The sequence below is a fragment of the Gordonia sp. NB41Y genome, from assembly GCF_030718915.1.
Taxonomy (GTDB): Bacteria; Actinomycetota; Actinomycetes; order Mycobacteriales; family Mycobacteriaceae; genus Gordonia; species Gordonia desulfuricans.
In genome coordinates this window covers 3,228,353-4,151,098 of record NZ_CP132196.1, presented here as the reverse complement: position 1 = coordinate 4,151,098, position 922,746 = coordinate 3,228,353, and the positions used below count along the sequence as shown (strand labels likewise).

Genomic DNA, 922,746 nt, shown 5'->3' with positions numbered 1-922,746 from the left:
GTGATCGGTTCAGGTGTCCCATTTGGGACAGGTGCCTCGATCTCACGCTCGACAGTGCCGCGACCTAGTCCCGTTGCCGCTGCGATCGCCCGGATACTCAACCCCGACTCCCGCAACGACGCCACCACCTTCGACCGCTCACCGGGAAGGCCGGCGGCTAGCGGCCCCGACCGACACCAACCGCAGACTCACCCGACACCGACCGAGCACGCCACACAAACAATCGACCAAGCTCGCCCTTAGCCGACTGGCGTTGCCGGTTGCGGTGAGCGAGGTCGGTCAGATCACCACGAGGCCGGCGGCGCCGCAAGTCCATGTGGTCCTGAAGATTCTCGGTCATCGCTCACACTTCCTGGAATCGTCGTCGTGGTGCTGTCTCGCGTGCCTGCTCGCCGGCTATCGCCTTGGCCAGCCAGCGAGCAGGGCTGTCGATACCCTTGCCCAGCGACTCAGTTTGTTTGCGGGCGAGCCAGCCGCAGCGGATCAGGTTCTTTGCTTCGGCCGCGTGGTAGTTGTCGTCGGAGACGTTCGGGAAGTCCTCGCGTTGGGGCGAGGTGCCATCTCCCACGATCCGCATGGGTTTCCCCTTGGGCGCCAGCTTGTCGGCGTAGTCGTTTCGCACGAATCGCCCGCCGGCGAGGTAGCGGTACCCGCCGGCTATGACTCGATGCTCGTCGGCCACGTTGCGGATTCCACGGGCGAGGATGTCGGACGCCGATTCGGTGTGCTCGTCGTTGGTCATCTCGTCGGTGTGCTCCTGGTCCTCGGATTCATCTCGCGCGCTAGCTGCTTTTCTTTCACTTCTTCTCTCACTGCTTTGTGCATCTGATTCGGATACGGGTGGTGCATCTGATTCGGATACGGGTGGTGCATCTGATTCGGATGCACCTGTCGACGGCTCCGGTTCCGGTGCGTCTGATTCGGATGCACCTGTCGACTCCGAGTTCAGGACAATCTCGCGCGTGAGTCGTTCCACCTCGGAGTCGGTGAACGGCTCGCCTCGCGTTAGGTGGTAATGGAATCCGAGCGCACGACCGCCGGCGTTGGCTACCACGGGCTGGCGCACCATCCATCGCGCCGCCTGAAGGTGATCGAACGCGCTCCGGACCGATCCCTGCCCTTTGCCCATCTTCTCCATGACTGAGCGTTGCGAGATTCGGTAGCCGTCGCTGTGCGACCACAGCCAGAGCGCCACGGAACGCGCGCCGTCGCTAAGGCTTGAATCTCTCGCGAGGGCCAGCGGTGCGGTCTGGTACGGCGCTTCGAGCGTCCCGTGATAGACGATCGGTTGCCGCGCCTGCCCGCTCAAAACAGTTCCCCTTGTTCGGTGTGGGACCCTTTGTCGTTCGGCCCGCCAACAAAGATGCCCGCCGCAATCTCCGCATCGGTCGCAAGCCGCATGTCGTCGGCCAATGGTCCGTAAACGGCCATGCCGGCGTTTCTCAGGAAGTGCTTGAACAGATCGGCAGGCGCCGACGAGCATCGCGTGTCGTTGTGGACCGCCCGGCCGGCCGATCCCTTATCCCACGGCTTGCCGGCCTCATGCGCGTACGCCTTCCAGCCCCACCCGAGCGGCACACCCGTTGCTCCGCAGGGGCAGTCGAACGTTATTCCGGTCTTCACTGGTCCTCCGTGTTGGTTGGGCGTGTGACGGTATGCGCGGTGTCCGACTTCGGTTTGTTGCGGGCACCCTTCGGCCGGCCTTTACCGACCCGTGACCGTGCTCGCATCAGAGCGGCGTACCGGTCGATGTCCTCGACGAGGTACAGCCGGCCGACTCTCGGTTGAGTCACGAACGGGCAACCGGCGAGCGCCCAGCGGTCGATCGTTCCCGTCTTGACGTTGTGGCGGCTAGCGGCCTGGGCCTTGGTTAGGTACATTCAGATCAGTCCTCATACGAGATTCACGATCGCGAATCTTGACGTGTGGTCTATTTCACGTTGCGCGAATGCTGATCGTGTGGTATCGCGCGGGTGGGCGCGTAAAGGTGTCTTCCCGGCGGGGGCCGGTTCACGATCCTTCATTCTGGCGGGCGTATAGCTCGTCCTCGGCGCGTTCTGCTGCCTCTGCTGCCTCACGCATGGCGCGTCGGCGTGCTGCCTTTTCGGCGTTGCGTTCGTCTCGGCGTCGTTGCGCGTCAGCCCGTGCACGGGCCAGTTCGATCTTCGATCTGCGTCCACGGTGTCCGCGTCCCGACCCGCCGACCCTGAGCTGATCGCGCTTCCGGCGGTCCGTCTCGCGTTTCGCCGCCCTCAACGATCCGGCGTGATATAGCCAATGCTTAGACCCGTCAGGGAATCGGCATTGGCGAGCGATCACGAGCCCTTGCCGGCGCCAGTCCCACAGTGTGACCCTGCTCCGGCCGATGAACTCCTGAGCGGCCATCTCGACGAGGTAGCGGTCACCGTTGATCCGTTTCTCGGCCCAGAGGTACGGGTCGCTGGTGCCTCGTTGCGGTTTGCGGTAGGTCTGCCGTGTCGGTGTCGGTGTCGGCGGCTTCGGTGCGTGCCGGTTGCGGCGTGGACGTTTCCGCTTGTTCGGCGCCGGCCTCGGCCGTGGTTTGCGTTTCGCGCCGGCCTTGCGTCGCGGGGCGCTGGCACTCATCGTCCGCCGGCCTTGACGAGGGCTGCGATCCGGTCGCGTGTCTCGGCCGTGATCGGTGGGGCGTCGTCGACGAGCTGGCGGACGCGCTCGGCCAGGTCGGTTTCGGGCATGGGGCAACCTCCCGTGAGGGCTGGTGTGGTGGGTGCTGTCAGGGTTCGTGACCGTGACAGTTAAGAGGTTGCGCCTTGGGTGTCCGGTTCCGTTTTACGGTCGTGCGTTCGTGGGTTCTATTTCTTCCATTCGATCTGCACGCGGTCCCCCACGACCACCCGCCGGCGACCCGGACCAACCGGCAACACCGTCACCGTCATCAGCGCGTCAATCACCTTCGCCCGCGTATCCGCCGACAGTTCAGCCCACCGCGCCGCCACGTCATCAGCAAGGATCAGGCTCGCCACCGGCGACGTCTCACGCACCGCCGCGAGCCTCATATCGAACGCGTCGATCTGCCGCTGAAGATCGCTGCTCGCCCTCGACAACTGAGAACCGTCGATCGCCCCGGACGCGAAAAGGCCGGCGAGCTCGTCCTTGCGTGCTTGCAACCCGTCTCGCTCGACCTGAAGTTTCCACGTGTCAGTCTCCGCCGAATCCACGGCAAACACCTCAGCAACGTCGGGGCGTGAAAGTCGTTCCACCACAAGGGCACTCACGAACTCGTCCAGTGCGGCCTTGCGGTGCGACAAGTGGGGCGTCTCCTGGCAGCGGTAGTCCCGCTCGTTTCCGTGAGCCTTGAACACCTTCATCGGGCCACCGCACTTACCGCAGCGGTAGACGCCCGCGCCCTGGTGCGCCCGTTCGTACGACGTCGAGGTTCGGCGAGCAGGATCGGTCACGATCGCCCGCACCGCGTGCCACGTGTCCACATCGAAGATCGCCGGCCACTTCGCCGGACCGATCACCTTGCCCTGCTGTTCTACGAGGCCGGCGTTACGCGCCCGCAGCAACACCTTCCTGACCGACGTCCCGGTCCACGCCGCACCTCGCGAGGTCGTGACGCCCGCAGCGTTCCACCGCTTGCGAATCGACATGATCGACCCGCCGGCCAGCACGTGTTCGGCCGCCTCGCGGACCATATTTGCTTCAGCCGACTCGATCTCCATCCCGCCGTCTTTGTAGCCGAACGGGCGCGGCCCGCCCCGGAACCGGCCGTCTAACGCCTGCTGGTCCTTCGCCGCCTTGATCCGCTCGGCGGACCGCTCGACCTCGTACCGTGCGATTCCCGCGAACATCGTCGCGCTGAGCCGGCCGCTCGGCGTGGCCAGATCGACTTCGCCGGCCCGACACGTGCGAATCTCGATGCCGTGCTCGTCGCACACTTCGACGAGCTCGGTCAGGTCAGGAATTGAGCGGTACAGCCGATCGGTGTGCCACGCGAGCACGCCGCCGACACCGCCGGCCGCGATCTTGTCGAGCATCCGCCGATACTCCGGGCGAGGTTTCTTCGAGTACGCCGACACGTCGTTGTCGATGTACGTCTCGACTACCATCCACCCCAGTTGCTCAGCCAGTCGTTCGCAATCCTGCCGTTGACGCTCGACCCCGGCCCCCTCACCCATGCGGTCCTGTGAGATTCGGCAGTAGATGACGGCGGACATTTGATCAGACACGCCGACAGTCTAACTTGCATCTTGGTCACGACGGTGTCGCGGGCTGCCCGGGTCTCGAAGCCGATGTCCTGCCCGATCCGGCCGACCATGCCGAGCGGAGCCGGTGGCGGCACATCCGGGCTCGGCGGCGACGACGCGGGTTCACGTTGCAGGTCGAACATGTCGGCGGCCATCGCCATCCCGCCGACACCGTCGGTGATGCTGTGGTGGATCTTCAGGACGAACGCGGCGGCGTCGTCGGCGAGATCGGTGAGGATCGCCACCTCCCAGAGCGGGCGGGCATGGTCGAAGTCGGCTTCGCTCATCCGCTCCGCGTATGCGAGGACCGCGTCGACAGCCGAACAGCTGTCGTCGCCCCGACGCCACCGCAGATGAAAGGTGGGGTCGAAGTTCGGGTCGGTCTCCCACCGCGGCGGTGCCGGCGACAACGGGTTGCCGACGGCCCGCTGCCGCAGCCGGGGGATGCGTCGGGTCATGTGATCGACCCGGTCGTCGATCACGGTGCGGTCCGGGCACCGATCGAGCATCGCCACCAGGATGATCACCGATCGCAGCAACGGATCACCCTCCACGCCGAACATCACGGCATCGAAGGCACCCATCCGCGGATCGAGGTGCATCGTCGAATTGTGCAGGACCCGCGATACGCGCTGTGACAGAACGTGGAGACTCGTGCCAGAGTTGCCCACATCGGTAGAAGCCGGAGCCCGTGGCATTTACCCTGCTAGCCATGGCCACGCTGGACGAACGTCGCACCGAAGAAGGCTTCCGGCGATTGATCGCCTTCACCGATGCGGTGGTCGCCATCGCCCTGACCCTGCTGGTTCTGCCGCTCGCCGACTTCGCCGGCGAGATCGAGCGCGGCTCAGACCTGGGGACCGTCTTCGCCGACCACGACGTCGAACTGATCAGCTTCGTGATCAGTTTCATCGTGATCTGGGTGCTGTGGCGGCAGCACCACCGGTCGATGGAGTACTTCAAGTCCTACGACTCGGGTCTGATGAACCTGACGTTCCTGTGGCTGTTCACCATCGTGGTGCTGCCGTTCGCGACCGCCCTGCTCGACGGCAAGGACATCGACTGGGCCAACGACCTGTACATCGGCGTGTTGTTGCTGTCGGTGATCGCGCTGACCGCGCTCGAACGCTGGGGCGTGTCACATCCGGACCTGCTCGACGACGTCGACGATCCCGGCACCCGCAAGTGGATGACGAGCCGGGGACGCTACGCCACGATGATCCTGCTCGCGGTGGCCCTGATCATCGCGATCGTCGTCCCACCGTCAGGGAGCTGGCCGCTGCTGATGCTGGTCCTGACCGGTCCGATGGAGTGGCTGCTCACCCGCGGGCAGACCGACGACGGGGAACTCGAACCCCAGGACTGACGCCGGGGGCGGACCGGCCGGTGTTCACGCGCTCGCCACGCGGCGCAGGAACTCGGCCGTGGCGGCATCGGCGGGTGAGAAGATCTCCACGGTCAGCTCCTCGACGGTGACATCCCGGGCCGAGGTCAGGGCGGCATCGACCGAGAAGAACGCCAGCTCACCGTCCGGATGGTCCAGGCGCAACGGCAGGACGACGGCATCGGTGCCGACCGTGACGGAATCATGATGCCCGGTGCCGTCGGGAAGATATCCCTCCAGTTCGGCGGCCAGCGCCACGAGCTCGGCGTCGCCGGTGTGGGCCGCCCGACGCCGCACCTGCCCCATCAGGTGTGCGCTCCATTCCGCGAAGTTCGTGACCCGTCGGGCGATCCCGTCCGGATGCAGTCCGAGCCGCAGCACGTTGACCGGCGGTTGCAGCAGGTGGGCGGCACATCCGTCGAGCAGCGGCCCGATGCACGCATTGGCCTCGACCAGATTCCAGTGCCGGTCGATGATCACCGCCGGATTCGGCGCCATCGCGGCGATCATCGCCGAGAGTTCACGCCGGACCACCGCCAGTTCGGGGGCGTCGACGGCGCGCTGCGGATAGCGGGGAGCATGGCCGGCCGCGGTCAGGATCTGGTTGCGGTGGCGGAGCGGGATGTCGAGTTCTTCGCCCAGACGATGGATCAGCTCCGGACTCGGGGTGGAGCGCCCCGTCTCGACAAAGCTGACATGCCTCGACGAGATCCCCGTCCGGTTCGACAACTCGAGTTGTGAGAGCCCACGCCGTTCCCGCCAGTCACGCAGCAGGTGACCCGCGCCGGACGGGGTGGTCATCACCGAATCGGTCATGACGTCCAAGGTAATTGCCGGGGCGTTGGTGCTGCGATCGAATGGTGGGGACCAAGGATCGGAGGCATCTGATGACCACATCCCACGAGGTCCACCCCATGCCACGGTGGCTGAAGATCGTCATGTACTGCGACCGTACCGCGTCGTCGTGGTACATCGGCACCGGAGTTCTGTTCGCACCCATCCTGCTGATCGTCGACCCCTGGCCGGCCGCACGCGTCGTCGCACTGGTCGTCATCGCCGGCGTCGGGCTGTGGCTGGGACTGCTCGGCGTGGCCATGGCCACCGGCCTGTCCATCCTGCTCCGCCGCGGAGGTCAACTCCCCGAAACGTTCTGGAAGGAGATCGTCCGGCCGTCGTGATCGCGTGGGAGTGCTCCTCACGCGGATTGCGCTCGATCAGCCACTGCTCGTTGCTGGTTGATTTGACGATGCAACCACCTCAGAGGTGGTCACCACCCAACGTCGGCTGCGGAGATTTCGATACGGTCCTACTCAATCAGCAACTGCCCGTTGATGGTTGAGCCGACGAGGAGCGCAGCGACAAGTCGAGTCGAAACCTCAGACAGCCGAACTCGCCAACGCAACCACCTCCGAAGTGGTCACCACCAGACGTCGGCTGCGGAGATTTCGACACGGGTCCTCGCGATGCTCGGTCCCGGCTCAATCACCAACGCCCAGTGGATGGTTGAGCCGACGACCCAACCACTCAGAGATGGTCACCCCAACGTCGGCCGCGGAGATTTCGACACGGTCCTACTCAATCAACAACGCCCAGTTGATGGTTGAGCCGACGAGGAGCGTAGCGACAAGTCGAGTCGAAACCTCAGACGGCCGAACTCGCCAACAGAACCACCTCCGAAGTGGTCACCACCCAACGTCGGCCGCGGAGATTTCGACACGGGTCCTCGCGATGCTCGGTCCCGGCTCAATCACCAACGCCCAGTGGATGGTTGAGCCGACGACCCAACCACTCAGAGATGGTCACCCCAACGTCGGCCGCGGAGATTTCGACACGGTCCTACTCAATCAACAACGCCCAGTTGATGGTTGAGCCGACGAGGAGCGTAGCGACAAGTCGAGTCGAAACCTCAGACGGCCGAACTCACCAACGCAACCACCTCCGAAGTGGTCACCACCCAACGTCAGCTGCGGAGATTTCGACACGGGTCCTCGCCCTTCCGGCTCGGTCCCGGCTCAATCAGCAACAAGGCTCGGTCCCGGCTCAATCATCCACTCTCCGTATATAAGTCGAGTCGAGAACCCCTGTTCGACGGTCACGCTCCCTCGAACGCGGCCGCGACCTGCTGTTCGTCGAGGCCGTAATCCGACAGCTGATACCGATGCTGGGGTTTGCGTTCCCCGGAACGGCTCTCCTCGTCGAGGGCGGTCATCGCCGCCCTCGCATCCTCCGACAGTTCGGTACCGAGCGCCGCATACACCTGCTCGACCACGCCGAACGGGTCGGTCCGCAGGTCGGTGAAGTCGACGTCGAGGAACTGACTCTGGTCGTATCGTGCCCGCGCCGCGGAGAACTCGCGCAAACCCCGCGACCACAGTTCGAGCTGGGATCGCCCGATCTGCTCGCCGACGAAGGTGGTCGACCACCCGGGTGTGGCGTGCTCGGCGAGACTGCACATCGACGCGATGATCGTCTCCGGCGCCCGATGCGTCTGGATCACCAGTGCATCCGGATAGGTCGCCATCAAGGCGTCGAGGGCGAACAGGTGGCTCGGGTTCTTGAGCACCCACCGCTTGCCGGGGTCGTTCGATCCGATCAGCTGCAGGTTGCGCCGGTGCCGTGCGTATGCGGGCGTCCAGTCCTGCCCGGCCAGCCACTGCGAGTAGCTCGGCACATGGGCCAGTGACTCGTACGAGATGGACATGACGCTCTGCCGCAGCAGTTGCCAACATTCCTCCACCTCGGCGGCATTCATGTAGTGCAGGCCCATGAACTCGGGATTGTCGACGTGGTGCTGCTCGAAGCCCGCATTGATCTGCCGGAACACCGGGTCCTCGGCCCAGGTCTCGCGGGGCGGACGGGGCTGCGGGAACTCCGACAGCCACATCTCGAGTCCCTGATGCCCCGGGTCGGCGGTGAGCAGCCGGTGCAGGGCGGTGGTGCCGGTGCGCGGCAGGCCGGTCACGAAGACCGGCCGGGTGATCTCGACGTCGGCGTACCCCGGGTTGGCCTGCCACGACGCCTCGCTGAGCAGCCGCGCGATCAATGCTCCCTTGAGGAAGAAGCGGAACATCTTGCTGCCGGCCTCGGTGAGACCGGCCTCGGTACGGTAGGAATCGAGCAGGATCTGCAGCGGCTCACGATAGGAATCGTCCCCGAAGTCGTCGAGTCCGGTTGCACGGGTGGCTGATTCGTGGAGATCGTCGACGGTTCCGACGCTGGTCCGCGCACTAGTCATGGTATTCCCCACAGTTCACGTCGAGCGTGTGTCCGGTGATCGCCCGGGCCAGCGGCGATGCCAGGAAGACCACCGCGTCGGCGATCTCGTCGGGTTCGGGTAGTCGTTTCAGGTCCGACCGTGACGCGGTCTGCTCGTACACCTGCTCGGGGGTGATGCCGTACTTCGTCGCGACCTCGCCGAAGTACCATTTGAGCTGGTCGTCCCAGATGTATCCGGGTGCCACCGAGTTGATCCGGATTCCTTTGTCGCCCAGTTCGGTCGCCAGGGTCTGCGACATCGCCAGCATCGCCGACTTGGTGATCTTGTAACTGCCATACCGCGGTTCGGAGTGCCGGATCACCATCGAGTTGATGTTGACGATGGCGCCATCGGTCTCGGCGAGCGCTTCGGTGAACGCCTTGATCACCCGCAGGGTGCCGAGCACCGTGAGGTCGAGTCCGGCGGCTATCTGGTCGAAGTCGGTGCGGGCCAACGGTTTCATCGACGGCAGGGCGAAGGCGTTGTTCACCAGGACGTCCACCCGGCCGTATTCGGCGAGGGTCGCGGCCACCAGGGCGGTGACGGCGTCGTCGTCGGTGATGTCGGTCGGCACCACCAGCGATCGCCCGCCGCCGGACTCGATCTCGGCGGCGATGTCGGTGAGCCGGGATTCGGTGCGGGCGGCCAGCACCACAGCAGCCCCCGCGGCCGCCGCCTGCAGGCATATCGACCTACCCAGCCCTGGTCCCACCCCCGACACCACCACGACCTTGCCTGCGAGCAGCTCTGAGCTCATCCCAACATCCTCGCAGCAAAACCCCTCTGCCGTAGCGCGATTCGCTCAGCCCATCCCTCGGCGTCGATCCGGTTGTGGTCGAGATACGGCAGGTGCGCGGCCACGTCCCCGATATCGACGACCTGCGCACTCGGCCCCGATTCGGGACCGATCGGGGTGTCTGTGCGTTGCCAGCGGAACTGCAGGATTCCGGTGCGCCGGCCGGTGGTCTCGATCCAGTTGACGATCCCCGGGTCTCGGTGTGACACCACCATCCGGATCATCCCGTCCGGATCGACCTGTGCCTGAGCAGAGTTCAGGCTGGTCTGGTGGTGTACGTAGTCCAGCGAGATGTACCACATGCTGCCGAGCTGGAATCCCTGGTAGGGCGCATCGGATCTCGGGACGGTGATCACCATCGCCTCGTCGTCGGCGAGGCGGAAGTGTCCCACCGACGAGAACTGGGTGGACAGCCCACCGGGTGTCGGCCGCGGCGGGGTGAAGGTGTTGACCGGCTCGTCGAGATAGAACCATTTGGGGAAGTTGAACCAGGTGTGGATTCGCGCGGTGAGCATCTTGGCGGCGGTACGGTAGCGGCGTGCCACACGCTCCAGATCGGGCTCGTCGGGGGCCGACCCCACGGTGTCGACACGTTCGATCGTGATGTCGCCCTTGCGTTCGGACCAGTCGGAGTACACCTCGCGCACCGCCAGCATCGAGGCCCCCTCCCCCAGCGGGAACGACGACGGGCCGGGCTCGATCGCCTCGGCCGGGCCGAAGGTCAGCTCGAAGCCGCCGTCGGCGGCGACCGGGACACGGCGGTCGTCGAAGGCGTCGGCACCGCCGGGTACCTCGGTCGGCGAGTAGTCGCCCCGCAGCACTTGGAAACTCAGATCCGTGGTGGTGCCCCGCCGGCCACGCACCCGGTAGGTGCCCGACGGTTCGATGTCGGCGTGATAGTAGAGGGTGTCCGGATTGTCCAGGCCCATCTTGGAATACGGGCCGGTGGAGGTGACGAACACCGGGTGGCTCAGGCTGCGCGCCCGGACCAGGTGCAGGATCGCCGAGATGGACCCGGCGAGGTAGTCGTATCCCTCGGCCAGATCCTGCTCGCCGGTGACGAACGGCGCCGATGCGATCAGCGTCTCCGCCTCGGCGATCGCCGCGGTGAACGGGGCGGTCACCCCGTCGGGTGGCGTCACAACCACGTATCCCCTCCGGTCCAGGTCAGGAAGTTCTCCAGTTCGGCCTGGGCGGGGGTGACGCGCGGATGCTCGGTGGACAGGTAGCCGCCGCGGTAGAACAGCAACGGCTTGTCCTGCAACACGTCTCCGAGCGTCTGCGCCCGGCCGATGACGATGTGGTGGTCGCCGCCGTCGGTCACGTTCTCGATGGTGCAGTCCACCCAGGTCAGCGAGTGCCGGATCACCGGCAGCCCCGACGGCGACGGGTCCCAGGCCACCCCGGCGAACTTGTCCTCACGGGGTGCACCGAAGCTGGCGCTCACATCCTGCTGCCGGTGGGCGAGCACGTTGACACAGAACGCCCCGCGCTGCTCGATCACCGCCCAGGTCCGCGAGGTCTTCTGCGGGCAGAACAGCACCAGCGGCGGGTCCAGGGACAACGCCGCGAACGACTGGCAGGCGAATCCGGCCGGCCGGCCGTCGGCGTCGAGGGTGGTGATCACGGTGACGCCGGTGCAGAACTGCCCCATCGCGGTGCGGAACTGCCGGGAATCGAAGTCCGAGGACCCGAACGGTGTGGCGGGGTGGAATCCGTCGGCCCCGGGTGTCGCAGCATTCATCGTCGCGGTGTCCACGGCTACCCGTTGCGGAATCCGACGGTGAAGTCGTGACCCCACAGACTGACCGCGGTGCTCTCCCGGGCCACCCAGTCGCCGTCGTCGACCTGCCTTCCCTCACAGCCGTATTCGACGTCGAAGCCACCGGGTGTCTTCATGTAGAAGGAGAGCATCAGGTCGTTGACGTGACGGCCCAGGGTCGCCGACATCGGCACCTTCTTGCGCAGCGCGCGGTCCAGGCAGAGACCGACGTCGTCGGAGTTCTCCACCTCCACCATCAGGTGCACGATGCCGGTGGAGTTGGGAATCGGCAGGAAGGCCAGCGAGTGGTGGCGTGGGTTGCAGCCGAGGAACCGCAGCCACGGCACCTCGTCGCCCTCCTCGCGACCGACGGCCTGTGGTGGCAGTCGCATCGAATCACGCAGGGAGAAACCGAGAACGTCGCGGTAGAACTCGAGGGCCGCATTGTCGTCGGAGCAGGTCAGCACCACGTGCCCGAGGCCCTGGTCGCCGGTGACGAACTTGTGGCCGTACGGGCTGACGATGCGCCGATGCTGCAGTGCCACACCGCAGAACGCCTCGAGGGTGTTACCCGCCGGGTCGGTGAAGATGATCATCTCATCGACGCAGCGGTCGACGAGTTCGGTGTCCTTGGCCTCCCGGTAGACCACGCCGGCCGCCGACAATCGGTCGCGGACCTCTTGCAGGGCCGCGGAGTTCGCACATTCCCAGCCCGACGACGAGAGTCGGTCGTGCTCGCCGGGGACGATCACCAGGCGGGCCGGGAAGTCGTCCATACGCAGGTACAGCGCACCCTCGGTGGTGCCCTTGCCCTCGACCATGCCGAGGACCTTGAGTCCGTACTCACGCCACGCGGCGACGTCGGTCGCCTCGATGCGCATGTAGCCGAGGGACCTGATCGGACAGTCGGTCATCTGTTGCTCCTGAAGTGGGTGGGGAATCGGCGATCCGGTGCGCGTCACACCATCGTGTCGCCGACGGGGAGCCCGAACTCCCCGTTGCCGAAGGCGACGTAGGCGCGCTCGGGGTCGTTGGCGGCGTGCACGCGGCCGGCGTGAGCGTCGCGCCAGAACCGCTGGATCGGCGAATCATTGTTCAGCGCACCGGCTCCCGAGTTCTCGAAGAGCGAGTCGATCGAGGAGATGGCGCGGGCGGTGGCGCGCACCTGGTCGCGGCGGGCGGCCAGGCGCAGTTCCATCGGGATCTCCTCGCCGGCCAGGATGAGGTCGTACTCGGTCTGCAGGTTGCCCGACAGCTGACGCCATGCGGCGTCGATGTCACTGGCGGCACCGGCGATCCGGACCTTGGCGAACGGATCCTCCTTGGACTTCTCCCCGGCGTAGGCGGCGCGCACCCGCTTGCCCTGGTGCTCGACGTGGGCGTGGTAGGCGCCGTAGGCCATGCCGACGATGGGGGTGGAGATGGTGCTGGGATGGATGGTGCCCCACGGCATCTTGTAGACCGGCGCGGTGTTGCGCTCGAGGCCCGGGCTGCGGTACTCGGCCATGGTGCGCATGCTCAGCACCCGGTGGGTCGGCACGAAGACATCCTTGACCTCGAGGGTGTTGGAGCCGGTGCCCTTGAGCCCGACCACATTCCACACGTCCTTGATGGTGTAGTCCGAGCGCGGGATCAAGAAGCTGACGAAGTCGACGGGTTTGCCGCGCTTGAACACCGGACCGCCCACGAAGGTCCAGTCGGCGATCTCGCAGCCGGAGGAGAACGCCCAGTTGCCGTTCACCTTGTAGCCGCCGTCGACCACCTCGCCCATACCCATCGGTGCATACGACGACGAGATGCGCACCGAGGTGTCGGCACCCCACACATCCTCCTGCGCCTGCTGGTCGAACAGGGCAAGATGCCAGTTGTGGATGCCGATGATGCCGGCCACCCAGCCGGTGGATCCGCATGCGGTGGCCAGGCGTCGGACCGCCTCGTAGAAGGTCACCGGATCGGCCTGCAGGCCACCCCACTGCTCGGGCTGCAGGAGCCGGAAGAAGCCCGCACCCTCCAGGCTGGACACCGTCTCGTCGGGAATCCGTCGGAGATCCTCGGTCTGCTGGGCGCGCTGCTCGATCTCCGGCAGCAGTGCGTTGATCTTTTCCAGGACCTGTTCGGCGGCCTCACTGCGCTGACGTGGCATGTCACCCATTCCTGTTCTCGTCGTGTGGTGTGCACCACCCGGTTGTTTGCGGGTACGGATCCGAGACTAGAACACGTTCTCATTTATGTCGAGTACTGGGACTTTGCACCCTTTCCTGCCCCATTCAACCCTTCGGACCCCACATCCGGTGCGTTTTTTGTAACATGTTCTAGTATCCGGAGAGGATGACAACCAACGCGCGCCGACCCCACCGCCCCCTGTGTGGTGGTCAGTGGATCTCCACCTGGACGGCGCCGGCACCGAGTACAGGAGTGATCCGATGAGCATCACGCAGCACACGTCGGGACCGGGCGGAGCAGCCGACACCGGGGTCCGCGAGATCGACACCGGCACCCCGCCGACACGGTTCGCACGTGGCTGGCACTGCCTGGGCCTCGTCGACGACTTCCGGGACGGCAAGCCCCATTCGGTGGAGATCTTCGGCACGAAGCTGGTCGTCTGGGCCGACACCCAGGGCGAGATCAAGATCCTCGACGCGTACTGCCGGCACATGGGTGGCGACCTCTCGCAGGGCAATGTGCGCGGCGACAACGTCGCCTGCCCGTTCCACGGCTGGCTGTGGAAAGGCAACGGCCGGTGCGCAGGCGTGCCCTATGCCAAGCGCAATCCCAAGCTCGCCAAGACCCGGGCGTGGCCGACCATGGTCCGCAACGGTCAGGTCTTCGTCTACAACGATCCGGAGGGCAACGCGCCGCCGGAGGAGTCGATCATCCCCGAGCTGACCGAGGTCGGCACCGATCAGTGGACCGCCTGGACCTGGAACCGCATCGTGATCGAGGGCTCCAACTGCCGCGAGATCATCGACAACGTCGTCGACATGGCGCACTTCTTCTACGTGCACTACGCCCTGCCGGACTACTTCAAGAACGTCTTCGAGGGTGAGACCGCCGCCCAGTACATGAACTCCCATGGGCGCCCGGATATCTCGCTGGGCACCGCCTACGGTGACACCCGCCTGGAGTCGATCGCCGCCTACTACGGGCCGTCCTACATGCTCAATCCGATGGTGCAGTACTACGGCGGCTACGCCGTGGAGACCATCCTGACCAACTGCCACTATCCGATCGACGCCAACTCGTTCGTGCTGATGTACGGCGTGATGGCGAAGATCCCCGAGGGCCTGACCCAGGAGCAGGGCGCCAAGATGGCGCAGAAGATCACCGCCGGAATCGAGGTGGGCTTCCTGCAGGACGTCGAGATCTGGAAACACAAGACCCGCATCGACAACCCGCTGCTCGTCGAGGAGGACGGCCCGGTCTATCAGCTGCGCCGCTGGTACGAGCAGTTCTACGTCGACAAGGCCGACGTCACCGACGAGATGACGCAGCGTTTCGAGTACGAGATCGACACCACCAAGGCCGTCGAGAGCTGGAACATCGAGGTGCAGGAGAACATCCGGCGCCGCCAGGAAGAGGAGGCCGCGGCCGCCGCGGCGGAATCGGCCGAATCCACCGAGACGCGGGTCTGAGTCCGATGACCCGGGCCATCGACGACATCGACACCCCGACGGTCTCCACCGTCGGGGGTACCGGGTGGGCCAAGGCGCCCGACTTCAGCGGCGATCCCGAGCGGGCCGACCGTGTCCACCGGGCCACCGCCCGCGACCGCGACCACTATCTGCGCGGCGGGATGACCGAGATCGAATGCCGGTCGTGCCATGCCTGTGTGATGGTCAAGAAGACCAGCCCACACCACACCAGCGTGCAGTGGAACACCGCCGCCCGCGCACGGTGCGACGAGCTCGACGAGATCCGCCGGATCGGCGGCAACCCGGCGATGATGCGGACCTGCCCGAGGCTGTCGGCGAGTATCGACCACGGTGTGGCCGAGGGCATCATCCCGGCCGAGTCCCCCGAGGTCGATCCCGACGGCTACTGGTGATCAGGACCTGCGCCGATCAGGACCTGCGCCGATCGGGGCCTGTGCTGATCAGGACTGCCGGGGATCGGGGCCGTCCGGGGCGCCGATCGCCGACCATTCGTCGTCAGGGCGCCGGCCACCGACGGCGAACACCGCGGCCGTCGCCGCACCGATCAGGGCGAGCACGCCGACGACGAGGGTCGCGATCAGTCCCCAGCCCGGCTGCAGCAGCGGATTGGGCAGGTCCATCGCGTCGATGATCGTCGAGCTGAACAGGTGGCCCGCCGGGTCGGCGAGCACCACCGCGGACCAGATGACGGTCACGATCGCCGCCAGTGCACCGATCACCGCGGCACCCACCTGCACGCCGCGCTTGCCGCGCAACGGCCGCCACCAGGCGACCACGGCGGCCACCACGATCACCAGTCCCATCGCCAGGGTGACCAGTCCCGGCCGCTGGGTGTGGTCGGCGAAGAACGCCTCGACGTCCTCACGTGCGGCCGAGCTGGCGCCCACACCGCCGAGTCCGCCGATCCGCAGGCCCACTCCCTCATTCGAATAACCCCAGGTGACCTGGGAGGTTGCGACGATGAGCAGCCCCACGACCACCATCGCCGGCCACAGGGCCACCGCGATGCGGTCACGGACAGAACGTGTCTCGGTCATCCCTCCAGCCTGCCACCCGCGGTGCGGACATCGGCGGTGTGGGCGTCGGCGGTGTGGGCGTCAGCGGTGTGGGCGTCCATCGGTGGCAGCCAGTCCGGCGAGTGTCCGACCGGCGACGACGAGCCAGGCCGCGAGCAGCGCCACCCCGGCGACCCAGGCGACCACCGCGAAGACCGCCAGGCCGGTGGCTGCGGCCAGCACGCTCGATCCGGTGACGAAGGTGCCCACCGGGAAGGTGAACGACCACCACGTCAGCGCGAACGGCATCCCCGAACGCACGGTGTGCGCGGTCACCGCGGCGGCGATCCCGATCCACGCCAGCGCCAGCGACCACACCGGGACGGCGTAGCCGACGGCGAGCTGATCGAGCAGGCGGAGGGTGGCCGGGTCGACGAGGCCGGCGGGTGCGACGGCGAGTAGACCGGCGGCGGTGACCGACTGGCCGAGCGGACCGAGCACGATCCACCAGGTCGGGACCATCGGCGCCGCCCCGACCCCGCCGGTGACCAGCCGTCGCAACACCATCGCCAGGATCGGCGCCGACACCGCGATCGAACACAGCAGACATGCGACGCCGACCGCCATCAGCGTCCACCGGGCCCAGGCCGGGGTGACGGTCGCGGCCAGCAGGGCCGCCGACGACGCCGACACCGTCGGCGGCACCACCGACATCAGCCAGCCGCCGAAGGCCTCGGTGCGGTCACCGCGCCGGCCGAGCAGATGCGGCACCCCGATGGTCACCGCGGTGATCACACCGCCGACCGTGCCGACGCCGAAGCACACCAGGTCGATGACGAGCGCGGTGTCGTGCCCGATCACCGTCGAGCCACCGACCAGGGTCGAGGTGCCGACGGTCAGTGTGGCCATCGGCACCGCGCCGTAGAAGTGGGCGGTCACCGCATGCCGCCGATGGCCGCGGGCGATGTGCGGGTGCCGCAACCACTGCACGGCGGTCGCCCCGGCCACCGGCACGAACACCACACACGCCAGCGCCCAGAAGACCACCGCGACCGGCGTCAGGAAGGCCGGATGCCCGGGCATCCCGTGGGCGGCCACGGCGATGATCCCGGTGCCCATCACCACCGCGAACCAGTTGGGCGGCAGGTGGGCGAAGCGTTCCGGGCGCACCGGCAGCGGTGTGGGCCGGATTCGCCGTGCGGCACGCAGTCGCGGTGCGGTGATGGTCATGTCTCCACCCTCGCCGTCGGGGCGCCGTCCCGGTAGAGACCAATCTTCTGCAACGGCTACAACCGATGGTTGTAACCTGTCCGGGTGTCCCTCTCCGCCCGGATGCCGGATCTGGCATCCCTCGAGACCCTGGTCGCCGTGGCCCGCAGCGGCAGTCTCAATGCTGCCGCAACCGAACTCGGCATCAGCCAGCAGGCGGTGTCGACGCGGATGCGCGCCCTCGAGACCCGACTCGGGGTGTCGTTGCTCAACCGCTCCCCCACCGGCACCACACTGACCGAGGCCGGCACCATCGTCACCGAATGGGCGGCCCGGCTGCTGGCGCTGGCCGGCGAGTTCGACACCGGTCTGGCCGCCCTGCGCCACGAGCGCCGCCGGGAGCTGCGGATCGCGGCCAGCCTCACCATCGCCGAGCACCTGCTGCCGCGCTGGCTGGTGTCCTTCGCCGCCGACACCACCGGCGGCGAACCGCCGAAGGTGTCGTTCACCGCCACCAACACCGAACGCGCCTGCGACATGGTCCGCGCCGGGGACGTCGAACTCGGCTTCGTCGAGGGCCCCGCCGTGGCGGCGGGCGTACGCAGCCGCGTCGTCGCCCAGGACTGTCTCACGCTGGTGGTGCCGCCCACCCATCCGTGGGCCCGACGACGACGCCGTCCGGTGACCGCCGTCGAACTGGCGGTCACCCCGCTGGTCACCCGTGAACTCGGTTCGGGCACACGCCTTGTCCTCGACCACGCCCTGGCCCATGCGCTCGGTGAGCACACCGTGCGGCCGCAACCGGTCCTCGAGTTGTCGACCACCGCGGCGGTGCGGTCGGCGGTGATCGCCGGTGCCGGGCCGGCCGTGCTCTCGGATCTGTCGGTCCGCGACGACGTCGGGTCACGACTGGTCGCCGTCGACGTCGTCGGCGTCGACCTGCGCCGGTCGTTGCGTGCGGTGTGGCTCGGCGGTAACCGGCCCGAGGCCGGGGCGGCCCGCGACTTCCTCACGCATGTCGCGAATTCGGGGGTTCGCGCGCGACACCGATGAGTTCCGACGACCCTGGAGGTCAATCCTGATGTCACACCCCGACTCGAGAGGACCTGCCATGTCCGAGTACTCCGCGCCGCTGGGCGCGCCGATCTGGTTCGACCTGATGAGCAGCGATCCGGCGAAGGCCGCCGACTTCTACCACGAACTCTTCGGCTGGGACGTGGACGCACCGCCGAATCCCGAGATGGGCGGCTACCAGAACTTCACCACCCACGGGAGGTATGTCGCCGGGCTCAGCCCATACATGCAGGAGGCGGGCGGACCACCCAACGTGTGGTCGGTGTATCTGCATTCCGAGGACCTCGACGCCACGGCGAAGAACACCGAGGCCGCGGGCGGAACCGTCGTCGTACCGCCCATCGAGGTGGGCCCCGCCGGGACGATGATGGTCACCCTCGACGCCGCCGGTGCCGCCATCAGCTATTGGAAGCCCAACGAGCACAAGGGGTTCACCGAGTGGGGTGTGCACGGTTCCCCGTACTGGTTCGAGTGTCACAGCAAGGACTACGACAAGACCTTGGCGTACTACGCCGAGGTGGTCGGCGCCCGCACCGACGAGGTGATCGCCAAGTCCGATCCCGATCAGCCCGGCCCGGATCGCTACTCGCAGTTGTTCTTCGGTGACACCGCCTATGCCGGGGTGATGGATGCCGCCGGGATGTACCCACCCGAGGTGCCGTCGTTCTGGCAGGTGTACATCTGCGTCGACGACGTCCGTGCCACCGTCGCCGCCGCCGAGAAACTGGGCGCCGAGATCCTGATGGCGGGTGAGGACACCCCCTACGGCACGCTCGCCGCGCTCAAGGACCCGATGGGCGCCATCTTCTGCCTCGGCCATCCGCCGGCCGGGATGTAGCCGCACCGGCCGAGGCCGGTCCTGGTCTGAAAGTGGTGGCGGATAACGGTTTCGACGTGACGTTCGGGACCGTCCCGAGTTTTCTCACCGGCCAGGTCCCACTCATGTGGTACCGGCCGCCGTGAGCGTCTCGGGTGTGAGATTTTGTGGCGGATTCGCATCCCCGACGAAAGGCTCACCATGACCGCTTCCACCGACGCAGCCGTGGCATTCGGGCAGGCGATGGCCCGTCTGACCGGCCCGGACGGCGCCTTCGAGCTGGTCACCGAACCCGTCCTGGGTCCGGCGATCCCGGTGATGAAGAACCGGTTGCGCGCCGTCGCCGACCTGCTGCCGCGGTCGCTGCGCTGGGGAGCCGCCGACTACATCGTCACCGCCGACCGCCGCATCTCCTACCTCGAGCACGCCCGGGCCGTGGCGGCGCTGGCCACCGCACTGCGTGACCGTTACGGCGTCGCCCCCGGCGACAGGGTGGGCATCCTCGCCGCCAACACCCCGGAATGGGTCACCGCGTTCTGGGCGACGCAGGCGCTGGGTGCGGTGACGGTCGGCCTCAACGCGTGGTGGACGCCCCGCGAGACGGCCTACGCCGTCGACCACAGCCGGCCCACGATCCTCGTCGTCGACGCCAAGCGTGCGAGCGCACTGCCCGAACTCCCCGACTCGGTGACCGTGCTGACGATGGAGGAGGATCTGCCCGCCCTCATCGTCGAGTTCACCGGCTCTCCGATGCCGACGGTCGAGGTGGACGAGGACGATCCGTCGGTCATCCTCTACACCTCCGGGACCAGCGGCCGCCCGAAAGGTGCCCTGCACTCGCAGCGCAACCTGCTCGCCGTCGTCGACTATCAACGCCTCAACGACGCGGTCATCGACGAGTTCTGCGGGCGCACATACGATCCCGATACCCCGAGTAGGTCCCGACACCTACTGACCTCGCCGCTGTTCCACATCGCGAGCCTGCACAACCTGGTGGTGCCGCGCCTGGCGACCGGCGGTGCGGTGATCATGAACCAGGGTGCCTTCGACGCCGAGACCGTGCTCGCCCTCATCGAGCGTGAGCGGGTCACCAACTGGGGTGCGGTACCGACGATGGCGGCACGTCTGCTCGAGGTCGCCGACACCGACCGCTTCGACCTGTCGTCGCTGACCGCGTTCGCGCTGGCGTCGGCGCCGTCGTCGATCGCCCTCAAGGGGCGGTTGCAGGAGACCTTCGCCTTTGCCCGCAATGCCCTGGTCGACAGTTACGGCCTGACCGAGTGCAGCACCGCCGTGTCGGTGGCGACCCCGCTCGACATCGCCGCCTTTCCCGGCACGCTCGGCCGGCCGATCATCACCGTCGACGTCGAGATCCGCGATCCGCTGGGAGTCCCCGTCGCCGACGGAGTCGAGGGCGAGGTGTGTGTCCGCAGCCCGTTCGTGATGCTCGGGTACTGGGAGGACGAGTCGGCGACCCGTGCGGCGATCGACTCCGAACGCTGGTTGCGCACAGGCGATCACGGCTTGATGGAGGACGGGCGTCTGCGGTTGTCGGGGCGCCGGTCGGATCTGATCCTGCGCGGCGGGGAGAACATCTATCCCACCGAGATCGAGCAGTGCCTCGACGAGCACCCGGATGTGGCCGAGTGTGCCGCCCTCGGGGTCGCCCACCCCGATCTCGGCCAGGAGGTGGCCGCGGTGGTGGTCCTGCATCCCGGGGCCGAGGTCACCCCGGAGCAGTTGGGCGAGTTCGCAGCCGAACGGCTGGCCTACTTCAAGGTTCCCACGCAGTGGCGGATCACCGACGAGGTGTTGCCCCGCAATGCAACCGGGAAGATCATGCGGCACCGAATCCAGGCGTGAGCCGGTCCGTGCACACCGTCGTTCGTCAGCCGGTGGTGTGCACCGACATCCGCACCAGCAGGAGATCGCAGGCCGACCGGATGTCGGCCTCGGCGTCGGGCACGGTGATGCGGTCGTTGAGGCATGACTGCAGGACACCGAGCCACAACTGGGTGAGCAGCCGGACGGCGGTGCTGTCGTCGTCGGTGGGTTCGCTCACCCCGGCGGCCGTCAGCAGGATCGCCCAGAACTCCTGCTCGACCTTCGCGGTGTCGGGCACCACGGTCGAGTTCGCGGTGGCGTTGGACTGGATCATCGCATTCGCGAGCAGCGGTCGCCGCAGCAGCGAGCGTGTGGCCCGCACCAGCACCGCATAGATCGCATCGGTGCCGACCACACCGTCGGGCGGCCTGCGTTCGAGCGCTTCCTGGATGTGGCGGATCTCCTCGAGCATCACCGTGACGAACAGGTGGGTCTTGGACGGGAAGTAGCGGTAGAGCGTCGCGATCGCCACGTCGGCGCGCCTGGCGAACTCCTGCATCTGCACCCGGGCGAGCTCGTGGTCGGTGGCCAGTTCCGAGGCCGCCGCGAGCATGCGGACATGGCGTGCCCGTTGGCCTTCCGAATTCGGTTCGGCCGCATCCCTGACCTCGGCGATCCTGGGCACCGGTCATCCTCCTGGTCTTCTGTGGACCCCTTCGCGAACAGTAGTCGTCTGGTGTCACAGCCATTGGCAGGGGTCGGCGAGCAGGTGGTCGAGGGTGTTCGGCGGCCACGCCGACCCCGGTTCCGCCACCGGTGGGCCCACCTGGTCACGAGCGCGGCGCCGGCCGATCGCGTCGGGGTACAGGGCGCGGGTGACGACGCGAACCGCGTGCACCACGAGCGGCGCCACCTGCCTCAGCCGCAGCGGCTGTTCATCACCGCACAGCGAGATGCCCGCCACCGGACCGTCGGGGCCGCGGACGGCCGCGGACGGCCGCACCCACGCAACCGATCCCGCGCAACGACTCACCGTACTCGAAGGCCAGGCCGTTGCGCTGTCGGATGCGGTTGAGTTCGTGGTGCAGCGCAGGAAGATCCGGGATGGTGCGCCCGGTGTAGCGGTTGAGCTGCTCTGGGTACAGCGCGTCGACCCGTTCGGGATCGGTCCAGGCCAGCACCGCTTTGCCGCAGGCGGTGGAGTAGGCGGGGACGCGGCCACCCACCCGCGAGGGCACCGATGTGGCCGCCCGCCCGCCGATCTTGTCGAGGTAGAAACTCTCGCCACCGTCGAGCACCGACAGGTGCACCACCATCCCGGTCTGGATGTGCAGGTCGTGCAGGATCGGCGCGGCGGCCTCCCGTAACGGTGTGTGACCGGCGTGGCCACCGAATCCGATGGCGCGCCGCCCCATCCGGTAGCCCGACGACACATGCTCCATCCAGTCGAGCCGAACCAGCTGGTCGAGGATGCGATGCACCGTCGACCGCGGCAGACGCGTGCGGTCGGCGACCTCCTCGAGGGTGAGCCGCTGCGTCGGACCGTCGAAGGCGTCGACGATCAGGGTCATCCGCTCCAGCATGGACGGCGGCAGGTCACGCCGTGTGCCGGTGTCGATGACGCTCATGGTGCCTCCAAGAACCAACCCGGCCGGCCCCCGCCGCCCGACCTTCAAAATTGAAATGAATTCTTGTTAGGATAGCAGCCAGAGTGACGTGGAGCACATCGAACGAGGTGGCGACAGGCCATGGCCGCGCTACGGAGATTTCGACACGGGTCCTCGCCCACTCGGCTCGGTCCCGGATCAATCACCAACGCCCCATTGATGGTTGAGCCAAGACCCCCGCCGGACAGCTCGATAATCCACTGGTTATTGGTGGTTGAGCCGACGAGGAGCGAAGCGACGAGACGTATCGAAACCTCAGACAGCCGAAGTCATCAACCCGACCACCTCAGAGCTGGGTCACCACCCAGCCCACGCTACAGAGATTTCGACACGGGTCCTCGCCCTTCCGGCTCGGTCCCGGCTCAATCAGCGAAGTTGCTCCAGCTCGATCATCCACTGGTTGTTGGTGGTTGAGCCGACGAGGAGCGAAGCGACGAGACGTGTCGAAACCTCAGACAGCCGAACTCGCCAACACAACCACCCCACCTCAGAGGTGGTCACCGACATCGTCGACTCACCAGATTTCGACACGGGTCCTCGCCCTTCGGGGCTGTTCCAAAATGGACTTCGGGTACCGCTCCATCCTCGGCCCCCGACGACCACCGGCCGGCGGCACCAGTGAGGGGTGCCCCCACGGTGCCGGTCAAGCAGCAGTAGGAACCAGACGACCTGCCCCCAAAGCCTTGAACAGGTTCTGAGTCAACGCGTGGAACGTGAATTCCGCTGTCGCACGGCGTTGTCCACGACTGGTGAATCGACGGAAACCCAAATTGTGTTTGGCATGCCCGAACGGTGTCTCAGCAATATGACTCCGTTGCCGGTACAGCGCGGAACCCTCAACCGTGGCCAACCGGTGAGCCATCTGTTCAACCGGGGTGGCATCGGAGGGAGGTGGACCAACAGTTGGCTGGTCACGGGCGGTGCGATTGAGCTCTCGTGACTTTCCCGTCGCGATCAGCCGGTCAGGACCCCCAGCAGTCAACGCTTCCTCGGACAGATACCCGGCATCGGCAAGAATGACACCAATACCGTTGGCGTCGGCCCCTTCTGGTCGTGCCGCATCGATCACCTGGGCAGCCGCAACAGCCCGTTTACTCATACCGACGAACATCGCACCATCAGACGGATTGTTGGAAACCTCGACCGCGATGATCACACCATCCGAACTCGTCACTGCCTGACAGTTGTAACCCTGAACCCACCCACCCCCACGCATCGGCATCGACCGCGACTGCGGGTCGGTCATATTACGTTGCGGCCCATCCAATTTGGCGCCAGTGTCGGATGCTGCAGCGGCGACGGCCTGCTCGGCACGTGTGATCGCCGCATCGAGTCGGGCACGGGCTTGTACGACCGTCACGGCTTCATCGATCGGTTTCGGCGGACGTCCTACCCGGCCCTGATACCAGCGGTCGATCCGTTCCTGCTGGATCGTTGCGACCCGCGCATACGAGCTCTCCCGCACGCGAACCTCGGAGCGGGCCCGTTCAATCGGATCTACTGCGGGTGTGGGCATCTGGGCGAGGGCATCAGCGATCCGTTGTGCCCGGATGCTGGGTTCGGCCAACTCGGCCGGTAGTTGGTCACCAGAACCACTGTCACCGTCTGTGGTGTCCTCGTCGGCATCGGTGTCTGCGTGTTCGGCGGCGGCGCGGGCGGCTTCGGCGGCCAGTGCTTTACGCAGGCCGGCTTCGGTGCGGTTGGCTCCCAACGAGGCGTTCGAGGCGATCTTGACACCGTCGAGGGCCACCACCCCCAACTCGACCATCCCAACCCGTGCACACAACATCAAGACCTGGGTGAACAGGTCCTCGACCACCTCGGCGCACTCGGCGCGGAACCTTGAGATCGTCACGTGGTCGGGGACGTCACCAGCACAAATGATGCGGTAGGTGATATCGCGGTGACACAACCGTTCCAGTTTCCGGGAGGATCGTTGGCCTTGGGCCCATCCCCAGATCAGCAACGTCAACAACATGTCGGGGTGATAACCGGCCCGGCCCACACCACCGACGGATCGGCGGGCATGCAATTTCTTGGTATCGAGTCCGGCGACCGCATCGATGACCAGCCACACCGGATCGTCAGCGGGTAACCATTCCCGCATACTCGGCGGCAACAGATACTGTTGATCACGGTCGACTGGTCGATATCCCCTGGCCACCAACCCATTATCGTCTACAACACCCCAAGAATGGGTGTGCGACAGGCGCCAAAACCGGGCCACCCCATTTTGCAACAGCCCCCTTCCGGCTCGGTCCCGGCTCAATCATCAACTGAGCGTTGGTGGTTGAGCCAGGACCGAGCATCGCGAGGACCTGTGTCGAAACCTCAGACAGCCGAAGTCATCAACCCGACCACCTCAGAGCTGGGTCACCACCCAGCCCACGCTACAGAGATTTCGACACGGGTCCTCGCCCTTCCGGCTCGGTCCCGGCTCAATCAGCGAAGTTGCTCCAGCTCGATCATCCACTGGTTGTTGGTGGTTGAGCCGACGAGGAGCGAAGCGACGAGACGAGTCGAAACCTCAGACAGCCGAACTCGCCAACCCGACCACCTCAGAGGTGGTCACCGACACCGTCGACTCACCAGATTTCGACACGGGTCCTCACCTTTCCGGCTCGGTCCCGGCTCAATCAGCGAAGTTGCTCCAGCTCGATCATCAACCGGCCGTGGCCGTGATCGGTGTGATGGGAACTCAGACTCCGGCGTTCGCGTCGGCCTTCTTCTTGAGCTCGAGTGCGATGTCGATGAGCTGGTCTTCCTGTCCGCCGACGAGCTTGCGGTTGCCTGCCTCGATCAGGATCTCCGCGGCGGAGACCCCGTAGCGTTCGGCATGTCCCTCGGCGTGCTTGAGGAAGCTCGAATAGCAACCGGCGTAGCCCATCATCATCGCCGAACGGTCGACGAGGCATTCGCTCGGCATGGCCGGACGGACCACATCCTGTGCGGCGTCGGCGATCTTCATGAAGTCGACGCCGGTGGTGATGCCGAGTTTGTCGCAGACACCGACGAAGGCCTCGGTGGGTGTGTTGCCCGCCCCGGCGCCGAAGCGTCGGATGGACCCGTCGATCTGCTGGGCACCGGCCCGGATCGCGTTGATCGAATTGGCCACGGCGATATCGAGATTCTCGTGCCCGTGGAAGCCGACCTGCGCGTCGTCACCGAGTTCGGCGACGACGGCCTGCACGCGCACGGTGACGTCCTCGAGCACGAGTGCTCCGGCCGAGTCGACGACGTAGACACACTGGCATCCGGCGTCGGCCATGATCCGGGCCTGCTGCGCGAGCACCTCCGGCGGCTGCGAGTGGCTCATCATCAGGAAGCCGACGGTCTCGAGTCCCAGGTCGCGGGCGAGTCCGAAGTGCTGGATCGACACGTCGGCCTCGGTGCAGTGCGTAGCGATCCGGCAGATCTGGCCGCCGTTGTCCTGGGCGGCGCGGATGTCGTCCTTGGTACCCAGACCGGGCAGCATCAGGAATGCGATCTTGGCCCGTTTGGCGGTCTCTGCTGCTGCCTTGATCAGCTGTTGCTCAGGTGTTTTGGAGAAACCGTAGTTGAACGACGACCCGCCGAGTCCGTCACCGTGGGTCACCTCGATCACCGGGACACCGGCGTCGTCGAGCGCGCCGACGATGGAGCGCACCTCCTCCTCGGTGAACTGGTGGCGCTTGTGGTGACTACCGTCGCGCAGCGACGAGTCGGTGATCCGGATGTCGAGGGTGTCGGAATACTTACGCGCGTCGGCCATCAGGTCGGTGCTCATGCGCTCGCTCCCATCTTCTGCTTGGCGATCTCCTCGCCCACCTTGGTGGCCGCGGCGGTCATGATGTCGAGGTTGCCGGCATAGGGCGGCAGGAAGTCGCCCGCCCCCTCCACCTCGACGAAGATCGACACGCGTGCGTGTCCGCCGTTGAGGACGCTCGGCGGGTCGAACTGGGGGTCCTGCAACAGCCGGTAGCCGGGTACGTACGACTGGATCTCTTTCTCCCGCTTGTGGATCGATTCGGCGATCGCATCGGTGTCGGCATCGTCGGGGATCGCGCAGAAAATGGTGTCGCGCATGATCATCGGCGGGTCGGCCGGGTTGAGGATGATGATCGCCTTGCCGCGGGTGGCACCACCGATGGTCTCGATGCCCTTCGACGTGGTGCGGGTGAACTCGTCGATGTTGGCGCGGGTACCCGGTCCGGCCGAGACCGACGCCACCGACGCCACGATCTCCGCGTAGGGCACCGGGACCACCGAGCTCACCGCGTGGACCATCGGGATGGTCGCCTGACCACCGCAGGTGATCATGTTGGTGTTGGGCGCGTCGAGGTGCTCGCGCAGATTGGCCGGCGGGACCACCGCCGGGCCGACGGCCGCCGGGGTGAGGTCGATCGCCACGATCCCGGCCGCCTCGTACTTCGGTGCGTACTCACGGTGTACGTAGGCCGAGGTGGCCTCGAAGATCAGGTCCGGACGTTCCGACGACGCGAGCAGTTCGTCGGCGCCGCCGCTCATCGTGATCAGGCCGTGGTCGGCCGCACGTTTCATGCCTTCGGAGTCGGCGTCGATCCCCACCATCCAGCGGGGTTCGATCACCTCCGAACGCTCCAACTTGTACATCAGATCGGTACCGATGTTGCCCGATCCGATAATCGCCGCAGTCAATGCCGCCACGGGCCACCTCCTAGAAATGAAAGTCCATAATCTTGTTGTCGGTCATATGAATTCGCCGTCTCTTGGTCGGCGCAGATGGTCAGATGAAGTCGAGGGAAACCGAACCCAACCCCGCGAACTCCGCCACGAAACGATCCCCCGCCACCACATCGATCGCCCGCGTCGCCGTCCCCGGCAACACCACATCACCCGCACGCAACCGCACCCCGAAACCCTCCACCTTCCGCGCCAACCACGCCACCGCCGTCAACGGATCCCCCAACACCGCCGACGAATTCCCCTCCGCCACGACCTCACCGTTACGGTGCAACACCGCATCCACATCAGCCACCGCGATCTCACCGATCGGGACCCGACCCTCCCCCAACACCCACCCACACGACGACGCATTATCCGCAATCGTGTCGCACAACGTGATCTCCCAATCCCGAATCCGCGAATCGATCAACTCGATCGCCGGCACCACCCACTCCACCGCCTCCACCACATCCGCATTCGTACACCCCGCCCCCGGCAGATCCGCCCCCAAGACAAACCCCACCTCCACCTCCACCCGCGGAAAACACAACCGCGACGAATCCACCGGCACCGACTCGAAAAACCGCATCTCATCGAGCAGATGACCATAATCCGGCTCATCCACCCCCATCATCTTCTGCATCGCCTCCGACGCCAGACCCTGAATCCCCCGGGGTTTCGTGCCGCTTCCTTTTGAGTCAGGAAGGATGAGCACATGCCGAAGAACATTGATCCCGAGGTCAAGGCTCGTGCGTTACGGATGTTGGCCGAGCATGGCGGGGAGTACTCGTCGACGACGGCAGCAGCTGCAGCGATCGCGAAGAAACTCGGAGTGAGTAAAGAGACGGTGCGCCGGTGGGCGGTGCAGGCCGAGGTCGATGGGGGCCGGAGGCCCGGGGCCAGCAGTACCGAGCTCGCCGAGCTGAAGCGTTTGAAGGCCGAGAACAAGCGGTTGCGTGAGGACGTCGAGGTGTTGAAAGCGGCGACGTCTTTCTTCGTGGGGGAACTCGACCCCCGCAATCGATGATCATCAGCTTCATTGATGAGATGCGTACCAAAGGTGTTGCGGTCGAGTCGATCTGCCGAGTCCTGTCTGAGCAGGGCTGTCAGATCGCCGCACGCACCTATCGGGCCTGGCGGTCGCGTCGGCCTGCCGGACGCACCCATTCCGATGCGGTGACGGTGGACAGGATTCGTGATATCGCTTGGCGGACCGATGATCGTGGGCGGCGTCGGCTGACGCCCGAAGGGCTGTACGGGCGTGAGAAGATGCGTGCTCTGCTGCACCGGACGTGCCTGCCGGGGGTGTCTGTCGGATCGGTTGATCGGGCGATGAAGGTGTTGGAACTCAACGGTATTCGTCGTTGTACGAAGATTCGGACGACGATCCCTGCAGCGGGTGGGAAACGGGCTGGTGACTTGTTGAACCGGGAGTTCACCGCGCCGGCCCCGAACCGGGTGTGGGTCACCGATTTCACCTATGTGCGGACCTGGCGGGGTTGGGTGTATGTCGCGTTGATCCTCGATGTGTATTCCCGCAAGATCGTGGCGTGGCATGCGTCTACGTCGAAAACGGTTGAGCTGGTGATGATTCCGCTTCGGATGGCGCTCTCGGAGCGGGAGCGGGAAGGTCGGCCGGTGGTGGCGGGCGAGTTGATCCATCACAGTGATGCGGGTTCGCAATATACGTCGTCGGCCCTGACGGGCACGCTTGATCTGGAATCGATCACCGCGTCGATCGGATCGGTGGGCGACGCCTACGACAATGCGCTGATCGAGTCGACGAACGGCCTGTACAAGACCGAGTGCATCCAGACCACGGTGTTCCACGCTGGGCCCTACAAGGACCTCTCGGACGTCGAATACGCGACCCTGGGTTACGTCGACTGGTTCAACTCGACTCGGCTGCACGGGTCGATCGGCTTGGTCCCGCCCAACGAGTACGAGGCTGCCTACTATGCTGGGGTCACTACCAGCAGGTAGCCCACCAACGAGGTGGCACGAAACCTGGGGTGCTTCACCCACCTTGTGACCGGCCACCGACGCCCCCGCACCCAACCGCCGACGAACATTGATCAACTGGATCTCATACGCATCCACCACATCCAGACCCGCATACACGTCCGACGGCCGACCGATCGCCGACGCCGACCTCTCCGCATCCCACAGATCCTGGGCGATCTGCGCCCGAACTACCTGGTCGACGGCCACATTGTCCTCGCTCTCCAAAGTGTGAACGTGTTCTAGTTTAGAACACGTTCCAGTTTTGGTCACGGGTCCCCGGCGAGGCAGCAGCGCCGCCGCCCCGGGCCGAGTCCCGGCGCCCGGCGGACACTCGGCGTACAGTTGCCAGAACGACCAGTCTGTCTACCGTGATGAGGGTATGCCCCCGTCGTACTCAGTGCGGCTAAACTTGCCGGCATGACCACCTCCAACGCGGTTACGACCCGATGCACGCTGCGGGGATTTCGACACGGGTCCTCGCCCATCCGGCTCGGTCCCGGCTCAATCATCAACCGGAGATTCTCACCCAAACAGCCACCGGCCGTTGATGGTTGAGCCGACGAGGAGCGAAGCGACGAGACGAGTCGAAACCCCAGACAGCCGAGCTCGCCAACGTGACCACCCCGATCATCAACAGTCCGTTGATGGTTGAGCCGACGAGGAGCGAAGCGACGAGACGAGTCGAAACCTCCGACGGCCGAACTCACCAACGCGACCGCCCCGATCAGCAACGCTCCGTTGATGGTTGAGCCGACGAGGAGCGAAGCGACGAGACGAGTCGAAACCTCAGACAGCCGAACCCGCCAACGTGCCCACCTCCGACGTCGTCACCACCCAGCCCACGCTGCAGAGATTTCGACACGGGTCCTCGCCCATCCGGCTCGGTCCCGACTCAATCAGCAACCGGCCGTTGACAAGACAAGCCGAAACCCTGACCGGTGTCATACCTGGCGGGACTCACGGATCACTTCGGCCGCCAGTGCATGTGCTTCCGGATTGCCGTCGAGTGCCCGGCTGGTCCGGCGTTGCGCACGCCAGCCGGTGTCGGTCCGGGCCAGCTCCCAGCGGTGGGCGGTGGCCCGGGCGACGAGGAATCGCTTGTCGTCGCGCACCACGAGCAGCGAGTATCCGACGGCGACCGCGGTGTCGCCGTCGAGCCGGATGTGCACCGGCCCGAGCACGTGTGCACATCCGGTCGCGACGATCCCCTGGTGCGCAGGGGAGTTCACCATGTCGGCGATCGCGCCCTGCCCGTCCATGAACCAGCCGTCGACGTCGTAGACACCGTCGGGTGTCCACAGGTCGGCGACGGCGGCGGCGTCGCCGTCGTCGACGAGGGGCCCGTACGAGGTGATCAGGTCACGGATGGCCCGCTCGTCCTCGAGTGACTGCAGTCGATTCTCCAGTGCCGCAAGACGTGCGACGAGATCGTCGGTCATGGTGTCATCGCCTCCAGCGCGTACATGTCGGCGAGCGCGACGAGCTGCTCGCGATAGTGGTCGACCGAATCGGCGGTGAACCCGGCGACGACCCGGGTCGCGCCGACCTCACCGAGGCGGCCGATCCGGTCGCGGACCCGATCCGGCTCACCGATCGGATCGAGCCCGCCGACGGCGAGGACGACGTCGAAGCCGGCGGGCAGATCGAACTCGCCGAGCATCGCGGCCAGTTCCCGGCCACCGAGTGCGAACGGCAGCCACCCGTCGCCCAGTTCGACGGCACGCCGGAGCGAGCGTCGCGTCCGTCCCCCCACCCAGAGCGGAATCGGATGCGCGGCACAGGGATCGACCACCATGTCGACGTAGTCGTGGGATCGGCCGTGGAACTCCACCACGTTCCGGCCGAGTGATGACCGCAGTGCGCGCATCGCGTCGTCGGCGCGGGCACCGCGGTCGTCGAAGGAGGCGCCGAGCAGGTCGAACTCCTCGCGCAGCGATCCGACCCCCACCCCGAGCGTGACGCGGCCCCCGCTGATCTCATCGAGGGTCCCGTAGCGTTTGGCGATCTCGAGCGGGTGGTGATAGCCGAGCACCAGCACCTGGGTGACCAGCCCGATCCGGCGGGTGCGGGCGGCGAGAAACCCGAAGGTCGACAACGGATCCCAGTAGGTGCCGCCGCGCTCGCGGGCCACCTCCACCGGAACCGCGACATGTTCACTGCAGGTGAGGAAGTCGTAGCCGAGCGCATCGGCGTCGGCGGCGATCGCGGCGAGTTCGGCGATCCCGGCGCCGGCCTCCCACTCGCCGTGCGCTCCCGGATAGCGGGTGACGATCGGGGATGCCACCCCCACCTTCGGCGGTGGCGAACTCATCGCGGCGCATCCGCGCGGGGGACGAGCCGACGCATCATCTCGTGTGCGCGCAGCACGATGGTGGCGCGATCGGCACCGTTGCGGGCCTCGACGTGTCCGGCGTTCTCGCCGACCACCCACACCGGGCCGTCTGCCAGATGCGCGAGCCCCTCCGCGGCGACGTCGTCGGGCTCGCTCACGATCATGCCGGGGATGTCGAAGTTCAGTCCGGCCCGCTCCATCGCCGGGGTGCGGGTCACCCCGAGAACCAGCTCCAGTACGTCGACACCGTGTTCGCGCAGCTCCAGCCACAGCGACTCGGCGAAGATCCGGCCGAACGCCTTGGACGCCGCGTACACACTCTGCCCCACCGCGCCGAGATATCCGTTCATCGACCCGACCAGCACGATCGCTCCCCGACCCGACTCCTTCATCGCCGCCCCGAAGTGATGGACCAGTGCCAGCGGGGTGGACACGTTGAGGTCGAGCACCGTCCGGAAGCCGTCGAGATCGCCGTCGACGAACTCCCCGCCGTGACTGTTGGCGCCCGCGTTGTAGATCAGCATGCCGACATCGAGGCCGGCGGTTGCCTCGACGATCTGTCCCACCGAGCCGGGTGCGGCGAGGTCGACGGCCAGGGTGCGCACCTGCACCCCCTTCGCCTGCACCTCGGCCTGCACCTGTGCCAGCGGGCCCGGCTTGCGGGCGATCAAGACCAGGTTGACCCCGGCGTCGGCGAGCCGGTGGGCGAAGCACGCCCCCACACCCTCCGACCCACCGGCGATGACCGCCCAGGCACCGTACTCACGCAGTTCTCGCATGCCGCATTCCTCTCGAGGCTCGCGCGCACTCGTCCCGGCGCGCACACCATCTAGTCGTACCCACTGGCGCACCGCTTCTGCAACGTGTTCTAATTCTGAATGAGAACACGTTCCACCAGTGGCACACGAAGGGACCATTCATGACCGAGAGCTACGACGTCATCGTCGTCGGCGCCGGTGCCGCGGGCCTGTCCGCCGCCATCACCGCCGCCGCGCAGGGGTTGCGCACGGTGATCATCGAGAAGTCCCCGTACTGGGGCGGCTCCACCTCCCGCTCCGGCGGCGGTGTCTGGATTCCCGGCAACTCCGTCCTGCAGCGCGACGGCGTCCCCGACGACCGCGAACTCGCCCGCCAGTACGTGCACGCGATCATCGGTGACCATGCCCCGGCCGAGAAGATCGACACCTACATCGACCGCGGCGCCGAGGCCCTCGACTTCCTGATGGCCCACGCCCCGCTGGAACTCGAATGGGTCAAGAACTACTCCGACTACTATCCGGAGGCACCCGGCGGACGCCTCGGCGGACGCAGCGTGGAACCCAAGCCCTTCGACGCCCGCGCCCTCGGTGCCGACCTCGACACCCTGCACCCCCAGTACACCAAGGCACCGCTGAACATGGTTGTGCTGCAGTCGGACTACCGCTGGCTCAACACCGGACTGCGGCACTGGCGCGGCCCGCTGCGGATGGCCAAGGTGGGTGGCCGGTTCTTCTGGGCGCGCTCACGCGGCAAGAAGCTCATCGCGATGGGTGCGGCGCTGGCGGCCGAACTGCTGCTCGGTGTGCGCAAGGCCGGTGTGCCGCTGAAGCTCTCGACCGGTCTGGTCGATCTGATCACCGAGAACGACCGCGTCGTGGGCGTGATCGCCGAGCACGAGGGCACCCGGATCGAGATGCGCGCCGACCGTGGCGTGATCCTCGCCTGCGGCGGATTCGAGCACAACGTCGAGATGCGCAAGAAGTACCAGCGTGCGCCGATCGGCTCGGACTGGACCACCGGCGCACCCTCGAACACCGGTGACGGCATCAATGCCGGACTCAAGATCGGCGCCACGGTGTCGTTGATGGACGACGCCTGGTGGGGTCCCACCATCCCGCTGCCCCGCGGCCCCTGGTTCGCGCTGTCCGAGCGTGCGGTCCCGGGAACCTTCATGGTCAACGAGCGCGGCGAACGGTTCATGAACGAATCGCTGCCGTATGTCGAAGCGGTACACCACATGTACGGCGGCGAGTTCGGTCAGGGCGACGGCCCCGGCGCCAACGTCCCGGCGTGGATGGTGTTCGACCAGCGCTGCCGCAACCGCTACCTGTTCGCCGGTGTCAACGCGCGCCAGCCCCTGCCCAAGAAGTGGTTCGAATCCGGCGTGGTGGTCAAGGCCGCCACCCTCGAGGCGCTGGCCGAGAAGATCGGTGTACCCGCAGATGCGTTGCGTACCACCACCGATCGTTTCAACGGCTTCGCCCGTGCCGGCGTCGACGAGGACTTCGGTCGCGGCACCAGCGGATACGACCACTACTACGGCGACATCACCAACAAGCCCAATCCGAGCCTCGGCGCGGTCGACAAGGCCCCGTTCTACGCGGTCAAGATGGTGCCCGGCGATCTCGGCACCAAGGGCGGCATCGACACCGACTCGCACGCCCGCGCGCTGCGCGCCGACGGTTCGGTGATCGACGGCCTCTACGCCGCGGGCAACACCAGCGCCCCGGTGATGGGTCACACCTACGCCGGACCCGGCGCCACCATCGGCCCGGCGATCGTCTTCGGCTATCTCGCCGCACTCGACTGCGCCTCGCCCGCCGACGCCGAAACAGCCTCGGCGACCGGCACATCCGGACCGAACAAGGAGAACTGAGCATGCCGATCGACCTGTCCGTGGCGCTCGGTGCCGAACTGCCCGAGGTGTCGTTCGCGTGGTCGGCGTCGGATGTGGCGCTCTATCACCTCGCGGTGGGCGCGGCGGCCGACCCGCTCGACTCCGCGGGCCTGGCCTACGTCGACGACGCGGACCCCAAGGTGCTGCCCACCTTCACCACCGTCGCCGAGTCCTTCCACGCCGTCGAGGCCCCCAAGGTGAGCTTCCCCGGCATCGAGATCGACCTGGCCAAGGTGGTCCACGGCAGCCAGCAGATCACCCCGCACCGCCCGATCCCCGCGTCGGGAAAGGCCACCGTGCGCACCACCATCGCCGAGATCCAGGACAAGGGATCGGCGGCGGTGATCGTGCAGGAGAAGGTCGCCACCGGCGAGGACGGCCTGCCGCTGTGGACCGCGCGCTCGTCGATCTTCGCCAAGGGCGAGGGCGGCTTCGGCGGTGAGCGCGGGTCGTCGACCAGGGTGACCTACCCCGACCGCACCCCCGACCACCGGATCTCGGTGCCGACCCTGCCGAATCAGGCTCTGCTGTACCGACTGTGCGGTGACCGCAATCCGCTGCACTCGAGCCCGGAGTTCGCCGCGAAGGCCGGCTTCGACCGGCCGATCCTGCACGGCCTGTGCACCTACGGGACGGTGTGCCGCGCCGTCGTCGACGCCGTACTCGGCGGTGACGTCACCGCGGTGGCCGACTTCTCGGCAACCTTCGCCGGCGTCGTCTTTCCCGGCGAGACACTCACCGTCGCCATCTGGGACGAGGGCGATCGGCTGCTGATCACCGCCACCGTCGCCGACCGTCAGGATGCCCCGGCGCTGGGCAATGTGGTCCTCGTCCGCGGCTGACCGGCAATCTCGGTCGGGCCGACTATCCTGCTCTGGGATCGGTCACATCAGGTGATCGCCATCCGACCGGAATCCGTCACCGACGAGGAGAACCTTGATGAGTGATTCGCTGCAGTCCTTGCTCGACACCAACCGCGCGGCCGTGGTCGACGACCTCGTGGGGGTGATCGACGGCCAGGTCTCGGCGCAGAAGGGTCTCGGTGGCGCCGCGGTCAAGGCCGCCTACGCGACGGCCCAGAAGGTCAAGCCCGACATCGTCGCCAAGGCCACCAACATGATGCTGCCGGACTTCGTCGCCGCGCTGCAGCCGTTCTGGGATGCCAAGCCCGCGGGCACCGCATTCGGTGATCATCTGGCCGCCGACTCCGACGCCGCCGCCGAGGCACTGCTCGCGGTGACCGACGCGCAGGCCGAGAACGCCAAGGCACCCCTGGCCAGGGCCTACGGCTCGCTGCGCGGCAAGGCGAAGGGCTATGTCGCCGACGCACTGCCCGCCGTCGGCGCAGCCATCGAGAAGAACGCGTGACCCACTCGCCGCGTCGTCACCGTCGGGAACACCCCGGCGGGGCGGCGCGGCGAGCCGTTTCTCAGGCTGCGGTGACGACGATCAGGACCAGCGTCAAGACCACGCCGATCAGTGCGACCAGCATCGTCAGGACGCGCCAGATGTGCAGACGCACGGTCTGGGTGTCGGTGGATTGTGAAGAGGCAACCGGTGCGGCCATGATCTCCCACTTTCGCTTGGCCGGGACCCGCGGATGACTATCGTGCATCCCGGGTTTGTGACTCCAGTGATAAATGTGTCACACGTTGCGCGTGGTGTCTCGCTCTCCGGCTCGCGTGTCGTATTTCGCCTGCACGGGCTGTGGAATGGACGCATGTGCGAACCGGGGGCAATCGAACAGTGGGGCAGAAGACAATGATCCAGCGACTCAAGGCCGTCGACCTCCGCTCGGCGTGGCTGATCCTCATCGCCTGTGCGTCGGTGAGCATGGTGGTCGCGGCGATGGCCGCACTCAACACCGCCCTCGCCGACATCGCGATCGACCTCAACGCCGACACCGGCCAGATGACCTGGATCGCCGACGGCTACACCCTCGCGCTGGCCGCGATGCTGTTGCCGGCCGGCGCGATCGGTGACCGCTTCGGCCGCCGTGAACTGCTGATCGCCGGGCTCGTCGTCTTCGCGATCGGCTCACTCGTGGCGATCTGGGCGGTCGACCCCACCCAGCTGATCATCACCCGGATCATCGCCGGCATCGGCGCCGCATTCATCATGCCGACGACGTTGTCGCTGATCACCTCCGGTGTGCCCGAAGAGAAACGCAGCCTCGGCATCAGCATCTGGGCCGCGATCGCCGGTGCGGGCGCCATCGCCGGGTTCTTCGTCTCCGGCATCCTCCTCGAGTTCTTCTCGTGGCATTCGATCTTCATCACCTTCGCGGTGTCGGCGGTGGTCAGTGCACTGCTGTGCCTGACCATCGGCACCTCGCGCGATCAGCACCCGAAACGGTTCGACTTCATCGGGTCGATCATCTCCATCCTGGCGATCGCCGGCGTGGTCTTCGGCCTGCTCGAGGCCCCGCACCGCGGCTGGGACGACGCCCTGGTGCTCGTCACCCTGATCGGCGGCCTGCTGCTCGCCGCGGTGTTCTGCGTCGTCGAACTGCGTCTCGACAACAAACTGCTCGACGTCCGGCTGTTCACCAACCGGGCCTTCGGTGCCGGGTCGCTGGCCGTCGCACTCCAGTTCTTCGCCTCCTTCGGCGCGTTCTATCTGCTGCTGCAGCGTCTGCAGCTGGTGTTCGGCTACTCCCCGCTCGGTTCGGCGTTCGCACTGATGCCGATGGTGCTCGGGGTGAGTGTGTTCGCGCTGCTGGGCAACTGGATCGCGGTGCGGTTCGACTCGCTGCGCTTCGTCCTCGGCGGCGGCATCTTCATCGCCGGTGTCGGATTGCTGCTGATCGGGCTGATCGACTACGACACCTACTGGACGCTGGCATGGATGCTCGCGGTGTGTGCGATCGGTATCGGCCTGTCGACCGCGCCGTCGACCACCGCGATCATGTCCAACACACCCCTGGACAATCAGGGCGTGGGGTCGGCGGTCAACGACACCGCCCGCGAGATCGGCGCCGCGATCGGCATCGCCCTGGCCGGCAGCCTCCTCGCCGCCGGGTACGCGCACCGGATCGGTTCCACCGCCGACGCCGCCCGCGAACAGCTCACCGCCGCCGGGGAACAACAGATCGCCGCCGGTGACACCGCGGGCGGCCAGATGATCATCGCGCAGGCCGGCGACGCCGCCGACCGGATCACCCGATCGCTGGCCGAGGCCACCGAGGTCGCCCGACGGCTGCCCGGGGCCCTCGGCGACCAGATCCTGGAAGGCGCCCGGAATGCCTTCGTCGACCCGATGAACCAGGCCTGCGTGGTGCTCGGTGCCGTGTTGCTCGTCGGCTCGGTGGCGATCACGGTGATCTCCCCGCGTCAGGTGGTCACCCTCGAGGCCTTCATCGGCGAGACCCACCCCGACCCCGGTGAGACCGACCCCGACGAGACCAACCCCGCCGCGACCGATCCCGACGACCGGCACACCGATGACCCGCAGCCCGATCCGGAACCCGAGCGGACCCCCGCGTCACAGCCGGACTGAACCGATGACCCCCCATGCTTGCTGATCCCCTGCCCGGTGTCGTTCCGAGTGGCATTGCCCTGCCCGGGGTTTGGCTGCCCGGGGTTTCGCCGTCCGGGGAACGGCGGTGCTGACCGCCGACAGCGTTCTCGGCACCGTCCTCGCGGTGTGCGCGCTGGTGGCGGTGATCGGGGTCGCGGTGTGGGCCACCCGGATTCCGGCCGCCGTCGTCGCCGTCCCGGCGGCCGTGCTGCTGGCAGTGCTCGGGGTGGTCTCGTGGGGGCAGATCGGCACCGAGCTCGAGTTCATCGGCCCCACCATCGGATTCCTCGCCGCGATGCTGGTGATCGCCGAGGTGTGTGCCCGGACCGGGGTGTTCGCCTGGATCGGCGCCGTCCTCGCCCGATCCAGCCGGGGATCGCCGACACGTCTGCTCGGACTGGTGTTCGCGGCGGCGGCCGTGACCACCGCCGTGCTGTCGATCGACACGACGATCGTCCTGCTCACCCCGGTCGCGGTGGCCACCGCCCGCCGGATCGGCGCCCGGGTCACGCCGGTCGGGGCGGCCACCGCACATCTGGCCAACAGCGCCTCGACGTTGCTCCCCGTCTCCAATCTGACCAATCTGCTGGCGTTCTCGGCCACCGGCCTCGGATTCCTGGGATTCGCCGGGCTGATGGCCGGACCGTGGGTGGCCGCGATCGTGGTGGAGTACCTGCTGTTCCGGTGGTTCTTCGCCGACCAGCTGCGCCCTCCCCGCGACGCCGACCGCCCGGCCGACACCGCCGGCACCGTCCGCCGCCCCCCGATCGGCACACTGATCGCATTGGGGCTGATCCTGATCGGGTTCGTCGTCGCCGAGCCGCTCGGCGTGCCGCTGGCGGTGGTGGCCGCGATCGGTGCGGTCGTGATGGTCGCACCGCTGATGCGTCGCACCCCGTTGTCGACGACGGTGCGCGTGGTGCGGGCGGCGAACATCGGGTTCCTCGCCTTCGTCGCCGCCCTCGGTGTGATCATCCTGCCGATCCGGCTGGGCCCCATCGGTGACGGCATCGCCACCCTGATCCCGTCCGGCACGCAGCTGTGGGCGCTGCTGGCCGTGGCCGCACTGGCCGCGGTGATCGCGAACCTGCTCAACAACCTGCCCGCGACGCTGCTGTTGCTGCCGATGGTGGCCCACGAACCGGGGCTGGCCCTGGCGATGCTGCTCGGGGTGAACATCGGCCCCAACCTCGGCTACTTCGGGTCCCTCGCCAACCTGTTGTGGCGCGACCTCATGCACCGGCACACCGCAGCCCCGACCACGCGGCGGTTCCTGTTGCTCGGGACCGTGACGGTGCCACCGACACTGGTGGCGGCCGTCGTCGCATTGTGGGCGGGGCTGCGGGTTCTGGGGTGACCTGCCGGCCGGTTCAGGCCGGTGTGGGCTGTTCGGCCGATGCCGCGGTGGACTTGGCCCAGCGGTAGTCGGCCTTGCCGGCCGGGGTGCGCTTGACCTCCTCCACGAACACGACGGTGCGCGGAACCTTGTATCCGGCAAGTGATTCCCGGCAGAACGCCTGGATGTCGTCGATCGACGGCTCGGTCATCCCGTCGGCGATCCGGGCGACCGCGGCCACCCGCTGGCCGTACCGGTCGTCGGGTACCGGAACCACGAGGGCGTCGGCGATCGCCGGGTGGGCGTGCAGGACGGCCTCGACCTCCTCGGCGTACACCTTCTCGCCACCGGTGTTGATGCACTGCGAGCCGCGGCCGAGGAAGACGATGGTGCCGTCGGCCTCCACCGTGCCCATGTCGCCGAGGATCGAGATCCGCCGGCCGTCGGGCAGGGTCGGGAAGGTGCGCGCCGACTTCTCCTCGTCCTTGTAGTAGCCGAGCGGCACGTTGCCGATGCGCGCGATGTAGCCGACGTCGCCCGATCCGGGCTCGATCGGGGTGAGCCGCTCATCGACGACCATCATGCGATCGGTCGGCGGGACGGTGAGGTTGCCGTTGTCGTCCATCATGATCTCGCCGTCGTTGCCCGACTCCGAGGCCCCGAAGTTGTCACGCAACATCAGGTCCGGTTTGAGTGCGAGGAACCGTTCCCGGTTGTGGTGCGACCAGATCGCGCCGCCGGAGGTCACCGAGAACAGCGACGACAGGTCGATCTCGTCTTTGCGGCGCTCCATCTCCTCCACCAGCGGCATCCCCATGGCGTCGCCGACGATGAGCACGATCTGCACCTGTTCGGGCCCGATGAGACCGGCGATACCGGACGGGTCGAAGTCGCGCATCAGCACCAGCCGGCCACCGAGGGTGAAGAAGGTGAACAGCGAGTACGACGCGGCGCCGTGCATCAGCGGGGCGGCCAGCAGGAATGCGATGGACGGGAAATCCTTGACCGCGGTGCCGATCTCGGCGAGATCCTTGCGCGGGTCGCCGTACGGGTTGCCACCGGAGATGGGCTTGCGGAAGAAGTCGTCGTGGCGCCACATGACCCCCTTGGGGTAGCCGGTGGTGCCGCCGGTGTAGATCAGATACAGCTCGTCGCCGGTTCGCGGCTCGAAGTCGCGTGCCTCGGACTTGCCGGCCTCCTCGGCGAACGGCACGATCGACACAATCCGTCCGTCGGGGAGATCGGCTGCGGCGGCGGACAGTTCGTCGACGATGTCACCGATGACGAACACGGTGCGCAGTTCGGGGAGTTCCCCCATCAGGGCGGCGACGCTGCGCTGATGCTCGGGCAGTTCCACGATGATGCCGCGCGAGTCGGAGTTGTCGAAGATGTACTGCAGTTCCGGATCGGTGTAGCGGTAGTTGACGTTGACCGGCACCGCTCGCATCTTGAGTACGCCGAGCAGGCTGGTGACGTGCTCGACGCTGTTCTTGAGGAACAGCGAGACGTGGTCGGCGGCACCGATGCCGTTGTCCAGCAGCAGGTGTGCGACGCGGTTGGCCAGACGGTCCAGTTCCGGGTAGCTGATCTGGCGGCCCTCGTAGCTCAGTGCGATGCGATCGGGGACGGCGTCGGCGACGGTCTCGAACACATCGGCCAGGTTGAACTTGGTCTCGGCGGCGGATTCTGGGCTCATTGGTCGAACTCCTCGGGGCCTCGAATGTCGGAGATGGGAAGTGTCTGAGGTGGAATCGGGAAGGGGCTGATGGGATCTGCGGTCGGAGGAGGGGAAGGGGTGTGGGTGTGGGCGGTTCAGGGTGCGGTCAGCACCAGACCGCTGGTGGGGACGCCGGTGCCGGCGGTCACCACCACGCGGGCGGCCTCGGGAACCTGGTTCACCGAGTCGCCACGGAGCTGGCGAACGGCCTCGGCGATGCCGTTCATACCGTGGATGTATGCCTCGCCGAGCTGTCCGCCGTGGGTGTTGAGCGGCAGGCGGCCCCCCACCTCGAGTGCGCCGGGTTCGGCGACGAAATCCTTTGCCTCACCGCGTCCGCAGAAGCCGAGCTCCTCCAGTTGCAGCAAGGTGTACGGGGTGAAGTGATCGTAGAGGATCGCGGCGTCCATGTCCTCGGGTCGCAGTCCCGACTGCTTCCACAGCTGACGACCGACCAGCCCCATCTCGGGCAGGGCCGCGAGATCGTCACGGTAGTAGCTGGTCATGATGAACTGGTCCTGGGCACTGCCGGCCGCGGCACCGGCGATCACTGCCGGGCGATGCGGGAGGTCTCTGGCCTTCTCCGCCGACACCACCACGATCGCCACACCCCCGTCGGATTCCTGGCAGCAGTCGAGCAGGTGCAGTGGTTCGGCGATGTAGCGCGAGGACTGGTGGTCGTCGAGGGTGATCGGCTTGCCGTAGAAGAAGGCATGCGGGTTGACCGCCGCATGTTTGCGGTCGACCACCGCGATCTGCCCGAAATCGGCACTGGTGGCGCCGTAGTCGTGCATGTAGCGTTGCGCGATCATCGCGACGAACGCCGCCGGCGTGGACAGGCCGTGCGGGTAGGAGAAGGCGTTGTCGGTGCCCGAGGAGTTCTCCTGGTTGGCGACCGCCGAATTGACCTGTCCGAAGCGCAATCCCGAGCGTTCGTTGAAGGCACGATAGGCGACGACGACGTCGGCGACCCCGGTCGCGACGGCCATCGCGGCCTGCTGCACGGTGGCGCAGGCCGCGCCGCCGCCGTAGTGGATGCGGGAGAAGTAGGTCATCTCCTTGATCCCCACCGCGCGGGCGACGGCGATCTCGGCGTTGGTGTCCATGGTGAAGCTGACCAGGCCGTCGACGTCGGCCGGGGTGAGACCGGCGTCGGCGATCGCGGCGTTCACCGCCTCGGCGGCGAGCCGCAGCTCGCTGCGGCCGGAATCCTTGGAGAACTCGGTGGCGCCGATCCCGGCGATCGCCGCCTTGCCCGACAGGGTGCCCATCAGTGCCCGCCTTTCTGGCCGAGGGTGAGGGTGACCGTCGAGATCACGTGCTTGCCCAGCGAATTGGTACCGGTGACCGCGACGGTCACCTGATCGCCGTCACGTGCGGTGACCTCACCGGTGAAGGTGACCGCGTCGTAGGCGTACCAGGGCACACCGAGCTTGAGTCGGATCGATCCGATCCGGGCGGACGGTCCGGCCCAGTCGGTGACGAAGCGTTGCACCAGCCCGGTGTCGGTGAGGATGTTGACGAAGATGTCCGCCGATCCCTTGGCCTGGGCCAGATCCCGGTCGTGGTGGACGTCCTGGAAGTCGCGGGTGGCCAGGGCGGTGGACACGATGAAGGTGGGGGTGGCCTCAATGGTCAGCGGGGGCAGCGTGTCACCCACGGACACCGCATCCCCGGTGACCGGCGCGGAGGTGGCCTCGATGGTCATGCCGGTCCTTCCTGGGGTTCCCACGCGTAGAGCGTCCAGGCCGCTCCACGATCGTCGGCGGGGAAGTCGAGATAGGTTGCGCGCACGGACATTCCGATCCGCACATCGTCCGGTTCGACGCCGCGGAGCTCACCGAGCATCCGCACTCCCTCGTCGAGTTCGACGAGGGCGACGACGAACGGCAGTTGCCGGCCGGGCACCTTGGGGGCGCGGTGCACGATGTAGCTGAACACGGTGCCCGTACCGGCGGCGACGACGTAGTCGGTGACCGGCACGGTGCCGTCGCCGGCCCGGGGCTTCCAGGTGGCCGGCACCGGCGGATGGCCGAGGCTGCCGTCGGCCCGCTGCTGGATGCGCAGTTCGTGTGCGGCGACACCGTCCCAGAAGAACTCGGTGTCGCGGGACACGCTGGGGCGCAACATGGTCGACGGGTCGAGATCCTCCGGCACATCGGCCACCGTGATGCCGTCGGTGTCGGAGTCGGTGTGGGTGTCGGCGGCCGGGCGGAACTTGAGGATGCGGAAGTCCATCTCGGCGACCACCTCGTCGCCGACCGACCAGGTGTTGCGGGTGGTGAAGAACCAGCCCTCGCCCAGTGCGGTGGCCTTGGGTCCGGCGACGTCGACCAGTTCGGCGCTGAGCTCCACCTCCTCGCCCACCTCGACATAGCGGTGATAGGTGGTGTCGCAGTTGGTGGCGACCACCGAGGTGTAACCGGCGGCGTCGAACAGTTCGGTGGCCCGGCCGAGCGGGTCGTCGGCGGTGCGGACCCCGTTGAGTCCGCGCATGGTCCACACCTGGGCCATCGCCGGGGGCGCGACGATGCCGGGGTGACCGGCGGCCCGCGCGGCGTCGGCATCGGCGTAGATCGGATTGGTGTCGCCCATCGCCTCGACCCAGTTGTTGATCATCGGACGATTGACCGGGTCGCGGCCGGTGACCGGCGCGCTGGGGCCGTCGGCCTTGATCTGGCCGGCGGCGGCACGGATCTGTTCCGGCGTGTGAACGGGCTGCGCTGCAACCGATGTCATCGTTTGGCCCTCGGCAATCCCAGTCCGGCGGTGGCGATCATGTCGCGCATCACCTCGTTGACGCCACCACCGAAGGTGATGACGACGTTGCGTTTCTGCTGCACATCCAACCAGTCGACCAGCGCCGCGGTGTCGGGGTCGGTGAAATCGCCGTGGCGGCCGACGATCTCGTCGATCATCCGGCACACCGACTGCAGCCGTTCGGTGGCGAAGACCTTGGTCGCGGCGGCGTCGGCCATCGAGATGGCCTCACCGGTGGCGGCGACCTGCCAGTTGAGCAGTTCGTTGATGCGGGCATAGGCGTCGATCTGGGCCAGCGCGCGCCGGACGTCGGGCTGGTCGGCGATGGGGGTGCCGTCGACGCCCGGGCGGTGCGCCCAGTCCCGTACGCGTGCGGCCAGGCCCTCGATGCGCCCGGCCGGTCCGAGCATGACGCGCTCGTGGTTGAGCTGGGTGGTGATCAGCTTCCAGCCGCCACCCTCCTCCCCGACCAGCATGTCGACCGGCACCTTGACGTCGTTGTAGTAGGTGGCGTTGACGTGATGGGCGCCGTCGGCGGTGATGATCGGGGTCCAGGAGAACCCGGGATCGGTGGTGTCGACGATGAGGATCGAGATCCCCTTGTGCTTCGGGGCGTCCTTGTCGGTGCGGACGGCGAGCCAGATGTAGTCGGCGTCGTGGCCGCCGGTGGTGAAGATCTTCTGCCCGTTGACGACGTAGTGGTCGCCCTCGCGGACGGCGGTGGTGCTCAGCGAGGCGAGGTCGGTGCCGGCGTCCGGCTCGGTGTAGCCGATCGCGAAATGTACGTCGCCGGAGAGGATTCGGGGCAGGAACCGATCCTTCTGCGCGGCGGTGCCGTGGACCTGCAGGGTGGGGCCGACGGTCTGCAGTGTGACCGCGGGCAGCGGGACGTCGGCGCGGACCGCCTCGTTGGTGAAGATCTGCTGTTCGATCTCACCGAAACCCTTGCCGCCGTACTCCTTCGGCCAGCCGACGCCGAGCCAGCCGTCGGTACCCATCTGCTTGATCACCCGGCGGTAGGTGGGCCCGTGCCGCTCGGTGAGCATGGTGCGGGCGTCGTCGGCGCCGACCAGGGAGGCGAAGTACTCGCGCAGCTGGGCCTTGAGTGCCTGCTGGTCGGGGGTCAGGTCGATGAACATCAGGCGGCTCCCGCTACGTCCGTCGTGGGGTGACCGCCTGCGGCGAGCTCGTCGAGGCGCTCCTGCCCGCCACCGGCCAGGCGGGCGAGGTCCTTGGCGATCGAGAAGTACCGGTGCAGCGGGTAGGTCAGATCCACGCCGACACCGCCGTGCAGGTGGGTCATGGTGCGCAGGGTGGCGGGGATCTCGGCGGCCAGCCAGTAGGTGCCGATTCCCAGATCCTGCTGTGCGTCAAGGCCTTCGGAGATGCGCCAGGCCGCGGCCGTGGTGGCCAGGGTCATCGACCGGCCGATCACGTAGATGTCGGCGAGTTGCTGCCCGACCGCCTGGAACAGGGCGATCGGTTTGCCGAACTGTTCGCGGGTGCAGACGTGGTCTGCGGTGAGCCGGGTGGCCCCGGCGACCAGGCCGTCGGCATAGGCGCACAGGGCGATCCGGTAGCGATCCCGCAGCACGGACAGGTCCGTGGTGAGCAGGTCGTCGGCGGCGACGGGCACGGCGTCGAAGGTGACGGTGAACTCGCCCCACCCGCTCGAGGTGGTGGTCCGGGTGAGGCTGATGCCGGGGGCGTCGGCGGCCACGGCCACCACCCCGGCGTCGGCGGCGACCAGGAAGGCGGTGGCCCCGTCGGCGTGCAGCACGCCGGTCTTGGTGCCGGTGAGCGTGCCGTCGGCGAGGGTGGTGCGCGGCGTGGCGGTGAGCGGGTCACCGACCTCGCCGAGGGCGATCGCATGCCAGGCCCCGCCGGTGAGGGTGCGGGCCCACCGGTCCCGCGGACCAGCGGGCTGCCGGTCTGCGGTGTCGGCGCCGACTGCCGCCAGGACCAGCGCCGAGGTCAGCGATCCGATGACCGGGGCCACCCCGGCCGACTCGCCCATCCGCCGCAGCAGCGGCAGGACGGCGAGCACACCGAGGTCGTCGCCGCCGAGTGCCGCGGGCAACGCGAGCGCGGTCAGTCCGGCGGCGCCGAGCGCCTGCCAGAGAACGTCGTCGAAGCCTCCGGGTACGGCCGCGGGATCGGGGTCTCTGGCCTCTCGGCCGAACTTCGACTCCCACTGCGACTGATGCCGGGAGAACACGTCCGCGGCCACGTCGCCGACGGCGACGGCCTCCGCGTCGAGCGCAAAGTCCACCTGCGCCTCCTCACTGGAAATAGAACCTGTTCTAGTTGTAGCAGACATGACGGTACCCATGTCGGTTTTAGGGGATGATCAGGGGGTTCCGGCCACAGTTGCCGGCCGGGGACCGGTCAGGAACGCGGCAGACCGAGAATGTGTTCAGCCGCGGCGGTACGCAGGATCTGGGTGGTGCCGCCGGCGATCGACAGGCACCGGTTCTGCAGGACGAGCTCGGCGACCGGACCGGCCGTCAGACCGTCCACACCGAGCAGGTCGAGGGCGAAGTCGGGAACCGACTGCCGATGGGCGACGCCGATCAGCTTGCGAACGCTCGACAGGGCGCCGGGATCGTGCCCGGCGAGGCGACGGATGACCGCCCGGGCGTCGAGGACGCGACCGACATGGGCGTCGGCGACCAGCCGCCCCACCCCGCCGAGCTCGGCGTCGGTGAGTTCCCGGCCGAGGCCGGCGACCTGGGTCAGCAGCGCGTCCATCTCCTTGCCGAGGCCGGAGCCGCCCATCGCGACCCGCTCGTTGGCGAGGGTGGTGCGGGCCAGCCGCCATCCGCCGCCGATCGGCCCCACCACGTCGGCGTCCGGCACGAAGACGTCGTCGAGGAAGACCTCGTTGAAGTTGGCCTTGCCGGTGAGTTCGCGCAGCGGCCGGATGTCGATACCCGGCGCCGACATGTCGATCAGGAAGTAGGTGATGCCCTTGTGCTTCGGGGCATCGGCGTCGGTGCGGGCCAGGCAGATCCCCCACTGCGCGTTGTGCGCCTGGGACGTCCAGATCTTCTGTCCAGACAGGGTCCAGCCGCCGTCGACACGGGTGGCGCGGGTGCGCAGCGATGCCAGGTCGGAGCCGGCCTCGGGCTCGCTGAACAGCTGGCACCACACGATGTCGCCGAGCAGCGTCGGCGCGACGAACCGTTCCCGTTGCCCGTCGGTGCCGTGTTCGAGGACGGTCGGGATGGCCCATGCCCCTATCACCAGGTCGGGGCGGGTGACGCCGACCCGATCGAGTTCGGCGTCGATCAGCAGTTGCAGGGCCGGGTCGGCGCCGAGCCCGTGCGGCGCCGGCCAGTGCGGCATGAGCAGCCCGCTCACCGCGAGCAGACCACGCCGGTCGGATTCTGCTGCCGTGGCGATCTTTTCGGCTTGGGCACGGATGTCGGCGCGGCGATCCTCCACCGCCGACAGATCGACCTCGAACTGTCGGCGACGCCCGGCGATCCCGTCGCGGGCGGTGGCGTGCCGGGCGTGCGCGCCCTGTCCGAGCAGCGACCGGGCGGCGAGGGCCGATCGCAGGTACAGGTGTGCGTCGTGCTCGAAGGTGAAGCCGATCCCGCCGAGGACCTGCACGCAGTCCTTGGTCACCGCGACCGGCAGATCGGCGACGAGGACCTCCGCAGCCGCCGCGGCGAGGGCGAGTTGCTCACCGGCAGCGGGGTTCTCGCAATCACCGGCGATCGCGTCGTCGACCGCGCGGGCGACGTCCCAGGCGACGGCCTCGACCTGTTCGGTGCGGCACAGCATGTCGGCGCAGATGTGCTTGATCGCCTGGAACGATCCGATCGGCACACCGAACTGGGTGCGCACCTTGGCGTAGTCGACGGCGGTGTCCAGCGCCCAGCGGCACACCCCGGACTGCCGGGCGGCCAGTCCCGCCGACAGCACACCGCGGATCAGGACGTCGAACCCTTCTGCACCACAATCGATCACATCGTCCTCGGCGAGACCGATCAGCCGCACCGTGGAGACCGGTCCGGCGCCGTCGACGACGGCCTCGGCGGTGACCTCGCGGACCCCGGCACCGGCCGGGACGATCCGCCAGCGGGCGTGGCCGCCGTCGAAGGCCAGTGGCACCAGGATCGCCGCGTCGTCGGCGGCGCCGGGCACCCAACCCAGGTCCACCGCGCCCTCGACCACGGCGAAGGCGCCACGACCGGCACGGATTCGCGCCGGAACCACACCGGGTACCGCGCCCTCGGCGACCGCGGCGACCAGTTCGTCCCGCCGCGGATCGGCGATCCTCGAGAGCGCCACGGCCAGGGCGACGGTCTCGACGATCGGCCCCGGGACCAGTTCCCGTCCGCATTGCTCGACCATGGCCGCGACGTCGGCGAACGACGCGCCGATCCCGCCATCGGACTCCGGTAAAATTGCCGCGAACAGTCCGAGATCGGCGATCTGCGGGAACAGGCCGCGCCATTGATCGTCGGGTTTGTCGAGGTGGGAGCGGGCAGAGTCGGCGGTGCCGGCCTTCGCCGACCAGGCCGAGATGGCCGCGCAGACGGCGGTCTGTTCGGGGGACGTGGCGAGAGTCACGGGATTCCTCTGTGTCGTTGGGGTGACCAAGAACTAGAACCTGTTCTAATATGCCATGAGGGCCGCGTGAGCGGTACCCGACCTGTCCCCCGACGATGTGAGGATGCCTGAGAGCTCATGGCAGCATCTGACAATGCCGTAACCGCCACGGACACCGCCGATTCGCGCTCCGGCGCGACCCCGGCCACCACCGAGTCCGGGTCTGCGGCACAACGTGACCGTCGTCGTCGAATCCTCGACGCGACCCTCAGCCTCGCATCCAAGGGTGGCTACGACGCGGTGCAGATGCGCACGGTCGCGGAGAAGGCCGACGTCGCCGTCGGCACCCTGTATCGCTACTTCCCGTCCAAGGTGCACCTGCTGGTGACCGCCCTCGCCCGTGAACTCGGCCGCGTGGAATCACGCGTCGACCGGTCGCAGTTGCGCGGCGACAACGCGATCGAACGACTGCGGCATGTGCTGGACATGATCACCTTCTCGATGCAGCGGGACCCGCTGCTCACCGAGGCCATGACCCGGGCGTTCATGTTCGCCGACGCCTCGGCCACCGCCGAGGTCGACCAGGTCGCCGGGATCATCGACCGGCTGTTCGCCGGCGCGATCGTCGACGACGGTGAACCCACGGCCGACGATCTCGCGATCGCCCGCGTGCTCGCCGACGTGTGGATGTCGAACCTGGTGCAGTGGCTGACCCGACGCGCCTCGGCAACCGATGTGACCAATCGTCTCGAACTGACCGTTCGGCTGCTGCTGAAAGATAGGGTCGCGTCATGAAAACCCGACTGACCTGCCCCTGTGGCGAGATGCTCCGCGGCGAGGACGAGGACCAGCTCGTCGAGAAGGTCCAGAAACACCTCGCCGACAACCACCCCGGACACGACTACTCGCGTGACGAGATCCTGTTCATGGCCTACTGAGTCAGTGCCTGCTGGTGCCTGACACCGAAACACAGAACCCCGGACCCTGATCACAGGTTCCGGGGTTCGTCCGTCTCGGCCGATGCCCGACCGGAGCCGGGTGCGGCGTCTGGTTCCGGCCTAGTTCTGGTCGCCCGTCTTCTTCAGGTCCGCGGCGATCAGCGGCCAGGTGTCGTGGAGATCCTGCTCCCAGTACGCCCACGAGTGGGTACCGGTGGGTCGCAACATCACCTTGTTCTGGACGCCGAGTTCGTTCATCCGCTGCGTCATCTGGACCGTGCACTGGTTGACCGCGGCCTCGATGATGCCGCCGAGCACGATCTGGTTGCCCAGGGTCAGCGGGTCACCGTCGATCAGCGGTGCGTTGAGCTGGTCGTTGGGGCCCGGCAGGCCGGTGCCGCTGGTCATGTAGACCTTGGTGCCCTTGAGCTTCTCGGCGTTGATGTAGGGATCGTTGGCCTTCCAGCCCGGACCGCCCGGAGTGCCCCACATGTTGGCGATGTCACCGCGGCCGCGGTCGCCGACCACCATGCGGATGTAGGCCAGGCCCAGCGGATCACTGGTGCGGGCACATCCGGAGTAGGCGGCCACCGAGCGGTACAGCCCGGGTGCCGAGATCGCCAGGTTGAGCACCGACGTCCCCGCCATCGAGATCCCGGCGATCGAATTGACGCCGGTGGTGTCGAATTCCTTGTCGATCAGCGGCGGGAGTTCCTTGGTCAGGAAGGTCGTCCACTTGTTGCGGCCGAGTACCGGATCGTCCTTCTGCCAATCGGTGTAGTACGAGTACGCACCACCGATCGGGGTCACCACGTTGACGTGCTTGTCGGCGAAGAACTGCTGGTAGGTGGTCTTGGCCGCCCATGTCGCCGAGTCCTCACCGCCGCCGGCACCGTTGAGCAGGTACAGCGTGGGTGCGGGCGTGCTGGTGTCCTTGGGACGCAGGACGGTGACCGGGATGAGCTTGTTCATCGCCGCGGAGTAGACGATCGCGGTGGTCTGCTGCGCGGAGTCGCGGACCAGCGTCTCGATCTTCGACGAGTTCATCGGCGCGGGATTGGCCGGGTTGGTCGGATCCACTGCCGCGGTGCCGGTCGTCGGAGCCTCGGGGGTCGTTGTCGGATCGGCCGCCGCGACGCCGACACCGGTCAGCGCAGATCCGACGACGACCGCAGCCGCCGCCGTCGCAACGGTCCGCTTCCATCCCGTACGCACCATTAGCCCCTTAAGTCACACGTGTAACAGCCCATCCGAGCTTATCCGAGTCGGTGGCGACCAGGAAATCCTGGCAACCGCTGTTAGCCAGTTGTGACGATTCACCCCTGACCACTCCGCGCATCATGCCCCACGACGATGTCCTCCGCCTTTCGTCGTATCGCCTCGCGGATCCAGTCCGGTGCGAGCACCTGGAAGTCACGTTCCATCAGCCCCATCCACAGGACTTTCACGGCCATCCGCCGGTCGCCGAAGCCGAGCGTCACCCGGACACGTCCGTCCTCGTCGGGCTCGCCGATGGCACCCACCTGCGCACTCGGCTCGAATCCGACGACGTCCTCGGCCGCGCAGCGCACCACCACGTCCACGGATTCGAAGCGTCCCCGGAACTCGCGGCGTCGTCGTTCCCAGATCTCGGCGAGGTCGACGTCGGGATCGCGGCGGGCCGGCTGGTCGAGGATCTCCACCACACTCATCCGCGAGATCCGGTAGAGCCGTTCCTCACCGGCGGTGTTGGCGACCAGATACCAGATGTCGCCGGCGACGATGAGTCCCACCGGGTCGAGGATTCGCTCGTGCGACGAGGCCTGGTCGGGGCGGCGATACCGGATGCGGATGCGCCGGCCGTCGAAGACCGCCTGCTGTACGGGACCGAGGGCGTCGAGGTTCTGGGGCGACCGGACGAAACCTTCGGGGCGGACCAGGACGCGCTGCGCCGAGCGAACGGCCTGCGCTCGATGCGCCTCCGGAAGTGCGGCCGCGACCTTGCGTAGCGCCGCGGCGAAGGCCGGGCTGTCCAGCCGGCCCGTTCCGGCCAGCAGCGAGGTCGCCTCGTCGGCGGTCAGACCGGTGAGGTCCGTCCGGTATCCGGGGAGCAGGGCGAAGCCACCGGCGCGGCCGCGTTCGGCATAGACCGGGATTCCCGACAACGACAAGGAGTCGATGTCCCGCAGGACGGTGCGCACCGACACCCCGAGTTCGTCGGCGATCTGGGTTGCGGTCATCCGCTCGTGCACCTTGAGCAGCATGAGCAGCGACAACAGACGTTCGGCCCGCATGGTGTCGATTGTCCGGGAAAACATGACAGAAGGTGTCATGTATGGGGCGTTGAGTGGTGTTCAGCGCGGGAGATGCCCGCGGATTCGCCTGTAAAGGACAGACCCATGACCCAGCCCGGAACCACTGCGTCCCCTACTCCTGCTCCTACTGCCTCCACCGCACCTGCCGATCCGCGTCCGGCGTATGCCGCCGCCACGTCGTGGGTGACCGATCTGTGGTCGGCGGTCCGATCCGACCAGTGGGACAACCGCACCCCATGCACCGAGTTCGACGTCCGAACACTCGCCTCGCACCTGATCGGCACCGCCCGACGGGCCGTCGCGCTGGGGTCGGGTGCCGACGTCTTCGCCGTTCACCCCGTCGCCGATGTCTTCGACGTCGACACCTACGCCGCCACCGTCGCCGAGGCCATCGAGCTGTGGGCCGACGACGCCAAACTCGCCGCTCCGGTCACCGTTCCCTGGGGAACGGTCCCGGGTGCCGGTGCGCTGTGGGGATATGTCAACGAATCCCTGGTCCACGGATGGGATCTCGCGGTCGCCACCGGACAGAACCCCGAGGCCGATCCCGAGGTCGTCGCCACGACGATCGAGATCGCCCAGAGGTTCATCCCGGCCGAGATCCGTGCCGACGACCAGGTCCCGTTCGCCGCGGTGGTCACTCCGCGCCCCCAGGCCGGCCCCACCGAGCGACTCGCCAACTGGGCCGGCCGGCCCAGCGACGGCTGGGTGTAGGCATCCCCAGTGGTTCGTGTCGAAACCTCCGCCGGCCGGGCTCGCCAACCCGACCACCTCCGACGTGCTCGCCACCCGACGTCGGCTGCGGAGATTTCGACACGGGTCCTCGCTACGCTCGGTCCCGGCTCAATCAGCAAGCAGCCGTTGATGGTTGAGCCGACGAGGAGCGCAGCGACAAGTCGAGTCGAAACCTCCGACAGCCGACGTCGCCAACGCAAGCACCTCTGAGGTGGTCACCACCCGACGTCGGCTACGGAGATTTCGACACGGGTCCTCGCGATGCTCGGTCCCGGCTCAATCATCGTAGAAGGCGCACCTCAATCAGCAAGCAGCCGTTGGTGGTTGAGCCGACGAGGAGCGCAGCGACAAGTCGAGTCGAAACCTCCGACAGCCGACGTCACCAACCCGACCACCTCTGAGGTGGTCACCACCCAACGTAGGCTGCGGAGATTTCGACACGGGTCCTCGCTACGCTCGGTCCCGGCTCAATCATCGTAGAAGGTGCGGCTCAATCAGCAAGGTAGGCGCGGCTCAATCATGTAAGAGGGCTCAGCTCAATTAGCCACGCTCCGTTGGTGGTTGAGCCGACGAGGAGCGAAGCGACGAGACGTGTCGAAACCTCCGCCGGCCGAACTCGCCAACCCAACCAACGGAGGCTCCGACACCCAACCCGAATCTCTATGAAGTTCTCAAAGAACACAAGCTTCTACAAAAAGTCAGGCAGCATTCGGCAACTCATCAGCAAACCGCCGGTTGTACGCCGGAATCGGACGACGACGCCGGTCCACCACCTCAGGTGGGATCAACCACGGATGCGCATCCGGACCCATGTAGACGTCCCATCCGTTGTGGTGAACATCGGCATGACACGACGCACACAACAAACACCCGTTGGCCAGGTCGGTGGCACCGCCATCCGACCAATGCGCAATATGATGGGCCTGAGTGCGCGATGCCGGGGCACCACACTTGATACAACACCGATCCCGCTCGAACAACGCACGCCGCTGACTGGCGGTGAACAACCGTTTCGACCGGCCCATATCCAACGGCACCCGCTCACCGTCGACGATCGTCATCACCACCACACCATCACAACTGGTTTCCAGCAGAGTGTTGTGGGTGATCGATCCACCGAACGCCAATTCCGACTTGTCGGGTGTATCCGCGGGGACCGACAGGTTGATCAACGTCGACGGTAGCGCGGTCACCGACCGTTCCCCGGCACCGGCGGCCACGTCAAGGACCATCTCCAGGGCGTCAGCGCGGCGTCGGGGTGCGTCGCGGGGATCTTTCGAACCATCCGGTTGCGGGACCGGCGCCGACAGCTTTTCGATCGCGGTCGTGAGCTTCTCCCCGACAACAACATCCAGACTCCCCGAGACGGCGACCCGCCCATCATCAGTTCGCCCGATATCCAGGGCATTCAGATTGCGGTCCTCTTTCGCCGGGCGTCCACCCTCGGCATCCGACGAGTGATGGTCCCCCAACTGGTGTGCTCGTGCCATCACCTCAGCAGGTTTCGCCCCGGACAACACCTGCGCCAACAGATCACCCTCGAACTCGGCCCAGGTCTCGGCATCCGGCGCCTCCCCGGCACGTAACCCGATCTGGTTGAGCCCACGCACGATCGCATCCACATGCTCACCCGAGATCGCGCCGTCGGCAGCATGTTTCAGCGTGCGTTCCACCACCGCCGACGTCCCGATCCGCTGCATCCGCGCAGCCACCGAAGGCGCGTACCCCATCTCGATCAACAAGGCGATCGGTTTGTGCCCGTGCCGTTGCGCCACCCCCAGCCGATCCAAGTGCCCGGCCCCGGCCGCGGACAACGCATCCACGACATTCCTGATGGTGACCAGTGTCCGCATATCCGTGAACACGACCGGCCCGGTCGGATCGTCGTCGAAACGACAATCGATGAGTGCGTCGAGAATGGTCTCCAGCTCCCCCTGCATGCGTTCCATTGTAGCGAATGCATGTGCGAGCATCAGACGAATTACCAAGCAGAACAATATTTGTGGATAAGTTGTGAAAGCTGTTCACCCCGGGGGTTCGGGTTCACCCGTGGGGTTGTCGGTTGTGGTTGCGGACATCGGTCTCGAACGTGACGGGGAGACGAGACGGACGCCCTCGCCGTGGCGAGGACGTCCGCGTCGATCAGATCGGGGCGCATCGGCCCCCGTTTCTCATCCCTGCGCCTGCGCTCCGGAGATCGCCGACTCGACGAGGTTGCTCTTGGCCAGTGCCGCACCGGAATTGACGGCGTCGAGCCACTCGCCGGTGGTGGCGACGGCGGCGAAGTTCGAGTGGTAGAGCACCATCAGCGTGTTGTGGAGGACCTCGGCCGACACCTTGCCTGCGTCGTTAGCCAGATGGATCGCGCCGGTGGCGTCGGAGAGGATCTCCGCCGACAACCCGCGCACCTCCGCCTCGGCCGCCGTCGCCAGGTCGCAGTTGTTGGTCATGTATCCGACCACCGTGATGGTGTCGACATTGTTCTGCGAAAGCCATTCGGCCACATCGGTTCCGCCGAAGACGGTACCGAACTGTTTGGTCGCCAGCTTCCACTCCGGACGCACCCGCCGTTCGATCTCCGGGTGCAGTTTCCAGCCGTGCGAGCCCTCGGCGTACACCGGGGCCTCCGCCGGAAGCGTGTGCTGCAGGGCGACGATCGGCAGGCCCTGCTCGGTCGCGGTGTCGATGGCCCGGAGGATGTTGGCCAGCGAGTCGTCGACCGGCGGGTACTGGACCTGCATGGGCGGCTGGAAGTACTCGTTCTGGACGTCGACGATCACCAGTGCTCGGCGGGGTGCGGTCATCGGAGTTCCTTTCGGCAGGGGCTCGTCTTCGGGCCCGTGTGAGCAGTCTGCGGCGGTATCGTCGTCCCCAGAAGTGGCACGAATGCCGATTTCCGATGAGATTGCGCCACGGAGGTGAACCGATGCACATCGCGATCTATGTGTTCGACGGCGTCAGCATGTTCCACGTCGCCGCACCGCAGATGGTGTTCCGCGACGCCGCCGATCTCGCCCCCGACACCGGGGACTGGCGCATCACCCTGTGGTCGACGACGCCCGACGCCGTGTCCTTTGCCGAGGGGCACGGGCTCACCGGGGTGTCGGGACCCGAGGCGATCACCGACGCCGACATCCTGATCATCCCGTCGTGGCCCGACCACTGGCCCGAACCCGACGCCGATCTCACCGCGCTGATCTGCGCGGCCCATGCGCGCGGCGCCGTCGTCGCGGGTCTGTGTTTCGGCGCGGTGGCCGTCGCCGACACCGGCATCCTGGCCGGACGGAGTGCCGTGACCCATTGGGTGGCCACCGACGTTCTGGCCAGACGGGGACGGTGCGGCAGCGTCGACGACTCGGTGCTCTACATCGATCACGGCGATGTGATCACCTCCGCCGGGACCGTCTCGTCGATCGACGCCTGCCTGCACCTGATCCGGCGTCTCCGCGGGACCGACCTCGCGAACCGCGTCGCCCGCCGGATGGTGGTGGCCCCGCATCGCGACGGCGGGCAGGCGCAGTACATCGAGCGACCGCTGCCCGAGACCCGGAACCCGACGTCGGTCAGTGCCGTGCTCGACTGGGCGCTCACCCATCTCGACGACGACCTCGGCGTCGACCGGCTGGCGGCACGAGCGCGGATGAGTCGGCGGACATTCCTCCGCCACTTCCGGGAGAGCACCGGCACCACGCCGGCCCGCTGGGTGGTGCAGCAACGTCTCGAGGCCGCGCGCTCGCTGCTCGAGACCACCGACCACGACCTCCGCCAGGTCGCCCACACCTGCGGCTTCGCCAGCGAGGTGACCTTCCGCCAGAACTTCGTCGCACGATACGGCGTCGCGCCGTCGGCGTACCGGCTCCGATTCAGTCCCTGACCTGCGGACGGTCAGACCACGGGTGACTTCCGATGCCAAACTCTATAGTCTATGTTTCATAGAGAATGGGTCGGCCAGAAGACGCCCCAGGAACAGCCAGGAGGCTCCATGCCCACACTGTCCACCGAGGAACAGGCGATCGTCGCGACCGTGCGCGAGTTCGTGGACAAGCAGGTTCGTCCGGTCGTCCGCGAGCTCGAACACGCGAACACCTATCCCGAAGCGCTCATCGAGACGATGAAGGAGATGGGCATCTACGGCCTCGCGATCCCCGAGCCGTACGGATTCGCCCAGGTGTCGACGCCCTGCTACGCCCAGGTCACCGAAGAACTCGCCCGCGGTTGGATGAGCCTGGCCGGGGCGATGGGCGGCCACACCGTCGTCGCCAAACTGATCCTGACCTTCGGTACCGAAGAGCAGAAGCAGAAGTATCTGCCCCGGATGGCCACCGGCGAACTGCGCGCCACCATGGCGCTGACCGAACCCGGCGGCGGCTCGGACCTGCAGAACATGACGACCCACGCACGCCGCGACGGTGACGGGTACGTGATCAACGGCTCCAAGACCTGGATCTCCAATGCGCGCAAGTCCGGCCTGGTCGCGCTGATGTGCAAGACCGACCCGGCCGCCGAACCCGCCCACACGGGCGTGTCGATCCTGCTGGTCGAGAAGGTCCCCGGCTTCACCGTCTCGAAGGATCTCCCCAAACTCGGCTACAAGGGCGTGGAGAGCTGCGAGCTGAACTTCGTCGACGCCCGCGTTCCCGCCGACGCGGTGCTCGGCGGCACCGAGGGCAAGGGATTCGCCCAGATGATGAAGGGGCTGGAAACCGGCCGCATCCAGGTGGCCGCCCGCGCCACCGGCGTCGCCCGCGCGGCCTTCGACGACGCGCTGCGTTACGCCCAGGAACGGGAGAGCTTCGGCCGGCCGATCTGGCAGCACCAGGCGGTCGGCAACATGCTGGCCACCATGGGCACCAAACTCGCCGCCGCCCGCAGCCTGCTCCTCGACGCCGCCGCACGCCTGGACTCCGGTGAGCGCTGCGACATGGAGGCCGGCATGGCCAAACTGTTCGCCTCGGAGACCGCCATGGAGATCGCCCTCGACGCCGTCCGGATCCATGGCGGCTACGGATACTCCACCGAATACGATGTGGAACGGTACTTCCGCGATGCCCCGCTGATGATCGTCGGCGAAGGCACCAATGAGATCCAGCAGAACGTGATCGCCAAACAGCTCGTCAAGCGCGGCGGGCTCGATCTCTGAGAGGACTGTCGTGACGAACACCCCACCGACGCTGGGCGATCACATCGCCGGCTGGAACCCCGAACCCACCGTCGAGACCGACCGGCTCGATCCGGCGCAGGCCACCCGCCTCGCGCGCACCCTCGACCTCCCCGACACCTTCGCCGACGGTGACGCGCTGCCGCTGCCGTGGCACTGGATCTACTTCTCCGAGTGGCCGGCGACCGCCGCACTCGGGGCCGACGGCCATCCCGCCGAGGGGCATTTCCTGCCACCGATCCCCGACCGCCGACGGATGTTCGCCGGGTCGCGGATGACCTCCACCGCGCCGTTGCGCCTCGGTGTCCGAACCGAGAAGCGCTCGGCGATCACGAACATCGCCGAGAAGCACGGCCGTACCGGCGACCTGCTGTTCGTCACCGTCACCACCACCTATGTCCAGGACGGCACGACGCTGCTCTCCGAGGAGCAGGATCTGGTGTACCGCAGCGACTCCGGGCACACGACGACATTCGAGCGGCCGGCCGCCGAGCTCGCCCCGGCCACCGCTGCGTGGACTGCCGAGCCCGCCCCGGCACCGCCGACCCTGTTCCGGTATTCGGCGCTGACCTCCAACTCCCACCGCATCCACTACGACCTGCCGTATGCGAGCGAGGTGGAGGGCTATCCCGATCTCGTCGTCCACGGACCGCTGCTGGCCACCTATCTGGCCGAGCTGGCTCGCGCCAACAACGGTGGGACGTCGTTGCGCACCTTCTCGCTTCGACTTCAACGTCCACTGTTCGCCGGCGATCGGTTCCGCGTCGAGGGCGCCCCGGGGGACGACGGCATCGTCACATTGCAGGTGATCACGGGCGACGGCACGGTGCACGTCTCCGGAAAGGGAGAGTTCTGATGACCACGACGGCTGCGCCCACCGCGCAGATCCTTTCCACCGCACGGACATTCCTGTTCGTTCCGGGCAACCGGCCGGAACGGTTCGACAAGGCCGCCGGCGCCGGTGCCGACGTGGTGATCATCGACCTCGAGGACGCCGTCTCCCCCGACGACAAGCCGGCCGCCCGTGAGCACATCGCCGAATGGTTCGGCGCAGGCAATTCGGCGGTGATCCGGATCAACGCCGCCGGAACCCCGTGGCATGACGACGATGTCGCTCTCGCGCAACGACTCTCGGCGCCGGTGGTGCTGGCCAAGGCCCAGTTCCCCGACGAGGTGGCCGCGGTGACCACCGCCACAGGCGCACCGGTGATCCCGCTGGTCGAGACCGCACGCGGTATCCTCACCACCCCGGCGCTGGCCGACCTCGACGGTGTGGTGCGAATCGCCTTCGGCGCCATCGACTTCGCGGTTCAGGTGGGGGCCGATCCGGAAGACCGCGAGGCCTTGCTGTTCGCGCGGTCGACGTTGGCGACGGCATCGGCGGCGGCCGGGATCGGTGCGCCGATCGACGGGGTCACCACCGCCCTCCGCGATACCGACAAGCTCGTCGACGACGTGACCTATGCCGCCCGGATCGGGCTGACCGGCAAGCTGTGCATCCATCCCGCACAGGTCGTCACCGTCCACACCTGCCTGGCCCCCTCGGAAGAGGAGATCGCCTGGGCGCGTTCGATTCTGGAAGCTGCGTCGTCGGACTCGTCGGCGGTGGCGGTCGACGGGCACATGGTGGACCCGCCGGTCGTCGCGCGTGCCGAGCGCATCATCGCCGCGATCACGCCGGCGTAGCCGGACCGATCACCGCCCAATCGTCGTGCTTGGGTTCGATCAGATCACCCGACGACCGGCCCCGCACATGCCGGATCACCCACGGCAACAGATGATCACGCCCAAAGGTGACGGCATCCCACGGCGTCGACGACGACCCCGCGGGCGGTGACGGCACCTCGGGCGTCGCGTCGACCAGCGCGGTGAGCACCTCGGCCGCGACACGACGGTGGCCCACGGGATTGAGGTGAATGCGATCCGACGACCAGAAGCCCGGGTGGCGTAACGCCATGGTGTGGAACAGATCCACGAACTCCACGTCGTGTGCGGTGGCCAGGCCGGCCAACATCGCGGTGAGTTCGGCTCCCCGGGCACCGATGGCCGATCCGAAGGGCAACCGTCCCGAGGGGTCCGGGCCACTGAGCAGTACCAACCGCACACCGGAGGCGGCACAGGCGAGGATCGCCTCCTCGGTCCGGTCGCGCAGCAGACTCACGTCACAGTGCGGGCGGAGCATGTCGTTTCCGCCGCCGTTGAGGGTGACGAGCGTCGGCGGTGGGTCGAGGGCCAGCACGGCCGCCAGCTGGTCGTCGACGATGGGTGCCAGCAGTCGCCCGCGAACCGCGACGTTGGCGTAGCCGATCGCCTCACCCCGCGCGGTGGCCAGTCCCTCCGCGACCAGGTCGGCCCACCCGCGCATCGTGCCGTTCGGCCGCGGGTCGCCGACGCCCTCGGTGAAGCTGTCGCCCACCGCCGCGAACCGAAACGACACCGTGGTCTCCGCCGGCGATGAGGTGCCCAGTCAGCGGTTCTGATCGCCCGTCCATCAGTCCTTCTCCGGAGTCCGTGGTGGCAGATGGGGTTGCGAGGTCGGGATCGAATCCCCCGCATCCCATGGTCTGGTCTCCCACGATCAGGCCGCCCCCGAGGCGACCGCGGCCTCGAACCAGTTGGCGAACTCGCACGCCAGGTGCCACCGGTGACCGCGGACCACGATGCCGGGCACGGTCAACGGGAACTCGACCAGCAGCCGGGCGTGGACACCGTCGGAGGTGTCTCGGAACTGGTGTCGGACACCGCCGATGGGTGTGCCGTCCGATCCCCGGGCGACACCGTCGAGCCGGTACGGGAACTGCACATCGATCGGTGTGGTGAGCGAGGAGACATCGTCGTAGTCGATGTCGAACAACGCCGCGACCGGACTGCCGCCGTTCGTCTCGAGCACTTGCTGCGTTCCGCTGTGCATCCGCAGCACGAAGTGGTCCGGGCAGGCCCGGAGCAGCGCCGCCTCGTCGGAGGCGACCGTGATCCCGGTGAACCACTCGGTGAAGTGCCGCGCCGAACCGCCCGGCACGAACAGATCCGTCACGCTCTTGCGCCGACGACCCGAGAGCTTCGCCATCCGCGCCATCGCGCCCGCGATGGTGGTGTCCCGCCTGAGGCGGCGCAGCAGTTCGTCGTTGCCGAGGTCCTGCTTGACTCGCAACCAGGCTTCGCGCCGGTCGGCGATCGGAGCCGGGGCCGGTGCCGGAGCGCCGATCTTCTTCGCCGCAGCGTCGATGCGCATGTCTTCCCAGGCGAGAACATCGGCGCGAGGAAACACCTCGCGGCCGATCTTGGCGACGATCGCCAACTCCGTCACTGACACAACGCCACCTAACGCTAGATAGACTGTCGTTAGCGAACGGTAGCCGGGACGACGAGACTCGTCAACGGCGAGCGCCCGACGTGAACGGTGCACTGCCCTGGGATGCTGGTGTACGTGTCGGAGCCGAATACGTCGCCGTCTGCCGAATCGGCGTCTCCCGAATCGCCGTCTCCCGGTCGGCGACGACCCGGCGGCAGGTCCGCGCGCGTGCAGGATGCCGTCGCCGCGGCCGCGCTGGAACAGTTGCTCGAGCGCGGACTCCCGGGCCTGACCATCCGCGGTGTCGCCCAGGCCGCGGGTGTCGCGGAGACGACCGTCTACCGCCGATGGCCGACCACCAATCACCTTGCGGCAGCGGCACTGGTCAAGCTCGCCGAACGAGACAACCCATTGCCCGACACCGGAACTCTCGAGACCGATCTCGAGGCGTTCCTCCGGCAGATCGTCGCATTGCTCAGCCGCCGCGGGGTACTCCGGGTGGTCCGGGGTGCGGCCGCAATGGACGACGACGACAGCTCGGTGATCGCGGCCAAGGCCGCCTTCTTCCCTCGACGATTCACCAACGCCACCCCGCTCGTCGACCGGGCGATCGCACGGGGCGAGCTCCCCGCCGGCACCGATGCCTTCCGCCTGATCGAGACGCTCGTCGCCCCCGCGTACCTGCGCGCGCTTCTCGTGGATCGCCCCCTCGACGAGGAGTTCATCGACACGTCGGTGCGGTTCGCGATCGCCGGAGCACTGGCCGACCCGAGGACGAGACACCCGCGCGACGATTGATCCACGGCAGCTCACCCTCATGTCGGACGTCGGCGTGTTCCCGACGCAGCCTCACCGAGGTTTCGACACGCGTCCTCGCGACGCTCGGTCGCGACTCAACCACCAAGCCGAAGAGTTGCGCCACACAATGATCGAGCCGACCACCAGCCCAATCACAACCTCACCGAGATTCGACACGCATCCACGCGACGCTCGATCGCGACTCAACCACCAAGCCGAAGAGTTGCGCCACACAATGATCGAGCCGACCACCAGCCCAGTCACAACCTCACCGGGATTCGACACGCGTCCACGCGACGCTCGATCGCGGCTCAACCACCAAGCCGAAGAGTTGCGCCCACACAATGATCGAGCCGACGACAAGCGCAGCGACAAGCCGGGTCGCAACCTCCGGCACCGACCACCTCGGACCGGGGTGGCGGCTATTCCCCGCGCCGATGCTCGGCGAGGAGCTGTCCGGCCTTACGGACGTGGTCGGTCATCGAGCTGCGGGCGGCATCGGGATCACGAAGACGCAGACTGTCGAGGATGGCGCGGTGGTCGTGCGCCGACGCGTCCGGCCAGCCCTGCACCGACGCGAAGAACCGGCGCGGCGCATATCCCAGCGAGGACTTGATCATCCACGACAGTTTGGGAGATCCGGCCGCACGGTAGATGGTGCGGTGGAACTCGTGGTTGAGCCGTTCCACCTCGTCGCCGTCGACCGCGGCGGCCGCGGTCTCGAGTTCCTCCTGTAGCTGTTCGAGTCGCGCCAGATCGTCGGCGGACAGTCGCGGTGTGGCACGTGCGGTGAGTTCGCCGGCGAGCAGTGCCTGCCCGGCGAAAACATCCTCGATGTCGTCGCCGCTCAGCGGGGCCACCACGAATCCGCGCCGGGGTTCCACACGCAGCAGTCCCTCACTCTGCAAGGAGAGCAGACCTTCGCGAGACGGCGTCGCCGACACCCCCAGTTCTTCGGCCACGTTCTCCGGCCGGATGAACTCACCGGGCTGCAGCTGCCCGGACACGATCAGCTCACGCACGTACTCCGACACCTCGTCGGACAGCCGCGGACGTCGTCGGACGCTGCGCGACGCCGGTGCCCCTGACCTGCGGACCATAGTCTATAGAGTAGAGCATCCCGGTGGGGTTACTGTCGCTTCATGGTCCAGGTGTTGCTCGTAGAAGACGATGCTGCCATCCGGCACGCCCTCACCCGGGGCCTCGCCGACCACGGGCACGCGGTGACCCCGGTCGCATCGGGCGTCGAGGCCATCACCGCCCTCGACGCCCGCAGACATGAAGTGGTGATCCTCGACCTCGGCCTGCCCGACATGGACGGTGCCAACATCCTCGCGGTGACTCGGCAGATCCACGACGTACCGGTGATCGTCGCGACCGCACGCGACGACGAACGCGACATCATCCGACTCCTCGACGCCGGTGCCGACGACTACCTCGTCAAACCGTTCTCGGCAGCGCAGATGGACGCGCGGATCCGGGCGGTACTCCGCAGGTCCGCACCGTCGACACCCGACAACGTCCTCGTCGTCGGGGGCCTGTGCCTCGACCCGGTCGCACACGTCGCCACCCTCGACGGCCGTCCGATCGAACTGACCCGCAAGGAATTCGACCTCTTGCAGATACTCATGCAACACCCGGGAGAGGTGATCTCCAAGAGCCGGCTGCTCGCCGAGGTCTGGCAACAGCCCTGGGGTGGTGCCGACCGCACCGTCGACGTCCACCTGTCCTGGCTGCGACGCAAGCTCGGTGAGACCGCGGCGAGTCCGCGCTATCTCGCGAGTGTGCGGGGTGTCGGTGTCAAACTCGTCGACCCCGGGAGTGGCCGGTGAGCCTTCGTGCCCGAATCCTCCTGTTGGCCATCGGCATCACCGTACTGATCATCGTGCTGGCAGGTGTACCGATAGCGGTGCTGCTGCGTGCGGACTCCTACAACCACACCGAGCAGACCACCCGGGACGCCGCGCAGAGCACCGCCGACTACCTCAGCACCGGTGGATATGCGGATGACATGGTGGTGACGCAGTACCTCGACCGCCGCAACGAGCGCTCCGACGAACGGGTCACGGTGGTGATGCCCGACGGCGATGTGCTCGGCGCGCAGTTGCCCTCGGACGCGACAGCCGCGCCCCGGGGTTCGACGGCACCGGGTTCGACGGCACCGGGTTCGGCGTCCCCGTCGACCTCGCCTCGTGATCCCGCCGAAGAACACGCGGAAGGCCACGGTGAGCACGACCGCGACCCCCGATACTCGGGACTCGACGTGGTCTCCACCGCTGCCACATCGCGCCTGCCCGACGGCGATGTGCTCGCATCCGCCACGGTCGGCGGGCCGGGCGGGCAGATCCACGTCTACGCCCTCACGCCCGCCCACATCCTCCGCGAGGAGGTCCTGCGGCGCTATCTGCTGGTCATCGGTGTCGCGGCCGGCCTGCTCCTGATCGCGGGGGCCGCAGCAGAGATCACCTCCCGACGGCTGGTCCGCCCGCTGCAGCGGACCGCCGAGACGGCCGAACGACTGAGCCGGGGCGACCTGACGGCGCGCGCCCCGGCGACCGGCCCCGCCGACGTCGCCCGTGTCGCCGTGGAACTCAATGCCCTCGCCGACCGGATCGACGAGTTGCTGCTGGCCGAACGTGAGAACGTCGCCGACCTGTCCCATCGACTCCGGAGCCCGCTGACCGCGGTCCGCCTGTCCGTCGAGGCACTGCCGCCCGGCGAGATCACCTCCGAGCTCGAAGACCACGTCGCGAATCTGGAACGCACCCTCACGCAGGTGATCCATGCCGCCCGTCGTCCCCAGCGAGAGGGGCTGCATCCCCGGTCCGATGCCGTCGCCGTGGCCGCCGACCGGGCCGGATTCTGGGCGCCCCTCGCCGAGGATCAGGGGCGTCGCCTCGACATCGATCTGCCCACCGGCGAGGTGCCGGTCCGCGCCGCGCGGGCGGATCTGGCCGCAGCGCTCGACGCATTGATCGAGAACGTCCTGGCCCACACTCCCGAGGGAACCGACCTCGCGGTCCGGGTGGCGCAGCGCGACGGCGACGTGACGATCGACGTCCTCGATCGCGGTCCGGGCATCGCCGCAGATGCCCTCGCCCGTGGCCGCAGCGACCGCGGATCGAGTGGCCTGGGCCTCGACATCGCCCGGTCGGTGGCGCAGAACACCGGCGGCGCGCTGGAGCTCATCACCGATGCGGCGTCGGGGATGCGGGGCGTGCGGATGTCGCTTTCTTGACCTGGATTTGACGGTCCGACAAGGCGTTCCTGACGTGGATGCGCACACCGTGGTGACATGCAGCTGCGCCCGCCAGATCCCACACAGCACAACCCGGCCGACGATCGACGGGACCGCATCCGGTCCCGCAACCGCATCTTCTCCTTCTCCGCCGCCGGGGTGAGTCTTGCGGCCGCGGCCGGTTTCGCCGTCGCGGCAGCCCATACCGGCAGCGGATCTGCCGGCACACCGGTCACCGGCACGTCCACGGTGACGCGGTCGCAGACCTCCGACCTGGGGTCGACCGGGCAGACGACCGATGACATCCCAGAGAACTCGGGCACGGGTGCGCTGACCCCGTATCAAGGTGGCCCGATGCACGGATCGAGTCACGCGTCATGACCGCCGCCGGGGACCTCGAACGATGGACGGCGTGGTCGTGCACGGTCGAGCTGACCGTCGACTGTCGCGAACCCGCCCGGCGCGCCGACCTCACCCGCGATGCCGGCGTCGAGGTCCGTGAACTCATGAGCCGGGTCGCGGCTGCGGTCAACCGATTCGACCCGGACTCCGAGATCAGCCGGCTGAACTCCGCATGTGGAGCGCCGACAATTCTCTCCCCCTTGGCTTTTCAACTCCTCCAGGTGGCCCTCGACGCCGCCTCGGCGACCCGCGGCGCGGTGGATCCGACGGTCGGGGGCGACCTGATCCGGGCGGGCTATGACTACGACATCGCCGTCGTCCGGCATCGCCGGGAACCCGGAGACCGCACCATCTCGCGTCCCCACGGTGGTCACCCGGGCCGCACGGACTGGCGATCGGTACGCCTGGACGGCGACCGCCGGATCGTAACGCTCCCACCGGGGGTGACGGTGGATCTGGGCGCGACGGCGAAGGCCTGGACCGCCGATGCCGCCGCACGCCGCGCGCATGCCCGCACCGGCCGCCCGGTGCTGGTGTCGATCGGAGGTGACCTCTCGACTGCCGGCGCACGACCGGCACCCTGGGGAATCGAGGTCGCCGAGCGGGAAGGCGACGATCCCACCCGTATCGGCCTGACCCACGGCGGCCTCGCGACATCGTCTGTGCTCGCGCGGTCGTGGACCGATGCCGCCGGGACCGCCCGGCATCACATCATCGACCCGTCCACCGGAACGTCCGTGGACGGCCGGTGGCGGTCGGCGTCGGTGTGGGCGCCGACCGCACTGGGCGCCAACATCGCGAGCACCTGGGTGCTGGTCGACGCGGCGAGTGCGGTGGTCGACCTGCTGACCGCAGGCAGGCCGGCGCGCCTCGTCGGGACCGACGGCCGCGTGACACGGCTGGGCGCCTGGCCGGACGACCCCGAGGTGATCGAGGCCGCCGCATGACACTCTGGTACCTGATCCGCGCACTGGGATTCGTCGCGCTCGTCGCACTCACCGGGAGCATCTGCCTGGGCGTTCTGGCGGGGGTCGTCACCCCGTCCCGGCACCGCGCGGACCCGGGGGCGGCCGAACGCCGGATCACCCGGCAGCTCCACCACCGCACGCTGGCCGTGATCGGGCTCCTCGCGCTCCTCATGCACATCGCGCTGATCCTCGTCGACTCCGCCGTCGACGTCCCACCGGCGGCGGCACTCCTCCCGTTCGGATCGGGCTACCGCCCGGTGGCCGTGGCGTTCGGGGTCATCGCACTGTACGGTTTCACCCTTGCTGCCGTATCCGGTTTCACGAGAAGGCTTTTCGCGTCGTCGGCCGGAGCGGTCCGGAGTTGGCGGACGGTTCACGCCACCGCCTACCTCGCATGGGCCGCCGCGATCTATCACGGATTCAGTGCCGGCACCGACACCTGGTGGGCCCTCTCGATCCACGGCCTGTGCACCGGTTCCATCGGTATGTCACTTCTCTTGCGGGGCATCATGATTCATCATCCTTTCCGGATCCCGACCCCGACAACGACAACGACAACGACAACGGCAACGGCAACGGCCACCACCCGACAGGAGATGCTGCGATGACGGCGACCTCGAACTCGAACTCGGTGACCGCCGCGTATCACCGGCCCATGGAATCCACGGTGCAGGTGGCACACCTGGGAGCCGACCGGCTGTTCGCCGGGACGACTGCCGGCCGGGTCGGCCATTCCCGCCACCGTGCGCTCACCGGCGCGGCACCCCATCGGGACCGCACCTGGCTGATCGACGCCGCCCACCGGGTCGGCCTGCGTGGACGCGGAGGTGCCGGGTTCCCGGTCGCCGACAAGCTCGCCGCGGTGGCACCGGGCAGGCGCACCCACGTGCTGGTCAACGGCAGCGAGAGCGACCCCACCAGCAGCAAGGACAAGGCGCTGCTGTGCCTGGCCCCCCATCACGTGGTGGACGGTGCGCTGCTCGTCGCGGCCGCCCTGCAGACGGATCGGATCACGATCGTGGTCCCCGACCCGGTCGCCGCGGACTCGCTGACCGCCGCATGCGACGAACGCGGTGATGCCGCTCGGTACCGGATCGTCACCCGCACGGGCCACAGCGTCGTGTCCGGTGAGGTGCACGCCCTGATCGAGGCCCTCGACGGACGACCGGCGGTGCCCACCGGGCGCCGCGTCTCGGCGTCGCGCCGCGGGATCGGGAAGGCACCGACGTTCGCGTCCAATGTCGAGACATTCGCCCAGCTCGGACTGCTCGCCGGCCTCGGCGTCGACCGGTTCGCCGAGTTGGGCTTCGGACCCGAACGCGGGACCATGCTGATGACCACCGGTGGCGCGGTCCCATTCCGGGCGGTCGCCGAGGTGCCGGTGGGAACACGCCTGTCCCGATTGACCGGGCCGACCCGGGAGCCGGTTCTGCTCGGCGGATATCACGGCGCGTGGACGACCGAACTCGACATACCGCTCGATCACCGTTTCCTGCACGACCGACATCTGGGGCGTGGCGTCGGCAGCGTGGTCGTGCTGCCCACCGAGACCTGCGCACTGGGCGAGATCGCCCGGGTCGTGCAGTGGTCGGCGCGCCGCTCCGCGGGCCAGTGTGGCCCCTGCGTGTTCGGCCTCGACGCCCTCGCCGCGGACATGACCGCACTCGCGCGCGGGGAACGTCGCGACCCCGACGCCATCCGACGCCGTCTGGGGGTGATGGCCGGTCGCGGGAGCTGCAACCACCCCGACGGTGTGGCCCGCTTCGCGGCATCGGCGTTGACGCGGTTCGGCCACGAGGTCGATGCGCACCTCCGTGGCGGCTGTGGTCGGCGGATCCTGGGAGTCCTGCCGATTCCCGACGACCCCGACGACCCGATCGGGGGCCCGCGATGACCCGGCGTGACCCTCGCACCACACGCCGACTCGTCGTCGACTGGACCCGCTGCGACGGCCACGGATTGTGCGCCCTGCTGGTGCCCGAACACATCCGGCTCGACGAGTGGGGATTCCCGGTCGTCGACGGTGACCCCGTTCTGCCCGCAGAGCGTCGTCACGCCCATCGCGCCGTGGCGGCGTGTCCGGCGTTGGCGTTGCGGCTGGGCGAGACCGGCCGACGCTGACTACGGTGCACGCCGGCTCGGGCCGGGTGATCGGTCCCGGACCATGCCCCGACCCGGGGACACCGAGGCATACAGTGGCAGATGATGACCACGCACCGAGTTCCCGAGGCCGAGGAGCCCGGGCGTCGGGAGCCCGTCGAGCAGCGTGGCATGTTCGCATCCTTCCGGGTCCGTAACTACCGCCTCTACTTCGCCGGTCAGACACTCTCGCTCGTCGGGACGTGGATGCAGGCGACCGCGCAGGCGTGGCTGGTCCTCACCCTCAGCGACTCCGCAGCCGTCCTCGGTCTGATCGTCGCCTTGCAGGCGCTGCCCATCCTGCTCTTCGGCCCCTACGCCGGAGTGCTCGCCGACCGCCTCGATCGTCGCCGCACGATGATCGTGCTGCAGTCGGCGATGGGGGTGCTGGCGGTGGTCCTGGCCGTCCTCGCCCTCGGCGGCTGGGTGCAGGTCTGGCATGTCGGCGTCCTCGCCGTGCTCCTCGGGCTCGGCAACGCCTTCGAGAATCCCGCCCGGCAGGCCTTTCTCCATCAGATCGTCGGCAACGATCTGATCCGCAACGCCGTCACCCTCAACTCGGTCATGGTCAACGCCGCCCGCGCGGTGGGCCCGGCCGTCGCCGGTGTGGTGCTCGCCGCGGTCGGCGCGGGCTGGTGCTTCGCGATCAACGCGGCCAGCTTCGTGGCGGTCGTCGTCTCCCTGGTGAGTCTGCGGACCGACGAGATCACCCCGGAGACACCGATCACGCGGGCCCGCGGACAGTTGCGTGAGGGCTTCGTCTACGTCGCGCGGGAACCACTGCTGTGGGTGCCGCTGGCGATGATGGGTGTGGTGGGCACCCTGGCCTACGAGTTCCAGGTGTCGCTGCCCGCCGCCGCCAAGGACGCCTTCCACGGCGGACCCCAGGCGTTCGGGTTCATGACGGCGTCGATGGGGGTCGGCGCGGTGGTCGGCGGGCTGATCGTCGCCGCGCGCGGCACCATCGGGTTGCGCACCCTGACCCTGGCCGCGGTGGGCTTCGGCATCACCATCACGATCACCGCCGTCGTCCCCGAACTGTGGATGGCGATCGTGGCCTTGTTCTTCACCGGCTGGCTCAGCGTGTCGTTCCTCTCCACCGGCAACGCCACCCTGCAACTCAACTCCGAACCTCACATGCGGGGACGGGTGATGGCACTGTGGTCGGTGGCCTTCATGGGGTCCACACCGATCGGTGGTCCGATCATCGGCTGGATCTCCGAGGCGGCCGGGGCCCGCATCGGCCTCGCGGTGGGCGCGGCCGCCTGTTTCCTGGCCGCGGTGGTGGGTCTGATCGGGTGGCGCGCCGCCGCCCGACGACGCCCCGTCGCCCGGCTGCAGGCCACCGACGACATCCGAGCGGACCGCCGATGAACGTCTCGGCGGGGCCCTGTCTGATTTCAGGGCTCACAGGAATACGGAGTAGCCTGCCTACCCGAACGCGCGCAGCAGCATATCGCGCCGGAAATCACCGGACGGAGGAAGACCGATCGTCACCGAACAGCCCTCGGCCGGTACATCGTCACCGCAGGCACCGAAAGCATCGGACACACCCGAACAGAACGTGACCGACGCCGCCGCGGCGGACACCCCGGCGCCACCGGCGAAGAAGAAAGACAAGCATCTCTACCAGATCGACCTCGTCCGGTTGGTCACCTTCGGTGGGGTCATCCTCGACCACGTGATGCTCAGCGTGACCGCGCCGACCAACGTCGCCGCGGGCGCGGTCGAGATGTTCTTGCGCTACACCCGGTACGGCTTCTTCGCGCTCACCGGCTTCGTGTTGACCTATCAGTACCGCAAGCGCGACCTGAAGGCGACGGAGTTCTGGCGGCGACGCTACAAGCTGATCGGCCTGCCGTTCGTCACCTGGAGCCTGTTCTACTGGTTCTACACGCGCTACAAGTTCGGCGGTGTCGACGCGATCACCAACGCGTGGAACAGCTTCGACGCCGTGGAACGCTCGGTGAAGAGCATCGTCTACGACCTGATCACCGGTCACGCCGCCTACCACCTGTACTTCCTGTCGGTGAGTATGCAGATCTACCTGGTGTTCCCGCTGGTGCTGTGGGTGCTCAAGCGGTCGTGCGGCTACCACCGGTACCTGCTCGCGGTCAGCCTCGTCGTCCAGATGGTCGTGATGTACATGATGGTGCGGCCGCCGGTGTCGTTCCTCACCTGGGGAATCCAGGGCGAGATCTGGAGTCACCTGGTCGTCACGATCATCCCGTACCAGTTCTTCATCTTCGCCGGCTGTGTGGCGGCCATGCACTTCGAGGCGTTCCAGGGATTCGTCAAGCGCTGGCGCCGGCAGCTGATCACCGGTGGACTGGTGGTCATGCTGGCGACCTGGGTGTACTACCTGTACGTCGTCGACCACGGCGAGGATCTGTTCCGCGCGACCAACGTGTTCATGCTTCACAACATGTGGGCGTTCATCGCGATCATCATCATCCTGTACTCCCTGGGCACCATCTGGCAGGAACGTCGCACCCCCGGGTCGATCCCGGACCGCCTGATGCGCACCGCGTCGGACCGGTCGTTCGGCATCTACCTGGCACATGCGCTCGCGTTGTACGCCCTGCTGCCGCAGATCGCCACCACATCGCTGCCCGCCGTTCCGCGCGTGATCATCGCCTACCTGGCGACGGTGGCGCTCACCGTGTTCATCGTGGAGACCCTGCGTCGCAGCCCGATCAGCCTGATCACGACCGGACGCAACCGCATCGACTGGCGCGTACAGAACGCCGGCCGGTCGACCGCCGTCGGCCTGATGGGCATCGTCATCGGCGTGATCGTGCGCCTCGGCTTCGAGATGTGGGCCGGCAACCTGATCGCCGCCACCGGCGCCTTCCTGGTGTTCTCGATGGCGCTCGTCTACTGGCGCCAGGTGCGCGAGGGCAAGGTCGCCGAAGAGACCGTGTGACCGTGGTCGGGTGCCGGGTCTGATCCGGCACCCGGCGTATCTCGCCTGGGGTCACCACTCGAACTCGGCCGGCGGAGATTTCGACACGCCTCGTCGCTACGCTCCTCGTCGGCTCAATCACCGGGGGTCACGCCACGTCGCCAAGGTTGCCCATCGGCTCGAACACCGGGGGTCACGCCACGTCGCCAAGGTTGCCCATCGGCTCAATCACCGGGGTGTCACGCCACGTCACCAGTGCTGGTCGTCGGCTCGAACATCGGGGTGTCACGCCACGTCACCAGTGCTGGTCGTCAGCTCGAACACCGGGGTGTCGGCCTGGTCCCCTACCGCAGCCGTCTCCGCTGGTGGTCACCACTCGAGGTCGGCCGGCGGAGATTTCGACACGCCTCGTCGCTACGCTCCTCGTCGGCTCAATCACCGGAGCGTCACGCCACGTCACCAGCGCTGCTCATCGGCTCGAACACCGGAGCGTCACGCCACGTCACCAGCGCTGCTCATCGGCTCGAACACCGGGGCGCCACGCCACGTCACCAGCGCTGCTCATCGGCTCGAACACCGGGGCGTCACGCCACGTCACCAGCGCTGCTCATCGGCTCGAACACCGGAGCGTCACGCCACGTCACCAGCGCTGCTCATCGGCTCGAACACCGGGGCGCCACGCCACGTCACCAGCGCTGCTCATCGGCTCGAACACCGGGGCGCCACGCCTCGTCGCTACGCTCCTCGTCGGCTCAATCACCGGAGCGTGTCGCTACGCTCCGTCTCAGCGCAGGGCGTCGATGACCAGACTCGCGACACCCGATTTGCCGGCGTCGTTCGGGTGATACGGGATGGGGAGCTCGAAGCCGTTCAGCCAGGGGTCGGCCGAGCACACGGTGTGCCCGGTGGCCGCGGGCATCGTGCGCACCAGCTGCGATCCCGAGGCCTCGGCGGCGCGCGCGGTGGCCGCGGCGAGTTCGTCGTACACGCGGACGGTGGCGGCGAGTTCCTCCGGCTTCAGCGGCAGCAACGAGCACGCACGCTCCCCGGCGAGGACGACCGGCGGATAGTCGACGAACACGACGCGCGCATGCGGGGCGCGGGCCTTGACCGCCAGCGCCGTCTCGTACATCGCCCACTCGGCCTCGGCGAAGCGCTCCGGGCCCGGTTCGGCGATCGGATGACCGAGCGCGCAGGTGCGGGCGGCGACCTCCTTGGCCACCGCCGGTGTCACGTTGCGGCAGCTCATCGCGAGCAGACGTTGCACATAGCCGACGTCGTTGCCGCCGGTGGTGATGGTGACCAGCGATGTGTCGGGGGTGACGGCGTCGATCTGCGGTCGTGCGGTGAAGCGTTGGGGTACCGACAGGATGTTGCGTGTGGTGGCACCCGAACAGGTCGCATCGATCAGCGTCATGCCCAGTGCGCCGGCCACCTGGTGCGGGTAGTTGTCGGAGGTACGCAGGCACCGATTCGACAGCGACTCCGGCCCGTCCGGACCGGCGGCATACGAACTGCCCAGTGCCACATACTTCGCCGGGGGCGGCGCCGGTGTGCTCGGCAGTTCGTCGTGCTGGGATGCGGCGACGGTGGACACCGGGCCGGCGACGGCATGCTGCACGCTCGCGCTCCCGGGGAGTACGACGACGGCCGCGACGGCCAGTGCAGCGAGGGCCGTCGCGCCACGATAGAAGAGTGCGCGCGACATAACCGTCCCAGTCTCACATATCCGGGTGCGCCGGGGACGGATCCCCGGTGTCGGGTCCACCACGTGTTGGCTCCAGCTCCACTCCGAAGATCTCGGGCAGGTCGGCCGAGACGGTGTCGGTGAACACCGGGTCGCGCTTGTCGAGGAACGCCGTCACCCCCTCGGCCACGTCGGGCATGGTGCCGCGGAAGTAGATCGCCGCCGAGTCGGCACGGTGTGCGTCCCACGGGCTCGGCGCTCCGGCCATCTGCCACAACAGTTGTCGGGTCAGCGCCACCGACACCGCAGCGGTCCCGCGGGTCATCTCACGGGCGGTCGCGATCGCCGTCGGCAGCACCTGCTCGGGCGGCACCACCTGCTGCACCAGTCCTGCCTCGAGTGCCTCCGACGCCGGGACCATCTGTCCGCCCATCGTCCAGCGCAGCGCTGTCGGCAGCCCGACCAGACGCGGCAGGAACCAGCTCGAGCAGGCCTCGGGGACCAGTCCCCGGCGGGTGAAGACGAAGCCGAATCGGGCGTTCTCGGAGGCGATCCGGGCATCGGCGGGCAGGGTCATGGTGACACCGACACCAGCCGACGGACCGTTGATCGCCATCACCACCGGTTTGAGGGATTCGAAGATGCGCAGGGTCAGGCGGCCACCCTCGTCGCGCGGCACACCACCATCGGAGTCGAGCTCGAAGGTGGACGCGCCGGCACCCAGGTCGGCACCGGCACAGAATGCTCGTCCGGCCCCGGTGAACACCACGGCGCGCACCGCGTCGTCGGCGTCGATCTCGTCGAGTGCGGTGCGGATCTCCGCACCCATCTCGGTGGTGAAGGCGTTGAGCCGATCCGGGCGGTTCAGGGTGATGATCGCGATCTCGTCGTCACGGTCGACGCTGATGACCCGTCCGGTGTCTGCCATCGATGCTCCTCTGCCACAAGCGGTTCTCGGACTCGATGGTAACCACCGTCACATCCGCCCCGATCATCGCGGCAACCCGGCAACCCGACGTCCGGCACCGACCGGGCGCGGAGATCGGCAGACCCTTTCCACACCGAGACGCCCGCCGCATCCGGGTGGATGCGGCGGGCGTCGTCGGGTCAATCAGGTTGTCCGTCAGCCCACGTCGGCGCTGCCGTCACCGGCCTTGCTGAGCTCGACCGGTGCGTCGGGCACCTCGCGCGGCTTCTCCGAGCCGACGAAGGTGAACTTGGCGCCGTCACCGTCGCCCTCGCCGTCCCAGTCCTCGACGTCGACCAGCACGATCTGACCGGGGGTCAGCTCGTTGAACAGGATCTTCTCGGAGAGCTGATCCTCGATCTCACGCTGGATGGTGCGACGCAGCGGACGGGCGCCGAGCACCGGATCGAAGCCGCGCCGCGCGAGCAGCGCCTTGGCCTTCTCGGTGAGCTCGATGTCCATGTCCTTGTTCTTCAACTGCTTCTCGACACGGGCGATCATCAGATCGACCATCTCGATGATCTCGTCCTTCGTGAGCTGGTGGAACACGATGACGTCGTCGATACGGTTGAGGAACTCGGGCCGGAAGTGCTTCTTGAGCTCGTCGTTGACCTTGAGCTTCATCCGCTCGTAGTTCGACTGCGTGTCGTCGCCCTTGCTGAAGCCCAGTCCCACGGCCTTCGAGATGTCGGAGGTACCGAGGTTCGAGGTGAAGATCAGGACGGTGTTCTTGAAGTCCACCGTGCGGCCCTGACCGTCGGTCAGGCGACCGTCCTCGAGGACCTGCAACAGGGTGTTGTAGATCTCCGAGTGGGCCTTCTCGATCTCGTCGAACAGCACCACCGAGAACGGCTTGCGGCGCACCTTCTCGGTGAGCTGGCCGCCCTCTTCGTAACCGACGTACCCGGGAGGGGCACCGAACAGACGCGACGCGGTGAAGCGGTCGTGGAACTCGCCCATGTCGATCTGGATGAGCGCGTCGTCCTCGCCGAACAGGAAGTTGGCGAGTGCCTTGGACAGCTCGGTCTTACCGACACCGGACGGGCCGGCGAAGATGAACGAGCCGGACGGGCGACGCGGGTCCTTCAGACCGGCGCGGGTGCGGCGGATGGCCTTGGAGACGGCCTTGACCGCGTCCTCCTGGCCGATGATCCGCTTGTGCAGCTCCTCCTCCATACGGAGCAGACGGGTGGTCTCCTCCTCGGTGAGCTTGAACACGGGGATACCGGTCCAGTTGCCGAGCACCTCGGCGATCTGCTCGTCGTCGACCTCGGCCACGATGTCCAGATCACCACTGCGCCACTGCTTTTCACGCTCAGCGCGCTCGGCGACGAGCTGCTTCTCCTTGTCGCGCAGCCCGGCGGCCTTCTCGAAGTCCTGCGCGTCTATCGCGGACTCCTTCTCCTTGCGGGCGTCGGCGATCCGCTCGTCGAACTCGCGCAGGTCTGGCGGCGCGGTCATCCGGCGGATGCGCATGCGCGCGCCGGCCTCGTCGATCAGGTCGATCGCCTTGTCCGGCAGGAACCGGTCGTTGATGTAACGGTCGGCGAGGGTGGCCGCCGCGACGAGTGCACCGTCGGTGATGGACACGCGGTGGTGGCTCTCGTACCGGTCGCGCAGACCCTTGAGGATCTCGATGGTGTGCTCCACCGACGGCTCGCCCACCTGCACCGGCTGGAAGCGGCGCTCGAGGGCGGCGTCCTTCTCGATGTACTTGCGGTACTCGTCGAGGGTGGTGGCACCGATGGTCTGCAGCTCGCCACGGGCCAGCTTCGGCTTGAGGATGCTCGCGGCGTCGATCGCGCCCTCGGCGGCACCTGCGCCGACGAGCGTGTGCAGCTCGTCGATGAACAGGATGATGTCGCCGCGGGTGTTGATCTCCTTGAGTACCTTCTTCAGGCGCTCCTCGAAGTCACCGCGGTAGCGGCTGCCCGCGACCAGCGAACCGAGGTCGAGGGTGTAGAGCTGCTTGTCCTTGAGCGTCTCGGGGACCTGGCCGTTGACGATGGCCTGTGCGAGGCCCTCGACGACGGCGGTCTTGCCGACGCCCGGCTCACCGATCAGCACCGGGTTGTTCTTGGTGCGTCGAGACAGCACCTGCATGACCCGTTCGATCTCTTTTTCCCGGCCGATGACCGGGTCGAGTTTGCCCTCGGCCGCGGCGGCGGTCAGATTTCTGCCGAACTGGTCGAGGACCAGCGAGGTCGACGGGGTGCCCGCCTCGGTGGAGCGGCCACCGGTGCCGGCCTCCTGCGGCTCCTTGCCCTGGTACCCCGACAGCAGCTGGATGACCTGCTGGCGGACCCGGTTGAGGTCGGCGCCGAGCTTGACCAGCACCTGTGCGGCCACGCCCTCGCCCTCGCGGATGAGGCCGAGCAGGATGTGCTCGGTGCCGATGTAGTTGTGGCCGAGCTGCAGCGCCTCGCGCAGAGACAGCTCGAGGACCTTCTTGGCCCGAGGGGTGAACGGGATGTGCCCGCTCGGTGCCTGCTGGCCCTGACCGATGATCTCCTCGACCTGGCTGCGAACACCTTCCAGGGAGATGCCGAGCGACTCGAGTGCCTTCGCGGCGACACCCTCACCCTCGTGGATCAGGCCGAGCAGGATGTGCTCGGTGCCGATGTAGTTGTGGTTGAGCATCCGCGCCTCTTCTTGGGCGAGCACGACAACCCGTCGAGCGCGGTCGGTGAACCGTTCGAACATTGTTCTCCCTCATTTCGCTGTCGCCCAGGTCGTCATGCTCTCCCGGTGCCCCGGGAACCGGACCACGATGGCGACCATCGTGGCGGTGTCGGGTACACGACGACCGTCCTGCTTCCACTCTAGTGGTCGCATGGAGTGCACCTACAGTTAACGCCCGCCCCGGTTGTGGGTGAATCGGGGGACGTTCGGGCATCGAGATGTACAACAGCCCAGCGTCCGGGCCTGTTCCGGGTTCGCTACGCCGTGAGCGAACGGGCACGTCGGGGGCCGCAGGACCCTGTTTTCGCGTCGTCCACCGGCAGGATGGGTCGATTCGTGGACTTCTGCGCGAACCGTCCGTAGCTTTCGTGACGAGCGTTCGTCAGTGACCGGGATCAGACCATCGGAGTCCACCATGGGTTCACCACTCGTCGCCCACCTTCGGACCGGGACCGTCGAGTACCGCGTCACCGGCCCCGAGTCGTCGCCGCACCCGCCGGTGCTGTTCGTGCACGGCGTGGCGGTCGACGGACGGATGTGGGAACCGGTCGCCGCCCTGCTCGCCGCCGCCGGATATCGCAGCGTGCTCCCGACCCTGCCGCTCGGCGCCCACCACATCCCGTGGGGTCCGGCGCACGACCGCTCCCCGCGCGGGGCGGCGGCACTCGTGCGCGAGCTGGTCACCGAACTCGGACTCACCGACGCCACCCTCGTCGGCTGTGACACCGGTGGCGCCATCTGCCAGTTCGCCCTCGACGCCGACCCGGACTTCGTCGGCCGGGTGGTGTTCACCAACTGCGACGCCTTCGACCAGTTCCCGCCGCAGCCGTTCCGGCTGATCTTCGCCCTGCTCCGTCGACGGCGGCTGCTCCGTCCGCTGATCGCCGGCCCCATGCAGGTGCGCGCCCTGCGCCACTCCCCGATCTGCCTGGGTCTGCTCGTGACGAACCCCGACGCCGAGTACACCCGCTCGGTGTTCGAGCCGCTGCGCACCGACCCCGCGATCCGCGACGACTTCGTCGCCTTCCTCGACGCGATCGACCGCACCGAACTGGCCGGCACCACTCCCCGGCTGTCCCGGCTGACCATCCCGGTGTCGGTGGTGTGGGGCGCCGACGACAAGGCCTTCCGGCCGGAGCTGGGCCGTCGCCTCGCCGCCGTCTTCGGCCAGGCGACGTTCACCGCGGTGCCCGGTGCACGCACCTTTGTCGCACTCGATCGGCCGCAGGCCGTCGTCGACGCCGTCGTGGCCGGTGCCTAGACCCGCCGATCCCGAACCCGGCCGGCAGCGGCGCCGAAATATTTTCTGCCCGACCCGCGTCGGGTTCCCGCGTCCGGGAACGACAATGACGGTGTGAGCGGCCCAGAATCCGAAGGCACCGAGACCCGCGGCACGGGGGACGCCCCCGTGGGCCGCGGTGCGGGGGCTCGTGGCGGACAGGCCTTGTTGGATGTCTACGACGACGCCCTGCCCGCGGTGTTCGGCTATGTGTACCGCCGCTGTCCGGATCGTCGGGTCGCCGAGGACGTGACCTCGGAGACGTTCCTCGCCGCCCTGGACACGGTGCGGCGTGATCCGACCCTCACCCCCGGTGTCGCGTGGTTGATCGGGGTGGCCCGACACAAACTCGCCGACCACTGGCGCCGGGTCCAGCGCACCCCGGAACCGGTCGACGAACTCCCCGACCCACCGCCGGACGGTGACGAGTGGGACATCCACCTCGACCGGATACTCGCCCACCACACCCTCGCGCAGCTCACGCCCGTCCACCGGGCGGTGCTGACCCTGCGCTACGTCGACGATCTGCCGGTCGCCGAGTGCGCCGCCGCACTCGACCGCGGGGTGGGGGCCACCGAGGCACTGCTCACCCGGGCCAAGCGGGCCTTCCGCGCGGCCTACCCCGATCGGTCGGTCGGGATCGGCCGGGAAGGAGGTCGCGCATGAACCCGCACGACCGGACCGGCGCCGGTACACCGTACGACCCGTTCACCGCACTGCGCGCAACCGATTCCGCCCACCATCCCATCCCGCTGGCACCCGACCCCGACTTCGCCCGCCGACTGCGCGAGCGACTCGAACGCGGCGCCCGGCTACCCGAAGGAGTCATCGTGGACACCACCGCCCTCGAACACGAACTGTCCAGCACCGCAACCGAACCCGCTGCCACCACCCCGGTGGTCGAGCGGCCCGGCGCACTGCCGTATCTGGCCGTCGCCGACGGCCGGGCGGCGATCGACTGGTATGTCACCCACCTCGGCGCGCACCTGCGTGGTGAGCCGATCCTGATGGACGACAACCGGATCGGCCATGCCGAACTCGAGATGGGCGGTGGTGTGGTCTATCTCGCGCAGGAGTTCCCGGACATGGGGCTGCGCGCTCCGGCACCGGGGCATGTGTCGGTGAGCCTGATGCTGACGGTCGACGACACCGACTCGGTCCTCGACCGCGCACGCCGCGGCGATGCCATCGTCAGCCGTGAACCCTACGAGGCGCACGGCACCCGGACCGCGGTGATCGTCGACCCGTTCGGGCACCGGTGGATGCTCACCGGACCGATGCTGTCGGCCGCACCCGATCCGGATCGAATCCATGTGGGCGACATCGGATTCGTCTCCGTCCAGACCCACGACGTCACGCGGGCGGCACGCTTCTACGGCGCGGTCCTCGGGTGGGAGTTCGACGCCGGTACGCGGCGGGTGACCAATGCGGCGCATCCGCTGGCCATCGTCCACACCGACGGCCCGCAGACGGTGTTCTGCGCCTATGCCGTCGACGATCTCGACGCCACACGCACCGCCGTCGAACGGGCCGGAGGGCGTGCCGTCGACGATCCGCACGGACTCGACGCGATCGACGATCAGGGCGTCGAATTCGCCGTCTACACGCCGGAACCCGGTGACGAGCGGCCCGAGCAGCATCCCCGTGACGTCGGCGGCCTGTCGTATCTGACGGTGCACACCCCCGACTCGGCGCGGTTGCGCGCGTTCTATCGGGCGGTGCTCGGCTGGACGTTCCGCCCGGGCCGGATCGAGGACGGCTGGGAGGTCGACGACGTGCATCCGCAGATCGGGATCGCCGGCGGCGCAGACGAATCGGTGGCGGTGCCGATGTGGAATGTCACCGACGTCGACACCGCGGTCGAGCGGGTTCGCGCCGCGGGCGGGACCGTGATCGACGAGCCGTCGCGCCAACCCTATGGGGCGATCGCACTGTGTGCCGACGACCAGGGAGCCCGGTTCTACGTGGGCCAGCTGTTCTGACGACCCGCCGCCGCCCCTAGGGACGATCCCCGCGCGCGTCGTACTCCCGGCGCGCGTGGGAGACGTCGTCGACGCGCCCCTCGACGAGTTCGATGATGGCGGTCAGCCGTCCGGCCACGTCGGCGCCGAGGTCGGTGAGCGAGTACTCCACCTTGGGCGGGATGGACTGCAACACGGTTCGGGTCACGAATCCGTCGCGTTCGAGGGTGTGCAGGGTCTGCGACAGCATGCGCTCGCTGACACCGTCGACCCGTCGCCGCAGCGCACTGAAACGCAGTTCTCCCTCGGCCAGGGCGGCCAGGGCCAGTAGGCCCCACCGGCTCGTGACGTTCTGCAGGACATCGCGGGAGGCACAGTTGCGGGCGAAGACGTCGGCCTCGAGGGTGTCGGCGAACTCCGGCGTCAGACCATCGCCGGTTTCGGACGACGCGGGTTCGGAAGACGAGGACTCGGCGGACATGCCCGGATTCTATGCCACCTCTGGACGCAGTGCTACTGATTCCGTGCGTACGGCATCGCGATGGTTGCACTATACGAATAGTAAGTGCATGATTGCCGGGTAGCCGATTGTCGGCCCCACCGTTCGAGGAGGACACCATGACCACCTACGCCGTCACCGGAGCCACCGGAGCACTCGGCGGACTCGCCGTCGACGCCCTGATCGCCCGCGGGGTCGCACCCGCCGACATCGTCGCCGTCGTCCGTAACACGGCGAAGGCACGGTCCCTGCAGAGCGCAGGCGTCACCGTCCGCGTCGCCGACTACACCGACCCGGCCGCCCTCCAGACCGCGCTGACCGGCGTCGATCGCCTCCTGCTGGTGTCGAGCTCGGAGGTCGGACAGCGTCTTCCGCAGCATCGCAACGTCATCGACGCGGCCGTCACCGCCGGTGTGGGCCTGATCGCCTACACCAGCCTGCTGCGCGCCGACTCCACCCCGCTGGCACTGCGCGAGGAGCACCTGGGCACCGAGAAGCTGCTCGCCGCGTCGGGCATACCCACCGTCCTGCTGCGCAACGGCTGGTACTGGGAGAACTTCCTGTCCGGAGCGCAGGCCGCACTCGAGAGCGGGGTGCTCTACGGTGCGGGCGGTGACGGCAAGATCGCCGGCGCCGCGCGGGCCGACTATGCCGGGGCCGCCGCAGCCGCACTGGTGACCGCGACCGGCGGCGAGGTCTACGAGCTCGCCGGGTCCGAGCACCTCGACTATGCGGCGATCGCCGCCGCGATCACCGAGGCCACCGGCACCGCCGTGGCCTACCAGAACCTCACCGAGGCCGACTACGCCGCCGCGCTGGAGAAGTCCGGCATCCCGGCACAGTTCGCCGGATTCCTGGCCGGCACCGACACCGGGATCACCCAGGGCGCCCTCGACTCCGAGTCGACCGCCCTGCAGACCCTGGTCGGCCGGCCGTCGACGCCGCTCGTCGAGGTCCTGCGCACCGCACTCGCCTGATCGTCCCGACCCCCGGCCGCCGTCGTCGGAGAGCAACCCTCTCCGACGGCGGCGGCCGTCCGTCATGGGTCGGCGGCAGGTCGCACACCCGAAACGGCCGATCCCTTTGATTGACTGATGGCCATGCCCACCCGGTCCGGCCGCGTCCGATCCAGCCTCCACAGTCTCCGCGCACGCGTGCCCGGGATCGGCACCGTGGCGCTCGTCCTCGCGGCCGCCCTGATCGCGACCGCAGGCGGGGTGCTGGCGATCGGTAGCCCCGACCGCCCGTCGTCGGGATACACCGCCGGTCAGCTCCGCTCGTATCCGTCGACCCCCGACACCGCCTGGACGCTCTCGTCGCAGGACCTTCCCGACTACAGCTCCGACGCCGGGATCGAGGTGGCCGGCACACATGGGGATCGGTGGCTGATCTCCTATCCGTCCGGGATCGGACGCGCCTACCTGCTGATCGAGCGCGGATCGGGTCATCCGATATGGAAAGCCCCGCTCAAGGTCGGCACCGGCAGTTGTGCGATCACCGCCGACGGCGTGGTCGGCTGCGCCGTCGACGTGACCGCGCTGCCCGATGCCTTCTATCTGGTCGACGACGACGGCACCCCCACCCGTCCGACCCCACTCGACGACACCCATTCGGTGGTCGGCGTCGGATCGTCGTTCCTGCGGATCAACCAGTCCGGGTACCGGGTCACGATGCGCACCGTCGACGGCGACGAGGTGTGGTCCCGCTCGTTCGCGGCCACGGCATCGGCGCAGGTCACCGACAACGGGCTCCTGCAGATCTCGACCAACGACGCCACCGAGTTCCTCGTCGACCCGGCCACCGGACGCGACCTGCTGCACTGCTCACAGTGTTCGATCACCACCTATCCGACCGGGATCGCGGTCTCCCACGACGGACTCGACACCCGGGGGGTGGACACCTACGCGGTGAGCGACGGCACGCTGTCGCCGGAGCCGACGGCACGGTCGGCGGGGCTGCGGGTGGTGCCGGGTGCGTCCACGCTGCCGGTGCTCACCGCGACCGGACAGGCACAGATGGAGGCCACCCAGGGCGAGTACGAGATCCGTGATCCCGCGCAGGGCCGCGCGCTCTGGCAGATCACCGATCCCGAGCTGTCGAAGGCCAACACCCGCCCGTGCGGCGCCTATGTCGCCTTCGCGCTCAAGGACCGGTCGCGGGCAGTGTACGCGCTCGCCGACGGCAGCCATCTCGGCAACCTGCCCGAACCCGACGTCGAGTCACCGGACACCAACATCGACCAGTTGCGTTGTGTGGGGTCCACTGGCGGCTTGCTCGTCTTCGCGAACGGCGGACAGATCACGGCCTTCGATCCCGCGCGGGGCTCGGTCGCATGGGCGCAGCCGATCCTCGGCCGTGCCCGCGTCGTCGACGGGTTCGTCGTCCTCGAGCAGGGCACCACGCTGAGCATGCTGCGGCCGCACTGATCTGACCGATTCGAGCAGTTCAGAGGTACCGCAGTACCGCCATGTGGCCGGTCTCACAGTCACCGGACCGGCATCACCGATGACCTGCGATGCCGCAGCGACCACTCAGCCGGCTCCCAGGATTCGATAACGCCGCGATAACGGAACGGCAACGTTCACGTGTACCGTCGCCTGCGGTCCGGGTGCGCACCCATGTCCGACGCGCATCCACTCCGAGTTCCAGACATTGAGGTCGTTTCGTTGGGTAAGCATTCCAAACCCCGCATCCCGCTGCTGCAGCGCTCCCACCGCCCGCTGCTGGCCACCGCACTGGTCCCGCTCGTCGGCGTCGTCGCCGCGGCCGCAGCAGCCACCACCGATGACGGTGCCGGACCGAGCGTCGCCGCTCCCGCCGCCACCTCGTCGGTCACCGCCCAGCCGGTCGCACAGTCGTCCTCGTCGACGCCGGCCCCGGCATCCCCCACGGCGGTGACCCCGTCCCCGGTCGCACAGACCCAGACATCCGCTCCGCCGGCCGCAGACCCGCTCCCGGCGAGCGTCACCGCCGGCGACGTACCGGCGATCAACTACCGCGCCTACCGGGCGGCCGCCGACACCATCGCGCGCACCCAACCGACGTGCGGGATCGACTGGAAGCTCGTCGCCGGGATCGGCCGGGTGGAGTCCCACCATGCCAACAACGGCGACATCGCCGCGAACGGCGAGCTGAAGACCCCGATCTTCGGCCCCACCCTGGACGGCTCGCTGGCCGGCAACCAGGTGATCACCGACACCGACGGTGGCGCACTCGACGGCGACTCGGTGCACGACCGCGCCGTCGGCCCGATGCAGTTCATCCCGTCCACGTGGAAGAAGTACGCCGCCGACGGCAACGGGGACGGTGTGGCCGATCCGCAGAACATCTTCGACGCCGCACTCACCACCGCGCGCTACCTGTGCGACGGCCACCTGGACCTGCGGAATGTGGCGTCCCAGACCACCGCGGTGCTGCGCTACAACAACTCCATGACCTATGTGTCCGACGTTCTCGGCTACGCTCGCGGGTACTGAGCTCGACGGCGGGCGGCATCGTGTTCGGTGATCGACAGGCACGTCGGAGCCGCTAAGGTTGCCCAGGAGTTCATTATCGTGAACTACTTGAGGCCTCAACGGATCGGAGACACATGCGACGCCTTCTGCGGATCGCGATCCCACTCATCGGGTTGGCAGCACTGCTCATCCCGACCGGCACCGCCCAGGCCGCACCGCGCCTGGCGGTCGGCGGCGGCAGTGCCATCGTGATCGACGGCAAGGGTGCCTGCACCATGACCTCCGTCGGGCACGACCGCGCCGGACGCTTCGTCGGCATCACCGCGGGACACTGCGGCAACATCGGCTCACGCATCCAGCTCGAGAACAAGACCAGTGCCGGCACCATCGGCCGGGTCGTCGCCGTCGACAAGTCCGTCGACTACGCCGTGATCGCACTCGATTCGGCAAAGGTCTACGGGGCCCGCAACTTCGGCGGTTCGACGATCGCCCGCACCGGCACCTTCCCGGGTCAGGGCGCCACCGTCTGCAAGTCGGGACGCACCACCGGCCACACCTGCGGCCCGGTGCTGAGCCAGACCCGCAACATCGGCTTCGGCTATGTCTGTGGCGCACCAGGCGATTCCGGTGCGCCCGTGGTGCAGGGCAACCGCCTCGTCGGCATGCTGACCGGCGGCCAGTACGTCCGCATCCCGCTGACCAACTCCGAGATCGCCATCGCCTGCGCGCATCCCGCCATCCCGGTCTTCACCCCGATGGTCGCCACCAAGTGGGCCACCATCGCCGCCGCCCTCGACCGCAGCGGCGGCCCTGGCGCCGGGTTCCGCCCGATCTGACCAGACCCACCAACAGCACATCAGCCGTGCGGATCTCCGTGATCCGCACGGTTTTTTGCATCGAGGGGCCCGGCCGTCGCAACCTCCATGGCCGAGCGCACCAACGCGACCACCTCGCCGCTGGTCACCGCCCAAGGTAGGCTGCGGAGATTTCGACACGGGTCCTCGCGATGCTCGGTCCCGGCTCAATCACCAACGGCCAGAAGCCGGTTGAGCAGCAAACCTCTGCCGGCCGAGCACACCACGATGGTTGAGCCGACGAGGAGCGAAGCGACGAGACGTGTCGAAACCTCAGACAGCCGACATCACCAACGCAACCACCTCGGAAGTGGTCACCACCCAAAGTAGGCTGCGGAGATTTCGACACGGGTCCTCGCGATGCTCGGTCCCGGCTCAATCACCCACGGCCAGAGGCTGGTTGAACCGCAAACCTCCGATGGCCGACATCACCAACGCAACCACCTCGGAAGTGGTCACCACCCAAAGTGGGCTGCGGAGATTTCGACACGGGTCCTCGCGATGCTCGGTCCCGGCTCAATCACCAACGGCCAGAGGATGGTTGAGCAGCAAACCTCAGACGGCCGAGCACACCACGATGGTTGAGCCGACGAGGAGCGAAGCGACGAGACGTGTCGAAACCTCAGACGGCCGACATCACCAACGCGACCACCTCGGAAGTGGTCACCACCCAAACTAGGCTACGCAAATTTCGACACGGGTCCTCGCGATGCGGGCCCCGGCTCGATCGCCAACCGTCGCAACCGCCGGCCGATCAGATCAGCTGCTCAGGAACGCCTGTAGCGCAGCCGAATACATCGGGACGTCGGCGGCGCCCATCAACTCCCGCGCGCTGTGCATGGCCAGCTGCGGCGCACCGACGTCGATGGTCGTCAGGCCGGTGCGGGTGGCGGTGATCGGACCGATCGTGGAACCGCACGGCAGATCGGCACGATGGGTGTAACGCTGCATCGGGACCCCAGCGGTGTCGCAGGCGAGCGCGAAGATCGCCTCCCCCACCGCATCCGAGGCGTAGCGCAGGTTCTGGTTGACCTTGAGTACCGGCCCGCCGCCGATCGCGATGCGGTGCGACGGCTCGTGCCGATCCGGATAGTTGGGGTGGGTGGCGTGTGCCATGTCCCCCGACAGACAGATACTGGAGGCCATCGCCTGCAGGAAGTCCGAGCGATCTCCACCGCGCGCCAACACGATTCGCTCGAGGATCGTCGGCAGGAACTCCGACGCCGCGCCGCGCTCGGACCCGCTGCCGACCTCTTCGTGGTCGAACAGCGCCAGCACCCGGGTGTGGATCGACGGGGCACCGTCGAGCAGTGCCCTCAGTCCGGCGTAGCAGGTGCCCTGGTTGTCCAGCCGTGGCGCCGACAACAGATCCTCGTCGGCACCGAGCAGCCGCGACGGGGCGACGTCATGGGTCATCAGTTCCCAGCCGAGCAGGGCGCCGGGATCGATGCCCGCATACTCGGCGACCCAGTCGAGGACGCCGGGGACGTCGTCGCCGATCCCCCACAGTCCGTCGACATGACGTTGCGGGTCCAGGGTCACGCCCTTGCGGTCGGCGGAGAGGTGGATCGCCAACTGGGGCACCCGGACCACCGGCTCGGTGACGTGCACCAGCGTGTGCGCCACGGCGCCGCCGTCACGGTAGGCCAGCCGCCCCGACAACCCGAGATCACGGTCGAGCCAGGAGTTCAGCCACGCCCCGCCGTACGGTTCGAGCGCCACCATCGACACCCCGGCCGAGGTGCGGTCGGGATGCTGCTTGAGTCGCAGATTGGGGCTGTCGGTGTGCCCGCCCACTATGCGGAAGTCGTCGGCCTCACCGAGGTCGAAGGCGATGATCGACCCACCACGGATCACATAGAAGCTCCGCGGACCGCCGTTGCGGGCGGCCGCGAAAACCTCTGTGGCCCATTCATGTTCCTCGTGAAGTCGCTGATAGCCGGCCGCTTCGAGGGCGGCGGCCACCGTGACACACACGTGGAACGGCGACGGCGAGGCGTCGACGAACTCGCCGAGACCGGTCGCGGTGGCCGACGTCGGCAGCGTGGGGGTGCTCATCGGATCCAGGACCCTCAGGCGTTCGCGAGCACCGCGTCGATCGCGGAGTAGAACAGTCCCAGTCCGTCGTCACTCGGGCCGGTGAGGGCCTCGGTGGCGTGCTCGGGATGCGGCATCAGACCGACGATTCGCCCGTCGGCACTGGAGATCCCGGCGATGTCGAGTGCCGAGCCGTTCGGGTTGTCACCGGCATAGGTGAACACGATCCGGCCCTCGCCCTCGAGTTCTTCGAGCTTGCGCTGCGGGGCCACATAGCGTCCCTCACCCGACTTGAGCGGGATGAGGATCTCCGCACCCCGCTCGAACCGGGTGGTCCAGGCGGTGGTGTTGGACTCGACGCGCAGCCACTGGTCGCGGCAGATGAAGTGCAGTCCCTCGTTTCGGGCCAGTGCGCCCGGCAGCAGGCCCGCCTCGCAGAGGACCTGGAAACCGTTGCAGATACCCAGAACCGGCATACCCTTGCCCGCCGCCTCGATGACCGACCCCATCACCGGTGCGAACTTGGCGATCGCACCGGCGCGCAGGTAGTCGCCGTAGGAGAAACCGCCGGGGACGATGACGGCGTCGACACCCTTGAGGTCGGCGTCACCGTGCCACAACTCGACGGCCTCGGCACCGGCGATCCGGGCCGCACGGGCGGCGTCGACGTCGTCGAGGGTGCCGGGGAAGGTGATGACCCCGATACGTGCTGTCATCTCGCGCGACCTACTCCGCGACCCGGGAGACGTTGAAGTTCTCGATCACCGTGTTGGTGAGCAGCTCCTCGGCGATGCGCTCGAGCGCGGCGTCGTCGACGTCGTCGTCGACCTCGAGCTCGAATCGCTTGCCCTGCCGGACGTCGGCGATCCCGGAGAATCCCAGGCGCCCCAGCGCACCGACGATGGCCTGCCCCTGCGGATCGAGGATCTCGGCCTTGGGCATCACGTCGACCACCACACGTGCCATCGGCACACGCTCCCATCTCTGTCCCCACTCCCCGGAGGTGGGGGCGGAGGTTGGCTGAACACCGAACACCGAACACCTTACCGCCTGCGATGTGCGCGGATGAGATCGCGTGCTGGGCCGCCGGCCGCCACGGAATCCGAGCGGACCGCCGGCCCACGGCGCCATCCCGCAGGGTTGTCCTGCGGCGCCGCCTACAGGGTTGTCCTGCGGCGCCGCCTACAGTGCGGACTCGATGGCCTCGATCACCTCGGGTGCGAGCGGCTCGGTGCGCGGACGGAACCGGCCCAGCACCGCACCGTCGGACCCGACCAGGAACTTCTCGAAGTTCCACTGGATGTCGCCGGCCTCACCGGTGGCGTCGGGGGTCTTGGTGAGCTCGGCGTACAGCGGGTGCCGGTCGTCGCCGTTGACGTCGGCCTTCGCCAGCAGCGGGAAGGTGACACCGTAGGTCGTCGAACAGAAGGTGGCGATCTCCTCGGGCGAACCCGGCTCCTGTCCCATGAACTGGTTGCACGGCACGCCGACGACGGTCAGGCCACGGTCGGCGTAGGTGGTGGCGATCTCCTCGAGGCCCGCGTACTGCGGGGTGAGGCCGCACTTGCTGGCGACGTTCACCACCAGCAGCGGTCCACCGAAGTCGGCGAGGTTCAGGGCGGAGCCGTCGAGGGCGGAAACCGGGATGTCCTTGATGTTGGTCATCTTCCGAGCCTATCGACGACACCCCCGCACATCCGTGTGAGCCACTTCACAACCCGGGACGCCTCGCCTCCATGTCACCAATAATTGCGTGGACGAGATAGTTGCATCGGCGTTAGTATCTTCCGGTGTCCACCCCAGAGTCCTCCGAAGAAGCGTGCGCTGTCCTGCACGGATTCCTCGACCGACTCGCCTGTGTTGCCAAGACCGACACGATGGATTCGATGGCCAGTTCCGATCTCACCTTCACCCAGTTCCGGGTGATGTGCGCGGTCGGGGCCAGCGAGGAAGCCATCTCCGTCCACGAGATCGGCGACGCCATCCGTCTGTCCTTGGCCGCAACCGGGCGCACCGTCGACAGTCTGGTCCGTCAGAACTTCCTCGACCGGCGTGAGGACAGCGCCGATCGTCGGGTCAAACGGATCACCCTCACCGAACTCGGTCAGCGATTCCTCGACGAACAGCTGGCGGTCAAGAAGGATCTGGTCACCGCGTTCCTCGCCGGCCTCCCCGATCAGTTGCGCACCGGACTCGTCCGGGCATTGCGTCCGATCGTCGACGCCGACGTCGACTTCTTCGACCTCACTCCTGCCACCTGCCGGCCGGCCCACGAGCAGAAAGTCTCTTCATGACGAAATCTTCCACCGGTGGTGAGCTCCACGAGGGGCCACCAGACACCAAACTCGACAAACACGTCTTGTCCGTCGCGGGCGTGGTCGTACTCGGTGCGATCATGTCGATCCTCGACGTCACCGTCGTGTCGGTCGCGCAGAACACCTTCCAGGAGACCTTCGACACCAACGCCGCCGGTGCCGCCTGGACGATGACCGGCTACACGCTGGCACTCGCCGCGGTGATCCCGCTGTCGAGCTGGGCCGCAGCCCGTTTCGGCACGAAGAAGGTGTACCTGACCTCGCTGGTCCTGTTCGTGATCGGTTCGGCGCTGTGTGCGCTGGCCTGGAACATCGGGTCGCTGGTCGCCTTCCGCGTGGTCCAGGGCCTCGGCGGTGGTCTACTCATGCCGATCGGCATGATGATCCTGACCAAGGCCGCCGGCCCCGAGCGGGTCGGTTCGGTCATGGCCGTGCTGGGTATCCCGATGCTGCTGGGCCCGATCGGTGGCCCGATCCTCGGCGGCCTGCTGATCGAGAAGGCCAGCTGGCACTGGGTGTTCCTGATCAACGTCCCGATCGGCATCGTCGCCATGATCTACGCGTGGATCGTGCTGCGTGACGACGGCGAGACCACCCGCCCGACCATCGACTTCGTCGGGCTGCTGCTGCTCTCCCCGGGTCTGGCGCTGTTCCTGTACGGCATCTCGTCGTCGGCGGAGGCCGGGACCTTCATCGACGCCAAGGTGTTGTCCACCGCGATCGTCGGCGCCCTGCTGATCGCCGGATTCATCTTCCACGCGCTGCGTGCGAAGAACCCGCTGCTGGATCTGCGTCTGTTCAAGAACCGGACGCTGACCATCGCGGTGATCACCATGACGCTGTTCATGATCGCCTTCTTCGGTGCATCCCTGCTCTACCCGCAGTACTTCATCGGCGTGCGCGGTGAGTCGACGCTGATGGCCGGTCTGCTGCTGGCCCCGCAGGGTCTGGGCGCCATGCTCACCATGCCGATCGCGGGTCAGCTGACCGACAAGATGGGCCCGGGCAAGTTCGTCCTCAGCGGTATCGTGCTGATCTTCCTCGGCATCGGATACTTCGTCTTCCTCGGCGCCGACACCCCGTACTGGGCGGTCTGCATCGCCCTGTTCGTCCAGGGTCTGGGCATGGGTATGACGATGATGCCGATCATGTCGGCCGCGCTGGCCACCCTGTCGAACAAACAGGTCCCCGACGGTTCGACCCTGGTCAACGTGGTCCAGCAGACCGCGTCGTCGATCGGTACCGCGGTGATCTCGGTGGTCCTGGCCACCATGTTCAACAAGCATGCCGAGTCGCTGGTGGCGATCGGTTCCAATGCGGCACCGGAGAAGTACGCCGAGGGCGTCAAGGCCGGACTGCTGCCGCCGCAACCGCCTGCGCAGTGGTTCGACTGGGCCGCCGAGGCATTCGGCACCACCTTCATCGTGGCGACCGTCCTGATCGCGCTGACGATCATCCCGGCGTTCTTCCTGCCCCGCAAGAAGATCGAGTCGCCGCTGGTCGAGGAGGACGTCGACCGCGCACCGACGTTCATGCACTGAGCTCGTCCCGGCTGTAACGCAGAACCCCCGGAATCTTCTGAGATTCCGGGGGTTCTGCGTCTGTGTGCAGGCTTTGTGCGTGCCTATTCCGCCGGTGCGGTGTACGCCCCGGTCTGCGCCAGGATCCAGGCGATCTCGAACGACGCCTCTTCCCACTGCTTGTACCGGCCGCTGACACCGCCGTGGCCCGCCGACATCTCGGTCTTGAGCAGGATCGGGTTGTCCGACGTCGACAGCTCCTGCAGCCGTGCAACCCACTTGGCGGCCTCGGTGAACAGCACCCGCGTGTCGTTGAGCGAGGTCTGCGCCAGGATCGGCGGATACGGCTGGGCGGTGACGTTCTCGTACGGCGTGTAGGACCGCATGTACTCGTAGACCACCGGGTCGTGCAGCGGGTCACCCCACTCGTCCCACTCGATCACCGTCAGCGGCAGTGACGGGTCGAGGATCGAGTTGAGCGCGTCGACGAAGGGCACCGACGCGAGGATGCCGTTGAACAGTTCCGGTGCGAGATTGGCGACCGCACCCATCAGCAGACCGCCTGCCGAACCGCCCTCGGCCACCATCTGACCCGGCGTGGTCCAGCCGCGGGCGACCAGATGCCGTGCGGAGTCGACGAAGTCGGTGAAGGTGTTCTTCTTGGTGAGCGTCTTGCCGGTCTCGTACCAGTGCCGGCCCATCTCGCCACCACCGCGGACGTGGGCGAGGACGAACACCATGCCGCGGTCGAGCATGGACAGCCGCGACACCGAGAACCCCGGGTCATAGCTGGCCTCGTAGGAGCCGTAGCCGTAGATCAGCAGCGGTGCGGGTGCGGCCCCCTCGGTCCCCGGTGCGGCGACGTCGCGGTGCCGCACGATCGACAACGGGATCTGCGTGCCGTCGGCGGCGGTCGCCCATTCGCGGGTCTGCACGTAGTCGTCCGGGTCGTACCCGCCGAGTACCGGCTGACGTTTGAGCAGGATGCGCTCGCCGGTGGTGACCTCGAGCTCGAACAGCTCCGACGGTTCGATGAAGCTGCCGTAGCCGAAACGCAGTCGTGGCGTCGTCCATTCGCGGTTGCCGGCCAGCCCCAGCGAGAACAGTTCCTGGGCGGCGGCCACCTCGATGAAGTCCTCGGCCACCGGCATCCCGTCGATCCGACGCAGGTCGGCGATCGACACCCGCGGCAGGGCGTCGGCACGGTAGCTGAGCACCAGGTAGTCGCGGAAGGCGTCGACGTCCTCCACCCGCACACCCCGACGGTGCCCGATGAACTCGGTACGGTCCGACGGATCGTCCACCGGGGCGATGTCGACGGCGAAGTCCTCGTACTTGACCCCGTCACGTTCTTCGTTGTGGACGATCAGGAAGTAGTCGCGGCCACCGATCTCGGCATGCTCGACCGTGTACTCCACACCCTCGACACGTGGTGCCACACTACGGAATTCGCCGGTCGGGTCGGTGGCGTCGAGCACATAGCACTCGGAGGTGATCTTGGAGCCGACGGCGATCATCAGGTATTTGTCGCTGCGCGTGGACCCCATGCCCACCCAGTACCGCTCGTCCGGCTCGTGGAAGACCTTGACGTCGTCGGTTCCGGCACCGATGTCGTGGCGCCACACCGTGTCCGGGCGCCACGCCTCGTCGACGGTCTGATAGAAGACGTGCGCGCCGTCGGCCGACCAGACGGCGCCGCCCGCGGTGTCGGCGATGACGTCGGGCAGCAGCTCCCCCGTGCGGAGGTCCTTGAACCGCAACGTGTATCGCTCGTCACCGACGACGTCGGTGCTGTAGGCCAGCCAGTTGCCGTCGTCGCTGACCGAGAGTGCACCGAGACTGAAGAAGTCGTGTCCCTGCGCCTCCAGGTTGGCGTCGAGCAGGACCCGTTCCCCCGACAGCGGGGTGGTCTCCGAGACCTCCGGCGGGGTCCAGTCGTCGGCGTCACCGATCGGGCAACGACAATGCGCCGCATACTGTTTGCCCTCGGTGGTGCGGCCGTAGTACCAGAATCCGCCGCGGCGCGACGGCACCGACATGTCGGTTTCCTTGGTGCGCGACTTGATCTCACCGAAGATGTCGGCGCGCAGACCGGCGAGCTGCGCGGTGTGTTCCTCGGTGTAGGCATTCTGGGCCTCGAGGTAGGCGATCACCTCGGGATCGTCCTTGTCGCGCAACCATTCGTACTCGTCGATCACGGTGTCGCCGTGGTGGGTGCGCGGGAGCGGCACCTTCTTGGCAACGGGGGCACCGTTGCGGCCGGCGGCTGGGGTGGACGGCGTCGCGTCGCTCACAGGACTCCTTTGCCCGGTTTCTGGTGGACCCGGTTGTGGTACCCGCCCGGTCAGGCCGGGCCGGGCCAATCGTCGAAGGACTTCTGCGAAATCCATTCGTAGGCTTCGATGTATCGCGCCCGAGTGCGGTCGACGACCTCGGCGGGCAACGGGGGCGGGGTGGTGTCGGAGGCCTTGTCCCAGCCGGATTCCGGTGAGGTGAGCCAGTTCCGCACGATCTGCTTGTCGAAGCTCGGCTGCACCTGCCCCGGCGTATAGGTGGCGGTCTCCCAGTAGCGCGACGAGTCCGGCGTCAGCACCTCGTCGGCCAGGACGAGGCCGCCGTCGGCATCACGACCAAACTCGAACTTGGTGTCGGCCAGGATGATCCCGCGCTCGGCGGCCAGTTGCGCACCACGCGAGTAGATGTCGAGGGTGGTGTCGCGCAGCGCGGAGGCGAGCTCCTCGCCGACCTGTGCGGCCACCGCGTCGTAGCTGATGTTCTCGTCGTGGTCGCCCTGTTCGGCCTTGGTGGCCGGGGTGAAGATCGGTTCGGGCAGCTTGTCGGACTCACCGAGACCGTCGGGCAGTGCGACGCCGCACACCGCGCCGGTGGCCTTGTAGTCGATCAGACCGGAACCGGTGAGGTAACCGCGGGCGACACATTCCACCGGCACCATCGGCAGCTTGCGTACCACCATCGAACGGCCGACGGCCTCGGCCGGGATGCGCTCGTCCTCGGGCCCGCCGGCAAGGTGGTTCGGCACGCCGAGGGCGTCGAACCAGAAGAAACTCATCGCGGTGAGGATGCGTCCCTTGTCACCGATCACCGGGCTCAGGACGTGGTCGTAGGCCGAGATCCGATCGCTGGCCACCATCAACAGGGTGTCGTCGTCGATCGCGTAGATCTCACGCACCTTGCCCGAGGCGATGTGCGTGTATGACTCAAGTGCCGGGCGCATGGTGTCGACCTTAGTGCGCGGCGTCGTGATCTGGCAGTCTGGGTGGCCATGACCGCACCGCACATCACGATCACCTACTGCACCCAATGCAACTGGCTGTTGCGGGCGAGCTGGATGGCGAGCGAACTGCTGAACACCTTCGGTGCGGATCTCGGTGCGGTGACGCTCAAGCCGGGTACCGGCGGGATCTTCGTCGTCGACGCCGACGGCACACAGATCTGGGAACGCAAGGCCGACGGCGGGTTCCCCGACGCCGCCGAACTCAAGCGCCGCGTCCGCGATGCGGTACTGCCCGACTGGGCCCTCGGCCACGCCGACAAGGCGGCCGAGTAGCACCGCGGGCCTTCGAGGGAGCAACCGACAAACCCTCCACACTTACGCAGATACCCCGGGTATTACCCCCGTGGGTCTGCGCAAGTGTGGAGGGTCTGGGTGGGCCGACGCTCAGAGCAGTCCCGCGGCCCGCATCCCCTTGCGCAGGACCGCCCGGAACCGACGCGGATCGAGCAGGTCCTCCCATGTCCACCGGATGACGACATAGCCTTCTGCCCGGAGCGCGTCCTCGCGGATCTTCTCCTTGACGACCACCTCCGACGGCGGGTCGTCGCCGAGGGTGCCGCTGTACTTGACCTTGCCGTCGAACTCGCCGACCAGGACGCCGCCGATCAGGAAGTCGACGCGACCGATCGACCGGCCCGCCGCGTCGCGGATCTCCACCTGCAGCTCCGGCGTCGGGACTTCGGGCATACCCGCCATGAGCGCACGGCTGAACGACTCGCCCACGCTCTCCGACCGCGCATCGGCGAAACCGTTGGCATACCGGAGCCGCTCGACGCCGACGTGACCGCGGAGCCGTTCGATGGTCGCGTCGATGAGCACGGGGTCGGCGCCGGCCCGCAGCCCGGCGTCGAGCATCGCCACGGCCTGCTCGAAGGTGCCGAGACGAGCGGCGTCGCACAGCGCTCGTTCACGTGTCGTGACCCAGACACCCTCGACCTGCTCGCGCTCGTCGTCGAGGAGGATTCCGTTGTGTCGCGAGACCCGGGCGGTGTGCCGGGTCGGTGCGGAGGCGATGTAGTGCACCCGGCGCAGATCGGGTCGCAGCATCGGGACCTGGTGGACGGCGAGTGCGGACACGTGACTGAGCGTGCGGTTCGGTCCGCCCTTGCGCGCGGACTCGATCGCGGTGATCCGGTATCGCTCGGTTGTGCTCAGCGCGTCGTGGTCGGGCCAGTCCATGAAGGTCCCCGGCCAGAGCCGGACGCGTTCACCGTCGCGGACGACGGCCTGCAGTACGCGATCGGTGGCGACTCGCCCGAGCACCTCGGCACGGCGGGTGATCTCGGTGGACTGATCCATGCCGAGCAGCGTCGCACGATCCGACGTCAACGCCGGATGGCCATCCACAGAACCGACAAACCCTCCACACTTACGCAGATGCCCCGGGTTCTACCCCCGTGGGTTTGCGCAAAAGTGGAGGGTCTGGGGTGACCGAACGGCCTAGAGGATCGGGGCGGGCGTGTAGGCGGCGGCCTCCGGGCTGGCGGCGAGGACCTTCTCGGCGGCGGCGATGACGTCGGCGACCTGACGGCCGGCGGCACCGACGAAGGCCTCCTTGTCCTCGAGCAGCGCATCGAGCTGCACGCGGTCGAGCGGGATGCGGTCGTCGGCGGCGAGCCGGTCGAGCAGATCGGGTTCGCGGCCCTCCTCGCGCATCGCCAGGGCGACGGCGACGGCGTTCTCCTTGATCGCCTCGTGGGCGGTCTCACGGCCGACACCGGCACGCACCGACGCCATCAGCACCTTGGTGGTGGCCAGGAACGGCAGGTAGCGGTCGAGCTCGTTGGCGATCACGGCCGGGTAGGCGCCGAACTCGGCGAGCACCGTCAGGAAGGTCTCCATCAGGCCGTCGATCGCGAAGAAGGCGTCGGGCAGTGCCACGCGGCGCACCACCGAACAGAACACGTCGCCCTCGTTCCACTGGGCCCCGGCGAGTTCGGCACCCATCGACGCGTATCCGCGCAACACCACCTGCAGGCCGTTGACCCGCTCACAGCTGCGGGTGTTCATCTTGTGCGGCATCGCCGACGACCCGACCTGGCCGGGCTGGAAACCCTCGGTGACCAGCTCGTGACCGGCCATCAGGCGGATGGTGTGGGCCAGCGACGACGGCGCGGCGGCCACCTGCACCAGCGCCGACAGCACGTCGTGGTCGAGGGACCGCGGATAGATCTGGCCGACCGAGGTCAGCGATCGCGCGAATCCGAGGTGGGTCGCCACCCGCGACTCGAGTTCGGCCAGCTTGCCGGCGTCCCCGCCGAGCAGGTCGAGCATGTCCTGGCTGGTCCCCATCGGGCCCTTGATCCCGCGCAGCGGGTAGCGGTCGATCAGCTCCGACAGCCGGGTCAGGCCGATCATCAGCTCGTCGGCGGCCGACGCGAACCGCTTGCCGAGGGTGGTGGCCTGGGCGGCGACGTTGTGGCTGCGGCCGGCCATCACCACCGTCGAGTACTGCGCGGCACGCTCGACGATGCGCGCGAGCACGGCGACACCGTGGGAGTGCACATACCGCAGCGACTGCAGGATCTGCAGCTGCTCGACGTTCTCGGTGAGATCGCGGCTGGTCATGCCCTTGTGGATCTGCTCGTGCCCGGCCAGCGCGTTGAACTCCTCGATGCGCGCCTTCACGTCGTGGCGGGTGACGCGTTCACGCTCGGCGATCGACGCGAGGTCGATCTGGTCGACGACCCGCTCGTAGTCGGCGATCGCGCCCTCCGGGACGTCGATCCCGAGGTCGCTCTGGGCCCGCAGGACGGCGATCCACAGGCGGCGTTCGGTGGCGATCTTGTTGGTCGCCGACCAGATCTCGACGAGATCGGCCGAGGCGTAGCGGCTCGCGAGGACGTTGGAGATGGCAGGTTTCGGCACGTGAACAGTCTAGTGGTGCGCCCGCGACGCCCTCACCCAGATCACCGACAGGCGCACCGGGCCCACCGGCGGACCGCCCGCGACCGGAGGTCTAGAGGGCAAAACACACTCCGCCCGAGCCGTATCCCTGGTGGACGCGGGCCACGATCGACGGCCCGCGCACCCCGTTCTGCTCGGCGTAGAGGATGCGGTCACCGATCCGGCGCGGAGTCCACCACACCGTCGCGACCAGCTGGTAGGCCTGGGCCCGCCCGATCAGGATCGGCGGGTATCCGCGACGCTGCTCGTAGAAGCTGACCAGCCCGCTCGCATTGACCGGCGAGACCAGCGAATACGTGCAGCCGGTGCCGTAGACCACCGAGGAGAACGGCACCCCGGGATCCACCGGTCCGCTCGGCGCCGCCTGCGCCGGCCCCGCCCCGATCCCGGCCAGGCCGATCCCCGCACCGACGATCACGGTGGTCAGCCACCGTCGAATCCGCCCCGTCATCTGTTCTCCCCCGTCATCTGTTCTCCCCCGTCATCTGTCCCCCATCATCTGTCTGCTGTCGTCTGTCCGCTGCCGTCTGCCCGCCGTCGCCATGTCGCGCCGATCGGTCTCCGCCCGACCGCGGATCATCGGCGGGGTGCGAGGACGTCGATCACGCCGTCGAGTGCGTCGCGCGTCGCATCGTAGGGCGAGCCCGCCCCGCAGCCGAGTGCGCCGACCACCGCACCGTCCTCGACGGCGATCAGGCGGGCGACGTCGTCGGGGCCGCAGTCCCGGCCGGACTTCTCGAGCACCTCGGTGTGCACCGACGACACGAATCCGCGCCGTTGCTCCACCACCTGCCGCAACCGCGGATACCGGGGTGCGAGCGCGATGAGTTCGTAGTGGGCGGCGAGCGCGGTGATCGGCGTCCGCGAACCGACGAAGACCTCCGACAATGCTTCCGCGGTGGCGTGCCCGCCCCGCTTGCGGCGGGTGAGCGCGGCGCTGCGGGTGGCGATGGCCTCCTGCTCGTTGTGGGTGACATAGGCGGCCGCCTCGGCCAGCAGATCCTCGAGCGAGGCGAAGTAATAGGTGGTCGAGGCCAGCGGCATCCCGGCCCGGTCGGCCACCGCACGGTGGCGGACGGCATCGAAGCCACCCTCGAGCAGAAGGGTCCCGGCGGCCTCGATCAGTTGCGACCGACGCCTCGTGCCCTTGGGGGTCGCCGCCGATGTCATGCCGACCATGCTGCCAGGGTGATCTCGGTCACCGGCCGGTTTTCGTGGGATTCTCTCCCGCCCGCGGGCGGTCGTTCGGACACCTGACACACGCCCGCGGACCGTCCAGGACGGATTAGCGTGAGCCGCATGCATCTGGACGGCTTGCGTGCCGCCGCCGACTGCGGCGCCTGGTACGCCGCATTGCGCCGCGACGCCCTGAACCGGCGCCTCGCCGGCGACCTCGGCGAGTACACGACAGTGGTGGACGGTCCGCGAATCGTGTTCTCGGCGAACGCCGATCCGACTCGGCGGATCGAGGCACATGCATGGCTGGTGGCGTCGATCGACGCGTCGGTGACCGGCCTGCGATGGGGCTGGGCGGAGCCGTCGTCGGCCGGTTCACCCGCCGACCTCCGGGGCGTCGAACTCCGCCGGGCGGGTGAACGTCTGGGGCTGCGCGAGCTGCTGGAACCGACGATCCCCCTGACGGCCGGCACCGACGTCACACGCACCCTGGAGACCATCGGCGCGGTGGCGGTCCAGATCGTCGGGACCGGTCCCTACCACTGTGTCGACCTCGACGACGGCCGTCACGGGGTGTTCCTCCTGTCCGGACCCGACGTGTCCGGCCCCGGCGCCGACACGGGCCGCCCGGAGGCGGGCGAACCCACACTCTCCGAGGTGGCGGCCTGCCTTCCGGGCCTACTGGCCGGCATCCCGGTGGGCGATCACCGAGTGGCCGTCCACGGGCTCGCGGTACGAACCGGCTGGCACATCGTGTGGCGGGCCGACGGTGCCGTCGCCGCGGGCGCATCGTCGTGCGTGATCACCGACGGTGTCTCGACGGTGGCCCTCGCCTTCGACGGCAAGGGACGGCCGGTCAGCGCTCCCCGGCCCGCCTGATCCCGGCCCGCCTGATCCCGTTCCCGGCCTGCCCCTGGTCGGACCTCGACGCATGCTTGCATCCGGTATACCCCCGGGGGTACATTCGCCTTCATTGCATACCCCCCTGGGTATATTTCGGCGTGAATCCCGAGGAGACACCGTGACCGCGACATCCGACCGCGACCTATCCGGCAGCGACAGAACCGGCAGAACCGGCACCAACGGGCCACCTGCCGCACCGTCGCCCGGAGCCACCCCCATCACCGGCGGGCCGCTCGCCCGCCTCGGCACCTGGACCGCCACGCATCGCCGGTGGGTGTTCGGGATCTGGGCGCTGCTCGTGATCGGCCTCGGCGCCGCCGCGCCGACCGTGTTCAGTTCCCTCGCCGGTGCGGGCTGGCAGGCGAACGGATCGGAGTCGGTGGCGGTTCGCGAACTGGCACAACAGCATTTCGGGGGAAACGCGTCGTCGGCGGTGCAGGTGGTGATCCACTCCGACACCGAGTCCATGGCGAGTCCGTCGGTTGCACACGTCGTCGACGAGATCACCGGGATCGCTTCCGGCGACCCACGTTTCGGGGCGGTGATCGCCCCGCAGCCCGGGATGACGATCAGCCCCGACGGCCACACCGGGATCGCGATCATCGGCGCCGCCGCCGACCCCGACGACATGGTCCGCGCCGTCGACGAGCACAAGGAGACGCTGACCGGCTTGTCCGGCAACGGGATCGAGGTCTACCCCACCGGCGCGTCGGCGCTGTGGAGCGACTTCAACGAGGCCAACCACACCGCGATGATCTCCGCGGAGATGGTGTCCTGGCCGATCACCCTGGCGATCATGATCGTCGCCTTCGGTTCGATCGTGGCCGCGGGACTTCCGCTTCTGCTGACCATCGCCGGTCTGGTCACCTCGGCGGGCGGTCTGGTCCTGCTCAACACCGTCACCCCGATCTCGGTGTGGGCCATGAACTTCGCGATGATGTTCGCCCTCGCGCTCGGGATCGACTACGCACTGTTCATCGTGTCGCGGTTCCGCGCCGCGGTCACGGCCCATGATTCGCCGCGGCATGCGGTGGCCGAGACCATGGACACCGCGGGCAAGGCGGTCCTGCTGTCGGGCCTGACGGTGCTGGTCAGCCTGTCGGCGGTGCTGCTGGTGCCCGCACCGGCGGTGCGCACCATGGCGATCGGCATCATGGTGGCCGTCGCCTTCGTCCTGGCCGCCACCCTCACCCTGCTGCCGGCGGTCCTGTCCGCGCTGGGCACCAAGGTCGACGCCGGGACCCTGCCGTGGGCCCGTGGGCAGCAGCACCGGTCACCGGTGTTCGCCCGCTGGGGCCGACTGCTGCACCGTCATCCGTGGCCGTTCGCACTCGGATCGCTGGCCGTGCTGATCGCCCTGGCCCTGCCGGCGATCGGGATCAAGGTCGCGATGCCGTCGATCGGCGTCGTCCCCGACGACGCCCCGGTCCGCCAGGGCTATGCCGTGGTGGCCGAGGCGATGGGCCCCGGCGCACCGGGTGCCCTGCAGATCGTGGTGCCGCAGGCCGACGCCGCGACGACCGCCTCGGCCGCCGCGCAGGTGCCCGGGATCGCGATGGTCACCCCGCCGCAGCAGGCCACCGACGGATCGGGACATGTGCTGCTGCAGTCGATCCCGGACGTCGACCCGTCGGATCCGCAGATGTCGACGATCCTGTCCACCCTGCGCGATGACCTTCCGGCCACCGCCCTGGTGGGTGGTGCGCCGGCGGAGAACATCGACCTGCAGCAGGCCCTCGACGACTGGTTCCCGATCATCGTCGCGGTGATCCTCACCCTGGGGTTCCTGCTGCTGCTCGTCGCCCTGCGCGCACCGCTGATCGCCCTGCTGGGCACCCTGGTCAGCCTGCTGTCGACGGCCGCGGCCTTCGGCGTGGCCCGGCTGATCTTCCAGGACGGCCACGGGGCGTCGCTGCTCGGCATCGATCCGCAGGGCTTCCTGGACGGCTGGGGGCCGGTGTTCTTCTTCGCGATGATCTTCGCGATCGCGATGGACTACACAGTGTTCCTGCTGGCCACCGCCAAGGAGCACTACGAGCACACCGGCGATCCGCACCACGCCCAGATCAACGGGCTGGCCTACTCGGGCCGGATCATCTTCGCCGCGGCGGCGGTGATGGTGGCGGTGTTCTTCACCTTCGCCCTCGCCGACCCGCTGCCGCCGAAGGAGATGGGCATCATCCTGGGTGTCGCGGTGCTGCTCGACGCGACTCTGATCCGACTGGTGTTGCTGCCGGTGCTGCTGCGGATCACCGGGCATGCCGCGTGGTGGAGTCCCCGATGGCTCGACCGTATGTTGCCCGCGATCTCGTTCGGTCACTGAACCGATCACCGTGAGCCGAACACCCTGGTCCCGACCGCCCTGGTCCCGACCGCCCTGGTCCCGATCGTGCCGCCGTCGGAAGACACCGGCCCGTCATACCCCGAGGGGTATGGTGGGTGGCAGTCGGTGGGAACCCATCACCACCCGAGCTCAGGAAGGTACCCCATGGTAGGCGACCAGGAATCGATCACCGTCGTCCTCAACCGGCTGCGCCGTGCGCACGGCCAGCTGGCCGGCGTCATCTCGATGATCGAGGACGGCCGTGACTGCAAGGACGTCGTCACCCAGCTGGCTGCGGTGTCCAAGGCGCTCGACCGCGCCGGCTTCAAGATCGTCGCCACCGGCCTGCGTGAATGCCTCGCCGGCGACGACACGAGCAAGGAACCGATGACCCAGGAAGAGCTCGAGAAGCTGTTCCTCGCGCTCGCCTGAGCGCACCCCGGCCCACCCGGGCACCCACCGAAAGGACACCGACCATGGACCTGGCGATCGCCACCACCCTGACCGAGACCACCTTCGACGATGCCGTCGCCAGAATCCGGGAGGCCCTGGCCGGGCAGGGATTCGGCGTCCTCACCGAGATCGACGTGACCGCGACGCTGAAGAAGAAGATCGACGCCGACATCGAGAACTACCTGATCCTCGGTGCCTGCAACCCGCAGCTGGCACACCGTGCCCTCGGCGTCGACCGGCAGATCGGCCTGCTGCTGCCGTGCAATGTGGTCGTCCGCGACAGCACCGAGCAGCCCGGTGCGGTGATCGTCGAGGCCATGAACCCCGACATCATGGTGCAGGTCGCCGACGCCCCCGGCCTGCCCGACGTGGCCGCCGACGCCGCGACCCGGCTGCGTGCGGCAATCGATTCGCTGTAGTCCGTTCGGCCCACAGCGCACGTACCTGCGACGCTCGGGCGACTCGATCGGCGACGCGACACCCACTACCCTGTGAACTCGATGTCCCGCCACCGATCGCTGCCGCTCCGCCGCACCGCCTCCTCGCACCCGGCTGCCGACCACCCGTCGGGACCCGCCCGGGTCTCGCGGCGCGCGGTGCTCACCTCCGGGCTCGGGCTCACCGCCCTCGGACTCGCAGGCTGTGCCGCCGACGACGACACCGTCACGGTGGAGAACCGCCGCGTGGAGTCCGCCGCCGACGACCTGCTCCCGTCGGAGACGTCGGCGGCCCCGGTCACCGACGGTCCCCCGCTGATCACCGGCAGTTTCGACTCCGCGCACATGGGCGGTCGGCCCACCCGCTGGGCCGTCGCCCGGCCGACCGGGGTGACCGGCACCCTGCCCGTGGTGGTGGTGCTCCACGCCCTCACCACCAACGAACACACCATCTTCAGCTCGCAACTGGGCATCCAGAAGGTGCTGCAGACCTATGTCGACGCCGGCAACGCGCCGTTCGCGATCGCCGCGGTCGACGGCGCGGCCAACTACTGGCATGCGCGCACCGACGGCACCGACGGTGGCGCGATGGTGCTCGACGAGTTCATCCCGATGCTCGGGTCTAATCCCGATCTCGATCTGTCGGTCGACCGGATCGGCCTGTTCGGCTGGTCGATGGGTGGCTACGGCGCACTGCGCCTCGGTGCACTGCTGGGTGCCCCGCGGGTCACCGCGATCGCGGTGAGTTCACCCGCGCTGTGGGCCGATCCGCGGAACTTCCCGGCCCGCGCCTTCGACGGGTTCGACGACTATCAGCGCAATTCGCTGTTCGGACAACAGGATGCGTTCCGCCGAATCCCGCTGATGATCTCGATCGGGTCCAGCGACCAGTTCTTCACCTATACCCGCCAGTGGGTGGCCGGGGTGCACCCGCCGCCGGTGTTCAGCACCGGCCCCGGCGGACACACCAACCGGTACTGGCGCGGCGTGCTGCCCGATCAGGTGGAGTTCCTGGGCCGCAACCTGGCCCGCTGAGCAGTCCTCCGCACACGGCCCGCAGACGACACCACCCGCCGGCCCGAGGACCGGCGGGTGGTTCACGATTCACCCTGTGTTACAGCGAGATCCGGCCTTCCAGGGCGGCCTTGCCGATGTCGGTGCGGTGGTGCGAGCCGGGCAGCTTCACCGCGGCGACCCGCTCGTAGGCCTGGGCGCGGGCGGCCTCGAGGTCGGCGCCGACGCCGATCACGCCGAGGACACGGCCACCGGCGGACACGATCTGCCCCTCCGCATTGCGCTTGGTGCCGGCGTGCAGGACACCCTCGGCGTCGGCCCCGGCGATCACGTCTCCGGTACGCGGGGTGCCCGGGTAGTTCTCGGCGGCGATCACCACAACGACGGCCGAGCCGTCGGTCCACTCCAGCGGCGGCAGGTCGCCCAGCGTACCGACCGCGGTCGCGCCGAGCGCCTGTCCCAACGGCGACTCCAGCAGCGCCAGCACCGCCTGCGTCTCGGGATCACCGAAGCGGCAATTGAATTCGACGACGGCCGGGCCGTCGGCGCCGATCGCGAGACCGGCGTAGAGCAGGCCGTTGAACGGGCAGCCGCGACGGACCATCTCGGCGGCGACCGGCTCGACCACCTCGGTGACGATGCGGCGGGTCATCTCGTCGGAGAGCCACGGCAGCGGCGTGTAGGCGCCCATGCCGCCGGTGTTGGGACCGGTGTCGCCGTCGCCGACCCGCTTGTGGTCCTGCGCCGGGATCAGCGGGACCACGGTCTCGCCGTCGACGAGGCAGAACAGGGAGACCTCGGGGCCGTCGAGGAAGCTCTCCAGCAGTACCGGGTGGCCGCTCTCGAGGCATTCGGCGGCGTGATCGCGGGCGGCGGCACGATCAGTGGTGACCACCACGCCCTTACCCGCGGCCAGCCCGTCGTCCTTGACCACCCAGGTGGGTCCGAAACGATCGAGGGCGGCGTCGAGGTTGGCCGGGTTGTCGACCACCTCGGCGTGCGCGGTACGCACCCCGGCAGCGGCCATGACGTCCTTGGCGAAGGCCTTGGACCCCTCGATCCGCGCGGCATCCTTGCCGGGACCGAAGGTGGCGAAACCGGCGTGGCGCAAGGCATCCGCCACACCGAGCACCAGCGGGACCTCGGGTCCGATCACCACCAGGTCGGCGGCCAGGGACTTCGCCAGGGCCACCACCTCGTCGGACGAGGCGACGTCGACGGCGTGGTTGGTGGCCACCGCGGCGGTGCCTGCGTTACCCGGGGCGACGTGGAGGTCGGTCACCGACGGGTCCTTGGCGAGACCAAGCAGGAGGGCATGTTCGCGGCCGCCCGAGCCGATCACGAGTACGCGCACGTCCACGACTCTAACGGTCGGGCCATGACGCCCGCGCGACTACTCCGCCCCCGACAGCCCGGCGACCGCCCGGGCGCGGCGGGGCGCACCGAGAAACTCGTCGACGACGACCAGGAACAGTGGCGCGAGCGCCACCACGACGACGGCAAACGTCAGCGACACCCCCGCCGACGCCGACCACACCGCCGCGGCGAGGATCGCGATCACGCCGGCACCGCCGAAGAGCGTCAGCCGGTCGAAGCCGACCAGATAGTCGTAGAAGGTGAGCATGCCAAAGCAGTAGACACCGAGTGGGACGGCCACACAGGCGATCACCGCACCCGCCCCGATACTCGCGTGATGCTCGCTCCACAATGCCGCCACCTCGAGTCCGGCACCGGTGGCCGCGGCGGCCATGAAGATCAGGGTGTGCCCGTACCCCCAGGGGAAGCACTTCTCCGGATGCCTGTGCAACGCGTCGCCGGTGGGCACGATGAAGTACAGCCACCACATCGCGAACGGGATGACCATGGCGGCCAGGCCGAAGATCGCGGTGTCGGTGGTCCAGCCGTCCTCCTCGACGAGCGCCTGCATCACCGCGACGACGCCGACCACACCCTCACCGAGGGTGATGATGGTCAGCAGTGAGTAGCGCTCGGCGATGTGATGCGGATGCCATGGGGTGGCCTTGACGCGGGTCTCGGCGACAACCGGGCCGAGCAGTTCCACGGCGGCACAGATCAGGATGCCGACGATGGTCGGCCACAGGGCCAGGTCGATCACCGCCACGACCACCCACAGCACCTGGGCGACGATCACGGCGATCGCATAGGTGAAGCAGGTGCGCCGGAATTCCGGGCTCTGCAGTCCGGCCCGGATCCACTGGGTCAGCAGGCCGATGCGCATCACCACGTACCCGATCACCAGGACCCTGATGTCGACGTGCTCGTGAGCGTCGATCGAGGCGAAGACATCGTTGACACCGAGCGCCAGGATCGCGACGCCGATCATCTGGACCAGCACCACACCCCGGAAGAACCAGTCGTCGGTGTCGAAGGCGGAGGCGAACCAGCTGAAGTTGATCCACGCCCAGATCGCCGCGAAGGTACACAACACGTATCCGAAGACCGCGGTGCGATAGTGCCCCTCGGCGAGATAGTGCGCGACCTGGGTGCCCGCGACCGAGAAGACCACGACGAAGACGAGATCGTAGAACAGTTCCAGACTGGTGGCGGCCCGCTCGTGCTGATGCGGGTCGCGACCGGTCATCCGGGTCAGCCGATGGCCGATGCTCGATGTCACGCGGGCACTTTAGCCCCTCATTTGGGGGATGTCAGGTCATACAACGTCACATTGTCGATCGTCAATGACGTGAAGTTCTGCTCCACCCATTCGGCGATCTGTCCCGACGTCCCACGCGAGTCGCCACCCATCATCCGGCCACCGCCGATGAAGTAGTGGATCTTGTGCTCGGACACCAGTGTCTGGAACTCCTCGAGGGTCGGCGACGGGTCGGTGCCGTTGAACCCGCCGATCGGCATCACCGAGTAGCCGGTGTCGAGCTGATAGCCCGATGCGGAGTTGGACCCGATGGCCGCGGCGATCCAGGTGTACCGATCGGCATCGGCGGTGAGTTTCTCGATCATCTCCGCACTCGGCCGGGACCCGTTGAGCAGGCCACCGGGGCCACCGCCCATCTCCATCATCGCGCCGAAGCCGCCCATACCGTCGTATTCGGTACCGCCACCCATGCCGCCGGGCCCCATACCCGGAAAGCCCTGCGGGAACTCACGGTTGCGGTCACGTCCACCGCGACCACCACCGCCGAAACCGCCGGGGCCACCGTTCTCCACGCGCGGGCCCGCGCTGATGATCGAGCCCTCCTTGGCGGTGGTGATGGTGTCGGCGGTGTAGGCCAGCGGACCGGCCAGGCCGGCCGCCACCGACAACCCGAGCGCCAGCGCCCCCAGGTACTCGCGGTGGGCCAGCAGCATCACCGCGCCGCCGACCAGGCCGACGAACAGCACGATCGGTGCCAGCCACCGCACGAAGTCCGGCGACCGCTGCAGCAGGACGTATCCCCAGATCGCGGCGAACCACACGGCCGCGGCCAGCAGGACGCGCACCCACAGGCTGTCCCGGTGATACCAGGCGACGGCCGCACCGCCGGCGAGCAGACCGGCGACGGCCGGTGCCAGGGCTGCGGTGTAGTAGCTGTGGAAGATCCCGGCCATGAAACTGAACACGCTCATGGTGAGGATCAGCCACAGTCCCCACACGCTCAGGTGTGCCATCGGACGACGCACCGCGTCACGTCCGGCCGCGCGCCACGCGAGGGCCAGCAGCACCAGCGCACCGATTCCCAGGATGAGTGCGGTCGGGATGAGCCAGGCGATCTGCCCGCCCTGCTCGGCGGTGAACATGCGCAGGATGCCGGTCTGGCCCCACATACCGCCACGCCCGCCGGGACCGCCTGGGCCAGCGGGGAACTCACCGCCACCGGGCATGCCCGGGATCTCCGTCGCCCCATAGCCGCCGCGGCCACCGCCACCGGGGACCACGCTGCCGGTCTCGTTGCCGTTGAGCCGGCCGAGTCCGTTGTAGCCGAGGGTGAGTTCGAGGATCGAATTGTTCTGGGAGCCACCGATCCACGGCCGCGACGACGCAGGCCACAGTTCGACGGCGAGAATCCACCAGCCGGCGCTGACGATCATCGCGCCGAGTGCGGCGAAGCACTGCGCCAGACGTTTCGGCCACGAGTGCGGGCCGAAGGCGAAGTAGGTGAGCGCCAGCGGCGGGACGATCAGCATCACCTGCAATTGCTTGGTGAGGAAACCGAATCCGACGAACACGCCGGTGAGCACGAGCCAGCGGGTGCGGCCGTCCTCGACCGCCTTGAGCATCGCCCACACCGCGGCCACCATCAGCAGGATCAGCAGCGCCTCGGGATTGTCGAAGCGGAACATCATGGCCGCCACCGGCGTCAGCGCGAGGACGGCCCCGGCACCGATCGCCGCCCAGTGCCCGAAGCACTTTCGCGCGATCACGTACATCAGGGCCACCGTCGCCACACCCATCAGCGCGTTGGGCACCAGGACGGACCAGGAGTTGAGGCCGAAGATCCGCACCGAGATCGCCGGAAGCCACAGCGAGGCAGGAGGTTTGTCGACGGTGATCGAGTTCGCCATGTCCGACGACCCGAAGAACCACGCCTTCCACGACTGCGAGCCGGCCTGGATCGCCGCGGTGTAGAAGGAGTTGGCCCAGCCGTTGATCGACAGATGCCACAGGTCGATCACCGCGGTGCCGATCAGGAGAACCGCCAACGACGACCACTTCCATCGCGGGGAAGGGTCGGCGGGGGGTGTGAAGACAGGGCCACGGCCCCGGGAGGAACTCTCCGGGGCCGTCGCCGATTCGGTTGTGCTCGAGGTCATCATCTCTCTCTGATGGTCGACGTGGCGGTGCTGATCAGGGGGCTGATCGGGTGGCTGATCGGGCCGGGGCCCGGTGTCCGGGCGAGGTCTCGGTCACTGGGCGGTGGCCGCCTCGGTGCGGTCCTTGTGGACGCCGAACACCCACCGTAGCCCCACGAATCGGGTGGCCGTCGCGACCAGGTTGGCCACCACCAGGACCACCAGCTCGATGTTCTTGCCGGCGTCGGGTGCGAACTGGTGCAGGGCGACCAGCGATCCGGCGGTCACGATCCAGCCGAACAGGAACACGCCCAGCCCGAAGAACTGGTGCCGCATCGCATCCTTGCGGCCGCGGACACCGAAGCTGAAGCGACGATTGGCGGCGGTGTTGAGGACCGCGGTCACCGCGAGTGCGACGAAGTTCGAGACCTGTGCTCCCAGAAAGGAATGCAGCAGCAGGTAGAGCACCGCGTAGGCGATGGTGGAGGCCACGCCGACCACACAGAACCGGGCGAGCTGTCCGACCATGCCGTGCGGAACACCGTCGATCGCGGGGCCCGGGGCACGGTCACGGCCGATGGTGGCGCGCAGGTCGGCGATCGGCAGTCGACCGCTTGCCAGCGCGTAACCCACACGGGCACAACCCTTCAGGTCCTCGACCGCGGTGGAGACGATGTCGACGGTGGAGTTCGGGTCGTCGATCCAGTCGACGGGGACCTCGGCGATCCGCAGGCCGATCCGCTCCGACAGCACCAGCAGTTCGGTGTCGAAGAACCAGCCGGTGTCCTCGACGTACGGGAGCACCTGGCGGCCGATCTCGGTGCGCATGGCCTTGAAGCCGCACTGGGCGTCGGAGAACCGGGCCCGCATCGCGGTGCGCAGGATCAGGTTGTAGGAGCGGGAGATGAACTCACGCTTGGGGCCGCGGACCACCCGCGACGAGCGGGACAGCCGTGTGCCGATCGCGATGTCGGAGTGCCCGGAGATCAGCGGGGCGATCAGCGGCATCAGCGCGTTGAGGTCGGTGGAGAGGTCGACGTCGCAGTAGGCGACGATCTCGGCGTCACTGCGCGACCACACCGCCTTGAGCGCGCGACCGCGGCCCTTCTCCTCGAGGTGTGCCACGCGGATGCCGCCGATCTCCTCGGCGACCGCGGCGGCGATCGCGACGGTGGAGTCGGTGCTCGCGTTGTCGGCGACGGTGATGCGCGCGGTGAACGGGACATGCACCCGCAGGTGGGCGTGCAGTCGTCGCAGGCAGTCTGCGATGTCGTTCTCTTCGTTGTAGACCGGGACGACGATGTCGAGGACCGGCGCGGCGGGAGAGGTGTCGGCGACCACCGCGATCGGGGCGGCGGCCTGTGGGAGCGCTTCTGTCGTCATGGGAACCAGTTTTGGCTGTTCAACTGACCTCACTCTGCACTCGACCTGCCAGTTTCCTGTGAGCGGTCGCGCGCGTGCGGCGACACTTCCCCACGTCGCTCCGGACCGGCCGGCAGATCCGCCCCGTACCTGGATCTTTGCCTGCCGCCGGACGGCCCGGGCGTATCCGGCGGAGTTGTCCACAGGCGATCGGTGCAGGTCGCGGCGATGTCGGTGAGCGGGACTAGATTGGTGCCCATGACCGGGGTGGATGTGCTCTCAGAGTCCGACGTCGCGGCCGCCGGTGCGGTGATCACCAACCTGGCCGGCCCGCAGGCGAGGCTGCGCGACGACCAGTGGGAGGCCGTCACCGGCCTCGTCGGTGTCGAGCGTGCCCGGGTGCTGGTGGTCCAGGCCACCGGCTGGGGCAAGTCGGCGGTGTACTGGTCGGCGACGGCCATCCTGCGCTCCCGCGGCGCCGGGCCGACGCTGATCGTCTCCCCGCTGCTGTCGCTGATGCGTGATCAGGTGGCCGCCGCGGGGCGTGCCGGGTTGTCGGCGGCCACGCTGAACTCGTCGAACATCGACGAGTGGGGTGAGATCGAGGCGGCGCTGCGGTCCGGCGATCTCGACGTGCTGTTGGTGTCGCCGGAGCGGCTGGCCAATCCGGGCTTCGGCCGGCGGGTGCTCGACGCGATGGCCGGCCGGCTGGGCCTGCTGGTGATCGACGAGGCACATGCCATCTCCGACTGGGGTCACGACTTCCGTCCCGACTATCGCCGGGTGGCCGACGTGCTGCGCACGCTCAACCCGTCGACCCCGGTGCTGGCGACCACCGCCACCGCCAACGAGCGGGTCACCGCCGACGTCGCCGCCCAGCTCTCCGCCGACACCGACGGCGCCGACCGGACCCTGGTGCTACGCGGACCACTGGCCCGGAAGTCGTTGCAGCTCAACATCCTCGACGGACTGTCCCCCATCCAGCGGTACGGCTGGGTGGCCCAGTACCTGCCCGCCCTGCCCGGGTCCGGGATCGTCTACGTCCTGACCGTCGCCGACGCCGACCGGCTGGTCGCGGCCATCCAGGCGGTACACGGGGATTCGCTGCCGGTGGCCGCCTACACCGGCCAGCTCGACGCCGACCGCCGGCACGCCCTCGAGGACTCGCTGCTGCGCAACGAGGTCAAGGCGCTCGTCGCCACGTCGGCCCTCGGAATGGGTTATGACAAACCGGATCTGGGTTTCGTGGTACATGTCGGGTCACCGCCGTCCCCGGTCTCCTACTACCAGCAGGTGGGTCGCGCCGGGCGCGCCCTCGACGACGCGGTGGTGATGCTGCTGGCGTCGGCCACCGACGACGCCGTGTGGGAGCATTTCGCGACGTCGACCATCCCCGACCCCAAACGGATGACCGCCCTGCTCGACGCCCTGGCCGCCGCCGACGCCCCGATGTCGGTGCCGACCCTGGAGGCCGAGACCGGGCAGCGTCGCGGACGGATCGAGTTGATGCTCAAGCAACTCGCCGTCGACGGTGCCACCGAACGCGGCCAGGACGGCTGGATCTCCACCGGCAGACCCTGGACCTTCGACGCCGCACACTACGACGGTGTGCTGGCGGTCCGACGCCGCGAGGCCGACATCATGCGGTCCTATGTCCATGGCCGGCAATGCCTGATGCAGTTGCTCACCGAATCCCTCGACGATCCCGACGCCACACCGTGCGGACGGTGTTCGGTGTGCCGCGGCCGGTTCAGCGAGGCCCTGTCCGCCGACGTCGATCCGGCGATCGTGCGGTCGGTGACGGTGAGCCTGCGCCGCTCCGCCCAGGTCCTGGAACCCCGAAAGATGTACCCCGGCGGCAGTTTCGGCAAGCGCGGCCGAATCCCGATGGAACTGATGGCATCACCGGGGCGGGTGCTGGCGCATGCCGACGCCCCGGAGTGGTCGGATCTGCTGGCAGCCGCACGCAATCATGATGAGCAGGCACTCGCCGATCTCGGCGAGGCCGCCGTGGCGACGCTGGCGGCATGGGGGCGTGAGGGCGGTCGGCGTCCCGATGTGATCTGTTCGCTACGCCTGACCGGCACCACTCTCGCCGAGGAACTCGCCGCACATCTGTGCCGGGTGGGCCGGCGTCCCGGTACCTCGATGCCGGTACAGATGGGCGATGCGCCGTCGCGGGATCTGCCGGGCGCCGCGGAGGCCACCCACTGGCAGCAGCGGCTGGGCCCGGCACCCGACGACGTCGGCGGTCAGGTGGTGTTGCTGGTCGTCGACGAGAGCCGGTCCGGCTGGGCGGTCACGCTGGCCGCCGCCGCGCTCCGCGAGGCGGGCGCAACGGCTGTCCTACCGCTGCTGATCCACCGAACGGTGTAGACGACCCGTCGGTGGTCACCCCCCGACATCGGCCGACGGAGGTTTCGACACCACCATGGATGGTCGAGCCGCCAGGCGAGAACCCGAGTCGAGACCCCGGTGACCCTTCGATGGTCGAGCCGGGACCGAGCCGCCAGGCGAGGACCCGTGTCGAGACCCGGCAACCCTTCGATGGTCGAGCCGGGACCGAGCCGCCAGGCGAGGACCCGTGTCGAGACCCGGCGAGACGCGATTGTCGGTAACCAACCTCAGAGCGGGTCACCACCCGACATCGGCCGACGGAGGTTTCGACACGCCTCGTCGCTCCGCTCCTCACCGGCTCAACCAGCAATAATCGATGGTCGAGCCGGGACCGAGCCGCCAGGCGAGGACCCGTGTCGAGACCCGGCGAGACGCGATTGTCGGTAACCAACCTCAGAGCGGGTCACCACCCGACGTCAGCCGACAGAGGTTTCGACACGCCTCGTCGCTCCGCTCCTCACCGGCTCAACCAGCAATAATCGATGGTCGAGCCGGGACCGAGCCCCCAGGGCGAGGACCCGTGTCGAGACCCGGCGAGACGCGATTGTCGGTAACCAACCTCAGAGCGGGTCACCACCCGACGTCAGCCGACAGAGGTTTCGACACGCCTCGTCGCTCCGCTCCTCACCGGCTCAACCAGCAATAATCGATGGTCGAGCCGGGACCGAGCCCCCAGGGCGAGGACCCGTGTCGAGACCCGGCGAGACGCGATTGTCGGTAACCAACCTCAGAGCGGGTCACCACCCGACGTCAGCCGACAGAGGTTTCGACACGCCTCGTCGCTCCGCTCCTCACCGGCTCAACCAGCAATAATCGATGGTCGAGCCGGGACCGAGCCCCCAGGGCGAGGACCCGTGTCGAGACCCGGCGAGACGCGATTGTCGGTAACCAACCTCAGAGCGGGTCACCACCCGACGTCGGCCGACGGAGGTTTCGACACGCCTCGTCGCTCCGCTCCTCATCGGCTCAACCAGCAATAATCGATGGTCGAGCCGGGACCGAGCCGCTAGGCGAGGACCCGTGTCGAGACCCCCGCAACCACCATGGATGGTCGAGCCGGGACCGAGCCGCCAGGCGAGGACCCGTGTCGAGACCCGGTGAGACGCGATTGTCGGCGACCACCTCAGAGGCAGTCACTCAGTCGTCGACGTATTCGCGGTATCCGGTGGCGATGAGGGCGGCGCGGATCTTCTCCGCGTCGGCGTCGAGTTCTTCGGGGGTGATGTCCTTACGGGCGTTGGTCAGGTCGAAGGTCTCCATGGTGAGGGCGGGGAAGACGTGGACGTGCACGTGCGGGACCTCGAGACCGGCGATCAGCATGCCCATGCGCGGGGCACCGAAGGCCTCCTTGACGGCGCGGCCGACCTTCTGGGCGACGTCGGTCAGGTGGGTGAAGGTCGCGGTGTCCATCTGCTCCCAGTGGTCGACCTCCTTGCGGGGCACCACCAGGATGTGGCCGGGGGTGACCGGCTCGATGGTGAGGAACGCGACGGCCTGGCCATCACGCCAGACGAATCGACCGGGCAGTTCTCCGTTGATGATCTTCGTGAATACCGACGACATGGGGACCAGTCTATGGGTCGTCGAGGGCGAGGTTCGCGGCATTCGTGCCAGGTTGCGACCAATGCCTCAGGCACACCACCGCGTGTTCACCGTGGTGTTGGGTAAATGTTGTCAGGGGTCCGTGACATCCTTTTCTGGTGAGTCGCCGAACCCCCAAGCCCACCCGCGCCCGCAGCGCCGCATCCACCGACGTCGTCGGCGCGGCGCAGTGTTTCCCCCGGTTGCGGTACATGGGCTCGAAGTATCGGCTGTTGCCGCACCTCGAGCGCACCTTCGCCGAGCTGGGCGGATCCACCGCGGTGGATGCGTTCTCCGGGTCGGGGGTGGTGTCGTATCTGCTCAAGGCGCAGGGCTTCGCGGTGGCCAGCAACGACTTCCTGAACTTCCCGCACATCATCACGCGGGCGACGGTCACGAACTCGTCGGTGCGGTTGGAGCCGGAGCTGGTCGAGGAGATCTGCGGTCCCCCCGCCGACGACCGGGACTTCATCTCGTCGACGTTCGACGGCCTGTACTTCGATGCCGAGGATCGGGCGTTCCTGGATTCGGCGTGGTCGCACATCGACCGGCTGCGCGGGTACCGGCGTGATCTGGCGATCTCGGCGCTGGTGTTGTCGGCGGCACGCAAACAGCCGCGTGGGGTGTTCACCTTCACCGATTCCAGCCGCTATGCCGACGGTCGCCGGGACCTGAAGATGTCGTTGCGGGACCATTTCCGGCTGCGTTCGGTCGCCGAGTACAACGCGACGGTGTTCTCCAACGGTCTGCGGCACCACAGCTCGTGTGGGGACGTGTTCGATCTGGACACCGAGCGGGCGCTGGGCGGCGCCCCGGATCTGGTGTACCTGGATCCGCCGTATGCCCCGCCGACCGACGACAACGACTACATCAAGCGCTACCACTTCCTGGAGGGCCTGTCGGCCTACTGGAAGGGCATGACGATCATGGAGAACACCAAGACCAAGAAACTGCCCAAGCGGTACACGCCGTTCGCGTACAAACACACCATCGAGGACGCCCTGGTGCGGACCTTCGAGCATTTCGAGGATGCCGGGGCGATCGTGCTGTCGTACTCGTCGAATGCGCTGCCCGGACCGGATCGGATCGTCGACCTGCTGGGCAAGGTGAAGCCGTCGGTGGAGGTGATCGCGATCGATCACAAGTACAGCTTCGGGACGCATGCCGCGGCCACCCGCCGCGACGTGAGCGAATTCCTGTTCATCGGACGGGACTGAGTCAGATGACCGCCGCCGACGCCGTCCCGGATTTCGACGAGTACCTGACCTCGTTGGGGCGCTTGACCGCTCACGTGGATCCCACCGAGACGACGCCGGAGACCGAACATCTCACCGCCGCGACCGCGAGCCTCGGCGACATGCTGGTGACCGATATCGCAGGTCTTTCGGCGTGGGTGCGTGACCATCCGGCCGATGTGCCGGTGCTGGGGCTGGCGATCGGGCTGTCGCAGGAGAAGCTCAAGAACGTGCTCCGCGACCGGTTCGGTACGTCGGGCTGGTACGGGCTGGCGCGCGCGAAGCCGGTGGAACTGGTGACGTGGCTCGACTCCGAGTTCGACCTGGTGCGTCTACTGGAGACGCAGATGCACCGCACCTACACCTTTGCCGACATCCTCGTGGCCCGTGCCGGTACCCGGGTGACCGCGACCCGGGCGGGCGCGTCGGGCCGGCGCATCGAGGACGAGATCGAGGACATCGCCCGCGATCTGGGCCTGTCCTATGTCACTCGGTCGCGGTTCACCGGCCGTAACGGTCGCACCGCCCCGGCCGACCTGATCGTCGGCGACGAGGCGTCGGCCGACATCGTGGTGGCCGCCAAGGGATTCGACTCCACCGGCTCCAAGCTGACCGACGCGGTGCGCGAGATCGAGGAGATGGCCGAGGTCCGGCTGCCGCGACAGGTGGTCCTCGCCGTCATCGACGGAATCGGTTGGAAGTCACGCCAATCCGATCTGCGTCGAATCCACCGGTTGTGGGAGGACCAGCAGATCGACGGCATGTACACGCTGGAGAGCCTTGACCGGTTCCGCACCGATCTGACCGAGTTCGCCCGGTTACGACGCCTGATCTGAACGGACACACCAGTCCGGGACGGAGCCCGGCCCACCGGCAGCGACAGTCCACCGGCAGCATCACTCCACCGGCAGCGTCACTCCACCGGCGGCGTCAGTCCACCAGCAGGGGCAACCGCACCCAGAACCGCGCACCCTGACCGGGCGCGGAGTCCACGCCGACCTGGCCGCCGTGGGCGCCGACCAGCGCCGACACGATCGACAGTCCGAGACCGCTCCCGCCGCCGTTCCCGCCGCGGGAGCGTGAACTGTCGCCGCGGTAGAACCGTTCGAAGACCTTGGCCTGTTCCTCGGCGGTGAGCCCCTGACCGGTGTCGGTCACGGTGACCACCACCTCGGGCCGGCGGGCGACCCCGGACGGACCGGGCGCCGGCGACTGGTCCACACCGAGGCCGATGGTGACCGACGCATCGGGCGGGGTGTGCACGACGGCATTGTTCACCAGGTTGCGGATCACCTGCACCAGGCGTGCGGCGTCGCCGAGCACCATCGGCGGGCAGTCCGACGGGCTGACCTGCAACCGGATGTCACGGTCGGGGGCGGCGGCACGGGAGGCCTGCACGGTGTCGGCGGCGAGCATCATCATGTCCACCGGCTCCGAACTCAGCGGACGCTGGGCATCCAGGCGGGCCAGCATCAGCAGGTCCTCGACCAGCAGCGTCATCCGCCCTGCCTCGTCGTCGATGCGGCGCATCGCATCCCCGGCATCGCTGACCGCACCCTGCCGGTACAGCTCGGAGAACCCCTTGATGGAGGTCAGCGGGGTGCGCAGTTCATGACTGGCGTCGGCGATGAAGCGACGCATCTTCTCCTCGGAGTGACGCGCCTGTTCCTCGGATCGCCGCGCCTGCTGTTCGGAGGCCGCGGTGGCGGCGAAGGCATGCTGGATCTGCACGAGCATGGTGTTCAACGACCCGGACAGGCTGCCCACCTCGGTGTTCGGCGGCCCCGGGTCGACCCGCATGTTGAGGTTGCCCGCCGCGATCGCGTGCGCGGTCTCCTCCACCCGGCGCAGCGGTCGCAGGCTGGAACGGACCAGCAGATAGCTGAGTATCCCGAGCAGGGCCACCACGCCGGCACCGATCCCGAACTGCAGCCACTCCAGCCGCGAGAGGGTCTTGTTCACGTCGGTCAACGGGACCGCCACGATCGACGAGCCGTCGGGGGACACACGTTTGAGGACCCGCCACTGCGGGCCGTCGCCGTCGGCGGAGTCGACGGTGATCGGTTCCGCGCTGCCGTCACCGAGCCCGCTGAGGTCGGGCTGGTCGGTGAAGTCCGAGGAGTTGGTGATGACCATCCCGTCATCGGCGGTGATCTGCACGAAGTACGACGACGGCGGGCGGCGCGGCCCGATGGGTGGGCCCGGCTGAGCCCCGCTCTCGGGGATGCGCGGCTTGGCCCAGGTGTCGACGGCGCTCACCAGCCCCTGGTCGGTGCGGTCGGTGAGGTTCTGCCGCATCGCCGAGGTCACCGCGATCCCGGAGACGAGCAGCCCGACGGCGACGAGCACCAGGGTCAACGCGACCAGCGAGATACGGAGTGGAACACCGCGGCGGATGCCGCGCACAGAGTTGGTCATGTCGATGTCGCGCTCAGCGCGGCTCTCGCATCACATAGCCGACGCCGCGCAGGGTGTGGATCAGCGGGGTGATGCCGGTGTCGAGTTTGCGACGCAGATAGGACACATACGATTCGACGACGTTGACCTCGCCGCCGAAGTCGTAGTTCCACACGTGGTCGAGGATGCGCGGCTTGGACAGGACGGTTCCCGCATTGACCATGAAGTAGCGCAGCAGGGTGAACTCGGTGGGCGACAACGAGATCAGCTGCCCGTTCTTCCACACCTCGTGGGTCTCGTCGTCGAGTTCGATGTCGGCGAAGGTGATTCGCGACGATTCCTTGGCACGCTCGTCGAATCCGCTGCGCCGCAGCAACACCTGCAGGCGGGCGACGACCTCTTCGAGGCTGAACGGCTTGGTGACGTAGTCGTCCCCGCCGATGGTCAGTCCGTTGATCTTGTCCTCCACGCTGTCGCGCGCGGACAGGAACAGCGCCGGGGCGGCGATGCCGTCGGCGCGGAGGCGGCGGAGCAGTCCGAAGCCGTCCATGCCGGGCATCATGACGTCGAGGATCAGGACGTCGGGTTTGAAGTTCCGGCAGCGATCGATGGCCTCGGGACCGCCGGCGGCGGTCTCGACCTCGTATCCCTGGAACTTCAACGACACCGACAACAACTCGCGGATGTTGACCTCGTCGTCGACGACGAGCACTTTCGCGCCTTGGCTGCTTCCCTGACCCTTGTCACTCACGAGAACCACCTCACACCCCCAATCTGCCACCGAACTGGGTTCAGGCTGGGAGCTTCCTGTGAACGATGACCAGGCCCGATACGTTCACCGGCTTCACTGTACTCAACTCCGGCTGCGCAGGGCCTGCATGAACGGTGGCGGGAAGCCGGGAGTGAACCGTACCTCCCCGAGCCACTCCCGGAGTTCGGCGACGCGGGCGTCGACGGCCCGCCGGGCAGATGCCGGCAGGTTCTCGAACAGTTGGGTCCCGATACCCGACTCCCCGCTCCCGGTATCCGTGCGATACCAGCCGCCGACGATCCGCCCGTCCCACCAGATCGTCTGGCCGCCGTTGCCGTTGCTGTCGAAGACATGTCCGGTGTGGGCACCGAGATAGAAGTCGCGGATCTTGTGGCCCATCGTGGTGGGATCGAGTTCGGGCAGCACCAGTGCCTGCGGGGCGACGTCGGCGTCGTCGGGGGTGTCGACGTCGTCGGCGAGGACCAGGCCGACGGAGCCGTCGTCGAGATCGACCTCGACGGTCTCGATCTCCGAGAGTGCTTTGCGCACTGCGGTCTTGGTGGAGCCGAGCCACCAGACCAGATCTGTCTCGGTACCCGGGCCGAAGGTGGCCAGCCAGCGCCGGATCAGGTCGACGTGGGCCACCGCCGGATCGGTCGGCGCGAGCGGCTCCCCGAGCCAGCCGGTCATCGACGACCAGCGGGGCCGGGACCGGTGCCACTCGGCGTCGTTGGTGGCGCGCACGATCTCGCCGCCGGCACTCATCAGGTTGAGGATGCGGGGCAACATCGGACTCGGTCCACCGTAGGACTTTCCGGGGCTGACGATCACGCTGCGATCGAATTCGGTGAGCTGTGAACGGATCTCGGCGGAGGTGAGGAAGTCACCGCCGTCGAGCACGCCGGCGACGGCGGTACGGGCGGCGTCGATCCACTCGTCCGGATCGCCGAATCCCTCACCGTCGCGCAGGTGCCGGCGCAGGTTGGTGCGCTCGGAGGCCACCACCCGGGAGCCTATGGCGCCCACCGCATCTCGCAGCAGTGGGCGCGGCACGACGAACAGGGTGCGGCGCATCGCGAGTTGTTTGACCAGGGTGCGGTCGGTGTAGAGGGCTGCATCGAGGTCGGCGGGGGTGAACCCGTCGGCCAGGCGCGCCCAGGCACTCAGGTACACCGTCGACGGTGTGGTGGCGTGCAGACCCACCATGTCGTCGGCGACGGTGACGACATCGGTGCCACGGTGGTCGGCGGCGAGATGGTGCCGACGCAGCAGCCGGTTACGACGCCGGCGGTCGGTGATGTGCGGGCGGGTCATCTGTGGCTCGTCTCGGCTCGGCGATGTGGGGTCTGGGCGATGGGGGGTCTGGGCGATGGGGGGGTCTGGGTTCAGCCCTGACCTATGCCACCGGCGGTGCGGCGACCGCCTCGATCTCGACCACCTGATCGTCGTAGGGCAGGACGGTCACCCCCATCATCATCGCGGGCGGCGGTACGGCGTCACCGAATCCGGCGGTGATCGCCTCCCAGGCCACGACGAGGTCGGCCTGCAGGCGTTCGGCGACGTAGACGGTGAGCTTGGCGATGTCACCGAGCGATGCCCCCTGCTCGGCGAGAACCGTCGTGAGGTTCTGCAGGCAGGCACGGGTCTGTTCGACGACGTCGCCCGGAGCGATCACGGCGCCGTCGGCGTCGAGCGGAGAGATCCCCGCGGTGAAGATCAGCGGGCCGGCCGAGACCGTGGCGCTGTAGGGGAATCCGCCGTCGTGCAGGGCGGGTGAGGAGTTCAGGCGCACGCGGGACATGTCGCGAGTCTACGTGCGCCCGAACCCGATCGGGGTCGGGTACCGCCGATCAGCTCTCGAGGCGCGCCGACATCCAGTCGATGGTCTGCATGCCGAACAGGTCGGTCCCCCAGCCGTACATGTCGGTGAGGAAATGGAGCATGCTGCAGTCGGTCGGCTGATAGTCCACCCGGGTACCCCCGCGCCGGTAGGTGCCGGCCAGTGTTCGGGCGTCGGCGGCCGGGATCAACGACATCGGCGAGTCGTCGCGGGCGCAGGAGGCGATGAGCACCGGGGCGTCGGGGCTGCGGGTGCCCAGCCGGTTGTCGCGGTAGACGTGCTGGAACTCGGGGATGTCGGCGGGATCGCGGTTACCGGTGAACAGGGTTCGCAGCGGTACGAACGGGGTACCGAAGTAGGCCGGGGTCTGGCACTGGGTGCGGAAGACGTCGGCGAGCGCCTTGCCCGCCGGGGTGAGCTTGTCGTCGATACGCATCTCCGGATAACGCGGCTCCAGCCCGAGCAGGGTGGCGAAGGCGAACCCGGAACCGAGGGAACCGTCGGCGGTGCGGATGAAGTTGCGCTGGTCGACCACCATGCCCTCGAGCACGGTGCCCTTGATGTTCAGCTCCGGGGCATAGCGGGCCGCATTCTCTGCGGCGAAGGCGGCACCCACCCCGCCACCGGCGACACCGAACAGCGAGATCGGGGTGGTGGCAGGCAGTTTCGCCGGCTCGTGGGCCAGCGCCGCGCGCAGACCGTCGAGCATCATGTTGGCGGCGGCCTTGCCGGCGAAGACGCCGTGCGGTTGGGGGTCACCGTCGTTGCCGACGTCGGAGACCATCACCGCATAGCCCTTGCCGAACATCTGGGCCAGCGGCCCGAGCGCGGACCAGACCGCGCCGTCCATCGGATCGCCGCCGGTCATCATGGTGGAGGGATGACAGTAGGCGCCCACACTGTCGTTGGCGTACTGGTAGCCGACCAGTTTGCGGTTGGTGCGGCCGTCGCGCGGGACCATCAGGATGCCGGTGGAGATGTCGGGCTCGTCGTGCAGGCCCCGGCTGACGTACATGAGTTTGTAGGCGTCGAGATCACCCGGGCGGAAGCCGGTGAACTGCACGTCGACCTTCTTGGCCTTGAGCAGGGTGCCGGGCTTCTCGCCGCCGCGCAGGGCGGGCTCGGTGTAGAAGGGATCACCGGAGACGAGCGGGGTGATGATCTCCTGCGGGCTCGCCATCCGCCCGGAGGTGAACGTGCCCACCACGTAACCGTTGAACACCTCGCCGGGCTGCGGCGTGCGATTCGGCGGCGCGGCATCGGCCGTGGGTGCGACGGCCATACCGGCCGACACCCCTCCGACCAGCACCAGTGCCACGGTCGTGGTGAGCATTGCGAGCAGGCGCCGGGCCCGCGTCGTCGAAACGAGCGCGGCCGACAACGCAGCCGACAAGGGCAGGGACATCCCTGTGATCCACCTTCGTCCTCGGTGATCCCTCCCCCGACCGAGGTCACACAGTGTGTGTAGTGACAACCATTCCTTACCGAACAGTAAGGAATGGTTGAGACGGAACAGTAACTGTGTCTCAGTTCGGATGCAAGTCGGTCGGGTCGTCGCGTCAGCGGAAGCCCAGGGCGACCTCTCCCCACGTCTGCCGCAGCGCACCGTCGAGATCGTCGACGACGCGATCGGCCGCCCCGATGACCATCGTCGCCCGCCGTTCCGGCGTGTACGCGGGCCAGCTCACCCCAGCATTGTTCGGCCCAGCACCGTTCGGCCCGGATCCGTTCGCGCCGGACCCGTTCAGAGTGGTGCCGTTCAGGGTGGTGCCGTTCAGGGTGGTGCCGTTCAGGGTGGCGCCGGTGACGTGATCTGGTGCCGCACCGCGCACGAAGGCACCCCAGCGGGCCAGCATCCGTGCCGACAACGTCTCTGCCGTCCCCCGGCCGCCGAGACGATAGGTGATGTCGCGCTTGCCGATCGAGATGTTGCCCCACGTCAGACCCAGTTCGGCGGCATGGGTGGCGCCGAGCCGCATCACCCGGAACATCGGTGGGGCCCAGTCGAATCGGTACAGGTACACCGGCGCGATGCGCGAATGCGGTTCGGCCACCCACAATGCGGGCATCCGGAAGGCGAGGTCGCGGGCCATACCGACCCCGGCCGCGGATTTCCTTCGTGGATAGAGTGATTCGATGACGTGCTCGTCCGGGATGGGGAGGTCGGGACGCTCGTCGGCAAGGCGGAGGAACATCCGGCGCAGGACGTCGAGGTCGATCGGCATCAGCGGCGACTTCATGTACTTGAACACCGTTGCCTCGTCACGGTTGCTGCCGATCAGCAGCGGCACCGGCAACGACTCGCCCGCCGCGAAGACGTCCATCGGATGTCGCGGCAGCAGGTCGCCGTCAACCGTCGGGGTGTAGGCGAGGATGCCCGGACTCGCCTGCGGCACATCGGCGAACGCCGACATCCCGGCCTCGACGAGGTGCTCGGCGCTCGCATCGCGCAGCCCCGCCGGTATCCCCCGGTGCAGCAGATCGGCGACGACGGCCATCCGTTCGGCGGTGAAGATCGTACTGGCAGGGGAACTCTGGGAGATCGCCCGCGCGAACAATCCGGTCGCGGCGGGCATCGCGAGCAGCGTGGTGACCATCCCGCCGCCGGCCGACTCCCCGGCCACCGTGACCTGTGCCGGGTCGCCGCCGAACCCGGCGATGTTGTCCTGCACCCAGCGCAGGGCGGCGAGGACGTCGCTGAGCGCCGGATTCGACTCGGCGTCGTCGACAACCGTTCGCATGTCGGCGAATCCGAACGCCCCGATCCGATAGTTGACGGTGACCACGACGATCCCCGCCGTGCGCGCCAGCACGGTCCCGTCGTAGAGCGGCTGGCTGCCCGACCCGTAGACATAGGCCCCGCCGTGCAGCCACACCATCACCGGCAGCGCCGGGCCGTCGGACCCACTCGGCGACCACACGTTCAGGAACAGGCAGTCCTCGTCCATCACCGCATCCGGGCCCAGCCCCACCACCGGGATCACCTGCTGCGGACACACCGAGCCGGGACGGTCGGCCTCGACGATCTCGGTGTGCACCGGCGCCGGTTGTGCCCGGCGCCACCGGTTCTCACCGATCGGTGGTGCCGCGAACCGCATACCCCGCCACACCGTCACCGGCCCCTCGACCACACCGCGATAGGGCCCGGACGTGGTCTCCACCACCGCTGATCTGCTGTTCACCGGTCCATCATGCGGTACCCGAGTCGGTACCGCCGCCGGATCGAGCTTGTCGCAGTCGGGGTGTCGACGAGGAGCGATCCGACGAATCGAGGCGACCATCACCGAGATGGTCACCACCGAGCCCTACCCGCGGAGATCTCGACACGGGTCCTCGCCCTTCGGGCTCGGTCCCGGCTCGATCATCGTTGAGGGGCGCCACTCAACAGACAATCCGCCGATCCCAGGTCGATCATCGACGAGGGGTGCGACACAACGGACGACCCGCTGGTCACGGCTCGATCATCGACGGGGGGTGTCGACGACGAGCGATCCGACGAATCGAGGCGACCATCACCGAGATGGTCACCACCCAGCCCCACGCACCGAGATCTCGACACGGGTCCTCGCCCTTCGGGCTCGGTCCCGGCTCGATCATCGCTGAGGGGCGCCACTCAACAGACAATCCGCCGATCCCAGGTCGATCATCGACGAGGGGTGCGACACAACGGACGACCCGCTGGTCACGGCTCGATCATCGACGGGGGGTGTCGACGACGAGCGATCCGACGAATCGAGGCGACCATCACCGAGATGGTCACCACCCAGCCCCACGCACCGAGATCTCGACACGGGTCCTCGCCCTTCGGGCTCGGTCCCGGCTCGATCATCGCCAGGGGGCCACTCAGAGATGCCCCGCCGATCCCGGCTCGATCATCGTTGAGGGGTGCCACTCAACAAATGACCCGCTCGATCATCGATGGGGGGTGGCACTCAACGGATGACCCGCTCGATCGTCGGCCGCGTGAGCTCGCGCACGTCCCGGAACAACCGGCGCGCGCCACGTCGTTGGCCCTGCGGACCCCGACCCCGAGCGCCCCACCGCGCCGCCTGTTCATGCACAGTGTGTTGGAGCCCCCTGTCGGGATTGAACCGACGACCGCTCGCTTACAAGGCGAGTGCTCTACCACTGAGCTAAGGAGGCATTGCTTGCGCGAGTATATCCGCACGGCCGTGCGGCGCCTCACCGGCACCAGCACGGCGACGATCGACACGATCGAACCCGGCACCATCCGGATCGCGCCGCGCCGACCCATCGACCGCTTCGACGTCGCGTCGATCACCGAGGTCCTCGACCTCGCCACCAAGATCGGTGCGGTCCTCCTCGATTCGGGAACCGGTGCGATCGACACCGCCGACCAGATCCGGTTCGTGGCGCGCGTCTACGGGCTCTCCGACCTCGACGTCGACGTCACCTACAACACGATCGTGGTGAGTGCCCGCCGCGGGCCGACGCTGCCGCCGATCACCGCGATGCAGACGGTGCGTTACCGGTCCCTCGACTTCACCAGGCTCGCCCAGGTGGACCGGCTCATCCGCAACATCCGCGACGTCCCGATCGCCCCGTCCACCGCGCACCGCATGATCGACAAGATCGTCGACGCCCCACACCCCTACCGCTATGTGGTGGCGACCGCGGCGTGGGGACTGATGGCGGCCGCGGTCTCGGTCCTGCTCGGCGGCGGTCCGCTGGTGGCATTGCTGGCGTTCGTCACCACCGGCGCCACCGTCACCCTCAACCGCTGGCTCAACCGGTTGGGGACACCACTGTTCTTCCAGCAGGTCGCCGGCGGTTTCATCGCCGTGGTCCCGGCCGCCCTGGTCTTCCAGATCGGTGGCGACCTCGGGGTGACCATCGCCCCCTCGCAGGTCATCGCCGCCGGGATCGTGGTGTTGCTGTCGGGGTTGTCGCTGGTCGGCTCGGTGCAGGATGCCATCACGGGCGCCCCGATCACCGGTGTGGCCAGGTTCTTCGAACTGTTGCTGATGACCGGCGGCATCATCGCCGGCGTCGGTATGGCCTTGCGGATGCTGGAGGCCTTCGGCATCTACCTGCCCACCATCACCACCTCCACCCAGTTCGCCGCGGTCGACGTCCCGATCCGGGTGGCCGCCGGCGCGGTCGCGGCGATGGCATTCGCGCTGGCCAGCTATGCCGAGCGTCGAGCACTGCCGGTGGCATTCCTGGCCGGGGCGATCGGAGTGGGCGTGGCCGCCGGGGCGACGTTCATCCCGGTCGGCGACGTGATCTCCGCCGGTGTGGCCGCGGTGTGTGTCGGCCTGCTCGGTGGCCTGCTGGCCCGCCGTGCGCTGACCCCGCCGCTGGTCGTCGCGGTGGCCGGTATCACCCCGCTGCTCCCCGGTCTCGCGGCCTACCGCGGGCTCTACGGAATCCTCAACGAACAGACCCTCGAGGGCTTCACCTGGATGGCCAGCGCCCTCGCCATCGGATGCGCCCTCGCCGCCGGCGTCACCCTCGGCGAGTTCGTCGCCCGCAGCCTGCGTACACCCAAGCTGGTGCCGCCGAACTGGGGCCGATGGCGTCGCCGGTGAACGCATCGTCGGCGAACAGGTAGAATGGGATGTCGCGCGACCCGCATCCCGGGTCGCCGCGCCTCACCGGCGGCCCCGTCCGCCGTGAGCGCGCAACGACATCCGACCGACAGCGTCCGCCCCGCACCCGGGGCACCGACCGAGGGGACATGATGGCAGCCAAGACCACCGACATCGCCGATGAAGAGCTGAAGCCGGTAGCCGACGAGACCGCCAACTCGGCACGCCGCGTCGTCGCCGCCTACGCCACCGACGCCGAGGAATGCCGGATGCTGCTGGCCATGCTGGGGATCGCACCGGGCGAGAACGCCTGAGTCGTGACCTCGGACAGCCGAGCGGTTCCCGAGTCCACCATCCCCGACGCCCCCGACACGGGCACCCCCACCGAGGACACCGTCGCACCCGTTCCGGGTAGCGGCATCCCCGAGGGCGGTGCCGAGTTCGTCGTCGTCGCCAATCGGCTGCCGGTCGACAAGGAGGTGGGCCCCGACGGCGAAGTCCACTGGCGTCGCAGTCCGGGCGGGCTGGTCACCGCCCTCGAGCCGATCCTCCGGTCGCACACCGGTGCCTGGGTCGGCTGGTCGGGCATCGCCGACTCCGACGACAACCCCGAGGTCGAGGGCATCGGTATCCAGGCGGTACCGCTCTCGTCGCAGGAGATCGCCGAGTACTACGAGGGCTTCTCCAATGCGACGCTGTGGCCGCTGTACCACGACGTCATCGTCAAACCCGAGTACCACCGCGAATGGTGGAACACCTACGTCGAGGTGAACCGCCGCTTCGCCGACGCCGCGTCCAAGGCCGCCGCCGAGGGTGCGATCGTGTGGGTGCAGGACTACCAGCTGCAGCTGGTGCCGAAGATGCTGCGGATGCTGCGCCCCGACCTGAAGATCGGGTTCTTCCTGCACATCCCGTTCCCGCCGGTCGAGCTGTTCATGCAGAACCCGTGGCGCACCGAGATCGTCGAAGGCCTGCTCGGCGCCGACCTGATCGGCTTCCACCTGCCCGGTGGCGCCCAGAACTTCCTCTACCTGGCACGTCGACTGGCCGGTCAGGCCACCAGCAAGGGCACCGTCGGCGTGCGTTCGCGCTTCGGCGTCGTGCAGGTGGGCTTCCGCACCGTGCGCGTGGGCGCATTCCCCATCTCGATCGACTCCGGTGAGCTCGACACCAAGGCCCGCTCCCGGGAGATCCGCAAGCGGGCCGCCGAGATCCGCCGCGAACTCGGCAACCCCAAGACCGTCATGCTCGGCGTCGACCGGCTCGACTACACCAAGGGCATCGACGTCCGGCTGCGTGCGCTGTCCGAGTTGCTGGCGGAGAAGCGGATCGACTCCGACGACACCGTCATGGTGCAGTTGGCCACCCCGAGCCGCGAACGGGTGGAGAGTTACATCCAGATGCGGGCCGGCATCGAGCAACTGGTCGGCAACATCAACGGCACCTATTCGCGGGTCGGCCAGCCGGTGGTGCAGTACCTGCACCGCCCGGTCCCCCGTGACGAGCTGATCGCGTTCTTCGTCGCCGCCGACGTCATGCTGGTGACCCCGCTGCGCGACGGCATGAACCTGGTGGCCAAGGAGTACGTGGCCTGCCGCAGTGATCTCGGCGGAGCCCTGGTGCTGAGTGAGTTCACCGGTGCCGCAGCCGAATTGCGGTCGGCGTACCAGGCCAACCCGTACGACCTCGACGGCGTGAAGGATGCCATCGAGGCGGCGGTCACCCAGACACCGCAGGAGGGCCGCCGCCGGATGCGGGCCCTGCGCCGCCAGGTGCTGACCCACGACGTCGCGAAATGGGCGGCGAGCTTCCTCGACACCCTCACCGAGACGGCATCCACCGAGTCGGAGGCCGATCGCGGTCTGCACCTGATGAACCCGCCGGTCGTCGACGAGCCCGGGACACCGCAGGAATGAGCCCGGACCGGTTCCCGGCGGATCGGCTCCCGGCCGATCTCGTTGCCGCCCTGGACCATGCGGCCACGGTCCCGGTGCTGCTGGTGGCATCGGACTTCGACGGCTGCCTGGCGCCCATCGTGTCCCGTCCCGAGGATGCCCGTCCGCTGCCCGAGTCGCGGGCCGCGCTGCTCGACGCCGCCGCCCTCGAGCGCACACCGGTCGCGGTGATCTCCGGCCGGGCGCTGACCGACCTGGCCCGGCTGTCCGGGCTGGGCGACTCGGCGATCACCCTGATCGGTAGCCACGGCAGCGAGTTCGACACCGGTTTCCCTCAGGAGATCACCGCCGGCCACCGTGATCTGCTGGCCCGTATCGTCGGCGAATTCCGTTCCATCGCAGCCGATCACCCGGGCGTGACGGTGGAGACCAAACCCGTCAGCACCGCACTGCACGTCCGCAATGCCACCGCCGACGACGCCGAGAGCGCGCTCACCCGCGCGCGGCGGGGTCCGGCGTCCTGGGACGGCGTGGAGGCCACCGAGGGCAAGGCGGTGATCGAACTCGCGGTGATCGAGACCAGCAAGGGTATCGCCCTCGACGTCCTGCGTGAGCGCTCCGGCGCCGACGTCGTGATCTATCTCGGTGACGACGTCACCGACGAGAAGGCCTTCGCGCATCTGCGCACCGGCATCGACCTCAGCATCAAGGTCGGCACCGGAAACACGCTGGCGCAGTACCGGATCGACGATCCGAATGCCGTCGCCGCGGTACTCGCCCACGTCGCGGCCCGCCGGGCCGAGGCCCTCGGCACTCGCTCCGTCTGACCCGACGCCCCGCCCGCTCCGCCTGACCCGGCGCCCCGCCCGGGACGTCGGGCGGGCGCCTCACACCACCAGCGGATCGGTGACCGGTACGCGCGCGGCGCTCTCGCGGATCACCCGGTGCACGAACCCGAGTTTGCGCACCACCGGACGCGGGATCTCGAACGGATAGAGCGGCCGGCGGCCCATCGCCTGGTTGACGCGGTTGAACATGGTGGACAACCACTTCCAGTCGTACAGGAGACGTTCGACGGGCTGGTCGGCATAGGACTGCAACGGGACGATGTCGCGGTCCATCGCGAACCGCACCTGATCCTTCTCCAGCATCAGACCGGATTCGCGTGCGGTGTCGATGGTTCCGGTGATGTGCAGATAGTGGGCGAAGCACTCGGCGAAGTCCTCCCACGGATGCATCGTCGCGTACTCGGAGATGAACGAGTCGTGCCAGTCCGCGGGCGGTCCCTGCCGGTAGTGCCGGTCGAGGGCCTCGGCATAGCTCGCCCGCTCGTCACCGAAGATCTGCCGGCACTTCTGCAGATAGATGTCGGCACCGTCGCCGGTCTCGACCAGCACGCGCTCGTAGTAGTGCCCCACCTCGTGCCGGAAATGGCCGAGCATGGTGCGGTACGGCTCACCGAGCTGCACCCGCAGACGTTCACGGTAGGCGTCGAGCGTCTCGGCGAGGTCCAGGGTGATCACGCCGTTCGCGTGGCCGATGATCACGCGGTCGCTCGAGGAGAGACTCGACAGCAGATCGAAGGCCAACCCGCCCTTGGTGCGCCAGTGCGGCTCCACCGGCAGCCCGAGGTCGACGAGCTGGTAGACCAGCAGCCGCAGATCCGACAGCGTCGGCGGGACCTTCTCCATCGCGATGGTGTCGGACCGGTCGGGCAGCCGCCGCACCAGGGCATCGGCGAAGCACAGCCCGCGCATCCCGGCGTCGGCGTCGGTGTACTCCGACGGCGTCATCCAGTTGCAGCCGAATCGTTCCCAGTTGGAACAGCGTTCCCACCGCCTGCCGTCGATCTCGACGCCCTCCTCGGAGGCGACGACGAGCGAACGGCTCGGGAGGTGGACGCCCACGGTGGTCTCACAGTTGGGGCAGCTCTGGTTGGTGAAGCCCGACAGGGCATTGCAGATGGGACACGTCAGTGCGCGCACCCACTCAGCCTAGGTGAGCCCACCGGTGATGGTCGTCGGCGGGCAGGATTCCGTGCACCGACGCGTCCACCCGGTAGGAGTCCAGGGAGATCGCACCGCCGTGGTTGTCGAGGAAGGCGGTGTCGGCGGCGTCGCGTCCGGTGGCGATCCGCACCATCGTCTGCCGGGGTGCGAGCCGGGTGGCGTCGACCACCACCCATTCGTCGTCGACGAGCGCCTCGGCGACGGCGTGGAAGTCCATCGGGGAACATCCCGGCGCGTACACCGCCACCAGCCGGGCGGGGATGGTGAGCGCACGCAGCAGGGCGATCACCAGATGCGCATAGTCCCGGCACACCCCGGCACCGGCGAGCAGGGTGTCGGCGGCGCCGTCGATGGGGTCGCTGGCACCGGGCACATAGCGCAGCCGCCGGGTGACGAAATCGGTGACCTGGGTGAGGAGTTCACGGGGCGGCAGACTCGCGTCGAACTGGCCGGCGGCGAAGCCGAAGAAGGTGTCCGATTCGGCATAACGGCTGGGCCGCAGGTAGATCGATCGGTCGGTGGCCCGCACCGCGACCGGCTCGGCCGGGGTGGTCACCGAGGCACGGTAGCCGATGACGAGCCGCCCCGCCTCCAGCATCACCCGGTGGATGCGGCCACCGTGGTCGTCGACGATCTCGGTCGGTGTGATCGGTGTGCCGTCGACGGAGATCTCGAGGGTCTCGGTCATGGTCAGACCGGGCAGATGTGCGACGGCGATCTGCATCTCGAGTTCGGTGGGTGCGTGCACGGTGATGTCGAGGTGCGCGCTCACCTCACGTGTGGGGGTCGACATGGCGTTCACCGTAGGCGTCGGGGGCGTGACCGGTGAACGCGGGGCGAACGTCCGGGCCGCCGGGGGCGGGCGGTCAGGCCATCGCCCCGATCGGGTCGGCGTAGATCACGCTGAGCGCCACCACGATTGCCGCACTCTCCTGCACCCCGTGCCCGAATCGGGACGGGGTCAGCTCCAGCGGCCAACCCGCGCACGACGCGGCGTCGAAGGCGGCCTGTACCGGCGCGAGCCCCTGCGGGTGGGCGGCGAAGGCATCCCCGGCCACGATCACCGTGTCGGGATTGAAGGCGTCCCGGAACCCGGCGACCACCTCACCCAGGATCGCGGCCCGCTCGTCGGCGATACACGACGCATCCGGCGACACCCCGAGCCGCTCGGCGGCCCGGGTCGCGGCGGCGACGCCGATCACCCCCTGCAGTGTCTCCGGGCCCGGACCGAGCACCGGGGCGTCGACCCGCACATGCGCGATGGTGCCCGCGCCGCGGGCCGGGACCACCACCCGACCGTTGACCGTGACGGCCATGCCGGTGGTTTCGCGCGCATAGAAGAAAAGTCCGGACTCGTCGGTACTGCGGGGCGAACCGAGCAGCAACTCGGCCGCCGCCATCGCCTGCACGTGCTCGCACACCGACACCGGGACACCGAGCGTCTGCGCCAGCCGCTCACCCAACCCCACCTTGCGCCAGCCGAGGACCGGATGGTCGACGACGCCGGTCGCGGTGTCGACCCGTCCACCGATCGCCACCCCGCCCCACAGCAGCCGGCGCCCGGAGAACCGGTCGGCCAGCGTACGCAGCTGGGCGCACAGTTCGTCCACGGCGGCATCCGGCGGACCGTCGGGGGTGCGGACGGCGTGGCTGTACAGGGTGCGTCCACCCAGGTCGGCCAGGGCGAGCAGGGTGCGGCGGGCACCGATGTGCATCCCGGCCACGCACAGACCGTCACGGTCGAGGGTGAGTGGGTTCTTGGGCCGGCCGATGCCGCCGTGATGCACCAGGTCGCGACGCTCGGTGACGAAACCGAGGTCGGCGAGGGCGACGATCTGACGATTGATGGTCGCCGGGGAGAGCCCCGTGTCCGCGGCGATCGTGTCGCGGGTGATGGGTGCACCGACCCGAATCGCCTGCAGCACCAACGCCGCCGGGGTCGAGGTGACCTGAAGCGTCGCCGGGACCACTGCCTGCATGCGACGAATGTATCAGCGAATCCGGGCATCCCGTCCCGGCCGAGGTCCGGCCGGGCGGCGCCGCTGGCCACGGGCCGTAAACTCTGAGACCATGACAGACTCCCCCGCTGCCCCGTCCGCACCGTCCTCCTCCGACTCCCGTCCGGTCGCCGTGGTGACCGGGGCCAGTTCCGGGATCGGCGCGGCCACCGCCCGTACCCTCGCCGCACAGGGCTACCACGTGGTCCTCGGTGCCCGCCGGGTCGATCGCGTGGCGGCCCTCGCCGCCGAGATCGGCGGCACCGGAAGGCAACTCGACGTCACCGACGAGGATTCGGTGACCGCCTTCGTCGCCGGCCTGGACACGGTGTCGGTGCTGGTCAACAATGCCGGCGGCGCCAAGGGCCTCGATCCGGTGGCCACCGCCGATCTCGACGACTGGCGCTGGATGTGGGAGACCAACGTGATCGGCACCCTGCGGGTGACCAAGGCCCTGCTGCCCGCGCTGGAGGCGTCCGGAGACGGCCTGATCGTCACCATCACCTCGATCGCCGCCCTCGAGGCCTACGACAACGGCGCCGGCTACACCTCGGCCAAGCATGCGCAGGGGGTGCTGCACCGGACGCTGCGATTCGAGTTGCTGGGCAAGCCGATCCGGCTCACCGAGATCGCCCCGGGCATGGTCGAGACCGATTTCTCGCTGGTGCGTTTCGACGGCGACCAGGAACGTGCCGACGCGGTCTACCAGGGCCTGACGCCGATGGTCGCCGACGATGTGGCCGAGGTGATCGGCTTCGTCGCATCCCGGCCGCCGCATGTGAACCTGGACCTGATCGTGCTCAAGCCGCGCGATCAGGCCAGCGCGCGCCGCAACGTCAAGACCGGATAGCCGTCACCGCTCGCACCCCGTCGAGGACGAGATACCTTGCGGGGTGCGGCGATCGGCCGGTGCCGCGACGCTCCGGTCAGCTCGGGCCGTGCACCGTCGACGGTGCCCCGCTGGGGGTCGCGGGCACCGACTGCGACTGCGGGGTGCCCTTGATCGCCGACATGCTCTTCCAGGTCTCCCAGTCGTAGATCCAGTCGAAGATGTCGCCGTCGGCCTCCGACAACGCGATCCGCGTGCCGGTCACCTCCACCGGGTCCCCGTATATCGCGGTGTTGAAGTACTGCTCGGCGTTGGCCAGCGACAGGTTGATACATCCGTTGGTGACGTTCGACGATCCTTGCACGCCAACGGTTTCCGGGTTGGCGTGGATGAACTCGCCGTTGTTGGAGATGCGCACCGCCCACCGTTCGCGGACGTTGAAGTACCCGGCCGCGGGGTTGGACATGTAGAAGTCCTCGTGCTTCTCGCTCACCACGTGAATACCCGAGCGGGTCACATTGCGGTCGAGGTCGCCCTCGCCGTAACTGCACGGCAGTGTCATCAGGGTCGACCCGTCGCGCACCACGACGATCTGGTGCGAAGACGCCTCGGCCTTGACGATCTGCGACCGGCCGATGACGAAGTCGCTGGTGACGTCGGCGGCACCGTAGGCGCCGTCGCCGTGGTCGAGACCGTAGAGCTTGGCACTCATGTGGATCTTGGTGCCCGGACGGTAGTACTCCTTGGGCCGCCAGTGCACACGCGAGCCGTTGTCCTCGCCGAGCCACGCCCACGCCCCCTCGGTCTCGGGGGTGGTGGTGATCGTCAGCGCCTTCTCGACGGCTTCCTTGTCGGTGACGGTGCTGTCGAACTTGAGGATCAGGGGTGCGGCGATGCCCACCTCCTGACCGTCGGCGATGTTGACCACCAGATTGACCTGGGTCTCCGGATCGAGGGTGGTGAACTTGCCCTCGACCGGCACCGACATCCGGTCCTGCCCGACGGCGGTGCCCGCCCAGGTGTAGGTGGTGCCGTAACCGAGCGGTTCGGTGATGGTGAAGGTCTTGCGGTCCTCCGACAGCGTGCCGGCGACCGACTTGCCGTTCGGGTTGAGCAGCTTGATGTCGGGATTGAGGACGCCGCCGTTGGCGGTGACCTCGACCTTGGCGGTCGGGTTGGGGGCGTCCGGGGACGCGAGATCCGGCGTGTAGGTCACCGACACCGTCGGCGTCTTGGGGCCGTCGGAACCGGAACCGGAACCGTCCGAACGCCCGCAGGCCACCGCGACGAGTCCCGCGGCGGCGAGGCCGGCAGCGGCGAGGACGGTGCGTCGGGTGGGCGTGGCGTTCGTAGTCATGGCCATACCAGCGTACCGGCGCATTGCTGTGAACTGCTGCTCCACCTCCTGTGAGGACACCGAGTGAACGACAGCGCGGCGGTCCCGACCGGCACCGGGGGCGGGCCTCAGGTCAACGACCGGGTCCCGGCGGCCGAACCCCGCAGATGCGCCCGCTGACCGTCGGCGTCGAAGATCGACAGGATCTCGGTGGGGCCGCCGTCAGGGGCCAGCGAGTGCGGCACCGTGCACCGGAACTCGGCGGCGTGACCTGCGGGAACGATGATGGTCCGCTCGCCCAGACGCAGCCGGAGCCGCCCGGACAGGACGGTGAACCACTCCTGCCCGGGGTGTACCCGCAGTTCCCGGGCGGCCTCGGCGACCTCGGGCTCGAAGCGGAACTTGGCGACCACCACACCGGCCGGTGTGCCCTCCCGTGACAATGGCCACACGGTGACGCCCGCGGTGCAGTGCGGTTCGGGCCGGATCACCACGTCGGCGTCGCCGATCGGTTCCACCAGCACGTCCAGCGAGGTGTCCAGTGCGCGCGCGATGGGCACCAGCTGATCGAGGGCGACCCGCCGGTGACCGGTCTCGATCCGGCTCAGCGTCGAGGCACTGAGACCGCACCGCGCGGCGAGCGAGTCGAGGGTCCAGCCCTTCGCGATCCGCAGGGCACGGATGCGTTGCCGCACCACCGCATCGATTTCTTGCTCCATACGCAAGATCATATGCCAGTTCGGCATGACGCGGTTAGCGTCGAATCCATGACCAGCACATCCACCACCACCCCCGACCACTCCGCGCAGCCCGCACCGGCCACCCCGGCCGACGTCGTCATCGTCGGCGGTAGCGCCGCCGGCCTCTCCGCCGCCGTCGCCCTGGGCCGATCACTGCGTTCGGTGGTCGTCGTCGACGCCGGACGACCCCGCAACGCCCCCGCCGACGGCGCCCACAACCTGCTCGGCCGCGAGGGCATCGCCCCGGCCGACCTGCTCGCCGCCGGCCGCGCCGAGGCCCTCGGCTACGGTGCGACGATCGTCGACGGCGAGGTCACCGCCGCGGTCCGGCTCGACGGAACCGATCCCGCCTTCGAGGTGGGACTGGCCGACGGCAGCCGGTACCGCGCCCGACGGCTGCTGCTCGCCACCGGCCTGGTCGACGAACTCCCCGACGTCGACGGGATCGGCGAACTCTGGGGCCGCGACGTGCTGCACTGCCCGTACTGCCACGGCTACGAGGTGCGCGGCCGGCGGATCGGGGTGCTGGGCACCGGGCCGATGGCCATGCACCAGGTTCTGCTGTTCACCCAGCTCAGCGACCAGGTGACGCTGATCGACCAATCGCTGCCGGAACTGTCGGCCGACGAGCACGCACGGCTCGACGCCCTCGGTGTGCCGCTGGTCCGCGGACCGGTCCGGCGTCTCGACACCGCCGGCGGCCGCCTGCGTGCGGCGATCCTCGCCGACGGCACCGAACTCGAACTGGACGCGCTGACCGTCACGCCGCGCTTCGTCGCCCGCACCGATCTGTTCACCGCACTCGGCGGCGAACTCTCCGACAACCCGATGGGAACCTTCATCCCCACCGAGATGGGCGGGCGCACAGCCGTTCCCGGCGTCTTCGCGGCGGGCAACGCGGCAGACCTGTCGGCGATCGTCGGGGCGTCGGCGGCGGCCGGGGTGCAGGCCGGGGCACTGATCAACGCCGATCTCGCCGACGCCGACGTGACGCGCGCGCTCGCCCGGCGGACGAGTGCGGCCGCACCCGTCTGAGCCGCCGGCCCGCACGAACCGGCGGGAACGGCCTAGTCGGGGAAGCCGTCGAGCACCGCGCGGCTCCCCGACAGCCCGAGCCGGGTGGCCCCGGCCGCGATCAGCTCGGCGGCGAACCGTGCGTCGCGGATTCCGCCGGAGGCCTTCACGCCGACCGTCGCGGGAACGGCCTCACGCATGATCTGCACGGCCCGCACGCTCGCGCCACCCGCCGGATGGAACCCGGTGGAGGTCTTCACCAGCGACGCCCCCGCCGTCGCAGCGCGCACGCACACCTCACGCAGGGTGTCCTCGCCGGCGAGCTCGAGCAGCGCCGCCGACTCGACGATCACCTTGAGCACCGCATCCGGTCCGATCGCCTCCCGGACGGTCAGGACGTCGGCGAAGACCTCGTCGAAGGCCCCCGACACCGCCGCACCCACGTCGATCACCATGTCGACCTCGTCGGCGCCCGTGTCGACCGCCAGCCGCGCCTCCGCGGCCTTGACCAGCGAATGATGCTTACCCGACGGGAATCCGGCCACCACACAGGTCTTCTGGGCGCCGGTGTCGATCGGCAGCATCGACGGCGACAGGCACACCGCGTACACGCCGAGCTCGGCGGCCTCGGCGACGGTGGCCTCGGCGTCGGCGCGGGTGGCCTCGGGTTTGAGCAGCGTGTGGTCGACGAGGGCGGCGACATCGGAACGACGGAGGTCGGTGGTGGTCACATCGTCGAGCTTGGCACACTGGACTACCGTGATCCCCTCCGACGCCCCGCACCCCACCGGCACCGCCGCCATCTCCGACCGCCGCTACGTCCTGACCCTCGGTTGTCCGGACCAGACCGGCATCGTGGCGCGCATCTCGAGCTTCCTCGCCGAGATCGGTGGATGGATCACCGAGGCCGCCTACCACTCCGACGACGACTCCGGCTGGTTCTTCACCCGCCAGGCCGTGCGCGCGGACTCCGTGGCGATGCCGCTGTCGGAGGTGCGTGAGCGGTTCGCCGAGGTGGCCGCCGACTGGGGTCCCGACACCGAGTGGAAGCTCACCGACACCGGTGAACCCAAGTCCGTGGTGCTGCTGGTCAGCAAGGAGAGCCACTGCCTGATCGACCTGCTCGGCCGGGCGCATCGCGGCGAACTGCCCGCGACGGTGTCGGCGGTGGTCGGCAACCATCCCGACCTCGAGCAGCTCACCGAACGTTTCGGCGTGCCGTTCCACCATGTGCCGTTCACCGCGCCGGAGGGGGCCGCGCGGGGCCGGACGCGGGTCAGTGCACGCGCCAAGCGGGCCGCCTTCGACCAGGTCGAGGCCATCGTCGACGGCTACTCCCCCGACGCGGTGGTGCTCGCGCGGTTCATGCAGATCCTGCCGGCGGAACTGTGCGAGGCCTGGGCCGGACGGGCGATCAACATCCACCACAGCTTCCTGCCGAGCTTCGTCGGCGCACGGCCCTACCACCAGGCCTTCGCGCGGGGCGTCAAACTGATCGGCGCCACCTGCCACTATGTGACCGCCGACCTCGACGCCGGACCGATCATCGAGCAGGACGTGACCCGCATCGACCACTCGGATGCGGTGGTGGACATGGTGCGTCAGGGCCGCGACATCGAAACCCTGGTCCTGGCACGGGGTCTGCGCTGGCACCTCGAGGATCGTGTGCTCGTCCACGGCCGGAAGACCGTGGTGTTCAACTGATCTCGGTGTTCATCTGACCTCGGGGTCGACCGATCTCGGGGGTTCGGCCGATCGGGACGGTCTGATCGGTCAGAACCCGCCGAAGTCGCCGCCACCGCCGAAGTCTCCCCCACCGAAGTCTCCACCGCCGCCGAAGTCACCGAAGCCGCCGCCACCGAAATCGTCACCGCCACCGCCGAAGTCGTCACCGCCGGTGTCACCGGCGCCGGTGTCGAGGGCATCGGTGCCGTCACCCGCGCCGCTCTCGAACCCGGCTGCGTCGTAGCCCACCCCGGACATCCCGGCGAACAGCGACGAGAACAGCAGCATCGATCCCATACCCCAGGCACCGGCGATCAGTGCGGGTTTCCACCAGGGCTCGGAGTACCAGCCTGCGGGCACCGGACGCCCGGCCACCCGACCGCCCGGGTAATAGTTCGGGGTCGACGTCGACGGGGTGGGTGACGCCTCGACCTTGCGGCCCTCGAAGTCGACGACACGGTCCTCGGTCACCTGTCCGGCACTCTTCTGTCCCTCGAGCTCGGGAACCACCGGGCCCGGGTCCATACCCATCGCGACCCGCGCGGCACGGATGTAGTACAGGCCCTCGATCGCGGTCTGTTTGGCCAGTCGCGCCTGGACCGGAGTACTCGCCTGCTCGATCTGCGAGCCGGCCGCATTCAGCCGCTCGGAGGCATCGGCGAGTGCCTGCCGGGCGGCCGGGGAGTCCCCGGTCAGCAGATAGACCTGTCCCCCCAGGCGTTCGATCGCTTGGCGCGCATCGGCTTTCGCGTCGTCGAGGTCGCGGGCACGGGATGCGCCGCTGCGTTGCTGCACCATCACCACCACCCCCACCACGAGCAGGATGACGAGCGCGATCAGCAGGAGTTGTCCCACGGTGACCTCCGGGAGCCGGGTGGAGAATCGGACATCTCCCAGCCTACCGGGATCAGAACAGTGACTACCGGGATCAGAACAGTGAGCAGCTGCTCGTCTGCTGCCCGCCGGCGGTCTGCATCTGCGACAGGTCGAGGTTCGATCCGGTCACCGAGAAGTCCACGCCCTGCTCGGTCACCTTCAGGTCCTGCACCGTGATGTCGTCGGTGAGCTCGCCGAACAAGGTGTCACCGAAGCCGTCGACGAACTGCTGGGCGTAGTCGGCCGGGATACCGAAGATGAAGGCGCTCGCCTCGACCGCGGTGAACGTGACCTTGCCCTGGTCGAGCACCGGCTTGAGGGTCAGGCTCACCGGGATCGGGATGAACCCGAGCTGTGCGGCGGCGTCGACCTTGATGGTGCCGTCGGCGGGATTGCCGACCAGCGAGGTGATCTGGGTGTTGGCCAGGAAGTTCTCGCCCCCGGTGCCGCCGGTGGTTCCCCCGGTCTGGCCGGATCCCTGCCCGCCCAGCCCGAACTGTCCGTCCTTGCTGAGGTCGACGATGCGCTGGAAGGACACGAACCCGGTGCCCTTCACCGAGTCGATCTTGACCGCATCACCGCTCTGGGTGACACCGTCGGCGCGGACGTGCAGGCGGATGGCCGAGCTGCCACCGGAATCGTCGGTGTCGATCTGGACATACGGCAGATTCTTGCTGATCACCTGCACCAGCACCGGTTTCTTGCTCAGCGAGACGCTCACCGGTTGTCCGGTGATCTCGCCGAGCTGGTCCTGGAGGCAGTTGGTGATCCGGCTGCGGAAGAACAACTCCGATCCCACCAGCGCGATGACGACGAGCAGCACCACACCGACCGCGCCGAGTGCGATGAACTTGCCCTTGCCGCCACGGCCGGGTGCGCTGGTCACCACGCCGTCGGCCGGCGGTTGGGTCGGCGGTTCCTGCGGCGGCAGGGTCTGCGTCCCGGTCGAGGTGAACGTCGCCGTTGCCGGCTTGGCCGATGCGGCGTTGCGCGGATCGGTCGGAGTGGGGCTCGTCGGCGCCTCGGACATCTGCGAGTACGCCCGCGGCTGCTCGGCGGTCGCGATGGGCTCCCACATGTCGGTGGCCGCTTTCTCGGCGGGTTCGGTGGACGGTTCACCGCCCGCCGGTTCGTCCCCGGCGGTTGCGCTGTCTGTGGTTGCGCTGTCTGTCGTTGCGCTGTCGGGTGATTCGCCGGAATTCGCCCCGGTCATCTCACGGGTCGCCGGGTCGTCGGTCGCCGGATGACCGGTGGCCGGGACGTCCTGCGATCGACCGACGCCGCCACTGTCCTCCGTGCTCGGCGCGGTGCGGGATTCGTCGTTGGGGTCCTCGGACATGCGTTCGGTCCTTCGGCATCGTCGGAAAAGGTCAGAAGTGGAATGTGCGCTGGTTGGCCAGCACGGCGAGCTGCTCGCGCGCTCGGACGACCACACCCGGATCGAGATCGTGCACGCCGATCCGGTGGTCCCCCTCGTATGACGCGACCACGCTACCGAAGGGATCTGAGATTTGGCTATGTCCGACCCCGGTGGGGGCCTTGGCTGTGCGCACCGCCTCATCGACCGGTTCCGCCTGTCCGACGGCCACCACGTAGGCGGTCGCGTCGAGCGCCCGGGCGGTCGCCAGCGTGCGCCACTGGTCGATCTTGCCGGGACCGGCCCCCCACGACGCGGGCACCACGATCACCTCGGCGCCGTGCTCGGCGAGTGCGGCGAACAAGGCCGGGAACCGGATGTCGTAACAGGTCGCCAGTCCCACCGAGACGCCGTCGACGTCGATGACGACCGCGGTGTCACCGGCGGCGACGGTCTTCGACTCCCGGAAGCCGAACGCGTCGTAGAGGTGGATCTTGTCGTATCGGGTGCGGACACCGTCGGGTGCGGCGGCCAGCAGGGTGTTGAACACCCGGCCGTCGTCGGCGGGGGTGAACATCCCGGCCACGATGGTGACGCCGTGCGCGGCGGCGATGTCGGAGACGCCCCGCGCCCACGGGCCGTCGAGCGGTTCGGCGATGGACCCGAGCGGCACACCGAACCGGCACATCGTGGCCTCCGGGAACACGACGAGACGTGCGCCGGCCGCCGCGGCCTCGGCGGTCGCCGCGGCCACCGCCGAGAGGTTCTCCGCGGGATCGACGTCGGTGCTGATCTGGGCCATGGCAATGCGCATGCGGCTCACCCTAAACCAGTGCTCACCCCTGCCGCGGGGCCACCGTCGACCATCCGACGGTGAGGACGTTGTCGACCGATCGATGTCGGGGGATCTCGACGTCGACACCTTCGGCGCGCAGCAATCGCAGCGTCTGCGCCCACCGCGCTCGGGGCCCGAATACGGTCTGGCCTGCGGCGTTGTCCCAGCATCGGTCGGCGAGGACGAGCAGGTCGTGGATGGGTTCACCGGGGACGTTGCGGTGGATGAGCGCCTTGGGCAGCCGTTCGGCCAGATCCGAGGGGCGGGCGGTGTGCCGGGGTGCCCAGCTCAGGGTGAAGGTGCGCGGACCGTCGGCGTCGAGCAGAATCCAGGCGCACCGGCGGCCGATCTCGTCACAGGTGCCCTCGACGAGCAGTCCGCCGGGGGCCAGCCGGCCACAGATCTGCGCCCACGCATCGGCCACCTCGGACTCGTCGTACTGGCGCAGCACGTTGAACGCCCGCACCACATGGGGTCGCAGCCCGGCCAGCTCGAAACCGCCGAGGGCGAAGCGCACCCCGTCGCGGGGGTCGACGATCCGGTCGGGGTCGATCTCCAGACCCACCATCTGCAGGCCGGGTGCAACGCTGCGCAGCCGGTGCGCCATCTCGACGCAGGTGTCGGGGCGGGCGCCGTATCCGAGGTCGACGACCAGCGGGGCGGGTACCGACGTCAGTGCGCCGGTGATCGCCGGCGAGTTCGCCATCCACCGGTCGATCCGGCGCAGACGGTTGATGTTCGTCGTGCCGCGAGTGATCCGGCCCGCGGGTTTCACCGCCCTGCGATCACAGGTTCTTGTCGATCCAGTCCTTGGCGTACTCGGCCTCGGCGCGGAACAGATCGACGACGTTGACCAGCATGAGCTGCTCGAGTTTGCCGTTGACGAACGGGATGAAGACCTTCACCTCGGTGGTCTTGCGGAGGGTGCAGCCGGTCTCGGTGCGCAGCAGCTCCTGCCATCCGGTGAGGCTGCCCGGCCCGGCCGGGATGGACGCGGTGTAGTCGCCCTTGGTGTTGTCGGGATCGAAGGGTCCGAACGACTCCTCACGGGTGATCACCATGTCCTTCATCAGGACGGTCTGGGCGATCGCCGGCAGCTGGTCGCGGCCGATGTGTTGCTTGAGGATCACCTTCATGCCGGTCTCGTCGGCCCGGAAATCCTCCACCTCACAGTGTGGGGAGATCATCTGGAAGCCCGCCATCATGTCATCCCAGTACTGACGGGTGCATTGAGCTTCGTAGAGCTTTTCCGGCGCATGGGTGTAGCGCGCGGAGTAGCTGAGACGTCGTGCCATAACGGTCTAGCGTACGTGACCGTCCCGTTACCTTCGCCGGGGTGGGGGCTCAGGGGTGCTCGACGTCCCAGGTCACGGTCTTCTCTCGCTCGTTGTCGAGCAGTGCCTCGAGCTCGCCGATGATGGCCTTCTCGATCTTGCCGCCGAGGAAGGGGATGCTCACCGTCGCCGAGCCGGTGTAGCCGACCGTGGCCGGGTCGCCGCTCACCGAGATCTCGCCGTCGACCTTGGCCGGAGCACCGGTGACGGTGGCCGTCATGGTGCCGGTGATGGTGTCGCCGGAACGGGTGAAGCGCACGGTGCGGGGGATCTCGAGGTCGCCGGGACGCACGGCGGTGACCGCCGACGGCAGCCGGTCCTCGGGGACGCCCTGCTTGAGTTCGATCACAACGGTGTCGCCGTCGCGATGGAACGACTCGAGCGAGCCGTGGCTGGAGTTCGTCGCCTCGAGCAGGTCATGCCAGTACTGCTCGGTGGACACGATGTCCCAGTACCGGGCGGTGGAGAACGGAAAGGACACCGAGTGCTTGAGCGAGCTCGCCATGCCGAGGAGATTACTCGACGCCTCCGGCGGACCGCGCCGCGTCCCGGCTCGGCCACGTGTGCGCCGGGCCGGGACGCCGATCGCCGAGATCTCACGAGCCCGGTGGCCGGGTTACCCTCACTGCCGTGACCGAGACATCGCTGCAGCACGGGGTGCCGCTCGCCGGCCTGACCACTCTGCGAGTCGGCGGACCGGCCCGCGCACTGATCCGCTGCGCGCAGACGCGTGACCTGGTGGAGGAGATCGCCGCCGCCGACGCCGCGGGCGAACCGGTCCTGATCATCGGCGGCGGGTCCAATCTGCTGATCTCCGACGACGGGTTCCCCGGCACCGCGATCGTGGTGGGCAGTTCCCGGATCGAGTTCGGCACCGGCCGCGAGTCGGGCCGCGCCCATGTGACCGCCGACGCCGGGGTGGTGTGGGACGACCTGGTGGCCCGCACCGTCGCCGAGGGGTACGGCGGTCTGGAATGTTTGTCGGGCATCCCCGGTTCGACCGGAGCGACCCCGGTCCAGAACGTCGGGGCGTACGGCGTGGAGGTGGCCGACATCCTGCGGTCGGTGCAGGTGCTCGACCGGCGGGCGGGCAACCTGCGCTGGGTCTCGCCCAACGAACTCGGACTCGGCTACCGCACGTCGCGGCTCAAGCACCGCGACGAGATGGTGGTGGTGGCGGTGTCGTTCTGGTTGAACGACGACCGGCTCAGCCGGCCGCTGCGCTACCGCGAGCTCTCGGAGTCGATGGGCGTCGAGCCCGGCGGGCAGGCCGACGCCGCCGAGGTGCGCGAGCATGTGCTGGCGACCCGACGACGCAAGGGGATGGTCCTCGACCCCGCCGACCACGACACCTGGAGTGCGGGCTCGTTCTTCACCAACCCGATCGTCGCCGACGCCGATGCGGCATCGGTCCTGGAGCGGATCCGCTCACAGGTGGGTCCCGATGCCGCGGTGCCGGAGTACCCGGCCGAGGGCGGCACCAAGTTGTCGGCGGGCTGGCTGATCGAGCGTGCCGGCTTCGCCAAGGGCCATCCCGGCCCCGATGCGCTCGTCCGACTGTCAACGAAACACACTCTGGCACTGACCAATCGGGGTTCGGCGTCGACGTCGGACGTACTCGCCCTGGCCCGCGAGGTACGCGACGGCGTGGCCGACGCCTTCGGTGTGGTGCTGCACCCCGAGCCCGTGCTGGTGGGGTGCTCGTTGTGATCTCCGCTCGCGCGTTCCGGTGACCGCCGATCCCGTTCCGGCCGCTGAACACACACCGACCGCCGACCCCACCCAGCTCCCCGTCCGGTCGGATCCGACCGTCCACGAAGGGTTTCCGCATCGCCCCTCGGTCCGCACCATCCTGTTCGGGGTGGACGGCGCGCGGTCACGGATCGGCGGTGCACTCCGCGCACTGATCGCGGTGGCCCTGCCGGGTCTGGTGGGGCTCGCCGTCGGCGGCGGGGTCGGCGCGGCCGTCTCCACCCTCGGTGCGTTCGCGGTGGTGTACGGCGAACGCCGCCTGCACCGGGTCCGGTGGCAGGTGGTGTGCGGCTACGGGGTGGTCCTCGTCGGCTGCGCCACCGCGGGTGCGCTGGTCGGCCACGGCATGCGCTCGTGGCCGACCGCCCTCGGCTGGATCGCCTTGTGCGCCTTGATGATCGCGATCGCCGTCGGAGCCGCGGTCTGGGTGGATCTGCTCCGCGAACCCGCGCCCGGCTCGTTTCTGCTGGTGTTGTGCGCCGAACTCGCCGGGGTGCTGGTGGCACATTCGACGGCCTCGGTCGGTGCGGTGATCGGATGGACGGCGGCCGGGGCGGGGTCGGCGCTGCTGGTGACGCTGTGCGCGGCACTCCCCGATGTGTGGCGGTCCCGGACCGGCCGGGCCGACACGGATTCGCCGGCGATCACGTCCACACCGGACCCGGAACGCACCGACACCCCGACCGTGGCCGAGCGGCTGCGCTGGGGACACCGCAGCGTCCGCACCCGCACCCTCGCGTTGCGCCTCGGGCTCGCCTGCGTGATCGCCGGTGGCGCCGCGATCGCCGTCGGCCTGCCCCGCCCCGACTGGGCGGTGATCACCGCGGCGATGATCCTGCACCAGGGACCCGACCGGCTCCTCGGCAGCTGGCGCGGGGTGCACCGCCTGGTCGGCACCGTGCTCGGAGTACTGGTGCTCGCTGCCCTCGCCGTACCCCTGCAGATCCCGGCGGTGCTGATCATCGCCGTGGCGGTGCTGATGGCGGTCACCGAGGTCTTCCTGGTGGTGAACTACTCGATCGCGATGATCGTGATCACTCCGCTGGCCATGATCCTGGGTGAGCTGGCGCCGCCGGCATCGCTGGGCCCCACCCTGTTCGCCCGCATCCTGGAGACCGTCGTGGGTGTGACGGTCGCGGTGACCGTGCTGTGGGTCGTCCTGCCCCGGGCACACCGGTCGATCCTCGCCGATGCGAATGCGCGGGTGGCCGCGTCGATCACCGATGCCGCGACCGAACCCGATTCACTGCCCCATCACCGTCGGCTCGACCACGCCCTGCGGACCGGGGCCGCCGCCCTCCGGCATGCCGCGCACTGTGAACCCGAGTGGGCCCGGCGACGGTGGCCGGCACATCACGGACTGCACACCTCCGGCCGCGAACTGCTGGCCGATCGGGAACGCGCCGCCACGGCGGCGCCGATGCCCGCACCCCCGATCCGACCGCGTCCGGGCGCCCCTCAGGATGGGTCGGAGGCGGGCCCCACCGGCTGACGCAGGATGGTGCGGAGCCGCTGCACCGCCGTCCGACGGAAGTCGCTCAGATAGATCTCGTGGTGGGTGCCGGTCATCGCGAGTCCGTGCGCGGGGATGAACCGCTGGTGCATCTCCTCGAGCACCGGTGCCTCGTCGTCGAACGACCCGACGTGCAGCGTCTGCACACAGCGTCCCTCGGTGAGCCCGGCGACCCGGATGTCGTCGATCCGGCCGGGTACCGCACGCTTGGCACGAACGGCACCGAACGCCGCCTCGACATCCTCGGCGCCGAGCCAGTCCGGGATCATCAGCAGCAAGGTCCAGTCCCAGCGGGACTTGTCGCGTGCGGTGGTGAAGGAATCCGGATCCGTGGCCCACCACAGACCCTCGAGCGGTGGGACGACGTAGTCGCGACCCAGCTCCCGCTTGCTGTGGAACTTCAGGGCGTACGCCACCGGATACAGCGCGGCGATCGCCTCGGCGAACTCCGGTGCCGAGTTCGGGTCACCGTGGCCGTCGATCATCAGATACGACCTGGCCGGGACGTCGACGATGTCGAATCGCCCGCGGCGCGCCCGGTAGTCGGCCGACGTCTTGCCGAAGTCGACCTTCTCGAACTCCCCGCCCCTGCCCGGATCGTCGGCCTGCTCGTGCGATCCACCCACCGGCACTCCTCTCCTCGGGTCCGGCCCCGGTCCAGGACGGGGTGCCTGACCTGGGACACCGCCGCACCCCGACCGCTGCACCCCGACCGCTGCGGACACCTTCAGAAACCCTTCAGTTGCGGCCCCTGTCCGATCCATACCGTATGTCCCATGAGTGATTCACGTGCACCGCAGGACAACAACGACAACATCGACGGCGACGCGGAGACCACCCCCGTCGTCCACCCCGACGATGCCCCCACCACGGCACACCCGGCCGACCCGACCACCGCCATCCCCGCGGCACCCACCGCCCCCTACTCCGGCAACGAACCGGCAGGCGCGGTTCCGGCAGGGGCTGTCCCGGCAGCGGCCGGCGCCCCGGCATCCAGCTCGCGCTGGTCGTTCGTCCGCTCCCACCGCACCGCGATCATCACCGGCGTCTCCGCGCTGATCGTCGGCGGGATCATCGGCGGCGGCATCGGCTGGGCGGCGAGCGGTGACGGCGACGGTCATCGGGGCGGACGCGGCGGCCACTCCCAGATGCAGGGTGACCGGGACGGTTCCGGCCAGGGTGACCGCGGCGGCCGTGGCGGCATGGGCGGCGGACAGATGGGCGGCGGTCAGATGGGCAGTGGTCAGATGGGTGGCGAGAACGGCCCCGGCATGCGTGGCGGACGCGGCGTGATGGGTGAGATCACCGCGATCAACGGCGACACCTGGACCGTCCGCACCGGCGACGACACCGAGATCACCGTGACCGTCGGCGGCGAGACCGGCTTCGGTACCGGCCGCGCACCGGCCGAGCGCGGCGACTTCGCCGTCGGCGACGAGGTCATGGTGGCCGGTGACCGCGACGGCGACAAGATCACCGCCACCCGCATCGCCAAGGCACCCGAACGCGGTACGCAGGGCAACTCCGGTACGCCGGGCGGCACCGACACCCCGAGCGCCCCGTCCACCGCCGGCACCCCCAGCTGAGCACCGTGCGAATCGGGTCCGGCGTCGTCCCCGCCGGGCCCGGGCACTGGCAGAATCTGAAGTCGTGAACGCGACGGTCCTGGTCATCGAGGACTCCACATCCATCCGGGTCGCCCTGACGGCGGCCCTCACCGACGCCGGGCATCGGGTGATCGCCCGCGAGGACGGCGCCCGCCTCGAGCACGATCTCCACGAGTTCGCCCCCGACGTGGTGCTGCTCGACGTCATGCTGCCCGGCTCCGACGGCTTCACCCTGCTCGACGTCGTCCGACGCCGCAGCGACGCCGGCATCATGATGGTCACCGCGCGCGACGCCGTCGCCGACCGGCTACACGGTCTGACCGAGGGTGCCGACGACTACATCACCAAACCGTTCGAGATGGCCGAGCTCGTCGCCCGCGTCGGGGCCGTGCTGCGCAGACGCGGCGCCCACACCGACCTGCTCTACGTCGACGATCTGGTGATCGACCAGGATCAGGGGGTCGCCACCCGTGCCGGCACGCCACTGGCGTTGACCCCCACCGAGTTCCGCGTCCTGTGCTTCCTGGCCCAACGACGCGACCGGGTGGTCACCAAGACCCAGATCCTCACCGGGGTGTGGGGATATGACCACTACGACCCCAACCTCGTCGAGGTCAACGTGAGCGCATTGCGCCGCAAACTCGAAGCCCACGGGCCCCGGCTGCTGCAGACCGAACGCGGCCGCGGCTACACGCTGCGGCCCGCCGCACCGGATGCCGCAGGCGCCGCCACCGCGGCGGGCCGATCGTGAGGCTGCGCCGCCGGATCACCGGCGGTTCGCTGCAGGCCCGGGTCACCCTGGCCGCGGTCGCCGTGGTCACCCTCGCCCTGGTCGCGATCATCGCGATCGGGGCGACGCTGTTCACGGTGGCGAGCAACCAGGCCGCCGAGGCCCTGCTGGCCGATCGGGAAGCCCTCGCCCAGCAGTATGCCGGCAACTCGTCGAACCCCGAGATGTTCCTGCGCCGGATCGAGAACGAGTCGGTGCGCGCACGCGTCCGGCTGGCCGACGGCACCGAGGTGGGCCGGCCCACCCGCGGCTCGGTCGCCCAGCGCGACGTCCGGCTGAAGGGGTCGGGCCGGTCGTGGAGCGACGACGCCGAGGTGACCCTGGCGATCGACGGTGACCTGCTCGGTGAGGTGCGCTCCCGGCTGCTCGTCGACATGGTCGTCACGGGCGTCGTCGCACTCGCCGTGACCGCCCTGCTGCTGTGGTTCGGGATGCGGTACGCGTTGTCGCCGCTCGACTCGATGACCTCGGTGGCGCGATCCATCGCCGCAGGCCGGCGCGGTACCCGCCTCGACCCGGCGCGCACCGACACCGAACTCGGGCGGACGGCGGCGGCCTTCGACGACATGCTCGACTCGCTCGAGGGTGCCGAGGCACGCCAGCGTGCGGCACAGGAGCAGGTGCGTCGGTTCGTCGCCGATGCCGCCCATGAACTGCGTACCCCGGTCACCGGGGTGCAGGCGATCGCCGAGACGCTGTTGCAGATGCGCCCCGACGCCGACCCGGAGGAACGCGAGGAACTGTTGCTGCTGCTCGTGCAGGAGACCCGACGCGCCGGGCGGCTGGTCGACGACATGGTCGACATGGCCCGGATCGACGCCGGTCTGACACTGCAACCGTCGTCCACCGACCTCACCGCGCTCGCCGACGAACAGTGCCGGCGCGTGGCCCTGCTGCATCCCGACCTCGACATCACCTGTTCCGGCGACGCCCCGCTGACCTGGGCAGATCCGGGGCGTGTGTCGCAGATCCTGGCGAATCTCGTCGACAACGCCTGTCAGGCCACCCCGGCCGGCGGACGGGTGGCGGTCGCCGTCTCGGCAACGCCGACCACGGTCTCGGCGACGGTCACCGACACCGGCGTCGGGGTGCCCGAGGCCGACCGGGAACGCATCTTCGACCAGATGGTGCGGCTCGATGTCTCCCGGGACCGCCGCTCCGGCGGCGCCGGACTCGGACTGGCGGTGGCGCGGGGGCTGGCCCGCTCCCACGGCGGCGAGCTGAGTCTGCTCGACACCGACGGACCGGGCGCCACGTTCCGGCTGGATATACCGCTCACCGACGCACCCGGGGACACCCCGGCAACCGAGGCCACCGCACCCGACGGCTCCGGTGCCCCCGCCGACGCGGAGGACACCGGCCGGTCCGGGGACTAGTGGTCGGCGGGCAGCGTCGAGCCGGTCTCGGTGGCCTGCTGTTCGAGGATGTCGTCGATCACGCCGGCCGCCTCGATCGGGGCCATGTGGCCGACCCCCTCCAGCACCACCAGGTCGCGCAGATCGCCCTGGTCACGCAGGACCTGTGCCATCCGTTCGGCGTGGATCACCGGGGTGAGCCGGTCCCGATCGCCGACGATCACGGTGGTCGGCACCCGCAGCGCACGTAGCCCGGCGAGCACGTCGAGCCGGCCCATCGCCGCACCCCATCCGGCCCGGACCCGTGCCGGACACTGCGAGACCATCGCGTCGACAAAGGCGACATGTGCCGCGCGGGCGTGGGGTCCGAGCGCGATGTAGTGCGAGAACCGGTCGTTGAACGCGGTGTGTGGCAACGGCACGGGTGTGGAGGTGACGAGGCGTCCGACGGTCGGCTGGAACGGCCGGCTGTAGAACGGCAGGTTCTCAGGGATCAGGCGATGGTTGCCGAGCACGTCGACCGCCGCGGTGGAGATCAACGCCACCGACGACGCGACGTCGGGCACCTTGCCGGCGAACTGCGCCGCCCACGACATGACGGTCATGCCGCCCATGCTGTGCCCGATGATCATGGCCTTGCGTCCAGCCGGGAGTACCGCGGTGAGCACCGCGTCGAGGTCCTGGCCGAGCAGGTCGATGGTGGGACGGGTGCGACTCACCTGACTGCGGCCGTGTCCGCGCTGGTCGTAGACCACCACGGTCCGCTCCGGGGTGAGCCGGTTGATCTGGGCGTTCCAGAAGCTGGTGTTGCAGGTCCATCCGTGTGCGGCGACGATCACCTCGGCATCGGATGTGGCCGGATCGGGTCCGTGGATCTCCACGTACAGGTGGGTGCCGTCGGTGGCGACGACCTCCCGGCGGATCGGCTCGGCCGCCGGGGTGGCGATCAGTTCGTCCGGGCCGTCGTCGACCGCTCGTTCGGCGGTCAGTGCCTCGCGCGCGAGTGCGGCGAAGATGCCGCCGATCCCGGCTGCGGCCCCCACCGCCACGGCACCGGCTGCCGCTCCTGCCACACCCATGAGTGCAGTGCGTGTTCGCATGGTTCTCTCCCCCTCCAAGACCCGACGATCAGGTCTTCGGTCCATCTCCGCGCGTCGCCACGCGGGCTATCCTTCGGCCGTCTTTCCGGCCGTCTCCTCCCCGTCAACGAGATCGGTGAGATCACGATTCCCGGCCTCGCCGGCGCCGGCGGAGTCGCGGTCGGCTGCGGTGTCGTGGCCGTCGGCGGTGTCGCGATCGGCTGCGGTGTCGCGGTCGTCGAGGACGGTGATGCCCGCGTCGTCGTCGGCGGTCACGTCGAAGTAGGTCGACGCCTGCCCGATCGCGCGGGTGATCTCGTCGTCGAGCGCCTTACGGAAGGTGGTCTCCACGATCTCGTGGGCCATCGGCCGGACCGTCTGGATCAGGTCTGCGACCTTGCTGATGGTGTCCTCGCCGAGGTCGGGCAGGTTCTCGTTGACGTATTTGTCGGTGATGATCGAGACGAAGCTGCGTGCGGCGTCCTCGAGATCACCCTGTACACGGACGAAGCGGTCGAGCAGGACGTCGATGTCGATCCCGCTCTTGACCAGTACCTCGGCACCCTCGAGGACCTCGGGGTTCTTGACCGCGTAGTGGGCGCCGTCCTTGACCAGCAGACCCAGTTTCTGGCTCAGTGCGATGGAGCGCTCGCTGGCGTTGAGCGACTTGCGCAGTTCGGTGAAGGTGATGGTCGCGGCCCGCTTGAAGTTGCGGAACCGGCCACCCTTGGGTGGGGTGCCGCGCAGCACGTGCTCGACCTTCATCCCGTAGTGCGCGGCGTGCAGCAGTTCGCTGATGGTGGCGAAGGTGTACCCACGCTCGAGCATCCGGGAGATCAGGTTCAACCGGACGAGATGGTCCTCGGTGTACCAGCCGGTGCGTCCCCGGATGGTGGGGGGCGGGAGCAGACCGCGGTCCTGATAGACGCGGATGTTGCGCACGCTGACCCCGGACGCCTCGGCAAGGTCGTTGATCCGATACTCAGCCACGCAGGTCAGTCTATTCCGCTTCGATCCGGCCGCATGCGGCCCGCTCCCGCGCGTCACGCGAGAAGCAGTACTCCGATCGCGATCAGCACGCCCACCTTGACCACCTCGAATGCCACATACACCAGGTGGGTGTTGCTGCGCGGGCCCTCGACGTAGGCGTCGCCGGCCGCGAGCACGGCGTCGGAGCGACGGTTGAGCACCGGGCGGACGCCGCCGACCTGGATGGCCAGCAGCACCGCGACGATGATCACGAGGATGCCCTGGGCGTCCCCGATCCAGCCGCCGGCGGCGGCGCAGACCACCAGTACGACGGCCCACACCACCTCGACGGCGTTGAGCGCCCGGAACACCAGCCGGCCAATGCCCAGGCCCAGCGGGATGGTGATCCCGGGGGCCCGGAACTTCAGCGGTGCCTCGATGAACGAGATCGCGAACACCATCCCCAGCCACAGGAAGGTGGCCGCGGTGGCGAACGCCGAGGCGGTACTCATCGGGAGCTGCCGGTGCGCAGCAGTTCCGGACCGAAGGTCTCGTAGTGGATCCGGTCCTCGGGGATGTCGCGGGCCAGCAGCTGCTCGCGCACGGCGCCCATGAAACCGGCCGGGCCACACAGCATCGCGTGCACGCCGTCGGCGAGCTCGATCCCGTCCAGCGACATCTGGCCGACGCGGACGTCGTCGGAGTTCACATGCTCCACACCCTGCTCGTACCACTGGTACAGGCGGGCGTCGTCGAGATTCTCCACCAGGGAGGCGAGCTGACCGCGGTGGGGCTGGCGGGCACGCGAACGGTCGGCGTGCAGGACGGTGACCTGACGCTGCCGGCCGTTGGCGCCCAGAGCGTTGAGCAGACCGATCACCGGGGTGCAGCCGATCCCTGCCGAGGCCAGCAGCAGCGGCGAATCATCATCGGGCAGAACGAGATCGCCGAACGGTGTGGACACATGCAGGGTGTCACCCTCGAAGACGTGCTCGTGCAGGTGCGCCGACACCTCACCGGCGAGCTTGACGCTGAACGTCCACTCGGCGCGGCGATCGGCCGGGCCGGTCAGGCTGTACTGCCGGATCTGGTGTGCGCCGTCGGCGAGCGGAACCTGCACCGAGATGTACTGTCCGGGATGGAAAGTCGGCAGCTCGGCACCGTCGGGTCGGGCCAGCACGAAGGACACGGTGTCCGGCGACGCCTGGGTCCGGCCGGTGACCAGCAGATCGCGCCACACCTGTCCGGGCTCGACACCGGCTGCGGCGTAGAGGTCGGCCTCCTCGCGGATCAGCACATCGGCCATGTCCCAATACAGTTCGTCCCACGCATTGGCGACCTCGGGTGTCACCGCGGCACCGAGGACCTCCACGATCGCACCGAACAGGTGCTCGTGGACCACCGCGTACTGATCGCGGGTGACGCCGAGCGAGGCGTGCTTGTGGGCGATCCGGTCGATGATGAACCGCTGACGACGCAGATCGGGCTCGAGCTGCAGGTGGGCGTAGGCGGCGATCGAGCCGGCGAGGGCCAGCGGCTGCTCCCCGGACTGCTGATGGCTGCGGTTGAACAGGTTGTCGAGCAACTCCGGATGCGCGGTGAACATGCGGTTGTAGAAGTTCGGGGTGATCTCGCCGAGCGCACCTTCGACAGCGGGAAGGGTGGCGGCAACGGTTTCACGAGTGGCCTGCGACAGCACGGCATTCTCCATTCGATAGGTCCCCGGGCGGGTACCGATTGGGTATCCGGGCGGGAAAGGTAGGTCGCCGAGGGCTATTCGGCGACCCGGTCCACCTCGGCGACGTTTCGCCGCGGCAGGTCGAGGGTGAGCAGCACCGCACCGGTGGGGTCGGCGACCAGGTCGCCGACGGTCTGCTCGTCGAGGCTGGCGAAGAACGCCCGGCGTGCGGCGGCAAGCGCCCCACGCAGACGACAGGCGATCCGGAGCGGGCAGGGGGTGAGGCCGTCACAGTCGACGACCTCCCCCTCCCCTTCCAGCCGCCCCGCCAGCCACCCGACCCGGGCGGTCCGCCCGAGTTCGGTGATGACGAGCCCACCGGTTCGACCGCGCCGGGAGTGGACGATCCCGAGCTCGGACAACCGACCGACGACCTTCGCCACATGTGTATATGGCACCTCGAGGTCATCGGCCAGTGCTCGTGTGGTCATCGACCCGTCCCCCTGCACCGCCAGCCGCATCACCACGCGGAGGCCGATGTCGGTGAACCGGGTCAATTGCACAACTACACTTCACCATAATTTGCATCTGAGATGCATATTATTGGGACGTGGTCCTCGTCACGTTTGCCCGGCGGCGGCCAGACCTGGGAATCAGTGGTCGAGGCGCCGGTGCCAACGGCGATCGAGACGCTTACCCACGGTGATCGAGCCGTGCGCCAGCAATGGTTGAGCCGAGCCGACGAGGCGTGAGCCAACGATGGTTGAGCCGACGAGGAGCGTAGCGACGAGGCGTGTCGAAACCTCCGCAGCCCGACCTCCCCGACGCAACCACCACCCCGGAAGTGGACAGAAAAAAGCAGCCACCCCATGCGGAGTAGCTGCTCGGAAAGCGAACGGTTCGGCCGGTCAGCCGTGTTTACGGAACCAGGACTTGCCCTGGACTGCGTCGACGCGCGGACGTACGTCGACGAGGTAGACGATGAGGGCGACGACGCCGATCAGGTACAGGATCGTCGGAGCCTGGAAGATCCAGATGAACACCGTCGCCGCAGCGAGCAGGGACACCCACAGCACCTTGCTCTGCTTGTCCACCGCGGGGAATGCGTCCTTGCGCTGGATACTGGCATGGATCAGGGCGACAACGGCGGCCACGCCGGCGACGACGGTCAGCAGCCACAACACGATGTTCTGGCCGGCCGCAAGAACTCCCACAAGACTCACAGCGACCACTCTAGACCGACATACACGGCAGACGCCCGACGCGACCGGGCCCATGGCCGGTCGGGCTGGGCCCGCCCAGGAGTGCCCATCACCGACCGTGGACCGCTACGTCGTGGATCGCGGGACCGTGGCCTTCTTTGCCGGTGCGGCCTTCTTCGCGGCGGTCGACTTTTTCGCCGCGGTTGTCTTCTTCGCTGCGGTTGCCTTCTTCGCTGCGGTCGTCTTCGTGGCCGGCGTGGTCTTCTTGGCTGCCGTGGTCTTCTTGGCTGCCGTGGTCTTCTTGGCCGGCGTGGTCTTCTTGGCTGCCGTGACCTTCTTCGCCGCGGTCGTCTTGGCCGGCGTGGTCTTCTTGGCTGCCGTGGTCTTTGCCGGCGTAGTCGTCTTCGCTGCAGTCTTGGCCGGCGCAACCCGCTTGGCTGCGGTCGTGGTCTTCTTCGCTGCAGCCGACTTCGTCGGCGCAGCCTTCTTCGCTGCAGCCGACTTCGTGGGCGCAGCCTTCTTCGCTGCAGCCGTCTTGGCCGGCGTGGTCTTCTTGGCCGGCGCAGCGTTGTCGACAGGTGCCGCCTTTGTGGCCGGTGTAGCCGTCTTCGCCGGGGTGACCGTCTGGGCAGCCGGCGTCTTCTTCGCGGGGGCCTTCGCGGGTACAGCCTTCTTCGCCGGCACAGCCTTCGTCACCGGTGCCGCCTTCGTCACCGGTGCCGACACCTTCGGGGCCTCGATCGCCGGGTCGTCGACGATCTCCGCGTCGACGACGAGCGTCTCGACGTCGGTCACGGCCCGTTCGCCGACCAGTCGGGCCGAGGACGCGATGGTGCCCAACGCCTCCTCGGTCAGCGCGAGCGCATCGGTGTACAGCTTCTCCAGCTTCGGCCGGTTCTCCAGCGCCGAGGGCTGTGCCTTCAGCCTGCCCACCACCTGCTCGCCACGCTCGGACAACGAGGTCAGCAGGGCCGCGGCGACGGCCAGATAGGCCTCGGCCACCCGCCGCAGTTCGTCCGGCGAGAACCGCGAGGCCAGCTCGTCGATCTCGGCCGGGATCTCCACCGGCAACGCCGACAGCTTCGACCGTGCGTCGTCGAACGCGGCGAGCGCCGCCGCCAGGGCCTCGTCGATGGTCGACTGGGTCTCCTCGATCCCCCCGGCGATGCGGGCCTGGACCCCGCCCACCGTGTCGGCGATCCGCGACGGCGCCTCACCGGTCGCGGCCTCGCCTCGCTCGCGAAGATCGGTCAACAGCGCGGACACCTGGCCGAGTGCGCTGGTCAACGGGTTGTCGAGCATGGTGGTCACTCCTCGGAGTCGGGACCGTCCGGGTCACTGCCCGCTGGGGCGTCTCCCGCCGGGTCGGTTACCTCTGTGCCATGTACCTCTGGGCCGGTTGCCGCTGGGCCGTTCACCTCTGCGGCGTTCTCTTTACGGAAGGATTCGTAGATCTCGAGCAGCATCTGCTTCTGCCGCTCGTTGATGGAGTCGTCGGCGACCAGGGCATCCCGGACCGGGCTGGCCGGCCGTTCTTCGAGGATTCCGGCACGGACATACAACACCTCTGCCGAGACGCGCAGACCCTTGGCGATCTGGGCGAGCACATCGGCCGACGGTTTACGCAGACCACGTTCGATCTGACTCAGATACGGATTGCTGACGCCGGCCCGTTCGGCCAGCTGCCGCAACGAGACCTCGGCACCGAGCCGTTGCGACCGGATGAACGCCCCGATGTCCTGGGCGGCGTTCGCCACGGCATCCTGCGCGACCGCGGTCACGTTCTCGACGGCGTGCCCGACCCCACCGGAATGTGTGTCATGGGCCGGACCGGGATCCGTCCCGTCTCCCGGCGCCCCGTCCCCCGACGACCCTGCCGGGTCGTCGTAGGCGGGATGAGAGGGATCAGGGGTCTTGGATGTGCCACGCATGGTGCAAGCCAGTATCGGCGCAGGTGCTAACTCATGCAAGCACTGTGCATGCACCGCGAGTCTGTGAGGCCGCCCGGCGGTGCCGCTGCCCCGCCGATCAATGGAAGATCAGCACCGAGATCGTGTAGATCACCAGCCCGGCCAGCGAACCGACGACGGTGCCGTTGATCCGGATGAACTGCAGGTCACGCCCCACCTGCAGCTCGATCTTGCGGCTGGTGTCGTCGGCGTCCCAGCCGCGCACGGTCTCGGTGATCACCGAGATGATCTCCCGCGAGTAGTTGGTCGCCACGTGATTGGCGACACGTGCCACCCAGCCGTTCATCTTCTCCTGCAGTGGGCGGTCGTCGCGGATCCGCACCCCCAGGTTGATCACTGCATCCGACAATGTGTTCCGCAGCGTCGAGTTGGGGTCGGCGAGCATCTGCTCGATCACGGCCTTGCCGGTGTTCCAGGCGGTCGACGCCGCACCGGCGACCTCGTCGCTGCCCACCAGCTCGTGCTTGATGCCCTCGAACCGGGCCACCATCTGTGGGTCGTGCTGCAGATCGTGGGCGAACTTCTCGACGAACTGGTGCATCGACTTGCGCAGGTCGTGCTGCGGATCGTTGCGCACCTTCTCGGTGAAGTCGACGAGCTCACGGTAGATCTTGTCGCCCACCAGCACGCTGACGAACTTCGGTTTCCACGACGGGCCCACATCCGCCTCGACCACCCGGTCGATCACTTCCTGGCTGCCGAGCGCCCACTCGTGGGCTCGGTCGCACAGGAGCTGGAAGACCGGTTCGAGTCGCTCCTCGGCGATCAGCTGGTCGAGGATACGGCCGATCGGCGGTGCCCACTCCGGTTCGGCCGCCCAACGCAGCGCGGCCTGGATGAACTGCTCGATGTCCTCGTCACGCAGCATCTCCGAGGCGAGCTTCAGTGCCCGCGCAGCCTCGTCGGACACGCGTGGTGCGTTGGCCGGATCGGCCAGCCACGTCGCCACCCGCCGCGGCATGTCCAGCTGTTCGGCACGCTGGACGATCACCTCCGGCGTCATGAAGTTGTCCTCGATGAAGCCACCGAGCTGGTCGCCGATCTCGTCCTTCTTCTTACGGATCAGTGCGGTGTGCGGGATCGGGAGGCCGAGCGGATGCTTGAACAATGCGGTGACGGCGAACCAGTCGGCCAGCGCACCCACCATGCCCGCCTCCGACGCCGCCCGGACGTACCCCACCCAGGCGGCCACGTCGGCGCCGTCACGGTGCTCGAGATACCTGGTGAACAGGTAGATCAGCGCGGCGACCAGCAGCATGGCGGTCGCGACGATCTTCATCTTGCGCAGGTCACGTCGCCGCTTCTCGTCGGCCACGGAGTCACCGGCGCCGAACCCTGGAGCCGATGCCGACTCCGGCTTCCGGTGACGCCCGGCGCCCGTGATGTCGGGACTCAGTGTTGACACCCCCTCAGTTGTACCCGCTTGCAGCCACTACGCTGACGTGGTGATCGCAAATCGTCCCAGCCCCGCATCCGCGGCCCGCGCCGCGGTGTCGGCCGCGGCGACGGTGACCCGGGGCATCGAGCATGCGCTGCTCGGGGGACCCGCCGAGTCCGGGCCGAAGCCCGACGGCCGTCGCGCCCGATGGGAGAAGCACAAACAGGCCCGCCGGACCGAACTCACCGACGGCACGATCGCCGCGATCCGGGAACTCGGCGCCGATGTCGGGATGGACGAGATCGCCGGGCACATCGGCATCTCCAAGACCGTGCTCTACCGGTACTTCACCGACAAGAACGACCTGGGTGTCGCGGTCACCTTCCGGTTCTTCGAGACCACACTGCTACCCCGGCTGACCGACGCGATCAGCGACGAGGTCGACGAGTACACCCTGACCCGCACGGTGATCGAGGTCTACGTCAACGCCGTCGCCGACGAGCCCGCCCTGTACCGGTTCGCCTGGTCGGCGTCGCCGACGTCGTCGGTGACCTCCGCGGAGTCGGAGAAGATCGTCGCGCAACTGCTCAACGCGACCCTCGTCAGCCGCTTCGACGAGCGGTCCGGCGATTCCTCGGGCGCCCAGGTGTGGTCGTACATGCTGGTCGGGGCCATGCAGCGCGCAGTCGACTGGTGGATGGTCGATCGGCCGATCGAGCTGCCCGAACTGATCGACTACCTGGTGATGATGGTGTGGAGTTCGATCGTCGGCGTGGCCACGTCGAACGGCTCCCGCGAACTGTTCATGGCCGACCCGCCGGCCATGCCCGACCCCGCCCCACTACCCGAACCCGGCGCGGAAACCGATCCCGATGCCGGAACCGCCACGGATTCCCCTGCCTGACCGACCCCGACCGACCCGAGGAGATCCACACCCATGGGCAAGAACGGTAAGAACGGCAACGGTACGAACGGTGGCGGTAAGAACGGCAAGAACGACCCGGCGGGCTGGCTGACCCCGGCGGTCACCGCCTTACGGGTCGGGGCGGTCGGACCGATCGCCGGCTTCGACGCCGATTCGACGCCCGGTTTCTCCGGTTCCCGGGAGCTGGGCGAGCAGTTGCTCGCCGAACGGGGCGAGGTGCTCGCGGACCTGCAGGAGTTGCTGTACGCCAACGGCCGGGCCGGCGACAACCGGTCGGTCCTGCTGGTCCTGCAGGGTATGGACACCGCGGGCAAGGGCGGCATCGTGCGCCACGTCGGCGGACTGCTCGACCCGCAGGGGCTGGCGATCAAGGGTTTCGGCAAACCCACCCCGGAGGAGCTCGAACACGACTTCCTGTGGCGGGTCCACAAGGCGTTGCCGCCGGCCGGGCGGCTCGGCATCTTCGACCGGTCGCACTACGAGGACGTCCTGCCGGTGCGCGTGCACAACCTGGTGCCGCAGTCGGAGTGGGAGAAGCGGTACGCGATCATCAACCAGTTCGAGAAGGAACTGGTCGAGTCCGGCACCACCGTCATCAAGTGCGCGCTGGTGGTGTCGAAGGCCGAGCAGAAGGCACGCCTCACCGAGCGTCTCGAACGACCCGACAAGTACTGGAAGTACAACCCCGGCGACATCGACGAGCGGGGATTCTGGGACGACTACCTGCAGGCCTACCAGGCGATCTTCGATCGTTGCGACTCCGATACCGCCCCCTGGTTCCTGATCCCGGCCAATCACAAGTGGTTCGCCCGCCTGGCGGTGTGTGAGCTGCTGATCAGTGCGCTGTCGGGACTCGATCTGGACTGGCCCCCAGCAGATTTCGACGTCGCCACCGAACTCGAGCGCATCCGGACACTCGACGACTGACCACCCCGGGTCAAGATCTTCCCAACCACTACCGGCCACAACAACCAACGGCCCGTTGATGATTGAGCCGGGACCGAGCCCAAAGGGCGAGGACCCGAGTCGAAATCTCGGTAGCGTACGTGGGGCGGTGACCAGCTCGGAGGCGGTTGCGTTGGCGAGTTCGGCCGCCTGAGGTTTCGACACGCCTCGTCGCTACGCTCCTCACCGGCTCAACCACCAAAAACACACCAACAGACCCAAAAACACGCCACCCGTTGATGATTGAGCCGGGACCGAGCCCGAAGGGCGAGGACCCGAGTCGAAATCTCGGTAGCGCGCGTGGGGCGGTGACCAGCTCAGAGTCGGTTGCGTTGGCGAGTTCGGCCGCCTGAGGTTTCGACACGCCTCGTCGCTACGCTCCTCACCGGCTCAACCACCCACTGCGGGTTGCTGATTGAGCTGATCCCTCTTCCATGAGCAAGCCGCGACTTCTTTGCTGATTGAGCCGGGACCGAGCCCAAAGGGCGAGGACCCGAGTCGAAATCTCAGTAGCGTACGTGGGGCGGTGACCAGCTCAGAAGTGGTTGCGTAGGCGAGTTCGGCCGCCTGAGGTTTCGACACGCCTCGTCGCTACGCTCCTCACCGGCTCAACCACCAAAAACACACCACCAAACCAAAAACCAACCACCCGTTGATGATTGAGCCGGGACCGAGCCCGAAGGGCGAGGACCCGTGTCGAAATCACCGCAACCCGCCCCGGATCGCAACCACTCCGAGCCGGTCACACCATCAAAGGCCCCGATGCACCCACCACCGGCCCAACCGCCGACGGCCACAACCAGATCGGGCGAGACAAACTCACTGCCGGTCGAGCAGAACTCACTCCGCCTCGGCGGACGCTCGGCTCGGCGATCCGGGTCCACCACCGAGCACCATGTGCGCGATGAGTCCGACGACGATGGCCCAGAATGCGCCGCCGATCCCCCAGAAGGTGACACCGGCGGCGGCGGTGACGAAGGTCAGCGCCGCGGCGACGCGGACTTCGGGTCGTCCGAATGCACCGAGCAGCGCGTTGGCGAAGGTCGCGAGCAGGGCCAGGCCGGCGACCGCCTCGAGCAGGCCGTGCGGGGCGAGGTCGGTGATGGTGACGAGCACCCCCGACAGTGCGGCGAGCACCAGATAGGAGATCCCCGCGCTGACCCCGGCGATCCAGCGTCGTGCCGGGTCGGCGCCGGCCTCCTCCCCCGCGGCCAGCGCGGCCGAGAGGGCGGCCAGGTTGATCGCATGACCGCCGAACGGTGCGCCGATCACCGTTCCCGTACCGGTGACGAACATCGCCGGACGCCAGGGGGTCTCGTAGCCGAAGGACTTCAGGACGGCCACCCCCGGCACGTTCTGCGACGCCATCGTGACCACGTACAGCGGGATCGCCAGACCGATGATCGACGAGGCGTCGAATTCGGGTGTGGTCCAGGCGATCTGCGGCCACCATGACGACGTTGCCGGGACGCTCACCTCGTGGACGCCGACGTAGATCCCGATCACCACCAATGCGGTGACCAGCGCCAGCGGCAATGCCCACCGGGTCAGCCAGCGGGTGGCGACCAGCCACACGAGCAGGATCGGGATGGTCAGAAGCGGCTGGACGGCAAGCGATTCCATGGGCGCCAGACACAGCACGAGCAACACCCCGGCGAGCATGGCCTGGGCGATCGGCGTGGGGATGCGGCCGATCAGATCCCCCAACGCCGGGATCAGGCCGGTGGCCAGGATCAGCACGCCGACCACCAGGAACGCACCGACCGCTGCGGGCCAGCCGCCGTGATGGTCGGCACCGGCGGCGACGAGCATGGCCGCACCCGGCGTCGACCACGCGAGCGTGATCGGAATCCGGTATCGCAGACAGAGCACGATGATGCCCACCCCGAAGGTCACGGTGAGCGCGAGGAGCCCGGAGGCGGCCTGGCCGGCATCGGCACCGACCGCACGCAGACCCGCCACCACCACGACGAACGACGAGGTGAATCCCACCAGCGCGGTGACGACACCGGCGGTGATCGGTTCGCTCAGAGAGGTCCGGGCGGGGGTGGTCACCGACCCAGCATAGCGATATCGTTCTGTTTACGGAACGCATGTTCCCGGACCGGATCTCGACCGGCCGACACCGCGAAGACCCCAGGATTTCGATGACCACAGGATTTCGATGACCACAGACACCGCACCCGGCGATCCGCGGCGCCGGATGGTCGGTGCCCGCATCGCCGACCTCCGGTCGCAGCGCGGGTTGAGTATGTCCGCTCTGGCGCGCGCCGCCGGAATCGGCAAGGGCTCACTGTCCGAACTCGAATCCGGACAACGCAATCCGACGCTCGACACCCTCTACGCCGTCGCGGGACCCCTCGGGGTGCCACTCACCGCACTGCTCGGCGGACAGTCCGGCACCGAGGGCGCCGACCCCCATCTCTCGGCACGGCTGCTGCATGTGGAGCATCACCCGGACGGCGGGGTGACCGAGGTGTTCTGGCTGCGTGTCGGGCCCGGGATGCGGGTCTCACCCGCGCACGGCGACGGCGTCGTCGAACACCTTCAGGTGGTGCGCGGACATCTCGTCGCCGGCCCGACCGGCGCGGAATCGGCGGCCGGGCCGGGCGAGAGCCTGCACTGGGTCTCCGACACCGAGCACACCTACCGCAGCGACGACAGCGCGCTGGCCGTGCTCACCATCGAGTCACCGGCGGGTACCTGAGCGACGGCCGGGCGACCGACCGCGACTACCAGGTGAGGTGTTCGCGGCAGTGTTCGCTCTCGTCGGACGGGTCGATCTGCACGGTGGCGTGGGCCAGGCCGTGCCGTTCCAGGATCTCGTGCGCCTGCGGAAGCACCTCGGCATTCGGGCAGGCGCTGGTCAGGTGCACGGTGGCCACGTCCATGCCGGTGGTCAGCGACCAGACGTGCAGGTCGTGGACATCGTCGACCTGCGGGATCTCGGCGAGTTCCCGACGCAGTGCGTCGACGTCGAGGTGCGCGGGGGCCTGCTGGTTGAGGATGCGCAGGGCGTCGAGGGCCAGTCGCAGCGCCCGCGGCACCACCCACAGGGCGATCCCGACCGCGACGACGATGTCGGCGTAGCCCCATCCGGTGGCCATGGCGACGATGCCGGCCACGAGCACCCCGACACTGCCGACGGCGTCGGCGAGCACCTCGAGGTAGGCGCCCTTGACCGCGATCGACTCACGGGAATCGGCGCGCAACAACAGCATCACGCCGAGGTTCACCGCGAGACCGATCAGCGCGACGATGATCAGGGTGAGGCCGGGGACCTCGGGGTCGGAGCCGATCCGTTCGATCGCCTCGTAGAGGACGAAGACCGCGACGCCGATCAACAACACAGCGTTGGCGACGGCGGTGAACACCTCCGCCCGATGCCATCCGAAGGTGCGGGTGTCGGTGGTCCGGCCGTGTCGGGCCAGCAGGAGCGCGGTCAGACCCATGACGAGCGCGACCACGTCGGTCAGCATGTGTCCGGCGTCGGCGATCAGCGCGAGCGAGTTGACCGCGATACCGACGGTCAGCTCCACCACGAAGTAGCCGCCGATCAGGCCGACGGCGACGGCCATCGGCCAGATGCGGCGTCGTGCGGCGTCGGCGACGTCGACCGGTGCGTGCGAGTGCGAATGTGAGTGACCCATGACATCCCCAATATATGCACGAGTTCGCATATATGACAAGGGTTAGGTCACCCTCACCGGTCCGCCAGGGGGTCAGCGCAGGGTGGCCAGGGCCGACGAGCGTCGCAGACCGGCCACCATCAGCAGGTCCACCAGCAATGATCGGAGTTCGGCGAGCAGCGCCGTCTCCGACAACCCGCGATCGGCGACGAGCTCCGGGCGTGCTTTGCGTGCCACGGTGCGCAGCACGCGGGCCGCGTCGGCGGCGTCCGGGGACTGGCCGGGGTCGGCGAGCATCATCTCGCGCAGGATCTCGAAGGCACCGGACAGGTCGGCGATGATCTCGATGAGTTCGGGCCGGACCTCTTCACCGCGCTGGGTGATGGCCAGGGCTCGTCGCGCGACCACCCGGAAGTTGCGCACGCCGTTGTCGATCGGGTCGGCGGTCGCCGAGATCTTCTGCAGGCGCATCCGCGAACCCCAGTAGAGCGGCGAGATCGTGCCGATCTCGCGCCCGCCTCGCATGTCCGAGCGCATGGTGTTGATCGCGGCCTGGGTGCCACGTCCTTTGAGCAGCGCGGCGTAGACGAGGTCCTCGTCCTGTTCGCGCAGGCCGGTGGCGAGTTCGGTGGCCGCATCACGCACGATGGCCAGCACACCGGCGGCATCGCGTCGGGCCCGGGCGGTGGGATTGGCCGGCAGCAGTGCCCCCACCAGGATGCCGATCAGGCCACCGGTCAGCGCGTCGATCGCACGATGGAAGCCACCGATCCCACCCGGTGGCAGCAGGGTGGCCACCAGCACCGCCGACGACGCCGCCTGCATCGGGATCAGCGGGCCGTCGTCGAGGAACACCGCGACCGCCATCGCCAGGGCCACCACCACCACGATCTGCCACGCGCCCGAGCCGATCTGGGTGATCAGCAGGTCGCCGACGAGGATCCCGATGGTGACGCCGCCGACGAGTTCGACGGCCCGTCGCCAGCGTCGTCCCAGGGACAGGCCGAGGGAGATGACCGCCGCGATCGGCGCGAAGAAGGGCTGCGCGTGACCGAGGATGTCGAGGGCGAACCACCAGGCCAGGCCGGCCGCCACCGAACACTGCAGGATCGGCCCCGCCGACAGCCACAGCCGCCGGATACGTACCCGCAGCACCGGGGGCAGCGCCTGGAACCGGTCCCGGACCCACGAGATCACGGCGCTCCGCTCAGGCCAGGCCGAGTTCACCCGCAGCGGTCGGGTCGCTGTCGTTCAACAGGTCGAGGCAGCGCAGGTATTCGTCTTCCTCACCGATCGACTGCGCGGCACGCGCGAGTGCGCCGACGCAGCGCAGGAACCCCTGGTTGGGCTCGTGTCGCCACGGCACCGGACCGAATCCCTTCCAGCCGTGCCGACGCAGCTGGTCAAGGCCGCGGTGGTAGCCGGTCCGGGCGTAGCCATAGGCCTCGATGACCTTGCTCTTACCCGGGTCGTCGGCCGCACCGGCCAGCGCGGCCTCGGCGAGATATGCCCACGCGATCGAGGCGGTCGGGTGGGTCGCCGCCACCGTCGCCGGGTCAGCACCGTTCAGCAGGTCCGATTCCGCGTCGTCGTCACCGGTCAGCAGAACCGGCTGAGGGCCGAGGAGGTCTCCGAAGGAAGTCACCTTGTCATTCAATCACCGATGGTCCGGTCTCCCCAGATGATGCTCGTCGGGGCAGTTCGCTAGGGTGAAGTCGCACTGGAGTCGCGTCGCGACCACATTCGCCGAGATCTCGGCGGTTCCTGATGCATTCGAGCGTGGGGGTTCGAGGAAGGTTGGGTGATCACCGATGACGCAGTCCGACGACCAGAAATCGGCCGTCACCAGGGCTTTTTCACGACTGCGTGAGATGGGTGAACGACGCGCCAAGGCCCGCTCGGGTCGTGCCGGCGCACCGCGGAATCCCACCGCCCCGCCGCCCCCGGTCCTGCGGCCGTCGACGCCCGCCCCGTCATCGGGTACCCCGTCGTCGACCACCCCCTCGGGTTCACAAGCCCCGGGCTCACTGTCATCGGCACCGACCGCACCGATCCGGATCCCGGCCGCCCGGCCGACGCCGACCCGGCCGATCACGACCCAGCCGTTGAAGGCCCAACCCGCCGGCCCGGACAAGCCGGAGCCGGACCTGCCCGACGCCGCTGCGACATCCACGTCCCCCGCCGAATCGACCGACGACGCGACCTCGACCTCAGGAGAACAGGTGACCGATCGCCCGACCCCACGCGGAGGCCGCGGAATCGACTCGGCCACCAAGGTGATCGCACGGTCGAGCCTGCCGGACACCAGCGACCTCGAGGACCTGGAGAACATCGATCCGCTGGGCGGGCCGGGCAACACCGACACGCCAGCCGATGCCCAAGAGCCGGCGACCCAAGAGCCGGTCACCCAGCAGCCGGCGACCCCCGAGCATGTGGCCGAGACCGGGACCGCCGACGCGGCCACCGAGTCCGACGAGGCGGCAGACACCGAGCCGGACGACGCGACGACCGACACCGTGGCCGCAGAGGCCGACGACGCGGCCGATGCGCCTGACGCCGACCGCACCGCCGCAGCCACGGACACCGAGGCCGACAGCGCGGCGGCAGCGGACTCCGAGTCGGAATCCGACGAGGCAGGGTCTGGCCAGGTCGAGTCCGGCCAGGTAGAGGACTCCGAGACAGACGAGACCGAGCCGGCGGACTCCGAGGGAGCCGACACCGAATCAGCCGACACCGCGACCGATGCGTCGGCCGGCACCGCTGCCGGTGCCGCCGCGGTGGTGGCCGCAGGTGACGCAGTCGCCGCGTCGAGCGCTGACCCCGAAGCTGCCGACACCGAAGCGGCCACGGACGAGACCGAGACCGACAGCAGCGAGTCGGAAGTCAGCGAGTCGGACGACGCCGGAACCGCACCCGAGTCAGAAGCGGACGAGGCGGAGAGCACCCAGGCTGACAGCACCGAAGCTGACAACACCGAGGCGGCCGAGACCGAGCCGGTCGGGACCGCCGGGGCGGACGAGACAGAAGCCGACGAGGCAGAAGCAGACGAGGCACCGGCCGATTCCGCTGCCGAGGAGGCCGAGGAGCCCGCCGACCAGGTCGAAGAGCCGGTCGCCGACACCGATGACGTCGCCGACGAGATCGATGACGTTGCCGACGAGGCCGAAGCCGCAGCCACCGAGTCCGAGCGGCCCGAGGCAGGCGCCGAGTCGGAAGACGAGCCCGACGCGCAGTCGGTCCAGGACGCAGCGGAAGACGCAGAGGCCGAGGTCGAGGCAGAAGCAGACCCCGAGGCAGACGCCGAGACCGAAGACGCCACATCGGACGACACCGAAGACCCCACAGCCGACACCACTGACGGCAACGCCGACACCGCGACCCAGGTGCTCCCGCGACCGGTGCTGAACAAGCCCGCTGCGGCAGCTGCTGCCGGAACCGCCGCCGCAGCTGCTCCTGCTGCCACCCCCGCAGGTGCTCCCGCAGCAGGCGCTTCCACCCCCGCAGGAGCTCCCACCGCGGGAGCCGCGGCCACCCAGGGGTGGTCGACCACCGCCCATCAGCCGCAGGTCATCCCGGGTTCCACCGACACCCCGTCCGGCGGCAAGAAGCGCAAGGGCGCGATCATCTCGGTGGTCGCCGCGGTCGTCGTCATCGCCGCGATCGTGATCGGCATCGTCGCCTACATGCAGACGCGACCGGTCGCGCCGGAGGATGCTGCCGCCGACGCCGCACAGACCTTCGCCACCGCCGCCTACGACGGTGACCTGGCCACCCTGCGTCAGATCACCTGTGGTGACCGTCAGGCCTACTACCAGGGCATCAGCGACGAAGAGTGGAACCGCGTCTACAACGTGCAGAAGCAGCGCAACGAGCTGGTCCGCGTCCTCAAGGTGAATGCGGTCCGGGTCGACGACAACGGCAACTCGGCCGTCGTCGAGGTGACCGCCGAACGCACCAGCGCCCCCAGCGACCCGCAGGTCGTGGCGATCAACGTGCAGAAGTCCGGCGACGACTGGAAGGTCTGCACCCCGCAGTGACCCGGGATGTGCCGGGCGGGGAGGCGACCCCGCCGGGCGCCGACGACGAGCCCGCCACGCGCCCGCTGTCGGCGCGTGGCCGTCACCAGCGGCCCGCACCTCCGCCGGATCGTCCGCCGATGCCGATGGGTACTCGTCCGGCCGGACCGCAGGGCACCGTGGCGCGCCCCGGCTCCCACCACGTGGACGATCCGCAGGCACCCGCACCCCGGCAGGTGGCCACACCGCAGCAGGCACCGGCACCCCGGCCGGCACCCATCCCCCAGCAGGCCCCGGTCCCCCAACAAGCACCAGTCCCCCAGCCGACACCGCAGGCAGGACCGGCACCGCACCCGGCGCCACAGCAGTCCGGAGTGCCTCCGCAGGCGCCCGTGGCGCCACCACCCGCCGCGGCCACCCCGCCGGGCACGTTCCACGCCTGGTCGGTCGGTCCTTCACCCGCGGCCCCGACACCCGTCGCGCCGGCGCAGTCCGCACCCCAGGCCCCGGGGCCCCACGCTCCGGGACCCCAGGCGACCCCGCACCAGGTTCCTGCGGCCGGCCGACCGGCCCGGCCGCGCACGTTCCAACCGGCCTCCACGGCAGCGGTGTCCCCGGCAGCCGCAGCGCGCCGGTCCGGCCGCGACTCCTCCGCCTGCCGGCACCGCGCCGATCCACTGGTCATCGGCGCGGCCATCGTGATGGTGCTGTTGGCACTCGGCGTCCTCGTCGGCATCCTCACCATCTGAGCCGTCCGAGCCCACCGAGCTGTACGAGCCCACCGAGCCCGCTCGAACCGATCCTCCCGACCAGCCCGGCCGGCGATCGGCCCCGACGACAAACGCGGGCGGGACCCACCACACGCGTCGCCGCGTGGGGGTTCCCGCCCGCGTTCGGGTCGGTACGACGATCAGGCCGACAGGATCAGGCGCTGATCGACTTGCCGTTCGACTTGAGGTCGTTGCAGGCCTCGACGACACGCTCGCTCATCGAGGTCTCGGCCTTCTTGCTCCAGGAGCGCGGATCGTAGGTCTTCTTGTTGCCCACGTCGCCGTCCACCTTGAGCACGCCGTCGTAGTTGGCGAACATGTGGCCGGCAACCGGACGGGTGTAGGCGTACTGGGTGTCGGTGTCGACGTTCATCTTGACGACGCCGTAGCTCAGGGCCTCCTCGATCTCGCTCTTCAGCGAGCCGGAGCCACCGTGGAAGACGAAGTCGAAGGGCTTGGAGCCGGCGGCCAGGCCGAGCTTCTTGGTGGCGACCTCCTGGCCGGTGTTCAGCACGTCGGGGCGCAGCTTGACGTTGCCCGGCTTGTAGACGCCGTGGACGTTGCCGAAGGTCGCGGCGAGCAGGTACTTGCCCTTGTCACCCACGCCGAGCGCGTCGACGGTCTTCTCGAAGTCCTCAGGGGTGGTGAACAGCTTGTCGTCGATCGCGGCCTCGACGCCGTCCTCTTCACCGCCGACGACGCCGATCTCCACCTCGAGGATGATCTTGGCGGCAGCGGCCCGGGCCAGCAGGTCCTGGGCGATCTCGAGGTTCTCGTCGATCGGCACGGCCGAGCCGTCCCACATGTGCGACTGGAACAGCGGGTTGCGGCCGGCGTCGACGCGCTCCTGGCTGATCGCGAGCAGCGGACGCACGTAGGTGTCCAGCTTGTCCTTGGGGCAATGGTCGGTGTGCAGCGCGATGGTGACGTCGTACTTGGCGGCGACCACATGCGCGAACTCGGCCAGCGCGACCGCACCGGTCACCATGTCCTTGACGCCCAGACCGGAACCGAACTCGGCGCCACCGGTCGAGAACTGGATGATCCCGTCACTTCCCGCATCCGCGAAGCCCTTGATGGCCGCATTGATCGTCGACGACGAGGTGCAGTTGATCGCGGGGAATGCGTAACCACCCGCCTTGGCCTTCTCGAACATCTCCGCGTACTGCTCTGGGGTTGCAATGGGCATATCCACGTCCTCCAACCGGGTAAGGTTTTCACGCTCTCGAGTCGATCACTCCCGATCAGTATGGCAAGGGCTGGTCGGGCTCGCGCAGTCGGTGGTGCGCCCCGTTACATGCGCTCACCTCTCGTGACCATTCGCGCACCCAGGGAACACCAAGCCTCGCCGGGTATCCTGGGGACCCGTGATCTCCACCGCTCTCGAACAGACCACGACGAACGTCGCGCTGATGCCCGGGTTCCTCGATCCGATCAACCTTCTCGGGTACTTCGGTGCCTGGGCTTTCTGGGGCCTGCTGCTGGTCATCCTGATCGAGTCCGGGGTCCTCTTCCCGGTCCTGCCGGGTGACTCGCTGCTGTTCGTCGCCGGCATGGTCGTCGCCGCCGGCGGCAAGGACGGCATCGACAAGTTCGCCTCCCTGTGGCAACTCCTCGTCTTCATCCCGATCGCAGCCGTCATCGGCGGGCAGATCGGATACTGGATCGGCCGCTACATCGGTACCGAGATGTTCAAACCCGACGCCCGGTTCCTCAAGCAGCGCTACCTCGACGAGGCCAACGAGTTCTTCGAGAAGCACGGGCCGATCACCATCTTCCTGGCACGTTTCGTGCCGATCGTGCGCACGCTGGCCCCGATCGTCGCCGGCGCCGCCAAGATGAAGTACTCGGTGTTCGCCGTCTACAACATCGTCGGTGCGATCGTCTGGGGTGCCGGCATCGTGTTGCTCGGCTACTGGCTGGGCCGGTTCGAGATCGTCCAGAAGCTGATCGAGCCGATCTTCATCCTGATCGTCGTCGTGTCGGTGGCCCCGATGTTCATCGAGTGGTACCGACGCCGGCGCGCGGCCAAGAAGGCCGCTGCCGCCACCCCGGCCGACGCAGCCACCCCCGACCGCGAGGATCAGACCGACGCCGTCTGATCCTCGGCCCGCCCGGATCAGCGGTCTCACCGATCGCCGGGCGGCCCGGATCGGCCCTCCAGATGATCGCCGGTCCGGATCGGCGCGCATCGCCGGCCGGCAGTCTCTGCCCTGACCAGACGAACTCGGCCGGGAGCCCTCTCGTGGGGCTCCCGGCCGAGTTCGTCGTATCTGGCGGTCGAGCACGCGATCACGTGACAGCACGCACGTCCCGCTGCCGGCGTGGCCGTGCGTGCGGGTCGGTCACCTCGTGGGGAACCGTCCCGCACGCACGCCGTCTGTGGCTACGGGGTCGCGGCGTAGGCGGCGGCGAGGTCGATGCGCAGCCAGCCGCCGTCGGCACCGGCCTGGTCGAGCGGGTAGCCGGCCGGGATCGCGGTCCGACGCAGGATCTCGAGACGCTGTGCGTCGCTCAGGTTCGGGAAGCGGGTCTTGAGCAGGCCTGCGGCCTCGGCCGGGATCGCGTTGCGCTGATCCGGTGCGATGCGGGCGAATCCGTAGGTCATGCGCTCACGGAACTCGCCGGTGGCCTGCGAGGTCGGCAGATGACCCGAGTCGGCGGCGATCGCGGTCGCGATCGGGCTGCCGAGGGCGGCGGTCAGCTGGGCGCGCAATTGGGTACCGGCCTCGTCGATCAGCTTCTTGAAGGCCGGGTCGGCCAGACGTTCCGCGGCGATCGCGGTGCCCATGATGCGGCCACCCATGACGTCGAGCGGGTAGTGCACGCCGAGGACCATGCGGCTCTGGCCGATCTGCGAGGCGCGGGCGAAGATCTGCGGGCCGAGTTCGGGCAGCCAGTATGCGAGCAGGGCGCCCTTCCAGTACGCCATGCTGGTGTGTCCCGACGGGTAGGAGCCGTTGGTCGCGACCTCGGCGTACAGGTGGCCGCCGGGCCGGTCGTACCGCTTGATCTGGTTGGGCGCCACGATGAACGGGCGCGGGTTGTTGTAGAAGGTCTTCTCCAGCAGCGTCGTCCCCATCGGGATGCCGGCGCGTGCGGTGTCGCCCTCGGCGAGGGCGGCCGCCTTCGGGAGCCTGCCGTCGGCGAGCAGGGCGCGGAAGGTCGATCCGACCTTGGTTCCCAACGCCTCCGATAGCGAGATCAGCCGGTCGTCGTAGTTGATCGCGATCGCGTCGGTCTGCTGCGCCTTGGTCGCCGAGTTGTTGGTGGCGATCACCGTGGCAAGGTTCTGCTTGATGATGTCGGGGCGGTGTTCCCGCAGGTAGGTGAAGCCGTCCAGCTCCGGCAGGTAGGTGCCGCCCGGCGGGATGTCGGACGGGTACGGACCGACCAGCTGGGCGGTGCTGAAGCCGGCGGGCGCGACCGCGGGGGCCGGGGCGGCCTGCGCGGTGCCCACCCCGACCAACGCCAGAAGCGTGACTACGGAGAGCAGGACAGAACGGACGCGTAAGGACATGGCCATCACTCTGGCGCAGCATCGGTCATGCGGGCAACACCAGGACCTGATCTCACGATCCAGATCGCGAGATGTGTCGCAGGATTTCATCCATCGTTCAGCCGGACGTCACCGGTCACCATGCGGTGCCGAGATCGGCGTGCTGACGAATCCAGGCGTGCATCGCGATCCCGGCGGCCACGCCGGCATTGATCGACCGGGTCGAACCGAACTGTGCGATCGACACCGTGAGATCGGCGCGTTCCTGGGCGTCGGCGCTCACGCCGGGGCCCTCCTGCCCGAACAGCAGCACACACTCCCGGGGCAGATCGGCGGTCTCCAGCGGAACCGAACCCGGGGTGTTGTCGACGGCCACCACAGCCAGGTCGTGGGCGCGGGCCCAGGAGATCAGGTCGGCGACGCTGTCGTGGTGTTCGAGATGCTGATAGCGGTCGGTGACCATGGCGCCGCGACGATTCCAGCGTCGCCGGCCGACGATGTGTACCGCGGCGGCCGCGAAGGCGTTGGCGGTGCGCACCACGGTGCCGATGTTGGCATCGTGGGCGAAGTTCTCGATCGCGACATGGAACGGGTGGCGGCGGGCGTCGATGTCGGCGACGATCGCCTCCCGGGTCCAGTACCGGTAGGCGTCGACGACGTTGCGTGTGTCACCGGCGGCGATCAGCTCCGGGTCGAACCGTGGATCGTCGGGCACCGGCGTGGGGTGTTCCTCCACCCACGGGCCCACACCGACCGGCGGCACCGAGCGCGACTGCCACTCGGTCGGCCCCGGCTCCTCGTGGCCGGGCGCGACGGGATCGGGCTCGACGGGTTCGGGCTCGCGGATTTCCTCGGTCACTGCCGCTCAGGCGAGCCCGAGGTCGCCGAGACCGAGCAGGGAGCGGTAGGGGACGCCGAGCGCCTCGATCACCTGATCGGCACCGGTCGCACGGTCCACCACGGTGGCCACGCCCACGACGATCGCCCCGGCCTCACGGGCCGCCTCGACCGCCGCCGACGGCGATGCGCCGGTGGTGGAGGTGTCCTCGACGATCAGCACGCGCTTGCCCTCCACATCGGGACCCTCGATGCGGCGCTGCATACCGTGGGCCTTGGCGGCCTTGCGGACCACGAAGGCGTCGATCGCCCGGCCGGGCGCATGCATGATCGCGGTGGCCACCGGGTCGGCGCCCAGGGTCAGACCGCCGACACCGTCGAACTCCCAGTCGGCGGTGAGCTGCCGCATCAGACGCCCGATCAGCGGTGACGCCTGGTGATGGAGGGTGGCCCGGCGCAGGTCGACGTAGTAGTCGGCCTCCTTGCCCGAGGACAGGGTGACCCGACCGTGGACGACGGCCAGTTCGGTCACCAGGGCCGCGAGCACCTCGCGGTCGGCGGCGTCGACGATCGGTGCGGATGCGGGCACGGTGAACTCACTCTCGATGGGTGTAACGGTGGGACGGGGAACAGCGGTGAAGCATGCCGAGGCGGGTCCGGGCGGACGCGCCGGTCAGGACCGGCGGTGACGATTCCGCGACTCCGGCATGTCGCTGGGACCGCGGCGGGCGGGCGGCGGCGGCATCACGGCGGCGGCGCGACGGGTGACGGTCGGTTCGGCCGGCGGTTCGTCGTCGGCGGGATCGGCCACGGCCTCGAGTCGTGCGCGACGGTTCTTGTCGCGCATGTTCTCGGTCTTCTCGTCGGCCAGTTCGGCCCGGGTCGGGCCGTGCGGATCGCGCGGGTCCGGTGCGTCCTGTGGTTCCCGGAGCGGGGGCAGCACGCGCAGCAGGTCGGCGAACCGCCGGACCACCTCGAGGCAGGTGTCGAGCTCTTCCGGGTCGTTGGTCAGCGGGAGCGAACCGAGCGCCCAGTTGCCCTCGTTCCACAGCACCTCGATGTATGCGGGCGCCTTGGAGGCCAGGGTCACCATGCGCCGGTCGCAGACGCGGCGGGCCGCGTCGAGGTTGTTGGAGAACATCACTCGCGGACCCATCGCGCCGAGCAGTTCGACGTCGTCCTCCGCGGGTGCGAGGACGTCCTCGTGCCGCAGGTCGACGACGACACTCGACGCCGCCGAGCGTCGCACGGCGATCACGGTGGCGGTCTCGGCGAGATCGAACACCACGGCCTCGGCGCCGCCGTAGTGGCCGTAGGCCACGTCCTGCACGGAGACATGCCCGGGGGCGTTCATGGTGGCGCGGCCGAAGACGGTGCGCAGCTTGGTGTCGGACTCGCGGAACTTGAAGTCGTGCTCCTCGCCCCAGATCGCACGCTGATGCCCCGTGACCGAGGTTCGGCGGCGATCGAGCCACAACAAGACCGCCGCACCCGCGAGTGCGACGGCGGCGATCACGAAGTAGACGATGGTCATCGCGCTACAGACTACTTCAGACGGGGCGCGGCCCGCGCCGCGCGAGCCCCTCGACTCACCCGTTCACCCGACGCCGGCCCTCGCCGAGCGCTCGCCCGTGTGTCCGGCAGCGTGTCCCGATCGCCACGATGACCACGGTGTACACCGCGGCATAGGCCAGCCCGACCACCATGCCGGCCGGTGTTGCCGACGCCACGTGCAGGCCGGCCAGTGTTCGATCGCCCGGGCCACCGCCGCGGCCGCGAGGACCACCCAGGCCGCAGCCGTGATCACGACCAGGGGCCACGGCAGGCCGCGCACGCCGGTCACCAGGACGATCCCCCACAGTGCCGCGGCCACGACCAGCAGCTCCAGCGGACCGGCCAGCCGATCCCCGCCGGGGAGGATCACCGCGAGTGCCGGCGGCACCACCGCCGCCCAGGCGAGCACGACACTTCCCCACAGCGTTCGCATCCCGACACCTGTCGCCCTCATTCCGACCCCCGCCACCGACACTTTGCTGTACTGAATCGACGGTACTTGATCAGACACGTTGGTTGCGAGCATGACGTCGGGCACCGACCGGCACCACATCCCGGCGACGGCGCCGCGCCGGCCGCACCCGGAGTACACAGACGCACCGACGGGCACCGTGTTGCACTCATCCTGCACCGAAGTGCGGCCGGAACCGGGCAGGAGTCGACGGGCGAACCGAGAACGGCTGCGCGACAGATCCTCTCGTCCCGATCGCGCGCCGCGGCCCCTCAGGCCGACGACTCCGGTGCGCGGTCGGCGATCATCCCGGCCAGCCCGTCGAGCATCCGAGCCATCCCGAACTCCCAGGCGCGCTGCACGTCATGGACATCGTTCATCGCCTCCCCCGCGGCGGAACCGACGCGCTGCGCCAGCGGGTGGTCGGCGCCGAGATAGGTGGCCAGTCGATCCCTGGTGTGCGCCCACACCTCGGCCATGACCGGGGCGTCCCGGGGTGCGGCCGTCTCCTCAGCGCCTACCGTGCCCTCAGCGCTTACCGTGTTCTCGGGGCCGGCCGCACCGTCGTCGGCCCGTCCGACGTGCCGCACGACGCGGGTCCGCGCCGACGCGGAGACGAAGTCCAGGACGAACGAGAGGGCCGCATCACGGTCGACGTCGTCGAATCCGAGCCCGTCGAAGGCATGCAGTTCACGGTCGTACTTGGCGATCGTCCCGGGCCCCAGCGCGGCCCTGGGGTCGTCGACGTCGAGCAGCCAGGTACGCGCGGTGAGCAGCCGGAGGTTGTCCTCGGCGAGGTACCGGAGCCGCATTCGCCAGTCCGCGGCCGTGTACGGGGTCGCCGTCATGTCGCGGTGTGCGGCATCGACCATCAGCACGAGCAGGTCCTCGCGAGAACTCACATAGGTGTAGACCGACATCGTCGACACCCCGAGCGACCGGGCCAACCGCCGGATGGTGACCGCCGACAGCCCCTCGGCGTCGGCCGTGGCCAGCGCTGCGGTCACCGCATCTTCCGTGGTCAGCCGCGCCCGGGGTCCGCGTGCACCGCCCCGCGGCGCATCCGGGTGCCCGCGCCACAGCAGATCGATCAGCTCCACTCTGTACACTGTACAATTACGGACGGCGTACAGAGTTTTCTGACTGCGGGTTCTCCCAAGCCTGCCCGGACCCGCATTCCGCCCGGTCACACACCGCACGACCGCAGACGACCAGCCCCCGGTCCCCCGAATCACCAGGTGAACCGGATGACCGACGAATCAGGAGTCCCCATGAAGATCTCGTCCCCCGCGATCTCGCTCAACGTCGCCGACGTCGACGCCTCCGCCGGCTTCGCACGCACCCATTTCGGATTCGTCGACGCCATGTCGGCCGACGGATTCGTCTCGCTCACCCACCCCGACACCGACCTGAACGTGATCTTCCTCGAGGTCGGCCTCGAGACCTTCGTCCCGCAGTCCGTCGCCGGGCCGGCCGGACAGGGCCTGCTGCTCGTCCTGGTGGTCGAGGCCCTCGACGACGAGTTCACGCGGATCGCCGCGACCGGGGCGACGGTGGTCACACCGCCCGAGACCGAGCCGTGGGGCGAGCGGTTCTGCCAGCTCGCCGACCCCAACGGGATCATCTGGCAGCTCGTGCAGTGGGTCTGACCGCGGCGCGTCGCCCCGGGATCGCGCGGGGTGGCACCGGTCGGTGACAGGATGGGGACACGACCCCCGAGGAAAGGACTGCTGCGGTGTCCATCAGCGATCCCGGCCCACTCGCCGACCGCCCACGCATCGACGCCGAGGCCGTCGCGTCGACGATCGACACCGATGAGCTCGTCGCGCTGACCGTCGCCCTCGTGGAGACGCCGAGCGAGAATCCCGGCGGCACCGAGGCTGCCACCGTCTCCGTGCTGGAGAAGGCCTGCCAGAGTGCGGGTTTCACCGTCAGTACGCAGGAGGTGACGCCGGGCCGGCCGAATCTGATCGCCACCCTCCCCGGCGGGGACGGTCCCGGGCTGATGTTCCTGGGACACTCCGATGTGGTGCCCGCGGGCCCGGACTGGACCGGCGACCCGTATCGGGCACGCATCGCCGACGGCCGGATCATCGGTCGCGGCAGCACCGACATGAAGGGCGGGATCGCCGCGATCGTGGCGGCGATGTCGGCGCTGTCCCGCTCGGGTGCCGCACTGTCCGGGCCGGTGCAGCTGGTGTGCACCGTCGACGAGGAGGAACACGGCGCCGGGGTGCGTGACCTGATCGGCCGGCCCGACGAGGTCGGCGACTTCCTCGGATGTGTGGTCGCCGAGCCCACCGATCTCACCGTCGTACGCGGTTGCCGCGGCGCCTCCTATATCGAGGTCGACATCACCGGGCGCGCCGCACATTCCGGCCGTCCCGACGACGGGCGCAGCGCGATCAACGCGGCCGCAGCGATCGTCGGCATCGTCGCCGCCGACCACGACGCGATGACCGCCGCGGCGAGCGGCCTGCTCGGCTCCGGCACGTGGAATGTCGGCACCATCTCGGGCGGCCAGGGCATCTCGGTGGTCGCACCCATGGCCTACCTCGGCATCGACCGCCGGCTGATGCCCGACGACGACGCGCACGAGATCGCCGCCTGGCTGCGCGACCGGATCTCCGCGGCCGGGATCGACACCGACGGAATCGGTGTCGATGTGCGGGTGACGATGGAGATGCCCGGCTTCGAGACGCCGGCCGACCATCGGCTGGTCACCACCGCCGTCGACGCGCTCACCGCCACGGGCACCGAGACCTCGGTCGGTGGGTGGACCGCAGCGTGTGACGGCGGCTTCGTCAGCAGCGACCTCGGCATCCCGACCATCGTCTGCGGTCCCGGCGACATCAACGCCGAGGCCCACAAGCCCGACGAGTCGGTGTCGATCGCCGATCTGTCCACGGCCGCACGGGCTTACACGCGCATGGCCCTGGAACTGCTCGGGTAGACGCCGATACCGCACCTACCCGAGCAGCCGCGCCCGCGGCCCGGGGGTCAGCGACCCTCGGCCGCGGCCACCTTGTCCGCTATCGCCGACAACTCGAGATCTTCGGTCCGCGCAGGGATCTCGGTACCGCGCAGGGACGCGCCGGCGGTCTCGGTGAGGAAGGCCAGGGCGATCATGCCGATCACGCAGGCCGCCATCAGATAGACCGCGGGGAACAGATTCCAGCCGGTGCCACCCACCACGGCGTCGTTGACCAGGGGTGCGGTACCACCGAATGCGGCGGTCGCGACGTTGTAGGAGATGGCGAATCCGGCGTAGCGCACCTGGGTCGGGAACATCGCCGGGAAGGTCGCCGAGATGGTCGCCAACTGCGGGATGTACAGCAAGCCCAGGACCACGAATCCGATGATGGCCCAGGCGAATCCCTGACCCATCAGCCAGTACAGGGGCAGCGCCAGCACGAACAGTCCGATCAGCGAACACCACCACATCGGTTTCCGTCCGGTCGTATCAGACCAGGAACCGAAGAAGGGGATCATCGCCATCATCGCGAGCTGGCCGATCAGCACGACCGTCGACCCGGAGGTCTCCGACAGTCCGATCGTGTCCTTCAGGTAGCTCGGCTGATATGCCAGCAATGTGTAGTTGGCGACGTTGAGCGCGATCACCATACCGAACATGATCAGGATCGGCCGCCAGTAGTTGGAGACCAGATCGACCAGCCGCGACCAGGGCGTTCCGGCGATCTCGTCCTCCTGCTCGAGTTCGGCGAACACCGGGGTGTCCTCCATCTGCGACCGCAGATAGAGGCCGATCAGGCCCATGGGCAGGGCCAGCAGGAACGGGATGCGCCAGCCCCAGGTCTGCATCTGCTCGTCCGACAGGCCGAGTTCGAGCAACAAGACCATCGCCGTTCCGGCGGAAAACCCTGCCAGGGTGCCGAATTCGAGGAACGAGCCGAAGCGTCCGCGCTTGGCGTCGGGTGCGTACTCGGCCATGAACGTTGCCGCACCACCGTATTCACCGCCGGTGGAGAAGCCCTGGATCACGCGCAGGGTGATCAGCAGGATCGGTGCCCACACACCCGCGACGGCATGGGTGGGCAGCACACCGATCAGGGCGGTGGCCCCGGAGATCAGCAGAATCGTGATGGCCAGTACCGACTTTCGGCCGATCCGGTCGCCGATGGGACCCCAGATCATACCGCCCAGCGGACGCAGGACAAAGGAGATCGCGAAGCCCAGCATGGTGCCGATCGAGCCGAGTTCGCCGGGAAAGAACGCGTGCGTGAGATAGGTGGCGGTTGCGGCGTAGACGCCGTAGTCGTACCACTCGGTGGCATTTCCGATCGCGGATGCGCCGATCGCTTTGCGGAGCAGCGATTTTCCCTCCGGGGTATCCGGATCGGGCGCAAGCTCGTCATACGCATTGTGCGCAGATGCCGTGGCCATGATGCCTTCCCGGTGGACAGGGAGCTGCACGCCGCGACTCGGTCACAGGGATCTCGAGCCATAGGGCATCCACCATTTACGTGTCGTCTCGGCGCCTTTCGCTCCCGAGAACCACCTCCGACCGACCGGCGCATGGGCTCGGTCGGTCTCGGGATCCATCGCGTGGCGGATGGTCCCATACAACCCCTATGTCCTTCATACCCTTTCGCAAAGCGAATGTCAGCTTTCGGTACGGCTCACCAAAGGTCACGATCATGTCACCGCATTGACCTGCACCGAAGCACTTTTCGGTCCGGCACCATTCAGTCGCGCACGAAGCGATAGCCCATTCCCGACTCCGTCAGCAGGTGGCGCGGCGATCCGGGATCGTCTTCGAGTTTGCGCCTGAGTCCCGCCAGGTACACACGCAGATAGTTGGTCTGGTCGAGATAGGTCGGCCCCCACACCGCGCCCAGGATCTCCCGTTGGGTGACGAGTTTGCCCTCGTTGCGGACCAGGAGATCGAGCACGGCCCACTCCGTGGGCGTGAGGTGCACCGGAACCCCCTGCCGCAGGACTTGTTTCGCCTCGAGGTCGACGACGAAGGTCCCCGCGTCGACAACCGGTGCGCCCCCGGTCGCCGTGGTCGTCGCTCCCCGGCGCACCGCGGCGCGCAGGCGTGCCAGGAATTCTTCCATACCAAAGGGTTTGGTGACGTAGTCATCGGCGCCGGCATCGAGTGCGGCCACCTTGTCCACCGATTCGCCGCGCGCCGACAGCACGATGATCGGCACCGTGGTCCAGCCACGCAGGCCCTGCAGTACGGTGATCCCGTCGATGTCCGGGAGTCCCAGGTCGAGAACCACCACCTGCGGGTCGACCCGCGCCGCCGCGATCAGTGCATCGGCGCCGGTCGAGACCGTCGTGACAGCGAATCCGCGCGCATTCAGGTTGATCCGCAATGCGCGCAGCAGCTGTGGTTCGTCGTCGACGACGAGGACCCGCACCGCATGTGTACTCATTATTGCTGCCCGTCGTCGTCCGAGGTGGGCAGTGAGATCACCATGGTCGTGCCGCCCCCGTCGGTGTCGGTGGCCGACACCGTCCCGCCGACTGCGGACACGAATCCCTGCGCCACCGACAGCCCGAGTCCCACACCACCTCTGGACCCGTCACGGTCGTCGCCGTGGGCGAACGGAGTGAACAGCCGGTCCCGTCGGTCCGCGGGCAGCCCGGCGCCGTGATCGATCACCCGGATCTCACAGCGCAGGGTGCCGTCGTCGGCGACCGTCCGGGACACGGCCACCTCGACGCGGCCGCCACCGTGGCGGATCGCGTTGTCGATCAGGTTGGCCAGGGCCCGCTCGAGCAGGCCGGCGTCGGTGTCGGCCCATACGTGGTCGAACGACATCGCGACCTCCGGCCCACCGCGCGGTACCACCGCGGCCACGGCCCGGTGTGCCACCTCCACCAGGTAGGTGCGCTGCAGCCGGGGACGCACCACTCCCGCGGCGAGCCGGGTGGAGTCGAGCAGGTCGGCCACCAGGGCGGTGAGCTGGTCCACCGACTCCTCGATGGTCGCGAGCAGTTCGGCGGTGTCCTCGGGTCCGAAGGTGACGTCGGTGCTGCGCAGGCTCGACACCGCCGCCTTGGCTCCGGCCAGCGGGGTCCGGAGATCGTGGCTGACCGCCGACAACAGGGCCCGGCGCAGTTCGTCGGTGTGGGCCAGGGCCCGGGCCTCGGCGGACTCCCCCTCCAGCCGGGATCGCTCCACCGCCGCGGCGGCCTGGGCGGCCACCGACGTCAGGACCCGCCGGTCGCGCTCCCCCGGTGGCGGGCCGGCCAGCAGCAGGTCGTATTCCCCGTCACCGGCCGAGCAGACGGTGTCCGCCTCGTCGGTGGTGGTCGGCGGTGTGGTCCCCACCGACACCTCCACCACGGGCGCTCCGGCGGTGCCGTGGCGGATCACCGACACCGCCCGCTGTTCGTAGGTCTCCCGCACCCGCTCGAGCAGTCCGCCGACCCCCACCCCGCCGAGTACGGCATCGCTGAACATCGCCAGCAGTTCCGCGTCGCGGGCCGCGCGCTGCGCCTGCACCCTGCGGACCGTCGCCGAATCCACCAGTACCGCAACGGCGATCGCGATCACCAGCAAGACCAGGATGGTGATCAGGTTGTCCGGCGCGGCGATGGTGAAGGTGAACCGCGGGTCGGTGAAGAAGTAGTTCAGCAGCAGCCCGGACACCACCGCAGACAACGCCGCCGGACCCACGCCACCGAGCATCGAGACCGCGAGCACCGCGACGAAGAACAATGCCGATTCCGACGCGAATCCCAGGCTGCCGTCGGCCAGCCACAGCACTCCGGTCAGGGCCAGCGGCACCGTCACGGCCGCAACCCAACTGAGCGGCCGGTGGCACCGGGTGTCGCGGATGTCGAGTCGCGACCGCCGGCGGGTCTCGTCGTGGGTCACCATGTGGACGTCGATCCGTCCGCTGTGCGAGACCACCGCCGCACCGACACCCTCGTCGAAGATCCGCCGCCATCGTGGACGTCGCGATGTCCCGAGGACCAGTTGCGTCGCGTTGACCCCGCGGGCGAAGTCGAGCAGGGTGGTCGGGACGTCGTCGCCGACGACGGTGTGGATGCGCACCCCGAACCCGGCGGCGAGATCGGGCAATCCGGCCAGATCCACCGGCACGCTCTCGGTGAGCCCGTCCCCGCGCACGACGTGCACCGCCACCAGTTCCGCACTCGATCGCGACGCGATGCGGCTCGCCCGCCGTAACAATGTCGCCGACTCGGGTCCACCGGTCAGGGCCACCACCACCCGCTCCCGCGTCTCCCACGTGTCGGTGATGGCATGGGCGGCACGGTAGTCGGCGAGACTCTCGTCCACCCGGTCGGCCAGCCACAGCAATGCGAGCTCGCGCAGCGCGGTGAGATTGCCCTGCCGGAAGTAGTTGGTCAGCGCACCGTCGATCCGACTGTGCGGGTACACCTTTCCTGCTCCGAGACGCTGCCGCAGGGCTTCCGGTGCGATGTCGACGAGTTCGATCTGGTCGGCCCCGCGCACCACCTTGTCGGGAACGGTCTCGCGCTGGGGCACCCCGGTGATCTGGGCGACGACGTCGTTGAGGCTCTCCAGATGCTGGATGTTGACGGTGGTCAGGACATCGATCCCGGCATCGCGGAGTTCGTCGATGTCCTGCCAGCGCTTGGTGTTGCGTGATCCGGGCGCGTTGGTGTGGGCCAGTTCGTCGACGATCGCGACCTGTGGGTGCCGCGCGATCACGGCGGCGAGATCCATCTCGTCGAATGTGGTGCCGCGGTATTCCATCCGACGTCGCGGGACCGTGTCGAGGCCTTCGGCCATGGCGGTGGTCGCCGCACGGCCGTGCGATTCCACGACGGCGATCGCCACGTCGACCCCTTCGTCGACCAGTCCCCTTGCCTGCGAGAGCATCTCGTAGGTCTTCCCGACCCCCGGGGCACATCCGAGGAACACCTCGAGCCGCCCGCGGCCCACTGCTGACGAGGCCATGGGGCGAGTCTATCCCGCACCGGCCGGTGCGCCGGAACTCATCGGCACACCTGGTGGCCGAGCGCGAGATTCACCTCGAGCACATCGACGCCCGGTTCACCGAGATAGCCCCACTGCCGGCCGCTCGTGTGCGCGTCGATGATCGCCTGCACCTGGGCGGGTGTGCGGCCGGTGGCCCGGGCGATCCGGGGCACCTGCAACGCGGCATACGCCGGGCTGATGTCGGGATCGAGTCCCGACCCGGAGGCGGTCACGGCGTCGGCCGGGACCTGGGCCGGGCTGACACCTTCTCGCTGCGCGATGATCATCCGACGTGCGGTGATCGCCGCCGCGAGCTCGGGACTGTTGGGCCCCAGGTTGCTCGCCGCCGACGCCGCCGGATCACCGGGGGCCATCGGATCGTCGGGGGCGCCGGCGACCCTGGCATGCAGAAACGAGTCGGGTTGTCCGGCCGGCACCTGCGGGTCGACCCCGATCAGGGACGAGCCGACGACGCAGCCGTGCGCGTCGGTGACCGGTGATCCCTCGGCCGAGGTGGTGTCGATCCGCGACACCGCCCAGACCACGGCCGGGTAGGCCCCGCCGAGGACCACGGTCAGGACGACGAGCACCGCGAGGGCCGCACCGCACTGGCGCACGAAACCGGTGACGAGCGTGAACATGGTCTACCCCATTCCCGGGATGAATCGGACCAGCAGATCGATCAGCCAGATCCCGATGAACGGCGTGATCACCCCGCCTACGCCGTAGATCAGCAGGTTGCGGCCGAGCAGGCGGGACGCCGAGCTCGGCCGATAGTGCACGCCCCGCAACGACAGCGGGATCAGCGCGACGATGATCAGGGCGTTGAACACCACCGCCGACACGATCGCCGACGACGCCGAATGCAGGTGCAGGATGTTGAGCGCGCCCAGCTGCGGCAGCACCCCGGCGAACATGGCGGGCAGGATCGCGAAGTACTTCGCGAGGTCGTTGGCCAGCGAGAAGGTGGTCAGCGCGCCGCGCGTGATCAGCAGTTGCTTGCCGATCGCCACCACATCGATCAGCTTGGTGGGGTCGGAGTCCAGATCGACCATGTTGCCGGCCTCCTTGGCCGCCGACGTCCCGCTGTTCATCGCCATGCCGACATCTGCCTGGGCAAGTGCCGGGGCGTCGTTGGTGCCGTCGCCGGTCATCGCGACGAGGCGGCCCCGTGACTGTTCGGCGCGGATCAGGGCGAGCTTGTCCTCGGGGGTGGCCTCGGCGACCACATCGTCCACACCCGCCTCGCCGGCGATGGCCTGGGCGGTGAGCGGATTGTCGCCGGTGACCATGACGGTGCGGATACCCATCGCCCGCAGTTGCGCGAACCGTTCGGCGATACCGGGTTTCACCACGTCGGACAGCACGATCACGCCCAGCACCCGCGACGTCGCAGCACCCTGTGTGCCGGGGACTCGCGCAGCACCGCCACCGCCGATGTCTCGCGCGGCACCGCCACCGCCGATGTGCCGCCCGGCGTTGCCCGGACCGGCCGTGCCGCTACTGACCGCGGTGCCACTGCTGCCCGCCGTGTCACTGCTGCCCGCGGTGCCACGGGTTCTCGTGTCCGGTCCGGCGACGCCGCCCGCACCGGTGTCGTCGTGCACGGCGACCACCAGGGGTGTGGCGCCCTCGGCGGCCACCTCGGCCACTTGGTCGGAGACCACGCCGGGCATCGATCCGCCCACCGCTGACAGCCACCGGGAGACCGCGTCCGCGGCCCCCTTGCGGTACTGAATCCGGTTGTCGTCCAGGTCGATCCCACTCATCCGGGTCTGTGCGGTGAACGGCACCACCTCGGCGGTGGGCATCGGGCCGTCGGGGTCGAGTCCACAGGTGGTGCGGCAGAGTTCGACGATGCTGCGTCCCTCGGGGGTGTCGTCGGCGAGGCTGCAGCGCAGGGCGACGTCGGCGAGTTCGGTGAGGGTGACGCCGGGAGCCGGGTGCAGCACGGTGGCCCGTCGGTTGCCGAAGGTGATGGTGCCGGTCTTGTCGAGCAGCAGGGTGTCGATGTCACCGGCGGCCTCCACCGCCCGCCCCGACATCGCGAGCACGTTGTGCTGGACCAGCCGATCCATGCCGGCGATCCCGATCGCGCTCAGCAATGCCCCGATGGTGGTGGGGATGAGGCAGACCAGCAGGGCGATCAATGTGATCGGGTCGGGACTCTGTCCGGCATAGTGCTGCATCGGGCCGATGGCGATCACCGTGAACAGGAAGATCGCGGTGAGCGTCAACAGCAGGATGTTCAGGGCGATCTCGTTGGGGGTCTTGGTGCGTTCGGCGCCTTCGACGAGCGAGATCATCCGGTCGACGAAGGTCTGCCCGGGTTCGGTGGTGATCTGGACGATGATCTTGTCGGACAGGACGACGGTCCCGCCGGTGACGGCCGATCGGTCGCCGCCGGATTCCCGGACGACCGGGGCGGATTCGCCGGTGATCGCCGATTCGTCGACGGTCGCGATCCCGTCGACGATGTCGCCGTCGCCGGCGATCGTCTCCCCCGCCTCGACGACGATCCGGTCTCCGACGTGCAGCTCGGCTCCGGCGACCGCGGTGATCGTCCCGTCGGCGTCGAGCCGTCGGGCCATGGTGTCCCGCTTGACCTTTCGCAGACTGTCCGCCTGCGCACGGCCGCGGCCCTCGGCGACCGCCTCGGCCATGCTCGCGAACAGCACCGTGAACCACAGCCAGGCGGCGATCAGCCACGCGAACCAGGACGGATGCCAGATCGCGAGCACGGTGGTCGCGAGGGACCCCAGGTACACGACGAACATCACCGGGTTGCGTACTTGTTCCCGTGGGGTGAGCTTCCGGAACGTCGGCAGCACAGGGATGCTCAGAGAACCGGTGTTGCGGGCAGGGATCTTCACAGCAGGGCCTCCGCGATCGGTCCCAGCGTCATGGCCGGGAAGAAGGTCAGTCCGGCGACGAGCAGCGTGGTGCCGAGCAGCAGCACGCCGAACAGGACGCCGTGTGTGGGGAGTGTCGAGCTGACCGCGGCCGCCCGGGGAACTTGTCGCACCATCAGTCCGGCGAGGGCGAGGACGAACACGATCGGCAGGAATCGGCCGAACAGCATGACCACTCCCAGCGATGTCTGGAACCAGGTGTCGGTGACGGTGAGCCCGCCGAAGGCACTGCCGTTGTTGTTGGCCGCCGACGCATACGCGTAGAGCACCTCGGTGAACCCGTGGATCGATCCCGGCGTGCCGGGCGGTCCGCTGTTGCCCTGGGCGTCGGTGGTGGAGCCGAGCAGCACACTGATCGCGGTGCCGGTCAGCACCAGCGCCGGCATGACCAGCACCGACAGTGCGGCCAGGGTGATCTCGTGTCTGCCGATCTTCTTGCCCAGGAATTCCGGTGTCCGGCCGACCAGCAGACCGCCGACGAACACGGTGATCACGGCGAGGATCAGCATGCCGTACAGGCCCGATCCGGCACCGCCGGGCGCCACCTCGCCGAGCAGCATGTTCCACAGCACCGCACCGCCACCCCCAGCGGTGAAACTGTCGTGCGAGGCGTTGACCGCTCCGGTGGAGGTGCCGGTGGTGGACACGGCGAACAGAACCGACCCGGGTATCCCGAATCGCTGTTCCTTGCCCTCGAGCATCGCACCGGCCGCTGTCCGCGCGGCACCGGTGGCGTGCGCCTCGAACCACCAGGTCACCGCGAGCATCGCGGTCCAGATGGTGGCCATCACGCCGAGCAACGTCAGTCCCTGCCGCCGGTCCCCGACGAGCGTTCCGTAGGTTCGGGTCAGACACACCGGGATGAGCAGCAGTGCGGCGATCTCGACAATGTTGGACAGCGGCGTCGGATTCGAGAACGGGTGTGCCGAGTTGGCGGCGAGCGTGCCTCCCCCGTTGGTGCCGATTTCCTTGATCGCTTCCTGGGATGCGAAGGGGCCGACGATGCTGCGGGCATCCCGGCCGTCGAGCATGGTGTAGTCGAAGCCGGTGTGCCACGACTGCACGGCGCCCTGGGTGAGCAGGATGATCGCGACGATCACGGCGAGTGGCAGCAGTATCCGTACCGTTCCGCGGATCAGGTCGACCCAGAAGTTCCCCAGCCCGGTGCCTGCCCGGCGGGCGACGAGACCCCGGATCAGGGCGATCGCGACGGCCATGCCGACCGCGGCGGACGCGAAGTTCTGTACCGCCAGACCGAGCATCTGGGTGAGGTTCGACATCACCAGTTCCGGAGAGTACGACTGCCAGTCGGTGTTGGTGACGAACGAGACCGCCGTGTTGAAGGCCATCGCCGGATTCACCCCCGGCTTCCCGTCTGCTCCCGGCAACACACCCTGGAGCCGCTGCAGCAGATAGAGCAGCAGTACCGAGATCAGCGAGAACGCCAGCACCGCAAGGGCATATCCCTTCCAGGTCTGCGGCCGGCGTGGGTCGATCCGCGCGATCCGGTAGACCGCACGTTCCACCGCCAGGTCTCGATCCCCGCGGTACACGCGAGCCATGTGGTCGCCGAGCGGGATGTAGGCGGCGGCCAGGATCACCAGGACCGTCGCCACCTGGCCCACTGCGGCCGCCGTGCTCATCGGTTCACCCGACGATCGACCACCACGACGAGCAGGACACAGACGGCGAAACCGATGAACACGGCACTCACGTAGAGCACGTCGGCCACGATGCACACACTCCTCTGGGCGTGGCGATCACCGGTTCGTGATCGCCCGGACCACAGCATGTGTGCGTTTCGGCCACCCGAGCAGGTTCTTAACGCTCTCCATACGCGTCACCGCGAAATCTTGACGGCACCTTGGCATCGGGCTCGCGCAACTGCAGAAGGCCGACGACGGTGGTCAGTCGGTGCGACTGATCGCCACGCCGATCGTGCCCGACTTGCCGCGTCGGAGGATGCTCATCCGGACCAGCGACCACCCGACGATGCCGTACTTGCCCGAGATGAGCTTTCGAACATGCTCGGTGCCCGCGGCGTCCATGATCTCGGCGGTCCCGTCGACCGGCTGCCCGGTCAGTTTCTTGCCGCGGGCGTCACAGGCCTGCACGATCACCCGTTGATCGCGCCGAATCCGCTTGACCTTCCACGACTCGGTCTCGGTCCACATGTACATACGGTCACCGTCGACCGCCGCCCACAACGGCGTGGACACCGGAGTGCCGTCCTTCCGGAAGGTGGTGAGCTGCACATACTTCGCATCGGTGGCTGCATCGAAGGGCCGGCTCGCATCACTGGTCATACGTCCAGGCTACCGGCCCCCACGAGCGAGAGGTCGGGTTCAACCCGATCAGCAACCGGCCATTGAAGGTCGAGCCGACGAGGAGCGAAGCAACAAGACGCGTCGAAACCTCAGCCGGCCGAGTTGCTGACGTGACCACCTCCGACGTGGCCACCACCCAACCCACGCTACGAAGATTTCGACACGGGTCCTCGCTACGCTCGGTCCCGGCCCAATCATCGTAGAAGGCCCGGATCAATCATCAACTAGCCGTTGATGGTTGAGCCGACGAGGAGCGAAGCGACGAGACGTGTCGAAACCTCAGCCGGCCGAGTTGCTGACGTAACCACTTCTGGGGTGCTCGCCACCCAACGTCGGCTACAGAGATTTCGACTCGGGTCCTCGCTACGCTCGGTCCCGGCCCAATCAGCAACCAGCCGTTGATGGTTGAGCCGACGAGGAGCGAAGCGACGAGACGTGTCGAAACCTCAGACAGCCGAGTTGCTGACGTGACCACCTCCGAGGTGCTCACCACCCAACCCACGCTACGAAGATTTCGACACGGGTCCTCGCTACGCTCGGTCCCGGCTCAATCAGCAACCAGCCGTTGATGGTTGAGCCGACGAGGAGCGAAGCGACAAGACGTGTCGAAACCTCAGACAGCCGAGTTGCTGACGTAACCACTTCTGGGGTGCTCGCCACCCAACGTAGGCTGCGGAGATTTCGACACGGGTCCTCGCGATGCTCGGTCCCGGCTCAATCAGCAACCAGCCGTTGATGGTTGAGCCGACGAGGAGCGAAGCGACAAGGCGTGTCGAAACCTCCGCCGGCCGAACTCGCCAACGCAACCAACGGAGGCTCCGACACCCACCATCATCTCTATGGAGTTCTCAAAGAACACAAGCTTCTACAAAAGGTCAGGCAGCATTCGGTAGCTCGTCAGCAAACCGCCTGTGATACGCCGGGATCGGACGACGACGCCGATCCACCACCTCAGGCGGAATCAACCACGGATGCGCATCCGGACCCATATACACATCCCACCCGTTGTGATGCACATCGGCATGACACGACGAACACAACAAACAGCCATTCGCCAGGTCGGTGGCACCACCCTCCGACCAATGCGCAATGTGATGGGCCTGCGTGCGCGATGCCGGGGCACCACACTTGATACAACACCGATCCCGCTCGAACAACGCTCGCCGCTGACCGGCGGTGAACAAGCGTTTCGAGCGTCCCATGTCCAGGGGCACGCGTTCGCCGTCGACGATGGTCATCACCACCACACCATCACAGCTGGTTTCCAACAGCGTGCTGCGAGTGATCGACCCACCAAACGCCAACGCCGACTTGCCCGGTGTATCCGCGGGGACCGACAGATTGATCAACGCCGCAGGTAGCGCGGTCACCGACCGATCCCCCGCACCAGCCGCCATATCCAACACCATCTCCAACGCATCCGCCCGACGTCGAGGAGCTTCACGCGGATCTTTCGAACCATCCGGCTGCGGGACCGGCGCCGACAGCTTCTCGATCGCCGTCGCCAACTTCTCTCCGACAACAACATCCAGACTCCCCGAGACCGCGACCCGCCCATCATCGGTCCGCCCGATATCCAGAGCATTCAGATTGCGGTCTTCCTTCGCCGGGCGTCCACCCTCGGCATCGCCAGCATGATGGTCACCAAGCTGATGCGCCCGGGCCATCACCTCAGCAGGCTTGGCCCCCGACAACACCTGCGCCAACAGATCACCCTCGAACTCAGCCCAGGTCTCAGCATTCGGAGCCTCCCCCGCACTAAGCCGATCTGGTTCAACCCGCGCACGATCGCATCCACATGCTCACCCGAGATCGCGCCGTCGGCAGCGTGTTTCAGCGTGCGTTCCACCACCGCCGACGTCCCGATCCGCTGCATCCGCGCAGCCACCGACGGCGCGTACCCCATCTCGATCAACAAGGCGATCGGTTTGTGCCCGTGCCGTTGCGCCACCCCCAGCCGATCCAAGTGCCCGGCCCCGGCCGCGGTCAACGCATCCACGACATTCCTGATGGTGACCAGTGTCCGCATATCCATGAACACGTCCGGCCCGGTCGGATCGTCGTCGAAACGACAATCGATGAGTGCGTCGAGAATGGTCTCCAGTTCCCCCTGCATGACTTCGATGGTAGCCATACACACGTTCGAGTCAAGGATGATTTCCCCAGGTCAGTGCGTGGAAATTTCCCCACAACTGCGCGGTGAACTACCATTTCCACCCACACCATTAACGCCAGTCACACGTTCGCGGCCATTTGTCCCAGTATTTGAGATAGGCGGCAGGATGCCGACTAGTGTGATTTACATCACATCTCGACTCATGGTCGGGGATGCGCCGCGATCGCGGCGGCCACCTTCTCTCGGATCGCACAGTCGAAGGAGTGGTCGTTGACCATACCGGCGGCCTGCATCAGCGCGAACATCGTCGTCGGGCCGACGAACCGCCAGCCTCGTTTCTTCAGATCCTTCGACAGCGCAACCGATTCCGGGGATGTCGTCATCGATCCGGGCTCATGGTCCGGGGCGGGCGCGTATCGCCAGAAGAATGCCTCGAGCGAGCCCTCGGAGTCGATGAGTTCCTCGGCTCGACGCGCATTGTTGATCGACGCCTCGATCTTGCCGCGGTGACGCACGATCCCGGCATCACCGAGCAGACGGGTCACGTCGGCATCGGAGAACCGCGCGACAGTGGGGATGTCGAAGCCGCTGAAGGCCTTTCGGAAGTTCTCCCGCTTGGTCAGGATGGTCCGCCAGCTCAACCCGGACTGGAATCCCTCGAGGCACACCCGCTCGAACAGCGCGGTGTCGCCCGACAGCGGGAAGCCCCACTCGGTGTCGTGGTAGGTGGTCTCGGGTTCGACTGCCGCCCACACGCATCGCGGCACACCGTCGGCGCCCACAACCACCTCGACCATGACGACACTCCCTATCCGTCTCAACGCGATCCGTACGTACACACTGCCTGTGTGAGAAGCCGCGTGGCCGAACACACCCCGCAGCCCTGCACGCTACCCATTCGGTCGCGCGCGGGACAGCCGGCAGGTCGACGGCACGCGAATGCGGCGAGGCCCCTTCCCACCGGATGTGGGAAGGGGCCTCGCCGTTTCCTGAGGGCTGCTCAGATCGTTGCGGCTCGGATCAGCCGATCACCAGCGCGTCGCCGTCGGCGCCGACGTTGACCGGCACGACGTCGCCGTCGCGGATGTCGCCGGCCAGCAGTGCCCTGGCGAGCTGGTCGCCGATGGCCTGCTGCACCAAGCGCCGCAGCGGGCGGGCGCCGTAGAGCGGGTCGAAGCCACGCTCGGCCAGCCATTCCTTGGCCTTCGGTGTGACCTGCAGTTCCAGTCGGCGCTGCGCGAGACGCTTGCCGAGCTGGTCGAGCTGGATGTCGACGATGGAGACGAGTTCTTCGGGGCTCAGCGCGTCGAAGATCACCACGTCGTCGAGACGGTTGATGAACTCCGGCTTGAACGCGTGGCGCACCGCCGCCATCACCTGGTCCTTGTCACCGCCCGAGCCCAGGTTGGACGTGAGGATGAGGATGGTGTTGCGGAAGTCCACCGTGCGGCCCTGGCCGTCGGTGAGCCGTCCCTCGTCGAGCACCTGCAGCAGGATGTCGAAGACGTCCGGGTGGGCCTTCTCGACCTCGTCGAACAGCACCACCGTGTACGGACGACGCCGCACCGCCTCGGTCAGCTGACCGCCCTGCTCGTAACCGACGTAGCCGGGAGGTGCACCGACAAGCCGTGCCACGGCGTGCTTTTCGCCGTACTCGCTCATGTCGATGCGGACCATCGCCCGCTCGTCGTCGAACAGGAACTCCGCCAGCGCCTTGGCCAGCTCGGTCTTGCCGACGCCGGTGGGACCGAGGAACAGGAACGAACCCAGCGGCCGGTTCGGGTCGGCCACACCGGCCCGGGCGCGACGCACGGCGTCGGAGACGGCGACCACCGCGGCCGACTGTCCCACCACGCGGTTGCCGAGTTCTTCTTCCATGCGCAGCAGCTTGGCGGTCTCGCCCTCCAGCATCTTGCCCGCGGGGATGCCGGTCCACGCCGACACGACCTGTGCGACGTCGTCGGGGCCGACCTCCTCCTGCAGCATCACGTCCTGGTCGGGGTCGGTGCCGGTCTTGGCGATCGCGGCCTCGAGGTTCTTCTCCAGCGCCGGGATCTTGCCGTACCGCAGCTCGGCAGCCTTGCCCAGATCGCCGTCACGCTCGGCGCGATCAGCTTCTCCGCGAAGGTTTTCCAGTTCCTCCTTGACGTCGCGGACCGCGTCGATGGCGGTCTTCTCCGACTGCCAGCGGGCCGAGAGCTCGTTGAGCTTCTCCTTCTGGTCGGCCAGTTCCTGACGCAGCTTCTCCAGCCGTTGCTTGCTCGCCTCGTCGTGCTCCTTCTCCAGCGCGACCTCCTCGACCTCGAGCCGGCGGACGATGCGCTCGACCTCGTCGATCTCGACGGGGCGCGAGTCGATCTCCATCCGCAGGCGCGACGCGGCCTCGTCGACCAGGTCGATGGCCTTGTCGGGCAGGAAGCGCGAGGTGATGTAGCGATCGGAAAGTGTTGCGGCGGTGACCAGTGCGGAGTCGGTGATGCGCACGCCGTGGTGCACCTCGTACCGTTCCTTCAGCCCGCGCAGGATGCCGATGGCGTCCTCGACGCTGGGCTCTCCGACGTACACCTGCTGGAAGCGACGCTCGAGTGCGGCGTCCTTCTCGATGTACTGCCGGTACTCCTCCAGCGTGGTGGCACCGACCAGCCGCAGCTCACCGCGGGCGAGCATCGGCTTGATCATGTTGCCGGCGTCCATCGCGGAATCGCCGGTGGCACCGGCGCCGACGATGGTGTGCAGCTCGTCGATGAAGGTGATGACCTGTCCGGCCGATCCCTTGATCTCGTCGAGGACGGCCTTCAGGCGCTCCTCGAACTCACCGCGGTACTTCGCACCGGCCACCATCGAACCGAGGTCCAGGGAGATGACGGTCTTGCCGCGCAACGATTCCGGGACGTCGCCTTCGATGATGCGCTGGGCCAGTCCCTCGACGATCGCGGTCTTGCCGACGCCGGGTTCACCGATCAGGACCGGGTTGTTCTTGGTCCGTCGGCTCAACACCTGCACCACGCGGCGGATCTCGGCGTCACGGCCGATCACCGGGTCGAGCTTGCCCTCGCGGGCGGCCTTGGTGAGGTCGGTCGAGTACTTCTCGAGTGCCTGGTAGGTCGATTCGGGGTCCTCGGAGGTCACCCGAGCACTGCCGCGCACGGCGACGAATGCCTCCCGCAGGGCCTGCGGGGTGGCTCCGACGTTGTGCAGCAGCTTGGCGACGTCGGAGTCGCCGGTGGCCAGGCCGACGACGAGGTGCTCGGTGGAGACGTACTCGTCGTTCAGTTCGGTGGCCAGTTGCTGGGCGGTCGTGACGGCCGCGATGGCCTCACGGGAGAGCTGGGGCTGGGCGCTCGAGCTGGACACCGTCGGCGCACGATCGACCATCGCCTGGGCCTGCGTGCAAACCGAGGCGGGATCGACCCCCACTGCCTTGAGGAGCGGTGCGGCGATGCCGTCGGACTGATCGAGCAGGGCGACCAGGATATGGGCGGGACGTACGTCGGGGTTGCCAGCAGCGGCCGCCGCCTGCACCGCAGCACTCAGCGCCTGCTGGGTCTTGGTGGTGGGGGTGAAGCTGTCCACTTCTGCACCTTTCTCTACGTTCTTAAGTCTCTAACGCTCAAGTATGGCGTTTCGAAGAGTCCAACGCGAACAAGGTTGAGTCTATTTCGCTCAACTTCTTTATTCTTGGTGATCTGAATCACACTAGCGTCGCCCACCGACACCGCCACTATGACCCGCTCCCCCAACGGTGATAGACCCGACAAGGAGCGCAGCGGACGAGACGCTGCCCTTCGCTGATCGAGCCGACGACCAGCGCAGCCGACGACACGCCGCCCTTCGCTGATCGAGCCGACGAGCAGCGCTTCGACGAGCCGCTCCCCAACGGTGATTGAGCCGACAAGGAGCGCAGCGACGAGTCGTGTCGAAATCTCCGCCGGCCGAGCTCACACACGCACCACCACAACCATGGGACCTCCCGGCACACCCGGGCAACCCCCAGAGTTCACCATCCGCTTCCTGGCCAACTCCCAGATTAGTGAGTATACTCATTAATGAGTATGCTCATTATCGTTTGATCGGAGTAGCGAGATGGCGAGTCCTCGCAGGGGAGAGCCCGACCCACGCGAGGCGCCGTCGGTGAGCGCTCGCCGTCCTGTCGACCCGTCGCAGCAAAGGAGCACAGATGTACTACAGCAGCGGAAACTACGAGGCCTTCGCCCGCCCACTCAAGCCCCAAGGCGTGGAGAACAAGAGCGCGTGGTTCGTCGGTGCAGGACTGACATCGATGGCGTCGGCCGTCTTCATGATCCGCGACGGCCAGCTACCCGGCAACAAGATCACCATCCTCGAACGCCTCGACCTCCCCGGCGGCGCACTCGACGGTATCCGTAAGCCCGACAAGGGATTCGTCATCCGCGGTGGCCGTGAGATGGAAGACCACATGGAGTGTCTGTGGGATCTGTTCCGCACCATCCCCTCACTCGAGGTCGACGGATCGGTGCTCGACGAGTTCTACTGGCTCAACAAGGCCGACCCCAACTACTCGCTGTGCCGCGTTACCGAGAACCAGGGCCAGGATGCCAAGACCAACAACGAGTTCGGTCTCGGTGACACCGCCCAGAAAGAGATGGTCAAGGTCTTCCTCGCCTCCCGGGAGGAGATGGAGGACAAGCGGATCGACGAGGTCTTCGGCGCAGAGTTCCTCCAGAGCAACTTCTGGTTGTACTGGCGCACCATGTTCGCCTTCGAGGAGTGGCACTCCGCGCTCGAGATGAAGCTCTACCTCCACCGGTTCGTCCATCACATCGGAGGCCTTCCGGATCTGTCGGCCCTGAAGTTCACCAAGTACAACCAGTACGAGTCGCTGGTCCTGCCGATGTACCGGTGGTTGCTCGACCAGGGCGTCACCTTCGACTTCTCCACCGAGGTCACCGACATCGACTTCGCGATCGACGGAGGCCGTAAACAGGCCACCCGCATCCACTGGATCTCCGACGGCGTCGAGGGCGGCGTCGACCTCGGACCCGACGACCTGGTGCTCACCACCATCGGTTCGCTCACCGAGAACTCCGTCGACGGCGACCACCACCACCCGGCATCCCTCGACGAAGGTCCCGCCCCCGCCTGGGATCTCTGGCGTCGCATCGCTGCCAAGGATCCGTCCTTCGGCCGCCCCGACGTCTTCGCCGGCGACATCCCGAAGACCAAGTGGGAGTCGGCAACCGTCACCACCATCGGCCCGGAGATCCCCCGCTACATCGAGAAGATCGCCCAGCGAGATCCCTTCGCGGGCAAGGTCGTCACCGGCGGCATCGTCACCGCCAAGGATTCGTCGTGGCTGTTGAGCTGGACGGTGAACCGCCAGCCCCACTTCAAGCAGCAGTCGCCGGACGAGATCGTCGTCTGGGTCTATGGCCTGTTCGTGGACACCCCCGGAGACTTCGTCAAGAAGCCGATGCAGGAGTGCACCGGCGAGGAGATCACCCAGGAATGGCTCTACCACATGGGCGTTCCCGTCGAGGACATCCCTGATCTCGCGGCGACCAAGGCCAAGACGGTGCCGGTGATGATGCCGTATGTCACCTCGTTCTTCATGCCGCGCAAGGCCGGTGACCGGCCCGACGTCGTCCCCGAGGGCGCGGTGAACTTCGCCTTCATCGGGCAGTTCGCCGAAACCACCCGCGACACCATCTTCACCACCGAGTACTCGGTCCGCACCGGCATGGAAGCCGCCTACCGACTCCTCGGCGTCGATCGCGGTGTCCCGGAGGTCTTCAACTCGACCTACGACCTGCGCTTCCTGCTCAAGGCCACCTCACGCCTGCGCGACGGCGAGGAGGTCGAACTCCCCGGGCCCAAGTTCATCGGCAACCGGATCATCTCCAAGCTCGACCACACCCAGATCGGTAAGCTCCTCACCGATTTCGGGCTGGTTCCCGAGGTCGGCGACACCGTCAGGCGCGACCGCGCCGACGACGCGATCTCCTGATCCTACCGGTCCGGCCGTCGCCGGTCATCTCTTCGGTCCGCCACCCATGAACCCGAAGAGATGTCCGGCGACCTTGCGGATCTGGATCTCCTCGGCGCCCTCGGTGATCCGGTACCGGCGGTGATGTCGGTAGATGTGCTCGAACGGCAGATGCCGGCTGTAGCCCATCCCGCCGTGGATCTGCATGGCGCGATCGGCGGCCTCGCAGACGAGCCGGTTGGCGCGATAGTTCGACATCGACACCCGGTCCGACACGGCCATGTGTTCGGCGTGGTCGAGTCGGGCCGCGGTGTCACGGATCAGCAGCCGCAGCATGGTCGCCTCGGTGTGCAGTTCCACCAGCGGCCACTGGATGGCCTGCCGGGTGGCCAGCGGCTGCCCGAAGGTGACGCGTTCGCGGGCGTATGCGGCGGACCGGTCGATACAGTGTTGCGCCGCACCGAGACTCGATGCGGCCTGCCGGACCCGGTTCTCGTGGACGAAGGTCTGCGCCACCTCCAGGCCGCGCCCTTCCTCGCCGAGGATCGCCGAATCGGGCACGCGCACATCACGAAGACTCACATCGGCGTGGTCGGTGGGCATGTTCAGGGTCCAGCGGAAGCCGTCGACGGAGAAGCCCGGTGCGGTGGCGGGCACGATGAAGGCGGTGATACCGCGCGCATGCCCCGGCTCACCCGACGTGCGGGCGAAGATCAGGTCGTGTGTGGCGATGTGCATCCCGGTGTTCCACCGTTTCTCGCCGTTGAGAATCCAGTCGTCACCGTCGCGGGTCGCGGTGGTCTCCATCCAGGTGGCATCCGACCCGTGATCGGGTTCGGTGAGGCCGAAGGCCAGGCCACGCTCGCCGGTGATCTGGTGCTCGGTGAACTCCTGCTTCTGCTCGTCGGTCCCGAACTTCCACACCAGGTGCAGGCTCGGGAAGTTGCCGACCACCGACGACTCGTCCTGCAGGTCGTTGTGCAAACCGAGCCCTCGGTGGGCGAGATACTCACGGATCACCGACATCTCGTGGCTGGTGGCGTCATGGCCACCGAGTTCGGCCGGTAGATCACGCCGCAGGAAGCCCGCACGGTCGGCACGGCGTCGCATCTCCATCAGCAGTTCATGCCACTCCTCCCGGGGCGTCCCACCCGCCTCGAAATCAGTGCGTGCCCACTCGCGGCGATGATCGAAGAACCTCTCGTTGTCGTCCTGTGCCTGTAGCGGCACGATCTCGCGTTCGATGAACGCGTCGAGATCATCGAGCAACTGGTGCAGTTCCGCCGGGATGCCGGTGTCCATCCGAATCTCCTCCATGAACGATCGTTCAGGCCACGCTAGCGTGATCGTCGACGCCGAATGTGCGAATTCCGCAAACAGGCGCACCACCGACGGTGTTAGCGTTGCCGACATGACCGACGGAATGAACGATCGATCAGGGAAGGAGGGGTGGTGGTGACGACGTCGACGAAGGCCACGTCCCGGCGCCCGGAGCAGACCCCGGAGCAGACCCCGGACCACCCGTCGCGGAGTTCGGTGATCCACGACTCCGACGACCCCATCGCCGTGGCCGTTCTCGACGCCGCCCTGGCCACCATGGCCGCCAAGGGCTATCACGGCACCTCGGTCCGCGACATCGCCACCGCCGCCGGAGTGGCATCGGGCTCCATCTACACCCACTTCGGGTCCAAACACGATCTGCTGGCGCTGATCATGAACCGCGGGATGGACGGACTGATCGCCCACACCGAGGACGCCCTCTTCCACGCCGGTACCGACCCCGCCGATCGCCTCCGCGCCATCGTCGGCGCGCATGTCCGGGTCCACGTCTCCGGCCTGCGGGAAAGCCTGCTGGGCAACTCCGAACTGCGCAGCCTCGAGCCCGCAGCCCGTGAGCTGATCGTCAGCAAGCGAGACACCCAGCGTCGCATGTTCGATCGCGTGATCGTCGACGGGGCCGAGCGTGGTGTCTTCCGCGCCGCCGATCCCATCGCCGCCTCACGGTTCATCGTCACCGCGTGCACGGCCGTGGCCACCTGGTATCACCCCGACGGCGCGATGAGTCCGGACGAGATCGTCGAATCCCACCAGCGCATCGCCCTCGACACGGTCGGCCACCACGATCCGTCGGCCACCCCCTGAACGCACCGGAGACCGCTGATGACGCACACCGCAACCGATCCCGACCTCGCCGACGTGCTGGCCGCCCGCGTCGGCACGGCACTCGGCGCCCCGTGCACCGTCACCGGGCTGCAACGGGTGACCGCCGGCGCGAGTCGCGCGACCTGGGCATTCGACGCCGCCACCGCCGACGGCCGACGGCATGCACTGATCCTGCGCCACGACCCCTCGGTCAGTGATCCGTCCGGGGACGAGCCCGACGAGATGGCCAGGGAGGCAGCAGCACTCACCGAGGCACGGCGGTCCGGGGTGACGGTGCCCGAAGTACTCACCGAGAACAGCGAGACAACCGGTCCGCTCGCCGGTTCCTACCTGATCATGGCCCGGGTCGACGGCGAAGCGCTGCCGCAACGGCTCCTGCGCGACGACGCCTATGCCCCGATCCGCACGCGGCTGCCCTATCTGATGGGCCGCGAGCTCGCGCGGATTCACCTGATGGAACCGTCGGCGTTCACCGATGCCGGTGCCGGCGTAGGTCTCTCGTTCGACGATCCGCTGGAGGAGATCTACGGTCGGTACGTCACCACCATGACGCCACGGCCGATCCTCGACGCGGCATTCCGCCGGCTGGCGGCCACCCGGCCGTCGACCGACCGGATCACCGTGGTGCACGGCGACTTCCGCAACGGCAACCTGCTGATCTCACCCGACGGCATCGAGGCCGTCCTCGACTGGGAACTGGTCCATCTCGGCGACCCGATGGAAGACCTCGGTTGGTTGTGTTGCCGCACCTGGCGATTCGGCGCCCCCGATCCGGTCGGCGGTTTCGGTTCCCGAGACGAACTCTTCCGCGGCTACACCGACGAGAGCGGGGTGACCCCGAATCCGGACACCGTCGCGTGGTGGGAGCTCTTCGCGACCGTCCGCTGGGCGGTGATCTGTCAGATGCAGGCCGATCGCGGTGACGGGCCTGGCACCGACAACAGCATGGAACTGCTCGCCATCGGACGTCGGATCGCCGAGTGCGAGCACGACCTGCTCGAACTCCTCGGATGGCAGCCGTATGTACTCCACCTCGACGACCCCACCGGATCGTTTCCCGACCTGTTCGACATCCCGACGTCGGCCGACCTGATCTCGGCGGTCCGGGACTTCCTCCGCACCACCGCATCCGACGCCGACCCGACCGTCGCCTACCGCACCAAGGTCGCCGGACACATCCTCGGCATCTGCGCGCGTGAAGCGGAGTTGGGTGACACCCTGCGGACGCAGCATCGGGAGTTGTTGCACCGTAACGGATATCGGGACGATGCCGAGCTGGCCCTACAGATCCGCGCCGATGCCGCCGATGCCGACGACCCGGCGATCCGCGAGGTGATCACCCACGCGATCGCGGCCCGGCTGGCGGTGGCGAATCCGCGCCACCACCGGTCCCCACCCCGCGCCCCCACCGATCCGGTGGGGCCGCTCGCACACGTCGTCGGTGATCGCACCCGCGAAGTCGGCCGACAGAGGTTTCGACACGCCTCGTCGCTACGCTCCTCATCGGCTCAACCACCCACTCGGCGTAGCTGATTGATCCAATCCGTCTTCCATGAGCGAGCCGCGCCTACCACGATGACTGAGCCGGGACCAAGCATCTCGAGGACCCGAGTCGAAATCCCCGCAGCCAACCTTGCGTGGCGACCACCTCAGCGGCGGTCACACCGGCGAACTCGGCCGACAGAGGTTTCGACACGCCTCGTCGCTACGCTCCTCATCGGCTCAACCACCCACTCGGCGTAGCTGATTGATCCAATCCGTCTTCCATGAGCGAGCCGCGCCTACCACGATGATTGAGCCGGGACCGAGCATCGCGAGGACCCGAGTCGAAATCCCCGCAGCCAACATCGGATGTCAACCACCTCAGCGGTGGTCACGCCGGCGAACTCGGCCGACAGAGGTTTCGACACGCCTCGTCGCTACGCTCCTCATCGGCTCAACCACCCACTCGGCGTTGCTGATTGATCCAATCCGTCTTCCATGAGCGAGCCGCGCCTACTACGATGATTGAGCCGGGACCGAGCATCGCGAGGACCCGAGTCGAAATCCCCGCAGCCAACATCGGATGTCAACCACCTCAGAAGTGACTCAACCACCGACCGCTCGTTGATGATCGATTTCGAAGACCGGGTCGAAGCCCCCGATGCGACGCGCTCCTGAAGTTCCGACGTCCACCACTTCGCCTTGGCCGCTTCACCCGATCCCGACGAGCTCCTCCGACGCCGTCCACAGTCCGTCGACGAGTTCGGGCTTGCGCGCCTGCGGGTTCTCCCGACCGTTGGCGGTGAACCGGCTGAAGTACACACCGTTGATCTCCGGGTCGGCACCGCGGTCGGCCAACGCGATCAACGGGGCCGCACCCTGTTCCGGCGTGATGGTGCCGAACCGTTTGAGCGGCGACCGATACAGGAGCCCGACGACGAACGAGTCGCGGCCGAATCCGGTGGCAGCCGGTCCGGGATGTACTGCAGCCGAGACGATCCCGTCATCGGCCCATCTCTCGGCGATACCTCGTGTGAACAGGATGTTCGCCAGCTTTCCCGTGCCGTAACACCGCAGCTCCAGCTTTCGGCGCCGGGTGAAGTCCAGATCGTCGAGACCGACGCTGCCGGCCAGGTTGCCGATACTCGAGGTGTTCAGGACGAGTGCACCCGACGCCGCGGCAAGACGGGGACGCAGCAGATTGGTGAGCAGGAAGCCGCCGAGATGGTTGATCTGGAAGTTCGGTTCGTGCCCGTCGACGGTCCGGTGTCTCGGGTCGAAGGTGCCACCGGCGTTGTTCATCAGCACATCGATCGTCTGCACGCGCTCGGATAGTCGTTCGGCGAGTGCGCGGACGTCGTCGAGTCTCGCATAGTCGGCGGTGAACGCGGTGGCACCGGTCTCCGCGGCGATCGCCTCGGTCTTGTCCACCGAGCGACCGACGACGATGAGGTCGGTCCCCTCCCCCGCGAGTTCTCGCGCCGCCACGGCGCCGATACCGTTGCTGGCGCCCGTGATCACCACTGTGCGTGTCGTCGTCATCGCGACCCATCTCCTCGTTTCGGCTCCCCCGTCCATCATCGGTACCGCGGCGCCATCGGGCACGGTGAACCGCGGTATCGGGGGCGAGGGACGATCACCGCGTTCAGGTCCCGGGTTCGGCTCGCCGCTCGTCCACGACGAACAGCACCAGGGTGACCGCCAGAAAGGCCGCCGGGATCCATGCGGCCCGGGCACCCCACTCGTGGGAGGCGAACGCACCGATCACCGCCCCGGCAGCGAAGATCCCGACCACCCCGAGATACACGCGGAAGGCGTACCGGGACACGCTGTCTCGATCGGCCAAGGTGGCATATCCGGCCTCCACCAGGCGCATCAGATTGCCGGTGGTCGCGACCGACACATAGTTGAGATCACCGATACTGCGGAACAGTTCGATCTGCATCGCCGCCAGGAATGCGATCGGGATGGTCGCAATCCAGTGTGGCGCGGAAGTGGGCACGAATCCCACGGCGCACAGGATCACGGCGAACAGCGCCACCGTCACGCGGATCGGGTAGTGCAGTATCCGGTCGAGGCGGCCGGCCTTGATGTGTACCGCCGACACCACGCCGACGACGAAGGCGATGATCGGCCACAGATGCCCGAGCGCCTGATGCCACTGCCGCCCGGCGAGATCGATCCCGAAGAAGATGACGTTGCCGGTCTGCGCATTCGCGAACACCCCGCCGCGGACCAGAAAGGTGTAGCTGTCGAGGAATCCGCTCGCACAGGTGAGCAAGAGCGCGAACCGCAATGTCGCGGAGGTCTCCATCAGGTCCTTCCCGGACGACACAGTCCTCGGGCAGCCCACGGCGCGGTCCGGCCCGAACCGCGCCCTGCGTCCCGACACCGTCGGGTACCGCGATCGTAGGTCGCCCGGGTCGTACTCGCCGGGTGCATCACCGGATTCACGACGACCACGTTGTGCGCAGCGAGGGCCGGCGCCCCGAATCCGCCGATGATGATCGCCGCCACCGTGAACAGACCGGCCTCACTGCCGTAGGTCCCGGCGATCGGCGTCCCGAGACGCAGGATGCGCCGCACCGTGGATGCCTGCGAACGATGCACTGCCACACCGAAGATCGGCGCGAGGGTACGGTCGCGCCGCACCACGATCGCGAAGATCACGAATGTCACCAGATAGACCAGCGAGGTGGAGAGTCCGATCCCGGTCAGTCCGAGGGCGGGCATCCCGAAGGTCCCGTGGATGAACATCCAGTTGAGCGCGATGTTGATCAGCAGCGACACGACGGTGATCAGCAGAAGCGCCTTGGGTCGTCGCATGCCGACGGTGAACTGTCGGATCACCTGAAACCACAGACACGGCAACAGTCCCGGGGCCAGCGCGACGAGCATCCACATCGCCGGTTCCGCGACCGTGGCGCCCACTCCGACGACACGCAGCACCATGCCGAGCGCGACCAGGACCACGCCGCCGGCGATCCCGGCGAGGGTCGCGATCAGGAAGCTCGACCGCACGATGTCGCGGATCTCGTCGGCGACATCGGTGGCGTCCGGGCCATCCGGGATCGCCCGGTCTCCGCCGGCCGCGCAAGCCCGGTCGTGGCGCCCCACCGCATGCGCGACCAGGTTGCCCACCGCGGTGATCAGGCCGACGCCCATCGTGCGGACCTGGTTGAACAGGGTGATCGCGAGGCCACCGGCGGCGAGGGCCTCGGTGCTGATCAGTCCCATCATCGCGAGGTCGGTGGTGGTCAGCGCGACCTGCGCGAGCTGGGTGAGGGCGATCGGCGCCGACAGCCCCACCAGCTCACGGCCGGTGCGCCGGTAGGTCATCGGGTCGGCGTCTGCACCCACCGGCCGCGCGGCATCCGAGCCGTCCGAGCGGCCCGAACCGTCCCCGGTCACGTCTCGACCAGCCGTCCGGCGGTCAGGGTGAGGGTGCTGTCGCAGAACCGTCGGACCAGGTCGAGGTCGTGGCTGATCACCATCACCGCGATCCGCCGCTCGTCCATCACATCGCGCAGCAGTTCCATGATCGACGCCGCGGTGGCCTCGTCGAGCGCCGATGTCACCTCATCGCAGATCAACACCTCGGGCCGATGGGCGAGGGCACGCGCCACCGAGACCCGTTGTCGCTGACCGCCCGACAGCTCATGGGGGTACCGGGTCCTGTGCTCGCCGGTCAGCCCCACCGATTCGAGCAGTTCGTCGATCACCTGTGTGCGTCGGCCCCGGTCCCCGACTCCCGACCGCTGCAGTGGACGGGCGAGGGTCTCGGCCACCGTCCTGGCCGGATTGAGCGTCGACATCGGATTCTGTGGCACGAGCTGGATGACCCGCCGCGCATCCCGGCGTCGGCGTGATCCGCGCAGGTTGATGCGGTCACCGTCGAGGTGAAGGGTTCCGGTGGCCGGGGATTCGAGTCCGGCCAGCACCCGGGCGAGGCTGGTCTTCCCCGCACCCGACGCTCCGACCACCGCCGTCGAACGACCGCGCCGCAGGGCGATGCCGGCACCGTCGAGCACGGGTTGCCCACCGCGGACGAGCCGGATTCCGGCACCGGCGAGGATCACCGAATCGCCTGTACCACCGGATATCCTGCCGCCCGATGCTCCGCGCCCGGCGGGAGTGGCCGTGCACGGGGCCGGCGTGTACGACACCGGCACGGCCGGTCCGACGACGACGTGCTCGTCGGCGAGCGCGTCCAGGGTGGCGGCCTGATGACCGGAGACCCCGATCGCCAGACCTTCCTCGTCGGCGAGTTCGCGGAGGAGCTCGACGATGCCGTCGCGGACCCGGGCGTCGAGTCCGGCGAACGGTTCGTCCACCAGCAGCACGTCCACACCCCGAACCAGCGCTCGCGCCAACGCAACCCGGCGCTGTTGCCCACCGGACAACTCTCCCGGCCGCCGGCCCGTCATCGATGCGGGCAGGCCCACCCGATCGAGCGCCCAACCGGGATCGCGGCGCGCGGTGTCGTCGGCGAGTTCACCGAGCAGGGTCCGCACCCGCATCGTCGGATTGAGTGCGGAACCCGGATCCTGCCCCACGAAGGCCAGGTGCTCGCGTCGGAGCGCACGGAGCTCATCGGGCGGCAGCCTCAGGACATCATGTCCGAGGACACGGACACTGCTCGCACCGAGTCGCGCACCGGGTGGCAGGTGACCGAGCACCGCCTGCATCAATGTGGTCTTGCCCGAGCCGGATTCACCACTGATCGCGGTGATCTTCCCGGGCCGCAGGGTCAGTTCACCGTGGGTCAGCAGTGTGTGGAGACCGTCGGATGTGGTCACGGTGTGGTCGTCGACGACGACATGCGGCCGGGTCATGTGCGCATCCGTCGGTCGTCGGGGAGTAGCGCGTCGATGGTGAGGTTGACGCTGATCGCGAGGACACCGATGGCAATGCTCGGCAGCACCACCGCCCACGGGTTCAGCAGGATGCCCGCGCCGTTCTCCCGGACCATCACCGCCCAGTTCGTTCGGCCGAGCGTGGCGGGCAGCTGCAGGAATGCGGCGGTGCTGACCAGATACATCGCCTCGACGAATCGCAGCCCGAGCTGCGTGGTCACGGTGTGCCGCAGATTGGGGAGCACCTCACGAAAGACCAGGTACCACAGTCGCTCTCCACTGGCGACGGCCACCTCGACGTAGCCGCTCACCGCGATCCCGGCCGCCGCGGCCGCGAAAACCCGTGCCGAATAGGGGGTTCCGATGACCACGGCGATCCCGACGAGGCCATAGGCCCCCGACTGCGGCCACGACAGCATCACCAGCAGGATCGCCAACACCGGCGGTACCAGCATCAACAGGTCCGTGCACCGTTCGATGGCGTCCCCCACGGCGGGTCGCACGGCCGCGATGGTCCCGATCACCGCCGCGAGGAAGGTCACCAGCAGGGCGATCACCGTGGCCAACAGCAACAGCCCCCAGCCGCCGGTGAGCAGGTGACTCCAGACGTCCTGGCCGAGGTGATCGGTTCCGGCAGGAGCCTGTGATGATGCCGGTGCGTAGGGGATTCCGACGCCCTCGTCGACGCGGTGCGGGGCGATCCACGGTCCGACGACGGCGATGCCGACGATCACCAGCGCCGGGATCACCAGGAGAACCGCCCGTACCCGCGGGGCGATCGCCGGGGTTCTCCTGGCCGGGGTTCTCATGGCCGGCATCCTCATCGTCCACGCACCGCCCAGACGCGCAGGAGGTCGGCGGCCAGCAGGATCACGGTGATCGCGGCACCGGTGAGGGCGACAACGGATGCGACCAGCACGGCGTCACGGTCGGCCACCGATCCGGCCAGGACCGATCCGATCCCCGGATAGTTGAAGATGGTCTCGACCACCAGCGCACCGCCGAGCAGCATCCCCACCGAGGTGGCCAGTGAGGTGGCGATGGTGGGCAGGGCGATCGGGAGCACATGGCGGAACAGGATGTGCCGCTGCCCGAGCCCGTCGAGTTCTGCGGCCGACACGTGGGGTGAGCCCGATGCGTCGACGAGCGCCGCACGGGCGACACGAATGTTCCACGCCGACTGTGGGATGGCCAGGGCGAGGACCGGGAGGACCAGCATCGACGGGCTCGCCGGTGCGCCTGCCGCATTCGTGATGGTCACCGCCGGAAACCAGCCGGCCCCCAGCGAGAAGACGAACACCAGCATGGTGGCGACCACGAATTCGGGTACGGCGATCATCATCGTCGTCGACGGCGACAGCACCCGCGCAGAGATCCCGCGGGGTCGCAGCGCCACACCGCACCACCGGCAACGGTGACCAGCGCGGTCACGACCAGCGCCAGCCCGCCGAGCAGCAACGTGTTGGGCATCTTGGTCGACACGACCTCGCCGATCGGGATGCCGCGGACGGTGGTTCCGAGGTCGCCGGTCAGCAGTCCGCCCAACCAGTCGACGTAGCGGACGGCGAGGGGCCGGTCCAGGCCGAGTGCATGCTCGTATGCCGCAATCTGTTCCGGAGTCGCATCGCGACCGAGTGCTGCGCGTGCCGCATTTCCGGGCAGGAAGTCCACGGCGGCGAACACGAGGGTCAGGACGGCCAGGAGCAGCAACGCCCGCTGTGCGATCACGGTGGCGATCCAGATCACGGTGGGGGCAGACCGCCTCGGCCACGACCCCGATGCTTCCACCAACGCCGCACCGGGCGTGATCAACTCGACAGCCACGCCTTCTCGAGCTGGACACGGCCGTACCCGCCGAGCGTCGGCAGGCCGGAGACCTTCGACGATGCGACGTCGACCCCGTCGACCATGCCCCAGACGATGTAGCCCCCACGCTCGTACCGGATCCGTTGGAGGGTGGTGCTCGCCGCGGTGTAGCTCGCGTCGTCGGCGGCCGAGAGCGCCGCGGTGTAGGCCGCGTCGAACTCGGGGTCGTGGAAATCGGTCTCGTTCCACTTGGTTCCGGAGTACATGGTCTTGCTCGCGAAGAAGATGACCGAGTCGTTGGTCCCCCAGTTCACGGTGTAGAACGGTGCCTGCAACCAGGTTTCGTCGTAGAAGGTGTTGGCGTCCTGAACCACCACGTCGACGGTGACGCCGATGTCGGCGACCTGGGTGGCGAAGAGTTTCGCCGAATCGACCTCCCCGACGGCTTCCTCCTTGGTGACCAGGGGGTAGGTCGCCCCGGTGTCGAAGCCGGCCTCGGCGAGGAGCTGCCGGGCGCGGGCGAGGTCGCGACGGCGCTGGGGAAGCGACTTGTCGTAGAGCGGATCACCCACGCCCAGAACGTCATTGGCCACACTGCCGTATCCGGAGGCCACCTGGGTGACCATCGCCTCGCGGTCGGTGGCCAGGCGCAGCGCCTCACGGACCCGCGGGTCGGCGAACGGACCGCCGGAGGTACGCATCACCACGGCGATCACGACGTCGTTGGGGCGTCGGACGACGGTGAGGTCCGAGCGTCCCTCGGCGGTACGTCCCGCCACCGCACCGACATTCGAGGCCAGGTCGATCTGACCGGCGAGCACTGCGTTCGCCATCGCTGTGGGGCTGTCGAATCGGGTGACCTCGATGGCGTCCAGCCGGGGCGCACCCCCGTACCAGGATTCGTTGCGCACCAGTCGCGCGTTCCCGTCGGTGTACGACTCGAGTTCGAACGGACCTGTGCCGTTCGCCGAGGTGAAGTCGGTGGTGCCCTCCTTCACGGTGAAGGTCATGAGCCGCAACAGCAACGGGAGCTCCCGGTTGGGTGCTGCGGTGGTGATCACCACCGCATCGGGACCGTCGGCGACGACGTCATCGACCGAGGCCACGCCGTTGCCGCCGCACGCGGCGAGCGCCAGTAGCGCGGATGCACCGAGCCCGGCCGCCAAGAAGTGCCGACGAGAAAGTTCCACGATGAGCCCACCCCAGGTTGGTCTGTCCGATCATTCGGTGGCCCAACGTAACCCAGGCAAGCCTTACCATTCCAGGGGTGCGCTCTCAGCGTTCTCACAGCGCACCTGTGCATCACACCGCCGACCACAACCGCCGAAACACCCCGGGATCAGCGGATATACACCGAAATCCCCCTTACGGCCCATCCCTCAGGCGGTGATCCCGTAGCTCTTGAGCTTCCGGTACAGCGTCGACCGCGACATCCCCACCTCGGTCGCCGCCGCAACCCGATTGCCACCGTTGTTCTGCAGTGCCGCGACGATCATGTCCCGCTCGGCGTTCTCCAGCGGGGTCAGCGTGCGGGCCGACACGGTGTGACAGTAGCCGGGCAGATCGGTCGCCTGGATCTCACCGGCCGGCCGGCGGTGCAGCGCATGATCGAGCGCCTCACGCAGCTGAGAGATGTTGCGCGGCCACGAGTAGTGCGTGATGATCCGCCACGCTTCCGGACTGAAGCGGACGCTGCGACCGCCGGCCAGTTCCGCCGACAACGCGGACACGATGGCATTGAGATCGTCGGTGCGGCACCGCAACGGTGGCACCGCGATCGAACCGTCGAAGTGGGACAGCAACTGCCGGAACGGGAGATGCGAGTCGAGTGCCGAATCCGAGAGCGTCGCCAGGAACCACACCGGGCCGTCGACCGCACCGATCTGGGTGAACAGCGCATCCAGCCGTTCCACACCGTCGGTGGAACACTGATCGATGTTCCGCACGATCATCAGGGTGGGCTCGTCGACCTCCTCGACCAGCGGCGGCACATCGTCCACCCGGCTGTCGGCGTCGAACCGGGCACCCTCGAACTGGGCACCGTCGAACTGGGTGCCATCGGCCTGGGTGGCGTCGATGACGACGCTGCGGGCCCCGGAGTACAACGAGTGGAACAGTTCCCCGGCCAGGGTGAACTTCCCGGTCCCGGTCTCCCCCATCACCACCACGGGCCGCCGGTGCTCGAGTGCGCTGCGCAGTTCGTCGCAGGCACGCTGCCACGCCGGTGACCGACCGGTGACCACCGATGTGTGCGTTCGGCCCAGGTCACCGGCCAATGCCGTGGTCGCCGCGGTCGCCACCCCGGCACTGGGCAGCCGTTGCACCCCGAAACCCTGTGCGGCGACGGGGCGTCGACGGCCGCGTGAGATCACCTCGGCGGTCACCACCATGCCGACCACCGCACTCCCGATCTCGATGCGGGTGCCGCGGATGTGCACCAGTCGCCCGCCCGGCATCGTCACCGTGTCGCTGGTGTGGCCGGTGCGGCTCATCAGGAAGGTCGCGTGCTCCCGGATGGAGCGTTGTTCGTCGGCGTCGAAACCGTTCTGCGCATTCGTGTTCGCCATGAACACCGCATCCCCGAAGGCGAACACCGCATGTCGGGACGAGCGCGCCGAGGCCCGCAGGTAGGTCGCGAAGATCGCCTGCTGCGCCTGACTGCGGTCCATCAGCAGGTTGTTGCCGATGTCCTTGGCGGCGCTCTTGACCAGCGCGTGCATCACCGGACTCCATGTGGTGGTCAGCGTGGAGATGTCGAGGATGCCCTCCACCCGGCCGGTGACCGGGTCGATGATCGGTGAGCCGGTACAGGCGAACGGCTGGAGTTGTTCGGTGAAGTGCTCGGGACCGATGACGCTGATCGGCCGGCCCGCCTCCAGGACGGTGCCGATGCCGTTGGTGCCCACGGTGTTCTCCGCATAGCGGAATCCCGGCGCCAGCTCCACACGATCGAGCAGCCGGCCGACGGCCGGTGAGACGTCGATACGCCGCACGATCCGCGCCCGACTGTCGGTCAGCGCCACCACCAGGGGCATCTCGACGATGTCGCTGATCAGCTGATCGAGCACCGGCTGTGCGCACCGGTGCAGCAGCGATTCGGTGTCGATGTCCTCGGTGTACTCGCTGCGCGGCGCCATCACGTCCACACCGGCCTCGTGGCTGCGTTCCCATGAGGCGACCACGGTGTCGGGGACACCGGCGGCACCCTGCACCCCGGAGTCCAGGAAGTCTGCACGGGCAGCCGCCACCCTCAACAACCGGTTCGCACTGTTGGGCATCGTCGCTCCTCACCCGGACCGCCCGCAGGGGCGGGCACTCGTTCTCGGTCCTCGACCAATCGTGGATGAGACCCAAGTCATAGTCCAGCGCGAATGTGTCCGATCTTGACACATCTCGAGTGACTGAGACCACACCAGAGTGGGAATCCGATGTGGCGCACGCCACTCGACCCTCCCCATCCACTGGCGACGAACGGACCGGTATGGACACACTCATCAACATCGACAACGGGGGCACGCTCACCGACATCTGCGTGTGGGACGGCTCCTCGATCAGCTTCACCAAAACCCTCACCACCCCGCATGACCTGTCGGAATGCCTGTTCACGGGCATCGAGAAGGCCTCGGAGAAGCTGTACGGCAGGGCCGACACCACGCGGCTGCTTCATCAGGCGCAACACATCCGCTACTCCACCACGCAGGGCACCAATGCGCTGGTCGAGCGGCGCGGCCCGATGATCGGTGTGATCACCAGCGTCGACGGTCTCGCCGAGCAGATGCAGCGCGACGACGCCCAGACCAAGCTGTTCGACGGCCTGATCGGCAACCGTGTGCACACCGTCGACGCCCACGCCGACACCCTCGACTTCGACATCGTGCAGCTGGTCAACCGGCTCACCACGCAGGGCGCCGCACGCGTCGTGGTGGTCGGTGGCGACGCCGAGGTGGAGCGCACGCTGCGCAATGTGCTGCTGCGTCGCTTCCCGCGGCATCTGCTCGGCTCGGTGCCGCTGATCTACAGCTGGGAACTGGCCGGCGACCGCGACGACGCCCGCCGCGCCTGGTCGTGCGTGATCAACTCCTTCCTGCACCCGACCATGGAGCGGTTCCTCTACGGCGCCGAACGCCGGCTCAAGGAGTACAAGGTGGCCAACCCGCTGCTGGTGTACCGCAACGACGGCGCATCCTCCCGTGTGGCCAAGTCGGTGGCGCTCAAGACGTACTCGTCGGGACCGCGTGGCGGACTCGAGGGCACCGCGGCGCTCGCCGGCGTATACGGCCTGCCGCATGCGCTGATGATGGACATCGGCGGTACCACCACCGACGTCGGCATGGTGCGCGACAGTGAGGTCGCCGTCCTCGACCGCGGCGCCATCGAGGGAGTCGACATCTCCTACGAGATGAGCGATGTGCGCTCCACCGGTGTCGGCGGATCGTCGGTGATCGCGGTGACCGACGGCACCATCACCGTCGGTCCCAAATCGGTCGGTGCCGCCCCCGGACCGGCGTGCTTCGGTTTCGGCGGCAAGCAGGCCACCATCACCGACGTCAACCTGCTGCTCGGGGTGCTCGACGCCGACACCTACCTGGACGGCACCTTCACCCTCGACGCCGAACGCTCCCGCGCGGTGATCACCGAGACCATCGCCGAGCCGCTCGGGATCGGTCTCGACGAGGCGCTGATCCGGATGGAGCAGGCGTTCTTCACCGCACTGGCACAGTCGTTCTCGTCGTGGGTCGAATCCGACACCACGCTGCTCGCCTTCGGTGGTGCGGGCCCGATGAGTGCCGCCGGTGCCGCCCGCCGGGCCGGTGTGCGTCAGGTGCTCATCCCGCGCACCGCCGCGGTCTTCTCCGCCTTCGGGATCGCGTTCTCCGATGTCGGCAAGACCTATGAGGTGGTGATCGACGAGGCCACCGCCGACGCGGCCCTGGCGACCCACAACGAGCTCCTCGCCCGCGCCGAGCGCGACATGTTCCAGGAGGGCTATGCGCTCGCCGACTGCGAGACCCGGTGGCAGCTGGTCCTCGAGAGCACCGACACCGGCGCCCGGTCGCGTGTGCCGTATGCGCCGGGCGACGACGTCGAGTACCCCGGTCACACGCTCACCCTGGAACTGACCACCACCGCGCCGCTGCCGCATCCCGAACTCGCCGAACAGGAATCGGTCGACGAGACACCGGCCCCGGCGACCGGCACCCGTCGGGTCCGGTCGGCCGCCGACACCGTCGACGAGGTACCGGTGCATGTGCTCGAGGACCTCTCCCCCGGGCACAGCGGCGACGGCCCGGCGATCATCGAGGGCCCCTTCTTCACCGCACGGGTCCTGCCCGGCTGGCACTTCCGGGTCACCTCGGCCGGCGACCTGCTGCTCACCGACGTCGGCTGATCCTCCCGAACCGACTGTCCCCCACTCCCGTACGAAAGGAGGGACTCCCATGCGAGTCCCGATGACCGAATACCTGCTGATCGACCTCGACTCCGAACGCTGGGTGTGCCGCGTCTGCGCCCAGGACATGGGTTCGGCCCATGACAACTACAAGCCGGGAACGCTGGTGTACGACCGTGATCCGCGCGAGATCCACCAGCCGATCATCGACCCGGAGCGCTACGAGTACACATTCAGCCCCGATCCCACCTACTGCCGCATCCTGGAGTACTACTGCCCCGGATGCGCCACCCAGATCGAGGTGGAGTACCTGCCCCCGGGCCATCCGCCGGCCAACGACATCCAGGTCGACGTCGCCGCGCTGCGCCGGCAGTGGGCCGAGCGCGGTCTCGACGCCGAGGAGGTCTTCAACTACGGCCCCGGCGAGGACGCCCAGGCCTATACCGCGGCATTGAAGGCCGCCGGCCAGATCCGCTGACCCGAACCACTATTCGATCTTCTTCCGGGAGAACCCATGAAACGCATCTCCGTTGACATCGGCGGAACCTTCACCGACTGCTTCTTCGTCTGGGACGACATCTACGTCGACGCCAAATCCCTGACCACACACCACAATCTGGCGATCGGATTCAACGACGCCCTCGACCTGGCCTGCAAGCGTGCGGGACTGGACCGCTCGACGGTGCTCAGCGAGGTCGACTCGGTGCGCTACGCCACCACCCTGGGCACCAACGCCCTGATCGAGCGCAACGGCCCGCAGGTCGCCGCGATCGTCACCCACGGGTTCGAGGACACCATCCCGCTCTCGCGTGGTCGCGGATACGGTGAGGGCCTCGACTATTCGATGCAGCAGAACCTGCCCGCCGCCGAGCGTCCGGAACCGCTGGTGCCGCGCGCCATGATCCGTTCGGTCAAGGAGCGCATCAACTCCGCCGGAAAGGTCGTCGCCGCACTCGATCCCGACGACGTCCGGTCGGTGGTGCGCGAACTCGTCGACGCCGGCGCCGAGGCGATCGTCGTCTCGCTGACCAATGCCACCGAGAACCCCGAGCACGAGCTGGCGATCCAGGAGATCATCCTCGACGAGTTCCCGCCGCACGAGTTGGGCGCCATCCCGGTGCTGCTCGGTCATCAGGTGTCCGGCCGCAAGGGCGAGTACGTGCGTGCCACGTCGACGATCATCGACGGCTACCTGCACGAGATCATGTTCCATGCGTTGTCCCAGCTGTCGAACAACCTGCGCGACTTCGGCTACGACAAGCCGATGCTGGTGATCCACAACTCCGGCGGTATGGCGCAGATGAACTCCACCGATGCGTTGCAGACCATCCACTCCGGCCCGATCGCCGGTGTCGGTGCGGCCGAGCATCTGTCCAACGAGACCGGGATCGGGCATGTCATCTCCACCGACATGGGCGGTACCTCCTTCGACATCGGCCTGGTCCCCGAGGGCGGCGTCAAGCACTACGACTTCCTGCCCACCATCGACCGCTGGCTGGTCAGCGTGCCGATGGTCCACCTCGACACCCTCGGTGCCGGTGGCGGTTCCATCGCGAGCTACGACCGCATCCACAACTCGGTCAAGATCGGCCCGCAGTCGGCCGGCTCGAATCCCGGACCGGCCTGCTACGACCGTGGCGGCCTCAAGCCGACGGTGACCGACGCCGACCTGGTGCTGGGCTATCTCGATCCGGACAACTACGCCAACGGGTTCATCAAGCTCAACCCGAAGCGGGCACGGTTCGCCCTGGAGGAGAACCTGTGCGACCACCTCGACATGGACGTCGTCGAGGTGGCCCGGGTGATCAAGGACGGCGTCGACGAGCAGATGGCGATCGGCATCGGCAAGGAGCTGCGCGTCCGCGGCTACCTGCCGGAGGACTTCACCATGCTCGCCTACGGCGGCAACGGTCCGCTGCACGCCTGCGGCGTCGCCCGCCACGCCGGGATCAAACGAGTTCTCGCACCCCCGTTCTCGTCGGTGTTCTCCGCATGCGGTGCCGGCAACATGCGCCAGCTGCACTTCCACGAGCGCGGCGTACACGTCACCATGTACAACGCCACCACCCGTTCGCTCTACGACGACTACGTCGAATTCAACACGGTGGTCGCCGAACTCGAGGCCAAGGGGCGTGAGGACCTGGTCCGCCAGGGCTTCTCCGCCGACGATGTGCGGCACCGGCTCGAGCTCGACATGCGCTACGGCAACCAGCTGCTCACCCAGGCGGTCACCCTGCCCGACATCAACCGGATGGACGGTGTGGGTGACGTGCTGGAGATCATCAAGATCTTCGGCGACGTGTACAGCCACCGGTTCGGTGCCTCGTCGGCGGCGCCGGAGGCCGGAATCCGCTGCAACACCGTGCGGGTGGCGTCCTATGTGGAGGGCGATGTGGTGAACTTCGACGAGCTCACCGTCGGCGGCGACCGCCGCGAACCCGCTCCGGCCGGACACCGCAAGGTGCACTTCATCGGCCATCCCAAGGCCATCGAGACCCCGGTCTACGACCAGGACGCCCTGACCGCCGAGTCGGTGATCCACGGGCCGGCGATCGTCACCACCGAGAACACCACCTTCCTCGTGGAACCGTCGTGGCGACTCGAACCCACCCCGCAGGGCGCCGTCTGGTTCCTGCAGGACTGACCCGCTTCGCGCACATCGACCAAATCTGTAAGGACACACGATGACTGCACTCAACGATCGCCCCACCACCCCCGCATTGACCGCGGAGGAGCAGGAGTGGGTCGACAAGTTCATGGACGAGACCACGCTGTTCCTGGGCCCTGATCGCGAGATCATGCGCAGCCACAGCATCTCCGAGCGCTCCGACCACGAGGAACTGGCCATCGCCGCCGGTGTGGACCGGATGCAGGTGGAGCGCATCCGCAAACGTATCGCCGGCGCCCTCGACGAGGGCTACGAGATGTGTGAGGCGCAGGGTGCCGCGCCGGGCGCCAAGTGGGGTGACCTCACCACCGCGATCTACACCGCGTCCGGCGACGTCTCCTATCTCTCCTGCCACGGCGTGATCGCGTTCAGCGCGATCCTGCACCACCCGATCCGGTATATCATGAAGTACTGGAAGGACGAGCCGACCGTCGGCATCCACGAGGGTGACGGCTTCATCCACAACGACGCCCGATACGGCAACGTGCACAACACCGACCAGTCGATGATCATGCCGATCATCCGTGACGGCGAGATCATCGCGTGGGTGGCCGCCACCATCCACGAGGGTGAGAACGGGGCATGTGAACCGGGCGGTATGCCGTCCGGTTCGGAGACCGCCTTCGACGACGGCCTGCGGATGAGTCCGTTCAAGATCGTCGAACGCGGTCATCTGCGTCGCGATCTGCTGACCTTCCTGCAGCATTCGGTGCGTGACCCCAAGCTGCAGCTGGCCGATCTCAAGGTCAAGATCACCGCGGTCAACAAGATCATGGAACGCGTGAACAAGGTGATCGACGAGGTCGGGGTGGACACCTTCGTGGGCGCCCTGCGCACCACGGTGGAGGATGTCGATGCCGAGGTGCGCCGCCGCATCGCCGAACTTCCCGACGGCACCTACCGTTTCGATCAGTTCATGGACTCCACGCTCAAGGAGAACATCCTGATCAAGTTCGCCTGCAAGATCACCATCAAGGGCGATCACATGACGGTTGACCTGCGGGGTACCGGCCCGGAGATCCTCAACCGCGCCATCAACTCGCCGCTGTGTTCGGTGAAATCGATGATGATGCAGGCGATCCTGGCGTTCTGGTGGCCGGATCTGCCACGCTGCACGGCCGCGATGAGCTGCATCGAGATCATCTCCGACGAGGGGACCTGGGCGGACGCCTCCTACGACGCGCCGATGGGCCAGTCGCTGCAGGCATCGTTCCGCGGGTTCTCGGCGATGCAGGCGCTCTACAGCCGGATGTCGTTCTCCACTCCGCACAAGTACTCGAACGTGGTGGCCAACTGGTTCAACCAGATCAACACGTTCCTGTGGGGTGGTATCACCCAGCACGGCGACATGGTGGGCAACCTGTGTGCCGACCTCAACGGGATGCCCGGTGGCGCAAAGCCGTTCCGTGACGGTGAGGATGCGGTCTCCCCGCTGTTCTGTGCGATGGCCGACACCGCCGAGCAGGAGGTGATGGAAGAGGAGGTGCCGTTCATGCAGCTGGTCGCCAAGCGGCTGGTGCGCGACAACATGGGCTTCGGGAAGTTCACCGGCGGTATGGGTTACGAGATGATCGTGGCCGCCGAGGGCACCCCGCAGTGGGGTTTCATGACGGTCACCTCGGGCGCCAAGTTCTCCTCGATCTACGGGATGTACGGCGGCTACGGGTGTGGCACCTATCCGTTGGCGATGGTCAAGGGCACCAATGTCTACGAGCATTTCCGCCGGGACAACAAGACCTTCGATCTGTCGATCGAGAAGGTGATGAACAACCAGCCGTTCCCCGACGGCCGGTACTCGACCTATCACATGGGTCTGCAGTTCGATCTCGCCAAGGACGGCGAGCTGTACATGATCAGTCAGGGTGCCGGCGGTGGCTACGGTGATCCACTGGAGCGTTCCCCGGAGTCCGTCGTCGCCGACGCCGAGCTGGGTCGGATCAGCCAGAAGGTGGCCGAGGACATCTTCGCCGTCCACTACGATCCGGCGACCTTCCGGCTCGACGTCGAAGGCACCGATGCCGCCCGTACCGCGGCCCGCAAGGCGCGGCTGCAGCGGGGCAGGCCGTTCGCCGAGTTCTGCGCCGAGTTCGTGACGCCGGAACCGCCGAAGGATCTGCACTACTACGGTTCCTGGGGTTCGGACACCGAGGATCTCACCGCCACGGTGTTCACCATCGACGGCCCGAGCCGGGTGACCGCCCCGCTCGCCGAGCTGCCGCTGATCAACATCCCCGATCGCCGCGAGGTGAAGATCGCCACGCTCGAGCAGCGGGTGGCCGAGCTGGAGGCCAAGCACGGCGAGAAGGTGCGGCGCCTGCGCTGATCTCGCCCCCGACCGGCCGGGTGCGTCCACTTACCCCTGCGGTGGACGCACCCGGCCTTCCCACCCCGATTCCCTGACATCCCAGGAGTTCCCCATGAGTCTCGCCGGTCTCACCTCGGCACCGCCCAGCGGCCGTACCCGTCCACTGCTCATCGACGACACCGCCTACGCGACGGCCGTCATCCGCCAGGGCGCACCCATCCCGTGGACCGATCTCGCCGCTCTCGTCGGCCATTTCGGTCAGACCCGTTCTCTGCTCGACCCCGATGCGGTGTGGCTGGACGTCCGCCGCTGGCAGCAGGCACAACTCGAACGCACCCCCGATCTGGTCACCGAGATGGGGCGACGTTCCCGCACCGGTTACGCACTGCGGACCCTGCTCGGCGACGACGACCTGGTCGCCGGCCTCGTCACCGCGGTCACCACCATCGGTACGTCGTCACGACGGCCGGTCGTCCTGCACGTACCGTCCCCGGCGAGTTGGCTGTCGTGGGCGCACGGGGTGGCCGGCACCGATCTGGACGAGGTGGACGAGGACGCCGCCGACAGCGCCTCGATGTACATCGCCGAATGGCTCGGACGACTCGGCGCGGTCCCGGTGTCGCTGGTCCTGCTCGATGCGGTCGGCTCGCCGGCCGATACGCGGGAATCGTTGTCGGAGTACGGTTCGGTGACCAACGTCGCCAAGCACGTCGGCTGGTCGGTGGCCTTGCGCCACGCCGATATGGTCGAGGCGGCCGACGACGTCGTGATCGCGACGGTCCCCGAGACGTTCTGGACGTCGTCGGGCGATCCCGATCCCGGGATCCTGGGTGCCGACATCCTCCTGGCGACGATCCCCGCCGCCGCATCCCCCGAGCACGTCCTCGATCGGCTGGCCACGCTACGATGACGGCCCGGTCGCCGATCCGACAACCACGTCCGAGGTGGTTGCGACCCCGGCCGACAGAGGCCACCCGTGGATGATTGAGCCGGGACCGAGCATCGCGAGGACCCGAGTCGAAATCCCCGCAACCCACGCCGGGAAGCAACCACCTCAGAGGTGGTCACGCCGACAATCCCGGCCGACAGAGGTTTCGACACGCCTCGTCAACAGCCCGTTGATGATTGAGCCGGGACCGAGCATCGCGAGGACCCGAGTCGAAATCCCCGCAACCCACGCCGGGCGGCAACCACCTCAGAGGTGGTCACGCCGACAATCCCGGCCGACAGAGGTTTCGACACGCCTCGTCAACAGCCCGTTGATGATTGAGCCGGGACCGAGCATCGCGAGGACCCGAGTCGAAATCCCCGCAACCCACGCCGGGCGGCAACCACCTCAGAGGTGGTCACGTCGACGAGCCCGGCCGACAGAGGTTTCGACACGCCTCGTCGCTACGCTCCTCATCGGCTCAACCACCAAAAACGCACGGCCCATGGATGATTGAGCCGGGACCGAGCATCGCGAGGACCCGAGTCGAAATCCCCGCAACCAACGCCGGGCGGCAACCACCTCAGAGGTGGTCACGCCGACAATCCCGGCCGACAGAGGTTTCGACACGCCTCGTCGCTACGCTCCTCATCGGCTCAACCACCAACGACGAGTTGATGATTGAGCCGGGACCGAGCATCGCGAGGACCCGAGTCGAAATCTCCGCAGCCTACGTCGGGTGGCAACCACCTCAGAAGTGGTCACGTCGACGAGCCCGCCCGTCTGAGGTTTCGACACGCCTCGTCGCTACGCTCCTCATCGGCTCAACCACCAACGACGAGTTGATGATTGAGCCGGGGCCGAGAAATCGCGAGGAACCGGTCAGCCGGCTCGAACCGACACTTCTTCCTGGGTGAACATGGTGGCGCCGCCGTCGGCGAAGTTGGCCACATCGGCTGCGGCTGCGCCCATCTCGGCCGACTGTAATCCGGCCTTCAACGCGTCGGCGTCGGCGAAGAACAGATTGGCCACCGCGTAGTACGGTGGCGCCGAACCGTCGAGGGATGCCACGGGACCCCAGGTGAATTCCTGCAGGCCGGGAATGGCGTTGGCCAGCGGGATGTGGACGCGCGCGTAGTACTCGTCGAATGCGGCGGGATCGGCGGGCTGTCCATAGCAGACCGACAGTCGGATCGTCATGCGGAGAACTCCTTCTGGTCTTTCGGGCGGTTGTCGATCAGTCGTCTGGCCTTGCCGGTCGATCGTTGCAGACGGCCGGGTTCGGCGATCTGGACGTCGACGCTCACCCCGATGCGGTTCTTGATGAGTGCACGCAGGGTGTCGGCGGCGGCACGGTCCTCGGTGCGCGGGATCTCGGGCCGGTACTCGACGCGGACGGTCAGGGTGTCCATGCGTCCCGGTCGGTCCAGGACACACTGGAACTGGGGTGCGAGGGTGGGAACGGTCAGGATCAGTTCCTCGATCTGCGTGGGGAACAGGTTCACACCGCGCAGGATGATCATGTCGTCGCTGCGTCCGGTGATCTTCTCGATCCGGCGCATCGAGCGCGCGGTCCCCGGCAACAGTCGCGTCAGATCGCGGGTGCGGTATCGGATGATGGGCATCGCCTCCTTCGTGAGCGAGGTGAAGACCAGTTCTCCTTCGGACCCGTCGGGCAGTACCTCACCGGTCATCGGATCGATGATCTCCGGGTAGAAATGATCCTCCCAGATGTGCAGCCCGTCCTTGGTTTCGACGCATTCCTGCGCGACCCCCGGGCCCATCACCTCCGACAGCCCGTAGATGTCGACGGCGTCCATGCCGAACTGCTGCTCGAGTTCGTGACGCATCTTCTCGGTCCACGGTTCGGCACCGAAGATGCCCGTGCGCAACGAGGTGGCGGCCGGGTCGAGTCCCTTGGTGAGCATGGCGTCGAGAATGGTGAGCATGTAGGACGGCGTCACCATGATCGCGTCGGGACGGAAGTCCTCGATCAGCTGGATCTGACGTTCGGTCATCCCCCCGGACATCGGGATCACGGTGCACCCGAGTCGTTCTGCGCCGTAGTGGGCACCGAGTCCCCCGGTGAACAGCCCGTAGCCGTAGGCGACGTGCACCTTGTCGCCCGGGCGCACACCGCCGGCCCGCAGACTGCGCGCCACCAGGTCCGCCCAGTTGCCGAGGTCGTTGGCGGTGTAGCCCACCACGGTGGGAAGTCCGGTGGTGCCCGACGATGCATGGATCCGCGAGACCTGATCCTGGGGGACGGCGAACATCCCGAACGGATAGTTGGCCCGCAGATCTGCCTTCCCGGTGAACGGGAACAGCGACAGATCGGAGAGTTCGGTCAGGTCGGACGGGTGTACGCCGCGGTCGTCGAAGGCCCGCCGGTAGTGCTCGACGTTGTCATAGGCGTGCTGCAAGGACCATCTCAGCCGGTGCAGCTGCAGGTCGGCGATCTGATCTCGTGAGGCGAATTCGATGTCGGCGGCGTCGGGACCGCCGGCCGGGGTGGACAAGGTGCTGGTCATCGCGAAGCTCCAGTTCGGGTGGTCAGGCGTCGAAGTCGACGGTCACGGTGTCTGAGACGGGGAATGCTTGACAGGTGAGGACGAAACCGGCGTCGACCTCGGATTCCTCGAGAGCGTAGTTGCGGTGCATGTCCACCTCGCCGCACGTCACCTTGGCGCGGCAGGTGCCGCACACTCCGCCCTTGCACGCGAACGGCATGTCGGCGCGCAGCTGTTCCCCGGCGTCGAGCAGCGTTTGGTCCTGGGGCAGGTCGCCGGTGACGGCTCGTCCGTCGAGCACGATGGTCACCGCGCTGGTGGGTCCGGTGACGCCAGGTTCGCGGTGACGGTCGACCGCCGGCGCCGCCCCCTCGACGTAGAACAGTTCGTGATGGATCCGGTCGGCGCCGATCCCGTACTCCCGCAACGTCTGTTGTGCGCCGTCGACCATCTCGAGCGGACCGCACAGCCACGCGTGATCGATGTCGTCCACGGCGACGACGCTCTCCAGGATCTCGCCGAGTCGTTCCCGGTCGAGGCGTCCGCTGAACAGTTCCACATCCCGGGGTTCGCGGGAGAGCACGTGGATGATCTCGATCCGGGATCGGTACTCGTCCTTGAGATCTGCCAGTTCCTCGGCGAACATCACCGACCGGGTACGCCGGTTGACGTAGATCAGGGTGACCGCGGCCTGCGGGTTGGCGAGCACCGACGATGCGATCGACAGCATCGGGGTGATGCCCGACCCGGCGGCGATCAGCAGGTGCCGGGCGGCGATGCCGGGATCCGCGTGGAAGGCACCCGCGGGCGGTTGTACGTCGATCCGGTCCCCCGCCCGGACCTCGCGCACCAACCACGTCGAGAACAATCCGCCGGTGACCTCGCGGACCCCCACCCGCGGTGCCTGTCCGGCGGGCGCGCAGATCGAGTACGTCCGACGGTGTTCGACACCATCGACCTCACGCCGCAAGGTCAGCGACTGTCCGGGCCGGAAGTCGAACGCGGTGCGCAGTTCGTCGGGCACATCGAATCGGACGGCGACCGCATCGTCGCACAGGGACTCGACGTCGGCGACGGTCAGCGTGTGGAACCCACGGGTACGGGTGTTCGCACGCACCGCACCGTCGAGCGGGGTGGGGGTGTCGCCTGCCGAAGCGGTGGCGGTGGGATCGGCGATGGTGGGGCTGCTCATCGTCAGATCTCCTTCACATGGTCGAAGGGTTCCCCGCAGGCGAGGCACCGGTAGTGCGCCTTGCACAGTGTCGCACCGAACTCCGAGATCAGTTCGGTTCGGTCGGAATCACATTGGGGACAGTGCACCGGCCGCGGCCGGACGGTGAGGGTCAGCGGGACGGGGCCCGGGGCACGACGTGGTGCGGCACCCGGGGCCGAGTATCCGGCCTGCCGTAGTTTGCGTCGTCCGGCCTCGGAGATCCAGTCGGTCGACCATGCCGGGTGCAGCGCGGTGTGGATCTGCACCCGCAGGTGGCCGGCTCGGTTCAGGGCCGCGGTGATGTCGTCCCGGATCGTGGCCATCGCCGGGCACCCCGAGTACGTCGGTGTGATGGTCACCTGCACTCCGGACCCGTCGACGTCGACCGCCCGGATGATCCCGAGATCGTCGAGGGTGACCATCGGCATCTCCGGGTCGAGGACCGATCCGACGATCTCTCGCGGGGCGATGGTTGTGGCGCAGTCCATCTCACCAGACCCCTTCCGGGTGGGCGCGGGCGACGGACTGCATCTCGGCGAGGATGTAGCCCATCTGTCCGGTGTGCAGCCCGGCCCGTCCTGCCCGGCCGGCCACCCGCCCGATCCGGGGTCCGGGAACGAGTTCGGTCTCGGCGGCCGACAACACCTGCGTGATCACGGCGTCGAACTCGGCGCGCAGGGTACTCGGATCGACCCCGACACCGGACCGGGCGAGGATGCGTTCTTCGGTGGTGGGGACGAACAGTTCGTCGACGTACGGCCACACCGCGGCGAGCGCGTCGGACAGGCGGCGCCGCGATTGCGCCGTCCCGCAACCGAAGGTGACCACCCAGCGCGCGGAGTAGTCGCGGTGATAGGTCAACTCCTTGACCCCCTTGCTCGCCACGGCGGCGAGGACGGGATCGGTCGATGTCCGCAGGCGGTCGAACAGGGCCAGTCGCCAGGTGGCGAAGACCAGCAGCCGGACGATGCTCTGTGCGAAGTCGCCGTTGGCGAGTTCGACGAGATGGACGTTGCGGAAGTCCGATTCGTCCCGGAAGAAGGCCAATGCGTCGTCGGCCGGGATCGGTGAGGTCGCCGAGATCACCGGTACCACCGAGTCGTCGGCCGCGGCGGCCCGCGCGAGCAGCAGTCGCGCCTGTCCGAGGAGGTCGAGGCCGATGTTGGCCAGCGCCACCTCTTCTTCGAGTTCGGGTGCGTGGGCGCACCATTGGGCCAGGCGCTGGGCACTGATCAGCGCATCGTCGCCCAGCATCAGGCAGTAGGCGCCCAGTGCGGCGGGGTCGACGTCGGCGGGCACGGTGGTGTCGACGCCGGCGAGTGGGTCGTCGAAGCCGGTTCCGAATGCCCACTGTCCATGGGCCTGCGGATCGTCGAGTCCCCCATGTGCATGGTCACCGTCGGGGTGGTCGGAGTGGAGAAGGTCATGATCGGTCATCGGGGCGCTCACATGTGGGGGACGGCGTCGGGGATGTCGTAGAAGGTGGGGTGGCGGTACACCTTGTCTCCGCTCGGGGCGAAGAACGGGTCCTTCTCGGACGGGCTGGTGGCGATGATGTCGTCGGAGCGGACCACCCAGATGCTCACCCCTTCGTTTCGCCGGGTGTAGACGTCGCGGGCATGCCGCAGCGCCATCGCGTCGTCGGCCGCGTGCAGCGATCCGACGTGGACGTGGTTGAGCCCCCGCTTACCGCGGATGAACACCTCGTACAGTGGCCATTCGGCCTTGATCCGACTCATCGGTCGTCCTCCTGCTCTCGGGCGGCGAATGCGGTGGCGGCGTCACGAACCCAGGCACCGTCCTCGTGGGCGGCGCGACGCACCGCGATGCGTTCGAGGTTCGTCGCACCGTTCCCCTTCACGACCTCCATGAACTCACTCCAGTCGGGCTCACCGAAGTCGTGGTGCCCGCGTTCGGCGTTCCACACCAGGTCGGGGTCGGGAAAGGTGACGCCGAGCGCCTCGGCCTGCGGGACACTCATGTCGACGAAGCGTTGGCGCAGTTCGTCGTTGGTGTGGCGTTTGATTCCCCACGCCATCGACTGCGCGGTGTTGGGTGAGGAGTCGTCGGGTGGGCCGAACATCATCAGCGCCGGCCACCACCACCGGTCGACCGACTCCTGGACCATCCGTCGCTGCGCGGGGGTGCCCCGCATCATCGTGGTGAGCAGTTCGTAGCCCTGGCGCTGATGGAACGACTCCTCCTTGCAGACCCGGATCATCGCGCGGGCATATGGACCGAACGAGGTGCGGCACAGGGGAACCTGATTGCAGATCGCGGCACCGTCGACCAGCCAGCCGATGGTGCCGACGTCGGCGAAGGTCGGGGTGGGATAGTTGAAGATCGAGGAGTACTTCTGGCGTCCCTCGATGAGTTTGCCGGTGAGGTCGGCCCGGTCGGCGCCCAGGGTCTCGGCGGCCGAGTACAGGTACAGCCCGTGACCGGCCTCGTCCTGGACCTTGGCCATCAGGATCGCCTTGCGGCGCAACGACGGGGCACGGGTCAGCCAGTTCCCCTCGGGTTGCATCCCGATGATCTCCGAGTGTGCGTGCTGTGCGATCTGCCGGATCAGCGTGCTGCGGTAGCCGTCGGGCATCCAGTCGCGGGGTTCGATTCGAGCACCGTCGGCGACGATCTGGTCGAACTGTGCTGCCAGATCGTCGGATGCGTTGGTGTCCAAGACATTCGAGGTGGACATCGAGCCTACTTTCAATACCGAATAATCGGTCGGTAATAGTATGCCGGAAGGTGACCCGGGACACAAGGGCGCCTGCGCCCGTCCCGGGTCAGCTCCCGATGAACTGTGGTCGGGTCTTGGACAGGAAAGCCGTGACCGCGGCCTTGTGGTCGGCGGTGGCGCCCAGCCGCGACTGCGCCTTCGCCTCCCGGTCGAGGGTCTCGGCAAGGGTGCCGTCGGCCGCCCGCATCAGGGCCTTGACCTCGACATAGGCCGCGGTCGGGCCGGCGGCCAGGGTCGCCGCGATCTCACGGGCGACATCGTGCACGTCGGCGTCGTCGACGAGCCGGTGCACCAGTCCCCATTCGGCGGCCTGCGCCGCGGACACCTTCTCGCCCAACAGCATCAGACCCGATGCCCGGCTGGGGCCCAGGGCGGCCACCAGGCCGCGGCTCAGACCCGAGTCGCTCGCCAGGGCGATACCGGTGAAGGCGGTCGCGAACGAGGTCCGGGTACCGGCCACGCGGATGTCGGCGGTCAGCGCGATACCCCAGCCCGCCCCCACGCAGGCACCCTGGATTGCCGCGACCACCGGGACCCGCAGGGAATCGAGTGCCTCGATCAGCGGATTGTAGTGCTGGGCAACGGTATCCATCGCGGTGTTGGCGTCGACCTCGAGTGCGGCGACATGCTCACCGAGATCCTGTCCGACGCAGAAGTTCTTGCCCTCGGCACGCAGCAGCACCGCCCGGATCGTGCCGTCGCCGGAGACGGCGTGCACCGCCCGCAGGAATGCGGTCTTGGTGTCCAGGTCCAGTGCGTTGTGCGCAGCGGGGCGATCGATGGTGATCGTCGCCAGGGCGCCGTCCACCTCCAGGGTCACCGTCATCGTCGATCGTCCTCCCAGTCGTAGAAGCCGCGTCCGGTCTTGCGTCCGAGCTCACCGCGGGCGACCTTGTCGCGCAGGAGGTCCGGTGCGGCGAAGCGGTCGCCCAAGGTGTCGGCGAGATGGTCGGCAATGGCCAGCCGCACATCCAGGCCGACGAGATCGGTGGAGCGTAACGGGCCCATCGGATGGCGGTAGCCCAGTTCCATGGCGCGGTCGATGTCGGCAGCCGACGCCACCCCTTCGGCCAGCATCCGGATGGCCTCGAGCCCGAGGCACACGCCGAGGCGGCTGGTCGCGAAGCCGGGCGCGTCGTTGACCACCACCGCCGACTTGCCGAGCGCCGCCACCCAGTCACGGACGCTCTCGACGGTGCCCGCGGCGGTGGCCGGTGCCCGCACGATCTCCACCAGCGCCGACGCCGGCACCGGGTTGAAGAAGTGGATCCCGATGAATCTGCTCGGATCGTTCAGCGCCGCACCGAGTTCACCGATCGACAGCGAGCTCGTGTTGGAGGCCAGGATGGTGGTGTCGTCGACCATCTTCTCGGCCGCCGACAGCACCGCGAGCTTGCACGCGGCGTCCTCGGGCACCGCCTCGACGACCAGGTCGAGACCTCCGGGGAGCGCCTCGACCGCATCGACGACGACGATCCGCTCCCCGATCAGGGCCGGGTCGGCGCCGCCGAGCTTGTCACGCTCGTGGGCCCGCGCGAGGCCCTCGTCGATACGCGCACGGGCGGCGTCACGGTCGGCGGACTCGGCGAGCGTCACCGATGCGCCCAGGCCTGCGAAGACCTGTGCGATCCCTGCACCCATCCGTCCACCTCCGATCACGCCGACGTGGGTGGGATTGCTGGTCATCGCTTCCTCTCCAGAAATGCGGTCATCCGTTCGTACTTGTCCTCGGACTCGAAGAGCACCGCCTGCGCGATGTCGTCGGCCCACGCGTGTGCGCCGGGTGCGTCGACGAGGGTCTTGGTCAGCCGCAGCGCGAGCGCCGACTGGCGCACGATGCGGTCGATCACCCCATGTGCTGCGGCGACCGGGTCGTCGACCACCTCCATCACCAGTCCGGCCGCGAGTGCGGCGGCGGCATCGAGGGTGCGTCCGGCCAGGAGTACCTGCTTGGCCACCGAGTGGCCCACCAGGCCGGGCAGCCGGTAGCCGGCACCGGCCGCGGCCATGATGCCCAGGGCAGGCTCGGGGTTGCCGAACACCGCGGTCGGCGCGGCGATCCGGATGTCGCAGGCATACGACAGCTCGGCCCCACCACCCAGCGCGTATCCGCTCACCGCCGCCACCGTGGGCGATGGCAGCACAGCGATCCGGTCGAACAGGTTGCGGTTGATGCCGGCGAGGGCCTGCTCGCGGCCACGGTCGCGGAGCTCACCGATGTCGGCGCCGCCCGCGAAGTGGTCACCGTTTCCGGTCAGCAGGACCGGCCTGGGCGTCGTCTCGATGCTCGCGCAGGCCTGATGCAGTTCGCCGATCATCTCGGCGTCGATGGCATTGCGGCGCGCCGGACGGTCGAGGGTCACCACGTACCGGTCGTCGTGGACCTCGAGGGTGATCGTGTTCATGCCGGACTCCTTGGGGTGTGAGAACAATTAATAACCGAACTTTCGGTCGGTTTCAAGACCGCGCCGCCGCCGGGGCCGAGTCCACACCCCCGCAAATGGAAGGATGGCGACATGAGCACCAGACCCGTCACGCGCCGCACCGGTAAGCCCGGACGTCCGGGATACGACCTCGACTCGCTGCTGGCGGTGGCGGTCAAGGTGTTCAACGAGAAGGGCTACGACGGGACGTCGATGGACGTCCTGGCCGACCGGCTCGGGCTCAGCAAGTCCTCGATCTATCACCACGTATCCGGCAAGCAGGAGTTGCTCGAGCTCGCACTGAACCGTGCCCTCAACGCACTGTTCGCGGCCACCACCGAGTCCGGGAGCACCGAGGGCCCCTACATCGATCGACTGAAGTACCTGGTCAGGCGCAGTGTCGAGATCCTGATCGCCGAGCTCCCCTACGTGACCCTGCTGCTGCGGGTCCGGGGCAACAGCGCCGTCGAACGCCGCGCACTCGCCCGTCGCCGCGAGTTCGACGCGTTCGTCACCGACCTCGTCGAGCAAGCCGTCCGCGAGGGCGACCTCGATCCCGACATCGATCCCGCACTCGTGGCCCGCCTGCTGTTCGGCACCGTCAACTCGCTCATCGAGTGGTATCGCCCGCGGGCCGGCGCCGACGCCGACACCATCGCCGACGCGATCGTCCGGATGAGTTTCCACGGCCTGGGCCACACCTCCGCCTGACCCGCACCCTTGACATTCCACCGGGCCCCGGCCCATCGTAATTACCGACCGAATGGACGGTGGATGGAGTCGAATGTGAGCACACTGCTCGAGAGTTACACGCAAGGCCGATGGTTCGGTGCCGCCGATCGGGGAACCCCCTTGCTCAGCGCGGTCGACGGCTCGGAGGTGGCCCGGATCTCGGCCACCGGACTCGACCGGGCCGCGATGGTGAACCATGCCCGTGAGGTCGGCGGCCCGGCACTGGCCGCCCTGACCTTTCACGAGCGCGCAGCCCTGCTCAAGCAGCTCGCGCTCACCCTCATGGCCGGCAAGGACGAGTTCTATGCGCTGTCCCGGCACACCGGTGCCACCGCTCGAGATTCGGCGATCGACATCGACGGGGGCTTCGGCACCCTGCTGAGCTATGCGAGCAAGGCACGTCGGGAACTGCCGAACGACACCGTCCACCTCGATGGTCCGGTCGAAGTGCTGGGCCGCAACGGTACGTTCGTCGCCCGGCACATCCACACCTCGCGACGCGGGGTCGCGGTGCAGATCAATGCCTTCAACTTCCCGGTGTGGGGATTCCTCGAGAAGCTCGCACCCGCCTTCATCGCGGGCGTGCCGTCGATCGTCAAGCCCGCGAGCAACACCGCCTACCTCACCGAACTCGTCTTCCGGCGGATCGTCGAATCCGGTGTTCTGCCCGAGGGTTCGGTGCAGCTGCTGTGCGGCAGCGCGGGGGATCTGCTCGATCATCTCGATGGCCAGGACTCGGTGGCCTTCACCGGGTCGGCGGGTACCGCAGCCATCCTGCGGGCCCATCCGCAGGTGGTCTCGGCCGCGGTGCACTTCACCGCCGAGGCGGACTCGCTCAACGCGTCGATCCTCGGTCCCGATGTCGAGGTCTCCGATCCCGAGTTCGATCTGTACGTCGGGCAACTCGTGAACGAGATGACCACCAAGGCCGGACAGAAGTGCACCGCCATCCGACGCGCACTGGTACCCGCCGCCCTCGTCGACGACGTCGTGGCCGCCGCATCCGAACGGCTGGCACAGGTGGTGATCGGCGATCCGGCGAACCCCGATGTGCGGATGGGTGCACTCGCCGGGCTCGAGCAGCGCGACGAGGTCCTGACCTCACTTCGGGGTCTGACCAAATCGGCCGAGATCGTCTTCGGCGATCCCGACCATGTCGACGTCGTCGGCGCCGAGCCCGCACGCGGGGCGTTCCTCTCGCCGATCCTGTTGCGTGCCAACGACAGCAACGCTCCCGAGCCCCACGACATCGAGGCCTTCGGCCCGGTGGCCACGGTCATCGGATACACCGACGCCGACGACGCGGTGACGCTCGCCGCACGCGGCAAGGGCAGCCTCGTGGCATCCCTGGTGACCAAGGACTCGGCTCTCGCCGGGCGGATCGTCCGCGGGCTGGCCGCCTATCACGGTCGTGTGCTGGTGCTGAACGCCGAGAACGCCCGGGAGTCCACCGGTCACGGCTCTCCCCTCCCGGTCCTGGTGCACGGCGGTCCCGGCCGGGCCGGCGGCGGCGAGGAGCTCGGCGGTATCCGCGGCATCCTGCATCACATGCAGCGCACCGCGATCCAGGGCACCCCGAACGTGCTGACCGCCGTCGGCCGCCAGTGGGTGACCGGTGCCGACCGGATCGAGTCCGGAATCCACCCGTTCCGCAAGGATCTGGGAGCGCTATGCCTCGGCGACACCATCGTCGGTGGCCCTCGGCAGGTCACCCGTGCCGACATCGACCACTTCGCGGAGTTCACCGGCGACACCTTCTACGCACACACCGATCCCGAGGCCGCCGCGGCCAATCCGTTGTTCGGCGGGATCGTGGCACACGGCTACCTGGTGGTGTCCCTGGCGGCCGGACTGTTCGTCGATCCGGCGCCGGGGCCGGTGCTGGCCAACTTCGGGGTGGACGGGCTGCGCTTCCTCACCCCGGTGAAGGCCGACGACACCCTCACCGTCACGCTGACCGCCAAGCAGATCACCCCGCGGCAGAGCGCCGACTACGGCGAGGTCCGGTGGGATGCCGTGGTGTCCAACCAGGACGGTGACCCGGTGGCCACCTACGATGTGCTGACCCTGGTCGCCAAGCCGGAACAGGACTGACCCATGACGGCCACCGAGTCCGCGGTCGGCACCGACCATCCGATCGCCCGCACCATGTTCGACGCCGACGTCGCATCCCGCGCCTCGGGGATCGTGCTCGACGAGCTCGGTCCCGGGCGCGCGCGAATGTCCATGCAGGTGACTGCGACCATGGTCAACGGTCACGGGATCACCCACGGGGGCTTCGTCTTCCTCCTCGCCGACACCGCGTTCGCGATGGCATGTAACAGCGGCTCGGACGCCGCGGTCGCCGCCCGGGCCGACATCCGTTTCCTCCGCCCGACCCGCCTCGGCGACACCCTCGTCGCCGAGGCGGTCGAGCGGGAACGGTTCGGCCGCAACGGTATCTACGACGTCACCGTGCGGTGTGGTGACCACGTGGTGGCCGAGTTCCGCGGCGACAGCCGCACCATTGCGCCTGCCGCCGGTTGACTTCTTCCTCCCGGATCACGTCCACACAGTCGATCAGCCGGCAGCAGTTGGCCGTTGAACCAACCCAGCAAACAGCATCTGACGGTTGAACCGACCCAACAAGCAGCATCTGATGGCTGAACCGACCCAGCAAGCAGCAGTTGAGGTTGAGCCGTCGCGGAGCGTAGCGACAAACAGTCGACCAGCAAGCAGCAGTTGATGGTTGAGCCGACGCGGAGCGTAGCGACAAGTCGAGTCGAAACCCCCGCAACCCGAGGCCGGAACGCAACCACCACCCCAGGCGGACACGCTCCACCGCACGCCGCGGAGGTTTCGGCAACCGGGTGACCTCACCCTGGCGAGGTCACGACCCCACACGGTCGTTCGCCGCACCCCCGATGGTCCGGACCACCTCCCTGGCGGCCCGGACCATCGGCGACGAGTCGCCCGACCGCGAGCACAGGCACAATGACGACGGTTCGACGTCGGACACCGGGACGAACACCACGTCCGGATGGACGTGGGCGGAGGGGACGAACTCGCCGGTGATCGAGATCCCGTTCCCGTCGGCCACCACCTCCAGCAATTCGCTCATGGTGTGCACCGACGGGCCGTACACCACCGGCCGTCCACTCGGCCGCGGATCGCATGCCCACCAGCGGACCCACACCGCGTCGGCCTCGTCGTCGGTGACGTGTACCTCTCCGTCCAGATCGGCAAGTGCCACCGAGACCCGTTGTGCCAACGGATGATCCACCGGCAGCGCCACCACTCGCCCTTCGCGACACAGCAGATCGAACCGCAGCCCTTCTGGATCGGCGACCGGCGGCCGCATCAGTGACACGTCGACGATGCCCTTCTGAACCGCGAATGCCTGTTTGTCCCAAGCGAGTTCCACGAGTTCGATCTCGCATCCGGGATGACGGTCACGCAGTTCGGCGAGCAGCCGTCGCGTCTGTGGGGTCATCGACGCGGTCATGAATCCGATCCGCAATCGTGCGGAATCCTCTTGCACGGCCTCCACCGCACGCGTCGCCGACTGCAGCAGCACACGCGCCTCGGCAAGGAGACGATCGCCGGCGCGGGTGGGTCGCAACGGGTGTGCCGAGCGATCCAGAAGCTCGGTACCGAGCCGTTTCTCGAGCTTGCGGATCTGCTGCGACAGTGCGGGAGCACTGATGTACAGCCCATCGGCCGCACGCCCCAGATGCCCCTCGTCGACCACGGTGACGAAGTAGTGGACTTGTCGCAGGTTCAGATCGATGGCCGATGCCATTTCGGATGCCACGGGCTGTGCACTCCTTCTACCTGGCAGGTTAAGCATCAGGCTAACAGATCGACTCCAGGAATGTAATGGACATCACAGCCGGGCTGCGAGAAGGTTGTGATGCGCGACCGGCAGCCCCGGCGCCGATCCGAAAACCGATGCAGTCCAATGCATCACCTCACCCGACGCGGTCCGGCAGACCAGTCCTCGCCACTGGCCGGCCGCGTCATCGACATCCATCGTCCCCTGGGAGAGCACTCAATGACGAACGTATCGACCCCTCCACAGCGCGCACTGGTCACCGGCGCCGCCTCCGGCATCGGCAAGGCCATCGCCACCGAGGTCATCGCGCAGGGTGGGCGAGTTCTGGCCTTCGACCTCGATGCCGAGGCAATGGCGCTCGGCGCCAAGGAATTCGGCGACGCCTATGTGCCGTTTTCCGGTAGTGTCACCGACCCGGAGGTCGTCGAGGAGGCCGTGGCCCATGCGGAGGTCCAACTCGAGGGTCCGCTGGACAGTCTGTTCAACGTCGCGGGCGCGCTGCGCCCGGCACCGATCGTCGACCTCACCGTCGAGGACTGGGACTTCACCATCGACGTCGTGCTGCGCGGGGTCTTCCTGTGCACCAAGTACGCCGCGAGGTCGATGATCGCGGGCGGCAAGGGAGGCGCGATCGTCAACATCGCCTCGGTCAACGCCCATATGCCGCTGTATGCGGGCAGCGCCTATGCCGCGGGCAAGGCGGGCGTGGAGATGTTCAGCAAGAACGCCGCACTCGAACTCGCACGCCACGACATCCGGGTCAACACCGTCCTTCCCGGCCTGGTCGACACCCCGATGGCCGGCTTCATCATCCAGAACGACGGGATCATGGGCGAGTTCAACGAGAACGCCGTGATCAAACGTCCGGCGAACCCCTCCGAACTGGCCAAACCCTCGGTGTTCCTGGCCAGTTCGGCCGCGAGCTACGTCACCGGAACCAGCCTCGTCGTCGACGGCGGCTACGAGATCGGCGGATACCCCGATCTGAGCCGCTACCTCTGACCACAGCCCCACTCAGCCCACTCGGCGTCGGATGTCGATCCGCCGCCGCACATCACCAGGAGAACCCATGACCGCCTTCGCCTCGACCGAACAGTCCGCCCAGCCGCAGACCCCCTACGAGCATGAGCTGGTGCACATGTTCGACGACATCGACACCCTCATCGAGCAGGAGCAGAACCCCACCCACCGGCGCATCCTGGTCAACTACCGCCGCCACGGCCTGCTGGAGGTGTCCGGCCGCTATGACGAGCTGCTCGCCGAGAACATGACCGTCCGCCACCCCCACTACCGCCTGTTCGAGGGCGGCCAGGGCGTGATCCTCGACGGGATGGATCAGGTCCACGAGTTCTACCGGACCCTCGCCGACATCGACATGCTCGTCATGTGGACCGGACGCCAGAAGATGGCCGTGGCCGACTGGGGATTCGCCGGAGAGGCCGAGTTCAACCAGTTCGTCCCCGGAAAGATGCTCGGCGACAACGTCTTCGCCTCGATCGGCGACGACGCGGCCGAGAGTTCCGAGAGCGCCTACGACCCGGATGCCTACTACCTCGTCCGGCGGACACTGGCCTTCGTGTGGCCCTACGACGAGAACGTGCGGATGATCGGTGAGCACGTCTACGAGGACAGCGCCTCCAAGCAGATCACCAAGGTGGACAAGGCCGATGTGATCACCGGCGACCGCGCCGCCGAGCTCCTGGCGCCGCTGATCGACAAGTATTCCCTGGAGGGCTGAGTCCCGAACAGAACCGACACCTCAGAGCGGGTTCGGGTGGATAGTCCATCCGAACCCGCTCTGAGGTGTCATCTTTGTCCGGCACCCTGTTCTGCACCGACACCCGCGATCGGGGTTCACCGATCCCCGCACCCACGCCCGAGATGCCCGGTACGCTGCCCCTCGACACCGCGGGGCAGGCCCGACCGCGCCACCGGAACATCGGAGGATCAGTGCGTATCCGACGGATCTCCCTTGTCATCGCGGCGACGGCCCTGCTGCTGGGTTCGACGATGGTCGCCACCACCCCACCTGCGCACGCCGCGCCGGCCGGGTCGACGGTGACCGGCACGGTGGCCACCGCAGGCCCATCCCGGGCCTGGGATGTGCAGGCGTGGATCACCGGCTCGGCCAAGGGCACCGCCCGGCCCGCCGGCACCGCGCTCACCTCGTCGGATGGGCGGTTCACCCTGCGCCCGACGGCACGTCCCGGCCCGAGCGAGGCGTTCTACGTGACCGCCACACCCGCAGGACAACCCGGTTCGTTCCTCTCGCTCGCCGCGATCAGCCCCGGGGTTCCCGGACATCTCACCGTCAACGAGATGACCACGGTGGCCGCCGGATACGGCATGGCCCAGTTCATCGGGGGTGCCGGCGGCCGGGGTATCGGCGGGCGCGCACCGGGCGTCCGGAATGCGGCGATGATGGCAGGTGATCTCGCCGATCCGGTCACCGGACGGATCGGGTCCGTACTGCGCAGTTCTCCCAACGGTCCCCAGACCTCGACGATGGCCGCGTTCACCTCGTTGTCGAATGCGGTGGCCGCCTGTACCACCGCCACCGCCGGGTGTGTGGCACTGCGACAGGCGACCACCACTGCCTCACACGGGCGCCCCGGCACCGTGATGGCCGGGATGGCGAACCTCGCGAAGAGCCCGTCGTCGAAGGTGGCCGAGGTGTTCGCGGTGTCTGTGCGCGCACCACGGAATCCGGGCGCACTCGTGGTCCCGCCGGTGGCCTGGACGCTGGCGCTGAGATTCGACGGTGGTGGCGGACTGCTCTCCGGCCCGGGCAATTTCACCATCGACAGGCAGGGCGATGTCTGGGTCAACGCGAACTACGAGTATGCGAGTGATCCACGGACCCCGGTGTGCGGCAGCAGGTATCTGTTCCGATTCTCGCCGAACGGCAGGCTGGTGGGTGGCCGGCCGATCACCGGGGGCGGGCTCAGCGGGGCCGGCTATGGCATCACCCGGGACCACTCCGACAACATCTGGGTGAGCAACTTCGGCTTCGCCGCACCCGAACCGGGTTGTCCTGCAGCCGATCAGCCGCCGCACAACTCGATGTCGAAGTTCTCCCCCGACGGCGTGGCGCTCTCTCCCGCGACCGGTTTCACGCAGGGGCAGATCGACTGGCCGCAGGGGATGACCACCGACCGCACCGGCAGGGTCTGGACCACCAACTGCGGCAACGATTCCCTCACCGTCTACCCCGACGGCGATCCGCGTCGCGCGCGCAATGTCCCCGCCGGGGTGAAGCAGCCGTTCCACATCGTCGACAACGGGCGCGCACTGTTCGTCAGCGGTCTCGCCGACAGCAAGATAGCGATTCTCGACCGGCAGGGACATCCGTTGCGCAGCCCGATCTCCGGACCGCAGGTGGACAATCCGCTGGGTCTGGCAACCGACCGGCACGGGAACGTGTGGATCGCCAACTCCGGGATCATCACGCTGCCGTGTCCCGACCGACCCACCGGAACCGGGTCCCTCGGTTCGGTCGCGGCACTGACCGCCACCGGAAAGACCCTGGCCGGTCCGCTGCACGGTGGTGGCGTCACCGTTCCGTGGGGCATCACCACCGACGGCGACGGCAACGTCTGGGTGGGCAACTTCGTCGGCAAGCGTGTCTCGAAGTTCTGTGGCGCCGACCCGTCCACCTGCCCGCCGGGAAGCCGGACCGGTGATGCGATCTCGCCGGACGGACTCGGCTACTTCTTCGACGGGCTGACCCGAAGCACCGGGATCATCGTCGACCCGTCCGGCAATGTGTGGGTCACCAACAACTGGAAAGAGGTTCCGCTGCAGACCAATCCCGGCGGACTGCAGATCGTCGCCTTTGTCGGGGCCGCGGCACCGGTGGCGGTGAACTGACCCCGCCGGGGCGCTCACCACCGGGGTTCGGGCGGATCCTCGTCGAACTGTCCGTGCCGTCCGGCACCGCCGACGAAGCGTGCCGCACCGGCTGCTCCCTCTCTGGCGACGACCGGTACGCCCGCCACCCCCTCGGCGCGCAGGGCATCGGCGACGGTCATGTCGAGACCGGCATAGGCCGATGCCCGGTCGGTGAGCAGGCATTCGAACGGAAAGGTCACCAGCTGCTCGGCGAGTTCACGTGCCGCCGAAAGTGATCGGCCGGATTCGACGACGCGGTTGGCCAGTCCGATCGCCAGTGCCTCGTCGGCGTCGACGGGCCGTCCGGTCATGATGAGGTCCAATGCCCGCCCGAGTCCGACGATCCGCGGCAGACGGACGGTTCCGCCGTCGATCAGCGGTACACCCCAGCGTCGACAGAAGACCCCGAGGACCGCATCGCGTTCCACGATGCGGAGATCGGCGAGCAGGGCGAGTTCGAGTCCACCGGCCACCGCATGACCGGCGATCGCGGCGATCACCGGTTTGGACAGTGTCATGCGGGTGGGCCCCATGGGGCCGGCACCGCCGCCCTCCGGGTCGAGATCGTTACGCCGCTCGGGATCGCCGACCGAGGTGAGATCGGCTCCGGCGCAGAATGTTCCACCGGCTCCGGTGAGGATCGCGACCTTGGCTCCGGCGTCGTCGTCGAACCGCCGGAAGGCGTTGCGCAGCGTGAGCGCGGTGGGGCCGTCGATGCTGTTGCGGACATGAGGGCGGTTGATCGTGATGGTCACGATCTCACCGGAGCTCTCGTACAGTACGGATTCGCCCATGCCCCGTTATAGCACTCGGCCGACACCGGTGATCGGGACTCGGCGGACCCCACAGGTGCACCGCACCGCGGGACGAATGGATCATCCACCCGGCCCCGCGGTGCGGTGCGGCCGCGACTAGCCGTGCTCGTTCAGTCGCGGTGGTGCCGACCGATAGGTGGCCGGGGTCGCCGACAGCCGAATCGGGTTGGCCACCTGTCGAAGTGGCTCGTCACGGTTCGGATCGTCGATCTCCACCACCGGGGACAGGCCGAGCCGCTCGGCGAGCGCGATCGCGTCGGCGATGTCGTTGAGCGGCCCGCACGGGACCCGCCGCTCGGTCAGCCGGGTGAACCAGCCGTCGGCGGTGTCGGCGGCGAGGAGTTCGTTGATGATCGCCACCAGCACCTCCCGGTGTGCGACGCGGTCGGTGTTGGTGGCGAACCGCGGATCAACGGCCAGTTCCGGGCGGCCGAGGACGTCGACGAGCGCGGTGAACTGGCGGTCGTTGCCGACCGCGAGCACCAGCGGACGATCCGACGCGGCGAACACCTCGTACGGCGCGATACTCGGATGCCGGTTGCCCATGGCATGCGGGACCACACCGGCCGAGACATATCCCGACGACTGGTTGGCCAGCGCCGACAGCAACGACGAGAGCAGATTGACCTCCACCCGCTGCCCCGTGCCGGTGCGGTCGCGATACCGCAGTGCGGACAGGATGCCCACGGCCGCATGCAATCCCGTGATCACATCGACCATCGCGACGCCCACCTTGGTGGGGGTGTCGCGATCGGGGCCGGTGATGCTCATCAGACCGCCGACGGCCTGGATCAGCAGGTCGTATCCGGGCAGCAGGTTGTTGCCGCCGAAGCCGGTGACCGAGCAGTACACGACGTCCGGGTTGAGTTGCGCCACATCGTCGTAGCCGAGGCCGAGCCGATCCAGCGTGCCGGGCAGGAAGTTCTCCACCACCACGTCGGCCCGGGCTGCGAGTTCCCGTGCAGCGGAGAGTCCTTCGGGATCGGCGAGGTCGATGGCGACCGACGACTTGTTCCGGTTGACGCCGAGGAAGTACGACGACTGGTCACCCACCCACGGCGGGCCCCAGGTGCGGGTGTCGTCCCCGGTTCCGGGACGTTCCACCTTGATCACCTCGGCGCCGAGGTCGGCGAGCAGCATCGTGGCGTACGGCCCGGCGAGCACACGACCGAAGTCGGCGATCACCAGTCCGTCGAGAGCACCGTCGGTCACCGGAATGCGCCCGACCCGGTCAGTGCCTTGCCGATGGTCAGCTGGTGCACCTCGGAGGTGCCCTCGTAGGTGAGCACGCTCTCCAGGTTGTTGGCGTGCCGGATCACCGGGTATTCCAGGGTGATCCCGTTGGCGCCCAGGATGGTTCGGCATTCACGGGCGATCGCGATGGCCTCGCGGACGTTGTTCAGCTTGCCGGTGCTGACCTGCTCGGGGCGGATCTTCCCGCTGTCCTTCAGCCGGCCCAGGTGGTAGGCCAGCAGATGACCCTTGCCCACCTCGAGTGCCATGTCGGCGATCTTGGTCTGGGTGATCTGGTAGGCGGCCAGCGGCTTGTCGAAGACCTCGCGGGACTGCGCGTACTCGACGGCGGTCTCCAGGCAGTCACGGGCGGCACCGATGGCGCCGAAGATGATGCCGAAGCGGGCCTCACCGAGGCTGGTCAGCGGTCCGCGCAGGCCTGCGGCCTTGGGCAGCATCGCCGATGCGGGCAGGCGCACGTCCTCCAGGACGAGTTCGGAGGTCACCGATGCGCGCAGGGACAGCTTCTTGGTGATCTTCGGGGCGGAGAATCCCGGGGTGTCGGTCGGGACGACGAAGCCGCGGATGCCGCGCGGGCTGTCCTCGAGGTCGGTCTGGGCCCAGACCACGGCGACGTCGGCGATGGAGCCGTTGGTGATCCACATCTTGGTGCCGTTGAGAATCCAGTCGTCACCGTCGCGCTTGGCGTTGGTACGCATCCCGGCGGGATTGGAGCCGAAGTCGGGTTCGGTCAGGCCGAAGCAGCCGATCGCGTCACCGGCGGCCATCCTCGGCAGCCACTCGTTCTTCTGCTCCTCGCTGCCCCAGTGGTGGATGGAGAACATCGCGAGGGAACCCTGCACCGAGACGAGGCTGCGGATGCCGGAGTCGACGGCCTCGAGTTCCAGGCAGGCCAGACCGTAGGCGGTGGCACTGGTGCCGGGGCAGCCGTAGCCGTCGAGGTGCATGCCGAGGGCGCCGAGCTGCCCGAGTTCCTTGGCGATCTCCCGGGCCGGGATGTCACCGGCCTCGAACCAGTCGGCGATGTGCGGACGGAGTCGCTCGGCCCCGAACCGGCGGACCGTGTCGCGGATGGCGATCTCGTCCTCGTCGAGCAGGGAATCGAGGGCGAAGAGTTCACCGAGACTCTGAGTGGACATGGGCTCCTCCTAGGTGGCGAGAACGTTTGCAAGAACGTTTGCATCACGTAGGCTAGATCCATCACCGGGGTTCGGTCAACCTTCCCCGACGACCAGGTCGGCCGAGACACCTGGCACCGAAGGAGGACGCGACTCACATGGGAACCGATCGGGCACCGACGCTCAAGGAGATCGCCGAACGCGCCGGAGTCCACGTGTCCACCGCATCGCGCGTCCTCCGACAGCCCGAGCCCGCCGACGGCTGGTCGGAGTCGGCCCTGCGCGTACGCCAGGCCGCCGAGGAACTCGGCTATCGCCGCAACGTCTGGGCCGCCAGCCTGCGCACCCGCAAGACCACCACACTCGGCGTCGTCATGCCGCGGCTGACCGACGGCGTCGTCGCCACCACCTATCAGGGGATCGAGGAGGCGGCGGCGCGCGCCGGCTACTCGGTGCTGCTGTCGAGTCCACCCGACGACGCCGATGCCCAGCGTGACGCCATCGACCTGCTGGCCGGACGTCAGGTCGACGGCCTACTGCTGAGCGGATTGCACGCACCGGCAAAGGCTTTCGTCGAATCGCTGACCGTGTCGGTGCCGATGGTGACGGTGACCCGGCACGCCGACGCCGGGCTGCCGTTCGTCGGCGCCGACGACCACCACGGCGGCTATCTCGCGGCCCGGCATCTGCTCGACCGCGGTCACACCGACCTCGCGGTGATCTGCGGGCCCGACCATGCCACGACGTCGACCGACCGGCTCGCCGGGTTCCGTTCCGCACTCGATGCCGCCGGGATACCGCTGCGACCGGATCGGGTGGTGTCGTCGGCATTCGAGGTGGACGGCGGGATCGAGGCGGGCCGTCGGCTGCTCGATCGCCCGGACCGGCCGGATGCGGTCTTCACCGTCTCCGACACCATCGCGATCGGCGTCCTGGGTGTGGCCCGCGACCTGGGTCTGCAGATCCCCGACGATCTGGCGCTGATCGGCTACAACGACATCCCGATCGTCGCGCAGCTCCCGGTACCGATGACCACCGTCCGCTCCCCCGCACGTCAGATCGGTGCGACCGCGGCACGTCGACTGCTCGATGTGGTGGCCGGACGTGACGCGGAGAGCACACGTCTGCCGGTCGAGTTGATGGTGCGCGCCACCACCTGACCTCCGATCACGACGCCGCGGCAGGTCAGGGCGGGGTGATCGGGCTGCCCGGGCAGGGCACGGGCGATCAGGGCCGGACCGGGATGGTCAGGCCGGGGTGATCAGGGCACGAGCGATCAGGGCTGGGGTGATCAGGGCTGGGCCGGGGCGACGACGTTGAACGTCACCGGCGCCGACTCCTTCTCGCCCATCTTGCCGATCGCCTGGTAGGAGCCCGCGGGCACCGGCTGACGCGGCGTCTTGCAGCCGGCGGTGCTGGTGGTCCCCGACCAGGTGATCTCGTCCTTGACCTGCTGCTGCGGCTGCAGCACCTGGTTGTCGACGGTGTTGATCGGCGAGCAGTCACGTGCCGACCACAGGGTCCGCGTGCCGTCGAGGGTGCGGACGATGACATTCTGGGCGGCCTTGCCCACATCCCGCGTGCACGCGGCGAGGCCGGCGTTGGTGGTCACGATGGTGAACACCGGCTGGCTGCCCGTGGTGTAGGTCGGCTTGTCGGTGTAGAGCACCACCGCGATGGACTGGTCGGTGCACAGCGGGACCGAACCGTCGGCCGGGGTGGCACCGGGTACGACCGGGGCCGACGACTCGACCGGGGTGCTGGACTCGGGTGCGGTGCCGGCGTCTCCACCGCCACCGCCGAGGCCGCCACCGGACGGGGCCTGCGACGGATCGACCGAGGCATTCGGGGTGGCCGTCGACGGCGTCGTGGTGGCACTCGAAGACGCGGTGGTGGCCGCGTTCTTGGCGTTGTCGTCACCACCGGTCTGGGTCCACACGATCAGACCGATCACCAGGGCCACGACGGCGACCACCACTCCACCGGCGACGATGCGTCGTCGCCAGTAGATCTCTGATGGGAGCGGGCCCTGCGGTTCGATCACGGCCCCCACGCTATCGGCCGGATCGGCGGGGTCGGGCGACCGTCATCGGCGTGTCGCCACTTCGGTAGGGCGATCGTGCGCTAACGGCCGGAGAAGACCACGACCCGGTCAGGCCGACTCGGCGTCGGACTGCCCGGCCGGGAGCGCCTCGGTGGCCGCCGCGCGCGGCGGCAGGGTGGTGCTGCCGATGTCGCCGTAGACGCCCTGCAACTGCACCGCGCCCTCGCTGAGCCGGTAGGTGAGGCCGACGATCGCGAGCTTCCCGTCGAGCACACGGTCGGCGATGATCCGGCTGCGCTGCATGATCAGCTGGCCGGTCTCGACGACGTGGCGGGCCTCGAACTCGTCGACCCGGGTCAGTCCCTCACTACGGCCGGCCAGGATGCTCGGGGTGACGCGTTCGACCACGTCACGGATGTATCCGCCGGGGATCTGCAGGTCGTCGAGGGCCTCGAGGGTCGCCTTGACCGCGCCACAGCTGTCATGGCCGAGGATCGCGATCAGCGGGACCTCGAGAACCTCGGCGGCGTACTCGAGCGAGCCGAGCACCGCGGAGTCGAGGACGTGGCCGGCGGTCCGGACGACGAACATGTCGCCGAGACCCTGATCGAAGATGATCTCCGCAGCGAGGCGGGAGTCACCGCATCCGAACAGCACGACGTGGGGATTCTGCCCCCCGACGAGCCGGTTCCGATCCTCGATACCCTGGCTGGGATGTTTCGCTTCACCGGCGACGAAACGCTTGTTGCCTTCCACGAGAACCTGCCACGCACGCTTCGGGGTCATATTCGCCATGCCATCCATTTTGCCATTCTCCGCAATCGTCGGTTGGTTCGACGTCCATGAACGGGATCTGCCCTGGCGAGAGCCGGGGTTGAGCGGGTGGCACATCCTGATCAGCGAGATCATGTTGCAGCAGACTCCGGTGGCCCGGGTCGTCGGTCCGTGGCAGGAGTGGGTGCAGCGCTGGCCGACCCCGTCGGCGATGGCCGCGTCGAGCCAGGCCGACGTGCTGCGGGCCTGGGGAAAGCTGGGCTATCCGCGCCGTGCGCTGCGGCTGCACGAGTGTGCGCGAGTCCTGGCCACCGAGCACGACGACCGGGTCCCCGAGGACGTCGCGACCATGCTGACGCTGCCCGGGGTGGGTGATTACACCGCACGCGCCGTCGCATGTTTCGCCTATGGCCAGGCGGTCCCGGTGGTCGACACCAATGTGCGCCGGGTGATCGCCCGTGCGGTGCACGGTCGGGCCGAGCCCGGCAACCCCAGCAAGCGTGATCTGGCCGAGACCGACGCGATCCTGCCGCGGACACGCCGGGGTGCGTACGCCCGCGACACGCCACGATTCTCCGCGGCGCTGATGGAACTCGGCGCGCTCGTCTGTACTGCGCGCAACCCCGACTGCGATCGATGCCCGGTCCCCGAGTGCGCCTGGGTGGCACGCGGCCGACCGGCACACACCGGGCCGCGCCGGGCCGCGCAGAAGTTCGCGGGGACCGACCGCCAGGTTCGGGGGCTGCTCCTGGATGTGTTGCGCGGCAGCGAGATCCCCGTCGAGAAGACCCTGCTCGACGAGGTGTGGACCACCGATCCGCCACAGCGCTCACGCGCGCTCGACTCGCTGCTGACCGACGGCCTGGTGGAGGTCACCGCGGACGGCAGGTTCTGTCTCGCCGGGGAATCGGGGGCCTGACCGCCTACCCGATCGGCGGGCCGTTCGCGCGCCACGTACGGCGGACGCTCTACACGGTCTTCTCCGGAGTATGTTCGGCTTGCTACCTTGACCGCCATGAGCGAGCCCCCTAATCAGAATCCCAACTTCTCCAAGGGCCCCGACGACGACCCGTCCCAGCAGCCGGGTGCCGGCGGTGCCGATCCGTACGGCCAGACCCAGTACGGGCAACCGCAATACGGGCAACCCCCCGCCGGCGGCCAGTACCAGCCGCCGCAGACCCCACCGCCTTACGGCACCCCCACAGGTGGCGAACAGCCCCCGTCCTACGGCACTCCGCCCACGTACGGCACCCCCGGCGACCAGCAGCCCCCGTCCTACGGCACTCCTCCGCCCGGAACCACCCCGCCCGGAGCCACCCCGCCGCCCTACGGCAGCACTGCCGGCTACGGCAGCAACCCGGGTTACGGCAGCACTCCCGGTTACGGGGCCACCCCCGGATACGGTGTGCCTGCGGCCGGCGCGCCCTATGGTGGGGCTCCCGGTGCACCGCAGAACGTCAACATCGGTGAGGCGCTGAGCTGGGCGTGGGCCCAGTTCAAGGCCAACCCGGGACCGATGATCGTGCCCGGACTCCTGGTGCTGGTCGTTGCGGCCGTCGCCACGGCGCTCTACTTCGTCGTCGCCGCGCTGTCGAGCACGACCACCACGCAGACCGCCGACTACGGCAACGGATACAGCTACAGCTACGAGGTCTCCTCGTTCAGCGTCGGCGGCTTCATCATCGGCATCCTGATCTACATCGTCATGGCGATCGTGCTGATCTACCTGCAGGTGTCGATGACCACCGGCGCCCTGCGCGTCGCCAACGGCGAACCGGTCACCGTGGCCACCTTCCTCAAGCCGCAGCGCATCGGTCAGGTGTTCCTCGCCGGCCTGCTGGTCGGCCTGATCGTCGGCATCGGCCTGATCCTGTGCATCATCCCCGGCCTCGTCGCGCTGTTCTTCCTGCAGTTCGCGGTGTTCTTCGTGATCGACAAGAGCAGTTCGCCGACGGCCGCGCTCGGCGAATCGGCCAATCTCGCGAAGACGTCGGTGTCGAATTCGCTGCTGACCCTCGTCGTCGCCAATGCCCTGTCCTACGTCGGCACCCTCCTGTGCTACGTCGGGCTCATCGTCACCTGGCCGATCGGGCAGCTGTTCTACGCGCACTGCTACCGGCGCATGTCCGGCGGCTACGTCGCCCCGGCCCCGCAGTAACCCCCATCTGAGACAAACCCTCCACACCTCGACAGACGCATCACCCCCAAAGGCGGTGCATCCGAAGAAGTGTGGAGGGTTTGTCGTCGGGTACGGGGTTTGTCGTCGGGTACGGGGGGTTTGTCGTCGTGGCGCGTCAGTGAGGGCTCGGCGGCAGCCCGGACAGGAATGCCTCCACCGCACCGCGATACAGATCCGGGGCGTCGTCGTGAACCAGATGCCCCGCACCGGGCACTCGCAAGTGGATCGCAGTGTCGTTGATCGAGGCCATCTTTCGCATCTGCCCGGGCGGGGTGACCCCGTGCTCGGCCTCCACCAGCAGCGTCGGGACGCCCACCTTGCGCCACTGGGTCCAGAAGTCGCGGCGGCCCCACTCCTCGGCGACCTCCGCCCACGTCGACAGTTCGCCGTGCAGCCGGCCGTCGTCGAAGGCCTCGTAGAAATAGCGTCCGGCGACCGAACCGAACATCGAGACGGCATCGGCCTCGGTGGCGAAACGTTCCGGCCACGACGCGAACCACGGCGTCCAGGTGGCGGTGGTGCGGCCACGGAAGTCGGGAGCCATGTCCTCGACGACGATCGCCGACACCATCTCCGGGTACTGCGCCGCGGTGCACCAGGCGTGCAGCCCACCCATCGAGTGCCCGATCAGTACCGCGGGGCCGAGGTCGATCCACGTGAGGATCTCGGCGAGGTCGGCGACGAATCGTTCGGTGGCGAGGTCGTCGGGGCCCTCCGGTCCCTCCGCTCTGGCGCCGGTGTGGAAAGCGGCGTCGAAGGTGAACACACGGCCGTATCGCCGCAGCCACGGCACCTGCCGCCGCCACGTTCGGCCACGTCCCATCAGCCCGTGCACCAGCACGATCGGCCCGAGGCTCCCCGCATCGTCGGGCCCGAGTCCGCCGTGGTCGAGCAGCCCCCGATCGGCCACCGGTCTCGTCACAGGATTCCCCACAGTCGACGACGTTACCTGCGCACACGCCGGGCCGGGCAGATCGAACTCGGCTGCCGACGACCCGGACTAGGGTGGGACGCATGGCAGTTGTGAAGATCAATGCAATCCACGTGCCCGAGGGCGCCGGCGCGGAACTCGAGAAGCGTTTCGCCCACCGCGCGGGGTCGGTCGACGGTTCCAAGGGATTCCTCGGATTCCAGTTGCTGCGCCCGGTCAAGGGAGACGACCGCTACTTCGTCGTCACCCAGTGGGAGACCGAGGAGGACTTCCAGGCATGGGCATCGGGCCCGGCCCGCGAGGCGCACGCCGGTGAACGGCAGAAGCCGGTCGCCAGCGGAGCCGATCTGCTCGAGTTCGAGGTCGTCCTCGACGCCAAGCCGAAGCCCTGACCGAACCGGGGCACGACGCCGCACCGTCGGTGTCGATCGCGATGTTCCCCCTGGGCAGCGCACTGCTGCCCGGGGAGCAACTACCCCTGCGCATCTTCGAACCGCGCTACCGCCAGATGCTGTCCGATGTCACCGACAACGCTGGTGAGGACCAGCAGTCCGGGTTCGGGGTGGTGCTGATCGCCCGCGGTCACGAGGTCGGCGGCGGCGAGGAACGCTACGACATCGGCACCTTCGCGACCATCGACCAGCTCGTCACCGATCCCGGGACGGGCCAGTCGACGCTCACCTGCGTCGGGCGGTGGCGCTTCGTCGTCGAGGAGTGGCTGCCCGACGACCCGTACCCGCGGGCCCGCATCCGGCGCCTGTCCGAACCCGCCGACGACCCCACACCGGTCCCCGGCCTGCTCGACGTCGGCGCACGCATCCGCGAACTCGTCGAGGAGACGTTCACCGCCCGTGGGGTCCCCATCGACGACGACGTCCCCCGCTTCGACGCCGACGACCTCGCCGCGGTCGGGGTGTACGGCTGGGCGGCGCGGCTGCCGATCGGCTCGGCGGACCGGCAGACGCTGCTCGAGGCCGACGATCCGGCCACCCGCGCCCGAGTGCTCGACGACGCGGTGGTAACCCTGATCGCCCGCATCCGATTCGGGGCCTGACACCGGGTCATCTGACCCAGAGGTATCGCCGCGGAGCCGTCGCCACCAAGTTAGAACGTGTTCTAGTATCGATTGTGGAGTAGTTCACATTTCCCGCGCAGCGCGGGGGGATCACACAATCGAGGAGCGCATTCATGACCGAGATCGTCGAGCGCGGGGTCGGGGCCGGCGTCGATCACACCCAGCTGTACATCGGTGGAACGTGGGTGGACCCGCATTCCGGCGACACCCTCGAGGTGTTCTCCCCCGCCACCGGTGAGCGCGTCGGCTCGGTCCCGAGCGCCGACGCCACCGACGTCGACACCGCGGTCCGCACCGCCCGCGCATCCTTCGAGTCTGGGGTGTGGGCCGACACCCCGCCGGCCGATCGCGCCGATGTCCTCGACCGTGTCGCCGACCTGATCGATGCCCGCGCCGAGGAGATCAGTGCGCTGGTGTCGTCGGAGATGGGCGCCCCGCCGTCGGCCGTGGACATGCTGCAGAAGCTCCCCGGCACCGGCGTGCTCCGCGGCTATGCCGCCGCCGCCCGCGCCTACCCGTGGGAGGAGTTCCGGACCGGCCTGTTCGGCACCACCAAGGTCACCCGCGATCCGGTCGGTGTGGTCGGTGCGATCACCGCATGGAACGTGCCGCTGTTCCTGGTGTGCAACAAGCTCGGCGGCGCGCTCGCGGCCGGCTGCTCGGTGGTGCTCAAGCCCGCGCCGGAGACCCCGTTGACCGCGAACCTGATCGCCCAGATCTTCACCGAGGCAGGCGTTCCCGAGGGCGTCATCTCGGTGGTGCCCGGTGACACCGAGACCGGCGAGGCCCTCGTCGCCCATCCCGACGTCGACAAGATCACCTTCACCGGTTCCACCGCGGCGGGCAAGGCCATCGGCGCGGTGTGCGCGCAGTCGCTCAAGCGGTGCTCGCTGGAGCTCGGCGGCAAGTCCGCGGCCATCGTGCTCGACGACGTCGACCTCGCCGCCAATGTCGGGATGCTGGTGTTCCTGGGCCTGTTCAACACCGGCCAGGCCTGCGTCGCACAGACACGGGTCCTGGTGCCGCGCAGCCGACATGACGAGATCGTCGCGGCGATGGTGGACGCCGCCAAGGCGATGAAGGTGGGTCTGCCCACCGACCCCGAGGTGCAGCTCGGCCCGGTGATCAGCGAACGACAGCTCCAGCGCATCGAGGGCTATCTGGAGGCCGGGGTGAAGGCCGGCGCCACCATGGCGCTCGCGGGTGGCCGCCCCGAAGGGCTCGACGGAGGACACTTCCTGACCCCGACCATCTTCACCGGCGTCACCAACGACATGACCATCGCCCAGGAGGAGATCTTCGGTCCGGTGCTGTCGGTGATCGCCTACGACGACGTCGACGAGGCCATCTCGATCGCCAACGACTCCGACTACGGCCTGGCCGGGTCGGTGTGGACCTCCGATGTGGAGCGCGGGATCGAGATCTCCGGGAAGATCCGCACCGGGACCTTCGGGATCAACTTCTACGCCATCGACCCGGGCTCCCCGTTCGGCGGCTACAAGAACTCCGGCATCGGACGCGAGTGCGGCCCCGAGGGTCTGGAGGCCTTCGTCGAGCACAAGTCGACGATGCTGCCGCTGGGCTACCAGCCCTGATCAGCTGAGACACGCAGTACGAGAAGGGCTCCCGCCGGCCGGCGGGCCCTTCTCGTTGGTCGAGTGCGTTCGGACCGGTTGCGGGCCCGGCCATCTCGGGATGTGGACCCGGCGCATTCGCCGCCATCCCATGGACCGAGTCGATGACCGAACCGGGCCGACCACGAAAGCCGTTGCGACGGAGGCTACCCCGCCGGCCGCTGGGACGGCACCGCCGACGCCGGCGCCGAACTCGGGCCGGGGAGCGGCACGGCGTTCGACGGCGGGGTGGACACCTGGGAGATGCGGCTGCGGAACGAGTCGTCGGTGATGATGTCGATGTTCTCGATCATCCACCGCCCGTCCTGCTTTGCCATGGTGAAGGTCAGCCGGCTCGGGTCGACGCGCACGAGATCCTTGCCGTTGCGGCTCACCGACTGGTTCATGAACAGCAGCACGGTGGAGGTGTCACGGGTGTTGGTCACCACCCCGGCGTCCTGGATCACCGCCCGTGACACCACCTGCTGCTTCTTGACGCCCTCGACAAAGGTGATCTGCTGCCCCTCGATCGGGGTCTGGATCAGCTTGTCGTACTGGGACTTCGCCGATCCGGTGACCACCGACTGGGAGCGCGACACATGCTCGGCGACATTGCCCGGGTCATAGCCGAACATCGTCGTCGCATACGATTTCGCGGCGGCCAGGGACTCGTCTCGGGAGTTCTCGACGGCGCGGGCGTCGAAGTACTGGTAGCCCAGGAAACCGGCGACTGCCGCCGATGCGACGAGCAGCACGGCCAGGATCGCACCGACGATGCGCGAGGTGGTGATCCGCACTAGGTCACCCACTCGAAGTTGGTCATCTTGAGCTCCCCGTTGATCCGGGTGATGTCGATCCGCCAGCGGAAGGTCTGCACGATGGTCTCCTCTTTCGGGTCCTCCGGCTTCATCTGCCAGCCGTAGACCACGATCACCGACCCGTCGGAGTCGGTCGCCTTGGTGACCGCGTCGGACAGGACCGTCGATGCGACCTCGAGATTCTGTTCCCGCACCAGCGAGACCACCTGCGACATCGACTGCGACAACCGTTGCTGCGCGGTGCCACTTGTCTTGTCCTGCATGGTCTTCAGCGCGGCGTCGACGTTCTTGGGGTTGAGACTGGTCATCGACACCGTCATCTGCTGGGCGAACTGCGAGTACTCCGCACGCAGGTCGTTGCGATGATCGATCCGGTTCAACCCGATCGCGAACACCGCCGCGGTGACGAGCAGCGCGATGATCACCACCACCGACAGCAGTCCCGCGACCAGCCAGCCGATCGGCCGGTCCGAACGTCGTTTCAGCGCAGACGATCTGGTGACCCCGCCCGGACCGGATTCCCCGGTCGTGGCCTGCCGGCGCTGGCGACGCTGCCGATAGGACAGGTTGGCCTCGACGGTGTCGGCGTCGCCGGCGGCCACATCGTCGTCGGACTCGGTCAGCGCGACCGGGGATCGTTCGCCCGGCGGTACCTCGATCGCGGCCACATCGGCGGCGGTCTCCTCCGCCCCCGTGTCGGCGACCGTCTCGCCGGCCACCGTGTGCTCGGCAACCGCGTCCTCGGCAACCGTCTCGCCGGCAACCGTGTCGTCGACGGTGGTGTCCTCGGTGACCTCGCCGCCGGTCGTCCCGGTGTCGGCGACCTTGTCGGCGGCCGGCGTGTCATCGGTGGACGGTCGGTTGGTGTCCTTGCGGCGACGCCGCAGCGGTGCCGACCGTACCGGCACCGTCACTTGGCGCTCACCGCCTGTGTGATCAGGTTCTGCCATGAAGAGTCTCGTCCTTGGTCCTGCTCGCCGGTCCCGGCGTTGTACGTCTTGCCATCGGGACCGATGAAGTCCCCCGACACCGGATCGTACGTGGTGGCGTACACGGCGGGTCCGGACTCGTGGTTCGACGGCGTCCCGGGCGTCACATATCCGGCCGGTGCCGGCAGCACTCCGGGGATGCCCTCAGGGAACGGCACCACACGGTTGCTGATCGGCGTGTAGCCCTCCGCGCATTCCTCCGGCGTCGGCGCCCGGCGGCCGGGGTATTCCACACACGGGAAGTTACGGGCGCCGCGCACCGCGATCTGCGAGTTCTGCGGCACCCGGCACAGCATGCCGGGCGGGAGCTCCCGGGCGGTCTGCGCCGACGGGAAACGCCACTCCGACTTCGGCAGGTAGCCGACGGTGCAGGGCGCGGGATCCTGCAGTCCGAGGGAGAACATCACGCTGGGGCCGTACTCCGGGCTACCCGCGTTGAGCGAGGTGAGCAGCGCATCGATCAGGCGCGGGTAGATCACCAGCACCTGCTGCAGGTTCGGCAGGTACACCGCGGTGGTCTTGGACACCACGTTGAGGTTGCTCATCAGCAGCGGGAACGACTGGTCCATCTGCTCGAACAGATGCTGCGCCGACGCCGCGGTCGACGGACCCTTCTGCAGCAGGTCGGTGATCTCCGGATTGTTGGCCCGCAACTGATCGGTCACCTTGACCGCGTCGGCGGTCCACGCCCGGATCTGGCCGGCGGTGGTGGACTGCGTGGCCATCAGCGGTCCGGCCTGCTCGACCAGTTGCACGGTGACATCGGCGTTCTTGTTGGCGTCACCGACGAACAGGATCATCGAGTCGACGAGTCGTCGCAGATCCTCGGCGGTGCCGTTGAACGCGGTGAACGCCTCGTCGATCAGCGACCGCAACTGGGTGTCGCCGACCTCGTCGAGCAGTGCCGTCGCCTGATCGAGCACGGCCGAGATCTCCACCGGCACATCGGTGGTGGGCACCACCGAACCGTTCGCGAGCATCTCGGTGCCGGTGTCGCCGGGCGGCGGGGTGAACTCGACGTACTGCTCACCGACCGCCGACACACTGCGGATCGCCGCCTGGGAGTTGGCCGGGATCTTCGCGCTGCTGCGGATCGACAGGTCGGCCTGCACGCCGCCGTCGGTCAGGCGCACCGATTGCACCTTGCCGACGTTGACGCCGCGGAAGCTGACGTTGGCGTTCTCGTAGATGCCGCCGGTGCTGGGCAGTTCGAGGGTCACGTGATAGCGGCCGATCCCGAACATCGCCGGGACCCGCACGTAGTAGACGGCCATGGCGATCATGGCGATGACGGTGATGATCGCGAAGATCGTCAGCTGCATCCGGACGAACCGGGTGATCTTCATCAGTTACCCCCTTCGCCGCTCGGGACCAGTGGTGAGGTGAACGGATTGAGTCCGCGTCCCGCCGAGCCCGCCGGCGTCCCGGAGACGCCCTCGGGACCCACCACACCCACCGACCGCAGGATGGTCTTCTGCAGGGTCGGCACCGTGAGGTCGAGCACCAGGTCGGAGTTGACGTAGTCGCCGCGCACGATCGTCGGGATCATCTCCTCCAGGAACGGGAAGGTCAGCAGGATGCGCAGCGAACCCGGCAGCGCCGGACCTGCGTCGGCCAGACCCTGGAACGCCTTGGACATGTTGTCCACGATGGTCCGGATGTCCTGCCCGTTCTGCTCGAGGATGTCGTTGGTGTTCGCCGACAACTTGCCCACCGAGTCCAGGGCGGCCACGAACTGCTGACGCTGTTCGTTGAGCAACTTCAGGATCTCCGGCCCGTCCTGCAACGCCTTCTGCACGGTGGGGGTCTGTGCATTGATCCCGGCGGTCAGCCGGTCGAGACCCTCCATCGCACGAATGATGTTGTTGCGCTGCCCGTTCAGGTCGGCGACGAGCACATTGAGCTGCGGGATCAGGGCTTTGATGGCCTTGTCGCGGCCGTCGAAGATCGCGTTGACCTCGTGCACGATGTCACCGAACTGCGACAGTCCACCGCCGTTGAGCACCACCGACAACGAGCTCAGCACCTGCTCGGTGGTCGGATAGCTGCAGCCGGGCACCTGCTGTGCGGAGGTGACGTCGGGGATCCGCTCCCCGCCGGGCTGCGGAAGGTTGGGGCTCTCCGGACATTTCGGCAACGGGATCTGATCGCCGGGCTGCATGTATGCGCCCGTCGGGTGCTCCGGCGGCACGATCGCGAGATGCGTCGAACCGAGCACGCTGGTCATACCGACCATCACGTGTGAACCGGCCGGCACCTGCACCCCGGAGTTGAGTCGCAGGTCGAGCTTGGCGTTCCAGTTGTCGACGTCGATCGAGCCCACACTGCCGACCGTCGCGTCGTCGATCATCACCGGCGCATTGTTCACCAGGCCTGCGGCATTCGGGATGACCGCGCTGATCTTGTACGCCCCCGAGCCGGTGCCCTCGGCACCCGGCACCGGCAGACTGTTGATCCCGTCGAATCCGCAACCGGTGGCCATGGCCGCGACGGCGACGGTGGCGACGGCCACCGTCAGACGTGTACGCCCCAGGCGTGTGCGTCGCATCAGCCCTCACCGCCCCACGGGACCAGCAGGTCGGCCAGTGGCCCACCGCCGTTGGCCTTGCGGGTGGCGGCATCCTGCGCCCGGATCCCGGCCTGGGCGCGGGCCTTGACGCTCGCGTTCTGGTAGGTCACCTGGTCCGGGGTGGCGTTGACGCCGGTGACCGGGTTGATCATGAACGGCGGGTAGGCCACCGACATCTGCGACAGCAGCGGTGCGAGGGTGTCGACGCAGAAGTTCACGTCGGCCTCGCTCTGGCCGGGACGGTTGTTGGCCTCCATCGTGCCGCACAGCAGGGTGATCAGGTTGTTGCCCATGCCGAGACCGAACACCCCCGACAGCGATCCGGTCAGCGGGTTGTAGATGTTGTAGAAGTTGGCGAGCTGGTTGGGCGCCGAGTGCAGCAGCCCGCGCATCTGCTCGTTCTTCTCGGCCAGGATGCCCGTGGTCTGCGCCAGCTTCGACACCGACGCGGTCAGTGCGGCCTGGTTCTTGTCGATGAAGTCCTGCACGTCGCCCATCGCCGAGTCGAGGTTGTGCAGGGCGCCGTCGAGTGCCTCGGTGTTGTCGGCGAGCACATCCGACACCGAGGCGATGCGGCCGTTGAACTGCACCAGCTGTTCGTGGCTGGTCGACAGTGCGTCGGTCAGCTTCTGCAGGTTGCGGATCGTGGCGAACAGGTCGTCGCGGCCCGAGGACAGGGTGGCCAGCACGTCGGACATCTCGGTGATCGACTGGTGGATCGCCTCACCGTTGCCGTCGAGGTTGCGGGCGCCGACGTCGATGGCCTCGGCCGCGGTGCCCTTGTCGGTTCCGTTCGGGCCGACCGCCTCGGTGATCCGCTCCAGCTGCTCTTTGACCTGGTCCCACTCCATCGGCACCGCGGTGCGTTCCATCGGGATGTCGGCGCCGTCGGCGAGTTCGGGACCGGTCGAGTACACCGGGGTGAGCTGGATGAACCGGCCCGACACCAGCGACTGGGCGACGACGACGGCCTTGGCGTCGGCGGGGATCTGCAGGTCGCGCTGCACCTCGAGGGTGACCTTCACGTCGCCTTCCCGAGGGGTCACCGACGTCACGTGTCCGACGTCGACACCGAGCACCTTCACCGGGTCCCCGTTGTAGAGCCCGGTGGTGGTCGGGAAGTACGCGGTGATGTGTTTGGTGGTCGCACGGTTGTAGCCGACGTAGGCGGCGACGGCGACCAGCGCCAGCAGCACCACCACCGCGGCGACCAGCCAGGTGCGTTTGCCGATTCCCAGGGTGCGAGAACTCATCTCAGCCTCCCGACCTGGTCGACGGCGCCGGTTCCGGCGTCGGGATGGTCGGCGACGGTACCGCCGGCCGCGTGGTGCGCGGCGTCGGTTCGGGCCCCCATGCTTGCGGCAGCAGCGGGAATCCGCTGTATCCCCATGCCTTTGCGACCTCCGGGTACTTCTGCTGCAGGATCTTCATGAACGTGGCGGTGTAGTCACCGAAGGTGCTGACGCCGACCAGCGAGTCGAAGTTCGGACCGTTGGCGACGGCCTCGCCGAGCGCATTCGCGTACGGCCCCAACCGGTCGACGGTGTCCTTCAGGTTCTGCTCGTTGTCGTTGAGGATGTCGAGTACCTGGTTGAACTTGGTCAGGACCGGGGTCAGCTGGGCGTTGTTGTCGTCGATGAAGCCGCTGATCTGGGCGGCCACGTCGCGGGTGCCCTGGATCAGCTGCGCGATCGCCGCACGCCGGAACTGCAACTCCCCCAGCAACGAGTTCGCGTCGATCAGCAGGCGATTGATCTGTTCGTTGCGGTCACCGATGATCGAGCTCACCGAGTTGGCCTTGGCCAGCAGCTCGCGCAGCGCATTGTCGCGGTCGGCGATCGCCTTGGACAGCCGTGCCACACCGTCGACGGCACCCTGCACCTGATCCGGGGTCTGGGAGAAGGTCTCCGACATCACGCCCAGGGCCCGGTTGAGTTGTGTCGTATCGGTTTTCGCGAGCGTATCGGTGGCGTCGTCGAGGGCGTCGGTCAGCGAGTACGGCGCAACGGTGTTGCGGTTTGGGATCTCCCCGCCGGGCTCGATTCGGCCGGCACCGTGCGGGATGATGGTGACATTGCGTCGGCCGAGCACGGTCTCGGTCTTGATCGCCGCCTGCGTCTCGGTGCCCATGACGACGCTGTCGGCGAGCCGGAAGGCCACCGCGGCCTTGGTGCCGTCGTCGGTCTTGGCCAGCGAGATCTTCTCCACCGTACCGACATTGATGCCGGCGACGGTCACGATGTCACCGGTGACCAGGCCGCCGGCGTCGTCGAAGTAGGCGGTGTAGGTGCTGATCGGCGAGAGGTAGGGCAGCTTGTCCATCTGCAATGCCACCAGCACCACCATCGACGTCACCACGATGCCGATCACACCGATCTGGGTGCGGGTGCGGCCGCCCCGCTTGTTCTCACGCTCGACATCGGCCGAATCCGATTCAGATCGATGACTGCGGAACAGATTTCCGAAAGGTCCGCTCATGACGGGTAACTGCACCTCCCCCCGGCCTTGGTCTTGTCACCCATCACATCGTTGGATGTGAAGAAGTACTGCTTGCCGTCGGGTCCGCTGAGCAACAACCGGATTCGACAGAAGTAGATCTGCAGCCATGCCCCGTAGCTGCCCAGGTTCGACAACATCTTGTAGTCGTTGGGCAGTCGCGGCAACAGGGACCGCAGGAACGGTTCTGCCTGCACCACGTTGTCCGAGGCCACCCCGATACTGGTCAGCGTCGACTTGAGGGCCGGGCGGGTGTCGGCCAGCAGATCGGCCAGACCCTCTGTGGTCTCGGCGGTCTCGCTGATCGCGTTGCCGATGGTGCCGCGTTGCGCCGACAGCCCGCTGATCAGCAGCTGCATCTGGTCGAGGCTGGTGTCGAGGCCCTTGCGGTCGCCGTCGAGGGTGCCGAGCAGGTCGTTGAGGTTGTCGATCACCGAACCGATCAGCTGGTCGCGGTCGGCGAGCGCGTTGGTGAACGACGACGTGTCGGCGAGCAGTTTGTTCAGCGCACCGCCCTGGCCCTGGAACACCTCCACCAGCGACGCCGACAACTCGTTGACCTCGTTCGGGTTCAGCGTGCGGAACAGCGGCTTGAACCCGCCGAGCAGCTTGTCGAGGTCGAGGGCGGGCTCGGTCTGCGTCTCCGGGATGGTGTCGCCCGCCGACAGCGTCTCGCCGGGATCGGCGGCGCCCTGGGTCAGTTCGAGGTAGCGGTCACCGGTGAGGTTCTGGTAGCGGATCAGGGCCCGCACCGAACTCGGCAAGGTGTACTTGTCGTCGACGCTGAAGCCGACGAGTGCCTGGTTGTCGCGGGTGAGCGAGACGTTCTTGACGGTGCCCACCTCGACGCCGGCGATCTTGACCTTGCTGCCCGACTTGATCTGGGAGGCACTGGTGAAGATCGCCTTGTAGCCGTCGGAGCCACCGCCGCGATAGTTGCTGAACACCACCACCAGGCCGATGAACACCAGGACCATCACGACGGCGAAGGCACCGAGTTTGATCACTGTCGCGCGGAAGGCGCGTGCGCGGTTATCCAAGTTTCGGCTCCCCGAACAGGAGTTGGAACAGCTTCGTCCGATCGAATTTCGGTGTCGTGCGCGGCTGATAGGGCGTCGGTGCGTTGTCGGTGACGTAGAAGTCCGAGTGCGCAGTGGTGGTCGGATCGCTCAGACCGCCCGCACACGTCGGCGGACCGTCGGCGTTGACCCGCGGCAGGCTCTGCGGATAGGTGTAGGGCTCCTTGCCGGGCAGCAGACCCGCGTACAGCAGCAGCGTCCCGTTGCGCCCGCCCATGTAGGGCTTGGCGATGTCGGAGGCCACCGCGGAGGTGCGCAGGAAGCAGGCGATGCCCGGGGCCTGATAGCCGAGCAGCTGCGACACCGGGTCGAACTGGGTGAGCGTGGCCATCAGGTCCTTCTTCGACGGCGCGACCACATCGTTGTCGATGGTGTCGGCCATCGAGGTCACGTTCAGCAGCAGGGACGCGAAGTTCGAGGCGTTGGCCCGCAGCGTGTTGCCGGTGTAGACCGCGTTGTCGACTGTCCGCATCAGGTCGTCCACCACGTCGCCGTAGACGTCGGTGGTGGCCGCGGTCTGCCGGATCAGCTCGTTGAGCTCGGGCAGATGCGGGTTGGTCTTGCCGAGCAGTTCGTGCAGGTCCTCCAGCGACCGGCCGAGCTGTTCGCCGCGGCCGTCGAGGGCGGTGGTGAGCGCGCCGACGGTGGCGTTGAGCTTCTCCGGCTGCAGCGTCGCGAGAACCGACACGAGTTGCTGGTAGACGGTGTTGAGTTCGACGACGACGTGGTCGGCGCCGATCACCTGTCCCGGCTGCAGGGTGCCGGACGGTTTGTTGTCGGGCACCTCGAAGTACACCGACTTCGCGCCGAACACGGTGTTGGACTTGATCTGGGCGGTCACGTTGCCGGGGATCTGCGACATCTGACCGGAGTCGATGTCGAGTTCGAGGACGGCCTGCTCACCGTTCTCGGTGATCGAGGCGACCTTGCCCACCTGGACACCACGTAGACGCACCTTGGCGTCGGGACTCATCACCAGGCCGGCGCGCGGGGCCTGCAGGGTGACCCGCTCGGTGGAGGCGAACCACCCGAGGAACTGCGCGGATGCGCCCACGACCAGGGCGACGAGCACACCCACCATGATGACCGCGGCGAGTCGTCGGACCCCGACACTGCGTTCTTGTCGTCTGCTCATCGCTCAGCCCGCCAGGTTGAATTTGCCGTCGGCGCCGTAGATGGCGAGGGAGGTGAGCAGGGTGATCACCACGACCACGACCAGCGAGGCGCGCACGGCGTTGCCGACCGCGACGCCCACGCCGACGGGACCACCGGTGGCGTTGTAGCCGTAGTAGGTGTGGATCAGCATCACCGCGATGGCCATGCAGATGGCCTGCACGAACGACCACAGGATGTCCGACGGGATCAGGAAGGTGTCGAAGTAGTGGTCGTAGACGCCCGGTGACTGGCCGTAGAGGACGACCGTCGCGAACCGGCTCGCCAGGAAGGATGCGAGCGAGGCCAGCGAGTACAGCGGGATGATCGCGATCATGCCGGCCACGATCCGGGTGCTCACGAGGTACGGGATGGACGAGATGGCCATGGTCTCGAGGGCGTCGATCTCCTCGCTGACCCGCATGGCACCCAGCTGTGCCGTCGCACCGGCGCCGATGGTGGCGGCCAGGGCGATACCGGAGATCACCGGCACCGCGATGCGCACGTTGATGAAGGCGGAGAAGAAGCCGGTCAGCGCCTCGACGCCGATGTTGGCCAGCGAACTGTAGCCCTGCACGGCGATGGTGCCGCCGGTGAACAGGGTCAGGAAGCCGACCACGACGACGGTGCCGCCGATCATGGCGAGTGCGCCGGTGCCCATGGAGATCTCGGCGATCAGGCGCAGCGTCTCCTTCTTGTAGAGACGCAGGGCGCGGGGGATGGCGACGATGCTGTCCCAGTAGAACAGTGCCTGGTCGCCGATCTGGTTCCAGTCCTCGCCGGCACGCTTGACCGCGACCCGTGCCGTACGCAGGCGGGTGGTGAACGGAAGTACCATGTCAGCCCGCCGTCGCCTTCAGACCGACCGCGGTCACCACGACGTTGACCACGAACAGTGCCATGAAGGAGTAGACCACCGTCTCGTTGACCGCGTCGCCGACGCCCTTGGCGCCGCCTTTGACGTTGAGGCCCTGGTAGCAGCCGACCATGCCGGCGAACAGTCCGAACAGGGCTGCCTTGACCATCGAGATCATCAGTTCGCCGAAGCCGGTGAGCAGCGTCAGGTTGGCGATGAAGGCGCCCGGGTTGACGTCCTGCAGGTAGACCGAGAAGACGAAGCCGCCGCCGATGCCGATGGTGCAGACCAGGCTGTTGAGCAGCAGCGCCACCCCGGTGGAGGCGATGATGCGCGGCACGACGAGCCGGTGGATCGGATTGATACCGAGCACCTTCATCGCGTCGATCTCCTCACGGATGGTTCGGGCGCCGAGGTCGGCGCAGATCGCGGTGGCACCCGCACCGGCGACGATGAGCACGGTGACGATGGGCCCGATCTGGGTGATCGTGCCCAGTGCGGCACCGGCCCCGGACAGATCCTGGGCGCCGATCTCACGCAACAGGATGTTCAACGTGAAACTCACCAGGACCGTGAACGGAATGGCGACCAGCAGGGTCGGCACCATCGACACCCGGGCGATCGCCCAGGACTGTTCGACAGTCTCGCGCCACTGAAATGGTCGCCGGAAGAGCTCTCGAGCCGAATCGACGCCGAGCGCGACGAAATCGCCCACCCCGTCGAGGGGCCCCGCCAGCCTGTTCAGCACAGCACTCCTCATCCCTCGGATGTCATGCGCAACGTAAACACTCGACCGCACCATAGTAGGTCAGTTGACCCACTCCCCCCGGCTCGGTCTGTGACTCAACCGATCAGGTCGCTCGCGGAGAAGGTCCGCCTCGGATCACGGTCGGCGAAATGACTGCTCAGGACCTTTGCGAGGTCCCCCGAATCCCACGCATCGCCGTCCGCGGTGAAGACCTCGTCGACTGTCGGTGCACGCATCACCATGACTCGGGGACCGTACACGACGAACACCTGCCCGCTGACCGATTCCGAATCCGGACCGGCCAGATAGGTCACGAGTCGCACGACGTGCTCCGGGGACAGCGGGTCGATGCCGTCGGTCGGGGCCTCGCCGAACACGCCCGCGGTCATCCCGGTCCGGGCGCGCGGACAGATCGCGTTGGCGCGCACCCCATATCGACCGAGGACCCGCGATGCCGACAGCGTCAGCGCCGTGATACCGGCCTTCGCGGCACCGTAGTTGGCCTGCCCCTCGGGGCCCAGCAGACCCGCCTCCGACGAGGTGTTGATGATCCGGCCATAGACCGGCGCGCCGGCCGCCTTGGACTCCGCCCGCCAGTACGCGGCGGCGTTGCGGGTGAGCAGGAAGTGGCCCCGCAGGTGAACCCGGATGACCAGGTCCCAGTCGTCGTCGGTGAGGTTGAACAACATCTTGTCGCGGGTGATCCCGGCGTTGTTCATCACGATGTGCAGGCCGCCGAGGTCGTCGGTCGCGGTGCGCACGATCTCGGTGGCGGTGGCGGCGTCGGAGATGTCGCCGGCCACCGGTACGGCGGTCCCACCGGCCGCCCGGATGGTGTCGACGACGTCACTGTGCTCGAGTGCGGACGCGAGGTCGTTGACGATGACCGCCGCCCCGTCGGCGGCCAGGCCGAGCGCCTCCGCCCGGCCGAGTCCCGCACCCGCCCCGGTGACCACCGCGACGCGCCCCTCCAACGATCCAGCCACTGCAAACCCCTATCCGAGAACCGGCCTGAACGAAAAACTAGAACTTGTTCTAACACGTTAGCCGGTTGCGGCGTCAAGCCGTGGCCGATTCGTCAGAAACTCACTCCTCGAGCGACAACGCCGACTTCGGGCAGCTGGCGACCACCTGGCGCAGCTCCTCGACCCGGTCGGCAGGAACTTCTTCCTGAAGAATCACCAGGTAATCGTCGTCGTCGAGATCGAAGACGTCCGGCGCCATCCCGACGCAGATCGCGTTGGACTCGCACAGGTCGAAATCAGCCTTGATTCGCATGGCAGCCACTCCCTCTCATTCCCCCCGCTGGTTGACGGGCTACGTCAAACAGGTTAGAACGTGTTTCAGATATTGGCGAGTATCGGCGCGGATCCCAGCCGGAACGGGACGCGCCCCGGCCCGCCGATCCGACATACCTCTCGGCGACGATCACGGAGCCCACGATGCGAATCGCTTACACCGATCGACAGTCCGCCCTCCAGACCGAACTGCGCAGCTACTTCGCGGGTCTGATGACCGACGAACGCCGCGCCGCCCTCTCCGGCGGCGACGGTGAACTCGGCGAGGGAGACGCCTACCGCGACGTCGTCCGCCAGATGGGTGCCGACGGCTGGCTGGCGCTGGGCTGGCCGGAGGAGTTCGGCGGCCAGAACCGCTCGATGATGGATCAGCTGATCTTCACCGACGAGGCCGCGATCGCCGGGGCGCCGGTGCCGTTCCTGACCATCAACTCGGTGGCGCCGACCATCATGGCGTACGGCACCGACGAGCAGAAGGCGTTCTTCCTGCCGAAGATCGCCGCCGGGGAGCTGCATTTCTCGATCGGATACTCCGAGCCGGGGGCCGGTACCGACCTCGCCGCGCTGCGCACCACCGCGATCCGCGACGGCGACGAGTACGTGATCAACGGGCAGAAGATGTGGACCAGCCTGGTGCCCTACGCCGACTACATCTGGCTGGCGTGCCGCACCGACCCGGCCGCACTCACCGCAGAAGGCAAGGCCGCCGGGGTCAAGAAGCACCACGGCATCTCGGTGCTGATCGTGCCGACCTCCAGCGCGGGCTTCGCCTACACCCCGGTGCACACGATGGCCGGGGTCGACACCAGCGCCACCTACTACACCGATGTCCGGGTGCCCACAACCGCGCTCGTCGGACCCGAGGGTCGCGGCTGGTCGCTGGTCACCAACCAGCTCAACAACGAGCGGGTGGCGCTGTGCAGCGCCGCGCCGATCCAGACCGCACTGCGGGAGACCGTGGCCTTCGCCCAGCAGACCAAGACCGGTGACGGCAGCGCGCTGATCGACACCGACTGGGTCCGCCACAACCTGGCACGCGTGCACGCCGAGGTGGAGTTCCTCAAGCTGATCAACTGGAAGATCGCCTCGGCGGCGGCCTCGGGCGGGGCGCCCAATCCGGCCGATGCCTCGGCGACCAAGGTGTTCGGCACCGAGTTCGCCACGGAGGCCTACCGTCTGCTGATGGAGGTGGTCGGCCCGGCCGCCACCATCCGGGCCGGCAGCGATCGTGCGCACCTGCGCGGCCGTCTCGAGCGGTTCCAGCGGACTTCACTGATCCTCACCTTCGGTGGCGGCACCAACGAGGTGCAACGCGACATCATCGCGATGCTCGCCCTCGGCCAGCCCCACCAGCGCCGCTGATCCCGACATCATCTCGAATCCGAAAGAGTCATCATGGATTTCACGCTTTCCGACGAGGCCGTAGCGCTGCGGGACCTGACCCGCGACATCGCCGAGAAGATCTGCACCGACGAGCGCACCGAGCAACTCGAGGCCGCCGACGCCCCGGTCGACGACGCCCTGTGGCGTGAACTGGCCGCGGCCGGGCTACTCGGCGTGGAGATCCCGGAGACCTCCGACGGGCTGGGCCTGGGCATGGTCGAATCGGTCACCGTCGCCGAGCAATTGGGCCGTCGGCTCGCCCGGGTTCCGTTCGGGGCCCATGCCGTGGCGGCGGCACCGGTGATCGCCGCACACGGTTCACCGGCGTTGCGTGCCTCGCTCCCGGCGGCCGCGGCATCGGGGACGCTGGTGCTGACCGTGGCACTCGAGGAGGACCTGGGCACCGATCCGCTGATCCCGCAGGCACGGCTGGTCCACACCGACCACGGCGTGCGGCTCTCCGGGGCCAAGGTCAACGTCGGATATGCCGACGTCGCCGGCGCATTCCTGGTGAACGCGGTCGACGACGCCGGGGCCCATGTCGTGTTCGTCCCCGCCGGCACCCCCGGGGTCACGGTGGTCCCCACCCTGACCACCGGCCGGACCCCGGTCTCGATCGTCGAGTTCGACGACGCGGCGGTCGGTGCCGACGACATCCTCGCCGGCGGGGCCGCCACCGTGGCCGAACTCGCCGACCGGATGACGCTGGCCGTGTGCGCCGACCAGAGCGGGACCGTCACGCGGGCACTGGAGCTGACCGCGGCCTATGCCGCCGAACGCGAACAGTTCGGCCGGGCCATCGGATCGTTTCAGGCGGTGGCCCAACGGCTTGCCGACGGCTACATCGACGCGCAGGGGTTGTCGCTGACCACCACCCAGGCCGCTTGGCGATTCGCGCTCGGCGACGGCGAGGACGGCGGTGCCCCGGATCTGCGGGTCGCTGTCCAGACCGCCAAGTTCTGGGCGTGTGAGGCCGGCCATCGGGTGGCGCACACCGCTGTTCACGTGCATGGCGGCGTCGGACTCGACACCACCCATCCGGTGCACCGATACTTCCTCCGCGCCAAGCAGAACGAGTTCACGCTGGGTTCGGGGCCGGTCACATTGGCCCACATCGGTTCCGCACTGGCCGCCACTCCCGCCTGAGGTGTCCCGATGACCACACCGGCGGTGTCCGATGCGACGATCGGTTCTCTGCTCGACGCCCTCGCCGATGTCGACGACCGCGGGGTGATGGGTGAGCACGGATTCGTCTCGTGGGCCGAGCATCTCCGGTTGTCGCGGGTGCGCGGTGCGGCGCTGCGTGATCGCCTGGACCCCACACGTCCACCACATGTCGGGGTGTTGCTCGACAACGTGGTGGAGTTCAGTGTCCTGGTCGCGGCGGCGTCGATGGGCGGCCTGGTGGTGGTCGGGCTCAACACCACCCGACGGGGCGCGGCACTCGCCGCCGACATCGCGCGGTCCGAATGCCAGCTGGTGCTGGTGGATTCCGATACCGCGGGCCTTCTCGACGGGGTCGATGTGGGGGTGCCGGTGGTCGACGTGGCCGACGCGGCACAGTGGTCCGCGGGTTCGGCGGTCGCTCCCGAGCACTCCCCCGACGCCGACGATCTCCTGATGCTGATCTTCACCTCCGGTACCACCGGCGATCCGAAGGCGGTGCGTTGTACCCAACGCACCTTCGCGGCGGCGGGAACCATGCTGGCCGAGCGGTTCTCGATCGGTGCCGACGACGTCGTCTACCTGTCGATGCCGATGTTCCACTCCAACGCGATGATCGCCGGGTGGTCGGTGGCGTTGGCCGGCGGGGCGTCGATCGCGTTGCGCCGCAGGTTCTCCGCTCGTGGCTTCGTCGCCGATGTCAAACGGTACGGCGTGACATATGCCAACTACGTCGGCAAACCGCTCAACTATGTGCTGGCCACCGACGAGCAGCCCGACGACGCCGACACTAGGCTGCGGATCGTCTACGGCAACGAGGCCCCGGCCGCCGATCGGGAACGATTCGCCCGCCGCTTCGGTTGTCGGGTGATCGACGGATTCGGTTCCACCGAGGGCGGTGTCGCGATCACCCGAACCCCGGACACCCCGGTGGACGCGCTGGGGCCGCTGCGCACACCCACGGCCATCGTCGACCCGGAGACCGGGGTTCCGGTGCCCACCGGAGAGATCGGTGAGATCGTCAATGCCGCGGGTCCGGGACTGTTCAGCGGCTACCACAACGATCCGGTGGCCACCGCCGAGCGGATGCGCGGCGGTATCTACCACACCGGTGATCTCGGTTGGGTCGACGACGCCGGCTACATTCATTTCGCCGGCCGTCTGGGCGACTGGCTGCGCGTCGACGGCGAGAACCTCGGCACCGGCCCGATCGAGCGAATCCTGCTGCGTCATCCGAAGATACGTCAGGCAGCGGTCTTCGGGGTACCGGTGGAGATCGGGGACGAGATCGAGGCGGCGCTGGTGATCGACGGGACCCTCGACCCGTCGTCGTTGACCCGATTCCTGGAGTCCCAGTCGGATCTGGGCCCCAAGCAGTGGCCACATCGGGTGCGCATCGTCGACGCGCTACCGGAGACCGCGACGTTCAAGACGGTCAAACGACATCTCCGCCAAGCCGATCAGCCGCCGACCTGGGTGCGGTCGGGACACACGTTCACTCCGCCTGCGCCCCCTGGCGATTGAACCCAGACTGCGCTCGTCGGCTCAACCACCAACGGCGAGTGGCAGATTGAGCCGAGCATCCTACGATGATTGAGCCGGGACCGAGCGGAGCGAGGACCCGAGTCGAAATCTCCGCACCCCACGCCGGGAAGCGACCACCACCGAGGTGGTCACGCCGACAACCCCGGCCGACAGAGGTTTCGACACGCCTCGTCGCCAGGCATTGGTGATTGAGCCGGGACCGAGCATCGCGAGGACCCGAGTCGAAATCTCCGCAGCATGCGCCGGGAAGTGACCACCACCGAGGTGGTCACGCCGACGACGCCGGCCGTCTGAGGTTTCGACACGCCTCGTCGCTACGCTCCTCAACGGCTCAACCAGCAAAAACGCACAACCCATGGATGATTGAGCCGGGACCGAGCGGAGCGAGGACCCGAGTCGAAATCTCCGCAGCCCACGTCGGGAGGCAACCACCCCCGGAAGTGGTCACGCCGACAACCCCGGCCGACAGAGGTTTCGACACGCCTCGTCGCTACGCTCCTCACCGGCTCGACCACCAATAACGCACGACCCATGGATGATTGAACCGGGACCGAGCGGAGCGAGGACCCGAGTCGAAATCCCCGCAACCCACGCCGGGAAGTGACCACCACCGAAGTGGTCACGCCGACAACCCCGGCCGACAGAGGTTTCGACACGCCTCGTCGCTACGCTCCTCACCGGCTCAACCACCAAAAACGCACGACCCATGGATGATTGAACCGGGACCGAGCGGAGCGAGGACCCGAGTCGAAATCCCCGCAACCCACGCCGGGAAGTGACCACCACCGAAGTGGTCACGCCGACAACCCCGGCCGACAGAGGTTTCGACACGCCTCGTCGCTACGCTCCTCACCGGCTCAACCACCAAAAACGCACAACCCATGGATGATTGAGCCGGGACCGAGCATCGCGAGGACCCGAGTCGAAATCTCCGCAGCCCACGTCGGGAGGCAACCACCACCGAGGTGGTCACGCCGACGACGCCGGCCGTCTGAGGTTTCGACACGCCTCGTCGCTACGCTCCTCAACGGCTCAACCACCAACGGCGAGTGGCAGATTGAGCCCAGCATCCTATGATGATTGAGCCGGGACCGAGCATCGCGAGGACCCGAGTCGAAATCTCCGCAGCGTGCGCTGGGAGACGACCCCCACCGAGGCGATCGCGTTCCGAGCCGGCCGGCGCGGTCACGCCTCCAGCGTCTTACCCATCCGTGCGGTGGCCTCCTCGTATTCACTGACCATGTCGGCGATCAGCTCGGCAACCGGGGTGATCGCGTTGCAGCGTCCGACGATCTGGCCGGCGGGCATGGCGACGACACCCGGATCGTCGGAGGCCGAGATCCGGGCATGTGCCTCCGACACCAGGATGTTCTGCAGCGGCATCGGCAACGGTTCGGGCGCACCGTCGGCGTCCCAGGCTTCGGTCCACCGGGTCTTGAGCAGTCGCGCGGGCTTTCCGGAGTAGATCCGACGTCGCACCGTGTCCCGGGACGACGCGGCCAGCAGTGCCTGTTGCACCGTCGACGGTCCTTCATGCCCTTCGGGCACCCCGAGCTGGTATTCGGCAGCGGTCAGCCAGTACGTCCCCATCCAGACCCCTTGGGCCCCGAGGGCGATCGCGGCTGCCATCTGCCTGCCGCTGCCCACCCCGCCGGCGGCGAGGACGGGTGCGGTGTGGCCGACGGCGTCGACCAGCTCGGGCCACAGCACCATGGAGGTGACCTCACCGGTGTGTCCACCGCCCTCGTAGCCCTGGGCGATGACGATGTCCACACCGGCCTCGACGTGGTGCAGGGCATGGTCTTTCGCACCGGCGAGGGCGGCCACCGCGACACCGTGCTCGTGCGAGGTCGCGATCACGTCGGAGGGCGGCGATCCCAGCGCGTTGGCGATCAGCTTGATCTGTCCGTACTTGTCGGCGTGGGCCATGGCGACGTCGACATGCGAGCGTGCCACCGAATGCAGCCACCCCAGCACTCCGGCGTTCACACGCTCGCCGTCGGGCAGCGCTGGCACCCCGAGATCGTCGAGAACACGCTCGACGAAGGCCTTGTGTTCCGGCGGGATCATCGCGGCGAGATCGACCTGCGTTCCCTCGGTGGGGATCTTGGCCGGCATCACCACGTCGACACCGAACGGCTTGCCGTCGGTGTTCTCGTGCATCCACTCGAGTACCTCGTCGAGCTCGTCCGGGTCGTTGAACCGCACACATCCGAGGACGCCCAGTCCCCCGGCACGGCTGATCGCGGCCGCGACGTGCTGACTGGGGGTGAATCCGAAGATCGGGTACTCGATACCGAACCGTTCGGTCAGCTCGGTGTGGATTCGCGCTGCTGCCATGGTGTTTCAGGCCCTTCCGGAGATGACTTGCTGGATTTCGTCAGCCGCGCGGGACTCGGTGACGGACTTCCCCCACCGGTAGTCCGGCTTTCCGGCCGGTGAACGTTTGATGGAGTCGACGAACCAGATGCTGCGCGGGCACTTGTATCCGGCGATCGCGGTGCGCGCCACCTCGTTGAGGCTCGCCAGGCTCGGCCGGGCACCGGCGCGACCGGCGATGACCGCCGCCACCCGCTGCCCGTATCGCTCGTCGGGAACACCGACGACCACGGTGTCGAAGACGTCGGGATGGGCCTTGAGGGCGGCCTCGACCTCCTCCGGGAACACCTTCTCACCACCGGTGTTGATCGACTGGGAACCGCGACCGAGCATGGTGATCGAACCGTCGGCCTCCACCGTCGCGAAGTCACCCGGGATGGCGTAGCGGATGCCACCGAACTCCTTGAAGGTCTTGGCGGTCTTCTCCGGATCGTTGTGATAGCGCAGCGGGATGTGGCCCGAGCGCGCCAGGATGCCGACCTCACCGCTGCCCGGCTGCACCCGGGTGCCGTCCTCGCGCAGCACCACCGCGGCCTTGTCGGCGGTCACGCGGGGTGCACCGACATGCGAGGTGCCCTTCTGCGCAGCCGACATGCCGCTGAATCCCGTCTCCGACGACCCGATGGCATCGAAGATCAGCAGGTTGGGCAGCATCTCGAGGTACTGGTCCTTGACGCTGGCGGAGAACAGTGCCGCCGACGACGCGAGTGAGAGCATGCTCGACGTGTCGTACGGGCGCCCCTCGGGGTGGCCCTGTTCGAGTGCCTCCACCATCGGCCGCGCCATCGCGTCGCCGGTGATCATGACGACGTTGACCCTGTGCTTCTCGACGATCGACCACGCCTGGTGGCCACCGAACTCCGGGTAGATGACCGCCTTGCCGCCGGCGAACAGTTCCTGGAACACCGCCCACTGCGAACCGCCGTGGATGAACGGCGGGATCGGAAAGCGCACCAGCTGGCCGTTCTTCGCCCCGTCCCGGGCCTGCTGCCACTCGTCGGCGATCCGCTCGCCGGTATAGAAGTTGATGCCACCGCCGAGGACGCGCCAGATGTCCTCCTGACGCCAGACCACTCCCTTGGGGCGGCCGGTGGTGCCACCGGTGTAGAGCATGTAGATGTCGTCGTCGGAGCGGGGCCCGAAGTCGCGGTCACCCGATCGCGTCGCCACGATGTCGTCGTAGCGCAGCGCTCCGTCGGGTACCGGTACATCGGTGCCGTCGTCGATCACGACGAGATGGGCGAGTTCCGGGCAATTCGGTAACACGTTCACGACGCGATCACCGTACTGGCGCTCATGGATCAGCACCGCCATCTGCGAGTCGGTGACGATGTGCTCGAGTTCGGCCTCGACATAGCGGTAGTTGACGTTGACCATCGCCGCGCGCGCCTTGAAGATCGCGATCATCGCGATCACGCATTCGATGGTGTTCCTGCTGTACAGACCTACCCGATCCCCCGGTTCGACGCCGAGCTCCAGGAGCTCGTGAGTGAGCGCGTTCGCCTGCCGTTCGACGTCCGCATAGGTCACCGACTGCCCCTCGGTCTCGAGCGCGATCCGGTCTGGAACCAGGTCGACGGCATGCTCGATCAGGTCGGCGATGTGAAATGCCATGACCCAAAACTAGAACGTGTTACTGTTTGGGACAAGGGTTTGTCCGAATTCGCTCAACTTCACCCACGGGGGTCCGCGAGATGACCACGACGTCCGACGCCGAATCCGCCACCGACCACGCTCCGCACTGCCTGGTCGAGAAGCGCGATCACGTCCTGATCGTCACGATGAACCGGCCACAGGCCCGCAATGCGTTGTCGTCGGAGATGATGGCGATCATGACCGAGGCCTGGGACCGGGTCGATTCCGATCCCGACATCCGGGTGGCCGTCCTGACCGGTGCCGGTGGCGCATTCTGCGCCGGCATGGACCTGAAGGCCATGTCGCGCAATGCACCCGGCGACACGGTCAAACAGGGCACCTGGGACCCGGCGTCGTTGCCCGCACTGCTCAAGGGACGCCGCCTGACCAAGCCGTTGATCGCCGCGGTCGAGGGTCCGGCGATCGCCGGCGGTACCGAGATCCTGCAGGGCACCGACATCCGGGTGGCCGGCGAGAGTGCCAAGTTCGGTGTGTCCGAGGCGAAGTGGGGACTGTTCCCGCTCGGCGGCAGTGCGGTGCGGCTGGTCCGTCAGATCCCGTACACCGTCGCCTGCGACATCCTGCTCACCGGACGGCACATCAGCGCCGCCGAGGCCAAGGAGTTCGGCCTGATCGGGCATGTGGTGCCCGACGGCTCGGCACTCGACAAAGCCCTCGAACTCGCCGACGCCATCGCGGCCAACGGACCGCTCGCGGTGCAGGCGATCCTGCGGACCATCCGCGAGACCGAGGGCATGCACGAGCTCGACGCCTTCCAGATCGAGGCACCGATCGGCATCAAGGTGTTCCAGTCGAAGGACGCCAAGGTCGGGCCGAAGTCGTTCGCGACCAAGCAGAAGCCGGTGTTCACCGGCGAGTGACCGCCGGTCGCACGCAGACCCTCCACTTTTACGCAGACCCCCCGACTTCAGGTCGGGGGGTCTGCGTAAGTGTGGAGGGTCTGGCCCGGATGTCAGACGAGCGCAGCCAGCTGCTCGATCGTGGCGACGTCGCGCGCGGTGACCATCAGCATGCCGACACCCGCGGCCTCCCACTGCTTGATCTGGGCGCGCACCTCCTCGGCCGTCCCGACCAGCATGGTCTCGCGCACCATCTCGTCGGGAACCGCGGCGATGGCCTCGGCCTTCTTCCCGGCGAGGAACAGCCGACCGATCTCGGCCACCTCGTCGCCGTATCCCATCCGCGTGTACAGCTCGGCGTGGAAGTTGGTGCCCTTGGCGCCCATCCCGCCCACGTACAGCGCCGTCGACGGCCGGTACCGGTCGACCGCCGTGGCGACGTCGTCGGTGATCACCACCTGCGCCCCCGCGGCCACCTCGAAGTCGTCGCGGCGGCGACGCGCACCCGGGCGGGCGAAGCCCTCGGCCAGCCATTGTTCGTACCGGTCGGCGAGCGAGAGGCTGTAGAACACCGCGAGCCAGCCATCGGCGATCTCGGCCGTCTGGGCGACGTTCTTGGGTCCTTCGGCGCCGAGCCAGATCGGGATGTCGGCCCGCAACGGATGGGTGATCGGCTTGAGCGACCTGCCGAGCCCGGTGGAGCCGGACGCATCGGCGGGGTACGGCAGCCGATAGTGCGGCCCGGAGCTCACCACCGGCGCCTGCCGGGCGAGCACCTGCCGCACGATGTCGACGTATTCCCGGGTCCGCGCGAGCGGTTTGGCGAAGGGTTGCCCGTACCAGCCCTCCACGACCTGCGGACCCGACACCCCGAGTCCGATGATGTGCCGACCGCCGCAGAGATGGTCGAGGGTCAGCGCATGCATGGCCAGCGCGGTCGGCGGGCGGGCGGAGATCTGGGCGACGGCGGTACCCAGCCGCACCCGCTTGGTCGCGGCCCCCCACCACGCCAGCGGGGTGTAGGCATCCGACCCCCAGGATTCCGCGGTGAACACCGCGTCGAACCCGTTCAGCTCGGCCGCAGCCACCAGAGCGGGCGCCTCCGCGATCGGATCGGCCCCCCAATAGCCCAGTTGCAGTGCGAGTTTCACAACGCCTCATCTCTCTCGCGGAATGGCCGTGACATGCGCCTTGTCATCAATACTAGAACGTGTTCTACTCAAAGAGTGAGCATCAGCACAACGAGCGCCGACAGGGGGGCGTCGAGCCCGGTCGCCACGGTGCCCGAACCCGAGACCACCGTCCTCACCGCCCCACTGACCAACACCTTCGGATACACGCGATCCCTGGGACCGGTCCTGAGCCAGTTCGCCCTGGGCCTGCGCGACGGCCGGATCGTCGGCTCCCGCGGTTCGGACGGCAGGGTCGCGGTGCCACCGGTGGAGTTCGACCCGACGACGGGTTCACTGTCCACCGAGCTGGTCGACGTCGCCGCCACCGGAACCGTCACCACCTGGTCGTGGAATCCCGAACCCGTTGCGGCACAGCCACTCGACACCGCATTCGCATGGGCGCTGATCCGCCTCGACGGCGCCGACACCGCACTGTTGCACGTGGTGTCGGTGGACGGCCCGGAGCAGATGAGCACCGGGATGCGGGTGCATGCGGTGTGGCGTGCGGCGCGGACCGGACGGATCGACGACATCGCATACTTCGCCGCCGGCGACGCCCCGGTTGCCGCCGCACCCAACGAGATCGAGCATCCCGACGACGAGCACGTCGTCATCACCACGCCGATCACCACCTCGATCGTGCACTCGGCCACCGCCGAGGAGTCCTGGTATCTCGAAGGGCTCCGCAACGGCAAGCTGTACGGGTCGCGGATCGGCACCGGCGTGGACGCCGGCCGGGTGTACTTCCCGCCGCGCCAGGTCAGTCCGTCCGACGGCGCGGTGGCGGTGGAGCGGGTGGAACTGCCCGACACCGGCATCGTCACCACCTTCTGCATCGTCAACGTGCCCTTCCAGGGCCAGCGCATCGCACCCCCGTACGTCGCGGCGTATGTGCTGCTCGACGGTTCCGACATCCCGTTCCTGCACCTGATCCTCGACTGTCCCGCCGACGAGGTCCGCATGGGTATGCGGGTGCAGGCCGTGTGGGCCCCCGAGGAGGAACGCGAACTGTCGATGGGCAGCATCAGCCACTTCCGGCCGACCGGCGAGCCCGACGCCGAGTACGAGACCTATCGCGAATTTCTCTGACCGCGAACCACTCTCACTGACCAAGGAGTACCCGTGACCCTTCCCAGGATCGCGATCGTCGGGTTCGCACACAGCCCGAACATCGCCGGGACGCACGGCACCACCAACGGTGTCGAGATGCTCATCCCGTGTTTCTCCAAGCTCTACGCCGAACTCGGCATCACCCGCACCGACATCGAGTTCTGGTGCAGCGGATCGTCGGACTATCTTGCCGGACGCGCCTTCTCGTTCATCTCGGCGATCGACTCGATCGGTGCGATGCCACCGATCAACGAGTCCCACGTCGAGATGGACGGCGCCTGGGCACTGTACGAGGCATGGGTCAAGATCGCGACCGGTGAGGTCGACCTGGCGTTGGCCTACGGCTTCGGCAAGGCCACCGCCGGCAACTCCGATCTCACCCTGACCCTACAGACCGATCCGTACACCGTGGCACCGTTGTGGCCGAGCGCCACCTCCCTCGCCGCACTGCAGGCGCGGGCCGGTATCGAGTCCGGCGCCTGGACCGAGGCCGACATGGCGGCGGTCGCCGCACGCGCCGGCGGGGGTTCGGTGGACGAGCTGCTGGCCACCGCACCGATCGCCGATCCGCTTCGGCCACACGACATCGCGCCCTACACCGACGCCGCCGCCGCGGTGATCGTCGCCAGCGAACGGCGGGCCAAGGAGCTCGTCGCCAACCCGGCCTACATCACCGGGTGGGATCATCGGATCGACTCACCGAACTTCGGTGCACGGGATCTGACGGTGTCGCCGTCGACGGTGCTCGCCGGCGACACCGCCTTCGGTGACCGGAGCCGTGCGGTCGACGTCGCCGAGATCGCCGCACCGTTCACCCATCAGGAGCTGATCGTGCGCCAGGCCCTGAACCTCCCGGACTCGGTGCGGATCAATCCGTCCGGCGGTCTCCTGGCGGGCAACTCGCTGTTCTCGGCGGGACTGCAGCGCATCGGCTATGCCGCACACGAGATCCTGCACGGCGACGCATCCACCGCCGTCGCCCATGCCACGAGCGGACCGCTCCTGCAGCAGAACATGGTGGTCACGCTGGGCGACCGAGCACATCTGGGGGACGAGAACTGATGGCACACCACAATCGTGCGGCGGTGCTGGGCACCGGCCAGACCACCTACGTCGCCAAGCGTCACGATGTCACGATGGCCGGGATGTGCCGGGAGGCCATCGACGCCGCCCTCGCCGACGCCCGGGTGGACATCGACGAGATCGACGCGATCGTGATCGGCAAGGCCCCGGATCTGTTCGAGGGCACCATGATGCCGGAGCTGGCGATGGCCGAGGCGATCGGTGCGGTGGGCAAACGGATGATCCGGGTGCACACCGCCGGATCGGTGGGCGGGTCCACCGCCAATGTCGCGGCGTCACTGGTCTTCGCCGGCGTGCACCGTCGGGTGCTGGCGGTGTCGTGGGAGAAGCAGTCGGAGTCCAATGCCATGTGGGCGCTGTCGCTTCCGGTGCCGTTCACCAAGCCGGTCGGTGCGGGTGCGGGCGGCTTCTTCGCCCCGCACGTGCGTGCCTACATCCGACGCTCCGGCGCACCCGCACACATCGGGGCGATCGTCGCCGCCAAGGACCGCCGCAACGGTGCCCTCAATCCCCTTGCGCACCTGCATCAACCGGACAAGACGGTGGAAGACGTGCTGGCCTCACAGATGCTGTGGGACCCGATCCGCTACGACGAGACCTGCCCGTCGTCGGACGGCGCGTGTGCGGTGGTGATCGGCGACGAGGCCGTCGCCGACGCGGCCCTCGCCGACGGCGAGAAGGTGGCCTGGATCCATGCGACCGCGATGCGCACCGAGCCGTTGGCCTTCGCCCATCGCAATGTGGTGAACCCGCAGGCCGGTCGCGACGCCGCGGCCGCGCTGTGGAAGGCCGGTGGCATCGACAACCCGATCGAGGAGATCGACGCCGCCGAGATCTACGTGCCGTTCTCGTGGTTCGAGCCGATGTGGCTGGAGAATCTGGGCTTCGCCCCCGAGGGTGAGGGCTGGAAGCTCACCGAGGCGGGTGAGACCGAGATCGGCGGACGTATCCCGTTCAATGCCTCCGGCGGTGTGCTCTCGTCCAATCCGATCGGCGCGTCGGGCATGATCCGCTTCGCCGAGGCCGCCATCCAGGTCATGGGCAAGGGCGGCGCACATCAGGTGCGCGATGTCCGCAAGGCCGTCGGCCACGCCTACGGCGGTGGCTCCCAGTACTTCTCGATGTGGCTGCTCGGGGTGGACAAGCCCCAGAGTTGATGTTCGGGAATCGGGCTCGGCGATCACCCCCGGTCACTCCGGCAGCGCGCACGCCGCACCGTCGGAGATCCCGGTGGGCCGCACGCCGAGTGACTGATTGAGCCGGGCACGCTGGTTCTCCCATGCCACCGTGGTCGCGAGTTCGGCGACCTGCGCCCGGCTCAGTTGTGCGAGCAACCGCTCCCGCAGTTCCGCAAGCGTCTCCGACGACGCCGGGGTACTCGTCATGGCCTCGGCGAAAGCGATGACGAGTTTCTGCAGTTCGGTGAAGGCATCGCTGTCGCGATAGACCGGCAGGTCGCGGATCTGCTGTGCGGTGACCCCGGAGTGGGTGGCGATGGCCGAGCCGATGTCGAGACAGAACTCGCAGTTGACCAGTCCGGCGGACTTCAGTTCGGCGAGGTCTTTGAGGGTCGGGTCGAGTTTGTTGCTCAGCAGGACGGCGGTCTCGTACACGCCGACCGCCGCGAGTATCTGGGGTCGGCGTCCCAACCAGGAGAACAGGTCTCCCCGGTGACGTTTGGCCGAGCCGAGGGCCTTGGCGTTGATCCGTATGCGTTCGAGCGACCTCATTGTCCACACCTTCCAGATCCGGGGCCGGACTCGCGCGGCGGACGGGGCCCCGCACCGCAATCGCCGTGTCTCCACCCTGACGCGAACCCTGCGGTGTGACAAGGCCATGGCCGCACGTCACAGTGTGCTGGTCGTCACCGTTCGGCGGACACGACAACGACGAGGGCCGAACTCACAAAGGCACCAACACCTTTGTGAGTTCAGCCCTCGTCCTGGCTGCTGCAGCGTCCTCAGGCCTTGCGGACCGAGTTGATGGTCTTCTCCACCTCCCAGAAGGCGCGAAGTGCGCTGAGCTTGCCGTCGGCGTCGGCCCGGTAGGTGAACACCCCTCGTGCCTCGGAGATGTGGCCCGCGATGTGGGTCACGATCGTTCCGATGTAGGCCACCTCGTTGCCGCAGATGATCTCCTCGTCGAAGACGAACTCGATCTTCTCCGTTGTCCCGATCGACAGATCCCAGAACTCCGAGATCCGTTGCCTACCGGTGAATCCGTTCCCTTCGGCGTCGAACATCGACGGCCCGACCGGATCCTCGACGGTGGCGTCGTCGGCGAAGTTGTCGATCCACGCCTGCTTGTCCCGGGCCTCGACCGCCTCCCGCGATCGGCGCCCGGCGAGTACCGCCGGATGGTTGTCCCGGTCGATGTTCAGATACGCCGGGGTGTCGCTGCTGGTGGTGGTCATCTCGCCCCGTAGTCCACCCGGAGTTCCTTGACCCCGTTGATCCAGCCGTGCCGCAGGCGCCGCGGCGGCTCGAGCCGGGTGATGTCCGGGACGATGTCGGCGAGCGCGTTGAACATCAGGTTGATCTCCATCCGCGCGAGGTTGGCGCCGACGCAGAAGTGCGCGCCGTTGCCACCGAATCCCACGTGCGGGTTGGGATCTCGCATGATGTCGAAGGTGTACGGATTCTCGAACACCTCCTCGTCGTAGTTGGCCGAACCGTAGAACAGACCCACGCGCTGGCCTTCGGCGATGTCGACGCCACCGACCTGGGTGTCCCGCTTGGCGGTGCGCTGGAAGGCGTTGACCGGCGTGGCCCAGCGGACGATCTCATCGACCGCGGTGGCCGGGCGCTCACGCTTGTAGAGGTCCCACGCGTCAGGATGCTCCAGGAAGGCGTTCATGCCGTGCGTGATCGCATTGCGGGTGGTCTCGTTGCCGGCCACGGTGAGCAGGATGAAGAAGAAGCCGAACTCGGTCTCGTCGAGGGCCTGGCCGTCGATGTCGGCGTTGACCAGGACCGAGACGATGTCGTCGACCGGGTTCTTCCTGCGGGCCTCGGCCATGGTGTAGCCGTAACCCAGGATCTCCGCCGAGGCCATCTGCGGATCCTCGGTGAAGTCCGGGTCGTCGTAGTTCATCATGTTGTTCGACCAGTCGAACAGCTTGACCCGGTCGGCCTCCGGCACGCCGAGCAGGTCGGCGATGGCCAGCAGCGGCAGGTCGACGGCGACGTCGTGGACGAAGTCACCGGACCCCTCGTCGAGGGCTCGCTGCACGATGGTGCGAGCCGCGGCGTCGAGCTTCTCCTCGAGTGCCTGCACGGCACGCGGGGTGAACGCCTTGGACACGAGCTTGCGCAGCCGGGTGTGCTCCGGCGGGTCGTGGTTGATCAGCAGCGCCTTGGTGACGTCGAGCTGATCCTGGGTCATCTCGTCGTCGAACCGCATGATCACACCGTTGGGCGAGGTGGCCCAGTCGGCATTGTTCTTCGAGATCTCGCGGATGTGGGCATGCTTGGAGATCACCCAGTAGCCGCCGTCGTGGAAGCCACCGCCCTTGCCGGGACGCTGTGCGTTCCACCAGACCGGGGCCGTCCGGCGCAGCTGCGCGAACTCCCGGACCGGAATCCCCTTCTCCAACAGCTCGGGGTTGGTGAAGTCCCACCCCTCCTGCTTCGTGAACTCGAGCCCCTCCTCGGCGTCGGCGGACGACACCCCCCGGGGCACGTTGACCGTACTCACCACTGATCACACCACCTGTCACTACCGTCGTTGAGATGAGAAGCGCATTCGGTCTCATCTGTGACCTACGGTACACACCGACAATGTCCATTGACGAGAACTCGTTCTAGGTTTTTCTGGACACCCGCCCCAGTTCGGGGCATATTTTCCGAGCTGGTCGACCGTCCCAGTGGGCCCCGAATCGAGTTAGAACCTGTTCTCGTTTTTCGGCGTTCGCCCTGGACTGAAACAAGAACTTGTTCTAAATTTGGCAGGAGACACTGAGGACCTCGGAGAGGAAACGGATATGGGCGAACCGGTGATCGTCGAGGCCGTGCGGACACCGATCGGCAAGCGTGCCGGGTGGCTGTCGGGGCTACACGCGGAGGAACTGCTCGGGCTGACCCAGCGCGGACTGCTCGAGCGGGCCGGGATCGACCCGAACCTCGTGGAGCAGGCGATCGGCGGGTGCGTCACCCAGGCCGGTTCACAGGCGGGCAATGTCACCCGCAAGGCCTGGCTGTCGTCGGGGCTGCCCGAACAGACCGGGGCCACCACCATCGACTGCCAGTGCGGATCGGCCCAGCAGGCCAATCACCTGATCGCCGGACTGATCGCCACCGACACCATCGACGTCGGCGTCGCCTGTGGCGTCGAGACGATGAGCACGGTGCCGCTGGGCGCCAACGTCGGCACCACCGCCGGCCCGTACCACGCCGACTCGTGGAACGTGGACCTGCCGAACCAGTTCGAGGCCGCCGAGCGGATCGCGCGCCGCCGCGGCATCACCCGCGACGACATCGAGGAACTCGGCGTGCGCAGCCAGCACCGCGCCCGGCAGGCATGGGACGAGCACCGCTTCGACCGCGAGATCCTCGCGGTCAAGGCCCCCGAACGCACCAAGGAGGGCGAGCTCACCGGCACCGTCCTCGACGTCACCCGCGATCAGGGACTGCGCGAGACCACCCGGGAGTCGCTCGCCGCACTCAAGCCGGTGATCGACGGCGGCATCCACACCGCCGGGACGTCGTCGCAGATCTCCGACGGCGCGGCCGCGGTCCTGCTGATGGACGAGGCCAGGGCCCGCGCCCTCGGACTCACCCCGCGCGCCCGCATCCGCGCGCAGGCACTGGTCGGCGCCGAACCGCAGTTCCACCTCGACGGACCGGTGCAGGCCACCGAGCGGGTCCTCGCCAAGGCGGGGATGGCGCTGTCGGACATCGACCTGGTGGAGATCAACGAGGCGTTCGCATCGGTGGTGCTCAGCTGGGCACAGGTGCACAATGCCGATATGGACAAGGTGAACGTCAACGGCGGCGCCATCGCACTCGGACATCCGGTGGGCAGCACCGGCTCCCGACTGATCACCACCGCACTGCACGAGCTCGAGCGCACCGGCGGACAGACCGCACTGATCACCATGTGTGCCGGCGGCGCGATGGCCACCGGTACCATCATCGAGCGGATCTGAGATGGCCGGGCTCCCCAAAGAGCGTCCGGGGCAGCTCGATTCGCCCGTCGTCCAGAAGCTGATGAAGCTGGGTTCGCGCCTCAACACCGGGATCTACCGCGCCAGTGGCGGGAGGATCGGCAGCACCTGGCGGGTGGGTTCGGCATCCCACAAACCCACCCCGGTGTGCCTGCTGACCACCATCGGCCGCAAGTCGGGTGAACCCCGCACCGCTCCCCTGCTCTACCTACGGCGCGGCGACGACTTCATCGTCGTCGCGTCACAGGGCGGCCTGCCCCACAATCCGGCGTGGTACCTGAATCTGCAGGCCACCCCGGAGGTGGTCATCGAGGTGGGCCGCGAGCGCCACGAACTCCTCGCACGGACCGCCGACGACGCCGAACGCGCCGAACTGTGGCCGAAACTCGTCGAGATGTACGCCGACTTCGAGAACTACGACTCCTGGACCGACCGCACCATCCCGGTGGTGATCTGCTCGCCGCGCTGACGGTCGCGACGGTCGACCCCGCTTCCACCACGGCGTGCCACCCGGACACCACGCACCAATTGCCGGTCGAGCCGGCCCCGCCTTCACCAGGACGTCCCACCCGAACAGCACGCACCAATGCCGGTCGAGCCGACCGGGGGCACGCCTCGACATGCGCCACTCCGTCACCACATTCGACCACGCACCAATTGCCGGTCGAGCCGACGAGGAGCGCAGCGACAAGTCGTGTCGAGACCTCCGCCGGCCGACCTCCGATCGCGACCACCTCGGAGACGAGCTCGGCGGTCGGGACCCGCGCCCGACCATCGGGGTCAGCGACCGACGGCCGTCCGCGCGGGTAGCGCCCGGATCGCGGCACCGAGCCAGGCGTCGAGCAGTTCCCGACGACCGGCCACCGACGACGAGCCGCCCGGATCGAGGATGAACGACTGCAGCGTGCGCAGGATGAACTCGACGACGAGCCCCAGTTCGGGCTCGCCGTAGCCGCGGGCCGCCCAGTCGACGTCCATCCGCTCGACCATCGCGCGTGCGAACACCCGCGCCCCGTCGGACGTGATGCCGCCGATCGCGGGCAGCGTCTGATGCCCGGGGCTCATCAGGATGCCGAGGTACGGGTCGTCGGTGACGGTCTCGAGAACCGCGCAGACACCTGCGATCACCGCGGCGTCGGGCTCGGCGATCCCGGCGAACCGCGCGCTGATCCCGTCCAGGTAGGTCCCGACCGCCTCGGCCGCGGTCGCCGCGAGCAGCGCCTCGGTACTGGGGAAGTAGCGATACACCGTCTGCCGGGTGACGCCGAGGACGCGGGCCACGTCGGACAGTTTGGTCGCTGCGCCGCGCTCGTCGATCACCTCACGTGTGGCGGCGAGAATCCGCGCCACCGCCTCGGCGTCGGTGGCCGGCACACGCCCGGACCAGCCATGTGTGCGCATCAGCGCCGCTCGTCTCGCCTGCCGGCCCAGTTCATGGCTGATCAGCCTACCCGCCGCGGCACGGTCACCGACGAGATCCGGCCCCGCCGATCCGACCATACGCCTCACAAATAGGTGTATGGTGTGGTGATCGCGCACACAGCCGGTGCGCCGTGGGAGGAACAAGTGACGACAACCAAGGTCTGCCCGTTCGGCCCGGGCTTCGATTTCACCGACCCGGACTTGCTGGAACAGGGGATTCCGGTCCGGGAGTTCGCCGAACTACGCCGAACCGCACCCGTGTGGTGGAACGCCCAGGAACCCGGAACGGGTGGCGGATTCCATGACGGCGGGTACTGGGCCATCTCGAAACACGCTCATATCCGCGAGATCTCGAAGAATCATCAACTCTGGTCGACCAACGCCAACGGCGCCATCATCCGCCTGCCGGAGTATGTGACCGCCGATCAGATCGAGTTCACCAAGGCCCTGCTGATCAACCACGATCCGCCGGAGCACACCCGGTTGCGCAAGATCGTCTCGCGAATCTTCACGCCGAAAGCCGTTGGTGCACTGGAGGAGAAGCTCGCCGACACCGCACGGCGCATCGTCTCCGAGGCCGCCGCCAAGGACTCCGGGAACTTCGTCGACGACGTGTCGATCCACCTGCCGTTGCAGGCGATCCTGGATCTGATCGGCGTGCCGGAACCCGATCGGCCGCGTATCCACGAACTCGTCGACGCGATCATCAACACCGACGACCCGGACCAGACGATCGACCCGACCACGGCCAACGCCGAACTACTCGGCTATGCCTACCAGATGGCCGAGGCGCGCCGGAACGATCCCACCGACGACATCGTCACCACGCTGGTCCAGGCCGACATCGACGGCGAGGCGCTCAACGAGATGGAGTTCGGGTTCTTCGTCATCCTGCTGATCACCGCGGGCAACGAGACCACCCGCAACGCCACCAGCCACGGCATGAATGCCTTCCTGGACCGTCCCGATGCCTGGGAGTTGTACCGAAAAGAGCGTCCGCGCACCGCGATCGACGAGATCCTCCGGTGGGCCACCCCGGTCAACGCCTTCCAGCGCACCGCACTCGCCGACACCGAGATCGGCGGCGTGCCGATCGCCGCGGGGCAGCGGGTCGGACTGTTCTACGGGTCCGCCAACTACGACGAGGACGTCTTCGACGACCCGTTCACGTTCGACATCACCCGCGATCCCAACCCGCACCTGGCATTCGGCGGCAACGGGGCGCACTTCTGTATCGGCGCCAATCTCGCCCGGCTGGAACTGAATCTGATCTTCGACGCCATCGCCGATGTCCTCCCCGACATCGAACGCGTCGGAGACATGCGACGTGTCCGTTCCGGTTGGCTCAACGGGGTCAAGGACCTACCGGTCCGCTACTCGGGATGTCCTGTGTCCGCTCAGTGACCGACACCGGGCCGTGTCCGATCGTCGGACACGGCCCGGAATGATTGGATGTCGACATGTTCGGCATCCTGACGCCATGTCAGCACGTCCTCGGTGACGACTTGAGCGCCCAATGGCGCGCCCACCTGTGTGGACTGTGTCTGACACTGCGCGACGGTCACGGCCAGGCCGCCCGGCTCACCACCAGCACCGATGCGGTGATGATCTCGATTCTCACAGCTGCACAGCATGATTCGCCGGCCACACGAACCGCCGGGCCCTGCCCGTTGCGCGGGATGCGCACCGCGACGGTGGTGGACGGCAGCGACCCGGGTGTGCAGCTCGCGGCGACCGCATCCCTGACACTGGCCGCGGCCAAGGCCGACGACGTGGTGGCCGAGCAGCATCTCGCCCTCGCCCCGCCGGCCCGGACACGGTCGACGGTGGCCTCGATCGTCGGCCGGCGTCTGCGACGGCGAGCCGAATCCGGTTCCGGTGCACTCGATGTCGGTTCCGTCCTGGCCGATCTGTCGGTCCAGGCCACCGTCGAACGGAGCGGCCTGGACCGCGGTGTCCCGCTGGCGGAACTGACCGCGCCCACCGCGGCCGCCACCGCCCGGGTGTTCGCCGCCACCGCCGACGCCGCGGGTGCCCCGGCAAATCGTGACGCGCTCACCGAGATCGGTGCACACTTCGGCACCATCGCCCACCTGCTCGACGCGATCGACGACATCGACGCCGATCGCGCCGACGGATCGTTCAATCCGCTCGATGCCACCGGTACGAGTCCCGCTGCGGCAGTCGAGGACTGCCGCCGGATGATGCGGGCGATCCGACGTGCCTACGGTCGCCTCGAGCTGGTCGACGACCGGCTGTTGCGCGCGGTACTTCTCGACGGGCTCACCCAGGCCGTGGACCGTCGCGTGAAGGCTCTCGGACTGTCCCGGACGCACAGCTGCCGGGCCGAATGGGAGCGGCCCACGACACCGGCCTGGCCGCAGGAACGGCCGGACGGCTTCCCCGAGCACTGGCCGTACCCGCCACCGTTCCCACCGGGGCGACCCTTCTGGCAACGGATCGCCCCGTTCGTGGGCAACTCGTGCTCGGGCCGCGCATGCTGCACCGACCACTGGAATCACTGCAGCGACGAGTGGAAACCCGAAGCGTGCGACGGCGACTGCGATTGCGGTGATTGCGGCGACTGCTGTGATTGTTGCGATTGCTGCGACTGCAACTGAGGGTCGGCGGTGCCGGGGACGGGACCGGTCCGGCCCGTCCCCGATCCCGCCTCAGCCGACGCCGCGCTCGGCTGTCTCCCAGAACCGTGCGCGCAGGGCCTTCTTGTCGGGTTTGCCGAGTGCCGTCAGCGGCAGGGCGTCGACGAACAGCACCTGTTTGGGCGACTGCACCGCACCCTTGCGGGTCTTCACCGACTCCTGGATCTCGGCGACGATCGTCGCCTTGGCCGCGTCGTCGGCGGCGGCCTCGGCGCGCAGCACCACCACCGCGGTGACGGCCTCACCCCACTTGTCGTCGGGCACCCCGATCACACCCGCCTGGGCGACCGACGGATGTTCGGCCACAACGTCTTCGACCTCGCGCGGGAACACGTTGAAGCCGCCGGTGACGATCATGTCCTTGGTGCGGTCGACGATGTACCAGAATCCGTCCTCGTCGGCGCGGGCGACGTCGCCGGTACGCAGCCAGCCGTCGCGGAACGCCTCGGCGGTCTGTTCCGGCAGGCCCCAGTAGCCGCCGGCGAGAAGCGGTCCGGCAACACAGATCTCGCCGGGCTCCCCCTGCGCGACAGGTGTGTCGTCGGGGCCGAGCAAGGCCGTGCGCAGGAAGGCCGAGGGACGCCCGCAGCTGCTGAGGCGACGCGGATCCCCGCCGGGCAGCGGGTGATCGTCCTTGCCGAGGTAGCTGATCACCATCGGCGCCTCGGACTGGCCGTAGTACTGGGCGAAGATCGGGCCGAACCGTTCGATCGCCTCGGCCAGTCGGACCGGATTGATCGGTGACGCACCGTAATACACCGTCTGCAGGGATGAGAGGTCGCGAGTGCGCGAGTCCGGGTGGTCGAGCAGCGCGTACAGCATGGACGGCACGAGCATGGTCGCGGAGATCTTCTTCTCCTCGATGACGCGCAGCACCTCGGCGGGATCGAACTTCGCCAGCACGATCATGGTGCCGCCCTTCATCAGGGTCGGCACGAAGAACGCCGCGCCCGCATGCGAGAGCGGGGTGCACATCAGGAATCTGGGGTTCTCCGGCCATTCCCACTCGGCGAGCTGGATCTGGGTCATCGTGGCCATCGCCTGCGCCGTCCCGATGACGCCCTTGGGTTTGCCGGTGGTACCGCCGGTGTAGGTGATGGACACGATGTGGTCGGGTGGCAGCGGCGTCGAGACGAGCGGAATCGGTTCGAATCCGTCGGCCTCGGCGATCACGTCACGCCCCACACCGGCCAGGGCCTCGGGCACCGGTCCCAGGGTCAGCACCTGCTCGAGGCTGCCGACCCGCTCGATCAGGGCCAGCGCCCGTTCGACGAACATCGGCACCGGGTCGATGACCAGGGTGGTGACCCCGGCGTCGGCGAGGACATAGGCATGGTCGTCGAGGGACCCGAGCGGGTGCAGCGCGGTCCGGCGCCAGCCCTGGGTCTGTCCCGCCCCGATGACCAGCAGCACCTCCGGGCGGTTCAGCGCCAGCAGCCCGACCGCCGATCCGGCGCCGGCCCCGAGGGACTCGAAGGCCTGGACGTAGCGGCTCGTCGCGTCGGCCATCTGGCGGCCGGTGAGGACCGTGCCACCGAGCTCGAGGACATTGCGATCGGCGTGGCGGCGCAGCGCGGCGACCATCAGGTCACCGAGGTGGACTCCGCTCCGCAGGGGGTCGTACTCGGACGTCGATGTCTCAACACTCATACGGCCAAGACTAGGACGTGTTCCATTTTTGGGGAAGTGTGTTGCCGACACCACATCATTGACAGGGCAATTTGGATGCCACATGGCCAACCCGAACAACTAGAACACGTTCCATGTCGTACCCGTGAGTAGCTCTCTACCATCGACGACATGACCGATCTTGATCAAACGACCACACGACGCGACATCACCGACGCACTGCTGACCGCCCTCGAACGGCGCCACGAGGTGCTCGACGTCATCGTCGACGCCGACGACCACGACGCCGCCGTCGCGGCGCTGACCACCCTCCTCGACAAGTCGCACCTCGGGGTCGAGGCGATCCTGGGCATGAAGCTCGACCAGCTGACCAAGGACCAGCGGCGCAAGAACCAGGCCGAGCTCGACGATCTCAACACCGAGCTCACCTTCACCCTCGCCGAACGGCCCGCGAGCAGCGGCGACACCATCGACCTGCGGCCCTTCTCCCCGTCCGACGACGCCGACCTGTTCACCGTGCGCACCGAGGAACTCGGCCTGGCCGGCGACGGGTCGGGCGCCCCGGCCTCCGCGGTCAGCGAGGAGATCGCCAAGGGCAGCGACCGCGTCGAGAGCGAAGAGGCCGTTTGGCTGGTGGCCACCGAGGGTGAGGCCAAGGTGGGCATCGTGTTCGGTGAGCTGAAGTCCGGGGAGGTCGACGTCCGCATCTGGATCCACCCGGAACGCCGCAAGCACGGCTACGGCACCGCCGCCCTGCGCAAGTCACGGTCGGAGATGGCCGCGTACTTCCCCGGCGTCCCGATGGTGGTGCGCACCCCCGGCGCCTAGCCGACCACGTGGTCCGACTCGGTCAGAGACGCCGACGAGGAAGGCCGAATCTCGCCACGATGGTGCGGATTCGGCCTTCGTCGTCCACCACGAACGTTTCCGAGACCGGGGCGGTGAGCCCGACGAACTTGGGCCGCACGTGAACCCAGTATCGAGTGGTGACGGTGTGGCCGGCGACCTCGGTGGTGAGGTCACCGATCGCGTGGATGACCCTGAACTGCGGTCCGCGTGCGAGGCTGCGTGCGATGTGGTCGCCGTTGCGGCCGGTCTTGATCCCGAATTCCACACGCGTACAGGCGGGATGCAGCGACACCGACGAGGGGTCGTGGGTCACCAGTGCATCGATGTAGGCCTTGGCCGCCGCACTGCGCCGGTCATCGACGGAATCGCTCATCCACCACTCTTCTTCATCTGCGGTCCCGGGTCCACGGTCCCGGAGCACACGAGATGCTCAGCGGGCCCCGTACACCGGCATCGGGACCGGCGCCTTGGCGAGGATCTCCTCGATCACCGGGCCGAGTTCGGCCGGTTCCCAGCGAGATCCCTTGTCGCGTTCGACACTACGCTGCCAGCCGTCGCTCACCGAGACCTTTCCGCCCTCGACCTCGAACACCCGGCCGGTGACGCCGGCGGCCTCCGGCGAGGCCAGCCACACCACCAGCGGCGATACGTTGGCCGGGTCCATCGCGTCGAAGGAACCGTCGGCGGGGGCGGCCATCTGCGCCGCCATCGCCTCCCCGGCACCCATGGTCATCTGGGTACGGGCGGCGGGCGCGATGGCATTGGCGGTGACGCCGTAGCCGCCCATCTCGGCGGCGGCCTGCACGGTCAGCTCCGCGATCCCGGCCTTGGCCGCCGCGTAATTACCCTGTCCGACAGAGCCGTACAGTCCGGCGCCGGATGACGTGTTGATCACGCGCGCCTGACGCGGGGCACCCACCTTGGCCTGCGCGCGCCAGTACTCGGCGGCATGCCGCAGCATCACGAAGTGCCCCTTCAGGTGCACCCGCACCACCGCATCCCACTCGTCCTCCGACATCGACACCAGCATGCGGTCGCGCACGAATCCGGCGTTGTTGACCAGGATGTCGAGGGCACCGAACTGCTCGACCGCGGTGGCCACGATCGAGGCGGCGGTGTCCCAGTCGGCGACGTCGCCGGGTGCGGCCACGGCTTGCCCTCCGGCCGAACGGATCTCGCCGGCCACGCCGTTCGCGGCGTCGGCGACGTAGTCGTTGACCACGACCCGGGCGCCGTCGGCGGCGAAGGCCAGTGCATGCGCCCGGCCGATTCCCTGACCGGCTCCGGTCACGATCACCACGCGGTCGGTGTTCAAGGCACTCTCACCCACAGTTGTTCTCCCTTTCAGATGGTCCGGAGTGATCCGGTGTCAGGCGTCGTTTCCGGCATTGGCCGCGCTGAGGAACGCGGGCTTCTCACCGCCGCCGTGAACGGTGAGGGTGCTGCCGGTGATGTAGGCGGCCAGTGGCGACAGGAAGAACGCCACGGCGGCACCGATGTCGGCCGGTCGGGCCATTCGGCCCATCGGGATGGTGGCGTCGACCGCCGCGATACCCGCGGCGTCACCGTAATGCAGGTGTGCCAGTTCGGTTTCCACCGGCCCGGCCACCACACTGTTGACCCGCACGCGCGGCGCCCACTCCACGGCGAGGGTGCCGGTGAGGTTGTCTAGGCCGGCCTTGGCCGCACCGTAGGCGCCGGTCCCGGGCGACGGTCGGTGACCGCTCACGCTGGACACGTTGACGATCGCACCGCCCCCGCCCTGGTGCACCATCACCGCATGGGCGGCCCGTGCGACGAGCAGCGGTGCGAGCAGATTGAGTTCGACGATCTTGCTCGCGAAACGGGGCGAGGCCTCGGCGGCCAGGGCGAACGGTGAACCGCCGGCATTGTTGACCACGCCGTCGAGACGACCGTGGTCGGCGACGATCGACCCCATCATCGCGGTGACCGCCTCCTCGTCGCGGACATCGCAGGCGATGAACCGCGCGCGGGACACCGTCGACAGTGCGTCACCTGCATGACGGGCGCAGGCGATCGGCACCGCACCGAATTCGGAGAGCACGCGCATGATCCCGAGACCCACGCCGCGTGCCCCGCCGGTCACGAGGACGATCTTTCCCTCGAGTCCCAGGTCCGGTCCGCGATGGTCGGGATCCGCATTCGCGGGTACCTGTGCCGATGTCTTCATGGGTGCTACCCTACCAAAGAACCAAGCAATTGCTTGGTTGGTTTCCCGGACGTTTCCGTACCCGACGTTCGGCGAGTACAGCCGAGAGGAGCACGCGTGCCGATCACCACCTCACGCACCGACACGGGGGTTGTCACGGTCACCGTCGACTTCCCGCCGGTGAACGCCCTGCCGTCGGCGGCCTGGTTCGAACTGGCCGAGGTGATCACCTCGGCCGGTGACGACCCCACCACCCACGCGGTGGTGTTGCGCGCCGAGGGCCGCGGATTCAATGCGGGCGTCGACATCAAGGAAATGCAGGCCACCGAGGGTTTCGACGCCCTGATCGCCGCGAACCACGGCTGTGCGGCCGCGTTCAGTGCGGTCTATGACTGTGCGGTCCCGGTGATCGTCGCGGTCAACGGGTTCTGCGTCGGCGGCGGTATCGGTCTGGTCGGCAATGCCGACGTGATCGTGGCGACCGAGGGTGCGGTGTTCGGCCTGCCCGAGGTCGATCGTGGAGCACTCGGTGCCGCGACGCATCTCGCACGTCTGGTGCCGCAGCACATGATGCGCACCCTTTACTACACCGCGCAGAACGTCACCGCCGAGCAACTGCTGCACTTCGGTTCGGTCTACCGGGTGGTGCCGGCCGGCGAGCTCGACGCCGCGGCCACCGAGGTCGCCGAGACGATCGCAGCCAAGGACACCCGGGTGATCCGGGCGGCGAAGTCGGCGATCAACCACATCGATCCGGTGGACGTGAAGGCCAGCTACCGCCTCGAACAGGGCTACACGTTCGAGCTCAACCTCAGCGGCGTCGCCGACGAGCACCGGGACGAGTTCGTCGCGACCGGCCGCGCACTGACCAACAGCAAGGCACTCAAGACAGGGGGACGTGGCTGACATGGGCGCCACACCGACCGACAAGACCAGCACCCTCGACGAGGTCATCGGCGAGCTGCGGGACGGCATGACCATCGGCATCGGCGGCTGGGGATCACGGCGCAAGCCGATGGCCCTGGTCCGCGCACTGGCCCGCTCCGAGGTGACCGACCTGACCGTGGTGACCTACGGCGGACCCGACCTCGGATTGCTCTGCGCGGCAGGCAAGGTCCGCCGCGCCTACTACGGCTTCGTCTCACTCGACTCCGCTCCCTTCTACGATCCGTGGTTCGCCACCGCACGCACCTCCGGCGCGATCGAGGCCCGTGAGATGGACGAGGGGATGATCAAGGCCGGCCTGCAGGCCGCCGCCGCACGTCTGCCGTTCCAGCCGATCCGCGCCGGACTGGGCTCCGACGTCCTGACGTTCTGGGAGGGTGAGCTCAAGACCGTCACCTCCCCCTACCCGGACGCCGACGGCCGCACCCAGACGCTGATCGCGATGCCGGCGCTGAAGCTCGACGCGGCATTCGTCCATCTCGATCTCGCCGACAACCGCGGCAATGCCGCCTACACCGGTGTCGACCCGTACTTCGACGATCTCTACTGCGCCGCCGCCGATCGCCGCTACCTCGAGACCGATCAGTTGGTCTCCACCGAGGTCCTGGTGAAATCGGTACCCACACAGCGCCTTCTGCTCAATCGGATGAACGTCGACCGCGTGGTGCACACACCGAACGGTGCGCATTTCACCTTCGCAGGTACTGCGACCGAAACCGGGCCGAACCCCACTGCGGACTACGCCCGGGACGAGGCGTTCCAGCGGTTCTATGTGGAGTCGGCGAAGGACCCGCAGACGTGGCAGGCGTTCTCGCAACGGTTCCTCGAGGTGGACGAACCGACATATCAGCGCGAGGTCGCCGCATGGCGTGCCGAGCAGGAGGAGGCAGCGAAGTGACCACCACCGAAGCCCCCGCGGATGTCACCCGCGCCGAGATCTGTGTTGTCGCATGCGCCGAGATATTCCGTGGCGCAGGCGAGATCATGGCCTCGCCGATGGCACCGGTCCCCCTTCTGGGTGCGCGGCTGGCGCGCCTGACCTTCGAGCAGGACCTGCTGATCACCGACGGTGAGGCGCTGATCCTGGCCGACACCCCGGCGATCGGCAAGACCGGTCCGATCGAGGGCTGGATGCCGTTCTCCAAGGTGTTCGACGTCGTCGCGTCGGGTCGTCGCCATGTGGTGATGGGCGCCAATCAGATCGATCGCCACGGCAACCAGAACCTGTCGGCATTCGGTCCGCTGCAGCAGCCGACCCGCCAGATGTTCGGTGTGCGTGGCGCGCCCGGTAACACGATCAACCATCCGACCAGCTATTGGGTGGGACGGCATTCGTCCCGAGTGTTCTGTGACACCGTCGACATCGTGTCCGGAATCGGTTACGACAAGGTCGATCCCGACAATCCGGCATTCGACGATCTCGACATCCACCGGGTCATCACCAATCTCGGCGTCTTCGACTTCGGCGGTCCCGACCACACCATGCGGGCAGTGTCGTTGCATCCGGGGGTCGGTGCCGACGAGGTCGCCGAGAACACGTCCTTCGAGGTGGCCGGTCTCGCCGACGCGCCGGTCAGCCGCATCCCGTCGGAGTCCGAACTGGCGCTGATCCGGGATGTGCTCGATCCCAAGGGTGTTCGGAATCGAGAAGTGAAATGACCGCACAGGGACGGGCTGCGGCCCTGTCGACCCGGTTCACCGATCTGGTCGGCATCGAGTATCCGGTGGTGCAGACCGGCATGGGTTGGGTGTCGGGGCCGTCGCTGACCTCGGCCACCTCCAATGCGGGCGGTCTGGGCATCCTGGCCTCGGCGACGATGACCTATGGCGAACTCGAGGCCGCGATCGCCAAGACCAAGTCGTTGACCGACAAGCCCTTCGGCGTCAACATCCGCGCCGATGCCACCGATGCACCCCAACGGATCGACCTGTTGATCCGCGAGGGTGTCAAGGTGGCGTCGTTCGCCTTGGCCCCCAAGAAGGAGCTGATCGCCAAGCTCAAAGACCATGGTGTGGTGGTGGTTCCGTCGATCGGTGCGGCCAAGCATGCGGTCAAGGTGGCATCGTGGGGTGCCGACGCGGTGATCGTGCAGGGCGGTGAGGGCGGCGGTCATACCGGTCCGGTCGCCACCACCCTGCTGTTGCCGTCGGTGCTCGACGCGCTGGCCGCCGCGGGTTCGGATATGCCCGTGGTGGCGGCGGGTGGATTCTTCGACGGTCGGGGCCTTGCCGCTGCGCTGGCCTATGGCGCAGAAGGCGTCGCGATGGGGACCCGATTCCTGTTGACGTCGGACTCGGCGGTGCCGGATGCGGTCAAGCAGGAGTACCTTGCGCGCAGTCTGAACGACACCGTCGTGTCGGTGAAGGTCGACGGCATGCCGCACCGCGTGCTCAAGACCCCGCTGGTGGAGGCCCTCGAGAGCGGTAGCCCCGCCAAAGCCCTGGTGGCCGCGGCCCGCAATGCCAACGAGTTCAAGCAGTTGACCGGCATGAAGTGGACGACGATGCTGCGAGACGGGCGTGCCATGCGCAAGTCCGGGGAACGCACCTGGCAGCAGATCATCATGGCCGGCAACACCCCGATGCTGTTGCGCGCCGGACTCGTCGAAGGTGACACCCGTGCCGGGGTGCTTGCATCAGGGCAGGTGGTCGGCATGATCGACGACCTGCCGAGTTGCGACGAGCTGATCCAGTCGATCATGACCCGGACACATGAACGACTGAAGACACTCGGTTCACTCGGCTGAGTGCCCACGACACGGAACACCGTCTGCCGGTTGAACGTCACCGAGTCGTGTCGAAACCTCCGTCGGCCGAGTTGCTGACGTGACCGCTTTCGAGGTGGTCACCACCCGACGTACGCTGCGGAGATTTCGACACGTGTCCTCGCGATGCTCGGTCCCGGCTCAATCAGCAAATCCCCGTTGATGGTTGGGCCGACGAGGAGCGAAGCGACGAGACGTGTCGAAACCTCAGACAGCCGATGTCGCCAACCCAAACACCCCGGACTAAGTTCAATCAGCAACTCGTCGTTGATGGTTGAGCCGACGAGGAGCGAAGCGACGAGGCGTGTCGAAACCTCCGCCGGCCGAGCTACTGACGCGCCCACCTCCGAGGCGCTCATCACCCGACGTACGCTGCAGAGATTTCGACACGTGTCCTCGCTCCGCTCGGTCCCGGCTCAATCACCAACAGGGTATTCTCGCTCAATCAGCAACTCGCCGTGGATGGTTGAGCCGACGAGGAGCGAAGCGACAAGTCGTGTCGAAACCTCAGACAGCCGACGTCGCCAACGCGCCCACCTCCGAGGCGCTCACCACCCGACGTACGCTGCAGAGATTTCGACACGGGTCCTCGCTCCGCTCGGTCCCGGCTCAATCACCAACAGGGTATTCTCGCTCAATCAGCAACTCGCCGTGGATGGTTGAGCCGACGAGGAGCGAAGCGACAAGTCGTGTCGAAACCTCAGACAGCCGACGTCGCCAACGCGCCCACCTCCGAGGTGGTCACCACCCAACGCACGCTACGGAGATTTCGACACGGGTCCTCGCTCCGCTCGGTCCCGGCTCAATCATCGTAGAAGGCCCGGCTCAATCATCCACTGGCGGCGGAGGTTCCGACACACCACTATCTCTATGAAGTTCTCAAAGAACACAAGCTCAATCACAACTCAGGCAGCATTCGGCAACTCATCAGCAAACCGCCTGTTATACGCCGGAATCGGCCGACGACGCCGATCCACCACCTCAGGCGGAATCAACCACGGATGAGCATCCGGCCCCATATACACATCCCACCCGTTGTGATGCACGTCGGCATGACACGACGAACACAACAAGCACCCATTGGCAAGGTCGGTGGCACCACCCTCCGACCAATGCTCGATGTGATGAGCCTGAGTCCGAGATGCCGGGGCACCACACTTGATACAACACCGATCCCGCTCGAACAACGCCCGCCGCTGCGAAGCGGTGAACAACCGTTTCGACCGCCCCATATCCAGCGGCACCCGCTCACCGTCGACGATCGTCATCACCACCACACCGTCACAGCTCGTTTCCAACAAGGTGCTGTGGGTGATCGACCCACCAAACGCCAACGCCGCCTTGTCGGGTGTATCCGCAGGGACCGACAGGGTGATCAACGCCGACGGTAAAGCGGTCACCGACCGATCCCCCGCACCAGCCGCCATATCCAACACCAACTCCAGGGCGTCAGCCCGACGTCGAGGCGCTTCACGCGGATCCTTCGAACCATCCGGCTGCGGGACCGGCGCCGACAGCTTCTCGATCGCCGTCGCCAACTTCTCCCCGACAACAACATCCAGACTCCCCGAGACAGCGACCCGCCCATCATCGGTCCGCCCGATATCCAGGGCATTCAGATTGCGGTCCTCTTTCGCCGGGCGTCCACCCTCGGTATCCGACGAGTGATGGTCCCCCAACTGGTGTGCCCGTGCCATCACCTCAGCAGGCTTCGCACCGGACAACACCTGCGCCAACAAGTCGCCTTCGAACTCGGCCCAGGTCTCTGCATCCGGAGCCTCCCCGGCACGCAAGCCGATCTGGTTCAACCCGCGCACGATCGCATCCACATGTTCACCCGAGATCGCCCCGTCAGCAGCATGTTTCGACGTCCGTTCCACCACCGCCGAGGTACCGATCCGCTGCATCCGCGCAGCCACCGACGGTGCGTACCCCATCTCGATCAACAACGCGATCGGTTTGTGCCCGTGCCGTTGCGCAACCCCCAGCCGATCAAGATGCCCGGCTCCGGCCGCGGTCAACGCGTCGACGACATTCCTGATGGTGACCAGTGTCTGCATGTCCGTGAACACGACCGGCCCGGTCGGATCGTCGTCGAAACGACAATCGATGAGTGCGTCGAGAATGGTCTCCAGCTCCCCCTGCATGCGTTCCACTATAGCGAACATATAGGGCTCTATTGATCTTTCTGTGGGTCAATTACGCTGCGGGAGAGTAGGACACGCACCTCCCCGCGTGAGTGTCGACATCGCGATAAGGGCTTCGGGTGTATGAAATCCGTATGCGCGTTTCGTGATTGCACGAAGGTGCGTGTTGGTGGCTTCCACCCGCGCGTTCGACACGTCACTCACGATCGAGTTGTCAATCTGAGTCTTCTGCGCCTCGACGCTGGTGGCGAGTCCGCGCATCTCGATGATCCCGCTCTCTCGAGCACAGATGATCCACCGCCCGATCGCCCGCCAGGGGTCGTTGTGCTTGCCGTGGAATACATACCGCAGTTGCTCTTTGAGTTGATAGGCGCGGGCCAACTCATCGTTTGCCCGAGAAACGACTTTGTGCTGCAGATGCAACTGGGTATCGGTCAGGTTCTCTGGATTCTTCAGCATCGCCCACCGCAGATTCCGTCGCTCAACTTTACTCAGGCCCGTGATCCGATGCATGACTCGTTGCCGGGTTCGGTCCAAAGCTTTTGTCGCCCACTGGACCACATGAAACGGGTCCATGCACCAGATAGCGTCTGGGGCGCGCTCGGCGACGACCACCGCTATGTATTTGGCGGCGTCAGCGCTGACATGGGTCAACTGCGCGGTGCGTTGCTCCCCGAGCTCATCGAAGAAGGTGTGCAGGGTCTCCTTCCTGGCCCCCTCTCGCGCCCATACCAGCCGGCCGGAGTCATGATCGACGATCACGGTCAGGTATCGGTGACCTTTGCGGTAGGCGATCTCATCAATACCGATGCGCCGCAGGTTATCCAGGCGGTCGATAGTTCCGACGTAGTCAGTGACGACGCGTTCGACGCTCCGGGTCACAGTCCGCCATGACACGCGGAGATACTCGCACACCGCCGTTGCCGGACAATGCGCGGTCAACCACGCGGCAGTGTCGTCGAACGCCCTGGTCACCTTGGCCCCAGGCCTGGCCCAGGGCACTTCTTCGGTGAGCACACCGTGTTCAGGACACCGTACTCGTCGTACCGAGGCTTGCAGATAGCAGCGCCAGCCACCGAGGTCGAGATGGCGCCAACGTCGTGGCTGATTGCTCTGATCGTATCCAGGACAACGCTTATGACATCGAGGACATCGAGATCGCGTCTGGGCGTGGGCCCGGACCGTCACCACTACTCCCGACGTGCCGACATTGTCGACAAACTCCACATCGAGCACCGTCAGGTGCTCGACTCCCAGTAGCTTCTGCAGTACAGTGGTCGTGCGCAACGCCTTGCTCCTTCTGTTTAGTCTTCGCAAACCAAACATTATGGGAGACAGGGCGTTGCGTGCTTTAGGCGCACCGTTGGGTACCCACAGAATCGTCAGTAGTGCCACATATAGGCGACTCACCGATGAATTGGCAAGCCGAACAGTATTTGTGGATAAGTTGTGAAAGCTGTTCACCCTGGGGGTTCTGGTTCACCCGTGGGGTGCCCCCGGGTACGTCCGTCCGTCGGTCGGACTCGCGACCGCGAGGGCAGCGACGTACGAGAATCCCGACGCAGGAAAGCAATCAGAATCCGCCGGTCAGCTTCGCAGTGCCGAGAGCCGGCTCAGGAGACGCGCTCGGCCGGCCATGTCGGCACCGACCTCGAACATGTCTCGGGGTACCGGGCTCTCGATCGTCGTCGGCACGTCATGGTCGTAGAGCACATCGATGAGGTACACGAATCGTCGGGCAGGTTCGGGCCCCGCCGCGGCAAGTGAACGGACACCGCTGATCGTCCAGGTGGCATGGCGGCGCGCCAATGCCAGGTAGTCCGACGCCCCCAGCGGACGTCCACATATCTCGTCGAATCCGACACCGAGATGCCCTGACCCGCTCTCCCACACCCGAATCCGCCGGCCATCGATCTCCACCGCACACGCCGCCGGACGTTCACGTTCGATGACGACCCACCGACCCGAGGAGAACCCGGCATCGTGGCTGGCGCCATCTCGATAGTCGACTCCGCCATCGAGTTCGACCACACGGCAATGGTTCTCGAGCAGCTCGATCGTCGGCAAGAAGGTCGGGTGAAGGAGCGGCGACGGCATCTGCCCTTTCGGCGGAACATTCGACGTGATGACGAAGCGGATGTTTCGCCGGATCATCCGATCGATCAGCGCATGCAAGAAGATGCCGTCGGCCCGGTCGTCCACCAGGAGTTCGTCGAAGCACACCATGCTTCGTCCGACGAGTAGATGATCAAGCGCGGCGGCGAGGCCACCTCGATCCCGGATGAGCAGGTGCAGATCACGAACGAACTCGTGCCAATGCAGCCGAAGCACCGACCGCGGCGGCTGCAGCCCCACCAGAGCATCCAGCAACCACGTCTTACCACGACCCGCCGCCCCGGTCAGGTACACATTCGACAGCCCCACAAGCGAATCCACGACCCGCCATTGCGAGTCGTCGAGCGTCAACCCGTCCCGATCCGCCGCCGCCACGAAGCCCTCAGCGGACAGTGGTCGCGGCGTCGCCTGCGATCTGAGTGACCAGCGCATAGCGTGACTCTATCATCGTAGAGCTCGGCTATCCTGTGAACTGTGCCTCGCCCCGACCGCCGACAGCTCATCACCGACGCCGCCCTCGAACTGGCAGCCGCCGGAGGAACTCATGCGATCACCCACCTGGCAGTGGACCGTCACCTCGATCTACCGAAGGGGTCGACGTCGTACTACTTTCGGACGCGGGAAGATCTCATCGCAGCGACCGCGGATCGGCTTCTGATCCGATCTCGCGCAGCATTCGAACGCGATCTCGCCATCGGTGACGCCTCACCCGACCGGGTGATCCGGGACTACATGACGACGCTGCTCACCGAACGACGAACCGATGCACTCGCCCGCCAGGCGCTGCTACTCGATGCAGCGCTGCCCACGGAGACCGGCGACATCCTCGCACGATGTCTCTTCTCGACCGATGCCGCAATCGCGCTCATGACCGGACGCGGCAGCACCGACCCCCGAGCCGATGCCGATCGCTTGATCACCCTGCTCGAGGGTGCGGTCTTCGCGGTCACCCACGGACTGCATCGGAAGTCCGACGCCGATCACATCGCCGAGTTCATCGGCAATCTCATCGCCCCGTTGTTCGCGGAACCGAGAACTCTTGCTACCGGCGAGATCACACCGGCGGGCGATGTCTCCGTCCTCCGGCAGCAGAGTTCGCCATAGCGGGGCTCGCTAGGGGAAGAGCTCGACCGACCCCCAGCTCCACGGACTCGGTGTCGACTTGGGTGCCTTCTTCTTGGGCTGAGCACGTGGTCGCGGTGTGGGCTTCGGTGTCGGCTGCACGCGCGGCGTCGGCGACGAGCGCGCACCGCCACCCTCACAGGCGATCCCGTCACCGTCACGGTCGAGGGCCGGTCGGTACCCGTCCTGCCCTCGGTACAGCGGTGCGGCGCCGGCATCGCAGCTGAATCATCGACTTGCCGTTGATGGTTGAGCCGACGAGGAGCGAAGTGCGGATTCAAGGGGTCAGCCAAGCGACGAGAGTGTCGAAACCTCAGACAGCCGACGTCGCCAACGCGACCATCCCGCCAGGCGGTCACCACCCAACGCACGCTGCGGAGATTTCGACACGGGTCCTCGCGATGCTCGGTCCCGGCTCAATCACCAACGGGCCATATACGAGGCGCGCCGAAACCACCTCCGACCGAACTCGCCAGCGCAACCAGCACAGGTCCCTACACACACCATGCCCGATTCCGAGGAACGGGAGTCGACGCCGCAGTGTGTCCTTACCCGGCGATGCCCTTGTGCTCGACGCGCAACTCCTTCTTGAGGATCTTGCCGCTCGGATTCTTCGGCAGCGCGTCGACGAAGACGACGTACTTGGGTCGCTTGTAACCGGCCAGCACGGAGGCCAGGTGATCGGCGACGGATTCCTCGGTGAGCTCTGCACCGGCCTTGGGGACGATCACCGCGGTCACGGCCTCGATCCACTTCGGGTGCGGCACACCGAAGACCGCGACCTCGGCGACACCGTCGAGCAGGTAGATCGCTTCCTCCACCTCGCGTGAGGCGACATTCTCACCGCCGGTCTTGATCATGTCCTTCTTGCGGTCGACCACCGACAGGTAGCCGTCCTCGTCTATGATCCCGAGGTCGCCGGAGTGGAACCAGCCGTTACGGAACGCCGCAGCGGTCTTCTCCTCGTCGTTGTAATAGCCCAGTGCCGCATGCGGACTCCGGTGCACGATCTCGCCGACCTCGCCGACCGGCACCGGGTTGTCGTCGTCGTCGACGACGATGGTCTCCACATTGAGCGCGGCGCGACCGGCTGAACCGGCCCGCTCGATCTGGTCCTGCGGCTGCAGAATCGTTGCGATCGGGCTCATCTCGGTCTGGCCGTAGAAGTTCCACAGCTGCACGTCGGGCAGGCGACTGGCGAGCTCACGCAGCACCTCGACCGGCATCGGCGATGCACCGTAATAGCCCTTGCGCAGCGACGAGAGGTCGCGGGTGTCGAAGTCGGGGTGACGCAGCAACGAGATCCACACGGTCGGCGGGCAGAACAGCTTGGTGACACCCTGCGATTCGATGGTCGCGAGGATCGTCGCCGGATCGGGTGCGGGCAGGATGATGCTGGTGGCACCGAGGTAGATGTCGGTGGAGAAGAAGCAGTCGAGCTGGGCGCAGTGGTACATCGGCAACGAGTGGATCTCGACGTCGGTGGTCTCCATACCGCCGTCGATGATGCACGACATGTACTGCGTGATCAGCGACTTACTCGACAGCAGAACACCTTTCGGCCGGGATTCGGTACCGGAGGTGTACATCATGCGCACCGGCTCGTCGTCACCGACGACGATGCCGGGGTCGCTCGCGTCGCCGGCGGTCATCCACGCGGTGACGTCCTCCCACCCCTCCGGTGCCGCCGTCCCCGACAATGCGATCCAGCCGCGGATGTCGACGACGACCGCAGCGCGCTCGATGGCATCGGAGATCGTCTGTCCGAGTGCGTCTTCGGTGATCACACCGCGCGCACCGCTGTGGGCGAGGATGAAGGCGATCTCGTCGGCGCCGAGTCCGAAGTTCACCGGGACGAGGATGACGCCGATGCGTGCCGCGGCGAAGTTGAGGACACCGAACTGCCAGCAGTTGTGGCTGATCAGGGCGAGGCGGTCACCGCGCTGCAGGCCGCGGGCGGCGAGTGCGTTGGCCGCACGGTTCACCGCGGCGTCGAACTCGGCGAAGGTCAGGGTCACGTCGCCGTTGATCACGGCCGTCTTGTCGGGGTAGCGCTGCGCCGTACGGTGCAGGAGCGCCCCGATCGAGTGCTCGCGTGCCGTGGCGATAGCCGACTGCGTCGTCTCGCTGTATCCCATGACCAACCCTTCGTCCGTTGCGCGGTGTAGCTTCCATCACAACTTACTAGGGATACCAAGTATTGGGAACCGAGCCCGGGCGCACCAGGTCAGCGCGGCAGAATCCCGTCGAGCACGACGGACAGATACTGCTTGGCGATGTCGTCGACCGACAGCGACCCGCCGGGGCGATACCAGCGCACAGCCACCCAGACGGTGTCACGCAGGAATCGGTAGACCAGTTCGACGTCGAGGTCGGAGCGGAACTCGCCGTCGGCGACCCCCCGGGTGAGTACCGTGCGCCACAGGTCGCGGAACTCGGTGTTGCGCTCCCCCAGGTAGGCGAATCGTTCTTGCGACGCAAGCCGTTTGGCCTCGTCCTGATAGATCGCGACGGCGTTGCGGTCGGCGTCGATCGACTCGAACGAGGCGACCACCAACTGCTGCAACGTGTCGGTGGCCGAGAGTCCGGATGCGGCGATCTCCTGGTACCGCGTGAAGAGTTTGTCGAGGTAGCCGCGCAGGATCTCGTCGACCATCGATTCCTTGGAGTCGAAGTGGTGATAGAGACTGCCGGACAGGATGCCCGCGGCGTCGGCGATGTCACGAACCGTGGTGGACCGGAGTCCTTGCTCGGCGAACATGCGACTGGCGGTCGTCAGCAGTTCCTCGCGACGAGAAGAACCATTACGTGAAGCCACCCCCATACCCTAGCAAGCGCTTGGGTATGAGGGCGGCCACACACGCCTCGCCGATCAGCGGCGGCGCACCTTCTTCTGTGCGCGTGCATTCAGCTTGGTCCACAGCTTCATCTGCAGGTCGGTCAGTCGCTTGTCGCGCTTGGTGAACGGCGGCGACATCATCTCGGCGACGGTGAACGACATCTTCGAGAAGGCCACCGCGCGTGCGTGACTGAAGGTGTCGAAGCCGGTCTTGCCGTGATAGGCACCCATTCCGCTGCGGCCCACGCCACCGAACGGCAGTTCCGCACCGAACATGTGGAGCGCGAAGTCGTTTCCGTTGATCGATCCGCTGCGGGTGTTGTCGGCGAGCCGTGCGAAGTTCTCGTTGTCGTCGCCGCACCAGTACATCGTCAGCGGATGCGGATGTCCGGCAATGTGATTGATCGCCTCGGTGAGGTCCCGGTACGGATACACGGTGAGCACCGGACCGAAGACCTCGTCCTCGGCGATCTTCATACCCGCCTTGACGCCGGTGAGCAGGGTCGGCGGGATCTTGCGACGCTCGGCCGCCGGCAGCGGCTCACCGCCGGGGATCACCTGACGCTTCTCGGCACCGAGGTTCACCGCGTCGTCGATCAGATCGACGATCCGGTCGAAGTTCTTCTGGTTGATGGTGGCGGTGTACTCCGGATTGTCATAGATGGTGGCGAAATTCGCGGTCCAGCGGGCCATCACCTTGTCGGTGAACTCGCCGAGCCGCGCCTCCGGCACGAACACGTAGTCCGGGCACAGGCACACCTGACCACCGTTGACCATGCGCGCGTCGGCGAGCATGGTGGCCGCCTTGTCGATGTCGGCGGAGACGTCGACCACGGCCGGGTTCTTGCCACCGAGTTCGAGGCTGACCGGCACCAGGTTCTTGGCCGCCTCCTGCGCGACCGACGCCCCCACCTCGGGCGACCCGGTGAAGAACATGTGGTCGACCTTGAGCTTGGCGAAATCGGAGCCGGAGCCGTGCTTCGACGTGATCACGGCGAGCTCCTCGATCGAGAAGTAGTCGGGTGCGTACTTGGCGATCACCTCGGTGGTGCGGGCGGTGATCGACGACGGCCGCATCAGCACACGGTTACCCGCGGCGAACGCCGAACCGGCCGGGACGAAGGTCAGTTGCAGCGGGAAGTTCCACGGCCCCATGATGCCGATGACGCCGAGCGGGTCGTGCCGCACGCGCTGCTTGAATCCGAGTGCCCCCTGGATCTTCGCCGACACCGAGTCGGCCATCCACTCGCGAACACCGCGACGCTGGTGGGTGAGGTCGACGAGACAGCCGGCGACATCAGCGGCGATGCTCAATTCCTTGGGGCGCGAACCGAAGTCGATGGTGAGGGCATCGGCGATCTCGTCGGCGTGGTCGAGTAGCAGCGACGACAGCCGGGTGATGCGGTCGATGCGGGTCTCGGCGTCGGGGATGCCGTCGCGCAGGAATGCCGCGCGTTGAATCTCCAGCAACTCGGTCATCGAGTGCGCCTCCGAGGAGATCCGCCCCTCGATCTTGCTCGTGACATCTGCAGGCTTGGTCATGGCCGCCCTCCCGTGGGTTTGTCGAAACCGTGACCGCATCCGCCTCCACCCGCCCCGGTGCGGGACGGGTTGAGACAAATGCGCTCACTTGTCGCTCCATAGTATGCGCCACATCACACACATGTGGCGACACCCGTGTCCAGATGACCCATGAATCACCTGTGACCAGCAGCGATGATCAGCCGAGACGTTCGATGATGGTGACGTTGGCGGTTCCGCCGCCCTCGCACATGGTCTGCAGGCCATACCGCCCACCGGTCCGCTCGAGCTCGTTGAGCAGGGTGGCGAACAGCTTGGCGCCGGTGGCACCGAGCGGGTGACCCAGCGCGATCGCGCCGCCGTTGGGGTTGACCTTGGCCGGGTCGGCACCGGTTTCCTTGAGCCAGGCCAGCACCACCGGGGCGAAGGCCTCGTTGATCTCGACGACGTCGATGTCGTCGATCGACATTCCGGTCTTCTCCAGTGCGTACCGGGTGGCCGGGATCGGCGCCGACAGCATCATCACCGGGTCGTCGCCCCGCACCGACATGTGGTGGATGCGGGCCCGCGGGGTCAGTCCGTACTCCTCGAGTGCACGCTCGGAGACGACGAGGGTCGCCGACGAGCCGTCGGCGATCTGCGAGGCCACCGCGGCGGTCAGGCGCGATCCCTCGGCCAGTGGCGCCAGGCCGGCCATCTTCTCCAGCGATGTCTCCCGCGGGCACTCGTCGACGATGCAGTCGCCGAGTGCGACGGTCTCGGCGTCGAAGCGGCCGGCGGCGATGGCGGCCTTGGCCCGCTCATGCGATTGCAGCGCCCACCGTTCCATGTCCTCGCGGCTGATGTCCCACTTGGTGGCCATCAGGTCGGCGCCGTCGAACTGCGAGATCCGGGCGTCGCCGAATCGTGCCTGCCAGCCCGGTGATTCGGCGGTCGGGGTGGAGAAGCCGAACTCCTGACCGGAGATCATCGCCTGACTGATCGGGATGGCACTCATGTTCTGCAGACCACCGGCCACGACGACGTCCTGGGTACCGCTCATCACGCCCTGCGCGGCGAAATGGATGGCCTGCTGGCTCGATCCGCACTGGCGATCGACGGTGGTACCCGGGATGTCCAGGGGCAGACCGGCGGTCAGCCACGCGGTGCGGGCGACGTTGCCCGCCTGGGCGCCGATGGTGTCGAGGCAGCCGAACACCACGTCGTCGACGATCATCGGGTCGATCCCGGTGCGCTCGATCAGCGCGCTGATGATGTGGGCGCCGAGGTCGGCCGGATGCACCTTGGCGAGTGATCCGTTGCGCTTGCCGACCGGGGTGCGGATGGCGTCGACGATGTAGGCCTGGGGTGCGGACATGGGGTCCTCCTGGATGGCGAGATCTGTGGATGAGTCTGTGGTTACCGGTGTTTCAGGCGCGTTGGCTGGAGATGGAGACCACCTCGCCGGTGAGGTAGGTGGTGTAGTCGCTGGCGAGCATCGCGATGGTTGCGGCCACCTCCCACACCTCGGCGGCGCGGCCGTAGGCCTCGCGGGAGGCGAGCTCGTCGAGGAGGTCGTCGGTGGTGACCTTGGCCAGGAACGGATGTTTGGCGATCGACGGGGCGACGGCGTTGATCCGCACCCCGAAGTCCGCGGCCTCGACTGCGGCACACCGGGTCAGGGCCATCACCCCGGCCTTGGCCGCGGCGTAGTGGGCCTGGCCGCGCTGAGCCCGCCAGCCGAGGACCGAGGCGTTGTTGACGATCACGCCGCCGTGTTCGACACCGCGGAAGTAGCGCAGTGCGGCGCGGGTGGCGCGGAAGGTGCCGTTGAGGGTGATGTCGACGACGCGGTCCCACTGTTCGTCGGTCATGTCGGCGACGGGGGTCTCGCCGCCGAGGCCGGCGTTGTTGACCAAGACGTCGATGCGTCCGAGTTCACTTGCGGCACGCTCGATCAGGGCGTCGACCTGGGCGGTGTCGGAGACATCGCAGGGCACCTGGGCGACGGTCCGGTCAGCGAATTCCCCGGCGAGTTTCGCCTGGGTCTCGGCGAGTCGTCGCTCGTGCCAGTCGCTGATCAGCACATCGGCGCCCTCGAGCAGGGCGCGACGGGCGGTGGCGAAGCCGATGCCGGTGCCGGCCGCGGCGGTGACGACCACCTTGCGGCCCAACAGGAGTCCGTGTCCGGGGGTCTCCGCCGGCGGGGTGGCCAGCGGGGAGCGGCCCGTCTGGACGTCGGCGGAGTCGGTTGTCTGGGTCACGCGCGTGCCTCTCGGGGAAGGCCGAGCACACGCTCGGCGATGATGTTGCGCTGCACCTCGTTCGAGCCGCCGTAGATGGTGTCGGCGCGGGTGAACAGGAACAGCCGTTGCCATTGGTCGAGTTCGACGTGGTCGGGGCGGGTGAGGTCATTGGGCACACCCTCGGCGGTGGCGTCCGGGCCGATCAGCGACGCCGCCCCGGCGACTGCCACGGCGAGCTCACCGAGGTCGCGATGCCAGTTGGCCCACAACAGCTTTGCCACCGACGCGGCACCGGCCTCGCTGGTGATGTCGCCGTCGAGGGTGCGGTGGGCATGGGCACGCATCACGCGCAGTCCGATGTCGGCGCGCACGATCCGCGCGGCGATCGACGGGTCGTCGAGGGCGCCGTTGACCCGCGCCATGTCGGTGATGGTCTCGAGTTCCCGGGCGAAACCGACCTGCTGGCCGAGGGTGGACACACCGCGCTCGAACTGCAGCAGGCCCATCGCCACCGACCAGCCGTCGCCGGGTGCGCCGACGATCAGGTCGGCGTCGGTGGTGGCGTCGTCGAAGAACACCTCGTTGAATTCCGAGGTGCCGGTGAGCTGTTGGATCGGCCGGACCGTGACACCGGACTGGTCGAGCGGGACCAGCAGGAAGCTGAGCCCCTTGTGCCGGGTCGAACCCTTCTCGGTGCGGCAGATCACGAATGCCCATTGCGCGACGTGTGCCAGCGAGGTCCAGACCTTCTGGCCGTTGATGATCCAGGTGTCGCCGTCGAGGTGTGCGGCGGTGGCGACACCGGCGAGATCGGAGCCGGCGCCGGGTTCGGAGTAGCCCTGCGCCCACAGTTCGGTGACGTCGACGATGCCCGGGAGGAAGCGTTGCTTCTGTTCCTCGGTGCCGTACTCGATGAGCGTCGGGCCGAGAAGTTCCTCGCCGAGGTGGTTGACCCGCGCGGGGGCGTCGGCCCGGGCGTACTCCTGATGGAAGATGATGCGCTGCTCGAGGGTCGCGTTGCGGCCGCCGTGGCGGGTCGGCCAGCCGAGGCAGGTCCACCCGTGCGCGGCGAGGTGACGGTCCCATTCCAATCGCTGTGCGAAGAACTCGTGCTCGCTGCCCGGACCGCCCCGGCCCTTGAGTTCGGCGAACTCGCCGACCAGGTTCTGCTCGAGCCATTCGCGCACGGCAGCGGCGAAGATGTCGGCTGCATCCGGGGTCTGAGCTGCCCATTCGCCCAGATCCAGTGACCTGTCGGCGAGATTGATCGGGGTCATGATCGCTAGCATAACCTACCAAGCACTTGCTAGGTTAGAGCCATGGACAGCGTCTCGACGACACCTGCCGCACTGATCCGCGCGGCACGGCAGTGGCCCGATCATCCCGCACTCGTCGACACCCAGTGGGGCGAAACCGTCGAACTGACCTGGTCGGCGCTTCATGCCCGGGTGGCCGACGCCGCCGCCGCGCTCATCGCCTCGGGCATCCGACCCGGCGACCGCGTGGCGATCTGGTCGCCGAACAGCTTCCACTGGCCGATCGCCGCACTCGGCGTGCACTACGCCGGGGCGGTACTGGTCCCGCTCAACACCCGATACACCGCCGGCGAGGCCGTCGACGTCATCGAACGTGCCGACGCGAAGGCGGTGTTCGTCTCCGGCGAGTTCCTCGGTGCCGACCATGCGGCCGAACTGCTCGCCGAGCACCGGGACGCCCTCCCCGACCTGGTGGTCCGGATTCCGCTGTCCGCCGAACCGTCCCCGGTTCCCGACGGCGCACTGGACTGGCCGGAATTCCTGTCGCGCAGCACCGATGACACCCGCACGCAGGCCGATGCCCGGGCCGGTGCCGTCGCACCCGACGACCTCTCCGACATCCTGTTCACCTCGGGCACCACCGGCAAGTCCAAAGGTGTTCTCGCCGAGCATCGTCAGACCATCGCCGGTTCCCATGCGTGGGGTTCCAACGGCCGCCTGTCGACCGCCGATCGCTATCTGATGGTCAACCCCTACTTCCACACCTTCGGGTACAAGGCGGGCATCCTGCCGAGCGTCCTGTTCGGCACCACGATGGTCCCGCTGGCCGTCTACTCCACCTCGGCAGCGATGGATCTCGTCCAGTCCCAACGCATCACGGTGTTCCCGGGCGCCCCGACCATCTTCGGGACCATCCTGGACGACGAGTCCGGCCGCGCCACCCACGACCTGTCGTCGCTGCGGCTGGTGGTCACCGGTGCCGCGATCGTGCCCGTGGTGCTGATCGAACGCATCCAGCGCGACCTCGGCGTCGACACCGTGATCACCGCCTACGGGCTCACCGAGGCCAGCGGCTTCGTGTCCACCTGCACCCCGGAGGACGACGACGAGACGGTGGCCAACACCTGTGGCCGTGCCTTCGAGGGTATGGAGATCCGCCTCTCCGATGCGGGTGAGGTCCTGGCGCGGGGCGCGATGGTGATGCGCGGCTACCTCGACGATCCGGCGGCCACCGCCGCCACCATCGACGCCGACGGCTGGCTGCACACCGGCGACATCGGCACCATCGACGACGACGGCAACCTGAAGATCACCGACCGGCTCAAGGACATGTACATCTGCGGTGGGTTCAATGTGTACCCCGCCGAGATCGAGCAGACCCTCGCCCGCCTCGACGGCGTGACCGAGTCCGCGGTGATCGGGGTGCCCGACGAGCGGCTCGGTGAGGTCGGCCGGGCCTACCTGACGCTGCGGGACGGCACCGACCTCGACGAAGAGCGGGTGATCGCCTTTGCCAAGAAGCACCTCGCGAACTTCAAGGTGCCGCGGTCGGTGGTGATCGTCGACGCCTTCCCACGCAATGCGGCAGGCAAGATCGTCAAACGCGAGTTGGCCTGAGCCCACCGCGCCAACGTCGGCCCGGAATCGCTGTGACCGTCACCGTGGCGGCGATCGACCGGTTGTGATCGGATGGGTGTGTGGCGACGATTCACAACACCACCCTCGTCCCGTCGAAACTCGAGTTGCTGACCGCGTGGCTGCCCGACCAGCCCTGGTTCCGCGGCTCGGATGCCCCGCACCTGGTGAGATCGGGCGGGTTCCGTCTCGATGATCCCGCAGGCGAGGTGGGCATGGAGATCCTCCTGGTCACCGATACCTCCGTCGCCGATCACCTCACGTACGTGGTGCCCCTGACCTATCGCGGCGTCCACCTCGACGGCGCCACCCTGGTGGGAACCGCCGCGCACGGGGTCCTCGGGATCCGCTACGTCTACGACGCCCCGTCCGATCCGGTGTTCGTCGCCCAGCTCGCGGCATTGGCCCGCGGTGAGGTTCGCGCCCAGGCGCAGTCGGCGAGCGACACCGTCGACGACACGGTGGCGGTCCAGGGCGGCGGTGACGCGTGGCAGGTGAACCGGATCATCACGGACACAACCGGTTCCGGAGATGTCGCCGGGACGATGACTGCGGTGTGGACCGCACCCGACGGGTCCGCGCACCGCGGGACGGTGGCCTGGTCATGACGATGCTCGGCACCGACCCCACCACCGAGACCCTCACCCGGGCAGGGATTCTCGATCCCGACGTCGAGACCACACGCATCGTCACCCACGGCGCGGTGATCTTCCTCAATGCCGATCGCGCGTGGAAGATGAAGCGGCCGGTGCGCTACCGCTACCTCGACTTCTCCACCCCGACGTTGCGTCACGACGCGCTCGACGCCGAGTTGCGGCTCAACCGCCGCATCGCCCCCGACGTGTATCTCGGATTGCACGAGGTCGCCGGGGAGGACGGCCCCGACTGGGTACTGGAGATGACCCGCTTCGACGACGACGCACTGCTCGTCACCCACGCACAGACCGGCACCCTCGACGACACGCTGCTGCGCCGGCTGGCCGAGCGGACCGTCGAACTGCATGCGGCGTCGGAGATCTGCCCCGATCCGCAGGGTGCCGCACGCATCCAGGAGGTCGTCGACGGCAACCTGGGCAGTATGTCGGCGTTCCCGGAGATCCTCGACCCGCTGCGGGCGACGCTGCTGACCGATCGGCTCACCGCGATGATCGCGGCCAACGCCGATCTCCTCGACGCCCGCGCCCGCGCCGGTCGGGTGCGCCACGGGCACGGCGATCTGCACATGGGCAACATCGCGGTGATCGACGGGGAGCCGGTCCCGTTCGACTGCCTCGAGTTCGACGCCGAGATGGCCACCACCGATGTGCTCTACGACGTCGCCTTCCTGGTCATGGACCTGTGGGCCCGGGGACTGCGCCACGAGGCCAACGTGGTGATCAACACCTACCTCGACCTCTCCCCCGACGACGAGGACGGCTTCGCGCTGATGCCGATCCTGCTGTCGGTGCGGGCGACCGTGCGCGCCCACGTCGGCGCCGCGGAGGGTGCGATCGACCGCGCACGCGACTACCTCGACCTGGCGTTGGCGTTCACCGACCCCGAACCGGCTCGACTGATCGCGATCGGCGGCGGCTCGGGCACCGGGAAGTCCACCGCGGCACGGGCTGTCGGCGGTGATCTCGCGCCGGCGCCGGGCGCCCGCATCCTGCGCAGCGACGTGCTGCGCAAACGACTTGCCGGGGTACCCGCCGAAACCCGGCTCCCGGCAAGCGGTTACACACCGGAGATGGGGGCACACGTCTACGCCGAGCTGAACCGACTGGCCACCGACGACCTGACGGGCGGGATGAGCGTGATCGCCGACGCCGTGTTCGGCCGGGGCATCCAGCGTGAGGCCATCGCGGCCGTCGCCGACGGCTGCGGATGTGGCTTCGTCGGTATCTGGCTGGAACTCGGTGAGGCCGAACGTATCTCGCGGATCACCTCGCGGGGTGCGGACGCATCGGATGCCGATGCCGCGGTGGCACGCCGGCAGACACGGTCGTTGGAGACACCGGGTGCCGAGTGGGCACATGTGGACGCCGGCGCGGGTTCGCTGGATCGGGTACGCCGAGAACTGGGGCGTCCCGAGACCACCGAGCGCCCGGATCGATCACCGTATTCACGCGTCGACTGAGCGGCCCGGAGGTGGTCGCGTGCCGACGTCGGCCGGCGGAGGTTTCGACGGACGGACGGCCTCGCTAGCGCGAGGACGACCTGCTCAACCACCGTATGTGGCTGATTGAGCCGACGAGGAGCGCAGCGACCAGACGAGTCGAAATCTCCGCCGGCCAACCCCGGGTGGCGACCACCCCACAAGCGGGGAGCGCTCCAGCCGCAACCCACACAGGTTTCGACAGCCGGGCGGCCTCGCTAGCGCGAGGACGACCTGCTCAACCACCGTATGTGGCTGATTGAGCCGACGAGGAGCGCAGCGACGAGACGAGTCGAAATCTCCGCCGGCCAACCTCCAGTAGCGACCACCCCACAAGCGGGGAGCGCTCCAGCCGCAACCCACAGAGGTTTCGACAGACGGGCGGCCTCGCTAGCGCGAGGACGACCTGCTCAACCACCGTATGGCTGATTGAGCCGACGAGGAGCGCAGCGACGAGACGAGTCGAAATCTCCGCCGGCCAACCCCGGGTGACGACCACCCCACAAGCGGGGAGCGCTCCAGCCGCAACCCACAGAGGTTTCGACAGACGGGCGGCCTCGCTAGCGCGAGGACGACCTGCTCAACCACCGTATGGCTGATTGAGCCGACGAGGAGCGCAGCGACGAGACGAGTCGAAATCTCCGCCGGCCAACCCCGGGTGACGACCACCCCACAAGCGGGGAGCGCTCCAGCCGCAACCCACAGAGGTTTCGACAGACGGGCGGCCTCGCTAGCGCGAGGACGACCTGCTCAACCACCGTATGGCTGATTGAGCCGACGAGGAGCGCAGCGACGAGACGAGTCGAAATCTCCGCCGGCCAACCTCGAGTAGCGACCACCCCACAAGCGGGGAGCGCTCCAGCCGCAACCCACACAGGTTTCGACAGACGGACGGCCTCGCTTCGCGAGGACGACCTGCTCAACCACCGTATGGCTGATTGAGCCGACGAGGAGCGCAGCGACGAGACGAGTCGAAATCTCCGCCCGCCAACCTCGAGTGGTGACCACCCCAGAAGTGGGAGCGTTCCAGCCGCAACCCACACAGGTTTCGACACACGGACGGCCTCGCTTCGCGAGGACGACCTGCTCAACCACCGTATGTGGCTGATCGAGCCGGTCTAGCCTCGCGGGATCGGCTTGACCAGCGGGAACAGGATGGTCTCACGGATGCCGAGGCCGGTGAGTGCCATCAGCAGGCGGTCGATGCCCATACCGGTTCCGGTGGTCGGCGGCATGCCGTACTCCATCGCGGTGAGGAACTCCTCGTCGAGGACCATCGCCTCGTCGTCGCCGGCGGCGGCCAGCCGGGCCTGGTCGACGAAGCGCTCGCGCTGGATCACCGGGTCGACGAGCTCGGAGTAGCCGGTGGCCAGTTCGAAGCCGCGGACGTAGAGGTCCCACTTCTCCACCACGCCGGTCACGCTGCGATGCGACCGCACCAGCGGTGAGGTCTCGACCGGGAAGTCGCGCACGAACACCGGCTGGGCCAGCCTTTGGCCGACCATGTGCTCCCACAGCTCCTCGACGAGCTTGCCGTGGCCGTAGCCCTTGTCCTTGGGGATCTCCAGGCCGACGCGGGCGGCGATCGCGAGGAGTTCGGCGACCGTCGTCTCGTCCGCATTGCCGGCCGGGACGATCTCCTCGCCGAGGGCCTCCGACAGCGACGGGTACATCTCCAGGGAGGTCCACTCGCCGGACAGGTCATACAGTGAACCGTCGGGCATGGTGGGGGTCAGGGTGCCGATGGCGTTCTGCGAAACCTGTTGCACGAGTTCACGGATCATCACCGCGGAGTCGTCGTAGGTGCCGTAGGCCTGGTAGGTCTCCAGCATCGCGAACTCGGGCGAGTGGGTGGAGTCGGCGCCCTCGTTGCGGAAGTTGCGGTTGATCTCGAAGACCTTCTCGATACCGCCGACGACGCACCGCTTGAGGAACAGCTCGGGGGCGATGCGCAGGAAGAGGTCGATGTCGAAGGCATTGGAGTGGGTGCTGAACGGGCGTGCGGCGGCACCGCCGTGCAGGGTCTGCAGCATCGGGGTCTCGACCTCGAGGAAGGAACGCTCATCGAGCGCCTTGCGCAGTTCGGCCATCACCGCGATGCGGGTGCGGGCGATGCTGCGGGCCTCGGGCCGCATGATGAGGTCGACGTAGCGCTGGCGGACGCGTGTCTCCTCGTTCATCTCCTTGTGGGCCACCGGCAGCGGGCGCAGGGACTTCGACGCCATCTCCCAGGCGTCGGCCATCACCGACAGCTCGCCGGTGCGGGAGCTGATCACCTGGCCGTGTACGTAGACGATGTCGCCGAGGTCGACGTCGGCCTTCCAACGGGCCAGCGATTCCTCGCCCACCCCGTTGAAGCTGATCATCGCCTGCAGCTGGGTTCCGTCGCCCTCCTGGAGGGTGGCGAAGCACAGCTTGCCCTTGTTGCGGAGAAAGATGATGCGACCGGCGACGCCGACCTGGTCTCCGGTCTCGGTGCCGGCCTCGAGGTCGGGGTACGCGGCGCGGATCTCGGCGAGGCTGTGGGTGCGGGGAATGGAGACGGGATAGGCCTCCCGACCCTCCTCGAGGATGCGTTCCCGCTTCTCCCGGCGAATCCGCAGCTGCTCGGGGGTCTGGTCGTCGTCGGACGAGGGTGCAGCGGTCACGGGTGCCTGGGAAGTCTGGGCGTCACTCACTCACGTGAGAGTATTCGCTGTCCACGGTGTACTCCAAGTTGCACCCCGGATCGACGGTGTTCGGTGCGGTGCCGGTCACGATCACCGGCCGCCCGAGGGTGTTCCCGGCAGGCGCGTCCGGAGACGATGTCAGTGCGCCGAGTAGACGGCCAACTCGGCGTCGTCGATGCGGCCGTTGATGCCGGCACGACGCAGACGCTGGTAGCCGCCGACGACGAACACCGCGTTGGTGACCCCGAGGGCCTGCAGATGCCAGGCGAGCCATTCGGCTTCGTGGCCGTCGTCGGAGATGAGGATCCAGCGGGCGTCGGCGGTGGCCGTACGCAACGAGTTCGGCGAGGCCGGGTCGAGCAGGTCGAGGGCTTCGGCGGCGTCGACGGCGAGGGCCCCGAAGAGCGCTCCGTCGGTCTGACGCTTGTGGTGTGCGCGCAGATCCACTGCGGTGGCACCCGCGGCGACGACGGCTCGATAGTCGGTCACCTGGATCGACAGCGGGGCGCCGGGCGCCGGAGCGGAGACCGGGGCCGGGATGGGGGTGGAGACGGGTGCGAGAACCTGGACCGATGCGGTCATGGGAGAGAAACCTCGAAAGTGATCGAAATGAGCGGGAGGGTCGACAAAGGGCCGCCGCGACAAACGCGGACTCAGCCCTGACAACACTCCTGACAGCTCTTGATCACGGCAGACAGTCTGCCACATCTCGACGCTCTCGGCCACCCCTGCACCGATCGCGTGACCACCTCAGCGCCCGCGACCGCGCCCCTGCTGCTTGGAACGCTCGTGCACCAACCGCAGACCCTCGAGGGTCAGATACGTGTGATGAGCGGTGAGAGAACGACATTCGTCGAACATCAGCGGGGCGAGGAAACCGGTGGCGACCACCGTCACGTCGTCGCCGTCGAATCCGGGTACCGTGTCCCGAACCCGCTCGACGAGTCCGTCGACCTGTCCGGCGAATCCGAACAGGATGCCCGACTGCAGGGCTTCCACGGTGTTCTTGCCGAGCACGCTGCGCGGGGGCATCAGTTCCACACGCCGAACGGTGACGGTGTGTTCGCTCAGCGCCTCGACGGCGAGGTTCACCCCGGGTGCGATCGCACCGCCGAGGAATTCACCCTTGACCGACACGGCGTCGACGACGGTGGCCGTACCGAAGGCCACCACGATCGCCGGCCCCCCGTAGACATGGTGGGCGGCAAGACTGTTCGCGACCCGGTCGGTGCCGACCTCCTTCGGATTGTCCACCAGCAGCGGCACTCCGGTCCGCACGCCCGGCTCGAGCAGGACGTGCGGACCGGAACCGAAGTAGCGCGGCACCATGACGCGCAGTTCCCGCAGCAGCGACGGCACCGTCGAGAGCGCGGCCACCCCGGTCACCTGCTCGATGTCGGATCCGAGGAGCCCGCGGAACAGCAGGGCGAGCTCGTCGGCCGTCAGATTCGGGTCGGTGTGAATCCGCCAGTCCCGCACCAGGGTCGCGTGCTCGCCGATACCCGCGAACACACCGAGGTGGATGTTGGTGTTGCCGACGTCGACGGTGAGGAGCATGGCGCAATGATGCCAGTCGGGTGTGGCCGCGGCCCGGCGTCAGGCCGTTGCGCCGGTGAGGGTGTCGTTGTGGCGCGGGTCGAGCAGGCCCGAACCCTCCGGGGCGTGGGCCGGGTCGGCACCGGACTCGAGGACCCGGTTGTCGGCGTCGACGAACACCACGTTCGGGGAGTAGTTGCGCACTTCCTCCTCGTTCAGGACGCCGTAGGCGATGAGGATCACCAGGTCGCCGGGATGCACGAGATGTGCTGCGGCACCGTTGATCCCGATCACGCCGCTGCCACGCTCGCCGGCGATGGCGTAGGTCTCGAGGCGGGCGCCGTTGGTGATGTCGACGATGCTGACCTGCTCACCCTCGAGCAGGTTCGCGGCGTCGAGGAGATCGGCGTCGATCGTGACCGAGCCGACGTAGTGCAGGTCGGCCTGGGTGACGGTGGCGCGGTGGATCTTCGAGGTCATCATGGTGCGAAACATTTGTGTTCCCCTCGGTTTCTTCGGTGGTGGGAATGGATCATCTGTGGGCTGCAGAGATCTGGGGCGGCGGGTTCGGCGGTCAGGTTCCGGCGTCGCGTTCTTCGAGGCTGAGGCCGATGGCCACCCCGACGTTGTCGATCAGGCGGGCCGAGCCGAGTCGGGCGGCCACCAGCAGGCGGCCGTAGCCCTTCACCGGGGGCTCCTCCAGGGAACGCCCCCGCAGCGCCAGATAATCCAGCTCGATCTCGGGGGCGGCCGCCAGGACGGCATGAGCGGTGGCGAGGATCGCGTCGGCGCCGGCCGGGGCGGCGTGGGCCCCGGCGGTCAGGGCCGCCGACAAGGTGGTGGCCAGGGCACGCTGTTCGGGATCGAGGTAGCGGTTGCGCGAGCTCATCGCGAGACCGTCGGCCTCACGCACCGTCGGCACACCGATGATCTCGACGTCCATGTTCAGGTCGGACACCATCTGACCGATCAGCACCAGCTGCTGGTAGTCCTTCTCCCCGAAGTACGCCGCATGCGGCGCCGCGATGGTGAGCAGCTTGTTGACGACGGTGAGCATCCCGGCGAAATGTCCTGGGCGCGAAGCACCGTCGAGGATCTCGCCGGCCGGACCGGGATGGATGACGGTGCGCGGGCCGTTCGGGTACATGTGCGACTCGGTGGGTGCGAACACCAGTTCCACGCCGAGCGGGGCGAGCAGCGCGATGTCGGCGTCGAGGGTCCGCGGGTAGGCGTCGAGGTCTTCACCGGTACCGAACTGCAGCGGGTTGACGAAGATCGACACGATCACCACCGTGTTGCCCATGCTCTTGGCGGCGCGCACGAGCTGCAGATGGCCGGCATGCAGCGCGCCCATCGTCGGCACCAGCACCACACGCTTGCCGGTGCGGCGCAGCGCGGTGCTGACCCGGTGCAGGGTCGCCGGGTCGCGGTGCACGGTCACCGTGCCCGGGGTGAAGAGGTTGTCCTCCGTGGCGATCACATGGCCGGTCATCGGGGCTCCAGAACATCGAGAACGGGGTGCGGCGCATCGGACTGGTGCGCCGCGCGCCGGGCCATCATGCGATAGGCCTCGGCGAGAGAATCGGGGGCACCGCCGCCGGGAAGGGCGCGCAGCGCATCGAGGTGGGCGGCCACCGCAGCGGCGTCGCCGCGGGCCACCGGGCCGGTCAGGGCATCCCGGCCGAGGTCGAACACGTTCTGCAGGGATGCGGTGACCAGCGGGCCGAGGATGCGTTCGGCCAGCCGGACCGGATCGCCGTCGACGGTGGCGGCCTGGGCACTGCCGTCGGGGCCGCCGATGGCCGCGTCGAGGGCGGCGACGGCATCGGTGATCAGGGCGATCAGATGGTTGGCCCCGTGGGCGAGGGCCGCGTGATAGAGCGTGCGGTCGGCCTCGGCGATGCGGACCGGCTCGCCACCCATCTCGAGGACGAGTGCGGAGGCGATGGCCTCCCCCACCTCGTCGGCGGCGGTGATCCCGAAGCAGGCCTGCGCCAGACGTGCGGTGTCGTCGTCGGTGCCGACGAAGGTCATCGCCGGATGGATCGCCAGGGGTAGCGCGCCGAGTGCGGTGAGCCGGGCGAGGACGCCGACGCCGTGTGCCCCGGCGGTGTGCACCACCAGCGTGCGGGGCCGGAGCGTGCCGGAGTCGGCGATCCGGTCGACCACCTCGACGAGTTCGCTGTCGGGGACGGCGATGACCAGTAGTTCGGCGCGGGCGACGACGTCGCCGAGGTCGAGGACGGCCGAGTCGGGGAGTCGGGTGGCGGCGCGCCGGCGCGAGTGCGCCGATCGTGCGACGACCGCCCCGACCACGTGGCCGGCACGTTCGAGGGCTTCGCCGAGTGCGGTGCCGACCCGTCCGGCGGAGACGATGCCGACGGTCAGACGCGCAGGAGTGGGCAGATTGGTGATGCCCGGGATGGCGGCCGAACGGCCGCTAGCGGAAGCGGGTACACCAGTAGACGCCACGTGGGCGTCGTGATTCGGTGAGGTCACCGCTGTCCTCCAGGTCGTTCCAGTCCTGCAGGGCTGCCGAGAAGCCCCGGAGCGGTTTCGCGGGACGTCGACGGCGCAGGTACCAGACGTTGCAGGCCAAGGTTAGGCGTTCGGGAGCAGCCGGGGCCAATCGTGTGACAGGCATCACCGGCAGACGAGAGAACTCCCGTGGTCGTCCGGTCCGGACGTCCACGGGTGTTCTCTACGACGGTCTGTGAGCGGTTCAGTCGCGGCGGCGGCGACGCCCACCGGAGCTGTCGGCCTCACGCAACTGCTTGAGCAGTTCGGCGACGGGCAGCCCGTTCGAATGGGCGGCGTCGGGGTCGTCCTCGGGTGTCTCGGCCGGCGCCTCGGTGACGATCACGCCCGGTGCATCGGCGTCGCGGCGGCGGCGTCGGCCACCGGCGTCGCCCGCACCGGAGTCGTCCTGCGGTGTCTCGGCTGCGTGCGGTGCCTCGGGGGCCTCGACGTCAGCGGCGCCCTCGTGCCGACCGTGGATCACCGGGATCGGCTGCGACGGCGGCCACTCGTCGGTGGGGGTGTCGTCGGCGCCGGTCGCATCCACGGCGGACACCTCGGCCGGTGCCGCATCGGCCTGCGCTTCCTCGACGACGGTCGCATCCTCGGTGTCGTCGGCGGAGACGTACGGCGCATACGACGGGTAGGACGGTTCGTCGGCCGGCAGCGGGACCTCGGTGGCGATCCGTCCCGACAGCGGGTCGTCGGTGACCACCGGGATCACCTCGGTCATCTCGTTGGGGTCGACATGCCCCTGCAGATGCCGGCCGTCGTCGGCGGTCGGGGCGGTCGCGGCGAAGTCGCGCGCGGCCAGCAGGTCGTCGTCGTGCACACCGAAACCCGCGGGCGAACCGAAGCGTTCGGGTTCCAGACCGCTGCTGCCGATACCCGAGGCCAGTTCACGGAGCTTCTCGTTCGGCAGGGCCACCTGGTCGTCGGGCAGCGCCTCGCCGAGCAGTCGTTCCAGACTCGAGCGGAGCGAGATCACCTGCTCCTTGAGGGCGACGAGTTCGGCACCGGACTCCGCGGCCACCTCCTTGCGGATGGTGGCCTCGACGTCGAGCTCGTACTGTCGGCGGGCCGCGATCTCACGTTCGAGTTGCAGTTCGTACACCAGACGCAGGTCACGGCTCTTGGCCTCCGCGGACTCGGCCTGCTTGCGGAACCGGGTCACCAGGATCGCGCCGATCACCGCCGCCCACAATGCCGCGATGACGGCGAGTGTGCCGGTCACCGACAGCGAGTCGGTGACGACCATGAGCACACTGGCCACAACCGCCAGGAGGATCAGCAGCCCGAGCAGCCACTGACCGACCGAGCGGCCGGTGCGGCGGGCGTCCGAGGAACGGCCGGATGAGGTCGTCATATCGACCCAACTTACCCGCTGGCCCCACCGATGCCGCACAAGCCCGGCGGAGAGTCATGATTCGTCGGTGGCCTCGATCACCCTGGTGGGGGTTACTGTTCGGTCAGTCCACTCAGGCCGGTCCGGGATGCCCGTTGGAGGCCCCGTCGACGGAGTTCTCGGTCGGATCGTCGGGGGTACGGCAGCAGAATTCCAGCCACAGTGCCGCCGCGGTCAGGAGCACACCACCGATCAGACCGATGATGGCGGCAGGGGTGTCGTGCTCGGCGGCGGTCACCCCGTGCCGGGTCAGCAGGAAGACCAGCAACCCCGCCCACAGACCGGTGGCTATCGCACCGAGGATGGCCGACGCCTTGGCCAATGCGACGACCCGTGCCGCGGTCAGGGGATGCAGCTGGCCACGGGCGCGGCCGACCTGTCGCCCCTCCACGCGGGCGCGGACGACGAACCCGGTGACCGCCTCGATCACGGCGAGGATGTAGAGCACGATCCCGGCCAGCGTCGGCAGCGGCGGCAGACTCGAATAGTTGTAGCGCACCAGAATCCACGCGGTGACGCCGACGATCACCGCGATGACGGCCAGGTCGAACGGTTTGGTCGGTCCCAGCCCGGACCGTTCGTCGTCGCCCTGCGGGTTGCGTCGCGGCGTGCTCATCGGGCGGTCCCCGACGAGGTGTCGGTCGGGGTGGGTGCGTCGAGCCGACCGGCCGGACGCACCCCCTCGCGCTCGGCGGACGGCAGTGCGGCGACCAGATCGTCGACGCGGCGGGTCCCGGCCGGGGTCCACAGCATCGCGTCGGGATCGATCTCCAGCCACGGCACCAGCACGAAGGCGCGGTGGACCGCGCGCGGATGCGGCAGGGTCAGCACCGGGTCGTCGCTGCGCACCGGGCCGTCGTCGTCGACGGTGATCACGTCGACGTCGAGGGTCCTCGGACCCCACCGCACATTGCGGGTACGGTGGGCGGCCTGTTCGAGCTCGGCGCCACGCCGCAACCACTCCCGCGGAGTGCGGTTCCCCTCGACGACGAGGGTGATGTTGAGGAAGTCGTCCTGCTCGACGCCACCCCACGGGGCGGTGGCATAGACCTGCGAGACGGCGACGAGCTCGTCGGCGAACCCGTCGACCACCGTGCGCAGCGCACCCCGCGCGTCGCCCACATTGGCCCCCGCCGAGAGCACCGCACGACTCATCGTGGGGTCTTCCGGGAGCGGCGGGTCACCACCGCGACGTCGTCGAAGGTCAGCGGGATCGGCGCGGACGGTTTGTGGACCACCACCTCGCAGGCGGTGATCCGCTCGTCGGCCATGACCGTGTCGGCGACCTCGGCACCCACCGTCTCGATCAGGTTGCGCGGCGTGCCGGCGACGATGTCGTGCGCCTGCTGGGCCAGCGCCCCGTAGTCGACGGTGTCGGCGAGGTCGTCGGAGGCCGCGGCGGCCCGCAGGTCCAGCCACAGTGTGATGTCGATGATGAAGACCTGGCCGTCGGCCCGCTCGTGGTCGAAGACGCCGTGGTTGCCGCGGACCCGTAGCCCCCGCAACTCGATCCGATCGGTCACCGACCCACCTCCGTTTGTCTCGACACAGTTGTCTCGTCCGGGGCACCTGCGCGCCCCGTTCCCCCGCATCCCGTTTCCCCTCGGCCCGCGCCCGCACGGCTGCGGCCACCGTCACGCCAGGCCTGCGCCACCCGCACCGCGTCCCGACTCGATGCGACGTCGTGGACCCGAACGCCCCAGGCGCCGCCGGCCGCCGACAACGTGCTGATGGCCGCGGTGGCGGCCTCACGTCCGGCAGGGGGCCGGTCGGCCCCGTCGACGGCGAGCAACGACCCGAGGAACCGCTTGCGCGAGGCCCCGATCAGCACCGGGAAACCCAATCCGACGAAGGTCGGCAGCGCATGCAGCAGCGCCCAGTTGTGGTCGGCGGTCTTGGCGAATCCCAGACCGGGGTCGAGGATGATGTTCTGCGGGGCAACCCCCGCGCTGACCGCGGCGTCGACCTGGCCGAGCAGCTCGCGGGTCACCTCGGCCACCACGTCGTGGTAGCCCCCTCGGTCGTCCACCCGGTGGGTGAAATGGCGTCCGGCGTCGGCATCGGTCTGCGCGGGCCGCCAGTGCATCAGCACCCACGGCAGCTCCGCGTCGGCCATCACCTTCGCCATGTCGGGATCGGCACGGCCACCGGACACGTCGTTGACGATCGTCGCCCCCGCCTCGATGGCGGCGGCCGCCACCGACGCGCGCATGGTGTCCACCGAGATCACCGCCCCGGCATCGACCAGCGCCGAGATCACCGGCGCCACGCGCTGTGCCTCGATCGTCGGATCGACACGGATCGCGCCGGGCCGGGTCGATTCCCCGCCGACGTCGATCAGGTCGGCACCGTCGGCGAGCAGCTCGATGCCGTGCGCCACCGCGGCGTCGGTGTCGAGATAGCGCCCTCCGTCGGAGAAGGAATCGGCGGTCACGTTGACCACACCCATCACCAGGGTGCGGTCCGCGCTGGGTAGTCGGCTCACCGGGTGATGAGGTCCAGTGCCTCGCCGCGGGAGACCGCGCTGGTCTTGAACAGTCCACGCACCGCCGACGTGGTGGTGGTGGCACCCGGCTTGCGGATACCGCGCATCGCCATGCACAGGTGCTCGGCCTCGATCACCACGATCACGCCCCGCGGATCGAGCCGGCGCACCAGCGCGTCGGCGATCTGACTGGTCAGGCGCTCCTGGACCTGCGGGCGCTTGGCGTAGAGATCCACCAGACGTGCCAGCTTCGACAGGCCGGTGACCTGCCCGCTCACCCCGGGGATGTAGCCCACATGGGCCACCCCGTGGAAGGAGACGAGGTGATGCTCGCAGGTGGAGTACATCGGGATGTCCTTGACCAGGACCAGCTCGTCGTGATCCTCGTCGAAGGTGGTCGCGAGTACCTCGTCCGGGTCGGTGTAGAGACCGGCGAACATCTCGCGGTAGGCGTTGGCGACACGGGTGGGGGTGCGCACCAGCCCTTCGCGGTCGGGGTCCTCCCCGACCGCCAGGAGCAGTTCCCGCACGGCCGCCTCGGCACGCTGTTGATCGAATGCGTGCCGCTCCCCTGCGGGAGCCGCACCATTCGACGTCGCCGAGGCATCCAGCCGAACCTCGTGACCGTTACTGCTGATCGTCATCGATCGACCCTTCAGGCGCCGTTACCGTTCGCGCCGTTGCCGTTCGGCCCGTAACCGCCGGGGCCCTGACCGGGATGACCGTACTCGCCACCCCCGTGACCGTTCGTTCCGTGCTGGGGAGCCCCGTTCTGGGGAGCCCCGTTTTGGGGGGTCCCGTGCTGGGGGTTCCCGTGCTGGGGTGCACCCGGTTCCTGCCCGCGGGGCGGCCAGCCCGGCGCCGACCAGTCACGCGGGGCGCCGTAGTCGGGCCACGTCCCCGGCTGACCGGGAGCACCCGGGGCCGGCTGCGCGGGATACGGCTGGGGCTGGGCGGGATACCCACCCGGCGCGGCCTGCGGCGGGTAGACCGGCGCACCCGGGGCCGGGGCACCCGGATAGGGCGCCGGTACGGCCGCGGTGCCCGCACCGATCGGCTCGGCGACCTTCTCCGGGGTGGGCGGCGGCCACGGCTCGCCGCGCTCCATCGCCAGTTCACCCGGGGTCTTCACCGGCGGCTTGTCGCTCGGGGTTCGATCCCCGAAATCGTTGAACGCGGTGATCCGCGGACGCTTCTCGACCTCGGTGAAGATCTTCTCCAGATCCTTACGGGTCAGCGTCTCCTTCTCGAGGAGCTGGGTGGCGAGCACGTCGAGGGTGTCGCGGTACTCCGACAGGATCGCCCACGCCTCGGTGTGCGCGGCCTCGATCAGCCGGCGCACCTCCTCGTCGATCTCGCCGGCGACCCCGGCCGAGTAGTCGCTCTGGCTGCCCATCGAGCGGCCCAGGAACGGATCGCCCTGTTCCTGCCCATAGCGGACCGCCCCGAGGCGGGCACTCATGCCGTACTCGGTGACCATCGCCCGGGCGATCTTGGTGGCCTGATCGATATCCGACGACGCACCGGTCGTGGGCTCGTGGAAGACCAGTTCCTCGGCGGCACGGCCGCCCATCGCCATCACCAGACGCGCGATCATCTCCGAGCGCGTCATCAGTTCCTTGTCCTGCTCGGGCACGGCGAGCGCATGCCCGCCGGTGCGCCCACGCGCCAGGATGGTGACCTTGTAGATGGGGTCGAGATCGGGCATCGCCCACGCGGCGAGGGTGTGTCCGCCCTCGTGATAGGCGACGACCTTCTTCTCGTGCTCGCTGATGATGCGGCTCTTGCGACGCGGTCCGCCGATCACACGGTCGACGGCCTCCTCGAGCATCGGTGCGGTGATCGACGACGCGTTCTCGCGGGCGGCCAGCAGCGCCGACTCGTTGACGACGTTGGCCAGGTCCGCACCGGACATGCCCGGGGTGCGCTTGGCCAGACCGTCGAGGTCGGCGTCGGGATCGATGGGCTTGCCCTTGGCATGCACCTTGAGGATCGCGCGACGACCGGCGATGTCGGGGTTGCCGACCGGGATCTGACGGTCGAAGCGACCGGGACGCAGCAGCGCGGGGTCCAGGATGTCGGGACGGTTGGTGGCGGCGATCAGGATGATGCCCGACCGGTCACCGAAGCCGTCCATCTCGACGAGCAACTGGTTCAGCGTCTGCTCGCGCTCGTCGTGTCCACCGCCGAGGCCGGCACCACGCTGGCGACCGACGGCGTCGATCTCGTCGACGAAGATGATGCACGGGCTGTTGTTCTTGGCCTGCTCGAACAGGTCGCGCACGCGGGACGCACCGACACCGACGAACATCTCGACGAAGTCCGAGCCGGAGATGGTGAAGAACGGCACCCCGGCCTCACCGGCGACGGCACGGGCCAGCAGCGTCTTACCGGTGCCGGGAGGACCGTAGAGCAGCACACCCTTGGGGATCTTCGCGCCGAGCGCCTGGTAGCGCGCGGGATTCTGCAGGAAGTCCTTGATCTCGTAGAGTTCCTCGACCGCCTCGTCCGCGCCGGCGACGTCGGCGAAGGTCGTCTTGGGCATGTCCTTGGTGAGCTGTTTGGCGCGGGACTTGCCGAAGCCCATCACACCGCCGCGACCACCACCCTGCATTCGGCTCATCACGAAGAAGAACAAGCCGAACAGGATCAGCATCGGCAGGATGAAGATCAGCAGCTGCCAGATCACCGACTGCTCGTTGACGTTGGTCTGGTATGGCGCGCCCGTGGCCTTGACGTCGTTGAAGATCTCTTCACTCGCCGCCGCCGGGTAGCGGGTGCTGATCTTGGTGGCCTCTTTGTTGTCACCCACCTTGACCGGCGTGTTGGTCTCGATCCGCAGTTGCTGCTCGCGGTCGTCGATCTGGATGGACTTGGTGTTCTTGACGTTGAGCTGCGTCAACGCGACCGAGGTGTCCACGGCGGTGTAGTCGCGATCGCCGTCGCGCCACACGCTCCAGCCCCAGAAGGCCAGCACGATGACCGCCACGATGGCGAGATTGCGGAAGACTGTCTTGCGGTTCATGCGTGTTGGTGCAGGGCCGGCGACACCGCCGTTCCCATTGTCCTTCCCATCGACTTACTGACAAAGGCTACCGGTCAACGAAGGAGGAGGGAAAACTGTTCCGGCGACCGCAACGCTACTGGTAGACCGAGGGGCGGAGGCGTCCGATGAAGGGAAGATCGCGGTAGCGTTCGGCGTAGTCGAGTCCGTAGCCGACGACGAAGTCGTTGGGGATGTCGAATCCGACGTCTGCGACCTCCAGCGAAGCGCGCACCGCGTCGGGTTTGCGGAGCAGGGTGCACACCTCCAGCGTCCGCGGCGAGCGGGTGGCGAGGTTCTTCAGCAGCCACGACAGCGTCAGACCCGAGTCGATGATGTCCTCGACGATCAGGACGTCGCGGCCGGCGATGTCGCGGTCGAGGTCCTTGAGGATGCGCACGACCCCCGACGACGATGTGGACGAGCCGTAGCTCGAGACCGCCATGAACTCCATCTGGGAGGGGATCGGCAGCGCGCGGGCGAAGTCGGTCATGAACATGATCGCGCCCTTGAGCACGCCGATCAGCACCAGGTCCTCGTCGATGTCCTGATATCGGGCGGCCACCGACTGGGCCAGTTCGGCGGTCCGTGCCCTGATCTGTTCCTCACTGATCAGGACCGCTTCGATGTCGTCGCCATAGTGATGTTCGATCTCGTTCGCCACACATCCAGCTTGTCATGCCGCCACCCGTCTCCGGCACGGACCAGCCGACCCGGGCCCCGGCCGGGGGGTCCTTCGGGTGATGTACACGCCCGCCGCCCGGATGCCCCTGGGCGTCACAGTCGAGTAACGGAACTCCCCACCCGCCTCATCCAACGCATTCTCGGCCGACCTCCGGCGATATGCGCGAAGAATATCGACCCGGATGAAGAACCGGTCGATTCATCCACGCAAACAGGAATTGTCATCACTTTCCCCGACACCATGATCCGATCGGCGAATCCACGGTCCCGACACACGGCCGGGGTCCGTCACAGACCCCGGCCGCAGGACATCCAGCATGATCTCATCGTTTCCGACGACACCGGCCACACCACACCGGCCTGTCTCCAGAATCCGTTTTTTCACAATACTTTTCGCCGGTATATCCCTCGTGGTCCCGCTGTCGCAGGCAGGCCGGGCAGCGGCCGATCCCCCACCCGATCCGGTTCAGTGGACGGTCTCGAGAATCGGTGCACACATCGCCGTCGACCTCTCCCATGCGACATTCCGGCAGGCACAGAATTCGCTCGCGATCGTCGACGATTCCGGGGTGACCGTTGCCCGACTCCCGTTGACCTACCGCCTGGAATACGAGGAGTTCCCGATCGCGGTGTCGATATCCGGGAATTCGGCGACACTAACGCCCTCCCGGAATCCCGCGCAGGCCCGGGTGCTGGACCAGACGCAGGTCGATGCCGTGCGCACGGTGGCCGCCAAGAAGCAGTCCAGCCCGCCACGGACCAAACAGGAACGCGACGACCAGGCGCTGGCCCGCTTCAACCAGCAACTGATGGCCGGGATGACCGTCTCGACCATCGTCGGCATCGTGCTGGGTGTGGTGATCGGCGCGATCGTGGGCTGTATCCCCGGACTCGCCCTCGCCGGGGTCGGCTGCATTCCCGGACTCGCGCTGGGCGCGACCGTCGGCAGCATCGTCGGCACCGTCCTCGGCGGTGGCGGCAGCCTCATCGTCGCCGCCTGGCAGTACTTCCAGACCATCAATTCCCCGTTCGTCCCGCCGCCGCGCTGATCGGCCGCGCCCCACCGTCCACACCCGACCCGCCCGGCCGAACCACCCCGTCGGCCGGGTCGCCCCGAAGCCGCGTCGAGCTCCCGCTCGACGCGGCTTCGCCCTGTGCGGACCTTGACAGCCCCGCAGAATGAATCTACGTTCACCGTTGTTGAACATTCCTTCACACGCCCCGGAGGCGCGATGACCCTCACCGCGACAACCCACTCCCTCGAGACCCTTCAGGTCGACGTGACCGACGGCATCGCCGTGGTCACCATCAATCGGCCGGAGGTCCGCAACGCCATCAATGCGCAGGTCCAGGCGGATCTGCGCACCGTCCTCGACGCGGTCCGCACCGACGACGCGGTCGGCGCGGTGATCCTCACCGGCTCTGGCGAGAAAGCGTTCGCCGCCGGCGCCGACATCGGACAGCTTCGCAACTACTCCCTGCACACCGGCCTGGCGTCGACGATGCAGCGGCTCTACGACGAGGTCGAGTCCTTCGAGAAGCCGACCATCGCCGCGGTCAACGGCTACGCCCTCGGTGGCGGATGTGAGCTGGCCATGTCCTGCGACATCCGAATCGCCTCCACCGCAGCCCGATTCGGCCTTCCGGAGACCACCCTGTCGGTGCTGCCGGGTGCCGGTGGCACCCAGCGCATGGCGCGCCTGATCGGCGTCGGCCGGGCCATCGACCTCATCCTCACCGGCCGCATGCTCACCGCCGACGAGGCCCTGGCCGCCGGTCTGGTCACCCAGGTCGCCACCGCCGACGACCTCCTGTCCGACGCCCGCGAACTCGCCGCGACGATCCTGCGCAAGGGCCCGCTCGCGGTCCGTCTGGCCAAGCTGGTGATCCGGTCGGGGATGGACGCCGACCAGCGCACCGGTCAGGTGGTCGAACGTCTCGCCCAGGCGCTGCTCTACACCACCGACGACAAGCGCGAGGGCGCCGAGGCGTTCCTGGCCAAGCGCACCCCGGAATGGACCGGCCGGTGACGGCGATGAAGGTCATGGTCGCCGGGGCCGGCGCCATGGGGTCCCAGATCGCGATGGTCACCGCGCTCGCCGGTCACGAGGTGACCCTCTACGACCTCGACCCGACGATGCTGGAGAGTTCCGTCGCCGCCCTGCGCGGCCGGATGGACTCCCAGGTCGCCAAGGGACGGCGGACCGCCGACGACGTCGACGCCGCGTTCGCCCGACTCACCACCACCACCGCGCTCACCGGCGACGTCGACCTGGTGATCGAGGCGATCGTCGAGAAGCTCGAGATCAAACGGCAGTTCTTCACCGATGTCGATGCCCTGTGCGGCCCGGGGACGATCCTGGCCAGCAACTCCTCGAGCTTCGTGCCGTCGGCGATGGCATCGACCACCGGTCGCCCCGACCGATTCGTCATCCTGCACTTCTTCAACCCGGCGCTGGTCATGCGTTGCGTGGAGGTCGTGCGCGGACCCGAGACCAGCGACGAGACCGCCGCGACCGCCGTCGCCTTTGTCGAGCAGATCGGCAAACTTCCGGTGGTCCTCGACAAGGAGATCCCCGGCTTCGTGGCCAACCGTCTCCTGAACGCCGTTCGCGACGAGGCATTGGCCCTCTACGAGGGCGGATATGCCGGCATCGAGGCCATCGACACCGCCGCACGCACCGCGCTCGGCTACCCGATGGGCCCGTTCGAACTGATGGACCTCACCGGTGTCGACATCGGATATCACACCAAGATGGGCCGCTTCGCCGAGACCGGCGACCCTGCCGACGCCCCGTCGGCGACCGTGTCCGCGCTGGTCGAGCGCGGTGATCTGGGCCGCAAGACCGGCCGCGGCATCTACCTCTACGACGACACCGGTGCGCGTGTCGGAAAGGCGATCTGATGGATCTCACCCTCACCGAGGAACAGGTGGCATTTCGTACGCTGGCACGCGACTTCCTGGACAAAGAGGTCGTCCCGCACCGTGTGGAGTGGGACCGGCGTGAAGCGGTCGACACCGCACTGATCCCCAAGCTCGGCGAACTCGGCTTCTTCGGCCTGACCATCCCCGAGGAGTACGGCGGTATGGGCGGGGACTACATCACCTACTGCATCGGCATGGAGGAACTCGGCCACGCCGACTCCTCGGTCCGCGGCATCGTGTCGGTGTCGATGGGATTGTTCGGCAAGATCGTGCTCTCCCACGGCACCGAGGAGCAGAAGCAGCGCTGGCTTCCGGGTATCGCGAACGGCACCCTGCTCGGATGTTTCGGACTCACCGAACCCGACAACGGTTCGGATCCGTCGAACCTCACCACCCGGGCGGTGCGCGAGGGATCGGACTGGGTGATCACCGGCTCGAAGATCTTCATCACCAACGGCACCTGGGCGGACGTGTGCGTGGTGTTCGCCCGCACCGGAGGTCCTGGCGCCAAGGGAATCTCGGCCTTCCTGGTCCCCACCGACACACCCGGCTTCGGCCGCACCGAGATCCACGGCAAGCTGGGGCTACGCGGTCAGGCCACCGCCGAACTGAATCTCGACGGTGTTCGGGTTCCCGCCGATGCGATGCTCGGTGAAGAGGGACAAGGCTTCTCGATCGCCATGCACTCCCTCGACAAGGGCCGGGTGTCGGTGGGTGCCGGATGTACCGGCATCATCGCCGGCTGCCTGGATGCACTGGTGTCCTACACCACCCAGCGCCGCCAGTTCGGCCGGCCGATCGCATCGTTCCAGATGATCCAGGACATGATCGCCGAGATCTCGGTGGACGCCGACTGCGCCCGACTGCTCACCTGGCGTGCCGCCGACCTGATCGAGCGGGGCGAACCGTTCGGCATCGAGGCATCCAAGGCCAAACTGTTCGCCTCCGAGAAGGCCGTCAAGGCAGCCAATCTCGCGATCCAGGCATTCGGCGGTTACGGCTACGTCGACGAGTACCCGGTACAGAAGTACATGCGCGATGCCCGCGTCATGACCCTGTACGAGGGCACCAGCCAGATCCAGAAGCTGCTGATCGGCCGGGCCGAGACAGGAATCTCCGCATTCCTCTGAGCGCGTCCCGCGGACGTTCTCTAGCGACGATACGGCTGCCGAAACCGCAGGTGCGTTACCACTCAATCATCCACTGCCCATTGCTGGTTGAGCCGACGAGGAGCGCAGCGACGAGACGTGTCGAAACCTCAGACAGCCGAGTTGCCAACGCAACCACCCCGGAAGTGGTCACCACCCAACGTAAGCTGCGGAGATGTCGACACGGGTCCTCGCGATGCTCGGTCCCGGCTCAATCATCAACCGGCACACTCCCCCTCAATCACCCACTGAGCGTTGATGGTTGAGCCGACGAGGAGTTTTAGCGACAAGACGGCTGCCGAAACCACAGGTGCGTCACCACTCAATCATCCACTGCCCATTGATGGTTGAGCCGACGAGGAGCGCAGCGACGAGACGTGTCGAAACCTCAGACAGCCGAGTTGCCAACTCAACAACCTCCGAGGTGGTCACCACCCAACGTAGGCTACGGAGATTTCGACACGGGTCCTCGCGATGCTCGGTCCCGGCTCAATCATCAACAGGCACACCTACCCTCAATCACCAACCGGGCGTTGATGGTTGAGCCGACGAGGAGTTTTAGCGACAAGACGGCTGCCGAAACCACAGGTGCGTCACCACTCAATCATCCACTGCCCATTGCTGGTTGAGCCGACGAGGAGCGCAGCGACGAGACGTGTCGAAACCTCAGACAGCCGAGTTGCCAACGCAACAACCTCCGAGGTGGTCACCACCCAACGTAGGCTCCGAAGATTTCGACACGGGTCCTCGCGATGCTCGGTCCCGGCTCAATCACCAACCGGCACACCTACCCTCAATCACCAACCGGGCGTTGATGGTTGAGCCGACGAAGAGCTTTAGCGACAAGACGGCTGCCGAAACCACAGGTGCGTCACCACTCAATCATCCACTGCCCATTGCTGGTTGAGCCGACGAGGAGCGCAGCGACGAGACGTGTCGAAACCTCAGACAGCCGAGTTGCCAACGCAACAACCTCCGAGGTGGTCACCACCCAACGTAGGCTCCGAAGATCTCGACACGGGTCCTCGCGATGCTCGGTCCCGGCTCAATCACCAACCGGCACACCTACCCTCAATCACCAACCGGGCGTTGATGGTTGAGCCGACGAAGAGCTTTAGCGACAAGACGGCTGCCGAAACCACAGGTGCGTCACCACTCAATCATCCACTGCCCATTGCTGGTTGAGCCGACGAGGAGCGCAGCGACGAGACGAGTCGAAACCTCAGACAGCCGAGTTGCCAACGCAACAACCTCCGAGGTGGTCACCACCCAACGTAGGCTCCGAAGATCTCGACACGGGTCCTCGCGATGCTCGGTCCCGGCTCAATCACCAACCGGCACACCTACCCTCAATCACCAACCGGGCGTTGATGGTTGAGCCGACGAAGAGCTTTAGCGACAAGACGGCTGCCGAAACCACAGGTGCGTCACCACTCAATCATCCACTGCCCATTGCTGGTTGAGCCGACGAGGAGCGCAGCGACGAGACGTGTCGAAACCTCAGACAGCCGAGTTGCCAACGCAACAACCCCGGAAGTGGTCACCACCCAACGCAGGCTACGGAGATTTCGACACGGGTCCTCGCGATGCTCGGTCCCGGCTCAATCACCAATTGGCACACTCCCCCTCAATCACCCACCGGGCGTTGATGGTTGAGCCGACGAGGAGCGCAGCGACGAGACGAGTCGAAACCTCAGACAGCCGAGTTGCCAACGCAACAACCTCCGAGGTGGTCACCACCCAACGTAGGCTGCGGAGATTTCGACACGGGTCCTCGCTACGCTCGGGCCCGGCTCAATCACCAACAGGCACGTTCCCCGATCGATCACCGATGGTCGGTTGACAGCGTCGGTCATCGCGGCAGGTCGGTGATCGTCAGGCGGTCACCGACCCTGCAGACCACCCGACGATACTGCGGCGTCCCACCGATCGCGACGTGTCCGCGGGTGCGGCCGACGGCCAGGGCGTCGACGGCGCCGATCACCCGGCTCGTCGGCCCGGTGGCCCCGACGTCGTACAGCCATCGGCGGAACACCCTGGTGCGCACGGCATCCGGTAGGTCGGCGAGCCCGCCGACACCGAGCTCCGTCGAATCCTCGCCGGAACCGGCGGCACGGTATGCCTGCTCGGCCAGGTCGTCGAGGGCGTCGTTGTCGCCCTGGAGTGCCGATGCGGTGCGCGCCAACGCCTCCACCACACCACCGTGGAGCACGTCCTCGAGCAGCGGGATCACCTCCGCCCGCAGCCTGACCCGGGTGAAGCGCGGGTCGCTGTTGTGCGGATCGGTATGTGGTGCCAGACCCCAGTCGGCGCAGGCCCCGACGGTGTCGGCGCGACGCAACCCGAGCAGCGGCCTCCCCCACGGCGGCGACCACGGCCGCATTCCGGCGATCGAACGCGATCCCGAGCCACGTGCCAGGCCGAGCAGGACCGTCTCGGCCTGATCGTCCATGGTGTGCGCCAACAACACCGGCAGCCCGTCACGCGCCAGCTCGAGTGCGGTATACCGTGCATCCCGGGCGGCGGCCTCCATCCCACCGTCGTGACCCACCGACACCTCGAGGACCTCCGCGCGCGCCCCGAGCGCACGGGCGGCGCGGGCGGCGGCGGTAGCGACATCGGCCGAACCGTGCTGCAGCCGATGGTCGACGACGAGTGCCCGCACCGACAGCCCGGCGTGGACCGCGGCAGCGGTGAGCGCCAACGAATCCGGACCACCGGACAGTCCCACACAGACCTCGTCCGCGCGCAGATGGTCGGCCGCGAATGCCGCGACCGCCCGGGTCAGAGCACCCGCGCGATCCATTTCGCCGGTTCGTCGATCTCGTCGGGCAGCGGCATGGTCTCGGCGGAGGTCCAGATGGTGTTGAACCGGTCCATCCCGACCCTCGACACCACCTCGTCCACGAATGCCTTGCCCCGGATGTACTGCGCCAGCTTGGCATCCATGCCGATCAGGGCACGGATGATGCGCTGCACCGGGTTTCGCGGTCCGGTCCGGCGCTTGTCGAAGGCCGCGCGGATGGACGCGACCGTGGGCACCTGAGCCGGTCCCACGGCGTCCATCACATGGTCGGCGTGACCCTCAAGCAGGGTGCCGAGCATGAGCATCCGGTTGAGGGCGTCGTACTGTTCGGGGCTCTGCAGCAGCTGCATCGCCCCGATCACACCCTTCTCCCGGGGCTTGTCGCCGCGGAGCATGTCGGTGACCCGGCCGGCCAACTCGCCCACCGATTCCCCGGTCTCCGAGGTCAGGACAGCGATGTTGTCGAGCATGTAGTCACGCAGCCACGGATTGGCCGAGAACTGCACACGGTGGGTCACCTCGTGCAGGCACACCCACAGCCGGAAATCCGACGGCACCACCTTGAGAGAGCGTTCCACGCCGACGATGTTGGGCAGCACCAGCATCAGCACACCGGGATCGTCGGACCCCTCGGGGCCGGCCGAGAACGGATCGTACTGGCCGAGGATCGCCGAGGAGAGGAAGGCCAGCAGCCCCGATGCCTGCAGTCCGCCGATCCGGCCGGACAGTCCGGGTGACGGGTCGGCGTCGTCGAGTGCGCCCGAGAGCATCGACCGCATCGACAGGGCCGCGGCGTCGATCCACTCGTCACGGTCGAGGACGCGCGCGGTGGGGACGGCGAGTCCGTCGGCCAGGCCGGTGACCTCGCGCACCGGACCCTCGGCGCGGACCGCCGCGTCGGCGAGCTCGGCACGGGCCGCATCACGGGTGTAGGAGGTCATCTTCGGCCCCGGCCGCGACAGCCGTTTGCCGACACCCGCGGCGAGACCCCAGTCGATCCGGGCGCCCACCAGGTCGGCGTGCAGGGCCCGGGCCGGGACCGCACCGGAGGGGGAGATCTCGGTGGACGTGCTGTCTGTGCTCATCGGCATCCGCACTCTCTCAAATCACCCGGGATCGCATCGAGTGCCGGACGCGCATCGGCGGGTGAGGTTCCACCCGACATCAACGCGAAGGACAACACACGCCCGTCGACGGTCTGGACTATCCCCGTCAACGAACTGACCCCGGTCAGTGTTCCGGTCTTGGCGCGCACCCACCCCGCACCGGGGTTGGTGCCGGCGTCGAAGCGGTCGGCGAGGGTGCCGGTGCCGGCCGCGATGGGCAGGCCGTCGAGCATCGGCCGCAGCTTGTCGTCGATGTCGGCCGACGGTGCACCGGCCGCGGTGGACGTGGCACCCGACGACGTGGCCGGTTCGGTCGGCCCGCTCGCCGCGGCCATCAGCTCGTCGAGCACCGACGCCGGGACCAGGTTGCCGTAGGACAACCCCGACGAGTCGGTGAGGGTGACACCGGTGGTGCGGATACCGTTGTCCGCCAAGGTCTTCACCACGGCGTCGGCGCCGCCGGCGAGGGTTGCCGGGCCACCGCGCGCCCTCGACACCTCGATCGAGAGCGCCTCGGCGAGCACATTGTCGGAGAAGCGCATCATGTCGTTGACGCGGGTCACCAGCGGTGCGGAGGTGACCGTGGCGATGGTGCGTGCACCGGCCGGGGCGGTGGTCTCGGCGACGTCGGTGGACACGCCGAGCGCCTCGGCGAGGGCCTTCCCGGCGGCGATCCCGGGATCGTCGACGCGTGGCGAGTACTCGTCGAGCGGTCTGGTCCGCGCCCCGTCGGCCATCAGCGACTCGATCGGGGCGATGTCGCCGCCGGCGATGTCACGGCGGTCCCAGGTGGGGTCCATGGTGGGGCCGCCGAATGCGCTGAGATCGACCGCCACCGACGACACCTCGACCCCGGATCGTCGGATCTGGTCGGCGAGGTCGGCGATGCGCGCGGGCTCGGTGTAGAAGGTCTCGGCACCGGCGGGTTGCGCCGACAGCGTCGGGTCCCCGGCCCCCACCAGGATCACCCGGCCGCCGCTGCCGGCCACCACTGTGGTGCTGATCCGCTGGTCGTGCGGCAGGGCCAGCAGCGCCGCCGACGCGGTCAGGATCTTGGCGTTGGACGCGGGGGTGCGCGGTCGGTCGGCGCCCTGTGACCACAGCACCGTCCCGGTCAGCGAATCGCTGATCTGACCGGTCAGGGTGCCCAGCGCCGGATTCTTCAGGGATGCGGCGATGGCGCGGCTCACCCCGGCGGCGGTGGGCTGCGGGGCGGTGGCCGACACGGCCGCGATCTGCGGGTTCACCGCGATCAGCGCGGGCCGGTCCGGGGTACCCGGCGGCAGCGGTTCGGGCTTGGTGAACTCGCGGTAGGTGACGACCGATCCGACGGCGATCACCGCGACCAGGACCACCGTGAGCAGTGACCACACGATCCGGCGACCACGCCGCCGCGGCCGATTCGCGGGAGCGGGTCCGCGCTGTGTGCCCACACAACCTCCGGGTCTCGAACGTCGACGCAACGCCTCCCACAGTATCGTTGAGCCCGACCATTGCCACGATCAAGGAGGAAGCGTGGAATTCGATGTGACCATCGAGATCCCGAAGGGTAGTCGCAACAAGTACGAGGTCGACCACGAGACCGGGAAGATCTACCTGGACCGGTACCTCTACACCGCCTTCGGCTACCCCACCGACTACGGCTACATCGACAACACCCTCGGCGAGGACGGCGACCCGCAGGACGCGCTGGTGCTGCTCCCCGAGTCGGTCTACCCGGGTGTCATCGTCAAGTCGCGCATCGTCGCGATGTACACGATGACCGACGAGGCCGGCGGCGACGACAAGCTGCTCTGCGTCCCGGCGGGCGACGTCCGCTGGGATCACATCCAGGACCTCGGTGACGTCCCGGAGCACGAGCTCAAGGCCATCGCGCACTTCTTCGAGCACTACAAGGACCTCGAGCCCGGCAAGGAGGTCACCCCCGGTGGCTGGGTCGGCCGCGAAGAGGCCGAGAAGGTCGCACAGGCCTCGGTGGAGCGCTTCGGCTCGCACTGATCGCCCCCGGTAGGACCGACACCGCTGCCCACGACCCCTCGGAGGGGCCGTGGGCAGCGGTGTCTTCGCCGATCCGGACGGTCAGCCGGCCGGGGCGCCCTCGGACACATCGATCGGACGTCCGCGTCGCAGCGGCAGTTCCTTCCAGGTGATGGTGCCGATGATCGCGAGCAGCGAGACGATCGACACGGTCAGGAACACGGTGTCCATCGAGTTGGCGAACCCGGTCATGATCGGCTGCGACAGACTGTCGGGGAGTTTCGCGATCACCGAGGTGTCGCTCATCACACTGTCGGCGGAGCCACCGGTCTGACCGGGGTGCTGCGCGGCCTCCACGAGTGCCTGACCGAACGCCTTGACCTGCGGGTCGTCGGAGCGGACGGCCTCGACGACCCCGGCCGAGAAGCCCGGTTGGCCGGCCGCGGCGGTCATCTCGTCGGAGATGTTCGGTCCGGTCAGCGAGAACAGCAGCGAGAAGAACACCGCGACACCCAGGGTGGCGCCGATCTGCCGGAAGAAGGTGGCGGTACCCGTCGACAGCCCCATGTCCTTGGGCGGCAGGATGTTCTGCATGGCCAGGGTGATCGGCTGCATCAGGTTGCCCAGTCCGAAGCCGAGGAGCGCGGCGAGCACCATCACCAGCCACACCGGCGTCGACGTGGTGATCAGGTGCAGCAGGAAGGTCGCGATGGTGATCAGCACCGATCCGACGATGGTGAAGACCTTGTAGCGCCCGGTTCGCGAGATCAGCTGACCGGACACGATCGATCCGCTCATCAGGCCGACCACCATGGGCAGCATCTGTAGCCCGGCGACCATCGGACTCGACCCGCGCAGCACCTGGAAGTACTGCGGCAGCATCGAGATCCCGCCGAACATGACCGCGCCGACCACCATCGAGATGACGATGCCCTGCGCGAAGACCGGGTTGGCGAAGACACGCAACGGGATGAGTGCGTCGTCGCCCATCTTCTTCTCGATCCAGACGAACACGGCCAGACCGATGACGCCGACGGCGTAGCAGAGCACGGCCCACCCCGACCACCAGCCCCAGATGCGTCCTTGTTCGGCGACGATCAGCAGCGGTGCGACGGTGACGGCGAGGGCGGTGGCGCCCCAGTAGTCGGTGCGGGTGCCGGTGCCCTTGTGCTGGTCGTAGTTGAGCACCGCGTACACCACGAACAGCGCGATGATGCCGATCGGGACGTTGACCAGGAACACCCAGCGCCAGCCGGAGACCCACAGGATCGAGGACTGCCCGGCGAAGAAGCCGCCGAGCACGGGGCCGAGCACCGACGACGTGCCGAACACGGCCAGGAAGTAACCCTGGTACTTGGCGCGTTCGCGCGGCGGGACGATGTCACCGATGGTGGTCAGCGCCAGGGTGAACAGACCGCCGGCACCGAGGCCCTGCAGGGCGCGGAACCCGGCGAGCATGTACATCGACGTCGCCATGGAACACAGCAGCGAGCCGACGACGAAGATCGAGATGGCGAGCAGGAAGAACGGTTTGCGCCCGTAGATGTCGGAGAGCTTGCCGTAGAGCGGGGTGACGATCGTGGAGGTCACGAGGTAGGCGGTGGTGACCCACGCCTGCATGTCGTAGCCGTGCAGGTCGTCGGCGATCGTGCGGATGGCGGTGGAGACGATGGTCTGGTCGAGGGCGGCCAGGAACATGCCGATCATCAGTCCGGCCATCACGGTGAGGATCTGCCGGTGGGTCAACCCCGCACCGGCGTGTTCGTCCTCCACTGATGCGGGCGTCGCCGCCCGCGTGGGGTTGTCGGTCATCGTGATCCTTTCGAGGCGGGCGGGGCGGTCGTCCCGGGGCTGTCGGGACGCCCGCAGTCGGGCACGAGGAAGGTCTCGGCGGCGTCGACGAAACGGGTGAGCAGCGTGACCAGGGTTGCCAGCTCGCCGTCGGTCCAGTCACCCATGGCGCGGTCCATGGCCTCGCGCCGGATCGAACGCATGGCCTCGACACGGGCCCGTCCCGCGTCGGTGATGACCAGCAGGGTGGCACGGCCGTCGGCGGGATCGGCCTCGCGGCGCACCAGTCCGAGGTCGACGAGTGCGGCGACGTGCCGGCTCACCGTCGACGGGTCTGCGGTGAGTTCTGCGGCGAGTTCCCGCGACCGCATGGGGTTGCGGGAGAGCGGGAAGAGCGCCTTGAACGCGGCGGTCTCCACCTCGCCCTCCGAGGTCCGGAAGGTGGTGTGGACGGCCCGTTCGCGGATGCGGACGAACCGGATCAGACTGTCGAACAGCTGGTCCATGAGTTGGGGGTCGAGCATGCCGGAATCCCGTCCAGGAGTGAAATGTCCGATTTACGTGCAATGCGCAATCAGTTGCAGACAGCAATTAGTTGGCGCCAGCAAGTATGCGCCCCGATTCGACGCGGGGCAACACCCCACTAGGATCAGAACTCGTGACCCCGCAGCCGCCGCCTCCCCATTCAGGTACCCGCCCCCACTTCACTTCGATGCCTGACCTGGCACTTCGCGATCTCGGCGGTGCGGTGGTGTGGTGCAACGACGACCTGTTCGCCGAGGCCCAGAACCTGATCAAGACCGGTCCCGCGGAGTACCGGCCGGCGACCTTCGGACACAAGGGACAGATCTACGACGGCTGGGAGACCCGCCGACGACGCAGCGACGGCGTCGACCAGGCGATCGTGCGCCTCGGCGCCCCCGGAGTGGTGTACGGCGTCGTCGTCGACACCGCCTGGTTCAAGGGCAACTACCCGCCGTTCATCTCGGTGGAGGCCGCCGCCGTCGAGGGCGTGCCGTCGGTGCAGCAGCTGCTCGACGACACCGAGTGGACCACCATCATCGAGAAGAGCCCGGTGGACGGCGACACCCGCAACCCGTTCAAGGTCGACGCCACCAGCCGGTTCACCCACGTCCGGCTCACCATGCATCCCGACGGCGGTGTCGCCCGGTTCCGGGTGCACGGCCGCGGCGTCCCCGATCCCAGGTTCTTCCGTTACGGGCACTTCGACCTGGCCGCGCTGGAGAACGGCGGCCTGATCACCGCATGCTCCAACATGTTCTACAGCTCCCCCAACAACCTGCTGATGCCCGGCCGCGCCCGGCACATGGGTGAGGGCTGGGAGACCTCGCGCCGCCGCGACGACGGCAACGACTGGGTGCAGGTGCGCCTGGCCGGACAGGGCCGCGTGAACCTGGTGGAACTCGACACCAGCTACTTCCTGGGCAACGCCCCGGGCTCGGCCACGGTCCGCGGCCGCGACGGCGAGACCGGCGACTGGTTCGAGGTGTTGCCGCGCACCGATCTGCAGCCCGACACCCGGCATCGGTTCGTCATCGATCTCGATCGCCCGATGACCGAGGCCCGGATGGACGTGTTCCCCGACGGCGGTATGGCCCGGTTCAAGCTGTACGGCGTCCTCACCGACGAGGCCGAGACCGCACTGATCGAGCAGTGGGAGCGCGGCGAGGCCTGACCGGCAACACCCGCGAGCACCGGCAGAACAAGCGCGGCGAGACCAGAGGTCTTGCCGCGCTTGCTGTTTCTTGTCTGTACTCGGTTCCTGTCCGGGTCCGGGCGTCCGTCCGGGCCCGAGGGCTTCGACGACTCAGGCGGCGCGAACCACCGAGGTCACCGCAGGCAGGACGAGCTGGCGGATGCGGTTCTCGGTGGCCGACCCGTCGAGCGGGACGAGCAGCACGGCGTCGGCGACCTCCGCGGCGTAGATGTCGCGGATCAGGGTGAGCAGACCGCTCGGCGTGCCCACATAACGCACTGTGCCACCGTCGAGTTCGTCGGGCAGCTGCGCCACCGCCGCGCGTGCCGACGCCGGATGCGGGGCGATGGCCACCTCCACCTCCAGCGCGACGCTGAAGTTGGCGGTGTCGCGGGAACCGGCACGCAGCAGCGAGCGTGCCCGCTGGGCGTCGCGCAGGGTGGGACGGCGGACGACGATCGGCAGCTGATCTGCCGGGACGTCCCCGGCCAGCGCCACCTTCAGCGGGGGGCGGCCGATGCTGAGCAGACGGTGGTCGGCGAGTTCGATGGTCATGACGTCGGTTCTCCGGTGTGGTGGTCGCTGGTGTGGTGGATGTCGGTGTGGTGGGTGCCGGCGCATCGGGTGCCCGGCCGGTGGGCGTCGGCCCGGTGCGGCACGGCGAGGCGGCCGACCGCGTCGACGAGGCGGTCGATGTCGGCGGAACCGGTGCCGAGCCCGAAGCTGGCGCGGACCGCACCGTCGGGCCTGCCGAGCCGGTTGAGCAGCGGATGCGCACAGAACTTGCCGTCGCGCACCCCGATACCGTGGTGATCGCTCAGATACTCCGCCACCGCACGCGGGGTGTGGCCGTCGACGTCGAATCCGGCGATCCCGACGCGATCGGGTGCGTCGTCGAAGATGCGCAGCGGCGTGACACCGTCGATCGCGGCGAGGCCGGCGTCGAGCCGTTTCCGCAGGATGTGCTCGTGGTGACCGATGGTCTCGAAGCCGATCTCGGTGATCGCCTCGCAGGCCGCGGCGATCGCCACCGCACCCAGGACGTTCGGGGAGCCGCCCTCGTGGCGGGCGGCGCCGGTATGCCAGGCGGTCGACGCGCAGTTGGCGTCGGGCTCGCCGACCACGGCGACGGCGGCCGAGGCACCGCCGCCGGCCAGGTAGGGGTCGGCGGCATCGAGCCAGTCGGGGCGTCCGATCAGCACCCCGGCACCGAACGGTGCGTAGAGCTTGTGGCCGGAGAACACCAGGTAGTCGATGCCGTGGCTGACGACCGACACGGGCCGGTGCGCCACCAGTTGCGCCGCATCCACCAGGATGCGCGCACCCTGACGGTGGGCGATCGCGGCGAGCCGTCCGATCGGCAGGACCTCACCGGTGACATTGGACGCGGCGGTCACCGCGAGCAGCGCGGCCGGGGCCGCGGCGAGTTCGCATTCCACCGCGTCGAGGGTCGCCTCGATGGTGTCGCGGGCGGTCACGATCCGGGTGGCGCCGGTCTCCCGGGAGACCCACGGCAGCAGGTTGGCGTGATGCTCGATGTCGAGGACGACGACGTCGCCGCGGACGCAGTGCGCTGCGAGGTTCAGCGCATCGGTGGTGTTGCGGGTGAACACGACGGTGTCGTCGGTGCGGCCACGGACGAAGCGCCGCACCGTCTCCCGGCACTGCTCGTACCGGCGGGTGGTGACCTGCGAGAGGTGACCGGCGCCGCGGTGCACGCTGGCGTATCCGGTGAGGGCGGTGGTGACGGCCTCGGCGACGGCGGCCAGCGCCGGGGCACTCGCGGCGTAATCGAGGTTGGCGTAAGCGATCTCGGTGCCGTCGGCGAGTGGGGCACACTCGTCGGCGCCGGCCACGGCGGCCAGCGGGGCGATCGCGGTGTCGCGCACCGGATCGCACACGGTGGTGTCGGCGACGGGGGTGTCGGCGACGGTGGGAACGATTGTCTGGCTGACGACAGCAGTCATCGGTTGAACTCCTCGGAGGATCCACGCTTGCCGTGCCCGGTCGGTACACGGCCAGGTCGTCACCCGGAGCACCCCACCGCGGAGGAGGGTTGCCGACCAGCGAGCCGGGGCTTGTCGCTGGCACTCATGACCTGCACCCAGAGTGGCCGATCCGCCGGCGGGGTGTCAATTTTCACCCAGCGTGAGCGAAACCCCTGCGTGCGGGCTCGGTAGGTTGGGTGAGGTGAGTCCTGACGTGTTCATCCTGTCCCGGCCGCACGGTGTGGTCCGGGCCGCCGGTGTCGTCCGCCGCTACCCGGATGCGGCCGCCGCCGCCCGCGATCTACGCGAAAGGCGGGTGGACTCGGTGGTCGGCGCACTCGCCTTCGACCCGCTCGAGCCCTCGGCCCTGATCGCCCCCACCGCGCTGCACCACACCCGTATCCCGCTGCCCGGCGCACAACCCACCACACGACGGTTGACCTCGGTCGTCGAGATCCCCGACCTGGCAACGCATCTGGCGCGCGTCCAGGCCGCCGTCGCCGCCATCGCCGACGGCGGTCTGGACAAGGTGGTGCTGGCACGCGCGCTCACCGGCCGGCTCGACGCCCCTGCCGACGTCGACGACCTGCTGGCCGCACTGGCCGGCGGCAATCACGAACACAATGCGTTCGCCGTCGACACCGGAACCGGCCGGCTGGTCGGGGCGAGCCCGGAGTTGTTGCTGCGCAAGCACGGTCGTGAGGTCACCTGCCTGCCCTACGCCGGCTCGGCGCCGCGCCACGCCGATCCCGCCGCCGATCGACGGTCCCGGGAGGCGCTGGCCGGCTCGGCCAAGGACCACCGCGAGCACACCTTCGTCGTCGAACATCTGCGTCGGCGACTGGCCCCGATCGCCACCGACCTCGAGATCGGCGGGCGGCCGGAACTGCTGTCGACCGGCGAGATGTGGCACCTGGCCACCCCGGTGCACGCGGTGCTGACCGAATCGGATTCCACCGCACTCGATCTCGCCATGATGCTGAGTCCCACCCCGGCCACCTGCGGTACGCCGGCCGACGTCGCGGCGCGGTTCATCCGGACACACGAGGAACCGCGCGGCCTGTATGCCGGTGCGGTCGGCTGGGCAGACGCCGCCGGCAACGGCGAGTGGATGGTCACCATCCGCTGCCTCGAACTCGATCGCACCGGGACCGGGGTGCGCATGTGGGCGGGCGGCGGGATCGTCGCCGGCTCCGACCCGCAGGCCGAACTGACCGAGACCACCGCGAAGCTGCAGACGGTGCTCAACGCACTCGGGGTCACCCTCGACGACCTTCCGGCCGCCGGGATGACCCCGCGTCAGAGCTGAATACCGATCGGGTCCGGGCGGTTCAGCCCAGGGCCTGATCGAGGTCGGTCAGGAGATCGTCGATCCCCTCCAGACCCACCGACAGCCGGAGTGCGGAGTCGCTCAGGCCGATCGCCGCACGCCCTTCCGGTCCCATCGCACGGTGGGTGGTGGTGGCCGGGTGGGTGACCAGCGACTTCGAGTCGCCCAGGTTGTTGGAGATGTCGATCACCCGCAACCGGTTGAGCACCTCGAAGGCCCGCTCCTTGCCACCGACGCCGTCGTGGTCGTTGAGCTCGAAGGTCACCACGGTGCCGCCGCCGGTCATCTGCTCGATCGCCAGCTCGTACTGCGGATGCGACTTCAGGAACGGGTACTTCACCCAGCGGACGCGCGGGTCGTCCTCGAGGAACTGCGCGATGCGCAGCGCCGAGGCCACCGACGCATCCACCCGCAGCCGCATGGTCTCGAGCCCCTTGAGCAGGGTCCACGCGTTGAACGGGCTCAGCGCCGGGCCGGTGTGCCGCATCAGGGTCTGCACCGGGCCGTCGATGTACTCGGTGGTGCCGAGCACCGCACCGCCCATGACCCGGCCCTGGCCGTCCATGTGCTTGGTGCCGGAATAGACCACCACGTCGGCCCCGAGGTCCAGGCCGCGCTGCAGCAGCGGGGTGGCGAAGACGTTGTCCAGCACCACCTTCGCGCCTGCGGCGTGCGCCAGCTCGGACACCTTGGCGACGTCGACGAGGGTCTGCATCGGATTGGACGGGGTCTCGAAGAACACCGCGTCGGCCGGCGTCGAGAGGGCCTGCTCCCACTGGGTGAGGTCCTCGCCGTCGACGAAGTCGGTGTGCACACCCCACCGCGGCAGGATCTCGTTGGCCACCACGAAACACGAGCCGAACAGGCTGCGCGCGGCGACGAGCCGGTCACCGGCCTTGAGCAGCGCACCGAGTGCCACGAAGACCGCCGACATGCCGCTCGCGGTGGCGAAGCACGCCTCGGCGCCCTCGAGCAGACGCAGTCGCTCCTGGAACATCTCGACGGTCGGATTCCCGTAGCGGGAGTAGACGAATCGCTCGTCCTCACCGGTGAAGGCACGCTCGGCGGCCTCGGCCGAGTCGTAGACGTAGCCGCTGTTGAGGAACAGCGCCTCGGAGGTCTCGAAGAAACCCGACCGCGTCAGACCGCCGCGCACGGCGAGGGTGTCGGCGGACACGCCCTCGGGAAGGTTCTGCCGGTAGATCACGACTGCCTCCACGGAAGGTCGAGGGCCCGCCAGCCCGCTCCGCCACGGTGGTCGAACTCGTCGAGCTGTCCTTCGAATCCGTCGACGATGTTGTACGCCTTGGCGATTCCGTCGGCGGTGGCGGCCTCGGCCGCGCCGATCGAGCGGTGCCCGGACCGGCAGATGAAGATCACCTCGTCGTCGTCGGCGATCCCTGCGTCACGCAGCTCGGCGACGAACGACTCGTTGGCACGACCCTCGGGGAATGTCACCCATTCGATGAAAAGTGTTTGCTTGCCCAGGATCTCGAGATCCGGGACGCCGACGTAGGCCCACTCCGGTCGGGTGCGACAGTCCACCAGCTTGGCCTTGGGATCGTTCTCCAGCTTTTCCCATGCCTGTTGCGGGGTCAGATCTCCGGCATATGTCATGCCTTGCACACCTTCCAGTTGCCGTCCTCGCGCACGACCACCGTGTCGACGGTGTGCGTCTGGTCGGACTTCTTGTCGAATTGCCAATGTACCTTCGCCGTCGCCCGGTCGCCGTCGACGGAGACGTCGGTGATCTCGGGGATGATCACCCGCCCGTTGGCCTCCAACGACGCCTGGTTCTCGGTGGTGAAGGTCTGTTCCGACGGGAATCCCGTCGAGGCCAGTTCCGCGGCGCAGGTCGACTCCCGATAGGCGGCGTAGTCGACGTTGTTGCGTGCGGTGTACTGATCGTTGATCGCGTACTGCACCTTCGCCGCGTCACTCGCCCGTTCCTCCGCGGGTCGGAACAGATACGAGAGCCCGATCCCGAGCGCCGCCAGGGCGACGACGACCAGCGCGACCAGAAATGGCCAGGCATTGCGCCACGAGGGCGGTGGTGCGTCGTCGGGTTGGGGGTCGGTGGGCTCCGGCGCCGAACTCCTGCGCGCACCTTTGGCCATGGCGATCAGTCTATCGACGCATGTCGCAGTAGTTGTCGCCGCCCTCGATCCGCCCCATCGGACCCGTCCGGTGCGTAAGGTGACCCTCACCAAATGGCCGGGGAGGGAGATCATGTTCACCAGTCGAGACCACCGCCGTCGCCGCGCCCATCTGTCGGGCATCACCCGCCGACACGGGATGGTCGCCACGCTCGCGCTGGCCACCGCCCTCGTCGTGGGTGCCTGCAGTTCTCCCGCCGAGGACAACGGCGGCGCCACCGCGCCCGCCCCGGAGGCCGGGGCGATCCCGGTCACCATCGAGCACCAGTACGGGTCGACCACCATCGACGAACCGGTCACCCGGGTCGCGGCGATGGGCGTGGGCGATGCCGACACCCTCCTCGCCCTGGGCGTGCAGCCGACCACCATCGCACCGTTCGCCGACCCCACCCAGCGGGTCACACCGTGGAATGCCGAGCTGCTCGGCGACAACCAGCCGGTGATCCTGCCGAACGTCTCCGCGGAGTTCGGCGCGATGATCCCCAAGACCCTCGCCACCGACCCCCAGCTGATCACCGCGGTCGGTGCCGCCCCCGATCGCGCCCAGTACGACAAGCTGACCGCGGCGGTCCCGACCATCGTTCGTCCCGCGAACTATCCCGACTGGCAGGTGCCGTGGGACGTCCAGGCCACCGAGATCGGCAAGGCCGTCGGACAGCCCAAGGCGGTCGCCGACAAGATCGCCCAGGTCAAGGCGCAGCTCGCGTCGATCCGCACCGATCACCCCGAGTTCGCGGGCAAGACGGCGGTGGCGGTGACCCGGTCGGCCGACGGCTCGATCTCGGTGTACGGCGCCGGCGACGGCCGCGGACAGACCCTGATCGACTACGGCCTCGCCTTCCCCGAGTCCCTGAAATCGACCATCACCAGCGGTTTCTACGGAACTCTGTCACCGGAGAACGTGTCCATGCTCGACGCCGCCGACATCGTCGTCGCCATCGACTGGCAGGGCTCCAACGCCAAACTGCAGTCCGACGCGGCGTGGAACCGGCAGCCGTTCGTGACCGGTAAACGAGTCGCGTACCTCGACCAGCAGGTCGGTTCGGCGATGTCGGTTCCCACCGTTCTGACCATTCCCTGGGTCGCCTCGCAGGCTGTCGAGCCGATCGCCACGGCAGCCACAGAAGTAAGGTGACCCTTAACCGGGATTTTGGCTCTGGGCGCGCAGCGCCTACCGTAGAAGGGATAAGCGTCGACGCACCGCCGTGCACCGCGGGCGTCGGAGACATCGAGAACCGAGGTACCGACACCTTATGACAGATCAGAGCCGTCCGTTGCGCGTTGCCATCGTCGGTGCGGGTCCCGCCGGGATCTACGCCGCCGACGCGTTGATGAAGTCCGATACCGCCAAGGATCGGGGCGTCAGCATCGATCTCTACGAGCGGATGCCCGCGCCGTTCGGCCTCATCCGCTACGGCGTCGCACCCGACCACCCGCGGATCAAGGGCATCATCACCGCCCTGCACAAGGTCCTCGACAAGCCGCAGGTCCGCCTGCTCGGCAACATCGACTACGGCACCGACATCACCCTCGCCGAGCTCAAATCGCTCTACGACGCGGTGATCTTCTCCACCGGCGCCACCGACGACCGCGCCCTCACCATCCCCGGCGTCGACCTCGAACGCAGCTACGGCGCCGGCCAGTTCGTCGCCTGGTACGACGGCCACCCCGACTTCCCCCGCACCTGGCCCCTCGACCAGGAAAAAGTCGCCGTGATCGGCGTCGGCAACGTCGCCCTCGACGTCGCCCGCGTCCTCGCCAAGACCGGCGACGAGCTACTCCCCACCGAGATCCCCGACAACGTCTACCAGGGACTCAAGGCCAACAAGGCCATCGAGGTCCACGTCTTCGGCCGTCGCGGTCCCGCCCAGGCCAAGTTCACCCCGCTCGAACTCAAGGAGCTCGACCACTCCCCCAACATCGAGGTCGTGGTCAACCCCGAGGACATCGAGTACGACGAGGGCTCGGCCGTGGCCCGCCGCTCCTCGAAGATCACCGACCAGGTCGCCACGATCATCGAGAACTACGCGATCCGCGAACCCAAGCAGGGCGCCATCCACAAGCTGTTCCTGCACTTCTTCGAGAACCCCACCGAGATCCTCGGCGAGGACGGCAAGGTCGTCGGGCTGCGTACCGAGCGCACCGAGCTCGACGGCACCGGCAACGTCAAGCCCACCGGCAAGACCACCGACTGGGACGTCACCGCCGTCTACCGCGCCGTCGGCTACCTCTCCGACAACCTGCCGGAGATCCCGTTCGACAACCAGGCCGGCGTCATCCCCAACGAGGCCGGACGTGTCTTCGACGAGGGCGCCCACATCACCGGCCTCTACACCACCGGTTGGGTCAAGCGCGGCCCCGTCGGCCTCATCGGCCACACCAAGGGCGACGCCAACGAGACCGTCGAATGCATCATCGAGGACATGACCAACGGTGCCCTCAACGTCCCGGCCGACCCGTCCGAGGACGCCGTGATCGCACTGCTCGAGTCCAAGAACGTCCCGTTCACCACCTGGGACGGCTGGTACCGCCTCGACGAGCACGAACGCTCCCTCGGCGCCGCCCAGGGCCGCGAACGCGTGAAGGTCGTCGAGCGTGAGGACATGCTCGCCGCGTCCGAGCCGGACAAGGCGCAGAAGGCCTGACGTGCCTCACACCCGGAAACGCCACGAGGGGCGACCGGAACTCCGGTCGCCCCTCGTCGCTTTCGTGAGAGGGAAAGCGCTCGGTCAGCCGGCGAAGTCGGCTGCCGCCTGCTGTGCCTGTGCCTGGGTGGTGTTGCCGCCACCGTTGTTCGGGGCCGCGACACCGCTCGGGGAGAAGATGTTGTCGATCTGGCGCAGGTTCCACCAGAAGCCGGCGTTGTCGATCAGGTTGTCGGCGTTGCTGGAGATGGTGTAGCCGGAGATCGACGACGGGAAGCAGCCGCGCCACACGGTCTTGATGGTCACCGAATCGCCCTTCTTCAGGGTCCGGACGAACTTCTTCTCGCCGTTGAACTCCTGCAGGGTGACATTGGGGAAGTCCGCACCCTGGGCGGTGACCTTGATGTAGCGGGTCATGTTCCAGATGCCGTCGGTCCAGGGCTGGCCGGGGGTGAACCCGAACTTGCAGAACACATCGCCGGTCAGGACCAGGTTGGGGGTCGCGGCCTGGGCCGGTGCGGTGGCGACGAACGATCCACCGGCGATTCCGGCGGCGGCGGCCACGGCGGCGACCGCACGCTTCATCGACTTCTTCATGTCACTCCTTCTTGCGTCGGACGGACCCGAAGATCTCGAGTCCACAGCGCCCGAGGGGGCACCGATGGTTACGTGAAGGTTTATCGCAGTCTCACAGGGTCCTGTTACCGATGATTCAGAAAAGTTGCCGTCCGGCGACTACTTCGTCATCCATATCAAACAAACCGGACATGGCGCCGGCGTGAGGTAAGGTTTCCCTTCGTGCGACGTGCGGCGGGGTTGATCCTGATCCTCGGGGTGCTGGTCGCGGGCACGATCGCCTCGGTTCTGATCGGCACGCGGGACCTACCCTTCGATGCCACCTGGAATGCGTTCACCTCCGGGTGTGCCGAGATCTGGCGTGCCGTGTTCGACCTGCGCGCCCCCCAGATCGACAAGTCCACCGACACCGCCGGGATCGTCTGGGATCTGCGCGTCCCCCGCACGGTGCTCGGCCTGATCGTCGGCGCGGCGATCGGTGCGGCCGGCGCGATCACCCAGGGCCACACCCGCAACCCGATCGCCGACCCCGGCATCCTCGGCGTCAACGCCGGCGCCGCCTGCGCGGTGGTCACCGGCGTCTACGTCTTCGGCATCTCGGCACCGCTGGCCTACATGGGTTTCGGCATGATCGGTGCGGTGATCGCCGCGGCCGCGGTGTTCGGGGTCTCGGCACTCACCGGCACCGGACCGATCACGCTGGTCCTCGCCGGTACCGGGTTGTCGGCGCTGCTCATCGCCATCACATCGGCGATCGTGCTCACCGACACCGCATCCCTGGACACCTGGCGGTTCTGGAGTGTCGGGTCGACGTCGGGGCGCGGCATCGAGATCTTCTGGGCCGCCATTCCGTTCGTCGTCGTCGGACTGGTGCTGGCGGTGGCCAGCGGCTTCTTCCTCAACATCCTGAGCCTCGGCGACGACATGACCAAGGCGCTCGGGTCCCGGGTGCTGCTGATCCGGGCGATCGGCATCCTCGCGATCACCCTGCTGGTGGGTGCCGCGACCGCCGCATGCGGACCGATCGTGTTCCTCGGGCTCGTGGTACCCCACATAGCGCGGGCGATCACCGGCCCCGACTACCGGTTGATCGTCCCGTTCTCCGCCCTGATCGGTGCGGCATTGCTGCTGGTCTGCGACATCCTCGGCCGGGTCATCGCCCGGCCGGGTGAGATCCAGGTCGGTGTGATGCTGGCATTCGTCGGCGCCCCGTTCCTGATCGCCATGGTCCGACGAACGAAGTTGACGAGCGTATGAGCATCCTCGACAGCCCCTCCCGGATCGTCCGTGTCGGCCCGACCGCCTGGGTCCTGCGTCCCCGCATGGTGCTCAGCGTGACCGTGGCGTTCGTCATCGCCTTCGTGCTGTTCCTGCTGAGCATCACGATCAGCGACTACCCGGTCACGCCGGCCGACGTGATACGCATCCTGCTCGGTGGCGGCACCCGGATCGAGAACGTCGTGATCCTCGACGACGCCGTCCCCCGCGCACTGGTGTCGGTACTGGTCGGCTTCGCGCTCGGGTTGTCGGGGTCGCTGACCCAGCTGATCGCCCGCAACCCCCTGGCCACCCCGGACATGCTCGGGATCACCGCCGGGGCCGGCATGGCCGCGGTCGCGGCCATCGCCTTCGGCTCCACCTGGGGTGCATGGCTGGCCGACCTGGGTGTGCCCACCGCCGCCCTGATCGGCGGGCTCGGGGTGGCCGCGGTGATGTACATCCTGGCCTGGCCGGGACGCAAGGCCAACAGTGCGATCAATCCGACCCGGCTGGTGCTGATCGGTGTCGGCATGACCTGGATCCTGCAGTCGGTGACGGCGTACTGGCTGACCCGCGCCGACATCCGGGACGTCGGGCGCGCGCAGGTGTGGCTGGTGGGTTCGGTGTCCAACACGTCGTGGGCGTCGGTGTGGCCGGTCGCCCTCGCCGTGGTCGTCGCCGTCGTCGGGGTGGGTGTGCTCGCCCGGCAGATCGATGCGATGACCCTCGGCAACGACCTGGCCCGTGGGCTCGGGGTGCGCACCATGGCGGTGTCGACGGCGGTGCTGCTGATCGCCGTGGTGGTGGCCGCACTCGCGGTGTCGGCGGCCGGCCCGATCGCCTTCGTCGCACTGCTCGCCCCGCAGATCGCGATGCGCCTGACCGGTAGCGCCGTGCCCACCCCGGTCGCGTCGGGTGCGATCGGTGCGATCCTCGTCGTCGGCGGCGACATCCTGGCCCGCACCGTCCTGCCCGATGGCCTGCCGGTGGGTATCGTGACCGCTGCCATCGGCGGCCCGTTCCTGATCTACCTGATGGTCTCGATCTCCCGAAAGGCCACCGTATGAGCAGACTCTCGGCCCGCGATCTCGTCGTCGGCTACGACGAGCGGATCATCATCGACGGACTCGACGTCGATGTGCCCGACGCCGCGGTCACCACGATCATCGGCCCCAACGGCTGTGGCAAGTCCACGCTGTTGCGGTGTCTGGCGCGACTGCTCCCGCCGAAGTCGGGGACGGTCCTGCTCGACGGCTCCGACATCACCACCCTGCGACCCAAGTCGGTGGCCCAGACCCTCGGCATCCTGCCGCAGAACCCGGTGGCCCCCGAGGGTCTGACGGTCCGCGATCTGGTCGGGCGCGGCCGGCACCCGTACCAGAAGTGGTATCGGCAGGCGTCGTCGGAGGACGAGGAGGCCGTCGACGAGGCGCTCGAGCTGACCGCGACCGCCGCGCTCGCCGACCGCACCCTCGATGCGCTGTCGGGTGGTCAGCGCCAGCGGGTGTGGATCGCCCTGGCACTGGCGCAGGGCACCGATCTGCTGTTGCTCGACGAGCCGACCACCTACCTGGACCTGACGCACTCACTCGAGGTGCTCGACCTGGTGCACTCGCTGAAGGTCGATCACGGCAAGACCATCGTGATGGTCCTCCACGACCTGAATCTGGCCGTCCGCTACAGCGATTCGCTGTTCGTGATGCGCGACGGCCAGTTGGTGGAGCAGGGGCCCCCGGAGTCGGTGATCAGCGTCGAACTGCTCGATCAGGCCTTCGGTCTGCGGGCCGAGATCATCACCGACCCCGTCTTCGGTGGTCCGATGATCGTGCCGATCGGGACGCACAGCGCCCGCAAGGTGCCCATGTCCGAGTGAGTTCGGCGGCCGCTGTCGGTCGCCGACCCACGATGGTCTCGAGTCGGGCCCCCGCACCCAACGATGGTCGAGCCGGGACCGAGCACCGCGAGGACCCGTGTCGAGACCTCCGCCGCCCACGCTCACACCGCGACCGCGCCTCCGCCCACCCACAAACCACCAGCCCCCCACGATGGTCGAGCCGGGACCGAGCCGCCAGGCGAGGACCCGAGTCGAGACCTCCGGCGGCCACCACACGAACGCAACCCCACCGACGCCGACAACCCACGCTCACAACGCGATCGCGCCACCGAGCCAGGTGCCTGCGGCGAGCAACCCGCCGAACAGTTCGATCCCGATCGTGTAGGCGGCCGCCCGGGACGCCGACACCGTCCCCCGCCAGGCCTGCGTCGTGGAGCGGGTGCGGACGAGCTCGGCGAGCATCGCACCGACGATGAAGCCGAGGAACAGTCCCACCACCGGGATCACGAAGAAGCCGACGATCCCGACGACCGCACCGACGACGACGGTGCGGTTGGGGATTCCGTCAGACCGCAGGACCCGGCCTGCGACAAGATATTTGACGGTCTCGGTGATCGCGATCAGAGCCACCGCGACACCGAGTACGGCCCATGCCCATCCGCCGACGATCGCCGCCCAGACCAGGATCGCCACGACGACCAGCAGCGTCCCCGGGATCACCGGGATGACGATGCCGAGCAGCCCGATCAGGATGACGACGCCGACGATGATGTCGCCGTAGAGCGGCATCGACGCGCCGCTCAGTCGACGACGGCGCGTGACGGGTCGGTGGTCGACTCGTCGGGTGCGGGTGTGGGAGCTGCCGGCGGGGCGACGGGCGGACGACCGCCGGCCTGATGCGGCGGGCCGGGCGGCGGGAAACCCCGGCCCGGCTGACGCGGCCCCGGCGGAGGTCCGACCGGGGGACGGCCCGGTACGCCACCGGCCGGGCCCACCGGAGGACGCGGAGGCTGTTGTGCACCACGCGGTCCCGGCGCGGGCCGACCCGGACCGTGCGGTCCGGGGCCCTGCGGACCGGGCGCTCCGGGGCCCTGCGGACCGTGTGCTCCGGGACCCTGCGGACCGGCGGGCGGGACCGGCGGACGGGTGGGCATGACCGGCGGAACCGGTGCGGGCGCACCGTGTTTGGCCTCGCGACCGCTGACCGGGGTGACGATCGAGGCCGCCCGCACCGCACGTTCACGGGCGGTGGCGACGTCGTCGGCGGTGGCGGTGACCACGCCCATGCGGCGCCGGTGGAAGCTCTCCGGCTTGCCGAAGAGCCGAATGTCGGTCTCGGGCACCATGAGTGCCTGTGCGACGTCGGTGAAGCCGATCGCCTTCTCGTCGAGCTGGCCGTAGATCACCGCCGACGCACCGGGTGAGGCGAGGGTGACGTCGACCGGCAGTCCGAGGATCGCGCGGGCATGCATCTCGAACTCGCTGAGCCGCTGGGTGGCCATCGTGACCAGGCCGGTGTCGTGTGGTCGCGGACTGACCTCGGAGAAGTACACGTCGTCACCCTTGACGAACAGTTCCACGCCGAAGATCCCACGGCCGCCGAGCTTTCCGTCGCCCATGGCGGTGGCGATCCGGGCCGCGATCGAGGTGGCCGCGCCGAGTGCGTCGGGGCTCATCTCGTGCGGCTGCCAGCTCTCCACGTAGTCGCCGCCGACCTGCTTGTGTCCGATCGGCGCACAGAAATGGGAGGTGATCCGACCGGTCGCGGGGTCGATCGCGCGCACGGTCAGCAGGGTGATCTCGAAGTCGAATTCGACCCAGCCCTCGATGATCACCCGATCGGTGGCGACGCGGCCACCGGTGGTCGCGCACTCCCATGCGGCGGTGATGTCGTCGGCGCTCTTGATCACCGTCTGGCCCTTGCCCGACGACGACATCACCGGCTTCACCACACACGGGTAGCCGATCTGCTTGACCGCGATGGTCATCTCTTCGAGCGAGCCGGCGAACAGGTACGGCGAGGTCGGCAGACCGAGTTCCTCGTCGGCGAGCCGCCGGATGCCCTCACGGTTCATCGTGGCCATCACCGCTGCGGCGGTCGGGATCACCTCGGCCTGGCCGCGTCGTTCCACCACCTGCAGGGCCTCGGTGGCGATCGCCTCGATCTCCGGCACCACATAGTTCGGTCGGTACTTGTCGACCAGGGCGAGGATCGCATCCGCGTCGGTCATGTCGACGACCTCGGCGTGGTGGGCCACCTGCTGTCCCGGCGCCCCCTCGTACCGGTCCACCGCGATCACCTCGACGCCGAGGCGCTGGAATGCGATGACCAGTTCCTTGCCGAGTTCACCGGCGCCGAGCACCATGACGCGCGTCGCGGTGGGCGAGTTCGGGGTTCCGATGACGTCGGGCGGCCCGACCGACGACGGACGGGTCGCCTGCATCCGGGTCGGGGCGTCGGGGGCGGGCTTCGGCTCCGGCGCCGCCGGGGCGGCAGCGGCCGGCTCGGCGGGCGCGGGTGCAGCGTTCGCGGCGGGCTGTGCGGGAGCGTTCGCGGCGGCCGGAACCCCCGACTCCGCCATCGCGTCCGGGGTCGACTTGTTCAGCGAGGGCCGGGCGGCCTCGGGCGCCGGATCGGCCGCGGGTGGCGGCACCGCAACGACGGGCTCCTGTGGCGTCGGAGTCGACGCGCTGCTCTCGGGGTTCGAGGTCATCCCCGAATTCTACGTGGCGACCCGATCATCCGGATGCGGCACCACGGGAGTCGCATTGCGGTTTCACAACGTCTCAGACCTGCAGAAACCCTGTGTTCAGCCCATCACCTCGTGGACGTAGCACCACCGCCACCGCTCACCCGGTTCAGCCGAACGCATGACGGGGTGTCCGGAGTCGTGGAAGTGCGCGGTGGCGTGCCGGCGCGGCGACGAGTCACAACACCCGATGTGACCGCACTCGAGACACTTACGCAGGTGCGACCAATGGTGCTCCCCCATCGCCACACAGTCCTCGCACTCGTCGGCCCGACCGGTCGCGGCGGGCGGATCGGCGGCCTCGTCGACGCCGATCGTGCCGAGTTCCGGACAGCGTGCCGCGGCACCGCCGGCCTCACCCGGTGCGTCGTTCCCGCCGTTGCCACGTCCGAACATTCGCATGGGCCCATTATCCCCACTAGGTTCGAGCGCGTGAGTGCGTCACTTCTCCTCGTCGCGGCGGTGTCACTCGCCATCGCCGCCGTGTGCCGCCACTTCCGGTTGTCGGCACCGCTGGTGCTGGTCGCGGTCGGTCTGGGTATCGGGTGGATCCCGGGGCTGCCCAGCGCCACCCTCGATCCCGAGTTCGTGCTGTTCGTGATCCTGCCGCCCCTGTTGTATTCGGCCGCCCAGGACAGCTCCTACCAGGACATCCGCGCCAGCGGACGGGCCATCGGCCTGCTCGCGGTGGGCCTGCCCCTGTTCACGACGCTGCTGGTGGGGCTGGTCGCGTGGGGTGCGGTCCCGCACCTGCCGTTGGCGGCGGCGCTGGTCCTCGGCGCGGTGGTGGCCCCACCGGATGCGGTGTCGGCGCAGGCGATCGGGCGCCGGGTGGGCCTGCCCCGGCGCCTGATGACGCTGCTCGGCGGGGAGAGTCTGCTCAACGACGCGACCGCACTGACCGCACTGCGGGTGGCGGTGGCCGCCGCGATCGGTGCCACCACCACCGTCTGGGACGGGGTCGCCACCTTCCTGCTGGCGGCGGTGGGCGGTGTCGTCGTGGGCCTGGCGATCGGTTATCTGACCGGCTGGGTACGCAACTGGCTCACCGATCCGACGCTGGAGACCGCGATCGGCATCATGGTCCCGTTCGGCACCTACTTCGTCGCCGAGGAGCTGCACACCTCCGGGGTGATCGCGGTGGTCACCGCGGGCCTGCTGCTCGGTCAGCGGTCGCTGCGGGTCGGCTATGCCACACGGCTGCAGGACGAGTCGGTCCGCAAGTCGATCGACGCGCTGCTCGAGTCCTTCGTGTTCCTGCTGATCGGATTGCAGCTGCCCGACCTGGTGCGGGGGCTGGCCGGGGAATCGTGGGCGCACATCGCCGTCGACTCCGTACTGGTGCTGGCCACGGTGATCGTGGCCCGCCTGCTCTGGGTGTATCCGGCGACGTATCTGCCGCGCCTGCTGTCGCGGTCCATCCGGGAGGCCGAGCCCCCGCCCACACCGGCGTCGGTGTTCATCGTCGGCTGGGCCGGGATGCGCGGGGTGGTGTCCCTCGCGGCGGCCGCGACCATCCCGCTCACCACCCAGTCCGGGGAGGCGTTCCCGGCGCGCGCGGAGGTCTTGTTCCTGACGTTCGTGGTGGTGGTCGGCACGTTGGGGTTGCAGGGCACCACCCTGCCGTGGCTGATCCGGCGTCTCGGGGTCGCCGACGACGACACCGCCGCCGATCGGCTCACCTATGCCGCGGCACAGGACCGTGCCTCCCGCGAGGCCGAACTCCGGCTCGACGAGATCGAGGCCGCCATGGCGCCCGACGACGTACGCCGGCACCAGATCGGAATGCTGCGCAAATGGGTGACCACACAACGCAATACCGCCTGGGAGGAGCTCGGTCGCGGCCCGGACACGATCGGCGAGAGCCCGACCGCCGCGGCCAACCGGATCCGGATCGAACTGCTGCAGGTGCAGCGCAAGGTGTTCGTCGAGGAACGGCGCGCCGCCCGGATCGACGACGAGGTGTTCCGAAAGGCCATGCGGCGCCTGGACTTCGCCGAGGGGCTCACCGACCGCGGCGACAGCTGAACCTCTACCCGACCGGCGCGGTCGTCCCGGCCACGGCGGGTTCACCGATCTCGGCGAGCTCGTAGACCTCGGTCTCGGCGGCACGACCCCGCAGCGTGACGGTCTCCAGTTCCCGCCAGCGTGCCGCCTCGTGCGCGGCGGCGGCGGCGATCGTCCGTCCGGATGCCAACGGGCGGCGCGGATCCCGCTTCGCCAGTTCCGACAGCCGGGCGCTCTCGTTGACCGGGTCGCCGATCACGGTGAACTCGAATCGTTCGATCGCACCGACGTTCCCGGCCACCACCGGCCCGTGACCCACGCCGATTCCCGCCGACAGCTCCGGCACCTCGACGGCCAGCCGGTCGGCGATCTCGCGGGCGGTCGCGAGTGCGGCACCGGCACTGTCGGGCAACGAGATCGGGGCACCGAAGACCGCCAGCACGGCGTCGCCCTCGAATTTGTTGACCAGGCCGCGATGGGTGTCGACGGCATCGACGATCACCGCGAAGAACCGGTTGAGGATCTCCACCACCTCGGTGGGGGTGCGTTCGGCAGTCAGCCGGGTGGAGCCGATCACGTCGACGAACATCGCCGCCACCACCCGCTCGGTGCCACCGAGCTCGGGATCGGAGGCCAGCGCGGCCTCGGCGACGTCGCGGCCCACGTGCCGGCCGAACAGATCCCGCACGCGTTCGCGTTCGCGCAGCCCGCCGACCATGGAGTTGAATCCCGCCTGCAGGTCGCCGAGTTCGGTGCCGTCGTAGACGACGAGTTCGGCGTCGTCGAGGTCACCGGCCTGCACCCGCTGCATCCCGGTGCGCACGCTGCGGATCGGTCCGGTGATGCTCAGACTCGACAGCACGGTCAGGATCAGTCCGGTCGACAGTGCCGTCACCGCCAGCACCGCCACCCCGACGAACATGTCGAGCTTGCTGGTCTCGTCCCGGAACGCCCCGAACAGCACCACCAGCAGGATGCCGGCCACCGGGATCGCCGAACCCACCAGCCACGACACGAACGACCGGCTGCGCACCCCGCTGCCCCGCCGGCGCCGGCCGTATCCGGCGCTGATCAGTTCGGCGGCCACCGGCCGCATCGCGAACTCGATCAGCAGATACGAGACGGCCACCACGACCACCCCGCTCATCCCCACCACGAACAGCACCTTGGGGATCAGATGCGGGTGGATGATCCCGTAGCAGAGGGTGAACAGGATGACCGCGCCCAGCCACAGCAGACCCTGGATCCCGATCAGCCAGCGCGGTGCCCGGCGGGCCCGACGTGCGTCCCGCGCAGTGGGCCGTCGGTCCCGGATGGCCCACTGCAGGTCACGGACGACGATCACGGTGCCCGCGCCGATCCCGACCACGAAGGCCGCCACCACGTACACCGGCACGGTGATGAAGTTCACCCACCACAGGTCGGCCACGAACACCGACGGTTCGGGGATGCCGACCGAGGCGAGGGCGATCGCGACGATCGCCCCGACGAGGTTGGCGATCACCAGGGATGCGGTGAGCACCGTCTGCACCCGCAGCCGCTGCACGAAGCCGCTGTCGGTGCTGGAGCCGAGCAGAATCGATCCGTAGTCCCGTGTCCCCCGCGCACCGAGCATGCAGACACTGTGTCACAGCGGCGACGCACGTAGGCGACGCCACCGATTCCGGTGGGCATCCGGGCAACCCGGACATCGGGGCGTGTCTCGCCCTAGACTCTGCCCATGGCGTCGACAGCTCTGGGGCAGCGGCCACCGGAGGACATGCGCCTGGCCGTGGTCACCGACCTGCGGGCCGCCCTCACCGGCGCGGTTCCGGCAGCGGCCCCGGGGTCGGTCGTCACCGCCGGTCCGGGAACCGGCAAATCCCATCTGCTGCGGGAGCTGACCGCGTCGCTGCCCGGTACGGTGCGTCGCGCGTGCGCCGACGAACTGTCCTGGCGCCGGCCGTTCGACGTGGCCTGCACCCTGCTCGGGGTCGCCGCCCCCGATCCGGTCCCGGAGGGTTTCGAGGACACCCTGCTCGATCGCGTGGACGAGATGTGTGCGTCGGACCGGCTGACCCTCGTCGTCGACGACGCCCACAACGCCGACGCGGCGAGCCTGGAGATGCTGGGGCGGCTGGTCGACGCCGCCGCCGACCTTCCGCTGGTGTTGCTGCTGGCGCGTCGTCAGCTCCCCCGGCGCACCATGCTCGAACAGTTCGTCGCACGCCGGTCGGTGCGCGAGTGGACGTTGCCGGCGATGACCGACGATGCCGTGACCGTGATGGCCACCGAGGTCCTGGGTGCCGCCCCGGATGCGGCGCTGACCGCACTGCTGGCCACCGCCGGCGGCAACCCGATGCACGCCCTGACCCTGCTGCGCGGACTGCAACGCTCCGGTGAGCTGACCGTCGAGCAGGGCCGCGCCACCACCGGGCACACCGACGCCGGGACCGCGCTCGCCGACGTCCGCGACGTCGTCGGAACCCATCTGGCGCTGCTCGATCCCCGGGCCACCGACCTCCTCCGCAAACTCGCGGTCTGGGGCGGCCCAGCCACCCTGCCCGATCTCGCGGCCCTCGACGCCTCACCGCCGGTGGCGCTGGTGGCCGCCGCCCAGTCCGCCGTCGACGCGGGGGTGATCGCGATCAGCGACAGCGGACAGCTGTCGTTCACCCACGATCTGTACGCCGAGGTCGTCTACGCCCGCCTGGCCCCGGCCCTGCGATCGGTGCTGCACGAGGCGATCGCCGGGCTGCAGCGCACCCGCGGTGCCCATCAGCTGGTGGCCCATCACGTCCTCGCCGCAGATCTCGACGACGCCGCCGGGGTGTCCGACGCCGTGCGCCGCGCCGAGGAGGACCTGGTGAACACCCCGGCGGTCGCCGTCGACCTGCTCGATTCGGTGGGGGACCGGCCCGGGGCACCGACACCGGGCATCCGACTCGGACTGGCCAAGGCCCTGGCACGGACCGGCCAGCTCCGGCGCGCCTCCGAGGTCGCGGCCGAGGGGGTCGGCATCACCACCGACATCGACGAGCTCGCCATGCTGCTCCGAATCCAGATGTTCACCCTGATCGCACAGGGACGGACCGCCGAGGCGCGCAGACTCATCGTGGAGACCCTCGAGCTGCCGGTCGGCGACGCCGCCGAACGCACCCTGCGGGACCTCCTCGCCTACCTGGGAATCCTGGAGGGCGGCGCCGCGGTCCCGGAGTCGCCGTTCGACACCGCCACCTCGCCGACGGGTCTGGTGACCGAGGCGTTGCGGCAGTTCCTGCGGGGCGAGTTCACCGGCTGTCTGGAACTGGCGATGGAGGCCTCCCGCCTGGAGGGCGCCGCCCCCGACACCGATCGCGCGGTCACCACCTCCGCCGACATCTGGCCACCGCTGATCGAGTTATACGCCAACGGCCCCCGGGCCGCGGCCACCCTGCTCGACCACGTCACGCAGTTACGCACCGACCGCGGCACCAACTGGATGACCAGCTATCACGAATTCACTTCCGGTGGAATCGAATTGATCGCCGGACGCCTCTCCGACGCAGCCGCCCGGTTCGACGCCGGTTTCGAGCATCTCGGCGCCACCGAGATGGGCTGGACCTCCCTGGCGCAGGCCGGCCGCGCCCTGGTCGACATCCATCGGGGCGAACTCGGTGCCGCGGCAACACGACTCGACGAGTACACGGCGTCGGGTCTTCCCCACCAGTTCGGCATCCCCACCGTGACGGCCACCCACTCGGCCCTACTCGAGGCGCTGCGCCGACTCCGTCCGGCGGCCACCGAGGCCGCCGCGGCGTGGCGCCGGGCACGCGAGCTGAACCTGTACGGCTGGATGCCGATGGTGGTCCTGCAGACCACGCGGATCGCGCTCCGCGCACACGACGACGACCTGATCTGCGATATCCGCGAAGGCATCTCGGCGCTGCCCCGTCCACTTCCGGCCGCTGCCACCGGCGTCCTGCTGGCCGACGCCCTCTGCGCGACGGCCCAGGGCGAGGTCCCGCCGGCACCGGTCACCGAGCTGGCGATCACGGCGGCCACCGGGGCACGCGAGATGGGCGACCGGTTGGGCGCGGCCTCGGCCTGGGAGGAGGGGGCATGTGCGGCCGCGGCCCTCGGCGACAAGACCACCGCCAAGGACCTGGGGATTCGCGCGTTGTCGGTGACCCAGGAGATGGGCGCGGTGACCTCGTCCACCCGGATCAGTTCCCGGCTGCGCGCCCTGGGCCTGCGGCTCGACCCGAAGGCGGTGCGTGATCGGCCCCGGACCGGCTGGGACAGTCTCACCCGGTCGGAGGTCACCGTCGCCGAACTCGTCGCCGACGGATTGAGCGGGCCGGAGATCGCCCAGCGCCTCGTCCTGTCCCGCCGGACGGTGCAGACACATGTGTCGCACGCGCTGACCAAACTGGGGCTGCGGACCCGGGTGGAACTGGCCGCGCTGGTCGTGGCCCGTCGGCATCGAGGCTGACCGGCGGAAGGGAGGCTGACCGGCGGCAGGGAGCCGGCCCGGGATGGCACCAAAACCTCGGTCAGCACACCGATTGCCGCACCCGCGCAGCGGAGGACAGTGGTCATCACCGGACATCACCGCGTCGACTGCCCCGCCACATGCCGGACAGCACCACCGAAAGGTACGGCCATGACCAGCCCCACACGCCCCGCCCCCGTGGACCTCGCCCACCACTCGCATCTCACCGGGGTCTATGCCCCGCAACGCACCGAGGTCGACGTCGACGACCTCCCGGTCACCGGAAGCCTGCCGGAGTCACTGCGCGGCAGCTATCTGCGCAACGGCCCCAACCCGCGGTTCGATCCGATCGGCTCCTACGTCTATCCCCTCGACGGCGACGGCATGGTGCATGCCATCTCCCTCGCCGACGGGAAGGCCGCCTACCGCAACCGGTTCGTCCGGACACCGATGGTGATCGCCGAAGAGGCTGCCGGACAAGCGATCTGGTCCGGGATCACCGACGGGCACACCCCGTCGGTGGCCGAGGTGGGCCCCGACCTCGCCGGCACCGTCCGCGAACTCCCCGACATCAACATCGTCTCCCACGCCGGCCGGCTGATGGCCATGGCCGAGGCCGACCGCCCCTACCTGCTCGCCCCCGCCGATCTCGCGACGCTGGCCCGCACCGACTGCGACGGCGCCATGCGGGTCGGCAGCACCGCCCACCCCAAGATCGATCCGGTCACCGGTGAGCTGGTGCTGTTCAACTACGGGCTCGAGGCCCCGTTCCTCACCTGGTCGGTGATCGGCCCCGACGGGTCGGCGGTGCGCACCCCCACCCCGGTCGAGGGACTCGACACCCCGACGATGATCCACGACATGGCGCTCACCGAGCGCTACATCGTCCTGTTCGTCTGCCCGCTGCGGTTCGATCTGGTGGCCGCGATGACCGGTGGTTCCCTGCTGTCGTGGCGCCCCGACGACGGCACCCGGATCGCGCTCATCCCCCGCGACGGCGGTCCGGTCCGGTGGCTGACCATGGACCCGATCTGGGTGTGGCATTTCGCGAACGCCTTCGACAACCCGGACGGCTCGGTCACCGTCGACTACGTCGAGTGGACCTATCCGAACGGATTCACCGACGATCCGCGGCGCGACACCTCGGCGCTGGTCCGGGCCCGGCTCGACCCGAACGGCCCGGTCACCCGCACCACGATCAGCGAGAAGGCGGTGAACCTCGAGTTCCCCCGCGTCGACGACCGGTTGCTCACCCGGGATCATCACCGTGTCGCGACGGTCGCCAAGGGACCCGGCGACTCCGGCGACCTCGACAGCCTGTGGTTCCACGACCTGCAGGCGGGCACCGAGACGTGCTGGACCCCGGGGGTGGCGATCGGCGAGCCGATCTTCATCCCGAGCGCCGACGGCGACCTGTGGGGTGCGATCGGCACCGACCCGGAGTCGATGCGGTCACGGTTCTACCTGCTCGCCGCCGACGACCCGGCGGCCGGCCCGGTCGCGACGGTGGATCTGCCGATCCGGGTACCGGCCGGACTGCACGGGGCGTGGCTGCCCGCATGAGGCAGGCCGCCCGCGTACGTCCGACGGTGCGGGTCCGGGGTCAGACGATCTCGCGGCGCACGATCGTCTGATCGCGGCCCGGGCCGACGCCGATGCACGAGATGTGCGCGCCGGACAGTTCCTCGAGACGCAGGACGTAGTCCTGGGCGTTCTTCGGCAGGTCCTCGAAGCTCTTGCAGCCGGAGATGTCCTCCCACCATCCGGGCATGTACTCGTAGACCGGCTTGGCGTGATGGAACCCGGTCTGCGTCATCGGCATGTCCTCGACCCGCTCGCCGTCGACCTCGTAGGCCACGCAGATCGGCACCTGCTCGACGCTGGAGAGCACGTCGAGCTTGGTCAGGAAGTAGTCGGTGATGCCGTTGACGCGGGTCGCGTAACGCGCGACGACGGCGTCGAACCAGCCGCAGCGGCGGGCACGGCCGGTGGTGACACCCACCTCGCCGCCGGTCTTGGCCAGGTAGGAACCCCACTCGTCGAACAGTTCGGTCGGGAACGGACCCGACCCGACGCGCGTGGTGTAGGCCTTCAGGATGCCGAGCACGGTGGTGATCCGGTTGGGGCCGATACCGGCACCCACCGCGGCGCCGCCTGCGGTCGGGTTGGACGACGTCACGTACGGGTAGGTGCCGTGGTCGACGTCGAGCAGGGTGCCCTGCGAACCCTCGAGCAGCACGGTCTCACCGCGTTCGAGGGCCTGGTTGAGCAGCAGCCGGGTGTCGGCGATGCGGTGCTTGAAGCTCTCGGCCTGTCCGAGCACCTCGTCGACCACCTGGGCGGGGTCGAGGGCGCGGCGGTTGTAGATCTTGACCAGGATCTGGTTCTTGAGCTCGAGGGCCGCCTCGACCTTCTGGGTCAGGATCTTCTCGTCGAGGACGTCGGCCACGCGCACGCCGACGCGGGCGATCTTGTCCTGGTAGCAGGGGCCGATGCCACGGCCGGTGGTACCGATCTTCTTGTTGCCGAGGAAGCGCTCGGTGACCTTGTCGATGGCCACGTGGTACGGCATCAGCAGGTGTGCGTCGGCGGAGATCATCAGGCCGGTGGTGTCGACATCACGGTCCTCGAGACCGCCCAGCTCGGTCAGCAGCACACCCGGGTCGACGACGACACCGTTGCCGATGACGTTGTTCACGCCCGGCGTGAGGATGCCGGACGGGATCAGGTGGAGCGCAAAGGTCTCACCATTGGGCAGCACGACGGTGTGCCCGGCGTTGTTACCGCCCTGGTAGCGGACCACCCACTGCAGCGCACCGCCGAGTAGGTCGGTGGCCTTTCCCTTGCCCTCGTCACCCCACTGGGCTCCGATAAGCACGATCGCGGCCATGGACTCCCACTCCCCTTCATGATCGGAAATGATTCTGACTGTCGGCACAGTCCGAACCGGGACAACCCTACTTGTTCGGGTCGGTCGATACGCTATGCGCATGTCGTTTGTGCTCATCGCGTCGTCCGAGGTGCCCGCGACGACGGCCTCCCCACGCGCCGTCCGCGACGAGGTGAAGGCCCGTATCGCCGACCCGGCGGTGAGCCGGCTGATCGTCACCGCCGGACCCGACGACACCCACCCGGACCGCTTCTTGTCGCAGGTCATCGCGGTGTTGATGCGGGCCGAACGCCTCGACGTCGAGGTCGGATACGCCCCCGGTCAGCCCACCGAGACCACCGCCGTCTACCGGCTCCCGCACGGCGCGGCGGCCCGCGAGCTCGCCGAACAGGGAACCGCCGTGCGCCTCCCGCTGATCCGCGACGACGCCGCCACCGTGCTGCTCGGCAGTGCCCGGCACCTCGGCGCCGAGGGCGCCCGGCTGCACGGCGAGAGCTACGTCGACGATCACCGGCTGTTCTCCGGGACCGTCTCCGGCATCCGGATCGAACCCACCCGCGAGCTCCCCGGGCTGCGCGCGAGGCTGGAGGCACCCGCCGGATGGCGCCGGCTGTGGCGCCGCGAACCCTGGTATCCGGGGCGGGCGGTGCAGACCGGTGGCAGCAATCTGGTCGTCGAACGCGAGGGCGCGCTGACCGAACGCGCGGTGAAGCGGTCGACGTTCTACCGTCATGACGTGGATCTGAAGCTGGTGTGCCGATGAGCGGCCTCGAACAGGGCGGCGCCCGCCGCACCCCGTCGCTGTCCCAGGTGGTGCGCGCGGTGGCGCCGAGCTGGGTGTTCCTGGCGCTGATCGCCGTCGCCGGGGTCGGGGCATGGCTGTGTGTGGACGCCGGCCTGGAACGCACCTCGACCACCGCCACCATCGGCACCGTGCTGCTGGTGCTGGCCGGCTGGGTGATCTCGCTGTGTCTGCACGAGTTCGCACACGCGGTGACCGCGTACCGCTTCGGCGACCACAACGCCGAACTCCGCGGATATCTCACCCTCAATCCGCTGCGCTACACCCATCCGGGGCTCTCGCTGGGCCTGCCGCTGCTGATCATCCTGCTCGGCGGCATCGGCTTCCCCGGCGGCGCGGTGTACCTCGACGAGCGCGGCTTCAGCCGGGGCCAGCGCACCACCGTCGCGCTGGCCGGTCCGGTGATGAACCTGCTGCTGGCATTCATCCTGCTGACCGTGATCCGGGCCTTCGGACCGTTCGCCGAGACCCCGTTCGGCGTGTTCTTCGTCTCCGACCACCTGATCACCCTGTGGTCGGCGCTGGCGATGCTGGCGTTCCTGCAGATCACCGCGGCGATCCTGAACCTGATCCCGATGCCCGGATTCGACGGATACGGCGCGATCGAGCCCTATCTGTCGGCGCAGGCACGCCAGACCGCCGCCAAGATCGCGCCCTACGGCTTCCTGATCATCTTCGCGTTGCTGTTCATCCCGCAGCTGAACCGAGTGTTCTTCGACATCGTGTTCTGGTTCTTCGACCTGTCCGGCGTACCGTCACAGCTGGCCGGGTGGGGATGGAACACCTTCCTGTTCTGGCGGTGACCGCGCCCTCAGGCGCGTGAGGCCGACGTCCCCAGGTTCACCTCGATCACCGATCCGGTGGTGTTGCCGGGATCGTCGACCAGATACATCACCGCCCGGGTCACCTCCTCGGGTTGCAGCCACGGCACCCCCTGCGGGCTCAGGCCGGCGAAGATCGCCCGCGCGTCGTCGGCGGTGGGGTTGGCCAGGTCGGGCCGGAAGTGCTTGAGCGACGCGGGATTGAGCACCATCGGGGTGTCCACCGTGGTGGGGCAGACGACGTTGGCGGTGATGCCATAGGCACCCACCTCCAGGGCCACCGACTTGATGAAGCCGATGATCCCCCACTTGGTGGCGGCATAGTGCGACAGATCCCGCATGCCGCCGCGGCCGGCACCCGACGACACCCCGACGATGCGCCCGTGCCGGTGCTGTTTCATCACCGAGACGACGGCCCGCACACAGTGGAAGGTGCCGCTCAGATTGGTCGCGACCATGTCGTCCCACTGCGCGGTGGTCATGGTGTCGACCGGGTTGAACGCGCAGATCCCGGCATTGGCGACCAGGATGTCGAGACGGCCGTGGTCGGTGCGGACCTGCCCGACGAGTTCGTTCACGGCGTCGGCGTCGCGCACGTCGACCACCGCCGTCGTGGCCTTGCCGCCGGCGTCGGCGATCGCGGCGGCGGTGGCCTCCAGCTCGGCGGAGGTACCCAGCGGATACGGGATCGTGTCGATCTGACCGGCGATGTCGGTGACGATCACATGGGCACCCGCCCGGGCGAGCGCCAGGGCATGGGCCCGGCCCTGTCCGCGCGCGGCCCCGGTCACCCAGGCGACCTGTCCGTCGAGATCGGTCATCGTTCCTCCTCGAATCCGTAAGTGGTGATCGCGTTGTCGGCGTAGAACCGCTGCAGATCACCCGGCGCACCCGCACCGAGAACGGTGTCGAGGGCGTGTTGGAGGTCGGTGTGGGTACCGGCCATGTGCTCGATCGGGATGTTGCTGCCGAAGATCACCCGATCCCAGCCGAAGGCCTCCAGCGCGGGTTCGAGCCACGGCCGCAACGCCTCCGCCGACAGCTCTCCGGTGACCATGCCCAGGCCCGAGAGTTTGCAGCGGGCCGCGGTCTCCCGAGCGCAGGTGGTGACGGCCGTGCGCCAGCAGGCATGTGCGGCGGGGTCGGTGCCGTCCGGCCAACCGGTGTGCTCGAGGACCGTGGTGAGCCCGTCGAATGCCGAGATCGTCCGAATCCAGGCGTCCATGTCGCCGGGGTGGGTGACCAGGTCGAAGACCAGCCCGTGTTCCTCAAGCCAGCGCAGGACCGTCTGTGCCGCAGCCGATTCGGGCGGGAAGTCGTAGAGCACCCGGATGCCGCTCAGCCGGCCGGTGATCGCGAGCTGTGCGTCGAGGTCGGCGATGATCTCCGACGACGAGCCCTGCGGGTCGACCGTGCCGACGAACCGCATGTCCACCCCGGCGCGGTCGGCGAGATCGGCAACCCACCGCAGTTCGTCGTGGTGGGCCTGCGGTGCGGTGACCGCCGAGACGTGGACGAACCCGTCGACGCCCGCGGTTGCGCCATCTCGCCGATAGTCCTCGAGCAGGAAGGTCGGGAACATGTCGGGGTCGCCGAGGTCGGCGGCCATCGCCGCCAGCCCCGGATACCAGGGGTTGGCGCGGTCCCAGAGGTGGACATGCGCGTCCACGACACGGCGCGGGGCAGGGCGGGGGCCCCCGGGGCGATCAGGCATGACGTCCTTTCGTTCGATATGCCCACATCGTGACCGCTCGATCGTCGAGAACACCAAGACCAAACCGCGATCGATCTAGCATCGAGAGATGCTGGATGTGTCGCTCCGTGAGCTCGAGTACGTGGTGGCGGTCGACGCCGAGCGGAACTTCACCCGTGCGGCACGCGACCTGCACATGGCCCAGCCGGCGTTGAGCCAGGCGATCATCCGGCTCGAGCGCCGCCTGGGCGTGTCACTGTTCGAGCGGACGAGCCGGCGGGTGGAGACCACCCGGGCCGGGGAGACCCTCGCCCGCGAGGCCCGCGACATCCTCGAACGGGTTCGCGCGGCGGTCCGCGAGACCACCACCGTGGGTCGCCCCGAGCTCACCGTGCACGTGAAAGAGCCTGCGCTGCAGACACCCCGGCGCCTGTTGGGTGCGGTGCGGGCCGCACATCCGCAACTGGCGCTGCATCAGACCACGCTGCCCGAGTCCACCGCCGACCACCACGAACCGGGTGGCCATGTCTCGCTCACTCTCGGTCCGCCCCGGTCCGACGACGAGGCCTTCACCGGCGAGCTGCGCTCCATCCCGATGCGTGCCGAGCGCGTCGGAATCCTGTTGTCCCCGCGACATCCGCTGGCCGGCACCGGGCCACGCCCCACCGATCCCGTGTGCGCCGCCGCGATCGCGCCGCATCTGCTGGTGTCCATCGACGACCGACTGAGTCGATGGAACGACTGGGTGACCGGCTGGTTCGCGAGCCATCGTCGCCGCCCGCGCTGGACGGCGTCGACGGTGTTCGGGATCGTGGCCGGCAGCGACATGGTGGCCGACGGCAGCTGCGTCCTCATCTGCCTGGAATCGGTCGCCGACGACGCCGGACCCGAATTCTGCTGGCGCCCACTCGGTCCGACGATCGAGGTGACCTGGATGCTCAATTGGCATGCCGGCCGGTCGGATTCACCGGAACTCACCGCGGGCGTGAACGCGATGCGGGCGTATGCCCGCGACGAGGGCTGGCTTCGGGGCCAGCCCACCGACGGCCAATGACGAAGGCACCCGAGGGAAATCCCTCGGGTGCCTTCGTTGTTCAGCTGTTGCCGCGATCCGGATGCGGCGGTGATTCAGATGCGATGGACGATCACTCGTCGGTATCGGCAGCGTCGTCGGCAGCGGTGGCCGGGGCCTTCTTGGCGGGGGCCCGCTTGGCGGCGATCTTCTTGGCCGGCGAGGCCTTGGCGGTGCGCGCCTTGCCCTCCACGGTCCCTGCGGCACCGTCGATCTTGGCGGCGGCGGCAGCGGACTGCTCCTTGATGTCGGCACCGGCTGCGGCGGCGGCCTCGGCGGCGTCGTCGAGGCGCTCACCGATCTCGAGGGCGGCCTCGTCGACGACGTCACCGATCTTGTCGGCGGCCTCGGCCAGGTCGTCGGAGACCTCACCGGCGCGAGCGCCGACCAGGCCGGCGATCTTGGCGGCCTGCTCACCGACGGAGCGGGTCTGGTGCGAGACCACACCGAGGGCGTCCTCGGTGATGTCGACGGCGTCGTTGTAGGTCTTCTCGGCGCGGGTCAGACCCTCCTGCAGCAGCGGCTGACGCCAGAGACGCTCGACGGTCTCCTCGCCGCGCTCGGCGAGCGAGTTGTACAGGGTGGTGGCGAGCTCCACGTAGGGCTCGGCGATCTTGCGGAGCTCTTCGGGGCTGAGCTTGGCGCGGAGCTCCTCGATGGCCGAGGGCACCTCGTCGGGCAGGCCCGCAACCTTGGTGCGGGTCTCCTCGAACCGCGAGGTCGCGGTGTCGGTGACGGATTCGGTGCGCTCGCGCAGCTGGGCGACGGCCTCGGTGACCTGCGAGACGGCAAGGTCCCCGGCGCCGATGACGGCGTAGAACGGCTGGGTGAGGGTACGGTCGGCGGTGGTCATGGCGGGCCTCCTTGATTCGGGTTCTCCACCAGTATCCATGTTCTGCTAGCAATTGCAAGCACTTTGTTAGCAGCGTCTCTCCGGCACGCTCCACCCGGAGCCGGACAAAGCGGTCGACCCGGGCCCCGGTGACCTCACGGACACCATCGGTCCACGTCAGCGACCGGTTGCGTTCTCCGCATAGACATGGAAACCGCGGCCCGACTTCTTCCCGAGCCGGCCGTCGGCCACCATCCGACGCAGCAGGGCCGGTGGCGCATACAGCGGCTCGTCGAACTCCGCGTGCATCTTCTCGGCGATCGCGACGACGGTGTCGAGACCGATCAGATCGGCCAGCCGCAGCGGCCCCATCGGATGCGCGCACCCGAGCACCATGCCCTTGTCGATGTCCTCGACGGAGGCGAATCCGCTCTCGGCCATCCGGATCGCCGACAGCAGATACGGGATCAGCAGGGCGTTGACGATGAAGCCCGATCGGTCTCCCGAGTGGATCACCTGTTTGCCCAGCACGTCGTTGGCGAAGGCCTCGGCACGGGCGCCGACCTCCGGCGCGGTCGCCGCCGTGGTGACCATCTCGACCAGCGGCAACACCGGGACCGGATGGAAGAAGTGCAACCCGATCACCCGGTCCGGATGGCGTGTGGCCGCCCCCAGCGTCACGATCGGGATCGACGATGTCGCCGAGGCGAGCACGGCATGCGAATCGGCGACCACGGCGTCGAGCCGGGCGAAGATCTCGGTCTTGACCGCATCGTCCTCGACGACGGCCTCGCACACCAGCTGCCGGTCGGCGAAGTCCTCGAGGTCGGAGCAGAAGCGCAGCCGCCAGGCCGCCTGTTCCCGTTCACGTTCGGTGAGCGCACCGCTGGAGACACCCCGGTCGAGCGAGCGCAGGATGCGCGTGCGGCCGGCCAGCGCGCTCTCCCGGGTGGGTTCGTAGACCAGGACGTCGGCGTGCGCCCGGGCGCAGACCTCGGCGATACCCGCACCCATCTGCCCGGCACCGATCACGCCGACCCGGCTGATCTTCTCGCCCGGGCGCGCGGTGTTCTCGCTGGGCACGGTCGACTCCTCACGGTCGGGTGGACAGGACTCGAGTGGACGGGAGCCGGCTGGTCGGGACTCACCGACAGACCGGTCCCCGGATAGCGAAAAGCCCGGGGCGAGCGGGAGTTTCCCCACTCGCCCCGGGCTGTCAGTCACGCGTGGCGTCTCGCCGGGCGAGTTCCTAGTGGAACTGGCCTTCCTCGGTCGAGCCCTTCAGGGCTGCGGTCGAGGTGTTCGGGTCGACGGTGGTGGCGATCCGGTCGAAGTAGCCGGCGCCGACCTCACGCTGGTGCTTGGTGGCGGTGTAGCCGCGCTCCTCGGCAGCGAACTCGCGCTCCTGCAGGTCGACGTAGGCGGTCATCTGGTTGCGGGCGTAGCCGTAGGCCAGATCGAACATCGAGTAGTTGAGGGCGTGGAAGCCGGCCAGGGTGATGAACTGGAACTTGAAGCCCATCGCGCCGAGCTCGTTCTGGAACTTCGCGATGGTCGAGTCGTCCAGGTGCTGCTTCCAGTTGAACGACGGCGAGCAGTTGTAGGCCAGGAGCTGGTCGGGGAACTCGCTCTTGACGGCCTCGGCGAACTTGCGGGCCAGCTCGAGATCGGGCTTGCCGGTCTCCATCCAGATCAGGTCGGCGTAGGGAGCGTATGCCTTCGCACGGGCGATGCAGGGCTCAATGCCCTTCTGCACGTTGTAGAAGCCCTCGGAGGTGCGCTCACCGGTGACGAACGGCTTGTCGCGATCGTCGACGTCGGAGGTGATCAGGGTCGCGGCCTCGGCATCGGTACGGGCGATGACGACGGTCGGGGTGTTCGCGACGTCGGCGGCCAGACGAGCCGAGGTCAGGGTGCGGATGTGCTGCTGGGTGGGGATGAGCACCTTGCCACCGAGGTGGCCGCACTTCTTCTCCGAGGCGAGCTGATCCTCCCAGTGGGTACCGGCGGCACCCGCGGCGATCATGGCCTTCTGCAGCTCGTAGACGTTGAGGGCGCCACCGAAGCCGGCCTCACCGTCGGCGACGATCGGCACCAGCCAGTTGTCCACCGAGTCGTCGCCCTCGACGGCGGCGATCTCGTCGGCGCGCAGCAGCGCGTTGTTGATGCGGCGGACCACGGCCGGAACCGAGTTGGCCGGGTACAGCGACTGGTCGGGGTAGGTGTGACCCGAGAGGTTCGCGTCACCAGCGACCTGCCAACCGGACAGGTAGATGGCCTTCAGGCCGGCGCGAACCTGCTGGACGGCCATGTTGCCGGTCAGCGCACCGAGCGCGTTGATGTAGGAGTCGTCACCCTTGGTGACACCCTCCCAGAGGATCTCGGCACCGCGACGGGCGAGGGTGTTCTCCTCGACGACCGAGCCCTGCAGATCGGCGACCTGCTGCGCGGTGTACTCGCGGGTGATGCCCTTCCAACGGGGGTTGGTGTCCCAATCCTGCTGGATCTCGGCGGCGGTACGGGGCTTTCCGACGTTGCTCATTGGCCACTTCGCTTTCGTTGTGCTGCTGCTCGGCCCAGGTGTCCGGCCGAAGGTGGTCCGCGCTGTCCGCACGAACCCTGTCTTCAGACAGCCGGGAGATGAGTGAGTGTTGTGATTTCGGGGCCGAAACGGGGTTTCGGTCTCGAGGTTTGCCAACTCTCGGTGATCCCTCGGTGTTGCCTGGGACCAAGAGTGCCATAGCCCAAACCTGCAGGTCCAGTCCCCTTTCGCTGTGAACCGAGGCGAGGATTTGGCGACAATTTGCAAAGTTTGCGAATCTGATTGTGTGAAGACGTCGGGTCGCAGCGCCAAAAAGTACGCGCGTACTGGGATTTTTCCCGGGCCCCGTCGACGTGCCCCGGAGGGCCTGGCCGGGCCGGATCGCGACACCGGACACCGGCCCAGGGCCGTCGATGTGACGACTCTCACACATCCGAGTGGTGGACCTGCCCGGTCAGCTGCGGTCGGCGGCCGCCCGGACCGCATCGCCGAAGAGCACCACGAAGTCCTCGGCGGGCATCGGTGCGCGTGCCGCCGGGGCCGCCATATCCGGGGCGGTCGCGGCGGTGGGCTCCCCCGACACCGTCAGCTGCACGGTGACCACGTTCTTCCCCGGGCGCTGGACCAGCGCATATCCGGCATAGGAGATCCGCGACTGGCGGCCACCGTCGGGCAGGGTGGTGGTGATCGCCGACGCCACGAGGTGCATCCGTTCCACCGCGTCGCGGTGCTCGGCGAGGTCCGGGTCGTCGAGGGTGGTGTACTCCGTCGTCACCCGGGTCCCGGCCATGTTGCCGTCGATGATGGTGGTCTCGGTACGCGCGCACCGGCCGGTGGTCGCCACCACGTCGGCGGCGATGTCCCGCTCGGCGGTCGTCACCAGCTCCACCAGCGTCCCGGTTCCCGAGGTGGCGGCGAGCACCGCGGCGTCGGTGCCGGACAGTTGCGGTTGCAGGGCGGCGTCGGCGGTGGGCCGGCACTGTTCGGGGACGATCGTGGTGTTCGCGGCGGCCTTCAGCGATGCCGCGTCGGCGGCGACGAGCTGGTCCACCGTCAGCGGCGAGGGCGTGAACCCGGTGGGTAGCCCGCCCGGGTCGAGGATCAGGTCGGCCGGGGCCTTGCCGACCACCGGGATCGGGGCCTGCCCCGCACCACACCCCGCGACCGCACCACCAGCGGTGATCACGGCGACCATCCCCGCCGCGACGCGCACCGCTCCCCGTCCCCCATGCACGCGCCTCACCGTACCCTGAACACGGAGGTCAACCGATGCCGACGAAGACATACGTGGGTTCACGCCTGCGCCAGCTGCGTTCCGAGCGCGGCCTCTCGCAGGTCGCCCTCGCCCAGACCCTGGAGATCTCGCCGTCGTATCTCAATCAGATCGAGCACGACGCGCGTCCGCTGTCGGCCAAGGTCCTCGCCCGGATCACCGAGACCTTCGGCGTCGACGGCGGATTCTTCGACTCGCAGGACGACGTGCGCCTGGTCGCCGAGCTCCGGGAGGTGTTGCTCGACGACGACGTCGAGGCCCCCGAGACCGCGGCCGATGCCGCCGAGATCTCCGCGATGGTCTCCGCCCACCCCGACATCGCGCAGGCGATGGTCAATCTCTACCGCCGCTACCGCAACACCACCGACCACCTCGCGGCCGCCACCGACGACCGGAACGACCGCTCCATGCGCGGGTCCATCACCGCACCCCACGAGGAGGTGCGCGACTACTTCTACCAGCGCCGCAACTACATTCACGAGCTCGACATCGCCGCGGAGGAGCTGACCACCCGCATGCGGATGCACTCCGGCGACATCCGCCGCGAGATCATGGACCGGCTCGAGAAGGTCCACGGCGTCACCATCGCCCGGCGCGTCGACCTGGGCGACTACATCCTGCACCGCTTCGATCCGGAATCCCGTCGCCTCGAGGTGTCGGCGGCACTCTCCTCGGGGCAGCGTGCCTTCAAGCTCGCCGCCGAGCTGGCCCTGCTGGAATTCGGTGACCTGATCGACGAGCAGGTGGAGGTCGGTGGGTTCACCAGCGACCAGGCACGGTCGTTGGCCCGCTACGGCCTGGCCAACTACTCCGCCGCGGCGACCCTGCTCCCCTACGCCCAATTCCACGGTGCGGCCGAGGATTTCCGCTACGACATCGAACGACTGTCGGCGTTCTACGCGGTGAGTTTCGAGACCATCTGTCACCGGCTGTCGACCCTGCAGCGGCCCAACCTGCGCGGGGTGCCGTGGTCGTTCGTCCGCGTCGACCGGGCCGGGAACATGTCGAAGCGTCAGTCGGCCACCGGTTTCCACTTCTCTTCGTCGGGCGGTACCTGCCCGCTGTGGAATGTCTACGAGACCTTCGGTTCGCCCGGCAAGATCCTGACGCAGATCGCCGAGATGCCCGACGGCCGTGAGTACTTCTGGATCGCCCGCACCGTCGAGCGTCGGGCCGCCCGATTCGGCCAGCCCGGCAAGACCTTCGCCATCGGCCTGGGATGCGAGCTACGGCACGCCGCCCGGGTGATCTACTCCGACGGCCTGGAGATCGGGCCGCAGGCCCGGATCACCGAGATCGGCGCCGGTTGCCGGGTATGCGAGCGGCAGCATTGCGCCCAACGCGCCTTCCCCGCACTGGGTTCGACACTGCGGATCACCGAGCACGGTTCGTCGGTGTCGCCCTACATGACATTGTGATCGGGCCGAGCACCGCCCCATACGATGATCGAACCGATACCCAGCGTCCACCCCCTACGATGATTGAGCCGAGACCGAGCGAAGCGAGGACTCGAGTCGAAATCTCCGCCGGCCAACGTCGCCAACGCACCCACCCCCAACGACAATCGACCCTAAATCGATTGGAGCAGTTGCTGGTTGAGCCGACGAGGAGCGAAGCGACAAGTCGAGTCGAAACCTCCGCCGCCCGACCTCCCCAACGCAACCACCACAGAGGCGGTAACGGACACACCACCCACACCAGGTTTCGACACGGGTCCTCGCCTTTGGGGCTGTTCCAAAATGGACTTCGGGTACCGCTCCATCCTCGGCCCCCGACGACCACCGGCCGGCGGCACCAGTGAGGGGTGCCCCCACGGTGCCGGTCAAGCAGCAGTAGGAACCAGACGACCTGCCCCCAAAGCCTTGAACAGGTTCTGAGTCAACGCGTGGAACGTGAATTCCGCTGTCGCACGGCGTTGTCCACGACTGGTGAATCGACGGAAACCCAAATTGTGTTTGGCATGCCCGAACGGTGTCTCAGCAATATGACTCCGTTGCCGGTACAGCGCGGCACCCTCAACCGTGGCCAACCGGTGAGCCATCTGTTCAACCGGGGTGGCATCGGAGGGAGGTGACCCAACAGTTGGCTGGTCACGGGCGGTGCGATTGAGCTCGCGTGACTTTCCCGTCGCGATCAGCCGGTCAGGACCCCCAGCAGTCAACGCTTCCTCGGACAGATACCCGGCATCGGCAAGAATGACACCAATACCGTTGGCGTCGGCCCCTTCTGGTCGTGCCGCATCGATCACCTGGGCAGCCGCAACAGCCCGTTTACTCATACCGACGAACATCGCACCATCAGACGGATTGTTGGAAACCTCGACCGCGATGATCACACCATCCGAACTCGTCACGGCCTGACAGTTGTAACCCTGAATCCACCCACCCCCACGCATCGGCATCGACCGCGACTGCGGGTCGGTCATATTACGTTGCGGCCCATCCAATTTGGCGCCAGTGTCGGATGCTGCAGCGGCGACGGCCTGCTCGGCGCGTGTGATCGCCGCATCGAGTCGGGCACGGGCTTGTACGACCGTCACGGCTTCATCGATCGGTTTCGGCGGACGTCCTACCCGGCCTTGATACCAGCGGTCGATCCGTTCCTGCTGGATCGTTGCGACCCGCGCATACGAGCTCTCCCGCACGCGAACCTCGGAGCGGGCCCGTTCAATCGGATCTACTGCGGGTTTGGGCATCTGGGCGAGGGCATCAGCGATCCGTTGTGCCCGGATGCTGGGTTCGGCCAACTCGGCCGGTAGTTGGTCACCAGAACCACTGTCACCGTCTGTGGTGTCTTCGTCGGCATCGGTGTCTGCGTGTTCGGCGGCGGCGCGGGCGGCTTCGGCGGCCAGTGCTTTACGCAGGCCGGCTTCGGTGCGGTTGGCTCCCAACGAGGCGTTCGAGGCGATCTTGACACCGTCGAGGGCCACCACCCCCAACTCGACCATCCCAACCCGTGCACACAACATCAAGACCTGGGTGAACAGGTCCTCGACCACCTCGGCGCACTCGGCGCGGAACCTTGAGATCGTCACGTGGTCGGGGACGTCACCAGCACAAATGATGCGGTAGGTGATATCGCGGTGACACAACCGTTCCAGTTTCCGGGAGGATCGTTGGCCTTGGGCCCATCCCCAGATCAGCAACGTCAACAACATGTCGGGGTGATAACCGGCCCGGCCCACACCACCGACGGATCGGCGGGCATGCAGTTTCTTGGTATCGAGTCCGGCGACCGCATCGATGACCAGCCACACCGGATCGTCAGCGGGTAACCATTCCCGCATGCTCGGCGGCAACAGATACTGTTGATCACGGTCGACTGGTCGATATCCCTTGGCCACCAACCCATTATCGTCTACAACACCCCAAGAATGGGTGTGCGACAGGCGCCAAAACCTGGCCACCCCATTTTGCAACAGCCCCCTAACGACTCGGTCCCGGCTCAACCACCAAATACACTGACCCAGTAGTCAACTGACTATTGATGATCGAACCGGTACCCAACGTCGACCCCCTACGATGATTGATCCGAGACCGAGCGAAGCGAGGACTCGAGTCGAAATCTCCGCCGGCCGTCGTCGTCGACGCGACCAGCAGAGATCCCGACAAATCCGGTCGAGGACCGATCAGTAGACCATCACCCGGACGTTCTCGGCGACGCATGCGGGCTTGTCGACGCCCTCGATCTCGACGGTGTTGCGCACCACCATGGTCACCCCCTTGGGGGTTTCCTCGATCTCGGTGATCACGGCATTGGCGCGAATCCGCGAGCCCACCGGGACGGGGTTGGGGAAACGCACCTTGTTCATGCCGTAGTTGATGACGAGTTTGGGTCCCTCGACGGTGAAGATCGAGCCGGCGAGCACCGGGAGCAGGGACAGCGTCAGGAAGCCGTGGGCGATCGGCGCCCCGAACGGGCCGCTCTTGGCACGCTCCGGGTCGACGTGGATCCACTGGTGGTCACCGGTGGCGTCGGCGAAGGCGTTGACGCGGTCCTGGGTGATCTCGAGCCACTCACCGGAACCGAGATCCTCGCCGATGACCGCCTTGAGTGATTCGACACTGCTGAACGTACGCGGAGTGATGGTCGTCATAGTCGCCGTAGTCTACCGTGGCCCCATGACGACGCCTCGGATCCCTCCCGGTGGCCTCCGCGAACTCGGTCCGATCAACTGGGCCTTCGCGACGGTGGCGGCCAAGGCCATCGGTGTGCAGAACGCCCACATCTTCAGCACACTCGGCCGCAGCCGCGGCCTCTTCCGCGCCTGGCTGTACTTCTCGGCCCGGCAGATGCCCTTCGGCACGCTGTCGCGCAAGGACTCCGAGATGGTCATCATCCGGGTCGCACACCTGCGGGGGTCGGAGTACGAGCTCGATCATCATCGTCGGCTCGGCAAACGTGCCGGGCTGTCCGGCGACGAGATCGAACGCATCCTGGCCGGCCCCGACGCCGGTTGGGGCGACCGTGAGCGGGCGATCCTGCGGGCGGTCGACGAACTGGTCGCCGACAAGGACATCTCCGAGCTCGCCTGGGCCGCGCTCCGCCGGCATCTCGACGAGCGCCACACGATCGCCTTTGTCCTCCTGGTCGGTCAGTACGACTCACTCGCCACCACCCTGCACACCCTGCGCGTGCAGCCCGACACCCGGGTCTGAACCGTGTCGACGCCGGCGTCGAGGCTGATGGGCAATCCGCTGTTCTCGCGGATCTATCAGGACATCTGGCGCCCGGTGTTCACCCGCGCGTTCAGTCACGGCAGCACCGAGACCGCCGACTACGACAAGGCGTTGCGCGCCTATCTGTCCCGGCCGGGTGAGCGGCTGGTGCTCGACGTCGCGTGCGGCCCCGGCAACTACACCGGCCAGATCGCCGACGGTCTCACCGGTGACGGCCGGGTGATCGGTGTGGACTTCTCGTCGGCGATGCTGCGCACCGCACTGGCCACCAACCGCTCACCCCGCGCGGCCTACCTCCGGGCCGATGCGCATGTACTCCCGTTCCCCGACAACACCTTCGACCAGACGCTCTGTCTCGCGGCGCTGTACCTGATCCCCGATCCGCTGCCGGTACTCGACGAGATGGTCCGCGTCGCCGCACCGGGCGCCGAGATCGTCGTGTTCACCTCGGCGGCCGGTCCGGTGTCGTCGATCCCCGGCGTCGGGTTGTTCGCCCGGATCGGCGGTTTCCGCATCTTCGGTGTCGACGAGATCATCGATCGACTGCACCGCAACGGTGTTCGCCATGTCGAGCAGTCCCTGATCGGCGAGGGGCAGTACGTGCTGGGTAGCAAACCCGACTGACCGCCCGGTCCGGCCGCGGCCTACAGCTCGTAGCTCACCCCGGTGAGTTTTTCTGCGGTCCCCCAGAGTTTTTCACCCAGGACCGGGTCGGTGGCCTTCTCGGTCAGCACCTCTTGTGCGGGCGGACCGCTGAACCCGAAGACGCCGTGCGGACCGTAGTACTGGCCGCCGAGGACGGCCGGGTCGGTGGCGGCGCGCAGCGTGACGGCCGCACCGTCGGGGGCCTCCATGATGAAGGTCCGGCGAATCCAGCGCAGCGACGGCGTGGTGAACAGCCAGCCGAGGACCGCCTGATCGCGCATCACCCCGGACTGGGTGGCACCGGGATGGGCGGCAACCGAGATCGGGGATCGGCCCGGCCGTCGCTCGAGCCGGCGCTGCAGTTCGACGGCGAAGACCAGTTCGGCCAGCTTGGCCCTCGAATAGGCACGCGCGGTGGAGAACCCGCGTTCCATGGTGAGGTCGTCGAAGTCGATCACCCCGGCCTTGTACACCTTGGACCCGACGGTCACGATGCGACCGGCCTCGGCCGCGGTCAGCAACGGGAGCAGTCGGCCGGTCAGCGCGAAGTGCCCGAGGAAGTTGGTCCCGAAGTCCATCTCGAAGCCGTCGGCGGTGAGTTCACGGCGCTGGCGCATCAGTCCCGCGTTGTTGATCAGCAGGTCGATGGAGGGATGTTCGGCGAGCAGTTCGTCGGCGCACTCACGGACCGACGACAGATCCGACAGATCCAGTCGCACGATCTCCAGCTGGGCGCCGGTGACGGTGGCGGCGATGTCGTCGCGGGCGCGGGCCGCGGCGTCGGGGTTGCGGCATGCCAGGACGACCCGCGCACCCAGGCCGGCGAGCTGGCGGGCGGTCTCGAGACCGATCCCGGAGTTGGCCCCGGTGACGACGGCGACCCGTCCGCGTTGCGACGGCGCGTCGGCCGGTGTCCAGCGCTGCTTCGGCATGTGGCGAGCTCCTATGGGCGATTCGTCGCATCTTGGTACCACATCGGCGGCGGCCGACCGCCCGGAGTCGGTACATGGTGGCGATCACGCGGGCACACTGGTCAGGTGCTCCGACCGCCGCATCCCCGCCTGCACCGGTGGATGTCGGCGATGCTCGGGGCTCTGGTGGTCGTGGCGGGCTGCGCGTCGGCACCGCCGGTGCAGCCCGACATCCGACCGTCGGTCGATCCACCCCGGGCCGCGCACACCGAGGTCGTCCCGATCCGTCCCGTGCACACCCGATCCGCCGACACGGCCACCGGGGTCACCGTCGAACATCTGCGATATCCGGTTCCCGGCGGGCACCCCGATCCGCACCAGAACTGGATGGATCTCTATCTCCCCGACCTCACCCCGCCGCCCGGCCCGTCGACGCGACCGGTTCGTTTCCCCCTGGTGATCCTGCTGCACGGCGGCGGCTGGCAGTCCCGGATCGGGGCATCCACCTTCTCCGGTTTCTCCCGCATCCTCGCCGAGCGTGGGCTCGCCGTCCTCAACGTCGAGTACCGGCGGGTCGGCAAGGGCGGCGGCTGGCCGACCACGTTCACCGACGTCGGCGCCGCGATGGACCACGTGCCCGCCGTCGCGGCCCGGTACCGGCAGGTCGACGCCTCGCATGCGGTGGTGGTCGGGCACTCGGCGGGCGCGCAGCTGGCCGTGTGGGCAGCCACACGAGCCCACCTCGCCCCGGGCGAGGTGGGCTCCGGTCCACGGTTCCGTCCATCCCGGGTGTTCTCCCTGGCCGGGCCGTTGGACCTGCGGCGTGCGGTGGCCCTCGGCGACCATGCGGTGATCCGGGTGCTGGGCGGCACCCCCGGCCAGGTGCCGTCCCGCTATGCGTCGGTCGACCCCATCGAGAACATCGACCCGACCATCCCGATCGTGGTCGTCACCGGCACCCGGGACCAGGTGGTGCGTCCGGAGCTGGCCGAACGCTACGTGGCCGCCGACCAGGCGGTCGGCGGCCACGCACGTCTCGTTCTGCTTGCCGGACAGACACATTCATCGATCGTTGACCCGCGGTCGTCGACCTTCGGGGTCCTCGTCGACGAGATCGTCCAGGCGGCCGGTACCCCGGCCGGCTGACCGGATCCCGGGCTCAGACCCCCACCGGACGCGGGGCGGAACTGAACTGTCCGGCCGGGGCGAATCGGGCCAGCACGTCGTCGGCGGGTTCACCGGCGACGGCGGTGATGAATCCGACGACGTCGTCGCGAGTCTTCAACGACAGCAACGGATTCGGGTCGGACAACAGCCCGAACAGCGCCGACGCGACGTCGGTGTTGACCGCTGCGGCCGGGAACGACAGTTCCAGGTGGGTCGCGTAGTCGGGGTCGCCCAGGTACAGACGGGTCACCTCGGTGGACGCCAGTCCACGGCGCTCCCAGTGCTTTTCGAACTCCTCGGCCAGCCAGTCGGCGCCAAAGCCGGCGTTCGGGTCGGCGGCGAGACGGTCACGGGCGGCGGCGACCAGTTCGGCGATCTGGACCAGCGTGTTCTGTGCACCTTGGCCGGCGACCGGGTCGACCGAGATCGCGGTGTCGCCGATCGCGCCGACGACATGCCCGCCCGCGGTCTGCCCGACGGCCTTGCGGACGGTCGGGGTGACCGCACCGGTGAGCCAGGCGTACGGGTCGGACTCGATCACCTGCAGCGCCGAGATCACCGGGGCGTCGTGCGGGAAGAACCCCTCGAAGATGTCCACCACGGCCTGCCGCGCCGAGTGCACGTCGACGACGCCGTCGATCAGCGGCGCCCAGGCGCCGTCCGGCTTGGCGAAGACGATGATCGACCAGGTGGCGCCGGCGTCCTTGTGCAGGAACGGTCCGACGAAGATCTCACCGTTGTCGCTGTCGAGGTTGAACAGTGCATGCCCGCCGCCCTCGCGGGAGCGGTAGGCGAAGGTGTCGGGACCGTGGTCGACGCCCTCGAGGGTCACCTGCAGCAGACGTCGCTGCGGGGCGTCGTACTTGGTGCGCTCGGCGTCCACCTCGAACACCCCCGACAGCCCGCCCTTGCCGGTGGCCACCAGGGTGAGATCGTGCTCGGCGGCGATCCGGTCGAGGGCTGCGACGTCGACGTGGCCCACCTCGAAGCGGCCCCCACGGTCGAGGAACCGGCCGAGCCGGTCGTCGGCGCGCAGCCGCAGATCCACCGCCTGCGCCACATAGCCGTAGTCGGGGTTGAAGGCGAGCACGTCGGCACGCTCGTCGCCCTCCCCGGCGTGCAGGCGCACGCTGATCCCGGTGGTGTTGCCGACCTCGTAGAGGTCTTCGATGATCTGCGCATCCCATTCGCGGGACGCCCCGAACAGCACACCCACCCCGGTGGGCGGCACCTTGTCGCGCAGCGATGCACGGTCACGGTCGCTGTAGAGGGTGACGTCGAATCCGGCGTCGGCGAAGCCCAGTGCCGCGCTCGTCCCGGCCAGTCCCGCCCCCACGATGGCGACCGTCTTCTTGGCATTCGCAGTGGTGTCACTGCCTGTGATCTCAGTCATGCGGGCCAGCGTGCCGGGTCCCTGTCGACCGCGACAGGATTACGTTCATGGCAATCGGATCGGCGACGGCGCCGATACCGGCCGGTCAGCGCCTGACACGGATTGACAGATCCGTCCCAGCAAGCGCTCAGGTGGCGCTGTTAGGCTGACCAGATCACGGATTGATCACGGGGTTGAGTGGGTCGTTGCGGCTCCGGCCTGTACCGAGCCATTCGAGAGACGGAGTATGTCGACAGTTCTATCGCGCGCGACCGACGCCGGCGCGCAGCACACCGACGAGCAGGACAAGGGCCGGTCGAAGTCCACCGGACGCGCCCGCAAGGCCTACCTCCACCATCTCGACCTGATCCGGGCCACCACCTTCTCCCTGGTGATCTTCGTCCACTGCCTCACCCAGACCACCGACGAGTGGGACAGCGTCGGGGTCAACAGCACGTCACTGTTGTTGCACTTCACCCGCAACACGTTCTTCGCACTCAGCGGCTTCGTGCTCATGTACCAGAACTTCGACAAGTCCGACTTCTCGGCGTGGTCGTTCTGGCGCCGCCGGATCAAGCTGGTCATCTTCCCGTATCTGGCCTGGTCACTGATCTACTGGGTGATCGAGGACATGTGGGCGCACGGCCGGCTGACCGAGGTGCCGTCGAGTCTCGACGAGTTCGGCAAACTCGCGATGTGGGGCCTGTCCGGGTTCCAGATGTACTTCCTGTTCGTGATGCTGCAGATCTATCTGCTGTTCCCGCTGGTGCTGTGGCTGGTCCGGGCCACCGCCGGCCATCACCGGCTGCTCATGGCGGTGAGCGTGGTGGCGCAGTTCGCGATCTTCGTCACCATCACGCACTGGCAGCCCCCGGCCGGATTCGCCGAGTACTGGTGGCACTACTACGCCACCTTCGTGCCGTATCAGTTCTTCATCCTGTTCGGCGCCGTCGCCGCGGTGCATCGCGAGGAGATCACCGCCTGGCTGTCGGGCAAGTTCTGGTGGCTGGCGACCGCACTCGTGGGCACCGGCGCGCTGGCGGTCGGGACGTATCTGTGGCGGGTGTGGAGCGACGGCCAGCGGCCGATCTACGCCGCGGCCGCCTTCCAGCCGACGCTGCTGCCGTTCCTGGTGGTCGCGGTGACCTGTCTGTACGCGGCGGCCCTGTACTGGGCGCAGAACTGGCGCGACTTCACGCCCCGGTTCGCCCGCGCGGTGGCCTTCGCCTCCAACCGGTCGTTCGGGGTGTTCCTGGTCCACGTCCTGGTGCTGTTCTTCATCCTCTATCCCAAGACCGACGGCCAGCCGACGATCCTGGCCGCCCTCGGACAGCCGTGGGGCACGATCACGGTCTACCTCGCCACCCTGGCCGGGTCGTTGCTGCTCGTGGAGATCCTGCGGCATCTGCCCGGGTCGCTGTATCTGACCGGACGGCCACGCCTGCCGATCGACGCCGGACGCCGCGTGCGTCAGTGGCGTCGGGGCCGGACCGAACGTGCCGAGCAGACCGAACGGGGCGAGCGGATCTCCGCCTGACGCCGACACCGATCCGCTTCTCGCGGACGCTGTCCGACTCCGTGAACGGGATCGGAACCAGGCCGACCCGTCACGGCTCCCCGGGACACGATTCCTGATCGTCGTCGGCGACATCCGTCGCCGACCAGTGGACTCCATCTGTTCTTGTCGATCGACAACTGCTATCTGTTTGGCACCACTGCAGCATTCGATGTTCAGTACCTGTTGTGCCCCGCCGGATGTCTTCACGAGATCGCGAGATCCCGCTGCTCGTCGATCTCCGCAGGCTTCATCACTTCGTCGCCGCGGTCGAGGCTCCCACCCTGAGGGTGGCAGCGGCCGAGCTGTCGATGACGCAGCAGGGACTGTCGTCATCCCTGCGCCGGCTCGAGACCGATCTCGGCGTCGAGCTCTTCACCCGCTCCGGGCGCTCACTCCAGATGAACCAGGCCGGCCGCGTCCTGTACCACCGTGCATCGGCACTCCTCGCCGGCGGCCGACTGACCGTCGACGCGCTACATTCGGCGACTCATGCGGCCACAGTCCCTTTCGTGATCGGACACACCTCGGAGGTCTCCGGAGAAGAGGCGTACGGGCACATCGGCCCGGCGTCGGCACGCATGCCCCTTCAGCGGTTCAAGGTCATCCGAATTCACCCCGACCAGGTCCGCGACGAACTTCGTTCCGGTTCCCTCGATCTCGCACTGCAGCGGGCGGTCGACGCCACATCCGATCTCGAATCCACTGTGGTCGGACACCACACCCTGCGCGTGGTGGTCTCCGTCGGCCATCCGCTCGCGACTCGGAAGGTCGTGGACACCACTGATCTGGCGGAATTCCCGCTGATCGTCTCGGAGCCCGACCACACGTCGCGCCACACCGACTTCCTGGTGTCGTGGTGCCGCCGGCAGGGCTTCGAACCGACGCTGCTCATGAACCCGATCGACGGATTCCCGCTGAGCGCCGCTGTCGCTGCCGACACCACCGCATGCGCCTTCGTCACAGAACCGCCCGGCCACACCTTCGGTGGGCGCGTCCTGGTACTCGATCTTCGGCAGGCACCACAGATCCCACTGCATGCCGTCTGGTCGGGCGACACCACGTCACCGGTTCGACGTGCATTCCTCGGCGCCTGACCCGACCCCCGTCGTATCGACAACGATCTGTTTCGCCGTGACCACTCTTCCGTGATTCATCCGTCTCGAATCGAGGTGATCGAAGCCCCCATTCGTCAGCGACATGCATGGCCCGAGGTCCACGGGCACCGCACTGGGCCTGTCGCTCACATCATCGGTTGATATTCGTCAAACACCGCTTGTTGGCGCGTCCGGTGGAATCGATGTTTAGTACGTCGTGCGCATGAATTGACGACCACAAAGAACGCTGACAACGAGTGTCGTCACACTACGCGGGCGAAGACCGACCAGATTCTGAACAGGAGGAGCAAGGGTGACGGATCAGCCGTCCGAGCGAACCGAATGGGGCGGACCTGCACCACGTTTCCTCGATCTACGCAGAGTCCATCAGTTCGTCACCGCCGTGGAGGCACCCAATCTCCGAATTGCGGCAACACAACTGTTCATGACCCAGCAAGGGCTCTCCGCATCACTACGACAGCTCGAATCCGATCTCGGGGTCGATCTCTTCTCCCGATCGGGTCGAACACTTTTGCCAAATCACGCGGGCCGCGAACTGTACCGTCGTGCCCCGGCACTTCTCGCCGGCGGTCAGCAGACCGTCGAAGCGGTGCACCGCGCGATCGAGGAAACGCCCCGACCGTTCGTGATCGGCCATACACCCGCGGTATCCGGTGAAGAGGTCTACCAGCTCATCGAGCCACTCCTGTCGCAGATGTCGGCCCAGCCGTTCAAGGTCACCCAGGTCTATCCCGATCGAATTCGGGATGAACTCCACTCGGGTGCCATCGATGTCGCGCTCCGACGGGCGATCGATCACTCACTCGACCTCGAATCCACGGTCGCCACCTACCACACACTTCGTCTCGCGGTGTCGGTGCATCATCCACTCGCCCACCGAAAGGTCGTGGTCACCGCAGACCTCGCCGACTACCCCATCATCGTCTGGGGTCCCGAAAACCAGTCGTTCTACACCGATTTCGTGGTGTCGCTGTGCCACCGAGAGGGCTTCGAGCCTTCGCTGCTCGTCAACCCCATCCAGGGAACACCGCCGAGTACCGCCGTCGCCACAAGCGATTCCGCATGTGCCTTCGTGACCGACCCGGCCGGCGATGTCTTCGGCGGGCGGGTCCGGGTGATCGAGTTCCAGGACGCACCCAAGATCCCACTCCAGGCAATATGGCTCCCGCACGGATCCCCCTCACCGGTTCGCGATGCGCTGTTCGGCAAGTGATCACGTGGCCCGCAGACGAGATCTTCCCCGACGTCATCGTGTTTCCGGAGCTGTCGTGGCCATCGCGATAGCCACGGTGATACCCGCCGTGGCCCGTCAGAAGTCAGATCGTCGGCCTCCGACTGTCGAGGCACCCGATCCGTTCGGACCGCTGATCCGACCGATCAAAGATCCCCCGCCACAATGACGCAACAATGAGCAATCCACAATACACAAGCAGTTCTTGTGTGACCGCAACAATTGATGGTGACCCTGGCGCGATCCCGCGTGCCGCAGTATTCTTTTCGGTCGCCCGACCCGAGTCCGACAAGGTATTCGCGCTGGAATTCACCGACGGCGCGTTGCGCTCGCAACTCACCCCCGATGGGGAGTATGTATGGACTACGTTGCCGACGACATGCCGGAACCCCCTCCGAGGAATCTGACCCGATGACATATTCCGAGAGTTCGGAAAGACTCGAATCCGAGCTGACAAGCCCGCTGACCGTGGCGACATTCCGACGTGCGGTCGACATGCTGGCCACGCAGGCGGCGACGTGCCCGGTGCAGGATCTCGGCGGTGTGATCCGGCGAGGTCTCGACACCCCGGCGATTTCTGCGGTGCTCGATCATCACCTCGGGGACGCCGATGGTCGGGAGCAGTTCACCGCCGACCTGATCCACTCGGCAATGACCTTTCGCCCCAACGGGTTGTCATCGGCGCGTGACGTTCCCGCCCTGCTGAAGGTCCGCCTCCTGTCGACCCTCGATGCGGTGTGGTGGGCGGGTACCCGTCCCTTCCGGACCGACATCGAGGTCACCACCGATGCCGGACTGATCGATCTGCGCCAGGCCAGGTCACGTGGCGAGCTTCGGTTCGACTTCCGCACACAGGTTTTCGACCTCCCACGACGTGGAGTCCGTGCGCTCGATCGACGACTGCGCCCCCGGCACTCGCCAAGGACGATCGGCATGCGGCTGCCGTACGGCCGTCCGGAGGTGATCGCTGTGCTCAACGCGATCGCCGACGACCTCGCACACCGCGCCCCGAATGCCCCGCGTCCGTGGGTCAACAGCCTGGTCCGCAGCGTCGCCTACCAGGACGAGATGCGAGGCTCCGGCTACACCGCCGCATCCGGCAGCGCGCATTGCCTCGGATGGGCTGCCGACATCGAGATGGACTGGATGACCCGACTCGGCTTCGGTGACGCTCTCGCCGCGGTTCTCCTCGATCGTGCCGATGCGGCGGAGATCAATGTCATCGACGAGGGACAGGCGTGGCACATCTGCCTCAACCCCCGGATGAGAAGAACGGTGAAAGGCGAACCATGTGCGGAATAGCGATGATCGTCGGCGTCGGGTGGGAGGAGCGCACTCTCGACGCGATGATCTCTTCGATCGAGTCACGCGGCACCGTCACCGAACGCTGGACACGGCACGATCTCGCAGCGGCCACCCGCCGACTCCCCATCGTCGACCGCGAGCATGCCATCCAACCGTGGCGATTCGGTCCGAACAAGCGTTACACGTTGTGCTACAACGGCGAGATCTACAATCCTGACGAGATCAGAGCCGAGCTCGCCGAGCACGGCCACACTCCGACGACCGAGTCCGACACCGAACTCGTCGCCCTGAGCCTGATCACGTGGACCGACGACGCGGTCATGCACCTCTCCGGAGAGTTCGCCTTCGCCGCAGAACTCAACGGGTCGGTCTACGTCGCACGCGATCGGCTGGGCGTGAAGCCTCTCTACTACGCGATCGCCGACGGCTTGGTCTCGGTGGCATCCGAGATCAAGGCGCTCGTCACCATCGACGCACCGATCATGGAGGTTCCGCCCGGACACCACGGCTGGATATCGGCCGAGAACGGCGCCTCGCTACGCCGCTACTACGATCTCGACGAGGCGCTCCACACCGCCGGCGGTCACGAGTTCACTTCCGTCGACGAGGCCGTCGGCGCTGTCCGCTCCGCGGTGACGTCCGCAGTGCACTCGCGTGTCCGGACCGACCTGCCGATCGCCATCATCCTCTCCGGCGGTCTCGATTCCTCGATCGTGGCATCCCTTGCTGCCCAGCAACACTCCACATGTGTGGCCTACACGATCGGAACCCCCGACAGCCCCGACATCGACCATGCCACCCGCCTCGCCCGCGACATCGGCATCCCGCACCGGGTGATCGAGGTGCGACCGTCCGACATCGGTCGGTCCGCGGTGATGGATGCGGTCCGGTTCTCCGAGCTCACCGAGTACGGCGACATCATCAACGCGGTGATCTCGGCAGTGCTGTTCACCGCCATCGCCGAGGACGGGATCCGGATCGCCGTCGGCGGCGACTGTTCCGACGAGCTGTTCGGCGGTTACCCGATGTATCAGACCATTCCGGAAGACCAACGGCGGGATCTGTTCCTGCACAAACTCCACGGACTGTCACGCACCGAACTACAGCGAGTCGACCGGGCGAGCATGTCCGCCACGGTGGAGGCACGGGTACCGTTCCTCGACGAGCGTGTGGTCGAGACCGCCCTCCGCCTGCCCATGTCGATGAAGACGCGAGATGGGCAGGAAAAGTGGGTGCTGCGTCGTGCATTCGACGACGCGCTGCCCGACTACGTGATCAACCGCCCCAAGCACGGGTTGTCGTACTCGTCGGGCCTCCACGATCGCATTCGCCTCTTCAAGCCATGGATCGCAGCCGAATACCGGCGCTGTGGATATGGCGCCCATGGACCGCTGCGCCGTGACTTCGATGCGGCACTGGCCGTGTCGGGCAACGACCTCCGGCAGGCGCTGGCCGACGACATGCTGCTGGACGACCACACGTTCTTCGAAAAGGGCAAGGATCTTGTCGGAGCATTGCGGTGGAACCTCGCTCGCCGAGTGGCCAAGAAGGTGTAGCCGGGAGTTCGCGATCCGCGACCGCCGGATTCTCGCCCTCTCCGGGGTCGATATCGAGGTGAACCACACCCACCCGTCGAGGTGCAATAGCCACGGAAACACAAGTAATTGTGAATCGACGCAACGTTCTTGTACACAACAAGATCACCTGCCACCTCGCGAATCGTCGCCGATCTCATCATCGTTCCGCCTCTACCATGACCTCATGACGACCGCTGACACCTCCGACGCCGCGGAGTCGACATCGCCTGCACCAGTGCAGCTCTGGAACTTCCCTCGGCGTCGACTCACGGCGGATTCTCGATGGAGCCGCACCATTCGTTCGGAATCGACGAACCGATGAACGCCCTTCTCGACGCCTCCATCACCGACGGCTGGATTCTCTGGACACTCACCGCCCTCGCGATCGTCGCCGTGATCTGGCTCGTCGTATCACGCTCGTGGATGGATTCCCTGGTGACCGCTGCGATATCGCTCGCCGTCGCACTCGGGAGCACCCTGCTCATCAGGTGGTATGTGAACTCCATCTGGAAGCCGTTCGCCGATCCGATCCCCGATCAGGTCTATGTCTGGATCTCGGTGGCGATCTTCGGCCTCGTCGCGGCCATTCGCCGACTGACCATCGGCACCGGTGTCACGGTGCGGGTACTCAGTGTGCTGACCGCTGCAGTGGTGGCGCTGGCGGTGGCCGCCCACGTCAACCGTCATTTCGGCGAATATCCCACGCTCCGTGTCGCGCTCGACCTCCGGGACTACCCCACCGTGGATCTCGCGGACATCGCACACACCTCCACGGTGCCGCTCGACCAGTGGCGCAAGCCCTCCGACCTACCCACCGGTGGAAGCGTCGGCGAGGCCGAGATACCAGGCGCGACCTCGCATTTCGATGCCAGACCCGCAAAGGTCTATCTGCCTCCCGCATACTTCGCCCAGCCGCGTCCGATCCTGCCGGTCCTCGTCCTGCTCGCCGGTCAGCCGGGAGCGCCCGTGGACTGGCTCACCGGCGGACAACTGGTCCAGACGATGGATGCGTATGCGGCCAGCCACAACGGGCTGACGCCGGTGGTGATCATGGCTGACGCCACGGGGTCGGAACTGGCGAACCCACTCTGCATGGATTCGGCATTGGGGAATGTGGCCACCTATCTCACCACCGACGTCGCGGCCTGGGCAGCCCGGGCACTGCAGGTCGACTCGGACCGCACCCGATGGGCCGTCGGTGGCCTCTCTTACGGCGGTACGTGCGCACTGCAGCTGACCACCAACTTCCCCCTCATGTATCCCACCTTCATCGACATGTCCGGCCAGATCGAGCCCACACTCGGCAGCCGCCAGGAGACCGTTGCCGCGGCATTCCACGGCGATTCCGCGCGGTTCGCGGCCGTCAATCCAGCCGACATCCTTCGTCGCGAGCGATTCCCCGGGGTGGCGGGTGCCTTTGTGGTGGGGGCCGACGACCACGAGTACCGGACAGGACTGGAATCCATCTTCTCGCTCGCGAAGTCTGCCGGCATGGACGTCCGTTTCTCCACCGTTCCCGGAGGACACTCGTTCACCGTGTGGTCACGCGGCCTTCGCGCCCAGTTGCCCTGGCTCGGAGCCAGATTGGGACTCGACCGACAAGGATGACTCCGACGATGAGCACTCCACCGTGGCGCGGCCTCCGACGATGGCATCTCTGCCTCGTGATGATCGCCGTCGCCCTCACCGCGTGCGCCTCACCCGCACCGGGCCCAGAAGGCCCGTCCCCCGACCGGACGTCCCTGTCACCTCACGCATCCCTGTCACCTCACGCGACTCCCAAGCGCTATGTGGCCTTGGGGAGTTCCTACGCGTCCGGGCCAGAAGGCAGCCTCACCGATCGGCGGTGCGGGAGGTCGGACGACAACTATCCGCACCAGGTCGCCGGCTTGCTGAGGATGAATCTGGTGGATGTGAGCTGTTCGGGCGCGACCACCACCGACATCCTGCAGCGGGCACAACCGGGTGCGGCCGACGCGCCACAGATCGATGCCGTGACCGTCGACACCGCGCTCGTCACCCTGACCGTGGGAGGAAACAACATCGACTACATGCGACGGGCAATGGCCTGGAGTTGCGCCGCCGCGGGCGCCGTCCCCAACACCAGGAGATGCGATCCACTGGCGCCGCCGCTCCCCACCGCCGACGACCTCGAGGCACTGTCGGACTCGTTGACCCGGGTCGTCACCGAGATCTCCGACCGCGCACCGAATGCGACGGTCGTCGTGGTCGACTACCCACCGCTGGCGATTCGTGGCGACTTCGGCTGCGCTGCATTGCCTCTGACCTACGAGCAGATCGCCGAGGTCTCGGTGGTACTCGACCACATCACCGAAGCACTCGCCGACGCGGCATCACAGGTCGACGCCCACGTGGTCGAGGCCTCTCGGGCGGGTCGCGCGCACGGGGTGTGTTCGCCACAGCCGTGGCTGTACGGATATCACGGCCCGTCCCCGTACCACCAGAACCCCGAGGGTAAGTCGGCCATCGCCCGATTGGTCGCCGAGACCGTGGGCCGGGCCGGCTGAGCCGACGGCGGCGGCCACGGGCGTCGTTCGTTCCGCCTGAGCTCATGTCTGACGACGACTGCTCCTCATGACCAACGAAAGGTATTGCGGTGACACAGATCTTGATCATCGGCCTACTGTCGGGGATCGGATGGACGCTCGTGGCGGGCGCGCTGGACGCGCATCGCATCTCGCCGGCGGTGATCATGCTGGCCACAGGGATCGTGGCCGGGCTGCTGTACCGGCCGGACATGAGCGAACTCCTCGACAGTTCGGCAGTCGAGCGTGGTGTCGAGATCATCCTCGCGCTCTTGCTGTTCGTCGACGCGACCGAGGTCCGCGGGGGCTTTCTCGGCCATGACCGCGGGGCCGCGCTCCGTCTGCTCTTCATCGCGCTGCCCTTGTCGGTCGGTGGCGCGGTGATCCTCGGGCTCTTCTTGCTCCCGACGAACTCCGTCGCCGTGCTGGTGCTCATCGCCTGCGCGGTGATGCCCACCGACTTGTCCCCGGCGGGCCATCTGCTTCGGTCCCGGGTACTTCCCCAACGTGTGCGCCATCTGCTGAATGTCGAGAGCGGATACAACGACGGCATCGTCGCGCCGATATTCGTGTTCGGCCTCACCCTCGCCCTCGCCCAGGATGACGAGGCCTCCCTTCTCGAGTCGATCGGCGAGGCCCTCGCCGCCACCGGTGTGGCCGTCGCGGTCGGCCTCGTCTGCGGCGCGGTCACCGCGGTGTCGACGAATGCCGCACTGCGCCGGGGACTCACCGACAACCGTGCCCTCGGTATGACGGTGGTGATGGCCGCAGTCCTCGCCTATGCAGCAGCAACGGTGTTCCACGGCAACGGCTTCGTCGCAGCATTCGTCTGCGGCCTCGCGTATCAGGCGACGCAATCGCGACGACGTCAGACTGCCGGACTCGTGCTCGTCGAGGACATCGCGACGCTCGCCAACATCGTCGTCTGGCTCATGTTCGGTGTCGCGGTGTGCTACCTGTTCGAGATCGGATGGCCCGGATTCGGTATCCCGCTGCTCGCGATCGCCGCACTCACCGTGCTCCGGATCGTACCGGTCACCCTGTCCCTGACCCGCTCTCGATTCAACTTCCGAGAGCGACTGATGGTCGCCGCGATCGGTCCCCGCGGAACGGCCTCGATCGTCTTCGGTCTGCTCGCCTGGACCAAGCTCGCCGATTCCGATATCGACGACGCCTCCGTCGCCCTGTACACCGTGGTCACCACCGTGTTGTTCAGCGTCGTGGCCTACGGCCTCACCGCGTGGTGGTTGGGCCGAGTCGAAAAGTCCTCCCCGACTCCGAGATCCTCCGACCTGGAATGAGTTCCACGATGATCCATACGTTCTCCGACACCATCGTCGCCACCGGCCGACTACCGCTGTTCATGATGATGGTCGCCTTCGCTCTCACGTTCTTGTTCATCCGGTTCAGTACCCGGATGATCCGCGCCGAGGTGCGCTGGTGGCCCGGCAACATCACCACCGGAACTGTCCACATCCACCATGTCGTGTTCGGGCTCATCGCTATGCTGGTGTCCGGCTTCGGCTTCATCGCCGTGGCCAGCTATCACACCCCGGTTCTCAACTGCGTCTTCGCGTCGGGATTCGGGATCGGCTCGGCGCTGGTCCTCGACGAGTTCGCACTCGTCCTGCACCTGCGCGATGTCTACTGGTCGGCTGAAGGTCGCACCAGCATCGACGCGATCTTCGTCGCCTTCGCGATCACCGTGATGTTCGTGTTGGGCATTCATCCGATCGGCCTGGACGGCAACGACTTCAGCAGCTCTGACGGCGATAGTCGATGGTTCGGCATCACGATCGGCATCGTCGTACTGGCGATCCAATACTCGTTGGCCGTCGTCACGCTACTCAAGGGCAAGATCTGGACAGGTCTGCTGGGGATGTTCTTCGTCCCCTTGCTGATCGTCGGGAGTGTGCGCCTGGCGCGCCCCGACTCACCGTGGGCCCGGCGCCGCTACGTCCACCGACCGTCGGCGATGGAGCGCTCACGACATCGAGAAGCCCGTTACCGAAAGCCGGTGGAACAGATGAAGGTTCGGGTCCAGGAGGCGCTTGCCGGACGATTCGACGGATAGTCCGGCCCTCCCGTACCGATTCTCACGTATCGAGCACGGGCCGGCGCAGCAGCGTCGCCGGAGCCGCTGGGCCGCGCCGGACCCGGAACCCCACCACGACGACGGTCACGACGATCACCACGTACACGAGGGCAAGAACAACCGGGATGGCGACGTTGTCCCACACTCCGTGGAGTATCACCGCGCCGATCACCGCGCCCGCGAAGGCCAGCCACCCCCGAGTGGACCGCTGCGTGAGGGCGTAGGCGAGGGCGGCTCCGGTCACCGCAACCCACATCGGATGCAGCGCAAAACCGATCCAGGTTCGGGCGAGGGCCGTCGACACCGCATCCCCACCATTGGTGTCCGCTCCCGTGATGTAACCGATGTTCTCGACGACCTCGAACGATGCTCCGATGACAAAGCCGATGACGAAACCACCCGCCGGGGTGACCACGATCGCGCTGTACCCCAACACGACCAGTACTCCGACGACTTTGGTGAGTTCCTCGCTGAACGGCGCGATCAGCGTTCCCGTGCCCAGGCTGTTGAGGTTCCCGGCGATCCCGGCCGCGATGAGACCGCCCCAGATCACCGCGGAGACGATGTCGATGCGGGTGCGGGGAAACCGGTCGACCGGCATGAGGAAACGTACGATCAGAGCGAAGATCGCGATCTCGATCAGTGCGGCGATCAGCGCGACCCCACCGGCGCCGGGATCGTCGACGATGTCTGTCATCTCGCCGATGCCGAAAAACAGGAGCCCGAGTGCCGCCGCGATGAGAAAGGCCCAGTCGTACCACTTCCGGGGCCGATACGGGCGGGGGCCGGGGTGGTGCGCCCCATCCCGACCGGGCATCGGAGACTGCTGGTTCGTCGACATACGACTCCCTCCTACGGTGGGCGACATCGTGTGCGACATTCGGCGAATCCCCTTGTGGTGACGCAACGTTGACGCTAGGACATCTGAGTGCGGGTCCGCAAGCAGGTCACTCGACACGATTATCTGAGGGCCCACACGGCGTGGTTGTATCCCGAGCATCACCGTCGGATCGTCGACTATCATCGCGGCGACCTCCCCACACCCATCGACGATGCCGCAAAGTAGGTAGAGCAATGTGCGCTACGCGCCGGACCGGTCGAGAAGTGGTCGTGGCGACGCCTGACAGCGGCAATCGCTCGCAACTGAGCGGGCGGACATTCACCGCCGTCGACCTCGTCGCGACCGCATTGTTCGGTTTCGAGGGGGCTGCCGCAGCCGCCCAGACCGATCTCGACATCCTCGGAATCCTCGTCGTGGGGTTCATCGTCGGCCTCGGTGGCGGAATCCTGCGCGACGTCCTGCTCGGCTTTCTGCCACCGGCATCTCTGAGGTCCTCGTCGCGCGTCGTCGCCGCACTCACCGGCGCCACGGTCGCATTCGTGCTCGTCGGACTGGCCGACGCCGTCCCGGCGACGGCCCTCGCGCTGTGCGACGCGGCCGCCTTGGCATTCGTCGCGATCGCCGGCGCGGAGAAGGCGTTCGGCATGGGGTGCAGCATCGTGGTGACAACCGTGATCGGCGGCATCAGCGCCACAGGCGGAGGAATCATCCGTGATGTCCTACTCGGGAGGACACCCTATGTCTTGTCCCAGAGCGTTTATGGCACAGCGGCGTTGGCGGGTGCATTGGTCGTCGCGGTGACCCTCACGTACCTCGGGCGGCCGGCGGTGGCCCTGTGGTGCGGCTTCGTGGCCACATTCGGATTACGCACTCTCGCAGTGCTCCTCGACTGGCAGGTTCCACACCTGACGTGACGGCCAGGCCGACGACAGATGCGGCGTTGCCTGTCCCCACCACCGTCCCACCCACAGCGGCATCCCATCCACAGCGCCGACCCACCCACAGCGACATCCCACCCACGGCGCCGACAGGGGACGACAAGCAATGCTTGTCGATTGTCAGAAGAGTTGTGGGAGCATCCGATTGCCACCGGGCCCGTCGTCGAGTTAGCGTGGAAAGCGCTTCACCAAGGGGGATGCGCCGGATGGGGTGCCTTCGATACGTTCGATTCGTATGTCCTCCACTGAATTTCCACCCGCTGGGCCGTGGTGGTACGTCGTGGGCCCGTCACGAACAGATTGGGCATACCCCGTGCAGAACACCACTGTCGACCGACTCGATGCAGTCGGTCGACAGGCGTGGGCACCACACAACTTCGTGCGCTCCGCAGGTGGCGTCACGTGGGTGACACTCTTCATCATCGCGGCGACGATCACCATCATGGTCACGCGCGCCTACCTCGACATCACCGGATACCCGCAGATCGGTAGCGGGTCACTGCATATCGCGCACGCGCTGTACGGCGGAGCGCTGATGACCGTCGCCCTGACCATCCAATGGCTGTTCATCGGATTCCGTGTCCGCACCACCAGCGTGATCATCGGCGGCATCGGTTTCGGGTTGTTCGTCGACGAGGTCGGCAAATTCGTGACGAAGACCAACGACTACTTCTATCACCCCAGCGCCGACATCATCTACATCACCGTTCTCGTGATCATTCTCGGCGGAAACATCGTCCGTATCGCACGCCGGCCGACCCCGCACGAATCCCTCGCCAACGCGGCGATGATCGCCGCGCAGGGCGTGACCAGCGGACTCACTCCGCGACGGCGCGCGGATGCCGAGAATCTCCTGCAGACAGCACACGCCAAGGGAGTCGATCCACGGTCGGTGCAGGCCGTCACCGACATGCTCGCAGTATGCGAATCCGCACCCGATCGCGTCCATGCGGTCACCCGTCGACTCCGCGCGCACACACCGACCCTGGTGCGCTCTCCGGTGTGGACGACGATCTTCGGGTGGCTGATGGTCGCCGTATCGCTCCACGTCGCCGTGACGTCGGCGCTCGACATCCCCTGGCGCCCTTCGGAAGTCCTGTTCGGGATCACAGACGACACCGCGGGACTCGTCCATGTGTCGAATCTGACCTATGTGGTTCTCGGTGCGACGACCTTCGTGGTGTCGGGATTCGCGATGATCGCGCGGCGACGCTCACGGCGCCGACCACCACAAGCCGAATGGCCCTTGCGGCTCCTCCGGACGGCGGCGATCGCATTCACACTGATCGGCGGTGTCACCGACTTCGCACAATTCGGCTTCGCCGCACTGGCGAGCATCGCGATGGGCATCGTGACCATCGCAGTGATCTCCGATGAACTCGGCGGCCTTCGCGCCGCCGAGAACGCCGAGGCCAGAGCCGCCGAGGCCAGAGCCGCCGAGGCCAGACTCTGACCGCAGGTGAACCGCATCGGGACGGCTCGCGCCATCCCGAATGACCAGTGGCCGAACGACTAGTGACCGCCGCCGTCGCGGCTCATCGCCAGACGTGCGAGCTGCCCCGGGGTCGCGTCGGGAAGATATGCGCGCGAGATCGCCACGCCGATACGCGGCAGATCGCCTTCATCGCGGTAGGCGAGGTACACGCCCTCATAGCGCGGGCCGAACTTCTTCTTGAACGCATGGAGAGACCGGAACCCGTAGAACGGCTCCATCGCCGCGCCCAGCATGTCGAGCAGTCTGTCGGTCGCGGTGCGGTCACCGGAATCGTCCGACGACGCCAATGGCGCGCCGGACAGGGAGGCGAACTGGGCGCCCTCGCCCTTGAACTCCATGAACGCCGAACCCAGGAGGAACTCGATGACCGGGCCGAAACCGTCGGTGCGGCGTCGCATCACATCCAGAGTCCATCCGCGAATGGTGTTCTCGGGGCCGTAGACCGGGAGCCACGACAGCACACCGTGGATGCTTCCGTCGGCGTCGACGGCCAGCGAGACCCGGACCTCCGGATCCAGGGCCTCATCGACCCCACCCAGGGTGAATCCCATCTCGGGCAGCCCCTTGTCGCCGACCCATTCCTCGGAGATCGCCTGGACCTGCGCCCGCACCGCGAAGGACTCGTCGGCCAGATGGGTGAGGCGATGGGTGATCTGCTCCTTCTTCGCCTTGTTGAGCGCCGATCGCACATGCTGCCAGCTCTTGCCCTTGTACTGCAGGTCCGGCAGGTCGACGATCGAGTCCTCGGCTATCTGAACTGTGCGCCAGCCCATCTCGCGTGCGATCGACGCGGTCTGGGTACCGATGGAGAACCAGCAGGGCACCAGGCCGCTGCTTTCGGCGAACCGGGTGAATGCCCGCGTGGTCTCCGCGACCTGGTCTGGTGCACACACCGGATCCGCCAGAGCGAGAAGGACACCCGCGCGCCGCTGATAGGTGACCACGGAACTCGGGGCGCCGGGGGCGTCGAACAGATACTGGTTGTTGTCCCAGGTCGTCATCCACGACATGGTCCCGCCGCCGTAGGTGTGCAGGAGTTGCTTGACCGCATCGACCCCGGGACCGTCGGAGATACGGCTGCGGCCACGGACGGTGAAGGCGAACCGCCCACTGACGAGGATGCCCACCTCTGCGAGCCACAACAGCGAGGTGCCCAGCGTGACAACGCCTTCGGGCGCATAGTCGGCGACCGCCGCCAGGGTCACCGCGAGCACGACGGCGACGACGTTGAGTGAACCGAAGACCACCGTCACCCACCACGCCCATCGGCGCCCACGCCGCAATGCCATGGCGACGACCGCGATCACCGCGACGTGAACCCACATGGCCCAGACGGACGAGTCGCCGGAATCGGTGGGCCCGAGCGGGCCCGACCCGGGGAAGAACCACACGAGAATCGAAGAGCCGGCAATCACGATCAGACCGGCGAAGCTCAGCAGTCGGACCTCGCGGCGGGTTCGCGGAGCGAATCCGCGTTCGCCGGTACTGAACAATCGCTCGCCGGCCACCAACATGATCGCGAAGGCAACGAGGTGACTCACATCGGCGAAGGTGCCCTCGAACAGAATCGACAGCGATACGTACGCAGTGAGCACAAGCCGTGCTCGCAGCCGCCACGGTGAGCGGAGCGTGGCCGTGGCCGCGGTAGCCGCGGCGACCACGGCAGTGGTCATGCCGACGTCGCGCACCGTCGCCAGATGCGTCGGCCAGCCCCAACCGATCCCGCCGATGACGTCCGCGCTCAATCCCCAGGCGAACAGGCACGTCACCAGAATCCCGGCGAGCTGACCGACGATCATCACGATGAGTGTGCGGACGCTGCCGAGACGCCACTCCGCCCACGACCCCACGATCAGCAGAAGCACGACGATGCTCACCAGCTGAGCCGGCGTCAGCCCGAACAGCATGCCGCTCAACGGAGTCCACCATCGGCCCTCACGCAGAGCCGGGACGCCGTAGGCGATGTCGGTGAACCAGCTCTTGCCCTCGGTGCCGGCCCACAACGTTCCGGTGATGAGCCCGACGACGAGGAGGACCCCACTCAGGGTGATCGCCACCGGCGCGTGCGCCGCGATGTCGCGAGCGTGGCGTCCGAGCCGGGACAGCGACTGTGCGACGGCGCCGGATCGGAATGTCTCGTCGGCGTCGGTCACCGACGCCCGTGTCGCGACACGGCCCGCATCTCCCGGCGTGTCACCCTCGGCCACTCCTGAAACTTCGGTCATGGAAATCGATATTAATTCATCATTTGCCGAGATCGATCTCCACAAACAGTGACAACACCGGGTTGTGAACCCTACACATACTGTTGAGCAAATGGCCTTGCCGAGAATTGTCGACACATCGTAGGCTGACTATCACCCGTTCAGGGTCGAGGGGGATGCGCCGGTTGGGGTGCCTTCGATACGTTCGATTCGTATGTCCTCCACCAACCTGGTTCCATTGACAGAGACCTGATTTCGTCAACCCGACGCAATGGTCGACCCAACTCGATGGTCCACTCAACTCAATGACGGCCAGGGCCACCATGGGGGTGTCGAACAGATAGATATCCGCCATCCCCCGATACGACAATCGATCACCTCGGATAATCGACGAATTCATCGCCGACAAAGGAGCTCATTCTGTTGAACGTGGAGGAGATTCGTCGAGGCTTTCTCGATCTCGTCGCAGCCCGTGGCCACAAGATCGTGGATCGGGCACCACTCGTGCTCCGAGACGACTCGACGACCCTCTTCACCGGCAGCGGGATGCAGCCCCTGGTGCCCTACCTGCTCGGCGCCGATCATCCGCAGGGAGACGTCCTCGCCGACGTCCAGCCCTGCCTGCGTTCACAGGACATCGACGAGGTCGGCGACAACCGTCACACCACGTTCTTCGAGATGCTCGGCAACTGGAGCCTCGGCGGATACTTCAAGGACGAGCAGATCCGCATGCTCTGGGAGTTCCTCGTCGAGATCGTCGGCCTCGATCCGAACCGACTCTACGTGAGCGTCTACTCCGGCGACGAGGCGCTCGGCATTCCCCGGGACACCGACAGCGCCGACATCTGGACCGAATTGTTCACCGCTGCAGGGGTTTCAGCCGACCGCATCGTGCTCGACACCGAACAACGCGGTGACGACGAGGGTCATCACGGAGCCCACATCTGCTTCTACCGCGACAAGAACTGGTGGTCACGCGGAGGCGGCCCGGACACGATGCCCATCGGCGATCCCGGCGGCCCCGATACCGAGGTGTTCTACTACTTCCCCCAGGTCGAGCACGACACCGCGTTCGGGCGCCACAGCCACCCGAACTCCGACGGCGGACAGTTCCTGGAGATCGGCAACTCGGTGTTCATGCAGTTCACCCGCACGGAATCCGGTTTGCGCGAACTCGGCAGGCGCAACGTCGATTTCGGCGGTGGTCTGGAGCGCATCGCCGCAGCCTCCATCGACAGCCCCGATGTCTATCGGGTGTCCACGCTGTGGCCTCTGATCGAGAGGTTGGAGACCCTCTCCGGTCGGACCTACGACGAGAACACGCATGCCATGCGGATCATCGCCGACCACATCCGAGGCGCGGTGTTTGTCATCGGCGACGGGGTGAAACCGGCCGGCAAGGAGCACGGCTACGTGCTGCGGCGCTTGATCCGCCGCGCGATCCGGTTTGCCCACGGACTCGAACTGCCCGACTCCGCGATCGGTGAGGTCGCGCGCGTCGTCATCGACATCTACGCCGACGCGTACCCGGACATCGCCGCGGCCGGCGACGACATCCTCGCGACCCTGGCCAAGGAGGAACGCTCCTTCCGACGCACCCTGGGAAAGGGCCTGCGGGAGTTGCGGCGTCTGGGCAAGGAGAACCGCCCGCTCACCGGCGAGGACTTCTACATCCTCTACGACCGGTACGGATTCCCCGTCGAGCTGGCCGTCGAAGAGGCCTTCGCACGCGGTCTGACCGTCACCGACAACTGGCGCACCGAGTTCGACGAATGCACCCTGCAACAGCGCGAGCGCTCCCAGGCCGGGAGCAAGCTCGGCGTCAGCTGACGGGCCTTCCACTCGTACTTTCACAGTGTTGGTACGCAATGCCGTCGACGACGGCAACTTTCGCTCCCCATCGTCGGCTGAGGCCTGTCACCACAACGGCGGCAGCCGTGGTCGTCCCGCCGACGAACTCATCGGCCGGACGGTCGTGATCGATTCGCAGTACTCGGTGGGCTCGCGCCGGCGGACTCCGCAGGCGCATCGTCGGCGGAGCAACCGCCTGCGTCGAGCGCTCCCGCGGGCAGGGCGAAAGTGAGATGCATTCATCCCATCGGTGATGCCGCCGGAATCCGAGTGGTCGCCCATCGCCCGGCTCACCTCCCTCGCCGGTGCGGCATACCACATACCTGGCTCTTCCTGATTGAGAGTGCCCGAATGGGTGTGCGAGTCCACTAGATGTAGGTCCGATTCGGTGGTGAGCCGCTGGGCTCGTGGCGGGTCCTGTGGTGTGAAGATGAAAGCTCTCACACACCCAATCCGAACACCAACAGGACCCATGACGCAGCGTAGCGCTATTGCCGACACGATTTGCCGCACGATCGAACTCGGCGTCACGATCACCGATGCCGCCATCGACGGCGAGGACCGTACCCACTTGTTTTGCCAGCTCCTGGACCCGAAGAACACCTGCCCGACGTGCGGGCAGGCGGGTCGGCTGCGTGATCATGTCGACCGTGAGGTCGCCGATCTGCCCATCGTCGGGCATCCGACCCGGCTGCACCTGTCGGTGCCGCGCTATGTGTGTGCCACCACCGACTGCACGACGTCGGTGTTTCGTGCCGACATCAGCGCCATCGTGGCGCCGAGGGCGCAGGTCACCCGCCGCACCACCACCTGGATCATGCGAGCGATGATCAGCGACAAGATGAGTGTGAAGGCCGTCGCGGCTGCGGTCGGGTTGAGCTGGAACACCGTCAACACCCTCGCCCTGGCCGCGGTCAAGAAGCTGGCTGCTGCACCGGCCCGGTTGGCCGGTGTGCGGGTCCTCGGGGTCGATGAGCACAAGTGGAAACACGTTCGCGGCAAGGGTGATCCGAATTTCGTGACCGTCCTGGTCGATCTCACCCCGATCGTGGATGGAACCGGCCCGGCCCGGTTGCTGGATATGGTCGCCGGCCGCTCCAAAGCCGCGCTCAAAGACTGGCTCGGCGCGCGGGATCAGGGGTTCCGCGACCGGATTCGGGTGGTCACGATGGACGGGTTCACCGGGTATCGCACCGCCACTGCCGAAGCCCTCGACAAGGCGCGTGTGGTGATGGACCCCTTCCACGTCGTGCATCTGGCAGCGGAGAAATTGACCTTGTGTCGTCAACGCGTGCAACAAGATACGTGCGGGCATCGCGGTCGATCCGGGGATCCGCTCTACGGCATCCGTCGCACCTTGTTGACCCGGATCGGGTTGCTCACCGACAAGCAGAAGACTCGGCTGCGCGGCGGCCTCGATGCCCGCGAGGAGCACGTGGCCGTTGCGGTCACCTACGCGATCTACCAGGAGTTGATCGATGCCTACGAGCAACCCACCAAGCGGGACAGCAAGATCGCAATGTACAAGCTGCTCAAGAAGATCAAGACCGGCGTGCCCGCCGGACTATCAGAGCTGGCCCAACTCGGGCGTTCGTTGTGGTCACGACGGGCCGAGATCCTCGCCTACTTCGACACCGGCGCCTCCAACGGCCCAGTCGAAGCCATCAACGGGCGCCTCGAGCATCTGCGCGGCATCGCCCTCGGGTTCCGTAACCTCACCCACTACATCTTGCGGTCGCTCATCCACTCCGGCCAACTCGCAGAAAGCCTGCGCGCACTCTGAATTAGGAAGAGCCACATACCTGCACCCGTTCTCCGCGATCGCGGCGCGGTCGCTGATCAACCACCAGACCGGCGGCAACACCCCGCCGACGTCGAACGAGCGTGCGCCGAACTCGACGCCACAGACCAACCCATCGCGTTTGCCTCAGCCGACGCTGCCCACGCCAGAATCAGCCGGATCACACCCCTTGTCCAAGGTCTGGGGCCAAAGCTCATTCATCTGGACCACTCCGCCGACCGAGGATCTGAAACAGGTCGACCCCCAACCCGATTCAGAGACGAACCACCAGTTCAGGAAGAACCATCAATGGTCAGCCCGACCGCTGCGCGTTGTGCGCGGCACGGCTGATGGTCTCCAGCACCACCGTGAACGCCGGCGCCCGTGGATCGACGATGGTGCCGTGATCGGTGTCGTCGAGCAACACCAATCGCGCCGATCCACCCGCGGCCTTGTCGGCGGCCACGTAGTTCTGGGACAGCACCGGCGGCACCACCTTGTCGTTCTTGCCGACCATCGCGATGGTGGGGGTGGCGGGGTCGAGGTTCTGGATCGGATCGACCGAGGTGTAGCGGTCGGGGACCTCGTCGGGTTCACCGCCCAGCGCCCGCACGATCCGGTCGTCACCGAGCTTCACCGCGACCCGCATGTCCAGTGGACCGGCCAGTGAGATGACGTTGGTGGGACGGAACTTCGGTTCGGCACCCACCTCGCCGGACTCGAGTTTGTGCCGGGTGCCCGCCCACATCGCCAGTTGTCCGCCCGCCGAATGCCCGACGACCACCGCATTGCGCTCGTCGATCTCCGGGATGCTCGCGGCCACGGTCGGCACGTAGTCCAGTGCGGCGGCGACGTCTTGGAAGGTGGTCGGCCATCCGCCCCCGGACCCCACACGCCGGTACTCGACGTTGTAGACGGCGAGGCCGCGCTCGGCGAGTCGCCGCGAGAAGGTGACGAAGGTGTCGGCACCGACCTGCGACTGCCAGGATCCGCCGTGGATGAGGATCACCAGCGGCACCGAGTTCTCCCCCTGCGCCCCCTTCGGCAGGAAGACATCGGCCCAGTTCTGGTCGTCGTCGCGGCTGCCTGTGGTGGTCGGATAGAGGTAGCGGCGGGCATCGACATTCGACGAGGCCACCACCTTCGCGAAATCTGCTGCGGCCGCGCCGGGATCGGCCGTCGATGCGGTCGGCACCGCGTCGGTGGAGGTCGACGAGCAGCCGGCGAGCACGAGCCCGACGGCGAGTGCGCCGCAGAGTCCGGTCAGCGTGCGGCGCACCGTGGTTCGCATGGTCCGGCGACTCCTGAGCTGGGTGGTCATGACTCGGTCGCCCCGTTGATCGTGGACGTGGCGATCAGTCCGTCCTGCAGCCCCCACCGGTGCGCGATCGCCGACAACCGCCCGCTGTCGACGAGCTTCTGAACCGCGTCGCGAAGTGGTTGTGCCAGGGCCGATCCCTTCGGTACCGGGAACGCATACGGTTCGGTGTCGAACGGGGTTCCGGCCACGCTCAACGCGCCGGACGAGCGGGAGACCGCGTACGCGGTCACCGGTGAGTCCGCACTGACCGCGTCGACCTGACCGTCACGCAGTGCGCTGACCGCCTGGTCGAGAGTCTCGAATCCGACCACGTCGATCGGCTTGTCGCCGGTGGTCTCGCAGGCCGAACTCTTGGCCGGCAGTTCGGAGTCGGCCTGCACGGTGCCGGTCTCCACCGCAACCTTCAGACCACAGGAGTTCTCGGGGTCGACATCGCTGCCGGCCCGCTGCATCCACTGGGTCCCGCCGCTGAAGTAGGTGACCATGTCGACCTGCTCCTCGCGGGGTTTGGTGTCGAAGATCAATCTCGCCCCGACATCGAACGTGCCGTCGTGAACGCCGGGCAGCACGGCGGCGAAATCGGTGGTGCGGATGTCGGTACGCAATCCGAGGATCGTCGCGGCCGCATCGATCACGTCGATGTCGAAGCCGACGATCCGACCGTCCTCGCCGAACTCACCGGGCGCGAACGGCACCGCTGTCCCCACGATCAGGGTGCCCCGCCCACGGATCGGTTCGGGGACACGTGCGGCCAGGGCGCCGTCGCGCGCGACGGCGGTCGACTCGCCACCCGATGCCGCCGTCGACGTCCCCGATGCCGACGTCCCCGATGCCGACGTCACAGTCGACCCGGCCGAGGTGTCGTCGCTCCCCGACGAGCAACCGGCCACCGCGACGGCCAGCACCATCGCGAGCCCGGCCGCGCTCAGACGTGCCGTCCGGGTCACGGCCCGGTCCCCGAATCGCCTCATTCGCACCTCACTGGTTTGCCGACACCGCAACCGGCGGTCGGCTCGTCCACTCCTGCAGCACCTTCGGGTCCTGCACCTCGAGCCACGCCACCACATCGGCGTGCGTCGCACAGATCACCTCGGGCCGGCCGCAGGTCTCGGTCATGAACTGCGCGGTCGCCGGGTTGAACGCATTGCCGTTCCAGTCGTTCATGTGATTGGCGATCACCAGCGGCGCGCGGTTGCCCTCATATGCCCGCTTGAACATGTACCGGTAGGTGTCCAGCACGACACGTCTGATCCGGGCCTTGTCCTTGGGCCGGTCCTGTGCACCGTTGACGGTGTACCAGAAGTTGTAGTCCAGCACGGTCTGTCGTTTCCGTAGCGGCGGTGACCACGCGTACGGGATCTGGAATTCCCAGATACCGCTGATCTTCGACGGCCAGTAGACCCCCGGCTGGGCGGCAGGCATCGAGGAGTCCCACGTCATGTCGTGCGCCCGCAGCGCCGGAAAGAGTTTCGCTGGGGTGCCTTCGAGACACTGGGTCCGGCCACCCTTGACCTCCTGCGGCCCGAAGGCCAGATCGGGGCCAGTGGTTATCCCGTCGTTGCTGCGCCAATTGGCCATCAACGAGAAGAATTGGTCGAGCTCGTGATTCCATTCCCGGGTACTCCAGTTCTTCCCCGGATTGCGCGTGCCCGCGCAGAAGTGTCCGACGTAGTGGGTACCCAGTTCGTGACCGCCATACCAGGTGCGATTGAGGTATTCGATCTGTTCGATCACCTCGGCTTTGGTTCCACCGAAGGCCAGTGCGGACTCCCCGGGCCGGTATCCCGGGCCGCGGTAACGTTTCTTTGCCTTGTCGGTCAGAAAGTAGAGGCCGGTCATCAATGCGCTGAATCGCGCATCGGAGCGTTCGGCTGCCTCGAGGAAAAGATCCCAGTTCTTCGACACCCCGACGCCGTCGAAGGAGAAGAGGACGAACTGCGGCGGCTTCTCACCGGGCGCCAACGGCCTGATCGGGACATTCGACGCGCGGCGGACCGGTGTCGGATCGGGCTCGGCGGCAGCCGAGGAGGACGTGTGGGGGAAATCCACCGCCGGGGCACTACCGGAGCTCTGCCCACAGGCCGAGAGCACCATCAACGCGACCAGCCCGACGAACAGGGGGCCGACGCGTCGCGGCGGGTGTCTCATCACGGCCTTTCTGGTCGCCCGACGCACATGGTGACGAAGCATATCGGACATATCGGGAATGCGATAGTTTCGTGTGAAATCGAAAAACCGCGTCGCACACGAACTTTGTCACGGTACCGCGCGCCCACACACGAAACCGCGGTCGACAAACGAGTGTTGTCCGATGTAACCGTTTTGTTGACTTCCTTTCGGTGCCGGCGGTCGAGCAATAGTGTCGCTTCTGATGAGGACCGCGCCCTACCCGATCTTCGGGTTCCCCTTGGGCACCAGAGAGCGAAAGGCGACATGAGAACCCCGAATCGAGCGCTGATCACAGCCGGGCTGTTGAGTACAGCCGTCCTGACCCTCAGCGCGTGCAGCGGATCCGATGGCGACACCCCGGTGTCGAGCTCCAGCGCCAAGCCGTCACCGTCGACCCCATCGTCATCGGTCACCACATCGAGGGCCACAACGACCCCGAACGACGCCGAGCAGAACGCCCCGGCCACGACCACCCGGCCGCAAAGCCAGCACCAGAACACCACCACTCCGGCGCGCGACGACGATCCGGGCGGCCACGCGTGCACCGACCAGAGCGGCGCACCGGGCAAATACGTCTGGGACAACACGGGAAATCAGTGGATCTGCGAGATCACCGGCGATGCACCGCGAGTCACCACGACCACCAAATCGCCAGTGCGCGATGACGACCCGGGCGGCCACGCATGCACCGACCAGAGCGGCGCGACAGGCACTTACATCTGGGCCGAATCGACCCAGCAGTGGGTGTGCCAGATCGGCTGACCCGGCGGCTGACCCTGCACCGATCAATTCCTGAGGATGTAGACCGTACCGTGATGTTCCCAGCACGATCGGGCGTGGCGAGGGACCCGGGCCGCGCCACGCCCACCCTCGCATCGACCCTTGCCACGATCATCGCCGTTACCCTCGCGGCCACCGCCTGTACCGATACCAACTCGGACACGGCTGCACCGCAGGCGCTCCCACCGTCCTCCGGGTCTCATTCGGGACCGCCCGAACAGTATGTGGCGCTGGGCAGTTCCTATGCCGCCGGACCGGGCGGCAGCGTCCTGACCGACGCCCCGTGTGGCCGGTCGAAGGACAACTATCCGAACAAGGTCGCCGAGTTGCTCGGTATGCGGCTGGTGGACGTGACCTGTTCGGGGGCCACCACCGAGGACATCCTGCATCGCGCTCAGCCGAATGCGGCGAGCGCCCCGCAGATCGAGGCGATCACCGCCGACACCACGCTGATCACGGTCACGATCGGCGGCAACAACATCGCCTACATCCCCCGGGTGATGGCGCAGAGTTGCCTGACGGCCGGGCCGTTCGAGCCCGGTGGCCACTGCAACCCCCATCCCTCACCACGGCCGCCGGATTCGGCATACGCCGAACTCAACCAGTCCCTCGACAACATGCTCGTCGAGATCGAACAGCGGGCGCCGAAAGCCCGGGTGGTGTTCGTCGACTATCCACCCCTGGCCCAGCACGGCGACGAGCCATGCTCGGAGATGCCGTTGACACGTGAGCAACTGGCGCTGACCCTCGACGTCCTCGACAACGTCACCGAGGCGATCTCCGAGGCGGCTACGGAGGCCGGCGCACACCTGGTACGGGCGTCCCACGCCGGCCGAGGTCACGGTGTGTGTACCGCCGATCCCTGGCTGTACGGCTGGGAGGCGCCGGCCCCGTATCATGAACGCCCGGCGGGCAAGGTGGCCATCGCTCATCTCGTCGCCGAACTGGTCGAGCGCAACGAATAGACGCCATGGCACGGTATCAGCCCGAGATGGCGGTCAACAGTGCCCGAGGCCGGGCGAGGAACGTCTCGCGCAGGTGATTGCGGAACACCGTCGGCCATGAGCACGCGCACCCCGCCACCACGCCGGTGGGGTCGTCGACGCCCAGGCGCCGGCACAGGGCGATCGCCCGGTCGAGGTGGAAGTCCTGGGTGATCAGCACCGGACGGCGCACCTCGAAACGATCACGAAGTCCGCGACAGGTGTCGGCGGTGTCGAAGCCGACGGGGTCGTCGACGATGACCGCGGCGGGCACCCCGCGCGCCTCGAGGTAGGCGCGCATCACCGCGGGCTCGTCACCGGCATCGGCGGAGCCGTTGCCCGAGTTGATGATTCGCGCCACATGACCGTCGCGGTAGAGGTCCAGCGCGGTTTCCAGGCGGCCCCGCACATAGTCACCGGGTTCACCGTCGGAGACCAGTGACCCGAGAACCACCAGCGTGCTGTCACGCGGAAGGGTGCCGGCGTCGAGCACCCGGCCGGCCGCGGCGACGTACACCCAGGTCGCCGCGATCGCGACGATCAGTTCCACGGCGATCAGTCCGAACACCACCAGACGCCCCGCGACGAAACGGACACTCACCCGCACCACGGTAGTGAACCCGTTGTACTGTGACCTGAACCACAGAAGGTTCGGGCCGTCGTGCGCCCGGACCCCACGCACGCGGAGGGAGGCGCAGCGCCATGGAGTACATGCCCGTCACCGAATCGATGTTCCTGATCGCGGAGACCCGAGAGCAGCCGATGCACGTCGGCGGCCTGCAGCTGTTCGTCCCCCGCGAGGGCCAGACCGGCACCGAGCTCGCCGAGGAGATGATCGACCGGTTCACCCGCTGCACCGAGATCGACGCCCTGTTCTGCAAGCGGCCGGCCTCCCCGGCGAGCATGCTCGGGGTGTTCGCGTGGTCGCACGACGACGAGATCGACGTCGACTATCACGTCCGCCACGCCGTCCTGCCCCGCCCCGGCCGCATCCGCGAGCTGTTCCGGTACGTCTCGCTGCATCACAGCGCCCTGCTCGACCGGAACCGGCCGATGTGGGAACTGCACATCATCGAGGGCCTCGACGACGGCCGGGTGGCGCTCTACTCCAAACTCCATCACTCGCTGATCGACGGGGTGTCGGCATTGCGACTGCTGCAGCGGACGCTGAACGCAGACCCCGACGACCGCTCCGGCACCGCCCCGTGGGACCCGGCGCTCACCCGGCACCGGCGTCGCCGCGATCCGGCGCACGCGCCCTCGCCGTCGTCACCGATCTCGGGGATCCTCGGATTCGCCGGCACCGCCGTCGGGATCGGAACCCAGCTCGTGGGGATCGGTCCCGCCGCCGCGCGGATCGCATGGACCGCGATGACCAACTCCGATTTCGCCGCACCGTTCCGCCCGGCCCCCCGGACCATCCTCGACGTGCCGATCGGCAGTGCCCGACGCTTCGCCGCACAGCAGTGGTCCACCGAGCGGGTGCGCGCGGTCGCCTCCGCGATGGGCATCACGATCAACGACGTCATCGTCGCGATGTGTTCGAGTGCGCTGCGGTCGTATCTGATCGACCGTGACGCCCTGCCGGCGGCGCCGCTGCTGGCCGCGGTCCCGGTGTCGATGCACGACGAGGGCGATTCCGACGGCAACGCGATCACCGCGATCCTCACCAATCTCGCCACCGACCAGCCCGACCCGGAGCGGCGTCTGCACACCCTGGTCAACTCGATGCGCGAGTCGAAGCGGGTGATCCGCAGCCTGTCACCGCTGCAGGCACTTGCCTACGGTGCCGCGACGATCGTCTCGCTCGCGCTGGCCCCGGTGCCCGGCTTCGTCCGCTACACCCCACCGCAGTTCAACCTGATGATCAGCAACGTGCCGGGACCGAGTGAGCACATGTACTGGAACGGGGCACGGCTCGACGGCGTCTACCCGGTGTCGGTGGTGATGGAGGGTATGGCGCTCAACATCACCGTGACCACCACGGCCGAGCACGTGAACTTCGGCCTGATCGGCGCACGCAAGGAGCTTCCGAGCCTGCAGCGCCTGCTCACCCATCTCGACACCGCCCTCGACGAGCTGGAGAAGGCTGCAGATCTGCCGGGGTGACCGAATCGCGCATTTCCGGTGACCAACATCACCGCCTGACCGACATCTCCACACCACCCTGCAGATGATTCGCCACCGGCAAGCCGATCGGCCTGACCATTTCGTGATGTCCGACACAGTGACGGATCGACATGACACAGGTCATTCACCGGCAGCTGGACGGACAAGGTCGCAGTGTCAGATCCATCTCCTGACTGGCAAGTAAGTTACTGGCGGGTATCGTAAGCGCGGCAACCTATCAGTCCTACCAAGCGCTACTTAGGGCAACCTTCGCAGCGCTCAGGTGTCCTCAGGATTTACGGTTACCTGTACGAGACGTCCGACCTCGCGCACGTCAGCCCTGCGCTGGAGGTTCGGCGACACACCAGAGAGGGGCCGGACGCCGTGAATGCCACGACGATCACCATCGGCATCATCGCCGCGGTCATCAGCCTGGGTTGCTGGGCGCTCTTCCTGCGCGGCGTGTGGACCATGGTCCGCGCGATCGCACAGGGACAGCGTGTCGACAGCTCGCGCTTTTGGCCGTTCTTCCCGCGACTGTGGACGATGCTCAAGGAGTTCGTCGCCCACACCCGCATGGTCAAATTCCGATCCGTCGGCTGGGCGCACTGGCTGGTGATGTTCGGCTTCCTGATCGGCGCCATCTTCTGGTTCGAGGCCTACGGTCAGATCTTCGACCCGAGCTTCCACTGGCCGATCATCGGTGGCTGGAACGTCTACATCTTCGCCGACGAGATCCTCGGCCTCGGCACCGTCATCGGCATCACGACGCTGATCGTCATTCGCCAGCTCAACCACCCGCGCGTCCCCGAACGCATTTCCCGGTTCTCCGGTTCACGCTTCGGCGCCGCGTACTTCGTCGAGCTCGTGGTCCTCGTCGAGGGCCTGGGCATGATCTTCGTCAAGACCTTCAAGATCGCCACCGGCCTCGAGCACGCCCCCATCTGGACGTCGTTCTTCACCCACTACTTCGCGCAGCTCTTCGAGGGCTGCTCGGTCTACTGGGTGACCGCCGCCGCCGTCGTCAAGCTGATGAGCGGCATGATCTGGCTGGCCGTGGTCGGCCGCAACATCGACTGGGGTGTGGCCTGGCACCGCTTCGCCGCCTTCCCCAACATCTACTTCAAGCGTGAGGCCGACGGCGGCGTCGCCCTGGGTGCGGCCAAGCCGATGATGTCGGGCGGCAAGGTCCTCGACATGGAGACCGCCGACCCCGACGTCGACGCCTTCGGTGCGGGCAAGGCCGAGGACTTCTCCTGGAAGGCCTGGCTGGACTTCACCACCTGTACCGAATGTGGTCGCTGCCAGAGCCAGTGCCCGGCATGGAACACCGGCAAGCCGCTGAGCCCCAAACTGCTGATCATGTCGCTGCGTGATCACGCACAGGCCAAGGCGCCGTACCTGATCGCCGGTGGCCGCACCGACATGGGCGGCGACGAGGTCGGTCTGGTCGACGCCGACGGCAACGTCGACGAGGCCGCACTCGCCAAGATCCCCGCGTCGGCCCGCGCCGAGGCCGCCCGCAAGCTGGTCGGCGAGTCCAAGGGTGTGATCGGCGGCGGCGAGGGCATCGAGGCCGTCGACGGCGCCTTCGATCCCGAGCAGCTCGGTGCGGTGATCGACACCGAGACCCTGTGGAGCTGCACCACCTGTGGTGCCTGCGTCGAGCAGTGCCCGGTGGACATCGAGCACGTCGACCACATCATCGACATGCGCCGCTACCAGGTGCTGATCGAGTCGGACTTCCCGTCCGAGCTCGCCGGCATGTTCAAGAACCTGGAGAACAAGGGCAACCCGTGGGGCCAGAACGCCTCGGCGCGCACCAACTGGATCGACGAGATGGACATCGAGATCCCGGTGTTCGGTCAGGACGTCGAGTCGTTCGAGGGCTTCGAGTACCTGTTCTGGGTCGGTTGCGCCGGCGCCTACGAGGACCGCGCGAAGAAGACCACCAAGGCCGTCGCCGAGCTCCTCGACATCGCCGCGGTGAACTTCATGGTCCTCGGCGAGGGCGAGACCTGTACCGGTGACTCCGCTCGCCGCGCGGGTAACGAGTTCCTGTTCCAGATGCTGGCGCAGCAGAACATCGAGATGATGAACGAGGTCTTCTCGACCGCTCCGCAGCAGCGCAAGAAGGTCGTCGTCACCTGTGCGCACTGCTTCAACGCGCTGGGCAACGAGTACCCGCAGCTCGGTGCCACCTACGAGGTCGTCCACCACACCCAGCTCCTCAACCGCCTGGTGCGGGAGAAGCGTCTGGTGCCGGTCGCCCCGCTCGGTGAGGGCGTGACCTACCACGACCCGTGCTACCTGGGCCGCCACAACAAGGTCTACGACGCCCCGCGTGAACTGATGGCCGCATCGGGCTCGGCACTCACCGAGATGCCGCGTCACGGCGAACGATCCATGTGCTGTGGTGCCGGTGGCGCCCGGATGTGGATGGAAGAGCAGATCGGCAAGCGGATCAACATCGACCGGGTCGACGAGGCCCTGTCGACCCTGGGCGATCCGGGGACCGCCACCAAGAAGGTCGCGACCGGCTGCCCGTTCTGCCGCGTGATGCTCACCGACGGTGTGACCGCCCGGACCTCGGGTACCGAGAACGAGGGCAAGATCGAGGTCGTCGACGTCGCCCAGCTGCTGCTGGAGTCGGTCAAGCGCGGCGCCCCCGAGGTGACCCGTGGCGGCCGCTTCCTCGGCCCGATCGCCAAGCCCGCTCCGGAACCGGAGCCCGAGCCCGAGCCAGTGGCAGCCCCCGCGGCTGCTGCGGCCACGGCCGCCGCCGGGACCGCCACGGCCCCGAAGCCGAAGGTCGGACTGGGTATGAAGGGCGGCAAGAAGCCGGGTGGGGCCAAGCCTGCGCCCGCTGCTGCCGCCGCCGCACCGGCAGAGGCACCGGCCGACAAGAAGCCGGCCGCCAAGGGCTTCGGCATGAAGGGCGGCAAGAAGCCGGGTGCCGCGAAGGCCGCTCCGGCCGCAGCCGCGCCCGCCGAGGCCACCGCTGCCGCACCGGCAGAAGCACCGGCCGACAAGAAGCCCGCTGCCAAGGGCTTCGGCATGAAGGGCGGCAAGAAGCCCGGCGCTGCCGCCAAGGCCGCCCCGGCTGCAGCCGCACCTGCCGCCGCGACCGCTGCCCCCGAGGCCGCCGCACCTGCTGTCGAGAAGAAGCCCGCCGCCAAGGGCTTCGGCATGGCCGCGGGCAAGCGTCCGGGAGCCAAGAAGCCGGGCGCTGCGGCAGCCGCCACACCCGCTGCGGAGGCCGCCACCGAGGCGGCACCCACCGCGGGTGTTGCGGAGCCGGTGACCGAGGCCCCCGCCACCGAAGCGGTGACCACCGAGGCCGTTGCGGCCAAGGCCAAGGGCTTCGGCATGGCCGCGGGCAAGAAGCGCCCCGGCGGAATCGGCAAGGCCGCCCCCAAGCCGGCCGCCGCAGCAGCACCCGCTGCCGAAGCTGCGCCGGCTCCGGCCGCCGAGGTTCCGGCTGCTGAGGCTCCGGCTGCAGAGGCACCTGTCGAGGTCGTCGCCGACACCGCCGCGCTGACCACCGAGGCCGTCCCCGCCAAGGCCAAGGGCTTCGGCATGGCCGCGGGCAAGAAGCGTCCCGGTGGGATCGGCAAGGCCGCCCCCAAGCCGGCCGCCGCAGCAGCACCCGCGGCACCGGCCGAGACGCCGGCCCCGGTCGAGACCGAGGCTCCCACCGAGACGGTCGCACCGGCCGCGGCAGACGTCGAGGCACCCGCCGAGGCAGTCGCGGCGCCGTCGTCGAACGGTTCCGAGCCGGACGAGCGCACGATCGCCGAGACCGGCGCCGCCAAGGCCAAGGGCTTCGGGATCGCCGCAGGTAAGAAGCGGCCCGGCCACCGCTGATCACAGCTTTACCGACGTAGGACCCACGGAGGAGTCGACCATCTGGTCGACTCCTCCGTCGTCATGGGGCAGATGAACCCGTCGCTGTCCCGGCTGTGCGCGACTGCCGGCTGTGCGCGACTGCCGTCTGTGCGTCGGCGCCGAGTGTCCGGCCCCGACTGTCTGGTCCCGAGTGTCCGGCCCTGTGCGTCTGGCCCTGTGCGTCTGGCCCTGCGCACCCGGACCCACCGCGCATCCGACGATGGCGTGAGCCTGCGCCACCCGCGCAAATCCATTTGCGTCGGCCTGCGACAATCGAACTCGTGAGTAGGCCGTATGTATCGCACCTGAACCAGAACCTCAAGCCGCTCGAGCAGTCCCTGAAGCTGCAGAACGTGTGCTACGAGATCCGTGGGCCGGTGCATGCGCACGCGGCGCGCCTGGAGGCCGAGGGCCACCGGATCATGAAGCTCAACATCGGCAACCCGGCCCTGTTCGGGTTCGAGGCACCCGATGTGATCATGCGCGACATGATCCACGCACTCCCCTACTCGCAGGGCTATTCGGAGTCGGCGGGTGTCCTGTCCGCACGCCGGTCGGTGGTGACCCGATACGAGTTGCTGCCGGAGTTCCCCTACTTCGACGTCGACGACGTCATCCTGGGCAACGGCGTCTCCGAGCTCATCACCATGACGATGCAGGCGCTGCTCAACGACGGCGACGAGGTGCTGATCCCGGCCCCCGACTACCCGCTGTGGACGGCCATGACCGCGCTCTCCGGCGGGCAGGCGGTGCACTATCGGTGCGACGAGGAGAACGACTGGAACCCCGACATCGCCGACCTCGAGTCCAAGATCACCGACCGTACCAAGGCGATCGTCGTGATCAACCCGAACAACCCGACCGGCGCGGTGTACTCCCGTGAGGTCCTCGAGCAGCTCGTCGACGTCGCCCGCCGGCACTCGCTGCTGATCCTGGCCGACGAGATCTACGACAAGATCCTCTACGACGACGCGGTGCACACCAACATCGCGTCGCTGGCCCCCGACCTGCTGTGTATCACCTTCAACGGCCTGTCGAAGGCCTACCGGGTGTGCGGCTACCGCGCGGGCTGGCTGGTCATCACCGGCCCCAAGGACCATGCGAAGGGCTTCATCGAGGGGCTGGGCATCCTCGCGTCGACGCGTCTGTGTGCCAACGTGCCCGGCCAGCACGCGATCCAGGTGGCCCTCGGCGGCTACCAGAGCATCGAGGCGCTCGTCTCCCCCGGCGGCCGCCTCTACGAGCAGCGCAACGTCACCTGGGAGAAGCTCAACGAGATCCCGGGTGTCAGCTGCGTCAAGCCGCAGGGCGCCCTGTATGCCTTCCCGCGCCTCGATCCCGAGGTCCACGAGATCCACAACGACGAGCTGTTCGTCCAGGACCTGCTGCTGCAGGAGAAGATCCTCGTCGTGCAGGGCACCGGCTTCAACCTCGATGACCACAACCACTTCCGCATCGTGACCCTTCCGTGGGCCCGCGATCTGGGTGAGGCCATCGAGCGGATCGGTAACTTCCTGTCGTCGTACCGCCAGTGACCTGGTAAGACCCCGAAACCCCTGGACATTCCCGTTACGCTCGGTAACGTGTACCCCACTGAGAGATTCACAGGGGGAATCGAATGGTCCAGTGGATTGAACGTACCGTCGTCAGCGGGGGCGTCGCCCTCGCCGTCTTCGAGGCCGCCGCGGGCCCGGGGGGACCCGCCGCGCCGCACGACGACCGTCCCGTGGTCCTGCTGGTCCACGGCTGGCCCGACACCCACATCGTCTGGGACGGCGTCGCCGAGGCACTGCTCCCGGATGCGCGGGTCTTCGCCTTCGACTGCCGCGGTCTCGGCCACAGCGACCGGCCGCACGGGATCTCGCCCTACCGCATCGAGACCCTCGCCGACGACGTGTTCGCGGTGGCCGGCGAGGTCAACACCGGCGGCCGGGTGCACCTCGTCGCCCACGACTGGGGTTCCATCCTCTCCTGGGAGGCGGTCTCGCGGCCCGGCGCCGACGACGTGTTCGCGTCGTACACCACCATCTCCGGCCCCTGCCTCGACCACGTCGGCACCCTGGTGCGGGAGAACTTCTCCCCGCCCACCCGGGATTCGCTGCGCGCCACCGCACTCCAGGCCATCGCCTCCACCTACATCGCGGTCTTCCATCTGCCGCTGGTTCCGCGACTCCTGTTGAGCGTCTTGGGAATCCCCCGTGTGTGGCGGGAGTACATCCACGTCATGGACGGCACCCCGCGCGAGGTCATCCAGGTCGCACCGACGTTCCGCCGGGACATGATCGCCGGGGTCGCCTACTACCGGGCCAACATGCTGCGACGCCTGATCCGACCCCGCCCCCGGCCCACCCGGATTCCGGTGCTCGAACTGATCAACACCCGCGACTTCGCCATCCGGACAACCACTTTCGCGCTCACCGGTCGATATGCGGAGAATCTCACCCGCCGCGAGTCGGCCACCGGGCACTGGCTTCCGCTGATCGATCCCGGCTTCGTCGCCGACAACGTCCGCGACCACATCGCGGCCGTCGCCCCGCGCCCCGCCGACTCCCCGAACCCTGCAGGCACCCCGAACCCTGCAGGCACCGCGCGGTCCGCGGTGTCCGCCCGGCCGTCCTGACGCCGTTCCGACCCCATGTGAGGAGCACTCCGATGCATGTACCCTCCGATTCGACAGACCCGACCGGCTCCGCCGACCCCGGCCCGGTGGAGATCCACGCCCGCAACGTCGCCTTCGACTGGACGCGGTCGCCGTTGCACTGGATTCCCGGGTTCCCGGTCGCATCGAACTTCGTCAGCGCCTTCAATCTGATGCTCCCCGAAGGGGAACGGTGGTTCGTCCAGACCTTCAACGAGGCCCTGCCGCTGATCCGCGACGAGGAACTCCTCGCCGCGATGCGCGGGTTCATCGGCCAGGAGGCCATGCACGCCGAGGCGCACGACCACGTGATCTGGGAGTTCCTCGATCACCACGGCATCGATCCGCGCCCGTTCGTCGCACAGATGGAGTGGCTGTTCCGCAAGCTCTTGGCCCCCAAGGCCGGAACCGAACCGGCTGCGGCACAGAAGGATCTGATCGAGCGACTCTGGCTGATCGCCGCCCTCGAGCACTACACCGCCCTGCTGGGTGACTTCGCCCTGAACTCCGCCTGGGTGGAGCACGCCGCCGACCCGACGATGGTGGACCTCTACACGTGGCACGGTGCCGAAGAGGTGGAGCATCGCGCCGTCGCCCACGACGTCGCAGTCTATTTCGGCGACAGCTACATCCGGCGGGGGCGCGCGATGCTCGTCGTGCTGCCCACCCTGTTCGCGGTGCTGCTGCGCGGATATCGCTTCATGCAGCATTCCGATCCCGCCACCCGCGAGTACGGCTTCGTCCGCCGGCAGATCGAGTACCGCCGTGCCGTGCGGGCTGGGGTCCTGCCGCGATTGTCGCGGATCGCGCTGGCCACCTTCAGCTACTTCCGGCCGGGCTTCCATCCCGACGAGATCGGCTCCACCGCACAGGCCGTCGCCTACCTGGCGTCGTCGCCCGCGGCCCGGAACGCGAGTTGAGCGACGTGAACCAGCACGCGCATCCGCACACCACCACCCTGACCAGCCCACCACCCCATCTGTACGGACGGTGGCGGCACGACCCGGTGCTGGTGTTCGGCACCGCCTTCGCCAAGGTCTGGTTCCCGTTGTGGCGCAACCTCTCACCGCTGCACGAGACACCGGGCACCGAGGACGGCGTCACCGTGGTGCAGGTCGTCGACCGCCAGGTGGTCGCCGAGGACGAGAACGTCGTCGCTCTCACCCTCGCGAACCCGGACGGCGGCGTCCTGCCCCGGTGGTATGCCGGTGCACACCTGGATCTGTTGTTGCCGTCGGGGCGGATGCGCGAGTACTCCCTGTGTGGCGATCCCGCCGACCGGCACACCTATCGCATCGCGGTGCGGCGCATCCCCGACGGCGGCGGTGGGTCGGTCGAGGTACACGACGGTGTCGGAGTGGGCGATCTGATCCAGATCAAGGGCCCCCGCAACGCCTTTCCCATCTCCCTACCCGGGCACGGATCGTCGGCCACCCGACTGCGGTTCATCGCCGCGGGCATCGGCATCACCCCGATCCTGCCGATGATCACCGCCGCAGAACGCTTCGGGCTGGACTGGTCGATGATCTACACCGGCCGGTCCCTCGAGTCCATCCCGTTCCGCGACGAGGTGGCACGCTTCGCCGACCGGATCACCATCCGCACCGACGACGCCCCCGGCGCCGATGGGCCGGTCGGGGTACCGACCATGACCGAACTCCTGGGCCCCGTCGATCCCGAGACCGGCCGTACGCCATCGGGTCTCGCCGTCTACTGCTGCGGTCCCACCGCACTCCTGGAGAACCTGCGCACCCATCTGGCCGACCGGCCCGACATCGAGTTGCACTACGAGCGGTTCAGTCCGCCGCCGGTGGAGAACGGCCGCGAGTTCACCGCCACCATCGCGTCCACCGGGCGTGAGATCACCGTCGCCGCAGACGAATCCCTGCTCACCGCCCTGCAGCGTGAGCTGCCGGATCTGCCGTACTCGTGCCGCCAGGGGTTCTGCGGCACCTGCCGCCAGCACACCGTCTCCGGTGCGGTGGATCACCGGGACAACATCCTCACCGAACCCGAGCGTGAGACCGGCCAGATCCTGCCGTGCGTGTCACGGGCGGGTGGGGACCGCCTCGTCCTCGATCTCTGATCCCGTTGCCGTCGCGGCCGGTCCGTCGCCCGGGGTGGTCCAGGCCGAGAGTCGGCGCAGGACAGGGGATTTCTTGTCGAGGTGGCTGCCCATCCGATCCAGGACGGCGTCGAGTGCACCGATCGCGGCGACGATGTTGGGCCCCTTGTTGAGCATCGCGCACTCGGCGCGCCGGGCGGCGCCGGCATCGGTGATCTCCGATCGGGTCGGCAATCCGTTGCCGGCCAGCGAGTCGAGGACCTGGGTGGCCCAGATGGTCGGCACATGCCCGGCCTCACAGAGCCACAGGATCTCCTCCTGCACCTCGACGAGACGCTCGAAACCGGCTTCCACCGCGAGGTCGCCGCGCGCGATCATCACCCCGATCCGACGGTGCCGCATCAGTTCCAGCAGGATCTCCGGGAGGGCGGTGAAACCCTCCACGGTCTCGATCTTGACCACCACGCCGAGGTCGGTGCCACGGTGCGTGCCGGTATCCGCCTCGTCGGCGAGGGTGTCGAGGAGTTCGGCGACGTCACCGGCGCTGCGCACGAACGACAGTGCGGTCATGTCGGCGATCTCGACGACGGTTTCGAGGTCCTTGCGGTCGTCGTCGGTGAGGGCCGGCACCGGAAGTGAACTGTCGGGCAGGTTGATCCCCTTGCCGCCACGTAGTTTCGCACCGTCGAGTCCGGCGCGGGTGATCCGGGCGACCAGCGAGTCGGCGCCGCCACCGCCCACCGACACCGACTCGATGATGCCCTCGATCTTCCCGTCGTCGAACAGGATTCGATGTCCGGGGGCGACCGCGGAGAACACCTCCGGCAGCGTGCAGCCGATGGTGGTGAGGTCGGTGGACGGGTCGTCGGGGTTGACCGGGGTGTCGTCGGCGGTCACCACGATCCGCTGACCGGCACGCACCAGGAAGTACTGCCCCGACGACGGCAGTTCGCCGATGGTCAGGCGGATGCGGCGGCCGTCGTCGCCGGAGCAGCTCAGGCGCGCACCCGGGGTGAGGTAGTAGGTGCGGTCGGCGGCGATGAGGACCCGTCGCGACTCGGTGCGCACCACGCGGGCGATGCGTCGGCGTCCACGGGTGTCGTGGAAGGTGATGTCCTGGCCGACGGTCAGCAGGTCGAGCGTCTCGGCGTCGGTGACCGGTGCCGACTGCAGATCGGTGGCGGTGTCGGTTTCCCCGACCAGCCACAGCATGCCCGGTTCGACGACGCGGCCGAGCGGGTCGCGTCGCGGCTTCACCTTGAGCACGTGGGGTCCGGGTGTGATCGGCCCCGTCCGCAGTTTGGGGCCGCCGAGATCCATCGACACCGCGGTCCGCGGGTCGGCGGAGCGCGCGTTGCGGGCCATGGCCCGCCAGGCGTCGGGCCCGTCGTGGGCGCAGTTGATCCGCACCACGTCGCCGCCCGCCTGCACGATGTCGCGCACCAGCGTCGGGTCGGTGGCGGCCTCGCTGGGCAGGGTCACCATGATGCGGGTCCCCGGATGCGACGCCGTCACGCCCGACGACGCGGAGAACAGTGCATCGGCATTCCGTTGAAGCTCATCGGTTTCCGGTTCCCCGGTCGGGAACGGCCGGCAGATCTCGGGTACCGGTTGCCCGGCCGCCCGCGACAGGATGGCCGCGACCGCCGCCAGGTTCTCCATCACCCGCGGTTCCATCCGGCCCAGCGACGAGAGTCCGTGCCGACTCAACTCCGCCTGCAGGGCGCGGAGGTCCAGGGCCCGCAGCGCCCGGTAGTGCAGCAGGTTGGCCGCACCGCTGCGGTGGTCGGGATGAATCCGCGAGAGGTCGACGGCTCGCTCGGCGGCCAGCGCGAGATCCATGAGATCGAGGATCTGCGCCCGCAGCCGGAGGATCGAGGGGTGGTCGTCGGTGGTCACGGCGTCCATGTGCGTACTCCTGATGCGCGAGGGATGCCCGGACCGTAGCGCGATCAGGTGAACGGCAGGTGAGCTGCGGCGAGATCTTCGGTCCCGGCGACCACCCACGATGGTCGAGCCGGGACCGAGCCCCAAAGGCGAGGACGCGTGTCGAGGCCCCCACCCACGATGGTCGAGCCGGGACCGAGCCCCAAAGGCGAGGACCCGTGTCGAGACCCCGCGAGCCGACAATGTCCCCAACCACCTCTGAGGCGGTCACCACCCGAGCCCACCTCACCGAGGTTTCGACACGCCTCGTCGCTACGCTCCTCACCGGCTCAACCACCGTAAACCGCACGCACCCACCATGGATGGTCGAGCCGGGACCGAGCCCCCAAGGCGAGGACCCGTGTCGAGACCCAGTGAGCCGACAACGTCCGCAACCACCCCAGAGGTGCCCACCATGGATGGTCGAGCCGGGACCGAGCCCCCAGGGCGAGGACCCGTGTCGAGGCCCCCCACCCACGATGGTCGAGCCGGGACCGAGCCCCCAAGGCGAGGACCCGTGTCGAGACCCAGCGAGCCGACAACGTCCCCAACCACCCCAGAGGTGCCCACCACCCGAGCCCGGCCCACCGAGGTTTCGACACGCCTCGTCGCTACGCTCCTCACCGGCTCAACCACCGTAAACCGCACGCACCCACCATGGATGGTCGAGCCGGGACCGAGCCCCCAAGGCGAGGACCCGTGTCGAGACCCGGTGAGCCGATAACGTCCGCAACCAACTCCGACGCAACAACGCGCCGGGAGCCGGCTACGGGATGACGATCGGCGGGAATCCGGGTACGGGAATGGTGATGCGCGGTTGACCGCCGTTCGGCGAGCTCGGTGCCCGACGCTGACTGCGGGTCGTCGACTTCTTGGTGGTCTTGGGCGGAGGCGGGGTGGTGTAGCGGACCGCGGTTTCCTGCGCGGCGACGAGGTCGGCCGGGTCGGCGTATTCGGTCGATGCGGAGGTGGTCGGTCCGGTGGGCGCTGCGGCGATCACCGCGGGCGGGGTGGGTCCGGGGTCGGTGGTGCCGGTGAAGGCCACGACCGTCGCGGTGCCGAGAACGGCGAGCACGGCGGCGACGGCGCCGCCGAGCAGCCAGCGTTGGCCGGACGAGTTGCGGGAACGTTCGTGATGTTGCTCGTACTCGGGTTCGGCATCGACCGAGGCATCCACGTCGACCAGGGCATCGGCGCCGACCGGCGGTCCGACCACATCCGGCGATTCCACCGCCTCGTCGTACGCGTACACGGTCGGGGCGGCCGGGTCGGTGATCGCCGGGATCTCCTCGGTGATCGCGTCCTCGACCACGGCATCGCGGGCATGAGCGGCCGGCATCGGTACCGCGCCGGGCGCCTCGACCGCACGCACCGTCTGGCCGTCCATCACCAGCATCCGACGATGCGTCGTCGCACTGAGTCGGCCGACGGCCCCCGGCCACCGGATGTGCGTCGGGGCGAGGACGATCACAGCGTCGGTGACGCCCAGAGTGTCGAGGGTCTGCTCGATCCGGTCGCTCACGTGGTCGGCGAGGGGTGCGGTGGCCACGTCCACGTCGCGACGACTCACCCGGACGAGGCGGACGTGGTTGTCGCCCATCAGGAAGGTTCCGTCGGAGCCGGCGAGCGCTGCCCGGGCCCGGCCGACCACGCCGAGCAGCTCGGCCTGCCATTCCTCGCCGACCGGCCGTTCGACGCGACCGTCGGCCACCAGATGGTCGGCGATGGCCCGATCGAGGGCATTCGCCGAGGTCGCAGGGTCGGCGGGGTCGACGGCGAGCACGCGCCGGGCCAGCAGGTCGGCGACCATCACGCGGCTACCGGCGTCGTCGAGGTCGAGGACGGCGATGATCGGCGCGTCGATCTCGTGGAGGTGGTCGCGGATCGACATCGGCAGCACCGTCATCGGCGCAACACCCGGATTCGGGATGCGGTGAACGGTCATGATGGTCGGATTTCCTGTGCCTGGCGGGGGCCGGTGGCGTGCCCCGGGTACGTCAGATGGCCTTCAACCTAGCACGGGCGTGCGGGTCATCCGAGGTCACGCGTGTGGTCCGAGCGGGGGAATGACTGCGGTTCACGCCACCGAGAGCGTGGTATTCCCAGCCTGCAGCAGCCCAGATATGTGGTGCAAGACACCGTCGGCCGTCGACGATCACCCGCTCCCGGACCAGCGGATCGAGCTCGTCGGGACCCATGTGGACGAACTCGGCCCATTCGGTGGTGACCGCGACGACGTCGGCAGCGGCGACGGCCGCCCGGGCGGAGTCGGCGAAGTGCAGCATCGGGTACATGCGGCGGGCGTTGTCGGCGGCTTTCGGATCGAACACGGTCACCGTGGCACCGCGCAGGGCCAGTTGTCCGGCGACGCTGAGTGCCGGGGAGTCACGCACGTCGTCGCTTTCCGGTTTGAACGCGGCACCGAGGATGGCGATGTTCGCGCCGATCAGTTCGCGACGGCAGACACGTTCGACGAGTTCGACCATCGCGGTGCGACGCCGCATGTTGATCGCATCCACCTCGTGCAGGAAGCCCAGGGTGCGGTGCGCGCCGAGTTCGTCGGCACGGGCCATGAAGGCGCGGATGTCCTTGGGCAGGCAGCCACCGCCGAAACCCATGCCGGCGTTGAGGAACCGTCGGCCGATCCGGTTGTCGTGACCGATCGCGTCGGCGAGGGTGGACACGTCGGCACCGACGATCTCGCACAGTTCGCTGATCGCGTTGATGAACGAGATCTTGGTCGCCAGAAAGGCATTCGCGGAGGTCTTCACCAGTTCGGCGGTGGCCCAGTCGGTGGTGATGAACGGCACGCCGGTTTCGAGGATCTCGCGGTAGATCTCGTCGATCACGGCCACCGCGGCCGAGCATTGCGCGTCGGGGTCGGTGCCGACGACGAGGCGGTCGGGACGCAGGGTGTCCTCGACGGCGAAGCCCTCGCGCAGGAACTCCGGACTCCAGGCGAGTTCGACGATGGTGTCGTCGTCGGTGCGGGCATCGATGCGTGCCTGCAGGGCGGCGGCGGTGCCGACCGGGACGGTGGACTTGCCGATGATGAGGTGATCACCGCGCAGGTGCCCGACGAGGGTGTCGACGGCGGCCTCGACGTAGGTGGTGTCGGCGCCGAGCCCGCGGGCCTGCTGCGGGGTGCCGACCCCGATGAAGTGGATCGAACCATGCTCGGCGGCAGCCGGATACGACGTGGTGAAGGCGAGCCGACCGGCATCGATGTTGCGGCGCAACAGATCGGAGAGTCCGGGTTCGAAGAAGGGCACCTCGCCGGCCGCCAGGCGGGCGATCTTGTCGGCGTCGACGTCCACGCCGAGAACGTCATGGCCGAGTTCGGCCATGCAGGCGGCGTGCGTGGCGCCGAGGTATCCGCATCCGATCACCGTGAGCTTCATACCTGTCAGAGCTACGCCGGTAACGGGGCGTGCAGCCGACAGAACAGTGGCGGCGACGCGTCGTGTCGGTGAACTCCGACGGGACCCGGTGACGGGCAGTTGAACGAGGTTACGAGCAGGTCAGCGGGCGGTGTCGGGCAGGAAGTTCAGGTACGCCTTGGACGGTGTCGGTCCGCGCTGCCCTTGATACTTCGAGCCGACCGCGGCGCTGCCGTACGGGTTCTCGGCCGGGCTGGTCAGCCGCAGCAGACACAGCTGGCCGATCTTCATGCCCGGCCACAGGGTGATCGGCAGGTTCGCCACGTTGGACAGTTCCAGGGTGATGTGGCCGGAGAAGCCGGGGTCGATGAATCCGGCGGTGGAGTGCGTCAGCAGGCCGAGGCGCCCGAGCGAGGACTTGCCCTCGAGGCGGCCGGCGAGGTCGTCGGGAAGGGTGCACACCTCGAGGGTGGAGCCGAGCACGAACTCACCGGGGTGCAGCACGAACGGTTCGCCCGCGGCGGGTTCGACCAGGGTGGTCAGCTCGTCCTGCCGTTGCGCCGGGTCGATGTGGGTGTATCGGGTGTTGTTGAAGACCCGGAACAGGCTGTCGAGGCGGACGTCGATGCTCGACGGCTGCACGAGGGCAGGGTCGAACGGGTCGAGTGCGAGGCGGCCGTCATCGATGGCCGCGCGGATGTCCCGGTCGGAAAGCAACACCCTGCGAGGCTATCAACCGGCCACGGACCGGCTCGGTGGCCCCGAGGACCACCGGCCGGCCGGTGGCGTCAGCGCGTCGGGATCGGAACCGACTTGGTGGTCCCGCCCGAGTGCACGGTCGCGGTGAGCGGCTCCCACCCGGTCCAGGTGTTCACCGGGACGTCGATCCGGCCACCGGAGCCGACGGTGATCGGGGTGCGGCTGGCGGCGTTCCGGTCGGTGAGGGCGTCGCTGCGTTCGACGGAGAGCTGCACCTTCTGGGCGCGACCCTGCGATGCCACGGTGACCCCGGACCGTGAGGTGGCGCCCACCGACACCGGTGCTCCCGGACCGATGGCGAGCTGACTGGTCTGGGTGGTCACCGATCGCAGCGAGTCCTGGGTGGCCACCTCGAAGCCGGCGGTGGTGGGTGCGGTGGACCGCACCGTCACCGCATGGCGGGTGGGGTCGACGTCGAGGGTGGCGGTGGCACCGGCAGGCACCTCCATGTCGTCCACCACCACAGCCCCACCGGCGCTGACCACGGTGGTGTTGATGTCGGCGACGCGCCCGGCGTCCACCCCGTCGACGACGATGCGGAACTTCTTGCCCTTGGGCACCATGATCGAGCCGGTGTTGTCGTTGTTGAGCAGGATTCGCTGGTCGATGCCCGGGATCGGGTTCCCGTTGAGGTCGGTGACCCGCAGGTCCCAGTCGACATCACCCACACCGCGCGCCGACCCGTTGGTGTCGGTGACCATGACGAGGGTGTAGTCGCCCCGCACGTACGGGGCCTCGTGGTGGCCGAGCGCGGTGGACAGCGGCGTCAGCGACATCGGGTTGGCCGGCGACCCCTCGAACAGCAGGGTCGGCTCGCTCGGGTTGGTCGCCGTGGAGTAGAACCACGAGTTCGCCGCCGGGTCGACGATGATCATCTTCTCCACGCCGGGGAAGTTGTTGTCGTAGACGACGATTCCGGACTTGCCGTCGCCCAGCTCGCGGATCGCGATGGGCGTGATGGCATGCCCGGCTTCCTTCTTCTCGTCGGTGTAGATGCCGAGGATGTAGTTGTCGTTGCGCGCCCATGCGGCCCGCAGCCGGGTCAGGATCTCCGACGCCGGGAGTGCGGCCTCGGTCTGCGCGGTGGGCGGGAAGCTCTGGGTGATGAACATCCGGGCGATGAGCTCATCGAGGGGTCCCGACGGCTTCATGTCGTAGACCGACTGCCAGGGCATCGCGAACGGCAGGGGGTTCAGGCGCTTGGTGGAGTACAGCCCGGCCAGCGCCGCCATGCCGTAGCAGTGGCCGCCGGACATCGATTCGTTGAGCTCGTCCTGGAGCAGCTCGGCCACGGTGGTCGGCGAGCACACGCCCAGGGTGATCCGGGCACACACGACATCGCCGAAGACCGCACGCATACCGTCCACGGTCAGACCGCGCCGATGCACTCCGTCGTCCGGCCCCCAGTTCTCGAAGGAGAAGCCGTCGCGCTTGACGTCGAAGGCCGTCTTCGCGACCACCTTCCCGGCCTTGGGGTCCACCACCGGTGCGGCATCGGCAGAGCCTGCCGTCATCACCATCAAGGGGGTCGAAACCGCCACGGCGAGAGCAGAAACCAGAAGACGAGTCGACCGCCGAGAACGGCCCGTACCTGTACGCATTGCAAAACAGTAGCCGACAAATCCGACAGCCCACTCCGCATCCACAAGTCTGAGTCACACCTGGCACACTCTTGCCGATCGGTCCCCCGCGACGCCCCGACCCACCCCCTGCTCCCGGCCACCGCCCGCGACGTTTGCTACAGTGTGCGTCGCGGGTCACAAGCCCGCACGCCGATGTAGTTCAATGGCAGAACATCAGCTTCCCAAGCTGAATACGCGGGTTCGATTCCCGTCATCGGCTCCACCATCACCGCAGGTAGAGCGGTTTTCCAGTCGTCGAATGGCCGACCCGCGACAGCAAATACACTCCCCATACACTCCGAGTGGTGGCGTTTCGTGCAACAGCATTTCGTAGCCGTCTGACATGATCTATGCGTGACAGAGGATGCGACTGGTGCCCCCGAATACAAGTACGACCTGGCAGTCTCGTTTGCAGGCGAGCAGCGCGAGTTCGTCGAGGCAGTCGTCAGGGGTGTCGATCTACCTGAGGGGCGCGTGTTCTACGATGCTGACTTCGAAGCGGAGCTGTGGGGCGAAGAACTAACCGAGGTCTTCACAGAAATCTACTCGAAGAGCACTCGTTATGTAGTGATGTTCATTTCTCGTGAGTACAACGAGAAAGAATGGACCAGACTCGAGCGACGGGCTGCTCTTTCGAAGCGTCTCAGCAGCCCTGGCGCCTACATCCTTCCGGTCTTGCTGGACAACACAGAGCTCGATGAGGTCGCCGGGCTGCTGAACAGCATCGGTTACGTCAACGGGCTGATGGTTGGCGTTCCTGGTGTCGTGGAGCGGCTCAACAAGAAGCTCAGTGCAGCCATCGAGCGGGACTGCCGGACAGATAGTAAGGATGAGGCCAGCGACGAGATTACTTTCGCCGAGGTAGCCGACGACCAAGAAGGCTTGGCAAAACTAGTCCGTGAACGGCCACACTCATGGCAGTGGGCAACCTTCGCATCTGTGCTCGTCCAGAGGCGATCAACAGCTGGCAAGGCGCTGCGCGATCTCGCACTCGGATATGCACCCCAGAATGAAATCCGCATCACCAACACCGACGAGCTCGCAGAGTTTTTACTCCACGCAGTCAACGATGTCGAGCAAGTCGGCAACCGGATGGCACAGCTGGTTTCGACCGACGCCTTCCGTGCTGCATTTGGGGAACCGAATCAGCTTTCCGAGGATGCTGATGCAATTGTGAACGTCGCCAACCGTTTTATGGACTATTACGACCGCTTCATTCAACTGGCTCAGCGCGCACGTGGAGCCTCTACTCCATCCGCGTACATGAATGTCATGGATAGTTGCGCGAGACTGTCCGATATGCCCATTAAAGGCGTCGACGACTTCATCGATACATATGTCGAGACTGTCCGAAGTCTCAAAGAGAAGCTAATAGCTGCAGGAGGCGACAACATCGATGCCCCTGTGGGGGTGTCCATCCATATGGATAATCAGCTATTGGAGCAAATCATTCGCCAACGGGATGAACTCATCGCTGACGAAATGGAGATTTGATCGCCGGTGAGCTCCTCTGGGTTTCGCATCGTTGTCGAGGACACCAACGCAGTATTGCGTGGCATCTGTAAGATCCAGGCGCTGGCCGACGGGGGATACTGGCTCTTCCTAATTCAGAGTGCGCGCAGGCTTTCTGCGAGTTGGCCGGAGTGGATGAGCGACCGCAAGATGTAGTGGGTGAGGTTACGGAACCCGAGGGCGATGCCGCGCAGATGCTCGAGGCGCCCGTTGATGGCTTCGACTGGGCCGTTGGAGGCGCCGGTGTCGAAGTAGGCGAGGATCTCGGCCCGTCGTGACCACAACGAACGCCCGAGTTGGGCCAGCTCTGATAGTCCGGCGGGCACGCCGGTCTTGATCTTCTTGAGCAGCTTGTACATTGCGATCTTGCTGTCCCGCTTGGTGGGTTGCTCGTAGGCATCGATCAACTCCTGGTAGATCGCGTAGGTGACCGCAACGGCCACGTGCTCCTCGCGGGCATCGAGGCCGCCGCGCAGCCGAGTCTTCTGCTTGTCGGTGAGCAACCCGATCCGGGTCAACAAGGTGCGACGGATGCCGTAGAGCGGATCCCCGGATCGACCGCGATGCCCGCACGTATCTTGTTGCACGCGTTGACGACACAAGGTCAATTTCTCCGCTGCCAGATGCACGACGTGGAAGGGGTCCATCACCACACGCGCCTTGTCGAGGGCTTCGGCAGTGGCGGTGCGATACCCGGTGAACCCGTCCATCGTGACCACCCGAATCCGGTCGCGGAACCCCTGATCCCGCGCGCCGAGCCAGTCTTTGAGCGCGGCTTTGGAGCGGCCGGCGACCATATCCAGCAACCGGGCCGGGCCGGTTCCATCCACGATCGGGGTGAGATCGACCAGGACGGTCACGAAATTCGGATCACCCTTGCCGCGAACGTGTTTCCACTTGTGCTCATCGACCCCGAGGACCCGCACACCGGCCAACCGGGCCGGTGCAGCAGCCAGCTTCTTGACCGCGGCCAGGGCGAGGGTGTTGACGGTGTTCCAGCTCAACCCGACCGCAGCCGCGACGGCCTTCACACTCATCTTGTCGCTGATCATCGCTCGCATGATCCAGGTGGTGGTGCGGCGGGTGACCTGCGCCCTCGGCGCCACGATGGCGCTGATGTCGGCACGAAACACCGACGTCGTGCAGTCGGTGGTGGCACACACATAGCGCGGCACCGACAGGTGCAGCCGGGTCGGATGCCCGACGATGGGCAGATCGGCGACCTCACGGTCGACATGATCACGCAGCCGACCCGCCTGCCCGCACGTCGGGCAGGTGTTCTTCGGGTCCAGGAGCTGGCAAAACAAGTGGGTACGGTCCTCGCCGTCGATGGCGGCATCGGTGATCGTGACGCCGAGTTCGATCGTGCGGCAAATCGTGTCGGCAATAGCGCTACGCTGCGTCATGGGTCCTGTTGGTGTTCGGATTGGGTGTGTGAGAGCTTTCATCTTCACACCACAGGACCCGCCACGAGCCCAGCGGCTCACCACCGAATCGGACCTACATCTAGTGGACTCGCACACCCATTCGGGCACTCTCAATCAGGAAGAGCCGGGATACTCCGTAATCTGCCCGTATCACGAGGCGCGCGAAGGCTGGCTATTCAAACTGCCCATCGGAATCGGATACGGACCGCGTGGGAAATGGATTTCGGTTGAAGACGCCGTTCACTACACGGCTTCGGACCGCGCCAAGCTGTCGCATCATCGTGACGGGCTCGTGCAGTTCAGCAGCGAAGTTAATGGCAAGATTCGTTCAGGAATCAATCCACTCGGTCTACCAAAAGGAATCGGCGTGTTTTCGGTGCCCATTGACGAGGGAGTGCCGACCGGCCCCGCGTTCGGAATTTCCGCTTGGGGACTACACGACTACAAGGCTGTAGAGACACCCCGGAAGTCCGACCTGATAATCCGACAGGAGGACATGGACGACTTCTCATGGGCCGCCGGGACCGCAAACGGATATTCGCTAGAGGGTTGGTTGCTCCACGGAGGGTGGCGTGGGGGAATCCATGGAGTTGCCTCGGATAGACGGATTCGACTGGGTGGAACAACTCCCTCAGGCGAGCCAACCTCAAAGGAGTTGCGTGTCATCGAACTGCGAGGAACCGAGTCGTTTCTAGGGGTACAGGTCAGCCGCATGCCTCACAGGTTTCCCGGCCCCTCCGGATTTTGGTTTGGCGGCTCACGTAGCCGAAGCGGAGAACAGATTGTCGCTACTTACCCACGGCCGGACAGTTCGTTTGCTGATGCTGAGAGTCTCGACTACGTGCCAAAGGCTTGACCCCGCAACCTCACCACGTTCTCACCGGTCGTTGGTACGGATATCGCCGCCAGGGCCGACATAGCGTCGGTGTGGTCGTCCTCGAATAGGTGCGCGTAGACGCTGAGCGTGGTGGTGACCTTGGCGTGGCCCATGAACCGTGCGATCTCCAGCGGCGGGATACCGGCCGCGACGCACAGACTCGCGTAGGTGTGGCGCAGCGCGTGGAACTTGAGTGCGGGTGGTAGCGCTCGGCCACTGGCCTGCCGGTTGGCCCGCAGCACCGCCGGGCGGAACACCGCCTTGTAGAAGTTCTGATGCCTTACAGGGCTGGTCCAGTCCAGTTCCAGGCGTTGTTCGGCTTCGTCCACGGTGAGCGCGGCCAGGGCGTCGGCGTTGCGCTGTGCCTTCGCGCTCGCTGGCTCGCGCGACGCTCGGTTGGGATCGACGGCGACGCCGGTCTGCTTCGGCGGCGTCAGCCGGAAGGTCGGGAACAGCGGCGCGGTGGGATCGCCAGACCGCGGATGCAAGGCCAGGTAGTCCCGCAGGAGGTCCACGGTCGCGGGAGTCAGCGGGACCCGTCGCCGGCTCCCCCTCGTCTTGGGGGTGTCGTAGCCGCCCGTCGGGCGCGGGCTGAGGGTGCGCTCTACTCGCAGGAGACCGGGTTTCGGCCTCGCGTTGGGGTTGACCTGCCGTTGGGGCAGCTCTACGTCGCCCACCTGCAACCCGCCTATCTCTGCGGCTCTCAGGCCGCTCCACGCCGCCACGTGGACCAGCACGTTGTAGGGCCGGGGCGTAGCGGCAACGAGCTCGGACACCTGCTCGGCCGTGAGGAACATGTCAGGGTCGTCCACCACTCCGGGAGTGCCACTGGTGGCGGTGCGCTCGCTCGGAAGCTTCACGTGATCGGCGGGGTTGTCGCGTAGGAGCCCGTCCACCGCCGCCTGCTCCAACACCATCTTCACGACGAAGTAGGCGTGCCGAACGGTCGACGGCGACTTGCCCGCAGCGCTGAGCGCCTGCACCCACTCCGCGATCTGCTGTCGGGTGATACTGCCGACGGCCTTACCTCCGAACGTGGCGATGATCGACAGATGCGTTGTGCTGTTGCCCTGGGAATCCTTGCGGGCGCGCTTCTTCGGGCTGAGCAGGTTCTCGTACTCGCCACGAGTCCGGGGCTTCAGGTCGGTCCGACTCTCCAGCCACGCCTCCGCTGCGTGGGCGAACAGCTGATCCCGTGGGACCGCGACACCGCCCGGCGTGTGGCGCTCGGTGTTGAGCGTGTCGCGGAACCGCTCGGCTGCCTCCCTGTCGCGGAACGACTTCTGCCGGGTCCGCTGTTGCTTGCGGCCTTCCGGATGCTTCGGGTCTACCGGAATCGGAAGCCCGCGTTCGTCTCTCACGTCCTCGCGCCACCGAACCTCGTGGTGGACAATTTTTCGACCGTTGCGGTGTTGCTGTGTCGTGGTGCGTGTTCTGATGTGCGCCATGTCAGGCGACCTCCTGCGTGAGTCGGTTGAGAACGCGCCGCACCGACGAGTACGACCACGTGTCGCCTCCGGTGGCAGTCGGAACGCCCTCGGCGGTGAGTCGGTTGGCGATGGCCTTCGCGCCGAGGCCCTGCGACGCGAGGACCTGGATACGGCGCTGCGCGCTGACGCTGATCAGTCCGGGCTGACCCTTGCGACGCTTGGCGTCGAGGGCTTCGCGGGTGCGGGTGCCGATCTTGCGGCGTTCCTCGGCTGCCACGGCCAACCGCACGTCGGCCACGAGACGCTGGCTCGGGTCGCCGCTGTCTGCGCCTTCGGTGTCGAGCAGTCGCCACCCGTAGTCGTTGGCGCGCTTCATGATCTGGGCGGCGTCCAGCTGGTCGCGGGTGACGCGATCCAGAGCGCGCACGAGCAATCCCTGAGCTACGCCCGACTCCACAGCAGCGACGGCCACCTCTCGTCCGAACATCGCGTCGGTCTTGGCTCCGCTGACGACGTCGGTGGTGACGGTGAGCAGTTCGTGACCCCGCTGCCGACACCACTGCTCCAAGCTCTCGCGTTGGGCTTCCAGGCCGAGACCGCTGTCGCCCTGACGATCGGTGCTCACGCGCACGTACCCAACGACCTTCATCGCGCACCCCAGATGGTCACGCCACGAAACGGCGACACGTCCACGATCTGCATCCCGGGCAAGTAGTCCGCTGCGATGAGTGGCGCGGCGATAGCGCGGACGTCGGCCGGGGCGCTGCCGAGTGGTGCGAGCACGTCCAACTCCTCGCAGAAGACGCCGTCGCTGAACGCAACTGTCCATGCTTCCTTGTCGGTGGGGATTGTTCCGCCGTGGAACTCAGTCATGTTGTCTCCCTTGATCTATGGTGTCCGAGGGGTGCGATCGTGGCCGCACCCCCTGCACCCCTCAGCCTACTTTCGAGTGACATAGATCACAATTCAACAGGGGGTCTAAACCGTTGTCCGACAACGCTTTTGAGGTGTCATGCCCGTTGAGATGGGGCGTGAGGTGCGCGGGTGCCGTACCGGCGTCATTGGGCCGTCGACGGCGACGTCAGGGGGGCGGGACACCCCTCGCCGTGGGTGGCGCTGGCCTATGGCGCGGGCGGGCGCTGGTCCGGAGCGCGCAACTGTTCGAGGGCGTCTTCCATCGGCAACAGCTTCCTCGGCACGCGAGGCCCGACTGCCGTAGGCGACGACGACTCGGCCGACGCGGACACCGGCTCGGCGTCGTCTTCCTCGTCGCGCGCTTCCGCAGCCAGGGCGTGGTCATCGAGGCGCTTCACCGCGACAATCTCGTCGTACACCCATCGCGGGTATTCCTTTGGCGCGTAAGGCTTTCCGTAGTCGCCAGTGAATCTGTCAGGTCGTCCCGAATTCGTTCTGCCCGAACGCTTTCCACGTTTACTCGTCATCGTCCCAATTCCCTTCTGTTCGAACGCTTTCCGCGTCCAGTTTCGTAGTGATCCGTCTCGCGCGGAGTTTGCGTCTCTCTCCACGATGTGCTCCAAATCAGGCCAAATCCAGGGGTCACAGCCCCAGCCAGACCTCCAAACCGACCCGACGACAATTCCCTGTTGTCGGTGTCTTCGTCGTCCTTGTCGACTCGACAAAACCCCCAAATCCAACTCGCCCCCACCAACTCGCCCCCTTAAGGGCCGGGGCGGCGGGGCATGTTGCCCCCGCCCGCCCGGCACGGTGCCCTCGCCGGGCAACTCGCCCCCGATGTGGGGGCGAGTTGGTTTTGCCGCTCTACCTGCGGTTTTGCCGCTTTCCCGGGGCAACTCGCCCCCAACACGCCCCCGGCCACAAGCCCCGCAGCGGCTCATTTTCCGGCTCCCGGCACCTTGATTTCGGCCTTGTTGGCGAACAGAAGGTTCCGCTTTACGGTGCGCTGACCCTCAGAGCGCGGTGTCGGCTGCTCGTACACCACGCCTTCTTCCATCAGGCGGTCTATCTCTTTGCCGATGTCTGCCTTACGCCCGGTCACCATGCGCGATAGCTCGGACTTCGTGTGGACGCCGGGGGTCTTCCACAGTTCCCGAAGAATCCTCAGCGCCAGTTCACCTTCCTGTGGCTGTCCGTTCCGGGTCCCGGTAGACCGAGCGATCGTCCACGACACTTCCCCTACCTCGCCGCGCTCCATCGCCTCGGCCGAAGCCAGCGCCCAGTCCAGGTTCCAGTCGCGCCCTCCCCAGCGGCGCGAGCCGAACTGCACCGTCAGGTTGAACTTGCCGCCGTCCATGTCGGGCTGCTCGCGGTGGCGCTGAAGTATCCAGCTGTCGGCCCACTGCCCCATACCCGCCTGCGCGATGCTGTCCAGGTCTAGGTCGCCCTTGCCTGTCTTGTTGAAGTGATCGGCAATGATGAGAGACGTCTCATTCCCCACCTCGGACTGAAACGCGCTCAGCATCCGCCCGCGCTCGTAAAGGTTCTGCGCCTCCACGCCTGTCGGGTGAAACGCATACAGCGGGTCGATCACGACAAGGCGCGGCTGTAGCTGATCCAGGTGTCCTTTCACCGCCGCTAGAAGCTCGGGGCTGTCTAGCGCGCCCGCCTCAAACACGGTGTAGAGGGGCAGATCGTCCAGCGGCACCCCGTAGGCGCGGGCGATGGTCTGCAACCGCCGCTGATGTTCATCGCGGCCTCCTTCGGCTGCGAAGTACAAGACCGGCCCAGGACTGACGACTTCAAACTCTCCGAAGAACGGTTCCCCGCTGGCAACCGCCACCGACAACGACAGAAGGTTGTACGACTTCAGGGTCTTCTTCTCGCCACTGAGCGGACCAAAGCTATTCAGCGCCCACACGCCCTTGACCATCCACTGCATAGGCGGAATAGCCCCCGACAACGCCGACGCCGGAACAGCCTCAAACCGGACTCGCGCCTCGCTCTCGGTCGCCGGCTCTTCGCCTCGGGTGCGCTGCCATAGACTCTCGCCGCCCACCACGACCGGCGTCCAGCGCGAGCCCGGTCCCCACAAACCTTCGGGACCGAAAGCCTCGCCGGTCTCGTAGTCCATCGCCCAATACTCAGAGTCGCCCGCGACGATCTGCGCGCTACCGTGCTTCGCCTTCTGGAACTCCTCGCGCGCTGTGCGCTCACCACCGCGCTTATCGGCTACGGCGTCCACGTACTCGGCCTCGATCAACCGCAGCGCAGCGTCTACTCCGCGCTCGCCCTTCGCCCCGAGGCGCACCAACCCCATCACCGCGTCACGCATCGCGTCAAAGCGATTCGACCGCTCAGCCACCGCAGTCAGAAACGCATTCAGGTGCGCCAGCACCTTCGGCGTCATCGCGCCGCCACGAAACGATCCCACGATTACGGCGGCGTCCTCGTCGGAACCCTTACGCGTACTCGCAGCGTCGTGCGCTAACCCTGCAAGCCACGTCTCCGGAAGCGCCGGAAGCTCATCCGGCGGGGGTAGCTGTCCGCAGTCGTCGCCGTTCGGCGCAAACGCCTTCACCAGTCCCGCGTCGTGGACACTCGGCGGAGCCACCGAATACCGATGATGACGCTGCACAATCTCGACGCCCGCGCCAAGGACACCGCGCGCAGTCCATCCCCCGGGCACCCGAAAGAACAACTTGCGGCTACCGTCGGTGCGGGCCGTCACCGACCATGTAGCCGGGAGCGCTCCCCACCGCTGTTCGTGTTCGGCCAACGTCAGCGCGCCAGGCTTGCCGTCGTAGCAGTCCACGTCAATCGCGATCACGCCAACCGGCATTCGCGTTGCCAGGTTCAGCCCGTCACCAGTCGCGGCCCAGCGGTCAGCCCACTCGCGGAACGCCTCCTCGTCGGTGACATCGACGCCTCCGTGTCCGGTAACGCCGCCGACCAAAAGAACCTTGCCACCTTCACCGCCAAGCGGGATGGGGTGCCACCCCAGCTGGACCAGAGTCTTCGCGTTCTCCACGAAAGAATCAGGACTTAATCGCCTGTACCGCCTCCCATTGCGGCCAGCGTTAGCATTAGCCTCGATGTTTCGTCGGGGGTCGCCCGGTGTTTGAGGGGCCCGGAGTGGTGGTCTGAGGACCGAATTCCGGGTGTGGGCCGTGTGGTGTTGTCCGAGGCGTCGGTGTGCGTCGGGTTTCACGGCCCCGAGGTGTGACGTCCTTTCTGGTTCGAAGGTTGGTCGGTCTGGTGGTCAGGCCGGCGCTGGAAGTGCTGCAAGCCTTGCTATCCCGTCGAGTAGCAGATCGACGTGCGGAGCGTGGGTGGCCATCTTCATGCGGGTTCGCCGGGCGTGGCGGCTGATCTTGGCTGCGATCGAGAACACGCGGTGGCGCAGTCGCTTGGGTTCCCACCGGCGAGCAGGATGATCGGTGAACGCGAGCATCTGCGTCCAGGCAATCAACTCGCAGGCGAGCATCACGATCGCGCACCAGATCCGGTTCTGATCGAAGCCGTGCAGCGGAAGATTCGTCAGGCCACAGTCTTTGGCGGTACGGACCCGGTCCTCACATCGAGCCCGCCGCCGGTGACGCAGCTCCAGATCAGCGAGTTGGCCACGGACGGTGTTAGTGGCGAACGCGGTCAGCCGCAACCCATCACGGTCGGTGAACCGCAATTGCGCACCCGGGTGCGGCCTCTCTTTCCGGACGATCACGCGCATCCCCTGCGGCCAGCCTGATAGGTCGATCAGCCCGGTCAACTCGGCTACCCACGCTCCGTCGCGTTGCACGCCGTCGGCATCATAGGCCGGGGTCCACGCCTCGGGACTGATCCGGTCAGTCACGGCCGCGGTGGTCTCGGTCAGCCCGAATCCCACCGAATAGGCCAGGTGCCGGCGGGTGAGATAGCCGAGGAACTCGTGGGTGCCGCCGGCCGAGTCGGTGCGCACCAGCACCGACTTGCCGACCCGATACCCCTGCACCGTCGGTAGCTGCTCGAGTGCGGCGGCGGTGACCGTGATGTGATCGGCGGCGGTGTTGGCGCCGGCGTTGCCGGGCCGCAATTGGATCGCCAGGGGTTCGCCAGTGCCCTCGCTACCGTGATCGACAAACGCACATAGCGGGTGGAAACCGAACCCGCGCTTGTAGGTTGGTGCCGCATCCTGTTTCTCCGAGTGCGCGGTCACCACGGTTGCGTCGAGATCGACGATCAGCGGATCGCCAGTATCGGCGTCATGATCGGGGGCGGTGGTGCCGGCTGCTGACCAGCACCCTGCCCGGGCAGCAGCGCGGGCGGAGTTGATGGCCGTCAATGCCGCTGGGGCGTCGGCGGCCAACGCCGAGATCAGTCGTGACACCGTGGGGTCGGAGGCGACCTGACCGAATACCGCGGGGTTGGCGCGCAGTTGGTTGATGTCGGCCAGACAATCACCGCCGATCGCGACCGCCACAGCCAGATCCGTGATGATCTTGCCTGGATCGTGGGTCGCCAGGGGTTTACGCCACGGCGTCAACGCGTCCGATAAATCGGTGGTCAGGCCCGTTTTCTCGGCTGTCCGCAACAACACCGTGGCGCCGGCCTGCGACACCACCCCGGTTCCGGTGCCATCTGCAGACAGCACGGGGTAGGGCGACGTAGACTTACTCACCTGAATGGTGCTCCTCGATCTGGTCCGATTGATGACTTCGCAATCTCAATCATCCCAGGTCAGGGCACCATTCTTCATTCACGACACGAAATCAGCGTGAAAGCACGAGGTTAGTAGGCACGATTGCCTTTCACGTGTAGATGGACCGGAGAATGCCGACCGTCCTGCCCAACAAGACCGGTCAGCGATCCCCGTACATAGTTAGAATCCGTTGCGCCACAACGGAGATAAGCTGTTAGTGATCGGTAGCGCTGATCACAGGAGAAGTCCCCGCTCTCCACGAGGCCCGCTCTTCGCCCAGCGTTGAGCGGGCCTCACCCGTTGAGAAGCCTGGCGGGGTGCCGGTACCGCCTACCGCCGCCGCAAGCCCGCCACGCGAATGCTCAGAGCCCTGGGAAACCGCTCGCATTGGCCGCACTACCGGCGCGGGTACGCCGCACACGACCTCATCGACGATCTCGAACGCCTCCACGAGCCTCACGCCGCGCCTCCGCGACACCAGCCATTCCCGGCCGCGCTCATCAACGGCGATCCGGACACCCCAACGCCAGACGATCTTCTTCACGAAGCCCAACAGAAGGTCCGGATTCTTCGGACACGCCGCCCCCGCCACGATCGCAGTCTTCATCACAACCCCTCTCGTCGCCGGTCCGCCTCATATCCGGTGCGGCGGAAGCGAAGCACTTCGTCCAGAGTGATGACACGGGTAGGCTCGTCGGAGGCGAGACGGATACGGTTCAGACACCGGCCACAGACCGGATACACCCGCGTGATAGCGCCGAAGTACACCGGCAAGAAGTCCCGTAGCCCTCGACGTCGCACATGCGGCCCTTGACGGTTCCGCATAGCCCGCATGTCATGCAGCCGCCGTGGATCAGCGCGAGCATCACTCGCTCCACCGACGAGTGCAGAAGAACTGGCCAGGTCACGACGCCTGTCGCGTACTGCGGCGGATCGTCATAGTCGGGTTGTTCGCCTTGGTGATCCCGGTAGTATGCCCAGTCGTACAACTGAACCGAATGCGCGGGGCGTCCGTTATCTGCCACTCGCTCCACGTAGTTGTCGAATGCGGCTTCTTCGACCGCCAGGTCGTGTGCGCTTCCGGCCTCACACCACAGATCGCGCAGTGCTTCCTTGTTGTAACCGTGCTCGCGATAGGGCTGCCTTTCCCGGTCGGGCGCGTTGCTCTCCAGATACGACATGAGCATCAGAACATCCCTGGCGGTCGGAGACACCGGGGCAAGCTTCCTGTCGAGTTGTGAACGAACCCAAGGAATCTCGAACAAGTGAACATTCGCGTTAGTCCAGTTGCCCGCGTCGAAACTGGCCGCGCTCTGGTCGATGAAATGCTCGTTCACGCGTCCTCCCCGGTCATCCAGGCAAGGGCAGCGCGGCGACTGAAGAGCCCCTTGTTGCCACGGCGGACTCCGCGCAGTTCTTTGCGCAGAACCGCATCGCGGATCATCCGCCTCGTGATGTGGCTATTGATCTCGTGCAGGTAGGCAAACACCTGCGCTTCATCGAGATTGTTGATATCGAGCGGGTCAATCCCTGGGATGCAGGGGGCCGGTTCGACTTGCGTTGTGGTGACGGTAACCGCAGCCGGGTCCACCGCCGAAGTGGCGATACGAGACATATTCGCTCCCGAGATAGTGTCGGGAAGAAACGAGAAAGGCCGAGCACCCTCACATCTCTCCCAGACAAGTTCTGTCTGAAACGATGTGGGACTCGGCCCCTACATCCGGCCACCCCCTGGGTGCGCCGTACGTACAGCTTACCACGCCGCGCATGCGCCACGGCACGATGCACGTAGATCGTTGAGAACCGTTGCAACACAAAGGTGTTACACTGGCCAGCACCGAGAGCAGCGCTCTCCACGGCGTGACAGTCTCCGCCGCTAACTACATACTTCGCGACTCGCAGTCGCGCCACAACTTCACATCCAGTTCGGTAGGGCCGAGCTTCCGTTGACCAGGCGTCACGGATTTCTCGTTTCTCACCGTCCGGTATTCCGGACCATTCCGAATTGGAGTTCACAGCATGTCCACCATCCCTCCCGCCCCGGCGCAGTTCTTCGCGTTCGGTGGCGACAACGCTCGCGGCTACAGCACGCACGGCGACGTCCTCGTCAACAAGACGGCCGACGGCGTTGATCTCAACGTCATTTGGAACGAGGCGAATCAGGTCATGTCGGCCTGGAATCGGAAGCGCACCGCCCTGGCCGCGCTGATCAGCTATCCGACCATCGCCGTCGGGGACGCTATCCCGCAGACCATCGGTGGCGATCATTTTGAGGAAGCCTCGGAATACGGTGAGCCGCAAGGTATCGCGACCGCGCCGGACGCGCTGATCGTCGGCTACAACTGGCGCGACTGGGATCTGGCCACGCGGGCGACGTGGAAATTCCTGCGCAGCGCCACCGCAGAGCAGGTCTACGACCTCGTCAACCGTGCCATGGAGTCGGACAACCGGCTCATCACCGGGACACTGTTGCGGCGGCTTTTCGATCCGGCTCCCGTCCTCAACGAGATGGGCCAGACGTGTTACGGCCTCTACACGGGCACGGACGGGATCACCCCGCCGTCGTTCGCAGGGCAAGACTTCCCGGCGAGCACGAGTCACTACCTCGTCAGCGGCAATACCGCGCTCGATCCCGGCGATCTCACCGACGCGATCAATCAGGTCACGTCCAAGGGCTTCGGCATCGACGGCGCTTCGCGGCTGATCGTGCTGTGCAACCCCAAGGAAGCTGAGATCATCTCGACTTTCCGCGCTGGCCAGGTGACCAACAGCGTCGAGTCCAAGTACGACTTCATCCCGTCGAACAGTTCCATCCCGTACCTCACGAGCGAGACGGTGGTCGGCCAGATCGCGCCCGCCGAGTGGTCCGGGCTGGAGGTGAGCGGCTCGTACGGTCCGGCGTGGATCGTGCCGAGTTACTTTCTGCCGCAGGGCTACATCGCCGTTGTGGCAACCGGCGGCGCGAACAGCGGCGTCAACCCGGTTGCGTTCCGGCAGCACGCCAACAGCGCGTACCGGGGTTTGCGCATGATCCCCGGCAAAGACCAGCGCTACCCGCTGCAGGATTCGTTCTTCCAGCGCTCGTTTGGCACGGGCGTCCGCTATCGGGGTGCAGCGTGCATCGTGCAGGTCAAAGCTTCGGGCGCGTACGAAGCTCCTACCTGGAACTGGAAGTAGCGGCGACATGTCGGCCAAGTCCGAGTTCGAGTCGGAGATGTCCTGGGGTGCCGGTTTGGTGCCTCAGGGCCTCGAAGACGCGCCACCGAGCCATGGCGGTCGTTATCAGGGCAAGGCTCCCAGGGTCGACGCGAAGACTGCCGACGGCTTGCGATCCCTCGGTGAAGAAATGGCGCAGCGCCGAGCGTTGCGCAATCAACCGGGGCCGTCATGATAGCGCGCAACTACATCCGCGATAGTCGGGGCCGCTTCGCGGCGACGCCCGGTAAGCGGGTGCTCAGCGCTCTGGACGAAGCCGAGGCCGCGCTACGGCGCGCGGAGGACGGCGTTACCGAGATCGCGGCGGCTCGTCGGACAGCCAGGGCGCAGCGTAAGCGCACGGTTCGTCGGGCTGCTCTCGCGGGCGCGGCTGTCGGGTTTCTGGCTCCAGCGCCGCGAGCGGTGCCTCACACCATTCCGGCGTCGGCGGCGTACGTAGCCGCGACGACAGTGTCTGGATACAAGATGGGCCGGAGCCTCGGCACCATGAAAACTCGGTACCGATCGCCGGCCGGAACCCGGTTGAAGCGTTGAGATGCCGCTACCTACCCCACGGCCCCCGGCGCACCCCGCAACACGGCCCACCGAGAGCTCAACCACCCCAGACAGGCCGCAGCGCGGCCACCAAGCAGGCGGGTTGAACGCCCAACCCGTCGACAACTACGAGGGCTGCCCTCCCTCGTAGATGGACGTCCCCGAACCCCAAGCCGGGGCGTCCTCACCGAGACCCCGTCTCACCGACCCGTCCTGGTCCGGTGAGGCGGGGTTCTCGCTATTCGATAGGTAGACCGTCCATCAAGCGCCCTGGCGTCGTACCCAGGCCAGCGGCGATCTTCAAGACCGATTCCAGGCGAAGGCTGCGCTGACCGCGCTCGACCCGACCGAGGTACGTGAAATGGATACCGATGTGATCGGCAGCGACTTCCTGGCTCCAACCGAGTTCGTGCCGCCGTGCGCGCACGCGCTCACCAAACGCCGCGAGCGTGGCGTTGTGGGGAGGTTTGACGTCGGCGGACACGGTCACCTACCCCATACGGCGAGAGCCAAACGGTCCAGAGCCAGACGGTCGTAGTCGCTGGTGGTGTTAGATATCGGTCAAACCGACAAAACGAAGGAGATGCGCATGGACACGGCAACGACAGGAGCTAGCGATGGGTGGAGTTGATACCGCGTCCGACTGGACGGCGATGTTTCTTCTGTTCTGGGTTGTGAGTTGTTTCGTGCTGTGCCTCGTCGTGGGCTACCTCGCCGGAAAGAAGAACCGCGATCAAGCCGGATGGGCGCTCGCTGGATTCTTCTTCGGGTGGATAGCGCTCCTCGTCATCGTGCTCCTGCCCGCGCAAGTGAAGGTCCCCACGGGGTTGCGCTCGGTTGTCTGTCCGCGATGCAACGCCCAGCAGAACGTCCCCGCCGACTCGCCGTCGTACGAGTGCTGGCAGTGCAAGTTGGCCGTCACCGGCTCCTGACGCACACCCCCTTGAGCCCGGAATCGTCACGGCGGTTCCGGGCTCTCTCATACACTCCCCAGACACTCCACCTGGTGTAACTACGGGGTGTTTATGGACCGCCCACGACCCACCCCGTACCGCGTGTAAACCGCGCCAAAGTGCCCGTTACGCAGCGCATATGGAGTGATCACGAACCGTTTCGACGCAGGTAGATCGAACGCCCGTTTGGCCGCCGAAACACGTTCCCAAGCTGAGTACGCGAGTTAGATTCGCGCCATCGGCTCTACCATCACCGCAGGTCGAGCGAATTCGATCAGGCGAACACCCGAACCGCAAAACCACATCCCCGTGCTGTGCGCCCCCCTCGTCGACAGCGCACTCGCAACGATGCGACGAAGACAGACTCGATCCCACGATCCAAGCGGCCTCCGCATGCTCGGGGCATGCAGAAGCGGTCAGTACCGCATGGCCCCATCGTCCACGACCTCATGCGTGCCGCACGTCTGGCGCCCCCTCCGTACTCACCTCGAGCGCACAGCACTACCGTTTCCTATCCCAAACTTTCTTGCTTTCAAGCAATTTCGTTGCAGTCCCCGCCGCAGCGACCGGGGTATACCCGACACATTCACGTCCTCGGCGGGACCGTCGACCATGCGCCGCCCAGGCGGTGTTCGCACAGATACTGGCACGGGTGTACTTCAACCAGACCAATCTCTTTGTCGAGTATCCACTTTGGCAAACCTCTGTGGTTACATGACGACGCTGCGGGTTCGCTGCAGCCGATTACTAGGGGGATGAATGAGGCGCTTCGCGTCGATTCTGGGCTTGCTCGCCGCAGCCATGGTCACTTTGCTCGTGGTTCCGTCGGGGACGGCCCACGCAGATCCTGCGGCATCGCGGGCCGCACTGAACGGCGGGGCCGCGAAGGTGTCGCTGGGCGGAGCCGATTACGGCTCCATCATCGTCGAGCTCGCCCACGGCAGCCACTTCCGGCAGGCGGGCAACTCGCTGCATGTCGTCAACGCCTCGGGTGTCACCACCGAGACCATCGACCTCGCGCACTTCGCCGCCGCCGACCAGGTCGTGCCGCTCAAGGCGACCCTCTCGGCCGACGGCACCGTCGCGGATCTGGTGCCGCAGGCGACCAGGCACGAGGTGGCCAACAAGAAGCCACAGCGACTGACCAAGGCGCAGGCCTATGACGACATGATCCGCAAGGCCAACAACAACTGGAGCTGCGCCGCGCCGACGGTCATCGCCGGCGCCGTGATCGGCGGCCTCATCGGATTGTTCGTCATCGTCGGTTGGGTCATCGGCGCCGGAATCGGTGCGGTGATCGGCGCCGACATCGGTTACGGCAACTGCGGTAAGGGCAAGGCCAAGGGCGAGACGGTCCGCGCCTTCTGGACCTGGTGGAACACTCCGTAGCCCAGTTCTTCTCTACGCCGGATCGATCGGTTCGATCTCTGGGGCGTGTCCTCCATCGAGGGCACGCCCCAGTTCTGTCTCACGACCGCACCGTCACACCCTCTCGTACACGCGCTCCCGCAGCGGCAGTCCGGTGTAGTTCTCCGCGATCAGCGTCCGGCCGGCATCGGAGCTCGTCACGGTGTCCAGTTCCGCCTCCTGTCGCCTGATGTCGAACGGCGACGCGTCGGGTGCGGTGTGCAGCATCGTCGACATCCACCACGAGAAGTGCTGTGCCCGCCACACGCGGGGAAGCACCGCAGCGGTGTACCCGTCGAGTCCTCGCCGATCCCCCGACACCAGGAATCCGGTCATGGCATCGGCCAGGACCCACACGTCGGCCATCGCGAGATTCATGCCTTTCGCACCGGTCGGCGGAACGGTGTGTGCGGCGTCGCCGGCGAGGAACAACCGGCCGGACTGCATCGGCTCACACACGAAACTGCGGAACGGCAGAACACTTTTGGCGAAGATCGCACCCTCCCGGACCTCAGCGCCGGGTCCGTCCACCCGTCGGTGCAGCTCGTCCCAGATCCGTGCATCGGACCAGTCCTCGACGGTGTCGTCGACCGAGACCTGGAGGTAGTGCCGCTGCACCGTCTCGGTGCGGGTGCTGCAGAGCGCGAAACCGCTGGGGCTGTGGGCGTAGATGAGCTCGTCGGAGGTACGGGGCGCTTCGGCGAGTGTGCCGAACCACACGAACGGGTACTGCCGGAAGTAGTCGGTTCTCACCGCCGGCTCGGGGATGAGGTTCCTTGTGGCGGTGCGCGATCCGTCGCACCCGGCGACGAGTTCACACTCGAGGCGTTGCCTCTGGCCATCGCCGTCGACGAAGGTGATGAACGGCCGGCTTCCGGTGTGCTCGTGCACCTCGACGTCGCCGACCCCGAACCGGATGTCCCCACCGTCGGCGAGGCGGCGCGCGATCAGGTCGATCAGCACCTCGTGTTGGGGATAGACGGTGACCGCCCGGCCCGTGAGCGCCTCGAAGTCGATCCGGCGCCCTTGGCCGGCGAACCTGATCTTGGTTCCGGTGTGCCGGTGTCCCTCGGCGAGTAGGCGATCGCCGACACCGGCCTCGACCAGCAGGTCGACCGTGTTCTGCTCGAGAATCCCCGCGCGGATCGTGCCCTCCACCTCCTCCCGGCTGCGGGCCTCCAGGACGACGGACTCGATACCCTGCAGATGGAGAAGGTGCGCGAGCATCAGTCCGGCGGGACCGGCCCCGACGATGCCGACTCGGGTGCGGATCGGGGGAACATTCACGGGACACTCCTTGATCGGAAATTGCGATTGAAAAGCATGTTCGCGGATTCGGCAGGCCGGACAACAGGTAGTTTTCGATGAGTGAAAACCTCTGACGTTCCCTCCGGGATGCTCGAGCGGGCCGTGCTGCTTTTCGAACTCTTCAGCCCGCAGCACCCACGTCAGACGATCAGTGAGCTCGCGGCCGGCTCCGGCCTCCCGATACCGACCGTGTTCCGCATCTGCCGCGAACTCACCCGGCTCGGGCTGCTCGAGCGCGGCGACGATTCCCGCTTCCAGATCGGCCTGCGGGTCTGGGAGATCGGGACCGGAGCACCCCGTGCCCACGAGTTGCGGTCGGTGGCAATGCCGTTCATGGAGGACCTGCACGACATCACCCGGCAGAACGTGCAACTGGTGGTCCGTGACCACCTCGAGGCCGTCTACCTGGAACGCCTGTCCAGTCACGACGCCGTCGGGCTGGTCGGACGCATGGGTGGACGGCTACCCCTACACGCCTCCAGCGGTGGTCTCGTCCTGCTGGCGCACGCCGATCAGGACATCTACGACGCCGTGCTCGCGGCGGGCCTGCGCGCGTTCACCCCGCACACGATCACCGACGAGCCGACGCTGCGCACCCTGCTCGCCGAGATCCGCCGGACCGGCATCGTCGTCGCCCGCCAGTACCTGAACCAGGGCACCCTCGCGATCGCCGCACCGATCCGCCGCGGCCCCACGGTGGTCGCAGCCCTGTCGGTGGTGGTCCCCCTCGACACCGACAGCACTCCCCTCACCACGGCGCTACAGACCGCCGGCCGCGCGATCTCACGCGGATTGTCTTGACCGTCGATCCGCATCGGTAGTGTTCTACCCCTTGGTATTTCGCCACCGTCAAGCCGAATGGCGCCTTGGCAGATGCCCGACAACAGCGACGCGGTGGGCCCGGAACCGTCGGCAGTTCCGGGCCCACTCGCTGATCGGCCGTCCATGCGCTCCCCGAAGGCACGGAAGGATCTACCCCTTCGTGTTGCGCACCAGCTTCTTGTTCGCGAATTCGTCGATACCGAAGCGTGCGAGTTCACGGCCGATGCCGGATGCCTTCACTCCACCGAACGGCAGATCCGGTGCCGACCTGCTCGTCGAGTTGATCCACACCATCCCGGTCTCGAGTTCGGCGGCGACGTGCGCAGCCGTGTCCGGGTCGCCGGTGAACACGCTGGACGACAAACCGAACGGTGAATCGTTGGCCAGATCGATTGCTTCCTTTACGGATCCGATACGGTGCACCACCGCGACCGGGCCGAAGAGTTCCTCGGCGTAGGCGCGCATGTCGGGGGTGACCGCGGTGAGCACGGTCGGCGGATAGAAGGCGCCCGATCTGCGGCGGAATCCGTCCACCAGGACTTCGGCCCCCTGATCGACGGCATCGACGACGAGACCGTCGAGTTCATCGGCCGCCGACTCCGACGACAACGGCCCGAGCATCGTCTCGGGATCGGTCGGTTCACCAGGCGCCCATCCCTCGGTGGCCGCGATGAACTTGCTGACGAACTCGTCATACACATCGGTGTGCACGAGAAGCCGTTTCGATGCTGTGCAGGCCTGCCCTCCGTTGGCATAGCGTCCGACCGCCGCCGCGCCCGCAGCCGCATCGACGTCGGCGTCATCGAGGACGATGAACGGATCCGAACCGCCGAGTTCGAGAACGCACTTCTTCATGTGCCGGCCGGCAACCTCCCCGACCGCAGACCCGGCCCGCTCCGATCCCGTCAGCGACACACCTTGCACGCGTGGGTCGGCGATGGCCAGCGCGACCTGATCGGATGAGATGAAAGCGTTGAGGTAGCCGCCATCGGGCAGCCCCGCCTCCGACAGAATCCGTTGTACGGCAAGTGCCGACTGGGGGCAGTTCCGGGCATGTTTGAGGATGATCGTATTGCCCAGCACGAGGTTCGGCGCCGCGAACCGGGCCACCTGGTAGTACGGGTAGTTCCACGGCATCACGCCGACGAGCGGACCGATGGCCTCGGTCCGGACAACAGCGGTCCCCGGGCCACTGATGTCCAGATGCTCGTCGGCGAGCAGGTCGTCGGCGCGCTCGGCGTAGTACGCGTAGATCGACGCGACCAGTTCCACCTCTCCTCTTGCCTGCGCGATCGGCTTGCCCATCTCGAGCGTGAGGATCTTGGCGAGGTCGTCGGCCTGTTCTCGGTGCAGTTCGGCGACGCGGGACAGCACCACGCGACGATCGGCGAGCGGCGTGCGGCGCCATGACCGGTAGGTGGTTGCACTGAGCCCGATGAGCTCGTCGAGTTGGGCATTCGAGATCTCCGGGAACTCGGCGACCAACTCGCCGGTGGCCGGATCGATCGTCGTGTACGAGCCCATGTGTTCTCCTCGTGGTTCGTTCGGGCGGGTTCGGGCGCGAGGATCTCACGCCCGAACCCACATCAAGACAATGTTTTTCGGATTCTGGTGAGGTCAGACCACAGCGGCCGCAGCCGGCAACAGGTCGAAACCGCGATAGTCGTCGGCAGCGATGTCGGCGAGGGTCGCACGGTAGTTGGCCAGTCCCCCGAGGTAGAACAGGACGCTGCGCTTCTTCCCGGGGATGTTCGCTCCGAAGATCCACGAGTCGACCTTGGTGAACACGGTGGCACCCGCGATCTCGGTACAGGTTTCGGTCCACTGCGCTTCGGATTCGGCAGTGGGTTCGATCGCCCGAATCCCGTTGGCCGCGGCATAGCGGATCGTGTCGGCGATCCATTCGACCTGCGTCTCGATACTGGGCGGCAGGTTGGTGAAGGGGCCGTTGGGTCCGAGCACCATGAACCAGTTGGGGAAGTTGGTCGTGGCCACACCGAGGTAGCTGGTGGGTTGGCCGGCCCAGTGGTCGTTGATGTCGATGCCATCGCGTCCACGGATCTCGATGCGCCGATAGTTTCCGTCCACGGCGTCGAAACCGGTGGCGAAGACGAGGGTGTCGAGCTCGTGCAACACACCGTCTTCGGTGATGACCCCGTCGGCCACGACCTCGCGAATGGGATTCTCCTTGATCGCCACCGCCTCGACATTCGGGCGGTTGAACACGGCGTGGTAGTGGTCGTCGCAGAGCGGGCGGCGGGCGAACAGCCCGGTGGGCATCAGTTTCCGCGCGGTCTCGGGGTCCTCGATGATCCCGGCGATCTTCTCGCGGATGAAGGCGGCGGCGGTCTCGTTGGCCTGCTCGTCGGTGGCGATGTCACCGAAGGTGCCGAACATGAAGCGGAATCCGCCACCGTACTCCCAGGCCTCCTGATAGATCCGCCGACGCTCCTCCTCCGACACGCTCATCGCCGGAACCGTGCTCTCCTCGAAGCCGAAGGCGACCGCGGAGTTCTTGACCTGATGCCAGATGGCGTCGTAGTCCGCCTTGATCTCGTCGATGTGTTCGCTGGTCACCGGCCGCTTGCCGACCGGGACCGAGTACTGCGGGGTCCGCACGAAGACCGTGAGATGCTCCACCTCCGGTGCCATCGCGGTGATCACCTGCTGTCCGGTGGAGCCGGTTCCGATCACACCGACGCGACAGCCGGCCAGACTAACTCCCTCAGGCCACGCGCCGGTGTGGATGGTCTGGCCGGCGAAGCGGTCCAGGCCTGGCAGTTGCGGGACGTTGATGGCCGAGAGCAGGCCGACAGCATTGATCACATACGTGGCGCGATAGACCTCGCCGCCTCCGGTGGTCACGTCCCACAGGTTGTCGTCGTCGGAGTAGACCGCTGACACGACCTCGGTGCCGAATCGGAAGTGGCGGGCCAGATCGAACCGCTCGACGACGCCCTCGAGGTAGTCGAGGATCTCGGGCTGGGTGACGTAGGTGTTCGCCCAGGTGCCGTCGGCGAGGAGCTCCGGATCGAAAGAGTAACGGTATACATGGGATTCGGTATCGGAGAGTGCGCCAGGGTAGCGATTCCAGTACCAGGTACCGCCGGGACCGCCGGCCTTGTCGAAGCCGACTACCGACAGCCCCTGCTCGTTGGCGAGCTTGTGCATGGCGTAGATTCCGCCGAAACCGGCACCGATGATCACCGCGTCGACGGTGTGGACGGATCGAGCATTCATGATTGTTCCTCGGGGTGTTCGCATCCGGTTGCCGAATGCAGGTTTACGGGTGAAAGATGTTGGGAACAGCAGGATTTCTCAACGGCTGTTCTCGCCGGGTGTCACGCTCAGGCCTTGATCCACTTGGCGATCTGCTCGAACTCGGTATCGACGAGATCCGAACGGCCGGCCAGGAACTGGTAGACGTGCTGCTGCCCCTCGCCAATCGACAGGGTCACATCGACGCCTGCGGCACGAGCGCGGTCGGCCAACCGAGTGGCGTTGTCCAACAGCGATTCGACACTCCCGGCGGTGATGAAGAGCCGAGGGAAGTCGACGAAGTCGGCGTACAGCGGATTGGCGAGCGGAGTGGTGCGATCCACCGCATCGCCGAGCACACCGGCGATCATCCCCTCCAACAGTTCGGGTGTGATCAGCGCGTCGGTGTCGTTGTTGGTCACCAGGGTCTCGCCCATGTTCTCCATGTCGAGCCAGGGCGAGAAGGCGATGACCTGTCCGGGACCTGCCTTGTCCTGGTCACGCAACGACAAGGCGATCGCGATCGCCAGATTGCCGCCCGCCGAGTCACCGATCGTGGTGATATCGGCCGGTGCGATTCCCGACGCGACAAGCGCGTCGAACACGCTGACACCGTCCTCGACCTGGGCGGGGTGCTGGTATTCGGGGGCGCGGCGGTAGTCGAGGACAAAGCCCACCATCCCGAGCGCCTTCGCGACGTGACCGGCCAGTTTCCGGTGGCTGGCGGCGGAGCCGACCGCAAAGCCGCCTCCGTGCATGTACAGCAGGACCTTGCTGGGGTCCGCATCCGTCGGCTGCACCCAGATCCCGGGGACACCCCCGACGACGTCCTCCCGGTAGGTGACACCCTCCGGTTCCACGGTGGGCTGATGCCATTCGTCGAAGATCGAACGGAACAACCGCATGGTGAGTTCGGTCGACGACATGATCTCCGACCAGTCCCGGTAGAGGTCGCTCAGGACGTCACTCCGGCCATGATCCACTGCGGTGGGGCCGCTCGCTGCGGAGTTGTTGTTGCTCATGATGATGCCCTCGGGGTTCTGCGGACCGTCCACGGCCCGGATGTGTTGGCCATCGTCGGTGATGTCTGAATGTGATCGGCACCACCTCGATGGCCCAAAGCTATGACCGGCGCTCGGCACCGCTGTGTTCCGATGTGAAACACCTCGGCCGCACCCCCCGACACACATCGATTGATGATCAGATCTGCACCAATCGGGGCCCATTTGGTATTGGTGCCGTACCGCGCATTTGTTCATGATGTTGAGACATCGACTACCGATGACACTCCCGAAGAGGTGCCCATGCATGCCTACGCCGTCCTTCCCGACGACACCGCGATCCACGATCTCGATGTCCCCACACCACGTCCGAACGGACGCGAGGTGCTCCTGAAAGTGGTCCGAGCCGGCGTCTGCCACACCGACACACATCTGCGGGAAGGCGGCTACGACCTCGGCAGCCGCGGCCATATGAGCATGAAGGACCGTGGTATCGCATACCCGATGGTGCTGGGCCACGAGATCGTCGGCGTCGTCGAGCAGATCGGGCCGGACGTGAAAGATGTTGCCCCGGGCGACAAACGACTGATCTACCCATGGATTGGATGCGGTGATTGTCGAGTATGCCTCGCGGGCAACGACAATCGATGTGCCGCCGGGAAGAATCTGGGCGTGGCCCGGCACGGTGGCTACGCCGAGTACGTCCTCGTCCCCGACGAGCGCTTCCTCGTCGGCATCGACGGTCTCGATCCGAGCTGGGCTGCGACACTGGCCTGTTCAGGGCTCACCGCCTACAGCGCGGTCGACAAGATCCTCCCGCTGGAGCCAGATGAGCCGGTCGTGATCTTCGGCGCCGGCGGTCTCGGACTGACCGCCATCGCGCTCCTCCGTGCCCGCGGCCATCGCAACATCTGCGTCGTCGATGTTGCCGAGGCGAATCTCGTTCTGGCCCAAGAGATGGGCGCCTCCGGCACGGTGTTGTCCGGATCGGCCGACAGCACTCCGGACATCCGTGCCGTGGCAGGCGGACCTGCATCGGCGGTCATCGACTTCGTCAACAACGGTGTCACCGCCACGGCCGGATTCGATCTCGTCGCCAAGGCTGGCATCCTCGTCCAGGTGGGGTTGTTCGGCGGTGAGGTCGTGGTACCCACGGCCCTGCTCTCACTCCGGATGGTCCGCATCGAAGGCAGCTTCGTCGGCACACTCACCCAGCTACGTGCACTCGTCCGCATCGCACAGGCCAGGGAACTGCCCACCATACCGATCCTCACCCGCCCGTTGTCGGCCGAATCGGTGGCCCACGCCCTCGACGACCTGACGGCCGGTGCCGTCGCCGGTCGAATCGTGTTGACCGCGTGAATCCGGTGTGCGGTCGGCACGGATGAGGGACAGTGGACCATGATGACGCGACGCGAGGACGAGATCCGGGAGGCCCGGGAACACCTGATCACCCAGGGCCTGATCCACGCATCCGTACCCACCTCGCTCGTTCCCCAGGAGATCGAGCAGAGTTGGCGCCGCTCGGTCTCCCACCGCGTGAACCCGGCAGCCGATCCGCACGTTCTCGGTGAGATCGACCCCGACAGCGTGATCCTGCGGGCCGCCGGTCGCATCCTCGACCAGTGGCAGACCAATCTCGCCGACTCGCGGATGACGTTGCTGCTCGCCGACGACACCGGACGCATCCTGTCCCGCAGGACCGTCGACCCCCAAGACGTGCGGCTCCTCGACCGGGCATACGCGGTCGAGGGATTCGACTTCTCCGAACAATCCCTCGGCACCAATGGACTGGGCACACCACTGGAGGCACGCAGTACGGTATTCGTCCGCGGCAGTGAGCATTTCAATGATGCGCTCGCCCGACTGGCCTGTGCCGGTGCACCGATCAAACATCCGATCACCGGACGGGTGGTGGGTTCGCTGTCCATCGCCTCGCATGTGACCACCGCCAGTCCGCTGATGGTGGCGATGGTGCGACAGGCCGGCGACGAGATCGCCGAGGCCCTCGAGCTGATGGCCGATTCACGAGACCTCGAGCTCGCCCGTACCTACCGCGCACTGCGCTCATCACGGCATCCGGTGCTGGTGATGAACGCGGAGACGGTCATGACCGATGTCCCGGCGCTCTCGCACCTCGACGCCGAGTCCCATGCCGAACTGTGGGAGAGCCTGCGGCGGCATCGGTGGGAGGACGACGAGGCCCACATGGACCTTCCCTCTCTGGGAGCCACCGCGACAGTGCATCGGCTCGGGCGTCCCGGCCCCGACTCCATCTTCGCGCTCGAGTTCCGCGAGCCGGTGACGTCCGGCGAAGACGCCGTCACCGCCCCCGGGCACCGCCGAGGCACCGGTCTCACCGGGGACTCGACGGCACGTCTGGGCGGCCGGCGGTCACCGGCGCCCTATGCAGGCGTCCAGGTGCAGTTGACCGCCGCGGCCGCCACCCCCGGACTGCTCACGGTGGTCGGCGCCGCGGGTACCGGCAAGCGCTACCAGTCACGCCGGTGGCTACGTCAGCACACCGGGAAGGAACCGGTGATCGTCGAGGCCGCCGATCTGTCCGACGACGCCACCGCCTGGGCCGGGCTCGAGTCGGCCGCACGAGACGGTGGCATCATCGTTCATGGGGCCGAAGGCATCTCGGATGCCCTACGCGAACACCTGGCGGAGACCGCCCTCCGCCTGCAGGGTGACGACGACCGTCGGCCTCAGGTCGTGCTCACCGAACGCAGCGCGCTCGGAGCCCTGCACGACGTGCCTGCCGGTCCCGGGACGGTCAGGGTTCCGTCGTTGACCGAACTCCGCGGCGAGCTCACCGAACTCATCCGTGAGATCGGCGCCGAGCTCCACCCTGGGGCGCCGCCGCATCGCTTCTCCCCTGCCGCCCTGCAAGTGGTCCTCGCCTGGCATTGGCCGGGAAACGTCGCCGAACTCGTCCGGCTGCTCTCCGGACTCCCCGACCCGGAGCAGGGTGTCCTGATCCAGACCCGAGACCTGCCACACGCGATGCGTCAGACGAACCGGTCGTCGTTGAGCCGCTACGAACAGGCCGAACGCGACACGATCATGAGCGCTCTGGACGAGGCCGAGGGAAACAAGTCGCGGGCAGCCGACATCCTGGGGATCGGACGCACCACGCTCTACCGCAAGATGCGTGCGTTGAAGATCGACGACCGCGAACGCATGATCACACCCGAGTGACCCCGCGGTGTCGACCCACCGGCTCCGCACGCTCGTGGTCGGGTCGACGAGCACCGGCCCCCGAATGCGCTCATGTCGACTCGAGGCCGGTGACCGGCAGGTTCGTCGAACCGTCACTCCGCGGCGACGAACGAGGTCGGCGTCGCCTGGACCTTGCCCTGAGCCGGCGTCGCCCCTTGCCGCCGTTGCTCGATGACGCCATTGCTCGGTGATGCCATTGCCCGGTGATGCCATTGCCCGATGACGCCGTCAGTCGACGTCGTACCCGGTGTCCGCCAGCGGTTCACCAGGCTTCCCCGGTCCATCCCGACCCTGCCGTCTGGATGGAAGTGGCCGGGCGACAAAGGGAGTGAGCACACTGGCGATCATGATGCAGACCGCCATACTCATCAGCGCCAGGACCGCCGAGGTGCCCAGGTCGGCGAGTTCACGGTTGGCGGTGATGGCACCGCTGAGTGCCACGAATCCCATGGAGCCGGGGACCATGAGCCACCAGGTGGGCATGTACATCACCAGGACACTCGGTCGACCCTTCACATGGGCGTTCATCACGAAGGCGACGAGAAGTGCGACGCCCATCGCGATACCGCATGCGAAGGCCGAGCTGATCGACTTCTGCAGCAGGTGGGAGAGCCCGAAGGTGCCGCACGCGAGGAGCACCGTCCAGATCCATGCGCGGCGGGGCGTGCAGGCGAACATGATGTTGCCGACGGCGAACACCGGTGCGGCGAGCCAGAGCACCCACGACGGTGCGTGTGCACTGGTGACGTCCTGCAGATCGCTCGGCGAGAGACCGACGATGTCGACGGCGAGCGCCAGACCGAAGGCCATCGACAGCAAGACGATCAGGGTGGAGACCAGCCGGGATGCCCCGGCGATCATGTCACCGGCGGTGAGTTCGATGAGTGCCGTGGTCAGGCCGGCCCCCGGGATCAGGGTCAGCACCGGGATCACGGCCAGTCGCACCGGGTCGTCCACACCGATGTGCACGGCCCACAACGCGATCGCAAGGGAGGACAGGAAGGTCAGCAGAAACGGCATCAGCGCGGCGAACGTTCCCCTGACGCTGCTCCACAGCAGCACCATGCTGACCGGCGCCGAGATCACCACCGCGAGAATCGTTGCCGGCAGGCTCATCTGGAAGCAGAGCGAGAAGCCGAGTGCCTGGAGCATGAATCCGATGACCCGCACGACCGGGTTGAACGGTGCCGGGGTGTCGGCGATCGCACGCAGTTCCCGCAACGCCTGCCGGACCGGCATCGCCGCCGACCGCAATTCGTGGATGAGCGACTCGGTCTGTGCGGCCTGGTCGAATCGGTACATCGAACCCGTGTTGGTCACGGTGACGTCGCCTCTTCGGCGGTCGAGCGCGATGGTGTAGGTCGCGAACACCTCGGCGGAGATCTCGTTGCCGTAGGCCTCGTTGATCTCGGCGATCACCTGTTTGGTCTGCGACACCGGATACATCGACCGGTTCAGCGCCTCACCGACGGTGGCGATGAGCTCCAACATCTCGTTGTCCCCGCCGACGGAATCGGGGCTCGTTGCGGTGTCTTCTGCCACCTACCGACCTCACTCCCTGATAGCGGGTGAACGAGCACCGGCCCCGAATCTGTGTTCTCCCAGACTCGGGGCCGGCGATCGACAGGTTCGTCGAACCGCTACTCCGCGGCGACGAACGAGGTCAGCTTCGCCTGGACCTCGTCCTGGATCTTGTTCTCGTGTTCCTCGGCGGTCGTCTTCGCCGCACCGATCACCTTGGCAGCCTTCGCCACTACCTCGCCGATGAGCTTGGCCTGCTCGATCGAGACGATGTGGAACTTGTGGTGGCCCTTGAAGTGCTTGTGGACCTCACCGGCGATGCCGCCCTCGAGGGCGAGCTTGCTGAGCAGGTCCAGCTTGGCCTCGCCGGAGCCCTCGGAGAAGTCGAGGTCCTTGAGATCCACCCACACGGTGTTGGGGCGCGTGGTCGACTCGAAGGCGTAGCGCAGGTTGGTCAGGTCCAGGACCACCTGCCACAGCGTCTGCGAGGCATCCGGCTTGCCCGGCTCGGGGTTGCGGAACGGCTGGGCGCAGTTGCGGATGATGCTCAGCATCGCGGCCATCGCCTGCACCTGCGAGGTCGGCTGCGGCTGCACCCCGACGTAGTACTGCGCGCGGGCGAAACGATCGCTGGCCAGGCAGGTACCCGGGAGCGGATCGTCGCCGCCGAGGCCCTTGTACTTCTTGACCAGCTCCAGCTGCTTGTCGTAGGTGGGCGAATTGGTCATCACCAGGTGGTCGCGGCTGTGGTAGATGTCCAGCTTGCCGTCGATGTACTCGATGATCGCCGAGTCACCGCTGGCGTCCTCGATCGCGAGGTGCAGCGCCGGCTTGCTGTGACCGGTCGGGTCGGCCATCGGGACAACCTGGGGCTGGTGCTCCTCGGTCCACGCCACGGCCTCGGCCACGGTCTCGAAGTTGTCCAGGTAGTACTGCAGCCATATCGACATGGCCAGCTGCGGCCGCGAATCGTCGGGGGTGCCGTAGTCCGACTCCGCCAGCCACAACAGATGTGCACCCAGACCGCGCTCGTTGATTCCGTCGGTCGACAGGATGTCGTAGACGCCGGCGATCACGCTGCCGTACTTGGCGGTCCATTCGAGCTTGCCGGAGATCCGGTCGTCGCGCTTGATCCCGCGAGGAAGCTTCCACAGGTTGGTATGGAGATCCTGGTGGAAGTCCATGTTCCGTCCGACGATGACTGATCCGTTGGCGTCCGGCCACATGACCCGAGTGCACATATGTGGTGTGTCTCTTTCACTAGAAGTGAGCGGAGGTCGAGCATGGGCGTCGCTGTTCACGCCGCCCCACCGAGCAGACAGCTGCTCGATGATTCACCCTAGTCAATCGCGTGATAAACGTCGTACGGACGCACTGAAACGAACCAAACGGGCACAAGAATGCACCCAACCGGTCACAGCATTCGCCCCATGTCGGCGCACGCCACCGGCCGGGCTCAGATGTGCCGTCCCCCGGTGACCTCGGCCACCGTTCCCGTCATGTAGGACGACAGATCCGACGCGTAGAACAATGCGACAGAGGCTATCTCCGACGGTTCGCCGGCCCGCTGCATCGGGATCTCGGCCATCTTGGCATCCCATGCCTTGGCCGGCATCGCCTCGGTCATCGCGGTCCGGATCAGGCCGGGCTGGATGGCATTGATCCGAACACCCAGGTGTGCAACTTCTTTCGCCGCCGCCTTGGTCAGTCCGACGATGCCGGCCTTGGCCGCCGAATAGTTGGTCTGCCCGACGAATCCCACCTTGCCGGAGATCGACGACAGGTTGATGATCGACCCACCGCCGCTCTCGCGCATGATCGCGGCGGCCAGGCGTGTCCCGTTCCAGGTCCCGCGGAGGTTCACCGCGATCACGTCGTCGAACTGGGCCTCGGTCATCTTCCGCATCGTCGCATCACGGGTGATGCCCGCATTGTTCACCATGATGTCGACCGAGCCGAACGCCGATCGCGCCGCATCCAGCAGCGCGGTGACGCTCGCCCCGTCGGTGACGTCGCATCCGATGCCGATCGCGTCGGCACCGAGCTCGGTGGCGGTGCGTTGCGCCTGTGCGGCGTCCACGTCGCCGATGACGATGCGGGCACCGTGTTCGGCGAAGGCCCGGGCGATCGCTGCTCCGATTCCCTGTGCACCGCCGGTGATCACGGCGGTCTTGTTGTCGAGCAAGGTCTTTCCTTTCGGTTCAGGTGACATGTCAACGAGCCGCGGCCGGGACGTCGGCGGGTGTGCGAGCGACACCGTCGGCGAGCAGGGCACCTATCGCGGCATCGTCGAGTCCCGCCTCGCGCAGCAGTGGCACGGTGTGCTCACCGAGTGCGGGCACCGGCCCCATCGGCGGCTCGAAGTCACCGAAGGACGCAGGTGGCAGAAGCGCTCTGGCCGAAGAGTTCTCGGTCGCAACGGTGCGCCACCGGTCTCGCGCCCGCAGCTGTTCGTGCTCGACGACGTCGGCGAGTTGTTTGATCTGGGCGGCCGGGACCCCGGCGGCGGCGAGCCGCCGGTCGAGTTCGGCACTGGTCCACCGGCGGGTCCCCTCCGCCACCGCCGCGTTGCACGCGTCGCGATTGCGCACCCGGTCGATGTTGGTATGGAACCGCGGGTCGGCGCCGAGGGCAGGGTTCTCGAGCACCTCGGTCACCAGCGTCTGCCACCCCCGGTCGGTCTGCACACCGATCAGGACCTGCCCGTCACGGGTGGGAAACGAGTCGTACGGTGCGATGGAGATGTGACTGACGCCCATTCGTGACGGCTGCGTACCGGTGTACATCTGCGTGTACATCGCATGCCCCATCCACTCCACGGTCGCCTCCAGCATCGACACCTCGATCTCGGCACCCTCCCCGGTTCGGGCACGGCGCAGCAGTGCGGCCACAACGGCTTGTGCGCAGTACATTCCCGTTGCGATATCGGCGGTGGGAATTCCGGTCTTCACCGGTTCGTCCGGCGTTCCGGTGATCGAGATGAGCCCGGCATCGGCCTGGATCAGCATGTCGTAGGCCTTGCGGTGTTCGAGTGGGCCCCCGACGCCGTACCCGGAGACCCCGACCACGACGAGTTCGGGGTGGTCGGCACGGAGCGTGGGCGCGTCGAGCCCGAGGCGGGCCGCGGCACCGGGCGCGAGGTTCTGCAGGAAGACGTCGGCGCCGGCGATCAGCGTTCGCACCACATCTGGTCCCACATCGGATTTCAGGTCGAGGGCCAGCGATTCCTTGCCCCGGTTGAGCCACACGAAGTGGGCGCCGGTTCCGTCGACGACGTGGTCGTACTCCCGGGCCAGGTCGCCACCGTCCACCCGCTCGATCTTGATGACACGCGCGCCGAGGTCGACGAGGTTGCGCGTGGCCAGCGGGGCGGCCACCGCCTGTTCCAGGGAGACGACGGTGAAGCCGTCGAGGGGCAGGGTCACGAGGCGCTCGCCTTCGCGGCGCGGACCAGTCCGCCGCCGATGATCAGCCGCTGGATCTCACTGGTGCCCTCGTACAGGCGCAGCAGGCGGACGTCGCGGTAGATGCGTTCGACCGGGACCTCACGCATGTATCCGGAACCACCGTGCACCTGGACCGCCAGATCGGCGACCCGACCGACCATCTCGGTGCAGTACAGCTTTGCCACCGAGGGCGCGATCCGCCGGTCGGTGCCCTCCACCCAGGCGCGTGCGGCGTCGCGGACGAGTGCCCGTCCGGCCATGACACCGGTCTGCTGGTCGGCGATCATCGCCTGCACCAGTTGGAAGTCGCCGATCGGGGTGCCGCCCTGCGTGGCGCCGACGGACTGCGCGATCGACTCGTCGAGGGCGCGCTGGGCCTGCCCCACTGCGAGTGCGGCGATGTGCACGCGACCGCGCGCCAGGGACGTCATCGCCGCGCGGTAGCCCACCGCCGCATCGCCGCCGACCAGGGCGTCGGCCCCCACCCGGACGTCGGTGAAGGTGACGTCGGCGGTCCGGGAGCCCTCCTGCCCCATCTTCGCGTCCTTGGGACCCACTGCCAGTCCCGCGGTGTCGGCCGGCACGAGGAACACGGCGATACCGTTGCCCTTCTCCGGGGCGGGATCGGTCCGGGCAAAGACCACGAACAGGCCCGCATCGGGCGCATTGGTGATGAACTGCTTGCCGCCGTTGATGATCCATTGATCACCGTCGGCCTTTGCGACCGTCCGCAAACCGGCCGGGTCGGAACCTGCACCTGGTTCGGTCAGTGCGAAGGAGGCCACCACCTCGCCCGCGGCGATCCCGGGAAGCCAGCGATCCTGCTGCTGTTCGGTCCCGAAGTTCGTCAGGACCTGCCCCGCGATGCCGTTGTTGGTGCCGAACATCGACCGCAGGGACAGCGACGTGTAGCCCAACTCCATCGCCACCTCGACGTCCTGCATCAGGTCGAGTCCCAGCCCGCCCCATCGTTGCGGGATCGCGTAGCCGAACAGACCCATGTCCTTTGCCTTCTGGCGCAGGTCGCCCGGGATCTCGTCGGTTGCGAGGATCTCGGTTTCCCTCGGCACCACATGGGTGCGGACGAAGTGGCGGACCTGCGCGACGACATCGGCGAACACATCGTCGGGGACGTCGGGATTACTGCTGACCATGAGAAGACCATGCCCCCGCCATTGATCACAGTCCAATACTTAATCAACAGCCCTGTTATTCTTATTCAGTATCAATTGTCTCGCTCGCTCCGGAGGTACGAGGTGGACTACGACGATCTGCGCGCGTTCCTCGCCGTGGCCGAGGAGCTCCACTTCGGCCGGGCGGCCGAACGTCTGCACATCGCCCAGCCGCCGCTGAGCCGCATGATCAAGCAGCTCGAGCGGAAGCTCGGCACCCGCCTGTTCGACCGGAACACCAGGTCGGTGCGTCTGACCGCGAGCGGCGCCGCGTTGATCGCACCTGCACACGAGGCACTCGCCGGACTCCGCCGGGCCGAGGCCGCGGTCCGTTCCGCCGAGGACGGCGACACCGGCATCGTGCGCATCGCATTCGCCGGGATCTCCACCCACCGGATGATCGCCCGACTGGCCCGCGCCGTGCACTCCAAGCGGCCGGGAATCCAGCTGGAGCTGTCCAGCCAGAACTTCGCGCAGCCGGCGCTCAAACGACTGCTCGACGACGACACCGACATCGCACTGGGCCGATGGGACATCATCCCGACAGAGGTGGACGCCCATGTCGTGCAATCAGATTCGCTCGTCATGGCAGTGCCCGACACCCATCGGCTGGCCGATGCCGGACAGGTCTCGATCGCCGCGCTGGCCGACGAACACTTCGTGTCACTCCCCGCCCACGAGGGCGCGGTGTTGCCCGACCGCCTTCGGCGACTCGCCCACGCGGCCCGATTCGTTCCGAACATCGTCCAGGTGGCACCCGATACCCAGACCGCGCTGGCATTGGTCGGCGCCGAGGTGGGATGCTCGCTGACCCTGGCCTCCGTCGCCCGCAACGCGAACGACCCCCACGTGGTGTTCCTGCCACTGTTGGAGCCGTCACCGGACGTCGACATGCGGATCGCGTGGCGGCGCGACGACTCCAGTCCGGCCGTGGTCCGGGTCCGTGACGAGTTCATGGCACTGACCGAGGTGACCACCCGCCCCGCCGACGACCGCGATCACGGCTCCGGACCGGGACCGGGACCGGGACCGGGCTGACCAACTCATCGTTGAGTCGCCATCGCGCACACAACCAAACAGCAACCGCCCATTGACGGTTGAGACAACAACGAGCACACAACCAGCCAAACAGCCACCACCCATTGATGGTTGAGACAACAACGAGCACACAACCAGCCAAACAGCGACCACCCATTGATGGTTGAGCCGACGAGGAGCGCAGCGACGAGACGTGTCGAAACCTCAGACAGCCAACGTCGGAACGCAACCACTTAGAGGTGGTCACCACCCAGCGTAGGCTGCGGAGATTTCGACACGGGTCCTCGCTACGCTCGGTCCCGGCTCAATCACCAGCAGGGACCCTCGCCCAATCAGCCAGCAGCAGTGGATGGTTGAGCCGACGAGGAGCGCAGCGACGAGACGTGTCGAAACCTCAGACAGCCGACGACGGAACGCAACCACCCCAGAAGCTGGTCACCACCCAGCGCAAGCTACAGAGATTTCGACACGGGTCCTCGCTACGCTCGGTCCCGGCTCAATCACCAGCAGGGACCCTCGCCCAATCAGCAAGCAGCGGTGGATGGTTGAGCCGACGAGGAGCGCAGCGACGAGACGTGTCGAAACCTCAGACAGCCGACGTCGGAACGCAACCACTTCTCGGGTCCTCGCTACGCTCGGTCCCGGCTCAATCAGCAAGCAGCAGTGGATGGTTGAGCCGACGAGGAGCGCAGCGACGAGACGAGTCGAAACCTCAGACAGCCGAGCTCAACAACGCAACCACCCCAGAGGTGGTCACCACCCGGCGTAGGCTGCGGAGATTTCGACACGGGTCCTCGCTACGCTCGGTCCCGGCTCAATCACCAGCAGGGCCCCTCGCTCAATCAGCCAGCAGCAGTGGATGGTTGAGCCGACGAGGAGCGCAGCGACGAGACGTGTCGAAACCTCAGACAGCCGACGACGGAACGCAACCACCCCAGAAGCTGGTCACCACCCAGCGCAAGCTACAGAGATTTCGACACGGGTCCTCGCTACGCTCGGTCCCGGCTCAATCACCAGCAGGGACCCTCGCCCAATCAGCAAGCAGCGGTGGATGGTTGAGCCAACGAGAAGCACTACTTCTTGCCGTCGCCGCCCGCGGCGAGGGCCCAGGCGACGAGGGCGGGCTGACCGAACAGCCGGGCCAGCCGTTTGCCGTCGGTGTCGAGTCCGAAGGCATCGATGTGGTTGCGGTACTGGTGGATATTGCCCGGGAAGACCGCGACGAAGAAGGCCGCGACGATCGCCGACACCAACCGGCGGTGACGCGGCAGGGCGATCAGGGCGGACCCGAGTGCGATCTCGACTCCTCCCGAGGCCAGCACCGTGGCATCTTTGCCGAGCGGCACCCAGGTCGGCACCTGTGCCTGGAACTCGTTGCGTTGGAACGTCAGATGACCGATACCGGCCAGCCCCAGCACCGAGCCGAGCGCCACCCGTGCGATGCCGCGGCCGCGGCTCTGACGTGTCGTGGCCGGCGCGGTCAACGTGGAGATCGTCATCGTCGAACCCCTCAGTCCTCGGTCACGGTGAGCGTGACGTCGATGTTGCCGCGGGTCGCATTCGAGTAGGGGCACACGTGGTGTGCCTTCTCGGTCAGGGCGCGCGCCTCGTCGGCCGACAGTGCGGGCAGGCTGATCTCGAGTTCCACCGAGAGCCCGAATCCACCTCCGTCGAGGGAGTCGAGCGAGACACGCGCTCCCACTGCCGAATCCGAGACATCGGCCTTCTCGGCACGTGCCACGGTGCGCAGTGCACTGTGGAAGCAGGCCGCGTAGCCGACGGCGAACAGCTGCTCGGGGTTGGTGCCGGCACCGTTGCCACCGAGTTCCTTGGGGATTCCGAGTTCGACGTCGAGGACGCCATCAGAGCTGCGCCCGTGTCCGTTACGGCCGTCGCCGGTTGCCAGTGCCTCTGCGGTGTAGAGATGACTCATCACGTTCTCCTTCACGAGCGTGGTTGGGGCGACTCGATGCGGTCGAGTTCGCCGATCAGGTTGTGCAAGGCTTCGCGGAGCGCGCCGACGTCGGCGACACCGAACTGCGGGACGCCATCGGGATCGGCCTCCTCGGCCGCGACGATCGAGTCGCCGAGGGCCGCGGTGACGCAGTCGGCACGATCTGCCATGTCGGCACCGGCGTCGGTCAGGGCGACGATCGTCGAACGCTCGTCGGTGTCCGAACGGCGGCGTACCACCAGTTCGGCCTTTTCCAGGCGCCGGACCAGCGGCGAGACGGTGCCCGAGTCGAGGTGCAACCGGGCACACAGCCGCCCGATCGGAACCTCGCGCTCCTCCCACAGCACCAGCATCACCAGGTACTGCGGGTAGGTGAGGCCCAACTCCCGAAGACCGGGGCGCTGCGCGGCGATCACCGCCCGGGAGGCGGCGTACAAGGCGAAGCAGAGCTGGTCGTCGAGGCGTGGGTTGCTCACGAGAACCAACATAGCCCCGATTTATGTGTTGCACAACCTAGTTGTGTCGCACATAAAAATTGGGCACGCGAGTCTGCCACGACTCGTGCAGGCGATCGGGGTGGCCGAGCGGCGGCGACTCAGTGCCGTCGGGGACGCCCGGCACCTTTCCGTGTGCTCTTGCCCGGGATCTTCCCGGCCGCCTCGCGGGCCGCCCGTTTGGCTGCGGCCTTCTCCTTGGCCGACCGCTTCGGTGCGGGCTCGGACCGGCCCCGTGACGACGTCGACTTGCGTCCGCGCACGATGCCGACGAACTCGTCGGCGAGCTCGTCGGTGGGTTGCGGCCACAGCAGCCCGACGGCGCCGGTGGGAGCATCGGTCACCGGCCGGTAGACCAGGTCTTTGCGGTGATGCAGTCGCGCCAACGACTGCGGAACCAGCAGCAGACCTATCCCTGCGGCAACGAGTTCGATTGCGTCACCGACGGTTTCGGGACGATGGTCGATCTCGGCGCCGGGTCGGTGCGGCACCGCGAGCGGCTCGTCGAGGGGCCAGAGGAACTGTTCGCCGCCGAGGTCGTCCATCGTGAGCTCGTCGCCCGCGGTCAGCAGGTGATCCTTGGGCAGGACGACGACGGTGGTCTCGACGTACAGCTCGATCACGTGGTGTGCGCCGGGGTCGCCGTGGTGGAGGGCGTCGGGGATACGGGTGATCGCCATCTGCACGTTCCCCTGCCCCACCGCTTCCGTGCAGTCGGCGACGGCGAGGGGGACGAGGTCGAGGGGCACGTCGGGTCGCCGTTCCGCCCAGATCCGCACCCACTTGTTCGGGGTGACGCCGGGGACGTACGCCAGTCGAAATGTGGGGGCGTCGCCGGGTGTCATCACGCAGAAAGGCTACCGCCCGATACCCTCGAGGGATGAGTTCGCAGTCGATGAAGCCGGCCACCGCCGCCAAGAAACTGGACGTGTACCTGCCGGCGACGCCTGCCGAGTTCCAGCAGGGCACCATCACCCGGTCCGAACTCGCCGAACTGCAGGCCGATCCGCCGGAATGGCTGCGCACCCTGCGCGCCGACGGCCCGCACCCGAAGAACCTGGTCGCGGCCAGGCTCGGCATCTCCAATTCGGGACTGTCGCGCGCCGGGATCACCGACGCCCTGACCACCGCCCAGATCAACGACCTGCTCGCCGAGATGCCGGAGTGGCTCGCCGCCGAGCGGGCCACCCAGGTGGAGGTCCGTCGCGAAGAGCGGCGCGTCAAGTCCCTGCACGCCGACCGTCGCCGCGCTCTCGAAGAGCCCGAGACCGACGAGTCCTGAGCCCCGGCGAATCCGCCTGCCCCCGAATCCGTTTCGGCCGAGACAGATCCGGGTCTATGCCTTCGTCAGGTCCTGGGCCAGCATCACGATGATCCCGCTGGGTCCGCGCACATAGGTCAGTTTGTAGATGTCGCGGTAGTTCGCGACGCCACGCAGCGGATGACATCCGTGCCGCGCCGCCGTCGCCAACGCCTCGTCGATGTCGTCGACGGCGAAGGCCACCCGATGCATGCCGATCTCGTTGGGCAGCGTCGGTTCGGTCGGGATCGCCGCCGGATGGATGTACTCGAACAGTTCGAGGCGCCCGTGGCCGTCGGGTGTCCCGAGCATCGCGATCCGCGCATGGTTGCCGTCGAGTCCGACGGCGACGTCGGCCCACTCACCGCTGACCTCGTCCCGGCCGAGCACGGTGAGGCCGAGATCGGTGAAGAAGGCGATGGCGCCATCCAGATCGTCGACGGCGATACCCACGTTCTCGAGTGTGATGCCCACCCGCTCCACCGTAGTGAGCTCGGCGGACTCCGGTTGGGGACCACCGGGACGACACGCCCACATCGGACGTCGAAACCTCGCGCGTCTGCGCCGATCGGTCCGTTTTGCACCGATTGCCGTGTGAGAGTGGACGGAATCAGACGGAGGTGTGGCAGTGCAGGATTCTGTGTTGATCTCGACCGGGTTGCCGATCGCGCTGGCGATCATCATGTTCGGCCTGGGGTTGTCTCTGACACCCGGGGACTTCGCCCGCGTCGCACGCACACCGCGCGCGGTGATCGGGATACTCGCCGTCCAGATCCTGGTTCTCCCGGTGATCGCCTTCGGGCTTGTCCTCGTCTTCGACCTGCCGCCGCTGCTGGCCGTCGGCGTGATGTTGCTGGCCGCGTCACCGGGCGGCACCACCACCAACCTGTTCAGCCATCTCTTTCGCGGTGACGTCGCTCTGAACATCTCACTGACCGCGATCAACTCGGTACTCGCGGCCTTCACCATCCCGCTGATCACCAATCTGGCGATCGGCCACTTCGACGCCGACGGCGCGTTGGGTCTGCAGTTCACCAAGGTCGTCCAGGTGATCGCGCTGGTCTTGGCCCCGGTGGCGATCGGGATGGTGGTGCGCTCGCGATGGTCCGGCTTCGCCCGGAGCGCCGACCGCCCGGTCCGGATCTTCTCCATCGCGGTGCTCGTCGTCGTGACCACCGGCGCGATCATCGCCGAGCGCGACAACGTCGTCGACTATGCGCGGCAGGTGGGAGTGGTGGTGAGCCTCTTCTGCCTGATCAGCCTGTCGTGCGGCTTCGGTGCCGCACTGTTGCTACGGCTGACCCGGCCGCAGGCCGTCGCCGCCTCGATGGAGATCGGTGTCCACAACACCACGATCGCACTGACCATCGCGCTCAGTGTGCTCGACAATGCGATGGTCGCCGTCCCGGCGGCGGTCTACTCCATCGTCATGTACATCCTGACCCCGGCGTTCGGGTGGGTGATCACCCGCGAACCCCGGACCGCGACCGCCGACGACGACGCGGTCGGCCTGCGCGAGTCATGAGGTGCCGTGCGCGCGGGGCGGACCGCACGCACGACACCTCACCCGACCTGCGGTTCAGTGCTGGATGTCGAGGTCCAGTCCGCGTGGCGTCAGCCAGAAGACGATCCCCCCGGCGATCGCCAGCATCACCGCCCCGACGATGCCGACCTGCGCGATCGCGTCGGTGAACGCGGTCTGCGCGATGGCCGCGAGCTCGGCGGAGCCGGTCTGCCGCGCCACCTCCATGGCCTCGGCCAGCGACTCGTCGGCGCCGGGCACGTCCACCGGGATCTTGCTGCTGAAGGCGACCGCGGCGATGGTCCCGAGAAGCGCCACGCCGAAGACGTTGCCGAGGTCGTAGGCCGTCTCCTCGATCGCCGCGGCATTGCCCGCCTTGTCCTGCGGACTGCCGGACATGATCATCGCCGAGCCGATCGCCAGGGCGCCCGCGCCGGCACCCTGCAACAGCATCGCCGTCGCGACCCACGGATAGGTGAGTGGTTCGGGTGCGAGGTAGAACAGCAGGAATCCGGCCGCGGGCAACAGCAGCGCCATACCCATGACGATGCGCACGCCGAGGAGGTCGACAAGATTCCGGGCCGGGATCGAGGTGAGGATCGCACCCACCGCGAACGGGAGCAGCCGGATTCCGGCCTGCAGCGGCGAGTGACCCTCCACCAGTTGCAGCCATTGGGCGAGCAGCAGGAGTCCGCCACCCATCGCCAGCATCGAGAACAGTGCCGCGAGCACCCCCGCGGTCAGCTGCGGCCGACGGAACAGCCGAACGTCGAGCAGCGGTTCCGGCCGGCGCAGGCACCGCATCACGAACAGCGTGAGCACCACCGCCGAACCGATCAGGCCGATCCAGGCCGGCGGATTGGCGAAGCCGTCGGCCACATAGTGTTTGCCGAACTCCTTGATCGACCACACCAGCGTCGCCACACCGCCGACGGCGAGCACCGAACCGATCAGGTCCAGTGAGCCTGCCGCCGTGATTCGCGACTCGGGCAGCAGGAATGCCGCGGCCACGATCGCCACGATCATCGGCGGCACGTTCACCAGGAATGCCGCATGCCAGGAGAAGTGTTCCAGCAGAAGGCCACCCACGATCGGCCCGACTGCCGCACCGGCCGCCGAGACGGCTGCCCACACGCCGAGGGCGAGGGTGCGCTCATGCGGATCGGTGAACACCACGCGCAGCATCGACAGCGTGGTCGGCATGATCATCGCGCCGCCCAGCCCCAGCAGCGCACGAAGCGCGATCACCGCGGCGGTGGAATCGGCCCACAGCACCAGCAGCGAGGCCAGACCGAAGACGGCGAAGCCGAGGATCAGGAGCCGCCGACGCCCCCAGCGGTCGGCGAGTGCGCTCATCGGGATCAGCAGACCCGCCAGGACCAGCGAGTATGCGTCGACCATCCACAGCTGGCCGGTTGCCGACGGGGTGAGTTCGGCGCTGATCGACGGCAGGGCCACGTTGAGCACGGTCAGGTCCATGACGACGGTCAGCAGGGCCACCGACAGCACCGTCAACGACGCCCAGCGACGCCAGGTCGGCATCGGATCCTTCAGGGTGCCATCCGGATTGGTGGGCAGCGAGTAGAGAACGGTCATGGCCGGTCCGATCCGGCGGCGCATCCCGGCCCGCCCATCAACGTGCGGGTGAGCTTCTCGAGAACCTCGAGTTCGAGGGGTTGTTCGTGGATCGCGGCGTGCATGCAGGCGCCGTCGACGAAGACGGCGAGCAGCCGGGCGGTGGCCGGGTCGGTGACGGTGCACAGGATCTCCACCAGCCCGTCGAACCACCGCCGGGTGAGCGCAACGAGTTCGGGTCGCTGCAGGGCTGCGGTGTAGATCGTGATCTCGACGCGCACCCGGTCGCGGTCGGACAGGTACTCGTGGAACAGCCGCGCGACGGTCTCCGGGGTGGCATCCCCGCCGGCCACCAGTTCCGCGGTCTCGGCGAGGCCGGTGTCGACCTGATCGGCCAGGTACTCGAGCGCGGCGGTGGTGAGGTCGTCGAGCGTCGAGAAGTAGTACGTCGTCGACCCCAGCGGCACGCCGGCATGCTCGGCGACCCGCCGGTGGGTCGGTTTACCGTCACCGGCGCACAACAGTTCGGCGGCCGCGATGACGATCTGCTCGCGACGGCCCGCGGGGTCGCGGGTGGATGGGGGCATGACGGCTCCTGACGCTGTGCGGTCTGTACAAACGTACATGTACGTTTGTACAGACCCGGTCAGGGCCGGTCAAGACCCGTATCCGTACCCGGTGAGGCTTATCCGGTGAGGTCGGTCACCGGCGTCATTCGGCCTGGGCCGCGGCGACCTCCTTGCGGACCTGGTCCATGTCGAGACCCTCGACCGCCTCGATCAGCTGCTCGAGCTGCTGCGCCGGGAGCGCTCCGGCCTGGTTGAACACCATGATCCCGTCGCGGAAGGCCATCAGGGTGGGGATGGATCGGATGCCGAAGCCGCCGGCTAGCTCCTGCTGCGCCTCGGTGTCGATCTTGCCGAAGACGATGTCGGTGTGGGTCTCGGCGGCCTTCTCGAAGACCGGCGCGAACATCCGGCAGGGTCCGCACCAGGCCGCCCAGAAGTCGAGCAGGACGATGCCACCCTCCTTGATGGTGTCGTCGAAGTTGGACAGGGTGATCTCACGGGTTGTCATGACGGTTTCAATGGATACCTGGCGGGGTATATTCCCTGGTCCGGCGCCCACAGTGCCCTCCGATCAGGAGTCCGACGACGTGTCGGTGCGGTAGTACCAGCTGTCGAGGTCGAAGTTCTCCTTGAGGCTCCCCTGCTCGGCCAGGAACTTCTTGGTCCCGGTCAACAGTTCCACTGCCCTCGCCGGGAAGGGTTCCGGCGCGAAGTTGTCCGGGTTGGCGGCCTGCCGAATGGCCTCCGCGGGCGCCTTGGAGTTGGCGATCTCGAAGTCCACGTAGGCGTTCCAGTTGTCCTTGGTGTAGGTCACCGCGTCGGCGTGCAGCTTCTGCCATGCGGCACCGAACGTCGGGTGCTTGCCCAGGAAGGCGTCGGCGGCGACGGTGACACTGGTGCCGGCCAGATCCGGATGGTTCTGGTACACCGAGTCGACGAGGTGGAATCCCTTGAGCAGGAAGCTCTGCAACGTCACCGACGGCACCACTCCGGGCAGTGCCGCCCCGGCGATCTCCCCGGAGTTCAGCGGCGCCTCCTGATCGGCCGGGTACAGGTGCACCAACTCCGCGGTGATCCCCTCGGCCTGCAACGCTCCCTGCAGGTACCGGTCGATATAGGAGCCCTTGGGAACACCGATCCGCTTGCCCGCCAGGTCTTTGAGGGTCTTGATGTTCGGGTCCTTGGCCACCACTCCGGCGTTCAGATTGAACTGGGTGATCGAGATCAGGCGGGTGTCGAGGCCGCTGCCGCGCGCCACCAGGGCCGGGGTGTCACCGTACTGGGCGACGTCGAGCCGGCCACCGATGAGCGCCTGGTTGAGGTCGGGCCCGTTGGGGAAGTTGTACACCTCGATCTTGTCGACCCCCAGCGGCTTCAACGCCTCCAGCAACTTTCCCTGGCTGTGGGCGAAGCCGATGGGTCCGGTCAGGGTGTTGGTGGAGCCGATCACCCCGATCCGCAAGGTGCCGATGACGTCGCGTTCGGCCGAGTCGTCCTGACCACCGCCACATCCGGCGAGGGCGACGACGGCGAGCAGCATCGATCCGAACAGGGCGAGCAGGCGGGCCGCGCTGATGCGGCCCACGCGGGTGCGGGGCATGGGAGTCCTTGTGCGATTCGGGTGAGCGGGTCGAGGGGTACGACCGATCGGATGTCCGGCCGGGTCAGGGTGTGCCAGTTGCCGCGGCGGCGATACGTTCGTCGATGCGCGGCGGCGGATCGCCATGCGGGATGGGCGGTCCCACCGCGGTGCGGCTGCCCGGTTGTCGCCCGCTCCCCCAGCCCAGATGGGCCCGGTAGCTGCCGATCAGATCGGCGGGGGCGGTGAACGTCTGCGGGTCGGCCGGGGCCGAGTCCGGACCGACGTAGAGCGCGTCGGTGGGGCAGTACGCCTCACACATGAAACAGGTCTGGCAGTCGGACTGGCGCGCGATCACCGGGACCCCGGACTCGGTGCTGTCGAAGACATTCGTCGGGCACGCGGCCACGCACTTGTCGCAGCCGATACACGCGTCGGCGATGACGAGTTCGATCATGCGACAAGCACTCCCGCCGCCCGGTCGGCCAGGGCGCCCGGAAGCGCGGGCACTCGTCGCACCCACACCTCGTCGAGTCCCCCGGACAGGATGTGGCCGTGCTGACCGGAATCCTGGTCGGGGTGGTCGTCGCGTTTGCTCATCCCGCGTGACTCGGTTCGCGCGAGCGCCGAGGCGTAGATCCACCGTCCGACCGCGGTGATCGCGGCCGCCTGCCGGGTGGCGATCCGTTCCGAGGTCGACGGCGCACCGAAATCACCGGCCGACAACGACTCCCAGATGCCGTCGAGTGCGCCGAGCGCGGGGGCGAGCCGGTCGCCGTGCCGGATGTAGTTCTTCTCGAACGGGATCAGCTGAGCCTGCGCCGCGGCCACCACCTCTGCGGCCTGCGGGGCGTGATGTCCGGTGCCGAGTCCGACGCGTCCCGCACCGGACAGTGCGAGCCGGCCGCGGTGGCCGTGGGCCAGTCCGTCGCGGGCGGCGGCCTTCCCGGCGAAAGTCCCCGACGACATCGCCCAGGCCGAATTGTGGCTGCCGCCACCGGTGAATCCACCACAGATGCGTTCGCGGGTCGCGGCGTCACCGGCGGCGTAGAGGCCGGGCACCCCGGTCCAGCAGTCGTCGTCGACGACGTTGATCCCGCCGGTCCCCCGCACCGTGCCCTCGGCGAGCAGATCGACCTCGAACCGCTGGGTGAACGGGTAGATCCCACGTCGGTCGAACTGCAGGAAGAAGTTCGGCTGCCCTTGGCGCATCAGTGCGGCGGTGCGCTCGTCGGCGCGATCGAGCTGCGCATACACCTTCTCCTGCAGCAGGGTTCGTGCGATCACCGAACGGCCCTTGGTCGACCCAGCACCCTCGACGATGCGCCCGTCCTCGTGGAAGAACGTCGCATAACCGTAGTAGGCGGTCTTGGTGACGGTGGCGCCCTTGGGCACGATGGCATAGGCGTTGGCGAACTCCATCCCGGAGAACTCCGCACCCACCTCGGCGGCCATCAACGCACCGTCGCCGGTGTCGACATTGGTGCCCAGTGCGCGGGACAGGAAGGCGCAGCCGCCGGTTGCGAGGACGACGGCACCGGCGGTGATCCGATAGTCGACGCCGAGCTGACGCCGCACACCGGCGGCACCGGACACCCGGCCGTCGGCGTCGACGAGCAGTTCGAGTGCAGGCGAATGATCGAGGATACGAACTCCCTTGCGCTGCACCCAGGCCCGCATCCGGCGCATGTACTCCGGCCCCTGGACCCCGGTGCGGATCGGCTCCCCGGTCTGCGCGTCTTGCGGGAACGGATAGCGTCCCTCGTCGCCGAGGCGACGCATGTTGGCATAGGTCTGGTCGAGGACGCGGTCCATCCAGTCGTGGTCGGCGAGGTAGCCGCCGAGCTTCTCGCGGCTCGCCTTGGCCTCGGCACGCCGTTCCGGGTCGGGCACCACGTACCAGACTCCCGTCCCGGCCGGGGCGGTGGCACCCGATGTCCCGCAATAGCCTTTGTCGGCGATGATCACATCCGCGCCGGCGTCACGGGCGTGGATGGCCGCCCAGGTCGCGGCGGGTCCACCGCCGAGGATCAGAACATCGGTGGTGAGGGTGAGGGTCTCGGTCACGCTGTCTCCGTCGCGGTGGGCTGGTGGGTGGTCACGGGGCGGTGGTCGACACCGACGCCGAGGGCTGCGAGCAGTTGTTTGCGGTAGGCCACGAATCGGTGGTCGGTCACGTCGCGGGGTCGGGGCAGGTCGATGCGGATGTCCTCGGAGATCCGGCCGTCGCGCAACACCAGGGCCCGATCCGCCAGCAGCACGGCCTCTTCGACGTCGTGGGTGACCAGGAGGGTGGCCGGCCGGTGTTCCTGCCACAGGTGCTCGACGAGTGCTTGTGCGTTGATCCGGGTGAGGGCGTCGAGCGCCCCGAACGGCTCGTCGAGCAGGAGCAGTCGCGGTTCGCGGACCAGGGCCCGGGCGAGTGCGACGCGTTGGGATTCTCCACCCGAAAGGGTGGTGGGCCAGCCGTTCTCCTTGGTGGCCAACCCGACCTCGCCGAGCGCGGCCACCGCACGCTCGTGCGCCCGACCACCGCGCAGCCCGAGGGCCACGTTGCGCCACACCGGAAGCCACGGGACCAGCCGGTGCTCCTGGAAGACGATCGCCTTGGCGTCGGGGGCTTCGATGGTTCCGGTGAACCCGTCGTCGAGGCCGCCGATCCCCCGCAACAAGGTGGACTTTCCGGAGCCGCTGGCGCCGAGCAGCGAGACGAACTCGCCGGGTTCGATGGTCAGGTCGATGCCGTCGAGTACGGTGCGGTCACCGAAGCGCCGTGTCGCGTCGTGGACCCGGACGCCGTCGAGGCCACTTGCCGTTCCCACCGACGGCACAGTCGTACTCATCGTCCCTCGAATCCGTTGCGCCAGCGGAGGAAACGCTTCTCCAGCAGCCGGACGGCGAAGTCGGTGACGAGGCCGAGGACCGCGTAGATGACCAGCACGAGGAAGATCTGATCGGTGCGCAGATATTCCTTGGCGTCGTTCATCACGAAGCCGAGCCCCACCGTCGTCGTCTGCATCTCCGCGACGACGAGCACCAGCCAGCCGATGCCGAGGGCCTGACGCAACCCGACGAAGGTCTGCGGGAGTGCACCGGGCAGCAGGATGAAGCGCATGAGCTCGAACCGGGTGAGGTTCAACGATTCCGCGGCCTCGATGAGTTTCTGGTCCACACTGCGGATTCCGGCGAAGACGTTGACGTACATGGGGAAGATCGGCGCGACGATGATCAGTGCGATCTTGAAGACGTCGTCGATCCCGAACCAGATGATGAACACCGGGACCAGCGCCACCGCCGGCATCATCCGGAGCACCTGTACCGGCGCGTTGATCAGGTCCTCGGCGACGCGCACCAGTCCGGCGGCCACCCCGAGCAGGGTGCCGATCGTGATGCCGATCGCCAGACCGATCGCGACGCGTCTGGTGGACGCGGCGAGGTGATGCCACAGTTCGCCACTGGTGGCCAGCTGCCACCCTGCGTCGACGACCTCGGTGGGGGCGGGCGTGGTGGCGCCCAGCCAGGTTCGGGCACCGAGCTGCCAGATCACCACCACCAGGACGAGGCCGATCGACTGGCGGAGCAGGCGGATCGCCGGCCCGCCGAACAGCCAGGACCGTACGGGATCGAGCGCACGCCGGGCCCTTGACCCCGACGTCGATACCGATGCGTCGACGTCGCCGGTCGCCGTACCGCTCGGTTCCGTGGTCGTGCTCGGTTCCGCGGTCTTGCTCGGTTCCGCGGTCTTGCTCGGTTCGAGTTGCAGGGTCACCGACGTGCTCCCGGATGTGGAGGGCTGGATTGAGCAGTGAAGTTACGTCCAGCCCGCTCCCGGTCACAGGGTTTCGCGCACGGAGGTTCGGAACCGTCGGCGAGATCGCCTCCCCAATTCCGGGACCAGATGTGTCGAGGTGTTCGACGACCGGCCTGAGCAGATCGGGAAAAGACCTATCATCCTCGGCATGAGATTTCGCCGAGGACATCTGAGCGCCGCCGTCACGGCGGTTGCCGCCGCGATCGTCCTGCCGGTACTCGTGGCACCCGCACCGGCAGCGGCCGGTCCGGCGACATGTGTGCCGTTCGGGACCGCACAGCTCCCGCCGGGTGCCCCGGCCACCGGTGACCGCACCGGTTTCGACGATCTCCCCCGCTACCAGGGCACCGGGGCACCGGCCGAGGTGGAACTGCGGACCGAACGCATGCAGTTCAACAAGTACTGGGAGTTCGCCCTGGTCGGGCACACCCTGATCGCTCGTCCGCGGCACACCGGCACCTGGCGCGTCGTGCCGCTTCCGTCCTGTCTGCGCGGGCAACTGACCGCCATCTCGCTCGACGACGACGAGATGGTCGGCATCGACGGCGGTCGGTGGATCTACACGATGGACAACGTCACGCACTCGCCGCGCCTGTGGAACTGGACGTCGCGCTTCGGCGCCATGCTGTGGTTCGGCGATGGGCAGACCCTGCCGCCCAACACGGTGCGCCCGCACGGCTGGGCCCTGTCGGTCACCTCGCCGTCGGACAACCGTGAATACCTCGACATCGCCGGCCGAGTGCACCCGAGCGGCCAGGCCAAGATGACGATGATCCCCGCCCTGGTCGGCGACGGCAGCCGGATCGTGTACGCCGACCCCTGGCTGCCCAACGATCGGTCCTATGAGATCAGCAGCCCACTCGGCGGCCGCTTCCGGTCCGTTGCCCTGTCGGCATCGGCGTCGACGATGCTCGTCATCAATCGCTACGGCGACATGTTCACGCGGACTTTCGACTTCGACTCGTCGGGATCGGATTCGGTGTTCTTCCGCTACAGCTGGGAGAGCCAGGACGGACTGCCCAGCGCCACCGATCTGACGCAGGAGACCTGGGATCGGTCGACCGCGGCGGTTCAGCTTCCGGCACCCGACTGGAAACGGCAACCCAAGATCCCCGGTGAGATCACCTCGGCGATCACAGTCATCTCCACCGGGCCGGGCGCCGAACGCCGCGAACTCCGCGTCGAAGGACGTCAGAACGGCGAGGTCGGCTACTGGCGCAAGGGCTTACACGATTCGACCTGGGTGTTCGTACCGACCGGCGGGCCACTGCACGGACCGGTCCTGGACAACACCGGCCAGGACATGTCCGCCGCAACCCTGGCAGCACCGACGCCGTGGAACCTGTCGGCATCTCTGCCGTCGCGCACCGCCCTCGTCGACGGTCAGACGATGATCGACATCGGCCTTCCCTACAGCGTCGTCGATCCGCGCCTACTCGACCAGATCGGGCTGTCGGCCGCACCGTCCGGATACCGACTGTCGGTGAAACACTTCGATCCCGCGGTGACCAGCCGCGAGGCCACGGTCACCACACCGGACGGAATCGACATCCCCGTCCTGCTCCACACCGCCGACGGGATGCGGATGACCCCCAGTCAGCCCGGATTGACAGGTACGCCAAGACATCTGATCGGCGCCATCGAGCTTCCCGACGATGTCTACGCCACCCGCAGCACCGATCCGGCCGTGGCCGCGTTCTACCGCGGATGGATGCGGCAGAAGAAGATCGCCCCGATCACCCTGAGTGCCACGAGCACCGACCTCGTGATCCGGTGACGCACCTCCGAAGCCACCGCAGCGTCAGTTCTGGGGCTTGGCTCCAGACCAATCAGCCACTGCCCGTAGCTGGTTGAGCCGACGAGGAGCGCAGCGACGAGTCGAGTCGAAACCTCCGCCGGCCGAACTCGCCGACCCGCCACCTCGGAGATGATCAATCTCCCAGCGTGAGCAACGACAAGCCGGTATCCGGCCAACCGCTACGCCAACCGAGATGTGCGAACCCCCTCGGCCGGAAGGAGATGCCCCATACGCTCACGTTTGGTCGCGAGGTACTCCACATTGTCCGGCATCGCTCCAACCACGAGCGGTACACGTTGCCGCACACCCACACCCGCGGTTTCGATCGCCGTGATCTTGTCCGGATTGTTGGTCAACAGCCGAACCTCCGCAACCCCGAGATCGTTCAGTATGGCTGCAGCAGCGCCATACTCACGGCCGTCGGCAGCCTCACCGAGAGCCGTGTTCGCGGCGATCGTGTCCATCCCGGCATCTTGCAGGGCATATGCTGCCAGCTTCTTCACCAGGCCTATGCCGCGTCCCTCGTGGCCACGCAGGTAGACGATGACCCCGCCATCACGAGCGATCCGCTCCATCGACGCAGACAACTGCGGGCCACAGTCACAGCGGCGTGACCCGAATGCCTCGCCGGTCAAACACTCCGAGTGCACCCGCACCAACGCGCCGCGACCGGGTGAACCCGACACCAGGGCAATGTGTTCGGCGCCGGTGACATGGTCGGCGTATCCGTACGCCCGGAACGACCCGTAGGCGTTGGGAATCGAGGTGACGGCCGCACGGCTCACCCGTGGCGAATCCGCCGACTCGGGCATCGGATGGGAGTGACGGTAGACGATCAGGTCCGCCACCGTCAGCACCGATAGACCGTGAACAGCTGCAAGATCGGCGATCTCGGGTGCCCGCATCATCGAGCCGTCATCTGACACCAACTCACAGATGGCGGCGACCGGCGGCAGCCCCGCATAGCGACACAGATCCACGGCGGCTTCCGTGTGACCGGGCCGCTCGAGAACTCCTCCGGCTCGGGCCCGGAGCGGGACGACATGGCCGGGTCGCGACAGGTCATCGAAGCGAGTGTCGGGGTCTGCCAGCACTCGCACCGTGGTGGCCCGGTCTGCGGCGCTGATTCCGGTGGTCACCCCGGCCACCGCGTCGACGGCCACGCAGTAGGCCGTCCCCCGTGGATCCTCGTTCTGCTCGACCATCCGCGGCAGGTGCAACTGATCTGCGCGACCGTCGGGCATGGCGACGCACACATAGCCCGACGTGTGCCGGATGGTCCACGCCATCCACTCGGTCGTCGCCGATGCGGCGGGCAGGATCACGTCGCCCTCGTTCTCACGGCCGGCGTCGTCGATCACCAGTACCGGTTTGCCCGCTCGTAGGTCGGCCAGCGCGGTCTCGATGCTTCCCATCACGCCACCAGAGTCCGGAACATGCTGCGGTGAAACACGATCGGTTCGATCGGGGTGTCGGGTTCACCGGCCGAGTGTGCGGCGTGCACACGCATCAAGACGATCCGATGATCACCTGCCGGAAGCTCTTGTTCCACGGTCACGTCGAGGTGAATGCCACACCCCTCGATGAAGACCGCACCACCATCATGCGTGCGGGTGTCGACGTCGGCGAACCTGTCACCGGACTTCGCCGCGAGACTCCGGGCCGCGATCGCGTGATCGGCACTGAGAACACTGATTCCGAGCCGCGGCAGTGCCGCCAGTTGCGGCCAGGTCGACGACGTGTTCTGCACACAGAAGGCGACCAGCGGTGGGTCCAGCGACACCGGGACAAAAGAACTCGCGGCCATACCCATACGCTCGCCGCCTGCCTCGGCACAAATGGCGACGACCCCGGCCGGGATGTGCGCGAACGCGTGGCGGAGAGCCGTTCCGTCGAGGGGGATTCCATTCATGGCCATCATGCCTCGTCTCGTGCCGACGCGAGCACCGTCGATCCCCATCGACCGGTGTAGTCGGCGATGCGCGTGTCGGTGGTGTAGGTGGAATCGATCAGATACAGGCCTGCAGCGGGGCAGGTGGCACCGAGTTCGACGAGCACCGGCTTGAGTAGCAGGTCCGGCGCCATCGCATGTGCGGGACCCGCACCGAGCATGAGTGGCACCGCCGTGACGCCGCGCAGCCCGTCGCCGGTCGCGAACTGGTCCAGGAAGAGCTTCAGGATTCCGGTGTACGTCGCCTTGAATGTGGGGCTCGCAACGATGACCAGATCCGACTTCGCCACCGTTTCCACGGCGGCAGAGACCTTTTCGTCTCCCCATCCCAGGAGACCGGAACCCAACTCCACGATGTCGACGATATTGGTCGGATCCGCGCCGGTCAGCGTGGCGGCGAGCCGGGTTGCTGCGTCGAGCGTCCGAGAGCCGGCCTTCGGATTTCCGGCTACGACGGTGGTGATCATCTGGCGTGACTCCTTCATGAATCGTGAATGACTTCGAATGTATCGAGGTCATGTTGCATCGGTCCCCTCGATTGTGTTCGTTGTGTAAACGAACCCGCCACACACGCTCCCGATGGCCGGGCACCGGCAGAACCGCCTGCGAACAGCACACGTGAAGGAAGGCGCGAGCCGTCGACATCCCGTGCCACGCACATTCATCGGCCGCCCCGATCGCGGCAGGCCCTCAGTTTGTCGGACCTCGTCTGTATGTTCGGTGCATGACCTCGGGGATGGCGTCAGCACAACCGGCCGGCACGGCCGGTGAGGGCGGGTTGTCGTGGCAGGACCTGGTGGAGTTGCAGCCGTTTGCGGTACCGGTGGCCGAACGGTATTGGGGCGATGAGGAACTCGATGCCGGTGACCTGACCGAGATCCTCGCCCACTGTGCGGCGACCCGGGCGACGGCCTGGTACCGGATGTTGCAGGCCGCGTCGTTGCTCTACGAGGACTACGAAGAGTCTCATCACCAGCAGATGGCCGAACACACCTCGGGCGAGATGGACTCGATCGAGGCGTTCGAGGCGGCGGTCACCGCTGCTCGCTGTGGTGAGGATCCACGGGCCCGCTATGGCCCGGATGGTTTGGAACAGGCCATCGCGCATGTGGGTGCGGTGTTGTGTGTTCCGCCGGCGGTGGCCCGTGAGGTGATCACCCTCGGTGATGCGTTGCGGTATCGGGTGCCGTTGACCGCGGCCACCCTGGCGCAGGGCCGGATCGATGAGCAACGTTTCCGGATCGTGGTGGCAAGGACCCGGTTGGTGACTCCGGAATCGATCGAGCAGGTCGACGCCCGGATCGCCGAGCAGATCTATGCCCGTGACCAGATGTCGGTGAAGCGGTTCACCACCATGGTCGACAAGACCGTGGCCGTGGTCGATCCGGACGCGGTGAAACGGCGTCGCGCTCATGCGAAGGCCGAACGTAAGGTGACCGTGACCCAGGATCGGTTCGTGCCGGGGCAGTCGCGGATCACCGCGAGTCTGCCGGATGTGGATGCCGCCCTGGTTGATGCCCGGTTGACCGCGATGGCCGAGTCGGTGCATGCCGAGGATCCGCGGAGTCTGGCCCAGCGTCGTTCGGATGCGTTGATCGCGAGTTCGGTGCACCAGCAGTTGCGGTGTCTGTGCCCGCAGTGTGTTGCCGCGGCCGAGGTTGCGGTGTCGGAGCCGACCCCGCTCACCGACCCCGATACGAGCGGGGAACCCGATGCGGGCGTTGACCCTGATGGGAGTGCGGCTCCGGTGGTGGGGGTGGTGATTCATGTGATCGCCAGTCAGTCGACCCTCGATGGTGAAGATGACGAGCCGGGGTTCACCGATGACGGTGGGGTGATCGATGCCGATACCGTCCGGGAGTTGGCGATGCAGGAGTTCACCCGGACCACCGCGATCACCCGGGAGATGATGCAGCGGTCGGCGCGGATGCGGTATCGGCCGGGGAAACAGAAGACCGCGTACGCCTTTGCCGCCGATCTGTGTTGTACGTGGCCGGGGTGTAACAATCGGGCGTGGTCGTCGGATGTCGATCACACCGAACCCTATGATCATGGTCATCCGGAGCGGGGTCCGACGGAGTGGTGGAATCTGAAACCGTTGTGTCGTCTTCATCATCGGATGAAGACGTTCACCGGGTGGCGGGATTTCACCGACGAGTTCGGGCGGGCGGTGTTCGGGTCGCCGACGGGGCATTACTTTGTGGGGAATGCGTATCGGGGTACCGATCTGTTCCTGGGGTTGGCCGAGTTGGTGCCGAAGCCGCCGGATCATCCGGCGCGGGAGAAGATCGCCGAGTTGTATCGGGAGCATCGGCGTCGGGCTGATCTGGCTCGTCGGCGGTGGGATGAGGCGAACCCGCCACCGTTCTGATCGGTGGTGATCGAGTTACGGCTCAATCAGCCACTGGCGGTTGCTGGTTGAGGCGATGAGAAGCGGAGCGACGAGGCGTGTCGAAACCTCCGTCGGCCGACGTCGTCGACGTGACCACCTCGGAGGTGGTCACCATCCGAGGTAGGCTGCGGGGATTTCGACTCGGGTCCTCGCCGTTCCGGCTCGGTCCCGGCTCAATCATCGGAGGACGGTCCCGGCTCAATCAGCCACTGGCGGTTGCTGGTTGAGCCGATGAGGAGCGCAGCGACGAGGCGTGTCGAAACCTCTGTCGGCCGACGATGTCGACGTGACCACCTCCGAGGTGCTCACCACCCGAGGTAGGCTGCGGAGATTTCGACACGGGTCCTCGCCCTTCCGGCTCGGTCCCGGCTCAATCATCGGAGGACGGTCGCGACTCAAACAGCCACTGGCGGTTGCTGGTTGAGCCGACGATGTGACGTGACCACCTCAGAGGTGGTCACCATCCGAGGTAGGCTGCGGAGATTTCGACTCGGGACCTCGCCGTTCCGGCTCGGTCCCGGCTCAATCATCGGAGGAGGGTTCCCGCTCAATCAGCCACTGGCCGTTGCTGGTTGAGCCGATGAGGAGCGAAGCGACGAGACGTGTCGAAACCTCTGTCGGCCGACGTCGTCGACGTGACCACCTCGGAGGTGGTCACCGCCCCCCGCGACCAGCGGTGATTTCGACACCTACCTCACCTACGTGCAGGGGCTTTGGTGGTCGACCGGCGACGTACAGCCCCCGACAATGCGACCGCCATGATCAGCGCCCCACCGTAGAACAGCTGCTGCACAAAGCTGGCCACACCGAGCATCTGCAGTCCCACGACACCCGCGGCGAGAAAGTACACCGCGAACAAGGTCCCGACGGCATTGAACCGGCCCGGGATGATCGCGGTCGCACCAAGGTAGGCGGCGGCGAATGCCGGCAGCATGAACGACTGCCCCGACGACGGGTCGGCGCCACTGAGCATGCCCGCGTAGATGATGCCCGCGATACCGGCGATACCCGATGAGGTGACCAAAGCGCCTGCCCGAATCCGATCGACGTGCAGTCCACTGAGTCGTGCGACGGCCGCACCCCGGCCGACGAACAGCAGTCGGCGGCCGACCGGGGTGAACTGGAAGATCAACGCGACGATGACCACCAGGACCAACGCATAGTAGAACTGCAACGACACCCCGAAGACGCGAGTACCGACGGTTGCCTCGACGAGTGCCGAATCAATTCCCGTGACCGAAGTGGACTTGGAGATCCACTGCACTACACCGAGTACCACGGTCCCAGAGCCCAGAGTGGCAATGAACGAATCGATCTGGAGCCGCACGACAAGGAACGCATTGATCAGACCGACCACCAATGTCGCGATCAGCGCAACTATCACTGCCGAACCGAGGGACCAGCCATGCTGGACGTTCAAGACCGCGATCATCATGGCAGACAGGGACATCACCGAAACGCTCGACAGGTCGAACTCGCCTGCGGTGAGCGGCACGATCAGACCCAGCGCCAAGATCAGCAGTACGGCCTGTGACCCCAGGATGTTCTGGATGTTGCTCGCAGTCGGGTAGACCTCCGGTTTGAGGATCGAGAAGAAGGCGAACACCACCACCAGCGCCGCAACCAGTGCGTAGCGTTCGAACAGTCCGTTCCCGCGCAGGTACCGTCGTGGGGACTTCGGCTCGGCGACGACGAGATCGGTGGTCTTCGAGACCGCGGTGTCGGCGGCTGCAGCACCGCCCGACGTAGGCGAAGAGACTTCGGTGGGCATCAGACGTTCACAACCTCTCGGGTCGAGCTGAGCACGGTATCTGAGATCGTTCGTTTGGCGATGTCGCTCCCGGTGAGCTCGGTGACGATGTCGCCGTTCGCCATGACCAAGACGCGATCACACAGAACCGCGAGTTGCTCATAATCGGAGCTGGCCACCATGATGGCCGCGCCGCCGTCTGCGGTGGCGCGGAGGAGTTCGAAGATGCGGGCACGCGCGCCCACATCGACGCCCTGGGTCGGTTCGGCGAGCAGTATCAGTCTCGGATCGAGCTGCAACCACTTGCCGAACAGTGCTTTCTGTTGATTTCCACCCGACAGCGAACCATATGTTGCAGAGGGATCCCGCGGACGGACGTCACACGTCTCCGCGATCCGCATCGCGACGGTCTTCAGGTGTCGAGGCCGCACCAACCGAGACAACACCGGAAGCGTGACGTTGTCGGCGACCGACAGTTCGGGCGCACTCCCCTCGACCTTTCGATCTGGCGGGATGTACACCACTCCGGCTTCGAGTGACTCGATCGGACTCACCGATACCAGCGCAAGGGTGTGCTCACCCACCGACAGTTCGCCGCCGTCGGCCCGGCTCGCGCCATAGAGCGCGGGCAGTACGTCGTCATATCCCGATCCTGCGATGCCGGTGATCCCGACGATCTCACCGGGATGGACACTCAGATCTACCGAGTTGACGCGGTCGCAAGACAGTTCCCGGACACGGGCGAGTGCGGCCACCCCGTTGAAATCCCTAGGCGCATTATGGCGCTCGTCTGCAACGGCGGACCCGACGATGAGCTCGATCAGGCTCTCGGTGTCCAGCGAGGATGTCGAGTGCGTCCCTTGTGGCTTGCCGTCCCGCAGGATCGTCACCCGGTCGGTATGCGTCAGAACCTCGTCGAGGTCGTGCGAAACGAACAGCACTGCGGCTTTGCGGTCCGCGATGATGTTACGCACCACCGAGAACAACAGGTCCGTACCCTCACGGGGCAGGAACACCGTGGGCTCGTCGAGTACGAGCAGAGTGCGTCTGTCGTCCAGCTCGTCCACCGCACGCATCAACGCCAGCAGCGCCTTTTCGGTAGCACTGAGCGCCGACACCGGTTCCGCCGGATCGATGTCGATACCGTATGTGGCGAAAAGGTCTTTGGCATAGTCACGTTCGCGACGCCAAGAGATCCACGGCGACGAGCCGGCGACAACCTGGCCGACCCGAAGGTTCTCCACCACAGACAGATCCGGTACGAGCGCGAGATCCTGATGCACAAAGCTGATCCCGAGTTCCCGAAACCCCCCGGCACTGATCGGCAAGGCGATATCTCGACCTCGAACCTGCAGCGACGAGCCGGGATCCGGTTCGTGGAATCCGGCCAGAACTTTGATCAACGTGGACTTACCGGATCCGTTCTCACCGAGTAGTCCGTGGACCTCCCCGGCATGAATGGTCATTCCCACGTTGTCCAAGACCCGGTGGGTGCCGAAGGTCTTCGACAGCCCGACGATGTTGACCACCGGGTCCCGCTCCACCCGGGCAGTCGGTGACATGCCGGTCACGGAGCGCCCCACAGCGCCTCGTAACCCCTCACATATGCGTCGCCGTAGCCCTTCCCGGCAACCGGCGGAGTACCGAACGCGTCGATGTTCTCGGCGGTGATCACTTTCAGTGGCGTCTTCTCTGCGCCATCGGCGACCGGCGGCAAGCCGTTGAGAAGCCGTCCGACCTGGTCCAGCGTTGCCCACGCAAGCCACGGAATCGACTCGCCGACATTCATTGTCACGATGCCCTCATCCTGCTGGATCTTGAGGACAGCGGGCGTTCCGCTCACCGACGAGATCTGCACCTTACCCTTGGCGCCGGCAGCCTGGATTCCTGCCTGTGCGTATAACGACATCGAATCATAGATGGGCAGAACGAAATTGATCGAGGGATCGGCCGAGAGCGCCGACTGGATCTCCGGCTGGATCTTGGTGGCCCAGTCGGCAACCGGAACGTTCACCACCTTGTAGGTACAAGCCGGGCAGTTCTTGGATATCTCGTCCTCCATCGCCACCACTTCTGCCTTCGCCGGCGGCACCTCGTCGGAAGTGATGATGATGGCATTGCCCTTGCCTTCGGTCTGGGTGATCATCCAGTCGACCGTGAGCCGGTTGGCTTCTCGCAGAGGAGCATCGGTGTAGGCCGCGATCAGTGGCTGCAGGTCTTCGGGCATCTGCTCGCCGGTCAGGATGGTGTGACTGAGGACCACCGGAATGTCCGCGGCCTTGGCCTTCTCCAGAGCCGGCTTGATCAGCGATGCATCGATGCCCTGCGAGAGCACGATCACGTCGACTTTTTGATTCACGGCCTGCTCGACGCCCATCGACCACTGGGTTGGCTGCCCCTGATTGGTGTACTCGATCCACGTGGCCCCGTACCGCTCGGCCACCTTCTTCGATTCCTCGTCGACCGCGACGTTGTACGGGTTCTCACTGCTGGTGGGAATCGCGAAGATGGTCTTCCCTGCGATGTTCTTCATCGGGAACGCCGGTGCGTCCAAGGTGAATTCGGGATCCCCGGAGTACTTCGCCAATTGCGCCGACGCGGCTTCTATGCCTGCCTTGATGTCGGCCTCCGATGCGTCGGATCCCGATGCACCGCCGCTACATGCCGCCAGGGACAGGGCAGCGCTGATGCTCACCGCCGCAAACAGACTACGACCGACTCGTCGGGTGGATGGGGATGCTGCTGTGGACATGAACATGGAACTCCTGCGCGATGAGAGGTGGAAGGAGGGTGACATCCAGCAGGATCGTGACGACGTAGGCACATCACCAGACTGGCATGACTTCGAATGTATTCTGTGACTTCGAATGTATCGAATGCATGTTGCGTCTACCGACGAGATTGTGTGCGTTGTGTAAACGCCGGACCCCCGCCCAGATGTGGTCTACGCGTCAGGGACTGCGAGTCCAGCCACGTACTCAGAGACTCGCGAGAGTGGCCAGACTTCTGCCATTTTCTGTTGCATATCAAAGAGATTCGATCGGTGGATGACATCATCCCGATCACCCACAGCATCCTCGACGACGATTGGGACAAATCCGTTCTGCATGGCATCCAGCGTTGTCGCGCGCACACATCCACTGGTGGAGAGTCCTGCGATGAGCACCGTGTCGATCCGATCAGCATTGAGCGACGACGCAAGGTGCGTCCCGAAGAAGCCACTCGCGTACTTCTTGGTGATGACCAACTCGCCAGGACGCGCCTCGAGCCCGTCGATCGGTTCGGCGAACGGGCTTCCCTCACAGAAGGCCTGCAGAGTTCCGGACTTCCGGAAGAACAGTCCCGCGTCACGGCCATCAGCACGTAGTCGTACCTCGGTGAAGATCACCGGGATGCCGCGCTCGCGGGCGAGTTCCACCAACGCCCGCATGGCCTCGGCCGCGGCCTCCACACCGGCGTACAGCGGACAGTCGACGTCCACATAGGCGCGCGCCGGATCCACCACGATCACCGCCGGGCGGTCCCCGGGCTCCAGCGGCAGCCCGAACCCGGCCTTGGCATAGTCGGCGGCCTGCGCGGCTCGCCCATCACCGATGGTCATACTGGCTCCTTCACAGAGATCGGGTCATCGTCATCGAGGTCGACCGGCGTGACGGTGACCGGGGTTCGAGGAAACATCAGGCACACCAGGACTCCGATGGCGGCGACCACGGTCAGGACCAGACCACCCCACCGAAGATTGCCGATCAGAACCCCGATGTCGGCCGCGCCGAGCGAATCGGTCGCCCCCGCGTAGGTGGCCTCGCGAGCACTCGCCCCGAGTCCGATCGTGGCGATGGACAGGATCAGCGCGGTGCCGAGAAGATTGCCCACGTTCTGCAGCATCGATCGCAAACCGTTCGCGATTCCCCGTCGTTGCGGGTCCACGGTCAGCATCAGCGCGCTCGTGCTGGGTGTCATGAACAATCCGATACCCATACCGATCAACGCAAGACACAGGGCCGAGGCCCATCGGGGCGTCGAGTCCGGCGTCAGCAGCAGCGTCATGCCGCCCAATCCCATGGTGATCAAGACGAGCCCGATCGCCATCAGCGTCCGCGGGCTGTACCGATTCACCACCGATCCGGCCACCGATGCCGCCAGCACGGTACCCAGGGCCACCGGCATAACCAGGATTCCGGCAACGAACGGTGAGGTTCCTTCTGCTGCCTGCTCGAACAGCGAGATGATCAGTGGAACAGCGTATGTGGTGACAGCCGTGAGAAGTGCCGCCACCATGATGATGCCGACCCGCCGATCCCGAAAGAGGGTCAGATCGATGAGCGGTTCACTCCGCCGGACAAACCACGCGACCATCACGACGGCAAGCACCATCGATCCCGTGCCGTACACAAATGGCATCCATGCGGGCCCGGACAAGCCCGGGGTCAGGGCGAGGACGATCCCTGTCAAGAGTGTTGTGGACAGCAGTGCACCCACTACATCGAAGTGTTCGCGCCGACGTCGGACCCGAGGCGAACGCGGGATGACCAGTACCGAGGTGACGGTGGCGATCACCGCGAGCGGAGTCACCACGAGGAACAGTCCGTGCCAGCCGAGCAGAGCCGTGGCAGCACCCCCGATGAGCGGACCCACGACCTGCCCGAGCGCCGCAACGGTGGCGTTCCACCCGAGCGCGCGGCCGAGTAGATGTGTCGGAAAGACATCGGTGAGCAGGGCGGTGTTGTTGGTGACCACTGCACCCGCCCCGACACCCTGCAGGATTCGTGCGACTATCAGCCACTCCGCCGACGGTGCGAACACACACGCCGCACTCGCCACCGCGAACACCGCCAGTCCACCGAGGTACAACGGCCTTCGGCCCACGATGTCGGCCAGTCGTCCGAACACGAGGATCAGGGCGGTCGTGACCACCATGTAGCCGAGCACGATCCACGTCGATTGTGCTGGAGTCGCCGAGAGCTCACGGGTCAACGTGGGCAAGGCCACGGTCAGGCCACTCATCGAGATGAAGACCGCCAGCACCCCTATGCTCGTGGTGGCGAACACCAGCCACGGGCGTGAATGTCGCTGCACTGCAACATCTACCGCCAGGTCATCGGTCATCGAAGCGACGCTGGTGGTGCGTGGTGAGGGTCTGGAACACCGACGCGAGCCCGAGCACGGCATCGTCGGCCCAGGGGCGGCCGACGATCTGCATTCCCACCGGCAGGCCCGCCGATGTTCCGGCGGGGATCATCACGGCCGGCAGTCCCAGGTAGTCGAAGGGTCCGGTGTTACGGCCGATCATCGCCTGCATGGGAATCCGGTCACCGTCGACCTCGATCCTCAGGTCGGACAATTCGGGAGCGACCCCACCGACACCCGGAGTGATCAGCAGGTCCACCGCACCAGCATCGAAGGCGGCGATCGTGTCACGCAGCGCACCGGCCCGGCGGCGCAATGCCCGGAGGTAGTCGACCGCCGACGGCACCCCACCTCGAACGATCCGGACCTGCATGCCGAGGTCGTGGTCGGCGAATCGGTCGGCGACGGCTTCTTGGTTCGATGCCAACTCGCTCGTGAGGATCACGGTCAGCTCGTCATGGATCAACCGCATGGACGGCAGATCCACGTCGACGATCTCCACTCCCGCCGTGGCGAGTCGTCCGATCGCCTGGTGCCAGGCCTGACGCACGCCGGAATCACAGAGGTCGGTGAACCAGCGGGTGGGTACTCCGACTCGCTGTGCACCGACGGACGGCCGTCGGTCAGGCGAGAGCGACTGCGACCTCACCTGGTCCCACACCTGGGTCGGCGAGCCGGTGGCATCCCCGGCATCCGTACCGAGCAGATGCGGCAGCACGAGACGTAGGTCGTCGGCACACCGGGCCATCGGCCCGACGTGGTCGAGACTCCACGCCAACGAGACGACCCCGGTCCGCGGAACCAGCCCGTAGGTGGGTTTCAGACCGGACAATCCGCACAGCGCACTCGGCACCCGGATCGATCCGCCGGTATCGGTGCCGAGGGCGAACGGCACCAGTCCTGCGGCAAGCGCACCGGCCGATCCGGTCGACGACCCGCCAGTCCAGCGATCGGTGTCCCATGGGTTGCGGACCACGCCGTATCGGGCGTTGACCGGTGCACCGCAGGCGAACTCCGTCGTCGCGGTGATCAATGCGGGAATCGCGCCTGCGGCACGGAGCCGGGCGACGACCACGGCGTCCCGAGTGGCGATCCGATCACCGGTGACAACCGAACCGGCCGTGACCGGCGCCCCGGCCACGTCGATCATGTCCTTGACACCGAAGAAGACACCTTCCAGCGGCCGGGCGGTGCCGCTGCGCCATCGGCGATCCGCCTCGGCGGCGAGCTCGTCGAGACCATCGATCACAGCAAGGACCGCACCCGGAGCCAGTTCTGTTCTATCCCAGCGGGTTCGGAGTACGGACAGGACATCCACAACGGCTGCGCGGCCAGATGCATAGGCGTGCAGTAGTTCTCCGACGCCGAGATCATGAAAGGGAACGTCGGGCCGCATGGGTGTCGGCGGGACCGGCAGTCCCGGAAACCGGCCGGGCACGGATGCGCCGTGCAACACCGCGATGAAGTCGATGGGCTCCGAACCCGGCGCATCCGGTGCCGACGGCAATGGGCTGCTGCGCGAGGTTTCCAGCACCTCCGTCATGTCAGCGGTCGCGGCAGGAAGCAGTTCGTCGGGTGATGATGCGCTACCACGGGTCAGATCGGGATAGTACGGAGCGGTCACCACCGACCCCCAGACGTGGCCAACCCTTGGATCGACATCGTGCCGGCCGCCACCCCGATCGGATTCGGGGTGAGGGATCTGTCGGACAGAGCGGCGAGCTGGTGCATCACCTCGGGGCGACGATCACGCATAAGCGGAAAGGCCACACGCGTGCGCGTCACCTCATCGAGGTCGACGGTCGCGCGCAGTACGGCACCGGCCTCGTGTGCGGGCGCCTGGGCGACGATCGTGCCGTTCGGTGCGATCACGCACGACAGGCCGAAGTACGAGACCGTGGTCCCGTCGAGGTGTTCTGGTCCGCCACGGTTGGCGGCGATCACCCATGTCTGTGATTCCATTGCGCGCGTCTGCAACTCCGCGAGAAACAGCGCCTCCCGGGTTCCCAGGGACGAGACGATCGCGAGCATCACCTCCGCACCGGCCAACCGGGCGACGCCCCAGTACTCGGGAAAACTGCGGTCATAGCAGATGACGGCACCGAAACGGGTGCCGAGAAGGTCGACGGTCACCGGGGCCGGCCCAGGTGCGAAGTGGTACTTCTCGTCGATGTCGATGTCGCCGACCTTGGAGGCCGGAAGCGACAGCTTCCGGTACGCCGGCGTCAGCTCACCTGTCGCAGTGTGCCAGTCCACCACGTCACCATCGGCGGTGAGGATCGCAACCGAGTTGTGCGTGGTCCCGTCGACGGTCCGCTCGAACATCCCGAAGGCGATCGCCGTGCCGCATTCCCGCGCGACATCGGCCAGTATCGCAGTTGCCGGTCCAGGAATCGGTTGCGCCCAACCCGATCGGTCGACCTCGTGGGTGGTGCAGAAGTAGGGGGTGGTGATGAGTTCGGGCAGGACCACCAGATCGGGAGCTCCCCCATCGGCGGTCGGGGCGGCAGCCGTCCGGACCAGATCGGCCAGCGTGGCCATGTTGGCGTCGATGTCCTCGACGAGGCCACCGGCCTGGGCGATGGCGATGGCGATTGTGCGGGAAGACATGTCGGGGAGTCCTTCGGCAAAGAGGTGTGGCGAGCGATCATCGTCGCACCGCCCGCCACACCGTCGTGAGTGGAGATCGTTCAGAGAAGGTCTCGTCGACTATGCCGCCGGCTCGATGACCTCCTTGCGGCTCATCATGAGCGGCTGAATTCGGGTGCCGAAGTTCTCGATTCCCTCGAGGAAGTCGTCGAAGGTCAGCATGATGCCCTTGATTCCGTCGATCTCGGCGATCTCGTCGAGCATCCCGGCAACGGTCTCGAACGAACCGACCAGCGTTCCCATGTTGAAGTTCACAGCCCCCTCGGGCAGAGAGATCGTGCGAGCGGTGGATTCGCCGTCGGCCTCGGTGTCGGCGGCAGACTGGTCGGCCATGTAGCCGAGGGCCGCGAGGTCGGCGTTGTCGTGGTAGTCCTTCCACCGCGCCTGGGCTTCTTCATCGGTCTCCGCGGCGATGATCATGAACAGGGTCATCGCGCCGACATCACGTCCGGTCGTGGCGGCGGCCTCCACCAAGGTACTTGTTGCCTCGGAAATCGCTGTGGGCGTGTTTATCCCGGTCCCCATGATGAAGTTGTAGTCGGCCATCTCAGCGGCGAACTTCATCCCCGACTTCGACTGTCCGGCCGCAACGATCGGGGCCGTGCCACCCGTCGGGCGCGGAGACAGGACACAGTTGTCCATCGTGTAGTACTCGCCCTTGAAGTTGCTGACACCATCTGCCCACAGTTCCTTCATGACGGTCACGTACTCGGTGGCCTGGTCGTAGCGGTAGCCGAAGTACTCCTCCCCCGGCCACAGCCCCATCTGGGTGTATTCGTTTGGCGCCCAGCCGGTCACGATGTTCACGCCGAAACGCCCCGGAGCGATCGAATCGATGGTCGAGGCCATTCGGGCCACCATGGCCGGCGGAAGGGTGAGGATCGGAGTGGAGGCGAACAGCTTGATGCGCTCGGTCGCCGCAGCCAGACCGGCCATCAGCGTGAACGATTCGAGGTTGTGGTCCCAGAACTCGGTCTCGCCGCCGAAACCCTTCAGCTTGATCATCGAGAGTGCGAAGTCGAGTCCGTAGTGCTCTGCACGCTGGACGATCTCCTTGTTGAGCTCGAACGACGGCATGTACTGCGGAGCACTCTTGGAGATGAGCCAGCCGTTGTTGCCGATGGGAATGAAGACGCCGATATCCATGGGAGTGCTCCTGACGATCGAGGTACAGAACGGAGATAGGGGAAGTGAGGAGAGAAGATGACCCGCCTCAGCGCCGGTCATGACTTCGAATGTATTGATCGTCATTTACGCGCCCATGGCCCCACTGTTTCGAAGATGTTTCCTTCGCTACGCGCTGTTCTCCGGTGCCGTGCCCACACTCCCGCGCCGAACCCAGCCGACCTCGAACTCCCGGTGCACCGGCGCACCCGTGGCACCGTCAATTCGTGCGAGCAGCAACTCGGCTGCCGCAATTGCCATGTCCTCCAATGGCTGTCGCACGGTGGTCAGATCGAGTAGCGACCAGCTCGCGATGTCGAGATCGTTGTATCCCACCACCGAGACATGATCCGGAACACTCATCTGCAACCGTTTCGCGGCATCGAGCGCCCCGAACGCCACATAGTCGGTGATACAGAAGATCGCTGTCGGCGCCTGCGGTCGCGCCAGCAGCTCCAGGCCACCGTCGAGTCCGGTCTTGGCATCGACCGGACCGCGCGCGACAAGGGACTCGTCGAGGTCGATCCCATGCGCGGCCAACCCTTCCCGGAAACCCCGTTCACGGAGCACCACGCTCGGGTTGGTGAGCGGACCCGAGATCAGACCGACGCGTCTGTGCCCCAAAGCGACGAGGTGGTCTGCGACCAGGCGCCCTCCACCCACGTTGTCTGAGGTGATCCGGTCCACCCGGTGCGCCTGGCTCTCGTCGACGTCACGATTGAGGATCACCAGCGGCATCTTCCAGTCGATCATCTCGGTGACGATCGGTGAATCCTTGCGGGCCGAGATGAAGACGATTCCATCCACCAGCCCGCCGCGCAACGCTTCGATGTCCTTGCCGATCTCCCCGCGTTCGCGGTCGTTCATCAGCAGCACGCGATAGTCATCACGGGCGAAGCGGTCTTGCAACGTGTTCACGAGCAATGGAAACGACGGGTTGCGCAGATCACCGGTGATCACCGCGATCGCGGCCGACCGGCGTGTGATGAGGTTGCGCGCGGCGACGTGCGGGACGTAGCCCATCTCCTTGGCGAGAGCCTGGATCGCGTCCCGCGTCTCCTGGATCACGCGTGGGTCGTTTCGCAATGCCCGCGACACCGTTGACTGCGAGACGCCGGCCCGCTTGGCCACGTCGTAGCCGGTGATGTGTTTGCCGCGCATTCTGGCAGTCTAGGGGCAGGTCTCCGGCCCGCCCCACGACGCGCAACCGCTTGGAGACCCGATCACCCTCCGACGTTCGGGACAACCTCCGCGGCGACGAGATCGAGGTGGTCGAGATCGTCGAGGTCGAGCACCTGCAGGTACACGCGGGTGGCGCCGAGTGCTCGGTAGGCCTCGATCTTGGCGACGACCTCGTCGGGAGTACCGGCGGCACCGTTCTCGCGCAGCTCGTCGACCTCGCGACCGATGGCGGCGGCACGGCGAGCCAGCTCGTCCTCGGTACGGCCGCAGCACAGCACCAGCGCCACCGAGTAGGTCAGGTCGTCGGCGTCGCGGCCCACCTGTCCGCAGACCTCACGAACGCGGGCGTACTGACCGGCGACGGCGTCGAGCGACTGGAACGGGATGTTGAACTCGGTGGCGAACCGCGCCGCGAGCTCCGGGGTACGGTTGCGGCCCATCCCGCCGACGATCACCGGCACCCGCTCCTGCGTCGGCTTCGGCAGGGCCGGGGAGTCCTGCACGGTGTAGAACTTGCCGGCGTGGTCGAAGGTGCCGCCGACCGGCGTCTGCCAGAGTCCGGTGATGATCTCCAGTTGCTCGGTCAATCGGTCGAATCGCTCGCCGAGGCCGGGGAACGGGATGCCGTAGGCGGTGTGCTCGGCCTCGAACCAGCCTGCGCCGAGACCGAATTCGACACGCCCGCCACTCATCTGGTCGACCTGGGCCACCGAGATGGCTAACGGTCCGGGGTGCCGGAAGGTGGCGGAGGTGACCAGGGTGCCGAGCCGGATGGTCGACGTCTCTCGGGCCAGACCGGCCAGGGTGAGCCACGCGTCGGTGGGTCCGGGCAGACCGTCGGCGTTCATCGCCAGATAGTGGTCCGAGCGGAAGAACGCGTCGAAGCCGAGGGCCTCGGCCCGCTTCGCCACGGCGAGCAGCTGATCGTAGGTGGCGCCTTGCTGGGGTTCGGTGAAGATACGAAAATCCACTCGCCCCAACATACGCGGGCGAGTGGATCTCGGTTCGATCAGCCGACGGTGATCGCGTCCAGCCGTTCCTTGATGAACTCTCCGGACACCACCGGCGGCCGCCCGCCGACCTTGCCCACCGGCGGTTCGAGTGGGGTCACGACGGCGTCGTGGTCGAGTTCGTAGAAGAAGATCAACGACACCAGGTCTTCTTCCGGTGCATCGGGTTGCGGCGGCAGGACACGATGGCGCCCGGCCGGCCAACGGCCACCCGACCAGTATTCGAGCAGGTCACCGATGTTCACGGTCAGCGCCGACGGATCGTACGGCGCATCCGCCCAACCACCCTCGTCGCTGTGGACCTGCAGGCCACCGGCCCCGGGCTCGCGGTCGAGGATGGTGACCGTACCGAAGTCGGTGTGCGGGCCGATCCGGAACTGACCCGGCTCCGGCTCGCCGACCACCGTCATCGGCGGATAGTGGTTGATGTTCGACGTCCACGTGGAGTTGCCGGCGAGGTCGGCGAACGGATTGTCTGCCGGGGCCGACCCCAGGGATGCCGCCATCAGCGCGAGCAGGTCGTCGGAGAGCGCCTTCATCTGCGACGTCCACGCGGTGAACAGCTCACGCAACTTCGGCACCTCGGCGGGCCACACGTCGGGAGCGAACCAGTAGTCGTCGATCTCGGGGATACCCACCGGTGTCTGCGCACCGGAGTTGTAGGTCTCCTTCAGATCCGGCGGGGTCTCGGTGCCCTCCGAGTAGCCGTTGGCCTCCAGACCGGGACCGATCCAGCCCCGCCCGCCCACGGTCACCGCATACCGGGACTTGACGTCGTCGGGCATCGCGAAGAACTGCCGCGCGGTCGCACGCAACGCGGCCGGCAGCCCCGGATCGATACCGTGGCCGGTGACCAGCAGGAAGCCGGCCTTCTGCAGCGACTCGTCGACGTCGGCACACACCTTGGCGGCCGCCTCACCGCCGGCGCGCCACTGCGACAGGTCGACGGTCAGGATCGGGCTCGCACCCGCGGCGCCGGTCACTTCGCCTCCTCGTGATCGACGACGCCGATGTCCTCGTTCCACACGGCCGGATGGTTCTCGATGAACTCACCCATCATGGCCACGCAGCGCGGATCGTCGACGACGGTGACGTTCACCCCGAGCTCACGCAGCCAGTCCTCGCCACCGGCGAAGTTGCGGTTCTCGCCGATGATCACCGAACCGATGCCGAACTGCCGGATCAGGCCGCTGCAGTACCAGCACGGCGCCAGGGTGGTGACCATGATGGTCGACGAGTAGTCACGCTGGCGGCCGGCCGCACGGAAGGCGTCGGTCTCACCGTGAACGGACGGGTCGTCCTGCTGCACACGACGGTTACGCCCCTCGCCGAGCAGCGTTCCGTCGGCGGCGAACAGGGCCGCGCCGATCGGGATTCCGCCCTCGGCCAGGCCGGTCATGGCCTGGTGATAGGCGGTGTCGAGCAGGGTCACCGGATCAGGGATGGCGGTCATCATTCGAGGATCCGCCCCCGACGACGCCGCAGCAACCGACAGTTCGTCGCCTCGCGGCCAGGTCTCGACGTGCATATCGTCTATCCATGCGCGACACCACCGGCACCCCCACCCTGCGAGAGGTGATCGACCGCCACCTCGCGGCCTCCGACCCACGGGTGCTGACCGCCCACGACCGGCTCGACGTGGCCGTGTCGTGGGTGCACTCGAGCGAGATCTTCGAGATCGGCCCGCTGTTGTCGGGTGGCGAACTGCTGCTCACCACCGGCCTCGGGCTGGCCGGACTCGACGCGGGCATCCGCCGCCACTACATCCGCGACCTCGCCGAACGCGGTGTCGCCGCCCTGGCCTTCGAGATCGGCCGGACCTTCGACGAGGTGCCCGAGGAGATGATCCGTGAGGGCTCGGCGGTGCACCTGCCGATCATCGAGCTGCGGACGGTGGTGCCGTTCATCGACGTGTGCCGCGCCGCGAACACCGCCATCGTCTCCGACGAGGTGGCCGGCCTGCGACTGCGCAGCACCCTCGACGCCCGGCTGCATGCGGCACTGACCGCCTCGGGCGGTACGGCGGCGATGATCACCCACATCGCCGACGCGACCGGATGCCCGATCGTGCTGGTCGGCGCCGGCGGTGCATTGCTCGCCGCGCACGGCGCCGACGACGACCGCGCCGCATGGCGTCTGGTCGACTCCGCGATCGCCTCGATGCCGATCACCGTGCGCGACCGGGAGATCGGCACGCTGTACGCGGGACCCCGTGCAGGTCATCAGGTTTCGGGACCCGCGGACCCGGATCAGATCACCGAGCTGCTGGGTGTCGGTGCGGGGCCGGTCGGCGCCGCACTCACCCGGTCGGGTCCCGGCCGCTCGGCGATCGGCGCCCGGCTGGTCGCCGAGTTGCTCGACGGGCGTCCGGTGCGGCGGGCCGACCTGTACGCCAGATTGACCAGTTCCGGTGTACCACTGACCGATTCGTCCCATCTCGTCGCAGTCGCGATCGACGCCCCGGACCCGCGGATGGCCGAGACGGTCCTCGCCCGCGCCGACGCCTCCGGCGCGGTGGTGCATGCCACCGTCGATGCCACCGTCCACGCCTTGATGGTGGTACCCGGCACCCGCGACCCCGCCGACGCCGACGCCGATCCCGTCGAGCGGACCCATCGGGCGATGGCCGCGGCCGCGGCACGGGTCGGACGGGTCACCGCCGTCGTCGGGGATGCCATCGCCGTCGGCGGATTCGACGCCGGGGCCGGACTGTCCGGGGTGCTCGCCGATGCACTGCGCACCTGCTCGGAACGGCTGTCCATCGCGATCGCGGAGCGTCGGGACGGCTCCCGTGGCGACGGCGTGTTCACCTCCCGGGAGCTGGCGGTCGACGCCGCGGCACGCACCCTGCCCGACGGGGTCGGAACGGAACTGGCCCGCCTCCTCGAACCCCTTCGCGCACATGACGAGAGCCAATCGGCTCAGCTCGCACACACCCTCGACGTCCACCTGCGGTACGGCTGCAGCGCGACGCGCTCGGCCGCAGCCCTGCACATCGGCAGGCAGAGCCTGTATCAACGCCTCGACCGGATTCGCGGACTACTCGGATTCGATCCGACCACACCCGAGATGTACCCGTCGGTGTTGTTGGCACTCAGCGTTCTTCGCGCACGTCCCCACTGATCGGAGAAATGGAACGGGGTCCGGACCGCCGCCCGTCGGCGCCGGCCCGGACCCCGGGTCTGCTCCCCCTCTACCGGCCTTGCGAACTCTCGACGCGGCCGCGGGCCAGGATCACGTATCCCACGAACGCGAGCACGAACCCGACGAATGCGCCGATGTCACCGAGTTCGGGGATCGCACGCACCGCATAGCCGACAAACCGTTCCTGATTGCAGAACAGCAGGACCGATACGACGAGCGCGATCACGAATGCGGCCACACCACCCCAGTTGGTGTAGCTGCGGTCGTAGAGCAGAGTCAGGGACGGCGGCTCCTTGCGGAGCAGCCGGTCGGCGAACACGACGCCCAGCCACGGACCGATCCAGTAGGCCACCAGCAGCAGGAACGCCTCATACGACGCGGCGGCGTCGGCCAGCGCCCACCAGGCGACCAGGAATCCGACCACGCCGAAGAACACCGACACCAGCGCACGCTGCGCGCCGACCGGGAGTTTGAATCCCATCGTCACGAAAGCCATTGCGCCCGAGTACACATTGATCGCATTGGCGGCGACGGCACCCACCGCGATGGCCAGCAGCGTCAGGTTGGCGACGAAGCCGGGGAAGTTGGCGGTGAACGCCTCGGTGGGGTTGTCGGACTCGACGCCACCGATGGTCATCGACGCCGCACCCACCACCATCAGGAAGGTGGTGGCCACGAACAGTCCGGCCGAGGCGAACAGTCCGGTCTGTACTCGCGACACGGTCGGCGGCAGATACCGCGTGTAGTCGGCGGCGTAGGGGGTCCAGCCGGCGGTGTAGCCGAAGGCCGCACCCATGGTGAGCAGGAACCCGCCCATCGAGAAGCCGCCCTCTGCCGACCCCATCGCGACGTCGGCCTTACCGAAGATGATCACCGCGCCAACCAGGAAGATGATCGCGAGGATCGGGGCGGCGAGCCGCTCGAACCGCTGCACCAGATTGTGGCCGAAGAACGCGAACGCGGTCTGGATCACGACGATCAGGACCAGACCCGCCAGCGGGGTGATCCCGCACAGGGTGGACAGCGCGAACGCACCGCTGACGCTGTTGGTGGCGAACCAGCCGACTCCACACATCACCGCCATGAACGTGGCCGGCAGGATGTTGCCCCGATAGCCGAAGCTCAACCGGCCCAACACCATCTGCGGCACGCCGTGCAGCGGCCCCTCCGCCGACAGCAGGAAGTGCGCGATCGCACCGAGCACGTTGCCGATCACCATCGCGAACACGGCCTGCCAGAACGACAGACCGAAGTAGGCGACGGAGATGACGCCGACGAAGATGGTCGCGAACTCGAGGTTCGGCGCCGCCCACGTCCAGAACAGGCCCCGCGGCTTGCCGTGGCGGGCCTCGAGCGGGATGGGTTCGTTGCCGCCGGGCTCGACGGCCAGGACCTTGTCGCGGTAATCCGTGCGCGCAGCGTCGACGGTGCCGGCGGCCGTGGTGTCGGGAGAAGCGGTCATGGCGACACTTTGCTGCGCCACTCCGCCAGGGGCAACCGACGGATTGTCAGTCCGACCCCCGGTCAGACCCGACAGATCGGATGGATCGACCTCGACCGTCCCAGATCCCGCGATTCCCGTGGCCACGGGCACCGGACTGTGATGTTCGTCGATCCGGCTGCGTCCACGGGAATCGAATCACCCCTCCGCGAGGTTTCCCACAACTGACCCCCGCCCCGACCGATCAGGAGAACGACGTGCCCGTCACCGAACGCTATGCCGATGCCACCGCAGAATTGCAGGTCACCAGCGAATCCCTCACCGTCGCGCTGGCCCATCGTTCGGTCCGCAAGTTCACCGATGCCCCCGTCGACGACGACACCCTCCACGCCGTCATCGCCGCCGCCCAGTCCGCCCCGACGTCGTCGAATCTGCAGGCGTGGAGTGTCGTCGCGGTGCGCGACCCGCAGCGCAAGGCCCGCCTGTCGGCATTGTCCGGTGACCAGCAGCACATCGTCGACGCCCCGCTGTTCCTGGTGTGGATCGCCGATCTCGACCGGGCCCATCGGCTGGCGGCGCGCGCCGGTGTACCGCTGGACGGGGCGAACCATCTCGAGAGCACCCTGATCGGGGTGATCGACGCATCGCTCGCAGCACAGAACGCGGTGGTGGCCGCGGAATCGGTGGGCCTGGGCACCGTGTACATCGGGGCGATCCGCAACCATCCGCGCGAGGTGGCCGCCGAGCTCCGGCTGCCTCCGCACACCGTGGCCGTGTTCGGGATGGCCATCGGCACCCCGGACCCCACCGAGGACGCCGGGATCAAACCGCGGTTGCCGCAGAGTGCGGTCCTGCACCATGAGGTGTACGACACCGAGCGCGCCGACGCCGACATCCCGCGCTACGACGCCGCGGTCGAGGAATACTACGGCCGATTCGGGTTGACCGGCAACTGGAGCGATCGCGTGCTGGCCCGCCTCGGCGACACCGCCGCACTGCACGGCCGGGAGAAACTGCGCGATGACCTCGAACACTTCGGGTTGTCGACCCGCTGATCGGCCCGCTCGACACGGCGGTGGCGGCCTCGGGTGAGGCCGCCACCGCCGTCGATTCTGCTCACCACAGATCGTAGGAGACATTCACATTCGGGTATCCGGAGTCGATCTGCGGGGCGTTGATCATGTAGTGCCCGCCACCGGAGATCCCGGTCATCGCGGTGTTCACATCACCCTGCACGTCCTCGACGTTGTAGGTGGCACGCGGCCCGAGGGCACCGATCCGGTAGTTGACGAAGACCGTCTCGTAGGAGCTGTTCGGGGCGACGGTGGTCACCGTCTCACTCGCCCCCGGTGCCAGCGTCGCCCGAGGTGCCTGCACCCACTGGCCGGTTCCGGGTGTCGCCCCGGCCAGCCGCTCGGTCTGATCGGTGTGGTTGGTGATCGTCATCGCGATCGTGGGCTCCCCGGGGTGGGTGACCGGCATCGTGCCGGCACTGGCCAGTCCCGCGCCGCCCAGGGCCAGGCCGGCGGCGACACCCACGCCGGCCAGGCCGGCGATCGTGCGGTTCTTGATGCTCTTGGTGATCTTCACGACGTACTCCTCGGCCTCGGGTCCAGGCCCATCGTGGTCCGCACCGTGTGTGGTGCGTGGTCCGTGGGGTCCGGGCTCTGTGTTTCTGACATCACCGACTCTGCCGTGCCCCGCCGTGATGCGGACTCCACCGGTGGTGGGAACCGATGGCCGAGTACGGCCTCCCCCGATCGGGGGAGGCCGCAGGCCGACGTGGCCGACGAGGGCCACCGACACCGATCGGTCAGCCGAACCGTTCGGTCCGGATCCGCCCGGCGGCATGGCCGGCCGCGACCATCGCCGTCGCACAGTGCTCGACGAAGCCGTTGGTGCCACAGATGTAGATCACCGGTTGCAACTCCGGTGGGATCGTCGCCTCGATCAGCTCGTCGGCGGTGACCCGCCCCGGCGGGCGGATGTCGTCCTCGGGTGCCACGCGAGTGTGGAAGATGTTGATGGGCAAGCGATTGTGCTCGGTCAGCTGCCGTAACTCGGCGGCGAAGTACCGCCGTTCCGGTGATCGGATCGAGTAGACCAGGTTGAACTGTGTCTGCGGGGCCCAGAGTTCACGCATCCGGATCATCGACATCAGTGGGACGATCCCCGAGCCGCCGCCGATCAGCTGGACCGGCTGCGCATCCTCGATGTTCCACGTGAACCATCGACCGTGCGGGCCACTGATCTCCAGGGGCTCGCCGACCTCGACCACGTCGACCAGATATGGCGAGACCTCACCGTCTTCGGTGCGTTCGACCGTCACCTCCACGGTTCTGGTCTCCCGCACATCCGACAGCGAGTAGGCACGCGCGGTGGAATAGCCGTCGGCGGCGGTGAGCCTGATGTCGACATGTGCACCGGCTTCGGCGTGGACCGGTTCACTCAGTGCCAGACGCAGCGTGCGTGCGGTGGGGCTCTGCCACTCGTCCCCGATCACGGTGGTGATCTGCCATGCGGTGGTCACGAGTACCGCTGCTCACGCCAGGGGTCACCGTAGATGTGGTAGCCCCGCTCCTCCCAGAATCCTGGTGCGTCGGTAGGCATGAAGCGCAGGCGCCGAACCCATTTCGCACTCTTCCAGAAGTACAGGTGTGGCACGAGCAGCCGGACGGGACCGCCGTGCTCGGGCGCGAGGGGCTCACCGTCGAAGGTGTCGGCGAGCCACGCACGCCCATCGATCAGATCTGCCAGGGGGATGTTGGTGGTGTATCCCCCGTAGCAGTGCGCCATCACGAACGTGTCCGGCGCCCACGGAAGGGTCGCGAGCAGATCGTCGAACGACACACCGCGCCAACGGGTGTCGAACTTCGACCAGTGCGTCACACAGTGGATGTCGGTGGTGACGTCCTGGTGCGGCAGCGCACCGAACTGCGCCCAGTCGAGGGTGTGCGCCCGGTGATCCGACGATTGGATCGTCAACCGCCACTTGTCCAGTGGCAGAACCGGAGTGGGCTCGGCCGACAACACCGGAAAATCGAGCGTCGAGTACTGTCCCGGGGGCAGACGCTCGGCGTTGCGGTCACGGCGGCCGACGAAACCCCTGTTGACTATCGCCATGTGGCGAGTCTACGGCGTATCGCCGATTCTTCTGTGAGGGATCGATGATTCTCACCACCAGGCGGCAATGGGAGCGATAGCACTCCCCCACAAGGACCTTCGGCCCTTCCGAACCGATTGCCGATGCGCCTGAGGTCAGACTTCCGACCCGAACCGCTCGGCCCAGCGCCGCAGTCGCTGCTCGTCGGCGCCGTTGCCGGCCACCCACCCCCAGGCGCCACCGGCCGACCCGCCCACCCTGTCGATGACGAGTTCGATGGCCTCCGACGGCGTCCCGAAGACCGGGTGATCGACACCGATGGCCGCGGGCAGCCGACGACGATCGGACATCCGGGCGTAGATGTGCTCGATCGCCTCCCCTGTCCGCAGGTAGTCGGCGACGATCGCCTCGGGCTCCACATCGGCCAGCATCAGGGCGATGGCGACGACGACACCGGTCCGGTCCTTGCCCGCCGCACAGTGCACCAGGGTCGACCCGTCCGGATCGAAGCTGTTGAGCGCACCGGCGATCCGCTCGGCGGAGGTGTTCAGCATCCGGTCGTACAGATCGACCAGTGACACCTGCACCAGCCGATCGAGCCGCGCACCCGAGAACACCGGGTTGTTGACCACCCGGACACCGGTACCCCACGACGCCGCGAGCTTCGCCGCCTCGGTACCGTCACGCAGATCCACCACCGTGGCCGGTGGCCACGCGATGTGGACCGGATCGGCGTCACCGAGATACGGCGCATCGCTGCGCAGCAGGACGCCCTGCCGCGTCCGGCCGCCACCCCGGACGGGTAACCCACCGAGATCCCGGCCGTTCACGATCGACTCCACGGCCATCCTCGCTCCCATCGCGCTCCACCCACTCACCTCTATTGGTCATACCATAGCCCGGTCACGGCACCCCGGACCTTTCCGGTCGGTGAAGACCCGCCGAAGTGACGGTGGAGACCACGCTCAACCCCGGGCGCCGAGGATGTCGTCGAGTGACCGGATGCTCTCCGGATGCGGGTCGAAGCCCAGCGGTCGATACCAGGACCGCTCGAACTCGACCAGCGCCTCGGAACCGTCGAGAACCGCGGTCTCCATCGCCGTCCGGACCTCGGCGTCCACCTCGGAAGCCATGACCTGCGCGACGACGGCACCCAGACGAGCGCTCGCCGCCCGAAGTTCGGCGACCTGTGCGTCGACGTTTCCGAGCAGTCCTTCCGCCTGTTCCATCGCTTCCGCCATCTGGACCGACCCGCTCGGGAGAACCACATGGAGTCCACGGGCCAGGTGCAGGCGGGCCCGCAACTCGAACCGGGCCCGCGCGTCCGATCGGTCGAGCCGGGAATGCAGGAACTCGAGGGTGCCCAAGGACAGTGCCAACTGCTCCTGCGCCATGGGATCGCCGGGATCGACCGCAGGCGCCACCACATCTCTCAGGGATTTGATCACCGCACGTAATGCGTTCTCGGAATGATCGATCATCAGATCCGCTCCTTCAGCAGGTCGATCAGCTGTCGCGACAGCACCGGGACCATGCCCCCGACCCAGGACAGGAGCACATCTTGATGCGTCTTACCCAACCGTGAGATGCGATATGCCGTGGCCCGTGTGGCGACGATCAGCTGGTAGGTGTTGGCGATCTTGTAGTAGGCCAACCGTTCACGGTCGACGGTGAATCCCGATGCACGCTCGTACTCGCGGAGGAATTCCTCCTCGGTGAACAGACCACAGACCAGGTAGTCACCCGTCTCGGGATCGGTGTGGCCGAAAGTGGCGTCGGTGGCCCACGCGAGATCGCGATGGCGATCCCCCAGATGGCAGTACTCCCAGTCCAGCCACGCGGTGATATCCGAGGTGCTCTCGTCGAAAAGGAAGTTCCCACTTCGATAGTCGCCATGGATGATGCTCACGTGGTCGACGACGGGCAGGTTGCGTCGAAGCCAATGTCCCGCCACGTCCATCAACGGGAGGTCTTCACCGCGGTCTTCCTCCCACACCCGCTGATAGTGGTTGAGTTTCCATTCCGCCGCCTGGGTGGTACCCGGTTCGGGCCGGTCGAACCACCGCAGGTCGAGTCGGGTGGGATCCAGCGAATGGAGGGCCGCGAGCTGGTCGACGAACTGTCGCCCCAGTCGTTTTCGGAGTTCTGGCCCGAACATGGTCCCCAGTCCGCTCACCGCACCCGAGTCGGTGGCGGTCGGCTTGGTCACACCGGAGGCGAAGTCGTAGATCAGCGCCGGCTCGGGAAACCACTCACCGGACGCGTCGAGCCATCGCACCGTGGGCACGGGTAGGACGTCGCCGACCACACCGAGGATCTCGGCCTCCTGCTTACGGCTGGTGGCGTTGAGCGATTCGGCCGGGTCCATGCGCACGACCAGGACATCGGTGACGTCGCCGCGGTGCGGATCGGTCCACTGCAGCGTCACGCGCATCTGCATCTTCGAGGCACCGCCGGACAGCCATCGGCTGTCGGAGATCGTGAACGGGCCGTCGACGGTGTCGGCCAGCATCGACTCGAGATAGCCGACGAGTTCGTCGAGGGTCACTCTCTGATACTGACTCCCGTTACGTCGCTGCATCTTTCGGACGAGCATGGCGTCGAGTTCGGCGTCGACCGGGAATCGACGCCGCAGATCCTCGATGAACTCGGGCGACGGATCGTCACGGCGACCGAAGTCGTCGAGCGAACCTGTATGCGGTTCCACGGTGGTCATGTCACGCCCCCCGTCCATGCTTGGAGACATGTTCGGACAGGTAGTCCAGACCGAAGATGTCGGCCATCTCCCCGTACCCGACGACACCGTCGTACTCGTACCGGTGCAGGCTCTGGAAGGCGACGTCTCGCGGGTTGAAGCCGTACCACGGATGGGCGGCGATCGCGCTGCCACGGAACTCCCATTCCGTGCCACCGGCGCTCCGCACCTTCAGGTGGTTGGAGACGGTGAGCATGTCCACACGTGCCGCCTCCACGCGAGCCCACACGAGACTCTCCGTGACTCCGTTCCGGGTGACGAATCCGAATCGGAGGTCGCCGTACTTCACCTGCCCCCGCTCGATGGTCATCTCCACTGCGAGATGCATCGCCAGTTGAGGACCGAAGTTCACCGAGATCCACGACACCGCCCAGGTTCCCAGGTCACGGCGCGGTCCCCAACTGTGGTCCATGCTCTCGTAGCATTCGACCGCATACCGCTTGCCCCGCAACTCCAGCTCGCCGGTGATATGTCCCTTCACCTCGAAGTGGCCGTTCGCCCAGCCGTCACCATGGGTGTCGGCCGATGCCACCGAATCGGCTGCGGTGAGCAGCGCGTTCTCGGCGGGATCGTGCATGTCGAACGGATGATGGGTCGCCTCGAAGGTGAGATCGAACGCGCAGTTGTCCAGCGCGTTCTCGTATCGGAAGTGGTAGTCCCGCGGCGCATCGGACACCTTGACGCTCAGCCCGTTGGCGAGTTCGAAGTCGGAGAACGACTCCGGGCACGGCAGATGGACCTGACAGTCGGCGAGATCCATCTCGGCCGGCGACGGGCACATCCCCTGGGCGAGCGCCACCGACGACAGCGCCACACCGAGATTGGGGCGGGCCAGGACGTAGGCATTGCCCAGGATCCCGGCTTCCGGGACGCTGAAGATCAATGCGGTTGTCTCGGTCCACGTCCAGTCCTCCGGATCGCGGTCATGGAAATCGCAATCGTGTTCTTGGATCATGTTGCTTCCTTGCGAGTTCGACGTTTCGGACCCGACGGGTCACGTGCCAACAGCATCCGCCCGAACTCACGTCGCAGTGGCGCACGTCACGCGATATCCCCCAGAAGCGCCCCCAACATCACCCCAACGGAACAGCCCGTCAGTACCGCGCCGATCGGGTCACGAACTCGGCGCGGCTGCCCGCACCGCTCTTGCGCAGGATGCTCTTGACATGACTCTTGGCGGTCTCCACCGAGATCACCAGTTCGGCGGCGATCTCGGGGTTCGACAATCCCCGCGACACCAGTGTCGCGACCTCGCGTTCACGCCGGGTCAGGTCACCGAGCGCGAGACCGGGAGGCCGTCCTGCGACCGCAGGCCCCGGGTGGCCGTCATAATTCGACTGAGCTGCTGCATGTTTCACCAGTTCGCTCAGTCCCCGTGCCTCGGCATCGTGTTTGGCCACACCGGCCGCGATGGCCTCGATCATCGCGAGATACCCGGTGAGGGCCGACGACGGCGCGTGCCCACCCACGTCGACGACGATGCACTCCTCGCCGGCCCTGACGACGAGTGCACCGCGCTGCCGTGCGGCGGACACATCGACGTGACCTGCCTCGGCGACGGCCGCGGTGACCGGGTGGTGGGTGGCGGCCCGCACGGCGTCGACCAGGGCCTGTCGTCGCGAGTCCCGGTCACCGGTCCGCAGCCGGGAGACCAGGAGGGAGAGCGATCCGAACAGGCGTGCATCGATCCCGTCGAGCACATCCAGCAGACACTCGTGCACGGTCAGGTACCGGATCACCCGTGCAGCCGATGCCGACCGCAGCCCGTCGGGGATCACGGTGTGCGACCGGTCCTCGTGCGCGAGGGCAGCCTCCACCTCGGCGAGGCCGGACGCCGTCTCGGCCCGGAGTTCGATGAGATCGACTGTCCCCGGGGAGCCCTCGGCCACAAGCGCTTTCCCGCGGTCGGCAAGATCACGCAGCCGCTCCACCACACCGGCGGGAGCGACGGTCATCGTGTCGGCCGGGAGTCGAGGCCCGCCCGGTAGGCAGCGGCCGCGCCGGCTCTGCTCCGAACGCCCAGGGCACGATAGATGTTGCGCACGTGGGTCTTCACCGTCCCCTCGGATACACCGAGCTCCCGTGCGATCTGCACATTGGTGGCCCCCTCACAGAGCCGGCGCATGATCGAGTGCTGGCGGACCGTCAGTCCGGGATGGACATCCCGCCGGACCGACGACGGGGCGGTACCGGCCGGGCCGAGATCGGCGCGCCCGGCCAGAACCTCTTCGGCATAGGTGACGACGTCGGCGAGCCGCGCGGCGAGCTCGGCCAGATGCCGACGCCGTGCCACCCGCTCTGCGACCATCGCCATCATCTGCGTGGAGAACGTGACACGTTCGAGATCGGCGGCGGTGGCGGGCTCGTCGAATCGGTCGGCATGGATCATGCCGACCACGGTGCGATTGCAGACCACCGGCGCGACGACGTAACCATGTGAATCCGACACCGACATCAACGGTTTGTAGGTCATGCTGTGCGTGTGCGGCGAGGTCACGAGATGCGGTTCACATCCCTTGACCGCGAGTCTCTCCACCTGCGCCTGATGCAGGTCGATCGGATTGTCGAGGAGGTACTCACGGAGCCTCAGGTGGGTGTCGGCCAGGCCGTGCTCGACGAAAAGGCATGACGGCCACCATCGTCCGTCGTCGACGGTGGAGAACAGTGCGCGCCGAAACCCGAGTGCAGCGGCCACCGGGCGGAACGTGGCGTCCACCGCCTCGTCGGGAGCACCGACATCTGCCGAGACCAGGTCGCGCATGAGTTCGGCGGTGGCGAGGATTCGGTTCACCGACGCGCGTCCGGCACCTCGACGTACCGCGTCCAGCTGCCCCAGGATGCGGTCCGCGTCCGCGAACTCTGCCGGCTCCATCTTCCCGTCGCGGATCGCACGTGCGACGTCCACCAGGAGACGCTCCGGATCGATTCGACCGGCAGCCGCCGGATCCACCGGTGCGGTCCTCGACGCCGTCGTCGTCCCCGATCCCATCCCTGCTGTCTCCGACACCATCTGTGCTGCCACCGCCTACCGAAACCCGGCCCGACCACCTGTTGTGTTCCACGCCACTCTTCCCTACACTTTGGCCTAACCATTTTCGAATCGCAATGGTTTCCCGCATTCTCACATTGGCCCAGCCAATTCCGCGCAAAGAGGTTCCCATGCAGATCACCGCAGCCGTGGCACACGGCGCCCACCAGGACTTCACCATCGAAGAAGTCGAACTGGCAGCACCCCGCAACGACGAGCTCGTGGTCGAGATCCGAGGAGTCGGTCTCTGCCACACCGATATCGCCGCCCGCGACGGCGTCTACGGACTCCCCTATCCCGTCGTCCTCGGCCACGAGGGGAGCGGGGTCGTGGTGGCGGTCGGCGACGACGTCACAACCGTCGCCGTCGGCGACGAGGTCGCCGTGTCGTTCAGCAGTTGCCGGCGGTGCCGCCCCTGCACCACGGGAAGGCCGGCCTACTGCACCGAGTTCACCGCGGAGAACTACATCGGGAGCAGACCGGACGGAACGGACACGATGTCATCCGACGGGACTCCGGTCCACGGACACTTCTTCGGCCAGTCGTCCTTCGCATCGCACGCACTGGTCAACGAACGCAACACCGTCAAGGTGGAGACCGACCTCGACATCTCACTCGTCGGACCGCTGGGATGCGGAATCCAGACCGGTGCCGGCGCGATCATGAACTCGATGCGTTGTGCCGCAGACCGCTCCCTCGTCGTTCTCGGTGGCGGACCGGTGGGCCTCGCCGCGGTCATGGGTGCTGTCATCCAGGGCTGCACCCCGATCATCGTCGTCGAACCGATGGCATCCCGGCGTACCGTCGCCACGGAACTCGGGGCCACACACGTCATCGACCCGATCGGTACGGATCTGACCGCGGCGCTGCGGACGATCGCCCCGGACGGGGTCGACCACATCTTCGACACGACCGGCCGAGTCGACGTCATCGGGGCGGCGATCGATGCCGCCGCGCAGAATGCCGTCGTGGGTCTCGTCGGTGTGCCCGCGGACTTCTCGGTGGACCTCCCGGTCAACATCGTCGGTGCCATGCAGAAGGGACTCACCATCACCGGGATCGTCGAGGGTGACAGTGTGCCGGAGACGTTCATCCCGGAGCTGCTCGCCCATCATGCCGCGGGACGCTTCCCGTTCGACACCCTCATCACCACATACCCGTTCTCCAAGATCAACGACGCCATCGCGGCGCAGGAGCGAGGCGAGGTGACCAAGCTCGTCCTCGTTCCCGACGCCTGATCCCGTCAGCCTGATCCTGACGGCCTGATCCCCCGCCCTGATCCTGACGGCCTGATCCTGACGCCGAAACCGAAAGGCAGCAATGATCCACCCCGAAGACGCCGACCTGCACCCCGTCGATCCGTCGCTCACCACCTGGACCGAGACGATCGGCTTCTGGTTCGCGGTTCCCGAGGAGAACCTCTACGGCAACGTGTACGTGTTGGCCAGACCCAATGTCGGCGCGGCGATCTCGTCCGTCAACGTCGTCGCCGGGCTCAACCGTCACCCCTTCACCGTGGATCTGACCGATCCGCAGATGCATTGTCCCTGCCCGGATTCCATGATGTCGTTCGAGATGCAGAGTGGGCTGCGCGTGGAGGTCACCCAGGCCCCCAACCACTACCGGTTCGCCTACGACAACATCGCGGGGGCATGTTCGTTCGACATGACCCTCGACGGCGCGATGCCTGCCTGGGACCCGAACGATCCCGCCGAGAACCCGCTCCTGGACTCACCCGACGACGCCCATGCCGATCTCGGCCTGGGCGATGCCTGGGCGGGAGGCCATCTCGACTTCCTCGGCCGGGTACGCGGAAGCCTGACATTGCGCGGCCGCACCTACGAGATCGACTCGATGGGCGGCATGGATCGCAGCTGGGGAACCCGCACCGAACTCGGACAGGCCGCCATCGCCTACATCCACATCCCCTTCGACGAGGATCTGGGTATCCATCTGGTCACCGGAATCGAGCTGCGGGGCGGTGACGTCGTCTACGGCCCACTACGATTCGGCTACATCCACGAGGGCGAGAAGGTGTACGGGATAACCCGGGCATCGGTATCGGCAAACCAGCAGGGGCTGAGCCCGTTCCAGAACGAGATCACCGTCACCGACTCCACCGGCCGGACCATCACGGTGCGCGGCTCGGCGGTGGCCGGTGCGCCCTGGTACACCTTCAGCCCGTCCTATGTGACGTTCCAATCGCTCATGCACTACGAACTCGACGGCCGACATGCCTACGGACTGCAGGCCGACACCTATGGCATCGAATTCCTCGCCGATCGGACCTCGCGTCACGGCTCCCTGACCGCGCAGGCCTTCGGACCTGGAATCTGATCCCCGACAACAGGACTGAGAATGACCCGAACACTCTCCGCACCCGGCATCTCCACCGCGACGGTGGCCGAGGTCCGCGACCGCTTCCCCACCGACCCCGCCGCCCAGCGCGCGATCGATCGCAAGTTCACCCGCCGTCAGGGGCCGGGCTGGTCCCCGATCGGTCTCGACGAGCTGACCGAGGCGCTGCGCGGGCTGATCGCCGCCCAGGCCGATGCCGGCACCGATGTCGAACTCCGCAACTCGCGCTGGCTCACCGGTGGTGCATCGAAGATCCAGATGGCCTTCGACCTCGTCTCCGATGAGCACCCCGAACCACGGAAGCTCCTGCTCCGCATGGATCCTCCCGAATCGTTGAACGCGACCATCAAGACGAGCGAGTTCGAGATCCTCCGCGGCGTCGCGGGCGTACTCCCCGCGCCGGAGGTGCTCTGGGTCGACGACGAAGCGTGTCATCTTCCCGAGCCGGGCCTGGTCTGCGGTTTCGTCTCCGGCGTGACCAAGCCGACGCTCGCCACCACCGGTCAGGTCAGTGGTCTGGGCACCGATTTCGGTCCGGCGCTGCGTAAACCGCTCGGCGATCAGCTCATCGCGGGGCTCGCCGCACTCCACACCATCGATCCGGGTTCGTGGGGTTCCGAGGCTCTCACCGTCCCCGCCGCCGGGACCACCGAGCGTGCGAGCCGGCAGCTCAACTTCGAGCGTCAGCTCTGGACACTCGACAGCCTCGACGCCTCCCCGATCATGGAGCTCGCGGCCAACTGGCTCGCCCGCAACCTTCCGGTCATGGATCGGGTCAGCGTGGTCCACGGTGACTTCCGAAGCGGGAACTTCTTGTTCGACGAGGACACCGCGACGATCACGGCCTGGCTCGATTGGGAGTCGGCCCACCTCGGTGACCGGCACTATGATCTCGCCTACTGCGCACAGGATCTCTTCGGCCACTACGACGAGACGGGCGAGACGTTCCTGGTCTCCGGACTCGTCCCACGCGAGGAGTTCTTCGAGCGTTACTCCGAGGCATCCGGACTCACCGTCGATCCCGAACGCCTGCGCTGGTATTCGATCTTCTGCGGGTTCTCGGCCACGGTGAAGACGCTCGCCACATCCATGCGTATCGCCCAGCTCGGACGATCGCATCAGGACGTCCTGCTGGCTCGGCTCGAAGGTACGGTACCGATCCTGCTCGGCCAGTTGGGACGTCAACTCCAGGAGGTGCTCTGACCATGGACTACACCACGATCACGCTCAAGGCCGCGGCAAAGGCGATGGAGGACGCCGTGTTGCCCGCACTGTCCGCTGCAGGAGAACAGCAGGCGCTCGAGCAGGCCCACCTCGTCTGGGACGCGATCCGATTCGTGGCCGACCGTGTCGATCTCGTCGCGGCGCGACGCCGGGCGGAGGCGATCGCACTGATCGACCTCGTCGGCAGGTTGGCCGAGCTCGACGCGGTCGACGACGCGACCACCGCCCGTCTGGGCGGCATCCGATCTGCGGCCATGGCCCGCATCGCAGACCCCGAGACCACCGCCGAAGGGTATGCGGTCGTCATCGCCGGTCTCGGTGACGAGGTCACCGCCGTACTGCGGACCGCCGACCAGCTCGCGCCCGCACAACGGGCAGGCGTCGAGCGAACCGTCCTGGCTCACGCCCTCCGACGACTCGAACTCGACCGGTCATGGCTGCTCCCACTGGGATTCGACCCGGATCCGGCCGGTGTTCCCGAGCTTGCCGGGTTGCTCGCCGCCGGCACCACGGGCTGACTCGCGGTCACACCGGCGACGAGAGCAGCTCGGCCAGATCATCGGCAGGGTGCCAGATCGGCAGTCTGATGTGGGTATCGAAACCGCGCGTCGCCGAGAAGGCCGGTCCCGCGGCGATACGGATGCCACTCGCCTGTGCGGCCATCGCATAGTCGATGGCATCGGAATGGATGTCGACCCAGAGTCCGCTGCCCCCTTCGGGGGGCAGCGGATTCCATTCGGGCCGACACCGGCGCACCACACCGACGGTTGCGGCGGCATGGTCCATCAGCGATCTGCGACGCTCCTCGGCGATGGCGCGGGCACCGAGGAGCGCTTCGGACGCCACGACCTGGTCGAGCACCGATGTCGTGACATCGATCGTCTGCTTGACGTCGGCCACGCGGGCGATCATCGCCGGCTCCCCTCGGATCCACCCGACGCGTAGTCCGCCCCAGAACAGCTTCGACAGGGTCCCCACCGTGAGGAGTTTGTCGGGTGCGATGTGACCCGCCAGCCCCGACGTCTGGATCTCCGGGTCAAAGATCAGATCGGCTGTACTCCGATCCTCGATCACCAGGAATCCCTGCCTGTTCGCCGACTCGGCGAGGTCGAGCAGCATCTCCTCGGAGCGCACCAGTCCGGTCGGGCTGTGGACCGACGACTGGGCGTAGACCATGGCCGGGCCATGTCGGCCCCGCCGGGTGAGCGTGTAGTCCGACCACGGGAGCGTGTCGACGCGAAGATCGCGGCCACACCCGGCGAGCACGGCGAGGATCCCACGGTAGGTGGGATCCTCGACCATGATGGTGTCCCCGGTCTCGGCCAGCGCGAAGACCGTGAGCCACAACGCCTGCTGCGCACCTGCGGTGATCAGGATCTGCTCCGGAACCGTGGGCGTGCCACCGACGGTGAGATACCGCGCCACCGCATTGCGCAAAGCGGCGAGCCCGAAGGCATTGTGGCCGTCGGTCTCCAGATACGGCCGCAGGGAGTTCGACCGCATCCGCTCGATGACGTCGACGAAGGTACCGCCGGCCGGCAGGGATTGGGTCGACAGATCGGCCACCACCGACGACAACCCCGAACCCGGGTCGTCCAGCGGACGCAACCGCGGCTTGTTGGGTGGGCTCACCGTCGAGCCCCGCCCGACCTCTGCTGTGACATATCCGCCGCCGGCAAGGATCTCGTACGCCGTCGTCACCGTTCCGCGGGCGACCTCCAGCTCGCCTGCCAGAACACGCTGCGCGGGAAGACGCACACCGCTTTTCAGTTCCCCCGATTCCACCAGGTGGGCGATGGCGGTCGCGAGGCCGATACTCAACGTGCCGTCGTGGGAGCGCCAGGTACCGAGCATCGACGCCAGCTCGCGGGCGGAGAGCTGTGGACCCGGATCACGCATGGTCCGATCATCGCACAGGGTCAGATCACGGCGCCGCCATGCGCGAAGGCGCAGGTCCGATCACCACCCTGCGCGCCCCCGTCACGCCTTGGCGACCGACGACCTGCCACTCGTCACCGCATCGGGGACCAGATCTCCCGATTCGATGTCGGCACGCACCCGGAACTTCTGGATCTTGCCCGACGGCGTCATCGGGAACTGATCGGTGAAGAACCACAGGGACGGCACCTTGTGCGCCGAGATCCGTTCGCGGCACCATTCTTTCAGAGTCAGCGGGTCCGGCGGGGCGGCACCGTCGGCAGGGCGGATGACCGCGGCGATCTGTTCACCCCAGTACTCGTCCGGCACGCCCACGACCACCACGTCACTGATGTCCGGATGGCCGAAGAGCAGTTCTTCGATCTCGCGGGGATAGATGTTGACGCCGCCACGGATCACCATGTCCTTCAGACGTCCGGTGATCTTCAGGAAGCCCCGGTCGTCCATGGTCGCGAGGTCGCCCATGTGCAGCCAGCCCTCGGCATCGATGGTGGCGGCCGTGGCCTCGGTCATGTCGTAGTAGCCGAGCATGTTCTGATAACCGCGGCAACAGATCTCGCCTTGCTCACCCAGCCCCACCACCTCGCCGGTGATCGGGTCCACCAGACGGACCTCGAGCTCCGGCAGGGGTTGTCCGACGGTGGTCGCCTGGTCGGCGGGGCTGTCACCGATCCGGGTCTGGCTGATGACGCCGTGCATCTCGGTCTGGCCGAACAGGATCGAGAAGTCGCAGTTCCACTGCGCGGTGACCCGACGGACGAGCGCCTCGGGCACCGCCGCCGCGCCGGACATCACCGTCTGCATGCTCGACAGATCGCGGGTCGCGGCATCCGGGTGATCGAGTAGCGCCAGCAGCATCGTGGGTACCAGGAGACCATGTGTGCCCCGATAGGTCTCATACGCCTCGAGTACCGCGGCCGGGTCGAATCCCGGTAGTACCACGTAGGTTCCGCGCGCCGAGAAGGTGCCCAGCTCGGTCACCGCACCACCGCCGATGTGATACATCGGCATGGCGTTGACACAGACCCCGCCGTCCCCCATACCCGCACGCTCGAAGACGAAGGTCGCCTCGTTCACGATTCCCTTGTGGTGCAGCAGTGCACCTTTCGGGAATCCGGTGGTACCGGAGGTGTACTGGATCTGGACGGGTGCACTCGCCTCGACGTCGGGCAGGACCGTCGCCGGGTCGGCACGCTCGGCATAGGTGGCCCACTCGGCGTCGGGTACCGCCAGCCGGATCGCGGGCAGCGCGGTGGTCACCTGCTCGACGATCGCCGCGAGATCTACCCCGCGATACTCGGCCTGATAGAAGATCCCCGAGGCCCCGGACTGCCCCAGCACGTACTCGAGCTCGTCGGCCCGGTAGGCCGGATTGGCCGCGACGACGATCATGCCCGCCATCGCGATGGCCTGCTGCAGGATCACCCAGTCCGCACTGTTCGGCGCGAAGATCGCGATCCGGTCGCCGGGCGCGAAGTCGGACAGCAGCCCCTTCGCGTAGCGCTCGACATCAGCGACCAGTTCCGCATACGTCCAGCTGCGTCGCGCATCGACGTCGGCGACCGCGTCGACCAGTGCGATCCGGTCCGGATCTGCGGCCGCCCCTTCTCTGATCAACTGCGGCAGGGTGACGTCCCGGACACCCGAACCGGCGACGGCCGGCCAGGAAGACATGGTGAGTGGCATGGATTCGGCTCCGATCAGCTACGTGAACCGTACCCGGACAGGTTCACGGATGAGTGGCTCACATCACATAATAAAGGTCGTACCATTCAAATGCAACCACAATGTCGGGAAAGTACCGTTGCGCCGCAACGTATTTCAGATCAACAGCAAAGACGACCGGTACCCGCCCACGACATCGTGGGCGGGTACCGGTCGGCATGCCGTTCACCTGGAGTATGGGATGAAATCCTTGCCGTACGTCTCACGCATGATGATGATCTTCTGGATCTGCGCCGTCCCGTCGGCGATCTCCACCGACATCGCGTCCCGCAACCGCTGCTCGAACGGCAGCTCGCTCGAGTATCCGTAGTTCCCGTGCAGCAGAAGGCAATCCTTGATCGCCGCGGAGGCCGTGACCGGCCCGAACCACTTCGCCATCGCCGCCTCGGCCGTATGCGGCAGACCCCGGTTCCGCTTCTCGAGTGCCGAGTAGCAGATCAACCGTGCCGCTTCGAGTTTCGTCAGATGCTCGGCCAGCGGGAACGACACCCCCTCGCATGTCGCGAGCGGAGCACCGAACGCCTCCCGGTGCCGCACGTACTCGGCGGTCTCGTCGACCGACCGCTGCGCCGTCCCGATGCCGGCCAATGCGAGCAACGGCCTGGTGAAGTCGAATCCGTTGAGCACCTTGGAGAATGCCCGACCTTCCGGACCCACCCGGTTGACGTCGGGCACGACGACGTCCTCCAGGTGCAGTACGCCGCGGCTCAGCGGACGCCACCCGGTGTCGGCGACCTCCGAGGTGGCGATCCCCGCGGCGTCGAGCGGGACGAGGAAGGTCGACACACCCACATCCGAACCGTCGCGCAGGGTCCTGGCCGCGAGCAGGATCGCCTCGGAGTTCGGGAGCATGGTCACCGAGGTCTTCTCACCGGTGATGCGGTACCCGCCGTCGACCCGGGTCGCCGTCGTCCGAATCCGGGCGGCATCCGAACCCACTTCCGGTTCGGTGAGCCCGAACGCGACATAGGTCTCCCCCGCGACGAGACGTGGCAGCCAGGTGTCCTGCACCTCGGGTTCGGCATGAGCGGCCAGCAGCGAACTCATCAGCATCACCGGGATCACCGCGTTGGCCATGTTGAAGTCCGCCGCGGCCAGTTCCTCGATCACGAGGCCGACGGTGACGTAGTCCTCGGTCCCGAGCGCGTTGTACTTCTCACCGGCGAGCAGCCCGAGGGCGCCCAGTTCGGCGATGCCGCGATGCAGTTCCCACGGGAAATCGCTGCTCTTGGCCCGCGCGAGGTAGCCGTCGGCGAGGCGGCGGTCGGCGAAGTCGTGGACGGCCTTGCGGATGTTGTCCTGTTCGGGTGTGAGCAATGGTGGCATCTGTGCGTCCTCTCGGGTCGAGCAGCGTTGGGGCAGGTGGTCGGGGCCGTCCACATCCAGGGGCGGCCGGTCGGCGGTGGCCGTCAGGGGCGGCGGTAGGCGATCGAGGCGCGGGTGCACACCTTGCCGTCGGGGCGGACGGAGTCGACGGTGACCAGCGCCGAGTTGCGTCCGATGTACACCACGTCGGCGACGAAGCCCAGCGTCGATCCCGCCGGTCCCGGGCGGAGGTAGGTGATGTGCAGCGACGCCGTGACCAGGCCCGGCACCCTCGCCGACACCGCGGAGGCCCCGGCCAGGTCCGAGGCGTAGATCGCGATGCCGCCGTGCAGCGACCCGCCCGGATTCACCAGCGGGTCGACGACGTCGAGTTCCACCGTCCCGGCCGACCGTCGGAGTCCGAGCAGCGCAGGCAACGGCCGGCCCGAACCGGCGGGTTCGCCCTCGCCCCGCACCGTGCGCAGATGCGGGGACGCCGTGCTGAACTCGATGCGTTCGACGACTGCGGCGACCATGCCGCCGTTCCCGTCGGTGACGGTTCCCGTGGCGCTCGCACCGGTGGACCCGTGGTGAACGCAGCGGCCTCGCGCGACGAGCCGCGTGCCGGCGGCGGAGGGGAAGCGACCGCAGAAGGTGATCGTGAGATCGGTGGTCACCGCCCAGCCGCCCGCCGGCCGGTAGGCGACCGCGGCGCTGCCGATCGCGGTGTCGACGAGGACCCCCAGTACGCCCGGGGTGACGCCGTCCGGCCCGGTCATCGAGGCGTCCAGCGTCATCTCGCCGACCGTGGCCAGGCTCGTGCCCACCACACCGGCCACACCGAAGACCTGCTCCGGCGGTCCGTGGATGTAGCTGATCGGCATCGACGCCGTCTCCGCCATGGTCACCCCGCCGGATTCACCATCCGATCGGGAAGTGCTGTCGACCAACATGTTCCGACCTCCATCGCGGGTGTGGTCCGACGGGACGAGGAGACACGGCGTGGATCAGAAGGCCGAGATCCCGCCGTTGACGCTGATGGACTGCCCGGTGAGACGCGCGGCCCCCGGGCCGGCGAGGAAGACGATCAGCGAGGCGAGGTCGTCGGCCTCGGCGACTCCCAGATGCGCTTGGGTGGCCGCCTTTTCGAACAGCGACCGGCTGAAACCGTCACTCAGGACGTTGGCGGCGGTACGGGTGCCGTTGATCAGCGACGGCGTCACCGCGTTGACCCGCACACCATTTCGCTTGGCCTCGATCGCCGCGACCCGGGAGAACATCACGATCGCCGCCATCGCCGCCCCCAGGACGCTCTCCCCGGGGGTGGGCACCTTCGCCGCGTCGGAGGCGATGTTGACGATGCTCCCGCCCCCCTGCTCCTGCATCAGCGGGAGCACGGCGCGGGTGAACAGCATCGGGGGCAGTGCCTGTCCGGTCAGGATGCCGGAGAAGTCCGTGGCCGGTGTCCGGTGCAGCAGTTCGGGGCGATAGGCGGTGGTCGTGGAGTTGACGCAGATGTCGAGCGACCCCAGCTCGCGGTGAGCGGTGGACACGACGCGTTCCACCTCGGACTCGTCGGTGGCATCGGCGGAGATGAAGTGGACGCCCGCATCGGGATGGTGCTCACGCACGGCCTGACGCGCGGCGTCGCCACGTTCCTTGTCGCGGCCGACCAGCACCATTCGCCGGACACCGGCCCCGGCGAGGCCGAGCGCGGTCGCGAGCCCCACACCGGAGGTCCCGCCGACGATGAGTGCACCGGAGTCCGCGTAGGTCCGGACCAGGGGAGATTCTGACACGACTTCACCTCTCGAAGACGAACACCGACGTGTCCGACGACCCGGGACCGGGTCACGCCGCACCGTGGTGACGAAGGGCTGTGCGCGCCGCCCCGACGTCGTCGAGGGGTATCCGCGCCTTGGTTAACGTTCTACACTATGGATGCGGATCTATCCAGAGATGTATCAAAAAGGACGGGCCCGACCCCGCTCACCCCGGAGGTATCCGATGACCCCACCCGCGCAGACCGCCACGACGCCGACCGCGCCGCGCCGAGGCCGGCCGCTCCCGTCGACTCCGTCGGGACGATCCCCGCTGACTACGATGTCGCTCATGACCGATCAGTGCGACGAGATCCTGGAAGGCACCACGACCTCCATCAAGAGCGCCCGATCGGCACTGATCTCCATCCTCGGCGAGCTCGTCGCCCCCTACCGCAGGCCGGTACGGACCGCCGCACTGCTCTACGCGCTCACCGGCGTGGGGTTCGGCGAGTCGGCGAGCCGGCAGGCGATCTCCCGGGCGGGTGCATCCGGCCTGATCGCCCCCGAGCGGGACGGCCGCGAGACGAAGTGGGCGGTCACCGAGCGGTCATACGAGCTGTTCCGCGAGGGCACCACCCGCGTGTTCCCGGACACCTCCGCGCAGCGCTGGGACGGCAACTGGCTCGTCCTGATCGTCCCGATCCCCGAATCACAGCGGGCCACCCGCAAGAAGCTCTACGCCGCCCTCCGATGGGCGGGCTTCGGCAACCCCAGTGCCGGGATCTGGGTGTCGCCGCATGCCGACCGCCTGTCCGAGGCCCAGTCCGCCATCGAATCCCTTGACCTGCAATCCAATACGATCTCGTTCATCGGATCGCCCACGACGGTCGGCATCTCCGAGTCCGAGATCGTGCAGCGGTCCTGGGATCTGGACAAGGTGTCGAGCGCCTACGAGTCCCTCCGCGCACGGTTCGACAACAACGACCATCTCACCGGCAAGGCCGCACTGGTCGCGCACATCGAGCTGATCGACGCACTGCGCCACACCCCCTACATGGATCCCCAACTACCGCAGGAGCTCCTGCCCGACTGGCCCGGCCTCACCGTGATCCGGCGGTTACAGGAGCTGCGCACCGAACGCGCCCCCGCCGCGCATGCCCACTGGCTGGAGATCGCCCGGCCGGACTGACGACCGGACGATGCCGAGAGGTATCGACACCCGGCCACCCCGTCATCCCCGACCGCCCACGGATCCGCCTCGACGTTTTACACATCTAGACATGATCTAGCATGAAATGTATCGTTTCAGGTGACGCCCGATGAGCTCGACTCGTCCACAGCCACCGCGTCTCATCTCAGCCAAAGGAACATCGTGAGCCAACTCCACGCACCCTCCATGGCCCTCCTGAAGTCGGCCGCCGACGATCCCGCCGCCTACGTACAACGATGGAAGTCCGCGCACGGGCGTCCCGCGATCGGGACGTTCCCGATGAACTTCCCCGTCGAACTCGTCCACGCGGCGAACGCCCATCCGGTGATCATCCAGGAGAGCCGCACACCCATCACCGAGGGACGCAGCCTGCTCGCCGAGTTCTACTGCGGTTACACCCGCAGCGTCGCCGACCAGATCGCCATCGGTGAACTCGACGGCATCGACGCCTTCGTCGCCGCCGACCACTGCGTCCAGCTGCTCGGGGCCGTCGACGTCATCCGTTACAAGCGTCCGGACACCCCGGTGCACTTCGCCCAGTTCACCAGCGCCATGGACGGCGCACTGACCAGACCACGGGTGGAGAACCGGATCTCGGAGCTGACCGCCGAGATCGAAAAGGTCACCGGCACCGCGGTCACACCCGAGCGGATCACCGCGAGCATCCGGGCCTACAACGGCAACCGGCAACTCCTCCGGGAGTTCTACGCGCTGCGCAAGTCGGGCCGGGCACACATCACCGCGAGCCAGATGCAGCTGCTGGTCAAGTCGTCGATGGTGATGGACATCGACGAGCACACCACGATCCTGCGGACGATCCTCGCCGACCTCCGGGTAGAGCAGGATGCACCGGCCGACGTGGTCCGAATCCACCTGTCGGGCCACTTCTGTCATGCCCCTCGACCCGAGATCCTCGACGCCATAGAGGATTCCGGGGCGATCGTCGTCGACGACGACCTCTACACCGGCTACCGCTACATCTCCACCGACGTGCCCGAGACCGACGATCCGCTCGCCGCGCTCACCACGTGGTATCTGGACCGCAATGTCAACGCACCCTGCCCGACCCGGGTGACCAGCGACGTCGACTGGGACACCTACCTTCTCGACTCGGTCGCCGAGAGCGGCGCCAACGGTGTGGTGGTCCTGATGGCCAAGTTCTGCGAACCGCACATGTTGTACTACCCGGAGCTGCGCAAGGCCCTCGACGCCCACGGTATCCCGTTGCTGCTCATCGAGACCGAGCACGAGGGTCTGCCCCTCGAGAAACTGCGCACGCAGCTCGAGACCTTCGTCGAACGAATCCGCCGCCGTCCGGCCCCGATCGCGGTCTGAACCCAGGAGACATCATGACCAGTGAACTCTTCCAGAAGAACAAGACCAACAAGCTCGCCAGCACCCGCGTCGGCGGAAAGATGACCGCCGACTACTGGGAGAACATCTTCACCGCGAAGGAACGCGGCAAGCATGTCGTCTGGTACAACGGCGCCGCCATGAACCCGCTGTTCCAGGCCGCGGGCCTCGAATGGTGCCACGGTGAGGCATTCGCCGCCCGCCTCGCCGCACAGCACCTGGAGGAACCCGCCCAGCTGGCCGGCGCGGAGTACGGCTACATCGGTGAATTGTGTTCCTACGCAAGGACCCACCTCGGCTGTGCGGTCCTGACCCAGCAGAATCTCACCGAGAGCGAGACCGGTGTGGTCGGCATGCTCGACCAGCAGGAGCTGGCCGCCAAGCTGCCCGCACCCGACTTCTTCGTCAACGGCTATGCCGGCTGCAGTACCGGCCAGCAGTGGGATGCGATGACCTACCGGGTCTTCGACCGTCAGCTCCCGGTCTTCAACGTCTCGCTCCCGATGCTGTGGGGCAACAAGCCCGACGCCGGCTACATGCGGGGCGAGGAATGGGAGGAGGTCAGCGACTACGCCGAGGGCCAGCTGCGTGAACTCGTCGCCTTCCTCGAGCACCAGACCGGGCGGCCGTTCGACTGGGATGTGTTGAGCGAGAGCATGTCCTACATCAAGAAGGCATCCGAGCTGCGCCTGGAGGGAATGGCCCTGTGCACCCAGGCACCCACCCCCGCCACCTACTGGGACTGGGTCGCCAGCATCGCCCCGATCAACTTCCTGCCCGGAAACCAGGCACTCGTCGACTACTTCGCCGGGGTGAAGGCCGAGATCGAGCAGCGCCTGGTCGACGGTGTCCCGGCGATCGCCGACGAGCGATACCGCGTCTACTTCGACGGGATCATGAACTGGAACAAGCTCGGCTTCCTCACCAAGAAGTTCGCCGAGTACGACGTGGCCGTGGTCGCCGGACGCTACACCCACGAATCCTTCTGGCAGGAACCGCAACTCATCGACGTCGACAACCCCCTGCGCGGAATGGCCCAGCACTATCTGCTGTGCCCGCTCAATCACGGGCTGAAGAACCTGCAGGAGCTGCTGATCCGGCGTCTCGACGAGTACGCGATCGACGGGATCGCCTTCCATTCCACCCGAACCTGCCGGGCCATGACCAACCCGCAGACCATGCTGGCCAAGACCGCCGAGCGCGAGCGGGGCGTCAAGTCCTTCTTCTTCGAGGGTGACGTCGCCGACGCGTCGTTCTACAACGACGAGCTCTTCGACAGCCGGCTCGAGGCGATGCTGGAGGCCATCGACGTCCAGCGAACGAAGATGCTGGTCTGACGATGTCCTGGTATGTGATGGGAGTCGACCTCGGGTCGACGACAGCGAAGGCCGTCATCGTCGACGACGCCGGTGAGATCGCCGGGTCGGCAGTCGTGCAGATGGGTGCGGTGAGCCGCGATGCGGTGGCCGTGGCGATGGACCGCGCCCGCGCCGATGCCGGCGTCGACGCCTCGGAGATCCGACGGATCGTCAGCACCGGCTACGGGCGCAAACTCGTACCCGGTGCCGACCGGTCCTTCACCGAGATCACCTGCCATGCACGGGGGGCCGCGGCCATGCATCCCGGCGTCAGGCTCGTGATCGACATCGGCGGCCAGGACAGCAAGGCGATCACCGTCGGCGACGACGGCCTCGTCGAGCGGTTCGCGATGAACGACCGGTGCGCCAGCGGCACCGGCCGGTTCTTCGATGTGCTCGCGCGTGCGCTCGAGGTGGACATCGACCAGATCGCCGATCTCGCGCTGTCGGGAACCGAGGGCCTCGAGGTGAGCAGTATGTGTGCGACCTTCGCCGAGACCGAGGTGATCTCCATGCTGGCGCAGGGACTCGACAAGGCCGACATCGCCGCGTCGGTGCACAAGGCGGTCGCGGCACGGACATTGGGCCTCGTGGCGCAGGTCGGCAAGGACACCCCGACGGTGATGACCGGCGGGGTCGCCCAGAACGCCGCCGCACGCCACTACATCGAGAAGGCCCTGCGTCATCCGGTGCAGATCCTGACGCAACCGCAGATCGCCGGGGCGTACGGGGCCGGGCTGCTCGCACGCGACGAACACCTGGGTGCGATCGCGCGGACCGAACCCCAGGACACCGCCACGAGACGCTTTCTCGCCGAACGCAAGACCGAGGCGGCTCCGCGCTGCCAGGGCTGTGACGGTTCACTCGACCACCACCACGAACCGGTGCCCTTGACCCTGGAACCGCGACCATGAGCTCGTCGTCGGCACCCGGTGGCGGACTGACCGACTCGACCGTCTTCGTCGTCGGTGGCGACACCCCGGTGGGCCGGCTGGTGGCGCTGCACCTGGTTCGCGCGGGCTCGCAGCGAATCGGCATCATCGGATCGGACGCCGCCGAGACCGAGAACACCGCACGCGCGGTCTTCGGCGCCGCGTCGGGCATGTGGTCGGTCGCCGCCTCGGGCGAGATGTCCGCACCGGCCGAGGCCCAACGGATGGTGGCCGAGCTGTCCGCCGCGTTGGGTGACCCCGACATCGTGGTGTCCTGTACCGGCGGACCCGAGCTCGTCAGTGACATCGCCGGACACACGATGGCCGAACTCGGGGCGGGGACGGTGATCCGATTGGACTCGGCCGCAAGCCGTCCCGGCCCGACCGATGGACCCGAGCACATACGGTTGCGCACCGTGGACGGATCGGCCGACCGCACACCCGAACAGATCGCCGCAGCCGTGGTGGCGGCCGCGACCGACACCGGCGTCCCCGAACAGAACTGAGCCCTGGCCGGCATCCGATGATGCCGGCCAGGGCTCGCCACTGTGTCCTGTCAGCTCGGTCCCGTCGGCTCGGTCCCGTCGGCTCGGTCCCGTCAGCTCGGTCCCGTCAGCTCGGTCCCGTCAGCTCGGTCCCGTCGGTTCGGTCCCGTCGGTTCGGTCCCGTCAGCTCGTCATCGCGGCCTGTTCGGCCGGTGATTCGGAGTCCACCGAGATCTCCTGGTGGTCGAGGGAGTAGCGATAGGAGCCCATCGCGAGCAGGCAGACGATGGCCACCACGACCATCGCGACGATGGGAACGATGCTCGCGGTGTACGACCCGGTGATCGTGTACACCTGCCCGAGCAGGAAGACACCGGCCGCCGAGCCCATCGCGAACAGGAAGTACACACAACCCAACACCCGGCTGTACGAGTGCTTCGGGAAGTACCGGCTCGTCATGTACGCCGCGACGTCGCCTTCCGCGCCGAGTGCGAGACCGATGAGCACCGCCCCGAGGAACAGCGCCGGACTCGAGGTCGACGAGATGAGCAGGATGACACCGACCGCACACAGCGCGAAGATGACGGCGCCGACGAACGATGCGAAGATCCGGTCGAGGAGGTATCCGACGCCGAGTCGGGCGGCGATGGACGAGAGGCTCAGCACCGACAGCAATGTCACCGCCAGCGTCTTGTCGATCCCCTTGTCGGTGGTCATCGGGACCACCTGCGACATCAACCCGAACGTTGCCGACGAGACCAGGAAGATCGCCGCGCACAGCAGCCAGAACTGTCGGGACGTGCGGGCGATGCGCCACAGCGACTCACCGGCCGTACGGCCTTCCGATCGTGCCGCGACACGTTCGCGCTCATAGTCTGCGGGCATCTTGGTCACGAAGGCGTACACCACGGTCGGGATGGCCGTGCACAGTGCACCGATCACCAGAAATGTTCCGCGCCAATCGATCAGCCCCACCAGCCAGTTGGCCAGGTAGGGCATCAGCACGCCGCAGGCACCGCTGCCGGCCATCAGCAGGCCCAGTGCGAGCCCACGCCGGTCGACGAACCAGGCGCTCACCACCGTGGCATGTGCGACCGGGTTGACCGCACCCGCACTCGCCCCGATCAGCACGCACAGGGCGTAGAAGGCGATCTGGCTGTTGGGGATCACGGCCATCAGCATCAGGCCGATGCCGAAGCCGAGGGTCATCGGCAGCGTCGGGATTCGCGGTCCGTACCGGTCGACGAGCACGCCGAGGACGATGATGCTGATGCCGACGAAGACGGTCTCGATCGAGAATCCGTTGGTGATCACATCACGGCTCCACCCGAACTCTTCGGTCATGGGTTTCCCCAGGATGTTGAAGAGCACGTTCACCGTGGCGGTGCCGAACAGTAGGGTCAAGAATCCCGTTGCCACATACCACCATCGATTGAGATGGCCGGTGCGTGCGGGCGTCGTGGTCATGGTCAATGCGAACTCCCCTGCGGTCTGGGTGTCGTCCAAGAGGTCCGGTCCAGGTGTGCCGGACGTCACACACTGAAACATATGGACCGACCAAAAGTAAATATCGGACCTAGTACACAGTCACCCGGCGACACGCGCCATCCCGGCGACGACGTCGACCACCACTCTTGCGTCCCGCAAGGTTCCACGGTTAGTGTGGCGTAAATGGTCAGTCCATATACGCGACGGGCCGTCACCCCATCTACACAGCGAGAGGACACCCAAGTCTGATGAGCGAATTCACCGACATCACCTACGAGGTCGACAACGGGCTGGCATGGATCACCATCAACCGTCCGGAGCGCTACAACGCGTTCCGCGCGCAGACCGTCGACGAGCTGATCCTCGCCTTCAAGCGCGCCTGGGCCAGCTCCGACGTGGGCGTCGTCGCCCTCACCGGCGCCGGCGACAAGGCATTCTGTGCCGGTGGCGACCAGAAGCAGCGCGCCGAAACCGGCGACTACGGCCCCTCCCAGAGCGGCCTGTTCGAGGTCGAGTCGCTGCACCGCGTGATCCGCGACAACCCCAAGCCCGTGATCGCGGCCGTCAACGGCCTGGCCATCGGCGGCGGCCACGTCCTGCACGTCCTGTGTGACCTCACCATCGCCGCCGACACCGCCCAGTTCGGGCAGAACGGCCCGCGCGTCGGTTCCTTCGACGCCGGACTCGGCTCGGGCTACCTGGCACGCGTCGTCGGTGAGAAGCGCGCACGCGAGATCTGGTTCATGCTGCGCCGCCTGTCGGCCGAGGAGGCACTCGACTGGGGTCTGGTCAACAAGGTGGTCCCGGCCGCCGAACTCCGCAACGAGGTGCGCGCCTGGGCCGACCAGATGCTGGACTTCTCCCCCACCGCACTCAAGGTGCTCAAGCAGTCGCTCAACACCGACACCGAGCACTTCGTCAGCGTGGGACAGATGGCGTACTCCACCCTCGAGATCTTCGGCGAGACCCCCGAGGCCCGCGAGGGCATCACCGCCTTCAACGAGAAGCGCAAGCCCGACTTCACCCCCTACCGGGGCAAGTGACCGTGCAGTTCTCCACAGAACAGCGTGAGTTCGCGGCGGCAGTGTCGGACTACTGCCGCCGCGAACTGGCCACCGTCGCCCAGCGCGATGCGGTGACCGACGGCGGGACCCTGGCCAACAGTCCGACGGTGCTGGCCGACATGGCCCGCAACGGTTGGCTGGGGGTGTCGCTGCCGGAACAGTTCGGCGGCGGCGGTGCGGGATTCGTCGAGGAGTGCATCTTCCTGGAGGAGTCCACCCGTGGACTGGCCCCGATCACCGCCTACTCCACCGGCCTGACCGCCGCACAGACCTATCTGCGGTGGGGCACCGACGACCAGAAGAAGACCGTCGTCACCAACCTGGTGGCCGGCAGGCTCGAGGCGATCGCACTCAGCGAACCCGGCGCGGGATCTGACCTCGCCGGACTCCGGGTGAGTGCCCATCGCGACGGCAGCCGCTACGTACTCAACGGCCAGAAGACCTGGATCTCGGCAGCTCATGTGGCCGAACACATCCTGGTGCTGGCACGCGAGGACTCCAGCGGCACCAAACATCAGGGTATGACCCTGCTGATGGTGCCCACCTCGACCCCGGGGCTGACCATCCGCGGCATCGAGACGATGGAACCGCGGACCTGTAACGACGTGTTCTTCACCGACGTCGTGGTCCCGGATTCGGCGGTTGTCGGCACCCCGTGTCAGGCGTGGAAGCAGCTCATGCGTGGACTCTCGATCGAGCGGATGATCATCTCCGCCATGAGTATCGGTGGTGCGCGACGCGCGCTCGACGACGTCATCGCCTATGCGGGAGAACGCGAGCAGTTCGGCCGGCCCATCTCGTCGTTCCAGGCCCTGCGTCACCGGATCGCCGACCTTGCCACCGACATCGAGATGGCACGGGTGTTCGTCTACGACGTCGCCGCCAAGATCGATGCCGGCCTCGAGGACGATCTCGCCCGTGAAAGTGCCATGGCGAAGATGCGCTGTACCGAGATCGCCAAGAACACCGCACTCGAGGCGATGCAGATGATGGGCGGCTACGGCTACGCCCGCGAATACGGCATGGAGGGCCAGGTCCGCCGCGCCCTGGCTCCGCCGATCTACGGTGGCACCAACGAGATCCAACGCGAGATCATCGCGAAGAACATCGGCCTGTAGGCAATCTGCCGGCCCCGACCATCGACGAGGTGTCCGATGAGCGAAACCCCCTTCTCCTCAAAACTGCTGTCCGGCAAACGCATTCTCATCACCGGCGGCGGTACCGGCCTCGGTCGCGGAGTTGCACGCCACCTGGTGGAACACGGCGCCGAGGTCCATCTGTGGGGCCGGCGTGAGGCGGTCCTCGCCGAGGCCGCGGCCGAGGCTTCCGAACCGCGTCCCGGATCGGTGCACTACCACACCGTCGACGTTCGCGACTACGAGAACGTCGACGCCACCATGGGTGCCATCTGGTCCGAGCACGGCCCGCTGACCGGCGTGATCAACAACGCCGCGGCCAACTTCATCGCGCAGACCAAGGATCTCAGTCCGCGCGCCTTCCAGGCGATCACGAGCACCGTGATGAACGGCTCCTTCCACACCGCACATGCCGCGGGTAAGCGGTGGATCGCCGACGAACTCCCCGGGTCCATCCTGTCCACCCTCACCACCTGGGTGTGGACGGGGTCGGCCTTCGTCGTCCCGTCGGCGATGGCCAAGGCCGCGGTGCACTCCATGACCATGTCCCTGGCCGTCGAGTGGGCCAAGTACAACATCCGGGTCAATGCCGTTGCCCCCGGACCGATCCCCACCGACTACGCCTGGGAGATGCTCAACCCCACCGACAAGAGTTCGGTGGGCGCCACGCAGACCGATCAGATCCCCGCCGGCCGGGCCGGGACGATCGACGAGCTCGCCAACCTCACCATGTTCCTCCTGTCGGATGCCTGTGACTACCTCACCGGCCAGACGATCGCCATGGACGGCGGCCAGATGCTGGCCGGACCCGGCACCTTCGCCGGTCTGACCACACTGTCCGACGCCGACTGGCAGCAGATCAAGGAGACCAGCAAGGCCGCTTCGGAATCGAGCAAGTCCCAGCGAAGCGTCTGACACCAGCAACACCGAGAACGGCCGCTGTCACCGACAGCGGCCGTTCTCGTGTCCCCACAACTCATCCACGGCCCGTGGATGATTGATCCGGGCTACCGGTCGATGATTGAGCCGGGCCACCGGTTGATGATTGAGCCGGGACCGAGCGCAGCGAGGACCCGTGTCGAAATCTCCGCAACCTACGTTGGATAGTGACCACCCCAGAGGTGGTCACGTAGGCGAACTCGGCCGACTGAGGTTTCGACACGCCTCGTCGCTACGCTCCTCATCGGCTCAACCACCCACTAGCCGTATCTGATTGAGCCGAGACTCCTTTTGATGATTGAGCCGGGACCGAGCATCGCGAGGACCCGTGTCGAAATCTCCGCAGCCAACGTTGGATAGTGACCACCCCAGAGGTGGTCACGTCGACGACGTCGGCCGACTGAGGTTTCGACACGACTCGTCGCTACGCTCCTCATCGGCTCAACCACCAATGGCCAGTGGCTGATTGGGCTGGGCTACCGGTTGATGATTGAGCCGGGACCGAGCGCAGCGAGGACCCGAGTCGAAATCTCCGCAGCCTACGTCGGATAGCGACCACTCCGGAGGTGGTCACGTAGACGACATCAGCCGACTGAGGTTTCGACACGACTCGTCGCTACGCTCCTCATCGGCTCAACCATCAATGGCCAGTGGCTGATTGAGCTAGGACTCTCGTTGATGTTGAGCAGGCGCCCCATGGATGATTGAGCCGGGACCGAGCGCAGCGAGGACCCGTGTCGAAATCTCCGCAGCCGACGTTGAGTGGTGACCACCCCGAAGTGGTCACGTCGACGACGTCGGCCGTCCGAGGTTTCGACACGCCTCGTCGCTACGCTCCTCATCGGCTCAACCACCCACCAGCCATGGATGATTGAGCCGGGACCGAGCGCAGCGAGGACCCGAGTCGAAATCTCCGCAGCCGACGTTGGGAGGTGACCACCCCCGATGTGGTCACGTAGACGACGTCGGCCGACTGAGGTTTCGACACGCCTCGTCGCTACGCTCCTCATCGGCTCAACCACCCACCAGCCATGGATGATTGAGCCGGGACCGAGCGCAGCGAGGACCCGAGTCGAAATCTCCGCAGCCAACACTGGAAGGTGACCACCCCCGAGGTGGTCACGTTGGGGAGCTCGGCCGTCCGAGGTTTCGACACGACTCGTCGCTACGCTCCTCATCGGCTCAACCACCCACTAGCCATGGATGATTGAGCCGGGACCGAGCGCAGCGAGGACCCGAGTCGAAATCGCCGCAGCCAACACTGGAAGGTGACCACCCCCGAGGTGGTCACGTTGGGGAGCTCGGCCGTCCGAGGTTTCGACACGCCTCGTCGCTACGCTCCTCATCGGCTCAACCACCAACAGCCAGTGGCTGATTGAGCTAGGACTCTCGTTGATGTTGAGCAGGGCTACCGGTTGATGATTGAGCCGGGACCGAGCGCAGCGAGGACCCGTGTCGAAATCTCCGCAGCCAACGCCGGGTGGCGACCACCCCAGAGGTGGTCACGTCGACAACATCGGCCGACTGAGGTTTCGACACGACTCGTCGCTACGCTCCTCATCGGCTCAACCACCCACCAGGCGTAGCTGATTGAGCCGAGACTCCAATTGATGATTGAGCCGGGACCGAGCGCAGCGAGGACCCGTGTCGAAATCTCCGCAACCTACGTTGGATAGTGACCACCCCAGAGGTGGTCACGTCGACGACGTCGGCCGTCCGAGGTTTCGACACGACTCGTCGCTACGCTCCTCGTCGGCTCAACCACCCACTAGCCGTGGCTGATTGAGCCGGGACCGAGCGCAGCGAGGACCCGTGTCGAAACCTCCGCAGCCTACGTTGGATAGTGACCACCCCAGAGGTGGTCACGTCGACGACATCAGCCGTCCGAGGTTTCGACACGACTCGTCGCTACGCTCCTCGTCGGCTCAACCACCCACTAGCCGTGGCTGATTGAGCCGGGACCGAGCGCAGCGAGGACCCGTGTCGAAACCTCCGCAGCCTACGTTGGATAGTGACCACCCCAGAGGTGGTCACGTCGACGACATCAGCCGTCCGAGGTTTCGACACGACTCGTCGCTACGCTCCTCGTCGGCTCAACCACCCACTAGCCGTGGCTGATTGAGCCGGGACCGAGCATCGCGAGGACCCGAGTCGAAATCTCCGCAGCCAACGTCGGATAGTGACCACCCCCGACGCTCAGTGGATGATCGACCCGATGAGCCGAGTCACGAGCGGACGGCGCCGACATCCTTGCGGAGTACATGCTTCATGATCTTGCCCGTCGTGTTGCGGGGCAGTTCGTCGACCACCACGAGCTCACGCGGGAGCTTGTACCGCGCCAGGGCTCCGCCCAGGAACTCGCGCAACTCGTCGAGTTCGATCGTCGCACCCTGTTTGGGTACGACCACCGCTGCCACCCGCTCACCCCATTCGGGATCGGGCATGCCGATCACGGCGACCTCGGCAACGGCGGAATGCGTGTAGATGGCACTCTCGACCTCGGCGGGATAGACGTTCTCACCACCCGAGATGATCATGTCCTTCAGTCGATCACAGATGAAGTAGAAGCCATCCGAGTCCTGGTAGGCGACATCACCGGTCTTGAACCAACCTCCGTCGAGCTGCGCCGCAGCGGTGGCGTCGGGGAGATTCCAGTATCCGGGGGTCACCGTGTCGCCCCGGACACACAGTTCTCCGGGCACACCGGGCGTGTTCAGGTCGTTGCCGTCGAAGTCGATCAGCTTCATCTCGTTGAGCATGCCCGGGGTGCCGCACGATCCCAGCTTGTCCAATGCTCGTTCCGTACCGAGGAAGGTGGCACCGGTGGATGTCTCGGTCATCCCCCAACACTGGCTGACCGGAATCCCCCGAGAACCGAACAACTCCAGCAGATGCTTCGGTACAGGCGCGGCGCCCGCGACGATGATCTGCAACGACGACAGATCCACGGAATCGAATGTGGCCTCCTGCGTCAGGTACAGCATCATCGTCGGCACCAGGAACAGTGAGGTCACCCGGTAGGTCTCGACATCGGCGAGAACCCGGTCCGCATCGAACCGTTCATGGATGATGACGTGGCCGCCGGCCATGAGGACGGGAAGGGTCATCACACACAACCCACCCGAGTGGAACAGCGGCGCCGAGGTCAACGCGATGTGCTCACCGTGATAGTTCACCGCGAGCATCCAGTTGACGTTCCCGGTCCAGATATTGCGGTGGGTGAGGATCGAACCCTTCGGGCGGCCGGTGGTTCCCGAGGTGTAGAGGATCGCCGCGACATCGTCCGGCGACACCTCGACCTCCGGCACCGAACCGACCTCGGCGGGACCGTGCTGAAGCCAGCCGTCGAACTCGCCGTCGAAGGTCAGATAGGACTGCACGACAAGCGAACCGCGGATTCGGTCGATGATCGGCACATGCTGTCGGTCGGCGATCAGCGCGGTGGCGCCGGCGTCATCGAGGATGTAGGTGAGCTCGTCGTCGGCGAGCCGATAGTTCAAGGGTACGAACGTCGCGCCGAGTCGATTCACCGCGAACAGGGCGACCAGGAAGTTGCTGTGGTTCATCCCGAGATATGCCACACGGTCACCCACCGACACCCCGGTCGAGGCCAAGAATGCAGCCTGCTCCTCCACCCTTCGCTGCAGCTCGGCGTAGTTCCAGGTTTCGTTCTCGAACGTGAGAGCCGGCTTGTGCGGATCACGTTGTGCGCGGGCGGAGAGCCACGTTGCCAGACCGAGCGGATTCATCAGAGTCCTATCGCCGAAAGGGTGAGGATCGGCCGATGCACCACGATCGGGTGCGATACACATCGAGGAGAAGTCGACGATCGATATGGCCGAATACCGTTATGTTACAGCAGATCACGGCCGAGCACACGTGCCGGAACATGTTGACGTCAAACGAGGGAGTTTGTTCTGACCACCCCGATGCGGGGTCTGCGAACCCCTCACCGTGGTGATGTGAGAACCACGTCGAAATGCTTGAATTCATCGATATCGGGGATTCTCGACACCGATCACACCGGACGACGCGATCAGTCGATCAGCCGACTACAGGAGGACACGTGATGCACACTGCCACAACAGATCTCGCAAGCTACCCGGAACGCTACTTCGCCAGCTGGAATCAACGGGACATCGAACAGGCCCTCGACGCCTTCGCGCCGACGTTGCGATGGACCGATCCATTGCTGCCCACTCCCCTGACCTCCCGCGAGGGAGCCCGAGGTTTCCTCCTCTTCGGGTGGGAGGCATTCCCGGACCTGCGATTCGAACCCGTCGGCCGTCCCCTGGTCGACGAGGTCGCTCGAACCGTCGCCCAGGAATGGATCATGACCGGCTCCGACTCGGGAGTCGGGTACCGCCCCGGTGAGGCCCCGTCGGGGCGCAGCTTCGAGGTCGCCGGGATGGACGTCTGGGGAGTCGACGAGCACGGAAGGGCGGTATCCGTTGCGGCGTACTGGGATGCGGGTCATCTCTCCCGGCAGTTGTCCCCGAGTTAGTCGATACCGGGCAAGGCCCCGAGCCGAGACACCCCGGACCGACAACGACACCGCACGGGCCGGCGGGGCCGCGACGATGCGGACCCGCCCGGCCACGGCGGACGCGTGGCCATCTCCCGAGGAGAGATGGCCACGCCGGTCACACCGACGGCGTGTACTGGTACGACCGGCTACGGGTGAGCGCGAACTCGAAGATCCCGCTCCCCTGCCGGCCGTCACATGCGAAGGTGCACAGACGATCGGTGAGCGCGGAGTCCAGGGTGTTGGGATTGACCGAGCCGTCGAGCCGATACCGATCGGACTCGACGTGGTCGATCCCGAGCTGCTTGCCGTGGTGTCCGCCGTATCCGGCACCGGCCATGTAGCCGCCACCCGCCCGGGCATCCGCGGAGACCTCGAACGAACTCCCGGATTCGGTGTCCACCACGACGATCCCCTCCACCAGATCACGGTTCTCGTCGAAGGTGAGGCGATGCCGAACATCGATGATCGGGTCGACCAGTCCACTCTCGTGCATCACCGCGCCCTCGAGCAGCAGGCGATCGTGGCCGCGGGTCTCGACCAGCAGGAAGCCGATCGAATAGTCGGGGAACTGGGCCTGATACCAGATGTGCAGGCCCTGCCCGCCGGCCATCGTCCGGACCCCCCTCGAACGATCGCGCTGCCCGTACCAGCCGTCCACGGCCTGCGTGACACCGTCGATGGTGAGCGTGCCGTCGTACCGGCCGGACTGGAAGAGATGCTCGAACTCCGTCGACTCGTCGGTCGCGTTGGCCACCGCAACGGTCCCGAACCATGCGGGTGTGCGAGCCCGCCAGGTGAGATCGAACTCCACGCCGATCGGGTTGTCGTCCAGGGACAACCGCCAGACGGCGTTGGGTTCGACCACCTCGAACCGGAAGGGTCCGGCGCCGTCGCCCTCGGTGGCCGAGAGTTCGGTCGAGTACCGCAGGTTGCGTTGTTCGGTGCGATCGGAGACCACCACGAATCCATCGGCGGTGTCCTTGGCGGGGTACATGCCGAATCCGAGGAGCACCGACGGCGACGGCGCATCCTCGGCGTGCAGGTTGAAGACGAACCGGTCGAAGAACCGGTCGGGGAGTCCGGCCTGCCCGGGGGTGACCAGACGATCATGGAAGTCGTTGCGTACCAAGGGTTGATTGCCAGTCACTGCAGGGTCCATCCTGTGTGTCGGGGTTGTGGGCGATCGATGGGTCAGGCGTCGGCCACGACGGGTGTGGGGAGTCCGGCCTCGCGCCGTGCGTCGGCGAGGAAGGCGGTGACCAGGGCGGGGTCGGCATAGTAGGGATCGCCGATCCCGTCGTCGACACGTCGGCGGCTGTACTCGTAGAGCACCGCCAGTTTCCACAACGCCAGCGTGGTGTACCACGAGAGATGTGTGAGATCGCGTCCGCTGCGCTGCGCGTAGCGGTCGCGGAGCTCGGCACGCGTCGGATAGCCGTCCTCGAGCATCGCGGTTCCCAGTTCGGCGGTGGGGTTGGGCGTGTGGCCGGCCTCGGGGACGGTGGCGAGGAAGTAGCCGATGTCGAGCAGCGGGTCACCGAGCGTGCACAGTTCCCAGTCGAGCACGGCGGCGATGCGTCCCGGTGCGCCGGGTTCCAGGACGACGTTGCCGATCCGGAAGTCGCAGTGGATCAACGTCGCATCCGACTCGGGTGGCGTATTGGCCAACAGCCATGCATCGATGTCGGCGAACTCCGTGGGCGCATTCCCGTTCTCGTCGGCGACGAGTCGGCGCATGCGTGCCACGTGCCGCGCATTGAAGCCCTCCGGACGGCCGAGGTCGCCCAAACCGACTGCACGCCAGTCGACATCGTGCAGTGCGATGAGTGTGTCGACGAGATCGTGGGCCGTCTCCCGACGGTGTTCGGGCGTGTCCAGCGGTGCCGGCGTCGAGGTGGTGACGACCGGCCCCGGCGCGAAACCCATGACGTAGAGCGGGACGTCGAGCACCTCGCCCTCCTCGGCGACGGCGAGGACCTCCGGCACCGGGACGGCGGTGGCGCTCAACGCCGACATCACGCGCGCCTCGCGCAGCATGTCGTTGGCGCCGGGCGGAATCGGCGGGGGCGGCGGGCGGCGCACGACGACACGGCAATCCCCGCCGGACACCAGGAAGGTGAGGTTCGAATGCCCGTCACCGATCCGGCGGGTCGTGATGGGGCCGTTCAGGATTCCCCGCTCGGAGAGGAATTCCTGAAGCCGCGCGAGATCGGTCTCGCTCCAGTCCCAGCTCATCTCGTCATCGCCCCGTGAACTCGGGCGCGCGCTTCTGCTTGAACGCCGCCAATGCCTCGGGCATGTCGTCGGTGCGGGTGAGCAGCGCCTGCCCGCGGTTCTCCAGCTCCAGCGCCGCCTCGTACGAGCCGATCTCGGTGTTGCGCTGGATCGCCCGCTTCGACATCCGGACCCCGCCGGGAGAGTTCTGGGCGATCAGGCGCGCCATGGCCAGCGCCTCGTCGAGCAGGTCCTCGGTGGGGATCACCTGGTTGACCAGGCCGATCCGCAGGGCCTCCGCCGCCTCGACGATGCGTGCGGTGAAACCGATCTCGGCGGCACGTGCCGGGCCCACCAGGCGGGCGAGGTTGTAGGACGTGCCCAACTCGCCCATCGACAGCCCCACCTTGACGAACGCGGCGCTGAGCTTCGCCGTGGGCGCGGCGAGCCGGATGTCGGCGGCCAGCGCGAGGGCGAAACCACCGCCGGTGGCCGGACCGTGGATGGCGGCGATCACCGGGAACGGCAGGTGGCGGATCGCCTGGATGCCGCCGGTCGCGGTCTCCTGGAATTTCAGGAACTCGCGGACCCCCATCTCGGTGATCACCGAGATCTCGTCGAGGTCGAATCCGGCGCAGAACGCGCGCTCGCCGGCACCGGTGACGATCAGGGCGCGGAGTCCGCTGTCCCGCAGGGCGCGACCCGCCGCGAGGTACTCGTGGAACATCGCGACGGTCTGCGAGTTCATCCGCTGCGGGCGGTTCATCCGCAGGATGCCGATACCGGGTTCGGCCTCGGTGAAGGAGAGGGTGTCGAGTGAGGGGAAGTCGATGGTCATCTGCGCCTGCTCTGCTGGGATGGGTGGAGTGTGGTGTGCGTCAGTTGCCCTGGAAGACCGGCGGGCGCTTCTCCTTGAACGCGGCCAGCGCCTCCGGCATGTCGGCACTGCGGGTGAGCAGGGCCTGTCCGCGGTTCTCCAGTTCGAGTGCGGCGGCATACGAGCCGACCTCGAGGTTGGCCTGCAGCGCACGCTTGGACAGCTGCACCCCGCCCGGCGAATTGGCCACGATCTGTTCGGCGAGCCCCAGCGCGTCGGCGACGACGTCGTCCTCGCTGATCCAGTTGACCAGCCCGAGATCGGCGGCCTCCTCGGCGGCGACGACGCGGCCGGTGAAACAGATCTCGCTGGTCTTGGCCGGCCCGATCAGCCGGGTGAGCAACCAGGACGTGCCGAGATCACCGGCGGACAGTCCGATCCGGACGAAGGCCGCGTTGAACTTGGCCTGCGCGCTGCCGATCCGGATGTCGGCGGCCAGGGCCAGGGAGAAACCACCGCCCGCGGCGGCACCGTTGACCGCGGCGATCACCGGGACCCGCACCGAGCGGATCGCCGACAGCGCACGTGCGGCACGCTCCTGCTGGTCGAGCATGCCCAGCGCCCCGAGGTGGGGCAGGTCGTCGGCATCGGCGAGGTCGTAGCCGGAACAGAACGCCTTGCCCGCACCGGTGAGGATCACCACGCGCAGGTCGTCCTCGTCGCCGAGCCCCCACGCGAGCTGTTCGAGTTCCACGAACATCGTGTTGGTCATCGCGTTGTACCGGTCGGGCCGGTTCAGTGTGACGAGCACGATGCCCGGCTTGACCTCCTCGGCGCGGAGGGTCTCGAAAGTGCGGTCGAGTGTCTTCATCCTCGGACTCCTTGTCAGGACGGCGAATCGGTATGTGATCGGGTCAGCGGAACTGCGGCTTGCGCTTGTCCACGAACGCCCGGATGCCCTCGGCGGCCTCGCCGTCCTCGAACAGCGCCTGGATCTGCTCGACCTCGTATCGGGCGCCCTGCTCGAGCGGCAGGTCGAAGGCGGCGTCGACGGTCCGCACCACCGACAGCTGGGCGGGCAGTGACGGACCGACGAGCTGGTCGGCGAACTCGTTCGCCGCGGCCACCACGTCGCCGTCGGTGAGCCGGTCCACCAGGCCGATCCGGTAGGCCTCGTCGGCGGGTACCTGGCGGGCGGTCAGCATGATGTCGAGGGCGCGCCCCCGACCCACGAGACGCGGGAGTCGTTGTGTGCCACCGGCACCGGGGATCAGTCCGAGTTTGACCTCGGGCAGGCCGAACCTGCCGTTCGGTCCGGCCACGCGCAGGGTGCAGGCCATCGCGAGTTCGAGGCCGCCGCCGAGTGCCACACCGTCGATCGCGGCGATGGAGATCCAGGGCGAGGCGGCCAGGCGGTCGTTGACCTCACGCATCTTGTCCCCGTAGGCGGTGAAGCTCTGCGCGTCGATGGACGAGAGGTGCTTGATGTCGGCGCCCGCCGCGAAGAAGCCCGGGTTCGCCGACGAGATCACCATGACCTTGACGTCGCCGGCCTTCTCGGCGGCGTCCATCGCCAGGTGCAGGCCGTCGAGCAGCGGGATGCCGAGGGCGTTGGCCGGCGGCCGTTGCAGGGTGACCGCCAGAATCCCCGGCGAGGTCGACTGCCACGTCACCACTTCGTGTGCCTGATCTGCCATGTTCATCCTTTGCATCTCACGGTCGCATCCGAGGCCGTGTGCGGCCTCCTGCGTCGACGCTAACGTCGGGGTCCAGACATAGTCAACCATTATTTTGGTCATACCAAAAGCTTGTATCGCTACGCCGGGATACGACGATGCGGGCGAGGTGCGCATCCGCACTCCTCACCCGCATCGACACCTCCGGAGTGCCGCTCCGCTACCGCCGGGGACCCGACGGTCGGCGACTCACAGATACACCGACTTCTTCACCAGATATGCGGCCAATCCCTCCGGCCCCAGTTCCCGGCCCAGACCGGACGACTTGACACCGCCGAACGGCGCGGTCGGGTCCGGCAGGTAGGCATTGATCCCGATCGAGCCGGTCTCCACCCGCCGCGCCACCGAGACGCCGTGGTCGTGATCGGAGGTCCACACCGATCCACCGAGCCCGTAGTCACTGGCGTTCGCGATGGCCACCGCGTCGTCGTCGCCGTCGTAGGAGATGATCGACAGCACCGGGCCGAAGATCTCCTCCTGGGCGATCGCATGGTTGTTGTCGACGCCGGCGAACACGGTGGGCTCGACGAACCACCCGCGGTCGAGCGCCTGCGGGCGCCCGCCACCGGCCGCGACGGTGGCACCGTCACCCTTGCCCTTGGCGATGTAGGACTCCACACGCTCACGCTGACGGGCCGAGACCATCGGCCCGATCTGGGTGGTGGCCTCGAGGGCACTGCCGACCTGCAGTGATCCGGCGAGGCCCGCGAAGGTCTGCACCACCTCGTCGTATCGACTGCGCGGAGCCAGGATTCGGGTGCCGAGGAAGCACGTCTGGCCGTTGTTGAGCAGCGTCGCCGAGAAGATCTGCTCACCGACCCTGGTCAGGTCGAGGTCGGCGTCGTCGAGGATGATCGCCGCCGACTTCCCGCCCAGTTCCAGGGTCACCGGGCGCAGGAGCCGCCCGCAGACCTCGGAGATGGTGCGGCCGGCGGCGGTCGACCCGGTGAACGCCACCTTGTCCACACCCGGATGGGCCACCAGGTAGGCGCCGACCTCTCGGCCACCGGGGACGATGTTGATCACACCGTCGGGAATGCCCGCGGCCGCAACGGCATCGGCCAGGATGTAGGCGTCGAACACGGTCTCCGGCGACGGCTTGAACACGAAGGTGGCACCGGCGGCCAGGCCCGGGGCGTACTTGAACGCCGCGAGCGCCTGCGGGAAGTTCCACGGGACGATCGCCCCCACCACACCGACCGGATCGGCGGTGACGAGCGTGGACCCACCGAGGAGGCCGGGCCGGGTCTCCTCGAACGGATACTCCCGGGCGAGACCGGCGTAGTAGCGCAACAACAGCTGAGGGAAGACCGCTTCGAGTTGCCCGGCGATGGCGATCGGCATCCCGTTCTGCGCACTGACCGCCTGGGCGAGATCGGCTGCCCGCTTGTCGAGTTCGTCGGCCAGTCGCTCCATCGCGTCCGCCCGCTGCGCCGGGGACCATCCGCCCCAGCCGCTCTTGTCGGTGAACGCCTGCCGCGCCGCGGCCACCGCCGCGTCGATGTCGGCCTCGGTGCCGTCGGGTACCGACCCGATCGGCTCCTCGGTGTTCGGCGAGATCACGGTGATGCGTCCGGTCCCGGCCGGGGCCCGGTACTCCCCGCCGATGAAGAAGGCGTTGTGTTCGGTGGTACTGCTCATGATGTGGTTCTCCTTTGATGCGCTGTGGGTTCCGGCGGTCAGTCGGCGAGCAGGACGACCTTGACGGCCTCGCCGGTCAGCTGCGCCTTGACCGCCTCGTTGGCCTCGGCGAGCGGCATCGTGGTGATGAGCTTGTCGAAGGGGAAGACGCCCTGCTTGTACAGGTCGAGCAGGTGGGGGATGAAGGTCTGCGGATCGGCGTCGCCCTCGATGATCGCCCGGATGCTGATGCCGAGCACCGACGCCGGAACCAGCGGGAGGCCGAAGGTGGCCTCCGGGTCCGCGGGCACCCCGATGAGCCCGATGACACCGCGAATGGCCATGGCCCCGAACAGGTCTCCGATCACCCCGACGAGTGCGGTGGTGTCGGCGGCGTAGTCGAATCCGTCGGGCACGATGGCCCGCAGCTGTTCGGTGACCGGACCGTCTGCGGGGTCGATCGCGGCGGTGGCACCCAGTTCGATCGCCAGCGTGCGGCGGTCCGCGTTGGGCTCGACCACCACGATGTGGGCGGCCTTGCGGACCGCGGCGGCCATCACCGCCGACAACCCCACCGATCCCGCACCGCTGATCACGACACTCGAACCCGGTTCGACGTCGAGGGAGTTGAGGATCGCCCCCGCACCCGTCTGCACACCGCAGCCGAGCGGGCCGACCAGTTCCAGCGGGACGTCGTCGGGGACCCTGACCACGTTGCGCACGTTGGCGATCGCATGGGTGGCCAGCGACGACTGCCCGAAGAAGTTGCCGCCGGCCGGTGCTCCGCCGATGCTCACCGTCGACGTCCCGTCCGGTCGTACGCCGCCGAAGTTCAACGGCATGAACGCTGCGCAACTGGCCGGCTCGTCCCGACGGCACCACTTGCACTCGCCGCAACTGTTGAAGCTGACCGCGACCCGGTCGCCCACGGCGAGCGTGGTGACCCCGGGGCCGACGGCCTCGATCACCCCGCTGCCCTCATGACCGAGCACACCCGGCAGCGGGAACGGCAGGTGTCCTTCCTTGACGGCGAGGTCGGTGTGGCAGAGTCCGACGCCGGCGATCTTGATCCGCACCTCACCCGGACCGGGGTCGGCGAGGTCGACCGTCGACAGCTCGAACTCGGCGCCGACCGACGGCACGACGACAGCGGTTACATCCATGGGGACTGACTCCTTGGGGAAAACGGGTGATGTCTGGCGGTACGCGGCGCCCGGAAGGCAACTCCGCATGGGCCGACGGTAGGGACGTCGCATCGCCGCAGACGAGGGGTCTGCGGCAGGATCACTCGAAGACCACCCTGCGCTCCCCCGACAGGGTGACCGGACGCAACCGGCGGCCTTGGTCCAACCATTTGCACACCGGAGCCGATCGGGTGCACTATGGTTTGTGGAGTGATCCACGTCTCATCGAAAGGAGCGCCCGTGACCGTCCACCCGGCGCCCGACGACACGACATGGCAGCTCGTCGCCGAGAGCCTGGCGTTCCTGCAGGACTCCCGGACCATCGAGATCCGGCGTGACCCGGCGGTCCTGCTCGGCGACACACGACGCCGGCTCGAACGGTTTCTCGCCGACGCCGACCCGGACGACGACCGGCAGATGGTTGCCTGCCGCCTGCTCTTTCGCATCCACCAGGATCAGACGCGACGCCTGCACCAGGACACCGTCCGGACCGCCCACGCCGCCGACGAGGTCCGGCGCATCGTCGGCGATCTCATCGAGACCGACACCGACGGCCTGATCGATCAAGTACCGCAACGCATCTGCCGGAATCTCTCCTTCGGTCGCGCAATGATCTCGTCCATCGCGACCGCGGTGTGGATCCCGCGGCACCTGCACATCGAATGCGACGACAGTCCGGAGAACTCGGCATTCCTGTCCTACGTCGACGGCGCCCGGATCCCGCTCGCCCAGGCACCGCTGGAGACCGAGATCGTCCGTACCCGGACCTCGGCGATGAGTTCACGCCCCGACGACGACCGCCGCACCTTCAAGACCATCGTCGAGGTGGCCCACTGCGACGGATACGTGGCCGCACCCATCATGTCGAGGGGCCGGGTCATCGGCATCCTGCACGCCGACCGGCCGAACGACAGGAGCCGTGTCCGCGACTCCGACCTCGCGATCCTCAGTGCACTCGGCGAGTGCCTGTCGTCGGTGTTCGAGCGGGCCATCCTGGAAGAACGGCTGCGGCGCAGCTCGGCCCGGGTCGACGAGGTCTTCGGTGAGATCACCGCCGAGCTCTCCGACATCGCCGGCGCCCCGGCCCCCGACCGCCGCCCGGTAGCCGATCCCGTCCTGACCGATCGCCCCCAGACCGACCGTACCCTGACCGATCCCGGGTTCGCCCGGCCCACGGAGTCGTCGGCCGGCCCGAACAGCGGCTTCCTCACCGCCCGCGAGCGGGAGGTGCTCACACAGATGGCGACCGGCGCCACCAACGCCCAGATCGCGCTTGCACTCGTCATCTCCGAGGAGACGGTCAAATCACATCTCAAGCAGATCTCGAAGAAGCTCGGGACGACGAGCCGGGCCGCAGCGGTCGCCCGGTTCGCGCAACTGAGCAGCCAGGCCTGCCTGCAGCCCCGGTGAACCCCACAGACCCGGTCACCCCGGGCAACACATCACGACTGGCGACCCGGCTCGCGATCGCCGACCGCCGGCTGCGGGCGCTGCTGGCGCTGCCCGCAGCACCGGAGGCCACGTCCCCGACGGCCCTTCTCGAGGACGCGGCACGGTCCACCGAGGCCGCGATGGCGACGGACCCGGCGGACACGGCCGGCAGTCAGGTGACCACCCTGGTCGCCGAATCCCTGAGGTTGCAGCTGGACCTGCGCACCGCGCTGGCGGCACAGCGCGAGCACACCGCGGTGTCCCTGGCGGCCTCGCTTCGCCGCCTCGGTTCCCCGACAGACGGTAACGGTCTGGCCCACCAGGTCTGTACCGAGCTGGTCGGGCACACCGGCTTCGCGGTGGCGGCGTTCTCCGCGGTGACCGGGGATCGGCTGTCGGTGCTGGCGGTCGCCGGCACCGACCGATTGGACGTCGCGCCGTTCGACGTCGACCTCGACCCGCACGACGCCGAAGCCGCCTGTCTCGCGGCGGCGGACCCTCGGCCGTCGCTCGCGACACGTGACCGGATCGCCGCGCCGATGGCCGGGGTCCTCGATGCCGAGGAGTACGCGCTCGCCACCATCGTCGCCGGGGACGCACCGGTGGCGATCCTGCATGTGGGACGGCGTGATCGGCTTCCCGTCGACGACCTCGACCTGGGTTTCGTCGCGCTGTACCAGACTGCGGTGTCGGCGATCGTCGCCCGGCAGCGATGGTCGGACAAGGCACAGCGACATCAGGAGACCATCCGGGCGGCACTGTCGCGGATCGTGGAGGATGCCGTACGGGTCACGCGCACCGATTTCGAGATCGGCGGGGATGTCGTCTCGCCTCCCCGAGCGCAGACCCTGTCCCGGCTGCCGGTCAACGAGGCACTCGAGCAGCGGCTCACCACCCGGGAGACCGAGGTGATGCGTCTGATCGCCTCGGGCGCATCCAATGCCGAGATCGCCGACCAGCTGTTCATCGGGGTCGAGACGGTGAAGTCGCATGTGAAGAAGATCCTGCGCAAGATCGGCGCGGTGAACAGATCCGAGGCCATCTCGCTCTACGTCGATCGGGGTTGACCGCGCACCCGGCGCGATCAACCCCGATTCATCGACGGTTCACACACTCACCGCGCAGGAGCGGATGTCGGCGTCCGCATCCCCCAGACGGGCCGGGTCCATCTCGGCCCCGGAGGCGATGAAACGCTTACCTGCCATGAAAAGCGCAGGGGCATTGGCTGTTTCCACAGCGACCACCCGGTTGGCGCGGTCGAGGTGGAAGATCCCGAACTTGCCGGCACCGGGATCGCCACGGACCACGGCGGTGACCCCGTGGTGCACGAGCCCGGCGATCTTGAGTTTCAGATCGAACTGATCGGACCAGAACCACGGGACCTCGGCACCCGGCTTGTCCGACCGACACAGCTGGGCTGCAACATGTTTCGCCTGTTCGAGCGCACTGGGGATGCTCTCGAACCGCATCGTGTCGCCGCCGACCGGCCGGCGGGTCACGTCGCCGATGGCGTAGACGTCCGGGAGGCTGGTCCGTCCGTCGTCGTCGACGATGATGCCGCCGTCGCAGGCGATGCCGCAGGCGACGGCCAGCTCGTCGTTGGGTATCGCACCGATCCCGATCAGGATGGCATCACACGGGATCTGTTGCCCGTCTGACAGTTCCACGCCGGAAACGCGGTCCCCACCGCCGACATGATCCCCACCGCCGATGTCATCACCGACGAGGATGCGGGTGACGTCGACGCCGGTGAGGATCTGTGTGCCGAGTTGCCGGTGGTGGGCGGTCAGCGCTTCGGAGAACTCCCGGCCGGCCACGCGGGCCAGCACCCGGTCCTCCCGCTCGAGGACCGTCACCGGAAGTCCGTGCTTGCGCATCTCCGCGGCGACCTCCAGGCCGATGTATCCCCCGCCGATGATGACCAGTCGGCCACCGCGTTCGACCGCGGCCTGCAACGCCCTCGCATCGTCGAGGGTCCGCAGTGTCAGCGCACCGTCGGCGTCGGCGCCGGGCAGGGGCAGCGCCCGCGGCCGCGAACCCGTGGCGATCACCAGGGATCCGTAGCCGATGCGTTCGCCGGATTCGGTGATCACTTCCCTTCTCTCGGGTGCGATCTCGGTGACGACGGTGTCCAGGCGCAGGTCGATCTTCATCTCGTCGTAGAAGTCGTCGGGGCGTAGGTCCTGCCGCACACCGCTGCTCATGAACTTCTTCGACAACGGGGGCCGATGATAGGGCTGATGGGATTCGTCGCCGAGCAGCACCACATCACCGGTGAATCCCTCTTGGCGCAGCAGCGCAACGAGATTGGCCCCGGCATGCCCGCCGCCGATGATGACGATCGAGTCGGTGGTCATCGCAGTCCCCCGGCGCTCAACGGCTGTCGACGACGTGGATCTCGATCCGCTCGTCGGTGTCGGGGACGACGAGCTGACAGGACAGGCGCGACCGGTCGCATGCGCCGTCGAGGAACTCCAGCAGTTCGGTCTCCTCCTCGGCGGGCTCGGCGAAGAGACCGTTGCTGGTCGCGTCCACATGCACGTGGCAGGTGGCGCAGGAGCAACTGCCGCCGCATTCGGCGACGATTCCCGGCAGGTTGTTGCGGGTCGATCCGTCCATGATGGTCTGCCCCACCTGGACGTCGACGTCGGTCGCGGTTCCGTCCGGGAGGTGATAGGTCACGATCGGCATGAGCGCCTCCTTCGGTTCGTTGGGTTCGGGGTGGATGGCAATGTCATCGGAGGGTCAGATGCACCGGAAGATGGCGCAGTCCGCCGACGAAGTTGGTCTGGATCATCTTGGGCTCACCGGCGAGTTCGACCTTGGTCAGGCGCGGGAGCAGTTCCTCGAGGAAGACACGCATCTCCAGCTTCGCCAGGTGCTGTCCGATGCACATGTGGGGCCCGTATCCGAAGGCGATCTGCTTGTTCGGGCGGCGATCCAGACGGAAGGTGTCCGGGTCGTCGAAGACCTCGGCGTCGCGGTTGCCCGACTGGAACAGCAGCATCAGCCGGTCGCCTGTCTCGATCCGCTGTCCGCGCACCTCGGCATCGGCGACCGCCATACGAGTGAACTGCTTCACCGGAGAGACGATTCGGAGTGCCTCGTTGATCAGGTTGGGGATCAGGGAGAGGTCGGTGCGAACCGACTCGAGCAGTTCCGGATGCAACGCGAACTGCTCGAACATGCCCGCGATGGTGCTCGCGGTGGTGTCGTGCCCGGCGGTGGCGATGGCGACGAACCATCCGTAGGCGAAGGTCTTCGGGAAGTACTCGCCGTCCTCCTGCCGCGCCACGGCGATCAAGGTGGCCAGATCTTCCTTCGGGTTCGCGCGGCGATCCTCGACCAGCGTGTCGAAGTAGGCGTAGAAGTCGGCGATGGCCGCCGCCCACTGCTGGGCTGCGGCATCCGCGGACTGGTGCTCGACATCATCGCGTGCGGCATCCGGGTCGGCGGTGCCGAACAGTTCCTGGGTCAGGCCCATCATGCGCGGCTCGTCCTCTTCGGGGACCCCGAACAGCGTCATGATCACGTGCAGCGGAAAGAACACCGCAAAGTCCTGCACCGCATCCAGATCCCTTGGCCCATCGGCCAATCGGCTCACCGCATCCTTGGCGATGACGCGGATCCGGTCTTCCCACTTCTTGAGGTTCGCCGGCCGGAACCAGTCGAAGGCGACGTCCTTGACCGTGCTGTGCTCCGGCGGGTCGAGGTACGGCAGGGCATCGAGGATTCGCAGGGAGCCACCGGTCAGCTGCTTGGTGAAGGCATCACCGGCCTGATTCGCGCACATCGGGTTGTGCGTGCCCTTCTCCTCGCCGCCACCGGCACTGAAGATCTGGGGCTGACGTTCGATCTCCATCAGGTCTGCGTGCTTGGTGACCAGCCAGAGGTCGTCGTAGCCGTCGACGCTCACCTTGGCCAGCGGTGCGTTCTCCCGCAGCCATCGATAGGCCTCGTAGAGTGCTGCGTTGTCACTGTGTCCCTCCGGCAGCACGATTCGGCGGGCGATCTCGTCGGGGACCTGGGTGCGGGTCGGCGTCGCGAATGTGGTCATCGTCTTCCTTCCGTCGATGTCGGAGTGGTGATCCGACGGACTGCCTCGACGTTAGGAAGGTCACACCCGCTTGCGGCAGATCCAGCGGCGAAGTTCCCCCCTTTATCCCCTCACCCATCCCCCGATCGGGGTGGCCGACGGACTCGACGGGTGATCCGACAGACACGATCTGCTGCCATCTCGCCTCGCCCGCATGGGTGCTGGTAAATTAGGTAAGACCATATGCAGGAGAAAGCAGGTTGTTCATGCCCGAGTCGAGCGCAGTCGCACGACACCCGGTCCAACTGCAGCCCATGCAGGTACCGAAGGCATCCGACGTCCTCGCCAATGACCTGCGCGAACGCATCCTCCGGGGCGAGTTCCCCTCGGGTACGGCGCTGCCGCCGGAACGCGAGCTGGTCACCCAGACCCGGATGAGCCGCACCACGGTCCGTGAGGCATTGCGCATCCTCGAGGTGCAGGGCCTGGTGACCATCAAGACCGGCCGCTCGGGTGGGGCGTTCGTCCAGCAGCCCGGCGGAGACTCCGTCGCGACGTCGGTCAACCTCCTGATCCGGGGCCAGCAGCTTCGTCTCATCGATCTCCTCGAGACCCGTGAGGCCATCGAGCCTGCGTGCGCAGGACTGGCCGCGAAGTACCGCCAGGACGAGGACATCGCCGTCCTGGAGAACGCCAACAAGACGATCAACGACCTCGACATCTCACTCGAGGCGTTCCTGCAGGCCAACGTCGACTGGCATATCGGCGTCGCCGTCGCCAGTCACAACGAACTGCTCACCGGTTTCATGACAGCGCTGTCGAACGCCATCTACAGCTCCACCGAGAACAAGGCGTTCGTCGACGACGAGGTCCGCAAGACCACGTACAAGGCGCACAAGACCATCACCGACGCCATCAAGGCCGGCGACTCGGCTGCCGCAACCCGACGGATGACCAAGCACGTGCACGGCTACGCCGAGGCGGTCGTCCAGGTGGAAGAACGCACCGAGATCGAGATCCGTAAGTAGGAGCAGCCCGGGCCGAACCACCCTGCAGCACCCGGTGATCGATCCGGGACCCCTATTTGATGATTGAGCGAGACTCCCCGGCGATGATCGATCCGGAACCCCTATTTGATGATTGAGCCGGGACCGAGCGAAGCGAGGACCCGAGTCGAAATCCCCGCAGCATACGCTGGATGGTGACCACCCCAGAGGTGGTCACGTCGGCGACGTCGACCGTCTGAGGTTTCGACACGCCTCGTCGCTACGCTCCTCATCGGCTCAACCACCGTGCAACACTCGATGATTGAGCAGGGACCACAATTTGATGATTGAGCCGGGACCGAGCGAAGCGAGGACCCGAGTCGAAATCCCCGCAGCATACGCTGGGAGGCGACCACCCCCGAGGTGGCCACGTCGGCGACGTCGACCGCCTGAGGTTTCGACACGCCTCGTCGCTACGCTCCTCATCGGCTCAACCACCGTGCAACACTCGATGATTGAGCAGGGACCACAATTTGATGATTGAGCCGGGACCGAGCGAAGCGAGGACCCGAGTCGAAATCCCCGCAGCATACGCTGGGAGGCGACCACCCCCGAGGTGGCCACGTCGGCGACGTCGGCCGCCTGAGGTTTCGACACGCCTCGTCGCTACGCTCCTCATCGGCTCAACCACCGTGCAACACTCGATGATTGAGCAGGGACCACAATTTGATGATTGAGCCGGGACCGAGCGAAGCGAGGACCCGAGTCGAAATCCCCGCAGCATGCGCTGGGAGGTGACCACCTCTGAAGTGGTTGCGTTCCGACGTCGGCCGTCTGAGGTTTCGACACGCCTCGTCGCTCCGCTCCTCATCGGCTCAACCACCAACCGCTCGTTGATGATTGAGCCGGGACCGAGCGAAGCGAGGACCCGAGTCGAAATCCCCGCAGCCTACGTCGGATGGTGACCACCCCAGAGGTGGTCACGCCGTCGACGACGACCGTCTGAGGTTTCGACACGCCTCGTCGCTCCGCTCCTCAACGGCTCAACCACCAACCGCTCATTGATGATTGAGCAGACCCGAGGATAGTGAGTTCAGATCTGCGCCGGCACGTTCAGGTGTCGGCGGAGACCCGCGAGGATGCGGGTGTTGATGGCGCGGGTCTGTTCGTCGGTCAGACCCCACGGGGGTGCGATGAGATCGAGATGGTCGAATCCGTCGGGAATGCGGGCCAGCGCATCGGGGAATTCTTCTGGGGTACAGGCGATGGCGATGGTGTCGATCATGTCGTCGGTCACCGCGGCGATGACGCCGTCGGTATCGCGATCACGTGCGGCCTGGCGGATGCGTTCCTGCTCGGCGCTCCATCCGTGGATGGCGAACAGCCGGTCGTACACCCGTGACGCCGCGTACTGGCCGATGGCGTAGGCCGCCTGACGGCGGGCGGTGTCGACGTCGTCGTCGATGGCGCACATACGAATTCCCATGATGGTGATCTCCGACGGATCACGCCCGGATTCCGCGGCACCACGGGCCACCTCCTCGGCGACCGGACCGCGCACATAGTCGGCGGTGTACATGGGGTGTCCGACCAGTCCGTCGGCATGCTGTCCGGCGGTCCGCAACATCAGTTTGTTGACACCGGCGATCCAGATCGGGATCTCCGGCCGGACGGGTTCGGGGACATCGGATGTCGGAGACAGATGCACGTGATAGAACCGGCCGTCGTGGTGGACCGGCCCCTCGTGCAGCCGCCACAGCTTCTTGAGCACGGTGAGCAACTCGGCCATCCGCTCGGCCGGGGCCTCCCCACTCACCCCGTGCCAGGCCTCCATCATCTTGGGTGTCCCGTTACCGATACCGAGAATGATCCGCCCACCGGACAACTCGTCGAGGTCACGGGCCTCCGCCGCCCACATGAGCGGGCTGCGGCCCACACCGTAGGCGATGTTGGTGCCGATCGAGATGGTCTCGGTCCCTGCGGCGAGCATCGCCATCGGTACGGTCGCCGAGCGACTGTAGAGCTCGCTCGTCCACACTGCCGCGCAACCGATCTCCTCGGCCTCGCGGGCGAGCTCCACCATGGTGGTGAACCGGTCGCGGCCGGTTCCGACGCCGAATGCGTTGACCCCGAATGTCGTCATGTCAGTGATCCTCTCGAATCCCGCTCACGCGCGTCGCGCGAATCGGTCGAACTCGGGAGTGCGCTTGGCCTTGAACGCCTCCCGGCCTTCCTTGGCCTCGTCGGTGGAGTAGAACAGCAGGTTGGTGTCGTGCGCGAGCTGCTGGATACCCGCCAGGCCGTCCTCGGCCGCGTGGAAGCTCGCCTTCATCAGACGCAGCGCGAGCGGCGACAGGGCCAGCATCTCGCGACACCATCCGACCGTCTCGGCCTCCAGATCGGCCAGCGGTACGACGGTGTTCACCAGACCCATCTCGAGCGCCTGCTCCGCGGTGTACTGGCGGCACAGGAACCAGATCTCCTTGGCCTTGCGCTGTCCCACCAGATTCGCCAGCAGTCCGGCGCCGAAGCCCCCGTCGAAGGAACCGACCCGCGGCCCGACCTGTCCGAGCCGGGCGTTGTCGGCGGCGATGGTCAGATCGCACACGATCTGCAGGACGTGCCCGCCGCCGATCGCATATCCGGCGACCATCGCCACCACCGGCTTCGGGAGACGCCGGATCTGCACCTGCAGATCGGTGACGTGGAAGCGGCCGACGGCCTGGGGATCGTCGGGATTGGTCAGGTAGCCGGTGTCGCCACGGACCCGCTGGTCACCGCCCGAGCAGAACGCATTGTCCCCTTCCCCGGTCAGGATGATCACGCCGATGGACGGATCCTCGCGCGCCAGGGTCAGGGCGTCGGAGATCTCCATCAGGGTCTGCGGGCGAAAGGCGTTGTGCACCTCCGGCCGGCAGATGGTGATCTTGGCGATCCCGTCGTCGGTACGGGAGTAGTCGACGTCGTCGTAGCGACGGACCGTCGACCACTCCACGGCGGTGTCGGACACAGTTCTCTCCTCGGATCGTGGCTCGATACCGCTGGACTCGATACCGCTCAGGCCATCGTCAGGCCGCCGCTGACCGACAGCGTCTGACCGGTGATGTATCCGGTCTCGTCGGAGGCGAAGAAGGCCACGGCGGCGGCGATGTCGGACGGATCGGCCAGACGCTTCATGGGCACCGCGCGGGTCATACCGCCGAGCACCTTGTCGGCGTCCTGGCCGGAGTTGTTCGCGAACTTCCGCAGCGCGGGGGTGTCGGTGGGGCCGGGGCACACGGTGTTGACGGTGACGCCCTTCGTGGCGACCTCGCGTGCAAGGGTCTTGGTGAATGCGATGATCCCGCCCTTGGCGCCGGAGTACACGGCCTCCAGGGACGATCCGACGCGGCCGGCGTCGGAGCCGATGTTGATGACGCGCCCGAAGCCGCGCTCGATCATCCCGGGCACCACGGTGTGGTTGACCCGGAGTGCACCCTTGAAGTTGATGTCGAGGATCTTGTCCCAGAACTCCTCGGTGGTGTCGAGGAACTTCATGAAGTCGTCCCACCCGGCATTGTTGACCGCGATCTCGACGGGGCCGAGTTCTGCGGTGATCTGCTCGACGGCGGCCTTGACCGATGCGGTGTCGGTGACGTCGATCGGCACGGCGATGGCCTGGCCGCCCGCGGCCACGATCTCCTTGGCGGTCTGTTGTGCGGCTTCGAGATTCAGGTCGGCGACGGCGACCCGGAAGCCGGCCTCGCCGAGTTTGCGGGAGATGCCCTCGCCGATTCCCTGTGCTCCGCCGGTGACCAGTGCGACTCGATTGCTCATGAGATGGTTCCTTTCGATGTTCTGCTGTTGCCCAGTGTTTTTCAGGATGCCCTGTGTGTTTTCAGGATGCGGCGCGCGCGGCGCCGGCCAGTTCGTCACGGAATTCGGGTGCCGCGACGGCGATCAGACGCCGACGCCGCTCGGCCAGCGGCTGTCCGCGCAGGTGTGCGATGCCGTGTTCGGTGACCACACAGTCGACGTCGGCACGCGCGGTGGTGACGACCCCCTCGTCGAGGGCGAACTTGATCGACGACGCCCCGCGCATGGTGGATCGCAGGGCGATGATCGACCGTTTCCCGGTGAGCGCGGCCGCCCGCGCGAAGTCGACCTGGCCGCCGACGGCACCCAGGTAGGTACCGCGGCTGACCTCGGCGCCCACCTGTCCGGTGAGGTCCACCTCGATCGCGAAGTTGACCGCAACCAGCGAACTCAACTGCGAGAGCACCTGCGGCGCATGGGTGTAGCTGGTCGGGCGGAAGACGACGGGCAGGTCGGCGACCCGGCTGTAGAGGTCGGCGGAACCGAGTGCGGTGCCCGCGACACACAACCCCACGTCGACCTGCTTGCGCCGGCCGGTGACCACCCCCTTGTCGATGAGGTGCATGACGTCGTCGGTGATCATCCCGGCGTGGAAGCCGAGGTCGCGGTGTCCCGACAATGCGTCGAGCACGGCCGCGCCCATGGAACCGATGCCCACCTGCAGGGTGTCGCCGTCGTCGACGAGCTCGGCGATGTGCCCGGCGATCGCCCGATCGATGTCGGCCGGCGGGCGGGTCGTCTCCTCCTGCAGCGACCGATCGGTCTCGATGGTGGCGGCGAACCGGCGCAACGGAATCCGCGGCGAGCCGGGCAGCGCCGGCATCTGCCGATTGACCTCGGCGAACAGCAACGACGTGTGCTCGATGGCATCGGCCATGTAGTCGACGCCGATCCCGAGCGAACACATGCCGTCCCGGTCGGGCGGCGACACCGCGAGCAACCCGGCGTCGCTGGGCAGCCGGTGCTCGGCGAACATCCTCGGCAACGCCGAGTAGTGGCACGGGACCACTTCGAGCTGATCGGTCTTGCCCAATGCGCGCAGGGCACCGAGACCGCCGTAGGACACCATCGTGTCGGCCGGTGAGATCGACTGTGCGAGCTGATCGTTCCAACTCAGTCCGGTGAACAGGCGCAGGGGACCGACGGCGGGTGCCTGGGCGAGGAGTTCGTCGACGAGCGGGCGGGGTTCGGCGGCCGCCTGACTCCACCACACCCCCATACCCGGCTTCAGCAGCCCACCGAAGTCCACCATCACTCGACCCGTTCGATCAGGGTGCCGGTACCGAGGCCTCCGCCGCAGCACATGGTGACGAATCCGAGGTGACCATCACGCCGTTCCATCTCGGACAGGATGCTCGCGATCAGGCGTGAACCCGTCGCGCCCACCGCATGTCCGAGCGCGATGGCACCGCCGTTGACGTTGACCCTGTCCTCGTCCGGCTTGAGCTCGCGCTGCCAGGCGAGTACCACCGAGCTGAACGCCTCGTTCACCTCGAACAGGTCGATGTCGTCGATGCCCAGTCGGTTCCGTTCCAGGATCTTCTGGGTCGCGGGGATCGGACCGGTCAGCATGATGATCGGGTCGACGCCGACGGTCGTCTGGTCGGCGATCCGCGCACGGATTCGCAGTCCGTACCGCTCGGCGGCCTCCCGGGTGCACAGCAGCACCGCGGCGGCACTGTCGCAGATCGGGCTCGAGGTGCCTGCGGTGATCCGGCCGTCCTCCGGCCGGAACACCGGCTTGAGCTTGCCCAGCGTCTCGAGTGTTGTTCCGGGACGCACGGTCTGGTCACTCAGGCGGATCTCGCCGTCGAGTTCCATCCGGACCATCTCGTCGGCGAACCGGCCGGCCTCGATGGCGGCGGTGGCCAGGGCATGCGACCGGACGGCGAATTCGTCCATCTCGGTGCGCGAGATGCCCCAGCGGTCGGCGATGAGCTCGGCGCTCTCGCCCTGGGTGACGAAGTCGTAGCGTTCACGCAGTTCCGCGGGCCACGGCTCGCCGTAGAGTTCGCTGATCTTGGCCGGCGAGTTCATCGGCACATGACCCATGTGCTCGACGCCGCCGGCGATCACGATGTCGTGGACACCCGAGGAGACTAGTGCCGCAGCGAAGTTCACCGAGGTCTGTGCCGACCCGCAGCGGCGGTCCAGGGTGGTGGCCGGGACCTCGGCCGGGAATCCTGCCTGCAACCAGGCGTTACGGCCGATGTTGCGGGACTGCTCGCCGAACGGTGCCGTGCAGCCGATCACCAGGTCTTCGACGACGGCGGGGTCGATCCCGGTGCGCGCCACCAGATCCTGATAGCAGGCGGCCAGCATCGCATTGGGGTGGACGTCGCGGAACCACCCCTTCTCGGGATGTGACCGGCCGATCGGGGTGCGGACGGCCTCGGCGATGACGACCTCGCGGCCCGCCTGGGTGAACGGACCCGACACTCGTGACGCCATCTCAGATCACCGTCCCGCCGTCGACCGGCAGCACCTGGCCGGTGATGTAGCCTGCGGCCCCGGATGCGAGGAACACGAACGACGGGGCGATCTCGTCCGGATATGCCCAGCGCCCCAGTGGAATCCGAGCCAAGGTCTTCTCCGCGAGCTTCTCGTTGCTGCGGATGTTCTCGGTCATCGCGGTCGCGGCGAGCGGGGCGATCGCGTTGACCGTCACCGACTGCCGGGCCAGCTCCCGGGCCAGCGACTTGGTGAATCCGACGATCGCGGCCTTGGCGGCGCCGTAGTTGGCCTGTCCGATGGTGCCGGTGAGGCCGGCCGCCGAGGTGACGTTGATGATGCGGCCGGTGCCGTCGTCGGGCAGGTGGTCGAGTACCGCATGGCTGCAGTGGTAGGTGCCCATCAGATGGGTGTCGAGCACCGCACGGAACTTCGCCTCGTCCATCTTGGGGAACATCGCGGGCTTGATCACGCCGGCGTTGTTGACCAGGATGTGCACGGTGCCGTCGCCGAGCCGGGCGGCCGCTGCGGCCGCGTCCCGGGCGTTGTCGGCGTCGCACACGTCCAGCGCGAACGCCTCGGCCACTCCGCCTTTCGCGATGATGCGCTCGGCGACCGCGGCTGCGGCGTCCTTGTTGATGTCGGTGACGAGCACACGGGCTCCGGCCGCGGCGAATGCCTCGGCGACCGCGGCACCGACGCCGCCGCCGGCACCGGTGACCATCGCGGTGCGGCCGGTGAGGCCGAAGACCGCGATGCCGTCGGGAAGGGAAGAGTTGTCGGTCATCAGTAGCTCCTGGGTAGGCCGAGGACGTGTGAGCCGAGGTAGTTCAGGATCATCTCCTGACTGATCGGTGCGATACGGGTCAGTCGGGCCTCGCGGAAATAGCGGGCCACGTTGTACTCCTCCGAGTAGCCCATGCCGCCGTGGGTCTGCAGGGCGCGGTCGGCGGCCTCGAAACCGGCGTCGGCGCACAGGTATTTGGCGGTGTTGGCCTCACGGCCGCAGGGCTGACCGTTGTCGTAGAGCCAGGTGGCCTTGCGCAGCATGAGTTCGGCGGCATCGAGGCGGGCGAGGGAATCGGCGAGCGGGAACTGGATTCCCTGGTTCTTGCCGATGGCCCGGCCGAAGACCTCGCGGTCGTTGCCGTACCGCACTGCCGCACGCATGGCGGCCCGGCCGATCCCGAGGGCCTCGGCCGCCACCAGGCACCGCTCCGGGTTGAGCCCGTCGAGGATGTAGGTGAAGCCCTTGCCCTCTTCGCCGACGCGGTCCTCCACCGGGATCTCGAGTCCGTCGATGAACAGTTCGTTGGAGGTGACCGCGTTGCGGCCCATCTTCTTGATCGGCCGGATGTCGACCTTGCTGCGGTCGAGGTCGGTGAGGAACAGCGTCATACCGTCGGTCTTGCGCGGCGACTCGTCGAATTTCTGTGTGCGCGTGAGCAGCAGGATCTTCTCCGACTCGACGGCCTTGGAGATCCACACCTTGCGCCCGTTGACGATGTACTTGTCGCCCTCGCGCTTGGCGAAGGTGGTGATCTTGGTGGTGTCGAGGCCGGCGCCGGGCTCGGTGACGCCGAAGCACACGTGCAGGTCACCGTTGACGATCCGCGGGAGTGTGCGCTGCTTGAGTTCCTCGCTGCCGTGCACGATCACCGGGTGCATGCCGAAGATCGACAGGTGCATCGAGCTCGCGCCGTTCATCCCGGCACCGGATGCGGCGACCTGTTCGAGCAGGATGGAGGCCTCGGTGATGCCGTAGCCGTGGCCGCCGTACTCCTCCGGCGTGGTGATGCCGAGCCAACCGCCGGCGGCGAAGGCATCGTAGAACTCCCGCGGGAACTCGTGCTTTTCGTCCTTCTCCTGCCAGTACTGGTCGTCGAACTTGGCGGCCAGTTCGGCGACCGCATCACGGATCGTGATCTGGTCCTCTGTCAGTGCGAAATCCACGTCGGTTCTCCATCTCTCCGGTCAGACAACTATATCAATGGACTGACCAAATAACGCAAGGGGTCAGCTGGGACTGTTTACGGGGCCGAGCAGGGCCACCGCGATGCGCTCGTTCCACGCCGCGGGGGTGCCGAACAGCGTGCGGTCGAGCTTGGCCCGCTTGTAGAACAGGTGCAGGTCGTGCTCCCACGTGTAACCGATGGCCCCGTGCACGGTGAGCGCGGTGTCGGCGAGATCGGCGACCGACCTGGTCACCTGGGCCTTGGCGACCGCGGCGATCGTCGGGGCATCGGCGAGTGCGGCGTCCACGGCGGCCGCGGCGTACAGCGCACTCGAGTACGACGCCTCCACCGTCACCAGCATCTGCGCACAGGCGTGTTTGACCGCCTGGAAGCCACCGATCAACTGCCCGAACTGTTTACGCTGTTTGCTGTAGCCGACGGCGAGATCGAGCATGCGTTCGGCGGCGCCGAGGGCATCGGCGGCGACGAGCACCGGCGCGCGCAGGGCCGAGGCCGCCAGGGACTCCGCATCCACCGGGACCAGACCCGCGACGGGTGCGTCACGGAACTCGACGGTCGCCGTCGACCGGGAGCGATCGAGCAGATCGTCGGCGGTGATCACCGCGTCGGCCGCGGCCACCTGCGCGAGCGCGGGCCCGTCCGGGCCGCGGACGGGGACGACGAACACCTCGGCCTCGGCCGCACCGAGCACATGGGGCACGACGAGGCTCAGCGTGTCGCCGGCGGTCCCGGCGTCGATCGCATCGGGCCCGGTCACCGGCGGCCGATCCGCCCGGGTCGCGAGCACCGCGCGTCGCTGCCCCTCGACCAGCGCCGTCAGGTCGGCATCGGTGAGCAACGGCGCCACGATCGCCGCGGCGAACCACCCCGAATCGGGTACCGCGGCCCTACCGAACTCTCGTGCGGCCAAGGCCAGTTCGAGGACGCCACCGCCCTGGCCGCCGGCCTGTTCGGGGTATCCCACCCCCCACCAGCCCTCGCCGATCAGCGCATCGGTGAAGGGGCTCGACGACGAGCCCTGGAGTTCCCGCACCGTCTCGGTGGGGAACTTCGCCGTGATCCACTCCCGCAGCGAGGACGCGAACATCTCCTGTTCGTCGGACAGTTCCCAATGCATGGTTTCTCCTCAGCTCGCGTTCGCGCCGTGCACGACAACTCGGATGGCGTCGACCGCCTCGGGGTTCTCCGCACTCGACAGATCACCGGGATCGGAGCCGATGGCGGCCGCACGGACCGCGCGACGCAGGATCTTGGCCGAGCGGGTCTTCGGGAGCGCGTCGACCGTCCACACCTTGGCCGGCGCGAACGGCTTTCCGACACCGTCGGCCACCAGACGACGCAGCTGCTCGGACACACCGGTGGTGTCGGCGCCGGGACGGGGAACCCAGAAGGCCCAGACCGTCTCGCCCTTCTTCGGGTCGGGCACACCGACCGCAGCGGCCTCGGCGACCGCCGGATGGGTGGTGAGCACCGACTCCACCTCGGCCGGTGCGAGCCGTTTGCCTGCGACGTTCATGACATCGTCCGAGCGGCCCAGGATGTACCACTGTCCGTCGTCGTCGACGAGGGCGAAGTCGCCGTGGCACCACATGCCGGGGAAGGTCGACCAGTAGGACTCGAGGTAACGCTCACGGTCACCCCACACGCCCCGCGTCATCGCCGGCCAGGGTTGGCGGCACACCAGCTCACCGATGCTGCCGCGCAACGACTTCCCCTCGTCGTCGACGACGTCGACATCCATGCCGAGCGAGGGTCCGCCCAGCGAGCAGCTCGGGATCGGTTCCACCGGATAGGGGGCGAGGAACGATCCGCCCACCTCGGTACCGCCGGAGAAGTTGATCACCGGGACGGCTCCGCCGAAGACGTCACGCGCCAGCCAGTCATAGGAGTCCGGATCCCACGGCTCCCCCGTCGACCCGAGGACGTGGACCGAATCGAGATCGTATGCGGCGATCTCGTCGAGCGGTGTCGCCTTGAGCGCCCGGATCAGGGTCGGTGAGACACCGAGCATGGTGATCCGGTGTCGCTGCACCAGATCCCAGAGCCGACAGGCGTCGGGGACGTCGGGCGATCCCTCGTAGAGCACCAGCGTGGCCCCGTTGGCGTGCGTGCCGAAGGCCGCCAACGGCCCCATCACCCAGCCCATGTCGGTGATCCAGCAGAAGGTCTCCCCCGGTTTCACATCGAACGAGTACGCGACCTCGGTGGCTACCTTGACGGTGAACCCGGCATGGGTGTGCACCGCCCCCTTGGGTTTTCCCGTGGTGCCGGAGGTGTATCCGAGCATCAGCGTCTGCATCGCCGGGAACGGACGGAACGTGTAGGGGACGCGATCGTCGGAGATCAGTGTGTCCCAGCGCGTGACGGTCGCATCGAGACCGTCGAGATCTGTTGGGCTGCCGACGTTGTCGATGGTGATGACCGAGGTCACCGACGGCGTGCGGTCGAGGGCCTTGGCGAGTTCGCCGATCATGTCGACGGTGCGGCCCCGGCGAACGGTGCCGTCGGCCACCACGACCGCCTTGACGTCGGCATCGGCGAGCCGGGAAGCGATTGCCGGAGCGGCGAACCCGGAGAACAGCGGGACGAGGACCGCACCGATCCCGGCCGCGGCGTAGCACGCGACCACGGCCTCCGGGATCATCGGCAGGTAGATCCCGACGGCGTCTCCCTCGGTGATCCCCAGGTCGACCAGCCCTGCGGCCACCCGGCCGACCTGATCGGCCAGTTCGCGGTAGGTGAGGGTGCGGACCGTACCGTCCTCGGCCTCATGGATGATCGCCTGGCGGTCGGCACCGTCGTCGAGCCAGCGCGTGATGCACGCGTCGACGGCGTTGAACGTCCCGCCGACGAACCACTCGGGGAACTCCACGCCCGCGCTCGTGTCGAGGACCTGCTCGTACGGGGTCGCGAACGGGATACCCAGATCGGTGATCGCGGCGTCCCAGTACCAGGCCACGTCCTCGGTCGATCGACGACGCAGCTCGCCGATCGAGTCGATTCCGTGCCTGCGGCCCAGGCGCAGCACGTTGGCGTTCGCGAGGTGGTCGGCGGTCGGATTCCACACGTAGGTACTCATCGCATCACTCTCGGCCTCGGGGCATGCCGAGCACGCGCTCGGCAGCGATGTTGCGTTGGATGTAGGTCGAACCGCCGGCGATCGCGGTGCCGCGGGCCTGGTAGGCCAGCCGTAGCCACCGCTGCTGGTCGGGGTCCCCGGCGTCGACGGCGCGCTCGCCCGTTTCCGGCGCGTCGGCGAGGCCGAACTGTCCACCGAAGTCGGAGAGTTCGAGACCGAAGTCGGCGATGTCCTCGACGAGCGGACAGAAGTAGAGCTTGCCGATCGAGGTGACCGGACCCGGCGGTTGTCCCGATGCGGCTCCGGTGATCACCCGCTGACCGATGAGGTAGTGGGTCAGTGCACGGCCGTAGAGATCGGCGATGCGCTGCCGGATCGCCGGTTGCCCCGCGAGCGGCGCACCGTCGTCGTCGGTGGAGCGGCCGATCTGCTCGACCAGGTCGGCGACGGCGCGCGTGGTGTTGACGCGGCCGGTGGCGATACCCACCCGCTCGAAGGCGAGCGTGCCCATGGCGACCTTCCAGCCGCCGTCGACCTCGCCGACCAGCGCCGAATCGGGCACGAAGACGTCGTCGAGGAAGACCTCGTTGAACTCGGCCTCGCCCAGCATGTGTTCGAGCGGCCGGACGGTGATGCCCGGTGTGTCCATCGGCAGCAGGAAGTAACTGATGCCCTTGTGCCGGTCGCCGCCACCGGTGCGGGCGAGCAGGATCGCGTTGTCGGCGATCTGGGCGCGTGAGGTCCAGATCTTCTGTCCCTGGATCGACCAGCCGCCGTCGACCTTGGTGGCCTTGGTCCGCAGGGACGCCAGGTCCGATCCCGACTCGGGCTCGGAGAACAGCTGACACCAGATCTCGTCGCCGGTGAGGATCGGCTGCAGGTACCGCTGTTTCTGCTCGTCGTTGCCGAAGGCGACGATGGTCGGCCCGGCGAAGTCCTCGCCGATGATGTTCAGGCGGTCCGGCGCCCCGGCCCGGTCCATCTCCTCGTTGAAGATGGCCTTGGTCTTGGCATCGGCACCGGCCCCGCCGAACTCCTGGGGCCAGGACAGGCCGGCGAACCCGGCGTCGAACAGCATTCGCTGCCACACCGACCAGAACTCGCGTTTGGCCTCGAGCCGCGCCGGTTCGGGCCACGGCAGCGTGGGCAGTGTGTCGGTCAGCCAGCCGCGGACCCGATCCCGGAACCGTGCCTCGTCAGGCGAATCGCTCAGATCCATTCGAACCTCCAGTTCATTAGGACCAACGTTACAATAGGTCTGACCATAAAATCCAGGAGGTTCTCATGCCGAATTCCACGGCGCAGATCGACTCCGGCAACACCGTGCTCGACGTCGTGTCGTTCGAGGTAGAGGCCGGAAAAGTGCGCGAGTTCGCGCGCGCCACACACGCCGCCGACCCCGTACACACCGACGCCGACGCCGCACATGACGCCGGTCTGACGGCCGTCGCCGCCACCCCGACGCATGTGGTGGTCGCCGGTCATCACCGCGACCAGAGGCGGTTCGTCGAGAACTTGGGTCTCGCGATCGAACGCGTGGTGGTGGGCTCGGTCGAGTGGGAGTACGCGCGGCCGCTGCTGGTGGGCGATCGCCTGACCGGCACCCGTCGGATCGTCGACGACGCGACCAGAGAAGGAAAGCGCGGTGGCACGATGCGCCTGGTCACCCTGGAGACGGCCTGGGTCGACGCCGCCGGTGACGTCGCCGTCACCCAGCGCGAGGTTCTGATCGAGCGGGGTGCCTGATGACCCGCGCGCCCATCGTCCTGACCACCGGACAGGAACTCGAGTCGCGGGAGATCGGCCCGATCACCCAGACCGACATCGTCCGATTCGCCGGCGCCGGCGGAGACTTCAACCCCCTGCACCACGACGCCGGATACGCACGCCGGGCCGGGCTCCCGGATGTGATCGCCATGGGACAGATGCAGGCGGGAATGCTCGCCGCATGGGTCACCGATCTGGTGCATGTGGAGAACCTCGTGACGTACTCGGTGCGTTTCGCCTCGCCACTGGCGATCGGAGACCGCCTCGTGCTCACCGGCCGGGTCGACGACGTCGACCCCACCGACCACATCGCTGCGCTCACCCTCGAGGCAAAGGTCGGTGACCGCGTGGTGATCTCCGGAAAGGCCCGGGTACGGACGGCATCGGAGTCCGCGGCCTGAACACCGGTCGTCGAAGCCCGGGAGCCGACGTCGGAGATGGTTGCGGACATCGTCGCCTCACCGGGTTTCGACACGGGTCCTCGCCTAACGGCTCGGTCCCGGCTCAACCACCAAAATAGCTGTGCCAGTGAATGGTTGGATGATTGGCTCCGGCTCAACCATCAAAGTAATTGCGACCGTGACTGATTGATGGTTGAGCCGACGAGGAGCGAAGCGACGAGACGAGTCGAAACCTCAGACAGCCGAACTCCCAACGCCACCACCCCAGAAGTGGTTGCGAACATCGTCGCCCCACCGGGTTTCGACACGGGTCCTCGCCTAACGGCTCGGTCCCGGCTCAACCATCACAATAGCTGTGCCAGTGGATGGTTGAGCCGACGAGGAGCGCAGCGACAAGTCGAGTCGAAACCTCAGACGGCCGAACTCACCAACGCCACCACCCCAAAAGTGGTTGCGAACACCGCCACCCCACCGGGTTTCGACACAGATCCTCGCCTAACGGCTCGGTCCCGGCTCAACCACCAAAGTAGCCGCGCCAGTTGATGGTTGAGCCGACGAGGAGCGAAGCGACAAGTCGAGTCGAAACCTCAGACAGCCGAACTCACCAACGCCACCACCCCAAAACGTGGATACGGACATCGCCACCCCACCAGGTTTCGACACAGATCCTCGCCTAACGGCTCGGTCCCGGCTCAACCACCAAAGTAGCCGCGCCAGTTGATGGTTGAGCCGACGAGGAGCGAAGCGACAAGACGAGTCGAAACCTCAGACAGCCGAACTCACCAACGCCCCCACCCCAAAACGTGGATACGGACATCGTCGCCTCACCGGGTTTCGACACGGGTCCTCGCCTAACGGCTCGGTCCCGGCTCAACCACCAAAGTCATTGACACCGCCAATAATTGATGGTTGAGCCGACGAGGAGCGCAGCGACAAGACGAGTCGAAACCTCAGACAGCCGAACTCACCAACGCCCCCACCCCAAAACGTGGTTGCGAACACCGCCACCCCACCAGGTTTCGGCACAGATCCTCGCCTAACGGCTCGGTCCCGGCTCAACCATCCAAAGTTGCAGCGCCAGTGGATGGTTGAGCCGACGAGGAGCGCAGCGACGAGACGAGTCGAAACCTCAGACGGCCGAACTCACCAACACCACCACCCCAGAAGTGGTTGCGAACACCGCCACCCCACCAGGTTTCGACACGGGTCCTCGCCTAACGGCTCGGTCCCGGCTCAACCACCCACAGCTTTGGCGGCGGCTCGGTCCCGGATCAACCATCAATTGTGCAGCGATAGCTGGTGATTGCACTCAGGGGACCAGGACGATCTTTCCGTACTCGCCCCCGGCTTCCAGACGTCGATGGGCTTCGGCGGCATCGCCGAGTGGATAGGTGGCGGCGATCGGCGGTGGGGCGACATCGCCGGCCGCGATCAGGTTCATCAGACCCCGGAAGTCCTCGGGACCACCCATGGTGGTGCCGAGCAGGCTGAACTGCCCGAAGAAGTACTTGCGTACGTCGAGGGTGACGTGCTCGGCGACGTTGGCGCCGAGGACGACGAGCCGACCGCCGGGTCGCAGGGCCCGCAGCGAATGGTCCCACAGGCCGACCGGATCGAGGACGACGTCGAATCCCTTTCCATCGGGCGAGAGTTCCTTCACCTCTTCGGGCCAGGTGTCCCGCGTGTGCAGCACGCCGCCGGCGGCACCCGCGGCGCGAGCACCCGCGAGTTTCTCCTCCGACGAGCCCGTCACATGGGTATGTGCCCCGATACCGCCTGCCAGCGACAACGCCATGGTGGAGACGCCCCCGCCCGCCCCGATGATGAGCAGCGACTCACCCGCCCGGAGTCCGGCGCGGGTCACCAGGGCACGGAAGCTGGTGACCCCGACCAGGGGAAGCGCTGCGGCCTGCTCCCACGAGTACCCCGCGGGTTTCGGTGCGAGGCATTCCTCGGGCACGTTCACGTACTGGGCGTAGGTGCCCGGCGTGGAGTCGCCGAGGATCTGGAACCCGGCCCCGGGCGCATCCGTCCGGTCGCCCCAGAACAGGGACGGCAGGATGAGGACTTCCTCACCGGTGTCGGTGCGGACACCGGCACCGTCGGCGCCAGGGGTGTGCGGCAGCGGCGAGGCGTACCGGCCCCGACGGACCAGCACGTCGTGCCAGTTGAGCGCGGCGGCGCGGATCTCGACGGTCACCCATCCGGGCCCGGGGTCTGCCAGGTCGACGTCGGTGGGCACGAGCACCCCCGGATCGCCGAACTCCGACATCACGATCGCCTTCATGACTCGTACCGCTGGAGAACGACCGTGGCCAGCGCACACGGTTTGCCCGACGAGTTCGCCGCGGCCACCCGCACGACCATCAGCGACCGGCCTCGATGAAGCACCTCTGCGCGAAAAGCGGTGGTGTCGGCGGCATTCCCCGGACGCACATAGGAGATGTCGATGCTGGTGGTCCGCAGCTCGCCGTGCGCATCGACCGCCGACATCGCCGCCAGCTCCGACCCGACGATCAGGATTCCGCCGTGGATGTTCCCCATGCCGTTGGCCGCGAACGGTGTCGGCGCCAGCTCGACGACGCCCGATCCGAAGTCCTGCACACCCAGTGCCTCACGAAGTGTCACCTCCGGAGCGGGGGCCGCGATGGTCGCGGCCGTACTCGTGGGCTGCTCTTCGACGGCCACGAGATGTGATCGCTGGGTGATCAGGGCGACGGTGGCCCCGGCGGCATCGACCACCGATCCGCGCGTCGCCCCTCCGCGCTCGTCCCGCGCCACGAGCTCGCCGGTGATCGAGACGGCCGCGCCGTCGACCGGCGGATCGGCCAGGAAGTCGACACGGATACCGAGGCTGACCGGCCATTTACCTTGCGGCGCACCGGATGCGATGACGTACCCGGTGACATCGTCCAGCGGGACGCCGAGCGCACCCCGGCACACACCGGCCACCGGATCGGCCAGCCAGGGACCGGCGGTCATGGACAGTTCCGCCGACGTCGCCGACAGCCCCACCAGATCGACCCGCAGCAAGGCCTCCGCACCGGAGACCACGAACTCGGTCGATGTCGATGTCGTCATCTGTTCAGTGTGCCCCAGCCGCCGTGGGCTGCTGCAACTCGTCGGCGATCTGCTTGCGCAGCACGTGCTTCTGGATCTTTCCGGTCGCCGTCATCGGCAGCGAGTCGATCGGGATGACGCGCTCGGGTGTCTTCTGCACGGCGACACCGCGATCGGTGAGGTATGCGCGCAGTTCCTCGACGGTGGGCGCGGTGTGACCGTCCTTGGCGACGACGTAGCAGCACACCTTCTCGCCCAGCTTCTCGTCGGGCATGCCGACGACGGCCAGCGCCAGCAGGTCGGGATGGCCGGCGAGCTTGTCCTCGACCTCACGCACACTGATGTTCATCCCGCCACGGATCACGATGTCCTTGGTGCGGCCGGTGACCCGGACGAATCCGTCGGCATCCATGACGCCGAGATCGCCGGAGCGGGAGAATCCCTCGGGGGTGAAGAGTTCGGCGGTGTCCTGGGGCCGGTTCAGATACTCGATCATGTGCGACGGACCGCGATAGGCGATGTCGCCCTCGGCCCCTCGGGGTACCTCGTAGCCGTCGGGACCGACCACCTTGACCTCGGCGCCGGGCAGTGCGGAGCCGTCGGAGGTGATCGCCCGCGACGGATCGTCGCCGACGGTGCAGGTGGTGGTCGACAGGTTCTCGCTGCGACCGTAGAGCGAGAGGATGCGTGCCTGCGGCAGTTTCGCGGTGGCGTTCTCGACCACCGTGGCCGGGATCGGCGAGCCGGCGCAGGTCCACATCCGCAGCGTCGACAGATCCGCGGTCGGGTCCTCCTCGGCCGCGGCGATCAGGGTCTGCAGGAAGGTGGTCGCGGTGACCGCCGAGGTGCAGCCGAACTTCGCGATGTCGGCGAGCCCGGCCTGCGGGGTCCACTCGGCCATCACGTGCGTGGCCGCACCGGCCATCAGCGGGATCAGCACGCTGGTCACCAGGCCGGTGGTGTGCGTGATGGGCGACGGCCCGAACTGCACGTCGTCCTCGGTGTGACCGAAGGCGACGGTCAGCATGCGGGCACCGGAGGCATAGGTGTTGAAGGTGTGCACACATCCCTTGGGCCGCGAGGTGGTCCCGGAGGTGTAGACGATGACGAACGGATCGTCAGGATGCACCCGGATGTCGAGTTCGGCGTCGGCGGCGGCCGGATCGACGTCGGTGAGGATGAGATCCTCGAGCACCCGGATGTCGCGCTCGGCCAGTGCCGGCCGTACCGACTCCGGTGCGCGGACCGCCACGATCGTCTCGAGGGTCGGCGAGTCCTTGCGGATCTCCTCGAACATGCCGGCGTAGTCGAATCCCTTGAACTCGAACGGGGCGATCGCCACCGACACCTCGGCGTCGGAGACGACGTGTGCGACCTCGTCCTTGCGGTAGATCGGCATGATGGGGACCATCACGGCCCCGATCCGTGCGAGCGATGCCGCGACGACGATGAATGCCGCCCAGTTGGGAAGCTGCACGGCCACACGGGCACCCGCCCGGACCCCACCGCGATGGAGTCCGACGGCCAGCTGCTGCGACGAGGTGTACAGCTCGGCGAAGGTCAGGGCGTGCACCCCGTCGGTGACGAAGACCTTGTCGGGCATCGACTCGGCGCGCGACCGCAGCAGTTCGGTGAAGTTCTCGTCGGCCCATTGGCCGGCGGCGTAGTACTCGTCGATCTGTTCCTGGGTGTAGCGACCCAGGTTGCGTCCACCGCTCATGATGTGGCCTCCATCTCATCGTCTTGCATACGTCCAAAGGTTAAAAAGGTCTGACCGAAAAATCAATAGGGTTCGGTTGTCCGATTTCGGACCCGCGCAAAGATCACCCCTCCGGGGGAATTCGATCCCCCATCGGGGGTATCTTCATTGGTCAGACCGAAAAGTCGATTGCGCCGGTGGTTCCGACTGGCAATTCTGGAGTGACACCGTTCACATTCACCGGGAACGGTCCCCCGCGGATTCCAGGGCTCGCCCGATCCGGGACGGCCCCCGATCCGAGGCCTTCGGAGCGACCCCGACTCCCCACGATCACCACCCCAGAAGCACTATCCGGAATCGAGACAGGAGCCCCATGACCACCATCGACTATCCCGAGCTGTACCTCGGCGGAGCGTGGCACCGGCCCACCACCGCCGACCGCATCGAGGTGCGTTCCCCGGCCACCGAGGAGATCATCGGGTCGGTGCCGGCCGGCGCACCCGGTGACATCGACAACGCCGTCGCCGCAGCCCGCAACGCCTTCGACGATCCGACCGGCTGGGCGACCTGGCATCCCAAGCAGCGCGCCGAGGTCCTCGAGCGGTTCGCCGCCGAGCTCGAGTCCCGGGCGGGTGAGACCGCCCGCCGTGTGACCATCCAGAACGGCATGCCGATCTGGCTCGCCGAGCAGTTCGAGGGCGGTTTCCCGTCGGTCCTGGTGCGCTACTTCAGCGACATGATGGTGAACTCCGCCGAGGTCGACACCCGTCCGGGCATGCTCGGTGGGACCGCCCTCGTCTCACGCAAGCCGATCGGCGTCGTCGGCGCCATCGTGCCGTGGAATGTGCCCCAGGCGATCACCTTCCTCAAGCTCGCGCCCGCGCTCGCCGCCGGCTGCACCGTGGTGCTCAAGCCCGCCGAGGAGACCGTCCTCGACGCCTTCCTGATGGCCGAGGCCGCCCTCGCCGCGGGTCTGCCCGAGGGCGTCCTGAACGTGGTGCCCGGTGGACGCGAACTCGGCGCCTACCTGGTGGAGCATCCCGGCATCGACAAGGTGTCGTTCACCGGTTCCACCGCGGCCGGGCGCGCCATCGCCGAGACCTGCGGCCGGCTGCTGCGGCCGGTCACCCTCGAACTCGGCGGCAAGTCGGCGGCCATCCTGCTCGACGACGTCGACCTGGGTGCCTCGATGGAATCCCTGTTCGCCGCAACACTGTTGAACAACGGCCAGATCTGCTGGCTCAACACCCGCGTACTCGCACCCCGGTCGCGCTACGGCGAGGTCGTCGATGCGATCACCGCCCTGGCATCGTCACTGGAGATCGGCGACCCGCTCGATCCGGCCACCAAGATCGGCCCGCTGGTCTCGTCCCGTCAGCGGGACCGCGTCGAGGGCTACATCGCCAAGGGCAAGGCCGAGGGCGCTCGGCTGACCACCGGCGGCGGCCGCCCGGCACTCGATTCCGGATGGTTCGTCGAACCCACCGTCTTCGCCGATCTGGACAACACCGCGACCATCGCGCGTGAGGAGATCTTCGGCCCGGTCCTCTCGGTGATCCCGTTCGAGGACGACGAGCAGGCCCTGGCGATCGCCAACGACAGCGATTACGGCCTCGGCGGCACCGTCTGGTCGTCGGACATCGAGCGTGCGTCGGCGCTGGCGAGCCGCGTGCGTTCGGGCACCGTCGGGGTGAACCACTACTCCAACGACCCGGTCGCACCGTTCGGCGGGATCAAGAACAGCGGGATGGGCCGCGAGCTGGGACCCGAGGGACTGCACGCGTTCCAGCAACTGCACACCGTCTACCTCCCGCCGGCGGGCTGATCGGAGGGTCGTCGAACACCGTGTACACTGTGCGCCATATCACAGCCCGCCCCGAAGGAGGCGACTCCATGTCGAATCCGGAGACGCCGGATTCGCAAGCACGTGCGCTGACCGCGTTCTTGCGGAATCTCCGTGCCGCCGACCTCGACAGCTTCGCCTCGACCGCGGTGGCCTCGGCGTGCACCGATCTCGGGTTCTGCAAGGCGATGTTCTCGTGGGTCGACGGTCCCGCGTGGCGGCCGGCGGCAGTGTTCGTCTCCCCCACCCTCGACACGGTGTTCGACGACCTGATCGACGCAGTGGACGGGTCGGCGGTACCGCTTCTCCGGGCGCCTCGCGAGGCCGACCTGGTGCGCTACCGCCGACCGTTCATCCTGGGGAAGAAGGACTACCGGCACTCCTACCGCCCACTCATCGACCTCTCGTATCCGGCCGCCTATGCAGCCGCACCCATCGTGGCCTTCGGCCGGACGGTGGCGATCCTGCACGTCGATCACCACGCCGACGCCGTCGGCCCCGAGGATCTGACGCTGCTGGCCCGCAGTGCACACCTGTGCAGCCTGAGTTACTCCACATTGGAGCGACGGGCCCGGGTGCGCGACCAGCAGACCGCGGTACGCACAGCCCTGGCGGCGATGTCGCCGCCATCCGGACATCCGGCCCCGCCCGACCGTATTCCACTGTCCGACACGGTATTCGGCACATCGACGACAGCCTCGGCGACAGCGGCCCCGGTGACGACGGGCCCCATCGACAGCCTCACCGACCGGGAGCACGAGGTGCTACGCCTCTTGGCGACCGGGGCGTCGAATCGATCCATCGCCGAACATCTGTACATCTCCGACGGCACTGTGAAATCGCATGTGCACCGGATCTTCCGAAAGGTCGGCGTCCAGACACGCGCACAGGCCGCGGCGCTCTACCGGGCCCGGACAGCACACACTTCGGCGTCGTGAGTGCGCCACTCCTCACACGCCACGATTCTCCGGCCCCGAGCTACGTGAGCGGTGACGACATTCGTGAGCGGTAACGGCGGTTCCGCCCATCTGGACCGGGCGATCATCGCGATCACCCAGGCGCGCAACGAGAACGAGATCGCACTCCTGCTCGCCGAGTTCGGCACCGTACTGACCGGCGCCGACGCCGCAGAGGTCGTGGAGATCGGCGACGACGGCGGCCGACGTGTGTCGCATTCGCTCCCCTGCCCGGACCTGTACGCCGGGCTCGGCACCGAGGACTGGTCGCGGATCGTGCGTGGTGCGCTCGACGGCCCGACCGTCATATCCCCCGCCGTCATATCCCCGACCGTCATCTCCCCGACTGGCACGCCCCCCTCGGCGCGCACCCGCGTCGTCACCTGCGTCCCGGTGTTCTCGGATGCGCCACTCCTGCCCGATGCGCCCGTTCTCGCCGATGTGCCCGCATTCCCCGGAGCCAGAACACGATCGGCACTTCTCCTGGCCGGCCGACCGGCCCGGGACGGGCTCGACGAGGTGACCCTGCTGGCCGAGGTCGCCGCAGCGGCAGCCGAGAGCATCACCGCCCGGCGTTCCCTGCGTCTGCATTCCGAGCAGCTCGGTCTGCTCGGGGCACGGTTGATGACGTTGGCCGACAGGAACATCGACGACGATCTCGGCCCGGCCCCGCAGCCCGAGGACGATACCGCGACGACCACCGCCGATCTCACCGACCGGGAACGGGAGATACTGGAGGTGGTCGTCTCCGGGGCATCGAATTCCCAGATCGCCGAGCGATTCACGATCTCCGTGGAGACCGTGAAGTCGCACGTCAAACGGATTCTCCGGAAGCTGAACGCCGCCAACAGGTCCGAGCTGATCGCCAGATACGGCGGGCTCGGTTCGGCCGTCACAGCCCCGAATCCACCACCTCCACATGGATCTCGTCCTGATCCGAGATGATCAGCTGGCATGCCAACCGTGAATTGGGTTGCGCGCCATCGAGGAACTCGACGAGTTCCAGTTCCTCCTCCGTGGGGTCGTCGAACTGTGCGTGCGCGCCGGCCGGGAGGTACACATGGCAGGTCGCACACGAACAACTGCCACCACACTCGGCGACGATGCCGGGAAGATTGTTGCGAACGGATCCGTCCATCACGCTCTGACCCGTGGGGACCTCGACGGTTCGCGCCTCGCCGTCGGGAAGATGATAGGTGACCTTGGCCATGGGAACTCCTGGTGGTGAAGGGGATCGCGGACCGGCGACCACCCGGCGGTACTGATACGCAGGACTGGGATCGGTTGCGTGACATCGATTCTGAGGAGCACAGATCGTGGAGTTCATCACCAGGGCGGGGGATCGGCATCCCCCATCGGGGTGAACCGCCCTCCGTCCGCCGTCATCGGCGTCACCCCAGCCGCTCCGATATCCCTCCAGCGGCCACCGCGTCCCCCACTCCAGGGTGACGCCCGTCACTACTCAGTCGCAGAAACTGGTCGTACCACAGCCATTCGACGCAGGAGATCCCATGACCTCAACGATCCGGCCGGAGTCCGACACCACGGTCCCCGACGATGTCGCCGCACAGATCGTCCTCCCGGAGGGACATCGCGACGACGATCGCCTCTTCGAGGCCTACCGGTGGTTGCGCGACAACCAGCCGCTCGGGCTCGCATCCGTCGACGGGTACGACCCGGTGTATCTCGTGAGCAAGCATGCCGACATCATGGAGATCGAGCGTCAGCCCGACATCTTCACCAGCGCCGGGGGCGAGAACAAGGGCGCCTTCAATCCCATTCTCGCCAATCGCGCCGGCGACGAGTTCACCAGGTCGATCAACAACGGCAGCCTGCGCATCCTGGAGACACTCACCTACCTCGACCCGCCGGAACACACCGTCGTCAAGGACATTGCCGCCGAGTGGTTCCGGCCCAACAACCTCAAGCAATGGGAAGACGCCATCCGGGTACTCGCCCGCGAGTCGGTGGACCGGCTCCTGGCCACCGACGGCCGGATCGACTTCGTCAAGGACTTCGCCCTGCAGTACCCGCTGCACGTGATCATGAGCCTGTTCGGCGTCCCGGAGTCCGACGAGCCCCGCATGATGACCCTGACCCAGGAGTTCTTCGGGACCGCCGACCCCGACGCGGCCCGCGATGACGTGGAACCGTTGACACCGGATGCCGCCGCCCAGCAGTGGGTGGCCACCATCAACGACTTCTACGCCTACTTCGACGAGCTGCTGATGGACCGGCGGGCCAACCCGACCGGCGATCTGGCATCGATCATCGCGACCGCGACCACTGCAGACGGCGACTACTTCCCGAAGGAGGTGGCCTACGGGTACTTCATCGCGATCGCCACGGCAGGCCACGACACCACCTCGTCGACGCTGGCCGGCGGGGTGCGGGCGATCGCACAGAATCCGGGACTGCTCCAGCGGCTCCAAGGGGATCTGTCACTGGTCCCCAACCTGGTCAACGAGTCACTGCGGTGGGCGTCGCCGGTCAAGCACTTCATGCGAACAGCCTTGCAGCCCTACACCCTTCGAGGTGTCGATCTGCACCCGGGTGACCGGTTCATGCTGCTGTACCAGAGCGGAAACCGCGACAGCGACGTGTTCGTCGATCCGGATGTGTTCAACATCGACCGCCGGCCCAACAAGCACATCGCCTTCGGATACGGGCCACACATGTGCATCGGCCAGCATCTGGCCAAGCTCGAACTCAAGATCATGTTCGAGACCCTGCTGCCGCATCTCGAGGCCGTCGAGCTCGACGGCGACGCACGGTTCATCCAGACGAACTTCGTCGGCGGTCTGAAGAACATGCCGGTACGGCTCACCCTGAGGCAGCGGTGACCACACCCCAGGGTCCGGTCGTCATCGTCGGCGCCGGGCACGGTGGCGCCGGAATCGCCGCACTGCTGCGGCAATCCGGCTTCACCGGTCCGGTGACCCTCCTCGGGACCGAGCAACACCACCCCTATCATCGGCCGCCCCTGTCGAAGAAGTTCGACGACGCGACACTGCGGCAGCTCCTGCGTCCCGAAGAGTTCTATGCCGGCAACGCGATCGACCTGCGGCTCGGGGTCACCGTGAGCGAGATCCGGCGGGACCAGCGGGTCGTGGTGACCGAGACCGGCACCCAGATCCCCTACGCCACGCTCGTGCTGGCCACCGGCTCCCGCCCGCGGGTCCTCGACGTCGCCGGGTCGTCGCGGTCCGATGTGCACACCCTGCGCACCATCGACGACGCGGGAGCACTGCGCCGATCACTCTCGCGCGGTGGCGATCTGGCGATCATCGGCGGCGGCTATGTGGGGATGGAGGTCGCCGCGGTCGCCCGGAATCGGGGCATCGCCGTCACGGTGATCGAGCGCGAGGACCGAATCCTCGCGCGCGTCGCCGGACCGGAGCTCTCGTCGCTGCTCACCGAGCACCATCGGCGTCACGGTGTTCGCATCGTGACCGGGCGATCGGTCTCGGAGGTTCGCGGGGTGGGCACCGAGGTCACCGGCGTGACCCTCGACGACGGAAGCGTCATCGACTGCGGCACGGTACTGGTCGGAGTCGGCGCCGTCGCCGCCGAAGACCTGGCATCCGCCGCCGGGCTGGCGTGTGACGGTGGCGTTCTCACCGACGACGACGGCCGCACCAGCGATCCGCACGTCTTCGCCATCGGCGATGTCGCCCGCCGGCCGGTCGCCGGATACGACGGTCTGCGTCGTCTCGAATCGATTCCGGCGGCCACCGACCACGCCAAGCGGGCGGTGGCGGCGATCCTCGGACTCGAGCCCGGCCGCACCGAGGTGCCCTGGTTCTGGTCGGATCAGTTCGACCTCAAGCTCAAGATCGCCGGCCTCGTCATGCCCGACGACCAGGTCGTCACCCGCCGGTCGCCGACCGGGACGTCGGTGTCGTTCTTCCACATCCGACCCGACGGCACCGTCGGCGCGGTCGAGGCGGTGGACGCACCGGCCGACTTCATGGCGGGTAAGAAGCTGATCGAGGCGGGCGTCACGGTCGATCCGGCCACTCTGGCCGATCCATCGGTACCGCTGAAGCAACTCATCGCCCGCAGTGTGGCGCACACGTGAACCGAGGGCCGAGAACCGGCCGAAACGCATCCATCTGAGATCCCACCCAGAGGAGAAATCATGAAATCCACTGCAGCCCTGCTGACCGGTGTCGGCAGCGACTTCGAGATCGCCGAGATCGACATCGACGGCCCGCGTCCCGGTGAAGTGCTGGTCGAGATCGCGGCCGCCGGACTCTGCCACACCGATCTCGCGGCCCGTGACGGCGTGTTGCCGATCGAGTACCCCGGGGTCGTCGGCCACGAGGGTGCGGGCACCGTGATCGCGATCGGCGAGGGCGTCACCAAGGTCGGTGTCGGCGACCGGGTCAGCCTGACGTTCAACAGCTGCGGGCACTGCCACACTTGCACCACCGGACGCCAATCCTATTGTGAGAACTTCAATCTGAAGAACTATGGCGGTGTCCGCGACGACGGCAGCAAGCCGCTGCACCAGGACGGCCGGCCGGTGGGCGGCATGTTCTTCGGTCAGTCGTCGTTCGCCACTGTCGCACTGGCGAACGAACGCAACACGGTGAAGATCGATGCCGACATACCGTTCGAGATGCTCGCCCCGCTGGGTTGCGGTATCCAGACCGGCGTGGGTGCGGTGACCCGATCCCTGAAGGCGCAGAAGGGATCGACGATCGCGATCGCCGGTGGCGGTTCGGTGGGGCTGGCGGCGGTGATGGGCGCGGTCCTCGCCGAGTGTGCGACGATCATCGTCGTCGAGCCCAATGAACGGCGTCGTGCGCTCGCGCTCGAACTGGGTGCCACCCATGCGCTCGATCCCGCGGCAGGCGATGTCACCGAACAGATCCGGGCAATCGTGGCACGTGGTGTCGACCACGTCCTCGACACCACCGGAATCCCGGCCGTGGTCACCACACTCATCGGCGCCACCGCGGTCCGCGGATCGGTCGGCCTGATCGGGGTACCCTCGGATGCCACCGCCGCCATCGAGCTCAACATCATCGCCGTGCTCACCCTCGGCCTGACCGTCATGGGCATCATCGAGGGGGATTCCACGCCGGACGAGTTCATCCCCGAACTGGTCGAGCACCACCTCGCCGGTCGCCTCCCCCTGGAGAAGCTCGTCACCACCTTCCCGTTCGCCGAGATCAACTCGGCGGTGAAGATCCAACACGACGGCGGTGTGGTGAAGCCGGTGCTGATGTTCGACTGATCCGCGTCGACAATCGTCCGGCCCGGGCGAATGCGGATATGCTGCACCCCGGAACGCCACCACGTTCGAGGTGGTCACCGACACCGCCGACTCACCGGGTTTCGACACGGGTCCTCGCGATGCTCGGTCCCGGCTCAACCATCAAATTTTGTTGCCGACGTTGATGATTGAGTTGACAGCCATCAAAAGATGCAGCCGCGGTTGATGGTTGAGCCGGTGAGGAGCGCAAGCGATGAGACGTGTCGAAACCTCCGCCGGCCAACCCCGCAACGCCACCACGTTCGAGGTGGTCACCGACACCGCCGACCCACCGGGTTTCGACACGGGTCCTCGCGATGCTCGGTCCCGGCTCAACCATCAAATTTTGTTGCCGACGTTGATGATTGAGTTGACAGCCATCAAAAGATGCAGCCGCGGTTGATGGTTGAGCCGGTGAGGAGCGCAAGCGACGAGACGTGTCGAAACCTCCGCCGGCCAACCCCGCAACGCCACCACGTTCGAGGCGGTCACCGACACCGCCGACCCACCGGGTTTCGACACGGGTCCTCGCGATGCTCGGTCCCGGCTCAACCATCAAATTTTGTTGCCGACGTTGATGATTGAGTTGACAGCCATCAAAAGATGCAGCCGCGGTTGATGGTTGAGCCGGTGAGGAGCGCAAGCGACGAGACGTGTCGAAACCTCCGCCGGCCAACCCCGCAACGCCACCACATTCGAGGCGTTCACCGACACCGCCGACTCACCAGGTTTCGACACGGGTCCTCGCGATGCTCGGTCCCGGCTCAACCACCAAACGGTGCGGCGGTTGTTGGGTCCTCGCGATGCTCGGTCCCGGCTCAACCTTCAAAGATTCAGAGCCCGTGGATGGTTGAGCCGACGATGATCGAAGCGGCGAGATGTGTCGAAGCCTCTGCCGGCCGAACCGCCTACAGGGGAAGCAGCAGTTTGCGATTGTGCCTTGAACCGATCCGCCGACGGCAATGCTCGTCGAGGGCGGCCGACTGTGCGACGTCGAGGCGGACCAGGCCCGCCCGTAGTGCCGAACGCACCCGGGTGTAGAACGCCGACGGCGGCATCCCGAAGGTCAGGAAGATCTCCTCCTCCGGGGTGTCGAACGGCGCCCAAGCCAGAGCGAACCGCACCATGTCGGCGGAAGCGGCAGTGGTCTGCGAGGTCTGCATCTCGCCCTCCTTTCGTTGTGTTTATGGTATGACCAAATAAGTGGACGGTCAACCATCTCGGCCCATCTCGTGATGGGCTGTGGATCGTTCATCTGTTTGGTCGTACCATACGATCTATTACGCCAATAGGCGCGACAATCACCACGACGTCAGGATGGTCCATGATCTCCTTCGAGTTCACCGAGGAACAACAACAGTTCGCCAAGGTGCTGCGCGACTTCAGCACCAAAGAACTTCTCCCCCACTACACCCGGCGTGCGGCGAGCACCGATTTCCCGTACGAGGCATTCGCGCGCCTGGGAGAGCTGGGGGTGCTCGGCATCGGGCTTCCCGAGCGGTTCGGCGGCACCGGCACCGAGGATCCACTGCTGCTCGGCCTGGCCACCGAGGTCCTGGCCGAGGGTGACATCAATCTGGCATCGGCGCCCATCCAGGTCGGGCTGGTGGGCTCCCAGCTCGTTCACTCGAGTGACGAAGTCCAGGAACGGTATCTGCCCGCACTGATCGAGGGCCGGGAGACCCTGGCCATCGCGCTGACCGAGCCCGGCTCCGGCTCGGATGCCGGCGCCCTGCGGACCACCGCCACCCCGGTCGACGGGGGCTGGCGGCTCTCCGGCGAGAAGACCGCCATCAGCTGGGCCATGAACGCCTCGGCCACGCTCGTCTATGCCCGGACCCCGGGCACCAGCCGCTCGAAGGGCGTGAGCTGCTTCGTCGTCCCGATGGACGCCGAGGGCGTGACCCGCCATCACATGCTGGGGATGGGATGCCTGCCGATCGGCTGGGGCTCGATCCACCTCGACGACGTCTTCATCCCCACCAGCCACCTGGTCGGCGAGGAGGGCCGTGGATTCGCAGCGGTGATGAACCACTTCGACTTCAGCCGCGCCGCAATCGGTTTGATGTGCCTGGGTGCGGCCCGGCAGAGTCTGGACGAGGCGGTGACCTACTCCGAGCAGCGCGAGACCTTCGGCCAGCCGATCTCGACCTACCAGGGCGTCTCGTTCGGCATCGCCGAGCAGGCCACCCTGGTCGAGGCGGCCCGGCTGCTCTGCTACAAGGCCCTGTGGTCGCGGGAGGCCGGCCTCCCGCACACGGCACTGGCGTCGATGAGCAAGTGGTGGCCGCCGCAGGTCGCGCGGCAGGCCATCGAGGTGGCCATGCGAATCCACGGAAACCTGGGCTACGCAGCCGAATTCCCGCATCAGGCCCGCTACCGTGACGTGATGGCCTACCTGGTGGCGGCCGACGGCAGCGCCGAGATCCAGAAGCGCATCATCTCCGGCGACATCTACAAGCGCGGTTCCACCGCATTCTGATCCACTTCGGTATCGACGAGACCGCCGGTGTGACAATCTCTGTCACACCGGCGGTCTCGTCAGAAGGGGGAGGATTCGACAGGCGAACACCTGTCGTGCCGACTCAGCGGTCGGCGAGTGCCAGGACCCGCTGCGCCTGCTTCAGATGCGGCAGGTCGAGCATCTTGCCGTCCAGCGCAACCGTTCCCACGTCGCCGGCGAAGGCCTCCACCACGCGGCCGGCGAAGGCCACCTCGTCGGCGGAGGGGGTGAAGGCGGCGTTGATCGTGTCCACCTGCGCCGGATGGATCGCGATCCGGCCGCTGAACCCCTCGGAGCGGGCACGGCGTGACGACTCCGCGAGTCCGGCGTCGTCTCGGATGTCGACATACAGCGTCTCGACCGCCTCGACGCCTGCGGCATGCGCGCCCATCAGCATCAGCGAGCGCACCAGCTGATAGGTGGTCGCCCACCTACCATCGGGTCCGAGGTTGGTCGACGCTCCCAGGGCAGCGCTCAGATCCTCGGCACCCCAGGTCAATCCGTAGAGCCGTGCGATACCGGCCGTGGCGAAGTCGCCGAGGCGGAACGGGGCGAGCGGTGTCTCGGTGGCCACCGGGAGCACCCGGATCGTGCCGGGCGCGATCCCGTGGGCCACCTCGAGCGCCTCGAGGTAGTGGTCGACCCGCGCGACATCGGCGGGACCGGTGATCTTGGGAATCATCACGCCTGCGGGCACCGCGGGTGTGATCGCGGCGAGATCGGGTAGCGCATGGGCGGCGTCGAGCGGGTTGATCCGGACCCACAGCTGGGGGCCGCTGCCCGCACCGAGTTGTGCGACCACGAACTCCGACACCATGTCCCGGGCCAATGCCTTACGACTCTCGGCGACCGAGTCCTCGAGGTCGAGGATCACCGCGTCGGCGGTGGATTCGGCGATCTTGCCGAGCTTCTTCTCACTGTCGCCGGGGACGAACAGGAAGGACCGGAGGGGGGCACTCATCGCTGCGGGTTCTTCTTCTGCAGGCCGCTGCGCTTGCACGAGGCGACGAGTTCGTCGTTCTGGTTGAACGCCTGATGCAGGAAGGTCACGATCCCCTGGTCGGGACGGGACTTGGAATCACGCAGTTCGATCACCTCGGAGACGACGTGGATGGTGTCGCCGTGGAACAGCGGCTTCGGGAAGCGGACCTCGTCCCACCCCAGGTTGGCGACCGCGGTGCCGAGCGTGGTGTCGCCCACCGAGATCCCCACCATCAGGCCGAGGGTGAAGGCGCTGTTGACGATCCGCTGACCGAACGGCGTGTCCTTCATGTATTCCTCGTCCAGGTGCAACAACGCAGGGTTGTGCGTCATCGCCGTGAACAGGACGTTGTCGGTCTCGGTCACCGTCCGTCGAATCGGATGCTCGAACCGCTGTCCCACGGTCAGCTCGTCGAACCACACTCCGGGCATGTCGCCACCTCCAGTTGTTTGTCTTGTTGACGTCTCGTCGGTCGTGTCGGCCACCGCGTCCCGATCATCCCGGTCACGGCCTTCACGGTCACGGCACCGGCCGCCTCAGGCGGCCGAGATTCCGCCGTTGACGCTGATCGCCTGTCCGGTCAGCTTGGCCGCGGCGCGGGTGACCAGGAATCCCGCCAGCGCGCCGATGTCGTCGGCGGTCGCCACCCCGAGATGTGCCTGCTTGGCCGCACTCGCGAACAGCTTCGCGCTGAACCCGTCGGATGTGATCCGCTCGGTGGAGGCGGTGCCGTGCACCAATGACGGCGTCAGGACGTTGGCCCGGATACCGCACCGCTTCTCCTCGATGGCGAGGCCTCGGGTGAACATGATGATCGCGGCCTTCGCCGCCCCGATGACGGTCTCGCCGGGGGTCGCGGTCTTCCCCGCGTCGGAGGCGACGTTGATCACCACGCCGCCACGCCGCTCCCGCATACCCGGAAGCACCACCGACGCCATCAGCATGGAGGGCAGCACGAGGTCGTCGAGGGTGGTGGCGATGGCGGTGGCCGGGATGTTGCCGAACAGTTCGGGGCGGACGTCGGCGGCCGTCGTACACATCAGGATGTCGATGGCGCCGAGGAACTCCGACGCCTGCGCCTCGATGGCGGTCGCCCCCTCGACGCTGCGCGCATCCCCGGCGACGAACCTCGCGTCGACCCCGCGCTCCCGGAGCCGCTCGCAGGCATCGTCACCACGAGCCTGTGTCCGCCCGACGATCACCATCCGCCGGACCCCGACGTCGGCCATCGCGAACGCACTGTGCAGCCCGATCCCGGCGGTCCCGCCGACGATCAGTGCACCGCTGTCGGCCGGGTCCTTGACCACGATCTCGCTCATCACATCACCTGTTCCCCGCGCGACTCGGCCTGTCCGGACGTCGTCCGGCACGCGATATCGGCGACTGCCTCCGAAGCTACTAATGGTACGACCATTAGTCAATATCGCGGATTCCGCGGCGAGTGCCGCAGGGGATCATCAGTCTTGACTGATAAGCCTAGACTGATGATCATGACGTCTCCCGATGTCCTCGACGTGGCCTCCGACCTGCGCCTCACCCTGGGTGGACTGATCCGGCGACTCCGGACGATCCGCTCCCCCGACGACCCGGTCCCGGAGACCTCGGTGCTCGCACGACTCGACCGAGAGGGTCCGACCACCGCCGCCGACCTCGCGCGCAGCGAGCAGGTCACCCCGCAGTCGATGGGCGCCACCATCACCGGACTGCTCGGCCGGGAGCTGATCGCCCGGCAACCCGACCCCGACGACGGCCGGCGGGTACTGGTGCACCTGACCCCGGCCGGCTGCGCGGCCCTCACCGACCGCCGCAACACCCGCACCCGCGCCCTCGCCGACGCCCTGGGTACCACCCTCACCGACGACGAGCTCGACACCGTCGCCGCGGCGCTGCCGCTCCTGGCCCGCGCCGTCGACGCACTGCAGGTGCCGCCCTCCCCCGACTCCCGGAGGTAGCCACGAACACCCCGCTGACGAAAACCCCCGAAAGCCCCGATGTCGCGGCCCCGCCACCGTCCGACGGCTACCGGTGGGTCGCGCTGTCGAACACCACCGCCGCGGTGTTCATGTCGGCCCTCGACGGGTCGATCGTCATCATCGCCCTGCCCGCCATCTTCCGCGGTATCGATCTCGATCCGCTGGCACCGCACAACATCGGCTTCCTGCTGTGGATGATCATGGGGTATCGCCTGGTGCAGGCGGTGGCGGTCACCACGCTCGGCCGGCTCGGCGACATCTACGGCCGCGTCCGGATCTACAACGCCGGTTTCGCGGTGTTCACCATCGCATCGATCCTGTTGTCCTTCGACCCTTTTCACGCATCCGGGGCCGCCGTCTGGCTGATCGCGTGGCGCCTGCTGCAGGCTCTCGGCGGGTCGATGCTCACCGGGAACTCCGCCGCCATCCTCACCGATGCCTTCCCGGCCGATCGACGGGGATTCGCACTGGGCCTCAATCAGGTTGCGGCACTGGCCGGTCAGCTGACCGGACTCGTCCTCGGCGGACTCCTCGCGGCCTGGGACTGGCGGGCGGTGTTCTGGGTGAACGTCCCCATCGGACTGTTCTTCACCGTCTGGGCCTATCGCAAACTGCGTGACACCGGTGAACGGCATCCCGGGCGGATCGACTGGTGGGGCAACGGATTGTTCGCCCTGAGACTCGGGGCGATCCTGATCGCCATCACGATGGGGCTGCAACCGTACGGCGGACACACCATGGGCTGGACGAGCCCGGCGGTGATCCTGCTCCTGTCGGTCGGCGTCGCATCGTTGGCCGGCTTCGTCGGCGTGGAGATGCGCGTCGCCGAACCGATGGTCGACCTGGATCTGTTCCGGATTCGCGCGTTCAGCGCCGGGAACATCGCCGCACTGTGCGCCTCGCTGGCGCAGGGTGGCCTGCAGTTCGTGCTGATCATCTGGCTGCAGGGGATCTGGCTGCCGCTGCACGGCTACGACTACGCCGACACCCCGCTGTGGGCCGGGATCTTCTTGCTGCCGTTGACCATCGGCTTCTTCATCTCCGGGCCGCTGACCGGTGCGCTCTCCGACCGCTTCGGTGCACGGGTCTTCGCGACCATCGGGATGGTGCTGTTCGGTTCGAGCTTCGTCGGGTTGCTGTTGTTGCCGATCGTGTTCCCGTACTGGGCCTTCGCCCTCCTGATCGCCCTCAACGGGATCGGCACCGGCATGTTCGCCGCACCCAACACCGCGTCGATCATGGGCAGTGTGCCCGCGCGCTATCGCGGGGTGGCGTCCGGGATGCGGGCGACATTCCAGAACTCCGGGACCGCACTGTCGATCGGGGTGTTCTTCTCGCTGATCATCGTCGGGATCTCCGAGCGTCTACCGGCGACGATGTCGGCGGGTCTGCAGCAGCAGGGTGTCCCCGCCGACATCGCGACCCGGGTGGCCGACCTGCCACCGGTGACGTCGTTGTTCTCGGCGATGCTGGGCAGCAACCCGATCGAGCAACTGCTCCGCGGAACCGGCATCCTGGACACCCTCGATCCGACGCAGCAGCAACACCTCACCGGGGGCGAGTTCTTCCCCCAGCTGTTGTCGGGACCGTTCCATCAGGGCCTGGTGATCGTGTTCGTGGCGTCGATCGCCTTGTCACTGTGTGCGGCAACGGCATCGGCACTGCGCGGCCCTCGATCAGCGGATGGTGACCACGGTGTTCGCCGCGGCGTCACCAAGGATCTTGTGCAGGTTCCAGACCGGACGGTGTGACTCGAACTGGGTCTCGTAGGGCACCTTCATGGTGGCGACCAGCTCACCCCAGTGGTTGGTGACCATGTTCTGGTAGCGCGGCAGCAGTTCGGTGGTCACGTACTTCCAGCGCTGGTCGAACACCGACCAGTCCCAGTCGGCGATCGGGGTCTTGACCGACAGGGTGCGACCGTCGGCCAGACGGGTCGTGTAGGTGAACGGGATGAAGTCACGCAGCGCGGGGACCCCGGCGATCGACGGCGACCCGGCCAGCGTCATCGCGTAGGTCAGGGCGGCGCCCACCCCGTCGGCCTTGCGGTAGTTGCGGACATCGTCGAACTGCCACCCGACCACGTCGTACTGTTCGCGGTGCAGCAGTGTGGCATTGCCGCGCCCGACGCGTGCCGGGTCGTGGGAGTCGATATCGCGCCAGGCGTCGAGGACCTGATCGTCGATCACGCCGGCGCGGCGCATCTCGGTGATGCCGTTCATGCCGTCGTGCACGTAGGCCATGTGCAGGGGCATCAGGTCGCCGAAGATGGCCTTCTGCATCACCAGGATCCGGTTGGTGAACCAGGTGAGGTCGGCGGGCGTGATCTTGTCGGCGCCGTAGGCGAGGGTCTGCAGTCCCTTCGGGAAGATCCCGACGAATCCCGGTCCGGCCACGCTCGTGGTGGCCTCGATGATCTGTGCGGCAAGGGGTTGCAGACCGCGGATGGCGTAGATGTCACCCATCATCACCACGTCGGCGATACCGCCGCCGAAGTCGGCGCCGACGAGGCCGGCCATACCCGCCCACTGCAGGTTCTTGTGTGCGATCTGCAGATCCTCGTACAGGCGGTACGACTTGATCATGTTGGACCGGTTGGCCTCGAACCCCTTCTGCGGATTCCACGCGGCCAGGTCGATACCCGCCGTCGAGGTGGCCTGCGCCAGCCGCCACTGGAACAGCAATGCCTGGTAGCGCTGCGGATCGATGCCGCTCGCCCGGGCCTGTCCGACCAGCTTCGCCAGGACGGTGACGTCGGTGGGCAGGGCCGCGTTGACGCCACCCGCCGACTTGTCGGCAAACCGGTTGGTCAGCGGCAGATCGAGGTAGCGGTCGATGTCGGCGGCACGGGCCGGGCCGGCGAGCACGGCGGTTCCCATCAGCGCCGACAGCAGCGCGAGAACTATTGCTGACCAGCGCAGACGCGGCGTGGTGGCGGACACGGTTCCCCCTTCGGGACGAGCATCGATGCGCTGGAACCTACCGGCAGGTAAGTTCGTGGCGCAACACGGAGCCCCCCGACACCGGCGATGAGACTATCAGACGATTCCGTCTCAGTCGTAACGCGTCGGATCAGCCGATCCACTCAGATCGTCGATCCACCCGGCCCGGAATGGTCCGGACGGTCTCGCCTACCCCTCGTCCCCGTGGCCGTCCGCGACGTGCCCGGCCTCGACGATGAGGACGTGCAGGGTCCGCGGGCCGTGCACACCCTCCACGCGGTCGAGTTCGATGTCGCTCGTCGCACTGGGACCGCTGATCCAGGTCTGCGGCCGGGTGTCGGCGCCGTCGGCGATCAGCCTCGCCACCGCCTCCGGGACATCACTCACGATCTGGCCGGCGTCGACGATGCACACGTGGACGTCGGGAACCAGGGACACCGCCCGCCTCCCCTGACCGGCGGTGTGGTCGAGCACGATGGTGCCCGTGTTGGCGATCCCGACCGCGGCGGTGGTGATCACCGCCCCCACCGCATCGAGACGGTCCGCGGTGAGGGCGTCGTCGTCGATCCAGTCGATGTCCGCGGCGATCCGGCGCCGGACTCGATCATCGGCGATCACCGGTCCGGCGATCCCGATGAGTGCGGCGGTGATGGAGGGCGCCAGCCGGTCTTCGGTGACCCGCTCCACGGCGGCACGGTAGTCGGCGACCCGTTCGGCGAACCGGGCGACGGTGTCCAGCGCACCGGTGGACACAGGCCGCCCATAGGTCCAGTCGACGGTGACGTCGGCGGACTCGGCGTCGACATCGTCGAGTGCGCTGCGGATACGGGCGAGGATCTCGTCGCGAGCGGTGCTCATGACCGCGGTCCGCCATCCTCGGACCGGTTGCCGCGCTCGCGTTTCCACCAGTCGCGGAACGACTCGGCGGGCGGGACCGGGACGTCACGGGCCGAACTCCACGCCGACAGCGGCCACGGCAGCGCCCCGATGGTGGTGCGCTTGCCGAAGAACCGGTGGCTGGTGGTGGCGGCCTTCTGCGCGGCCTCGAGGCGACGGTGATCGGCGAAGGTCCAGGCCATCGCCTTCATCGCGGCGGCCTCCCCCGACGGAAATCCGCCGCGGTTCTCGTCGACGACGCGGGTGCGCAAGTGCACCAGGATCTCCGGGATGTCGATGCGCACCGGGCACACGTCGAAGCATGCCCCGCACAGACTCGACGCATACGGCAGGGACTTGTCCACCGCCGACGACGTCCCGCGCAGCTGCGGGGTGAGGATCGCGCCGATCGGGCCGGGATAGACCGAGCCGTAGGCGTGTCCGCCGGCCCGCTCGTACACCGGGCACACATTGAGACATGCCGAGCATCGAATGCAGCGCAACGCATCTCGGCCCACCTCGTCGGCGAGGACATCGGTGCGGTGGTTGTCGAGGAGCACGATGTGGACGTTCTGCGGACCGTCTCCGGGGGTGACGCCGGTCCACACCGAGGTGTAGGGATTCTCCCGTTCGCCGGTGCTCGACCGCGGCAGCACCTGGAGGAAGACCTCGAGATCGGCCCAGGTGGGCAGGATCTTCTCGATGCCGACCACCGAGATCAGGGTCTCCGGCAGCGTCAGGCACATCCGGCCGTTGCCCTCCGACTCCACCACCACCAGGCTGCCGGTGTCGGCGACGGCGAAGTTGGCCCCGCTGATCCCGACCTTCGCACGCAGGAACTTCTCCCGCAGGTGCAGACGTGCCGCCTCGGCGAGCCGTCTCGGCTCGTCGGTGAGGTCGTCAGGGGCCGGGCGTCCCACCTCTTTCATGCGGCGCAGGAAGATCTCCCGGACCTCGCTGCGGTTGCGGTGGATGGCCGGCACCAGGATGTGGCTCGGCCAGTCGTCCCCGAGCTGCACGATGAGTTCGGCGAGGTCGGTCTCCCACGCGTCGATACCCGCGGCCGCGAGTGCCTCGTTGAGTTCGATCTCCTGTGTGGCCATGGATTTCACCTTGACCACCTCGTCGGCGCCGGTCCGCCGGACCAGGTCGACGACGATGCGGTTGGCCTCGGCGGCATCTCGCGCCCAGTGCACCGTGGCACCGGCGGCGGTCGCCTTCTCCTCGAACTGCAGCAGATAGGTGTCGAGGTTGCGCAGGGTGCGGTTCTTGACGGCCTCGGCCGCGAGCCGCAGCTCCTCCCAGTTGTCGAGCTCACCGACGACATTCGCCCGTTTGGTCCGGATGATCCCGGTGGCGTGGGCCAGGTTTCGGCGCTGGGTGGTGTTGCCGAGCTCGGCCTTGGCGGCCTCGGGGAACTTCGGCATCCCGACGAAGGTGGCGGTGACCCCGACGTGCGGGTGGACCGACACCGCCGATGCTGCCGAGAGCGGGGCCGGGGTCATGCCGGCTCCTCCTCGGTGGAGGCCAGGATCTCGGCGAGGTGCATGGTGCGAATCCCGGCGCGTTCACGGGTGAGCAGGCCGCCGATGTGGGCCAGACACGAGTTGTCGCCCGCGACCAGGACCTCCGCGCCGGTCTCCTTCACGTGTGCGGACTTGTCCGAGCCCATCGCCACCGACACGTCGGCGTTCTTCATCGCGAAGGTTCCACCGAACCCGCAACACTGTTGCGCGGCAGGTAGTTCCACCAGGTCGATCCCCTTCACCGCCCGCAGCAGCTGCAGGGGTTTGTCGCCGACCCGTAGCATCCGCAGCGAGTGGCAGGTCGGGTGATAGGTCACGCGATGCGGGTAGTAGGCGCCGACGTCGGTCACGCCGAGTACGTCGACGAGGAACTCGCTGAGCTCGTACACCTTCGGGGCGTACTCGGCGACGGCACGTTGCAGACCGGGGTCGCCGGAACGGCGGGCGAGCCCGGGATGCTGATGGCGGACCGATCCGACGCAGGAACCCGACGGCGCGACCACGGCGTCGAATCCGGCGAAGACGTCGGCGAACTGGCGGACCCCGGGGATCGCCTCGTCGGCGTAACCGGTGTTGGTGAACATCTGCCCACAGCAGGTCTGTGCCTCCGGGAACTCGACGCGCACGCCGAGACGCTCGAGCAGTGCGACCGTGGCCCGGGGCGTACCGGGCCACATCGTGTCGTTGAAGCAGGTGGCGAACAGGGCGACCGTCATCGAGCGAGGAGGACCTGTGCAAGGACCTGAGGGCATGGGTCAACGGTAGCCCAGGGACACCGGTCCCGGCAGCGTTCACGACTCCCGGTTGTCCGGTCACCCGTTCTCGATGACATGATCGCCGCCGTGGTGCATAGTTGACCTAACGAGTAGTTGACCATTTGATCAACTCCACGCCAACGCCGTCTGACGCCACCACCGACGGTGTCGGGTCAGGGTGACCTGTGCGCGGAGCCGAGGGGACTGGGGATCGCAACGTGAGCACGTCATCAGAACATCGCCCGGGTGTGTCGCGCCGAGGATTCTTCGGCGGAGCCGCGGTCGCCGGAGCGGTCGGCATCGGGATCGCGGGAGCCGCTGCGGCAGGCTCCGGCCCGGCGGCGGCCGACCCGGCCGGCGGATACCTGGTCGGCGCCGGACGTGGCGATGTGACCGGCGTGATCGCCGGCCAGGGCATGATGGGCTACTCCGACCTGGAACAGGTGGCCACCGGTCTGCTGCAACGGGTCTGGGCGCGTGCCTACATCATCGCCGACGCCGCCACCGGCAAGCGTGTGGTCTTCGTCAACGCCGACCTGGCGATCATCTTCGAGTCGCATCGCGTGGGTGTCGTCAAGGCGCTGCGACAGCGGTTCGGCAACCTGTACTCCGAGGACAACGTCAACCTCAACGCGACCCACAACCACAATTCGTGCGGTGGCACCGCCTGGGACTACGCCTATGTGCTCGCCGCGCTGGGACATCGCGAGAACTCCTATCGGGCGGAGGTCGACGGCATCGTCGACGCGATCGTCGCCGCGCACGAGTCGCTCGCCCCCGGCACGCTGGAGATCGGCCACACCGAGCTGCACGATGCCAGCGCGAATCGCTCGCTCGAGGCCTTCCAGAAGAATCCCGACGCCGACCGCAAACACTTCCCGCAGCACATCGATCCGCAGGTCACCGCCCTGCGACTTCGGCAGGGCGGCACCACGATCGGCGAGATCACCTGGTTCGCCACCCACGGCACGTCACTGACCGATGCCAACACCCTGATCTCCACCGACAACAAGGGCTATGCGTCGTATCTGGCCGAACTGCAGAATCCGGGTGTCGTCGCCGCGTTCCCGCAGACCAATGCCGGCGACATGACCCCGAATCTGTGGGTGCGCAAGATGAATCCGGGCGGCCCGACCGAGGATCGTCGCGCCAACTGCGCGATCATCGGCGAGCGGCAGCATCGGGCCGGGGCACGGGCACTGGGCGCCACCACCCCGTTGACCGGGTCGATCGACTACGCCTACCGCTTCGTCGACCTGTCGGATGTCTGTATCGACGGGCGCTACACCCCTGACGGCAAGCCGGCCCGCACCAGCCCGGCGATCATGGGTGCCGGTGCCGCGGCCACCAGCACCGAGGACAACACCCGTAGCCAGTTGAGCTTCCTCAAGGAAGGCATGGTGCTGCCCTTCGCCGCGGCACTGGGCGCCACCACCTCGGCCACCCCGCCCGCGTGGGTACAGGCGATCCAGGCCCCCAAACTCGACCTGTTCCCGCTCGGCCTGCTCCCTCCGCGCCCGTGGATTCAGCAGGTATTACCGATCCAGCTCATCCGGATCGGCGACCTCGTGCTTGCGGCCGGGCCCGCGGAATTCACCATCGTCGCCGGCCTGCGCATCCGCCGGATCGTCGCCGACACCCTCGGGGTTCCTCTGGAAAATGTTCTGCTACAGGGATATTCCAATGGATACAGCCAGTACGTGACGACCCCGGAGGAGTATCTGTCGCAGCAGTACGAGGGCGGTGAGACCCTGTTCGGCCGCTACACCTTGTGCGCGTACATGCAGGAGTTCGACAAGCTCGCCCGGTCGATGGCCGGCGGCCCGCGGGCCGGACGCGGACCCACGCCGTCCGACTACAGCGGCCTGCAACCCGACCTGCTGACGCCCGTGCCCGCCGACACCCCGGTGCGCGGCACCCGGTTCGGTGACGTCACCTCCGCACCCAAGGCGAAGTATGCTGCGGGACAAACGGTGTCGGTGTCGTTCTCCGGCGCCCATCCGGCCAACCGGGTGCGCCGTACCGCCCCCGGCGGAACCCGACCCGCCGACGGCTACTTCGTGGTCGAACGCTTCGAGAACGGATCGTGGGTGACCGCGTCCGACGACAACAGCTGGAACAGCGAACTCACCTGGAAACGCCCGAACGGCAGCACATCCGCGTCGGTGGTGACCATCGTCTGGCGAATCCCCAAGGGCACCGGTGGCCGTCACCGCATCCGTTACTTCGGTGACGCCAAGTCGGCGTCGGGGCGGGTGTCGTCGTTCACCGGTGTGAGCCCGGCATTCGAGGTCGGCTGAGGCGCCGGGTTCGTCGGCGTCCACCGGTCACCGTGGCAGTGCCGCAACCACTTCACGGGCGGCGGTGGTCCATGCAGCGGTCGACGGCTGGGCGGGTAGGTTGCTGCCCACCAGCACCACGCTGACCACATAGTCGTCGGTGATCACCCACATCTGCGGATAGTCGTCGGGCGGGGTGATGATCACCGCCCGCGCGATCCCGGGCACCGTCGTCGATCCCGGCTCGGTCAGACCGGCGACGATCTCGTCGGTGATCGGACCCGACTCCGGCTGTTGCACTTTGATGGTGCCGGTGAACGACAGGATGCCACCGGCGGTGAGGTAGTAACTGCAGTTGTACGAATCGGGTCGGCCCTGATTGATCAGCCGGGTGTCGTCCCCGTCGTCGAGGGCCACTCCCGCCAGCGCCGACATCTGGGCCCCGGTCAGCAGACAATCGCTGGGCAGGACGTGGTCACGCAACCGGGGACGCGGGGTGCCCGGCGTCGTTCGCGTCGGAAAGCTCCGCGGCGTGTTCGACGGGGCGGTTGTCGCGGTGGTGGGGATCGTGGTGGTGGGGAACGCGGCGCCGGGCTCCGCCTGGTTCGCACCTCCGGCAGCCGCGCCGGTCGCCACCGGTTCACCGGATATGGGCCGTGCGCACCCGGCGATTCCGCCGACGGCGATCACCACCGCACCGGCGAGCGCGGCCGTCGCCATCCGATGTCGGCGATGCCACGGTGTCCTGCGCGAATCAGGTTGGCGTGTCACCGACTTCAGTGTCCTCACGTTCGGCAGCGTACCGCGCCATGGCCTCGCGCTCGCCCGCGGCGTTCGGATAGAACAGCCACACGAGCAGTGCACCGGTGGCCACGATGACGATCGCCGCCGAGTAGGCGCGGGTGTCACCCTGCACGAAGGCATCCCGTGCGGCACTGATGATCTGCTCGCCGTACTGCGGATAGCGTTCGGCCAGATCGGCGGCGCTGGCGAACGACTTGGTCAGTGCGGCCTGGGTCTCGGAGCTGATCTGGGCGGCATTGGGCGAATCGTGGATGGTCTCGGTGAGCGCCTTGGCATATCCGGCGGTCAGGATGGCGCCGAGCACCGACTGCATGATCGCCCCACCGAGGTCGCGCTGCAGATCCGACGTACTCGACGCCATGCCTGCACGGGACACCGGCACCGAACCGGTCAGTGAATGCGATGCCGGGGTTCCGGCGAATCCGACGCCCACACCGATCAGCATGTAGGTTCCGATCACCGCCCACAGTGAGGCCGAGTCACGCCAGAACACCTGTGCCACCACCAGTCCTGCGATGATGAAGGCATATCCGATGATCAGCGTGTACCGCGATCCGATCGACTCGACCATCTTGGCCGACTGCGGCGCCACGATCACCATGGCCGCGGCTGCCGGCAGTGCCAGCGCACCGGCAGCGAGAGTGGAGTAGCCGAGAACGTTCTGCAGATACTGCTGACCGACGAACATCGCGCCCATCAGGGTGCCGAAGATGATGATGCCGCCGACCGCGGCAACCCAGAACGTCGGGCGGGATGCGATCCGGAAATCGTAGAGCGGTACCCGAATCCGCAGCTGCCGCCACACGAACACCAGGGTCGAGATCACCGCGACCGCGGCAAGGATCCAGACCGCGGTACCCATGTCGCCGAGCGGGGCGAAGTTGATGGCCAGGACGGTCGCGCCGACGAGCACGATGGACAGCACACCGGAGAAGTTGTCCACGCTGACCGCGGTGTCGCCGCCGTCGCGGGGTACCAGGAACCATGCTGCGCCCAAGGCGATCACCGCGAGTGGGATGGTGACCAGGAAGACCGACTTCCAGTCGAACTGCTCGAGCAGTGCACCCGACAGCACCGGGCCCATCGCCGAGATGGCACCACCGATCGCCGACCACGCCGCGATCGCGGCCGTCCGCTTGGAACCACCCCACAGTGCGGTGATGATCGCCAGCGTCGTCGGATATGCCAGACCGGCGGCGACACCACCGAGGACGCGAGCACCGAAGAGCACGTTGGGATCACCCGCGAACCCTGCGATCAGGGACGCCGGGATGGTGAGCAACATGCCCGCGACGAGCAGCCGCTTGCGGCCGAAGCGGTCGCCGAGCACACCGAAGTACAGCACCGACGCCGCCAGACCGAGTGAGTAGCCGACGGCGATCAGGTTCAGCTGGGTGGAGCTCGCGTCGAGGGCACGGCCGATGTCGGGGAGCGCCACGTTGGCGACGGCCAGGTTGATGTTGGCGACGCCGGCGACGAGGATCAGCGCCGCCAGCACCAGCTTGGCGCGGGCCGGAGCCCTGTCGTCGAGGGTCTGGGTGTCCGTGGTGCTCACCCGCTGAGCGTACGTTGACCAGCGCGTTCTCGCGGGATTTGTGCGGGTTTCGCCCCGGCCCGGACCTACCCGGGAAACGTCGTGACCGTCTTGCCGGTGAGCGGGTTGCGCCAGACGATCGCACGATCGGTGAGCATCGTCGGAATCCACAGACCCAGATGCTTGCGCTGATGATCCGCACGACACAACGGCATCAGATTGAATTCGACGGTCCAGCCGCCAGATGCCGGGTCGGCATGGTCGAACTTCACGACATGGTCGAGTTCGCATGCGGACGCATCGCGCCCGCAACCGGGATAGCGGCAGATCTTGTCCAGCGCGACGACCTTGTCCCGCAGCCACTCCGGCGGCCGGTATCGCAGTGCCCCTCTCGGTGCCACCGCATATCCGCCGTGACCGGTGGGATCGACCGGTGGTGCCGGACCGCGGTCGGCGCCGACGTCGACGGTCTGCCAGGCCGCGAGATCCCGGCCGATCGCGGCGAGCTCGACACCGGGATCATCGAGTTCGGGCAGGTCCAGCTCCGGTGCATCCATCCTGGTCACCAGCTGCCCGGCCGCGATGTCGTGCCAATGCTGCGGATCGATCGCCCCGTATCCGACCAACCGGGGTGAAGCGATTCCCGCGGGATCGGTGATCACGGTCAGGGATGACTGCCTCGCGATGGATTGCCGTGGCGTGATGGGCGATCGCGGTGGGACGAGTGCGACCGGGAGTCGAGGCGACTGATGCTCTGGCGCCGGATCGGACCCTCCGAGCCGCTGCGGGATCGGCGGCGTCGTCGTTCTCTGATCTCGGGGCGGGTTCGGGACGGGATCGGCACCGGACTCTGCCCGGGGCGCATAGTCCAGATCCAGTTCGGGATCCGGTTGTGGGACCGGCGGTAGCGGAATCCCCCGACTGCAGAACTCGTCCCCGCAGGCGCATTGCAGAGACTCGCCCGGCATGCCCTGGATCTCCTTGAGCGCCTCGACCCGCAGCCGACCCAGCGGCCGCGGGTCCCTGGAGCACACACGCTCGGTGATCAGTTCCCGGATCCGGCAGGCCAGGAACAGGCCTACCTCCGCCGGTACCGTCGCATGCACGTTCACATGTCCGTGCGCCTCGTCTGTGACGGTCACATTCTGCGCGGACTCCGCGAAATCCTTGCGCCGTTCGGCCGCGGCATCCGGGTCCAATGCGATCACCATCTCCGCGATCTGGTTGCGCAGGGTACGTTCCGCGGTCGGCCGATCCGCCAGTGCGATGGCCCGGACCTCGGCGAAGGCCCGCACCTCCGGATCGGTCAGTACGGCGAGTTCGGCGACCATGATCGAGGTTCGGGAGAAACTCCACCGACCATCCAGGAATGCGGCGCGAATACCCGGCCAGTCGGCGAGAGCGAGTGCCAGCCACATCCATTCGCGCGCGACCTTCGGCGGCACATTCAACGCGATGGCCACCTGCGAGGCAGCGGTCTTGTCCACCTGGCGCGCGATGTACCCGGTGGTGATCGGTGCGGTGACGATCATCTCGTCCAGGGTGTGTTCGGCGATCCGATTCGCCGCGAACACCTTACGTGCCATCAGCCGGTACTCGTCGCGCTGCAGTGATTCCGCCACCGAGTCGACCTCCGTCGACGAAAGACGTTGGAGGCGGAGGTAATCGGCGTCAGGATCGGTGAGGGTGAACATCGATGCGGCGTCGGTTCCGGTGGTAGCAGTGGCAGTGGCGACCATGGTGTTTCCTCCCACGGAGCGGCGCTTGATCTCGTGTTCCACCATATGCCAGGGGTCTGACAGAAAACGCTGCGCGAGAAGGTGACCGGTAGGTGGCAGTGGCCGAATGAACCATGCTCGACGAGGTGACGTTGTCTGTACCCGCCTCGACGGTGGCTCCTGTCGCGTCGTCGGGCGGAGGAGGTTTCGACGGACGGACGTCCTCGCTACGTCGGTCGACCTGCTCAACCACCGTAAGGGTATCCGTGCCGACGGACGACAGATCACCTACGCCCGATCAACCCGCTCACCCACCGCCGGGGCGCCGGCGTCGACGGTGGCTCCTGTCGCGTTGTCGGGCGGAGGAGGTTTCGACAGACGGGCGTCCTCGCTACGCTCGGTCGACCTGCTCAACCACCGTAAGGGTGCCGGCGTCGGGCGGGGGAGGTTTCGACAGACGGACGTCCTCGCTACGCTCGGTCGACCTGCTCAACCACCGTAGGGGTGCCGGCGTCGAGAACCAGTCGGTCGATCTGCTCAACCACCGCCGGGGCGCCGGCGTCGACGGTGGCTCCAGTCGCGTCGTCGGCCGGAGGAGGTTTCGACGGACGGACGTCCTCGCTACGCTCGGTCGACCTGCTCAACCACCGTAAGGGTGCCGGCGTCGAGAACCAGTCGGTCGACCTGCTCAACCACCGTAAGGGTATCGGTGTCGACAACCAGTCGGTCGACCTACTCAACCACCGTAGAGGTGTCGGCGTCGACGTGGCGACCCTGGACGTAGACCTCGGCGATGGCCGGCTCACGCAGACCCATCAGCAAGGTGAACAGCTCCTGATCGCGGGCGAGTTCGGCGTCGTCGGAACGGATTCCGAGGTTCAGGGACTTCGCCAGCGGCGGCCAGCGGTCGGGTTCGATCACCAGGAAGTCGGCTTCCTTGCCGACGTCGAAGTTGCCGAACCGGTCCTCGGCGTCGAGGGCCCGGGCACCGGCGAGGGTGCCGGTGAACAGCAACTCCGCCGGGTGCATGGAGTAGCCCGCCTCCCCCGGCTCGGAGATGTGCACCTTGAACGCATCCGACAGCACCCGCGAGATCAGCCACTCATCGCCTGCACCGCAATCGGTTCCGGCGGCGACGGTCACCCCGGAGGCGACGGTGCGCAGCCAGGGCATGGTTCCCGACCCCAGGAACAGCTGTGAGGTGGGACAGTGTGCGATCGACGTCCCGGTCGCGGCCATCCGGGCGAGTTCGGCGTCGGTGCAGTGCACCGCATGTGCCAGGACGGTGCGCCGCCCGAGCAGGCTCTTACCACCGGTCGCCGAGCCGGGCAGGAAGTTACCGTCGTAGGTGTCGAGGTACGAGTCGACCTCGAAAAGCTTTTTCACCGTGTCGATCTCGCCGGTACCGGGACGATTGTTCTCGTTCAGGTGGGTGTGGACGTACACCCCGGAGCCGGCGACCTCGCCGTACAGTTCGCCGAGTTCGGTGAGCGTCTGCGTCGTCACCGACAGCGTGAACCGGGGGACGATCGCGGTGTGCAGCAGGGCACTGCGCTTGCCGCGCTCACCCTTTCCGTGCCAGGTCTCGATCTCCGCGCGGGTCAGCGCGATGGCATCGGCCTCCGAGGTGAGCAGCGGCGCAGCCGATTCGGGGCCGACGGTCTGGATACCCCGGCCGCTGACCGTACGGAGACCGGCCTTCAGGCTCTCGGCGAACAGGGCATCCTGCGCATCGGGGAACGCCGACCCGAACACCATCGCCGCGGTGGTGCCGGTCGACACACGGCGGGCGGTGAAATCACGGGCCGCCATCTCGGCGAACCCGACATCGGCCAGACGTGCCTCGGCCGGGAAGATGCACGTGTTGAGCCATTCCAGCAGCTGGCCGCCGCCGTAGGCGTCCAGCGAATAGGTCTGCGGGAAATGGATGTGGGCGTCGACGAACCCCGGGATGATGTAGGCCGACCCGTGATCGTGGACGTCATGGCCGGCCGGGTCGGTGAGCCGCGTCGGGAGTTCGGTACGCGGACCGCAGAACTCGATGACGCCGGTCTCGTCGTCGTAGGCCAGCGCACCCTGCGGGATGTCGACGAGCGCGGCGGCCGCCTCGCCGACCGCCGGACGGCCCGCGATGTGGATGATGTGCCCGAGGTGAACATGAGTACTCACCTACGTAACCGAAGCACAACTTCGGCGTTCCGGCTCGCCGGGCGCACGACACCACACCCCGGACGCCGCCGGGCCCCGCTCAGATGGTGTGGCCGTCCCATTCGTGGTCGTGCATGAAGCCCTCCGCGAGTCCCACCCGGTACTTCACACAGCTGCGCAGGATTCCCGCGTAGGCGGCCGGCAGCAGCACACCCGGCTTGCGGTCACCGGGCACGCCGATCACGTCGTCGAAGGTCCGCATGTCGTGGAAGTACTGCTTCATGGTGCGGCCCTGCCGGGCGTCGGCCCTCCAGCCGTAGAGCGCCATCCCGATCTTGATCATCCGTTCGACGTCGTCGTCGGGGGTGATCAGCTCGTCGTTGGTACCGAAGAACGCCTGGTCGACGCGGTTGTGCGGCCGGAACATCATGATCCCGCTGGTCGCGCGCGGATTGCACTCGATGGTGTAGAGGCCGTCGTCGGGGTGATCGATGAAGTCGAACCCGACCTGGCCGGTGAAGGACGTGTCCGCCAGGAAGTCGGTGACCCAGTCGAAGATGCCCTGGTGGTGGACGTTGGTGAACGACAGACATGAGCTGCCGCCGATGGCGTAACCGACCGGGTAGGTGGCGTGGGCGAAGATCTTGCCGTCCCGCACCACCGAGTAGGTGCAGTAGCGGTCGCCGTGCAACCACTGCTGCGCCAGCCACGGGTTGTCGTCGTCGAACTCCAGCCAGTCCATCGGATCGCCCGGATACACCTTGTGTACCTTCTGCGATCCGCGTGAATAGACCTGCTTGACCGCGAACGGCCCGTCGAAGTCCAGCCCGGCGATCTCCGCACGCGAGGCGAACTGCGCATACTTCAGCGTCGGCACACCCCGCTCGTCGAGCATCGCCTGGAACTCGAACTTGTTGTGCAGGCGGTTCTCCAGCTCGAAATCGGAGAGGAACAGCTGACATTCCGCCGGGAACAGCCCCTGCATCATCGACAGCACGTCGGTTTCCTCGTGGATCGGGATGACCATGTCGACCGACTCGGCCCGGACGATCCGGGCCAGCTCACGGCAGTACTCCTGGGGTGCGAACTTCGGTGGCGGCACCTTGTGGAACCCGGTGACCGCATTCGACACCCGGGTGATCGCCACCGGGATACTGTCGACCGTGGTCACCCGATGCCCGCCCGCGGCCAGCAGCCGCGCCAGGTTCAGGGAGAGAAACGACCGTCCGAAGGTGATGAGCACATGTTTGCCGGAAGAGGTCACCCCGGTGAGTGTAGTGCTCGGCGGTACCGGCCAGCGCCGACGCCGCGCACCGGTCGCCGCACCGCCGAGCACGCCGCGTCACCCGGAATAGCCGGACGGCAGTCGTTGTTCTTCTTAGCTGATTGTTAGGTTGGGGTTGTCGGTCTCACGGGAGTGCCGGCGCCGAACGGGCCGACTGGGGTGGTCCGGGCGGCATGAGGTCTTCGGGAGGCACGGATGCTCTTTCTCATCGGAGTGGTGTCCGCATGTCTGGCCGCGGTCGCATACGGAATGTCGACGGTGCTGCGTGCACTGGGCGCCCGACGGGTGGCGCAGGCCGACCGGGAACGCGGCGTCGACGACACCAATGCCGCCGGTGGCCCCACCCTGACCTCGACGATGTCGACGCTGGTCGACCCGTCGTTCATCCTCGGCACGGTGATGGTGGTGATCGGCTTCGCCGGTGGCGCCATCGCCGCACGATTCCTGCCGCTGTTCCTGTCGCAGACCATCGTCTCGGCCAACCTCATCGTCACCGCCCTGCTCGGCACGATCATGCTGAACATCGCCCTGCACACCCGCGACTGGGTGGCGATCTGGCTGGTGGTGCTGTCGCTGTGCCTGCTCGGCTTCTCCTCGTCGACCACCACCGGTGAGGGTGAGGAGGCCTCGATCCACTGGGGCCTGTTCCTGACCACGCTGGTCGTGGCCGGACTGGCCCTCGCCGCGGTCTACAAGCTCGGCAAGCACGGGGCCATCGTCGGCGGCGCGATGTCGGGTCTGCTGTTCGGCATCATCGCCATCTCGGTCCGCATCCTCGACGGCGTGCATCCCTTCGAGCCGACGACGCTGCTCCTCGACCCCGCCGCCTGGACCATCGCGGTGGCCGGCGCGGTCGGCTTCTTCGTCCAGACCGTGGCCCTGCAGCTCGGCGCGGTCAACGGCGTGACCGCCGCGCTGGTCGTCGGCGAGACCGCCGGCCCCAGCCTGGTGGGCGTGGTCTTCCTCGGCGACACCGCCAAGGCCGGCCTCGGCTGGCTCGCGGTGGTCGGCTTCATCGGCGCATTCGTCGGCGCGGTGCTCGTCGCCTGGTACGGCTCGGGCGATCCCGACCACTTCGGTGAGGCACCGCCGATGAAGGGCGGCTGGCGGCGCGGACGTGAGGACGACTACGACGACGAAGTGGAGTTCGACGAACTCGAGGCGATCGACGAGACCGCCCCCGACGTGCCACGGATCCCGCCGGTGCCCGACGACGCCGCAGCACTCAACTGCGACCTCACCACCGACCTCGGGTCCGGGCCAGACCTGGATTCCCGGTCAGAGCTGGATTCCCGGTCCGACCTGGACTCCCGGCCCGCCGATGACCTGCGTCCCGGCGACGTGCGGTCCGACGGCACCGACCGCGGACCGGTGCGCAACGGACTCGGTCACCGCCCGTCCGACTGACCGATCCGGTCCCGCCGATCCACCCGGTCGGGCCGTCGCCGAGACCACCCCGACAGCCGTCGGAACGTCCTCGACAGTGATCCGGCACCGCCTCGAGGGCGGGCGAGCCCGTCCTTGACAGTGGTCTGGCCCACCGACAAGGTGGGGACATGACCTCGACCGCGCCGTCTCGCGCGCGCCTTGCCTATGACACCCTCGAGCCGTTCCACGTCCTGGCGTACTTCAATCGCGGGCTGGGCGCGGCCACCCGGGAGACCGGACTCGACCAGTTCGCCTTCTACACCGGCACGCGCGGCGCGCCGCTCGGGGACTGCTCGTCGGCGGTGGTCGCCGCCGCATTCGTGAACTTCAATCCCGCCCCGCTGCGCGCGAGTTGGGACAGCGCCCGCGCCGTCGGCCTGGAACGGCTGTCGGAGGTCCGCTACCGGATGCTCGACGAGCAGTACCACGAGATCCTCGGTGATGCCGCCGACCATCCGTATCTCACCGAGGCCGCCGACCGCATCCTCACCGCGGCGGCCGGCCTGCCGACGTCGGGACGTCCGCTCGGGGCGGCCTGGCTCGCCGCCGAACCTCCCCGCGAACCCGCCGTCCGCCTCTGGCATGCGCTGGCCGTCGCACGAGAATGGCGCGGCGACAACCACATCGCCGCACTGGTCGTCGAGGGCATCAACGGGATCGATGCGTGCACCTTCCACGAGGCGCAGCTCCCCGACCCGACGGTTCGGCGCCGCGTCCTCGGCCGCGACATGACGCTGCTTACCCGGCAGTGGTCCGAGCAGCAATGGGAGGACAGCGTCGACCGCCTCGTCGACCGGGGTCTGGCCGAACGCACCGACACCGGGCACCGGCTCACCGCCGAGGGTGCGGCCCGTTACGACGACATCGAGGCGACCACCGACGCCCTGACCGAACCCCTGTGGACGACAACCGGTCTCGACGACGTGGTGGAACAGCTCCGGCCGTACGTCAAGACCCTGATCGACGCCGGGGTGCTGCCCGGTACACGCCGCAAGAGCTGACCCGGGCCGGTCCCCCGACCCGGACGACCCGACGTGCGGATCGCCGCGAGATCACCTGTCCCGCAGGATGAGTGCGGCGATCCCGTCACGGTCGGTGACGTCGAGTTTGGCGCATGCACGATAGATGTGGCCCTCGACGGTGCGCACCGACACGGTCAGACGTTCGGCGATCTGCTTGTTGCTCAGGCCCGATGCCACCAGGTTGGCGATCTCGCGTTCCCGTGAGGTGAGCGGCAGCGGCTGCGCCGCCTCCAGCAGCGCCGGGGTGCGCAGCCCACCGCAGGCCGCAGCCAGCCGGTTGGCCATCGACGACGACGCGACCGTCGCCGACCGTTTGCCCGCGGCGTCGTGGATGGTGCTGGCCTGGGCGGCGATGTCGGCCGCCGACAGCTTGAACCCGAGTTCTTCGAGTTCGGCTGCGCAGACGTCGAGTTCGACGCCGTCACCGTCGGCCAGCGCGGCCGCGTGCCGGGCATAGATCCCGGCGAGCGGGCCGTCGATCACCTCGGCGAGCTCGGCCAGCCGCGGCGCCCCGGTGGTGTCGCCGAAGCGTGCCGCGGAGTGCAATGCCTCCGCCTCGATCGCGAGCTGACCGGTCTCGGCAGCGGCCCGGGCGGCGACGTGAGAGAGTTCGATCCCCTTGGACACCACTCCGGCGGCGGCCGCCTGCCAGGCCTCGGCGATCCCGAGCATCGGGTCGAACACCGCCACATGGCGTCCGCCGCGGGCGCGGGCCCGGTCGAGGATGGCCTCGGCCCGGTCCGGCTCACCCAACGCGCTGAGTGCCTGTGCGAGAAAAACATAGGCCGGATGGTTCCAGGACGCCGAGTACTCCTCGCCGTCCAGGGTGGCCAGGGTCTGCTCGATCCGCCGAACCACCGCCGCACAGTCGCCGCGCGCCAGCTCGATGGTCGAGACCAGCACCCCCGACATCGCCCAGCTCAGATACTGCGCGGTGTTGGCGAAGGCGACGTAGCGTTGCACGGCCGCGTCGGCGTCGTCGAGTCGCCCGGTGAGGGTCAGGCCGAGGACCTCGCCGATCCCGGCCGGGTAACGCAGCAGACCGTCGGTGAAGCGCTCCGCCTTGCGGGCACGGTCGGCCATCGGCCCCAGCTCGGAGCCGCGCCCGGCGACCGCACGCGAGAGCATCCCGCCGAACACACCCCATTCGACCGCCCACGGCAGCGCCGTCTTCTCGGCGAGTACCGAATCGGCCATCGAGATGGCGTCCCCGATCCGGTTCTCGAAAAGTGCACAGGCCGAGGCGATCCCGTCGACGATGAGCATGAGATTCTGATCGTCGACGCGGGTGCGGACCTCGTCGAGGATCTTGGCGGCACGTTCGGCGTCGTTCATCACCCAGAACATGTTGCCCACGCGCTGCAGCCCGATCCGCAGGGTCAGGGCCGCATCGAGTCCGGTGACGTCGATGTCGGTGAGGATCTCCTCGGCCTGATCGGGGTGTCCCTGCCACATCAGTGCGCGCGAGAGCAGTTCGGCCTCGGCGGGTCCGCCGCCCTCCTCGAGTGCGGCCCGCGCGAACCGCTCCCCCATCGGGGTCTGCGCCAGGTTCAGCGCATCGTCGGCCGCCGACGACAACAGGCTCAGATCCACCGCCGACGCATCGCTCTCCAGCGCCAGCTCGGCCAGCCTGATCCGGTCGAGGGGGGTGTCGAGGCTGCGGGACTTCAACGCACGCACCAGATTCCCGCGGAGCCGACGCGAGGAGGCGAAGCCCAGGCGGCGTCGGATCACCTCGCCGAACAGGGGATGCTGGAAGCCGACGTTGAGATCACGTCCGGCACGTTCGATCCGTACCAGCCCGTCGATCTCGGCGTGCTCGATGGCCTCCTCACCGGCGAGTTCGGCCAGGACGTCGAGATTCAGGGGTTCGCACAGACTCACGTACTTCAGCGAGGTGAGCACCGACTCGTCGAGTTGCTCGATCCGGCCCTCCAGCAGGGAGGCCAGCTCGGAGGTGATGGCTGCGCGGCCGCGCAGCTGCCACACCCCGTTGACCTGCCGCAGGGTGTTGGCCTGCCGCGCCCCCTCCACCAGATGACGCAGGAACAGCGCGTTGCCACCGGATGCGGCCCACATGCGGTCGGCCGAATGCTCCTCGAGCTGCCCGCCGAGTACCGACTCGACCAGTTCGACACTCTGTTCCTTGGTGAACGGCGACAGCGTGATCCGCAGGAGGTGGTTGTCCTTCCACAGCGACGTCACCGCATCGGGGACGGTCTCCCCGCTGCGCACCGTGGCGACGATGTGCACCGCCCGGTCGATCGCCAGCTGGTGCAGCAGCGTCGCCGACAGTTCGTCGAGCAGATGGGCGTCGTCGACACCGATCACGACGTTGCCACCGGACAGCAGTGACTCCCGGGCGGCGGCCAGGTAGGTGACCGGATCGCTCGACGTCGCCGGCCCCACCAGATGCGCGAACACACCCAGGGGGATCGACCGTGCCGATTCCGTTCCGGCGACCCACCGCACGCCACCTTCGATTCCCGCCGTGACGTGACGGGCCAAGGTGGTCTTACCCACCCCGGAATCCCCCGTCAGCACCACGCCACATACCGAGGCCTCCCCCCGCAGTGCCGCGGAGATCGCCCGGTACTCCTTCTCGCGCTCGACCAGAGGCCAGTTCGCCGGCATGCGGAGAATTTTAGTCGGTTGATCAGGAGTTCGATACGTCGTGTCCCCGCGCCGACGGACACCGGTTGCCGATCAGGCTGTACACCGGCTGTGCGTCGGCTGTAGATCTATGCGTCGCGTCGGTCGGTGACGACCACACCGATCACGAAGATGACGATCGCCCAGATCGCGAAGTAGATCAGCGAGACCGTCGGTCCCCAGTGGTAGTCCGAGCCTTCCACACCCGACAGGAACCGGGTCCCGTTGCCGAACGGCAGCAACGGCGCCGCCCAGTCGCTGACCTTGGGGACCGCACTCAGGATGGTCTCGATCACGAGCATCCACACCAGCACCAGCGAGATGGCGCCGGCGGTCTGCCGGATCAGTGCGCCCACGCCGATCGAGAGCAGCACGCACAGCGCCGCGTACACCGGGATGCCCCAGATCTGCCGGATCACCCCCGAACTGCCCAGGTCGACGCCGGTGATCCCGGCCTTGAGCACGAGCACACAGATCACCGTGAGGATCAGCATGACGAGGAATGTCAGACCCACGTAGACGACCGCCTTGGCGACCAGCGCGACCGGCCGCTTGGGGACGGCCAGGAACGTCGACCGGATGGTGCCGAACCGGTGTTCGCTGGTGATGCCGAGGATCGCCATGATCATCAGCACGATGACGGCGAACTGGTGCAGCCCGATCAGTGCGACGAACATCGTCTCGCCGTCGACCGGCGTGCCGTCGGTGTTGTCGGCGAGGCCGGCAAACAGTCCGGTGACACCCAGCGACAGGATCACCGCGAGTCCCACACACCAGTAGGGAGATCGGATCGTGGTGAGTTTGATCTGCTCGGCCCGCAGTGCGCCGATCATCGGGGACCTCCGTCGAACGGTGCGGACGGCGTCTGAGGTGACCCGGCCTGCGGGGGCTGCTGGGGTATCGGGTGAGGTATCGGCGCGGACGGCGGGGGGCCGGCGAAGGGCGGTCCGGCAACAGGCGGTCCGGCGAGCGGGGTGGCAGAGTGAGGCGGTCCGGCGACGGGCGGTCCGGCGTACGGAGTGGCGGTGGTCCCGCCCTGGTACTGCACCGACCCGGCGGTGATCGCCATGAACGCCTCCTCGAGCGTGGCTGTGTGGGCGGCCAGCTCGTGAAGACGGATACCGGCGTCCCCGGCGACGTCGCCGACACGGTCGGTGGTCACGTCGTCGATCGCGACGACCGGACGGCCCTGCGCGTCGGCTTCCGGCCGGGGCGCCAGCCCGGCGGTGACCAGCGCGTCGTGCAGACGTTGCGGTTCCGGCGTGCGGACCCGGACCGTGGTCCGCGCCGAGGCGGTGAACTCGCCCACCGAGCAGCTCGTGATCAGCCGGCCCTGCCCGATGACGACGAGGTGGTCGGCGGTCAGCGACATCTCGGTGAGCAGATGACTCGACACCAGCACGGTGCGGCCCTCCCGGGCCAGCTGCCGCATGAAGTTGCGAATCCAGACGATGCCCTCGGGATCGAGCCCGTTGACCGGCTCGTCGAACATCAGGGTGTGCGGGTCACCGAGCATCGCCCCGGCCAGCCCGAGGCGCTGTGACATGCCGAGCGAGAACCCGCCCGCCCGCTTCTTGGCCACCGAGGTCAGGCCCACCATCTCGAGGACCTCGTCGATGCGGCTCACCGGGAGGCCGTTGCTCACCGCGAGCCACCGCAGATGCGAGCGTGCACTGCGGTTGGGGTGGACCCACCGTGCGTCGAGCAGGGCACCCACCTGCCGCAGCGGGTTCTCCAGCTCGGCATAGGGGTGACCGTCGATGGTCGCGCGGCCCGACGTCGGACGGTCGAGTCCGAGCATCATGCGCATGGTGGTGGACTTCCCGGCCCCGTTCGGACCGAGGAATCCGGTGACCCGGCCCGGTTCCACGTCGAACGAGAGATCGTCGACGGCGCGGACGCTTCCGTAGTCCTTGGTGAGGTTCTCGACCTTCAGCACACGGCCGACATTACACACCCGGTGACGAGGCCTGAGCCCAGAAACGCTTGGGAATCCGCCCCGCCCCCGCGGCCAGCCGGCCCGCCGTCACCGCATGCGCCATCGCCTGCGCCATCCGTTCCGGATTCTCCGCACGGGTCACCGCCGTCGCCAAAAGCACGGCATCGCAACCCAACTCCATCGCCAGGGCGGCATCGCTGGCCGTTCCGATGCCGGCGTCGAGGATGATCGGCACCTGTGCGGCGGCCACGATCATCTCGATGTTGTGCGGGTTGCGGATTCCGAGGCCGGTGCCGATCGGCGAACCGAGCGGCATCACCGCGGCCACACCGAGATCGGCGAGCCGGCGGGCCAGGATCGGGTCGTCGTTGGTGTAGGCCAGCACCACGAACCCGTCGTCGACGAGGCGCCGGGCACCGTCGAGCAGTTCCACCGGATCCGGTAGCAGGGTCTTCTCGTCGGCGACCACCTCGAGTTTGACCCAGTCGGTCTCGAGTGCCTCCCGCGCGAGTAGTGCGGTGAGGACCGCCTCGGCCGCCGTGTGGCTGCCGGCGGTGTTGGGCAGCGGCGCGATATCCAGGCGCCGCAACAGATCCAGCACTCCGGTTGTCGACGAACCACTCACCCGGCGCATCGCCACCGTGGTCAGTGCGGTCCCGGAGGCCACCAGGGCACGTTCGAGGACGTCGAGGTTGGCCGCGCCACCGGTACCCATGATCAGCCGGGAGGCGATCTCGCGGCCGGCGATCGAGAAGACGTCGGGGTCCGTCGCGGTCACCGGGCTAGCCACCTTGCACCGCCGTGACCACCTCGACCTCGGCCCCCTCGGACAGTGCGGTGTCCCAGTGCCGGCGCGGCAGCACCGCACCGTCGACGGCGACCGCGATCCCGGTGTCCGGCAGGCCCAGTGCGGCGAGCAGGGTGCGGACGGTGCCGCCGGCGTCGAGCTCGGCGGCATCTCCGTTGACGGTGATGGTCATCCTATCCCTCCGGTGGTGATCGTCTGTTCGGAAAGGTCTGCGGTGCAGGGTGTCTCGTCGCCCGGTTCGGCGAGGAGTGCGGCGAACGCGTCGGCGGTGTAGGGCGCCAGCATGATCCCGTTGCGGCCGTGACCGCACGCCAGCAGCACCCGCTCGTCGAGACGGCCGATGATCGGCAGGCCGTCGGGCGAACAGGGCCGGAATCCCACGCCGACCTCGGCGAGGGTGTACTCGCGCAATCCGGGATAGACCTCGATGGCGTCGGCGAGCAGGTCGGCGACCCCGGCGGCCCGGGCACCGGCGGCACCACTGCGCCATTCGTGCGCGTCCCCCTCGTATTGTGTTGCACCGACGACGATCCCGTCGGATCGGGGAACCAGGTAGACCGTGCGGCCGTCGACCCGCGCGCGGATCACATGCAGGGGCGGGGGCACGGTCCAGCGGTCGGCCCGCAGCCGCAGCACCTCCCCCTTGTCCAGGTGAACCGGGGCATCGGGCCAGAGGTCGGCGATCCCGGCACCGGCGGCGAGCAGGATCTGATCCGGGCGATGGCCGTCGAGCTCGGCGAGGTCGGCGATGCGACCCGATTCGATCCGCCCACCGGCGGCGATCAGGGCCGCACGCAGTGCGGCCAGCAGGCGGCGGTTGTCGACGGCCCCCTCCCCGCGGGCGAGATAGCCACCGCGCAAACGGGATCCGATCGCCGGCTCGCGCTCTCGGATCACCGTGGCGTCGACCGGGGTGAGCCGATCGGTGCTGCGCGGACGCCGCGACCAGACGAAATCGGCGAGTTGAGCGAGGTATCCGGCGTCGGCGGCGGTGGCCGCGACGAACAGCGAGTCGTGTGCGGCGACCACATCCGGGTCGCCGAGCCGGACGATCAGGTCCGGCCAGCGCGCGACGGAACGTTCGGACAGCTCGAGCAGGGCGTCCTCGCCGGGATGACCTTCACCGAGCGAACCGAGCATCCCGCCGGCCACCCAGGCGGCCCGCAGATGTTCTCCGGCGTCGACGACGGTGACCTGCCAGCCCTCGTCGGCGGCACGGAGTGCGCAGGTCAGGCCGATGACACCGCCGCCGACCACGACGAGATGGCGGGGTGTGCGCGATGTTTCGCTGGACGACATGGGTCGGTCGCATCCTTCCTTCGCCGGCATGATCCGGATCAGGTGTGACGGTCAGCGGGGGCGTCCCGCACTCTCAGCCCGGCGAACCCCGGACTCCCGTGTTGTCGTACCCAGCATAACCTTTCGGTCATGGCCACCGATCACCCGTCCGCCTCCGCCCGTCCCGACATCCGAACTCGCCTCGCCGGGGCCCGGCTGTACCTGTGCACCGATGCCCGCCGCGACCGTGGCGACCTGATGGAGTTCGTCGACGCCGCACTCGCCGGTGGCGTGGACATCATCCAGTTGCGCGACAAGGGATCTGCGGGAGAGAAGCAGTTCGGCACCCTGGAGGCCCGCGCCGAGCTGGACCTGCTCGCACAGTTGCGCCGGCTCGCCGACGCGCACGGTGCGCTGCTCGCGGTGAACGACCGCGCCGACATCGCCGCGCTCGCCGGAGCCGACGTCCTGCACCTCGGGCAGGGCGACCTGACGCCGGCGCGGGCACGCGAGGTGGTCGGCGATGCGATGATCGTCGGCGCGTCGACCCACGACCCCGATCAGGCCCGGAGCGCCGACGCCGACCCGGCGGTGGACTACTTCTGCGTCGGGCCGTGCTGGCCGACGCCGACCAAACCCGACCGCGTCGCCCCCGGCCTCGGCCTGGTCCGCGAGGTGGCGGCGAGTGCGCCGTCGACACCGTGGTTCGCGATCGGCGGCATCGACGAGCAGCGGCTGCCGGAGGTCGTCGAGGCGGGCGCGTCCCGGATCGTGGTGGTGCGGGCACTGACCGCCGCCGGCGACCCCGCCGCCGCGGCCACCCGTCTGCGTGCGGGCACCGGTCGGCCCTGATCCCCCACCTTTCCTGATCCCCTGCCTGTCCTGATCCCCCACCGGTCCGGATCCCACCGGAAGGCGGTTGCCGGACCCGCAGGTCGGGGTCTATGGTGGTCCGATCATGCGTATCCACAACGTGCTCGTATCCCGCCGCAGCGGGGCCTGACTTCGACCGGCCCCCCGCTGCGGGGTCGTCGCACGTTCTCGTCGGTCACCTTTTCTTCGACCGAAACGAGTTTTCCCGATGCGCAGCCTTCACTTCTCCGAGTCATCGTGTTCGTGTAGCGAGCGTGACGCCGGTGTCCACGACGAGCTCCTGGCTCGGTTCGGCGCTCCGCTCCCCCGAGGCATTCGCGAGGAGGCACACGGAATGACCTGGCAAGAATTCGACGATTCCTTCGGCGGCACGGGTGCGATCCGGTTGGGGTCGTGGTCGCTGAACCCGGCCCCGGCCGACATGATCGAGTGTCGCGCCACCATCGCCTACGCCGACCGGATCATGTCGATGTCGGCGACGGCGACCGGACCGGTCGGCGCGATGACGTCGATCCTGCACGAGATGGGCGCACCCGTCCAGGTCGTCTCGGTGCATCAGCGCCAGACCGACGACGGCATCACCGCGTTCATGCTGTGCGAGCACAACCACCGGCAGTGCTGGGTCTACGGTGACGGCGCGACCGCCGACGAGGCGAACGTCAACGCCCTCGTCGCCGGCGCCAACCGGTTGCTCGAGCCCGACGCCTGAGCTGCCCCGGCCCACCCCGGACACCATCTGCCGTCACAGGCGGATCGCGTCCGACAGGGCCTCGGTGATCCGGGCGAGACGATCGGCGGCGGCGGCACGCGGCACCTCGTCGTCGCACCGGAACACCACCTCGAGGTAGCACTTGAGTTTCGGTTCGGTACCCGACGGCCGGATGATCACCCGGTCGTCGGCGGCCGTCCGGAACATCAGGCCGTCGGTGGGCGGCAGATCCGGTGACCCGACCGACAGGTCGACCGATTCGATCACCGCCGATCCGGCGAGCACGGTGAGCGGCCGCGCCCGCAGCCGCGTCATCGCATCACGGATCCGGGACAGGTCGTCGACGCGGATGCTCAGTTGCGCCGTCGCGTGCAGCCCGTGCTGCCGGGCGAGCTCGTCGAGGCGGCCCCCGAGTGTCACGCCGCGGCCGGCGAGTTCCTCGACCAGCGTCACCACACGGACCGCGGCACCGATCCCGTCCTTGTCGCGGACCGCCTGCGGATCGGTGCAGTACCCGATCGCCTCCTCGTACCCGAACCGCAGGTCCGGTGCGCGGGCGATCCATTTGAACCCGGTCAGGGTGGTCACCCCGCGCAGCCCGTGGGCCTGCGCGATCCGCCCGAGCAGCCGGCTCGACACGATCGAGCACGCCAGGGTGGTGCCCGGACGGGAGTCGTCGCGGGCGGCCTGATCGCCGAGCAGGGCGCCGAGTTCGTCGCCGGTGAGCTGCCGCCACGTCCGGTCGGCCTGCGGGATCGCCACCGAGCAGCGGTCGGCGTCCGGATCGAGGGCGATCACCACATCGGCGTCGACGTCGGCGGCCAGTGCCAGCGCCAGGTCGAGGGCGCCGGGCTCCTCCGGATTGGGGAACGCGACGGTCGGGAAGTCCGGGTCGGGGTCGGCCTGGGCGGTGACGACGTGCACGTCGGTGATCCGTGCGGCGTCGAGCACCCGCAGGGCGGTGGCGCCGCCGACCCCGTGCATCGCGGTCAGCACCACACGCACCCGGCTGGGTTCGGGGTCGCGTCGATGTGACGCCATCCGGCTCACATAGGCCTCGACCACCTCGTCGGCGACCGGTTCGACGTGCTCGGTGCTGCGGGGTACGGCATCGGCCGGCGGGGCGTCGGCGATCCGTGCCGCGATCTGGGCGTCGGCGGGCGGCACGATCTGCACCCCGCGGCCGTCCGGGTCGGCGGCACGGCCACCGAGATAGACCTTGTAGCCGTTGTCGGCGGGTGGATTGTGCGACGCGGTGATCATGATCCCGGCGTCGGCGTCGAGGGCTCGCACCGCGTAGGCGGTGACCGGGGTGGGCAGTCGGGCCGGCAATGCGAGTGCGCGCAGCCCCGCCCCCGACAACACCTCGAGGGCGGCGTCGCGGAAGGCCGACGACCCGTGGCGGGCGTCGCAGCCGACCACCACGCGGGCATCGGCTCCCACGGTGTCGAGCAGATGGCGGGCCACACCGGCGGTCGCCCGGGTCACCACCGCGACGTTCATCCGCGACTGACCTGCGCCGACCGGTCCGCGCAGGCCCGCGGTACCGAACTCGAGGGGACCGGCGAAGCGGTCGGCCAGTGCGGCGAGCGCACCGGGCCGGCTGCGGTCGGCGTCGGCGATCAGTCCGGCGAGCTCGTCGCGGGTGGTCGGGTCCGGGTCGTGACCCAGCCAGTCGCGAGCGCGATCGGTGAGGGTCATCCGGGCAGGTCGAGTGCGTCCATCCGGCTGCGCAGGCCGGGCCAGGCCTCACCGAACGCCGGATGCAAGGGGAGATCACCCACCTCGGACTCACCCACCCAGCGCAGCTCGGCGGATTCGCCGTTCGCCACGGTCCGGACCGGTTCGGACGCCTCGGCGATCACCGTGGTGTACGCCCACCCCGAGGTGGCCTGGTGGGTGACCACCGCGGCGACCACCCGGATGTCGTCGGCCTCGATACCGGCCTCTTCCTGGGCTTCGCGGAGGGCCGTGTCGACCGCGCTCTCGTGCGAATCGCGGGCACCACCGGGCAATCCCCAGGTACCGCCCTGATGTGACCATGCCGCACGATGCTGCAGCAGGATCAGCGTCGCGCCGTCCGGGGCCGCCGCACGCAGCAGCAGACCCGCCGCGCCGTGCACACCCCAGTATCGCGATCCATCCGGATCGATGACCCAACCGTCTCCGTCGCCACGCACCGCGCCTCCTGACACCCAGCCGTCCCGGCCTCGCCCCTACCGTATGTGAGGGTGGCCACGCGGGCCAGGGATGATTCCGACACGCCCTCGCCGAATCGCCCGGTTCCGCGTGCCTGGCGCACCTGGGCGGGCCGATCGTCTTAGGCTGGGAAACAGATCGACGGCCGGAGACGATGGACCGAGTAGGACCGCGGCACATCGCGACGCCGGATGACGTGGACGCCACCCGGCGCGCGAACGACCGCGAGCGGTCGGAAGGGATAGTGGTGACCGGCGACGCATCCCCTGTGCGCACGGTGCTCACCCGTGCCGGGCGGTCGCTGCGATCAGATCTCGCGGCCCCGCCCATCCGGGAGGTCCTCGCCGACCGCCGGGAGCAGGTCGCCTTCGGCCGTGAGCCCGGCCGCTCCCCGCTCACCATGCTGCGGCACTACGCCGGGACCACCCCGGGAAAACTCATCATGATCGTCGCGGCCTTGTCGACGGCGATGCTGATCACCGGCTGGTACGGCTCGACGGTGCTGGAGAACCGGACCGCCACCCTGCGGACCATCGTCGACCGGGCCGAACCCCTCGCCGAGGCGTCCCAGGTGCTCTACAGTTCGCTGTCGATCGCCGACGCGGCGGCCAACTCCGCATTCATCTCCGGGGGACTCGAATCCCCCGAACTGCGTACCCGCTACTCCGACTCCCTGGCGACCGCGTCGGCCGCGCTGATGCGGGCGGCCGGCACCTCCGGTGTTCCCGGCACCGACCCGGACGCCGACACCCGAGCGGTCACCGCCGACCTGACCACCCTGGCCACCACGATCCCCGTCTACAGCGGGCTGATCGAGACCGCCCGCACCAACAACCGCCTCGGCAACCCGGTCGGCAGCTCCTATCTGACGCAGGCGTCGGCGCTGATGCAGAGCCAGATCCTGCCGGCCGCGCAACGACTCTACGAGCGGCGCTACGCGGCCATCGCCGACCCCCAGCAGGCCCTGACCATCCCGCCGTACGGGGTGTATGCGGGACTGTTGTTCGTCGCGCTGGCCCTGATCGGGACGTCGCGGTATCTCGCCAGACGCACCCGACGTCGCTTCAACATCGGGGTGGTGCTGGCGCTGGTCGCGATCATCGGCGGGCTGGTGTGGCTGCTGGCGTCCGGTCTGATGTCGGTGGCGGCCACGTCGTCGGCGAAATCCGACGGCGTCGATCCGCTCCGACAACTCACCGAGGCGCGCATCCTCACCCAGCAGGCGCGGTCGGCCGAGACCCTCGCCCTGATCCGACGCGGCGACCAGACCGACCTGGAACGCACCTTCGCCACCTCCACCCAGCAGATCACCTCGATCCTCGACGACCTGCAGTCGCAGACCTCCGCGGGCTCCGACGGGCCGCTGACCACCCGGCAGATCGACTCGGTCTCCTCGGCCCTGGATCAGTGGCGGACCTCCGACGAGAAGACCCGCAGCGCCATGGACACCGGCGACTTCGCGACCGCCCGCACCCTCACCGTCGGCTCCCAGCCGTCGAGTACCGCGAGCAGCTATGCCGCCGTCGACTCCGCCCTCGTCGACGCCATCACCACCACCCGCACCGGTTTCCGCGACGACATCAACACCGCGCAACGCGTGCTCGGCTTCACCGGCACCGGTGTGCTGCTGCTGACCATCTTCGCGACCGCCGCCCTGGTGCTCGGCCTGATCCCGAGGGTCCGGGAATACCGATGACGGCCGCACGGGAAGCAGGGCGTCGTCGTGGACCGGCGGCGACCCGGCCCGTGCTCTGGATGATCGTGGTGCTGGTCGCGATGCTGACGATGACCGGTTGCGTCCGGTTCACCGCGCCCGAGTCGCCGCCGCCGAGCGCCACCGCGGTGATGCCGTCACCGCAGGGTGCCGACACCAACGTGCCCCGGGAGACCACCCCCAGCGCCGACTCGTGCGATGCGACGGTCAGCCTGCGGCCACCGGCCCAGATGCCCGAACCCGGCCACATGCCCGCCGGTTCGACGATGGCCGCGATCCAGCGGCGCGGCCGGCTGATCGTGGGCACCGACATCGGCTCCAATCCGTTCAGCTTCCGCGACCCCATCACCGGTGACATCCAGGGATTCGACGTCGACATCGCCCGGGAGATCTCCGACGCCATCTTCGGCGACCCCGACCGGATCGAGTACCGGGTGCTGACCTCGGCCGAACGCAGCGAGGCACTGGAGACCGGTGACGTCGACATCGTCGTCAAGACCATGTCGATCACCTGCGACCGGCTTCGATCGGTGAGCTTCTCGTCTCCGTACTACATTGCGTCGCAGCGGATTCTGGTGCCGCGTAATTCCGGCATCGACGACATCGACGGCCTGGCGGGCAAGCGTGTGTGCGCCGCCCGCGGCTCGACGTCGATCGGCCGGATCCAGGCCGAACAGCCCAAGGCGACCATGGTCACCACGACGACCTGGGCCGACTGCCTGGTGATGCTGCAGCAGGGACAGGCCGATGCGGTGTCCACCGACGACGCGATCCTCGCGGGCCTGGCCGCACAGGATCCGTGGGTGGAGATGATCGGTCCGGGACTCGGCGCCGAGTACTACGGCGTGGGTATCCCGAAGGGCCATGACGACATGGTCAGATTCGTCAACGGGGTCCTGGCCCAGACCCGCACCGACGGTCGATGGTATGAGATCTACAACCGGTGGCTGGCCAACCTGGGTCCGGGATACGGCCCGCCACAAGCTGTCTACCGGGATTGAGAACGATGGTGCGCCGACACGAACCGACCGACGTCACGCCTGCGGGTGTCGACGGCGACGACGCCACCCGCCGGGATGTGGGCACCGAGCGCGGCGAGAGCGTGGATCAGGATCCCGAGGTGGGCACGCAGCGGGCGAATCCGGCGGACCTCGACCTCACCCTCGGCACCCAGCGGACCGACCCCGCCGATCTGGACCTCACCCTCGGCACGCAGCGGACCGACCCCGCCGATCTCGACCTCGCCCTCGGGACGCAACGCGCCGACCCCGCAGACCTGGACGTCGACCTCGGGACCCAGCGTTCGGATCCCACCGATCAGCTCGGGACCCAGGCCACCCCCGCCACCGCGTCGACCGACCCCGTCGTCCGGTCACGTCCACTCATCCCCACCGAGGCCCTCGCCTCGGTGGGGCAGACCCGTCGCCTCGTCCCCAGCCGGATGTCGGCCGTCCACGACCGCAGGCTCGGCAGCGGGCTCGTCGAACTGCCCAAGATCACCGACATCGAACCGGCCGACGCCGTCCTCGACGTCCCGGTGATCGCCGAACGCAAACGCAACTGCTGGCGCTGCGGACGCCCGGTGGGACGCGAATCCGGTTCCGACACCGGCGATCTCACCGGCACCTGCCCGCACTGCGGGGCTCGCTACTCCTTTGTCCCGGGACTGGCGCCGGGCACGCTGGTCGCCGGCCAGTACGAGATCGCCGGTGCCATCGCCCACGGCGGACTCGGCTGGATCTATCTGGCCATCGACCGCAACGTGTCGGACCGGCCGGTGGTGCTCAAGGGCCTGCTGAACTCGTCGGATTCCGAAGCGCAGCAGGTCGCCCTGGCCGAACGCCAGTTCCTGGCGTCGGTGAACCATCCCGGCATCGTGAAGATCTACAACTTCGTCGAACACATCACCGCCGACGAACAGACCTTCGGCTACATCGTGATGGAGTACATCGGCGGCCAGACGCTCAAACAGATCACCGCCGACGGGCCGTCGCGACTGATGCCGATCGAACAGGCGATGGCCTACATGCTCGAGGTGCTGCCCGCCGTCGGATACCTGCATTCGGTGGGTCTGGTCTACAACGACGTCAAACCGGAGAACATCATGGTCTCCAGCGACGAGGTCAAGCTGATCGACCTGGGTGCGGTGTCGGCGATCAACGGGTACGGACATCTGTACGGCACACCGGGTTTCCAGGCCCCGGAGATCGTCCACACCGGGCCGCAGGTGGTCACCGACATCTACAGCATCGGCCGGACCCTGGCCGTGCTGACCGTCGACATGCCGATGTCCAAGGGCCGCTACGTCGACGGTCTCCCCGACCCCGACACCACCCCCGTCTTCGCCGACAATCCGTCGTATTACCTTCTGCTCCAACGTGCGACGGCCCCCGATCCGGCCGACCGGTTCGCCTCGGCCGAGGAGATGACCACCCAGCTGCTCAACGTGCTGCGGGAGACCGTCGCCGTGCACACCGGCGTACCCCGCCCGTCGCTGTCGACGGTGTTCACCCCGCAGCGTTCGACCTTCGGCACCGATCTGATGCTGGCCCCGGTGGACGGATTCTTCGACCCGCAGGAGGGGTCGTTCCACGACCCGGTGGACATCGCCCGGGCATTGCCGGTACCGCTGGTCAATCCCAACGATCCGGCTGCGGGACTGCTGAACTCGGCGGCGCTCTCGGACCCGCGTCAGACCCTGGACTCCATCTCGGCGGTGCGCGCCGAGGGATTCGCCTCCCTGCTCGGACGGCGATCCACCAGCGCGCATCCGTCCCTGGAGATCGACCTGGCCGAGGCCCGCGCGCATCTCGAGCTCGACGACGTCGACACCGCCCTGGAGATCCTCCGGAATGTGTCCGCCCAGCACGGTGATTCATGGCGGGTGCAGTGGTACATGGGGATGTGTGCGCTGATGAACGCCGAACCCGAACTGGCATATCAACGATTCACCGACGTACTGCAGGCCATGCCGGGTGAGGTGGCCCCGAAGCTCGCCACCGCGGGCACCGCCGAACTGATCGGCCGCTGGCTGTCGGCCGAACACGGCGGCCGGGACGGCTCCTACGGCACGGTCGGCAAGGTCGCGGAGCTGTATGACGTTGCCACCCACCACTATCACGACCTGTGGCTGACCGACCACGCGATCGTGACCGCCGCCTTCGGGCTGGCCCGGCTCGCCGTGGCCCGCGGGGATTTCGACGCGGCGATCAGACCGCTCGACGAGGTCCCGCCGACCAGCCGCCACTACAACACCGCACGCGCCACCGCCGTGCTCACCCTGGTCCACGGCCGGGACCCGAGGGATGTGGAGAAGCGTCAGATCGTCGAGGCCGCCAAGCGTCTGGAGGTCATGCCCGACACCGAACCCCGCAAGGCGCGACTGCAGCTGATCGTCCTGGGTACCGCACTGGGCTGGATTCTGGCGCACCCCGACCACACCGGCGGCCCGGACCGGCTACTGGAGGTGCCGTTCACCGAACGGGGACTGCGCGCCGGTACCGAACGATGCCTGCGGGCCCTGGCCCGCCAGACCCGCAGCAACCGGGATCACCGGTTCCTGCTGGTCGACCTGGCGAACTACGTGCGACCGGACAGCCTGTTCTGATCCGCCGGCCCGGTAGACCTATCCGGGATGGGCCAGGGATGCGGTGCCGGCGCGCCGATCGCCGGTGTCCGCCGCACCGAAGACGTGGTCGGTGGGAGCGAAGTGCGACATCATCTTTCGGTAGGTCGAGGTGAACGTCGGCCACATCACCGAGTTGCGGCCGGTGGCGTCGATGTACCAGCTCCCGCAGCCGCCCGTGTTCCAGACCGTATGCGCCAGTTGGGTGTCGAGGTGGGCGTTGTAGGCGTCGTGGGCACTGCGGGTCACCTCGACGGTCTGCGCCCGGCGCGCCTCGAGATGCGCCAGCACGGCACCGATGTAGTAGGCCTGCGACTCCAGCATCAGCAGGATGGAACTGTGCCCGAGATTCGTGTTGGGGCCGTACAGCAGGAAGAGATTGGGGAAGTCCGGGACCGACACCCCGCGGTAGGCGCTGGGCGAGCCGTTCCACACCTGCGCGAGATGGCGGCCGTCGCGGCCGGTGATCACGCGGGCCAGCGGCGGACTGGTCGGCTCGAATCCGGTGGCGAAGATGACGGTGTCGACGTCGAACTCGGTGCCGTCGGCGCTGACCGCGCCGGTGGCGGTGAGTCGTTGCAGCGCACCGGTGACGGTGGTCGACCGATGATCGAGCGCCGGATACCACTTGTTGCTGATCAGGATTCGTTTGCAGCCCATGGTGAAGTGCGGGGTGAGCCGGCGACGCAGGGCCGGGTCGGAGATCTGCCGGGCGCGGTGCCGGTTGGCGATGTGCGAGAACGCCCGGAGCACCGCCGGCTGGTGGGCCATCCCCACCACGTGGAACTCGTGGGTGAACCAGTTCAGCATCCGAACTGCTCGGTGTGCCTTGGGGAATCGGCCGTAGATCGCCCGTTCCAGCGGGCCGATCTTGCGGTCCAGACGGGGGATCACCCACGACGGCGTGCGCTGGAAGGAGACCAGGGACTCGACCTTGTCGACGATCTCGGGCACCACCTGGACGGCCGACGCACCACTGCCGACCACGGCGACCTTGCGGCCGGTGAGATCCCACGAATGGTCCCAGGCCGCGGTGTGGAAGACCGCGCCGGTGAACTCGTCGAGACCCGGGATGTCGGGGATGACCGGTTCCGACAGGGCACCGGGGGCGGTGATCAGGAATCGGGCCCGGATGGTGCCGTGAGCGGTGTCCACCACCCAGCGATGGGCGGCGTCATCCCATGCCGCCGCGAGCATCTCGCAGTCGTAGCGGATGACGTCGGCGTAGTCGGCGGCAACCTTGGTGGCGTATTGCCTGATCTCCCACTGCCGTCCGAAGGTGTGCGACCAGTTCGGGTTGTCGGCGAAGGACAGCGAGTAGAGGGCGGTGGGGACATCGCATGCCGCACCGGGATAGGTGTTGGCCAGCCACACGCCACCGGCCTCGGCGGCACGTTCGACCGCCAGCACCGACAGGCTCGGATGGTCGGTGCGCAACCGGTGCAGGGCGGCCAGCCCACCGAATCCGGCACCGACGACGAGCACGTCGATCTCGGCGGGCAGCCCGTCGACGGCGATTCCGGCGGGTGTGGCCGGTGCGGTGCCGGGGGTTGCGGGTGTGGTCGTCATCGACGTCGTCCCTCCGTCCAGGTGGTGAAGATGTGCTCGCAGAACTGCCGATCCGTGGCGGGATCGCGGAGTAGTCGTGAGATCGCCAGGCCGCGTGCGAGTTCGGCGGCCACCTCGAGCTCGGCACTGGTGTACCGGTCGCCGAACAGGGCGGCACCGGTGTCCATCAGTTCGTCGGCGATCCGGCGTTCGAGCGGGATGATCGCCGTCCTGAGTGCGGCGTCGGTACGGGCGGCCACCCACAGTTCGAGCGCGGCATAGAACAGCGGGCCGTCGAAGACCTCGATCAGGATGTTCAGATCCTCGTGACCGGTGCGGGGCCGGGACAGGATCTCGGTCTTACGACGGTCGACGAGATGTGCGACGGCGGCCACGACAAGTGCCTCCCGGGTGGGGAACTGATGCAGCAGTGCGCCGCGGGACACTCCCGCACGCCGGTTGACCTCCTGCGTCGTGGTGCCGGCATAGCCGAGCTCGATGAGGGCGTCGACCGTCGCATCCAGGACCTTTTCCCTGGTCAGCGCCGATCGTTGGGCCTGGGTCCGGCCGGTTGTCGAGGTCGGCGGGGTCTCGGTGTCGAGCATGACTGTGATGGTAGCCACACTTTCACAAACAGTCCAGACTGCTTGCAAATCTCGTCGGTGATGCCCCGCCCGGTGACGACCGGGCGGGGACGACCGGGCGGGGACGACCGGTCAGCGATACCGGTCGCACCGATCAGGCGGCCACCACCTCGGCCGCCTGCTGGGCGATCGCGAGTTCCTCGTTGGTGGGGACGACGAACACCGCCACCGTGGAATCGTCGGTGGAGATCTTGCGTGGTTGCCTGCTGCGCACCGCGTTACGGTCGGGATCGATGACGATCCCATAGTTCTCCAGGCCGGCCAGCGAGTCGGCGCGCACGGTGGTCGCGTTCTCCCCCACCCCGGCGGTGAAGGTGATCGCGTCGACCCGGCCGAGTTCGATCATGTAGGCGCCGATGTAGCGGCGCAGGCGATGGATGTAGACATCGTAGGCCAGCTTCGCCGACGCATCGCCCGCGGCGAGCTTCTCGGTGACCGAACGGAAGTCGTTGTCACCACACAGGCCCTTGAGCCCGGAGTTCTTGTTCAGCAGGGTGTCGATCTGGTCGGCGCCGAGTTTCACCACCCGATGCAGGTGCAGGACCGCGCCGGGATCGATGTCGCCGCTGCGGGTCCCCATGACGAGCCCTTCCAGCGGCGTCATCCCCATACTCGTGTCGATCGGGGCACCACCGGCGATCGCCGACGCCGACGCACCGTTGCCGAGATGCAGCACGATCTGGTTGACCTCGCCGGCCGGTTTGCCGAGCAGTCCGGGAACCTTGCCGCTGACGTACTCGTGACTGGTGCCGTGAAAACCGTAGCGGCGGATGGCATGGAGCTTCGCGACACCACGATCGATCGCATAGGTGGCAGCGGCCTCGGGCAGGGAGTGGAAGAACGCGGTGTCGAAGACCGCCACCGACGGCACATCGGGCAGCAACTCCCGGGCCGCCTGGATTCCGGTGAGATTCGCCGGATTGTGCAGCGGTGCGAGGGTGGAGATCCGGTCGATCTCGCTGATCACCTCGGTGGTGATCAGCGTGGGCCGGAAGAACGACCGCCCGCCGTGTACCACGCGGTGCCCCACCGCACTCAGACCTGCTGCGGCCAGGTCGATCCCACCGTCGGCGAACAATTCCATCACCCGGCGGATCGCGGCGGTGTGATCGGGCAGTTCGATCTGCTCGGTCACCTCCAGCCCGCCCTGCGAGTGGGTGATCGACCCGCCGTGGTCGCCGATCCGCTCGGCGATGCCCTCGGCGGTGACCTCACCCGATTCGGGATGGACCAGTTGATATTTCAAGGACGACGACCCGGCGTTGAACACCAGGACCGAGCCCGCGATACCGTCACTCACCGTTCGACTCCCCCGCACCCGTACCGGCCGTTTCCGCACCCGCCGCCGCTGCATCCACCTGCTCGGCGTCGCTGCGGCCCGCCAGATTCTGGGCTGTCAGATTCTGGGCTTGGATCGCGGTGATCGCCACGGTGTTCACGATGTCGTCGACCAGTGCGCCGCGGGACAGGTCGTTGATCGGGCGGGCGATGCCCTGCAGCACCGGGCCGATCGCGACCGCACCGGCGCTGCGCTGCACCGCCTTGTAGGTGTTGTTGCCGGTGTTGAGGTCGGGGAAGATCAGCACCGTCGCGCGACCGGCCACCGGTGAGTCGGGCATCTTGGTGGCCGCCACCGACGGATCGACCGCGGCGTCGTACTGGATGGGGCCCTCCACCAGGAGCTCCGGCGCCCGCTCCCGCACCAGTTCGGTGGCCACACGGACCTTTTCGACGTCGGCGCCGGAGCCGGAGCTGCCGGTGGAGTACGAGAGCAACGCGACCCGCGGTTCGATCCCGAACCCGGCGGCGGTGGCGGCCGACGAGATCGCGATGTCGGCGAGTTGCTCGGCGGTGGGATCGGGCACCACCGCACAGTCGCCGTAGGCGAGGACCTTGTCGGCCAGGCACATGAAGAACACGCTCGACACCGTCGACACCCCGGGCGCGGTCTTGATCACCTCGAAGGCGGGGCGGATGGTGTGTGCGGTGGTGTGTGCGGCACCCGAGACCATTCCGTCGGCGCGTCCGGTGTGGACCAGCATGGTCCCGAAGTAGGAGACGTCGAGCATGCGTTCACGGGCCCGGTCGAAGTCGACCCCCTTGTGCTTGCGCAGTTCGGCGTAGATCCTCGCGAACTCGTCGGTGAGCGGGGAGTTCGCCGGGTCGATCAGCTCCACACCGTCGAGGTCGAGGCCGAGATCCTGTGCACGACGGGCGATCCGACCCGGGTCGCCGAGGATGATCAGGTTCACCACACCCCGGCGGAGCAGTCGTCCGGCGGCCCGCAGGATACGGTCGTCGTCGCCCTCGGGCAACACGATGGTCCTGCGGTCGGCGCGGGCCCGCGCGATCAGTCCGTACTCGAACATCTGCGGCGTCATCACCTCGGTGGTGGGCACCTTGAGGACCCGGGTGAGGGTCTCGGCGTCGATGTGGCGGTCCATCAGCTCCAGCGCCGCCTCGATCTTGCGGGCCGATCCGGCCGCCACCCGGCCCCGCGTGTTGGCCGCGGTGCGTGCGGTGTCGTAGGTTCCGTGCCCGCACAGGATGATCGGCAGGGTCGACTCCAGCCCGCCGACGAGTGCATCGATCATCGGATGCGGCCGTAGCCCGCCATTGAGGATGATCCCGGACAACCGCGGAAATCCTTGTGCGGCATTGGCTGTGACCAGGGCGAGGAGGACGTCGGAGCGGTCGGCCGGGGCGATCACCACGGTCCCCTCCGACAACCGTTCCAGGATGTGTTCGACGGTCATGCCGCCGACCATCACCCGCAACGCCTCCCGGTCGAGCAGTTCCGGATCGCCGCTGAACAGGCTGGCGTCCAGCGCCTCCTTGAGCTCGGCCATGGTGGGGGCCACCAGCACCGGGTCTTCCGGCAGGCACCAGGTGGGTACATCCAGGGTCAGGAACGCCGCCTGGATGGCCGGCATCTGTGCCGGATCGCAACGGTTGGCGACGACGGCGGCGGTGGTCGCGTGCATCGCGGCGATCTCGGTGAGCAGATGGTCGGTGATGTCACGGAGCTCGGCGGGGGCACGCCCGGCGGCCTTGAGCGCCAAGATGATCGGCGCCGACAGGTTGGCCGCGATCCGCGCGTTGTAACTGAGTTCCGACGGGTTGCCGACGTCGGTGTAGTCCGAACCGATGATCACCACGGAGTCGCTGCGGGACTCGACGGCGTGATAGCGGGCGACGATCTCGGCGATCGCGGCGTCGGGTGCGGCATGGACCTGGTCGTAGGTGACACCGATGCAGTCGTCGTAGCCGATGTCGGTGGAGGTGTGCTCGATGAGCATCTCGAGCAGATAGTCGCGCTCACCGGCCGCCGCCCGGGAGATGGGCCGGAACACGCCCACGCGCCCGCCGGTGGCGGACAGGAACGCGAGGATGCCGAGGGCGACCGTCGACTTCCCGGTTCCTCCCTCGGCGGAGGCGATGTAGATGCTGGTCGAGGTCGCTGCGTCGTCGCCCATGCCCGTCAGCCTAATGTGTGGACGCCGCCGGCAAGGGCCGCTGCGCACACCCGGTCCGGTGGGAACCGTCTCACCCGTGCCCGGCGGCGTCCGGACCGGTCCGGACGATCGCCCGCACGACCAGGTCGGCGATCTGGTCGTCGGTCAGCGAACTCTCCGGTTCCAGCATCACCGAGAAGATCATCCGCACCAGGAATTCCGCGGCCGCACGGGGATCGGGCACGAGCTGTTCACCGATCGCGGGCTCCAGATCCGGCAGTGCCTGATCGACGATCCGCGACACCAGCGACGGCCCCTCGGTCTGGTCGGTGGTGACCAGTGCCCGGACGATCTCCTCGGGTTCCTTGCGGAGCACGTACTGCAAGGCCTCGTGCTCACGGATATAGGGCAGCACGTTGCGGATCTGGGCACGGATCTTGCCCGCGGCGTCGGGTTCGGGGGCCGCCCACTCGCGCAGCAGCACACGCAGGGTGGCGACCTCACGGTCGACGATCGCCGCGACCAGCGCGTCCCGGCCGCCGAACATCCGGTAGGCGGTCGCGCGGGCCACGCCGGCGTGCCGGGCGACCGACGTCAGGCTCAATGCCTTGGCCCCGAACCGCGAGACCAGGCCGACACCCACATCCACCATGCGATCGCGATCCATGGGAGAAAACGGTATCCGACGGCGGAACGGACTGTCGGCCCCGGCGCCTACGCTGGATGCGACGACCGCCGACCCGACCGGACGGAGACACCACGTGGACACCCGAGCGACCGGCGAGACCGTCGATTCCCTGATGGCCGAGTTGTCCGACCTCGCCGATCCCGCGATCCTGGCGGTCAACGAGCGACACGGCGACGAGCACGCGGTCAATCTCACCAGGCTTCGGGCCGTCGCCAAACGCGTACGCACCGATCATGACCTGGCGTGTGCACTGTGGGCGACCGACGACTCCGCTGCCCGCCTGCTGGCCGTGCTGATCTGCCGGCCCCGGTTGTTCACCGCCGACGAGCTCGACGCCATGCTGCGCCAGGCCCGGACACCCAAGGTGCAGGACTGGCTGATCTCCTATGTCGTCAAGAAGAGCACCCACGTCGAGACCCTGCGGGTGGCCTGGTTCGACGACCCGGATCCGGTGGTGGCGGGCGCGGGCTGGACGCTGACCGGTGATCGGATCGGTTCCGGTGCCGACGGTCTCGACCTGCCAGAATTGCTCACCCGGATCGAAGATCAGATGGCCGACGCCCCGGACCGGTTGCAGTGGGCCATGAACGGCTGCCTCGCCCGGATCGGGATCGACCATCCCGACCACCGTTCCCGGGCCATCGACATCGGTGAGCGGCTGGAGGTGTTGAAGGACTATCCGACGGCGCGCGGTTGTGTGTCACCGTTCGCACCGATCTGGATCACCGAGATGGTGCGCCGTCAGGAGGCCGGGTAGATGGAGATCCGTGACGCGCTGGCGGCCGATGCCGAGGCGATCTGCGACATCTACAACGACGCCGTCGCCCATTCCACCGCGATCTGGAACGACAGCCTCGTCGACGTCGACGACCGGCGTGCCTGGCTGGCCGAGCGGCAGCGGTCGGGATTCCCGGTGCTCGTCGCCGTCGACGGGGCGGCGGTGCTCGGTTACGCGACCTATGGCCCGTTCCGTCCCCACGACGGCTTCCGGCATTCGGTGGAACATTCGGTGTATCTGCATGCCGATGCGCGTGGCCGGGGGCTGGGTACGGCGCTGATGCAGGCGCTGATCGTCCGTGCTCGGGCCGCCGGGCTGCATGTGATGGTGGCAGCGATCGACGGCGCCAACACCGGGTCCATCCGCCTGCACGAACGACTCGGCTTCACCCACGCCGGCGCACTCGGCGAGGTCGGCACCAAGTTCGGGTCATGGCTCGATCTCGTGTTCCTTCAGCTCACTCTCGACACGGGCGCCCCGGGCGACGGGCCGCGGGACGCCTGAACGTCGTCGCGGCACCGGGATGAGACCCCGGGTCAGGGCGACACCCGCCAGACTCAGCGCACCGCCGGCGATACGCAGGCCGGTCGGCACCTCGTCGAGCAGCAGCCACGACAGGATGATCACCAGTGCCGGCACCACGAGCGTCGTCGCGGCCATCGTGCCCGCGTCGGTACGGGCCAGCGCATACGCCCAGGTGGTGAAGGCGACGGCGGTGGGTCCGACACCCAGGAACACCACCCAGCCCAGGTCGGCGGCGGAGCCCTGCCCGACCTCGGTGATCGCGGCGGGGAGGAACGGCAGGGTGACGACGAGACCCGCGAGTGCACCCCAGAACGTCGCCGACACCGCATCGACCGCACCGAGGGCCACCTTCTGCAGCAAGACCCCGGCCGCGTAGAGAAGTGCGGCGAGCAGCCGCAGCCCCACACCGAGCCAATCGGCGTGGGCACTGCCGCCACCGAAGGTGATCAGGACGACGCCGACGAATCCGATGGCGATACCGATCACGAGTGGCGGCGAGAACCCCTCGCCGAGAAAGAATCCCGCGAACACGGCGACGAGGATCGGGGCGAAGTTCACCAGCAGCGCGGCGGTACCGGCGTCGATATGCTGTTCGGCCCAGTTGAGGACCACGGTGTACGCCCCGAACCATGCGACCCCATAGGCGACCACGAGGGCGAGCGCCCGGCCGCGGGGCGGGATGAACGCCGACCGTGATCGCTTGCGACGCAGAGTGATCACGATCGCCACCAATGCGACCACGGCCACCGCGAGCCGGCCGAGTGCCATCACACCGGGAGTGAACGCGTGCCCGGCCGACCGGATCGCGATGAACGACAACGCCCAGAGCACGACGGTCACCGTTGCCGCGAGCGTCGAGAGGTTCACCGGTTGTCGGGTCATCGACTCATGGTCGCGGTGCGCGAGTCATCACACAAGGCGTTTTGTCTCGACACCGTCGATCCGGTGGTCCGACGATGTCGGTATTCAACCTCGATGGCCCCACGGGTGAACCCGAACCCCCAGGGTGAACCGCTGTCACAAGTTGTCCACAAATGTTGTTCTGCTTTCTTATTCGCTAATGGTTCGCCTATGTGTGGCACTACTGACGATTCTGTGGGCACCCAACGGTGCGCCTAAAGCACGCAACGCCCTGTCTCCCATAATGTTTGGTTTGCGAAGACTAAACAGAAGGAGCAAGGCGTTGCGCACGACCACTGTACTGCAGAAGCTACTGGGAGTCGAGCACCTGACGGTGCTCGATGTGGAGTTTGTCGACAATGTCGGCACGTCGGGAGTAGTGGTGACGGTCCGGGCTCACGCCCAGACGCGATCTCGATGTCCTCGATGTCATAAGCGTTGTCCTGGATACGATCAGAGCAATCAGCCACGACGTTGGCGCCACCTCGACCTCGGTGGCTGGCGCTGCTATCTGCAAGCCTCGGTACGACGAGTACGGTGTCCAGAACACGGTGTGCTCACCGAAGAAGTGCCCTGGGCCAGGCCTGGGGCCAAGGTGACCAGGGCGTTCGACGACACTGCCGCGTGGTTGACCGCGCATTGTCCGGCAACGGCGGTGTGCGAGTATCTCCGCGTGTCATGGCGGACTGTGACCCGGAGCGTCGAACGCGTCGTCACTGACTACGTCGGAACTATCGACCGCCTGGATAACCTGCGGCGCATCGGTATTGATGAGATCGCCTACCGCAAAGGTCACCGATACCTGACCGTGATCGTCGATCATGACTCCGGCCGGCTGGTATGGGCGCGAGAGGGGGCCAGGAAGGAGACCCTGCACACCTTCTTCGATGAGCTCGGGGAGCAACGCACCGCGCAGTTGACCCATGTCAGCGCTGACGCCGCCAAATACATAGCGGTGGTCGTCGCCGAGCGCGCCCCAGACGCTATCTGGTGCATGGACCCGTTTCATGTGGTCCAGTGGGCGACAAAAGCTTTGGACCGAACCCGGCAACGAGTCATGCATCGGATCACGGGCCTGAGTAAAGTTGAGCGACGGAATCTGCGGTGGGCGATGCTGAAGAATCCAGAGAACCTGACCGATACCCAGTTGCATCTGCAGCACAAAGTCGTTTCTCGGGCAAACGATGAGTTGGCCCGCGCCTATCAACTCAAAGAGCAACTGCGGTATGTATTCCACGGCAAGCACAACGACCCCTGGCGGGCGATCGGGCGGTGGATCATCTGTGCTCGAGAGAGCGGGATCATCGAGATGCGCGGACTCGCCACCAGCGTCGAGGCGCAGAAGACTCAGATTTACAACTCGATCGTGAGTGACGTGTCGAACGCGCGGGTGGAAGCCACCAACACGCACCTTCGTGCAATCACGAAACGCGCATACGGATTTCATACACCCGAAGCCCTTATCGCGATGTCGACACTCACGCGGGGAGGTGCGTGTCCTACTCTCCCGCAGCGTAATTGACCCACAGAAAGATCAATAGAGCCCTATGTGTTCGCTATAATGGAACACATGCAGGGGGAGCTGGAGACCATTCTCGACGCACTCATCGATTGTCGTTTCGACGACGATCCGACCGGGCCGGTCGTACTCACGGACATGCGGACACTGGTCACCATCAGGAACGTCGTCGACGCGCTGACCGCGGCGGGAGCTGGGCACTTGGATCGGCTGGGCGTGGCGCAGCGGCATGGTCACAAACCGATCGCCTTGCTGATCGAGATGGGGTACGCGCCCGCCGTCGCTGCGCGGATGCAGCGGATCGGCACCTCGGCGGTAGTGGAACGCACACTGAAACACGCCGCCGACGGTGCGATCTCGGGTGAACATGTCGATGCGATCGTGCGCGGGCTCAACCAGATCGGGTTACGTGCCGGGGAGGCGCCGACTGCCGAGACCTGGGCCGAGCTCGAAGGCGATCTGTTGGCGCAGGTGTTGTCCGGTGCGAAGCCTGCTGAGGTGATGGCACGGGCACACCAGTTGGGGGACCATCACGCTGACGATGCCGAGGGTGGACGTCCGGCAAAGGAAGACCGCAATCTGAATGCTCTCGATATCGGGCGGGCCGATGATGGGCGGGTTGAAGCACCCCAGGTTTCGTGCCACCTCGTTGGTGGGCTACCTGCTGGTAGTGACCCCAGCATAGTAGGCAGCCTCGTACTCGTTGGGCGGGACCAAGCCGATCGACCCGTGCAGCCGAGTCGAGTTGAACCAGTCGACGTAACCCAGGGTCGCGTATTCGACGTCCGAGAGGTCCTTGTAGGGCCCAGCGTGGAACACCGTGGTCTGGATGCACTCGGTCTTGTACAGGCCGTTCGTCGACTCGATCAGCGCATTGTCGTAGGCGTCGCCCACCGATCCGATCGACGCGGTGATCGATTCCAGATCAAGCGTGCCCGTCAGGGCCGACGACGTATATTGCGAACCCGCATCACTGTGATGGATCAACTCGCCCGCCACCACCGGCCGACCTTCCCGCTCCCGCTCCGAGAGCGCCATCCGAAGCGGAATCATCACCAGCTCAACCGTTTTCGACGTAGACGCATGCCACGCCACGATCTTGCGGGAATACACATCGAGGATCAACGCGACATACACCCAACCCCGCCAGGTCCGCACATAGGTGAAATCGGTGACCCACACCCGGTTCGGGGCCGGCGCGGTGAACTCCCGGTTCAACAAGTCACCAGCCCGTTTCCCACCCGCTACAGGGATCGTCGTCCGAATCTTCGTACAACGACGAATACCGTTGAGTTCCAACACCTTCATCGCCCGATCAACCGATCCGACAGACACCCCCGGCAGGCACGTCCGGTGCAGCAGAGCACGCATCTTCTCACGCCCGTACAGCCCTTCGGGCGTCAGCCGACGCCGCCCACGATCATCGGTCCGCCAAGCGATATCACGAATCCTGTCCACCGTCACCGCATCGGAATGGGTGCGTCCGGCAGGCCGACGCGACCGCCAGGCCCGATAGGTGCGTGCGGCGATCTGACAGCCCTGCTCAGACAGGACTCGACAGATCGACTCGACCGCAACACCTTTGGTACGCATCTCATCAATGAAGCTGATGATCATCGATTGCGGGGGTCGAGTTCCCCCACGAAGAAAGACGTCGCCGCTTTCAACACCTCGACGTCCTCACGCAACCGCTTGTTCTCGGCCTTCAAACGCTTCAGCTCGGCGAGCTCGGTACTGCTGGCCCCGGGCCTCCGGCCCCCATCGACCTCGGCCTGCACCGCCCACCGGCGCACCGTCTCTTTACTCACTCCGAGTTTCTTCGCGATCGCTGCAGCTGCTGCCGTCGTCGACGAGTACTCCCCGCCATGCTCGGCCAACATCCGTAACGCACGAGCCTTGACCTCGGGATCAATGTTCTTCGGCATGTGCTCATCCTTCCTGACTCAAAAGGAAGCGGCACGAAACCCCGGGGGATTCAGGTCGCTGTCTCGGGGAGTCTGGATGTTGTTGTAGGGGAGAAGTTGGCGACGGCGATCGAGAAACTGTCGGCGCCGGTACCGCAACCCGACGGGTCGAAAGATCCCCGCGAAGCGCCCCGACGTCGGGCTGACGCGTTGGAGATGGTGCTCGATATGGCCGCTGGTGCGGGGGAACGGTCAGTCACCGCTGTACCTGCGGCGTTGATCAACCTGTCGGTCCCCGCGGATGCGCCCGACAAGTCGGCGTTGGCGTTCGGTGGGTCGATCACCCACAGCACCCTGCTCGAAACCAGTTGTGACGGTGTGGTGGTGATGACGATCGTCGACGGTGAGCGGGTCCCGTTGGATATGGGCCGGTCGAAACGCTTGTTCACCGCTTCGCAGCGGCGGGCGTTGTTCGAGCGGGATCGGTGTTGTATCAAGTGCGGTGCCCCGGCATCGCGCACGCAGGCCCATCACATCGCGCATTGGTCGGATGGTGGTGCCACCGACCTGGCCAATGGCTGCCTACTGTGTGCGTCGTGTCATGCCGATGTTCACCACAACGGATGGGACGTCTACATGGGGCCGGATGCGCATCCGTGGTTGATTCCGCCTGAGGTGGTGGATCGACGGAGTCGTCCGATTCCGGCGTATAACAGGCGGTTTGCCGATGAGTTGCCGAATGCTGCCTGAGTGTTGATAGAGCTTGTGTTCTTTGAGAACTTCATAGAGATAGTGGTTTGTCGGGACCTCCGCTGGTTGCGTTGGCGAGTTCGGCCGGCGGAGGTTTCGACACGTCTCGTCGCTTCGCTCCTCGTCGGCTCAACCATCAACGGAGCGTGGCTAATTGAGCTGAGCCGTCTTACTTGATTGAGCCGCGCCTACCTTGCTGATTGAGGTGGGCCTTCTACGATGATTGAGCCGGGACCGAGCGTAGCGAGGACCCGTGTCGAAATCTCCGCAGCATGCGCTGGGTGGCGACCACCTCAGAGGTGGTCGGGTTGGCGACGTCGGCCGCCTGAGGTTTCGACACGTCTCGTCGCTACGCCCCTCGTCGGCTCAACCATCCACTGGGCGTGGCTGATTGAGCCGGGACCGAGCATCGCGAGGACCCGAGTCGAAATCTCCGCAGCCTGCGTTGGGTGGCGAGCACCTCAGAGGTGGTTGCGTCGGCAACGTCGGCCGACGGAGGTTTCGACACGCCTCGTCGCTACGCTCCTCGTCGGCTCAACCATCCACTGGGCGTTGCTGATTGAGCCGGGACCGAGCGTAGCGAGGGCCCGAGTCGAAATCTCCGCAGCCTGCGTTGGGTGGTGAGCACCTCAGAGGTGGTCGGGTTGGCGACGTCGGCTGTCTGAGGTTTCGACACGTCTCGTCGCTACGCTCCTCGTCGGCTCAACCATCAACGGCTAGTGGCTGATTGAGCCACGCCTTCTACGATGATTGAGCCGGGACCGAGCCGGAAGGGCGAGGACCCGAGTCGAAATCTCCGCAGCCTGCGTTGGGTGGTGAGCACCTCGGAGGTGGTCACGTCGGCGACGTCGGCTGTCTGAGGTTTCGACACGACTTGTCGCTACGCTCCTCGTCGGCTCAACCATCCACTGGGCGTTGCTGATTGAGCCGGGACCGAGCATCGCGAGGACCCGAGTCGAAATCTCCGCAGCCTGCGCTGGGAGGTGAGCACCTCAGAGGTGGTCACGTCAGCAACTCGGCCGACGGAGGTTTCGACACGTCTCGTCGCTACGCTCCTCGTCGGCTCAACCATCCACTGGGCGTTGCTGATTGAGCCGGGACCGAGCTCGACACGCCTCGTCGCTACGCTCCTCATCGGCCCAATCATCAACTCATGGTTGATGATTGGGCCGGGAACTCACGAAGCCGGAGTCAGCTTGCGCAGGCGCGGCGCCAGATCCGACTCGAAATTCTCCAAGAACCGACGCTGATCATGCCCCGGCGCATGAAACACCAGATGATTCAAACCCGCATCCGTATAAAACTTCACCTTCTCCACCGCCTCATCCGGATCCGAAGCCACAATCCACCGCTTCGCCACCTGCTCGATCGGCAACTCATCAGCCAACCGCTCCATCTCCACCGAACTGTTCACCGAATGCTTCTGCTCCGGCGTCAACGACAACGGCGCCCAAAACCGCGTATTCTCCAACGCCAACTGCGGATCCGGATCATACGAGATCTTGATCTCGATCATCCGATCGATCGCACCGAAATCACGACCAACCTTCTCCGCACCCTCCTTCACCGCCGGAATCAACTTCTCCTGATACAACTCCGCACCCTTACCCGACGTACAGATGAACCCATCCCCCGCACGACCGGCATACCGCGCCACCACCGGACCACCCGCAGCCACATACACCGGAATCGCCTGCTCCGGAACGTCATACATATACGCACCCTGCGTGCGGTAATACTCACCGTCGAAGTTCACCTCCGCACCCGTCCACAACTCACGCATCAACGCAATCGACTCACGCAACCGCGTAAACCGCTCCTTGAACTCCGGCCACTCCCCCTGAAAACCCGTCGCATACTCGTTGAGCGCCTCACCGGTACCCACACCCAACATCACCCGCCCCGGATACAAACACCCCATCGTCGCGAACGCCTGCGCAATCACCGCCGGGTTGTACCGAAACGTCGGAGTCATCACCGACGTCCCCATCTGCACCCGCGACGTCCGCTCACCCACCGCAGCCATCCACGCCAACGAGAACGGCGCATGCCCACCGTTGTGCCGCCACGGCTGGAAATGATCACTCACCGCCACCGAATCCATGCCACGTTCCTCGGCCGCCACCGCGATCTCCACCAACTCACGCGGATCGAACTGCTCCGCCGACGCCTTGAAACCGAGCTTCAACTGCTGGGACATCTCGCCACCTCACTGCCGGGCCACCGGCCGTCACCGTTCACATTCCTGCTCATTGCATCTGGAAACCAACCTACTCACCGGTGCCGCACACGTCAGGCCCGGGATATGGCGGACGCCACCCCGAATCTCGACTAGACCTCAAGTTCACTTGAAGTCCTACGCTGGTCGCATGAGCATGGAATCGGTGGCCTGGGACGTCATGTACAAGTCGATGACCTCCCCGGATGGCACCGCGCACGGACAGCAGGACCGGCGCGTCACCCTGCGCAGGATCGCCGGATTCGCCCGCCCGCACGTGCGACGGATCGTCGTCTTCCTCGCCTTGTCGGTGACCACCGCGGTTCTCACGGTGGTCACCCCTCTGCTGGCCGGGCATGTGGTCAACCTGATCACCGAGCAGGATTCCGCGGCGGCCGGCGCGATCGCCGGGTTCGCCGCGCTGATCGCGGTGATCGCCGTCGCCGAGGCCGCGGCGTCCATCGTGACCCGATGGTTGTCGGCGAACATCGGCGAGGGCCTGATCCTCGATCTGCGGCGCGCGGTGTTCGACCATGTGCAGCGGATGCCGGTCGCGTTCTTCACCCGCACCCGCACCGGCGCACTGGTGAGCCGGCTCAACAACGACGTGATCGGCGCACAGCGCGCGTTCAGCGACACGTTGTCGGGAGTGGTGTCGAATGCGGTGACCCTGGCCCTGACCCTCGGCGTGATGATCGCGATCAGCTGGCAGATCACCATCCTCGCCCTGGTCCTGCTTCCGGTGTTCGTGCTGCCCGCGCGGCGGCTGGGTCATCGGATGGCCGCGCTGTCCCGGGAGGCCGCCGAACACAATGCGCGGATGTCGACGCAGATGACCGAACGGTTCTCCGCACCCGGCGCCACCCTGGTGAAACTGTTCGGCCGCCCCGAGGTCGAGTCGGCCGAGTTCACCTCGCGTGCGGACCGGGTGCGCGACATCGGCGTCCGCCGGGCGATGCTCGAGACGGTCTTCATGACCGCGCTGACCCTGGTGTCGGCGCTCGCGCTGGCACTGGTCTACGGCCTCGGCGGCTGGCTGGCCGTGCACCAGCATCTGTCCGCCGGCGCTGTCGTCTCGTTGGCCCTGTTGCTGACCCGGATGTATGCGCCGCTGACCGCGCTGGCCAACGCCCGCGTCGAGATCATGAGCGCGCTGGTGTCGTTCGAGCGGGTCTTCGAGGTGCTCGACCTCGAGCCCCTGATCGCCGACGCACCCGACGCCGTCGACGTCCCGAATCCCGAGGCCGGGGTGTCGGTGCGCTTCGACGACGTCGACTTCGCCTACCCGTCGGCCGACAAGGTCTCTCTGGCGTCACTGGAGGAGGTGGCACAGCTGGACAGCCGGGGCGGCCAACAGGTGCTGCACCACATCGACCTCGATGTCCCCGCCGGACACATGGTGGCCCTGGTCGGCAGTTCCGGTGCAGGCAAGTCGACGATCGCCTCGCTCGCCACCCGCCTCTACGACGTCGACTCCGGTGCGGTGCGGCTCAACGGGATCGACGTCCGCGACCTCACGTCGGCATCGGTGCACCGCACCGTCGGTCTGGTCACCCAGGACGGGCACCTCTTCCACGACACCGTGCGCGCCAATCTGGCCCTGGCCGCGCCGGATGCCACCGACGAGCAGGTCTGGGATGCGTTGCGCCGAGCGCGTCTGGCGGACCTGGTCGAATCCCTGCCGGACGGTCTCGACACCGTCGTCGGCGAGCGCGGTTACCGCCTGTCCGGCGGTGAACGCCAGCGCATGACGATCGCCCGCCTGCTGCTGGCCCACCCGGCGGTGGTGATCCTGGACGAGGCCACCGCACATCTGGACTCGACGTCGGAGGCCGCCGTGCAGGAGGCCCTGGCCGAGGCATTGGCGGGGCGGACGTCGATCGTGATCGCACACCGTCTCTCGACGATCCGGGCGGCCGACGAGATCGCCGTGATCGAGGCCGGTCGCGTCGTCGAACGCGGTGATCACGCCACCCTGCTCGCCCATGGCGGACGGTATGCCCAGCTCTATCGCACCCAGTTCGGGGCCGACGACGATCCGGAGGAACTGACCGCGTGAGACGCCGCCGACGACGGCCACCCGCCTACCTGCCCGATCACCGACCGGACGGCGACCTACCGGTCGTCGTCGTCGTCCTCGTCGTCGAGCGGACGGGGCGGCGTGAGCTTGGCCTTGCGGTAGGTCATCACCAGCATCGCGATGTTGACCACGATGAGCGCGATACCGAGCGCAACCCACAGCCACCGGCCGTCGCGCCACCACGTATAGGTGAGGAATCCGACGCAGACCATCAGGATGATCGCGCCGACGGTCACCATCATCCGGGAGAACCCCTGGGCGGTGCGCTGGAAATCATGGCTGGTCATCGGATCACCTTTCGCCGGGCCCCCGGACCACTCGCCGCAAACACTTCGCCACCGCCTCAGTTCTGGACAACGATCGAGATCGCCAACGCGATCGACACCATCACTATGGCAGCGACCACGAACAGCACCGGCGACGGCCCCGGCATCGGACCGCCCTCGCGCAGCACCCGGTCGGTCCGGCGCCACCGCACCACACCCAGAACGGCCACCGCACACCCCACCGCCACCATGATCAGGCCGAGGGTGCTCTCCAGCAGGGAACTGGTGATGTCGGGGGCGATGTAGACCACGGCGACGCCACCGGCGATGAAACCCAGCGCGGTACGAATCCAGGCCAGGAAGGTCCGCTCGTTGGCGAGTGTGAAGCGGGCATCCGGGGCGCCGGTCACCGTCGGGACGTGCTCGGGGTCAGCCGGCCCACTGGCTCTTTCGCTCATCGGCGTCCTTGGCCTCTCGTATCGCGCGACCGGCGAAGGCCGCCGACGCCTCGATCGCCTCCATCGTCTCGCGATGATGTGACCCGAAGACGGGGAACGCGTGGACCTGCCAAGAATAACTGTGGGCGACGGCCTCGACCCCCGCCTCGTCGAGCTCCTCGACCAGCGCGATCACGTCCGGTTCAAGCATCTCGTTCTCGGCGGTGATCAGGATGGTGGGCGGGAAGATCGCGGGCTCGAGGTCACCGATCCGGCGTACCCCGGCCAGCTGCAGCGGGCCACGGTCGAAGGCCGGCGCGAGCTCGGCCATCTTGGCCTTGGGCAGGTAGGCGTCGGAGCGGCTGCATCGGTCCGGATGCGATCCCAGGTCGAGATCGAGCAGCGGCGAGAACCCGACGAAGGCGACCGGCGCGGGCAGCCCCTGCGCGACGGCACCCTCGATCACCTTCGCGGCGAGGAACCCGCCGGCCGAATCCCCGGCGACCACCACGCGACGGTATCCGCGCTCGGTGATCAGTTCCCGGTACGCCGACAGCGCATCGGCCACCGAGGTGCCCACACCGGCGGCCGGGAGCTGCCGGTAGACCAGCGAGAACACCGGGACCTCGCACTTCTGCGACATCCGGGCGGCGATCGACCTGTGCGTACCGACCCCACCCACGACGAAGGCTCCGCCGTGCAGGTAGAGGATCGCGGTGTCGGGATCGCGACGCGACGGCCCGGTGGGCAGGATCAACTCGGCCGGACGGTCGCCGAGCTCGATCTGCTCGCGCACCACCCGGCGCGGTTTGGGACCGACCGCGAACATCCGGTCGATCAGGAACAGTCCGGCCATCCCGGACCGGTTGAGCGGCCACAACGACAGCAACGGCTTGAGGAACAGCCGGCTCCCGACCCAGATCGGGTACGAACCGAGGCTGGGCTTGCGGTGGTGAACGACGGGCATGATCGCCCCCTCCCTGATCTCGTCACCTCACACGAGCTTCCGGTGTAAGTGAACCTACACCGGACCCGCGGCCCCGGCGGTCGATACCGGGATCGCCGCGCAGGATCTCACCGGACGGCGAAAACTAGACGAGTACGACACCTGACGTTCACCCGTGCCATGGCCGACAGTCGAGTACGGCGGGATATATTTCACGTTCCTATGTTCGAGAAAACGGTGGTGAGTGTGGAAATCCCAGCACAGTTCTTGCTGTCGGCGCACGCCAGTGCGCCACGCACGTTGTGTGACGTTCTCGATGACACCGCCGCCCGACATCCCGATGCCCCGGCCGTCGACGACGGCGAGGTGGTCCTGAGTTATGCGCAGCTGCTCGCGGTGATCCGCCGCGGCGCCGACCGCCTCAACGACATCGGGGTCCGCCGCGGCAGCCGCGTCGGCATCCGCATGCCGTCGGGGACGCGGCATCTCTACACCGCGATCCTGTCGACGATCTACGCCGGCGCCACCTACGTCCCGGTGGACGCCGACGACCCCGACGAACGCGCCGAGCTGGTCTTCGGCGAGGCCGACATCGATGCCCTGATCGATGCCGACGGCATCCATCCGACCGGGCCGAAACCCACCGATCTCGAGGTATCCCAGGCCTCGTCGGATGAGGCGGCCACGCGTCCGACCATCGCCGAGGACGCGTGGATCATCTTCACCTCCGGGTCCACCGGCACCCCCAAGGGTGTGGCGGTGACCCACCGCAACGCCGCCGCATTCGTCGACGCCGAGGCCCTGCTGTTCCTGCAGGACGATCCGATCGGCCCCGGCGACCGGGTGCTGGCCGGGCTGTCGGTGGCCTTCGACGCCTCCTGTGAGGAGATGTGGCTGGCCTGGCGCAACGGCGCGTGCCTGGTGCCCGCCCCGCGCTCGCTGGTGCGCAGCGGTATGGACCTGGGGCCATGGCTGGTGCAGCGGGACATCTCGGTGGTGTCGACCGTCCCGACGCTGGCGTCGCTGTGGCCGTCGGAGGCCCTGGAGGCTGTCCGGCTGCTCATCTTCGGCGGCGAGGCCTGCCCGCCGGAACTCGCCGAACGTCTGGCCGTCGAGGACCGTGAGGTGTGGAACACCTATGGCCCCACCGAGGCCACCGTCGTCGCCTGTGCCGCCCCGCTGGGCGGTCCCGGACCGGTGCGGATCGGTCTGCCGCTCGTCGGCTGGGACCTGGCCGTCGTCGACGGGGAGGGCCGGCCGGTCGCCGAGGGCGAGATCGGTGAACTGATCATCGGCGGCGTCGGCCTGGCGCACTACCTGGATCCGGCCAAGGACGCCGAGAAGTACGCCCCGATGCCCACCCTGGGCTGGGAGCGCGCCTACCGCAGCGGCGACCTGGTGCGGCTGGAGGCCGAGGGTCTGGTCTTCCAGGGTCGCGCCGACGACCAGGTGAAGGTCGGTGGCCGGCGGATCGAGCTCGGCGAGATCGACAACGCCCTGCAGAACCTGCCCGGGGTGTCCGGGGCGGCCGCCGCGGTCCGCAAATCCGCCGCAGGCAACAGTCTGCTGGTCGGCTATCTGGTGTCGGCCGACCCCGCCTTCGACGTCGACGCCGCCCACCGCAGCCTGACCCAGCAGCTGCCCGCACCGATGGTGCCGCGGTTGGCGCTGGTCGACGAGCTGCCCACCCGCACCTCCGGCAAGGTCGACCGCAATGCGCTGCCGTGGCCGCTGCCCGGCTCGGCGGCCACCGTCGAGGCCGCCGACGACCTGACCGGTACCGAGCAGTGGCTGGCGGAGCGCTGGACCGACGTCCTGGGCGTCACCGTCACCAGCGACGAGGCCGACTTCTTCACCGAGGGCGGCGGCTCGCTGGCCGCCGCACAGCTGGTCACCGCCCTGCGCGAGCGGTATCCGCAGATCACCGTCGCCGACCTCTACGACCATCCGCGCCTGGGATCGCTCGCCGAGATGCTCGACGCGGTGGCCCCGACGACGGTCGTCGAGGAACGCATCGTCACCCCCACCCCGGCACCGACCGGGCTGATCCAGATCCTGCTGTCGGTGCCGCTGACCACGCTCACCGGCCTGCAGTGGGCCACCTGGCTCGGCGTGGCCAACAACGTCGGCGCCTGGATCGCCGACCGCCTCGACGTGTCGGTGCCGTGGCTGATCGAGGTCGACTGGTGGATCGTGCTGGTCGCATTCCTGGTGTTCATCACCCCGCCCGGCCGGATGGTGATCGCCGCGGTCGGCGCCCGCCTGCTGTTGCGTGGCGTGACACCCGGTGACCACCCGCGCGGCGGATCGGTGCATCTGCGGCTGTGGGTTGCCGAGCGGCTGCTCGACGCCTCCGGTGCGGCCAACATCTCCGGCGCACCCTGGATGATCTACCTGGCCCGCGCGCTGGGCGCCTCGATCGGCAAGGGGGTGGACCTGCACACCATCCCGCCGGTCACCGGCATGCTGACCGTCGGCGAGGGCGCCTCGGTGGAACCCGAGGTGGACCTGTCGGGCTGGTGGATCGACGGCGACGTCGTCCACATCGGCGAGGTCGTGATCAAACGTGGTGCGTCGGTGGGTGCCCGCTCGACCCTCGCGCCGGGCGCGGTGATCGGCCGCGACGCCGAGGTCTCCCCCGGATCGGCGGTCTTCGGACACGTCAAGAAGGAACAGCACTGGGCGGGGTCGCCGGCGGTCAAGGTCGGCAAGGCCGAACATCCCTGGCCCCAGCACCGTCCGGCCCGGCACAGCATGTGGGTGCCCATCTACGGACTGTCGTCGCTGCTGCTGGCCGCCATCCCGCTGATCTCGCTGGCCGTGGGCCTGGTGGTGATCGGGTCGTGGGCGTTGCGCGCCGACCGCCTGCGCGATGTCGGTCTGCGTGCGCTGGCCCTGATCCCCCCGGCCGCCATCGCCAGCCTGTTCGTGTTCGCGCTGATCACCGCGGTGCTGGTGCGGCTGCTGTCGTTGGGTCTGACCAAGGGCTATCACCCGGTGCGCTCGCGCGTCGGATGGCAGGTGTGGCTGACCGAACGCCTCCTCGACTCCGCCCGCACCTACCTGTTTCCGCTGTATGCCAGCCTGCTGACGCCGGTCTGGTTCCGTATCCTGGGCGCCAAGGTCGGCAAGGGCACCGAGATCTCCACCGCACTGATCCTGCCGAAGTTCACCACCATCGACGACGGTTCGTTCCTCGCCGACGACACCATGGTGGCCTCCTACGAACTCGGTGGCGGCTGGCTGCACATCGACGACGCCAAGATCGGCAAGCGCTCGTTCCTGGGCAACTCCGGTATCACCGGCCCGGGACGCAAGGTCCCGAAGAACGGTCTGGTGGCAGTGCTGTCGGCGGCCCCGAACCGGGCGAAGTCGGGATCGAGCTGGCTGGGCAGCCCGCCGGTCCGCCTGCGCCGCACCGCCGCCGAGACCGACACCTCCCGCACCTTCGACCCGCCCACCGGGCTGAAGGTGGCGCGCGCGGTCATCGAGACGCTGCGCCTGATCCCGGTGATGGTGTCGTTCGGGCTGGGCATCTTCATGCTGCTGGGCCTGCAGTACATCGCCTCGCAGTCGGACTTCGTCGTCGCCGGGCTGGTCAGTGGCCTGCTGCTGCTGGTCGCCGGTGCTGCCGCCTGCTGTATCGCGGCCGCTGCGAAATGGCTGGTCGTCGGCCCGATCCGGGTCTCCGAGCATCCGCTGTGGAGTTCGTTCGTGTGGCGCAACGAGCTGTCGGATGCGTTCGTGGAGACCGTCGCCGCCCCCTGGTTCGCCAACGCGGCCACCGGTACCCCGATCCTCAACCTGTGGTTGCGCATGTCGGGCGCGACGATCGGCCGCGGTGTCTGGTGTGAGACCTACTGGCTGCCCGAGGCCGACCTGGTGACCCTCGGCGACGGCGCCAACGTACAGCGTGGCTGCGTGGTCCAGACCCACCTGTTCCACGATCGCGTGATGGCCATCGATCGGGTGACCCTCGGCGCCGGTGCCACCCTCGGTCCGCACTGTGTGGCCTTGCCGGCGTCGGGTCTGGGCGAGTCGGCGACCGTCGGGCCGGCCTCGCTGGTGATGCGCGGTGACGTGGTGCCTGCGCACACCCGGTGGCAGGGCAACCCGATCGCCCCCTGGACGAAGCGCTGACGCGACGCGCGCAGGTGACGCCGACCGGGGCGGTCACCGCCGCGCGTCGTCGGTGATCCAGCGGACCGGGTCGCCGAGCGGCGTGTACTCGCACGTCGTGCCGGTGTGTACCGCGGCAGGTGTCTGCCGCGTTCCGGCTGGACCTCGGTGATGTGGGCGAGCGCGCGCACCGTCGACACCGCATCGGGCGCCCACCTCCCACACCTGGTCGCCCACCGGACGCAGCACGAAAGTGGTTGTGGTGAAGCCGGTTTCAGGCCGATCCGACCGTCGCCGATACCACCGGTGCGCCCCGATCCGACGGTAGGTGGCCAGGGCGCCGGCGATCACCGCCGGACACGCAGGTCATCGCTCGCGAGATCGCGAAGGCATCGGCGATGAACACCTCGGTCGCCGCGGCCGCCCGCGCAGGCCGGCGAACCAGGGTGCGGCGTCGACGTCGACCGGAAAGGTCTCGAACGCCACGGTGAGGTGGTCGAGTTCGGCGTAACGCCGCTCGATGATCGGGGCGTCGACCGAGACGGGCGTGGTGGTCTTGGCGGCGCCGGGAGTGATGATCGCCTCCTGGTGTCGGGACGGTCCCGACACCAGGAGGCGTGAGTTCTCAGATCCCGGATGTGACCCCGGACGGAGCAGCTCAGACGGCGGGGGTGTCGACCTTCTTCGGCAGGGTGAACAGGGTGGCGATGCTCAGCACGATCAGCATGATGCCGCCGACCCACACGAAGACGGTGAGTGCGAACTGTCCGGCGATGATCATCACGATGCCGGCGAGTACCGAGATGATGCCGGAGAAGACCAGATACCAGGTGGGCGCGTGGGCCGACTTGCTGGCCGCGGCGAACAGGTCGTTGACGCCCTGGAAGATCCAGCCGATACCGATGAACAGGGCGAGCAGCCACACCGCGTCACTGGCCGGGCTGAACAGGGCGAACACGCCGACGATGATGGTCAGGACACCGAGCAGACCGAGCAGGGTGCGGATACCGCCGGACAGATACGACGCCGCGAACGCCTGGGAGACACGGAAGATGCCGCCGACGATCAGGGCGATACCGAACAGGACGCCCAGGATCATGACGGTGATGCCGGGCCAGATGACCGCGATCAGGCCCAGGACGATTCCGGCGATCGCGGAGGCGATGAGTGCGGTGCGCACCGCGCCGATGAGCTCATCGGGGAACTGCTTGTTGTACACGGCGAAAGTCATGGTCGAAGCGTATCCCGCCGATCGCCGTTCGGCGCAGGCGTCATGCGGTTTCACCCCTCCCGGATGAGAACACGTCGACCCAGGCCGGTAGACAGGAACGATGACCGAGCTCGCCTTCTTCTGTCCGGTATCCGACGGACGCGTGATGCCGACGCACTTCTCCCGCAGCCTGTGGGCGCCCGGCACGCTCAACGGACCGGCCGTGTGCGCCATCGCGGCCCACCACACCGAGGTCGAGTTCGCCGAGACCGGCTTCCGCCCCGCACGATTCACCGTCGACATGTTCAAGGCAGCCCTCGACCTGCCCACGTCGATGCGGTCCCGGCTGGTCCGCTCGGGTGGACGTATCCGCGTCGCCGAGGTGGACGTGTTCCAGCATCCGGCCGACGGCGAGGAGGTACTGGCAGCCCGGGCCACCACCGTGTACCTGCGCGAATCGCAGAATCCTCCGGGGCAGCGGTGGACCCGGCCGGACTCCGCCGTCAGCTTCGTCCCGCCGGCGGAGACGACCGACGATCTGATGCCCTTCTTCGCGACCGACCCCGCCGACGCCCCGTTCGGTGGCGTCCCGGCGGGTGAGTGGACGCGGGAGATCGGCAGCCACCAGACCGCCACCCGCAAGCGGCTGTGGGCCGCGGCCGCACCCGCCGTGGCCGGGGAGCCGCTGACGCCGTTCGTGCAGGCCGCGATCAGCGCGGAATCGACCAGCCTGGTCTGCAATTGGGGTTCCACCGGCATCGGCTTCATCAATTGCGATCTGACCATGGCACTTTCACGCCTGCCGCGTGGAACCCGGATCGGCATCGAGGCCGATTCGCACACCGAACACGACGGGATCTCGGTGTCGACCGCCGGGTTGTACGACGCCGACGGCATGTTCGGCACCGGGATGGTGACCGCGGTGAACAACGCCGCCGCCCAGATCGACTTCACCACCGTCGATTCCGGCGCACGCTACCGCGAGGCGTGACGACCGCCACATCACGGATATGTGTTCTCGGCCACACGGCGGGTGCCGGGGTTTGCTAGGGTCCACCGCATGCGCCGATCGTTCGCACGATTCCGCACCGCCCTCGCCGTCGCCGCCACCACTGCTGCGCTGACCGCCGGAGTGGTGGTGCAGGCACCGGTGGCCGCGGCCCCGGCCGCATCCGGGATGGGGTCGATCGTGGCCCGCCTCACCGGTCCGGGCGCGATCAACGACACCGTCGGCCGGCACGACATCATCGGCACCGATCTCGGCGTCATGTGGGACAACGGTCGTGGCGAGATCCTCACCGCCTTCGGCGACACGCAGTCGTTCAACGGCTGGTCGTTGCTGTACGGGCAGCTGTTCTACTGGCGCTCGAATGTGCTGTTGCGCAGCACCGATCGCAACCTTGCCGACGGCATGACCTTCACCGGCCACGCCGGTCCGCCGGGGCATGCCAAACGCCTGCTCAAGCCGAATCTGCGACGTGAGGTGACGATCATCCCGACCGCGGGGATCGCTGCCAACGGCAAGCAGTACATGAGCGTCATGTCGGTCAAGCACTGGGGCAATCCGAGCAGTTGGATCACCAACTGGTCGGGGCTGGTGGCCTCCACCGACAACGGTGCGAACTGGCACTCGGTCAACGCATTCCGACCCAACGGCGGTGGCAACAAGAAGTTCCATATGTCGGCGTTGCTGAAGGTCGGCGACACCGTCTACACCTACGGCACCCCCGACGGCCGGTACGGCGCGGTGTATCTCGCCCGCGTCCCCGAGCACGCGATCGAGAATCTCGGTGCCTACGAGTACTTCTCGTACGGCCGGTGGGTCCGCAACGATCCCGGTGCCGCCACCCCGGTGATGCCCGCCCCGACCGGAGAACTGTCGGTGGCGTGGAATTCCTATCTGGGCAAGTTCATCTCGCTGTCGACCACCGGAGAGGGCGTGAAGCTCCGGACCGCCGACAACCCGGCCGGACCCTGGAGCCGGGGCCAGCTGGTGGTGTCGAAGAACGACCCGTACTCCGGCTACGCGCCGTACATCCATCCGTGGTCGACGTCGGGACCGATGCTGTACTTCACGTATTCGATCTCCTACGGCTATCAGGTGTACCTGATGCGGCTACCCCTGCAACGCAGCTGATCACCGCCGGAACGCGACCGCCGGAGGCCTCCGGGCAACCCAGAAACCTCCGGCGGCACGCGAGTCACCTGCCGGTCACTGCCCGAGCATCGTCTTCATCTGATCGATCTCGGCCTGCTGGCTGGTCTTGATCTGCGTTGCCATGGCCCGGGATTCGGGGTTGACGCCGTCGGCGAGCTCGGTCTCGGCCATGCTGACCGCGCCCTCGTGGTGGGCGATCATCCCGGTGAGCCACAGCTTGTCGAACTCGGCGCCGCTCGCCTGCTCGAGGGCGGTCATCTGCGCCGGTGTCATCATGCCGTTCATCGTTCCGTGTCCCATGTTCTCGTGGCCCATATCCCCGGTGCCCGAGCCCCCGCTGCCCGAGCCCATCCCCGAACCGACACCCCACGACGCCAATCGGGCGTTCATCTGGTCGATCTCGGGTTGCTGGGCGCTACGGATCTGCGTCGCCAGGGTCCGTAGTTCGGCGTTGTCGGTTCGGGTGGGAACCAGGTCGGCCATCGCCACCGCCTGCTCGTGGTGCGGGATCATCATCTGGTTGAACATCACGTCGGCCTGGTTGTGGGCACTCTGGCCCGCGGTCGACGCCACGGTGCCCGACGGCGTCGCCGACATCATCGTCATGTGCGCGTGATCGCCGTGCCCATCGCCGCTGGTGTTGTCATCGGATGAGCATCCGGTGACGAGTGCGACGGCGGTGACTGCGCCGGCCGCGGCGACGAGGGCCCGGGTGGAAAGGTGGTTCATCGTGAACTCCTGTCTGGGAGGTGAATTCGCCTGTTGATCGGTGGTGTGGGCACAACCTGCCGATCAGCAGCGGATCACCGCGAGTTCCAGATGGGTGGGCACGGCCCACGGTGGTGGTCGTCCCAGGAGGCGGACCGCCCCCGACCACACTCCCGCGAGCACCGGTGGCGCCGCCAGAACCCAGATCAGGATCACCAGGATCACCGGCGGCAACGGCACGTCGTCGCCTCGGACGAGGTGGCACTGGTGGCCGAGGTCGCAGTGGTCCCCGCTACCCATGTGGGTGTCGGTGGCCTTCGACGGCGAAGTCATCGTGGGGGCCGAACCCGGCGCGGAATGCGATCCGTGTGCGTTCTGCGTGTCGTGCATCGGCATCGGCATCGCCGGTCCGGCGACCAGTGCGTGCATGAGCGCCAACGCGAGCGCGACGGTCAGGATCAGTGCGACGCGCGCCCACCACGGCAGGTGGCGGGTACGGCGCAAGTGCATGTTCCCAGATTAGCCACTCGCTGGTGAGGCGACCGGCGCGTCCGGATCCGTGACATCACGCGGGGCCGCATCCGCCGACTCGGCGAGCCGTCGCTCCTCCCGACGCCGGTTGCGCGGCTGCACGATCGAGCGGTCGATGATCTGATAGACGACGATCACCGCCGCGGCCAGTCCCCAGCCGAGGATGATGTCGAAGACATAGTGCTCGGCGGTGTAGACGAGGGTGAAGGCCATCGCGACCGCGTACCCCATGAACAGTGTCTTGCCCAGCGCTTTGACGCGTGGCCACATGAACAGGGCCAGCAGCATGGTCAGTCCGGCGTGCAGGGACGGGATCGCGGCGACGAGATTGGACTTGCCCTGCCCGATCTCGATCAGGTTGGACGCGACGTGGATGTGCAGGTACTCCCAGCCGCGGGCGGAGATCCGCTCCACATAGGGTGCGGCGTCGGGATGCACCGGGTCGATCGGACCGAGGATGCCGCCGGGGCTGGAGGCCTCCGGGGTGGTCATGCAGATCGCCTCGCGCGGACCGTCGGCCACCTCGGCCGCCGTGCAGCGCGCCGCCGCCCAGGGCGGGGCGGCCGGCACCAGGGTGTAGCCGACCAGGCCGAGGAACGTGGTGGCCACGAAGCAGGCGGCGAACCGGCGCCAGGCACCACGATCGCGCAGCCACAGCACCGCGGCGACCGCATACGGGACGACGAAGTAGGACATGTAGACCAGGCTGGTGATGACCTCCCACCACGGGGCCTGCGCCTGCTTGAGGTGTTCCTGCAGCCAGGTCGTGGGGACCACCCCGAACATCGCCTGGTCGGCATCGGGGGCGAGATGCCACGCCACCGGGACCTGGATGATCTGGGCGACGTTGCGGGTCCAGTCGTAGAGGATGAGGATCAGCGCGAACGGCGCCCAGTCGAGGAAGACCGTGATCACCTTGCGGCGGCCGATGCTCGCGGCGATCAGGCCCAGACACAGCAGCAGGATCAGGCGGGTGCGGTCGAAGGCGAGTCCGTGCTGCCAGAACTCCAGGCCCATGAAGACGACCCACGCGAGGACCGCCACCCGGCGGACCATGGTGAGATCGCGACGTTTCTCCGGTTCGGCCTCCATCTCGGCGGCCGCCGCGACGTCGTCGAGGATGGGCTCCAGGCCAGGCGGATCCGCCTCGGAGGAGCGGCCGGACGTCGTCTCGTCAACGCTCAACGCTCACCCCTCACCGTGGCTTGCGTCCTGCCGTCAAGCCGTAACCAGAAGTCAGCCTAATGAACATCTCTCGTTGGTCTTCCGTTCGGGATGCCTCGCGTGTGTCAGATCATCCCGAACTCCCCCACTCGGTAGTGCTCTCGGTCACACTGTGGAAGTACCGAGAAACCGGCCGTATGGGCCGGAGTACGGCGCCCGGAGGTCACGATGCCCAACAGATTCCTGCGCTACGGCGATCAGCGCTACATCATCAGCAAGGAGGCCGAGGCACGTCTCGATCGCGCGCTCGACGCCGTCTATGCGAAAGGCGCCGGGCACCAGTGGCTGAACCTCTATCACGGCACCGAGGCGCCGTGCCGCCTGCTGATCGCCTCCGGGGTGCCGATCACCATCGAAACCGAGCCCAACGACTGACCTCTAAGGTGTGAGGCATGCGCATCGGAGCACACCTGCGCGAGGACGCCGATCCCCTCGCCTCCGCCGACGAACTCGGTATCGACGTCTTCCAGATGTTCGTCACCGATCCGCAGAAGTGGACCAAGCCCAAACCCAATCCGCATGCGGCGGCGATCCGCGAGTCGCCGGTCGACGTGGTGGTGCATTCGAGCTATCAGATCAACGTCGCGAGCCTGAACAACCGGCTGCGCATGCCCTCCCGCAAGGCGGTCGTGGAGCAGGCCGACGCAGCCGCCGAACTCGGCGCCTTCGGCCTCGTCGTCCACGGTGGCCATCTGCGCGACGGCGAGGATTCCGCAGAGGGATTCGCCAACTGGCGCAAGCTCTTCGATCGTCAGGCCGACAAGGGCGGATTCGGCGTGCCGATCCTGATCGAGAACACCGCGGGCGGCGATCACGCGATGGCCCGCACCCTCGAGTCGATCGACCGGCTGTGGGAGGCCGTCGGCGACTTCGAGCAGGCCGGGTTCTGCCTCGACACCTGCCACGCCTGGGCCGGTGGCGAGGATCTGGTCGGCCTGGTCGAGCGGGTCAAGGAGATCACCGGACGGATCGATCTGGTGCACCTGAACAACTCGCGCGACGAGTTCGACTCGGGTCGCGATCGCCACGCGAACCTCGCGTCCGGACACATCGACCCCGAGGTGCTGGCCGCGGTGGCCAAGGCCGCCGACGCCCCGGTGATCCTGGAGACCCCGGCCGAGGGAATCCCGGCCGATCTGGAGTACCTGCGCTCGGCGCTCTGAGGTATCGACCCACTCCCGACGTCCGAGAACGGGCGCACCCCGTGCCGCGGGGTGCGCCCGTTCTCCCGTCTGTGTGGGCCGAATCCGTTCCGGGGGAGGTTGCCCGATCTCACATCCCTCCGCGGGTTGTCCGTTACGCGCAGGCACGGTATTCTTGAGGTTACCGGCGAGTAACTTACGCGTACCGAACGTTGCCACCACCGGCCGCCTCGGGCGCACGCCATTCGCCACCGACGTTTTCCGGCGACGCCAACCGCAGGGACCAGCCCGCAGTCAGATAGGAACTCCAGATGGGCCACTACAAGAGCAATATGCGCGACCTCCAGTTCAACCTCTTCGAGGTCTTCGAACTGGACAAGGTTCTCGAGTCGGGCGAGTTCGGCGATCTCGATCACGAGACCGCCGTCGACATGCTCCGTGAGGTCAAGAACCTCGCCGAGGGCGTCATCGCCGATTCCTTCGCCGACGCGGACCGCAATCCCCCGACCTTCGACCCGGACGAGCACAGCGTCACCATCCCGGAGGGCTTCAAGAAGTCCTACAACGCGCTCGTCGAGGGCGGCTGGGACAAGATCGGTGTCGCCGAGGAGCTCGGCGGCCTGCCCGCACCGCGGTCGCTGTACTGGGCCATCGGTGAGATGATCCTCGGCGCCAACCCGCCGGTGTTCATGTATGCCGCAGGCTCCGGCTTCGCGAACATCTTCTACGACAACGGCACCGACGAGCAGAAGAAGTGGGCGGCCCTCTGTTCGGAGCGCGGCTGGGGCGCCACCATGGTGCTCACCGAGCCCGACGCCGGTTCCGACGTCGGCGCCGGCCGCACCAAGGCCACCCTGCAGGAGGACGGCTCCTGGCACATCGACGGCGTGAAGCGCTTCATCACCTCCGCCGACCAGGACATGACCGAGAACATCTTCCACCTGGTGCTGGCCCGCCCCGAGGGCGCAGGCCCCGGCACCAAGGGACTCTCGCTGTTCTTCGTCCCCAAGTTCCACTTCGATCCCGAGACCGGTGAGCTGGGCGAGCGCAACGGCGCCTTCGTCACCAACGTCGAGCACAAGATGGGCATCAAGGCCTCCGCCACCTGTGAGGTCACCTTCGGCCAGCACGGCATCCCGGCCAAGGGCTGGCTCGTCGGCGAGGTCCACAAGGGCATCGCGCAGATGTTCGACGTCATCGAGCACGCCCGGATGATGGTGGGCACCAAGGCCATCTCCACCCTGTCGACCGGTTACCTGAACGCCCTCGAGTACGCCAAGGAGCGTGTGCAGGGTGCGGACATGACCCAGATGACCGACAAGGCCGCACCGCGCGTGACCATCACCCATCACCCGGACGTGCGTCGTTCGCTGCTCACCCAGAAGGCCTATGCCGAGGGTCTGCGTGCGGTGTACCTCTACACCGCCTCGCACCAGGATCCGATCGCCGCCCAGATCGTGTCGGGTGCCGATCCGGCGCTGGCCCACCGGGTCAACGACCTACTGCTCCCGATCGTCAAGGGTGTCGGTTCCGAGCGTGCGTACGCCAACCTCGGTCACGAGTCGCTGCAGACCCTCGGCGGGTCGGGCTTCCTGCAGGACTACCCGATCGAGCAGTACATCCGCGACTCGAAGATCGACTCGCTGTACGAGGGCACCACTGCCATCCAGGCGCAGGACTTCTTCTTCCGCAAGATCATCCGCGACAAGGGCCAGGCCCTCGCACACGTCGCCGGCCAGATCCAGTCGTTCATCGACTCCGAGGCGGGCAACGGTCGCCTCAAGACCGAGCGCGCCCTGCTGCAGACCGCGCTGCAGGACGTCCAGGCCATGGCCGCCGCCCTCACCGGCTTCCTGATGGGTGCGCAGGAGAACCCGAAGGAGCTCTACAAGGTCGGCACCGGCTCGGTGCGGTTCCTGATGTCGGTGGGCGACCTGCTCATCGGCTGGCTGCTGCTGCGTCAGGCCGAGATCGCCATCGCCAAGCTCGACGAGGGCGCCGGCGACGACCAGTCGTTCTACGAGGGCAAGGTGGCCGTCGCAAGCTTCTTCGCCAAGAACATGCTGCCGCTGCTCACCTCGGTGCGCACCACCGTCGAGAACGTCGACAACGATCTGATGGAACTCGACGAGGCCGCGTTCTGATCTGACGATCAGCTCCACCTCCAGTACCGCCACCGGCCGGGGCCCCACGGGTCCCGGCCGGTGGTCTGTCTGCGGACCGGGCCGGGCCGCTCGGCGTCACTTGCGCACACCCGAGGCGCCGGACGGCGCATACTGGGGTCCGTGGGCTCACGGAGCTTCCAGATGAGCAGTCGATGGCGGATCCCCTTCCGCCACGACGACGTGTTCGCGGTCCTCGCCGACGCCGACGGCTACGAGTCCTGGTGGCCGCAGGTCCACGACGCCCAGCGCATCGACGCCGACTCCGGCCGCGCGCGGTTCCGCTCGCTGTTGCCGGTCTCGCTCTCCGTCCGGTTGCGCCAGGACCTCGTCGACCCGGCCGCCGGGGTGCTGCGCGCCCGGCTCGACGGTGACCTGGTCGGCTGGAGCCAGTGGACCGTCCGCCCCGATGCGGATCCCGAGCGCACCGTCGTGCACTTCCTGCAGCAGGTGGACTTCACCAAACATGTTGCCGTGGCGCCACTCTGGCCGCTTCGTCCTTTTCTTCGCGCCAATCACGCCCACATGATGCGATCCGGGCGGCGCGGATTGATCCGGCGGCTCACCGAGATCGGTGCGCGTGATGCGAGCATGCCCCGCTGATCACCGCCGATGTCTCATGTTGAGACGGCCCGGCAGTGTCCCACCCCTTCCAGGCGACCGCGCCGGCGACGTAGCGTGGGAACGGATCGGCCATCCACCACCCTCTCGACCCACACGATGACGAAGACGTAGGTGTAACGATGAAAGCTCTTGTATTCCATGGCCCCGGACAGAAGGCCTGGGAGGACGTTCCCGATCCCGAGCTCAGCGAACCGACCGACATCATCGTCAAGATGGACACCACGACGATCTGTGGCACCGACCTGCACATCCTCAAGGGCGACGTCCCGGCCGTCACACCGGGGCGCATCCTCGGCCACGAGGGTGTCGGCACCATCACCGAGATCGGTGACGCCGTCACCACTCTCGCCGTCGGCGATCAGGTGATCCTGTCGTGTATCTCGGCGTGCGGCAAATGTGCCTACTGCAAACAGGGTGTGTTCTCCCATTGTCTGGGCAGCGAGGGCAGTTCGGGGATCGGCTGGATCTTCGGCCATCTCATCGACGGCACCCAGGCCGAGTACGTCCGTGTGCCCTATGCGGAGACCTCGGTGTACAAACTCCCGGCGACGGTGAGTCCGGAACAGGGCACCCTGCTGTCGGACATCCTGCCCACCGGCCATGAGATCGGGGTACGCCACGGTGCCGTGAAACCCGGTGATGTGGTGGCCGTGATCGGAACGGGCCCAGTGGGATTGGCGGCCATCGCAACCGCCGGCCTGTACGGCCCCAGTCGTGTCGTCGCCATCGACCTCGACGCCAACCGCGTCGAGCAGGCACGCCTCTTCGGCGCCACCGACGGTGTGGTGTCGTCGGCGAAGGACTGGCGCGACCAGGTGCTGGCGATGACCGACGGCCTCGGCGTGGACGTCGCCATCGAGGCGGTGGGCATCCCCGCGACCTTCCAGATGTGTCTCGACATCGTCCGCCCCGCAGGACATGTCGCGAATGTCGGGGTGCACGGCTCGTCGGTCGATCTACCACTACAGGATCTGTGGATCTCCAACATCGTGATGACGATGGGACTGGTCAACACCAACACCCTCGACACCCTGCTCAAGCTGGTGGCGCAGCGGCGGATCGACCCGGACCCGTTCATCAGTCATCGCTTCGCCCTCGGCGACATCATCGACGCCTACGATGTGTTCGGCCGGGCCGCAGAGACCAAGGCGCTCAAGGTGATCCTGAACTCCTGATCACCGGGCCGACAACACCCGGAGTACCCGAAAACGGTCGGGCCGCGACATCACACGTCGCGTCCCGACCGCACCCGCTCGACCACCTCGGCATAGAAGGCGGTGGCCAGTGCGACCATCGCCGCGACGAATCCGCCCTCGCTGCCGGAGCGCTTGGACCCCATCGACGACTCCATCGTCACGGTGAACTCCCGGATGTCCCGACCGTCCGACCGGCCGCGCCTGCGCCGTCACCTTCTGACCGGTGAGACCCCACGCCACTCGGCTGGTCGTAGAAGGATCGGGTCGTCGTCGAAGCGGACGCGTCCCTCGTCGCCGAGGATCAGGACGCGGCATCGACGATCGGTGTCGACACCGATCGTGATCCGGTCTCGACCACAACGCACAGCGACCCTCCCGGAGATTCCGGGAGGGCCGCTGTGCTCGTCGAGAAGTGTTGGGCCGCCGACTACTTCGGTGGCATCCGGATGCCGCCGTCGACACGCACGACCTCGGCGTTCATGTACGAGTTGGTGACCAGCTCGACGACCATCGAGGCGAGTTCGTCGGGTTCGCCGAGCCGGTGCGGGAACAGCACCGACTCACCCAGCTTGGCCTTGAACGCCTCGGACGCCTCACCCTCACCGTAGATCGGGGTGTCGATCAGACCGGGCGCGACGGTGTTGACGCGAATCCCGGCGGCGGCCAGGTCACGTGCGACCGGCAGGGTCATACCGACGACGCCGCCCTTGGACGACGAGTAGGCGGCCTGGCCGATCTGGCCGTCGAATGCGGCGACGCTGGCCATGTTGACGATGGCGCCCTTCTCGCCCGACGCGGCGGCCTCGTTGCGGCTCATCGCGGTGGCGGCCAGGCGGATCGCGTCGAAGGTGCCGACCAGGTTGATCGCGATGACCTTCTTGTACACGTCCAGGTTGTGCGCCGAGGCGAACTCACCATCGCGGCCGATGGTGCGCTGTGCCGAACCGATACCGGCCGAGTTGACCAGCACGCGCAGCGGGCCGAGTTCACCTGCGGCGTTGACCGCGGCCTCGATCGACGAGGTGTCGGTGACGTCGACCGGCACGAACTCCCCGCCCACCTCCTTGGCCAGCTCCGCACCCTTGTCGGCGTTGAGGTCGGCGATGACGACCTTCGCGCCCTTGGCCGCCAGCTGGCGGACCACCGCGGCGCCGATACCGGACGCCCCACCCGTCACGATTGCACTTGCTCCGTTGATATCCACGTCGACAGACTACGACGGGTGTGTCCTGCACAACACACCCACCCGAACTAGCGGTCGCTCAGTAGCACCGGCACGGGCGGCGAACCCCTCGCCCCCGGGTCTCAATCACGCGATCCCGCTGATCAATCGCACCCTTGGCCAGAACCGGGCAAAGCTCCGATGTGATGCACGCCACCTCTCGCGAATCATCGTGTTCCACAGCACGTCTATCGAGAGGCAGCCCATGTCAGCCCCACCCACCGCCAGCTGGTCGAGCCCCGAACACCGCCGCAGCGTGATCTGGATCGTCACCCTGGCCACGATCGCGATCGTCTTCGACGGATACGACCTCGTCGTCTACGGCACCGTCCTGCCGACGCTGCTCGACGATCCCACCCAGATCGGGGAGCTGAGTCCGGCCACCGCAGGCGCACTCGGTTCCTATGCCCTGGTCGGCGTCATGATCGGGGCGTTCATCGCGGGGGCACTCGGCGACCGGCTCGGTCGTCGGACCATGATGCTGGCCAACATCGTCTGGTTCTCCATCGGCATGGCCGCCACCGCCCTCGCCCACGACCTGGTGACCTTCGGGTTGCTGCGCTGCCTCACCGGCATCGGCATCGGCGGCCTGGTCGCCACCGTCGGCGCGATGGTCGCCGAGTTCGCCCCTCCGGCCAAACGCAACCTGTTCAACGCGATCGTCTACAGCGGCGTCCCGGCCGGCGGCGTACTCGCGGCCGTCCTGGCGATGCTGCTCGCCGACCACATCGGCTGGCGCGGACTGTTCCTGGTCGGTGCCCTGCCGATCGTCACCCTGCTCCCCCTCGCGGTGCTCCGGATGCCGGAGTCGCCGCAGTGGCTGGTCGCCCGCGACCGCACCGAGGACGCACGTCGGATCAGCGTGCGCACCGGCATCCCGGTGGACCTGGCACCGCCGTCCCCGACGCCGACCGAGCGCACCGAACGGATCGGGTTCTCCGCCCTGGCCCGCCGTCCGCTGCTCGCCCCGACCGCGCTGCTCGGCATGATGAGCTTCGCCGGACTGCTGCTGACCTATGGTCTCAACACCTGGCTGCCGCAGATCATGAAGTCGTCCGGCTTCGACACCAAGGGATCGCTGGGCTTCCTGCTGGTGCTCAACGGCGGGGCGATCGTCGGCGGACTGATCGCCGCCCGGCTCGCCGACTCCCGCGGACCGCAGCGCATCGTCGCCACGTCGTTCTGCCTGGCCACCTTCGCCCTGATCGGCCTGACCCTGGGGCTGTCGCTGCCCATCCTGCTGATCGCGGTCGCGGTGGCCGGTACCGGCACCATCGGTACCCAGGTGCTGATCTTCGGCTACGTGTCGAACTACTACCCGACCCGGGCGCGCGCGGCGGGTGTGGCGTGGTGCGCCGGATTCGGTCGGCTCGGCGGCATCGTCGGCCCGATGATCGGCGGCATGCTGATCGGCGCCGGGGTGTCGGCGGACTCGGCGTTCTACCTGTTCGCCGGGATCGCCCTGCTCGGCGCCGCCGCGACGCTGCTCGTGCCGCGCCGGGGCAGCACGCCGGCACCGGTCGCCGGCGACCACCGCCGTGACGCCGGATCGGCACTCGCCACCGGATGACCGATCCCGGCCGGTCATCGGTGCCGGTCCGGCGGCGGGCGCACATCCGGTGCACCCGCCTCCGCGGGCGTCGTGCAGCGGAGTCGCACCCGACACGACTCAGACGCAGCGAATCCTCGGTTCCGGCTCGTAGCGGACCGTTCGGGTGTGCCGGCTGATCTCGGCACCGGTCTTCGCATCGGTGATCACCCGGGTGTTCGACGTGGTGAATCCGCGCCCGCCACCACTGGCGATGCAGTCACTGCCGCGCGGGACCTTCTTGAGCTCCGGGGAGGTGTGCGCATAGCGCGCACCGGTGATCGACTCCACCTCGACGGTCTTGGTGCTCCACATCCGCACGGTCACCGCCGACGGGCTCCAGCTGGTCTCGATCAGGACGCCGTGCCGGGTGTCGTTGCCGATCACCAGGTCGATCGCGCCGTCGTACACCGTCGCCTCGCGCGCCTCCGGGTATCGGGAGATGTAGTAGGAGTGCTCGGTGTGGTCGACGTCGGTGAGCCCGGCGAAGTAGGCGGCGTTGTACAGCGTGGTCGCGAACTGCGAGATGCCGCCGCCGACAGCGTTGGTGGCGCGGCCGTGGTCGATCACCGTGGAGGTCACATATCCCTGTGCCGAGCCGCGCGGGCCGGTGTGCCCGTTCAGGCTGAAGGTGCGTCCGGGCAGGATCAGCGCGCCGTCGACCGCCGCTGCGGTCAGGCGGATGTTCTCCCCCGACGCCGACGAGAAGCCGCCGGTGGTGAACTCCGAGACCAGTTCACGCACACCGAGCCCCCGGGCCTTCGCGGTGGTCAGCGTGGGGAGCAACGGGCGGTAGACGGCCTCGGCGGACCGTGGGGCGGTGGCCGTGACGAGTACGTGCTCGATCGCGGCGAAGGTCTTCTCCCAGTCGATCGCCGCACCATCTCGCGACGGCACGACCGTCGGCGACCCGGAGGCGAGCGAGAACCGTGCGTTCACCGGCTTGGACTCCGAGCGCACCAGCCCGGCGAGCACCTTCTTGCCCCGGGTGCGGTCGATGTGCGGGACCAGGCCGCCGCGACCGTCGGGGACGAAGGTGAGAACCATGCCGATCTGTTCGGGGGTCAGCCGCACCGAGACGCGGTCACGGCCGGTGACGACGACGTCGGCGGAGACCGCGCGTTCGGCTGCGCCGTCGACGGTCGCGGCGACCACCGCGGCGCTCACCGTCGGCGAGAACGGTTCCATCGGGAGATCGACGGTGCTGCCGGTCAGCCACTCACGGGCCAGCACCGACGCCGCGGCGTCGCGGTCGACCCGTAGCCCGCCGCGAGGATTGTCGGCGACCGGCTCGGTCCCGTCGTAGTGCACGCCGCCCTCGACCGCGGCGCGTTCGAGATCGCCGCGCCGGGCGTCGATCGCCGACGACAGGGCCGTGGCGTCCACGCCGACCACCGGGTCGACGACGTGGGAACGCCCGAACAGCGCGAGTAACCGGCTGAACGGATTGCGGGGCTGGTCCCGGAGCCGGTCGGCGGTGGCCTCGGCGTCGAAGGTCAGACCCAGTTCATCCGGGCCGATCTGTGCCGAACCGGACGTGGTGCGCACCGAGACCGGCGCCTCGGTCCGGTCGGTCATCGCCGCGATCTGCGGCGACAGCTGCGCGGCCGACAGGTTTCCGGTGTCGCGACCGGCGGTCACCGCGCCGCGCGCGGTGTGTCCGTCGGTGACGAGCAGGTCGGCGGCGAGCAGCAGGGTTATGACGGAGGTCACACAGATCCCGACGCGGAGCACTGCCGTGATGCGGCGTCGCGGCGCGGATCTCACTGTGTCACTCATACCGAACAAATGTGGCAAATGCGACCCGGCCTCCTGATGCCGGATTGCGATCGAGGGCCTGGCGTGCGGACTATCCGCAGGCCAAGCCCTCGATATGGTTTGCGCCCCGGCTGAGCTGTCGGGTCGGGGGTCTGACAGCTCAACCGAAGCTAACCCGTATATCTACCCGCTCCTGCCGGGCGTTACAGCCCCCCACGCCCAACTGTTTGCAAATCGATATCCAACGATTGACGATCCTTCGACAACGACTGCCAGGCGTCACGTTTGCGCAGGTCAGAGCGACCATACAGGTTCTGCCGTGTGTATATTGCGATCTACGTCACACCCCGGACCGGCGCCGGCAGACGAAAGGCCCCACCGCCGGAAACACCGGACGGTGGGGCCGCTCGAGCCACTGGTGAGGCCTACCGGAACTCAGCCCTCGATGATCGCGGTGACGCCCTGTCCACCGGCGGCACAGATCGAGATCAGCGCGCGACCGCCGCCGTTCTCCTTGATCTGCTTGGCGGCCTGCGCGACGATCCGGCCGCCGGTCGCGGCAAACGGGTGGCCGGCCGCCAGCGACGAGCCGTTGACGTTGAGCTTGGCGCGATCGATCGAGCCGAGCGCCTTGTCCAGGCCGAGGCGCTCCTTGCAGTACTCCTCGGACTCCCAGGCCTGCAGCGTCGCGAGCACGACCGATGCGAATGCCTCGTGGATCTCGTAGAAGTCGAAATCCTGCAGGGTGAGCCCGTTGCGGGCCAGCAGGCGCGGCACCGCGTAGGTCGGGGCCATCAGCAGACCGTCGGGGCCGTTGACGTAGTCGACGGCGGCGGTCTCGGAGTCGACGAAGTAGGCGAGCACCGGCAGCCCCTTCTCCTGCGCCCACTCGTCGGTCGACAGCAGTACCGTCGACGCGCCGTCGGTGAGCGGGGTGGAGTTGCCCGCGGTCATGGTGGCGTCGCCGAGGGAGACCCCGAAGACCGGCTTGAGCTTGGCCAGCTTCTCGGCGGTGGAGTCGCCGCGCAGGTTCTGGTCGCGGGTCAGCCCGAGGAACGGGGTGATCAGGTCGTCGAAGAAACCGGAATCGTAGGCGGCGGCCATCTTCTGGTGGCTGGCGGCGGCGAGCGCGTCCTGATCGGCCCGCTTGATGCCGAACTCCTTGGCGGTGATCGCGGCGTGGTCACCCATCGACATCCCGGTACGGGGCTCACCGTTGCGCGGGATCTCGATACCGAGCTGCGGCAGCACCTTCAGCACGCCGAGCAGCTGGTCCTTGGTGGAGCGGGCGCGGTTGACCTCGAGGAGCTGACGACGCATTCCCTCCGAGACACCGATCGGGGCGTCGGAGGTGGTGTCCACGCCACCGCCGACGGCGACGTCGTAACGCCCGCGTGCGATGCCGTCGGCGACCGCGGTGATCGCCTGCAGGCCGGTGCCGCAGGCCTGCTGGATGTCGAAGGCCGGGGTGTACGGCGAGAGCGCCGAGCCGAGGACGCATTCGCGGATGAGATTGAAATCACGTGCATGCTTGAGCACCGCGCCACCGGCCACCATGCCGAGCTGCTCACCCTGCAGGCCGAAGCGCCCGACCAGCCCGTCGAGGGCCGCGGTGAACATGTCTTGGTTGCTGACCTTGGCGTATGCCTTGTCCTGCCGCGCGAACGGGATGCGGTTGCCGCCGAGGATCGCGACCGGACGCTCGGTGCGGGTCTTGGGTGTGTTGGCCACGAGAGAACTCCCAGGGGTGTCGATTGGTGTCTATAGCGTATTCTTACTCCAGAGTAAGTTCGTTGTCGAACGGCGGCCACCCGGGTGGACGCCGACAATCCAGCACGAGACGTGCGAATCAGACAGAGGAGATCCACGTGGCTGCCAACGCCAACCCCGGCCTGTACTCGAGCTTCGTCCACTCCGGACCCGGTGCGTTCATCGCCAAGCAGGCCGGCCTGCCCGTGCCGCCGAGGCTGCGCCGCTACAAGCCGTCCGAGCCGCCGCTGCCCGGCCCCGTGCTGCTCGGCGGACAGGGCCGGCTGGTCGAGCCGTTGCGCGAGATCCTCGCCGACGACGACTACACCCTGATCCAGAACGCCACCACCGGCCGCAGCGCCGACAAGTACGGCGGCCTGGTCTTCGACGCCACCGGCATCACGAAGCCGGCCGAGCTGGAGCAGCTGTTCGAGTTCTTCCAGCCCGTCATGCGCTCCACCGCCGCCTGCGCGCGGTTCGTCGTCATCGGCACCACCCCGGAGCTGATCACCGACCCCGACGAGCACGTCGCCCAGCGCGCCCTCGAGGGCTTCACCCGCTCGCTCGGCAAGGAGCTGCTCAAGGGTTCCACCGTGCAGCTGGTGTACGTCTCCCCCGACGCCAAGACCGGTCTGACCGGCCTGGAGTCGACGCTGCGCTTCGTGCTGTCGGCGAAGTCGGCATTCGTCGACGCCCAGGTGATCCGGGTGGGCGCGGCCGACGCGACCGCCCCCGCGAGCTGGGATCGTCCGCTCGAGGGCAAGGTCGCCGTGGTCACCGGTGCCGCCCGCGGCATCGGCGCGACCATCGCCGAGGTCCTCTCCCGCGACGGCGCGCACGTCATCTGCGCCGACATCCCGGCCGCCGGTGAGGCACTCGCCGAGACCGCCAACAGGGTCGGCGGCACCGCCTTCCCGCTGGACGTGTCCGCCCCCGACGCCGGGGACAAGCTCGCCGAGCACGCCCTGGAGCGTCACGGCGGCATCGACATCATCGTCAACAACGCCGGCATCACCCGCGACAAGCTGCTCGCGAACATGGACGACGCCCGCTGGAACTCGGTGATCTCGGTCAACCTGATCGCCCCGCAGCAGCTGGTCGGCGCACTCGTCGCCAAGGACGCCCTGCGCGCCGGCGGTGCCGTCGTGGACGTGTCGTCGATCGCCGGTATCGCGGGCAACCGCGGCCAGACCAACTACGGCGCCTCCAAGGCCGGCGTCATCGGTCTGGTGGACGCCTACGCCCCGATCCTCGCCGAGAAGGGCATCACCATCAACGCCGTCGCACCCGGCTTCATCGAGACCAAGATGACCGCGGCCATCCCGCTGGCCACCCGGGAGGCGGGCCGCCTGATGAGCTCGCTGCAGCAGGGCGGCCAGACCGTCGACGTCGCCGAGACCGTCGCCTACTTCGCCAACCCGGCCAGCAATGCGATCACCGGCAACGTGGTGCGCGTGTGCGGCCAGGGCTTCCTGGGGGCGTGATGAGCAAGACCATCGTCCTCGACGGCCCGCCGTCGACCGTCGAGGTCTACGGCAAGGCCGTGGCCGCCATGCTGCCGGTGATCGGCAAGTCGGGTCCGGTACGCCCGGACACACCGCTGCCCGACACCCGCTACCGCCTCGAGAACGTCCGGGTGGACGCCGACGCCCTGTTGGCCTACACCCGGGCGACCGGTCAGCGGTTCGGCGCGACGCTACCGATCACCTATCCGTTCGTCCTGCAGTTCCCGCTCGCGATGAAGATCATGACCGACGACGACTTCCCTTTCGGTGCAGTCGGTTCGGTGCATCTGGAGAACACCGTCCATCGGCTGCGGCCGATCGGTGTGGACGAGCCGCTGACCATCGAGACACACGCGGAGAACCTGCGTGAGCACCGCAAGGGCATGTTGGTCGACATGATCAGCGAGTTCACCGTCGGCTCCGAGCTGGTGACCCGGCAGGTGGCCACCTTCCTCACCCAGCAGCGCACCAGCCTCTCGGATGCCCCGCGCGGCCCGCAACCGCGCGAGCAGGCCCCGCCGCCGCCGGATTCGGTTCTGGCCGTGGACCTGCACCGCATCCGTGAGTACGCGGCGGCATCGGGTGACCGCAATCCGATCCACATGGGCGACCTGCCGGCCAAGGCATTCGGCTTCCCGAAGGCCATCGCACACGGAATGTGGAGTGCCGCAGCGGCTGTGGCCAACGTCGAGGCCCAGCTGCCCGGCAACGTCGTCTACACCACCCGATGGGGCAAGCCGATCCTGTTGCCCGCCAAGGTGAACGTGTACACCCACCGCACCGGCGGACCCGGCGGCTTCGACATCTCGATCCTCAACCGGCGCAAGGGTTATCCGCACCTGACCGCGACCACCCGGGAGGGCTGAGTCCGGCTCCGCGCGTCACCGCACCACAGATCCGCCCCACCACAGATCACCGTGGTGGGGCGGATCTGCGTTTGCGCGGCGAGGAGTGTGTCCGGTGCGGCGGAAGAACCGGTACCGGGGCGGGGGGACCGGAGATCCCCACGCAGTACTCATCTGCGCGGTGAATCCACCACGCAGATGGGAGATGACCGCGCAGCGCGGAGATGCGCGCGCAGTTGCCCGGTGCCGATGCCGTCGGGGCGCAGGGTCAGGGCGTGTGGACGCCGACACCCTTCAGGCCGCGCCAGGTGATACCGACCAGCAGGTCGGTGGCGGTCTCCAGGTCGACGTCGCCCTCGCTGATCCGGTCGGCGACGGCCTCACCGGCCCCGACCAGCGCGACGGCGGTCAGCTCGAAGTCGATGTCGCGGGCGCTCTCGACGGTGGTACCGCGGCGGATCAACCCGGCGACGGCCTCGACGACACGCTCACGGCTCTCGGTGACGATGCCGGCGAAGTTCGTGGTGCCGACAGCGACGCGGTAGAGCACCCGCCAGGACTCGCGGTGCTCGTGGACATAGCGGAGGAACTCGCGGACCACGGTGCGCGCCTGCTCGCTCTGGCGCAGGCCGGGGTCGAATCCCGTCGCCATCGCATCGATGAACCGGCCGGACTCACGGGCGATGCATGCGCTGAACAGCTCCTCCTTGGAGCCGTAGTACAGGTACAGCATCGGCTTGGAGATCTGCGCCTGCGCGGCGATGGAATCCATGGATGCGTCCCGGAAACCGTTCTCCGCGAACACCGTGACCGCGGCGTCGAGCATCTGCTGCTCGCGCACCGCGCGTGGCAGTCGCTTGGTTCCGCCGACCATCGTCGCCTCCAGACATTCTTGGCAGGGTATCGAGCTACCCTACCCGCAAACTTACCAGGCAGTAAGTTCATGCTTCGTCCGGAGGCCGATCGTCCGACTCTATCAGCAGGTCAGCTGCCCCTTGGCACGCAGGATGCGCACCACCGAGGCGTTGACCTTCTGCTCGCTCAGCTTCCCGGAGCGGACGGCGGCCTCGAGCCGGTCGAGCACCGCGGGCACCGCATCGGTGCTGATCCACAGCGCGATGTCGCCGCCGGCGACCAGGAACCGCTGCACCGCCTCGGGCAGCGGATACCGCTGGGTGATGGCCCCCATCCCGGACAGGTCGTCGGAGAACACGACGCCGTCGAACGCCGGGCCGCCATAGGGCTGCCCGGAGCGCAGCATCCCGATCGCCTTGGCGCTCAGGCTCGCCGGGGTGTCGCCGACGGTCAGCCCCGGCACGATGAGGTGGCCGACCATCACCCCGGCATTGCCCGGGTCGCGCAGCAGCGTCTTGTACGGAACCAGGTCGGAGCCGATCAGCTGATTCAGCGGCGGCGTGCGCACCACGCCCAGATGAGAGTCGCCCGACCCGTGACCGTGGCCCGGGAAGTGCTTGTACACCGGCATGATTCCGGCCGCCTGCAGCCCCTCGGCGAAGGCCTGCCCGTAGCGGGTGACGGTCTCCGGGTCGTCGGAGAACGAGCGGTCGCCGATCACCTCGTCGTCGGCCTCGTCGCTGACGTCGACGTCGGGGGCGAAGTCGACGGTGATGCCCTTGGCCTTCATCTGTTCGCCCAGCCGGGTGGCCAGGGCCCGCACCTGCTCGGGGGTCTGCGTACGGGCCAGCTCCCGCGCCGACGGGCTGTCGATACCGAGCGAGGACAGCCGCGACACCCGGCCGCCCTCCTGGTCGACGGTGACCATCAGCGGCACCGTCGACTTCGCCTGGACCTTCTTCAGGGCGGCGGGGTCGGTCAGGATCGACTTGTCGGTCCAGCTGCCGATGAAGATGCCGCCGACCGGCTCGGCCGAGACCAGCGAGAGCGCATCGGCGGTCCCGGTCACGCCGACCACGATCGACTGGCCGAGCTTCTGCCGCAGCGTCATCGACTCCAGTTCGTCGGCACCGCAGCCCACCGGCACCACCGAGGCCGAGGCCGGACTGCTCGACGCGGCGCTCGACGGCGCCGACCGCGACGACGCGGTGGTCGTCGCCGACGAGGTCCCCCCGGCGGCCGGCGACGGGTCGGAGTCACACGCGGTGAGGATCGCCGTCACCGTGCCGAGTGCGGTGACCAGGCACAGCAGGTCGCGGACGGTGCGGGTTCGACGTCGTCGAGTTGAGCCCATGGCACGAGTCTGGCATGTACCCTCGGAACATGGATTCGCGGTCCATTTCCGCAGCGTCCCGGCCCGGCCCCGGTCGCGCCGACCCAGGGCGCGCACAGGCCCTGATGATCGCCTTCGACGGCAGCCCCAACGCCGAACGCGCCGTCGTCTATGCCGGACAGTTCCTGCGCGCGCCGATCGCCCATGTGGTGACCGCATGGCAGCCCGGTGCCCTCAGCCCCACCCGGATGTCCACCCTCTCCGCCGGGATCCAGCCCTTCGTCGACACCGCGCCACTGGAGATCGAGGTCGACGACTCGCTGCGTGAGGAGGCCGCCGAGATCAACGCCCGCGGCGTGGCGATGGCCCGCGACGCCGGGCTCGAGGCCACCGGCACGCTGGTCGAGGTGGAGTCGACGGTGTGGGGTGCGCTGGTCGCCGCCGCCGACGCCCTCGACGTCGACCTGCTGGTGACCGGTACCCGCGGCGACACCGGCCTCAAGGCACTGCTGCACTCGAGCGTCGCCGAACGCGTCCTCCGGCACTGCCACCGCCCGGTGTTCATCGTCCCGGCCTCCTGCGACCAGCAACCCAGCGTCACGCCGTAGCGACGACGATTCCGGTGGGACCCGACGACGATCCCGGTGCGACCCGACTCCGGATGATGCGCGGCCACCTCACCCCCCTCTGGCATGCCACGGTCTCGTTCGGTCCGCGCGGACGTCCCCTCGGCGCCGCCACCCGTGCGGCGATCGGCCTGGCCGTACCCCTCACGGTGCTCGTGGCGGCCGACCGGCTCGAGTGGGCGCTGTATGCCGGATTCGGTGCATTCGCCGCGGTCTACGGCCGCTACGACGATCACCGCAAGCGGATGTGGGTCCAGCTCGGCGCGGGGACGGCGATCGTCGTGTCGATGCTGCTGGGCACGCTGCTGTCCTACCTGGACGCACCCCTGATCGTGCGTGCGGCGGTGATCGGCGTCGTCGCCGCCGTCGTCGCCCATCTCTCGTTCGGGCTCGGCTGGACCCCGCCCGGCGCGATCTTCGCGGTGTTCGGCGGTGGCGCGTGCGCGTCGGTGCCCGCGACCGCCGCCTCGTTCGCCGCCGCAGCCGGTGTCGGCGCCGCCACCGTGGGCTTCAGCGTGCTGGTGGTGATCGGACTCGGACTGCGGGAGATGCCGCTGCGCGACTTCGGCGGACGGCCACCCGGGTGGGATCCACCGCCGACCGCCGGCACGGCGGCCCTGGTGATGGGCGTCACCGCCTTTCTCGGCGGGCTCGCCGCGATCGTCGCCCTCTCCGGGCACTGGTACTGGGCATCGGTGGCCGCACTCACCGCCGTGACCGGCCAGAACACCTACTTCCGCCTGGCCCGTGGCGTGCAGCGCCTGGCCGGGACGGTGGTCGGGGTGCTGGTGGTGGGTGTGTTGTTCCTGGTCGGAACACCCACCGCGGTGCTGTTGGTCCTCGCCGTCATCTGCCAGGCCGCCGTGGAACTGTGCATCCAGTGGCACTACGCCATCGCATCGATGTTCATCACCCTGGCCGCCCTGATCATGGTGGATCTCGCCGCCCCGCAGCCACCCGGCGGCCTGATCACCGACCGGCTGATGGAGACGCTGATCGGCGTCGGCGTGGGGTGTGCGGTCGCCCTCGCCTCGGCCGCCGCCACCCGGCTGCTCGGGCCGACCCACCGGTGATCGCGTGACCTGCCGGCCCTGCCGCGTCGCGATGGTAGTTTCTAGCCCATGCGCAACAACCGCCTGATCGCCGGAGCCGTCGCCGGAGTCGCCGGCATCGTCGTCGGACTCGGTGCGGTGTTCCTCGGCGGCTTCCTGTCTGCGGAGAACAGCCCGTCCACCGACGTCAACAACATCAACCCCACCAACGGTTTCGTACAGGGTTCGGTCGACTACGGCTCACGGGGCGGCGCCGGCGACACCCAGTGACCGGCCCGACCTCCCCGGCATCACCGCGCCGTCCACTGCCGCGGTGACCCGCCGGTTGGGGCCGCGCGGCGTCGCGACCGCGGCCGTCGTCGCACTGCTGGTCTCCTTCCTGCAGTCCCCCGGGCTGATCGCCGCCGACACCAAACTCGATCTCACCGCCGACCCGATCGGCTTCCTGGCCCGCGCGGCACACCTCTGGACACCGCAAGCCCCGCTCGGGCAGGTCCAGAACCAGGCCTACGGCTATTTCTTCCCACACGGCGCGTTCTTCGCGCTCGGCGACCTCCTCGCGGTGCCGCCCTGGGTGACCCAGCGACTCTGGTGGGCGCTGCTGCTGACCGTCGGCTTCGTCGGCGTGGTGCGGCTGGCCGAGGCGCTGCGGATCGGGTCACCCGGCTCGCGGGTGCTGGCCGGCATCGTGTTCGTGCTCTCCCCGCGTGTCCTGACCACCCTGGGGTCGATCTCGTCGGAGACGCTGCCGATGATGCTCGCACCGTGGGTGCTGGCCCCGGTGGTCCGGGCCCTCGACCATCCCGACGACGGCACGCCGCTGTGGCGCCATGCCGCACGCTCGGGGGTGGCGGTGGCACTGATGGGTGCGGTCAACGCGGTCGCCACCCTCGCCGCGGTCGGGGTGTCGGTGGTGTGGTTCCTGCTGTGTGCACGCGGCGACCTGCGCCGCTGGTGGCGGTTCGGCCTCGCCTGGACGGGTGCGGCGGTCCTGGCGTGCGCGTGGTGGGTGGTGCCGCTGCTGATCCTGTCGCGGGTGTCCCCACCGTTCCTGGACTTCATCGAGTCGTCGCGGGTCACCACCCAGTGGGCGTCGCTGACCGAGGTGCTGCGCGGGACGTCGTCGTGGACACCGTTCGTCTCCCCCGAACGGGTCGCCGGTGCGGTGCTCGTCACCCAGCCGGCCGCCGTCCTGGCCACCGGCACCCTCGCCGCGGCCGGGCTGGCCGGACTGTGTATGCGGCACATGCCGTTCCGACGCCGCTGGGTGGTGATCCTCGGGGTCGGCCTGGTGCTCATGTGCAGCGGATACGCCGGCGGGCTGGGTTCGCCCGTCGCCGAACCGGTTCGCGCATTCCTGGACGGCTCCGGCGCCTTCCTGCGCAACATCCACAAGTTCGAGCCGTTCCTGCGGCTGCCCCTGGTCCTCGGGCTGGCGCATCTGCTGGCGCGGGTCCCGTTCCCGGCCGCCGCGCCCCGACGGGAATGGCTGTCGGCGTTCGCACATCCGCAACGGTCCCGGCCGGTCGCCGCCGCGGTGGTCGTCGTGGTCGCCCTGGTGGGTGCCGGCTCGCTGATGTGGACCGGCCAGCTCACCCCCGACGGCGCCTACAAGGCGCTGCCGGGATACTGGCGGCAGACCGCGCAGTGGCTCGACGAGCATTCCGGCACCGACTCGGGTGCGCCGAGACGTGCTCTGGTGGTTCCCGGTTCGCCGTTCGCCGACCAGCTGTGGGGACTGACCCGCGACGAGGTCCTGCAGCCGTTGTCGGGGACGCCGTGGGCGGTGCGTGACGCGATCCCGCTGACCCCGCCGGGCGCGATCCGCGCGCTGGACGCGGTACAACGCGATCTCGCGAACGGCCGGCCGTCACCCGGCCTGGCCGCGACCCTGAGCGGGCAGGGCATCGGATTCGTGGTGCTGCGCGCCGATCTCGACCCGGAGACGTCACGATCGGCCCGCCCGCTGCTCGCCCAGCAGGCCCTCGACGGCTCGCCGGGCCTGCACCGGGTGGCGACCTTCGGCCCCCAGGTCAGCCAGACATCGGTCGACGGCGTGGTGCGCGACAACGGGTTACGGCCACCGATGCCCGCCGTCCAGATCTATGCGGTGGACGGCGACACCGGCACCGGACCGCGCCTGTCGGCGACCGCTCCGATGACCCGCATCGCCGGCGGACCGGAAGCCGTTGCCGCACTGAACGATGCACGGGCACGCCTGGGTGAGCCCGCGCTGGGTCCGGTACTGCTGGAATCCGATGCCCGGCGGGCCGGGCTGGCCGCCGGGCCGGTCGTGGTGACCGACACCCCCGCCGACCGCGAGGTGGACTTCGGCCGGGTCGACGACCACAGCTCGGCGATCCGCTCCCCCGACGATGCACGGCGAACCCAGAACGCCGCACCGGATTACCCGGTCGAGGACCAGCCGCTCACCGAGGGGCAGTGGCTGCTCGACAACCGGCCCGGCGAGGTGCGGGTGTCGACGTCGGGGTCGGCGGCCGACGCCACCCAGCCGGGCCAGACGTCACCGGCGAGCTCGGCGGCCGCGGCATTCGACGGCAATCCGTCCACGGCCTGGGCGAGCAGTGGCCTTTCCTCCGCCGTCGGCCGGTGGCTTCGACTCGACTTCGATTCTCCGCAAAGGGATCTGGCCCTACAGTTGACCACCGCCAAGGCCCTGGGGCCGGATGTGACGTCGGTGCTGGTGACCACCGAGGCGGGCACCACCGTCGCCTCCGGCCTGGAGCCGGGGAAACCGGTGACCGTCACCGCCCCCAGCGGGCCGACCCGCTGGGTGCAGATCACGGCCATCGCCACCGACGACGGCACGGCGGGAAATCAGTTCGCCCTCGCCGAGGTCGGCGTGGTGGACCTGGCCTCCGGGATGCCGCTGTCCATCCGCCACCGCGTGGTGCTGCCCGAGCTGCCCGCCGACACCCCGGTGTCGGGATGGCTGCTCACCCAGGAACTCTCGGGACGATCGGCATGTGTGACCGAACCGGCCGGCCAGGACCGCCGCGCCCGCGAGCACTGCGCCCCGGGCCTCGGACTGGCACCGGAGAACCCGGGAGTGCTGACCCGCGCCTTGTCGGTGCCGTCGGCGACGGCGGTCGAGCCGACGATGGTGCTGCGCCCGACCCCCGGCGACGGACTCGACGCACTGCTGTCGGCGGCGCGCGGCATCCGCGCATCCGGTGCGTCGACGGTCAACGATCCGCGGGCATCGGCGTCGGCCGCGGTGGATGGCGATCCCGGAACCGTGTGGACCGCAGCCGAACCCGAGAAGAAGGGTGCATCACCGACGCTCACGCTGCGGCTGCCCGCACCGCAGACCGTCGAGTCGCTGCGGATCATCACCCCCGAGGGATATCCCGCGGCGCCGACCCGGGTGTCGGTGGACCTCGGCACCGGCCCGCAGAAACACACCCTCGGTGAGGACGGCGTGGTCACTCTGACCCCGGCGGTCACCGACACCATCAAGATCGGTCTGCTCGACCGTACCGACCTGCTCGACGTGAACAGCCTCGGATTCACCAGTCCCGCACCGGTCGGCATCGCCGAGGTACAGATCACCCCGGCGCCGCCGGCCGCGCCCGCCGCCGACCGGCCGATCGACATCGGCTGCGACGCCGGGATCGGGATCACCGTGTCGGGCCAGGTGATCGGGATGTCGGTACACACGACGGCCGCCGCGCTGCGCGCCGGCGAACCGGTGGTGGCCCGCCCCTGCTCGGCGGTGCCGGTGGGTCTCGGTGCGGGAGAACAGGAGTTGTCGGCGAACCCGGGATCGGCGTTCACCGTCGACGCCGTGTGGTTGCCCGTCGCCGGAACCGGCGCCGCTACGACCGGTGGCGACGCGGCCGGGACGCAGTATCCCGAGACCGGTACCTGGGCGGCCACCGCCCGCACCGTCACCGTGGATTCCGCTGCCGTGCAACGCATCCTGTCGGTCCCGGAGAGCACCAACCCGGGCTGGGTGGCCGAACTCGGCGGGCACACCCTGGAACCGGTGGTGGTCGACGGCTGGCAGCAGGGCTGGATCGTCGAGGCCGGCGAGTCCGGCACCGTGACCCTGTCGTTCCGCTACGACAGCCTCTACCGCTGGTCGCTGGTCGTCGGATTCGTGCTCCTGGCAGCACTGTTCGCACTCGCCTTCGGCCCCCGTCGATCACGGCACCACAGCGACGATCCCGAACCCGCCGGCGACACGCTCACCGCCGAGCACACCGTCGCGGACGATCAGTCACCCGCACCGGTCCCCGGCACCGCGTCAGCGGTCGTCGGCGCCGTCGGCTGGCTGGGTGCGTGCTGGTTGCTCGGCGGATGGTGGGTGCTCGGGGTCGGAATCGTCACCGGCGTCGGCGTACTCGTGCTCCGGCCGCCCGCGGTGGTGGTGACGGTGTTCGTCGCGATGATGCTCGCCACCGTCGGCCTGGCGTCGGGTCCGTGGCAGTCACCGACCGGCTATCACGGCTTCTCGTGGTGGGTTCAGTTGCCCGCTCTGGTCGCGGTGTCGTCGGTGATGGTCTCGGCACTGCTCGCCCCGGTCGTCGACGCGACGGCATCCGACGGACCCGCAACCGCCTGGCGGGACCGGATTCGCGCACTCTCGCGGCGCCGCAACCGGTCCCGGGCCGGTTCCTCGATGAAGGCATAGCTCGCCGCCGACACCCCGATGCTCAGTGCCAGGGTGAGACACCACACGAGCAGGGTGTCGCCGGCGAACGGGATGATCCCGAACAGCCCGAAGACCACCGCGAGGACGGCGACATGCCAGATGAAGATGCCGTACGACCAACGCCCCAGGGCCAGCATCCACGGCGAGGTGAGCACCCGGAACCGTCGTCGGGCGGCGGTCGAGCGGTGACCGGACGGGGCGTCGCACACCAGCGGGGCCAGCAAGGCGAATCCACACAGGGCGCCGAGCACCATCTTGATCGCGAACTGCCACGGCGCGAGGTCACCCAGGCCGGTCGGCCCGGCGATCGGGGTGCACGCCGCGGCATAGGCGACGACGAACAGCAGCCCCATCGCGCCGCGCCGGGCACCGGCCCGCTCGAGCATCCGGGTCAGGCGTGTCGACCCGCCGAGTTCGGCCGCACCGGACACCTCGGCGAGGAGCAGGCCTGCGATGAACCACGGCAGGTGCCCGAACACCCAGTTGGTGGGTTCGGTCCCGTCGGGCAGCGGCAGTGCGCGCCCCACCCACGCCCAGCCCAGGCTGATCACCCCGAGCCCGAGGAGCACCGGGACCCGCAGACCCACACGGGTGCCGCGCAGCCGGAACAGCCCGATCCCGAGAAACGGGAGCAGCAGATAGAAGCTGATCTCCACCGACAGACTCCACATCTGGGTCAGTCCGGCGGTCAGCGACAGCGGCACGTACACCTGGGTGAGGGTCAGGTTGGCGAGCCAGACGGTGAGGTCGGCGCCCCGCGCCTCCGGCAGCAGGGTGAGCACGGCCACCACCACGACCACATAGGCGGGCCAGATCCGGACCACGCGGTGACGCAGGTAGCGGCGCACCGCCGGACGCCGCGCCTGCCGGTGCGCCGCGGCCACCCAGTTACGCCACAGCAGGAACCCCGACAACGCGAAGAACACCGCCACCGCGAGATCGAGCCGGCCCAGGACGGGGCCGAGCACGGGGATGCCGACCGCCCCGGTCTGGAAGGCGACGTGGGTGGTGAGCACACCGATCGCGGCCACCGCACGCATCCCCTCGAGCTGCGGGAAGAACCTCCGGTACTCGGGGGTCTGCTCCTCGACGGTGTCGGCGGTTGCCGGGCTGGCGGTCTGTTCTGCGGTCATGCTGGGTCACAGGGTAGCGAGTGTCCGATTCACCTGCCGCTACCCTCGCCGTATGCCCGATTCCGGTGACCGCCCCGTTCCCGTGAGCGCACCACCCGCATCGAGCCGGTGGTCGACGCGCGATCTGATCGGCCCCACCCTGGTCTTCGTCGGCGGATTCCTGATCGCCGCCGCCCTCGCGCTGCCGACGCTGCTGGTCGGCCAGATGCGGCTGATCCCGCTGAGCACCGACGTCACGACGGTCGCCACGAGTGTCGGCGATCCCGAGCCGAATGCGACGATCCTCGACCGCTGCTCGCTGAACTCGCCGGCCGCCCGCACCGTGGGTGCCGAACTGGTGCGTCAGCAGCGGGTGGTGGCGGTGCAGCCGTCGGACAAGCGGGTGGTGACCCTGCAGGCGGGGACATCGGTGCAGGCCGAACGCATCTGGCTCGACGGGCGCGGCGTCGACGCCGACACCCCGCGCCCCGGGTCCGAGCAGCCCGCGGCCGACGGCGAGCCGGCGTGTACCGACGCGACGCTGTCGGCGATCAAGGACCGGGTGACCCTGGGCCGTCGGACCGCACTACCCGATCTGGGAGCGAATTCTTCTGGGGTGCGCGGTAATTCGGAGATCCAGTACGACAGCCACGCCGCTCCGGTGCAGGTTCCCGACCGCACCGGGTACACCTATGTGCTGCCGTTCGGCACCGACGCCGACGGCCTGCGGTTCTTCGACCCGGTCAGCAGGCGGTCGGTGCCGCTGGTCCACACCGGCACGACCCAGGTGGACGGACGTACGGCGCTGCGCTTCGTGGCCGACGTCCCCGACACCGACCTCGACGCGGTCGGCGCGGGCGCCGCCGACACCGGGGTGCCGGCCACCCGGATCACCCGGCCCGCGTCGTGGTTCGGCGTCGGCGGCGACCCGGCCCGTCCGCTCACCGCGACACTGCATCAGACCTCGCGCTGGGAGATCGCCGTCGACGAGGCGACCGGTGTGATCGTCGACGAGCGGATCGACGTCGACCAGGCCTATCGGATCGCCGATCCGACGCTGGACGGGTACCGGCTCACCAATCTCACCGCGACCTTCGCCTACGACCGGCAGACCCGTGCCGACCTCGCCGACCAGGCGCAACGGCTCGGGACGCCGCTGGTGATCTGGGGGCGTGTGGTGCCGATAGCCGCCGGGGTGCTGGGCGTGCTGGCCGTCGTCGGCGGGGCGGTGCTGACGGTCCGGGGCCGGGGCGATGCGCCCGACCATCAGACCGACCAGACCGAGACCGACGGGACCGAGACCGGCCAGGCCCGGACCGACGCCGACGGATCCCGGGCCGGATCAGACGTCTGACGTCTCCGGTTCAGACGGCGGTGCCGGTGTCGGGGACATGACCCGCAGGCAGTAGACCCCGGTGCCCACCGCCGCGACGGTCACGGTGATCGCCGCGGTCAGGGCCAGCGTGACGATGGAATGCACCACGGTCACGGTGACGACGGCCTCGATCACCACCGCGACCCAGGTCCCGACGGCGACCCGGGTGCGGTCGGCGGCGATCGCCGCGAGCAGCACCACCTGCAGCACCGCCATCGCCGCGCCGGTGTAGGCGAACAGCCACAGGATGCCCACGAGCGGCCGGTACTCCTCCCCGATCACGATCGGCACCAGCGGTGCCGCCACCCCGGCACCCACGGTGACCAGCACCCCGATCCCGGCGACCACCGCGACCGCCTGCCGCAGCGATGTGCGCGAGCGGGCCGGGTCGGCGAGCCGCGGATAGAGCACCACGCCGATCGCCTGCGGCAACCAGAACGCCGCCTTGGTGGCCACCGCACCCAGGCCGTAGATCCCGGCGTCGACCTCGTCGAGAGCGGTGCGTGAGAGCAGCAGGTCGATCGACACCGCGACGATCAGCACCAGCTGCACCTGGGACGCCCGCAGCACGCTGAGCGCCGACACCCGATCACGGGCACCGTCGCCGTCGGCGTCGCCATCCCGGCCGACCCGGCCGGGATGGAGCGGGCCGGTGCCGGTGGCCCGGACGGCCACGCCGACGATGCCCGCGGCCACCACCGCACCGAGCGTCCCGGCGGCCAGACCGCCGGCCGGCCCGGCACCCACGGCGAATGCCACCAGCATCGGCACCGAGCGCAGCGCACCGACGACGGCGAGCACCCAGGCGAGTGCCCGGAACTCCTGGCGGCCCTGCAGCACTCCCTGACCGGCCGCGATGATCACCAGCAGGGGTGCGGCGGCGAGCGCGGCGACGGTGGCGGGGATACCGGTGTCGGCGACCGCGGCGACGATCGGGACCGCGATCGCAGCGGTGACGAGAACCCCGAGGGTGGTGGTGATCGACACCCGGCGCAGGTTGCCTGCCCGGCCCCGGACGACCTCGCGCGCGATCACCGCCTGCAGCGCGAGGGCGGGCACGCCGAGGATCAGCATCGCCGACAGCAACCGCGCGAACTGCCCGTAGTCGCCGGGCAGCAGCCAGCGACCGGCCCCGACGTAGACGAGATAGGCCGCGATGTTGGCGACCATCGACCCCACGGCGACCCAGCCGAGGGCGCCGATCACGCCACGTACCCGCCCCGGACCGACCATGTGCTCAAGTCTGCCCGACCGCCGGTGGCGGGCGACCGGGTAGGGATCGTCGTGGGCGATGGGTGTGGAACCATGGAGAGTGGTTCATCGCCGCCAGGCGACGGTACGAGGTAAGGCCAGGGATGTACGACCAGAACGTCACCACTGACACCGATCCATCGGACATCGGATTCCGGATCGATCCGGTACTCGCACGAAGCTGGCTGCTGGTGAACGGCGCGCAGTATGCGCGATTCGCACCGGCTGCACGTTCGCGCGCCGACATCGTCGTCCTCGACATCGAGGACGCCGTCGCCCCCAAGGACAAGGAGGCCGCCCGCGACAACGTGGTGCGGTGGCTCGCCGAGAAGTCCGACGACCATCCCGGCGGCGCCGGGGACTGGGTGCGCGTCAACGGTTTCGGTACCCCGTGGTGGGCCGACGACCTCGAGGCGTTGTCGAAGACGTCGGTCGGCGGGGTCATGCTGGCGATGGTCGAGTCGATGGACCACGTCACCGAGACCGCCAAGCGGCTGCCGAACGTGCCGATCGTCGCACTGGTCGAGACCGCGCGCGGGCTGGAGCGGATCAGCGAGATCGCCACCGCCAAGGGCACCTTCCGGCTGGCATTCGGCATCGGCGACTTCCGCCGCGACACCGGCTTCGGCGACAACCCGATGACCCTGGCCTACGCGCGGTCCCGGTTCACCATCGCGGCCAAGGCGGCACACCTGCCGAGCGCGATCGACGGACCGACGGTCGGATCGGGTGCGCTGAAGCTGTCGGAGGCCACCGCGGTGAGCGTGGAGTTCGGGATGACCGGCAAGATCTGCCTCACCCCGGATCAGTGCCACCCGGTCAACGAGGGCCTCTCGCCGTCGCCGGACGACATCACCTGGGCGCGTGAGTTCTTCGCCGAGTTCGAGCGTGCCGGCGGCGAGATCCGCAACGGCTCGGATCTGCCGCGTATCGCCCGTGCCACCAAGATCCTGGATCTGGCCCGCGCCTACGCGGTGGTCGAGTCCGACTACGACGTCGACCCGGGCCATGTTCCGCCGCCGTCGGACACCTACCACTACTGACCGGTGAGTCGCGGTGCCACGGTGAGGGATCGACGACCGTGACCCGCATGCGCGTCCTGCCGGTGCTGTACCTGACCGGATTCGTGCTGGCCGCGGTGATCCTCGCGCCGCTCGCCACCCCCGGTCACCTGCTGTACCGGGATGCGGTGTCGACGCCGCGGTCGTTCGTGACCGACGCCGCGCTGGGTGTCGGCGACCTCGCTCCCCGTGCGGTGCCACAGGACTGGTTCGTCGCCCTCGCGAGTTCGGTGGTCGACGGCGGGATCGTGGTGGTCGTGATCCTGGCGGCCGCGCTGGTGTTCGCGGCGGTCGGGTTCGGCCGGTTGGCCTTTCGGCTGGTCCCGCAGGGCGGGCGCACCGGGGCGGTGGCCGCCGCGGTGGTGTCGGTGTGGAATCCGTATGTGGCCGAACGACTGCTGCAGGGACACTGGAGCCTGCTGGTCGGGTGGGCGACGCTCGGCTGGATCATCGTCGGGGTGGCCGATCTGCGGTCGTCCGGCCTGGGGTCGTCCGGTCTGGGGTCGTCCGGTCTGGGGTCGTCCGGTCTGGGGCCGTCACCGCGGTGGGTGCGGTGGGTCCAGCTCGCCGGGCTGCTCGCGGTGGCCGGGCTGACCCCCACCGGGTCGGTGCTGGCGCTGATCGTGGCGGCGGTGACCGCGGCGGCGGTGGCACCCCGGATCCTCCCGGGTTGTGCTGTGGTGTGGCTGTTCTCGGCGTCGCCCTGGCTGGTCGCCGCGGCGGCCGGGTCGGGGTCGGTGACCTCCGACGGCACCGCGGGGGCCCGCGCGTTCGGGCTGCGGTCGGAGCCCGGCCTCGGACCGCTGGGGACCGCGTTGGGATCGGGCGGGATCTGGAATGCCGACGCCGTCCCGGCCAGCCGCACCATGTGGTGGGCCGCGGTGGCCACCGCATGTCTGCTCGTGGTGATCGTGGTCGGGTTGGTCGGGGTGTGGCGCAGCCGGGCGTCGATGGCCGTGGCCGATCGCCGGATGCTGTGCGCCCTGGGCATTCTGGCAGCGGTGACGGTGGTCCTGGTGGCGCTGACCGCCACCAGTGCCGGCCGCACCGTACTGGGTGCGGTGATCGACGCGATCCCCGGTGCGGGCCTGCTCCGCGACGCACAGAAGTGGCTGGCGCTGGTCACCCCGCTGTTCGCGGTGGGTGCGGCCGGGGCGATCGCGGTGTTCCGACGCCATGTCCCTTCCGGTTTCGCGCTCGCGGCGGTCGGACTGCTGGTGGTCGCGCCGCTACCCGATCTGGCCTGGGGCGTCGGCGGGAAAGTGGCACCGGTGCACTATCCGGCGGACTGGCAGGCGGTTGCCGCGATGGTCCCCGCAGATCGGGGCGCGGTGGCGTTGTGGCCGTCGGATACGGTGCGCCGATACCGATTCGCCGACACCGTATCCCTCGACCCGGCGGCCCGGATGCTGGCCGCCCCGGTGATCGAGTCGGGCGAGCTCCGCGTCGACGGCGTGGTGGTCGACCCGGCCGCCCCCGATGCGCAACGGGTGGATGCGGTTCTGGCCACCGGTGGCGATCCCGCCGAGCTGGCCCGGCTCGGCGTCGGGTGGGTCCTGGTGGAACGCACGGGCTCCGAGGACATCGGCGTTCCGGACGATCTCGCCACGCGGGCACCGGTTTTCGCCGGGGACGATCTCGTCCTGTTCCAGATCGACGGCGTCCGGACCGAGCGCGCGTCGAGCACCGCACGTGCCGCCGCGTGGACAGCACACATCGTCTGGCTCACACTCATCGTGGCCGGTACAGGTGCGGTACTCGGAGCCGCACTGGGCCGATACCGTAAGAATCCTCAGCGCCGCAGCATCTTCTGGCGCCGCAGCATCTCCTAGCGCCGCAACATCTCCCAGCGCCGCAACATCTCCCAGCGCCGCAACATCTCCTAACGCCACAAGCGCGCGAACACCGACAGCATCTCGTCGGCGGTCGCACCCCACGAGTAGCGCTGCGACTTGCGGTGTGCGGCGTCACCGAGCCGGCTCGCCTCATCCGGGTTGTCGATGAGTTTTCTGGCGGCGCTGGTGAATTCGTCGATCCCGTCGACGAGCAGACCGGTCTTGCCGTCCTCGACGGAATCCATCAGACCCACCGAACTGCGGTAGCCGATGGTCGGGACACCGTGCTGGGCGGCCTCCATCACCGCGAGCCCCCAGCCTTCCTTGCGTGAGGGCATGAGGTGCACGCGCGCCCGGGCCAGGATCTGGTGTTTGACGGTCTCGGTGACGTGTCCATGGAAGTCCACCGCCTCGTCGACGCCGAGATCGCGTGCACGGGAGATCAATTCGTCCGACCACCATCCGCCACCGATCACGTCGAGTTCCACGTCGACACCGGCGCGGCGCAGGTCGGCCAGGGCGATCAGGGCGTGTTCGACCTGTTTGTGCGGCACCAGCCGCGACAGCACACACATCCGGACCGGGCCGTCGGGCCCGGCGGGTCGCGGGGGTATGCCCGCGGGAACGGGGTCGAGCCCGTTGCGGATCACGGTGATCCGGCCGTCGTCGACGCCGAGGTCGACGAGTTCGCGTTTGGACGGGGCCGACACGGTGACGTAGTGGTTGCGGCGATGCACCCACGGCGACACCCGGGATTCGAGGAACCAGCCGAGGTGCCCGAGCGCGCGGCCGGCGACCGGCCACTGTTCGCGATGGCAGTGGTGCACCAGCAGGATGGTCGGTGCGCGGGTGACGAGGGTGGCGAAGAACGGCATCCCGTTCTGGGTGTCGATCACGACGTCGGGGGCGTATCCGGCCAGCGGACCCCGGCCGAGACGTCCGGCGAGGATCGTCAGCAGCGCACGCGGGTAGACGCCCAGGCGTCCGCCTGCGCGGAGGATGCGCACGCCGTCGCGGTGTTCGGTGCGTGGCGCCCCGGGGTACTGCGCGGTCACGAGGGTGACGTCGGAGCCGCGGGCGGCGAGCTCGCGGCCGACGCTCTCGAGGTAGCGCTCGCTGCCGCCACCCTGCGGGTGGCCGGTGTCGCGCCAGCACAGCAGCAGCACGCGGGACGGAGGAGTCATCGGGATACAGGGTAGCCACCCGGGTGGACCGCGCGGTGCAGACCGGGATGCCGGCGTCGCCCCGATCCATCCGAGGTGACCGGAAGGGTGCGTTCCGGCGGCGACCCGTAGTAGCGTGGAGAAGCGAGAACTCCGTTGTACGCCTTTAGGATTCGAGGAAGCACATGGCAATTCACGCATGGATCGGCAGGGCGGGTACGGCGGTCGCGACCGGGTTGGTCGGCGCCGTCGCCTACGACGCGGTTCGCGCCGTCGTGCGCCGGGCACCGCTGCGCGAGGGGGCTGTGGTGGCCACGGCGTGGGGGCTGCGCGGGACGCGCAAGGCCGAGGAGGTCGCGGAGTCGGTGCGACTCAACACCGCCGACATCGTCGCCGAGGCCAAGGACCGGATCGGCGAGGAGTCCACACCGCCGGGAACCGCCGTCACCCATTCCCACGACCACGATCACTGACCCGTGCCCGCCCCACCAGCGGCGGTCGACATCGCCGAGCTGGGCATCACGGTCCGGTCCGCGGCCGCCGGACGGATACGCCTGACCGTGCCATGGCTGCGCGTGACCAGCCGATTCGACGCCGACCGGCGTGCGGTGGCGATCGAGGAGAGCGTCGCGCACGTCGGCGGGGTGCGCGCCGTCCACGCCTATCCGCGCACCGCATCGGTGATCGTGTGGTTGCGAGCCGACACCGACCGGGATGCCATCGACCAGGCGATCGCCGCGGCCACCGTCGTCGACCGGGCCGGGCTGCCCGACCGCACACCGCACTCGGCCGATGTCACCAACGCCGATCTGCTGCGCATGGGAATCGGTGCCGGCGCCCTGGTCCTGCTGGGTTTCCGCCGTTACGGCTTCCGCCGCCCGCCGCTGCTCGGTCCGGCCTCACGCACCGCCGCCACCGGGGTCACGATCTTCGCCGGGTATCCGTTCCTCCGCGGCGCGCTGCGCTCGTTGCGCGGTGGGCGGGCCGGCACCGACGCCCTGGTGTCGGCGGCCACCATCGCGAGCCTGCTACTACGCGAGAACGTCGTCGCGCTGACCGTGTTGTGGCTGCTCAACATCGGCGAGTTCCTGCAGGACCTCACCCTGCGCCGCACCCGCCGCGCCATCTCCGACCTGTTGCGCGGCACCCAGGACACCGCGTGGATGCGGCTCGACGACGGCACCGAGATCCAAGTGCCGGTCGACTCGCTGCGTGTCGGCGACGCGGTGATCGTGCACGAGCAGGTCGCCGTCGCCGTCGACGGGGTGGTGGTCGACGGTCAGGCGGTGGTCGACCAGTCCGCCCTCACCGGCGAGAACCTGCCGGTCACCAAGGATGTCGGCGACCGCGTCCAGGCCGGTTCGGTGGTGCTCACCGGACGGATCGTGATCACCGCCGACGCCGTCGGAGACGACACGTCGATCGGCCGCATCATCGGCCGGGTCGAGGAGGCGCAGCGCGACCGGGCACCCATCCAGACCGTCGGCGAGAACTTCTCCCGGCGCTTCGTCCCCGCCTCGTTCGCGTTGTCGGCGCTGACATTGCTGGTCACCCGGGATCTGCGTCGTGCGATGACGATGCTGCTCATCGCGTGCCCGTGCGCAGTGGGGCTGTCCACCCCGACCGCCATCAGCGGTGCGATCGGCAACGGCGCCCGCCGCGGCATCCTGATCAAGGGCGGGTCACACCTGGAGGCGTCGGGGCGGATCTCGGCGATGGTCTTCGACAAGACGGGCACGCTGACCGTGGGACGTCCGGTGGTCACCAACGTGGTGTCGTTCTCCGGCGACTGGCAGCCCGAGCAGGTCCTCGCGTATGCGGCGAGTTCGGAGATCCACTCGCGTCATCCGCTGGCCGAGGCGGTCATCCGGTCGACCGAGGAACGGCGGATCGAGATCCCCACCCATGCCGACTGCGAGGTCATCGTCGGGCTGGGTATGCGCACCCGGGCCGACGACGGCCGGGTGTTGCTGCTCGGCAATCCGTCCCTGCTCGACCGGCATGGTGTGGCGATCTCCGACGACGCCCTGGGCTGGGTGGAGCGGTTGCGACGCGCCGGTGAGACACCGCTGCTGCTCGCCGTGGACGGCACGCTGGTGGGGCTGGTCAGCCTGTCCGACGAGGTGCGGCCCGAGGCGCGGGAGGTGATCGATGCGCTGCGTGCGAGCGGTGTCACCGAGATCGCGATGCTGACCGGCGACCATCCGGTCACCGCCGCCACCATCGCCGCGCAACTGGGCATCGACCGGTGGGCGGCGGAGGTGACCCCCGACGACAAGCTGGCCGTGGTGCGCGAGCTCCAGTCGCTGGGGCACGTGGTGGCGATGGTCGGCGACGGCATCAACGACGCCCCCGCCCTGGCCGCCGCGGACATCGGCATCGCGATGGGTCTCGCCGGTACCGATGTCGCGGTGGAGACCGCCGACATCGCGCTGGCTGGCGACGATCTGCGCAAGCTGCTCGACATCCGGGACCTCGGTGCACACACCGTCGAGGTGATCCGGCAGAACTACGGCATGTCGATCGCGGTCAACGGGCTCGGGCTGGCAATCGGCGCGGGTGGTGCGTTGTCGCCGGTGCTGGCGGCGGTGCTGCACAATGCGTCGTCGGTCGCGGTGGTGCTCAACAGCTCTCGCCTCATCCGGTATCAGGTCGAGCCTGCCCGGCCCCCGCATCGCGGCTGACCGGGCGGCGGTCAGCCGGGACGACCGGCCCCGGTGCGGTCGCGCTCGGCGGCCAGCACCGAGACGAGCAGCCGCCACCGGCGATGGCGGTGCCGGAACATCAGCCGCACGAATGTCGCGGCCACCAGACCCCGGGCCCCGGATTCCACCTCCACCTCGTCGGTGTAGCGGCAGGTGGTCGCCGATGTCGGTTCGAAGGTCAACCGGTGGTTCCACACATGGACCGGACCGCCGCGTTCGCGGGTGTAGATCTCGAGGTCGTCGAGGCGGACGATCTCGATCTGATGTGTCCAGGACGGGATCACCCCCAGCCAGCGCACCCGTCCGCGTGCCCGGAACCCCGGTGTGACGGCGGCGTCGGGCGGCGGCGCCTGCTCCATCGAGAAGCTCAGCACGGGGGCCAGCACGAACTGCATGACCTCGGGGACGGCGGCGAGTTCACGCACGCGCGCGGCGGAGAGCGGAAGGTCGGTGGTCAGGGAAACGATCGTCATCGGTGACGCTCCTCTGGTCCGGGGGTGATCGGCCTGTTCGCAGCCTAACCTTTTCGACAACTGTTCTCGATAGTGCGGGGTGTCGGGCGGTCCCCGGCCACACCCTAGACTCGACCGGGTGTCCAGAGCCCAGACCTCGACGCGACGGTTCGCGCAGATCGCCACCTTCCGCCGGGCCGTCGGCCTCCTCTCCGACTTCCGATTCGAGCAGACCGACCCGGCCCGGTTCTACGGCGCGCTCGCCGAGGACACCGCCCGGATGGTCGAGGCCTTCGCCGCCGACGACGCGACCGGCGGTCTCGATGGCGCGGTGATCCTCGACGTGGGTGGCGGGCCCGGCTACTTCGCCGACGCCTTCGATGCGCGGGGTGCCCGCTATCTGGCGGCCGAGCCCGATCCCACCGAGATGCACGCCGGCGGTCTCGAGCACCGCGGTACCGTGCGGGCGTCGGGTCAGCATCTGCCGTTCGCCGACGGGTCGATGGACATCACCCTGTCGTCCAACGTCGTCGAACACACCTCACGGCCATGGGAGATGGCCGACGAGATGATCCGCGTGACACGCCCGGGCGGGATCGTGATCGTCAGCTACACGTTGTGGTGGGGGCCGTTCGGTGGTCACGAGATGGGGCTGACCCACTACGCGGGCGGACATCGTGCGGCTCGCTGGTACACCCGACGCCACGGTCATCCGCCCAAGAACCTCTACGGCACTTCCCTGTTCAAGGTCACTGCCACCGAGGGACTCCGGTGGGCGAGGTCGCGCACCGATGTCGCCGACGTCGTCGCCACCTTCCCCCGGTACGTGCCCGCATGGGCATGGTGGGTGCTGCGAATCCCGGTGTTACGCGAAGTCGTTGCCACCAATCTCGTTGTGGTGCTGCAGAAGAGGTAGTACCACCACCCGGTCGAGCAGCGCGACCGGCGGCGATGTCGACACGCCTCGTCGCCACGCTCCTCGTCGGCCCAATCACCCACCAGGCGTTACCGATTGAGCCGCGCCTTCTACGATGATTGAGCCGGGACCGAGCATCGCGAGGACCCGAGTCGAAATCTCCGCAGCCAACGTCAAGGGGCCGACCACCTCAGAGGCGGCCACCTCAACAACCCAGCCGACAGAGATTTCGACACGCCTCGTCGCTACGCTCCTCATCGGCCCAACCACCCACTAGGCGTTACCGATTGAGCCGCGCCTTCTACGATGATTGAGCCGGGACCGAGCATCGCGAGGACCCGAGTCGAAATCTCCACAGCCAACGCCTGAGGGCGACCACCTCAGAGGCGGCCACCTCAACAACCCAGCCGACAGAGATTTCGACACGCCTCGTCGCTACGCTCCTCATCAGCCCAACCACCCACCAGGAGATACTGATTGAGCCGCGCCTTCCACGATGATTGAGCCGGGACCGAGCATCGCGAGGACCCGAGTCGAAATCTCCACAGCCAACGCCTGAGGGCGACCACCTCAGAGGCGGCCACCTCAACAACCCAGCCGACAGAGATTTCGACACGCCTCGTCGCTACGCTCCTCATCAGCCCAACCACCCACCAGGAGATACTGATTGAGCCGCGCCTTCCACGATGATTGAGCCGGGACCGAGCATCGCGAGGACCCGAGTCGAAATCTCCGCAGCCAACGTCAGGGGCCGACCACCTCAGAGGTGGCCACCTCAGCAACCCGGCCGACGGAGATTTCGACACGCCTCGTCGCTACGCTCCTCATCGGCTCAATCATCGTGCCCCCGTGGCTCGTTGAGACACTATGGTTGATCTCGACAAGCTCAATCCGACGGACCAGGTCGGCCGACGGAGATTTCGACACGCCTCGTCGCTACGCTCCTCGTCGGCTCAATCATCGTGTGCCGGTGTCTGATCGATATCGACAACCTCACGAGATCGCCAGTGCGCCTACCCGGGTAGCTGGGCTCCGCACCGTAGCGGGCCGCCGTTGCTGGTGGCCGACGAGAGCAGTTCGCCGGCCTGCATGATCGTGCAGGTCACCGGGCCGCGGACGACGATCGCGGTCAGTTCGGCGTTGCCGTCGTCGACACGCGTGTTCTGCGACCACGGGGTACCGGTTGCGGCGACGAACACCGAATCCCCACCGCTGCGGTAGCGCAGCCCGATCACGTCGCCGTTACCGGTGAGCTGGTAGACCACCGACCCGGCGACCACGGTCGTGGTGGGCGTGGTGGTGGTCTCCTGCGTCGTCGGACTGGTGGTGCTGGTGCTCGTCGTCGAGGTGGTCGGCGACGACGTCACCGTGGACGTGGCCGAACCCGTGGCGGACGTGTCGTCGCCCTCGCCCTTGACGATCAGTGCGGCGAGCCCGATCACCAGGATCAGTGCGACGAGCGCCGCGAGCGACAGGTACAGGGTGCGCCGATTCCCGCCGCCACCACCGTCGGGAGCGCCGTTCGACCCGCCGGGACCCCCGTTCCCGGGCGGTGGAGGTGGCGGTGCCGCGGAGTAGCCGTACGACGTCTCCGGCGGGATCGCCGGATTGTCGTCGGGCCCGAATGCACGCGTGTGCGGCGGTTGCTGATTCGGGTCTCTGGGCTCCCCCGGCGGTTGGGTCATGTCGACGATTCTGCCAAATGACCGACACCGGCGATCCGGTGTCGGTCATCCGATCGGCAGGTTCAGCCCTCGGCGATCGCCTCGAGCGGTTTGGTCCGGGCCGCACGGATCCCCGGCCACAGGGCGGCCAGGACGCCGACCACCGCAGAACCGACCAGGGTCCACACGATCAGGGTCCACGGGATCACCGGGTCGCCGATGCCCCAGCGGGCGAGTGCGCGCACGAGCGCCCACCCGATGATCGTTCCGAGGATCACCCCGAGCACCGCGCCGTAGATCGCGATCAGGGTGGACTCGATGTAGATCGTGCGACGGATCTGGCTACGCAGCGTGCCGATCGCACGCAGCATGCCGATCTCGCGTTTGCGCTCCACCACCGACAACGCGAGCGTGTTGATGATGCCGAGCACCGCGATCACCAGCGCGAGTCCGAGCATCGCGTACAGCACGCCCAGCATCTGGTCGATCTGCGACGAGATGCTGTTCTTGTACTGTTCGCGGCTCTGCACCTGGGCGGTCAGGTAGTCGGCGGTCGCGTTCTCCAGGCCGGTCCGCAAGGTGGCCAGATCGGTCCCGGGCGCGGCCTTGACGAACACCCCGAAAGTGACCCGTGCCATCGGCGGGATGATCTTCTCGTACACCTCCGAGCCGATCAGCCAGGGCTGCAAGGCCTCGTTGTCCGCGTAGACACCGGACACCGTGACCGGGACGGTGGTGCCGTCCGGGGCGGCGAAGGTCAGGGTCTGACCGCGTTTCCAGCCACGATCCTCGGCGGTGCGGGCACTGATGAACATGCCGTCGGCCGGCAGCTGATCGGAGGCACCGTCGAGCATGTCGACCACCGACACCGCGGCCACATTGCCGCCGAGGGCGGCATATCCGGTCCGGTTGGTGCCGTCGATCTGCGTCTGCACCATGCCGAACGACACGGCGTCGGCGATCCCCGGGACCTTCTCGACGGCCTCGAAGACGGTCGGCGCCAGCGGCAGGTTGTTGGTACCGCTGACGATGTAGTCGGCGCGCACCCCGCTGTCGACGGCACTGTCCACGGTGCCCTTGAACGAGCTGCCGAGCGTACCGATCACCGCCACCAGCATGATGCCGAGGGTGAGCGCGAATGCGGTCGCGGCCGAACGTCGTGGATTACGAACAGCATTCGTCCGAGCGAGCCGGCCGACGGTACCGAACGGTGCGCCGATCACCCGGCCCAGTGCGCCGACCACCGGTCGCGACAGGGCCGGCCCGGCCAGGACGGTCGCCACGATGGCCGCGCCGGCGCCGGTACCGACCATGACCGCGCGGAGCAGGCCCTCGCCCATCGCTCCCCACGCGATCGTGCCGATCGCGATCAGCAGGAACAGCACGCCCACCAGTGTGCGGGTGCGCAACGGTGCCGATCCCTCGGTCACCCCGGCGCGCATGGCCTCCACCGGCGACACCCGCGACGCGCGGACAGCGGGCACCCAGGCGCTCACCATGGTGACCACGACGCCGACGAACAATGCGGCCAGTACCGCCCAGACACCCACTTGCAGTGGACCATTGGGCAGACCCGAGGTCGCACCGATGATGGCCTTGAGGCCGGCGGCGATGCCGACACCGATACCCAGGCCGACGGCACCGCCGATCACGCCGACGATGAACGCCTCGAACAGCACCGACCGCGACACCTGCCGTCGGCTCGCGCCGATCGCCCGGAGCAGCGCGAGCTCACGGTTACGCTGCGCCACGATCATCGAGAAGGTGTTGTAGATGATGAACGTTCCGACGATCAGGCCGATCGCCGCGAATGCCAACAGGATTCCGGTGAAGATCGTCAGGAACTCGTTGACCTGGGCCTTCTGGTCATAGCGGACCTGGTCGGCGGTACGGACCTTGTAATTGTCGGAGTTCAGCGCGGTGCTCACACGTTGTGCGAGCTCACTGTCGCCGACGCCCTGCACCGCCGACATGTTCACCACGGCAACATGACTGCCGTCGGAGAACAGCTGGTTTGCGGTGGCCTGGTCGAACTGCACGTTGACGTAACCGCCGGTCGAACTCGGCAGGTCGACCAGCCCCACCACGGTGACCTCGAGCGGGGCGCTGCTGCCCTGCCCGATCACGACCTTGGTCTTGGACCCGACGTGGAGTCCGGCCTCGTCGGCTGCCGACGAGTTGATCGCGATCTCGCCGGGCCCTGTCGGTCCACGGCCGCCGGGGAGGATGGCCTCCGGCGAGATCGCCTGGTCGGCCGGGATATACGCGGTTCCGATACTGGGCGCACCGCCGGTCTGCACGGCCTTGCCGTCCGCACCGGCGAGGGTGACCAGACCTTCCTGGTTGGTCTCGATCTTGGCGACGCCGAGTTCGGCCTTGCGATCGGACAGATCTTTCACCACCGAATCCGGGACGCCGGCCGCCGCCGACCGTTCCGCGGTGACCTGCACGGCGACACCGGGGATGCTGCTGTCGAAGATCGAGTTGAACGCATTGGAGATGGACGAGGTGAACACGATCGACCCGGCGACGAAGGACGTCCCGAGAACGATCGAGAAGACGGTGAGGACGAGTCGGAGTTTGTGTGCACGAAGGTTTCTGGTGGAGACCTTCCGCATCACCGAGGAGGTTGCCATGGTGTCAGCGAGCCTCGGTGCCCTGCGTGGTCGAGTCGGTGGCGGCGTCGGCATCGGTTGCCTCGTGCTTGCCGCCGTCCGCGGCCCCGGAACCGTCCGACTCGGCGGCATCACCCGAGCGGCCTGCCCCGTCGAGATGGCGCATCACCTCGAAGACGTCGTCGGCGCTGGGACGCCTGAGCTCACGCACGATCTGGCCGTCGGCGAGGAACACCACCCGATCCGCGTAGGACGCCGCACGCGGGTCGTGGGTGACGATCACGACGGTCTGGCCGAACTCGTCGGTGGCCGCACGCAGGATCGAGAGCACCTCACCGGACGAGCGGGAGTCCAGGTTGCCGGTGGGCTCGTCGCCGAAGATGATGGCGGGCCGGCCGACCAGCGCACGGGCGCACGCCACGCGCTGCTGCTGGCCCCCCGACAGTTCGGTGGGCAGATGCCCGAGCCGGTCGGCGATGCCGAGCCGGTTGACGACCGCGTCGAACCACTGCTGGTCGACGTCGCGGCCGGCGATGTCGAGGGGCAGGGTGATGTTCTCCGCGGCGGTCAGGGTGGGGACGAGGTTGAACGACTGGAAGACGAAGCCGATGCGGTCGCGACGGAGTCTGGTCATCTCCTTGTCGGACAGACCGGTCAGATTGTCGTCGCCGATGTAGGCGCGGCCACCGCTCGCGTCGTCGAGGCCGGCGAGACAGTGCATGAGCGTCGACTTTCCGGACCCCGACGGCCCCATGATGGCGGTGAACTCGCCGGTCGCGAATTCGATGGTGACACCGCGCAACGCATGGACAGCGGTATCACCTGCCCCGTAGACCTTCGTGAGATTCTCGGCACCGGCGGCCACCGTCTCGGGGTCGCTGCGGGGAATCTGTGCGTGCGCTGATGTCATGGCCACCACGGTGCCAGGTTGCGGGCGCCGACGCTATCAGGAATCTCCCTGAGGTCGACCCCCAGGACGGTGCCCGAAATCCCCCGGCAACCGCCCCGACCTGCGTCAGCTCCGCGGGAAACGCACCTCGAAGGCATGTAGACGGGTGGGTCCGGCGAACATGTCGTTGGTCACCACATAGAGCATCCGCGCACGGGACTTGCTGCCCGGACGGTCGGCCAGCCAGTTGCCCCACGCCATCGACGACATGTTGCCCGCCGCCAGGCGCGGCACCGGCTCGGTGGAGAAGATCTCGACCTTGCGCATCGCCTTCTCGCCACCGCTCAGTTTCGCCGAGCCGCCCACCTGCTGGGCTCCGTCGGTGGTGGCCCAGAAGATCCGGGTGACGCGGCCCTTGCCGCGTTCGAGGACCAGGTAGTCGGTCGTGTTGACGGCGAGCACGTCGGCGACGACCCGTCCGCCACCGGGGCGGTAGACGAATTCCTTCGTGCCACGTCCGGCGTAGGTGAGCAGACGTGCGGTACCGCCCGGGTCCTGGCGCAGGGCCCCGGCGGTGATCACGCTGATCTCCCCGTTGGGGCCGACGGTGACGCCGGTGAGCCCCTTCTGACCGTTGACGCCGGTCTTCTTGGTGGGACGCCACGCCTTCGGCAACGCCAGATCCCGCACGAACGTACCCATCGGGCCGATCTGCCGGATGAACTGGTGGTTGCCGCCGCTGACCACCACATAGCCGCCGCCGAGCCGCCGGATGCCCTCGAACTGGGCGTCGCCGGGCAGGAGTGGGAGATTCTGCGGGCTCAGGACCGTGCCGCCGCCCAGGGTCACCTGGGGCCGTCCGAGCAGTCCTGCCTCGCTGTTGTAGCCGACGTGGCTGGTGTAGAACCGTGCCGGTCCGGCGCGGCCCACGTCGGTCGAGATCATCGCGTACTCGGCGTTGGCGAGCCGGTCGATCCCGGAGATCGCGCCGAAGGTGGGGATTCCGTTGACGATCGCGGAGTCGACATACCGCGACGTCACCGTCGTCGGGGCGGGTTCTGCGACGGCCGCTCCGGCCCCGACCGAGGTCGCGATGGCTGCCGCAGAGATGAACGTTGCCCCCCATGAGCGAAGTCTCATAGGGGGCAACGATACCCGAGAACACCCCCCTCAGCTCAAGGAGAACTGGAGGGTTGGGATGCGACTCTCACCCCGCAGGACCGGAACGGACGTACCGGATGGGGTGGGGTCGCAACCCGTGCGTCAGGCGTGGGTCACTCGGCCAGGCGCTGCTTGAGCTGGTCGAGCTCGTCACGCAGGCTGGTCGGCAGCTTGTCGCCGACGAACTCGAACAGCTCCTCGATCAGCGGGATCTCGCGGCGCCACTCCTCGACGTCGAAGTCGAGTGCGGCGACGAGGTCCTCGGCCGGCTCGTCGAGACCGGCGACGTCGATCTCCTCCGGCTTCGCGACGATGCCGACCGGCGTCTGCACGCCCTCGTTCTCGCCCTCGATCCGGCCGATGATCCACTTCAGCACGCGGCTGTTCTCACCGAATCCGGGCCACAGGAAGCGGCCGTCGTCGCCACGACGGAACCAGTTGACGTAGAAGACCTTCGGCAGCTTGGAGGCGTCGGCGTTCTTGCCGATGTCGATCCAGTGCTGGAAGTAGTCACCGACGTGGTAGCCCATGAACGGCAGCATGGCCATCGGGTCGCGGCGGACGGTGCCCACCTTGCCCTCGGCGGCGGCGGTCTGCTCGGAACCGACGGTGGCGCCCATGAAGACGCCGTTCTGCCAGTCGCGGGCCTCGGTCACCAGCGGGACGGTGGTCTTGCGACGGCCGCCGAAGAGGATCGCCGAGATCGGCACACCCTTCGGGTCGTCCCACTCGCTCGCCAGCGACGGGCACTGCGAGATCGGGGTGCAGTACCGCGAATTCGGGTGTGCGGCAGGATGATCGGACTCCGGCGTCCAGGGATTGCCCAGCCAGTCGGTCAGGTGCGCCGGGGCGTCGGTACCGATTCCCTCCCACCAGATGTCACCGTCGTCGGTCTCGGCGACGTTGGTGTACAGGGTGTTTCCGGCCTCGATGGTCCGCATCGCGTTCGGGTTGGAGTCCTCGCTGGTGCCCGGGGCGACACCGAAGAAACCGAACTCCGGGTTGATCGCGTACAGGCGACCGTCCTCACCGAAGTGCATCCACGCGATGTCGTCGCCGACGGTCTCGGCCTTCCAGCCCGGGATGGTGGGCTGGATCATCGCGAGGTTGGTCTTGCCACACGCGCTCGGGAAGGCCGCGGCGACGAAGTAGACCTTGTTCTCCGGGCTGGTCAGCTTCAGGATCAGCATGTGCTCGGCCATCCAGCCCTCGTCCCGGGCGATCACCGAGGCGATGCGGAGCGCGTAGCACTTCTTGCCGAGCAGCGCGTTGCCGCCGTAGCCCGAGCCGTAGGACCAGATCTCGCGGTCCTCGGGGAAGTGGGTGATGTACTTGTCCGGGTTGCAGGGCCACGGCACGTCGGCCTGGCCCTCTGCCAGCGGGGCACCCACCGAATGCAGTCCCTTGACGAAGAAGCCGTCCTCACCGAGGGCCTCGAGGACCTGCGGACCGACGCGGGTCATGATCCGCATCGAGAGGACGACGTATTCGGAGTCGGTGAGCTCGACACCCAGCTTGGGGTCGTCCGAGCCGAGGGGACCCATGCAGAAGGGGATGACGAACATGGTGCGGCCGCGCATGCTGCCGCGGTACAGCTCGGTCATCGTGGCGCGCATCTCGGCGGGCTCCACCCAGTTGTTGGTGGGGCCGGCGCCTTCCTTCGTCTTGGAGCAGATGTAGGTGCGCGATTCGACGCGGGCGACGTCGGCGGGATCGGACTTCGCGAGGAAGGAGTTCGGCTTCTTCTCCTCGTCGAGCTTCACCAGGGTGCCGGCGGAGACGAGGTGCTCGGTGAGCCGTGCCCACTCCTCGTCGCTGCCGTCCGACCAGACCACGCGGTCGGGCTGGGTCAGCTCGGCGACTTCGGCGACCCAGGCCAACAGCCCCTGGTGTTTGGTGGGAGCACTGCTCGGATCCAATCCGGGAATTGTTGCTGAGGTCATTTCTCCTCCTCGGAGTCGGCCAACCCACGTCGGCGGCCGGTACGGCGGCTTCATCCCAGGATACGATGACCGAGCGACCGTTTCGGCCTGGGTCCGACAGATGCGGTCTACGCCACATTTCCATATTTCGCGCAGAACTGCGAACCGCGCGAATCAGGGCCGTGACCGGCCATTATCGCCTCTGTTCGGTGACTTTCGTACCTGGCGAAAACCGGGGAGTTCCTACTCGGCGACCGCGGTCGACAGATCGTCGTCACGGCCGCGCGATCACTCCAGCCGCCCCGAGTCCGTCGGCACCCAACGCCCGGTCGCCGGGTCGAGCACCTGCGCGGCGTAGCTGCCGTCGGCCCCGACACGGGTGATCGTGTCCACCTGACCGTCACGATCGGCGTCGGTGTAGACGGTCAATCCCTCCGGCCCGTTGCGGGTGAGCGAGTCGTTGATCCCGTCGGCGTCGGTGTCGACGTCGGCTGGTCCGAGGTCCCAGATCCGGCCCGCGTCGTGCATCCACAGGTGATCGGCCACATCCCCGCCGGGCTCCATCTCGCCCGGCAGCGGTTCGTCCGGGAACACCGGCACGTGGGCCGCCGACTCGACTCCGAGCGGGTCGTCGAACCCGCCGAACGACAGTGGTTCGGAATCGGCCCCCTCACCCGACATGAACGGATCCGTCACGGCACTCCCCATCTCCTCGTCGCAGATCTCCCTGTTGCCCGTCCCGGTGCTCGCGCCCCCGACGGGCCCACATCTCCTCGGCGCGGCCGGCGACCTCGGCGCGCAGATCCCGCACCTGCCTCGCGTACTCCGTGCGGGCCTTGTGCTCCCGGGCCGCCGATCCCCGCAGCTCCCGCAACCGCCGATCGATCTCGGTGACCTGCTCGGCCACCTGCCGGACGCGTCGGTCGTGATGCCGCCCGATCTGACCGGCCAGCCGCGACTCGGCGTCGGCCACCCGCATCGCGATGCGGTGTTCGAGCCGGCCGCGGGTGTCGGCGAGTACTTCCAGGGACCATCCGCGCAGGTCGGTGCGACGCACGGTGGCCCGGCGTACCCGGATCACCCAGATCGCCGCCGCGACACCCAACGCCAGGGTCAGCGGCATCGAGATCCACTGCAAGGTCTGTACCGACGCCATCGGCGCCACCGCCAGACGTCCGACCCCCAGCCCGGTGGACGCCCCGATCAGCACCACCAGCGCGTCCTCGGCGCCGCGCCGGCCGGTGGGCAGCGGCCGGCGCACCTGCTCGGCGGGTGTGTCCGGTTCCGGCATCGTCGGATCGGCACCCTCGACACCGAGCAGGGCGACCGCCGCGACCTCCTCGAGCCGATCGGTCACGATGCCGTCGATCCGGGCGCCCAGCGCCGCGATCTCGGCGTCGAGCCGGTGGGCGTGCTCGTCGGGCCGGCATCCCGGCCGGGCACAGCGGGCCGTCGCGATCGCGCCCACCGATCGCACCCCCACCGCGACATCGGCGAGGGCACTGGCCCGTACCCCGGCGAGACCCGCGCGGATCGCCCCGAGCCGGTCGTTGCGTCCCCGGTCGCGGGTCGCGACGAGGTGCTGGCGCACCGCCGCCAGTCCCTGGGCGCCGGGATCCTCGGTGGCTGACGTTTCGGCGCCCGCGGCCCGGTCGGCGGCCACCACATCGGCGAGTGCGCGATCGAGTTCACCCAGGCAGATCCCCGCCCGGGCCCGCTCCGCGCGTGCCCGCGGCGGCGCCGACGTCGTCTCCACCAGCCAGTCGACGAGATCGGCGATGCCCGACTCGTCGTCGGCGCCGGCATCGGCCGCGGCCACCGACACCGCGAAGACCGGCAGTTCCGAGGCGGGGTCGAGGACGGCGCGGTGGCTGCGCAGGATCCGCGGCCACTCCCAGAACGCGTCGATCCGCGTACACACCAGCGCCACGGTCCCGACCCGTGTCCGCAGTCCGCTCAGCAGGGCCTGCTCCTCGGCACCGACATCCGACGACGGGTCCACCACCAGCAACGCCACCGCACTTCCCGGGGTGTGCGGCCGCTCGTCGAATCCGGTGAACGACACCTGCGGGGCCAGCCGCCGGCAGGCGTCGACGACGCCGTCGACCTCCATGTCCGAGGTTCCGGTGACGATCACCGATCCGGGGTCCGCCGGCAGCGGGCCGCAATCGGCGAGCTGCACCCCGATCAGCCGGTTCACCCGATCGATCATCGAGGCCGCGGCGGCGTCCGCAGCACGTCCTCGCCCCGCCGGGATCGTCACGATCGGCCCGTCGGTACTCATCCGAGCACCACTTCCGGCATCCTCAGCAGCCGTTCGGCGATGTCCCGCTCGGCACCCTCGGCAGCCCGTCGTTCGAGGTCGGCGCGCACATCGCGCTCGCGCTCCCGGCGCACGGCCGCCACGCAGCCGGCGATCCGGGACGGCAGCGCGTCGATCCCGCTGATCGCGCGCAGGATGGTGTTCAGTGATGCCACGTCGGCGACGGTGCCGTCGGCCAGACAGGTCAGCGCGATGTCCACCCCGAACCGGTCGAGCCGGCGCAACAGCCGGTGCCGCAGCAGCCGTTCCCGGCTGCCGGGAGGCCCGACCAGGAACTGTCCGGCCATCGACGGCATCGATTCCCCCGACTCCGCCAGACCGGTGAGGAATCCCCACTCGTCGTCGGTGACATCGGCGCAGGCCAGCAGCCCCGACACCGGGTTCACCGGCACCCCGGTCATCCCGGCGGCCGCCGATGCGACGGCAGCCGCGGTCTCCGGATCGCCGTGGGTGTCGGCCTTGCCCAGCACCACGATGGTCCGGTCCCGCGGCAACTCCTCGAGCAGCCGATGGTCGTCGGCGCGCGGCACCCCGGTCAGTACATACAGCCACAGGTCGGCGTCGAGGAGCACCGAGGCGTCCTCCCCCGGACCGAGCGCGGCCACCGACAACCTGCTGCGCACCGCGCGTGCCATGGTGTCCCGGCCCACGCCGGGCCGACCCACGACCGCGATCGTGAGTCCCCGACGGTACTGCGATACGAGTGTGTCGAAGCCCGGGGGCACCCCGGAGACACCCTCGGGCACCCCCTCCAGGATCCGCCCGAGTTCCCCATTCGCGTCGATCATGGCGCTCCCCCTGCATCCGGCCAGTCGTCTTCGCTGGTCGCAGCCTAACCCCGGATCGGCCGAACCGGCAGACGGAAATACACAGGATGAGGGTGTCGACTGTGAGACAACGGCGACGATGGGCCACGATGGACCGGTGAGCAACAGTCCCGACCCGGCCCCCCGCGACGCGCTCGACCGTGCGCGCCTGTACCCGCGGGTCACGAGTTTCCGCTTCCGCCGCGGCACCCTGACCCCAGGTCAGCAGCGTAATTGGGAAACCCTGTGGCCGACCCTGGGCCGCGATCTGTCGGTCGATCGCACCCAGACCCCCGAACAGCCGATCGACTTCGACACGCTGTTCGGCAGGCAGGCACCGCGGGTCCTCGAGGTGGGCAGCGGCACCGGCATCTCCACCGCCGCGATGGCCGCCGACGAACCCGGCGTCGACGTGGTGGCCGTCGAGGTCTACAAGCCCGGGCTGGCGCAGTTGCTCGGCCTGGTCGACCGCAACGGCCTGACCAACATCCGGCTGATCCGCGGCGACGCGATGGTGGTGCTCACCGAGCTGATCCCGTCGGGCAGCCTGACCGGGGTCCGGGTGTTCTTCCCGGACCCGTGGCCCAAGTCGCGTCATCACAAGCGGCGTTTCCTGCAGCGCGGGACCATCGAACTGATCGCCGACCGGCTGCGAGAGGGCGGTGTGCTGCACATCGCCACCGATCACGCCGACTACGCCGAGTGGATCGCCGAGGTCCTGGCCACCCAGGACCCCACCCGACCGCACGTGATCCCCGCCACCACCGCGGTCCCGATCTCGCTGAGCCGGCCCACCACCAAGTTCGAGGGCCGGGCCGAGCGGGAGGGCCGCGAGGTCAACGAGTTCGTCTATGTGAAACCGGTCTCCACCCGCCGCGGTGCGGACCCGGACCCAGCAGACCCCGACAGCCCAGATCCCGACATCGCAGACCCCGACAGTGAGGACCAGCCATGAGCGACGACAGCTCGCCCGGCCGTACGCGCTTCGCCGAGACCATCTCCGGGCAGGCGAGCGCGCCACGGGTGCTGCTCGTCTGGGACGCCCCCAACATGGACATGGGTCTCGGGGCGATCCTCGGCGGCCGGCCGACCGCCGCACACCGGCCCCGGTTCGATGCGCTGGGCCGCTGGATCCTGTCGCGGACCGCCGACATCTCGGCCGCCCGCGCGCAGAACACCGCGGAGGTGTCCACCGACACATCGGTGGCGAGCACCACCAACGGCTCGGCGTCGGCGGTGGAACCCGAGGCCACCGTCTTCACCAACATCGTTCCTGGTAGCGCCGATGTGGTCCGCCCGTGGGTGGAGGCGCTGCGCAACGTCGGCTACGCCGTCTTCGCCAAGCCGAAACTGTCCGAGGACAGCGACGTCGACTCCGACATGCTCGACCACATCGAGCTTCGCAGGCACACTGTTGGATTAGCTGGCCTGATCGTGGCCTCCGCCGACGGGCAGGCCTTCCGTGACCCGCTGCGCGAGATCGCGGCCGAGGGCACGCCGGTCACCGTCATCGGGTTCCGCGAACACGCCAGCTGGGCGTTGACCACCGAGGAACTGGAGTTCATCGACCTCGAAGACATCCCGGGTGTGTTCCGTGAGCCGCTGCCGCGCATCGGCCTCGATTCGCTCCCCGACGACGGCGCGTGGCTCGCCCCGTTCCGCCCCCTCGGCGCACTCCTGCGCTGACGTCGACGCCGACCACCGGCCGCGTGCCCGCACCTCGCGGGCCACGGCCGGGAACACCTGTGATGGGACACATCCTTCAGGGAGTACTCAGGCGGCGCTGACAGAATCACTTCCCGATCTCTGCGAAAGGACTCGGCGTGTTCGGAGCCATCGGCACATTCGTCTATCGGATGCGCTTCGCCGTCATCGCCGTCATGGTCGTGCTCATGGCGGGTCTGGGCCTCTACGGCATGGACCTCAACAAGTATCTGAGCCAGAGCGGATGGTTCGACCCGACGTCGGAGTCCTCCAAGGGCGCGGTGGTCGCCGACCGCTCGTTCGGCCGCGACCACACCTCCGATGTGATCCTGCTGGTCACACCCCCGGAGGGGACGACCGTCGACAACCCCGAGTTCGGCGCGAAGGTCGAGACCTTCGTCAACGACCTGATCGCGGCCCATCCCGACATCGTCAACCGCAACGATCCGGGTGTGGTGGACCCGTTCGACACCTCCGACACCAGCGCCAGCGGCCAGGCCGCCCTCGACATCAAACGGTCCCGGCTGTTCACCGAGGACAAACAGCACGCGTTCATCAGTATCGGCGTCACCGGCAACGACGACACGACCGTGCTGAACAACTACAAGACCATCGAACCGTTCTTCGACAACATCCCCGAACGGTTCGACATCCCCGGCGCCACCTTCCAGCTGGCCGGTCTGCAACCGGTCGCCGGTGCGATGGCCAGCGGTATGGACGACGACATCAGGCGTGCCGAGATCATCGCCCTGCCGCTGGTCGCGCTGATGCTGTTCTTCATCTTCGGTGGCGTGGTCGCCGCCTGTCTGCCGGTGCTGATCGGCGGTCTGACCATCGCCGGATCGCTCGGCATGATGAAGATCCTCGCGCAGGCCATCGAGGTCAACATCTTCGCGCAGTCGGTGGTCACGCTGATCGGCCTCGGTATCGCGATCGACTACGGCTTGTTCATCGTCAGCCGCTTCCGAGAAGAACTCGCCGAGGGTTATACGACGAGAGCCGCGGTCCGAAGAACAGTGATGACCTCCGGTCAGACCGTCGTGTTCTCGGCGACCATCATCGTCGCCGCACTGGCCTGTCTGCTGATCATGCCGCAGGGCTTCCTCAAGTCGGTGGCCTACGGTGCCATCTTCTCTGTCTCGCTGGCCGCGATCCTGTCGATCACCGTGCTACCCGCGATCCTCGGCATCCTGGGCCCCCGCATCGACGCGATGTCGCTGCGCTGGATGCTGTCGTTCACCCTGTTCCCGATCGTGCGGAAGTTCTCCCCGGCCAAGGCCGAATCGCTCGAGCACAAGGTCGCCGACCTGACCGGCCGCACCAAGTCGCGCGAACAGATCGAGCACGGCTTCTGGGGTCGCCTGTCCGGTTGGGTGATGCAGCATCCGGTGGCGACGGCGGTGCCGACCGTCCTGATCCTGCTGCTGCTCACCGTCCCGTTCGGTGGCATCAAGTTCGGCGGTATCAGCGAGCAGTACCTGCCGCCGAACAACTCGAGCCGGATCGCGCAGGAGAACTTCGACAGCTACTTCCCCACCGAGCGGACCGAGGCGATCAAGATCGTCATCGCCTACAACCCCGATGACACCGCCGCCAACGCGAAGATCGCCGAGATCGCCGAGGAGGCCAGCAAGGTCCCCGGGTTCACCAAACCGTTCAGCATCTCCGCCGACGACGCCGGCGCCAAGTTCGGTACCTACGGCGACAACGGTCCGGCCGTGGTGCAGATGTCGGCGGGTCTGGTCGACCGCACCACCGCCGCCGCGGCGATCAAGGATCTGCGGGCGATCAACCACGACGGTGTGAGCATGTGGGTGACCGGTACGCCGACACTCACCCAGGATTCGATCGACGCGCTGCTCAAACGGCTCCCGCTGATGGCCGTGATGCTGGTGCTGATCACCGGTCTGCTGATGTTCCTGGCGTTCGGTTCGGTGGTGCTGCCGATCAAGGCCGCCCTCATGTCGGCACTCGGCCTCGCCGCCACCCTCGGCATCCTGACCTGGATCTTCGTCGACGGCCACGGTGCGACCCTCGCCAACTTCACCCCGGGACCGCTGTTCGCGGCGGTACTCGTGCTGATCATCGCGATCGTGTTCGGCCTGTCCACCGACTACGAGATATTCCTGCTCGCCCGCATGGTGGAGGCCAGACAGAAGGGTGCCTCCACCACCGAGGCGATCCGGATGGGCACCGCCTACACCGGCCGTCTGATCACCGCTGCCGCGGCCATCCTCGTGGTGGTGACCGGCGCGTTCGGCTTCTCCGAGATCGTGATGATGAAGTACATCGCGTACGGCATGATCGCGGCACTGATCCTCGACGCCACCATCATCCGCATGCTGCTGGTGCCGTCGGTGATGAAGTTGCTCGGCGACGACTGCTGGTGGGCCCCCCGCTGGATGCAGACATTGCAGCGCAAGATCGGCCTGGGTGAGACCGTCCTCGACGACGAGCCCGAGGACATGGTCGCCGCACCCGCCGGGGCGGCGGGGCGTGCGATCAGCGCGGGCACGCTCGTGTCGGAGGTGCCGACCACCGCGATGCGTGCCGCACGTCCGGTCGGGGTCTCGGTCCGCAAGGAGCCCCAGCCGGCGGCGCCCGCATCGGCCCCGGCCCCGACGCGATCGGCCCCGGCCGCACAGCCGGCACCGACCGCCGGCCCCGCCGATCCGACCCGCGAACACGCCCGGCCGTACGCAACCGATCCCGATCGGTCGCGTACGTCAGAAGCCGATCGATCGCGTGCGACCCCGGCCCGGGTGGGCCCCTCGGCTCCGCCGACCGCACGCCGGCAGGCCCCGCGCCCGCCGATGCCCCCGTCCGCGTCTGCTCCCCCGATGCCCGCCGATCAGCGTCCGATGCCGCCGCGCCGGTACTCGCCGCGCAACGTCGACCGGCCCGACACCGGCAGCTGGCGACTCGGCGAGGGCGGAATCCGACTCGGCGTGGAGGCCACCGGCGACGTCGACCCGCGACCTGCACGGCGTACCACCGGCAATCCGGTGTCGGGTCCCCGACCGGCCATCACGCCGGACGCCCTGACCCCGCCCGCCGCGACCACACCGCCGGCATCCACCGCGCCGCGCCCGCCGGCCACCGGACGACCGGCCCGGCCGCAGCCCCGTCCGTCAACGCCCCCGGCGCGCCGCACCGGTCCGGCACCGAGGCCGAATCCGGCACCCGCACAGCAGGATTCGGGAGCAAACGGAGTACCGTCGGTGCCGCAGAACCCGGCTGGGCCCGCCGGTACCGGCCGGTCACCGCTGAGCCGACGGCCCGAACTCGACCAGACCGGACGTCGTCCGCTGGCCGCGTCGCTGAGCCCGGAGGATCGTTCCCCGTCGGCCCCCGGCCGCACCGCGGGAGGACCGTCGCCGATGGATCGTGGTCTGTCGCAAGGACTCACACCGTCCGCGCCGAACCGGCCCGGCGCGACCACCGATTCCGGGGCAACCGATCCGGATACCCCCTCCGACGCCTCGGCGTCACGCTCGACCGGGGCCGATCGACATGCCCGGGACAACGCCGACGGCGACAAGATCAGCGTGCAGGATCTGCTGCGCCGCAGCCGGTCCGGAGATCAAGACCAGAACTGATCGGGACCGGCCGGGCCCAGGCCGATCGACACCGGCCCGCCACCGGTGAGGGCCGGGCCGGCACCGGTAGGGACCGGCCCGGCATCGGGAACGCCGGACTCAGCGTGGGTCCGGCGTCTTGGTCTCGTCGGTGTCGGGGCCTTCGGAGATCTCGTCGGTCAGCCCTTCGGCGTCGGCGATGGCCTTGTCGAGGTGGACCCGATCCCAGATCGGCGGATCGGGTGACGCCTCGAATGCCCCCTCCCCGTGGATGACCTCGGTCAGCGGTTCGCCGTGGAGATAGCGGATCGCGGTGTTGCAGAACGCGATCAGCGGGACGGCCAGCAGGCCGCCGACGATACCCGCGGCGACGAGACCCGCAGCGATCGCCAGGACCACCGCCACCGGATGCAGTCGCACCGACCGGCCCATCAGGAACGGTTGCAGCACATGGCCTTCCAGCTGCATCACACCGATCAGGATGGCCAGCACGATCACCGCGGTGATCCATCCCTGGGTGACCAGCGCGATGACCACCGCCAGCGAACCGCTGATCAGTGCACCGACGATGGGGATGAACGAGAACAGGAAGATCACCGTCGCCAGCGGCAGGGCCAGCGGAACGCGCAGGATGGCGAGACCGATACCGATACAGACCGCGTCGACGAGGGCCACCACCACGGTGGCCCGCACGTAGGCGACGAGGGTGCCGAAGCCGGCGATACCGGCGGCGGTGACCTTCTCACGCGATCCCGACGGGATCAGCTTGGCGCAGAACTCCCAGATCTGGCCGCCGCCGTAGAGGAAGAAGATCAGCAAGAAGATCATCAGCAGCCCGCCGGTGACCAGTTCGGTCGCGGTGGTGGCCGTGGCCAGCGCGCCGCTGGCGAGTTTGGCCTGGTTGTTCTCCATCAGCGAGATGATGTTGTTGCCGAGGTGGCTGACCTGACCCTCGTCGATCTGGAGCGGCCCCTCGGCCAGCCAGGTGCGCAGCTGACCGATGGTGTCGATCACCTCGTGGGTCAGATCCGGGAAGCCGGAGACAAAGGCCCGGCCGACGAAGGTCAGCACCGTGCCCACCACACCCAGCGCCAGCACCAGCACCAGCACCACGGCGATCGACCGTGGGACGCGACGGCGGTTGAGGTAGTCCACCGCGGGGACGAGGAACGCCGACAGCAGGACGGCGAGACACAGTGGGACGGCGACCTCTTGGAACTGCCGGAACAACTTGCCGGCAGCGTAGATCGCGACCAGGATGAGCAGTAGCCGCCAGGACCATTCGGCAGCGGCCCGGACCATCGGGTGCACCTTGGACCGGTCGAGATCTGCCAGTCCGCGGAATCGGGTCGGACCCCCGTCACCGGTCGCCGCGGCCCCGCCGCCGTCGGCCGCCATTGCCCTTGAGTCGCCATCGCTCACGGGAGTCAGGGTAGCTGTGGATAGGGTGGGGCACATGTCATCCGACTCGCCGACGGTGCCGCACCCCGACAGGCGCCACCGTTTCTGGTGGGCGCGCTGGGTGCTGCTCGCCGTCGTCGTGGTGATCCTCGCGGTCGAGGTGGTGCTGATCTGGCCCAGTCTGGAGAAGGCGTGGGAACGCACCGACCAGCTCGATTGGGTCTGGCTGGTGGCGTGCATCGTTGCCGCGATGCTGTCGATGGACAGCTTCGCGCAGGTGCAGCGGGCGCTGCTGCGGTCGGCCGGAGTGGTGGTCTCGCAGATGAAGTCGCTGTCGGTGGTGCTCGCGGCCAACTCGCTGAGCCAGACGATGCCCGGCGGCCAGGTGCTGGCACCGGCCTTCACCTACCGCGAGACCCGCAAGTGGGGCGCCTCCCCGGTGGTGGCGTCGTGGCAGGTCGTCATGTCGGGACTGCTGGCCGGCGTCGGTCTGGCGGTCCTCGGATTCGGCGGCGCCGTGCTCGCGGGAGCCAGGACCAGCCCGTTCTCGGTGATGTTCTCGGTGATCGGGTTCATCGCGGTGGTGGCCGTACTGCAGTATCTGGCAACGCATCCGGAGACGCTGCAGTCCGGCGGCGAGCGAGCACTGGGGTGGATCAACCAGCTCCGCAACAAACCCGCCGACCACGGTGTCGCCCGGCTGTCGGAGATCCTCGACCAGCTGCGAGCGGTGCAGCTGACCCGTCGTGACACCGCAACGGCCTTCGGCTGGAGCCTGTTCAACTGGATCACCGACATCGCATGTCTGCTGTTCGCCTGCTGGGCGGTGGGCGCGAATCCGGCGATCTCCGGCGTGATGGTCGCCTATGCCGCGGGCAAGGCCGTCGGAACCGCGGTGCCGCTGCTGCCGGGCGGGATCGGCGTCGTCGACGCGGTGCTGGTGCCGGCCCTGACCACCGCCGACATGCCCGCCGCCGACGCGCTCACCGCGGTTCTGGTCTACCGGCTGATCAGCTATGTCCTGGTCTCGGCGGTGGGCTGGGTGGTGATCCTGGTGAAGTTCCGCACCGGGATTCGCGACAAGGACACCCTCGAGGACGAGTACGACCGCGATCTCGGTATCGACCCCGACGCCGATCAGGTCGACACCGCACCGCTGAGCCGGGAACGTCCCCCCGATCCCGATCCCGACCGGACCGACACCGAACGGCTCGAGAAACGGCCCGGGCCCGACGGCCCGGCACGTGGCGCCACCGACCGGTCGGCGTCGGATGCACCCGACACACGGCCCTTGCGCCGACCCGACGACGACGCGGATTGATCACATGGATTGACGTTCGGCGGGGGTTTGGCGCTACCGTTGGGGACCATGTCGAGTTCGGCCATGACTTCTGGGGGGTCCACGACGTCGTCGTCGGTGTCGTTGCCGGTCACCGCGTTGATCGATGCGGTCGCCATCACCGTCTTCGTGCTGATCGGCCGGTCCTCCCATCACAACGGGTATGCCCTGCTGGGGGTGCTGCAGACACTCTGGCCGTTCCTGGCCGGTGCGGCCGTCGGCTGGTCGATCGACTACGTGTACTCCCACGTCCGTTCCAGGGAGTGGTTCGGCCGCGAGTTCCGCCCCGATCGCATCGTCCCGGCCGGCCTGTTCATCTGGTTCTGCACGGTCACCGTCGGGATGATCCTGCGCTACCTGTTCCACGAGGGCGTCGCGGTGAGCTTCATCATCGTCGCCGCCACGGTCCTCGCCCTGTTCCTGCTGGGCTGGCGGGCACTGGCCGCATTCGTCGTACGCCGCAACGCCTGAGCCCGTCGGGGCCCGGACTCACCGGATGGTGAAGTACTTCTGCGCCACCTGGAGTGCGGCGGTGCCCGACTTGGGTCCCTCGGTGTAGATCACGATCACCTTGCCGCCCTGCACGCCGACGAACCATCCGGGACCCTCGGGCCCGTTGGTGCCGACCAGCGCACGCAGCCCGGCGGCCTTGGTGAGGTCGCTGGCGTCACCGGTCTTGGCGGTGGTGGTCATCGCCTGCCACACCGGTGTGGTGAGCGCCGGGTCGAGGTCACCGAGTTCACCACCGGAGATCTTGGTGGGGACTCCCTGGATCACGAAGGGCGCCACCGACGAGCGGGTACCCGACGCCGAACGTGCCAGCGCCACCCCGAGAGCGGCCATGTTGCTCATCGACATCGTGGCGTTCTGCGGCCGGAAGTCGATCGTGGCCGCGCCCGGCTGACCCACGCTGGGCGCACTGGCGCCGGGAATGGAGAACTGCACGCCCAGACCGAGACGGTCCAGGGCGGCGTCGGCGTTCTGCTGACCGTCGTGGGCGATGCGGTCGACCGCGGCGAACACCGGGTCGAGGGTGGTACCGACCGGGTACGCGGCGTCGATGCCGATCCCCCGGTCGACGGCATAGGAGTTCTGGGCCATCCCCAGGATGCCGCCGGTGTTGGCGTCGAGCGCCACGATGGTGGCGGGCTGTCCCACCTCGACGGCGGCGTCGCCCAGGGTCAGCTGCACGCCCTGGTCGATCGTGGTCTGCACGTTCGGACCGGCCGGGCCCTGTTCGCCCTCGAGACGCTGCGGCGCCAGTCCCGGACCGACCAGCTGGACCTGCCAGCCCGCGGTCGCGTCGCGGATCGCCTGCCAGTAGTTCGTGAGCCCCGGTTCCAGCGGTGACGACAACCGCCGGTCGGCCATCACCAGCATCCCCGTCTTGCGGACGGTGACACCCGGGACCCGGCCGGGATCGGTGGTCAGCACCTCCATGTCGGAGTTCCGCAGGGTGACCGCGGTGATCGGCTTGCCCTGCGACGCCGCGAGCTTCTGGTTGATCACCGCGGCGGTCACCAGGGGTGCGATGGGACTGATCGAGTCGGCCAGCGATCGCGCCGAGGCGGGGAGGTCGCGGGTCTGGGCGGGATCGAGGACGATCTCGTTGACCGGCTGCAGGTACATGAAGGTCTTGCCGGACCGGCTGCGGACGATCGGTGCGGGGGTGGCCTCGGTGCGGATCTCACGGAGGTTGCCGCCGGCCGGCATGCCGGGGTAGACCACCGCCGGTTCCCAGGTCACCCGCCAGCCCGCGGAGAGGTGGCGGGCGGTCCCCGAACTGGTCGACGTGAACGAGCGGTCCTTGTCGAAGTGCCACGTGGTCTTGAGGTCGAACGACGCGGTGCCGTCGCTGTACTCGACGGGTTTCTCGACCGTCACGTCGACGGCCTTGGCGTTCATCGCCTGGAAGGTCTGGGCCAGCGCATCGCTCGCCTGCTCGGGGGCGGTGGTGTACCGCGCCGCGGTGGCCGCGTCCTGGCGGCTCCACGCCTCGGCGAAGGTGTCGATCGCGGCCACGGCTCCCGTGTCGGGTGTCGAGGCGACCAACGACTTGATGCCGAACGCGGCAGCACAGATCACCACCACACCGGCGGCAAGCACCGCCCACTTCACACGAGAACCCATAGTCACAATTTTCACTCTAGTCACACGAGAATTCGATACCGGCCTCTTGCGATCGGGACTCGGACCGGTCACGATCCGGTCTCGCGGGCCGGGTTTCTGGCGGGTTGCTGTGGATTCGCCGCCAGATGTCGATTCGACCTGGGGTTTTACCGTGGGCGTAGCGGCTGTGACCGGGGGCACGTCCCGGGGTCGGGCCGTCCGAGGAGGAGTGGTCTCGGCGGGATCATCGGCCTCGGCATCGCGCCGGTGCCGGCCCGAATGGTCCGGCTCACCCGACGGCCATAATGAGGCATGGGTTTTTCCGTGATCCGGGCCGGCGACAGGAGCCTGACGCAGACCGACTGGCTCTCCTCCCGCCATAGTTTCTCCTTCGGTGACCACTACGATCCGGACAACACCCATCATGGGGCATTGATTGCATCGAATGAAGAGAATTTGCCACCTGGATGCGGGTTCGATGCACACCATCACCAAGAATCCGAGATCGTCACATGGGTCACCTCGGGATCCCTGGTACATCGCGATTCCGCAGGCAATGCCGGCGTGGTGTACCCGGGGCTGGCGCAGCGCATGAGCGCCGGTCACGGCGTGGACCATTCCGAACGCAACGATCCGTGGCCCGATCTGCCCGGATCGGGCACCGAGACCGCCCACTACGTGCAGATGTGGATCCTGCCCGACGAGCACGGCACCGACCCGTCCTACGCCCAGCAGGACATCTCCGCCGACCTGGCGACCGGCGGACTCGTCGCGGTGGCCTCCGGCGATCCCGCACACGGGGCCGCCATCCCGATCGCCAACCGCGGCGCCACCCTGTACGCCGCGCGCCCGCCCGCCGGCCGCCACCTGACCCTCCCGGCCGCACGTTTCACCCATGTCTTCGTCGTCCGCGGAGAACTCACCGTCGCCGACGCCACCGGCGGGCGGTTCACGCTCGGACCCGGCGATGCGGCACGTGGACGCGACACCGGCGGCGAGGACATGACCGCCGAGACCGACGCCGAGGTGCTGATCTGGGCGATGGATCGGGCGCTGGGCGAGTTCTGACCGGCCGCCGCCGGGCCACCCCGACGCGGCGACGTGGCTGACGGATCCGCCCGACGGTGACAGGATGGACGGCGTGACTGCCTCGAAGACCCCTGCCCCGAATGCCACCGTGATCTCGGGTCTCGACCTCGACTGGGTCGACGACTCCGTCCGTATCCAGGACGATCTGTTCTCACACGTCAACGGCAAGTGGCTGGCGACCCACGAGATCCCCGACGACCGGTCGGTGGACGGCGCCTTCCACGTCCTGCGTGACCGCGCCGAGGAGAACGTCCGCGATCTGATCATCGCCTGTTCGGAAGCCAACCCCGACAGCGGCACCGACGCGGCCAAGATCGGCGACCTCTACGGCTCGTTCATGGACACCGACCACATCGAGGCGCTCGGCCTCGGCCCCGTCCAGGGCGAGCTGGACCGGATCTCGGCGATCTCCGACACCGCCGGGCTCGCCGCCCAGATCGGCCGCCTGCAACGCCGCGGCGTCGGCGGCCTGTTCGGGTTCTACGTCGACACCGACGCCCGGCAGTCCGACCGCTACCTGGTCCACGTGGTGCAGTCCGGTCTCGGCCTGCCCGACGAGTCGTACTACCGCGAGGACAAGCACGCCGCGATCCGCGAGGCCTATCTCGTCCACATCGGCAGGATGTTCGCCCTCGCCGGATTCGACGACGCCGATGCACGGGCACAGACCGTGCTCGACCTCGAGACCGCGATCGCCGCACATCATTGGGATGTGGTGCGCCGCCGCGACGCCGAGCTGACCTACAACCTCCTCGGCCTCGACGAGTTCGCCTCCACTGCGGAGGGTTTCGATCTCTCTGCCTGGTTCGGCGGACTCGGCACCACCGGCGAGGTCACCTTTGCCGAGACCGTCGTCGGCCAGCCGTCGTTCGTCACCGGCGCCAGTGCGCTGATCGCGGGGTCTCCCCTGGAGGACTGGAAGACCTGGCTCACCTGGCGGCTGCTGCGCGCCGCCGCACCGTATCTGTCCGCGGCGTTCGTCGACGAGAACTTCGACTTCTACGGACGCACCCTCACCGGCGCGGAGACCATCCGGGAACGGTGGAAGCGCGGTGTCGGCTTCGTCGAGGACGCGGCCGGATTCGCGGTGGGAAAGCTGTACGTGGACAAGCATTTCCCGCCGGAGGCCAAGGCCCGGATGGACGAGCTGATCGCCAACCTCGTCGAGGCATACCGACGCAACATCACCGATCTGGAGTGGATGAGCCCGGTCACCCGCGAGAAGGCGCTGGCCAAGCTCGACAAGTTCACCCCCAAGATCGGCTACCCGGCCCGCTGGCGTGACTACGGTGCGCTGACCGTCGATCGCGGCGATCTGATCGGCAATGTCGCCCGTGCGTCGTCGTTCGAGCAGGACCGTGAGTTCGCCAAGATCGGCACCCCGGTGGACCGTGACGAGTGGTTCATGACGCCGCAGACGGTCAACGCCTACTACAACCCCGGGATGAACGAGATCGTCTTCCCGGCCGCCATCCTGCAGCCGCCGTTCTTCGATCCGGAGGCCGACGACGCCGCCAACTACGGTGGTATCGGCGCGGTCATCGGGCACGAGATCGGCCACGGCTTCGACGACCAGGGCGCCAAGTACGACGGCGACGGCAACCTCGTCGACTGGTGGAGCGATTCCGACCGCACCGAGTTCTCCACCCGCACACGCAAACTCATCGAGCAGTACAACGAGTTCACCCCGGCCGGCCTGGATGCCGATCACAAGGTCAACGGCGAGTTCACGATCGGTGAGAACATCGGCGACCTCGGTGGCCTGTCGATCGCCCTGGTCGCCTACCGCCTGGCGACCGAGGGTACGCCGACCCCGGTGATCGACGATCTCACCGGCGTCCAGCGGGTGTTCTTCTCCTGGGCCCAGATCTGGCGCACCAAGACCCGTGACGCCGAGGCGATCCGACGTCTGTCGATCGACCCGCACTCGCCGCCGGAGTTCCGGTGCAACGGGGTGGTCCGCAACATCGACGCGTTCTACGACGCGTTCGACGTCTCCGAGGGTGATGACCTGTACCTCCCGGACGCCGACCGTGTTCGCATCTGGTAGTTCCGACCAGCCGCCGGAGTTCGACGGCATGCAGGTCACCCCCGGCCAGGTCACCGTGGCGTTGTTGCGCCCGATCCTGGCCGGGCTGGTCCTGCTGGTCGGCTACTTCCTGTTGCCGATCAACGCCGACAGCGGCTACAAGGGGATCGGATTCGTCGTCGGCGCCGCGCTGCTCGTCGCGTTCTGCGGGTGGGAGGTCCGGCACTTCATGCGTTCACGCCATCCGGTGGCCACCGCACTCGAGATGATGGTGGCGGTCGCGAGCCTCTACATCATCTCGTTCGCCACCACGTACTACCTGTTCTCCGAGTATTCGCCGGGCAGCATGTCCGAGCGGTTGACCCGGATCGACGCCCTGTACTTCAGCCTCACCGTGTTCACCACCACCGGATTCGGCGACATCACCCCGGCGTCACAGGGTTCCCGGGCGATGGTGTCGGTCCAGATGGTCAGCACCGTAGTGCTCATCGGCCTGGGACTTCGGCTGGTGACCCTGCTCGTGAACTACAAACGCAAACAAGGAGACGGCTGAAAAGCATTACACGACCGCCGATGCCCTACGGTGGTCGAGCCGACGAGGAGCGAAGCGACGCAGCCCCTTACGATGGTTGAGCCGACGAGGAGCGGAGCGACAAGTCGAGTCGAAACCTCAGACAGCCGACCCCAGCAACGCAACCACCCCAGAAGCGGTCACCACCCAACCCACGGTGCGGAGATTTCGACACGGGTCCTCGCTACGCTCGGTCCCGGCTCAATCACCCACTACCCATTGATGGTTGAGCCGACGAGGAGCGAAGCGACGAGACGTGTCGAAACCTCAGACGGCCAACCTCAGGAGCGTCACCACCTCAAAAGTGACCACCACCCAACCCACCCTGCGGAGATTTCGACACGGGTCCTCGCTACGCTCGGTCCCGGCTCAATCACCCACTGCCCATTAATGGTTGAGCCGACGAGGAGCGTAGCGACGAGGCGTGTCGAAACCCCCGCAACCCGACCTCGCCGGCGCAACCACCGGAGCGGTCCGACCGATCAGTAGTCGGCGTCGGTGTACTCGATCACGCCACGGATGTTCTTGCCCGACAGCATGTCGTCATAGCCTTCGTTGATCTGGTCCAGCCGATAGGTCGTGGTGATCAGATCCGAGAGGTTCAGTGATCCGGAACGATACTCGCGCAGCAGGTTCGGGATCTGGGTGCGTGGACCGGTACCACCGAAGATCGCTCCCTGGACCCGCTTCTGCAGCAGCGTCAGCTCGAAGAGGTTGAGTTTGACGTCCTCGGCGGCGAAGTTGCCCATACCCACCACGACCACCTGGCCGCCCTTGCCGGTGAGCCCCAGCGCCGGTGCGATGATGTCGCCGAAGATCTCGCCGACGGTGATCACCGTGGTGTTGGCCATCTTTCCCCAGGTGATCTCCCCGATCACCGGTGCCGCCTCCTCGATCGAGGCGAACGAGTGGGTCGCACCCACCTTCTCGGCCATCTGCCGTTTGAACGGGACCGGGTCGATCGCGATCACGAATCGTGCACCGGCCGCCGCGGCGCCCTGCACGGAGTTGATGCCGACGCCGCCGATACCGATCACCACCACGGTGTCACCGGTGTGGGTGTCGCCGATCTCCACGGCCGAGCCCCAGCCGGTGGCCACACCGCAGCCGAGGAGTGCGGCCTCACGCAGCGGGATGTCGTCCTCGATCTTGACCACCGACGCCTCGCTGACGGTGATGTAGGGGGAGAACGTGCCGAGCAGGCACATCTGGGTCACCGGGGTGCCATCCGTGGTGTGGATGCGGTGGGTGTTGTCGGCGATCGACAGTCCGCTCAGCAACCGCGCACCCTCGTCGCAGATGTTCTGATGCCCCTGCGAACACGGTTCGCACACACCACACGCCGGGATGAACGCGGTGACGACGTGATCGCCCTCGGCGAGTCTGGTGACACCGGGACCGACCTTGGTCACCACGCCGGCGCCCTCGTGGCCGCCGAGCACCGGCATCGGGATGGGACTGTCACCGGTCCGCAGATGATGGTCGGAGTGGCAGAGTCCCGATGCGGCCAGGCGAACCTGGACCTCACCGGCGACGGGATCACCGATCTCGATCTCCTCGATCTGCCACGGCTGTCCGGGTTCCCGCAGAATCGCACCCTTGGTCTTCACGCGCCCCACACCTTTCCGGCACCATCTGTGCCTCACATCACATCGTCGGCCATGGATGCGCCGGCCCGCATGGGAATGACGTATTCGATGCGCGACCGGGACGGTGCCCCGTGCGAGGATGGATGTCATGGCCGAGCCCGCGTCCGACGACCCGAATGCCTCCGGCCGTCGGGTCCGCACCCTCCGGTGGTTGTTGCCCGCACTGCTGATCCTGCTGTGGATCGCGATCGGCGGTCTGACCGGACCGTTCGCCGGCAAACTCTCCTCGGTCACCACCTCCGACAGCAGCGCTTTTCTGCCCGCTTCGGCCGAATCCACCCGTGCCGGTGAGGAACTCGCGGCATTCCAGGACACCGACGAGGTGCCGGCCATCGTCATCGCCGAACGCACATCCGGGATCACCCCGGCCGACCGTGCGTTCGTCGCCGACGCCACCGGCGGCGTCGCGGGCACCCCCGGTTTCGGTACGGCCGTCTCACCACCGATCCCGTCGTCCGACGGTCGCGCGCTCGAGGTGTTCATCCCGGTCTCCACCGTCGACTCCGATCCGGGTGATGCCGTGGAGGCCCTGCGCACGGCGCTCGACGACGCCCCGGACGGCCTGACCGTACTGGTCACCGGACCGGCCGGACAGATCGCCGACCTCGGTGAGGCCTTCGCCGGGATCGACGGCATCCTGCTGCTGGTCGCGGGGCTGGTGGTGATCGCCATCCTGATCGTCGTCTACCGCAGTCCGATCCTGCCGTTCGTGGTGATCATCTCGGCGGTGTTCGCCCTCGCCCTGGCCTGCGGGGTGGTCTATGCACTCACCCGGGCCGGGCTGCTCGAGTTGAACGGTCAGAGTCAGGGCATCCTGTTCATCCTGGTGTTCGGCGCCGCCACCGACTACGCATTGCTGCTGGTCTCACGGTTCCGCGAGGAGCTGACCGCCACCGACGACCGGGTCACCGCGATCACCCGGGCCTGGCGCGCCACGATCGAACCGATCGCGGCGTCGGCGGGCACGGTGATCGCCGGTGTGCTGTGTCTGCTGCTCAGCGACCTCAACTCCAACAGCAGCCTGGGCCCGATCGCCGCGCTCGGCATCGTCGCGTCGTTCCTGGCGTCGATGACCTTCCTGCCCGCGGTGCTCGCCCTGCTCGGCCGCTCCGCGTTCTGGCCGCTGCGCCCGCACCGCACCGCCGGCGAACCGACGCACCGTTTCTGGCATGGCATCGCCGAGTGGGTGGCCGCCCGCCCCCGCGCGGTCTGGGTGGGCACCCTGATCGTGCTGATCGTCGGCGCGGCCTTCGCCCCCACCTTCCGTTCCGACGGCATCGCCCAGACCGACTTCTTCCTCGGCGACGTCGACTCGGTGGCCGGTGCCGAGATCCAGGCGCAGCATTTCGACGCCGGAGGCGGCAGCCCGACGTGGATTCTCACCGAGGCCGCCGCCGCCGATCAGGTGGTCGCGACCACGAAAACCGTCGACGGGGTCGCACAGGTGTCGGTGAGCAGCGAGAACGGCGCACCCATCGTGCGTGACGGCCGGGTGGCGGTCGAGGTGACCCTCGCCGACAACGCCGAGTCGTTGGCCGCCCAGGACACCGTCGAACGGATCCGCACCCGGGTGCACGCCATCCCGGGCGCCGACGCCGAGGTGGGCGGCACCACCGCGGTCGCGCTGGACACCCGCACCACCGCGAAGGCCGACCGCAATCTGATCATCCCGGTGGTGCTGCTGGTGGTGCTGGCCGTGCTGATCCTGCTGCTGCGCAGTCTGGTCGCACCACTGTTGCTGTTGGCCACCACGGTGTTGTCGTTCGCGACCACACTGGGTGTGGCCGCGCTGCTGTTCAACGGGCCGTTCGGCTTTCCCGGCGCCGATCCGACCGTCCCGTTGTTCGCCTTCGTCTTCCTGGTGGCGCTCGGGATCGACTACAACATCTTCCTGATGACGCGGGTGCGGGAGGAATCGCTGCGGCACGGCACCCGGGCCGGGGTGATCGCCGGGCTCACCTCCACCGGCGGTGTGATCACCTCGGCGGGTGTGGTGCTGGCGGCCACCTTCGCGTCGTTGGCGGTGATCCCGCTGCTGTTCCTGGCCCAGGTCGCCTTCCTGGTGGCCTTCGGTGTGCTCGTCGATGCGCTGATCGTCCGGACACTACTGGTCCCCGCGCTGTCCCTGGACATCGGGCGTCGGATCTGGTGGCCGAGCGCCCTCTCCCGAACCGACCCCGCCCGAACCGACCCCACCGATGACGACAAGTCCGGCGGAACACCGGTTCCCGCAACGGGTTCGGCCGAATCCGGGGTCCGCGTCGACGATCAGGGCTAGCGTCGGCATCACAGCCCTCTTGACGTGAAATCTGGTGTCCGATGACCCTCTCCGATCACACCGCGGACCTTCGGGAGGACTTCACCTCCCTGCGCCGCGGCGGCCTGAACTGGAACTCCCTGCCCCTGCGCCTGTTCACCAAGGGCAATGCCCGCTTCTGGGATCCGACGGCGATCGACTTCGGTGCCGACGCCGAGGACTGGCAGGAGATCACCGCCGAGCAACGGCGCAGTGCCACCTTCCTGGTGTCGGAGTTCGTCGCCGGCGAGGAGGCCGTCACCGCCGACATCCGGCCGTTCATGGATGCGATGGCCGCCGAGGGACGGTTCGGCGACGAGATGTATCTGAGCCAGTTCTGTTTCGAGGAGGCCAAACACACCCAGGTGTTCCGGCTCTGGATGGATGCGGTGGGCCTGACCGCCGACCTCAATCCGTATGTCGCCGAGAACCCCTACTACCGGCAACTGTTCTACGAGGAGCTGCCGACGTCGTTGCAGGCACTCCACGCCGATCCGTCACCGCGAAATCAGGTGCGCGCCAGTGTGACCTACAACCACGTCGTCGAGGGCTCGTTGGCGCTCACCGGATATCACGCGTGGCACAAGGTCTGCGCCAAGTACGAGATCTTCCCCGGTATGCGCAACCTGATCCGGCTGATCGGCGACGACGAGCGCCGCCACATGGCGTGGGGCACGTTCACCTGCCGGCGGCACGTGGCCGCCGACGACTCGCTGTGGACCGTCATCACCGACCGGATGGGTGAACTGCTGCCGCTGGCCGTCGGGTTGATCAACTGGGTCAACGACCAGTTCGACGAGCAGCCGTTCGGTCTCGACAACGACGAGTTCGTCGCCTATGCCGCCGACCGCGCGCAGCGCCGCCTCGGCGCCATCGAGTCCGCGCGCGGGCGCGACCTCGCCGAGATCGATCTGGACTACTCCCCCGCCGAACTCGAGGAGAGGTTCGGGGAGGATGCCGCGGCGATGGGCGCGCTCTGACCCACTGCCGCTCACCGGCTCCCGAGCTCGACGATCTCGGCACACCGCGATTCGACGAGCCCGCGGTGATGGCTGACCAGGACCAGGGCCGCTCCGTCGTCGACGATCTCCTGGAGCAGGCCGATCACCGATCGGGCGGCCACCGGGTCGAGCATCGAGGTGGGTTCGTCGGCGAGCACGATGTGCGGTGCCTGAACCAGCAGGCGTCCCACACAGGCCCGTTGCAGCTGTCCATCACTGACCTGGGCCGGGAATCGCTCCAGCAGAGACGATTCCAGTCCGACGCGCCCAGCTATCGCATCGACGTCGACATCGCCGCCGGTGATCACGGCCGGTTCGGCGACGATGCGGCGCAGTGTCCAGCGCGGGTTGACGACCAGGCGCGGATGCTGGGCGAGCATGCCGATCGCACCCGGCGCCGGGGTGTCCCGCTCGCCGTACCGGACGGTGCCGGAATCGGCCGGGACCAGACCCGCGAGCACCCGCAGCAGCGTGGTCTTCCCGGTCCCCGACGGACCGGTCACCCCGATCATGGAACCCGGCCGCGCCCGAAGGTCGACGTCGTCGAGCACCGTGTGCCCGTCGAAGCCCACGCGCAGTCGCTCGGCGACGAGGCCGGAGGTCTGCCGGAGCGCGGTCGGTGTGTGCGGCATGGGAATCCTCCGGCTCATCGGATCGGTGTGAAGAACGCGGCGACATAGTCGTCGGGATGCTCGGCGCACGCCTGGAGGTCCTGTTCGGCGACGATCCTCCCGGCCCGCATCACCGCGATGGAGCGGCACACGCGGGCTTCTGTCAGCGCGTCCATGTCGTGGGTGATCACCAGTACCGCCGCACCACGCTCGGCGAGGCTGCCGAGCAATGCCCAGATCGCCTGTGCCCGTTCCGGGTCGAGTGCGGAGGTGGGCTCGTCGGCGACGATCACGGCCGGTTCGGCGACGATCGCGGCGGCCACCGCCGCGCGCTGCGCCATCCCCCCGGACAGCTCGTGCGGGTAGCAGTCGAGCGCATCGACCGGAAGTCCCACGTCGGCGCACAGTTCGGCCGGGGTCCGTGAGCCGCCGAGGACGTCGACGACCTCGGACAGCTGGTCACCCAGCGTGCGAACCGGGGTGAACGAGGTCATCGGGGACTGCGGGACCAGGCCGATGTGCCTGCCGCGCAGGGCCCGCCAGCGTGGGTCGTCGACGCCGAGGGTCTCACCCGCGACGGTCACCGTGCCGCCGACCCGCGACCCGGGCGGCAGCAAACCGGTGAGTGCGGCGGCGAGCATCGACTTGCCGCAACCGGATTCACCGATCAGTGCGGTGACGCTCCCCGCGGCCAGGCAGAGGTCGACGTCGTCGAGCACCCGCACCGTGTCGGCACGGCGGTCACGGCGGGTGGCGATGTCGACGGTCAGACCCGTCACCCGTGCGATCGGTTCGGCCATCACCACACCTCCCCACTCGGCGGACGATGGTTGCGGCGCAACGCCGATCCGGCCGCGGTACACGCCAGGGCCGCGATGATCAGCGCCAGCCCGGGGACGGCCAGCGTCCACCAGGCACCGGTCAGGACGTCACCGCGGGCCTGCCCGAGCAGCGTGCCGAGGCTGGCCTCGTCCGGCGAGAGCCCCACCCCCAGGAACGAGAGGGTGGTCTCGTGCCACACCGCGTGCGGCAACAGGATGATCATGGCCACCAGTGCCTGTCCGGTGACCGCCGGGAGCAGGTGCCGGCGTGCGACGAACCAGCGGGACGCGCCGGCGAGCCGGGCCGACTCGATCCATCCGGCGTGCGCGTTGTCGAGCAATTCGGCACGCACCACGCGGGCCACCGACGGCCAGTGGGTCAGCGCGATGGAGGCGACGATGGCCACCGGGTCACCGCGCCACATCGCGGCGATCACCACACCCACCACCAGGTGGGGCAGCGCGTTGACCCCATCGACGACGCGCATCACCACGGCGTCGAACCAGCCACCGATGGTCACCGCACCGATCCCCACCACCAGGCCCAGGACCGTCGAGATCACCGCGCACAGGGCGGCGATCAGCAGGGAGATACGGAGGCCCTCTGCGGTCCGGACACCGAGGTCGTAGCCGGAATGGTCGGTACCCAGCCATGCTCCGTCGCCCGGCGCGCGCAGGGCGGCGGCGAAGTCGGCGGTCTGGTCACCGGCGAGCAGCGGGACGACTACGGCGAAGGCCGCCACCAGCGCCAGGACCACCCAGGGCCCGTGCCGCCACAGCCGAGCGGCGGCATCCCGGACGGTCTGTGCACGGCCGGCTGTCCGCGTCCGGACGTCTGCACCTCCGGCGAGATTTCCGGCGGTCATGCGGTCAGTCCGATCCGCGGGTCGATCCAGACGGCTGCGGCGTCGGAGAGTGCCGAGCCGATCAGCACCAGCACCGCCGATCCCACCGCGAGCGAGGCGAGCAGCGGGAAGTCCAGGGCCACAGCCGAATCGACGAGCGCCTGGGCCAGTCCGGGCCAGCCGAACACGGTCTCGACGATCGCGGCCCCGGCAATGAGCTCGGGCAGGCGTGTACCCAACAGGGCCAGGGTGGGCAGAACCGACATCGGCGCGACATGGCCTCGGAGCAAACGGATTCCGCCGATCCCGCGTGCGCGCGCACCGCGCACCGCATCGGAGTCGACGGCATCGATCACCGCCGCCCGCATGGACAGCAGCAACCAGGGGATCATCGACACCGTCAGGGCGACGAACGGGAGCACGGCATGGGTGAGGATACCGTCGACGCTGTAGTCGTCGCCGGGCCGTCGGGCGCCCGACGTCGGGAACGCCCCAAGCCCCACCGCGAACACGCTCACCAGCAACAGTGACACCACGAACGGCGGTGTCGCGGCGAGGACCGCTGCGAGACCGGTGCAGACCCGGTCGACGAGCCCGCCGCGGCGCATGCCGATCACCGCACCCAGGATGATCGAGATGACCGCTGCGGCAAGCAATGCCGCCAGCGAGATACCGACGGTGAACGGCATGCGTGCGGCGATCACGTCGGCGACCGGCTGCGACTGCGTCGCCGACCAGCCGAGATCACCGTGCATCAGGTTGCGGCACCAGTCCCACCATGCCGACGGCCAGCTCTGGTCGAGGTGATAGGCCTCGCGGACGGCTTCGCGCTGGGACTCGGTCGCCGACTGGTAGCGGTCGCCGAGATGGGCGGTCAGCGGATCGAACGGCGACATCCCCGCCACCAGAAACACCCCCAGCGACACCAGCACGATGGTGGGGATCGCGATCAGCAGCCGGCGGGCGAGCAGTCGCAGCGCCACCCGGTTCCGTGACGGCCGCCGGCGGCCGGCCACACCCGGATCGATCGGCTCTTCGGAACCCTGTTGTCGTGCAGCGACCTTCGGGTCCGACGTCGAGTCGGCGGAAACGGTGGCGGTCATCACCGGCCGCCCTCGGTCCACGACGGCAGGTTCCACCACGGCCCCCAGGTGACCCCGTGGGAGTGGGGTTCGAGGATCGGCGCGTCATGTGTCCATGCGCCGGGCCGGGAGACATAGGTGTGGTGCAGGAAGGTCAGGAACACCGACGACGGCGCCTGGGCGTAGACCCGCTGGATCTGCCGGTACGGTTCGGTGTTCTCCGGTGACGGCGCGCTCATCCGGGCGGCGTCGAGCAGTGCGTCGAGTCCGGGTGCGGTGAAGTTCCCCGGGTTCGAGTACGGCGACGAGTCCGGCACGCGCGTGTGCAGCGTGTCGTACACCTGCGAGTCGATGCTGTACGGGGTGGAGCCGCCACCGAGGAGCACTGCGTCGGTGCCGAGTCGGGTGTCGATGTCGTCCCAGCTGGTGCCTCGCGGGGTGACCTCGACACCGAGCGGCTTCATCGCCGCGGCGAAGGCCACCGACAGATCGCGGCGGAGGGTGTCCTGGGCGTTGTAGAGCAGCGTGAACGACGCGCGATCGGTGCCCTTGGCGCGGATTCCGTCACCACCGGCGATCCATCCGGCACGCTCCAGGACGGCCTCCGCCGCGGCCCGGTCGTACCCGAATTGTGTTGCGGCGTCGTAGGCCTCGCCGTACACCGGTGCGATCGGCGTCGACGACGGTTCCCCCCGGCCGGCGAGGACGTCGGTGACCAGCGCTTGCCGGTCCACACCGAGGTTCATCGCCAGTCGCGCCTGCACGTCGGCGGTGAAGGCGTTGCCGGCCGGCAACGACACGCCACGCCAGTCGGCCGAGCGCACCGCCACCACCTGTGCACCGTCCCGGCCGTCGAGCGTGTTCGCCAGTCGCGGTGGGAGGTTGGTGCCGTCGACCTCGCCGGCGGCGATCCGCTGGGCACGGGTGTTGTCGTCGGGGACGTAGCTGTAGACGACGCGGCGCAGTTGCGGCGCGCGGCCCCAGTAGTCGTCGCGGGCGACCAGGACCGCCTGGTCGGGCTGCAGGGAGTCCAGGCGGTACGGGCCGGTGCCGACGGGCTCGGTGTTGAGCGTCCACTCGGCGGCCGGCGCGTCCTGCACCCGCTCGGACGGGACGATGCCCAGCAGCAGGTACGGCGACGGGTCGGCTGCGGTGTCGAGCTTCACCACCACCGCGTTCGGCCCGTCCGCGGTGATCTCGGTGATCGGTGCGACATCGGTGGAGATCTCCGATGCGACGGCCGGGTTGCGCACCGCCCGGTAGGTGGCCACGACGTCGGCGGAGTCGAAGGCGGTTCCGTCGGAGAAGGAGATGTTCTCCCGCAACGGGATACGCCAGGTGTTGGTGTCTCCGATCCGGGCGGGTACCGCCGCGGCGAGCGCCGGGACCAGGTCCGGGACGACGGTGTCGTCGTCGGCCTGCGGCTGCAGCAATCCCTCGTAGATCGGGGAGACACCGAGTTGCCCGTAGCCCATCATCGGGTTGTAGTCACCCAGCTCGTACCCGGCGGCCAGGACCAGCCGATCGTCCTGCTCGTCCGTCGAGCCGGAACAGGCGGCCGCGAGCATCGCCACCGCTCCGGCCATCGCGAGCATTGCACGCCGCTTCATTTACCACCTCTAAAGTCTGTTCAGTTGAACATATGAGCATATCCTCAGCCCATTGGGTGATCGTCGCAATCCGGACAGCCGTTGGCCAGTCTTTCGACGCATTACTGGCCGACCGGACAGGGCGGGACAGCCGAGACGTCGAGGGTCGACGCGCGGCGACCCGGTGACAAAGAACTAGAACACGTTCTAGTCTGATGGGGTGGATGTCACCTATGACGCGACCAGACGCGAACTGACCACCGACAAGGGCGTGCTGCGCTACCACGAGGCCGGTAGCCCCGACGCCCCGCCGCTGCTGTTGCTGCACGGGTCCGGGCCGGGCGTCAACGGCTGGCGCAACTATCGCGGCAACCTGGGATTCTTCGCCGAGACCCACCACTGCTACATCGTCGAGTTCCCGGGATTCGGCGTCAGCGACGCCTGGGAGGGCATGCCCGTGCTGACCGCGGGCAAGTCGGTGATCGCGTTCATGGACGCCCTCGGCATCGACTCGGCGCCGATGATCGGCAACTCGATGGGCGGCGTCGTCGGCGTCAACCTGGCGATCAAGAAGCCCGACCGCGTCGAGAAGCTGGTGACCATCGGCGGGGTGGGGCCCAACGTCTTCTCCCCGAGCCCCTCCGAAGGACTGCGACTGCTGCAGGAGTTCGCCGACGACCCCGACCGCGACAAGTTGGTCCGCTGGCTGCGCGGTATGGTCTACGACCCGGCACTGGTCACCGAGGAACTGATCCAGGAACGCTGGGAGGCCGCGATGCATCCCGACGCCCTGCAGACCGGCAGGATGATGTACGGGTCGGCATCCTTTGCGATGCAACAGAAGTTCATGGCCGACTCCGACATCCCGCCGTACTGGTCGATGATGCACAAGATCTCGTGCCCGACACTGCTCACCTGGGGCCGTGACGACAGGGTGAGCCCGCCGGACATGGCGATGGTCCCGATGCGGCTGATCCCGCAGGCCGAGCTGCACATCTTCCCCAACTGCGGGCACTGGGTGATGATCGAGGCCAAGGAGGCCTTCGAGTCCGCGGTCGCGGCCTTCCTCGCCCGCTGACCGACACACGTTTAATCGATTGCGCCCGGGTCGTCGGATCTGCCAGAGTCATATCGACACGAGAGAAGCAGCCGGTCGCGGGGTACCGCCGATCATGTTCTGCGCGTGACACTCTCGTGCCTCCACATGGCAACGGCCGGCAAGGCCCGGGGTTCGACTCCTCCGTCCTGGCACCGCCCCCGGGGTTCCGGGTGGCATCGGTCCTGTGGCTCGCGTCCGGTTCTTCCCGCGCGTGTCCCCACCGGTGCACCCGCCCGCGGGCGGTGTCGCATGCCGTCGCGTTCCACGTGGAACCCACAACCGAACATCGACATGCGCGGCGCACACGGAAGGAGGTTCGCCATGTCCTTCACCTTCGCACTCCAGCCCAAGCGGAAGCTGTTCTCCCATCAGGAGATCGAGCCCGGTCACACGGTCCTCGAATACCGTGGCGGCCGCCTGTCGCGCACGCTGGCCCCCGGTCGGCATCGCGTACGGCGCACGGGGTCGTATGTCGACGTCGACCTCCGTACGCGCATCGTTCCCGTTGCGCCGCAGGAGGTCCTGACCGCCGACACCGTCTCGGTCCGGGTCACCATGGCACTGCGGGCCCGGGTCACCGACGCGGTGGCCTACACCGAGACCACGGCCGACCCGTGGTCGGCGGTCTATCTCGCCGCCCAGGTCGCCCTCCGGGATGCCTGCGCGTCGTCGACCGTCGAGCAGCTGCTCGCCCGCGACCAGAACATGGACGTCGGCTCGATCCTGCAGGCCGCCCGTACCGCGGGTGCCACCATGGGTATCGACGTCGAGGCGGTGTTCCTCAAGGACGTGATCACGCCTTCCGAGATCCGTTCGGCGGCACTCGAACTGATCACCGCCAAGATGCAGGGGCAGGCACGACTCGAGAAGGCCCGCGCCGAGACCGCCGCCCTGCGTGCACTGGCCAACGCCGGCCGGCTGCTCGACGCGCACCCGGCACTCGCACGGCTGCGGCTGGTGCAGGAGGCGCCGTACGGCGCCAAGGTCGTCCTCGCCGTCGGTGACGCAGACGCTGCGGCCGCCCGGCCGGTCGCGTCCGACGACGACCGCTGACCGTGTTCTGGCGTACTCGTCCGCTTCCCGCTTGCCTGCTCCGGTAGGCGGAAACGACGTCCGTACGCGGCAACCGAACAGCCAACAGGGCCCCGACCGGAATCCGGTCGGGGCCCTGTCTGTCAGTTCAGCGGTCCGAGAACGAGATCAGTACTTCTCGCCCTTGGCAGCCTTCTCCACCAGCGAGGCCGGCGGGGTGAACTGGGTGCCGTACTTGGCCTCCAGCTCGCGGGCACGGTCGACGAAGCCCTGCAGGCCGCCCTCGTACTGGTTCATGTACTGGACGACGCCACCGGTCCACGCCGGGAAGCCGATGCCGAAGATCGAGCCGATGTTGGCATCCGGCACCGAGGTGATGACGCCCTCTTCGATACACCGGGCGGTCTCGACGGCCTCGGCGAAGAGCATGCGCTCCTTGAGGTCCTCGAGAGTGGCCGAACCGCTGCCGGAGTTGAACTTCTCCCGCAGACCCGGCCACAGCTGGACGCGCTTGCCGCTCTCGTCGTACTCGTAGAAGCCGGCGCCGTCCTTCTTGCCCGGGCGACCCTGCTCCACGAGGTAGTCGATGACGTCGAACGACCCGTGGTGCGGGAATTCCTTGCCCTCGGCCTTGGCGGCCTCCTGGCCGGACAGACGGATCTTCTGCATCAGGACGAGGTTCAGCTCGTCGCTGAGCTGCAGCGGTGCGGCCGGGTAACCGGCCTGGGTGCCCGCATGCTCGATCAGGGCCGGCTCGATGCCCTCGGCGACGGCCGCGATGGCCTCGTTGATGAAGGTACCGATCACGCGGCTGGTGAAGAACCCACGGCTGTCGTTGACGACGATCGGGGTCTTGCGGATCTGCAGGGTGTAGTCGATGACCTTGGCCAGCACCGCATCCGAGGTCTTCTCACCGCGGATGATCTCCACCAGCGGCATCTTGTCGACCGGCGAGAAGAAGTGGATGCCGATGAAGTCCTCCTGGCGCTTGACGCCCTGGGCGAGGATCGTGATCGGCAGCGTCGAGGTGTTGGAGCCGAGGATGGCGTCGGGCTCGACGACGTCCTCGATCTCCTGGAACACCTTGTTCTTCACCTCGACCGACTCGAACGCGGCCTCGATGACGAGGTCGACGCCCGCGAAGTCGGCCGGGTCGACGGTCGGGGTGATCCGGGCGAGCAGCGCATCGGAGCGCTCCTGCGTGGTCTTACCGCGCGAGAGCGCCTTGGCCTCGAGGCTCTCGGCGTAACCCTTGCCCCGCTTGGCGGCCTCGATGTCGATGTCCTTGAGGACCACCTCGATGCCGGCCTTGGCCGAGACGTAGGCGATGGCCGCACCCATCATGCCGGCGCCGATGACGCCGACCTTCTTGGCGGTGTACTTCGGGTAACCCTCGGGCCGCGAACCACCGTTGTTGATGTGCTGCAGATCGAAGAAGAACGCCTTGATCATGTTCTGCGCGACCTGACCGGTCACGAGGTTCACGAAGTAGCGGGTCTCGATGATGTCGGCGGTGTCGACGTCGACGTAGGCGCCCTCGACGGCCGCGGCGAGGATGTTGCGCGGGGCCGGCATGTTGGCGCCCTTGATCTGCTTGCGCAGCAGCGACGGCAGCGCGGGCAGATTGGCGGCGAACTTCGGGTTCTTGGGGTCGCCACCGGGGATCTTGTATCCCTTGACGTCGAAGGGCTGCTGCGCCTCCGGGTTGGCGGCGATCCACGCCTTGGCGGCCGGGACCAGATCGTCGGTCGAGGCGACGACCTCGTTGACCAGGCCGATCTCCTTGGCCTTGGTCGGGTTCAGGCGCGGGCCCTGCAGCAGAACACCCATCAGGGCGTTCTGGATACCGAGCAGACGCACGGTGCGGACCACACCGCCGCCACCGGGCAGCAGGCCGAGGGTGACCTCGGGCAGGCCGACGACGGCCCCCTTCACGTCGGCGACGACGCGGTAGTGGGTGTGCAGCGCGATCTCCAGGCCACCGCCGAGGGCGGCACCGTTGATGGCGGCGACGACGGGCTTGCCCAGGGTCTCCAGCCGACGCAGCACCTTCTTCATGGCGTTGGTGCGCGTGGTGATCGCGGTGGCGATCTCTTCCTTGGTCTGGGTGCGCTCGGCGGTCATGTCCTTGAGGTCGCCGCCGGCGAAGAAGGTCTTCTTCGCGGAGGTGAGCACGACACCGGTGATGTCGTCCTTCTCGGCCTCGAGCCGATCGACGGTGGCCTCCATGGACGTCATGTAGAGATCGTTCATGGTGTTGGCGCCCTGGTTCGGGTCGTCCATGGTGAGCACGACGACGCCGTCGGCGCCCTTCTCCCACGCAATCATGTTGTCAGTCATGGTGTTTTCGAAAGTCCTTTGATCTGTCGAGGGGGGATCAGACGCGCTCGATGACGGTGGCGATACCCATGCCGCCGCCGATGCACAGGGTGACCAGGCCGTAGCGACCGCCGGTGCGCTCGAGCTCGTCGAGGCAGGTGCCCAGGATCATGGCACCGGTGGCACCGAGCGGGTGACCCATCGCGATGGCGCCACCGTTGACGTTGACCTTCTCGTGCGGGACCTTGAGGTCCTTCATCCACTTCATGACGACCGACGCGAACGCCTCGTTCAGCTCGAAGACATCGATGTCGTCGACGGTCAGGCCGGCGCGCTTGAGGGCGAGCTCGGTGGCCGGGGTGGGGCCGGTGAGCATGATCGACGGCTCGGAGCCGACCTGTGCGAACGACACGAAACGGGCGCGCGGGGTCAGGCCGTTGCGCTTGCCCGCCTCCTCGCTACCGATCAGGACGGCTGCGGCACCGTCGACGATGCCCGAGCTGTTGCCACCGGTGTGGACGTGGTTGACACGCTCCACCTCGGGGTAACGCTGCAGGATGACGTCGTCGAAGCCGGCCATCTCGGCCAGCCCGGCGAATGCCGGCTTGAGCTTGCCCAGCGACTCGGCGGTGCTGCCCGGACGACGGTGCTCGTCGTGGTCGAGCAGGATGACACCGTTCATGTCGCGCACCGGTACCACGGACTTGGCGAAGAAGCCGCTGGTCCAGGCCTTCTCGGCGCGTGCCTGCGACTCGGCGGCGTAGGCGTCGACGTCGTCGCGGGTGAAGCCCTCGATGGTGGCGATCAGGTCGGCACCGATGCCCTGCGGAACGATGTAGTTCTCGTAGGCGGTCATCGGGTCGGTGAAGAGCGCACCGCCGTCGCTGCCCATCGGCACGCGCGACATCGATTCGACGCCACCGGCGAGGACCAGGTCGTCGAAGCCGCTGGCGACCTTGGCCGCGGCAAGGTTGGTGGCCTCCAGGCCCGACGCGCAGAAGCGGTCGATCTGGGTGCCGGGGACGTTCTCCGGCAGACCGGAGTTGAGCGCCGCGGTGCGGGCGATGACGCCGCCCTGCTCACCGACGGGCGAGACGACTCCGAGGATCACGTCGTTGACCTGCGAGGCATCGAGGCTGCCGTGGCGGGCCAGGACCTCGTTGATGATTCCGGAAGCGAGATCGACCGGCTTGACGCTGTGCAGCGCTCCACCGCGCTGCTTGCCACGAGGCGTGCGGAGTGCCTCGTAGATGAATGCTTGATCGGCCACGAGAGAGTGTTCCTTTCACACGAACCAGCGATGGTTTCACCTCAGGCTAACGCGGAATAACTTGTTTGGCTATACCTGGAGGTCAAGGACTAGATGAACCATTCGATTTTCAGCTAAGGTCGATTCACCATGTCTACCTCCACCCCGCCGTCCGGACCGCGCCGCACGCGTCCGGCCGACCGTAAACGGCAGCTCGTCGACCACGCGACGACGCTGTTCGCCGAACGCGGATACCAACAGGTCTCGGTGGCCGACATCGCCCGTGCCGCCGGGGTCACCGCGCCGTCGGTGTACCGGCACTTCACCGACAAGCTGGCCCTGCTCGACGCCGCGGTGATCGCCGCCGTCGACGACCTCGAGTCGTGTACCGACCGCGCGCTGGCAGGCGGCGAGAGCATGGACCGGCTGGTGACCCGGCTGTGCGTGCTCGGCGCCAAACGACCGGAGTCGACGTCACTGTGGCGCTCGGCCAGCCAGCACCTCACCGACGAGCAGAACCGCGAGGTGGTGCTGCGCACCCGGGAGGTGCTGCACCGCTGGGCGGCCACCATCGACACCGCCACCGGTATGGGTGAGCGCAATGCCATCCAGATCGCCTGGGCGATGCTCTCGGTCGCGGGCAGCCTCGCGGTCCACAACTCCCGGCTCTCCACCACTCGGGCGCAGGCCGAGCTCGGGGTCCTGGTGCTCCGGCTGGTCGCCCTGCAGCCGTCGTCGGCGCCACCGCTGACCGCCCCACCCCAGATCGGCACCTCCACACGGACGCGCCGGGACGAGATCCTCGACGCCGCAGCCGATCTGTTCGCCGAGCGGGGTTATGCCGGAGTGGGCGTCGACGACATCGGTGCCGCGGTGGGGATCACGGGACCCAGTGTCTACAAACACTTCTCGTCCAAGCTGGCGATCCTGCTGGGAATCGGCCAACGCAGCGGCACCCGTCTGGAGGCCGGGGTGATGGCCGCCTATGCCGCCGTACCGAACTCGGCCGTCCGCGACGACGCAACCGAACCGGGAACCCAGGATCCGGCGGCACTGCTCGCCCGGCTGGTGGATTCGTACGTCGGGGTGATCACGTCGAGCCCCGACCTGTCGGTGGCGTTCAACAACTCCTACGCACTGGCCGGTCAACCGGCCGCGGGGGATCTCCTGGACGTGCAGCGACGGTATGTCACACGGTGGATCGACCTGCTCGGCGCCGCCCATCCCGACCTCAACCGTGCGCAGGCGGCGATCGCGGTCCATGCCGCACTGTCGATCGTCAACGACGCGGTCCGTGTGCGACGCGGGGTCAACCGTCCCGAGTTCCCGGCCACCATGGCGTACCTGATGAAGGGCATACTCTCGGTATGACCAGCGCGGGCGAGCCCGAGTACACCCGGGACGAACTGATCGCCGAACTCGGGATCTCCACCGAGTACGCCGAGAAGATGTGGAATGCCTTCGGTTTCGCGCGGCAGAACACCGACGAGAAGGTCTTCACCGCCGCCGAGGTGGAGGCGCTGCGGTTCTTCGCCCACTCCGACGAGACCATCCCGCAGGCCGCGCAGGTTCCGGTCGCGCGGGCGATCGGCCAGACCATGTCACGGCTGGCCGACTGGCAGGCCGAACAGCTGATCGAGTTCGACAAGAATCCCGAGATCCCGTGGACGCGCGACCAGATGGCGCTGGCACTGGGCCTGATCCAGCAGATGATCTGGCGGCGTCACCTGTCGGCGGCCCTCGAACGTGACATCGCCCATCCGCATGACGAATCCCAGGAACTGGGGGTCGGATTCGTCGACATCGTGGGCTACACCAGCCTGTCGCGGCGGATCGGGATGGCCGAACTCGAGATCCTGCTCGAGATCTTCGAGGACCAGACACACGAGATCATCGCGAAGAGCGGCGGGACCGTCATCAAGACCCTCGGTGACGCGGTCATGTTCACCTTCACCGAGGCATCCGGCGCCGCCGAGGCCGCGCTGGCGATCCACCGGCTCAGCGAGGACGACCGCATCCCGTCGTTACGGGTCGGCCTCGCCCGCGGCCACATCCTCACCCGGCTCGGCGACGTCTTCGGCGAGCCGGTGAACATCGCGGCCCGGCTCTGCGGATCGGCCCGTCCGGGAACGACTCTGGTCGATCAGGCGGTGGCCGACGAGCTCGCCGACACACCGTCGGTCCATCTGCGGCCGATCCCCACGCTCTCGGTGCGCGGCTACCGCCGGCTCAAGGCGAGGGTGCTGACGGCCAACCGCTACAACCGGTCGGATTCAGCGGGATCGGAGAACACCGACGCCGGTCCCACGGTCCCGTAGATCCGCACCTCGGTGGCCTTGACCACCAGGAACACCGGGCTGCCGTGGCCGAGACCGAGTTCGGCCACCGACTCCCAGGTCACCTCGGCACCGATACGCACTCCGCCGCAGTCCGACCACACCACGGCATGATCGCCACGCGGCATCACCTCGGTGACGGTGCCCGTCCAGCTGTTCCGCGGACTCCCGTGCGGCGCTTGCGGATACACCGCGACGGCGCGCGGGGAGAACGCCGCGGCCGCCGCCTGTCCGGCGGTCAGCGGTTCGGAGGGCTCCCCGACCACCGTGATCCCCTGCGGCCCTTCGATCGTCGACGACCCGGCGAAGCGACCGGTGACCAGGTTGACCCCCGACAGCGACGCCGCGAACGACGTCTCCGGATGGGTGAGCACCTCGGTGGTCGGGCCGGTCTGCACCAGCCTGCCGTGGTCGAGCACGGCGACGGTGTCGGCGAGTCCGACGATGTCGACGAGGTCGTGGGTGACGAGCACCGTACACCCGGCACGTTCGGACAGCAGTGATCGCACCAGGGTTCGCATCTGCTGTGCCACATCCACATCGAGTGCCGCGAACGGTTCGTCGAGCAGCAGCACCGACGGTTCGGTGGCCAGCGCCCGGGCGATCGCCGCGCGCTGGGCCTGCCCGCCGGACAGTTGTGACGGCATCCGGTCGGCGAGATGGGCGACGCCCACCGCCTCCAGCCAGTGCTCGGCGCGCGCGCGTGCCGCACGGCGCGAGAGCCCGGCCGCCGCCGGCCCGAAGGCCACGTTGCGCCGAACGTCGAGATGCGGGAACAGCTTCGCCTTCTGCTCGAGCAGCACCACCGAACGCCGCTGCGGCTCGACGAAGACACCGCGCCCCTGTAGCACCCGCTCACCCAGCCGCACCTCGGAACCGGGGGTGCGGCGCAATCCGGCGAGAACGCCCAGCAGGGTGGACTTCCCGGCGCCGTTGGGGCCGATCACGCCGAGCGTCGTCGCCGGCGGTACCTCGAGATCGGCGGTGAGCGGCGGTAGTTCACACCGCACGGCGGCGCGGAAGGCCGCGGACTCCTCGGTCACGTCATCACCCCCGATCCCTTCCGGAGGTGCACGCCCACCACGACCACCAGGGCGATCACGATCAGCACCAACGACATCGGCAGTGCGGCAAGCGGATCGGAGATGGCGTCGAGATAGATCTTCAACGGCGCCGTCTGGGTGGTCCCGGGCAGGTTGCCGGCAAAGGTGATCGTGGCACCGAACTCGCCGAGCGCCCGGGCGAAGGCGAGCACGCTGCCGGCGATCAGTGCGGGCACGATCAGCGGCAACGTGACCCGCCACAGTGTGCGCGTCGGCCCCGCACCGAGTGTGGCGGCGACCTGCTCGTACCGATCACCGGCGGTTCGCAGGGCACCCTCCACGCTGATCACCAGGAACGGCAGTGCCACAAAGGTCTGCGCGATCACCACCGCCGGGGTGGTGAACGCGATGACGATCCCCGCCCGGTCGAGGTACTGCCCGATCAGCCCGTACCGGCCCAGCGCATACAGCAGCGCCACACCGCCGACCACCGGCGGCAGCACCAGCGGCAGCAGCACCACCGCACGGATCACCCGGATGAACATCGAGTCGTACCGGGCGAAGACGATCGCCATCGGCACACCGAGGACCAGACAGGCGACGGTGGTGGTCACCGCGGTGAGCATGCCCAGCCGCAGTGCCTCCACCGAGTCCGGCGACGTCACCGACTCCCAGAAGGTCCCCCACGGCATCCGCCACAGGATCGCGATGGGACCCATCAGGATCAGCGCGACCCCGAGGGCGGCAGGGACGTGAATCCAGAGCGGGACGCGCCTCATCTGCTGACGCTGAACCCGATCAGGAGGCCGCGGCGAAGCCGGCGTCGGTCAGGATCTTCTGACCGGTGCTCCCGAGCACCAGGTCGACGAACTCCTGGGCCTGCTGCTCGTGCTTCGACGCCTTGAGGGTGGCGATCGGGTAGTTGTTGACCACCGTGGCGAAGGCCGGATCCACGACGGTGGTGACCTTGTCGCCGGCACCCTTGGCATCGGTGACGTAGACCAGACCCGCGTCGGCCTGCCCGCTGGTGACCTTGGTCAGCACCGCGGTCACCGAGGTCTCCTGGCTCTTCGGGGTGATGTCGACGCCGGTGTTCTTCTCGACCTCGGCGGTCGCCGCACCGCACGGAACCTCCACCGCACACACCACGGTGGTGACGTCGGGGTTGCGCAGGCTCGCGAAATCGGTGACGTGCTTGGGGTTTCCGGGTGCGGTCACGATCACCAGGGTGTTGCGGGCGAAGATCTGCGGGGGGTTGACCTTGTCGGTCACCTTGTTCATGGTCGCCTCGTCGGCGGTGGCGAGCACATCCACGTCGGCGCCCTGCTGGATCTGGTTGACCAGCGCCGACGACCCGTCGAAGTTGATCTTCACGTCGACGTCGGAATGCTCTGCCTCGTAAGCCTTCTCGAGCTCGGTGAAGGTCTTCTTCAGCGATGCGGCCGCGTAGACGTTGAGGACGGTCTTCTCACCGCTTCCGCCGTCGTCCGACGACGAGCACCCGACCACGGTGACGGCCGCGGCCGCAACCACCCCGACGGCCGCGAAAGTCTGACGAATCCTCTTGCTGCGCAGCATCATCCTGCTTCTCCCTCGACAACTGTCCATGGTGGTGTCCGACGCCGGGCGGCGTCAGCGGTGCGCGTCGCGCTCGACGATCACGGTGGTCGCCTTGACCACCGCGCTGGCGATCACGCCGGGTTCGAGGCCGAGTTCACGAGCGGCCTCGGCACTCATCAGTGAGGTCACCGTGAACGGCCCGCACTGCAGGCCGACCTTGGCCATCACCCCGTCCATCTCGACGTCGGTGACCAGACCGGTGAAGCGATTGCGGGCCGACGTCAGCACACGGTCGTCGTCGCCTCCCGGGTCGCGGGCACGGTCGGCCGCGAGTGCGGCCAGTTCGGCACCGTCGACGGTGGTCGCGCCCTCGGCGCTGGTGGCCGTCAGTGCCCCTGCACCGATCCACCGGCGCACGGTGTCGTCACTGACCCCGAGCAGCGCCGCCGCTTCTTTGATCCTGATTGCGACCATGCGGGTACCCTAACCGCACTTGCGGACAGATGTCAGTTCTAGGTCCGCAAACACGGAACCTTGGGACGCCTCACTCGCGTCAGGACGCGTTGTGAGCGTCGAAGACCTGCTGGGCCACCTTCATCGCCGACAACGCCGCGGGCGCACCGCAATACCCCGCGGTGTGCACGATCGCCTCGACGATCTCCTCCTGGGTGAGTCCGTTGGTGAGCGCGCCACGGACATGCCCGACGAGTTCCTCGTGCGCACGCAACGCGGTGAGGATGCCGATGTTGAGCAGGCTGCGGTCCCGCCGCTCGAGTCCCTCCCGGTTCCACACCGCATCCCACACATGTTCGGTGACGAACTGCTGCAGCGTCGCCGAGGCGGTTCCGTCGGTCCGCGCGAGTGCCGCGTCGACGAAGTCGTCGCCCATCACCGCGCGCCGCACCCGCAGGCCGTTCTCGAATGATTCGGAATCGTGATCAAAACTGTCGCTTGGCATTCGTTCATGGTCGCAGACCTGCGGCGGCGATCTGCCGATGAGTTCTGCCGAGTGTGGTGGTCTGTATCGAGGACAGCTCACCGAAAATCGCTGGCGCCCCGACCCGCGCCTCCCTAGCCTGGAGAAACATGACCGCACAACCAGCAGTCGAGACCGGGGCCATCGGCTCCGACACCCCCGCGATCGAGGCCGTCGACCTCGTGAAGACCTTCGGTGAGTTCACCGCCGTCGACGGTGTCTCGTTCTCCGTCCCCCAGGGATCGGTCCTGGGACTGCTCGGCCCCAACGGCGCCGGGAAGACCACCATCGTCCGCATGATGACCACGCTGTCCGAGCCGACCTCGGGTACCGCCCGCATCGCCGGGTTCGACATCCGCGACGACCCGGAGGAGGTCCGCCGGCACATGGGCCTGACCGGCCAGGCGGCCACCGTCGACGAGATCCTGACCGGCCGCGAGAATCTCCGGATGATCGGCGGCCTCTACGGAATCCGCCGCCGGGAACTCGCCGAACGCAGCGACCGCCTGCTCGAGCAGTTCTCCCTCACCGACGCCGGCAACAAACAGGTCAAGTCGTACTCCGGCGGTATGCGCCGACGACTCGACCTCGCCGTGAGTCTGCTCGCCGCACCACCGGTGCTGTTCCTCGACGAGCCGACCACCGGACTGGATCCGCGCAGCCGCAACGAGTTGTGGGATGTGTTGCGGGAACTGGTCGACGGCGGCACCACACTGCTGCTCACCACGCAGTACCTGGAGGAGGCGGACCAGCTCGCCGACGACATCGTCGTCATCGACCGCGGCACGATCATCGCGCACGGCACCCCACTGCAACTCAAACAGCAGGCCGGGGCGGCGAGTGTGGTGGTCACCGTGTCGGCGGACTCCGATCTCGAACCGGCACGCGAACTGTTGTCCCGGCACGGCCAGGAGGTCTTCGTCGACGCCGCCTCACGCACCGTCACCACCCCGGCCTCGGGACTGTCGGATCTGACCCGGATCGCCGGCTGGTTCGACGAATCACAGATCGGTGTCGACGATCTCGGCCTCGCCCGGCCGAGCCTCGACGACGTGTTCCTCTCGCTCACCGGACATCGTGCCCAAGCGGACACCGCAGACAACTCCGGCGCAGATACCTCCGGCGCCGCCCACCCGACCGCCTCCACCAAGGGGGAATCCGCATGACCGCCACCGCCGCCACCTCGACCTCAGCATCCGCGCCGCGATCGCCGGCCTCGGCACCTGCGATCCATCAGACCAACATCTGGCAGCAATCCTGGATCATGGTTCGCCGCAACCTGATCCACACCCGCCGCATGCCGGAGATGCTCTCCGACGTCACGATCCAGCCGATCATGTTCGTGGTGCTGTTCGCCTACGTCTTCGGACCGGCGATCAGCCTCGGTGTGCCCGGCGTGAGCTACAAGGAGTACCTGCTGCCCGGCATCATGGGGCAGACCATCGTGTTCACCGCGTTCATCGTGGCCACCGGCATCACCGCCGACATCGAGAAGGGGATCGTCGACCGCTTCCGCTCGCTGCCGATCCGACGCTCCTCGGTGCTCGTCGGCCGCAGTATCGCCAGCCTGATCCACTCCTCGATCGGCATCGTCGTGATGGCGGTGACGGGGCTGATCATCGGCTGGCGGATCACCACGTCGGTCGGCGAGGGCATCCTGGGTTTCGCCCTGGTGCTGCTGTTCGGTTTCGGGATGATCTGGTTCGGTGTGCTCATCGGCTCCTGGCTGCGATCGGTCGAGGCGGTCAACGGGTTCATGTTCACCCTGCTGTTCCCGCTGACCTTCGTGTCCAATGCCTTCGTCCCCACCGCCAACATGCAGCCGTGGCTGCGCGCGATCGCCGAATGGAATCCGTTGTCGGCGCTCGTGCAGGCCATGCGCATCCTGTGGGGCAACGGGCCGGAGGCCGCCGAGACCGCCGCCTGGCCGATGCGCCATCCCGAGCTCGCCACCCTGATCTGGGCGATCGTCCTGACCGCCGTGTTCGCCCCGTTCGCCGTACGCGGCTACAACCGCCGGACCGCCGACTGATCAGCCCCGCACCGGTCAGGACTTCACACCGGGCACGGCTCCGCCGCAGGTCGCGGCGATCCATCATGATCGACATGGCTACGATCGAACGGTGTCCGACGACGACCCCGACTCGGGGGCACCCGACATCCCGGCCTACACGCCGGAGATGTGGCGACGCCCGATCAACCTGCCGGGCACCGTCTCGATCGGCCTCTCCCGCGCCGAGCAGGCCGCCAACCAGATAGCGCGCCTGGCCGCCGGGACGCCGGCGGGCGAGCGGATCGGCAGCAAGGACGACATCCGCCAGATCACCAGGGTGTCGGTCGGCACCGTCAACGAGGCCATCAAGCTCGCGCTGGAACGCGGGGTGATCACCTCTCGACCGGGCCCCGGCGGCGGGATCTTCGCCGCCGACCCCTCGCCGCTGTCGCGGATGAACGGGTGGTTCCGATCCGCCGCCGAGGACAGCTCGGCGCTCGCCGAATCGATCCAGATCCGCGATGCGATCGCACCTCTCGTCGTGACCGAGGCACTCTCGATGCTGACCGACGACGACGTGCGCGAGATGCGCACGCGTGTCGACCACATGCGCCGGACGCGCGACGAGCACGACATCTCCGGCTTCGTCTGGGCGGCATGGCACGTTCACGAACACCTCGCGAGCGTCGGCCACAGTCAACTGCTCAACAGCCTCTACCTCAGCATCATGGACGTCGGCACATCCCATCTCCGCGCCCAGCTCGAGGCCGTCGACGGCCGCACGCCGGTGTACCTCGACCGCCTCGCCGACGTCGTCGAACAGCTGGTCGACGCGCTCGCCGCGCATGACGCCGACGCCGCCGTCGACGCGCTCTGCCGGACCGACCCGACGATGATCCTGCGGGCGCCCGCCTCCGCCGACTGACCGGCGAACCCCGCCGCCTCGGCCCCGGTACCCGCACACCGCTTTTCGCCCGACCCCGGCGTTCCGGACGTTCGCGACCTTCTCGACAACACCTCTGATCAGGCATTTCCCTGCCTCAGAAAAACAATCATGATCAATACGATCAATCCCTTGACAGGTGATCCACATCACCGTCATGATGTGACCTACGCAATTAATCATTACTTATTAGGAGGTGGTCGACGATGCTCACCCAGGAGTTCCGCGACCTGATGGCCGGGGTGTGCGCACCCGTCACCGTCATCACCACCGGCGACGCCGACGGTCCGCACGGCGCCACGGTCAGCTCACTCGCATCGCTGTCACTGCGGCCGGCGCTGCTCTCGATCGCCCTCGACCAGAACTCACAGCTGCTGGGCCGCATCCGCGCCACCGGCCGATTCGGCGTCAACGTGCTCAGCGCCACGCAGGACGACGTCGCCACGGCCTTCGCCTCACGCGGCGTCGACCGGTTCGGCACCACCGGGTGGTCGACGTGCGACGGGCTCCCCCGCCTCGACGACATCGCCGGCTGGGCGTCCTGCGACGTGACCCAGACCGTCGAGGCAGGCGATCACCTGCTCCTCGTCGGCACCGTCACCCGCGCCGCGTCGGTGCACCGGCCCCCACTCGTCTACGCCCACCGGACCTTCGGCACGCACTCGCGGTACGCCGCCCGCCCTCGCCCCACCATCGTCGACCAGATCACCGCCTGCGCCGTCTGACGCACCCCCCACCAGGAGAAACAATGACCATCACCGCCCCCAACCCCACCCAGGCCGTCCCCAGCGATGCCGAACTCGTCGCCCGGGCAACCGAACTCAAGCCTCTGCTCGCCGCCAACAGCGCCCAGGGAGAACGCGACCGGCGCGTCGTCGCCGAGAGCATCCAGGCACTCACCGACGCCGGACTGTTCCGCCTGTCGGTGCCGAAACGCTATGGCGGATACGAGACGTCGATGCGCACGATGCTCGACGTGTCGGCCGTCGTCGCCGAGGCCGACGGTGGAACGAGCTGGGTCGTCACGCTCACCAATGTCTGCAACTGGCTGGTCGGCCTGATGTCACAGGAGGCACAGGACGAGGTGTTCGGCGCCGATCCCGACGCCCGGGTGTCGGGGGTGCTCGCCCCCACCGCCGAGACACGCAAGGTCGACGGCGGCTACCGGGTGAACGGCAAGTGGTACTACAACTCCGGCTCACATCACTGCACCTGGGCGGTCATGGGCATCCCGATCACCGACGCCGACGGTGCCGTCGTCGACCAGGGTTGTGCCCTGATCCCGCGCACCGACCTCGGATTCGAGGACACCTGGTTCGTCGCGGGTATGCGGGCATCGGGCAGCAACTGCCTGATCGCCGAGGACGTCTTCGTCCCGGATCACCGGGTCATGAGTGTGCCGCCCGCCATCGAGGGCCACTACCCCACCCCGCACACCGACGAGGTGCTCTATCGCTCGGCGCTGATCCCCATGCTGGCCCTGGTCCTGGTCGGCCCGCAGCTCGGTATGGGACGCGCCGCCCTCGACTTCGTCGTCGAGAAGGCAGCCCGAAAGCCCATCTCGTACACCTTCTTCGACTCACAGAAGGAGTCGACGGCCTTCCAGCTGCAGGTCGCCGAGGCGTCCCGGCTCATCGACACCGCACATCTGCACGCCTACCGCGCGGCCGCCGACATCGACGAGGCCGCCGCCCGCGGCGAGTACCCCGACCACCTGGTGCGTGCGCGCGTGCGCTCGGACACCGGCTACGTCGCCGACTGCATCACCCGCGCCATCGACATCCTGCTCTCGGCACACGGGGCCGGTTCCTTCGCGGAATTCAGTCCGCTGCAACGGACCTGGCGTGACTCCGCCACCGCCGCCCGCCATGCGATCGTCTCGCCGGCGGTGAGCTACGAGGCGTACGGCAAGGCGCTGCTCGGCGTCGACGAACCGATCACCCCGATGATCTGACGGCCACCCCCGAAACCCTGAGGAGCAACTCACATGCGTATCGCCAACCACGACAACCGCGCCGCCCTGGTGATCGGCGAGGACGGTGACGAGCGGGTGATCGATCTCGCCACCGCCTCCGCCGGACGCTTCGGTCCGGATCCGGATTCCCTGTACGACAACTGGTCCGAGCTCCTCTCGTGGGCACAGGACCTCGACATCCCGGCGGCGACGTCGACACCGCTCGATCGTGCCCGACTGGCCGCACCGTCACCCCGGCCGAGGCAGGTCTTCGCGGTGGGACTCAACTATCACGCGCATGCCTCGGAGTCGGGATTCGAGTCACCGGAACACCTTCCGCCTGTCTTCACCAAGTACGTGTCGAGCTTCTCCGGACCCGACACCACCGTCACCATCCCCGACGGCGGGTCCGTCGACTGGGAGGTCGAGCTCGTCGCGATCATCGGCCGCCAGACACACGAGGTGTCCGCCGACGACGCCTGGGATCACATCGCCGGTCTCACCGTCGGGCAGGACATCTCCGAGCGGATCACCCAGACACGCGGTCCGGCACCGCAGTTCGGCCTGGGCAAGTCGTTCCCGGGATTCTCTCCCCAGGGTCCGTGGCTGGTCACCCCGGATCAGCTGCGCGACCGCGACGATCTCGAACTCGGTTGCACCATCGACGGTGAGGAAATGCAGAAGGGCCGTACCCGCGACCTGATCTTCTCGGTGCCCGAGCTCGTCGCCGGGTTGTCGCGTTCGGTCACCCTCTACCCCGGCGACGTGATCTTCACCGGCACCCCGGCCGGTGTCGGTGCGGGCCGGCAGCCACAGCGCTTCCTGCAGCCGGGCGAGCGTCTCGACAGCTGGATCACCGGCATCGGCTCGCTGCACCAGACCTTCGTCGCCGCCGGCCGGGCAACCGACTAGCCGAACAGGAGAATCATCATGTCCCTTCATCGACTCGCCTCGGTCACCATCGGTGTGCCGAATGTCGCCGAGACATCGCAGTACTACACCGAATTCGGGCTCGCCCCCGGACCCGACGGCTGGTTCTCCACCGCCGACGGCGGACGGCAGCTGCGGATCGTCGAAACACCGTCCCGCCGTCTGGTCGCGATGACCGTCGGTGCCGACCACCCCGACGACCTCGAGCGCATCACACACAACCTGACCGGACTCGACATCCCCTACCAGGGCGACGCAACCCGGATCACCGCCGTCGAGGCCGCCACCGGGGTGACGGTGAGCGTCGAGGTCGCGCCCCGTGTCACCCAGTCACCCGTCGAGGGCACACCGTACAACGGTCCGGGCCGGCTCGAGCGCGAGACCTGCCGCGCACCCGGCGTGCTGCGAGACGGACCGATCCGGCCGCGCAAACTGGGTCATGCGGTGATCGGCAGTACCGATCACGCTGTCACCCAACGGTTCTTCACGCACGGACTCGGATTCAAGATCAGTGACGAGGTCCCGGGACTCGCCGCCTTCCTGCGCTGCTCCACCGACCACCACAATGTGCTGGTGCAGCAGGCGCCGGTGAACTTCCTGCATCACACGTCGTGGCAGGTCGACGACGTGGACGAGGTGGGTCGGGGCGCGATGCGCATGCTGGAGGCCGATCCGGATCGCCACGTGTGGGGCCTCGGCCGTCACTACGCGGGCTCGAACTTCTTCTGGTACCTCAAGGATCCGGCCGGCAACTTCAGCGAGTACTACTCCGACATGGACTCGATCGTCGACGACCAGCTGTGGACCCCCGAGATCGTCGAGGGGGCGCGGGGTCTGTTCAGCTGGGGACCTCCGCCGCCGCCGTCGTTCCTGCAGCCCGAGGACCTCGCGGCCCTCATGACCGGGGCACACAGCGCGGCCTGACGCCACGTCCACGGTTCCCACCCCCAGCACGTCAAGGACACCGCCATGAGTTCCTCACCCCACCCGATCTGGCAGCCCGACCCGGACGCCCTCCCCGCCACCCGGCTCCACGCCTTCACCGAACGGGTGGAAACGTCGACCGGACAACGGTTTCCGTCATATCCCGACCTGTGGCGATGGTCGGTCGATCATCCGAAGGACTTCTGGTCTGCCGTGGTCGACCATTTCGACATCCTCGTCGACGGGATACCGGCCGACGTCCTGCCGGATCCGGTCATGCCGGGTGCACGCTGGTTCCCGGGTGCACGTGTCAACTATGCCGAGAACATGCTCCGGCACCGGGGCGAGGGCACCGCGGTGGTCGCGGTCGACGAGGGCGGGACCACCACGGCGGTGTCGTGGGAGCAACTGCGCGGCATGGTCGGTGCGGTGCAGCGGTGGCTGCGCGAGCAAGGGGTCGGGCCAGGGGATCGGGTGGTCGGCTACCTGCCGAACTCGCCGGCCGCACTCGTCGGCATGCTGGCCACCACCGGACTCGGCGCGATCTGGTCGGCATGCGGTCAGGACTACGGTTCCGACGGTGCCACAGCACGATTGGGGCAGCTCGATCCGGTCGTCCTGATCGCCGCCGACGGGTACCGCTGGAACGGCAGGACCCACGATCGCCGGGACCAGACCACCGCGCTCGCGGCGTCGATGCCCCGGCTGCGCGCGGTCCTACACGTCCCCCGGGTCCACTCCGGCGGCCTTCCCGATCAGCCTGTGCCCGTGGGGTTGTGGGACGAGGTGATCTCGACCCCGGCCGAGCCCGTCTTCGAGCGGGTCGAGTTCAACGAACCCCTGTGGGTGCTGTTCTCCTCCGGCACCACAGGTGTCCCCAAGGGGATCATGCACTCGCACGGTGGCGTCACCCTCGACCACGCGAGGCTGCTCGGCCTGCACAACGACCTCGGGCCCGGCGACCGGTTCTTCTGGTTCACCACGACCAACTGGATGATGTGGAATCTCGTCGCGTCCGGCCTGCTCACCGGCGCCACCGTCGTCCTCTACGACGGCGCGCCCGGCCATCCGACGCCGTCGCGGCTGTGGGAGATCGCCGCCGAGCACCGGGTGACCGTCCTCGGGGTGAGCCCGGGCTATCTCGCCGCGTCCGAAACCGCCGGTGTCCGACCGGATGTCGACGTCGACCTGTCGGCGTTGCGGTCGATCGGGTCCACCGGTGCGCCTCTGCCGGCACATGCATACCGGTGGGTCCACGACAATGTCGGCCCGCACATCCAGCTCACCTCCACCACCGGTGGCACCGATGTGGTCAGCGGGTTCGCGGGCAGCGCCCCCACCACCCCGGTGTGGCCCGGCGAGATCTCCGCGCCGCTGCTCGGCGTCGATCTGCAGGCCTGGAACCGGTTGGGCGAGAACGTGGTCGACGAAGTCGGCGAGCTCGTCATCGCATCCCCCATGCCGTCGATGCCCGTCGCATTCTGGAACGACCCGGATGGCCGGCGATACCGGAACGCCTACTTCGACACCTATCCCGGAGTGTGGCGGCACGGCGACTGGATCACCATCACCGGCAGGGGTTCGGTCGTGGTCTCCGGACGGTCGGACGCCACCCTGAACCGGCAGGGCGTGCGGCTGGGCAGCGCCGACATCTACGCCGTCGTCGACCCGTTCCCCGAGATCGGCGAATCCCTCGTCATCGGAGCCGAACTCGACGACGGCCGGTACTGGATGCCGCTGTTCGTCGTGGTCGCCGAGGGGTATGTCCTCGATGACGCGCTGCGAGGGCGGATCGTCGAGGCGTTGCGCACCAACGCATCCCCGCGCCACGTCCCGGACGCGATCATCGCGGTCCCCGCGATCCCCCACACCCGCACGGGCAAGAAGCTCGAGATCCCGGTGAAACGGATCATCCAGGGAGCGGCCATGAGTGAGGTCGTCGGCGCCGACACCGTCGACGACCCCGCCGCCCTCCAGCACTTCGAACGGTTCGCCCCCTCCCCGAAACCAGGGGAAGGTTGCTCTTCCCCTGGTTTCGCCACCCTCCCCTAGTTGAAACCCGAGGAAGGCCACGAAAATACGGGAAAGTCGCCGACGCCCCGAACCGCAACACACACCGCGCCCGCGCCCGCGCCCATCGCCGCGCCCGCCTCCCGAAACCAGGGGAAGGCTGCTCCTCCCCTAGTTTCGCCACCCTCCCCTAGTTGAAATCCGGGGAAGGCCACGAAAGTAGGGGAAAGTCACCTTCCCCTACTTTCGGGAGGAGGAGGAAGAGGAAGAGTCGACGACGACGGACGCACCCGACCCACCGTCCGGAGAACGGGGGATCGAGTCGGTCACTCCGTCGCGGCGAGTGCTGCGATGGGGTCGCTGTAGACCGCGTCCAGCGAGACCGCACCGGCTGCCTGCTGCTGGACAGAGGCACCCGAATGTGACACGCGCACATCACGATTGGCGACCACCGAGGTCCCCCGGATGGCCGCTGCCACGGCCGGGAGGGTGGACGGGTAGTCAGTGAACGCCTGACCGCCCAGGATGACGTGATCGGGATTGAAGATGTCGGCGATCAGGGCGACGGTCCGGCCGAGGACCTCGGCGCGCTCCTCGAGCAGCGCCTGCGCGGTCGGATCACCGGCACGGGCGAGCGCGATCACCCCGTCGACATCCTCCACCGGAAGATTCAGCGACTGCGCCGCCTCGACGACGCCGGTGTCGCTCACCGCGGGCTCGAGCCGACCGGTGCGATTGGGGTCTAGCAGGGTGGTGCCCGCAGCCGGGAAGTGCCCGATCACCGGCGGACCGGCAGCCGGGGTGTGCACGGTGCCGTCGACACTGAAGGCGATACCGACCATCTCACGGGCGTAGAAGTAGAGGAAGCTCGCGCGCTGCGAATCGTCGTCGGTGACCGTGCCCGGGTTCACCACGAGCTCGGCGGCGGCCATCGCCTCGACATGCGAGGCCACCGACACCGGCAGGCCCACCGACTCGGCGATGATCCGCCCGACCGGCGCATTGGTCCAACCCAGACGCGGGTGGTCGACGAAGCCACCGGAGGCGACGCGGCCGCCCACGGCGACCCCGGCCCACAGGATGCGACGGTTGTTCCAGCGGCCGAGGAAGCGGCGCGCACTGTCGCCGATCGCGGTGAGTGTCTGCTCCGGCGACTCGGCGACCGGGGTGGGGATCTGGATGGCGCCGACGACGCGGTGCAGCAGGTCGTGGGTGGTGATCGAGGTGACCTTGAAACCGATGTGGATGCCGAGGGTCAGGTAGTCGGCAACGTTCAGCTCGAACGGCAGACGCGGACGGCCGATGGCGCCGGCCGGGGCGAGGTCGGCGCGCTCACGCAGCAGCCCGGCCTTGAGCAAGGTGCCGACCTGGCGGTTGACGGTGGAGATGGACAGACCGGTGAGTTCGGCGGCCTCGTCCCGGAACAGCGGGCCCGAGAGCCGGGCGGTGCGCAGGACCAGCGCCGCCGGCTTGGTGGAGAGTTCGAGCTGCGGGGTCGCGACGTGAATCGGCCGGCCTCCCTGGGTGCGGGTCGTTCGGGGTGAGCTGACCCGGCTACCGGTGGGGCGGGGACGGGAGATCCGCGGCGGTGCCGGTCGGGCCGGGGCCGGAACGGTGGCGGTGCTGCGGTGATCGATGGTGGCAGTCATGTTTCGTGTCCTCACGGAGTGGACCGCAGGCGGTTGTCGGCATCCGACACCGGTCGTCGGCGACCGGTCGGGCGACACTCTGCGGCGAGTTCGTTGTTTCGGGGCGGATCGGAGAAACAGCAGCCGCACGGCGTCCGACGACGGACGCACCTCGAGAGCGGCTGGTCAGCGCATTCGACAACAACAGAGGACACGAGCGAACGGCAGGCGACAGCCCAGGGCGGTGATCATATAGGTCACCTCCGGGATGCGGGTCTGCTCGTTCGCGTGCATGGGTGTCAAGCTAACAACGTGCGTCACCGCATGGCAACCCGGACAGCGAGGTGACTTCGTCACACCCCGACCGGTGTCGGTGGCCCGACGTAGCCTGGATCACATGTCCACGAGCACCGAGACGAGCCCTTCGGAGAGCGAGTTCCTGGAGGTCACCGAGCCTTTTCGACGCGAGATCATCGCCCACTGCTATCGCATGACGGGGTCGCATCACGACGCCGAGGACCTCACCCAGGAGACCTACCTGCGCGCCTGGCGGGGGTATCCGAAGTTCGATCACCGCGCCTCGGTCCGCACCTGGCTGCACAAGATCGCCACCAACACCTGCCTCACCGCACTCGACGGATCGCGGCGCCGGCCCCTGCCGTCGGGGCTGGGCGGCGACGCCTTCGACCCCACCGACACGCTGCTGCAAGACCACGAGGTGCCGTGGCTGCAGCCGTATGCGGGCACCGTCGACGAGGTCGCCCCGGGCGACGACGCCGACCCGGCATATGTGGTGGGTGCCCGGGAATCGATCCGGCTCGCCTTCATCGCCGCACTACAGCACCTCCCGGAGCGGCAGCGTGCCGTCCTGATCCTGCGGGATGTGTTGCAGTGGAGGGCTGCCGAGGTGGCCGACGCGATCGGCATCACCACCGCGGCGGTCAACAGTCTGCTGCAGCGCGCCCGAGAACAGCTCCGCGCGGACCGGCCCGACCCCGACGCCCCGGTCACCATCGACGATCCGGCGACGCGCGACCTGCTCGCACGCTATGTCTCGGCGTTCGAACGCTACGACGTCGACGCGATCGCAGCGATGTTCACCGACTCCTCGATCTGGGAGATGCCGCCGTTCACCGGGTGGTATCAGGGGGCCGAGTCGATCGCGACCCTCATCCGGGGTAACTGCCCCGCCGAGAAGGCCGGCGACCAGATCCTGCTGCCGGCCACGGCAAACGGGCAGCCCGCCTTCGGCCTGTACATGCGCGGCCCCGACGACGTGCATCGCCCGTTCCAGTTGCAGGTCCTCGACCTCGATCCATCCGGCAAGGTCGCCCACGTCGTCGCCTTCTTCGGCGACGACCTCGAGGCGGAGTTCGCCCGCTTCGGTCTGCCGGCCGTGCCGTACGAGGTCTCAGCAGGCTGACGTGGCCGGGCGGCGCGGATCGGTCCACACCACCTCCCAGGCGTGGCCGTCGAGGTCGCAGAACGTGCGGGCATAGAGGAAGCCGAGGTCGGTGGGCGGCCGCAGGACGGTGGCACCGCAGTGCAGCGCGGCGTCGAGGCGCCGGTCCACGTCGCTGCGCGCGGGCACCGAGATCGCGAGCACCGTCTCCCGGCCGGCGGCGGGATCGGGTACCGGACCTGCCGAGTATCCCGCGAACCGGTGACTCCGGTGCATCATCACCACGGCGTTCGGCGTGACCGGCATGCACAGGGTGGAGCCATCGCTGAACATCTCGTCGAAGACGAACCCGAGCCCTTTGAAAAAGCCACGGGTACGCGATATCTCGGCAACCGCCAGATTGACGAACAGTGTCGGCGACACGACATACCTCCTCGGCCCGCGGGACTCGGCCACCCCGGGCGCCACGGGTATGACCAACGGGGGCCGTGGAATTCATCGGTGCAGCCGCCTCTGCGATCTGGAGACGGCCGCCGCACACGGTGGTCGGTGACGTTATGCGAGCGAGGCGGCAAATCCTTCCAGACGCTCACGCACCCAGTTGGTCACCAGCTCGGCCGTCGGAGACAACACAACGTCGGAAAAGGTCGCTCGCGACGAGTGATTCGACGGGAGGTTCGGTTCGTCCGAGGTTCGGGCACCGACCAGCAGGAATACCCCTGGGACCTCGTTCAGGATCCAGGAGAAGTCCTCCGAGATACTCACCGGTTCAGACAGTCGTGTGACCTGACGGCCGTACTTGTCGGCGATCGCGAGCAGTGCATCGAATTCGCACGGGTCACTGATCGTCGGAAGCGTGTCCCGACGCAGTTCGATCTCCACCGTCACATCGTGAGCAGCGGCGATCCCGGTGACGGTTCGCCGCACGACACCTTCGAGCGTCTTCGTTGTCGCCTCGGAGAACGCCCGAATGACTCCTGACAACTCGGCTCTGTCGGGGATGACGTTGCGCGCCTCGCCTGCCTGGAGGGCGCCGAATGTGACGGTCGAAGGCTCGAACATCGACACAGCGTGTGCGGCGGCGGCGGTCGTCGCTCCCACCATCTCGGCGGCGGCGGTCAGCGGACTGGCCGCGAGATGCGGCGCCGATCCGTGGCCTCCCCGACCGGTGACAACGATGTCGACGAGGGTCGACCCCGACAGCACCGCGCCCGGACGCGAGGCCATCTCCCCCTGGGACAGGAGATGCGACAGCACATGTAGCCCGAGGGCAGCACGGGGCCTGGCACCAGCAGCGTCGAGCAGCCCTTCGGCCAAGGCACGTTGGGCACCCCCGTGGCCTTCTTCTCCGGGTTGGAAGAAGAAGATGACGTCACCCTTCAGTTCGTCTCGGTTCGCGTAGGTGGACATGGCGGCCGCGACGACGACCGCCATGTGCACGTCATGTCCACACGCATGCATCGCCCCGTTGGTGGCCGCCCATTCCAGGCCGGTCTCCTCCTGAATGGGCAGCGCGTCCATGTCTGAGCGGACCAGCACGGTAGGTACCTGGTCGAGCCGTGTGCGGTCGACTGCACCGCCGCGCACGATCGCGGTGACCGAGGTCATCGCCGCCCCACATCGAACCTCAAGACCTGCGTCCCGCAAGTGCTTCACAAGAATGCCCTGAGTGACAGGGAGATCCATTCCGACCTCCGGCACCCGGTGCAACTCGTGACGCAGCGCAATCAGTTCAGCGTCCTTCACATCTGCTCCCATATCGAACTGTCGATACGGACCGGTGGTCCGTATCCCGACATGATGGTGACCGCGATCAGCCCAGGCGGGCCGGCTTGCCGACAGATGGTCGGGGTGTCTGCGGCGTGGTCGGGGGCAGGCCCTCCGATACGCGACACCGGGCCGCTGATCTCGATCGATCTCAACAAGGGCGCCCCGTTCCCTCCTGGGAACTCCTGCCCGGGTGGCCGTTCCAGCGTGAACGGCATGTCTGGGCGCATGATGGCCCGATCACATCCGACCAACCAGACCGCCGCTCCCTCGCGCCGCAGCTCGACGGAGGCTTCGCCGGCAGCGGTCCCCAGCACCACCCACGCAGCCAATGCTCGGCGATGTGCCAGAGCCGCCGCCACAAGCCGCCCGAATGGATGCGTGGCCGCCTGGGATTCGTCCTCTACGGTGACCAGTTCCAAAAACGAGTTACCCAACGGCATGATCCGATTCCGGGTGCCGACACCCAGATGGACACCGCCACCGACGAAGCGCCGGCCGAGCCGATCGGCGAGGACGCGTTCACCTCGATCGAGGTCCTCGGCCACCAGAACGATATGATCTACAGCGGCCAACGTGCTTTCTCCTTTCGTGAGAGGTTTGCTGAGTACATGTCTGTTGAATCCCGGTCGCCGAGCCCGGACGGCAACGGCGAGACATCAGCAATGCTCAAGATCGGCCAGGTCGCTCAACTGGTCGGTGTCTCGCCGTCGCGTATTCGGCTGTGGGAAAGCGAGAGACTGATCAGCCCTCACCGGACGCCCACCGGGCAGCGACTTTTCACTGTCGCCGACGTGCGTCGCCTCGAACGCATCCGACGTCTCTTCGACTCGAAGTCGATGACAGCGGTAGGTGTCCGTCAGGCATTGGGAGCCGATCCCGATCATCCAGCAGAACCAGCCGATTCCGACAACGATGCGAACCCGGTACTCGGCGCCCGGGCCAAGGCGCTGCGGCAGCGTCAGCACATGAGCCTTCGTGAACTCTCACGTGAGATCGGGATGAGCCCATCAGCGCTCAGTTCCTTCGAACGAGGCCAGAGCAAGCCGAGCATCGGACGAATCACCCAGATCGCGCACGCTCTGGGAACAACGACCCCGGACCTCCTCGGCGTTCCTGCCGCCGAGGAGAGCGCGGTGGTACGGGCCGATTGCCGCAAGCGACTACCACTTGGGGCCGAAGGCGTCATCATCGAGAATCTCTACGAGTCCTCGACGGTACTCCAATCCCAAATGGTCACGGTACGACCAGGGTTCGGTAGCGGCGAGCCGATGACCCATGCAGGTGAAGAGTTCCTGACTGTCATCGAGGGCGAGATCGAGCTGACGCTCGACGGAGTCGAGACCATCGAACTCCGTACCGGCGACTCGATGACCTTCACCAGCACTCGGCCTCACAGCTACTTCAATCGAAGCCCGACGACGGCCCGCATAGTGTGGGTGAACACTCCACCCACTTTCTGATGTCGTCCACCGTGTCGTCGGGCGATCCTCTGCCTGCGACCAGGTCCCACGGTCAATCAATCACCGCGACAGCGCGGATCGGCGATCCGGTGCCTCCGACGAGGTTCAGGGGTAGGCCAAAATAGTCGAAGCGCTTGTTGATCAGCTGCCCCAGATTGGTCAGATGTTCCGTGTTGACAATTCCATACTTCTTACACACCATATGGCCGGAAAAAGTGTTGTCGAGACTGTTGTCGATCGCATTACAGTCCGTACCGATATTCACCACCCCCTTCTGCGCGAGGTATTCCGCACCCTCCCAAGAGAATCCTGGATTCTCATCGATGTACTTACGCTGCGGAAACCAGCGGTCACCGTAGTCAAACCAGGCAAGAATAATGTCCCCCGGGCGAATCTCTTGCCCGGCTTCGGCAAGCTTGTCTTCTGCACGCTTGATGGCGGCGACATCCGCATACCCGAGGTGATCGTCGTCAGGACTCTGGAACTGAACATGTGACAGATCCAAGCAAACCGCCGAACCGTAGTAGTAACTCAACGGCGTGTTGTCGATCGTGCATCCGGCGGGGTCGTACTCGATCGTGGCATCGGTATGGGTTCCGGCATGCTCACTGATGACCAGATTCCGAGCATAGAATCCGTCCGCCGTACCGTACATTTCCTTGAACTGCTCGTGAGTCTGGTTGACCGGAGTGAAGGTGCGTTGATGGCCGAACCACATCGGCATCCCTTCATAGATCGGTCGGGTGAGATCCACAATCGTCGGTCTCCCATCGAGGAGTTGCGCCCCCAGCGCGGGAACCTGACTGCGTTCGGTGGTGGTCATGTGAGGTTACCTTTCGAATGAGCGGCAGTGAATGAACCGAATGTGCTGTCGTAGAAGGTCAACGGTCCGACCCCGGTGGCCCCCGCGCCGATCCGGGCGGTGATCACGTCGGCGATGACGAGCAGGTGATCTATCGCCTCCACGACGTAGGCCACGCGACACTCGAGGTTGTAGAGTGCTTGCGCGATCACCGGCACGCCCAACTCTGCGCTCGGTCGATCGAGCTGTTCGTCCGGAATGAACTTCGGCTGCCCAGGAGCGGCGAGCGACCTGGCAAGCGCCTCGTCCTCCGCAGACAGGATCGCGACCCCGAACTTCTCCTGCTCGACGATGAATTGCGCAGTCGCAGTGTTCTTCCCAACAGACAAAGAAATTCTTGCCGGATCAGCGGAAAAGGACGACACCGAGCTGAGCGTGACTCCCCATGGGCGCCCGTCGGTCAACGTTGTCACCACCACGACCCCACAGGCGAGCTTGCGCATCGATGCGCGGAAGTCCTCGGCGGCCACAGAATCGGAGACCGGCCCGGTCCCCTGCCACAAGAGCGCATTTCGCTTGTCGGGGACCATCTGGGTCATCACTCGATCCCCACGTAGTCACGGACACGTCGAGCAGCGGCCGATCGGTCGGTCTTCGAGTAGACGAGTTGCCGTACGAAGGCCGGCGGTGTGGCATTGACGTTCTCGAAGAGACCGACACGTCCGGCATGCGCCCCCGCCACCAAGTCCCAGACGAAGTTGAAGAAGGTGTTCTTGTCTCGGGCGCTGACTCCGGTTCCTGGGAAGAACTCGGCCATTCGATCACCGAATTCTGGGTGATCCCATACCTTCTCGGGCCATCGTGCGATCAATGCCTGACCACACAGGTCCCGCAGTTGATAGGTGATCCGCGGGTAGTTCTCGATGGAGTACAGGCGCCCGGCCGTGGTCAGTTCAGGGTTCGGCACCTGCAAACCACACCATTCGACCGACTCGTGGATGGTGGCAAGCGAGTAGGCCTTCAGTGTCTGCGCATAGAGGGTGATATCTGCGACAGCCGCCTGGACACCGGGGATCTTGTCCGTACCCAGGATCTCCGTGATCACCTGCGCGACACCGGTGAACATCTCCGCACGGAAAGCCAACCGGGTCATCACAGACCAGAGCGAGTAGGCGCAGGACTCATAGTACAACGTCAACAGATCAAGGTTGTACTTGCTGAAGACGTACTCCCGCGGGATGAAGACGTTGTCGAAGATGATGGTCTGGTCGAGCTCCTCCCCGGCATGATCGAGCGGATGGTCACTGCGTGGAGCGTTCATCTTGGCGGTCGGCTCTCGCAGGATCAGGGTCAGACCAGGAGAGTTGACCGGAATCGCTGCCCAGATCGCCGCCTCCGGGCCGACGCCTCCGCCGAGTGTCGTCGACAGCGTGAAGAAGTGTGCCAGCGACCCAATGCTGCCGGCGACCTTCGCTCCCGAGACCACGATGCCATCGGGTCGATCCTCGACGATTCGCAGCTGAGACGGGCGTTTGTCTCGAGGAATCCTCTTGTCCGACTGAGGATCGGCGATCAAGTCCGTGCTCAGGAGATTGTGGTCTCCGGATAGATCCACGAAATCACGGACATGTTGGGCGAACTCGGGGTTCTCGGCCTCGATACGATCGATGGTGGACAGGAATCCCAATGCCATCATTGCGCCATAGTCATTGGGTCGACCGTACATTCCCATGGTCTGACTGGTGATGAACCGAGTGGCCTCACGCTTGGCCATCAGATCCTCACGGGTGCGTGGGACCTGCCAGCCGATGGCACGTCGGCCACCGTCCTCGCCGACATATGTGAGCACATCCCGCGTGGCGGGATCGAACTGGGCGTCTTGGATGGCGGCGAGGGTGTTGACCGCGCGCAGGTCGGGATGCGTGGTCACATCTGCGATGTCCTCGCCCTGAGAGCTGATGACACGACGTCCGTCGCGCAGAGATGCCTTGTAGGCGTCCCCGGAGAGCAGGTGACCGCCGGTCGCGTTCAGTTGTTCGGTCACCTTGTGGATGCGGAGCCGGTGCGCAGTGGCATCGTCAAGGGCCATAGCGGTGGTACTGATTGTCATGATCTGCCTCAGCTTTCGGTATCAGGAGTGGTTCGGGTGATGACGGCGATGGCTTCCACCTCGATCAGGAAGCCGTCGTACATGAGCCCGGCGACGCGGACTCCGGTCCCCGCAGGACCGTCGTCCGGGAGATACTCCATCCGAACGCGCGTCATGGTCTCCCAGTTCTGCTGAACCTCGTCGCCGGAACCCTCGAAGCAGTAGTAGGTGTTGAGTTTGATGACGTCGCTCCAGGTCGCCCCGGCCTCGGTGAGAATGGAGGTGAGTGACTCGAACACATTTCGGGTCTGCACCTCGATGTCCCCCTCACCGACGACGTTTCCGTGCATGTCGGCCGATAGCTGGCCTCCGGTGACAACGAGATTTCCCACTCGCCACCCCTGCGCGAACGGTGTGGGGATATGGTGCGTCCACGTGCTGTTCATCAAACGCTGGCGGTCGGCTCCGTCCCCGATGATGTGATCGAGCGCCGGGGAATCGGTGGCGGGTGTGATCTGCATGATGGTTCTCCTTTCAGAAGACCGTGGAAGGTGATGCCACGGCCTCGACACGCGAGGTACTGCGGGCTCGAACGAGTGCCAGGTAGAGCGCGAAGCTGACGATGGATCCGACAAGCCAGGAAATGTCGACACCATCCATTGCCGCCGAGATCCATCCCGTGAAGAACGCCCCCGACATGAAGGGCATCTGCACCACGAACCCGACGACATATGTGACCAGCGCGGGGATGTTGTACTTTCCGTATCCGGCATTGGCATCACTGAAGGAGGCAACGTCGTAGTGCCCCTTCGAAATCAGGTAGTAGTCGACGAGGTTCACCACGCTCCACGGGATGAGCAGACACATCAGGAAGTGGATGAAGCTCGAGTAGTTGACCAAGAAGTTGTCCGCAAAGAACAGCGCGACGACAAAAGCGATACCCGCGGTGATCGTGGCGACGGTGTTACGTGCCGCCGCTCCGGGCGACCAGGTCGGACGGAATGTCTGAATGAAAGTCAACGTACACAAGGCCGGACCATAGAGATTGATGACGGCGGCGTCGATGGCGCCGAGGAACAACATCGCCAGGACGAAAGCCGACACCGGGCCCGGCATGATGTCGACCAACTGTCCGATGGTTCCGTCTCCACCAGCAGCGGTGACCAGGAGTGCACCGAGCGCCATCATCGGAATCGCACCGAGAATCGAACCGAAGAAGGTGTAGCCGAATGCGGTACGCGCGGGTGTCTCTTCAGGAAGATAGCGAGAGTAGTCCGATACATATGGGGCATAGGCGATCTGCCACACAGCTGCGATCGAGGCCATACCGACGAAGCCGATGAGGTCGAATGACTGGGCGACGGTGCCCGTCGTGTCCGAACCTGCCGCCCTGAGGACATAGACGGCGACGAGCGCGACGGCTATCGCGAAGAGCACCAGCAAGATTCGGTTGAGGCGGTGAATCAGTTCATATCCGAAGACCACCGCGACCAGGGCCACCACAGTCGTGATCACCAGGGCGAGTGTCGGATCGAGGCCAGGGGCGAGAGCAACCAACGTATCTCGGGCCAGAACGATGATCGAGGCCAGGAATCCCAGATACATGAGGATGACGACCACCAGGACCAAGAGGGAGCCGTACATCCCGAATTGTCCACGCGCCTGAATCATCTGAGGAACACCCAGTTTGGCCCCCTGCACCGAGTGAAGGGCCATGAAGACGGCGCCGATGAGGTTACCGACGACGATGGCGACGATCGATGCTGCTGCGCCGAGTCCGAAAACCGTCGGCCCCAGGACGCCGGTGACCAGTGTCAGCGGCATGACCTGGACGCCGAACCAGACGGCGAACAGGTGGCGCGCACTGCCCGTGCGCTTGTCGGCCGGCACGGGCTGAATCGTCAGCTCCTCGATCAGCGGCGAGTTGGTTTGTGTCATACGGATCTCCGGGGGTCGAGAGGGGAAGCATGAGGAAGTTGTACGGCAAACTTATCGCTGTGCGGTAAGAGTGCAATACCGTGCCGTCTCTGTTTTCCGGAACGAAACATCCACGAAACATGCTGGTGTGGCCCGGGTTGCGACCCACGGCACAGAGCAGGCACGATAGCGTCTGTGCGGAATACTTCAGCTAGTGCGGGAGAAACAGTGCCGTCATATGTGCCGATGAACCAGTTGTTCACAATCGGTATCGGTCCATCCAGCAGCCACACGGTGGGGCCGATGCGTGCTGCTCGCGCCTTCACCCGAGACCCCCTGCTGCGGTCGTCGATACACCGAGTGAGTCGCATCCGGGTCAGACTCCTCGGCGCGCTCGGGGCGACCGGAATCGGGCACGGCACACCCGACGCAGTCGTCGCAGGACTGCTTGGCTGGCAACCACATGATTGCGATCCACAGCGGGTTCACGGTCTCTGGCAGCCAGAGGACGCCAACCCGTTCATCACCATCGGCCGACGACGTGTCGCACTGAGTTCGCTGGATATCGTCCTCGCCCCGCAGGACCGGAGCGCCGCTCATCCCAACGCAATGGAGGTGATCGCCCTCGACGGCGACGACATACCACTGGTGGCGCGCTGCTACCTCTCGACAGGTGGGGGCTTCATCGTCGAGACGGGCCGGGAACCGGCTCAGCCCAGTCGAGTCCACATCGAGTACGCAAGCTTCGACGAACTGGTCGGCGTCTGCCGGCGCACAGGGTGGAGCATCGCCGAGGTGGTCAGGCGCAACGAGATCGGACTGGGCAATCGACCAGATCTCGATGCCGCTGCCATCTGGTCGGCGATGAGCGACTGCATCGCCAGAGGCAAGGAACGCCAGACCAACTCGCTTCCTGGCGGTTTGGGACTACGGCGCCGTGCCCCAGATCTCGCCACTGCCCTGCAAGCGCGGGAGACCGGGACCGCAGCCGACCTGATCCGCATCCAACTCTCCGCGCTGGCGGTCAACGAGGAGAATGCGGCCGGCAACCGCGTGGTGACGGCACCGACCAATGGTGCTGCAGGCATCCTGCCTGCAGTGATCGACCACTACACGCGTACCGCAGGTGCATCACCCGAGGGCGTTGCCGAGATGTTGTTGACCGCCACGGCGATCGGCGGCATCGTCAAGACCGGTGCTTCGATCTCCGGAGCCGAGGTGGGCTGCCAGGGTGAGGTGGGGACCGCCTGCGCGATGGCGGCCGGCGCCCTGTGCGCGGCAATGGGCGGGTCACCTCAACAGGTGGGGGCCGCCGCCGAGATGGGCATCGAACACCACCTGGGGCTGACCTGCGATCCCGTTGGAGGGCTCGTTCAGATTCCCTGTATCGAGCGCAATGCGATCGCAGCGGTGACCGCCGTACAGGCGGCCACGCTGAGCCTGTACGAGGGACCACGCCACCATCACGTATCCCTGGACACGGCAATCCGGACCATGGCCCAGGTCGGAGAAGACATGCATTCCAAGTACAAGGAGACCGCACTCGGTGGGCTCGCCGTGAACGTCCCGGTCTGTTGACAGCTGCAGTATTCGGAAATGCCGGCGGCGATCAACCCGAATCTCGAACCGCCCAGGGCCGACCTTGGTGCACTGCTCCAGCCCCCCAAGTATTTTGGGACTCACATGAGAAGCACTAGGCTGCAGTCATGGGTGTGATCTATCTCGTCCGGCACGGTCAGGCCGATCCCAAGGCGTACGGCATCGTCGATGCCGCATCGCAGAGCGCGTCCGGTGAGATCGGCGGCCTCACGCCCACCGGGGTGCTGCAGGCCAAGCTGACCGGGCAGCTGCTCGCCGCCCGCACCGGGGAGATCACCTCGGCGTTCTGCGGCGATCTCCCGCGTCAGCGCGACACGCTCGCCGGAGTCCTGTCGGCCTTCGACTCCACACCGGCACCCCTGATCGACCCGCGGTGGAACGAGTACGCCCTGCCCGCGCTCGTCGGTGAGGCCAGCGCCGCCGAGTACGCCGACGGCCGCAACTATCAGCAGCGTCTCGACGCCGCACTCGGGGCGTGGATCGACCTCGACGACACCGTGCCGACCGCGGGCAGCGGCGGCGAGAGCTATGCGGGATTCCGCGACCGGGTGGGCGCGGCCGCGCAGACCGCCACCGAGCAGGCCGGCAGTGGTCAGACGGTGCTGGTGGTGTCGTCGGCGGGCGTGATCAGTCAGTGGATCGCCGCCCTGTGGGACGTTCCCGGACGGCAGTGGCCCGCGGTGTCACGCGCGATGGTCAACGCCTCGGTCACCAAGCTGATCGTCGGACGTCGTGGGGTGTCGGTGGTGTCGTTCAACGAGCACGCCCACCTCGACGACCGCGAGGGCGGTGTCGCCACCTTCCGGTGACGGCAACACGCCCTCGCGATGATCTCGTGGGATTGCGGCCGGTCAGGCCAGCCGGCGTAGACCGGCGGCGATGAACTCACCGGTCGCCTGGTCGGCCTTCTCCGCACCGGCGCCCGACGACGCCCCGGCACGCGCCCGGTGGGCGATGCCCTCGGCGATCACGCCGAGCTTCAGGTTCGCCAGGGCCAGGTAGAAGTCCCAGTCCCCCAGCTCGTTTCCGGTGGCGGTCACATAGCGCTGGGCGATGTCGTCGGCCGACGGGTAGCGCGGAGAGGTCCACGCGGCGTCGAATCCGACGACGGCGTCGAACACCGGCTCCCGGTACACACACATCAGGGCGACGTCGGTGATCGGGTCGCCCAGGGTGGCCATCTCCCAGTCGACCACGGCCGCAACCTTTCCCGGGTCGTCTGCGGACAGGATCGTGTTGTCCACCCGGTAGTCGCCGTGCACGATGGTGTTGCGGGCGTCCGCCGGCACCCGCTCGGACAGCAGCCCGACGAGCTTGTCCACGTCGGGCAGCTCGCGGGACTTGACGATCCCCCACTGCCGCGCCCACAGCTTCACCTGGCGGGCGGCAAACCCTGCCGGACGGCCGAATTCGCCGAGCCCGACGGCCTCGTAGTCCACCGCGTGCAGGGCGGCCAGGGTCGAGACGAGGCCGTCGAGATTGCGGTCGACCTCGGCATCGGAGAGCTCGTCGAGATCGGCACGGGTACGGATCACCCGCCCGTCGACGAATTCGACGACGGTGCACGGCGCCCCGAGGACCTCGCCCTCCACATCGAAGGCCACCGTCGGCGCGACCGGTACGTCCGTACCGCCGAGCGCGCTGGTCACCGCCCACTCGCGTGCCATGTCGTGGGCCGACGGCGTCAGTCCACCGGTCGGCGGGCGGCGCGCGATCCAGCGGGTGACCCCGTCGGTGACGGTGAACGTCAGATTGGACTTGCCGCCGCTGATCAGGCTGATCTGGAGGTCACCGGCAACCGCGACACCGTTGTCCACCAAGAACTTCCGCAGAACGACGGGGTCGAGGACGCTGAGCGGGTCGATCCCGGTCCCGGTGTCGCTCATACCTGGCCCGCCTCTGCTGCCGCGGCAGCCTTGCGGGCGCGCCCGATCGACCGACGGGCGATGGACCAGCGATGCACCTCGGAGGGCCCGTCGTAGACCCGGAACGGGCGCAGTTCCCGCTGCAGTCGGGCGATCGGCAGGTCGTCGGACACACCGAGTCCGCCGCACATCTGCATCGACCGGTCGGCCACCCGGCAGAATGCCTCGGCCGCAAAGGTCTTGGCGATCGATGTCTCGATGGAGGCATGACTGCCCTGGTCGAGCTCGAAGCAGGCCTTGACGAGCAGGGACCGCGTGGCGGCGAGGTCGATCTCGTTGTCGGCGACCATCTGCTGAATCATGCCGAGATCACCGAGCCGGCCACCGAAACCCTCACGGCGCGAGACATAGTCGAGGGCGACGTCGTGGCAGCGGGTGGCCGCGCCGAGCCAGCGCATCACATGGGTCATGCGGGCCGGACCGAGGCGCACCTGGGCATAGCGGTAGCCCTCGTCGACCTCACCGAGGACGTCCTCGTCGGGGACGAACACGTCGGTGAACAGCACCTCGCAGTGACCACCGATCATCGACCGGTCGATGGTGGGGACATGCCGGCCCACCTCGATACCCGGGGTGTCGGCCGGGGCCAGGAACATCGTGGCGCCGCCACGGTCGCCGGGGGCACCGGCGGTGCGGGCCATGATGATGAAGAACCCGGCACCCTCGGCACCGGTGATCAGGTGCTTGATGCCGTTGATCTTCCAGCCGCCGTCGACCTTGGTGGCCTGCGTCCGCAGCGCATTGGGGTCGGCGCCCGCACCCGGGGCCGGTTCGGTCATCGCGAAGCCCGATCGGACCTCGGCGGTGGCCAGCGGACCGAGGTAGAGCTCGCGCTGCCGGTCGTCGGCGATGTGGGCGAGCATGTGCACATTGCCCTCGTCGGGGGCGCCGATGTGCAGGGCCACCGGCCCGAACGTCGAGTATCCGGCCGCCTCGAACACCGGGACACGGTCGGACATGTCGAGTCCGAGTCCGCCGAACTCGACCGGCGCGTGCGGGGCGAGGATGCCGTCGGCGCGGGCCTTGGCATTCATCTCGCGCCGCAGTTCGTCGCCGCCGGCGGCGGTGATGTCGCCGCCGAAGCGATCTTCGATCGGCAACACGTACTCGCGGACAAAGCGGGTCGTCTTCTCGACGACGTCGACCACGTCCGGGCCGTACCGCAGGTCGATGGCCATGCATTCCTCCTCAGGGCACACGATCAGCGTACCGACCGATCGCTCGTTCTGTCGGAGTCAGACTGCCAGGCTCATCCGCGTGGGTCAACCCCTCACGACTGCGGGCGGTATCCCACGATGGACCGCGCGAGCTGCAGATTGCGGCGGATGAGCTCGTCGGCACCGAGTTCACCGTCGAGCTTGAACCAGGTGGACACACCGACACACATGGTCGCCACCGCACGGGCGGCATCCTTGGGGTACTCGGTGGCGAAGACGCCCTCCCCGACCCCGGCGAACACGATCTCGTCGACCATCCGCTGCTGGCGATCGCGGTAGCCGATGTAGGTGGGGCGGTAGTCGTCGTCGAGGCTGCGGATCTCGGTGGACCCGACGAACGCCTGTTCACGGCGGTACATGTGGAACCGCAACAGCGACTCGACGACGGCGTCGAAACGGTTGATCGGCTCCGGGCCGGCCTCCTCGATGGCCTTCTCCGAGCGGGCGAGCAGATCGGTCATGGTGCGTTCGAGCAGGCCCTGCAGCAGCGACTGCTTGGACGGGTAGTGGTGGTAGAGACCGGGTACCGAGAGGTTGGCCCGCGCGGCGATCTCACGCACCGAGGTGCCGTGATAGCCGTGCTCGGCGAACGCCGCGAGCGCAGCCGCGAGTGGCACAGGAAGCTCCTCGACCCCGTAGTCCCGCCAGCCGTCCTCGGTGCTCTCGGGGGTGTCCGCGGACTCCACCTGCGTCTGCTCGACTCCGCCACTCATGTGACCAACATATCCCGATGCCTACCCGGCCACCGCATCCACCAGCGACATCATCAGTCGCACACTGAGCGCGACCACCTCGTCACGCCCCAGCGCCACGTCGCCGTCGAGCCAGGCCGACAGCAATCGCGCGAGCCCGCCGACCTCGAACTGGGCCGCGCCGATCGCCTCCGGCGACACCTGCTTGGCCAGCGCATTCGACGCGGTGTCGACGGTGAGCATCGCGAACAGGGCCGTCGATTCGCTGCGCTTGTCGGCGATCGTCGGCGACAGGAGTTTGGGCGAGAAGAGCAATCTGCCCTTGCGCCGGTCGTCGTCGATGATGTCGACGATCGCACCCACCGCCCCCGCGACTTTGTCGTCGATGTCGTCGCCGGCACCGAATCCGGCGAGGGCCGAGTCGGAGATCTCGTCGACCACCCGGTCGAAGGTCGCGGCCACCAAGGCCTCCACCGAGTCGAAACTCTCGTAGAAATAACGGGGGTTGAGCCCCGATGCGCGGCACACCCCCCGGACGGTCACCGATCCCCCGCCGTCGGCGCCGAGCAGGTCGAGGGCGGCATCCATCAGGGCGATCCGACGCCGCGCGATCCGCTCGTCACCGTCGACCCCACCGTAGGAGCGCAGCGCGGCACTCCGCTCGGACTGGCCGTCGACGGGCCGGGAAGCGTCGGTCACGGCTCCCATCTTGGCATCCTCACCCTTGACACCCCACCGCACGGAGCGGTTCAATCAATCAGGAAACATGCGTTTCCAGAATTTCCGGACGGCTCGAGGGGTGCCGTCCCGACATTCGCCAGACACGCCGGGTGACGATCACACACCGGGCACACGACAGATCGGGGAGGACGTCATGACCGCGGCACGCGATGACCTGAGCACAGCAGGGAACGACCCGGGCACAGCCGAATCCGCCCTGGCCGCCCACCTGGCCGCCGACTCACCGGACACCGAGTTCCTGCCGAAAGCCGCGCGGATGTCGCGCGCCGAGCTCGACGCACTCCCGGCCGCGAACCTGGAGCTGCTGGGGATCGCCGCACTCGCCGGACCTGCCAACGTGATCATGCAGCTGGCCCTGCCCGCCGTCGGGTACGGCGTGTACGAGAGCCGCGTCGACTCCGGCAACCTGTTCAAGCATCCGCTCAAGCGCACCCGCACCACACTGTCGTACCTGGCGGTGGCCAGCTGCGATGATCCCAAGGTGCGCAAGGCATATCGTCGTGCGGTCGGCCGCTCCCACGCCAAGGTCCGCTCGACTCCGGAGAGTCCGGTGAAGTACAACGCCTTCGATCCGACGCTGCAGCTGTGGGTGGCCGCATGCCTGTACAAGGGGTGGGAGGACGTGCAGCGCATCTACGGCGATCCGGCGGCGATCACCGAGACCGCCTACCAGCAGGGTGCGGTCATGGGCACCACACTGCAGATGCCGCGGGAGATGTGGCCTGCCACCCGCGCCGATTTCGAGGACTACTGGAACGGCATGCTCGACGACCTGGAGATCGATCCGGTGATCCGCGAGCACCTGATGTCGATCGCCCGGATGGAGTTCGCCGGGCCGGTGATGTCGAAGCTGTTCGGCTGGCATTCGGAGATCTTCACCATCGGCTTCCTCCCCGAGGGATTCCGCACCGCCATGGGCGTGGAGATGCGGCCGTGGCAGCAACGGTTCTTCGACATCCACAACGCCATCGCCCGCGCCCTGATCCGGCGATTCCCGAAGCCGTTGCGCGCCTTCCCGTTCAATCTCCTGCTCGCCGACGTCAAGTGGCGTATGCGGACCCACCGGCCGCTGGTCTGAGCGCAGCCGGCCGACGCCGGCACGGGCTCACCGAATCTGTTTCAGCGCATCGCGATCCAGCTCGGACACCGACGTGTGCCCCGACAACCCGAGCGTCAGGTCGAGCTCGGCGATGATGTTCGCCACGGCGTCGCGAGCACCGTCGGCACCGGCGAGTGCCAGCCCGTACATATGCGGCCGGCCGATACACACTGCGTCGGCACCCAGCGCGAGCGCCTTGAAAACATCGGCGCCGGTGTAGATCCCGGAGTCCACCAGGACCGTGGCACGACCGTCGACGGCGTCGGCGACATCGGCCAGGGCGTCGACCGACGAGATCTCCCCGTCGATCTGGCGGCCACCGTGGTTGGAGACGACGATGCCGTCGATCCCGGCGTCGACGGCGGCGCGTGCATCGTCGGGGTGCAGGATTCCCTTGAGCACGATCGGCAACGACGTCTTGTCCCGCAGTGATGCGATCTCGGCCCAGCCGAGCGACGGCCGTGAATAGATGTCCAGGAAGGTCTGCACACCGACCCGAGGTTCCGGCCGGATCAGATTGCGTAGCAACGCACCCGGGGTGTTGCGGGCGATGGCGAACAAGGTCTTGATGGCACCCACCGAGATCTCTTGCCGCTCGGTCGAATCGGTGGCGGCGCGGGTCCGCTCGGCGACGATCTCGGCGAAGCGCGGATCGGAGGTGTACTGGGCGATCCCCTCGGCCCGCGCGAACGGCAGCGACCCGAGGGCCAGATCCTGAGGGCGCCAGCCGAGCATCGTGGTGTCGAGGGTGACGACGACGGCCTGCGCCCCGGACGTCTCGGCGCGGTGCACCAGCGAGTCCACCAGGTCGTCGTCGACCGACCAGTACAGCTGGAACCAGCGTGGCGCGCCGGGCCGCACCGCATCCATCTCCGCGGCGATGCGTTCCATCGGGGCGCTGCCCTGATTCGAGAAGATGTACGGCACACCGAGTTCCGCAGCTGCGTGACCGATGTGCACATCGGCGTCGGGATGTGCCAGGCCGCCGGCGCCGACCGGTGCGAACAGGATCGGGGCGGGTAACCGGGTCCCGAACAGATCCACCTCGAGACTGCGCTGCGACACATCACGCAGGACCCGCGGCACGATCGCCCACCGGTCGAGGGCCTCGCGGTTGGCGGTCATCGTCCGGCCCTCACCTGCCCCGCCCGCGATGTAGGCCCACGCCCGCGCCGACATCACCGTGCGTGCGCGACGTTCGAGGCCGGCGAAATCCGCGGGCACCACCGGCTTCCGCCCGTGCACACCTGCACCGTAGATGTCGTTCTGACGTGCCCGGCCCCAGCCTGCGGTCATCGGTGACCCCTCCCGAATTCGACGGTGGCCACAGTAAAGCACGCACCCCCGGCCCGGTTGCCCTGTTGCCCCGGGCCGGCAGGGCCGCTCACGCCGACACCAGCAGGGCCGCCCCCATCCCGATCATGATCACCGCGACCACCCCGTCGATCACCCGCCACGCCGCAGGTCTGGCGAACAGCGGTGCGACGCGGTGGCTGCCGCCGCCGAGCAGGGAGAACCACAGCACGCTCGCCAGGCTCGCGCCGACGGCGAACGCCCACTTCCCGGCGCCCTGTCCGTTCGCGATGGCGCCCATGGTGACCAGGGTGTCGAGGTAGACGTGCGGATTGAGCCAGGTCAGCGCGAACGCGGTACCGATGGCGGCCCACCGGCTGACCGTCGCCGCCTCGGCGCGGTTGGCGGTGATCGCCTCACCACTACGCAGGCATCGCCGTGCGGCCATCCCGCCCAGCACCATCACGTAGATGCCGCCCAGGATCGTCGCGACGGTCACCACCCGCGGATGGGCCGCGATCAGCGCCCCGAGCCCGGCCACCCCCGCGACGATCAGCACGACGTCGGACAGCGCACACACCGCGACCACCGGCGCGACGTGCGTCCGGCGCACCCCCTGCTGCAGGACGAAGACGTTCTGCGGTCCGATCGCCACGATCAGCCCGATACCGGTCAGCAGGCCGGCCAGCGCCGGCAGCAGGAATGCGTTCACGTTCTCCGACGCTAGGAGCGTCTCCACCCGAAGACCAGCGAATGTTTTTCATGAATCATTAGACTCACTTCATATGGAGATCGGTCAGGACGCACTGCAGACGTTGTCGGCGGTACTGCGCGAGGGCACGTTCGAGGCCGCGGCGACGGTCCTGCACATCACGCCGTCGGCGGTCAGCCAGCGCATCAAGGCCCTCGAGCACTCGGTCGGCCGGGTCCTGGTGCGCCGCACCAAACCGGTGCGCGCCACCCGTGACGGCGAGGTCCTGGTGCGTCTGGCCGAACAGTGGGAACTGCTGGTCACCGAGGCCGGTCAGGAACTCGCCGGGTCCGCCGACGGCCCACCGGGCACCGACCGGCCGCTCGTCCATCTGCCGATCGCGGCGAACGCCGACTCCCTGGCCACCTGGCTGCTGCCCGCCCTCGCCGACTTCCACCGCAACCATGCCGCGGCCGTCGAGGTCCGCCGCGACGACGAGTCCCGCAACAGCGAGTACCTGCGGACCGGTGAGGTGCTCGGCGCCATCACCTCGATCCCCGACCGCATCCGCGGCTGCCGGGTGCAGCCGCTCGGCTCGATGCGCTATCTACCGGTCGCCACCCCCGACTTCCTCGCGACGTGGATGCCCGACGGCCCCACCGACGCCGCACTCGCCCGCGCGCCGATGATGCTCTTCGACCGCAGTGACCAGCTGCAACGCGACGTCCTGCGCATCCTCACCGACACCCCGGGCGATCCGCCCGGGGTGTACATCCCCGGGTCGGTCGAGTACCACCGTGCGATCGAACTCGGGATGGGATGGGGTGCGGCGCCGACCGTGCAGATCGCCGGCGCACTCGCCGACGGTCGGCTGGTCCGATTCACCGACCGCCACGTCGACGTCCCGTTGTACTGGCAGTACTGGACGGTGAGTTCACCGCTGCTGACCGCACTCACCGACTACATCGCCGACGCCGCGGCCACCCATCTCGATCCGGTCGGGCACCTCAGTCCGCAGGCGCGGGCACCGCGGTGAGGTGCGGCTCGTCGTCGACGAGAGGGTGGTCCACCTCGTCACGCCACAACCGGGCGGCGAGATAGAAACAGAGCGCGAACGGTACCGGGAGCAGCCCACAGACGATGAACGTGGCCTGCAGGCCGATCGCATGGGCCAGCGGTGCGGCCAGCGCCATCGACACCGGCATCAGCACCGCCGAGACGAAGAAGTCCAGCGAGGCCACCCGCCCGAGCAGGGCGGGCGGGACCCGACGCTGCAACAGCGTGCCCCACAACACCATCGGACCGTCGAACAGGACACCGGTGACGAAGGCGGCGACGATGAACACCCAGGTGTGACCGGCGATCCCCATGAGCACCAACGGGACCGAGGAGAATCCCCAGACCGCGAACATCACGCTGAGATACCGCCGCGGCATCGGGATGGATGCGAACACCAGTGACGAGATCGCCGCTCCCACACCGAAACCGGCCAGCACCAGCGCATGGTCACCGGCACCACCGTGGACGCGTTCCCGCAGTGCGAACGGGATGAGCACCTCGATCGGACCCATCGTCGCCAGCACCAGGATGGTCGCGAAGAACAACGTCGACCACAGCCACGGGGTCCGCCACATGTAGACGAAACCCTCGGCCATGTCGGTGACGATCGACCGGAACGCGTTGCCGCGCAGCGTGGTCACGTCACGACGCAACGGGACCGGGCGCATCGCCAGATAGCAGACACCGGCGGCCACACTGGCGATGGCGGCCACCACGATCGCCTGCGCGGGTGCCGCTGCCGCGATCACCGCACCGGCCACCATCGGACCCACCGCCTGGAACAGCACCGGCCGCAGGAATCCTTCGATCCCGTTGGCGGCCTGCAGTTCCGACGGTGTCACGATGCTCGGCAGCAACGCCGAATACGCCGGGTAGTACATGCCGGTGGTGATCCCGCCGAACAATGCGGCGAGCACCACGATCGGCAACGACAGCACCCCGACGAGCGCACACACACCCACCGAGACGAAGGCGAGGGTCTTGACCACCTCGAGGCCGATGATGATCCGACGCTGCGACACCCGGTCGGCGAGCACACCACCGGCCAGCGTCGAGACCACCATCCCGATCGCGGCCACACCGGTCGCGATCGACACCTGCGCGGGCCCGCCCCCCAGGGCGATCACCTGCCACACCAGGGCGATGGTCCACACGCCGTCGGAGAACAGCGCGAACACCAGGCCGGCGGCGAGCAACCGGTACTGGCCGCCGACGAACGGTCGGAGTGCCTTCGGCAGCACGGTGGTGGACGACGCGGTAGAACTCACCACTAGAGCTTGCCCGATCCCGCCCCGCCGAGGCGAACGGATTTCGGCGCCGGTCGGCTCGCCCGCCGTCGGTTGGACGGCCTCGGAGCGGGTCACCACCGGCTCGAACCGCGGTCGCGACCACCCACCCGATCGGCACGGGTCGAGCCCGGCGAGGAGCACAAGAACGCTGGTTGAGTCGACGAGGAGCGAAGCGACGAGACCAGACACCACCCACCCCACGCTGCGCAGATTTCGACACGGGTCCTCGCCCTTCAGGGCTCGGTCCCGGCTCAATCAGCAATCACTGCCCACCACCCAATCAGCTCTGTTCGAGCCCGGCGAGGACCACATAGACGCCGGTTGAGCCGACGAGGAGCGAAGCGACGAGACCAGACACCACCCACCCCACGCTGCGCAGATTTCGACACGGGTCCTCGCCCTTCAGGGCTCGGTCCCGGCTCAATCAGCAATCACTACCCACCACCCAATCAGAAACTGTTCGAGCCCCGCGAGGAGCACGAAAACGCTGGTTGAGCCGACGAGGAGCGAAGCGACGAGACGAGTCGAAACCTCCGCCGGCCGACGTCCCCAACCCCACCACCTCAGAAGTGGGCACCACCCGATCAGAAACTGTACGAGCCCGGCGAGGAGCACGAAAACGCTGGTTGAGCCGACGAGGAGCGAAGCGACGAGACGAGTCGAAACCTCCGCCGGCCGACCTCGAAACCCCACCACAGGCAGACCGGTCAGCTGGCGCGGCGGGCCGTCTTCTTCGCGGTGGTCTTCTTGGCAGCCGTCGTCTTCTTGGCAGCCGTCGTCTTCTTGGCAGCCGTCGTCTTCTTCGCCGGGGCCTTCTTGGCAGCCGCCTTCTTCGCGGGGGCCTTCTTCGCCGGGGCCTTCTCTGCGGCCTGCTCGGCGGATCCGCCGCGGTCCTTCACCGATGCACGCAAGGCGGCCAGCAGGTCGGCGACCTCGGAGTCCTCGTCGGCGCCGGCATCCTCGTCGGTCTCCGGGAACGCCTCGTCTCCGGTGGCCTTCGCCTCGATGAGTTTGGCCAGTTCTTCCTGGTAGGTGTCGGAGAACTCGCTCGGGTCGTAGTCCTGTGCCATCGACTCGATCAGCGACGACGCCATCGACAGCTCCTGCGGCCGGATCTCGACGTCCTCACCGAGGAAACCGAAGTCCGGGACGCGCACCTCGTCAGGCCACAACAGCGTCTGCAGGGTCATCACACCCGGCTCGATCACGCGCAAGGCGGCCATCCGGGTGCGGTTGCGCAGGGTGAACGACGCGATCGCCAGCCGGTCGGTCTCCTGCAGTGCCCGCGCCAGCAGCACATAGGCCTTCGGGGATTTCGACGACGGTTCCAGGTAGTACGGCTTGTCGAAGTAGATCGGATCGACCTGATCGGCCGGCACGAACTCCAGGATCGAGATCTCGGGACTCTTCTGCACCGGCAGCGTGGACAGGTCGTCCTTGGTGAGCACCACGGTCTCACCGCCCTCGGCCTCGTAGGCATTGGCGATGTCGGCGAAGTCCACCTCGGTGTCGGTGCCCTCCCGAACCCGCCGATAGCGGATGCGGGTGCCGTCGGCCGAGTCGACCTGATAGGACTTGCGGTCGTGGCTTTCCGTGGCCGAGTACACCTTGACCGGCACGTTCACCAGGCCAAAGCTCAGATCGCCCTTCCAGATCGAGCGCATGTGGGCCATTGTGCCATCACATCTGCGCTTGCGGGCGTGGCACGCTGGACCCATGGCATCCGGACAGACCCTGGAGGTGGACGGCCACCACATCACGGTGACCAACCTGGCCAAGATCCTCTACCCCGAGACCGGGACCCGGAAATACGACGTCATCGACTACTACGCACGCGTCGCCGACGTCATGCTCCCCCACCTCGCACGGCGCCTGATCACCCGCAAACGCTGGCCCAACGGCGTGCAGAGCACACCGTTCTTCGAGAAGGCCGTCCCCGAGGGCATCCCGGACTGGGTGGCCCGGCACGGCGTCGAACACAGCAGCCGGATCATCGAGTACGTCGTCGCCGACTCCGCCGCCACCCTGGTGTGGCTCGCGCAGATGGCCGCCCTCGAACTGCACACCCCACAGTGGCGGCTACCCACCGGCGACGACGAGTCGCTGCAGAGGTTCGCCGCCGAGGGCCCCAAGGCCAACCGCCTCGTCCTCGATCTCGATCCGGGACCGGAAGTGCCGCTGCGTGAATGCGCCGAGGTGGCCCTCGCCATCCACGAGATGCTCGACCACGCCGGACTGGCGTCGTATCCGGTCACCAGCGGCGGCAAGGGAATTCACGTCTACGCACGCTTCCCCACCCCGGTGTCGTCGGATTCGGCCCGCACCGTGGCCAGGCAGATCGCCACCACCCTGGCCCAGACGCATCCCGACGCGATCACCGCGACCATGGCGAAAACCGAACGCCACCAGCGGATCTTCATCGACTGGAGCCAGAACAGCGCCGCCAAGACCACCCTCGCCCCGTACTCGCTGCGCGGGCGGGAGCAGCCGTGGGTGGCCGCACCACGCACCTGGGACGAACTCGACGACCCCGATGTGCGGCAACTGCTCTACACCGAGGTCCTCGAACGCATCGACGAGATGGGTGACCTGCTCGACGGACTCGACGATCCGTACCCCGCCGATCCCGGCAGCATCGATCCCGACCCCGCCGAGCAATCCGCGGACCCGGGACCACACGACGAATCCCTTCCCGCGGGAACCACTTCCGGCCAGGTGATCAACCTGCGGGAGTACCGGCGCAAACGGGACGCAACGGCCACCCCGGAACCGTTCGGCGACGACGCGATCCGCGAGCAGCGCGCCGAGACCGCCCCTGCATCGGATGGACCGATCTTCGTCATCCAGGAACACCGGGCACGGCGCCTGCACTACGACTTCCGCCTCGAACGCGACGGGGTGCTGGTCAGCTGGGCGATCCCCAAGAACCTGCCCACCGACCCCGACCAGAACCGCCTCGCCGTGCACACCGAGGACCACCCGCTCGACTACGCCGACTTCGCCGGCGACATCCCGGCCGGCGAGTACGGCGGAGGGCATGTCGAGATCTGGGACCGCGGCACCTACGAGACCGAGAAGTGGCGCGACGACGAGGTCATCGTGCGGCTGCACGGCACCAGAATCCAGGGCCGCTACGCCCTGATCCGCACCGGCGAGCAGAACTGGCTGGCGCATCTGATGACCGACGAGGCCCGACCGATCCTGCCCGACAGCCTGCGCGATCCGCGACCGATGCTGGCCACCGACGAACCGATCGACGGACTGTCGGAGAAGGACTGGGCCTTCGAGGGGAAGTGGGACGGCTACCGGATTCTGGTGCGATACGTCGGCGGTGAGTTCCGGCTGACATCGCGCTCGGGACTCGACATGACCGCCGACTTCCCCGAACTCGCCTCCATCGCCGACGATCTCGGGCTGATCGACGCCGTCCTCGACGGCGAGGTGGTGGCCCTCGACTCCGCCGGTCGCACCAATTTCACCCTGCTCGCCGGACGCAACAGCGCCACCGAAACGCTCACCCTCAAGCTGTACCTGTTCGACATCCTCTACCTGAACGGGACGTCGTTGCTGCGCACGCCGTGGGAGCAGCGACGGGCACTGCTCGAGGCGCTCGCACCCGCATTCCGGCACTCCCGCCACGTCGAGGTCCCGCCACTGCTCGGCGGTGACGGCGCCGCGGCGATGGCCCACAGCCGCGAACACCATCTCGAGGGGGTCGTCGCCAAACGTCGCACGTCGACCTACCAGCAGGGACGCCGCACCTCCACCTGGCTCAAACACAAGAACTGGAGTGATATCGAGGTGGTGATCGGCGGCTGGCGACCGGGAAACGGCAACCGCGCCCACACCATCGGCTCGCTGCTCCTCGGCCTGCCCGAGGAGACCGGGCTGCGCTACGTCGGACGCGTCGGCACCGGGTTCACCGACGCCGGGCTCACCGCTCTGGCCGCCGAACTGGAGCCGCTGCGGATCTCGCGGTCGCCGTTCCTGGACAAGCTCGACCGGCCGGTCGCCGCGAACGCGGTGTGGGTGCTGCCCAAGATCGTCGGCGAGGTGCAGTTCATGGACTGGACCTCCACCGGACATCTGCGCCACCCGAGCTGGCGCGGCATTCGCCGGGACAAACTGCCCGGCGATCTGTGATCATCACAACGGGCCCATGAGCGGAAAGAGGACCATCAGATGACCGACACCCGCGGTACGACGATCACCGTCACCACCCCCGACGGAACCGCCGAAGCCTATCTGACACAACCCGTTCCGGACCCCGACAATCCGGGCGGCCCGCTGCCCGGGGTGCTGCTGATCATGGATGCGATCGGTCTGCGGCCCCGGATCGAGACGATGGCCGACCGGATCGCCTCGTGGGGATATGTGGTGCTCGCCCCCAACGTCTTCTACCGCGACGGCGACGCCGCGGCCACCTCGCCCTCGGTGGAGTTCCTCGACGACGAGTCGCGGGCGGAGTTCTTCGCCGGGGCGATGCCGCGCATCCGCCGGCTCACCCCCGACCTCGCGACCCCCGATCTGCGCGCCTACGTCGACGCCCTGCACGCCCGCCCGGAGGTGTCGCCGGGACCGATCGGGGCCACCGGCTACTGCATGGGCGGACGGCTGGCCCTGCTGGCCGGGGCCACCCTGCCCGACGACGTCGCCGCCATCGGGATGTTCCACACCGGAGGTCTCGTCACCGACACCTCCGCCAGTCCCCACCTGTGGGTCACCGACGTGCGTGGCGAGGTGCTCGCGGTGCACGCCGACCACGACCGCTCCCTGCCGCCGGTGGCAATCGCCCGGTTCGAGCACGCCCTGAGCTCCGCCGGCGTGACCCATCACACGACGGTGTATCCGGGTGCCCGCCACGGCTACACGATGTCCGACACCGCCGAGTACAACCACGACGCCGCCGAGCATCATTTCGCGGAACTGCGCAAGCTGTTCGCCCGCACGTTGCACTGAGGGGTGGCGGGCACCCTCACCGTGCCCCGGTAGGCACCTGCGGCTAGCCTCAGGGAAGCCGAGACCGAGGGAGCCCGAGTGTTCGTCGTCGCCCACATCAGCGACCTGCATTTCAACGGGACGCGCTTCAACCGCGCCCGTATCGAGTCGGCGCTCAACTACGTCAACGCGCGCGCCGACGGCATCAACGCACTCCTGATCACCGGCGACATCGCCGACGAGGGCAGCCCGTCGGAGTACCGCGAGGCGCACCGGGTGATCGACAGCCCGCTGCCCACCCTGATCACCGTCGGCAACCACGACACCCGTGAGGGGTTCCGCGAGTTCGTGCTCGGCGAGCCCGGTTCGGCGCCGGTCAACTCCGCACGCCTGATCGACGGTGTGCTGTTCCTCGTCGTCGACAGCTCCATCCCCGGCCGCAACGACGGATTCATCGACGACGACACGCTCACCTGGATGTCGGCGCAGATCACCGCGGCCGGTCCGGACACCCGGGTGCTGGTGGCCTTCCACCATCCGCCCGTGGTGATCCAGATGACCTTCATGGACACCATCCGCCAGACCGGGGAGGAACGGCTCGCCGAACTCGTCGACCAGCACCCGAACATCGTCGGATTCCTGTGCGGTCACGCCCATTCGGCATGTGTCACCCGATTCGCCGGCCGCCCGCTGTGCGTGGCGCCGGGCGTCGCCTCCACCCTCAACCTGCCGTTCGAGGGCCAGGACATCGTCAACCGCGGTCAGCCGCCGGGCGTCGCCTTCCACATGCTCGACGGCGATCGGCTGATCACGCACTTCCGCTCGGTCATGTTCTGACCCCACCCAGTACCCGAGGGGCTCGGTCGGTACCCGGGGGGCTCAGTCGGGCAGTTCGCCGATGAACGTCCGCATGTCGAGCAGCGTCGAGTCGTCCGGGGCATAGGAGAGCCCCTCCGCGATCCGGGCGTCGGCGGCCTGCCGGTCGTCCTGCTGGTACTCCACCCAGGCAGCCGACGCACAGGCGGCCACCACCAGCGGAATCCACCCGTTGTGCCGGGCGGCCTCGAGCGCGGCCGCGAGCAGCACCCGCGCACCATCGGGATCCTCCGCCGCACGGAGGTCCGCGGCGGCGATGTCGACCTGCGCGCGGGTGTAGACGGTCTCCGGGCCGTCGGGCAGCACGGCCAGGAGCCGGCCCGCACGGGCGAGGTGGGCCTCGGCGACGGCGACATCGTGCAGGGTGTGCGACGCCATCGCGGCGCGGCGCAGGGCATCCACCGCATCGACCACCGCCCCGATCGCCTCGAAGACGTCGGCGGCCGCGAGGTAGTCGACGATCGCGGCCGGCGCGTCGTCGACCGCATCGCGCTCGTCGGCCCGGAAGCGCAGCAGCCGCGCCCTGTCGTCCTCGGGGGAGTCCGGCGGGAGCGTCTCCAGCACCGCGGTCACCGTCATCGCGGCCTCGGCGTGCAGGCCCGCCCGCGATTGGGCGGTGGCCATCACCCGCCGGCCACGATCGGCGTGATAGTCGTCGCCGAGGGCGGTCATCCGGTCGGTGACCGGTCCGACGATGTCGATCACCGACTGCGCGTCGTCTCCCCGTTCCACCATCACCCCCGCCAGATCGAGGGCGACGCTGTCGGCGGTGTGGGCGAGTCCTTCCACCGTGAGGACCGCCCGCGCATGCTCGGCATCATCCACCGCGCCGCCGAGATCGCCTGCCGCGAGCCGGATCTCGTAACGATGCATGAGCACCTCGGCACGCTGGACGTAGCGGGAGTGGGTCAGCGCCTCGTCCAGCAGCGGTTCCACCCCGGCCGGGTCCCGCTGCTGCTGATCGGCCGATGCCAGCCGCAACGCCTCGACCAGTTCGGCGCGCGCCTCCATCCGCTGATCCGAACCGGTCGCCGACGCCACGGCGCGACGGGCCGCCGACACCGCGGCGTCGGCGTCGTCGGCGAACTCGAGATCCTGCGACCCGCGCAGATTGGCGCGGGCACGGTGCATCGTGGCCTTGAGCATCCAGGAGTCGGCCACCGGTGAACCCGCGCCCTCACGCAACCGGACAGCGGCATCGGGATCGGCGAGGACGGCCAGTCCCCGGTCGAGGGTCGCGATCGCCGCCGACGTGTCGGTGCCCGAGATCAGCATGGCCCGGATGTTCCAGATATTCGCCTGCCGTTCGGGTTCCCAGCCCGGATCGGGGACGGCATCGGCCGCCGGCAGCGACGACCCGGCGCTCAGATCGACCTCGAGTGCGTCGGCGAGCAACCTCGACTGCATCGCCCAGTGCGGCCGGCCGATCGCCGACGCCCGCTCCGCGGCGGTACGCAGTTCGGCGACCGACAGGTCGGGATCGGTACGCCGACGATCCCAGGCCAGAGCCTGTTCGGCACGGACCCGTTCCAGCTCGGTGAGATCGGAAAGCTTGTCCCGCAACAGTTCCGCACACTGTTCGGCACGACGCTCCGAGACCGGGCGGAAGACGAACATCCCCGACAGCAGGCCGGCGGCATCCCGCCGGGCCACCGGGACCACCTCGGACTCCGGGTATCCGCCGCCCCGCACGGCCAGCAGCCGCTCGGTGCGGTCGGAGATCGCGGTGGTGCGATTGCGGATGTCGAACCGCTGCGCCAGTTCCCGGGCGCGCGTGGCGAATTCGTCGGCGAGTTCACCGACCGGCCGGACACGGGCGGGCTGCGACGGCGAGATACGTTGCGCCACCACGGAATCCGGATCGATTGCGGCCACCGACGCGAACACGGCACCGATCGCCGTCGCCTGCTGCAGCTCGGTCATCGGACTGAACGCCTCGTCGATCCGGTCGAGGTGGCGCAGGACCAGCTGATGTGCGGTGGCGAGCTCGTCGACGTGCAACAGGCCGATCAGCGACTCGGCGGCACGGCCGATCATCGCCGGATGACGCCACACCCGGTCGACGGCGCGGACCGCGGTGACCACGTCGTCGCGGCGGCCCGCGCGCGCATAGGGACCGACCAGCGGATACGACGGCTCGGCCGGGAAGAACCCGCACCGGTTCCCGTTGTCGGCGAGTCCGCCCTCGCCGAGCGACACCGCGTCGTGGTCACGTCCGGCCTCGGCGTAGTACCGCGTGAGGCAGGCCTCGATCCAGTCGTCACAGAATCCCGGTGGCGGCGGCGTACCCAGCATCGGTTCCATGATCTCCACGGCTCGCCCCGGATCGCCCTGGTGGAGCGCGATCTCGGCCTCGACGTATGCCTCGACGGCCGACGGGTCGTAGCCCCCGGCGGTGGCGCGCACGGTCCAGTCGGCGACCAGGGCCCGGATCTGGTCGAAGCCCATCGCCGGCAGTTCGATCGCGTTCATCACGACGTCGGCGAGGTTGACGTACACCTCGAACATCTCGTACTCGTGCAGTCGGAGTTCGGGTCCGCGCGCGTCGAGGTCGGCAAGCATCCAGGCCACCAGCGTCAGCTGGTCCACCGAGGGACCCCACGACGCCGCCGCCATCGCCGCATCGAGCCGGGCGGTGAACATCGTCCGCCGATCCCCGAGCGCGTCGGCCCGGGCGATCAGCGACGGATACGGGGTGAAGTCGTGTTCCCCGGGCCCGCCGTGCCCGTGGCGGGCCTCCCACAGGTCGCGCTGCAACCGCTCGAGCTCGTCGTCATCCCTGGACGGACCGGCCATCGTCACCTCTCGAGGTCTCCATTCTTCACGAGTCCGACTGTGGCGAAGGTGAATTCACCACATCAACGCTCCGCGCGGCGAGATCGGCGAGGATTCCGAGTGCCTCGTCGACCTCCGCGGCCACCACCCCGCTGACCGGTCGGCGGGTACGGATGGCGGCCTGGCCGTAGATGGTCCGCAGCACCGCCCCGCGGACGAGCTCATCGTGGATTCCGTTGAGCCGCTGGATCAGCGGATTGGTCGTGTTGAGCACCAGGGTCGGCCGTCCGTCCACCGGCTCGGTGTCGGTGACCAGGCCCGCCAACGCCGACAACCATGCGTCGGCCTTGCCCTCGACATTGGCCAGCAGCTGCTCACGATCGCGGTCGAGTTGTGCCGAATCATCGGTGATCAGCAGCGCGGCAACCGATTCCGGGGCGAAGGCGCCGATCTCGGCGCGGCAGTCGAAACGCAGCAGGGCACGCCGGGCGGCGTCGAGCAGTACCGCGAACGTGTCGGCGTCGTCGGTGCCGGCCACCCCGATCTGGCCCAGCAGGTACTGCTGGGTGACCGGCTCACAGCTGACGTCGGGGTTCGCGTGGAGCAGTTCCCGGATGACGGCGGTCTCGAAGGCATGACCGGCATTGATCAGTCCCACACCACGATGGGTGAGGATGTCGGCGAGCACCCGGAAGTCGTCGACACTCGAGGTGTATCGCAGCGTGCCGAAGCGGGCGCGGAACGCCGACAACGACATCGGCCCCACATTGGTCTCGTACCGGCAGTGCCGGTCGACGAAGCGGAGCAGTTCCGGTGTCCGGTGGGCGATCGACTTGATCCCCAGTTCGTGGACGGCGAGGAACCGTTCGCGCGCCGAGGTGTGATCACCGAGTCGGACGAGCCAGTCACTCACCTGGGCGGCAAGGCCGTCACGGACCTCGGCGAACAGTTCGTCGCGCACCAGCCCCTCCCGGGATGCGGTGAGCGCCAAGCCCTGTGCGTCGATCACCACCCGCACGAAATAGGCCCAGTCGGGCAGGAGGTCGGCGAGGTCGCCGACGAGCAGCCCCTTGACGTAGCACCGGTGCCCGGCCCGCTGGGTGGGATCCGACGCCGACGGCCGCACGTAGGCCACGCCACGCAACCCGGCCTGGGGCACCGACAACTCGAAGGTCTCGAGCGGGGTGAATCCGAATTCGTCCTGGCAGAAGGCGATCCGCCGGGCCGCACGCTCGCCTGCGTTGAGATCGGCACCGAACGGATCGGCCACGGGGGTGATGGTCTCACCGTTCACCCGGACCGGGGTCCGGCGCAGACCGATGTAGTCGGTGACCAGCCGCCGCACCCGATGGGGATGCAACCATTTCTCGCTGCCGCGCCGGGCACGCAGCCGGATAGTGGTGCCGGGCTCGGCGCGGGTGCCGTCGGCCACCGTGAACCGGCCGGCCACCGACCCAGACCATCCCACCGGCTGCCCGCCGGGCGTGCGGGAGTCGACGTCGATGGCGTCGGCGACGAGGAAGGCGCTGAGCAGCCCCACCCCGAACTGTCCGATGGTGTCCTCGGCGGCGAATCCGAGATCGTCGCGTTTGGAACTGCGCCCGATGGTGCCGAGCAGGTCGGCGATCACCGACCGCGACATCCCGCAGCCGTGATCGTCGATACGGAACTCCACACCGTCTGTCTCGATGGCGATCTCGGTGTCGGCGGTACCGGCGACGGTGTGTGCGTCGAGGGCGTTCTGCACCAATTCGCGAACGTAGACACCCGGATTCGAGTACAGGTTGGTGCCGAGCACGTCGATCAGTGAGCGCAGGTCGACGTCGTAGGCGCCAGGTGAGCTCATGGCGGTCATCCTACGGTGAGCAGGATTCAGCCTCCGGAAGACCCTCCACTGCGCAACTGTTCGAGCACCTTGCCGCCGATCTCACCGAGCAGACCCGGACCCACATCGGGCAGTTCGTCGGTGGACAACAGCGGTTTGCGGGAGGCGGGAAGTCCGGCGGTGCGGGTGGCCTCCACCCGGATACCGGTCTGCTTGTCCTTGGCCAGCGGGGTGGTGTACTTCGCCAGATCGGTGGGAGTGGTCACGGTGCTCACCACTTTCAGCCCGGTCGATCCGAAATCGGCTGCCGCCCTGCGAATGTGGTTGGGCGAGGTGACGAGGACGATGTCGGTGATGCCGCGGGGCCGCAGGATCGGGGCGGTGTTCTGCGCATTCGACACGGTGGAGACCGACTGCTCCTCGGTGACGATCCGCGTGGCGTCGACGCCCTTGCGGATCAGCCAGGCCCGCATCGCACCGGCCTCGGTCACCCCGTTCTGCGGTTTGCCGCCGGTGACGACGATCGGCGCCGACGGCAGCACCTGCGCCTGCGCGAGCCCGGCCTCGAGTCGTTTGACCAGTTCAGGGGCCATCTCACCCTTCGGACTCAACCCGAATCCGAGGATGACGATGGCCGGGTTGCCGGCCACCTGCTGCGGCTGGGTGGCGGGCACGATGGCCGCGGCGGCCGTCACCGCCTCGGTGACCGTTCGCGCGGTTCCGGCGAGCAGCGGGTTGACCACGGCGAGCCGCCGCAGGGCGGCGGACGCGGTGCTCGCATCGTCGACCTGATCGCTCCAGATCGCCTGCAGGGCCAGCGATTGGCCGTCGGCCGGCGAGAGCGTGACCGCCTGCCGGAGGGCGTCCAGGCCGCCGGTCACGTCGCCGGTGCCGAACTTCTGCTGGGCGTCGTTGTAGAGCGTCGCCGGATCGGTGGCCACGGCCACGGTCTGTACCCGCGGATGCTCCCCCACGGGAATCGAGCCCACCGCGGCACCGGTCACGGCCGACGCCACGATCACCCCGGCCGCGACATAACGGAATCGCTTCACTCTGGTCACACCAGTCACTGGCGTAACAGTATCGGTCTTCGGCAACAGCCCGGCACGCATCCGGTGACGGTCCGATAACGCCGACCGCCCCGAGGCCGGTGGCCCCGGGGTGGTCGGAGGGTGTGTACCGCTACCGTACTGCGGTCCTACAGCGCCTTCAGCTCTTCGATCACCGCGTCGACGGACTTCTTCGCGTCGCCGAACAGCATCGACGTCTGATCGAGGTAGAACAGCGGGTTCTCGATACCGGCGTAACCCGAGCTCATACCGCGCTTGAGCACGATCACCGAGCGCGCCTGGTCGACGTTGAGGATCGGCATGCCGTGGATCGGGCTGCTCGGATCGTTACGTGCGGCCGGGTTGGTCACGTCGTTGGCGCCGATCACGATGGCGACATCGGTGCGGTTGAACTCACCGTTGATGTCGTCCATCTCCTTCATCGCGTCATACGGCACATCCGCCTCGGCGAGCAGCACGTTCATGTGCCCGGGCATCCGGCCGGCGACCGGATGGATCGCGTACTTGACCTCCACGCCCTTGCTCTCGAGCAGACTGGCCATCTCCTTGACCGCGTGCTGCGCCTGCGCCACGGCCAGACCGTAGCCGGGCACCACGATGACCTGGTTGGCGTAGGCCATCTGGATCGCGGCGTCGGCGGCCGAGGTGGCCTTGACGGTGCCGCCGGCCGCACCGGCCGCACCCGCACCACCCTCGTCGCCGCCACCGAAGGCGCCGAACACGATGGCCGGGATCGACCGGTTCATCGCCTTGGCCATCAGGTTGGTCAGGATCGAACCCGACGCGCCGACGATCATGCCGGCCACGATCATCGCGGTGTTGTTCAGCGCGATACCCGCAGCCGCCGCGGACAGACCGGTCAGGGCGTTGAGCAGCGAGATGACCACCGGCATGTCCGCGCCGCCGATCGGGAACACCACGAACAGACCCATCACACCGGAGGCGATCAGCAGACCGACGATCCACCACACACTCGCGCCGCCGCCATTGGCGGCGTCGACCGCGAGGAAGATCGCGATCGCCAGCGAGATCACCATCAGCACGATGTTGGCGAGCTGGAAACTCTTGGCCGCCTTGACCAGCGACTTCTCCAGGTTCTTGTTCAGCAGTTCCTGCAGCTTCGCGAAGGCGACCAGCGAACCCCAGAACGACACCGAACCGATGATCGCGGCGATCAGCGAACCGGCCACCACCGGACCGGCCGGGGTGTCACGGAAGTGATGGAACCCGTCGGTCTCGATGAACTCCGCCCACGCGATCAGCGCGACGGTGCCACCACCGACACCGTTGAACAGCGCCACCAGCTGCGGCATGGCCGTCATCTTGGTCTTGAGCGCCGGCGGGATACCCAGTGCCACACCGACGATCAGACCGACGGCGATGAGTACCCAGTTGATGGTCGGCGTCGACGCATCCGACCCGGCCGGGCCACCCAGCTCACCGTTGCGGATCGGGACGTTCAGCATGGTCGCGATGATCGCGATGATCATGCCGATCGCGGCGATCCAGTTGCCGCGCACCGCGGTCTTCGGGCCGGTCAGACCCATCAGACCGTAGATGAACAGACCGAATGCCAGGATGTAGAGCCCCGACACCAGATAGCTCCAGCTCGACGGAGCGGTCTGGGTGGGGACGATGAAGACGTTGAAGATGTCGATGTTCACTTGTCACCGTCCTTCTTCGGTTCCGGACGGCTCTTGAACATGCCCAGCATGCGGTCGGTGACGAGGAAGCCGCCGACCACGTTGAGCGTTCCGAAGACCAGGGCGACGAACGAGATCAGGTACACGCCCCAGCCCGCATTCGGCGGCAGCGAACCGATGACGGCGATCGCACCGAGCACCACGATGCCGTGGATGGCATTCGTGCCCGACATCAGCGGGGTGTGCAGGGTGTTGGGGACCTTCGAGATCACCGCGAAGCCGACGAAGCCGGCGAGCACGAGGATCGCGATGTTGGCCAACAGGCCGGTATACATTCCGGTGACCATCAGGCAGACACCTCCGAATCGCGGGTGACGCAGGCGGACGCGACCACCTCGTCGGTGAAGTCCGGCACCAGCGCACCGTTGTCGTCGAGCATCAGATCGATCAGCGCGAACACGTTCTTCGAGTACAGCTCGGACGCATGCTCGGGCATCGTCGCCGGTAGGTTCAACGGCGAGGTGATCGTCACGTCGTGGCGCACGACCGTCTCACCCGGCACCGTCAGCTCACAGTTGCCACCGGTCTCGCCGGCCAGATCGACCACCACGCTGCCCGGCTTCATGCCCTCGACGGCCGCAGCCGTCACCAGCCGCGGCGCCGGACGACCCGGCACCAACGCGGTGGTGATCACCACGTCGAAGCCCTTGATCGCATCCTCCAGCGCCTGCTGCTGCTGGGCACGTTCGGCATCGGTCAGCTCACGCGCATAGCCGCCCTCACCGGCGGCGTCGATACCCAGATCCAGCCACTGCGCACCCACCGACCGCACCTGTTCGGCGACCTCGGGGCGAACGTCGTACCCGGTGGTCCGACCACCCAGACGCTTCGCCGTGGCCAGGGCCTGCAGACCCGCAACGCCCACACCGAGCACCAGCACCGTCGCCGGCTTCACCGTGCCCGCAGCCGTGGTCAGCATCGGGAAGAACCGTGTCGACAGATCCGCCGCCACGATCACCGACTTGTAGCCCGAGACATTCGCCTGCGAACTCAACGCGTCCATCACCTGGGCACGCGAGATACGCGGGATGGCCTCCACGGCATATGCCTCGACACCCGCGGCCTTCAGCGCACCGATCTTGTTGTCGGAGTTCCGCGGCGCCAGGAAACCGATCAGCTTCTGCCCATTGCGCAACCGCCCGATCTCGGCATCCGACGGCGGCGACACCCGCAGCACCACATCGGCGCTGTAGGGATCACCGATCGTCGCGCCCGCATCGACGAAGTCCTGATCCGGGATCAATGCCCCCAGACCGGCTCCCTCCTCGACGATCACGGGCACCTTCTTGCCCACCAACGAGGCGACCACCTTCGGGACGAGCGCAACACGGCGCTCCCCCGGGGCCGTCTCGCGAACGACACCCACACTCATTATCTTGTTGTCTCTCACTTAGTCGGTTTTGTCGGCAGCGGCGAGCGGCCCGGTCGGGTCACGCTTCGGCCATGCGACGAGGATGCGCCGGGCACGACGCGGTCAGCCGCCGGCCCGACATTCAAGAAAAACGTCCGACGAACATAACATGCGGACATCCGTGGGAGATCACTCAGTTGGTTTGGTCACTTTAGTCTTGACTTACCCGCTGGTACACCAGCGCCCTGTGTTCATCTCGACGTCACCGAATCGGCCCCGACCTCGCGTTATGGGCGGTCGTCGCGAGCCGTGTACGGGTCGGTGTGCGGGACAGACAAAACCGCCGACCCCCCGAGTGGGGGGTCGGCGGGGCGGTGTCGGATGCCGGGGATGCCGGGTCGGCGGGGCGACTCAGTGAGCGGGATCGGCGTCGGCGAGACCCAGCGACACCCCGCGTGCGCCGACGGTGAGCGTGATCCCCGCGATGCTCACCGAGGTCCCGGATGCGTCCTGACGCACGGTCGGCATCGCGCCCGGATTCCGCGGGACCGGATTCGGGGAGACCGCGGCCTGCGGGGCAGGATTCTGCTGGGTGGGATTCTGCTGAGTGGGATTCTGCGGGATGTGATTCTTCTGGGCGGTCGCCTGCCGCTCGTGGGCGACGGCGTCGGGATCGGTGACCGGTGCCTGCAGCCCGAGCGAGTGCATCCACGCCTGCTGGATCTCGCGCGGGGTGGCGATGCGTCGCCCGGCCGCATCGTGTGCGGCCTGCCCGGGCACGGGTACCGGGACGAGCCGGTCGAGGGTGGCGTCGAAGTCCTTCGGGAGCCGAACTCCGTTGCGCCGCAGCTCGACCCCCCAGGGGTTGCCGGCGTCGAGCACCACATAGGTGGTGTTGCCGACCGTCCATGTCCGCTCCACCGGATAGGTGTTGACCTGGTCGCCGAGCTTGCCGTGGATGGTGGCACCCGGGATCAGGTAGAACGCCGAGGCGAACGGGTCGACAAGCGGATTTCCCATGCCGCACACCGCATCCCCGCGCACGCAGTACTGGATGACGTCGATGTCTCCGGTAGCGGACTCGTCCCGCGGACCGTTGGTGAACAGACCCGGGATAACGCTCGGCATCACCGCCTCCACCCCGGTCTCCGGGAACCGGGTGTCGGCACCGGAGATCACGACGAGGTGGTCGTCGCCGATGGCGCCGGGGACGCCGGCCTGCGACTGCCGATGGAGCCGGTAGGCGGCGTTCATCGCCACCGGGGCGCTCTGCGAGTAGCCGTTGAGGATGACCGAGCCGGTGGAACCCTGTGCAGCCCAGGCCTTTCGGGCATCCGAGATCGCCTCCCGGGTGCCGTCGTCCACCGAGTCGTTATAGGTGCCCTCACCGAGCAGATCGATCGTGCGACCGAATGCGTTGAACCCGAATGCCTGCGGGTAGTTCACGAAGCGGACATCGGGCCGGAACGGGTCGTAGAAGCCGATCCCCACGGTGCGGCCGTACTGCGCACCGCCCACCGCCGAGCCGCCACCGACGATGTCGGCACCGGTGACCGCGACCTCGTCGCCGGTCCCGGGGGTCAGGATCACCGTCGCGTCGCGGCCCAGGTCTTTCGGCAGCCAGCCCGGCTGGGCGCGCACCACGGGCGTCGCGGGCTCGTCGGTGGCCGCTCCCGCCGGTGCCCACGAGGACGCCGGTGCCCACAAGGACACTGCCGCACATGCCGCCGCGGCCGCCGTCGTGATCCGGCGCATGTCGCGGCGCCTGTCCGCAGATCGTCTTTCCACAGCTAATTGTTTAGCAAAACGATCTTTTGCCGAGCCGGTCAGCTCAGGTCACGGTGAACTGACGGGAGTGCAGACCGGTCGCGCCGTCGGGCACCGGGTCGGCGATCTGCGAGGTCTGCACCCGCCCGTCCTTGCCCACCGCACGGCAGGCGACCCGGTGCACACCGGGCGTCGCAGCCCAGTCGAAACGCCACAGCCGCCAGGTGTCCTCGCTGTAGTCGGCGGCGAGCGTCGCCGGCTGCCACGGACCGTCGTCGACGCGGACCTGCACCGCCTCGATCCCGACGTGCTGACACCACGCCGTGCCCGCGATCACCACGTTCCCGGCCGGCAGGTCCCCCCTCGACGACGGCCGGTCGATCCGCGAGGCGATCTTGATCGGGCCGGTCGCCGACCACCCGCGATCGGTCCAGTACGCGCGTGCCTTGGAGAAGGTGGTCAGCTCCCAGTCGACGACCCACTTGGTGGCCGAGACATAGCCGTAGAGGCCCGGCACCACCTGCCGAACCGGGTATCCGTGTTCGATCGGCAGCGGCTCGCCGTTCATCCCGATCGCCAGGAGCGCATCCCGGTTGTCGGTGATCGCCGAGACCGGGGTGCCACAGGTCCAGCCGTCGGAGCTGGTCGAGAGCAGCATGGTGGCGCCGGGCCGCACGCCGGCACGCTCGAGCAGGTCGGCCATCCGCACGCCCAGCCACCGGGCATTGCCGATCAGGTCGCCACCCACCTCGTTGGACACGCAGGTCAGGGTCACCAGACGTTCGGTCATCGGCATCGCGACCAGGTCGTCCCAGTCGAGGGTGAACTCCTCGTCGACCATCCCGTGTACCCGCAGGCTCCACCCCTCGGTGGTCAGCCGCGGTACCTGCAATGCGGTGTCGATGCGATAGAAGTCGGCGTTGGGGGTGACGAAGCGGGTGGCGCCCGGCACGTGCAGATCCGCATCGGCGGGAACCGGCGGCGCGGGGTGCGCCGGGGTCGGCAGCAGCACCCGGGCACGGTCGGCGACGGTCGCGGCCGCATCGGCGATCAGGGCCCGCCCGATCGCACCGACGGCGGCCGCACCCGCCGCGATCGCCGCGGCGGTGATGACGAAACGCCGCGACACCCCGGCGTCGGCGGTCTCGGTGGTGTCGGTGCCGTCGGTGGCGGTGGCGGTGGCGGGCGTGGTCCCGCGAGCCCCGATCAGCCCGATCAGGACGCGCAGCACCACCACGCCGACGATCGCAGCGGCGATCGAGGGCACCGCGAACGACGCCGTCGATCCGGGACGGCCGAGTGCGGCGAGGACCCCGAGGAGACCGAAGACCGCGATCACCACCGAACCCACCGGCGGCCACCGGCGTTCGAGCAGCCCGCATCCGGCGGCGATCAGGGCGATGATCACCGCCATCCCGGTGAACAGGGCGACCTTGTCGGAGGTGCCGAAGGTGGTGATCGCCCACTCCCGCACCGCGGTCGGGGTGTGGTCGACGACGGTGGAGCCGACGGCGAGGAAGGGGGTCGCGTCGGGTGAGACCATCACCGCGACCAGTTCACCGGCGGCCAGCGCCGCACCCACCGCGATCAGTCCGGCGACCAGCGCGGCCACCGTCGACGCGCCGATCCCGGTGGGTGATCGACGGCCGGTCGCGGATGTCATGTCCCCTTGATACGCCTGCCCGGCCACCGCGGACAGGTGCACGGTCCCGGCGTCGATCGGACGCGCGACACCGGCCCGCCACCCCCGGGACAAAACTGCAACAAGTTCTAGAACAAGTTCTAGTTCTTGGTTACGCTGTCGGCATGGCAGCTGGCACCGAGATCCCGGACACCGTCGCCCTCGGCGACGTCACAGAATTCAGCGACGAGGTCGACGTCGTCGTCATCGGCCTCGGCATCGCCGGCGGATGCGCCGCGGTCGAGGCGGCCTCGCACGGCGCCCGGGTCGTCGTACTCGAGCGGGCGGCGCAGGCCGGGGGCACCACCGCCCTGGCCGGCGGACACTTCTATCTCGGCGGCGGTACCGCGGTGCAGCAGGCCACCGGCCACGCCGATTCCGCCGAGGAGATGGAGAAGTACATCACCGCGGTGTCGGCGCACCCCGACCCGGAGAAGATCCACGCCTACTGCGTCGACAGTGTCGACCACTTCGACTGGCTCGAGGCCCTCGGCTTCACCTTCGAGCGCAGCTACTACCCGGAGAAGGACGTCGTCCAGCCCGAGACCCAGGGGCTGATGTACACCGGCAACGAGAAGGTGTGGCCGTTCAACACGATGGCCGTACCCGCACCGCGCGGCCACAAGGTCCCGGTGCCCGGCGACACCGGTGGCGCCGCGATGATCGTCGACCTGCTGGTCAAGCGGCTCGCCGAGCTGGGTGTGGAGGTGCGCTACGAGACCGGTGCCCGCAACCTCGTCGTCGGCACCGACGGCTCGGTGGCCGGGGTGGCCTGGCGTGCCCTCGACGGCACCGAGGGGGTGATCGGCGCCAAGGGCACCGTGATCGCCGCGGGCGGCTTCGTGATGAACTCCGAGATGGTGGCCGAGCATGTGCCGTGGCTCGCCGAGAAGCCCTACGTGCTCGGCAACACCTACGACGACGGCCTCGGCCTGCGGCTGGGGGTGTCGGTGGGTGCCGTGCTCGAGCACATGGACCAGGCGTTCTGCACCGCCCCGCTGTATCCGCCGGCGATCCTGCTCACCGGGATCGCGGTGAACAAGGACGGCGAACGCTTCGTCGCCGAGGACTCCTATCACTCACGGACGTCGGCCTTCGCGCTCGAACAGCCCGAGTCCAGGGCCTACCTGATCGTCGACGAGACCCACCTCAAGCGTCCGCGGATGCCCCTGGTGCCGCTGCTCGACGGCTTCGAGACGATCGCCGAGATGGAGGAGTCCCTGGGTATCCCGGCCGGAAGGCTGCAGGCGACGCTCGATCGCTACAACGCGAACGCCGCCCGCGGTGAGGACCCGGACTTCCACAAGGCGCCGGAATTCCTCGCCGCCCAGGACAACGGCCCGTGGGCGGTGTTCGACATGAGCCTCGGCAAGGCGATGTACGCCGGATTCACCATGGGCGGCATGTCCACATCGGTCGACGGCGAGGTGCTCGACGCCACCGGCACACCGATCGGCGGCGTGTACGCCGCCGGTGCGTGCGCCGCCAACATCGCCCAGGACAGCAAGGGTTATGCCAGCGGCACCCAACTCGGTGAGGGCTCCTACTTCGGGCGCCGGGCGGGCCGGCACGCCGCCGCCCGTTAGGCCCGAGAGCACCGGCAGCCAGGCCTGAGAGCACCGGCAGCTAGGCCCGAGAGCCGCCGATCTCGGATCGGAATCGCCTCAGCCGCAGACTGTTCGCCACGACGAAGACCGACGAGAAGGCCATCGCCGCACCGGCGATCATCGGATTGAGCAGTCCCGCGGCGGCCAGCGGCAGCGCGGCGACGTTGTAGCCGAACGCCCAGAACAGGTTTCCCTTGATCGTGGCAAGGGTCCGGCGCGACAACCGGATCGCGTCGATCACCTTGCGCAGATCGCCGTCGACGATCGTCAGGTCGGCGGCGGCGATCGCCACGTCGGTACCGGTCCCCATCGACAATCCGAGGTCGGCCTGCGCGAGGGCGGCGGCGTCGTTGATGCCGTCCCCCACCATCGCGACGGTGTGACCCTGCTGCTGGAGCTCGACGACGGCGGCGACCTTCTCGTCGGGGCGGACCTGGGCGATCACCGTCTCGATGCCGACCTGTGCGGCCACGTGCCGGGCGGCGCCCGGGTTGTCGCCGGTGAGCAGCACCGGGGTGAGGCCCATCCGCTTGAGCTCCGAGATCGCCTCTGCCGACGTGGGTTTCAGTTCGTCGCCGACGACGATCACCCCCTGCGCGGAGGGGACGCCGGAGCCGTCGGCGGCGTCGATGGTGACGATCACCGCGGTGGCACCCCGCTCGTGGGCGGCGTCGACCGCCGTCCGCAGGGCCGCCGGCAGGCTGTCGGCGAACTCGCGCGGACTGCCCACCCGAACGGTGGCACCGTCGACGATGCCGGTCACGCCCACACCCTCGGTACTGCGGAACCCGCTGACCGACCCGACCGGAAGATCTTGTGCGGCTTGGACGATCGCGGTGGCGATCGGATGCTCGGAGGCGGCCTCGACGGCGGCTGCGGCGGCGAGCACCCGGCTGGTGGTGGCGTCGTCGGCGGCGCCGGTGGCATCCACCGCATGGACCCCCGACACCTGCATGACGCCGGTGGTCACGGTGCCGGTCTTGTCCAGCACGATGGTGTCGACCTGCCGGGTCTGCTCGAGCACCTCGGGGCCGCGCAGCAGGATGCCCAGTTGCGCACCACGTCCGGTACCCACCATCAGCGCGGTCGGGGTGGCCAGACCGAGTGCACAGGGGCAGGCGATGATCAGTACGGCCACCGCCGCGGTGAACGCCAGGCTCACCCCGGAGCCGTCGGCGACGGCGGCACCGAGCCAGAAGCCCAGTGTGGCAACGGCGATCGCGATCACCACGGGGACGAACCAGGCCGAGATGCGGTCGGCGAGACGTTGGGCCGCGGCCTTGCCCGCCTGGGCGTCGGCGACCATCTTGGCCATCTGCGCGAGGGCGGTGTCGGCGCCCACGTGGGTCGCCCGCACCACGAGCCGTCCGCTGGTGTTGAGCGTGGCCCCCACCACGGTGTCGCCCTCGGTGGCCTCCACCGGCACCGACTCGCCGGTGATCATCGAGGTGTCCACCGCCGACGAGCCGTCGACGATGACGCCGTCGGTGGCGATCTTCTCGCCGGGCCGGACGACGAATTCGTCTCCCACACCGAGCTGTTCGATCGGGATGCGGGTCTCGACGCCGCCGCGCAGCACCACGACGTCCTTGGCGCCGAGTTCCATCAGCGCGCGCAGTGCATCGCCGGCGCGACGCCGGGCCCGCTTCTCGAACCAGCGGCCGAGCAGCAGGAAGGTGGTGACGCCGGCGGCGGCCTCCAGGTAGATGTTGGCGGCGCCGTCACCGCGCTGCGGGACGAGGTCGAATCCGTGGGTCATCCCCGGTTCGCCGGCCGTCCCCAGGAACAGCGCATACAACGACCACCCGAAGGCGGCCAGGGTGCCGATCGACACCAGCGTGTCCATGGTGGTGGCGCCGTGGCGGAGGTTGATCCAGGCGGCACGGTGGAACGGGTAGGCGCCCCAGACGACGACGGGTGCGGCCAGGGTCAGCGACAGCCACTGCCAGTAGGTGAACTGCCAGGCCGGGACCATCGCCAGGATGATCACCGGCACCGTCAGCACCGCACTGATGACGACGCGTCGGCGCAGTTCGTCGAGCTCGGGATCGGTGTGGCCGGCGCCGTCGGCGGAGTCGTCGGCGACCGGATGGTCGTCGACGGGATCTGCGTCGTATCCGGCCGACCGGATCACGTCGATCAGATCGGTCGGGGTCAGCTCCGCCGGATAGTCGACCTGGGCGCGTTCGGTGGCGAAGTTGACCGTGGCGCTGACGCCGTCGAGCTTGTTCAGCTTGCGCTCGATACGACCGGCGCACGATGCGCAGGTCATGCCCTCGATGTCCAGATCGATGCGGGCATTGGTGCTGGTGGTGGTCATGGGTGGCCCCCGTGCGGGTCGGTGGCGGGTCGGTCCCCGACGGTCGTCGGGGCCTGGTGGGTGCCCTGGTGCGGGGCGGTGTCGGTGGCCGGTCCGACCGTGTGGCCGATCGCGAAGGCGATGGCGAACACGGCGGCGAGCATCACCGCGAATGCGGCGACCCGCACCGCCGTGTTGGTCGCCATCGCGTTCAGGGTCATGCCAGCTGGTATCCGGCCTCGGTGACGGCCTTCTCGACGTCGGCGCGCTCGAGTGGTGCATCGCTGCTCACCTCGACGAGCCCGCCCTCGAGGGTCACCTCGACACCGGTCACGCCGGCGATCTCCTCGATCTCCTCACGCACCGACGACGCGCAGTGGCCGCAGGTCATGCCGGTGACGGTGTAGGTCTGGGTTGCCATGTTGTTCTCCCTGTGGGATCGGGCCCGGAGTCGGCCTCCGGGCGGCGGTGGATCGGGTCGGGTCAGGACTTGACGAGCCGGGCGATCGCCTGGACGGCCTCGTCGACCTTGGCGCGGCCCTCGGCATCCCCCTCCTGCGCGGCTCGCACCACGCAGTGGTTCATGTGCTCCTCGAGCAGACCGAGGCTCACCGCCTGCAGTGCCTTGGTCATCGCGGACACCTGGGTGAGGATGTCGATGCAGTACTGCTCTTCCTCGACCATCCGCTGCAGACCGCGGGCCTGCCCCTCGATCCGGCGCAGACGCTTCAGATAGTCGTCCTTGCGCTCGATGTATCCGTGTTCGGCGTGGTCCACGGCGCCTCCGTTCCTGGTACCCCCTACTGGTATACACCGGAGTACGTGGAAACGCTACCCCCCTAGGGTATTCAGTTCGGGGTGTGCGTCACCCACGGGAGACCGACGGGAGGACCTGGCGTCAGGCGCGCCGCATCACATCGGCGAGACGGCTCAGCGCCGCCGCGACGTCGGCGAGCGCATCGCCCACCGCGGTCAGACGCGCCGCGTCGGAGTCCGGGCCCGAATCCTGCGGAGCCGGCACCGGAAGTCCGCGTGCGGGCGTCGGCGTGGCGTCCGGTTGGGGATTCATCACCGAGGTCGCGTCGCCGAAGCCGTGATGATGCCCGCGATAGGGCACCTGATCGGCGGGCGGCACCGAATCGGTGGAACGCCGGCCACCGCGATATCCGGCATCCGCGGGTGTCCCGGCGGGTGCGCTCACCGGCGCAGCGGGTGCAGCGGGTGCGCTCACCGGCGGCGGAGTGGTCTCCGGCGGCGGGCCCGGCTGCCGGTGATCGGGCAGCCGATGTGCGCCACTGGGTCCGCTGACCGGCAGATCCCCGGTCGAGGGACCCCGGTGGATCGGGGCGGCCGTATGCGGGAGCGGGGCACCGGAGCGTGAGGGCGCGGGTCCGGCCGGGCGTCCGGCGGCCGCCCCCGACATCGCGGTCGGCGCGTGGCCGTTGGACCGCGCGAAGATGTGCGGGCCACCGTGACCGTGGAAGAACAGACAGGCACCACCCTCACGGGTGCCCACCGGACACGGATTGCGTTCGATCAGGGACTGGGCCCGCGGGTCGAAGTCGTTCCACTCCAACCAGAATCGGCGGCCCGGAACCGGATACGTGCCCCCGTCGGTGGCGTGATTGCCGTGGTGTCCGGCACCGAGGCGGCACTGCAACATCCAGCCCGCGGATTCCGGAAGCCCCAGCGCTCGTCGTTCCGTCGACGAGCTCACCACCGTCGACCAGCAACCCTCGCCGTCCATCGAGCCCTCCGTTCCAACGCCCCACCGCGCCGTCACCGCGCACATTTCGTACCGGATGTGAATCGGTCACCGTCAGACCGCCGGCGATCACCATCGCGACAATGGCGGAGCCCGCGGCCAGTCTACGAAGGAAGCGGTCGGGTTGCTACCCCGGGCTCACCGCGAGCTCGTCGCTGCCGATCTCGGTGACCACGCCCCCGGCGAGGGCGAAGATCCGAGAGCCGGAATGGTCGGCGGTGTGCGGGAAATCGGACCGTACATGCGACCCGCGCGACTCCGCACGAGCCGACGCCGCGGCCACCACCGCGCTCGCGACCAGGGTCAGCGAGGCGTCCTCGGCGTCGGCGACGGTGACCATCTCACGACGCGGTGCGTGCTGCAGCAGGGTCGCCACCTCGGCCAGCCCGGAGGCATCCCGGCGCAGTCCGACGTGACGTCCCATCGCGTCCTGCAGGGCGGTCCGCTCCAGGGCGGGCAACAGCTCCGGGACGGGTGCCACCGACGATGCACCATGACCGACCGGCCGGTCATGGTGCCCACCGGCCTGTGCGGCGGCCACCACCGCGGCACGCCCGCCCATCACCAGACCCTCGAGCAGACTGTTGGAGGCGAGCCGGTTCCCACCGTGCAACCCGGTGCGGGCCACCTCCCCGGCCGCGAGCAGACCGGGCACCGATGTACGGGTCTCGGTGTCGGTGACGACGCCGCCGCACAGATAGTGGGCACCCGGTACCACCGGGATACGCCCCGAGGTGATGTCGAGACCGGCCGCCCGCACCCCGGCGGTGACCGTCGGGAACCGGCGTTCGACGTCGTCGACGCCGGTGACGTCGAGGTATACGCAGGGTTCACCGGTACGGTCCATCGCCGCCCACACCGCATTGGCGACCACATCGCGCGGCGCCAGATCACCCAGCGGATGCACATCCGCGGTGACCGAGCGTCCCCCGGCGTCCACGAGACGTCCGCCCTCACCCCGCAGGGCCTCGGTGATCAGGGTGCGCCGGCCGCGCTCGCCACCGGTGAAGAGCATGGTCGGGTGGAACTGGATGAACTCCAGGTCGGCGACACGCGCCCCGGCGCGCAGGGCCAGACCGATACCGTCGCCGGTGGCGCCGGCCGGATTGGTCGTGGCCGGGTAGAGATGGCCGACGCCCCCGGTGGCCAGCAGCACCGTCGGGGCGGTGACCACCTCGTCGCGCACACCCCCGTCATGTCCACCACCGGCGAGGATCGTCCGGCATGCCAGCCCCGCCACCCGCCCGTCGACGTCGGTGAGCACCCGCGTCACGAAGGTGTCGTCGCGGCAGTCGATCTCACCTGTCGCCCGCGCCGCGGTCAGGGCCGCACCCAGGGTTCGCTGCAGGTGCGCCCCGGTCGCATCCCCACCCGCATGCAGGATGCGGCGCACGCTGTGGCCCCCTTCCCGGGTGCGCGCATAGGCGCCGGTGGCGTCGCGGTCGAATCGCGCCCCCCGCCCGATGAGCTCGGCCACGGCCGCCCATCCCCCGGCGAGGATCTCACCGGACGCGGCGGCATCGGTCAGCCCGGCGCCCGCGGCGAGGGTGTCGTCGAGATGCCGGCGGACCGAGTCGAGCGGATCGTCCGGCGCGACGACGGCGACGCCGCCCTGCGCATAGAAGGTGGAGGTGGCCTGTTCGGCGCGGTCGGCGTCCCACCGCGGCCCCTTGTGCACGACGACGACGCGCAGACCCAGTGCCGCCGCCGACAGCGCCGCGGTCAGCCCGGCCACTCCCGCGCCCACCACGACGAGATCGGCACTCGTCGACACCGCGCCACCAGTCACGCCGCTCATCCCGTTCTCCGTTCGCCGGTTCCCCTCGGGACAACCCTCCGGGGGTGTTTTCGATTCCCAGTCGAAAACCTCCCCCGAGGCTACGCCGACACGCCCGTGGCCGACAGGGCCGGTTCTCGACGGTCGTCGACCTCATCACACTCATGTGCGCAGATGCGCACATGAGAGATACGATCCCCTGGTGCATCCCCTCCTGCGGAATCCGGTCTTCACCCGCCTCTACCCGGCCCAGGTGATCTCCCTGGCGGGTACCGGACTGATGACCGTGGCACTGGGCCTGCTGGCCTACGACCTCGCCGGCACCGACGCCGCCCAGGTCCTGGGCACCGCCCTGGCGATCAAGATGGTCGCCTACGTCGCGATGGCCCCGCTGATGCGCGCGCTGGTCACCCGGCTCCCGGCCACCGGCGTGCTGATCGGCGCCGACGTGGTCCGCGTGGGCATGGCCGCATGTCTGCCGTGGGTCACCGGCACCTGGCAGATCTACCTGCTGATCTTCGCGCTGCAGACCGCCTCGGCCACCTTCACACCCACCTTCTCCGCCGCCATCGCACGCGTCGTCCCCGACCGCGACCAGTACACGGTCGCGGTGTCGGCCTCCCGGATCGCCTACGACCTCGAGGCGCTGACCAGCCCGCTCCTGGCGGGCGTCGCACTGCTCGTGCTCCCTTATTCCGCGCTGTTCGCCTTCACCGCAGCAGGTTTCGCCGCATCGGCACTCCTCGTCGCCGGCTCGGGTCTGCGTCGTCTCGACCGATCGGACCCGCCCGCGCTCCCCGACGACACCGGCACCGTCGCCGACCGGATCCTGCGAGGCATCCGGATCATGCTGTCCCGCAGGTCGCTTCGTGGTCTCATTTGGATCGACGTCGCCGTCGCCGCGGCCACCGCGATCGTGCTGGTCGGCACCGTCGGCTATGTCCGTGGCGATCTCGGCGCCGACGACACCGCGGTCGCCCTGGCCCTGGCCGCCTTCGGGATCGGTTCACTGGCAACCACATTCACGGTTCCGATGATGCTGCGACGGTTCGGCCCGATGCGGGTGATGGTCGCCGGCGCGGCCCTGGCCACCACCGGATTGGCGATCACCACGGCATGGTCGTACACCGGCCCGCAGCCGACCGCGCTGTTCGGCACCTGGGTGGTGCTCGGGGTGGCCACCTCGATGATCGGCACCACCATCCCGCGCACGATCCGCGACCACACCGACGCCGACCGCGACGACGTCTTCACCGCCCAGTTCTCCACCTCGCATGCGGCCTTCCTGCTGACCTATGCGATCGCCGGATGGGGACCCGCACTGATCGGGACCGCCGCCGCGGTGGGTGTGCTGGCATTGCTGGGCGCGGCCGCCACCGTGGGTGCGGCCCGCTGCTGGCGCCGGGTGACCGCCCCGAACGTCCCGGCCGCCGGGATCGACTCGCCTACGATGGACCCGACGGTCTGCGCACGGCAACCGGCGACCCGGTAGAGGCGGTGAACGCGGCGATCATGAGCGACGGCACCGACGCCCACCGCACCCCGGCCCCCGATCCCGCAGGTCCCAGCCTGCATCACCCGGTCCAGCCCGACCCGGACCGGCTGGCCGCTGCGTCGTCGACCTTCGGGATGCTCGCCGACCCCACGCGTCTGCACCTGCTCTGGCTGCTGACCACCGGCGAGTTCGACGTCACCGCCCTCACCGAGGCGGTGGGGGCGTCACGGACGGCGGTGAGTCAACACCTGGCGAAGCTCCGATTCACCGGCCTGGTCGAGACCCGCCGGGACGGTCGCCGGGTGATCTACCGCATCCGCGACGGACACATGACACGCCTGATCGGGGAGGCGATCAACCTCGCCGACCACAAGATCACCGGTGAACCCGCCCACGAGTGAGCCCCGCGAGGCGCCCCGGTGTCGTTACACTGGCCCGCGGTGACCTCCATGCACAGTCCATCCGCGCGCAGCTCATCCGACCCCGAACCGACCGGACGCCCGACACGCCTCCGGCCGGTGTCGACGATCGCCGAACTCTCCCGGTTCGGGTCCACCGCGATCCATGCGGCGGCAGGACTCGGCCGATTCGCCGTGGGGACCGCCGTCGACGCCGTCCACCTGCGCCTGCCGAGCGCGCAACGCGCCGCACACGAGGTCCGCACCACCTTCGAACACCTCGGCCCCACCTACGTGAAACTCGGCCAGCTCATCGCCTCGAGTCCCGGGGTGTTCACCGAGACCCTCGCCGCAGAGTTCGAGTCCCTACTCGACCAGGTCACCCCGGCCGACCCCGCCGCCGTCCGGGAGGTCTTCGTCGCCGAGCTCGGGCGTCCGCCCGAGGAGGTGTTCGCGACCTTCGATCCCATCCCGATCGCATCGGCCTCGATCGCCCAGGTCCACACCGCCACCCTCACCGACGGCACCGAGGTGGTGGTCAAGATCCAGCGGCCGGGCATCGGCGAGCGACTCGCCCCCGACGTCGCGATCCTGGAACGACTCGCCGGCCTCGCCGAACTGTCCGAGTACGGCCGGATGCTCAGCGCCCGCCACGTGGTGGAGGACTTCGCCGACGGCCTGGCCGCCGAGCTCGACTTCCGCAACGAGGCGGCCACGATGCGCGAATGGTACGAGTGTCTGCGCGACGGCCCCTACGGCAGCCGCGTGCGGGTGCCCGAGGTGTACGACGAGTACAGCGGCGCACGGGTGCTCACCATGGAACGCGTCTACGCCGTCCGGATCGACGACGCGGCGGCGGTCCGCGCGGCCGGCCACGACGGTGTGGCACTGTGCCGCAACCTGCTGCTGTCGCTGCTGGAATCGGCGTTCCACGGCGGACTGTTCCACGGCGACCTGCATGCCGGGAACGTCCTCGTCGACGACACCGGCACGCTGGTGCTGCTCGACTTCGGCATCGTCGGCCGATTCACCCCGCGGACCCGCCGCATCCTCCGGCAACTCGTCGTCGACCTGATCGTGCGCAACGACTACGAGTCGGCGGGCCGGGCCATCTTCCTGCTCGGCGCGGTGCGACGCCCCGGATCGACCGCTCAGGGCGGGGCCGACATCCAGAAGGTCGCCGCACCGTTGTCGACCACCGATCTCGGGTCGATGAGCTACACCGACCTGGGCCGACAGCTCGCCGCGGTGGCCCGCGCCCACGACGCCCGCCTGCCCCGGGAGCTGGTCCTGGTGGGCAAACAACTGCTCTACGTGGAGAAGTACATGAAGCTGCTCGCACCCCGCTGGAAGGCGATGAGCGACCGCGAGATCTACGGCTACATGGCCGGGATCATGAAGGAGGCCGAGCGTGATCGCCGATCCGCCACTCCCGACATCGACGGGCGCTACCCGGACAGTGGCCAGACCCCGGTTAGGGTGGTGCAACGAAATCGGGCAGAGTGACCGCCCGATACTGCCGAGCTGAGAGGCACAGGAGCCGACAATGAAGCGAGTCTTGCCGGCGGTGCTGGCGTTCTTCGGAATCGCCTGCATCACCGCGGCGATCGCCGTTCCCGCCTGGCTGGTCCCCCAGCTCCGCGTGGTCCCGCTCGATCTCGACATCACCTCCGACGCCACCACCGTCGCCACCGACGGTTCCCCCGGCGAGCGTTTCCCGGCGGTGATCTTCGACCGGTGTTCGGTGGGCGAGGCCAAGGCGCAGACCTTCGGCGCGCATCTGACCCAGCAGCGCCGATCGGTGATCATCGAGCCGTCCGACAGCCGGCAGGCCACGGTGCAGTCGGCGCAGACGGTCCAGATCGACCGGATCCGCACCGCGAACGGTGAAGAGGTCACGCCGCCCGGACCGAACACCTCCGGTGATCTCACCTGCGCGTCGGGGTTGCTCACCGCGACCATCGACCGGGTGTCGCTGAACCGTAAGACGTCGGTGCCCAACGGCACGGTCAGCTCGCTGCAGCTCGAGGCCGCACCGGAGGGTGTCGACCCGAAGGACGTGTCGGTCCAGCTGACCAACCGCAAGGGATTCCAGTACAAGTTCGGGTTCGACGTGCAGCAGCGCTCCTACCTGTACTACGACACCAACACCCGCCAGGACACCGAGGCCAAGTTCGTCGGCGAGGAGACCATCAAGGGTGTCAAGACCTACCACTTCGTCACCGAGGTCCCCGAGACCGACCTGTCGAGCCTGCCCAACCCGCAGAACGAGGCGGCCCTGGGCACCATGCTGACCATGCCGGCCAAGTGGTGGGGCATCACCGGGACCGGGGTCAAGCCCAACGACTCGATCAACATGCATCGCTACGCCACCGCGACCCGCCACGTGTGGGTGGAGCCGGCGACCGGCACCATCGTCGACGGCCGTGAGGACCAGCACCAGTACTTCCGTTCACCGGACCAGAGCGACGACACCGCCCAGCCGATCCGCGACTTCCGCCTGGACGCGCTGAAGGCCACCTTCAAGTGGTCCGACGAGACCGTCACCCAGCAGGCCGCACGCGCCGACAAGTACGACGGCCAGCTGCGTCTCGGCGGGTTCTGGCTGCCGTTGATCCTCGGCATCGTCGGCGCCCTGCTGGTGCTCGCCTGGCTGTTCCTGTTCTGGCGGGGCCGCTCGGCGAGGTCCGGTGAGCCGGGTTCGGACGAACCGCTCGACGGCGACGCCTACGCAGCGGATGGCGATGCCGAAGGCGTCGCGGCAGACGAGTCGGCGACCGAGGTGGTCGAGCGTCCGGACGCACGCACCGTCGCCGAGCCGGCCGCGGGTGCCCCGACCGTCGTCCTGGGCAAGTCGCCGGCGCCCGCCGCCGGTGACGGTGACGCCACCGACGACGGCTACATGTGGGACCGCCCGACGCAGCGCATCCCGAAGGTCGACGGTCCGGCGCCGCGGACCGACGGCGACTTCGGTCCGGTCGACCGGCCGGAACGCTGATCCCACCGCGCGGGTAGCCGCGGTCATCAGACGACAGGGCCCGGGGCACATCATGTGCCCCGGGCCCTGTGTCGTCGGTACCCCCGGTGTCGTCGGTACCCCCTGTGTCGTCCGTACCCCCTGTGTCGTCCGTACCCCCGTGCCGTCCTGGGACCCGGTTCGTATCCCCGTGCCGTCCGGTGTGCGCCTGTGGCGTCCTCTGTGCCGTCCGGTGCCCTGTGGCGTCCCCTGGTGCCGTCCGGTGCCCTGTGGCGTCCTGACGGGACGACCGGGACGTCCGGAGGGTGGGCCGGGTGCGCGTAGAGGCGGGCGCCGATACCTAACCGACGGTCACAGCAGACGACGAGGGCCGGTGATCATGTGATCACCGGCCCTCGTCGTGGATCTGGCGCCTCGTCAGAGGCCTACCCCGTGGCTCAGAAGAACGCCGGGGCGAAGGTGGACCGCCAGGACTGCTTGAAGTCGTCCTGCCAGTAGTCCCACCAGTGCGAACCATCCGGGGTGATGCGGGTGGTGAGCTTGACCGGCAGGGTCTTGAGGCGAGCGATGTAGAGCTGGCTGCTGGTCGACGCGGCGACCTCCAGCGGGATCATCTGCGCGAACTTGACCGCGTTGAATCCGGCGGCACCCGGGGTCAGCGACGAGTCGTAGCGGCTGCCGACACCGGTGCCGGCCGAGACGAAGACACGCTTGCCGGACAGGTTGGCCGCCGACAGGAACGGGTCGTTCTGGAACCATTCACCGGCCGGGTAGAAGCCCCACATGTTGGTGGGGTTGCCGCCCATCTCGATCACCGACGCCTGGATGCCCTGGGTGAAGCCCGGCATGGTGACGGTGGGGTAGCCGCTGTAGGACGCGACGGCCTTGTAGAAGTTCGGGTGGCGCGAGGCCAGGTTCAGCGCCGAGGTGCCCGACATCGACAGACCGGCGATGCCGTTGCGGCGGTTGTCGCTGCCGTGGTTCTTCGCCATGTAGGCGGGCAACTCGCGGGTCAGGAAGGTCTCCCACTTGTTGACGCCGAGGGTCGGGTCGGTCTTCTGCCAGTCGGTGTAGAAGCTGCCGCCGCCACCGAACGGGATCACCACGTTGGTGCCCTTGCCGGCCATCCAGCCGGCGACGCTGGTGTTGATCAGCCAGCCGCTGTTGTTGGCCGGCGCGCGCAGGCCGTCGAGCAGGTACAGCGTCGGCTTGTTGGAGCCGCCGGCCGAGACGATGCACACCGGGACACTGCGGTGCATGGCGTTGGAGTAGACGCGCTCGACGTTGCAGCCGCGGGCTGCCTGAGCGGTCGGCGCGGCGACCATGGTGACACCGGTGGCAGCGACCAGCGCCACGAGTCCGGCGACCAGGCGCTTACGGGCGCGAGTCAGCATGTTTCAGTCGTTCCTTACGATCGGCGCCCGGGCGGGCTCGTCATTCGGCTGTTCCGGGATCTCGGCCCTCCACGGTCACGGCGATGCGCCGCCGGAGACCGATCCCCATCGCGGGTGATAGTAACGGCTGCATAACGCCTCGGCAAAGGCTGGCGAGCCCGTTCAGCGTAACCACGCCGCCGGTGACGGGCATCACCTGCAACGATCACGGTCGCGCGTCGAATTGATCACACCGCCGGGCTCGGACGGGCATGTCCGAAATGCCCTGACATGGGTTTCGCGTGTCGTCCCATCGATGTCGCCGCCACCGCGACGCACCACGATTAGTGTCTGTGCCAACGCTCCCGAGGAGGTCCCGCGTGACACAACAGCAGGCCGACGCCATCGTCGTCGGAGCCGGATTGGCCGGTCTCGTCGCCACCTATGAACTCACCCAGGCCGGCCGCAAGGTGATCGTGGTCGACCAGGAGAACCGCAACAATCTCGGCGGGCAGGCGTTCTGGTCGCTGGGCGGACTGTTCCTGGTCGACTCGCCCGAACAACGACGGCTCGGCATCCACGACTCCGCCGAACTCGCCCTGCAGGACTGGATGGGATCGGCCGGCTTCGACCGCGAGGACGAGGACTACTGGCCGCGGCAGTGGGCGCGCGCCTACATCGACTTCGCCGCCACCGAGAAGCGGCAGTACCTGCACGATCTGGGCCTGCGGATCACCCCCGTGGTCGGATGGGCCGAGCGCGGCGGCGGCTTCGCCGACGGCCACGGCAACTCGGTCCCGCGCTTCCACCTCACCTGGGGCACCGGTCCCGAGGTGGTCCGGGTGTTCGCCGAGCCGGTACTCGAGGCCGAACGGCGCGGGCTGGTGGAGTTCCGCTTCCGTCACCGCGTCGACGAACTGATCGTCGACGACGGCGCGGCCACCGGGGTCCGCGGCGCGCTGCTGGAGGCGAGCGACCTCGACCGTGGGGTGGCCTCGGGCCGCGAGGTGGTCGGCGAGTTCGAGATCCGGGCCGACGCGGTGATCGTGACCAGCGGCGGCATCGGCCACAACCACGACCTGGTCCGCAAGAACTGGCCGACCGATCGGCTCGGCCCCGCCCCCGAGAAGATGATCTCCGGCGTACCGGCTTACGTCGACGGCCGCATGCTCGCCATCACCGAGGACGCCGGTGCCAGTCTGGTCAACCGCGACCGCATGTGGAACTACACCGAGGGCATCGTCAACTGGGATCCGATCTGGCCCGACCACGCCATCCGGATCATCCCGGGGCCGTCGTCGCTGTGGCTGGACGCCAACGGCGACCGCCTCCCGGCACCGAATTTCCCCGGCTTCGACACCAACTCGACGATGAAGGCGATCCTGGCGACCGGCCACGACTACTCGTGGTTCATCCTCACCCAGTCGATCATCGAGAAGGAGTTCGCGCTGTCGGGGTCCGAGCAGAATCCCGACATCACCGGCAAGGACCTGAAGTTCGCCGCCAAGAGCCGTCTGGCCAAGGGCGCACCCGGACCGGTCGCCGCCTTCGTCGAGCACGGCGAGGACTTCGTGGTGGCCGACAACCTCGCCGAACTCGTCACCCGGATGAACGGGATCGCCCGCGGCCCGCAGCTGGATCTGCGCAAGATCGAACGGGTGGTGTCCGCACGCGACGCACAGGTCGCCAACAAGTACTCCAAGGACGCGCAGATGATGGCCATCACCAATGCGCGCCAGTATCTCGGCGACAAGGTGGTGCGGGTCGCCAAGCCACACCGCCTGCTCGATCCCGCGCACGGCCCGTTGATCGCGGTGCGACTCAACATCCTCACCCGCAAGACCCTCGGCGGCCTGGAGACCAACCTGGACTCGGCGGTGATGCGCACCGACGGCACCGTCTTCGACGGTCTGTACGCCGCCGGTGAGGTCGCGGGCTTCGGCGGGGGTGGCGTGCACGGCTACAACGCGCTGGAGGGCACCTTCCTGGGCGGCTGCATCTTCTCCGGTCGCGCCGCCGGGCGGGCCGTGGCCCGACGCCGGCCCTGACCGAGATGCCGCCGACCGCACCGGCCCGGACAGAAGTACGCCGAAGGTCCCGGGTGAACCCGGACGAGAAGGACTAGGGTGGATCGGGTGCCGGTACCGCAGACGATCCTGACACGGAAGACCAAACAAGCCCTGTTCCTGGTCCTGACCATCGACACCGGTGGCGTGGACACCGTCCGGGATTTCCTGGGCGAGTTGGGGTCCCGCATCAACTCGGTGTCGTCACGGGCACCGGAGCAGGCCCTGACCGCGATCGTCTCGATCGGTTCGGACGCCTGGGACCGGCTGTTCACCGGTCCGCGGCCCCGTTTCCTGCACCCGTTCGTCGAGGTCGCCGGCGAGGTGCACACCGCCCCGGCCACCCCCGGCGACCTGCTGATCCACATCAAGTCCGATCAGGCCGACCTCTGCTACGAGCTGGGCCGGCTGCTGATGGCCGACCTCGGTGACGCGGTCACCACCGTCGACGAGGTACACGGCTTCCGCTATTTCGATCTCCGCGATCTGATCGGCTTCGTCGACGGCACCGAGAACCCGGTGGGCCAGGCGGCGATCGACGCCATCACCGTCGGCGACGAGGACCCGGCGTTCGCCGGCGGCAGCTACGTCGCCGTCCAGCGCTACATCCACGACTTCGCCGCCTGGAACGCACTGGGCGTCACCGGGCAGGAAAATGCCATCGGCCGAACCAAACTCGACAACGTCGAGATGTCCGACGAGGTCAAGCCGACGAATTCGCACATCGCCCTGAACGTGGTCACCGACGCCGACGGCGAGGAGATCGAGATCGTGCGCGACAACATGCCCTACGGCGACGTCTCCGGCTCCGGCGAGGCCGGTACCTTCTTCATCGCGTACTCGTCGTCGCCGGAGATCACCGAGACGATGCTGCGCCGGATGTTCGTCGGCGAGCCGGTCGGCAACCACGACCGGCTGCTCGATTTCACCACCGCGGTGACCGGGGCGCAGTTCTTCACCCCGACAACCGATTTCCTGGAGGACCTACCGGCGGCACCCGCGCCTGCCGACGACTCCGCCGACGAGGACACCGCCACCACCGACACACCTCCGGCGGTTCCCATCCCCACCCGCCCACGCCCCGCGGACGGGTCGCTGGGTATCGGCTCCCTGCACTGAACCGACCGGCCGAGACCGCACCGCACACCGACCCACCCCGCCGAAACACAAGGAGCGCATCATGAACAACCTGCATCGCGAACTCGCCCCGATCTCCGCGTCGGCGTGGGAGGCCATCGAGGAGGAGGCCGCGCGGTCGTTCAAGCGCAGCATCGCCGGACGCCGGCTCGTGGAGGTCAAGGGCCCGTTGGGCCTCGAGGCCTCCTCGGTCACCCGTGGGCACCGCACCAAGATCGACTCCCCCGCCGACGGCATCCTGGCGTTCAGCCGCAACGTGCAGCCGCTGGTGGAGCTCAAGGTGCCGTTCACCGTCACCCGTGAGGCCATCGACGACGTGGATCGCGGTGCGTCCGACTCGGATTGGGATCCGGTGGTCGACGCGGCCCGTCAGCTGGCCCTCGCCGAAGATCGCGCGATCTTCGAAGGCTATGCCGCAGCCGGGATCTCGGGAATCCGGTCGGAGGCCACCGCGAAGCCCATCGCACTACCCGAGGACGTCCGCGACTATCCGGAGGCCTTCAGCCAGGCCCTGTCGACCCTGAAGCTCGCGTCGATCGACGGACCGTACTCGATCGCCGTCTCCGCCCAGGTGTACAACCTGATCAACGAGACCTCCAACCACGGTTACCCGGTGAGCCAGCACATCAAACGACTGATCGACGGTGAGATCGTCTGGGCCCCCGCGATCTCCGGCGCCTTCGTGCTGTCCACCCGCGGCGGCGACTTCGAGCTGACCATCGGCCAGGACGTGTCGATCGGCTACGACTCGCACGACGCCGACCGCGTCAACCTGTACTTCCAGGAGTCGTTCACCTTCCTCGCCTACACCGGAGAAGCCGCCGTCGCCCTGACCCAGGCGTGAGTCCGTCCGGACCGGTCCCCGCGTCGAGGCTGCTCGATCACCTCGAGCCGGGGACGCAGGTGATCGCCCCCATCTTCGTCGGCTGCCCGGAGAGCCTGCTCGACGCCCTCGAGGAGGGCAACGAGCAGCTCACCGGCGTACGCGTGCACGGTATGGGCGAGTACGACGAGCGGGCCTACATCCGTGGCGAGTTCGGTGACCGGCTGCGTCATGTGGGCTACTACCTCGGGCCGGGCACCCGCGGCGCCTTCGCGCGCGGTGAGTGCGACCTGGTCCCGAACCACTTCTCCGAGATGCCGTTGCTGCTGCGTGCACTCGACGGCCCGAAGGTGGTCATCGCCGCGGCCAGCCCACCCGACCGGCACGGCTACTTCTCGCTGGGCACCAACGCCGACTACTGCGCGGCCCTGATCGGGGAGGCGCCGTTCTTCCTCGAGGCCAACCGGCAGATGCCGCGGTCCCACGGCGAGAACCAGATCCACATCAGCCAGGTCCTCGGCTGGACCGAGGTCGACCGCCCGCTGTACGAGCAGCCGCCGTCGGCCGGCACCGACCCGCGGGACCGCGCCATCGCCGAGTTCATCGTCGACCGGGTCCCCGACGGCGCATGCATGCAGTTCGGCATCGGCAGCGTCCCCGACACCATCGCCGGTCTGTTGCAAGGACATCGCCGGGATCTGGGCATCCACACCGAGGTGCTCACCGACGGGATCATGCGGCTCGTCGAGTCCGGGACCGCGACCGGCGCCCGCAAGACCCATCACCGCGGACTGGCGGTGGCGACCTTCGCACTCGGCTCGCGGGCGCTCTACGACTGGATCGACGACAATCCGGGCGTGGCGTTGATCCCGGTGGACCAGACCAACGATCCGCGCCGGGTGGGTGCCGAACCGCTGATGGTGTCGGTCAACGCCACCACCGAGGTCGACCTGATGGGTCAGGCGGCCAGCGAGACCATCGCCGGACGGTACTACTCCTCGTCGGGCGGACAGGTCGACTTCGCCCGCGGCGTGCTGTACTCCGAGGGCGGGCAGGGCTTCCTGGTCACCCGGGCCACCACGTCCAAGGGGCTGAGCAAGATCTCGGCGCGACTGTCCCCCGGCAGCGTCGTCACCACCCACAAGAACACCGTCGACCACGTCGTCACCGAGTACGGGGTGGCCCGGCTGCGCGGCCGGTCACTGCGGCAGCGGGCGTCTGCGCTGATCGGGATCGCCGCACCGGAACATCGTGACGATCTCACCCGGCAGGCCCACGAACTCGGCCTGCTGTGACCGTGGACCTGCGCGGTCGCCCGTGAGCCGGAATCCGATGGCCGGGCACCACCGGGAGTTGCTAGCGTCGATCGGGTGAACGCCGTATGTTGACCCAGCTGATCCGCACATACCTCGCCCGCTATCCCTTCCACATGGTCGCGGTGATCGGATTGCAGGCGGTCGCCACCGCGGCCATGCTCTATCTGCCCACCCTCAACGCCGACATCATCGACAAGGGCGTCGCCCTCGGCGACACCGGCTACATCATGAACATCGGCGGGTGGATGCTGCTGGTCACGGTGGTGCAGATCGTGTGCACCCTGGCCTCGCAGTACTTCGGGGCGCGTGCGGCCCTCGGTGCGGGACGCGACATCCGCCACGATCTGCTGCATCGGATCAACACCTTCTCCGCCCGCGAGGTGGGGTCGTTCGGTGCGCCGTCGCTGATCACCCGCACCACCAACGACGTGCAGCAGGTGCAGCTGCTGATCGTGATGAGCACCGCGATCCTGGTGATGGCACCGATCATGTGTGTCGGCGGCATCGCGATGGGAATCCATGTGGCGCCGAGCCTCTGGTGGCTGCTGCTGGTGGCGGTGCCCTTCCTCGGCGTGACGATGTCGGTGATCATCGCGAAGATGATCCCCGGCTTCCGGGCGATGCAGGTACGTCTGGACGCGGTGAACCGCATCCTGCGCGAGCAGGTCACCGGCATCCGGGTGGTGCGCGCCTTCGTCCGGGAACGCCATGAGATGGACCGGTTCTCCGTCGCCAACGACCAGTTGTCGGCGTCGACGCTGCTCGTCGGCCGGCTGATGGCGATGATGCTGCCGTCGGTCATGCTGATCACCAACCTGGCCATCGTCGCGATCATCTGGTTCGGCGGGCATGCGGTCTCCGACGGCACCGTCGAGATCGGTGCGCTCACCGCGCTGATGAGCTACGCGATGCAGATCATGATGTCGGTGATGATGGCCTCGTTCCTGGCGATGATGGCGCCGCGCGCGGCGGTGTGCGCCGAGCGGATCACCGAGGTGCTCGAGACCGAGACATCGGTGCGCCCGCCGGTGCGGTCGGTGGGCTTCACCGACCGCGGGGCGGGTGTCGAGTTCGTCGGCGCCGGTTTCCGCTATCCGCGCGCGGACGAGAACGTGCTCGCCGACATCGACTTCCGGGTCACCCCCGGCACGACCACCGCGATCGTCGGGTCGACCGGATCGGGCAAGACCACCCTGCTCGGTCTGGTACCACGCCTGTTCGACGTCACCGACGGATCGGTGCGGGTGGGCGGAACCGATGTCGCCGAGCTCGATCCGGACGAGCTGAGGTCGGTGATCGGCCTCGTCCCGCAACGCCCGTATCTGTTCTCGGGCACCGTGGCCTCCAATGTGCGGCACGGCAAACCGGACGCCACCGACGACGAGATCTGGGAGGCGCTGCAGGTCGCGCAGGCCGCCGACTTCGTCGCCGCGATGCCCGACGGTCTCGACACCCCGATCGCCCAGGGCGGCACCACCGTCTCCGGTGGCCAGCGTCAGCGCCTGGCGATCGCGCGGGCCCTGATCCGACGTCCTGCGGTGTATCTGTTCGACGACTCGTTCTCCGCGCTGGACCTCACCACGGACGCGAAACTGCGTGCGGCACTGAAGCCGGCGACAGCGGACTCGTCGGTGCTGATCGTCGCACAGCGCATCTCCACCATCGTCGACGCCGACCAGATCGTCGTCCTCGACCGTGGTCGCATCGTCGGCCTGGGCCGGCACGACGCCCTGCTCACCTCCTGCGAGACCTACGCCGAGATCGCGCGCTCGCAGCTGTCGATCGGAGAACCGGCATGACCCGCGGCGGCACACCCGGCGGTCCGGGTCCGGGCCGTGGGCCGATGATGGCCGGACCGGTGCTGGAGAAGGCACATTCGTTCGGGCCGTCGATGAAGCGCCTGGTCACCCGGCTGATGGCGTATCGGCTGCGGATGATCACGGTGTTGTCGGCGATCGTCGGGTCGGTGGTCCTGCTGGCCGTGGCGCCCCGCATCCTCGGCCATGCCACCGACCTGATCTTCAACGGCATCGTCGGCCGCGAGCTGCCCGCCGGGATCTCCAAAGCCGAGGCGGTACAGGGCCTTCGGGACCGCGGGCAGGACACGCTCGCCGACATGGTGTCGGCGATGGATCTCACCCCCGGTGTCGGCATCGACTTCACCGCGGTCGGACAGACCCTGCTGATCGTCGCGGTCTGTTATGCCGCATCGTCGTTGTTGTCGTGGCTGGCGTTCACCGTGCTCAACGTGGTGGTGGTGCGCACCATCACGCAGCTGCGTGCCGAGATCGAGGCCAAGGTGCACCGGCTTCCGTTGCGCTACTACGACGCCTCGGCGCGCGGTGATCTGCTCAGCCGTGTCACCAACGACCTCGACAACCTGTCGCAGAGTCTGCAGCAGACGATCTCGCAGTTCGTGAACTCGGTGCTCACCGTGATCGCGCTGCTGGTGGTGATGATCTGGATCTCGCCGCTGCTGGCGCTGATCGCGGTGGTGACGGTGCCGCTCGCGGTGGTGGCGACCGCGGTGATCGCACGACGTTCCAAGCCGCACTTCATCGCCCAGTGGTCGTCGACCGGAAAGCTCAACGCCCAGATCGAGGAGGCCTTCACCGGCCACGAACTGGTCAAGGTGTTCGGCCGGCAGCGCGAGGTGGAGGACACCTTCGACGAGCGCAACGAGAAGCTGTACCAGTCGAGTTGGCGGGCACAGTTCATCTCCGGCATGGTGATGCCGACGATCATGTTCCTGGGCAACCTGAACTATGTGGCGATCGCGGTGGTCGGCGGTCTGCGGGTGGCGTCGGGCAGTCTGTCGCTCGGCGAGGTGCAGGCGTTCATCCAGTACTCCCGCCAGTTCACCCAGCCGCTCACCCAGATCGGTTCGATGATCAACCTGATGCAGAGCGGGGTGGCGTCGGCGGAGCGGATCTTCGAGATCCTCGACGCCGAGGAGGAGATCGGCGACCCGGACGACCCGCAGTCCCCGGCGGTGTCCCGCGGCGAGATCACCTTCGAGGACGTGTCCTTCCGGTATGGGGAAGACCGGCCGCTGATCGAGGACCTGTCGCTGGTGGCGCGTCCCGGGCACATGGTGGCGATCGTCGGGCCGACCGGTGCGGGCAAGACCACCCTGGTCAACCTGATCATGCGGTTCTACGACGTCGACTCCGGCCGCATCCTGCTCGACGGGGTGGACACCCGGCAGATGACCCGCGACGACCTGCGCGAACGCACCGGCATGGTGTTGCAGGACTCGTGGCTGTTCGGCGGGACCATCTACGACAACATCGCCTACGGCGACCCCACGGCGAGCCGTGCGGAGGTACTCGAGGCGGCGCGGCTGAGCCACGTCGACCACTTCGTGCGTACCCTGCCCGACGGCTACGAGACGGTGCTCGACGACGAGGGCGGCGGTGTCAGCGCCGGTGAGCGGCAGCTGATCACCATCGCGCGGGCGTTCCTGGCCAAGCCGGTCATCCTGATCCTCGACGAGGCGACCAGCTCGGTGGACACGCGCACCGAGCTGCTGATCCAGCAGGCCATGGCCAACCTGCGCGCCGACCGCACCAGCTTCGTGATCGCACACCGGCTTTCGACGATCCGCGACGCCGACACCATCATCGTGATGGAGGACGGGCACATCGTCGAGCAGGGCGATCACGAACAGCTGCTCGCCGCCGAGGGCGCCTACTGCCGGCTCTACCGCAGCCAGTTCGCCGGTGCGATGGACACCGAGTAGCGCGTTCGATCGGGTGAGGCGGGCTCGGGAAACCGTCCCCTGCCCCGTCGCGGGATCTGGGTAGAGTTGTCTCGTGGACCAATTCCTCCACTTCGCGGGCCAGTTCTGGTGGCTGATCTTCCCGATCGGCGCGCTGACCGGTGGCTGGGCCAGGTCGCTTGCGCGGTACAACGAGAAGCGTCGCCAGGACAAGATCGAGCTGGCCCGGATCAAGGCGGCGGCGGCCACCGAACGGCTACGGATCACCCAGGCCGACGCCGCGCAGGTGAAACGCACGCTGGCGCGCCACGACGAGGTCCAGGCCACGTGGTTCGCCTACGAGCTCGACCTCGCCACACTCATCGAGTACCCGATGCTGATCGACATGCGCGAACCGCTCACCCGCGCCTTCCACGAGGCCAAGGTGCGCGCCGACGACCTCCGGCCCCGCCCGGAGGCAACCCTCGACCCGGAGTCCTTCGCCGCCTACCGCGACGCCGTCCAGGCCTACGTCGTGGCCTTCGACGCCGCCGAACGTGAGGCACGCCGGCGCAAGCAGTCCGACTTCTCGCCGATCGAGCGGGAATCCCTCGACCGGGCCCGCAAACTGATCGGGATCGCCGCCGACGACGCCGCCACCCCCGCCGAGCGGCAGGCCGCCTACCGCCGCGCCCGTGCCGAACTCGACGGCCTCATCGACGTCCCGCCACCCGCCGCCGAAGTCCTCGAACGCGGCATCGCCGGCGAACTGGAACGCGGCCACGACTAGGTGCGCGGGCAACCACCAGGTGCGCGGGCAACTACCACTTGCGCGGTAGATCTACCGCGCACCTGACAAGTGCGTGGGGATTTACCCGGCGGCCCTGAGAAATATCGCCGCAAGTGGCACCAGACGACGCCGCGCTGCGTCCAATCCTGCATGACCACGTTCCCGGCCGACACCCACGGCATCCTCCTGCGTCGCGAGGCATTGGCCTCCGGCATCACCGACAACCAACTCGCCCGCGCCGCCAGAAGCGGTCAGCTGGTCCGCATCTGGACCGGCGCCTTCGTGCCGAGGGACCGGCTCCCGGCCAAGGCCGTCGACCTGCACCGGCTCCGGGTCCGCGCCGCGATGGACCACTCCGGTGCAGATCAGGTGGTCAGTCATCAGTCGGCTGCGACGCTGCACGGCTTGGAGATGCTGCTGCCGGACCTCGGCCGCGTCCACGTCACCAACGGAGCCGCCAGGGGAGGGCGCATCGACGCGCACAAACATGTCCACAACGGCGCCCTCGACGCCCAGGAGATCGTCGTCGTCGACGGCATCCGGGTGACCGGCCTGGAGCGCACCGCCGTCGACGTCGCCCGCAGTGTGGGTCAGCTCGCCCCGGCGCTGAGCGTCTGCGATTCCGCTCTGCGCCTCGGCGCCGACCGCGAACTCATGACGCAGATGCTCGCCGGTCGCGGCGCGGGTGTGAACCTCGCGAGATATGCTCTGGGACTCGCCGATCCGTTGTCGGAGAATCCGGCGGAGTCGTGGGGCCGGGCGCAGATGATCGCCGCCGGTCTGCCCGTCCCCGAGTTGCAGCACGCCTTCCACGATGACGACGGCAACCTCTTCGCCCGCGCCGACTACTACTGGGAGGGTCTCGTCGGCGAGTTCGACGGGTTCGTGAAGTACGAGAAACTACTCGGCGCCGACCAGGATGCGTCGGCCGTCGTGGTGGACGAGAAGATCCGCGAGGACAAGATCCGACGATGCGGTGTGGTGGTGATCCGGTGGATCTGGGCGGATCTGACGGCGAACCGCGTCGTCGGCATCCTCACGCCGGAGCTGACCCGGTTGGGGCTGATATGAATCCCCACGCACTTGTCAGGTGCGCGGTAGATCTACCGCGCAGGTGGTAGCCGCCCGCGCAGGTGGTAGTTGCCCGCGCATCTGGTAGCTGCCCGCGCAGGTGAGACAGATCCTCGCGTATCAGTAGTCGCGGTCGGCAGACACGGTCGCGATCAGCGGTTCACCGGCGACGAATGCCTCGATGTTGCGGGCCACGAACGGCGCCATCTCCCGGGTCAGCCCGGATGCCGGGTTCGCCACGTGCGGGGTGATGATGACATTCGGCAACGACCACAGCGGATCGTCGTCGGCGGGCGGTTCGGGATCGGTGACATCCAGTGCGGCACCGGCGATCTCGCCGTCACGCAAGGCCTCGTACAGCGCCTGCTGATCGACCAGTGGTCCCCGCGCGACGTTGACCAGCCAGCAGTGCGACGGCAACGCGGCCAGGCTGGTGGCGTTGATCAGGTGGTGGGTCTCGGCGGTGGCCGGGGCGGCGAGGATCACGTGGTCGGTCGCCGGCCACACCTCGTCCATCCGCGACGACGGCAGCGTGCGCACCGCGCCCTCGACGGGACGCCCGGACCGGTTGACCGCCAGCACGTCGGCACCGCAGGCATGCAACCGCGGCATCAGCGACGCCCCGATACCGCCGGCACCGATGATCGCCACCGTCGCACCGCGCAGGGTGCGCACGGAGGTGTCGATCGGTTCCTTGGCCCAGTGATCGCGCACCGCGGTGTGGATCTGGCGCAGCCCGGCGAGCAGCAGCGCGAGGGCGTGCTCGGCGACGTTCTCGGCGTAGAACCCCGACGCATTGGTCCAGATCCGCTTGTCGTCGATCACCCCGGCCGCGACGAATGCCTCGATCCCGGCGGTTTTGAGCGCCACCCACTCGATGCCGTCCGGCAGTGCCGGGAAGCCGTCGGGACCGCCGAGCCAGATCAGTACGCGCGCCTCGTCGAGGCCGGTCACCCGTGCGCCGGCCTGTTCCACGGCGGCGACGATGTGCTCGTCGGAGAACGGTTCGACGGCGACCGCCAGACCCGCGGCACTCACGACTTCACCGTCCGGGCCGCCGAGGTGGCCAGCTGATCGGCGATCTCGTTGTAGTGGTCGCCGTTGTGGCCCTTCACCCAGCGCCACGTCACCTGGTGCCGCTTCTCCTCCTCGACCAGCCGGCGCCACAGATCCGCGTTCTTCACCGGTTTCTTGTCCTTGGTCTTCCAGCCGTTGGACTGCCATCCGGCCACCCACTTGGTGATGCCGTTCCGGACATAGCTGGAGTCGGTGTAGAGGACGACCGACGACGATCGGGTCAGGGCGGCGAGCCCCTCGATGGCCGCGGTGAGTTCCATCTTGTTGTTGGTGGTGTCCGGATCGGCGCCGGAGATCTCGCGTTCGTGCCCCTTGTACCGCAGCACCGCACCCCATCCGCCGGGCCCCGGATTGCCCAGGCAGGCGCCGTCGGTGGAGATCTCGACGACGTCGTCGCCACCCTGTTCGTCGTCCGGACTGCCGTTGCTCACCATTCCATCGAGATTACCCAGGCGGGTGGTCACGCACGGAAACAACCTGGGTGCGCGCAGCCCTCCCACCGGTCGCCGAATCGCTCTAGGGTGGAGTCATGCCTGTCTGGGATCCAGCACGCTACCTCCAATACGCCGACGCCCGCGCACGCCCGTTCCTCGATCTGATCGCCCAGGTCCCGACCGACCCGGCCACCATCGTCGACCTCGGCTGCGGCCCCGGCCACCTGACCCGTCACCTCCGTGCGAGATGGCCCGACGCACAGATCCTCGGCATCGACTCCTCGGCGGAGATGATCGACGAGGCGCTGCGGGCCAACGCCGATGCGGGCGCCAACTACGACATCGCCGACGCCGACGACTGGGCCCCGTTCGAACCGGTCGACCTGATCCTGTCCAATGCGATGTTCCAGTGGGTCGACAACCAGTTCGAGGTGATCGGCCGGCTGCTCACCCACCTCAACCCGGGTGGCACCTTCGCCGTCCAGGTCCCGAGCAACGCCGACTCCCCCACCCGCACCCTGCTCGCCGACCTCGCCGCCACCGAACCGTATGTCACACATCTGCACGACGTCAGCCGGCTGAGCCTGACCGACCCGATCGACTACCTCGAGTTCTTCAGCGAACGCGGCTTCACCGTCAACGCCTGGGAGACGACCTATCTACACGTCCTGGTCGGCGACGACCCGGTGTACGAGTGGCTGTCGGGGACCGGCGCCCGCCCCTTCCTGCAGGCCCTGCCCGAGGACCTCGCCAAACAGTTCGCCGACGACCTCAAGACCCGCCTGCGTGAAGTGTTCCCGGAGCGGCCGTGGGGCACCACGATGCCGTTCCGCCGGACCTTCGCGGTGGCCACCGCCTTCGAGGGCTGAGCCGGGGGTGCCCGACCCACCGGCAGGTCAACGCGCCTGCGGGTGGACCCCGGTGTAGATGCCCTCGGGCCGGAACCGCAGTCGTGGCGCCCGGTACTCCTCGAGGGCGTGGGCGACCCAGCCGACCATCCGGGCGATCGCGAAGATCGTCTCGGCGGCGTCGGGGCGCATCCGGAACCGGAGGGCGAGCGCGGCCAACGCGAGGTCGGAATTGACGAAGTCGCCCTCGGCGAGCGAGTCGACGACGGCGGCGAGGGCGGCCATCACACGCCGGTCACCGCCGCCGATCCGGCCGAGCATCGCGATCAGGCATTCCGCGCGGGGATCGTGGTGGCGGTAGACGACGTGTCCGGTACCGGGGATCGCCACATCACCGTAGTGCGCCTCGGCGAGCGCAGCGGTCGGGTCGTCGAGCGCACCGGCGAGGAATCGGTACGCCAAAGTGGTTGCGCCGCCGTGCATCGGTCCGTCGAAGGCGCCCAGACCGGCACCGAGCACCGCATACACACTGCCCCGTGCGCTGGCCGCGACGCGGGCGGCGACGGTGCCGGCGGACATGTCGTGGTCGGCGAGCAGGATCAGGGCGGCGTCGAGCAGCCGGGTGGTCGACACCGTCGCCGGCTCGTCGGTCAGTCGCGGCCACAGCCGTTGCGCCAGAGACCCTTCCGACGGTCCGTCACCGATCACGTCGACGGCGGTACCGATCACGGCCGCAGCACGCCGCGTCACCGACTCGTCGTCGATCTTGTGTCGCAGCGGATCTCGCGCACCCAGGAGGTCGACGACGAGCCTGATCCGATCCAGTCCGCGACTCGCCGGCCCGGCGAGGGCACGCACCGACGCCGCGACCGCGGGATCGGCGCCACCGGTCCACCGGCGCTGCCACAGCAACGCGGCGACCCCCTCGAGGGTCTCGTCGCGGGCGAGGTCGGTCGCCGGCACACCGCGGTAGTGGAGCCGATCGTCGCGCAGCAGGGTGAGCTGGGTGGCGATCCGTTCGGCGACACCGGCGGGTGGCCGGTGACGGACGCCGTCGCGGAGCCGTTCCACCTCGTCGACGGCGAACACACTGCCGTCGTGGCCGCTGATCCGCTGACTGTGCAGTCGCCCGCGGCTGACATACGAGTAGATGGTGGATGTCTTGACACCCAACACCTTCGACACCTGATCGGTGGTCAGGTAGTCCCGGCCGTCGTGGCGGATCGGCGTCGGGAATCGGCGGCTGTGCATGCGGTCCACACATTGATTGAATCAACATTGACGCACCCTGATCAACCTCGTCATCGTGGGGCATACCCCGCCCCTCACCGGGCATCACGGGAACCGACGAGGAGGACCTGATGACCGAACCCCTGATCGCACCGCCGGGACTGCACGATGTGATCGTCGCCGACACCGAGATCGGTGACGTACGTGGCCGGGAGGGCTACTACCACTACCGCGAGCACTCGGCGATCGAGCTGGCGCGGACCCGCTCGTTCGAGGAGGTCTGGTATCTGTTCGCCCACGGTCGGCTCCCCACCGCGGGCGACCTGTCGGCGTTCGTCGACGAGACCTCGGCATGTCGTGCGATCCCCGACGAGGTCGGCGCCATCCTGACCACCGCGGCCCTTCTCGGCGGTGAGCGCGAATCGCTGGCCGGGTTGCGCACGGTGCTGTCGGCGGTCGGCCCGGCCACCGGGGCCCGGCCGCTGTGGGATTGCGACGACGACGCCCGCCGCGACCAGACCATCCGGGTGGCCGCACTGACCCCGACCGTCCTCGCCGCACTGCACCGCATCCGCTCGGGCGAGCAGCCCCTGCAGCCGCGTCCCGATCTCGGGGTCGCCGCCAACTGGCTCTATCTGGTCACCGGCCACGTCCCCGGTCCGGCGCAGGTCCGGGCGATCGAGCAGTACCTGATCGCCACCATCGACCACGGGTTCAACGCCTCCACCTTCACCGCCCGGGTGATCGCATCGACCGGCGCCGACGTGTACGCCGCGGTCTGCGGTGCGATCGGCGCCTTCTCCGGCCCGCTGCACGGCGGCGCCCCCGACCGTGCACTCGATGCACTCGACGAGATCGCCGCCCACGGCGACGCCCACGCCTGGGCCCGGGAACAGGTGGCCGCGCATCGTCGGATCATGGGCTTCGGGCACGCCGTCTACCGCACCGCCGACCCGCGTTCGGTGATGTTGCGTGAGATCGCGCTGGAACTCGGTGGCCCGCTGGTGGATCGGGCAGTCGAGGCCGAGTCGGCGATCACCGAGGTACTCGCCGAGGCCCATCCGGATCGGCCGCGCCACGCCAACGTCGAGTTCTATGCGGGCGTGGTGATGGAATGCTGTGGGGTGCCGCGGGCGATGTTCACCCCGACCTTCGCGGTCAGCCGTACCGTCGGCTGGTGTGCGAACATCCTCGAGCAGGCCCGGGTCCGCAAGATCATCCGGCCGGCCGCACGCTACGTCGGCCCCGCACCGAGCGGCCGATGACCGGCCACCGGGCGTGTCACACTGGAACCCATGACACGCCAGGTGTTCCTGATCCGCGCGATCAACGTCGGCGGGGCCAAGCTCCCGATGGCCGAATTACGGGAGATCGCAGCCGATCTCGGCGCCACCGACATCGCCACCCACATCGCGTCGGGCAATCTGCTTGCCGCACCGCCGGACACACCCGAGCAGTTCGCCCGCGCCCTGGAGTCGGCGATACAGGAGCGTTACGGGTTCTACCGTGAGGTCATCGGACGCACCGCCGAGCAGTTGCGGGATGCGGTGGACGCCTACCCGTTCGTGGTCGACGAGGAGAAGTTCGCCCATATCTACTTCCTCACCGGCACACCCACCGCCGATGCCTCGCATGCCCTCGTGGACAAGGACTTCGGTGACGACGAGCTCGTCGTCATCGGCGCCGACCTGCACATCCGGTATGCGAACGGTGTGGCCGGCACCAAGCTCACCGCCCCGGTGATCGCGCGCACCCTCGGTGTGCAGGGCACCGGACGCAACCTGCGCACGGTGCGGACGCTGATCACACTGGTCGAGTGATGACGGGGTGATCAGGTCCGGAGGTTGGCGGTGGCCCACGCGGTGATCTCACGCAACGCCGGGAGCAGTGCCTCCCCGGATGCGGTGAGGCTGTAGCCGACCGTGATCGGCGGCCCGTCGTCGACGACGCGCTCGACCAGTCCGGCCCGGCCGAGTTCACCGAGACGGTCGGACAACACCGAGTCGGAGATCCCGCCGACCGCGCGCCGTAGCTCGGCGAAACCCGCCGGCCCCGACAGCAGGGTCGCGAGAATCACTCCGTTCCAGCGCTTTCCGAGGAACTCGAAGGCACGGACCAGCGCGGCGTCACACTCGCGCGGTTCACGCTCCCCGGTTGCCATGCTGCCGAGCGTAGCAATCGTGCTAGCGTGACCCTAAGTAACTAGTTTTTTCGAAGCGACATCTGATTCCCTAGTTGAACCACCGGATGGAGAGCACCATGACAGAGCTGGCCGAGAACCTGCCCGCAACCACGCCGCTCGACGGAAACGGCCGGTCGACGCTGTTCACCGCCGCCCGCACCGCGAACAGCTTCGCGCCCACGCCGGTCGGCGACGACGAACTCCGCGAGATCTGGGAACTCGCGAAGTGGGCCCCGACGGCCGCCAACACCCAGCCGCTGCGCGTGCTGTTCGTCCGGACCGAGGAAGGCCGCGACCGCCTGGTCCGGCACATGGCCGACGGGAACAAGGAGAAGACCGCGTCGGCGCCCGCGGTGGCCGTACTCGCCGTCGACACGCGCTTCCACGAGCACATCCCCGCCCTGCTCCCGTTCCGGCCGGAACTCGCCGATGTCTTCGCGACGAACGACGAGATGCGCAGCAGCACAGGTTCTTTCAACAGCGCACTGCAGGCGGGCTACTTCATCCTCGCGGTTCGGGCGCTGGGCCTGGCCGCGGGTCCGATGGCCGGCTTCGACTCCGACGGCGTCGATGCCGAGTTCTTCGCCGACGGCCGGTGGAAGTCGATCCTCGTGGTCAACATCGGTCACCCGGGCGAGAACCCCTGGTTCGACCGCCTGCCCCGCCTCGACCCGGCCGACAGCACACGCTGGGCCTGACCGCCGGGCGCGGAGGCTACGTGCGGGCGATCGCCGCGATGACGTCGTCGATGTCGGAGCGCTGCTGCTCGAACGGGGCCTCCCACAACTGACGGGGGAGCTCCTCGAGGCGTTTGACGGCCGTCTCGAGCTCTTCGAGGCGCTCGTCCTTCTCCCCGCCGGCGAGATCCTGTACCGCGATCAGCGCGTCGTCGAGGGTGAACACCGCGTCGTCCAGACGGTCACGCTCGGCGAGGGTGGCCGGGTCGTGCGGGATGGCCGGGTTCTGGTGCACGTCGGCGATCGCATACCGAACCCGGCGGTGCAGCAAGGCTTCCGGCGAGGTGGCGGTGGTCCACGACTTGGGGGCCCGGCTCGCCTTGCCCGGGATGAGGTCGGTGGAGTGAGCGAAGGCGCGGATGCGCTTGTCGGAGTCCCAGGCGAACCACACGGCCCCGGCCAGGATGCTCACTGCGACGACGACGATCACGACGACCACGATGATCCCGATGGTTGACATACCCCGACCCTATCCCTCGACCGCGCTCGTCGATGCCGACACCGCGCCGATCCCCCGGGCCGTCACTCCTGTTCCCGCACGGCCCGGACCGCGGCCGCGTTGACCCGGGTGAGTACCGAGTGCAGTTCCTCGAGGTCGGGCAGACCCACCCCGAGTGCCTCGACCACCTGGTGCGGGATCGGCAGCGCCCGGGTGCGCAGGGCACGCCCCTCGTCGGTGAGCTCGACGTCGACATTGCGCTCGTCGTCGTCACGGCGCCGCCGCACGATCAGTCCGTTGGCCTCGAGCCGTTTGAGCAACGGCGAGAGCGTCGCGGAGTCGAGTTGCAGCACCGTGCCGATGTCCTTGACCGCGCGGGGGGACTCCTCCCACAGCGCCAGCATCACCAGATACTGCGGATGGGTCAGACCCAGTGGTTCGAGCACTCGGCGGTAGATCCGCAGCACCGACCGGTTCGCCACGGCCAGCGCGAAACACACCTGGCGTTCCAGCAGCAGCGGATTGTCGGCGGTGGCCACCTCGGATTCGGTCATCGGCGTATCGCTCCTTCCCGCGTTCCCCATGGTAGGCGCCGCGGGCCCCGATTCCCCGCGACTCCCCTGCGATGTGCTCCCCCGGCGTCCGGGGCGGACGCTCAGGCCGACGGGGTGATCCCGGTGCGACGCTGCTCGATGATCAGGCACCGGTCCTCGACGTAGAGCAGGCCGGCCGATTCGGCGATCTCCCGCGCCTCGGGCGAACTGATCCCGAGCTGCAGCCACAGCGCGGTGGCACCGGCGGCGACGGCCTGGCGGGCGATCTCGGGGGTGTCGGCGGAGGGCCGGAACACGTCCACCAGCCCGACCTGTTCGGGGATGTCGGCGAGGGTGCGGTAGACCTTCTCGCCGACGATCTCGTCGGCGGTCGGGTTGACCGGGATGATCCGCCAGCCCAGATGCTGCATGTGGGCGGGAACCTCGTTGGCCGCCTTGGCGGGATTGGCACTCGCCCCCACCACGGTGATCGTGTCGTAGGTAGCCAGGATCTCTTCGACAACCGCGTCGGTGCTCATGACGGCCAGTCTAGGTCGCGGTGTCCGCACCCTTGAGGAGCGGCGTGCGCCGCTTGGGTTCGGCCGCGCCGGCGGTGGTGGAACTGCTCGGGTCGTCGATGGTGGTCAGCCAGGCGACGGTCACCGCACCCACGATCGCGCCGACGAAGCCGACGTAGGCCATCCACTGCAGGCCGTCGACGGCCTTGTCGCCGAGGAACAGCACCCCGATGATCGACGGTCCGCCGGTCTCGCCGACGACGAGCACCGCGGTCACGGCGTTCACCGGGCCCAGTTGCAGGGCCACGGTCTGCACGTAGAACGCGACCGCGCCGCCGATCGCGATCGTCCACGCGGCCGGGTCGGTGATCAGCGTGAGCAGATCGAAGGGGTGGATGCCCTCGAGGACGCGGGCGGCCACCGCGAGGGCGCCGTACATGACGCCCGACAGCGCGCCGCCGAACAGGGCGCCCCGCTGCTTGAGCAGGGTCAGGACCACCAGGCCCACCACCGCGAGGGCCGTGGTGATGCCGAACAGCCACCAGTGGAAGGTGAACGACGCCTTGGTGGTCGCCTCGTGGCCGGCGGAGGCCCCCAGCATGCACAGGGCGCCGACGACGAGGAAGATCGCCGCCCAGTCGCGTCCGCGCAGGGTGGTACCCAGCAGCACGGTGCCCAGGAGCGCGGTGATCACCAGGTTGGCCGCGACGATGGTCTGCGAGAGGAACAGCGGCAGCATGCGGGCCGCGACACCACCGCCGAAGAAGCCGATCATCACCAGCAGGGTGCCCATCAGGAATGCCGGGTCGGTGAACGCCGCCAGCGTCGACTTGGCCGACGCCGCCTCCCCCTGGGTGCGGGCGGCCCGCTGGGCCCCGAGCGCACGCAGGACCGTCGACAGCCCGTAGGCCACCGCCGCCAGGGATGCGGCAATGACACCGATCGCGAACATCTGGCCTCCTGAGCCCGAATTGTCGGGTTGTGCCCCGATTGTCTGTCATGACCGTAGTACGACTGCACGACCGGTTCCGAACGAGGAGAATACGTCGGGGGACCTCGTGAGGAGACGAGATGGAATTACGGCACCCGACACATCGCGCATACTCGCGGGGTTTCTACCCCGACGACGGCCGTGACTTCGAGGTGCGGCTCCTGCTGGGCTACGCCGGCTCCGGCGGCTCCGACGCCGGCGAGGTGCTGGCCACCATCGACGGCCTCGACGACGGTCACCCCGACGCATGGGCGCACGCGTGGCTCGCGCTGGGCCGGCGGGTGGCGTCGTCGGCGCGCGCCGCCCAGGCCGCAGGGCACACGATCAGCGCCGCGTCGGCGTATCTGCGTGCGGCGAACTATCTGTCGACCGCCTTCGACGGCCTCGACGGCGTCGGCACCGACAGTGCCCGGCTGGCGGTGTTCGCCGAGCACCGCGCCGCGTGGGACGGGTTCCTCGAGTGCGGGCCGTTCACCGCCCGCAGGATCGCGATCCCCTACGAGGACATGACGCTGCCCGGATGGTTCGTCCGGCCCGACCGGGCCACCGAGGGTTCCGCCACCGGGGGTTCCGCCGGCCGGCCGACGCTGGTGATGGTGAACGGCAGCGACGGATCGGTGTCGGGGGTGTGGTGCGCCGGGGCGCGGGCCGCGCTCGACCGCGGGTACAACGTCCTGCTGTTCGACGGCCCGGGCCAGCAGTCGATGCTGTTCGAGCACGGGGTGGGCTTCCGGCCCGACTGGGAGGCGGTGCTGACCCCGGTCACCGACACGCTGCTCGGGTTGCCCGGTGTGGATCCGGACCGGCTCGCGGTCTACGGCATCAGCCAGGCCGGGTACTGGGTGCCGCGGGCGCTGGCCGTCGAGCACCGGTACGCCGCGGCTGTCGCCGACCCCGGAGTGGTCGACGTCTCGGCGTCGTGGCTCGCGCATCTGCCGAAGCCGCTGGCCGCGATGCTCCACGACCCGACCGCCGCGGCGAAGTTCGACCGCGACATGAAACTCGGCATGACCGGACAGAAGGCGTTGCAGCGGATGTGGGTGTGGCGGGCCCGGCCCTACGGGTGGGACGGCCGCTACTTCGATGTGCTGCAGAAGGTCCGGGAGTACACCCTCACCGACGAGATGGCCGCGCAGATCACCACGCCGATGCTGATCACCTCCCCCGAGGGCGAGCAGTTCTGGCCCGGACAGTCCGAGCGGCTGGCCGCGATGATGACCAGCGCCCGCACCGTCGTCGTCGAGTTCACCGCCGCCGACGGCGCGAGTGGGCACTGTCAGCCGATGGCACGGGCGCTGACCGCCGAGCGCATGTTCGACTGGCTCGACGCCACCCTCACCTCGCGATGATTCGATCCTTGTTGTCTCAGAACGACTTTCGTGCGGTCTGCGGATCTCCGTAGGTGATCGCCCGCTCCCGGCGGGTGTCGGTCATCAACGACGTCGCCCAGACCAGCACAGTGCCGGCCCGGTTGCGGACGCCGGCGAGGAAGGCGATGTGGATGGCACCCCACGCCAGCCAGCCCATCCGCCCCGACAGCCGGACCCGGCCGGCCTCGAGCAGGGCGTGGCGGCGGGCGATGTAGGCGGCGCTACCCAGGTCGCGGTACCGGAATCCCGGCCGGTCGGCGCCACCGGCCACCAGGCCCGCGATCACCGCACCGGCATGCCGTCCGCCCTGCATCGCCACCTCGGCGACACCGGGTAGCCCCCGGTGCGAACTCATGTCGCCGACGACGAAGATCTCCGGGTGCCCGTCCACCGACAGGTCGTCGCCCACCGGGATGGTGCCGCCGCGCGCCTGGTCGACGCCGAGTGCCGTGGCGAGCGTGCCGGCGAACGGCACCGCCTCGACGCCGGTGGTCCACAAGGTGGTGCGTGCCGGGTAGGTGGTGACCGTGCCGGTCGCCTTGTCGGTGGTCTGGACCGCCTCCGCGGTGACATCGGTGACGTGTACGCCGAGGTGGGTTTCCACGCCGATCGCGTCGAGGGTCTCGCGGGCCCGTGCCGACAATGTCTCGCTGAACGACGGCAGCACCCGGTCGGCCCCGTGGAACAGCAGCACCCGCGCCTCGGCGGGGTCGATGGAGCGGAACTCGCGTTCGAGGGCGAGGGTGGCCAGTTCCCGGATCTGCCCGGCCAGTTCGACGCCGGTCGGACCACCGCCGGCCACCGCGAAGGTCAGCCACGGTTTGCGGGCCTCCGGGTCCGACAGGGTCTCGGCCACCTCGAACGCGGCGAAGATCTTGCGGCGGATCGCGAGTGCGTCGTCGAGGGTCTTCATCCCGATCGCGTGGTCCATCAGGTGCTCGTTGCCGTGATAGGAGGTCCGCATCCCGGCCGCGACGACGAGGTAGTCGTAGCCGACCTCGGCCACCGACGAATCCATCCGGGTGACGGTCACCGTCCTGGCGACCGGGTCGATGCCGGTCGCCTCGGCGCAGTAGACCTCGGCATTGCGCTGCCGGCGGAGCAGATGCCGGATCGGGGTGCTGATCGATCCCTCCGAGAGCGCCCCGGTCGCGCACTGGTAGAGCAGCGGCTGGAAGAGGTGACTGGTACCGCGGTCGATCACCGTCACCGAGACATCGGCGTCGCGCAGACGCCGTGCCGCGTTGATCCCGCCGAAGCCGGCACCGATGATGACCACGTGGGGACGGCCGACACGGCCGGGATCGGTTGAGCGCACGGCACCGATTGTGTCATCACAACCCGCCGATCGGGTGCCCGAACGCGTTCACGCCGGTGACCACACCGATGTCCCCGACAACTGAAAGAGGGCCGGGGCCTACTGCGTCAGGACCCCGGTGGTGGCCACGGCGGCGGCGGTGACCACGGCGACCGACGGCCAGGCGCCGATCTTCTTGGCCAGCGGGTGCGATGCGCCGAAGGCGCCGAGGTAGGTGGCGAGCAGACCGGCGGTGACCGCAGGGCCACGTCGGCGCCACTGGTTGGCACTGTAGGCACCGGCGGCGGCGAGCACCACACCGCCGAGGGGGCGCTGTCCGGTGGCACGGGCGATGCCATAACCGCCGACCAGGCCGACAGCGACTGCAGGAACCGAGGGATCGATACGCATGGGATCGAGCGTACGCGTCGCACGATCCGCCATGGATGGTAGAGCCGGGACCGAGCATCGCGAGGACCCGAGTCGAAACCCGGCGAGACGACAATGTCAGCGACCACCTCCGAGGTGGCCACCACCCGACGTCGACCGTCTGAGGTTTCGACACGCCTCGTTAACGACCCGTTGATGATTGAGCCGGGACCGAAGCGAAACCCCGAGAGACAACAGACAACCACGCTCCACCATGGATGGTAGAGCCGGGACCGAGCCCGAAGGGCGAGGACCCGAGTCGAAACCCGGTGAGACGACGATGTCAGCGACCACCTCCGAGGTGGCCACCAACCGACGTCGGCTGACAGAGGTTTCGACACGCCTCGTCGCCACGCTCCTCATCGGCTCAACCACCAACGCCTAGTTGCTGATTCAGGAGGGACCGATGCGAAACCACTTGAGACAAAAGACAACCCACGATCCACCATGGATGATTGAGCCGGGACCGAGCATCGCGAGGACCCGAGTCGAAATCCCCGCAGCCGACGTTGGAAGCCAACCACCTCCGCGGTGGCCGGGTTGACGACGTCGGCCGTCTGAGGTTTCGACACGCCTCGTCGCTACGCTCCTCATCGGCTCAACCACCAACACGTAGTTGCTGATTCAGCCAGGACCGAGACGAAACCCCCTGAGACAACAGACAACCCACGCTCCACCATGGATGATTGAGCCGGGACCGAGCATCGCGAGGACCCGAGTCGAAATCCCCGCAGCCGACGTCGGGAGCCAACCACCTCCGAGGTGGCCGGGTTGGCGACGTCGGCCGACAGAGGTTTCGACACGCCTCGTCGCTACGCTCCTCATCGGCTCAACCACCAACACGTAGTTGCTGATTCAGCCAGGACCGAGACGAAACCCCCTGAGACAACAGACAACCCACGCTCCACCATGGATGATTGAGCCGGGACCGAGCCGGAAAGGCGAGGACCCGAGTCGAAATCTCCGCAGCCGACGTCGGGAGCCAACCACCTCCGAGGTGGCCGGGTTGGCGACGTCGGCCGTCTGAGGTTTCGACACGCCTCGTCGCTACGCTCCTCATCGGCTCAACCATCAACGCCTATTTGCTGATTCAGCCGGGACCGATGCGAAACCACTTGAGACAAAAGACAACCCACGCTCCACCATGGATGATTGAGCCGGGACCGAGCCGGAAAGGCGAGGACCCGAGTCGAAATCTCCGCAGCCGACGTCGGGAGCCAACCACCTCCGAGGTGGCCGGGTTGGCGACGTCGGCCGTCTGAGGTTTCGACACGCCTCGTCGCTACGCTCCTCATCGGCTCATCGCTCCTATGTCAAGCGGCTGCTCGTGGAACCAGGATTTCGGTGTGTGAGCGGGCAGCGTGATCGGTGACCAGACGATGAAAAATTGTGCGTACGAGTCGCCGTTTCAGGCAACGCATCGCCTCACGAGACTTCTTACCCTCGGCCCGTTTCTTCGCGTAATAGGCATGCCCGAGACTGTCAGGCATACGAGACTGGGTCAACGCAATCCGATGGACCGCCGCATTGAGTTGCCTATTCCCCGAACGCGTCAACCGATGCCTACCAGCCGACTTACCCGACCACACCGGTACCGGAGCGATCCCGGCATGCCGAGCGAACTGAGCCTCGGTACCGAAACGCGAAATACCGGCCGACTCGCCAAGCAACTTCGCCGCACTGAGGATCCCGCAACCAGGCAACGCCACCAGCGACGGCACCGCCGCCGCAACCAACGCCGACAGCTGCTTGTGGACCTCGTTGATCTCCACGGTCAACGCCGCGATCGCAGCCACCTCTTTGATCGCCAACAGCACATCGATAGCGCCGCGGTCACACAGGTTTGCAACCAGGCTGCGAGGAGTTTCTGATGCTTCGCCCGGTTCAAACCCCCTTTCTTCACTTCGTGTTCGGGATCGATCGCATGCACCCGCCACAACACCCGATTGATCTTCGAAGTCCGTTCGTGAACAAGCGATTCCCGATAATCGGTGAGTGCTTTCACCGTGTAGCTGACCTCGTCGTGCGAGGCGATCGGAAGGTTGGGTTCACGGGCAGCGGCCCGGGCGACGGCCAGAGCATCGATCGGATCGGACTTACCTGGTTGACGGCCGGTCTTGCGGTGTTCGGCCATCAGATGCGGAGCCACCCGCACCACTTTCTGGTTCGCGGTCAGCAGGTCACGTTCGAGGAGCGCCGACATATTGCGGCAGTCCTCGATCGCCCACACCAAGTCGGTACCCAACTTCGCATGGGCCCACCGCAGAGCGGTCTGGTGACCGGTCGTGGTGGCGGGCACCGTCACGGTGCCCAGTTGTCTGCCGGCGGTATCGACCGCGACGAATGTGTGTGAGCGCTTGTGTACATCGGCGCCAACGATGATCATGGAAGATGCCTTCCTGTCGAACGGAATGGTGACAGTCGGGCCGGCCGGTAGGACATATCTCAGTGGGGGCGGTTGCCACGCTCCTATCAAGTCACATCCGGTCGGTCCGTCCACCCGGGCATCGGCAGAATGAGCCATGACCAATCCCCAACAGGTGTCGGGAACGGTCAACCAGCAACAGAGCCAGATGCCCGGTGGACTGAACACAACCACCAACTTGGTGGCCCCACAAGAGTGACACTGAAACCATCAACGCTTAGTTGATGATTGAGCCGGGACCGAGCCCCAAAGGCGACGTCGGCAGGTGCCTCGAACGTCGTCACCGTGCGTCGAGGTCTCCCAGGAATGTCTCCACCCGCGGCCAGGTCTCGGCGCTCGCTACGTCACCGGCGATCAGCCCGAGGTGGCTGGTCTCGACGGTGGTGAAGTGCACCTCGGCGTCGGCCAGGATGTCGACGCCGTGCCGGGCGGCGGCCCAACTGGTGATCGCATCGCGATGGCTGCCGAACAGTTGCACCGGTCGCGCGATCGACGTCAGATCCACGCACCGACCGTCGAAATCCACCACCCCGGTGGCCAGTTCACCGCGGTAGACGAAGTTCTCCCACATCTGCAACGACACCTTGCCGGGATAGCCGGGCATCGAGTTCTGGAAGCGGTCGATCACCTGCATCCGCCCGAGCGCCTCGACGTCGCCGGCGTTGCGTGCGATATACGCCGGCTTCTTGAGCTCCCGCTGCCAGGCGGTACCGCGATAGGCGATGCGCACCAGCGGCGCCGGAATACCCGCCAGCACATGCAATGCGCCCGTGACGAGTTTGCCTCCGGTCGGTGCCATGAGCTTCTTGACCAGTGGATACGGCTGGACGGCATCGTAGTCCAGCGGGGTGCCGATCGCGGTGATCGACCGGATGGGCAGATCGGGATGTGCGGCCGCGGTCAGCAGCGCGACGGTGCCGCCGAGGCTCCACGCGACCACATCGACCGAACTGGAACCGTCACGGTCGGCACCGGCATGATCGGCGAGCACCCGTCCGACGGCCTCGGGCACGATGTCGTCGAAGTAGTCGGCGAACCCCAGATGCCGGTCGGACCGGTCGACGTCACCGAAGTCGACGACGTAGGGCACCCGGCCGGCGGCGAGCAGTTCGGCCACCACCGACTGACCGGGGCCGAGGTCGTAGCAGCGGGCGGGCACCGCCAGCGGCGGCACGAGCAGGACCGGGGGCCGGCCCGCCGCACGGGCGGCACGCCGGTCCTCGAGGTCGCCGTAACGGCGCAACGTACGGTGCTCGCCGGTGTGCAGCACCGTGTGCGGTGTCTCGACGTCGGGCTGCACCTGATGTCCGCCGAGCAGTCGCAGCACCATCCGCGCGCCGTCGAGGCGCGAACCGGCGGCAGACGTCGTGGTGGCCGGGGTGTTCGACATGCGACTGGATCTTACTCGACGGTCAGGACGCGGTGGCGCCCAGGAATCCCCTACCGCTAGGACGCATGGACGCGCTGGGCGTCGGAGTCGGGCTCATCCCAGAAACCGATGTCATCGAGACTCCGGATCAGGCGATCCCGTGCGTCGGCGAACCGTGCCTGGATCTCCCCGCGGATCGCCTCGGCGTCACCGTCACGCAGGAATCCGATCAGCCGACGGTGACTCGCCACGGCCTGACGGCCCCACTCTGGATCCTGCGCGTACAGCTGATGCGGCGAGTACTTGTTGGCCGAGAAGAGGAACCACGCGAGCTTCTTGCTGTGGCCCATCAGGTTGACCCGACGATGGAACGCGAACTCACGGTCGAGGACGCGCTCGGGAATCCCGGCGTCGACCGCCGTATCGAGTTCGTCGACGATCTCGGCGAGTTCGGTCAGTGCCCGCGGCAGGTCCGGGTCGGCGGTGGCGTGCACCGCCAGCCGGGACGACAACTCCGCCTGCATCCAGAAGATGTCGACGATGTCACCACGCTCGAGGCTCTCCACGATGAACCCGCGGTGCGGCGACGATCGCACCAGGCCCTCGCCCCGCAGCGTCACCAATGCTTCCCGGACCGGGGTCACACTGCAGCCGAGCGCCGACGCCGTCTCGTCGAGCCGGATGAACTCGCCGGGCCGGATGTCGCCGGTCATGATGCGGGTACGCAGATGATCGGCCACCTCGTCGGTGAGCTGTCGGCGACCGAGTCGCACAGCAGCCATCGTCGGTTCTCCTCTCTTCATCCCCGACCGACTTGACGTAACCGTCCGACCGCCTGTCTCCGGCATCTGGTCCCACGACCGGTCCGGAGTGCCGGCGGGCACGCACGATATGTCAACCGTACGGCGCGAACGGCCTTCTCATACCGCCGGATGCGATCTTCGATGGCCAGACCCACCAGGCCCCGATGCGGAGCACTCAAATCATCGGCCTGTCGTGCTTGATCCGATGCCGCAGATCCCGCATCAGCCAGCGGCTGCCACCGAAGCGGATCGACTTGGGCAGAAACTTGTTGACGATCGAGACGAAGGTGAACAGATGCTCGAATCGACGCCGGTCGTCGGTGGTCCACTCGAGCCCGAGCTGATCGCGGAACAGCGGTGGCAGGAATCCGATGGTGAGGAATCGGAGCAGGTTCACGAACGGCAGCCGGATCAGCGGGTTGATCATCTTCAGGTCCACCAGGTCGTTGAGGAACTCGCAGGTGGTGTCGTCGATGACGATCCGCTGGCTCGCCACATTCCAGTAGTGGTCGAACTCCTTGCGGCTGGGCGGCCACATGTCGTCGGGGACCTGCAGGGTGGTGCCGAGTGTCTTGGACGACTGGTAGAACTCCTCGGCCTCTTCCTCGTCCATCACCCCGTGCAGCAGCTGATGAGAGTCCTCGATGCCGATGAACAGGCATGCGGCGACCCACATCTGCAGTTCCCGGTTGAAGGCGTTGTACTTGACCGGGCTGCGCTCGTCGGAGCGGACGTGCCGGTGTGCGGAGTTCACCGCCTCCCGGAACGCGGTGCGTTCCTCCTCGGTACCGAGGATCGCCACCGCCAGATACTGGGTGGTGGTGCGGGCACGCTTCCACGGGTGATGCATCAGCGAGCCGGACTCCACCTTGGACTCCATCACGCCGTAGGCCACCTCGGGCCAGCCGAGTTGCATGACGACGTTGGCCGCGGCCCCGGCGAACGACCAGAAGTCCAGCGCCTCCTGGACTCGCGCCGGTTTCCGCAGGCTCGTCACCCGGCGTTTGCGGGTGGTGATCTTGATTCTCGTCTGGGCCGTGGTCAATTCGGCCTTCGTCGTGTCCAGCGGGGGGAGGTAGCCGGCGGCCATGACTGCACCTTCTCGAGTCGGGATGATGGATTGTGCTGTGGATCAGATGGTCTCGACGTTGTCGACGAGCCAGCGGTCACCGGAGCGCTGCAGGGTCACCAGCATCCGGTAGGGCTGCTTCTTGCCGTCGGGGGCCACCACGTTGCGGGCCTCCTGGTCGACGAACAGCAGCACGGTGGCCTTGGTGGGGTCGATCTGTTCGATCGCGGCGTGCGGGACGGTGGCGGTGGCCTCGCCCTTGCCGTTGGTGACGATCTCGGTGAGGGCGCCGACCATCTCGCTGTACTTGGCGGCGAAGTTCTCCGTCGACATCGCCGCGATCGCGTCCTTGTTCTTGTTCAGGTCGCGGTAGTCGAAGCTGGACAGCTTGATCGCGTAGTCGCGGGCGGTGTCGACCGCCTGCGTACGCATCTCGACGCTCACCGCCCCGGAATCGGCGTCGGTGCGGGACTGCACACCGAAGTAGCCGGCCGCGCCGACCGCGGCGACGAGCAGCACCGCGAGGATCGCGATCACCCACGTCGTCGACGGTCGGCGGGGCTTGGTGCGCACGACGGTCGACGACGCGGCCGACGACTCCTCGCTGGTATCGGTGACATCCGCGGTGTCGGCATCGCTGGTGTCGGCATCGGCCGTGTCGGTACCGGTGTCGGCGATATCAGCGATGTCGGTGATATCGGCGGTGTCGGTGAGGTCAGTTGCCATGGGATTGTGCCCTTTCCAGTAGCTCTCGCCACCACTCGAGGAGTTCGGCGCCGTTGGGGATCAGTAGCGGGTCGGTGACCGCGGGTGGACCCGACACCCCGCCGGGGGAGGTCCAGTTCTGGGTGCCCAGGTCGTCGGGCCGCGGCGCATTGACCGCCCCGCGCTGCCCGTACCCGTTGCCCGGCGGGCAGTATCGGGTCAGATTGGGATCGCTCGGGGTGAGATCCCCGATGGCCCTTCGCGGTTCGTCGTAGAACATGCAGACCGGACCCTGGGTTCCGATCAGCGCGAAGTCGGCGCGGCCGTTCTTGACGATCGACCGCAGATCCTTCAGCCCTTGCGGGATGGTCTGCAGGCCGGTGGCCAGCGATGCCGACCGGCCGCTGATGACGGGTTCCACGGCAACCAGGTTGGCCAGCACACCACCGAAGGTGCCGCGGTATTTGTCGAAGACCTGCTGGGCGTGGTCGAGTGCCTGCGGTGACCGGTCGAGCAGATAGACGAACACCGGCTGGTTGGCGTCGAGCTGATCGGTGAACGTGGCGACCGATCGCATCCCCTTCTCGAACGACACGGTGTTGTCGCTCATCGCACCCAGGACGTCGAGCCAGTCGCCCATCAGTCCCTGCAGGATCGGGGCATTGCGGCTCACCAGATCCGAGAGTGCCAGTCCGTTGGAGATCAGGGTGCTCAACGATTCCTGGTCGTCGCCGAACGCCTTGTACAGCTCGTTGCCGACGGTGGCGATGTTGCCCGGGCCGATGCTGTCGATGATCTTCGCGGCCTGCACGATGATCTTGTCCATCTGCATCGGTTGCCTGTCGGCGGGCGCGGCGATGGAGTCACCGTCGGTCAGATAGGGGGCATCGTCGTTCGCCGGGACGATGTCGACGGACTGGATGCCGGCCATCGTGGCCATGCTGACCTGCATGTAGGCGTCGTGCGGGATGCGGGTGTCACCCCGCACCACCAACTCGATCTCCGCACCCCGGCCGTCGGCGGCCAGGGTCACGTCGCTGACGGTGCCGATGTCGACCCCGCGTAGTGTCACGCCGGTTCCGCTGGAGAGCCCGAAGGCGTCGTCCATCCGCGCGTGCAAGGTGATCTTGGAGCCGAATCCCTCTGGGCCCGCGACGAAGTTGATCCCGTAGGGGATCACGATGGCCGCGATGAGCAGGAAGATGGCGAACTGGACGGAACCGGTGGGCAGGGTGAACCGCTTCTTGCCGGTGGCGGTGCGGGCCATGTCAGTGACCTCCCCGTCGGGTACCGGCAGCGGGTGCGCCCTGTCCGGTGGCCGAGGCCAGTCCGCCGGTCAGCGCATCCCGGAGGTCCTTCGGTGTCGGCAAGGGCTGTCCGGCGAGCAGGATGCCCCCGGTGAGGATCTTGTCGATGCCGCCGGGGATGTCGAGTGCGCCGTCGAACACCAGGTAGTCGCCCCGGATCGACCGGTTGAAGTTCGTCATGAAGGAGTTCATGTGGCCGAGGGTCTCGCCGACCCCGGAGTTGAACGACGCCAACGAGTTCACCAGGGTGTTCGCGTCGGTGACCAGTGAGTTCAGTTGCGGCTGACGGCCGGTGACGATGGCGTCGGCGCTGCGGGCCAGCGATGTGGTCTGATCCATCAGCCGCACCAGCTGTTGACGCTGCTTCGCCAGGACGGTCACCGCGGCGGGGGTCTGCGCGAGGAACTGGTCCACCAGGTTGCGCTGGCCCGCCAGGACGTCGGTGACATCTGCGGCCGCCGACATCGCGGCATTGAAATCGGCTGTGTAGTGCGATGATCGGGACAACAACCGGTTGAGCGTGTCGATCAGGGTGCCCACCTCGTCGGAGCGGTTCTCGAAGGCCTCACCGAGACTGGCCATCACCGACTGCATCTGACTCATCCCGCTGCCCTGCAGGATGTTCCCGAGCGCGGCGAGGGTGCCCTCCACCTGCGGTCCGACGCTGGTCTCCGACAACTCGATGTGATCGCCGTCGGCCAGGCGGCCCTCGGGATGTTCCGGGGCGGTCAGCCGGATGAACGGAGTACCCAGCGCCGACGGGATCTCCACGGTGGCGAGGACATTCGCCGGGAGTTCGGTGCCGTCGTCGAGTGCGAGGGTCAGGCGGGCGTCATTCCCCTCGAGTCCGATGTCGGTGACGCGCCCCACCACCTGCTGCCCGTTGCGCACGTCCGAGCCGTCCACCACGCCGTCGGCCGTGGTCAGCTCGGCGGTCACCTCGAAGGTCCCACGTGCGCCGGCGAGCGGGATGTCCTGCAGTCCCACCGCACATCCGGACACACTCGCGACCGACGCGGCCAGCGCCAGCAGTCCGGTGGCCCATCGTGTCCGCGACATCAGTTGCCTCCCTTCGGGGGCAGTGCGCCACCGGTCACCGCGGACACGATGCCCAGCGGGTCGGAGGCGGAGATCGGGAACGAGATCGGGTTGGTCAGGCCGGCTCCGATACAGATCGGCATCGGGAACCGATCACACAGCGGCTTCAGCGTCGTGAACTGTGTCAGCGTGGTGGACACGTTGAGCCGGATCCGGCCGCGACGGTCGGGGCCGATGGTGCTCGACAGGTTCTGCATCATCAACGGCGCGAGGTCCATGAACTCGGCGAGCCCGGATTTGTTGGCCGCGAGGGTCTCGCCGAGTACCTGCAGGTTCTCCGCGACCACTCCGACGTCGTCACCGTGCTGCATGACGAACGCATTGACCTCGTCGAACACCGTCTTGAGATCGGCGATGGGAGTGGTGATGTCCTGATCGGCGGTGGCCCACTGGTTGCTCAGCACCCCCATCGAGTCGATCAACCCGTCCAGGGAGACCTGCTTGGCGTGAAAGGTCTGCATCAGCTGGTTGAGGCTGTCGATGAGGTCCTGGATGTCCTCCCCGCGCGCACCGATGATTCCCGACGCCGATGCGAGTTGTCCGACCGCCGTGTTGAATTCGGTTCCGCCACCGTCCCAGGACCGTGCGGTGCGGGACAGCAGGGAGCCGAGGTCGTCCTTCTGCGGACCGTCGGACGGTCCCATGATCTTGGTGAGCACCCCGAGGCTCTCCATCAGCTGGTCGAAGCTGATCGGCGAGTGGGTGCGATCCTGCGGAATCGTTGCGCCGTCGCCGAGTTCGGGGCCCGTGGTGTAGGCCGGACCCAGTTCGAGGTGCCGGTCGCTGATCACCGACGGGTTGAGTACGTAGGCCTGCACAGCTGCGGGTAGCCGCACGTCACCGGGGATGGTCATGGTCACCCGGACGTGGTCGCCGCGCGGTTCGACGTCGTCGATCTTGCCCACCGGCACGCCGAGCACAGTGACCTTGGAACCGGTGTAGAGACCGTTGACGAAGGCGAAGTCGGCGTGGACGGTCTTGGTGTCGGGGGTCCGGCCGAAGACATACCAGGCCCCGGCGACGAGTGCGCCGACCAACAACAGTGCGGTGAATATCTTTCCGCCGTAGTGCTTTCGATGGCGGACCTCACGGACCTGACGGAATGCCATCAGCTGCACCCCCGCATCACGCCGAGCACGCAGAGCATGTTGTCGGGGATCACCGCCGACGGCGAGGCCACGTCGGCCCAGTTGCCGTTGCCGGTGGTGTCGGTGATCGTGCGCAGTGCCGGTGGCAGCTGATGCAGGATCGCGTCGATGTTGTCCACGTTGTCCTTCAGCGTCGTGGTGACCGAGACGATGTTGGTGGTCAGCTGTGCCATCGGGACCTGCGGGAAGGTGGCGGCCATCTGGCCGAGCACCAGTCGCAGATTGTCGGCCAGCCGGGTGAGTACCACCTTGCGCACCACCAGGGTCTGCACGATGGCCTGGGCACCGACCATGGCGTCGGTGATCGAATCGGTCTGTGCCGCGGTCACCGTCGCCAGTCGCTTCGACAGCGCGAGCAGCTGGTCGAGCTGCGAGCCGGTTCCGGTGATCACCGCTGCGGCGCCGGCCGCACCCCGCATCGAGTCGTTGATGGTGGCCGAGTCCGGCAGGATCGAGTTCATCGTGGACATCATGGTGCGCAGCAGCTCCGGGTCGATCTCGCCGGCCGAGTGCACCGAGGCGGCGGAGATGTCGTCGAGGCTGTACGGGGTGTCCGTGCGCGCCAACGGGATCGTGTCGTCGGGCCCCACCTGCCCCGGCCCGCCCGGGGTGATGTCGAGGTAGCGCTTGCCCAGTACGGTCCGCAGGCGGACCCCGGCGCGGGTCCGGTTGCCCAGCGGCTGGTGGTTGTCGAGCCGGAATCCGACGCGCACCCGGTCACCGGCGAGGTCGATCGATTCGATCCGGCCGGCCGGAACACCCGCAACCAGAACGGGATCGGCGGTGGTCAGCCCGGAGGCATTGGCCAGTTCGGCGGTGTAGGGCGAGGTCTTGGCGTGGTAGGTGAGCTGCGGGACACCGAGTGCGACGAGCATCAGCACCAGCAGCGTGATGATGCCCGCGGTGCCCAGGACCGCCGGGGAGGCACCCTGTGAGCGCTTGTCGGATTTGAAGACGAACTCGAGGATGCCGACGAAGACGTCGATCAGACGAACCAGGAACATCGCCGATCACCTGCACACCGGGGAGTGGGTGGGCCCGAAGATATTTGCCTCCAAGTCGAATGCCTTCAGCGTGAAGTTGCACAGGTAGAGCATCATGAAGCCGCCGTAACGGCCGGAGTCGTTGATCTTGCCCGCCATCACCGGGAACTGGTCGAGGAACTTCTCGAACTGTGCGGTCTGCGGAATCCAGCTGCCGGTGACATCGCGCAGCCCGGTGAGGGTGGACGCGAACCGGCCGTCGGCGGCGGTCATCATCTGCGCCAGCGACGAGAGTGCGCGGTCGCCGCTGTCGAGGAGGGCACCGAGTTGCCCGTCGTCGCCGACGATCGCCGAGGTCAGCTGGTTGAGGCCGGTGAACAGTTCGGTCATCTGCGGGCTGCGCCGTTCGGCGGTCTCCATCAGCACGTTGAGGTTGGTCACGAGCCGGGCGAAGATCGCCCCGTTGGCCGAGAGGTTCTCACCCATCGACGCGATCTGTGTCAGCAGCAGGTGCACCGACCCCTGTCGGCCCTCGAAGGTGTCGACGAATCCCCGGGCGAGGTCGTTGACCTGGTTCGGTTCGAGGGCGTCGAACAAGGGCTGGAAGCCGTTCATCAGTGCGGTCAGATCGATCGGTGGAGTGGTTGCGGCCAAAGGGATCTCGTTGCCGCTGCGGGCCGGTATCCGGGTGTCGGTGCTGGGGCTCAGCGCGATGTAGCGTGCCCCGAGCATGTCGCCGTAGCGGACGGCGGCCTGCACCCGTTCCGGGACGACCTGCCCCTTCTCGATCTCGACGGTCACCGATGCCTTTGCGGTTCCGTTGTCGCCGTGGACGAGTCGGATGCCGTCGACACGGCCGATCCGCACCCCGGACATCTTGACCGGATTGCCGGCGACGAGCCCTTCGGCGTCGGTGAAGTCGATGACGTAGGTGTCGGTGGCCCCGGCGACCGGCACGCGCAGGGTGTTGACCACCAGGACCGCGGCGATCAGGCCGATGATCACGAACGACGCCGCCTTGAGGACGGTCATCGGAGACAGTGTGGTCACGATGCGCTCACCTGGGCCCCTCGGACCATCGGTCCGAGCATCATGACGGTGGCCGGATTCGGCTGTCCGTCGGTCGATTCGATGGTCGTGCTGTTCCGGGTGACCATCCCCTCGAGGCCGCGCAGCGCCTCGCGCTCACCGGTGCCGTCGATCGACACCTCTCCGCCGAACGCCGACGGTGCAACGCCGGCTTGTGGTGTCGGTGTGGGTGATTGCGGGGTGCGTCGTGGCGGGTTCAGTACGGTGCCGTTGCCCGTGCCCGGGGCCCGGACCGGTCCCACGCCGCGTTCGGAGCCGGTTCCGAAGCACTGGCTGCCACGCATCGGCCCATAGGTCGGGCAGTCGGCCGCCGTGTAGGGCATCGGCTGGGCGAAGGTCGGGACCGCGGTGATGTCGAACTTCCCGGTCGAGAAGACCTGGGCGCCGGCCACGGCGAAGGCGTCGGCCTCGCGCAGCGTCGTCGAGATCCCGGCCGGGTTGTCGGCCACGGTGGACAGGATCTTGCCGGTGGAGTCGATGACCCGGATCAGGTTCTGCTTCTGTGCTGCGACGAAAGGTGCTGCGGTGTCGAGGTATCCGGACGCCGCGGCGAAGAACGAGGCCAGGTTCTGCTGATGGTCGACGATGCCGCGGGAGATGTCGGTGACCGAGGCGAGGGTCTCGGTGATCGCCGGGGTGGCTCGCTCCAGCGACTCCATCACGCGGCGGAATCGTGGTGTGGCGTCGATGAACTGGTTCACCGAGTCCTCGAGCTGGCGCGACGACGCGGCCCACTGGTCGATCATCACGCCGAGGTCGCGCCCCCGCCCGCCGATCGCCTTGTTCACCGCGGCGAGCGCGACGGTCATCTTCTCCGGCTCCACCTCGGCGATCAGATCCGACATCTTGCTGAAGATGTCGTACAGGTTGACCGCGTCGGGTCCGGAGTCCACCGCGATCGCGTCACCGTCGGAGAGCGCCGACCCCTGCTCACGTCCCGGAATGGGGACGAGCTGGACGTAGATGTCGCCGAAGAACGTTCGCGGCAGTACGCGCATGATCACCCCGGCCGGGATCGATCCGATCACCGACTTCTCGATGGTCATCCCGACCTCGGAGGAATCCCGGCCGGCGTCGACGGACGAGATCTGCCCCACCTTGACCCCGTGGTAGCGCACCGGGGCTCCGGGTGAGATCAGTCCGGCCGCCACCGGGACCTCGGCATGGATCACCGGATCGTTGCTGGTCAGCCCCGTGCTGCGGCCCACCATCCACACCGCGAACACGGCGATCACGATCAGCGCGCCGGCGGCCCGGACGATGTACCCGAACTTCGACACCGGATTCCCCGGCAGCATCGTCGACATCTCAGATCCCCATTCCCGGGATCTGCGGGACCAGGCCCCACAGTCCGAAGGTGAAGATCACGTCGAAGATGCCGATCGCGAGGATCGAGGTGCGCAGGGCCCGGCCGGCCGCCTGCCCCACCCCTTCGGGGCCGCCACTGGCGAAGTACCCGTAGGAGCAGTGCACGAGGGTGACGATGGCCGCGAAGACCACCGCCTTGGTCGCGGAGTACACCAGGTCGGCCGGGGTGAGCGCGAGGTGGAAGAAGTAGTCGTAGGTGCCCGACGACTCGCCGTTGTACCAGACCACCACCAGGCGGGTGGCGATGTAGCTCGACAGCAGGCCGATCATGTAGATCGGCAGGATGCAGACCATCGCGGCGATCATCCGGGTGGTGGCGAGGAACGGGATGGAGCGGATGGCCATCACGTCGAGGGCGGCGATCTCGTCGGAGATCCGCATGGCCCCGATCTGGGCGGTGAACCCGGTACCGACCTTGGCGGCCAGGGCGATCGCCACCACCACCGGCGCCAGTTCGCGGGTGTTGGCGATGGCCGAGAGCATGCCCGACAGGTTGGTCATGCCCACCAGCTGGAGGCCGCGATAGGTCTCCACGCCGAGCATCATCGCCGCGGCCAGCGACATGGCCAGCACGATGCCCATGGTGCCGCCGCCGGAGAGCAGCGACTTGTTGCCGAAGGTCACCTCGGCGATCTGGGCGAGGACGTGTTTGCGGTAGTGCACCAGGGTGTAGGGCACCGCGGCGACGGCGCGGAGCACAAAGGTGACGTATTCACCCAGGCGGACAAAGCCGTTGACGAAGTCGTCGATGCGCCGGCGCGAGCGGACGCGGACGCGGTAGGTGAGGTCGAGCGCAACCATCAGTAGGCCCCCACTGCCGGAACGATCACCGAATAGAGCTGTGAGAGAACCGTGTTGAAGATGAACACCAGGGCAAAGGCCACCACCACGGCCTCGTTCACCGCGTCGGCCACCCCTCGTGGTCCACCACGGGCGTGTAATCCCTTGAAGCAGGCCACGATCGTGGAGAGCAGGGCGAACATCGCCGCCTTGATCAAGGCCATCACGAAGTCGGAGGTGCGGCCGTACTGACTGAAGGTGGCCATGAACGCGCCGGCCGGAAGGTGCTGTACGTAGACGTGATAGAGGTAGCAGGCACCCACGCCGACGACGGTGATCAGCGAGCACAGCACCACGGAGACGATGATCGCGGCGGCGATTCGAGGGGCCACGAGACGCTCGATCACGTTGAGTCCCATGACCTCCATCGCGTCGACCTCCTCGCGGATCTTGCGGGAGCCGAGGTCGGTACAGATCGCCGAGCCGGCGACACCGGCCATCATCAGGGCGCTCACGAGTGCCGAGGCCTGCCCGACGATGATGAAGGCGACCACCGCTCCCGAGTAGCCGCCGGCACCGATCCGGCCCGCCAGTTCGCCGACCGACACCGCGATGAACACACCCACCGGCAGCATCAGCAGGAGTGAGGGACCGGTACTGACCCGGCCGATGAACACGGTCTGGTTGACGGTCTCGGTGATCGAGAGCCGGAAGCGGCAGAGGGCGACGACGAGCGCGCCGATCGACTGGAGCGCAAAGCCCAGTGTGTGTCCGGCCTCGTTGGCCAGGTCACGAAGCGGCCCCTTGGCTGCGGGCAACTCGAACGCCATACGACCCCCCGGTGCGGCGCGCGTCGGCGGGCAGGTCCACCGCTGAGGCGGTGGGCACCACACCCGACAACGCATGTGATCCAGATCTCGAACTGTCGGACTGAACGCTAACATACTTCATATATGAAATGTGAAACATTGTTCGTCCCGCCTTCCGAAGGAGTCGAGTACCGATGCGTCGTAAAGCCGTGATCACCGCCCTGACCTGCACTGTCGCCGTCACATCGGCCATCACGGGAGCCGTTGCCGGCACCGGTCCGGCCGGTGCCGCCACCATCCCCACGCTGGCCGTGACCCAGTCGGGAACCACCGACTGGCAGCTCACCTACAGCCCCGGCAGCGCGCCCCGATCCGCCCCCGACTGCACCGTGACCCTGGGATCGAAGGTCCTCGCCCGCCACACCGCCACCCGCACGCTGACCGTCCGCGGCAACACCGTGCGGCCCGGCCGGTATCCGGTCCGGGTGCGCTGCGGAACCGGGTGGAGCCCGGCGATCTGGCTGTACGCCCCGCGCGGCCAGATCAACGACATCGGCACGTGGGCGTCCAACACCACCGCCGGTTCACTCGGCATCTGAACGGTGTTCGGCCGTACCGTTGTGCGCATGGCCCCCACCGATCCGCAGCCGGTCACCGCCCCCGACCTCACCCGTCATCTGATCCGGTACGGCGGCACCATCTCCCCGGAGCTGATCGGCCGGGCCGAGGGCAGCTTCGTCCACACCGCCGGCGGCCGGCGCATCCTGGACTTCACATCCGGTCAGATGTCGGCGATCCTGGGGCACTCACACCCGGAGATCGTCGCCACGGTGAGCCATCAGATCGCCACCCTCGACCACCTGTTCAGCGGGATGCTCAGTGCCCCCGTCCTCGACCTCGCCGAGCGGCTCACCGACACCCTCCCCGACCCGCTGGACAAGGTGATCCTGCTGACCACCGGCGCGGAATCCAACGAGGCCGCCATCCGGATGGCGAAACTCGTCACCGGCCGACACGAGATCGTGTCGTTCGCCCGGTCGTGGCACGGGATGACCGCCGCCGCGGCCGCCGCGACCTACAGCGCCGGTCGCGGCGGATACGGTCCGGTCGGTCCGGGGAACTTCGCACTGCCCACCCCGGACGCCTTCCGGCCCGACTTCACCCACCCCGACGGCACCCTCGACTGGCAACGGCAACTGGACTTCGGGTTCTCGCTGATCGACGCCCAGTCCACCGGGTCGCTGGCCGCGTGCATCGTCGAACCGATCCTGTCCTCGGGCGGCGTCATCGACCTCCCGCCCGGCTACCTCGCCGCACTGGCCGACAAGTGCCGGCAGCGCGGCATGCTGCTGATCCTCGACGAGGCACAGACGGGCCTGTGCCGCACCGGTTCCTGGTACGCCTTCGAGCGCGACGGCGTGGTCCCCGACATCCTCACCCTGTCCAAGACGCTCGGCGCCGGTCTCCCGCTCGCGGCCACCGTCACGTCGTCGGAGATCGAACGGATCGCCCACGACCGCGGATTCCTGTTCTTCACCACCCACGTCTCCGACCCGCTGCCGGCCGCCGTGGGCAACACCGTCCTCGACGTCCTGCAGCGCGACCGGCTCGACGTCCGCGCCGCCGAGGCCGGTGACCTCCTGCGCGGCGGACTGGCCGACATCGCGCGCCGCCATCGGGTCGTCGGCGACATCCGTGGCCGCGGACTGCTGCAGGGGCTCGAACTCACCGACACCGACGCCGCCACCTCCGACGAACTCGGTGCCGCGATCACCCGCCGCTGCTACGAGCTCGGTCTGCACATGAACGTGGTGCAACTGCCCGGACTCGGCGGCACCTTCCGGATCGCGCCGCCGCTCACCGCATCCGACGACGAGCTACGCCTGGGTCTGGAGATCCTCGAGCAGGCGATCGCCGAGACGACCGCCTGACCCGGGCCGCCGGACCCGGGGCCGTCGGTTCCCGGAGAGTCAGCCCTGTGCGTCGCGGGCGTCGAGATCCGCGGCGACCCCGGCCGGGAACCCACCGGTGGCGATCGGGCCCCATGAGGTCGGGGTGACGCGGATCAGCGACTTGTTCTGCAGTCGCATCGCCGCCCGGTACTCGTCCCAGTCGGAGTGCTCGCCGGCGATCGACCGGAAGTAGTCGACCAGACCGTCCTCGGCATCCGGCATGTCGAGAACCTCGGCGGTGCCGTCGATCTGCACCCACGGGCCGTTCCACTCGTCGGAGACGATGCACACGGTGACCGCGGGACGCCGGCGTGCGTTGGCGGTCTTGGCGCGACCCGGATATGTCGCGATCACCAGGCGCCCCTGGTCGTCGACGCCCCCGCTGACCGGCGACAACTGCACGCGCCCGTCGGCGCGGGTGGTACCCAACAACATTCGGTGCCGGGGTCGGACGAACTCGAGCAGGGCGGTGAGGTCGACGGTGTCGGTGGTGGCGATGGTTCGGGCCATTGCACCACCGTACGGGCGCACGGCCGCACGCCGCACGAGTGGCGCAGATCTCGATCTCGCACAGCACTGCCGGATGCGTCACCGGCACACCGGCCGACAGGCATAGGGTGTTGTCCGACCCCACCGTCGACGCGAAGGACTGACATGTCCGAATCCACCTCGGCCCCGGCCCGGCCGGCCGGCCCCGGTATCCGCGAACTCACGGTTCGTGCGATCGTCCTCGGTGGCCTGATCACCCTGGTGTTCACCGCGGCCAATGCCTACATCGGTCTCAAGGTCGGTCTGACCTTCGCCACCGCGATCCCCGCGGCGGTCATCTCGATGGCGGTGCTGCGCGCCTTCTCCGATCACTCGATCGTGGAGAACAACATCGTGCAGACCGTCGCCTCGGCGGCGGGCACGTTGTCAGCGATCATCTTCGTCATCCCCGGCCTGGTGATGATCGGCTGGTGGGTCGGGTTCCCCTACTGGACCACCCTCGCGGTCTGCGCGGTCGGCGGTGTCCTCGGCGTCATGTACTCGATCCCGCTGCGCCGGGCGCTGGTCACCGGATCGGATCTGCCCTATCCCGAGGGGGTGGCCGCGGCCGAGGTCCTCAAGGTCGGTGAGACCAGCGAGGGCGCACAGAGCAACAAGGCCGGGCTGTGGACCATCCTGATCGGCACCGTCGCCTCCGCACTGTTCGCCCTGCTCGCCAAGATGCGCCTGGTCAGTGACTCGTTGTCGGCGGTGTACAAGATCGGCACCGGCGGCAGCATGTTCGGCGCCAGCCTGTCGCTGGCGCTGATCGGTATCGGCCACCTGGTCGGCATCACCGTCGGTATCGCCATGCTCGTCGGCCTGGTCATCTCGTTCGTGGTGCTGCTGCCGATCCGCACCTGGGGCGACTTCACGAACGGCCCCGCCATCGGCGACGTGATCTCGTCGGCGTTCTCCGGCGAGGTGCGCCTGATCGGTGCCGGCGCGATCGCGATCGCCGCGATCTGGACGCTGGTCAAGATCATGGGCCCGATCATCACCGGCATCCGCAACTCGATGACCTCGATGCGCTCCCGTCAGGCCGGCGTCACCGTGGACATCACCGAGCGCGACATCCCGATCACCTACGTCGGCGGCACCGTGCTGGTGCTGATGATCCCGATCGGCTTCATGCTGTGGGACTTCGTGCAGGACACCAGCATCGCCCACTCGTCGGCCGCACTGATCATCACCATGATCGTCTTCGTCATCATCGCGGGTCTGCTGATCGCCGCCGTGTGCGGCTACATGGCCGGCCTGATCGGATCGTCCAACAGCCCCATCTCCGGGGTGGGCATCCTGGTGGTCCTGATCGCGGCGATCCTCGTGAAGCTGGTGTTCGGCAGTTCCGACGACGACCAGACGCTGCCGCTGGTCGCCTTCACACTGTTCACCGCATCCATCGTGTTCGGTATCGCGACGATCTCCAACGACAACCTGCAGGACCTCAAGACCGGCCAGCTGGTCGGTGCCACCCCGTGGAAGCAGCAGGTCGCCCTGATCATCGGCGTGATGTTCGGTGCCGCGATCATCCCGCCGGTCCTCGGACTGATGAGCAATGCCTTCGGGTTCGCCGGTGCCCCGGGTGCCGGCGAGGACGCCCTGGCCGCACCGCAGGCTCGCCTGATGTCGGATCTGGCCACCGGCGTGCTGGGCGGGTCGCTCGACTGGGGCCTGCTGGGCATCGGCGCACTGATCGGTGTCGGCGTGATCATCGTCGACGAGGTGCTGGGCAAGACCAGCAGCCGGCTGCGCCTGCCCCCGCTGGCCGTGGGTATGGGTATGTACCTGCCGATGTCGCTCACCCTGATCATCCCGATCGGCGCCTTCCTCGGTGTGGGCTACAACAAGTGGGCCGAGCGGTCCGGCGGGAACGTCGAGCACAAGAAGCGCATCGGCGTGCTGATGGCCACCGGCCTGATCGTCGGCGAGAGCCTCTTCGGTGTGGTGTTCGCCGGCATCGTCGCGATCAGCGGGCGCGACGACACCCTGAACGTGGTCGGCGAGAGCTTCGACGACTACGCGAAGTGGCTCGGCCTCGCCGTGTTCATCCTGTTCGTCGTCGGCCTGTACCGCTGGGCGCAGCGGATCGCCGACACCGATCCCGAGAGCAAGGACACCCAGGCCAAGGTCTGATCGAGCACGGGTCTGATCGAGCACCGGTCTGATCGGGGGTACGGCCCCGGTCAGCGCAGTGCGGCCTCGATCAGCACCTCGGCGGCGGCGCGGGCATCGCGGGCGGCATCCACGCCGCCGGCGATGGCCGCCGTGGTCTGTGCCCCCTCGGCCAGCAACGACAGCTGCGGTGCCAGGCTCGGTGCGGCCCCCAGCTCATCGGCCAGCCGGGCGACGTAGCCCTGGAAATCGGCCTTCTGCTGCCGGACGGCCTCGACGACGGCCGGCATCTGGCCGCCCAGTTCGCCGAACGCGTTGATGAACGCGCACCCGCGGAACTCGTCGTCGGCGAACCAGTCGAGCAGGAAGTCGAAGATCGCGAGCAGCTTCTCGCGCGGCCCGTCGACCCGGGCCGCCGCGGCGTCGATACCCCGAGCCCACTGCCGGCTGCGGTTCGCCAGCACCGCCAGGACCAGGTCTTCCTTGGAGTCGACCACCGAGTAGAGCTTCTTCAGCGACACCCCGGCCTCGTCGCGGACGCGGTCCATCCCCACGCCGCGTACCCCGTAGGCGTTGAACAGCCGGTCGGCTGCCTCCACCACCTGCTCTCGCACGCTGTCAGTCACGCTCATACCTTCTCACCGATCGATACCCTTGCACTGAGAACGATCGTTCTCTACTCTAGCGGACACCGGTGAGAACGCCCGTTCTCGCCGGTCCCGACAAGGAGGACCACCATGGGCTACATCACCGTCGGCACCGAGAACTCGACCGACATCGAGCTGTACTACGAAGACCACGGCACCGGACAGGCCGTCGTCCTGATCCACGGATATCCCCTCGACGGACACAGCTGGGAACTGCAGAGCCGGGCACTGATCGACGCCGGGTACCGCGTCATCACCTACGACCGCCGCGGCTTCGGCCAGTCCAGCAAGGCCGGCATCGGATACGACTACGACACCTTCGCCGCCGACCTGGACACCGTGCTGACGACCCTCGACCTCCGCGACGTCATCCTCGTCGGGTTCTCCATGGGGACAGGCGAACTCGCGCGCTACACCCGCAACCACGGTCACGACAGGGTGGCCCGGTTCGCATTCCTGGCCTCCCTGGAGCCGTTCCTGCTCAAGACCGACGACAACCCGACCGGGGTCGACAAAGAGGTCTTCGACGGCATCCACACCGCCGCCTACACCGACCGCTACGCCTGGTTCACGCAGTTCTACGACAACTTCTACAACCTCGGTGAGAACCTCGGCACCCGGATCTCGCACGAGGTCGTCGACGCCAACCGGAACACCGCGGTCGCGAGCGCGCCGGTCGCCGCCTACAAGGTGGTGCCGACCTGGATCGAGGACTTCCGTCCCGATGTCGCCGCGGTTCGCGACTCCGGCAAGCCGACCCTGATCCTGCACGGCACCGCCGACAACATCCTGCCGATCGACGCCACCGGCCGTCCCTTCCACGAGGCCGTCCCGGCGGCCCGCTACGTGGAGATCGAGGGCGCGCCGCACGGCCTGCTGTGGACCCACGCCGAGGAGGTGACCGCCGCCCTGCTCGACTTCGTCCGGAGCTGAGCAAGCGGTCCTGCCAAAACCTCCCGTCCGCAACGCGTCTCGACGTAGCGTGGCCGACGGGAGGTTTTCTCATGCATCTTCAACGCTCCGCACGCGACATCGCCGCCTTCGCCGACACCCTGTCAGACCATCTCGCCGCGGGCTCCGGGGTACGGCCCGCCCTGACCGTCGACGCCGGCACCGACGCCAACGGGATGTCATCGGAGACCGTGATGGTCGACGCCACATGGCCTTCCGGCCACCACCCGGAATCCGAGCGCTGGGTGATGCGGATGCAGCCACGCCCGGAGGACATCCCGGTGTTCGACCACTACCGCCTCGACCACCAGTACGAGGTGATGTCGCTGCTCGCCCGCACCACCGGGGTCCCGATCCCGAGGGTGCACCACCTCGAGACCACCGGCGCGGTACTCGGCTCGCCGTTCTTCCTGATGGAGCGGATCGACGGCCTGATCCCACCCGATGTGATGCCGTACACCTTCGGCACCAACTGGCTCTTCGACGCCACTCCGGAACAACAACGGAGGGTGCAGGATTCGACGATCGACCGGATCGCCGAGCTGCACTCGATCACCGATGCGCCCACCGTCTTCGGCTTCCTCGACGACGAGATGCCCGCCGGAGGCGACACCTTGCACCGCAGACTCGCCTGGCTGGCCGACTGGTACGAGTCGTCGGCGGCATCCGTCGGGCGTTCGCCGCTGGCCGAGGGCGCACTCGCATGGCTGACGGCCAACCTCCCCGCCGACGCCGCCGCCCGACCACCGGTGCTGTGCTGGGGCGACGCCCGGATCGGCAACGTGATCTACGAGGATTTCACCCCGGTCGCACTGCTCGACTGGGAGATGGCCTGCCTCGGCCCCCGCGAGCTCGATGTCTCGTGGCTGATCTTCGCCCACAACGTCTTCCAGGAACTCGCCGATATGGCGGGCCTCCCGGGGATGCCGGATCTGCTCCGGGAGGACGACGTCCGGGAACGCTATCTCGAGCGCACCGGGGTGGAACTGGCCGACCTGCGCTGGTTCTCGGTGTTCGCCGGCGTCGTCTGGTGCTGCGTGTTCCTGCGGGCCGGTGCACGCCGCGTGCACTTCGGCGAGCAACCACCACCGTCGGACATCGACGTCGAGTTCTTCTATCACCGCAACCTGCTCGCCCGGCTGATCGAAGGAGAGGCCTAGATGCTGTCACCCGCCGACGAGTTCCCGATTCATCAGACACCACAACCCATCTCGTGGCCGGGGACCTCGGACCGGAACTTCTACGACCGCTCCTACTTCAACGCCCACGACCGGACCGGCGAGATCTTCCTGATCACCGGGATCGGCTACTACCCCAATCTCGGCGTCAAGGACGCCTTCGTGCTGATCAACCGCGGCGGCACCACCCACACGGCGGTACACCTGTCCGACGCGATCGACGCCGATCGGCTGAACCAGCGTGTCGGCGCCTACGCCGTCGACGTCGTCGAACCCCTTCGGCGCCTGCACCTCACGCTCGACGACACCCACGGGATCGCCGTCGACCTCACCTTCACCGGACTGTTCGGAGCACACCGGGAACTCCCGCACATCATGCGCACCGGGACGCGGGTCACCCTGGAGGCGCAGCGTTTTGCGCAGGTCGGTTCCTGGTCGGGGTCGATCACGGTGGACGGCACCGAGGTCGCCGTCGACCCGGCGGTCTGGATCGGCAGCCGTGACCGCTCCTGGGGTATCCGTCCGGTCGGTGAGCCCGAACCCGCGGGCCGGCCCGCCGATCCGCCGTTCGAGGGCATGTGGTGGAACTACATCCCGATGGCCTTCGACGACTTCCAGCTCGTCCTGATCGTCCAGGAGGAGCCCGACGGATACCGAATCCTCAACGACTGCACGCGAATCTGGCGAGACGGCCGGGTCGAACAGCTCGGCTGGCCACGGATCGTCGTGCACTACCGCTCCGGCACGAGGATTCCCGACGGCGCGACGATCACCGCCACGGATGCGTCGGGGGCGCCGGTCACGCTCGAGGTGAGCTCACTGCTCGCCGCGCCGATCCACGTCGGCGGCGGCTACGGCGGGGATCCGGACTGGACGCACGGCGTCTGGCGCGGTGCGGGTTTCACCGAGCGGCACACCTACGATCTGGCCGACCCGGCAGTGTCCGGCCGCATCCCGTTCGGGGTGATCGACCACGTCGGCCGTGCGGTGTGCACCGAGGCCGACGGCACGCAGCGGCAGGGATGGGGGCTGTTCGAGCATGGCGCGCTCGGCCGGCACGACCCGTCGGGTCTGGCCGACTGGCTCTCCGTGGCTCCCTGAGATCTGGACCACCTACCCTTGTTGATACCCCCCTGGGTATATACCCTCGGGGGTATGAAACTGATCGTTGTCGGCGGAGTCGCCGGTGGGATGAGCGCAGCGGCGCGCGCACGCCGCCTCGACGAGAACGCCGAGATCATCGTCCTCGAACGGGGCGAGCACGTGTCGTTCGCGAACTGCGGACTCCCCTATTTCGTCGGCGGCGAGATCGCCGCCGAGGCGGATCTGCTCGTCCAGACCCCGGAGTCCCTGCGCAACTCGCTGAATCTCGACGTCCGCACCGACCACGACGTCACCGCCGTCGACGCCGCGGCCAAGGTGGTGCACGTGCAGACCCCGCACGGCACCGCCACCCTGGCCTATGACGCGCTGATCCTCGCGCCCGGCGCCCGCGCCGTCCGTCCACCGATCCCGGGTGTCGACTCCCCGGTCGTGACCACCCTGCGCACCGTCGGCGACGCCGTCGCGCTGCGCGAGCACGTCCTCGGCGGAGCCCGGCGTGCGGTGGTCCTCGGCGCCGGCTTCATCGGCCTCGAGGCCGCCGAGGCCTTGCGTATGCGCGGACTCGAGGTCGACGTCGTCGAGCTCGCCGACCACGTGCTGCCACCGCTGGAAACCGAGATGGCCTCACTCGTGCGGGATGAACTCGGCCACCTGGGCATCACCGTCCACGACGGCGTCGCCGCGGTCTCCATCGACAGCGACACCGACACCGACACCGACACCGGTACCGGGCATGCCGCCACCGTCGTGCTGGCCGACGGGTCACGGCTGCCCGCCGACATCGTCGTGCTGTCGGTCGGGGTCACCCCCGACACCGCACCGTTCGCCACGGCCGGGGTCGCCTGCGAACGCGGTGCCATCGTCGTCGACGAGCACGGCGCGACCAGCATTGACGGCATCTGGGCGGTGGGTGACGCGACCGTGTGCACCGACGCGGTCACGGGTCTGCGCCGGCCGGTCGCCCTGGCCGGCCCGGCCAACCGGGCGGGCCGTCTGGTGGCCGACGCCGTCCTGCGCCCCGCGAAGGCCCGCCCGATGCCGGCCCCGGTCGGCACCGCGATCGTGCGGATCGGCGGCCTCGCCGCAGCGATGACCGGCGCCAACCGGCGGTCACTCGAGGCCGCGGGGATCGGCTACCAGACCGTCCACCTGCATCCGAACAGTCACGCCGGGTACTTCCCCGGCGCGCAGGCCATCCACCTCCTGATGCACATCCGCGTCACCGACGGTCTGATCCTGGGTGCACAGGCGGTCGGTGCCGACGGCGTGGACAAGCGGATCGACGTGCTGGCCACCGCCATCCGCACCCATCTGACCGCCGCCGACCTGATGGACCTCGATCTCGCCTACGCCCCGCCGTACGGCTCGGCGAAGGACCCGGTCAACCTCGCCGGGATGATCGCCGAGAACGTCGTGGACGGCACCGTCACCGTGTGGCAGGCCGACGGGCTCGCCGAGGTCGCATCGTCGGCCGCGGTGCTCGACGTCCGCTCGGCGCAGGAGTACGCGACCGGGCACGTGCGTGATGCACTCCTGGTGCCGCACACCGAGATCCGCGAACGTCTCGACGAGATCACCGCATTCGCCGCCGGTCGCCCGCTCCGGGTGTACTGCGAATCCGGTATGCGCTCCTATCTGGCGACCCGAATCCTCGCAGCCGCGGGCCTCGACGTCGCCCATCTCTCGGGCGGGATGTCGACGCTGCGCGCCCGACTCGGCGACGCCGGCGGACTTCTCGTCGTCCCCGACGCCGAGCCCGTCCACGCCTGAACCAGGCGCCACCCGAACCCGGTTCAGGCCCTGAGAAGATCGACAACCGAAGGAGAATCACATGTGTCAGAAGGTCACCTGCGGCAAGTGCGGCAAACCGACGTGGCGCGGCTGCGGCCGGCACGTCGACGAGGTGATGCGCGGCATCCCCACCTCCCAGCGCTGCGCCGGGCACGAGCGGGAACGCGGGCCGATCGCCCGGTTCTTCGGGCGGAACTGACACCCGACGCCGACGGCCATCCGCTGGTCGAACCCGAACTGCTCAGAACAGGGATGCCAATGGCACCTGCGCATCGGCGAGGCGATCGACGTCGACCGCACTGCCGGATTCGATGAGCTTCTTGATGTCGTCGAGCTGATCCCAGATGTTCACCTGCATCCCGGCGCGCACGTGTCCGGCGTCGTCGACCCAGAACGCGACGAACTCGCGCTTGGCGAGATCGCCCCGCGTGATCACGCGGTCGTCGGCGCCGCCCAGCCCGCTGTACTCCATCCCGAGGTCGTACTGATCGGTGAAGAAATACGGCAGATTGGTGTATTCGGCGTGCTCACCGACGATGTTCGCCGCGGCCACCGCCGGCTGGTTGAGGGCATTGGCCCAGTGCTCGGTCCGCACCCGACGTCCGAGTATAGGATGCGTTGCGTTCGCGATGTCGCCGACCACATAGATCGACGGATCGCTGCTGCGTAGTCCGGCATCCACCAGCACTCCGCCGCCGTCGATGTCGACACCGGCGCTGATCGCGAGATCGAGATCGGGGATCGCACCGGCGGCGACGAGTACCGCATCGGCGTAGACGGTGGTCTCGTCGGCGAACTTCAGGCCCGCGGCCCGGCCGTCGGCGGTCAGGATCTCGGTGACCTGTACCCCGGTCCGCAGGTCGACGTCGTGCGCGCGGTGCAGATTCGCGAAGACCTGTGCCACATCGGGTCCCAGCGCGCGGAGCAACGGCAACGATTCCACCTCGGCGACGGTCACCGCCATGCCGCGTTCGCGGGCCGTGGCGGCCACCTCCAACCCGATCCAGCCACCGCCCACGATCGCCAGCCGCCCGCCACCGGCGATCGCCTCGTCCAGAGCCCGGGCGTCGTCGAGTGTCCGCAGATGGTGCACACCGGCGGCGTCGGCTCCCGGCAGGTCGAGGTGCCGCGACGACGATCCGGTGGCCAGCACCAGCGTGTCGTAGGCGACTGTCGAACCATCCGGCAACACAACCGTTTTCGCTTCCGCGTCGACCCGCTCGACGGCGGTGCCCGGCCGCAGGTCCACGCGGTGGTCGAGGTACCAGTTGGTGTCGTGGACGGTGAACTCGTCCGGCTTCTTCTTGCGGGCCAGGAACTCCTTGGACAGTGGCGGCCGCTCATACGGCAGCCGCTCCTCTGCCCCGAACAGGACGACGTTGCCGTCGAAGTCCTTTTCCCGCAGGGCCTCGGCGGTCTTGGCCCCGGCCAGACCGCCGCCGACTATCACCACTGTGGTCATGCTCGTCACACCTCCAGGGGACGGTACGGATCCCACCGTACGCCCCTGGTGCGGTCAGTCACGGTGCAACAGCGGCAACAACTCCTGGGTCTTCTCCGGTGTCCACCCGGGCGGCTGCAGGATGTCGGCCCAGGCATACGGGATCGCCGACAAATAGTGGTGGCCATGACCGTCGGGCACGCCCACCGACACCGCCATGTCCGCCGACACCTGCAGGAAGGTGACGAAGGGAATCCAGCGCACCGCACCGAGGACGTCGCGACCGTGTTCCTCACGCAACCAATCCGGTTGGTTGAGAATCAGTCTCGGCGACCACCATGCGATCGGGTCGGAGGCGTGCTGCAGATACACCACGCGTGTACCCGTCCACGGTGCGTCCGGCCGATCGAGGTCGGACGGGTCGGCGATGAACCGGACCTGACGCCCGTCGTCGTAGACGGGCAGCCACTCCGGCGAGCCGGGATCGCGGGCCGCGGTGGCATCCCCCCACAGGGTGTTGTTGAAGGTGGGGCCGACGAACAGGGCGCCGTCGGTGCGGGCCGCGACCGTGGGCACGGTACCGAATGCGGCCTCGGCGCCGAAGGATCCGAGGCTCTCACCGAACACCACCACCTTGGGGCGTTGTGCCTCCGGCACCTGCTGCACCCGCGCGTCCACGGCCTCGAACAACGCCGACCCCGCCTGACGGGCACGTTCGCTGTCGACCAGGAACGACAGCCAGCTCGGCAGATACGAGTACTGCATCGACACCAGCGCGGTGTCGCCGTTGTACATGTACTCGATGGTGTCGATGGTCGCCTTGTTCAGCCAGCCCGATCCGGTGGTGGCGCCGATCGCGATCACCTTGCGGTCCAGACCGCCCATCCGGACCAGTTCGTCGGCGGCCAGTTGCGCATTCGCGCGCAGGTCGTCACCCGATCCGAGACCCACGAAGGCACGGATCGGTTCCATCGCGGGCGCACCGTTGAAGGCGCTCAGCTGCTCCACGGTGGGGCCGCCGTCGACGGTGATGCGACCCTCACGGCCCAGCGACGACCAGCTGACCAGCGAACCCGGACCACCCGACCGTAGCGTCGACGCCGGCGCGCCCGTGGTGGCCCCCACCTCGTCGTTGGCGGCGGCGAAGCTGGCGTTGAGCCACTGCATCGAGTACTTCGCCACCACGCCGTTGAGGATGAAGACGGTCAGCAGCACCACCACCACGGCACCGGCGATGGCCGAGATCCTGGGTGGTGCAACGGTGTTGAGCTTACGAACCAGCCAGGTGAGCAGCCACGCCCAGCCCTGCCCGATCAGCATGAGCACGGTGAAGACGACGATCGCGACGACGATGATCACCGGGTACGCCGTCCAGGACAGATGCTCGACACCCATCAGGCTGCGGATCTCGTCCTGCCACACCGAGAACCAGTAGAGCATCACCACCGAGCCCACGACGAAGACGACGGCCAGACCCAGCCAGAACCAGCGGCCGGGACTGGGCCAGCGCCGGTTGCGCGAGACCATGAACTTGGCCAGCCAGGCGAAGAACACCCCGATGCAATAGCCGAGGGCGGCGGCACCACCGCTGACGATGCCCTGGAACAGGGGGCCGCGAGGCAGCAGCGACGGCGTGACCGCAAGCCACAGGAAGACGGTGCCGACCACGAGTCCGGTGAAGGAGATCCGCGAACGATACGACCGCCACCATCCCCGCTTCGACTCGTCGTCGGACTCGGCGTCGGCCCCCGTGGTGTCGGCCCTCGTGGTCTCGGCCCCCGTGGAGTCGCCCGCCGTGGTGTCGACCGCGGTGTCCTCGGCGGTCGCGCCGGCCGATGCATCGACGGATGCCCGGTCGCCGGCCGACTCCCTGGTGGTCGACTCGGCCGGCGTCGACTCGGCCGGGGATGATCGGTCGGCTGCGTTCTCATCGGGTGTGTCGGGCAACACGGGCTCCTCACAACGGCGGCGATCGGGTCCGATCGGTCTTATCGTGGCAGATCGGGAGAACACCGGGTACGCGACGAGTCGTGTCCGGCGCGCCACGATCGGGAGGTGGGATGGGCAGAGCCCGTGATGTCGGCATCGTGGTGGGCATCGTGGCGGCACTGGTCGTGGTGCAGCTGTGTATCTACGTCTTCGGTGTACCCGGTTCGTGGCTGGTACTCGGGGTCGCGGTGGCGGTGACGATCGCCGTCCGGCTGGCCGGCCTGAGCTGGGCCGATCTCGGACTCTCGCGGCACACGCTGGGTCGCGGCATCCGGTGGGCCGTGGTGATCGTGGTGGTCGTGGCGGTGATCGCCGCGGTCGGGGTCGCGCTGCCGTTCACCCGTGAGCTGTTCCGCAACGACGCCTATGCCGACCTGCCGGAGGCGCTGTTCGCCGCCGGGGTGCTGATCCCGCTGCAGACGGTGATCGGCGAGGAGTTGCTGTTCCGGGGTGCGCTGCTGGGTGCGCTGCTGCGCGTCTCGTCGACGCGGGTCGCGCTCGGGATCCAGGCCCTGCTGTTCGGGGCATGGCATGTCGGATCGTCTCAGGGACTGACCGCAGGTAACGACGGGCTCCGCGAGATCGTCGGTGACGGTACCTTTGCCTCCCTGGTCGGGGTGCTGCTCGCGGTTGCCGTCACCGCCGCCGCCGGCGCACTGCTGGGATGGTCGCGGCTGCGCAGCGGCAGTCTGCTGGCACCGATGGCGCTGCACTGGGCGGCCAACGGGATCGGTGCGGTCGCCGCCGCGATGGCGTGGCAGTTCACCGGCTGACCCGCCCCGCCGGTGCGCGTGGTTCGGCCTCGAGCATCGGGACCAGATAGCGGCGTGCGACATCCGCGAGGGCGGCATCGTCGTCGAGGTCGACGATGTGGCTCGGGATGGTCAGCAGCGACGTGGAGATCCGGACCATCATCTCCGCGGTCAGTTCGGTGTCGAGGTCGGCGCGGACCGTTCCGGCCCGCTGTTCTCGGCGGAGCTGTTGGGCCACAAAGGAACGCACCACGGCCATGGTCCGGCCGTCGCCGCCGACCACGGCGCCGGCCACCAACGACGGCTCCGCCTCGAGCAGTCCGGCGATCAGCGGATTACGGGAGATCGACCGGTAGGAACTCACGAACCCCAGGACCAGGCGGTCGGCGGCGCTCTCCCCGGGGGCGATGTCGTCGAGGAAGCGTGCGATGTAGGTGCCGAACTCACGCCGCATCACCTCTTCGACGAGGGCGTCCTTGCTCGCGAACTTGCGATAGATCGTGACCCGCGACAGACCCGCCCGTCGGGCCACCTCGTCCATCGACGAGCGTTGGATGCCCATGCGGCAGAACTGCTCGTAGGCGGCGTCGAGCAGCCTGGTCCGCGTCGGGTCGTCGGCGGCGCCGTCCTCGGCCGCGGTGGTCACGTCGTCATATGCGCGTTCCAGCAAGGTCTTTGGCGCCGGTGTCGGTGAAGCCATCCATTCCCTCCACAAATCCGTCCCGAACCCATTGTGACCGCGATCACCGTGTGCTACGCCTGATGATACAACGTTACTCACGTTGTTTCATCGCGTCATCGAGTCGGGTGGCGATAGGCGGGAGACGACACATGAATCAGCTCAACCGGGAACACCTCAACAGACGTGCCGTCCTGCGTGCCGGGGGCACGCTCGGCGCCGTCGGTGCCCTGGCATCCATCACACAGGCGACGCCGTGGACGTGGTCACCGGCGCACTCGGTGCCGGGGGTCGGCAGCGGCACCGATCCCCACGCGGTCTGGGACGACGAGGCCGATCAGGTCATCGCGCGCGTCATCGACAGCGGGCAGGTCGAATCGGTCAATGCCATCCTCAAGAACTGGCGCACCAACTCCCAGCCCCTGCCGGCCGGGCTGCCGTCGGACCTGCGTGACTTCATCGAGCACGCCCGGCAACTGCCGGCCTGGACCGACCACGACAAGCTCGCGGCCGCAGTCCGTTTCAACCAGAAACGTGGCACCTACCTCGGCGTGCTCTACGGCTTCGCCAGCGGGATGATGAGCACCGTCATCCCCAAGGAGGCCCGCGCGGTCTACTACTCCAAGGGCGGCTGGGACCTCAAGGACCGCATCTCCAAGACCGCCAAGCTCGGCTATGACATCGGTTCGCTGAACGCCTACCAGCCAGGCGGCGAGATGATCGTGACCTGTGTCAAGACCCGCATGGCCCATGCCGGGGTGCGGCATCTGCTGCCGCGGTCGGCGCACTGGGTGCGGTCGGCGCCGGAGGACGTCCCGATCTCGCAGGCCGACATCATGGTCACCTGGCACAGCCTGCCGACGTCGGTGATGCGCAACCTGCGCAAGTGGAAGGTGCCGATCGCCGCCGACGAGTCCGCCGGGTTCCTGCACTCCTGGCAGATCACCGCACACATGCTGGGCGTCCAGGACCAGTACATCCCCAACTCCTGGGACGCCGCGGATGCGCAGGCACAGCAGGTCCTCGACCCGATCCTGGCGCCCACCCCGGAGGGCAAGAAGCTCGCCGACATGCTGCTCGACCTGGGCATGAACCTCGACCTCACGCTGCTCTCGCGCGGCGTGCTCGGCGCGTTGACGCGATTCGTCCTGGGCGACAAGATCGCCAACTGGCTCGACATCCCCCGCGAGCCGGTGTGGAGTCCGCTGCTCGAGACCGCGTGGGGCCCCTACGTCGCGATCCGCGAGGGACTGCTCACCGCGGGCATCCCCCGCGAGACCTATTGGCTGTTCGACGAATTCCTCCGCCAGTTCGTCCTGTTCTACATGGCCGAACTACGGATGCCGATCAGTATCCAGATCCCGTACTTCAACAACCCCAACTACAACTGAGGGCCGCGCCCGCACCGATCGGTCACCGTCGGCACACCCCGTCGAGCGTGGTGAACACTATGCTCGGCGGGGTGAATGTACGCGCGGGAATCGTGGTCACCGGAACCGAGGTCCTCAGCGGCCGTATCGCCGATCAGAACGGCCCCTGGGTCTCGCAGCGGCTGCTCGAACTCGGCGTCGACGTCGCCCACATCACCGTCTGCGGCGACCGGCCCGAAGACCTCGCCGCACAGTTGCGGTTCCTCGCCGGTGAGCGGGTCTCGCTGATCGTCACCACCGGTGGGCTCGGCCCCACCGCCGACGATCTCACCGTCGAGACGGTCGCCGACTTCTGTGGTCGGCCACTGCATGTCGATCCGCAGCTCGAAGCCCGGATCGGCGAGATCGTCGCGCGCTGGCAACGCGCCCGCGGCACCGGCGGTCTCGACCCGGAGGCCACCCGTGCCGGTACCCGCAAGCAGGCGTTGGTTCCCGAAGGGGCACAGTCGATCCCACCGGTCGGAACCGCTCCGGGTGTGGCCATCCCGGCGGTCGCCGACGCCGATGCGCCGGTGCCCGCGATCCTGATCCTGCCCGGCCCGCCCCGGGAACTGCAGGGCATGTGGGATGGGGCGCTGGCCGCCGATCCGGTCGCCGCCGCCATCGCCGGACGGACCGAGCACCGGCAGGAGACGATCCGAGCGTTCGGCCTCCCCGAATCCGAGCTGGCCGCGACGCTGCGGGCGATCGAGCCGCAGATCCCCGGTTTCGACGATCTCGAGATCACCACCTGCCTGCGTCGCGGTGAGGTGGAGATCGTGACGCGCTTCCCCGCCACCGCCGCCGACTCGTACACCTCACTGGCACAGGCACTCCTGTCCCACCACGAGACACAGATCTTCTCCACCGACGGCGCCACCATCGACGATCAGATCGCCGGCCTCCTGCAGGGCCGGCTGATCGCCACCGCCGAGTCGTGCACCGGCGGGCTGATCGCCGCACGGCTCACCGATCGCCCCGGTTCCTCGGACTACGTTCTGGGCGGCGCGGTCTCGTATGCCAACAGCGTCAAATCCGGGGTGCTCGACGTCCCGGACACGATGATCGCCGAGTTCGGTGCCGTGAGCGAGCCGGTGGCGGCGGCCATGGCCGAAGGGGCACTGGCCCGTTTCGGTGCCGACACCGCGGTCTCCACCAGCGGTGTCGCCGGACCGGGTGGCGGTTCGCCCGAGAAGCCGGTCGGGACGGTGTGCTTCGGCGTGGCGATCGCCGGCCGGGAAACCCTCACCCGCACTCTGCATCTGCCCGGTGATCGGGCCGCCGTCCGCGAGCGTTCGGTGACCGTGTCGCTGCACCTGCTCGCCCGGGAGCTGCGCCGGCTCGGGTGACCGCGGTCGGTGGTTGCGGACATCCTCGTCTCACCGGGTTTCGACACGGGTCCTCGCCTATCGGCTCGGTCCCGGCTCAACCATCGAATAATGGTGCAGCCCTAACTGATTGAGCAGACAAACAGATGCAAAACGATGGTTGAGCCGACAAGGAGCGAAGCGACGAGTCGAGTCGAAACCTCCGCCGGCCGAACTCCCCAACCCAACCACCAACCACCACCCCACGACGGTCGATCCGACAAGGAGCGAAGCACCACAACGCTACAGTCAAAAACCCACCGCCCCACGATGGTTGAGCCGACAAGGAGCGAAGCGACGAGTCGAGTCGAAACCTCCGCCGGCCGAACTCCCCAACGCAACCACCACCGTGACGCCGAGACGACCGAGCAGTCAGCCCCTACGGGCGTCGGCCCACAGGGTCGTGATCACCTCGGCTGCCGGTCCGGTGGGCGCCGATCGGAAGGCGTGGCCTGCCCAGAGATTCAGGTCGTCGGCGTCGCCTGCCGCGGCGGCGGCCTTGCGGAGCGGACTGGTCAGGTGGTGCAGCGCCGGATACTCGGCGGGAGCCGACGGCGAGTACGTATCGGTGAACCGATTCCGCAGCGCCTGTGCGTACCGCCCCGAGAAGCAGCGGGTGACAACGGTTTCGGTGAACCGCGGGTCGCGCAGCGCCGCCCGATGGGTCGGCTTGGTGCCCGCCTCGTCGGTGTCGAGCAGTGCCGTACCCAGTTGCACCGCACTCGCACCCGCGGCCAAGGCGGCGATGATCGCCGTACCGTCGCCGATCCCCCCGGCAGCGATCACCGGAACATCGCTGCGGTCCACCACCTCTCGCACCAACCTCACGGTGGGTGTCGTATTCGGCACCGCATCGAGGTCGAGCGTCCCGCGGTGGCCACCGGCCTCCACACCCTGTACGCACAGCGCGTCGACACCCAGGGCCACCGCCCGATCGGCGTCGTCGGGATCGGCGACGGTGCTCACCACGAAGATCCCGGCATCGTGCAATCGAGCCACATCCTCCGCGGACGGCAGACCGAAGGTGAACGACACCACCGGCACCCGATGCTCGATCACCAGATCGAGTTTCGTGCGGTAGCCGTCGTCGTCCACCTCGACGATGTCGGGCAGGTCGATTCCGTACCGGTCGGCCAACGGCCGCAGCGACTCCCGATACTCCTGGACTGCGACACGGTCGCGGACCGGGAGTCCGGGGACGAAGATGTTGACGCCGAACGGCGCACCGGCGGCGACACGGACTTCCTCGATCTGCCCCGCCAGCACACCGGGGTCGGCATAGCCTGCGGCCAGAAAGCCCAGTCCACCAGCATGATTCACTGCGATCGCCAGAGCGGTGGTGCTGGGCCCACCGGCCATCGGCGCGGCGACGACCGGGATCTCGAGATCGGACAGTTCGAACATCTCATGCCCCTTTGCATGGAGAGCGCACTCAGGCGCGGGCCGCCCCGGACGCAAACCGCTTCCGGTAGACCAGCGGCGCCACACCCACCGACGCCTGGAAGTGATGACGCAACAGCGTCGCCGACGCGAAACCCACCTTACGCGCCACCTCTTCCACCGGAATGTCGGTGGATTCGAGAAGACTCTTCGACTTCATCACCCGCTGCTCGGTGAGCCAGCGACGCGGCGACAGCCCCACCTCGTCGACGAAGCGCCGGGCGAAGGTCCGCCCCGACATGTGCATCCGTACGGCGAGATCGTCCACCGAGATGTCCTCGTCGAGATGGCCGACCATCCAGTCGAGCAGTTCGCCGAAGCCCTCGTCGGTGCAGGTGGGCACCGGCGCGTCGACGTATTGCCGTTGGCCACCGTCACGATGCGGTGGCACCACCATACGACGGGCGATCCGGTTGGCGACAGTCGGTCCCCACGCCTCGCGCACCAGGTGCAACGAGGCGTCGATCCCGGCCGCGGTGCCCGCGCTGGTGGTGACCGGCCCGTCGTCGACGAACAAGACGTCGGTGTCGACCTCGGCGCGGGGATACATCCGCGCCAGCCTCGCCCCGTAACGCCAGTGCGTCGTGCAGCGTCGACCGTCGAGGAGTCCGGCGGCGCCGGCGACGAAGGCACCCGAGCAGACGGTGAGCACTCGGCCACCGTTGTCGACGACCGCCCGCATCGTCTCGAGGATCTCCTCGGGATAGTCGTTCGCGATGCTTCCGCCCGGAATCGCCACGAGGTCGACGTCGCGACAATCCTCGAGGGCGTAGGGGGCGGCGACGGTCACGCCGTTGCCGACGTTCAGCGCGTTCCCGGGAGTCGGGGACGCGACGCGGAAATCGAACGCCGGTACCCCGTCGTCGGTGCGATCGAGTCCGAAGACCTCGCTGAGCACGCCGAACTCGAAGAGTGCGACGTTGCCGTGGAGGAGCACACCGATGGATTTCAACACCCACCCAGTATGGCAGAAACTTTGTGGATATTGGCGTGACTGCCACTGGTGGCAGAAAGTTATCGCCCGGATGATTTCTGTCATGAGCACCGCATTCACCGCCACCCTGACCATCGCCCTGACCGTTCTCGTCGTCGTCCCCATCGCCGCCGTCGTCTACCGCACGCACCGAAAGGTCGGCGACCCCCACCCGATCCCGCTGGGCCATCTCGCGGGGATCGCCACCCGTGCCCACCGACCCCACGATCACCGCCCCACCTGGCACGACGGTCCGGACGCCGACCGGATCGCTGCCGAGCTGGCCACCCTGCGGCAGTACCGCAAGGACGGGTCGTGAACCCGCGAGCGTAAACATGGGATGTTAGGCTCTTTCGGTGCCGTTGATCACCCCTCCCGCGCGGACCAGCTCGCTCGTCGTCGACCGGATGAGTCAACTGATCCGCGACGGCCAGTGGCCGATGGGGACCCGCATCCCGTCCGAACCCGAACTCGTCGAGCTGTTCGGCGTCGGCCGCAACACCATCCGCGAGGCCGTGCGTGCCCTCGAACACGCCGGGCTGCTCGCCCCGCGCCGCGGTGACGGCACCTACGTGTGCGGACGCAATCCACTGGCCGGAGCCATCTCGCGCTGCACCCCGGATCCCGAGATCACCGACCTGATCACCACCCGGCGCGCACTCGAATCAGAAGCCGCGGCACTGGCCGCACAGCACGCCGACGCCGACACCGTCACCGGGCTGAAGGCCCTGCTCGCCGACACCGTCGCGGCCCTCGACGCCGGGGACGTCGAGCGGTATGCGCTCCTCGACCTCGAGTTCCACAGTGCGGTGGTCACGGCGTCCCGCAACCCTCTGCTGATCGAGCTCTACGACGGCATCGGCGAGGTGATGCGGCGCAACCACCGCGATCTGGCCGACGCGACCAGCGGGACCGGACACCCCCGCGGACACCACGACGTGGTCGAGGCCATCGCCGACGCCGACCCCGCCCGCGCCCGCGACGCGGTACACCGCTACCTCGAGACGGCCCTGGACGTCACCGCGCGGGACGCTGCCCGGTGACGGCCACCGGCAACTCCCCCGACACCGGTCGCGCTCACCCCGACATCACCGAGCCCGACATCACCGCCGCCGGTATCACCGCCGGCACCGGCCCCGGGGGCCGCAGCAGCCTGTTCACCGTCTTCACCGCGGTGGCGATCATGCTCGTCGCCGCCAACCTGCGCCCCGCGGTGGTCGCGGTGTCGCCGTTGCTCGACGAGATCACCCGCGACGAGGGCTACAGCAGCGCCATGGCCGGGATGCTGACCACCCTGCCGGTGTTGTTCTTCGGCCTGGTCTCACCGCTCGCCCCACCACTGGCCGCCCGGTTCGGGATCGAACGGACCGTGTTCGGCTCGTTGCTGCTCTTGATCGTCGGCTCCCTGCTGCGCCTGATCCCCGACACCGCCTGCCTGTTCCTGGGCTCCGCGGTGGTCGGCATCGCGATCGGCATCTGCAATGTCGTGCTGCCCGCCCTGATCAAACGCGACTTCGCGCACCGCTCCGGCCTGATGACGGGCCTGTACTCGATGACGCTGTCGGGTGGTGCCGCGGTGGCCGTGGGGGTGATCGTGCCGATCAACCACGCATTCGACGGCAACTGGCGGATGAGTCTCGCGTCGTGGGCGATCCTCGCCGTGATCACCGCATGCTGCTGGCTCCCGCAGCTGACGCGGCACCGACCGGAGACGGTGGCGCGACGAGGATCGTTGTACCGCAACCCGATCGCCTGGGCCATCACCATCTTCATGGCCGCCCAGTCGCTGATCTTCTACACCTTCAGCGCCTGGCTGCCCACGTATTTGATCAGTGAGGGCCACACCGCGGCCGCCGCCGGCACCGTGCTCGCGATCGGGCAGACGGTGGCCCTGTTCGCCTCGCTGATCGCGCCGATCATCGCCGGCCGGTTCGCCGATCAGCGGGTGATCACCCTGGTCGCGGTGGCGTTCACCGCCGTCGGACTCACCGGGCTGCTCACCATCGGTCACGTCCCGGTGCTGTGGACCATCCTGACGCTGGTCGGCCCGGGATCCTCGATCAGCCTCGTCCTGTTGTTCATGGTGCTGCGCAGTTCCTCACCCCAGCAGACCGGGCAGGTGTCGGGGATGTCGCAGTCGATCGGCTATGTCCTGGCCGCACTCGGGCCGTTCGTCACCGGCGCGCTCCACGATCTCACCGGGTCGTGGACGATCGCACTCGGGATGCTCGGGATTCCGGTTGTCGTCCAAGCATTGTCGGCGTGGTGGGCGGCGCGGGACGTGAAGATGGACGAATACTCCCACTGATCTTCCCCTTTCACTGTAACGCGAGGACCGGGGCTTGCGGCAAGGGCCCGTCGGCGTCGCACAATGGGCGCCATGATCTCGCGCGCCACCGGCGCTCCCGGTTCCACCAGCACCTTCGACCTCCCCGACTCCCTGGGTCACAAGACCGCACCCGAGCTCGTCGCCGACGACGACCGTCACCTCACCGCCGTCGCCGATTGCCTTGCCACGTCGATCCGTTCACTCGAGGACCGTCTCGCCGCGCTACGTAGGCAGGCCGGTGGCGGCGGACGGCGCGCCGTCGACCGCGACCTGGAGATCCACCAGACGACCGATCGGCTGCAGTCGCTGCGTCGTCACCGCCAGGATCTGTGCCTGGGCCGGATCGTCCCCGCCGACGGCACCGAGCCGGTCTACATCGGGCGAATCGGACTGACCGACACCGGCGGTCGGCAGTTGCTCGTCGACTGGCGCACCCCGATGGCCGAACCGTTCTTCGCGGCCACCGCCGCCCGATCGATGGGTCTGGGCAGCCGCCGCCGGTATCGGTGGGCGCACGGCCGGATCGTCGACTACTGGGACGAGGCCTTCGGCGAGCGCACCGACGGGCTGGCCCTTGACGACGATTCGGCTCTCATCGCAAGCCTCGAGGCGGCCCGCTCACCCCGGATGCGGGACGTGCTCGGCACCATCGCAGCCGACCAGGATGCCATCATCCGGGCCGGCAGCCACGGCGCGCTGATCGTCGACGGCGGCCCGGGAACCGGTAAAACCGTTGTCGCCCTGCACCGTGCGGCCTATCTTCTCTATGCCGACCCCCGGCTCGGCGGGAACCGGGGGCAGATGCTCGTCGTCGGACCACACGAACCGTATCTCGCCTACATCTCCGACGTCCTGCCGGCGCTCGGCGAGGAGGGCGTCCGCACGTGCACCCTGCGCGACATGGTTCCCGAGGGCGCCGATGCCGTCGACGAATCCGATTCCGCGGTGGCCGGTCTCAAGGCACACCTCGATCCGCTGACGACGATCGACGCGGCGATCCGGTTCTATCAGCAGCCGCCGGCCTCGCCGACGACCATCGACACCCCGTGGGACGAGGTCACCATCACCCCGGCGGAGTGGGCCGCAGCCTTCGACGCCGCCGATCCCTCGGTGCCCCACAACGAAACCCGCGAGGACGTGTGGGATGCCCTGGTACAGACGGTCCTCGACAAGCACGCCGACATCGATTCGGGGGTCGGGCAACTGCGAGCGGCTGTGAGCGGCAACACCGATCTGCGGAAGGCCTTCGCCCGGTCCTGGCCGGTCCTCGACGGGCCGACCCTCGTCGCCGATCTGTGGGCGGTGCCCGCCTTTCTCGCGTACTGCGCGCCGGCACTGCCTGCCGACCGGCGTCGCATCCTCGAGCGTCCCGAGGGTTCGCCGTGGACCGACGCCGACCTGCCGTTCCTCGACCTCGCACGCCGCGGACTCGGCGATCCGGACTTCTCCCGCAAGCGCCGGCGACGCGAGACCGCGCTCGCCGCGCAACGCGCCCAGATGGATCAGGTGGTCGACGATCTGCTCGCCGCCCACACCTACGACGACGGCGAGGGTCTCGCGTCGATGCTCCGCAGCGAGGATCTCCGGGAGGTGCTGATGGACGAGTCGGGAATCGATGAGCCCCATCGGGATCCGCTCGACGCGACTTTCGCCCACATCGTCGTCGACGAGGCCCAGGAGCTCACCGATGCGCAGTGGGCGATGCTCGTCTCCCGATGCCCCACCCGCAGCCTGACCATCGTCGGGGACCGGGCACAGGCACGCCACGGCTTCACCGAATCGTGGTCACAGCGACTCACCCGGATCGGCCTGTCCGACATCACCCTGGCCGGCCTGAACGTCAACTACCGCACGCCGGAGGAGATCATGGAGGTCGCCGCACCGGTGATCCGGGCGGTGCTGCCGGACGCCAACATCCCCACATCGATCCGGCGCTCACACATACCGGTGACCTATGGTCATGTCGCCGAACTGGATTCGACCCTCACCGGATGGCTCGCCGACAACCCGGAGGGAACCGCCTGCGTGATCGTCGAACCCGAGGCGGCCGATGCGGTGCCCACCACCGCCCTACCGGATCGGGTGCGGTCGCTGACACCGGAGCAGACCAAGGGACTCGAGTTCGACCTGGTGGTGCTGGTCGGTCCGGCCGAGACCGCCGGGATCACCGCCGCCGTCGACCGCTATGTCGCGATGACCCGCGCCACCGCCCGCCTGGCGGTGCTCACCCCGGACCGGATCAGATGACCTCGGGGCCGGGAGAAGTGTCTCCGCGCAACCGCTTCCGGACCAGCTGCGCCGAGATCAGGCACATCGGCAGTCCGATGCCGGGACGGGTGCTGCTGCCGGCGTAGAACAGGCCGTCGACCTTGCGGGAGATGTTGTCGGCACGGAAGAACGCCGACTGCCGCAGGGTGTGTGCGGGACCGAGGGCACCGCCGGACCACGAGTGGACGTCGTCGACGAAGTCCGCCGGCCCGGTGGTGCGGCGCACCACGATTCGCTCGGCGAGGTCGGGAACACCCGCGCGGTCGGCGATCCGGGCGATCGCGGCGTCGGCGATCCGCTCGACGGCCGCGGCCCCGGTCCCGTCCGTCCCGCCGTGCCCGAGGGAGGGATCCGCCGGCATCGGGATCAGCACGAACAGGTTCTCGTGGCCGTCCGGGGCGACGGTCGCATCGGTCGCCGACGGCCGGCACACATACAGCGACGCCGGGTCCGGGATGCGGGTCGGCGACCCGAAGATGGCGTCGAAGTTGGTGTCCCAGTCGTCGGTGAAGAACAGCGAATGATGGGCCAGTTGCGGTAGCTCGCCCCGGACGCCGAGGAACACCAGCACCGCACCGGGCCCGGAGGTGTGCCGGTCCCACCATGTCTGCGGGTAGGTCTGCAGATGCCTGGGCAGCAGGCGGGTCTCGAGGTGGTGCAGGTCGGCGGCACCCACCACGATGTCGGCGTCGACCCGACGGTAGGTGCCGTCGGCAAACCGGACGTCCACGCCGCTGACCGTCTCGCCCCGTCCCCATGGCACCCGTCCCCGTGGACCCCGTCCCCATCGCACCCGGCCCCGGCGTTCCTGACGCCGTGTGCCGATCGACAGCACCGTCGCCGAGGTGTGTATCCGGACCCCACGACGGCGGGCAAGCCGTTCCAGCGCATCGATGAAGGTGATGAAACCACCTGCGGGATAACGCACTCCGTCCTCGAGATCGAGGTGGCTCATCAGGTGGTACATCGCCGGGGCACGCCCCGGTGAGGAGCCGAGGAAGACCGCGGGATAGCCGAGTACCTGCCGCAGGCCGGGGTCGCCGAAACGATCGGCGATGAAGGCACCGAGGCTCCGGCCGAGCAGTACGGCCAGCTTCGGCAGGTGGGCGAGTACCTCCGGTGCGGTGAATGACCGGAGGGTGTCGAAGTTGGTGTAGAGGAAACGGTCGACGGCGATCCGGTAGGTGTCCCGCGCCGATGCCAGATAGTCCGAGAGTGCTTGGCCGGCACCGGCTTCCCGACCATCGAAGATCGCAATGTTGGCCTCGGCGCCGGCCGCCACGGTCAGCGGCGGGGCGTCGTCGAAGAACACCCGGTATCCGGGGTCGAGGGTGACCAGGTCGAGTTGCTCGGCGACGGAGGTGCCGAGCAAGGCGAAGAAGTGCTCGAACACCTCGGGCATCAGCCACCACGACGGTCCGGTGTCGAACCGGAATCCATCGTGCTCCCACGAGCCCGTACGACCACCGAGGTCGGGGTTCTTCTCGAACACCTCGACGTCGTGGCCGTCCTCGGCCAGCAGCGCCGCGGTCGCCAGACCCGCGACCCCACCACCGATGATCGCTACCCGAGAACCGTTGTCACTCATCGTTTTCCGACTCCCCCGACACTCTCGACCGGCATCCCCCCACGGAACACCACACGGGCTGCGATCCGCAGTTTGACCGGCCCCGACACCCGTACCCGGTGGCGCGCGGCCACCCGGGCCGGCGTGGCCCGCAGTCTCGCCGACAGCTCGGCGAACAGATCGTGGGCCACGCACACGGCGATCCGGCTGTCGGCGGGCAGCCGCGGGATGATCGTCGCGGCCGCGGCGAGGTCGGCGTCGACGTCGTCGAGCCAGGCCCGCCACACCGCCTCGTCGGGATCGGCCGGGTCGAGATCCACCAGATAGCCGCGCCCGAGGTCGGTTCCGTCGACACCCAGATCACGCAGGAAGTTGACCTTCTGGAATCCGGCCCCGAGCCGCCGGGCGCCCTCGGACAGCTCACGGTAGACGGTCTCCGGCTCGGGCAGTTCGGCGACGAACACCCGCAGGCACATCAGGCCGATCACCTCGGCCGACCCGTGGATATAGGTCTGCAGGCTCGCGGTGTCATGCGGTTGCGGGTCGAGATCGGCGCGCATGGACGCGAAGAACGGTGTGATCAGAGAGCCGTCGATCCCGGTTCGACGTGCGGTGCGGGCGAAGGCATGCACGATCAGGTTGGTGCTGGCACCGGACCCGATGGCGTCGAGGGTCTGCGCCTCGAGATGGTCGAGCGCCAGGCGACGCTGGGCGGCGTCCTGGTCGGGCCGCGGTGCGTCGACGATCTCGTCGGCGACGCGGACGAGTGCATAGATGTTGCGGACGTCGCCGCGGATCTGCGGGGCGAGCAGTCCGCTGGCCAGCCCGAACGACGACGAGTAGGAGCGGATGACCAGCGCCGCACTGGCATCGGCGACCGCGTCGTAGCGGTCGGCCGGCCGCGCGTGATCGACGCGGGTCCTGCGCAGTCCCATCAGTTCTCCCGCGTGGCCGCCCGGTACGGGTCCTCGGCGGAACCGAGTGCGTCGACCTGATCGACGAACCACGGGCTGAGCAACCACGGACTGCGCTCGGCCACCGCCCAGATGTCGGCGATCGGCGTCCACGCGAACTCCATCACCTCGTCGGGGTCGGGGCGCACCGTGCCGACCGGCCGGGCCAGATAGACCGGGCACACCTCGTTCTCCACCACGCCGCTCGCATCGACGGCGCGGTAGCGGAAGTCCGGCAGCACGCAGCGGAGATCGGCGATCTCGACGCCCAGTTCGCGGACCGCATACCGGTGCACGGCGTCGTCGAAGGACTCCCCAGGGCGCGGATGTCCGCAGAACGAGTTGGTCCACACCCCCGGCCAGGTGCGTTTGACCAGTGCCCGCCGGGTCATCAGCAGACGACCCTCACCGTCCACCAGATGGCATGAAAAGGCCAGGTGAAGTGGGGTGTCGGTGGTGTGCACGGTGGTGCGATCGGCGGTTCCGACGGGGTGTCCGGCGGGGTCGACGAGCACCACGAGGTCCTCGGTCATCCGCGTTCTCCTCCGCTCGGCACGCCCGCCCAGTCTACGGGCGGGGGTCGGCGGGGACGAAAGCGCAGGTCAGGTGGGCAGCGAGTCGCCTGGGAAGCCGCGTGCAGGATGGACGTCGAAGGTGAACACCCCGGCCTGGACGCCCGGGTCGTCGGACATCAGTGCGGCGGTCTCCTCGACGGAACGGTCGAAGATCCCCACCCCGCAGACATCGGTGGCGTCCTCGACCGGCATCACCACCGCGAGTGCACCGGCGGCGCGCAGCGCGAAGTTCCGTCGGCCGTGCTCCCAGATGATCGGCTTCGCCTCGGGCGAACCGTACTCGGGGCCCTCACGGAGGATGACCACCGAATAGTGACGGGCCATGGGGATCATGGTGTCCATCTCTTCGTCGGTGATCTCGGGCAACTCGGACATTTGCGGGTCCTTCCGGTGCGACGATGCGGCGGCTTCATTGTCGCGCGAGACATGCGCCGTCGGGGCCCGAACCGGCTGGTAGGTGACGCCGATCGGCCCTGCCGGTCAGTCGTCCATGCCGCGGCGGGACAGTTCGTTGGCATCGGCCCAGCCGACGATGTCGCCCCGGCTGATCGCGACGGCGAGCAGGTCGGGGAAGGCATCCGGGGTGCAGGCGAACGCCGGGACACCCATCGCGGCGAGGTCGCCGGCGATCTCCCGGTCGAAGGCGGGCGCACCCTCGTCCGACAGCGCGAGCAGCACGATCACCTGCACGCCGTCGTCGCGCATCTGGTGGATCCGTTTGAGCATCTCGTCGCGCACGCCGCCCTCGTACAGGTCGGAGATGAGCACGAAGATGGAATCGTCGGGACGGTCGATGAGCCCCTGGCAGTAGGCGATCGCACGGTTGATGTCGGTGCCGCCGCCGAGGGTGGTGCCGAACAGCACGTCCACCGGGTCGTCGAGTTTGTCGGTGAGATCGACGACGCTGGTATCGAAGACCACCAGCGATGTGCGGATGGCACGCATCGTGGCGATCACCGCCCCGAAGATCGACGCGTAGACGATCGACGCCGCCATCGACCCGGACTGGTCGATGGCGATGACGATGTCCTTGCTGACACGCTGCGAGCGCCGCCCGTGGCCGACGAGCCGTTCGGGCACGATGGTCTTCTGTTCGGGCAGGTAGTGGCGCAGGTTGCGGGCGATCGTGGCATTCCAGTCGATGTCGTGCAACCGCGGGCGGAGGGTGCGCGCCGACCGGTCGAGGGCGGCCCCGAGGGTGCTGCGGGTGCGGTCGGCGATGCGGCGTTCCACCTCGTCGACGACCTTGCGGACCAGCGCCCGCGCCGACGCCTTGGACTTGGCCGGGATCGCGCGGCCCAGACCGATCAGCATGGTGACCATGTCGATGTCGGGTTCGACGGCGTCGATCATCTCGGGTTCGGCGAGCAGGGCATGCAGGTTGAGCCGCTCGACGGCGTCACGCTGCATCACCTGCACGACGGTGGTCGGGAAGTACTCGCGGATGTCGCCGAGCCAGCGGGCCACACCGGGTGCCGATCTTCCCAGTCCGCCACGGCGATCACCGGACTGGTCGTAGAGCTTGCCGAGGGCGCCGTCCATCGCGGTGTCGGCGCCGGACAGGGTCGTCAGCGAGTCCTCGGCGGCGGCACCGAGGACCAGCCGCCAGCGCCGGTCCCGGTCGGTGGTGTCCCGGTCGGTGGCGGTGTCCCGGCTGGTGCTGCCGACGGGGGTGTCGGGGTTCTCGGGTCGGGTCATGACAGTCCCAGCAGGTCGGCGACGACGGCGACCGCGGGGGCGGCCAGTTCCCGGTCGAAGGCGGTGGTCGGAGTGGCCGGGGCGGCCCGGCCGTCGAGGTTGGCGACCCGGTCGCCGATGTTGCGGCGCACCGACGGATCGAACACCCCGAAGGTGCGTCGCAGCAGCGGCAGGACGTCGACGAAGTCGCGTTCGGCGAGGGTGATGAGCCAGTTGTCGAGGATGCCGAGCAGTTCACGATCGTGCACCAGCAGCAGGCCGCCGTCACCGAGGAATCCTTCGATCCACCGGGCTTTCGCGATCGGGGTGGCGCCGCCGGAGAGGGCATAGGTGAGCCGGTCGGCGGCCTCGGTGGCAGCGATCTGCCCGCCGTCGAGCAGGAGTCGGGTGACGCGGCCGAGCAGCAGGCCGTTCACGTCGTGGCGTGCGGCGAGTGCGGTCAGCGCAGTGACCCAGCGGGTGCGGTCATCCGGATCGAGCAGGGCGACGGTCTCGTGGACGGCGTCGAGTCGGGTCCTCAGTTCGGCGGCGGCGTCGTCGCCGAGGCCGGTGACCGCGGCGGGCAGTCCCGCGCAGATCCGCACCAGCAATGCCGAGGCGACGGTGCCGAGTGCGGTGACGTCGGTGCCGCGGACGTCGCCGTAACGGCGGGCGCGTCCCAGTGCGGGCAGCGCCGCCATCAGGTGTTCGACGTCGTGGTCGATCGCGGCGCGGTCGGCGAGCGCGGTGAGCACGGCGGGGAGCGCCTCGGCGAGATCGGCGAGCAGAGCCGCCTCGAGCGCCCCGGTGATCTCCGCCAGGGACGCACCCGACGCCGCCCGGTCGGTGATCCGTGCGGTGGCCGCCGCCGTCACGGTGGTCCCCCACACCGACGCCATGACCACCTCGACGACGAACTCGGGTTTCCAGGTGAGGGTCCAGCCCTCTTTGAACGTGCCGCTGCCGGTGACGTCGCGAGCCACACCCCACGGGATGCCGATGATGCCCAGCCGGTGCAGCAGCACCGATTTCGCACGATCAACCGGCCGCCGGAGGTCGACGTCGAGCTCCTTGGCCCGCGGATCCTGTTTGAGCCGGGCCGATCTGGCGCTCGCGGTGAGATCGGCCTGCAGCGGCACCACCGGCGCGTCGGCGGGCACCTCACCCAGCCGTTCGCCGATCACCGCCTCGCGGTACATGAGATCGGCGAGCCCCGAATCGCCCTGACACATCACCGCGAGGGTGGCCTCGGAGATCTCGGCGAGTCCGGCGAGTGGCCGGCGGCGCATCACCGCGAGCGTCTCGGCGAGGCGCACGGTCTCGATGATGTGCGCCGAGGACACGTCGATGTCCTTCTCCCGCAACAGATCGGCCTGGTGGATCAGCCAGCGCACGACGACGTCGTCGGACGTGGTGAACAGGTGGTGATACCAGCCGGGCGAGATCACCCCGGCGCCGTATCCACTCGCGCCGGCCAGCCGCGAATGGGTCCACGGCACCCAGGCGAGCTTGGTCCGCAGCTTGGGCATGCCCTTGAGTAGCTTCGCGTCGTGGGCGGCCGGTGGCAGTTTCCCGGCCAGCGCCGGCGCATGCCAGGCGCCACAGACGATCGCAACCCGTTCCACCCCGGGCAGTTTGAGTGTCTTGCGCAGGATCTGGCGCATGTGGGCTTCGCGGCGCAGGTCGTGGCCGTCCTCACCGAGCTCCCCGATCTCCTGGCGCAGCGCCCCCATCGCCTCGGTGATCGCATCGAAACCGCCGCTGTCACCGCGTGTTTCGACGACGTCGTCCCACCAGCGTTCCGGGTCGTCGTAGCCGGCCGCCGACGCGAGCAGGGCGATCGGGTCGGCGCGGGCGATACGGGCGGACTCGTCGGCGGGCTCGTCGAACAGGTCGGTCTGTCCGGCGGGTTCGGGTTCGGCCGGGTCGCGTTGCGGCGTGGCACGATGGGCGAGCGTCTGCGCGGCGGGCAGGTCGCAGAAATGTACCGGCACACCGGCTCTCACGGACCAGCGCAGCGCCTGCCATTCCGGGGAGAACTCGGCGAACGGCCAGAACGCCGCGGTGCCGGGGTCGTCGGCGGCGTAGGCGAGCAATGCCACCGGTGGACGCAGATCGGGGTCGGCGACCGTCGCGATCAGTGCGTCGGCGTCGGCGGGGCCCTCGATCAGCACCGCGTCCGGGCGCAGGCGGTCGAGCTCGGCCATCACCGCGCGCGCCGACCCGGGCCCGTGGTGGCGGATGCCGAGGACGTGGGGTGTCATCGCCACCACCTCAGCGCAGCGCCCCGCGTGCCGCGCGGTAGAAGTCGGCCCAGTCGGTGCGGTCGCGCACCACGCCCTCGAGGTATTCGGTCCACACCACCGAGTCCGACGACGGGTCCTTGACCACGGCGCCGTGGATACCGGCGGCGACGTCGGCGGGCCGCAGCGTGCCGTCCCCGAAATGTGCCGCCATGACGATCCCGTGGGTGATCACCGAGATCGCCTCGGCGGTCGACAGCGTGCCGCTGGGCTGTTTGACCTTGGCGCGGCCGTCCTCGGTGACCCCCGACCGCAACTCGCGGAACACGGTCACCACGCGGCGGATCTCCTCGGCGGCGGTGGGCAGTTCGGGCAGTTCCAGCGACTTGCCGAGGGCGGCCACCCGGGAGGTGACGATCTCCACCTCCTCCTCGGCGGTCGCGGGCAGTGGCAGGACGACGGTGTTGAACCGGCGGCGCAGCGCCGAGGAGAGGTCGTTGACGCCGCGGTCGCGGTCGTTGGCGGTGGCGATCACGCTGAATCCCTTGGCGGCCTGCACCTCGGCGGCCAGTTCGGGGATGGGCAGCGTCTTCTCCGACAGTACGGTGATCAGCGCGTCCTGGACATCGGACGGGATGCGGGTGAGCTCTTCGATGCGGGCTATCCGGCCCTCGCCCATCGCGGTCATCACCGGGGAGGGGACCAGCGCGTCGCGGCTGGGTCCCTCGCTGATCAGGCGCGCATAGTTCCAGCCGTAACGGATGGCCTCCTCCGGGGTTCCGGCGGTGCCCTGCACCAGCAGAGTGGAGGTGCCGCTGATCGCGGCGGCGAGGTGTTCGGACACCCAGGTCTTGGCGGTTCCGGGCACGCCGAGCAACAGGAGTGCACGGTCGGTGGCCAGGGTGGCGACGGCGATCTCCATGAGCCGGCGCGGCCCGATGTACTTGGGGGTGATCTCGGTGCCGTCGTCGAGTGTGCCGCCGATCAGATAGGTGACCACCGCCGACGGTGAGAGGTTCCAGCTCGGTGGGCGGGTGCCGGTGTCGGCGACGTCCAGGGCCTCGAGTTCGGCGGCGAACAGTTGCTCGGCGTGCGGGCGCAGCAGGTTGTCGGTGGTCACGTCAGCTCCCTGGTGAGTATCGAACGGATGCGGAGGGCTTCACCCAGGACGGCGAGTTGCCGGGGTGCGACGGGGACGCGGGCACGGGCGTCGTCGACGATCTGTTGCCAGCGGTCGGTGGCGGGTAGGGCCACGGCGAGCAGGTCGACGACGGCCGCGCTGGGTGGGGTCACCCGCAGCTCGGTCTCGAGGGTGCGGATCAGATCGCCGAACACCTTGAGGCACAGCTTGTCCGGCCATGGTGTGGGCAACACCTGCAGGGCGGCGAGCACCCTCGAGTAGTGCTGTGTGCCGACGTGGTCGAGGAGCCGTTCGGGGTGGGCGATGCCGAAGACCTCCGTGGACTCGGTGGCCGGGTGCCCGATCAGGGCGTCTGCCCAGTCGGCGGCACGGTAGGTGACGGCGGCCGCGCACAGGCCTGCGACGAGTGCCTTCTCCTCCGGGTCGACACCGCCGACGAGTTCATCGGCACCTCGCCCGAAGTGTGCCTCCCACTCGGTGGGGTCGATCCGTGAGATCAGTTGCCGCAGAGTCCACGACGCCCCACCGATACCGCGCGGCGGTGTGGGGTCGACACCGTCGCGCACGAGTGCCGGACCGGGTCGTTCGGGCAGGTGCACCGTCAGCCGGGGGCGGCCGAGTCGCCGTTTCTCGACGGTGAGCATCGGTGCGGCGGCGGCGAAGATGCGCTGCCGGAGTGCCGATCCCTCGATCGCATCGAGGGCACGGACCGCACCGGCGCGCACGGCGCGGCGCCGGTCGTCGAGGGCGTGCTCGAGGAATGCCTCGTCGTCGGCGGTGGGTGCGAAGGCGAACACCTCGATGAAGGCGTCGCGTTCGGCACCGGGTTCGGCCGGCCAGCTCTGCTCCAGCAACTCGCGTGCCGCGCCGGGGTCGCGTCGGCGCAGTGCGGTGAGATGGGCGACGCGGGTGGGCAGGTCGCCGTGGAGCCAGGCCCCCGGATCGGGCTCGGCCCCGCCGATCCCGTCGACCGGATGAGGAAGCACCGCACCGAGTTCCGGCGCCAGATCCGCCAGCCACCGCCCGCGGGGGCCGACGATGGTCGCGATCACCGCGCGGTGCTCGGCGTCCCGGGCGGTCCTCACCAGCAGACTGGTGAGCAGCCCGCCCGTGGGTCGTCGGCCGGAGGTGGCCAGCAGATCCAGGCACCAGTCGATCATCCACCGCGACAACGAGAAAGCATGCAGGACGTAGGTCGAGGCCGTCGGGGAGACCGGCGGCCGCGGATCGGTGGGTGCCGCCGGGATCGGTTGCGCCTGCACACCGGCGGGCCCCGATGCGAGCCGGGCCACGGCGGTGAGTGCGGCGGTGTCGAGGGTGCGGCGGACCGGGTCGGCGGTGTGCTCGGCGATCCGCTCCCCGATCAGCGGATCGGCGTCATCGGTGCCGACGCTGCGGTTGTGGACGCCGACCAATGCTGCGGCCACCACGTTCTCCCAGTACGTCACAGCCCGGTCACCACCCCGGCGCGATGCACCGTGAGCGGATCGAGTCCCCGCGCACCGAGCTCCCCGAAGACCTGCACCTCGTCCCCCTCGGTCACCGCGAGCAGCAGGGGCCAGAGTCCTTCACCGTCGCGCAGCCCGACGGCGTCGCCGGTGCGGTCGATCAGTGCGGGGAGCCCGTCGGCGGTGGTGCCGAGCCGTCCGGTGATGATCACCGGGAACCCCGACATCCAGGGATCACCGGCCACCGCCGCAGCCCGGACACGACGGGCGGTGGCGAGGTCGGTGCCGGTGATCTCCGGGGTGGCCGGTTCCGCGATCTCCGCATCCTGCGCTGCCGATTCGGGGGTGTCGGGTGCGGGTGCCGGGTCGGTGTCGGCCGGGAGGCACCGATGGCCGGGCGCTCCCGGATAGAAGTGCAGCGCGGCGTGGCCCACCCGGCCGACGGGTGGCCGGGCCGGGAGGGTGCCGCCGGCCGGGGCGTAGTCGAGGATCAGACCGAAACGCCCGGTGTGGGCACCGCGCAACCAGGTGCGCCGGGCCTGCAGGTGGTCTTCCTCGGTGTCCCGGCGGCCGAGCACCAGCCAGTCGTCGACGACGGCGGGCCGGGCCAGCACGTCGGCCTTGGCCACCGGATAGCCGATGTGGCGACGCACCGTGGCGGCGAATTCGTCGGGGAGGTCGGGCAGTCGGTCGTGGGCGGCGGCCAGCGACCACAGGGCGCCGAACTCCTGCAGCAGCCGAGACGGCCAGTCGGCGCGGGAATCGGTGGCGTCGTCGGGTGCGTAGAGCACCGCGGGCAGCCGGCGGACGCGATTGGCCATCCCGGGTACCTGCGCGTCCACCAGGCGGGCGGCGACGGCGTCGAATCGGGCGTAGGCATCGGCCTCGAGCCCCGCGAGCCCGTGTCCGACCTGGTCACCGAGCCACATCCGCAGTTCGTCGAGACCGGTGGTGACGCGTTCGGCGCGCTGGGCCGCATTCTTGGCCGCCCGCTTCGGGTCCTTCGGCGCGGCCGCTGCTGAGGGTGTGGCGGCGGCTCGTGCGGCGCGCCCGGCGAGCCATGCGGCGGCGTGGTCGGCGGGTTCACCCGCGTCAGGGACGCCGCCCTCGCTCCACAACAGCAGCAGACCGAGGACGTGTTTACAGGGGAACTTCCGCGACGGACACGAGCACGTGTAGGCGGGCCCCGACAGTTCGACGACCGCCTGATAGGGCTTCTTGCCGCTGCCCGCACATGATCCCCACACCACCCGATCGGTGGCCCCGGTGTCACTCCACGGCACCGGTGAGCCGAGTTTGCGGCCCGCCGCGGCCGACGACGCGTCCGGCGCGAGCGCCAGCACCTGTTGCGTCGGCCATCGGTCCCCCATGCCGACCAATCAACCACACACCTCCGACAACGGGCTGGATAGGCTCGTCGGGTGCGTATCGGCATCTGCATACTCCCGGACCTGACCTGGCGCCAGTCGCGACCGCTGTACGAGCGGGCGGAGGCGATGGGCTTCGACCATGTGTGGACCTACGACCATCTGGTGTGGGGCGGCCTGCCCGACTCGCGGTGGTTCTCCTGTGTCCCGACGCTGACCGCGGCGGCCACGGCCACCTCGACCATCGGGCTCGGCACGTTCGTCGCCTCGCCGAACTTCCGGCATCCGGTGTCGTTCGCCCGGGAGATCCAGACCCTGATCGACATCTCCGACGGCCGGCTGCTGCTGGGCCTGGGCGCGGGCGGCACCCCCGACGACACCGTCCTCGGCAGCGATCGGCTCCCGCCCAAACAGCGCGTCGACCGGCTACAGGAGTTCACCGAGCTGCTCGACCGCACGTTGCGCGACGATCACGTCGACTTCGGCGGGACGTACTACTCGGCGCGGGACATGCGGCTGGTGGGCGGCCCGGTCCGCGATCGGGTGCCGCTGCTGCTCGCGGGCAACGGACCGCGGTCGGTGCGTTACGCCGCCCGCACCGGCGACGGCTGGGTGACCACCGGTACCACGGCCGACGGTCTCGACGACTGGTTCGACGGGATCGCCCGCAACTGCGCGCTGCTCGACGAGACGTTGTCGGCGGCCGGACGCACCAACGGATTCGCCCGTCTGATCAGTCTGGACGCATCGCCGCGCACCGCATTCGAGAGCATCGATCTGTACGACGAGATGATCGGGCGCGCAGCCGAACTCGGCTTCACCGACGTGATCGTGCACTGGCCGCGGGACACCGAGCCCTACCGTGCGTCGGAGCGAGTCCTCGAGGCGGTCGTCGCCCGCGGCCTGCATGGTGTGCGACACTGATCACACATCATCTGACATGGCGGCATGTCACTTAGGGGAGGCGGGGCAGGATGACGAGGACACCACCCATCACCGGGCGCGTGGTGGCCATCACCGGCGGTGCACAGGGGATCGGGCGTGAGATCGCCGCGGCACTCGCAGCGGCGGGCGCACGCGTGGCGATCGGCGACCGGGACCTCCCCGCGGCCGAGCGTACTGCTGCCGAATTATCCGGCGACATAGCGGCTTTCGCCCTCGACGTGACCGACACGGACTCGTTCCGCGGATTCCTCGACGCCACCGAGGCCCGGCTGGGGCCGATCGATGTACTGGTCAACAACGCCGGGGTGATGTGGGTCGGACCGTTCGACACCGAACCCGACGCCGCCACCGATCGGATGCTGGCGGTCAATCTGCACGGCGTCATCCGCGGCGTCCGGCTGGCCGCACCCCGGATGCGTCACCGCGGCCGCGGCCACATCGTGACCGTGGCGTCGGCGGCGTCGCGACTGGCCCCGCCCGGGGAGGCCTCGTATGCGGCCAGCAAGCACGGCGTGCTCGGCTATCTGACCGCGGTGCGCGAGGAACTGCGGGGCAGCGGCGTGGAGTTGTCGATGATCATGCCGACCGTCGTCGACACCGAACTCGCCAAGGGCACCGCCACCGGTGCCGCGGCGATGCTCACCCCCGCCGACGTCGCGACCGCGGTGGTCAAGGTGATCGGCAAGCCCCGGTTCGAGGTCAACCTGCCCGGCTATGTGGGCCCGCTGGTGCGGGTGTCCAACGTCTTGCCGCAGCGGGTCCGGGATCTCCTGATGCGGCTGGCCGTACCGAACCAGGTCAAGGCCGTCCGCGGGTCGGACACCCGGACCGCCTATGAGGCCCAGGTCCTGCACCCCGACGACGGTCGACCCGGGCGATAGGCGGCGAGCGCCGGGACGACGCCGGTCCACGCAAATCGGCGACTTCAGCAACTCCTCAGCGCGGGCCGCGGATACTGCAGCCCATGGACACCATTCGCGGACTCCCGGCTCACCCGCTCTTCGTGCATCTCACCGTGGTCGTGATCCCACTCGCCGCGATCCTGGGTCTGCTCGCGGTCCTCTGGCCCGCCGCCCGCCGCCGGCTCGGCTGGTTCACCCCGCTGGTCGCACTCGTGGCGATGATCGCCACCCCACTGACCACCTCGGCCGGCGAAGCCCTGGAGAAGGTGACCCCGAAGACACCCGACCTGTACCATCACACCGAACTCGGCGGCATGATGATCGGCTGGGTGGCTCCCCTGTTCGTCACGATCGTGCTGTTCTGGGCACTCCACGAAGAGGCCATCATGTCCCGCCTCCCGGTCACCGTCTCACCCGGAGTCGCCCGCATCGTGAGCATCGTGTTGGGTGCCGGGGTGATCGTCACGGCGATCGGCTCGATCGTGATGATCTATCTGGTCGGCGATTCAGGCGCCCGCTCGGTCTGGGCGGGGTAGCCCACACGTCAGTGTGAGCGGGGCGGCCCGAACCTGTGGCCCGGCTCACCGCTACGGTCGGTGCAGGTCCCCCGCACCGACCGTGAAAGGCCACGCCATGGACACCCCCGACCGCATGGACACCCCCCTCGACATCGCCACCTCCGGACCGGTCCAGGTCTGGACGATCAACTCGCCCGACGTCGGCAATGCGATCACCGGCACGGAGTTCGTGAAGGCCTTCGAGGCGGCGGTGGACGCGGCGAACGCCGACCTCGAGGTGCGGGCGATCGTCCTCACCGGCGCGGGCAAGATCTTCTCCGCCGGCGGCAACGTCAAGGAGATGGCCGATCGCACCGGGATGTTCGGCGTCGACGAGCGCGCGCAGCGCCGCGCCTACGTCGACGGCATCCAGCGCATCCCGCGGGCGTTCTCGCGACTCGAGGTGCCGATCATCGCGGCGGTCAACGGCGCCTCGGTGGGAGCCGGCTGCGACCTGGCGATGATGTGCGACATCCGGATCGCCTCCGAGCGTGCGTCCTTCGCCGAGAGCTTCGTGCAGGTCGGCCTGATCCCCGGCGACGGCGGCACCTGGTTCCTGCCCCGCGCCGTCGGCTATGCCCGTGCCGCCGAGATGACCTTCACCGGCGACAAGGTGGACGCCGCCACCGCCCTCGAGTGGGGCATGGTCAGTCGCGTGGTTGCCCATGACGAGTTAATCACCGCTGCAAGGGAACTGGCCGACCGGATCACCAAGAACCCGTCCGAGGCACTCCGGATGGCCAAGCGCCTGCTTCAGGAATCGCGCACCAGTCCACTGGAATCCGTGCTCGGGATGGCCGCGTCGATGCAGCCGCTGGCACACCTGTCGCCCGAGCACTCCTCGCGGATCTCCCGCTGGCGCACCAGCTGAGCCGACGATCGCGCCTGCGTCAGCGTGGCACCGACGCTGGCGAAGATCACCAGGACGATGGCCGTGGCCCGGATCGGGGGAAGCCCCTGTCCGAGCAGCATCCAGCCCACCAGTGCTGCGGCCATCGGTTCCAGACTCAGCAGCACGCCGAAGACGTGGCGTGGAATCCGGCGCAGCGCAGCGAGTTCGAGCGTGTACGGGATCACCGACGACAACACCGCCATCCCCACCGCCAGCAGGACGATCGTGGCGTCGACGTGGGCGTGGACCAGCCCCTGTAGGCCGACGGGCAGCACTCCCACCGCGGCGATCATCACCGCCACGGCCAGTCCCCCGCTACCCTGGATCTTCTCTCCGACAACCGAACTGGTGAGGATGTAGCCGGCCCATGCCGCGCCCGCGGCCAGCGCGAATCCGACGCCGACCAGGTCGAGGCCGACGGTGTCGAGGACGCTCTCCACACCCAGCAGGGTCATCGCCAGCAGGGCGAGGCCCACCCATGCGAGATCGGCGCGCCGGCGCGAGAGCACCGCCGCCAGCACCAGGGGACCGAGGAATTCGATGGAGACGGCCACACCGAGCGGGATGCGGGCGATCGCGGCATAGAAGAAGCCGTTCATCAGGGCCATCGCGAGGCCGAACGCGAGCACCGACCGCCACTGCGGCCGGGTCCAGCCGCCGATCCGCGGCCGGGCCACCGCACACAGCACGATCCCCGCGATCGCCAGTCGCAGCACCGTGGTCCCCCAGGCCCCCAGCGTGGGGAAGAGATTCGCCGCCAGTCCGGCACCGAACTGCAGCGAGATACACGATCCGGCGACGAGGGCCACTGCCTGCCGGGTACCCCCGGCGGATCTCATCTGGCGCACTCCCGTCATCACCGTCCCAGCATCCGCCCGCTGCTCCCCTCAGTCCAGTTCACGTTTCTTTCGATATCCAGTAAGTTCTACTAATCTTTTGGCAGCCATCGATCCGGGAGATCCCATGCTCAGCGTCCCGCGCCTGCGAATCCTGCGAGAGCTGCATCTGCGTGGCACCCTCGCGCAGGTCGCCGAGGCGCTCTCCTACACGCCGTCGGCCATCTCGCAGCAGCTGTCGCTCCTGGAACGCGAGGCCGGGGTCCCCCTGCTCGAACGCGTCGGCCGTGGGGTGCGCCTCACCGATGCCGCCTTGACCCTGGTCGGGCACACCGATGCGATCCTGGCCCGGCTCGAACAGGCCGAGGCCGACCTCGCCGCCACCCAGCCCGAGGTGCACGGCACGCTGCGGGTGGCATCGTTCCAGAGCGTCGTCGTCGAGATCGCACCGTCGGTGCTCACCCTGCTCGACGCCGAGTACCCGCGCCTGCAGATCGAGATCATCCAGCGCGAGGTCGACGACGCCTACAGCGGTCTGCTCTCACACGAGTTCGACGTGATCCTCGGCGAGGAGTTCCCCGGGTTGCCCGAGCCCGTGCGGCCCGGGGCCGATCGCGCCGACCTCGTCGACGACCCGATGTACCTCGTCGTCCCGGCCGAGGGGCCGTGGGCGTGCACCCCGGAGACGGTCGCCGAACTCGCCGACGTCCCGTGGGCACTCGACCCGCCCGACACCTCTGCCGGGGACTGGGCCCAACGCATGTGTCACGCCGCGGGTTTCGAACCGCGAATCCGGTTCGAGGGCCCCGACCCGATCCTGCACGCCCACCTCGTCCGCACCGGACACGCCCTCGCCTTCGTCCCCGCACTCATCGCCGGCCGTGATCCCCGCGGGATCGAACTGTTCGCCCTGCCGGGCAACCCGCGCCGCACGCTCTACACCGCCGCCCGGACCGGCCGCGCACATCACCCGGCGATCCGGGCGTTCCGCGACGCCATGGCACGCGTCGTCGCCGAGCGGCAACCGGCCGCACCCGGCCGGCAGCTGCGCTGAGCGGGAACCGCCGCGTCGCCTGCCCGGTGTGACCCAAGCCCGGTGCGACCCAAGCCCGGTGTGACCCAAGCCCGGTGCGACCAGACCCGGCCTCCCCGAGACTCAGACCACCGGCAGCGGCTGGGCCTGAGCAGGATTGAGACTGTCGAGCAACAGACTGAGGTACCGGCGCCGTTCGGGCCCCGGCGGCACCGACCCGAACCCCGCGGCGATCATCGTGATCAGGTTGGGGATGTCGTCGGCGACGATGTCGGCCCGCAGATTCCCCGCCGCCTGCGCACGTGCGACCGCCGGGCCGATCGTCACCATGTTGCGTCGCATCAGCGTCCGCGTGGCGGTGGCGACGTTGCCCAGCGACGCCGCCAGTCCGCGTTCACGGTCGAACACCTCGAGCAGGCGCTCCCCCAGTTGCAACAAGATCTCCCTGGGCGCATCGGTGCGTTCGAACTGCTCGAAGATCGGCTGGATCTCGGCGGAGTACACCTCGTCGTAGACCGCCATCGCCAGCGCCTCCCGATTCGGGAAATGCCGGTACAGCGTGGCGATTCCCACCCCGGCCTCCTTGGCGATCCGGTTCAGCGTCCCGGAGCCGTCACCTGCGGAGAACACCTGCCGGGCGGCGTCGACGATCCTCGTCACACTCGCCATCGCATCGACCCGTAGCGCGGGCGAATCCATACCCACCATCTCCCGTCAGCGTTTGACAACCCCCACAAGTGATAGCAGACTCCCGCAGCGATAGTTGACTATCACTTTTGCATCGCCGTTCCCCTGGCACGGACAGGCGGCCGGCGCCCACCACAGAGAGGCCGGACATCAGATGTCGTCGTTGCTGTATCGATGGGGACGGAGTGCGTTCGTCGGCAGATGGTGGGTGGCCGGGATCTGGGCGCTGATCATCGTCGGGATCGCGGGCGTGATGGTGGTGAGCCCGCCACAGCTGAGCAATGAGATCCGGATCGACGGAACGCCCGCGCAGGAGGTCATCGACGACCTCACCGAGCGGCTCCCGGAAGCGGCGGGCGGTCAGGGCATCCTCGCGTTCCACAGCACCGACCACCAGCGGGTCGACCAGGGCAGAAAACTCATCGCACTCCTCGACGCGGTCGACCGCGTCTACCGCACCGACCACGTGATCGACGTGCGGAAGGCGATGGCAGCCGAGGTCGCCAAGGGCCCCGACAGCCGGCTGCTCCAGGCGTCGGCCGCGATCGCACAGGCCCAGACACAGACCACCGGGACACCGGGCGGGGCCGCCACCGCCGGCGCAACCCCGCTCGTCGTCCAGGACGCGCCGGTCCCGGGGGTCCTGATCTCGCCGGACGGGCAGACCGCGCTCTTCCAGTTCACCTTCGACGCACAGACATTCGAGCTCCCCGAGGGCACGATCGACGACACGATCGCCGTGGCCGCCACCGCGGCCGGCCGGGAGGACATCGACGTGCTGCCGTCGTCGACGATGGTCGCCGTCCCCGAGCTCGTCGGTGTCGGTGAGATCGTCGGCATCGTGATCGCCGCGCTCGTGCTGATCGTCACCCTCGGCTCGCTCGTCGCCGCCGGTCTCCCGCTGGCCTCGGCGTTGTCGGGTGTCGCCGTCGGCGTGGGCGGCGCATTCGCGATCTCCTCGTTTGTCCCCATGCACTCGCTCACCGCGGTGCTCGGACTCATGCTCGGACTGGCGGTCGGTATCGACTACGCGTTGTTCATCGTGAACCGGCAACGCCACTTCATCCTCGACCAGGGCCTCACCGCCCACGAGGCCACCGGGCGCGCCATCGGTACCGCGGGCAGTGCGGTGTTCTTCGCGGGCACCACCGTCGTCATCGCCCTGCTGGCGCTCACCGTCGTGCAGATCCAGTTGCTCACCACCATGGCGCTCACCGCCGCGGCGACGGTCGTCATCGCGGTGCTTTCCGCCCTGACCCTGTTGCCCGCCCTGCTCGGATTCGTCGGCGAACGAATCTGCTCGGCCGGCGCCCGCGCCACAGCGCAGGCAGCGCACGAGAACGGTTCGGTGCACAGGGTCGCCAACGGCTGGTCACGGATGCTCGTGAAACACCGTTACGTGGCCGCCCTGGGGGCGCTCGTGATCGGCGGCATCCTCGCCGCCCCGATGCCGGCCATGGACCTCGGCCTGCCGTCGGGCGCGAGCTATCACCCGGACACCCTGCAACGACAGAGCTACGACGTCGTCGACGAGAGTTTCGGACCCGGATACAACGGGCCGCTCGTCGTCGTCGCCTCCGCGCCCGCACCCATCCCCGCCGGCCGGCTCGCCGGCATCCACACCGACCTCGCCGCGATCGACGGGGTCACCGCGACCTCCCTCGAGGGACTCTCCGCCGACGGCACCACCGCGGCGTTCTCCGTCATCCCCGACACCACACCCACCTCGCAGGAGACCGGTGATCTCGTCACCGGCATCCGGGATCGCGCCGGTGCCTTCGCCGACGCGCACGGTGTGACGATCGGGGTGACCGGTTTCTCGGCCCTGGCGATCGACGTCTCCGACCGCCTCACCGACGTGCTCCCGCTCTACATCGCCGTCGTCGTCGGTCTCTCGCTGGTGGTGCTCCTCGCCGTCTTCCGATCGGTCCTGGTGCCGATCAAGGCCACGGTCGGTTTCCTGCTGTCGGTGGCCGCGACCTTCGGCGCGACCACCGCGGTGTTCCAATGGGGTTGGGCGCAACCGCTGTTCGGGATGGACGCCACCTCACCGGTGCTCAGTCTCCTGCCGGTCATCATCACCGGTGTCCTCTACGGACTCGCGATGGACTACGAGGTGTTCCTCGTCTCGTCGATGAAGGAGGCCCACGTCCACGGGTACACCGGACGTGACTCGGTGGTCCGCGGGTTCGGTGTGGCGAGCCGCGTCGTCGTCGCCGCGGCGATGATCATGATCAGCGTCTTCGCCGGATTCGTCTACAACCCGGACCCGATGATCGCCCAGGTCGGCTTCGCCCTCGCCTTCGGCATCGTGGTCGACGCGTTCCTCGTCCGGATGACCCTCGTCCCGGCGGTCATGGCGATCTTCGGCGACAACGCGTGGTGGCTACCGCGATGGCTCGACCGCATCCTGCCCGACCTCGACATCGAGGGCGACAAGCTCACCGCACGACTCGACCGGCCGCGATCGGCCACACCGGAACCGGTCGGCCCCGGCCACGCCTGACCCGACGGCACCGGGTCACCGGCGTGCGTCACACCTCCTGCGCACGGTAGCGGCCCGGGCTGGTCCCGGTCTGGCGCCGGAAGACCCGTCCGAAATGCGAGAGGTCCCGGAATCCGACCTGCTCGCAGATCACCGAGACCGGGTCGCCGGTGGTCCGCAGCAGGTGTTTGGCCCGCTCGATCCGGGCACCGTAGAGCCAGTCACTGGGTGTGGCACCGACCCCCTTCGCGAGTTTCTGCACGGCCCGCAACGACATCCCGCTGAGGTGGGCGACGTCGGGCAGGGTCAGATCCGCGTCGTGCAGGTGGTCGGCGATCACCCGCTGCACCCGGGCCATGTCCTGGGCCCGGTGCCCGTCGAGCGGTTCGTTGCCCACACCCGCCTCGAGCACCGCCGCCGACAGCATCTCGATCACCGACGCCGCGAACGGGGCGGCGGTGGCCGTGGGCAGATCCTGGCCGGCGATGTCGGTGAGCAGCCGCCCCACGATCGCCGTCGAACCGGCCCCGGCGTCGAAGGCCCGTCCGGTGCAGCGGTCGGCGAGGCCGGGGATCCGGGCGGCCACCCGCTCACCGGGCACCCGCACCACCACCTGACCGAAGGTCGACGGTGAGTGGAACACGAACGGTGCACCCAGATCGAGCAGGGCGAAGGCGCCGTCCGCGACGACGGCCTGCCGCCCGGCCTGCTCGATCTGCACCACCCCGTCGGTGACCACGCAGACCAGCACATCGGCGCACGAGTCGGACCTGATCATCGCCGGGGACCGGATCACCGTCTGCTCGTCGCACCGGATGGTGCTCACGTGCAGATCGCCGAACGGCCGGCCACCCCATTCCGCGTCGAGGGCACGACGCGTCGAGGGCCAGTCGACGTCCATCTCCGCGTACAGCGAGCCCAGTGCGGCCCGCCATTCGTTCCGACCCTCGCCGAGGTCCAATTCTCCTGTGCGCAGCGACAGGACGCTCTCGCGCTCCCGTCGCGCAGAGTCCGAAGACCGTGCGCGCTCAGCCATGTTGTGCCACACCTCCGGGTTCTAGTGTTCTACGTCACAGGGACGTGGCACCGCCACCATATACCGCGCAACACGTCCCGCGCGAGAAGCCATTGCCTCGGAAACACCACAAGGCAAGTGCCGCACGGTAAGTGCCGTGGGGCCGACCCCTCGCGTCACCTCACCGCGCGACCATCCCAGGAGGAACCGATGACCACTGCACCCCTCGCCGAACGGACGACCGCGGGAGTCGCCAACGATGTGCGCCCGATGACCGGTGCGGAGTATCTGGAATCGTTGCGCGACGGTCGCGAGATCTACATCCGCGGCGAGCGCGTCGACGACGTCACCACCCATCCGGCATTCCGGAACTCCGCGCGCTCGGTGGCCCGGATGTACGACGCCCTGCACGAACCCGCAGCTCAGGGCGTACTGTCGGTCCCCACCGACACCGGCAACGGAGGTTTCACCCACCCGTTCTTCAAGACCGCCCATTCCGCCGACGACCTGGTGGTGGCCCGTGACGCGATCGCCACCTGGCAGCGTGAGGTGTACGGCTGGCTGGGCCGCTCCCCCGACTACAAGGCCTCCTTCCTCGGCACCCTGGGTGCCAACGCCGACTTCTACGGCGAGTACAAGCAGAACGCGCTGAACTGGTACAAGAAGTCGCAGGAGCGGGTGCTCTACCTGAACCACGCGATCGTCAACCCGCCGATCGATCGGGACAAGCCCGCCGACGAAACCGCCGATGTCTGTGTACATGTCGTCGACGAGACCGATGCGGGACTGATCGTGTCCGGGGCCAAGGTGGTCGCGACCGGATCGGCGATCACCAATGCCAACTTCATCGCCCACTACGGGCTCCCGTTGCGCAAGAAGGAATTCGGCCTGATCTTCACGGTCCCGATGGATTCTCCCGGGCTGAAGTTGTTCTGCCGCACCTCCTATGAGATGAATGCGGCGGTCACAGGCACCCCGTTCGACTACCCGTTGTCGAGCCGGTTCGACGAGAACGACTCGATCATGGTGTTCGACCGCGTACTGGTGCCGTGGGAGAACGTCTTCGCCTACGACGTCGAGACCACCAACGGCTTCGTGATGAAGTCGGGCTTCCTGAACCGCTTCATGTTCCACGGTTGCGCCCGGCTCGCGGTGAAGCTCGACTTCATCGCCGGCTGCGTGATGAAGGGCGTGGAGATGACCGGTTCGGCCGGCTTCCGCGGCGTGCAGATGCAGATCGGCGAGATCCTCAACTGGCGCGACATGTTCTGGGGCCTGTCCGATGCGATGGCCAAGTCGCCGGACCCGTGGGTCAACGGTGCGGTGCAGCCGAACATCAACTACGGCCTGGCCTATCGAACCTTCATGGGAGTCGGCTATCCCCGGATCAAGGAGATCATCCAGCAGGTCCTCGGCAGCGGGCTGATCTACCTCAACTCCCATGCCGACGACTGGAAGAATCCCGACGTGGCACCGTATCTCGACCAGTACGTGCGCGGTTCCAACGGTATCGCCGCGATCGATCGCGTCCAGCTGCTGAAACTGCTGTGGGACGCGGTCGGCACCGAGTTCGGCGGGCGCCACGAGCTCTACGAACGCAACTACGGTGGCGACCACGAGGCCGTCCGCTTCCAGACCCTGTTCGCCTACCAGGCCAGCGGTCAGGACCTGGCGCTCAAGGGTTTCGCCGAACAGTGCATGTCGGAGTACGACGTCGACGGCTGGACCCGACCCGACCTGATCAACAACGACGATCTCACGATCGTGTGGGACCGGCGGTGACGACGATGACCCCCACCCCTGCACAGCCGGCTGCCGCGGAGCTCGACCCGACGCCACTGCGGATGCGGAAGGCCCTGGGCCGCTTCGCCAGTGGCGTCACCATCGTCACCACCGCCGAGGGGGCCGACGAGGAGTCGGTTCACGGGATGACCGCCAACGCCTTCACGTCGGTCTCCCTCGACCCGCCGCTGGTGCTGGTCTCGATCGCCAACCGCGCCCGGATGAACGCCAAGATCACCGAGACCGGACGATACGGGGTGTCGATCCTCGCCGGACACCAGGAACCGCTGTCGCTGCACTTCGCCGGTGCCGCAACCGAACCCGATCTGGTGCGGTTCACCTGGCGCAAGGGTGTCCCCCTTCTCGACGGCGCGCTGGTACACCTGTCGTGCTCGGTCACCGCCTCCCATCCCGCCGGGGACCACACCCTGCATGTGGGTCAGGTGGAGGAGCTGTGGTTCGACGACGGCCGGCCGTTGCTGTTCTACACCGGCAGTTTCCGTGCACTGGAGCTGCAGGACGACGAGAACTGGGGCTTCTGACCCGACGATGCCCGCCCACAACCCGCTGTGCTCGGCCGGGAGGCAACCCGGCCGAGCGCACCACCCCCTACCGGTGCTGCGCCCGGTATCCGGTCGGACTGGAGCCGCAGTGCCGCCGAAAGGCCCGACTGAAATGTGCGACGTCACGGAACCCCAGCGATCCGGCGATCTCCCCAACCGGCAGATCCGTGTCGGAGAGCATCGCCTGGGCTCGCTCGAAACGCTTGGCGTAGAGCCAGTTACGTGGCGTCGTTCCCGCGGTGGCGAACAGTTTGTGCAGGTACCGCACCGAGACACCCACGTCACGGGCGATGTCGGTCAGGGTCACGTCGGGATCGTCGAGATGGGCGAGCATGGTCCGCTGCACCCGACGCAGATCCTCATGATGCGCACGGTCGGTGAGGGAGACGGCGCCGGTCTGGTCGATGGCCGCGGCCAGCACGTCCAGGGTCGCCGACGCCACGGTTGCACCCGCCCTGGAGTCGAGCCGATCATCGTGCGAGGCGAGGTCGACCAGCAGCCGCGACGCGATCCGGCCCATCCCGGAATCGGCCGATATGCGCTGTGCGGCCGAATATTCCAACGACCGCCCGAGGCGGGCCGACATCTGGCTGCGGGGCATGCGCAGCACCACCTGTTCGAAGGGGGTGTTCCCGGTCACCACGAAGGGGTCCGCGGCGTCGACGAACCCGAAGGCCCCCGAGTCGAGGACGGCGACCCGCCGGCCCTGGACGATGCTCGCCGACCCCTTGGTGATCAGACACACCAGGAGATCGTCGGTGGGATCGGCGGCGATCATGGCCGGCGTCCGGTGCACCGTGTGCGGATCGGCACGGACCACACTCACCGACATGTCACCTATCGGGCGTGCGACGATCGCCGCCGCGAACGCCGCCAGCGGCCGCGGCCAGTCCACGTCCATGTCGCAATAGGCCGAATCGACCGCTTCCGACCAGACCTCACGGCTCTGCGACACGGAGAGACCGCGCGTGTTCACGGCCACGGTGTTCGGGAGATCACCGGCGTCGGTGCACGCAGAGGCAACGATCGGTGCGTTCTCGGTCATTCTCTGGCGCCTCCTCGATCAATAGTGTGCCAGATCACAACGGTTGGCATCGTGGCCGTCCGTGATACCCGAACAACCGAGGAGAACCATGTACGTGATCACCGTCATCTACGATCAGCCGACCGATCCCGCGGCCTTCGACGAGTACTACCGCACCAAGCACCTGCCCCTCGTCGACGCGCTTCCCGACGTTCGGCGGTTCAGCTGGGGAAAGTGTGAATCTCCGGCCGGCTCAGCACCATCGGCGTATGCAATCGCCTATCTGATGTTCGATTCGAGGTCGGCTGCGCTCACCGCCCTGTCGTCGCCGGCCGGGCAGGCCGCGACCGGTGACGTGGAGAACTTCGCCACCGGGGGCGCGACCATCCTGTTCTCCGAACAGGACTAGCACCACACCCCCCAGCGTGCCGCTCTGCGGCACAAAACAGTAGACACCTGGCGTGACGCAACCCATAGTGGCAGCCAACCCCGCGTCACCGGATCAAGAAAGGTCGGTGATGGCAGCACTTCAGACCGTTCAGAAGATCGGTCCCGTCCTGGACCTGTTCACGGTGGGGCGCCCCGAATGGGGCGTGTCCGAGGTGGCCAACGAGATCGGCCTCCCCCGATCCAGTGCGCACGCCCTGCTCGCATCCCTCGTCGACATCGGACTGCTGCAGTGCCGGTCGCGGGGCCGGTACCGGATCGGATGGCGGATCGTCGAACTCAACCAGACCCTGCAGGGCACCGTCGACGTCAAGACCTGCGCCGCGCCCATTCTGCAGAACCTTTCCGAGAAGTACGGCGAGACAACACATCTGGCGATCCTCGACCGCTATCGGGTGATGTATGTCGACAAGGTGGTCGGCAATCACGTCATCAATGTCTCCGGCGCCCGGATCGGTGCACACCTCGATGCGCACTGCAGTGCGGTGGGCAAGGCCATGCTCGCCCACTGCCACCCGACCGAGATCGACCGGAACGTCACCAACGCCCCCTTGCGCCGGCTCACCCCGAACACCATCACCGATCCGTCCACATTGCACGCCGAGCTGAAATCCGTTCTGCGTCAGGGATGTGCCTACGATCTCGGCGAGGCAATCTCGGAGGTCCACTGTGTGGCCGCCCCGATCCGTGACGAGATGGGTGTGGTGGTGGCCGCGATCTCGATCACCGCACCCGTGTCACGCTTCACCGCCGCACAACACGAGTTCCGCCGCTCGGTGATCAGTGCGGCCGGCGCGGTGACCAAGGCCCTCGGGTCCGCGCTGCCCGCCCCGGCCCCGGTGGAGGTGGGCAATCCCACCCTGCACGCGGTCGCCGGGTGAGGTGGTCAATGTTCGGGCTCGGTATCTCGATCCTGACTCGGCGCACCGAGTTGCCGGGACAGGCCGAGTGCGGCGGTCCGCACGGCAGCCGCCGACTCGTCGAGGTTGATCCGGTTGTGCCACCCCGACACCGAGATACCGGCGACCACCCCGCCTCCGGTGCCGAACACCGGACACGCCACGCACACGACGCCGGGCCTCGACTCCTCGAGGTCGTAGCTCATTCCGCGGGAACGGATTCGGGCCAGTTCGGCGCTCAGCATCCCCGGATTGGTGATGGTGCGTTCACTGATCCTCGGCAGGCCACCGGCGACGATCCGCGCGACCACGTCCGCCGGCGAATACGCGAGGATGGCCTTGCCGATCCCCGTGGCATGCGCCGGCCACCGCGCTCCGGCCCGGGTGGGCAGCGGCGGTGCGGTGGGGCTGTTCAGCACGTCGAGATAGATGACGACGTCGTCGTCGAGCACCGCCAGGTGTACCGTGTAACCGGTGGCCTCGCGCAGATCATCCATGAACGGGGCGGCCGCATCGCGCACGCCCTGTCGCCGTGGTACACGCTGGCCCAGCTCGAACACGTGGATTCCCAACCGGTATCGCGTTCCGTCACGTTCGAGGAGACCGCCCTCGACGAGTTCGAGTGCGATCCGCTGGGCGCTCGACTTGGAGATGTCGGCGCGCCGCGCGATCTCCGAGACACCGAGTGCGTGCTCGGCCACGCCGACGATGTCGAGGATGCGCATCGCCCGCGCCACCGCCCCGAGCTCCGCGCCGGGCTTCTGGGTTCGTCGTGGCCGCACAGTGGTTCATCGTGCCGTGTCCCGAACACCCGACGCAATACCGTTCCCATCGGAAACCCCTCATCCGCCGGAACCCTGTTGACCGAGAAGAAAGCGCACCCATGAACGATCCGATCCGTGAGGCCGCCGACGCCCTCCTCGGCGCCTATCGCAGCATGACCCCGATCGACCCGCTCACCCCGCAGTTCACCGACGCACCCCTGTCGGCCGCGTACGAGATCGCGCTGGCGCAGGTGCAGGACTGGGAGAAGAACGGCGACACCGTCAAAGGCCACAAGGTGGGCCTGGCGTCCCGCGCGATGCAGCGCCAGATGGGCGTCGACCAACCCGATTTCGGGCATCTCACCGCGAGCATGTTCCATCTCGAGAACGCTCCGATCCCGGTCGGGACCTTCATCCAGCCACGCATCGAACCCGAGGTGGCGTTCGTGCTCTCCCGTCCGCTGCGGGGTCCCGGTGTGACGATCGCCGAGGCCGCCGCGGCCGTCGAGTTCGTCCTGCCCGCCCTGGAGATCGTGGACTCCCGGATCACCGACTGGAAGATCGGCATCTTCGACACCATCGCCGACAACGCGTCATCGGGCGGCGTGGTCCTCGGGTCCAAGCCGTCGTCGTTGGCCGACGTCGACCTGCGGCTCGCCGGCTGCAATCTGCACGTCAACGGTGACCTGGTCGCGACCGGCGCCGGTGGGGCCGTGCTGGGCTCCCCGCTCAACGCGCTGGTGTGGCTGGCCAACACTGTGGGGCCGTTGGGCGTGACCCTCGAACCCGGGCATGTGGTGCTGCCGGGCTCGATGACCAGGGCGGTCCCGATCCGACCGGGCGACACCGTCGTCGCCACCATCGCCGGCCTCGGCAGCGTCACCGCAGTCATGGAAGGAACGGACAAGTGACCGAGCAGAACCCGACCGCATCCGCGTGGAGTGCGGCGCGCGTCGCCGAGATCCTGCTGACCGCCGAGCGGTCGCAGACCTCACGTACCTCGATCCAGGCCGAATGGCCGGGTCTGACCCTCGACGTCGCCTATGCGGCACAGGACATCGCCCTCGCCGATCGCCGCGCACATGGCGAGACCGTCACCGGCATCAAACTCGGTCTGACCTCACGCGCCAAGCAGCAGCAGATGGGTGTCGACAAGCCGTCAGTGGCCTGGCTGACCGACGCGATGGCCCTGCCCGCCGGGCTGCCGGTTCCGCGCGGCAAGCTCATCCACCCGCGGGCCGAACCGGAGATCGCCTTCGTCCTCGACCGGCCGCTGGCCGGACCGGGCGTCACCGCAGCGCAGGCACTCGCCGCCGTGGAGTACGTGACCACGGCGATCGAGATCATCGACAGCCGCTACTCCGGCTTCAAGTTCACCCTGGAAGATGCTGTCGCCGACAACAACTCGTCCGGTGCATATGTGACCGGTCCGGTGCTCAAGCGTCCCGACGAGGTGGACCTGAGCCTGGAGGCGTGTCTGCTGGAGGTCGACGGTGACATCGTCGACAGCGCCACCGGTTCGGCCGTCCTGGGCCATCCCGCCGAGGCACTAGCATTCGCCGCCAACACCTTCGGCGTTCGGGGCGTCACCCTGGAGGCCGGATGGGTGGTGCTCACCGGCGGGATGACCGACGCTGTCGCCGTCGCCCCCGGCAGCCGCGTCGCCGCCCACTTCACCTCATTGGGTTCGATCACCCTGGCAGGAGGCTGACATGCCGTTCATCGACGTGACCATCGCGCAGGGCCGCACCCCGGAACAGATCCGGGAATTGATGCACGAGTTGACGATGGCAGCACACCGCACCCTCGATGCCCCCGTCGCCAACATCCGCGTCGTGGTGCGCGAGGTCCCCACCACCCGCTGGTCGGCCGGGGATGTCACCATCGCCGAGCGCCAGGCCGCGGCCACCGAAGGGTGAGCACATAGTCGTGTGAGCACGCCGATGTAGCTCGTGCACACGATGGTTGAGCCGACGAGGAGCGAAGCGACGAGACGTGTCGAAACCTCAGACAGCCGACGACGGATCGTGACCACCTCAGAGATTTCGACACGGGTCCTCGCGATGCTCGGTCCCGGCTCAATCACCCACTAAACGTTGATGGTTGAACCTGAATCCACCGATCGGGTTTCAACGGTCGGATGAATGATGTTGGAGCCCTTGACCCCGATACCAACCCGATAAAGACACGTGTGTACCGCCGATCTCCAACGTCGGCCTGTTTCACCAGGTTTCAGATCAGGGCCACACACAGCCGAATGGTCAGGTCAAACACCAGGATTTCAATGAACAGTACTGGCATACAACCGATTCCACTCCACTTCCCAGGGCCACCCAACCGGTAGATGTAACGACAAACGACGTGCCGACGACGAAATCCGCGCCGGTACCCCGATCAACGCACGCCGGATCGTGGTCGTGGTCGCACGCATCAATGATCCACCGGCCACGGTGGCCGCTGCCCGGGTGAGGTTGAACGCCATCACCGCACACGCCAACCACGCGGCGTTGGCAGAGAACTTCCCCGAGGGCATGTGGGCCATCGCCGACGCCTTCAGATCGGCATGGACCTGCTCGATGATCGCGTGATGACGGTGCACACGATCAGCGACGACTTTGTCGGTGGTCATGTCGGTGGTGAAGAACGCATGGTGACGATACACATCGAACAACGAGTCACCATCAGGATTGAGGGCCAGGACCCGCCGCACGATCAACCGACCCGGAATCGGGGCCCGGGTACGCCCGGGTTTGACCGGTGTGGACGGTTTACCGACGAACCCGTCGAAGGGAACCTCGGCCACCTCGGCGGTACGCACCAGCTGCCCGTCTGTACCAACCTGGGTGGGGTTGGCCAGGGTGATCGTGGTCCACGCCGAGTCATCGATCGCGGAGATCGCGGTCGTCACGTTGCTGTACAACCGCACCGTCAACGACACCTGTGCCCCAGCCCGGTGGGCTGCGGCGACCAGGTCGTGGGAGTAGAACGCGGAATCACCCCGCACCAACACCGGCACCTCTCGTCCGGCCGGCCACGCCCGACGCAGGGTGTTCAACGATCGGGTCAACAGGTCGGCGGCTCCGCGCACCGAGTTACACGACCCGCCCCGCAGGCGGTGACCGAGGATGATCGGGGCCCGATCGGCGGTGGTGGCCGTCACCATGAGGGCGTTGATCCCACGGACCCCGCTGTAGCCGTATTTCGCGCCTTGTTTCTGGTGGCCGTAACACTGGTTGATGGTGTCGTCGAGATCGACCAGTACCCGTTCACCAGCAGGGTTGAGGAGGTGGGTGTGTTCGATCAGGCCGGCCAACAGGCGGGTGGCGATCGCCTCGTACTGGGCGACCGTGCCGCGGGTGGAGGCCCGCAGAAACGTGCCCAGGGTGGACGGGGCGTGGGTGTGGCCGTAGATCGTGCCCATCCCGCCGTGGCCGATGATCGACAATCCGTCGATGGTGTCGGCGCCCATCACCATGCCCATCACGATTGCTGAGAGTTTCCGGCCGGCGTTGGCCCCGGTATCGGTGGGGATGGTCAACCACTGATCGCCGAGTTCTTGCAGGCCACACGTTTGGGCCAGACGCATCACCGGTACCACCCCGGCCGGCCCGATCAGGTTGCGGTCATCGAATGATGCTGACTTTACCGGCAAGGTGTGGCAGGATCGCATCTGCGAGATGCCCTTTCTTTGTGTGTGGGTCGAACCTTCGATAAGTCTGATTCTCACACTCGGACAGGGCATTTCGTGTTTCCCACGCCGTTTCGGGCCCAGGTTTTTCCATCTGGATCGGTGGATTCAGGTTGAACCAATCAGGAGCAACGCGACACACCCCCTACGATGGTTGAGCCGACGAGGAGCGAAGCGACGAGACGTGTCGAAACCTCAGACAGCCGACGACGGATCGTGACCACCTCAGAGATTTCGACACGGGTCCTCGCGATGCTCGGCCCAGGCTCAATCACCCACTAAACGTTGATGGTTGAACCAATCAGGAGCAACGCGACACACCCCCTACGATGGTTGAGCCGACGAGGAGCGAAGCGACGAGACGTGTCGAAACCTCAGACAGCCGACGACGGATCGTGACCACCTCAGAGATTTCGACACGGGCCCTCGCGATGCTCAGCCCAGGCTCAATCACCCACCAAACGTTGATGGTTGAACCAAACAGGAGCAACGCGACACACCCCCTACGATGGTTGAGCCGACGAGGAGCGAAGCGACAAGGCGTGTCGAAACCTCAGACAGCCGACGACGGATCGTGACCACCTCCCAGCGCAAGCTGCAGAGATTTCGACACGGGTCCTCGCGATGCTCGGTCCCGGCTCAATCACCCATGAGCACACAACAGTTCACGGATGAAAACCGAAGCGACAAGCCCCTACGATGGTTGAGCCGACGAGGAGCGAAGCGACGAGACGTGTCGAAACCTCAGACAGCCAACGACGGAACATGACCACCTCAGAGATTTCGACACGGGTCCTCGCTTCGCTCGGTCCCGGCTCAATCACCCATGAGCACAAAACAGTTCAGCGGATGAGAACCGAAGCGACAAGCCCCCTACGATGGTTGAGCCGACGAGGAGCGAAGCGACAAGTCGAGTCGAAACCTCAGACGGCCGACGTCGAGCGGTGACCACTTCCGACGAAACCAACACCGACAACGCTCGGCCGGAGAAAGACACCGGCCGAGCGTTCTCCTGTATCCGACGTATGTCACACGCCCACCGGGGCCGCCGTGAACTCCTCGCGGAAGATCAGTCGTGGCGCCATCCGTCGCCGTTTGAGCGCCTTGACCGCGGCGGTCACCATGGCCGGGGGACCGCAGAGGTAGGCGCTCATCCCCTTGCAGCTTGCGAAGTCGTCGAGGACCACGTCGGTGACCATCCCGACAGACCCCGTCCACTCTCCGTCGTCAGGATCGGGTTCGCTGATCGCCGGCCGATAGTGAAATCCCGGATGTGCTTGGGCGAGTTCGGTGAAGTACTCGACATCGTACAGGTCCACCCGACGACGACCACCGTGATACAAGAACATCTCGGGCGCGAGTTCGTGTTCGAGTGCATGGTGCACGATCGACTTCAGTGGTGCGAGCCCGGTTCCACCACCGATCAGGATCACGGGTGAGTCCTGTTTGTCGGCCAGTCCGAACTGTCCCAGCGGTCCTCGCAGAGCGATCCGTTCATCGACGGCAAGATCCTTGAAGATCCATCCGTCGGTGGCCATCCCACCCGGCGTCCGTTTGATGTGGAACTCCAGACGGCGTGGATCTCCCGGCGGATTCGCCATCGAATACTGCCGCGACACACCGACACCCGGAACAACCAACTCACAGTACTGACCTGCGGTGAACTGCATGTCGTCGTCCAGTTCGAGGACCAGGCGACGGGTGTCGGCAGCGATGTCGTCAAGCATGACGACCGTCGCCTCATGATCGCGCAGTCGATGACGGGGGACGGTTCCGTCGACGACGGCAGTGGTCTGCACCGTGAGATCAGACCGGGGTACGGCCATGCAGCCCAACGCCATCCCGGTCTGCCGATCGGTGGCGGGGAGCGTCTCCTCAGGTGTCCCGCCGTGGTCCACCTCGCCACACAGAACTCGGAGTTTGCATGTCCCACAGGTACCCTGCGTGCACGAGTGCGGCAGCCACGCGCCATTGCGCAGCGCGGCGTCGAGAACCGTCTGGCCGTCCGCGACCGGGAACGCGGTGCCGTCGCCGGACACAACCACGGTGTGCATTCAGACCTCCCAGGTGACGAACAGTTCCTTGGGCCCGCGGAAGACGAAGCCCCAGAACTCCGGGCTGCGATCGGCATCCGGCTCGATGTTGGGAATCGCCTCGAACAGTTCCTCGAGTGCGATCCGGACGATGGACGTGCCCAGGTAGGTTCCGGCGCACGCATGGTTTCCGGACCCGAATGCCATGTGCGGCATCGTCGGCCGATCCATGTCGTAACTGTCGGGGTTCTGCCACGTGTCGTCGTCGCGGTTGGCCGAACCGTAGGCGAGCAGGACCGGCGTTCCCGCCGGCAGTGCCACCCCACCGAGTTCCACATCGGCCGCGGCGACCTTGACCGCTGCGCTCCAGATCGGCGCCACCCATCGAGCGCCCTCGCCGATCGCCCGCGGCAGGTGCTGCGGCTCGTCGATCACCTTCTCGAGCTGCCCCGGCTGACGGAACAGGCCGGCGAGGGTGGTGGTCATGACGTGGCCGGGTTCTTGCAGGGCGCCCAGCAGGAAGACGTACACATTGGGGTAGATCTCGGAGCGATCCCGCACCTGCCCCTCGGGCATTCCATCGTGGAGCCAGTGCGACAGGAATGTGTGATCCGGTGTCTCCGTCCACTTGTCGAGCAGCGGGTCGACGACGGCGATGATCTCGTCCTTCACCCGGTCGCCCGCCTCGAACAGTTCCTGGTTCACGAAGTTCCCGTCGGCGTCGACCTCGGCGTTGCCGAACGACAGGGACAGGGTCTGGAACCAGCGGACCAGCGTCTCCGACGGGACCTCGGTCAGCCCCATCAGGTCACCGACCGCCCGGACACTGACCGGCGCGAAGTACTCCTTCTGGATGTCGGCGGAGCCGTTGTCCTCGATCGCCGCGATCATCTCTCGTGCGATCGGACGGACCAGACGATCGACATACTCGTCGACCGCATTCGGCCGTAGGTGCGGGTCGATCCATGAGCGGATCTCCTTGTGCTCCTCACCGTTTGCCGCGAGCACGGTCTTGTCGCCGAAGGTGCGGTGTCCGGAGGGCGAGATCACCGTCATCCAGTTCTCGCCGTCCTGCGCGACCTGGCGGCACAGATCGTGTGCCGCGACGACGTGCAGGCCGAGCGCCGGGATGAACGCCACCGGCGCCTGCTCGCGCAACCGGGCGTAGATCGGGTTCGGGTCGTCGTCGAGTTCTTGCATGGTGATGTCGGCGATCCAGTCCGGGGTCTTCGGACTCACCGACGTCTGGGCTGCGGTCACGTTGTCCTCCAAGGTGTTCGAGTTCACAACTGCTTGTGATCTGGAACACTATTGTCGGCACGCGGCGGTGAGAATGACTGCGGCTGCACGGTTTGTGGTCTCTGTATGCACGGCGGTCCAAGGCGTCGTTTGCCTCACCGACCAGTCCCCGAAGTGGTTGCGGACGCGCAGCACTGGCCGTGGTTTCAACCGACCACAGCCCCGGTCGCCGACAAGGTCAACTCACCGGGTTTCGACACGGAGCCTCGCCTATCGGCTCGGTTCCGGCTCAACCATCAAGTACCACAACCTAGTTGAATAGACACCCGAAGCAGACGCCGCCGTCACCGACAACGCCCACCCACCCGGTTTCGACACGGAGCCTCTCCTATCGGCTCGGTTCCGGCTCAACCACCAAGTACCACAACCTAGTTGAATAGACACCCGAAGCAGACGCCGCCGTCACCGACAACGTCCACCCACCCGGTTCCGGTTCAACCATCAAGCTCCGCACGATGATTGAGCCGGGACCGAGCGAAGCGAGGACCCGAGTCGAAATCTCCGCCAGCCAGGCACACCAACCCGGCCACAGCTCCGGAACCACAGGTATCCGAAACGGTTGCACCATATGCGAACAGCGAGAACCTACACGGTCGATGCGCGCTCGGCGATCTCGGTGGCGCGGACACCGCTCGCCGGTTCCCCGGCGATTCCCCAGTTCTCGGGACTCACCTCGATGATCTGACCACGTATATGGGTGCGGTCGACCCCCAGTATCTCGACGAGGAGAGACGTGAGCTCCGACAACAACTGGTGTCGTTGCTCGGCCGGACGGCCGGCCAGCACGATGGCGGTGAAGTACGGCGCCACCATCCCGCGGTCCGACACGAGTTCCCCGGCGACGGCGATCGATGACGGCGGGTAGTGGACGAGGAACACCCGAACCCGATCGATCGGGGAGTTCAGCACGCGGGCATAGGTCTTCGACGCCTGCCGGAGCAATGCGGACTCCTGCTCGGCGGTGAACGTGTCGGCGGGGAGGTGGAAGTGGGCGACGGGCATGGTGTTCGGCCTTCGTGGACGGAATGGTTACAGGATGCCGTGCCGCACACCGCCGTCGGCGGTCAGTACGGCACCGTGCAGGACGGAGGCTTCGGGGGCCAGCAATGTCTCCACGAGCCAGGCGATCTCGTCGAGGGTCGGGAGCCGGCCCAGGGTGGTCTTCGACCGGTAGCGGTCCCAGATCTCCGATTCCGGCACCCCGGTCTCGGCGGACTGGGTCTCGATCAGGGCACGCAACCGTGGTGTGTCGACGGGTCCGGGCGCGATCGTGTGTGTGGTGACACCGCGTGGACCGTAGAGTGCGCCGATCTGACGCATCAGGTTGAGCAGAGCCGCATTCGCGGTGCCGGGACCGGCGTCGAGCGGTCCCGGTTCGATACCCAGCGATCCGGCGATCGCCACGAAGCGCGACCCCTCCACCAGCCGGTCACGGACCGACTGCAACAGGCGGGCGACCCCGCCCACCTTGATGTTCGCCGCGAGCGCCAGCGCCGACGGTTCGATGGTGTCCACCGATCCCCGCACCGGTAGACCGGCGGCGAACAAGGCCAGCCCGACCGGGCCGTCGATCGCCGCACCGATGGTCCCGATCGCGTCGTCGGAGGCGATGTCGGCGCGGCACGGCGTGATCAGGTCGCTGGTGGCGGAGAGCTTGTCGAGCTCGTCGGCCGAGCGGCCGACCGCGAGCACCCGATGCCCGCGGTCGACCAGCCGTGCGGTGATGACCGCACCCATCGCTCCGGTCGCGCCGACCACCACACATGTCGGCGTATCACCGGTCGGCGTTGCCATCTCAGCCCCGCAACCGCATCGTCACCGCACGGGGTTCGGTGAAGAAGTCACGCGAGTACTGTCCGCCCTCGCGGCCGAGCCCGCTGATCCCCTCGCCACCGAACGGCAGCCGCAGGTCGCGCTCGAAGAACGTGTTGATCCACACGGTGCCGGCCCGCCAGCGCGCGGCCATGCGGTGAGCCCGGTCGAGGTTCTGGGTGAACAGGATTCCGGCGAGGCCGTACGGCGAGTCGTTGGCGATGCGCAGTGCTTCGTCCTCGGTGTCGAAGCCGATGACGGTCTCGACCGGACCGAAGATCTCCTCACGCGCGGTACGGGACTCGTTGGTCAGCCCGGCGATGATGGTCGGCGGGAAGTAGAATCCGCCGGCGTGGTCGGGACCGGCCAGACGCTCACCGCCGACGAGGACCTTGCCGCCCTCCTCCTGCGCGAGTTCGACATAGCCGGACACCTTGTCGAGGTGGCGCTGTTCGATCAGCGGCCCCATGAACGTGCCCGCATCCTTCGGGTCGCCGACGACGAGTTTGGCCGCCTCCTCGGTGAACCGCTCCAGGAACTCCTCACGGATCGAGTTCTGCACCAGCAGACGCGACCCCGACAGACACACCTGACCGTTGCCGCCGAAGATCGCACGGATCGACATCGGCACGGCCACATCGAGATCGGCGTCGGCGAAGACGATGTTGGCCGACTTTCCGCCCATCTCCGCCGACACCGGGGTGTGGTTGGCGGCGGCAGCCTGCAAGATCTTCACCCCGGTCGCACTCGACCCGGTGAAGGTGATGCGATCGACGCGCGGATCTGCGGTGAGCGGCCCGGCCACCGCCTCGCCGCCGAAGCCGTGCACCACGTTGAGGACACCGGCGGGCAGCCCTGCCTCCAGCGCGATCTCGGCGAACCGGTTGGCGGTCAACGGTGTCTGCGGTGCCGGCTTGAGCACCGCGGTGTTGCCGAAGGCCAACGCCGGGGCGATCTTCCAGGTCGCCAGCATCAACGGCGCATTCCACGGGCTGATCGCCGACACCACTCCGGCCGGCGGGTACAGCACATAGGAGAACAGGTCGCCGTCCGGGTAGGCCTCGTTGGCGGCCATCGCGACATAGTCGGCGAAGAACCGGAGATTGTGTGCCACACGCGGGATCTCGGCGTGCAGCGACTGGGTGATGGTCTTGCCGCCATCGCGGGTCTCCATCTGCGCCAGTTCTTCCCGATGGTCGTCGACGGCGTCGGCGACGGCATGCAGGATCGTCGCCCGCTCCTTGGGCGACATCTGCGGCCACGGGCCCTCGTCGAAGGCCGTGCGCGCAGCGGTGATCGCGGCGCTGCCGTCGTCGGCGGTGCCCTGCGCCACCGTCGCCAGCAGCGTGCCGTCGTGCGGGTCGCGGGACTCGAAGGTCGCGCCGTCGGAGGCGTCGGTCCAGGTGTCGCCGATCAGATGGCGAATCGCGATGGGGGTGATGTCGGTGCTCATACCGTTGCCGCCTCGGGGATCTCGTAGGTACGTCCGGCCAGTTCGGAGGCGACGTCGATGATCATGTCCTCCTGGCCGCCGATGACTCCGCGACGACCCAGTTCGAGGAGGATCTCGCGGGTGGGGACACCGAACTTCTTGGCCGCACGCTTGGTGGGATGGAAGAACGTCGAGTACACCCCGGCATAGCCGAGTACCAGGGCGGTCTCGTCGACGATCTGCGGTTCCTTCATCAGCGGTGCGACGACATGCTCGGCGGTGTCGATCAGCTCGAACAGGTCCACTCCGGTGTCCCACCCGGCGCGCTCGAATGCCGCGGCGAGTACCTCGGTCTGCGCATTGCCGGCGCTCGCGCCGAGCCCGCGCAACGATCCGTCGATGAAGGTCGCACCGTTCTCCGCCGCCGACAACGCGTTCGCGATCCCCACACCCAGGTTGTTGTGGGCGTGGAAACCGATGTCGGCCTTGATCGCCGACCGCAACGCCGCCACACGCGCACCGGCCTGATCGGGCACCATCGCCCCGGCCGAGTCGACGACGTAGACGACGTCGGCGCCATACGAGTCGAGCTTGGCGGCCTGCTCGGCGAGCGCCTCGGCCTCGAGCTTGTGGCTCATCATCAGGAAGGTCATCACCGTCAGGCCCTGTTCCTTGGCCCACTCGATCGGCTGCTGCCCGCAGTCGGCCTCGGTGCAGTGCACGGCCACGCGGACGGTCTTGATGCCCGCGTCGATCGCGCCCTGCAGTTCGCCGAGGGTGGCGATACCGGGGACGTAGAGCACCGCGATGTCGGCGTTGTCGACGGCGCCGACCGCCGCGCGCACGTACTCGGGGTCGGTGGCGGCGGCGAAACCGTACTGGATGGACGACGCCCCGAGGCCGATGCCGTGGGCGACCTCGATGGTCGAGACGCCGGCACGGTCGAGGCCTGCGGCGATGGCGGCGACGTTGTCGGTGGTGAACTGGTGCGACACGCTCGACATGCCGTCGCGCAGGGTGGTGTCGACCAGGGTGATCTTGCGGTCGGGGTTGTTCGGCGGGGTGGTCACTGGAGGGCTCCTGTCACGAGATTCTGCTGGGCCATCACGTCGGCGACCCGCACCGCGGCGGCGGTGATGATGTCGAGGTTTCCGGCATAGGTGGGTAGGTAGTCGCCGGCGCCGACCACCTCGACCATCACGGTGACGAGGTCTCCGTCGACGTCGACGAGCTTGAGCGTGTAGCCGGGAACGTATTCGGCGACCTTGGCGACCATGTCGACGACGGCACGTTCGATGGCGGCGGCGTCGGGCCTGCGGACCTTGGCGTAGACGGTGTCGCGCATGTTCATCGGCGGTTCGGCCGGATTGATCACCGAGATCGCCTTGGCGGTGTCGGCACCGGCCACCTGGGCGAGCGCGCGTCCGGTCTTCTCGCTGAACTCGCTGAGGTTCGCCCGGGTGCCCGGGCCCGCACTCCGCGACGCGATGGCGGCGACGATCTCACCGTAGGAGGCGTCGGCGACGTCGTTGATCGCGGAGAGGATCGGGATGGTGGCCTGCCCGGCGCAACTGACCATGTTCACGTTGGGTGCGCCGAGGTGCTCGTCAAGGTTGACCGCGGGCACCACATACGGGCCGACCGACGCCGGGGTCAGGTCGATGGCGGTGATCCCGGCCTCGGCGTAGCGCGGGGCGGTGGCCGCATGGATCTTGGCCGACGTCGCCTCGAACACCAGATCCGGGAGCTGCGACTGCGACAGCAGCCAGTCGGCACTGCCGGCCGAGGTGGTCAGACCTTCGCGTTCGGCGCGGCGCAGCCCTTCGCTGTCCGGGTCGATACCGACCATGTACACCGGCTCGACCTGCGCCGATCGGAGCAGTTTGTACATCAGGTCCGTTCCGATGTTGCCCGATCCGACGATCGCGGCAGTCAACCGACTCATGTGGTTCTCCCTTGTCCTGCGGCACGGTCTTGCCGACTCGTTGCCGATGACGGTAGGGAGCGCAGACCCCGGCAGGGCGGTGCTGACGGTCTGCCCGGATCGGGACCGACGATGTGGGGCAGTTGTTCGGCTATTCGGAACGGTGGTGACCGGAGTCACAGCGGGGCGGCATCCTCGTGGCAGCCATCCACCGAACGGCACCGCCGATCCGGTGCCCGACGAGTCACCACAGGAGAACCGATGAGCGAGAATTCCGACCGTTTCGAGGTCGCACACCTGGCGCGCTGCGAACTGTTCAGCCCCAAGCCGCAGGAGACGGAGGACTTCTTCACCCGATTCCTCGGCATGTACGTCACCCAGCGCGAGGGTCAGTCGGTGTTCCTGCGGGCCTATGAGGATCCGTACCAGTGGAGCCTGAAGATCACCGAGGCCCCGCAGGCCGGCATGGGGCATGCCGCGCTGCGCACCACGTCGCCGGAGGCACTCGAGCGGCGGGCGGCGTCACTCAAGGACGGCAACGTCGACACCCGCTGGCACGAGGACGAGTTCGGTTTCGGCAAGACCCTGTCGTTCCAGTCCGCCGACGGCCACAACCTGGCGCTGGTGTGGGAGGCCGAGAAGTACGTGGCGCCGCCGGAGCTGCGCAGCAAGATCCTCACCCGCCCGTCCAAGAAGCCGCTGCAGGGTATCCCGGTCAAGCGCATCGACCACCTCAACCTGATGGCATCGGATGTCACCGCGGTGAAGAACGGCTTCGAGCGTCACCTCGGGTTCCGCACCACCGAGCGGGTCGTCGACGGTGACGTGGAGATCGGCGCCTGGATGAGCTCCAACATCCTCGGCCACGAGGTCGCCTGCATGCGGGACATGACCGGCGGTGCCGGGAAGCTGCACCACCTGGCGTTCTACTACGGCAACGGCCAGCACAACGTCGACGCCGCCGAGATGTTCCGCGACTACGACATCCAGATCGAGGCCGGCCCGGATCGCCACGGCATCACGCAGGGCCAGTTCCTCTACGTCTTCGAACCCGGCGGCAACCGGATCGAACTGTTCGGTGAGGCCGGCTACCTGCACATGGACCCCGACTGCCCCACCCAGACCTGGCAGATGTCCGACATCGACACCGGCCTGGCGATCGGCGGGGCGAACCTGCCGTGGGAGACCTACTTCACCTACGGGACCCCGAGCCCGCTGAGCCTGGATCAGCACATCGAGCGGTTCGCGCACTTCGGCCCGGGTGCCGAGGTACCCACGATGGAGCCGGTCGGCGCGGTCTGACCCCCACCACGACAGACGAGACGGGCCACCGGTGTGAACCGGTGGCCCGTCGTCGATCCGGTGGGTCGCGTCAGCGTTGCCCGCGCGCATGCTCGGGCGGGAGCGCGCAGCGCACCCAGTTGCCCACCAGGACCGCATGGCACAAGGTTCCGATCAGGAACCAGTACGACCCGACGCCCAGTCCGGTCTGCGCCGACCAGTAGCCGAGCACCGACAGCGGTACCGCGATCGCACTGATCGCCGCGGCCAGCCAGCACCAGCCGAAGCGGCGCATCGTCGCCGCCGCCGCCGACGCGACGACCGCGGCGACGCCCAGACCGATCGCGAGCTGCGACAGCAGTGTGCGGTGGCCGTCGACGTCGCTGGTCAGCCAGGACGCCAGGCACACACACGCCAGCACGGCGACGGCCGCCCAGATGCTGCGGACGACGTTGGCCGAGAGCGGTACCTCGGCGAGCACCCGGCGTTCGATCCGCCGCAACGACCGCGCCAGGCCGGGTTCCATATCCAGCGCAGACACCTTCCTCCGATCGTCGATCACCTCTGCTTCCAGTGTCCCCCACCGGCGCGATCACGTCGTCCCGGGGTTGCTTCGATGAACGGCCTCACCCCACCCGATGACGGCCTGGTGAATCCTGGCCAGATGTGATCCGGCCCATGGTGGATCAGTTGATCCAATCCGTAGGTTGGCCCCGTTCGTCGTGAACCACAGCCCGATTCACGGCACCGACCGGGTTGGGGAACTCATGGGACTTACCGTCGCGCACCTGCGTCGCGCACTCACGATCGGCATCGCCGCTCTCGTCGTCATCCTCGCGGTGCTCACGGCGGGACCGACGGCACGCCTGGCCGGGACCGCGGCCGCCGCACCGCCGACCACCCGCCCGAGTTCCTCCTCCCGGCCGGCCCCGACCGCCCCGGCGGTCTCGGCAACCGAGACCCGACCGGACGACAAGACCTGTGTCGGTGCACATTTCGCGACATTCGGAGCCATCTACGACGCCGTCTTCGACTCGTTCGCACCATCGTTGCCCGCATCGGTGCGCGCGAACGCACCCCAGATCAGGGCGCGGGCACATCACGACATGGATGCCATCCGCATCTCGTCGCTGTGGGTGTCCAACCATCCCGCCGCGATGGGCGCCGGCCCCGACGCCCCGATGAACGACTATCGGGATCCGTTGTCGCAGTGGATCGTCACCCAACTGATGCTGGTGCGGCAGGGGCAGTCCGGTCAGGTGATCACCGCAGAGCAGCTCACCCTGTCGCAGGCGGTCGAGTCGGTGTGGCTGTACCTGTACATCACCACCATCATCCCGCTGACCCTGCTCAAGGATGCGATGCCGGGGATCGCCTCGGTGGGCCCGGTGTCGGTGGGCACGCTGGTCACCTTCCCGCTGTCGGTGGGCCTCGCCGTCGTCAAACGGGTGTACAAGGCCATCAGCAATGCGCTGGTGGATGCGTGCATCGTGTCGGTGACCGCCGACGAGCGGGACCGCGCCGGACAACCGGTGCGCGACTTGAACTTCCACCAGAAGGTTCCACCGATCATCGAGGACATGGCCGGTCAGGTGATGATCGCCGATCCGGCGACGTGCCCGGCGATCGGCACCCTGCCGCTGTCCCGGATCGCCGACCGCACCATCGGCCACCTCGCGGCCACCGCCGCGGACAAGGCAACGGCCGCCCGCATCGCCGAGGCCGGCAAGCGCCTGCAGGCGTTCATGCGCAGCACCCGGGTGCCGCACAATCTGGTGCCCGCCGATCCCGACGACTTCAGCACCCTCGAGGACCTCACGTCGATGGGTCTCGGTCTGATCCCCACCGTCGGTGGCGCCGCGACCGACGCGCTGGTCGGACTCGGCCACAACATCGCCGACGGCCGTGATCCGGGGGAGATGATCCCGCTCGGCGACGTCAGTGTGAGTGCCTCCCTCACCGCCGCCTACTACGTGTACGCCCTGACCTCGCAGGTCGTCGGGATCGTCTCCGACGCCATCTCCGAGCAGATCGTCGCCACCGTCCTCGGCGGGGCCGACGTGATCCCCCACATCGGCGGATTGGTCAACGCGCCCAACACCTATGGGCTCGTCGTCTACCACCATGCACTGCGGTCGCTGTGCCTCGCCGAGGACAACCGGGGTCCGGCGCCGCGGTGGTGATCGGCGGACCTCGGGTGACACCCCGCCGCATCCCGTCACCGGAGCACGTCGAGCACCGGTGATCGGCCCACCCGAGCACACCTCTGCCGTCACCCCTCCCGAGATGAGAGACTTCTCCGGTGAAGTCCTGACCGGCGAGAGGATCGATGCCCGTGGTGCGCGTGGTGGTGGCCGATGACGACGTACTGCTGCGCGAAGGGCTGGCGAGTCTGCTCGCCGGTTCCGGGTTCGAGGTGGTCGGCCAGGCCGGCGACGGAACCCAACTGCTGGAGGCGGTCCGCAGGTACGAGCCCGATCTCGCGGTGGTCGACATCCGGATGCCGCCCACCCACACCGCCGAAGGACTCGACGCCGCCCTGCACATCCGCCGCGAGGCCCCGGGGACGTCGATCCTGCTGCTCTCCGCGCACATCGAGGTCGACCACGCCCTCGAACTGCTCGACGAGGGGCACGCCATCGGCTATCTGCTCAAGAGTCGCGTCACCGACGTCTCCACATTTCTCGACTCGGTGAACCGGGTGGCCGCAGGCGGATCGGTGATCGACCCGGCGCTGGTCCACGAGCTGGTGGCGACGCGGCGGCGTACCGATCCACTCGCCGTACTCAGTGCCCGCGAACGCGAGGTGCTGACGCTGATGGCAGAAGGGTTGTCCAACACCGGGATCGGTGGCCGGCTCTGGATCACCGAGGGCACCGTGGAAAAGCATGTCCGCAGCATCCTGACCAAACTCGACCTCCCCGAGACGGCCGACGACAACCGCCGGGTGCGCGCGGTCATCACCTACCTCGATGCCACCAGCTGACCACGGTCTCCGATCAGTGGACGCCGGTACCGGAGCCGGCGCCGGAGTCGGTGCCGAGCATGGCGGTGATCCGCTCCGCCGACAACGCGAACTTCGGGATGAATCCCCGCACCGGAGACTCGGCGATCATGTCGGCGAAGTCGTCGGGGTCATGCGTCGAGACCATGATGATCCGTCCACCGGCATCGGCGTCGAGGTCCTGGAGTGCGTCGACCACATCGAATCCGCTGTGTTCACCGAGGTCGATGTCCACCAGCACCACGTCGGGATGTTCGCGTCGATAGCCGGCCACCGCCTCGTCGACGTCGCCGGTTGCGGCGACCACGAGGATTCCGGCGCGTTCGAGCAGACCGCACACCGCGGTCCTGAATGCGGCACTGTCATCGACGATCAGACACGTCAGGTGCCCCGATGACGGTTCCATATTTGCCAGGGTGTCAGATGTGCCGGCCTGCCGGCATCCCTGCTACCCGGAACATCCGCCGCGACGAATCGATCGCCGGTGGCGCCACGACCCCGCGGAGGGAGGCCGTATGTCTCGTGCCGAACGCCTGATCGCCCTGGTCCTCCGGCCGACGTCACCGCCGTTGTCCGTCGGGATCGTGCTCGCTGGGGTTCTGATCGCGGCGGAGATCGCGATCGTGCTCGCCCTCAAGCAAATCGCCCCGGACAACGCCTTCGGTGCGATCTTCCTCTTCGGCGTGCTGGTGATCTCCGCCGGCTGGGGCATGTATCTGGCGCTGGCAACGTCGCTGGCCAGTGCGATCGCATATGTGACCATCCATGTCAGCGAGGGCAGTGAGAGCTTCGCACCGTCGGCGCTGGTCTTCCTCACCCTGGCCCTGTTGACCAATCTCCTCGTCGGGCAGTCGCGGGTCCGGGCGCTCGAGGCGCGCCAGCGCAGTGCCGAGTCGGAGCTGGCGGCGGCGCTGGCACGGTCGATGCTGCGGGCGGCGACCACCGACGAGGCCCTCGACGCGGCGGGCCGGTTGCTCTCACGCGTCCTGGATGTCCCGGCACCGCACGCCGTCCTCACCGGCCCCGATCACATCCCCGAACCCGATCCCCTTCCCGATTCCGGCATATGCACGTCCATCCCGCTCCACGACGGCGACATCCTCGTCGGATATCTGTTGGTCCCGATCGGACTGTCCGCCGACCGGCTCCGCAGGATACGGCGGATGGTCCCCTCCCTGGAGGCGCTGTTGTCGGCGGTGTGGGAACGTGATCGGCTCACCGCCGAGCTCGACGAGAGCCAACGACGCAGTCATGCCCGGATCACGACGCTCGCCCGCCGTCAGTCCGCGCTGCGCCGGGTGGCCACGCTGGTCGCCCGACGAGCCGAGCCCGACCCCACCTTTGCCGCCCTGCTGCGTGAACTCACGACGAGTGCCGACGCCCGGCACATCTCGGTGATCCGTTACGACGGAGACCAGTTCGCCGTTCTCGCCGCGCACGACGAGGGGGCGGCCGGGGTCCGGCCGGGCGATCGACTACCGCTCGGTGGCCACAACATCGCCAGCCATATCGCATCCACCGGCACCACCGCGACGCTGTCCTATGCCGACGGTGACGATCCCGTTTCCCGCCGTGCCCGCGAGCACGGCCTGATCGCTGCCGCCGGAGCTCCCATCGTCGTCGACGACGACGTGTGGGGGGCGGTGATCGTGGCGACCGCACATGGTCGGATCGATGACGACATCGTCGATCACATCGCGGATTTCGCCGATCTGGCGGCCACTGCGGTGGTCAACGACGAGATCCGAACCCAGCTCACCCGATCCCGTGCCCGCGTGATCGCCGCCACCGACGCGGCACGGCGGGCATTGGAACGCGACCTCCACGACGGCGCGCAACAGCGGATCGTCTCGCTCGGCCTGGAGTTGCGCGCCATCCAGGCGAACGTTCCGGCCGGCGCCGAAGAGGTACGCGGCGAGATCGATCGCGCCGTCGACATGCTCTCGCAGATCCACGGCGACCTGCAGGAGCTCTCCCGTGGCATCCATCCCGCGATCCTGTCCCGGGGTGGTCTGGCCGCAGCCCTCAAGACCCTCGCACGCCGCTCGCCGATCCCGGTGGAGACCACCATCTCCGTGCCCCGCCGTCTGCCCGAACCGGTCGAGGTGGCCGCGTACTACGTTGTCGCCGAGGCACTCACGAACACCGCCAAGTACGCCGGCGCCGAGGTCGCCCGGGTGACGGCCACCGCCACCGACGAAGTCCTCCTCCTCGAGGTCACCGACGACGGCATCGGCGGCGCGCTGCCGGAGACCGGTAGCGGTCTCATCGGACTGCACGATCGTATCGATTCCGCCGGCGGAACCATCGATGTCATCAGCCCGCCCGGGGGCGGTACCCGGATCAGCGTCCGTGTGCCACTACCGGTTGACCGGTAGTCGTCGTTACCGACAGCACTGCCCGAGGTCGGTGGTCAGCCCTGACGACATCGTGCCCGGTGACGACGAGAGTTGGTGACGTTCCACCACCGCCACTCTCACAGGAGGACACCATGCCTTTCATCACCACCACCGACGGCGTCGAGATCTACTACACCGAACAGGGTTCGGGCCGTCCGGTTGTGCTCAGCCACGGTTGGCCGTTGTCGTCGGATGCCTGGCAGGTCGAGCTGAAGCTGCTGGCCGATGCCGGCTACCGGGCCATCGCCCACGATCGACGCGGCCACGGCCGGTCGGCGAAGACCTACACCGGCAACGACATGGACACCTATGCCCGTGACCTGCGTGACCTCGTCGAGGCACTGGACCTGACGAATCTGGTCCTGATCGGCCACTCCACCGGAGGCGGCGAGGTGGTCCGCTATGCGGCCCGGTACGGAGCCGGGCGCGTCGCCAAGATCATCACCGCCGGTGCGGTGCCCCCGCTGATGCTGCAGACTCCGGACAACCCGGAGGGAACCCCGATCTCGGTGTTCGACGGTATCCGCGAGGGTGTGCTCAAGGACCGCTCGCAGTTCTACCAGGATCTGGCAGAGACGTTCTTCGGTGCCAACCGGGAGGGTTCGGCGGTGTCGCAGGGCGCGAAGGACGATTTCTGGCGCCAGGGCATGCTGGTCAATCTCGCCGCGGCCTACGACTGCGTCAAGGCCTTCTCCGAGACCGACCAGACCGAGGATCTCAAGGCCCTCGATGTCCCGATCATGATCGCCCAGGGCGACGACGACCAGATCGTGCCGATCGCTGCAGCCGCCCGCAAGTCCATCGACCTGGTCTCCGACGGCACGCTCAAGGTGTATCCCGGTGCACCACACGGCATCTACGGCGACTACCAGGTTGCCCTCGACGCCGACATCCTGAAGTTCATCGAAGAATGATCCGACACCACCCTACTCGAACAGCAACTGGCCGTTGATGCTTGAGCCGACGACGAGCAAAGCGACGGGACGTGTCGAAACCTCCGACGGCCGAGATGCCGAGGTGACCACTTCTGAGGCGGTCACCACCCGGAGGCTTGCCTGCGGAGATTTCGACACGGGTCCTCGCGATGCTCGGTCCCGGCTCAATCGGCAAGCAGCCGTTGGTGGTTGAGACGATGAGGAGCGTAGCGACGAGGCGTGTCGAAACCTCAGACAGCCGAACTCGCCAACGCAACCACCCAGATCTCAACTCAATCAGCAACAGGCCGTTGATGGTTGAGCCGACGAGGAGCGAAGCGACGAGACGAGTCGAAACCTCAGACAGCCGAACTCGCCAACGCAACCACCCCCGACGTGGTCACCACCCAACACACGCTGCGGAGATTTCGACACGGGTCCTCGCTACGCTCGGTCCCGGCTCAATCATCGTAAAAGTCCCGGCTCAATCAGCCACTAGCCGTTGATGGTTGAGCCGACGAGGAGCGTAGCGACGAGTCGTGTCGAAACCTCCGCCGGCCGAACTCGCCAACGCAACCAACGGAGGTTCCGACACCCACCACTATCTCTATGAAGTTCTCAAAGAACACAAGCTCAATCAACACTCAGGCTGAAGCACCCCAGGTTTCGTGCCACCTCGTTGGTGGGCTACCTGCTGGTAGTGACCCCAGCATAGTAGGCAGCCTCGTACTCGTTGGGCGGGACCAAGCCGATCGACCCGTGCAGCCGAGTCGAGTTGAACCAGTCGACGTAACCCAGGGTCGCGTATTCGACGTCCGAGAGGTCCCTGTAGGGCCCAGCGTGGAACACCGTGGTCTGGATGCACTCGGTCTTGTACAGGCCGTTCGTCGACTCGATCAGCGCATTGTCGTAGGCGTCGCCCACCGATCCGATCGACGCGGTGATCGATTCCAGATCAAGCGTGCCCGTCAGGGCCGACGACGTATATTGCGAACCCGCATCACTGTGATGGATCAACTCGCCCGCCACCACCGGCCGACCTTCCCGCTCCCGCTCCGAGAGCGCCATCCGAAGCGGAATCATCACCAGCTCAACCGTTTTCGACGTAGACGCATGCCACGCCACGATCTTGCGGGAATACACATCGAGGATCAACGCGACATACACCCAACCCCGCCAGGTCCGCACATAGGTGAAATCGGTGACCCACACCCGGTTCGGGGCCGGCGCGGTGAACTCCCGGTTCAACAAGTCACCAGCCCGTTTCCCACCCGCTGCAGGGATCGTCGTCCGAATCTTCGTACAACGACGAATACCGTTGAGTTCCAACACCTTCATCGCCCGATCAACCGATCCCACAGACACCCCCGGCAGGCACGTCCGGTGCAGCAGAGCACGCATCTTCTCACGCCCGTACAGCCCTTCGGGCGTCAGCCGACGCCGCCCACGACCATCGGTCCGCCAAGCGATATAACGAATCCTGTCCACCGTCACCGCATCGGAATGGGTGCGTCCGGCAGGCCGACGCGACCGCCAGGCCCGATAGGTGCGTGCGGCGATCTGACAGCCCTGCTCAGACAGGACTCGGCAGATCGACTCGACCGCAACACCTTTGGTACGCATCTCATCAATGAAGCTGATGATCATCGATTGCGGGGGTCGAGTTCCCCCACGAAGAAAGACGTCGCCGCTTTCAACACCTCGACGTCCTCACGCAACCGCTTGTTCTCGGCCTTCAAACGCTTCAGCTCGGCGAGCTCGGTACTGCTGGCCCCGGGCCTCCGGCCCCCATCGACCTCGGCCTGCACCGCCCACCGGCGCACCGTCTCTTTACTCACTCCGAGTTTCTTCGCGATCGCTGCAGCTGCTGCCGTCGTCGACGAGTACTCCCCGCCATGCTCGGCCAACATCCGTAACGCACGAGCCTTGACCTCGGGATCAATGTTCTTCGGCATGTGCTCATCCTTCCTGACTCAAAAGGAAGCGGCACGAAACCCCGGGGGATTCAGGCAGCATTCGGCAACTCGTCGGCAAACCGCCTGTTATACGCCGGAATCGGACGACGACGCCGATCCACTACCTCGGGTGGGATCAACCATGGATGAGCATCCGGCCCCATGTAGACATCCCACCCGTTGTGATGCACATCGGCATGACACGACGCACACAACAAGCAACCGTTGGCAAGATCAGTCGCACCACCATCCGACCAATGCGCAATATGATGAGCCTGAGTGCGCGACGCCGGGGCACCACACTTGATACAACACCGATCCCGCTCGAACAGGGCTCGCCGCTGCGAAGCGGTGAACAACCGTTTCGACCGACCCATATCCAACGGCACCCGCTCACCGTCGACGATGGTCATCACCACCACACCATCACAACTCGTTTCCAACAAAGTGCCGTGTGTGATCGACCCACCGAACGCCAACGCCGACTTGTCGGGCGCATCCGCGGGGACCGATAGGTTGATCAACGCCGCAGGTGGCGCGGTCACCGACCGTTCCCCCGCACCAGCGGCCATATCCAAGACCATCTCCAACGCGTCTGCGCGACGTCGGGGTGCTTCACGTGGATCTTTCGAACCATCTGGTTGCGGAACCGGCGCCGACAGCTTCTCGATCGCCGTCGCCAACTTTTCCCCGACAACAACATCCAGACTCCCCGAGACAGCAACCCGCCCATCATCTGTCCGCCCGATATCCAGAGTATTCAGATTGCGGTCCTCTTTCGCCGGACGTCCACCCTCGGCATCCGACGAGTGATGGTCCCCCAACTGGTGTGCCCGTGCCATCACCTCAGCTGGTTTGGCACCGGACAACACCTGCGCCAACAGATCACCCTCGAACTCAGCCCAGGTCTCGGCATCCGGCGCCTCCCCGGCACGTAACCCGATCTGGTTGAGCCCACGCACGATCGCATCGACATGCTCACCCGAGATCGCGCCGTCGGCAGCATGTTTCAGCGTGCGTTCCACCACCGCCGACGTCCCGATCCGCTGCATCCGCGCAGCCACAGCTGGCGCGTACCCCATCTCGATCAGCAACGCGATCGGTTTGTGGCCGTGCCGTTGTGCCAAACCCAGCCGGTCGAGGCGACCAGCGCCGGCGGCGGTGAGCGAGTCGACGAGGTTGCGTATGGTGACCAGTTTCTGCATGTCCGCGAAGACGATCTGCCCGGTCGGATCGTCGTCGAAACGACAATTGGTGAGTATGTCGATCACGGTGTCCAGATCCCCCTGCATGCGTTCCATTGTATCGAACGGATAGGGCACTACTGACGATTCTGTGGGCACCCAACGGTGCGCCTAAAGCACGCAACGCCCTGTCTCCCATAATGTTTGGTTTGCGAAGACTAAACAGAAGGAGCAAGGCGTTGCGCACGACCACTGTACTGCAGAAGCTACTGGGAGTCGAGCACCTGACGGTGCTCGATGTGGAGTTTGTCGACAATGTCGGCACGTCGGGAGTAGTGGTGACGGTCCGGGCTCACGCCCAGACGCGATCTCGATGTCCTCGATGTCATAAGCGTTGTCCTGGATACGATCAGAGCAATCAGCCACGACGTTGGCGCCACCTCGACCTCGGTGGCTGGCGCTGCTATCTGCAAGCCTCGGTACGACGAGTACGGTGTCCAGAACACGGTGTGCTCACCGAAGAAGTGCCCTGGGCCAGGCCTGGGGCCAAGGTGACCAGGGCGTTCGACGACACTGCCGCGTGGTTGACCGCGCATTGTCCGGCAACGGCGGTGTGCGAGTATCTCCGCGTGTCATGGCGGACTGTGACCCGGAGCGTCGAACGCGTCGTCACTGACTACGTCGGAACTATCGACCGCCTGGATAACCTGCGGCGCATCGGTATTGATGAGATCGCCTACCGCAAAGGTCACCGATACCTGACCGTGATCGTCGATCATGACTCCGGCCGGCTGGTATGGGCGCGAGAGGGGGCCAGGAAGGAGACCCTGCACACCTTCTTCGATGAGCTCGGGGAGCAACGCACCGCGCAGTTGACCCATGTCAGCGCTGACGCCGCCAAATACATAGCGGTGGTCGTCGCCGAGCGCGCCCCAGACGCTATCTGGTGCATGGACCCGTTTCATGTGGTCCAGTGGGCGACAAAAGCTTTGGACCGAACCCGGCAACGAGTCATGCATCGGATCACGGGCCTGAGTAAAGTTGAGCGACGGAATCTGCGGTGGGCGATGCTGAAGAATCCAGAGAACCTGACCGATACCCAGTTGCATCTGCAGCACAAAGTCGTTTCTCGGGCAAACGATGAGTTGGCCCGCGCCTATCAACTCAAAGAGCAACTGCGGTATGTATTCCACGGCAAGCACAACGACCCCTGGCGGGCGATCGGGCGGTGGATCATCTGTGCTCGAGAGAGCGGGATCATCGAGATGCGCGGACTCGCCACCAGCGTCGAGGCGCAGAAGACTCAGATTTACAACTCGATCGTGAGTGACGTGTCGAACGCGCGGGTGGAAGCCACCAACACGCACCTTCGTGCAATCACGAAACGCGCATACGGATTTCATACACCCGAAGCCCTTATCGCGATGTCGACACTCACGCGGGGAGGTGCGTGTCCTACTCTCCCGCAGCGTAATTGACCCACAGAAAGATCAATAGAGCCACGGATAGGCGATACCTACCCGAATTAGCAAGTAGAACAAGATTTGTGGATAAGTTGTGAAAGCCGTTCACCCTGGGGGTTCGGGTTCACCTGTGGGGTTGTTGGGGACATCGTCGGCTGCGGAGATTACGACTCGGATCCTCGCCCTTCCAGCTCGGTCCCTGCTCAATCATCGTAGAAGGCGCGACTAATGTTACGCAGATCGGCTCCCCATTTATTCCGTCCGTAACCACTACGAAACACCTCGGGCGTGAACTAGATAACGTAGCGAACGCTACCCCGTTCGGACCGACGTCGCCCCGAACACCAAGCCTTTCAGGCACTGTCGCCTGACCATTATCACCCGTCCGCGCTGTCCACGCACAGGAGCATCCATGTCTGCATTCGACGAGACCATCACCGCCAACATCGCCACCTCGCTCGGCGAGATCCCCCACCCCTCACTCCCCAAGGGCACCAACATCTACGGCGGAACCAAGATCTTCCCCGACTACAAGGCCGAGAACGGTGAGTCCTACTTCACCCTGGTCCACGGTATCGCCCACGAATCCTCCGTCAGCTTCGTCGCCGTACTCCAGGCCACCCGGGCCCTCCGCAAGGGCTTCGAATCCGCCATCTACTTCTACGGCCCCGGCGCCATCAACTGCCTTGCCACCCGCGGCTTCCCCACCACCGGCGATTCGGGCTTCCCCGGCGAACAGAACATCAACGACTCACTCGAAACCTTCATCACCGAAGGCGGCACCGTCTTCTGCTGCCGCTTCGGGCTCGCACTCCACGGCGGACGTGAAGAAGACCTCATCGAAGGCGTCATCCCCGCCCACCCCCTCGACGTCCAGGACGCCATCATCCACTACTCCCGCAAGGGCGCCATCATCAACTCCACCTACATGGTCTGAGACGACGCCACCATGACCACAATCGCCACTGTCGCAGCCAATTTCACCCGCGACCTCGAACAGAACTACCAAGCCATCACCGACCATGTCGCCCGGGCCCGCGCCCAGGGAGTCGACTTCCTCGTCTTCCCCGAAGCCGCCATCGGCGGCTACCTCTCCAGCCTCGGCAACCACGGCGACACCATCAAGAACACCACACGATCACTACCCCCCGCCATCCGCCTCGACGGTCCCGAAATCGCACGCGTGCAATCGATCATCGGCAACATGGTCGTCGCCATCGGATTCTGCGAGCTCGCCGACGACGGCCACACCCGCTACAACGCCGCCGCCATCCTCGACGGCACCCACGTCTACGGCACCTACCGCAAGGTCCACCAGCCGCTCGGCGAGAACATGTCCTACTCATCCGGAACAGACTGGGATGTCTTCGACACCCCCATCGGTCGCGTCGGACTCCAGATCTGTTACGACAAAGCGTTTCCCGAGGCTGCGCGCGTCATGGCCCTCAAGGGCGCCGAGATCATCGCCAGCCTTTCCGCCTGGCCCGCCGCACGCACCGCCACCGCCGAGAACCTGCAAGACGACCGCTGGACCTACCGCTTCAACCTCTTCGACACCGCCCGCGCCCTCGACAACCAGGTCTTCTGGATCGCATCCAACCAGGCCGGCACCTTCGGCTCACTGCGCTACGTCGCCAACGCCAAGATCGTCGACCCCGGCGGCAACATCCTCGACACCACCCTCCTCGACGAGGGAATGGCCGTCGCCGACATCGACATCGAAGGCACCTTCCGCACCATGCGGGCCGGCATGTTCCACCTTCGCGACCGCCGCCCGGACGCCTACGGTCTGCTCACCGAGACCGACACCGATGCCGCCACCGGAGCGCAATGGCGGGCGTTGGCCCATGCCTGAGATGACCTTCAGTGTCCGGTGGCCCGACGGCGCTGTGCAGGAATGCTATTCGCCGAGTCTGGTGATCCATGACCACCTCGAGATCGGCACCACCTACACCGTCGGAGAGTTCCGGACCCGCGCCACCACCGCATTGGGTGAGGCCGCCGAGCGTGTACGGGCGAAGTTCGGCTTCGCCTGCACGTCGGCGGCCGCGAGTGCCGAGGCCATCGACACCGCGGCGCAGCGCTACGACGATCAGTCCACGGTGGACATCATCTCGATGTATCCGCCCCTGCCGGCCTGACCGGCGTCACGATTTCACCGATATCCCTTTCCACACAACACTTTCCCTCCTTGGAGACATCATGGGCACACACGCTCATACCCCTACTCACATCCCGGTCGCCGTCATCGGCGGCGGTCAGGCCGGCCTCGCGGTCAGCTGGTATCTGGGCGAAGCCGACGTCGACCACGTCGTCATCGAATCGCAGACCGCGATGCACGCCTGGGCATCGAAGCGATGGGACAACTTCACCCTGGTCACACCCAACTGGCACTGCCGCCTGCCCGGCCACGCCTACGACGGACCCGAACCCGACGGGTTCATGACCCGCGACGAGGTGGTGTCCTGGTTGTCGGACTGGCTGACCACATTCACCCCGCCGCTGCGCGAACGCACCACCGTCTCGCGGATCCGCCACACCGACACTGCGGGTTTCGAACTCACGCTGACCACCGACGACGGCGACGAGATCCTCACCGCAGACCAGGTCGTGATCGCGACCGGCGGATATCCGCTGCCGGTGATCCCGCCGTATGCTTCGGCGCTCGATCCGGCTGTGGCACAGATTCATTCCGAGGAGTACTTCAGTCCCGGGCAACTGGCCGACGGGGCGGTGCTCGTGGTGGGTTCGGGCCAGTCCGGTGCACAGATCGCCGAGGACCTGCATCTCGCCGGGCGCGAGGTACACCTCGCGATCGGCAACGCCCCACGGGTCGCCCGCACCTACCGGGGCCGCGACTGCATGACCTGGCTGGCCGACATGGGTCTCTACGACACACCCACCCAGGAGTATCCGGGCGGAAAGGCCGCCCAGGAGAAGACCAACCACTATGTGACCGGACGCGACGGCGGCCGCGACGTCGACCTGCGACAGTTCGCCCTCGAGGGCATGCGGCTCTACGGACTCCTCACCGGCGGCAAGGACTCGACACTCGAGTTCGCCCCGACGCTGACCGAGAGTCTCGATCATGCCGACTCGGTGTACAACTCGATCTGCGCCGACATCGACCGCCACATCGCGACCATCGGCATCGACGCCCCGGAACCGACACGCTACGAACCGGTCTGGACCCCCGACGAGGAACCCGCCCGACTCGACCTCGCCGCCGCCGGGATCACCAGCATCATCTGGGCGATCGGATATCACCCCGACTACCGGTGGATCGAGGCCTCGGCCTTCGACGGCGCCGGCCGGCCCATGCAGACCCGCGGCATCACCCAGGTGGAGGGACTGAGCTTCATCGGCCTCCCGTGGATGCACACCTGGGGGTCGGGACGATTCCTCGGCATCGACCGGGACGCCCGACATCTCGCCGACAAGATCATCGAATCGACGAGTCCGCGTAGGCCGCATCTGCTCTCGACCCATCTGCTGGCATCGGGCCAGTAGTCCAGCCCGGCCCGGAGGTGATCAGCCATGACCCGTCGTTCGATCTCATCGGTGCTCGCCGATCAGGCCGTCTCCCGACCGTCCGACATCGCGGTCATCGACCCCACCGGTCCGATGACCTACCGCGAGTTGGATATCGCGGCCACCCGCCTGGCGCGGACGCTGCTCGACGCGGGAGTGGTGCGCGACGACCTGGTGGAGGTTCTCCTGCCCAACTCGACCGCATTCGTGGTGGCCTGCTTCGCGATCTGGCGTGCCGGTGCCTCCCCGATGCCGATCGATCCGGCACTCGACCGGTCCGAACGGCACATGCTCGAGAGCCTCGCCGGACCCCGGGCCGTGATCGGCGGTGCGGCGCTCGCGCCCGGTGTCGTCCTCGTCGACGGCGAGTCGGCGTCAACGGGGTCGGTACGTCCGCTACCGGATAGCTGGGCACGAAGCTGGAAGGCCCTGCCGTCGTCGGGCAGCACCGGAACCCCCAAGGTGGTGCTCTCGGCGTCCCCCGCACTGGTCGATCCCGATGCTCGGGTGGCCGCGTTCATCCCGCGTGAGGCAACACAACTGGTGACCGCACCGCTGTGGCACTCCACCGCCTTCACCTACGCGTTCCGGGGACTGACCGCCGGACATCGTGTGGTGATCGAACCCGGCTTCGACGAGTACCGGTTCCTCGCCGCCGTGCAGCGGCACCGGGTGACCTGGACCGTCCTGTCACCGCCGTCGATCCGGCGACCCCTCCGGCTCCCGGCCACCGAGCGGGCCCGTCACGACCTGTCCTCGCTGGAGTCGGTGCTGCACATCGGCGGCCGGTGTCCGATCCCCGACAAACGGGCACTGCTGGACTGGCTGGGAGCCGACCGCGTCGTCGAGGTGTACGCCGGCTCGGAATCCAACGGACTCACCATGATCGGTGGCCACGACTGGCTCGCCCACCCCGGAAGCGTGGGCCGTGCGATCGGTGGCACCGAGATCGCCATCCGACGCCCCGACGGTACCGGCGCCGACGACGGTGAGATCGGCGAGATCTGGTTGCGCCGAGGCGATCACCCCGCCTACCGGTATCTGGGTGCCGCATCCCGGCGCACCGCGGACGGATGGGACACCCTCGGCGATCTCGGCCACCTCGACGACGGTTGGCTGTACGTGATGGAGCGTGCCGCCGATGCGATCCGGCTACCGGACCGCACGGTCTACCCCGCCGACGTCGAGGCTGCCGTGGAAGCCCACCCCGACGTCCGGGGTGCGGTCGCCTTCTCCCTCGGCACCACCGAAGGCCCCACCGGTGTGGCCGTCCTGGTGGATATCGCCGACGCCGATCAGCTTCCCGACGACATCCACCGGATCATCGTCGCCCAGCTCGGCGATGAGCTGGTACCGACCCAGATCCTGGTGACCCACAGTCCTATCCGCAACGATGCGGGAAAGATCCGCAGGCGGGCACTGTCCGGCTGCGGGACGGGCCCCGCACCGTATTCGGCCCGCACCCGATCGGAGAACGCATCATGACCACCTCCACCCGTGTCGACCTTGCTCTTCTGGGATTCCGGGGCACACCGCCACTCAACCGCACCGGTGGTGCCGGACCCACCGACGACGGCCACCTCGTCGTCGACGGCTTCGATGCCGCCATCCCCCGGAACCCCCACAGCCCCTTCGTCTTCGACGGCAACCGCGTCTTCCGGGACGGCACCGACGTCGGCCTCGACATCGGCGTGATCGGGCGTCCACGGTTCTACGATCTGCACACCGCCGACGGTGTGTCGTACGAGAAGATCGCAAAGCTCCACGGCCGCAACGTACTCGCGACCACCGTGCTGCAGACCTGTATCCGCTACGGCGAGGATCAGCGCTGCCGGTTCTGCTCCATCGAGGAGTCGTTGCGATCGGATACCACCGTCGCGGTCAAGCGACCCGAACAGCTCGCGGAGGTGGCCCGCGCCGCAGTCGATCTGGACGGCGTGGCCCAGATGGTGATGACCACCGGGACCTCCGCCGGGAAGGACCGCGGCGCACGGCATCTGGCGCGTTGTGTCCGCGCGGTGAAGGACGCGGTGCCGGAGCTGCCGATCCAGGTGCAGTGTGAGCCACCGGCCGATCTCGCCACCATCACCGAACTGTACGAAGCCGGTGCCGATGCGATCGGCATCCACGTCGAATCACTCGACGACGATGTCCGACGCCGGTGGATGCCGGGCAAGTCGACGGTGCCGTTGTCGGAGTATCGCGCGGCGTGGGCCGAGGCGGTGCGCGTGTTCGGCCGCAACCGGGTGTCCACCTATCTGCTCGTCGGCCTCGGGGAGAACCCGGACGAGATGATCGCCGGCGCAAACGAGCTCGCCGACATGGGCGTGTATCCCTTTGTGGTGCCGTTCCGTCCGCATGCCGGTACGCTCGCGGTGGATGTGGACGGCGCCCCGGCCCCGGATCCCGCGCTGGTGGAGAAGATCAGTCGGGAGGTCGGGCGGCACCTGGAGTCGATCGGCATGGCCGGTGCCGATCAGGGCGCCGGGTGTGCTGCATGCGGGGCCTGCAGCATCCTGCAGACCGTGGGAGGCTGAGGCGATGCTCGAGGGTCTGCCGCACACCACGATCTCCACGCCCGGAGCCCGTACCCGGGATCTGTCGATCCTCGCCGGGCCGGAACTGTCCACCCCGCCGGATCACCTGGTCACGGTGGCCGACGACGCGCGCATGCTCGCCGGGTACCACGGACTGCGCCACACCGAGTTCGTCGAGCGCCAGGGGCTTTTCGCCACCTCCGACCACGATGACGTGGACGACGATCCGCGGACCGTCGTGCTGGTGGCGGTGTCCGCCGACGGTCATGTGGTCGGTGGGGTTCGCGTCGCCCCCTGCACCGACACCGACATCGGCTGGTGGGCCGGTAGTCGCCTTGTGGTCGCCGACACCGCGCACGCCGGCGGGATCGGACGAGCATTGATCCGTGCGGCCTGCGCACATGTGGAGGGTGCCGGGGTACTGCGCTTCGATGCCACCATCCAGGAGCGCTATCTGCGGCTGTTCACCATGCTGGGCTGGACCGACCGCGGTCCCGGTCCGACCATCGGCGGTTGTGCCCACCGCCGGATGGGCTGGCCCATCGGCCGGATCCAGCGCACGGCCGACACCACCAAGGCGATGCTCGCCGACGTCCTGGCCCCGCTGGGTCGTCAGCCGGGTGGCCTGGGCCCGGCCGGATTCCGCGGCGACGACGGGGTTCCGGTGCCGGGCTCCGACCTGATCGCGGCGTGCGATGCGGTGCTGCCGGCGATGGTGGAGCGTGACCCCGAGTGGGCCGGATGGTGTTCGGTGCTGGTCAATCTCAACGATCTCGCCGCGATGGGTGCCACTCCGGTGGGACTGCTCGACGCGGTCGCCGCACCCACCACCTCCCATCTCACCCGGATCATCCGCGGTATCTCGACCGCCGCGCAGGCGTGGGGCACACCGGTCCTCGGTGGCCACACACAGGCCGGTGTGCACGCATCGTTGTCGGTCACCGCGCTCGGCCAGACCCCCCATCCGCTCGCCGCAGGCGGCGGACGCGTGGGCGATGTGGTCTCGGTGATCGCCGACCTCGGCGGTTCGTGGCGGCCGGGATACCGGGGCCGCCAATGGGACAGCACCAGTTCACGTTCCGGGGAACAGCTTCGGGCGATGGGTTCGCTCGTCGCCGATCTGCGCCCGCATGCGCCAAGGATGTGAGCATGGCCGGACTGGTCGGCACCCTCGGTATGCTCGCCGAGTCCTCGGGTACCGGTGCCGAACTCGACGTCTCGGCGATCCCCCGGCCGCACGACTCGACCCTCGGCGAATGGTTGACCTGTTTCCCCGGCTTCGCGATGCTCACCGCCGACGATCATCCCGTCCGCGAGGTTCCCGGACCCGCGGTCGCCGCCCCGTGCGGACGGCTCACCGCCGGTGCCGGCGTGCGGCTGCGGTGGCCGGACGGAGAGGTCACCGGCGCGGTGGCGTCCACGGTCACCGGGCTGGGGGCAGCATGAGCTGTCGTATCGGCGGCACCGGTAGGGTGCGGTGACATGAGGACGGTGACCCTCGGCGCACTCGCCGGACACTTCGGACGTGACGTCACCCGAGGCGTGTCCAAGGCCGTGGGAATCATCGAGGCCGCAGCCCGAGACGGCGTCGACCTGCTCGTCTTCCCCGACGCGACCCTCGGCGGCTACATCGGTGATCTGCGCTCCCCCGATCCCGACGACCTCCCACCGGCCCTCGATCCGAACGGCCCCGAGCTGGCGGCGATCGTGCAGGCGGCGGGTCCGATGACGGTGTGCATCGGCTACACCGAGGCAGCCGGGGACACCCGCTACAACGCCGCGATCTGTGTCTCCGGCGACGGCGTGCTCGGCACGCACCGCAAGGTGCATCAGCCGGCCGGGGAATCGTTGGCGTATGGGGCCGGTGACTCCTTTCGCACGTTCGACACCCCGATCGGGCCGTTGGGCATGCTGATCGACTACGACAAGACCTTCCCCGAATCAGCCCGCAAACTCGCCCTCGACGGCGCGCGGGTGATCGCCGCGCTCTCGGCGTGGCCGGCCAGCGTCACCGATCGGGCCGCGCGGCTCCCCGCCGATCGGCAGTCCCGACTGTTCGACCTGTACGACTGTGCCCGTGCCGCCGAGAACCAGGTGTTCGTGGTGTCGTCGAATCTCACCGGGGTGACCGGCTCACTGCAGTTCCTGGGGCAGGCGAAGGTGGTGGGTCCCGGTGGGGATGTCCTCGCCACCACCCGATCCAAGGGCGGACTGGCCAAGGTGCAGGTGGACGTCGAGGCCGAGACCGAACGAGCACGACGCGTACTCAACCATCTTGCCGAACTGCGCCCGGAGATCTACGGCAACGAACGAAAGAGGTGACACCCCATGCGGATCGCGTTGCTGACGTATTCGACCAAACCGCGCGGCGGGGTGGTGCACACGCTGAATCTGGCCGAGTCGTTGAGCCGTCTGGGTGCCGATGTCACGGTGTGGAGTCTGGCCCGCGGCGGCGACCAGGGGTTCTTCCGCAGCGTCGACCCGGCGGTACGCATCGAGCTGCTCCCGTTCGACGACGTGGCCGGTGAGGATGTCACCGAGCGTATCGTCCGGTCCATCGACACACTCCGATCCGGTTTTCGGCCAGGCGATTTCGACATCGTGCATGCCCAGGACTGCATCAGCGCCAATGCGGTGGGTGTGTGTATCCGGACCATCCATCATCTCGATCACTTCACCACGCCCGTCCTCGTCGACTGCCACGAGAAGGCGGTGACCACCCCCTACGCCCGGATCTGTGTGTCGCAGGCGGTCGCCAGCGAGGTGGAGGACGGTTGGGGGCTGCATCCCACGGTGATTCCCAACGGCGTGGCCTATGACCGGTTCGCCGCCGCCGCAGCCGATTCCGAGGATGCCACGAAGGCCCGCGACGTCTGGCGAGAACAACTGGGCCGGTATGTTCTTGCGGTCGGCGGGATCGAACCCCGCAAGGGCAGCATCGACCTCCTCGAGGCGTTCGCGATCCGTCGCCGCCGGGATCCCGGCCTGAACCTGGTGTTCGCCGGCGGCGAGACGCTGTTCGACTATCGCGACTATCGCGCCGGTTTCGAACGGCGACAACGCGAACTCGGCATCGAACCCATCGTCCTGGGGACCGTCGGCGAGTCCGACCTGCCCTCGCTCGTCGCCGCCTGCGAGGTGTTCGCATTTCCCTCCACCAAAGAGGGATTCGGGCTGGCCGCGATGGAGGCACTGGCGGCGGGCCGGCCGGTGGTCACCCGTGATCTACCGATCCTCCGCGAGGTCTTCGGCGACACCGTCACCTACGCCGCGGATGTCGATGCGCTGGCGGCAGCACTGGTCGCGGCCCGCACGCCGGATGCCGGACGTCGAGGGCGGGGCGACGCGCTGGCCCGCTCACTGACATGGGAGCAGGCGGCGAAGGCGCATCTGGACTTCTACGCCGACCACCCTCACCCGATGGCGTGAGCGGCATCACCCGAGTCGCGCCGCAGATGAGCTCGGATCGAAATACGCTGTAGACAAGCCTTTTTCATCCCACCTCCCGGCATGTTTGATACTCGTCGTCCGGATCCACGATGCCCCCAGTGGTTCTCGCAGTCAACATGCGCGGACATCCACTGTCACAGATCATTCGTCGCCGGCCTGTCGCGTTCCGTCACAGGCTCTCGGCTTCCCTGCCATCGGCGCACAGGCGAAGGTCTCCGCACCCCGGGGACCTTGGACCCCAATTCACCTGGACGCCGATCACAGCTCCCCTCGGAGGTTTCGGACCATCGGCGCAGGTCGACCGACAATCCGGCCGCTTTCTCCTGTTACTCGCGGTCACTGACACCTGTTGCGGCGGTCCCCCGATCGTGCTTGTGTCGCTGTATCGCGGCACCACCGGAACACCACGTGAAGGCAAATCCCGACTGGCACAGGATTGTTCACAACGTGGCCCGGCTCACCTCGTCCGAATGTAGAGATCGAACCATCGTGGGCGTCGAGGGGTGACGCGGTGTGCAACACGTTCACGAGTCAACGAAGAGGCAACCGGATGGGTCGCCGGGGCAGGAACCGGTGCGGTACTGGGCGGAACGGTCGGAGCCGGAGCCGGTATCGGGGCCGGGACCACGGCCGGCCTGGTGGTCGGACCCATCGTCGGAGCCACCTCGGGCGTGGTGGCCGGATGCATCGCCGGTGCACCCGCACTCCTGGTGGGCTGCCTTCCCGGTGCCGTGATCGGCGGCATCATCGTCGGTGTCGCCGGCACAGCGGTGGGACCGGTGGCGGGCGCCGCGGCCGGCGGTCTGATGGGGGCCGCCGGTGGAGCGGTCGTCGGTGGAGCCCTCGGAGCACCGTTGGGCGCCGTCGTCGGTGCCACCATCGGTGCTGCGACCGCGGCATCCGAGGCGAATCAGGGTTACGCCCAACAGAATCTCGATGATCTCGAGGGATTCGCGTACCGACGCTGAGAATCAGCGGAGGATACGTTCTGAATCCCTTGTCCAAGAACGTCTGTCCGGATCATCCCGTCCCCCAAACCCGGTCCGGGCAGATGAATGAGGCCTCCGGTGGTGAGTGGCTCCACTCGTGGACCATCCACCATCGGAGGTCGTCGGGTGCCGCTACCGGAGCGGATACGCTGGTGCCCAACGGAACCGACGTCTGCTCCGAGGTCGAGCGCCGGCCACCCCCTCACAACGACGAAGGTGGCGGGTGCAGCCGTCACGACCTGCACCCGCCACCTCTCGAGCGATCCCCGCCTCGAACGATCCCCGCTCAGCCGATGGGTCGGCTGCTCGGCAACTGCACCCAGCTCGGGTTGGCCGGATCGAGCAGCACGTGCTCGGGCTTGAGACCACTGTCGTGACTGATCGGGCCGAAGCTCACCGCCCGCGGCGCATTGAACGCGTACACACTCACCCGCACCCGATGGCCACGCTTGATGAGCGCGTCGGTGCCGAGGGTCCCGATGTCGAGGTACTGCACCGCACCCGGCTTCACCAGGTCGCGGCGATAGGCGTCGAGTGCGTAGATCGGGTCCACCAGGTCACCGTTGGGTGCGTATCGCGATGCGGCGCGGTCGATCTGGTTACGGATAGACACCGTCATCGACCCGGTGGTGAGCACCTTCGAGGTGCCGTCGGGTGCCACGTCGGAGGCCACGGCGACGTAGAAACCGTCGGTGGCGTCGACCTGCGTGCGCAGGTGCACGTTGATCGGGCCGTTGATCGAGGTGGCCTGCGGGACCGCCGGTGAGGTGAAGGTCAGTGCGCCGCGTTCGGCGATCCGGTTGTCTCCGGTGCAGAAGTCGAACGAACTCAGGAAGCCGATCTGATCACGGTTGGCATCGCCCGAGCACAGGGTGGTGACACCGGGGCTGACCGTCCACCGGGCAGTGGTCTTCGGGCCACTCGCCGACAGCGAGCCGTCGCGCACCGAGGTCGGCGACGTGCCGCTGCGTGCCGGTGTCAGATAGAGCCGACGATGCTGCTGGTCGACACGCGGGAACTGCTGCGACTGCACCCAGCCGCCACCCTGCTGATGGCTTGTGGCCGAAGGATATTCGTCGATGCGGTTGGGAACACCCTTGATCCAGCGGTCGAACCAGGCTCGCTGCAGCACCGCCATCGACGGCGGTTGCCCGGGGGCGCCGCGCATGTCCCAGCCGTTGGTCATGTGCTCACCGGTGCTCATCACCAGCTTCTTCTGCGCGGCCGGCACACCGCTGAGCTGGTCGAGCGCACGCCACTCCATGTTGGTGAACAGATCCTGCCAGCCACCCACCACGAAGGTCGGGATCTGGATGCGTGCGGCGTCGGTGGTCAGCGCCTTGCGATAGGTCGAATCCAGTTGCACCAGTTCACGAGTGCGTCCGCTCAGCGAGTTCACGTCGGTGGCGGTGAGCCCTTCGAGATATTCCTTGACGAACACCGCCGGATTGTTCAGGCGGTCACGCAACCAGACCGGATCGAACTGTCCGCGAAGCAGACTCGGTACATCGGGGATCACCTTGGTGGCGTTCACCGCGAACAGCCACAGCGCCAGGAAGCCTGCGCCGTATCCGGAGCCCGGCGCGACGACGTCGGCGACGATGTCGGTCATCGGCGCGGCCGGGAAGATCGCCTTGAGTCCCTTGGGACGCTTCGACGCAGCCTGCAGCTGATTGATCGCGGAGTACGAGTACCCCGACATACCGAGGTCTCCGTTGGAGTACGGAAGGGTGCGCGCCCAGTCGAGAACCTCGACGGTGTCCTTCTGCTCACGGTTGCCGAAAACATCCCAGACGCCCTGGGAGGTACCGGTACCGCGGACGTCGACGACGATCTGCGTGTAGCCGCTGCGCACCAGCTTCGGGTCCACCGAGAACACGCTCGGCAGTCCACCGTTGGCCACCTTCAGCAGCCGTTCGGTGCCCGAGATCGGCGTACCGGACAGGTTGATGCTCGCGAGCAGGTCGAACATCGGCTGCGAGAGCCCCGGCACGTTCGACCCGGCGGCCGCGATCATCGCGATCAGCTTGTTGTACGGGGTCAGGTTGACGATGACGGGGTTCTTGTCCCGGGTCGCCCGTCCCGCACCATCGGCCGGACGGTAGATGTCCGCACGGAGAATCGTGCCGTCCGACATGGTGATCGGCACACTCGGGGTGACCGAGATGCCGGCATACCTCTGCCGTTCGGAATCATGGGTCTTGGTCCACTGCAACGGATTCAGACCCAATGGCGCCGCATCGGCCGGTGGTGGCGGAACAACGAACGCGGCGATCACCACCGTCAGCAGGGTGATGAGCACCGCACCACGGCGGAACCTCCCCGACGCTGTCCGCAAACCCCGATCTCCGTGCATTGACCCCGACCCCCGTGTTCTTCGGTCCATCCGACACCCCGCCGCGTCGTGTCCCACACCGTTACAGCAGCCCCCGGGTGTGACCGACGCCCATCACCGGAGTGTCGGTGATGTGCGCCATAGATCTTCTTACCGGTGAGTAATTCTGTCAACCCAGGTCTCGGTGTCCAGATTCCTCGCTGTCGAACAGCCGTCCCGAGCTTCGATCACCACGGCAAGCGGGCAAGACCCCGCCGCCCGGCGCGGTATCGTCGACGAGGTGTTCCGACCCGACCGACGCCCCGCCGGCATCCGCATCCTGATCGCCGCGATGGCCCTGAGCAGCCTGGGAGCGCTGTCGGCGTGGACCGGCGCGCCGGCCCACGCAGCACCGGAGACCGCCGGCCTCGACCCCGCACTGGCAACCGCCTACCAGCAGGCGTCCACCGCGGCACATGCCGACGGCGTGGACCTGTGGATCACGTCGGGGAAGCGGTCGTACGCCGAGCAGCAGCAGATGTGGCGTGACGGGCTCGCCGAGTACGGGAGTCCGGCCGAGGCCCGCAAGTGGGTGCTGCCGCCACACGAGTCCACGCACGTCAGCGGGCAGGCGATCGACGTCGGCCCACAGGCCGGGGCGGCCTGGCTCGAACGCTACGGGTACCGCTGGGGACTGTGTCGCACCTTCACCAACGAATGGTGGCACTTCGAGGAGACATCGATCCCGGGCGTCGGCTGCCCGGCGATGTGGCCGAACGCGGCGGTGCGCGCCGACCAGATGGGCGCAGCCCTCCCCTGACCGGTTCCTCCCCGCGGTACCAGGACAACCTCCCGGCCCGCTCCCAGGGTGCCGCTCGGTTCAGCACCGGGCGCGAGAGCGTTGCCGCAACGCCCACGGTTCGTCGCGCAGTCCGGCCGCGGCCTCCTCCACCGGGACCCGATGCCCGTGCGCGCACCGCACCTCCGCCGACAACGGTTCGCCACAGCCGCGGTGCACCAGTCGCACACCGGTACGGTGGTCGTCCCGGAGTCCGTCGCCCCAGTCGACGAGTGCCACGAAGATCGTGTACAGCTCGCGACCGCGCTCGGTGAGGACGTACTCGAAGCGTGTGCGGCTGCCCGGCTCCCGATACGGCCGACGGTCGACGATGCCGTCGGCATGGAGCTGCTTGAGTCGCCCCGCGGCGACGGCCTCGCTCAAGCCCGCCCGGCGCGCAAGCTCGTCGAATCGGTGTGCACCGTAGAGCAATTCGCGCACCAGGACCATCGACGACCGGGTTCCGACGACCTCGAGGGCGCGCTCCATCCGGCAGAAGCCCTTGGCCGTCCACGCATCACGGTCGGCGTAGGCACCCTGGAGTTCGAGCACCTCGTCCGACTCCCCGCGCGCTCCCCCCGGCCGCGCGTCGTCGACCGGATCGCCTGCACCCCGTTCACCCTGTGACATATCCCCATCGTAGCGCTCACTTTGCAATCCCATAGCCAGCCGGTACAGTTCTGACTATGGGATTGCATAGTCAGCCCTACGCCCACCCCAGAATGTCGCTCCGCACGACCTGAGATCCGGGAGGAAACACCATGAACACCGCGGTCATCGCAGATGCCGTCCGCACCCCCGTCGCCAAGGGCAAACCCGGCGGCGCCTACGCCCACATCCACCCCGTCGACCTGCACGCCCAGGTTCTCGCGAGCCTCGTCGACCGCACCGGTATCGACCCGGCGATCGTCGAGGACGTGATCAGCGGCGCGGTCGGACAGGTCGGCGAGCAGTCCGGGAACACCGCACGGTGGGCACTGCTCGGAGCGGGTTTCCCCGAGTCCGTCCCCGGCGTGACCGTCGACCGCCAGTGCGGCTCCAGCCAGCAGGCCCTGCACTTCGCGGCGCAAGGCGTGATCGCCGGCGCCTACGACGTGGTGATCGCCTCGGGTATCGAGTCGATGAGTCACGTCCCGATCGGGTCGCAGTCGCTCGGCCGCGACTTCACCGGCCCCAAGGTGTCCGAACGATACTCAGAAGGTCTTGTACCCCAAGGGATCAGCGCCGAGTTGATAGCACAGAAGTGGTCGCTGTCACGAGCCGAACTCGACGACTTCTCGGCTCGCTCGCACCAGCGCGCCGCCACCGCATGGAAGAACGGTGCATTCGACTCGCAGGTCACCCAGGTCACCGACCTGCGCACCGACGAGACCATCCGGCCCGACTCCACGGTGGCGTCACTGGGTGGGTTACGGCCTGCGTTCCGCAGCGAATACTGGGCGCAGCGGTATCCGGACCTCGACTGGAACGTCACCGCGGGCAACAGTTCGCCGATCAACGACGGTGCGGCGGCGGTGTTGATCACGAGCGAGGAGGCCGCAGGCCGCCTGGGCCTGACCCCGCGGGCACGCATCCACTCGTTCGCCGTGGTCGGTGACGACCCGGTCCTGATGCTCACCGGCATCATCCCGGCCACAGCAAAGGTGCTGGCCAGAGCTGGTCTGACGATCGGCGACATCGACGCGTTCGAGGTCAACGAGGCGTTCGCGTCGGTGGTGCTCGCGTGGCTTCGTGAGACCGGCGCCGACCCCGCCAGGGTCAACATCAACGGCGGTGCCATCGCGATCGGACACCCCCTCGGCGCATCCGGGGCGCGGCTGATGACCACCTTGCTGGGCAACCTCGAGCAGGGCGGCGGGCGCTACGGACTGCAGGTCATGTGCGAGGCCGGCGGCCTGGCCAACGCCACCATCATCGAACGGATCTGATCACCATGACATCTCTGCAGGATTCCGTGGTCCTGGTGACCGGTGCCAACGGCGGGCTCGGCACCCACTTCGTCCATCAGGCACTCGACCGAGGCGCCACCAGGGTCTACGCCGCGGCCCGCCGACCGATGCAGTGGGAGGACAACCGTGTGGTACCACTGCGCCTCGACGTCACCGACCCCGAATCGGTGGCCGCCGCGGCAGCGTCGGCACCGGACGTGACGATCGTGATCAACAATGCGGGGATCTCCAACGGCGCCGGCGTGACCGGCGACCTGGATGATCTCCGGGCGATGTTCGAGACGAACTTCTTCGGCGCCCTCACCGTCACCGATGCCTTCAGCCCGGCGTTGCGCGCCCACGGCGGAGCACTGCTGAACGTGCTGTCGGTGCTGAGCTGGATCGGGATCGGCGACGGCTACAGCGCCTCGAAGGCGGCACTGTGGTCGGCAACCAACACCCTGCGACTCATCCTGTCCCGTCAGGGTGTTCACGTCGCAGCCCTCCATCTCGGCTACACCGACACCCCGATGACGGCCGGCGTCGATGCACCCAAGAACGATCCGGCCGACGTCGTGCGCACCGCCTACGACGGCGTCGAGGCCGGGGACGCCGAGATCCTCGCCGACGAGATCAGCAGGCGGGTCAAGGCCGGACTGGCCGCGCCGATCGAGACGCTCTACCCGCAACTGAACGCACGGTGAGCAGACATCAGCAGACGGGGAGACATCGATGAGTTCCGAAACAGACACCCCAGCAACCGATCTGGAGAACGCAAGCGCCTTTGTACAGGCCGCCGGGCTACGGATCACCGAAGCCGACGGTGAGCGGGTGGTCGGCTGGATCGACCTGGGGCCGCAGCACCACACCCCGTGGGGAGTCGTCCACGGCGGGGTGTTCCTCAGCGCGGTGGAGTCCGCGGCCAGTATCGGGGCCAGTGCCGCCGTCGCCGACCGCGGACTGATCGCGGTGGGTGTGCACAACGGAACCGACTTCGTCCGTGGAGCCCACGACGGGCGGGCCGACGTCCTCGCCACTCCGCTGCAGCAGGGGGCGAGTCAACAGTTGTGGCAGGTGCTGATCACACGGGCGACCGACGGGAAGACCTTGGCACACGGGAAACTCCGTCTGCAGAACGTCGCGCCGCGCGCTCGCGGCCGAGTATCAGGCCGGCGTGGAGCAGGCGAATCCACCGTAACCTCCACGGTGGAAGATCAACGGTGACACCGGGTTGGTCACCGCCATGTCGTGGACCTCACACAGGACGATCCAGTGGTCTCCGGCCTCGACGGTCTCGCGGATCCGGGTGTCGATCCAGGCCACCGAGTCGGAGAGCACCGCGTCGCCCGACGGTGAGGCAAACCACTCGATACCGTCGAGCTTGTTCTCCCAACGCTTGGCCAGGGTGCGCACCACATCCTGCTGATCTTCTCCGACGACGTTGACGCACAACGATTCACATCGACTGAGGCGATCGAAGGTGCGCGAGGACTTCATCGGCATGAACGACACCAGGGGCGGATCCATCGACACGGAACTGAACGTCCCGACAACCAGTGCCAGGTGCTCACCGTCGTCGGCGCGTCCGGTGACGACGGCGACGCCGGTCGGATAGTGCCCCAGCACTTCGCGGTACACCTGGCCGTCGATGTTCTTGACTGCTGACTCGGACATTCGTTGCTTCCTCGGTCTCGGTGGACACCGACATCCCGCTGTGTGGATGTCGCTGTCACCGAACCTAAGTCAGCCCGGAGAACAACGGTAGAAGGGATATCTTTACCGCTCGGTCGGGAATTCGTCTGGAGCGACCGGACAATCCACCGGGCTCGCGGTGAGACCCCCTGCCACACCCGAGCGCCGGACGTCGCGGGGTGCTCACTCGGTCGTCCGCCGTCACCTCCAGGCCGCCGCCGTGGGATTCACTACCGTCGGGACAGGGATATCTTTACTGTCGCGACGGACCCAAAGAGGGCAGACTGGTTCGGTACGTATCAGAGGAGGAATGGTGACCCCGGCCCAGTGGACCCAGCCCATCGGCGATCAGGTGACCGCCGTCCATGACGGTGTGGTGACCGCAGAAACGCTCGCCCTGCAGGTGCGCGAGGAGATCAGACGACGCGAACCCGACCTGCACGCCTGGGTGTGCCTGGCCGACGATCTCGATACCCAAGCGCACCGTCAGGATCACGCGTCCGGCACCCGCCCGCTGCGCGGTGTGTCCGTCGGGGTCAAGGACCTCATCGACGTCGCCGGCCTGCCCACCCGATCGGGTTCGGTGGTGACCTCCGCCGACCCCGCCGGCTCCGACGCCCCCTGCATCACGCGGCTCCGTGAGCTGGGCGCCGTGATCCAGGGCAAGACGGTCACCACCGAGTTCGGATACTTCGCACCGGGCCCTACGCGCAATCCTCACGACCCCGGCCACACTCCCGGCGGATCGTCGAGCGGTTCGGCCGCCGCGGTAGGCGCCGGCACCGTCCCGGTGGCCCTGGGAACCCAGACCGCGGGGTCGCTGACCCGTCCCGCGTCGTACTGTGGGGCGGCGGGCATGGTGCTCGCCCAGGGAACCACCAGCATGGCGGGGATCTCCGGGCTCAGCGAAACCCTCGACTCGCTCGGTTTCCTGACCCGCACCACCGACGATCTGGCATATCTGTTCGGCGCCTTCACCGGACGGACCGCGGCCCCGGTCGGGTCGAGTGCCGTGACCACCGCCCATCTGTGGGCAGGCAGCGGCCTCGACACGCTGCATCCCGACATGACCGAACTCCTCCAGATCCTCCCCGCACTGCTGGCCGACGCCGGGGTGCGAACCGATACCTTCGCCGGAGACGACCACGTCCGGACGCTCGCCGACGACCACCTGACCGTGATGTCGGTGGAGGCCGCGGCCACCCTGCATGACGTGTTCGATCATCATGCGGCACAACTGAGTCAGCCGTTGCAGGCGTTGGTCGAGCAGGGGCGCCGAACCACCGCCGACGCACGCTCCGCGGCGCTGATCCGACGTGACCAGTCTCAGCAGATGATCCGGGAGATGCTCGCCGACAACGCGATCGTCATCGGCCCCGCAGCCCCCGGCCCCGCGCCCGCAGGACTGTCGGCGACCGGCTCGCCCATCCTGAGCCGCCCGTGGCAGCTGCTCGGCTGCCCGGTCGTGATCGTGCCCGGAGCACTGAGCCGCGAGGGACTACCGCTGGGAGTCCAATTGATCGGACTACCAGGACTCGAGGATCACCTCTTCGAGGTGGCCCGCAAGCTGGAACCCCTGCTGCGCTCTCACACCGAACATCGCGCGCAGCAACCCGCGTGAGCAGAAAGGACGCGCCGACATGGCCATGAAGCCACGCCCGGTCACCCACCACCGCATGTTCCTCACCTGCTACGAGGACACGTTCAACTACGGGTGGCATCACGTCGACCTGTTCGTGCACGACGAGTACGGCCGCGAGGTCAACTGGGTGCACTGGACGGTGGAGGCCGACGGCCCGGAGGCCGCCGACGAGTCGGTTCGCCGCGAGGAACCGTGGTTGCGGAGGACCTCGCCGTGGGAGCACCGGGTCAGCGTCGTCGGCATGAACTATTGGACGGCCGATGCGGCCTGGGATGACGTCGCCGCCGATGCGACGACCGACTGGGCGCCGGCCGGATGACGGCCGACTCTCGAACACCGAATGCCGGGGTCGATTCCGACCCCGGCACGGTCGTCTATGTGGTCGACGACGATCCTGAACTGTGCGACTCGGTGGACTGGCTGCTCGGCAGCATCGGGATCTCGCCCCGGATCTGTCACAGCGCCGCCGCATTCCTGGAGACCTACACCGGAGATCACCCGGCATGCATCGTGCTCGACATGCGCATGCCGCAGATGAGTGGTACCCGGCTACAGGAGAAGCTCAACGAGATCGCCCCGCACGTGGCGATCATCTTTGTCTCGGCGCACGGGGACATCCGGATGTCGGTGTCGACGATGCAGGCCGGCGCACTGGACTTCCTGGAGAAGCCCTACGATCCGCAGCGGCTGCTCGACGCGGTGCAGTCCGGGATGGAGAAGGCCGCCGAGCGTTTCCACTCCTACCGGGCGCATCATTCGGTGGCCGAGAAGGTCGCGTCACTCACCCCACGCGAACGCGAGATCCTCGCCCTGGTGGTGGAGGGACTGCCCAGCCAGAACATCGCCCGCAAGCTGGGCATGAGCGTGAAAACCGTTGACGTGCACCGTGCCCGGATCAAGAGCAAGACCGACGCCGACAGCATCAGCACCCTGGTCCGCGACATCCTGCGCTACGACGTGACGGTACCGATCGACCCCCGTCCCTGATCCGGCCCGCACCCGGGCAGCCGGATGTTCAGGGCGGTGCCATCAAAGGACGAGGGCGAGCAGGGATGCGGGTGATCGAGGATGCGGGCGATCAGGATCGAGCGCGGTCCGGCTCAGTAGTAGTCGAGGACCATCCGTTCACCCTGCGAGCGGGACACGCAGGTCGCGATGACCTCGCCGGAGTCCTTCTCCGACTTGGACAAGACGTTGTCACGATGTTCCGGGGTGCCCGAGAGCACCGACATGATGCAGGTACCGCAGATCCCCTCCTGACAGGAGGTGTCGACGTCGCAGCCGTTCTCGTTGAGGACGTCGACGATGCTCTTGTCGGCGGGGATCTCGTAGACCTCGCCGTCGAGCTCCACCTCGAAGGCCGAGTTGGCCGATGCGTCGGGTTGTTCTGCGGCGTGGAAGTTCTCGATGTGCACGGCCTCGGCCGGCACGTACTGCTCGGCCACGGCCACCATCTTGTCCATGAAACCCTCGGGGCCACAGACATAGACATGCGACCCGGACGGTGCCGCGATCAGTGCGTCACCGACCAGTTGCGACTGGCTATCGCGTCCCACACCGAGGTGGGCGTGCAGCTTGTCCGGGCACCGATCGCGCAGCAGCGGCAGGAATGCCGCCTCCTGCTCCGAGCGGGCGAAGTAGTGCAGTTCGAACGATCCGCCGGCCACGTCGAGATGGCGCGCCATGCTGAGCATGGGCGTGATCCCGATCCCGGCAGCGATCAGGACATGATGCGCTGCACTGCTGTCGATCTCGAGCAGGTTTCGGGGCTCACTGATCTGCAGTGCGTCACCCTCGGCGACGTCGTGCAGTGCCGCCGACCCGCCCCGGGAGTTCTCCTCACGCTTGATTGCCACCGCGAACGGCTCCCGGCCGTCGGGCGCCGAGCACAGCGAGTACTGGCGGGTGATCGCGGTGGGCCCCACCACGTCGATGTGTGCACCCGGGGTGTAGGCACCGATCGAGGTGCCGTCGGGTTTCGTCAGATAGAACGTCTTGACCGTGGGGGTCTCCTGGACGATCCGTGAGACGACGACGTCGATGAGGGGCATGAGTGAGTTCTCCTGGGGCAGCGGTCAGTACACACGTGTCGTCAGGGCACGTGGGGTCGGGCGCGTGCGTCAGCGGACGTACAGGCCGCCGTTGACGTCCCAGCACGCGCCGGTGGCGAAGAAGGCGTTGTCGGCGGTGAGCAGCGCCACCATGTCGGCGACGAAGCCCGGATCACCGAGTCGTCCCACCGGGATTCCACCGATCATCGCATCGACCTGGTCGGCCGGGATGGTCTTGCGGAACACCGGGAGATCCAGCGGGCCGGGGGCGATGGCGTTCACCGTGACGCCCTTGCCGGCGAGCTCGCGGGCGAACACCTTGGTGACGGTGAGGATCGCCCCCTTGGACGCGGCATAGTGGGCGCCGGTGGCGGTGCCACCGTTCTGGCCGGCCAGCGAGGAGAGGTTGACGATCCGGCCGAAACCGTTGTCGGCCATCGCCGATCCGAACACCTGGCACCCGAAGAAGATGCTGTTCACATTGGTGTTGAGGACCGCGGTGAACTCTTCCTCGCCTACGGTCAGCACATCCGCCGTCTGGGTTCGGGCCGCATTGTTGACGACGATGGACGGTGTGCCCCAGACGTTCTGGATCGCGGTCAGCGCGGCCTCGAAGTTCGCCTTGTGGGACACGTCGAGTTCCAGCGCCATGGCCGTCGCGCCGTCCGCCGACAGCTCGGCGGCCACCGCGGTGGCGTCGTCGACCGCGATGTCGGCGAGCACGACCCGGTGCCCCTGTGCGTGCAGGCGACGGGCGACGAAGGCACCCAGACCGCCGGCCGCACCGGTCACCACCGCGATCCGTCCGGTGTCGGTGACGGTCTCGCCGGTGATCACGGCGCTCACAGGAGGAACCCGGAGGCACTCACGGCGTCCTCGCTGTCGATCAGGCGGGCCACCTTGAGACTGATCCTGTCGCCGTCGTCGGACAGCGCGATGGTATGGGTCATCTCCGCACCGATCGTCGAGAAGGCATTACGCTTGAACGCGTTGAGGATCTGGGCCGAGCGGATCGTCACCGAGGTGTCGCTGACCTCGGAGACGGTGAACCGCGAGACCACCCGCACCGTGCGGGCCGCGGCAACCGCCGACGGGGCGTAGCCCTGCATCATCCGTTCCACACGCAGGTGGCGCATCCGCTTGTCGTCGTAGACCATGTTCAGCGACGCCGCGAAGTCGTCGGTGTCCGGGTCGATGGGGATGACGTACATCGCGTCGTCGGTGTACATCTCCTCCCATGCCGGGTAGTCCTTGGCGTCGAGCACCTCGGCCTCGCGCCAGATCAGGGCGATCGCCCGCTGCACGCGGGTGTCGGTGAACGTCAGCACCTCAGTCATCGGTCATCATCTTCTTCCACATCTCGTAGGACTCCCGCATACCCGTCTCATCGGTGACATGCGATGTGGCCCAGCCTTCTTCGGTGACGTACTCGCGGTTCTCCCCGCGGTTCACCAGGATCGGCATGGTGGGGTTGCCGCCGGCGCCGATCTGCACCCGGTCCCAGCCCTCGGCGTCGTCGGGGCTGCCGAAGCCGAACGGCCCCTGGAAGTGCTCGTGGATACGCAGGCGCTCGCGATTGATCGACTCGGGGCCACCATCCATGCCGATCGCCATGTGCCACACCTCGGTGACGTCCACGCTGATCGGGATGAGCAGACGGAAGAACGACGACGACATCGCGATGTTGGGGAACATGTTGAGGTTGAACCCACAGCCGTGCATCGAGCGCATATAGCGACGGATGCGTTCGGGGCTCTCCCCGGCGGCCTCGAGTTCTTCGACGAGATGGGCGAATCGCGGCTGGATCTCCTCGTCCCCGTCGTCGATGTCGAGGTCGGCGTGTGCGGCGGCCATGACGGCCACGCTGTGACCGTTGCCGAGGGCATGCGTCTCGGCCTTGGGGTCGTCCATGAACGACATCATGTTGGCGGTCTCGGCATCGACCGAGGCCATCCACGACTTGTGCACCATCGGGAAGTGGTAGCCGTCGGTGGTGTTCTCCAACTGGATCTTCCAGTTCCCGCGGAAGCGGAACTTGTGGATGCCGATCACCTTGGTGGGGAATCCGTTGGACTGCTTGAGGAATCGCTCCATCCAGATCTTCGCGTCACCGAGGTAGTCCTCGAGTGGCTCGATATCGGGGTTGAATGTCGCGAAGACCATGCCGAGGTAGCTCTCGGTGCGCAGGGTCTGCAGCGGGTAGTCCTTCTTGTCCACGACGCCCTCGTAGCCGTCGGGGTAGGGGATGCCGCGCAGCCGACCGTCGAGGGTGTAGGACCAGTTGTGGTATGGGCAGGTGAAGCCATTGGCCTTACCACTGCGCTGATCGCACACCGTGGCACCGCGATGGCGGCACCGGTTGAGCATGGTGTTGATGTTGCCCTTGCGATCTCGCGCCACGATCACCGGCTGGTCGCCGACCTGGGTGGTCTTGAACGAGCCCGCCTCCGGGATCTCGCTCTCGTGGGCAACCCAGACCCAGGTGCGGTAGAAGATCTTCTGCATCTCCTCGGCGAAGATCTCGGGGTCGGTGTAGAGCTGTCCGGCGACGCGGTCGTTCTCGGCGAGATCGGCGAATCGACGGGTGGGCCGTTCGGTGGTTGTCATGATCAGTTCTTTCCTTGCTGGCACCGGAATTGCGTTCCGTGGGTGTGGTTCTGGAATTCGACGGGCCTGACTTGGGCGGTCAGGGTTCGACAGTCAGAGTTCGACGTCGTCGCGAATCGTCAGTTCACGGCCCATCCGTGCCTCGATCGTGAAGTACTTCCACAGCGCGTACTCGCCGACCATGGTGGTACGCAACAGATTGCACGCCGCCTTGACGGTGGGCTGATCCACCACGTCGGCGAGCACATAGAACGTCCAAGGCCATCCCGCCGACGGACCGACCATGTGGGCGTCGTCGTCCATCGTGCCGATCACCTCGACACCGTCCATGGCCTTGAGGGCACCGAGGAACTCCTGGGTGGCCTCCCACACCGGACCGATCTCGGCCTTGGGCAGGTCGAAGAAGTTCTGGTTGTTGCCGACGCAGAACAGGGTGCGTAACGGTTCGGATGTCATGAGTGGGGCTCTCCTGGATGGTGGGACTGAGACGGTCGGAGATCGGGCGGTGCAACGCCGATCACGGAAAACTGGGGATGCCGGCGTCGAGACCGAGCAGGACGGCACCGGCCGCCTCGTAGGTGCCGGTCTGCAGCATGGCGTGCTGGGCCGGCACCATCGCGTCCTGCAGATAGCGCTGCAGCGGATGGGTGTCGTAGATGGCACCGGTGCCGGCGAGGTCGAACACGTCGAGCGCAACGCGTCGTCCGACGTGGGCGGCGTGGGTGGCGGCCAGGCGCAGCATCGCGGTGTCGGAGGACGAGATCGGTTGCCCGGCAACCGCCTTGTCCCAGACCTCGGTGGTGGCGTCGTAGAAGAACGCACGTGCCGAACGTAGTTCGGCCTCGGCGCGCGCCACGCCGGTCTTGTAGAAAGACCGATTCCCCTTGACCTGTCCACCGGTGATCGAGGTGCGGGCGGCACCCACCTCCACGGCATAGTCCAGGGCGCCGCGGGCGGCACCGAGGGTGACCACCGCGAGGACCTGCGCCGCATAGGCCAGACCCGGATAGCGGGTGATGGGCTCGTCGATCTGCGGTGTTCCGCCCCGCACGAACACCATCTCGTCGGGGACGAAGAGCCTGTCGGCTCGCACCGAGTGCGAACCGGTGGCCTTCATGCCGGCCACATTCCAGTTCTCCACGATGTCGACGTCGGCCGGATCGACCAGTGCGGTCAGCGGCTTGCCCGCGGTGTCGGGTCCACCCGCGAGGCCGATCCCGAGGATGTCGGCTCCCATACAACCGGAGGCGAACTGCCACACACCGGTGCACACATAGCCGCCGTCGACCCTCTCGGCCTCCTGCATCGGGAACAGGCCGCCGGCGTAGGCGACGTCGGGACCGGACGCGTAGATCGTGGCCTGGCTGGCCGGCGGCAGCGCGGCGAAGTACACCAGCGACGACCCGAAGCTCGCCACCCACCCGGTGGCCGGATCGACTGCCGAGATCTGCTCGACCATCGACATGAAGTCGGCCGGCGCCATCGGCTCGCCACCGAACTCGGTGGGCGTGGACGCCCGGTACATACCGGCCCGCTTGAGCAGGGCGATGAAGTCGCGGGAGACGTAGCGCTGCGCCTCGAACTCGTCACGCCGATCCCGCAGGACGTCGAGCGCGTGGGCGAATGCCGCCTCACGGGCGGGTCCCGCCGGTTCGGCCACCACGCGCTCGGTCATACTCTCGGCGGTCATTGACTGTCTCCGTTCAGATTCGGAATTCCTCTCCAGCGCTACACTATGGAGATCCAGAGGCCACCGGTATCGGGATTATCTGCCCCGGGGGTAAGTGATCCTTTAGTCGTCGGCCTCGGCCGCGACGAGATGGGAGGTCAGACGCGATGTTCCCGGAGCGGCGTGACTTCGAACAGATGATCCGCAACACCGGAACCGGCATCCTCATCCACGAGGCGGCGTCGAAGAACATCCTGTGGGCCAATCCTGCCGCCTGCCGCATGTTCGGGTTCACGATCGAGGAACTGAAACCGCTCAAGGCCCACCACATGAGTGCGCAGGAGCGGCAATACCGGCGCGAGGTGGGTGTGGCGTGGCTGCAGTCGGCGGTGGTCCACGGGTCGAGCCGAAAGCAGTGGAAATACCGTGCCAAGGACGGCACCGAATTCCTCACCGATGCACGGGCAACACTGGTCCATTGCGTGGACGGACCGGTGGTGATGGTCGAGTTCCGCAACATCGACGAAGAGGTGGAGCTACAGGAGGAGCTGACCTGGGTGTCGGCGTCGCTGCAACGCATCATGACCCACACTGCGGCCGGTGTGGTGGTGCTCGACGAGGACAACTGCATCGACGACATCTCCCCTCTGGCCGCCCAGTTGTTCGGGCGTACCCCCGCCGAGTTGTCGGGGGTGTACCTGGAGGACCTGGGCCGGTGCGAACCCCGTCTCGCCAGCGATCACGTGATCGGCAGGCTCGGCAGCGGGCACGGCTCGGTGAGTATCCTGCAGGAGGTCGCCAAGGCCGACGGGTCCACGTCGTGGTTGGCCGGTGAGCTGGAGATCGTCGCGCACGACGGAATGCGTTCACGGGTGCTCACCGTGCGTGATGTCACCGATCGGGTCGAGTGGGAACGCCGAAACGCCTATCAGGAGGCCAACCTGCAGTACCTGAGCAGGTACAACGCGATGGGCGACATGGCGATGATCCTCGCCCACGAGCTGGGCCAGCCCCTGGCCGCGTCGACCAACTATCTCAGCGGTCTGCGCGCCCGCCTGAGCGGGGACGATCCCGATCCGCAACGCCTGGCCTACGGAATCGACCAGATCGAGAAGCAGTTGCAGCGTGCCGCCGACATCGTGGGCTCGGTGAAACGCTATGTGCGGCGGATCGAGAGCACCTCGACGCTGATGGATCTCAACGAAACGGTCGAGGAGAGTTTGTATTTCGTGCGTCTTCGGGCCGCCGAGCAGGGCGTACGCGTCTTCGCCGACATCCTCGACCGGGACATGCTGATCGAGGGCGAGAGCGTTCTGATCGGGCAGGTGATCATCAACATCTGCGTCAACGCCATCGACGAGATCGCCAAACCGGGCACCGAGGTCAAAGAGTTGTCGGTGACCACCGACGTCGATGACGGCAATGCCGTGGTCTACATCCGTGACCAGGGCGGTGGCATGCAGTCCGCCCAGCCGTCGGACCGGTTGGCCTCGGGCGCGTTCAGCGCCAAGCAGGACGGTTCGGGGATCGGCTTGATCATCTCCGAGCACATCGTCGAACGCCACGGCGGGACCATCCGGTATCTCCCGAACGAACCCCGCGGCACCACGGTCGCGGTGACGCTGCCGCTCGCCGGCCCCGACGACGCTGCGCGGTAAAGGATTCCCCTATCGCGGCGTTGGTAACACCCAGTGGTCGCCGGTGTTTTCGGCCGATAGCGTGAGAGCACGGCACTCATGCCGCCATCCCGAGACCTGACAGCGTGGTCGATGTCTTGTGGCCAGTTACCCCCGGTCGGCGCCCACCGGCGTCTTCTCGTCCGCGCATGCCCCGACCGCTAAGGAGAATCCATGCAGACTCCCGATGTTCTCGTGCTGGGCGCGGGCACAGCCGGTTCCATCATCACCCGCCGCCTCCTCGACGCCGGCCTGGCCGTCACCCTCGTGGAGGCCGGCGGACACGACACCAATCCGGCCATCCACGACATGTCGCGGGTCGGCGAACTGTGGCTCGGCCCCGAGGACTGGGGCTATTTCTCAGCGCCACAACGTAATGCCCAGGACCGTCGACTCCACATCCCGCGCGGCAAGGTGGTCGGCGGCTCCAATCAGCTCAACGGCACCATCTGGGTCCACGGTTCACCGTGGGACTACGACCAGTGGGCCGCGGCCGGCAACACCGGCTGGGACTGGGAGTCGGTGGCGCCGATCTTCAAGCGACTCGAGGCGGTCGACGCCGACAGCCACATGGATGTCGTCGAGCCCACCCTCTCGCCGATCCAGCAGGCGATCCTGGATTCCGCCGTCTCCCATGGCCTTCCGCTGAACCCGGACTACAACTCCGGCGTCCAGGAGGGTTCATCGCGGATGAAGCTGAATCTCCGTGACGGCAAGCGCCTTTCGACATGGGCCGCGTACATGAGGCCGGTGCTCGACCATCCGCGGCTGACCCTCGAGGTGAACTCGCTGATCGACTCGCTGATCGTCACCGACGGTGCGGTTCGCGGTGTGGTGGTGGTCGGTGCGGATGGATCCCGCCGCGAGTTGCTCGCCGGCCAGGTGGTCTTGGCCGCCGGCGCCCTGGGCTCCCCGGCCATCCTGTTGCGCAGCGGCATCGGCCCGGCCGCCGAGCTCGAGTCGCTGGGCGTCGACGTCGTCGCCGACGCGGCCGGGGTGGGTCGCAACCTGCAGGATCACTTCCTGGTGCCGGTGATCTTCGGCACCGAGAAGCCGATCGATCCGCCACAGCCGTTCCAGCCGGTCACCCAGACCCACTGGTTCTGGAAGAGCGATCCGTCGCAGCCGGTACCCGACACCCAGCCGATCAACTTCAGCATCCCGTTCTACTACGACCAGGGAATGACCGGTCCGGCTTCGGGATTCACTCTTCATGCCGGCTTGATCCGGCCGCGGTCCACCGGCACCGTGACGCTGTCGAGTACGGCCCCGGACGCCGAACCGGTGATCGACTTCAACCTCTTCGACGACGAGCGCGACCTCGCTGCGCTGGTGGCGTCGGTGCGCCAGTGCCGCGAGGTGGCCCGCCAGGGCGCACTCGCCGACGAGTGGGGTGCCTCCGAGGCGCTGCCCGGTCCCGACGTGGACGACAGCGATGAGGCGATCGCCACCTGGGTGCGCCGAGCGGTCAACACCTACCACCACCAGACCAGCACCTGCCGGATGGGTGTCGACGCCGATGCCGTCGTGACCCCCGGTCTGAAGGCCCACGCGGTGGACAACCTGATGATCGCCGACGCCTCGGTGATGCCGTTCGTCACCACCGGAAACACCAACGCACCGGCGGCGATGATCGCCGAACGTGCCGCCGACATCATCATCGCCGGCTGAGCCCGCCGGCAGAATCGAGGAGCAGTTCATGATCGACATCTCAGGCGTACGGACCGGCCTGTTCATCGGTGGCGAATGGCTTGCCGCCCAAGACACCTTCACCACCCACAACCCGGCCACCGGCGCACCGCTGGTGGAGTTGGGTGCGGCGAGCACCGCCGACGTCGACGCCGCGGTCGCCGCGGCCACCGCAGCCTTCCGTGGTGAGTGGGGTGCCACGGCACCGTCGGCCAAGGGCGCACTGATCAACAAGCTCGCCGATCTGGTGGAGCGCGATCTCGACGAGCTCGCCGCGCTGGAATCGATCGACATGGGGCGTCCGGTCGGGGTGAGCGCGGCCATGATGGTGCCCAACCTGATCGGGTCACTCCGGTACTACGCCGGGTGGGCAGACAAGATCAACGGTGAGTTGATCACCAACGACGGCTACATGGGGATGGCCCCCACGCATGCCTACACCAAGCGGGAGCCGCTGGGCGTGGTCGCGGCGATCATCCCGTGGAACGCACCGCTGATGATCCTGGGATGGAAGCTGGGCCCGGCACTCGCCTGCGGCAACACGGTGATCATCAAGCCGGCCGAGGACGCGTCACTGTCGATCCTGAAGTTCGCCGAGCTGGTCGCCGAGGCCGGCTTCCCGGCCGGCACCGTCAACGTGCTGCCCGGCCGTGGTGCGGTGGCCGGTGAGGCGCTGTCGCTGCATCCCGGCGTCAAGAAGATCTCGTTCACCGGTTCCACCGCAACCGGCCGCCGGATTCTGCAGAACTCGGCGGCGACGTTCAAGCGCACCGCCCTCGAACTCGGCGGCAAGGCGCCGCAGATCGTGTTCGAGGACGCGAATCTCGAAGCGGCCATCCAGGGTTGCGCGATCGGGTTGTTCATGAACCAGGGTGAGGTGTGTGCCGCGGGTACCCGCATCCTGGCGCACCGTTCGGTCTATGACGCCGTGGTCGACGGTCTCAAGGGTGCCGCACAGGCGCAGGTGGTGGGCGATCCCTTCGATCCGGCCACCACGATGGGCCCGCTGGTCAACGCGTCCCAGCGCGACAAGGTCGCCGGGTACCTGAAGAAGGGTGCCGACGAGGGTGCGCAGGTGGTCGCCGGCGGTTCGGTACCCGACGTTCCGGGGTATTTCGTGGAGCCGACGGTGTTCGCCGGGACCAACGAGATGACCGTCGCCCGCGAGGAGATCTTCGGCCCGGTCGGCATCGTGATCCCGTTCGACTCCGACGAGCAGGCGGTGGCGTTGGCCAACGACAACGAATACGGGCTGTCGGCCACCATCTGGACCCGTGATCTGTCTCGCGCACATACGGTGTCGGGCCAGATCGAGTCCGGGGCCATCGGTGTCAACGGCTGGTCGCCGTTGGCCCCGCAGTTGCCCTGGGGCGGAGTGAAGTCCAGCGGCATCGGTCGTGAGCTCGGCTACGAGGGAATCCTCGCCTACACCGAGCCCAAGACCGTCACGATCGTTCTCTAGTTCTGGGGTGTTCTCCCTGCGGAGAGCACCTGTCGTGAGACATCGGGGCGGACGGCGTGTGGGGCATACCGCCGTCCGCCCCGATCCCATTCACCGGTCGAGTGGTCACCCCCGCATCCGGCCGCCCTTCCGATGGTCGAACCGGGACCGAGCCCCCGACTTCCTACGATGGTCGAGCCGGGACCGAGCCGCCAAGGCGAGGACCCGTGTCGAGACCCCGCGAGCCGACAAAGTCAGCAACCACCTCCAAAGTGGTCACCTCCCGAGCCCGGCCTACCAAGGTTTCGACACGCCTCGTCGCTACGCTCCTCACCGGCTCAACCACCGTACAACGGACGCAACCACTTTGGATGGTCGATCCGGGACCGAGCCCCAAGGGCGAGGACCCGAGTCGAGACCCCGCGAGCCGACAATGTCGGCAACCACCCCAGAAGTGGTCACCACCCAAACTCGGCCCACCGAGGTTTCGACACGCCTCGTCGCTACGCTCCTCATCGGCTCAACCACCGTAAAAAGCGCTCCCCCAACGATGGTCGAGCCGGGACCGAGCCCCAAGGGCGAGGACCCGTGTCGAGACCCGGTGAGCCGACACTGTCCGCAACCACCTCCGAGGTGCTCACCACCCGAACCCGGCCAACCGAGGTTTCGACACGCCTCGTCGCTACGCTCCTCATCAGCTCAACCACCCACTGCTGCCACCACTTCCGATGGTTGAGCCGGGACCGAGCCCCAAGGGCGAGGACCCGAGTCGAGACCCGGTGAGACGAGAATGTCCCCAACCACCTCCGAGATGCTCACCTCCCCAGATCGGCCGGCGGAGGTTTCGACACGCCTCGTCGCTACGCTCCTCCTGGAATCAGCGGTACACCATGCCACCATCGATCAGGATCGCCTGTCCGGTCACGTAATCGGAGTCGGGTCCGGACAGATACGACACCAGCGAGGCGACGTCGTCGGGGGTCTCGGCGCGGCCGAGGGCGATCCCGCCGACGAACTTGTCGTAGGTCTCACCCTCGGCGGCACCGGTCAGCTCGGCGAAACGCTTGTCGATGGTCACCCACATGTCGGTGCCCACCACCCCCGGACAGTAGGCATTGACGGTGATCCCGTGTGCCGCATACTCCTTGGCCGCAGCCTGGGTGAGTGCCCGGACCGCGAACTTGGTGGCGCAGTAGACGCCGAGCATCGCGAAGCCGTCGTGGCCGGCGATCGAGGACGCGTTGATGATCTTGCCCTTGCATCCAAGCGCCCGGAACTTGGCGGCCGCGGCCTGGATACCCCAGAGGACGCCGTCGACGTTGATCCGCCAGATCTTGTCGACGTCGGCCGGTGTCACGTCGTCGATCGGGGCGACCTGTGCGATACCGGCGTTGTTGACCATCACGTCGAAACCACCGAGCTGCTCGGCCGCGGAATCGACCGCCGCGAACACCTGGTCGCGGTCGCTCACATCGGCGACGATTCCCACTGCCTTGGAACCGATCTCGTGGATCTCGTCGACGACCGACGCGATGGTCGATTCGTTGATGTCGACCACCGCGATGTCATGTCCGTCGCGTGCCAGGCGCAGCGCGATCCCGCGTCCGATTCCCTGACCGCCTCCGGTGACGAGTGCGACGCTCATGCCCGCACCGCCGATCGAATCGCTTGCCCGGCAGTGTCGTAAGTGATTGCGTCCATGACGTTGTGACTCCTGTTCTCGTCGGCAGGTACCGATGTGCAGCAATCGTTGTGACCCGGAGCACAGAAGCCAAGGGTTGTGGGAGGTTGCAGCCGCCGGCGCGTACCGGCGCCGTCGCCGGTTGCAACCCTTCGCAACCCTGACACCCGCGGTGTGAGTCAGCTCATAGTGAGCGCGCATCATCGACTGCGATCCCCCGAGGAGTCCCGCCATGGCCGCAACCACCGGTATCGAACCGCCCGACGAAACGCAGGTGGCACCGCCATCGGCGGCAACCACCACCGCCGACAGCCGTTGGGTGGCGTTCGGCCTGGCCAATATCGCCATCGTGGTGGCCCTGTCGCTGGCCACCTGGTATCTGCTGGCGGACCCCACGACCAGCCCGTGGAACTTCTATCCACTGCCGTTCAACGCCGCGTTGTTCTGGGCCATCCTGTTCATCGTCTTCATCGGCTTCAACGCCGAGTTCCACGGCTTCGACCGGTGGGGGCAACCGGCTCGCGGCCTGGCGATCCTCGCCTGCACCGCGGTGTTCGCCGTGGTGGTGACCTGGCTGCTCGGCAGCGGGCTGGGCGCGATCTTCCCCGACTTCGCCGGCTCCCGAGAAGGTGGCCTCGGCTACTTCACCGGGGCGCTGTTCGTCCTGTTCGGGTTCGGCACCTGGGTGATGGTGGTCCTCAACTGGCAGCACTGGCCGTGGACCGCGCTCGGGATGAAGCAACCCCTGATCGGGCTGTGCGAGATCGCCTTTGTCGCGGTCCCGACACTGGCCCTGTACGTCGTCCTCGGGTTGCCCGCGGTGTCGTCGTCGATCGCCGATCCACCGATGTCGGTGGACACCGTACTCGGCTGGTTCTACTCGATCGTGGTGTCGGTGATCCTGACCGGTCAGACGCTGGACAACTGGCCGTGGAAGCTGTTCGGCGGCGGTGGCCGGACCGCGCTGGCCGCCACCATCGGCAACGTCGTCGTCGGCACCGGCATCTACTTCATCATGGTGCCGCTGGCCGAGTTCCTGGTCGGTCCCACCGCCACCACCGAGCTGGGCAGCGTCCTCCATCAGTTCCCGGCGCAGATCGGGGTCTGCTGGGCGTTCTGGATGATCTTCTGGGCCAACGGTTTCGGCAACCGTTTCGCCCCGCCGATCCGAGCGGTCCTGACCTTCGCCCTCGCAATCGGAACGTTCCTGCTGTACTACCGCTTCGCCGCCCAACACGTACTACACGAACCGGCGGTCGCCGACGGCCTGTACGGCAACGCCCTCGGATTCATCGACTGGCTGGTGTTGTGGACGCTGATCTACGTGGTGGGCTTCGGCTCGATCGGATTGAGCCGGCTGAGGTGAGCCCAGGTGGGGTCGCCCGGTGAGTGGTCACACCGTCGGGCCCCCACTCACCGGCCGCTCCGACATCCCGTTTGCCGGCTCGGCGGGGCCGAACAGCCGACGAGATCTATCGACCTGCCTCGGCCGACCTGACCGGGGCACGGTACGGCTTCGCGTCACCGGCGGTGTGCTGCACCCGATGCGCAACGCTGGGATGGATCAGATCGTCGTGCCGCACCTCGCGGTCGCGCCATCCCCGGGCCAGACGCCAGACGGCGTTGTTGCCGACGATCGGGCCGAGCACCCGGTCGTCGGGCAACGGGGTGCCGAAGCCGATGTCGAGGTTGCGCCGATATGCCTTGCGGTTGATGCGGATTCCGGCGGCATGTGCCTCGTCGACCATCCACGACAGCGCGACGTCGGGCAGTCGGCTGTCCGGGCGGCAGGAGCCGCCGATGTCGCCGTGAACCCCGGCGAACCACATCTCCTGGACGTCGCGCCGGTCGAGTTTCTCACCGGCGAAGCGGTATTCGGCAAAGGGGCGTCGGCGTTCGTCGAGTGCCAGTGCGTGCCGGGCGGTCTCGACGTTGTCGATGTTGGCGGTGAACGGCCACCGCGCGATCTCGACGCGGGCCCGGAGGTTGAGCCAGCCGACCGACTTCACGGTGTCCCACACACCCAGGAAGCGGACCTGTTTGGTACGGCGGAACGGCACCGGGAAGTCCGGATTGCCGAACTTGGTGCGGAAGTCGTTCCGGAGACGCCAGTACTCCTGCACAGCCGCGGGTTTCGGCTCGTCGGGAGCCGCCGGGACGTCCTCCGGACCGCGTGTGGTGTACAGCTTCAGGGCGTAGGGGACGAGGTTGAGTGCGTCCGGGTGGAGGAGTCCGACGGTGCGCAGCATTCCGGTCAGGGCACGGGCCGTGTAGGCGCCGCGGGAGAACCCGAAGACGTAGATCTGATCACCGGGCCGGTACCGGGTGCACAACCACCCGTACGCCTCCTCGATGTTGTCGCGGATACCGTATCCGGCTACCATGCCACCGAATCGGGTTGCGGCCCGCCCGATCTGGGTGACCGCGGCCCGCGACCCCATCGTCCCCACCCCCGGGTCGTAGTAGACCAGCTGTGTGTCGTCTTTGACGCACACGTCGAACAGGCGCGCCACGTTGGTGAATCCGGTCTCGGGCTCGTTGGTGGTGCCGTCGAGACAGATCACCAGATTGCGCGGCTCCACCGCAGCCCGCGGGTCGGACGCGGCGCGCTCGGTCATCGGTCCCCCAACCTGGTCGGTGCGGCGGCACGCTGACCGCCGATGCTGGGTCGACGATAGCGAACGGTGCACGATTCGGGTACGCCCGCACTCCGGGGCGAGTATGCGACGGCGCCTACCGCAATCGCACTGTCAACCGATGCGCCTGCTCGAGCAGGAGTTGTCCCAGTTCGATCCGACGATCCGGCCTGAACCGGGTCTCCACCCCGGTCAGGCTCAGCGCCCACGTCGGCCGGTCGCGTCCGTCGAAGACCGCCGCGCCCATGCCCCAACTGCCCTCGACGAGCAATGCCGGGTTGGTGGCGTACCCGGTCTCACGCGTCTGTGCGATGCGCTCCCGGATTCCGTCGCCGGAGTGCTCGGGACCCCAGCGACCCTCGAGCGACACACGGTCGAGGTACTCGTCGATCTCCCGATCGGGCAGATGGCCGAGGATGACCAGCCCGGCCGAGGCCACACCCAGCGGCAGACGGAGCCCGACGTGCAGGACATGGGAGCGCAGCGGAAAGCTGCCCTCCTGGGAGTGGATGCACACGGTCTCGTCCCCCCGGCGGGCCGAGAGGAAGGCGCTCTCCCCCGATTCCCGCGCCAGGTGGTCGACGATGTCGCGGGCGTGGTCGACGATGTCATAGCGTGCGGCGGCACCCGCACCGAGCAGGTACAGCTCCGGCCCCAGCGTCCAGCGCCCCGAGCGGGCATCCCGGTCCACCCAGCCCTCGTCGGCCATCGTCGTCAGCAGCCGGTGCACCGTGGGCCGGGCGAGATCCACCGTCCGCGCGATTTCCGTGGTGGACGCACCGGCCGATGCCCGGGCGCTCACCGCGCGCAGGACCGCGGCGGCGCGTTCGATGACACCGGTTGCCGGCGAGGTCTCCATGGTTCGAGGTTAGTTCACTGAGTGAACGCATATAAGGGGTTCGATCATTCTCCGAGCAGCTTGTCTGGGAGCCCCTCAAAGGCTTCCACCAGCATCGTTCTGTCGTGCAGACTCGGTCTCACTCCAACGGACACACACTGGATGCGTCCGTTCAATGAACGAGTATCAGGCGGTGAGAACATGTCGAAGGTCTTCTCCTCTGCGGCCGAGGCCGTGGCCGACATCGGTAGCGGGGCGACGTTGGCCGTCGGTGGATTCGGATTGTGCGGGATTCCCGATGCGCTGATCGAGGCGATCGCCGCGACCGCGTCCACCGGCCTCGAGGTCTTCTCGAACAACTGCGGCGTCGACGACCACGGTCTCGGCATCCTGCTCTCGCAGGGCCGGATCCGTCGGGTCACGGCGTCGTATGTGGGCGAGAACAAGGAGTTCGCGCGGCAGTATCTGTCGGGTGAGCTCGAGGTGGAGCTGACCCCACAGGGGACGCTCGCCGAGCGGCTCCGTGCCGGTGGCGTCGGTATCCCGGCGTTCTACACACCGGCCGGGGTCTCCACTCCCGTCGCCGACGGCGGCATCCCGTGGAAGTACTCGACGGACGGGTCGACGGTGGAGATCGCGTCGCCGCCGAAGGAGACCCGCGAGTTCAACGGCCGCACCTATGTCCTGGAAGAGGGCATCCGCGCCGACTTCGCGCTGGTGCACGCCAAGCTCGGCGACACCGCGGGCAATCTGGTGTTCGAGAAGTCGGCGATGAACTTCAACCCGCTGGCCGCCATGGCGGGCACGATCACGATCGCGCAGGTCGAGAACCTCGTCGAACCGGGCGAGATCGATCCCGGCGCGGTGCACCTGCC

801 protein-coding genes, 2 tRNA genes, 8 pseudogenes, 2 riboswitches and 3 other annotated features (1 of these 816 running past the window's edge) are annotated in these 922,746 nt (G+C 67.7%); of the genes and pseudogenes, 333 read left to right on the top strand and 478 right to left on the bottom strand.

From position 1 onward, the window contains the following. Positions 1 to 343 precede the first annotated feature (343 nt). The 4 genes from Q9K23_RS17980 to Q9K23_RS17965 form a co-directional block, all read right to left on the bottom strand. Positions 344 to 1,309 carry a hypothetical protein gene (locus Q9K23_RS17980; RefSeq protein WP_152972858.1) on the bottom strand — a complete coding sequence of 322 codons (966 nt, stop codon included), beginning with the start codon at positions 1,307 to 1,309 and terminating at the stop codon, positions 344 to 346. After that, a complete protein-coding gene (locus Q9K23_RS17975) occupies positions 1,306 to 1,623 on the bottom strand; it encodes a hypothetical protein (RefSeq protein ID WP_152972857.1) in 318 nt (105 codons plus the stop codon). The genes Q9K23_RS17980 and Q9K23_RS17975 overlap by 4 nt, the downstream gene beginning before the upstream one ends. A gap of 1,208 nt (positions 1,624 to 2,831) precedes the next feature. Beyond that, on the bottom strand, positions 2,832 to 4,160 hold the full coding sequence (locus tag Q9K23_RS17970; RefSeq protein ID WP_261978057.1) for a recombinase family protein: 1,329 nt from the start codon (positions 4,158 to 4,160) through the stop codon (positions 2,832 to 2,834). After that, entirely contained in the window at positions 4,085 to 4,831 is a 747-nt protein-coding gene (locus tag Q9K23_RS17965) for a wax ester/triacylglycerol synthase domain-containing protein (protein ID WP_020789939.1), read from the bottom strand. The genes Q9K23_RS17970 and Q9K23_RS17965 overlap by 76 nt, the downstream gene beginning before the upstream one ends. Positions 4,832 to 4,941: 110 nt before the next feature. Between Q9K23_RS17965 and Q9K23_RS17960 the strand changes: the two genes are divergently transcribed. Further along, entirely contained in the window at positions 4,942 to 5,595 is a 654-nt protein-coding gene (locus Q9K23_RS17960; RefSeq protein WP_020789941.1) for a TMEM175 family protein, read from the top strand. Positions 5,596 to 5,619: 24 nt separating this feature from the next. Here the strand turns inward: Q9K23_RS17960 and Q9K23_RS17955 are convergent, their stop codons facing one another. Beyond that, positions 5,620 to 6,429, bottom strand: a complete 810-nt coding sequence (locus Q9K23_RS17955; protein ID WP_187343571.1) for a helix-turn-helix transcriptional regulator — start codon at positions 6,427 to 6,429, stop codon at positions 5,620 to 5,622. Positions 6,430 to 6,500: 71 nt separating this feature from the next. Between Q9K23_RS17955 and Q9K23_RS17950 the strand changes: the two genes are divergently transcribed. Next, positions 6,501 to 6,791, top strand: coding sequence for a hypothetical protein (locus Q9K23_RS17950; RefSeq protein WP_053778240.1), 291 nt, complete (start codon positions 6,501 to 6,503; stop codon positions 6,789 to 6,791). Positions 6,792 to 7,705: 914 nt separating this feature from the next. Here the strand turns inward: Q9K23_RS17950 and Q9K23_RS17945 are convergent. Genes Q9K23_RS17945 through hsaA form a run of 6 tightly spaced genes read right to left on the bottom strand, consistent with a single transcriptional unit; the run spans position 7,706 to position 13,570 of the window. Continuing rightward, positions 7,706 to 8,848 (bottom strand): sulfotransferase, encoded by a 1,143-nt coding sequence (locus Q9K23_RS17945; RefSeq protein WP_020789943.1) that lies wholly within the window; start codon positions 8,846 to 8,848, stop codon positions 7,706 to 7,708. Next, positions 8,841 to 9,626: an SDR family oxidoreductase gene (locus tag Q9K23_RS17940; protein WP_020789947.1), complete on the bottom strand. Its 786-nt coding sequence runs from the start codon at positions 9,624 to 9,626 to the stop codon at positions 8,841 to 8,843. Before Q9K23_RS17940 ends, Q9K23_RS17945 begins: the two co-directional genes overlap by 8 nt. Beyond that, positions 9,623 to 10,813, bottom strand: coding sequence for a hypothetical protein (locus tag Q9K23_RS17935; RefSeq protein WP_053778239.1), 1,191 nt, complete (start codon positions 10,811 to 10,813; stop codon positions 9,623 to 9,625). Before Q9K23_RS17935 ends, Q9K23_RS17940 begins: the two co-directional genes overlap by 4 nt. Next, complete coding sequence (gene hsaB, locus Q9K23_RS17930; RefSeq protein ID WP_053778272.1) at positions 10,804 to 11,409, bottom strand: 3-hydroxy-9,10-secoandrosta-1,3,5(10)-triene-9,17-dione monooxygenase reductase subunit; 606 nt, start codon at positions 11,407 to 11,409, stop codon at positions 10,804 to 10,806. The genes Q9K23_RS17935 and hsaB overlap by 10 nt, the downstream gene beginning before the upstream one ends. A gap of 17 nt (positions 11,410 to 11,426) precedes the next feature. Continuing rightward, complete coding sequence (hsaC, locus tag Q9K23_RS17925; protein WP_053778238.1) at positions 11,427 to 12,341, bottom strand: iron-dependent extradiol dioxygenase HsaC; 915 nt, start codon at positions 12,339 to 12,341, stop codon at positions 11,427 to 11,429. Positions 12,342 to 12,385: 44 nt separating this feature from the next. Continuing rightward, a complete protein-coding gene (gene hsaA, locus Q9K23_RS17920; RefSeq protein ID WP_020789940.1) occupies positions 12,386 to 13,570 on the bottom strand; it encodes a 3-hydroxy-9,10-secoandrosta-1,3,5(10)-triene-9,17-dione monooxygenase oxygenase subunit in 1,185 nt (394 codons plus the stop codon). Positions 13,571 to 13,850: 280 nt separating this feature from the next. On the opposite strand from hsaA, the gene Q9K23_RS17915 reads away from it, so the two are divergent. Continuing rightward, a complete protein-coding gene (locus tag Q9K23_RS17915; protein WP_053778271.1) occupies positions 13,851 to 15,059 on the top strand; it encodes a Rieske 2Fe-2S domain-containing protein in 1,209 nt (402 codons plus the stop codon). Positions 15,060 to 15,064: 5 nt separating this feature from the next. Beyond that, positions 15,065 to 15,472 (top strand): hypothetical protein, encoded by a 408-nt coding sequence (locus Q9K23_RS17910; RefSeq protein ID WP_305950224.1) that lies wholly within the window; start codon positions 15,065 to 15,067, stop codon positions 15,470 to 15,472. Positions 15,473 to 15,520: 48 nt separating this feature from the next. Here the strand turns inward: Q9K23_RS17910 and Q9K23_RS17905 are convergent, their stop codons facing one another. Both Q9K23_RS17905 and Q9K23_RS17900 read right to left on the bottom strand, forming a co-directional pair. After that, positions 15,521 to 16,117 carry a hypothetical protein gene (locus Q9K23_RS17905; protein ID WP_187343570.1) on the bottom strand — a complete coding sequence of 199 codons (597 nt, stop codon included), beginning with the start codon at positions 16,115 to 16,117 and terminating at the stop codon, positions 15,521 to 15,523. A gap of 60 nt (positions 16,118 to 16,177) precedes the next feature. Then, entirely contained in the window at positions 16,178 to 17,305 is a 1,128-nt protein-coding gene (locus Q9K23_RS17900; RefSeq protein WP_053778236.1) for a TDT family transporter, read from the bottom strand. Positions 17,306 to 17,407: 102 nt separating this feature from the next. Here Q9K23_RS17900 and Q9K23_RS17895 point away from each other — a divergent pair, with 102 nt between their 5' ends. The 3 genes from Q9K23_RS17895 (at position 17,408) to Q9K23_RS17885 (ending at position 21,038) form a co-directional block, all read left to right on the top strand. Continuing rightward, positions 17,408 to 18,337, top strand: a complete 930-nt coding sequence (locus tag Q9K23_RS17895) for a LysR family transcriptional regulator (protein WP_053778270.1) — start codon at positions 17,408 to 17,410, stop codon at positions 18,335 to 18,337. Between the two features lie 58 nt (positions 18,338 to 18,395). After that, positions 18,396 to 19,196, top strand: a complete 801-nt coding sequence (locus tag Q9K23_RS17890; protein ID WP_020793470.1) for a VOC family protein — start codon at positions 18,396 to 18,398, stop codon at positions 19,194 to 19,196. 180 nt (positions 19,197 to 19,376) lie between these two features. After that, on the top strand, positions 19,377 to 21,038 hold the full coding sequence (locus Q9K23_RS17885; RefSeq protein WP_053778235.1) for a class I adenylate-forming enzyme family protein: 1,662 nt from the start codon (positions 19,377 to 19,379) through the stop codon (positions 21,036 to 21,038). Positions 21,039 to 21,063: 25 nt separating this feature from the next. On the opposite strand, the gene Q9K23_RS17880 is transcribed toward Q9K23_RS17885, so the two are convergent. The 6 genes and pseudogenes from Q9K23_RS17880 to Q9K23_RS17855 form a co-directional block, all read right to left on the bottom strand. Next, positions 21,064 to 21,684 carry a TetR family transcriptional regulator gene (locus Q9K23_RS17880; protein WP_020789919.1) on the bottom strand — a complete coding sequence of 207 codons (621 nt, stop codon included), beginning with the start codon at positions 21,682 to 21,684 and terminating at the stop codon, positions 21,064 to 21,066. Between the two features lie 54 nt (positions 21,685 to 21,738). Further along, positions 21,739 to 22,627, bottom strand: a pseudogene (locus Q9K23_RS17875) (IclR family transcriptional regulator). A gap of 682 nt (positions 22,628 to 23,309) precedes the next feature. Next, positions 23,310 to 24,935, bottom strand: a complete 1,626-nt coding sequence (locus tag Q9K23_RS17870; RefSeq protein ID WP_305950223.1) for a transposase — start codon at positions 24,933 to 24,935, stop codon at positions 23,310 to 23,312. Positions 24,936 to 25,364: 429 nt separating this feature from the next. Next, entirely contained in the window at positions 25,365 to 26,432 is a 1,068-nt protein-coding gene (gene dmpG, locus Q9K23_RS17865; RefSeq protein WP_053778615.1) for a 4-hydroxy-2-oxovalerate aldolase, read from the bottom strand. Continuing rightward, positions 26,429 to 27,331: an acetaldehyde dehydrogenase (acetylating) gene (locus Q9K23_RS17860; protein WP_020793224.1), complete on the bottom strand. Its 903-nt coding sequence runs from the start codon at positions 27,329 to 27,331 to the stop codon at positions 26,429 to 26,431. Before Q9K23_RS17860 ends, dmpG (Q9K23_RS17865) begins: the two co-directional genes overlap by 4 nt. Before the next feature lie 79 nt (positions 27,332 to 27,410). Continuing rightward, a pseudogene (locus tag Q9K23_RS17855) lies at positions 27,411 to 28,010 on the bottom strand (fumarylacetoacetate hydrolase family protein); the annotation flags it as partial. Between the two features lie 54 nt (positions 28,011 to 28,064). Between Q9K23_RS17855 and Q9K23_RS17850 the strand changes: the two are divergent. After that, positions 28,065 to 29,332 (top strand): IS3 family transposase gene (locus tag Q9K23_RS17850; protein WP_152972908.1). Its coding sequence is split into 2 segments (ribosomal slippage): positions 28,065 to 28,338 and positions 28,338 to 29,332, totalling 1,269 coding nucleotides; the frame shifts between segments, so codons are not numbered across the junction. Next, positions 28,334 to 28,468 (top strand) — a sequence feature (AL1L pseudoknot). (Overlaps the previous gene by 135 nt.) A 962-nt stretch (positions 29,333 to 30,294) precedes the next feature. Here the strand turns inward: Q9K23_RS17850 and Q9K23_RS17845 are convergent. The 3 genes from Q9K23_RS17845 to Q9K23_RS17835 are packed head-to-tail and all read right to left on the bottom strand — an operon-like array spanning position 30,295 to position 32,464. Beyond that, positions 30,295 to 30,792 carry a nuclear transport factor 2 family protein gene (locus Q9K23_RS17845; protein ID WP_020794108.1) on the bottom strand — a complete coding sequence of 166 codons (498 nt, stop codon included), beginning with the start codon at positions 30,790 to 30,792 and terminating at the stop codon, positions 30,295 to 30,297. Then, positions 30,789 to 31,664 (bottom strand): TIGR03619 family F420-dependent LLM class oxidoreductase, encoded by an 876-nt coding sequence (locus tag Q9K23_RS17840; protein WP_053778526.1) that lies wholly within the window; start codon positions 31,662 to 31,664, stop codon positions 30,789 to 30,791. The genes Q9K23_RS17845 and Q9K23_RS17840 overlap by 4 nt, the downstream gene beginning before the upstream one ends. After that, entirely contained in the window at positions 31,661 to 32,464 is an 804-nt protein-coding gene (locus Q9K23_RS17835) for an SDR family NAD(P)-dependent oxidoreductase (RefSeq protein WP_053778527.1), read from the bottom strand. Before Q9K23_RS17835 ends, Q9K23_RS17840 begins: the two co-directional genes overlap by 4 nt. A 140-nt stretch (positions 32,465 to 32,604) precedes the next feature. Here Q9K23_RS17835 and kstD point away from each other — a divergent pair, with 140 nt between their 5' ends. From kstD to Q9K23_RS17820, 3 genes are all read left to right on the top strand, one after another. Continuing rightward, entirely contained in the window at positions 32,605 to 34,320 is a 1,716-nt protein-coding gene (gene kstD / locus Q9K23_RS17830; RefSeq protein WP_020791268.1) for a 3-oxosteroid 1-dehydrogenase, read from the top strand. A gap of 2 nt (positions 34,321 to 34,322) precedes the next feature. Then, positions 34,323 to 35,183, top strand: coding sequence for a MaoC/PaaZ C-terminal domain-containing protein (locus tag Q9K23_RS17825; protein WP_020791269.1), 861 nt, complete (start codon positions 34,323 to 34,325; stop codon positions 35,181 to 35,183). Positions 35,184 to 35,280: 97 nt separating this feature from the next. After that, complete coding sequence (locus Q9K23_RS17820) at positions 35,281 to 35,709, top strand: hypothetical protein (RefSeq protein WP_059036009.1); 429 nt, start codon at positions 35,281 to 35,283, stop codon at positions 35,707 to 35,709. Between the two features lie 61 nt (positions 35,710 to 35,770). On the opposite strand, the gene Q9K23_RS17815 is transcribed toward Q9K23_RS17820, so the two are convergent. After that, positions 35,771 to 35,956 carry a hypothetical protein gene (locus Q9K23_RS17815; RefSeq protein ID WP_020792837.1) on the bottom strand — a complete coding sequence of 62 codons (186 nt, stop codon included), beginning with the start codon at positions 35,954 to 35,956 and terminating at the stop codon, positions 35,771 to 35,773. 146 nt (positions 35,957 to 36,102) lie between these two features. Between Q9K23_RS17815 and Q9K23_RS17810 the strand changes: the two genes are divergently transcribed. Further along, the gene (locus Q9K23_RS17810; protein ID WP_305950556.1) at positions 36,103 to 37,839 is read left to right on the top strand and encodes an MFS transporter; all 1,737 of its coding nucleotides are present in this window, start codon (positions 36,103 to 36,105) and stop codon (positions 37,837 to 37,839) included. A 106-nt stretch (positions 37,840 to 37,945) separates the two neighbouring features. Next, on the top strand, positions 37,946 to 39,217 hold the full coding sequence (locus Q9K23_RS17805; protein WP_053778528.1) for an SLC13 family permease: 1,272 nt from the start codon (positions 37,946 to 37,948) through the stop codon (positions 39,215 to 39,217). Positions 39,218 to 39,230: 13 nt separating this feature from the next. Here the strand turns inward: Q9K23_RS17805 and Q9K23_RS17800 are convergent, their stop codons facing one another. The 7 genes from Q9K23_RS17800 to Q9K23_RS17770 form a co-directional block, all read right to left on the bottom strand. Next, positions 39,231 to 40,892 carry an AMP-binding protein gene (locus Q9K23_RS17800; RefSeq protein WP_020791728.1) on the bottom strand — a complete coding sequence of 554 codons (1,662 nt, stop codon included), beginning with the start codon at positions 40,890 to 40,892 and terminating at the stop codon, positions 39,231 to 39,233. Between the two features lie 116 nt (positions 40,893 to 41,008). After that, a complete protein-coding gene (locus Q9K23_RS17795) occupies positions 41,009 to 42,184 on the bottom strand; it encodes a lipid-transfer protein (protein ID WP_053778529.1) in 1,176 nt (391 codons plus the stop codon). Further along, the gene (locus Q9K23_RS17790) at positions 42,184 to 42,621 is read right to left on the bottom strand and encodes a MaoC family dehydratase (RefSeq protein WP_020792900.1); all 438 of its coding nucleotides are present in this window, start codon (positions 42,619 to 42,621) and stop codon (positions 42,184 to 42,186) included. The genes Q9K23_RS17795 and Q9K23_RS17790 overlap by 1 nt, the downstream gene beginning before the upstream one ends. Then, a complete protein-coding gene (locus Q9K23_RS17785; RefSeq protein WP_053778530.1) occupies positions 42,618 to 43,652 on the bottom strand; it encodes a bifunctional MaoC family dehydratase N-terminal/OB-fold nucleic acid binding domain-containing protein in 1,035 nt (344 codons plus the stop codon). Before Q9K23_RS17785 ends, Q9K23_RS17790 begins: the two co-directional genes overlap by 4 nt. After that, entirely contained in the window at positions 43,649 to 44,812 is a 1,164-nt protein-coding gene (locus Q9K23_RS17780; protein WP_305950222.1) for an acyl-CoA dehydrogenase family protein, read from the bottom strand. The genes Q9K23_RS17785 and Q9K23_RS17780 overlap by 4 nt, the downstream gene beginning before the upstream one ends. Further along, positions 44,812 to 45,945, bottom strand: coding sequence for an acyl-CoA dehydrogenase family protein (locus Q9K23_RS17775; RefSeq protein WP_305950221.1), 1,134 nt, complete (start codon positions 45,943 to 45,945; stop codon positions 44,812 to 44,814). Before Q9K23_RS17775 ends, Q9K23_RS17780 begins: the two co-directional genes overlap by 1 nt. A 116-nt stretch (positions 45,946 to 46,061) precedes the next feature. After that, positions 46,062 to 48,257: an acyl-CoA dehydrogenase gene (locus Q9K23_RS17770; protein ID WP_053778531.1), complete on the bottom strand. Its 2,196-nt coding sequence runs from the start codon at positions 48,255 to 48,257 to the stop codon at positions 46,062 to 46,064. 117 nt (positions 48,258 to 48,374) lie between these two features. Between Q9K23_RS17770 and kstR the strand changes: the two genes are divergently transcribed. Beyond that, a complete protein-coding gene (kstR, locus tag Q9K23_RS17765; protein ID WP_020793003.1) occupies positions 48,375 to 49,031 on the top strand; it encodes a cholesterol catabolism transcriptional regulator KstR in 657 nt (218 codons plus the stop codon). After that, entirely contained in the window at positions 49,028 to 49,174 is a 147-nt protein-coding gene (locus Q9K23_RS17760; protein WP_082366090.1) for a DUF1059 domain-containing protein, read from the top strand. Before kstR ends, Q9K23_RS17760 begins: the two co-directional genes overlap by 4 nt. Positions 49,175 to 49,294: 120 nt before the next feature. On the opposite strand, the gene Q9K23_RS17755 is transcribed toward Q9K23_RS17760, so the two are convergent. After that, entirely contained in the window at positions 49,295 to 50,221 is a 927-nt protein-coding gene (locus Q9K23_RS17755) for an alpha/beta hydrolase family protein (protein ID WP_261978091.1), read from the bottom strand. A gap of 269 nt (positions 50,222 to 50,490) precedes the next feature. Beyond that, complete coding sequence (locus Q9K23_RS17750) at positions 50,491 to 51,447, bottom strand: WYL domain-containing protein (RefSeq protein WP_053778532.1); 957 nt, start codon at positions 51,445 to 51,447, stop codon at positions 50,491 to 50,493. A gap of 105 nt (positions 51,448 to 51,552) precedes the next feature. Here Q9K23_RS17750 and Q9K23_RS17745 point away from each other — a divergent pair, with 105 nt between their 5' ends. Continuing rightward, positions 51,553 to 52,182, top strand: a complete 630-nt coding sequence (locus Q9K23_RS17745) for a TIGR03086 family metal-binding protein (protein ID WP_053778533.1) — start codon at positions 51,553 to 51,555, stop codon at positions 52,180 to 52,182. A 719-nt stretch (positions 52,183 to 52,901) separates the two neighbouring features. Here the strand turns inward: Q9K23_RS17745 and Q9K23_RS17740 are convergent. Beyond that, complete coding sequence (locus tag Q9K23_RS17740; RefSeq protein WP_261978089.1) at positions 52,902 to 54,143, bottom strand: HNH endonuclease signature motif containing protein; 1,242 nt, start codon at positions 54,141 to 54,143, stop codon at positions 52,902 to 52,904. A gap of 231 nt (positions 54,144 to 54,374) precedes the next feature. Further along, positions 54,375 to 55,007 carry an isochorismatase family protein gene (locus tag Q9K23_RS17735; RefSeq protein ID WP_020793505.1) on the bottom strand — a complete coding sequence of 211 codons (633 nt, stop codon included), beginning with the start codon at positions 55,005 to 55,007 and terminating at the stop codon, positions 54,375 to 54,377. Positions 55,008 to 55,129: 122 nt separating this feature from the next. On the opposite strand from Q9K23_RS17735, the gene Q9K23_RS17730 reads away from it, so the two are divergent. The 4 genes from Q9K23_RS17730 to Q9K23_RS17715 all read left to right on the top strand — a co-directional run bounded on the left by Q9K23_RS17730 (position 55,130) and on the right by Q9K23_RS17715 (position 59,047). After that, complete coding sequence (locus Q9K23_RS17730) at positions 55,130 to 56,077, top strand: AraC family transcriptional regulator (protein WP_053778535.1); 948 nt, start codon at positions 55,130 to 55,132, stop codon at positions 56,075 to 56,077. 108 nt (positions 56,078 to 56,185) lie between these two features. Beyond that, positions 56,186 to 57,343: an acyl-CoA dehydrogenase family protein gene (locus tag Q9K23_RS17725; RefSeq protein ID WP_053778536.1), complete on the top strand. Its 1,158-nt coding sequence runs from the start codon at positions 56,186 to 56,188 to the stop codon at positions 57,341 to 57,343. Positions 57,344 to 57,353: 10 nt separating this feature from the next. After that, positions 57,354 to 58,217 (top strand): MaoC family dehydratase N-terminal domain-containing protein, encoded by an 864-nt coding sequence (locus Q9K23_RS17720; protein WP_020791403.1) that lies wholly within the window; start codon positions 57,354 to 57,356, stop codon positions 58,215 to 58,217. Beyond that, complete coding sequence (locus Q9K23_RS17715; protein ID WP_053778537.1) at positions 58,217 to 59,047, top strand: CoA ester lyase; 831 nt, start codon at positions 58,217 to 58,219, stop codon at positions 59,045 to 59,047. Before Q9K23_RS17720 ends, Q9K23_RS17715 begins: the two co-directional genes overlap by 1 nt. Here the strand turns inward: Q9K23_RS17715 and Q9K23_RS17710 are convergent. Further along, positions 59,034 to 59,798, bottom strand: a complete 765-nt coding sequence (locus Q9K23_RS17710) for an SGNH/GDSL hydrolase family protein (protein ID WP_053778538.1) — start codon at positions 59,796 to 59,798, stop codon at positions 59,034 to 59,036. The two genes, Q9K23_RS17715 and Q9K23_RS17710, sit on opposite strands and share 14 nt — an antisense overlap. Before the next feature lie 141 nt (positions 59,799 to 59,939). After that, positions 59,940 to 60,674 (bottom strand): hypothetical protein, encoded by a 735-nt coding sequence (locus tag Q9K23_RS17705; protein WP_053778539.1) that lies wholly within the window; start codon positions 60,672 to 60,674, stop codon positions 59,940 to 59,942. A 207-nt stretch (positions 60,675 to 60,881) separates the two neighbouring features. Between Q9K23_RS17705 and Q9K23_RS17700 the strand changes: the two genes are divergently transcribed. Further along, positions 60,882 to 61,451, top strand: coding sequence for a TetR/AcrR family transcriptional regulator (locus tag Q9K23_RS17700; protein ID WP_261978090.1), 570 nt, complete (start codon positions 60,882 to 60,884; stop codon positions 61,449 to 61,451). 422 nt (positions 61,452 to 61,873) lie between these two features. Here the strand turns inward: Q9K23_RS17700 and Q9K23_RS17695 are convergent, their stop codons facing one another. Continuing rightward, positions 61,874 to 62,551: a GntR family transcriptional regulator gene (locus tag Q9K23_RS17695; RefSeq protein ID WP_020792741.1), complete on the bottom strand. Its 678-nt coding sequence runs from the start codon at positions 62,549 to 62,551 to the stop codon at positions 61,874 to 61,876. Positions 62,552 to 62,593: 42 nt separating this feature from the next. Between Q9K23_RS17695 and Q9K23_RS17690 the strand changes: the two genes are divergently transcribed. The 9 genes from Q9K23_RS17690 (at position 62,594) to Q9K23_RS17650 (ending at position 71,124) form a co-directional block, all read left to right on the top strand. Further along, a complete protein-coding gene (locus Q9K23_RS17690) occupies positions 62,594 to 63,283 on the top strand; it encodes a response regulator transcription factor (protein ID WP_020792737.1) in 690 nt (229 codons plus the stop codon). Next, the gene (locus tag Q9K23_RS17685; protein ID WP_305950220.1) at positions 63,280 to 64,689 is read left to right on the top strand and encodes a HAMP domain-containing sensor histidine kinase; all 1,410 of its coding nucleotides are present in this window, start codon (positions 63,280 to 63,282) and stop codon (positions 64,687 to 64,689) included. The genes Q9K23_RS17690 and Q9K23_RS17685 overlap by 4 nt, the downstream gene beginning before the upstream one ends. Before the next feature lie 57 nt (positions 64,690 to 64,746). Next, positions 64,747 to 65,070 carry a hypothetical protein gene (locus Q9K23_RS17680; RefSeq protein ID WP_020793523.1) on the top strand — a complete coding sequence of 108 codons (324 nt, stop codon included), beginning with the start codon at positions 64,747 to 64,749 and terminating at the stop codon, positions 65,068 to 65,070. Further along, the gene (locus Q9K23_RS17675; protein ID WP_053778542.1) at positions 65,067 to 66,038 is read left to right on the top strand and encodes an FAD:protein FMN transferase; all 972 of its coding nucleotides are present in this window, start codon (positions 65,067 to 65,069) and stop codon (positions 66,036 to 66,038) included. Before Q9K23_RS17680 ends, Q9K23_RS17675 begins: the two co-directional genes overlap by 4 nt. Further along, entirely contained in the window at positions 66,035 to 66,667 is a 633-nt protein-coding gene (locus Q9K23_RS17670) for a hypothetical protein (RefSeq protein WP_053778543.1), read from the top strand. Before Q9K23_RS17675 ends, Q9K23_RS17670 begins: the two co-directional genes overlap by 4 nt. Continuing rightward, a complete protein-coding gene (locus Q9K23_RS17665) occupies positions 66,664 to 67,953 on the top strand; it encodes an NADH-ubiquinone oxidoreductase-F iron-sulfur binding region domain-containing protein (RefSeq protein ID WP_053778544.1) in 1,290 nt (429 codons plus the stop codon). The genes Q9K23_RS17670 and Q9K23_RS17665 overlap by 4 nt, the downstream gene beginning before the upstream one ends. Continuing rightward, entirely contained in the window at positions 67,950 to 68,180 is a 231-nt protein-coding gene (locus Q9K23_RS17660; protein WP_020794399.1) for a ferredoxin, read from the top strand. The genes Q9K23_RS17665 and Q9K23_RS17660 overlap by 4 nt, the downstream gene beginning before the upstream one ends. 84 nt (positions 68,181 to 68,264) lie before the next feature. After that, the gene (locus Q9K23_RS17655; protein WP_053778546.1) at positions 68,265 to 69,572 is read left to right on the top strand and encodes an MFS transporter; all 1,308 of its coding nucleotides are present in this window, start codon (positions 68,265 to 68,267) and stop codon (positions 69,570 to 69,572) included. A 190-nt stretch (positions 69,573 to 69,762) separates the two neighbouring features. After that, entirely contained in the window at positions 69,763 to 71,124 is a 1,362-nt protein-coding gene (locus Q9K23_RS17650; RefSeq protein WP_053778545.1) for an acyltransferase, read from the top strand. A gap of 763 nt (positions 71,125 to 71,887) precedes the next feature. Here Q9K23_RS17650 and Q9K23_RS17645 read toward each other — a convergent pair. The 3 genes from Q9K23_RS17645 to Q9K23_RS17635 all read right to left on the bottom strand — a co-directional run bounded on the left by Q9K23_RS17645 (position 71,888) and on the right by Q9K23_RS17635 (position 76,460). After that, complete coding sequence (locus tag Q9K23_RS17645; protein ID WP_053776741.1) at positions 71,888 to 72,811, bottom strand: SGNH/GDSL hydrolase family protein; 924 nt, start codon at positions 72,809 to 72,811, stop codon at positions 71,888 to 71,890. A gap of 13 nt (positions 72,812 to 72,824) precedes the next feature. After that, positions 72,825 to 73,718 (bottom strand): enoyl-CoA hydratase-related protein, encoded by an 894-nt coding sequence (locus tag Q9K23_RS17640; RefSeq protein ID WP_020791519.1) that lies wholly within the window; start codon positions 73,716 to 73,718, stop codon positions 72,825 to 72,827. 195 nt (positions 73,719 to 73,913) lie between these two features. Beyond that, on the bottom strand, positions 73,914 to 76,460 hold the full coding sequence (locus Q9K23_RS17635) for an ATP-dependent Clp protease ATP-binding subunit (RefSeq protein WP_020791520.1): 2,547 nt from the start codon (positions 76,458 to 76,460) through the stop codon (positions 73,914 to 73,916). A gap of 394 nt (positions 76,461 to 76,854) precedes the next feature. On the opposite strand from Q9K23_RS17635, the gene Q9K23_RS17630 reads away from it, so the two are divergent. The 3 genes from Q9K23_RS17630 (at position 76,855) to Q9K23_RS17620 (ending at position 79,700) form a co-directional block, all read left to right on the top strand. Next, entirely contained in the window at positions 76,855 to 77,700 is an 846-nt protein-coding gene (locus Q9K23_RS17630; protein ID WP_053776740.1) for an alpha/beta hydrolase, read from the top strand. Between the two features lie 183 nt (positions 77,701 to 77,883). Continuing rightward, on the top strand, positions 77,884 to 78,384 hold the full coding sequence (locus tag Q9K23_RS17625; protein WP_348533965.1) for an RNA polymerase sigma factor: 501 nt from the start codon (positions 77,884 to 77,886) through the stop codon (positions 78,382 to 78,384). Then, positions 78,381 to 79,700, top strand: coding sequence for a VOC family protein (locus Q9K23_RS17620; protein ID WP_053776739.1), 1,320 nt, complete (start codon positions 78,381 to 78,383; stop codon positions 79,698 to 79,700). The genes Q9K23_RS17625 and Q9K23_RS17620 overlap by 4 nt, the downstream gene beginning before the upstream one ends. A 16-nt stretch (positions 79,701 to 79,716) precedes the next feature. Here Q9K23_RS17620 and Q9K23_RS17615 read toward each other — a convergent pair whose 3' ends face one another. Further along, the gene (locus Q9K23_RS17615; protein ID WP_020793050.1) at positions 79,717 to 80,160 is read right to left on the bottom strand and encodes a helix-turn-helix domain-containing protein; all 444 of its coding nucleotides are present in this window, start codon (positions 80,158 to 80,160) and stop codon (positions 79,717 to 79,719) included. A gap of 137 nt (positions 80,161 to 80,297) precedes the next feature. Here Q9K23_RS17615 and Q9K23_RS17610 point away from each other — a divergent pair, with 137 nt between their 5' ends. The 4 genes from Q9K23_RS17610 to Q9K23_RS17595 all read left to right on the top strand — a co-directional run bounded on the left by Q9K23_RS17610 (position 80,298) and on the right by Q9K23_RS17595 (position 84,469). Further along, positions 80,298 to 81,155 carry an NmrA family NAD(P)-binding protein gene (locus Q9K23_RS17610; RefSeq protein ID WP_053776738.1) on the top strand — a complete coding sequence of 286 codons (858 nt, stop codon included), beginning with the start codon at positions 80,298 to 80,300 and terminating at the stop codon, positions 81,153 to 81,155. Positions 81,156 to 81,278: 123 nt separating this feature from the next. Beyond that, on the top strand, positions 81,279 to 82,604 hold the full coding sequence (locus Q9K23_RS17605; protein WP_152972664.1) for a hypothetical protein: 1,326 nt from the start codon (positions 81,279 to 81,281) through the stop codon (positions 82,602 to 82,604). A gap of 240 nt (positions 82,605 to 82,844) precedes the next feature. Next, positions 82,845 to 83,654: a lytic murein transglycosylase gene (locus tag Q9K23_RS17600; protein WP_053776736.1), complete on the top strand. Its 810-nt coding sequence runs from the start codon at positions 82,845 to 82,847 to the stop codon at positions 83,652 to 83,654. 113 nt (positions 83,655 to 83,767) lie between these two features. After that, positions 83,768 to 84,469 carry a S1 family peptidase gene (locus Q9K23_RS17595; RefSeq protein WP_020790269.1) on the top strand — a complete coding sequence of 234 codons (702 nt, stop codon included), beginning with the start codon at positions 83,768 to 83,770 and terminating at the stop codon, positions 84,467 to 84,469. Between the two features lie 777 nt (positions 84,470 to 85,246). On the opposite strand, the gene Q9K23_RS17590 is transcribed toward Q9K23_RS17595, so the two are convergent. From Q9K23_RS17590 to Q9K23_RS17575, 4 genes are all read right to left on the bottom strand, one after another. Beyond that, positions 85,247 to 86,545 carry a M18 family aminopeptidase gene (locus tag Q9K23_RS17590; RefSeq protein ID WP_020790257.1) on the bottom strand — a complete coding sequence of 433 codons (1,299 nt, stop codon included), beginning with the start codon at positions 86,543 to 86,545 and terminating at the stop codon, positions 85,247 to 85,249. Between the two features lie 14 nt (positions 86,546 to 86,559). After that, entirely contained in the window at positions 86,560 to 87,240 is a 681-nt protein-coding gene (gene purQ, locus Q9K23_RS17585; RefSeq protein ID WP_020790266.1) for a phosphoribosylformylglycinamidine synthase subunit PurQ, read from the bottom strand. Positions 87,241 to 87,250: 10 nt separating this feature from the next. Then, positions 87,251 to 87,490 (bottom strand): phosphoribosylformylglycinamidine synthase subunit PurS, encoded by a 240-nt coding sequence (gene purS, locus Q9K23_RS17580; RefSeq protein ID WP_053776735.1) that lies wholly within the window; start codon positions 87,488 to 87,490, stop codon positions 87,251 to 87,253. A 216-nt stretch (positions 87,491 to 87,706) separates the two neighbouring features. Beyond that, a complete protein-coding gene (locus tag Q9K23_RS17575; RefSeq protein ID WP_020790258.1) occupies positions 87,707 to 88,189 on the bottom strand; it encodes a glutathione peroxidase in 483 nt (160 codons plus the stop codon). A gap of 125 nt (positions 88,190 to 88,314) precedes the next feature. On the opposite strand from Q9K23_RS17575, the gene Q9K23_RS17570 reads away from it, so the two are divergent. Both Q9K23_RS17570 and Q9K23_RS17565 read left to right on the top strand, forming a co-directional pair. Continuing rightward, positions 88,315 to 88,818 (top strand): MarR family transcriptional regulator, encoded by a 504-nt coding sequence (locus tag Q9K23_RS17570; protein WP_053776734.1) that lies wholly within the window; start codon positions 88,315 to 88,317, stop codon positions 88,816 to 88,818. Continuing rightward, entirely contained in the window at positions 88,815 to 90,380 is a 1,566-nt protein-coding gene (locus Q9K23_RS17565) for a DHA2 family efflux MFS transporter permease subunit (protein ID WP_020790261.1), read from the top strand. Before Q9K23_RS17570 ends, Q9K23_RS17565 begins: the two co-directional genes overlap by 4 nt. A gap of 83 nt (positions 90,381 to 90,463) precedes the next feature. Here the strand turns inward: Q9K23_RS17565 and Q9K23_RS17560 are convergent, their stop codons facing one another. Next, positions 90,464 to 92,653 carry a S9 family peptidase gene (locus Q9K23_RS17560; RefSeq protein ID WP_020790260.1) on the bottom strand — a complete coding sequence of 730 codons (2,190 nt, stop codon included), beginning with the start codon at positions 92,651 to 92,653 and terminating at the stop codon, positions 90,464 to 90,466. A gap of 50 nt (positions 92,654 to 92,703) precedes the next feature. Next, entirely contained in the window at positions 92,704 to 93,594 is an 891-nt protein-coding gene (locus Q9K23_RS17555; protein WP_053776733.1) for a phosphoribosylaminoimidazolesuccinocarboxamide synthase, read from the bottom strand. A 48-nt stretch (positions 93,595 to 93,642) separates the two neighbouring features. Here Q9K23_RS17555 and Q9K23_RS17550 point away from each other — a divergent pair, with 48 nt between their 5' ends. Next, positions 93,643 to 93,927 carry a SelT/SelW/SelH family protein gene (locus Q9K23_RS17550; RefSeq protein WP_053776746.1) on the top strand — a complete coding sequence of 95 codons (285 nt, stop codon included), beginning with the start codon at positions 93,643 to 93,645 and terminating at the stop codon, positions 93,925 to 93,927. Positions 93,928 to 94,038: 111 nt separating this feature from the next. Here the strand turns inward: Q9K23_RS17550 and Q9K23_RS17545 are convergent, their stop codons facing one another. From Q9K23_RS17545 to Q9K23_RS17530, 4 genes are all read right to left on the bottom strand, one after another. Next, the gene (locus Q9K23_RS17545) at positions 94,039 to 94,953 is read right to left on the bottom strand and encodes a hypothetical protein (protein WP_053776745.1); all 915 of its coding nucleotides are present in this window, start codon (positions 94,951 to 94,953) and stop codon (positions 94,039 to 94,041) included. 141 nt (positions 94,954 to 95,094) lie between these two features. Continuing rightward, positions 95,095 to 96,522, bottom strand: coding sequence for an adenylosuccinate lyase (gene purB / locus Q9K23_RS17540; protein ID WP_053776732.1), 1,428 nt, complete (start codon positions 96,520 to 96,522; stop codon positions 95,095 to 95,097). Between the two features lie 91 nt (positions 96,523 to 96,613). Beyond that, a complete protein-coding gene (locus tag Q9K23_RS17535; protein WP_202926819.1) occupies positions 96,614 to 97,012 on the bottom strand; it encodes a hypothetical protein in 399 nt (132 codons plus the stop codon). A gap of 125 nt (positions 97,013 to 97,137) precedes the next feature. Then, positions 97,138 to 97,740: a TetR family transcriptional regulator gene (locus tag Q9K23_RS17530; protein WP_059036830.1), complete on the bottom strand. Its 603-nt coding sequence runs from the start codon at positions 97,738 to 97,740 to the stop codon at positions 97,138 to 97,140. A gap of 120 nt (positions 97,741 to 97,860) precedes the next feature. On the opposite strand from Q9K23_RS17530, the gene Q9K23_RS17525 reads away from it, so the two are divergent. The 5 genes from Q9K23_RS17525 to Q9K23_RS17505 all read left to right on the top strand — a co-directional run bounded on the left by Q9K23_RS17525 (position 97,861) and on the right by Q9K23_RS17505 (position 102,888). Further along, a complete protein-coding gene (locus Q9K23_RS17525) occupies positions 97,861 to 98,616 on the top strand; it encodes a DUF6882 domain-containing protein (protein WP_020792976.1) in 756 nt (251 codons plus the stop codon). Positions 98,617 to 98,857: 241 nt separating this feature from the next. After that, complete coding sequence (locus Q9K23_RS17520) at positions 98,858 to 100,963, top strand: MMPL family transporter (RefSeq protein ID WP_082365784.1); 2,106 nt, start codon at positions 98,858 to 98,860, stop codon at positions 100,961 to 100,963. A gap of 165 nt (positions 100,964 to 101,128) precedes the next feature. After that, complete coding sequence (locus tag Q9K23_RS17515; protein WP_020790899.1) at positions 101,129 to 101,395, top strand: metal-sensitive transcriptional regulator; 267 nt, start codon at positions 101,129 to 101,131, stop codon at positions 101,393 to 101,395. 44 nt (positions 101,396 to 101,439) lie between these two features. Beyond that, on the top strand, positions 101,440 to 101,835 hold the full coding sequence (locus Q9K23_RS17510) for a DUF302 domain-containing protein (RefSeq protein WP_020790901.1): 396 nt from the start codon (positions 101,440 to 101,442) through the stop codon (positions 101,833 to 101,835). 81 nt (positions 101,836 to 101,916) lie between these two features. Further along, positions 101,917 to 102,888, top strand: coding sequence for an alpha/beta hydrolase-fold protein (locus tag Q9K23_RS17505; protein WP_152972663.1), 972 nt, complete (start codon positions 101,917 to 101,919; stop codon positions 102,886 to 102,888). Between the two features lie 79 nt (positions 102,889 to 102,967). On the opposite strand, the gene purD is transcribed toward Q9K23_RS17505, so the two are convergent. From purD to Q9K23_RS17485, 4 genes are all read right to left on the bottom strand, one after another. Next, on the bottom strand, positions 102,968 to 104,221 hold the full coding sequence (purD, locus tag Q9K23_RS17500; protein ID WP_187343526.1) for a phosphoribosylamine--glycine ligase: 1,254 nt from the start codon (positions 104,219 to 104,221) through the stop codon (positions 102,968 to 102,970). A gap of 39 nt (positions 104,222 to 104,260) precedes the next feature. Beyond that, positions 104,261 to 105,469 carry a low temperature requirement protein A gene (locus tag Q9K23_RS17495; RefSeq protein ID WP_187343527.1) on the bottom strand — a complete coding sequence of 403 codons (1,209 nt, stop codon included), beginning with the start codon at positions 105,467 to 105,469 and terminating at the stop codon, positions 104,261 to 104,263. A gap of 50 nt (positions 105,470 to 105,519) precedes the next feature. Continuing rightward, positions 105,520 to 107,637 (bottom strand): glycosyltransferase family 39 protein, encoded by a 2,118-nt coding sequence (locus Q9K23_RS17490; protein WP_053776742.1) that lies wholly within the window; start codon positions 107,635 to 107,637, stop codon positions 105,520 to 105,522. 93 nt (positions 107,638 to 107,730) lie between these two features. Then, positions 107,731 to 108,999 carry a glycosyltransferase gene (locus tag Q9K23_RS17485; protein ID WP_053776728.1) on the bottom strand — a complete coding sequence of 423 codons (1,269 nt, stop codon included), beginning with the start codon at positions 108,997 to 108,999 and terminating at the stop codon, positions 107,731 to 107,733. A gap of 237 nt (positions 109,000 to 109,236) precedes the next feature. Here Q9K23_RS17485 and Q9K23_RS17480 point away from each other — a divergent pair, with 237 nt between their 5' ends. Beyond that, positions 109,237 to 111,354 carry a DEAD/DEAH box helicase gene (locus tag Q9K23_RS17480; RefSeq protein WP_305950219.1) on the top strand — a complete coding sequence of 706 codons (2,118 nt, stop codon included), beginning with the start codon at positions 109,237 to 109,239 and terminating at the stop codon, positions 111,352 to 111,354. Positions 111,355 to 112,512: 1,158 nt separating this feature from the next. Here the strand turns inward: Q9K23_RS17480 and Q9K23_RS17475 are convergent. Then, complete coding sequence (locus Q9K23_RS17475) at positions 112,513 to 112,938, bottom strand: HIT family protein (protein WP_020792100.1); 426 nt, start codon at positions 112,936 to 112,938, stop codon at positions 112,513 to 112,515. Positions 112,939 to 113,168: 230 nt separating this feature from the next. Here Q9K23_RS17475 and Q9K23_RS17470 point away from each other — a divergent pair, with 230 nt between their 5' ends. Together Q9K23_RS17470 and Q9K23_RS17465 are read left to right on the top strand one after the other, a co-directional pair. Further along, positions 113,169 to 114,173, top strand: coding sequence for a DNA adenine methylase (locus Q9K23_RS17470; protein ID WP_053778277.1), 1,005 nt, complete (start codon positions 113,169 to 113,171; stop codon positions 114,171 to 114,173). 5 nt (positions 114,174 to 114,178) lie between these two features. Then, positions 114,179 to 115,027 carry a hypothetical protein gene (locus Q9K23_RS17465; protein ID WP_020792097.1) on the top strand — a complete coding sequence of 283 codons (849 nt, stop codon included), beginning with the start codon at positions 114,179 to 114,181 and terminating at the stop codon, positions 115,025 to 115,027. Between the two features lie 94 nt (positions 115,028 to 115,121). On the opposite strand, the gene Q9K23_RS17460 is transcribed toward Q9K23_RS17465, so the two are convergent. The 7 genes from Q9K23_RS17460 to Q9K23_RS17430 all read right to left on the bottom strand — a co-directional run bounded on the left by Q9K23_RS17460 (position 115,122) and on the right by Q9K23_RS17430 (position 123,322). Then, complete coding sequence (locus Q9K23_RS17460; RefSeq protein ID WP_053778278.1) at positions 115,122 to 116,609, bottom strand: HAMP domain-containing sensor histidine kinase; 1,488 nt, start codon at positions 116,607 to 116,609, stop codon at positions 115,122 to 115,124. 13 nt (positions 116,610 to 116,622) lie between these two features. Next, on the bottom strand, positions 116,623 to 117,339 hold the full coding sequence (locus Q9K23_RS17455; protein WP_053778311.1) for a response regulator transcription factor: 717 nt from the start codon (positions 117,337 to 117,339) through the stop codon (positions 116,623 to 116,625). Positions 117,340 to 117,441: 102 nt separating this feature from the next. Next, positions 117,442 to 118,653: a winged helix DNA-binding domain-containing protein gene (locus Q9K23_RS17450; RefSeq protein WP_020791837.1), complete on the bottom strand. Its 1,212-nt coding sequence runs from the start codon at positions 118,651 to 118,653 to the stop codon at positions 117,442 to 117,444. Between the two features lie 82 nt (positions 118,654 to 118,735). Beyond that, positions 118,736 to 119,140 carry a RidA family protein gene (locus Q9K23_RS17445; protein WP_053778279.1) on the bottom strand — a complete coding sequence of 135 codons (405 nt, stop codon included), beginning with the start codon at positions 119,138 to 119,140 and terminating at the stop codon, positions 118,736 to 118,738. Positions 119,141 to 119,189: 49 nt separating this feature from the next. After that, the gene (locus Q9K23_RS17440) at positions 119,190 to 120,461 is read right to left on the bottom strand and encodes a lipase family protein (RefSeq protein WP_261978064.1); all 1,272 of its coding nucleotides are present in this window, start codon (positions 120,459 to 120,461) and stop codon (positions 119,190 to 119,192) included. A 277-nt stretch (positions 120,462 to 120,738) separates the two neighbouring features. Beyond that, positions 120,739 to 122,361 (bottom strand): carboxylesterase/lipase family protein, encoded by a 1,623-nt coding sequence (locus tag Q9K23_RS17435; protein ID WP_053778312.1) that lies wholly within the window; start codon positions 122,359 to 122,361, stop codon positions 120,739 to 120,741. A gap of 886 nt (positions 122,362 to 123,247) precedes the next feature. Continuing rightward, positions 123,248 to 123,322, bottom strand: a tRNA-Thr gene (locus Q9K23_RS17430). Positions 123,323 to 123,327: 5 nt separating this feature from the next. Between Q9K23_RS17430 and Q9K23_RS17425 the strand changes: the two genes are divergently transcribed. The 4 genes from Q9K23_RS17425 to otsB all read left to right on the top strand — a co-directional run bounded on the left by Q9K23_RS17425 (position 123,328) and on the right by otsB (position 127,453). Then, positions 123,328 to 124,731 carry a threonine/serine exporter family protein gene (locus Q9K23_RS17425; RefSeq protein WP_305950218.1) on the top strand — a complete coding sequence of 468 codons (1,404 nt, stop codon included), beginning with the start codon at positions 123,328 to 123,330 and terminating at the stop codon, positions 124,729 to 124,731. Between the two features lie 152 nt (positions 124,732 to 124,883). Continuing rightward, complete coding sequence (locus tag Q9K23_RS17420; protein ID WP_169798187.1) at positions 124,884 to 125,045, top strand: hypothetical protein; 162 nt, start codon at positions 124,884 to 124,886, stop codon at positions 125,043 to 125,045. A gap of 105 nt (positions 125,046 to 125,150) precedes the next feature. Then, entirely contained in the window at positions 125,151 to 126,647 is a 1,497-nt protein-coding gene (locus tag Q9K23_RS17415) for a trehalose-6-phosphate synthase (protein ID WP_053778313.1), read from the top strand. Further along, positions 126,644 to 127,453, top strand: coding sequence for a trehalose-phosphatase (gene otsB, locus Q9K23_RS17410; RefSeq protein ID WP_053778283.1), 810 nt, complete (start codon positions 126,644 to 126,646; stop codon positions 127,451 to 127,453). The genes Q9K23_RS17415 and otsB overlap by 4 nt, the downstream gene beginning before the upstream one ends. Before the next feature lie 60 nt (positions 127,454 to 127,513). On the opposite strand, the gene Q9K23_RS17405 is transcribed toward otsB, so the two are convergent. The 3 genes from Q9K23_RS17405 to Q9K23_RS17395 form a co-directional block, all read right to left on the bottom strand. After that, positions 127,514 to 128,611: a putative zinc-binding metallopeptidase gene (locus Q9K23_RS17405; RefSeq protein ID WP_053778284.1), complete on the bottom strand. Its 1,098-nt coding sequence runs from the start codon at positions 128,609 to 128,611 to the stop codon at positions 127,514 to 127,516. 4 nt (positions 128,612 to 128,615) lie between these two features. Beyond that, positions 128,616 to 129,428 (bottom strand): transglutaminase family protein, encoded by an 813-nt coding sequence (locus tag Q9K23_RS17400; RefSeq protein WP_053778314.1) that lies wholly within the window; start codon positions 129,426 to 129,428, stop codon positions 128,616 to 128,618. Between the two features lie 73 nt (positions 129,429 to 129,501). After that, a complete protein-coding gene (locus tag Q9K23_RS17395) occupies positions 129,502 to 130,614 on the bottom strand; it encodes an ROK family protein (RefSeq protein ID WP_053778285.1) in 1,113 nt (370 codons plus the stop codon). Positions 130,615 to 130,705: 91 nt separating this feature from the next. On the opposite strand from Q9K23_RS17395, the gene Q9K23_RS17390 reads away from it, so the two are divergent. Next, positions 130,706 to 131,482 (top strand): SDR family NAD(P)-dependent oxidoreductase, encoded by a 777-nt coding sequence (locus tag Q9K23_RS17390; RefSeq protein ID WP_053778286.1) that lies wholly within the window; start codon positions 130,706 to 130,708, stop codon positions 131,480 to 131,482. Between the two features lie 76 nt (positions 131,483 to 131,558). Here Q9K23_RS17390 and Q9K23_RS17385 read toward each other — a convergent pair whose 3' ends face one another. Next, positions 131,559 to 132,818: an Ig-like domain-containing protein gene (locus Q9K23_RS17385; protein WP_053778315.1), complete on the bottom strand. Its 1,260-nt coding sequence runs from the start codon at positions 132,816 to 132,818 to the stop codon at positions 131,559 to 131,561. Between the two features lie 107 nt (positions 132,819 to 132,925). Further along, the gene (locus Q9K23_RS17380; RefSeq protein ID WP_053778316.1) at positions 132,926 to 133,516 is read right to left on the bottom strand and encodes an XRE family transcriptional regulator; all 591 of its coding nucleotides are present in this window, start codon (positions 133,514 to 133,516) and stop codon (positions 132,926 to 132,928) included. A gap of 48 nt (positions 133,517 to 133,564) precedes the next feature. Here Q9K23_RS17380 and Q9K23_RS17375 point away from each other — a divergent pair, with 48 nt between their 5' ends. Further along, positions 133,565 to 134,572, top strand: coding sequence for an NAD(P)/FAD-dependent oxidoreductase (locus Q9K23_RS17375; protein WP_305950217.1), 1,008 nt, complete (start codon positions 133,565 to 133,567; stop codon positions 134,570 to 134,572). A 32-nt stretch (positions 134,573 to 134,604) separates the two neighbouring features. Here the strand turns inward: Q9K23_RS17375 and deoC are convergent, their stop codons facing one another. Next, the gene (deoC, locus tag Q9K23_RS17370; protein ID WP_305950216.1) at positions 134,605 to 135,282 is read right to left on the bottom strand and encodes a deoxyribose-phosphate aldolase; all 678 of its coding nucleotides are present in this window, start codon (positions 135,280 to 135,282) and stop codon (positions 134,605 to 134,607) included. Positions 135,283 to 135,310: 28 nt separating this feature from the next. On the opposite strand from deoC, the gene purU reads away from it, so the two are divergent. Beyond that, positions 135,311 to 136,255: a formyltetrahydrofolate deformylase gene (gene purU, locus Q9K23_RS17365; RefSeq protein WP_261978061.1), complete on the top strand. Its 945-nt coding sequence runs from the start codon at positions 135,311 to 135,313 to the stop codon at positions 136,253 to 136,255. 69 nt (positions 136,256 to 136,324) lie between these two features. Here the strand turns inward: purU and Q9K23_RS17360 are convergent, their stop codons facing one another. The 6 genes from Q9K23_RS17360 to Q9K23_RS17335 form a co-directional block, all read right to left on the bottom strand. After that, a complete protein-coding gene (locus Q9K23_RS17360; protein WP_020793461.1) occupies positions 136,325 to 137,131 on the bottom strand; it encodes a hypothetical protein in 807 nt (268 codons plus the stop codon). A gap of 73 nt (positions 137,132 to 137,204) precedes the next feature. Beyond that, positions 137,205 to 138,491, bottom strand: coding sequence for an LmeA family phospholipid-binding protein (locus Q9K23_RS17355; RefSeq protein ID WP_053778288.1), 1,287 nt, complete (start codon positions 138,489 to 138,491; stop codon positions 137,205 to 137,207). A 31-nt stretch (positions 138,492 to 138,522) separates the two neighbouring features. After that, positions 138,523 to 139,323 (bottom strand): carbon-nitrogen hydrolase family protein, encoded by an 801-nt coding sequence (locus Q9K23_RS17350; RefSeq protein WP_305950215.1) that lies wholly within the window; start codon positions 139,321 to 139,323, stop codon positions 138,523 to 138,525. A 22-nt stretch (positions 139,324 to 139,345) separates the two neighbouring features. After that, entirely contained in the window at positions 139,346 to 140,050 is a 705-nt protein-coding gene (locus tag Q9K23_RS17345) for a class I SAM-dependent methyltransferase (RefSeq protein WP_261978062.1), read from the bottom strand. 79 nt (positions 140,051 to 140,129) lie between these two features. Continuing rightward, a complete protein-coding gene (locus Q9K23_RS17340; protein ID WP_020792430.1) occupies positions 140,130 to 140,639 on the bottom strand; it encodes a DUF2505 domain-containing protein in 510 nt (169 codons plus the stop codon). 49 nt (positions 140,640 to 140,688) lie between these two features. Then, positions 140,689 to 141,183 (bottom strand): DUF2505 domain-containing protein, encoded by a 495-nt coding sequence (locus tag Q9K23_RS17335; RefSeq protein WP_020792429.1) that lies wholly within the window; start codon positions 141,181 to 141,183, stop codon positions 140,689 to 140,691. A gap of 125 nt (positions 141,184 to 141,308) precedes the next feature. Here Q9K23_RS17335 and Q9K23_RS17330 point away from each other — a divergent pair, with 125 nt between their 5' ends. Then, positions 141,309 to 142,388 carry a UDP-N-acetylmuramate dehydrogenase gene (locus Q9K23_RS17330; protein WP_020794347.1) on the top strand — a complete coding sequence of 360 codons (1,080 nt, stop codon included), beginning with the start codon at positions 141,309 to 141,311 and terminating at the stop codon, positions 142,386 to 142,388. Between the two features lie 19 nt (positions 142,389 to 142,407). Then, positions 142,408 to 143,922, top strand: coding sequence for an FUSC family protein (locus Q9K23_RS17325; protein WP_053778289.1), 1,515 nt, complete (start codon positions 142,408 to 142,410; stop codon positions 143,920 to 143,922). Here the strand turns inward: Q9K23_RS17325 and Q9K23_RS17320 are convergent. Beyond that, the gene (locus Q9K23_RS17320; RefSeq protein ID WP_053778320.1) at positions 143,889 to 144,569 is read right to left on the bottom strand and encodes a GyrI-like domain-containing protein; all 681 of its coding nucleotides are present in this window, start codon (positions 144,567 to 144,569) and stop codon (positions 143,889 to 143,891) included. The two genes, Q9K23_RS17325 and Q9K23_RS17320, sit on opposite strands and share 34 nt — an antisense overlap. A 150-nt stretch (positions 144,570 to 144,719) precedes the next feature. Here Q9K23_RS17320 and Q9K23_RS17315 point away from each other — a divergent pair, with 150 nt between their 5' ends. The 3 genes from Q9K23_RS17315 (at position 144,720) to Q9K23_RS17305 (ending at position 147,716) form a co-directional block, all read left to right on the top strand. Then, positions 144,720 to 145,529 carry a DUF5666 domain-containing protein gene (locus Q9K23_RS17315; RefSeq protein WP_305950214.1) on the top strand — a complete coding sequence of 270 codons (810 nt, stop codon included), beginning with the start codon at positions 144,720 to 144,722 and terminating at the stop codon, positions 145,527 to 145,529. Positions 145,530 to 145,593: 64 nt separating this feature from the next. Next, positions 145,594 to 146,301 carry a response regulator transcription factor gene (locus Q9K23_RS17310; protein WP_053778292.1) on the top strand — a complete coding sequence of 236 codons (708 nt, stop codon included), beginning with the start codon at positions 145,594 to 145,596 and terminating at the stop codon, positions 146,299 to 146,301. Beyond that, positions 146,298 to 147,716, top strand: a complete 1,419-nt coding sequence (locus Q9K23_RS17305; protein ID WP_305950213.1) for a HAMP domain-containing sensor histidine kinase — start codon at positions 146,298 to 146,300, stop codon at positions 147,714 to 147,716. The genes Q9K23_RS17310 and Q9K23_RS17305 overlap by 4 nt, the downstream gene beginning before the upstream one ends. Here Q9K23_RS17305 and Q9K23_RS17300 read toward each other — a convergent pair. The 9 genes from Q9K23_RS17300 to Q9K23_RS17260 form a co-directional block, all read right to left on the bottom strand. After that, positions 147,713 to 148,795 carry an alpha/beta hydrolase gene (locus Q9K23_RS17300; RefSeq protein ID WP_053778293.1) on the bottom strand — a complete coding sequence of 361 codons (1,083 nt, stop codon included), beginning with the start codon at positions 148,793 to 148,795 and terminating at the stop codon, positions 147,713 to 147,715. The genes Q9K23_RS17305 and Q9K23_RS17300 overlap by 4 nt on opposite strands. Positions 148,796 to 148,861: 66 nt before the next feature. Then, complete coding sequence (locus Q9K23_RS17295) at positions 148,862 to 149,764, bottom strand: MerR family transcriptional regulator (RefSeq protein WP_305950212.1); 903 nt, start codon at positions 149,762 to 149,764, stop codon at positions 148,862 to 148,864. Positions 149,765 to 149,817: 53 nt separating this feature from the next. Continuing rightward, positions 149,818 to 150,255 (bottom strand): hypothetical protein, encoded by a 438-nt coding sequence (locus Q9K23_RS17290; RefSeq protein ID WP_053778294.1) that lies wholly within the window; start codon positions 150,253 to 150,255, stop codon positions 149,818 to 149,820. Beyond that, positions 150,252 to 151,442 carry an FAD-binding oxidoreductase gene (locus Q9K23_RS17285; protein WP_053778321.1) on the bottom strand — a complete coding sequence of 397 codons (1,191 nt, stop codon included), beginning with the start codon at positions 151,440 to 151,442 and terminating at the stop codon, positions 150,252 to 150,254. The genes Q9K23_RS17290 and Q9K23_RS17285 overlap by 4 nt, the downstream gene beginning before the upstream one ends. A gap of 74 nt (positions 151,443 to 151,516) precedes the next feature. Continuing rightward, positions 151,517 to 151,984 carry an Rrf2 family transcriptional regulator gene (locus Q9K23_RS17280; RefSeq protein ID WP_053778295.1) on the bottom strand — a complete coding sequence of 156 codons (468 nt, stop codon included), beginning with the start codon at positions 151,982 to 151,984 and terminating at the stop codon, positions 151,517 to 151,519. Positions 151,985 to 152,329: 345 nt separating this feature from the next. Beyond that, positions 152,330 to 152,644: a DUF2516 family protein gene (locus Q9K23_RS17275; RefSeq protein ID WP_053778296.1), complete on the bottom strand. Its 315-nt coding sequence runs from the start codon at positions 152,642 to 152,644 to the stop codon at positions 152,330 to 152,332. A gap of 105 nt (positions 152,645 to 152,749) precedes the next feature. Beyond that, on the bottom strand, positions 152,750 to 153,925 hold the full coding sequence (locus Q9K23_RS17270; RefSeq protein ID WP_305950554.1) for a heparin-binding hemagglutinin: 1,176 nt from the start codon (positions 153,923 to 153,925) through the stop codon (positions 152,750 to 152,752). 5 nt (positions 153,926 to 153,930) lie between these two features. Beyond that, a complete protein-coding gene (locus tag Q9K23_RS17265) occupies positions 153,931 to 154,404 on the bottom strand; it encodes a helix-turn-helix transcriptional regulator (RefSeq protein ID WP_020790907.1) in 474 nt (157 codons plus the stop codon). A 247-nt stretch (positions 154,405 to 154,651) separates the two neighbouring features. Then, complete coding sequence (locus Q9K23_RS17260) at positions 154,652 to 155,989, bottom strand: DUF445 family protein (protein WP_053778322.1); 1,338 nt, start codon at positions 155,987 to 155,989, stop codon at positions 154,652 to 154,654. A 52-nt stretch (positions 155,990 to 156,041) separates the two neighbouring features. On the opposite strand from Q9K23_RS17260, the gene Q9K23_RS17255 reads away from it, so the two are divergent. Together Q9K23_RS17255 and Q9K23_RS17250 are read left to right on the top strand one after the other, a co-directional pair. Next, positions 156,042 to 156,875 (top strand): TetR/AcrR family transcriptional regulator, encoded by an 834-nt coding sequence (locus Q9K23_RS17255; RefSeq protein ID WP_261978066.1) that lies wholly within the window; start codon positions 156,042 to 156,044, stop codon positions 156,873 to 156,875. A gap of 33 nt (positions 156,876 to 156,908) precedes the next feature. Continuing rightward, the gene (locus tag Q9K23_RS17250; RefSeq protein ID WP_020792676.1) at positions 156,909 to 157,823 is read left to right on the top strand and encodes a polyphosphate kinase 2 family protein; all 915 of its coding nucleotides are present in this window, start codon (positions 156,909 to 156,911) and stop codon (positions 157,821 to 157,823) included. 858 nt (positions 157,824 to 158,681) lie between these two features. Here Q9K23_RS17250 and Q9K23_RS17245 read toward each other — a convergent pair. Further along, entirely contained in the window at positions 158,682 to 159,896 is a 1,215-nt protein-coding gene (locus Q9K23_RS17245) for a benzoate/H(+) symporter BenE family transporter (protein ID WP_053778299.1), read from the bottom strand. 109 nt (positions 159,897 to 160,005) lie between these two features. On the opposite strand from Q9K23_RS17245, the gene Q9K23_RS17240 reads away from it, so the two are divergent. Continuing rightward, the gene (locus tag Q9K23_RS17240) at positions 160,006 to 160,548 is read left to right on the top strand and encodes a helix-turn-helix transcriptional regulator (RefSeq protein WP_053778300.1); all 543 of its coding nucleotides are present in this window, start codon (positions 160,006 to 160,008) and stop codon (positions 160,546 to 160,548) included. 25 nt (positions 160,549 to 160,573) lie between these two features. Here the strand turns inward: Q9K23_RS17240 and Q9K23_RS17235 are convergent, their stop codons facing one another. From Q9K23_RS17235 to Q9K23_RS17225, 3 genes are all read right to left on the bottom strand, one after another. Further along, positions 160,574 to 161,491: a cation diffusion facilitator family transporter gene (locus Q9K23_RS17235; protein WP_020794307.1), complete on the bottom strand. Its 918-nt coding sequence runs from the start codon at positions 161,489 to 161,491 to the stop codon at positions 160,574 to 160,576. Between the two features lie 72 nt (positions 161,492 to 161,563). Further along, positions 161,564 to 162,667, bottom strand: coding sequence for an FUSC family protein (locus Q9K23_RS17230; RefSeq protein ID WP_020794305.1), 1,104 nt, complete (start codon positions 162,665 to 162,667; stop codon positions 161,564 to 161,566). A gap of 10 nt (positions 162,668 to 162,677) precedes the next feature. Continuing rightward, positions 162,678 to 163,115, bottom strand: a complete 438-nt coding sequence (locus tag Q9K23_RS17225; RefSeq protein ID WP_020794304.1) for a DUF3151 domain-containing protein — start codon at positions 163,113 to 163,115, stop codon at positions 162,678 to 162,680. A gap of 166 nt (positions 163,116 to 163,281) precedes the next feature. Between Q9K23_RS17225 and Q9K23_RS17220 the strand changes: the two genes are divergently transcribed. Both Q9K23_RS17220 and Q9K23_RS17215 read left to right on the top strand, forming a co-directional pair. Next, complete coding sequence (locus Q9K23_RS17220; RefSeq protein WP_160319625.1) at positions 163,282 to 165,507, top strand: hypothetical protein; 2,226 nt, start codon at positions 163,282 to 163,284, stop codon at positions 165,505 to 165,507. After that, entirely contained in the window at positions 165,504 to 166,235 is a 732-nt protein-coding gene (locus Q9K23_RS17215) for a hypothetical protein (protein WP_305950211.1), read from the top strand. Before Q9K23_RS17220 ends, Q9K23_RS17215 begins: the two co-directional genes overlap by 4 nt. A 175-nt stretch (positions 166,236 to 166,410) precedes the next feature. On the opposite strand, the gene fbaA is transcribed toward Q9K23_RS17215, so the two are convergent. Continuing rightward, on the bottom strand, positions 166,411 to 167,445 hold the full coding sequence (gene fbaA, locus Q9K23_RS17210; protein ID WP_053778325.1) for a class II fructose-bisphosphate aldolase: 1,035 nt from the start codon (positions 167,443 to 167,445) through the stop codon (positions 166,411 to 166,413). 178 nt (positions 167,446 to 167,623) lie between these two features. Between fbaA and Q9K23_RS17205 the strand changes: the two genes are divergently transcribed. Beyond that, positions 167,624 to 168,358: a VTT domain-containing protein gene (locus tag Q9K23_RS17205; protein WP_020790795.1), complete on the top strand. Its 735-nt coding sequence runs from the start codon at positions 167,624 to 167,626 to the stop codon at positions 168,356 to 168,358. Between the two features lie 284 nt (positions 168,359 to 168,642). Here Q9K23_RS17205 and Q9K23_RS17200 read toward each other — a convergent pair whose 3' ends face one another. From Q9K23_RS17200 to Q9K23_RS17175, 6 genes are all read right to left on the bottom strand, one after another. Continuing rightward, positions 168,643 to 169,776, bottom strand: coding sequence for a phosphatase PAP2 family protein (locus Q9K23_RS17200; RefSeq protein WP_315972031.1), 1,134 nt, complete (start codon positions 169,774 to 169,776; stop codon positions 168,643 to 168,645). 115 nt (positions 169,777 to 169,891) lie between these two features. After that, positions 169,892 to 170,602: a TrmH family RNA methyltransferase gene (locus Q9K23_RS17195; protein WP_053778326.1), complete on the bottom strand. Its 711-nt coding sequence runs from the start codon at positions 170,600 to 170,602 to the stop codon at positions 169,892 to 169,894. Positions 170,603 to 170,620: 18 nt separating this feature from the next. After that, a complete protein-coding gene (gene pyrE / locus Q9K23_RS17190; protein ID WP_053778303.1) occupies positions 170,621 to 171,181 on the bottom strand; it encodes an orotate phosphoribosyltransferase in 561 nt (186 codons plus the stop codon). 84 nt (positions 171,182 to 171,265) lie between these two features. Continuing rightward, on the bottom strand, positions 171,266 to 172,126 hold the full coding sequence (locus tag Q9K23_RS17185; RefSeq protein WP_053778304.1) for a hypothetical protein: 861 nt from the start codon (positions 172,124 to 172,126) through the stop codon (positions 171,266 to 171,268). Positions 172,127 to 172,189: 63 nt separating this feature from the next. Beyond that, positions 172,190 to 172,579, bottom strand: a complete 390-nt coding sequence (locus tag Q9K23_RS17180) for a hypothetical protein (protein ID WP_152972869.1) — start codon at positions 172,577 to 172,579, stop codon at positions 172,190 to 172,192. Between the two features lie 290 nt (positions 172,580 to 172,869). Beyond that, positions 172,870 to 173,697 carry a TetR/AcrR family transcriptional regulator gene (locus tag Q9K23_RS17175; protein WP_053778306.1) on the bottom strand — a complete coding sequence of 276 codons (828 nt, stop codon included), beginning with the start codon at positions 173,695 to 173,697 and terminating at the stop codon, positions 172,870 to 172,872. A 171-nt stretch (positions 173,698 to 173,868) separates the two neighbouring features. Here Q9K23_RS17175 and Q9K23_RS17170 point away from each other — a divergent pair, with 171 nt between their 5' ends. Together Q9K23_RS17170 and Q9K23_RS17165 are read left to right on the top strand one after the other, a co-directional pair. Then, a complete protein-coding gene (locus Q9K23_RS17170; protein WP_053778307.1) occupies positions 173,869 to 174,246 on the top strand; it encodes a VOC family protein in 378 nt (125 codons plus the stop codon). Positions 174,247 to 174,374: 128 nt separating this feature from the next. Further along, positions 174,375 to 175,550 carry a M20 family metallopeptidase gene (locus Q9K23_RS17165; protein ID WP_053778327.1) on the top strand — a complete coding sequence of 392 codons (1,176 nt, stop codon included), beginning with the start codon at positions 174,375 to 174,377 and terminating at the stop codon, positions 175,548 to 175,550. 47 nt (positions 175,551 to 175,597) lie between these two features. On the opposite strand, the gene Q9K23_RS17160 is transcribed toward Q9K23_RS17165, so the two are convergent. From Q9K23_RS17160 to clpB, 11 genes are all read right to left on the bottom strand, one after another. Next, on the bottom strand, positions 175,598 to 177,001 hold the full coding sequence (locus tag Q9K23_RS17160; protein WP_020794077.1) for an MFS transporter: 1,404 nt from the start codon (positions 176,999 to 177,001) through the stop codon (positions 175,598 to 175,600). Positions 177,002 to 177,303: 302 nt separating this feature from the next. Next, positions 177,304 to 178,002, bottom strand: coding sequence for a response regulator (locus Q9K23_RS17155; RefSeq protein WP_020793684.1), 699 nt, complete (start codon positions 178,000 to 178,002; stop codon positions 177,304 to 177,306). Next, a complete protein-coding gene (locus Q9K23_RS17150; protein WP_053778308.1) occupies positions 178,002 to 180,524 on the bottom strand; it encodes a sensor histidine kinase KdpD in 2,523 nt (840 codons plus the stop codon). The genes Q9K23_RS17155 and Q9K23_RS17150 overlap by 1 nt, the downstream gene beginning before the upstream one ends. 38 nt (positions 180,525 to 180,562) lie before the next feature. Continuing rightward, the gene (locus Q9K23_RS17145; RefSeq protein WP_020793893.1) at positions 180,563 to 181,186 is read right to left on the bottom strand and encodes a potassium-transporting ATPase subunit C; all 624 of its coding nucleotides are present in this window, start codon (positions 181,184 to 181,186) and stop codon (positions 180,563 to 180,565) included. Positions 181,187 to 181,189: 3 nt separating this feature from the next. Continuing rightward, complete coding sequence (locus tag Q9K23_RS17140) at positions 181,190 to 183,418, bottom strand: HAD-IC family P-type ATPase (RefSeq protein ID WP_053778309.1); 2,229 nt, start codon at positions 183,416 to 183,418, stop codon at positions 181,190 to 181,192. Beyond that, positions 183,415 to 185,100 (bottom strand): potassium-transporting ATPase subunit KdpA, encoded by a 1,686-nt coding sequence (kdpA, locus tag Q9K23_RS17135; protein ID WP_053778310.1) that lies wholly within the window; start codon positions 185,098 to 185,100, stop codon positions 183,415 to 183,417. Before kdpA ends, Q9K23_RS17140 begins: the two co-directional genes overlap by 4 nt. Positions 185,101 to 185,364: 264 nt before the next feature. Further along, positions 185,365 to 185,763, bottom strand: a complete 399-nt coding sequence (locus Q9K23_RS17130) for a PPOX class F420-dependent oxidoreductase (RefSeq protein ID WP_020790781.1) — start codon at positions 185,761 to 185,763, stop codon at positions 185,365 to 185,367. An 896-nt stretch (positions 185,764 to 186,659) separates the two neighbouring features. Next, positions 186,660 to 187,481 carry an HNH endonuclease signature motif containing protein gene (locus Q9K23_RS17125; RefSeq protein ID WP_305950553.1) on the bottom strand — a complete coding sequence of 274 codons (822 nt, stop codon included), beginning with the start codon at positions 187,479 to 187,481 and terminating at the stop codon, positions 186,660 to 186,662. Next, positions 187,451 to 187,900 carry a hypothetical protein gene (locus Q9K23_RS17120; protein WP_152972587.1) on the bottom strand — a complete coding sequence of 150 codons (450 nt, stop codon included), beginning with the start codon at positions 187,898 to 187,900 and terminating at the stop codon, positions 187,451 to 187,453. The genes Q9K23_RS17125 and Q9K23_RS17120 overlap by 31 nt, the downstream gene beginning before the upstream one ends. A gap of 200 nt (positions 187,901 to 188,100) precedes the next feature. Further along, a complete protein-coding gene (locus tag Q9K23_RS17115) occupies positions 188,101 to 188,697 on the bottom strand; it encodes a DNA-3-methyladenine glycosylase I (protein WP_053776212.1) in 597 nt (198 codons plus the stop codon). Positions 188,698 to 188,920: 223 nt separating this feature from the next. Next, complete coding sequence (gene clpB / locus Q9K23_RS17110; protein WP_020791438.1) at positions 188,921 to 191,473, bottom strand: ATP-dependent chaperone ClpB; 2,553 nt, start codon at positions 191,471 to 191,473, stop codon at positions 188,921 to 188,923. Between the two features lie 604 nt (positions 191,474 to 192,077). Between clpB and Q9K23_RS17105 the strand changes: the two genes are divergently transcribed. Continuing rightward, entirely contained in the window at positions 192,078 to 193,883 is a 1,806-nt protein-coding gene (locus Q9K23_RS17105; RefSeq protein ID WP_020791437.1) for an oleate hydratase, read from the top strand. A 24-nt stretch (positions 193,884 to 193,907) separates the two neighbouring features. On the opposite strand, the gene Q9K23_RS17100 is transcribed toward Q9K23_RS17105, so the two are convergent. Next, the gene (locus Q9K23_RS17100; protein WP_053776225.1) at positions 193,908 to 195,164 is read right to left on the bottom strand and encodes an acyl-CoA dehydrogenase family protein; all 1,257 of its coding nucleotides are present in this window, start codon (positions 195,162 to 195,164) and stop codon (positions 193,908 to 193,910) included. Between the two features lie 153 nt (positions 195,165 to 195,317). Here Q9K23_RS17100 and Q9K23_RS17095 point away from each other — a divergent pair, with 153 nt between their 5' ends. Beyond that, complete coding sequence (locus tag Q9K23_RS17095) at positions 195,318 to 196,004, top strand: TetR/AcrR family transcriptional regulator (protein WP_244882861.1); 687 nt, start codon at positions 195,318 to 195,320, stop codon at positions 196,002 to 196,004. An 18-nt stretch (positions 196,005 to 196,022) separates the two neighbouring features. Continuing rightward, positions 196,023 to 197,558 carry a phosphotransferase family protein gene (locus Q9K23_RS17090; protein ID WP_082365682.1) on the top strand — a complete coding sequence of 512 codons (1,536 nt, stop codon included), beginning with the start codon at positions 196,023 to 196,025 and terminating at the stop codon, positions 197,556 to 197,558. A 660-nt stretch (positions 197,559 to 198,218) separates the two neighbouring features. Here Q9K23_RS17090 and Q9K23_RS17085 read toward each other — a convergent pair. The 9 genes from Q9K23_RS17085 to Q9K23_RS17045 form a co-directional block, all read right to left on the bottom strand. Next, positions 198,219 to 199,049, bottom strand: a complete 831-nt coding sequence (locus Q9K23_RS17085; RefSeq protein WP_053776211.1) for an SDR family NAD(P)-dependent oxidoreductase — start codon at positions 199,047 to 199,049, stop codon at positions 198,219 to 198,221. 103 nt (positions 199,050 to 199,152) lie between these two features. Further along, positions 199,153 to 199,821 (bottom strand): YoaK family protein, encoded by a 669-nt coding sequence (locus Q9K23_RS17080; RefSeq protein ID WP_053776210.1) that lies wholly within the window; start codon positions 199,819 to 199,821, stop codon positions 199,153 to 199,155. After that, on the bottom strand, positions 199,821 to 200,918 hold the full coding sequence (locus tag Q9K23_RS17075; RefSeq protein WP_261977655.1) for an MATE family efflux transporter: 1,098 nt from the start codon (positions 200,916 to 200,918) through the stop codon (positions 199,821 to 199,823). Before Q9K23_RS17075 ends, Q9K23_RS17080 begins: the two co-directional genes overlap by 1 nt. Then, a complete protein-coding gene (locus tag Q9K23_RS17070) occupies positions 200,915 to 202,342 on the bottom strand; it encodes an ATP-binding cassette domain-containing protein (protein ID WP_053776209.1) in 1,428 nt (475 codons plus the stop codon). The genes Q9K23_RS17075 and Q9K23_RS17070 overlap by 4 nt, the downstream gene beginning before the upstream one ends. Next, positions 202,339 to 203,172 carry an ABC transporter permease subunit gene (locus Q9K23_RS17065; RefSeq protein WP_152972586.1) on the bottom strand — a complete coding sequence of 278 codons (834 nt, stop codon included), beginning with the start codon at positions 203,170 to 203,172 and terminating at the stop codon, positions 202,339 to 202,341. Before Q9K23_RS17065 ends, Q9K23_RS17070 begins: the two co-directional genes overlap by 4 nt. An 11-nt stretch (positions 203,173 to 203,183) precedes the next feature. Continuing rightward, positions 203,184 to 203,759, bottom strand: coding sequence for an ABC transporter permease (locus tag Q9K23_RS17060; RefSeq protein WP_261977654.1), 576 nt, complete (start codon positions 203,757 to 203,759; stop codon positions 203,184 to 203,186). After that, positions 203,702 to 204,187: a hypothetical protein gene (locus Q9K23_RS17055; protein WP_020789478.1), complete on the bottom strand. Its 486-nt coding sequence runs from the start codon at positions 204,185 to 204,187 to the stop codon at positions 203,702 to 203,704. Before Q9K23_RS17055 ends, Q9K23_RS17060 begins: the two co-directional genes overlap by 58 nt. Beyond that, a complete protein-coding gene (locus Q9K23_RS17050) occupies positions 204,172 to 205,359 on the bottom strand; it encodes an ABC transporter substrate-binding protein (protein WP_020789480.1) in 1,188 nt (395 codons plus the stop codon). Before Q9K23_RS17050 ends, Q9K23_RS17055 begins: the two co-directional genes overlap by 16 nt. A 189-nt stretch (positions 205,360 to 205,548) precedes the next feature. Then, positions 205,549 to 207,447, bottom strand: a complete 1,899-nt coding sequence (locus Q9K23_RS17045; protein WP_053776208.1) for a helix-turn-helix domain-containing protein — start codon at positions 207,445 to 207,447, stop codon at positions 205,549 to 205,551. Between the two features lie 203 nt (positions 207,448 to 207,650). Here Q9K23_RS17045 and Q9K23_RS17040 point away from each other — a divergent pair, with 203 nt between their 5' ends. From Q9K23_RS17040 to Q9K23_RS17020, 5 genes are all read left to right on the top strand, one after another. Then, entirely contained in the window at positions 207,651 to 209,558 is a 1,908-nt protein-coding gene (locus tag Q9K23_RS17040; RefSeq protein ID WP_053776207.1) for a hydantoinase/oxoprolinase family protein, read from the top strand. 49 nt (positions 209,559 to 209,607) lie between these two features. Then, the gene (locus tag Q9K23_RS17035; protein ID WP_053776206.1) at positions 209,608 to 210,036 is read left to right on the top strand and encodes an acetone carboxylase subunit gamma; all 429 of its coding nucleotides are present in this window, start codon (positions 209,608 to 209,610) and stop codon (positions 210,034 to 210,036) included. 36 nt (positions 210,037 to 210,072) lie between these two features. Next, positions 210,073 to 212,202: a hydantoinase/oxoprolinase family protein gene (locus Q9K23_RS17030; RefSeq protein ID WP_059038556.1), complete on the top strand. Its 2,130-nt coding sequence runs from the start codon at positions 210,073 to 210,075 to the stop codon at positions 212,200 to 212,202. A 40-nt stretch (positions 212,203 to 212,242) separates the two neighbouring features. Further along, positions 212,243 to 214,549, top strand: coding sequence for a hydantoinase B/oxoprolinase family protein (locus Q9K23_RS17025; protein ID WP_053776205.1), 2,307 nt, complete (start codon positions 212,243 to 212,245; stop codon positions 214,547 to 214,549). 94 nt (positions 214,550 to 214,643) lie between these two features. Continuing rightward, positions 214,644 to 215,441 (top strand): hypothetical protein, encoded by a 798-nt coding sequence (locus Q9K23_RS17020; protein WP_020789490.1) that lies wholly within the window; start codon positions 214,644 to 214,646, stop codon positions 215,439 to 215,441. Positions 215,442 to 216,341: 900 nt separating this feature from the next. On the opposite strand, the gene Q9K23_RS17015 is transcribed toward Q9K23_RS17020, so the two are convergent. The 10 genes from Q9K23_RS17015 to Q9K23_RS16970 all read right to left on the bottom strand — a co-directional run bounded on the left by Q9K23_RS17015 (position 216,342) and on the right by Q9K23_RS16970 (position 224,327). After that, positions 216,342 to 216,659 (bottom strand): EthD family reductase, encoded by a 318-nt coding sequence (locus Q9K23_RS17015; protein WP_020789487.1) that lies wholly within the window; start codon positions 216,657 to 216,659, stop codon positions 216,342 to 216,344. Next, a complete protein-coding gene (paaK, locus tag Q9K23_RS17010; RefSeq protein WP_020789488.1) occupies positions 216,656 to 217,990 on the bottom strand; it encodes a phenylacetate--CoA ligase PaaK in 1,335 nt (444 codons plus the stop codon). The genes Q9K23_RS17015 and paaK overlap by 4 nt, the downstream gene beginning before the upstream one ends. A 22-nt stretch (positions 217,991 to 218,012) precedes the next feature. Beyond that, a complete protein-coding gene (paaE, locus tag Q9K23_RS17005) occupies positions 218,013 to 219,167 on the bottom strand; it encodes a 1,2-phenylacetyl-CoA epoxidase subunit PaaE (protein WP_261977657.1) in 1,155 nt (384 codons plus the stop codon). Next, entirely contained in the window at positions 219,164 to 219,670 is a 507-nt protein-coding gene (gene paaD, locus Q9K23_RS17000) for a 1,2-phenylacetyl-CoA epoxidase subunit PaaD (RefSeq protein ID WP_020790746.1), read from the bottom strand. The genes paaE and paaD overlap by 4 nt, the downstream gene beginning before the upstream one ends. A gap of 1 nt (position 219,671) precedes the next feature. Further along, positions 219,672 to 220,619: a 1,2-phenylacetyl-CoA epoxidase subunit PaaC gene (gene paaC / locus Q9K23_RS16995; RefSeq protein ID WP_053776204.1), complete on the bottom strand. Its 948-nt coding sequence runs from the start codon at positions 220,617 to 220,619 to the stop codon at positions 219,672 to 219,674. Positions 220,620 to 220,627: 8 nt separating this feature from the next. Continuing rightward, a complete protein-coding gene (paaB, locus tag Q9K23_RS16990; protein WP_020790749.1) occupies positions 220,628 to 220,921 on the bottom strand; it encodes a 1,2-phenylacetyl-CoA epoxidase subunit PaaB in 294 nt (97 codons plus the stop codon). Continuing rightward, positions 220,918 to 221,880 carry a 1,2-phenylacetyl-CoA epoxidase subunit PaaA gene (gene paaA, locus Q9K23_RS16985; RefSeq protein WP_020790748.1) on the bottom strand — a complete coding sequence of 321 codons (963 nt, stop codon included), beginning with the start codon at positions 221,878 to 221,880 and terminating at the stop codon, positions 220,918 to 220,920. Before paaA ends, paaB begins: the two co-directional genes overlap by 4 nt. Before the next feature lie 88 nt (positions 221,881 to 221,968). Further along, complete coding sequence (locus Q9K23_RS16980) at positions 221,969 to 222,748, bottom strand: enoyl-CoA hydratase-related protein (RefSeq protein WP_053776203.1); 780 nt, start codon at positions 222,746 to 222,748, stop codon at positions 221,969 to 221,971. Continuing rightward, positions 222,745 to 223,608 carry a 3-hydroxyacyl-CoA dehydrogenase family protein gene (locus tag Q9K23_RS16975; RefSeq protein WP_053776202.1) on the bottom strand — a complete coding sequence of 288 codons (864 nt, stop codon included), beginning with the start codon at positions 223,606 to 223,608 and terminating at the stop codon, positions 222,745 to 222,747. Before Q9K23_RS16975 ends, Q9K23_RS16980 begins: the two co-directional genes overlap by 4 nt. Next, on the bottom strand, positions 223,605 to 224,327 hold the full coding sequence (locus Q9K23_RS16970) for an enoyl-CoA hydratase/isomerase family protein (RefSeq protein WP_053776201.1): 723 nt from the start codon (positions 224,325 to 224,327) through the stop codon (positions 223,605 to 223,607). The genes Q9K23_RS16975 and Q9K23_RS16970 overlap by 4 nt, the downstream gene beginning before the upstream one ends. A gap of 111 nt (positions 224,328 to 224,438) precedes the next feature. Here Q9K23_RS16970 and Q9K23_RS16965 point away from each other — a divergent pair, with 111 nt between their 5' ends. The 3 genes from Q9K23_RS16965 to paaI all read left to right on the top strand — a co-directional run bounded on the left by Q9K23_RS16965 (position 224,439) and on the right by paaI (position 227,603). Continuing rightward, the gene (locus tag Q9K23_RS16965; protein WP_020792003.1) at positions 224,439 to 225,056 is read left to right on the top strand and encodes a TetR/AcrR family transcriptional regulator; all 618 of its coding nucleotides are present in this window, start codon (positions 224,439 to 224,441) and stop codon (positions 225,054 to 225,056) included. Positions 225,057 to 225,131: 75 nt separating this feature from the next. Further along, a complete protein-coding gene (gene paaZ, locus Q9K23_RS16960; protein ID WP_053776222.1) occupies positions 225,132 to 227,171 on the top strand; it encodes a phenylacetic acid degradation bifunctional protein PaaZ in 2,040 nt (679 codons plus the stop codon). Between the two features lie 3 nt (positions 227,172 to 227,174). Beyond that, positions 227,175 to 227,603 (top strand): hydroxyphenylacetyl-CoA thioesterase PaaI, encoded by a 429-nt coding sequence (gene paaI, locus Q9K23_RS16955; protein ID WP_020793125.1) that lies wholly within the window; start codon positions 227,175 to 227,177, stop codon positions 227,601 to 227,603. Positions 227,604 to 227,946: 343 nt separating this feature from the next. Here paaI and Q9K23_RS16950 read toward each other — a convergent pair whose 3' ends face one another. Further along, the gene (locus Q9K23_RS16950; RefSeq protein ID WP_261977650.1) at positions 227,947 to 228,870 is read right to left on the bottom strand and encodes a LysR family transcriptional regulator; all 924 of its coding nucleotides are present in this window, start codon (positions 228,868 to 228,870) and stop codon (positions 227,947 to 227,949) included. 240 nt (positions 228,871 to 229,110) lie between these two features. Here Q9K23_RS16950 and Q9K23_RS16945 point away from each other — a divergent pair, with 240 nt between their 5' ends. The 3 genes from Q9K23_RS16945 to Q9K23_RS16935 all read left to right on the top strand — a co-directional run bounded on the left by Q9K23_RS16945 (position 229,111) and on the right by Q9K23_RS16935 (position 232,761). Beyond that, positions 229,111 to 229,893 (top strand): SDR family NAD(P)-dependent oxidoreductase, encoded by a 783-nt coding sequence (locus Q9K23_RS16945; protein ID WP_053776200.1) that lies wholly within the window; start codon positions 229,111 to 229,113, stop codon positions 229,891 to 229,893. A gap of 67 nt (positions 229,894 to 229,960) precedes the next feature. After that, positions 229,961 to 230,629 (top strand): hypothetical protein, encoded by a 669-nt coding sequence (locus Q9K23_RS16940; protein WP_053776199.1) that lies wholly within the window; start codon positions 229,961 to 229,963, stop codon positions 230,627 to 230,629. 74 nt (positions 230,630 to 230,703) lie between these two features. Beyond that, a complete protein-coding gene (locus Q9K23_RS16935; RefSeq protein ID WP_261977649.1) occupies positions 230,704 to 232,761 on the top strand; it encodes a hypothetical protein in 2,058 nt (685 codons plus the stop codon). A 14-nt stretch (positions 232,762 to 232,775) separates the two neighbouring features. Here Q9K23_RS16935 and Q9K23_RS16930 read toward each other — a convergent pair whose 3' ends face one another. The 3 genes from Q9K23_RS16930 to Q9K23_RS16920 form a co-directional block, all read right to left on the bottom strand. After that, positions 232,776 to 233,576 carry a crotonase/enoyl-CoA hydratase family protein gene (locus tag Q9K23_RS16930; RefSeq protein WP_020791655.1) on the bottom strand — a complete coding sequence of 267 codons (801 nt, stop codon included), beginning with the start codon at positions 233,574 to 233,576 and terminating at the stop codon, positions 232,776 to 232,778. A 117-nt stretch (positions 233,577 to 233,693) separates the two neighbouring features. Further along, the gene (locus tag Q9K23_RS16925) at positions 233,694 to 234,809 is read right to left on the bottom strand and encodes a CoA transferase (RefSeq protein WP_020791658.1); all 1,116 of its coding nucleotides are present in this window, start codon (positions 234,807 to 234,809) and stop codon (positions 233,694 to 233,696) included. Then, positions 234,806 to 235,990 carry an acyl-CoA dehydrogenase family protein gene (locus Q9K23_RS16920; RefSeq protein WP_020791661.1) on the bottom strand — a complete coding sequence of 395 codons (1,185 nt, stop codon included), beginning with the start codon at positions 235,988 to 235,990 and terminating at the stop codon, positions 234,806 to 234,808. The genes Q9K23_RS16925 and Q9K23_RS16920 overlap by 4 nt, the downstream gene beginning before the upstream one ends. A gap of 137 nt (positions 235,991 to 236,127) precedes the next feature. Here Q9K23_RS16920 and Q9K23_RS16915 point away from each other — a divergent pair, with 137 nt between their 5' ends. Next, a complete protein-coding gene (locus Q9K23_RS16915) occupies positions 236,128 to 237,129 on the top strand; it encodes a LacI family DNA-binding transcriptional regulator (protein WP_020791662.1) in 1,002 nt (333 codons plus the stop codon). A gap of 131 nt (positions 237,130 to 237,260) precedes the next feature. Here Q9K23_RS16915 and Q9K23_RS16910 read toward each other — a convergent pair whose 3' ends face one another. Further along, positions 237,261 to 238,013 (bottom strand): hypothetical protein, encoded by a 753-nt coding sequence (locus tag Q9K23_RS16910; RefSeq protein ID WP_305950210.1) that lies wholly within the window; start codon positions 238,011 to 238,013, stop codon positions 237,261 to 237,263. 108 nt (positions 238,014 to 238,121) lie between these two features. Further along, positions 238,122 to 238,808, bottom strand: coding sequence for a carbonic anhydrase (locus tag Q9K23_RS16905; RefSeq protein ID WP_053776197.1), 687 nt, complete (start codon positions 238,806 to 238,808; stop codon positions 238,122 to 238,124). Between Q9K23_RS16905 and Q9K23_RS16900 the strand changes: the two genes are divergently transcribed. Beyond that, a complete protein-coding gene (locus Q9K23_RS16900) occupies positions 238,807 to 239,706 on the top strand; it encodes an A/G-specific adenine glycosylase (RefSeq protein ID WP_053776196.1) in 900 nt (299 codons plus the stop codon). The two genes, Q9K23_RS16905 and Q9K23_RS16900, sit on opposite strands and share 2 nt — an antisense overlap. Before the next feature lie 96 nt (positions 239,707 to 239,802). Continuing rightward, the gene (locus tag Q9K23_RS16895) at positions 239,803 to 240,945 is read left to right on the top strand and encodes a hypothetical protein (RefSeq protein WP_053776195.1); all 1,143 of its coding nucleotides are present in this window, start codon (positions 239,803 to 239,805) and stop codon (positions 240,943 to 240,945) included. Positions 240,946 to 241,081: 136 nt separating this feature from the next. On the opposite strand, the gene Q9K23_RS16890 is transcribed toward Q9K23_RS16895, so the two are convergent. Then, entirely contained in the window at positions 241,082 to 241,876 is a 795-nt protein-coding gene (locus Q9K23_RS16890; RefSeq protein WP_082365679.1) for an alpha/beta hydrolase, read from the bottom strand. A gap of 104 nt (positions 241,877 to 241,980) precedes the next feature. Here Q9K23_RS16890 and Q9K23_RS16885 point away from each other — a divergent pair, with 104 nt between their 5' ends. The 3 genes from Q9K23_RS16885 to Q9K23_RS16875 all read left to right on the top strand — a co-directional run bounded on the left by Q9K23_RS16885 (position 241,981) and on the right by Q9K23_RS16875 (position 244,567). Continuing rightward, positions 241,981 to 242,289, top strand: coding sequence for an antibiotic biosynthesis monooxygenase (locus tag Q9K23_RS16885; protein ID WP_053776194.1), 309 nt, complete (start codon positions 241,981 to 241,983; stop codon positions 242,287 to 242,289). Positions 242,290 to 242,330: 41 nt separating this feature from the next. Next, positions 242,331 to 242,951: an LON peptidase substrate-binding domain-containing protein gene (locus Q9K23_RS16880; RefSeq protein ID WP_053776220.1), complete on the top strand. Its 621-nt coding sequence runs from the start codon at positions 242,331 to 242,333 to the stop codon at positions 242,949 to 242,951. A 134-nt stretch (positions 242,952 to 243,085) separates the two neighbouring features. Beyond that, the gene (locus Q9K23_RS16875) at positions 243,086 to 244,567 is read left to right on the top strand and encodes an aldehyde dehydrogenase (RefSeq protein ID WP_053776193.1); all 1,482 of its coding nucleotides are present in this window, start codon (positions 243,086 to 243,088) and stop codon (positions 244,565 to 244,567) included. A gap of 185 nt (positions 244,568 to 244,752) precedes the next feature. On the opposite strand, the gene Q9K23_RS16870 is transcribed toward Q9K23_RS16875, so the two are convergent. The 12 genes from Q9K23_RS16870 to Q9K23_RS16815 all read right to left on the bottom strand — a co-directional run bounded on the left by Q9K23_RS16870 (position 244,753) and on the right by Q9K23_RS16815 (position 256,570). Next, on the bottom strand, positions 244,753 to 245,394 hold the full coding sequence (locus tag Q9K23_RS16870) for a hypothetical protein (RefSeq protein ID WP_053776192.1): 642 nt from the start codon (positions 245,392 to 245,394) through the stop codon (positions 244,753 to 244,755). Next, positions 245,382 to 246,317 (bottom strand): hypothetical protein, encoded by a 936-nt coding sequence (locus Q9K23_RS16865; RefSeq protein ID WP_187343502.1) that lies wholly within the window; start codon positions 246,315 to 246,317, stop codon positions 245,382 to 245,384. The genes Q9K23_RS16870 and Q9K23_RS16865 overlap by 13 nt, the downstream gene beginning before the upstream one ends. Then, a complete protein-coding gene (locus tag Q9K23_RS16860; RefSeq protein ID WP_305950209.1) occupies positions 246,314 to 247,738 on the bottom strand; it encodes an MlaD family protein in 1,425 nt (474 codons plus the stop codon). Before Q9K23_RS16860 ends, Q9K23_RS16865 begins: the two co-directional genes overlap by 4 nt. Then, complete coding sequence (locus tag Q9K23_RS16855; protein ID WP_053776191.1) at positions 247,738 to 248,940, bottom strand: MlaD family protein; 1,203 nt, start codon at positions 248,938 to 248,940, stop codon at positions 247,738 to 247,740. The genes Q9K23_RS16860 and Q9K23_RS16855 overlap by 1 nt, the downstream gene beginning before the upstream one ends. Continuing rightward, positions 248,940 to 250,214 carry an MCE family protein gene (locus Q9K23_RS16850; protein WP_020790506.1) on the bottom strand — a complete coding sequence of 425 codons (1,275 nt, stop codon included), beginning with the start codon at positions 250,212 to 250,214 and terminating at the stop codon, positions 248,940 to 248,942. Before Q9K23_RS16850 ends, Q9K23_RS16855 begins: the two co-directional genes overlap by 1 nt. A 1-nt stretch (position 250,215) precedes the next feature. Beyond that, positions 250,216 to 251,439 carry an MCE family protein gene (locus Q9K23_RS16845; RefSeq protein ID WP_053776190.1) on the bottom strand — a complete coding sequence of 408 codons (1,224 nt, stop codon included), beginning with the start codon at positions 251,437 to 251,439 and terminating at the stop codon, positions 250,216 to 250,218. Further along, a complete protein-coding gene (locus Q9K23_RS16840) occupies positions 251,436 to 252,497 on the bottom strand; it encodes an MCE family protein (protein WP_053776189.1) in 1,062 nt (353 codons plus the stop codon). Before Q9K23_RS16840 ends, Q9K23_RS16845 begins: the two co-directional genes overlap by 4 nt. Next, complete coding sequence (locus tag Q9K23_RS16835; RefSeq protein ID WP_020790509.1) at positions 252,490 to 253,671, bottom strand: MCE family protein; 1,182 nt, start codon at positions 253,669 to 253,671, stop codon at positions 252,490 to 252,492. Before Q9K23_RS16835 ends, Q9K23_RS16840 begins: the two co-directional genes overlap by 8 nt. A gap of 3 nt (positions 253,672 to 253,674) precedes the next feature. Beyond that, positions 253,675 to 254,526 carry an ABC transporter permease gene (locus Q9K23_RS16830; RefSeq protein ID WP_020790503.1) on the bottom strand — a complete coding sequence of 284 codons (852 nt, stop codon included), beginning with the start codon at positions 254,524 to 254,526 and terminating at the stop codon, positions 253,675 to 253,677. Between the two features lies 1 nt (position 254,527). After that, positions 254,528 to 255,292 carry an ABC transporter permease gene (locus tag Q9K23_RS16825; RefSeq protein WP_053776188.1) on the bottom strand — a complete coding sequence of 255 codons (765 nt, stop codon included), beginning with the start codon at positions 255,290 to 255,292 and terminating at the stop codon, positions 254,528 to 254,530. Between the two features lie 95 nt (positions 255,293 to 255,387). Beyond that, a complete protein-coding gene (locus tag Q9K23_RS16820) occupies positions 255,388 to 256,278 on the bottom strand; it encodes a 3-oxoacyl-ACP reductase (RefSeq protein WP_053776187.1) in 891 nt (296 codons plus the stop codon). A 100-nt stretch (positions 256,279 to 256,378) separates the two neighbouring features. Next, positions 256,379 to 256,570, bottom strand: a complete 192-nt coding sequence (locus Q9K23_RS16815) for a ferredoxin (protein ID WP_020793710.1) — start codon at positions 256,568 to 256,570, stop codon at positions 256,379 to 256,381. Positions 256,571 to 256,734: 164 nt separating this feature from the next. Between Q9K23_RS16815 and Q9K23_RS16810 the strand changes: the two genes are divergently transcribed. The 3 genes from Q9K23_RS16810 to Q9K23_RS16800 are packed head-to-tail and all read left to right on the top strand — an operon-like array spanning position 256,735 to position 260,661. Beyond that, positions 256,735 to 257,952, top strand: a complete 1,218-nt coding sequence (locus tag Q9K23_RS16810) for an acyl-CoA dehydrogenase family protein (protein WP_020793711.1) — start codon at positions 256,735 to 256,737, stop codon at positions 257,950 to 257,952. Between the two features lie 33 nt (positions 257,953 to 257,985). Further along, positions 257,986 to 259,119, top strand: a complete 1,134-nt coding sequence (locus Q9K23_RS16805) for an acyl-CoA dehydrogenase family protein (protein ID WP_053776186.1) — start codon at positions 257,986 to 257,988, stop codon at positions 259,117 to 259,119. A gap of 9 nt (positions 259,120 to 259,128) precedes the next feature. After that, on the top strand, positions 259,129 to 260,661 hold the full coding sequence (locus tag Q9K23_RS16800) for an AMP-binding protein (protein WP_020791607.1): 1,533 nt from the start codon (positions 259,129 to 259,131) through the stop codon (positions 260,659 to 260,661). 1,206 nt (positions 260,662 to 261,867) lie between these two features. Here Q9K23_RS16800 and Q9K23_RS16795 read toward each other — a convergent pair. Both Q9K23_RS16795 and Q9K23_RS16790 read right to left on the bottom strand, forming a co-directional pair. After that, a complete protein-coding gene (locus tag Q9K23_RS16795) occupies positions 261,868 to 263,007 on the bottom strand; it encodes a nitronate monooxygenase family protein (protein WP_053776218.1) in 1,140 nt (379 codons plus the stop codon). 21 nt (positions 263,008 to 263,028) lie between these two features. After that, positions 263,029 to 264,675, bottom strand: coding sequence for an acyl-CoA synthetase (locus Q9K23_RS16790; RefSeq protein WP_053776185.1), 1,647 nt, complete (start codon positions 264,673 to 264,675; stop codon positions 263,029 to 263,031). An 80-nt stretch (positions 264,676 to 264,755) separates the two neighbouring features. Between Q9K23_RS16790 and Q9K23_RS16785 the strand changes: the two genes are divergently transcribed. Beyond that, the gene (locus Q9K23_RS16785; protein WP_020793764.1) at positions 264,756 to 265,577 is read left to right on the top strand and encodes a crotonase/enoyl-CoA hydratase family protein; all 822 of its coding nucleotides are present in this window, start codon (positions 264,756 to 264,758) and stop codon (positions 265,575 to 265,577) included. 92 nt (positions 265,578 to 265,669) lie between these two features. Here the strand turns inward: Q9K23_RS16785 and Q9K23_RS16780 are convergent, their stop codons facing one another. Further along, positions 265,670 to 266,707, bottom strand: coding sequence for an LLM class F420-dependent oxidoreductase (locus tag Q9K23_RS16780; protein WP_053776184.1), 1,038 nt, complete (start codon positions 266,705 to 266,707; stop codon positions 265,670 to 265,672). A 75-nt stretch (positions 266,708 to 266,782) separates the two neighbouring features. Here Q9K23_RS16780 and Q9K23_RS16775 point away from each other — a divergent pair, with 75 nt between their 5' ends. From Q9K23_RS16775 to Q9K23_RS16765, 3 genes are read left to right on the top strand one after another with little or no spacing between them, the layout of a single operon-like run. Beyond that, positions 266,783 to 267,817 (top strand): OB-fold nucleic acid binding domain-containing protein, encoded by a 1,035-nt coding sequence (locus Q9K23_RS16775; protein WP_020791431.1) that lies wholly within the window; start codon positions 266,783 to 266,785, stop codon positions 267,815 to 267,817. Positions 267,818 to 267,850: 33 nt separating this feature from the next. Continuing rightward, entirely contained in the window at positions 267,851 to 268,900 is a 1,050-nt protein-coding gene (locus tag Q9K23_RS16770) for a thiolase domain-containing protein (RefSeq protein WP_053776183.1), read from the top strand. Further along, complete coding sequence (locus Q9K23_RS16765) at positions 268,900 to 270,078, top strand: thiolase domain-containing protein (RefSeq protein ID WP_020791996.1); 1,179 nt, start codon at positions 268,900 to 268,902, stop codon at positions 270,076 to 270,078. Before Q9K23_RS16770 ends, Q9K23_RS16765 begins: the two co-directional genes overlap by 1 nt. A 33-nt stretch (positions 270,079 to 270,111) precedes the next feature. Here Q9K23_RS16765 and Q9K23_RS16760 read toward each other — a convergent pair whose 3' ends face one another. From Q9K23_RS16760 to Q9K23_RS16750, 3 genes are all read right to left on the bottom strand, one after another. Continuing rightward, positions 270,112 to 270,651, bottom strand: a complete 540-nt coding sequence (locus tag Q9K23_RS16760) for a carboxymuconolactone decarboxylase family protein (RefSeq protein WP_053776182.1) — start codon at positions 270,649 to 270,651, stop codon at positions 270,112 to 270,114. A gap of 230 nt (positions 270,652 to 270,881) precedes the next feature. After that, positions 270,882 to 271,334, bottom strand: coding sequence for a nuclear transport factor 2 family protein (locus tag Q9K23_RS16755; RefSeq protein WP_020791995.1), 453 nt, complete (start codon positions 271,332 to 271,334; stop codon positions 270,882 to 270,884). Next, a complete protein-coding gene (locus Q9K23_RS16750; RefSeq protein ID WP_053776216.1) occupies positions 271,331 to 272,602 on the bottom strand; it encodes a cytochrome P450 in 1,272 nt (423 codons plus the stop codon). The genes Q9K23_RS16755 and Q9K23_RS16750 overlap by 4 nt, the downstream gene beginning before the upstream one ends. A gap of 301 nt (positions 272,603 to 272,903) precedes the next feature. On the opposite strand from Q9K23_RS16750, the gene Q9K23_RS16745 reads away from it, so the two are divergent. Further along, entirely contained in the window at positions 272,904 to 274,067 is a 1,164-nt protein-coding gene (locus Q9K23_RS16745; RefSeq protein ID WP_053776181.1) for a steroid 3-ketoacyl-CoA thiolase, read from the top strand. A gap of 1 nt (position 274,068) precedes the next feature. Then, complete coding sequence (locus Q9K23_RS16740) at positions 274,069 to 274,554, top strand: nitroreductase family deazaflavin-dependent oxidoreductase (protein ID WP_053776180.1); 486 nt, start codon at positions 274,069 to 274,071, stop codon at positions 274,552 to 274,554. A gap of 311 nt (positions 274,555 to 274,865) precedes the next feature. Here Q9K23_RS16740 and Q9K23_RS16735 read toward each other — a convergent pair whose 3' ends face one another. Then, a complete protein-coding gene (locus Q9K23_RS16735; protein ID WP_053776215.1) occupies positions 274,866 to 275,486 on the bottom strand; it encodes a TetR/AcrR family transcriptional regulator in 621 nt (206 codons plus the stop codon). A 165-nt stretch (positions 275,487 to 275,651) separates the two neighbouring features. Here Q9K23_RS16735 and Q9K23_RS16730 point away from each other — a divergent pair, with 165 nt between their 5' ends. Both Q9K23_RS16730 and Q9K23_RS16725 read left to right on the top strand, forming a co-directional pair. Beyond that, on the top strand, positions 275,652 to 276,911 hold the full coding sequence (locus Q9K23_RS16730) for a cytochrome P450 (RefSeq protein WP_053776214.1): 1,260 nt from the start codon (positions 275,652 to 275,654) through the stop codon (positions 276,909 to 276,911). A gap of 56 nt (positions 276,912 to 276,967) precedes the next feature. Beyond that, positions 276,968 to 278,128, top strand: a complete 1,161-nt coding sequence (locus Q9K23_RS16725) for a DUF5685 family protein (RefSeq protein WP_053776213.1) — start codon at positions 276,968 to 276,970, stop codon at positions 278,126 to 278,128. 51 nt (positions 278,129 to 278,179) lie between these two features. Here the strand turns inward: Q9K23_RS16725 and fadD8 are convergent, their stop codons facing one another. Further along, positions 278,180 to 279,817, bottom strand: a complete 1,638-nt coding sequence (gene fadD8 / locus Q9K23_RS16720) for a fatty-acid--CoA ligase FadD8 (protein ID WP_305950208.1) — start codon at positions 279,815 to 279,817, stop codon at positions 278,180 to 278,182. Positions 279,818 to 279,967: 150 nt separating this feature from the next. Here fadD8 and Q9K23_RS16715 point away from each other — a divergent pair, with 150 nt between their 5' ends. After that, positions 279,968 to 280,624, top strand: a complete 657-nt coding sequence (locus Q9K23_RS16715; RefSeq protein WP_020792454.1) for a hypothetical protein — start codon at positions 279,968 to 279,970, stop codon at positions 280,622 to 280,624. A 22-nt stretch (positions 280,625 to 280,646) separates the two neighbouring features. On the opposite strand, the gene Q9K23_RS16710 is transcribed toward Q9K23_RS16715, so the two are convergent. Genes Q9K23_RS16710 through Q9K23_RS16700 form a run of 3 tightly spaced genes read right to left on the bottom strand, consistent with a single transcriptional unit; the run spans position 280,647 to position 282,836 of the window. Continuing rightward, positions 280,647 to 281,018 (bottom strand): hypothetical protein, encoded by a 372-nt coding sequence (locus Q9K23_RS16710; protein WP_020792460.1) that lies wholly within the window; start codon positions 281,016 to 281,018, stop codon positions 280,647 to 280,649. A 57-nt stretch (positions 281,019 to 281,075) separates the two neighbouring features. Next, positions 281,076 to 281,975: an SDR family oxidoreductase gene (locus Q9K23_RS16705; protein ID WP_053776179.1), complete on the bottom strand. Its 900-nt coding sequence runs from the start codon at positions 281,973 to 281,975 to the stop codon at positions 281,076 to 281,078. Positions 281,976 to 282,014: 39 nt separating this feature from the next. Next, positions 282,015 to 282,836, bottom strand: coding sequence for an SDR family oxidoreductase (locus tag Q9K23_RS16700; RefSeq protein ID WP_053776178.1), 822 nt, complete (start codon positions 282,834 to 282,836; stop codon positions 282,015 to 282,017). Between the two features lie 96 nt (positions 282,837 to 282,932). Here Q9K23_RS16700 and Q9K23_RS16695 point away from each other — a divergent pair, with 96 nt between their 5' ends. The 4 genes from Q9K23_RS16695 to Q9K23_RS16680 are packed head-to-tail and all read left to right on the top strand — an operon-like array spanning position 282,933 to position 286,507. Beyond that, positions 282,933 to 283,721 (top strand): enoyl-CoA hydratase family protein, encoded by a 789-nt coding sequence (locus Q9K23_RS16695; protein WP_020792459.1) that lies wholly within the window; start codon positions 282,933 to 282,935, stop codon positions 283,719 to 283,721. Position 283,722: 1 nt separating this feature from the next. Further along, positions 283,723 to 284,658 (top strand): CoA-transferase, encoded by a 936-nt coding sequence (locus tag Q9K23_RS16690; RefSeq protein ID WP_020792457.1) that lies wholly within the window; start codon positions 283,723 to 283,725, stop codon positions 284,656 to 284,658. Continuing rightward, positions 284,655 to 285,419 (top strand): putative 3-oxoadipate CoA-transferase, encoded by a 765-nt coding sequence (locus Q9K23_RS16685; RefSeq protein WP_020792458.1) that lies wholly within the window; start codon positions 284,655 to 284,657, stop codon positions 285,417 to 285,419. The genes Q9K23_RS16690 and Q9K23_RS16685 overlap by 4 nt, the downstream gene beginning before the upstream one ends. After that, the gene (locus tag Q9K23_RS16680) at positions 285,416 to 286,507 is read left to right on the top strand and encodes a nitronate monooxygenase (RefSeq protein WP_053776176.1); all 1,092 of its coding nucleotides are present in this window, start codon (positions 285,416 to 285,418) and stop codon (positions 286,505 to 286,507) included. Before Q9K23_RS16685 ends, Q9K23_RS16680 begins: the two co-directional genes overlap by 4 nt. 923 nt (positions 286,508 to 287,430) lie before the next feature. Here the strand turns inward: Q9K23_RS16680 and Q9K23_RS16675 are convergent. The 3 genes from Q9K23_RS16675 to zapE all read right to left on the bottom strand — a co-directional run bounded on the left by Q9K23_RS16675 (position 287,431) and on the right by zapE (position 291,219). Next, positions 287,431 to 288,672: an HNH endonuclease signature motif containing protein gene (locus Q9K23_RS16675; protein ID WP_261977645.1), complete on the bottom strand. Its 1,242-nt coding sequence runs from the start codon at positions 288,670 to 288,672 to the stop codon at positions 287,431 to 287,433. 48 nt (positions 288,673 to 288,720) lie between these two features. Next, positions 288,721 to 289,998, bottom strand: coding sequence for an ISL3 family transposase (locus tag Q9K23_RS16670; protein ID WP_305950552.1), 1,278 nt, complete (start codon positions 289,996 to 289,998; stop codon positions 288,721 to 288,723). A 261-nt stretch (positions 289,999 to 290,259) separates the two neighbouring features. Continuing rightward, on the bottom strand, positions 290,260 to 291,219 hold the full coding sequence (gene zapE, locus Q9K23_RS16665) for a cell division protein ZapE (RefSeq protein ID WP_053776704.1): 960 nt from the start codon (positions 291,217 to 291,219) through the stop codon (positions 290,260 to 290,262). 42 nt (positions 291,220 to 291,261) lie between these two features. Here zapE and Q9K23_RS16660 point away from each other — a divergent pair, with 42 nt between their 5' ends. After that, complete coding sequence (locus Q9K23_RS16660; RefSeq protein ID WP_053776703.1) at positions 291,262 to 291,891, top strand: TetR family transcriptional regulator; 630 nt, start codon at positions 291,262 to 291,264, stop codon at positions 291,889 to 291,891. A 9-nt stretch (positions 291,892 to 291,900) separates the two neighbouring features. Here the strand turns inward: Q9K23_RS16660 and Q9K23_RS16655 are convergent. The 7 genes and pseudogenes from Q9K23_RS16655 to Q9K23_RS16625 form a co-directional block, all read right to left on the bottom strand. Then, a pseudogene (locus tag Q9K23_RS16655) lies at positions 291,901 to 292,113 on the bottom strand (excalibur calcium-binding domain-containing protein); the annotation flags it as partial. A 344-nt stretch (positions 292,114 to 292,457) separates the two neighbouring features. Then, positions 292,458 to 294,047 (bottom strand): acyl-CoA synthetase, encoded by a 1,590-nt coding sequence (locus Q9K23_RS16650; RefSeq protein WP_020791502.1) that lies wholly within the window; start codon positions 294,045 to 294,047, stop codon positions 292,458 to 292,460. Between the two features lie 89 nt (positions 294,048 to 294,136). After that, a complete protein-coding gene (locus Q9K23_RS16645; protein WP_187343525.1) occupies positions 294,137 to 294,733 on the bottom strand; it encodes a TetR/AcrR family transcriptional regulator in 597 nt (198 codons plus the stop codon). A 48-nt stretch (positions 294,734 to 294,781) separates the two neighbouring features. Continuing rightward, complete coding sequence (locus Q9K23_RS16640) at positions 294,782 to 296,290, bottom strand: aldehyde dehydrogenase family protein (RefSeq protein ID WP_053776701.1); 1,509 nt, start codon at positions 296,288 to 296,290, stop codon at positions 294,782 to 294,784. Positions 296,291 to 296,468: 178 nt separating this feature from the next. Further along, the gene (locus tag Q9K23_RS16635; protein WP_020791495.1) at positions 296,469 to 297,626 is read right to left on the bottom strand and encodes an acetyl-CoA C-acetyltransferase; all 1,158 of its coding nucleotides are present in this window, start codon (positions 297,624 to 297,626) and stop codon (positions 296,469 to 296,471) included. Between the two features lie 52 nt (positions 297,627 to 297,678). Continuing rightward, entirely contained in the window at positions 297,679 to 298,512 is an 834-nt protein-coding gene (locus Q9K23_RS16630) for an SDR family oxidoreductase (protein ID WP_053776700.1), read from the bottom strand. Continuing rightward, entirely contained in the window at positions 298,509 to 299,771 is a 1,263-nt protein-coding gene (locus tag Q9K23_RS16625; RefSeq protein WP_020792908.1) for an acyl-CoA dehydrogenase family protein, read from the bottom strand. The genes Q9K23_RS16630 and Q9K23_RS16625 overlap by 4 nt, the downstream gene beginning before the upstream one ends. 42 nt (positions 299,772 to 299,813) lie before the next feature. Here Q9K23_RS16625 and Q9K23_RS16620 point away from each other — a divergent pair, with 42 nt between their 5' ends. From Q9K23_RS16620 to Q9K23_RS16610, 3 genes are all read left to right on the top strand, one after another. After that, positions 299,814 to 301,367, top strand: coding sequence for a FadD3 family acyl-CoA ligase (locus Q9K23_RS16620; protein WP_020792907.1), 1,554 nt, complete (start codon positions 299,814 to 299,816; stop codon positions 301,365 to 301,367). A gap of 80 nt (positions 301,368 to 301,447) precedes the next feature. Then, positions 301,448 to 301,993, top strand: a complete 546-nt coding sequence (locus Q9K23_RS16615; RefSeq protein ID WP_053776699.1) for a hypothetical protein — start codon at positions 301,448 to 301,450, stop codon at positions 301,991 to 301,993. Further along, positions 301,990 to 303,501 carry an AAA family ATPase gene (locus Q9K23_RS16610; protein ID WP_082365777.1) on the top strand — a complete coding sequence of 504 codons (1,512 nt, stop codon included), beginning with the start codon at positions 301,990 to 301,992 and terminating at the stop codon, positions 303,499 to 303,501. The genes Q9K23_RS16615 and Q9K23_RS16610 overlap by 4 nt, the downstream gene beginning before the upstream one ends. 1,136 nt (positions 303,502 to 304,637) lie before the next feature. Here Q9K23_RS16610 and lysS read toward each other — a convergent pair. The 14 genes from lysS to hpt all read right to left on the bottom strand — a co-directional run bounded on the left by lysS (position 304,638) and on the right by hpt (position 317,838). After that, positions 304,638 to 306,197: a lysine--tRNA ligase gene (lysS, locus tag Q9K23_RS16605; RefSeq protein WP_187343534.1), complete on the bottom strand. Its 1,560-nt coding sequence runs from the start codon at positions 306,195 to 306,197 to the stop codon at positions 304,638 to 304,640. 129 nt (positions 306,198 to 306,326) lie between these two features. Next, the gene (locus Q9K23_RS16600; protein ID WP_020792614.1) at positions 306,327 to 306,770 is read right to left on the bottom strand and encodes a hypothetical protein; all 444 of its coding nucleotides are present in this window, start codon (positions 306,768 to 306,770) and stop codon (positions 306,327 to 306,329) included. A gap of 168 nt (positions 306,771 to 306,938) precedes the next feature. Then, positions 306,939 to 307,745, bottom strand: a complete 807-nt coding sequence (locus tag Q9K23_RS16595) for a type III pantothenate kinase (RefSeq protein WP_020792615.1) — start codon at positions 307,743 to 307,745, stop codon at positions 306,939 to 306,941. A gap of 39 nt (positions 307,746 to 307,784) precedes the next feature. After that, positions 307,785 to 308,219 (bottom strand): aspartate 1-decarboxylase, encoded by a 435-nt coding sequence (panD, locus tag Q9K23_RS16590; protein ID WP_020792618.1) that lies wholly within the window; start codon positions 308,217 to 308,219, stop codon positions 307,785 to 307,787. A 79-nt stretch (positions 308,220 to 308,298) separates the two neighbouring features. Continuing rightward, complete coding sequence (panC, locus tag Q9K23_RS16585) at positions 308,299 to 309,216, bottom strand: pantoate--beta-alanine ligase (RefSeq protein ID WP_053776938.1); 918 nt, start codon at positions 309,214 to 309,216, stop codon at positions 308,299 to 308,301. Further along, positions 309,213 to 310,196: a DUF2520 domain-containing protein gene (locus Q9K23_RS16580; RefSeq protein WP_305950551.1), complete on the bottom strand. Its 984-nt coding sequence runs from the start codon at positions 310,194 to 310,196 to the stop codon at positions 309,213 to 309,215. Before Q9K23_RS16580 ends, panC begins: the two co-directional genes overlap by 4 nt. A gap of 250 nt (positions 310,197 to 310,446) precedes the next feature. Beyond that, the gene (locus Q9K23_RS16575) at positions 310,447 to 311,607 is read right to left on the bottom strand and encodes a DUF6779 domain-containing protein (RefSeq protein ID WP_053776937.1); all 1,161 of its coding nucleotides are present in this window, start codon (positions 311,605 to 311,607) and stop codon (positions 310,447 to 310,449) included. A 112-nt stretch (positions 311,608 to 311,719) separates the two neighbouring features. Further along, the gene (locus Q9K23_RS16570) at positions 311,720 to 312,262 is read right to left on the bottom strand and encodes a DUF3180 domain-containing protein (RefSeq protein WP_020794508.1); all 543 of its coding nucleotides are present in this window, start codon (positions 312,260 to 312,262) and stop codon (positions 311,720 to 311,722) included. Further along, the gene (folK, locus tag Q9K23_RS16565; protein WP_305950207.1) at positions 312,259 to 312,801 is read right to left on the bottom strand and encodes a 2-amino-4-hydroxy-6-hydroxymethyldihydropteridine diphosphokinase; all 543 of its coding nucleotides are present in this window, start codon (positions 312,799 to 312,801) and stop codon (positions 312,259 to 312,261) included. The genes Q9K23_RS16570 and folK overlap by 4 nt, the downstream gene beginning before the upstream one ends. Continuing rightward, the gene (gene folB / locus Q9K23_RS16560) at positions 312,798 to 313,169 is read right to left on the bottom strand and encodes a dihydroneopterin aldolase (RefSeq protein WP_053776936.1); all 372 of its coding nucleotides are present in this window, start codon (positions 313,167 to 313,169) and stop codon (positions 312,798 to 312,800) included. Before folB ends, folK begins: the two co-directional genes overlap by 4 nt. Next, entirely contained in the window at positions 313,166 to 314,095 is a 930-nt protein-coding gene (gene folP, locus Q9K23_RS16555) for a dihydropteroate synthase (RefSeq protein WP_082365823.1), read from the bottom strand. Before folP ends, folB begins: the two co-directional genes overlap by 4 nt. 32 nt (positions 314,096 to 314,127) lie before the next feature. Beyond that, entirely contained in the window at positions 314,128 to 314,775 is a 648-nt protein-coding gene (gene folE, locus Q9K23_RS16550) for a GTP cyclohydrolase I FolE (protein ID WP_020792067.1), read from the bottom strand. Between the two features lie 11 nt (positions 314,776 to 314,786). After that, positions 314,787 to 317,156: an ATP-dependent zinc metalloprotease FtsH gene (gene ftsH, locus Q9K23_RS16545; RefSeq protein WP_305950206.1), complete on the bottom strand. Its 2,370-nt coding sequence runs from the start codon at positions 317,154 to 317,156 to the stop codon at positions 314,787 to 314,789. Positions 317,157 to 317,271: 115 nt separating this feature from the next. Further along, a complete protein-coding gene (hpt, locus tag Q9K23_RS16540; RefSeq protein ID WP_020792902.1) occupies positions 317,272 to 317,838 on the bottom strand; it encodes a hypoxanthine phosphoribosyltransferase in 567 nt (188 codons plus the stop codon). 430 nt (positions 317,839 to 318,268) lie between these two features. Between hpt and Q9K23_RS16535 the strand changes: the two genes are divergently transcribed. The 4 genes from Q9K23_RS16535 (at position 318,269) to Q9K23_RS16520 (ending at position 321,914) form a co-directional block, all read left to right on the top strand. Beyond that, a complete protein-coding gene (locus Q9K23_RS16535) occupies positions 318,269 to 318,907 on the top strand; it encodes a DUF6861 domain-containing protein (RefSeq protein WP_082365822.1) in 639 nt (212 codons plus the stop codon). Between the two features lie 183 nt (positions 318,908 to 319,090). After that, positions 319,091 to 319,888 (top strand): enoyl-CoA hydratase-related protein, encoded by a 798-nt coding sequence (locus tag Q9K23_RS16530; RefSeq protein WP_020793672.1) that lies wholly within the window; start codon positions 319,091 to 319,093, stop codon positions 319,886 to 319,888. A gap of 5 nt (positions 319,889 to 319,893) precedes the next feature. Beyond that, entirely contained in the window at positions 319,894 to 320,763 is an 870-nt protein-coding gene (locus Q9K23_RS16525; RefSeq protein ID WP_053776939.1) for a 3-hydroxyacyl-CoA dehydrogenase family protein, read from the top strand. After that, positions 320,763 to 321,914, top strand: coding sequence for an acyl-CoA dehydrogenase family protein (locus Q9K23_RS16520; RefSeq protein ID WP_053776934.1), 1,152 nt, complete (start codon positions 320,763 to 320,765; stop codon positions 321,912 to 321,914). The genes Q9K23_RS16525 and Q9K23_RS16520 overlap by 1 nt, the downstream gene beginning before the upstream one ends. A 1,870-nt stretch (positions 321,915 to 323,784) precedes the next feature. Here the strand turns inward: Q9K23_RS16520 and tilS are convergent. The 3 genes from tilS to dacB are packed head-to-tail and all read right to left on the bottom strand — an operon-like array spanning position 323,785 to position 327,220. Next, positions 323,785 to 324,738, bottom strand: coding sequence for a tRNA lysidine(34) synthetase TilS (gene tilS / locus Q9K23_RS16515; protein ID WP_053776076.1), 954 nt, complete (start codon positions 324,736 to 324,738; stop codon positions 323,785 to 323,787). After that, positions 324,717 to 325,823, bottom strand: coding sequence for a zinc-dependent metalloprotease (locus Q9K23_RS16510; RefSeq protein WP_305950205.1), 1,107 nt, complete (start codon positions 325,821 to 325,823; stop codon positions 324,717 to 324,719). The genes tilS and Q9K23_RS16510 overlap by 22 nt, the downstream gene beginning before the upstream one ends. Beyond that, on the bottom strand, positions 325,820 to 327,220 hold the full coding sequence (gene dacB, locus Q9K23_RS16505; RefSeq protein ID WP_152972579.1) for a D-alanyl-D-alanine carboxypeptidase/D-alanyl-D-alanine-endopeptidase: 1,401 nt from the start codon (positions 327,218 to 327,220) through the stop codon (positions 325,820 to 325,822). The genes Q9K23_RS16510 and dacB overlap by 4 nt, the downstream gene beginning before the upstream one ends. A gap of 139 nt (positions 327,221 to 327,359) precedes the next feature. Between dacB and Q9K23_RS16500 the strand changes: the two genes are divergently transcribed. Continuing rightward, entirely contained in the window at positions 327,360 to 327,842 is a 483-nt protein-coding gene (locus Q9K23_RS16500; RefSeq protein WP_053776078.1) for an inorganic diphosphatase, read from the top strand. Positions 327,843 to 327,923: 81 nt separating this feature from the next. Here Q9K23_RS16500 and Q9K23_RS16495 read toward each other — a convergent pair whose 3' ends face one another. Both Q9K23_RS16495 and Q9K23_RS16490 read right to left on the bottom strand, forming a co-directional pair. Further along, positions 327,924 to 329,633, bottom strand: coding sequence for an MDR family MFS transporter (locus Q9K23_RS16495; RefSeq protein ID WP_053776079.1), 1,710 nt, complete (start codon positions 329,631 to 329,633; stop codon positions 327,924 to 327,926). After that, on the bottom strand, positions 329,630 to 330,136 hold the full coding sequence (locus tag Q9K23_RS16490) for a MarR family transcriptional regulator (RefSeq protein ID WP_020790539.1): 507 nt from the start codon (positions 330,134 to 330,136) through the stop codon (positions 329,630 to 329,632). Before Q9K23_RS16490 ends, Q9K23_RS16495 begins: the two co-directional genes overlap by 4 nt. 188 nt (positions 330,137 to 330,324) lie before the next feature. Between Q9K23_RS16490 and alc the strand changes: the two genes are divergently transcribed. Beyond that, a complete protein-coding gene (gene alc / locus Q9K23_RS16485) occupies positions 330,325 to 331,308 on the top strand; it encodes an allantoicase (RefSeq protein WP_222838361.1) in 984 nt (327 codons plus the stop codon). Positions 331,309 to 331,440: 132 nt separating this feature from the next. On the opposite strand, the gene Q9K23_RS16480 is transcribed toward alc, so the two are convergent. Together Q9K23_RS16480 and Q9K23_RS16475 are read right to left on the bottom strand one after the other, a co-directional pair. After that, the gene (locus Q9K23_RS16480; protein ID WP_053776081.1) at positions 331,441 to 331,884 is read right to left on the bottom strand and encodes a hypothetical protein; all 444 of its coding nucleotides are present in this window, start codon (positions 331,882 to 331,884) and stop codon (positions 331,441 to 331,443) included. Further along, entirely contained in the window at positions 331,881 to 333,296 is a 1,416-nt protein-coding gene (locus Q9K23_RS16475) for an aminotransferase class V-fold PLP-dependent enzyme (RefSeq protein WP_082365657.1), read from the bottom strand. Before Q9K23_RS16475 ends, Q9K23_RS16480 begins: the two co-directional genes overlap by 4 nt. An 18-nt stretch (positions 333,297 to 333,314) precedes the next feature. Then, positions 333,315 to 333,428, bottom strand: a riboswitch (SAM riboswitch). A 91-nt stretch (positions 333,429 to 333,519) separates the two neighbouring features. Here Q9K23_RS16475 and Q9K23_RS16470 point away from each other — a divergent pair. Further along, positions 333,520 to 334,626, top strand: coding sequence for an isochorismate synthase (locus Q9K23_RS16470; RefSeq protein ID WP_261977623.1), 1,107 nt, complete (start codon positions 333,520 to 333,522; stop codon positions 334,624 to 334,626). A gap of 22 nt (positions 334,627 to 334,648) precedes the next feature. Here the strand turns inward: Q9K23_RS16470 and Q9K23_RS16465 are convergent, their stop codons facing one another. The 3 genes from Q9K23_RS16465 to Q9K23_RS16455 are packed head-to-tail and all read right to left on the bottom strand — an operon-like array spanning position 334,649 to position 336,764. Beyond that, on the bottom strand, positions 334,649 to 335,854 hold the full coding sequence (locus Q9K23_RS16465; protein ID WP_020790143.1) for an O-succinylhomoserine sulfhydrylase: 1,206 nt from the start codon (positions 335,852 to 335,854) through the stop codon (positions 334,649 to 334,651). Continuing rightward, positions 335,851 to 336,264, bottom strand: a complete 414-nt coding sequence (locus tag Q9K23_RS16460; protein WP_053776084.1) for a rhodanese-like domain-containing protein — start codon at positions 336,262 to 336,264, stop codon at positions 335,851 to 335,853. Before Q9K23_RS16460 ends, Q9K23_RS16465 begins: the two co-directional genes overlap by 4 nt. Continuing rightward, positions 336,261 to 336,764 (bottom strand): hypothetical protein, encoded by a 504-nt coding sequence (locus Q9K23_RS16455; RefSeq protein ID WP_053776085.1) that lies wholly within the window; start codon positions 336,762 to 336,764, stop codon positions 336,261 to 336,263. The genes Q9K23_RS16460 and Q9K23_RS16455 overlap by 4 nt, the downstream gene beginning before the upstream one ends. 178 nt (positions 336,765 to 336,942) lie before the next feature. Here Q9K23_RS16455 and Q9K23_RS16450 point away from each other — a divergent pair, with 178 nt between their 5' ends. Together Q9K23_RS16450 and Q9K23_RS16445 are read left to right on the top strand one after the other, a co-directional pair. Next, on the top strand, positions 336,943 to 337,938 hold the full coding sequence (locus tag Q9K23_RS16450) for an ABC transporter substrate-binding protein (protein WP_053776090.1): 996 nt from the start codon (positions 336,943 to 336,945) through the stop codon (positions 337,936 to 337,938). 118 nt (positions 337,939 to 338,056) lie between these two features. Beyond that, a complete protein-coding gene (locus Q9K23_RS16445) occupies positions 338,057 to 339,448 on the top strand; it encodes an FAD-dependent oxidoreductase (protein WP_053776086.1) in 1,392 nt (463 codons plus the stop codon). Between the two features lie 84 nt (positions 339,449 to 339,532). Here the strand turns inward: Q9K23_RS16445 and Q9K23_RS16440 are convergent, their stop codons facing one another. Then, complete coding sequence (locus Q9K23_RS16440) at positions 339,533 to 340,045, bottom strand: hypothetical protein (RefSeq protein ID WP_053776087.1); 513 nt, start codon at positions 340,043 to 340,045, stop codon at positions 339,533 to 339,535. 201 nt (positions 340,046 to 340,246) lie between these two features. Here Q9K23_RS16440 and Q9K23_RS16435 point away from each other — a divergent pair, with 201 nt between their 5' ends. Genes Q9K23_RS16435 through Q9K23_RS16425 form a run of 3 tightly spaced genes read left to right on the top strand, consistent with a single transcriptional unit; the run spans position 340,247 to position 343,157 of the window. Further along, positions 340,247 to 341,281, top strand: coding sequence for an iron chelate uptake ABC transporter family permease subunit (locus Q9K23_RS16435; RefSeq protein ID WP_053776088.1), 1,035 nt, complete (start codon positions 340,247 to 340,249; stop codon positions 341,279 to 341,281). Further along, on the top strand, positions 341,278 to 342,351 hold the full coding sequence (locus Q9K23_RS16430) for an iron ABC transporter permease (protein ID WP_053776089.1): 1,074 nt from the start codon (positions 341,278 to 341,280) through the stop codon (positions 342,349 to 342,351). Before Q9K23_RS16435 ends, Q9K23_RS16430 begins: the two co-directional genes overlap by 4 nt. Continuing rightward, on the top strand, positions 342,348 to 343,157 hold the full coding sequence (locus Q9K23_RS16425; protein WP_020794386.1) for an ABC transporter ATP-binding protein: 810 nt from the start codon (positions 342,348 to 342,350) through the stop codon (positions 343,155 to 343,157). The genes Q9K23_RS16430 and Q9K23_RS16425 overlap by 4 nt, the downstream gene beginning before the upstream one ends. Positions 343,158 to 343,427: 270 nt before the next feature. Here the strand turns inward: Q9K23_RS16425 and Q9K23_RS16420 are convergent, their stop codons facing one another. The 3 genes from Q9K23_RS16420 to Q9K23_RS16410 all read right to left on the bottom strand — a co-directional run bounded on the left by Q9K23_RS16420 (position 343,428) and on the right by Q9K23_RS16410 (position 346,270). Next, the gene (locus Q9K23_RS16420; RefSeq protein ID WP_020794226.1) at positions 343,428 to 343,907 is read right to left on the bottom strand and encodes a DUF456 domain-containing protein; all 480 of its coding nucleotides are present in this window, start codon (positions 343,905 to 343,907) and stop codon (positions 343,428 to 343,430) included. Between the two features lie 11 nt (positions 343,908 to 343,918). Beyond that, entirely contained in the window at positions 343,919 to 345,562 is a 1,644-nt protein-coding gene (gene purT / locus Q9K23_RS16415; RefSeq protein ID WP_053776563.1) for a formate-dependent phosphoribosylglycinamide formyltransferase, read from the bottom strand. Between the two features lie 366 nt (positions 345,563 to 345,928). Continuing rightward, positions 345,929 to 346,270 carry a UBP-type zinc finger domain-containing protein gene (locus Q9K23_RS16410; RefSeq protein ID WP_053776561.1) on the bottom strand — a complete coding sequence of 114 codons (342 nt, stop codon included), beginning with the start codon at positions 346,268 to 346,270 and terminating at the stop codon, positions 345,929 to 345,931. A 30-nt stretch (positions 346,271 to 346,300) separates the two neighbouring features. Between Q9K23_RS16410 and Q9K23_RS16405 the strand changes: the two genes are divergently transcribed. Continuing rightward, positions 346,301 to 347,896, top strand: coding sequence for a Na+/H+ antiporter (locus Q9K23_RS16405; protein WP_053776560.1), 1,596 nt, complete (start codon positions 346,301 to 346,303; stop codon positions 347,894 to 347,896). A gap of 4 nt (positions 347,897 to 347,900) precedes the next feature. Here the strand turns inward: Q9K23_RS16405 and Q9K23_RS16400 are convergent, their stop codons facing one another. Further along, positions 347,901 to 349,490: an adenylate/guanylate cyclase domain-containing protein gene (locus Q9K23_RS16400; protein ID WP_053776559.1), complete on the bottom strand. Its 1,590-nt coding sequence runs from the start codon at positions 349,488 to 349,490 to the stop codon at positions 347,901 to 347,903. Between the two features lie 105 nt (positions 349,491 to 349,595). On the opposite strand from Q9K23_RS16400, the gene Q9K23_RS16395 reads away from it, so the two are divergent. Together Q9K23_RS16395 and Q9K23_RS16390 are read left to right on the top strand one after the other, a co-directional pair. Next, positions 349,596 to 352,328, top strand: a complete 2,733-nt coding sequence (locus Q9K23_RS16395) for a LuxR C-terminal-related transcriptional regulator (RefSeq protein WP_083534238.1) — start codon at positions 349,596 to 349,598, stop codon at positions 352,326 to 352,328. Between the two features lie 171 nt (positions 352,329 to 352,499). Beyond that, complete coding sequence (locus Q9K23_RS16390) at positions 352,500 to 353,891, top strand: carotenoid oxygenase family protein (protein WP_053776558.1); 1,392 nt, start codon at positions 352,500 to 352,502, stop codon at positions 353,889 to 353,891. Between the two features lie 40 nt (positions 353,892 to 353,931). On the opposite strand, the gene Q9K23_RS16385 is transcribed toward Q9K23_RS16390, so the two are convergent. Continuing rightward, entirely contained in the window at positions 353,932 to 355,218 is a 1,287-nt protein-coding gene (locus tag Q9K23_RS16385) for an adenylosuccinate synthase (RefSeq protein ID WP_053776557.1), read from the bottom strand. 100 nt (positions 355,219 to 355,318) lie between these two features. On the opposite strand from Q9K23_RS16385, the gene Q9K23_RS16380 reads away from it, so the two are divergent. Then, positions 355,319 to 355,981, top strand: coding sequence for a hypothetical protein (locus Q9K23_RS16380; protein WP_053776567.1), 663 nt, complete (start codon positions 355,319 to 355,321; stop codon positions 355,979 to 355,981). Beyond that, positions 355,978 to 356,823 (top strand): site-2 protease family protein, encoded by an 846-nt coding sequence (locus tag Q9K23_RS16375; RefSeq protein WP_053776566.1) that lies wholly within the window; start codon positions 355,978 to 355,980, stop codon positions 356,821 to 356,823. The genes Q9K23_RS16380 and Q9K23_RS16375 overlap by 4 nt, the downstream gene beginning before the upstream one ends. 8 nt (positions 356,824 to 356,831) lie before the next feature. Here the strand turns inward: Q9K23_RS16375 and Q9K23_RS16370 are convergent, their stop codons facing one another. Beyond that, entirely contained in the window at positions 356,832 to 357,662 is an 831-nt protein-coding gene (locus tag Q9K23_RS16370) for an SDR family NAD(P)-dependent oxidoreductase (protein ID WP_305950204.1), read from the bottom strand. After that, positions 357,659 to 358,555 (bottom strand): amidohydrolase family protein, encoded by an 897-nt coding sequence (locus Q9K23_RS16365; RefSeq protein ID WP_152972638.1) that lies wholly within the window; start codon positions 358,553 to 358,555, stop codon positions 357,659 to 357,661. Before Q9K23_RS16365 ends, Q9K23_RS16370 begins: the two co-directional genes overlap by 4 nt. 88 nt (positions 358,556 to 358,643) lie before the next feature. Between Q9K23_RS16365 and Q9K23_RS16360 the strand changes: the two genes are divergently transcribed. Next, a complete protein-coding gene (locus tag Q9K23_RS16360) occupies positions 358,644 to 359,588 on the top strand; it encodes a LysR family transcriptional regulator (protein WP_053776556.1) in 945 nt (314 codons plus the stop codon). 91 nt (positions 359,589 to 359,679) lie between these two features. Here Q9K23_RS16360 and Q9K23_RS16355 read toward each other — a convergent pair whose 3' ends face one another. The 4 genes from Q9K23_RS16355 to Q9K23_RS16340 all read right to left on the bottom strand — a co-directional run bounded on the left by Q9K23_RS16355 (position 359,680) and on the right by Q9K23_RS16340 (position 364,214). Further along, positions 359,680 to 360,459 (bottom strand): hypothetical protein, encoded by a 780-nt coding sequence (locus tag Q9K23_RS16355; protein WP_053776555.1) that lies wholly within the window; start codon positions 360,457 to 360,459, stop codon positions 359,680 to 359,682. A 156-nt stretch (positions 360,460 to 360,615) separates the two neighbouring features. Then, positions 360,616 to 361,521 carry a 3-hydroxybutyryl-CoA dehydrogenase gene (locus tag Q9K23_RS16350; protein ID WP_020789497.1) on the bottom strand — a complete coding sequence of 302 codons (906 nt, stop codon included), beginning with the start codon at positions 361,519 to 361,521 and terminating at the stop codon, positions 360,616 to 360,618. A 166-nt stretch (positions 361,522 to 361,687) separates the two neighbouring features. Next, complete coding sequence (gene aceA, locus Q9K23_RS16345; protein WP_020789498.1) at positions 361,688 to 362,980, bottom strand: isocitrate lyase; 1,293 nt, start codon at positions 362,978 to 362,980, stop codon at positions 361,688 to 361,690. Between the two features lie 454 nt (positions 362,981 to 363,434). Continuing rightward, positions 363,435 to 364,214, bottom strand: coding sequence for a hypothetical protein (locus Q9K23_RS16340; protein ID WP_261977728.1), 780 nt, complete (start codon positions 364,212 to 364,214; stop codon positions 363,435 to 363,437). A gap of 35 nt (positions 364,215 to 364,249) precedes the next feature. On the opposite strand from Q9K23_RS16340, the gene ramB reads away from it, so the two are divergent. Beyond that, the gene (gene ramB / locus Q9K23_RS16335) at positions 364,250 to 365,671 is read left to right on the top strand and encodes an acetate metabolism transcriptional regulator RamB (RefSeq protein ID WP_020792197.1); all 1,422 of its coding nucleotides are present in this window, start codon (positions 364,250 to 364,252) and stop codon (positions 365,669 to 365,671) included. A 404-nt stretch (positions 365,672 to 366,075) separates the two neighbouring features. On the opposite strand, the gene Q9K23_RS16330 is transcribed toward ramB, so the two are convergent. Beyond that, positions 366,076 to 367,671, bottom strand: a complete 1,596-nt coding sequence (locus Q9K23_RS16330; protein WP_305950203.1) for a transposase — start codon at positions 367,669 to 367,671, stop codon at positions 366,076 to 366,078. A 210-nt stretch (positions 367,672 to 367,881) separates the two neighbouring features. Next, complete coding sequence (locus tag Q9K23_RS16325; RefSeq protein ID WP_020794062.1) at positions 367,882 to 368,349, bottom strand: MaoC family dehydratase; 468 nt, start codon at positions 368,347 to 368,349, stop codon at positions 367,882 to 367,884. Between the two features lie 25 nt (positions 368,350 to 368,374). On the opposite strand from Q9K23_RS16325, the gene Q9K23_RS16320 reads away from it, so the two are divergent. Together Q9K23_RS16320 and Q9K23_RS16315 are read left to right on the top strand one after the other, a co-directional pair. Next, the gene (locus Q9K23_RS16320) at positions 368,375 to 368,911 is read left to right on the top strand and encodes a carboxymuconolactone decarboxylase family protein (RefSeq protein ID WP_020794060.1); all 537 of its coding nucleotides are present in this window, start codon (positions 368,375 to 368,377) and stop codon (positions 368,909 to 368,911) included. 3 nt (positions 368,912 to 368,914) lie between these two features. Continuing rightward, positions 368,915 to 369,556 carry a methyltransferase domain-containing protein gene (locus Q9K23_RS16315; protein WP_020794059.1) on the top strand — a complete coding sequence of 214 codons (642 nt, stop codon included), beginning with the start codon at positions 368,915 to 368,917 and terminating at the stop codon, positions 369,554 to 369,556. Between the two features lie 20 nt (positions 369,557 to 369,576). Here the strand turns inward: Q9K23_RS16315 and Q9K23_RS16310 are convergent, their stop codons facing one another. Beyond that, positions 369,577 to 370,509 carry an oxidoreductase gene (locus tag Q9K23_RS16310; RefSeq protein ID WP_053776687.1) on the bottom strand — a complete coding sequence of 311 codons (933 nt, stop codon included), beginning with the start codon at positions 370,507 to 370,509 and terminating at the stop codon, positions 369,577 to 369,579. Positions 370,510 to 370,614: 105 nt separating this feature from the next. On the opposite strand from Q9K23_RS16310, the gene Q9K23_RS16305 reads away from it, so the two are divergent. Next, positions 370,615 to 371,634: an alpha/beta hydrolase gene (locus tag Q9K23_RS16305; protein ID WP_053776688.1), complete on the top strand. Its 1,020-nt coding sequence runs from the start codon at positions 370,615 to 370,617 to the stop codon at positions 371,632 to 371,634. A gap of 13 nt (positions 371,635 to 371,647) precedes the next feature. On the opposite strand, the gene Q9K23_RS16300 is transcribed toward Q9K23_RS16305, so the two are convergent. Next, positions 371,648 to 373,048: a styrene monooxygenase/indole monooxygenase family protein gene (locus tag Q9K23_RS16300; protein WP_020791188.1), complete on the bottom strand. Its 1,401-nt coding sequence runs from the start codon at positions 373,046 to 373,048 to the stop codon at positions 371,648 to 371,650. Positions 373,049 to 373,274: 226 nt separating this feature from the next. Between Q9K23_RS16300 and Q9K23_RS16295 the strand changes: the two genes are divergently transcribed. From Q9K23_RS16295 to Q9K23_RS16250, 10 genes and pseudogenes are all read left to right on the top strand, one after another. Next, positions 373,275 to 374,564, top strand: coding sequence for an acyltransferase (locus Q9K23_RS16295; protein WP_020791187.1), 1,290 nt, complete (start codon positions 373,275 to 373,277; stop codon positions 374,562 to 374,564). Positions 374,565 to 374,782: 218 nt separating this feature from the next. Then, complete coding sequence (locus Q9K23_RS16290) at positions 374,783 to 375,679, top strand: LysR family transcriptional regulator (RefSeq protein ID WP_020791186.1); 897 nt, start codon at positions 374,783 to 374,785, stop codon at positions 375,677 to 375,679. A gap of 313 nt (positions 375,680 to 375,992) precedes the next feature. Next, positions 375,993 to 376,220: pseudogene (locus Q9K23_RS16285) on the top strand (LysR family transcriptional regulator); the annotation flags it as partial. A 69-nt stretch (positions 376,221 to 376,289) separates the two neighbouring features. Beyond that, positions 376,290 to 376,913: a LysR substrate-binding domain-containing protein gene (locus Q9K23_RS16280; protein ID WP_305950550.1), complete on the top strand. Its 624-nt coding sequence runs from the start codon at positions 376,290 to 376,292 to the stop codon at positions 376,911 to 376,913. A 429-nt stretch (positions 376,914 to 377,342) separates the two neighbouring features. Then, complete coding sequence (locus Q9K23_RS16275; RefSeq protein WP_053776690.1) at positions 377,343 to 378,233, top strand: hypothetical protein; 891 nt, start codon at positions 377,343 to 377,345, stop codon at positions 378,231 to 378,233. A 44-nt stretch (positions 378,234 to 378,277) separates the two neighbouring features. Further along, positions 378,278 to 379,792, top strand: coding sequence for an asparagine synthase-related protein (locus Q9K23_RS16270; protein ID WP_238403473.1), 1,515 nt, complete (start codon positions 378,278 to 378,280; stop codon positions 379,790 to 379,792). A gap of 339 nt (positions 379,793 to 380,131) precedes the next feature. After that, complete coding sequence (locus Q9K23_RS16265) at positions 380,132 to 381,421, top strand: alpha/beta hydrolase-fold protein (RefSeq protein ID WP_053776696.1); 1,290 nt, start codon at positions 380,132 to 380,134, stop codon at positions 381,419 to 381,421. Between the two features lie 182 nt (positions 381,422 to 381,603). Then, positions 381,604 to 382,341: an SGNH/GDSL hydrolase family protein gene (locus tag Q9K23_RS16260; RefSeq protein ID WP_053776692.1), complete on the top strand. Its 738-nt coding sequence runs from the start codon at positions 381,604 to 381,606 to the stop codon at positions 382,339 to 382,341. Between the two features lie 89 nt (positions 382,342 to 382,430). Beyond that, positions 382,431 to 383,660: a cation:proton antiporter gene (locus Q9K23_RS16255; RefSeq protein ID WP_020791051.1), complete on the top strand. Its 1,230-nt coding sequence runs from the start codon at positions 382,431 to 382,433 to the stop codon at positions 383,658 to 383,660. Beyond that, positions 383,657 to 384,433, top strand: a complete 777-nt coding sequence (locus Q9K23_RS16250; RefSeq protein WP_020791055.1) for a hypothetical protein — start codon at positions 383,657 to 383,659, stop codon at positions 384,431 to 384,433. The genes Q9K23_RS16255 and Q9K23_RS16250 overlap by 4 nt, the downstream gene beginning before the upstream one ends. 22 nt (positions 384,434 to 384,455) lie before the next feature. Here Q9K23_RS16250 and Q9K23_RS16245 read toward each other — a convergent pair whose 3' ends face one another. Next, positions 384,456 to 385,271 carry a PrsW family glutamic-type intramembrane protease gene (locus tag Q9K23_RS16245; protein ID WP_160319579.1) on the bottom strand — a complete coding sequence of 272 codons (816 nt, stop codon included), beginning with the start codon at positions 385,269 to 385,271 and terminating at the stop codon, positions 384,456 to 384,458. Between the two features lie 293 nt (positions 385,272 to 385,564). On the opposite strand from Q9K23_RS16245, the gene Q9K23_RS16240 reads away from it, so the two are divergent. Next, positions 385,565 to 386,209 (top strand): TRIC cation channel family protein, encoded by a 645-nt coding sequence (locus Q9K23_RS16240; RefSeq protein WP_222838365.1) that lies wholly within the window; start codon positions 385,565 to 385,567, stop codon positions 386,207 to 386,209. A gap of 430 nt (positions 386,210 to 386,639) precedes the next feature. Continuing rightward, the gene (locus tag Q9K23_RS16235; protein WP_152972657.1) at positions 386,640 to 387,686 is read left to right on the top strand and encodes a hypothetical protein; all 1,047 of its coding nucleotides are present in this window, start codon (positions 386,640 to 386,642) and stop codon (positions 387,684 to 387,686) included. A 59-nt stretch (positions 387,687 to 387,745) separates the two neighbouring features. Here the strand turns inward: Q9K23_RS16235 and Q9K23_RS16230 are convergent, their stop codons facing one another. Further along, positions 387,746 to 389,953, bottom strand: a complete 2,208-nt coding sequence (locus tag Q9K23_RS16230; protein ID WP_082365775.1) for a DUF2156 domain-containing protein — start codon at positions 389,951 to 389,953, stop codon at positions 387,746 to 387,748. Between the two features lie 408 nt (positions 389,954 to 390,361). Between Q9K23_RS16230 and Q9K23_RS16225 the strand changes: the two genes are divergently transcribed. Further along, entirely contained in the window at positions 390,362 to 391,762 is a 1,401-nt protein-coding gene (locus tag Q9K23_RS16225) for an alanine--tRNA ligase-related protein (RefSeq protein ID WP_261977773.1), read from the top strand. A gap of 493 nt (positions 391,763 to 392,255) precedes the next feature. Next, complete coding sequence (locus tag Q9K23_RS16220; RefSeq protein ID WP_305950137.1) at positions 392,256 to 393,566, top strand: ISL3 family transposase; 1,311 nt, start codon at positions 392,256 to 392,258, stop codon at positions 393,564 to 393,566. Between the two features lie 310 nt (positions 393,567 to 393,876). On the opposite strand, the gene Q9K23_RS16215 is transcribed toward Q9K23_RS16220, so the two are convergent. Genes Q9K23_RS16215 through Q9K23_RS16205 form a run of 3 tightly spaced genes read right to left on the bottom strand, consistent with a single transcriptional unit; the run spans position 393,877 to position 397,032 of the window. Continuing rightward, entirely contained in the window at positions 393,877 to 394,854 is a 978-nt protein-coding gene (locus tag Q9K23_RS16215) for an alpha/beta fold hydrolase (RefSeq protein ID WP_053777305.1), read from the bottom strand. 26 nt (positions 394,855 to 394,880) lie between these two features. Next, on the bottom strand, positions 394,881 to 395,855 hold the full coding sequence (locus tag Q9K23_RS16210; RefSeq protein ID WP_053777306.1) for an ABC transporter substrate-binding protein: 975 nt from the start codon (positions 395,853 to 395,855) through the stop codon (positions 394,881 to 394,883). 7 nt (positions 395,856 to 395,862) lie between these two features. Then, the gene (locus tag Q9K23_RS16205) at positions 395,863 to 397,032 is read right to left on the bottom strand and encodes a polysaccharide deacetylase (protein ID WP_053777298.1); all 1,170 of its coding nucleotides are present in this window, start codon (positions 397,030 to 397,032) and stop codon (positions 395,863 to 395,865) included. Between the two features lie 381 nt (positions 397,033 to 397,413). Here Q9K23_RS16205 and Q9K23_RS16200 point away from each other — a divergent pair, with 381 nt between their 5' ends. Both Q9K23_RS16200 and Q9K23_RS16195 read left to right on the top strand, forming a co-directional pair. Continuing rightward, positions 397,414 to 397,815: a hypothetical protein gene (locus tag Q9K23_RS16200; protein ID WP_053777299.1), complete on the top strand. Its 402-nt coding sequence runs from the start codon at positions 397,414 to 397,416 to the stop codon at positions 397,813 to 397,815. Positions 397,816 to 397,889: 74 nt separating this feature from the next. Then, entirely contained in the window at positions 397,890 to 398,798 is a 909-nt protein-coding gene (locus tag Q9K23_RS16195; protein WP_244882799.1) for an SGNH/GDSL hydrolase family protein, read from the top strand. Positions 398,799 to 398,814: 16 nt separating this feature from the next. On the opposite strand, the gene Q9K23_RS16190 is transcribed toward Q9K23_RS16195, so the two are convergent. Beyond that, positions 398,815 to 399,417, bottom strand: coding sequence for a YdcF family protein (locus Q9K23_RS16190; protein ID WP_261977923.1), 603 nt, complete (start codon positions 399,415 to 399,417; stop codon positions 398,815 to 398,817). 101 nt (positions 399,418 to 399,518) lie between these two features. Between Q9K23_RS16190 and Q9K23_RS16185 the strand changes: the two genes are divergently transcribed. The 6 genes from Q9K23_RS16185 (at position 399,519) to Q9K23_RS16160 (ending at position 409,537) form a co-directional block, all read left to right on the top strand. Continuing rightward, positions 399,519 to 400,925, top strand: coding sequence for a wax ester/triacylglycerol synthase family O-acyltransferase (locus tag Q9K23_RS16185; protein WP_053777300.1), 1,407 nt, complete (start codon positions 399,519 to 399,521; stop codon positions 400,923 to 400,925). A gap of 384 nt (positions 400,926 to 401,309) precedes the next feature. Beyond that, positions 401,310 to 404,792 (top strand): (Fe-S)-binding protein, encoded by a 3,483-nt coding sequence (locus Q9K23_RS16180; protein WP_305950202.1) that lies wholly within the window; start codon positions 401,310 to 401,312, stop codon positions 404,790 to 404,792. Between the two features lie 302 nt (positions 404,793 to 405,094). Further along, positions 405,095 to 406,348 carry a pyridoxal phosphate-dependent aminotransferase gene (locus Q9K23_RS16175; RefSeq protein WP_020793738.1) on the top strand — a complete coding sequence of 418 codons (1,254 nt, stop codon included), beginning with the start codon at positions 405,095 to 405,097 and terminating at the stop codon, positions 406,346 to 406,348. 83 nt (positions 406,349 to 406,431) lie between these two features. Further along, the gene (locus Q9K23_RS16170; protein WP_053777301.1) at positions 406,432 to 407,433 is read left to right on the top strand and encodes an alpha/beta fold hydrolase; all 1,002 of its coding nucleotides are present in this window, start codon (positions 406,432 to 406,434) and stop codon (positions 407,431 to 407,433) included. A 32-nt stretch (positions 407,434 to 407,465) separates the two neighbouring features. Beyond that, a complete protein-coding gene (locus Q9K23_RS16165; protein ID WP_020792468.1) occupies positions 407,466 to 408,371 on the top strand; it encodes a metal-dependent hydrolase in 906 nt (301 codons plus the stop codon). Between the two features lie 5 nt (positions 408,372 to 408,376). Further along, positions 408,377 to 409,537, top strand: coding sequence for a PDR/VanB family oxidoreductase (locus Q9K23_RS16160; protein ID WP_020792467.1), 1,161 nt, complete (start codon positions 408,377 to 408,379; stop codon positions 409,535 to 409,537). Here Q9K23_RS16160 and Q9K23_RS16155 read toward each other — a convergent pair. The 5 genes from Q9K23_RS16155 to Q9K23_RS16135 form a co-directional block, all read right to left on the bottom strand. Then, positions 409,499 to 411,424 carry a pyruvate kinase gene (locus Q9K23_RS16155; RefSeq protein ID WP_082365879.1) on the bottom strand — a complete coding sequence of 642 codons (1,926 nt, stop codon included), beginning with the start codon at positions 411,422 to 411,424 and terminating at the stop codon, positions 409,499 to 409,501. The two genes, Q9K23_RS16160 and Q9K23_RS16155, sit on opposite strands and share 39 nt — an antisense overlap. A 784-nt stretch (positions 411,425 to 412,208) precedes the next feature. Beyond that, positions 412,209 to 413,387 (bottom strand): hypothetical protein, encoded by a 1,179-nt coding sequence (locus Q9K23_RS16150; RefSeq protein ID WP_305950201.1) that lies wholly within the window; start codon positions 413,385 to 413,387, stop codon positions 412,209 to 412,211. Positions 413,388 to 413,439: 52 nt separating this feature from the next. Next, positions 413,440 to 414,843, bottom strand: coding sequence for a UDP-glucose/GDP-mannose dehydrogenase family protein (locus Q9K23_RS16145; RefSeq protein ID WP_020789776.1), 1,404 nt, complete (start codon positions 414,841 to 414,843; stop codon positions 413,440 to 413,442). A gap of 120 nt (positions 414,844 to 414,963) precedes the next feature. Next, the gene (gene dcd / locus Q9K23_RS16140; protein WP_020789778.1) at positions 414,964 to 415,542 is read right to left on the bottom strand and encodes a dCTP deaminase; all 579 of its coding nucleotides are present in this window, start codon (positions 415,540 to 415,542) and stop codon (positions 414,964 to 414,966) included. Positions 415,543 to 415,610: 68 nt separating this feature from the next. Continuing rightward, complete coding sequence (locus Q9K23_RS16135; protein WP_053777303.1) at positions 415,611 to 417,182, bottom strand: hypothetical protein; 1,572 nt, start codon at positions 417,180 to 417,182, stop codon at positions 415,611 to 415,613. 170 nt (positions 417,183 to 417,352) lie between these two features. Between Q9K23_RS16135 and Q9K23_RS16130 the strand changes: the two genes are divergently transcribed. Then, positions 417,353 to 417,426 (top strand) — tRNA-Gly (locus Q9K23_RS16130). A gap of 131 nt (positions 417,427 to 417,557) precedes the next feature. Next, positions 417,558 to 418,697: a TIR domain-containing protein gene (locus tag Q9K23_RS16125; RefSeq protein WP_053777304.1), complete on the top strand. Its 1,140-nt coding sequence runs from the start codon at positions 417,558 to 417,560 to the stop codon at positions 418,695 to 418,697. Positions 418,698 to 418,810: 113 nt separating this feature from the next. Here the strand turns inward: Q9K23_RS16125 and Q9K23_RS16120 are convergent, their stop codons facing one another. The 10 genes from Q9K23_RS16120 to Q9K23_RS16075 all read right to left on the bottom strand — a co-directional run bounded on the left by Q9K23_RS16120 (position 418,811) and on the right by Q9K23_RS16075 (position 429,657). Continuing rightward, positions 418,811 to 420,121: an ISL3 family transposase gene (locus Q9K23_RS16120; RefSeq protein ID WP_305950137.1), complete on the bottom strand. Its 1,311-nt coding sequence runs from the start codon at positions 420,119 to 420,121 to the stop codon at positions 418,811 to 418,813. Positions 420,122 to 420,979: 858 nt separating this feature from the next. Then, positions 420,980 to 422,467 carry a site-specific integrase gene (locus Q9K23_RS16115; protein WP_053778693.1) on the bottom strand — a complete coding sequence of 496 codons (1,488 nt, stop codon included), beginning with the start codon at positions 422,465 to 422,467 and terminating at the stop codon, positions 420,980 to 420,982. Position 422,468: 1 nt separating this feature from the next. After that, the gene (locus tag Q9K23_RS16110) at positions 422,469 to 423,098 is read right to left on the bottom strand and encodes a recombinase family protein (RefSeq protein WP_053778692.1); all 630 of its coding nucleotides are present in this window, start codon (positions 423,096 to 423,098) and stop codon (positions 422,469 to 422,471) included. After that, complete coding sequence (locus Q9K23_RS16105) at positions 423,095 to 423,322, bottom strand: hypothetical protein (RefSeq protein WP_053778691.1); 228 nt, start codon at positions 423,320 to 423,322, stop codon at positions 423,095 to 423,097. The genes Q9K23_RS16110 and Q9K23_RS16105 overlap by 4 nt, the downstream gene beginning before the upstream one ends. Before the next feature lie 248 nt (positions 423,323 to 423,570). Further along, positions 423,571 to 423,783 (bottom strand): hypothetical protein, encoded by a 213-nt coding sequence (locus Q9K23_RS16100; protein ID WP_053778690.1) that lies wholly within the window; start codon positions 423,781 to 423,783, stop codon positions 423,571 to 423,573. A 518-nt stretch (positions 423,784 to 424,301) separates the two neighbouring features. Then, on the bottom strand, positions 424,302 to 426,395 hold the full coding sequence (locus tag Q9K23_RS16095) for an AAA family ATPase (RefSeq protein WP_053778689.1): 2,094 nt from the start codon (positions 426,393 to 426,395) through the stop codon (positions 424,302 to 424,304). 231 nt (positions 426,396 to 426,626) lie between these two features. Then, complete coding sequence (locus Q9K23_RS16090) at positions 426,627 to 428,021, bottom strand: IS1380 family transposase (RefSeq protein ID WP_305950200.1); 1,395 nt, start codon at positions 428,019 to 428,021, stop codon at positions 426,627 to 426,629. A 235-nt stretch (positions 428,022 to 428,256) separates the two neighbouring features. Beyond that, on the bottom strand, positions 428,257 to 428,649 hold the full coding sequence (locus Q9K23_RS16085; protein ID WP_152972876.1) for a hypothetical protein: 393 nt from the start codon (positions 428,647 to 428,649) through the stop codon (positions 428,257 to 428,259). Positions 428,650 to 428,758: 109 nt separating this feature from the next. Continuing rightward, positions 428,759 to 429,379, bottom strand: coding sequence for a hypothetical protein (locus Q9K23_RS16080; RefSeq protein WP_053778363.1), 621 nt, complete (start codon positions 429,377 to 429,379; stop codon positions 428,759 to 428,761). Beyond that, on the bottom strand, positions 429,376 to 429,657 hold the full coding sequence (locus Q9K23_RS16075; RefSeq protein ID WP_053778362.1) for a hypothetical protein: 282 nt from the start codon (positions 429,655 to 429,657) through the stop codon (positions 429,376 to 429,378). The genes Q9K23_RS16080 and Q9K23_RS16075 overlap by 4 nt, the downstream gene beginning before the upstream one ends. A 404-nt stretch (positions 429,658 to 430,061) precedes the next feature. Between Q9K23_RS16075 and Q9K23_RS16070 the strand changes: the two genes are divergently transcribed. After that, on the top strand, positions 430,062 to 431,219 hold the full coding sequence (locus Q9K23_RS16070; RefSeq protein WP_020790022.1) for a hypothetical protein: 1,158 nt from the start codon (positions 430,062 to 430,064) through the stop codon (positions 431,217 to 431,219). A gap of 811 nt (positions 431,220 to 432,030) precedes the next feature. Here the strand turns inward: Q9K23_RS16070 and Q9K23_RS16065 are convergent. After that, a complete protein-coding gene (locus tag Q9K23_RS16065; protein ID WP_053778378.1) occupies positions 432,031 to 432,276 on the bottom strand; it encodes a helix-turn-helix transcriptional regulator in 246 nt (81 codons plus the stop codon). Between the two features lie 133 nt (positions 432,277 to 432,409). Here Q9K23_RS16065 and Q9K23_RS16060 point away from each other — a divergent pair, with 133 nt between their 5' ends. Both Q9K23_RS16060 and Q9K23_RS16055 read left to right on the top strand, forming a co-directional pair. Continuing rightward, entirely contained in the window at positions 432,410 to 432,724 is a 315-nt protein-coding gene (locus tag Q9K23_RS16060; protein ID WP_020790028.1) for a hypothetical protein, read from the top strand. Positions 432,725 to 433,504: 780 nt separating this feature from the next. Further along, entirely contained in the window at positions 433,505 to 434,134 is a 630-nt protein-coding gene (locus Q9K23_RS16055; protein WP_020790026.1) for a hypothetical protein, read from the top strand. A 93-nt stretch (positions 434,135 to 434,227) separates the two neighbouring features. Here Q9K23_RS16055 and Q9K23_RS16050 read toward each other — a convergent pair whose 3' ends face one another. After that, complete coding sequence (locus Q9K23_RS16050) at positions 434,228 to 435,424, bottom strand: 4-hydroxybenzoate 3-monooxygenase (RefSeq protein WP_082366065.1); 1,197 nt, start codon at positions 435,422 to 435,424, stop codon at positions 434,228 to 434,230. A gap of 123 nt (positions 435,425 to 435,547) precedes the next feature. Here Q9K23_RS16050 and Q9K23_RS16045 point away from each other — a divergent pair, with 123 nt between their 5' ends. Then, positions 435,548 to 436,261, top strand: a complete 714-nt coding sequence (locus Q9K23_RS16045) for an IclR family transcriptional regulator (RefSeq protein ID WP_020790029.1) — start codon at positions 435,548 to 435,550, stop codon at positions 436,259 to 436,261. 171 nt (positions 436,262 to 436,432) lie between these two features. Here the strand turns inward: Q9K23_RS16045 and Q9K23_RS16040 are convergent, their stop codons facing one another. The 3 genes from Q9K23_RS16040 to Q9K23_RS16030 form a co-directional block, all read right to left on the bottom strand. Further along, on the bottom strand, positions 436,433 to 437,806 hold the full coding sequence (locus tag Q9K23_RS16040; RefSeq protein WP_020790023.1) for an NAD-dependent succinate-semialdehyde dehydrogenase: 1,374 nt from the start codon (positions 437,804 to 437,806) through the stop codon (positions 436,433 to 436,435). A gap of 93 nt (positions 437,807 to 437,899) precedes the next feature. Beyond that, positions 437,900 to 439,522: an NAD(P)/FAD-dependent oxidoreductase gene (locus tag Q9K23_RS16035; RefSeq protein WP_053778360.1), complete on the bottom strand. Its 1,623-nt coding sequence runs from the start codon at positions 439,520 to 439,522 to the stop codon at positions 437,900 to 437,902. Between the two features lie 107 nt (positions 439,523 to 439,629). After that, positions 439,630 to 440,595, bottom strand: a complete 966-nt coding sequence (locus Q9K23_RS16030; RefSeq protein ID WP_261978071.1) for an alpha/beta hydrolase — start codon at positions 440,593 to 440,595, stop codon at positions 439,630 to 439,632. A gap of 249 nt (positions 440,596 to 440,844) precedes the next feature. Here Q9K23_RS16030 and Q9K23_RS16025 point away from each other — a divergent pair, with 249 nt between their 5' ends. Continuing rightward, positions 440,845 to 441,903: an arabinose dehydrogenase gene (locus tag Q9K23_RS16025; protein WP_020790791.1), complete on the top strand. Its 1,059-nt coding sequence runs from the start codon at positions 440,845 to 440,847 to the stop codon at positions 441,901 to 441,903. Between the two features lie 42 nt (positions 441,904 to 441,945). After that, the gene (locus Q9K23_RS16020) at positions 441,946 to 443,745 is read left to right on the top strand and encodes a helix-turn-helix domain-containing protein (RefSeq protein WP_160319628.1); all 1,800 of its coding nucleotides are present in this window, start codon (positions 441,946 to 441,948) and stop codon (positions 443,743 to 443,745) included. A 249-nt stretch (positions 443,746 to 443,994) separates the two neighbouring features. On the opposite strand, the gene Q9K23_RS16015 is transcribed toward Q9K23_RS16020, so the two are convergent. The 5 genes from Q9K23_RS16015 to Q9K23_RS15995 all read right to left on the bottom strand — a co-directional run bounded on the left by Q9K23_RS16015 (position 443,995) and on the right by Q9K23_RS15995 (position 449,887). Beyond that, a complete protein-coding gene (locus Q9K23_RS16015; RefSeq protein ID WP_053778358.1) occupies positions 443,995 to 445,308 on the bottom strand; it encodes a threonine/serine exporter family protein in 1,314 nt (437 codons plus the stop codon). Between the two features lie 98 nt (positions 445,309 to 445,406). Next, positions 445,407 to 446,528, bottom strand: a complete 1,122-nt coding sequence (locus Q9K23_RS16010; protein ID WP_053778357.1) for a linear amide C-N hydrolase — start codon at positions 446,526 to 446,528, stop codon at positions 445,407 to 445,409. Positions 446,529 to 446,743: 215 nt separating this feature from the next. Further along, positions 446,744 to 447,499, bottom strand: a complete 756-nt coding sequence (gene fabG / locus Q9K23_RS16005) for a 3-oxoacyl-ACP reductase FabG (protein WP_053778375.1) — start codon at positions 447,497 to 447,499, stop codon at positions 446,744 to 446,746. Position 447,500: 1 nt separating this feature from the next. Beyond that, positions 447,501 to 448,712 (bottom strand): CaiB/BaiF CoA-transferase family protein, encoded by a 1,212-nt coding sequence (locus Q9K23_RS16000; protein WP_053778356.1) that lies wholly within the window; start codon positions 448,710 to 448,712, stop codon positions 447,501 to 447,503. After that, complete coding sequence (locus Q9K23_RS15995) at positions 448,709 to 449,887, bottom strand: acyl-CoA dehydrogenase family protein (protein ID WP_053778355.1); 1,179 nt, start codon at positions 449,885 to 449,887, stop codon at positions 448,709 to 448,711. The genes Q9K23_RS16000 and Q9K23_RS15995 overlap by 4 nt, the downstream gene beginning before the upstream one ends. Before the next feature lie 102 nt (positions 449,888 to 449,989). Between Q9K23_RS15995 and Q9K23_RS15990 the strand changes: the two genes are divergently transcribed. After that, entirely contained in the window at positions 449,990 to 450,943 is a 954-nt protein-coding gene (locus tag Q9K23_RS15990; protein ID WP_082366063.1) for a LysR substrate-binding domain-containing protein, read from the top strand. Between the two features lie 1,073 nt (positions 450,944 to 452,016). Here the strand turns inward: Q9K23_RS15990 and Q9K23_RS15985 are convergent. From Q9K23_RS15985 to Q9K23_RS15970, 4 genes are all read right to left on the bottom strand, one after another. After that, positions 452,017 to 452,442, bottom strand: a complete 426-nt coding sequence (locus Q9K23_RS15985; RefSeq protein ID WP_020790125.1) for a doxX protein — start codon at positions 452,440 to 452,442, stop codon at positions 452,017 to 452,019. 11 nt (positions 452,443 to 452,453) lie between these two features. Next, entirely contained in the window at positions 452,454 to 452,876 is a 423-nt protein-coding gene (locus Q9K23_RS15980) for an organic hydroperoxide resistance protein (RefSeq protein WP_053778374.1), read from the bottom strand. 11 nt (positions 452,877 to 452,887) lie between these two features. Then, the gene (locus Q9K23_RS15975) at positions 452,888 to 453,373 is read right to left on the bottom strand and encodes a MarR family transcriptional regulator (RefSeq protein ID WP_053778373.1); all 486 of its coding nucleotides are present in this window, start codon (positions 453,371 to 453,373) and stop codon (positions 452,888 to 452,890) included. Between the two features lie 119 nt (positions 453,374 to 453,492). After that, positions 453,493 to 454,236 carry a LysR substrate-binding domain-containing protein gene (locus tag Q9K23_RS15970; RefSeq protein ID WP_053778354.1) on the bottom strand — a complete coding sequence of 248 codons (744 nt, stop codon included), beginning with the start codon at positions 454,234 to 454,236 and terminating at the stop codon, positions 453,493 to 453,495. A gap of 35 nt (positions 454,237 to 454,271) precedes the next feature. Here Q9K23_RS15970 and Q9K23_RS15965 point away from each other — a divergent pair, with 35 nt between their 5' ends. Beyond that, a complete protein-coding gene (locus Q9K23_RS15965; protein ID WP_020790126.1) occupies positions 454,272 to 454,673 on the top strand; it encodes a DUF5997 family protein in 402 nt (133 codons plus the stop codon). A 54-nt stretch (positions 454,674 to 454,727) separates the two neighbouring features. Here Q9K23_RS15965 and Q9K23_RS15960 read toward each other — a convergent pair whose 3' ends face one another. Beyond that, positions 454,728 to 455,165, bottom strand: coding sequence for a VOC family protein (locus Q9K23_RS15960; RefSeq protein ID WP_053778371.1), 438 nt, complete (start codon positions 455,163 to 455,165; stop codon positions 454,728 to 454,730). Positions 455,166 to 455,319: 154 nt separating this feature from the next. On the opposite strand from Q9K23_RS15960, the gene Q9K23_RS15955 reads away from it, so the two are divergent. Next, positions 455,320 to 456,216, top strand: a complete 897-nt coding sequence (locus tag Q9K23_RS15955) for a bile acid:sodium symporter family protein (protein ID WP_053778370.1) — start codon at positions 455,320 to 455,322, stop codon at positions 456,214 to 456,216. Positions 456,217 to 456,270: 54 nt separating this feature from the next. Here Q9K23_RS15955 and Q9K23_RS15950 read toward each other — a convergent pair whose 3' ends face one another. The 8 genes from Q9K23_RS15950 to Q9K23_RS15915 all read right to left on the bottom strand — a co-directional run bounded on the left by Q9K23_RS15950 (position 456,271) and on the right by Q9K23_RS15915 (position 463,705). Further along, positions 456,271 to 457,809 (bottom strand): MFS transporter, encoded by a 1,539-nt coding sequence (locus tag Q9K23_RS15950; RefSeq protein WP_053778369.1) that lies wholly within the window; start codon positions 457,807 to 457,809, stop codon positions 456,271 to 456,273. After that, positions 457,806 to 458,375 carry a hypothetical protein gene (locus Q9K23_RS15945; RefSeq protein WP_020790123.1) on the bottom strand — a complete coding sequence of 190 codons (570 nt, stop codon included), beginning with the start codon at positions 458,373 to 458,375 and terminating at the stop codon, positions 457,806 to 457,808. The genes Q9K23_RS15950 and Q9K23_RS15945 overlap by 4 nt, the downstream gene beginning before the upstream one ends. A 124-nt stretch (positions 458,376 to 458,499) precedes the next feature. Further along, on the bottom strand, positions 458,500 to 458,865 hold the full coding sequence (trxA, locus tag Q9K23_RS15940) for a thioredoxin (protein WP_020790121.1): 366 nt from the start codon (positions 458,863 to 458,865) through the stop codon (positions 458,500 to 458,502). A 63-nt stretch (positions 458,866 to 458,928) separates the two neighbouring features. Further along, positions 458,929 to 459,957 (bottom strand): ABC transporter substrate-binding protein, encoded by a 1,029-nt coding sequence (locus tag Q9K23_RS15935; RefSeq protein ID WP_020790120.1) that lies wholly within the window; start codon positions 459,955 to 459,957, stop codon positions 458,929 to 458,931. A 64-nt stretch (positions 459,958 to 460,021) separates the two neighbouring features. Continuing rightward, the gene (locus Q9K23_RS15930) at positions 460,022 to 460,393 is read right to left on the bottom strand and encodes a ferredoxin family protein (RefSeq protein ID WP_053778353.1); all 372 of its coding nucleotides are present in this window, start codon (positions 460,391 to 460,393) and stop codon (positions 460,022 to 460,024) included. Next, complete coding sequence (locus Q9K23_RS15925) at positions 460,390 to 462,003, bottom strand: FAD-binding protein (RefSeq protein WP_053778352.1); 1,614 nt, start codon at positions 462,001 to 462,003, stop codon at positions 460,390 to 460,392. The genes Q9K23_RS15930 and Q9K23_RS15925 overlap by 4 nt, the downstream gene beginning before the upstream one ends. Then, positions 462,000 to 462,779, bottom strand: a complete 780-nt coding sequence (locus Q9K23_RS15920) for an ABC transporter ATP-binding protein (protein WP_053778351.1) — start codon at positions 462,777 to 462,779, stop codon at positions 462,000 to 462,002. The genes Q9K23_RS15925 and Q9K23_RS15920 overlap by 4 nt, the downstream gene beginning before the upstream one ends. Beyond that, positions 462,776 to 463,705 (bottom strand): ABC transporter permease, encoded by a 930-nt coding sequence (locus tag Q9K23_RS15915; RefSeq protein ID WP_020789632.1) that lies wholly within the window; start codon positions 463,703 to 463,705, stop codon positions 462,776 to 462,778. The genes Q9K23_RS15920 and Q9K23_RS15915 overlap by 4 nt, the downstream gene beginning before the upstream one ends. A 190-nt stretch (positions 463,706 to 463,895) precedes the next feature. Here Q9K23_RS15915 and Q9K23_RS15910 point away from each other — a divergent pair, with 190 nt between their 5' ends. Beyond that, the gene (locus Q9K23_RS15910) at positions 463,896 to 465,524 is read left to right on the top strand and encodes a hypothetical protein (protein WP_187343581.1); all 1,629 of its coding nucleotides are present in this window, start codon (positions 463,896 to 463,898) and stop codon (positions 465,522 to 465,524) included. A gap of 200 nt (positions 465,525 to 465,724) precedes the next feature. Here Q9K23_RS15910 and Q9K23_RS15905 read toward each other — a convergent pair whose 3' ends face one another. From Q9K23_RS15905 to Q9K23_RS15895, 3 genes are read right to left on the bottom strand one after another with little or no spacing between them, the layout of a single operon-like run. Further along, positions 465,725 to 466,960, bottom strand: a complete 1,236-nt coding sequence (locus Q9K23_RS15905) for a bifunctional 3,4-dihydroxy-2-butanone-4-phosphate synthase/GTP cyclohydrolase II (RefSeq protein ID WP_020789634.1) — start codon at positions 466,958 to 466,960, stop codon at positions 465,725 to 465,727. After that, positions 466,960 to 467,457 (bottom strand): flavin reductase family protein, encoded by a 498-nt coding sequence (locus tag Q9K23_RS15900; RefSeq protein ID WP_053778366.1) that lies wholly within the window; start codon positions 467,455 to 467,457, stop codon positions 466,960 to 466,962. The genes Q9K23_RS15905 and Q9K23_RS15900 overlap by 1 nt, the downstream gene beginning before the upstream one ends. Positions 467,458 to 467,462: 5 nt before the next feature. Then, on the bottom strand, positions 467,463 to 467,963 hold the full coding sequence (locus tag Q9K23_RS15895; protein WP_053778365.1) for an NAD(P)H-dependent oxidoreductase: 501 nt from the start codon (positions 467,961 to 467,963) through the stop codon (positions 467,463 to 467,465). 257 nt (positions 467,964 to 468,220) lie between these two features. Here Q9K23_RS15895 and Q9K23_RS15890 point away from each other — a divergent pair, with 257 nt between their 5' ends. Beyond that, entirely contained in the window at positions 468,221 to 469,867 is a 1,647-nt protein-coding gene (locus Q9K23_RS15890; RefSeq protein WP_305950199.1) for an HNH endonuclease signature motif containing protein, read from the top strand. Between the two features lie 715 nt (positions 469,868 to 470,582). Here the strand turns inward: Q9K23_RS15890 and Q9K23_RS15885 are convergent. From Q9K23_RS15885 to Q9K23_RS15830, 12 genes are all read right to left on the bottom strand, one after another. Next, positions 470,583 to 471,659 carry an ABC transporter permease gene (locus Q9K23_RS15885; RefSeq protein ID WP_020792255.1) on the bottom strand — a complete coding sequence of 359 codons (1,077 nt, stop codon included), beginning with the start codon at positions 471,657 to 471,659 and terminating at the stop codon, positions 470,583 to 470,585. Next, positions 471,659 to 473,167, bottom strand: a complete 1,509-nt coding sequence (locus Q9K23_RS15880; protein ID WP_261977924.1) for a sugar ABC transporter ATP-binding protein — start codon at positions 473,165 to 473,167, stop codon at positions 471,659 to 471,661. The genes Q9K23_RS15885 and Q9K23_RS15880 overlap by 1 nt, the downstream gene beginning before the upstream one ends. 38 nt (positions 473,168 to 473,205) lie before the next feature. Continuing rightward, positions 473,206 to 474,390: a substrate-binding domain-containing protein gene (locus Q9K23_RS15875; RefSeq protein WP_053777341.1), complete on the bottom strand. Its 1,185-nt coding sequence runs from the start codon at positions 474,388 to 474,390 to the stop codon at positions 473,206 to 473,208. Between the two features lie 192 nt (positions 474,391 to 474,582). Next, positions 474,583 to 475,239, bottom strand: coding sequence for an isochorismatase family protein (locus tag Q9K23_RS15870; protein WP_053777308.1), 657 nt, complete (start codon positions 475,237 to 475,239; stop codon positions 474,583 to 474,585). Continuing rightward, on the bottom strand, positions 475,236 to 476,744 hold the full coding sequence (locus Q9K23_RS15865; protein ID WP_020791452.1) for an MFS transporter: 1,509 nt from the start codon (positions 476,742 to 476,744) through the stop codon (positions 475,236 to 475,238). Before Q9K23_RS15865 ends, Q9K23_RS15870 begins: the two co-directional genes overlap by 4 nt. Beyond that, positions 476,734 to 478,389: an amidase gene (locus tag Q9K23_RS15860; RefSeq protein WP_053777342.1), complete on the bottom strand. Its 1,656-nt coding sequence runs from the start codon at positions 478,387 to 478,389 to the stop codon at positions 476,734 to 476,736. Before Q9K23_RS15860 ends, Q9K23_RS15865 begins: the two co-directional genes overlap by 11 nt. Further along, complete coding sequence (locus Q9K23_RS15855) at positions 478,386 to 479,375, bottom strand: carbon-nitrogen hydrolase family protein (RefSeq protein WP_020791449.1); 990 nt, start codon at positions 479,373 to 479,375, stop codon at positions 478,386 to 478,388. Before Q9K23_RS15855 ends, Q9K23_RS15860 begins: the two co-directional genes overlap by 4 nt. A 99-nt stretch (positions 479,376 to 479,474) precedes the next feature. Then, positions 479,475 to 480,560, bottom strand: coding sequence for a pyrimidine utilization protein A (gene rutA / locus Q9K23_RS15850; RefSeq protein WP_020791450.1), 1,086 nt, complete (start codon positions 480,558 to 480,560; stop codon positions 479,475 to 479,477). A gap of 147 nt (positions 480,561 to 480,707) precedes the next feature. Further along, positions 480,708 to 481,739, bottom strand: coding sequence for a LacI family DNA-binding transcriptional regulator (locus Q9K23_RS15845; protein ID WP_053777309.1), 1,032 nt, complete (start codon positions 481,737 to 481,739; stop codon positions 480,708 to 480,710). A gap of 62 nt (positions 481,740 to 481,801) precedes the next feature. Continuing rightward, a complete protein-coding gene (locus tag Q9K23_RS15840; RefSeq protein WP_020792667.1) occupies positions 481,802 to 482,731 on the bottom strand; it encodes an LLM class F420-dependent oxidoreductase in 930 nt (309 codons plus the stop codon). Positions 482,732 to 482,769: 38 nt separating this feature from the next. Further along, positions 482,770 to 483,753, bottom strand: coding sequence for a 2-oxoglutarate and iron-dependent oxygenase domain-containing protein (locus Q9K23_RS15835; protein WP_020792665.1), 984 nt, complete (start codon positions 483,751 to 483,753; stop codon positions 482,770 to 482,772). Then, on the bottom strand, positions 483,750 to 484,223 hold the full coding sequence (locus Q9K23_RS15830; protein WP_053777310.1) for a nucleoside deaminase: 474 nt from the start codon (positions 484,221 to 484,223) through the stop codon (positions 483,750 to 483,752). The genes Q9K23_RS15835 and Q9K23_RS15830 overlap by 4 nt, the downstream gene beginning before the upstream one ends. 86 nt (positions 484,224 to 484,309) lie before the next feature. On the opposite strand from Q9K23_RS15830, the gene Q9K23_RS15825 reads away from it, so the two are divergent. Then, positions 484,310 to 485,893: a PucR family transcriptional regulator gene (locus Q9K23_RS15825; protein ID WP_305950198.1), complete on the top strand. Its 1,584-nt coding sequence runs from the start codon at positions 484,310 to 484,312 to the stop codon at positions 485,891 to 485,893. 70 nt (positions 485,894 to 485,963) lie between these two features. Here Q9K23_RS15825 and Q9K23_RS15820 read toward each other — a convergent pair whose 3' ends face one another. Next, positions 485,964 to 487,376, bottom strand: a complete 1,413-nt coding sequence (locus Q9K23_RS15820; protein WP_020792480.1) for a cytosine permease — start codon at positions 487,374 to 487,376, stop codon at positions 485,964 to 485,966. A gap of 236 nt (positions 487,377 to 487,612) precedes the next feature. Here Q9K23_RS15820 and Q9K23_RS15815 point away from each other — a divergent pair, with 236 nt between their 5' ends. Next, positions 487,613 to 488,410: an NADPH-dependent oxidoreductase gene (locus tag Q9K23_RS15815; RefSeq protein ID WP_053777311.1), complete on the top strand. Its 798-nt coding sequence runs from the start codon at positions 487,613 to 487,615 to the stop codon at positions 488,408 to 488,410. A gap of 61 nt (positions 488,411 to 488,471) precedes the next feature. On the opposite strand, the gene Q9K23_RS15810 is transcribed toward Q9K23_RS15815, so the two are convergent. From Q9K23_RS15810 to Q9K23_RS15770, 9 genes are all read right to left on the bottom strand, one after another. After that, positions 488,472 to 488,945, bottom strand: coding sequence for a hypothetical protein (locus Q9K23_RS15810; protein WP_305950197.1), 474 nt, complete (start codon positions 488,943 to 488,945; stop codon positions 488,472 to 488,474). A 223-nt stretch (positions 488,946 to 489,168) separates the two neighbouring features. Continuing rightward, positions 489,169 to 489,885 (bottom strand): FAD-binding oxidoreductase, encoded by a 717-nt coding sequence (locus Q9K23_RS15805; protein ID WP_020793029.1) that lies wholly within the window; start codon positions 489,883 to 489,885, stop codon positions 489,169 to 489,171. Continuing rightward, entirely contained in the window at positions 489,882 to 490,478 is a 597-nt protein-coding gene (locus tag Q9K23_RS15800) for a sulfite oxidase-like oxidoreductase (RefSeq protein ID WP_020793028.1), read from the bottom strand. Before Q9K23_RS15800 ends, Q9K23_RS15805 begins: the two co-directional genes overlap by 4 nt. Before the next feature lie 135 nt (positions 490,479 to 490,613). Further along, positions 490,614 to 491,306, bottom strand: coding sequence for a tyrosine-protein phosphatase (locus Q9K23_RS15795; protein ID WP_053777312.1), 693 nt, complete (start codon positions 491,304 to 491,306; stop codon positions 490,614 to 490,616). A gap of 117 nt (positions 491,307 to 491,423) precedes the next feature. Then, entirely contained in the window at positions 491,424 to 491,939 is a 516-nt protein-coding gene (locus Q9K23_RS15790; RefSeq protein WP_020792672.1) for a hypothetical protein, read from the bottom strand. Next, the gene (locus Q9K23_RS15785; protein ID WP_152972741.1) at positions 491,939 to 493,174 is read right to left on the bottom strand and encodes a phosphotransferase family protein; all 1,236 of its coding nucleotides are present in this window, start codon (positions 493,172 to 493,174) and stop codon (positions 491,939 to 491,941) included. The genes Q9K23_RS15790 and Q9K23_RS15785 overlap by 1 nt, the downstream gene beginning before the upstream one ends. 1 nt (position 493,175) lies before the next feature. After that, positions 493,176 to 494,168 (bottom strand): hypothetical protein, encoded by a 993-nt coding sequence (locus tag Q9K23_RS15780; protein ID WP_020792297.1) that lies wholly within the window; start codon positions 494,166 to 494,168, stop codon positions 493,176 to 493,178. A 139-nt stretch (positions 494,169 to 494,307) separates the two neighbouring features. Further along, positions 494,308 to 495,168, bottom strand: coding sequence for a LuxR C-terminal-related transcriptional regulator (locus tag Q9K23_RS15775; RefSeq protein ID WP_305950196.1), 861 nt, complete (start codon positions 495,166 to 495,168; stop codon positions 494,308 to 494,310). Then, entirely contained in the window at positions 495,165 to 496,118 is a 954-nt protein-coding gene (locus Q9K23_RS15770; RefSeq protein ID WP_160319597.1) for a LuxR C-terminal-related transcriptional regulator, read from the bottom strand. The genes Q9K23_RS15775 and Q9K23_RS15770 overlap by 4 nt, the downstream gene beginning before the upstream one ends. Positions 496,119 to 496,372: 254 nt before the next feature. Here Q9K23_RS15770 and Q9K23_RS15765 point away from each other — a divergent pair, with 254 nt between their 5' ends. The 4 genes from Q9K23_RS15765 (at position 496,373) to Q9K23_RS15750 (ending at position 500,341) form a co-directional block, all read left to right on the top strand. Further along, positions 496,373 to 497,479, top strand: coding sequence for an NAD(P)-dependent alcohol dehydrogenase (locus Q9K23_RS15765; protein ID WP_053777317.1), 1,107 nt, complete (start codon positions 496,373 to 496,375; stop codon positions 497,477 to 497,479). Positions 497,480 to 497,561: 82 nt separating this feature from the next. Next, entirely contained in the window at positions 497,562 to 498,578 is a 1,017-nt protein-coding gene (locus tag Q9K23_RS15760; RefSeq protein ID WP_020790069.1) for a hypothetical protein, read from the top strand. Positions 498,579 to 498,599: 21 nt separating this feature from the next. Next, complete coding sequence (locus Q9K23_RS15755) at positions 498,600 to 499,802, top strand: phosphotransferase family protein (RefSeq protein WP_020790070.1); 1,203 nt, start codon at positions 498,600 to 498,602, stop codon at positions 499,800 to 499,802. 2 nt (positions 499,803 to 499,804) lie between these two features. Then, positions 499,805 to 500,341, top strand: coding sequence for a hypothetical protein (locus Q9K23_RS15750; RefSeq protein ID WP_053777318.1), 537 nt, complete (start codon positions 499,805 to 499,807; stop codon positions 500,339 to 500,341). A 7-nt stretch (positions 500,342 to 500,348) separates the two neighbouring features. Here the strand turns inward: Q9K23_RS15750 and Q9K23_RS15745 are convergent, their stop codons facing one another. The 5 genes from Q9K23_RS15745 to Q9K23_RS15725 form a co-directional block, all read right to left on the bottom strand. Beyond that, positions 500,349 to 501,722, bottom strand: a complete 1,374-nt coding sequence (locus tag Q9K23_RS15745; RefSeq protein ID WP_020790064.1) for a PLP-dependent aminotransferase family protein — start codon at positions 501,720 to 501,722, stop codon at positions 500,349 to 500,351. Positions 501,723 to 501,803: 81 nt separating this feature from the next. After that, entirely contained in the window at positions 501,804 to 503,447 is a 1,644-nt protein-coding gene (locus Q9K23_RS15740; protein WP_020790065.1) for an AMP-binding protein, read from the bottom strand. A gap of 204 nt (positions 503,448 to 503,651) precedes the next feature. Then, positions 503,652 to 504,812, bottom strand: coding sequence for an acyl-CoA dehydrogenase (locus tag Q9K23_RS15735; protein WP_082365886.1), 1,161 nt, complete (start codon positions 504,810 to 504,812; stop codon positions 503,652 to 503,654). A gap of 83 nt (positions 504,813 to 504,895) precedes the next feature. After that, positions 504,896 to 505,744: a PaaI family thioesterase gene (locus Q9K23_RS15730; protein ID WP_082365881.1), complete on the bottom strand. Its 849-nt coding sequence runs from the start codon at positions 505,742 to 505,744 to the stop codon at positions 504,896 to 504,898. Positions 505,745 to 505,798: 54 nt separating this feature from the next. Continuing rightward, positions 505,799 to 506,590 carry an SDR family oxidoreductase gene (locus Q9K23_RS15725; RefSeq protein WP_053777320.1) on the bottom strand — a complete coding sequence of 264 codons (792 nt, stop codon included), beginning with the start codon at positions 506,588 to 506,590 and terminating at the stop codon, positions 505,799 to 505,801. A gap of 313 nt (positions 506,591 to 506,903) precedes the next feature. On the opposite strand from Q9K23_RS15725, the gene Q9K23_RS15720 reads away from it, so the two are divergent. From Q9K23_RS15720 to Q9K23_RS15700, 5 genes are all read left to right on the top strand, one after another. After that, complete coding sequence (locus Q9K23_RS15720) at positions 506,904 to 507,743, top strand: PaaX family transcriptional regulator C-terminal domain-containing protein (RefSeq protein WP_053777343.1); 840 nt, start codon at positions 506,904 to 506,906, stop codon at positions 507,741 to 507,743. 183 nt (positions 507,744 to 507,926) lie between these two features. Continuing rightward, positions 507,927 to 509,099 carry a 2-hydroxyacyl-CoA dehydratase family protein gene (locus tag Q9K23_RS15715; protein ID WP_053777344.1) on the top strand — a complete coding sequence of 391 codons (1,173 nt, stop codon included), beginning with the start codon at positions 507,927 to 507,929 and terminating at the stop codon, positions 509,097 to 509,099. Positions 509,100 to 509,113: 14 nt separating this feature from the next. After that, the gene (locus Q9K23_RS15710; protein ID WP_053777321.1) at positions 509,114 to 510,454 is read left to right on the top strand and encodes a 2-hydroxyacyl-CoA dehydratase family protein; all 1,341 of its coding nucleotides are present in this window, start codon (positions 509,114 to 509,116) and stop codon (positions 510,452 to 510,454) included. Between the two features lie 2 nt (positions 510,455 to 510,456). After that, positions 510,457 to 511,389, top strand: coding sequence for an acyl-CoA dehydratase activase (locus tag Q9K23_RS15705; protein ID WP_020790130.1), 933 nt, complete (start codon positions 510,457 to 510,459; stop codon positions 511,387 to 511,389). After that, positions 511,386 to 511,913: a hypothetical protein gene (locus tag Q9K23_RS15700; protein WP_053777322.1), complete on the top strand. Its 528-nt coding sequence runs from the start codon at positions 511,386 to 511,388 to the stop codon at positions 511,911 to 511,913. Before Q9K23_RS15705 ends, Q9K23_RS15700 begins: the two co-directional genes overlap by 4 nt. Before the next feature lie 162 nt (positions 511,914 to 512,075). On the opposite strand, the gene Q9K23_RS15695 is transcribed toward Q9K23_RS15700, so the two are convergent. Beyond that, positions 512,076 to 513,359, bottom strand: coding sequence for an MFS transporter (locus Q9K23_RS15695; RefSeq protein WP_053777345.1), 1,284 nt, complete (start codon positions 513,357 to 513,359; stop codon positions 512,076 to 512,078). A gap of 269 nt (positions 513,360 to 513,628) precedes the next feature. Between Q9K23_RS15695 and Q9K23_RS15690 the strand changes: the two genes are divergently transcribed. From Q9K23_RS15690 to Q9K23_RS15680, 3 genes are read left to right on the top strand one after another with little or no spacing between them, the layout of a single operon-like run. Next, on the top strand, positions 513,629 to 514,423 hold the full coding sequence (locus Q9K23_RS15690) for an enoyl-CoA hydratase-related protein (RefSeq protein ID WP_020790135.1): 795 nt from the start codon (positions 513,629 to 513,631) through the stop codon (positions 514,421 to 514,423). 2 nt (positions 514,424 to 514,425) lie between these two features. Then, complete coding sequence (locus tag Q9K23_RS15685; RefSeq protein WP_053777346.1) at positions 514,426 to 515,562, top strand: acyl-CoA dehydrogenase family protein; 1,137 nt, start codon at positions 514,426 to 514,428, stop codon at positions 515,560 to 515,562. Positions 515,563 to 515,598: 36 nt separating this feature from the next. Beyond that, positions 515,599 to 516,495: an SDR family oxidoreductase gene (locus Q9K23_RS15680; RefSeq protein WP_020790131.1), complete on the top strand. Its 897-nt coding sequence runs from the start codon at positions 515,599 to 515,601 to the stop codon at positions 516,493 to 516,495. A gap of 2,249 nt (positions 516,496 to 518,744) precedes the next feature. Here Q9K23_RS15680 and Q9K23_RS15675 read toward each other — a convergent pair. After that, a complete protein-coding gene (locus Q9K23_RS15675) occupies positions 518,745 to 520,331 on the bottom strand; it encodes a long-chain fatty acid--CoA ligase (RefSeq protein ID WP_305950195.1) in 1,587 nt (528 codons plus the stop codon). A 257-nt stretch (positions 520,332 to 520,588) separates the two neighbouring features. Between Q9K23_RS15675 and Q9K23_RS15670 the strand changes: the two genes are divergently transcribed. Then, positions 520,589 to 521,023, top strand: coding sequence for a nuclear transport factor 2 family protein (locus tag Q9K23_RS15670; RefSeq protein ID WP_053777347.1), 435 nt, complete (start codon positions 520,589 to 520,591; stop codon positions 521,021 to 521,023). Between the two features lie 139 nt (positions 521,024 to 521,162). On the opposite strand, the gene Q9K23_RS15665 is transcribed toward Q9K23_RS15670, so the two are convergent. The 7 genes from Q9K23_RS15665 to Q9K23_RS15635 form a co-directional block, all read right to left on the bottom strand. After that, positions 521,163 to 522,194 carry a hypothetical protein gene (locus Q9K23_RS15665; protein WP_261977928.1) on the bottom strand — a complete coding sequence of 344 codons (1,032 nt, stop codon included), beginning with the start codon at positions 522,192 to 522,194 and terminating at the stop codon, positions 521,163 to 521,165. A 44-nt stretch (positions 522,195 to 522,238) separates the two neighbouring features. Further along, entirely contained in the window at positions 522,239 to 523,282 is a 1,044-nt protein-coding gene (locus Q9K23_RS15660; RefSeq protein ID WP_020792594.1) for a phosphotransferase family protein, read from the bottom strand. 4 nt (positions 523,283 to 523,286) lie between these two features. Beyond that, on the bottom strand, positions 523,287 to 524,099 hold the full coding sequence (locus Q9K23_RS15655) for an enoyl-CoA hydratase-related protein (protein ID WP_053777324.1): 813 nt from the start codon (positions 524,097 to 524,099) through the stop codon (positions 523,287 to 523,289). A 40-nt stretch (positions 524,100 to 524,139) separates the two neighbouring features. Next, the gene (locus Q9K23_RS15650; RefSeq protein ID WP_053777325.1) at positions 524,140 to 524,949 is read right to left on the bottom strand and encodes an enoyl-CoA hydratase-related protein; all 810 of its coding nucleotides are present in this window, start codon (positions 524,947 to 524,949) and stop codon (positions 524,140 to 524,142) included. 43 nt (positions 524,950 to 524,992) lie between these two features. Continuing rightward, positions 524,993 to 525,775, bottom strand: a complete 783-nt coding sequence (locus tag Q9K23_RS15645; RefSeq protein ID WP_053777348.1) for an enoyl-CoA hydratase-related protein — start codon at positions 525,773 to 525,775, stop codon at positions 524,993 to 524,995. 228 nt (positions 525,776 to 526,003) lie between these two features. After that, the gene (locus Q9K23_RS15640; protein WP_053777326.1) at positions 526,004 to 527,455 is read right to left on the bottom strand and encodes an aldehyde dehydrogenase; all 1,452 of its coding nucleotides are present in this window, start codon (positions 527,453 to 527,455) and stop codon (positions 526,004 to 526,006) included. A 38-nt stretch (positions 527,456 to 527,493) separates the two neighbouring features. After that, entirely contained in the window at positions 527,494 to 528,597 is a 1,104-nt protein-coding gene (locus Q9K23_RS15635) for an NAD(P)-dependent alcohol dehydrogenase (RefSeq protein ID WP_053777327.1), read from the bottom strand. Positions 528,598 to 528,858: 261 nt separating this feature from the next. On the opposite strand from Q9K23_RS15635, the gene Q9K23_RS15630 reads away from it, so the two are divergent. Continuing rightward, positions 528,859 to 530,028 carry a LuxR C-terminal-related transcriptional regulator gene (locus tag Q9K23_RS15630; RefSeq protein ID WP_305950194.1) on the top strand — a complete coding sequence of 390 codons (1,170 nt, stop codon included), beginning with the start codon at positions 528,859 to 528,861 and terminating at the stop codon, positions 530,026 to 530,028. Then, a complete protein-coding gene (locus tag Q9K23_RS15625) occupies positions 530,025 to 531,116 on the top strand; it encodes a helix-turn-helix transcriptional regulator (protein ID WP_152972743.1) in 1,092 nt (363 codons plus the stop codon). Before Q9K23_RS15630 ends, Q9K23_RS15625 begins: the two co-directional genes overlap by 4 nt. A 39-nt stretch (positions 531,117 to 531,155) precedes the next feature. Here the strand turns inward: Q9K23_RS15625 and Q9K23_RS15620 are convergent, their stop codons facing one another. Genes Q9K23_RS15620 through Q9K23_RS15610 form a run of 3 tightly spaced genes read right to left on the bottom strand, consistent with a single transcriptional unit; the run spans position 531,156 to position 534,106 of the window. Next, the gene (locus Q9K23_RS15620; protein ID WP_053777329.1) at positions 531,156 to 532,406 is read right to left on the bottom strand and encodes an FAD-dependent oxidoreductase; all 1,251 of its coding nucleotides are present in this window, start codon (positions 532,404 to 532,406) and stop codon (positions 531,156 to 531,158) included. 16 nt (positions 532,407 to 532,422) lie between these two features. Further along, entirely contained in the window at positions 532,423 to 532,740 is a 318-nt protein-coding gene (locus tag Q9K23_RS15615) for a 2Fe-2S iron-sulfur cluster-binding protein (RefSeq protein ID WP_020792120.1), read from the bottom strand. 43 nt (positions 532,741 to 532,783) lie between these two features. After that, positions 532,784 to 534,106 (bottom strand): cytochrome P450, encoded by a 1,323-nt coding sequence (locus tag Q9K23_RS15610; protein ID WP_020792121.1) that lies wholly within the window; start codon positions 534,104 to 534,106, stop codon positions 532,784 to 532,786. 245 nt (positions 534,107 to 534,351) lie between these two features. On the opposite strand from Q9K23_RS15610, the gene Q9K23_RS15605 reads away from it, so the two are divergent. Beyond that, complete coding sequence (locus Q9K23_RS15605; protein WP_082365882.1) at positions 534,352 to 535,113, top strand: FadR/GntR family transcriptional regulator; 762 nt, start codon at positions 534,352 to 534,354, stop codon at positions 535,111 to 535,113. A gap of 1,051 nt (positions 535,114 to 536,164) precedes the next feature. Here the strand turns inward: Q9K23_RS15605 and Q9K23_RS15600 are convergent. From Q9K23_RS15600 to Q9K23_RS15555, 10 genes are all read right to left on the bottom strand, one after another. Further along, a complete protein-coding gene (locus Q9K23_RS15600) occupies positions 536,165 to 537,214 on the bottom strand; it encodes an LLM class flavin-dependent oxidoreductase (RefSeq protein WP_020789842.1) in 1,050 nt (349 codons plus the stop codon). 24 nt (positions 537,215 to 537,238) lie between these two features. Then, positions 537,239 to 538,081, bottom strand: coding sequence for a 1,4-dihydroxy-2-naphthoyl-CoA synthase (gene menB, locus Q9K23_RS15595; protein WP_020789846.1), 843 nt, complete (start codon positions 538,079 to 538,081; stop codon positions 537,239 to 537,241). Between the two features lie 47 nt (positions 538,082 to 538,128). Further along, positions 538,129 to 538,887: an SDR family NAD(P)-dependent oxidoreductase gene (locus tag Q9K23_RS15590; protein WP_020789840.1), complete on the bottom strand. Its 759-nt coding sequence runs from the start codon at positions 538,885 to 538,887 to the stop codon at positions 538,129 to 538,131. Between the two features lie 61 nt (positions 538,888 to 538,948). Beyond that, entirely contained in the window at positions 538,949 to 540,178 is a 1,230-nt protein-coding gene (locus Q9K23_RS15585) for an acetyl-CoA hydrolase/transferase C-terminal domain-containing protein (RefSeq protein WP_053777331.1), read from the bottom strand. Next, positions 540,178 to 541,377 (bottom strand): thiolase family protein, encoded by a 1,200-nt coding sequence (locus Q9K23_RS15580; RefSeq protein ID WP_053777332.1) that lies wholly within the window; start codon positions 541,375 to 541,377, stop codon positions 540,178 to 540,180. Before Q9K23_RS15580 ends, Q9K23_RS15585 begins: the two co-directional genes overlap by 1 nt. Position 541,378: 1 nt before the next feature. After that, positions 541,379 to 542,164 carry an SDR family NAD(P)-dependent oxidoreductase gene (locus Q9K23_RS15575; protein WP_053777333.1) on the bottom strand — a complete coding sequence of 262 codons (786 nt, stop codon included), beginning with the start codon at positions 542,162 to 542,164 and terminating at the stop codon, positions 541,379 to 541,381. Further along, complete coding sequence (locus tag Q9K23_RS15570; RefSeq protein WP_020793923.1) at positions 542,164 to 543,330, bottom strand: acyl-CoA dehydrogenase family protein; 1,167 nt, start codon at positions 543,328 to 543,330, stop codon at positions 542,164 to 542,166. Before Q9K23_RS15570 ends, Q9K23_RS15575 begins: the two co-directional genes overlap by 1 nt. Before the next feature lie 63 nt (positions 543,331 to 543,393). Continuing rightward, the gene (locus tag Q9K23_RS15565) at positions 543,394 to 544,470 is read right to left on the bottom strand and encodes an acyl-CoA dehydrogenase family protein (RefSeq protein WP_053777334.1); all 1,077 of its coding nucleotides are present in this window, start codon (positions 544,468 to 544,470) and stop codon (positions 543,394 to 543,396) included. Between the two features lie 9 nt (positions 544,471 to 544,479). Further along, complete coding sequence (locus Q9K23_RS15560; protein WP_053777335.1) at positions 544,480 to 546,432, bottom strand: AMP-binding protein; 1,953 nt, start codon at positions 546,430 to 546,432, stop codon at positions 544,480 to 544,482. Between the two features lie 4 nt (positions 546,433 to 546,436). Beyond that, complete coding sequence (locus Q9K23_RS15555) at positions 546,437 to 547,651, bottom strand: acyl-CoA dehydrogenase family protein (protein ID WP_020792570.1); 1,215 nt, start codon at positions 547,649 to 547,651, stop codon at positions 546,437 to 546,439. Positions 547,652 to 547,716: 65 nt separating this feature from the next. On the opposite strand from Q9K23_RS15555, the gene Q9K23_RS15550 reads away from it, so the two are divergent. Together Q9K23_RS15550 and Q9K23_RS15545 are read left to right on the top strand one after the other, a co-directional pair. Further along, positions 547,717 to 548,178, top strand: coding sequence for a MaoC family dehydratase N-terminal domain-containing protein (locus Q9K23_RS15550; RefSeq protein ID WP_020792566.1), 462 nt, complete (start codon positions 547,717 to 547,719; stop codon positions 548,176 to 548,178). Further along, the gene (locus Q9K23_RS15545) at positions 548,178 to 548,600 is read left to right on the top strand and encodes a MaoC/PaaZ C-terminal domain-containing protein (protein WP_020792564.1); all 423 of its coding nucleotides are present in this window, start codon (positions 548,178 to 548,180) and stop codon (positions 548,598 to 548,600) included. The genes Q9K23_RS15550 and Q9K23_RS15545 overlap by 1 nt, the downstream gene beginning before the upstream one ends. Positions 548,601 to 549,909: 1,309 nt before the next feature. On the opposite strand, the gene Q9K23_RS15540 is transcribed toward Q9K23_RS15545, so the two are convergent. The 3 genes from Q9K23_RS15540 to Q9K23_RS15530 are packed head-to-tail and all read right to left on the bottom strand — an operon-like array spanning position 549,910 to position 553,380. After that, the gene (locus Q9K23_RS15540; RefSeq protein WP_053777336.1) at positions 549,910 to 550,887 is read right to left on the bottom strand and encodes a zinc-binding dehydrogenase; all 978 of its coding nucleotides are present in this window, start codon (positions 550,885 to 550,887) and stop codon (positions 549,910 to 549,912) included. Next, positions 550,884 to 551,681, bottom strand: coding sequence for a hotdog domain-containing protein (locus Q9K23_RS15535; RefSeq protein ID WP_020790828.1), 798 nt, complete (start codon positions 551,679 to 551,681; stop codon positions 550,884 to 550,886). Before Q9K23_RS15535 ends, Q9K23_RS15540 begins: the two co-directional genes overlap by 4 nt. A 4-nt stretch (positions 551,682 to 551,685) precedes the next feature. Next, positions 551,686 to 553,380 carry an AMP-binding protein gene (locus tag Q9K23_RS15530; protein WP_020790836.1) on the bottom strand — a complete coding sequence of 565 codons (1,695 nt, stop codon included), beginning with the start codon at positions 553,378 to 553,380 and terminating at the stop codon, positions 551,686 to 551,688. Between the two features lie 352 nt (positions 553,381 to 553,732). On the opposite strand from Q9K23_RS15530, the gene Q9K23_RS15525 reads away from it, so the two are divergent. From Q9K23_RS15525 to Q9K23_RS15515, 3 genes are all read left to right on the top strand, one after another. Further along, a complete protein-coding gene (locus Q9K23_RS15525; RefSeq protein WP_053777337.1) occupies positions 553,733 to 555,184 on the top strand; it encodes an aldehyde dehydrogenase in 1,452 nt (483 codons plus the stop codon). A gap of 68 nt (positions 555,185 to 555,252) precedes the next feature. After that, entirely contained in the window at positions 555,253 to 556,140 is an 888-nt protein-coding gene (locus Q9K23_RS15520; protein ID WP_020790834.1) for a helix-turn-helix transcriptional regulator, read from the top strand. Between the two features lie 63 nt (positions 556,141 to 556,203). Next, entirely contained in the window at positions 556,204 to 557,103 is a 900-nt protein-coding gene (locus tag Q9K23_RS15515) for a helix-turn-helix transcriptional regulator (protein ID WP_261977930.1), read from the top strand. Here the strand turns inward: Q9K23_RS15515 and Q9K23_RS15510 are convergent. Next, a complete protein-coding gene (locus Q9K23_RS15510) occupies positions 557,051 to 557,368 on the bottom strand; it encodes a 2Fe-2S iron-sulfur cluster-binding protein (protein WP_053777339.1) in 318 nt (105 codons plus the stop codon). The genes Q9K23_RS15515 and Q9K23_RS15510 overlap by 53 nt on opposite strands. A gap of 301 nt (positions 557,369 to 557,669) precedes the next feature. Between Q9K23_RS15510 and Q9K23_RS15505 the strand changes: the two genes are divergently transcribed. From Q9K23_RS15505 to Q9K23_RS15495, 3 genes are read left to right on the top strand one after another with little or no spacing between them, the layout of a single operon-like run. Next, positions 557,670 to 559,001 (top strand): cytochrome P450, encoded by a 1,332-nt coding sequence (locus Q9K23_RS15505; protein WP_020790825.1) that lies wholly within the window; start codon positions 557,670 to 557,672, stop codon positions 558,999 to 559,001. Beyond that, positions 558,998 to 560,239: an FAD-dependent oxidoreductase gene (locus tag Q9K23_RS15500; protein WP_020790827.1), complete on the top strand. Its 1,242-nt coding sequence runs from the start codon at positions 558,998 to 559,000 to the stop codon at positions 560,237 to 560,239. Before Q9K23_RS15505 ends, Q9K23_RS15500 begins: the two co-directional genes overlap by 4 nt. Positions 560,240 to 560,299: 60 nt before the next feature. Next, positions 560,300 to 561,403: an NAD(P)-dependent alcohol dehydrogenase gene (locus tag Q9K23_RS15495; RefSeq protein WP_020790835.1), complete on the top strand. Its 1,104-nt coding sequence runs from the start codon at positions 560,300 to 560,302 to the stop codon at positions 561,401 to 561,403. Between the two features lie 926 nt (positions 561,404 to 562,329). On the opposite strand, the gene Q9K23_RS15490 is transcribed toward Q9K23_RS15495, so the two are convergent. Further along, complete coding sequence (locus tag Q9K23_RS15490; RefSeq protein WP_020794655.1) at positions 562,330 to 562,584, bottom strand: hypothetical protein; 255 nt, start codon at positions 562,582 to 562,584, stop codon at positions 562,330 to 562,332. 161 nt (positions 562,585 to 562,745) lie between these two features. On the opposite strand from Q9K23_RS15490, the gene Q9K23_RS15485 reads away from it, so the two are divergent. Continuing rightward, positions 562,746 to 563,903: an acyl-CoA dehydrogenase gene (locus Q9K23_RS15485; protein ID WP_020793457.1), complete on the top strand. Its 1,158-nt coding sequence runs from the start codon at positions 562,746 to 562,748 to the stop codon at positions 563,901 to 563,903. A 103-nt stretch (positions 563,904 to 564,006) separates the two neighbouring features. Here the strand turns inward: Q9K23_RS15485 and Q9K23_RS15480 are convergent, their stop codons facing one another. From Q9K23_RS15480 to Q9K23_RS15470, 3 genes are all read right to left on the bottom strand, one after another. After that, on the bottom strand, positions 564,007 to 564,885 hold the full coding sequence (locus tag Q9K23_RS15480; protein WP_020793458.1) for a CoA ester lyase: 879 nt from the start codon (positions 564,883 to 564,885) through the stop codon (positions 564,007 to 564,009). Further along, entirely contained in the window at positions 564,882 to 565,337 is a 456-nt protein-coding gene (locus Q9K23_RS15475) for a MaoC family dehydratase (protein ID WP_053776253.1), read from the bottom strand. The genes Q9K23_RS15480 and Q9K23_RS15475 overlap by 4 nt, the downstream gene beginning before the upstream one ends. Positions 565,338 to 565,442: 105 nt before the next feature. Continuing rightward, a complete protein-coding gene (locus Q9K23_RS15470; protein WP_053776252.1) occupies positions 565,443 to 566,225 on the bottom strand; it encodes an SDR family oxidoreductase in 783 nt (260 codons plus the stop codon). Between the two features lie 171 nt (positions 566,226 to 566,396). Here Q9K23_RS15470 and Q9K23_RS15465 point away from each other — a divergent pair, with 171 nt between their 5' ends. Together Q9K23_RS15465 and Q9K23_RS15460 are read left to right on the top strand one after the other, a co-directional pair. Then, positions 566,397 to 566,858, top strand: coding sequence for a MarR family transcriptional regulator (locus tag Q9K23_RS15465; RefSeq protein ID WP_305950193.1), 462 nt, complete (start codon positions 566,397 to 566,399; stop codon positions 566,856 to 566,858). Between the two features lie 110 nt (positions 566,859 to 566,968). Beyond that, positions 566,969 to 568,630, top strand: coding sequence for an MFS transporter (locus Q9K23_RS15460; protein WP_082365694.1), 1,662 nt, complete (start codon positions 566,969 to 566,971; stop codon positions 568,628 to 568,630). On the opposite strand, the gene Q9K23_RS15455 is transcribed toward Q9K23_RS15460, so the two are convergent. The 4 genes from Q9K23_RS15455 to Q9K23_RS15440 all read right to left on the bottom strand — a co-directional run bounded on the left by Q9K23_RS15455 (position 568,556) and on the right by Q9K23_RS15440 (position 572,939). Next, on the bottom strand, positions 568,556 to 569,758 hold the full coding sequence (locus tag Q9K23_RS15455; protein WP_261977667.1) for a hypothetical protein: 1,203 nt from the start codon (positions 569,756 to 569,758) through the stop codon (positions 568,556 to 568,558). The two genes, Q9K23_RS15460 and Q9K23_RS15455, sit on opposite strands and share 75 nt — an antisense overlap. 252 nt (positions 569,759 to 570,010) lie before the next feature. Then, the gene (locus tag Q9K23_RS15450) at positions 570,011 to 570,679 is read right to left on the bottom strand and encodes an LUD domain-containing protein (protein WP_020789647.1); all 669 of its coding nucleotides are present in this window, start codon (positions 570,677 to 570,679) and stop codon (positions 570,011 to 570,013) included. Further along, positions 570,676 to 572,202, bottom strand: coding sequence for a LutB/LldF family L-lactate oxidation iron-sulfur protein (locus tag Q9K23_RS15445; protein ID WP_020789650.1), 1,527 nt, complete (start codon positions 572,200 to 572,202; stop codon positions 570,676 to 570,678). The genes Q9K23_RS15450 and Q9K23_RS15445 overlap by 4 nt, the downstream gene beginning before the upstream one ends. Then, on the bottom strand, positions 572,199 to 572,939 hold the full coding sequence (locus tag Q9K23_RS15440; protein ID WP_053776249.1) for a (Fe-S)-binding protein: 741 nt from the start codon (positions 572,937 to 572,939) through the stop codon (positions 572,199 to 572,201). Before Q9K23_RS15440 ends, Q9K23_RS15445 begins: the two co-directional genes overlap by 4 nt. Before the next feature lie 287 nt (positions 572,940 to 573,226). Here Q9K23_RS15440 and Q9K23_RS15435 point away from each other — a divergent pair, with 287 nt between their 5' ends. Then, positions 573,227 to 575,278 carry a neutral/alkaline ceramidase gene (locus tag Q9K23_RS15435; RefSeq protein ID WP_053776248.1) on the top strand — a complete coding sequence of 684 codons (2,052 nt, stop codon included), beginning with the start codon at positions 573,227 to 573,229 and terminating at the stop codon, positions 575,276 to 575,278. A gap of 27 nt (positions 575,279 to 575,305) precedes the next feature. Here the strand turns inward: Q9K23_RS15435 and Q9K23_RS15430 are convergent, their stop codons facing one another. The 5 genes from Q9K23_RS15430 to Q9K23_RS15410 all read right to left on the bottom strand — a co-directional run bounded on the left by Q9K23_RS15430 (position 575,306) and on the right by Q9K23_RS15410 (position 582,725). Continuing rightward, a complete protein-coding gene (locus Q9K23_RS15430; RefSeq protein ID WP_160319571.1) occupies positions 575,306 to 576,028 on the bottom strand; it encodes a hypothetical protein in 723 nt (240 codons plus the stop codon). Continuing rightward, positions 576,012 to 577,616 (bottom strand): MFS transporter, encoded by a 1,605-nt coding sequence (locus Q9K23_RS15425; protein ID WP_020791636.1) that lies wholly within the window; start codon positions 577,614 to 577,616, stop codon positions 576,012 to 576,014. Before Q9K23_RS15425 ends, Q9K23_RS15430 begins: the two co-directional genes overlap by 17 nt. Positions 577,617 to 577,681: 65 nt before the next feature. Then, a complete protein-coding gene (locus tag Q9K23_RS15420) occupies positions 577,682 to 579,334 on the bottom strand; it encodes an HNH endonuclease signature motif containing protein (protein WP_152972593.1) in 1,653 nt (550 codons plus the stop codon). A gap of 711 nt (positions 579,335 to 580,045) precedes the next feature. Continuing rightward, on the bottom strand, positions 580,046 to 581,482 hold the full coding sequence (locus Q9K23_RS15415; RefSeq protein ID WP_020790965.1) for an amidohydrolase family protein: 1,437 nt from the start codon (positions 581,480 to 581,482) through the stop codon (positions 580,046 to 580,048). A gap of 79 nt (positions 581,483 to 581,561) precedes the next feature. Continuing rightward, positions 581,562 to 582,725 (bottom strand): carboxylate--amine ligase, encoded by a 1,164-nt coding sequence (locus Q9K23_RS15410; protein WP_053776259.1) that lies wholly within the window; start codon positions 582,723 to 582,725, stop codon positions 581,562 to 581,564. 216 nt (positions 582,726 to 582,941) lie between these two features. On the opposite strand from Q9K23_RS15410, the gene Q9K23_RS15405 reads away from it, so the two are divergent. Together Q9K23_RS15405 and Q9K23_RS15400 are read left to right on the top strand one after the other, a co-directional pair. Then, a complete protein-coding gene (locus Q9K23_RS15405; RefSeq protein ID WP_261977663.1) occupies positions 582,942 to 584,153 on the top strand; it encodes an EamA/RhaT family transporter in 1,212 nt (403 codons plus the stop codon). Between the two features lie 149 nt (positions 584,154 to 584,302). After that, entirely contained in the window at positions 584,303 to 585,175 is an 873-nt protein-coding gene (locus Q9K23_RS15400) for a hypothetical protein (RefSeq protein ID WP_053776246.1), read from the top strand. Between the two features lie 51 nt (positions 585,176 to 585,226). Here Q9K23_RS15400 and Q9K23_RS15395 read toward each other — a convergent pair whose 3' ends face one another. From Q9K23_RS15395 to Q9K23_RS15370, 6 genes are all read right to left on the bottom strand, one after another. Continuing rightward, on the bottom strand, positions 585,227 to 587,830 hold the full coding sequence (locus tag Q9K23_RS15395) for a LuxR C-terminal-related transcriptional regulator (RefSeq protein WP_053776245.1): 2,604 nt from the start codon (positions 587,828 to 587,830) through the stop codon (positions 585,227 to 585,229). 107 nt (positions 587,831 to 587,937) lie between these two features. Continuing rightward, positions 587,938 to 588,681 carry a putative membrane protein gene (locus Q9K23_RS15390; RefSeq protein WP_020792302.1) on the bottom strand — a complete coding sequence of 248 codons (744 nt, stop codon included), beginning with the start codon at positions 588,679 to 588,681 and terminating at the stop codon, positions 587,938 to 587,940. Beyond that, positions 588,678 to 589,787, bottom strand: coding sequence for an ABC transporter ATP-binding protein (locus Q9K23_RS15385; RefSeq protein ID WP_082365693.1), 1,110 nt, complete (start codon positions 589,785 to 589,787; stop codon positions 588,678 to 588,680). The genes Q9K23_RS15390 and Q9K23_RS15385 overlap by 4 nt, the downstream gene beginning before the upstream one ends. Before the next feature lie 10 nt (positions 589,788 to 589,797). Next, positions 589,798 to 590,565 carry a thiazole synthase gene (locus Q9K23_RS15380; protein WP_020793439.1) on the bottom strand — a complete coding sequence of 256 codons (768 nt, stop codon included), beginning with the start codon at positions 590,563 to 590,565 and terminating at the stop codon, positions 589,798 to 589,800. A gap of 4 nt (positions 590,566 to 590,569) precedes the next feature. Continuing rightward, positions 590,570 to 590,767 carry a sulfur carrier protein ThiS gene (gene thiS, locus Q9K23_RS15375; RefSeq protein WP_053776243.1) on the bottom strand — a complete coding sequence of 66 codons (198 nt, stop codon included), beginning with the start codon at positions 590,765 to 590,767 and terminating at the stop codon, positions 590,570 to 590,572. After that, positions 590,764 to 591,894 carry an FAD-dependent oxidoreductase gene (locus Q9K23_RS15370; RefSeq protein ID WP_082365692.1) on the bottom strand — a complete coding sequence of 377 codons (1,131 nt, stop codon included), beginning with the start codon at positions 591,892 to 591,894 and terminating at the stop codon, positions 590,764 to 590,766. Before Q9K23_RS15370 ends, thiS begins: the two co-directional genes overlap by 4 nt. Continuing rightward, positions 591,892 to 592,004, bottom strand: a riboswitch (TPP riboswitch). Its footprint overlaps the gene before it by 3 nt. A gap of 19 nt (positions 592,005 to 592,023) precedes the next feature. Here Q9K23_RS15370 and thiE point away from each other — a divergent pair. Both thiE and Q9K23_RS15360 read left to right on the top strand, forming a co-directional pair. Beyond that, positions 592,024 to 592,725, top strand: coding sequence for a thiamine phosphate synthase (thiE, locus tag Q9K23_RS15365; protein WP_305950192.1), 702 nt, complete (start codon positions 592,024 to 592,026; stop codon positions 592,723 to 592,725). Between the two features lie 355 nt (positions 592,726 to 593,080). Then, entirely contained in the window at positions 593,081 to 593,455 is a 375-nt protein-coding gene (locus Q9K23_RS15360) for a hypothetical protein (protein ID WP_053776258.1), read from the top strand. 33 nt (positions 593,456 to 593,488) lie between these two features. On the opposite strand, the gene Q9K23_RS15355 is transcribed toward Q9K23_RS15360, so the two are convergent. Both Q9K23_RS15355 and Q9K23_RS15350 read right to left on the bottom strand, forming a co-directional pair. Further along, positions 593,489 to 595,156 carry a phospho-sugar mutase gene (locus Q9K23_RS15355; RefSeq protein ID WP_305950191.1) on the bottom strand — a complete coding sequence of 556 codons (1,668 nt, stop codon included), beginning with the start codon at positions 595,154 to 595,156 and terminating at the stop codon, positions 593,489 to 593,491. Next, the gene (locus tag Q9K23_RS15350) at positions 595,153 to 595,635 is read right to left on the bottom strand and encodes an NUDIX domain-containing protein (RefSeq protein ID WP_020790107.1); all 483 of its coding nucleotides are present in this window, start codon (positions 595,633 to 595,635) and stop codon (positions 595,153 to 595,155) included. The genes Q9K23_RS15355 and Q9K23_RS15350 overlap by 4 nt, the downstream gene beginning before the upstream one ends. 266 nt (positions 595,636 to 595,901) lie before the next feature. Here Q9K23_RS15350 and Q9K23_RS15345 point away from each other — a divergent pair, with 266 nt between their 5' ends. The 3 genes from Q9K23_RS15345 to Q9K23_RS15335 all read left to right on the top strand — a co-directional run bounded on the left by Q9K23_RS15345 (position 595,902) and on the right by Q9K23_RS15335 (position 600,975). Next, positions 595,902 to 597,350, top strand: coding sequence for a hypothetical protein (locus tag Q9K23_RS15345; protein ID WP_053776257.1), 1,449 nt, complete (start codon positions 595,902 to 595,904; stop codon positions 597,348 to 597,350). Then, positions 597,347 to 598,369 carry a glutamate ABC transporter substrate-binding protein gene (locus tag Q9K23_RS15340; RefSeq protein ID WP_082365691.1) on the top strand — a complete coding sequence of 341 codons (1,023 nt, stop codon included), beginning with the start codon at positions 597,347 to 597,349 and terminating at the stop codon, positions 598,367 to 598,369. Before Q9K23_RS15345 ends, Q9K23_RS15340 begins: the two co-directional genes overlap by 4 nt. A 119-nt stretch (positions 598,370 to 598,488) precedes the next feature. Then, positions 598,489 to 600,975 (top strand): serine/threonine-protein kinase PknG, encoded by a 2,487-nt coding sequence (locus Q9K23_RS15335; RefSeq protein ID WP_305950549.1) that lies wholly within the window; start codon positions 598,489 to 598,491, stop codon positions 600,973 to 600,975. 18 nt (positions 600,976 to 600,993) lie between these two features. On the opposite strand, the gene Q9K23_RS15330 is transcribed toward Q9K23_RS15335, so the two are convergent. The 5 genes from Q9K23_RS15330 to Q9K23_RS15310 form a co-directional block, all read right to left on the bottom strand. Beyond that, positions 600,994 to 602,562 (bottom strand): NAD(P)/FAD-dependent oxidoreductase, encoded by a 1,569-nt coding sequence (locus Q9K23_RS15330; RefSeq protein WP_020790113.1) that lies wholly within the window; start codon positions 602,560 to 602,562, stop codon positions 600,994 to 600,996. Next, positions 602,559 to 603,146: a TetR/AcrR family transcriptional regulator gene (locus tag Q9K23_RS15325; RefSeq protein WP_020790108.1), complete on the bottom strand. Its 588-nt coding sequence runs from the start codon at positions 603,144 to 603,146 to the stop codon at positions 602,559 to 602,561. Before Q9K23_RS15325 ends, Q9K23_RS15330 begins: the two co-directional genes overlap by 4 nt. Positions 603,147 to 603,279: 133 nt before the next feature. Continuing rightward, positions 603,280 to 604,485, bottom strand: a complete 1,206-nt coding sequence (locus Q9K23_RS15320; RefSeq protein ID WP_053776241.1) for an acetate kinase — start codon at positions 604,483 to 604,485, stop codon at positions 603,280 to 603,282. Further along, a complete protein-coding gene (pta, locus tag Q9K23_RS15315; protein ID WP_020790116.1) occupies positions 604,478 to 606,661 on the bottom strand; it encodes a phosphate acetyltransferase in 2,184 nt (727 codons plus the stop codon). Before pta ends, Q9K23_RS15320 begins: the two co-directional genes overlap by 8 nt. A 70-nt stretch (positions 606,662 to 606,731) precedes the next feature. Next, positions 606,732 to 607,307, bottom strand: a complete 576-nt coding sequence (locus Q9K23_RS15310; protein ID WP_020790110.1) for a TetR family transcriptional regulator — start codon at positions 607,305 to 607,307, stop codon at positions 606,732 to 606,734. A gap of 133 nt (positions 607,308 to 607,440) precedes the next feature. On the opposite strand from Q9K23_RS15310, the gene Q9K23_RS15305 reads away from it, so the two are divergent. Next, positions 607,441 to 608,085: a DNA alkylation repair protein gene (locus Q9K23_RS15305; RefSeq protein ID WP_053776254.1), complete on the top strand. Its 645-nt coding sequence runs from the start codon at positions 607,441 to 607,443 to the stop codon at positions 608,083 to 608,085. Further along, positions 608,086 to 608,610 carry a GNAT family N-acetyltransferase gene (locus tag Q9K23_RS15300; protein ID WP_053776240.1) on the top strand — a complete coding sequence of 175 codons (525 nt, stop codon included), beginning with the start codon at positions 608,086 to 608,088 and terminating at the stop codon, positions 608,608 to 608,610. Here Q9K23_RS15300 and Q9K23_RS15295 read toward each other — a convergent pair. Then, complete coding sequence (locus tag Q9K23_RS15295) at positions 608,536 to 609,513, bottom strand: DMT family transporter (RefSeq protein WP_020790109.1); 978 nt, start codon at positions 609,511 to 609,513, stop codon at positions 608,536 to 608,538. The two genes, Q9K23_RS15300 and Q9K23_RS15295, sit on opposite strands and share 75 nt — an antisense overlap. Before the next feature lie 178 nt (positions 609,514 to 609,691). On the opposite strand from Q9K23_RS15295, the gene Q9K23_RS15290 reads away from it, so the two are divergent. Continuing rightward, positions 609,692 to 611,053 (top strand): ISL3 family transposase, encoded by a 1,362-nt coding sequence (locus Q9K23_RS15290; RefSeq protein WP_348533964.1) that lies wholly within the window; start codon positions 609,692 to 609,694, stop codon positions 611,051 to 611,053. 12 nt (positions 611,054 to 611,065) lie between these two features. Here the strand turns inward: Q9K23_RS15290 and Q9K23_RS15285 are convergent, their stop codons facing one another. Then, positions 611,066 to 611,419: a hypothetical protein gene (locus Q9K23_RS15285; protein WP_305950190.1), complete on the bottom strand. Its 354-nt coding sequence runs from the start codon at positions 611,417 to 611,419 to the stop codon at positions 611,066 to 611,068. Positions 611,420 to 611,707: 288 nt separating this feature from the next. Beyond that, a protein-coding gene (locus tag Q9K23_RS15280; RefSeq protein ID WP_305950189.1) for an IS3 family transposase occupies positions 611,708 to 612,975 on the bottom strand; the annotation gives its coding sequence in 2 pieces (ribosomal slippage) (positions 611,708 to 612,702 and positions 612,702 to 612,975; 1,269 coding nt in all). Continuing rightward, positions 612,572 to 612,706, bottom strand: a sequence feature (AL1L pseudoknot). (Overlaps the previous gene by 135 nt.) On the opposite strand from Q9K23_RS15280, the gene Q9K23_RS15275 reads away from it, so the two are divergent. Beyond that, positions 612,976 to 613,704, top strand: a complete 729-nt coding sequence (locus Q9K23_RS15275; RefSeq protein WP_261977695.1) for an HNH endonuclease signature motif containing protein — start codon at positions 612,976 to 612,978, stop codon at positions 613,702 to 613,704. A gap of 1,177 nt (positions 613,705 to 614,881) precedes the next feature. Here the strand turns inward: Q9K23_RS15275 and fgd are convergent. Further along, a complete protein-coding gene (gene fgd / locus Q9K23_RS15270) occupies positions 614,882 to 615,904 on the bottom strand; it encodes a glucose-6-phosphate dehydrogenase (coenzyme-F420) (RefSeq protein WP_053776358.1) in 1,023 nt (340 codons plus the stop codon). A 169-nt stretch (positions 615,905 to 616,073) separates the two neighbouring features. Here fgd and Q9K23_RS15265 point away from each other — a divergent pair, with 169 nt between their 5' ends. After that, complete coding sequence (locus Q9K23_RS15265; RefSeq protein ID WP_053776357.1) at positions 616,074 to 617,981, top strand: ABC transporter ATP-binding protein; 1,908 nt, start codon at positions 616,074 to 616,076, stop codon at positions 617,979 to 617,981. Between the two features lie 56 nt (positions 617,982 to 618,037). Here the strand turns inward: Q9K23_RS15265 and Q9K23_RS15260 are convergent, their stop codons facing one another. Genes Q9K23_RS15260 through Q9K23_RS15250 form a run of 3 tightly spaced genes read right to left on the bottom strand, consistent with a single transcriptional unit; the run spans position 618,038 to position 619,672 of the window. After that, entirely contained in the window at positions 618,038 to 618,289 is a 252-nt protein-coding gene (locus tag Q9K23_RS15260; protein ID WP_053776356.1) for a hypothetical protein, read from the bottom strand. Between the two features lie 56 nt (positions 618,290 to 618,345). Next, positions 618,346 to 618,726 (bottom strand): DUF202 domain-containing protein, encoded by a 381-nt coding sequence (locus tag Q9K23_RS15255; RefSeq protein ID WP_053776355.1) that lies wholly within the window; start codon positions 618,724 to 618,726, stop codon positions 618,346 to 618,348. Next, the gene (locus tag Q9K23_RS15250) at positions 618,698 to 619,672 is read right to left on the bottom strand and encodes an alpha/beta hydrolase (RefSeq protein ID WP_053776354.1); all 975 of its coding nucleotides are present in this window, start codon (positions 619,670 to 619,672) and stop codon (positions 618,698 to 618,700) included. Before Q9K23_RS15250 ends, Q9K23_RS15255 begins: the two co-directional genes overlap by 29 nt. Before the next feature lie 201 nt (positions 619,673 to 619,873). On the opposite strand from Q9K23_RS15250, the gene Q9K23_RS15245 reads away from it, so the two are divergent. Further along, the gene (locus tag Q9K23_RS15245; protein ID WP_305950188.1) at positions 619,874 to 623,791 is read left to right on the top strand and encodes a Pls/PosA family non-ribosomal peptide synthetase; all 3,918 of its coding nucleotides are present in this window, start codon (positions 619,874 to 619,876) and stop codon (positions 623,789 to 623,791) included. A gap of 345 nt (positions 623,792 to 624,136) precedes the next feature. Here Q9K23_RS15245 and Q9K23_RS15240 read toward each other — a convergent pair whose 3' ends face one another. Together Q9K23_RS15240 and Q9K23_RS15235 are read right to left on the bottom strand one after the other, a co-directional pair. After that, positions 624,137 to 624,379 carry a hypothetical protein gene (locus Q9K23_RS15240; protein WP_020791554.1) on the bottom strand — a complete coding sequence of 81 codons (243 nt, stop codon included), beginning with the start codon at positions 624,377 to 624,379 and terminating at the stop codon, positions 624,137 to 624,139. 49 nt (positions 624,380 to 624,428) lie between these two features. Then, entirely contained in the window at positions 624,429 to 625,001 is a 573-nt protein-coding gene (locus Q9K23_RS15235; RefSeq protein WP_053776387.1) for a DUF308 domain-containing protein, read from the bottom strand. 100 nt (positions 625,002 to 625,101) lie between these two features. On the opposite strand from Q9K23_RS15235, the gene Q9K23_RS15230 reads away from it, so the two are divergent. Both Q9K23_RS15230 and Q9K23_RS15225 read left to right on the top strand, forming a co-directional pair. Beyond that, positions 625,102 to 625,971, top strand: a complete 870-nt coding sequence (locus Q9K23_RS15230) for an acyl-CoA thioesterase domain-containing protein (protein WP_053776352.1) — start codon at positions 625,102 to 625,104, stop codon at positions 625,969 to 625,971. 69 nt (positions 625,972 to 626,040) lie between these two features. Beyond that, positions 626,041 to 627,117: a DUF4185 domain-containing protein gene (locus Q9K23_RS15225; RefSeq protein WP_053776351.1), complete on the top strand. Its 1,077-nt coding sequence runs from the start codon at positions 626,041 to 626,043 to the stop codon at positions 627,115 to 627,117. 75 nt (positions 627,118 to 627,192) lie between these two features. On the opposite strand, the gene Q9K23_RS15220 is transcribed toward Q9K23_RS15225, so the two are convergent. From Q9K23_RS15220 to Q9K23_RS15210, 3 genes are all read right to left on the bottom strand, one after another. Then, positions 627,193 to 627,867 carry a DUF305 domain-containing protein gene (locus Q9K23_RS15220; RefSeq protein ID WP_020792146.1) on the bottom strand — a complete coding sequence of 225 codons (675 nt, stop codon included), beginning with the start codon at positions 627,865 to 627,867 and terminating at the stop codon, positions 627,193 to 627,195. 63 nt (positions 627,868 to 627,930) lie between these two features. Continuing rightward, the gene (locus Q9K23_RS15215; RefSeq protein ID WP_053776350.1) at positions 627,931 to 628,356 is read right to left on the bottom strand and encodes a DUF6153 family protein; all 426 of its coding nucleotides are present in this window, start codon (positions 628,354 to 628,356) and stop codon (positions 627,931 to 627,933) included. Positions 628,357 to 628,365: 9 nt separating this feature from the next. Further along, the gene (locus Q9K23_RS15210; protein ID WP_082365718.1) at positions 628,366 to 629,562 is read right to left on the bottom strand and encodes a phosphatase PAP2 family protein; all 1,197 of its coding nucleotides are present in this window, start codon (positions 629,560 to 629,562) and stop codon (positions 628,366 to 628,368) included. A gap of 207 nt (positions 629,563 to 629,769) precedes the next feature. Here Q9K23_RS15210 and Q9K23_RS15205 point away from each other — a divergent pair, with 207 nt between their 5' ends. The 5 genes from Q9K23_RS15205 (at position 629,770) to Q9K23_RS15185 (ending at position 634,704) form a co-directional block, all read left to right on the top strand. Beyond that, entirely contained in the window at positions 629,770 to 629,976 is a 207-nt protein-coding gene (locus Q9K23_RS15205; RefSeq protein ID WP_020791717.1) for a hypothetical protein, read from the top strand. A gap of 17 nt (positions 629,977 to 629,993) precedes the next feature. Next, positions 629,994 to 630,764, top strand: a complete 771-nt coding sequence (locus Q9K23_RS15200; RefSeq protein WP_020791713.1) for a deoxyribonuclease IV — start codon at positions 629,994 to 629,996, stop codon at positions 630,762 to 630,764. 290 nt (positions 630,765 to 631,054) lie between these two features. Continuing rightward, entirely contained in the window at positions 631,055 to 632,887 is a 1,833-nt protein-coding gene (locus Q9K23_RS15195; protein WP_020791711.1) for an acyl-CoA dehydrogenase, read from the top strand. A 162-nt stretch (positions 632,888 to 633,049) separates the two neighbouring features. Then, positions 633,050 to 633,508 (top strand): SRPBCC family protein, encoded by a 459-nt coding sequence (locus tag Q9K23_RS15190; RefSeq protein WP_020791710.1) that lies wholly within the window; start codon positions 633,050 to 633,052, stop codon positions 633,506 to 633,508. Positions 633,509 to 633,648: 140 nt separating this feature from the next. Then, positions 633,649 to 634,704: a zinc-dependent alcohol dehydrogenase family protein gene (locus Q9K23_RS15185; protein WP_020791709.1), complete on the top strand. Its 1,056-nt coding sequence runs from the start codon at positions 633,649 to 633,651 to the stop codon at positions 634,702 to 634,704. Positions 634,705 to 634,754: 50 nt separating this feature from the next. Here the strand turns inward: Q9K23_RS15185 and Q9K23_RS15180 are convergent, their stop codons facing one another. Continuing rightward, positions 634,755 to 634,886, bottom strand: a complete 132-nt coding sequence (locus tag Q9K23_RS15180; protein ID WP_020791712.1) for a hypothetical protein — start codon at positions 634,884 to 634,886, stop codon at positions 634,755 to 634,757. Between the two features lie 266 nt (positions 634,887 to 635,152). Next, positions 635,153 to 635,929: an SDR family NAD(P)-dependent oxidoreductase gene (locus Q9K23_RS15175; RefSeq protein WP_053776349.1), complete on the bottom strand. Its 777-nt coding sequence runs from the start codon at positions 635,927 to 635,929 to the stop codon at positions 635,153 to 635,155. Between the two features lie 223 nt (positions 635,930 to 636,152). Between Q9K23_RS15175 and Q9K23_RS15170 the strand changes: the two genes are divergently transcribed. Beyond that, on the top strand, positions 636,153 to 637,517 hold the full coding sequence (locus Q9K23_RS15170; RefSeq protein ID WP_305950187.1) for an aromatic acid/H+ symport family MFS transporter: 1,365 nt from the start codon (positions 636,153 to 636,155) through the stop codon (positions 637,515 to 637,517). A 99-nt stretch (positions 637,518 to 637,616) separates the two neighbouring features. On the opposite strand, the gene Q9K23_RS15165 is transcribed toward Q9K23_RS15170, so the two are convergent. Further along, positions 637,617 to 639,314, bottom strand: coding sequence for a VanW family protein (locus Q9K23_RS15165; RefSeq protein ID WP_305950186.1), 1,698 nt, complete (start codon positions 639,312 to 639,314; stop codon positions 637,617 to 637,619). Positions 639,315 to 639,728: 414 nt separating this feature from the next. Beyond that, positions 639,729 to 641,024 (bottom strand): acetyl-CoA C-acetyltransferase, encoded by a 1,296-nt coding sequence (locus tag Q9K23_RS15160; protein WP_020791080.1) that lies wholly within the window; start codon positions 641,022 to 641,024, stop codon positions 639,729 to 639,731. A 137-nt stretch (positions 641,025 to 641,161) separates the two neighbouring features. On the opposite strand from Q9K23_RS15160, the gene Q9K23_RS15155 reads away from it, so the two are divergent. Together Q9K23_RS15155 and Q9K23_RS15150 are read left to right on the top strand one after the other, a co-directional pair. Continuing rightward, positions 641,162 to 642,526, top strand: coding sequence for a 3-oxoacyl-ACP reductase (locus Q9K23_RS15155; protein ID WP_053776348.1), 1,365 nt, complete (start codon positions 641,162 to 641,164; stop codon positions 642,524 to 642,526). Next, entirely contained in the window at positions 642,526 to 643,413 is an 888-nt protein-coding gene (locus tag Q9K23_RS15150; RefSeq protein ID WP_053776384.1) for a MaoC/PaaZ C-terminal domain-containing protein, read from the top strand. The genes Q9K23_RS15155 and Q9K23_RS15150 overlap by 1 nt, the downstream gene beginning before the upstream one ends. 247 nt (positions 643,414 to 643,660) lie before the next feature. Here the strand turns inward: Q9K23_RS15150 and Q9K23_RS15145 are convergent, their stop codons facing one another. Further along, complete coding sequence (locus tag Q9K23_RS15145; RefSeq protein ID WP_020793375.1) at positions 643,661 to 644,266, bottom strand: TetR/AcrR family transcriptional regulator; 606 nt, start codon at positions 644,264 to 644,266, stop codon at positions 643,661 to 643,663. A 102-nt stretch (positions 644,267 to 644,368) separates the two neighbouring features. Next, positions 644,369 to 645,601, bottom strand: coding sequence for a glycoside hydrolase family 3 protein (locus Q9K23_RS15140; protein WP_305950185.1), 1,233 nt, complete (start codon positions 645,599 to 645,601; stop codon positions 644,369 to 644,371). A gap of 29 nt (positions 645,602 to 645,630) precedes the next feature. Between Q9K23_RS15140 and Q9K23_RS15135 the strand changes: the two genes are divergently transcribed. Genes Q9K23_RS15135 through Q9K23_RS15120 form a run of 4 tightly spaced genes read left to right on the top strand, consistent with a single transcriptional unit; the run spans position 645,631 to position 651,915 of the window. Continuing rightward, a complete protein-coding gene (locus Q9K23_RS15135) occupies positions 645,631 to 646,188 on the top strand; it encodes a universal stress protein (RefSeq protein WP_059037275.1) in 558 nt (185 codons plus the stop codon). Positions 646,189 to 646,202: 14 nt separating this feature from the next. Next, the gene (locus tag Q9K23_RS15130) at positions 646,203 to 647,279 is read left to right on the top strand and encodes an FUSC family protein (protein WP_053776344.1); all 1,077 of its coding nucleotides are present in this window, start codon (positions 646,203 to 646,205) and stop codon (positions 647,277 to 647,279) included. A 48-nt stretch (positions 647,280 to 647,327) separates the two neighbouring features. Continuing rightward, on the top strand, positions 647,328 to 647,528 hold the full coding sequence (locus tag Q9K23_RS15125) for a DUF2613 domain-containing protein (RefSeq protein ID WP_053776343.1): 201 nt from the start codon (positions 647,328 to 647,330) through the stop codon (positions 647,526 to 647,528). Positions 647,529 to 647,571: 43 nt separating this feature from the next. After that, the gene (locus Q9K23_RS15120; protein WP_305950184.1) at positions 647,572 to 651,915 is read left to right on the top strand and encodes a DUF3367 domain-containing protein; all 4,344 of its coding nucleotides are present in this window, start codon (positions 647,572 to 647,574) and stop codon (positions 651,913 to 651,915) included. 11 nt (positions 651,916 to 651,926) lie between these two features. Here Q9K23_RS15120 and Q9K23_RS15115 read toward each other — a convergent pair. Continuing rightward, positions 651,927 to 652,976 (bottom strand): annotated as a pseudogene (locus Q9K23_RS15115) (acyltransferase); the annotation flags it as partial. Positions 652,977 to 653,121: 145 nt separating this feature from the next. Here Q9K23_RS15115 and Q9K23_RS15110 point away from each other — a divergent pair. Then, positions 653,122 to 654,402: a DUF3068 domain-containing protein gene (locus Q9K23_RS15110; protein ID WP_082365716.1), complete on the top strand. Its 1,281-nt coding sequence runs from the start codon at positions 653,122 to 653,124 to the stop codon at positions 654,400 to 654,402. On the opposite strand, the gene Q9K23_RS15105 is transcribed toward Q9K23_RS15110, so the two are convergent. Next, positions 654,391 to 655,656 (bottom strand): polysaccharide biosynthesis protein, encoded by a 1,266-nt coding sequence (locus Q9K23_RS15105; protein WP_305950183.1) that lies wholly within the window; start codon positions 655,654 to 655,656, stop codon positions 654,391 to 654,393. The genes Q9K23_RS15110 and Q9K23_RS15105 overlap by 12 nt on opposite strands. 122 nt (positions 655,657 to 655,778) lie before the next feature. Here Q9K23_RS15105 and Q9K23_RS15100 point away from each other — a divergent pair, with 122 nt between their 5' ends. Next, positions 655,779 to 656,717 (top strand): CoA ester lyase, encoded by a 939-nt coding sequence (locus Q9K23_RS15100; protein ID WP_020793533.1) that lies wholly within the window; start codon positions 655,779 to 655,781, stop codon positions 656,715 to 656,717. Positions 656,718 to 656,755: 38 nt separating this feature from the next. Next, positions 656,756 to 658,567: a hypothetical protein gene (locus tag Q9K23_RS15095; protein ID WP_305950182.1), complete on the top strand. Its 1,812-nt coding sequence runs from the start codon at positions 656,756 to 656,758 to the stop codon at positions 658,565 to 658,567. 50 nt (positions 658,568 to 658,617) lie between these two features. Here the strand turns inward: Q9K23_RS15095 and Q9K23_RS15090 are convergent, their stop codons facing one another. Beyond that, positions 658,618 to 659,754 carry a glycosyltransferase family 4 protein gene (locus Q9K23_RS15090; protein WP_053776342.1) on the bottom strand — a complete coding sequence of 379 codons (1,137 nt, stop codon included), beginning with the start codon at positions 659,752 to 659,754 and terminating at the stop codon, positions 658,618 to 658,620. 164 nt (positions 659,755 to 659,918) lie between these two features. Between Q9K23_RS15090 and Q9K23_RS15085 the strand changes: the two genes are divergently transcribed. Together Q9K23_RS15085 and Q9K23_RS15080 are read left to right on the top strand one after the other, a co-directional pair. Then, on the top strand, positions 659,919 to 660,206 hold the full coding sequence (locus Q9K23_RS15085) for a DUF1490 family protein (protein WP_053776341.1): 288 nt from the start codon (positions 659,919 to 659,921) through the stop codon (positions 660,204 to 660,206). 3 nt (positions 660,207 to 660,209) lie between these two features. Next, the gene (locus Q9K23_RS15080; protein WP_305950181.1) at positions 660,210 to 662,417 is read left to right on the top strand and encodes a cation-translocating P-type ATPase; all 2,208 of its coding nucleotides are present in this window, start codon (positions 660,210 to 660,212) and stop codon (positions 662,415 to 662,417) included. Between the two features lie 11 nt (positions 662,418 to 662,428). On the opposite strand, the gene Q9K23_RS15075 is transcribed toward Q9K23_RS15080, so the two are convergent. Continuing rightward, positions 662,429 to 662,911 (bottom strand): hypothetical protein, encoded by a 483-nt coding sequence (locus Q9K23_RS15075; protein ID WP_053776340.1) that lies wholly within the window; start codon positions 662,909 to 662,911, stop codon positions 662,429 to 662,431. Between the two features lie 118 nt (positions 662,912 to 663,029). Here Q9K23_RS15075 and Q9K23_RS15070 point away from each other — a divergent pair, with 118 nt between their 5' ends. Continuing rightward, positions 663,030 to 663,806 carry a class I SAM-dependent methyltransferase gene (locus tag Q9K23_RS15070; protein WP_020790598.1) on the top strand — a complete coding sequence of 259 codons (777 nt, stop codon included), beginning with the start codon at positions 663,030 to 663,032 and terminating at the stop codon, positions 663,804 to 663,806. A 1,013-nt stretch (positions 663,807 to 664,819) separates the two neighbouring features. Here the strand turns inward: Q9K23_RS15070 and Q9K23_RS15065 are convergent. From Q9K23_RS15065 to Q9K23_RS15030, 8 genes are all read right to left on the bottom strand, one after another. Continuing rightward, on the bottom strand, positions 664,820 to 665,491 hold the full coding sequence (locus tag Q9K23_RS15065) for a hypothetical protein (protein WP_020790600.1): 672 nt from the start codon (positions 665,489 to 665,491) through the stop codon (positions 664,820 to 664,822). Positions 665,492 to 665,553: 62 nt separating this feature from the next. Beyond that, the gene (locus tag Q9K23_RS15060; RefSeq protein WP_305950180.1) at positions 665,554 to 668,106 is read right to left on the bottom strand and encodes an FtsX-like permease family protein; all 2,553 of its coding nucleotides are present in this window, start codon (positions 668,104 to 668,106) and stop codon (positions 665,554 to 665,556) included. 4 nt (positions 668,107 to 668,110) lie between these two features. Next, on the bottom strand, positions 668,111 to 668,995 hold the full coding sequence (locus Q9K23_RS15055) for an ABC transporter ATP-binding protein (protein WP_059039630.1): 885 nt from the start codon (positions 668,993 to 668,995) through the stop codon (positions 668,111 to 668,113). A gap of 105 nt (positions 668,996 to 669,100) precedes the next feature. Further along, a complete protein-coding gene (locus tag Q9K23_RS15050; protein ID WP_020789444.1) occupies positions 669,101 to 670,114 on the bottom strand; it encodes an esterase-like activity of phytase family protein in 1,014 nt (337 codons plus the stop codon). Between the two features lie 134 nt (positions 670,115 to 670,248). Continuing rightward, on the bottom strand, positions 670,249 to 672,078 hold the full coding sequence (locus tag Q9K23_RS15045; protein ID WP_053776337.1) for a phosphoenolpyruvate carboxykinase (GTP): 1,830 nt from the start codon (positions 672,076 to 672,078) through the stop codon (positions 670,249 to 670,251). Positions 672,079 to 672,345: 267 nt separating this feature from the next. Further along, entirely contained in the window at positions 672,346 to 672,753 is a 408-nt protein-coding gene (locus Q9K23_RS15040; RefSeq protein WP_020789446.1) for a DUF6802 family protein, read from the bottom strand. After that, the gene (locus tag Q9K23_RS15035; protein ID WP_305950179.1) at positions 672,728 to 674,341 is read right to left on the bottom strand and encodes a hypothetical protein; all 1,614 of its coding nucleotides are present in this window, start codon (positions 674,339 to 674,341) and stop codon (positions 672,728 to 672,730) included. Before Q9K23_RS15035 ends, Q9K23_RS15040 begins: the two co-directional genes overlap by 26 nt. Then, a complete protein-coding gene (locus Q9K23_RS15030) occupies positions 674,338 to 675,168 on the bottom strand; it encodes a hypothetical protein (protein WP_082365715.1) in 831 nt (276 codons plus the stop codon). Before Q9K23_RS15030 ends, Q9K23_RS15035 begins: the two co-directional genes overlap by 4 nt. Positions 675,169 to 675,286: 118 nt before the next feature. Here Q9K23_RS15030 and trmB point away from each other — a divergent pair, with 118 nt between their 5' ends. The 3 genes from trmB (at position 675,287) to Q9K23_RS15015 (ending at position 680,489) form a co-directional block, all read left to right on the top strand. Next, positions 675,287 to 676,141 carry a tRNA (guanosine(46)-N7)-methyltransferase TrmB gene (gene trmB, locus Q9K23_RS15025; RefSeq protein WP_053776334.1) on the top strand — a complete coding sequence of 285 codons (855 nt, stop codon included), beginning with the start codon at positions 675,287 to 675,289 and terminating at the stop codon, positions 676,139 to 676,141. Further along, positions 676,138 to 676,872 (top strand): NYN domain-containing protein, encoded by a 735-nt coding sequence (locus tag Q9K23_RS15020; RefSeq protein ID WP_053776333.1) that lies wholly within the window; start codon positions 676,138 to 676,140, stop codon positions 676,870 to 676,872. The genes trmB and Q9K23_RS15020 overlap by 4 nt, the downstream gene beginning before the upstream one ends. Positions 676,873 to 677,009: 137 nt before the next feature. Continuing rightward, positions 677,010 to 680,489, top strand: a complete 3,480-nt coding sequence (locus Q9K23_RS15015) for an MMPL family transporter (RefSeq protein ID WP_305950178.1) — start codon at positions 677,010 to 677,012, stop codon at positions 680,487 to 680,489. A gap of 99 nt (positions 680,490 to 680,588) precedes the next feature. Here Q9K23_RS15015 and Q9K23_RS15010 read toward each other — a convergent pair whose 3' ends face one another. Next, a complete protein-coding gene (locus tag Q9K23_RS15010) occupies positions 680,589 to 681,770 on the bottom strand; it encodes an AI-2E family transporter (protein WP_238403556.1) in 1,182 nt (393 codons plus the stop codon). 154 nt (positions 681,771 to 681,924) lie between these two features. Between Q9K23_RS15010 and Q9K23_RS15005 the strand changes: the two genes are divergently transcribed. Together Q9K23_RS15005 and Q9K23_RS15000 are read left to right on the top strand one after the other, a co-directional pair. Then, positions 681,925 to 683,190 (top strand): YbhN family protein, encoded by a 1,266-nt coding sequence (locus tag Q9K23_RS15005; protein WP_053776331.1) that lies wholly within the window; start codon positions 681,925 to 681,927, stop codon positions 683,188 to 683,190. Positions 683,191 to 683,253: 63 nt separating this feature from the next. Continuing rightward, positions 683,254 to 683,679 carry a DUF3054 domain-containing protein gene (locus Q9K23_RS15000; RefSeq protein ID WP_238403550.1) on the top strand — a complete coding sequence of 142 codons (426 nt, stop codon included), beginning with the start codon at positions 683,254 to 683,256 and terminating at the stop codon, positions 683,677 to 683,679. A gap of 18 nt (positions 683,680 to 683,697) precedes the next feature. On the opposite strand, the gene Q9K23_RS14995 is transcribed toward Q9K23_RS15000, so the two are convergent. After that, positions 683,698 to 685,338 (bottom strand): NTF2-like N-terminal transpeptidase domain-containing protein, encoded by a 1,641-nt coding sequence (locus tag Q9K23_RS14995; RefSeq protein ID WP_305950177.1) that lies wholly within the window; start codon positions 685,336 to 685,338, stop codon positions 683,698 to 683,700. A 291-nt stretch (positions 685,339 to 685,629) separates the two neighbouring features. On the opposite strand from Q9K23_RS14995, the gene Q9K23_RS14990 reads away from it, so the two are divergent. The 3 genes from Q9K23_RS14990 (at position 685,630) to Q9K23_RS14980 (ending at position 688,988) form a co-directional block, all read left to right on the top strand. After that, positions 685,630 to 686,385, top strand: coding sequence for a pirin family protein (locus Q9K23_RS14990; protein WP_053776330.1), 756 nt, complete (start codon positions 685,630 to 685,632; stop codon positions 686,383 to 686,385). A gap of 64 nt (positions 686,386 to 686,449) precedes the next feature. Beyond that, a complete protein-coding gene (locus Q9K23_RS14985) occupies positions 686,450 to 688,456 on the top strand; it encodes a M13 family metallopeptidase (RefSeq protein ID WP_020793326.1) in 2,007 nt (668 codons plus the stop codon). A 28-nt stretch (positions 688,457 to 688,484) separates the two neighbouring features. Continuing rightward, positions 688,485 to 688,988 (top strand): potassium channel family protein, encoded by a 504-nt coding sequence (locus Q9K23_RS14980; protein ID WP_238403555.1) that lies wholly within the window; start codon positions 688,485 to 688,487, stop codon positions 688,986 to 688,988. A 500-nt stretch (positions 688,989 to 689,488) separates the two neighbouring features. On the opposite strand, the gene Q9K23_RS14975 is transcribed toward Q9K23_RS14980, so the two are convergent. Then, entirely contained in the window at positions 689,489 to 690,616 is a 1,128-nt protein-coding gene (locus Q9K23_RS14975) for an NDMA-dependent alcohol dehydrogenase (RefSeq protein ID WP_053776380.1), read from the bottom strand. Between the two features lie 127 nt (positions 690,617 to 690,743). Between Q9K23_RS14975 and Q9K23_RS14970 the strand changes: the two genes are divergently transcribed. Both Q9K23_RS14970 and Q9K23_RS14965 read left to right on the top strand, forming a co-directional pair. Then, a complete protein-coding gene (locus tag Q9K23_RS14970) occupies positions 690,744 to 692,933 on the top strand; it encodes an MMPL family transporter (protein WP_053776379.1) in 2,190 nt (729 codons plus the stop codon). 41 nt (positions 692,934 to 692,974) lie between these two features. Further along, the gene (locus tag Q9K23_RS14965) at positions 692,975 to 693,931 is read left to right on the top strand and encodes a R2-like ligand-binding oxidase (protein ID WP_053776328.1); all 957 of its coding nucleotides are present in this window, start codon (positions 692,975 to 692,977) and stop codon (positions 693,929 to 693,931) included. Positions 693,932 to 693,942: 11 nt separating this feature from the next. Here the strand turns inward: Q9K23_RS14965 and Q9K23_RS14960 are convergent, their stop codons facing one another. From Q9K23_RS14960 to Q9K23_RS14940, 5 genes are read right to left on the bottom strand one after another with little or no spacing between them, the layout of a single operon-like run. Beyond that, entirely contained in the window at positions 693,943 to 694,584 is a 642-nt protein-coding gene (locus tag Q9K23_RS14960; RefSeq protein ID WP_082365712.1) for an ATP-binding cassette domain-containing protein, read from the bottom strand. 14 nt (positions 694,585 to 694,598) lie between these two features. After that, positions 694,599 to 695,363 (bottom strand): ATP-binding cassette domain-containing protein, encoded by a 765-nt coding sequence (locus Q9K23_RS14955; protein WP_305950176.1) that lies wholly within the window; start codon positions 695,361 to 695,363, stop codon positions 694,599 to 694,601. Continuing rightward, the gene (locus Q9K23_RS14950; protein ID WP_053776327.1) at positions 695,363 to 696,250 is read right to left on the bottom strand and encodes an ABC transporter permease; all 888 of its coding nucleotides are present in this window, start codon (positions 696,248 to 696,250) and stop codon (positions 695,363 to 695,365) included. The genes Q9K23_RS14955 and Q9K23_RS14950 overlap by 1 nt, the downstream gene beginning before the upstream one ends. Next, complete coding sequence (locus tag Q9K23_RS14945; protein ID WP_053776377.1) at positions 696,247 to 697,332, bottom strand: ABC transporter permease; 1,086 nt, start codon at positions 697,330 to 697,332, stop codon at positions 696,247 to 696,249. The genes Q9K23_RS14950 and Q9K23_RS14945 overlap by 4 nt, the downstream gene beginning before the upstream one ends. Then, entirely contained in the window at positions 697,332 to 698,897 is a 1,566-nt protein-coding gene (locus tag Q9K23_RS14940) for an ABC transporter substrate-binding protein (RefSeq protein WP_305950548.1), read from the bottom strand. Before Q9K23_RS14940 ends, Q9K23_RS14945 begins: the two co-directional genes overlap by 1 nt. A 223-nt stretch (positions 698,898 to 699,120) precedes the next feature. Here Q9K23_RS14940 and Q9K23_RS14935 point away from each other — a divergent pair, with 223 nt between their 5' ends. Together Q9K23_RS14935 and Q9K23_RS14930 are read left to right on the top strand one after the other, a co-directional pair. Beyond that, positions 699,121 to 699,978 (top strand): alpha/beta fold hydrolase, encoded by an 858-nt coding sequence (locus Q9K23_RS14935; protein WP_020792029.1) that lies wholly within the window; start codon positions 699,121 to 699,123, stop codon positions 699,976 to 699,978. 342 nt (positions 699,979 to 700,320) lie between these two features. Beyond that, positions 700,321 to 701,052 carry a slipin family protein gene (locus Q9K23_RS14930; protein ID WP_082365711.1) on the top strand — a complete coding sequence of 244 codons (732 nt, stop codon included), beginning with the start codon at positions 700,321 to 700,323 and terminating at the stop codon, positions 701,050 to 701,052. Positions 701,053 to 701,199: 147 nt separating this feature from the next. On the opposite strand, the gene Q9K23_RS14925 is transcribed toward Q9K23_RS14930, so the two are convergent. After that, on the bottom strand, positions 701,200 to 703,371 hold the full coding sequence (locus tag Q9K23_RS14925; protein WP_305950175.1) for a 3-hydroxyacyl-CoA dehydrogenase NAD-binding domain-containing protein: 2,172 nt from the start codon (positions 703,369 to 703,371) through the stop codon (positions 701,200 to 701,202). A gap of 37 nt (positions 703,372 to 703,408) precedes the next feature. Continuing rightward, positions 703,409 to 704,620: an acetyl-CoA C-acetyltransferase gene (locus Q9K23_RS14920; protein WP_020790838.1), complete on the bottom strand. Its 1,212-nt coding sequence runs from the start codon at positions 704,618 to 704,620 to the stop codon at positions 703,409 to 703,411. A 129-nt stretch (positions 704,621 to 704,749) separates the two neighbouring features. Between Q9K23_RS14920 and Q9K23_RS14915 the strand changes: the two genes are divergently transcribed. Both Q9K23_RS14915 and Q9K23_RS14910 read left to right on the top strand, forming a co-directional pair. Beyond that, on the top strand, positions 704,750 to 705,970 hold the full coding sequence (locus tag Q9K23_RS14915; RefSeq protein WP_020790840.1) for a TetR/AcrR family transcriptional regulator: 1,221 nt from the start codon (positions 704,750 to 704,752) through the stop codon (positions 705,968 to 705,970). Next, positions 705,967 to 706,917 (top strand): adenylate/guanylate cyclase domain-containing protein, encoded by a 951-nt coding sequence (locus Q9K23_RS14910; RefSeq protein WP_020790839.1) that lies wholly within the window; start codon positions 705,967 to 705,969, stop codon positions 706,915 to 706,917. The genes Q9K23_RS14915 and Q9K23_RS14910 overlap by 4 nt, the downstream gene beginning before the upstream one ends. Here Q9K23_RS14910 and Q9K23_RS14905 read toward each other — a convergent pair. The 5 genes from Q9K23_RS14905 to Q9K23_RS14885 all read right to left on the bottom strand — a co-directional run bounded on the left by Q9K23_RS14905 (position 706,857) and on the right by Q9K23_RS14885 (position 710,496). Next, the gene (locus Q9K23_RS14905) at positions 706,857 to 707,978 is read right to left on the bottom strand and encodes an ATP-binding cassette domain-containing protein (RefSeq protein WP_187343508.1); all 1,122 of its coding nucleotides are present in this window, start codon (positions 707,976 to 707,978) and stop codon (positions 706,857 to 706,859) included. The two genes, Q9K23_RS14910 and Q9K23_RS14905, sit on opposite strands and share 61 nt — an antisense overlap. Then, positions 707,975 to 708,757 carry an ABC transporter permease gene (locus tag Q9K23_RS14900; protein ID WP_020793836.1) on the bottom strand — a complete coding sequence of 261 codons (783 nt, stop codon included), beginning with the start codon at positions 708,755 to 708,757 and terminating at the stop codon, positions 707,975 to 707,977. The genes Q9K23_RS14905 and Q9K23_RS14900 overlap by 4 nt, the downstream gene beginning before the upstream one ends. A 19-nt stretch (positions 708,758 to 708,776) precedes the next feature. After that, positions 708,777 to 709,556: a molybdate ABC transporter substrate-binding protein gene (gene modA / locus Q9K23_RS14895; protein ID WP_152972607.1), complete on the bottom strand. Its 780-nt coding sequence runs from the start codon at positions 709,554 to 709,556 to the stop codon at positions 708,777 to 708,779. A gap of 54 nt (positions 709,557 to 709,610) precedes the next feature. Next, positions 709,611 to 710,012: a TOBE domain-containing protein gene (locus Q9K23_RS14890; protein ID WP_053776326.1), complete on the bottom strand. Its 402-nt coding sequence runs from the start codon at positions 710,010 to 710,012 to the stop codon at positions 709,611 to 709,613. Positions 710,013 to 710,091: 79 nt separating this feature from the next. Next, positions 710,092 to 710,496, bottom strand: coding sequence for a carboxymuconolactone decarboxylase family protein (locus Q9K23_RS14885; protein ID WP_053776325.1), 405 nt, complete (start codon positions 710,494 to 710,496; stop codon positions 710,092 to 710,094). A 128-nt stretch (positions 710,497 to 710,624) separates the two neighbouring features. Here Q9K23_RS14885 and Q9K23_RS14880 point away from each other — a divergent pair, with 128 nt between their 5' ends. The 8 genes from Q9K23_RS14880 (at position 710,625) to Q9K23_RS14845 (ending at position 719,310) form a co-directional block, all read left to right on the top strand. After that, positions 710,625 to 711,680, top strand: a complete 1,056-nt coding sequence (locus Q9K23_RS14880; RefSeq protein WP_020791999.1) for an ATP-binding cassette domain-containing protein — start codon at positions 710,625 to 710,627, stop codon at positions 711,678 to 711,680. Continuing rightward, a complete protein-coding gene (locus Q9K23_RS14875) occupies positions 711,677 to 712,546 on the top strand; it encodes an ABC transporter permease (RefSeq protein WP_020792001.1) in 870 nt (289 codons plus the stop codon). The genes Q9K23_RS14880 and Q9K23_RS14875 overlap by 4 nt, the downstream gene beginning before the upstream one ends. A gap of 91 nt (positions 712,547 to 712,637) precedes the next feature. Continuing rightward, the gene (locus tag Q9K23_RS14870; RefSeq protein ID WP_261977681.1) at positions 712,638 to 713,432 is read left to right on the top strand and encodes an FCD domain-containing protein; all 795 of its coding nucleotides are present in this window, start codon (positions 712,638 to 712,640) and stop codon (positions 713,430 to 713,432) included. A 224-nt stretch (positions 713,433 to 713,656) separates the two neighbouring features. Next, positions 713,657 to 714,175, top strand: coding sequence for a flavin reductase family protein (locus Q9K23_RS14865; protein WP_053776324.1), 519 nt, complete (start codon positions 713,657 to 713,659; stop codon positions 714,173 to 714,175). Positions 714,176 to 714,198: 23 nt separating this feature from the next. Continuing rightward, positions 714,199 to 715,404, top strand: coding sequence for an acyl-CoA dehydrogenase family protein (locus tag Q9K23_RS14860; RefSeq protein WP_053776323.1), 1,206 nt, complete (start codon positions 714,199 to 714,201; stop codon positions 715,402 to 715,404). 33 nt (positions 715,405 to 715,437) lie between these two features. Further along, on the top strand, positions 715,438 to 716,316 hold the full coding sequence (locus Q9K23_RS14855; protein ID WP_020791938.1) for a fumarylacetoacetate hydrolase family protein: 879 nt from the start codon (positions 715,438 to 715,440) through the stop codon (positions 716,314 to 716,316). Positions 716,317 to 716,334: 18 nt separating this feature from the next. Next, on the top strand, positions 716,335 to 717,258 hold the full coding sequence (locus Q9K23_RS14850) for a VOC family protein (RefSeq protein WP_020791942.1): 924 nt from the start codon (positions 716,335 to 716,337) through the stop codon (positions 717,256 to 717,258). Between the two features lie 45 nt (positions 717,259 to 717,303). Then, positions 717,304 to 719,310, top strand: coding sequence for an acetoacetate--CoA ligase (locus Q9K23_RS14845; RefSeq protein ID WP_020791940.1), 2,007 nt, complete (start codon positions 717,304 to 717,306; stop codon positions 719,308 to 719,310). A gap of 284 nt (positions 719,311 to 719,594) precedes the next feature. Here the strand turns inward: Q9K23_RS14845 and Q9K23_RS14840 are convergent, their stop codons facing one another. Continuing rightward, complete coding sequence (locus tag Q9K23_RS14840) at positions 719,595 to 720,917, bottom strand: ROK family protein (protein ID WP_053776322.1); 1,323 nt, start codon at positions 720,915 to 720,917, stop codon at positions 719,595 to 719,597. Positions 720,918 to 721,293: 376 nt separating this feature from the next. Here Q9K23_RS14840 and Q9K23_RS14835 point away from each other — a divergent pair, with 376 nt between their 5' ends. Then, entirely contained in the window at positions 721,294 to 722,319 is a 1,026-nt protein-coding gene (locus tag Q9K23_RS14835) for a sigma-70 family RNA polymerase sigma factor (RefSeq protein WP_053776321.1), read from the top strand. Here the strand turns inward: Q9K23_RS14835 and Q9K23_RS14830 are convergent. Both Q9K23_RS14830 and Q9K23_RS14825 read right to left on the bottom strand, forming a co-directional pair. Then, complete coding sequence (locus Q9K23_RS14830; protein ID WP_053776320.1) at positions 722,308 to 722,721, bottom strand: VOC family protein; 414 nt, start codon at positions 722,719 to 722,721, stop codon at positions 722,308 to 722,310. The two genes, Q9K23_RS14835 and Q9K23_RS14830, sit on opposite strands and share 12 nt — an antisense overlap. A 132-nt stretch (positions 722,722 to 722,853) precedes the next feature. After that, positions 722,854 to 724,044 (bottom strand): M20 family metallopeptidase, encoded by a 1,191-nt coding sequence (locus Q9K23_RS14825; RefSeq protein WP_020790700.1) that lies wholly within the window; start codon positions 724,042 to 724,044, stop codon positions 722,854 to 722,856. Between the two features lie 362 nt (positions 724,045 to 724,406). Between Q9K23_RS14825 and Q9K23_RS14820 the strand changes: the two genes are divergently transcribed. Beyond that, complete coding sequence (locus Q9K23_RS14820) at positions 724,407 to 725,528, top strand: helix-turn-helix domain-containing protein (protein ID WP_261977679.1); 1,122 nt, start codon at positions 724,407 to 724,409, stop codon at positions 725,526 to 725,528. 52 nt (positions 725,529 to 725,580) lie between these two features. Here Q9K23_RS14820 and Q9K23_RS14815 read toward each other — a convergent pair whose 3' ends face one another. From Q9K23_RS14815 to Q9K23_RS14795, 5 genes are read right to left on the bottom strand one after another with little or no spacing between them, the layout of a single operon-like run. Next, complete coding sequence (locus Q9K23_RS14815; RefSeq protein WP_082365708.1) at positions 725,581 to 726,351, bottom strand: cyclase family protein; 771 nt, start codon at positions 726,349 to 726,351, stop codon at positions 725,581 to 725,583. After that, complete coding sequence (locus Q9K23_RS14810; RefSeq protein ID WP_152972602.1) at positions 726,348 to 726,929, bottom strand: flavin reductase family protein; 582 nt, start codon at positions 726,927 to 726,929, stop codon at positions 726,348 to 726,350. The genes Q9K23_RS14815 and Q9K23_RS14810 overlap by 4 nt, the downstream gene beginning before the upstream one ends. After that, positions 726,929 to 728,419 carry a 4-hydroxyphenylacetate 3-hydroxylase N-terminal domain-containing protein gene (locus tag Q9K23_RS14805; RefSeq protein WP_020790035.1) on the bottom strand — a complete coding sequence of 497 codons (1,491 nt, stop codon included), beginning with the start codon at positions 728,417 to 728,419 and terminating at the stop codon, positions 726,929 to 726,931. The genes Q9K23_RS14810 and Q9K23_RS14805 overlap by 1 nt, the downstream gene beginning before the upstream one ends. A gap of 29 nt (positions 728,420 to 728,448) precedes the next feature. Then, entirely contained in the window at positions 728,449 to 728,940 is a 492-nt protein-coding gene (locus Q9K23_RS14800; protein ID WP_020790040.1) for a RidA family protein, read from the bottom strand. 13 nt (positions 728,941 to 728,953) lie between these two features. After that, positions 728,954 to 730,357: a cytosine permease gene (locus Q9K23_RS14795; RefSeq protein WP_020790036.1), complete on the bottom strand. Its 1,404-nt coding sequence runs from the start codon at positions 730,355 to 730,357 to the stop codon at positions 728,954 to 728,956. Between the two features lie 225 nt (positions 730,358 to 730,582). On the opposite strand from Q9K23_RS14795, the gene Q9K23_RS14790 reads away from it, so the two are divergent. After that, positions 730,583 to 731,914: an L-serine ammonia-lyase gene (locus tag Q9K23_RS14790; RefSeq protein ID WP_305950174.1), complete on the top strand. Its 1,332-nt coding sequence runs from the start codon at positions 730,583 to 730,585 to the stop codon at positions 731,912 to 731,914. Between the two features lie 128 nt (positions 731,915 to 732,042). After that, positions 732,043 to 732,744: a histidine phosphatase family protein gene (locus Q9K23_RS14785; RefSeq protein ID WP_020790042.1), complete on the top strand. Its 702-nt coding sequence runs from the start codon at positions 732,043 to 732,045 to the stop codon at positions 732,742 to 732,744. Positions 732,745 to 732,786: 42 nt separating this feature from the next. Here the strand turns inward: Q9K23_RS14785 and Q9K23_RS14780 are convergent, their stop codons facing one another. From Q9K23_RS14780 to Q9K23_RS14765, 4 genes are all read right to left on the bottom strand, one after another. Then, positions 732,787 to 733,821: a phosphotransferase family protein gene (locus tag Q9K23_RS14780; RefSeq protein ID WP_305950173.1), complete on the bottom strand. Its 1,035-nt coding sequence runs from the start codon at positions 733,819 to 733,821 to the stop codon at positions 732,787 to 732,789. Beyond that, on the bottom strand, positions 733,818 to 735,038 hold the full coding sequence (locus Q9K23_RS14775) for an acyl-CoA dehydrogenase family protein (protein ID WP_053776315.1): 1,221 nt from the start codon (positions 735,036 to 735,038) through the stop codon (positions 733,818 to 733,820). The genes Q9K23_RS14780 and Q9K23_RS14775 overlap by 4 nt, the downstream gene beginning before the upstream one ends. Positions 735,039 to 735,130: 92 nt before the next feature. Further along, a complete protein-coding gene (locus tag Q9K23_RS14770; protein ID WP_020790043.1) occupies positions 735,131 to 735,790 on the bottom strand; it encodes a TetR/AcrR family transcriptional regulator in 660 nt (219 codons plus the stop codon). A gap of 21 nt (positions 735,791 to 735,811) precedes the next feature. Continuing rightward, positions 735,812 to 736,477, bottom strand: a complete 666-nt coding sequence (locus Q9K23_RS14765) for a TetR/AcrR family transcriptional regulator (RefSeq protein WP_053776370.1) — start codon at positions 736,475 to 736,477, stop codon at positions 735,812 to 735,814. Positions 736,478 to 736,643: 166 nt separating this feature from the next. Between Q9K23_RS14765 and Q9K23_RS14760 the strand changes: the two genes are divergently transcribed. After that, entirely contained in the window at positions 736,644 to 737,588 is a 945-nt protein-coding gene (locus tag Q9K23_RS14760; protein ID WP_053776314.1) for an oxygenase MpaB family protein, read from the top strand. Between the two features lie 27 nt (positions 737,589 to 737,615). On the opposite strand, the gene Q9K23_RS14755 is transcribed toward Q9K23_RS14760, so the two are convergent. Together Q9K23_RS14755 and Q9K23_RS14750 are read right to left on the bottom strand one after the other, a co-directional pair. After that, a complete protein-coding gene (locus Q9K23_RS14755) occupies positions 737,616 to 738,905 on the bottom strand; it encodes an alpha-hydroxy-acid oxidizing protein (protein ID WP_053776313.1) in 1,290 nt (429 codons plus the stop codon). 88 nt (positions 738,906 to 738,993) lie between these two features. Then, positions 738,994 to 739,614, bottom strand: a complete 621-nt coding sequence (locus Q9K23_RS14750; RefSeq protein WP_053776369.1) for a LysE/ArgO family amino acid transporter — start codon at positions 739,612 to 739,614, stop codon at positions 738,994 to 738,996. A 73-nt stretch (positions 739,615 to 739,687) separates the two neighbouring features. On the opposite strand from Q9K23_RS14750, the gene Q9K23_RS14745 reads away from it, so the two are divergent. Then, a complete protein-coding gene (locus tag Q9K23_RS14745) occupies positions 739,688 to 740,629 on the top strand; it encodes a LysR family transcriptional regulator ArgP (protein ID WP_020793205.1) in 942 nt (313 codons plus the stop codon). Here the strand turns inward: Q9K23_RS14745 and Q9K23_RS14740 are convergent. Both Q9K23_RS14740 and Q9K23_RS14735 read right to left on the bottom strand, forming a co-directional pair. Further along, positions 740,601 to 741,920, bottom strand: a complete 1,320-nt coding sequence (locus Q9K23_RS14740) for an MFS transporter (protein ID WP_053776368.1) — start codon at positions 741,918 to 741,920, stop codon at positions 740,601 to 740,603. The genes Q9K23_RS14745 and Q9K23_RS14740 overlap by 29 nt on opposite strands. Positions 741,921 to 742,648: 728 nt before the next feature. Next, positions 742,649 to 743,614, bottom strand: coding sequence for a Ku protein (locus Q9K23_RS14735; protein ID WP_053776312.1), 966 nt, complete (start codon positions 743,612 to 743,614; stop codon positions 742,649 to 742,651). A 43-nt stretch (positions 743,615 to 743,657) separates the two neighbouring features. Here Q9K23_RS14735 and Q9K23_RS14730 point away from each other — a divergent pair, with 43 nt between their 5' ends. The 3 genes from Q9K23_RS14730 (at position 743,658) to Q9K23_RS14720 (ending at position 747,716) form a co-directional block, all read left to right on the top strand. Next, a complete protein-coding gene (locus Q9K23_RS14730; protein ID WP_053776311.1) occupies positions 743,658 to 746,084 on the top strand; it encodes an ATP-dependent DNA ligase in 2,427 nt (808 codons plus the stop codon). Positions 746,085 to 746,123: 39 nt separating this feature from the next. Then, positions 746,124 to 746,900 carry a dienelactone hydrolase family protein gene (locus Q9K23_RS14725; protein WP_053776310.1) on the top strand — a complete coding sequence of 259 codons (777 nt, stop codon included), beginning with the start codon at positions 746,124 to 746,126 and terminating at the stop codon, positions 746,898 to 746,900. Positions 746,901 to 746,978: 78 nt separating this feature from the next. Next, the gene (locus tag Q9K23_RS14720) at positions 746,979 to 747,716 is read left to right on the top strand and encodes a metallophosphoesterase (protein ID WP_020791576.1); all 738 of its coding nucleotides are present in this window, start codon (positions 746,979 to 746,981) and stop codon (positions 747,714 to 747,716) included. A 42-nt stretch (positions 747,717 to 747,758) separates the two neighbouring features. Here the strand turns inward: Q9K23_RS14720 and Q9K23_RS14715 are convergent, their stop codons facing one another. The 8 genes from Q9K23_RS14715 to Q9K23_RS14680 all read right to left on the bottom strand — a co-directional run bounded on the left by Q9K23_RS14715 (position 747,759) and on the right by Q9K23_RS14680 (position 759,909). Then, entirely contained in the window at positions 747,759 to 750,551 is a 2,793-nt protein-coding gene (locus Q9K23_RS14715; RefSeq protein WP_152972601.1) for a hypothetical protein, read from the bottom strand. Between the two features lie 25 nt (positions 750,552 to 750,576). Next, positions 750,577 to 752,376 carry an HSP90 family protein gene (locus Q9K23_RS14710; protein ID WP_053776367.1) on the bottom strand — a complete coding sequence of 600 codons (1,800 nt, stop codon included), beginning with the start codon at positions 752,374 to 752,376 and terminating at the stop codon, positions 750,577 to 750,579. 26 nt (positions 752,377 to 752,402) lie between these two features. Then, positions 752,403 to 753,416 (bottom strand): YdcF family protein, encoded by a 1,014-nt coding sequence (locus tag Q9K23_RS14705; RefSeq protein WP_053776308.1) that lies wholly within the window; start codon positions 753,414 to 753,416, stop codon positions 752,403 to 752,405. 137 nt (positions 753,417 to 753,553) lie between these two features. Beyond that, on the bottom strand, positions 753,554 to 755,083 hold the full coding sequence (locus tag Q9K23_RS14700; RefSeq protein ID WP_053776366.1) for an NAD(P)(+) transhydrogenase (Re/Si-specific) subunit beta: 1,530 nt from the start codon (positions 755,081 to 755,083) through the stop codon (positions 753,554 to 753,556). Between the two features lie 2 nt (positions 755,084 to 755,085). After that, positions 755,086 to 755,403, bottom strand: coding sequence for an NAD(P) transhydrogenase subunit alpha (locus Q9K23_RS14695; protein WP_053776365.1), 318 nt, complete (start codon positions 755,401 to 755,403; stop codon positions 755,086 to 755,088). An 11-nt stretch (positions 755,404 to 755,414) separates the two neighbouring features. Then, positions 755,415 to 756,500 carry an NAD(P) transhydrogenase subunit alpha gene (locus tag Q9K23_RS14690; RefSeq protein WP_053776307.1) on the bottom strand — a complete coding sequence of 362 codons (1,086 nt, stop codon included), beginning with the start codon at positions 756,498 to 756,500 and terminating at the stop codon, positions 755,415 to 755,417. Between the two features lie 390 nt (positions 756,501 to 756,890). Continuing rightward, positions 756,891 to 758,234: a PE-PPE domain-containing protein gene (locus Q9K23_RS14685; protein WP_305950172.1), complete on the bottom strand. Its 1,344-nt coding sequence runs from the start codon at positions 758,232 to 758,234 to the stop codon at positions 756,891 to 756,893. A 76-nt stretch (positions 758,235 to 758,310) separates the two neighbouring features. Then, a complete protein-coding gene (locus Q9K23_RS14680; RefSeq protein ID WP_053776364.1) occupies positions 758,311 to 759,909 on the bottom strand; it encodes a molybdopterin-dependent oxidoreductase in 1,599 nt (532 codons plus the stop codon). A gap of 143 nt (positions 759,910 to 760,052) precedes the next feature. Between Q9K23_RS14680 and Q9K23_RS14675 the strand changes: the two genes are divergently transcribed. Then, positions 760,053 to 761,513 carry an FAD-binding protein gene (locus Q9K23_RS14675; protein WP_053776306.1) on the top strand — a complete coding sequence of 487 codons (1,461 nt, stop codon included), beginning with the start codon at positions 760,053 to 760,055 and terminating at the stop codon, positions 761,511 to 761,513. A gap of 40 nt (positions 761,514 to 761,553) precedes the next feature. Here Q9K23_RS14675 and Q9K23_RS14670 read toward each other — a convergent pair whose 3' ends face one another. The 6 genes from Q9K23_RS14670 to nadB all read right to left on the bottom strand — a co-directional run bounded on the left by Q9K23_RS14670 (position 761,554) and on the right by nadB (position 767,396). Then, on the bottom strand, positions 761,554 to 763,854 hold the full coding sequence (locus Q9K23_RS14670; protein ID WP_053776305.1) for a heavy metal translocating P-type ATPase: 2,301 nt from the start codon (positions 763,852 to 763,854) through the stop codon (positions 761,554 to 761,556). Then, on the bottom strand, positions 763,851 to 764,039 hold the full coding sequence (locus tag Q9K23_RS14665) for a hypothetical protein (protein WP_162128740.1): 189 nt from the start codon (positions 764,037 to 764,039) through the stop codon (positions 763,851 to 763,853). Before Q9K23_RS14665 ends, Q9K23_RS14670 begins: the two co-directional genes overlap by 4 nt. Before the next feature lie 11 nt (positions 764,040 to 764,050). Next, on the bottom strand, positions 764,051 to 764,254 hold the full coding sequence (locus tag Q9K23_RS14660) for a heavy metal-associated domain-containing protein (protein ID WP_020793900.1): 204 nt from the start codon (positions 764,252 to 764,254) through the stop codon (positions 764,051 to 764,053). A 62-nt stretch (positions 764,255 to 764,316) separates the two neighbouring features. After that, the gene (locus tag Q9K23_RS14655) at positions 764,317 to 764,610 is read right to left on the bottom strand and encodes a metal-sensitive transcriptional regulator (RefSeq protein ID WP_020793899.1); all 294 of its coding nucleotides are present in this window, start codon (positions 764,608 to 764,610) and stop codon (positions 764,317 to 764,319) included. A 121-nt stretch (positions 764,611 to 764,731) separates the two neighbouring features. Next, a complete protein-coding gene (locus tag Q9K23_RS14650) occupies positions 764,732 to 765,580 on the bottom strand; it encodes a hypothetical protein (RefSeq protein WP_053776304.1) in 849 nt (282 codons plus the stop codon). 145 nt (positions 765,581 to 765,725) lie between these two features. After that, positions 765,726 to 767,396 (bottom strand): L-aspartate oxidase, encoded by a 1,671-nt coding sequence (gene nadB, locus Q9K23_RS14645; RefSeq protein ID WP_305950171.1) that lies wholly within the window; start codon positions 767,394 to 767,396, stop codon positions 765,726 to 765,728. 181 nt (positions 767,397 to 767,577) lie between these two features. Here nadB and Q9K23_RS14640 point away from each other — a divergent pair, with 181 nt between their 5' ends. From Q9K23_RS14640 to Q9K23_RS14625, 4 genes are read left to right on the top strand one after another with little or no spacing between them, the layout of a single operon-like run. Then, the gene (locus Q9K23_RS14640) at positions 767,578 to 768,867 is read left to right on the top strand and encodes an MFS transporter (RefSeq protein WP_053776303.1); all 1,290 of its coding nucleotides are present in this window, start codon (positions 767,578 to 767,580) and stop codon (positions 768,865 to 768,867) included. A 20-nt stretch (positions 768,868 to 768,887) separates the two neighbouring features. Continuing rightward, positions 768,888 to 769,271, top strand: a complete 384-nt coding sequence (locus Q9K23_RS14635) for a metalloregulator ArsR/SmtB family transcription factor (protein WP_053776363.1) — start codon at positions 768,888 to 768,890, stop codon at positions 769,269 to 769,271. A gap of 48 nt (positions 769,272 to 769,319) precedes the next feature. Next, entirely contained in the window at positions 769,320 to 770,774 is a 1,455-nt protein-coding gene (locus Q9K23_RS14630) for an AarF/UbiB family protein (RefSeq protein ID WP_082365704.1), read from the top strand. A gap of 40 nt (positions 770,775 to 770,814) precedes the next feature. Continuing rightward, a complete protein-coding gene (locus tag Q9K23_RS14625; RefSeq protein WP_053776302.1) occupies positions 770,815 to 772,266 on the top strand; it encodes a DUF3068 domain-containing protein in 1,452 nt (483 codons plus the stop codon). Positions 772,267 to 772,682: 416 nt separating this feature from the next. Here the strand turns inward: Q9K23_RS14625 and Q9K23_RS14620 are convergent, their stop codons facing one another. Next, complete coding sequence (locus Q9K23_RS14620; RefSeq protein ID WP_053776301.1) at positions 772,683 to 773,639, bottom strand: alpha/beta hydrolase family protein; 957 nt, start codon at positions 773,637 to 773,639, stop codon at positions 772,683 to 772,685. A 359-nt stretch (positions 773,640 to 773,998) separates the two neighbouring features. Between Q9K23_RS14620 and Q9K23_RS14615 the strand changes: the two genes are divergently transcribed. The 8 genes from Q9K23_RS14615 to Q9K23_RS14580 all read left to right on the top strand — a co-directional run bounded on the left by Q9K23_RS14615 (position 773,999) and on the right by Q9K23_RS14580 (position 784,521). Next, positions 773,999 to 775,666 carry an FAD-binding dehydrogenase gene (locus Q9K23_RS14615; protein WP_053776300.1) on the top strand — a complete coding sequence of 556 codons (1,668 nt, stop codon included), beginning with the start codon at positions 773,999 to 774,001 and terminating at the stop codon, positions 775,664 to 775,666. 87 nt (positions 775,667 to 775,753) lie between these two features. Then, positions 775,754 to 776,803 (top strand): Dyp-type peroxidase, encoded by a 1,050-nt coding sequence (locus tag Q9K23_RS14610; RefSeq protein WP_053776362.1) that lies wholly within the window; start codon positions 775,754 to 775,756, stop codon positions 776,801 to 776,803. A 61-nt stretch (positions 776,804 to 776,864) separates the two neighbouring features. Then, positions 776,865 to 777,665 carry a family 1 encapsulin nanocompartment shell protein gene (locus Q9K23_RS14605; protein WP_020789423.1) on the top strand — a complete coding sequence of 267 codons (801 nt, stop codon included), beginning with the start codon at positions 776,865 to 776,867 and terminating at the stop codon, positions 777,663 to 777,665. Beyond that, positions 777,662 to 778,939 (top strand): acetyl-CoA hydrolase/transferase C-terminal domain-containing protein, encoded by a 1,278-nt coding sequence (locus tag Q9K23_RS14600; protein WP_020789424.1) that lies wholly within the window; start codon positions 777,662 to 777,664, stop codon positions 778,937 to 778,939. Before Q9K23_RS14605 ends, Q9K23_RS14600 begins: the two co-directional genes overlap by 4 nt. Before the next feature lie 86 nt (positions 778,940 to 779,025). Continuing rightward, positions 779,026 to 780,759, top strand: coding sequence for an ABC transporter ATP-binding protein (locus Q9K23_RS14595; protein ID WP_020789422.1), 1,734 nt, complete (start codon positions 779,026 to 779,028; stop codon positions 780,757 to 780,759). Beyond that, complete coding sequence (locus Q9K23_RS14590; protein ID WP_020789425.1) at positions 780,756 to 782,702, top strand: ABC transporter ATP-binding protein; 1,947 nt, start codon at positions 780,756 to 780,758, stop codon at positions 782,700 to 782,702. Before Q9K23_RS14595 ends, Q9K23_RS14590 begins: the two co-directional genes overlap by 4 nt. A 73-nt stretch (positions 782,703 to 782,775) precedes the next feature. After that, the gene (locus Q9K23_RS14585) at positions 782,776 to 783,450 is read left to right on the top strand and encodes a hypothetical protein (RefSeq protein WP_053776299.1); all 675 of its coding nucleotides are present in this window, start codon (positions 782,776 to 782,778) and stop codon (positions 783,448 to 783,450) included. A gap of 150 nt (positions 783,451 to 783,600) precedes the next feature. After that, positions 783,601 to 784,521, top strand: a complete 921-nt coding sequence (locus tag Q9K23_RS14580; protein WP_020792249.1) for a type IV toxin-antitoxin system AbiEi family antitoxin domain-containing protein — start codon at positions 783,601 to 783,603, stop codon at positions 784,519 to 784,521. 120 nt (positions 784,522 to 784,641) lie between these two features. Here the strand turns inward: Q9K23_RS14580 and Q9K23_RS14575 are convergent, their stop codons facing one another. Together Q9K23_RS14575 and rnhA are read right to left on the bottom strand one after the other, a co-directional pair. After that, the gene (locus tag Q9K23_RS14575; RefSeq protein WP_020792247.1) at positions 784,642 to 785,559 is read right to left on the bottom strand and encodes a D-isomer specific 2-hydroxyacid dehydrogenase family protein; all 918 of its coding nucleotides are present in this window, start codon (positions 785,557 to 785,559) and stop codon (positions 784,642 to 784,644) included. After that, positions 785,556 to 786,032: a ribonuclease HI gene (gene rnhA, locus Q9K23_RS14570; protein WP_053776298.1), complete on the bottom strand. Its 477-nt coding sequence runs from the start codon at positions 786,030 to 786,032 to the stop codon at positions 785,556 to 785,558. Before rnhA ends, Q9K23_RS14575 begins: the two co-directional genes overlap by 4 nt. A 95-nt stretch (positions 786,033 to 786,127) precedes the next feature. On the opposite strand from rnhA, the gene Q9K23_RS14565 reads away from it, so the two are divergent. Next, positions 786,128 to 786,901 carry a methyltransferase domain-containing protein gene (locus tag Q9K23_RS14565; RefSeq protein ID WP_020792250.1) on the top strand — a complete coding sequence of 258 codons (774 nt, stop codon included), beginning with the start codon at positions 786,128 to 786,130 and terminating at the stop codon, positions 786,899 to 786,901. A 27-nt stretch (positions 786,902 to 786,928) separates the two neighbouring features. On the opposite strand, the gene Q9K23_RS14560 is transcribed toward Q9K23_RS14565, so the two are convergent. Further along, entirely contained in the window at positions 786,929 to 788,140 is a 1,212-nt protein-coding gene (locus tag Q9K23_RS14560) for a citrate synthase (RefSeq protein ID WP_053776297.1), read from the bottom strand. A 101-nt stretch (positions 788,141 to 788,241) separates the two neighbouring features. On the opposite strand from Q9K23_RS14560, the gene Q9K23_RS14555 reads away from it, so the two are divergent. Both Q9K23_RS14555 and Q9K23_RS14550 read left to right on the top strand, forming a co-directional pair. Then, complete coding sequence (locus Q9K23_RS14555) at positions 788,242 to 789,375, top strand: citrate/2-methylcitrate synthase (protein WP_053776296.1); 1,134 nt, start codon at positions 788,242 to 788,244, stop codon at positions 789,373 to 789,375. Between the two features lie 30 nt (positions 789,376 to 789,405). Beyond that, the gene (locus tag Q9K23_RS14550) at positions 789,406 to 789,930 is read left to right on the top strand and encodes a DUF1697 domain-containing protein (RefSeq protein WP_020792051.1); all 525 of its coding nucleotides are present in this window, start codon (positions 789,406 to 789,408) and stop codon (positions 789,928 to 789,930) included. Between the two features lie 11 nt (positions 789,931 to 789,941). On the opposite strand, the gene Q9K23_RS14545 is transcribed toward Q9K23_RS14550, so the two are convergent. After that, entirely contained in the window at positions 789,942 to 790,271 is a 330-nt protein-coding gene (locus Q9K23_RS14545; protein WP_020792056.1) for a helix-turn-helix domain-containing protein, read from the bottom strand. Positions 790,272 to 790,369: 98 nt separating this feature from the next. Between Q9K23_RS14545 and Q9K23_RS14540 the strand changes: the two genes are divergently transcribed. Beyond that, positions 790,370 to 790,990: a malonic semialdehyde reductase gene (locus tag Q9K23_RS14540; protein WP_053776360.1), complete on the top strand. Its 621-nt coding sequence runs from the start codon at positions 790,370 to 790,372 to the stop codon at positions 790,988 to 790,990. A 16-nt stretch (positions 790,991 to 791,006) separates the two neighbouring features. Here Q9K23_RS14540 and Q9K23_RS14535 read toward each other — a convergent pair whose 3' ends face one another. From Q9K23_RS14535 to Q9K23_RS14520, 4 genes are all read right to left on the bottom strand, one after another. After that, complete coding sequence (locus Q9K23_RS14535) at positions 791,007 to 791,489, bottom strand: hypothetical protein (RefSeq protein ID WP_020792055.1); 483 nt, start codon at positions 791,487 to 791,489, stop codon at positions 791,007 to 791,009. A 62-nt stretch (positions 791,490 to 791,551) separates the two neighbouring features. Then, on the bottom strand, positions 791,552 to 792,022 hold the full coding sequence (locus Q9K23_RS14530; protein ID WP_020792057.1) for a MarR family transcriptional regulator: 471 nt from the start codon (positions 792,020 to 792,022) through the stop codon (positions 791,552 to 791,554). Positions 792,023 to 792,123: 101 nt separating this feature from the next. Continuing rightward, entirely contained in the window at positions 792,124 to 792,540 is a 417-nt protein-coding gene (locus tag Q9K23_RS14525) for a CoA-binding protein (protein WP_053776295.1), read from the bottom strand. Positions 792,541 to 792,550: 10 nt separating this feature from the next. Then, a complete protein-coding gene (locus Q9K23_RS14520) occupies positions 792,551 to 793,471 on the bottom strand; it encodes a hypothetical protein (RefSeq protein ID WP_020792052.1) in 921 nt (306 codons plus the stop codon). 119 nt (positions 793,472 to 793,590) lie between these two features. On the opposite strand from Q9K23_RS14520, the gene Q9K23_RS14515 reads away from it, so the two are divergent. Then, positions 793,591 to 794,859, top strand: a complete 1,269-nt coding sequence (locus Q9K23_RS14515; RefSeq protein WP_305950170.1) for a dipeptidyl aminopeptidase — start codon at positions 793,591 to 793,593, stop codon at positions 794,857 to 794,859. Between the two features lie 16 nt (positions 794,860 to 794,875). Here the strand turns inward: Q9K23_RS14515 and Q9K23_RS14510 are convergent, their stop codons facing one another. The 16 genes from Q9K23_RS14510 to Q9K23_RS14435 all read right to left on the bottom strand — a co-directional run bounded on the left by Q9K23_RS14510 (position 794,876) and on the right by Q9K23_RS14435 (position 811,580). Beyond that, on the bottom strand, positions 794,876 to 796,198 hold the full coding sequence (locus tag Q9K23_RS14510; protein WP_305950169.1) for an NAD(P)/FAD-dependent oxidoreductase: 1,323 nt from the start codon (positions 796,196 to 796,198) through the stop codon (positions 794,876 to 794,878). A 99-nt stretch (positions 796,199 to 796,297) separates the two neighbouring features. Beyond that, on the bottom strand, positions 796,298 to 796,588 hold the full coding sequence (locus tag Q9K23_RS14505; RefSeq protein ID WP_020794030.1) for a hypothetical protein: 291 nt from the start codon (positions 796,586 to 796,588) through the stop codon (positions 796,298 to 796,300). Positions 796,589 to 797,919: 1,331 nt separating this feature from the next. Further along, a complete protein-coding gene (locus tag Q9K23_RS14500) occupies positions 797,920 to 798,417 on the bottom strand; it encodes a transposase (protein ID WP_305950168.1) in 498 nt (165 codons plus the stop codon). Then, on the bottom strand, positions 798,381 to 798,992 hold the full coding sequence (locus Q9K23_RS14495; RefSeq protein WP_020794916.1) for an IS110 family transposase: 612 nt from the start codon (positions 798,990 to 798,992) through the stop codon (positions 798,381 to 798,383). Before Q9K23_RS14495 ends, Q9K23_RS14500 begins: the two co-directional genes overlap by 37 nt. A gap of 319 nt (positions 798,993 to 799,311) precedes the next feature. Continuing rightward, positions 799,312 to 800,421, bottom strand: a complete 1,110-nt coding sequence (locus Q9K23_RS14490; RefSeq protein ID WP_053778401.1) for an alpha/beta fold hydrolase — start codon at positions 800,419 to 800,421, stop codon at positions 799,312 to 799,314. 56 nt (positions 800,422 to 800,477) lie between these two features. Next, positions 800,478 to 801,182 carry a GntR family transcriptional regulator gene (locus Q9K23_RS14485; protein ID WP_053778400.1) on the bottom strand — a complete coding sequence of 235 codons (705 nt, stop codon included), beginning with the start codon at positions 801,180 to 801,182 and terminating at the stop codon, positions 800,478 to 800,480. A gap of 196 nt (positions 801,183 to 801,378) precedes the next feature. After that, positions 801,379 to 802,293 carry an oxygenase MpaB family protein gene (locus tag Q9K23_RS14480; protein ID WP_020793537.1) on the bottom strand — a complete coding sequence of 305 codons (915 nt, stop codon included), beginning with the start codon at positions 802,291 to 802,293 and terminating at the stop codon, positions 801,379 to 801,381. Positions 802,294 to 802,335: 42 nt separating this feature from the next. Continuing rightward, positions 802,336 to 802,998: a hypothetical protein gene (locus tag Q9K23_RS14475; RefSeq protein WP_053778399.1), complete on the bottom strand. Its 663-nt coding sequence runs from the start codon at positions 802,996 to 802,998 to the stop codon at positions 802,336 to 802,338. Next, a complete protein-coding gene (locus Q9K23_RS14470; RefSeq protein WP_020792114.1) occupies positions 802,988 to 804,244 on the bottom strand; it encodes an MlaD family protein in 1,257 nt (418 codons plus the stop codon). The genes Q9K23_RS14475 and Q9K23_RS14470 overlap by 11 nt, the downstream gene beginning before the upstream one ends. Position 804,245: 1 nt before the next feature. After that, a complete protein-coding gene (locus Q9K23_RS14465) occupies positions 804,246 to 805,343 on the bottom strand; it encodes an MCE family protein (RefSeq protein WP_020792113.1) in 1,098 nt (365 codons plus the stop codon). Beyond that, positions 805,343 to 806,491: an MCE family protein gene (locus Q9K23_RS14460; protein ID WP_174519006.1), complete on the bottom strand. Its 1,149-nt coding sequence runs from the start codon at positions 806,489 to 806,491 to the stop codon at positions 805,343 to 805,345. Before Q9K23_RS14460 ends, Q9K23_RS14465 begins: the two co-directional genes overlap by 1 nt. Next, complete coding sequence (locus Q9K23_RS14455) at positions 806,491 to 807,534, bottom strand: MlaD family protein (RefSeq protein WP_053778397.1); 1,044 nt, start codon at positions 807,532 to 807,534, stop codon at positions 806,491 to 806,493. Before Q9K23_RS14455 ends, Q9K23_RS14460 begins: the two co-directional genes overlap by 1 nt. Positions 807,535 to 807,540: 6 nt before the next feature. After that, positions 807,541 to 808,563 carry an MlaD family protein gene (locus Q9K23_RS14450; RefSeq protein ID WP_020789638.1) on the bottom strand — a complete coding sequence of 341 codons (1,023 nt, stop codon included), beginning with the start codon at positions 808,561 to 808,563 and terminating at the stop codon, positions 807,541 to 807,543. Beyond that, a complete protein-coding gene (locus Q9K23_RS14445; protein ID WP_020789641.1) occupies positions 808,560 to 809,909 on the bottom strand; it encodes an MlaD family protein in 1,350 nt (449 codons plus the stop codon). Before Q9K23_RS14445 ends, Q9K23_RS14450 begins: the two co-directional genes overlap by 4 nt. Position 809,910: 1 nt before the next feature. Then, entirely contained in the window at positions 809,911 to 810,771 is an 861-nt protein-coding gene (locus Q9K23_RS14440) for an ABC transporter permease (RefSeq protein ID WP_020789639.1), read from the bottom strand. Then, positions 810,771 to 811,580, bottom strand: a complete 810-nt coding sequence (locus tag Q9K23_RS14435; protein WP_020789640.1) for an ABC transporter permease — start codon at positions 811,578 to 811,580, stop codon at positions 810,771 to 810,773. The genes Q9K23_RS14440 and Q9K23_RS14435 overlap by 1 nt, the downstream gene beginning before the upstream one ends. Positions 811,581 to 811,753: 173 nt before the next feature. Between Q9K23_RS14435 and Q9K23_RS14430 the strand changes: the two genes are divergently transcribed. Both Q9K23_RS14430 and Q9K23_RS14425 read left to right on the top strand, forming a co-directional pair. Beyond that, positions 811,754 to 812,158, top strand: a complete 405-nt coding sequence (locus tag Q9K23_RS14430; protein ID WP_053778396.1) for a hypothetical protein — start codon at positions 811,754 to 811,756, stop codon at positions 812,156 to 812,158. A 27-nt stretch (positions 812,159 to 812,185) separates the two neighbouring features. After that, positions 812,186 to 813,490, top strand: a complete 1,305-nt coding sequence (locus Q9K23_RS14425) for an aspartate aminotransferase family protein (protein ID WP_053778395.1) — start codon at positions 812,186 to 812,188, stop codon at positions 813,488 to 813,490. Positions 813,491 to 813,529: 39 nt separating this feature from the next. Here Q9K23_RS14425 and Q9K23_RS14420 read toward each other — a convergent pair whose 3' ends face one another. Continuing rightward, a complete protein-coding gene (locus Q9K23_RS14420) occupies positions 813,530 to 814,021 on the bottom strand; it encodes a PPOX class F420-dependent oxidoreductase (RefSeq protein ID WP_053778409.1) in 492 nt (163 codons plus the stop codon). Positions 814,022 to 814,165: 144 nt separating this feature from the next. Between Q9K23_RS14420 and Q9K23_RS14415 the strand changes: the two genes are divergently transcribed. Beyond that, positions 814,166 to 816,175 carry an oligopeptide transporter, OPT family gene (locus Q9K23_RS14415; RefSeq protein WP_020792009.1) on the top strand — a complete coding sequence of 670 codons (2,010 nt, stop codon included), beginning with the start codon at positions 814,166 to 814,168 and terminating at the stop codon, positions 816,173 to 816,175. 50 nt (positions 816,176 to 816,225) lie between these two features. Here Q9K23_RS14415 and Q9K23_RS14410 read toward each other — a convergent pair whose 3' ends face one another. Then, positions 816,226 to 816,786: a TetR/AcrR family transcriptional regulator gene (locus tag Q9K23_RS14410; RefSeq protein WP_053778394.1), complete on the bottom strand. Its 561-nt coding sequence runs from the start codon at positions 816,784 to 816,786 to the stop codon at positions 816,226 to 816,228. A gap of 105 nt (positions 816,787 to 816,891) precedes the next feature. Here Q9K23_RS14410 and Q9K23_RS14405 point away from each other — a divergent pair, with 105 nt between their 5' ends. From Q9K23_RS14405 to Q9K23_RS14385, 5 genes are all read left to right on the top strand, one after another. Beyond that, the gene (locus Q9K23_RS14405) at positions 816,892 to 817,734 is read left to right on the top strand and encodes an alpha/beta hydrolase (protein WP_020792305.1); all 843 of its coding nucleotides are present in this window, start codon (positions 816,892 to 816,894) and stop codon (positions 817,732 to 817,734) included. Positions 817,735 to 817,805: 71 nt separating this feature from the next. Further along, positions 817,806 to 818,912: a phosphotransferase family protein gene (locus tag Q9K23_RS14400; RefSeq protein WP_020792306.1), complete on the top strand. Its 1,107-nt coding sequence runs from the start codon at positions 817,806 to 817,808 to the stop codon at positions 818,910 to 818,912. Next, positions 818,913 to 820,031 carry a hypothetical protein gene (locus Q9K23_RS14395; protein ID WP_020792307.1) on the top strand — a complete coding sequence of 373 codons (1,119 nt, stop codon included), beginning with the start codon at positions 818,913 to 818,915 and terminating at the stop codon, positions 820,029 to 820,031. A gap of 54 nt (positions 820,032 to 820,085) precedes the next feature. After that, positions 820,086 to 821,804 carry an FAD-dependent oxidoreductase gene (locus tag Q9K23_RS14390; protein WP_305950167.1) on the top strand — a complete coding sequence of 573 codons (1,719 nt, stop codon included), beginning with the start codon at positions 820,086 to 820,088 and terminating at the stop codon, positions 821,802 to 821,804. Positions 821,805 to 821,865: 61 nt separating this feature from the next. Further along, a complete protein-coding gene (locus tag Q9K23_RS14385) occupies positions 821,866 to 822,024 on the top strand; it encodes a hypothetical protein (RefSeq protein ID WP_187343585.1) in 159 nt (52 codons plus the stop codon). Between the two features lie 42 nt (positions 822,025 to 822,066). Here the strand turns inward: Q9K23_RS14385 and Q9K23_RS14380 are convergent, their stop codons facing one another. Both Q9K23_RS14380 and Q9K23_RS14375 read right to left on the bottom strand, forming a co-directional pair. Beyond that, on the bottom strand, positions 822,067 to 823,287 hold the full coding sequence (locus Q9K23_RS14380) for an FAD-dependent oxidoreductase (protein WP_053778393.1): 1,221 nt from the start codon (positions 823,285 to 823,287) through the stop codon (positions 822,067 to 822,069). A gap of 54 nt (positions 823,288 to 823,341) precedes the next feature. Next, positions 823,342 to 825,213, bottom strand: coding sequence for an alpha/beta-hydrolase family protein (locus Q9K23_RS14375; RefSeq protein WP_082366069.1), 1,872 nt, complete (start codon positions 825,211 to 825,213; stop codon positions 823,342 to 823,344). 113 nt (positions 825,214 to 825,326) lie between these two features. Between Q9K23_RS14375 and Q9K23_RS14370 the strand changes: the two genes are divergently transcribed. Continuing rightward, positions 825,327 to 826,028 carry a CPBP family intramembrane glutamic endopeptidase gene (locus Q9K23_RS14370; protein ID WP_020792328.1) on the top strand — a complete coding sequence of 234 codons (702 nt, stop codon included), beginning with the start codon at positions 825,327 to 825,329 and terminating at the stop codon, positions 826,026 to 826,028. On the opposite strand, the gene Q9K23_RS14365 is transcribed toward Q9K23_RS14370, so the two are convergent. After that, complete coding sequence (locus Q9K23_RS14365) at positions 826,018 to 826,707, bottom strand: TetR/AcrR family transcriptional regulator (protein WP_053778392.1); 690 nt, start codon at positions 826,705 to 826,707, stop codon at positions 826,018 to 826,020. The genes Q9K23_RS14370 and Q9K23_RS14365 overlap by 11 nt on opposite strands. 131 nt (positions 826,708 to 826,838) lie before the next feature. Here Q9K23_RS14365 and Q9K23_RS14360 point away from each other — a divergent pair, with 131 nt between their 5' ends. Together Q9K23_RS14360 and Q9K23_RS14355 are read left to right on the top strand one after the other, a co-directional pair. Beyond that, positions 826,839 to 828,077 carry an oxygenase MpaB family protein gene (locus tag Q9K23_RS14360; RefSeq protein WP_053778391.1) on the top strand — a complete coding sequence of 413 codons (1,239 nt, stop codon included), beginning with the start codon at positions 826,839 to 826,841 and terminating at the stop codon, positions 828,075 to 828,077. Between the two features lie 71 nt (positions 828,078 to 828,148). Next, positions 828,149 to 829,444, top strand: coding sequence for a competence/damage-inducible protein A (locus Q9K23_RS14355; protein WP_187343584.1), 1,296 nt, complete (start codon positions 828,149 to 828,151; stop codon positions 829,442 to 829,444). Positions 829,445 to 829,834: 390 nt separating this feature from the next. Here Q9K23_RS14355 and Q9K23_RS14350 read toward each other — a convergent pair whose 3' ends face one another. Together Q9K23_RS14350 and Q9K23_RS14345 are read right to left on the bottom strand one after the other, a co-directional pair. Then, a complete protein-coding gene (locus tag Q9K23_RS14350) occupies positions 829,835 to 830,866 on the bottom strand; it encodes a nitronate monooxygenase (RefSeq protein ID WP_020790625.1) in 1,032 nt (343 codons plus the stop codon). 28 nt (positions 830,867 to 830,894) lie between these two features. Next, positions 830,895 to 831,857 (bottom strand): helix-turn-helix domain-containing protein, encoded by a 963-nt coding sequence (locus Q9K23_RS14345; RefSeq protein ID WP_020790629.1) that lies wholly within the window; start codon positions 831,855 to 831,857, stop codon positions 830,895 to 830,897. A gap of 82 nt (positions 831,858 to 831,939) precedes the next feature. On the opposite strand from Q9K23_RS14345, the gene Q9K23_RS14340 reads away from it, so the two are divergent. The 4 genes from Q9K23_RS14340 to helR all read left to right on the top strand — a co-directional run bounded on the left by Q9K23_RS14340 (position 831,940) and on the right by helR (position 836,451). Beyond that, positions 831,940 to 832,194: a hypothetical protein gene (locus tag Q9K23_RS14340; RefSeq protein ID WP_020790628.1), complete on the top strand. Its 255-nt coding sequence runs from the start codon at positions 831,940 to 831,942 to the stop codon at positions 832,192 to 832,194. A 37-nt stretch (positions 832,195 to 832,231) separates the two neighbouring features. Further along, a complete protein-coding gene (locus tag Q9K23_RS14335) occupies positions 832,232 to 832,918 on the top strand; it encodes an FCD domain-containing protein (protein ID WP_261978073.1) in 687 nt (228 codons plus the stop codon). 140 nt (positions 832,919 to 833,058) lie between these two features. Then, positions 833,059 to 834,183 carry an MFS transporter gene (locus Q9K23_RS14330; protein ID WP_082366068.1) on the top strand — a complete coding sequence of 375 codons (1,125 nt, stop codon included), beginning with the start codon at positions 833,059 to 833,061 and terminating at the stop codon, positions 834,181 to 834,183. A 72-nt stretch (positions 834,184 to 834,255) separates the two neighbouring features. Continuing rightward, on the top strand, positions 834,256 to 836,451 hold the full coding sequence (gene helR, locus Q9K23_RS14325; protein ID WP_053778407.1) for an RNA polymerase recycling motor ATPase HelR: 2,196 nt from the start codon (positions 834,256 to 834,258) through the stop codon (positions 836,449 to 836,451). On the opposite strand, the gene crtI is transcribed toward helR, so the two are convergent. From crtI to Q9K23_RS14280, 9 genes are all read right to left on the bottom strand, one after another. Then, positions 836,444 to 838,060 carry a phytoene desaturase family protein gene (gene crtI / locus Q9K23_RS14320; RefSeq protein ID WP_053778388.1) on the bottom strand — a complete coding sequence of 539 codons (1,617 nt, stop codon included), beginning with the start codon at positions 838,058 to 838,060 and terminating at the stop codon, positions 836,444 to 836,446. The two genes, helR and crtI, sit on opposite strands and share 8 nt — an antisense overlap. Further along, the gene (locus Q9K23_RS14315; RefSeq protein WP_053778387.1) at positions 838,057 to 838,974 is read right to left on the bottom strand and encodes a squalene/phytoene synthase family protein; all 918 of its coding nucleotides are present in this window, start codon (positions 838,972 to 838,974) and stop codon (positions 838,057 to 838,059) included. Before Q9K23_RS14315 ends, crtI begins: the two co-directional genes overlap by 4 nt. Further along, positions 838,974 to 839,525 carry an isopentenyl-diphosphate Delta-isomerase gene (gene idi / locus Q9K23_RS14310; RefSeq protein ID WP_020793181.1) on the bottom strand — a complete coding sequence of 184 codons (552 nt, stop codon included), beginning with the start codon at positions 839,523 to 839,525 and terminating at the stop codon, positions 838,974 to 838,976. The genes Q9K23_RS14315 and idi overlap by 1 nt, the downstream gene beginning before the upstream one ends. A gap of 69 nt (positions 839,526 to 839,594) precedes the next feature. Further along, positions 839,595 to 839,933, bottom strand: coding sequence for a hypothetical protein (locus Q9K23_RS14305; RefSeq protein WP_187343586.1), 339 nt, complete (start codon positions 839,931 to 839,933; stop codon positions 839,595 to 839,597). 114 nt (positions 839,934 to 840,047) lie between these two features. Beyond that, on the bottom strand, positions 840,048 to 841,265 hold the full coding sequence (locus Q9K23_RS14300; RefSeq protein ID WP_082366067.1) for a VWA domain-containing protein: 1,218 nt from the start codon (positions 841,263 to 841,265) through the stop codon (positions 840,048 to 840,050). Next, complete coding sequence (locus Q9K23_RS14295) at positions 841,262 to 843,508, bottom strand: DUF5682 family protein (protein WP_053778405.1); 2,247 nt, start codon at positions 843,506 to 843,508, stop codon at positions 841,262 to 841,264. The genes Q9K23_RS14300 and Q9K23_RS14295 overlap by 4 nt, the downstream gene beginning before the upstream one ends. A gap of 10 nt (positions 843,509 to 843,518) precedes the next feature. Next, positions 843,519 to 844,607, bottom strand: coding sequence for an AAA family ATPase (locus Q9K23_RS14290; RefSeq protein WP_020793887.1), 1,089 nt, complete (start codon positions 844,605 to 844,607; stop codon positions 843,519 to 843,521). After that, entirely contained in the window at positions 844,604 to 846,076 is a 1,473-nt protein-coding gene (locus tag Q9K23_RS14285) for a DUF5691 domain-containing protein (protein ID WP_053778386.1), read from the bottom strand. The genes Q9K23_RS14290 and Q9K23_RS14285 overlap by 4 nt, the downstream gene beginning before the upstream one ends. Then, positions 846,073 to 847,446, bottom strand: a complete 1,374-nt coding sequence (locus Q9K23_RS14280; RefSeq protein WP_305950166.1) for an SWIM zinc finger family protein — start codon at positions 847,444 to 847,446, stop codon at positions 846,073 to 846,075. Before Q9K23_RS14280 ends, Q9K23_RS14285 begins: the two co-directional genes overlap by 4 nt. Before the next feature lie 51 nt (positions 847,447 to 847,497). Between Q9K23_RS14280 and Q9K23_RS14275 the strand changes: the two genes are divergently transcribed. The 4 genes from Q9K23_RS14275 to Q9K23_RS14260 all read left to right on the top strand — a co-directional run bounded on the left by Q9K23_RS14275 (position 847,498) and on the right by Q9K23_RS14260 (position 850,718). Further along, the gene (locus Q9K23_RS14275) at positions 847,498 to 848,367 is read left to right on the top strand and encodes an LLM class flavin-dependent oxidoreductase (RefSeq protein ID WP_020793920.1); all 870 of its coding nucleotides are present in this window, start codon (positions 847,498 to 847,500) and stop codon (positions 848,365 to 848,367) included. Between the two features lie 50 nt (positions 848,368 to 848,417). Beyond that, a complete protein-coding gene (locus Q9K23_RS14270; RefSeq protein WP_053778384.1) occupies positions 848,418 to 849,269 on the top strand; it encodes an SDR family oxidoreductase in 852 nt (283 codons plus the stop codon). Positions 849,270 to 849,352: 83 nt separating this feature from the next. Next, positions 849,353 to 849,826, top strand: coding sequence for a DUF2231 domain-containing protein (locus Q9K23_RS14265; RefSeq protein WP_020792854.1), 474 nt, complete (start codon positions 849,353 to 849,355; stop codon positions 849,824 to 849,826). Between the two features lie 115 nt (positions 849,827 to 849,941). Further along, a complete protein-coding gene (locus Q9K23_RS14260) occupies positions 849,942 to 850,718 on the top strand; it encodes a crotonase/enoyl-CoA hydratase family protein (RefSeq protein ID WP_305950547.1) in 777 nt (258 codons plus the stop codon). Here Q9K23_RS14260 and Q9K23_RS14255 read toward each other — a convergent pair. After that, positions 850,601 to 851,578, bottom strand: coding sequence for an EamA family transporter (locus Q9K23_RS14255; protein WP_152972878.1), 978 nt, complete (start codon positions 851,576 to 851,578; stop codon positions 850,601 to 850,603). The genes Q9K23_RS14260 and Q9K23_RS14255 overlap by 118 nt on opposite strands. 124 nt (positions 851,579 to 851,702) lie before the next feature. Between Q9K23_RS14255 and Q9K23_RS14250 the strand changes: the two genes are divergently transcribed. After that, positions 851,703 to 852,629: a LysR family transcriptional regulator gene (locus Q9K23_RS14250; protein ID WP_305950165.1), complete on the top strand. Its 927-nt coding sequence runs from the start codon at positions 851,703 to 851,705 to the stop codon at positions 852,627 to 852,629. A 102-nt stretch (positions 852,630 to 852,731) separates the two neighbouring features. Here Q9K23_RS14250 and Q9K23_RS14245 read toward each other — a convergent pair whose 3' ends face one another. Then, a complete protein-coding gene (locus tag Q9K23_RS14245; protein WP_053778383.1) occupies positions 852,732 to 853,307 on the bottom strand; it encodes a TetR/AcrR family transcriptional regulator in 576 nt (191 codons plus the stop codon). Between the two features lie 142 nt (positions 853,308 to 853,449). On the opposite strand from Q9K23_RS14245, the gene Q9K23_RS14240 reads away from it, so the two are divergent. After that, the gene (locus tag Q9K23_RS14240; RefSeq protein ID WP_020793979.1) at positions 853,450 to 855,801 is read left to right on the top strand and encodes an MMPL family transporter; all 2,352 of its coding nucleotides are present in this window, start codon (positions 853,450 to 853,452) and stop codon (positions 855,799 to 855,801) included. Between the two features lie 28 nt (positions 855,802 to 855,829). On the opposite strand, the gene Q9K23_RS14235 is transcribed toward Q9K23_RS14240, so the two are convergent. Further along, on the bottom strand, positions 855,830 to 856,816 hold the full coding sequence (locus Q9K23_RS14235) for an AraC family transcriptional regulator (RefSeq protein WP_053778404.1): 987 nt from the start codon (positions 856,814 to 856,816) through the stop codon (positions 855,830 to 855,832). 189 nt (positions 856,817 to 857,005) lie between these two features. Between Q9K23_RS14235 and Q9K23_RS14230 the strand changes: the two genes are divergently transcribed. Both Q9K23_RS14230 and Q9K23_RS14225 read left to right on the top strand, forming a co-directional pair. After that, on the top strand, positions 857,006 to 858,577 hold the full coding sequence (locus Q9K23_RS14230) for a 4-hydroxyphenylacetate 3-hydroxylase N-terminal domain-containing protein (RefSeq protein WP_053778382.1): 1,572 nt from the start codon (positions 857,006 to 857,008) through the stop codon (positions 858,575 to 858,577). 5 nt (positions 858,578 to 858,582) lie between these two features. After that, positions 858,583 to 859,119 carry a flavin reductase family protein gene (locus Q9K23_RS14225; protein WP_053778403.1) on the top strand — a complete coding sequence of 179 codons (537 nt, stop codon included), beginning with the start codon at positions 858,583 to 858,585 and terminating at the stop codon, positions 859,117 to 859,119. A gap of 67 nt (positions 859,120 to 859,186) precedes the next feature. On the opposite strand, the gene Q9K23_RS14220 is transcribed toward Q9K23_RS14225, so the two are convergent. After that, on the bottom strand, positions 859,187 to 860,185 hold the full coding sequence (locus Q9K23_RS14220; protein WP_020789815.1) for an AraC family transcriptional regulator: 999 nt from the start codon (positions 860,183 to 860,185) through the stop codon (positions 859,187 to 859,189). 88 nt (positions 860,186 to 860,273) lie between these two features. Here Q9K23_RS14220 and Q9K23_RS14215 point away from each other — a divergent pair, with 88 nt between their 5' ends. Both Q9K23_RS14215 and Q9K23_RS14210 read left to right on the top strand, forming a co-directional pair. Continuing rightward, positions 860,274 to 860,573, top strand: coding sequence for an EthD family reductase (locus Q9K23_RS14215; protein ID WP_053778381.1), 300 nt, complete (start codon positions 860,274 to 860,276; stop codon positions 860,571 to 860,573). Positions 860,574 to 860,682: 109 nt separating this feature from the next. Beyond that, positions 860,683 to 861,492 (top strand): IclR family transcriptional regulator, encoded by an 810-nt coding sequence (locus tag Q9K23_RS14210; protein WP_053778380.1) that lies wholly within the window; start codon positions 860,683 to 860,685, stop codon positions 861,490 to 861,492. A gap of 5 nt (positions 861,493 to 861,497) precedes the next feature. Here Q9K23_RS14210 and Q9K23_RS14205 read toward each other — a convergent pair whose 3' ends face one another. Then, on the bottom strand, positions 861,498 to 862,292 hold the full coding sequence (locus tag Q9K23_RS14205) for an IclR family transcriptional regulator (protein ID WP_261978072.1): 795 nt from the start codon (positions 862,290 to 862,292) through the stop codon (positions 861,498 to 861,500). A gap of 101 nt (positions 862,293 to 862,393) precedes the next feature. Here Q9K23_RS14205 and Q9K23_RS14200 point away from each other — a divergent pair, with 101 nt between their 5' ends. From Q9K23_RS14200 to Q9K23_RS14190, 3 genes are read left to right on the top strand one after another with little or no spacing between them, the layout of a single operon-like run. Beyond that, positions 862,394 to 863,185: a 2-keto-4-pentenoate hydratase gene (locus Q9K23_RS14200; RefSeq protein ID WP_053778379.1), complete on the top strand. Its 792-nt coding sequence runs from the start codon at positions 862,394 to 862,396 to the stop codon at positions 863,183 to 863,185. Then, complete coding sequence (locus Q9K23_RS14195) at positions 863,182 to 863,985, top strand: fumarylacetoacetate hydrolase family protein (RefSeq protein WP_020789816.1); 804 nt, start codon at positions 863,182 to 863,184, stop codon at positions 863,983 to 863,985. The genes Q9K23_RS14200 and Q9K23_RS14195 overlap by 4 nt, the downstream gene beginning before the upstream one ends. 1 nt (position 863,986) lies before the next feature. Then, entirely contained in the window at positions 863,987 to 864,193 is a 207-nt protein-coding gene (locus Q9K23_RS14190) for a tautomerase family protein (protein WP_020789814.1), read from the top strand. Positions 864,194 to 864,555: 362 nt separating this feature from the next. Here the strand turns inward: Q9K23_RS14190 and Q9K23_RS14185 are convergent, their stop codons facing one another. The 8 genes from Q9K23_RS14185 to Q9K23_RS14150 form a co-directional block, all read right to left on the bottom strand. Further along, a complete protein-coding gene (locus Q9K23_RS14185; protein WP_305950164.1) occupies positions 864,556 to 865,944 on the bottom strand; it encodes an IS1380 family transposase in 1,389 nt (462 codons plus the stop codon). A gap of 1,046 nt (positions 865,945 to 866,990) precedes the next feature. After that, positions 866,991 to 868,016 (bottom strand): 2Fe-2S iron-sulfur cluster-binding protein, encoded by a 1,026-nt coding sequence (locus tag Q9K23_RS14180; protein ID WP_053776070.1) that lies wholly within the window; start codon positions 868,014 to 868,016, stop codon positions 866,991 to 866,993. Next, positions 868,017 to 869,195 carry a cytochrome P450 gene (locus Q9K23_RS14175; protein WP_053776074.1) on the bottom strand — a complete coding sequence of 393 codons (1,179 nt, stop codon included), beginning with the start codon at positions 869,193 to 869,195 and terminating at the stop codon, positions 868,017 to 868,019. It abuts the gene before it with no gap. Positions 869,196 to 869,879: 684 nt separating this feature from the next. Then, positions 869,880 to 870,296 (bottom strand): tautomerase family protein, encoded by a 417-nt coding sequence (locus Q9K23_RS14170; RefSeq protein WP_020791456.1) that lies wholly within the window; start codon positions 870,294 to 870,296, stop codon positions 869,880 to 869,882. 27 nt (positions 870,297 to 870,323) lie between these two features. Then, positions 870,324 to 871,088, bottom strand: a complete 765-nt coding sequence (locus tag Q9K23_RS14165; protein ID WP_020791458.1) for an SDR family oxidoreductase — start codon at positions 871,086 to 871,088, stop codon at positions 870,324 to 870,326. Between the two features lies 1 nt (position 871,089). After that, on the bottom strand, positions 871,090 to 872,559 hold the full coding sequence (locus tag Q9K23_RS14160) for an aldehyde dehydrogenase (RefSeq protein ID WP_053776069.1): 1,470 nt from the start codon (positions 872,557 to 872,559) through the stop codon (positions 871,090 to 871,092). Then, the gene (gene dmpG / locus Q9K23_RS14155) at positions 872,556 to 873,608 is read right to left on the bottom strand and encodes a 4-hydroxy-2-oxovalerate aldolase (protein WP_020793394.1); all 1,053 of its coding nucleotides are present in this window, start codon (positions 873,606 to 873,608) and stop codon (positions 872,556 to 872,558) included. The genes Q9K23_RS14160 and dmpG (Q9K23_RS14155) overlap by 4 nt, the downstream gene beginning before the upstream one ends. After that, a complete protein-coding gene (locus Q9K23_RS14150) occupies positions 873,605 to 874,483 on the bottom strand; it encodes an acetaldehyde dehydrogenase (acetylating) (protein WP_053776068.1) in 879 nt (292 codons plus the stop codon). The genes dmpG (Q9K23_RS14155) and Q9K23_RS14150 overlap by 4 nt, the downstream gene beginning before the upstream one ends. Positions 874,484 to 874,723: 240 nt before the next feature. Here Q9K23_RS14150 and Q9K23_RS14145 point away from each other — a divergent pair, with 240 nt between their 5' ends. Next, on the top strand, positions 874,724 to 875,764 hold the full coding sequence (locus Q9K23_RS14145; RefSeq protein WP_020793392.1) for a VOC family protein: 1,041 nt from the start codon (positions 874,724 to 874,726) through the stop codon (positions 875,762 to 875,764). 70 nt (positions 875,765 to 875,834) lie between these two features. Here the strand turns inward: Q9K23_RS14145 and Q9K23_RS14140 are convergent, their stop codons facing one another. Next, on the bottom strand, positions 875,835 to 876,284 hold the full coding sequence (locus tag Q9K23_RS14140) for a hypothetical protein (RefSeq protein WP_261977621.1): 450 nt from the start codon (positions 876,282 to 876,284) through the stop codon (positions 875,835 to 875,837). A 226-nt stretch (positions 876,285 to 876,510) separates the two neighbouring features. On the opposite strand from Q9K23_RS14140, the gene Q9K23_RS14135 reads away from it, so the two are divergent. Both Q9K23_RS14135 and Q9K23_RS14130 read left to right on the top strand, forming a co-directional pair. Next, positions 876,511 to 877,926 (top strand): hypothetical protein, encoded by a 1,416-nt coding sequence (locus Q9K23_RS14135; protein ID WP_053776067.1) that lies wholly within the window; start codon positions 876,511 to 876,513, stop codon positions 877,924 to 877,926. Positions 877,927 to 878,072: 146 nt separating this feature from the next. Then, positions 878,073 to 878,729, top strand: coding sequence for a response regulator transcription factor (locus Q9K23_RS14130; protein WP_053776066.1), 657 nt, complete (start codon positions 878,073 to 878,075; stop codon positions 878,727 to 878,729). Between the two features lie 13 nt (positions 878,730 to 878,742). Here the strand turns inward: Q9K23_RS14130 and Q9K23_RS14125 are convergent, their stop codons facing one another. Beyond that, a complete protein-coding gene (locus tag Q9K23_RS14125; RefSeq protein ID WP_020791844.1) occupies positions 878,743 to 879,153 on the bottom strand; it encodes a response regulator transcription factor in 411 nt (136 codons plus the stop codon). A 109-nt stretch (positions 879,154 to 879,262) separates the two neighbouring features. Here Q9K23_RS14125 and Q9K23_RS14120 point away from each other — a divergent pair, with 109 nt between their 5' ends. Together Q9K23_RS14120 and Q9K23_RS14115 are read left to right on the top strand one after the other, a co-directional pair. Then, positions 879,263 to 881,125, top strand: coding sequence for a GAF domain-containing protein (locus tag Q9K23_RS14120; protein WP_082365656.1), 1,863 nt, complete (start codon positions 879,263 to 879,265; stop codon positions 881,123 to 881,125). Positions 881,126 to 881,238: 113 nt separating this feature from the next. Continuing rightward, complete coding sequence (locus Q9K23_RS14115) at positions 881,239 to 882,060, top strand: alpha/beta hydrolase (RefSeq protein WP_053776065.1); 822 nt, start codon at positions 881,239 to 881,241, stop codon at positions 882,058 to 882,060. Positions 882,061 to 882,747: 687 nt separating this feature from the next. Here Q9K23_RS14115 and Q9K23_RS14110 read toward each other — a convergent pair. Continuing rightward, positions 882,748 to 884,015 (bottom strand): IS3 family transposase gene (locus Q9K23_RS14110; RefSeq protein WP_305950163.1). Its coding sequence is split into 2 segments (ribosomal slippage): positions 882,748 to 883,742 and positions 883,742 to 884,015, totalling 1,269 coding nucleotides; the frame shifts between segments, so codons are not numbered across the junction. Continuing rightward, positions 883,612 to 883,746, bottom strand: a sequence feature (AL1L pseudoknot). (Overlaps the previous gene by 135 nt.) 50 nt (positions 884,016 to 884,065) lie before the next feature. Next, positions 884,066 to 885,337: an HNH endonuclease signature motif containing protein gene (locus Q9K23_RS14105; protein ID WP_305950162.1), complete on the bottom strand. Its 1,272-nt coding sequence runs from the start codon at positions 885,335 to 885,337 to the stop codon at positions 884,066 to 884,068. Between the two features lie 62 nt (positions 885,338 to 885,399). On the opposite strand from Q9K23_RS14105, the gene Q9K23_RS14100 reads away from it, so the two are divergent. From Q9K23_RS14100 to Q9K23_RS14050, 11 genes and pseudogenes are all read left to right on the top strand, one after another. Further along, positions 885,400 to 886,677 (top strand): ISL3 family transposase, encoded by a 1,278-nt coding sequence (locus Q9K23_RS14100; RefSeq protein ID WP_261977629.1) that lies wholly within the window; start codon positions 885,400 to 885,402, stop codon positions 886,675 to 886,677. A 397-nt stretch (positions 886,678 to 887,074) separates the two neighbouring features. Continuing rightward, a complete protein-coding gene (locus tag Q9K23_RS14095) occupies positions 887,075 to 887,599 on the top strand; it encodes an MSMEG_0572/Sll0783 family nitrogen starvation response protein (protein WP_020789596.1) in 525 nt (174 codons plus the stop codon). Between the two features lie 12 nt (positions 887,600 to 887,611). Next, positions 887,612 to 888,517 carry a carbon-nitrogen hydrolase family protein gene (locus tag Q9K23_RS14090; RefSeq protein WP_020789592.1) on the top strand — a complete coding sequence of 302 codons (906 nt, stop codon included), beginning with the start codon at positions 887,612 to 887,614 and terminating at the stop codon, positions 888,515 to 888,517. Beyond that, positions 888,510 to 888,803, top strand: a complete 294-nt coding sequence (locus Q9K23_RS14085; protein ID WP_053776568.1) for an MSMEG_0570 family nitrogen starvation response protein — start codon at positions 888,510 to 888,512, stop codon at positions 888,801 to 888,803. The genes Q9K23_RS14090 and Q9K23_RS14085 overlap by 8 nt, the downstream gene beginning before the upstream one ends. Positions 888,804 to 888,864: 61 nt before the next feature. Continuing rightward, positions 888,865 to 890,172: an MSMEG_0569 family flavin-dependent oxidoreductase gene (locus tag Q9K23_RS14080; protein ID WP_020789597.1), complete on the top strand. Its 1,308-nt coding sequence runs from the start codon at positions 888,865 to 888,867 to the stop codon at positions 890,170 to 890,172. Between the two features lie 27 nt (positions 890,173 to 890,199). Beyond that, the gene (locus Q9K23_RS14075) at positions 890,200 to 891,678 is read left to right on the top strand and encodes an AMP-binding protein (protein WP_020789595.1); all 1,479 of its coding nucleotides are present in this window, start codon (positions 890,200 to 890,202) and stop codon (positions 891,676 to 891,678) included. Then, on the top strand, positions 891,675 to 892,730 hold the full coding sequence (locus tag Q9K23_RS14070) for an MSMEG_0568 family radical SAM protein (RefSeq protein ID WP_020789598.1): 1,056 nt from the start codon (positions 891,675 to 891,677) through the stop codon (positions 892,728 to 892,730). Before Q9K23_RS14075 ends, Q9K23_RS14070 begins: the two co-directional genes overlap by 4 nt. Before the next feature lie 4 nt (positions 892,731 to 892,734). After that, a pseudogene (locus Q9K23_RS14065) lies at positions 892,735 to 894,176 on the top strand (MSMEG_0567/sll0787 family protein). A 36-nt stretch (positions 894,177 to 894,212) separates the two neighbouring features. Next, positions 894,213 to 895,052 (top strand): carbon-nitrogen hydrolase family protein, encoded by an 840-nt coding sequence (locus Q9K23_RS14060; protein WP_053776569.1) that lies wholly within the window; start codon positions 894,213 to 894,215, stop codon positions 895,050 to 895,052. 6 nt (positions 895,053 to 895,058) lie between these two features. Then, positions 895,059 to 896,159, top strand: a complete 1,101-nt coding sequence (locus tag Q9K23_RS14055; RefSeq protein ID WP_020793384.1) for an MSMEG_0565 family glycosyltransferase — start codon at positions 895,059 to 895,061, stop codon at positions 896,157 to 896,159. A gap of 659 nt (positions 896,160 to 896,818) precedes the next feature. Beyond that, positions 896,819 to 897,148 carry a hypothetical protein gene (locus Q9K23_RS14050; protein WP_152972639.1) on the top strand — a complete coding sequence of 110 codons (330 nt, stop codon included), beginning with the start codon at positions 896,819 to 896,821 and terminating at the stop codon, positions 897,146 to 897,148. A gap of 307 nt (positions 897,149 to 897,455) precedes the next feature. Here the strand turns inward: Q9K23_RS14050 and Q9K23_RS14045 are convergent, their stop codons facing one another. Then, on the bottom strand, positions 897,456 to 899,471 hold the full coding sequence (locus Q9K23_RS14045) for a CocE/NonD family hydrolase (RefSeq protein WP_020791326.1): 2,016 nt from the start codon (positions 899,469 to 899,471) through the stop codon (positions 897,456 to 897,458). 364 nt (positions 899,472 to 899,835) lie between these two features. Here Q9K23_RS14045 and Q9K23_RS14040 point away from each other — a divergent pair, with 364 nt between their 5' ends. Continuing rightward, entirely contained in the window at positions 899,836 to 900,303 is a 468-nt protein-coding gene (locus tag Q9K23_RS14040; protein WP_053776603.1) for a M15 family metallopeptidase, read from the top strand. A gap of 60 nt (positions 900,304 to 900,363) precedes the next feature. Here the strand turns inward: Q9K23_RS14040 and Q9K23_RS14035 are convergent, their stop codons facing one another. Continuing rightward, on the bottom strand, positions 900,364 to 900,951 hold the full coding sequence (locus tag Q9K23_RS14035; RefSeq protein ID WP_082365749.1) for a helix-turn-helix domain-containing protein: 588 nt from the start codon (positions 900,949 to 900,951) through the stop codon (positions 900,364 to 900,366). 131 nt (positions 900,952 to 901,082) lie between these two features. On the opposite strand from Q9K23_RS14035, the gene Q9K23_RS14030 reads away from it, so the two are divergent. From Q9K23_RS14030 to Q9K23_RS14020, 3 genes and pseudogenes are all read left to right on the top strand, one after another. Further along, positions 901,083 to 902,249: an acetyl-CoA C-acyltransferase gene (locus tag Q9K23_RS14030; protein WP_020790479.1), complete on the top strand. Its 1,167-nt coding sequence runs from the start codon at positions 901,083 to 901,085 to the stop codon at positions 902,247 to 902,249. A 5-nt stretch (positions 902,250 to 902,254) separates the two neighbouring features. Continuing rightward, on the top strand, positions 902,255 to 902,953 hold the full coding sequence (locus Q9K23_RS14025; RefSeq protein WP_053776571.1) for an SDR family oxidoreductase: 699 nt from the start codon (positions 902,255 to 902,257) through the stop codon (positions 902,951 to 902,953). Between the two features lie 28 nt (positions 902,954 to 902,981). Then, positions 902,982 to 903,398 (top strand): annotated as a pseudogene (locus Q9K23_RS14020) (PaaI family thioesterase); the annotation flags it as partial. Positions 903,399 to 903,422: 24 nt separating this feature from the next. On the opposite strand, the pseudogene Q9K23_RS14015 reads toward Q9K23_RS14020, so the two are convergent. Then, positions 903,423 to 903,923, bottom strand: a pseudogene (locus Q9K23_RS14015) (flavin reductase family protein); the annotation flags it as partial. 331 nt (positions 903,924 to 904,254) lie between these two features. On the opposite strand from Q9K23_RS14015, the gene Q9K23_RS14010 reads away from it, so the two are divergent. From Q9K23_RS14010 to Q9K23_RS14000, 3 genes are read left to right on the top strand one after another with little or no spacing between them, the layout of a single operon-like run. Continuing rightward, the gene (locus Q9K23_RS14010) at positions 904,255 to 905,562 is read left to right on the top strand and encodes an amidase (RefSeq protein ID WP_053776605.1); all 1,308 of its coding nucleotides are present in this window, start codon (positions 904,255 to 904,257) and stop codon (positions 905,560 to 905,562) included. 19 nt (positions 905,563 to 905,581) lie between these two features. Continuing rightward, complete coding sequence (locus Q9K23_RS14005) at positions 905,582 to 905,902, top strand: hypothetical protein (protein ID WP_020790480.1); 321 nt, start codon at positions 905,582 to 905,584, stop codon at positions 905,900 to 905,902. After that, positions 905,899 to 906,570, top strand: a complete 672-nt coding sequence (locus Q9K23_RS14000) for a response regulator (protein ID WP_020790478.1) — start codon at positions 905,899 to 905,901, stop codon at positions 906,568 to 906,570. Before Q9K23_RS14005 ends, Q9K23_RS14000 begins: the two co-directional genes overlap by 4 nt. 113 nt (positions 906,571 to 906,683) lie before the next feature. On the opposite strand, the gene Q9K23_RS13995 is transcribed toward Q9K23_RS14000, so the two are convergent. From Q9K23_RS13995 to Q9K23_RS13970, 6 genes are all read right to left on the bottom strand, one after another. Then, positions 906,684 to 907,634, bottom strand: a complete 951-nt coding sequence (locus Q9K23_RS13995) for a PDR/VanB family oxidoreductase (protein WP_020790483.1) — start codon at positions 907,632 to 907,634, stop codon at positions 906,684 to 906,686. Between the two features lie 69 nt (positions 907,635 to 907,703). Next, positions 907,704 to 908,480, bottom strand: coding sequence for an SDR family oxidoreductase (locus Q9K23_RS13990; RefSeq protein ID WP_261977743.1), 777 nt, complete (start codon positions 908,478 to 908,480; stop codon positions 907,704 to 907,706). Further along, complete coding sequence (locus Q9K23_RS13985) at positions 908,477 to 908,971, bottom strand: aromatic-ring-hydroxylating dioxygenase subunit beta (RefSeq protein WP_053776573.1); 495 nt, start codon at positions 908,969 to 908,971, stop codon at positions 908,477 to 908,479. Before Q9K23_RS13985 ends, Q9K23_RS13990 begins: the two co-directional genes overlap by 4 nt. Then, entirely contained in the window at positions 908,964 to 910,241 is a 1,278-nt protein-coding gene (locus Q9K23_RS13980) for an aromatic ring-hydroxylating dioxygenase subunit alpha (protein WP_053776574.1), read from the bottom strand. The genes Q9K23_RS13985 and Q9K23_RS13980 overlap by 8 nt, the downstream gene beginning before the upstream one ends. 93 nt (positions 910,242 to 910,334) lie before the next feature. Then, the gene (locus Q9K23_RS13975) at positions 910,335 to 910,697 is read right to left on the bottom strand and encodes a hypothetical protein (RefSeq protein WP_020789808.1); all 363 of its coding nucleotides are present in this window, start codon (positions 910,695 to 910,697) and stop codon (positions 910,335 to 910,337) included. 61 nt (positions 910,698 to 910,758) lie between these two features. Then, positions 910,759 to 911,931 (bottom strand): acyl-CoA dehydrogenase family protein, encoded by a 1,173-nt coding sequence (locus Q9K23_RS13970; RefSeq protein WP_020789804.1) that lies wholly within the window; start codon positions 911,929 to 911,931, stop codon positions 910,759 to 910,761. Between the two features lie 146 nt (positions 911,932 to 912,077). Here Q9K23_RS13970 and Q9K23_RS13965 point away from each other — a divergent pair, with 146 nt between their 5' ends. From Q9K23_RS13965 to Q9K23_RS13955, 3 genes are all read left to right on the top strand, one after another. Continuing rightward, complete coding sequence (locus Q9K23_RS13965) at positions 912,078 to 913,568, top strand: PAS domain S-box protein (protein ID WP_020789806.1); 1,491 nt, start codon at positions 912,078 to 912,080, stop codon at positions 913,566 to 913,568. A 192-nt stretch (positions 913,569 to 913,760) separates the two neighbouring features. Beyond that, complete coding sequence (locus Q9K23_RS13960; RefSeq protein ID WP_053776575.1) at positions 913,761 to 915,257, top strand: GMC oxidoreductase; 1,497 nt, start codon at positions 913,761 to 913,763, stop codon at positions 915,255 to 915,257. 28 nt (positions 915,258 to 915,285) lie between these two features. Then, on the top strand, positions 915,286 to 916,737 hold the full coding sequence (locus tag Q9K23_RS13955) for an aldehyde dehydrogenase family protein (protein WP_020790582.1): 1,452 nt from the start codon (positions 915,286 to 915,288) through the stop codon (positions 916,735 to 916,737). A gap of 856 nt (positions 916,738 to 917,593) precedes the next feature. Here the strand turns inward: Q9K23_RS13955 and Q9K23_RS13950 are convergent. Beyond that, positions 917,594 to 918,361, bottom strand: coding sequence for an acetoin reductase (locus Q9K23_RS13950; RefSeq protein ID WP_020790575.1), 768 nt, complete (start codon positions 918,359 to 918,361; stop codon positions 917,594 to 917,596). Positions 918,362 to 918,629: 268 nt separating this feature from the next. Here Q9K23_RS13950 and Q9K23_RS13945 point away from each other — a divergent pair, with 268 nt between their 5' ends. Continuing rightward, positions 918,630 to 919,763, top strand: a complete 1,134-nt coding sequence (locus tag Q9K23_RS13945; protein ID WP_020790574.1) for a hypothetical protein — start codon at positions 918,630 to 918,632, stop codon at positions 919,761 to 919,763. A 106-nt stretch (positions 919,764 to 919,869) separates the two neighbouring features. On the opposite strand, the gene Q9K23_RS13940 is transcribed toward Q9K23_RS13945, so the two are convergent. After that, the gene (locus tag Q9K23_RS13940) at positions 919,870 to 921,015 is read right to left on the bottom strand and encodes a DUF2235 domain-containing protein (RefSeq protein WP_053776576.1); all 1,146 of its coding nucleotides are present in this window, start codon (positions 921,013 to 921,015) and stop codon (positions 919,870 to 919,872) included. Positions 921,016 to 921,130: 115 nt separating this feature from the next. Next, positions 921,131 to 921,892, bottom strand: a complete 762-nt coding sequence (locus Q9K23_RS13935) for an IclR family transcriptional regulator (protein WP_020790573.1) — start codon at positions 921,890 to 921,892, stop codon at positions 921,131 to 921,133. A 180-nt stretch (positions 921,893 to 922,072) separates the two neighbouring features. Between Q9K23_RS13935 and Q9K23_RS13930 the strand changes: the two genes are divergently transcribed. Continuing rightward, on the top strand, positions 922,073 to 922,746 hold the 5' portion of the coding sequence (locus tag Q9K23_RS13930; protein ID WP_053776577.1) for a CoA transferase subunit A. 94 nt of this gene lie beyond the right edge of the window; the window shows 674 of its 768 coding nt (coding positions 1–674); the start codon lies at positions 922,073 to 922,075; the stop codon falls past the right edge of the window.

Excerpts from the sequence above, each read along its gene's own strand:
- Q9K23_RS17970 (WP_261978057.1), bottom strand. The coding sequence starts at position 4,160 with ATGGGTGAGGGGGCCGGGGTCGAGCGTCAACGGCAGGATTGCGAACGA.
- Q9K23_RS17965 (WP_020789939.1), bottom strand. The coding sequence starts at position 4,831 with ATGCACCTCGATCCGCGGATGGGTGCCTTCGATGCCGTGATGTTCGGC.
- Q9K23_RS17960 (WP_020789941.1), top strand. The coding sequence starts at position 4,942 with ATGGCCACGCTGGACGAACGTCGCACCGAAGAAGGCTTCCGGCGATTG.
- Q9K23_RS17955 (WP_187343571.1), bottom strand. The coding sequence starts at position 6,429 with ATGACCGATTCGGTGATGACCACCCCGTCCGGCGCGGGTCACCTGCTG.
- Q9K23_RS17950 (WP_053778240.1), top strand. The coding sequence starts at position 6,501 with ATGACCACATCCCACGAGGTCCACCCCATGCCACGGTGGCTGAAGATC.
- Q9K23_RS17945 (WP_020789943.1), bottom strand. The coding sequence starts at position 8,848 with ATGACTAGTGCGCGGACCAGCGTCGGAACCGTCGACGATCTCCACGAA.
- Q9K23_RS17940 (WP_020789947.1), bottom strand. The coding sequence starts at position 9,626 with ATGAGCTCAGAGCTGCTCGCAGGCAAGGTCGTGGTGGTGTCGGGGGTG.
- hsaB (WP_053778272.1), bottom strand. The coding sequence starts at position 11,409 with ATGAATGCTGCGACACCCGGGGCCGACGGATTCCACCCCGCCACACCG.
- hsaC (WP_053778238.1), bottom strand. The coding sequence starts at position 12,341 with ATGACCGACTGTCCGATCAGGTCCCTCGGCTACATGCGCATCGAGGCG.
- hsaA (WP_020789940.1), bottom strand. The coding sequence starts at position 13,570 with ATGCCACGTCAGCGCAGTGAGGCCGCCGAACAGGTCCTGGAAAAGATC.
- Q9K23_RS17915 (WP_053778271.1), top strand. The coding sequence starts at position 13,851 with ATGAGCATCACGCAGCACACGTCGGGACCGGGCGGAGCAGCCGACACC.
- Q9K23_RS17910 (WP_305950224.1), top strand. The coding sequence starts at position 15,065 with ATGACCCGGGCCATCGACGACATCGACACCCCGACGGTCTCCACCGTC.
- Q9K23_RS17905 (WP_187343570.1), bottom strand. The coding sequence starts at position 16,117 with ATGACCGAGACACGTTCTGTCCGTGACCGCATCGCGGTGGCCCTGTGG.
- Q9K23_RS17900 (WP_053778236.1), bottom strand. The coding sequence starts at position 17,305 with ATGACCATCACCGCACCGCGACTGCGTGCCGCACGGCGAATCCGGCCC.
- Q9K23_RS17895 (WP_053778270.1), top strand. The coding sequence starts at position 17,408 with ATGCCGGATCTGGCATCCCTCGAGACCCTGGTCGCCGTGGCCCGCAGC.
- Q9K23_RS17890 (WP_020793470.1), top strand. The coding sequence starts at position 18,396 with ATGTCCGAGTACTCCGCGCCGCTGGGCGCGCCGATCTGGTTCGACCTG.
- Q9K23_RS17885 (WP_053778235.1), top strand. The coding sequence starts at position 19,377 with ATGACCGCTTCCACCGACGCAGCCGTGGCATTCGGGCAGGCGATGGCC.
- dmpG (WP_053778615.1), bottom strand. The coding sequence starts at position 26,432 with ATGAGCACCGACCTGATGGCCGACGCGCGTAAGTATTCCGACACCCTC.
- Q9K23_RS17845 (WP_020794108.1), bottom strand. The coding sequence starts at position 30,792 with ATGACCGACGATCTCGTCGCACGTCTTGCGGCACTGGAGAATCGACTG.
- Q9K23_RS17840 (WP_053778526.1), bottom strand. The coding sequence starts at position 31,664 with ATGAGTTCGCCACCGCCGAAGGTGGGGGTGGCATCCCCGATCGTCACC.
- Q9K23_RS17835 (WP_053778527.1), bottom strand. The coding sequence starts at position 32,464 with ATGCGAGAACTGCGTGAGTACGGTGCCTGGGCGGTCATCGCCGGTGGG.
- kstD (WP_020791268.1), top strand. The coding sequence starts at position 32,605 with ATGACCGAGAGCTACGACGTCATCGTCGTCGGCGCCGGTGCCGCGGGC.
- Q9K23_RS17825 (WP_020791269.1), top strand. The coding sequence starts at position 34,323 with ATGCCGATCGACCTGTCCGTGGCGCTCGGTGCCGAACTGCCCGAGGTG.
- Q9K23_RS17820 (WP_059036009.1), top strand. The coding sequence starts at position 35,281 with ATGAGTGATTCGCTGCAGTCCTTGCTCGACACCAACCGCGCGGCCGTG.
- Q9K23_RS17815 (WP_020792837.1), bottom strand. The coding sequence starts at position 35,956 with ATGCACGATAGTCATCCGCGGGTCCCGGCCAAGCGAAAGTGGGAGATC.
- Q9K23_RS17810 (WP_305950556.1), top strand. The coding sequence starts at position 36,103 with ATGATCCAGCGACTCAAGGCCGTCGACCTCCGCTCGGCGTGGCTGATC.
- Q9K23_RS17800 (WP_020791728.1), bottom strand. The coding sequence starts at position 40,892 with ATGAGCCCAGAATCCGCCGCCGAGACCAAGTTCAACCTGGCCGATGTG.
- Q9K23_RS17795 (WP_053778529.1), bottom strand. The coding sequence starts at position 42,184 with ATGGGCACCCTGTCGGGCAAGGCGGCGATCGCCGGGATCGGCGCCACC.
- Q9K23_RS17790 (WP_020792900.1), bottom strand. The coding sequence starts at position 42,621 with ATGACCATCGAGGCCACCTCCGCGCCGGTCACCGGGGATGCGGTGTCC.
- Q9K23_RS17785 (WP_053778530.1), bottom strand. The coding sequence starts at position 43,652 with ATGACATCGGTTGCAGCGCAGCCCGTTCACACGCCGGAACAGATCCGT.
- Q9K23_RS17780 (WP_305950222.1), bottom strand. The coding sequence starts at position 44,812 with ATGTTCATCGACCTGACCCCCGACCAGCAGGCACTCAAGGCCCAGCTG.
- kstR (WP_020793003.1), top strand. The coding sequence starts at position 48,375 with ATGGCAGCATCTGACAATGCCGTAACCGCCACGGACACCGCCGATTCG.
- Q9K23_RS17760 (WP_082366090.1), top strand. The coding sequence starts at position 49,028 with ATGAAAACCCGACTGACCTGCCCCTGTGGCGAGATGCTCCGCGGCGAG.
- Q9K23_RS17755 (WP_261978091.1), bottom strand. The coding sequence starts at position 50,221 with ATGAACTCGTCGAAGATCGAGACGCTGGTCCGCGACTCCGCGCAGCAG.
- Q9K23_RS17750 (WP_053778532.1), bottom strand. The coding sequence starts at position 51,447 with ATGCGGGCCGAACGTCTGTTGTCGCTGCTCATGCTGCTCAAGGTGCAC.
- Q9K23_RS17745 (WP_053778533.1), top strand. The coding sequence starts at position 51,553 with ATGACCCAGCCCGGAACCACTGCGTCCCCTACTCCTGCTCCTACTGCC.
- Q9K23_RS17740 (WP_261978089.1), bottom strand. The coding sequence starts at position 54,143 with ATGCAGGGGGAGCTGGAGACCATTCTCGACGCACTCATCGATTGTCGT.
- Q9K23_RS17735 (WP_020793505.1), bottom strand. The coding sequence starts at position 55,007 with ATGACCGCACCCCGCCGAGCACTGGTGATCGTCGACGTCCAGAACGAG.
- Q9K23_RS17730 (WP_053778535.1), top strand. The coding sequence starts at position 55,130 with ATGCACATCGCGATCTATGTGTTCGACGGCGTCAGCATGTTCCACGTC.
- Q9K23_RS17725 (WP_053778536.1), top strand. The coding sequence starts at position 56,186 with ATGCCCACACTGTCCACCGAGGAACAGGCGATCGTCGCGACCGTGCGC.
- Q9K23_RS17715 (WP_053778537.1), top strand. The coding sequence starts at position 58,217 with ATGACCACGACGGCTGCGCCCACCGCGCAGATCCTTTCCACCGCACGG.
- Q9K23_RS17695 (WP_020792741.1), bottom strand. The coding sequence starts at position 62,551 with ATGGTCCGCAGGTCAGGGGCACCGGCGTCGCGCAGCGTCCGACGACGT.
- Q9K23_RS17690 (WP_020792737.1), top strand. The coding sequence starts at position 62,594 with ATGGTCCAGGTGTTGCTCGTAGAAGACGATGCTGCCATCCGGCACGCC.
- Q9K23_RS17680 (WP_020793523.1), top strand. The coding sequence starts at position 64,747 with ATGCAGCTGCGCCCGCCAGATCCCACACAGCACAACCCGGCCGACGAT.
- Q9K23_RS17675 (WP_053778542.1), top strand. The coding sequence starts at position 65,067 with ATGACCGCCGCCGGGGACCTCGAACGATGGACGGCGTGGTCGTGCACG.
- Q9K23_RS17670 (WP_053778543.1), top strand. The coding sequence starts at position 66,035 with ATGACACTCTGGTACCTGATCCGCGCACTGGGATTCGTCGCGCTCGTC.
- Q9K23_RS17665 (WP_053778544.1), top strand. The coding sequence starts at position 66,664 with ATGACGGCGACCTCGAACTCGAACTCGGTGACCGCCGCGTATCACCGG.
- Q9K23_RS17660 (WP_020794399.1), top strand. The coding sequence starts at position 67,950 with ATGACCCGGCGTGACCCTCGCACCACACGCCGACTCGTCGTCGACTGG.
- Q9K23_RS17655 (WP_053778546.1), top strand. The coding sequence starts at position 68,265 with ATGACCACGCACCGAGTTCCCGAGGCCGAGGAGCCCGGGCGTCGGGAG.
- Q9K23_RS17645 (WP_053776741.1), bottom strand. The coding sequence starts at position 72,811 with ATGTCGCGCGCACTCTTCTATCGTGGCGCGACGGCCCTCGCTGCACTG.
- Q9K23_RS17640 (WP_020791519.1), bottom strand. The coding sequence starts at position 73,718 with ATGGCAGACACCGGACGGGTCATCAGCGTCGACCGTGACGACGAGATC.
- Q9K23_RS17635 (WP_020791520.1), bottom strand. The coding sequence starts at position 76,460 with ATGTTCGAACGGTTCACCGACCGCGCTCGACGGGTTGTCGTGCTCGCC.
- Q9K23_RS17630 (WP_053776740.1), top strand. The coding sequence starts at position 76,855 with ATGGGTTCACCACTCGTCGCCCACCTTCGGACCGGGACCGTCGAGTAC.
- Q9K23_RS17620 (WP_053776739.1), top strand. The coding sequence starts at position 78,381 with ATGAACCCGCACGACCGGACCGGCGCCGGTACACCGTACGACCCGTTC.
- Q9K23_RS17615 (WP_020793050.1), bottom strand. The coding sequence starts at position 80,160 with ATGTCCGCCGAGTCCTCGTCTTCCGAACCCGCGTCGTCCGAAACCGGC.
- Q9K23_RS17610 (WP_053776738.1), top strand. The coding sequence starts at position 80,298 with ATGACCACCTACGCCGTCACCGGAGCCACCGGAGCACTCGGCGGACTC.
- Q9K23_RS17605 (WP_152972664.1), top strand. The coding sequence starts at position 81,279 with ATGCCCACCCGGTCCGGCCGCGTCCGATCCAGCCTCCACAGTCTCCGC.
- Q9K23_RS17595 (WP_020790269.1), top strand. The coding sequence starts at position 83,768 with ATGCGACGCCTTCTGCGGATCGCGATCCCACTCATCGGGTTGGCAGCA.
- Q9K23_RS17590 (WP_020790257.1), bottom strand. The coding sequence starts at position 86,545 with ATGAGCACCCCCACGCTGCCGACGTCGGCCACCGCGACCGGTCTCGGC.
- purQ (WP_020790266.1), bottom strand. The coding sequence starts at position 87,240 with ATGACAGCACGTATCGGGGTCATCACCTTCCCCGGCACCCTCGACGAC.
- purS (WP_053776735.1), bottom strand. The coding sequence starts at position 87,490 with ATGGCACGTGTGGTGGTCGACGTGATGCCCAAGGCCGAGATCCTCGAT.
- Q9K23_RS17575 (WP_020790258.1), bottom strand. The coding sequence starts at position 88,189 with ATGACCAACATCAAGGACATCCCGGTTTCCGCCCTCGACGGCTCCGCC.
- Q9K23_RS17565 (WP_020790261.1), top strand. The coding sequence starts at position 88,815 with ATGACGAAATCTTCCACCGGTGGTGAGCTCCACGAGGGGCCACCAGAC.
- Q9K23_RS17555 (WP_053776733.1), bottom strand. The coding sequence starts at position 93,594 with ATGCGCCCGGCACTTGAGTCATACACGCACATCGCCTCGGGCAAGGTG.
- Q9K23_RS17550 (WP_053776746.1), top strand. The coding sequence starts at position 93,643 with ATGACCGCACCGCACATCACGATCACCTACTGCACCCAATGCAACTGG.
- Q9K23_RS17545 (WP_053776745.1), bottom strand. The coding sequence starts at position 94,953 with ATGGATCAGTCCACCGAGATCACCCGCCGTGCCGAGGTGCTCGGGCGA.
- Q9K23_RS17535 (WP_202926819.1), bottom strand. The coding sequence starts at position 97,012 with ATGACGGGGCGGATTCGACGGTGGCTGACCACCGTGATCGTCGGTGCG.
- Q9K23_RS17530 (WP_059036830.1), bottom strand. The coding sequence starts at position 97,740 with ATGGTCGGCATGACATCGGCGGCGACCCCCAAGGGCACGAGGCGTCGG.
- Q9K23_RS17525 (WP_020792976.1), top strand. The coding sequence starts at position 97,861 with ATGCATCTGGACGGCTTGCGTGCCGCCGCCGACTGCGGCGCCTGGTAC.
- Q9K23_RS17515 (WP_020790899.1), top strand. The coding sequence starts at position 101,129 with ATGGTAGGCGACCAGGAATCGATCACCGTCGTCCTCAACCGGCTGCGC.
- Q9K23_RS17510 (WP_020790901.1), top strand. The coding sequence starts at position 101,440 with ATGGACCTGGCGATCGCCACCACCCTGACCGAGACCACCTTCGACGAT.
- Q9K23_RS17505 (WP_152972663.1), top strand. The coding sequence starts at position 101,917 with ATGTCCCGCCACCGATCGCTGCCGCTCCGCCGCACCGCCTCCTCGCAC.
- Q9K23_RS17495 (WP_187343527.1), bottom strand. The coding sequence starts at position 105,469 with ATGACCGGTCGCGACCCGCATCAGCACGAGCGGGCCGCCACCAGTCTG.
- Q9K23_RS17490 (WP_053776742.1), bottom strand. The coding sequence starts at position 107,637 with ATGACCTCGAGCACAACCGAATCGGCGACGGCCCCGGAGAGTTCCTCC.
- Q9K23_RS17485 (WP_053776728.1), bottom strand. The coding sequence starts at position 108,999 with ATGACGACAGAAGCGCTCCCACAGGCCGCCGCCCCGATCGCGGTGGTC.
- Q9K23_RS17480 (WP_305950219.1), top strand. The coding sequence starts at position 109,237 with ATGACCGGGGTGGATGTGCTCTCAGAGTCCGACGTCGCGGCCGCCGGT.
- Q9K23_RS17475 (WP_020792100.1), bottom strand. The coding sequence starts at position 112,938 with ATGTCGTCGGTATTCACGAAGATCATCAACGGAGAACTGCCCGGTCGA.
- Q9K23_RS17470 (WP_053778277.1), top strand. The coding sequence starts at position 113,169 with ATGGGCTCGAAGTATCGGCTGTTGCCGCACCTCGAGCGCACCTTCGCC.
- Q9K23_RS17465 (WP_020792097.1), top strand. The coding sequence starts at position 114,179 with ATGACCGCCGCCGACGCCGTCCCGGATTTCGACGAGTACCTGACCTCG.
- Q9K23_RS17460 (WP_053778278.1), bottom strand. The coding sequence starts at position 116,609 with ATGACCAACTCTGTGCGCGGCATCCGCCGCGGTGTTCCACTCCGTATC.
- Q9K23_RS17450 (WP_020791837.1), bottom strand. The coding sequence starts at position 118,653 with ATGACCCGCCCGCACATCACCGACCGCCGGCGTCGTAACCGGCTGCTG.
- Q9K23_RS17445 (WP_053778279.1), bottom strand. The coding sequence starts at position 119,140 with ATGTCCCGCGTGCGCCTGAACTCCTCACCCGCCCTGCACGACGGCGGA.
- Q9K23_RS17440 (WP_261978064.1), bottom strand. The coding sequence starts at position 120,461 with ATGGCCGTCGCACCCACGGCCGATGCCGCGCCGCCGAATCGCACGCCG.
- Q9K23_RS17420 (WP_169798187.1), top strand. The coding sequence starts at position 124,884 with ATGGCAGCCAAGACCACCGACATCGCCGATGAAGAGCTGAAGCCGGTA.
- otsB (WP_053778283.1), top strand. The coding sequence starts at position 126,644 with ATGAGCCCGGACCGGTTCCCGGCGGATCGGCTCCCGGCCGATCTCGTT.
- Q9K23_RS17400 (WP_053778314.1), bottom strand. The coding sequence starts at position 129,428 with ATGTCGACCCCCACACGTGAGGTGAGCGCGCACCTCGACATCACCGTG.
- Q9K23_RS17395 (WP_053778285.1), bottom strand. The coding sequence starts at position 130,614 with ATGCAGGCAGTGGTCCCGGCGACGCTTCAGGTCACCTCGACCCCGGCG.
- Q9K23_RS17390 (WP_053778286.1), top strand. The coding sequence starts at position 130,706 with ATGACAGACTCCCCCGCTGCCCCGTCCGCACCGTCCTCCTCCGACTCC.
- Q9K23_RS17385 (WP_053778315.1), bottom strand. The coding sequence starts at position 132,818 with ATGACTACGAACGCCACGCCCACCCGACGCACCGTCCTCGCCGCTGCC.
- Q9K23_RS17380 (WP_053778316.1), bottom strand. The coding sequence starts at position 133,516 with ATGGAGCAAGAAATCGATGCGGTGGTGCGGCAACGCATCCGTGCCCTG.
- Q9K23_RS17375 (WP_305950217.1), top strand. The coding sequence starts at position 133,565 with ATGACCAGCACATCCACCACCACCCCCGACCACTCCGCGCAGCCCGCA.
- Q9K23_RS17355 (WP_053778288.1), bottom strand. The coding sequence starts at position 138,491 with ATGTCCGAGGACCCCAACGACGAATCCCGCACCGCGCCGAGCACGGAG.
- Q9K23_RS17350 (WP_305950215.1), bottom strand. The coding sequence starts at position 139,323 with ATGCGCATTGCCATGGCCCAGATCAGCACCGACGTCGATCCCGCGGAG.
- Q9K23_RS17345 (WP_261978062.1), bottom strand. The coding sequence starts at position 140,050 with ATGGCGAACTCGCCGGCGATCACCGGCGCACTGACGTCGGTACCCGCC.
- Q9K23_RS17340 (WP_020792430.1), bottom strand. The coding sequence starts at position 140,639 with ATGGCACGACGTCTCAGCTACTCCGCGCGCTACACCCATGCGCCGGAA.
- Q9K23_RS17335 (WP_020792429.1), bottom strand. The coding sequence starts at position 141,183 with ATGGCGAGCTCGCTCAAGCACTCGGTGTCCTTTCCGTTCTCCACCGCC.
- Q9K23_RS17315 (WP_305950214.1), top strand. The coding sequence starts at position 144,720 with ATGAGTGATTCACGTGCACCGCAGGACAACAACGACAACATCGACGGC.
- Q9K23_RS17300 (WP_053778293.1), bottom strand. The coding sequence starts at position 148,795 with ATGCGAACACGCACTGCACTCATGGGTGTGGCAGGAGCGGCAGCCGGT.
- Q9K23_RS17290 (WP_053778294.1), bottom strand. The coding sequence starts at position 150,255 with ATGAGTACCGCCTCGGCGTTCGCCACCGCGGCCACCTTCCTGTGGCTG.
- Q9K23_RS17270 (WP_305950554.1), bottom strand. The coding sequence starts at position 153,925 with ATGCTCGACAACCCGTTGACCAGCGCACTCGGCCAGGTGTCCGCGCTG.
- Q9K23_RS17250 (WP_020792676.1), top strand. The coding sequence starts at position 156,909 with ATGGGCAAGAACGGTAAGAACGGCAACGGTACGAACGGTGGCGGTAAG.
- Q9K23_RS17240 (WP_053778300.1), top strand. The coding sequence starts at position 160,006 with ATGACCACAGACACCGCACCCGGCGATCCGCGGCGCCGGATGGTCGGT.
- Q9K23_RS17235 (WP_020794307.1), bottom strand. The coding sequence starts at position 161,491 with ATGGGTCACTCACATTCGCACTCGCACGCACCGGTCGACGTCGCCGAC.
- Q9K23_RS17220 (WP_160319625.1), top strand. The coding sequence starts at position 163,282 with ATGACGCAGTCCGACGACCAGAAATCGGCCGTCACCAGGGCTTTTTCA.
- fbaA (WP_053778325.1), bottom strand. The coding sequence starts at position 167,445 with ATGCCCATTGCAACCCCAGAGCAGTACGCGGAGATGTTCGAGAAGGCC.
- Q9K23_RS17200 (WP_315972031.1), bottom strand. The coding sequence starts at position 169,776 with ATGTCCTTACGCGTCCGTTCTGTCCTGCTCTCCGTAGTCACGCTTCTG.
- Q9K23_RS17185 (WP_053778304.1), bottom strand. The coding sequence starts at position 172,126 with ATGACCATCGTCTACTTCGTGATCGCCGCCGTCGCACTCGCGGGTGCG.
- Q9K23_RS17180 (WP_152972869.1), bottom strand. The coding sequence starts at position 172,579 with ATGCGAACGCTGTGGGGAAGTGTCGTGCTCGCCTGGGCGGCGGTGGTG.
- Q9K23_RS17170 (WP_053778307.1), top strand. The coding sequence starts at position 173,869 with ATGAAGATCTCGTCCCCCGCGATCTCGCTCAACGTCGCCGACGTCGAC.
- Q9K23_RS17160 (WP_020794077.1), bottom strand. The coding sequence starts at position 177,001 with ATGGCCACGGCATCTGCGCACAATGCGTATGACGAGCTTGCGCCCGAT.
- Q9K23_RS17155 (WP_020793684.1), bottom strand. The coding sequence starts at position 178,002 with ATGAGTACACATGCGGTGCGGGTCCTCGTCGTCGACGACGAACCACAG.
- Q9K23_RS17150 (WP_053778308.1), bottom strand. The coding sequence starts at position 180,524 with ATGGCCTCGTCAGCAGTGGGCCGCGGGCGGCTCGAGGTGTTCCTCGGA.
- Q9K23_RS17145 (WP_020793893.1), bottom strand. The coding sequence starts at position 181,186 with ATGTTCACGCTCGTCACCGGTTTCGTGCGCCAGTGCGGTGCGGCCCTC.
- kdpA (WP_053778310.1), bottom strand. The coding sequence starts at position 185,100 with ATGAGCACGGCGGCCGCAGTGGGCCAGGTGGCGACGGTCCTGGTGATC.
- Q9K23_RS17130 (WP_020790781.1), bottom strand. The coding sequence starts at position 185,763 with ATGACCAGTGATGCGAGCCGGCCCTTCGATGCAGCCACCGATGCGAAG.
- Q9K23_RS17120 (WP_152972587.1), bottom strand. The coding sequence starts at position 187,900 with ATGCAGGGGGAACTGGAGACCATTCTCGACGCACTCATCGATTGTCGT.
- Q9K23_RS17115 (WP_053776212.1), bottom strand. The coding sequence starts at position 188,697 with ATGGTCGAGGTGGTTGTGGGCGCCGACGGTGTGCCGCGATGCGTGTGG.
- Q9K23_RS17105 (WP_020791437.1), top strand. The coding sequence starts at position 192,078 with ATGTACTACAGCAGCGGAAACTACGAGGCCTTCGCCCGCCCACTCAAG.
- Q9K23_RS17100 (WP_053776225.1), bottom strand. The coding sequence starts at position 195,164 with ATGGACACCGGCATCCCGGCGGAACTGCACCAGTTGCTCGATGATCTC.
- Q9K23_RS17090 (WP_082365682.1), top strand. The coding sequence starts at position 196,023 with ATGACGCACACCGCAACCGATCCCGACCTCGCCGACGTGCTGGCCGCC.
- Q9K23_RS17085 (WP_053776211.1), bottom strand. The coding sequence starts at position 199,049 with ATGACGACGACACGCACAGTGGTGATCACGGGCGCCAGCAACGGTATC.
- Q9K23_RS17080 (WP_053776210.1), bottom strand. The coding sequence starts at position 199,821 with ATGGAGACCTCCGCGACATTGCGGTTCGCGCTCTTGCTCACCTGTGCG.
- Q9K23_RS17070 (WP_053776209.1), bottom strand. The coding sequence starts at position 202,342 with ATGACCCGGCCGCATGTCGTCGTCGACGACCACACCGTGACCACATCC.
- Q9K23_RS17065 (WP_152972586.1), bottom strand. The coding sequence starts at position 203,172 with ATGAGAACCCCGGCCAGGAGAACCCCGGCGATCGCCCCGCGGGTACGG.
- Q9K23_RS17045 (WP_053776208.1), bottom strand. The coding sequence starts at position 207,447 with ATGCCCAACAGTGCGAACCGGTTGTTGAGGGTGGCGGCTGCCCGTGCA.
- Q9K23_RS17040 (WP_053776207.1), top strand. The coding sequence starts at position 207,651 with ATGGACACACTCATCAACATCGACAACGGGGGCACGCTCACCGACATC.
- Q9K23_RS17035 (WP_053776206.1), top strand. The coding sequence starts at position 209,608 with ATGCGAGTCCCGATGACCGAATACCTGCTGATCGACCTCGACTCCGAA.
- Q9K23_RS17030 (WP_059038556.1), top strand. The coding sequence starts at position 210,073 with ATGAAACGCATCTCCGTTGACATCGGCGGAACCTTCACCGACTGCTTC.
- Q9K23_RS17025 (WP_053776205.1), top strand. The coding sequence starts at position 212,243 with ATGACTGCACTCAACGATCGCCCCACCACCCCCGCATTGACCGCGGAG.
- Q9K23_RS17020 (WP_020789490.1), top strand. The coding sequence starts at position 214,644 with ATGAGTCTCGCCGGTCTCACCTCGGCACCGCCCAGCGGCCGTACCCGT.
- Q9K23_RS17015 (WP_020789487.1), bottom strand. The coding sequence starts at position 216,659 with ATGACGATCCGACTGTCGGTCTGCTATGGACAGCCCGCCGATCCCGCC.
- paaK (WP_020789488.1), bottom strand. The coding sequence starts at position 217,990 with ATGACCAGCACCTTGTCCACCCCGGCCGGCGGTCCCGACGCCGCCGAC.
- paaD (WP_020790746.1), bottom strand. The coding sequence starts at position 219,670 with ATGGACTGCGCCACAACCATCGCCCCGCGAGAGATCGTCGGATCGGTC.
- paaC (WP_053776204.1), bottom strand. The coding sequence starts at position 220,619 with ATGACCGATCATGACCTTCTCCACTCCGACCACCCCGACGGTGACCAT.
- paaB (WP_020790749.1), bottom strand. The coding sequence starts at position 220,921 with ATGAGTCGGATCAAGGCCGAATGGCCACTGTACGAGGTGTTCATCCGC.
- paaA (WP_020790748.1), bottom strand. The coding sequence starts at position 221,880 with ATGTCCACCTCGAATGTCTTGGACACCAACGCATCCGACGATCTGGCA.
- Q9K23_RS16980 (WP_053776203.1), bottom strand. The coding sequence starts at position 222,748 with ATGACGGTGACCCTGGAGGTGGACGGCGCCCTGGCGACGATCACCATC.
- Q9K23_RS16975 (WP_053776202.1), bottom strand. The coding sequence starts at position 223,608 with ATGACCAGCAATCCCACCCACGTCGGCGTGATCGGAGGTGGACGGATG.
- Q9K23_RS16970 (WP_053776201.1), bottom strand. The coding sequence starts at position 224,327 with ATGAACACGATCACCCTCGAGGTCCACGACGACCGGTACGTGGTGACC.
- Q9K23_RS16965 (WP_020792003.1), top strand. The coding sequence starts at position 224,439 with ATGAGCACCAGACCCGTCACGCGCCGCACCGGTAAGCCCGGACGTCCG.
- paaI (WP_020793125.1), top strand. The coding sequence starts at position 227,175 with ATGACGGCCACCGAGTCCGCGGTCGGCACCGACCATCCGATCGCCCGC.
- Q9K23_RS16945 (WP_053776200.1), top strand. The coding sequence starts at position 229,111 with ATGACGAACGTATCGACCCCTCCACAGCGCGCACTGGTCACCGGCGCC.
- Q9K23_RS16940 (WP_053776199.1), top strand. The coding sequence starts at position 229,961 with ATGACCGCCTTCGCCTCGACCGAACAGTCCGCCCAGCCGCAGACCCCC.
- Q9K23_RS16930 (WP_020791655.1), bottom strand. The coding sequence starts at position 233,576 with ATGGGCGAATCCGTACTGTACGAGAGCTCCGGTGAGATCGTGACCATC.
- Q9K23_RS16920 (WP_020791661.1), bottom strand. The coding sequence starts at position 235,990 with ATGTCCACTCAGAGTCTCGGTGAACTCTTCGCCCTCGATTCCCTGCTC.
- Q9K23_RS16915 (WP_020791662.1), top strand. The coding sequence starts at position 236,128 with ATGGGAACCGATCGGGCACCGACGCTCAAGGAGATCGCCGAACGCGCC.
- Q9K23_RS16900 (WP_053776196.1), top strand. The coding sequence starts at position 238,807 with ATGCCATCCATTTTGCCATTCTCCGCAATCGTCGGTTGGTTCGACGTC.
- Q9K23_RS16905 (WP_053776197.1), bottom strand. The coding sequence starts at position 238,808 with ATGGCGAATATGACCCCGAAGCGTGCGTGGCAGGTTCTCGTGGAAGGC.
- Q9K23_RS16895 (WP_053776195.1), top strand. The coding sequence starts at position 239,803 with ATGAGCGAGCCCCCTAATCAGAATCCCAACTTCTCCAAGGGCCCCGAC.
- Q9K23_RS16885 (WP_053776194.1), top strand. The coding sequence starts at position 241,981 with ATGGCAGTTGTGAAGATCAATGCAATCCACGTGCCCGAGGGCGCCGGC.
- Q9K23_RS16880 (WP_053776220.1), top strand. The coding sequence starts at position 242,331 with ATGTTCCCCCTGGGCAGCGCACTGCTGCCCGGGGAGCAACTACCCCTG.
- Q9K23_RS16875 (WP_053776193.1), top strand. The coding sequence starts at position 243,086 with ATGACCGAGATCGTCGAGCGCGGGGTCGGGGCCGGCGTCGATCACACC.
- Q9K23_RS16860 (WP_305950209.1), bottom strand. The coding sequence starts at position 247,738 with ATGAAGATCACCCGGTTCGTCCGGATGCAGCTGACGATCTTCGCGATC.
- Q9K23_RS16855 (WP_053776191.1), bottom strand. The coding sequence starts at position 248,940 with ATGCGACGCACACGCCTGGGGCGTACACGTCTGACGGTGGCCGTCGCC.
- Q9K23_RS16850 (WP_020790506.1), bottom strand. The coding sequence starts at position 250,214 with ATGAGTTCTCGCACCCTGGGAATCGGCAAACGCACCTGGCTGGTCGCC.
- Q9K23_RS16845 (WP_053776190.1), bottom strand. The coding sequence starts at position 251,439 with ATGAGCGGACCTTTCGGAAATCTGTTCCGCAGTCATCGATCTGAATCG.
- Q9K23_RS16835 (WP_020790509.1), bottom strand. The coding sequence starts at position 253,671 with ATGAGCAGACGACAAGAACGCAGTGTCGGGGTCCGACGACTCGCCGCG.
- Q9K23_RS16830 (WP_020790503.1), bottom strand. The coding sequence starts at position 254,526 with ATGGTACTTCCGTTCACCACCCGCCTGCGTACGGCACGGGTCGCGGTC.
- Q9K23_RS16815 (WP_020793710.1), bottom strand. The coding sequence starts at position 256,570 with ATGCGAATCAAGGCTGATTTCGACCTGTGCGAGTCCAACGCGATCTGC.
- Q9K23_RS16810 (WP_020793711.1), top strand. The coding sequence starts at position 256,735 with ATGCGAATCGCTTACACCGATCGACAGTCCGCCCTCCAGACCGAACTG.
- Q9K23_RS16805 (WP_053776186.1), top strand. The coding sequence starts at position 257,986 with ATGGATTTCACGCTTTCCGACGAGGCCGTAGCGCTGCGGGACCTGACC.
- Q9K23_RS16800 (WP_020791607.1), top strand. The coding sequence starts at position 259,129 with ATGACCACACCGGCGGTGTCCGATGCGACGATCGGTTCTCTGCTCGAC.
- Q9K23_RS16790 (WP_053776185.1), bottom strand. The coding sequence starts at position 264,675 with ATGGCATTTCACATCGCCGACCTGATCGAGCATGCCGTCGACCTGGTT.
- Q9K23_RS16785 (WP_020793764.1), top strand. The coding sequence starts at position 264,756 with ATGACCACGACGTCCGACGCCGAATCCGCCACCGACCACGCTCCGCAC.
- Q9K23_RS16765 (WP_020791996.1), top strand. The coding sequence starts at position 268,900 with ATGGCACACCACAATCGTGCGGCGGTGCTGGGCACCGGCCAGACCACC.
- Q9K23_RS16760 (WP_053776182.1), bottom strand. The coding sequence starts at position 270,651 with ATGAGGTCGCTCGAACGCATACGGATCAACGCCAAGGCCCTCGGCTCG.
- Q9K23_RS16755 (WP_020791995.1), bottom strand. The coding sequence starts at position 271,334 with ATGACCACCACCAGCAGCGACACCCCGGCGTATCTGAACATCGACCGG.
- Q9K23_RS16745 (WP_053776181.1), top strand. The coding sequence starts at position 272,904 with ATGGGCGAACCGGTGATCGTCGAGGCCGTGCGGACACCGATCGGCAAG.
- Q9K23_RS16740 (WP_053776180.1), top strand. The coding sequence starts at position 274,069 with ATGGCCGGGCTCCCCAAAGAGCGTCCGGGGCAGCTCGATTCGCCCGTC.
- Q9K23_RS16735 (WP_053776215.1), bottom strand. The coding sequence starts at position 275,486 with ATGCGCACACATGGCTGGTCCGGGCGTGTGCCGGCCACCGACGCCGAG.
- Q9K23_RS16725 (WP_053776213.1), top strand. The coding sequence starts at position 276,968 with ATGTTCGGCATCCTGACGCCATGTCAGCACGTCCTCGGTGACGACTTG.
- fadD8 (WP_305950208.1), bottom strand. The coding sequence starts at position 279,817 with ATGAGTGTTGAGACATCGACGTCCGAGTACGACCCCCTGCGGAGCGGA.
- Q9K23_RS16715 (WP_020792454.1), top strand. The coding sequence starts at position 279,968 with ATGACCGATCTTGATCAAACGACCACACGACGCGACATCACCGACGCA.
- Q9K23_RS16710 (WP_020792460.1), bottom strand. The coding sequence starts at position 281,018 with ATGAGCGATTCCGTCGATGACCGGCGCAGTGCGGCGGCCAAGGCCTAC.
- Q9K23_RS16700 (WP_053776178.1), bottom strand. The coding sequence starts at position 282,836 with ATGAAGACATCGGCACAGGTACCCGCGAATGCGGATCCCGACCATCGC.
- Q9K23_RS16690 (WP_020792457.1), top strand. The coding sequence starts at position 283,723 with ATGGGCGCCACACCGACCGACAAGACCAGCACCCTCGACGAGGTCATC.
- Q9K23_RS16680 (WP_053776176.1), top strand. The coding sequence starts at position 285,416 with ATGACCGCACAGGGACGGGCTGCGGCCCTGTCGACCCGGTTCACCGAT.
- Q9K23_RS16675 (WP_261977645.1), bottom strand. The coding sequence starts at position 288,672 with ATGCAGGGGGAGCTGGAGACCATTCTCGACGCACTCATCGATTGTCGT.
- Q9K23_RS16670 (WP_305950552.1), bottom strand. The coding sequence starts at position 289,998 with ATGTTTGGTTTGCGAAGACTAAACAGAAGGAGCAAGGCGTTGCGCACG.
- zapE (WP_053776704.1), bottom strand. The coding sequence starts at position 291,219 with ATGCGCTGGTCACTCAGATCGCAGGCGACGCCGCGACCACTGTCCGCT.
- Q9K23_RS16650 (WP_020791502.1), bottom strand. The coding sequence starts at position 294,047 with ATGGGATACAGCGAGACGACGCAGTCGGCTATCGCCACGGCACGCGAG.
- Q9K23_RS16645 (WP_187343525.1), bottom strand. The coding sequence starts at position 294,733 with ATGGGGGTGGCTTCACGTAATGGTTCTTCTCGTCGCGAGGAACTGCTG.
- Q9K23_RS16640 (WP_053776701.1), bottom strand. The coding sequence starts at position 296,290 with ATGACCAAGCCTGCAGATGTCACGAGCAAGATCGAGGGGCGGATCTCC.
- Q9K23_RS16635 (WP_020791495.1), bottom strand. The coding sequence starts at position 297,626 with ATGTCCGCACCCCAGGCCTACATCGTCGACGCCATCCGCACCCCGGTC.
- Q9K23_RS16625 (WP_020792908.1), bottom strand. The coding sequence starts at position 299,771 with ATGACCCCGATCAATCTCGCCGACAGGTCACTGGATCTGGGCGAATGG.
- Q9K23_RS16620 (WP_020792907.1), top strand. The coding sequence starts at position 299,814 with ATGGACAGCGTCTCGACGACACCTGCCGCACTGATCCGCGCGGCACGG.
- Q9K23_RS16610 (WP_082365777.1), top strand. The coding sequence starts at position 301,990 with ATGACGATGCTCGGCACCGACCCCACCACCGAGACCCTCACCCGGGCA.
- Q9K23_RS16600 (WP_020792614.1), bottom strand. The coding sequence starts at position 306,770 with ATGACCGCATCGGTCCAGGTTCTCGCACCCGTCTCCACCCCCATCCCG.
- Q9K23_RS16595 (WP_020792615.1), bottom strand. The coding sequence starts at position 307,745 with ATGCTCCTCACCGTCGACGTCGGCAACACCAACATCCACCTCGGTGTG.
- panD (WP_020792618.1), bottom strand. The coding sequence starts at position 308,219 with ATGTTTCGCACCATGATGACCTCGAAGATCCACCGCGCCACCGTCACC.
- panC (WP_053776938.1), bottom strand. The coding sequence starts at position 309,216 with ATGACCGGCCATGTGATCGCCACGGAGGACAACCTCTTCACCCCGGGC.
- Q9K23_RS16575 (WP_053776937.1), bottom strand. The coding sequence starts at position 311,607 with ATGACGACCTCATCCGGCCGTTCCTCGGACGCCCGCCGCACCGGCCGC.
- Q9K23_RS16570 (WP_020794508.1), bottom strand. The coding sequence starts at position 312,262 with ATGAGCACGCCGCGACGCAACCCGCAGGGCGACGACGAACGGTCCGGG.
- folK (WP_305950207.1), bottom strand. The coding sequence starts at position 312,801 with ATGAGTCGTGCGGTGCTCTCGGCGGGGGCCAATGTGGGCGACGCGCGG.
- folP (WP_082365823.1), bottom strand. The coding sequence starts at position 314,095 with ATGGGTGTGGTCAACGTGACCGCCGATTCCTTCTCCGACGGAGGGCGC.
- folE (WP_020792067.1), bottom strand. The coding sequence starts at position 314,775 with ATGACGATCAGCAGTAACGGTCACGAGGTTCGGCTGGATGCCTCGGCG.
- ftsH (WP_305950206.1), bottom strand. The coding sequence starts at position 317,156 with ATGAACCGCAAGACAGTCTTCCGCAATCTCGCCATCGTGGCGGTCATC.
- Q9K23_RS16530 (WP_020793672.1), top strand. The coding sequence starts at position 319,091 with ATGACCCTCACCGCGACAACCCACTCCCTCGAGACCCTTCAGGTCGAC.
- Q9K23_RS16525 (WP_053776939.1), top strand. The coding sequence starts at position 319,894 with ATGAAGGTCATGGTCGCCGGGGCCGGCGCCATGGGGTCCCAGATCGCG.
- Q9K23_RS16520 (WP_053776934.1), top strand. The coding sequence starts at position 320,763 with ATGGATCTCACCCTCACCGAGGAACAGGTGGCATTTCGTACGCTGGCA.
- tilS (WP_053776076.1), bottom strand. The coding sequence starts at position 324,738 with ATGGATCGCGCGGGTGCTCTGACCCGGGCGGTCGCGGCATTCGCGGCC.
- Q9K23_RS16510 (WP_305950205.1), bottom strand. The coding sequence starts at position 325,823 with ATGAGCACAGACAGCACGTCCACCGAGATCTCCCCCTCCGGTGCGGTC.
- Q9K23_RS16495 (WP_053776079.1), bottom strand. The coding sequence starts at position 329,633 with ATGACCGACAACCCCACGCGGGCGGCGACGCCCGCATCAGTGGAGGAC.
- Q9K23_RS16490 (WP_020790539.1), bottom strand. The coding sequence starts at position 330,136 with ATGCTCGACCCCCAACTCATGGACCAGCTGTTCGACAGTCTGATCCGG.
- alc (WP_222838361.1), top strand. The coding sequence starts at position 330,325 with ATGCCTGACCTGGCACTTCGCGATCTCGGCGGTGCGGTGGTGTGGTGC.
- Q9K23_RS16480 (WP_053776081.1), bottom strand. The coding sequence starts at position 331,884 with ATGACCATCGAACTCGCCGACCACCGTCTGCTCAGCATCGGCCGCCCC.
- Q9K23_RS16475 (WP_082365657.1), bottom strand. The coding sequence starts at position 333,296 with ATGACTGCTGTCGTCAGCCAGACAATCGTTCCCACCGTCGCCGACACC.
- Q9K23_RS16460 (WP_053776084.1), bottom strand. The coding sequence starts at position 336,264 with ATGACATATGCCGGAGATCTGACCCCGCAACAGGCATGGGAAAAGCTG.
- Q9K23_RS16455 (WP_053776085.1), bottom strand. The coding sequence starts at position 336,764 with ATGGCCAAAGGTGCGCGCAGGAGTTCGGCGCCGGAGCCCACCGACCCC.
- Q9K23_RS16450 (WP_053776090.1), top strand. The coding sequence starts at position 336,943 with ATGGTCGCCACGCTCGCGCTGGCCACCGCCCTCGTCGTGGGTGCCTGC.
- Q9K23_RS16445 (WP_053776086.1), top strand. The coding sequence starts at position 338,057 with ATGACAGATCAGAGCCGTCCGTTGCGCGTTGCCATCGTCGGTGCGGGT.
- Q9K23_RS16440 (WP_053776087.1), bottom strand. The coding sequence starts at position 340,045 with ATGAAGAAGTCGATGAAGCGTGCGGTCGCCGCCGTGGCCGCCGCCGCC.
- Q9K23_RS16430 (WP_053776089.1), top strand. The coding sequence starts at position 341,278 with ATGAGCATCCTCGACAGCCCCTCCCGGATCGTCCGTGTCGGCCCGACC.
- Q9K23_RS16425 (WP_020794386.1), top strand. The coding sequence starts at position 342,348 with ATGAGCAGACTCTCGGCCCGCGATCTCGTCGTCGGCTACGACGAGCGG.
- Q9K23_RS16420 (WP_020794226.1), bottom strand. The coding sequence starts at position 343,907 with ATGCCGCTCTACGGCGACATCATCGTCGGCGTCGTCATCCTGATCGGG.
- purT (WP_053776563.1), bottom strand. The coding sequence starts at position 345,562 with ATGCAGGCGACCCGTCCGTCGTCGGTCGGGCCGCCCGACGTCATCGGA.
- Q9K23_RS16410 (WP_053776561.1), bottom strand. The coding sequence starts at position 346,270 with ATGCGAATGTTCGGACGTGGCAACGGCGGGAACGACGCACCGGGTGAG.
- Q9K23_RS16400 (WP_053776559.1), bottom strand. The coding sequence starts at position 349,490 with ATGCTCGGTGCGCGGGGGACACGGGACTACGGATCGATTCTGCTCGGC.
- Q9K23_RS16395 (WP_083534238.1), top strand. The coding sequence starts at position 349,596 with ATGGCGTCGACAGCTCTGGGGCAGCGGCCACCGGAGGACATGCGCCTG.
- Q9K23_RS16390 (WP_053776558.1), top strand. The coding sequence starts at position 352,500 with ATGACCAGCCCCACACGCCCCGCCCCCGTGGACCTCGCCCACCACTCG.
- Q9K23_RS16385 (WP_053776557.1), bottom strand. The coding sequence starts at position 355,218 with ATGGCCGCGATCGTGCTTATCGGAGCCCAGTGGGGTGACGAGGGCAAG.
- Q9K23_RS16380 (WP_053776567.1), top strand. The coding sequence starts at position 355,319 with ATGTCGTTTGTGCTCATCGCGTCGTCCGAGGTGCCCGCGACGACGGCC.
- Q9K23_RS16375 (WP_053776566.1), top strand. The coding sequence starts at position 355,978 with ATGAGCGGCCTCGAACAGGGCGGCGCCCGCCGCACCCCGTCGCTGTCC.
- Q9K23_RS16370 (WP_305950204.1), bottom strand. The coding sequence starts at position 357,662 with ATGACCGATCTCGACGGACAGGTCGCCTGGGTGACCGGGGCCGCGCGC.
- Q9K23_RS16365 (WP_152972638.1), bottom strand. The coding sequence starts at position 358,555 with ATGCCTGATCGCCCCGGGGGCCCCCGCCCTGCCCCGCGCCGTGTCGTG.
- Q9K23_RS16360 (WP_053776556.1), top strand. The coding sequence starts at position 358,644 with ATGCTGGATGTGTCGCTCCGTGAGCTCGAGTACGTGGTGGCGGTCGAC.
- Q9K23_RS16355 (WP_053776555.1), bottom strand. The coding sequence starts at position 360,459 with ATGACCACCGCCGACCGTACCCTCACCCAGCCGTTCTACGCCGTCATC.
- aceA (WP_020789498.1), bottom strand. The coding sequence starts at position 362,980 with ATGAGCAACGTCGGAAAGCCCCGTACCGCCGCCGAGATCCAGCAGGAT.
- ramB (WP_020792197.1), top strand. The coding sequence starts at position 364,250 with ATGCCGACGAAGACATACGTGGGTTCACGCCTGCGCCAGCTGCGTTCC.
- Q9K23_RS16325 (WP_020794062.1), bottom strand. The coding sequence starts at position 368,349 with ATGACGACCATCACTCCGCGTACGTTCAGCAGTGTCGAATCACTCAAG.
- Q9K23_RS16320 (WP_020794060.1), top strand. The coding sequence starts at position 368,375 with ATGACGACGCCTCGGATCCCTCCCGGTGGCCTCCGCGAACTCGGTCCG.
- Q9K23_RS16310 (WP_053776687.1), bottom strand. The coding sequence starts at position 370,509 with ATGCCGAAGCAGCGCTGGACACCGGCCGACGCGCCGTCGCAACGCGGA.
- Q9K23_RS16300 (WP_020791188.1), bottom strand. The coding sequence starts at position 373,048 with ATGACTGAGATCACAGGCAGTGACACCACTGCGAATGCCAAGAAGACG.
- Q9K23_RS16295 (WP_020791187.1), top strand. The coding sequence starts at position 373,275 with ATGTCGACAGTTCTATCGCGCGCGACCGACGCCGGCGCGCAGCACACC.
- Q9K23_RS16290 (WP_020791186.1), top strand. The coding sequence starts at position 374,783 with ATGTCTTCACGAGATCGCGAGATCCCGCTGCTCGTCGATCTCCGCAGG.
- Q9K23_RS16275 (WP_053776690.1), top strand. The coding sequence starts at position 377,343 with ATGACATATTCCGAGAGTTCGGAAAGACTCGAATCCGAGCTGACAAGC.
- Q9K23_RS16270 (WP_238403473.1), top strand. The coding sequence starts at position 378,278 with ATGATCTCTTCGATCGAGTCACGCGGCACCGTCACCGAACGCTGGACA.
- Q9K23_RS16265 (WP_053776696.1), top strand. The coding sequence starts at position 380,132 with ATGAACGCCCTTCTCGACGCCTCCATCACCGACGGCTGGATTCTCTGG.
- Q9K23_RS16250 (WP_020791055.1), top strand. The coding sequence starts at position 383,657 with ATGAGTTCCACGATGATCCATACGTTCTCCGACACCATCGTCGCCACC.
- Q9K23_RS16245 (WP_160319579.1), bottom strand. The coding sequence starts at position 385,271 with ATGCCCGGTCGGGATGGGGCGCACCACCCCGGCCCCCGCCCGTATCGG.
- Q9K23_RS16230 (WP_082365775.1), bottom strand. The coding sequence starts at position 389,953 with ATGACCGAAGTTTCAGGAGTGGCCGAGGGTGACACGCCGGGAGATGCG.
- Q9K23_RS16220 (WP_305950137.1), top strand. The coding sequence starts at position 392,256 with ATGACGCAGCGTAGCGCTATTGCCGACACGATTTGCCGCACGATCGAA.
- Q9K23_RS16215 (WP_053777305.1), bottom strand. The coding sequence starts at position 394,854 with ATGCGAACCACGGTGCGCCGCACGCTGACCGGACTCTGCGGCGCACTC.
- Q9K23_RS16210 (WP_053777306.1), bottom strand. The coding sequence starts at position 395,855 with ATGAGGCGATTCGGGGACCGGGCCGTGACCCGGACGGCACGTCTGAGC.
- Q9K23_RS16205 (WP_053777298.1), bottom strand. The coding sequence starts at position 397,032 with ATGAGACACCCGCCGCGACGCGTCGGCCCCCTGTTCGTCGGGCTGGTC.
- Q9K23_RS16185 (WP_053777300.1), top strand. The coding sequence starts at position 399,519 with ATGGAGTACATGCCCGTCACCGAATCGATGTTCCTGATCGCGGAGACC.
- Q9K23_RS16170 (WP_053777301.1), top strand. The coding sequence starts at position 406,432 with ATGGTCCAGTGGATTGAACGTACCGTCGTCAGCGGGGGCGTCGCCCTC.
- Q9K23_RS16165 (WP_020792468.1), top strand. The coding sequence starts at position 407,466 with ATGCATGTACCCTCCGATTCGACAGACCCGACCGGCTCCGCCGACCCC.
- Q9K23_RS16155 (WP_082365879.1), bottom strand. The coding sequence starts at position 411,424 with ATGGACGCCGTGACCACCGACGACCACCCCTCGATCCTCCGGCTGCGG.
- Q9K23_RS16150 (WP_305950201.1), bottom strand. The coding sequence starts at position 413,387 with ATGACCGTTCACCGCATCCCGAATCCGGGTGTTGCGCCGATGACGGTG.
- Q9K23_RS16145 (WP_020789776.1), bottom strand. The coding sequence starts at position 414,843 with ATGAAGCTCACGGTGATCGGATGCGGATACCTCGGCGCCACGCACGCC.
- Q9K23_RS16135 (WP_053777303.1), bottom strand. The coding sequence starts at position 417,182 with ATGCGTACAGGTACGGGCCGTTCTCGGCGGTCGACTCGTCTTCTGGTT.
- Q9K23_RS16120 (WP_305950137.1), bottom strand. The coding sequence starts at position 420,121 with ATGACGCAGCGTAGCGCTATTGCCGACACGATTTGCCGCACGATCGAA.
- Q9K23_RS16115 (WP_053778693.1), bottom strand. The coding sequence starts at position 422,467 with ATGGCGCACATCAGAACACGCACCACGACACAGCAACACCGCAACGGT.
- Q9K23_RS16110 (WP_053778692.1), bottom strand. The coding sequence starts at position 423,098 with ATGAAGGTCGTTGGGTACGTGCGCGTGAGCACCGATCGTCAGGGCGAC.
- Q9K23_RS16105 (WP_053778691.1), bottom strand. The coding sequence starts at position 423,322 with ATGACTGAGTTCCACGGCGGAACAATCCCCACCGACAAGGAAGCATGG.
- Q9K23_RS16085 (WP_152972876.1), bottom strand. The coding sequence starts at position 428,649 with ATGAAGACTGCGATCGTGGCGGGGGCGGCGTGTCCGAAGAATCCGGAC.
- Q9K23_RS16075 (WP_053778362.1), bottom strand. The coding sequence starts at position 429,657 with ATGTCTCGTATCGCCACTTCGGCGGTGGACCCGGCTGCGGTTACCGTC.
- Q9K23_RS16070 (WP_020790022.1), top strand. The coding sequence starts at position 430,062 with ATGTCCACCATCCCTCCCGCCCCGGCGCAGTTCTTCGCGTTCGGTGGC.
- Q9K23_RS16060 (WP_020790028.1), top strand. The coding sequence starts at position 432,410 with ATGGGTGGAGTTGATACCGCGTCCGACTGGACGGCGATGTTTCTTCTG.
- Q9K23_RS16055 (WP_020790026.1), top strand. The coding sequence starts at position 433,505 with ATGAGGCGCTTCGCGTCGATTCTGGGCTTGCTCGCCGCAGCCATGGTC.
- Q9K23_RS16045 (WP_020790029.1), top strand. The coding sequence starts at position 435,548 with ATGCTCGAGCGGGCCGTGCTGCTTTTCGAACTCTTCAGCCCGCAGCAC.
- Q9K23_RS16040 (WP_020790023.1), bottom strand. The coding sequence starts at position 437,806 with ATGGGCTCGTACACGACGATCGATCCGGCCACCGGCGAGTTGGTCGCC.
- Q9K23_RS16035 (WP_053778360.1), bottom strand. The coding sequence starts at position 439,522 with ATGAATGCTCGATCCGTCCACACCGTCGACGCGGTGATCATCGGTGCC.
- Q9K23_RS16025 (WP_020790791.1), top strand. The coding sequence starts at position 440,845 with ATGCATGCCTACGCCGTCCTTCCCGACGACACCGCGATCCACGATCTC.
- Q9K23_RS16020 (WP_160319628.1), top strand. The coding sequence starts at position 441,946 with ATGACGCGACGCGAGGACGAGATCCGGGAGGCCCGGGAACACCTGATC.
- Q9K23_RS16010 (WP_053778357.1), bottom strand. The coding sequence starts at position 446,528 with ATGTGCACTCGGGTCATGTGGCCGGACGCCAACGGATCAGTCATCGTC.
- fabG (WP_053778375.1), bottom strand. The coding sequence starts at position 447,499 with ATGTCACCTGAACCGAAAGGAAAGACCTTGCTCGACAACAAGACCGCC.
- Q9K23_RS15995 (WP_053778355.1), bottom strand. The coding sequence starts at position 449,887 with ATGGTCAGCAGTAATCCCGACGTCCCCGACGATGTGTTCGCCGATGTC.
- Q9K23_RS15985 (WP_020790125.1), bottom strand. The coding sequence starts at position 452,442 with ATGACGATCTCCACGTTGACCGCGCCGGCCACGACACGTCAGAGCCGC.
- Q9K23_RS15980 (WP_053778374.1), bottom strand. The coding sequence starts at position 452,876 with ATGAGTCATCTCTACACCGCAGAGGCACTGGCAACCGGCGACGGCCGT.
- Q9K23_RS15970 (WP_053778354.1), bottom strand. The coding sequence starts at position 454,236 with ATGACACCCGGCGACGCCCCCACATTTCGACTGGCGTACGTCCCCGGC.
- Q9K23_RS15965 (WP_020790126.1), top strand. The coding sequence starts at position 454,272 with ATGAGTTCGCAGTCGATGAAGCCGGCCACCGCCGCCAAGAAACTGGAC.
- Q9K23_RS15950 (WP_053778369.1), bottom strand. The coding sequence starts at position 457,809 with ATGACCGTTCTCTACTCGCTGCCCACCAATCCGGATGGCACCCTGAAG.
- Q9K23_RS15945 (WP_020790123.1), bottom strand. The coding sequence starts at position 458,375 with ATGCCCCCATCCACCCGCGACCCCGCGGGCCGTCGCGAGCAGATCGTC.
- trxA (WP_020790121.1), bottom strand. The coding sequence starts at position 458,865 with ATGACAACCCGTGAGATCACCCTGTCCAACTTCGACGACACCATCAAG.
- Q9K23_RS15935 (WP_020790120.1), bottom strand. The coding sequence starts at position 459,957 with ATGCCCCGCACCCGCGTGGGCCGCATCAGCGCGGCCCGCCTGCTCGCC.
- Q9K23_RS15930 (WP_053778353.1), bottom strand. The coding sequence starts at position 460,393 with ATGATCGAACTCGTCATCGCCGACGCGTGTATCGGCTGCGACAAGTGC.
- Q9K23_RS15920 (WP_053778351.1), bottom strand. The coding sequence starts at position 462,779 with ATGAGTACGACTGTGCCGTCGGTGGGAACGGCAAGTGGCCTCGACGGC.
- Q9K23_RS15910 (WP_187343581.1), top strand. The coding sequence starts at position 463,896 with ATGAGATTTCGCCGAGGACATCTGAGCGCCGCCGTCACGGCGGTTGCC.
- Q9K23_RS15905 (WP_020789634.1), bottom strand. The coding sequence starts at position 466,960 with ATGGGAAGCATCGAGACCGCGCTGGCCGACCTACGAGCGGGCAAACCG.
- Q9K23_RS15900 (WP_053778366.1), bottom strand. The coding sequence starts at position 467,457 with ATGAATGGAATCCCCCTCGACGGAACGGCTCTCCGCCACGCGTTCGCG.
- Q9K23_RS15895 (WP_053778365.1), bottom strand. The coding sequence starts at position 467,963 with ATGATCACCACCGTCGTAGCCGGAAATCCGAAGGCCGGCTCTCGGACG.
- Q9K23_RS15890 (WP_305950199.1), top strand. The coding sequence starts at position 468,221 with ATGACCTCGGGGATGGCGTCAGCACAACCGGCCGGCACGGCCGGTGAG.
- Q9K23_RS15885 (WP_020792255.1), bottom strand. The coding sequence starts at position 471,659 with ATGCCCACCGAAGTCTCTTCGCCTACGTCGGGCGGTGCTGCAGCCGCC.
- Q9K23_RS15875 (WP_053777341.1), bottom strand. The coding sequence starts at position 474,390 with ATGTCCACAGCAGCATCCCCATCCACCCGACGAGTCGGTCGTAGTCTG.
- Q9K23_RS15870 (WP_053777308.1), bottom strand. The coding sequence starts at position 475,239 with ATGACCATCGGTGATGGGCGAGCCGCGCAGGCCGCCGACTATGCCAAG.
- Q9K23_RS15865 (WP_020791452.1), bottom strand. The coding sequence starts at position 476,744 with ATGACCGATGACCTGGCGGTAGATGTTGCAGTGCAGCGACATTCACGC.
- Q9K23_RS15855 (WP_020791449.1), bottom strand. The coding sequence starts at position 479,375 with ATGTCTTCCCGCACAATCGCCATCGCCATCGCCCAGGCCGGTGGCCTC.
- rutA (WP_020791450.1), bottom strand. The coding sequence starts at position 480,560 with ATGGATATCGGCGTCTTCATTCCCATCGGCAACAACGGCTGGCTCATC.
- Q9K23_RS15845 (WP_053777309.1), bottom strand. The coding sequence starts at position 481,739 with ATGCGCGGCAAACACATCACCGGCTACGACGTGGCCAAGCGGGCCGGC.
- Q9K23_RS15830 (WP_053777310.1), bottom strand. The coding sequence starts at position 484,223 with ATGACCGCCATCCCTGATCCGGTGACCCTGCTCGACACCGCCTATCAC.
- Q9K23_RS15825 (WP_305950198.1), top strand. The coding sequence starts at position 484,310 with ATGCGCGACACCACCGGCACCCCCACCCTGCGAGAGGTGATCGACCGC.
- Q9K23_RS15820 (WP_020792480.1), bottom strand. The coding sequence starts at position 487,376 with ATGACCGCTTCTCCCGACACCACGGCCGCCGGCACCGTCGACGCTGCG.
- Q9K23_RS15800 (WP_020793028.1), bottom strand. The coding sequence starts at position 490,478 with ATGGCGATAGTCAACAGGGGTTTCGTCGGCCGCCGTGACCGCAACGCC.
- Q9K23_RS15795 (WP_053777312.1), bottom strand. The coding sequence starts at position 491,306 with ATGGCCGTGGAGTCGATCGTGAACGGCCGGGATCTCGGTGGGTTACCC.
- Q9K23_RS15790 (WP_020792672.1), bottom strand. The coding sequence starts at position 491,939 with ATGATCGATCATTCCGAGAACGCATTACGTGCGGTGATCAAATCCCTG.
- Q9K23_RS15785 (WP_152972741.1), bottom strand. The coding sequence starts at position 493,174 with ATGACCACCGTGGAACCGCATACAGGTTCGCTCGACGACTTCGGTCGC.
- Q9K23_RS15780 (WP_020792297.1), bottom strand. The coding sequence starts at position 494,168 with ATGATCCAAGAACACGATTGCGATTTCCATGACCGCGATCCGGAGGAC.
- Q9K23_RS15775 (WP_305950196.1), bottom strand. The coding sequence starts at position 495,168 with ATGACCGTCGCTCCCGCCGGTGTGGTGGAGCGGCTGCGTGATCTTGCC.
- Q9K23_RS15765 (WP_053777317.1), top strand. The coding sequence starts at position 496,373 with ATGCAGATCACCGCAGCCGTGGCACACGGCGCCCACCAGGACTTCACC.
- Q9K23_RS15760 (WP_020790069.1), top strand. The coding sequence starts at position 497,562 with ATGATCCACCCCGAAGACGCCGACCTGCACCCCGTCGATCCGTCGCTC.
- Q9K23_RS15755 (WP_020790070.1), top strand. The coding sequence starts at position 498,600 with ATGACCCGAACACTCTCCGCACCCGGCATCTCCACCGCGACGGTGGCC.
- Q9K23_RS15750 (WP_053777318.1), top strand. The coding sequence starts at position 499,805 with ATGGACTACACCACGATCACGCTCAAGGCCGCGGCAAAGGCGATGGAG.
- Q9K23_RS15745 (WP_020790064.1), bottom strand. The coding sequence starts at position 501,722 with ATGCGTGATCCGGGTCCACAGCTCTCCGCCCGCGAGCTGGCGTCGATG.
- Q9K23_RS15740 (WP_020790065.1), bottom strand. The coding sequence starts at position 503,447 with ATGCCACTCACCATGTCTTCCTGGCCGGCCGTCGCCGGTTCGGGTGTC.
- Q9K23_RS15735 (WP_082365886.1), bottom strand. The coding sequence starts at position 504,812 with ATGCCACCATTGCTCACACCCGAACAGGACAACATCCGCAAGGCCGTC.
- Q9K23_RS15730 (WP_082365881.1), bottom strand. The coding sequence starts at position 505,744 with ATGTTGGTCGACAGCACTTCCCGATCGGATGGTGAATCCGGCGGGGTG.
- Q9K23_RS15720 (WP_053777343.1), top strand. The coding sequence starts at position 506,904 with ATGACCGATCAGTGCGACGAGATCCTGGAAGGCACCACGACCTCCATC.
- Q9K23_RS15710 (WP_053777321.1), top strand. The coding sequence starts at position 509,114 with ATGACCAGTGAACTCTTCCAGAAGAACAAGACCAACAAGCTCGCCAGC.
- Q9K23_RS15705 (WP_020790130.1), top strand. The coding sequence starts at position 510,457 with ATGTCCTGGTATGTGATGGGAGTCGACCTCGGGTCGACGACAGCGAAG.
- Q9K23_RS15700 (WP_053777322.1), top strand. The coding sequence starts at position 511,386 with ATGAGCTCGTCGTCGGCACCCGGTGGCGGACTGACCGACTCGACCGTC.
- Q9K23_RS15695 (WP_053777345.1), bottom strand. The coding sequence starts at position 513,359 with ATGACCACGACGCCCGCACGCACCGGCCATCTCAATCGATGGTGGTAT.
- Q9K23_RS15690 (WP_020790135.1), top strand. The coding sequence starts at position 513,629 with ATGAGCGAATTCACCGACATCACCTACGAGGTCGACAACGGGCTGGCA.
- Q9K23_RS15680 (WP_020790131.1), top strand. The coding sequence starts at position 515,599 with ATGAGCGAAACCCCCTTCTCCTCAAAACTGCTGTCCGGCAAACGCATT.
- Q9K23_RS15675 (WP_305950195.1), bottom strand. The coding sequence starts at position 520,331 with ATGTGTATCGCACCCGATCGTGGTGCATCGGCCGATCCTCACCCTTTC.
- Q9K23_RS15670 (WP_053777347.1), top strand. The coding sequence starts at position 520,589 with ATGCACACTGCCACAACAGATCTCGCAAGCTACCCGGAACGCTACTTC.
- Q9K23_RS15660 (WP_020792594.1), bottom strand. The coding sequence starts at position 523,282 with ATGAGCTGGGACTGGAGCGAGACCGATCTCGCGCGGCTTCAGGAATTC.
- Q9K23_RS15655 (WP_053777324.1), bottom strand. The coding sequence starts at position 524,099 with ATGACCATCGACTTCCCCTCACTCGACACCCTCTCCTTCACCGAGGCC.
- Q9K23_RS15650 (WP_053777325.1), bottom strand. The coding sequence starts at position 524,949 with ATGAAGACACTCGACCGCACTTTCGAGACCCTCCGCGCCGAGGAGGTC.
- Q9K23_RS15645 (WP_053777348.1), bottom strand. The coding sequence starts at position 525,775 with ATGGCAGATCAGGCACACGAAGTGGTGACGTGGCAGTCGACCTCGCCG.
- Q9K23_RS15640 (WP_053777326.1), bottom strand. The coding sequence starts at position 527,455 with ATGAGCAGTACCACCGAACACAACGCCTTCTTCATCGGCGGGGAGTAC.
- Q9K23_RS15635 (WP_053777327.1), bottom strand. The coding sequence starts at position 528,597 with ATGGATGTAACCGCTGTCGTCGTGCCGTCGGTCGGCGCCGAGTTCGAG.
- Q9K23_RS15620 (WP_053777329.1), bottom strand. The coding sequence starts at position 532,406 with ATGACCACCGACTCGATCGTCATCATCGGCGGCGGGCATGCCGGGGCC.
- Q9K23_RS15615 (WP_020792120.1), bottom strand. The coding sequence starts at position 532,740 with ATGCCGATCGTGACCTATCACCTCCCGGACGGAACCGCGACCGACGTC.
- Q9K23_RS15610 (WP_020792121.1), bottom strand. The coding sequence starts at position 534,106 with ATGACCACATTCGCGACGCCGACCCGCACCCAGGTCCCCGACGAGATC.
- Q9K23_RS15605 (WP_082365882.1), top strand. The coding sequence starts at position 534,352 with ATGCCCGAGTCGAGCGCAGTCGCACGACACCCGGTCCAACTGCAGCCC.
- Q9K23_RS15600 (WP_020789842.1), bottom strand. The coding sequence starts at position 537,214 with ATGACGACATTCGGGGTCAACGCATTCGGCGTCGGAACCGGCCGCGAC.
- Q9K23_RS15590 (WP_020789840.1), bottom strand. The coding sequence starts at position 538,887 with ATGAGCAATCGAGTCGCACTGGTCACCGGCGGAGCACAGGGAATCGGC.
- Q9K23_RS15585 (WP_053777331.1), bottom strand. The coding sequence starts at position 540,178 with ATGGTGGACTTCGGTGGGCTGCTGAAGCCGGGTATGGGGGTGTGGTGG.
- Q9K23_RS15580 (WP_053777332.1), bottom strand. The coding sequence starts at position 541,377 with ATGGCGTCACGAGTGTCGGGTCCGTTCACCCAGGCGGGCCGCGAGGTC.
- Q9K23_RS15575 (WP_053777333.1), bottom strand. The coding sequence starts at position 542,164 with ATGACCGACAACTCTTCCCTTCCCGACGGCATCGCGGTCTTCGGCCTC.
- Q9K23_RS15565 (WP_053777334.1), bottom strand. The coding sequence starts at position 544,470 with ATGCATTGGGAACTGTCCGACGAACAGGAGATGTTCGCGTCCTCGCTG.
- Q9K23_RS15560 (WP_053777335.1), bottom strand. The coding sequence starts at position 546,432 with ATGAGTACCTACGTGTGGAATCCGACCGCCGACCACCTCGCGAACGCC.
- Q9K23_RS15555 (WP_020792570.1), bottom strand. The coding sequence starts at position 547,651 with ATGGATCTGAGCGATTCGCCTGACGAGGCACGGTTCCGGGATCGGGTC.
- Q9K23_RS15550 (WP_020792566.1), top strand. The coding sequence starts at position 547,717 with ATGCCGAATTCCACGGCGCAGATCGACTCCGGCAACACCGTGCTCGAC.
- Q9K23_RS15545 (WP_020792564.1), top strand. The coding sequence starts at position 548,178 with ATGACCCGCGCGCCCATCGTCCTGACCACCGGACAGGAACTCGAGTCG.
- Q9K23_RS15540 (WP_053777336.1), bottom strand. The coding sequence starts at position 550,887 with ATGAAGGCGATCGTGATGTCGGAGTTCGGCGATCCGGGGGTGCTCGTG.
- Q9K23_RS15535 (WP_020790828.1), bottom strand. The coding sequence starts at position 551,681 with ATGACGACATCGACATCGACCGAGTTCGTGGTCTCCGGTGCGGAGGCC.
- Q9K23_RS15530 (WP_020790836.1), bottom strand. The coding sequence starts at position 553,380 with ATGAGCGGTGGACGCAACCTGGGTCGCTACACCCAGGAACAGATCGAC.
- Q9K23_RS15525 (WP_053777337.1), top strand. The coding sequence starts at position 553,733 with ATGACCACCATCGACTATCCCGAGCTGTACCTCGGCGGAGCGTGGCAC.
- Q9K23_RS15520 (WP_020790834.1), top strand. The coding sequence starts at position 555,253 with ATGTCGAATCCGGAGACGCCGGATTCGCAAGCACGTGCGCTGACCGCG.
- Q9K23_RS15510 (WP_053777339.1), bottom strand. The coding sequence starts at position 557,368 with ATGGCCAAGGTCACCTATCATCTTCCCGACGGCGAGGCGCGAACCGTC.
- Q9K23_RS15505 (WP_020790825.1), top strand. The coding sequence starts at position 557,670 with ATGACCTCAACGATCCGGCCGGAGTCCGACACCACGGTCCCCGACGAT.
- Q9K23_RS15495 (WP_020790835.1), top strand. The coding sequence starts at position 560,300 with ATGAAATCCACTGCAGCCCTGCTGACCGGTGTCGGCAGCGACTTCGAG.
- Q9K23_RS15490 (WP_020794655.1), bottom strand. The coding sequence starts at position 562,584 with ATGCAGACCTCGCAGACCACTGCCGCTTCCGCCGACATGGTGCGGTTC.
- Q9K23_RS15485 (WP_020793457.1), top strand. The coding sequence starts at position 562,746 with ATGATCTCCTTCGAGTTCACCGAGGAACAACAACAGTTCGCCAAGGTG.
- Q9K23_RS15480 (WP_020793458.1), bottom strand. The coding sequence starts at position 564,885 with ATGAGTGCCCCCCTCCGGTCCTTCCTGTTCGTCCCCGGCGACAGTGAG.
- Q9K23_RS15475 (WP_053776253.1), bottom strand. The coding sequence starts at position 565,337 with ATGCCCGGAGTGTGGTTCGACGAGCTGACCGTGGGACAGCGGTTCGAG.
- Q9K23_RS15470 (WP_053776252.1), bottom strand. The coding sequence starts at position 566,225 with ATGAGCGAGATCGTGGTCAAGGACCCGGCCGACAGCGGTGCACTGATC.
- Q9K23_RS15465 (WP_305950193.1), top strand. The coding sequence starts at position 566,397 with ATGACGTCTCCCGATGTCCTCGACGTGGCCTCCGACCTGCGCCTCACC.
- Q9K23_RS15460 (WP_082365694.1), top strand. The coding sequence starts at position 566,969 with ATGTCGGCCCTCGACGGGTCGATCGTCATCATCGCCCTGCCCGCCATC.
- Q9K23_RS15455 (WP_261977667.1), bottom strand. The coding sequence starts at position 569,758 with ATGGGAACCGCCGTGCTCGCCGGCCCGGCCCGTGCCGCCGACATCGAC.
- Q9K23_RS15450 (WP_020789647.1), bottom strand. The coding sequence starts at position 570,679 with ATGAGCACCGCTCGCGACGAGATCCTCGCCCGTATCCGCAGCGCACTC.
- Q9K23_RS15445 (WP_020789650.1), bottom strand. The coding sequence starts at position 572,202 with ATGACCCCGGCCCCGCTCTCGGCAGCATCGGCGGTGTCGGTCCACCCG.
- Q9K23_RS15440 (WP_053776249.1), bottom strand. The coding sequence starts at position 572,939 with ATGACGGTCGCCCTGTTCGCCACCTGCTTCAACGACACGATGTGGCCC.
- Q9K23_RS15420 (WP_152972593.1), bottom strand. The coding sequence starts at position 579,334 with ATGGTCGCCACTGCCACTGCTACCACCGGAACCGACGCCGCATCGATG.
- Q9K23_RS15405 (WP_261977663.1), top strand. The coding sequence starts at position 582,942 with ATGCTCTTTCTCATCGGAGTGGTGTCCGCATGTCTGGCCGCGGTCGCA.
- Q9K23_RS15400 (WP_053776246.1), top strand. The coding sequence starts at position 584,303 with ATGACCTCGACCGCGCCGTCTCGCGCGCGCCTTGCCTATGACACCCTC.
- Q9K23_RS15395 (WP_053776245.1), bottom strand. The coding sequence starts at position 587,830 with ATGCCGGCGAACTGGCCTCTGGTCGAGCGCGAGAAGGAGTACCGGGCG.
- Q9K23_RS15390 (WP_020792302.1), bottom strand. The coding sequence starts at position 588,681 with ATGATCGGCGCACTGCGGGCCGAGCAGATCAAACTCACCACGATCCGA.
- thiS (WP_053776243.1), bottom strand. The coding sequence starts at position 590,767 with ATGACCATCACCGTCAACGGAGATGCCGCCGAGCTCGACGCCGGCGGC.
- Q9K23_RS15370 (WP_082365692.1), bottom strand. The coding sequence starts at position 591,894 with ATGTCGTCCAGCGAAACATCGCGCACACCCCGCCATCTCGTCGTGGTC.
- thiE (WP_305950192.1), top strand. The coding sequence starts at position 592,024 with ATGGCCACCGATCACCCGTCCGCCTCCGCCCGTCCCGACATCCGAACT.
- Q9K23_RS15360 (WP_053776258.1), top strand. The coding sequence starts at position 593,081 with ATGACCTGGCAAGAATTCGACGATTCCTTCGGCGGCACGGGTGCGATC.
- Q9K23_RS15355 (WP_305950191.1), bottom strand. The coding sequence starts at position 595,156 with ATGACCCTCACCGATCGCGCTCGCGACTGGCTGGGTCACGACCCGGAC.
- Q9K23_RS15340 (WP_082365691.1), top strand. The coding sequence starts at position 597,347 with ATGACGGCCGCACGGGAAGCAGGGCGTCGTCGTGGACCGGCGGCGACC.
- Q9K23_RS15330 (WP_020790113.1), bottom strand. The coding sequence starts at position 602,562 with ATGACGACCACACCCGCAACCCCCGGCACCGCACCGGCCACACCCGCC.
- Q9K23_RS15325 (WP_020790108.1), bottom strand. The coding sequence starts at position 603,146 with ATGCTCGACACCGAGACCCCGCCGACCTCGACAACCGGCCGGACCCAG.
- pta (WP_020790116.1), bottom strand. The coding sequence starts at position 606,661 with ATGGGCGACGACGCAGCGACCTCGACCAGCATCTACATCGCCTCCGCC.
- Q9K23_RS15310 (WP_020790110.1), bottom strand. The coding sequence starts at position 607,307 with ATGGATCGCGATCGCATGGTGGATGTGGGTGTCGGCCTGGTCTCGCGG.
- Q9K23_RS15305 (WP_053776254.1), top strand. The coding sequence starts at position 607,441 with ATGGCCGAGTTGTCCGACCTCGCCGATCCCGCGATCCTGGCGGTCAAC.
- Q9K23_RS15300 (WP_053776240.1), top strand. The coding sequence starts at position 608,086 with ATGGAGATCCGTGACGCGCTGGCGGCCGATGCCGAGGCGATCTGCGAC.
- Q9K23_RS15295 (WP_020790109.1), bottom strand. The coding sequence starts at position 609,513 with ATGACCCGACAACCGGTGAACCTCTCGACGCTCGCGGCAACGGTGACC.
- Q9K23_RS15290 (WP_348533964.1), top strand. The coding sequence starts at position 609,692 with ATGGTTCGCCTATGTGTGGCACTACTGACGATTCTGTGGGCACCCAAC.
- Q9K23_RS15285 (WP_305950190.1), bottom strand. The coding sequence starts at position 611,419 with ATGTTCACCCGAGATCGCACCGTCGGCGGCGTGTTTCAGTGTGCGTTC.
- fgd (WP_053776358.1), bottom strand. The coding sequence starts at position 615,904 with ATGTCCCAGCAGTTGAAGCTCGGTTTCAAGGCGTCGGCGGAGCAGTTC.
- Q9K23_RS15265 (WP_053776357.1), top strand. The coding sequence starts at position 616,074 with ATGAGCATGGAATCGGTGGCCTGGGACGTCATGTACAAGTCGATGACC.
- Q9K23_RS15260 (WP_053776356.1), bottom strand. The coding sequence starts at position 618,289 with ATGACCAGCCATGATTTCCAGCGCACCGCCCAGGGGTTCTCCCGGATG.
- Q9K23_RS15255 (WP_053776355.1), bottom strand. The coding sequence starts at position 618,726 with ATGAGCGAAAGAGCCAGTGGGCCGGCTGACCCCGAGCACGTCCCGACG.
- Q9K23_RS15250 (WP_053776354.1), bottom strand. The coding sequence starts at position 619,672 with ATGCCCGTCGTTCACCACCGCAAGCCCAGCCTCGGTTCGTACCCGATC.
- Q9K23_RS15245 (WP_305950188.1), top strand. The coding sequence starts at position 619,874 with ATGTTCGAGAAAACGGTGGTGAGTGTGGAAATCCCAGCACAGTTCTTG.
- Q9K23_RS15235 (WP_053776387.1), bottom strand. The coding sequence starts at position 625,001 with ATGACTTTCGCCGTGTACAACAAGCAGTTCCCCGATGAGCTCATCGGC.
- Q9K23_RS15230 (WP_053776352.1), top strand. The coding sequence starts at position 625,102 with ATGACCGAGCTCGCCTTCTTCTGTCCGGTATCCGACGGACGCGTGATG.
- Q9K23_RS15225 (WP_053776351.1), top strand. The coding sequence starts at position 626,041 with ATGCGCCGATCGTTCGCACGATTCCGCACCGCCCTCGCCGTCGCCGCC.
- Q9K23_RS15220 (WP_020792146.1), bottom strand. The coding sequence starts at position 627,867 with ATGAACCACCTTTCCACCCGGGCCCTCGTCGCCGCGGCCGGCGCAGTC.
- Q9K23_RS15215 (WP_053776350.1), bottom strand. The coding sequence starts at position 628,356 with ATGCACTTGCGCCGTACCCGCCACCTGCCGTGGTGGGCGCGCGTCGCA.
- Q9K23_RS15205 (WP_020791717.1), top strand. The coding sequence starts at position 629,770 with ATGCCCAACAGATTCCTGCGCTACGGCGATCAGCGCTACATCATCAGC.
- Q9K23_RS15200 (WP_020791713.1), top strand. The coding sequence starts at position 629,994 with ATGCGCATCGGAGCACACCTGCGCGAGGACGCCGATCCCCTCGCCTCC.
- Q9K23_RS15195 (WP_020791711.1), top strand. The coding sequence starts at position 631,055 with ATGGGCCACTACAAGAGCAATATGCGCGACCTCCAGTTCAACCTCTTC.
- Q9K23_RS15190 (WP_020791710.1), top strand. The coding sequence starts at position 633,050 with ATGAGCAGTCGATGGCGGATCCCCTTCCGCCACGACGACGTGTTCGCG.
- Q9K23_RS15185 (WP_020791709.1), top strand. The coding sequence starts at position 633,649 with ATGAAAGCTCTTGTATTCCATGGCCCCGGACAGAAGGCCTGGGAGGAC.
- Q9K23_RS15170 (WP_305950187.1), top strand. The coding sequence starts at position 636,153 with ATGTCAGCCCCACCCACCGCCAGCTGGTCGAGCCCCGAACACCGCCGC.
- Q9K23_RS15165 (WP_305950186.1), bottom strand. The coding sequence starts at position 639,314 with ATGAGTGACACAGTGAGATCCGCGCCGCGACGCCGCATCACGGCAGTG.
- Q9K23_RS15150 (WP_053776384.1), top strand. The coding sequence starts at position 642,526 with ATGAGCAAGACCATCGTCCTCGACGGCCCGCCGTCGACCGTCGAGGTC.
- Q9K23_RS15145 (WP_020793375.1), bottom strand. The coding sequence starts at position 644,266 with ATGGTCGGCGGAACCAAGCGACTGCCACGCGCGGTGCGCGAGCAGCAG.
- Q9K23_RS15140 (WP_305950185.1), bottom strand. The coding sequence starts at position 645,601 with ATGGGCTCAACTCGACGACGTCGAACCCGCACCGTCCGCGACCTGCTG.
- Q9K23_RS15135 (WP_059037275.1), top strand. The coding sequence starts at position 645,631 with ATGGATTCGCGGTCCATTTCCGCAGCGTCCCGGCCCGGCCCCGGTCGC.
- Q9K23_RS15125 (WP_053776343.1), top strand. The coding sequence starts at position 647,328 with ATGCGCAACAACCGCCTGATCGCCGGAGCCGTCGCCGGAGTCGCCGGC.
- Q9K23_RS15110 (WP_082365716.1), top strand. The coding sequence starts at position 653,122 with ATGCCCGATTCCGGTGACCGCCCCGTTCCCGTGAGCGCACCACCCGCA.
- Q9K23_RS15105 (WP_305950183.1), bottom strand. The coding sequence starts at position 655,656 with ATGGTCGGTCCGGGGCGGGTACGTGGCGTGATCGGCGCCCTCGGCTGG.
- Q9K23_RS15100 (WP_020793533.1), top strand. The coding sequence starts at position 655,779 with ATGTACGACCAGAACGTCACCACTGACACCGATCCATCGGACATCGGA.
- Q9K23_RS15090 (WP_053776342.1), bottom strand. The coding sequence starts at position 659,754 with ATGACTCCTCCGTCCCGCGTGCTGCTGCTGTGCTGGCGCGACACCGGC.
- Q9K23_RS15085 (WP_053776341.1), top strand. The coding sequence starts at position 659,919 with ATGGCAATTCACGCATGGATCGGCAGGGCGGGTACGGCGGTCGCGACC.
- Q9K23_RS15075 (WP_053776340.1), bottom strand. The coding sequence starts at position 662,911 with ATGACGATCGTTTCCCTGACCACCGACCTTCCGCTCTCCGCCGCGCGC.
- Q9K23_RS15065 (WP_020790600.1), bottom strand. The coding sequence starts at position 665,491 with ATGACCCAACCGCCGGGGGAGCCCAGAGACCCGAATCAGCAACCGCCG.
- Q9K23_RS15060 (WP_305950180.1), bottom strand. The coding sequence starts at position 668,106 with ATGGCAACCTCCTCGGTGATGCGGAAGGTCTCCACCAGAAACCTTCGT.
- Q9K23_RS15055 (WP_059039630.1), bottom strand. The coding sequence starts at position 668,995 with ATGACATCAGCGCACGCACAGATTCCCCGCAGCGACCCCGAGACGGTG.
- Q9K23_RS15050 (WP_020789444.1), bottom strand. The coding sequence starts at position 670,114 with ATGAGACTTCGCTCATGGGGGGCAACGTTCATCTCTGCGGCAGCCATC.
- Q9K23_RS15045 (WP_053776337.1), bottom strand. The coding sequence starts at position 672,078 with ATGACCTCAGCAACAATTCCCGGATTGGATCCGAGCAGTGCTCCCACC.
- Q9K23_RS15035 (WP_305950179.1), bottom strand. The coding sequence starts at position 674,341 with ATGAGTACCGACGGGCCGATCGTGACGATCCCGGCGGGGCGAGGACGT.
- Q9K23_RS15030 (WP_082365715.1), bottom strand. The coding sequence starts at position 675,168 with ATGATCGACGCGAATGGGGAACTCGGGCGGATCCTGGAGGGGGTGCCC.
- trmB (WP_053776334.1), top strand. The coding sequence starts at position 675,287 with ATGGGCCACGATGGACCGGTGAGCAACAGTCCCGACCCGGCCCCCCGC.
- Q9K23_RS15020 (WP_053776333.1), top strand. The coding sequence starts at position 676,138 with ATGAGCGACGACAGCTCGCCCGGCCGTACGCGCTTCGCCGAGACCATC.
- Q9K23_RS15010 (WP_238403556.1), bottom strand. The coding sequence starts at position 681,770 with ATGGTCCGGGCCGCTGCCGAATGGTCCTGGCGGCTACTGCTCATCCTG.
- Q9K23_RS15005 (WP_053776331.1), top strand. The coding sequence starts at position 681,925 with ATGTCATCCGACTCGCCGACGGTGCCGCACCCCGACAGGCGCCACCGT.
- Q9K23_RS15000 (WP_238403550.1), top strand. The coding sequence starts at position 683,254 with ATGACTTCTGGGGGGTCCACGACGTCGTCGTCGGTGTCGTTGCCGGTC.
- Q9K23_RS14995 (WP_305950177.1), bottom strand. The coding sequence starts at position 685,338 with ATGGGTTCTCGTGTGAAGTGGGCGGTGCTTGCCGCCGGTGTGGTGGTG.
- Q9K23_RS14990 (WP_053776330.1), top strand. The coding sequence starts at position 685,630 with ATGGGTTTTTCCGTGATCCGGGCCGGCGACAGGAGCCTGACGCAGACC.
- Q9K23_RS14985 (WP_020793326.1), top strand. The coding sequence starts at position 686,450 with ATGGACGGCGTGACTGCCTCGAAGACCCCTGCCCCGAATGCCACCGTG.
- Q9K23_RS14980 (WP_238403555.1), top strand. The coding sequence starts at position 688,485 with ATGCAGGTCACCCCCGGCCAGGTCACCGTGGCGTTGTTGCGCCCGATC.
- Q9K23_RS14970 (WP_053776379.1), top strand. The coding sequence starts at position 690,744 with ATGGCCGAGCCCGCGTCCGACGACCCGAATGCCTCCGGCCGTCGGGTC.
- Q9K23_RS14965 (WP_053776328.1), top strand. The coding sequence starts at position 692,975 with ATGACCCTCTCCGATCACACCGCGGACCTTCGGGAGGACTTCACCTCC.
- Q9K23_RS14960 (WP_082365712.1), bottom strand. The coding sequence starts at position 694,584 with ATGCCGCACACACCGACCGCGCTCCGGCAGACCTCCGGCCTCGTCGCC.
- Q9K23_RS14955 (WP_305950176.1), bottom strand. The coding sequence starts at position 695,363 with ATGGCCGAACCGATCGCACGGGTGACGGGTCTGACCGTCGACATCGCC.
- Q9K23_RS14950 (WP_053776327.1), bottom strand. The coding sequence starts at position 696,250 with ATGACCGCCGGAAATCTCGCCGGAGGTGCAGACGTCCGGACGCGGACA.
- Q9K23_RS14945 (WP_053776377.1), bottom strand. The coding sequence starts at position 697,332 with ATGACCGCCACCGTTTCCGCCGACTCGACGTCGGACCCGAAGGTCGCT.
- Q9K23_RS14940 (WP_305950548.1), bottom strand. The coding sequence starts at position 698,897 with ATGGCCGGAGCGGTGGCGATGCTCGCGGCCGCCTGTTCCGGCTCGACG.
- Q9K23_RS14930 (WP_082365711.1), top strand. The coding sequence starts at position 700,321 with ATGTCCTTCACCTTCGCACTCCAGCCCAAGCGGAAGCTGTTCTCCCAT.
- Q9K23_RS14925 (WP_305950175.1), bottom strand. The coding sequence starts at position 703,371 with ATGACTGACAACATGATTGCGTGGGAGAAGGGCGCCGACGGCGTCGTC.
- Q9K23_RS14915 (WP_020790840.1), top strand. The coding sequence starts at position 704,750 with ATGTCTACCTCCACCCCGCCGTCCGGACCGCGCCGCACGCGTCCGGCC.
- Q9K23_RS14910 (WP_020790839.1), top strand. The coding sequence starts at position 705,967 with ATGACCAGCGCGGGCGAGCCCGAGTACACCCGGGACGAACTGATCGCC.
- Q9K23_RS14900 (WP_020793836.1), bottom strand. The coding sequence starts at position 708,757 with ATGAGGCGCGTCCCGCTCTGGATTCACGTCCCTGCCGCCCTCGGGGTC.
- modA (WP_152972607.1), bottom strand. The coding sequence starts at position 709,556 with ATGCTGCGCAGCAAGAGGATTCGTCAGACTTTCGCGGCCGTCGGGGTG.
- Q9K23_RS14890 (WP_053776326.1), bottom strand. The coding sequence starts at position 710,012 with ATGGTCGCAATCAGGATCAAAGAAGCGGCGGCGCTGCTCGGGGTCAGT.
- Q9K23_RS14885 (WP_053776325.1), bottom strand. The coding sequence starts at position 710,496 with ATGCCAAGCGACAGTTTTGATCACGATTCCGAATCATTCGAGAACGGC.
- Q9K23_RS14880 (WP_020791999.1), top strand. The coding sequence starts at position 710,625 with ATGACCGCACAACCAGCAGTCGAGACCGGGGCCATCGGCTCCGACACC.
- Q9K23_RS14875 (WP_020792001.1), top strand. The coding sequence starts at position 711,677 with ATGACCGCCACCGCCGCCACCTCGACCTCAGCATCCGCGCCGCGATCG.
- Q9K23_RS14865 (WP_053776324.1), top strand. The coding sequence starts at position 713,657 with ATGCTCACCCAGGAGTTCCGCGACCTGATGGCCGGGGTGTGCGCACCC.
- Q9K23_RS14860 (WP_053776323.1), top strand. The coding sequence starts at position 714,199 with ATGACCATCACCGCCCCCAACCCCACCCAGGCCGTCCCCAGCGATGCC.
- Q9K23_RS14855 (WP_020791938.1), top strand. The coding sequence starts at position 715,438 with ATGCGTATCGCCAACCACGACAACCGCGCCGCCCTGGTGATCGGCGAG.
- Q9K23_RS14850 (WP_020791942.1), top strand. The coding sequence starts at position 716,335 with ATGTCCCTTCATCGACTCGCCTCGGTCACCATCGGTGTGCCGAATGTC.
- Q9K23_RS14845 (WP_020791940.1), top strand. The coding sequence starts at position 717,304 with ATGAGTTCCTCACCCCACCCGATCTGGCAGCCCGACCCGGACGCCCTC.
- Q9K23_RS14840 (WP_053776322.1), bottom strand. The coding sequence starts at position 720,917 with ATGACTGCCACCATCGATCACCGCAGCACCGCCACCGTTCCGGCCCCG.
- Q9K23_RS14835 (WP_053776321.1), top strand. The coding sequence starts at position 721,294 with ATGTCCACGAGCACCGAGACGAGCCCTTCGGAGAGCGAGTTCCTGGAG.
- Q9K23_RS14820 (WP_261977679.1), top strand. The coding sequence starts at position 724,407 with ATGTGCCAGAGCCGCCGCCACAAGCCGCCCGAATGGATGCGTGGCCGC.
- Q9K23_RS14815 (WP_082365708.1), bottom strand. The coding sequence starts at position 726,351 with ATGACCACCACCGAACGCAGTCAGGTTCCCGCGCTGGGGGCGCAACTC.
- Q9K23_RS14810 (WP_152972602.1), bottom strand. The coding sequence starts at position 726,929 with ATGACCCAGATGGTCCCCGACAAGCGAAATGCGCTCTTGTGGCAGGGG.
- Q9K23_RS14805 (WP_020790035.1), bottom strand. The coding sequence starts at position 728,419 with ATGGCCCTTGACGATGCCACTGCGCACCGGCTCCGCATCCACAAGGTG.
- Q9K23_RS14800 (WP_020790040.1), bottom strand. The coding sequence starts at position 728,940 with ATGCAGATCACACCCGCCACCGATTCCCCGGCGCTCGATCACATCATC.
- Q9K23_RS14795 (WP_020790036.1), bottom strand. The coding sequence starts at position 730,357 with ATGACACAAACCAACTCGCCGCTGATCGAGGAGCTGACGATTCAGCCC.
- Q9K23_RS14790 (WP_305950174.1), top strand. The coding sequence starts at position 730,583 with ATGAACCAGTTGTTCACAATCGGTATCGGTCCATCCAGCAGCCACACG.
- Q9K23_RS14785 (WP_020790042.1), top strand. The coding sequence starts at position 732,043 with ATGGGTGTGATCTATCTCGTCCGGCACGGTCAGGCCGATCCCAAGGCG.
- Q9K23_RS14780 (WP_305950173.1), bottom strand. The coding sequence starts at position 733,821 with ATGAGCGACACCGGGACCGGGATCGACCCGCTCAGCGTCCTCGACCCC.
- Q9K23_RS14775 (WP_053776315.1), bottom strand. The coding sequence starts at position 735,038 with ATGGCCATCGACCTGCGGTACGGCCCGGACGTGGTCGACGTCGTCGAG.
- Q9K23_RS14770 (WP_020790043.1), bottom strand. The coding sequence starts at position 735,790 with ATGAGTGGCGGAGTCGAGCAGACGCAGGTGGAGTCCGCGGACACCCCC.
- Q9K23_RS14765 (WP_053776370.1), bottom strand. The coding sequence starts at position 736,477 with ATGGGAGCCGTGACCGACGCTTCCCGGCCCGTCGACGGCCAGTCCGAG.
- Q9K23_RS14760 (WP_053776314.1), top strand. The coding sequence starts at position 736,644 with ATGACCGCGGCACGCGATGACCTGAGCACAGCAGGGAACGACCCGGGC.
- Q9K23_RS14755 (WP_053776313.1), bottom strand. The coding sequence starts at position 738,905 with ATGACCGCAGGCTGGGGCCGGGCACGTCAGAACGACATCTACGGTGCA.
- Q9K23_RS14745 (WP_020793205.1), top strand. The coding sequence starts at position 739,688 with ATGGAGATCGGTCAGGACGCACTGCAGACGTTGTCGGCGGTACTGCGC.
- Q9K23_RS14735 (WP_053776312.1), bottom strand. The coding sequence starts at position 743,614 with ATGGCCCACATGCGCTCGATCTGGAAGGGCGATCTGAGCTTTGGCCTG.
- Q9K23_RS14730 (WP_053776311.1), top strand. The coding sequence starts at position 743,658 with ATGGCATCCGGACAGACCCTGGAGGTGGACGGCCACCACATCACGGTG.
- Q9K23_RS14725 (WP_053776310.1), top strand. The coding sequence starts at position 746,124 with ATGACCGACACCCGCGGTACGACGATCACCGTCACCACCCCCGACGGA.
- Q9K23_RS14715 (WP_152972601.1), bottom strand. The coding sequence starts at position 750,551 with ATGGCCGGTCCGTCCAGGGATGACGACGAGCTCGAGCGGTTGCAGCGC.
- Q9K23_RS14710 (WP_053776367.1), bottom strand. The coding sequence starts at position 752,376 with ATGAGCTCACCTGGCGCCTACGACGTCGACCTGCGCTCACTGATCGAC.
- Q9K23_RS14695 (WP_053776365.1), bottom strand. The coding sequence starts at position 755,403 with ATGTATACCGGCCTGTTGGCCAACATCGCGATCCTCGTGCTCGCCGGC.
- Q9K23_RS14690 (WP_053776307.1), bottom strand. The coding sequence starts at position 756,500 with ATGAGTGTGGGTGTCGTTCGCGAGACGGCCCCGGGGGAGCGCCGTGTT.
- Q9K23_RS14685 (WP_305950172.1), bottom strand. The coding sequence starts at position 758,234 with ATGCGCCGGATCACGACGGCGGCCGCGGCGGCATGTGCGGCAGTGTCC.
- Q9K23_RS14680 (WP_053776364.1), bottom strand. The coding sequence starts at position 759,909 with ATGACATCCGCGACCGGCCGTCGATCACCCACCGGGATCGGCGCGTCG.
- Q9K23_RS14675 (WP_053776306.1), top strand. The coding sequence starts at position 760,053 with ATGGCAGCTGGCACCGAGATCCCGGACACCGTCGCCCTCGGCGACGTC.
- Q9K23_RS14670 (WP_053776305.1), bottom strand. The coding sequence starts at position 763,854 with ATGACCACCACCAGCACCAATGCCCGCATCGATCTGGACATCGAGGGC.
- Q9K23_RS14665 (WP_162128740.1), bottom strand. The coding sequence starts at position 764,039 with ATGGCGACCAACACGGCGGTGCGGGTCGCCGCATTCGCGGTGATGCTC.
- Q9K23_RS14660 (WP_020793900.1), bottom strand. The coding sequence starts at position 764,254 with ATGGCAACCCAGACCTACACCGTCACCGGCATGACCTGCGGCCACTGC.
- Q9K23_RS14650 (WP_053776304.1), bottom strand. The coding sequence starts at position 765,580 with ATGGACGGCGAGGGTTGCTGGTCGACGGTGGTGAGCTCGTCGACGGAA.
- nadB (WP_305950171.1), bottom strand. The coding sequence starts at position 767,396 with ATGAGCGGCGTGACTGGTGGCGCGGTGTCGACGAGTGCCGATCTCGTC.
- Q9K23_RS14635 (WP_053776363.1), top strand. The coding sequence starts at position 768,888 with ATGAGCGACGGCACCGACGCCCACCGCACCCCGGCCCCCGATCCCGCA.
- Q9K23_RS14630 (WP_082365704.1), top strand. The coding sequence starts at position 769,320 with ATGCACAGTCCATCCGCGCGCAGCTCATCCGACCCCGAACCGACCGGA.
- Q9K23_RS14625 (WP_053776302.1), top strand. The coding sequence starts at position 770,815 with ATGAAGCGAGTCTTGCCGGCGGTGCTGGCGTTCTTCGGAATCGCCTGC.
- Q9K23_RS14620 (WP_053776301.1), bottom strand. The coding sequence starts at position 773,639 with ATGCTGACTCGCGCCCGTAAGCGCCTGGTCGCCGGACTCGTGGCGCTG.
- Q9K23_RS14605 (WP_020789423.1), top strand. The coding sequence starts at position 776,865 with ATGAACAACCTGCATCGCGAACTCGCCCCGATCTCCGCGTCGGCGTGG.
- Q9K23_RS14595 (WP_020789422.1), top strand. The coding sequence starts at position 779,026 with ATGTTGACCCAGCTGATCCGCACATACCTCGCCCGCTATCCCTTCCAC.
- Q9K23_RS14590 (WP_020789425.1), top strand. The coding sequence starts at position 780,756 with ATGACCCGCGGCGGCACACCCGGCGGTCCGGGTCCGGGCCGTGGGCCG.
- Q9K23_RS14580 (WP_020792249.1), top strand. The coding sequence starts at position 783,601 with ATGACCACGTTCCCGGCCGACACCCACGGCATCCTCCTGCGTCGCGAG.
- rnhA (WP_053776298.1), bottom strand. The coding sequence starts at position 786,032 with ATGGTGAGCAACGGCAGTCCGGACGACGAACAGGGTGGCGACGACGTC.
- Q9K23_RS14565 (WP_020792250.1), top strand. The coding sequence starts at position 786,128 with ATGCCTGTCTGGGATCCAGCACGCTACCTCCAATACGCCGACGCCCGC.
- Q9K23_RS14555 (WP_053776296.1), top strand. The coding sequence starts at position 788,242 with ATGACCGAACCCCTGATCGCACCGCCGGGACTGCACGATGTGATCGTC.
- Q9K23_RS14550 (WP_020792051.1), top strand. The coding sequence starts at position 789,406 with ATGACACGCCAGGTGTTCCTGATCCGCGCGATCAACGTCGGCGGGGCC.
- Q9K23_RS14545 (WP_020792056.1), bottom strand. The coding sequence starts at position 790,271 with ATGGCAACCGGGGAGCGTGAACCGCGCGAGTGTGACGCCGCGCTGGTC.
- Q9K23_RS14540 (WP_053776360.1), top strand. The coding sequence starts at position 790,370 with ATGACAGAGCTGGCCGAGAACCTGCCCGCAACCACGCCGCTCGACGGA.
- Q9K23_RS14535 (WP_020792055.1), bottom strand. The coding sequence starts at position 791,489 with ATGTCAACCATCGGGATCATCGTGGTCGTCGTGATCGTCGTCGTCGCA.
- Q9K23_RS14530 (WP_020792057.1), bottom strand. The coding sequence starts at position 792,022 with ATGACCGAATCCGAGGTGGCCACCGCCGACAATCCGCTGCTGCTGGAA.
- Q9K23_RS14525 (WP_053776295.1), bottom strand. The coding sequence starts at position 792,540 with ATGAGCACCGACGCGGTTGTCGAAGAGATCCTGGCTACCTACGACACG.
- Q9K23_RS14520 (WP_020792052.1), bottom strand. The coding sequence starts at position 793,471 with ATGTTCGCGATCGGTGTCATTGCCGCATCCCTGGCGGCGGTGGCCTAC.
- Q9K23_RS14515 (WP_305950170.1), top strand. The coding sequence starts at position 793,591 with ATGGAATTACGGCACCCGACACATCGCGCATACTCGCGGGGTTTCTAC.
- Q9K23_RS14505 (WP_020794030.1), bottom strand. The coding sequence starts at position 796,588 with ATGCGTATCGATCCCTCGGTTCCTGCAGTCGCTGTCGGCCTGGTCGGC.
- Q9K23_RS14495 (WP_020794916.1), bottom strand. The coding sequence starts at position 798,992 with ATGATCATCGTTGGCGCCGATGTACACAAGCGCTCACACACATTCGTC.
- Q9K23_RS14490 (WP_053778401.1), bottom strand. The coding sequence starts at position 800,421 with ATGTCGAACACCCCGGCCACCACGACGTCTGCCGCCGGTTCGCGCCTC.
- Q9K23_RS14485 (WP_053778400.1), bottom strand. The coding sequence starts at position 801,182 with ATGGCTGCTGTGCGACTCGGTCGCCGACAGCTCACCGACGAGGTGGCC.
- Q9K23_RS14480 (WP_020793537.1), bottom strand. The coding sequence starts at position 802,293 with ATGGCCGCCGGCTACCTCCCCCCGCTGGACACGACGAAGGCCGAATTG.
- Q9K23_RS14475 (WP_053778399.1), bottom strand. The coding sequence starts at position 802,998 with ATGGCAACTGACCTCACCGACACCGCCGATATCACCGACATCGCTGAT.
- Q9K23_RS14470 (WP_020792114.1), bottom strand. The coding sequence starts at position 804,244 with ATGGCCCGCACCGCCACCGGCAAGAAGCGGTTCACCCTGCCCACCGGT.
- Q9K23_RS14465 (WP_020792113.1), bottom strand. The coding sequence starts at position 805,343 with ATGTCGCGGACACGATGGGCCACCGGACTGCTGGCGCTGGCCGCGTCG.
- Q9K23_RS14460 (WP_174519006.1), bottom strand. The coding sequence starts at position 806,491 with ATGGCATTCCGTCAGGTCCGTGAGGTCCGCCATCGAAAGCACTACGGC.
- Q9K23_RS14455 (WP_053778397.1), bottom strand. The coding sequence starts at position 807,534 with ATGTTCCTGGTTCGTCTGATCGACGTCTTCGTCGGCATCCTCGAGTTC.
- Q9K23_RS14445 (WP_020789641.1), bottom strand. The coding sequence starts at position 809,909 with ATGTCGACGATGCTGCCGGGGAATCCGGTGTCGAAGTTCGGGTACATC.
- Q9K23_RS14440 (WP_020789639.1), bottom strand. The coding sequence starts at position 810,771 with ATGGTTGCGCTCGACCTCACCTACCGCGTCCGCGTCCGCTCGCGCCGG.
- Q9K23_RS14435 (WP_020789640.1), bottom strand. The coding sequence starts at position 811,580 with ATGGCGTTCGAGTTGCCCGCAGCCAAGGGGCCGCTTCGTGACCTGGCC.
- Q9K23_RS14430 (WP_053778396.1), top strand. The coding sequence starts at position 811,754 with ATGCGTCGTAAAGCCGTGATCACCGCCCTGACCTGCACTGTCGCCGTC.
- Q9K23_RS14425 (WP_053778395.1), top strand. The coding sequence starts at position 812,186 with ATGGCCCCCACCGATCCGCAGCCGGTCACCGCCCCCGACCTCACCCGT.
- Q9K23_RS14420 (WP_053778409.1), bottom strand. The coding sequence starts at position 814,021 with ATGGCCCGAACCATCGCCACCACCGACACCGTCGACCTCACCGCCCTG.
- Q9K23_RS14415 (WP_020792009.1), top strand. The coding sequence starts at position 814,166 with ATGTCCGAATCCACCTCGGCCCCGGCCCGGCCGGCCGGCCCCGGTATC.
- Q9K23_RS14410 (WP_053778394.1), bottom strand. The coding sequence starts at position 816,786 with ATGAGCGTGACTGACAGCGTGCGAGAGCAGGTGGTGGAGGCAGCCGAC.
- Q9K23_RS14405 (WP_020792305.1), top strand. The coding sequence starts at position 816,892 with ATGGGCTACATCACCGTCGGCACCGAGAACTCGACCGACATCGAGCTG.
- Q9K23_RS14400 (WP_020792306.1), top strand. The coding sequence starts at position 817,806 with ATGCATCTTCAACGCTCCGCACGCGACATCGCCGCCTTCGCCGACACC.
- Q9K23_RS14395 (WP_020792307.1), top strand. The coding sequence starts at position 818,913 with ATGCTGTCACCCGCCGACGAGTTCCCGATTCATCAGACACCACAACCC.
- Q9K23_RS14390 (WP_305950167.1), top strand. The coding sequence starts at position 820,086 with ATGAAACTGATCGTTGTCGGCGGAGTCGCCGGTGGGATGAGCGCAGCG.
- Q9K23_RS14385 (WP_187343585.1), top strand. The coding sequence starts at position 821,866 with ATGTGTCAGAAGGTCACCTGCGGCAAGTGCGGCAAACCGACGTGGCGC.
- Q9K23_RS14380 (WP_053778393.1), bottom strand. The coding sequence starts at position 823,287 with ATGACCACAGTGGTGATAGTCGGCGGCGGTCTGGCCGGGGCCAAGACC.
- Q9K23_RS14370 (WP_020792328.1), top strand. The coding sequence starts at position 825,327 with ATGGGCAGAGCCCGTGATGTCGGCATCGTGGTGGGCATCGTGGCGGCA.
- Q9K23_RS14365 (WP_053778392.1), bottom strand. The coding sequence starts at position 826,707 with ATGGCTTCACCGACACCGGCGCCAAAGACCTTGCTGGAACGCGCATAT.
- Q9K23_RS14360 (WP_053778391.1), top strand. The coding sequence starts at position 826,839 with ATGAATCAGCTCAACCGGGAACACCTCAACAGACGTGCCGTCCTGCGT.
- Q9K23_RS14350 (WP_020790625.1), bottom strand. The coding sequence starts at position 830,866 with ATGTTCGAACTGTCCGATCTCGAGATCCCGGTCGTCGCCGCGCCGATG.
- Q9K23_RS14340 (WP_020790628.1), top strand. The coding sequence starts at position 831,940 with ATGAGCACCGCATTCACCGCCACCCTGACCATCGCCCTGACCGTTCTC.
- Q9K23_RS14330 (WP_082366068.1), top strand. The coding sequence starts at position 833,059 with ATGCTCGTCGCCGCCAACCTGCGCCCCGCGGTGGTCGCGGTGTCGCCG.
- helR (WP_053778407.1), top strand. The coding sequence starts at position 834,256 with ATGATCTCGCGCGCCACCGGCGCTCCCGGTTCCACCAGCACCTTCGAC.
- crtI (WP_053778388.1), bottom strand. The coding sequence starts at position 838,060 with ATGAGTGACAACGGTTCTCGGGTAGCGATCATCGGTGGTGGGGTCGCG.
- Q9K23_RS14315 (WP_053778387.1), bottom strand. The coding sequence starts at position 838,974 with ATGGGACTGCGCAGGACCCGCGTCGATCACGCGCGGCCGGCCGACCGC.
- idi (WP_020793181.1), bottom strand. The coding sequence starts at position 839,525 with ATGACCGAGGACCTCGTGGTGCTCGTCGACCCCGCCGGACACCCCGTC.
- Q9K23_RS14300 (WP_082366067.1), bottom strand. The coding sequence starts at position 841,265 with ATGACCCGACCCGAGAACCCCGACACCCCCGTCGGCAGCACCAGCCGG.
- Q9K23_RS14295 (WP_053778405.1), bottom strand. The coding sequence starts at position 843,508 with ATGACACCCCACGTCCTCGGCATCCGCCACCACGGGCCCGGGTCGGCG.
- Q9K23_RS14280 (WP_305950166.1), bottom strand. The coding sequence starts at position 847,446 with ATGGGGGACCGATGGCCGACGCAACAGGTGCTGGCGCTCGCGCCGGAC.
- Q9K23_RS14270 (WP_053778384.1), top strand. The coding sequence starts at position 848,418 with ATGACGAGGACACCACCCATCACCGGGCGCGTGGTGGCCATCACCGGC.
- Q9K23_RS14265 (WP_020792854.1), top strand. The coding sequence starts at position 849,353 with ATGGACACCATTCGCGGACTCCCGGCTCACCCGCTCTTCGTGCATCTC.
- Q9K23_RS14260 (WP_305950547.1), top strand. The coding sequence starts at position 849,942 with ATGGACACCCCCCTCGACATCGCCACCTCCGGACCGGTCCAGGTCTGG.
- Q9K23_RS14255 (WP_152972878.1), bottom strand. The coding sequence starts at position 851,578 with ATGAGATCCGCCGGGGGTACCCGGCAGGCAGTGGCCCTCGTCGCCGGA.
- Q9K23_RS14250 (WP_305950165.1), top strand. The coding sequence starts at position 851,703 with ATGCTCAGCGTCCCGCGCCTGCGAATCCTGCGAGAGCTGCATCTGCGT.
- Q9K23_RS14245 (WP_053778383.1), bottom strand. The coding sequence starts at position 853,307 with ATGGATTCGCCCGCGCTACGGGTCGATGCGATGGCGAGTGTGACGAGG.
- Q9K23_RS14240 (WP_020793979.1), top strand. The coding sequence starts at position 853,450 with ATGTCGTCGTTGCTGTATCGATGGGGACGGAGTGCGTTCGTCGGCAGA.
- Q9K23_RS14235 (WP_053778404.1), bottom strand. The coding sequence starts at position 856,816 with ATGGCTGAGCGCGCACGGTCTTCGGACTCTGCGCGACGGGAGCGCGAG.
- Q9K23_RS14230 (WP_053778382.1), top strand. The coding sequence starts at position 857,006 with ATGACCACTGCACCCCTCGCCGAACGGACGACCGCGGGAGTCGCCAAC.
- Q9K23_RS14225 (WP_053778403.1), top strand. The coding sequence starts at position 858,583 with ATGACCCCCACCCCTGCACAGCCGGCTGCCGCGGAGCTCGACCCGACG.
- Q9K23_RS14220 (WP_020789815.1), bottom strand. The coding sequence starts at position 860,185 with ATGACCGAGAACGCACCGATCGTTGCCTCTGCGTGCACCGACGCCGGT.
- Q9K23_RS14215 (WP_053778381.1), top strand. The coding sequence starts at position 860,274 with ATGTACGTGATCACCGTCATCTACGATCAGCCGACCGATCCCGCGGCC.
- Q9K23_RS14210 (WP_053778380.1), top strand. The coding sequence starts at position 860,683 with ATGGCAGCACTTCAGACCGTTCAGAAGATCGGTCCCGTCCTGGACCTG.
- Q9K23_RS14200 (WP_053778379.1), top strand. The coding sequence starts at position 862,394 with ATGAACGATCCGATCCGTGAGGCCGCCGACGCCCTCCTCGGCGCCTAT.
- Q9K23_RS14190 (WP_020789814.1), top strand. The coding sequence starts at position 863,987 with ATGCCGTTCATCGACGTGACCATCGCGCAGGGCCGCACCCCGGAACAG.
- Q9K23_RS14185 (WP_305950164.1), bottom strand. The coding sequence starts at position 865,944 with ATGCGATCCTGCCACACCTTGCCGGTAAAGTCAGCATCATTCGATGAC.
- Q9K23_RS14180 (WP_053776070.1), bottom strand. The coding sequence starts at position 868,016 with ATGCACACCGTGGTTGTGTCCGGCGACGGCACCGCGTTCCCGGTCGCG.
- Q9K23_RS14175 (WP_053776074.1), bottom strand. The coding sequence starts at position 869,195 with ATGCAAGAACTCGACGACGACCCGAACCCGATCTACGCCCGGTTGCGC.
- Q9K23_RS14170 (WP_020791456.1), bottom strand. The coding sequence starts at position 870,296 with ATGCCCGTCGCCCACTTCCACCTCCCCGCCGACACGTTCACCGCCGAG.
- Q9K23_RS14165 (WP_020791458.1), bottom strand. The coding sequence starts at position 871,088 with ATGGCAACGCCGACCGGTGATACGCCGACATGTGTGGTGGTCGGCGCG.
- Q9K23_RS14160 (WP_053776069.1), bottom strand. The coding sequence starts at position 872,559 with ATGAGCACCGACATCACCCCCATCGCGATTCGCCATCTGATCGGCGAC.
- Q9K23_RS14150 (WP_053776068.1), bottom strand. The coding sequence starts at position 874,483 with ATGAGTCGGTTGACTGCCGCGATCGTCGGATCGGGCAACATCGGAACG.
- Q9K23_RS14145 (WP_020793392.1), top strand. The coding sequence starts at position 874,724 with ATGAGCGAGAATTCCGACCGTTTCGAGGTCGCACACCTGGCGCGCTGC.
- Q9K23_RS14135 (WP_053776067.1), top strand. The coding sequence starts at position 876,511 with ATGGGACTTACCGTCGCGCACCTGCGTCGCGCACTCACGATCGGCATC.
- Q9K23_RS14130 (WP_053776066.1), top strand. The coding sequence starts at position 878,073 with ATGCCCGTGGTGCGCGTGGTGGTGGCCGATGACGACGTACTGCTGCGC.
- Q9K23_RS14125 (WP_020791844.1), bottom strand. The coding sequence starts at position 879,153 with ATGGAACCGTCATCGGGGCACCTGACGTGTCTGATCGTCGATGACAGT.
- Q9K23_RS14120 (WP_082365656.1), top strand. The coding sequence starts at position 879,263 with ATGTCTCGTGCCGAACGCCTGATCGCCCTGGTCCTCCGGCCGACGTCA.
- Q9K23_RS14115 (WP_053776065.1), top strand. The coding sequence starts at position 881,239 with ATGCCTTTCATCACCACCACCGACGGCGTCGAGATCTACTACACCGAA.
- Q9K23_RS14100 (WP_261977629.1), top strand. The coding sequence starts at position 885,400 with ATGTTTGGTTTGCGAAGACTAAACAGAAGGAGCAAGGCGTTGCGCACG.
- Q9K23_RS14095 (WP_020789596.1), top strand. The coding sequence starts at position 887,075 with ATGTCTGCATTCGACGAGACCATCACCGCCAACATCGCCACCTCGCTC.
- Q9K23_RS14090 (WP_020789592.1), top strand. The coding sequence starts at position 887,612 with ATGACCACAATCGCCACTGTCGCAGCCAATTTCACCCGCGACCTCGAA.
- Q9K23_RS14085 (WP_053776568.1), top strand. The coding sequence starts at position 888,510 with ATGCCTGAGATGACCTTCAGTGTCCGGTGGCCCGACGGCGCTGTGCAG.
- Q9K23_RS14080 (WP_020789597.1), top strand. The coding sequence starts at position 888,865 with ATGGGCACACACGCTCATACCCCTACTCACATCCCGGTCGCCGTCATC.
- Q9K23_RS14075 (WP_020789595.1), top strand. The coding sequence starts at position 890,200 with ATGACCCGTCGTTCGATCTCATCGGTGCTCGCCGATCAGGCCGTCTCC.
- Q9K23_RS14070 (WP_020789598.1), top strand. The coding sequence starts at position 891,675 with ATGACCACCTCCACCCGTGTCGACCTTGCTCTTCTGGGATTCCGGGGC.
- Q9K23_RS14060 (WP_053776569.1), top strand. The coding sequence starts at position 894,213 with ATGAGGACGGTGACCCTCGGCGCACTCGCCGGACACTTCGGACGTGAC.
- Q9K23_RS14055 (WP_020793384.1), top strand. The coding sequence starts at position 895,059 with ATGCGGATCGCGTTGCTGACGTATTCGACCAAACCGCGCGGCGGGGTG.
- Q9K23_RS14040 (WP_053776603.1), top strand. The coding sequence starts at position 899,836 with ATGGCCCTGAGCAGCCTGGGAGCGCTGTCGGCGTGGACCGGCGCGCCG.
- Q9K23_RS14035 (WP_082365749.1), bottom strand. The coding sequence starts at position 900,951 with ATGTCACAGGGTGAACGGGGTGCAGGCGATCCGGTCGACGACGCGCGG.
- Q9K23_RS14030 (WP_020790479.1), top strand. The coding sequence starts at position 901,083 with ATGAACACCGCGGTCATCGCAGATGCCGTCCGCACCCCCGTCGCCAAG.
- Q9K23_RS14025 (WP_053776571.1), top strand. The coding sequence starts at position 902,255 with ATGACATCTCTGCAGGATTCCGTGGTCCTGGTGACCGGTGCCAACGGC.
- Q9K23_RS14005 (WP_020790480.1), top strand. The coding sequence starts at position 905,582 with ATGGCCATGAAGCCACGCCCGGTCACCCACCACCGCATGTTCCTCACC.
- Q9K23_RS14000 (WP_020790478.1), top strand. The coding sequence starts at position 905,899 with ATGACGGCCGACTCTCGAACACCGAATGCCGGGGTCGATTCCGACCCC.
- Q9K23_RS13995 (WP_020790483.1), bottom strand. The coding sequence starts at position 907,634 with ATGCCCCTCATCGACGTCGTCGTCTCACGGATCGTCCAGGAGACCCCC.
- Q9K23_RS13985 (WP_053776573.1), bottom strand. The coding sequence starts at position 908,971 with ATGACTGAGGTGCTGACGTTCACCGACACCCGCGTGCAGCGGGCGATC.
- Q9K23_RS13980 (WP_053776574.1), bottom strand. The coding sequence starts at position 910,241 with ATGACAACCACCGAACGGCCCACCCGTCGATTCGCCGATCTCGCCGAG.
- Q9K23_RS13975 (WP_020789808.1), bottom strand. The coding sequence starts at position 910,697 with ATGACATCCGAACCGTTACGCACCCTGTTCTGCGTCGGCAACAACCAG.
- Q9K23_RS13970 (WP_020789804.1), bottom strand. The coding sequence starts at position 911,931 with ATGACCGCCGAGAGTATGACCGAGCGCGTGGTGGCCGAACCGGCGGGA.
- Q9K23_RS13965 (WP_020789806.1), top strand. The coding sequence starts at position 912,078 with ATGTTCCCGGAGCGGCGTGACTTCGAACAGATGATCCGCAACACCGGA.
- Q9K23_RS13960 (WP_053776575.1), top strand. The coding sequence starts at position 913,761 with ATGCAGACTCCCGATGTTCTCGTGCTGGGCGCGGGCACAGCCGGTTCC.
- Q9K23_RS13955 (WP_020790582.1), top strand. The coding sequence starts at position 915,286 with ATGATCGACATCTCAGGCGTACGGACCGGCCTGTTCATCGGTGGCGAA.
- Q9K23_RS13950 (WP_020790575.1), bottom strand. The coding sequence starts at position 918,361 with ATGAGCGTCGCACTCGTCACCGGAGGCGGTCAGGGAATCGGACGCGGG.
- Q9K23_RS13945 (WP_020790574.1), top strand. The coding sequence starts at position 918,630 with ATGGCCGCAACCACCGGTATCGAACCGCCCGACGAAACGCAGGTGGCA.
- Q9K23_RS13940 (WP_053776576.1), bottom strand. The coding sequence starts at position 921,015 with ATGACCGAGCGCGCCGCGTCCGACCCGCGGGCTGCGGTGGAGCCGCGC.
- Q9K23_RS13935 (WP_020790573.1), bottom strand. The coding sequence starts at position 921,892 with ATGGAGACCTCGCCGGCAACCGGTGTCATCGAACGCGCCGCCGCGGTC.